Annotated in this window: 833 protein-coding genes, 1 tRNA gene, 1 other RNA gene, 9 pseudogenes and 1 riboswitch (2 of these 845 cut by a window edge); of the genes and pseudogenes, 342 read left to right on the top strand and 502 right to left on the bottom strand. The window is 64.5% G+C overall.

Annotated features, from left to right (window positions below; all coding sequences use genetic code 11):
- Positions 1 to 109, top strand: partial view of a response regulator gene (locus QA649_RS14440; protein WP_283024774.1) — the final stretch only. Its footprint begins 527 nt before the window's first position; 109 of the gene's 636 nt are visible here — the last part of the coding sequence; the start codon falls outside the window, past its left edge; it ends in the stop codon at positions 107 to 109.
- A 303-nt stretch (positions 110 to 412) separates the two neighbouring features.
- Positions 413 to 1,393 (top strand): ABC transporter substrate-binding protein, encoded by a 981-nt coding sequence (locus QA649_RS14435; protein WP_283024773.1) that lies wholly within the window; start codon positions 413 to 415, stop codon positions 1,391 to 1,393.
- Between the two features lie 4 nt (positions 1,394 to 1,397).
- Here the strand turns inward: QA649_RS14435 and QA649_RS14430 are convergent, their stop codons facing one another.
- From QA649_RS14430 to QA649_RS14390, 9 genes are all read right to left on the bottom strand, one after another.
- The gene (locus QA649_RS14430) at positions 1,398 to 1,649 is read right to left on the bottom strand and encodes a hypothetical protein (protein WP_283024772.1); all 252 of its coding nucleotides are present in this window, start codon (positions 1,647 to 1,649) and stop codon (positions 1,398 to 1,400) included.
- Positions 1,650 to 1,790: 141 nt separating this feature from the next.
- Entirely contained in the window at positions 1,791 to 2,534 is a 744-nt protein-coding gene (locus QA649_RS14425) for a Crp/Fnr family transcriptional regulator (RefSeq protein WP_283024771.1), read from the bottom strand.
- A gap of 358 nt (positions 2,535 to 2,892) precedes the next feature.
- Complete coding sequence (locus QA649_RS14420) at positions 2,893 to 5,493, bottom strand: EAL domain-containing protein (protein WP_283024770.1); 2,601 nt, start codon at positions 5,491 to 5,493, stop codon at positions 2,893 to 2,895.
- 155 nt (positions 5,494 to 5,648) lie between these two features.
- Positions 5,649 to 6,944 carry an MFS transporter gene (locus tag QA649_RS14415; protein ID WP_283024769.1) on the bottom strand — a complete coding sequence of 432 codons (1,296 nt, stop codon included), beginning with the start codon at positions 6,942 to 6,944 and terminating at the stop codon, positions 5,649 to 5,651.
- A gap of 91 nt (positions 6,945 to 7,035) precedes the next feature.
- Positions 7,036 to 9,462, bottom strand: coding sequence for an EAL domain-containing protein (locus QA649_RS14410; RefSeq protein WP_283026027.1), 2,427 nt, complete (start codon positions 9,460 to 9,462; stop codon positions 7,036 to 7,038).
- Between the two features lie 229 nt (positions 9,463 to 9,691).
- Positions 9,692 to 10,669, bottom strand: coding sequence for a hydroxyacid dehydrogenase (locus QA649_RS14405; RefSeq protein WP_283024768.1), 978 nt, complete (start codon positions 10,667 to 10,669; stop codon positions 9,692 to 9,694).
- 12 nt (positions 10,670 to 10,681) lie between these two features.
- On the bottom strand, positions 10,682 to 12,535 hold the full coding sequence (locus tag QA649_RS14400; protein WP_283026026.1) for a TRAP transporter large permease subunit: 1,854 nt from the start codon (positions 12,533 to 12,535) through the stop codon (positions 10,682 to 10,684).
- A gap of 34 nt (positions 12,536 to 12,569) precedes the next feature.
- Positions 12,570 to 13,601: a TRAP transporter substrate-binding protein gene (locus QA649_RS14395; RefSeq protein ID WP_283024767.1), complete on the bottom strand. Its 1,032-nt coding sequence runs from the start codon at positions 13,599 to 13,601 to the stop codon at positions 12,570 to 12,572.
- A gap of 353 nt (positions 13,602 to 13,954) precedes the next feature.
- Positions 13,955 to 14,398 (bottom strand): DoxX family protein, encoded by a 444-nt coding sequence (locus QA649_RS14390; RefSeq protein WP_018640888.1) that lies wholly within the window; start codon positions 14,396 to 14,398, stop codon positions 13,955 to 13,957.
- Between the two features lie 94 nt (positions 14,399 to 14,492).
- Here QA649_RS14390 and QA649_RS14385 point away from each other — a divergent pair, with 94 nt between their 5' ends.
- From QA649_RS14385 to QA649_RS14375, 3 genes are all read left to right on the top strand, one after another.
- Entirely contained in the window at positions 14,493 to 15,413 is a 921-nt protein-coding gene (locus QA649_RS14385; RefSeq protein ID WP_283024766.1) for a LysR family transcriptional regulator, read from the top strand.
- Between the two features lie 142 nt (positions 15,414 to 15,555).
- Positions 15,556 to 17,043: a caspase family protein gene (locus tag QA649_RS14380; RefSeq protein WP_283024765.1), complete on the top strand. Its 1,488-nt coding sequence runs from the start codon at positions 15,556 to 15,558 to the stop codon at positions 17,041 to 17,043.
- A 195-nt stretch (positions 17,044 to 17,238) separates the two neighbouring features.
- Positions 17,239 to 18,918, top strand: a complete 1,680-nt coding sequence (locus QA649_RS14375) for a SulP family inorganic anion transporter (RefSeq protein ID WP_283024764.1) — start codon at positions 17,239 to 17,241, stop codon at positions 18,916 to 18,918.
- Positions 18,919 to 18,924: 6 nt separating this feature from the next.
- Here QA649_RS14375 and QA649_RS14370 read toward each other — a convergent pair whose 3' ends face one another.
- The 3 genes from QA649_RS14370 to QA649_RS14360 form a co-directional block, all read right to left on the bottom strand.
- Positions 18,925 to 19,287: a hypothetical protein gene (locus QA649_RS14370; protein ID WP_026311683.1), complete on the bottom strand. Its 363-nt coding sequence runs from the start codon at positions 19,285 to 19,287 to the stop codon at positions 18,925 to 18,927.
- A 116-nt stretch (positions 19,288 to 19,403) separates the two neighbouring features.
- Positions 19,404 to 20,759 carry a Spy/CpxP family protein refolding chaperone gene (locus tag QA649_RS14365; protein WP_283024763.1) on the bottom strand — a complete coding sequence of 452 codons (1,356 nt, stop codon included), beginning with the start codon at positions 20,757 to 20,759 and terminating at the stop codon, positions 19,404 to 19,406.
- Between the two features lie 88 nt (positions 20,760 to 20,847).
- The gene (locus tag QA649_RS14360) at positions 20,848 to 22,272 is read right to left on the bottom strand and encodes an FAD-linked oxidase C-terminal domain-containing protein (protein WP_283024762.1); all 1,425 of its coding nucleotides are present in this window, start codon (positions 22,270 to 22,272) and stop codon (positions 20,848 to 20,850) included.
- Between the two features lie 86 nt (positions 22,273 to 22,358).
- Between QA649_RS14360 and QA649_RS14355 the strand changes: the two genes are divergently transcribed.
- Positions 22,359 to 22,865 (top strand): thioesterase family protein, encoded by a 507-nt coding sequence (locus QA649_RS14355; RefSeq protein WP_283024761.1) that lies wholly within the window; start codon positions 22,359 to 22,361, stop codon positions 22,863 to 22,865.
- Positions 22,866 to 22,881: 16 nt separating this feature from the next.
- Here QA649_RS14355 and QA649_RS14350 read toward each other — a convergent pair whose 3' ends face one another.
- Positions 22,882 to 23,055 carry a DUF1328 domain-containing protein gene (locus QA649_RS14350; RefSeq protein WP_008556598.1) on the bottom strand — a complete coding sequence of 58 codons (174 nt, stop codon included), beginning with the start codon at positions 23,053 to 23,055 and terminating at the stop codon, positions 22,882 to 22,884.
- Positions 23,056 to 23,286: 231 nt separating this feature from the next.
- Between QA649_RS14350 and QA649_RS14345 the strand changes: the two genes are divergently transcribed.
- From QA649_RS14345 to QA649_RS14305, 9 genes are all read left to right on the top strand, one after another.
- On the top strand, positions 23,287 to 25,869 hold the full coding sequence (locus QA649_RS14345) for a UvrD-helicase domain-containing protein (RefSeq protein ID WP_283024760.1): 2,583 nt from the start codon (positions 23,287 to 23,289) through the stop codon (positions 25,867 to 25,869).
- Positions 25,870 to 25,877: 8 nt separating this feature from the next.
- Positions 25,878 to 26,162: a type II toxin-antitoxin system HicB family antitoxin gene (locus QA649_RS14340; RefSeq protein ID WP_283024759.1), complete on the top strand. Its 285-nt coding sequence runs from the start codon at positions 25,878 to 25,880 to the stop codon at positions 26,160 to 26,162.
- Between the two features lie 88 nt (positions 26,163 to 26,250).
- On the top strand, positions 26,251 to 26,667 hold the full coding sequence (locus QA649_RS14335) for a hypothetical protein (RefSeq protein ID WP_018640896.1): 417 nt from the start codon (positions 26,251 to 26,253) through the stop codon (positions 26,665 to 26,667).
- Positions 26,667 to 27,338 carry an OmpA family protein gene (locus QA649_RS14330; RefSeq protein WP_283024758.1) on the top strand — a complete coding sequence of 224 codons (672 nt, stop codon included), beginning with the start codon at positions 26,667 to 26,669 and terminating at the stop codon, positions 27,336 to 27,338. The genes QA649_RS14335 and QA649_RS14330 overlap by 1 nt, the downstream gene beginning before the upstream one ends.
- A 173-nt stretch (positions 27,339 to 27,511) precedes the next feature.
- Positions 27,512 to 28,030 carry an Mpo1-like protein gene (locus tag QA649_RS14325; RefSeq protein ID WP_283024757.1) on the top strand — a complete coding sequence of 173 codons (519 nt, stop codon included), beginning with the start codon at positions 27,512 to 27,514 and terminating at the stop codon, positions 28,028 to 28,030.
- A gap of 29 nt (positions 28,031 to 28,059) precedes the next feature.
- Positions 28,060 to 29,091, top strand: a complete 1,032-nt coding sequence (locus tag QA649_RS14320; protein WP_283024756.1) for an NAD-dependent epimerase/dehydratase family protein — start codon at positions 28,060 to 28,062, stop codon at positions 29,089 to 29,091.
- Positions 29,092 to 29,118: 27 nt separating this feature from the next.
- On the top strand, positions 29,119 to 29,745 hold the full coding sequence (locus tag QA649_RS14315) for an isoprenylcysteine carboxylmethyltransferase family protein (RefSeq protein WP_283024755.1): 627 nt from the start codon (positions 29,119 to 29,121) through the stop codon (positions 29,743 to 29,745).
- Between the two features lie 286 nt (positions 29,746 to 30,031).
- Entirely contained in the window at positions 30,032 to 30,241 is a 210-nt protein-coding gene (locus QA649_RS14310) for a hypothetical protein (RefSeq protein WP_212339627.1), read from the top strand.
- Positions 30,242 to 30,465: 224 nt separating this feature from the next.
- Positions 30,466 to 31,770: a sorbosone dehydrogenase family protein gene (locus QA649_RS14305; protein WP_283024754.1), complete on the top strand. Its 1,305-nt coding sequence runs from the start codon at positions 30,466 to 30,468 to the stop codon at positions 31,768 to 31,770.
- Between the two features lie 219 nt (positions 31,771 to 31,989).
- Here the strand turns inward: QA649_RS14305 and QA649_RS14300 are convergent, their stop codons facing one another.
- Together QA649_RS14300 and QA649_RS14295 are read right to left on the bottom strand one after the other, a co-directional pair.
- Positions 31,990 to 32,814, bottom strand: a complete 825-nt coding sequence (locus QA649_RS14300; RefSeq protein WP_283024753.1) for an aspartate dehydrogenase — start codon at positions 32,812 to 32,814, stop codon at positions 31,990 to 31,992.
- Positions 32,815 to 32,850: 36 nt separating this feature from the next.
- Positions 32,851 to 33,768 carry a LysR family transcriptional regulator gene (locus tag QA649_RS14295; RefSeq protein WP_283024752.1) on the bottom strand — a complete coding sequence of 306 codons (918 nt, stop codon included), beginning with the start codon at positions 33,766 to 33,768 and terminating at the stop codon, positions 32,851 to 32,853.
- A gap of 155 nt (positions 33,769 to 33,923) precedes the next feature.
- Here QA649_RS14295 and QA649_RS14290 point away from each other — a divergent pair, with 155 nt between their 5' ends.
- Positions 33,924 to 35,222, top strand: a complete 1,299-nt coding sequence (locus QA649_RS14290; RefSeq protein WP_283024751.1) for an MFS transporter — start codon at positions 33,924 to 33,926, stop codon at positions 35,220 to 35,222.
- 21 nt (positions 35,223 to 35,243) lie between these two features.
- Positions 35,244 to 36,317 carry a tartrate dehydrogenase gene (locus tag QA649_RS14285; RefSeq protein ID WP_211405521.1) on the top strand — a complete coding sequence of 358 codons (1,074 nt, stop codon included), beginning with the start codon at positions 35,244 to 35,246 and terminating at the stop codon, positions 36,315 to 36,317.
- Between the two features lie 36 nt (positions 36,318 to 36,353).
- Here the strand turns inward: QA649_RS14285 and QA649_RS14280 are convergent, their stop codons facing one another.
- Positions 36,354 to 37,208: a tetratricopeptide repeat protein gene (locus QA649_RS14280; RefSeq protein ID WP_283024750.1), complete on the bottom strand. Its 855-nt coding sequence runs from the start codon at positions 37,206 to 37,208 to the stop codon at positions 36,354 to 36,356.
- 12 nt (positions 37,209 to 37,220) lie between these two features.
- The gene (locus QA649_RS14275) at positions 37,221 to 37,748 is read right to left on the bottom strand and encodes a FecR family protein (RefSeq protein ID WP_283024749.1); all 528 of its coding nucleotides are present in this window, start codon (positions 37,746 to 37,748) and stop codon (positions 37,221 to 37,223) included.
- Positions 37,749 to 38,300: 552 nt separating this feature from the next.
- On the opposite strand from QA649_RS14275, the gene QA649_RS14270 reads away from it, so the two are divergent.
- The gene (locus QA649_RS14270; protein WP_283024748.1) at positions 38,301 to 42,383 is read left to right on the top strand and encodes a VCBS domain-containing protein; all 4,083 of its coding nucleotides are present in this window, start codon (positions 38,301 to 38,303) and stop codon (positions 42,381 to 42,383) included.
- A 27-nt stretch (positions 42,384 to 42,410) separates the two neighbouring features.
- On the opposite strand, the gene QA649_RS14265 is transcribed toward QA649_RS14270, so the two are convergent.
- Positions 42,411 to 43,349 carry a LysM peptidoglycan-binding domain-containing protein gene (locus QA649_RS14265; RefSeq protein WP_283024747.1) on the bottom strand — a complete coding sequence of 313 codons (939 nt, stop codon included), beginning with the start codon at positions 43,347 to 43,349 and terminating at the stop codon, positions 42,411 to 42,413.
- Between the two features lie 153 nt (positions 43,350 to 43,502).
- Positions 43,503 to 44,117 carry an ABATE domain-containing protein gene (locus QA649_RS14260; RefSeq protein ID WP_283024746.1) on the bottom strand — a complete coding sequence of 205 codons (615 nt, stop codon included), beginning with the start codon at positions 44,115 to 44,117 and terminating at the stop codon, positions 43,503 to 43,505.
- Between the two features lie 131 nt (positions 44,118 to 44,248).
- Between QA649_RS14260 and QA649_RS14255 the strand changes: the two genes are divergently transcribed.
- Positions 44,249 to 45,100, top strand: coding sequence for an alpha/beta hydrolase (locus QA649_RS14255; protein WP_283024745.1), 852 nt, complete (start codon positions 44,249 to 44,251; stop codon positions 45,098 to 45,100).
- A 42-nt stretch (positions 45,101 to 45,142) separates the two neighbouring features.
- Here the strand turns inward: QA649_RS14255 and QA649_RS14250 are convergent, their stop codons facing one another.
- Positions 45,143 to 45,622 carry a MarR family transcriptional regulator gene (locus QA649_RS14250; protein WP_283024744.1) on the bottom strand — a complete coding sequence of 160 codons (480 nt, stop codon included), beginning with the start codon at positions 45,620 to 45,622 and terminating at the stop codon, positions 45,143 to 45,145.
- A gap of 100 nt (positions 45,623 to 45,722) precedes the next feature.
- On the opposite strand from QA649_RS14250, the gene QA649_RS14245 reads away from it, so the two are divergent.
- Positions 45,723 to 46,931: an ABC transporter substrate-binding protein gene (locus tag QA649_RS14245; RefSeq protein WP_283024743.1), complete on the top strand. Its 1,209-nt coding sequence runs from the start codon at positions 45,723 to 45,725 to the stop codon at positions 46,929 to 46,931.
- 14 nt (positions 46,932 to 46,945) lie between these two features.
- A complete protein-coding gene (locus QA649_RS14240) occupies positions 46,946 to 48,124 on the top strand; it encodes a cytochrome P450 (RefSeq protein WP_283024742.1) in 1,179 nt (392 codons plus the stop codon).
- Between the two features lie 34 nt (positions 48,125 to 48,158).
- Here QA649_RS14240 and QA649_RS14235 read toward each other — a convergent pair whose 3' ends face one another.
- Positions 48,159 to 48,878, bottom strand: a complete 720-nt coding sequence (locus tag QA649_RS14235) for a hypothetical protein (RefSeq protein ID WP_283024741.1) — start codon at positions 48,876 to 48,878, stop codon at positions 48,159 to 48,161.
- 291 nt (positions 48,879 to 49,169) lie between these two features.
- Here QA649_RS14235 and QA649_RS14230 point away from each other — a divergent pair, with 291 nt between their 5' ends.
- Both QA649_RS14230 and QA649_RS14225 read left to right on the top strand, forming a co-directional pair.
- Positions 49,170 to 50,093 (top strand): ABC transporter ATP-binding protein, encoded by a 924-nt coding sequence (locus QA649_RS14230; protein WP_018640915.1) that lies wholly within the window; start codon positions 49,170 to 49,172, stop codon positions 50,091 to 50,093.
- A complete protein-coding gene (locus tag QA649_RS14225; RefSeq protein ID WP_283024740.1) occupies positions 50,090 to 50,851 on the top strand; it encodes an ABC transporter permease in 762 nt (253 codons plus the stop codon). The genes QA649_RS14230 and QA649_RS14225 overlap by 4 nt, the downstream gene beginning before the upstream one ends.
- 107 nt (positions 50,852 to 50,958) lie before the next feature.
- Here the strand turns inward: QA649_RS14225 and QA649_RS14220 are convergent, their stop codons facing one another.
- The gene (locus tag QA649_RS14220; RefSeq protein WP_283024739.1) at positions 50,959 to 51,285 is read right to left on the bottom strand and encodes a hypothetical protein; all 327 of its coding nucleotides are present in this window, start codon (positions 51,283 to 51,285) and stop codon (positions 50,959 to 50,961) included.
- Between the two features lie 367 nt (positions 51,286 to 51,652).
- On the opposite strand from QA649_RS14220, the gene QA649_RS14215 reads away from it, so the two are divergent.
- Complete coding sequence (locus QA649_RS14215) at positions 51,653 to 52,438, top strand: L,D-transpeptidase (protein ID WP_283024738.1); 786 nt, start codon at positions 51,653 to 51,655, stop codon at positions 52,436 to 52,438.
- Between the two features lie 2 nt (positions 52,439 to 52,440).
- Here QA649_RS14215 and QA649_RS14210 read toward each other — a convergent pair whose 3' ends face one another.
- On the bottom strand, positions 52,441 to 53,703 hold the full coding sequence (locus tag QA649_RS14210; protein ID WP_283024737.1) for a hypothetical protein: 1,263 nt from the start codon (positions 53,701 to 53,703) through the stop codon (positions 52,441 to 52,443).
- 131 nt (positions 53,704 to 53,834) lie between these two features.
- Between QA649_RS14210 and QA649_RS14205 the strand changes: the two genes are divergently transcribed.
- The gene (locus QA649_RS14205) at positions 53,835 to 54,833 is read left to right on the top strand and encodes a glycerophosphodiester phosphodiesterase (RefSeq protein ID WP_283024736.1); all 999 of its coding nucleotides are present in this window, start codon (positions 53,835 to 53,837) and stop codon (positions 54,831 to 54,833) included.
- Positions 54,834 to 54,843: 10 nt separating this feature from the next.
- Here the strand turns inward: QA649_RS14205 and QA649_RS14200 are convergent, their stop codons facing one another.
- Positions 54,844 to 57,123, bottom strand: a complete 2,280-nt coding sequence (locus QA649_RS14200; protein WP_283024735.1) for a fused MFS/spermidine synthase — start codon at positions 57,121 to 57,123, stop codon at positions 54,844 to 54,846.
- A 219-nt stretch (positions 57,124 to 57,342) separates the two neighbouring features.
- Here QA649_RS14200 and QA649_RS14195 point away from each other — a divergent pair, with 219 nt between their 5' ends.
- Complete coding sequence (locus QA649_RS14195) at positions 57,343 to 58,953, top strand: NAD(P)/FAD-dependent oxidoreductase (protein WP_283024734.1); 1,611 nt, start codon at positions 57,343 to 57,345, stop codon at positions 58,951 to 58,953.
- 255 nt (positions 58,954 to 59,208) lie between these two features.
- Here QA649_RS14195 and QA649_RS14190 read toward each other — a convergent pair whose 3' ends face one another.
- A complete protein-coding gene (locus QA649_RS14190; protein WP_018640923.1) occupies positions 59,209 to 59,373 on the bottom strand; it encodes a Flp family type IVb pilin in 165 nt (54 codons plus the stop codon).
- Positions 59,374 to 59,527: 154 nt separating this feature from the next.
- Here QA649_RS14190 and QA649_RS14185 point away from each other — a divergent pair, with 154 nt between their 5' ends.
- Positions 59,528 to 60,415 carry a 50S ribosomal protein L11 methyltransferase gene (locus QA649_RS14185; protein WP_283024733.1) on the top strand — a complete coding sequence of 296 codons (888 nt, stop codon included), beginning with the start codon at positions 59,528 to 59,530 and terminating at the stop codon, positions 60,413 to 60,415.
- Positions 60,416 to 60,534: 119 nt separating this feature from the next.
- Here QA649_RS14185 and QA649_RS14180 read toward each other — a convergent pair whose 3' ends face one another.
- Positions 60,535 to 60,678 carry a hypothetical protein gene (locus tag QA649_RS14180; protein ID WP_283026263.1) on the bottom strand — a complete coding sequence of 48 codons (144 nt, stop codon included), beginning with the start codon at positions 60,676 to 60,678 and terminating at the stop codon, positions 60,535 to 60,537.
- 186 nt (positions 60,679 to 60,864) lie between these two features.
- Between QA649_RS14180 and QA649_RS14175 the strand changes: the two genes are divergently transcribed.
- Positions 60,865 to 62,694, top strand: coding sequence for an aminopeptidase P family protein (locus QA649_RS14175; protein WP_283024732.1), 1,830 nt, complete (start codon positions 60,865 to 60,867; stop codon positions 62,692 to 62,694).
- Between the two features lie 317 nt (positions 62,695 to 63,011).
- Complete coding sequence (locus tag QA649_RS14170; RefSeq protein WP_283024731.1) at positions 63,012 to 64,289, top strand: multidrug effflux MFS transporter; 1,278 nt, start codon at positions 63,012 to 63,014, stop codon at positions 64,287 to 64,289.
- A gap of 111 nt (positions 64,290 to 64,400) precedes the next feature.
- On the opposite strand, the gene ligA is transcribed toward QA649_RS14170, so the two are convergent.
- Positions 64,401 to 66,548, bottom strand: coding sequence for an NAD-dependent DNA ligase LigA (gene ligA / locus QA649_RS14165; RefSeq protein ID WP_283024730.1), 2,148 nt, complete (start codon positions 66,546 to 66,548; stop codon positions 64,401 to 64,403).
- Between the two features lie 113 nt (positions 66,549 to 66,661).
- On the opposite strand from ligA, the gene QA649_RS14160 reads away from it, so the two are divergent.
- Positions 66,662 to 66,949, top strand: coding sequence for a GIY-YIG nuclease family protein (locus QA649_RS14160; RefSeq protein ID WP_283024729.1), 288 nt, complete (start codon positions 66,662 to 66,664; stop codon positions 66,947 to 66,949).
- Positions 66,950 to 67,041: 92 nt separating this feature from the next.
- Here QA649_RS14160 and recN read toward each other — a convergent pair whose 3' ends face one another.
- The 18 genes and pseudogenes from recN to rsmH all read right to left on the bottom strand — a co-directional run bounded on the left by recN (position 67,042) and on the right by rsmH (position 90,577).
- Positions 67,042 to 68,715, bottom strand: a complete 1,674-nt coding sequence (gene recN, locus QA649_RS14155; protein ID WP_283024728.1) for a DNA repair protein RecN — start codon at positions 68,713 to 68,715, stop codon at positions 67,042 to 67,044.
- 40 nt (positions 68,716 to 68,755) lie between these two features.
- Positions 68,756 to 69,655 (bottom strand): outer membrane protein assembly factor BamD, encoded by a 900-nt coding sequence (locus QA649_RS14150; RefSeq protein WP_283024727.1) that lies wholly within the window; start codon positions 69,653 to 69,655, stop codon positions 68,756 to 68,758.
- A 244-nt stretch (positions 69,656 to 69,899) separates the two neighbouring features.
- The gene (gene lpxC / locus QA649_RS14145; protein ID WP_283024726.1) at positions 69,900 to 70,862 is read right to left on the bottom strand and encodes a UDP-3-O-acyl-N-acetylglucosamine deacetylase; all 963 of its coding nucleotides are present in this window, start codon (positions 70,860 to 70,862) and stop codon (positions 69,900 to 69,902) included.
- Positions 70,863 to 71,222: 360 nt separating this feature from the next.
- Complete coding sequence (gene ftsZ / locus QA649_RS14140) at positions 71,223 to 73,019, bottom strand: cell division protein FtsZ (RefSeq protein ID WP_283024725.1); 1,797 nt, start codon at positions 73,017 to 73,019, stop codon at positions 71,223 to 71,225.
- A gap of 87 nt (positions 73,020 to 73,106) precedes the next feature.
- Positions 73,107 to 74,429, bottom strand: a complete 1,323-nt coding sequence (gene ftsA / locus QA649_RS14135) for a cell division protein FtsA (RefSeq protein ID WP_018640932.1) — start codon at positions 74,427 to 74,429, stop codon at positions 73,107 to 73,109.
- Positions 74,426 to 75,448, bottom strand: coding sequence for a cell division protein FtsQ/DivIB (locus QA649_RS14130; protein ID WP_283024724.1), 1,023 nt, complete (start codon positions 75,446 to 75,448; stop codon positions 74,426 to 74,428). The genes ftsA and QA649_RS14130 overlap by 4 nt, the downstream gene beginning before the upstream one ends.
- A gap of 334 nt (positions 75,449 to 75,782) precedes the next feature.
- The gene (locus QA649_RS14125) at positions 75,783 to 76,769 is read right to left on the bottom strand and encodes a D-alanine--D-alanine ligase (RefSeq protein ID WP_283024723.1); all 987 of its coding nucleotides are present in this window, start codon (positions 76,767 to 76,769) and stop codon (positions 75,783 to 75,785) included.
- A gap of 97 nt (positions 76,770 to 76,866) precedes the next feature.
- On the bottom strand, positions 76,867 to 77,787 hold the full coding sequence (gene murB, locus QA649_RS14120; RefSeq protein WP_283024722.1) for a UDP-N-acetylmuramate dehydrogenase: 921 nt from the start codon (positions 77,785 to 77,787) through the stop codon (positions 76,867 to 76,869).
- Between the two features lie 4 nt (positions 77,788 to 77,791).
- Positions 77,792 to 79,195 (bottom strand): UDP-N-acetylmuramate--L-alanine ligase, encoded by a 1,404-nt coding sequence (gene murC, locus QA649_RS14115; RefSeq protein WP_283024721.1) that lies wholly within the window; start codon positions 79,193 to 79,195, stop codon positions 77,792 to 77,794.
- Positions 79,196 to 79,317: 122 nt separating this feature from the next.
- On the bottom strand, positions 79,318 to 80,418 hold the full coding sequence (gene murG, locus QA649_RS14110) for an undecaprenyldiphospho-muramoylpentapeptide beta-N-acetylglucosaminyltransferase (RefSeq protein WP_283024720.1): 1,101 nt from the start codon (positions 80,416 to 80,418) through the stop codon (positions 79,318 to 79,320).
- Between the two features lie 114 nt (positions 80,419 to 80,532).
- The gene (gene ftsW / locus QA649_RS14105; protein WP_283024719.1) at positions 80,533 to 81,684 is read right to left on the bottom strand and encodes a putative lipid II flippase FtsW; all 1,152 of its coding nucleotides are present in this window, start codon (positions 81,682 to 81,684) and stop codon (positions 80,533 to 80,535) included.
- Positions 81,685 to 81,850: 166 nt separating this feature from the next.
- Positions 81,851 to 83,248 (bottom strand): UDP-N-acetylmuramoyl-L-alanine--D-glutamate ligase, encoded by a 1,398-nt coding sequence (gene murD / locus QA649_RS14100; protein ID WP_283024718.1) that lies wholly within the window; start codon positions 83,246 to 83,248, stop codon positions 81,851 to 81,853.
- A 10-nt stretch (positions 83,249 to 83,258) separates the two neighbouring features.
- A complete protein-coding gene (gene mraY, locus QA649_RS14095; RefSeq protein ID WP_018640940.1) occupies positions 83,259 to 84,362 on the bottom strand; it encodes a phospho-N-acetylmuramoyl-pentapeptide-transferase in 1,104 nt (367 codons plus the stop codon).
- A gap of 148 nt (positions 84,363 to 84,510) precedes the next feature.
- Positions 84,511 to 85,888: pseudogene (murF, locus tag QA649_RS14090) on the bottom strand (UDP-N-acetylmuramoyl-tripeptide--D-alanyl-D-alanine ligase).
- Positions 85,885 to 87,357 (bottom strand): UDP-N-acetylmuramoyl-L-alanyl-D-glutamate--2,6-diaminopimelate ligase, encoded by a 1,473-nt coding sequence (locus QA649_RS14085; protein WP_283024717.1) that lies wholly within the window; start codon positions 87,355 to 87,357, stop codon positions 85,885 to 85,887. The pseudogene murF and the gene QA649_RS14085 overlap by 4 nt, the downstream one beginning before the upstream one ends.
- Before the next feature lie 83 nt (positions 87,358 to 87,440).
- Complete coding sequence (locus tag QA649_RS14080; RefSeq protein WP_283024716.1) at positions 87,441 to 89,195, bottom strand: penicillin-binding protein 2; 1,755 nt, start codon at positions 89,193 to 89,195, stop codon at positions 87,441 to 87,443.
- Positions 89,192 to 89,584 (bottom strand): hypothetical protein, encoded by a 393-nt coding sequence (locus QA649_RS14075; RefSeq protein WP_283024715.1) that lies wholly within the window; start codon positions 89,582 to 89,584, stop codon positions 89,192 to 89,194. The genes QA649_RS14080 and QA649_RS14075 overlap by 4 nt, the downstream gene beginning before the upstream one ends.
- 3 nt (positions 89,585 to 89,587) lie before the next feature.
- Positions 89,588 to 90,577 carry a 16S rRNA (cytosine(1402)-N(4))-methyltransferase RsmH gene (gene rsmH / locus QA649_RS14070; protein ID WP_283024714.1) on the bottom strand — a complete coding sequence of 330 codons (990 nt, stop codon included), beginning with the start codon at positions 90,575 to 90,577 and terminating at the stop codon, positions 89,588 to 89,590.
- Positions 90,578 to 91,098: 521 nt separating this feature from the next.
- Between rsmH and QA649_RS14065 the strand changes: the two genes are divergently transcribed.
- Positions 91,099 to 91,881 (top strand): N-acetylmuramoyl-L-alanine amidase, encoded by a 783-nt coding sequence (locus QA649_RS14065; protein ID WP_283024713.1) that lies wholly within the window; start codon positions 91,099 to 91,101, stop codon positions 91,879 to 91,881.
- Between the two features lie 119 nt (positions 91,882 to 92,000).
- Here the strand turns inward: QA649_RS14065 and QA649_RS14060 are convergent, their stop codons facing one another.
- Together QA649_RS14060 and QA649_RS14055 are read right to left on the bottom strand one after the other, a co-directional pair.
- Positions 92,001 to 93,233 (bottom strand): sigma-70 family RNA polymerase sigma factor, encoded by a 1,233-nt coding sequence (locus tag QA649_RS14060; protein ID WP_283024712.1) that lies wholly within the window; start codon positions 93,231 to 93,233, stop codon positions 92,001 to 92,003.
- Between the two features lie 22 nt (positions 93,234 to 93,255).
- Positions 93,256 to 93,609, bottom strand: a complete 354-nt coding sequence (locus tag QA649_RS14055) for a YciI family protein (RefSeq protein WP_026311694.1) — start codon at positions 93,607 to 93,609, stop codon at positions 93,256 to 93,258.
- Positions 93,610 to 93,760: 151 nt separating this feature from the next.
- Between QA649_RS14055 and rnpB the strand changes: the two genes are divergently transcribed.
- An RNA gene (rnpB, locus tag QA649_RS14050) (RNase P RNA component class A) lies at positions 93,761 to 94,238 on the top strand.
- Positions 94,239 to 94,477: 239 nt separating this feature from the next.
- On the opposite strand, the gene QA649_RS14045 is transcribed toward rnpB, so the two are convergent.
- Complete coding sequence (locus QA649_RS14045) at positions 94,478 to 94,906, bottom strand: DUF983 domain-containing protein (RefSeq protein ID WP_283024711.1); 429 nt, start codon at positions 94,904 to 94,906, stop codon at positions 94,478 to 94,480.
- Between the two features lie 78 nt (positions 94,907 to 94,984).
- Between QA649_RS14045 and QA649_RS14040 the strand changes: the two genes are divergently transcribed.
- A complete protein-coding gene (locus QA649_RS14040) occupies positions 94,985 to 96,355 on the top strand; it encodes a PLP-dependent aminotransferase family protein (RefSeq protein ID WP_283024710.1) in 1,371 nt (456 codons plus the stop codon).
- Positions 96,356 to 96,362: 7 nt separating this feature from the next.
- Here the strand turns inward: QA649_RS14040 and QA649_RS14035 are convergent, their stop codons facing one another.
- Positions 96,363 to 96,623 (bottom strand): hypothetical protein, encoded by a 261-nt coding sequence (locus QA649_RS14035; RefSeq protein ID WP_283024709.1) that lies wholly within the window; start codon positions 96,621 to 96,623, stop codon positions 96,363 to 96,365.
- A gap of 243 nt (positions 96,624 to 96,866) precedes the next feature.
- Here QA649_RS14035 and QA649_RS14030 point away from each other — a divergent pair, with 243 nt between their 5' ends.
- Positions 96,867 to 97,610, top strand: coding sequence for a sulfite exporter TauE/SafE family protein (locus QA649_RS14030; RefSeq protein ID WP_283024708.1), 744 nt, complete (start codon positions 96,867 to 96,869; stop codon positions 97,608 to 97,610).
- 30 nt (positions 97,611 to 97,640) lie between these two features.
- On the opposite strand, the gene QA649_RS14025 is transcribed toward QA649_RS14030, so the two are convergent.
- The 4 genes from QA649_RS14025 to QA649_RS14010 all read right to left on the bottom strand — a co-directional run bounded on the left by QA649_RS14025 (position 97,641) and on the right by QA649_RS14010 (position 104,322).
- Positions 97,641 to 99,047 (bottom strand): MATE family efflux transporter, encoded by a 1,407-nt coding sequence (locus QA649_RS14025; protein WP_283024707.1) that lies wholly within the window; start codon positions 99,045 to 99,047, stop codon positions 97,641 to 97,643.
- Between the two features lie 67 nt (positions 99,048 to 99,114).
- Positions 99,115 to 100,914: an ABC transporter ATP-binding protein gene (locus QA649_RS14020; RefSeq protein WP_283024706.1), complete on the bottom strand. Its 1,800-nt coding sequence runs from the start codon at positions 100,912 to 100,914 to the stop codon at positions 99,115 to 99,117.
- Positions 100,915 to 101,395: 481 nt separating this feature from the next.
- Entirely contained in the window at positions 101,396 to 102,979 is a 1,584-nt protein-coding gene (locus QA649_RS14015; protein ID WP_283024705.1) for a DHA2 family efflux MFS transporter permease subunit, read from the bottom strand.
- A 29-nt stretch (positions 102,980 to 103,008) separates the two neighbouring features.
- Positions 103,009 to 104,322, bottom strand: a complete 1,314-nt coding sequence (locus QA649_RS14010; RefSeq protein ID WP_283024704.1) for an HlyD family secretion protein — start codon at positions 104,320 to 104,322, stop codon at positions 103,009 to 103,011.
- Between the two features lie 197 nt (positions 104,323 to 104,519).
- Here QA649_RS14010 and QA649_RS14005 point away from each other — a divergent pair, with 197 nt between their 5' ends.
- Both QA649_RS14005 and QA649_RS14000 read left to right on the top strand, forming a co-directional pair.
- Complete coding sequence (locus QA649_RS14005; protein ID WP_283024703.1) at positions 104,520 to 105,155, top strand: TetR/AcrR family transcriptional regulator; 636 nt, start codon at positions 104,520 to 104,522, stop codon at positions 105,153 to 105,155.
- 54 nt (positions 105,156 to 105,209) lie between these two features.
- Positions 105,210 to 105,551, top strand: a complete 342-nt coding sequence (locus QA649_RS14000) for a DUF6665 family protein (protein ID WP_283024702.1) — start codon at positions 105,210 to 105,212, stop codon at positions 105,549 to 105,551.
- A 111-nt stretch (positions 105,552 to 105,662) separates the two neighbouring features.
- Here QA649_RS14000 and QA649_RS13995 read toward each other — a convergent pair whose 3' ends face one another.
- On the bottom strand, positions 105,663 to 106,871 hold the full coding sequence (locus tag QA649_RS13995; protein WP_283024701.1) for an extensin family protein: 1,209 nt from the start codon (positions 106,869 to 106,871) through the stop codon (positions 105,663 to 105,665).
- Between the two features lie 333 nt (positions 106,872 to 107,204).
- On the bottom strand, positions 107,205 to 107,621 hold the full coding sequence (locus QA649_RS13990) for a DUF2147 domain-containing protein (protein WP_283024700.1): 417 nt from the start codon (positions 107,619 to 107,621) through the stop codon (positions 107,205 to 107,207).
- Between the two features lie 588 nt (positions 107,622 to 108,209).
- Here QA649_RS13990 and QA649_RS13985 point away from each other — a divergent pair.
- Positions 108,210 to 108,974 (top strand): DUF2147 domain-containing protein, encoded by a 765-nt coding sequence (locus QA649_RS13985; protein WP_283024699.1) that lies wholly within the window; start codon positions 108,210 to 108,212, stop codon positions 108,972 to 108,974.
- A gap of 311 nt (positions 108,975 to 109,285) precedes the next feature.
- A complete protein-coding gene (locus tag QA649_RS13980) occupies positions 109,286 to 110,719 on the top strand; it encodes a FecR domain-containing protein (protein ID WP_283026025.1) in 1,434 nt (477 codons plus the stop codon).
- Positions 110,720 to 110,971: 252 nt separating this feature from the next.
- Here the strand turns inward: QA649_RS13980 and QA649_RS13975 are convergent, their stop codons facing one another.
- Both QA649_RS13975 and asd read right to left on the bottom strand, forming a co-directional pair.
- Positions 110,972 to 111,535 (bottom strand): NUDIX hydrolase, encoded by a 564-nt coding sequence (locus tag QA649_RS13975; RefSeq protein WP_283024698.1) that lies wholly within the window; start codon positions 111,533 to 111,535, stop codon positions 110,972 to 110,974.
- 64 nt (positions 111,536 to 111,599) lie between these two features.
- Positions 111,600 to 112,463 (bottom strand): archaetidylserine decarboxylase, encoded by an 864-nt coding sequence (asd, locus tag QA649_RS13970; RefSeq protein ID WP_283024697.1) that lies wholly within the window; start codon positions 112,461 to 112,463, stop codon positions 111,600 to 111,602.
- Positions 112,464 to 112,498: 35 nt separating this feature from the next.
- Here asd and QA649_RS13965 point away from each other — a divergent pair, with 35 nt between their 5' ends.
- Positions 112,499 to 114,163 (top strand): aminotransferase class III-fold pyridoxal phosphate-dependent enzyme, encoded by a 1,665-nt coding sequence (locus QA649_RS13965; RefSeq protein ID WP_283024696.1) that lies wholly within the window; start codon positions 112,499 to 112,501, stop codon positions 114,161 to 114,163.
- 221 nt (positions 114,164 to 114,384) lie between these two features.
- Here QA649_RS13965 and QA649_RS13960 read toward each other — a convergent pair whose 3' ends face one another.
- The 3 genes from QA649_RS13960 to QA649_RS13950 all read right to left on the bottom strand — a co-directional run bounded on the left by QA649_RS13960 (position 114,385) and on the right by QA649_RS13950 (position 116,975).
- Positions 114,385 to 115,044 carry a hypothetical protein gene (locus QA649_RS13960; RefSeq protein WP_283024695.1) on the bottom strand — a complete coding sequence of 220 codons (660 nt, stop codon included), beginning with the start codon at positions 115,042 to 115,044 and terminating at the stop codon, positions 114,385 to 114,387.
- A gap of 155 nt (positions 115,045 to 115,199) precedes the next feature.
- Positions 115,200 to 115,889: a methyltransferase domain-containing protein gene (locus tag QA649_RS13955; protein ID WP_283024694.1), complete on the bottom strand. Its 690-nt coding sequence runs from the start codon at positions 115,887 to 115,889 to the stop codon at positions 115,200 to 115,202.
- 33 nt (positions 115,890 to 115,922) lie between these two features.
- Positions 115,923 to 116,975, bottom strand: coding sequence for a glycosyltransferase family 1 protein (locus tag QA649_RS13950; protein WP_283024693.1), 1,053 nt, complete (start codon positions 116,973 to 116,975; stop codon positions 115,923 to 115,925).
- Positions 116,976 to 117,249: 274 nt separating this feature from the next.
- Between QA649_RS13950 and QA649_RS13945 the strand changes: the two genes are divergently transcribed.
- Together QA649_RS13945 and QA649_RS13940 are read left to right on the top strand one after the other, a co-directional pair.
- Positions 117,250 to 117,975 carry a L,D-transpeptidase gene (locus QA649_RS13945; protein WP_283024692.1) on the top strand — a complete coding sequence of 242 codons (726 nt, stop codon included), beginning with the start codon at positions 117,250 to 117,252 and terminating at the stop codon, positions 117,973 to 117,975.
- A gap of 112 nt (positions 117,976 to 118,087) precedes the next feature.
- A complete protein-coding gene (locus QA649_RS13940) occupies positions 118,088 to 118,504 on the top strand; it encodes a c-type cytochrome (RefSeq protein WP_283024691.1) in 417 nt (138 codons plus the stop codon).
- Here the strand turns inward: QA649_RS13940 and QA649_RS13935 are convergent.
- Together QA649_RS13935 and QA649_RS13930 are read right to left on the bottom strand one after the other, a co-directional pair.
- Entirely contained in the window at positions 118,501 to 118,770 is a 270-nt protein-coding gene (locus QA649_RS13935) for a hypothetical protein (RefSeq protein WP_283024690.1), read from the bottom strand. The genes QA649_RS13940 and QA649_RS13935 overlap by 4 nt on opposite strands.
- Positions 118,763 to 119,557 carry a DUF899 domain-containing protein gene (locus QA649_RS13930; protein ID WP_283024689.1) on the bottom strand — a complete coding sequence of 265 codons (795 nt, stop codon included), beginning with the start codon at positions 119,555 to 119,557 and terminating at the stop codon, positions 118,763 to 118,765. Before QA649_RS13930 ends, QA649_RS13935 begins: the two co-directional genes overlap by 8 nt.
- Positions 119,558 to 119,647: 90 nt before the next feature.
- Here QA649_RS13930 and QA649_RS13925 point away from each other — a divergent pair, with 90 nt between their 5' ends.
- Positions 119,648 to 120,868, top strand: a complete 1,221-nt coding sequence (locus tag QA649_RS13925; RefSeq protein ID WP_283024688.1) for a helix-turn-helix domain-containing protein — start codon at positions 119,648 to 119,650, stop codon at positions 120,866 to 120,868.
- A 28-nt stretch (positions 120,869 to 120,896) separates the two neighbouring features.
- Positions 120,897 to 121,535 carry a PQQ-binding-like beta-propeller repeat protein gene (locus QA649_RS13920; protein WP_283024687.1) on the top strand — a complete coding sequence of 213 codons (639 nt, stop codon included), beginning with the start codon at positions 120,897 to 120,899 and terminating at the stop codon, positions 121,533 to 121,535.
- A gap of 151 nt (positions 121,536 to 121,686) precedes the next feature.
- Here the strand turns inward: QA649_RS13920 and QA649_RS13915 are convergent, their stop codons facing one another.
- Both QA649_RS13915 and QA649_RS13910 read right to left on the bottom strand, forming a co-directional pair.
- Positions 121,687 to 122,085, bottom strand: a complete 399-nt coding sequence (locus QA649_RS13915; protein ID WP_283024686.1) for a hypothetical protein — start codon at positions 122,083 to 122,085, stop codon at positions 121,687 to 121,689.
- An 82-nt stretch (positions 122,086 to 122,167) separates the two neighbouring features.
- Positions 122,168 to 122,548, bottom strand: a complete 381-nt coding sequence (locus QA649_RS13910) for a hypothetical protein (RefSeq protein WP_283024685.1) — start codon at positions 122,546 to 122,548, stop codon at positions 122,168 to 122,170.
- A 237-nt stretch (positions 122,549 to 122,785) separates the two neighbouring features.
- On the opposite strand from QA649_RS13910, the gene QA649_RS13905 reads away from it, so the two are divergent.
- The 6 genes from QA649_RS13905 (at position 122,786) to QA649_RS13880 (ending at position 130,278) form a co-directional block, all read left to right on the top strand.
- A complete protein-coding gene (locus QA649_RS13905; protein WP_283024684.1) occupies positions 122,786 to 124,354 on the top strand; it encodes a DUF4403 family protein in 1,569 nt (522 codons plus the stop codon).
- Positions 124,355 to 124,449: 95 nt separating this feature from the next.
- Positions 124,450 to 125,559, top strand: a complete 1,110-nt coding sequence (locus QA649_RS13900) for an ABC transporter ATP-binding protein (RefSeq protein ID WP_283024683.1) — start codon at positions 124,450 to 124,452, stop codon at positions 125,557 to 125,559.
- Between the two features lie 55 nt (positions 125,560 to 125,614).
- Positions 125,615 to 126,673, top strand: coding sequence for an ABC transporter substrate-binding protein (locus QA649_RS13895; RefSeq protein ID WP_283024682.1), 1,059 nt, complete (start codon positions 125,615 to 125,617; stop codon positions 126,671 to 126,673).
- Between the two features lie 6 nt (positions 126,674 to 126,679).
- A complete protein-coding gene (locus QA649_RS13890; RefSeq protein ID WP_283024681.1) occupies positions 126,680 to 127,942 on the top strand; it encodes an ABC transporter permease in 1,263 nt (420 codons plus the stop codon).
- Positions 127,939 to 128,769, top strand: coding sequence for an ABC transporter permease (locus tag QA649_RS13885; protein WP_283024680.1), 831 nt, complete (start codon positions 127,939 to 127,941; stop codon positions 128,767 to 128,769). The genes QA649_RS13890 and QA649_RS13885 overlap by 4 nt, the downstream gene beginning before the upstream one ends.
- Before the next feature lie 297 nt (positions 128,770 to 129,066).
- Entirely contained in the window at positions 129,067 to 130,278 is a 1,212-nt protein-coding gene (locus QA649_RS13880; protein ID WP_283024679.1) for an ABC transporter substrate-binding protein, read from the top strand.
- A gap of 184 nt (positions 130,279 to 130,462) precedes the next feature.
- Here QA649_RS13880 and QA649_RS13875 read toward each other — a convergent pair whose 3' ends face one another.
- Positions 130,463 to 130,993, bottom strand: coding sequence for a PRC-barrel domain-containing protein (locus QA649_RS13875; protein ID WP_283024678.1), 531 nt, complete (start codon positions 130,991 to 130,993; stop codon positions 130,463 to 130,465).
- A gap of 227 nt (positions 130,994 to 131,220) precedes the next feature.
- Positions 131,221 to 131,775 carry a hypothetical protein gene (locus QA649_RS13870; protein WP_283024677.1) on the bottom strand — a complete coding sequence of 185 codons (555 nt, stop codon included), beginning with the start codon at positions 131,773 to 131,775 and terminating at the stop codon, positions 131,221 to 131,223.
- Positions 131,776 to 131,955: 180 nt separating this feature from the next.
- On the opposite strand from QA649_RS13870, the gene QA649_RS13865 reads away from it, so the two are divergent.
- Together QA649_RS13865 and QA649_RS13860 are read left to right on the top strand one after the other, a co-directional pair.
- Positions 131,956 to 132,711 (top strand): response regulator, encoded by a 756-nt coding sequence (locus QA649_RS13865; RefSeq protein ID WP_283024676.1) that lies wholly within the window; start codon positions 131,956 to 131,958, stop codon positions 132,709 to 132,711.
- 13 nt (positions 132,712 to 132,724) lie between these two features.
- Entirely contained in the window at positions 132,725 to 134,050 is a 1,326-nt protein-coding gene (locus tag QA649_RS13860) for an ATP-binding protein (protein WP_283024675.1), read from the top strand.
- Between the two features lie 111 nt (positions 134,051 to 134,161).
- On the opposite strand, the gene QA649_RS13855 is transcribed toward QA649_RS13860, so the two are convergent.
- Positions 134,162 to 134,362: a hypothetical protein gene (locus tag QA649_RS13855; RefSeq protein ID WP_283024674.1), complete on the bottom strand. Its 201-nt coding sequence runs from the start codon at positions 134,360 to 134,362 to the stop codon at positions 134,162 to 134,164.
- Positions 134,363 to 134,591: 229 nt separating this feature from the next.
- Here QA649_RS13855 and QA649_RS13850 point away from each other — a divergent pair, with 229 nt between their 5' ends.
- The 6 genes from QA649_RS13850 (at position 134,592) to thiC (ending at position 140,274) form a co-directional block, all read left to right on the top strand.
- On the top strand, positions 134,592 to 135,125 hold the full coding sequence (locus QA649_RS13850) for a lytic transglycosylase domain-containing protein (protein ID WP_283024673.1): 534 nt from the start codon (positions 134,592 to 134,594) through the stop codon (positions 135,123 to 135,125).
- A gap of 190 nt (positions 135,126 to 135,315) precedes the next feature.
- A riboswitch (TPP riboswitch) is annotated at positions 135,316 to 135,444 on the top strand.
- Positions 135,432 to 136,451: an FAD-dependent oxidoreductase gene (locus QA649_RS13845; protein WP_283024672.1), complete on the top strand. Its 1,020-nt coding sequence runs from the start codon at positions 135,432 to 135,434 to the stop codon at positions 136,449 to 136,451. It overlaps the preceding riboswitch by 13 nt.
- Complete coding sequence (gene thiS / locus QA649_RS13840; protein ID WP_283024671.1) at positions 136,442 to 136,639, top strand: sulfur carrier protein ThiS; 198 nt, start codon at positions 136,442 to 136,444, stop codon at positions 136,637 to 136,639. The genes QA649_RS13845 and thiS overlap by 10 nt, the downstream gene beginning before the upstream one ends.
- A gap of 193 nt (positions 136,640 to 136,832) precedes the next feature.
- Positions 136,833 to 137,615, top strand: a complete 783-nt coding sequence (locus QA649_RS13835; RefSeq protein ID WP_283024670.1) for a thiazole synthase — start codon at positions 136,833 to 136,835, stop codon at positions 137,613 to 137,615.
- On the top strand, positions 137,602 to 138,207 hold the full coding sequence (locus tag QA649_RS13830; protein WP_283024669.1) for a thiamine phosphate synthase: 606 nt from the start codon (positions 137,602 to 137,604) through the stop codon (positions 138,205 to 138,207). The genes QA649_RS13835 and QA649_RS13830 overlap by 14 nt, the downstream gene beginning before the upstream one ends.
- Positions 138,208 to 138,375: 168 nt before the next feature.
- Positions 138,376 to 140,274 carry a phosphomethylpyrimidine synthase ThiC gene (gene thiC / locus QA649_RS13825; protein ID WP_283024668.1) on the top strand — a complete coding sequence of 633 codons (1,899 nt, stop codon included), beginning with the start codon at positions 138,376 to 138,378 and terminating at the stop codon, positions 140,272 to 140,274.
- Positions 140,275 to 140,283: 9 nt separating this feature from the next.
- On the opposite strand, the gene QA649_RS13820 is transcribed toward thiC, so the two are convergent.
- Both QA649_RS13820 and QA649_RS13815 read right to left on the bottom strand, forming a co-directional pair.
- On the bottom strand, positions 140,284 to 141,291 hold the full coding sequence (locus QA649_RS13820; RefSeq protein WP_283024667.1) for a hypothetical protein: 1,008 nt from the start codon (positions 141,289 to 141,291) through the stop codon (positions 140,284 to 140,286).
- A gap of 1 nt (position 141,292) precedes the next feature.
- Positions 141,293 to 142,345: a DUF262 domain-containing protein gene (locus QA649_RS13815; protein WP_283024666.1), complete on the bottom strand. Its 1,053-nt coding sequence runs from the start codon at positions 142,343 to 142,345 to the stop codon at positions 141,293 to 141,295.
- A gap of 247 nt (positions 142,346 to 142,592) precedes the next feature.
- Between QA649_RS13815 and QA649_RS13810 the strand changes: the two genes are divergently transcribed.
- Positions 142,593 to 143,093, top strand: coding sequence for a mismatch-specific DNA-glycosylase (locus QA649_RS13810; RefSeq protein WP_283024665.1), 501 nt, complete (start codon positions 142,593 to 142,595; stop codon positions 143,091 to 143,093).
- 313 nt (positions 143,094 to 143,406) lie between these two features.
- On the opposite strand, the gene QA649_RS13805 is transcribed toward QA649_RS13810, so the two are convergent.
- Positions 143,407 to 143,844 carry a VOC family protein gene (locus QA649_RS13805; protein WP_283024664.1) on the bottom strand — a complete coding sequence of 146 codons (438 nt, stop codon included), beginning with the start codon at positions 143,842 to 143,844 and terminating at the stop codon, positions 143,407 to 143,409.
- 260 nt (positions 143,845 to 144,104) lie between these two features.
- On the opposite strand from QA649_RS13805, the gene QA649_RS13800 reads away from it, so the two are divergent.
- The 3 genes from QA649_RS13800 to QA649_RS13790 all read left to right on the top strand — a co-directional run bounded on the left by QA649_RS13800 (position 144,105) and on the right by QA649_RS13790 (position 146,716).
- Positions 144,105 to 144,752, top strand: a complete 648-nt coding sequence (locus QA649_RS13800; RefSeq protein ID WP_283024663.1) for a glutathione S-transferase family protein — start codon at positions 144,105 to 144,107, stop codon at positions 144,750 to 144,752.
- A 146-nt stretch (positions 144,753 to 144,898) separates the two neighbouring features.
- Entirely contained in the window at positions 144,899 to 145,594 is a 696-nt protein-coding gene (locus tag QA649_RS13795; protein ID WP_283024662.1) for a glutathione S-transferase family protein, read from the top strand.
- 276 nt (positions 145,595 to 145,870) lie between these two features.
- Positions 145,871 to 146,716 carry a hypothetical protein gene (locus QA649_RS13790; RefSeq protein ID WP_283024661.1) on the top strand — a complete coding sequence of 282 codons (846 nt, stop codon included), beginning with the start codon at positions 145,871 to 145,873 and terminating at the stop codon, positions 146,714 to 146,716.
- Positions 146,717 to 146,754: 38 nt separating this feature from the next.
- Here QA649_RS13790 and QA649_RS13785 read toward each other — a convergent pair whose 3' ends face one another.
- Positions 146,755 to 147,189, bottom strand: a complete 435-nt coding sequence (locus QA649_RS13785; RefSeq protein WP_018641000.1) for a hypothetical protein — start codon at positions 147,187 to 147,189, stop codon at positions 146,755 to 146,757.
- 513 nt (positions 147,190 to 147,702) lie between these two features.
- Between QA649_RS13785 and QA649_RS13780 the strand changes: the two genes are divergently transcribed.
- From QA649_RS13780 to QA649_RS13765, 4 genes are all read left to right on the top strand, one after another.
- Positions 147,703 to 148,086 carry a RidA family protein gene (locus QA649_RS13780; protein ID WP_018641001.1) on the top strand — a complete coding sequence of 128 codons (384 nt, stop codon included), beginning with the start codon at positions 147,703 to 147,705 and terminating at the stop codon, positions 148,084 to 148,086.
- A 156-nt stretch (positions 148,087 to 148,242) separates the two neighbouring features.
- A complete protein-coding gene (locus tag QA649_RS13775) occupies positions 148,243 to 148,503 on the top strand; it encodes a hypothetical protein (protein ID WP_283024660.1) in 261 nt (86 codons plus the stop codon).
- Positions 148,504 to 148,742: 239 nt separating this feature from the next.
- Positions 148,743 to 148,994 carry a hypothetical protein gene (locus tag QA649_RS13770; RefSeq protein ID WP_283024659.1) on the top strand — a complete coding sequence of 84 codons (252 nt, stop codon included), beginning with the start codon at positions 148,743 to 148,745 and terminating at the stop codon, positions 148,992 to 148,994.
- A 118-nt stretch (positions 148,995 to 149,112) separates the two neighbouring features.
- Positions 149,113 to 149,751, top strand: coding sequence for a hypothetical protein (locus tag QA649_RS13765; protein ID WP_283024658.1), 639 nt, complete (start codon positions 149,113 to 149,115; stop codon positions 149,749 to 149,751).
- Between the two features lie 130 nt (positions 149,752 to 149,881).
- Here the strand turns inward: QA649_RS13765 and QA649_RS13760 are convergent, their stop codons facing one another.
- Positions 149,882 to 150,367: a J domain-containing protein gene (locus tag QA649_RS13760; RefSeq protein ID WP_260388912.1), complete on the bottom strand. Its 486-nt coding sequence runs from the start codon at positions 150,365 to 150,367 to the stop codon at positions 149,882 to 149,884.
- Between the two features lie 111 nt (positions 150,368 to 150,478).
- Between QA649_RS13760 and fabG the strand changes: the two genes are divergently transcribed.
- Entirely contained in the window at positions 150,479 to 151,246 is a 768-nt protein-coding gene (gene fabG, locus QA649_RS13755; RefSeq protein WP_283024657.1) for a 3-oxoacyl-ACP reductase FabG, read from the top strand.
- Between the two features lie 263 nt (positions 151,247 to 151,509).
- Positions 151,510 to 151,755, top strand: a complete 246-nt coding sequence (locus tag QA649_RS13750; protein ID WP_018641007.1) for a helix-turn-helix domain-containing protein — start codon at positions 151,510 to 151,512, stop codon at positions 151,753 to 151,755.
- A 21-nt stretch (positions 151,756 to 151,776) separates the two neighbouring features.
- On the opposite strand, the gene QA649_RS13745 is transcribed toward QA649_RS13750, so the two are convergent.
- Entirely contained in the window at positions 151,777 to 152,046 is a 270-nt protein-coding gene (locus tag QA649_RS13745; RefSeq protein ID WP_283024656.1) for a hypothetical protein, read from the bottom strand.
- Positions 152,047 to 152,205: 159 nt separating this feature from the next.
- Between QA649_RS13745 and QA649_RS13740 the strand changes: the two genes are divergently transcribed.
- Positions 152,206 to 152,715 (top strand): collagen-like protein, encoded by a 510-nt coding sequence (locus QA649_RS13740; RefSeq protein WP_283024655.1) that lies wholly within the window; start codon positions 152,206 to 152,208, stop codon positions 152,713 to 152,715.
- Between the two features lie 50 nt (positions 152,716 to 152,765).
- Here the strand turns inward: QA649_RS13740 and QA649_RS13735 are convergent, their stop codons facing one another.
- Together QA649_RS13735 and QA649_RS13730 are read right to left on the bottom strand one after the other, a co-directional pair.
- Positions 152,766 to 152,987 (bottom strand): hypothetical protein, encoded by a 222-nt coding sequence (locus QA649_RS13735; RefSeq protein WP_026311702.1) that lies wholly within the window; start codon positions 152,985 to 152,987, stop codon positions 152,766 to 152,768.
- A 97-nt stretch (positions 152,988 to 153,084) separates the two neighbouring features.
- The gene (locus tag QA649_RS13730) at positions 153,085 to 153,351 is read right to left on the bottom strand and encodes a DUF2277 domain-containing protein (protein ID WP_283024654.1); all 267 of its coding nucleotides are present in this window, start codon (positions 153,349 to 153,351) and stop codon (positions 153,085 to 153,087) included.
- Positions 153,352 to 153,479: 128 nt separating this feature from the next.
- Here QA649_RS13730 and QA649_RS13725 point away from each other — a divergent pair, with 128 nt between their 5' ends.
- From QA649_RS13725 to QA649_RS13715, 3 genes are all read left to right on the top strand, one after another.
- The gene (locus tag QA649_RS13725; protein ID WP_283024653.1) at positions 153,480 to 154,541 is read left to right on the top strand and encodes an alpha/beta fold hydrolase; all 1,062 of its coding nucleotides are present in this window, start codon (positions 153,480 to 153,482) and stop codon (positions 154,539 to 154,541) included.
- 171 nt (positions 154,542 to 154,712) lie between these two features.
- On the top strand, positions 154,713 to 155,057 hold the full coding sequence (locus tag QA649_RS13720; RefSeq protein ID WP_026311703.1) for a hypothetical protein: 345 nt from the start codon (positions 154,713 to 154,715) through the stop codon (positions 155,055 to 155,057).
- 77 nt (positions 155,058 to 155,134) lie between these two features.
- Complete coding sequence (locus tag QA649_RS13715) at positions 155,135 to 155,737, top strand: MSMEG_1061 family FMN-dependent PPOX-type flavoprotein (RefSeq protein WP_283024652.1); 603 nt, start codon at positions 155,135 to 155,137, stop codon at positions 155,735 to 155,737.
- 177 nt (positions 155,738 to 155,914) lie between these two features.
- Here the strand turns inward: QA649_RS13715 and bfr are convergent, their stop codons facing one another.
- From bfr to QA649_RS13700, 3 genes are all read right to left on the bottom strand, one after another.
- Positions 155,915 to 156,403, bottom strand: coding sequence for a bacterioferritin (gene bfr, locus QA649_RS13710; protein WP_011089420.1), 489 nt, complete (start codon positions 156,401 to 156,403; stop codon positions 155,915 to 155,917).
- Positions 156,404 to 156,536: 133 nt separating this feature from the next.
- Positions 156,537 to 156,809, bottom strand: a complete 273-nt coding sequence (locus QA649_RS13705; protein ID WP_283024651.1) for a (2Fe-2S)-binding protein — start codon at positions 156,807 to 156,809, stop codon at positions 156,537 to 156,539.
- A gap of 158 nt (positions 156,810 to 156,967) precedes the next feature.
- Positions 156,968 to 157,270 carry a hypothetical protein gene (locus QA649_RS13700; RefSeq protein ID WP_283024650.1) on the bottom strand — a complete coding sequence of 101 codons (303 nt, stop codon included), beginning with the start codon at positions 157,268 to 157,270 and terminating at the stop codon, positions 156,968 to 156,970.
- A gap of 134 nt (positions 157,271 to 157,404) precedes the next feature.
- Here QA649_RS13700 and QA649_RS13695 point away from each other — a divergent pair, with 134 nt between their 5' ends.
- Together QA649_RS13695 and QA649_RS13690 are read left to right on the top strand one after the other, a co-directional pair.
- Positions 157,405 to 157,725 carry a hypothetical protein gene (locus tag QA649_RS13695; protein WP_283024649.1) on the top strand — a complete coding sequence of 107 codons (321 nt, stop codon included), beginning with the start codon at positions 157,405 to 157,407 and terminating at the stop codon, positions 157,723 to 157,725.
- Positions 157,726 to 157,961: 236 nt separating this feature from the next.
- Positions 157,962 to 158,243 carry a hypothetical protein gene (locus QA649_RS13690; protein WP_283024648.1) on the top strand — a complete coding sequence of 94 codons (282 nt, stop codon included), beginning with the start codon at positions 157,962 to 157,964 and terminating at the stop codon, positions 158,241 to 158,243.
- A gap of 176 nt (positions 158,244 to 158,419) precedes the next feature.
- Here QA649_RS13690 and QA649_RS13685 read toward each other — a convergent pair whose 3' ends face one another.
- A complete protein-coding gene (locus QA649_RS13685) occupies positions 158,420 to 159,646 on the bottom strand; it encodes a lytic murein transglycosylase (protein WP_283024647.1) in 1,227 nt (408 codons plus the stop codon).
- A 7-nt stretch (positions 159,647 to 159,653) separates the two neighbouring features.
- Complete coding sequence (ettA, locus tag QA649_RS13680) at positions 159,654 to 161,303, bottom strand: energy-dependent translational throttle protein EttA (protein ID WP_283024646.1); 1,650 nt, start codon at positions 161,301 to 161,303, stop codon at positions 159,654 to 159,656.
- A gap of 233 nt (positions 161,304 to 161,536) precedes the next feature.
- Here ettA and QA649_RS13675 point away from each other — a divergent pair, with 233 nt between their 5' ends.
- Complete coding sequence (locus QA649_RS13675) at positions 161,537 to 161,752, top strand: hypothetical protein (RefSeq protein ID WP_260388897.1); 216 nt, start codon at positions 161,537 to 161,539, stop codon at positions 161,750 to 161,752.
- Positions 161,753 to 161,884: 132 nt separating this feature from the next.
- Positions 161,885 to 162,847, top strand: a complete 963-nt coding sequence (locus tag QA649_RS13670; RefSeq protein WP_283024645.1) for a D-2-hydroxyacid dehydrogenase family protein — start codon at positions 161,885 to 161,887, stop codon at positions 162,845 to 162,847.
- A 58-nt stretch (positions 162,848 to 162,905) separates the two neighbouring features.
- Here QA649_RS13670 and QA649_RS13665 read toward each other — a convergent pair whose 3' ends face one another.
- Entirely contained in the window at positions 162,906 to 164,108 is a 1,203-nt protein-coding gene (locus QA649_RS13665) for a L,D-transpeptidase (RefSeq protein WP_283024644.1), read from the bottom strand.
- A 368-nt stretch (positions 164,109 to 164,476) separates the two neighbouring features.
- On the opposite strand from QA649_RS13665, the gene QA649_RS13660 reads away from it, so the two are divergent.
- Positions 164,477 to 165,250: a hypothetical protein gene (locus QA649_RS13660; protein WP_283024643.1), complete on the top strand. Its 774-nt coding sequence runs from the start codon at positions 164,477 to 164,479 to the stop codon at positions 165,248 to 165,250.
- 1 nt (position 165,251) lies between these two features.
- Here QA649_RS13660 and sseA read toward each other — a convergent pair whose 3' ends face one another.
- From sseA to QA649_RS13645, 3 genes are all read right to left on the bottom strand, one after another.
- Positions 165,252 to 166,103, bottom strand: a complete 852-nt coding sequence (gene sseA / locus QA649_RS13655; protein ID WP_283024642.1) for a 3-mercaptopyruvate sulfurtransferase — start codon at positions 166,101 to 166,103, stop codon at positions 165,252 to 165,254.
- A 128-nt stretch (positions 166,104 to 166,231) separates the two neighbouring features.
- Positions 166,232 to 166,645, bottom strand: a complete 414-nt coding sequence (locus QA649_RS13650) for a rhodanese-like domain-containing protein (protein WP_212431872.1) — start codon at positions 166,643 to 166,645, stop codon at positions 166,232 to 166,234.
- A 135-nt stretch (positions 166,646 to 166,780) separates the two neighbouring features.
- Complete coding sequence (locus tag QA649_RS13645) at positions 166,781 to 167,956, bottom strand: VWA domain-containing protein (RefSeq protein WP_283024641.1); 1,176 nt, start codon at positions 167,954 to 167,956, stop codon at positions 166,781 to 166,783.
- Positions 167,957 to 168,079: 123 nt separating this feature from the next.
- Between QA649_RS13645 and QA649_RS13640 the strand changes: the two genes are divergently transcribed.
- Positions 168,080 to 168,325: a GlsB/YeaQ/YmgE family stress response membrane protein gene (locus tag QA649_RS13640; protein ID WP_018641029.1), complete on the top strand. Its 246-nt coding sequence runs from the start codon at positions 168,080 to 168,082 to the stop codon at positions 168,323 to 168,325.
- Positions 168,326 to 168,420: 95 nt separating this feature from the next.
- The gene (locus tag QA649_RS13635) at positions 168,421 to 169,263 is read left to right on the top strand and encodes a MoxR family ATPase (protein WP_283024640.1); all 843 of its coding nucleotides are present in this window, start codon (positions 168,421 to 168,423) and stop codon (positions 169,261 to 169,263) included.
- A gap of 1,163 nt (positions 169,264 to 170,426) precedes the next feature.
- On the opposite strand, the pseudogene QA649_RS13630 reads toward QA649_RS13635, so the two are convergent.
- The 5 genes and pseudogenes from QA649_RS13630 to QA649_RS13610 all read right to left on the bottom strand — a co-directional run bounded on the left by QA649_RS13630 (position 170,427) and on the right by QA649_RS13610 (position 175,375).
- Positions 170,427 to 170,969 (bottom strand): annotated as a pseudogene (locus QA649_RS13630) (transposase).
- A 136-nt stretch (positions 170,970 to 171,105) separates the two neighbouring features.
- Positions 171,106 to 172,752 carry a GMC family oxidoreductase N-terminal domain-containing protein gene (locus QA649_RS13625; RefSeq protein WP_283024639.1) on the bottom strand — a complete coding sequence of 549 codons (1,647 nt, stop codon included), beginning with the start codon at positions 172,750 to 172,752 and terminating at the stop codon, positions 171,106 to 171,108.
- 16 nt (positions 172,753 to 172,768) lie between these two features.
- Positions 172,769 to 173,362 (bottom strand): GNAT family protein, encoded by a 594-nt coding sequence (locus QA649_RS13620; RefSeq protein WP_283024638.1) that lies wholly within the window; start codon positions 173,360 to 173,362, stop codon positions 172,769 to 172,771.
- Positions 173,363 to 173,479: 117 nt separating this feature from the next.
- Positions 173,480 to 174,406: an SMP-30/gluconolactonase/LRE family protein gene (locus QA649_RS13615; RefSeq protein ID WP_283024637.1), complete on the bottom strand. Its 927-nt coding sequence runs from the start codon at positions 174,404 to 174,406 to the stop codon at positions 173,480 to 173,482.
- 135 nt (positions 174,407 to 174,541) lie between these two features.
- The gene (locus QA649_RS13610; protein WP_283024636.1) at positions 174,542 to 175,375 is read right to left on the bottom strand and encodes an AraC family transcriptional regulator; all 834 of its coding nucleotides are present in this window, start codon (positions 175,373 to 175,375) and stop codon (positions 174,542 to 174,544) included.
- Positions 175,376 to 175,553: 178 nt separating this feature from the next.
- On the opposite strand from QA649_RS13610, the gene QA649_RS13605 reads away from it, so the two are divergent.
- The gene (locus QA649_RS13605) at positions 175,554 to 176,657 is read left to right on the top strand and encodes a mandelate racemase/muconate lactonizing enzyme family protein (RefSeq protein WP_283024635.1); all 1,104 of its coding nucleotides are present in this window, start codon (positions 175,554 to 175,556) and stop codon (positions 176,655 to 176,657) included.
- A gap of 9 nt (positions 176,658 to 176,666) precedes the next feature.
- On the opposite strand, the gene QA649_RS13600 is transcribed toward QA649_RS13605, so the two are convergent.
- Positions 176,667 to 177,023, bottom strand: a complete 357-nt coding sequence (locus tag QA649_RS13600; protein WP_283024634.1) for a hypothetical protein — start codon at positions 177,021 to 177,023, stop codon at positions 176,667 to 176,669.
- Between the two features lie 182 nt (positions 177,024 to 177,205).
- Between QA649_RS13600 and QA649_RS13595 the strand changes: the two genes are divergently transcribed.
- Positions 177,206 to 177,430: a hypothetical protein gene (locus tag QA649_RS13595; protein WP_211406954.1), complete on the top strand. Its 225-nt coding sequence runs from the start codon at positions 177,206 to 177,208 to the stop codon at positions 177,428 to 177,430.
- A gap of 280 nt (positions 177,431 to 177,710) precedes the next feature.
- On the opposite strand, the gene QA649_RS13590 is transcribed toward QA649_RS13595, so the two are convergent.
- Positions 177,711 to 178,367, bottom strand: coding sequence for a glutathione S-transferase family protein (locus QA649_RS13590; RefSeq protein ID WP_283024633.1), 657 nt, complete (start codon positions 178,365 to 178,367; stop codon positions 177,711 to 177,713).
- 182 nt (positions 178,368 to 178,549) lie between these two features.
- Here QA649_RS13590 and phaZ point away from each other — a divergent pair, with 182 nt between their 5' ends.
- On the top strand, positions 178,550 to 179,773 hold the full coding sequence (gene phaZ / locus QA649_RS13585) for a polyhydroxyalkanoate depolymerase (protein ID WP_283024632.1): 1,224 nt from the start codon (positions 178,550 to 178,552) through the stop codon (positions 179,771 to 179,773).
- Between the two features lie 49 nt (positions 179,774 to 179,822).
- On the opposite strand, the gene QA649_RS13580 is transcribed toward phaZ, so the two are convergent.
- The 8 genes from QA649_RS13580 to QA649_RS13545 all read right to left on the bottom strand — a co-directional run bounded on the left by QA649_RS13580 (position 179,823) and on the right by QA649_RS13545 (position 192,150).
- Positions 179,823 to 183,152, bottom strand: a complete 3,330-nt coding sequence (locus tag QA649_RS13580) for an adenylate/guanylate cyclase domain-containing protein (RefSeq protein WP_283024631.1) — start codon at positions 183,150 to 183,152, stop codon at positions 179,823 to 179,825.
- 315 nt (positions 183,153 to 183,467) lie between these two features.
- Positions 183,468 to 183,983, bottom strand: a complete 516-nt coding sequence (locus tag QA649_RS13575) for a hypothetical protein (RefSeq protein WP_283024630.1) — start codon at positions 183,981 to 183,983, stop codon at positions 183,468 to 183,470.
- 338 nt (positions 183,984 to 184,321) lie between these two features.
- The gene (locus tag QA649_RS13570) at positions 184,322 to 186,190 is read right to left on the bottom strand and encodes an ABC transporter ATP-binding protein (RefSeq protein ID WP_283024629.1); all 1,869 of its coding nucleotides are present in this window, start codon (positions 186,188 to 186,190) and stop codon (positions 184,322 to 184,324) included.
- Between the two features lie 102 nt (positions 186,191 to 186,292).
- Positions 186,293 to 187,219, bottom strand: a complete 927-nt coding sequence (locus QA649_RS13565; protein ID WP_283024628.1) for a glyoxylate/hydroxypyruvate reductase A — start codon at positions 187,217 to 187,219, stop codon at positions 186,293 to 186,295.
- A 13-nt stretch (positions 187,220 to 187,232) separates the two neighbouring features.
- Entirely contained in the window at positions 187,233 to 188,561 is a 1,329-nt protein-coding gene (locus QA649_RS13560) for an FAD-binding oxidoreductase (RefSeq protein ID WP_283024627.1), read from the bottom strand.
- A 40-nt stretch (positions 188,562 to 188,601) separates the two neighbouring features.
- Positions 188,602 to 189,477 (bottom strand): ABC transporter permease, encoded by an 876-nt coding sequence (locus QA649_RS13555; RefSeq protein WP_283024626.1) that lies wholly within the window; start codon positions 189,475 to 189,477, stop codon positions 188,602 to 188,604.
- Between the two features lie 3 nt (positions 189,478 to 189,480).
- Positions 189,481 to 190,431 carry an ABC transporter permease gene (locus QA649_RS13550; protein ID WP_283024625.1) on the bottom strand — a complete coding sequence of 317 codons (951 nt, stop codon included), beginning with the start codon at positions 190,429 to 190,431 and terminating at the stop codon, positions 189,481 to 189,483.
- Between the two features lie 27 nt (positions 190,432 to 190,458).
- Positions 190,459 to 192,150 carry a peptide ABC transporter substrate-binding protein gene (locus tag QA649_RS13545; RefSeq protein WP_283024624.1) on the bottom strand — a complete coding sequence of 564 codons (1,692 nt, stop codon included), beginning with the start codon at positions 192,148 to 192,150 and terminating at the stop codon, positions 190,459 to 190,461.
- A gap of 219 nt (positions 192,151 to 192,369) precedes the next feature.
- Here QA649_RS13545 and QA649_RS13540 point away from each other — a divergent pair, with 219 nt between their 5' ends.
- Positions 192,370 to 193,002: a cupin domain-containing protein gene (locus QA649_RS13540; RefSeq protein WP_283024623.1), complete on the top strand. Its 633-nt coding sequence runs from the start codon at positions 192,370 to 192,372 to the stop codon at positions 193,000 to 193,002.
- A gap of 126 nt (positions 193,003 to 193,128) precedes the next feature.
- A complete protein-coding gene (locus QA649_RS13535; protein WP_283024622.1) occupies positions 193,129 to 194,997 on the top strand; it encodes an ATP-binding protein in 1,869 nt (622 codons plus the stop codon).
- 11 nt (positions 194,998 to 195,008) lie between these two features.
- Here QA649_RS13535 and QA649_RS13530 read toward each other — a convergent pair whose 3' ends face one another.
- On the bottom strand, positions 195,009 to 196,034 hold the full coding sequence (locus QA649_RS13530; protein ID WP_283024621.1) for an AraC family transcriptional regulator: 1,026 nt from the start codon (positions 196,032 to 196,034) through the stop codon (positions 195,009 to 195,011).
- Between the two features lie 187 nt (positions 196,035 to 196,221).
- Here QA649_RS13530 and QA649_RS13525 point away from each other — a divergent pair, with 187 nt between their 5' ends.
- The 4 genes from QA649_RS13525 (at position 196,222) to QA649_RS13510 (ending at position 200,477) form a co-directional block, all read left to right on the top strand.
- On the top strand, positions 196,222 to 196,671 hold the full coding sequence (locus QA649_RS13525; protein ID WP_283024620.1) for a cupin domain-containing protein: 450 nt from the start codon (positions 196,222 to 196,224) through the stop codon (positions 196,669 to 196,671).
- 100 nt (positions 196,672 to 196,771) lie between these two features.
- On the top strand, positions 196,772 to 198,259 hold the full coding sequence (locus QA649_RS13520; RefSeq protein ID WP_283024619.1) for an NAD(P)/FAD-dependent oxidoreductase: 1,488 nt from the start codon (positions 196,772 to 196,774) through the stop codon (positions 198,257 to 198,259).
- 70 nt (positions 198,260 to 198,329) lie between these two features.
- A complete protein-coding gene (locus tag QA649_RS13515; RefSeq protein ID WP_283024618.1) occupies positions 198,330 to 199,403 on the top strand; it encodes a hypothetical protein in 1,074 nt (357 codons plus the stop codon).
- Between the two features lie 90 nt (positions 199,404 to 199,493).
- Entirely contained in the window at positions 199,494 to 200,477 is a 984-nt protein-coding gene (locus QA649_RS13510; protein WP_283024617.1) for an NAD-dependent epimerase/dehydratase family protein, read from the top strand.
- Here the strand turns inward: QA649_RS13510 and QA649_RS13505 are convergent.
- Both QA649_RS13505 and QA649_RS13500 read right to left on the bottom strand, forming a co-directional pair.
- Positions 200,474 to 201,688: a cytochrome c peroxidase gene (locus QA649_RS13505; protein ID WP_283024616.1), complete on the bottom strand. Its 1,215-nt coding sequence runs from the start codon at positions 201,686 to 201,688 to the stop codon at positions 200,474 to 200,476. The two genes, QA649_RS13510 and QA649_RS13505, sit on opposite strands and share 4 nt — an antisense overlap.
- 147 nt (positions 201,689 to 201,835) lie before the next feature.
- Complete coding sequence (locus tag QA649_RS13500; RefSeq protein WP_283024615.1) at positions 201,836 to 203,530, bottom strand: alkaline phosphatase family protein; 1,695 nt, start codon at positions 203,528 to 203,530, stop codon at positions 201,836 to 201,838.
- Positions 203,531 to 203,795: 265 nt separating this feature from the next.
- On the opposite strand from QA649_RS13500, the gene QA649_RS13495 reads away from it, so the two are divergent.
- Positions 203,796 to 204,962 carry a beta-propeller fold lactonase family protein gene (locus QA649_RS13495; protein WP_283024614.1) on the top strand — a complete coding sequence of 389 codons (1,167 nt, stop codon included), beginning with the start codon at positions 203,796 to 203,798 and terminating at the stop codon, positions 204,960 to 204,962.
- A 38-nt stretch (positions 204,963 to 205,000) separates the two neighbouring features.
- Here QA649_RS13495 and QA649_RS13490 read toward each other — a convergent pair whose 3' ends face one another.
- Both QA649_RS13490 and QA649_RS13485 read right to left on the bottom strand, forming a co-directional pair.
- Positions 205,001 to 205,519: a GNAT family N-acetyltransferase gene (locus QA649_RS13490; protein ID WP_283024613.1), complete on the bottom strand. Its 519-nt coding sequence runs from the start codon at positions 205,517 to 205,519 to the stop codon at positions 205,001 to 205,003.
- Between the two features lie 12 nt (positions 205,520 to 205,531).
- Positions 205,532 to 206,323, bottom strand: coding sequence for an ABC transporter substrate-binding protein (locus QA649_RS13485; protein WP_283024612.1), 792 nt, complete (start codon positions 206,321 to 206,323; stop codon positions 205,532 to 205,534).
- A 234-nt stretch (positions 206,324 to 206,557) separates the two neighbouring features.
- On the opposite strand from QA649_RS13485, the gene QA649_RS13480 reads away from it, so the two are divergent.
- Both QA649_RS13480 and QA649_RS13475 read left to right on the top strand, forming a co-directional pair.
- Positions 206,558 to 207,751 carry an efflux RND transporter periplasmic adaptor subunit gene (locus QA649_RS13480; protein WP_283024611.1) on the top strand — a complete coding sequence of 398 codons (1,194 nt, stop codon included), beginning with the start codon at positions 206,558 to 206,560 and terminating at the stop codon, positions 207,749 to 207,751.
- Between the two features lie 12 nt (positions 207,752 to 207,763).
- Positions 207,764 to 210,922, top strand: a complete 3,159-nt coding sequence (locus tag QA649_RS13475; RefSeq protein ID WP_283024610.1) for a multidrug efflux RND transporter permease subunit — start codon at positions 207,764 to 207,766, stop codon at positions 210,920 to 210,922.
- Positions 210,923 to 211,135: 213 nt separating this feature from the next.
- Here the strand turns inward: QA649_RS13475 and QA649_RS13470 are convergent, their stop codons facing one another.
- Together QA649_RS13470 and QA649_RS13465 are read right to left on the bottom strand one after the other, a co-directional pair.
- Positions 211,136 to 213,403 (bottom strand): cation:proton antiporter, encoded by a 2,268-nt coding sequence (locus tag QA649_RS13470; protein WP_283024609.1) that lies wholly within the window; start codon positions 213,401 to 213,403, stop codon positions 211,136 to 211,138.
- A 621-nt stretch (positions 213,404 to 214,024) separates the two neighbouring features.
- On the bottom strand, positions 214,025 to 215,197 hold the full coding sequence (locus tag QA649_RS13465) for an MFS transporter (protein WP_283024608.1): 1,173 nt from the start codon (positions 215,195 to 215,197) through the stop codon (positions 214,025 to 214,027).
- 60 nt (positions 215,198 to 215,257) lie between these two features.
- Between QA649_RS13465 and QA649_RS13460 the strand changes: the two genes are divergently transcribed.
- Both QA649_RS13460 and QA649_RS13455 read left to right on the top strand, forming a co-directional pair.
- Positions 215,258 to 216,058 (top strand): helix-turn-helix transcriptional regulator, encoded by an 801-nt coding sequence (locus tag QA649_RS13460; protein WP_283024607.1) that lies wholly within the window; start codon positions 215,258 to 215,260, stop codon positions 216,056 to 216,058.
- 265 nt (positions 216,059 to 216,323) lie between these two features.
- Positions 216,324 to 217,676 (top strand): malonyl-CoA decarboxylase, encoded by a 1,353-nt coding sequence (locus tag QA649_RS13455; RefSeq protein WP_283024606.1) that lies wholly within the window; start codon positions 216,324 to 216,326, stop codon positions 217,674 to 217,676.
- Between the two features lie 641 nt (positions 217,677 to 218,317).
- Here the strand turns inward: QA649_RS13455 and QA649_RS13450 are convergent.
- From QA649_RS13450 to QA649_RS13425, 6 genes are all read right to left on the bottom strand, one after another.
- Positions 218,318 to 218,605: a GIY-YIG nuclease family protein gene (locus QA649_RS13450; protein ID WP_283024605.1), complete on the bottom strand. Its 288-nt coding sequence runs from the start codon at positions 218,603 to 218,605 to the stop codon at positions 218,318 to 218,320.
- Between the two features lie 354 nt (positions 218,606 to 218,959).
- Positions 218,960 to 220,129: a D(-)-tartrate dehydratase gene (gene tarD, locus QA649_RS13445; RefSeq protein ID WP_283024604.1), complete on the bottom strand. Its 1,170-nt coding sequence runs from the start codon at positions 220,127 to 220,129 to the stop codon at positions 218,960 to 218,962.
- Positions 220,130 to 220,361: 232 nt separating this feature from the next.
- Positions 220,362 to 220,604, bottom strand: a complete 243-nt coding sequence (locus tag QA649_RS13440) for a DUF3297 family protein (RefSeq protein WP_035730878.1) — start codon at positions 220,602 to 220,604, stop codon at positions 220,362 to 220,364.
- Positions 220,605 to 220,615: 11 nt separating this feature from the next.
- Positions 220,616 to 221,092 (bottom strand): glutathione peroxidase, encoded by a 477-nt coding sequence (locus QA649_RS13435; RefSeq protein WP_283024603.1) that lies wholly within the window; start codon positions 221,090 to 221,092, stop codon positions 220,616 to 220,618.
- A gap of 2 nt (positions 221,093 to 221,094) precedes the next feature.
- The gene (locus tag QA649_RS13430) at positions 221,095 to 222,495 is read right to left on the bottom strand and encodes an amidase family protein (RefSeq protein ID WP_283024602.1); all 1,401 of its coding nucleotides are present in this window, start codon (positions 222,493 to 222,495) and stop codon (positions 221,095 to 221,097) included.
- Between the two features lie 209 nt (positions 222,496 to 222,704).
- Positions 222,705 to 222,962 carry a hypothetical protein gene (locus tag QA649_RS13425; protein WP_130365152.1) on the bottom strand — a complete coding sequence of 86 codons (258 nt, stop codon included), beginning with the start codon at positions 222,960 to 222,962 and terminating at the stop codon, positions 222,705 to 222,707.
- 261 nt (positions 222,963 to 223,223) lie between these two features.
- Here QA649_RS13425 and pqqA point away from each other — a divergent pair, with 261 nt between their 5' ends.
- The 10 genes from pqqA (at position 223,224) to QA649_RS13375 (ending at position 233,376) form a co-directional block, all read left to right on the top strand.
- On the top strand, positions 223,224 to 223,304 hold the full coding sequence (gene pqqA, locus QA649_RS13420; protein WP_007595659.1) for a pyrroloquinoline quinone precursor peptide PqqA: 81 nt from the start codon (positions 223,224 to 223,226) through the stop codon (positions 223,302 to 223,304).
- A 130-nt stretch (positions 223,305 to 223,434) separates the two neighbouring features.
- On the top strand, positions 223,435 to 224,364 hold the full coding sequence (gene pqqB, locus QA649_RS13415) for a pyrroloquinoline quinone biosynthesis protein PqqB (protein WP_283024601.1): 930 nt from the start codon (positions 223,435 to 223,437) through the stop codon (positions 224,362 to 224,364).
- Positions 224,361 to 225,140 carry a pyrroloquinoline-quinone synthase PqqC gene (gene pqqC, locus QA649_RS13410; protein WP_283024600.1) on the top strand — a complete coding sequence of 260 codons (780 nt, stop codon included), beginning with the start codon at positions 224,361 to 224,363 and terminating at the stop codon, positions 225,138 to 225,140. The genes pqqB and pqqC overlap by 4 nt, the downstream gene beginning before the upstream one ends.
- A 24-nt stretch (positions 225,141 to 225,164) precedes the next feature.
- On the top strand, positions 225,165 to 225,476 hold the full coding sequence (gene pqqD, locus QA649_RS13405) for a pyrroloquinoline quinone biosynthesis peptide chaperone PqqD (RefSeq protein ID WP_283024599.1): 312 nt from the start codon (positions 225,165 to 225,167) through the stop codon (positions 225,474 to 225,476).
- Positions 225,473 to 226,666 carry a pyrroloquinoline quinone biosynthesis protein PqqE gene (gene pqqE / locus QA649_RS13400; protein WP_283024598.1) on the top strand — a complete coding sequence of 398 codons (1,194 nt, stop codon included), beginning with the start codon at positions 225,473 to 225,475 and terminating at the stop codon, positions 226,664 to 226,666. The genes pqqD and pqqE overlap by 4 nt, the downstream gene beginning before the upstream one ends.
- Positions 226,656 to 227,642, top strand: a complete 987-nt coding sequence (gene pip, locus QA649_RS13395) for a prolyl aminopeptidase (protein ID WP_283024597.1) — start codon at positions 226,656 to 226,658, stop codon at positions 227,640 to 227,642. Before pqqE ends, pip begins: the two co-directional genes overlap by 11 nt.
- Before the next feature lie 146 nt (positions 227,643 to 227,788).
- Positions 227,789 to 228,466: a DUF4286 family protein gene (locus QA649_RS13390; protein ID WP_283024596.1), complete on the top strand. Its 678-nt coding sequence runs from the start codon at positions 227,789 to 227,791 to the stop codon at positions 228,464 to 228,466.
- Positions 228,467 to 228,707: 241 nt separating this feature from the next.
- Positions 228,708 to 230,507 (top strand): FAD-dependent oxidoreductase, encoded by a 1,800-nt coding sequence (locus QA649_RS13385; protein ID WP_283024595.1) that lies wholly within the window; start codon positions 228,708 to 228,710, stop codon positions 230,505 to 230,507.
- Complete coding sequence (locus tag QA649_RS13380) at positions 230,477 to 232,324, top strand: 2-oxoacid:acceptor oxidoreductase subunit alpha (protein WP_283024594.1); 1,848 nt, start codon at positions 230,477 to 230,479, stop codon at positions 232,322 to 232,324. The genes QA649_RS13385 and QA649_RS13380 overlap by 31 nt, the downstream gene beginning before the upstream one ends.
- A complete protein-coding gene (locus QA649_RS13375; protein ID WP_283024593.1) occupies positions 232,321 to 233,376 on the top strand; it encodes a 2-oxoacid:ferredoxin oxidoreductase subunit beta in 1,056 nt (351 codons plus the stop codon). The genes QA649_RS13380 and QA649_RS13375 overlap by 4 nt, the downstream gene beginning before the upstream one ends.
- On the opposite strand, the gene QA649_RS13370 is transcribed toward QA649_RS13375, so the two are convergent.
- The 3 genes from QA649_RS13370 to QA649_RS13360 all read right to left on the bottom strand — a co-directional run bounded on the left by QA649_RS13370 (position 233,377) and on the right by QA649_RS13360 (position 236,280).
- A complete protein-coding gene (locus QA649_RS13370; protein WP_283024592.1) occupies positions 233,377 to 233,820 on the bottom strand; it encodes a DUF4399 domain-containing protein in 444 nt (147 codons plus the stop codon).
- Between the two features lie 17 nt (positions 233,821 to 233,837).
- Positions 233,838 to 235,403: an SUMF1/EgtB/PvdO family nonheme iron enzyme gene (locus QA649_RS13365; RefSeq protein WP_283024591.1), complete on the bottom strand. Its 1,566-nt coding sequence runs from the start codon at positions 235,401 to 235,403 to the stop codon at positions 233,838 to 233,840.
- A 307-nt stretch (positions 235,404 to 235,710) separates the two neighbouring features.
- Positions 235,711 to 236,280, bottom strand: a complete 570-nt coding sequence (locus QA649_RS13360; protein WP_283024590.1) for an STM3941 family protein — start codon at positions 236,278 to 236,280, stop codon at positions 235,711 to 235,713.
- A 209-nt stretch (positions 236,281 to 236,489) separates the two neighbouring features.
- On the opposite strand from QA649_RS13360, the gene QA649_RS13355 reads away from it, so the two are divergent.
- The 6 genes from QA649_RS13355 (at position 236,490) to QA649_RS13330 (ending at position 239,263) form a co-directional block, all read left to right on the top strand.
- Positions 236,490 to 237,110 carry a hypothetical protein gene (locus QA649_RS13355; RefSeq protein ID WP_283024589.1) on the top strand — a complete coding sequence of 207 codons (621 nt, stop codon included), beginning with the start codon at positions 236,490 to 236,492 and terminating at the stop codon, positions 237,108 to 237,110.
- Positions 237,111 to 237,149: 39 nt separating this feature from the next.
- The gene (locus QA649_RS13350) at positions 237,150 to 237,599 is read left to right on the top strand and encodes a DsrE family protein (RefSeq protein ID WP_283024588.1); all 450 of its coding nucleotides are present in this window, start codon (positions 237,150 to 237,152) and stop codon (positions 237,597 to 237,599) included.
- 220 nt (positions 237,600 to 237,819) lie between these two features.
- Entirely contained in the window at positions 237,820 to 238,143 is a 324-nt protein-coding gene (locus tag QA649_RS13345) for a metalloregulator ArsR/SmtB family transcription factor (protein ID WP_211412224.1), read from the top strand.
- Positions 238,140 to 238,559: an SRPBCC domain-containing protein gene (locus QA649_RS13340; RefSeq protein ID WP_283024587.1), complete on the top strand. Its 420-nt coding sequence runs from the start codon at positions 238,140 to 238,142 to the stop codon at positions 238,557 to 238,559. Before QA649_RS13345 ends, QA649_RS13340 begins: the two co-directional genes overlap by 4 nt.
- 42 nt (positions 238,560 to 238,601) lie before the next feature.
- A complete protein-coding gene (locus QA649_RS13335; RefSeq protein WP_283024586.1) occupies positions 238,602 to 238,820 on the top strand; it encodes a hypothetical protein in 219 nt (72 codons plus the stop codon).
- Between the two features lie 2 nt (positions 238,821 to 238,822).
- Positions 238,823 to 239,263 (top strand): DUF1801 domain-containing protein, encoded by a 441-nt coding sequence (locus QA649_RS13330; protein ID WP_283024585.1) that lies wholly within the window; start codon positions 238,823 to 238,825, stop codon positions 239,261 to 239,263.
- A gap of 206 nt (positions 239,264 to 239,469) precedes the next feature.
- Here QA649_RS13330 and QA649_RS13325 read toward each other — a convergent pair whose 3' ends face one another.
- The 4 genes from QA649_RS13325 to QA649_RS13310 form a co-directional block, all read right to left on the bottom strand.
- Entirely contained in the window at positions 239,470 to 241,008 is a 1,539-nt protein-coding gene (locus tag QA649_RS13325; RefSeq protein WP_283024584.1) for a SpoVR family protein, read from the bottom strand.
- A complete protein-coding gene (locus QA649_RS13320) occupies positions 241,005 to 242,282 on the bottom strand; it encodes a YeaH/YhbH family protein (protein ID WP_283026024.1) in 1,278 nt (425 codons plus the stop codon). The genes QA649_RS13325 and QA649_RS13320 overlap by 4 nt, the downstream gene beginning before the upstream one ends.
- Positions 242,283 to 242,301: 19 nt before the next feature.
- A complete protein-coding gene (locus QA649_RS13315; protein ID WP_283024583.1) occupies positions 242,302 to 244,245 on the bottom strand; it encodes a PrkA family serine protein kinase in 1,944 nt (647 codons plus the stop codon).
- A 300-nt stretch (positions 244,246 to 244,545) separates the two neighbouring features.
- Positions 244,546 to 245,238 carry an STM3941 family protein gene (locus QA649_RS13310; RefSeq protein ID WP_283024582.1) on the bottom strand — a complete coding sequence of 231 codons (693 nt, stop codon included), beginning with the start codon at positions 245,236 to 245,238 and terminating at the stop codon, positions 244,546 to 244,548.
- 290 nt (positions 245,239 to 245,528) lie between these two features.
- Here QA649_RS13310 and QA649_RS13305 point away from each other — a divergent pair, with 290 nt between their 5' ends.
- From QA649_RS13305 to QA649_RS13280, 6 genes are read left to right on the top strand one after another with little or no spacing between them, the layout of a single operon-like run.
- Complete coding sequence (locus QA649_RS13305; RefSeq protein ID WP_283024581.1) at positions 245,529 to 248,378, top strand: bifunctional transaldolase/phosoglucose isomerase; 2,850 nt, start codon at positions 245,529 to 245,531, stop codon at positions 248,376 to 248,378.
- 13 nt (positions 248,379 to 248,391) lie between these two features.
- A complete protein-coding gene (gene gnd / locus QA649_RS13300; protein ID WP_283024580.1) occupies positions 248,392 to 249,390 on the top strand; it encodes a phosphogluconate dehydrogenase (NAD(+)-dependent, decarboxylating) in 999 nt (332 codons plus the stop codon).
- Positions 249,391 to 249,418: 28 nt separating this feature from the next.
- Positions 249,419 to 250,930, top strand: coding sequence for a glucose-6-phosphate dehydrogenase (gene zwf / locus QA649_RS13295; RefSeq protein ID WP_283024579.1), 1,512 nt, complete (start codon positions 249,419 to 249,421; stop codon positions 250,928 to 250,930).
- The gene (gene pgl, locus QA649_RS13290; protein WP_283024578.1) at positions 250,927 to 251,676 is read left to right on the top strand and encodes a 6-phosphogluconolactonase; all 750 of its coding nucleotides are present in this window, start codon (positions 250,927 to 250,929) and stop codon (positions 251,674 to 251,676) included. Before zwf ends, pgl begins: the two co-directional genes overlap by 4 nt.
- Positions 251,663 to 252,205 (top strand): gluconokinase, encoded by a 543-nt coding sequence (locus QA649_RS13285; protein ID WP_283024577.1) that lies wholly within the window; start codon positions 251,663 to 251,665, stop codon positions 252,203 to 252,205. The genes pgl and QA649_RS13285 overlap by 14 nt, the downstream gene beginning before the upstream one ends.
- Positions 252,202 to 253,014 carry an HAD family hydrolase gene (locus QA649_RS13280; protein ID WP_283024576.1) on the top strand — a complete coding sequence of 271 codons (813 nt, stop codon included), beginning with the start codon at positions 252,202 to 252,204 and terminating at the stop codon, positions 253,012 to 253,014. Before QA649_RS13285 ends, QA649_RS13280 begins: the two co-directional genes overlap by 4 nt.
- 209 nt (positions 253,015 to 253,223) lie before the next feature.
- On the opposite strand, the gene QA649_RS13275 is transcribed toward QA649_RS13280, so the two are convergent.
- A complete protein-coding gene (locus QA649_RS13275) occupies positions 253,224 to 255,023 on the bottom strand; it encodes a glycoside hydrolase family 15 protein (protein ID WP_283024575.1) in 1,800 nt (599 codons plus the stop codon).
- A gap of 30 nt (positions 255,024 to 255,053) precedes the next feature.
- Positions 255,054 to 257,015, bottom strand: coding sequence for a 4-alpha-glucanotransferase (malQ, locus tag QA649_RS13270; protein ID WP_283024574.1), 1,962 nt, complete (start codon positions 257,013 to 257,015; stop codon positions 255,054 to 255,056).
- A 204-nt stretch (positions 257,016 to 257,219) separates the two neighbouring features.
- Here malQ and QA649_RS13265 point away from each other — a divergent pair, with 204 nt between their 5' ends.
- The 6 genes from QA649_RS13265 to treY are packed head-to-tail and all read left to right on the top strand — an operon-like array spanning position 257,220 to position 271,229.
- Complete coding sequence (locus tag QA649_RS13265; protein ID WP_283024573.1) at positions 257,220 to 259,166, top strand: maltotransferase domain-containing protein; 1,947 nt, start codon at positions 257,220 to 257,222, stop codon at positions 259,164 to 259,166.
- Between the two features lie 11 nt (positions 259,167 to 259,177).
- Entirely contained in the window at positions 259,178 to 262,471 is a 3,294-nt protein-coding gene (gene treS / locus QA649_RS13260) for a maltose alpha-D-glucosyltransferase (protein ID WP_283024572.1), read from the top strand.
- On the top strand, positions 262,464 to 264,611 hold the full coding sequence (gene glgB, locus QA649_RS13255; protein WP_283024571.1) for a 1,4-alpha-glucan branching protein GlgB: 2,148 nt from the start codon (positions 262,464 to 262,466) through the stop codon (positions 264,609 to 264,611). The genes treS and glgB overlap by 8 nt, the downstream gene beginning before the upstream one ends.
- 3 nt (positions 264,612 to 264,614) lie before the next feature.
- Positions 264,615 to 266,693 (top strand): glycogen debranching protein GlgX, encoded by a 2,079-nt coding sequence (gene glgX, locus QA649_RS13250; protein WP_283024570.1) that lies wholly within the window; start codon positions 264,615 to 264,617, stop codon positions 266,691 to 266,693.
- Positions 266,690 to 268,441 (top strand): malto-oligosyltrehalose trehalohydrolase, encoded by a 1,752-nt coding sequence (gene treZ, locus QA649_RS13245; RefSeq protein WP_283024569.1) that lies wholly within the window; start codon positions 266,690 to 266,692, stop codon positions 268,439 to 268,441. Before glgX ends, treZ begins: the two co-directional genes overlap by 4 nt.
- A 1-nt stretch (position 268,442) precedes the next feature.
- Complete coding sequence (gene treY / locus QA649_RS13240) at positions 268,443 to 271,229, top strand: malto-oligosyltrehalose synthase (protein WP_283024568.1); 2,787 nt, start codon at positions 268,443 to 268,445, stop codon at positions 271,227 to 271,229.
- 3 nt (positions 271,230 to 271,232) lie between these two features.
- On the opposite strand, the gene QA649_RS13235 is transcribed toward treY, so the two are convergent.
- Positions 271,233 to 271,550: a polyhydroxyalkanoic acid system family protein gene (locus tag QA649_RS13235; protein WP_283024567.1), complete on the bottom strand. Its 318-nt coding sequence runs from the start codon at positions 271,548 to 271,550 to the stop codon at positions 271,233 to 271,235.
- Positions 271,551 to 271,729: 179 nt separating this feature from the next.
- On the opposite strand from QA649_RS13235, the gene QA649_RS13230 reads away from it, so the two are divergent.
- Positions 271,730 to 271,894, top strand: a complete 165-nt coding sequence (locus tag QA649_RS13230) for a DUF3309 family protein (RefSeq protein WP_018318514.1) — start codon at positions 271,730 to 271,732, stop codon at positions 271,892 to 271,894.
- A 132-nt stretch (positions 271,895 to 272,026) separates the two neighbouring features.
- Here the strand turns inward: QA649_RS13230 and ligD (QA649_RS13225) are convergent, their stop codons facing one another.
- The gene (ligD, locus tag QA649_RS13225; RefSeq protein WP_283026023.1) at positions 272,027 to 274,696 is read right to left on the bottom strand and encodes a DNA ligase D; all 2,670 of its coding nucleotides are present in this window, start codon (positions 274,694 to 274,696) and stop codon (positions 272,027 to 272,029) included.
- 117 nt (positions 274,697 to 274,813) lie between these two features.
- On the opposite strand from ligD (QA649_RS13225), the gene QA649_RS13220 reads away from it, so the two are divergent.
- Positions 274,814 to 275,698: a Ku protein gene (locus QA649_RS13220; protein WP_283024566.1), complete on the top strand. Its 885-nt coding sequence runs from the start codon at positions 274,814 to 274,816 to the stop codon at positions 275,696 to 275,698.
- A 201-nt stretch (positions 275,699 to 275,899) separates the two neighbouring features.
- On the opposite strand, the gene QA649_RS13215 is transcribed toward QA649_RS13220, so the two are convergent.
- The 6 genes from QA649_RS13215 to QA649_RS13190 form a co-directional block, all read right to left on the bottom strand.
- On the bottom strand, positions 275,900 to 276,589 hold the full coding sequence (locus tag QA649_RS13215) for a response regulator transcription factor (protein WP_283024565.1): 690 nt from the start codon (positions 276,587 to 276,589) through the stop codon (positions 275,900 to 275,902).
- Positions 276,586 to 279,309: a sensor histidine kinase KdpD gene (locus QA649_RS13210; protein WP_283024564.1), complete on the bottom strand. Its 2,724-nt coding sequence runs from the start codon at positions 279,307 to 279,309 to the stop codon at positions 276,586 to 276,588. The genes QA649_RS13215 and QA649_RS13210 overlap by 4 nt, the downstream gene beginning before the upstream one ends.
- 40 nt (positions 279,310 to 279,349) lie before the next feature.
- Positions 279,350 to 279,955 carry a K(+)-transporting ATPase subunit C gene (locus QA649_RS13205; protein WP_283024563.1) on the bottom strand — a complete coding sequence of 202 codons (606 nt, stop codon included), beginning with the start codon at positions 279,953 to 279,955 and terminating at the stop codon, positions 279,350 to 279,352.
- A 110-nt stretch (positions 279,956 to 280,065) separates the two neighbouring features.
- On the bottom strand, positions 280,066 to 282,180 hold the full coding sequence (gene kdpB / locus QA649_RS13200; RefSeq protein WP_283024562.1) for a potassium-transporting ATPase subunit KdpB: 2,115 nt from the start codon (positions 282,178 to 282,180) through the stop codon (positions 280,066 to 280,068).
- Positions 282,181 to 282,204: 24 nt separating this feature from the next.
- Entirely contained in the window at positions 282,205 to 283,908 is a 1,704-nt protein-coding gene (gene kdpA / locus QA649_RS13195) for a potassium-transporting ATPase subunit KdpA (protein ID WP_283024561.1), read from the bottom strand.
- Positions 283,909 to 284,020: 112 nt separating this feature from the next.
- Entirely contained in the window at positions 284,021 to 284,110 is a 90-nt protein-coding gene (locus QA649_RS13190; RefSeq protein ID WP_018641117.1) for a K(+)-transporting ATPase subunit F, read from the bottom strand.
- A gap of 613 nt (positions 284,111 to 284,723) precedes the next feature.
- Between QA649_RS13190 and QA649_RS13185 the strand changes: the two genes are divergently transcribed.
- From QA649_RS13185 to QA649_RS13150, 8 genes are all read left to right on the top strand, one after another.
- On the top strand, positions 284,724 to 285,188 hold the full coding sequence (locus tag QA649_RS13185; RefSeq protein WP_283024560.1) for a hypothetical protein: 465 nt from the start codon (positions 284,724 to 284,726) through the stop codon (positions 285,186 to 285,188).
- 22 nt (positions 285,189 to 285,210) lie between these two features.
- Positions 285,211 to 285,489: a hypothetical protein gene (locus QA649_RS13180; protein WP_283024559.1), complete on the top strand. Its 279-nt coding sequence runs from the start codon at positions 285,211 to 285,213 to the stop codon at positions 285,487 to 285,489.
- A 132-nt stretch (positions 285,490 to 285,621) separates the two neighbouring features.
- Positions 285,622 to 285,876 (top strand): hypothetical protein, encoded by a 255-nt coding sequence (locus QA649_RS13175; protein ID WP_260388775.1) that lies wholly within the window; start codon positions 285,622 to 285,624, stop codon positions 285,874 to 285,876.
- 24 nt (positions 285,877 to 285,900) lie between these two features.
- Complete coding sequence (gene dapA, locus QA649_RS13170) at positions 285,901 to 286,818, top strand: 4-hydroxy-tetrahydrodipicolinate synthase (protein ID WP_283024558.1); 918 nt, start codon at positions 285,901 to 285,903, stop codon at positions 286,816 to 286,818.
- Between the two features lie 80 nt (positions 286,819 to 286,898).
- On the top strand, positions 286,899 to 287,240 hold the full coding sequence (locus tag QA649_RS13165; protein WP_283024557.1) for a hypothetical protein: 342 nt from the start codon (positions 286,899 to 286,901) through the stop codon (positions 287,238 to 287,240).
- Positions 287,241 to 287,350: 110 nt separating this feature from the next.
- Positions 287,351 to 287,539, top strand: a complete 189-nt coding sequence (locus QA649_RS13160) for a hypothetical protein (RefSeq protein ID WP_283024556.1) — start codon at positions 287,351 to 287,353, stop codon at positions 287,537 to 287,539.
- A 17-nt stretch (positions 287,540 to 287,556) separates the two neighbouring features.
- Positions 287,557 to 287,943: a hypothetical protein gene (locus QA649_RS13155; protein ID WP_283024555.1), complete on the top strand. Its 387-nt coding sequence runs from the start codon at positions 287,557 to 287,559 to the stop codon at positions 287,941 to 287,943.
- A gap of 90 nt (positions 287,944 to 288,033) precedes the next feature.
- Positions 288,034 to 288,162, top strand: a complete 129-nt coding sequence (locus QA649_RS13150; RefSeq protein ID WP_283024554.1) for a hypothetical protein — start codon at positions 288,034 to 288,036, stop codon at positions 288,160 to 288,162.
- On the opposite strand, the gene QA649_RS13145 is transcribed toward QA649_RS13150, so the two are convergent.
- The gene (locus QA649_RS13145; RefSeq protein ID WP_283024553.1) at positions 288,159 to 288,740 is read right to left on the bottom strand and encodes a TetR/AcrR family transcriptional regulator; all 582 of its coding nucleotides are present in this window, start codon (positions 288,738 to 288,740) and stop codon (positions 288,159 to 288,161) included. The two genes, QA649_RS13150 and QA649_RS13145, sit on opposite strands and share 4 nt — an antisense overlap.
- 86 nt (positions 288,741 to 288,826) lie before the next feature.
- On the opposite strand from QA649_RS13145, the gene QA649_RS13140 reads away from it, so the two are divergent.
- The 3 genes from QA649_RS13140 (at position 288,827) to QA649_RS13130 (ending at position 291,895) form a co-directional block, all read left to right on the top strand.
- Positions 288,827 to 289,567: a crotonase/enoyl-CoA hydratase family protein gene (locus tag QA649_RS13140; protein ID WP_283024552.1), complete on the top strand. Its 741-nt coding sequence runs from the start codon at positions 288,827 to 288,829 to the stop codon at positions 289,565 to 289,567.
- 84 nt (positions 289,568 to 289,651) lie between these two features.
- Positions 289,652 to 290,287 carry a uracil phosphoribosyltransferase gene (gene upp / locus QA649_RS13135; protein WP_283024551.1) on the top strand — a complete coding sequence of 212 codons (636 nt, stop codon included), beginning with the start codon at positions 289,652 to 289,654 and terminating at the stop codon, positions 290,285 to 290,287.
- A gap of 33 nt (positions 290,288 to 290,320) precedes the next feature.
- Entirely contained in the window at positions 290,321 to 291,895 is a 1,575-nt protein-coding gene (locus tag QA649_RS13130) for an AMP-binding protein (protein WP_283024550.1), read from the top strand.
- Between the two features lie 7 nt (positions 291,896 to 291,902).
- On the opposite strand, the gene QA649_RS13125 is transcribed toward QA649_RS13130, so the two are convergent.
- From QA649_RS13125 to QA649_RS13075, 11 genes are all read right to left on the bottom strand, one after another.
- The gene (locus QA649_RS13125; protein WP_283024549.1) at positions 291,903 to 292,814 is read right to left on the bottom strand and encodes a flagellin; all 912 of its coding nucleotides are present in this window, start codon (positions 292,812 to 292,814) and stop codon (positions 291,903 to 291,905) included.
- Between the two features lie 11 nt (positions 292,815 to 292,825).
- Positions 292,826 to 294,601 (bottom strand): flagellar hook-associated protein FlgK, encoded by a 1,776-nt coding sequence (gene flgK / locus QA649_RS13120; protein WP_283024548.1) that lies wholly within the window; start codon positions 294,599 to 294,601, stop codon positions 292,826 to 292,828.
- 17 nt (positions 294,602 to 294,618) lie between these two features.
- On the bottom strand, positions 294,619 to 295,083 hold the full coding sequence (locus tag QA649_RS13115) for a flagellar protein FlgN (RefSeq protein WP_283024547.1): 465 nt from the start codon (positions 295,081 to 295,083) through the stop codon (positions 294,619 to 294,621).
- A gap of 9 nt (positions 295,084 to 295,092) precedes the next feature.
- Entirely contained in the window at positions 295,093 to 295,353 is a 261-nt protein-coding gene (locus QA649_RS13110) for a hypothetical protein (RefSeq protein ID WP_283024546.1), read from the bottom strand.
- A 3-nt stretch (positions 295,354 to 295,356) separates the two neighbouring features.
- A complete protein-coding gene (gene flgE, locus QA649_RS13105; RefSeq protein WP_283024545.1) occupies positions 295,357 to 296,622 on the bottom strand; it encodes a flagellar hook protein FlgE in 1,266 nt (421 codons plus the stop codon).
- A 31-nt stretch (positions 296,623 to 296,653) separates the two neighbouring features.
- Positions 296,654 to 297,322 carry a FlgD immunoglobulin-like domain containing protein gene (locus tag QA649_RS13100; protein WP_283024544.1) on the bottom strand — a complete coding sequence of 223 codons (669 nt, stop codon included), beginning with the start codon at positions 297,320 to 297,322 and terminating at the stop codon, positions 296,654 to 296,656.
- A gap of 268 nt (positions 297,323 to 297,590) precedes the next feature.
- Positions 297,591 to 297,863: a hypothetical protein gene (locus tag QA649_RS13095; RefSeq protein WP_283024543.1), complete on the bottom strand. Its 273-nt coding sequence runs from the start codon at positions 297,861 to 297,863 to the stop codon at positions 297,591 to 297,593.
- Between the two features lie 169 nt (positions 297,864 to 298,032).
- Positions 298,033 to 298,461, bottom strand: a complete 429-nt coding sequence (locus QA649_RS13090; protein ID WP_283024542.1) for a flagellar export chaperone FliS — start codon at positions 298,459 to 298,461, stop codon at positions 298,033 to 298,035.
- Positions 298,461 to 300,143, bottom strand: a complete 1,683-nt coding sequence (fliD, locus tag QA649_RS13085; RefSeq protein ID WP_283024541.1) for a flagellar filament capping protein FliD — start codon at positions 300,141 to 300,143, stop codon at positions 298,461 to 298,463. The genes QA649_RS13090 and fliD overlap by 1 nt, the downstream gene beginning before the upstream one ends.
- A gap of 62 nt (positions 300,144 to 300,205) precedes the next feature.
- The gene (locus QA649_RS13080) at positions 300,206 to 301,030 is read right to left on the bottom strand and encodes a flagellin (RefSeq protein WP_018641141.1); all 825 of its coding nucleotides are present in this window, start codon (positions 301,028 to 301,030) and stop codon (positions 300,206 to 300,208) included.
- A gap of 141 nt (positions 301,031 to 301,171) precedes the next feature.
- On the bottom strand, positions 301,172 to 301,870 hold the full coding sequence (locus QA649_RS13075; RefSeq protein ID WP_283024540.1) for an RNA polymerase sigma factor: 699 nt from the start codon (positions 301,868 to 301,870) through the stop codon (positions 301,172 to 301,174).
- A 514-nt stretch (positions 301,871 to 302,384) separates the two neighbouring features.
- On the opposite strand from QA649_RS13075, the gene QA649_RS13070 reads away from it, so the two are divergent.
- Genes QA649_RS13070 through QA649_RS13060 form a run of 3 tightly spaced genes read left to right on the top strand, consistent with a single transcriptional unit; the run spans position 302,385 to position 306,729 of the window.
- Complete coding sequence (locus QA649_RS13070) at positions 302,385 to 304,799, top strand: hypothetical protein (RefSeq protein WP_283024539.1); 2,415 nt, start codon at positions 302,385 to 302,387, stop codon at positions 304,797 to 304,799.
- A 60-nt stretch (positions 304,800 to 304,859) separates the two neighbouring features.
- Positions 304,860 to 306,179, top strand: a complete 1,320-nt coding sequence (locus tag QA649_RS13065; RefSeq protein ID WP_283024538.1) for a hypothetical protein — start codon at positions 304,860 to 304,862, stop codon at positions 306,177 to 306,179.
- 13 nt (positions 306,180 to 306,192) lie between these two features.
- A complete protein-coding gene (locus tag QA649_RS13060) occupies positions 306,193 to 306,729 on the top strand; it encodes a hypothetical protein (protein ID WP_283024537.1) in 537 nt (178 codons plus the stop codon).
- A 1-nt stretch (position 306,730) separates the two neighbouring features.
- Here QA649_RS13060 and QA649_RS13055 read toward each other — a convergent pair whose 3' ends face one another.
- From QA649_RS13055 to dctP (QA649_RS13030), 6 genes are read right to left on the bottom strand one after another with little or no spacing between them, the layout of a single operon-like run.
- Positions 306,731 to 307,975 carry an acetyl-CoA hydrolase/transferase C-terminal domain-containing protein gene (locus QA649_RS13055; protein WP_283024536.1) on the bottom strand — a complete coding sequence of 415 codons (1,245 nt, stop codon included), beginning with the start codon at positions 307,973 to 307,975 and terminating at the stop codon, positions 306,731 to 306,733.
- A gap of 7 nt (positions 307,976 to 307,982) precedes the next feature.
- Positions 307,983 to 309,536 (bottom strand): AMP-binding protein, encoded by a 1,554-nt coding sequence (locus tag QA649_RS13050; RefSeq protein WP_283024535.1) that lies wholly within the window; start codon positions 309,534 to 309,536, stop codon positions 307,983 to 307,985.
- A 24-nt stretch (positions 309,537 to 309,560) separates the two neighbouring features.
- Positions 309,561 to 310,727 carry an acyl-CoA dehydrogenase family protein gene (locus QA649_RS13045; RefSeq protein ID WP_283024534.1) on the bottom strand — a complete coding sequence of 389 codons (1,167 nt, stop codon included), beginning with the start codon at positions 310,725 to 310,727 and terminating at the stop codon, positions 309,561 to 309,563.
- 36 nt (positions 310,728 to 310,763) lie between these two features.
- Entirely contained in the window at positions 310,764 to 312,053 is a 1,290-nt protein-coding gene (locus QA649_RS13040) for a TRAP transporter large permease (RefSeq protein ID WP_283024533.1), read from the bottom strand.
- Between the two features lie 12 nt (positions 312,054 to 312,065).
- Complete coding sequence (locus QA649_RS13035) at positions 312,066 to 312,620, bottom strand: TRAP transporter small permease (protein WP_283024532.1); 555 nt, start codon at positions 312,618 to 312,620, stop codon at positions 312,066 to 312,068.
- 40 nt (positions 312,621 to 312,660) lie between these two features.
- Entirely contained in the window at positions 312,661 to 313,686 is a 1,026-nt protein-coding gene (gene dctP / locus QA649_RS13030; RefSeq protein ID WP_283024531.1) for a TRAP transporter substrate-binding protein DctP, read from the bottom strand.
- A 229-nt stretch (positions 313,687 to 313,915) separates the two neighbouring features.
- Here dctP (QA649_RS13030) and QA649_RS13025 point away from each other — a divergent pair, with 229 nt between their 5' ends.
- Genes QA649_RS13025 through QA649_RS13010 form a run of 4 tightly spaced genes read left to right on the top strand, consistent with a single transcriptional unit; the run spans position 313,916 to position 317,230 of the window.
- Complete coding sequence (locus QA649_RS13025) at positions 313,916 to 315,118, top strand: CoA transferase (protein WP_283024530.1); 1,203 nt, start codon at positions 313,916 to 313,918, stop codon at positions 315,116 to 315,118.
- A 44-nt stretch (positions 315,119 to 315,162) separates the two neighbouring features.
- Complete coding sequence (locus QA649_RS13020) at positions 315,163 to 315,615, top strand: MaoC family dehydratase (protein ID WP_018641153.1); 453 nt, start codon at positions 315,163 to 315,165, stop codon at positions 315,613 to 315,615.
- Complete coding sequence (locus tag QA649_RS13015) at positions 315,615 to 316,466, top strand: CoA ester lyase (RefSeq protein WP_283024529.1); 852 nt, start codon at positions 315,615 to 315,617, stop codon at positions 316,464 to 316,466. Before QA649_RS13020 ends, QA649_RS13015 begins: the two co-directional genes overlap by 1 nt.
- Positions 316,467 to 316,486: 20 nt before the next feature.
- Entirely contained in the window at positions 316,487 to 317,230 is a 744-nt protein-coding gene (locus tag QA649_RS13010) for a helix-turn-helix domain-containing protein (RefSeq protein ID WP_232954105.1), read from the top strand.
- Positions 317,231 to 317,240: 10 nt separating this feature from the next.
- Here QA649_RS13010 and QA649_RS13005 read toward each other — a convergent pair whose 3' ends face one another.
- Together QA649_RS13005 and QA649_RS13000 are read right to left on the bottom strand one after the other, a co-directional pair.
- Entirely contained in the window at positions 317,241 to 317,651 is a 411-nt protein-coding gene (locus QA649_RS13005) for a hypothetical protein (RefSeq protein WP_283024528.1), read from the bottom strand.
- A gap of 250 nt (positions 317,652 to 317,901) precedes the next feature.
- Positions 317,902 to 318,693, bottom strand: a complete 792-nt coding sequence (locus tag QA649_RS13000; protein WP_283024527.1) for a fumarylacetoacetate hydrolase family protein — start codon at positions 318,691 to 318,693, stop codon at positions 317,902 to 317,904.
- Between the two features lie 207 nt (positions 318,694 to 318,900).
- Between QA649_RS13000 and QA649_RS12995 the strand changes: the two genes are divergently transcribed.
- The 4 genes from QA649_RS12995 to QA649_RS12980 all read left to right on the top strand — a co-directional run bounded on the left by QA649_RS12995 (position 318,901) and on the right by QA649_RS12980 (position 320,883).
- Entirely contained in the window at positions 318,901 to 319,800 is a 900-nt protein-coding gene (locus QA649_RS12995) for a LysR substrate-binding domain-containing protein (RefSeq protein ID WP_018641158.1), read from the top strand.
- 181 nt (positions 319,801 to 319,981) lie between these two features.
- Entirely contained in the window at positions 319,982 to 320,278 is a 297-nt protein-coding gene (locus QA649_RS12990) for a hypothetical protein (protein WP_026311719.1), read from the top strand.
- A 216-nt stretch (positions 320,279 to 320,494) separates the two neighbouring features.
- Positions 320,495 to 320,710: a hypothetical protein gene (locus QA649_RS12985; RefSeq protein ID WP_283024526.1), complete on the top strand. Its 216-nt coding sequence runs from the start codon at positions 320,495 to 320,497 to the stop codon at positions 320,708 to 320,710.
- A complete protein-coding gene (locus QA649_RS12980; protein WP_283024525.1) occupies positions 320,707 to 320,883 on the top strand; it encodes a hypothetical protein in 177 nt (58 codons plus the stop codon). The genes QA649_RS12985 and QA649_RS12980 overlap by 4 nt, the downstream gene beginning before the upstream one ends.
- A gap of 73 nt (positions 320,884 to 320,956) precedes the next feature.
- Here QA649_RS12980 and QA649_RS12975 read toward each other — a convergent pair whose 3' ends face one another.
- From QA649_RS12975 to QA649_RS12920, 12 genes are all read right to left on the bottom strand, one after another.
- Positions 320,957 to 322,063 (bottom strand): trypsin-like peptidase domain-containing protein, encoded by a 1,107-nt coding sequence (locus QA649_RS12975; protein WP_283024524.1) that lies wholly within the window; start codon positions 322,061 to 322,063, stop codon positions 320,957 to 320,959.
- 164 nt (positions 322,064 to 322,227) lie between these two features.
- Positions 322,228 to 322,563: a hypothetical protein gene (locus tag QA649_RS12970; protein ID WP_283024523.1), complete on the bottom strand. Its 336-nt coding sequence runs from the start codon at positions 322,561 to 322,563 to the stop codon at positions 322,228 to 322,230.
- 84 nt (positions 322,564 to 322,647) lie between these two features.
- Positions 322,648 to 323,139, bottom strand: a complete 492-nt coding sequence (locus tag QA649_RS12965; RefSeq protein ID WP_283024522.1) for an Hsp20/alpha crystallin family protein — start codon at positions 323,137 to 323,139, stop codon at positions 322,648 to 322,650.
- A 76-nt stretch (positions 323,140 to 323,215) separates the two neighbouring features.
- Entirely contained in the window at positions 323,216 to 323,677 is a 462-nt protein-coding gene (locus QA649_RS12960; RefSeq protein ID WP_018641164.1) for an Hsp20 family protein, read from the bottom strand.
- Between the two features lie 216 nt (positions 323,678 to 323,893).
- Positions 323,894 to 325,384 carry an amidase gene (locus tag QA649_RS12955; protein ID WP_283024521.1) on the bottom strand — a complete coding sequence of 497 codons (1,491 nt, stop codon included), beginning with the start codon at positions 325,382 to 325,384 and terminating at the stop codon, positions 323,894 to 323,896.
- 16 nt (positions 325,385 to 325,400) lie between these two features.
- Positions 325,401 to 326,198 (bottom strand): xanthine dehydrogenase family protein subunit M, encoded by a 798-nt coding sequence (locus tag QA649_RS12950; RefSeq protein ID WP_283024520.1) that lies wholly within the window; start codon positions 326,196 to 326,198, stop codon positions 325,401 to 325,403.
- Positions 326,199 to 326,210: 12 nt separating this feature from the next.
- Positions 326,211 to 328,598: a xanthine dehydrogenase family protein molybdopterin-binding subunit gene (locus QA649_RS12945; protein WP_283024519.1), complete on the bottom strand. Its 2,388-nt coding sequence runs from the start codon at positions 328,596 to 328,598 to the stop codon at positions 326,211 to 326,213.
- A 2-nt stretch (positions 328,599 to 328,600) separates the two neighbouring features.
- Complete coding sequence (locus tag QA649_RS12940; RefSeq protein WP_283024518.1) at positions 328,601 to 329,092, bottom strand: (2Fe-2S)-binding protein; 492 nt, start codon at positions 329,090 to 329,092, stop codon at positions 328,601 to 328,603.
- A 19-nt stretch (positions 329,093 to 329,111) separates the two neighbouring features.
- Positions 329,112 to 330,218, bottom strand: a complete 1,107-nt coding sequence (locus tag QA649_RS12935) for an ABC transporter ATP-binding protein (RefSeq protein ID WP_283024517.1) — start codon at positions 330,216 to 330,218, stop codon at positions 329,112 to 329,114.
- A gap of 2 nt (positions 330,219 to 330,220) precedes the next feature.
- Entirely contained in the window at positions 330,221 to 331,111 is an 891-nt protein-coding gene (locus QA649_RS12930) for an ABC transporter permease subunit (protein ID WP_283024516.1), read from the bottom strand.
- The gene (locus QA649_RS12925) at positions 331,108 to 331,998 is read right to left on the bottom strand and encodes an ABC transporter permease (protein ID WP_283024515.1); all 891 of its coding nucleotides are present in this window, start codon (positions 331,996 to 331,998) and stop codon (positions 331,108 to 331,110) included. Before QA649_RS12925 ends, QA649_RS12930 begins: the two co-directional genes overlap by 4 nt.
- Before the next feature lie 77 nt (positions 331,999 to 332,075).
- Entirely contained in the window at positions 332,076 to 333,425 is a 1,350-nt protein-coding gene (locus tag QA649_RS12920) for an extracellular solute-binding protein (protein WP_283024514.1), read from the bottom strand.
- Between the two features lie 306 nt (positions 333,426 to 333,731).
- On the opposite strand from QA649_RS12920, the gene QA649_RS12915 reads away from it, so the two are divergent.
- The gene (locus QA649_RS12915) at positions 333,732 to 335,144 is read left to right on the top strand and encodes a hypothetical protein (RefSeq protein WP_283024513.1); all 1,413 of its coding nucleotides are present in this window, start codon (positions 333,732 to 333,734) and stop codon (positions 335,142 to 335,144) included.
- Between the two features lie 9 nt (positions 335,145 to 335,153).
- Here QA649_RS12915 and QA649_RS12910 read toward each other — a convergent pair whose 3' ends face one another.
- Positions 335,154 to 336,452 (bottom strand): MFS transporter, encoded by a 1,299-nt coding sequence (locus QA649_RS12910; RefSeq protein WP_283024512.1) that lies wholly within the window; start codon positions 336,450 to 336,452, stop codon positions 335,154 to 335,156.
- A gap of 527 nt (positions 336,453 to 336,979) precedes the next feature.
- Between QA649_RS12910 and QA649_RS12905 the strand changes: the two genes are divergently transcribed.
- The 3 genes from QA649_RS12905 to QA649_RS12895 are packed head-to-tail and all read left to right on the top strand — an operon-like array spanning position 336,980 to position 340,749.
- Entirely contained in the window at positions 336,980 to 338,194 is a 1,215-nt protein-coding gene (locus QA649_RS12905; RefSeq protein WP_283024511.1) for an ABC transporter substrate-binding protein, read from the top strand.
- A gap of 8 nt (positions 338,195 to 338,202) precedes the next feature.
- Positions 338,203 to 339,936 carry an FAD-dependent oxidoreductase gene (locus QA649_RS12900; protein WP_283024510.1) on the top strand — a complete coding sequence of 578 codons (1,734 nt, stop codon included), beginning with the start codon at positions 338,203 to 338,205 and terminating at the stop codon, positions 339,934 to 339,936.
- 18 nt (positions 339,937 to 339,954) lie between these two features.
- Positions 339,955 to 340,749 carry an IclR family transcriptional regulator gene (locus tag QA649_RS12895; protein WP_283024509.1) on the top strand — a complete coding sequence of 265 codons (795 nt, stop codon included), beginning with the start codon at positions 339,955 to 339,957 and terminating at the stop codon, positions 340,747 to 340,749.
- A 69-nt stretch (positions 340,750 to 340,818) separates the two neighbouring features.
- On the opposite strand, the gene QA649_RS12890 is transcribed toward QA649_RS12895, so the two are convergent.
- From QA649_RS12890 to QA649_RS12860, 7 genes are all read right to left on the bottom strand, one after another.
- The gene (locus QA649_RS12890) at positions 340,819 to 341,595 is read right to left on the bottom strand and encodes an SDR family oxidoreductase (RefSeq protein ID WP_283024508.1); all 777 of its coding nucleotides are present in this window, start codon (positions 341,593 to 341,595) and stop codon (positions 340,819 to 340,821) included.
- A gap of 37 nt (positions 341,596 to 341,632) precedes the next feature.
- Positions 341,633 to 342,337, bottom strand: a complete 705-nt coding sequence (locus QA649_RS12885) for a GntR family transcriptional regulator (protein ID WP_283024507.1) — start codon at positions 342,335 to 342,337, stop codon at positions 341,633 to 341,635.
- Positions 342,338 to 342,445: 108 nt separating this feature from the next.
- Positions 342,446 to 343,189, bottom strand: coding sequence for an aspartate/glutamate racemase family protein (locus QA649_RS12880; protein WP_283024506.1), 744 nt, complete (start codon positions 343,187 to 343,189; stop codon positions 342,446 to 342,448).
- A 9-nt stretch (positions 343,190 to 343,198) separates the two neighbouring features.
- The gene (locus tag QA649_RS12875) at positions 343,199 to 344,464 is read right to left on the bottom strand and encodes an FAD-binding oxidoreductase (protein ID WP_283024505.1); all 1,266 of its coding nucleotides are present in this window, start codon (positions 344,462 to 344,464) and stop codon (positions 343,199 to 343,201) included.
- A 3-nt stretch (positions 344,465 to 344,467) separates the two neighbouring features.
- Positions 344,468 to 346,129, bottom strand: a complete 1,662-nt coding sequence (locus QA649_RS12870) for a thiamine pyrophosphate-binding protein (RefSeq protein WP_283024504.1) — start codon at positions 346,127 to 346,129, stop codon at positions 344,468 to 344,470.
- A 130-nt stretch (positions 346,130 to 346,259) separates the two neighbouring features.
- The gene (locus QA649_RS12865) at positions 346,260 to 346,613 is read right to left on the bottom strand and encodes a RidA family protein (RefSeq protein ID WP_283024503.1); all 354 of its coding nucleotides are present in this window, start codon (positions 346,611 to 346,613) and stop codon (positions 346,260 to 346,262) included.
- 11 nt (positions 346,614 to 346,624) lie between these two features.
- Positions 346,625 to 347,542, bottom strand: a complete 918-nt coding sequence (locus tag QA649_RS12860) for a D-2-hydroxyacid dehydrogenase family protein (RefSeq protein ID WP_283024502.1) — start codon at positions 347,540 to 347,542, stop codon at positions 346,625 to 346,627.
- A gap of 211 nt (positions 347,543 to 347,753) precedes the next feature.
- Between QA649_RS12860 and QA649_RS12855 the strand changes: the two genes are divergently transcribed.
- The 3 genes from QA649_RS12855 (at position 347,754) to QA649_RS12845 (ending at position 349,983) form a co-directional block, all read left to right on the top strand.
- Positions 347,754 to 348,590 (top strand): transporter substrate-binding domain-containing protein, encoded by an 837-nt coding sequence (locus QA649_RS12855; protein WP_283024501.1) that lies wholly within the window; start codon positions 347,754 to 347,756, stop codon positions 348,588 to 348,590.
- A gap of 436 nt (positions 348,591 to 349,026) precedes the next feature.
- Positions 349,027 to 349,455 (top strand): universal stress protein, encoded by a 429-nt coding sequence (locus tag QA649_RS12850; RefSeq protein WP_283024500.1) that lies wholly within the window; start codon positions 349,027 to 349,029, stop codon positions 349,453 to 349,455.
- A gap of 75 nt (positions 349,456 to 349,530) precedes the next feature.
- The gene (locus tag QA649_RS12845; RefSeq protein WP_283024499.1) at positions 349,531 to 349,983 is read left to right on the top strand and encodes a universal stress protein; all 453 of its coding nucleotides are present in this window, start codon (positions 349,531 to 349,533) and stop codon (positions 349,981 to 349,983) included.
- Between the two features lie 89 nt (positions 349,984 to 350,072).
- Here QA649_RS12845 and QA649_RS12840 read toward each other — a convergent pair whose 3' ends face one another.
- Together QA649_RS12840 and QA649_RS12835 are read right to left on the bottom strand one after the other, a co-directional pair.
- Positions 350,073 to 351,569 (bottom strand): carboxylesterase family protein, encoded by a 1,497-nt coding sequence (locus tag QA649_RS12840; protein ID WP_283024498.1) that lies wholly within the window; start codon positions 351,567 to 351,569, stop codon positions 350,073 to 350,075.
- Between the two features lie 17 nt (positions 351,570 to 351,586).
- Positions 351,587 to 352,927: an MFS transporter gene (locus QA649_RS12835; protein ID WP_283024497.1), complete on the bottom strand. Its 1,341-nt coding sequence runs from the start codon at positions 352,925 to 352,927 to the stop codon at positions 351,587 to 351,589.
- Between the two features lie 206 nt (positions 352,928 to 353,133).
- On the opposite strand from QA649_RS12835, the gene QA649_RS12830 reads away from it, so the two are divergent.
- The gene (locus tag QA649_RS12830) at positions 353,134 to 353,781 is read left to right on the top strand and encodes a TetR/AcrR family transcriptional regulator (protein WP_283024496.1); all 648 of its coding nucleotides are present in this window, start codon (positions 353,134 to 353,136) and stop codon (positions 353,779 to 353,781) included.
- Positions 353,782 to 353,982: 201 nt separating this feature from the next.
- Here QA649_RS12830 and QA649_RS12825 read toward each other — a convergent pair whose 3' ends face one another.
- The 6 genes from QA649_RS12825 to QA649_RS12800 form a co-directional block, all read right to left on the bottom strand.
- Positions 353,983 to 354,768, bottom strand: coding sequence for an ABC transporter permease (locus QA649_RS12825; RefSeq protein WP_283024495.1), 786 nt, complete (start codon positions 354,766 to 354,768; stop codon positions 353,983 to 353,985).
- A complete protein-coding gene (locus QA649_RS12820) occupies positions 354,765 to 355,577 on the bottom strand; it encodes an ABC transporter permease (protein ID WP_211412278.1) in 813 nt (270 codons plus the stop codon). Before QA649_RS12820 ends, QA649_RS12825 begins: the two co-directional genes overlap by 4 nt.
- A gap of 68 nt (positions 355,578 to 355,645) precedes the next feature.
- A complete protein-coding gene (locus tag QA649_RS12815; protein WP_283024494.1) occupies positions 355,646 to 356,692 on the bottom strand; it encodes an ABC transporter substrate-binding protein in 1,047 nt (348 codons plus the stop codon).
- A gap of 20 nt (positions 356,693 to 356,712) precedes the next feature.
- Entirely contained in the window at positions 356,713 to 358,020 is a 1,308-nt protein-coding gene (locus tag QA649_RS12810) for an FAD-binding oxidoreductase (RefSeq protein WP_283024493.1), read from the bottom strand.
- A gap of 14 nt (positions 358,021 to 358,034) precedes the next feature.
- Complete coding sequence (locus tag QA649_RS12805; protein ID WP_283024492.1) at positions 358,035 to 358,751, bottom strand: HAD family hydrolase; 717 nt, start codon at positions 358,749 to 358,751, stop codon at positions 358,035 to 358,037.
- 35 nt (positions 358,752 to 358,786) lie between these two features.
- Positions 358,787 to 359,869: an ABC transporter ATP-binding protein gene (locus QA649_RS12800; RefSeq protein ID WP_283024491.1), complete on the bottom strand. Its 1,083-nt coding sequence runs from the start codon at positions 359,867 to 359,869 to the stop codon at positions 358,787 to 358,789.
- Between the two features lie 211 nt (positions 359,870 to 360,080).
- Here QA649_RS12800 and QA649_RS12795 point away from each other — a divergent pair, with 211 nt between their 5' ends.
- Entirely contained in the window at positions 360,081 to 361,019 is a 939-nt protein-coding gene (locus tag QA649_RS12795; RefSeq protein WP_283024490.1) for a LysR family transcriptional regulator, read from the top strand.
- A gap of 135 nt (positions 361,020 to 361,154) precedes the next feature.
- Here QA649_RS12795 and uxuA read toward each other — a convergent pair whose 3' ends face one another.
- From uxuA to QA649_RS12765, 6 genes are all read right to left on the bottom strand, one after another.
- Positions 361,155 to 362,345, bottom strand: coding sequence for a mannonate dehydratase (gene uxuA / locus QA649_RS12790; protein ID WP_283024489.1), 1,191 nt, complete (start codon positions 362,343 to 362,345; stop codon positions 361,155 to 361,157).
- Positions 362,346 to 362,358: 13 nt separating this feature from the next.
- Positions 362,359 to 363,408 carry an L-idonate 5-dehydrogenase gene (locus tag QA649_RS12785; protein WP_283024488.1) on the bottom strand — a complete coding sequence of 350 codons (1,050 nt, stop codon included), beginning with the start codon at positions 363,406 to 363,408 and terminating at the stop codon, positions 362,359 to 362,361.
- Complete coding sequence (locus QA649_RS12780; protein WP_283024487.1) at positions 363,405 to 364,811, bottom strand: TRAP transporter large permease; 1,407 nt, start codon at positions 364,809 to 364,811, stop codon at positions 363,405 to 363,407. The genes QA649_RS12785 and QA649_RS12780 overlap by 4 nt, the downstream gene beginning before the upstream one ends.
- 4 nt (positions 364,812 to 364,815) lie before the next feature.
- Positions 364,816 to 365,394, bottom strand: a complete 579-nt coding sequence (locus QA649_RS12775; RefSeq protein WP_283024486.1) for a TRAP transporter small permease — start codon at positions 365,392 to 365,394, stop codon at positions 364,816 to 364,818.
- Between the two features lie 113 nt (positions 365,395 to 365,507).
- Positions 365,508 to 366,467 (bottom strand): sialic acid TRAP transporter substrate-binding protein SiaP, encoded by a 960-nt coding sequence (locus QA649_RS12770; RefSeq protein ID WP_283026022.1) that lies wholly within the window; start codon positions 366,465 to 366,467, stop codon positions 365,508 to 365,510.
- 88 nt (positions 366,468 to 366,555) lie between these two features.
- On the bottom strand, positions 366,556 to 367,380 hold the full coding sequence (locus QA649_RS12765) for a FadR/GntR family transcriptional regulator (RefSeq protein ID WP_283024485.1): 825 nt from the start codon (positions 367,378 to 367,380) through the stop codon (positions 366,556 to 366,558).
- A gap of 143 nt (positions 367,381 to 367,523) precedes the next feature.
- On the opposite strand from QA649_RS12765, the gene QA649_RS12760 reads away from it, so the two are divergent.
- Together QA649_RS12760 and QA649_RS12755 are read left to right on the top strand one after the other, a co-directional pair.
- Positions 367,524 to 369,008, top strand: coding sequence for a mannitol dehydrogenase family protein (locus QA649_RS12760; RefSeq protein ID WP_283024484.1), 1,485 nt, complete (start codon positions 367,524 to 367,526; stop codon positions 369,006 to 369,008).
- Positions 369,009 to 369,117: 109 nt separating this feature from the next.
- On the top strand, positions 369,118 to 369,525 hold the full coding sequence (locus tag QA649_RS12755) for a nuclear transport factor 2 family protein (RefSeq protein WP_018641213.1): 408 nt from the start codon (positions 369,118 to 369,120) through the stop codon (positions 369,523 to 369,525).
- A gap of 67 nt (positions 369,526 to 369,592) precedes the next feature.
- Here the strand turns inward: QA649_RS12755 and QA649_RS12750 are convergent, their stop codons facing one another.
- Positions 369,593 to 370,309, bottom strand: a complete 717-nt coding sequence (locus QA649_RS12750; protein ID WP_283024483.1) for an HAD family hydrolase — start codon at positions 370,307 to 370,309, stop codon at positions 369,593 to 369,595.
- Between the two features lie 145 nt (positions 370,310 to 370,454).
- Here QA649_RS12750 and QA649_RS12745 point away from each other — a divergent pair, with 145 nt between their 5' ends.
- Both QA649_RS12745 and QA649_RS12740 read left to right on the top strand, forming a co-directional pair.
- Positions 370,455 to 371,303 (top strand): SDR family oxidoreductase, encoded by an 849-nt coding sequence (locus QA649_RS12745; protein ID WP_283024482.1) that lies wholly within the window; start codon positions 370,455 to 370,457, stop codon positions 371,301 to 371,303.
- Between the two features lie 119 nt (positions 371,304 to 371,422).
- A complete protein-coding gene (locus QA649_RS12740; protein WP_283024481.1) occupies positions 371,423 to 372,691 on the top strand; it encodes a serine hydrolase domain-containing protein in 1,269 nt (422 codons plus the stop codon).
- A 55-nt stretch (positions 372,692 to 372,746) separates the two neighbouring features.
- Here QA649_RS12740 and QA649_RS12735 read toward each other — a convergent pair whose 3' ends face one another.
- Entirely contained in the window at positions 372,747 to 373,634 is an 888-nt protein-coding gene (locus tag QA649_RS12735; protein WP_283024480.1) for a dienelactone hydrolase family protein, read from the bottom strand.
- A gap of 660 nt (positions 373,635 to 374,294) precedes the next feature.
- Here QA649_RS12735 and QA649_RS12730 point away from each other — a divergent pair.
- Positions 374,295 to 374,873, top strand: coding sequence for a MarR family transcriptional regulator (locus QA649_RS12730; RefSeq protein WP_283024479.1), 579 nt, complete (start codon positions 374,295 to 374,297; stop codon positions 374,871 to 374,873).
- 14 nt (positions 374,874 to 374,887) lie between these two features.
- Here QA649_RS12730 and QA649_RS12725 read toward each other — a convergent pair whose 3' ends face one another.
- Positions 374,888 to 375,826: a hypothetical protein gene (locus QA649_RS12725; RefSeq protein ID WP_283024478.1), complete on the bottom strand. Its 939-nt coding sequence runs from the start codon at positions 375,824 to 375,826 to the stop codon at positions 374,888 to 374,890.
- A gap of 823 nt (positions 375,827 to 376,649) precedes the next feature.
- On the opposite strand from QA649_RS12725, the gene QA649_RS12720 reads away from it, so the two are divergent.
- Positions 376,650 to 377,420: a response regulator transcription factor gene (locus tag QA649_RS12720; RefSeq protein WP_283024477.1), complete on the top strand. Its 771-nt coding sequence runs from the start codon at positions 376,650 to 376,652 to the stop codon at positions 377,418 to 377,420.
- Between the two features lie 209 nt (positions 377,421 to 377,629).
- Here the strand turns inward: QA649_RS12720 and QA649_RS12715 are convergent, their stop codons facing one another.
- From QA649_RS12715 to motA, 38 genes are all read right to left on the bottom strand, one after another.
- Positions 377,630 to 378,088, bottom strand: a complete 459-nt coding sequence (locus QA649_RS12715) for a hypothetical protein (RefSeq protein ID WP_283024476.1) — start codon at positions 378,086 to 378,088, stop codon at positions 377,630 to 377,632.
- Entirely contained in the window at positions 378,085 to 378,597 is a 513-nt protein-coding gene (locus QA649_RS12710) for a flagellar biosynthesis protein FlgN (protein ID WP_283024475.1), read from the bottom strand. Before QA649_RS12710 ends, QA649_RS12715 begins: the two co-directional genes overlap by 4 nt.
- Before the next feature lie 41 nt (positions 378,598 to 378,638).
- Positions 378,639 to 379,121, bottom strand: a complete 483-nt coding sequence (locus QA649_RS12705) for a rod-binding protein (RefSeq protein ID WP_283024474.1) — start codon at positions 379,119 to 379,121, stop codon at positions 378,639 to 378,641.
- Positions 379,118 to 379,537, bottom strand: a complete 420-nt coding sequence (locus tag QA649_RS12700) for a hypothetical protein (RefSeq protein ID WP_283024473.1) — start codon at positions 379,535 to 379,537, stop codon at positions 379,118 to 379,120. The genes QA649_RS12705 and QA649_RS12700 overlap by 4 nt, the downstream gene beginning before the upstream one ends.
- Before the next feature lie 4 nt (positions 379,538 to 379,541).
- Entirely contained in the window at positions 379,542 to 380,294 is a 753-nt protein-coding gene (gene fliR / locus QA649_RS12695; RefSeq protein WP_018641236.1) for a flagellar biosynthesis protein FliR, read from the bottom strand.
- The gene (flhA, locus tag QA649_RS12690; RefSeq protein WP_283024472.1) at positions 380,291 to 382,372 is read right to left on the bottom strand and encodes a flagellar biosynthesis protein FlhA; all 2,082 of its coding nucleotides are present in this window, start codon (positions 382,370 to 382,372) and stop codon (positions 380,291 to 380,293) included. The genes fliR and flhA overlap by 4 nt, the downstream gene beginning before the upstream one ends.
- A 73-nt stretch (positions 382,373 to 382,445) precedes the next feature.
- Complete coding sequence (gene fliQ, locus QA649_RS12685; RefSeq protein WP_018641238.1) at positions 382,446 to 382,712, bottom strand: flagellar biosynthesis protein FliQ; 267 nt, start codon at positions 382,710 to 382,712, stop codon at positions 382,446 to 382,448.
- Positions 382,709 to 383,122 carry a flagellar hook assembly protein FlgD gene (flgD, locus tag QA649_RS12680; RefSeq protein ID WP_018641239.1) on the bottom strand — a complete coding sequence of 138 codons (414 nt, stop codon included), beginning with the start codon at positions 383,120 to 383,122 and terminating at the stop codon, positions 382,709 to 382,711. The genes fliQ and flgD overlap by 4 nt, the downstream gene beginning before the upstream one ends.
- A gap of 14 nt (positions 383,123 to 383,136) precedes the next feature.
- On the bottom strand, positions 383,137 to 383,547 hold the full coding sequence (flbT, locus tag QA649_RS12675; protein WP_018641240.1) for a flagellar biosynthesis repressor FlbT: 411 nt from the start codon (positions 383,545 to 383,547) through the stop codon (positions 383,137 to 383,139).
- Positions 383,547 to 383,891: a flagellar biosynthesis regulator FlaF gene (gene flaF / locus QA649_RS12670; RefSeq protein ID WP_283024471.1), complete on the bottom strand. Its 345-nt coding sequence runs from the start codon at positions 383,889 to 383,891 to the stop codon at positions 383,547 to 383,549. Before flaF ends, flbT begins: the two co-directional genes overlap by 1 nt.
- Positions 383,892 to 383,959: 68 nt before the next feature.
- On the bottom strand, positions 383,960 to 385,006 hold the full coding sequence (locus QA649_RS12665) for a flagellar hook-associated family protein (RefSeq protein ID WP_283024470.1): 1,047 nt from the start codon (positions 385,004 to 385,006) through the stop codon (positions 383,960 to 383,962).
- 3 nt (positions 385,007 to 385,009) lie between these two features.
- Positions 385,010 to 386,485 (bottom strand): flagellar hook-associated protein FlgK, encoded by a 1,476-nt coding sequence (gene flgK / locus QA649_RS12660; RefSeq protein WP_283024469.1) that lies wholly within the window; start codon positions 386,483 to 386,485, stop codon positions 385,010 to 385,012.
- A 34-nt stretch (positions 386,486 to 386,519) separates the two neighbouring features.
- A complete protein-coding gene (locus QA649_RS12655; RefSeq protein WP_283024468.1) occupies positions 386,520 to 387,752 on the bottom strand; it encodes a flagellar hook protein FlgE in 1,233 nt (410 codons plus the stop codon).
- A gap of 90 nt (positions 387,753 to 387,842) precedes the next feature.
- Positions 387,843 to 388,424 (bottom strand): transglycosylase SLT domain-containing protein, encoded by a 582-nt coding sequence (locus tag QA649_RS12650; protein WP_283024467.1) that lies wholly within the window; start codon positions 388,422 to 388,424, stop codon positions 387,843 to 387,845.
- Positions 388,375 to 389,700, bottom strand: a complete 1,326-nt coding sequence (locus tag QA649_RS12645) for a flagellar hook-length control protein FliK (RefSeq protein ID WP_283024466.1) — start codon at positions 389,698 to 389,700, stop codon at positions 388,375 to 388,377. The genes QA649_RS12650 and QA649_RS12645 overlap by 50 nt, the downstream gene beginning before the upstream one ends.
- Entirely contained in the window at positions 389,697 to 390,890 is a 1,194-nt protein-coding gene (locus QA649_RS12640) for a chemotaxis protein (RefSeq protein ID WP_283024465.1), read from the bottom strand. The genes QA649_RS12645 and QA649_RS12640 overlap by 4 nt, the downstream gene beginning before the upstream one ends.
- Entirely contained in the window at positions 390,887 to 392,194 is a 1,308-nt protein-coding gene (locus QA649_RS12635; RefSeq protein WP_283026021.1) for a MotB family protein, read from the bottom strand. Before QA649_RS12635 ends, QA649_RS12640 begins: the two co-directional genes overlap by 4 nt.
- A gap of 8 nt (positions 392,195 to 392,202) precedes the next feature.
- Positions 392,203 to 392,910: a hypothetical protein gene (locus QA649_RS12630; RefSeq protein ID WP_283024464.1), complete on the bottom strand. Its 708-nt coding sequence runs from the start codon at positions 392,908 to 392,910 to the stop codon at positions 392,203 to 392,205.
- Positions 392,907 to 394,535, bottom strand: coding sequence for a flagellar basal-body MS-ring/collar protein FliF (fliF, locus tag QA649_RS12625; protein ID WP_283024463.1), 1,629 nt, complete (start codon positions 394,533 to 394,535; stop codon positions 392,907 to 392,909). Before fliF ends, QA649_RS12630 begins: the two co-directional genes overlap by 4 nt.
- A 305-nt stretch (positions 394,536 to 394,840) precedes the next feature.
- Entirely contained in the window at positions 394,841 to 395,791 is a 951-nt protein-coding gene (locus QA649_RS12620) for a flagellin (RefSeq protein ID WP_283024462.1), read from the bottom strand.
- Between the two features lie 292 nt (positions 395,792 to 396,083).
- Positions 396,084 to 397,034 (bottom strand): flagellin, encoded by a 951-nt coding sequence (locus QA649_RS12615; protein WP_283024461.1) that lies wholly within the window; start codon positions 397,032 to 397,034, stop codon positions 396,084 to 396,086.
- Positions 397,035 to 397,308: 274 nt separating this feature from the next.
- A complete protein-coding gene (locus QA649_RS12610; RefSeq protein WP_283024460.1) occupies positions 397,309 to 398,256 on the bottom strand; it encodes a flagellin in 948 nt (315 codons plus the stop codon).
- Positions 398,257 to 398,520: 264 nt separating this feature from the next.
- A complete protein-coding gene (fliP, locus tag QA649_RS12605) occupies positions 398,521 to 399,261 on the bottom strand; it encodes a flagellar type III secretion system pore protein FliP (protein WP_018641253.1) in 741 nt (246 codons plus the stop codon).
- On the bottom strand, positions 399,258 to 399,701 hold the full coding sequence (locus QA649_RS12600) for a flagellar basal body-associated FliL family protein (RefSeq protein ID WP_283024459.1): 444 nt from the start codon (positions 399,699 to 399,701) through the stop codon (positions 399,258 to 399,260). Before QA649_RS12600 ends, fliP begins: the two co-directional genes overlap by 4 nt.
- A gap of 42 nt (positions 399,702 to 399,743) precedes the next feature.
- A complete protein-coding gene (gene flgH / locus QA649_RS12595) occupies positions 399,744 to 400,439 on the bottom strand; it encodes a flagellar basal body L-ring protein FlgH (protein ID WP_283024458.1) in 696 nt (231 codons plus the stop codon).
- Positions 400,440 to 401,231 (bottom strand): MotE family protein, encoded by a 792-nt coding sequence (locus QA649_RS12590; RefSeq protein WP_283024457.1) that lies wholly within the window; start codon positions 401,229 to 401,231, stop codon positions 400,440 to 400,442.
- A 67-nt stretch (positions 401,232 to 401,298) separates the two neighbouring features.
- Entirely contained in the window at positions 401,299 to 402,429 is a 1,131-nt protein-coding gene (flgI, locus tag QA649_RS12585) for a flagellar basal body P-ring protein FlgI (protein ID WP_283024456.1), read from the bottom strand.
- The gene (flgA, locus tag QA649_RS12580; protein WP_080648016.1) at positions 402,426 to 402,902 is read right to left on the bottom strand and encodes a flagellar basal body P-ring formation chaperone FlgA; all 477 of its coding nucleotides are present in this window, start codon (positions 402,900 to 402,902) and stop codon (positions 402,426 to 402,428) included. The genes flgI and flgA overlap by 4 nt, the downstream gene beginning before the upstream one ends.
- Positions 402,903 to 402,915: 13 nt before the next feature.
- Positions 402,916 to 403,704 (bottom strand): flagellar basal-body rod protein FlgG, encoded by a 789-nt coding sequence (gene flgG, locus QA649_RS12575; protein WP_018641259.1) that lies wholly within the window; start codon positions 403,702 to 403,704, stop codon positions 402,916 to 402,918.
- Positions 403,705 to 403,722: 18 nt separating this feature from the next.
- Complete coding sequence (locus QA649_RS12570) at positions 403,723 to 404,052, bottom strand: flagellar hook-basal body complex protein FliE (protein WP_018641260.1); 330 nt, start codon at positions 404,050 to 404,052, stop codon at positions 403,723 to 403,725.
- Positions 404,053 to 404,054: 2 nt separating this feature from the next.
- Positions 404,055 to 404,471, bottom strand: coding sequence for a flagellar basal body rod protein FlgC (flgC, locus tag QA649_RS12565; protein ID WP_018641261.1), 417 nt, complete (start codon positions 404,469 to 404,471; stop codon positions 404,055 to 404,057).
- Between the two features lie 11 nt (positions 404,472 to 404,482).
- On the bottom strand, positions 404,483 to 404,884 hold the full coding sequence (gene flgB / locus QA649_RS12560; RefSeq protein ID WP_283024455.1) for a flagellar basal body rod protein FlgB: 402 nt from the start codon (positions 404,882 to 404,884) through the stop codon (positions 404,483 to 404,485).
- 64 nt (positions 404,885 to 404,948) lie between these two features.
- Positions 404,949 to 406,034 carry a flagellar biosynthesis protein FlhB gene (gene flhB / locus QA649_RS12555; RefSeq protein ID WP_283024454.1) on the bottom strand — a complete coding sequence of 362 codons (1,086 nt, stop codon included), beginning with the start codon at positions 406,032 to 406,034 and terminating at the stop codon, positions 404,949 to 404,951.
- Positions 406,035 to 406,047: 13 nt separating this feature from the next.
- Positions 406,048 to 407,088 (bottom strand): flagellar motor switch protein FliG, encoded by a 1,041-nt coding sequence (locus QA649_RS12550; protein WP_283024453.1) that lies wholly within the window; start codon positions 407,086 to 407,088, stop codon positions 406,048 to 406,050.
- Positions 407,089 to 407,090: 2 nt separating this feature from the next.
- Complete coding sequence (gene fliN, locus QA649_RS12545) at positions 407,091 to 407,465, bottom strand: flagellar motor switch protein FliN (RefSeq protein ID WP_018641265.1); 375 nt, start codon at positions 407,463 to 407,465, stop codon at positions 407,091 to 407,093.
- A 76-nt stretch (positions 407,466 to 407,541) separates the two neighbouring features.
- On the bottom strand, positions 407,542 to 407,856 hold the full coding sequence (locus QA649_RS12540; RefSeq protein ID WP_283024452.1) for a hypothetical protein: 315 nt from the start codon (positions 407,854 to 407,856) through the stop codon (positions 407,542 to 407,544).
- Positions 407,837 to 408,778: a FliM/FliN family flagellar motor switch protein gene (locus tag QA649_RS12535; protein WP_283024451.1), complete on the bottom strand. Its 942-nt coding sequence runs from the start codon at positions 408,776 to 408,778 to the stop codon at positions 407,837 to 407,839. Before QA649_RS12535 ends, QA649_RS12540 begins: the two co-directional genes overlap by 20 nt.
- The gene (motA, locus tag QA649_RS12530; protein WP_283024450.1) at positions 408,775 to 409,671 is read right to left on the bottom strand and encodes a flagellar motor stator protein MotA; all 897 of its coding nucleotides are present in this window, start codon (positions 409,669 to 409,671) and stop codon (positions 408,775 to 408,777) included. Before motA ends, QA649_RS12535 begins: the two co-directional genes overlap by 4 nt.
- A 143-nt stretch (positions 409,672 to 409,814) precedes the next feature.
- On the opposite strand from motA, the gene QA649_RS12525 reads away from it, so the two are divergent.
- The 4 genes from QA649_RS12525 (at position 409,815) to QA649_RS12510 (ending at position 414,332) form a co-directional block, all read left to right on the top strand.
- Positions 409,815 to 410,603, top strand: coding sequence for a DUF1217 domain-containing protein (locus tag QA649_RS12525; RefSeq protein ID WP_283024449.1), 789 nt, complete (start codon positions 409,815 to 409,817; stop codon positions 410,601 to 410,603).
- A 3-nt stretch (positions 410,604 to 410,606) separates the two neighbouring features.
- Entirely contained in the window at positions 410,607 to 411,335 is a 729-nt protein-coding gene (flgF, locus tag QA649_RS12520) for a flagellar basal-body rod protein FlgF (protein ID WP_018641270.1), read from the top strand.
- Between the two features lie 48 nt (positions 411,336 to 411,383).
- Complete coding sequence (fliI, locus tag QA649_RS12515) at positions 411,384 to 412,709, top strand: flagellar protein export ATPase FliI (RefSeq protein WP_283024448.1); 1,326 nt, start codon at positions 411,384 to 411,386, stop codon at positions 412,707 to 412,709.
- Positions 412,710 to 413,684: 975 nt separating this feature from the next.
- Positions 413,685 to 414,332, top strand: a complete 648-nt coding sequence (locus QA649_RS12510) for a MarR family transcriptional regulator (protein ID WP_283024447.1) — start codon at positions 413,685 to 413,687, stop codon at positions 414,330 to 414,332.
- A 1,010-nt stretch (positions 414,333 to 415,342) separates the two neighbouring features.
- On the opposite strand, the gene QA649_RS12505 is transcribed toward QA649_RS12510, so the two are convergent.
- Complete coding sequence (locus QA649_RS12505) at positions 415,343 to 416,917, bottom strand: porin (RefSeq protein WP_283024446.1); 1,575 nt, start codon at positions 416,915 to 416,917, stop codon at positions 415,343 to 415,345.
- 517 nt (positions 416,918 to 417,434) lie between these two features.
- Here QA649_RS12505 and QA649_RS12500 point away from each other — a divergent pair.
- On the top strand, positions 417,435 to 417,914 hold the full coding sequence (locus tag QA649_RS12500) for a MarR family transcriptional regulator (protein ID WP_283024445.1): 480 nt from the start codon (positions 417,435 to 417,437) through the stop codon (positions 417,912 to 417,914).
- Between the two features lie 135 nt (positions 417,915 to 418,049).
- Here QA649_RS12500 and QA649_RS12495 read toward each other — a convergent pair whose 3' ends face one another.
- On the bottom strand, positions 418,050 to 418,889 hold the full coding sequence (locus QA649_RS12495; RefSeq protein WP_283024444.1) for an alpha/beta hydrolase: 840 nt from the start codon (positions 418,887 to 418,889) through the stop codon (positions 418,050 to 418,052).
- A 1,136-nt stretch (positions 418,890 to 420,025) separates the two neighbouring features.
- Between QA649_RS12495 and QA649_RS12490 the strand changes: the two genes are divergently transcribed.
- From QA649_RS12490 to QA649_RS12480, 3 genes are all read left to right on the top strand, one after another.
- Entirely contained in the window at positions 420,026 to 421,090 is a 1,065-nt protein-coding gene (locus QA649_RS12490; RefSeq protein WP_283024443.1) for a 2-dehydropantoate 2-reductase N-terminal domain-containing protein, read from the top strand.
- A gap of 338 nt (positions 421,091 to 421,428) precedes the next feature.
- Positions 421,429 to 422,247: a YkgJ family cysteine cluster protein gene (locus QA649_RS12485; protein WP_283024442.1), complete on the top strand. Its 819-nt coding sequence runs from the start codon at positions 421,429 to 421,431 to the stop codon at positions 422,245 to 422,247.
- Between the two features lie 105 nt (positions 422,248 to 422,352).
- Positions 422,353 to 423,867 (top strand): ATP-binding protein, encoded by a 1,515-nt coding sequence (locus QA649_RS12480; protein WP_283024441.1) that lies wholly within the window; start codon positions 422,353 to 422,355, stop codon positions 423,865 to 423,867.
- 4 nt (positions 423,868 to 423,871) lie between these two features.
- Here QA649_RS12480 and QA649_RS12475 read toward each other — a convergent pair whose 3' ends face one another.
- The 10 genes from QA649_RS12475 to QA649_RS12430 all read right to left on the bottom strand — a co-directional run bounded on the left by QA649_RS12475 (position 423,872) and on the right by QA649_RS12430 (position 433,468).
- The gene (locus tag QA649_RS12475) at positions 423,872 to 424,612 is read right to left on the bottom strand and encodes an ABC transporter ATP-binding protein (RefSeq protein WP_283024440.1); all 741 of its coding nucleotides are present in this window, start codon (positions 424,610 to 424,612) and stop codon (positions 423,872 to 423,874) included.
- Positions 424,609 to 425,457, bottom strand: a complete 849-nt coding sequence (locus QA649_RS12470; RefSeq protein WP_283024439.1) for an ABC transporter ATP-binding protein — start codon at positions 425,455 to 425,457, stop codon at positions 424,609 to 424,611. The genes QA649_RS12475 and QA649_RS12470 overlap by 4 nt, the downstream gene beginning before the upstream one ends.
- Entirely contained in the window at positions 425,457 to 427,280 is a 1,824-nt protein-coding gene (locus tag QA649_RS12465) for an ABC transporter permease (protein WP_283024438.1), read from the bottom strand. Before QA649_RS12465 ends, QA649_RS12470 begins: the two co-directional genes overlap by 1 nt.
- A 56-nt stretch (positions 427,281 to 427,336) precedes the next feature.
- Positions 427,337 to 428,494, bottom strand: coding sequence for an ABC transporter substrate-binding protein (locus QA649_RS12460; protein ID WP_283024437.1), 1,158 nt, complete (start codon positions 428,492 to 428,494; stop codon positions 427,337 to 427,339).
- Positions 428,495 to 428,552: 58 nt separating this feature from the next.
- On the bottom strand, positions 428,553 to 429,128 hold the full coding sequence (locus tag QA649_RS12455; protein WP_283024436.1) for an alkylhydroperoxidase domain protein: 576 nt from the start codon (positions 429,126 to 429,128) through the stop codon (positions 428,553 to 428,555).
- A gap of 11 nt (positions 429,129 to 429,139) precedes the next feature.
- Entirely contained in the window at positions 429,140 to 429,739 is a 600-nt protein-coding gene (locus QA649_RS12450; RefSeq protein WP_283026020.1) for a CMD domain protein, read from the bottom strand.
- A 37-nt stretch (positions 429,740 to 429,776) separates the two neighbouring features.
- Positions 429,777 to 430,814: a putative FMN-dependent luciferase-like monooxygenase gene (locus QA649_RS12445; protein WP_283024435.1), complete on the bottom strand. Its 1,038-nt coding sequence runs from the start codon at positions 430,812 to 430,814 to the stop codon at positions 429,777 to 429,779.
- 126 nt (positions 430,815 to 430,940) lie between these two features.
- Positions 430,941 to 431,735 (bottom strand): MetQ/NlpA family ABC transporter substrate-binding protein, encoded by a 795-nt coding sequence (locus tag QA649_RS12440; RefSeq protein ID WP_283026019.1) that lies wholly within the window; start codon positions 431,733 to 431,735, stop codon positions 430,941 to 430,943.
- A 3-nt stretch (positions 431,736 to 431,738) separates the two neighbouring features.
- On the bottom strand, positions 431,739 to 432,008 hold the full coding sequence (locus tag QA649_RS12435) for a hypothetical protein (RefSeq protein ID WP_283024434.1): 270 nt from the start codon (positions 432,006 to 432,008) through the stop codon (positions 431,739 to 431,741).
- A gap of 14 nt (positions 432,009 to 432,022) precedes the next feature.
- Complete coding sequence (locus tag QA649_RS12430; protein WP_283024433.1) at positions 432,023 to 433,468, bottom strand: MATE family efflux transporter; 1,446 nt, start codon at positions 433,466 to 433,468, stop codon at positions 432,023 to 432,025.
- Between the two features lie 140 nt (positions 433,469 to 433,608).
- Between QA649_RS12430 and QA649_RS12425 the strand changes: the two genes are divergently transcribed.
- Complete coding sequence (locus QA649_RS12425) at positions 433,609 to 434,187, top strand: TetR family transcriptional regulator (RefSeq protein ID WP_283024432.1); 579 nt, start codon at positions 433,609 to 433,611, stop codon at positions 434,185 to 434,187.
- A gap of 46 nt (positions 434,188 to 434,233) precedes the next feature.
- On the opposite strand, the gene QA649_RS12420 is transcribed toward QA649_RS12425, so the two are convergent.
- Positions 434,234 to 434,917: a GntR family transcriptional regulator gene (locus QA649_RS12420; RefSeq protein WP_283024431.1), complete on the bottom strand. Its 684-nt coding sequence runs from the start codon at positions 434,915 to 434,917 to the stop codon at positions 434,234 to 434,236.
- Positions 434,918 to 435,040: 123 nt separating this feature from the next.
- Between QA649_RS12420 and dctP (QA649_RS12415) the strand changes: the two genes are divergently transcribed.
- From dctP (QA649_RS12415) to QA649_RS12395, 5 genes are all read left to right on the top strand, one after another.
- Complete coding sequence (gene dctP / locus QA649_RS12415; RefSeq protein ID WP_283024430.1) at positions 435,041 to 436,060, top strand: TRAP transporter substrate-binding protein DctP; 1,020 nt, start codon at positions 435,041 to 435,043, stop codon at positions 436,058 to 436,060.
- A 62-nt stretch (positions 436,061 to 436,122) separates the two neighbouring features.
- Positions 436,123 to 436,614, top strand: coding sequence for a TRAP transporter small permease (locus QA649_RS12410; protein WP_283026018.1), 492 nt, complete (start codon positions 436,123 to 436,125; stop codon positions 436,612 to 436,614).
- Complete coding sequence (locus tag QA649_RS12405) at positions 436,611 to 437,966, top strand: TRAP transporter large permease (protein ID WP_283024429.1); 1,356 nt, start codon at positions 436,611 to 436,613, stop codon at positions 437,964 to 437,966. The genes QA649_RS12410 and QA649_RS12405 overlap by 4 nt, the downstream gene beginning before the upstream one ends.
- A gap of 18 nt (positions 437,967 to 437,984) precedes the next feature.
- Positions 437,985 to 439,394, top strand: coding sequence for a malonyl-CoA decarboxylase (locus QA649_RS12400; RefSeq protein ID WP_283024428.1), 1,410 nt, complete (start codon positions 437,985 to 437,987; stop codon positions 439,392 to 439,394).
- Positions 439,391 to 440,914, top strand: a complete 1,524-nt coding sequence (locus tag QA649_RS12395; RefSeq protein WP_283024427.1) for a malonyl-CoA synthase — start codon at positions 439,391 to 439,393, stop codon at positions 440,912 to 440,914. Before QA649_RS12400 ends, QA649_RS12395 begins: the two co-directional genes overlap by 4 nt.
- Before the next feature lie 203 nt (positions 440,915 to 441,117).
- On the opposite strand, the gene QA649_RS12390 is transcribed toward QA649_RS12395, so the two are convergent.
- On the bottom strand, positions 441,118 to 442,305 hold the full coding sequence (locus tag QA649_RS12390) for a CoA transferase (protein WP_283024426.1): 1,188 nt from the start codon (positions 442,303 to 442,305) through the stop codon (positions 441,118 to 441,120).
- 166 nt (positions 442,306 to 442,471) lie between these two features.
- Between QA649_RS12390 and QA649_RS12385 the strand changes: the two genes are divergently transcribed.
- The gene (locus QA649_RS12385; protein ID WP_283024425.1) at positions 442,472 to 443,359 is read left to right on the top strand and encodes a hypothetical protein; all 888 of its coding nucleotides are present in this window, start codon (positions 442,472 to 442,474) and stop codon (positions 443,357 to 443,359) included.
- Between the two features lie 5 nt (positions 443,360 to 443,364).
- Here the strand turns inward: QA649_RS12385 and QA649_RS12380 are convergent, their stop codons facing one another.
- The 9 genes from QA649_RS12380 to QA649_RS12340 form a co-directional block, all read right to left on the bottom strand.
- On the bottom strand, positions 443,365 to 445,020 hold the full coding sequence (locus QA649_RS12380) for a CopD family protein (RefSeq protein ID WP_283024424.1): 1,656 nt from the start codon (positions 445,018 to 445,020) through the stop codon (positions 443,365 to 443,367).
- Position 445,021: 1 nt separating this feature from the next.
- Positions 445,022 to 445,384, bottom strand: a complete 363-nt coding sequence (locus QA649_RS12375) for a copper resistance CopC family protein (RefSeq protein ID WP_026311739.1) — start codon at positions 445,382 to 445,384, stop codon at positions 445,022 to 445,024.
- Positions 445,385 to 445,579: 195 nt separating this feature from the next.
- Positions 445,580 to 446,605, bottom strand: a complete 1,026-nt coding sequence (locus QA649_RS12370) for a HoxN/HupN/NixA family nickel/cobalt transporter (RefSeq protein WP_283024423.1) — start codon at positions 446,603 to 446,605, stop codon at positions 445,580 to 445,582.
- Between the two features lie 199 nt (positions 446,606 to 446,804).
- Positions 446,805 to 447,575 (bottom strand): amino acid ABC transporter ATP-binding protein, encoded by a 771-nt coding sequence (locus QA649_RS12365; protein ID WP_283024422.1) that lies wholly within the window; start codon positions 447,573 to 447,575, stop codon positions 446,805 to 446,807.
- Between the two features lie 16 nt (positions 447,576 to 447,591).
- Positions 447,592 to 448,434 carry a transporter substrate-binding domain-containing protein gene (locus QA649_RS12360; protein ID WP_283024421.1) on the bottom strand — a complete coding sequence of 281 codons (843 nt, stop codon included), beginning with the start codon at positions 448,432 to 448,434 and terminating at the stop codon, positions 447,592 to 447,594.
- Positions 448,435 to 448,476: 42 nt separating this feature from the next.
- Positions 448,477 to 449,118, bottom strand: coding sequence for an amino acid ABC transporter permease (locus tag QA649_RS12355; RefSeq protein ID WP_283024420.1), 642 nt, complete (start codon positions 449,116 to 449,118; stop codon positions 448,477 to 448,479).
- 7 nt (positions 449,119 to 449,125) lie between these two features.
- Positions 449,126 to 449,794 (bottom strand): amino acid ABC transporter permease, encoded by a 669-nt coding sequence (locus tag QA649_RS12350; protein ID WP_283024419.1) that lies wholly within the window; start codon positions 449,792 to 449,794, stop codon positions 449,126 to 449,128.
- Between the two features lie 99 nt (positions 449,795 to 449,893).
- Positions 449,894 to 450,976, bottom strand: a complete 1,083-nt coding sequence (locus QA649_RS12345; RefSeq protein WP_283024418.1) for a Gfo/Idh/MocA family oxidoreductase — start codon at positions 450,974 to 450,976, stop codon at positions 449,894 to 449,896.
- 1 nt (position 450,977) lies between these two features.
- Positions 450,978 to 451,838: a sugar phosphate isomerase/epimerase gene (locus tag QA649_RS12340; protein ID WP_283024417.1), complete on the bottom strand. Its 861-nt coding sequence runs from the start codon at positions 451,836 to 451,838 to the stop codon at positions 450,978 to 450,980.
- Between the two features lie 122 nt (positions 451,839 to 451,960).
- On the opposite strand from QA649_RS12340, the gene QA649_RS12335 reads away from it, so the two are divergent.
- On the top strand, positions 451,961 to 452,662 hold the full coding sequence (locus tag QA649_RS12335; protein ID WP_283024416.1) for a TetR/AcrR family transcriptional regulator: 702 nt from the start codon (positions 451,961 to 451,963) through the stop codon (positions 452,660 to 452,662).
- A gap of 159 nt (positions 452,663 to 452,821) precedes the next feature.
- Entirely contained in the window at positions 452,822 to 454,615 is a 1,794-nt protein-coding gene (locus QA649_RS12330) for a peptide ABC transporter substrate-binding protein (RefSeq protein WP_283024415.1), read from the top strand.
- Between the two features lie 106 nt (positions 454,616 to 454,721).
- Here QA649_RS12330 and QA649_RS12325 read toward each other — a convergent pair whose 3' ends face one another.
- From QA649_RS12325 to QA649_RS12305, 5 genes are all read right to left on the bottom strand, one after another.
- Positions 454,722 to 455,669: an ABC transporter substrate-binding protein gene (locus QA649_RS12325; protein WP_283024414.1), complete on the bottom strand. Its 948-nt coding sequence runs from the start codon at positions 455,667 to 455,669 to the stop codon at positions 454,722 to 454,724.
- A 139-nt stretch (positions 455,670 to 455,808) separates the two neighbouring features.
- Entirely contained in the window at positions 455,809 to 456,849 is a 1,041-nt protein-coding gene (locus QA649_RS12320) for a ribose ABC transporter permease (RefSeq protein ID WP_283024413.1), read from the bottom strand.
- The gene (locus QA649_RS12315; protein WP_283024412.1) at positions 456,842 to 458,365 is read right to left on the bottom strand and encodes a sugar ABC transporter ATP-binding protein; all 1,524 of its coding nucleotides are present in this window, start codon (positions 458,363 to 458,365) and stop codon (positions 456,842 to 456,844) included. The genes QA649_RS12320 and QA649_RS12315 overlap by 8 nt, the downstream gene beginning before the upstream one ends.
- A gap of 131 nt (positions 458,366 to 458,496) precedes the next feature.
- On the bottom strand, positions 458,497 to 459,942 hold the full coding sequence (gene xylB, locus QA649_RS12310; protein WP_283024411.1) for a xylulokinase: 1,446 nt from the start codon (positions 459,940 to 459,942) through the stop codon (positions 458,497 to 458,499).
- A 13-nt stretch (positions 459,943 to 459,955) separates the two neighbouring features.
- The gene (locus QA649_RS12305) at positions 459,956 to 460,879 is read right to left on the bottom strand and encodes a LysR family transcriptional regulator (protein ID WP_283024410.1); all 924 of its coding nucleotides are present in this window, start codon (positions 460,877 to 460,879) and stop codon (positions 459,956 to 459,958) included.
- Between the two features lie 108 nt (positions 460,880 to 460,987).
- On the opposite strand from QA649_RS12305, the gene QA649_RS12300 reads away from it, so the two are divergent.
- The 12 genes from QA649_RS12300 to QA649_RS12245 all read left to right on the top strand — a co-directional run bounded on the left by QA649_RS12300 (position 460,988) and on the right by QA649_RS12245 (position 472,113).
- Positions 460,988 to 461,311 (top strand): Dabb family protein, encoded by a 324-nt coding sequence (locus QA649_RS12300; protein ID WP_283024409.1) that lies wholly within the window; start codon positions 460,988 to 460,990, stop codon positions 461,309 to 461,311.
- Positions 461,308 to 462,384 carry a maleylacetate reductase gene (locus QA649_RS12295; protein ID WP_283024408.1) on the top strand — a complete coding sequence of 359 codons (1,077 nt, stop codon included), beginning with the start codon at positions 461,308 to 461,310 and terminating at the stop codon, positions 462,382 to 462,384. Before QA649_RS12300 ends, QA649_RS12295 begins: the two co-directional genes overlap by 4 nt.
- A gap of 4 nt (positions 462,385 to 462,388) precedes the next feature.
- The gene (locus QA649_RS12290) at positions 462,389 to 463,753 is read left to right on the top strand and encodes an amidohydrolase family protein (protein ID WP_283024407.1); all 1,365 of its coding nucleotides are present in this window, start codon (positions 462,389 to 462,391) and stop codon (positions 463,751 to 463,753) included.
- 21 nt (positions 463,754 to 463,774) lie between these two features.
- On the top strand, positions 463,775 to 464,677 hold the full coding sequence (locus QA649_RS12285; protein ID WP_283024406.1) for an NAD(P)-dependent oxidoreductase: 903 nt from the start codon (positions 463,775 to 463,777) through the stop codon (positions 464,675 to 464,677).
- A gap of 13 nt (positions 464,678 to 464,690) precedes the next feature.
- Positions 464,691 to 465,575 (top strand): intradiol ring-cleavage dioxygenase, encoded by an 885-nt coding sequence (locus QA649_RS12280; RefSeq protein ID WP_283024405.1) that lies wholly within the window; start codon positions 464,691 to 464,693, stop codon positions 465,573 to 465,575.
- A gap of 62 nt (positions 465,576 to 465,637) precedes the next feature.
- Positions 465,638 to 467,032: an FAD-linked oxidase C-terminal domain-containing protein gene (locus QA649_RS12275; RefSeq protein WP_283024404.1), complete on the top strand. Its 1,395-nt coding sequence runs from the start codon at positions 465,638 to 465,640 to the stop codon at positions 467,030 to 467,032.
- Complete coding sequence (locus QA649_RS12270) at positions 467,029 to 468,555, top strand: sugar ABC transporter ATP-binding protein (RefSeq protein WP_283024403.1); 1,527 nt, start codon at positions 467,029 to 467,031, stop codon at positions 468,553 to 468,555. Before QA649_RS12275 ends, QA649_RS12270 begins: the two co-directional genes overlap by 4 nt.
- Positions 468,548 to 469,498, top strand: coding sequence for an ABC transporter permease (locus QA649_RS12265; RefSeq protein ID WP_260388649.1), 951 nt, complete (start codon positions 468,548 to 468,550; stop codon positions 469,496 to 469,498). Before QA649_RS12270 ends, QA649_RS12265 begins: the two co-directional genes overlap by 8 nt.
- The gene (locus QA649_RS12260; RefSeq protein WP_018316000.1) at positions 469,495 to 470,472 is read left to right on the top strand and encodes an ABC transporter permease; all 978 of its coding nucleotides are present in this window, start codon (positions 469,495 to 469,497) and stop codon (positions 470,470 to 470,472) included. The genes QA649_RS12265 and QA649_RS12260 overlap by 4 nt, the downstream gene beginning before the upstream one ends.
- A gap of 42 nt (positions 470,473 to 470,514) precedes the next feature.
- Positions 470,515 to 471,489, top strand: coding sequence for a sugar ABC transporter substrate-binding protein (locus tag QA649_RS12255; RefSeq protein WP_018641328.1), 975 nt, complete (start codon positions 470,515 to 470,517; stop codon positions 471,487 to 471,489).
- A 76-nt stretch (positions 471,490 to 471,565) separates the two neighbouring features.
- Complete coding sequence (locus QA649_RS12250) at positions 471,566 to 471,853, top strand: YciI family protein (RefSeq protein WP_018641329.1); 288 nt, start codon at positions 471,566 to 471,568, stop codon at positions 471,851 to 471,853.
- Positions 471,854 to 471,990: 137 nt separating this feature from the next.
- Positions 471,991 to 472,113, top strand: coding sequence for a hypothetical protein (locus QA649_RS12245; protein WP_283024402.1), 123 nt, complete (start codon positions 471,991 to 471,993; stop codon positions 472,111 to 472,113).
- Positions 472,114 to 472,130: 17 nt separating this feature from the next.
- On the opposite strand, the gene QA649_RS12240 is transcribed toward QA649_RS12245, so the two are convergent.
- The 10 genes from QA649_RS12240 to QA649_RS12195 form a co-directional block, all read right to left on the bottom strand.
- Positions 472,131 to 473,144 (bottom strand): formate dehydrogenase subunit gamma, encoded by a 1,014-nt coding sequence (locus QA649_RS12240; protein ID WP_283024401.1) that lies wholly within the window; start codon positions 473,142 to 473,144, stop codon positions 472,131 to 472,133.
- Positions 473,145 to 473,183: 39 nt separating this feature from the next.
- On the bottom strand, positions 473,184 to 473,780 hold the full coding sequence (gene fdh3B, locus QA649_RS12235; RefSeq protein WP_011088224.1) for a formate dehydrogenase FDH3 subunit beta: 597 nt from the start codon (positions 473,778 to 473,780) through the stop codon (positions 473,184 to 473,186).
- Between the two features lie 12 nt (positions 473,781 to 473,792).
- The gene (locus tag QA649_RS12230; protein WP_283024400.1) at positions 473,793 to 476,735 is read right to left on the bottom strand and encodes a formate dehydrogenase subunit alpha; all 2,943 of its coding nucleotides are present in this window, start codon (positions 476,733 to 476,735) and stop codon (positions 473,793 to 473,795) included.
- A gap of 2 nt (positions 476,736 to 476,737) precedes the next feature.
- Positions 476,738 to 476,956: a twin-arginine translocation signal domain-containing protein gene (locus tag QA649_RS12225; protein WP_183244631.1), complete on the bottom strand. Its 219-nt coding sequence runs from the start codon at positions 476,954 to 476,956 to the stop codon at positions 476,738 to 476,740.
- Between the two features lie 29 nt (positions 476,957 to 476,985).
- Positions 476,986 to 477,765, bottom strand: a complete 780-nt coding sequence (locus tag QA649_RS12220) for a molecular chaperone TorD family protein (protein ID WP_283024399.1) — start codon at positions 477,763 to 477,765, stop codon at positions 476,986 to 476,988.
- A gap of 131 nt (positions 477,766 to 477,896) precedes the next feature.
- On the bottom strand, positions 477,897 to 478,523 hold the full coding sequence (locus QA649_RS12215) for a DUF3306 domain-containing protein (RefSeq protein ID WP_283024398.1): 627 nt from the start codon (positions 478,521 to 478,523) through the stop codon (positions 477,897 to 477,899).
- Positions 478,520 to 479,035, bottom strand: coding sequence for a DUF3305 domain-containing protein (locus tag QA649_RS12210; protein ID WP_283024397.1), 516 nt, complete (start codon positions 479,033 to 479,035; stop codon positions 478,520 to 478,522). Before QA649_RS12210 ends, QA649_RS12215 begins: the two co-directional genes overlap by 4 nt.
- Positions 479,032 to 480,039, bottom strand: a complete 1,008-nt coding sequence (locus QA649_RS12205) for a DUF6352 family protein (RefSeq protein WP_283024396.1) — start codon at positions 480,037 to 480,039, stop codon at positions 479,032 to 479,034. The genes QA649_RS12210 and QA649_RS12205 overlap by 4 nt, the downstream gene beginning before the upstream one ends.
- Positions 480,036 to 480,575, bottom strand: coding sequence for a DUF6505 family protein (locus QA649_RS12200; RefSeq protein WP_283024395.1), 540 nt, complete (start codon positions 480,573 to 480,575; stop codon positions 480,036 to 480,038). The genes QA649_RS12205 and QA649_RS12200 overlap by 4 nt, the downstream gene beginning before the upstream one ends.
- The gene (locus tag QA649_RS12195; RefSeq protein ID WP_283024394.1) at positions 480,572 to 481,327 is read right to left on the bottom strand and encodes a biotin/lipoate--protein ligase family protein; all 756 of its coding nucleotides are present in this window, start codon (positions 481,325 to 481,327) and stop codon (positions 480,572 to 480,574) included. The genes QA649_RS12200 and QA649_RS12195 overlap by 4 nt, the downstream gene beginning before the upstream one ends.
- Before the next feature lie 151 nt (positions 481,328 to 481,478).
- Here QA649_RS12195 and QA649_RS12190 point away from each other — a divergent pair, with 151 nt between their 5' ends.
- Together QA649_RS12190 and QA649_RS12185 are read left to right on the top strand one after the other, a co-directional pair.
- Positions 481,479 to 483,449, top strand: a complete 1,971-nt coding sequence (locus QA649_RS12190; protein WP_283024393.1) for a 4Fe-4S binding protein — start codon at positions 481,479 to 481,481, stop codon at positions 483,447 to 483,449.
- Positions 483,450 to 483,453: 4 nt separating this feature from the next.
- Entirely contained in the window at positions 483,454 to 483,747 is a 294-nt protein-coding gene (locus QA649_RS12185; protein ID WP_283024392.1) for a hypothetical protein, read from the top strand.
- 13 nt (positions 483,748 to 483,760) lie between these two features.
- Here the strand turns inward: QA649_RS12185 and QA649_RS12180 are convergent, their stop codons facing one another.
- On the bottom strand, positions 483,761 to 485,050 hold the full coding sequence (locus QA649_RS12180; RefSeq protein ID WP_283024391.1) for a c-type cytochrome: 1,290 nt from the start codon (positions 485,048 to 485,050) through the stop codon (positions 483,761 to 483,763).
- Positions 485,051 to 485,195: 145 nt separating this feature from the next.
- Between QA649_RS12180 and QA649_RS12175 the strand changes: the two genes are divergently transcribed.
- Positions 485,196 to 485,429, top strand: a complete 234-nt coding sequence (locus QA649_RS12175) for a hypothetical protein (RefSeq protein WP_283024390.1) — start codon at positions 485,196 to 485,198, stop codon at positions 485,427 to 485,429.
- 103 nt (positions 485,430 to 485,532) lie between these two features.
- On the opposite strand, the gene QA649_RS12170 is transcribed toward QA649_RS12175, so the two are convergent.
- Positions 485,533 to 485,745: a hypothetical protein gene (locus QA649_RS12170; RefSeq protein ID WP_283024389.1), complete on the bottom strand. Its 213-nt coding sequence runs from the start codon at positions 485,743 to 485,745 to the stop codon at positions 485,533 to 485,535.
- A gap of 1,151 nt (positions 485,746 to 486,896) precedes the next feature.
- Here QA649_RS12170 and QA649_RS12165 point away from each other — a divergent pair.
- Entirely contained in the window at positions 486,897 to 487,829 is a 933-nt protein-coding gene (locus QA649_RS12165) for a hypothetical protein (protein ID WP_283024388.1), read from the top strand.
- A 349-nt stretch (positions 487,830 to 488,178) separates the two neighbouring features.
- On the opposite strand, the gene QA649_RS12160 is transcribed toward QA649_RS12165, so the two are convergent.
- From QA649_RS12160 to QA649_RS12140, 5 genes are all read right to left on the bottom strand, one after another.
- Complete coding sequence (locus tag QA649_RS12160) at positions 488,179 to 488,454, bottom strand: DUF2934 domain-containing protein (RefSeq protein WP_283024387.1); 276 nt, start codon at positions 488,452 to 488,454, stop codon at positions 488,179 to 488,181.
- A 165-nt stretch (positions 488,455 to 488,619) separates the two neighbouring features.
- Positions 488,620 to 488,805: a hypothetical protein gene (locus tag QA649_RS12155; RefSeq protein ID WP_283024385.1), complete on the bottom strand. Its 186-nt coding sequence runs from the start codon at positions 488,803 to 488,805 to the stop codon at positions 488,620 to 488,622.
- Complete coding sequence (locus QA649_RS12150; RefSeq protein WP_283024384.1) at positions 488,802 to 488,963, bottom strand: DUF2934 domain-containing protein; 162 nt, start codon at positions 488,961 to 488,963, stop codon at positions 488,802 to 488,804. Before QA649_RS12150 ends, QA649_RS12155 begins: the two co-directional genes overlap by 4 nt.
- A gap of 127 nt (positions 488,964 to 489,090) precedes the next feature.
- A complete protein-coding gene (locus QA649_RS12145; protein ID WP_283024383.1) occupies positions 489,091 to 489,420 on the bottom strand; it encodes a hypothetical protein in 330 nt (109 codons plus the stop codon).
- Entirely contained in the window at positions 489,417 to 490,664 is a 1,248-nt protein-coding gene (locus QA649_RS12140) for an AraC family transcriptional regulator (RefSeq protein WP_283024382.1), read from the bottom strand. Before QA649_RS12140 ends, QA649_RS12145 begins: the two co-directional genes overlap by 4 nt.
- Before the next feature lie 81 nt (positions 490,665 to 490,745).
- Here QA649_RS12140 and QA649_RS12135 point away from each other — a divergent pair, with 81 nt between their 5' ends.
- The 7 genes from QA649_RS12135 to QA649_RS12105 all read left to right on the top strand — a co-directional run bounded on the left by QA649_RS12135 (position 490,746) and on the right by QA649_RS12105 (position 498,153).
- Entirely contained in the window at positions 490,746 to 492,260 is a 1,515-nt protein-coding gene (locus QA649_RS12135; protein WP_283024381.1) for an ATP-binding protein, read from the top strand.
- Positions 492,257 to 492,928, top strand: coding sequence for a response regulator transcription factor (locus tag QA649_RS12130; protein WP_283024380.1), 672 nt, complete (start codon positions 492,257 to 492,259; stop codon positions 492,926 to 492,928). Before QA649_RS12135 ends, QA649_RS12130 begins: the two co-directional genes overlap by 4 nt.
- A 106-nt stretch (positions 492,929 to 493,034) precedes the next feature.
- Positions 493,035 to 493,418: a response regulator gene (locus tag QA649_RS12125; RefSeq protein ID WP_283024379.1), complete on the top strand. Its 384-nt coding sequence runs from the start codon at positions 493,035 to 493,037 to the stop codon at positions 493,416 to 493,418.
- Between the two features lie 165 nt (positions 493,419 to 493,583).
- Positions 493,584 to 495,440, top strand: a complete 1,857-nt coding sequence (locus tag QA649_RS12120) for an FUSC family protein (RefSeq protein WP_283024378.1) — start codon at positions 493,584 to 493,586, stop codon at positions 495,438 to 495,440.
- Positions 495,437 to 495,640: a DUF1656 domain-containing protein gene (locus tag QA649_RS12115; RefSeq protein WP_283024376.1), complete on the top strand. Its 204-nt coding sequence runs from the start codon at positions 495,437 to 495,439 to the stop codon at positions 495,638 to 495,640. The genes QA649_RS12120 and QA649_RS12115 overlap by 4 nt, the downstream gene beginning before the upstream one ends.
- A gap of 12 nt (positions 495,641 to 495,652) precedes the next feature.
- Positions 495,653 to 496,879, top strand: coding sequence for an HlyD family secretion protein (locus QA649_RS12110; RefSeq protein WP_283024375.1), 1,227 nt, complete (start codon positions 495,653 to 495,655; stop codon positions 496,877 to 496,879).
- A gap of 533 nt (positions 496,880 to 497,412) precedes the next feature.
- The gene (locus tag QA649_RS12105; RefSeq protein WP_349254064.1) at positions 497,413 to 498,153 is read left to right on the top strand and encodes an AraC family transcriptional regulator; all 741 of its coding nucleotides are present in this window, start codon (positions 497,413 to 497,415) and stop codon (positions 498,151 to 498,153) included.
- 212 nt (positions 498,154 to 498,365) lie between these two features.
- Here the strand turns inward: QA649_RS12105 and QA649_RS12100 are convergent, their stop codons facing one another.
- From QA649_RS12100 to QA649_RS12055, 10 genes and pseudogenes are all read right to left on the bottom strand, one after another.
- Positions 498,366 to 499,313 carry an acyltransferase domain-containing protein gene (locus QA649_RS12100; protein ID WP_283024373.1) on the bottom strand — a complete coding sequence of 316 codons (948 nt, stop codon included), beginning with the start codon at positions 499,311 to 499,313 and terminating at the stop codon, positions 498,366 to 498,368.
- 9 nt (positions 499,314 to 499,322) lie between these two features.
- Positions 499,323 to 500,273, bottom strand: a complete 951-nt coding sequence (locus tag QA649_RS12095) for an AEC family transporter (protein WP_283024372.1) — start codon at positions 500,271 to 500,273, stop codon at positions 499,323 to 499,325.
- Positions 500,270 to 501,151 (bottom strand): triphosphoribosyl-dephospho-CoA synthase MdcB, encoded by an 882-nt coding sequence (mdcB, locus tag QA649_RS12090; protein ID WP_283024371.1) that lies wholly within the window; start codon positions 501,149 to 501,151, stop codon positions 500,270 to 500,272. The genes QA649_RS12095 and mdcB overlap by 4 nt, the downstream gene beginning before the upstream one ends.
- Positions 501,148 to 501,828, bottom strand: coding sequence for a malonate decarboxylase holo-[acyl-carrier-protein] synthase (mdcG, locus tag QA649_RS12085; protein WP_283024370.1), 681 nt, complete (start codon positions 501,826 to 501,828; stop codon positions 501,148 to 501,150). The genes mdcB and mdcG overlap by 4 nt, the downstream gene beginning before the upstream one ends.
- Positions 501,803 to 502,522 carry a biotin-independent malonate decarboxylase subunit gamma gene (gene mdcE, locus QA649_RS12080; protein WP_283024369.1) on the bottom strand — a complete coding sequence of 240 codons (720 nt, stop codon included), beginning with the start codon at positions 502,520 to 502,522 and terminating at the stop codon, positions 501,803 to 501,805. The genes mdcG and mdcE overlap by 26 nt, the downstream gene beginning before the upstream one ends.
- A pseudogene (locus tag QA649_RS12075) lies at positions 502,509 to 503,448 on the bottom strand (biotin-independent malonate decarboxylase subunit beta). The gene mdcE and the pseudogene QA649_RS12075 overlap by 14 nt, the downstream one beginning before the upstream one ends.
- The gene (gene mdcC, locus QA649_RS12070) at positions 503,445 to 503,762 is read right to left on the bottom strand and encodes a malonate decarboxylase acyl carrier protein (RefSeq protein ID WP_283024368.1); all 318 of its coding nucleotides are present in this window, start codon (positions 503,760 to 503,762) and stop codon (positions 503,445 to 503,447) included. The pseudogene QA649_RS12075 and the gene mdcC overlap by 4 nt, the downstream one beginning before the upstream one ends.
- A gap of 9 nt (positions 503,763 to 503,771) precedes the next feature.
- A complete protein-coding gene (mdcA, locus tag QA649_RS12065; RefSeq protein WP_283024367.1) occupies positions 503,772 to 505,418 on the bottom strand; it encodes a malonate decarboxylase subunit alpha in 1,647 nt (548 codons plus the stop codon).
- The gene (locus tag QA649_RS12060) at positions 505,415 to 506,281 is read right to left on the bottom strand and encodes an MBL fold metallo-hydrolase (protein ID WP_283024366.1); all 867 of its coding nucleotides are present in this window, start codon (positions 506,279 to 506,281) and stop codon (positions 505,415 to 505,417) included. Before QA649_RS12060 ends, mdcA begins: the two co-directional genes overlap by 4 nt.
- Positions 506,282 to 506,379: 98 nt before the next feature.
- The gene (locus QA649_RS12055; RefSeq protein WP_283024365.1) at positions 506,380 to 507,162 is read right to left on the bottom strand and encodes an alpha/beta hydrolase; all 783 of its coding nucleotides are present in this window, start codon (positions 507,160 to 507,162) and stop codon (positions 506,380 to 506,382) included.
- A gap of 255 nt (positions 507,163 to 507,417) precedes the next feature.
- Between QA649_RS12055 and QA649_RS12050 the strand changes: the two genes are divergently transcribed.
- The 6 genes from QA649_RS12050 to QA649_RS12025 all read left to right on the top strand — a co-directional run bounded on the left by QA649_RS12050 (position 507,418) and on the right by QA649_RS12025 (position 514,752).
- Positions 507,418 to 507,777 (top strand): hypothetical protein, encoded by a 360-nt coding sequence (locus tag QA649_RS12050; protein WP_283024364.1) that lies wholly within the window; start codon positions 507,418 to 507,420, stop codon positions 507,775 to 507,777.
- A gap of 110 nt (positions 507,778 to 507,887) precedes the next feature.
- Positions 507,888 to 508,427: a hypothetical protein gene (locus QA649_RS12045; protein WP_283024363.1), complete on the top strand. Its 540-nt coding sequence runs from the start codon at positions 507,888 to 507,890 to the stop codon at positions 508,425 to 508,427.
- Positions 508,428 to 508,447: 20 nt separating this feature from the next.
- Entirely contained in the window at positions 508,448 to 509,620 is a 1,173-nt protein-coding gene (locus QA649_RS12040) for an efflux RND transporter periplasmic adaptor subunit (protein ID WP_283024362.1), read from the top strand.
- Positions 509,617 to 512,760, top strand: coding sequence for an efflux RND transporter permease subunit (locus tag QA649_RS12035; RefSeq protein ID WP_283024361.1), 3,144 nt, complete (start codon positions 509,617 to 509,619; stop codon positions 512,758 to 512,760). Before QA649_RS12040 ends, QA649_RS12035 begins: the two co-directional genes overlap by 4 nt.
- Complete coding sequence (locus QA649_RS12030; RefSeq protein ID WP_283024360.1) at positions 512,747 to 513,163, top strand: thioesterase family protein; 417 nt, start codon at positions 512,747 to 512,749, stop codon at positions 513,161 to 513,163. The genes QA649_RS12035 and QA649_RS12030 overlap by 14 nt, the downstream gene beginning before the upstream one ends.
- Positions 513,164 to 513,258: 95 nt before the next feature.
- Complete coding sequence (locus QA649_RS12025) at positions 513,259 to 514,752, top strand: ATP-binding protein (RefSeq protein ID WP_283024359.1); 1,494 nt, start codon at positions 513,259 to 513,261, stop codon at positions 514,750 to 514,752.
- Between the two features lie 17 nt (positions 514,753 to 514,769).
- Here QA649_RS12025 and QA649_RS12020 read toward each other — a convergent pair whose 3' ends face one another.
- A complete protein-coding gene (locus QA649_RS12020; protein WP_283024358.1) occupies positions 514,770 to 517,067 on the bottom strand; it encodes an FdhF/YdeP family oxidoreductase in 2,298 nt (765 codons plus the stop codon).
- A gap of 249 nt (positions 517,068 to 517,316) precedes the next feature.
- On the opposite strand from QA649_RS12020, the gene QA649_RS12015 reads away from it, so the two are divergent.
- The gene (locus QA649_RS12015; RefSeq protein WP_283024357.1) at positions 517,317 to 518,564 is read left to right on the top strand and encodes an oxalate decarboxylase family bicupin; all 1,248 of its coding nucleotides are present in this window, start codon (positions 517,317 to 517,319) and stop codon (positions 518,562 to 518,564) included.
- 88 nt (positions 518,565 to 518,652) lie between these two features.
- Here the strand turns inward: QA649_RS12015 and cydB are convergent, their stop codons facing one another.
- From cydB to QA649_RS11950, 13 genes are all read right to left on the bottom strand, one after another.
- Positions 518,653 to 519,636 (bottom strand): cytochrome d ubiquinol oxidase subunit II, encoded by a 984-nt coding sequence (cydB, locus tag QA649_RS12010; RefSeq protein ID WP_283024356.1) that lies wholly within the window; start codon positions 519,634 to 519,636, stop codon positions 518,653 to 518,655.
- A 2-nt stretch (positions 519,637 to 519,638) separates the two neighbouring features.
- Complete coding sequence (locus QA649_RS12005) at positions 519,639 to 521,039, bottom strand: cytochrome ubiquinol oxidase subunit I (RefSeq protein WP_283024355.1); 1,401 nt, start codon at positions 521,037 to 521,039, stop codon at positions 519,639 to 519,641.
- A gap of 18 nt (positions 521,040 to 521,057) precedes the next feature.
- The gene (gene mqo, locus QA649_RS12000) at positions 521,058 to 522,626 is read right to left on the bottom strand and encodes a malate dehydrogenase (quinone) (protein ID WP_283026017.1); all 1,569 of its coding nucleotides are present in this window, start codon (positions 522,624 to 522,626) and stop codon (positions 521,058 to 521,060) included.
- Positions 522,627 to 522,643: 17 nt separating this feature from the next.
- Complete coding sequence (locus tag QA649_RS11995) at positions 522,644 to 523,048, bottom strand: hypothetical protein (RefSeq protein WP_018641396.1); 405 nt, start codon at positions 523,046 to 523,048, stop codon at positions 522,644 to 522,646.
- A 12-nt stretch (positions 523,049 to 523,060) separates the two neighbouring features.
- The gene (fumC, locus tag QA649_RS11990; protein WP_283024354.1) at positions 523,061 to 524,497 is read right to left on the bottom strand and encodes a class II fumarate hydratase; all 1,437 of its coding nucleotides are present in this window, start codon (positions 524,495 to 524,497) and stop codon (positions 523,061 to 523,063) included.
- A 148-nt stretch (positions 524,498 to 524,645) separates the two neighbouring features.
- Positions 524,646 to 525,320, bottom strand: coding sequence for a YoaK family protein (locus QA649_RS11985; protein ID WP_283024353.1), 675 nt, complete (start codon positions 525,318 to 525,320; stop codon positions 524,646 to 524,648).
- Between the two features lie 21 nt (positions 525,321 to 525,341).
- Positions 525,342 to 526,178: a formate dehydrogenase accessory sulfurtransferase FdhD gene (gene fdhD / locus QA649_RS11980; protein WP_283024352.1), complete on the bottom strand. Its 837-nt coding sequence runs from the start codon at positions 526,176 to 526,178 to the stop codon at positions 525,342 to 525,344.
- Positions 526,179 to 526,181: 3 nt separating this feature from the next.
- Positions 526,182 to 526,322, bottom strand: a complete 141-nt coding sequence (locus QA649_RS11975; protein ID WP_283024351.1) for a hypothetical protein — start codon at positions 526,320 to 526,322, stop codon at positions 526,182 to 526,184.
- Between the two features lie 189 nt (positions 526,323 to 526,511).
- Positions 526,512 to 527,075, bottom strand: coding sequence for a cytochrome b/b6 domain-containing protein (locus QA649_RS11970; protein WP_283024350.1), 564 nt, complete (start codon positions 527,073 to 527,075; stop codon positions 526,512 to 526,514).
- A complete protein-coding gene (locus tag QA649_RS11965) occupies positions 527,072 to 528,124 on the bottom strand; it encodes a catalase family peroxidase (RefSeq protein ID WP_283024349.1) in 1,053 nt (350 codons plus the stop codon). Before QA649_RS11965 ends, QA649_RS11970 begins: the two co-directional genes overlap by 4 nt.
- Positions 528,125 to 528,188: 64 nt before the next feature.
- A complete protein-coding gene (locus QA649_RS11960) occupies positions 528,189 to 528,419 on the bottom strand; it encodes a hypothetical protein (protein ID WP_283024348.1) in 231 nt (76 codons plus the stop codon).
- Positions 528,420 to 528,526: 107 nt separating this feature from the next.
- Complete coding sequence (locus QA649_RS11955) at positions 528,527 to 531,301, bottom strand: winged helix-turn-helix domain-containing protein (protein WP_283024347.1); 2,775 nt, start codon at positions 531,299 to 531,301, stop codon at positions 528,527 to 528,529.
- A 206-nt stretch (positions 531,302 to 531,507) separates the two neighbouring features.
- Positions 531,508 to 531,789 carry a hypothetical protein gene (locus QA649_RS11950; protein ID WP_283024346.1) on the bottom strand — a complete coding sequence of 94 codons (282 nt, stop codon included), beginning with the start codon at positions 531,787 to 531,789 and terminating at the stop codon, positions 531,508 to 531,510.
- 313 nt (positions 531,790 to 532,102) lie between these two features.
- Between QA649_RS11950 and QA649_RS11945 the strand changes: the two genes are divergently transcribed.
- Together QA649_RS11945 and QA649_RS11940 are read left to right on the top strand one after the other, a co-directional pair.
- Positions 532,103 to 532,345 carry a hypothetical protein gene (locus tag QA649_RS11945; RefSeq protein ID WP_283024345.1) on the top strand — a complete coding sequence of 81 codons (243 nt, stop codon included), beginning with the start codon at positions 532,103 to 532,105 and terminating at the stop codon, positions 532,343 to 532,345.
- Between the two features lie 235 nt (positions 532,346 to 532,580).
- On the top strand, positions 532,581 to 532,814 hold the full coding sequence (locus tag QA649_RS11940) for a hypothetical protein (protein ID WP_283024344.1): 234 nt from the start codon (positions 532,581 to 532,583) through the stop codon (positions 532,812 to 532,814).
- A 203-nt stretch (positions 532,815 to 533,017) separates the two neighbouring features.
- On the opposite strand, the gene QA649_RS11935 is transcribed toward QA649_RS11940, so the two are convergent.
- Positions 533,018 to 533,773: a helix-turn-helix transcriptional regulator gene (locus QA649_RS11935; protein ID WP_283024343.1), complete on the bottom strand. Its 756-nt coding sequence runs from the start codon at positions 533,771 to 533,773 to the stop codon at positions 533,018 to 533,020.
- Between the two features lie 493 nt (positions 533,774 to 534,266).
- Positions 534,267 to 535,097: an IclR family transcriptional regulator C-terminal domain-containing protein gene (locus QA649_RS11930; protein ID WP_283024342.1), complete on the bottom strand. Its 831-nt coding sequence runs from the start codon at positions 535,095 to 535,097 to the stop codon at positions 534,267 to 534,269.
- Positions 535,098 to 535,457: 360 nt separating this feature from the next.
- On the opposite strand from QA649_RS11930, the gene QA649_RS11925 reads away from it, so the two are divergent.
- The 4 genes from QA649_RS11925 to QA649_RS11910 all read left to right on the top strand — a co-directional run bounded on the left by QA649_RS11925 (position 535,458) and on the right by QA649_RS11910 (position 540,813).
- Entirely contained in the window at positions 535,458 to 538,223 is a 2,766-nt protein-coding gene (locus tag QA649_RS11925; protein ID WP_283024341.1) for a winged helix-turn-helix domain-containing protein, read from the top strand.
- A 66-nt stretch (positions 538,224 to 538,289) separates the two neighbouring features.
- Positions 538,290 to 539,498, top strand: a complete 1,209-nt coding sequence (locus QA649_RS11920) for an ABC transporter substrate-binding protein (RefSeq protein WP_283024340.1) — start codon at positions 538,290 to 538,292, stop codon at positions 539,496 to 539,498.
- Between the two features lie 119 nt (positions 539,499 to 539,617).
- Positions 539,618 to 540,028, top strand: coding sequence for a helix-turn-helix transcriptional regulator (locus QA649_RS11915; protein ID WP_283024339.1), 411 nt, complete (start codon positions 539,618 to 539,620; stop codon positions 540,026 to 540,028).
- Positions 540,029 to 540,129: 101 nt separating this feature from the next.
- The gene (locus QA649_RS11910) at positions 540,130 to 540,813 is read left to right on the top strand and encodes a hypothetical protein (RefSeq protein ID WP_283024338.1); all 684 of its coding nucleotides are present in this window, start codon (positions 540,130 to 540,132) and stop codon (positions 540,811 to 540,813) included.
- Here QA649_RS11910 and QA649_RS11905 read toward each other — a convergent pair.
- The 6 genes from QA649_RS11905 to QA649_RS11880 all read right to left on the bottom strand — a co-directional run bounded on the left by QA649_RS11905 (position 540,770) and on the right by QA649_RS11880 (position 548,752).
- A complete protein-coding gene (locus QA649_RS11905; RefSeq protein ID WP_283024337.1) occupies positions 540,770 to 542,056 on the bottom strand; it encodes an efflux RND transporter periplasmic adaptor subunit in 1,287 nt (428 codons plus the stop codon). The two genes, QA649_RS11910 and QA649_RS11905, sit on opposite strands and share 44 nt — an antisense overlap.
- The gene (locus QA649_RS11900) at positions 542,053 to 545,235 is read right to left on the bottom strand and encodes an efflux RND transporter permease subunit (protein ID WP_283024336.1); all 3,183 of its coding nucleotides are present in this window, start codon (positions 545,233 to 545,235) and stop codon (positions 542,053 to 542,055) included. Before QA649_RS11900 ends, QA649_RS11905 begins: the two co-directional genes overlap by 4 nt.
- Before the next feature lie 64 nt (positions 545,236 to 545,299).
- Positions 545,300 to 546,184: an RNA polymerase sigma factor RpoH gene (rpoH, locus tag QA649_RS11895; protein WP_283024335.1), complete on the bottom strand. Its 885-nt coding sequence runs from the start codon at positions 546,182 to 546,184 to the stop codon at positions 545,300 to 545,302.
- A 204-nt stretch (positions 546,185 to 546,388) separates the two neighbouring features.
- Positions 546,389 to 547,813, bottom strand: a complete 1,425-nt coding sequence (locus tag QA649_RS11890; protein WP_283024334.1) for an ATP-binding protein — start codon at positions 547,811 to 547,813, stop codon at positions 546,389 to 546,391.
- 16 nt (positions 547,814 to 547,829) lie between these two features.
- Positions 547,830 to 548,507, bottom strand: a complete 678-nt coding sequence (locus tag QA649_RS11885) for a response regulator transcription factor (RefSeq protein ID WP_283024333.1) — start codon at positions 548,505 to 548,507, stop codon at positions 547,830 to 547,832.
- Positions 548,508 to 548,581: 74 nt separating this feature from the next.
- A complete protein-coding gene (locus QA649_RS11880) occupies positions 548,582 to 548,752 on the bottom strand; it encodes a hypothetical protein (protein ID WP_283024332.1) in 171 nt (56 codons plus the stop codon).
- Between the two features lie 231 nt (positions 548,753 to 548,983).
- Here QA649_RS11880 and QA649_RS11875 point away from each other — a divergent pair, with 231 nt between their 5' ends.
- Both QA649_RS11875 and QA649_RS11870 read left to right on the top strand, forming a co-directional pair.
- Positions 548,984 to 549,229, top strand: a complete 246-nt coding sequence (locus QA649_RS11875; protein ID WP_283024331.1) for a hypothetical protein — start codon at positions 548,984 to 548,986, stop codon at positions 549,227 to 549,229.
- 274 nt (positions 549,230 to 549,503) lie between these two features.
- The gene (locus QA649_RS11870; protein ID WP_283024330.1) at positions 549,504 to 549,866 is read left to right on the top strand and encodes a hypothetical protein; all 363 of its coding nucleotides are present in this window, start codon (positions 549,504 to 549,506) and stop codon (positions 549,864 to 549,866) included.
- A 1,621-nt stretch (positions 549,867 to 551,487) separates the two neighbouring features.
- Here QA649_RS11870 and ble read toward each other — a convergent pair.
- Positions 551,488 to 551,874: a BLMT family bleomycin binding protein gene (ble, locus tag QA649_RS11865; protein ID WP_283024329.1), complete on the bottom strand. Its 387-nt coding sequence runs from the start codon at positions 551,872 to 551,874 to the stop codon at positions 551,488 to 551,490.
- A 231-nt stretch (positions 551,875 to 552,105) separates the two neighbouring features.
- Between ble and QA649_RS11860 the strand changes: the two genes are divergently transcribed.
- The 4 genes from QA649_RS11860 to QA649_RS11845 all read left to right on the top strand — a co-directional run bounded on the left by QA649_RS11860 (position 552,106) and on the right by QA649_RS11845 (position 555,673).
- Positions 552,106 to 552,501: an ATP-binding protein gene (locus tag QA649_RS11860; RefSeq protein WP_349254063.1), complete on the top strand. Its 396-nt coding sequence runs from the start codon at positions 552,106 to 552,108 to the stop codon at positions 552,499 to 552,501.
- Positions 552,502 to 552,968: 467 nt separating this feature from the next.
- Positions 552,969 to 553,643 carry a response regulator transcription factor gene (locus QA649_RS11855; RefSeq protein ID WP_283024327.1) on the top strand — a complete coding sequence of 225 codons (675 nt, stop codon included), beginning with the start codon at positions 552,969 to 552,971 and terminating at the stop codon, positions 553,641 to 553,643.
- Positions 553,640 to 555,052, top strand: a complete 1,413-nt coding sequence (locus QA649_RS11850; RefSeq protein WP_283024326.1) for a HAMP domain-containing sensor histidine kinase — start codon at positions 553,640 to 553,642, stop codon at positions 555,050 to 555,052. The genes QA649_RS11855 and QA649_RS11850 overlap by 4 nt, the downstream gene beginning before the upstream one ends.
- A gap of 300 nt (positions 555,053 to 555,352) precedes the next feature.
- A complete protein-coding gene (locus QA649_RS11845) occupies positions 555,353 to 555,673 on the top strand; it encodes a hypothetical protein (RefSeq protein ID WP_283024325.1) in 321 nt (106 codons plus the stop codon).
- A gap of 239 nt (positions 555,674 to 555,912) precedes the next feature.
- Here the strand turns inward: QA649_RS11845 and QA649_RS11840 are convergent, their stop codons facing one another.
- Both QA649_RS11840 and QA649_RS11835 read right to left on the bottom strand, forming a co-directional pair.
- Positions 555,913 to 558,237 carry a TonB-dependent siderophore receptor gene (locus QA649_RS11840; RefSeq protein WP_283024324.1) on the bottom strand — a complete coding sequence of 775 codons (2,325 nt, stop codon included), beginning with the start codon at positions 558,235 to 558,237 and terminating at the stop codon, positions 555,913 to 555,915.
- A gap of 381 nt (positions 558,238 to 558,618) precedes the next feature.
- The gene (locus QA649_RS11835; protein WP_283024323.1) at positions 558,619 to 559,215 is read right to left on the bottom strand and encodes a cytochrome b; all 597 of its coding nucleotides are present in this window, start codon (positions 559,213 to 559,215) and stop codon (positions 558,619 to 558,621) included.
- Between the two features lie 502 nt (positions 559,216 to 559,717).
- On the opposite strand from QA649_RS11835, the gene QA649_RS11830 reads away from it, so the two are divergent.
- On the top strand, positions 559,718 to 559,951 hold the full coding sequence (locus QA649_RS11830) for a response regulator (protein WP_283026016.1): 234 nt from the start codon (positions 559,718 to 559,720) through the stop codon (positions 559,949 to 559,951).
- 271 nt (positions 559,952 to 560,222) lie between these two features.
- Here QA649_RS11830 and QA649_RS11825 read toward each other — a convergent pair whose 3' ends face one another.
- Complete coding sequence (locus QA649_RS11825; protein WP_283024322.1) at positions 560,223 to 561,449, bottom strand: aminotransferase class III-fold pyridoxal phosphate-dependent enzyme; 1,227 nt, start codon at positions 561,447 to 561,449, stop codon at positions 560,223 to 560,225.
- A 229-nt stretch (positions 561,450 to 561,678) separates the two neighbouring features.
- Between QA649_RS11825 and QA649_RS11820 the strand changes: the two genes are divergently transcribed.
- Positions 561,679 to 562,401: a GntR family transcriptional regulator gene (locus tag QA649_RS11820; RefSeq protein WP_018641435.1), complete on the top strand. Its 723-nt coding sequence runs from the start codon at positions 561,679 to 561,681 to the stop codon at positions 562,399 to 562,401.
- A gap of 2 nt (positions 562,402 to 562,403) precedes the next feature.
- Here the strand turns inward: QA649_RS11820 and QA649_RS11815 are convergent, their stop codons facing one another.
- From QA649_RS11815 to QA649_RS11730, 18 genes are all read right to left on the bottom strand, one after another.
- Positions 562,404 to 563,402, bottom strand: coding sequence for a transketolase C-terminal domain-containing protein (locus QA649_RS11815; RefSeq protein ID WP_283024321.1), 999 nt, complete (start codon positions 563,400 to 563,402; stop codon positions 562,404 to 562,406).
- A complete protein-coding gene (locus QA649_RS11810; protein ID WP_283024320.1) occupies positions 563,399 to 564,271 on the bottom strand; it encodes a transketolase in 873 nt (290 codons plus the stop codon). The genes QA649_RS11815 and QA649_RS11810 overlap by 4 nt, the downstream gene beginning before the upstream one ends.
- Positions 564,268 to 565,953, bottom strand: a complete 1,686-nt coding sequence (locus QA649_RS11805; RefSeq protein WP_283024319.1) for a N,N-dimethylformamidase beta subunit family domain-containing protein — start codon at positions 565,951 to 565,953, stop codon at positions 564,268 to 564,270. The genes QA649_RS11810 and QA649_RS11805 overlap by 4 nt, the downstream gene beginning before the upstream one ends.
- A complete protein-coding gene (locus QA649_RS11800) occupies positions 565,946 to 568,249 on the bottom strand; it encodes a N,N-dimethylformamidase beta subunit family domain-containing protein (protein ID WP_283024318.1) in 2,304 nt (767 codons plus the stop codon). Before QA649_RS11800 ends, QA649_RS11805 begins: the two co-directional genes overlap by 8 nt.
- Positions 568,239 to 568,589 (bottom strand): hypothetical protein, encoded by a 351-nt coding sequence (locus tag QA649_RS11795; protein WP_283024317.1) that lies wholly within the window; start codon positions 568,587 to 568,589, stop codon positions 568,239 to 568,241. Before QA649_RS11795 ends, QA649_RS11800 begins: the two co-directional genes overlap by 11 nt.
- Before the next feature lie 49 nt (positions 568,590 to 568,638).
- Positions 568,639 to 569,706, bottom strand: coding sequence for an extracellular solute-binding protein (locus QA649_RS11790; RefSeq protein WP_260388564.1), 1,068 nt, complete (start codon positions 569,704 to 569,706; stop codon positions 568,639 to 568,641).
- Between the two features lie 22 nt (positions 569,707 to 569,728).
- Positions 569,729 to 570,535 carry an ABC transporter permease gene (locus QA649_RS11785; protein WP_260388563.1) on the bottom strand — a complete coding sequence of 269 codons (807 nt, stop codon included), beginning with the start codon at positions 570,533 to 570,535 and terminating at the stop codon, positions 569,729 to 569,731.
- Complete coding sequence (locus QA649_RS11780; RefSeq protein WP_283024316.1) at positions 570,532 to 571,410, bottom strand: ABC transporter permease; 879 nt, start codon at positions 571,408 to 571,410, stop codon at positions 570,532 to 570,534. Before QA649_RS11780 ends, QA649_RS11785 begins: the two co-directional genes overlap by 4 nt.
- Complete coding sequence (locus QA649_RS11775) at positions 571,407 to 572,540, bottom strand: ABC transporter ATP-binding protein (protein ID WP_283024315.1); 1,134 nt, start codon at positions 572,538 to 572,540, stop codon at positions 571,407 to 571,409. The genes QA649_RS11780 and QA649_RS11775 overlap by 4 nt, the downstream gene beginning before the upstream one ends.
- 97 nt (positions 572,541 to 572,637) lie before the next feature.
- Positions 572,638 to 573,426 carry a shikimate dehydrogenase gene (locus QA649_RS11770; protein WP_283024314.1) on the bottom strand — a complete coding sequence of 263 codons (789 nt, stop codon included), beginning with the start codon at positions 573,424 to 573,426 and terminating at the stop codon, positions 572,638 to 572,640.
- A gap of 15 nt (positions 573,427 to 573,441) precedes the next feature.
- Positions 573,442 to 574,047, bottom strand: coding sequence for a class II aldolase/adducin family protein (locus tag QA649_RS11765; RefSeq protein WP_283026015.1), 606 nt, complete (start codon positions 574,045 to 574,047; stop codon positions 573,442 to 573,444).
- A gap of 38 nt (positions 574,048 to 574,085) precedes the next feature.
- On the bottom strand, positions 574,086 to 575,369 hold the full coding sequence (gene otnK / locus QA649_RS11760; RefSeq protein ID WP_283024313.1) for a 3-oxo-tetronate kinase: 1,284 nt from the start codon (positions 575,367 to 575,369) through the stop codon (positions 574,086 to 574,088).
- Positions 575,370 to 576,197: 828 nt separating this feature from the next.
- The gene (locus tag QA649_RS11755; RefSeq protein ID WP_283024312.1) at positions 576,198 to 576,428 is read right to left on the bottom strand and encodes a hypothetical protein; all 231 of its coding nucleotides are present in this window, start codon (positions 576,426 to 576,428) and stop codon (positions 576,198 to 576,200) included.
- A gap of 58 nt (positions 576,429 to 576,486) precedes the next feature.
- Positions 576,487 to 578,379: a TRAP transporter large permease subunit gene (locus tag QA649_RS11750; protein WP_157327915.1), complete on the bottom strand. Its 1,893-nt coding sequence runs from the start codon at positions 578,377 to 578,379 to the stop codon at positions 576,487 to 576,489.
- Positions 578,376 to 579,401 carry a TRAP transporter substrate-binding protein gene (locus tag QA649_RS11745; RefSeq protein ID WP_283024311.1) on the bottom strand — a complete coding sequence of 342 codons (1,026 nt, stop codon included), beginning with the start codon at positions 579,399 to 579,401 and terminating at the stop codon, positions 578,376 to 578,378. Before QA649_RS11745 ends, QA649_RS11750 begins: the two co-directional genes overlap by 4 nt.
- A 175-nt stretch (positions 579,402 to 579,576) precedes the next feature.
- On the bottom strand, positions 579,577 to 580,587 hold the full coding sequence (locus QA649_RS11740; RefSeq protein ID WP_283024310.1) for a transketolase family protein: 1,011 nt from the start codon (positions 580,585 to 580,587) through the stop codon (positions 579,577 to 579,579).
- Complete coding sequence (locus QA649_RS11735; RefSeq protein WP_283024309.1) at positions 580,584 to 581,423, bottom strand: transketolase; 840 nt, start codon at positions 581,421 to 581,423, stop codon at positions 580,584 to 580,586. Before QA649_RS11735 ends, QA649_RS11740 begins: the two co-directional genes overlap by 4 nt.
- Before the next feature lie 24 nt (positions 581,424 to 581,447).
- Positions 581,448 to 582,197, bottom strand: a complete 750-nt coding sequence (locus QA649_RS11730) for a glucose 1-dehydrogenase (protein ID WP_100232116.1) — start codon at positions 582,195 to 582,197, stop codon at positions 581,448 to 581,450.
- A gap of 110 nt (positions 582,198 to 582,307) precedes the next feature.
- On the opposite strand from QA649_RS11730, the gene QA649_RS11725 reads away from it, so the two are divergent.
- Positions 582,308 to 583,204, top strand: a complete 897-nt coding sequence (locus QA649_RS11725) for a LysR substrate-binding domain-containing protein (RefSeq protein WP_100232117.1) — start codon at positions 582,308 to 582,310, stop codon at positions 583,202 to 583,204.
- A 633-nt stretch (positions 583,205 to 583,837) separates the two neighbouring features.
- On the opposite strand, the gene QA649_RS11720 is transcribed toward QA649_RS11725, so the two are convergent.
- From QA649_RS11720 to QA649_RS11685, 8 genes and pseudogenes are all read right to left on the bottom strand, one after another.
- Positions 583,838 to 584,719, bottom strand: coding sequence for a hypothetical protein (locus tag QA649_RS11720; RefSeq protein ID WP_283024308.1), 882 nt, complete (start codon positions 584,717 to 584,719; stop codon positions 583,838 to 583,840).
- 21 nt (positions 584,720 to 584,740) lie between these two features.
- Positions 584,741 to 586,264 (bottom strand): hypothetical protein, encoded by a 1,524-nt coding sequence (locus QA649_RS11715; protein WP_283024307.1) that lies wholly within the window; start codon positions 586,262 to 586,264, stop codon positions 584,741 to 584,743.
- A 286-nt stretch (positions 586,265 to 586,550) separates the two neighbouring features.
- Positions 586,551 to 587,549 carry a polyprenyl synthetase family protein gene (locus tag QA649_RS11710; RefSeq protein ID WP_283026014.1) on the bottom strand — a complete coding sequence of 333 codons (999 nt, stop codon included), beginning with the start codon at positions 587,547 to 587,549 and terminating at the stop codon, positions 586,551 to 586,553.
- Positions 587,550 to 587,681: 132 nt separating this feature from the next.
- On the bottom strand, positions 587,682 to 589,025 hold the full coding sequence (locus QA649_RS11705) for a cytochrome P450 (protein WP_283024306.1): 1,344 nt from the start codon (positions 589,023 to 589,025) through the stop codon (positions 587,682 to 587,684).
- Positions 589,025 to 589,870 carry an SDR family oxidoreductase gene (locus QA649_RS11700; protein WP_283026013.1) on the bottom strand — a complete coding sequence of 282 codons (846 nt, stop codon included), beginning with the start codon at positions 589,868 to 589,870 and terminating at the stop codon, positions 589,025 to 589,027. Before QA649_RS11700 ends, QA649_RS11705 begins: the two co-directional genes overlap by 1 nt.
- Positions 589,857 to 590,165: a ferredoxin gene (locus QA649_RS11695; protein WP_167406786.1), complete on the bottom strand. Its 309-nt coding sequence runs from the start codon at positions 590,163 to 590,165 to the stop codon at positions 589,857 to 589,859. The genes QA649_RS11700 and QA649_RS11695 overlap by 14 nt, the downstream gene beginning before the upstream one ends.
- Before the next feature lie 6 nt (positions 590,166 to 590,171).
- Positions 590,172 to 591,455, bottom strand: a pseudogene (locus QA649_RS11690) (cytochrome P450); the annotation flags it as partial.
- A gap of 86 nt (positions 591,456 to 591,541) precedes the next feature.
- Positions 591,542 to 592,741 (bottom strand): cytochrome P450, encoded by a 1,200-nt coding sequence (locus QA649_RS11685; protein ID WP_283024305.1) that lies wholly within the window; start codon positions 592,739 to 592,741, stop codon positions 591,542 to 591,544.
- Positions 592,742 to 593,748: 1,007 nt separating this feature from the next.
- Between QA649_RS11685 and QA649_RS11680 the strand changes: the two genes are divergently transcribed.
- Together QA649_RS11680 and QA649_RS11675 are read left to right on the top strand one after the other, a co-directional pair.
- Entirely contained in the window at positions 593,749 to 594,378 is a 630-nt protein-coding gene (locus QA649_RS11680; RefSeq protein ID WP_283024304.1) for an FMN-binding negative transcriptional regulator, read from the top strand.
- A gap of 947 nt (positions 594,379 to 595,325) precedes the next feature.
- On the top strand, positions 595,326 to 596,234 hold the full coding sequence (locus tag QA649_RS11675; RefSeq protein WP_283024303.1) for a TauD/TfdA family dioxygenase: 909 nt from the start codon (positions 595,326 to 595,328) through the stop codon (positions 596,232 to 596,234).
- A gap of 181 nt (positions 596,235 to 596,415) precedes the next feature.
- On the opposite strand, the gene QA649_RS11670 is transcribed toward QA649_RS11675, so the two are convergent.
- From QA649_RS11670 to QA649_RS11530, 29 genes and pseudogenes are all read right to left on the bottom strand, one after another.
- Positions 596,416 to 596,658, bottom strand: coding sequence for a DUF2274 domain-containing protein (locus QA649_RS11670; RefSeq protein ID WP_100232125.1), 243 nt, complete (start codon positions 596,656 to 596,658; stop codon positions 596,416 to 596,418).
- Positions 596,659 to 596,662: 4 nt separating this feature from the next.
- Entirely contained in the window at positions 596,663 to 597,874 is a 1,212-nt protein-coding gene (locus tag QA649_RS11665; protein ID WP_283024302.1) for a TrbI/VirB10 family protein, read from the bottom strand.
- A complete protein-coding gene (gene trbG, locus QA649_RS11660; RefSeq protein WP_283024301.1) occupies positions 597,871 to 598,905 on the bottom strand; it encodes a P-type conjugative transfer protein TrbG in 1,035 nt (344 codons plus the stop codon). The genes QA649_RS11665 and trbG overlap by 4 nt, the downstream gene beginning before the upstream one ends.
- A complete protein-coding gene (gene trbF / locus QA649_RS11655; protein ID WP_283024300.1) occupies positions 598,902 to 599,585 on the bottom strand; it encodes a conjugal transfer protein TrbF in 684 nt (227 codons plus the stop codon). Before trbF ends, trbG begins: the two co-directional genes overlap by 4 nt.
- A gap of 100 nt (positions 599,586 to 599,685) precedes the next feature.
- The gene (gene trbL, locus QA649_RS11650; protein WP_283024299.1) at positions 599,686 to 600,915 is read right to left on the bottom strand and encodes a P-type conjugative transfer protein TrbL; all 1,230 of its coding nucleotides are present in this window, start codon (positions 600,913 to 600,915) and stop codon (positions 599,686 to 599,688) included.
- Positions 600,912 to 601,280 (bottom strand): putative entry exclusion protein TrbK-alt, encoded by a 369-nt coding sequence (gene trbK-alt / locus QA649_RS11645; protein ID WP_283024298.1) that lies wholly within the window; start codon positions 601,278 to 601,280, stop codon positions 600,912 to 600,914. The genes trbL and trbK-alt overlap by 4 nt, the downstream gene beginning before the upstream one ends.
- Positions 601,280 to 602,008 (bottom strand): P-type conjugative transfer protein TrbJ, encoded by a 729-nt coding sequence (gene trbJ, locus QA649_RS11640; protein WP_283024297.1) that lies wholly within the window; start codon positions 602,006 to 602,008, stop codon positions 601,280 to 601,282. Before trbJ ends, trbK-alt begins: the two co-directional genes overlap by 1 nt.
- The gene (gene trbE, locus QA649_RS11635; protein ID WP_283024296.1) at positions 602,005 to 604,446 is read right to left on the bottom strand and encodes a conjugal transfer protein TrbE; all 2,442 of its coding nucleotides are present in this window, start codon (positions 604,444 to 604,446) and stop codon (positions 602,005 to 602,007) included. Before trbE ends, trbJ begins: the two co-directional genes overlap by 4 nt.
- A gap of 9 nt (positions 604,447 to 604,455) precedes the next feature.
- Positions 604,456 to 604,719: a VirB3 family type IV secretion system protein gene (locus QA649_RS11630; protein WP_283024295.1), complete on the bottom strand. Its 264-nt coding sequence runs from the start codon at positions 604,717 to 604,719 to the stop codon at positions 604,456 to 604,458.
- Positions 604,719 to 604,991: a TrbC/VirB2 family protein gene (locus QA649_RS11625; protein WP_244486413.1), complete on the bottom strand. Its 273-nt coding sequence runs from the start codon at positions 604,989 to 604,991 to the stop codon at positions 604,719 to 604,721. The genes QA649_RS11630 and QA649_RS11625 overlap by 1 nt, the downstream gene beginning before the upstream one ends.
- Before the next feature lie 55 nt (positions 604,992 to 605,046).
- Complete coding sequence (trbB, locus tag QA649_RS11620) at positions 605,047 to 605,961, bottom strand: P-type conjugative transfer ATPase TrbB (RefSeq protein ID WP_283024294.1); 915 nt, start codon at positions 605,959 to 605,961, stop codon at positions 605,047 to 605,049.
- A 230-nt stretch (positions 605,962 to 606,191) separates the two neighbouring features.
- The gene (locus QA649_RS11615) at positions 606,192 to 607,520 is read right to left on the bottom strand and encodes an MFS transporter (protein WP_283024293.1); all 1,329 of its coding nucleotides are present in this window, start codon (positions 607,518 to 607,520) and stop codon (positions 606,192 to 606,194) included.
- A gap of 134 nt (positions 607,521 to 607,654) precedes the next feature.
- Entirely contained in the window at positions 607,655 to 608,080 is a 426-nt protein-coding gene (locus tag QA649_RS11610; protein WP_157327950.1) for a CopG family transcriptional regulator, read from the bottom strand.
- Between the two features lie 6 nt (positions 608,081 to 608,086).
- Entirely contained in the window at positions 608,087 to 610,075 is a 1,989-nt protein-coding gene (locus tag QA649_RS11605; RefSeq protein ID WP_283024292.1) for a conjugal transfer protein TraG, read from the bottom strand.
- Between the two features lie 37 nt (positions 610,076 to 610,112).
- A complete protein-coding gene (locus QA649_RS11600; RefSeq protein ID WP_283024291.1) occupies positions 610,113 to 611,873 on the bottom strand; it encodes a DUF3363 domain-containing protein in 1,761 nt (586 codons plus the stop codon).
- A 418-nt stretch (positions 611,874 to 612,291) separates the two neighbouring features.
- Positions 612,292 to 612,981, bottom strand: coding sequence for a lytic transglycosylase domain-containing protein (locus QA649_RS11595; protein ID WP_349254062.1), 690 nt, complete (start codon positions 612,979 to 612,981; stop codon positions 612,292 to 612,294).
- Between the two features lie 206 nt (positions 612,982 to 613,187).
- Positions 613,188 to 613,697 (bottom strand): S26 family signal peptidase, encoded by a 510-nt coding sequence (locus tag QA649_RS11590; protein ID WP_283024289.1) that lies wholly within the window; start codon positions 613,695 to 613,697, stop codon positions 613,188 to 613,190.
- Complete coding sequence (locus tag QA649_RS11585; protein WP_283024288.1) at positions 613,697 to 614,161, bottom strand: DUF2840 domain-containing protein; 465 nt, start codon at positions 614,159 to 614,161, stop codon at positions 613,697 to 613,699. The genes QA649_RS11590 and QA649_RS11585 overlap by 1 nt, the downstream gene beginning before the upstream one ends.
- A 289-nt stretch (positions 614,162 to 614,450) precedes the next feature.
- Positions 614,451 to 615,332: a replication initiator protein A gene (locus QA649_RS11580; protein ID WP_283024287.1), complete on the bottom strand. Its 882-nt coding sequence runs from the start codon at positions 615,330 to 615,332 to the stop codon at positions 614,451 to 614,453.
- A gap of 22 nt (positions 615,333 to 615,354) precedes the next feature.
- A complete protein-coding gene (locus tag QA649_RS11575) occupies positions 615,355 to 615,636 on the bottom strand; it encodes a helix-turn-helix domain-containing protein (protein WP_283024286.1) in 282 nt (93 codons plus the stop codon).
- Between the two features lie 132 nt (positions 615,637 to 615,768).
- Positions 615,769 to 616,278, bottom strand: a complete 510-nt coding sequence (locus QA649_RS11570) for a DUF2285 domain-containing protein (RefSeq protein ID WP_283024285.1) — start codon at positions 616,276 to 616,278, stop codon at positions 615,769 to 615,771.
- Between the two features lie 67 nt (positions 616,279 to 616,345).
- Complete coding sequence (locus QA649_RS11565; RefSeq protein ID WP_283026012.1) at positions 616,346 to 616,474, bottom strand: DUF6499 domain-containing protein; 129 nt, start codon at positions 616,472 to 616,474, stop codon at positions 616,346 to 616,348.
- A gap of 418 nt (positions 616,475 to 616,892) precedes the next feature.
- Complete coding sequence (locus tag QA649_RS11560) at positions 616,893 to 617,213, bottom strand: DUF736 domain-containing protein (RefSeq protein WP_283024284.1); 321 nt, start codon at positions 617,211 to 617,213, stop codon at positions 616,893 to 616,895.
- A 578-nt stretch (positions 617,214 to 617,791) separates the two neighbouring features.
- Positions 617,792 to 618,241, bottom strand: a complete 450-nt coding sequence (locus QA649_RS11555) for a hypothetical protein (protein ID WP_283024283.1) — start codon at positions 618,239 to 618,241, stop codon at positions 617,792 to 617,794.
- A gap of 140 nt (positions 618,242 to 618,381) precedes the next feature.
- Positions 618,382 to 619,305: a DUF2493 domain-containing protein gene (locus QA649_RS11550; RefSeq protein WP_283024282.1), complete on the bottom strand. Its 924-nt coding sequence runs from the start codon at positions 619,303 to 619,305 to the stop codon at positions 618,382 to 618,384.
- 338 nt (positions 619,306 to 619,643) lie between these two features.
- Positions 619,644 to 620,705, bottom strand: coding sequence for a toprim domain-containing protein (locus QA649_RS11545; RefSeq protein ID WP_283024281.1), 1,062 nt, complete (start codon positions 620,703 to 620,705; stop codon positions 619,644 to 619,646).
- The gene (locus tag QA649_RS11540; RefSeq protein ID WP_283024280.1) at positions 620,705 to 625,024 is read right to left on the bottom strand and encodes a bifunctional class I SAM-dependent methyltransferase/DEAD/DEAH box helicase; all 4,320 of its coding nucleotides are present in this window, start codon (positions 625,022 to 625,024) and stop codon (positions 620,705 to 620,707) included. Before QA649_RS11540 ends, QA649_RS11545 begins: the two co-directional genes overlap by 1 nt.
- A gap of 184 nt (positions 625,025 to 625,208) precedes the next feature.
- Positions 625,209 to 627,319 (bottom strand): annotated as a pseudogene (locus tag QA649_RS11535) (ParB/RepB/Spo0J family partition protein).
- A 103-nt stretch (positions 627,320 to 627,422) separates the two neighbouring features.
- Positions 627,423 to 628,385, bottom strand: a complete 963-nt coding sequence (locus QA649_RS11530) for a zincin-like metallopeptidase domain-containing protein (protein WP_283024279.1) — start codon at positions 628,383 to 628,385, stop codon at positions 627,423 to 627,425.
- 779 nt (positions 628,386 to 629,164) lie between these two features.
- Between QA649_RS11530 and QA649_RS11525 the strand changes: the two genes are divergently transcribed.
- Together QA649_RS11525 and QA649_RS11520 are read left to right on the top strand one after the other, a co-directional pair.
- Positions 629,165 to 629,338, top strand: coding sequence for a hypothetical protein (locus QA649_RS11525; RefSeq protein ID WP_283024278.1), 174 nt, complete (start codon positions 629,165 to 629,167; stop codon positions 629,336 to 629,338).
- Between the two features lie 441 nt (positions 629,339 to 629,779).
- Positions 629,780 to 630,043 carry a hypothetical protein gene (locus tag QA649_RS11520; protein WP_283024277.1) on the top strand — a complete coding sequence of 88 codons (264 nt, stop codon included), beginning with the start codon at positions 629,780 to 629,782 and terminating at the stop codon, positions 630,041 to 630,043.
- Between the two features lie 40 nt (positions 630,044 to 630,083).
- Here the strand turns inward: QA649_RS11520 and QA649_RS11515 are convergent, their stop codons facing one another.
- Positions 630,084 to 630,272 carry a DUF3606 domain-containing protein gene (locus QA649_RS11515; RefSeq protein ID WP_283024276.1) on the bottom strand — a complete coding sequence of 63 codons (189 nt, stop codon included), beginning with the start codon at positions 630,270 to 630,272 and terminating at the stop codon, positions 630,084 to 630,086.
- Between the two features lie 104 nt (positions 630,273 to 630,376).
- Here QA649_RS11515 and ligD (QA649_RS11510) point away from each other — a divergent pair.
- A pseudogene (ligD, locus tag QA649_RS11510) lies at positions 630,377 to 631,296 on the top strand (non-homologous end-joining DNA ligase).
- A gap of 126 nt (positions 631,297 to 631,422) precedes the next feature.
- On the opposite strand, the gene QA649_RS11505 reads toward ligD (QA649_RS11510), so the two are convergent.
- Both QA649_RS11505 and QA649_RS11500 read right to left on the bottom strand, forming a co-directional pair.
- The gene (locus QA649_RS11505) at positions 631,423 to 631,701 is read right to left on the bottom strand and encodes a hypothetical protein (protein WP_283026262.1); all 279 of its coding nucleotides are present in this window, start codon (positions 631,699 to 631,701) and stop codon (positions 631,423 to 631,425) included.
- Between the two features lie 5 nt (positions 631,702 to 631,706).
- A complete protein-coding gene (locus tag QA649_RS11500; protein WP_283024275.1) occupies positions 631,707 to 631,901 on the bottom strand; it encodes a hypothetical protein in 195 nt (64 codons plus the stop codon).
- Positions 631,902 to 632,571: 670 nt separating this feature from the next.
- On the opposite strand from QA649_RS11500, the gene QA649_RS11495 reads away from it, so the two are divergent.
- From QA649_RS11495 to QA649_RS11485, 3 genes are all read left to right on the top strand, one after another.
- Positions 632,572 to 634,254, top strand: a complete 1,683-nt coding sequence (locus QA649_RS11495; protein ID WP_283024274.1) for a DNA polymerase/3'-5' exonuclease PolX — start codon at positions 632,572 to 632,574, stop codon at positions 634,252 to 634,254.
- Between the two features lie 36 nt (positions 634,255 to 634,290).
- The gene (locus tag QA649_RS11490; protein ID WP_283024273.1) at positions 634,291 to 634,530 is read left to right on the top strand and encodes a DUF2171 domain-containing protein; all 240 of its coding nucleotides are present in this window, start codon (positions 634,291 to 634,293) and stop codon (positions 634,528 to 634,530) included.
- Positions 634,531 to 634,790: 260 nt separating this feature from the next.
- Positions 634,791 to 634,994, top strand: a complete 204-nt coding sequence (locus QA649_RS11485) for a hypothetical protein (RefSeq protein ID WP_283024272.1) — start codon at positions 634,791 to 634,793, stop codon at positions 634,992 to 634,994.
- A 25-nt stretch (positions 634,995 to 635,019) separates the two neighbouring features.
- Here QA649_RS11485 and QA649_RS11480 read toward each other — a convergent pair whose 3' ends face one another.
- The 4 genes from QA649_RS11480 to QA649_RS11465 all read right to left on the bottom strand — a co-directional run bounded on the left by QA649_RS11480 (position 635,020) and on the right by QA649_RS11465 (position 637,656).
- A complete protein-coding gene (locus tag QA649_RS11480) occupies positions 635,020 to 635,880 on the bottom strand; it encodes a ribonuclease HII (protein ID WP_283024271.1) in 861 nt (286 codons plus the stop codon).
- Between the two features lie 222 nt (positions 635,881 to 636,102).
- Entirely contained in the window at positions 636,103 to 636,519 is a 417-nt protein-coding gene (locus QA649_RS11475) for a hypothetical protein (protein WP_283024270.1), read from the bottom strand.
- Positions 636,520 to 636,538: 19 nt separating this feature from the next.
- The gene (locus QA649_RS11470) at positions 636,539 to 636,739 is read right to left on the bottom strand and encodes a hypothetical protein (protein ID WP_283024269.1); all 201 of its coding nucleotides are present in this window, start codon (positions 636,737 to 636,739) and stop codon (positions 636,539 to 636,541) included.
- Between the two features lie 302 nt (positions 636,740 to 637,041).
- Complete coding sequence (locus tag QA649_RS11465) at positions 637,042 to 637,656, bottom strand: cell envelope biogenesis protein TolA (protein WP_283024268.1); 615 nt, start codon at positions 637,654 to 637,656, stop codon at positions 637,042 to 637,044.
- Between the two features lie 148 nt (positions 637,657 to 637,804).
- Here QA649_RS11465 and ligD (QA649_RS11460) point away from each other — a divergent pair, with 148 nt between their 5' ends.
- A complete protein-coding gene (ligD, locus tag QA649_RS11460; protein ID WP_283024267.1) occupies positions 637,805 to 638,752 on the top strand; it encodes a non-homologous end-joining DNA ligase in 948 nt (315 codons plus the stop codon).
- A gap of 60 nt (positions 638,753 to 638,812) precedes the next feature.
- Here ligD (QA649_RS11460) and QA649_RS11455 read toward each other — a convergent pair whose 3' ends face one another.
- The 3 genes and pseudogenes from QA649_RS11455 to QA649_RS11445 all read right to left on the bottom strand — a co-directional run bounded on the left by QA649_RS11455 (position 638,813) and on the right by QA649_RS11445 (position 640,954).
- Positions 638,813 to 639,298 (bottom strand): metallophosphoesterase family protein, encoded by a 486-nt coding sequence (locus QA649_RS11455; protein ID WP_283024266.1) that lies wholly within the window; start codon positions 639,296 to 639,298, stop codon positions 638,813 to 638,815.
- Entirely contained in the window at positions 639,298 to 639,801 is a 504-nt protein-coding gene (locus tag QA649_RS11450; RefSeq protein WP_283024265.1) for an NUDIX domain-containing protein, read from the bottom strand. The genes QA649_RS11455 and QA649_RS11450 overlap by 1 nt, the downstream gene beginning before the upstream one ends.
- Positions 639,802 to 640,023: 222 nt before the next feature.
- A pseudogene (locus tag QA649_RS11445) lies at positions 640,024 to 640,954 on the bottom strand (Ku protein).
- 168 nt (positions 640,955 to 641,122) lie between these two features.
- Here QA649_RS11445 and QA649_RS11440 point away from each other — a divergent pair.
- From QA649_RS11440 to QA649_RS11420, 5 genes are all read left to right on the top strand, one after another.
- Positions 641,123 to 641,491, top strand: a complete 369-nt coding sequence (locus tag QA649_RS11440) for a hypothetical protein (protein ID WP_283024264.1) — start codon at positions 641,123 to 641,125, stop codon at positions 641,489 to 641,491.
- Between the two features lie 45 nt (positions 641,492 to 641,536).
- Positions 641,537 to 641,989: a hypothetical protein gene (locus tag QA649_RS11435; RefSeq protein WP_283024263.1), complete on the top strand. Its 453-nt coding sequence runs from the start codon at positions 641,537 to 641,539 to the stop codon at positions 641,987 to 641,989.
- Between the two features lies 1 nt (position 641,990).
- Positions 641,991 to 642,353, top strand: coding sequence for a hypothetical protein (locus tag QA649_RS11430; protein WP_283024262.1), 363 nt, complete (start codon positions 641,991 to 641,993; stop codon positions 642,351 to 642,353).
- 77 nt (positions 642,354 to 642,430) lie between these two features.
- Positions 642,431 to 643,459 carry an IS110 family transposase gene (locus QA649_RS11425; RefSeq protein WP_283019331.1) on the top strand — a complete coding sequence of 343 codons (1,029 nt, stop codon included), beginning with the start codon at positions 642,431 to 642,433 and terminating at the stop codon, positions 643,457 to 643,459.
- A gap of 265 nt (positions 643,460 to 643,724) precedes the next feature.
- Positions 643,725 to 644,450: an SOS response-associated peptidase family protein gene (locus tag QA649_RS11420; protein ID WP_283026011.1), complete on the top strand. Its 726-nt coding sequence runs from the start codon at positions 643,725 to 643,727 to the stop codon at positions 644,448 to 644,450.
- Between the two features lie 168 nt (positions 644,451 to 644,618).
- On the opposite strand, the gene QA649_RS11415 is transcribed toward QA649_RS11420, so the two are convergent.
- The 6 genes from QA649_RS11415 to QA649_RS11390 form a co-directional block, all read right to left on the bottom strand.
- Positions 644,619 to 645,845 (bottom strand): Wadjet anti-phage system protein JetD domain-containing protein, encoded by a 1,227-nt coding sequence (locus QA649_RS11415; RefSeq protein WP_283024261.1) that lies wholly within the window; start codon positions 645,843 to 645,845, stop codon positions 644,619 to 644,621.
- Positions 645,832 to 646,125 (bottom strand): hypothetical protein, encoded by a 294-nt coding sequence (locus tag QA649_RS11410; protein ID WP_283024260.1) that lies wholly within the window; start codon positions 646,123 to 646,125, stop codon positions 645,832 to 645,834. The genes QA649_RS11415 and QA649_RS11410 overlap by 14 nt, the downstream gene beginning before the upstream one ends.
- 15 nt (positions 646,126 to 646,140) lie before the next feature.
- The gene (locus tag QA649_RS11405; RefSeq protein WP_283024259.1) at positions 646,141 to 647,322 is read right to left on the bottom strand and encodes an SbcC/MukB-like Walker B domain-containing protein; all 1,182 of its coding nucleotides are present in this window, start codon (positions 647,320 to 647,322) and stop codon (positions 646,141 to 646,143) included.
- 140 nt (positions 647,323 to 647,462) lie between these two features.
- A complete protein-coding gene (locus QA649_RS11400; RefSeq protein ID WP_283024258.1) occupies positions 647,463 to 649,349 on the bottom strand; it encodes an ATP-binding protein in 1,887 nt (628 codons plus the stop codon).
- Positions 649,346 to 650,020, bottom strand: a complete 675-nt coding sequence (locus QA649_RS11395; RefSeq protein WP_283024257.1) for a DUF4194 domain-containing protein — start codon at positions 650,018 to 650,020, stop codon at positions 649,346 to 649,348. The genes QA649_RS11400 and QA649_RS11395 overlap by 4 nt, the downstream gene beginning before the upstream one ends.
- The gene (locus QA649_RS11390; RefSeq protein ID WP_283024256.1) at positions 650,017 to 651,399 is read right to left on the bottom strand and encodes a Wadjet anti-phage system protein JetA family protein; all 1,383 of its coding nucleotides are present in this window, start codon (positions 651,397 to 651,399) and stop codon (positions 650,017 to 650,019) included. The genes QA649_RS11395 and QA649_RS11390 overlap by 4 nt, the downstream gene beginning before the upstream one ends.
- Positions 651,400 to 651,510: 111 nt before the next feature.
- On the opposite strand from QA649_RS11390, the gene QA649_RS11385 reads away from it, so the two are divergent.
- On the top strand, positions 651,511 to 652,149 hold the full coding sequence (locus tag QA649_RS11385; RefSeq protein ID WP_283024255.1) for a DNA-binding protein: 639 nt from the start codon (positions 651,511 to 651,513) through the stop codon (positions 652,147 to 652,149).
- A gap of 35 nt (positions 652,150 to 652,184) precedes the next feature.
- On the opposite strand, the gene QA649_RS11380 is transcribed toward QA649_RS11385, so the two are convergent.
- The 4 genes from QA649_RS11380 to QA649_RS11365 are packed head-to-tail and all read right to left on the bottom strand — an operon-like array spanning position 652,185 to position 656,154.
- The gene (locus tag QA649_RS11380) at positions 652,185 to 653,714 is read right to left on the bottom strand and encodes an SAVED domain-containing protein (protein ID WP_283024254.1); all 1,530 of its coding nucleotides are present in this window, start codon (positions 653,712 to 653,714) and stop codon (positions 652,185 to 652,187) included.
- A gap of 4 nt (positions 653,715 to 653,718) precedes the next feature.
- Complete coding sequence (locus tag QA649_RS11375) at positions 653,719 to 654,666, bottom strand: AAA family ATPase (protein ID WP_283024253.1); 948 nt, start codon at positions 654,664 to 654,666, stop codon at positions 653,719 to 653,721.
- On the bottom strand, positions 654,666 to 655,181 hold the full coding sequence (locus tag QA649_RS11370; protein ID WP_283024252.1) for a hypothetical protein: 516 nt from the start codon (positions 655,179 to 655,181) through the stop codon (positions 654,666 to 654,668). The genes QA649_RS11375 and QA649_RS11370 overlap by 1 nt, the downstream gene beginning before the upstream one ends.
- 7 nt (positions 655,182 to 655,188) lie before the next feature.
- Positions 655,189 to 656,154 (bottom strand): CBASS oligonucleotide cyclase, encoded by a 966-nt coding sequence (locus tag QA649_RS11365; RefSeq protein ID WP_283024251.1) that lies wholly within the window; start codon positions 656,152 to 656,154, stop codon positions 655,189 to 655,191.
- A gap of 155 nt (positions 656,155 to 656,309) precedes the next feature.
- On the opposite strand from QA649_RS11365, the gene QA649_RS11360 reads away from it, so the two are divergent.
- From QA649_RS11360 to QA649_RS11305, 12 genes are all read left to right on the top strand, one after another.
- Positions 656,310 to 656,522 (top strand): ribbon-helix-helix protein, CopG family, encoded by a 213-nt coding sequence (locus QA649_RS11360; protein ID WP_009734077.1) that lies wholly within the window; start codon positions 656,310 to 656,312, stop codon positions 656,520 to 656,522.
- A gap of 121 nt (positions 656,523 to 656,643) precedes the next feature.
- Entirely contained in the window at positions 656,644 to 657,150 is a 507-nt protein-coding gene (locus QA649_RS11355) for a GNAT family N-acetyltransferase (protein ID WP_283024250.1), read from the top strand.
- Positions 657,140 to 657,643, top strand: a complete 504-nt coding sequence (locus QA649_RS11350; RefSeq protein ID WP_283024249.1) for a helix-turn-helix transcriptional regulator — start codon at positions 657,140 to 657,142, stop codon at positions 657,641 to 657,643. Before QA649_RS11355 ends, QA649_RS11350 begins: the two co-directional genes overlap by 11 nt.
- The gene (locus QA649_RS11345) at positions 657,640 to 658,575 is read left to right on the top strand and encodes a DUF955 domain-containing protein (RefSeq protein WP_283024248.1); all 936 of its coding nucleotides are present in this window, start codon (positions 657,640 to 657,642) and stop codon (positions 658,573 to 658,575) included. The genes QA649_RS11350 and QA649_RS11345 overlap by 4 nt, the downstream gene beginning before the upstream one ends.
- 25 nt (positions 658,576 to 658,600) lie before the next feature.
- Entirely contained in the window at positions 658,601 to 660,244 is a 1,644-nt protein-coding gene (locus tag QA649_RS11340) for a hypothetical protein (protein WP_283024247.1), read from the top strand.
- Positions 660,157 to 661,233 carry a PD-(D/E)XK nuclease family protein gene (locus QA649_RS11335; protein WP_349254079.1) on the top strand — a complete coding sequence of 359 codons (1,077 nt, stop codon included), beginning with the start codon at positions 660,157 to 660,159 and terminating at the stop codon, positions 661,231 to 661,233. The genes QA649_RS11340 and QA649_RS11335 overlap by 88 nt, the downstream gene beginning before the upstream one ends.
- The gene (locus tag QA649_RS11330; protein WP_283024246.1) at positions 661,230 to 664,235 is read left to right on the top strand and encodes a UvrD-helicase domain-containing protein; all 3,006 of its coding nucleotides are present in this window, start codon (positions 661,230 to 661,232) and stop codon (positions 664,233 to 664,235) included. Before QA649_RS11335 ends, QA649_RS11330 begins: the two co-directional genes overlap by 4 nt.
- A 711-nt stretch (positions 664,236 to 664,946) precedes the next feature.
- Positions 664,947 to 665,861: a hypothetical protein gene (locus tag QA649_RS11325; RefSeq protein ID WP_283024245.1), complete on the top strand. Its 915-nt coding sequence runs from the start codon at positions 664,947 to 664,949 to the stop codon at positions 665,859 to 665,861.
- 166 nt (positions 665,862 to 666,027) lie between these two features.
- A complete protein-coding gene (locus tag QA649_RS11320; protein WP_283024244.1) occupies positions 666,028 to 666,294 on the top strand; it encodes a hypothetical protein in 267 nt (88 codons plus the stop codon).
- 150 nt (positions 666,295 to 666,444) lie between these two features.
- Positions 666,445 to 667,560 carry a hypothetical protein gene (locus QA649_RS11315; protein ID WP_283024243.1) on the top strand — a complete coding sequence of 372 codons (1,116 nt, stop codon included), beginning with the start codon at positions 666,445 to 666,447 and terminating at the stop codon, positions 667,558 to 667,560.
- The gene (locus QA649_RS11310; RefSeq protein ID WP_283024242.1) at positions 667,557 to 668,762 is read left to right on the top strand and encodes a trypsin-like serine protease; all 1,206 of its coding nucleotides are present in this window, start codon (positions 667,557 to 667,559) and stop codon (positions 668,760 to 668,762) included. The genes QA649_RS11315 and QA649_RS11310 overlap by 4 nt, the downstream gene beginning before the upstream one ends.
- A 707-nt stretch (positions 668,763 to 669,469) precedes the next feature.
- Positions 669,470 to 670,531 carry a hypothetical protein gene (locus tag QA649_RS11305; RefSeq protein ID WP_283024241.1) on the top strand — a complete coding sequence of 354 codons (1,062 nt, stop codon included), beginning with the start codon at positions 669,470 to 669,472 and terminating at the stop codon, positions 670,529 to 670,531.
- Positions 670,532 to 670,933: 402 nt separating this feature from the next.
- On the opposite strand, the gene QA649_RS11300 is transcribed toward QA649_RS11305, so the two are convergent.
- The gene (locus QA649_RS11300; protein WP_283024240.1) at positions 670,934 to 672,151 is read right to left on the bottom strand and encodes a hypothetical protein; all 1,218 of its coding nucleotides are present in this window, start codon (positions 672,149 to 672,151) and stop codon (positions 670,934 to 670,936) included.
- 385 nt (positions 672,152 to 672,536) lie between these two features.
- Between QA649_RS11300 and QA649_RS11295 the strand changes: the two genes are divergently transcribed.
- From QA649_RS11295 to QA649_RS11280, 4 genes are all read left to right on the top strand, one after another.
- The gene (locus QA649_RS11295; RefSeq protein WP_283024239.1) at positions 672,537 to 672,995 is read left to right on the top strand and encodes a hypothetical protein; all 459 of its coding nucleotides are present in this window, start codon (positions 672,537 to 672,539) and stop codon (positions 672,993 to 672,995) included.
- A 141-nt stretch (positions 672,996 to 673,136) separates the two neighbouring features.
- Positions 673,137 to 674,807 (top strand): DUF2235 domain-containing protein, encoded by a 1,671-nt coding sequence (locus tag QA649_RS11290; protein WP_283024238.1) that lies wholly within the window; start codon positions 673,137 to 673,139, stop codon positions 674,805 to 674,807.
- Between the two features lie 365 nt (positions 674,808 to 675,172).
- The gene (locus QA649_RS11285; protein WP_283024237.1) at positions 675,173 to 676,897 is read left to right on the top strand and encodes a hypothetical protein; all 1,725 of its coding nucleotides are present in this window, start codon (positions 675,173 to 675,175) and stop codon (positions 676,895 to 676,897) included.
- A 9-nt stretch (positions 676,898 to 676,906) separates the two neighbouring features.
- Positions 676,907 to 678,760: a hypothetical protein gene (locus tag QA649_RS11280; protein ID WP_283024236.1), complete on the top strand. Its 1,854-nt coding sequence runs from the start codon at positions 676,907 to 676,909 to the stop codon at positions 678,758 to 678,760.
- A gap of 448 nt (positions 678,761 to 679,208) precedes the next feature.
- Here the strand turns inward: QA649_RS11280 and QA649_RS11275 are convergent, their stop codons facing one another.
- Positions 679,209 to 681,893, bottom strand: a complete 2,685-nt coding sequence (locus tag QA649_RS11275) for a P-loop NTPase fold protein (protein WP_283024235.1) — start codon at positions 681,891 to 681,893, stop codon at positions 679,209 to 679,211.
- Positions 681,894 to 682,185: 292 nt separating this feature from the next.
- Here QA649_RS11275 and QA649_RS11270 point away from each other — a divergent pair, with 292 nt between their 5' ends.
- The 3 genes from QA649_RS11270 to QA649_RS11260 all read left to right on the top strand — a co-directional run bounded on the left by QA649_RS11270 (position 682,186) and on the right by QA649_RS11260 (position 683,886).
- A complete protein-coding gene (locus tag QA649_RS11270) occupies positions 682,186 to 682,800 on the top strand; it encodes an acyl-homoserine-lactone synthase (RefSeq protein ID WP_283024234.1) in 615 nt (204 codons plus the stop codon).
- Positions 682,797 to 683,018 (top strand): hypothetical protein, encoded by a 222-nt coding sequence (locus QA649_RS11265; RefSeq protein WP_283024233.1) that lies wholly within the window; start codon positions 682,797 to 682,799, stop codon positions 683,016 to 683,018. Before QA649_RS11270 ends, QA649_RS11265 begins: the two co-directional genes overlap by 4 nt.
- A gap of 145 nt (positions 683,019 to 683,163) precedes the next feature.
- Positions 683,164 to 683,886 (top strand): aminotransferase class III-fold pyridoxal phosphate-dependent enzyme, encoded by a 723-nt coding sequence (locus tag QA649_RS11260; RefSeq protein WP_283024232.1) that lies wholly within the window; start codon positions 683,164 to 683,166, stop codon positions 683,884 to 683,886.
- Between the two features lie 24 nt (positions 683,887 to 683,910).
- Here QA649_RS11260 and QA649_RS11255 read toward each other — a convergent pair whose 3' ends face one another.
- From QA649_RS11255 to QA649_RS11235, 5 genes are all read right to left on the bottom strand, one after another.
- Positions 683,911 to 684,618 (bottom strand): LuxR family transcriptional regulator, encoded by a 708-nt coding sequence (locus QA649_RS11255; RefSeq protein WP_283024231.1) that lies wholly within the window; start codon positions 684,616 to 684,618, stop codon positions 683,911 to 683,913.
- Positions 684,619 to 684,645: 27 nt separating this feature from the next.
- The gene (locus tag QA649_RS11250) at positions 684,646 to 685,500 is read right to left on the bottom strand and encodes an alpha/beta hydrolase (protein WP_283024230.1); all 855 of its coding nucleotides are present in this window, start codon (positions 685,498 to 685,500) and stop codon (positions 684,646 to 684,648) included.
- A gap of 201 nt (positions 685,501 to 685,701) precedes the next feature.
- Positions 685,702 to 686,694: a hypothetical protein gene (locus QA649_RS11245; RefSeq protein ID WP_283024229.1), complete on the bottom strand. Its 993-nt coding sequence runs from the start codon at positions 686,692 to 686,694 to the stop codon at positions 685,702 to 685,704.
- Between the two features lie 316 nt (positions 686,695 to 687,010).
- Positions 687,011 to 688,024 carry a nucleotidyl transferase AbiEii/AbiGii toxin family protein gene (locus QA649_RS11240; RefSeq protein ID WP_283024228.1) on the bottom strand — a complete coding sequence of 338 codons (1,014 nt, stop codon included), beginning with the start codon at positions 688,022 to 688,024 and terminating at the stop codon, positions 687,011 to 687,013.
- Positions 688,017 to 688,610 (bottom strand): DUF6088 family protein, encoded by a 594-nt coding sequence (locus QA649_RS11235; protein ID WP_283024227.1) that lies wholly within the window; start codon positions 688,608 to 688,610, stop codon positions 688,017 to 688,019. Before QA649_RS11235 ends, QA649_RS11240 begins: the two co-directional genes overlap by 8 nt.
- A gap of 629 nt (positions 688,611 to 689,239) precedes the next feature.
- Between QA649_RS11235 and QA649_RS11230 the strand changes: the two genes are divergently transcribed.
- Positions 689,240 to 689,824, top strand: coding sequence for a hypothetical protein (locus QA649_RS11230; protein ID WP_283024226.1), 585 nt, complete (start codon positions 689,240 to 689,242; stop codon positions 689,822 to 689,824).
- 5 nt (positions 689,825 to 689,829) lie between these two features.
- Here QA649_RS11230 and QA649_RS11225 read toward each other — a convergent pair whose 3' ends face one another.
- The gene (locus tag QA649_RS11225) at positions 689,830 to 690,843 is read right to left on the bottom strand and encodes a CBASS cGAMP-activated phospholipase (RefSeq protein ID WP_283024225.1); all 1,014 of its coding nucleotides are present in this window, start codon (positions 690,841 to 690,843) and stop codon (positions 689,830 to 689,832) included.
- A 136-nt stretch (positions 690,844 to 690,979) separates the two neighbouring features.
- On the opposite strand from QA649_RS11225, the gene QA649_RS11220 reads away from it, so the two are divergent.
- The 4 genes from QA649_RS11220 (at position 690,980) to QA649_RS11205 (ending at position 695,920) form a co-directional block, all read left to right on the top strand.
- Positions 690,980 to 692,143 carry a CBASS cGAMP synthase gene (locus QA649_RS11220; protein ID WP_283024224.1) on the top strand — a complete coding sequence of 388 codons (1,164 nt, stop codon included), beginning with the start codon at positions 690,980 to 690,982 and terminating at the stop codon, positions 692,141 to 692,143.
- Entirely contained in the window at positions 692,136 to 693,818 is a 1,683-nt protein-coding gene (locus QA649_RS11215; protein ID WP_283024223.1) for a ThiF family adenylyltransferase, read from the top strand. The genes QA649_RS11220 and QA649_RS11215 overlap by 8 nt, the downstream gene beginning before the upstream one ends.
- 550 nt (positions 693,819 to 694,368) lie before the next feature.
- On the top strand, positions 694,369 to 695,625 hold the full coding sequence (locus tag QA649_RS11210) for a tyrosine-type recombinase/integrase (RefSeq protein ID WP_283024222.1): 1,257 nt from the start codon (positions 694,369 to 694,371) through the stop codon (positions 695,623 to 695,625).
- A complete protein-coding gene (locus tag QA649_RS11205) occupies positions 695,564 to 695,920 on the top strand; it encodes a hypothetical protein (RefSeq protein ID WP_283024221.1) in 357 nt (118 codons plus the stop codon). Before QA649_RS11210 ends, QA649_RS11205 begins: the two co-directional genes overlap by 62 nt.
- A 13-nt stretch (positions 695,921 to 695,933) precedes the next feature.
- On the opposite strand, the gene QA649_RS11200 is transcribed toward QA649_RS11205, so the two are convergent.
- Positions 695,934 to 696,010, bottom strand: a tRNA-Pro gene (locus QA649_RS11200).
- A 68-nt stretch (positions 696,011 to 696,078) separates the two neighbouring features.
- On the opposite strand from QA649_RS11200, the gene QA649_RS11195 reads away from it, so the two are divergent.
- The 4 genes from QA649_RS11195 (at position 696,079) to QA649_RS11180 (ending at position 699,721) form a co-directional block, all read left to right on the top strand.
- On the top strand, positions 696,079 to 697,068 hold the full coding sequence (locus QA649_RS11195) for an L-threonylcarbamoyladenylate synthase (RefSeq protein ID WP_283024220.1): 990 nt from the start codon (positions 696,079 to 696,081) through the stop codon (positions 697,066 to 697,068).
- An 18-nt stretch (positions 697,069 to 697,086) separates the two neighbouring features.
- Positions 697,087 to 698,514: an FAD-binding oxidoreductase gene (locus tag QA649_RS11190; protein ID WP_283024219.1), complete on the top strand. Its 1,428-nt coding sequence runs from the start codon at positions 697,087 to 697,089 to the stop codon at positions 698,512 to 698,514.
- A complete protein-coding gene (locus QA649_RS11185) occupies positions 698,511 to 698,945 on the top strand; it encodes a GNAT family acetyltransferase (RefSeq protein ID WP_283024218.1) in 435 nt (144 codons plus the stop codon). The genes QA649_RS11190 and QA649_RS11185 overlap by 4 nt, the downstream gene beginning before the upstream one ends.
- A 194-nt stretch (positions 698,946 to 699,139) precedes the next feature.
- Positions 699,140 to 699,721, top strand: a complete 582-nt coding sequence (locus QA649_RS11180) for an NUDIX domain-containing protein (protein ID WP_283024217.1) — start codon at positions 699,140 to 699,142, stop codon at positions 699,719 to 699,721.
- Between the two features lie 129 nt (positions 699,722 to 699,850).
- Here the strand turns inward: QA649_RS11180 and QA649_RS11175 are convergent, their stop codons facing one another.
- Positions 699,851 to 700,816: an IS5 family transposase gene (locus tag QA649_RS11175; RefSeq protein WP_283020138.1), complete on the bottom strand. Its 966-nt coding sequence runs from the start codon at positions 700,814 to 700,816 to the stop codon at positions 699,851 to 699,853.
- A gap of 303 nt (positions 700,817 to 701,119) precedes the next feature.
- Between QA649_RS11175 and QA649_RS11170 the strand changes: the two genes are divergently transcribed.
- Positions 701,120 to 702,049: a glycine/sarcosine/betaine reductase selenoprotein B family protein gene (locus tag QA649_RS11170; protein ID WP_283024216.1), complete on the top strand. Its 930-nt coding sequence runs from the start codon at positions 701,120 to 701,122 to the stop codon at positions 702,047 to 702,049.
- A gap of 38 nt (positions 702,050 to 702,087) precedes the next feature.
- Positions 702,088 to 703,281, top strand: coding sequence for a CoA transferase (locus QA649_RS11165; RefSeq protein ID WP_283024215.1), 1,194 nt, complete (start codon positions 702,088 to 702,090; stop codon positions 703,279 to 703,281).
- A gap of 164 nt (positions 703,282 to 703,445) precedes the next feature.
- Here the strand turns inward: QA649_RS11165 and QA649_RS11160 are convergent, their stop codons facing one another.
- Positions 703,446 to 704,210, bottom strand: coding sequence for an SOS response-associated peptidase (locus tag QA649_RS11160; protein WP_283024214.1), 765 nt, complete (start codon positions 704,208 to 704,210; stop codon positions 703,446 to 703,448).
- A 63-nt stretch (positions 704,211 to 704,273) separates the two neighbouring features.
- On the opposite strand from QA649_RS11160, the gene QA649_RS11155 reads away from it, so the two are divergent.
- The 4 genes from QA649_RS11155 (at position 704,274) to QA649_RS11140 (ending at position 706,158) form a co-directional block, all read left to right on the top strand.
- Positions 704,274 to 704,774 carry a hypothetical protein gene (locus QA649_RS11155; protein WP_018648757.1) on the top strand — a complete coding sequence of 167 codons (501 nt, stop codon included), beginning with the start codon at positions 704,274 to 704,276 and terminating at the stop codon, positions 704,772 to 704,774.
- Positions 704,775 to 704,778: 4 nt separating this feature from the next.
- Positions 704,779 to 705,213 carry an NUDIX domain-containing protein gene (locus QA649_RS11150; RefSeq protein ID WP_283024213.1) on the top strand — a complete coding sequence of 145 codons (435 nt, stop codon included), beginning with the start codon at positions 704,779 to 704,781 and terminating at the stop codon, positions 705,211 to 705,213.
- Between the two features lie 45 nt (positions 705,214 to 705,258).
- Positions 705,259 to 705,636 (top strand): TIGR02301 family protein, encoded by a 378-nt coding sequence (locus QA649_RS11145; protein WP_283024212.1) that lies wholly within the window; start codon positions 705,259 to 705,261, stop codon positions 705,634 to 705,636.
- Between the two features lie 255 nt (positions 705,637 to 705,891).
- On the top strand, positions 705,892 to 706,158 hold the full coding sequence (locus tag QA649_RS11140; protein ID WP_018648760.1) for a hypothetical protein: 267 nt from the start codon (positions 705,892 to 705,894) through the stop codon (positions 706,156 to 706,158).
- Between the two features lie 208 nt (positions 706,159 to 706,366).
- Here QA649_RS11140 and QA649_RS11135 read toward each other — a convergent pair whose 3' ends face one another.
- The 5 genes from QA649_RS11135 to QA649_RS11115 form a co-directional block, all read right to left on the bottom strand.
- Entirely contained in the window at positions 706,367 to 706,684 is a 318-nt protein-coding gene (locus tag QA649_RS11135) for a cupredoxin domain-containing protein (protein ID WP_283024211.1), read from the bottom strand.
- Positions 706,685 to 706,694: 10 nt separating this feature from the next.
- Complete coding sequence (locus QA649_RS11130) at positions 706,695 to 707,225, bottom strand: DUF4142 domain-containing protein (protein ID WP_283024210.1); 531 nt, start codon at positions 707,223 to 707,225, stop codon at positions 706,695 to 706,697.
- A 91-nt stretch (positions 707,226 to 707,316) separates the two neighbouring features.
- A complete protein-coding gene (locus QA649_RS11125) occupies positions 707,317 to 708,009 on the bottom strand; it encodes an RNA polymerase sigma factor (protein WP_283024209.1) in 693 nt (230 codons plus the stop codon).
- Positions 708,010 to 708,108: 99 nt separating this feature from the next.
- A complete protein-coding gene (locus tag QA649_RS11120) occupies positions 708,109 to 708,978 on the bottom strand; it encodes a sulfurtransferase (RefSeq protein WP_283024208.1) in 870 nt (289 codons plus the stop codon).
- Positions 708,979 to 709,243: 265 nt separating this feature from the next.
- On the bottom strand, positions 709,244 to 710,578 hold the full coding sequence (locus tag QA649_RS11115) for a dihydroorotase (protein WP_283024207.1): 1,335 nt from the start codon (positions 710,576 to 710,578) through the stop codon (positions 709,244 to 709,246).
- 96 nt (positions 710,579 to 710,674) lie between these two features.
- Here QA649_RS11115 and QA649_RS11110 point away from each other — a divergent pair, with 96 nt between their 5' ends.
- From QA649_RS11110 to QA649_RS11085, 6 genes are all read left to right on the top strand, one after another.
- Entirely contained in the window at positions 710,675 to 711,550 is an 876-nt protein-coding gene (locus QA649_RS11110; RefSeq protein ID WP_283024206.1) for a folate-binding protein, read from the top strand.
- A complete protein-coding gene (locus QA649_RS11105) occupies positions 711,547 to 712,173 on the top strand; it encodes a DNA-3-methyladenine glycosylase I (RefSeq protein WP_283024205.1) in 627 nt (208 codons plus the stop codon). The genes QA649_RS11110 and QA649_RS11105 overlap by 4 nt, the downstream gene beginning before the upstream one ends.
- On the top strand, positions 712,170 to 712,784 hold the full coding sequence (locus tag QA649_RS11100) for an HD family hydrolase (protein ID WP_283024204.1): 615 nt from the start codon (positions 712,170 to 712,172) through the stop codon (positions 712,782 to 712,784). The genes QA649_RS11105 and QA649_RS11100 overlap by 4 nt, the downstream gene beginning before the upstream one ends.
- A 145-nt stretch (positions 712,785 to 712,929) precedes the next feature.
- Complete coding sequence (locus tag QA649_RS11095) at positions 712,930 to 713,436, top strand: protein-tyrosine phosphatase family protein (RefSeq protein ID WP_018648769.1); 507 nt, start codon at positions 712,930 to 712,932, stop codon at positions 713,434 to 713,436.
- Between the two features lie 229 nt (positions 713,437 to 713,665).
- Entirely contained in the window at positions 713,666 to 714,634 is a 969-nt protein-coding gene (locus QA649_RS11090) for an NAD regulator (RefSeq protein ID WP_283024203.1), read from the top strand.
- A gap of 51 nt (positions 714,635 to 714,685) precedes the next feature.
- Complete coding sequence (locus QA649_RS11085; protein WP_283024202.1) at positions 714,686 to 717,403, top strand: DUF2339 domain-containing protein; 2,718 nt, start codon at positions 714,686 to 714,688, stop codon at positions 717,401 to 717,403.
- Between the two features lie 3 nt (positions 717,404 to 717,406).
- On the opposite strand, the gene QA649_RS11080 is transcribed toward QA649_RS11085, so the two are convergent.
- From QA649_RS11080 to QA649_RS11045, 8 genes are all read right to left on the bottom strand, one after another.
- A complete protein-coding gene (locus QA649_RS11080) occupies positions 717,407 to 719,095 on the bottom strand; it encodes a methyl-accepting chemotaxis protein (RefSeq protein ID WP_283024201.1) in 1,689 nt (562 codons plus the stop codon).
- Between the two features lie 280 nt (positions 719,096 to 719,375).
- The gene (locus tag QA649_RS11075; RefSeq protein WP_283024200.1) at positions 719,376 to 721,346 is read right to left on the bottom strand and encodes a methyl-accepting chemotaxis protein; all 1,971 of its coding nucleotides are present in this window, start codon (positions 721,344 to 721,346) and stop codon (positions 719,376 to 719,378) included.
- Between the two features lie 201 nt (positions 721,347 to 721,547).
- Entirely contained in the window at positions 721,548 to 723,281 is a 1,734-nt protein-coding gene (locus tag QA649_RS11070) for a HAMP domain-containing methyl-accepting chemotaxis protein (RefSeq protein WP_283024199.1), read from the bottom strand.
- Positions 723,282 to 723,482: 201 nt separating this feature from the next.
- Complete coding sequence (locus QA649_RS11065) at positions 723,483 to 725,225, bottom strand: HAMP domain-containing methyl-accepting chemotaxis protein (protein ID WP_283024198.1); 1,743 nt, start codon at positions 725,223 to 725,225, stop codon at positions 723,483 to 723,485.
- 230 nt (positions 725,226 to 725,455) lie between these two features.
- A complete protein-coding gene (locus tag QA649_RS11060) occupies positions 725,456 to 725,689 on the bottom strand; it encodes a hypothetical protein (RefSeq protein ID WP_018648776.1) in 234 nt (77 codons plus the stop codon).
- Positions 725,690 to 725,852: 163 nt separating this feature from the next.
- Positions 725,853 to 726,452, bottom strand: a complete 600-nt coding sequence (locus QA649_RS11055) for a hypothetical protein (RefSeq protein ID WP_018648777.1) — start codon at positions 726,450 to 726,452, stop codon at positions 725,853 to 725,855.
- Positions 726,453 to 726,565: 113 nt separating this feature from the next.
- On the bottom strand, positions 726,566 to 727,552 hold the full coding sequence (locus tag QA649_RS11050) for an MDR family oxidoreductase (protein ID WP_283024197.1): 987 nt from the start codon (positions 727,550 to 727,552) through the stop codon (positions 726,566 to 726,568).
- 42 nt (positions 727,553 to 727,594) lie between these two features.
- Positions 727,595 to 728,848 carry an MFS transporter gene (locus QA649_RS11045; RefSeq protein ID WP_283024196.1) on the bottom strand — a complete coding sequence of 418 codons (1,254 nt, stop codon included), beginning with the start codon at positions 728,846 to 728,848 and terminating at the stop codon, positions 727,595 to 727,597.
- Between the two features lie 322 nt (positions 728,849 to 729,170).
- On the opposite strand from QA649_RS11045, the gene nadA reads away from it, so the two are divergent.
- The 3 genes from nadA (at position 729,171) to nadC (ending at position 732,859) form a co-directional block, all read left to right on the top strand.
- Positions 729,171 to 730,274, top strand: coding sequence for a quinolinate synthase NadA (nadA, locus tag QA649_RS11040; protein WP_283024195.1), 1,104 nt, complete (start codon positions 729,171 to 729,173; stop codon positions 730,272 to 730,274).
- Positions 730,275 to 730,362: 88 nt separating this feature from the next.
- Positions 730,363 to 731,970: an L-aspartate oxidase gene (locus tag QA649_RS11035; protein WP_283024194.1), complete on the top strand. Its 1,608-nt coding sequence runs from the start codon at positions 730,363 to 730,365 to the stop codon at positions 731,968 to 731,970.
- 10 nt (positions 731,971 to 731,980) lie between these two features.
- A complete protein-coding gene (nadC, locus tag QA649_RS11030; RefSeq protein WP_283024193.1) occupies positions 731,981 to 732,859 on the top strand; it encodes a carboxylating nicotinate-nucleotide diphosphorylase in 879 nt (292 codons plus the stop codon).
- Positions 732,860 to 732,983: 124 nt separating this feature from the next.
- On the opposite strand, the gene QA649_RS11025 is transcribed toward nadC, so the two are convergent.
- The 3 genes from QA649_RS11025 to QA649_RS11015 form a co-directional block, all read right to left on the bottom strand.
- On the bottom strand, positions 732,984 to 734,438 hold the full coding sequence (locus QA649_RS11025) for a cell wall hydrolase (RefSeq protein ID WP_283024192.1): 1,455 nt from the start codon (positions 734,436 to 734,438) through the stop codon (positions 732,984 to 732,986).
- A gap of 443 nt (positions 734,439 to 734,881) precedes the next feature.
- The gene (ppdK, locus tag QA649_RS11020) at positions 734,882 to 737,809 is read right to left on the bottom strand and encodes a pyruvate, phosphate dikinase (protein WP_283024191.1); all 2,928 of its coding nucleotides are present in this window, start codon (positions 737,807 to 737,809) and stop codon (positions 734,882 to 734,884) included.
- A gap of 96 nt (positions 737,810 to 737,905) precedes the next feature.
- Positions 737,906 to 738,061, bottom strand: coding sequence for a DUF3096 domain-containing protein (locus QA649_RS11015; RefSeq protein ID WP_018648785.1), 156 nt, complete (start codon positions 738,059 to 738,061; stop codon positions 737,906 to 737,908).
- Positions 738,062 to 738,286: 225 nt separating this feature from the next.
- On the opposite strand from QA649_RS11015, the gene QA649_RS11010 reads away from it, so the two are divergent.
- Positions 738,287 to 738,637 (top strand): DUF1236 domain-containing protein, encoded by a 351-nt coding sequence (locus tag QA649_RS11010; protein ID WP_283024190.1) that lies wholly within the window; start codon positions 738,287 to 738,289, stop codon positions 738,635 to 738,637.
- 304 nt (positions 738,638 to 738,941) lie between these two features.
- Here the strand turns inward: QA649_RS11010 and glyS are convergent, their stop codons facing one another.
- The 6 genes from glyS to QA649_RS10980 form a co-directional block, all read right to left on the bottom strand.
- Positions 738,942 to 741,056 carry a glycine--tRNA ligase subunit beta gene (gene glyS, locus QA649_RS11005; protein WP_283024189.1) on the bottom strand — a complete coding sequence of 705 codons (2,115 nt, stop codon included), beginning with the start codon at positions 741,054 to 741,056 and terminating at the stop codon, positions 738,942 to 738,944.
- Positions 741,056 to 741,991, bottom strand: a complete 936-nt coding sequence (locus tag QA649_RS11000) for a glycine--tRNA ligase subunit alpha (protein WP_283024188.1) — start codon at positions 741,989 to 741,991, stop codon at positions 741,056 to 741,058. The genes glyS and QA649_RS11000 overlap by 1 nt, the downstream gene beginning before the upstream one ends.
- Positions 741,992 to 742,223: 232 nt before the next feature.
- Complete coding sequence (locus tag QA649_RS10995; RefSeq protein WP_018648788.1) at positions 742,224 to 742,415, bottom strand: hypothetical protein; 192 nt, start codon at positions 742,413 to 742,415, stop codon at positions 742,224 to 742,226.
- 104 nt (positions 742,416 to 742,519) lie between these two features.
- Positions 742,520 to 743,428 carry a S49 family peptidase gene (locus QA649_RS10990; RefSeq protein ID WP_283024187.1) on the bottom strand — a complete coding sequence of 303 codons (909 nt, stop codon included), beginning with the start codon at positions 743,426 to 743,428 and terminating at the stop codon, positions 742,520 to 742,522.
- A 215-nt stretch (positions 743,429 to 743,643) separates the two neighbouring features.
- Positions 743,644 to 744,411, bottom strand: coding sequence for a methyltransferase (locus tag QA649_RS10985; protein WP_283024186.1), 768 nt, complete (start codon positions 744,409 to 744,411; stop codon positions 743,644 to 743,646).
- Positions 744,404 to 744,631, bottom strand: a complete 228-nt coding sequence (locus QA649_RS10980; protein ID WP_080135683.1) for a DUF2007 domain-containing protein — start codon at positions 744,629 to 744,631, stop codon at positions 744,404 to 744,406. The genes QA649_RS10985 and QA649_RS10980 overlap by 8 nt, the downstream gene beginning before the upstream one ends.
- A 134-nt stretch (positions 744,632 to 744,765) precedes the next feature.
- On the opposite strand from QA649_RS10980, the gene QA649_RS10975 reads away from it, so the two are divergent.
- From QA649_RS10975 to QA649_RS10955, 5 genes are all read left to right on the top strand, one after another.
- Complete coding sequence (locus tag QA649_RS10975) at positions 744,766 to 745,773, top strand: polyprenyl synthetase family protein (RefSeq protein ID WP_026202916.1); 1,008 nt, start codon at positions 744,766 to 744,768, stop codon at positions 745,771 to 745,773.
- 481 nt (positions 745,774 to 746,254) lie between these two features.
- A complete protein-coding gene (locus tag QA649_RS10970; RefSeq protein WP_283024185.1) occupies positions 746,255 to 746,770 on the top strand; it encodes a helix-turn-helix domain-containing protein in 516 nt (171 codons plus the stop codon).
- A gap of 1 nt (position 746,771) precedes the next feature.
- Entirely contained in the window at positions 746,772 to 748,034 is a 1,263-nt protein-coding gene (fabF, locus tag QA649_RS10965; RefSeq protein ID WP_283024184.1) for a beta-ketoacyl-ACP synthase II, read from the top strand.
- A 44-nt stretch (positions 748,035 to 748,078) separates the two neighbouring features.
- Positions 748,079 to 748,711 (top strand): LysE family translocator, encoded by a 633-nt coding sequence (locus QA649_RS10960; protein ID WP_283024183.1) that lies wholly within the window; start codon positions 748,079 to 748,081, stop codon positions 748,709 to 748,711.
- Positions 748,704 to 749,579 (top strand): alpha/beta hydrolase, encoded by an 876-nt coding sequence (locus tag QA649_RS10955; RefSeq protein ID WP_283024182.1) that lies wholly within the window; start codon positions 748,704 to 748,706, stop codon positions 749,577 to 749,579. Before QA649_RS10960 ends, QA649_RS10955 begins: the two co-directional genes overlap by 8 nt.
- 331 nt (positions 749,580 to 749,910) lie before the next feature.
- Here QA649_RS10955 and QA649_RS10950 read toward each other — a convergent pair whose 3' ends face one another.
- The 4 genes from QA649_RS10950 to QA649_RS10935 form a co-directional block, all read right to left on the bottom strand.
- On the bottom strand, positions 749,911 to 750,939 hold the full coding sequence (locus tag QA649_RS10950) for an IS110 family transposase (protein WP_283019331.1): 1,029 nt from the start codon (positions 750,937 to 750,939) through the stop codon (positions 749,911 to 749,913).
- A gap of 228 nt (positions 750,940 to 751,167) precedes the next feature.
- Complete coding sequence (locus tag QA649_RS10945; protein WP_283024181.1) at positions 751,168 to 752,052, bottom strand: 4-(cytidine 5'-diphospho)-2-C-methyl-D-erythritol kinase; 885 nt, start codon at positions 752,050 to 752,052, stop codon at positions 751,168 to 751,170.
- 86 nt (positions 752,053 to 752,138) lie between these two features.
- Complete coding sequence (locus QA649_RS10940; protein WP_283024180.1) at positions 752,139 to 753,935, bottom strand: tetratricopeptide repeat protein; 1,797 nt, start codon at positions 753,933 to 753,935, stop codon at positions 752,139 to 752,141.
- 310 nt (positions 753,936 to 754,245) lie between these two features.
- Positions 754,246 to 755,907: an electron transfer flavoprotein-ubiquinone oxidoreductase gene (locus QA649_RS10935; protein ID WP_283024179.1), complete on the bottom strand. Its 1,662-nt coding sequence runs from the start codon at positions 755,905 to 755,907 to the stop codon at positions 754,246 to 754,248.
- Positions 755,908 to 756,042: 135 nt separating this feature from the next.
- Between QA649_RS10935 and QA649_RS10930 the strand changes: the two genes are divergently transcribed.
- Positions 756,043 to 756,846, top strand: coding sequence for a uracil-DNA glycosylase (locus QA649_RS10930; protein WP_283024178.1), 804 nt, complete (start codon positions 756,043 to 756,045; stop codon positions 756,844 to 756,846).
- Between the two features lie 124 nt (positions 756,847 to 756,970).
- On the opposite strand, the gene QA649_RS10925 is transcribed toward QA649_RS10930, so the two are convergent.
- The 4 genes from QA649_RS10925 to QA649_RS10910 all read right to left on the bottom strand — a co-directional run bounded on the left by QA649_RS10925 (position 756,971) and on the right by QA649_RS10910 (position 761,163).
- Entirely contained in the window at positions 756,971 to 758,479 is a 1,509-nt protein-coding gene (locus tag QA649_RS10925) for a glycosyltransferase family 39 protein (protein WP_283024177.1), read from the bottom strand.
- 99 nt (positions 758,480 to 758,578) lie between these two features.
- Positions 758,579 to 759,427, bottom strand: a complete 849-nt coding sequence (locus QA649_RS10920) for a ribonuclease HII (protein ID WP_283024176.1) — start codon at positions 759,425 to 759,427, stop codon at positions 758,579 to 758,581.
- Positions 759,428 to 759,504: 77 nt separating this feature from the next.
- The gene (locus tag QA649_RS10915; protein ID WP_283024175.1) at positions 759,505 to 759,960 is read right to left on the bottom strand and encodes a VOC family protein; all 456 of its coding nucleotides are present in this window, start codon (positions 759,958 to 759,960) and stop codon (positions 759,505 to 759,507) included.
- A 39-nt stretch (positions 759,961 to 759,999) separates the two neighbouring features.
- Positions 760,000 to 761,163, bottom strand: coding sequence for a PA0069 family radical SAM protein (locus QA649_RS10910; RefSeq protein WP_283024174.1), 1,164 nt, complete (start codon positions 761,161 to 761,163; stop codon positions 760,000 to 760,002).
- 210 nt (positions 761,164 to 761,373) lie between these two features.
- Here QA649_RS10910 and QA649_RS10905 point away from each other — a divergent pair, with 210 nt between their 5' ends.
- The gene (locus QA649_RS10905; RefSeq protein WP_283024173.1) at positions 761,374 to 763,761 is read left to right on the top strand and encodes a phosphoketolase family protein; all 2,388 of its coding nucleotides are present in this window, start codon (positions 761,374 to 761,376) and stop codon (positions 763,759 to 763,761) included.
- Between the two features lie 4 nt (positions 763,762 to 763,765).
- A complete protein-coding gene (locus QA649_RS10900; RefSeq protein WP_283024172.1) occupies positions 763,766 to 764,953 on the top strand; it encodes an acetate/propionate family kinase in 1,188 nt (395 codons plus the stop codon).
- 197 nt (positions 764,954 to 765,150) lie between these two features.
- Here QA649_RS10900 and QA649_RS10895 read toward each other — a convergent pair whose 3' ends face one another.
- Positions 765,151 to 765,990: an RMD1 family protein gene (locus QA649_RS10895; RefSeq protein WP_260385551.1), complete on the bottom strand. Its 840-nt coding sequence runs from the start codon at positions 765,988 to 765,990 to the stop codon at positions 765,151 to 765,153.
- A gap of 328 nt (positions 765,991 to 766,318) precedes the next feature.
- On the opposite strand from QA649_RS10895, the gene QA649_RS10890 reads away from it, so the two are divergent.
- Positions 766,319 to 766,894 (top strand): glycosyl transferase, encoded by a 576-nt coding sequence (locus QA649_RS10890; RefSeq protein ID WP_283024171.1) that lies wholly within the window; start codon positions 766,319 to 766,321, stop codon positions 766,892 to 766,894.
- A gap of 75 nt (positions 766,895 to 766,969) precedes the next feature.
- Positions 766,970 to 767,899, top strand: coding sequence for a helix-turn-helix domain-containing GNAT family N-acetyltransferase (locus QA649_RS10885; protein ID WP_283024170.1), 930 nt, complete (start codon positions 766,970 to 766,972; stop codon positions 767,897 to 767,899).
- Positions 767,900 to 768,010: 111 nt separating this feature from the next.
- On the opposite strand, the gene moaB is transcribed toward QA649_RS10885, so the two are convergent.
- Positions 768,011 to 768,574, bottom strand: a complete 564-nt coding sequence (moaB, locus tag QA649_RS10880; RefSeq protein WP_283024169.1) for a molybdenum cofactor biosynthesis protein B — start codon at positions 768,572 to 768,574, stop codon at positions 768,011 to 768,013.
- Positions 768,575 to 768,780: 206 nt separating this feature from the next.
- Positions 768,781 to 769,731: a neutral zinc metallopeptidase gene (locus QA649_RS10875; RefSeq protein ID WP_283024168.1), complete on the bottom strand. Its 951-nt coding sequence runs from the start codon at positions 769,729 to 769,731 to the stop codon at positions 768,781 to 768,783.
- A gap of 415 nt (positions 769,732 to 770,146) precedes the next feature.
- Between QA649_RS10875 and QA649_RS10870 the strand changes: the two genes are divergently transcribed.
- From QA649_RS10870 to QA649_RS10860, 3 genes are all read left to right on the top strand, one after another.
- On the top strand, positions 770,147 to 771,277 hold the full coding sequence (locus tag QA649_RS10870) for a site-specific DNA-methyltransferase (RefSeq protein ID WP_018648812.1): 1,131 nt from the start codon (positions 770,147 to 770,149) through the stop codon (positions 771,275 to 771,277).
- Positions 771,278 to 771,461: 184 nt separating this feature from the next.
- Positions 771,462 to 771,788, top strand: a complete 327-nt coding sequence (locus QA649_RS10865; protein WP_283024167.1) for a hypothetical protein — start codon at positions 771,462 to 771,464, stop codon at positions 771,786 to 771,788.
- A gap of 131 nt (positions 771,789 to 771,919) precedes the next feature.
- The gene (locus QA649_RS10860) at positions 771,920 to 772,606 is read left to right on the top strand and encodes a glutathione S-transferase N-terminal domain-containing protein (RefSeq protein ID WP_283024166.1); all 687 of its coding nucleotides are present in this window, start codon (positions 771,920 to 771,922) and stop codon (positions 772,604 to 772,606) included.
- A gap of 52 nt (positions 772,607 to 772,658) precedes the next feature.
- On the opposite strand, the gene QA649_RS10855 is transcribed toward QA649_RS10860, so the two are convergent.
- The 4 genes from QA649_RS10855 to QA649_RS10845 all read right to left on the bottom strand — a co-directional run bounded on the left by QA649_RS10855 (position 772,659) and on the right by QA649_RS10845 (position 778,021).
- Positions 772,659 to 774,668, bottom strand: a complete 2,010-nt coding sequence (locus QA649_RS10855) for a methyl-accepting chemotaxis protein (RefSeq protein WP_283024165.1) — start codon at positions 774,666 to 774,668, stop codon at positions 772,659 to 772,661.
- Between the two features lie 303 nt (positions 774,669 to 774,971).
- Positions 774,972 to 776,981 carry a methyl-accepting chemotaxis protein gene (locus tag QA649_RS10850; RefSeq protein WP_283024164.1) on the bottom strand — a complete coding sequence of 670 codons (2,010 nt, stop codon included), beginning with the start codon at positions 776,979 to 776,981 and terminating at the stop codon, positions 774,972 to 774,974.
- 375 nt (positions 776,982 to 777,356) lie between these two features.
- Positions 777,357 to 777,488, bottom strand: coding sequence for a DUF1127 domain-containing protein (locus QA649_RS42940; protein WP_349254078.1), 132 nt, complete (start codon positions 777,486 to 777,488; stop codon positions 777,357 to 777,359).
- An 89-nt stretch (positions 777,489 to 777,577) separates the two neighbouring features.
- On the bottom strand, positions 777,578 to 778,021 hold the full coding sequence (locus QA649_RS10845) for a nuclear transport factor 2 family protein (protein WP_283024163.1): 444 nt from the start codon (positions 778,019 to 778,021) through the stop codon (positions 777,578 to 777,580).
- 91 nt (positions 778,022 to 778,112) lie between these two features.
- Here QA649_RS10845 and QA649_RS10840 point away from each other — a divergent pair, with 91 nt between their 5' ends.
- Positions 778,113 to 779,027 carry a LysR family transcriptional regulator gene (locus tag QA649_RS10840; protein WP_283024162.1) on the top strand — a complete coding sequence of 305 codons (915 nt, stop codon included), beginning with the start codon at positions 778,113 to 778,115 and terminating at the stop codon, positions 779,025 to 779,027.
- Between the two features lie 117 nt (positions 779,028 to 779,144).
- On the opposite strand, the gene QA649_RS10835 is transcribed toward QA649_RS10840, so the two are convergent.
- Complete coding sequence (locus tag QA649_RS10835) at positions 779,145 to 779,765, bottom strand: glutathione S-transferase family protein (RefSeq protein ID WP_283024161.1); 621 nt, start codon at positions 779,763 to 779,765, stop codon at positions 779,145 to 779,147.
- Positions 779,766 to 779,893: 128 nt separating this feature from the next.
- Between QA649_RS10835 and QA649_RS10830 the strand changes: the two genes are divergently transcribed.
- Positions 779,894 to 781,171, top strand: coding sequence for a flavin-dependent oxidoreductase (locus QA649_RS10830; protein ID WP_283024160.1), 1,278 nt, complete (start codon positions 779,894 to 779,896; stop codon positions 781,169 to 781,171).
- A 222-nt stretch (positions 781,172 to 781,393) separates the two neighbouring features.
- On the opposite strand, the gene QA649_RS10825 is transcribed toward QA649_RS10830, so the two are convergent.
- Entirely contained in the window at positions 781,394 to 781,816 is a 423-nt protein-coding gene (locus QA649_RS10825) for a PaaI family thioesterase (protein ID WP_283024159.1), read from the bottom strand.
- A gap of 52 nt (positions 781,817 to 781,868) precedes the next feature.
- Positions 781,869 to 782,987, bottom strand: coding sequence for an A/G-specific adenine glycosylase (mutY, locus tag QA649_RS10820; protein WP_283024158.1), 1,119 nt, complete (start codon positions 782,985 to 782,987; stop codon positions 781,869 to 781,871).
- A gap of 110 nt (positions 782,988 to 783,097) precedes the next feature.
- On the opposite strand from mutY, the gene QA649_RS10815 reads away from it, so the two are divergent.
- From QA649_RS10815 to QA649_RS10775, 9 genes are all read left to right on the top strand, one after another.
- A complete protein-coding gene (locus QA649_RS10815) occupies positions 783,098 to 783,595 on the top strand; it encodes a DciA family protein (RefSeq protein ID WP_283024157.1) in 498 nt (165 codons plus the stop codon).
- Between the two features lie 140 nt (positions 783,596 to 783,735).
- On the top strand, positions 783,736 to 784,392 hold the full coding sequence (locus tag QA649_RS10810; RefSeq protein WP_283024156.1) for a DsbA family protein: 657 nt from the start codon (positions 783,736 to 783,738) through the stop codon (positions 784,390 to 784,392).
- A 218-nt stretch (positions 784,393 to 784,610) separates the two neighbouring features.
- Positions 784,611 to 788,075 (top strand): chromosome segregation protein SMC, encoded by a 3,465-nt coding sequence (gene smc / locus QA649_RS10805; RefSeq protein ID WP_283024155.1) that lies wholly within the window; start codon positions 784,611 to 784,613, stop codon positions 788,073 to 788,075.
- Between the two features lie 110 nt (positions 788,076 to 788,185).
- Positions 788,186 to 789,163, top strand: a complete 978-nt coding sequence (locus QA649_RS10800) for a small ribosomal subunit Rsm22 family protein (RefSeq protein ID WP_283024154.1) — start codon at positions 788,186 to 788,188, stop codon at positions 789,161 to 789,163.
- A gap of 136 nt (positions 789,164 to 789,299) precedes the next feature.
- The gene (locus QA649_RS10795) at positions 789,300 to 789,860 is read left to right on the top strand and encodes a LemA family protein (protein WP_260385569.1); all 561 of its coding nucleotides are present in this window, start codon (positions 789,300 to 789,302) and stop codon (positions 789,858 to 789,860) included.
- A gap of 138 nt (positions 789,861 to 789,998) precedes the next feature.
- A complete protein-coding gene (locus QA649_RS10790; RefSeq protein ID WP_283024153.1) occupies positions 789,999 to 791,207 on the top strand; it encodes a M48 family metallopeptidase in 1,209 nt (402 codons plus the stop codon).
- Between the two features lie 209 nt (positions 791,208 to 791,416).
- A complete protein-coding gene (locus QA649_RS10785; RefSeq protein WP_018648829.1) occupies positions 791,417 to 792,169 on the top strand; it encodes a hypothetical protein in 753 nt (250 codons plus the stop codon).
- A gap of 62 nt (positions 792,170 to 792,231) precedes the next feature.
- Positions 792,232 to 792,900 carry a hypothetical protein gene (locus QA649_RS10780; RefSeq protein WP_283024152.1) on the top strand — a complete coding sequence of 223 codons (669 nt, stop codon included), beginning with the start codon at positions 792,232 to 792,234 and terminating at the stop codon, positions 792,898 to 792,900.
- Positions 792,901 to 792,987: 87 nt separating this feature from the next.
- A complete protein-coding gene (locus QA649_RS10775; RefSeq protein WP_283024151.1) occupies positions 792,988 to 793,317 on the top strand; it encodes a GIY-YIG nuclease family protein in 330 nt (109 codons plus the stop codon).
- A 15-nt stretch (positions 793,318 to 793,332) separates the two neighbouring features.
- Here QA649_RS10775 and QA649_RS10770 read toward each other — a convergent pair whose 3' ends face one another.
- From QA649_RS10770 to petA, 6 genes are all read right to left on the bottom strand, one after another.
- Complete coding sequence (locus QA649_RS10770) at positions 793,333 to 793,872, bottom strand: adenine phosphoribosyltransferase (protein ID WP_011085277.1); 540 nt, start codon at positions 793,870 to 793,872, stop codon at positions 793,333 to 793,335.
- A gap of 117 nt (positions 793,873 to 793,989) precedes the next feature.
- Positions 793,990 to 796,155, bottom strand: a complete 2,166-nt coding sequence (locus tag QA649_RS10765; protein WP_283024150.1) for an anthranilate synthase component I — start codon at positions 796,153 to 796,155, stop codon at positions 793,990 to 793,992.
- 273 nt (positions 796,156 to 796,428) lie between these two features.
- Positions 796,429 to 797,043, bottom strand: a complete 615-nt coding sequence (locus QA649_RS10760; protein ID WP_283024149.1) for a hypothetical protein — start codon at positions 797,041 to 797,043, stop codon at positions 796,429 to 796,431.
- A gap of 31 nt (positions 797,044 to 797,074) precedes the next feature.
- Entirely contained in the window at positions 797,075 to 797,749 is a 675-nt protein-coding gene (locus QA649_RS10755; protein WP_283024148.1) for a dienelactone hydrolase family protein, read from the bottom strand.
- Positions 797,750 to 797,992: 243 nt separating this feature from the next.
- Entirely contained in the window at positions 797,993 to 800,056 is a 2,064-nt protein-coding gene (gene fbcH / locus QA649_RS10750; protein WP_018648835.1) for a cytochrome b/c1, read from the bottom strand.
- A 62-nt stretch (positions 800,057 to 800,118) separates the two neighbouring features.
- Entirely contained in the window at positions 800,119 to 800,649 is a 531-nt protein-coding gene (petA, locus tag QA649_RS10745; protein WP_011085272.1) for a ubiquinol-cytochrome c reductase iron-sulfur subunit, read from the bottom strand.
- Between the two features lie 281 nt (positions 800,650 to 800,930).
- Between petA and QA649_RS10740 the strand changes: the two genes are divergently transcribed.
- The 7 genes from QA649_RS10740 to QA649_RS10710 all read left to right on the top strand — a co-directional run bounded on the left by QA649_RS10740 (position 800,931) and on the right by QA649_RS10710 (position 805,537).
- The gene (locus QA649_RS10740) at positions 800,931 to 801,398 is read left to right on the top strand and encodes a tRNA (cytidine(34)-2'-O)-methyltransferase (protein WP_283024147.1); all 468 of its coding nucleotides are present in this window, start codon (positions 800,931 to 800,933) and stop codon (positions 801,396 to 801,398) included.
- A 10-nt stretch (positions 801,399 to 801,408) separates the two neighbouring features.
- Positions 801,409 to 802,041 carry a 7-carboxy-7-deazaguanine synthase gene (gene queE, locus QA649_RS10735; protein WP_283024146.1) on the top strand — a complete coding sequence of 211 codons (633 nt, stop codon included), beginning with the start codon at positions 801,409 to 801,411 and terminating at the stop codon, positions 802,039 to 802,041.
- An 18-nt stretch (positions 802,042 to 802,059) separates the two neighbouring features.
- Complete coding sequence (locus QA649_RS10730; RefSeq protein WP_283024145.1) at positions 802,060 to 802,425, top strand: 6-carboxytetrahydropterin synthase; 366 nt, start codon at positions 802,060 to 802,062, stop codon at positions 802,423 to 802,425.
- A 128-nt stretch (positions 802,426 to 802,553) separates the two neighbouring features.
- The gene (gene hemF / locus QA649_RS10725; protein WP_283024144.1) at positions 802,554 to 803,441 is read left to right on the top strand and encodes an oxygen-dependent coproporphyrinogen oxidase; all 888 of its coding nucleotides are present in this window, start codon (positions 802,554 to 802,556) and stop codon (positions 803,439 to 803,441) included.
- Complete coding sequence (locus QA649_RS10720; protein WP_283024143.1) at positions 803,438 to 804,181, top strand: HAD family hydrolase; 744 nt, start codon at positions 803,438 to 803,440, stop codon at positions 804,179 to 804,181. The genes hemF and QA649_RS10720 overlap by 4 nt, the downstream gene beginning before the upstream one ends.
- A 292-nt stretch (positions 804,182 to 804,473) precedes the next feature.
- Positions 804,474 to 804,683, top strand: a complete 210-nt coding sequence (locus QA649_RS10715; protein ID WP_018648841.1) for a DUF2158 domain-containing protein — start codon at positions 804,474 to 804,476, stop codon at positions 804,681 to 804,683.
- A 293-nt stretch (positions 804,684 to 804,976) separates the two neighbouring features.
- Complete coding sequence (locus QA649_RS10710; protein WP_283024142.1) at positions 804,977 to 805,537, top strand: hypothetical protein; 561 nt, start codon at positions 804,977 to 804,979, stop codon at positions 805,535 to 805,537.
- 309 nt (positions 805,538 to 805,846) lie between these two features.
- On the opposite strand, the gene QA649_RS10705 is transcribed toward QA649_RS10710, so the two are convergent.
- Both QA649_RS10705 and QA649_RS10700 read right to left on the bottom strand, forming a co-directional pair.
- Positions 805,847 to 806,170, bottom strand: a complete 324-nt coding sequence (locus QA649_RS10705; protein ID WP_283024141.1) for a YnfA family protein — start codon at positions 806,168 to 806,170, stop codon at positions 805,847 to 805,849.
- Between the two features lie 60 nt (positions 806,171 to 806,230).
- Entirely contained in the window at positions 806,231 to 806,950 is a 720-nt protein-coding gene (locus QA649_RS10700; RefSeq protein ID WP_283024140.1) for a hypothetical protein, read from the bottom strand.
- Positions 806,951 to 807,053: 103 nt separating this feature from the next.
- On the opposite strand from QA649_RS10700, the gene QA649_RS10695 reads away from it, so the two are divergent.
- Positions 807,054 to 807,521, top strand: a complete 468-nt coding sequence (locus QA649_RS10695; RefSeq protein ID WP_283024139.1) for a helix-turn-helix domain-containing protein — start codon at positions 807,054 to 807,056, stop codon at positions 807,519 to 807,521.
- Between the two features lie 512 nt (positions 807,522 to 808,033).
- On the opposite strand, the gene QA649_RS10690 is transcribed toward QA649_RS10695, so the two are convergent.
- The 4 genes from QA649_RS10690 to QA649_RS10675 all read right to left on the bottom strand — a co-directional run bounded on the left by QA649_RS10690 (position 808,034) and on the right by QA649_RS10675 (position 811,051).
- Complete coding sequence (locus QA649_RS10690; protein WP_145832006.1) at positions 808,034 to 808,291, bottom strand: hypothetical protein; 258 nt, start codon at positions 808,289 to 808,291, stop codon at positions 808,034 to 808,036.
- A gap of 194 nt (positions 808,292 to 808,485) precedes the next feature.
- Entirely contained in the window at positions 808,486 to 809,457 is a 972-nt protein-coding gene (gene dapD, locus QA649_RS10685; RefSeq protein WP_283024138.1) for a 2,3,4,5-tetrahydropyridine-2,6-dicarboxylate N-succinyltransferase, read from the bottom strand.
- Positions 809,458 to 809,580: 123 nt separating this feature from the next.
- Positions 809,581 to 810,438 carry a transglycosylase gene (locus QA649_RS10680; protein WP_283024137.1) on the bottom strand — a complete coding sequence of 286 codons (858 nt, stop codon included), beginning with the start codon at positions 810,436 to 810,438 and terminating at the stop codon, positions 809,581 to 809,583.
- Between the two features lie 442 nt (positions 810,439 to 810,880).
- Positions 810,881 to 811,051, bottom strand: coding sequence for a response regulator (locus tag QA649_RS10675; protein ID WP_232994025.1), 171 nt, complete (start codon positions 811,049 to 811,051; stop codon positions 810,881 to 810,883).
- Positions 811,052 to 811,300: 249 nt separating this feature from the next.
- Here QA649_RS10675 and QA649_RS10670 point away from each other — a divergent pair, with 249 nt between their 5' ends.
- Positions 811,301 to 811,561: a hypothetical protein gene (locus QA649_RS10670; RefSeq protein WP_283024136.1), complete on the top strand. Its 261-nt coding sequence runs from the start codon at positions 811,301 to 811,303 to the stop codon at positions 811,559 to 811,561.
- A 79-nt stretch (positions 811,562 to 811,640) separates the two neighbouring features.
- Positions 811,641 to 812,438, top strand: coding sequence for a helix-turn-helix transcriptional regulator (locus tag QA649_RS10665; protein WP_283024135.1), 798 nt, complete (start codon positions 811,641 to 811,643; stop codon positions 812,436 to 812,438).
- Positions 812,439 to 812,481: 43 nt separating this feature from the next.
- Here QA649_RS10665 and QA649_RS10660 read toward each other — a convergent pair whose 3' ends face one another.
- Together QA649_RS10660 and QA649_RS10655 are read right to left on the bottom strand one after the other, a co-directional pair.
- Positions 812,482 to 813,252 carry a sulfite exporter TauE/SafE family protein gene (locus QA649_RS10660; protein WP_283024134.1) on the bottom strand — a complete coding sequence of 257 codons (771 nt, stop codon included), beginning with the start codon at positions 813,250 to 813,252 and terminating at the stop codon, positions 812,482 to 812,484.
- Positions 813,253 to 813,435: 183 nt separating this feature from the next.
- A complete protein-coding gene (locus QA649_RS10655) occupies positions 813,436 to 814,281 on the bottom strand; it encodes an outer membrane beta-barrel protein (RefSeq protein WP_283024133.1) in 846 nt (281 codons plus the stop codon).
- A 375-nt stretch (positions 814,282 to 814,656) separates the two neighbouring features.
- Here QA649_RS10655 and QA649_RS10650 point away from each other — a divergent pair, with 375 nt between their 5' ends.
- Complete coding sequence (locus QA649_RS10650; protein ID WP_283024132.1) at positions 814,657 to 815,556, top strand: AraC family transcriptional regulator; 900 nt, start codon at positions 814,657 to 814,659, stop codon at positions 815,554 to 815,556.
- A 102-nt stretch (positions 815,557 to 815,658) separates the two neighbouring features.
- Here the strand turns inward: QA649_RS10650 and QA649_RS10645 are convergent, their stop codons facing one another.
- Genes QA649_RS10645 through QA649_RS10630 form a run of 4 tightly spaced genes read right to left on the bottom strand, consistent with a single transcriptional unit; the run spans position 815,659 to position 818,489 of the window.
- Positions 815,659 to 816,927 carry a CCA tRNA nucleotidyltransferase gene (locus QA649_RS10645; RefSeq protein ID WP_283024131.1) on the bottom strand — a complete coding sequence of 423 codons (1,269 nt, stop codon included), beginning with the start codon at positions 816,925 to 816,927 and terminating at the stop codon, positions 815,659 to 815,661.
- Positions 816,928 to 816,937: 10 nt separating this feature from the next.
- A complete protein-coding gene (locus QA649_RS10640) occupies positions 816,938 to 817,201 on the bottom strand; it encodes a DUF6111 family protein (RefSeq protein WP_283024130.1) in 264 nt (87 codons plus the stop codon).
- Positions 817,198 to 817,881: a CoA pyrophosphatase gene (locus QA649_RS10635; protein ID WP_283024129.1), complete on the bottom strand. Its 684-nt coding sequence runs from the start codon at positions 817,879 to 817,881 to the stop codon at positions 817,198 to 817,200. The genes QA649_RS10640 and QA649_RS10635 overlap by 4 nt, the downstream gene beginning before the upstream one ends.
- The gene (locus QA649_RS10630) at positions 817,878 to 818,489 is read right to left on the bottom strand and encodes a DUF1285 domain-containing protein (RefSeq protein WP_283024128.1); all 612 of its coding nucleotides are present in this window, start codon (positions 818,487 to 818,489) and stop codon (positions 817,878 to 817,880) included. The genes QA649_RS10635 and QA649_RS10630 overlap by 4 nt, the downstream gene beginning before the upstream one ends.
- A gap of 264 nt (positions 818,490 to 818,753) precedes the next feature.
- On the opposite strand from QA649_RS10630, the gene QA649_RS10625 reads away from it, so the two are divergent.
- From QA649_RS10625 to QA649_RS10600, 6 genes are all read left to right on the top strand, one after another.
- Complete coding sequence (locus QA649_RS10625; RefSeq protein ID WP_283024127.1) at positions 818,754 to 819,752, top strand: MoxR family ATPase; 999 nt, start codon at positions 818,754 to 818,756, stop codon at positions 819,750 to 819,752.
- The gene (locus QA649_RS10620; protein WP_283024126.1) at positions 819,752 to 820,696 is read left to right on the top strand and encodes a DUF58 domain-containing protein; all 945 of its coding nucleotides are present in this window, start codon (positions 819,752 to 819,754) and stop codon (positions 820,694 to 820,696) included. The genes QA649_RS10625 and QA649_RS10620 overlap by 1 nt, the downstream gene beginning before the upstream one ends.
- A complete protein-coding gene (locus QA649_RS10615) occupies positions 820,693 to 823,506 on the top strand; it encodes a DUF4159 domain-containing protein (RefSeq protein WP_283024125.1) in 2,814 nt (937 codons plus the stop codon). The genes QA649_RS10620 and QA649_RS10615 overlap by 4 nt, the downstream gene beginning before the upstream one ends.
- 130 nt (positions 823,507 to 823,636) lie before the next feature.
- Complete coding sequence (locus tag QA649_RS10610) at positions 823,637 to 825,700, top strand: hypothetical protein (RefSeq protein WP_283024124.1); 2,064 nt, start codon at positions 823,637 to 823,639, stop codon at positions 825,698 to 825,700.
- 385 nt (positions 825,701 to 826,085) lie between these two features.
- Positions 826,086 to 826,490, top strand: a complete 405-nt coding sequence (locus tag QA649_RS10605; RefSeq protein ID WP_283024123.1) for a DUF2946 family protein — start codon at positions 826,086 to 826,088, stop codon at positions 826,488 to 826,490.
- A 145-nt stretch (positions 826,491 to 826,635) separates the two neighbouring features.
- Positions 826,636 to 829,026 (top strand): TonB-dependent receptor, encoded by a 2,391-nt coding sequence (locus QA649_RS10600; RefSeq protein WP_283024122.1) that lies wholly within the window; start codon positions 826,636 to 826,638, stop codon positions 829,024 to 829,026.
- A 133-nt stretch (positions 829,027 to 829,159) separates the two neighbouring features.
- On the opposite strand, the gene QA649_RS10595 is transcribed toward QA649_RS10600, so the two are convergent.
- From QA649_RS10595 to QA649_RS10580, 4 genes and pseudogenes are all read right to left on the bottom strand, one after another.
- Positions 829,160 to 829,642 carry a GNAT family N-acetyltransferase gene (locus QA649_RS10595; RefSeq protein WP_283024121.1) on the bottom strand — a complete coding sequence of 161 codons (483 nt, stop codon included), beginning with the start codon at positions 829,640 to 829,642 and terminating at the stop codon, positions 829,160 to 829,162.
- A gap of 117 nt (positions 829,643 to 829,759) precedes the next feature.
- Positions 829,760 to 830,278 carry an N-acetyltransferase gene (locus QA649_RS10590; RefSeq protein WP_283024120.1) on the bottom strand — a complete coding sequence of 173 codons (519 nt, stop codon included), beginning with the start codon at positions 830,276 to 830,278 and terminating at the stop codon, positions 829,760 to 829,762.
- A 57-nt stretch (positions 830,279 to 830,335) separates the two neighbouring features.
- A pseudogene (locus QA649_RS10585) lies at positions 830,336 to 830,752 on the bottom strand (glycosyl transferase); the annotation flags it as partial.
- A 39-nt stretch (positions 830,753 to 830,791) separates the two neighbouring features.
- Positions 830,792 to 831,283, bottom strand: a complete 492-nt coding sequence (locus QA649_RS10580; RefSeq protein ID WP_283024119.1) for an NUDIX domain-containing protein — start codon at positions 831,281 to 831,283, stop codon at positions 830,792 to 830,794.
- Between the two features lie 92 nt (positions 831,284 to 831,375).
- On the opposite strand from QA649_RS10580, the gene QA649_RS10575 reads away from it, so the two are divergent.
- The gene (locus QA649_RS10575; RefSeq protein WP_283024118.1) at positions 831,376 to 832,272 is read left to right on the top strand and encodes a metallophosphoesterase; all 897 of its coding nucleotides are present in this window, start codon (positions 831,376 to 831,378) and stop codon (positions 832,270 to 832,272) included.
- A 98-nt stretch (positions 832,273 to 832,370) separates the two neighbouring features.
- Here the strand turns inward: QA649_RS10575 and QA649_RS10570 are convergent, their stop codons facing one another.
- The 3 genes from QA649_RS10570 to QA649_RS10560 all read right to left on the bottom strand — a co-directional run bounded on the left by QA649_RS10570 (position 832,371) and on the right by QA649_RS10560 (position 834,997).
- Positions 832,371 to 832,925, bottom strand: coding sequence for a hypothetical protein (locus tag QA649_RS10570; RefSeq protein ID WP_283024117.1), 555 nt, complete (start codon positions 832,923 to 832,925; stop codon positions 832,371 to 832,373).
- A 197-nt stretch (positions 832,926 to 833,122) separates the two neighbouring features.
- The gene (locus QA649_RS10565) at positions 833,123 to 833,332 is read right to left on the bottom strand and encodes a hypothetical protein (protein WP_008560963.1); all 210 of its coding nucleotides are present in this window, start codon (positions 833,330 to 833,332) and stop codon (positions 833,123 to 833,125) included.
- A gap of 30 nt (positions 833,333 to 833,362) precedes the next feature.
- Positions 833,363 to 834,997, bottom strand: a complete 1,635-nt coding sequence (locus tag QA649_RS10560) for an isocitrate lyase (RefSeq protein WP_283024116.1) — start codon at positions 834,995 to 834,997, stop codon at positions 833,363 to 833,365.
- A gap of 229 nt (positions 834,998 to 835,226) precedes the next feature.
- On the opposite strand from QA649_RS10560, the gene QA649_RS10555 reads away from it, so the two are divergent.
- Positions 835,227 to 836,672 carry a short-chain fatty acyl-CoA regulator family protein gene (locus tag QA649_RS10555; RefSeq protein WP_283024115.1) on the top strand — a complete coding sequence of 482 codons (1,446 nt, stop codon included), beginning with the start codon at positions 835,227 to 835,229 and terminating at the stop codon, positions 836,670 to 836,672.
- Between the two features lie 194 nt (positions 836,673 to 836,866).
- On the opposite strand, the gene QA649_RS10550 is transcribed toward QA649_RS10555, so the two are convergent.
- On the bottom strand, positions 836,867 to 837,160 hold the full coding sequence (locus tag QA649_RS10550) for an antibiotic biosynthesis monooxygenase (protein ID WP_018648871.1): 294 nt from the start codon (positions 837,158 to 837,160) through the stop codon (positions 836,867 to 836,869).
- Positions 837,161 to 837,391: 231 nt separating this feature from the next.
- Here QA649_RS10550 and QA649_RS10545 point away from each other — a divergent pair, with 231 nt between their 5' ends.
- The 3 genes from QA649_RS10545 to QA649_RS10535 all read left to right on the top strand — a co-directional run bounded on the left by QA649_RS10545 (position 837,392) and on the right by QA649_RS10535 (position 839,925).
- Positions 837,392 to 838,192 (top strand): hypothetical protein, encoded by an 801-nt coding sequence (locus tag QA649_RS10545; protein WP_283024114.1) that lies wholly within the window; start codon positions 837,392 to 837,394, stop codon positions 838,190 to 838,192.
- A gap of 163 nt (positions 838,193 to 838,355) precedes the next feature.
- On the top strand, positions 838,356 to 838,712 hold the full coding sequence (locus QA649_RS10540; protein ID WP_283024113.1) for a hypothetical protein: 357 nt from the start codon (positions 838,356 to 838,358) through the stop codon (positions 838,710 to 838,712).
- Positions 838,713 to 838,959: 247 nt separating this feature from the next.
- On the top strand, positions 838,960 to 839,925 hold the full coding sequence (locus QA649_RS10535; RefSeq protein WP_283020138.1) for an IS5 family transposase: 966 nt from the start codon (positions 838,960 to 838,962) through the stop codon (positions 839,923 to 839,925).
- A gap of 149 nt (positions 839,926 to 840,074) precedes the next feature.
- Here QA649_RS10535 and QA649_RS10530 read toward each other — a convergent pair whose 3' ends face one another.
- Both QA649_RS10530 and htpX read right to left on the bottom strand, forming a co-directional pair.
- The gene (locus QA649_RS10530) at positions 840,075 to 840,716 is read right to left on the bottom strand and encodes a tetratricopeptide repeat protein (RefSeq protein WP_283024112.1); all 642 of its coding nucleotides are present in this window, start codon (positions 840,714 to 840,716) and stop codon (positions 840,075 to 840,077) included.
- A gap of 135 nt (positions 840,717 to 840,851) precedes the next feature.
- A complete protein-coding gene (gene htpX, locus QA649_RS10525) occupies positions 840,852 to 841,811 on the bottom strand; it encodes a zinc metalloprotease HtpX (protein WP_283024111.1) in 960 nt (319 codons plus the stop codon).
- A 286-nt stretch (positions 841,812 to 842,097) separates the two neighbouring features.
- Here htpX and QA649_RS10520 point away from each other — a divergent pair, with 286 nt between their 5' ends.
- From QA649_RS10520 to QA649_RS10500, 5 genes are all read left to right on the top strand, one after another.
- Positions 842,098 to 843,441 carry an HlyD family secretion protein gene (locus QA649_RS10520; protein WP_283024110.1) on the top strand — a complete coding sequence of 448 codons (1,344 nt, stop codon included), beginning with the start codon at positions 842,098 to 842,100 and terminating at the stop codon, positions 843,439 to 843,441.
- Positions 843,438 to 845,378, top strand: a complete 1,941-nt coding sequence (locus QA649_RS10515; RefSeq protein WP_283024109.1) for a glycosyltransferase — start codon at positions 843,438 to 843,440, stop codon at positions 845,376 to 845,378. The genes QA649_RS10520 and QA649_RS10515 overlap by 4 nt, the downstream gene beginning before the upstream one ends.
- Positions 845,379 to 845,470: 92 nt before the next feature.
- The gene (locus tag QA649_RS10510; protein WP_283024108.1) at positions 845,471 to 846,772 is read left to right on the top strand and encodes a lytic murein transglycosylase; all 1,302 of its coding nucleotides are present in this window, start codon (positions 845,471 to 845,473) and stop codon (positions 846,770 to 846,772) included.
- A 223-nt stretch (positions 846,773 to 846,995) separates the two neighbouring features.
- Entirely contained in the window at positions 846,996 to 847,499 is a 504-nt protein-coding gene (locus tag QA649_RS10505; protein ID WP_283024107.1) for a DUF1993 domain-containing protein, read from the top strand.
- A gap of 178 nt (positions 847,500 to 847,677) precedes the next feature.
- Positions 847,678 to 848,778: an alkene reductase gene (locus tag QA649_RS10500; RefSeq protein ID WP_283024106.1), complete on the top strand. Its 1,101-nt coding sequence runs from the start codon at positions 847,678 to 847,680 to the stop codon at positions 848,776 to 848,778.
- A gap of 108 nt (positions 848,779 to 848,886) precedes the next feature.
- On the opposite strand, the gene QA649_RS10495 is transcribed toward QA649_RS10500, so the two are convergent.
- The 15 genes from QA649_RS10495 to glpD all read right to left on the bottom strand — a co-directional run bounded on the left by QA649_RS10495 (position 848,887) and on the right by glpD (position 867,044).
- Positions 848,887 to 850,452: an aldehyde dehydrogenase family protein gene (locus QA649_RS10495; RefSeq protein ID WP_283024105.1), complete on the bottom strand. Its 1,566-nt coding sequence runs from the start codon at positions 850,450 to 850,452 to the stop codon at positions 848,887 to 848,889.
- Between the two features lie 28 nt (positions 850,453 to 850,480).
- A complete protein-coding gene (locus QA649_RS10490) occupies positions 850,481 to 851,638 on the bottom strand; it encodes an alpha-hydroxy acid oxidase (RefSeq protein ID WP_283024104.1) in 1,158 nt (385 codons plus the stop codon).
- Between the two features lie 7 nt (positions 851,639 to 851,645).
- Positions 851,646 to 852,521 carry an IclR family transcriptional regulator gene (locus tag QA649_RS10485; protein ID WP_283024103.1) on the bottom strand — a complete coding sequence of 292 codons (876 nt, stop codon included), beginning with the start codon at positions 852,519 to 852,521 and terminating at the stop codon, positions 851,646 to 851,648.
- A gap of 15 nt (positions 852,522 to 852,536) precedes the next feature.
- Positions 852,537 to 853,442, bottom strand: a complete 906-nt coding sequence (gene dapA, locus QA649_RS10480) for a 4-hydroxy-tetrahydrodipicolinate synthase (protein WP_283024102.1) — start codon at positions 853,440 to 853,442, stop codon at positions 852,537 to 852,539.
- A 32-nt stretch (positions 853,443 to 853,474) separates the two neighbouring features.
- On the bottom strand, positions 853,475 to 855,241 hold the full coding sequence (locus tag QA649_RS10475; RefSeq protein ID WP_283024101.1) for an ABC transporter permease subunit: 1,767 nt from the start codon (positions 855,239 to 855,241) through the stop codon (positions 853,475 to 853,477).
- 2 nt (positions 855,242 to 855,243) lie between these two features.
- The gene (locus QA649_RS10470; protein WP_283024100.1) at positions 855,244 to 856,332 is read right to left on the bottom strand and encodes an ABC transporter ATP-binding protein; all 1,089 of its coding nucleotides are present in this window, start codon (positions 856,330 to 856,332) and stop codon (positions 855,244 to 855,246) included.
- Between the two features lie 26 nt (positions 856,333 to 856,358).
- A complete protein-coding gene (locus tag QA649_RS10465; protein WP_283024099.1) occupies positions 856,359 to 857,444 on the bottom strand; it encodes an ABC transporter substrate-binding protein in 1,086 nt (361 codons plus the stop codon).
- A 1-nt stretch (position 857,445) separates the two neighbouring features.
- Positions 857,446 to 858,924 (bottom strand): FAD-binding oxidoreductase, encoded by a 1,479-nt coding sequence (locus QA649_RS10460; RefSeq protein WP_283024098.1) that lies wholly within the window; start codon positions 858,922 to 858,924, stop codon positions 857,446 to 857,448.
- Positions 858,925 to 859,327: 403 nt separating this feature from the next.
- The gene (locus QA649_RS10455) at positions 859,328 to 861,070 is read right to left on the bottom strand and encodes an ABC transporter substrate-binding protein (RefSeq protein WP_283026009.1); all 1,743 of its coding nucleotides are present in this window, start codon (positions 861,068 to 861,070) and stop codon (positions 859,328 to 859,330) included.
- Between the two features lie 130 nt (positions 861,071 to 861,200).
- The gene (locus tag QA649_RS10450; RefSeq protein ID WP_283024097.1) at positions 861,201 to 861,530 is read right to left on the bottom strand and encodes a DUF2160 domain-containing protein; all 330 of its coding nucleotides are present in this window, start codon (positions 861,528 to 861,530) and stop codon (positions 861,201 to 861,203) included.
- Positions 861,531 to 861,540: 10 nt separating this feature from the next.
- On the bottom strand, positions 861,541 to 862,347 hold the full coding sequence (locus tag QA649_RS10445) for a carbohydrate ABC transporter permease (RefSeq protein WP_018645277.1): 807 nt from the start codon (positions 862,345 to 862,347) through the stop codon (positions 861,541 to 861,543).
- Positions 862,347 to 863,321 carry a sugar ABC transporter permease gene (locus QA649_RS10440; RefSeq protein WP_130370617.1) on the bottom strand — a complete coding sequence of 325 codons (975 nt, stop codon included), beginning with the start codon at positions 863,319 to 863,321 and terminating at the stop codon, positions 862,347 to 862,349. The genes QA649_RS10445 and QA649_RS10440 overlap by 1 nt, the downstream gene beginning before the upstream one ends.
- Positions 863,321 to 864,406, bottom strand: coding sequence for an ABC transporter ATP-binding protein (locus QA649_RS10435; protein ID WP_283024096.1), 1,086 nt, complete (start codon positions 864,404 to 864,406; stop codon positions 863,321 to 863,323). The genes QA649_RS10440 and QA649_RS10435 overlap by 1 nt, the downstream gene beginning before the upstream one ends.
- A gap of 14 nt (positions 864,407 to 864,420) precedes the next feature.
- Positions 864,421 to 865,497, bottom strand: coding sequence for an ABC transporter ATP-binding protein (locus tag QA649_RS10430; protein ID WP_283024095.1), 1,077 nt, complete (start codon positions 865,495 to 865,497; stop codon positions 864,421 to 864,423).
- Positions 865,494 to 867,044, bottom strand: coding sequence for a glycerol-3-phosphate dehydrogenase (gene glpD, locus QA649_RS10425; protein ID WP_283024094.1), 1,551 nt, complete (start codon positions 867,042 to 867,044; stop codon positions 865,494 to 865,496). Before glpD ends, QA649_RS10430 begins: the two co-directional genes overlap by 4 nt.
- 249 nt (positions 867,045 to 867,293) lie before the next feature.
- Here glpD and QA649_RS10420 point away from each other — a divergent pair, with 249 nt between their 5' ends.
- Both QA649_RS10420 and QA649_RS10415 read left to right on the top strand, forming a co-directional pair.
- Positions 867,294 to 867,545: a type II toxin-antitoxin system prevent-host-death family antitoxin gene (locus QA649_RS10420; protein WP_283024093.1), complete on the top strand. Its 252-nt coding sequence runs from the start codon at positions 867,294 to 867,296 to the stop codon at positions 867,543 to 867,545.
- Positions 867,545 to 867,961, top strand: a complete 417-nt coding sequence (locus QA649_RS10415) for a type II toxin-antitoxin system VapC family toxin (RefSeq protein WP_283024092.1) — start codon at positions 867,545 to 867,547, stop codon at positions 867,959 to 867,961. Before QA649_RS10420 ends, QA649_RS10415 begins: the two co-directional genes overlap by 1 nt.
- Positions 867,962 to 867,965: 4 nt before the next feature.
- Here QA649_RS10415 and QA649_RS10410 read toward each other — a convergent pair whose 3' ends face one another.
- Both QA649_RS10410 and QA649_RS10405 read right to left on the bottom strand, forming a co-directional pair.
- Positions 867,966 to 868,811, bottom strand: coding sequence for a DeoR/GlpR family DNA-binding transcription regulator (locus QA649_RS10410; protein WP_018645284.1), 846 nt, complete (start codon positions 868,809 to 868,811; stop codon positions 867,966 to 867,968).
- Between the two features lie 122 nt (positions 868,812 to 868,933).
- Positions 868,934 to 869,620: an HAD-IA family hydrolase gene (locus tag QA649_RS10405; protein ID WP_283024091.1), complete on the bottom strand. Its 687-nt coding sequence runs from the start codon at positions 869,618 to 869,620 to the stop codon at positions 868,934 to 868,936.
- Positions 869,621 to 869,774: 154 nt separating this feature from the next.
- Here QA649_RS10405 and QA649_RS10400 point away from each other — a divergent pair, with 154 nt between their 5' ends.
- Positions 869,775 to 870,227 carry a nuclear transport factor 2 family protein gene (locus QA649_RS10400; RefSeq protein ID WP_212348072.1) on the top strand — a complete coding sequence of 151 codons (453 nt, stop codon included), beginning with the start codon at positions 869,775 to 869,777 and terminating at the stop codon, positions 870,225 to 870,227.
- 101 nt (positions 870,228 to 870,328) lie between these two features.
- Here QA649_RS10400 and QA649_RS10395 read toward each other — a convergent pair whose 3' ends face one another.
- The 10 genes from QA649_RS10395 to QA649_RS10350 all read right to left on the bottom strand — a co-directional run bounded on the left by QA649_RS10395 (position 870,329) and on the right by QA649_RS10350 (position 884,697).
- On the bottom strand, positions 870,329 to 870,520 hold the full coding sequence (locus QA649_RS10395; protein WP_028134810.1) for a hypothetical protein: 192 nt from the start codon (positions 870,518 to 870,520) through the stop codon (positions 870,329 to 870,331).
- A gap of 220 nt (positions 870,521 to 870,740) precedes the next feature.
- Entirely contained in the window at positions 870,741 to 871,151 is a 411-nt protein-coding gene (locus QA649_RS10390; RefSeq protein WP_260385615.1) for an acyl-CoA thioesterase, read from the bottom strand.
- Between the two features lie 21 nt (positions 871,152 to 871,172).
- Positions 871,173 to 873,269: a 3-hydroxyacyl-CoA dehydrogenase NAD-binding domain-containing protein gene (locus QA649_RS10385; RefSeq protein ID WP_283024090.1), complete on the bottom strand. Its 2,097-nt coding sequence runs from the start codon at positions 873,267 to 873,269 to the stop codon at positions 871,173 to 871,175.
- Between the two features lie 2 nt (positions 873,270 to 873,271).
- The gene (locus tag QA649_RS10380) at positions 873,272 to 874,552 is read right to left on the bottom strand and encodes an acetyl-CoA C-acetyltransferase (protein ID WP_283024089.1); all 1,281 of its coding nucleotides are present in this window, start codon (positions 874,550 to 874,552) and stop codon (positions 873,272 to 873,274) included.
- Positions 874,552 to 876,819: an acyl-CoA dehydrogenase gene (locus tag QA649_RS10375; RefSeq protein ID WP_283024088.1), complete on the bottom strand. Its 2,268-nt coding sequence runs from the start codon at positions 876,817 to 876,819 to the stop codon at positions 874,552 to 874,554. The genes QA649_RS10380 and QA649_RS10375 overlap by 1 nt, the downstream gene beginning before the upstream one ends.
- Before the next feature lie 326 nt (positions 876,820 to 877,145).
- Entirely contained in the window at positions 877,146 to 877,769 is a 624-nt protein-coding gene (locus QA649_RS10370; protein WP_283024087.1) for a flavin reductase family protein, read from the bottom strand.
- Positions 877,770 to 877,910: 141 nt separating this feature from the next.
- Positions 877,911 to 878,510, bottom strand: a complete 600-nt coding sequence (locus QA649_RS10365; RefSeq protein ID WP_283024086.1) for a TetR family transcriptional regulator — start codon at positions 878,508 to 878,510, stop codon at positions 877,911 to 877,913.
- A 33-nt stretch (positions 878,511 to 878,543) separates the two neighbouring features.
- Positions 878,544 to 881,681 carry an efflux RND transporter permease subunit gene (locus tag QA649_RS10360; RefSeq protein ID WP_283024085.1) on the bottom strand — a complete coding sequence of 1,046 codons (3,138 nt, stop codon included), beginning with the start codon at positions 881,679 to 881,681 and terminating at the stop codon, positions 878,544 to 878,546.
- Positions 881,682 to 881,941: 260 nt separating this feature from the next.
- Complete coding sequence (locus QA649_RS10355; protein WP_260385620.1) at positions 881,942 to 883,048, bottom strand: efflux RND transporter periplasmic adaptor subunit; 1,107 nt, start codon at positions 883,046 to 883,048, stop codon at positions 881,942 to 881,944.
- 317 nt (positions 883,049 to 883,365) lie between these two features.
- Positions 883,366 to 884,697 (bottom strand): MFS transporter, encoded by a 1,332-nt coding sequence (locus QA649_RS10350; RefSeq protein WP_283024084.1) that lies wholly within the window; start codon positions 884,695 to 884,697, stop codon positions 883,366 to 883,368.
- An 81-nt stretch (positions 884,698 to 884,778) separates the two neighbouring features.
- Between QA649_RS10350 and QA649_RS10345 the strand changes: the two genes are divergently transcribed.
- Positions 884,779 to 885,258, top strand: coding sequence for a DUF2809 domain-containing protein (locus tag QA649_RS10345; RefSeq protein WP_283026007.1), 480 nt, complete (start codon positions 884,779 to 884,781; stop codon positions 885,256 to 885,258).
- Between the two features lie 37 nt (positions 885,259 to 885,295).
- On the opposite strand, the gene QA649_RS10340 is transcribed toward QA649_RS10345, so the two are convergent.
- The 3 genes from QA649_RS10340 to QA649_RS10330 form a co-directional block, all read right to left on the bottom strand.
- The gene (locus tag QA649_RS10340; protein ID WP_283024083.1) at positions 885,296 to 886,459 is read right to left on the bottom strand and encodes a crosslink repair DNA glycosylase YcaQ family protein; all 1,164 of its coding nucleotides are present in this window, start codon (positions 886,457 to 886,459) and stop codon (positions 885,296 to 885,298) included.
- Positions 886,460 to 886,575: 116 nt separating this feature from the next.
- Positions 886,576 to 886,830: a hypothetical protein gene (locus QA649_RS10335; RefSeq protein WP_283024082.1), complete on the bottom strand. Its 255-nt coding sequence runs from the start codon at positions 886,828 to 886,830 to the stop codon at positions 886,576 to 886,578.
- A 120-nt stretch (positions 886,831 to 886,950) separates the two neighbouring features.
- Positions 886,951 to 887,196, bottom strand: a complete 246-nt coding sequence (locus QA649_RS10330) for a hypothetical protein (protein ID WP_283026006.1) — start codon at positions 887,194 to 887,196, stop codon at positions 886,951 to 886,953.
- Positions 887,197 to 887,694: 498 nt separating this feature from the next.
- Between QA649_RS10330 and QA649_RS10325 the strand changes: the two genes are divergently transcribed.
- Positions 887,695 to 888,336, top strand: a complete 642-nt coding sequence (locus QA649_RS10325) for an OmpA family protein (RefSeq protein ID WP_283024081.1) — start codon at positions 887,695 to 887,697, stop codon at positions 888,334 to 888,336.
- Positions 888,337 to 888,393: 57 nt separating this feature from the next.
- On the opposite strand, the gene QA649_RS10320 is transcribed toward QA649_RS10325, so the two are convergent.
- On the bottom strand, positions 888,394 to 889,824 hold the full coding sequence (locus tag QA649_RS10320) for a phospholipid carrier-dependent glycosyltransferase (protein ID WP_283024080.1): 1,431 nt from the start codon (positions 889,822 to 889,824) through the stop codon (positions 888,394 to 888,396).
- Between the two features lie 51 nt (positions 889,825 to 889,875).
- Here QA649_RS10320 and QA649_RS10315 point away from each other — a divergent pair, with 51 nt between their 5' ends.
- A complete protein-coding gene (locus QA649_RS10315; RefSeq protein WP_211404211.1) occupies positions 889,876 to 890,577 on the top strand; it encodes a FecR family protein in 702 nt (233 codons plus the stop codon).
- Positions 890,578 to 890,579: 2 nt separating this feature from the next.
- The gene (locus QA649_RS10310; protein WP_283024079.1) at positions 890,580 to 891,731 is read left to right on the top strand and encodes a hypothetical protein; all 1,152 of its coding nucleotides are present in this window, start codon (positions 890,580 to 890,582) and stop codon (positions 891,729 to 891,731) included.
- Between the two features lie 111 nt (positions 891,732 to 891,842).
- On the opposite strand, the gene QA649_RS10305 is transcribed toward QA649_RS10310, so the two are convergent.
- The 3 genes from QA649_RS10305 to QA649_RS10295 form a co-directional block, all read right to left on the bottom strand.
- Positions 891,843 to 892,331 (bottom strand): VOC family protein, encoded by a 489-nt coding sequence (locus tag QA649_RS10305; protein WP_283024078.1) that lies wholly within the window; start codon positions 892,329 to 892,331, stop codon positions 891,843 to 891,845.
- 35 nt (positions 892,332 to 892,366) lie between these two features.
- Complete coding sequence (locus QA649_RS10300) at positions 892,367 to 892,795, bottom strand: VOC family protein (protein WP_026312365.1); 429 nt, start codon at positions 892,793 to 892,795, stop codon at positions 892,367 to 892,369.
- A gap of 128 nt (positions 892,796 to 892,923) precedes the next feature.
- Positions 892,924 to 893,439: a cupin domain-containing protein gene (locus QA649_RS10295; protein WP_018645309.1), complete on the bottom strand. Its 516-nt coding sequence runs from the start codon at positions 893,437 to 893,439 to the stop codon at positions 892,924 to 892,926.
- Positions 893,440 to 893,567: 128 nt separating this feature from the next.
- Here QA649_RS10295 and QA649_RS10290 point away from each other — a divergent pair, with 128 nt between their 5' ends.
- Positions 893,568 to 893,786, top strand: coding sequence for a CsbD family protein (locus QA649_RS10290; RefSeq protein ID WP_283024077.1), 219 nt, complete (start codon positions 893,568 to 893,570; stop codon positions 893,784 to 893,786).
- Between the two features lie 173 nt (positions 893,787 to 893,959).
- On the opposite strand, the gene QA649_RS10285 is transcribed toward QA649_RS10290, so the two are convergent.
- The 5 genes from QA649_RS10285 to ggt all read right to left on the bottom strand — a co-directional run bounded on the left by QA649_RS10285 (position 893,960) and on the right by ggt (position 900,168).
- Entirely contained in the window at positions 893,960 to 894,424 is a 465-nt protein-coding gene (locus QA649_RS10285; protein WP_018645311.1) for an FKBP-type peptidyl-prolyl cis-trans isomerase, read from the bottom strand.
- Between the two features lie 62 nt (positions 894,425 to 894,486).
- On the bottom strand, positions 894,487 to 896,775 hold the full coding sequence (locus QA649_RS10280) for a xanthine dehydrogenase family protein molybdopterin-binding subunit (protein WP_283024076.1): 2,289 nt from the start codon (positions 896,773 to 896,775) through the stop codon (positions 894,487 to 894,489).
- A 2-nt stretch (positions 896,776 to 896,777) separates the two neighbouring features.
- On the bottom strand, positions 896,778 to 897,794 hold the full coding sequence (locus QA649_RS10275; RefSeq protein ID WP_283024075.1) for a xanthine dehydrogenase family protein subunit M: 1,017 nt from the start codon (positions 897,792 to 897,794) through the stop codon (positions 896,778 to 896,780).
- A 4-nt stretch (positions 897,795 to 897,798) separates the two neighbouring features.
- Entirely contained in the window at positions 897,799 to 898,413 is a 615-nt protein-coding gene (locus QA649_RS10270) for a (2Fe-2S)-binding protein (RefSeq protein WP_283024074.1), read from the bottom strand.
- Positions 898,414 to 898,581: 168 nt separating this feature from the next.
- Positions 898,582 to 900,168 carry a gamma-glutamyltransferase gene (ggt, locus tag QA649_RS10265; RefSeq protein WP_283024073.1) on the bottom strand — a complete coding sequence of 529 codons (1,587 nt, stop codon included), beginning with the start codon at positions 900,166 to 900,168 and terminating at the stop codon, positions 898,582 to 898,584.
- A gap of 220 nt (positions 900,169 to 900,388) precedes the next feature.
- Here ggt and QA649_RS10260 point away from each other — a divergent pair, with 220 nt between their 5' ends.
- Together QA649_RS10260 and QA649_RS10255 are read left to right on the top strand one after the other, a co-directional pair.
- A complete protein-coding gene (locus QA649_RS10260; protein ID WP_283024072.1) occupies positions 900,389 to 901,141 on the top strand; it encodes a rhodanese-related sulfurtransferase in 753 nt (250 codons plus the stop codon).
- On the top strand, positions 901,131 to 901,349 hold the full coding sequence (locus QA649_RS10255; protein ID WP_283024071.1) for a SlyX family protein: 219 nt from the start codon (positions 901,131 to 901,133) through the stop codon (positions 901,347 to 901,349). Before QA649_RS10260 ends, QA649_RS10255 begins: the two co-directional genes overlap by 11 nt.
- A gap of 16 nt (positions 901,350 to 901,365) precedes the next feature.
- On the opposite strand, the gene QA649_RS10250 is transcribed toward QA649_RS10255, so the two are convergent.
- Positions 901,366 to 903,267: a diguanylate cyclase gene (locus tag QA649_RS10250; RefSeq protein ID WP_283024070.1), complete on the bottom strand. Its 1,902-nt coding sequence runs from the start codon at positions 903,265 to 903,267 to the stop codon at positions 901,366 to 901,368.
- A gap of 174 nt (positions 903,268 to 903,441) precedes the next feature.
- Positions 903,442 to 903,657: a hypothetical protein gene (locus QA649_RS10245; RefSeq protein ID WP_283024069.1), complete on the bottom strand. Its 216-nt coding sequence runs from the start codon at positions 903,655 to 903,657 to the stop codon at positions 903,442 to 903,444.
- A gap of 106 nt (positions 903,658 to 903,763) precedes the next feature.
- On the opposite strand from QA649_RS10245, the gene hemE reads away from it, so the two are divergent.
- Positions 903,764 to 904,798, top strand: coding sequence for a uroporphyrinogen decarboxylase (hemE, locus tag QA649_RS10240; RefSeq protein ID WP_283024068.1), 1,035 nt, complete (start codon positions 903,764 to 903,766; stop codon positions 904,796 to 904,798).
- A 395-nt stretch (positions 904,799 to 905,193) separates the two neighbouring features.
- On the opposite strand, the gene hemC is transcribed toward hemE, so the two are convergent.
- Positions 905,194 to 906,174 (bottom strand): hydroxymethylbilane synthase, encoded by a 981-nt coding sequence (gene hemC, locus QA649_RS10235; protein ID WP_283024067.1) that lies wholly within the window; start codon positions 906,172 to 906,174, stop codon positions 905,194 to 905,196.
- 24 nt (positions 906,175 to 906,198) lie between these two features.
- Positions 906,199 to 907,732: pseudogene (locus QA649_RS10230) on the bottom strand (choline dehydrogenase); it runs 82 nt beyond the window's last position.

Raw genomic sequence — 907,732 nt, 5'->3', positions numbered from 1 at the left:
GAGCGCGATCATGGACAAGCTTCAGGTCCAATCGGTGGTTGAACTCGTCAGGATCGCCGAGCGGCTCGGCGTGCTCGGCGCAAAGGGCGAGCCAGGTGCGACGGTGTGAGCGGGACGCGGGGCTGCTGCCAGGGCGTGGAAGCGGACATCAGCCAGCCGACAATCTCCTCCGAAACCGTCGAAAATGACCCAAAGCGGTCCTTCCACTCCCGTTCCTTCAGGAAAGTGCTAAGCTCGCCTTCCGTAGCTGTGGTCTCTTGCAGGGAGCGGCACATGCGACGTCGGGAATTCATCGCCGGAGCGGCGATCTCGGCTGCGCCGAGCTTTGCTTGGCCAGCCTCCACGCAGACGAACGCTCGATCAACTCACGCAAAGCGAAAACCTGAGGTGCTTGCCTACCAAGGAAGCGCAGATGAAACGACGTGAATTCATCAGCATCGTCGGTGGTGCAGCGGTTGGGTTGCCGTTTGCCGCGATGGCGCAGCGCCAGATGCCATTGGTTGGCTTCCTGAATAGCGCGTCGCCCGAGACCTATCGCTTCAATGCCGACTCGTTTCGAGAAGGTCTGGCAAAAGCTGGCTTTGTTGCGGGGCGCAACGTCCGTATCGAGGAACGCTGGGCTCGGGGTGACTACAGCGTGTTACCCCGCCTTGCGGCTGAACTTGTAGCTATGGGCGTCGGCGCGATTGCTGCCACAGGAGATGTCGCCTCTGCTCGGGCGGCGCAGCTTGCGAGCAACACGGTGCCAGTGGTGTTTGCCGTCGGCGGAGACCCAGTCCGCCATGGACTCGTCGAAAGCATAAACCGCCCCGGCAGGCACGTCACTGGGATCCTTTTTAATCCGAACGTACTCGGCGCAAAGCGAGTTGAATTGCTTCATGAAATTGCCCCAGATATTTCCCGCATCGCACTGCTGATGAACCCCACGAACCCAAACGCCGAAATCGAAGAAGCTGATGCCGAGGCAGGGGCGAGGAAGCTGAGCCTGGAGACCATCACGTTCAATGCGAGAAACGCGAGCGAAATGGAAGCCGCACTCGAACAGTTGCTGAGTGCCAAGGCCGAAGCATTGATTACCGCAAGTGATCCGATCCTTCTGGATCGGCGCGAGCAGATTGCTTCCTTCGCACTACGCCACAACGTGCTGGCCATGGGCTTTGTGCAACAGATCGCTGCTGCGGGTGGCCTTCTGAGCTATGGTCCGAGCATCAGTTGGATGTACAGACAAGCAGGCGACTACGTCGGACAAATCCTGAAAGGCTCAAATCCGGCCGAAATGCCCGTCCTGCAGCCGACACGCTACGAACTGGTGATCAACCTGAAGACCGCCAAGACACTTGGCCTCACCGTTTCGCCGTCGCTGCTCGCTCGCGCGGACGAAGTGATCGAATAAGACGCTACTTCCGGTATTGGCCCATCGCGATATACTTCGCTGCTGCTCGAACTCGTTCCGGGTCGCTGATGCCGACGGCGCCGGCTTTCCGGCCAGACGCAACGCTTCCGGCCCGGCCGGCCTCCTCGGTGAAGATGGATGCGGAAATCTCGACGCTGGTTCCGCTCTCGGGAATGCGATAGCTGGTCCAGCTTTCCGCGCCAGCCGCGGCCGGCGACGTACAAAGCATGATGGTGATCGCGGCGATCATCTTCATCGTATTTCAGCTGCCCGGCTGAAGTCCTCAGATCACAACAACGTCGGGAAAAATCAGAAGTTCCGGCATGGCGCGGCCGCAATAATCATCCGACAAGGTACAGCGCATCGCTCGCCTCTGGCGGGAAGGCCGGATGGTCGCTCACGGCAATCGCAATTCACCCGCTATGTCGGCGCCGTATTTCGTCGAGAAGATCTGCTCGACCTCGCGATGCATCGTGCCATGACATTCGCACGCTGCGGCCGCGAGTCTTGCTCGGTCGATCTCGATGCGGCCTCGTCGATCAGATCTGATCGCGCCGGATGCACGCAGATTGCGCATCAGGAGCGTCACGGTCGTTCGGCGCACACCGAGCATTTGCGACAGCGCCTCCTGGGTGAGAGGCAGGACATCGTCGTCAATGCGGTCGCAAATGTGCAGCAGCCAGCGTGCCATCCGGGCTTGCACCGGATGTAGCGCATTGCAGGCTCCGCCGCGCTGAAGCTGTACCAGCATCGCCCTGATGTGAATCTGGATCGCGTGCCGGATCGCGGAACTTCGGTGAAATGCCGCGTGAAATCGCCGCGCCGGGATTCGCGAGGCGGTCCCCGCCGCACGAACGATGGCGGTAAGAGCCGAGGATGACGGTCCAAACACGGAGAGAGTACCTATTGCCCCCTCGCGACCGATCAGGGCGCTGGCAACGGTCTGGCCGTCCGCCAAGTCGACCATCAGCGAGACGGCACCGCTATGAGGAAACAAGACATAGTCGACCGGATCACCGTTGTGCGAAATCGACGCGTCCTCAAGGAGCGCGACTGTCTCCAGCTCGGGCGCCAGCAGATCGAAATCGGCAGCCGGTAGTGCTGCCAAGAGGCGATTACCAATTCCGCCAACTTGTCTCACTGCGGGTGGTCCGCGAAGTATCCGCTTTCACCACTCCGAGCGACGCGAAACAGCGGTCTTAGCATTTGCTCGGATCTGTCTTCGCGACCCGCACCAAGATCCAGTTCACTGACAAAGCATCCTCACTCTCAACGACAAAACCGCTTGCCACGAGGCGAAATTTCCTCGTGCGCTCAATGCGATCTAGATGCAGGCGAGGCGCGGATTACACAACTGCAAATCAGGTATGGGTAACACCGTACGGGGCAAGTTCCGTCAGCCAGCCGTTCCTTTCGGTGCTCGGGTTCCATTCGGTTGTGCACTCAGCAGCCGGCCCGAAACAGGCGCCTTTCGGGGGCTGAAAGGGGCCGATTGTCTTTCAGGAGTTCATACCCCCGCCGGCCACTTTCATCGCAGCCACGCCAACCACCGCAACATCGAGTCTTCCCAGCACCGCCCTCGCCTGCTCGGCGCAATGCTCGATCAGCCAGCGCTCGAAGGCGACGGGCGCCAGCGCCGGCGCATAGAGGAAGCCTTGCACGACGTCGCAGCCGAGCTCGGCCAGCGTCCTGCGCTGGCCTTCGGTCTCGACACCTTCGGCGACGACGGTCATGCCGAGGCCCTGGCCGACGCGCACCACGGCGGTGGCGATCGCGAGCGCGCCCGCGTCCTTCTCGATATCGCGCATAAAACTGCGATCGATCTTGAGCTCGCGGATCGGCAGATTGGCGAGGCGGCTGAGGCTGGAATAGCCGGTGCCGAAATCGTCCACCGAGAGCCCGACCCCGAGCTCGCGGATCGCGTTCATGGTCTCGAGCGCAGCGACGCTGTCCTGCATGAACGCGCCCTCGGTGATCTCGAGCATCAGGGCGTCCGGCGGCAGGTCGTATCCGGCGAGGATGTCCTTCAGGCGCGCGGCCAGCGTGACGCTGCGGAAATTGATCGGCGACAGGTTCACGGAGACGCTGGGGATATTGAGCCCGGCGCGGCGCCAGCTCGCCATCTGCCGGCAGGCCTCGCGCACCGACCACAGGCCGATCTGCTCGATCAGGCCGCACTCCTCGGCCAGCGGGATGAATTTTGCCGGCGAGACGTCGCCGAGCTCGGCATCGTGCCAGCGTGCCAGCGCCTCGACGCCGTGGATGGCGCCGTCGCAGCTGCGGATCTGCGGCTGGTAGCTGAGGCTGAGCGCGCCCTCGGCAATGGCGCGGCGTAGCGCGGCGATCAACGCCAGGCGCTGCTCGGTCAGCCCGTTCATTTCGGCGCTGAACAGGCGGTGGGTGGAGCGGCCGGCCTGCTTGGCCATGTACATGGCGGCATCGGCCTGCTGCATCAATGTGTCGATGTCGGTCGCGTGATCGGGATAGAGGCTGATGCCGATGCTGGCCGACATCGGCATCAGCTTCGATCCGAGCCGCAAGGGTGCGGCCAGCGCTTCGGTGATCCCGGCCGCGATCCGCTCGGCGGCCTCGGCGTCGCGTTGCGGCAGCAGGATGACGAATTCGTCGCCGCCGAGCCGTCCCAGCATGTCCTCGGGACCGATATGCTCGCGCAGGCGCTGCGCGAGCTGGATCAAGAGCTCGTCGCCGGCGGCGTGGCCAAGCGTGTCGTTGACATCCTTGAAGTGATCGACGTCGAGGAAGGCCAGCGCGACATGGCTGCCGGTCGGGCAGGCATCGATCGCGGTCGTGATCAGGTGGCGCAGCTGCGCGCGGTTCGGCAGGCCGGTGAGGATGTCGTGATAGGCGAGCCGCGCGATCTCGGCGCGCGCTTCCTTGCGCTCGATCGCGAAGGCGCCGAGGTTGACGCAGGCCTCGACGATGCGGCGATGCCAGTTGCTCGGCGCGCGCGGCTCGCGATAGTAAAAAGCGAAGGTGGCGATGACCCGGCCGTCCTTGGCCTTGACCGGGGTCGACCAGCAGGCGCGCAGGCCGATTGCGAGCGGCATGGCCTTGTAGGGCTGCCAGCGCGGGTCGGTGTCGAGATCCTCGGCCAGGACCGGCACGCCGTAGAAGGCCGCGGTTCCGCAGGAGCCGACATTGGGGCCAATCGCGATGCCGTCCAGCGCGCGGGAATAATCCTCCGGCAGGCTCGGGCCGCCGAGCGGATGGACCAGGCCTGCGGCATCGACGTGGAGCAGCGAGCAGACCACGTCGGGCGCGATCTCCTCGACCCGGCGACACAGCCTGTCGGCGATGTCGGTGATCGGAACCTCGTCGGCGAGCGCGCCCATGATCAGCTGCTGGAGCGAGCGGAGCTGCTTGGTCTCGGTGATGTCCTCGAGCAGCGCGAAGATGTGCTTGACCTTGCCCTTCCTGTCGCGAAAGGCATCGATCCGGGCGCAGACCCAGATCTCCTCGCCGTCCTTGTCGTAGACCAGCGTCTCGATTTCGCTGCGATGGCCGCCGGTCAACAGGCGCTTGACCAGCTTTGCGACGGCGTTGCGATCGGTGTGGCAGCCGGCGATCAGCTCGCTGGCGCGGCGCCCTTCGGCCTCCTCGCTGGTATAGCCGAACAGCGCCGTGAACGCGGAGTTGACGTAGACGATGTTCTGCTCGACGTCGGTGATGATCACCGCGCGGTTGGTCTGGTCGGAGACGGCGTGGAGAAGCCCGATCCTGACGCGGCGTTCGGCATCAAGGGTGACGTCACGCGCGAACACGATGCGATGGGGCGCACCGCCGACCGTCGTCGACGAGATCGCAACCTGCGCCTTGATACGGCTGCCGTCGCGCCGCACGAGGCTGATTTCCTCGCGGAGATCCACGGTCGCGCCGGCCTCGAGACATCTAAGGCTGAGAACGCCGGCATCGCGGCCGAGCACCTCGGTGGCAGCGAGCTTCCAGATCCGTTCCGCGGCCGGGTTGAAATGCGTGATGCGATGCGCCTCGTCGAGGATGACGATGCCGTCGTCGGCGCGTTCGAGCGCGGCGCGCAGCACGTCCGGAGTTTCTATGACAAGGTGATCGGAGGCGGACATCGTCTGAACCGGCGGCATCGGGAAATGCGGCATCGGCGAGAGGTTAACGCTCCGATGGTGTCCAAGACGTTTTTGCAATTCCGCCGCACCGCGCCAAGAGGCAGCATGCTTAACGCTTGGCGAAAACGGCAGACGTATCTTGATGCGTCCGGAACCTATTCGGATGCCGGTTTGAGCCTGTGCAGCCGCCCGGCTACGGCGCGCACCTTGCCCGGCGAGGCCCGCCACACCGACAGCGCCGACAAGCCGCTCACGACCATGGCGATGGCAAAGGCGAGCGTGTAGTCGCCGGTGCGATCGTAGAGCAGGCCCGTCAGCCAGGGACCGGCCGCACCGCCCGCCAATGCCGCGAGCATGATGGTGCCGAAGATGCTGCCCTGGTGCCTGCCCTGGAAAATCTCGAACACCACCGCGCCCATGATCGAGGTGAGGCCGTAGCCGAGCGCGCCTTGCGTGAACACCATGACGTAGACCAGCCACAGCGACGGCTGGAACTTGAGCGCGATCAGCGCTGCGAAACAGATCGCAAAGCCTGCGCAGCTGATCGCCCAGACCCACTCACGCCCGATGCGATCGGAGATGTGGCCGAGCACGATCTGGCCGGGAATGCCGAGCAGGCTGACGATGCCGAGCGCCCACACCGCGACGCCGGGGCTGAAACCGATATCGAGCAGGAATTTCGTCTGATGCACCTGCACGGCGTACCAGATGTACAGGCCGGAGAAATAGCCGACCGCGATCCACCAGAACCGCGCGGTCGCGACGGCGCGTTTCAGCGTCCATTCGGTATTGACCCAGACGGGGTCGACCACGTTGGAGATCGGCTTTGCCGCGCCTGCGGCTGGTGCGGCATCGCCGTCCGACCGCAGGCCGATATCCTCGGGGCGCTTGTGCAGCAGCAGATTGATCGGCGCCAGCGCGATCAGGACGAGCAGGCCCATGGCGGTGCAGGCGGTGCGCCAGCCGGTCTGCTCGATCATGTGCTGCACCCATGGCAGCAGCGTCACCGAGCCGATGCCGACGCCGGCGAAGGCGATGCCGATGGCAAAGCCGCGCTTGCGGATGAACCAGTTCGGCAAAAACAGCGACTGGCCGGAATAGCCGAGACAGACGCTGCCGGCGCCGACCATGACGCCGATGGTGAGATAGAGATGCCAGGGCTGGCTGGTGAGCGGTGCGAGCAGCAACCCGCCCCCCATCAGCACGACGCCGAGCTCCATCACCGCGCGCGGACCTGCGCGATCCATCAGGCGGCCGATCAGCGGGCTCGCAACGCCGGAGGCCACGAAGCCGAAGGAGAAGGCGCCGGCGGTGACGCCGCGCTCCCAGCCGAATTCGGAGATGATCGGCGGAAAGAACAACGAGAAGGCGGTGCGCGCGTTGACGCCGATGGCCATGGTGACGAAGGTCACGGCGACCACGACCCAGCCGTAGAAGAACGGAAGCCGCATGGTGTTTTTGTTTCATCCCTAGACGGTGCTACCGACCATCCGGGACCGCCCGGGTCAAGCGCTTTTCGCGCATGCCCAGCGGGCGATGAACTCAGGCGGCGTCGAGCCGGGAGGATTCGGTCGCATCCAGTTCGATCTCGTCGACCGGCTGCGGACGCCCGAACAGATAGCCTTGGGCGAAATTGACGCCGAGCGCCCTCAGCCGCTCGAACTCCTCGGCCGTCTCGACGCCCTCGGCGGTGACCGACATGTCGAGCCCTCGCGCCAGCGTCACGATCGAGGAGATGATGGCGGATGAGCGCGGCTGGTGCGTGAGGTTGCGGATGAACGACTTGTCGATCTTGATCTTGTCGAACGGGAACGCGACGAGATAGCTGAGCGAGGAATAGCCGGTGCCGAAATCGTCGAGCGCGAGCTCGATGCCGATGCTCTTCAGCCGCTCCATGAAGGCGAGGTTCTCGACGCCGCGCTCCAGCAGCACCGATTCCGTGATCTCGATCTCGAGCCGCGGCGGCGGCAGGCCGGAATCGGCGAGCGCCGCGCAGATCATCTCGAACAGCTCGGCTTCCTTGAACTGGATCGGCGAGAGATTCACGGCGACCATCAGGTCGGAGGACCAGCCGGCCGCATCCGCGCAGGCGCGCCGCAGCACGAATTCGCCGAGCGGAACGATCAGCCCGGTCTCCTCGGCCAGCGGAATGAACTGGTCCGGCGGGATCAATCCGCGGCTCGGATGCCGCCAGCGCACCAGCGCCTCGAAGCCGCGCCGCACGCCGCCCGTGGCATCGACGAACGGCTGGTAGTGCACCTCGAGCTGGCAGCGCGCGATGGCGTCGCGCAAATCCCCTTCCAGCGTGTTGCGCGCCTCGAGCTCGGCCGACATCGCCTCGTCGTAAACGGTGAAGCAGTTGCGGCCCGCCGATTTCGAGCGGTAGAGCGCAAGGTCGGCCTTCTTCAGCAGCTGCTCGTGATCGCTGCCGTGATCCGGCGCGATGGCGATGCCGATGCTGGTGCCGATCTCGACGCGATGGCCGGGCAGCAGGAACGGCTGTGCCACGAGCTTGGCGACCCGCCCCGCGAGCTCCGTGGCGCAGGCGCGCTGATCCTCGCAAGCCCCCTGGATGACGGCGAACTCGTCGCCGCCGAGCCGCGCCAGCACGTCGGTGGCGCGCAGCGCAGATTTCAGCCGCTGCGCGACCTGGCGCAGCAGCACGTCGCCGGCGCCGTGACCGAGGGAGTCGTTGACGTTCTTGAAGCGGTCGAGGTCGAGCATCAGGATCGAGAAGGCCGCGCCGTTATCGTCGAGCTGTCGGTTGAGCTCGTCGAGCCGGGCGAGGAAGAAGGCGCGGTTCGGCAGGCCGGTCAGGATGTCGGTCTGGGCGAGCTCGAGCACCCGCCGGTTCGCCAGCGACAGCCGCCGCGAATTGCGGCTGGCGAGCATGAGATAGGTCGACAGCGACAGCGTCAGCAGCATGCCGACGATGAGGACCGCGACCGCGCGATCATAGGCCGTCTCCAGCGCGCCGCCGGCGGTCGGCATGGCGCGCACCTGCCAGTCGGTATCGCCGATCTTGAGACCGCCCGACCAATGCAGGGTCCGCGCGACGTCGCGCATCGACTGCGGCGCGGTGGCGGCGGACGAATAGTCCGGCAGCATGTCCTCGAGGCTGACGATCTGGCCGGTGAAGGGCGGATAGACGTTCACGCTGACCGCGGGGCTTGCTCCGGTGGTCACGCGAATGGACTGGATCAGCAGCGGCAGATCGAAGACGCCGACCACGAAGCCGGCCAGATTGCGGCGCCGGTCCGCGACCGTGTCGCGCGACGTTCCCTTGGCGTAGACGGGAATGGCGACGAGGACGTCGGGCAGCCGGCCGCTTTCCCTGGGCTCGTAGAGACGGGTGCGGACGGCCGCAACCCCATCGTTGTCGCGGGCACGCTCCAGCACCGCAAGGCGTTCCGGGATGCTCGTGTAATCCATGCCGTAGACCTGCGACGTCTTCGGCTGCGTCGAGTAGAACACCGGGAAATATTCGTCGCTCTGCGGCGCGGCCGCGAAGGCATCGCCCTGGAGCGACTTGATGCGATAGCCCGACACGCCGTCCGCGACCGCGGCGGCCTCGTAGTCGGCGCGCTCCTTGCGATTGACGCGCGGCAGCCAGGCGATGCGCAACATGCCGGGATGGCGCTCGAACAGGCGCGCGCTGAAGGTCTCGAATTCGCTGCGGGTGATTTGCTCGTTGGTGGATTCGAACAGCGTGCGCAGCGCGACGAGCCGGGAGATGTACTCGCCCATGCCGTGCTGCATGACGATCGCTTCGGTCTCGGCCGCGTTCTCGAACTCGATCCTGTTGACGCGGTTTTCCCAGCGCGCAACGGCGGCCGCGCCCACGATCGAGAACAGAAGCCCGACGGCGACCGCGACCAGCGCAGGGCGATACAGCCCGAGCAGCGGCGCGGCACGCCACCATCCGGTCTTCCGCTTCCGATCCTGATCGTTCTGATCGCGGCCGCCCATCTTGATCCGCACGTCCCCCTTCGGCGCGGCGGCACGAACTTGTGGTTGAGCCGCCGGAACTTCTATCGGACAAGGATCGGGGTTAAGAACTGCACAATTTCGGAACCCGGGCGTGCCGCATTGCGCGCCTTAGTTAACGACTGCCCTGCAAACCGCTGCAGACTGGAAATAACTTGCCGGTTTTGCCCGACGTCGCGGACGAGGACGAGGTTCAAGTCAGGCCGCGTTCTCAGGAGCGCCGCGTCCAGCGCTCGGCGTTGACGGCGCCTTGCGGCACCTCGCCCCGCACAATCGCTTGCACCTGCCGCACGGTCTCCAGCGACTGGTACTCGATCGCCTGCGGCGTCAAACCGCCGACATGCGGGGTCGCGATGACGTTCGGCAGCTTCGCAAGCTCGGGCGTCGGCATCTGATCGGGCGCGCGGCCGACATCCATCGCCGCGCCGGCGATGCGGTTCTCGCGCAACGCGCGTGCGAGCGCGGCCTCGTCGACGAGATTGCCGCGCGAGAGATTGATGAAAACGGCATGCTTCTGCATGCGCGCCAGCGCGGCCTCCCCGATCAGATTCTCGGTCTGCTCGTTGGCGATGGCGAGGCAGACGACGTAGTCCGATGCGGCGAGCAGCTCGTCGAGACTGGCCTGCCTGATCGCGGCATCGCTGACGGTCGCGAAGGGATCGGAGACCAGCACCTCCATGCGCAGCACCTTCGCGATCTCGGCGAGGTAGCGCCCGATGCTGCCATAGCCGATGATGCCGACCTTGCTGCCGGCGAGCTGGCGGCCCATCCGCGCTTCCGGCTTGCGGCCGGCCTGGTAGTCCGCCGTCGTCCGCGACACGCCGCGGGAGAGATCGACCATGAAGCCGAGCGCGAGCTCGGCAACCGCCTGCACGAAGCCCGGGCCGGCGCGGGTCACGAGCACGCCGGCCTGCGAAGCCGCATCCACATTGACGTTGCGGATGTCGACGGCGCAGCGGACGAAGGCCCGCAAGCGCGGCAGTTGCGCAAAGATCTCGCCGCGCCCCTCCGTCATGCGGTCGGCGACGATGATGTCGGCGTCCTTGGCGGCGCGCACGAGGCCGGCTGCATCCAAAGTCTCATCGCTTTCGTGCAGGATCACCTCGGCGGCCGCGCGCAGGCCGTTCAGGCTGCGATCGCCGTAGTAATTGCGCCGCATCTCCGGCGTGTGCGCGAGCAGGACCTTCACGACAAGACTCCTTCAGTAGCCGAATGCCCGCGGCAGCGCGGTCGAGAGCCATGGCACGAAGGCGATGACGAGCAGGCAGAGGAACAAGAGGCCAAGATAGCCCATGATCGGCTTCACCGTCTGCTCGATCGGCACGTTGCCGATCAGGCAGGCACCGTAGAGCCCGAGCCCGAGCGGCGGCGCGAACAGGCCGATCCCCATCGCGATGACCAGTACGACGCCGAAATGCAGGGGATCGACGCCGAGCTGAACCGCGACCGGCAGCAGCAACGGCCCGAAGATGATCAGCGCAGCCGCGCCCTCCAGCACCGAGCCCATCACGATCAGCACGACGATCGCGAGCAGGATGAACAGCCAGACGCCCGAGGTCTTCGACAGTCCCAGCATGAAATCGCCGACCGCATGCGGCACCTGCTGCAGGGTCAGCGTGAAGGCCAGCGACTGCGCAGCGGCGACGATGAAGAGCACGAGCCCTGCCCTGGTCGCGGCCTGGACAAAACTGTGCGCGGCCGTCTTGAAGTTGAGCTCGCGGAACACGACGCTGCCGACGACCAGCGCATAGGCGACGGCAAAGGCGGAGATTTCGGTCGCCGTGGCAAAGCCGCTCTTGAAGCCGAAGAAAATCATGAAGATCAGGCCGAACGCCGCGATCGCGCCGCTCCAGAGCCCGGACACCGGCGCCTGCGGCGCGACGTCCTCGGCCTCCGCCGGCGGCTTGCCGAAGATGATGGAGACCGCGATCAGCACCAGCGCCATCAGCGCCGCCGGCAGCAGCCCGGCCATGAACAGGCCGCCGATCGACAGGTTGGCGACGAAGCCGAGGATGATCAGGTTGATGCAGGGCGGAATGGTTTCCGCCATCACCGCGGAGGCCGCCAGCAGCGCCACCGCGCCGCCGGGATTCTGCTTGGAGCGGCGCGCGGCTGGGATCAGCACCGAGCCGACTGCGGCGACGTCGGCCATCTTCGAGCCTGATATCCCCGAGAACAGCACCATCGAAGCGACCATCACGACGTTGAGGCCACCGCGCATCCGCCCCACGGCGCGCTGCAACAGCTCGATCAGGCGCACCGACATGCCGTTGGCTTCCATGAGGTAGCCGACGAGGATGAAGAACGGGATCGCGAGCAGCACGAAATTGTCGATGCCGCGCGCCATCTGCTGCGCGAAGATGACGCCGGGCAGCGCGCCCTCGACCCAGATGAAGATCAGCGCGGCAAGCGCCAGCGCAAAGCCGATCGGCAAGCCGCCGAACAGGGTCGCGAAGAAGCCGATCAGCATCAAGGTGCCCGCCGACGGCACCGAGGACGGCGACAGATAATCCCAGGCCAAATAGAGGCCGCTCACCACGATGATCGCAATGAGGCCCCTGACGATATCAGGCAGCGGCCGCGCGCAGAGATGGTCGATCGCGAACACCGTCATGAACAGCGCGCCGATGCCCATCGGGTAGAAGGTCAATTCCAGCGGCAGGCCGGAGCCGGTGGTCTGGCCGGCGGTGAGCGAGCCCAGCTTGATGGCGTGATAGGCGACGTAACCGGAGATCAGCACGATCAGCAGTGCGCTGGCGGCATCGACCAGCGAGCGCAGCCGCACCGGCAGGAGATCGCAGAAGAAGGAGACGCCGACATTCTCGCCGCGCGCGAGCGCGCTCGCCGCGCCGAAGAAGGCCGAGCCGACCATCAATCCGCGCGCGACGTCGTCGGACCATTCGACCGGCGCATTGAAAAAGAAGCGCAGCAGCACGGAGGCGCAGACGACCACGAGATCGGCGGCCAGCAGAATGGCCGCGATCGCGTCGCTGACGCGAAGCAGAAGCGTCATGCTGCCGTGGCGGCCGCCCGAGAGCGGCACGGCGGCTGTCATCGCCATTTCGGACTTGGCCATTGGGATTTGGCCATCAGGCTTGCGTCGCGCGGATCATGTCGATGACCGGCTTGGATTCCGGCCGTGCCTTGATGAAGTTCTCGTATTGCGGCGCGACGCGCTTCTTGAAGGCTTCGCGGTCGCATTCGGCCACCGTCACGCCCTTCTCACCGAGCGTCGCCAGCGCCTCCTTCTCGACCGCAAGACCATGGGCGCGGGTGTCGACCGCAGCCTTCTTCGCGGCATCGAGGAAACCCTCGCGCAGCTTCGGATCCATGCGGTTGTAGGTCATGTCGCTGAAATAGATCGCCAGCGGCGAGAAATTGTGCTGTGTCAGCGCGTAGAATTTTGCCGTCTCGAAGAACTTGCTGGCCAGGATCGTCGGCGGATCGTGCTCGAGGCCGTCGAGCACGCCGGCCTGCAACGCCGTGTAGATCTCGCCGAAGGCCAGCGGCGTTGCGGCCGCGCCCATCAGGCGCAGGCATTCGGTGATGACGGGATTGGGCAGGGTGCGGATCTTGAGGCCGGCGAGATCCTCCGGCGTCTTCACCGGCTTCTTCGCCAGCACGCTGCGCGAGCCGAAATTATAGGCCCAGGCGATGATGCGGATGTTGCCGCCCTTGAGCAGCGCGTCCTCGATCGGCTTGGCGGCGCCGGAATCGAACGCCTTGGTCTGCTGCGGAAAGCTCGAGAACAGGAAGCCGAGATCGAAGGTGCCGACCAGCGGCACCAGATTGGCCGAGATCGACGAGCCCGACACCATGAGGTCGATGACGCCGAGCTTCACCGAATTGATGACGTCGATCTCCTGCCCGAGCTGGTTGTCCGGGAAGAAGGCGACCTCGACCTGCTCGCCGAGGCCGTTGCCCTTCAGGTTCTTGACCAGGTTGTCGTAGTAGACGCGGCCATTGGCGAATTTGGGATCATTCGGCAGCGAGGAGGAGCATTTCAGCTTCAGCGTCGCAGCTTCGGCGCGGCCGATGATGGCGGGAGAAAGCACGAGGCCGGCGGTGACCGCCGCCGATGACTTGATGAACGCGCGGCGGTTCACGGGCACGATGGTCATGGTGCGGTCTCTCCCCAATTATTCTTTTTGCAGCCGCGATCATTGTCGCGGCGTGTTGGCTCGACTGTATGGCCAAAGCGACGGCACAGGCAAGGGATGCGGCCGGCGGCGGCGCGATGGCGCGAGCGACAGGCGCCCTGCGGAAACCGCGACGGAACGCCTTTATTTGTCGGTGTTTTCGCGCATGCCGCACGGCAGCGACGAGGCCGGCCATGCAGGATTGAGAGGGATCGATCCAATTCAGGTATGGATCAATGCCGAACGCATATCGATTGGATCAGTACGAAGCAGACGAGCGAAAGCCGCGGGATCGTGATCCCGCGGCTCGCAAGGTCTAAGCGAATGCCGTGACGTCAGCGCGAATGCGCGCCGCTGAGCTGGCCGCCCGCAGCCTGGACATCACGCGAGGGACGCAGCGCGTAGGCGCCGTCGCCGAGCAGGGCCTGCGCCGCGAGCGCGATCGCCCAGAAGGCAGGGAATTCCCAGCCACCCTTCGGATTGGAGAAGAAGAAGCCGGCCGCGCCGTGCACCGAGAAGATCGCGCCGAGCAGGATCGGAATGCCCGCGAGCGCCGCGTAGCGGGTCCAGACGCCGAGGATCAGCGCGACGCCGCTCAGCACTTCCACGGTCATGATGAGATAGGCGAGCTCGGGCGGGAAGCCGAGGCTGCCGAAGAACTTTGCGGTGCCAGCCGGGGTGAACACGAACAGCTTCAGGCTGGCATGGGCGAGGAACAGCGCGCCCAGGGTCACGCGCAGCACGAGCGCGGCGTAAGGGGCGGTACGGGAATCGATCATGGCGGTCTCCTTTGCGGCGCACCATGATCTATTCTCAAATCGATGATAATCTGCTATTTTCGAAATATACCTCACACCGGCAGAGTGAAATAGTTTGCTCGACCGCCTGACCAGCCTGGAAGTCTTCGCGAGGGTGGCCGCAGCCGGCAGCCTCTCCGGCGCGGCCCGGGCGATGGGCCTGTCGCAGACCATGGTGACCAAGCATGTCGCCTCGCTGGAGGCGAGGCTCGGCACAAAACTGTTCCACCGCACCACCCGGCGGCTCTCCATCACCGAGGCCGGACGGAGCTATCTGGAATCGGCCGAGCGCATCCTCGCCGACATGGAGGCCGCCGACGCGGCGATCGCGCGCGAACGTGTCGAGCCGCGCGGTCTGCTGCGCGTCAACGTCCCCGTCGTGTTCGGTACAAGGCAGATCGCGCCTGCGATCGCGGAGTTTTCGGCCGCCCATCCCGAGGTCACCGTCGAGCTCGGTCTCAACGATCGCCTCGTCGACCTCGCCGAGGAAGGCTGGGACCTCGCGATCCGCATCGGCAGCTTGCGCGACTCCAGCATGGTCGCGCGAAAGCTCGCGCCGAACCGCCTCGTGGTCTGTGCGGCACCTTCCTATCTTGCCAGGCACGGCACGCCGCGCACCGTCGCCGACCTCACCGGACACAATTGCCTCGGCTACACGCTCTCGCAGCAGGCGAGCGCGGCGGAATGGCTGTTCGGCGCGGAGGGCGAGATCCGCGTCCAGGTCAACGGCACCTTGCGTGCCAACAACGGCGATGCGCTGCGCGCGGCGACGCTGGCCGGCCTTGGCCTTGCGCGCCAACCCACCTTCATCATCGCCGACGATCTGCGCTCAGGCGCGCTCGTCGCGCTGCCGCTCGATCAGCCGGAGATCCAGACGTCGGCGGTGCATGCGGTCTACCTGCCCGACCGCCGGCCGCCGGCCAAGGTGCGCGCCTTCATCGACTTTCTCGCCGCGCGCTTTGCGCCCGTGACGCCCTGGGACCGCGGACTGCCGTGACGCGCTACGGCCGGACGCGCCAGCCGGGCAGACATCCTGCCGATTTGTCGCACGCCAAGCGTGAGCCAGCGCACAGACGGCGTCATGGCCCAGACGTAGAAAAGGTGACATCATCGCGCGCATTGCCGATGGAGGTGACACCATGCGCCGTCCAGTCCTTTCCAATTTGCTGCTTGCGTCCGGCCTTCTTGCTCTCACACAACTGACGATGCCGACCGATGCCGCGGCCGAAGCGCGGCTTGCGCTGGTGATCGGCCAGTCCGCCTATCGCACCGTGCCGGAACTGCCCAACGCCGCCAACGACGCCAAGGGCATGACCGAACTGCTCGGCAACGCCGGCTTCACCGTCACGTCGGCAGCCAATCTCGGCCAGAACGAGATGCGCGCGGCGATCTCGGACTTCGCCGGCAAGGTCAGCGCCAGCGGCGCCGACACCGTCGCGCTGGTGTTCTATGCCGGCCACGGCCTGCAGATCGACGGCGAGAACTATCTGGTGCCCGTCGACCTCGATCCCAAGCGCGAGGCCGACATTCCGCTCCAGGGCGTGCGGCTGAACGACATGCTCAACACGCTCGGCGCGCTGCCGACGCGGGCGCGCATCTTCATGCTCGATGCCTGCCGCAACAACCCGTTCCCCGCGCTCAGCGGCGCCGGCCACGGGCTTGCGATCGTCGACACCAAGGCCGGCGCGCCCGGCTCCTTCATTTCCTACTCGACCTCGCCCGGCGCCGAAGCCGAGGACGGCAACGGCATCGACAGCCCCTACACCATGGCAGCGCTGACCATCGCCAAGCAGCCCAATCTGCCGATCGAGGAAGTGTTCAAGCGCATCCGCGTCGCGGTGGCGCAATCGACCGACGGACGACAGATCCCCTGGGAAAGCTCGTCGCTGACGACCGACTTCAAGTTCTTCGGCGGCGACAGCAGCCAGCAGGCGGCTCTCCCGGGCGCATCCGCCATGGCGCTCGCCAGCGGCACGCGCAGCGTCGCGGACTGGCGCCGGGATTTGCAGGGCAAGGAGCCGAAGGCCGCCTATGAGCTCGTGATCACTGATGACACCGTGGAGGCGTATCAGGCCTATATCGAGCTGTACGCGCAAGACGCCCGCACGCCGCGGCTGCGCACGGTGGTGGAGCGCCGGCGCCAGATGCTGGCCTGGGAGCGCGCGGTCGCGATCAACACCCGCGCCTCGTTCGAGGCTTACCTCGCGAACTGGGACAACAGCGACCTCGCGGCAACCGCGCGCAGGCTGCTGCTCCGCGTGCAGAACCGCAACTATGCCTTGCCGGTTGCCGCCGCGGCCACGCCCGCTCCGATCGCCGTCGCGATGGCGCCGACCTGCCCGTGCTCGACGCCCACGCCTCCCGCCTCTCCGGTCAACCCGGCGGTGGCGCCTGTCATCAAGAAGCGCGTCGACGAGACGCCGCCGAAGCGCAAGGTGGTCGAGACGCCGCCGAAGCCGCGCCGCCCGCCGCCCGAAGACGTGGTGTACGAGCGCGCCCCGCCGCCGGATCGCGGCCCGCCGCCTGCCGCCGTGATGCAAGGCATCGGCATCGGGATTGGCCTCGGCATGGGCCTGGGCGGTGGCGGCCGCGGCGGCGATTATCACAACGACCGCGGCCGGTACTGAGGGGGAGATACGGAGGACAGTATGTCCTCCGTCATTGCGAGCGCAGCGAAGCAATCCAGACTGCCGCCGCGGTGGGAATCTGGATTGCTTCGCTGCGCTCGCAATGACGACGGATGTCGAGAGATTGCGTCCTCCGCCTTCCAATCCGGAAATGCTGTAGTCTAATCGATGGACACAGGCTTTCCGGGGACCTCGATGCCGCACGACACCGACGCCAAGAGCTCAAAAGAGCACGCCTGGCCGCTGTTCCGCTCGCTCGCCTCCTATTCGCTGCCGGGCGACCTGATGGCGGGGCTGACGCTGGCGGCGATTGCGATCCCGGAGCAGATGGCCACCGCGCGGCTTGGCGGCTTTGAGCCGCAGATCGGCTTCTTCGCGTTCATGGCCGGCTCGCTCGGCTTTGCGCTGCTGGGCGGCAACCGCTTCCTGTCCTGCGGCGCCGACTCCACGATCACGCCGATCTTCGCCGGCGGACTTGCGGCGCTCGCCGCAGCCGGCTCGCCGGAATATCAGGGGTTTGCGGTCGCGCTGGCGCTGATGGTCGGCGCGATGATGCTCGCCGGCGGCGCCTTCCGCCTTGGCGGCATCGCCAACCTCCTGTCGGTGCCGGTCATGGTCGGCTTCCTCGCCGGCATTTCCGTCCACATCATCGTGTCGCAATTGCCCGGCGTGCTGGGACTGAAGTCGCCGAGCGGGCCGACGCTCGATCGCATCGGTGTGCTCGCCGGCGAGCTCAACCGCAGCAATCCCTTCACGCTGTGCATCGGCCTCGGTGTGCTCGCCATGGTCTTCATCTCCGAGAAGATCAGCGCAAAAATTCCGGGCGCGCTGATCGGGCTCGTCGCCGCGACGCTGGCCACGATCGCGCTCGGCCTCGAAAGCAAGGGCGTCAGCGTCGTCGGCAGCGTGCCGGGGACGCTGCCACGACTCACCCTGCCCGAGCTTGCGCCGGAGCATTGGGTGCATCTGGTGTCGCTCGCCTTCGTGATTACGGTCGTGGTGATGGTGCAGACCGCCGCGACCACGCGCTCGTTCCCGTCCGATCCCGACAAGCCCGCCGACGTCGATCGCGACTTCCTCGGCGCAGGCGCCGGCAGCGTGCTGTCCGGCCTGTTCGGCGCGTTTCCGGTCAATGCCAGCCCTCCGCGCACGGGGATCGTCGCCGAGACCGGCGGACAATCGCAGCTCGCGGGACTTGCGGCCGCGGCGATCGTGCTGGCGCTGCTCGCATTCGGCACCGGGCTGTTGCGGCACGTTCCGGACGCGGCGCTCGGCGGTATCCTGCTGTTCGTCGCGCTGCGCATTGTCCGCACGAAGCAGATCGTCACGATCTACCGGCAATCCCGAAGCGAATTCCTGCTGATCATCGCGACCGCGGCGCTGATCATCGTGCTCCCGATCCAGCAGGGCGCGTTCCTCGGCATCGTGCTGTCGCTGCTGCACGGCATCTGGAGCACGACGCGGGCGCGTCTGGTCGAGTTCGAGCGCGTGCCGGGCACCACGATCTGGTGGCCGGCCCATCCCCACATCAGCGGCGAGCACATCGACGGCGTTGCCGTGATCGGGCTGCAGGCGCCGCTCTCCTTCCTCAACGCACCGGGCTTCCGCAGCGACGTGGCGAAGGTGCTCGGCACGGCGACGCCGCAACTCCTGGTGCTGGAAGCGAGCGGCATGGTCGAGATCGACTTCACCGCCGCGCAGATCCTGCTCGAGATCTTCAAGGCGTGCAACGAACAGGGCGTCACCGTCGCGCTGGCACGGCTGGAATCGGTGCGCGCACAGGACGCATTCGAGCGCTTCAGATTGTACGACGCCCTGCCCCGCGAGCGCGTCTTCCACAGCGTGGACGAGGCCGTGCGCAAGCTGGGGAAATAACCGCCCTTACTGCGCCAGTGTCGGATGGTCCCGCTGCACCGTCTCGCGGATCCAGCTGGCATGGATCGCGCGAAACAGGATCTGCGCGGTCTTGAGGTCGCCCGCCTCCATGCAGAGATCGACGATGCGATGGACCGCATCATCGCGCATCAGTCCATCCGAGATCTTCATCGCGATCTCCATCGCGACCTTGGCCGCGCGCTCGTAGCGCGCGCTTTCGCGCCTGTCGTTGCGCGCCGACCCCGCCGCGCTCGCGGCCGCCGCCTCGCAGATCGCACGAATGCGTGCGGCGGCCTCGATGTCGCCGAGCGGTCCCTCGATGGCTTCGTCCCAGATGTCCTGGCGCATCTTGCGCGCGAACCAACTCATCGCCTCACCATCCGCGGTCTTCGCGCCGTCATATTGCCGCGCTTCAGCCTCTCCCCAGCATAGAGAGGCCTGTCGAGATCGGCGAGGCGGATTTTTCCGTCACACTCTCTACGCATTCAGGACGTCCGGCGTGGTCCGATGGCCTCGAACTGCGCCTTCTGTTCGTCATTCAGCGTGGCGTAGAAATCCTCCAGCGCCGCGCGCACCGATTTGACGCCGTCGAGCATCACATCGAGCCGCTTGCGGACCGCGGCCATTCGCGCCGGCGGCGTCATCACCTCGCTGGGCTGGCAGGCCGCCTTGAGCGATGCGCTGACCTTGGCACTGGTGTCCTGGAGCACCTGTAGCGCCGCGCGCTGCGTATCGTTGGGGTGAAGCCTCGCCTCGATGTCGGTGCCGGGCCAATCGAGCGCGGCAGACGCACCGCAAGTCTGGACCAACGATCCCCCGCTGCCGTTGGACGCCGTCGCACGGCGCTGATCTTCGGCCAGCGCATTGAACCGCGCCTTCTGCTCGTCGGTGAGCGAACCATAGAACCTATCGAGGGTGGGCTGAACGAGATCGACGGCCTTCACCATCGCCTCGACACGCTGCTGCATCGCCGCCAGCCGGCCGGGTGCCGTCGCCGCGACCTGAGTCGGACAGGATGTGCGGATCAGCGCGGCAGCGTCGATCGAGGCACTGCCGAGTGCATCGAGACTGGCGCCTTGCGCCTCGGTGGGCTGCACCGCGGCGGCGATCTGGTCGATCGGCAGACCGACGATCTCGCGGCGGTCGCTGCCACACAGCTGATCCAGCGCAACGCCGCGCGCTTGCCGCCGTCCCTGCGGGCGCTGCGGCAGATAGGCCGACAGCCCGTCATAGCCATAGGGGCCGAAGAGGCCGGCATAGATGTCCGGATAGCCGTAGCCCCAGAAGCCGAGACCGTCGCCCCAGATCGTGTAGTCGTAGAGATCGTTATAGGCGAACGGCCAGAACAGCGGTCCGACCCAGCCGTAGCCGCCGCCTGGATGCTGCCACCATCCGCTGCTGGCACCGTGCCAGCCCGCGAGCGCGGCCGCCGCCGTGATCTGGGCGCGCGCCGCCGGGTTGCTGATCAGACGACCGTTGCGGAAAGCGCTGGAATGCAAATTGAGAGCGTTGCGGAAGTTCGCAGGGCGCACGGACGCATTGCGGATCTGACCGAAATTCGAGCCGTGTCGGGCGCCGGTTGCAAACCGCATCGCGCGATGATGACCGCCACCATGCGCATGCCCGAAGCCGTGGCCACGGAAATGGCCGCCGCCATGATGGCCATGTCCGCCGCCGTGATGGCCACCGCCATGACCACCGCCGTGATGCCCGCCGCCGTGACCACCGCCGTGACCACCGCCATGTCCGCCGCCGTGACCGCCGCCGCCCTTGCCCAGAGCCGTCCCCGCCAGCAGGCAGGCAAGCGCCATCACAGCAATTCCAATGACCGGTCGCAACATCGCATCCTCCCGCAAAGCCGCGCCATTGAGGCATCGGAAATTGTCGGGAATTGGAACCGCCCCGGCTGCCGAAAGTTCCCGGACTGCGTTACGCCTCCGGCACGATCTTGCCGGGGTTGAAGATGTTGAGCGGATCGAGCGCCTTCTTCAGTGCCCGCATCGCGTCGAGCGCCTCGGGGCCAAGCTCGGCCCTGAGGTATTTCTGCTTGCCTTGGCCGATGCCGTGCTCGCCGGTGCAGGTGCCGTCCATCGACTGGGCGCGCTCGACCAGGCGATGCATGAACTCCTCGCCGCGCGCCATCTCGGCGGCATCGTTGGTGTCGCAGACCAGCGAGCAGTGGAAATTGCCGTCACCGACATGGCCGACGATCGGCGACAACAAATTGAGGCGCTTGAGATCTTCCTCGGTCTCGCTGACGCAGTCGGCAAGCCGCGAGATCGGCACGCAGACGTCGGTCGCGACCACTCCGATGCTGTCACCGGGGCGCAGCGCCTTCACCGACCAATAGGCGTCGTGCCGCGCCTGCCACAGCTTGGTGCGATCCTCCGGCTTGGTGGTCCAGGAGAAATCGCCGCCGCCGCAGTCCTTCGCGATCTCGCCGAACGCCTTGGACTGCTCGGCAACCTCGATCTCGCTGCCGTGGAATTCCATGAGCAGCAGCGGCGTCTCCGGCAGCGTCAGCTTCGAGTACGCATTGCAGGCCTTCACCTGCGCGGCATTGAGCAGCTCGATGCGCGCCACGGGAATGCCGGTCTGGATCGCCAGGATCACGGCCTGACACGCGCCATGCACGGTCTCGAACGACACCGCGCCGGCCGCGATCGTATCAGGAATGCCGCGCAGGCGGATCGTCAGCTCCGAGATGATGCCGAGCGTGCCTTCGGCGCCGACGAACAGATGCGTCAGGTCGTAGCCCGCGGACGATTTCTTCGCGCGCGTGCCTGTGGTGATGATCTCGCCGTCGCCGCGCACCACCTTCAGCGCCAGCACGCTGTCGCGCATGGTGCCGTAGCGCACCGCATTGGTGCCGGAGGCGCGGGTCGAGGCCATGCCGCCGAGGGAAGCGTCCGCGCCGGGATCGATCGGGAAGAACAGGCCCTGGTCGCGCAGATGCTCGTTCAGCGCCTTGCGGGTGACGCCGGGCTGGATCACGCAGTCGAGGTCCTCGGCATGCACCGCGAGCACCTTGTTCATGTCGCGCAAATCGATCGAGATGCCGCCGGCGGGCGCGTTGACCTGGCCCTCCAGCGAGGTGCCGGTGCCGAAGGCGATCACGGGCACGCGGTTCTTCGCGCAGATCCGCACCACGTCCTGGATGTCGGCGGTCTCCTGCGCCATCACCACGCCGTCAGGCGGCTGGTTGACGATCCACGTGGTGGTATGGCCGTGCTGCTCGCGGACGGCCTGCGAGGTGACGAGGCGGTTGCCGAAGCGTGCGGCAAGCTGTTCCAGCGCGCTCGCGAGGGCTTTCGGCTCCGGCCGCGGCGGATTATTGGTGATGGTCGTACCCACGGAAATTCCTCCCGACAGAACAACCGTGGCAAAGGACATATAACCGGTCAAGTCAAGGGACCGGACGCATAGCTTGGGAAGGACACATGCCGGAGACCGCCGCCACAGCGCCCGACGCGGAGCCGTTCCGCTCCTCGATCATGCAGATCGAGCCGCAATGGATCGACTACAACGGCCATCTCAACATGGCCTATTACAACGTGATGTTCGACCGCGCGATCGACGAGTTCTGGCTCGAGCTCGGAATCGGTCCGGTCTACAAGAAAGAGCGTCACGGCTCGACCTTCACCGCCGAATGCCATGTGCGCTATTTGCGCGAGATCCATCTCGGCGATCCCGTGCAGATCCTGGTGTGGCTGCTGGAAGCCGACGACAAGCGGCTGCATACCTTCGAGGAGATGAGGCACGGCACCGAGGGCTGGCTGTCCGCAACGTCCGAAAACATGTCGCTGCACATGGACATGAAGGCGCGGCGCGTTGCGCCGTTTCCGCCCGATATCCAGCAGCGCATTGCAGGCATCGCCAGGGCCCACAGCGCCCTGGTGCTGCCCGAGGGCATCGGCAGGAATGTAGCGATGCCCTCGAAGCGTTAGTGCATGATCCGGCGCGCTATATCCTGTTGCGGCCGCGCGCCAAGCCGACCACGGCCGAGACCAGGAACAAGACGACCGCGATGAAGAAGATGATCTTGGCGATCTCGATCGAGGCGCCGGCGATGCCGCCGAAGCCCAGGATGCCGGCGATCAGTGCGATAACCAGAAACGTCACAACCCAGCCTAGCATGGTCAAACCCTCGTCTTGATGTCTCTCGGCACGGCTGGCCGCGCCACCTGCCCAGACAATCTCGACGCGGGAACGATGGTTCCTGCACGTCTAACGGCGAAATTCGCACCTCGCGCTGGAACAAATCGGGCCGCCGCGCACGTGGAAAACCCGCCTCGCCGCCCCATATAGGAGCCAATCCCTGTTAAGAAGGCTCCCTCCCGTCACCCCGCGGTGCCATCGTGGGGCCAAATGATTCGCATGACAGAGCCGAGCAAGATCACCAGCGTACCCGACCACCAGCCCGCAGCCGGCGGCATCGCCGCGCGTGCGCGTGCCTCGGTGGGCCCGAAATATTTGTCCGGGCTCAATCCCGAGCAGCGCGAGGCGGTGGAGACGCTGGACGGCCCGGTCCTGGTGCTGGCCGGCGCCGGCACCGGCAAGACGCGCGTGCTGACCACGCGCATCGCCCATATCCTGAGCCAGGGCCGCGCCCGCCCCGCCGAGATCCTGTCGGTGACCTTTACCAACAAGGCCGCGCGCGAGATGAAGCACCGGCTCGGCCAGATGCTCGGCCACGCCGTGGAAGGCATGCCGTGGCTCGGCACCTTCCACTCCATCGGCGGCCGCATCCTGCGCTTCCATGCCGAGCTGGCGCAGCTCAAATCCAACTTCACCGTGCTCGACGTCGACGACCAGGTGCGGCTGCTCAAGCAGCTGCTCCAGGCCGAGAACATCGACGACAAGCGCTGGCCGGCGCGCATGCTGGCCGGCCTGATCGACGGCTGGAAGAACCGCGGCCTGATGCCCTCGCAGGTGCCCTCGGGCGAGGCCGCGATGTTCGCCAACGGCAAGGGCGGCAAGCTCTATGCGAGTTATCAGGAGCGGCTGAAGATTTTGAACGCGGCCGATTTCGGCGATCTCTTGCTGGAGAACATCCGCATCTTCCGCGAGCACCCGGATATCCTCCGGCAGTATCAGCAGCGCTTCAAGTTCATCCTGGTCGACGAGTACCAGGACACGAACGTCGCGCAATATCTGTGGCTGCGGCTGCTGTCGCAGGCACCGTCGAAGGCTGCCGCGCAAGCCGTCATTCCGGAGCGCGTCGAAGACGCGAATCCGGAATCCGGAGATGAGCCCTCAGCTCGAGATTCCGGGTCTGCACCTTCGGCGCATCCCGGAATGACGGTGGCGGCTGCAGGCTCCACCAAAAACATCTGCTGCGTCGGCGACGACGACCAGTCGATCTATGGCTGGCGCGGCGCCGAGGTCGACAACATCCTGCGTTTCGAGCACGATTTCCCCGGCGCCAAGGTGATCCGCCTCGAGCGCAACTACCGCTCCACCGGTCACATCCTCGCCGCCGCCTCGCATCTGATCGCGCATAATGAAGGCCGGCTCGGCAAGACGCTGCGCACCGAGGACCAGGACGGCGAGAAGGTCACGGTCACCGGCTCCTGGGATTCGGAAGAGGAAGCCCGCGGCATCGGCGAGGAGATCGAGCAGCTGCAGCGCCAGGGCGAGAAGCTCAACGAGATCGCCATTCTCGTGCGCGCCTCCTACCAGATGCGCGAGTTCGAAGACCGTTTCGTCACGCTCGGCCTGCCCTATCGCGTCATCGGCGGCCCGCGCTTCTACGAGCGCGCTGAAATCCGCGACGCGCTCGCCTATTTGCGCGTCATCAATTCGCCCGCGGACGATCTCGCCTTCGAGCGCATCGTCAATACGCCGAAGCGCGGCCTCGGCGATGCCACCGTGCAGATGCTGCACGACCGCGCCCGCAAGCGTCGCATTCCGCTGTTCGAGGCGGCGCGCGCGGTGGTCGAGACCGACGAGCTGAAGCCGAAGGCGCGTGGGTCACTTCGCGACCTCGTCGCCCAGTTCGACCGCTGGCGCGCCCAGCGCGAGGTCACCGCGCACACTGATTTGGCCCAGATCGTGCTCGATGAGAGCGGCTACACCGAGATGTGGCAGAAGGACCGCTCGGCGGACGCTGCGGGCCGGCTGGAGAACCTGAAAGAGCTCGTGCGCTCGATGGAGGAGTTCGAGAACCTGCAAGGGTTTTTGGAGCACATCTCGCTGGTGATGGACCGCGACGGCGGCGCCGAGGAGGACGCGGTGTCGCTGATGACGCTGCATTCGGCCAAGGGCCTCGAATTCGACAACGTGTTCCTGCCCGGCTGGGAGGAAGGCCTGTTCCCGAGCCAGCGCACGCTGGACGAACAGGGCCGCGCGGGCCTCGAGGAAGAGCGCCGGCTCGGCCATGTCGGCCTGACCCGCGCACGCCGCCGCGCCATGATCTATTTCGCGACCAACCGTCGCATCCATGGCACCTGGTCGACCACGATCCCCTCGCGCTTCCTCGACGAACTGCCGGCGGCCAACGTCGAGATCACGGAATCCAAGGGCGGCTCGGCCTGGGGCGGCACCGGCGGCTACGGCGCCTCGCGCTTCGACGACATGGAAGCGTTCGGCTCCAGCTACACGACGCCGGGCTGGCAGCGGGCGCAAGCCAACCGCAACCGCGGCGGTGGCCGCAATAGCGGCGGCAGAAGCGGCGGCTTCGAGGAAGAAGCCGCGACGTTCTCATCGTCCTCGTCATCCGGACCGGATTTCGGCAGCTTCTCCTCGCGCCGCCGCGGTCCCCTGACCATCGAGGGCGAGCTGGTCGCCAAATCCACCGGGACGACCTCGGAATTTTCGCTCTCCGACCGCGTCTTCCACCAGAAATTCGGCTATGGCCGCGTCACCAAGATCGACGGCAACAAGCTCACCATCGCCTTCGACAAGGCCGGTGAGAAGAAGGTCGTGGACAGCTTTGTGCAGCGGGCGTGAGGCCCGAAATGGCTCAGTACGTTGCCATCATCGAGGACGCAGATCCGGACGCCGTCAGCCTGTGGTTTCCCGACCTGCCGGGCTGCATCTCCGGCGGCGACGACGTCGAAGAAGCCCTGGAGAATGCGCCTGAGGCGCTCGCATTCTATGCTCAGGAGTTGACGGAGGATGGCCGCCAGCTTCCCCCGCCGCGGACGCTGGCCGAGCTCGAGGCCGACCCTGCCGTTGCCGACGACCTCAGGAACCACACGGCCGTCCTGATCGAATGGCCGCCCCTCGCCGATCCCGAGTGAGGACTGTTCGCCGCACTTGCCGGACTCTCGACAGTTCTCCCCCGAACAGCCCTTGACCACCGCGAACTTCCCCGTATCAGATAAACCCATGGTCCGGGGCTCCATCACATTGATCGTGCTGGCATTGGTTATGCCGTCGCTTGCGGCGGCGGAAACCATGAGCTTTGGCGATTCGATCGGGAAGCTGGCAGCGAGCTGTGGCGCGGAAATCGTCGCCAATTGCCGCGGCGTCAATCCGGACTCGACCCGGCTGAAGGAGTGTCTGTCGCGCAACCGCGACGTGCTCTCGCCGCAGTGCCAGAGCGACTATCTCGGCGTCTTCGACGCCATCCAGAAGCGCGTCGCCGCGCGCGTCACCGTGGCGAATGCCTGTCAGCGCGAGATCGTCAAGGTCTGCGGCGGCTCGACCAAGGAGACCAGCAAGTCGATCCCCTGCCTGGTCTCGACGCCCAAGGGCATCAGCAACAACTGCCTGAAGGCCGTTGACGACGCGGGGTATCGCTGATGCGCGCGAAGGGGCTCTCCACCGTCGGACTATGCGTTGCGTTCGGCCTCGCTTTGCTCGCGGCAGCCGCACGCGCGCAGACGGCGGCGCCGACCCGCGACGACATCGTTGGCAAGCTGAACCATTTCGAAGAGGCCGGCGAGGTCGATCTCCCCGCCTTGAAGCAGCAGGTGATGGAGCGCGCCAAGGCCAGGATCAAGAACGATCCGGGTCCGGTGAACCGGCCGCCGATCGCGCCCGACCTCGCCAAGCTGCCCACCTTCAACGCGCAGATCCAGTTCGATGCCGACACGCCGATCATCCAGCCGGCGTCCTACCAGACCGTCGGCCGCATCGCGGACGCGCTGGTTCACTCCTCGCTGCTGCCCTACACCTTCCTGATCGTCGGCCACGTCGAATCCAATTCGAAGACGCGAGAGGCCAACGCGATCCTGAGCCAGCGCCGGGCAGATGCGATCCGCGACGTGCTGGTGAACACATTCAAGATCTCGACCAAGCGGCTGCATCCGATCGGTCTCGGCGAGGAGCAGTTCCTCGACCGGGCCAAGCCGACATCGACCGTCAACGGCCAGTTGCAAATCCTGACCTATGCGAAGGTGCCCGAGGACACCCCCGCGCATCCGGCTGCGGCACCTGCGCCTGCGGCGAAAAAGCCCGCCAAGAAGCGGTAAGCAGACGCTCCCAGGCGTCCGACGGAACCCTTTGAAGTCCTGATCGTTTTGTGATCTGTCCCACAGCGCGACTGTATGGTCTTGCGCGACAATAGTGCCGGTTTGTGCACTGCTCTATCAGGTGCTATAGCCTCTGTTCGTCCTTCCCCGACCCCGTTCTGCATGAGACCAAGATGGGTGGCTTTTTTCAACGCCAACTTGCCGTTTATGTCGAGTACCATCGCGATCCCCGGAACGCGGCGATGCACGTGGTGGGCATCCTCCTGCTGTTCACGGGCGCGGTGATGCCCCTGACGCTGGTGAAGGTCCCGCTGTTCGGGTCCGAAGTCAGCCTGGCGGTGATCCTGGCCCTGCCGGTCCTGATCTATTGGCTGCTGCTCGATCTGGCGCTCGGGGCCGGCATTCTGGCCGTCTCCATCGTGCTGTTCTCGATCGCGTCGACCATTGCGGCGCAAGTCAGCACCGTGACGATGTGGGCGATTTTTGCCGCCCTGGTCGCGCTCGGCTTCGCCGCGCAGGCCATCGGCCACAAGGTTTTTGAGGGGCGCGAGGCCTCGTTGTTCACGTTTCCCTCGCATCTTTTGCTGGGACCGATGTTTGTCATGGCAAAATTATTCATTGCACTGGGCTTCCGTCGCGACCTTGCCGCGATTCTGGCGCCTCTTCCGACCAATTCTCTTTCAACCCGATAGCTCCAGAAGCGAAACAGCAAACCTTCTTCATGGCTCTCGTACTGGTTACCGGTGGCAGCGGTTTCATCGGACATCATCTCGTAGAAGCGCTCCGCGCCCGTGGGCAGCGGGTGCGTGTTCTCGATGTTCGTCCGCCGGCCGCGCCGAACGCTGACGTCGACTATGTTCATGGCTCGGTGCTGGATAGCGCCGCGGTCGATACCGCGCTGTCCGGCGTCGATCAGGTCTATCACCTTGCCGGCCTGCCCGGCATGTGGGTCGCGAACAAGCAGGACTTCCACGACGTGAACTGCCGCGGCACCGAGGTCGTGCTGGCGGCCGCGATGAAGCACGGCGTGTCGCGCTTCCTGCACTGCTCGACGGAATCGATCCTGTTCCCCTATACCGACCTCAAAGGCGCTCCGGCCGAAGAGGCGCTGCAGCCGGCCGAGGCGATGCCGGGCGCCTATACACGGTCGAAGTCGCTCGCCGAGCATCATGCCGCCAAGGCCGCGGCCGAGGGCTTTCCGCTGGTGATCGGCACGCCGACCATGCCGATCGGCGCCGCCGACCACAATCTGACGCCGCCGACGGCGATGCTCTGGTACTTCCTGCAGAAGAAGGTGCAGCCGCATCTCAACTTCCTGGTTAATCTGGTCGACGTCCGCGACGTCGCCATGGGCCTCGTGCTGACCATGGAGCGCGGCCGCATCGGCCAGCGCTACATCCTCGGCGGCGACTGCGTGCCGCTGGGCAACATCCTGCGGATGATGTCGGCGATGAGCGGCCGCCGCCAGTTCCCGGTCGTCGTGCCCGGCAAGATCGCCGAGCTCTCCGGCATCATGCTCGAATATTTGTCCGACAACTTCACGCGCCGGCCGCCCAATGGCACCGCCGAGGGCGTGCGCATCGCGCTTGCCGCGAGCGACCTCTCGATCGGCAAGGCACGCACCGAGCTCGGCTATTCGCCGCGCCCGATCGAGCCGGTCCTGCGCGAAACCATCACCCATCTGCTCGCCCGCAACGGCCAGCAGCCTTCCGGCGCCATCGAGCATCACGCGCTGTCCTCGCGCGCGGGCTGAAGCCGCCGCCTAACGCAAAGAACCTTCATGTCCTTCGATTTCAGCAAGCTTCTCTCTGTCGCCTGGGGTGGCTGGACCACGACCTGGCCGACGCAACTGCTCGCCCTGATCTGGCTCGCCTGGCTCGCCAGCTGGGTCGGCGCCTCGTTCTGGCAGGGCCGCACCCAGAAGCAGGTCATGACGCTGGAGTCCGGGCGCTATCGCATCCCGATCCTGGTCGGTGGCATCCTGTTCACGCCGTGGACCGCCGAAGTGCTCGGCGAGAAGCCGCTCTGGGTGTTCAGCAACACGGCTGTCTACATCACGGCGCTGATCGTGCTCGCCGGCATCTCCTTCACCTGGTGGGGACGGCTGCATCTCGGAAAATTCTGGTCCAACACCATCACCCACAAGGAAGACCATCGCGTCATCGACACCGGCCCCTACGGTATCGTGCGCCATCCGATCTACACCGGCCTGATCGCCGGCATGCTCGCGACCGGCATCGCCGTCGGCACCGTCACGGCGATCCTCGGCGCGATCCTGATCTCGCTCGGCATGTGGCAGAAGGGCCGGATGGAAGAGGTGTTCCTGTCGAAGGAGCTCGGCGAGGACGCCTACGGCGCCTATTGCCGCCGCGTGCCGATGATCATTCCGTTCACCTCGCCGCGGTGACGGCGGACTCCCCCTACCGCTTTCTCCCAACGACGCTACTGCTAGTCCCGTCATCCTGAGGTGCGAGGTTGCGATGCGAATGCATCGCAAGCCGAGCCTCGAAGGATGCACGGCCCAGATCCAGCCGGGCCGTCTATCCTTCGAGGCTCCCCATGTGGCGCGTTGCGCCCCATGGCTCGCACCTCAGGATGACGGGGGTAGAGTCGGAACGCTGGCGTCATCAGGAACCGCCTCTCCCCACACCCGTTATCCCTCGACATCTGCACCACCCGCAGAGCATCGAGCCATGTCTGATGCCTACGATTATTTTCGTGCACACGCGATCGCCGCCGCCCGCAAGGCGCGGGCGATGCCGCCGGGGCGGCCGAAGCAGAAGCAGCGCACCGTGGCGCGGGTCTATCACCTGCTATCCAAAGAAGCTGCGCTGACTCCGAACGTCCATCATCTCGACGATTTTCGCGCGGCACGGCGGCTGGAGCGGCAGATCGGCCGCTGATCTCCGTCCATGCAAATTTGGTCATCTGCCATTCCGCGGGAATAGACGTCCGTCCAGTTCCGCGACTGTTGACCTTTTTACCGCCAGCCAGTTGGATGCGCGCGCAACGAGGCACGACGACATTCTATCGTGGATCTGGAGAGGTCGACGATCAGGCCTGAACCCGCGCGGGGTTTTGGGCGATCCGCCGTGGACGGTGCCTCAGAGTTCGACAGGGGCTTCTCATGACCTTTTCCAGCATCTTCGCGCAGTTCGTTGCCCTCCTCGGCGGCATCGCGCTGCAATGGCGCAAGCTCTCGGGCAACACGCCGGCGCCGGCCTGGGGCCAGACGCCAGCCATTCCCGAGGCGAAGCCGCAGGGCGCGATCCCGACGCTGAAAATGCCGACCGCGCGCGGCTGGAACGAGGGCCAGAAGCCGACCGTCGCGCCCGGGCTCAAGGTCAATGCGTTCGCGACCGGCCTCGACCATCCGCGCTGGATCGAGGTACTGCCGAATGGCGACGTCCTGATTGCGGAGGCAACCCAGATCGCAGGTGCTCCGCGCAGCGTGTTTCACTACGCGATGCAGGCGACGATGCGACGCGCCGCCGCGCTCGGCGTGTCCGCCAACCGCATCACGCTCTTGCGCGACAAGGACGGTGACGGCGTCGCCGAAGTACGCGGCGCCTTCATGGAGAACCTCAACCAGCCGTTCGGCATGGCGCTGGTCGGCGACACTTTCTACGTCGGCAACACCGACGGGGTGATGGCCTTCCCTTACATCGCCAATGCCGACCGCATCACTGCGTCGGGCAAGCGGCTCACCACCTTCAAGCCGGCCGGGCACTGGACGCGCAGCCTGCTCGCAAGCCCCGACGGCAAGAAGCTCTATGCCGGCGTCGGCTCGCTCAGCAACATCGCCGAGATGGGCATGGAGGTCGAGCAAGGCCGCGCCGCGGTCTACGAGCTCGATCTCGTCGCCGGCACGCATCGCATTTTTGGCGCGGGTTTGCGCAACCCGGTCGGCCTTGCCTGGGAGCCGACGACGGGCGTGCTCTGGACCGTCGTCAACGAGCGCGACGGGCTCGGTGACGAGACGCCGCCCGACTATCTCACCTCGGTGCGCGACGGCGGCTTCTACGGCTGGCCCTATTGCTACTGGGGCAAGACGGTGGACGACCGCGTGCCGCAGGATCCGGCGATGGTCGCCAAGGCGCTTCAACCGGACTATGCGCTGGGCGGCCACACCGCCTCGCTCGGCCTGTGCTGGATGCCCGCCGGCACCCTGCCCGGCTTCCCCGACGGCATGGTGATCGGCCAGCACGGCTCGTGGAATCGTAGCAAGCTGTCCGGCTACAAGCTGGTGTTCATCCCGTTCGAGAACGGCAAGCCCTCCGGCCCCGGTCGCGACATCCTGTCGGGCTTCCTGTCCCCGGACGAGAAGGAATCCTACGGCCGCCCGGTCGGCGTCGTGATCGGCCCCGACAAGAAGTCGCTCCTGATGGCCGACGACGTCGGCAACGTGATCTGGCGCGTGACGGGGGCGTAAGCAGGCGCCACCGGCGATCGCGATACGTTCCGTCATCCTGAGGTGCGAGACACGTGGCGCAACGCGCCACGTGGAGAGCCTCGAAGGATGAACGGCCACGATGCAACCGGGCCGTCGTCCTTCGAGGCTTGCTCTGCGGCGCATCCGCGCCGCGACGCAAGCACCTCAGGACGACGGTGATAGAGCGCGCCACGTCCGGGCTGGTTGAGTCTCACCCCACTACGTCCCCACACACAGCGTGGCGCGCTGCTTGCGCAGCAGCGCAATCACGGACAGTGCGGTGATCAGGCCGGTCTTGGGATTCTCGGACGGGATGTTCTCGATCGACATCGAGAAGCGCGCCGAATCCGCCTCGACCTCGACGCGATGAACATTGCGCGTCACAGTGGGGTCGGCCCAAACCTGCATCTGCGTGCGATCGGGCCCGATGCCCGCCAGCGACAGCGCTACGGCGACGTTGACGTTCGCCGGAAAGCCCTTCGCCGCCTCGCGCGCGCTGCCCTCGAACAGTTTGAGCGGCTCGCGCAGATTGTCGATGTCGATGTTGTTCTGCACGATGAAGGGGGCGCCCTTCAGTCCGTCGATCGGCTTGCGCGTCACCATCTTCACCGAATGGATGGTGCCGATCGCGGCAGCGTTGACGGCATCGAGCCCGATCAGCGCGCCGGTCGGCACGATGATGCGGCCGCAATTGGCGCGGGCGAGATCGACGAGATCGAAATTGTCGAGCAGCCCGCCGACGCTGACCACGACCGCGGCCCTGCCACGCTTCACCGCGGGCTCGACGATCGCACGCAGCTGGCTGCTCGGCGCGCATTCGACCACGATGTCGGCGGCGTCACCGAGCCGGTCGAGCGGCAGGATTTTCGGCGGGCGGCGCAGGCTGGCGAGGAACGCCTGATGCCTGGCAGGATCGCGCACCGCCACGGCCGACAGCGAGAGGCCCTCGATGCCCTGATCGAGCGCGGTCGCGATCTTGGTGCCGATCGAGCCCAGGCCTGCAATGGCCACCCGCAATTCGCTCGAGGCCTTCTGATCCGTCATCGCATCACCTTCTGTCCAGGCCGTTGTCATAGCCTCTCACGCGTCCCGCGCATAGCTGCGCAGGCGGGCCTCCAGAACGGCCAGCATGGCGTCGCGGGCCGGATCGCGCGAGCCGCGCAACCAGGCCGCGGCGAGCGGCAGGCGGCCGACGGGGCCGATCTGCTTTGGCCGCAGCGGCACGAACCGCACGCCAGAGACCGCCATCCGCGTGGTCCAGCGCGGCACGATCGCGACTCCGAGCTTCGTTGCGACCAGATTGATGATGGTCTGCTTCTCGTCGGCGACCTGCACGATGCGCGGCGTGAGGCCGGCCTGCTCGAACAGCTTGATGGTGAGGTCGTGGCTGTGCGGCCGCGAGCGGCGGTCCGGCACCAGCATCGCCTCGTCGGCGATCTGCGCCAGCGTGATCGATTTGCGCTCGGCCAGCGCATGCCGCTGCGGGAACGCCACGATGGCGGTCTCCTGGAGCAGGTCGCGGAATTCGAGTCGCTTGTCCGCACTGTCGGGCGGGCGGACGAAGGCGAGGTCGAGCGCGCCGGTCAGAATCTTCGGCAGCAGCCGCACCGTCTTGTCCTCGAGCAGCTGCACCGCGATGTCAGGATGCTTGTCGCGAAAGTCGCGCAGCAGCGGCGGCAGCAATCCCGCCGCCGCGCTGTCGATGGCGCCGACCCGCAGCCGCCGTGCGGTCCCCGCACGCGAGCGGTTGCGTAAGTTGTTTTCGACCGCCTCGACCTTGGCGAGGATGGCGCGGGCATCGCGCAGCAGCGTCGTGCCATCCTCGGTGAGCGACACCGCACGCGTCGTCCGCGCGAACAGCCGCGTGCCCAGATCTTCTTCAAGCAGCCTGATCTGCCGCCCGAGCGCGGAGGGCAGCATCTGGAGCCGCTGCGCCGCATGGCCGAAATGCAGCTGCTCGGCCGCCGCCACGAAGCATCGAAGCTGATGCAATTCCATTCGGATCCTTCTCGTCTCTCCTCGTTCAGGATTATATCATTTTTTTGTATAAACCAACGCCAATTGAGTATGCCTCCTCCCCCCGCCTAGGCTCATGGCCGGCGTAGACCTCCGGGTCCGCTTCACAACAACAAGCCGGAACCGAGGAGGCCAGGGTGGCGAGCGAGATTCAGACGCGCGTGCTGCGCAAGATCACCTGGCGCATCGTTCCCTTCATCATGCTGCTGTACTTCGTGGCCTTCATCGATCGCGTCAATATCGGCTTCGCCTCGCTGACGATGAACAAGGACATCGGTCTGTCACCCGCGGTCTATGGCTTTGGCGCCGGCATCTTCTTCTGGGGCTATTTCCTGTTCGAGGTGCCCTCCAATATCATCCTGCACAAGATCGGCGCGCGGATCTGGATCGCGCGGGTGATGATCACCTGGGGTCTGGTCTCGGCCGCGATGGCCTTCGTGCAAGGGCCGACCAGCTTCTACATCCTGCGCTTTCTGCTTGGCGTTGCGGAGGCCGGCTTCTTTCCCGGCATCATCCTCTATCTCTCCTACTGGTTTCCGGCGCGCCAACGCGCGGCAGTCACCGCGCTGTTCATGGCGGCGGCGCCGCTCTCGACGGTACTGGGCTCGCCGATCTCGGGCGCGCTGCTGGAGATGGACGGACTGCTCGGCTTCAAGGGCTGGCAATGGCTGTTCGTGCTGGAGGCGCTGCCGGCCGTGCTGCTCGGCTTCGTCGTGCTCGGCTTCCTCACCGACCGCCCGGAGAAGGCGAAGTGGCTCACTGATGACGAGCGGCGCTGGCTGGTCGAGACCATGAACGTGGAGACCACCAGCAAGGCCGCGACCGCGAGCCACAACATCTGGCGGGGCCTCGCCGATCCGCGCGTGCTGGCGCTGTCGCTGATCTATTTCGGCACTTCGGCCGGCCTCTACACGCTCGGCGTCTGGGCGCCGCAGATCATCAAGCAGTTCGGCCTGTCCTCGCTCCAGGTCGGCTTCCTCAACGCGCTGCCGGCAACCGCCGCCGTCGTCGCCATGATCCTGTGGGCGCGGCATTCGGACCGTACCGGCGAGCGCACCTGGCACGTCGTGTGGGCCTGCCTGATCGCCGCCGCGGGCCTTGCCTATGCCGGGCTTGCGGCCGGCGTCGTCGCCGTGCTGGTCGCGCTGACGCTGGTCAATATCGGCATCTCGTCGGCCAAGCCGCCGCTGTGGAGCATGCCGACGCTGTTCCTGTCCGGCCCGGCAGCCGCGGCGGGAATCGCCACCATCAACTCGATCGGCAATCTCGGCGGCTTCGTCGGTCCCGCCATGATCGGCTGGATCAAGGACCAGACCGGCAGCTTTGTCGGCGGTCTCTATTTCGTCAGCGGCCTGCTCGTTCTCTCCGCCGCCCTGACCCTGCTATTGTCGCGCGCGAAAACCGCGCCCGTCGAACCTGTCCCGCAATCCCACTGACATCTCAAACGGAGCACTTCCATGCGTACCCATTCGATCGCAGCCATTCCCGCCGACGGCATCGGCCCCGAGGTGATCTCGGCCGGTGTCCGCGTGCTGGAGGCTCTCGCAAAACGCAGCGGCGATCTCGCCTTCAACGTCAAGACCTTCGACTGGGGCTCGGACTACTACAAGAAGCACGGCGTGATGATGCCGGCCGACGGCCTCAGCGAATTGAAGAAGTTCGACGCGATCTATTTCGGCGCGGTCGGCGCGCCTGATGTGCCCGACCACATCACGCTGTGGGGCCTGCGCCTGCCGATCTGCCAGGGCTTTGACCAATACGCCAATGTGCGGCCGACAAAAATCCTGCCCGGCGTCGCCTCGCCGCTGCGCAATGTCGGCGTCGGCGATCTCGACTGGGTGATCGTGCGCGAGAATTCGGAAGGCGAATATGCCGGCATGGGCGGCCGCGCCCACAAGGGCCTGCCGGAAGAGGTCGGCACCGAAGTTGCGGTCTTCACCCGCGTCGGCGTCACCCGTATCATGCGCTATGCATTCCAGCTCGCGCAGTCGCGTCCGCGCAAATTCTTGACCGTCGTGACCAAGTCGAACGCGCAGCGCCACGGCATGGTGATGTGGGACGAGATCGCCGCCGAGGTCGCCGGCGAATTCCCTGACGTGACCTGGGACAAGATGCTGGTCGACGCCATGACCGTGCGGATGACGCTGCATCCGAAGAGCCTCGACACCATCGTTGCGACCAACCTCCACGCCGACATCCTCTCGGATCTCGCCGGCGCACTCGCCGGAAGCCTCGGCGTCGCCCCGACCGGCAACATCGATCCCCAGCGGCGCTTCCCCTCGATGTTCGAGCCGATCCACGGCTCGGCCTTCGACATCACCGGCAAGGGCATCGCCAATCCGGTCGCGACGTTCTGGACCGGCGCGCAGATGCTCGAGCATCTCGGCGAGAAGGATGCGGCCAGCCGATTGATGGCGGCGGTCGAGCGCGTCTGCGCGGCCGGCGTGCTGACGCCCGACGTCGGCGGCAAGGCGACGACGAAGGACGTGACGGATGCCGTGATCGACGCAATCCACGGCTCGAACGTCTAGCTGGCCAACGCGAGTTTCAGTGGGCCGATCCCGACGTCACTGCACGCCGTAGCGGGCGAACGCGTCGGCGATCTTGAGGTCGATGAGCTTTGCCGCCGAGACGTCACGATCGCCGCCGGCGTTGTCGCCCTGCCTGAGCCTGGCAAGTCCGCGTCCATAGAGCGCGCTTGCCAAGTTCGGCGCCAGGCGCAGCGCGGAATTGTAGTCGTCGATGGCAGCAGTGAACTGCCCCATCTTCAGATGGATCAGCGCGCGTGAATCGTATGTCGCGGCATCGTTGGATCCCGACTGAATCACCTTGTCGCAATCGTCGAGCCCGGCCTGCAGGTCGCCGATGATCGCTCGCGTCCAGCAGCGTCCGCTCCGCGCCCACGTCAAGTTCGGATCGAGACGAATGGCCTCGTCGAAATCCCGCGCGGCCCGATCATACTGGTTCAGCTTCAGGTGGGCCTCCGCACGGTTGGCGAAGGCGCTGCCATAGGCCGGGTTGAGCCTGATCGCCTCGTCGAAGGACTTGACCGCGTCCTCATATGCCCCCTTCCTCAAATAGGCGACGCCGCGATTGTTCACCGGCTTGACATAGCCCGAGGCGAGCTCGATCGCCCGATCGAAATCGCTGATCGCGCGATCGTACTCCGCCGCGGCGGCATAGGCGTTGCCGCGATTGTTGTAAGCCAGGGCCAGCGACTCCGGCTTGGCATCACCGGAATTGATCAGCGCCGTACAGCCGGCGATCCGGGTTTGGGCCGGAATGCGGTCCGTGCCGTTGCACTGCTCGATGTTCTGGAGGTGACTCTTCTTTTGCGGCTGCTGCGCGACCGCCGGCGAACCGATCGACAGCACCACGAGAACCGGCGCGACGCTGTCGATGATGGCGGCCCTGATCGACATGTCCGTATGGCTTCAGCATCCTCTGCAGATGTTCGGCCTGGGACCGCTCCCCTGCGCGGGCGCTGCAGCAGTGATGCGCTTCTTCACCAATTTGCTCTTGCCCTCTTCGATGAGAGTCGAAAACTTGACCTCACCGTCGTCCGAAACTTCGATATGCGGCGTGGTGCCCCGGATTCCCATCGTTGCAACGGGCGTATCGACCTTCATGTCGCCGCTCTTCGCGATCTGGCCGGCGACAAAGGTCGCCGTTCCCTTGGCCAGATTGAAGAACGTTGCGTTGGACTTGCCGTCCGGCTCGTACACGTACTCGTCCAGTGTCATACGGGCGTTGCTCGACAGATTGAACGAGGAGCCATCGCTGAAATTGATGCTGATCCGGCTGTCTGCCCCGGTCCGCACCACGTCGCGCAGATAGACGGCATCGCCGACCTTGGTTTGCGCAGCCGGATCGCCGAGCTTCGCCTGAACGACGACCGCACCCGCATGCTCGATCGAGACCGAGCCTGCAACGGCGACGACCTTGCCGATGGGTTTCGGCACAACGTCCTCAGGGCCGCGTGTCGCGGGATTGACTTGAGCCTGCGCTGGCGCAGCGAGAACGCTCGCCGATGCCCAAATGAAGCCAGTCACCAAAACTGCAATCGTATGCCTGCACATGACCCGCCCTTTCCGAGAAGATCTGCATGGCGCTTGATGGGAGCTATGTGAGCTTCGACCAAGCTCGCAATTCGTGCATCGTGAGTATCTACAACCTGGGTCGATCCTAACGGACCTGCCCTCCAGAAGAAGCAATTCTTCCCTACTTCATCTTAGGCCCAAGCCGTTTGCCTGGCCAGCGAAAGTGCGCTAGATATCGCATAGCTCAAGCGTCAACTTCTTGAGAGCGCAAATTGCTGTGGCGGAGAGGTATCTCCGCTGAACCTGCCATCACCTTGGCGATACCTATAAAGTTCGGCATTTCATATCAGACGTTTTCGGCGTGCAGGCCTGGGGTTGCTAGCGCCAAAAATTGCGCCCGCGGCGTAGCAAAACCGACAAGAAGACCGCGGCACCGCGCCGAGCCGGAATTGTTCGGCGCGCGAGGCTACGGCCATGTCAGTTGCGTTTGGCGTTGGACCCCAGAACGGGGTCACTAAGACTTTTCCCTTCCAGATCATCGGCATCGTTCAAAGCACGTTGGGATACATTACCCTCACGCGCGAGAAGGGCCCAGCCACGCAGGTCAGCGTTGGCGACCTTATCTGCCGCGATGACGTCATCGAGACGGCTGCGGATGGGCAGATCGGTATTCGGCTGCTCGACGACACCATATTCAGCGTCGGCAGCGGAGCTCGCGTCGAACTGCGCGAGTTCGCTTGCGAATCCGACTGCGCTTCGCGTTCGACCATCGTTGCGGTCACCAGCGGAAGCTTTGCGTTCGCGGCCGGTCGGCTGCCAAACAGCGGCACCCTGACGGTCGACACACCCCTTGGCAGCGTTCGCGGCCGCTCCCATGCGACCGGCTTCGGCATCCTGACGATGGCGGCGCTGACTTTCTCGATGGTGAAAGAAGCGCAGGGCTCGGACCCCGACGCCACGTATCTCGATAGCGATACGCTCAGTTACAAGGACCTTCAGCACGGCGCCTTCGAGCTCATCACCAAGGAGCGGGTGCCGCGGCACATCATCGTCGACGATCCAGGCGAAACCGTCATCCTGAACAGGATCGGCTCCTCGGTCAGCGTGAGTCAGGTTGCCAACAGCGCGGCTCGCATGGAGGAGCTGCACATAGCCCAGCAGGACGTGCTCGCCAATCTCACGCGCGGTCCGACAGGATCCAGTACGCCACCTGGCATCATCGCCCCCTCGCTGCAGCACATCAACTTCAACCCGGATAACGGGACTGCGCCGCCAAACCTGCTTCCGCCACTACCGCCGGCCGACATCCCCTTGATCGTACGTCCGCCGCCGTCACTGAACGTTCCGGCCGGACCCACCGAAATCGACACGATCGCATTCAACGACACGTTCACCGCGACAACCGGCACTTTCTCCGCCAGCAGCCCGATCGGTGCCGTCCTCACCTACGGTCTCAGCGGCGGGACGGCGGGCACCACGGTCCTGGATGGACAGACCTACGATCTCTCGCAAACCGGTGCGTATGGCACCCTCTATCTCAACAGCGCGTCCGGCGCCTACACTTTTGTTCCGAACGCGGATGCCATCAATGCCCTGTCGTCGCCGACGACCATGAGCTTCATCATCACGGTCTCGGACACCGGGTTCTCGACGAGCCGAACCTTCGTCGTCAACATCCACGGCGTCAACGACACTGCCATCATCTCCGGCAACGCCGCCGGCACGGTGGTGGAGGCCGGCGGCGTCGCCAATGCGGTGCCGGGCGCACCGAGCGCAACCGGCACGCTGACAGACGCCGATGTCGACAATCCGCCCAACACGTTCACGACAGTCAGCTCGCCGACCAGGAGCGCGGGCGGCTACGGCACATTCACGATGACAGTCGGCGGCGTGTGGACCTACACGCTCGACGATGGCAACGCTACAGTACAGTCGCTAAATGTCGGCGATACCCTGATCGATCGGTTCACCGTGACCACGATCGACGGCACCCCGCAGCTGGTCACGATCACGATCAACGGCACCAATGACGCCGCGATCATCACCGGGACGACGACCGGTTCAGTCCTCGAGGCGGGCGGCACTTCGCCCGGCACGCCGGTCGCGACGGGCACGCTTCTCGCCGCGGACGTCGACAATCCCGCCAACACGTTCGTGGCGGTCAATACGCCGATGGCAAGCGCGCACAGCTATGGCAGCTTCACCATCACCGCGGCCGGCCTGTGGACCTACACGCTGGACAATAACAGTACCGCGGTGCAGGCGCTCAACAATGGCGCCACGCTGACGGACAGCTTCACGGTGACCTCGGCCGACGGCACCGCACAGACTGTGACGATCACCATCAACGGCAGCAACGATGGGGCGATCATTTCCGGAACGGCGAGCGGCGCGGTGATCGAGGCCGGCGGTGTGGCCAATGGCACGCCCGGCACGCCGACCGCGACCGGCACGTTGACCGATCTCGACCCGGACAATGCGGCCAACACCTTCACCCCGGTCACCACGCCAAAGGCCAGCGTGGGCGGCTTCGGCACCTTCACGATGACGGCGCTGGGCACGTGGACCTACACGCTCGACAATAGCAACGCGACGGTACAGGCGCTCAATGTCGGCAATACGCTGAACGATCAGTTCACCGTGACCACGGTCGACGGCACGCCGCAGCTGGTGACGATCACGATCAACGGCACCAATGACGCCGCTTCCATTTCCGGAACGACGACGGGTTCGGTGCTCGAAGCCGGCGGCATCGCCTCCGGCACGCCAGTCGCGACCGGCACGCTCACCGATACCGACCTCGACAATCCCGCCAACACCTTCACGGCGGTGACCTCGCCCAGGGCCAGCGACGGCGGCTACGGCACTTTCACGATGACCGCGGCCGGGCTGTGGACCTATACGCTCGACAACGGCAACCCCGTGGTCGACGCGCTGGATGTCGGCGACACGCTCACCGATCATTTTACGGTGACGTCAATCGACGGCACCACGCAAGAGGTGACGATCGCCATTCATGGCGCCAGCGACGCCGACCCCAACGACTTCGACAATCTGGCGACAGGATCAACCGTCGTCTCCGATCCCCCATTCGTCTTCGGCACGCCTGGACACGACAGCGTCGCCGGTGGCGGCAGCGTTTCCCAGATCGTCTACGGCGGCGCCGGCGACGACACCCTGAACGGAACCGGCGTGAACGACACCATCTACGGCGGATCCGGCAACGATACGATCAAGGGCAATAACGGGGCCGACCTCATCTACGGCGGCTCCGGGCAAGACACGATCGACGGCAGCAATGAGAACGACACCATCATCGGCGGGTTCGGTGCGGACAAGCTCACGGGCAGCAACGGCAATGACGTCTTCGTCTATCTGTCGGCGGTCGATTCCAGGGCCGGCCAGTTCGATACGATCACCGATTTCAGATCGGGAACCGACAAGATCGATGTGACGGCGCTCGGCGCGCTCGGATTCGTGATCCTGGCGTTGAGCTCGACAAGCTCGACGGTGCCGCCCCACACCATCGCCTGGCTCTACGACAGCTCGGCCAACGAAACCATCGTGTATGTCAATCCGACCGATCAAACTCTCCAGATCGGCGATTCCAGTCTGCTGGAAGTTCATCTCCAGGGTGTTGCGACCATCGATTCCTCGGACTTCATCGTGGATCAAGCCGCGGCACCGGTCCAAGCGGTGAGCAACAACCTCGATCCGGCCGCCGCCACGCAAGGCGATGCGGCGGTCATGACCTTGAGTACCTCCGATGCCTCCACCGAGGCGACGAACAGTAGCGGCTCTGTTTCGTTGGTCGGAAGCTCGACCGCAATCGATGTGAGCTATCCCTTCGATATCAATCGGGATCACAGCGGGTGGAGCCAGGAGATCACCGCTTCCGCCCCGGACGAGACTGCAGCACTCCCCGGCCTGTCACAACCGGCAATCCATTCGCTATCGATGGAGCCCGTCAAGTTTGTCTTCGAACCCCCCCGGACCGACGACAGCGTCCTTCCGAACGGACTCGGCGCAACGGAGCAAAATCATGCCACAGCTTTCAGCATGCCGGATGCGCTTGTCGCCATCGACCAGCATCTAGATAACGGCAAGGCTGCCGAGGCTCATGGCCATGCAAGCCTTGCCGATACCGCCAGTGCGCTTCTCGATATCGCCTCGCAGAAAGGCCTCGGAAACGGCGGCAACCCTCATTCGAATCAATCTCAAGAAGGCAAACACAGTCATGCTTCGATGGAGACGCCTGACAAGTCCAATGGACAACCTCATTCTGCGGCAGACGACACGCACGGCCCACACGGAAACGCGCAGGCCCATCCGTCCGGACCGGGCGATTCCTTCAACTTCCTGACCCCGGCGATGGAGAAGTCCAGCATCGCTTTTCTGGACGATCTCGCAGTGCCGCTCGATCGTCATGAACACGCGGCACATGCCGACGGACATGGTCACGCCGCGGCAGCGGGCGAGGTTCCGCAGCTGGACGATGGCGCTCACGGCGTGGGCGGCTCAGGCGGGTCTCACGTGCCGCACGATCTCCTGGTGTGAGCTCGACCTACGGAGACCGCTCTTCCTCTACTTCCGCCCCGCGGCCGGCGGCGTCGCCATGGCGGCGGCAGGCTCTGGCGGCGTCAGATGGCGCGGGATGATGATGGTCTGGCCCGGGGTGAGCTGCGCGTTCTCTGCAAGCGAGTTGCTCTGCGCGAGCGTCCACAGCGGCACGCGATTGGCTGCGGCAATGCTCTCCATGGTGTCGCCACGGCGCACCGGCACCCGCACGCCGCTATCCCACAATTCGACCAGCGTATCCGCGGGCACGAGATAGCGCAGCGGCACGGCATCGGCCTGGGTCTGCGGCGGAATGCGCGGCAGCTGCGTCACCATCTCGACGATCTGGCGATGGATGTCGTCGGACTTCTCGATGTTGATGTGCGAGACGCGGCTGTTTTCCTTGAGGTCATAGCTCGCATAATGGCCGCGAAAACCGGGCACGGCCACGACGTCACCACCGCCGAGCACGCTGTCGGACAGGAAGATGTTGATGAAGCGCTCGACATTGAGCGGCACGTCGCCGGTCGCATGCGCGGAATCGATGGCGATCACGAGGCTTATCGGGATGTTCTCCTTGGCGGCCATCTCGGAAATGACCACCGAGCACAACCCGCCCATCGAATGGCCGATCAGCACGATGGGCGCCGGGCTCTCCTTGTAGCTGGCGATGGCGCGGTTGCCGATCAGCCGGCAGATCGTGAATTCATAAACGTCGGCCGAGAAGCCGGCCTGCGTCAGTTTCTCGCTGAGCCGGTCCATACCGGTCGAGAAGATCGGCCCCATGGCGCCGCGGAACAGGTAGATTTTCGGCGGCGGCAGCGGCTCGGCGGGCGGAGCGGGAGGCGGCGCTGTGGCCGTCACGGCCGAGCGCTTCGACTTGGCGGGTGAGGCCACGGCTATGCCGTTGCCCAAGGCGAACAGCGCCACCGCTGCCAGCACGACTAGCCGCCTCAAATCAATCATCAGTTCAGCAGTCCCACCACGGGAGGCAAGGGCCTCTCCCAAACCGGCTTAGTGACGACCGATTTTGCGGATTTTGGGGCGCGGGAACCGGGGCGCGACGCACCGCCGCGCGCATCAAGGCTCCGTGACCGGAGGGGGCCCGCTCCCGGCCCGTCACTGCCTGCTCTTGAGCCGGCTGCGATGCGCGGCCTGCTTGGCGCGATTGCCGCAGACCGCCATGATGCACCACCGCCTTGCGCGCCTGCGGGTATGATCGGCGAACAGCATCGTGCAATTGTGGCCCTCGCACGCCTTCACGTCGGAAAAATCTTCCTCGCAGACGAACTTCGCCATCGCTTCGCCGATGGGCAGCAGCAGAGCTTCGGCTGCTTCCCAGCGCCGCATCCTCTGCAGCGCAAGTCCTTCATCGCCGTGGCGAAGCCCGATTTGCAGGAACGCCTCATCGCGCTGCAGGATGCCGTTCAACGGGCCAAGCTCGTGCAACGCCTTCGCGGTCAGGGGCCGGCCCGCATGCTCCAGAACAAAGCCCCTGAACCACTCGCGCAACGCGCGGGCCTGATCGGCGACCTTGTCGAGCTCGGCCGGCCTCGCACGCGCCTTCAGCGCGTCGAGCTCCTCCGCCGGCACGAGTTTCGCTTGAGCCAGCCAGTCGATCAGGCCATCGCCATCGTCGAGCCAATCGACGGGCGTATCGACTGGCGTTGCCACCGAATTGAGAAAATCGAGGCCGAGCGAGTCGGCAATGAACATGGCGGGCGGGCGATCCATGAGCGCGGTCCTTGGCCGTCAAAACAAGGTTCCTCGTAGTAACCATTAAATAGCCTATTGACAAGTTACTCTCTAGCTACGTAACCTTTAAATAAGATCTTTACCGGTTACATTCAGCAATGGAGACGGTCATGCCCCCGACCACCTATCGCACCGCCGACGTCGATGGCTTCAAGGTGTTCTATCGCGAGGCCGGCTCTCGAGGTGCGCCGAAGCTGCTGCTGCTGCACGGCTTCCCGAGCGCCGGCCACATGTTCCGCGACCTGATCCCGTTGCTCGCCGACAAATTCCACATCGTCGCGCCAGATCTGCCCGGCTTCGGCCAGTCCGACATGCCGCCACGCGAAACCTTCCGCTACACCTTCGACAACGTCGCACAGGTGATCGAGCGCTTCACCGAAGTGATCGGCTTCGAGCGCTTCGCGGTCTATGTCTTCGACTACGGCGCGCCGACCGGCTTCCGGCTTGCATTGCGCCATCCCGAACGGATCACGGCGATCATCTCGCAGAACGGCAACGCCTATGAGGACGGCCTCAGCGACGGCTGGACGCCGATCAAGGCCTATTGGCAGGAGCCCTCGCCCGCCAACCGCGAGGCGCTGCGTGCCTTCCTCACGCCGGAGGCAACGCGCTGGCAGTACACCCATGGCGTTCCCGATCCGGCGACTGTGTCGCCGGACGGCCAGAACCTCGACAATTTCTATCTGGCGCGTCCGGGCTCGGACGACGTGCAGCTCGACCTGTTCGGCGACTACAAAAGCAACGTCGCGCTCTATCCCTCATTCCAGGACTATTTCCGCAAGCACAAGCCGCCCTTCCTGGCGGTCTGGGGCAAGAACGATCCCTTCTTCATTCCGCCCGGCGCCGAAGCGTTCAAGCGCGACAATCCCAATGCAATCGTGCAGTTCGTCGACACCGGCCATTTTGCGCTGGAGACGCATGCGCAGGAGATCGCGGAGAGCATTCGCGCGTTCCTGAAGTGACGCGAGCTGTGGCGATCGTCGATCGCCACATCGCGCGCCGGCCTAAAGCGGCAGCATGCGGTTCAAGAGATCGAGCAGTGTGCGCTGCTCTGCCTCGCTCAGCGGAGCCAGCATCTTGCGGTTATAGGGTTCCGTCAGCCTTGCCCCCTCGGCAATGAGCTTTGCCCCCTTTGGCGTCAGCATGAGCTCGACCGCCCGACGGTCCGCCTTGGAGCGGTTGCGCTTGATGAAGCCGGAGGATTCGAGCTCGTTCAAGATCTTGATCAGGTTCGGCAGCCGCAGCCGAAGCAGGCTGGCGAGGTTGCTCGGCGGCACGCCGGGATTGTCGCGGATGACGGCGAAGATCGCATAGGTTGCCGGCGTCAGGCCCAGTGCGGCGAATTCCTCATAGAAGCCCTCGAAGAACTTCAGCTGCGCGAGGCGCAGCATGAAACCGGGCGTCCGCCGAAGCGCACTCAGATCCAGCGTTTTCTCCTGTTGCTCAGCAGATTTGGCTCCGGATTTCGGGGACTTCGAGCTCATGATTTGCAATCCAAGGGCGGGCCGAATTGACACTCTCAAAAATAGCTATAAAATATAACTATTATTCAGCGGCACCAAGACCGCCTATGGGAGGGACACAATGAACAGCAAATTCCTGCATAAATTGTGCATGTTGGCAGCAATGCTGACCACGGCACCGGCGTTCGCGCAGGACATGGTGAAGATCGGCATCCTCAACGACCAGTCAGGGCCGTTCGCGAGCTATCAGGGCATCGGCTCGGTCGTCGCCGCCAAGATGGCGGTCGAGGATTACGGCGGGAAGGCCGCCGGCAAGCCGGTCGAGGTCGTCGCGGCCGATCATCAGAACAAGACCGACATCGGGATCGGCATCGCCCGGCGCTGGTACGAGAACGAGAGCGTCGATGCGATCTTCGACATCCCGAACTCGTCGATCGCGCTCGCGGTGGCCGGCATGAGCGCCGAGAAGAACAAGGTGTTCGTCGGATCGGGCGCCGGCACGGTGCTACTGACCGGCGAGAAGTGCACGCCGAACACCGTGCACTGGACCTACGACACCTATGCCTATGGCCGCGGCCTCGGCAAGGCGATCGTGCAGCAGGGCGGCAAGAAGTGGTTCTTCATCACCGCCGACTACGCTTTCGGTCATGATCTGGAGAAACAGGCCGCGGAGGCCGTGAAAGCATCCGGCGGCGAGGTGCTCGGCAGCGTGCGGCATCCGCTGGGAACGGCCGACTACGCCTCCTTCCTGCTCCAGGCCCAGGCATCGGGCGCGAACGTCGTCGGCTTCGCCAATGCCGGTGACGACACCATCACCTCGATGAAGCAGGCCGCCGAGTTCGGGCTGACCAGGGACCACAAGCTGGTCGGACTGATCCTGGGCATGAACGGCCTTCCCGCACTCGGCCTGAAGTTTGCGCAAGGCGCGCAGATCATGAACCCGTTCTACTGGGACCTCAACGACGGCACGCGGGCGTTCGCAAAGCGCTTCACCGAGCGCATTCCGTCGAAGGCCTATCCGAACGACATGCAGGCCGGCGTCTATGCCTCGGTCATCCACTACCTCAAGGCGGTCGACAAGGTCGGCAGCGCCAGGGACGGCAAGGCCGTCGTCGCCGCGATGAAGGAGATGCCGACCGACGATCCGTTGTTCGGCAAGGGCTATATCCGCAAGGACGGACGCAAGATCCACCCGCTCTACCTGCTCCAGGTCAAGTCGCCGGAGGAATCGACGTCGGCCTGGGATCTGCTGAAGGTCGTCGCCACCATCAAGGGCGAGGACGCATTCCGCGCCGAGAGCGAAGGCCAGTGCCCACTTAGCAAGCAATAGCAGCGGAGCGGACCATGAGCGGCATTGCCCCCAGTCCGGTCGACCCGTTTGCGCCCGACTTCCTGATGGACCCCTATCCTGCCTATCAGGCGCTGCGCGCGCTTGGGCCGGTGTTCGAATTGGAGCGTTACGGCGTATGGGCCATGGCCGGCTATGCCGAGGTCGAGACGGCGCTGAAGGACTGGAAGACCTTCATCAGCGGTGAAGGCGTCGGGCTCCACGGCATGAACCCGGCGCTGCCGAAGCCGCTGACGCTCCAGATCGATCCGCCCGACCATGACAAGGGCCGCCGGGTGCTCGGCCGTACGCTGTCTCCCGGCGTCGCAAGGAAGCTGCGCGAGACCTTTGCGCAGGAGGCCGAGAAGAAGGTCACGGAGCTGATCGACAAAGGCACGTTCGATGCCGTGACCGATCTTGCGGAAGCCTATCCGATGAAGGTGTTCCCGGATGCGATCGGCATCCGGCCCGACGGCCGCGAGAAGCTCCTGGCCTGGAGCACGTTCGTGTTCAACAGCTTCGGCCCGGAGAACGAGATACTCGCGGCTTCACGGAAGGAAGGTCTCGCGGCGCAGAGCTGGATCATGGAATGCTGTGCGCGAGATGCGCTGCGGCCCGACAGTCTCGGCATGATGATCTACCAGGCGGCCGACGAGGGCGAGATCACCGAGCACGAGGCGACGCATCTGGTGCGGCCGTTCCTCACTGCAGGCATCGACACCACCGTCAACGGCATCGGCAACACCCTGCTCGCGCTCGCCACGCATCCGGACGAATACCACAAGCTCCACCACAAGCCGGAGCTGGCGCGCAACGCGTTCGAGGAGGGCCTGCGCTACGATTCACCGGTGCAGACGTTCTTTCGCACCGCCTCGCGCGACGTTGAGATCGCAGGCGGCGTGATCCCCGCCCACCGCAAGGTGCTGCTGTTCATGGCCTCCGCCAACCGCGATCCCGCGCGGTGGGATGGGCCCGATCGCTTCGATGTCGAGCGGGTTGCGACCGGGCATGTCGGCTTCGGCGCCGGCATCCACGCCTGCGTCGGCCAGATGATCGCGCGTCTGGAAGGCGAATTGATCTTCGGCGAGCTTGCAAGGCGCGTGAAGACGATCGAGCTCACGACTGAACCGAAACGCAGGCTCAACAATTCGCTGCGCGGGCTCGAGAGCATGCCGGTGCGTGTGACGGCCGCCTAGACTGCATCACACGATCCGGCCATGCGCGACGTGCTCAGTTCCTCGCTGGAGCCGCTGCCGCTGCAGCGCGCGCGGACCGCGGCGCGCCGGGTTCGGCGACGGGAGCTGCCGGAGCGCGCGAGCGCATGATCGCGGCGTCGATCTCGGCGATGACGCGGCGCTGGATCGCCTCGTTCTTGTCGATCGAGATATGGCCGACGCCGGTGCCGCGCACATCGACATTGTCGAGCTTGCCGCGCAGACCCGCTGCGGCCCGCACCGGCTCGCCGGGACCATCGCCGATATAGATGTTGATGTAGCGCTCGGCGCCGGTCGAGAGCTTGGTCTTGAACACGGAATCGAGGCCGATCGCGAGCTTCACGGGAACGCCGAGCTGGTTGAGCTTGGCGATCATGTCAGGCAGCGCGGTCGCGCCGGAGGAATGGCCGACCAGGATGATGGTCTTGATGCGGCCGGCCTTGTAAGCGGTCGCGGCTTCATCGGCGAGCGAGGACCAGGACACGAAGTTGGCGACGGTCACCGGGACGCCCTGCGCCTGGAGCCGGGCACCGATCGTGTCGAGCCCGAGCGAGAAGATGTTGAGCACGCCACGCAGCAGGTAGACATGCGTGGTCTGGGCCGCAGCCTGGGTCGGCGCCGCCCTGGCGGTGGACGGGCTGATGGCAACAGCTGACAGCAGAAGCAGACAGATCGCCCACACGCGGAGGGCGGGCAACTGGCTGGCGCCGGCGGTGTGACGGCCGTTCGGTCTCATCTCAATGTTTCCCTGGGGACAATACGCTTCGCGATTGGCCGGAATCGTAGCCACGGCCTGCTCGCAGACGCAACAAAGAGCCGCGTGAGCCGACAATCTTAGCCGCAGTCCGTGGCGGTTTCGCAACACTTACCCGGAACCCGCCCCGGAAGAGCCGGTTTTGAGACCATTTTTCTCCGGCCGATTGCGACCGGGCAAGGGTATTCCTATCTCAGGGCTCCGCTGACCCGCCCTTCCCGGCAGGTTCCAGCCTCCCTCCCCAGCCTTTGCCCCCAAGCCTTGCGGCCATCCATGTCCTCCATCATCTCCGTCGCCAATCTGTCGAAGACCTATGGGTCCGGCTTCAAGGCGCTCAAGAACGTCAATCTCGATATCAAGCGCGGGGAGATCTTTGCGCTGCTCGGGCCGAACGGCGCGGGAAAGACCACGCTGATCTCGATCATCTGCGGCATCGCCAACCCGAGCGAAGGCAAGGTCCTCGTCGGCGGCGAGAACATCCAGACCTCCTACCGCAAGGCGCGCTCGCTGATCGGCCTCGTGCCGCAGGAATTGCACACCGACGCCTTCGAGAGCGTGTGGGCGACGGTGAGCTTCTCCCGCGGCCTGTTCGGCAAGCCGAAGAATCCTGATCACATCGAGAAGGTGCTGAAGGACCTCTCGCTCTGGGACAAGAAGGACAACAAGATCATCACGCTCTCCGGCGGCATGAAGCGCCGCGTGATGATCGCGAAAGCGCTGTCGCACGAGCCGCAGGTCCTGTTCCTGGACGAGCCCACCGCCGGCGTCGACGTCGAGCTGCGCAAGGGCATGTGGGAAGTCGTGCGCACGCTGCAGCAGTCCGGCGTCACCATCATCCTCACCACGCACTACATCGAGGAAGCCGAGGAGATGGCCGACCGCATCGGCGTCATCAATAAGGGCGAGATCGTGCTGGTCGAAGACAAGGCGACCTTGATGCAGAAGCTCGGCAAGAAGCGGCTGACGGTGCACTTGCAGGGCAAGGTCACCTCGCTGCCGGAAAGCCTCGCGCACTACGAGCTCGACCTCTGCGACAACGGCGCGACGCTGGTCTACGACTACGACACCAAGGGCGAGCGCACCGGCATCACCAGCCTGCTCAGCGACCTCCGCACCGCCGGCATCCGCTTCAACGATCTCGACACGACGCAGTCGTCGCTCGAGGACATCTTCGTCGACCTCGTGAGGACGTCATGAATCACCGCGCCATCCGCGCCATCTACCTGTTCGAAATGGCACGCACCTGGCGTACGCTGCTGCAAAGCATCGTCTCGCCGGTGGTTTCGACCTCGCTCTATTTCGTGGTGTTCGGTGCCGCGATCGGCTCGCGCATCAGCCAGGTCGAGGGCGTCAGCTACGGCACCTTCATCGTGCCGGGCCTGATCATGCTCTCGGTGCTGACGCAGAGCATCGCCAACGCGTCCTTCGGCATCTACTTCCCGAAATTCACCGGCACGATCTACGAAATCCTGTCGGCGCCGATTTCCTATTTCGAGATCGTGCTCGGCTATGTCGGCGCCGCCGCGACCAAGTCGATCATTTTGGGCCTTATCATCCTGGCGACGGCCGGCCTGTTCGTGCCGCTGCATATCCACCATCCCATCTGGATGCTGGCCTTCCTGGTGCTCACCGCTGTGACGTTCAGCCTGTTCGGCTTCATCATCGGCATCTGGGCCGACGGCTTCGAGAAGCTGCAGATGATCCCGATGCTGGTGGTGACGCCGCTGACCTTCCTCGGCGGCAGCTTCTACTCCATCGACATGCTGCCGGCGGGCTGGCGCACGGTCGCGCTGCTCAACCCGGTCGTCTATCTGATCTCGGGCTTCCGCTGGAGCTTCTACGAGATCGCCGACGTCAGCGTATCCGTCAGCATCGGCATGACGCTGGCGTTCCTGGTGATCTGCCTCGCGGTGATCTGGTGGATTTTCCGCACCGGATATCGGCTGAAGAATTGATGGGCTCCCCTAGCCCGGATGGAGCGTCAGCGTAATCCGGGACCGGCGTCACATCAGGCTCGAGCGGCCGCGGATTGCGCTTCGCTCCATCCGGGCTACGGAAGTCTTCACCGATAGCAATGGAAGCGGTGATACCCGTCATAGTACCCGTGACAACGGTGGCGATAGTGGCGGTGAGGAATGCCGAACACACCCTCCACCGCACCCACGGCCCCGCCGACACCGGCGCCGACCGCGCCACCAACCACGCCTCCTACGGGACCGGCGATCCGGTTGCCTTCATAGGACCCTTCCTGGGCGCCGCGCACGATGCCTTGAGCATGACCAGCTTGAGGCAACGAGAGCAGTGCAAGCAGGATGGCGGCGATCGCGAACAGCAGGCGGACAGGCAAGCCGGCCGGCAGGGCGGCGGCGACAACACGGGCTTTGTTCATCTTCAGTCCCAGGGAAGTACAGAGTAAATGGCAGCGAAAGCCGCCAAGCGGCAGGCCATCATCAACGCACCGCGCGGCCAAATGGTTGCGCCTTTGTGACGAATTGTCGGCGATGTGAACGCATGTCCACTCGCGAAAATGTCAGCATCGCCGCTGGCCGCGCGGCACAAAGCGGCCTTGCTTACATCAGACATCACGTTAACGATGGGCGGGCGGGCCGCTGGAACGGAAGCCGGATTGCAGGCATATTGCATGCCGGGGGACGGAGAGCCGCGGTGTTATTGTTTGAGCATGATCCTTTCGGAAAACCGCTACACACTTTTCCGGATCATGCTCTAGCGTGAACAGGCCGGAGGCCAGAAGTCAGATGCGTTCGTTTTTTATCGCTTTCACCTCCCTGATGCTTTTGAGCGCGGGCACCGCGCGGGCCAAGGTCGAGATCACCGTCGACAAGGACAATCAGCAGATGACCGTCGCGGTCGACGGCGTCGCGCGCTATCGCTGGCCGGTGTCGACAGGCATCCCCTCGCGCGAGACGCCGAGCGGCGCCTTCCGCGCCTTCCGCATGGAAGAGGATCACTACTCCAAGGAATTCGACGACGCGCCGATGCCGCACGCGATCTTCTTCACCAAGGTCGGGCACGCCATTCACGGCACGGACTCGGTCGGCCGCCTCAGCTCGCCCGCTTCGCATGGCTGCGTGCGGCTGTCGCGGCAGAACGCGACGACCCTCTATGCGCTGGTGCAGCAGCAGGGCGTGCTCAACACCACGGTGACGCTGACCGGCTCGGCGCAGGTGGCGCTCGCCCGCAATCCGCGCGGCCGTACCAACACCGCGTTGGCCCGCGCTCCGCAGCAGCCTGCTGAAGAGCAGTACGCGACCACGGGTGATCCCGTGAACCTGACGCCGCCGCAGCAACCCGCGCGCCGCTACATGCCGCAGGACGACAACTACATCTATCCGGCCGATGGCAGCGACACCGGCGCGCGTTATCCGGCGCCGCGCCCGATCACGCGCCCCTATGGCACGCAGGCCTATCAGCAACTGCCGCAGCCGACCTACGACCAGGGCTATGGCCAGCAGGGCTACTATTATCAGCAGCAGCAGCCTCGCCAGTATTATCAGCCGCGCAATTACTACTACCAGAACTGACGCTATCTGAACGCGGCGTCGCCGCGTTCGACGATCTTTCGCGCAGCATCGACGAAGGCGCGCGCGACCGGCTCGAGGATCTCGGGCCCGGTCGCCGTGAGATCATCCGACGGCGTGTGGAAGCTGCGATGGCGGCCGGCCATGCCGAGGAAATTGGCGTAGCCCGCCGCGTGCACGTCGCGCAGCTCACCGACCGCCTGCTTTTCCGTCACCAGACGCTTTGCCGCGACCTTGACGAAGGCCTCATCGGTCAGAGCGACTGCGGACTTGCTGAGCACGAGATAGCGCTCCTCCTCGGGCCGATCGGTGCGGGCGCCCTCCGCAAAGGCGTAGCACGCGTTCGACGAGCCGAAATGGATCCACGCCAGCGTGTCCTTCGGCGCCGGCGCGCCGTGCTTCAGGAACAGCTCCATGCCGCCATGGCCGATTTCGTGGCCGGCGGTGGCGATGAAGACGAAACGCGCCGGCGATGTCTCGGCGGCGACGGTGCGCGCCAGCGCCAGGAAGTTGGCGATGCCGGGGCCGCGCTCACAGACGCAGGAGTACCAGCCGGTCATCGGCGTCGAGACGACGATGGTCGGGCCCCGGCCGGCCCCGATCTCTGCGATCACGTTCCGGCCGGCGACATCGCGCTCGTAATGGCCCTTGACGTCGAGGGTGACGGGCGTGCCCGCGGCGAGCGCGCGCTCGAACGCCGCGCGCGACGTCGCGCCGACCACGATCACCGGCACCGGCCAGGGCGCGTCCTCCTGCGTGACGTTGTAGGCGAAGCGGTCGTCGGCGGGATTGCCGATCATCAAAAGGATCGCCGCCGGCTTCCTCGCCGCCGCTTCACTGATCGCGGCACGATGGGTCGGCCCCAGATAGGCGCCGCGATCGAACGGCAGATCGAGCAACAGGATCTGGCCCGCGACATCGCCGTCGCGTGCGAGCGGCGCGGACAGGTGGAAGCTCGCCCGATCCTCCGGCGGCCACCAGAATGGCGTCGCCTCGACAGTGGCGCCGGCGGCCTCAGTGCTGGCTTGCTCGACGACATATTGCCGGCCAAGCACGACGGGCTGGAAGCTAACATCGAAACCCGCCTGCTTCATCTCGCCGGCGATCCAGTCGGCGGTCGCGCGATCGCCGGGCGAGCCGAAGCGGTGCAGGCCGAACGAGGCGTAGCGCGACACGTCTTCATAAAGGCTCGCACCCGAAAGCACATCCCTGGCTGCCGCCTGCCCGACCATGAGAACCCCCATTGTTGCGATGAAGACAAGCCGCATGTGAGTGGCTCCCTGAACCGTTTTTTCTTGAAGCGCAGTTTCCGCCTTCCACGGCCGCCGTCAACCGCGAGACTGGACGAAACGCGCAAAGATTTCATAAGCTCCAGTTTTCACGAAAGATGCGAACCTCGATGCCGTCACGTGCCACGACCATCCTGACCGTGCTCGCGGTTCTCGCTGCAGGACAAGGCATTGCAGGACAAGGCATGGCCTTTGATCTCGAGGCGCACCGCGGCGGGCGGGCTCTGCTGCCGGAGAACACCCTGCCCGCCTTCGCCAACGCGCTGTCGATGGGCGTCGACACGCTGGAGCTCGACGTCGGCGTGACCGCCGACGGCGAGGTCGTCATCTCGCATGAACGCGGACTCAACCCTGAGATCACACGGGATGCGAGCGGCGTCTATGTGGCCGCGCCCGGCACGCCCTTTGTCAAGCTACGGCTCGACGACGTCAGGACGTACGACGTCGGCCAGATCCGGCCAGACAGTTCTTACGCGAAGCAATTCCCCGAGCAGCGCGCCGTGCCGGGTACTCGCATCCCCACGCTGAAGCAATTGTTCGCGCTGGTGCGAAAGTCGGGCAACACCAATGTGCGTTTCAATATCGAGACCAAGATCGATCCGAACCATCCGGACGAATCCCTCGATCCGCAAGGTTTCGTCACCACGCTGCTTCGGCTGATTGAGGCCGAAAAATTCTCCGACCGCGTCATGATCCAGTCGTTCGACTGGCGGACCCTGCAGCTCGTCCAGCAGCAGGTGCCGACGATTCCAACGGTGTACCTGACGCTGCAGCGCGGCTCCGGCCAGACGGTAGCGCTCGACAAGGCCACCAGCTGGACCGCGGGCTTTAGTCCGGCCGATCATGGCGGCTCGTTGCCGCGAACCATCAAGGCTGCGGGCGGCGCGATCTGGTCGCCCTATTTCGGCGACGTGACCGCGGCGCTGGTCACTGAAGCCCATGCGCTCGGATTGCGCGTCGTGGTCTGGACGGTCAACAAGCGTGAAGACATGGCGCGGATGATCGAGACCGGCGTCGACGGAATCATCTCGGACAATCCGGACCTGCTGCGGCAGGTCGCCGGCGAGAAGGGCATTGCGCTGCCGGCGGGGACGCCGGTGCAGCCGTAAGTCTCGGGCCCTACTCCCCGTCCCTCAACCGCCGGTACAGCGCGCCCAGGATATTCGAGTAGTCGTCGGTCCAGACCCGCACCCTGTCGTCGGCTTCGGTCTGCTCCCACGATTTGGAGGCGGCGAGCTTGCCGACGTCTTCCTCCTCGCGCGCGGAGATGACGACGTCGGTCGAGAAGATGTAGTCGGAATCGCGGCCCGAATCCTCGTTGAAGACCCAGCTCTTGAGATCGTTGGCGTCGGCGATGCCGACCACGACGGTCTCGAGATCGAGATGGCGGTTGGAGACGTGCATCACCACCGCGCCGTGGGGAGCAAGCTTGTCCTTGTAGATCTTCATCGCCTCTTCGGTGGCGAGATGGATCGGGATCGCATCGGACGAATAGGCATCGACGATGATGAGATCGTAGGCGCCGTCGGGCTCCTTGGCAAAGGTGAGGCGCGCGTCGCCGATGACAGGCTTCAGATCCGGCAGGCAGCTCGAGATGTAGCGGAAATTTTTGGGATCACGCGCAGCATCCACCATGGACTGGTCGATCTCGAAGAATTTCCAGTCCTCCCCTCGCTCGGCGGCGCAAGCGAGCGTGCCCGATCCGACGCCGATCGCGGCGACCTTGAGCGGGCCGCCCTTGCGCTCGCGGATCGCGGTGACGGCCTGACCGATGCCGCCGTCCTTGTGATAATAGGTGATCGGCTCGGGCCGGCCGGTGACCGGCGTGCCGTCATTGTTGCGGAAGCGCTCGGCGCCGTGAATCGTGGTGCCGTGCATCAGCACGTGGAAATAGCCGCCGGGCGTCTCCACGATCTTGTGCACGCCGAAGAAGCTGCGCACCGTGGTGACGCGGCCCTCGTCCGCCGGATAGATCCGGATCAACGCCAGCGCCAGCGCGATGGTAGCAAAAATCTTCCAGCGACCGGCATTGAGCGCCAGTGTCAGCAGCGCGGCGAGCACGCCGACCGAGCCGGCGACCCAGACGCGGTGATCCTCGAACCAGGTCGAGAGATTTCCGGTGGTCGTGGACGGCGCGATCAGTGCCACCGCGAGGGCGGCGAGCGCCAGCCAGTACCATTTGACGATCCCCGCAAGACGCTCGTTCGCGGACGGTCGGCACAACGCGGCGAGCGCGATCAGGATCGGATATTCGGCGATCCACGAGAAGGTGAATGGAGCAACGAGGCCCGCAAAGAGGCCGCCGACCATGCCGCCGAACGACAGCGCGACATAGAAGCCGGTGAGATATTTGGCGGCCGGGCGGGTCCGGGCCAGCTCGCCGTGACAGGCCATGGCGATGACGAAGAAGCACAATTGATGACCGCCGAGCGTCAGCAGCAGGTTCTGCTCGCCGCCGAACGCCAAAAGGACAACGACGCCGGCGATTGCGACCGGCTGGAGCATCAGCATCCATTTGTGCGGCAGCAGCGGCCGCGACTGGAACACGACCACCCAGGTGAGCAGGTACAGCGACAGCGGCAGCACCCAGAGCAGCGGCGCCGCCGCGACGTCGGTCGAGATGTGCGCGGTGACGGCGATGAGCAGGCCCGACGGCACCGCGGCGAGGAAGATCCAGCGCAGCCGCGTCACGAGGCTTGGTGCCGGCGCATTGACGTCCTCGCTTCGCGCATCGGCCACCGCCAGCTTCGGCGAGCGCAACAACAGCACGCCGCAGGCGCCGATCAGGAGAATCAGCAGACCATAGCCGGCGGTCCAGAACCGGTTCTGCGTATGCAGCGTGAACATCGGCTCCAGCAGGAACGGATAGGACAACAGTGCGAGGAAGCTGCCGATATTGGAGGAGGCATAGAGGAAATAGGGATCGTGCCCGGCGGGGTGGCCGGTGCGGACGAACCAGGCCTGCAGCAGCGGGTTGTTGGCGGCCAGCGCGAAGAACGGCAGCCCGATCGAGACCACGAACAGGCCGAGCAGCCAGAACGCGTAGCCCGAGGCCGGCGGCTCGCCGTAGGCCGACGCAATGCCGAGCGGGAGCGTGGCGAAGGCCGCGATCAACAGCACCAGATGCACCGCGACCGGAACGATCCGGTTCCTCGCCTGCATCAAGAGATGCGCATAGGCATAGCCGGCCAGCAACAGCGACTGGAAGAACACCATGGCCACCGACCACACCGCCGGCGAGCCGCCGAGCCGCGGCAGCACCATCTTCGTGAACAGCGGCTGCACCGAGAACAGCAGCAGCGCGCTGACGAAGATCGCAGCGGTGTAGACCGTCAGCAGCAGCCGGTTGCGCGACGACGAAGCCTGCTCCGTGGCGGCGGGTTGCACGATCGAATCCATGAAAGCTCCGGCTCAAACCCCGGCGGGCGCCGGACCGCGCGCAATGGAGCACAAGGCGCCTGAACGGGCAATAAAGCGTGTCGTGATGTTGCAGCAAGGAATGCTTGATATAGAGATGTCATTCCGGGGCGCCTCGAAGAGGCGAACCCGGAACCTCGATATTTCGGGTTCGCGCTGCGCGGCCCGGAATGACGGCAGGTAGAACAACTCGAATTGCTCATGACCGAAACCGACGTTGTCATCATCGGCGCTGGCCATAACGGCCTCACCTGCGCGGCCTATCTCGCGGGGGCGGGCCTGCGCGTGCGCGTGGTCGAACGGCGCAAGGTGGTCGGCGGCGCCGCGGTCACGGAGGAGTTTCACCCCGGTTTTCGCAATTCGGTCGCGGCCTACACCGTGAGCCTGCTCAATCCGCAGGTGATCGGTGACCTCAAGCTCGCCGAGCACGGCCTGCGCGTGGTCGAACGGCGCGCGCAGAATTTCCTGCCCGCGCCCGACGGCAGCTATCTCCTCACCGGCGAGGGGCGGACCAAAGCGTCGGTCGCGCGGCTCAACGCGCGCGATGCGGAGGCGCTCGACGGCTTCTCGCGCGAGCTGGAAGACATCGCCGACGTGCTCCGGCAATTCGTGCTGCGCGCGCCGCCGAACCTGCTCGACGGCTTTGGCACGAACGCGATCCGCGAGGCCGTGAACGCATTGCAGAGCGCCAACATCCTGCGCGGCCTGACGCTGGAGCAAAGCCGCAGCCTGCTCGATCTGTTCACGCGCTCGGCCGGCGAGATGCTGGACGAACGGTTCGAGCACGATCTGGTCAAGGCGCTGTTCGGCTTCGACGCCATCGTCGGCAATTACGCCAGTCCCTACGCCGCCGGCTCGGCCTATGTGATGCTGCATCACGCCTTCGGCGAGGTGAACGGCAAGAAGGGCGTCTGGGGCCACGCCATTGGCGGCATGGGCGCGATCACGCTAGCCATGGCGCGCGCCGCCAGGGATCGCGGCGTCGCGATCGACACCGATGCGGGCGTGCGCGAGGTGATCGTCGAGCGCGGCCGCGCCATCGGCGTCGTGCTGGAGAACGGCGAGACCATCCGTGCGAAATATGTCGCGGCCAACGTCAATCCAAAGCTGCTCTATACGCAACTGATCGCGGCCGATGCGCTGCCGCAGGACTTCCTCGCCCGCATCCGGCACTGGAAGAACGGCTCTGGCACCTTCCGCATGAACGTGGCGCTGGACCGCCTGCCCTCCTTCACGGCGCTGCCTGGCGAGGGGGATCACCTCACCTCCGGCATCATCCTCGCGCCAAGCCTTCCCTACATGGACCGCGCCTATCTCGATGCGCGTGCGCAGGGCTGGAGCCGACAGCCTGTTGTCGAGATGCTGATCCCCTCGACGCTCGACGACACGCTCGCGCCGGCGGGCAAGCATGTCGCGAGCCTGTTCTGCCAGCACGTCGCGCCGGAGCTTCCCGACGGAAAATCGTGGGACGACCATCGTGACGAGGTCGCCGATCTCATGATCGCGACGGTGGATGCTTACGCGCCGGGCTTTGCGGCGAGCGTGCTCGGCCGCCAGATCCTCTCCCCGCTCGATCTCGAGCGGCAGTTCGGCCTCCTCGGCGGCGACATCTTCCACGGCGCGCTGACGCTGAACCAGCTGTTTTCGGCGCGGCCGATGCTGGGCCATGCCGATTATCGCGGGCCCCTGAAGGGACTCTATCACTGCGGCTCCGGCGCCCACCCTGGCGGCGGCGTCACCGGCGCCCCCGGCCACAACGCCGCGCGCGTGATCCTGCGGGACCACCGCGCGCTGTTCGGAAGCCGTGGATAGGTCTGTAGATCGGCTGTGGACAGACTGTCGAGATGTCTGTGGTCAGGCTGAGAGCCCGATCCGGACATGGTGAGGAAAAGGCGGTGGATAACCGCGGGACAGCTGGAGGATGAGCCGGTGGATGACGCCCTGATAAAGGGCTGACGGCCTGTGGACATCGCCGAGCCCCCAAACAAACTCGCCCGCCGAGGGCAATTCCCCGCGCGGGCGCTCGTCTGGAAGAAAGTAGCCCCCGCTGGAAATCGGAGGCGGAAATTACTTCAAGGAGGTGCTAATCGAACCGAACTTGTCGTTCATCGTGCTGCCCAGGCTGTTCACCACGGTGATGATCGCCAGGGCAATACCGGCCGCGATCAGGCCGTATTCGATTGCGGTCGCACCGGATTCGTCGGACCAGAACTTCAAAACCATGCGCTTCAAGACGTGCCTCCGTTTCAATTTCAAGCTGTGTTGGTCGGCCCCAACAGCCGCAAATCTACGGGGTGCGACCTTCGGTCCAGTTAATCCCGAGATTCAACTTATGCGGAAAATTGCACGCAAAAGTTCCCAAAATTGAGCCGATGGAACCCTGAGAATGCAGCCTTCCCCCACCCACCGCGCCAGCTTCTCGATCGGCACCGAGGCCGCCGCAAGGCGCGTCGTCGATGTGCTCACCGAGATGTTTTTCGAGGGCGACGCAGCGGTCGCCGCGTTCGAACGGCCGGACGGCCAATGGGACGTCACGCTGCATTTCGCCGAGGCGCCGGACCAGGCCTGGCTGCGCGAACTCATTGCAACTTCAGCAGGAAATGAGATTGCCGACACGCTTGTCTTCGACACCGTCGAGGCCAAGGACTGGGTCAAGGCGAGCCTGGAGGATCTGGTCCCGGTGCCGGCCGGGCGCTTCGTCGTGCACGGCAGCCATGACCGCGACCGCGTTGCGCCGAACAAGCTCAAGATTGAGATCGAGGCGGCGCTCGCCTTCGGCACGGGCCATCACGGCACCACGCGCGGCTGTTTACTCCTGCTTGACCATGTCCTGAAGAGTTCCCTCCCGCGCAATGTGCTCGACCTCGGCACCGGAACCGGCGTGCTGGGCATCGCGGCGGCCAAGGCGCTGCATCGCGCGGTGCTGGCCTCCGACATCGACCCGCCCTCGGTCCGGGTGGCGGCGGAGAACGCGACGCTGAATGAAACCGGTCATCATGTGCGGGTGATCCGCGCCACCGGCTTCGCTGCGCCGGATTTTGCCCGGGCCGGGCCGTTCGACCTGGTGCTGGCCAACATCCTCGCCAACCCGCTGCGGCAGCTGGCGAGCCCGATGGCGCGGCACCTCGCGCCCGGCGCGCGTGTCATCCTCTCCGGCCTGTTGACGCATCAGGCCCCCGCCGTGATCGCCGCCTATCGCGCGCGCGGCCTCGTGCCGCTTCGGCACCTGCGGATCGAGGGGTGGAGCAGTTTGTTGTTGCGGAAGGTGGGGTGAGCGAGCTGCCGTAGGGTGGGCAAAGCGAAGCGTGCCCACCAGAACGATCGATAGCCTAGGAAGATGGTGGGCACGGCGCTCCGCGCCTTTGCCCACCCTACGGCATCGCCATCGCCGCGCTACTCCGCCGGCTTGTCGTCCCGGCGCTCGGCGAAACGGTCGATCATCTGACTGATGAGGCCGCGCGGCTTCTTCGGTCCCGTTGCGGCGGCCGGAGCGCGGCGCGCCGGCGGCGAGATCTTCTCAAACGTGAACGCTGGCATCGTGTGTCCCCTCGCCGTTGAGATGAACCACTTGCTCGAATTTCCCTGTCAACCGGACGAAGCGCAACTGCCGCATCCTTTACTCCACTCAATTCGAATGGAACATTTTCAAGCACAGTCCATGCCAGATGCGATGCAAATGCGTCTAGATTGCGGACCGATGCCCATGATCCTAGAGTGATCCACATGTTCGAAGCGCACTTCCAGACATTCGAGGAGCCCGAGGCCGGCGTCGCGTTGACGGCGCGCCTTGCCGCACTCCGCGAAGAACTCGCCCGCCGCAAGCTGACCGGCTTCGTCATTCCGCGCGCCGATCAGCAGCAGAACGAATATGTGGCGCCCTCGGAAGAGCGGCTGGCCTGGCTGACCGGCTTCACGGGTTCGGCGGGCTTTGCGGTGGTGCTGACCCGCGAGGCCGCCTTGTTCGTCGATGGCCGCTATACGCTGCAGGCGGCCAAGCAGGTCGATGCCAAGGCCTGGGCGGTGGAATCGCTGATCGATCCGCCACCGGAAAGCTGGGTGTCGGCGCATCTGAAGGCGGGCGATCGCCTCGGATTTGATCCGTGGCTGCACACTTTTTCGGCAGCCGAGCGCCTGTCCGCCGCCTGCGCCAAGGCCGGCGCCGAGCTCGTCGCCGTCGACGGCAATCCGGTCGATGCGATCTGGCAGGACCGGCCGCAGCCGCCGCTTGCCCCGGTTGCCGTGCACAGCCTCCAGCATGCCGGCGTCACCGAGGCCGAGAAGCTGACACAGATCCGGGACGAGATCGCCAAGCTCGGTGCCGATGCGCTGGTGCTGTCGGACAGCCACGCCGTGGCCTGGACCTTCAACATCCGGGGCGCCGACGTCGCGCACACGCCGCTGCCGCTGTCCTACGCGCTGGTGCCGAAGGACGGCCGTCCCACGATCTTCATCGACCACCGCAAGCTCTCCAACCTCTCGCGCGACCATCTCGAACAATCCGCCGACGTGCGCGACCCCGATGCGATGGCGCCGACCCTGATGGCGCTGGCCAAAAGCGGCGCGGCGATCGCGCTCGACAACGCCACCGCCGCCGACGCGCTGAGCCGGCTGATCGCGGGCGCCGGCGGCAAGCCGGTGCGCGGCAGCGATCCAATTGCATTGCTCAAGGCGGTCAAGAACGCGACCGAGATCAAGGGCACCAAGACGGCCCATGTGCGCGACGCTGTGGCGCTGGCGCGCTTCCTTTCTTGGGTCGATCGCGAGGCGCCAAGCGGCAAGCTCACCGAGATCGACGCTGTCGAGGCGCTGGAGACCTTCCGCCGCGACACCGGCGCGCTGAAGGACGTGTCGTTCCCGACCATCTCCGGAACGGGGCCGAACGGCGCCATCGTGCACTATCGCGTCACCCGCAAGAGCAACCGGCGCATCGCGCTGGGCGATCTGTTGCTGATCGATTCCGGCGCACAATATGAGGACGGCACCACCGACGTCACGCGCACCATGGCGATCGGCGAGCCGACTGCCGAGATGCGCGACCGCTTCACCCGCGTGCTGCGCGGCCACATCGCGATCGCGCGCGCGATCTTCCCCGACGGCACCACTGGGGCGCAGCTCGACACGCTGGCGCGGCAATATCTCTGGGCCGCCGGCGTCGATTTCGAGCACGGCACCGGCCACGGTGTCGGCAGCTATCTCTCGGTACATGAGGGGCCGGCCCGGATCTCGAAGCTCGGCACCACGCCGCTGAAGCGCGGCATGATCCTCTCCAACGAGCCCGGCTACTACAAGACCGACGGCTTCGGCATTCGCATCGAGAACCTCGAGCTCGTCGTCGCCGCCGAGATCAAGGGCGCCGAGAAGCCGATGAACGCCTTCGAGACGCTGACGCTGGCGCCGATCGACCGCCGGCTGATCGACGCCGCGATGCTGAACAAGGACGAGCTCGACTGGCTCAACGCCTACCACGCGCGCGTGCGGGCCGAGGTGCGGCCCGCGCTGGACGAAGCGACGAAGGCGTGGCTCGATCAGGCGACGGCGGAGCTGACGCGGTAAGCTCGTCATTCCGGAGCGCATAGCACTACGCGATTTGCGCAACGCTGCTTGCCCAACACGACTGTCATGCCCCGCGAAAGCGGGGCATCCAGTATTCCAGAGACGCCAGACGTATCCGGATAAGCCACAGCGCACTGGATTCCCCGCCTTCGCGGGGAATGACACCGCATTTGTGGAACGAGACGCGCGCCCAATCGGTCGCCATCGCGCCACTATCATAACCGTCCCAAAATCCGAATAGCCGCATTCCGAAACGCCGATATCGATCTTGCGTGAGCACGCTACAGTCGATTCGGATTTCGACGAGACGGACACTTATGCACGGCATGATCAGCAGGCCGCCGGAAGCGGCAACGAAAGACATCGCGACCTCGCGCGTGATGTTGCTGTTGCTCGTCTGCATGACAGGCGTTGCGCCGATCTCGCTCTACATGCTGGTTCCGGCGCTGCCGGTGCTGGCGACGAATTTCGGCAGCGACATCTCGATCGCACAGATGACGGTGTCGCTGTACATGGTCGGCATCGCCTGCTCGCAACTGATCATGGGCCCGCTGTCCGACAAATTCGGGCGGCGCCCGGTGCTGCTGGCAGGGCTCGCGCTGATGGTCGCGGCGAGCATCGGCTGTGTCTTCGCCGGCAGCCTGCCGCAACTGATCGCTGCACGTTTCTTCCAGGCGCTCGGCGGGGCGACCGGCATGGTGGTGAGCCGTGCCATCATTCGCGATCTCTACGAGCGCGAGCGCGTCGGCGCCATGATCAGCCTCGTCATCGCCGTCATGATGATCGCGCAGATGCTCTCGCCGCTGACGGGCGGCCTGATCGAGACCGCGTTCGGCTGGCGCGCGATCTTCTACGCGATCACCGCTGGCTCTCTCGCGATCGCGATCGGCATCGCGCTCGCGCTGCCGGAGACGCGCCGCGACCGTCCAGCCGGCGGCGGCTTTCGCGGCGATGTCGGCAGCCTGATCAGGAACCGCGCCTTCGTCGGCTACGTGCTGTGCCAAGTGCTCGCCTCGCAGATCATCTTCACCTTCGCCGGCGGCGGTCCCTACATCGTGGTGACGCAGATGGGCCGAACCACCGTCGAATATGGCGCGTGGTTTGCCACCAGCAGCCTCGCCTTTCTCGTCGGCAATCTGCTCTGCGTGCGCTTTGCGCCGCGTCACTCGCTGGAGAAGCTGATCTGGTTCGGGCTGGCGCTGCAGCTCGGCGGCAGCATCTTGAACTTGCTCTGGAGCTTGACGGGACTGAACGCGGCCCCACTCTGGCTGTTCGGCACCCAGATGATCGTGATGGCCGGCAACGCCATCGTGATGGCAAATTCCGCGGCCGGCGCCATCAGCGTCCGCCCCGAGGCCGCCGGCACGGCGTCGGGCGCGATGGGCTTTCTGCAACAGGGCCTCGGCGCGCTGATGTCGCAATTCGGCGCCTATCTCGGCGGCCACTCGACGACGACGCTGCCGCTGACCTCCGCGGTGCTCGCGATCTCGCTCCTCTGCGCCTGCACGATGTTCTTCGTCGTCCCGCGCCGCGAGGTGGTGGTGAGCGAGGCGCTGATCGAGCAGGCGGAGGAGGAAGAGACGGGGATGATGTGAGGGGGCGCATGGCGCGTCCCCGTCATTGCGAGCGCAGCGAAGCGATCCAGACTGTCACCGCGGAGGGACTCTGGATTGCTTCGCTGCGCTCGCAATGACGGAAGAAAGCCGTCACTCCCCGATCAGCTTCAGCCACTCGTCTTCCGTCAACACCTTGACGCCGTGCTTGTTGGCTTCCGCGAGCTTCGAGCCGGCACCGGGGCCGGCGACGACGAGATCGGTTTTCTTCGACACCGAGCCGGACACTTTTGCCCCTAAACGCTCCGCGGTCGCCTTGGCTTCATCCCGCGTCATTTTCTCCAGCGATCCCGTGAACACCACGGTCTTGCCGGCGACGGGCGAGTTGCTCTTCGGCTTCTCGGCGTCGACGATCTCGACCTCCCTGGTCAGCCGCTCGACGATGCCGCGATTGTGGCTCTCGCCGAAATAATCGGCGATGCTCTTGATCACGGTGTCGCCGATCTGGTCGAGCGCATCCATGTCCGCCATCGCCTCCTCGTCACCCTTGGCGACCTTGAGACAGGCATCATGAAAGGCGTCCCATGAACCGTAGCCGCGTGCCAGCGCCAGCGCCGTGGTCTCCCCGACATGGCGCATGCCGAGCGCATAGACGAAACGCTCCAGTGCGATCTTGCGGCGGCTCTCGATGGCGCCGAACAAATTGCGCACCGAGGTCGCGCCGTAGCCCTCGATCTCCTCGAGCTTGAGCTTCGAATTGCGCTTCTCCAGCGTGAAGATGTCGGCAGGCTCCTTCACCCATCCTTCGTCGAAGAAATACTGGAGCTGCTTCTCGCCGAGACCATCGATGTCGAAGGCGCGCCGCGACACGAACAGCTTGAGGTGCTCGATCTTCTGATAGGGGCAGGCGAACTCGCCGGTGCAGCGCGCGCGCGATCCCTCTTCGCCCGCCGCGGTCTCCTCGCGCGTGACGTCGGTGTGCAGCGGGCACGGGCACTTCTTCGGGAACTCGAATTCCTTGGCGCTCTTCGGCCGCTTGTCGAGGACGACGTCGACCACCTGCGGGATGACGTCGCCGGCGCGCTGGATCACGACGGTGTCGCCGATCCTGATGTCGCGCCCCTCGCGCAGCACTTCGCCCTTGTTGCCGATGCCCTTGATGTAATCTTCATTGTGCAGCGTGACGTTCTGCACGATCACGCCGCCGACGCCGACCGGTTCGAGCTTGCCGACCGGTGTGAACGAGCCGGTGCGGCCGACCTGGATCTCGATGTCGCGCAGCACCGTCATGGCCCGCTCGGCCGGGAATTTGTGCGCAATGCCCCAGCGCGGCGTGCGCGAGACGAAGCCGAGCCGCTCCTGCCAGTCGATGCGGTCGACCTTGTAGACGACGCCGTCGATGTCGTAGTCGAGTTTTGCGCGCTGCTCCTCGATCGTGTGATGAAACGCGAGCAGTTCCTCGACCGAGTGGCACAGCTTGGTCAGCGGATTGGTCTTGAAGCCGCAGCGCTCGAACCAGCCGATCATGCCGCTCTGCGTATCCTCCGGCATTGCGCTCATCTGGCCCCAGGCATAGGCGAAGAAGCCGAGCGGACGCGAGGCGGTGATGGTCGGATCCTTCTGCCGCAGCGAGCCCGCGGCCGAGTTGCGCGGATTGGCGAAGATCGTGTCGCCCGCCGCCTTCTGCCGCTCGTTGAGCGCGAGGAAGGCCTTCTTGGTCATGTAGACCTCGCCGCGCACCTCGCAGATGTCTGGGACGTTGCGGCCCTTCAGCTTCTGCGGCACGTCCTCGAGGGTGCGGATGTTGGCGGTGACGTCCTCGCCCTCCGCCCCGTCGCCGCGCGTTGCCGCCGTGACGAGTTCGCCGCCCTCATAGCGCAGCGACATCGAGAGGCCGTCGATCTTGGGCTCGGCGGAGAAATTCACTTTGTCGTCGTCGAGCTTCAGGAACCGCACGATGCGGCCGACGAAGTCGCGCACGTCCTCTTCCGCAAAGGCGTTGTCGAGCGACAGCATCGGCACGGAGTGCCGCACCTTCCTGAAGCGCCCGGACGGCGCCGCGCCGACCTTCTGCGACGGCGACTCTGCGCTGACGAATTCAGGAAAGCGTTTCTCGATCGCGTTGAGGCGCTGACGCAGGGCGTCGTACTCGGCGTCGGTGACGGTGGGCGCGTCCTCCTGATAGTAGCGCTCGTTGTGTCCCTCGATCTCGAGCGACAACCGCATATGCTCGACCTTGGCCTGCGCCTTGGTGAGATCGGCGACGTCGCGAAGCGGTTTCGATTTTGCTGCTCTTGCCATTATACTTAAGGTTGCGGCTCGTCGTTCCGGGATGGTCCGAAGGACCAGACCCGGAACCTCGAGATTCCGGGTTCGCACTTCGTGCGCCCCGGAATGACGGTGGGGAGGGGCTCGTGGCGTATTACGTCTATATTCTAGCAAGCCGGCGCGATGGGGCAATCTACGTCGGCATCACCAATGACCTTGTGCGCCGCGTCTACGAGCATCGAATCAAGGCCGTGCCGGGCTTCACGACAAAATACAACATCACGCGATTGGTTTGGTTCGAGGCCTATGACGATCCAATCTCGGTGATATCGCGCGAGAAAGAACTCAAGAAGTGGAAGAGAGCTTGGAAAACCCAACTTATCGAGAAGGAGAATCCAAATTGGGATGATCTGTACGAGTCGATCTGCAATTGAGAACGTCATTCCGGGATGGTCCGAAGGACGAACCCGGAATCTCGAGATCCCGGGTTCGATGCTTCGCATCGCCCCGGAATGACGGTGGAAATCTAAGCCGTCGCCGCCTTCAGCAGCCTCTCCGCGGCTGCCCTTGCCTCGGCCGTGATCTCGGCGCCCGCCAGCATGCGGGCGATCTCCTCGCGGCGGTGGTCGGCGGCGAGCGCATTGACGCGGGTGGCGACGCGCTTGCCCTTGTCGAGGGCGTCCTTGGAGATGAGCAGATGCTGGTCGGCACGGGCGGCGACCTGCGGGGCGTGGGTCACGGCCATCACCTGCACCTTGCCGGCAAGCCGCGCCAGGCGCCCGCCGATGGCATCCGCAACCGCGCCGCCGACACCGGTGTCGATCTCGTCGAACACCAGCGTCGGTGCCGAGCCGCGGTCGGACAGCACGACCTTGAGCGCCAGCAGGAAGCGCGACAGCTCGCCGCCGGAGGCGACCTTCATCATCGGACCCGGCTTGGTGCCCGGATTGGTCTGCACCCAGAACTCGACGCGGTCAAAGCCCTGCGGGCCCGGCGCGGCCTCGTCGGTCGCGACCTGGGTCATGAACTTGGCGCGTTCGAGCTTGAGCGGGGCAAGCTCCGCATTGACGGCCTTGTTGAGCTTTTCCGCCGATTTCTGCCGCGCCATCGACAGCTTCTTGGCGGCGGCGGCATAGCGGCCATCTGCCTCGATCGCGGCCTGCTCCAGCTTCTTCAACCGCGAAGCGCCGGCATCGATCAGGACGACGTCGGCGGCGTATTGGGCGGCAAGCGCCGCGAGCTGATCGACCGGGGTCGAATATTTGCGGGAGGCGGCGCGCAGCGCGAACAGCCGCTCCTCGATGCGTTCGAGCTCGGCCGGGTCGAAATCGGTTGCGGCAAGCGCGGCCAGCAGATGCTGGTCGGCTTCCTCCAGCGCGTTGATCGCGGCGTCGATCGCCTTCACAGCGGGCTCGACCAGCGCCGGCGAGTTGACGCCGCGGCGCTCCAGCCGGCGCACCGCCGCCGACAGCGCCGCGACCGGGGAGTGATTGCCGCCGACCGCCTCCTGCGCCTCGCGCAGATCGGAGGCGATCTTCTCACCCTGCATCATCGTGGTCCGGCGTTGGGCCAGAGAGGTCTCCTCGCCCTCCTTGGGCGCGAGCCGCTTCAACTCGTCGGAGGCGTGGCGCAGATAATCGGCCTCGCGCGCAGCGCGCTCCATGCCGGCGCGATGCTCTTCCAGCGCGGTGTTGGCGGTGCGGCGGGCGTCCCACAGCTCTTCGACGGCCGCGACGTCCTTCTCCAGGCCTGCGAAGGCATCGAGCAGGCGGCGGTGCGTGGCGGCGTCGACCAGCGCGCGCTCGTCATGCTGGCCGTGGATCTCGACCAGCGCGGCGCCGACCGCCTTCAGCGTCTGCACGCTGATCGACTGGTCGTTGATGAAGGCGCGGGTGCGGCCGTCGGCGAGCTGGACCCGGCGCAGAATCATCTCTCCGGTGTCGTCGAGACCGTTCTCGGCCAGGATCTTCGTCGCGGGGTGATTCTTCGGGATATCGAAGACGGCGGTGACCTGCCCCTGCTCCGCGCCGTGGCGCACGAGGCCGGCGTCGCCGCGGCCGCCGAGCGCCAGCGCAAAGGCATCGAGCAGGATGGATTTGCCCGCACCGGTCTCGCCGGTCAAAACCGCAAGGCCGGTGGCGAATTCGATATCGAGCCGTTCGATCAGGACGATGTCACGGATCGACAGACGCGCCAGCATGGAACCCCAAATTTCCTAGCCGAGGCCCATCTTGATGGCCCTAGAGGCCCATCTTCTTGAAGGTCTTGCTGATCCAGGACCCCTGATTCTCGCTCGGCTCGAGACCACCCGATTTTACAAGATTATAGGCGTCCTTGTACCAGCGGCTGTCAGGAAAATTGTGGCCGAGCACGGCGGCCGCGGTCTGTGCCTCGCCGACGATGCCGATCGCCATATAGGATTCGGTCAGCCGGTAGAGCGCCTCCTCGACATGGCGCGTGGTCTGGTACTGGGTGACGACGGCCTTGTAGCGGTTGATCGCGGCGGTGTAGTCGCGCTTCTGCGCGTAATAGCGGCCGACGTTCATTTCCTTGCCGGCGAGCTGGTCGCGGGCGCCCTCGATCTTGGCCTTGGCCGAGGTCGCATATTCGGACGTCGGATATTTGCGTATCACCTCTTCCAGCGAGGCGATCGCCTTCTCCGTGCGGGTCTGGTCGCGGCTGATGTCCGGGATCTGGTCGTAATGCGAAGCAGCGATCAGGTATTGCGCATAGGCAGCATCCGGGCTGCCGGGATGCAGCGTGACGTAGCGGGTGGCGGCGCCAATGCAGCCGTCATAGTCGCCGCCCTGATAGGAGGCGTAGGCCGACATCAGCAGCGATTTGCGGGCCCAGTCGGAATAGGGATGCTGGCGGTCGACCTCCTCGAACTTCTTGTTCGCCGCCTTCATGTCCTTCTTCTCGTTCATGAGGTACAGGCCCTCATTGTAGATCTTGTCGGCAGGCTCCTCGACGAACGTGTCGTCCTTGGCGGTGAACTTGTCCCAGAGATCGCCGGTGCCGCAGCCGGCCAGCGGCAGCGCCAGCAGGACGAAGGTGGCAGCCTGAAGCAGCCCACGGGCGGCAATCGAGGCCTTAGGCGAAATCGAAAGAGATCCGCGCGTCATACGCTGTGCCGACATGAGTTTTGCCCTGACGCCCTGTGATGCGGTGCCCGCCAGCCCATGAACCCCGTCATGAGCGCGAAATGGTGCCGTGGTGCCTGCCATGCAACCACGTCGATGTATCCAAAAACGATGCTAACCAACCGGATAGGCAGGCATTTCGCCCGGATTAAGGCGAACTCGCCGCAATGCTAGCCGATCATGGTTACCAGGAGTTTCCACGGGGCAGATCGCCGTCAAAGGCCGGCGACAGCAGGTCCCTTCAGGACACGTCCGGCCCGTAGGCGGCGGCGATCCGGCCGCCGACAATGCCGCGACCGACTTCGCCCACCGGACGGGTGGTGCGACGCACCGCCTCGCCCTCGACCACGCGCCAGGCGGTACGGTCGGCCATCAGCGCGGTCAGGACGGCGTGGTTGAGCTTGTGGCCGCCGCGGACCGAACGGTAGGCGCCGAGCAGCGGCAGGCCGGCCAGCGCGAGGTCGCCGATCACGTCCAGCACCTTGTGACGGGCACATTCGTCGGCGTAGCGCAGGCCCTCGGTGTTGAGCAGCCGCTCCTCGTCGAACACGATGGTGTTGTCGAAGGAAGCGCCGAGGGCATAGCCCGCGCTCCAGAGCCGGGCCACGTCGCACATCAGGCCAAAGGTCCGGGCACGGCCGACTTCGCGGCGGAAGCGCTCCGGATTGAGGTCGAAGGCGTAGCTTTGCTGACCGATGACGGGATTTGTGAAGTCGATCTCGACCTCGGCGCGGAACCCGTTGGCATGGGGCCGGATCTCGCCGAAGGAGTCGCCGATCTTGACCGAGACCGGCTTCAAAACCTGGATGAAGCGGCGCTGCGCGGACTGGGTGACGATGCCGGCCTGGTCGATGGCGGCAATGAACGCTGCGGCACTGCCGTCCATGATCGGCACTTCCGGCCCGTCGAGCTCGATCGTGGCGTTGTCCACGCCCATGCCCCGCAGTGCAGCAAGCACATGCTCGGCGGTGGAGACGAGCGGACCGTTACGATCGCCGAGGACGGTGGCAAGGTCGGTCGCGATCACCTGGTCGGCGGTCGCCTGAACTTCGCGGTCACTTCCCTCGAGGCCCGTACGGACAAAAATAAAACCTGCGTCGATAGGCGCAGGCCCAAGCGTGAGAGTGACGGGAAGACCGGAGTGAACGCCGACGCCGGCCACGGTGGCTTGCGCACGAAGCGTTGTTTGCCGGCTAAATTTCATCAGGAACCCGCCCCACTACGACCCATTGCGACTTATACTCGACCCGACCGATCGGCCTAGACCGTCGTGCGAATCCGTATCCCCAAGTCACGGCAAACCATAGTTGCTGCCTCAAACAGCGCCAACTCACGGTTTTTTACCGATTGTTACCCCAAACCTGCCGTATTCGCGCCAAGGCTTAACCAAATTGCGCCGGGGTTTTGGGCCGCTGCCGGCGATTTTACTGAACCACCGAATACATAATTAATGATTTAAAATCAGATGCTTGAACGTGAAATCCGGGCATTCCCGGGACAAAAGGAAAGGTCCCGGCAAGCTTGTCGCCGGGACCTTTTTTCGTCTGCCTTCTTGTAACAATCCTCAGGTCGCCTGCCGCCGCAGGAAGGCCGGGATATCAAGATGGTCGTCACCCTGTGGCGCCGGCGCAACAGGTGCGGGGCGACCATGCATGTCGAGCCCCTGCGGCGCGGGACGGCGGGCATACTCAGATACCGGCTCGCTGGTCGCGATCTGCTGCGCCACGGTCTTCTGCGGTCGGCGATCGGGCAGCGGCGGCATGGCCGGGCCGGCGGTGCGGGCGGCGACCGGCGGCTCGCTCTCCTCGTCGCGGCGGCCGAGGCCGACATTGGCGAGGCGCTGCAGCAGCGACAGGCGGGTCTTCTGCGGGGTCTCTTCCTCGACCTCACCGCGGGCCTGGCGCAGCTCGGCCTGGGCCGGCATCGGCAGCTCCTCGATTCGCGGCATCCGCGGCGCGCGGACCGGCGGGCGCTCGGCCTGCGGCGGGATGAAGTTTTCCGGCGTCATCGGCTCCTGCATCGCGACCGGGGCCATGTCAGGCTCCGGGAACAGGGTCGGCTTCTGCGCGATCGGCCGCACGGTGACGTCGCCATAGGTCTGCGGCGCGGGCGCCTGCGGGGCTTCAGCAACGGCAGCCGCGATGGCAGCGAGCGCGGCGCGCTCGACGTTCGGGCGCGGTGCGACCGGAGCAGCCGCGGGAGCGGCGGCCGGGATCTGGGCTTCCAGCTTCTGGGCGCGCTCGGCCAGGCGCTGATTGTCGGCGCGCAGACGCGCGGTCAGGTCGGCGAGACGGCTCTCGGCAACGGCGGCGGGAGCAGCGGGAGCCTGCTGCACCACCTGCGGCGCCGCGTTCGCGACCGGCGCGGAGGTCGCCTGGCTGTTGCGGGCGATCGCCGCCTGCTCGATGCCGGTGGCGACGACCGAGACGCGGATCAGGCCGTCGAGCGCTTCGTCGAAGGTGGCGCCGACGATGATGTTGGCGTCCTGGTCGACTTCCTCGCGGATGCGGGTCGCGGCCTCGTCGACTTCGAACAGCGTGAGGTCCTTGCCGCCGGTGATGGAGATCAGGAGGCCCTTGGCGCCCTTCATCGACGAGTCGTCGATCAGCGGGTTGGCGATCGCAGCTTCCGCAGCAGTCAGCGCGCGCTTGTCGCCGGAGGCTTCGCCGGTGCCCATCATCGCCTTGCCCATTTCCCTCATCACCGCTCTCACGTCGGCGAAGTCGAGGTTGATCAGGCCTTCCTTGACCATCAGGTCGGTGATGCAGGCAACGCCCGAATAGAGCACCTGGTCGGCCATCGCGAAGGCGTCGGCGAAGGTGGTCTTCTCGTTGGCGACCCGGAACAGGTTCTGGTTCGGGATGATCAGGAGCGTATCGACGACCTTGTGCAGCTCGTTGATGCCGGCTTCAGCGGTGCGCATGCGGCGGCCGCCTTCGAAGTGGAACGGCTTGGTCACGACGCCGACGGTGAGGATGCCCATGTCGCGCGCGGTCTTGGCGATGACGGGGGCAGCGCCGGTGCCGGTGCCGCCGCCCATGCCGGCGGTGACGAACACCATGTTGGCGCCCGAGAGATGGTCGCGCAGCTCGTCGATCACCTCTTCCGCCGCCGCGGCGCCGACGTTCGGCTGCGAACCCGCGCCGAGGCCTTGCGTAACCGCCGTGCCCATCTGCACGATGCGCTGCGCCTTCGACATCGTCAGCGCCTGCGCGTCGGTGTTGGCGACCACGAAGTCGACGCCCTGAAGGCCCGCCGTGATCATGTTGTTGACGGCGTTGCCGCCGGCGCCGCCGACGCCGAACACGGTGATGCGGGGCTTCAGTTCGTGAATATCAGGAACATTGATGCTGATGGTCATGGTTGCCTCTCGATCACGCGCGCGTGGGTTCGCCCCGGCCGGCGGCCGCGGGAGTTGGTGAAAATGGGAGATTGCGGAAAGGAGTCATCAGAAGCCCTCGCGTAGCCATCGTCCAACCTTTCCAAAATAACCGCCGGTCCCTGTTCTGACCTGCTGCCGCGTATGCCGCGGTTCGACATGTTCCTGGTGAACATATTGCGGGTAGACGAGGAGTCCGGCAGGCACCGCGAACGCGGCGTTCTTCGCCTCGTTGGGCAGCCGGCCGAAGCCAAGGGGACGTCCGACCCGCACGGGCCGGCCGAGAATTTGAGTTCCGAGTTCGACGAGACCGGTCAGTTGCGAGGCGCCGCCCGAGAGCACGACACGGCCGTTGGGCTCTGACGCGAAGGGCGAATCCTTCAGCCGGTCCCGGACCATTTCGAAGATTTCCTCGGCACGGTGCTTGACGATGTTGGCGATGGTAGCGCGGGAGACGATCTGCGGCAGATCCTGCTCGTCACCGGCTGTCGGTACAGACATCAGCTCACGCGAGTCCGATCCACCGGTGATGACCGTCCCGTATAAAGTCTTGATTCGCTCGGCATCGGCAATGGTCGCGGAGAGTCCGCGCGCGAGATCCATCGTGATGTGTTGCCCGCCGACCGCAAAACCCGCCGCATGCACGAAACGGCCGCCGGAATAGACCGCGATCGTCGTGGTGCCGGCGCCCATCTCGACGACGGCCGCGCCGAGATCGGCCTCGTCGTCGGTCAAAACCGACAAGCCGGCGACATAAGGGCTCGCCGCCATGGCTTCGACATTGATGTGGCAGCGTTCCACCGCGAGCATCAGGTTCCGCGCCACGGTGGCATCGCAAGTGACGACGTTCATGTCGACGCCGAACTGGTGCGCGACCATGCCGCGGGGATCGCGGATGCCCTTGACGCCGTCGAGCGTGTAGCCGACCGGCAGCGCGTGCAGCACGGTACGGCCTTCGCCGGTGGCGTGGCGCATGCCGGTGGAGGTGACGCGGCTGACGTCGGCCGGCGTCACGGCGCCGCCGCGGATGTCGGCGGCGGCTTCGACCAGCTGACCGGAGAGACGGCCGCCGGACACCGAGAGCAGCACGGACTCGACCCGCACCTTGGCCATCTTCTCCGCCAGCGCGACGGCCTGGCGGACCGCCTGCTCGCATTCCGTAAGATCGACCACTGCGCCGGCCTTCATGCCGCGCGACTGGATCTGGCTGTAGCCGATCAATTCCACCGCGTGGGTGCGGCCGCGCAAGGCATCGCTCGGCGCCGACGGCTTCAGCCGCGCGATCATGCAGGCGATCTTGCTGGTGCCGATGTCGAGACAGGCGACCAGGCCGCCGCGCTTGTGCGGCATCTGGCGCGTCTTCGGCGTCTGGGTGCGATCAAGACCGGTCATGCAGCGTCCCCGGCCTTCTTTTTCTTCTTGTCCTTGAACTGGTCTTCGCGCGCCTTGGCGGCGTCGTCGGACAGCTGCACCACCAGCCGATCCGGCAGGCGCATGTCGACGGCGACGATGTCGCGGGAGAACAGCTTGTCTTCCTTGTCGAGCCTCGACAGCATCGCCAGCGCATTGCCGACGTCCTGCTCGGGCAGGCGGATGTCGAGGCCGTCCTTCAGCCTCAGGTTCCAGCGCCGCTCGCCGACATAGACCGCAGCCTTGGTCACCGCATTGACCTGCGGATAGCGCGCCAGCAGCGCCAGGAAATCGCGGGCCTGGGTGTCGGCGCCCTTGCCGACCACGAGCGGCAGCGACAGGAAGCGGCGCGAGACATAGGGTTCGAGCACTGCGCCGTCGTCGGCGATGACGGAGAGGCGGCCGGCCTCCTGCCACAGCGCGAACGCCTTGCGCTCGGTGAGCTCGATCATTAGCTGGCCCGGATAGAGCTTCAGCACGGTCGCATCCGCGATCCAGGGATTGGCCTTGAGCTTGTCGCGCACGGCATCGGCGTCGAGGAACAGCAGCGAGGAGCGGCCGCTGACGCCGCCGATGGCGAGGATCTCGTCCTGGGTGAGCTGCTTGCGGCCGTTGATCACCACAGAGGTGATGCGGAAGCCGGCGGAATTGGCCATGGCGTTGCGGGCGTCGCTGACCGCGGTGATGAAATCCTGGAGATGGCCGCCCTTGACGATGCCGAAGCCGCAGCTTCCGAGCAGCAGCAGCACGGTCATGGTGATCCCGACCCGGCGCGGCGCATAGCGCTCGACCAGCGCGACCACGCGCGGCGGCGGCTCGCGCTCGACGACGGCCTTGGCCCTGGCTTTGGTCTTGATCTTGGCGGCAGCGCGCTGCTCCTCGCGCTTCTCTTGCACCCACTCGCGCAGAAGCACGACCGCTCCGATAGCGGCCGCCTTCAGGTCAGCTTGGGGCCTCAGCGATCTGAAAAGCGACCGGGTGAGGCTTCCTGCTCCATCCATTGCACGAGCTCGTCAACAGTTTGCCCGCGACATCGCGCGGATCCTGGCGAACATGACGTCTCGGTGCCGGGCCGGGTGTTGGTCTTCAGCAGAAGAAGCCTCTCCCCTTCAAAGCGTTCGCTGGAGGTGACATCACCCGCCACAGCTCACGCGCCGGCAGCCAAAGCGCCATATGCGCCGCCAGCGTTAACCTTCGGATGTCCTGGTAAACAAAAGGTAAAGTTCGTTAACGCCGGACGCTTTTTGCCCAGCCAAGTGAGGCATTTATGCCGCGATGTCCGGCATTTTACCCAAACCGGGCCGTTTCGCCGGTCCGGCCGTTAACCAGTCCTAATTATTTCCGCACGCCCCGCCCGGCGAGCTCGACCAGGCCATGCAGGAACTCGACGAATTCGATGCCCTCTGCTTTCAGCGCCTTGGGGTAGAGCGACGACTTGGTCAGCCCGGGCAGCGTGTTGGTTTCGAGATAGACGAGGCCCCGCTCTGAGACGATGAAGTCAGAGCGGGAGTAGCCGGTGCAGGACATCGCCCGGTGCGCCAGCATCGCCTGCTCCTTCAGCGCGGCGGTGACCTCCGGCGAAAAGCGGCCGGGACAGATCTCCTGGGTCGAGCTCAGGAGATATTTCGCGGCGTAATCGAAACTGCCCTCGCCCGGAATGATCTCGATCGGCGGCAGCGCGATGATCGTGCCATCGGTGCGCTCCAGCACGCCGCAGGTTGCCTCGATGCCGGCGATGTAGGGCTCGATCACATACTCTTCGTGCTTCGCGGCGTTGCGGACGGCGACGAGATCCTGCTTCGCATTGACGAAAATCAGGCCGTAGCTCGATCCGTCGCGCGCCGGCTTTGCGATCAGCCTGCCATATTCGGCGAAGGCCTCGTCGATGTTGTCGAGCGCGACGTTGGCCGGCGACGTGACGCCACCAAGCGCGGCGAAGCGCTTGGCTGCGATCTTGTCGAAGGCGAGATGGGAGGAGGCCGAGCCCGAGCCGGTGAACGGCACGCCGCGCGCCTCGCACATCACCTGCAATTCGCCGTTCTCGGCGCACCCGCCATGCAGACCGAGCACGAGCACGCGATCTTCCGCCTTGGCCTTGTCCAGCGCCTGCGCGAGCGGGATGCCACGCGTACCGGGCTTGAACTCGTCCTCGAACGGGCGGGCATGCTCGAGCAGTTGCCTGGACTGCACCACATGCACCTTGTCCTCGACGTCCCACCACCACAGATCGGCCTCGGACAACGCCTGATGCAGCGCCTGGGCCGAGGCGACCGAAACCAGACGCTCGCGGTTGGAGCCGCCGAAGAGGATGGTGATGCGCATTCGTGTCCTCGTACTTGGTCATTCCGGGGCGCGCAAAGCGCGAACCCGGAATCTCGAGGTTCCGGGTTCGGTGCTTCGCACCGCCCCGGAACGACAACTAAGCGGAAACCCCGATCCGCTTGATTTCCCAGTGCAGCTCAATTCCGGAATTCGCCTTCACGCGCTCGCGCACGGTCTCGCCCAGCGTCTCGATATCGTGCGCGGTGGCATCGCCGGTGTTGATCAGGAAGTTGCAGTGCATCTCGGACACCTGCGCGCCGCCGACGCGCAAGCCGCGGCAGCCGGCGGCGTCAACCAGCTTCCAGGCGGAATGGCCGGGCGGATTCTTGAAGGTCGAGCCGCCGGTCTTCTCGCGGATCGGCTGCGCGCTCTCGCGATGGCTCTGCACCTCCGCCATGCGCGCGCGGATTGCCTCCGCATCTCTGATCTCGCCGCGAAAGCGCGCTGAGGTGAAGATGATGGAGGGATCGACGCCGCTGCTGCGGTAGACGAACTTCATGTCGGCGTTGGAGAAGACATGCTTGGTGCCGTCACGCCCGACGCCCCTCGCCTCGATCAGCACGTCCTTGGTCTCGCCGCCATTGGCGCCCGCATTCATGCGCAGGGCGCCGCCGATCGTGCCGGGAATGCCGAAGAAGAATTCGAGCCCGCCGATATTGGCGGATGCCGCCACCTCCGCCACGCGCTTGTCGAGCGCAGCCGTACCCGCGGTGACGATGTCGCCACTCGCGGTCGCCTCGCCGAAGGCACGCGGTGCGAGGCGGATCACCACGCCGGCGATGCCGCCGTCGCGCACGATCAAATTGGAGCCGACGCCGATGACATAGACGGGAATGTCGGAAGCAAGATGCGCGAGGAAATAGGCGAGATCGTCCTCGTCCGCCGGCGTGAACAGCACCTGCGCAGGACCGCCGACGCGAAACCAGGTGAGCTCGGCAAGCGACTGGTTCGCCAGCAGCCGGCCGCGCAGGTCGGGCATCGCGGCTTTGAGAACGGGGGTGATGTCGGGGAAGCTCACCACCTCACCCCAGCGCCTTCAATTCGCCGGGCAGCGCGTACGCCCATTGCGTGATGTTGCCGGCGCCCAGGCACACGACGAGATCGCCGGACTTCGCCAATCCCTTGACGATGCCTGCGAGTTCCGAGGCCGCCGGCAGCGGGATCACCTCGCGGTGGCCGTGCGCGCGCAGGCCGGCAACGAAATGATCGCGGTCGATGCCTTCGATCGGCGCTTCGCCGGCGGCATAGACGTCGGCGACGACAACCGCATCGGCATCGTTGAAGCAGGTGCAGAATTCCTCGAACAGCGATTGCAGGCGGGTGTAGCGGTGCGGCTGCACCACGGCGACGATCTTGCCGTTGGTGGATTCCCGCGCCGCCTTCAGCACCGCCGCGATCTCGACGGGGTGATGGCCGTAGTCGTCAATCACGGTGACGCCGTTCCATTCGCCGGTCTTGGTGAAGCGGCGCTTGACGCCGCCGAAGCCCGCGATGGCCTTGCGGATCGCGTCGTCGGAGACACCGAGCTCGCGCGCGACCGCGATCGCGGCCGTTGCGTTGGAGGCGTTGTGGCGGCCCGGCATCGGCAGCATGAGATCAGCGATCTCGTGCACGTTGCCGGTCTTGCGATCGCGGAAGGCGACCTTGAACTTCGATCCGCCGCCCATCGGGGTGAGATCGACGAGCCGCGCGTCCGCTTGCGGGTTCTCACCATAGGTGATGATGCGGCGATCCTCGATCTTGCCGACCAGGCTCTGCACCACGGGATGATCGATGCACATCACGGCAAAGCCGTAGAACGGCAGGTTCTCGACGAAATGGCGGAACGCATCCTGCACGGCGTCGAAGGTCTTGAAGTGATCGAGATGCTCGGGATCGACATTGGTGACGATCGCGACATCCGTCGGCAGCTTCAGGAACGTGCCGTCGCTCTCGTCGGCCTCGACCACCATCCAGTCGCCGGCACCTAGCCGCGCGTTGGAGCCGTAGGCATTGATGATGCCGCCATTGATCACGGTGGGATCGAGCCCGCCGGCATCGAGCAGCGTTGCGACCATTGTGGTCGTCGTGGTCTTGCCATGGGTGCCGGCGATCGCGACGCAGCTCTTCAGCCGCATCAGCTCGGCCAGCATCTCGGCGCGGCGCACCACGGGAATGCGGCGTTCGCGCGCCGCCATCAGTTCCGGATTGTCGCGCTTGATCGCGGTGGAGACCACCACGACCTCGGCACCGTCGACATTCTCGGCCTTGTGGCCGACCGAAACCTTCGCGCCCTTCTTGCGCAGGCGGTCGAGATTGTAATTGTCGGAGGCGTCCGAGCCCTGCACGGCGTAGCCGAGATTGACCAGCACCTCGGCGATGCCGCTCATGCCGATCCCGCCGATCCCGACGAAGTGGATGGGTCCGATCTCGCGCGGCAGTCTCATGCTCTGTTCCCTGACCTTGCCGCCGGAAAGGCGGCATCTGGCGAAGGTCACGGCCAAATCAGCCGCGCGCCCTTCCTACTGGATGCCCCGCTTTGGAAGGCCATGACAAGGGCTTTTTCGCGTCAGATTCCAGCGACTTTGACCACCAGATCGGCCAGCCGCTCGGCGGCATCGAGCCGCCCTGCGCCCTTCGCGGCCGCGGCCATGGCGGCAAGGCGTGCCGGTTCGGCGGCGAAGCCGGAGATTTCGGCGGCGAGGCGGTCGGAGGTGAACTCGGTCTGCGGGATGCGGATGGCGCCGTCGACCTTGGCCAGCACACCGGCATTGGCGAACTGGTCCTGGTCGATCGAGCCCGGCAGCGGCACCAGGATCGAGGGCCGCCCGATCGCGGCAAGCTCGGCGACGGTGCCGGCGCCGGAGCGCGACACGATCAGATGATTGGAGGCGAGCCGCGCCGGCAAGTCGGTGAAGAACGGCGCGAGCTCAAACTTGATCTTGAGCTTGTCGTACACCGCGCGGACACGCGCCATGTCCTCGTCGCGCACCTGCTGGGTGAGGATGAGACGGCCCCACAGCGCAGGCTCGAGCCGCTCGATCGCGCCCGGGACGATGTCGGCCATGATGCGTGCGCCCTGGCTGCCGCCGACCACGAGCAGGCGCAGCGGACCGTTGGTTTCGGGCGCCGTGTATTGCACGGCAGCTGCCGCGAGGATCGCGGGCCGCATCGGCGTGCCGACCGTCGTGGTCTTGCCTGACAGCGCCGGATCGCGATCGAGCACGCCGGGCAAGGATGTCGCGATGGCGCGGACGCGGCTCGACAGGAACCGGTTGGCGCGACCGAGGACCGCATTGGCATCGTGGATGATGCCGGGGACGCCGGCGAATTTCGCCGCGACCAGCGGCGGCAGCGTCGGATAGCCGCCGAAGCCGACGACGGCGGCCGGCTTCAATCGCTTGATCAGGCTGTAGGCCGACAGCGTTCCGGCGGCGAGCGTGAGGCCGGCATAGGCGAGCTGGAGCGGATTGCGGCCGCGCGCGGTCTCGCTTCTGACGACGTCGATCATGTCCTTGCTGAACAGCCCGCTATAGCGCAGCGCGCGCTCGTCGGTGACGAGGCGGACGCGAAAGCCGCGCCGGATCAGCTCGACGCCAAGCGCCTCGGCCGGAAACAGATGGCCGCCGGTGCCGCCCGCGGCGAGAAGAATCAGGGGGGAGGTGTCCATAAACGCCCTTTTACAAGGCCCTTGCCGTCATTGCGAGCGCAGCGAAGCAATCCAGGCTGTCCCCGCGGAGACACTCTGGATTGCTTCGTCGCAAGAGCTCCTCGCAATGACGACTTAGGCGTAACTCCGCATCGCCTCGGCGTGGCCGCTGGCCTCGACCTCGGTGCGCGGACGCAGCCGCGTCAGCGCCAGCATCATGCCGACACCATAAGACAGCGAGACGATCGAGGAGCCGCCATAGGAGATGAACGGTAGCGTCATGCCCTTGGCGGGAATGAGCTGCAGGTTCACCGACATGTTGATCGCCGCCTGCACGCCGAACAGGATCGCGAGCCCCGAGGCCGCAAAGCGCGAGAACATGTCCTCATTGGCATAGGCGCGCGACAGCGTGCGGATGACGACGAAGGCGAACAGCGCCAGCATGGCGAGGCACAGCACGATGCCGAACTCTTCGGCCGCGACCGCGAACACGAAGTCGGTGTGGCTGTCCGGCAGGCTGCGCTTGGCGATGCCCTCGCCCGGCCCGAGGCCGAGCCAGCCGCCGTTGTAGAAGGCCTCCATGGCGGTATCGACCTGGAAGGTGTCGCCCGAGGCCGGATTCATGAATCGCTTGATGCGCCCCGCCACATGCGGGACGAAGAGATAGGCGCTGAACAGGCCGGCTGCGGCGGCGCCCGCAAGACCGAACACCCAGATCATGCGCATGCCCGCGATGAAGAACAGCGAGCCCCACACCATCAGGATCAGCATGGTCTGGCCGAAATCCGGCTCCATCACCAGCAGCGACACCAGCATCAACAGCAGCACCAGCGCCATCGAGGTCGCCGGCATCTCCGGCCGCTTGGTCGATTCCGCGAACAGCCAGGCGGCGATGACGACGAAGGACGGTTTTGCGATTTCGGAGGCCTGGATGTTGACGCCGAGCAGCGTGATCCAGCGCCGCGAGCCCTTCACCTCGGGGCCGATCGCGAGCGTCAGCACGATCAGGATGATGCTGGCTGCGAAGATGATCAGCGCCGAGCGGCGGATCGCACGCGGCGACAGGAAGGACACCCCGAGCAGCACCAGGCAGGACGGGAGGAGGAACATCACGTGGCGGCTGAAGAAATGGAACGGATCGAGCCCGATGCGGGTCGCCACCGGCGGGCTCGCCGCCAGCGACAGGATCACGCCGGTGAGCATCAAGGCCAGGATGGCGCCCATCAGCGGCTTGTCGACGGTCCACCACCACTCGGAAAAGGGGGTGCGTTCTTCACGGGAGAGCATGGGCGGCCGCTTTCGGACAGAGGTCCGTCCATTGGTCGCCGAGGTTGGTTACCGGGGGGTTAAGGAACTGCGGATGTTTGGAATTGTAGGATGGGTAGAGCGAAGCGAAACCCATCACTTCCAGGAGAGCGATGGGTTTCGCTTCGCTCTACCCATCCTACGGTCCTCACACCACCGGCTTCAGGCCCGGCAGCGCCTGCACCAGCTCGCGGAACTTGGCGCCGCGGATCTCGAAGTTGCGGTACTGGTCGAAGGAGGCGCAGGCCGGCGAGAGCAGCACGACGGCGTCGGCAAGACCCGAGGCTTCCGCATCGCGCGCGGCGTGCTCGACCGCGACATCGAGGGTCTGGCTGATCTCGTGCGCGACCGTGCCGAGCGTTCCAGAAAACTCCTGCGCGGCCTCGCCGATCAGATAGGCTTTTCGGATACGCGGGAAGAAGCCGGTGAGGCCAGTGATGCCGCCCGCCTTCGGCTTGCCGCCGGCGATCCAGAAGATGTCGGAAAAGGACGACAGCGCATGCGCGGTGGCGTCCGCGTTGGTGCCCTTGGAGTCGTTGACGAACAGCACGTTGTCGCGGCGGCCGACCTGCTCCATGCGGTGCGCAAGGCCCGGAAAGCTGCGCAGGCCGTTCTGCAGCACGTCCTGGCTGATGCCCATCGCGAGTGCGGCGGCGGCCGCACAGGCCGCGTTCTGCGCATTGTGCAGGCCGCGCAGCGAACCGATACCGCCGAGCGCGGCGACTTCGCTGCGGGCACCGCCCGAGGCGCGCACGATGTTGCCGTGCTCGAAATAAATGCCGCTCGCCAGCGGATTCTTGACGGAGATGCGCACCACATTCTTGCCGGCGCGGTCGAGCCGGTCGGCGATGTCGCGGCAAAAGCCGTCATCGACGCCGACGATCGAGGTACCGCCGGCCTGCACGCCTGCGACGAGGCGTTCCTTCACCGCGGCATAATGCGCGAGCGTGCCGTGGCGGTCGATATGGTCCTCGCTGACATTCAGCAAAATGCCGACCGAGGGATCGAGCGAGGGCGTGAGGTCGATCTGGTAGGACGACATCTCGATCACGTGGACGCGGCCCATGCGCGGCGGCTCCAGCGACAGGATCGCGGTGCCGATATTGCCGCCCATCTGGGTGTCGTAGCCGGCGACCTTGGTCAGATGCGCGATCAGCGCCGTCGTGGTCGATTTGCCGTTGGTGCCGGTGATGGCGACGAACGGCGCGTTCGGCGCGTGACGCCGCCGTTCGCGGCAGAACAGCTCGATGTCGCCGATCACCTCGCAGCCTGCCTCGCGCGCCTTCAGCACGCTCCAGTGCGGCACCGGATGGGTCAGCGGCACGCCGGGCGCGAGCACGAGGGCTGCGAAGTTCGCCCAGGAGACGTTCCGCAAGTCAGCGGTGATGAAGCCGGCCTGCGCGGCCTTGGCGACATTCTCGGCGTTATCGTCGGCGGCGATCACCTCGGCACCGCCCGCCTTCAGCGCGTGGCACGAGGCGAGCCCCGAGCCGCCGAGGCCGAACACCGCGACCGTCTTGCCGGCGAAGGATGTAACGGGGATCATCGTGGTACCGTCAGCGCAGCTTCAGCGTGGAGAGGCCGGCGAGCGCCAGCATCACCGAGATGATCCAGAACCGGATCACGATCTGCGGTTCGGTCCAGCCGAGCTGCTCGAAATGGTGATGGATCGGCGCCATCCGGAAGATGCGCTTTCCGGTGAGCTTGAACGACACCACCTGCACGATGACGGAGACCGCCTCCAGCACGAACAGGCCGCCGATCACCGCGAGCACGATCTCGTGCTTCACCGCGACCGCGATCGCGCCCAGCATGCCGCCGAGCGCGAGCGAGCCGGTGTCGCCCATGAAGATCGAAGCTGGTGGGGCATTGAACCAGAGAAAACCGAGACCGGCCCCCAATAGCGCGCCGCAGAGCACCGCGAGCTCGCCGGTGCCCGCGACATATTTGATCTGCAGGTAATCGGCGAACACGGCGTTGCCGGCGAGATAGGCGATCATCGCAAAGCTCGCGGTCGCGATCATCACGGGCACGATGGCGAGGCCGTCGAGACCGTCGGTGAGGTTCACCGCATTGCCGGCGCCGACAATGACGAAGGCGCCAAAGACGACGAAGAACCAGCCGAAATGCAGCACAGTGTCCTTCAGGAACGGGACCGTCAGCGCGGTCGACGCGGGATCGCGGTTCAGCCGCACCAGCGCGTAGCAGGCGACCAGCGCGATCGCCGCCTCGATCAGCAGGCGGAGCTTGCCGCCGAAACCGGTCGTGGTCTGCTTGGTCACCTTGAGGTAGTCGTCGTAGAAGCCGACGAAGCCGAAGCCGAGCGTCACGGCGAGCACGATCCAGACATAGGGATTGAGCGGATTGGCCCACAGCACGGTGCCGACCGTGAGGCCGGACAGGATCATCAGGCCGCCCATGGTGGGCGTGCCCTTCTTGCTCAGATGCGATTGCGGGCCGTCAGCGCGGATCGGCTGGCCCTTGCCCTGGCGGATGCGTAAGTGGTCGATGATCCAGGGCCCGAACAGGAACACGAACAGCGCGCCGGTGACGATCGCGCCGCCGGTGCGGAAGGTGATGTAGCGGAAAACATTCAGGAGGGTACGAAACGCACCCAGGCTCGGAAATGTATTGGAGAGCTCGATCAGCCAGTAAAACATTCAGACGGTCCTATGGCGCCTTTCGCACGCGGCCTTGTTTCTGGCCCCGACGTGCCTCACGCGCATTCGCTTCATCATGGGTCGGGCGACCTCAATGGACGGCTTGATGCCGCAAACGGTGGATTGGGAACTGCGCCTTCCAAGCAGTTTACGCCTTTGCCTGCAAGGCGGCCACTAGGCCCGGCACAAACTTGTTGACCCAGAACATCTTCTTGCTGCCCTTGACAACCACGACATCGCCTGCCTGCAGCAGGCTTGCGACCTCACTCGGCTTCAGCGTGGCGGGATCGTCGTGCCAGCCGAGGCCCTTGCCTGATGGCAGCACGTCATAGAGGTTGCGCATCAGGGGACCGACGCAATAGACGCCGTCGATGCCGTCGAGATGCTTGGTGAGGGCGGTGTGGTAGCTTGGTGCGTCGTCGCCCAGTTCCAGCATGTCGCCGAGTACCGCGATGCGGCGACCGCCCGTCATGTGGCGTGCCTGCAGGCTTTGCAACGCAGCAGCCACGCTGGCCGGATTACCGTTGAAGCTGTCGTCGATCACGGTGATGCCGCCGACCGCCTGCTCGACGCCGCGGCCGGTCATGATGCCGACGCGGTCGAGCTTGATCGCGAGCGTCGCCGGATCGAGGTTGGCGGCGCGGATCGAAGCGAGCGCGGCGAGCGCATTCTGGACGCGGTGCGGCGCGCCCGGCGTCAGGCTGAAGGCGATCTCCTTCTTGCCGATCATGGCCACGACCTGCCAGCTCTCGCCGTGCGGCGCATGCGCGACCTCGTGCACCTCGGCATGCTCGCCGAAGCGCACCACCTTGCCCTTCCACTCCGACGCCTTGATCCCGGCGGGCAGCACCAGCACGCCGTCCTCGGGCAGGCCGACGGCGATCGACACCTTCTCGCGCCTGATAGCTTCGAGCGAGCCGAGCTTTTCCAGATGCACCGGCTGGACATTGACGACCAGCGCGACCGTCGGCCGCGTCAGTTCGCTGAGCCGCGCGATTTCCCCTCGCTGGTTCATGCCCATCTCGACGACCCACAGGCTGGCATCTGCCTTCGCATTGCACAGCGTCAACGGCACGCCCCAGAAATTGTTGAAGCTGGACGGGCTGGCATAGGCGTTCGGATAGGCCGCCAGGAATTCCTTGGTGCTGGTCTTGCCGGCGCTGCCGGTGAGGCCGATCACCGGCCCGTGGAAGCGCGCGCGTGCGGCGCGCGAGGCCCCAGAGGCCATCGATCAGCGTGTCCTTCACGACGATCTGGGGAATGCGGATGCCCGCGATCTCGTGCGGCACGATCATCGCGACCGCGCCTGAGGCTTCCGCCTTGTCGGCGAACTCCCAGCCGTCGCGCGCGCTGGCGAAGGCCGAGATGAAGCCGCCGCTCGGCGTGCCGCTGAGCGCGACGAACAGGCTGCCCGGCTTCACCAGCCGGCTGTCCTGGGTGACGAAGTCGATCGGCGTGTTCGGAAACGATCCGGCGGCGCCCAGCGCACGCGCGACCTCGGCAACCGTCCAAATTGGCGCGCTCATGCAATCCTCGACGCTAATGCGGCGGCGACCGCCTCGTGATCACTGAAGGGCAGCACTTCGCTGCCGACGATCTGCCCGGTCTCATGGCCCTTGCCGGCGATGAGGAGCGCATCGCCGTTCTCCAGTTCCTCGATCGCGATGCGAATGGCCTCGGCGCGGTCGCCGATCTCGCGCGCGCCTTTCGCCGCGGCGAGGATCGCGGCACGGATCGCTTCCGGCTCCTCGCTGCGCGGATTGTCGTCGGTGATGATGACGCCATCTGCGTTCTCGGCCGCGATCCCGCCCATGATCGGGCGCTTGCCGGCATCGCGGTCGCCGCCGGCGCCGAACACGACGATAAGCCTGCGCTTCGCATAGGGACGCAGCGCCTGCAGCGCCTTCGCCAGCGCATCGGGCTTGTGCGCATAGTCGACGAAGATCGGCGCGCCGTTGCGCTCGCCGACGCGCTCCAGCCGCCCCTTGGCGCCTTCGAGATGCTCGAGGCTGGCGAATACGCTTGCGGCGTCGCTGCCGGTTCCGATGGCAAGACCAGCCGAGACCAGCGCATTCTCGATCTGGAACTCACCGACCAGCGGCAGCCGGATCGCGTAGCTCTTGCCGCGATGCTCGACCGTCAGCTTTTGCGAAAAGCCCTCGACCACGGCCTCGGTGAGACGGATGCCCTCGCCTGCTCCGTCGCCGTTGCGCCCGACCGCCATGACACGCAGGCCGCGCGACGTCGCCGCCTCGATCGCCTCCGCCGAGCAATCATGATCGGCCGAGATCACGGCAGCTCCGTCAGGCGGCACAAGCTCGCGGAACAGCCGGAGTTTTGCCGCGAGATAGTGCGCGACGGTCGGATGATAATCCATGTGGTCGCGCGAGAGATTCGTGAAGCCGCCGGCGGAGACGCGCACGCCGTCAAGGCGATATTGGTCGAGCCCGTGCGAGGACGCTTCGAAGGCGAGATGCGTGACGCCTTCGCGCGCGATCTCATCGAGCTGCCGGTGCAGCGCGATCGGATCCGGCGTCGTCAGCGAGCCGTAGACCGTGCGCTTGGACGAGACGAGGCCGATGGTTCCAATGCTGGCCGAGGCCTGCCCGAGCCGCTCCCAGATCTGCCGCGTGAACGCGGCGACCGAGGTCTTGCCGCTGGTGCCGGTCACTGCCGCAATGGTCGCGGGCTGCGCCGGGAAGAACCTTGCCGCCGCCAGCGCCAGCGCGCGACGCGGATTGGCGACGGCGACGAACGGCACCTTGCTGGCGGACGGCGCGTGATCGCCGACCACGGCGACTGCGCCTGCGTCAATTGCGGCATCGATGAAGCGGGCGCCGTCGGTCTTGCTGCCTGCCAGCGCGAAGAAGAGGTCGCCGGGCTTGACCACGCGGCTGTCGAGCGCAACGCCGGTCACCTCGAGCGCCGCGACGGCGGGCTCGATTGCGGCATCATTGCCCAAAACATCCTGACCTATGAGGTCGCGCAGCTTCATGGTCTTCCAGTCGACACGCCGCGCCGGAGAGCCGAATCGTCAGGAAAAGCCGAATCAGCACCGGCGATGGCCACTCCGGTTGATTACTGGGTTGTCCTGGATGCTGCAAGAATAAGGCGCTCGGACGGCGGCAGGTCGAACCGCGGCTCGACGCCCAGAAGCGGCGCAATCCGCTCGATCACCTTGCCCCCGGTCGGCACCGCGTTCCAGCCCGAGGTGATGAAACCCTTCGTCTCAGGGATCGCCTGCGGCTCGTCCAGCATCACCAGGATCTGATATTTCGGATCGTCGCAGGGCATGATCGCGGTGAACGAGTTCAGCACGCGCTTCTTGGCATAGCGGCCGTTGATGACCTTCTCGGACGTTCCGGTCTTGCCGCCGACGTAATAGCCCTTGATGTCGGCGGTCTTGGCAGTGCCGATTTCGGCATTGAGCCGCATCAGGAACCGCATCTTGTCGCTGGTCTCCGGCTTGATGACGCGCTTGGCTAGCGCCGCGGCTTCCTCGGGGGTCCGCTTCATGAAGGTCGGCGGAATCAGATAGCCGCCGTTCACCAGCGAGTTGATACCCATCACCGCCTGGAGCGGCGCCACCGACATGCCTTGGCCGAATGCGATGGTCACCGTATTCAGCTCACCCCAGCGCCGCGGCACCAGCGGCGCCGCGCTCTCCGGCAGCTCGGTGCGCAGGCGCGTCAGCTGGCCCATCTTGGCGAGGAACGCCTTGTGCGCCTCGACGCCCTGGCCGAGCGCGATCCGCGCGGCGCCGATGTTGGACGAGTAGGTGAACACTTCCTTGGTATTGATGAAGCGCCCGAGCGGATGGCTGTCGTGGATGGTGAACTTGCCGTAGTGCAGGTTTCCGCGTGCATCCCACGACGAGTTCAGGTTGATCTTTCCGGAGTCGAGCGCCATCGCCAGCGTGAACGCCTTGAAGGTCGAGCCCATCTCGTAGACGCCGGTGGTCAGGCGATTGATGCGGTCAGGGTCGTGCGCTTCCTTCGGATTGTTGGGGTCGAAGTCCGGCAGCGAGACCATCGCGACGATCTCGCCGGTCTTGACGTTGGAGACGATGCCGGAGGCGGCCTTGGCGTGGAACTTGTCCTTGGCCTTGAGCAGCTCGTCGCGCAGCGCGTGCTCGACGCGCAGGTCGATCGAGAGCTCGATCGGCTTCTGCAGCCGGTCGGTTGCGAAGCCGGCGCGGTGGAGATCGGCGAGGCCCTGATTGTCGAGCCACTTCTCCATGCCGGCGATGCCCTGGTTGTCGATGTTGACGAGACCGATGAGGTGGGCGACCTCGTTGCCGGTCGGATAGACGCGCTTGTTCTCGCGCAGGAAGCCGATGCCGGGAATGCCGAGCTTGTGGATGTCCTGCTGCTGCTTCGCCGTGACCTCGCGCTTGAGCCAGACGAAACCCTTGCGCGTCCTCAGGCGCTCGCGCACCTCGGCCTCGTCGAGGTCGGGCACGGTGGCGGTCAGAAGCTCGATCGCCTCGTCCTTGTCGATGATGCGGCGCGGCTCGCCGAAAAGGCTCGAAGCCTTGACGTCGGTCGCGAGGATCGCGCCGTTGCGGTCGACGATGTCGGGACGCGCGGTCGCGACCACCTCCTGCGACGCCGCGCGGCGCGCACTGTGCGCGTCGGCACCGATCGCGAACATCACGAGCCGGCCGCCGATCAGGGCGTAGACCGAGGCGAAGGCGAGCATCGCGAGACCAACGCGTGCGCGCGCCTTGGCCGCGCGATCGACATTGCGCCCGTAGAGCAGGCTGCGGATCAGCCGCTGCCGCCAGGGTTCGGTCGGCTTTTCGGTGGGCTTTGCAGGCGTTGCCGGGCTCATTGCTTGTCCTCGGGCCGAGGCACGGAGCCCGTCACGGTGTCAGGATCGCTCGCAGCTTCAATGGTGTTGAGCATGGCCCCGATCGGGTCGGGCTCGCCGGGCCTGAACATCCGCGGCGGACGCTCGGGCAGATTCTTCAGCGAGTCATATTGCGTGCCGTTGACCGGCTTGAGCGGCAGATGCCGCTCGGACAAGCCCTGCAGGCGCAGGGGCGCATCGAGCTTGGCCCATTCGGAGCGGAGCGCGGCGATCGCATCGCGCTGCTCGCGGATCTCCGCATGCAGCCGCAGCACCCTCTCGGTGCGCGCGGTGGAGTCCATCTTGATCCGGTAGACATAGGCCGCTGCGAAGATCAGCGCGCCGATGACGAGGAGGTGGATGATGCGCATGCGCTAGCCTCCCCTCATCACGTCGGAGAGTTTTGGCCAGGGCGAGGACTCATCGTCCTTGTGCGCAGGCGCATCTGTGCGTTCCGCGGCGCGCAGCTTGGCGGAACGCGCACGCGGATTGTTCGCGACTTCGTCTTCGCCCGCGACTACGGGGCGTCGGGTCAGCAGCTGGAAGCTCGGCGCAGCCTGCGCCATCTCCGGAAGATGCCGCGAGCCGCCGCCGGTCTTCGAGCGTTCGCCAAGGAAATTCTTGACGATGCGGTCTTCCAGCGAATGGAACGAGACGACGACGAGACGGCCGCCGGGCTTGAGCACGCGCTCGGCCGCCGCGAGCGCGGTCTGGAGCTCGTCGAGCTCTTCGTTGACGAAGATGCGCAGGGCCTGGAACGTCCGCGTCGCGGGATGGATGTCGCCGGGCTTGGACCGCACGATCCTGCCGATGAGATCGGCGAGCGCGCGCGTCGTCGTGAACGGCGTCTCCTGCCGGTCGGCGACGATGGCGCGGGCGATGCGGCGTGACTGCCGCTCCTCACCGAGCTGATAAATGATGTCGGCGAGATCGCCTTCCGAGGCACGCGCGACCACGTCGGCCGCGGTCGGCCCCGTCTGTCCCATCCGCATGTCGAGCGGGCCGTCGAGGCGGAAGGAGAAGCCGCGGCCGGCCTGGTCGAGCTGCATCGAGGACACGCCGACATCCATCACGACGCCGTCCACGCCATCGATGCCTTGGGCCGCGCAAACTTCTGCAAGATTGGAGAAGCGGTCCTCGACCAGCGTCAGCCGGCCCGTGGCGCGCGCGACAAGCTCGGCACCGCCTGCGATCGCGGTGCGATCACGGTCGATCGCGATCAGCCGGGTTCCCGGTACGTCGAGGATGGCGCGGCTATAGCCGCCGGCGCCGAAGGTGGCGTCGACATAGATGCCGCCAGCGCGCGGGGCGAGATGATCGATCGCCTCGCGGCCGAGCACGGGAATGTGAGGAGCGGTGCTCATGCGCCACGCCTTCCAGCACAAGGCCTGCCGAACGACCAAGCCAGATCGGGGGCGAACCAGCCCATAACGCCTCGAATGATTCCGCGTCGCGGCGGTTCCACGACCAAGCCCCAGTCCAACATGGTTACCGAGCCCGGCCGTCCCGGGCGCCAAACCCAGAGTTCCCAGTGGAATTTGTCGGGCAGCCATGGGATTTCGAGCCAAAATACGCTTTGGCCGCCTCCGGACGCGGGTCGGCTCTTCATCCCTCAGTAACGGCCCTTAGCGTTAAGAAAGCGTTGATCGGCTCGTTACAAGTCGAAAAGGTGAGGCGATGGTGATGCCTCATCCACACACCTGTTCAAAATGCATCCGTTAACCGCGTCGCGCGATTGCGCACGGCGGAGGGTAAAGGAATAGTAAAGAGAAGGGCTTGGCCCACTCTCCTGTTCCGACTTGAGCTGCCTATGTCGTCCGGTTCGCCGTCTGGATCTGATTCGAAGCGTCAGCGCGTCCTCCCGGTTCCCAAGGCCGCGGCGAACATGCGCACGTTCGAGCCGGATTCCTCGATCGTCTCCGACATCATCCCTTCGCCCAACCATGGCGAGCGCAACAAGGGACGGCAGGTGGACATGATCGTGCTGCACTACACCGGCATGCCCGACGTCGAGGGTGCGCTGGCGCGGCTGTGCACGGCGGGGACGGAAGTATCGGCACATTACGTCGTGCTGGAGGACGGCCGCATCGTGCAATGCGTGCCCGAGGCCAAGCGCGCCTGGCACGCCGGCGTCTCGTCCTGGGCCGGCGAGGACGACGTCAATTCCTGCTCGATCGGCATCGAGATCGTCAATCGCGGTCACGACTGGGGCTATCCGGAGTTTCCGCTGCGCCAGATCGCGGCCGTGATCGCGCTGTGCCGCGGCATCATGCTTCGCCGCAAGGTACCCGCGCACCGGGTGCTCGGCCATTCCGACGTCGCCCCCGCGCGCAAGAAGGATCCCGGCGAAAAGTTTCCGTGGCATTCGCTGGCCAATTCCGGCGTCGGTCACTGGGTCACGCCCGCACCGGTCGTGCGCGGCGAGACACTGATGCTCGGCACGATCAGCGATGCGGTGCTGAGCATGCAGCAGGCGCTCGCAAAGTACGGCTATGGCGTGCCGCTGAACGGCAAATACGACGCCGCGACGATGGAGGTCGTCACCGCCTTCCAGCGCCATTTCCGCCCGGCGCGGCTGGACGGTGTCGCGGATCACTCGACGCTCTCGACCTTGCAGGCGCTGCTGGCGAGCCTGCCGCAGGATGGGACGACGGTCGCGTCGAAGTGACGGCGGCAGCCGCACACTCCGTCATTGCGAGGAGCACTTGCGACGAAGCAATCCAGACCGTTTCCACCGAGCCAGTCTGGATTGCTTCGCTACGCTCGCAATGACGGAGTGTGTGGCGACTACCCCATCTCCCTCATTCGCCGCGCATAGAGCCGCCGCAACGGCTCCAGCTGTGTCGCAGCCGTAGCGGCAACATAGGCGGCCGTCGCCTCTTCCTTCCGCCCTAACCGCCGCAACAGATCCGCGCGCACGGCCGGCAACAGCTCGTAACCGTCGAGCCCGCCGCGCGCTGCAGTCGCATCGACGAGATCGAGCGCGCGTGCCGGGCCGTCGACCATCGACACCGCCGCGGCGTGGTTCAGTTCGATCACCGGCGACGGACTGATGCGCAGCAGCACCTCGTACAGCCCTGCAATCTGCGGCCAGTCGGTCGCATCGAAGCTCGGCGCGCGCGCATGCAGCGCAGCGATCGCGGCCTGCACCGCATAGGCTTGCGGCCGGCCGGACATGCGTAGCGCCTCGTCAACCAGACGCAATCCCTCTTCGATCTGCGCGCGATCCCACAGCGTGCGGTCCTGCTCTTCGAGCAGCACGATGTCGCCGGCCGACGTCTCGCGCCCGGCGCGGCGCGCATCATGCAGCAGCATCAGGGCGAGGAGGCCCTTGACGCCGCCGCGATCGGGCATCAGCCGGTCGAGCAACCGGCCAAGCCGGATGGCTTCGACAGCGAGATCCGGCCGCATCAGGTCCGCGCCCGAGGTTGCGACATAGCCTTCGGTGAAGACGAGATAGATCACGGCGAGCACGCCATCGAGCCGCGGCGCCAGCGCCTCGCGTTCCGGCACCTCATAGGGAATGCCGGCAAGCCTGATCTTCTGCTTGGCGCGGACCAGCCGCTGCGCCATCGCCTCCTCGCCGACGAGGAAGGCGCGCGCCACCTGCGCCGTCGACAGCCCGCAAACGGTGCGCAGCGTCAGCGCGACCCGAACCTCGGGCGCGAACGCGGGATGGCAGCAGGTGAAGATCAGCCGCAGCATGTCGTCGTCGAGTGTTGCCGGTGGCTCGTCGGGCCCCAGCGCGTTGAGCTCGAGCTCATGCACCAGCGCCTGCTGCTTGCCGCGGAAGACGGCCCGGCGGCGGATGCGGTCGATCGCCTTATTGCGGGCGACATTGACCAGCCAGGCGCGGGGATTGTCAGGGATCTCGCACGCCGCCCAACGCTCCAGCGCGACCGCGAACGCGTCCTGCAGCGCGTCCTCGGCAAGATCGAAATCGCCGACGAGGCGGATCAGCGTGGCCAGCGCCCGCCCCGCCTCGTCGCGGAAGATGGTTTCGATTTCGCCGGGGGTCATGCGCCGACGCGCGGCTTCGCCGTCACTTGTCGTACACCCAGATCGGCCGCACCTCGATCGATCCGACGCGCGCGCTGGGAATCCGCGCCGCGATCTCGATCGCCGCATCGAGATCCTTCGCCTCGATCAGGTAATAGCCGCCGAGTTGCTCGCGCGTCTCCGCGAACGGTCCGTCGGTCGTCAATGTCTTGCCGTCGCGCACGCGGACGGTCGTGGCGGTGGTTGTCGGCCGAAGCCGGTCGCCGGCCTTGAAATTGCCGTTCCGGATGATGGATTGCGTAAAGGCCTCATACTCCGCCGACATCTTCTGGGTGGTTCCCGTGTCAACCTTCGCGTACTCGACCTCGTTCTGGTAGATCATCAGCAGATACTGCATCGCTTCACTCCTGTTGTTCGGCTGTGTCGCCGACATCCAGTCGAACGGGGCGCGCTCCAAACGACATCTTCAGGATAAATTATTTTCGAGAACGCGTGCGCGACGATCTCGGCTTGACGGAACCGTCACAAATGCTCCATGCGTAACCCCGTCAGTCGGCCGGACGGCCGCTCCGGCAGGTGCCGAAAGGCCGCCGGGGAGGAAAGTCCGGGCTCCCTTGACATGCGGTGCCGGATAACATCCGGCGGGGGCAACCCCAGGGAAAGTGCCACAGAGAACGAACCGCCCGCCTTCGCCCTTTGGGCTTCGGCGCGGCAAGCCCTCGGGCCTGCCGTGCCGTAGCAGCGCAAGCTGCGTAGGCAGGTAAGGGTGAAAAGGTGCGGTAAGAGCGCACCGCGGCGCCGGCAACGGGGCCGGCATGGTAAACCCCACCGGGAGCAAAACCGAATAGGGACGGCGTAGCGGGCTGTTCGCGAAAGCGATAACGCCGCGGGGCGATGTCAGGCCCGCCGTCCGGGTAGGTTGCTCGAGGCCATGTGCAAACATGGTCCCAGAGGAATGGCCGTCACGTATCGTTCGCGCAAGCGGGCGGTGCCCTACAGAACCCGGCTTACAGGCCGGCTGATGTCTTGCAACGAGGGGTCCGATGCCAGCGCATCGGGCCCCTCACCATTTGGGCTCCACCGCGCAACCATTCAAATGGTGTCATTCCGGGGCGTGCGAAGCACGAGCCCGGAATCCATCGCGCGGCAGTGTCGGTGGATGAATGGATTCTCAGATGCGCAATTGCGCATCGTAGTTCGTGCTGCGCGCGCCCCGGAATGACGGCTGTGTAACGGCCGCGCGCGATGTAAACGCTGCGGCGGCTTCAGGCCGCGCGCGTATTCACTTTTGCGAGGACGAGCGCACCGGCCTCGCGCCGCAGCTTGCTCGCCTCGAAGCCATGCATGCCGAGCTGCCATTGCAGGCCGACGATGGCGCCCTTGGTCGGTTGCAGCAGCGCGAGCGAGGCGAACAGCGTCACCGGCAGCCACACCGCCAATTGCAGCCAGACCGGCGGCGCGTAGGCGGTCTCGATTGCGAGGATCGCAGGCACGACGAGGTGGCCGACCACGACCATCACCAGATAGGCGGGAAAATCATCCGCGCGCTGATGGAACAGCTCTTCGCCGCAATGATCGCAAGCCTCGGCGACTTTCAGGAAGCGTCCGAACATATGTCCTTCGCCACAGTTCGGGCACCTGCCCAAGAAGCCGCGCCACATCGCCTTCGCCAGAGAGATTGAACCGGTCGCCATGACCACACCTCTTCCTTTTTGATGATCCATACAATAATCTCTTGTATCCATACATTCAAAGAATATGGCCTAAATTGCATGGACTGGACCCCTACAATCTCGGAGCTGAGCGGGCCGCGGTATCGGCGCATCGTCGAGGCCATGGAGGCCGACATCGCCGCCGGCCGGCTCGTGCGCGGCCAGCAGCTGCCGACACAGCGCGCGCTGGCAAAGGCGCTCGGGATCGACCTCACCACCGTGACGCGCGCCTATACCGAGGCGCGGCGCCGCGGCATCACGGAGGCCCGGGTCGGACAGGGATCGTTCGTGTCGGAGACCAGCGCGCGCCGCGCGGTCGACCTGCCGCATCCGGTCGCGATCGACCTCTCGATGAACGTGCCGCCGCATCCGCTCGAGGCACAGCTCGACGAGCGGATCATCGCCGGGATGGAAGCCCTCCGCGCGCAATCGGGCCTGACCGCGTTCCTGAACTACCAGCCGCCCGGCGGCAGCGCGCATGAGCGCGAGGTCGCGGCGCGCTGGATGCGCGCACGCGTCCCGCACGCGCATGCTGACAGGCTCGTGATCTATCCCGGCGCGCAGACGATCCTGTTCAACCTGCTCGCCCATCTCACGCGGCCTGGCGACATCGTGCTGACCGAAGCGCTCACCTTCCCCGGCATCAAGGCCGCCGCCGCGCGGCTCGGCGTCAAGCTCGTCGGCGTCGCCATGGATGACGGCGGCATCCTGCCCGAAGCGCTGGAAAAAGCCTGCCGCACGCACAGGCCGAAGGCCGTCTATCTCATTCCGACGCTGCACAATCCGACCACCGCGACGCTTCCTCCTGAGCGCCGCAGCGCCATCGCCAAGATCATCCGCGATGCCGATACGACCCTGATCGAGGACGACGCCTACGGGCTGCTCGATCGCTCGGCATCGCCGATCGCGAACCTCATTCCGGAGCGGACGTATCTTGCAACCACGCTGTCAAAATGCATCGCGCCGGCGCTGCGCGTCGCCTATCTGGTGACGCCCGACAACGCTGCGCAGCAAGAGATGCGCGCCTCCTTGCAAGCGACGGTGCAGATGCCAGCACCGTTGATGGTCGCTCTGGTGACGCACTGGATCGAGAGCGGCATTGCCGATCGCATCATCTCCGCCATTCGCAACGAGGCGGTCGGCCGCCAGCAACTCGCGCAGCGGGCTCTGAAGGGATTTGAGTTCCTGGCCAAACCCGCCGCCCACCATCTGTGGCTACGATTGCCGGAGAGCCGGCCCGATGTCGCGGCGTATCTGCTGCGCAATGGCCTCGCGATCGTCGCCGGCGATGCCTTCACCGTGGACGGAACAGGGCCGCGCGCGGCGCGCGTCTCGCTCGGCGCGGCGCGCAACAGGGCGGAGTTGACCGAAGCGCTGCGCATCCTGGTCGGCGCGCTGCACAAGCCCGCCGACACCAGGCAGATCGTCTAGACTCCTCTTATTGATGGTGACGGCGATGGCGCGGGCGAACGACCGGTGCAACGGCTGCGGGATAAGCCGCATAGGCCTCGCTCGGGACCACTGTCTCGCCACGGGCCGCGCGTCCCGCGGGCGTGAGCTGGCCGCCATTGAGCACATCGCGGTCGGGATGCGCGGCCTGATAGGCGGCGGGCTCGGAAAACTGTGCCTGCGCCAATGTCGGCGTCAGGGCGGCGGCCGACAACAATGCGGCCGCAACGGCAATGTTCACGCGGGTCATGATCACGCTCCATCATCTCGTCAGGGACGGTGCGGCATGACGCCCGGCAGGCCCCCAGGATCAAAGTACAGGCGTCATGTAGGAGCCTCCCAGGCGAACGCTCGCCCCTGACCCTCCCTTGGGGATCACGCTTGCGTGCGGTTTTGAAATTGACCTGCCCGGCCGCATCTGTGCTATGCGCCAGATGACGCTCAAAAGCGGCGATCGAAGCTGGGCATCGCCGCTAACAACAGGAAATGATTGGTGGAAACGTCCACTTACGCGCTGCTGCTGTTCGGCGCGCTGGCCGGCGGCTTCGTCTCGGGCCTTGCCGGATTCGGCACCGCGCTGATGGCGCTCGGGATCTGGCTCTACGTCCTGCCGCCCTCGCTCGCGGTGCCGCTGGTGCTGATCTGCTCGGTGATCGCGCAGACCTCGACGCTGCCGTCGATGTGGAAGAGTTTTGATCTTTCGCTGGTGTGGCCGTTCCTGATCGGCGGACTGATCGGCGTGCCGCTAGGAACCATGATGGTCGCTTCCGCAGATCCGAAAGTGTTCAAGCTGAGCGTCGGCGTGTTGCTGCTGATCTTTTCGACGGCGCTCTATCTCAACAAGCGGCCGCTCGCCTTCAAGTTCGGCGGCCGCATCGCCGACGGCGCGATCGGTTTTGCCGGCGGCATTCTGGGCGGGCTTGCCGGACTGTCCGGGCCGCTGCCGATCCTGTGGGCGAACATCCGCGGCTGGAACAAGCACGAGCGGCGCGGCATCTTCCAGCTCTTCAATTTCACGGTGCTCGCCACCGCGCTGGTGTTGCAGACGGCGTCCGGCCTCGTCGCCCTCAAGGTGGTCTGGCTCGCAGCTGTCGCCTTTCCGGGCACGCTGATCGGAGCCTGGGCCGGCGCGCGCGTCTACCACGCGCTGAACGACAAGCATTTTGGCGATGTCGTGCTAGGCCTGCTGTTTCTGTCGGGCCTCACCCTCGTCTGGAACAGCGTTGGCGCGCACTGACGCGCACGCCAACACAACAATCAGCCGTCGCTACGCCGGTGCGCGCGCGGGAGGCGCTTCAGGCTCAGCCTCCATCTGCGCCGGAACCTCGGGGTGCCGCAGTGGCGCCAGGCGCTTGCCGAACTCGCGGTGCAGCAACCACACGCTCAGCCCGGCCTGAAGCGTCGTTGTCGCGATCGACAAATACCAGACATGCTCCATCCGAAAGCCCGGCCACGTCGAGAGCCAGATCGACGGCAGGGAATAGCTGAGGACCCGCATTGCCGAAGTCACCAGCACGGGCTTGGTGTTGCCGAGCCCCTGGAACATGCTGGACGTGGTGAAGATCAGCCCCTGCGCCACCATGTTGAACGAGACGATGCGCAGAAAGAGCGACGCAACTGCCATCGTCTCTCGATCATTCGAGAAGCCGGCAAGCAACAGACCTGGCGCGAGCTGCGCGAGCATCAGGAGGACAGTCATCACCGCGGTCGCGACAAGCGCCGCCTTGACAAAGGTCTCCCGCACGCGCGCACCATTGCCTGCGCCGAAATTCTGACCGGCGATGGGTCCCGCAGCCAGCGCGACGGCGAGCGCAGGCATCTGGATTAGGCCGAGGAGACGCGTGCCGATACCAAATCCGGCCTGCGCCGCCGGGCCGAAAACGCTCAGCACATAATAGCCCACGGCCATGATGATGAAGACCATAACGAACTCACCGCCAGCGGGCAGGCCGACATTGAGGATTCTCTTCCACTGCCGAAGCTGAGGCCGCCATTGCGCGGGATGAAAGGCGACGTAACGCTCCAGCTTCAGGAAATACGCGAGCAGCATCAGCACCCCGATGAAGACGGCAATCGAGCTTGCTAGGCCGGCCCCGGCGACACCGAGCGGATGCCCCGTGCCCCAGCCCGAGATCAGGATCGGCGCGAGCGCAATGTTGATGCCCACCGCCAGCGCCTGCACCAGCATGCTCGGCCGCACGATGCCGGTCGCCCGCAACGCGGACGCCATCACTTGCGTCGCGAATTGCAGCGCCAGTGCCGGCATGAACCAGAGCAGATAGACGGTGCCGGCTTTGACTGTTGCCTCGTCGGCCGCAACCGCGCGCATATAGGGACGCGACAGCACGAAACCCGCAACCAGTGTCAGCAGCCCGAACAGCACCGACAGGACGGCCGACTGGTTGAACACCAGATTGGCATCGTCACGGTCCTTGCGGCCCACGGCATGCGCCATCAAGGCAACTGTACCGACGCCGAGCACCTGCATCAGGGCATTGACGAGGAAGCCGGCGTTGCCGGCCGCGGCGACGCCGGCGATCGCAGCCTCGCCCAGGCTCGAGACGAAGTAGAGGTCGACGAGCTGGCAGATCATGATCGTGATCATGCCGACCACGATCGGCGGTGCCATGCTCAGGATGTGGCCCACGATGGAGCCGCGCGTCAGGTCTTTCATGTCAGTCCAATCCAGCCCAATCCTTCGCGGCCTGCGGACGTTCTCCCTCGTCCGCCGGCCACGCGCGTCATTCCGCTGCTGCGATCTGCCCGAGCTCCACCACCTGGCGCTCGAACAGGCCGCGATAGATTCCCCCCGGCTTGCCCGCGAGCAGGGCATGCGTGCCCTGCTCGACGATCTCGCCGCGGTCGAACACCAGGATCCGATCGAGGCTCCGCACCGTCGACAGCCGGTGCGCGATCACGATCGAGGTGCGGCCTTTCATCAGCCGCTCCATCGCCTGCTGGATCAGCGCCTCCGATTCCGAATCGAGGCTCGACGTCGCCTCGTCCAGGATCAGCACCGGCGCGTCCGCCAGGAACGCGCGCGCGAGCGCCACGCGCTGCCGCTCGCCGCCCGACAGCTTTACGCCGCGCTCGCCGACCAGCGTGCCGTAGCCCTTGGGCAGGCGCAGGATGAAGTCGTGCGCATTGGCGAGCCGCGCCGCCTGCTCGATCGCCTCGAGGCTGGCGCCGGGCCGGCCATAGGCGATGTTCTCGGCGAGCGAGCGGTGAAACAGGATCGGCTCCTGCTGCACGATCGCGATCTGGCTGCGCAGCGATTGCTGCGTCGCCAGCGCGATGTCCTGCCCGTCGATCAGCACGCGACCATCGGTGACGTCGTAGAGCCGCTGCACCAGCTTGACGAAGGTGGTCTTGCCGGAGCCGGAGCGGCCGACCAGGCCGACGCGTTCGCCGGCACGGATCGTGAGCGACAGGCCGTCATACAGCGGCGCGCGATGGCCGCCATAATGGAACGTGACGTCGTCGAACACGATCTCGCCGCCCTCGATCGCGATCGGCCGGGCGCCCGCGGCATCGACAATCCCGATCGGCTCGTCATGGATCGCCACCAGCTCGTCCATGTCGTTCACCGCGCGCTGCAGGTTGTTGATGTGCATACCCACGTCGCGCAAATAGGCGTGGATGACGTAGTAACTCGTCAGCACATAGGTGACGTCGCCGGGCGAGGCATGCCCCGAGATCCACAGCAGCACCGAGCCGCCGATCACCGAGGCGCGCAACGCCAGCAGCAGCGCGAGCTGCGCCATGGCCGTGTAGTTGTAGCGGAACCAGGTCCGCCGCACCCGCACGCGCCAGCGGTTGACGACACGGGCGAGCCGCGCGTCCTCCCGCGCCTCCGCGCCGAAGGATTTCACCACCGCGTTGCAGGTCAGCGCGTCAGCCAGCGTGCCGCCGACCTTGGTGTCCCAGGCATTGGAGATGCGCGCGGCCGGCGCGATGTACCGGGTCGAGAACAGCACGGTGATGGCGACGTAAAACAGCGCTCCCACCGCGATCACCGCGCCGAGCGACGCCCAGTGCAGGCCGATTAGGACCACAGAGCCGATCAGCACCAGCAACGAGGGCGCCAACGCCATCAGGATGGTGTCGTTGAGCAGGTCGAGCGCCCACATGCCGCGCGTGATCTTGCGCACGGTGGAGCCGGCGAAGGCGTTGGCGTGCCAGTCGGTCGAGAAACGCTGCACGCGCATGAACGCGTCCTGCGCCACCTCCGTCATGGTCTTCAGCGTGAACGGCACGATCGCCTGGAGACCGATCAGCCTGAGCACCACGGAGGCTGCACCGAGCGCCACGATGGCGCCGAATGCGGCCAGCGCGGCGTGGCGCGCATCGGGGTCGGACGAGCCGCGCGTCAACGCATCAACCAATTGTCCGGAGAAAACCGGCATGAACAGGTCGGCGACGGTCGCGCCCAAGAGGCCGCCGGCGACGATCAGCGTACGCCCCGGCTGCTTCAGCCAGTGCTTGAACACGAAGGGCAGCACCACGCGTATCGCCGCGGGCTTTTTTGACAAAGCGGTCATGGCATCATCCGGCCGCTTCGCGCGGGCCGGCTCCATCGATTGACGCAAGTCGGCCCGAAGGCCGCGACGGCGTCACGTAAGACTGATTTTGACTTGGGAAGCGGAGCGATCGGGACGCCTGGTCGAAACCTTGGCCCAATCGAAGCTGGCGGAAGAGGCCTCTAACAGGCCGCGTACATACCGAACCAGAAGATCATCGAGCGCGGGCGTACGATCTGCGAAAGCGACGAAATCATGCAAATCTCCCCGGTTCGATTGAATGAGGTGCGCTTTATAGATGTGCCGCGGGCGATTTGCAACGGGGCCCGCGCGAGATCACGGATGAGTGTTGCAATTTGGTGCGGGGTGTCGCCTCCCACTCCGCCGTCATTCCCCGCGAAGGCGGGGAATCCAGTACGCCGCGGCCCATCGGCTCACTCACAACTGTCTCGGCGTACTGGGTCGCCCGGTCAAGCCGGGCGACGACACCGAGTGTGCGGCGTCAATGCGCGTCGCCGCCGCCGGTCATCGAAGCCGGCTTGTTCAGCAGTGTCACCAGCAGGCTGAGGCCGAGATAGAAAACCGTCAACACGAAGAAGGCATCGCCAAAGCTCATCACCACGGCTTGGCGGTGCACGATCTGGCTGAGCTGCTTCATCGCCATCAGCGTGGAATCGCCGAGCCCCTGGAATTTCTGCTGGAGCATGGTCAGGGTCTCGGTCGCGGTGGCATTGCCCCAGGTCACGCGCTCCTGCAGGCGCGTGATGTGCAAATCGGTGCGGTCGTTCAGCACCGTGTTGATGACGGCGAGGCCCACCGCGCCGCCGAGGTTGCGCATCAAATTGAACAGGCCGCTCGCGTTCTTCACCCGGTCTGGCGCCAGCGTGCCGAGCGCGATGTTGTTGGTCGGCACCATCGCGAACATCATGCCGACGCCGCGCAGGATCTGCGGCACCAGCAGCTCGTAGAAATCGTAGTCGCGCGTGATCCAGGTCATCTGGTACGAGCCGATCGCGAACACGACGAGGCCGAACGCGATCATGTAGCGCATGTCGATCTTGACCATGAGCCGGCCGACCAGCGGGGCGACCAGGAACATGGTGATGCCCGAGACGAACATGGTCTCGCCGATCATCAGCGCGCTGTAGCCGCGCACCTCGGCGAGATAGCGCGGATAGATGTAGGTCAGGCCGTAGAGACCGATGCCGATGCAAAACTGCAGGACGCAGCCGATCGCGAAATTGCGGTTGGAGAAGGTGCGCAAATTGACGATCGGCTCGGCCGCGGTGAACACGCGCCAGAAGAAGGCGATCGCCGAGATGGCGCAGATCCAGGCGCAGATCGCCACCGAAGTGTCCTGCATCCATTCATATTGCGGACCTTCCTCCAGCACATATTCCAGCGTGCCGAGGAAGCCGGCCATGAACAAGAGGCCCCACCAGTCGAAGCGGTCGAGCAATTCGAAATGCGGCTCGTCGAAATCGACCAGCGCGAGAACGCCCAAGGTGATGCCGATGCCGGGCACGACGTTGATGAAGAACAGCCAGTTCCATGACATCAGGTCGGTGATGTAGCCGCCGACGGTCGGCCCGATCGTGGGAGCCAGGGTCGCAACAAGCCCGATGATGGGACCGACGATGTGGAATTTCGTGCGCGGGAAGACGGTGTAGGCCGAGGCGAACACGGTCGGGATCATGCCGGCGCCAAGGAAGCCTTGCAGCGCGCGCCAGAGGATCATCTCCTCGATCGTCGTTGCGAAGCCGCAGAGCAGGCTCGAGGCGGTGAAGCCGGCCGCCGAGATCGCGAACAAGAGCCGCGTGCCGAAGGCGCGCGACAGGAAGCCCGACAGCGGGATCGCGATGACCTCGGCGATCAGATAAGCGGTCTGGACCCAGGAGACTTCGCTGGAGCTCGCCGACAGGCCGGCCTGGATTTCGCTGAGGGACGCCGAGACGATCTGGATGTCCAGGATCGACATGAACATCCCGAACACCATGATGATGAACGCGAGCAGCCGCTTCGGCGCGATGCGCTCCGAAGCGGGGCTCGCCATCATGGCGGGTGAAGCGGTCGTGGCGTTGGCCATGGTCTGACCTCGCAGCGCTCGGGTTCTGGCTACTGCGGATGGATCATGGTGGGATCGTCGAGATCGACCTCGCTGTCGGCGTCGGCGGCGCCCTTGTTGGTGTCGACGGTGGCGTAGACCGACATGCCGGCGCGGAGCAGGTTCTGCTTCGCCACCGATTTCGGCACGCGGATGCGGACCGGCACGCGCTGCACGATCTTGGTGAAATTGCCGGTGGCGTTGTCGGGCGGCAGCAGCGTGAACACCGAGCCTGCGCCCGCCGCGATGCTGTCGACCACGCCGGAGAACTTGCGCATGCCATAGGCATCGACCTTGATCGTCACCGGCTGGCCGGGACGGATGCGCTTGAGCTGCGTCTCCTTGAAGTTGGCGTCGATATAGACGTCGTCGAGCGGCACGACGTTGCCGAGCCGCTGGCCGACCGCGACGAAGTCGCCGGCATTGACCAGGCGGTTGGAGAACGTGCCGCCAACCGGCGCGCGCACCGCGGTGAAGGCGAGATCGCGCTCGGCCTTTGCGAGCGAGGTCTTGAACTCGGCGAGCTGCGCCTGCGCTTCGGCCTGCTGCGCCTTGGCGACATCGACGTTGCTGACCGCGACGTCATAGGCGGCCTGCGCGGCCTTGACGGCGGCGGCGCCCTGGTCGCGTCCGGCTTCCGAGCTCTCGAAAGTGGCGCGCGAGGCAAAGCCCTTGCTGCTCAGCGCCTGCTGGCGCTCATAGTCGAGGTCGGCGCGCTTGAGGCCGGCTTCGGCCGAGACGAGCTGCGCCTTGGCCTGGGCGACCTGGCTGTCGAGGGCTGCGACCTGGCGGCCGATACGATCGATCGTCGCCTGCTGGGTCGCGATCTTGGTCGCCGCGGCATCGACTGCGATCTTGTAGTCGCCATCGTCGATGCGGAGGATGATGTCGCCGGCGCGCACCGTCGTGTTGTCGCCGGCAAGGATCGAGGAGATGTGGCCGGCAACGCGCGCGCCGAGCATGGTGTTGTTGGCGCGAACATAGGCGTCGTCAGTGGAGATATAGAAGCGGCCAACCAGCGTGTAATAGCCGGCATAGCTCGCGGCCGCGAGCGCCAGCACGAGACCGACGCCCATCAGCACGAATTTGCGCTTGCCGGACTTCGGCGCGCCGCCTGCGGCGGGCGCGTCCGGCGCTGGGGCCGGTTTGTCCGTTACGGGCTTCTCGGGCGCCTCGCTGCGGCGCTTGGTTTCCTCGGCGACGTGGGAGCGCAACTGCTCGGCGAGGGCCGCAGGCGTCTCGGCCGCAGCCTCGTCGTTCGCCGACATCGTCTCCACCATGTCCTGGCGAATGACGCGCGCAGCCTGGTCTCTCGATACGGCCATAAAGGCCTCCCCAAAAAAAGCGCGACCAAGGACCGCCGCCTCGCGGCCAGTTCCCTCTCGCTCATTCCAAATATCATTGACCGAACCGTTCGGTCAATATAGATAATATTACCGGGTCGGGACCCTACTGGCCCGAATCCTTTATTTGCGTTTCACAGGTCGGCACCTCGTCCAGAAACTTCCGAGACCCTGAACCAATGGTTGTAGCTGCCAGCGAACATCTGCACGTCATCCAGGAGGAGGACAGCTCCAAGCGCCGCCAGATCCTCGACGGGGCCCGCAAGGTGTTCATGGATCTCGGTTTCGACGGCGCCAGCATGGGCGAGATCGCGCGTTCCGCGCAGGTCTCCAAAGGCACGCTCTACGTCTACTTCGCCGACAAATGCGCGCTGTTCGAAGCCATCCTCGAGCAGGAAGCGCTCCAGCACGGCCAGGTCGTGTTCAATTTCGATCCGGTGCGCGATGCCGAGACCACGCTGAAGGAGTTCGGCCGGGCCTACATCCACCTGCTGTGCCGGCCCGGCGGCGGATCAGCGATCCGGACCGTGATGGCGATCGCCGAGCGCATGCCTGATGTCGGCCGCCGCTACTATGCGCGGGTGCTGGACAAGACCATCAACCGCCTCTCCGATTGTCTCAAAATCCATGTCGCCTCCGGCGATCTCAGGATCGAGGATTGCGACCTCGCAGCGTCGCAGTTCATGGAGCTGTGCAAGGCCTCGCTGTTCCTGCCCTTCGTGTTCCAGGCCGCGCCCGCGCCGTCGGAAGAGCGCATGACCGAAGTGGTCGACAGCGCGACGCGGATGTTCCTGGCGGCGTACCGGGTCAAGTAGCGGCAAGCGGGCCGCGCGTTGCGCGGGCCCGTCTCACGGCACTATATTTGAGGCATGTCCCGTGATCTTCGCCCGCCTGTCGATATCCTCCATTACGAGATCGTCCAGGAACAAGCTTCGGCGCTTGGACGGATGGGCCGCACGCTCGAACAGGCGCTGGCGCGTTTGCGCGAGTTCGACGCCGCCCACGCTGCCACGCCGACTGCGGCCTCGATGCAGCCGGCGAGGCGCAAGCTGGTGCTGGAAGCCGGCCAGGCCCTCTGGATGTTCGTGGTGCAACGTGAGGCGACGGGCCTGCGCGACAGCCGCCACATCATGCGCACCTACAACGTCCCGGCCGAGGTGCAGCGCTGCATGGGGCTGGCCCCAGCACCGTCGAAGCAGGGATCGAAATGATTTTCCAGCTCCGTAGAGCTGCGCGATCATAGCCCGCATGGAGCGAAGCGGAATGCGGGGACGCTTTTCCTGGATTGCCCTTCGCTGCATCCGGGCTACGGGCAAACCCGCCTAATCGTCAGCGTACTCGTCCTCTTCCTGCTTCCGCGTGCTCTTGCGCGTACCGAGCGAGCCGGTGACATAGGGATCGCGCCTGCCGGCGTAGGGATTGCGCTGCTGGGCGCGGCCGGCGACCTCTTCGCCCGACACCGCGGCGGGCTGGCAGATCAGGCGGCGGCTGGCGCGGCGCATCAGATCGACGTGGATGTGATCGTAGTGATAGACGTTCGAGCCCGGCGCCAGCACCGTGGTGAAATGCGCACACGCGCCCGACTGCACGTCGCGCAAAAAGCCCTGCTCTTCCGGCATGCCGCGCCAGCCGTCCTTCACGGTGACGCGGCGCCCGTCGGCGAGCACGAAGGCGGAGATGTCGAGCGCGTTGCCGAAGGCGTGCTCGGAGATGTGGGCGTGCGAATTGCCGTTCATGCCTCGGCAGGAATAGGCCGAGATCTGCTTGATCTCGGCGACGCGGACGCCGAACCAGCGCATTGCCGAGGGCTGCACGGTGTCGGCGAGCCAGCGGTCGAGTTCCGACACGATCGGACAGGCGAGCGTCGCGGTCGGCTTGATCGCGACGGGGCCGACGGCGGTGACGGGATTGCCCTGCGCCGGACCAAGGCGCGGCAGCGGCTGCTGCGCCGGCGGCTGCGAATAAGGTGCCGGACCGGGCTGCCGCGCCGGATAGCTCGGCGCATTCATGTAGCGCGCCGCGCCGGCGGCATCGGTGCCCTCGGGCGGCAGGTCGATCTCGTCTTCCTGCGGCGCGACGCCGGGCGCGTTCAGCGACATCGGGCCGGAGGATGCACCATAACCCGATGGCTGGCGCACCGCGCTCTCGGGATAGTTCGGCCGCTGCGGATAGGACGATGCCGGATAATTCTGGCTCTGCGGGTAGTTCGACTGCGGCTGCACTGGCCAGCGCGGCTGGTTGCCGATGCTGCCGGGCGGGCGCAACGCCTCGTCGGCAAAACCGTAGCTGCTGGAGGCTTCGCCAATGGCGGCGACTTTCAGCGGATACTCGGCGCCGCACATGCCGGGCCCCGAGATCGGGTCGATGCGGACGATGTCCGCGCTCTCTTTCACGGCGCCCGATTTCAGGCACGCCGCTTCGGCCTCGGCCCGCCATGGTTCACGTTCGGCCTGGAAGAAGCCGCGTCCGCAACCCGCTAGCGAAACAAGGACGATGGAGCCGACGAGATACAAACGAACTCCGCGCGTCATGCGCGCACGTTCGGTGAATTTACTTAAAGACTCTTCAACACGTTGATTTCAGTGTTCTTTAACCATACCGGGCGCGGCAGCGCCGACGGCTGCTGATGACGAGCGACAGCGAGGCTGACTTTTTCGAAAAGAGACTTTCTGTTAACCATAAGGGCTGCGCGCCAAACGGCGCGCATGGAGGGCCGACCTCATGACGTTCGCCGGGAGACTGAGCGTAGTCACCGCGTACCTCGCCATCGCCTTTGTCGGCGCCATCGTGCTCGGCATGATCTAGCATCGATCAACCACATCGCGGCCGCTTACCCTCCCCCTACAGGGGAGGTAAGAAAAACGCTACGACCGCGCGCTCCACTGCTGCGACGAGGTCACCACCTTCTCCTGCTGCTCCTCCACGCGCGCCCAGTCGTTGCCGGAGCACCAGAAGCGGCCGATCGCGCAGGCCTCGACGTAAAGCCTGCCGGAGCTCTTCAGCGTCATCCTCGCATAGTAGGTGTTGCCGCTGGAGCGGCTGTAGATGCTGCCGGTCCATACATTGTGCGTCTTCGGCTTCATGTTGACGAGCACGCTCTCGCCGCGGCTCGACGTCTCGGTGAGCGCAAAGCCGCACAGGGCCGGGCCGCACCGCTCGATGCGGACCGTGCTCTTGGCACCTAGGCTTTCCCACTCACCCAGCGGCAAATAGGTCGCCTCGCCGTCGCTACGCTTCGCGATCGTTGTGGCCGGCTTGCTCTCGGGCCTCGAGGCAAGCACCGGCGCCTCAACTCTTGATGCCTCGAGTCTTGGCGCCGATGGCGGCACAACGGGCTGCGACGTCGTCGCGGCAAGGACGGGAGCGGTCGACACCGGTGATGGAGCAACCACAGCTGGCTGCGGCGGCCGGATCGGAACGGCCGGAGTGACCGGCTGCGGTGCCCTTACAATCGGCGCGGGCGCAAGCGACGGGGCCGGTATCGTGTTGGCCTCTTCCCTCGGCCGAAGACTGCGGCTGGACACCGAAACACAGGAGGCGGATCGGCAATTCCTGGACGCCTCGATATGGAACCGGTGACCGCCGATCGAGAAGGCGTAGGAACCGGCCTGGGCCGCGGGCGCCATCGCTGTCAGTACGATCAATAGGCCAAGCGAAGTCGCAAACCGCTGCATCGGCGCCTCCTCATGTCGCGACGAGGTTACGCGGGACGAGCCGGGGCTGAATGTGCGCTGCCTCACCCAGACGCGCGCGCCAGCCGTTGTGACGTCCGTCACGGACGGCGGGACCGGCCCGGCCTAGGGTCGAACCACGCTTCATCCACCAGCGACTTCAGTCCATCTCGGGACCGCGCCATTTCGGAGGTTGTCATGAACAAGCTCACCATCGCCGCTACCGCGCTCTTCCTCGCTTCGACCGCCGCTGCGCATGCCGGCAATTCGATCTCGTTCCAGATCGAGGGCCAGCACATCCGCATCGAGACACCGCGCAACTGCGCCTCGCTCGATTGCGTCACCATCGTTGCGCCGGGCCTGTCGGACAAGCCGATCAAGCTGAACAACATCAACCTCAAGGGCCTCGGCGGCTCCAAGGATGATGACGTCGACACCACGCCGCCTCCGGCTACGACCACCCAGCCCGCACCGGCTCCGGTGCAGCAGCAGCCCGTGCAGCAGGCGCCGGTTCAGGCGACCGCACCGGCAGCCCCCGTTGTTGCTCCTGCCGCGCCCGCGCCGACCGCCGCCGCCGCGCCGTCCGTCGATACGGCGGCGCAGCCCGCGCCCGTTGCGGCCCCCGCTCCTGCCTATGTGCCCGCTCCGGCTCCCGTCGCCGCCGCGCCTGTGGCGGCCCCGAACTCGCCGATCGGCGTCTGGGCGACCGAAGAGAACAAGGGCAATGTCCGCGTCGAGCAGTGCGGTGCCAATCTCTGCGGCTACGCCCAGAAGACCAACGAGCGGATCCTGATCAACATGAAGCCCGACGGTGCGAAGTGGAGCGGCCGCATCCACGATCCCGACTCCGGCCGCAACTACGACTCCACGATCGCGATGAAGGGCCCGAACGCACTGCGCGTGCAGGGCTGCGCCTTCGGCGGCATGTTCTGCGGCGGCCAGACCTGGAAGCGCGTGAGCTGACGCGCGGAGCGCGTCATCCCTATTGCGCAATTGCGCAATGGGGGCGATGCGCAGCATCGAACTATGGTGCGCAATTGCGCACCTGAGGATCTCGCGCGGCAGAGTCCTACGACAAGTTCGCGATTCCGGGTTCGCGCTATCGCACGCCCCGGAATGACTGCCAAAAGTATAGCGCCACGTCCCTCACCGAACGTGACGTCTGAACGTTCGCCCTTCCCCTGTGACAGACGTTCATCCGCCATTCAGCCTCATGCGGCTGATATCGGCCCGATCTCGCCTCGCGTTCTCACCGGGACATCCTCGTGACTTCAATGGTGGCTTGGCGCCGCTCCGTGTTCGCGCTCGTGCTGCTGGCCTTGCCGGTGGCCGGCAGCAGCGTGGCTTTCGCATCCGATGCGATCGAGCTTGCGCAGGCACAGCCACAGGCTCAACCGGCGCCCGCACCTTCACCGACGCCATCCGCTTCGCCAACACCGGCGCCGGACTCGCAATCCACCGCCGTCGAGCCGATCGGCAACGTTGCGACCGTGACGGGGATCGCGACCGTGATCCGCGACAAGAACTCGTATCCGCTGCGGGTGCGCGACGACATCTATCTCAACGACGTCGTGCAGACCTCGTCGAACTCCTCGCTCGGCATCACCTTCAACGATGCGACCACGTTCAACCTCTCCGCCAGCGCCAGGATCGCCATCGACAATTACGTCTATGAGGACGGCGGCAAGCAGAACTCGGCGATCTTCGACGTCGGCAAGGGCACCGTCGCCTTCGTTGCGGCTGCGGTGGCGAAGACCGGCGACATGAAGATCGCGACGCCGACTGCGACGCTCGGCATCCGCGGCACCACCGGCGTCGTCGACGTGCCCGAAAACGCGACCGCGAACACTGCGAACAACGTCAACATAAAACTCTATCCCGACGCCGACGGCCGGGTCGGCCACATCGAGGTCAACGACCGCAGCAGCGGCGCGCGGCTAGGCGCGCTGACACAGGCCGCGAGCGGCTTTGCGATCCGGCCGGGCGCAGCCACGGCCGGCGGCATGCGTTTTGCGGCCGTGCCGATCGCGATTCCCGCGCAGCAGATCGCACGCGACCGCGGCTTCGTCAGCCAGGTGCATCTGGCCCAGACCACGGGCCGCCAGATCGTGACCGAGCAGCGCGACTTCCGCCGCGCCAATCCGGCCGCGATCAGCCGCATTCCGCGGCCGACGCAACCGCCGCAGCAGCAGCAATTGCGGCCGACGACGGCGCCGGGCCAACAGCGGCCGAACGGCCAGCCCGGCCAGAACAACCGTCCGGGCCAGCAGCAGCCGGGCACGCCGGGCCGGCAAGGAACACAGCCGCCGCAGCGGCAGGGCCAGGGTCAACAAGGCGGCGCGGTGCAGCCGGGTGGCCAGCGCGCGGGTCAGGGTCAGCAGCGTGGCCAGCAGCAAGGCGCCGGACGTCCGGGTGCACCGCGCGCTGGACAGGGCACAGCGCCCAACGGCACGCCGCAAACCCAGCCGCAACGCGGCGGACAAATTCAGCCTGGAGGAGTCGTGCCGCCGAAGCCGAGCGCGACGCCGCAACCCAGCCCGCAGCCGCAAGCGCCGCGCACCGGCACGCAGCCGGGTCAGCCACCTGCGGCTCAGCAGCCAGGCAGCATCCAGCGCCAGGGCGGATTCCAGCAGCGACTCCCCGCCACGCAGCGCCCTGCGGCTCCGCGCAAACCCGCGCCTGCTCCGAAGGACAAGGAGCGGCGGTGACCTTTGAGCAACCAGCGACATAAGTAACAGTTCAGCGCGGTGGCTGCTTCCGCAACGATGGTGCGAGTGAAGCGCTTCTCTGTCTCCTCTCCGTCATTGCGAGCGCAGCGAAGCAATCCAGAATCTTTCCGCGGAGGGACTCTGGATTGCTTCGCTGCGCTCGCAATGACGGCTTAGAGAGAGCTGAGGCTCCTGCACACATACTAGCTCGCGGAGACTGGCTCACCGCCAACTACGAGGCGTAAACAGACCTCACGCCTCACCGCGCAGCCAGGCCTTCACCTTCTGCAAAAGGCCATGCCGCAGCTCCTCGACAGACGCAGCTTCCGCCGGCGTCAACGTCTGCAAGGCGGCATCGATATCGTCGGCCGCCAGCGATGGCGCGGGCGCCGGCGATGGCGCCAGTCCTGCCGCCGCGAGCGCGATCGGGCCGATCTGAGTCAAGAACACGCGCTCATATTCGCGCGACAGGCGGGCGATCGCATCGTCCAGCGTCAGCCAGTCGACCGCCTTGATGTCGCTCATCAGCTTGCGAACCGGACCGCCGTCGGCCTCCATCCGCCAGAAGTGCACGACTTTTGAGCGGCCGCCGGACTGGTAGACCAGCGTGCCCAAAAATTCGTGGATGGCGACGTCGTGGCCGGTCTCCTCCAGCACCTCGCGGTGCGCGGCTTCCTTCGGCGTCTCGCCGTCGTCGAGCTTACCCTTGGGCAGGACCCATTCATTGCGCTTGCGCTGACGCACGACCGCAACCAGCGGCACCGCTCCCCGCCGCAGCACAATACCACCCGCCGCCATCACCGGCGCCCGCGCCATAGCTCACATCCAGTATCGTCGTCCCCGAAAGACGATATAGGCGGCCGGCGCGGCGGATTGAAGGCTACTTTCTCCTGAGCAGCGCCTCGCCCGCGCGAATGCGCGTGCCTTCGCCAATACCGTCGCAGAAGGCAAAATCGCCGGGCGCGAGGATGATGATGGTCGAACCGTGCTCGAACCAGCCGAGCTCCTCACCCTTGCTCACGTAGACGTCGCACGGGAAATTGACCGGTCCCTTCGTCTGCGCGTTCAGCACCATGTCGAGGAAGTGCAGGCGGATGCTCGCAACCAGGATCGCCGCCACCGGCACCAGCGTCACGGCTTCGCCGGTCGACAAATGCGTCCGGATCACCGCGCGCTCGTTCTTGCAGAACAGACGCTCGACCCGCTTGAGCGCGATCGGGTTGACGTTCCAGACGTCGCCATGGATCAGCGTGACGCGCTCGATATGCGCGTCATAGGGCGCGTGGAAGCGATGATACATGCTCGAGGTCAGCCGCAGCGTGACAAAGGAGCCGTTGCGGTGCTGATCGACGAGGGCGGAATCGCCGAGCAGGTCCAGCAGCGAATAGGGCGCGCCCTTCACCTGGAACAGCTCGGTGTCGGCGATCTTCCCGTGGGCGCCGACGATGCCGTCGGACGGGCTGGCGACAATGGAAGGATCCGGATCGAACGGCCGCAGGCCCGGCTTGAGCTCCCGGGTGAAGCAATCGTGCAGACTCCTAAAATGGGTCTTGCGTGCCTCCGACAGATCGAGGTCGGAGAACAGCTTCCACAGCGCGATCGAGAAGTCCCGCACGAAGGGATTCTCGATCTTGGAGAACCAGCCCATGAAGCGGGTCAGCGCCGCGCGGGGGATGCGATTGGTCAACAGGAAGTTGAGGTCTTCCTGCTGGGTGAAAGAGGCGATGAGGGCTTTGACTGTCATGAATCTGTCAGCTCACAGTATTAGCGCTTGTTGTCATGGAAACGACACTCCCGATTCTCTCGATGTCCGTGGCCGCCGCAGCGTCTGCTGCCGCCGTCCTCCCGAAGATCAAGGCGCGGGTCGAGTTGTCCCGCGCCAAGCACCGGTCGCTCGCCGGGCACTCCAAGATGTCGCGCCGGGTGGCAAAGCTGCTCCCGTTCTACGAGTTCGAAGGCGACAAATATTTCGGTTGCGACGGCGCACCCGCAAACATCGTGGCCCAGCGCAAGGACGCCTTCTTCCGGCTCGCAGCTCTCTACGCCGAGCGCTACCCCAGGGGTCGCGCGATGACGAAGGAGGCCGCCGAGACGATCTCCGACCTGAACTTCACCGAGAGCTACCGCGTGCCGTTCCAGTTCTCGCGTCTCGTCCGCGAGCATCTGGGCACCTCGACCTTCATGGAATCGTCCAGCGGCGTCACCGTCACCGATGTCGACGGCAACACCTCCTACGACCTCACGGGGTCCTACGGCGTCAACATCTTCGGCAACGACTTCTACAAGGAATGCATCGAGGGCTCCGAGAAGCGGGCGCATGCGCTGGGCCCCGTGCTCGGCCCCTACCACCCCGTCATCCTCGAGAACGTGCAGCGGCTCTGCCAGATCTCCGGCCTCGACGAAGTCTCGTTCCACATGTCCGGCACCGAGGCCGTGATGCAGGCGGTGCGGCTCGCGCGCTACCACACCAAGCGCACGCATCTGGTTCGCTTCGCCGGCGCCTATCACGGCTGGTGGGGTGACGTGCAGCCCGGCGTCGGCAACCCGATTCCCGCGCACGAGACCTACACCCTCTCCGAGATGTCGGAGAAGACGCTGCATGTCCTGCGCACGCGCAAGGACATCGCCTGCGTGCTGGTCAATCCGCTGCAGGGCCTGCATCCCAACGTCAACGCGCCCGGCGATTCCTCGCTGGTCGATTCCTCCCGCGGCGGCAATTTCGATCGCGCGGCCTACACCGAATGGCTGAAGAAGCTGCGCGATGTCTGCACCGAGCGCGGCATCGTCCTGATCTTCGACGAGGTCTTCGTCGGCTTCCGCCTCGCCGCCGGCGGCGCCCAGGAATACTTTGGCGTCAAGGCCGACATGGTGACCTACGGCAAGAGCCTCGCCGGCGGCCTGCCGGTCGGCGTGGTCTGCGGCAGACGCGAACTGATGCGCCGCTTCCGCGACGATCGTCCCGCCGACATCTGCTTTGCCCGCGGCACCTTCAACTCGCACCCCTACGTCATGACCGCGATGGACGAGTTCCTGAGCCGGCTTGCCAGCCCGAACTTCCGCGCCGTCTATGACGGGCTGGAGGAAACCTGGAACGGTCGCGTCAGGAAGATCAACGAGATGATGGAGAGCGCCGACCTGCCGGTCCGGTTCGCCAACTTCTCGTCGATCTGGACGGTGAAATACACCACGCCGTCCCGCTACAACTGGATGCTGCAATATTACCTGCGCGCCGAAGGCCTGGCGCTGAGCTGGGTCGGCACGGGACGGCTGATCTTCAGCCTGAACTACACCGACGCCGACTTCACCGAGGTCGCCGAGCGTTTCGTCCGCGCCGGCGAGAAGATGAAGGCCGACGGCTTCTGGTGGCACGATGGCGCGCTCACCAACAAGAATATCAAGCGGCAGATTTTGAAGGAAATGCTGGCCAAGCGCTTTGGGCGCTGAGGCTGGCTCTCTCCCCACAACCACCGTCATTCCGGGGCGGCTCGAAGAGCCGAACCCGGAATCTCGAGATTCCGGGTCTGGTCCTTCGGACCATCCCGGAATGACAGCGTTCGTGGCGAAGCCCGCCGCGTAAGCAGCCCCCAAGACGTGGATGCCCGGCACGAGGCCGGGCATGACGTAACCATTAGACATCGGAGTATTGGATCTGGGCGACGGCCGTATCAGGCGTGCTGCTCTTCAAGCGTGGGCTCGCCGATCAGGCCGAGCGTGTGCTCGGGGTTGAGGTGCAGGCCGGGGTCCATCAGCTCGCCGCGCATCAGCGCCAGCGGCGCACTGCGATAGAGCATCAGATCGTGGAAGGGGTCGGTCAGGATCTTGGTCATCCAGACGAGGCCGGTCTCGACGTCGCGGATGAAGAACAGATGCACCGTGCGGAACAACAGACCGCCGCCGCCGATCACCAGCCAGATCTTGGCCACCTGACGCATGAAGTCGGTCGCCGAAGCCCAGGGCGTGAACAGGCCGAACAGCGTCGGATCGACGACCAGCACCAGCGGCGACAGCGCCCAGATCGCCATCAGCACGACCTTGCGCTGAAGGTTGTAGCCGACCTTGATATCTTCCTTGTACTCGTGCGTCGCCTGGTTGATGTGATCGTAATCGTGCGGCTCGAAGAAGAAGTGACCGGCCTGGCGCGAGGTCATCGAGACCAGCCAGCCAACCAGCGCGGAGATCATGGGATCGACGAACAGCCAGACATAGGCGAAGAGAAAGCTCAGCGCGCTGACGAAATGCAGGCTCTGATTGATGCGGCTGTGGTGATAGTAGCGATGGTCGTCCCAGCGCTGGATCCGCAGCTGCTCGAGATAATTCTTGATCATGCTCTCCCCCAAAATGCTTTCGGGTTCTGGATTTACAGGGATTCGATGTAGGCCGTGTGACATCATCATTTTGTCATGTGACGATGTGCAGCGGCGCGATGACGCACGTGAACGCGTGAGCGGCGGATCGTGCCGCCGCTCTTACGCAGCCTTGCTCAAGCCGCCTTGGCGACGTCGACCTTGCGGAAGCGCACCAGCGAGAAATGGCCGAGCGGCGGAATCAGGCGGCGCTCGGCGAGCTCGATGCCCTTGGCACCGGCCAGCCACTTGGCGTAGCGCGACCAGGCGAACTCCGCGGTGCGGAAGCCGAGCGGACGCACCACCGGCTGCAGCTTCTGCTCGATGAAGCGGCGCATGCCGGCATCCGCGCTGACGCGGGTGAGGATGATCAGCTCGCCGCCCGGACGCAGCACGCGGGCGAATTCGTCGAGCGCCTTCTCCGGGTTCGGCACGGCGGTGACGACGTACTGCGCCATCACCACGTCGAATGAGTTGTCGGGGAACTCGAGCTTCTCGGCGTCCATCACCGCGAGACCCTCGACGTTCTTCAGATTGCCTTCGGTGACGCGCTGGCGCGCCTTGTCGAGCATGGCTTCCGAAATGTCGGTGCCGAAGATGCGCAGGTGCGGCGCGTAGAGCGGCAGCGATATGCCGGTGCCGACGCCGACCTCGAGCACGCGGCCGCCGATCTTGTTGGTGGCCGCGATCGCGGCCTGCCGGCCCTTGGCGAACACGCCGCCGAACACGAGATCGTAGACGGGCGCCCAGCGATCGTAGGCCTGCTCGACCGTACCGCGGGTGAGGTCGATCTGCTGGGTGCCGTCAAGGTTCATGATCTTAGCCATCGATGAGGTTCTCGCTGTGGATCCAATGAAAGGTCAACCGCGCACCGGCCGCCGCGCCATGCGAGGCGAGGCGCGCAGGACGCGGCTGGGCTGAAGTGACGTGAGATTTCCGACGAACTGCCGCGCACTGTTCTCCCAGGAACGCTCCAGCGCAAAATTACGGCAGGTCTCGCGCGACATGGTGAGTGCGCGCAGGCACGCGGTACGCAAATCGTGGTCGATCGCGCCGATCGGGTGATCCGCGATGACGTCCTTGGGACCCGTCACCGGAAATGCCGCAACCGGCGTGCCGCAGGCGAGCGCCTCGAGCTGCACGACGCCAAAGGTGTCGGTGAGGCTCGGAAACACGAACACGTCGGCTGCGGCGAGATGCGCGGTGAGATCCGCGCCCTTCTTCTCGCCGAGGAACACCGCGTCCGGATACTTCTTCTCGAGCGCCGCCTTCTGCGGGCCGTCGCCGACGACGACCTTGGTGCCGGGCAGGTCGAGCGAGAGGAACGCTTCGAGATTCTTCTCCACCGCCACGCGGCCCATGGTCATGAAGATCGGGCCCGGCAGGTCGAGCTTGGCAGGATGATCGGGATGGAACAACTCGGTGTTGACGCCGCGCGTCCAGAAGCCGAGCCGCTTGAACCCGCGCTCGGACAACTCCTGCCGCAGCGAGGGCGTCGCCACCATGGTCATCGCGGCGGCATCGTGGAAGTGGCGCAGCACGGCATAGCCGACGGCATCAGGGATACCAGTCCGCACCGAGACGTATTCCGGAAAGCGCGTCGTATAGGAGGTGGTGAAGGCGAGCCGGTTGCGCCGGCAATAGGCCCGCGCGGCCCAGCCGATCGGACCTTCGGTCGCGATGTGCAGCGCCTCGGGCGCCGCCTTCTCGATCCGCCGCGCGATCTCCTTAGCCGAGGGCAGCGCGATGCGCAGGCCCGGATAGGTCGGCAGCGGCCAGGACGAAAAGCCGTCCGGGGTGAGGAAGTCGATCTCGACATCGAGCGCCTTGGCTGCGTTCGCCAGCGAGGTCAGCGTGCGGACCACACCGTTGACCTGCGGATGCCAGGCGTCAGTCGCGATTAATACCCGCATGGGGAAATCCCGAGAGTTTGATGATTCTCGGCTTTCGACCATCAACCAAGGATATTTCAGGCGTGTGACGTCATAGAAGTGTCGGCCCGCTGTTTTGTTCGTTAACGGAGCCCTGCAGCCACGAAACTGTCATGAAACAATCCTTGCCGCGATGAAACCGTTTTCGGTTTTCCGCGCAAACGTCCCGAAACTTGTTTCCGTTAGTGACTTACGCAACGGAGCACCGCAACGGTGCCGGGGTGGCCAAGAACACCCGCGCAAACAGGGGCGACCAATGTTCAATCTGGACACGTTCAAGACGTATTCGCGCGCCGTTGCCTTCGGCGCAGTCGCGATTTCCGCGATCGCATTCGCAGGCCCGGCCGAGGCCGCGCCAGTGCAGCTCTTCCCCTTCTTCCAGCCGCTGCCGCCGATGGCTTCGCCGCAGCCGCTGCAACCCTATCAGCCGTATCAGCCCTATCAGGCGCCAACCTACCAGAACGAGCCGTCCGAGGATCAGGACGCGGTCGAGACGCCGGCCCGCTTCCGTCGCCAGACCGTCGCTTACGCGACCCGCGAGGCGCCGGGCACGATCATCATCGATACGCCCAACACCTATCTCTATTACGTGCTCGGCAACGGCCAGGCGCTGCGCTACGGCATCGGCGTCGGCCGCGACGGTTTCACCTGGTCGGGTATCCAGTCGGTGACCAGGAAGGCCGAGTGGCCGGCCTGGACCCCGCCGCCGGAAATGATCGCCCGCCAGCCCTATCTGCCGCGCCACATGGCCGGCGGCCCCGGCAACCCGTTAGGGGCCCGCGCCATGTATCTCGGCGGCACCATCTACCGCATCCACGGCACCAACGCCCCCGAGACCATCGGCAAGCGCGTCTCGTCCGGCTGCATCCGCCTGACCAACGACGACGTCACCGACCTCTACTCCCGCGTCAACGTCGGCACCAAGGTGATCGTGCTGCCGATGACGGAACGCCGCGCGGATCTTGGCGCCGCGACGCGCTAGCGCGACAGGACATTGTGACGCGAACGGCCCCGGAACCCACCGGGGCCGTTTTCGTTTGCCCTCGACATCCCGACGCGCGCTCGCTGCGGCGCGGTCCCCGACGGAGGCGCCGATGCAATCACGCCAGCAGACATCGCCAAGCGCCTGGCTGCGCACGATTGTCAGTGCGGCAGCACTGACATCGCTCCTGTCCGCGACCGCTTCCGCGCAGCAGCCGTCGAGCGACGCGGCGGCTCAGCAGGCCTTCAACAATGCCTGCCGCACCTGCCACTCCGTGAAGGAAGGCGACAATCGCCTCGGTCCCAACCTCAACAAGATCGTCGGCCGCAAGGCCGGCGCGCTGCCGGACTACAACTACTCTCCGTCGATGAAGGACGCCGGCTTCGCCTGGGACCAGGACAAGCTCACCCGCTTCATGGTCAAGCCGGACGAGGTCGTGTCCGGCAACAAGATGCAGCCCTATGGCGGCATCTCGGCAGAGGAAGCGGCGAAGGTGGTCACTTATCTGCAGGCGGCGGGAGCGCATTAGCGGCCCCGCCGCTCCGCGATCAGCCTCAGCCACGCGGCCGAATGAAACGCGCTCATCAGGAGATACATCGGCGCCATCCCGCCGAGCAGAGACCCCTGCCCGGCGCCGCACAGCATGTCCGCCGAGCCGCCGCTGGGCGCGGCGGTCAGCATGGCCATGACCGCGAAGGTCGGCGTCGCCGCCAAGGCTAGCCATCTGGCGATACGGCGCGCGGCCACGACGCCATCGCAGCTGGCGGGCGCCGTTGCGATGACGGGACTAGTCACGACCTTCCGCGGCCTCCTTGCGAAACGCCTTCTCGCCGGCATCCGTGACCTCGACCCATTTCTTGTCGGGCGCGGCACCTTCCTCGTAGCTGTCGTGCCAGTTCCACCATTTGTAGGTCGGCGTCTGCGGATAGCCCTTCGGTGAATCCTCCCAGACCTCCTGGCGGCCGAGCGGGGTGATGTCGAGATAGTTCCAGGTGCCGCCCATCTGTTCATCACCGCGGCTCTTGACGAAATAGGTGCGGAAGATGCGCATGCCGTCGCGGTAGAACACGTTGGTGCCGTGCCACTCGTCGACGCCGAAATCGGCATCGAAGCTGTCGGTGACGGTGACCCAGGGCATGGTCCAGCCCATCCGCTTCTTCAGCCGCGCAATGTCGGCCTGCGGCGCGCGCGAGGCGAACACCAGCGTGGTGTCGCGGGCGTTCAGGTGCGAGACATGGGCGACCTGGTCGGCCACCATGGAGCAGCCGCGGCAGGCATGATCGGGCCAGCCGAACACGCCCGGCTCGAAGAAGGCGCGGTAGACGATCAGCTGCCGCCGGCCCTGGAACAGATCAGCCAGACTGACCTTGCCGCCGGGCCCCTCGAACGCATAGGTTTTGGCAACTTCCATCCATGGCATGCGCCGGCGCTCGGCGGCCAGGGCGTCGCGGGCACGGGTATGCGCTTTTTCCTTCACGAGCAGTTGCTGGCGGGCGGCCTCCCAGTCCTGCGCCGACACCACCGGCGGGGTCTGCATGGCGGTCTGTCCGTTGGTTCCGGCCTTTTCTGCTGATGTCATCATGACTCTCCAAAGCGTTTGCTTGACGTTCTGCCAACGACTTCTGGCACCAAGCGGTTGCGCGGTGGGAGTAACAAGTGTGGCGGGATTGACATGGAGTCGCTGATCACCGCCGCCGCCCGCGCACTCGAAGCCGGCGATCCGCTCGGCGCGCTGAACCGCGTGGCGCTGCGCAACGATGCACCGTCGCTGGCGCTGCGCGGCATCGCGATGGCGCAGCTCGGCGATCTCGCCAAGGCCAAGGCGCTGCTGCGCAGCGCTGCGCGCGGCTTCGGTCCGCGCGAGGCTGTGGCGCGTGCAAGATGCGTGGTGGCCGAAGCCGAGATCGCGCTGGTCTCACGCGACCTGAGCTGGCCGGTGAAAACGCTCGCAGCAGCACGCGCGACGCTCGAAAGGCACGGCGATCTCGCCAATGCGGCCCATGCGGGCCACATCGAAGCGCGCCGGCTCCTTCTCCTCGGGCGGCTCGACGAGGCCGAGCGCACCTTGGCCGCCCTCGGCAACTCCGCGCTCCCGCCGGCATCGCACGTCGTACGCGAGCTCGTGGTTGCCGGCATCGCGATCAGGCGGCTGAAAACAGGGGATGCCCGCGCGGCGCTCGACCGCGCAGGCCGTGCAGCGCGGCAGGCAAGAATCCCGGCGCTCATGGCCGAGGTCGACAGCGCCAACCTGGTCCTCGACACGCCGGCCGCGCGCCTGATTGCACGCGGCAGCGAACATCCGTTGCTGCTCGGGGAGGTCGAAAGGCTGGCGAGCTCGACGGCGCTCGTCGTGGACACCTTCCATCATGTCGTTCGCAGGCAGGGCGTCGTCGTGTCGCTCGGAACGCGGCCGGTGCTGTTCGCGCTCGCCCGCCTTCTGGCGCAGGCCTGGCCGGCGGATGTATCGCGCGAGAGGTTGATATCAGGTGCGTTTCAAGCACGGCACGTCGATGAGTCGCACCGCGCACGATTGCGCGTCGAGATCGGGCGGCTCCGCACCCAGCTCGAGCCGCTGGCCGACATCAGCGCGACCAGGCAGGGTTTCGTGCTGGCGCCGCGGAAGACGCGCGACGTCCTCGTGCTGGCGCGCCCCAATGAGGAGAAGCACGCCGCCCTCCTCGCCTTTCTCACCGACGGCGAGCCGTGGTCGAGCTCCGCGCTCGCCCTTGCGCTTGGAATCAGTCCGCGCACGGTGCAGCGAGCCCTCGAGGAGCTGGCGCGGTCGAACAAGGTCCAGTTCTTCGGGCACGGGCGTGCGCGCCGCTGGATGACCCCGCCCGTCCCGGGTTTCCCGACAGGCTTGTTACTCCCCACGCCGCTGCTGAAGACGTAAGGTGCATCGCCTCACAGGGATCAAGCACATGAAGCGTTCAGCCGCCGAGATCGTCAGGGAGTACGGACCTTTTGCGGGCGTCGAAGCCGTGCATGGCGTCACCTATGACGGCACCCATGTCTGGTTCGCATCCGGCGACAAGCTGAACGCGGTCGATCCGGCCAGCGGCAGGATCGACCGCTCCATCGACGTCGCCGCACATGCGGGCACCGCATTCGACGGCCGGCACCTGTTCCAGATCGCCGAGGACCGCATCCAGAAGATCGATGCGGCGACGGGCAAGGTGATCAGCACGATCCCGGCGCCTGGCGGTGGTGGCGATTCCGGGCTGGCCTGGGCGGAAGGCTCGCTCTGGGTCGGTCAATACCGGGAGCGCAAGATCCATCAGATCGATCCGGCCACAGGGAAGGTCCTCCGCACCATTGAAAGCAGGCGCTTCGTCACCGGCGTCACCTGGGTCGACGGCGAGCTCTGGCACGGCACCTGGGAAGGCGAGGACAGCGACATCAGGCGGGTCGACCCCGATACGGGCAAGGTGCTGGAGCAGCTCGACCTGCCCGCAGGCACCATGGTCTCGGGCCTGGAGTCCGACGGCGGTGACCGCTTCTATTGCGGTGGCGGAGATCGCGGCAATGTGAGAGCGGTCCGCCGTCCGCGGCGCGGCTAGGTGCGCCATAACACCTGAACATCGGGCAACGGCGGTCGCAGCTCGGCATCGGCCATTGGTCGCGAACCATCGGGAGTTTGGCTACGTTTATCGGCACGTTGATTGGGCACGACGGAAAGCATCGTTGCCATACGCAGCACTTTTCCGCTGGCTAGCGAGGAATGAATGAAATGTGCCAATCGAAATAATCGCCATCGTTTGACGTAAAGTCGACCGTCACCTTCGAAACATTCCTGATTCCGGAAACGCACAGATCGGGCGGATTTGAGGAAGATATGTCATCCGTGGGCTCGAAGGCCTGCTCAACAGTCTCGACCCTGCTCGTTCCATCGACCAATGTTTTCGTAATCTTGGCAAGATAGCTGCGCGCCCTGCCGTCGTAGGTCGGTCGCCCGTAATGGTTGAACACGAAACAATATCCCTGCTGCACGGGCAGCTCGACATCCCCGCCCGCCGGCACGGCACGAAATCGCTTTCTCTCGAGGTTCTCCCGGTGTCTGATTGCAGTCTCGTTAAAGAACAGGCTTCCATACGCTGTTTCGCGATGCATATCCCTATAGCTATCGTACGCTGTTCCAAGCGGCGCAGATAAAGCCTTGCATCCAAAACACAAAAACAGAAGGACTACCGCTCTAACCAGGCGCATCAGAATTCCTTTGCGGAGACGCAAAAAACAGAGTGAGAAGACTGTAAAAAATCAGCAGACTCGGCGCGACAATCTCGAGATGTTCACCGATATATCGCGCATCCTTGAATCGCGGGGTGTCAATATTGATCGCCCAAATGAAGAAACCGCACAGAAGAACAAACTGAATGAAAACGTTTCTCACATTGTAGAACTTCCAGTACATCGCGATATTGATGATGGCGAGCCCACCCAATACCCAAAGCATGAACGTCGTGTACTCCGTGGGCTTGACGTTGTTCGCTTTTAGCAAAGACTGAATTGCCAAATAGGCGCCCGTCACCTCGGCCGGAAAGTACATTCGAAGATTTTCAAGTCGCTTATCCATTCCAACGCCCCCCGGACAGCATTCTGGAACGGTTTTTTGGCATTTTCAACCAAAACGAGCACGCGGCCGCGGCGCGCAGGAGGTCACTCGCTTCGCGGACGAATTGCTTGAGAGCGCCCAATAGTGGATTCGTTGGCGCAGCCCGGGCCGTGCCGCCCCAATTCCACCCCCTTGGTGCGCTCTAGCGCCCTCCTCGCCCGCCCTGTAAAATCCCCGCCGGGGCGGCTTGGGGGATTGATGCGACTGACGTTGAATCTGAAGACTATCCTGATCGCCGTCGCGGTGCTCGCGGCGTCGTTCTTCATCAGCCTGAAGGCGATGGACTGGCTCGCGCCGCGCGCGACGAATTCCGCGCCGCCGGTGGCGCAACTGCCGCCGCTGCCGCCGGCCTCGAAGAGCTCGATCGTGATCGCGCCGGTCGCCATCGCGCTGTCGGCGATCCGCGAGCAGGCCGAGAAGGCCGCGCCGCGCAATTTTGCCGGCAAGGCCGACAATCCGATCTCGCAGATCCTGGAGAACGCCGATATCGGCTGGACCGCGGTGCGCGGGCCGATGGCGACCGCCGGCGACAAGGAGGTGCTGACGATCTCGACGCCGCTCACCGGCAAGCTGAACGTGACGGGCTCCTTGTCGGCAAAGGCCACCGGCGCGCTGGGCGACGCGCTCGGCAGCGTGCTCGGCGGTGACGCGGCGAAACGGATCGGCGCGGTCAACATCAAGAATTTGAACGCCAGCGCCGAGATCAAGGGCAACGTCATCGTCACCTCGCGTCCGAAGCTCGCCGCGAACTGGCATCTCGAGCCCAATCTCGGCGCACAGGTCAATCTCGGCGACACCAACCTCAATGTCTCCGGCGCCAAGGTCAACGTGCCGGCGCAGGTGAAGCCGCTGATCGACAAGAACGTCGGCGAGCAGATCAACATCGTCTCCGAGCGCATCCGCAACGATCCCTCGCTGCGCGAGAACGCCAAGGTGCAATGGGCCAAGGCGTGCCGCTCGATCCCGCTGCAAGGCTCGGGCACCTCGGCGGCGCTGCCGCCGCTCTGGCTGGAGATGAAGCCGGTCCGCGCCATCGCGGCACAACCGCGCGTCGATGCGCAGGCGGTGACGCTGCTGCTCGGCCTCGAGGCCGAGACACGCGTGACCTCGAGCTCGACCAAGCCGGAATGCCCGTTCCCCGACAAGATCTCGATCGTGCCGCCGACCGGCACCGGCGTGAACATCGGCGTGCCGATCGACGTTCCCTTCACCGAGATCAACAAGCTGATCGCCGCGCAGATGGTCGGCCACACCTATCCCGAGGACGGTTCGGGCCCGGTCGACGTCACCGTGAAGAGCGTCAACGTGATCCCGTCGGGCGACCGGCTGCTGATCTCGCTCCTGGTGCGCGCCAAGGAAAAGAAGAGCTGGCTCGGTCTCGGCGCGGAGGCGACCGTCCACATCTGGGGCCGGCCGATGCTCGACCAGGCGCAGCAGACGCTGCGGCTCGCCGACATCCAGCTCGCAGTCGAGTCCGAGGCGGCCTTCGGCCTGCTGGGCGCGGCGGCGCGTGCGGTCGTGCCGCAGATGCAGCAGGCGCTGCTGCAGAAGGCGACGCTCGACCTGAAGCCGATCGCCGCCAACGCGCGCGAGAAGATCGCGGCCGCGATCGCCGACTACCAGAAGAGCGAGGACGGCCTCAGGGTCGACGCCAAGATCGACAGCCTGACCCTCGCCGACATCGCCTTCGACTCCAAGACGCTGCGCGTGGTCGCGGAAGCCGGCGGAACGCTCAACGTGTCCGTGACGAAGCTGTCGGGGATGTAGCCCGCCCGCACGCCTCTTCGCTGCTTGCCCCGCTGGCATTCTCGCCGCAGGATGCTAGTCTCACACGGCACTGTAGGGGACAACGCGAGGATAACATGGAAGCCGGCATGGTCACGCCTGCGCCGGCGCTGGTGCGCTTTTCCGGCATTCAGAAGACCTACGATGGCGAGCACCTCGTGGTGAAGAACCTCGATCTCGACATCAGGAAGGGCGAGTTCATCACCCTGCTCGGCCCGTCGGGCTCGGGCAAGACGACCACGCTGATGATGCTGGCCGGCTTCGAGGTTCCGACCCATGGCGAGATCTACCTCGCGGACCGGCCGATCAAGAACGTGCCGCCGCACAGGCGCGACATCGGCATGGTGTTCCAGAACTACGCCCTGTTTCCGCACCTGACCATCGCGGAAAACATCGCCTTCCCGCTCTCCGTTCGCAAGACGAGCAAGGCGGACGTGCAGGAGCGCGTCAGCGCGGCGCTGCGCATGATCAAGATGGAAACCATGGCGCAGCGGCGGCCCGGGCAGCTGTCCGGCGGTCAGCAGCAGCGCGTGGCGCTGGCCCGCGCGCTGGTGTTCAATCCGCAACTCGTGCTGATGGACGAGCCCCTGGGCGCCCTGGACAAGCGCCTGCGGGAGCAGATGCAGCTGGAGATCAAGCAGCTGCACGAGACGATGGGCATCACCATCGTCTACGTCACCCACGACCAGAGTGAAGCACTCACCATGTCGGACCGCATCGCCGTGTTCAACGACGGCATCGTGCAGCAGATCGACAGGCCCGACGCGCTGTACGAGCATCCGGTGAACAGCTTCGTCGCCCACTTCATCGGCGAGAACAACGTGCTGCCCGGCACCGTCGAGACCATCGACAAGGACTATTGTCGCGTCGCGCTGGCCGGCTGCGGCGCCGTCACCGCACGGGCGGTCAATGTCTCAGGCGCGGGCGCATCGACTTCTCTGTCGGTGCGGCCGGAGCGTGTCGCGATTGTTCGGGACGGTGACGCCGGCGAAGGACCGAACCGGCTGCCGGCAAAAGTGCAGAACACCATCTATCTCGGCGACCACGCGCTGGCCGTGCTCGATGTCGCCGGCAACGGGGAGTTCATGGTCAAGCTTCAACCGGGAGCGCATGACAGCCTGCAAACTGGCGAAAGCGTCTTCATCACCTTCCGCCCGGAGGACTGCCTGGCCCTCGATCCCGTCTGATCCGACCGGCATCGATCAACATCAACGCAACTCACAGCTAGAAGGAACAAGGACCATGCTGAAGCGCAAGATTGGCAAGATCGCTCTGGGTTTCGCCGCGGCACTCGGCGCCAGCGCTGCGCTGGCCACGGTCGGAGAGGCGCGTGACCTCACCGTCGTGTCGTGGGGCGGCGCGTATCAGGATGCCCAGAAGAAGGTCTATTTCGAGCCGTTCAAGAAGGCGTCGGGCGCTCCGATGAACGACGAGTCCTGGGACGGCGGCGTCGGCGTGTTGCGCGCCAAGGTGCAGGGAGGTGCCGCGACCTGGGACGTCGTTCAGGTCGAGAGCGACGAACTCGCGGTCGGCTGCGAGGAAGGCCTGTTCGAGAAGCTGGATTATTCCAGGATCGGCGGCGAGGCCGCCTATATCCCGCCGTCGGTCAATCCTTGCGGCGTCGGCGCCATCCTCTACGATTTCGTTCTCGGCTACGACAAGGACAAGCTGAAGGAGGCGCCGGGCGGCTGGGCCGACTTCTTCGACACCAAGAAGATTCCCGGCAAGCGCGCACTGCGCCAGGGCCCGAAGACCACGCTGGAGATCGCGCTGATGGCCGACGGCGTCGCGCCGAAGGACGTCTACAAGGTGCTGGCGACCGACGAGGGTGTCGATCGCGCGTTCAGGAAGCTCGACACCATCAAGGGCGACATCGTGTGGTGGAAGGCCGGCGCCCAGCCACCGCAATTGCTCGCCTCCGGCGAGGTGGCGATGACCTCGGTCTACAATGGCCGCATCGACACCGCGAACAAGAACGAGAAGAAGAATTTTGGCATGGTGTGGGACGGCGCGCTCTTCACGCTCGACAGCTGGGTGATCCTGAAGGGCAGCCCGAACAAGGACGCGGCCTACAAGTTCCTCGACTTCGCAGGCAAGGCGGAGAACCAGTCCAAACTGTCGGAGAACATTGCCTATGGCACCTCGAACAAGGACGCAGCCGGCCGGCTCGCGCCCGCCGTCCTGAAGGACCTGCCGACGGCGCCCGACAACATCAAGAACGCGGTCGAGATCAACGTCGGCTTCTGGCTCGAGAACATCGACCGCCTGACCGAGCGCTTCAACAAATGGGCCGCGAAATAGCGACCAATGACGAACGCGCTCTTGACCGGCGCCAATGCGTCGACCGAGGTGCCGCTGAAGCGCCGATTGAGGCGTGCGGAGCGGACACGCCAGGTCAAGGCATTGGCGCTGGTAGCACCGCTTCTCGTCTTCCTGCTCTTCACCTTCGCAGGCCCCATCGCCGGCATGCTGTGGCGCGCGGTCGACGACCGGGAGGTGCGCCAGGTTCTGCCGCAAACCATAGCGGCTCTCGCCAATTGGGACGGCAAGGACCTGCCGAATGAAGGGGCCTATGCGGCGTTGGCGAGCGACATCCTGGCGGCGCGCGCCGCCGGCACCATTGCGATTGCGGCCAAGCGGCTCAACTACGCACTGAACGGTTTTCGCACGATCCTGACCAGCACGGCCCGCAATCTGAAGGCGGTGCCGGAGCCCGGCACGGCCAAGGAGACGCTCGCCAAGATCAATCCCGCTTGGCGCGAACGCGCCACCTGGACGACCATCAAGGACGCCGGTGGCCCAATGACCGGCTTCTACCTTCTCGCCGCGCTCGACCTGACGCGGAACGCGGACGGCGCGATCGTCGCGGCTCCGGCGGATCAGGCCATCTACCGCGACATTTTCGTCCGCACCTTTCTCATCAGCCTCGGTGTCACGGCACTCTGCCTCATCCTTGGCTTCCCGGTCGCCTATCTATTGGCGACACTGCCACCGGGCCGGTCGAACCTGCTGATGATCTTCGTCCTGCTACCGTTCTGGACATCGCTGCTGGTCCGCACCTGCGCCTGGATCGTGCTGCTGCAGAGCAAGGGCGTCGTGAACGACAGCCTGCACTGGCTCGGCATCATCGACGAGCCGCTCCGCCTGATCTACAACCGCTTCGGCGTCTGCGTGGCCATGACCCACGTGCTCCTGCCGTTCATGATCCTGCCGCTGTACAGCAGCATGAAGGCGATCTCGCCTGCCTATATGCGCGCCGCCGCCTCGCTCGGCGCGCCACCCCTCACCGCCTTCCTGCGGATCTATCTGCCGCAGACCCTGCCCGGCATCGGCGCCGGAAGCCTGCTCGTCTTCATCCTGGCGCTCGGCTACTACATCACGCCGGCACTCGTCGGGGGCGCCGCCGACCAGATGATCAGCTACTTCATCGCGCTCTACACGACCGAGACGGCGAATTGGGGCCTTGCCTCGGCGTTGGGCGCGGTGCTGCTGCTGGCCACGCTTCTGCTCGCGCTTGTCTACGGCAAGCTGGTGCAGGGCCAGCAAGTCACGGGAGGCATGAAGAATTGAGCGATAATTCCTCCCTCCGCACACCCAGCCAGCGCATCGCGTGGACCGCGACCATCGCCATCTCGACGCTGGTGTTCATCTTCCTGATCGCGCCGATCCTTGCGATCATGCCGCTGTCCTTCAGCTCGGGCTCGTACCTCACCTATCCGCTGCCGGGCTTCTCCTTGCGCTGGTACGATGACTTCATCAATTCGCCGCGCTGGATGAACTCGCTGAAAAACAGCATGATCATTGGCGTCGCCTCGACGCTGTTGTCGATGGTGCTCGGCACGCTGGCCGCACTGGGGCTGGCGCAGTGGAAGAGCCGGTTCAAGCCGCTGGTGCTGGCTTTCGTGCTGTCGCCGGTCGTCGTGCCCGGTGTCATCACTGCGGTCGGCCTGTATTTCTTCTTCGCGCCGATCGGACTGACCGGCAGTTATCTCGGCCTGATCCTGGCCCACACCGCGCTGGCAACGCCTTTCGTGGTGATCACGGTCGGCGCGACGCTGCAAAGCTTCGACACCAACCTGGCGCGCGCCGCCGCCTCGCTCGGCGCCTCGCCGCTTCAAGCGTTCCGCCGCGTGATCCTGCCGCTGATCCTGCCGGGCCTCGCCTCGGGTGCGCTGTTCGCCTTCGCGACCAGCTTCGATGAGGTCGTGATCGTGCTGTTCATGGCAGGGCCGGAACAGCGCACTTTGCCCCGCGAGATGTTCAGCGGCATCCGCGAGAACATCAGCCCAACCATCACGGCAGCGGCGGTCATCCTGACGACGGTATCGGTCATCCTGCTCGCGACGTTGGAAGGCTTGCGCCGGCGCAACGAACGGCTCAAGAGCGGCAGCGCTTGAAAGGCGGCACTCTTCTTCCTTCTCCCCTTGTGGGAGAAGGTGGCGCGAAGCGCCGGATGAGGGGTTGCTTCCCCAAACTCGAATGCAAGATAGGTGCGCGCGGAGAACCCCTCACCCGTCTTGCCGCTATCGCGGCGAGCCACCCTCTCCCACAAGGGGAGAGGGTTAGGGAACACCGGCCGCCCCTTCTGATTTTGCATTCCGCTATGGCGCGCACCGCTTAGCTGCCGCGACCGATAGAAGCTAGAACAGTCCCCGCAAATAACGCCCAAACAACAACACACAGGGAGAAACAACATGCAAAAACTCATTGCCGTGGTCGTGGCCGGTCTCGCGCTCGCCGCGACCTTCGGCGCCGCGCAGGCGCAGGTTTCCGACGATGTCGTCAAGATCGGCGTGCTCACGGACATGTCGAGCCTCTATGCGGACGCGACCGGCAAGGGTTCGCTCGCCGCCGTCGAGATGGCGGTCGCCGATTACGGCGCCAAGGTCGCGGGCAAGCCGGTTCAGGTGGTCGCCGCCGATCACCAGAACAAGCCCGACGTCGGCGTCAACATCGCCCGCAACTGGTGCGACAACGACAAGGTCGACGCGATCTTCGACGTGCCGACGTCGTCGGTGGCGCTGCCGATCTCGGCGCTGACGCGCGAGAAGAACAAGATCAACATCAATTCGGGCGGCGGCTCGTCGGACATCACCGGCGTTGCCTGCTCGCCCAATACCGTGCACTGGACTTACGACACCTACGCGCTGTCGAACGTCGCCGGCAAGGCGATGGTCAAGCGCGGCGAGGACACCTGGTTCTTCGTCACCGCCGACTACGCCTTCGGCATGGCGCTGCAGCGCGACGCCGCCAACGTGGTCAAGGAGAGCGGCGGTAAGGTGCTCGGCGAGGTCCGTCATCCCCTCAATTCGTCGGACTTCTCCTCGTTCCTGCTGCAGGCCCAGGCCTCCAAGGCCAAGGTGGTCGCACTGGCGAACGCCGGCGGCGACACCACCAATGCGCTGAAACAGGCGGCCGAGTTCGGCCTGACCCAGGGCGGCCAGAAGATGATCGCGCTCCTGCAGGAGATCACCGACACCCATTCGCTCGGCATCAAGGCGACGCAGGGCCTGATCGTCACCGACGCCTTCTACTGGGACATGAACGATGAGACGCGTGCCTTCTCCAAGCGTTTCAACGAGAAGGTCGGCCACATGCCGACCATGATCCAGGCCGGCCTCTATTCGGCGACCATGCACTATCTGAAGGCAATCGAAGCCATCAAGACCGACGAGGCGCCGAAGGTGATGGCGCAGATGCGCGCGACGCCGGTCAACGACTTCTTCGCGAAGAACGGCAAGATCCGCATCGACGGCCGCATGGTCCACGACATGTATCTGTTCGAGGTCAAGAAGCCCGAGGAGTCCAAGGGCGAGTGGGACCTCTACAAGCTGATCGCCACCGTTCCCGGCGACGAGGCCTTCCGTCCACTCGACAAGGGCGGCTGCCCGCTGGTGACGCATTAGTTGCCGTCATTGCGAGCGAAGCGAAACAATCCAGAATCCCTCACCGGCGACAGTCTGGATTGCTTCGTCGCATCAGCGCAAAATTGCTTCGCAATTTTGTCGCGAGCTCCTCGCAATGACGAAAGACGCGACAGCGCGCCCGGTGAAAAACCAGGCGCGCTTCGTTCCGCCGACTAGAAACCCATTACTCCGAGTACTTGAACTCGGGCATGTTCTTCAGCTCGTCCTTGCTCGCATTGAACACGGCGTGGTCCGGATACCACTTCGAGGTCGACGACGTCGTGGTCGCCGCAGGCCTGTCGGTGCCAGTCGCAGCGCCCGTCGTCGTGGTCGCGCCGGGCTTGGCGCCCGGGTTCGTGCTGGCGCCGGTATAGGCCACGGCCTCGTTGACGAACTTCAGCTTCTCGTAGGGCACGGCGACCAGATGCTCGCCCATGCCGAGGAAGCCGCCGACGCCGATCACGGCGATCTTGATGGCGCCGCTCTTGTCCATCAGGAGATCGTTGACCGAGCCGATGTTCTCGTTGGCTTCGTTGTAGACCTTCAGGCCGGACATCTTCGAGGCGCGCCATTCACCCGACGCCGCGGTGGTTGTCGTTGTCGCGGTGGCTGCAGGCGCTGCCTTGTCGGTGGTGGCCGTCGGGTTTTGCGCGAACGCGGCGGTCGCAAGCAGTGCAGTGCCGGCGAGGCCGGCGACGATCGATTTCATCAACATTGTTGTCCTCTCCTTCAGCAGCAAACTCGTGAGGAGAGAACAGCGCTGAACACGCGCGGTTCCTAAAGATGCTGCAATTTTGCCGCGCAATGATGGCGCTGCGCTGCGAGGAAAGTTCCTGAGTCACGCAGGAGACGTCCGCGGGCGCACTGTTCCCCGCCGACGATCATGCGCCCTGGGTGAAGCACGATCGTGGCGGGGAACGCGCCGACCCGCGTCGCGCGAGGTCAGCTCTTGTAGTCGATCAGGAGCGCGGAGAAATTCGAGCTGCTCGATGAGCTGCCGTTGGCGCCGTAGGAGGAGCTCGACGATTGCGACTGCTGCAGCGCCTGCAGGAACTGCTGGAGGATCTCGGCCGTGGCCTGGTCCGTCGAGCTGCTGCTGCTCGCCTGGTCCGTCGACGATGAATCCGAAGAGCTGTCGTCCGGCGGCGGGCCGGGCGGCGGTCCACCGGCGCCGCCGGGACCGTTCGCGAAGGCGGACTGAAAGACGTTCTTCAGCTCCTCGGCCTGGTCGGAGGTCAGCGTCCCGTTCGACACTTCGCTGGAAATGAGATCGTCGATCTTCGACTGCATGTCCTCCTTGGAGGGACGCGTGCCGCTCGACTGGTCGCTCGACCGGCTCTGCTGGAGCGCGGTGTCGATGTCGGTCAGTGCCGTCGAGAGCGCCGACTGGTCCGACGACGAGATCGTGCCGGCGGAAACTTGCGATTGCAATTCCTGCTGCAGCCGCTGCAAGGGCGACTGGTAGCTACCGGCGGATGCCGCCGAAATCGAAGTCATCATGGCTCCGTGGGTTTTGCGGGGTTTCTTGTGTGACCACGCCACGGTATGGTTAACGGCCTTAACGAGATCTTGCCGCTTCCCTGCCCCGGCATGTCCCCATGTTGTGGACAGGCTATCGGAAACAATCTGAAACAAAAATCTTCGCCATTTGGCCCGAATCTTGGACAAACAAAGCGCATGGCCATTCCCAATCCCAACATCCTGGTCGTCGAGGACGACCGCGAAACCCGGACGTTGATTGCGAAGTACCTGCGCAACAACGCCTGCAACGTCACCGCCGTGAGCGACGGCCGCGAGATGTCGCGCGCCATGGCCGATCACCGCATCGACCTGATCATCCTCGACGTCATGCTGCCGGGCGAGGACGGGCTCAGCCTCTGCCGCAAGGTGCGCTCCGAGGCGCAGACGCCGATCATCATGCTGACCGCGCGCGGCGAGGACGTCGACCGCATCGTCGGCCTCGAGATGGGCGCGGACGACTATCTGCCAAAACCCTTCAACCCGCGCGAGCTGCTCGCCCGCATCAACGCGGTGCTGCGCCGCCAGGCCGCGGCGCAGGCGGCAAGCTCGATCGAAGGCGCAAGCACGCTCGCCTTCGAGGGCTGGCGCATTGATCTGCGCCTGCGCGAGCTGCGCAATCCGGAAGGCGCGCGCGTCGCGGTGACCAGCGCCGAGTTCGACCTGCTCCGCACCTTCTGCGAGCGGCCCGGCCGCGTTCTGTCGCGCGACAGCCTGCTCGACCTCACTCAAGGGCGCAACACCGGCTCGTTCGAGCGCTCCATCGACGTGCTGGTCAGCCGCATCCGCCGCAAGATCGAGCCCAATCCGGCCGATCCCACCATCATCAAGACGGTGCGCTCCGGCGGCTATCTGTTCACGCCCAGAACTGAAGTAGCAAGCACTGAAGCGGTCGCGTCATCCCTGAGCAGCTGAGGGAACGCCGACGATGAAGCCGTTCGGGTTCTTTCATCTCAGGGGTATCGGCGGGCAGATCGCCGCGCTGGTGCTGGCCTCGACCGTCGCGCTTCATCTCGTCGTGACCACCGCCTTCCTGATCAGCCGGCCGGACCGTCCGGACGCGCCGCCGGACGGCGCCCATCAGCTGACCGATGCCGCGCTGCTGCTCGGCTCGGCTGACGCCGCCGAGCGGCCGCGCCTCATTGCCGATCTCGCGCGCGCCTTTCCCAAGCTCGGCATCGAGATGTTCGCGCCGGGCACGGCTGACGTCGTCGAGGAGAGCGACAACCAGCATCTGCGCGGCATGCGCCGACATCTCGGGCGCGGCTACAAGGTGGTGCGGCTCGCCACCGATGGCCCTGCGCACCGCGTCGGCGTCGAATTGCCCGACGGCACCGTGATCGCCGGCCGTGTCGAGGGCGGCCCGCGGCCGTGGTTCTGGGGCGCCCCGTGGCTGATGACGCTGATGACCGCCTTCATCTGCGTCACCGTGCTCGGCCTGTGGGCGGCGCGCGCGCTGGCCGCGCCGCTGTCCTCCTTCGCCAGGGCCGCCGAGAATTTCAGCCTGGACGGCGGCGCGGACCCGCTGCCCGAGCGCGGGCCGGAAGAGATCCGCTCCGTGGCGCGCGCGCTCAACCGCATGCACGAGCGGATCGCACGGCTGATGTCGGATCGCACGCGGATGCTGGCCGCGATCAGCCACGATCTGCGCACGCCGATCACGCGGCTGCGCCTGCGCGCCGAGTTCATCGAGGACGAGGGCAACCGCAAGCGCATGCTGATGGATCTCGACCAGATGCGCTCGATGCTGGAATCCGTGCTGTCGCTCTTGCGCAACGACCGCAAGATCGAGGCCGTGACCCTGGTCGACATCGCCAGCACGCTGCAGCTCGTCGCCGACCAGTTCGGCGACATGGGCCACGTCGTGCACTATGAGGGGCCCGTCTCGGCGACCGCCGCCGCGCGGCCCGACGATCTGCATCGCGGCGTCACCAATCTCGTCGAGAACGCAGTGCGCTTCGGCGCCGAGGTCACGATCCGCCTCGACATATCGGGCACCAAGCTCGTCATCGACGTCGAGGACGACGGCCCCGGCATCTCGGATGCGCGCAAGCAGGAGATGCTGGAGCCGTTCGTGCGCGGCGACGACGCGCGCACCATGGACGACTCCACCGGCTTCGGCCTCGGTCTGTCGATCGCGCGCGCGATCGCGGTCGCCCATGGCGGCGAGCTGTCGCTGCACGACCGCGAGCCGCACGGCCTGATCGTGCGGATGCAATTGCCGGTGTGGCAGGCGCCGCGGCTCGCGGCGTAGCGCATGATCCGGACCCGAAGGGCCGCGTTAGCGCAAAGTGTGTAGCGGTTTTCCCTCGCGACAAACGCGGAACGCGTTTGCGCGGAGATCATGTGCCCTTAAGACAACGCCTCAGGCAGCGAGCGGCGGATGTTCGATCGCGTGCTCATCGAAGATCGCAACCGCCTCGAAGCGGTAGCCGCAGGCCTGGCACTTCCAGAGATAGGAAACGCGGCCTTCGCCCGGCTCGATCCAGTCCGGGAACGGGATCGGTGTGCCACATTGTGCACAAGGGTTCTGCATGGGAATGTCGTCGATGTCTGCTGGGGTCATGGACGTCCTCCCGAGTGCTGCTCTTGAATTGCGATTGTTGGGCGAATGCGCGAATGGACAGACCCGCTGTCGCGTAAGACGCTTCGCCAGCTCCGAACTTAACCTAGGTTTAAGTCGTAAAAGCGACGGGCCGGCGAAAATCGCCGCGGGTGGCATTTCGCCACATCATCGCCGTGTTCCCACGGCCTAACGCGCGAGGTGCAGGTCCGTTCTGCCGAGGAATATTTCGATGAAAACTTTGCATATTGCCGCGCTTGCTGCGGCAGGGTTGATGATGACGCAGGCCGCATTCGCGGGCGAAGCCGAATATGCCGCGATGGTTGCGATGCATGCCCGCGCCAACGGCGTGCCGGAGGCGCTGGTGCATCGCGTCATCATGCGCGAAAGCCGCTACCAGCCGGGCCTCGTCGGCCGTGGCGGCACCATCGGGCTGATGCAGATCAAGCTCGCGACCGCCCGCGGCGTCGGCTACACCGGCGATGCCGCCGGCCTGCGCGATCCCAACACCAATCTCACCTATGCGGTGAAGTACCTCGCCGGCGCCTATCGCGCCGCCAATGGCGACCACGCGCGAGCTGTGCGTTATTTCGCGGGCGGCTATTACTACGTTGCAAAGCGGCAGCGGCAGGAGGCCATGCAGGTCGCCAATGCCGGCGAGACCTGGCTCGAGCCGAACGGCAATCCGCAGCCGATGTTCGGCACCGCCCCGCACAGGAAGCTCGCGCAAGGCGTCCGCAACGCGCGGGCGCAGGCGCTTAAATAGCAACTCTCGTGTGTCCCGGGCGCACTGCGGCCCGCAGTGCCGCAGTGGGACCCATGCCAGCCACGCAACAAATGGGCCCCGGCCCTGCGACGCACCACGCCGCAAAGGGCGGCGCGCTGCATCGCGTCCGGGGAACGGTGGGGTTCCCGGCAACACGCGTTGACCACCCCGCCTCCCTGGCATACATTGGACCCGTTCCGAGGGGTGCTCCGAGGAGGAGCTGAGATACCGCTAAATGGGCAATACCGCCCAGGACCGCGGTGACCCTTTGAACCTGATCCGGGTCATGCCGGCGAAGGGACAGGGATGTTGCACACGACCAAGCGACCGGATTCACCGGTATCCATCATCGGCGCAGGCATTGCCGGCGCCTGGCAGGCGCTTTTGTTCGCGCAGGCCGGCCACGCCGTGACGCTACACGAGCGCAGTGACGCCGGGATGACCGATTCCACCAGCCACTGGGCCGGCGGCATGCTGGCGCCCTATTGCGAGGCGGAGGTCGCCGAACCCATCATCTCCAGGCTGGGCCTGCGCTCCCTCGACATCTGGCGGCGCGAGCTGCCCGACACCCCCTTCAACGGCTCCCTCGTCGTCGCCCATCCGCGCGAGCGCAACGATTTCGAACGCTTCGCCCGCATGACCGAAGGCCATCGCCGGCTCGATGCCGCAGGCCTGGCCGAGCTCGAGCCGTCGCTGGAGGGACGCTTCCGCGATGCGCTGTTCTTCCCGACCGAGGGCCATGTCGAGCCGCGGCGCGTGCTGCCGAAGCTGCATGAGCGCATCAAAGCTGCCGGCGGCACCATCAAGTTCGACAGCGACGTTACCGCCCAAGATCTACAAAGCCTCGACGGCATCGTGATCGACTGCCGCGGCCTGTCCGCACGCGAGGAGCAGCCTGGCTTGCGCGGCGTCAAGGGCGAGATGATTTTGATCGAGACGGACGAGGTGCAGCTGTCACGGCCGGTGCGGCTGATCCATCCGCGCTGGCCGCTCTACGTGATCCCGCGCGAGCAGAACATGTTCATGCTCGGCGCGACCTCGATCGAGGCCGAGGACACCGGCGTCAGCGTGCGCTCGGCGCTGGAGCTCTTGGGCGCGGCCTATGCGGTGCATCCGGCGTTCGGCGAAGCCCGCATCGTCGAATTCGGCTCCGGCCTTCGCCCCGCCTACCCCGACAACCTGCCGCGTATCGGCATTCGCGGCGAGACCATCGCCGTCAACGGCCTCTACCGCCACGGCTTCCTGATCGCGCCGGCGCTCGCCGAGCTGACGCTCGCCTATGTCCAGCGCGGGCAGATCGACAATGAGGTGATGCAATGCGCGTGATCGTCAACGGCGAACAGCGCGAGGTGGCCTCCGCGAGCGTGGACGCGCTGCTCGCAGAGCTCGACTACGAAGGCACCCATTTCGCCATCGCGCTGAACTACGACGTCGTGCCGAAAAGCCGCTGGGCCGAGACGAGCCTGAAGGCCGGCGACGAGATCGAGATCATCACGCCGCGGCAGGGAGGGTGAGGATGATGTCACTCCAGCCGCGCGGCCCTCTTAACCTCTCCCCGCTTGCGGGGAGAGGTCGGATCGCCCTTCGCGATCCGGGTGAGGGGGTACAGGTATCTCGGCATCGGTACGCGCGGAGAGAGCCCCTCACCCCAACCCTCTCCCCGCAAGAGCGGGGCGAGGGAGCAGACCGCAGCAAGCGGAGGCACTGATGGTCAATTTCTACGGCAAAACCTTCGCCTCGCGCCTGCTCATCGGCAGCGCGCTCTATCCATCCCCCGCGATCATGCAGGACGCGATCCGCGCCTCCGGCTCGAACATCGTCACGGTGTCGCTGCGGCGCGAATCCGCCGGCGGCAAGACCGGCGACGCGTTCTGGAATCTGATCCGCGAGCTCGACGTCACCGTGCTGCCGAACACCGCCGGTTGCCGCACGGTGCGCGAGGCCGTGACCACCGCAAAACTCGCGCGCGAGCTGTTCGGCACCAGCTGGATCAAGTTAGAGGTCATCGCCGACAACGACACGCTGCAGCCCGACGTCGTCGGCCTCGTCGAGGCCGCGACCATCCTGATCAAGGACGGCTTTGAGGTGTTCCCCTATTGCACCGAGGATCTCTCGGTCGCCAACCGCCTGGTCGATGCCGGCTGCAAGGTGGTGATGCCGTGGGCAGCGCCCATCGGCAGCGCCAAGGGCATCACCAACCGCGATGCGCTGAAACTGCTGCGCGAGCGCCTGCCCGACATCACGCTGGTGGTCGACGCCGGCATCGGCGCGCCCTCCCACGCCGCGCAGGCGCTCGAGCTCGGCTACGACGCCGTCCTGCTCAACACCGCGATCGCCAAGGCCGCCGATCCCGTCGCGATGGCGAACGCCTTCCGTCTCGGCTGTGATGCCGGCCGCACCGCTTACGAAGCCGGGCTGATGAATGCCCGCGACTTCGCCTCCCCCTCCACCCCTGTCGTTGGGACCCCGTTCTGGCATGCCGTATCCTGATCGCTTCTATCCCGTCGTCGACAGCCTCAACTGGGTCGAGCGCCTGACCAAGCTCGGCGTCGGCACCATCCAGCTGCGCGCGAAGGAGCTGAACGACGCCGATGCGTTGCAGATCGTCACCGACGCGCTGGCGATCACCAAGGACACGCAGGTCAAGCTGGTCGTGAACGACTACTGGCGCGCGGCGATCGTCGCCGGCGCGAAATATCTTCATCTCGGCCAGGAGGATCTGGCGGATGCCGACCTGAAAGCCATCCGCGAGGCGGGCCTCCTGCTCGGCATCTCCACCCATGACGACGCCGAACTTGAAACCGCGCTGGCCGCCAAGCCCGATTACATCGCGCTCGGCCCGATCTTCTTCACCACGCTGAAGTCCATGCGCTTCGAGCCGCAGGGCATTCCAAAGATCACGGAATGGAAGAAGCGCATCGGCAACATCCCGCTGGTCGCGATCGGCGGCATCAAGTTCGAGCACGCCGCGGAGATCTTTGCCGCGGGCGCGGATTCCATCGCCGTGGTGTCCGACGTCACCCAGAACGCCGATCCGGACGCCCGCGTGCGGCAATGGCTCGGCCTGAAGGAAGCTGCGTGATGCACGCGCTCTTTCCAGTCGTCATTGCGAGGAGCCCTTGCGACGAAGCAATCCAGACTGCTTCCGCGGAAGCGTTTCTGGATTGCTTCGCTGCGCTCGCAATGACGGAGCAAACGATCACCAGCGTCGTCCTGGCGCACACGTACACGAATTAAACCGGAGGACCCCATGAACATCCGCTCCAACCCCGAAAAGACCGTCCCCGCCGTCACCACCGGCCCGCTGCCCTCCTCGCGCAAGATTTTTGCGTCTCCCGACGCCGCGCCGGACATCCGCGTGCCGCTGCGCGAGATCATCCTCTCCGAAGGCGCGGGCGAGCCGAACCTGCCGGTCTACGACACCTCCGGCCCCTACACCGATCCCTCCGTCACCATCGATGTCAACGCCGGCCTTGCCCGGAGCCGCAAGCAATGGGTGCTGGAGCGCGGCGGCGTCGAGGAATATGAGGGCCGGCAGATCAAGCCGGAGGACAATGGCAGCGTCTCCACCGACAAGGCCGCGCGCGCCTTCTCGGCCTACCACAAGCCGCTGCGCGGCCTCGACGGCCACAAGATCACGCAGCTCGAATTCGCCCGCGCCGGCATCATCACCAAGGAGATGATCTACGTCGCCGCCCGAGAAAATCTCGGCCGCAAGCAGCAGCTCGAGCGCGCGGAAGCAGCGCTTGCCGACGGCGAGAGCTTCGGCGCTTCGGTCCCCGCCTTCATCACCCCGGAGTTCGTGCGCGACGAGATCGCGCGCGGCCGCGCCATCATCCCCTCCAACATCAACCACAGCGAGCTCGAGCCGATGATCATCGGCCGCAACTTCCTGACCAAGATCAACGCGAACATCGGCAACTCGGCGGTGACCTCGTCGGTCGAGGAAGAGGTCGAGAAGATGGTGTGGGCGATCCGCTGGGGCGCCGACACCGTGATGGACCTTTCGACGGGCCGCAACATCCACACCACCCGCGAATGGATTTTGCGCAACTCGCCGGTGCCGATCGGCACCGTTCCGATCTACCAGGCGCTGGAGAAGTGCAACGGCGACCCGGTGGCGCTGACCTGGGAGCTCTACAAGGACACGCTGATCGAGCAGTGCGAGCAGGGCGTCGACTATTTCACCATCCACGCCGGCGTGCGCCTGCAATACATCCACCTCACCGCCAACCGCGTCACCGGCATCGTCAGCCGCGGCGGCTCGATCATGGCGAAGTGGTGTCTGGCGCATCACAAGGAGAGCTTCCTCTACACGCATTTCGACGAGATCTGCGACCTCATGCGCAAGTATGACGTCTCGTTCTCGCTCGGCGACGGCCTGCGTCCGGGCTCGATCGCGGACGCCAACGACCGCGCGCAGTTTGCCGAACTCGAAACGCTCGGCGAGCTCACCAAGATCGCGTGGGACAAGGGCTGCCAGGTCATGATCGAAGGCCCCGGCCACGTGCCGATGCACAAGATCAAGATCAACATGGACAAGCAGCTCAAGGAGTGCGGCGAGGCGCCGTTCTACACGCTTGGACCGCTGACCACCGACATCGCGCCGGGCTATGACCACATCACCTCAGGGATCGGTGCGGCCATGATCGGCTGGTTCGGCTGCGCCATGCTCTGCTACGTCACGCCGAAGGAGCATCTCGGCCTGCCCGATCGCAACGACGTCAAGACCGGCGTCATCACCTACAAGATCGCCGCCCACGCCTCCGACCTCGCCAAGGGCCACCCCGCAGCCCAGCTCCGCGACGACGCCCTCTCCCGCGCGCGGTTCGAATTCCGCTGGACCGACCAGTTCAACCTCGGCCTCGATCCGGACACGGCAAAGAGCTTCCACGACGAGACCCTGCCGAAGGAAGCCCACAAGGTCGCGCATTTCTGCTCGATGTGCGGCCCGAAGTTCTGCTCGATGAAGATCACGCAGGACGTGCGGGACTACGCGGCGACGCTGAACGATCCGAACAGCGTGGGCATGTCGATCAGCGGCACCGCCGAGGACGGCATGGCCAAGATGAGCGCGAAGTTCAAGGAGATGGGGAGCAGCGTTTATCTGGATGCGGAGAAGGTGAAGGAGAGTAATCGGGTGCTGTGAGGGCCTTGATTACTTCTCCTCCAACGAAGGGGCCTTAGTGCGCGCATATTCGAAGACTGGCGTGAGCCCTCTCACGCCAGGGAAAATTTCCAGCAGGTGATCTGTTACGTGGCACGAATATCGCTGTAGCGGCCCCGAGATCAGCCCAACCTCTTGGAGAATTCCCATACAGACCTGCAACAGCGATGCGCTTCTCGGGAACGTCTCTAAAGTAAAGCGTCGCAGCTGCTTTTCTATCGCGGCAAGCGCAACGTGGATGTCCGTCTTTTTCTGCGAAGCGCGCAGTAGATTTATTAAATTGTCTGCAAACCTCGACATATCCTTTGGATTTGCCTCCGACGGTATAACCGAATCCCTTCCCAATAGCTCAATCAACTGCACTATTTCTCGCTTCGCCTGTATGTCTGGAAAAGGAGCCTCGACTATGCCATCTGCGAGATGCTCAAATTGAAGCACAGATAAATCCAATTGCTCCGCCGCAGCCTTCATCTGCGCCGCAAGTCGAATCCTTTTCCAGTCAACAACATCCGTCTTGTAAGTGAGTGGATGAGTAGCAACAATCCAAGCATGCTCGAACGCTGTTCGAATTTGAATTTCGAACTTTATCTCATAGATTGTCTCTTGATCATCCACGTCGAGGCCCAATGGCCTTGGCAAAAATCCATACAAGCGCGTCGAATCAAATCTGAACAACTCGGGTGGCTTCCTCACAGACGTTCGAAGCTTCACCTCTTCGATATGAAAAATGCTTTGGCAGTACGAGATCGCCTCTGCTTCATGCCGAAGAGTTGGTACGACCAAGGTAACAGCGACGAGGTCATCAATCTCCGCGAACGAGCGATAGCGCCCTGACTCGATCTTTTCCGCCGCCGATTCTATCGTTTTGATCCGGGCGACAAACGGCAACATATTCTCGCGAGAGTAGGTCAATAAGGAAGCCGCGACGCGCTGTTCCACGACATCCAATCGAGGCTTAAGCTCCGAATAAATCGATATTAGCTGTTGCGGAATATTCACTCTAGACTCGCGGCAAAGTATGAACGCCCGTCAAAATCGCATTCATGATGGTAATTCTTGTCGTTCGCGGGCCGGCATCATTTGAAGCAGCTCGACTTGCTCCGAAGTACGCCAATGCTGGTGAAAATTCGTTTCGTAGAGCTTCATCCTCAACTATCGCAATAAATGTTTGGAGATAATCACGAGCTTGAACGGAGTCCAATGATGCCCTCGACCGCGTCAAACTAGAGATCGCTCCCACCAACGAATAAAAGTCGGCCTGATTTCTCAGGCGACGCCGAACTAGCTCACCGGTCTGATCTCCACGAACAATCTCGTCGATTTTCTGAACAACCTCGCGAAACTCTCGTTCGGTCTCTTCGGCCCGCTCCCATTCAGGATCGCGTAGGCTAAACGCTTGATCTAAATCATCTTGAGAGTACGACTTCGGCCCCTCCTCCAGTAAAAGCAGCAATTGTGAGACGAATTCATCGTCTCTCATCTGCTTCCTGGACGAAGCTTGAATGAATGGAAAGTTCTTTGGCAACGTCGAAAACATCCACTCAGAAAGGTCTTCGACCTTCGTTATAAAGACGCCTGAGAATTTTGCGTGCCGCAGCTCTTGCCGTGTAAGTTTTGCAACGTTTCGGTTGATGCGATCAAAGATCGTATTGATAAGCGTTTCGTCCTCCGACGGAATAAACTCCACGGCGAATTGATATCTCCAAAACCCCCTCTTTGCGTCATCGTCGAGATCTTGGAAATATTTGTCGCGATACTTCCTGACCGTTGATTCCGAGGAGACCGCGAACTCGTTATTGGCAAATTCGAAGAGCGTTAGGAGACGCTGCTTTCCGTCCACCACACTGTATTTTGCCACGCCTTCAGGGGTTATATTCTCGTAGAGGAATATGGCGGGGCATGGGTAGTCGTTCAGGACAGTATCGATAAAGAACTCCTTGTAAGGCTGATTCCAAATGCTCCTCCGCTGATATGGAGGATCCATATCGAGAAGTTTCCGCTTGTACAAATCCCACAGCCAGGAGAGTGACTGAAATGTTGCTTTCCTTTGCATATCTCTCTTTCTAACATCGACACCGCGCTTGCGATGCGCCCCGACATTGCAACCCTACGACGCATCAAAACGAATTAGCAAGTAAACTTCGGGACTAGTGATCTGACAGGAAGACGCAATCCTTCCGTTTGCTTAGGCGCGTCACTCACATGGGCCGATCTTCTTGAAATTCCACCCTATCCAATCTCCTGATACGTTGGCTGCCCGTTCTCTTGCAGCAGGCGCCAACACCGCAATGTTGGGCACTATGCTCCACCGCCTCCCCGACCAGCTCCGCCCCAATCTCCGCCTCGTCTTCGTCGGCACCGCCGCCTCTACGCGCTCGGCGGAGCTCGGGCACTACTACGCCCATCCCGGCAACCGCTTCTGGCGCGCGATCCATGAGGCCGGGATCACGCCGCGGCGCTATCAGCCCGGCGAGTTCGCAAAGCTGATCGAGCTCGGGATCGGCTTCACCGATCTCTCCAAGTCGGGCGCCGGGATGGATCACCAGATCGCGGCGGAGACGATCGACGTGGCGGGGTTCAGGGCGAAGATGGAAAAGTACCGGCCGCGGACGATTGCGTTCACGAGCAAGAGGGCGGCGAGCTTGTTTTACGGCAGGCCGTCAGCTGCGATTGCGCTGGGGCGGCAGGCATCGGATGGAAGCTGGCCGGAGATTTTCGTGCTGCCCTCGCCGTCCGGTGCGGCGTCGGGGAGTTGGACGATTGAGCCTTGGCGAGAGTTGGCGGAGTGGATTGCTGCGTAGGGTGAGTTAGTGGCAGCGCCAAACTCAGTCATCGTCCTGGCGAAAGCCAGGACCCATTACCCCAGGGAGGAGTTTGGCGAAGACTCGCGGTCCGGTACTGCGATCGTCCGCAACCGAAACATCACGCGGTATGGGTCCTGGCTTTCGCCAGGACGACACCGTGGGTGGGACTCGCGGTCCTGCTCAAACACGAAACTTCGTAGCCTCGTAGGGTGGGCAAAGGCGCGTCAGCGCCGTGCCCACGATTTCTTCGCGAGTCGTGGGCACGGCGCGAAGAGCGCGCCTTTGCCCACCCTACGGCACCGTCAGCCCCTCACCCCGCATACGCCTTGTCCAGCTCCGCGATCACGAGCTTCCGCATCCCCAGCATTGCCTGCATCACGCGGTTCGCTTTGGTGCGGTCGGGGTCGCCGAGATAGCGGCCGAGCGCTGTCGGGATCACCTGCCAGGACAGGCCGAACTTGTCCTTGAGCCAGCCGCACCTCGATTCCTCACCGCCGTCGGCGGTGAGCGCTTCCCAGAAATAATCGACCTCGCCTTGCGTCTCGACGCTGACGAAGAACGACACCGCCTCGTTGAAGCGGTATTGCGGCCCGCCATTGAGCGCGTGGAAGCGCTGGCCCTCGAGCTCGAACACCGCCATGAAGTCGCTGACGGCCTCGACCCTGGCGTTGGGAAACACCGATTTGTAGAACGCGACGGCCTCGGGGACGTTGTTGTCGAACCAGAGAAACGGCGTGATCGAGGTCATGAACGGGGCTCCTTTCGGCTCGGGCGGGGCGCACGGCCGCGCGCCGGTGTTCCAAGGACGTGGTGGGGAGCGGCGTTCCGACAGTGAGGACCGGATTTTCTTGTAGCCCGGATGAGCGATAGCGACATCCGGGACCGGCAGCAGCCCCGCATATCGCTATCGCTCATGCGGGCTACAGGCCCCACAAAACGCGATAGCCTGTCGGAAACTGCCCCCGCCACTCGTCCTCTGGACGCAACGCCGACAACCCGGAGCCCCCCATGCCCACCATCACCGCCTTCGAAAACTCGCCCGACCGCGGCCGCGGGCAGGCGCGTGACATGCGCGTGCGCTGGGCGCTGGAGGAGGCCGGCCAGCCCTACGACGTTCGCCTCGTGTCGTTCGCGGCGATGAAGCAGCCGGCGCATCTGGCGCTGCATCCGTTCGGGCAGATTCCGACCTATGAGGACGGCGGTCTCGCTTTGTTCGAAACCGGCGCGATCGTGCTCCATATCGCCGAGCGCCATGCCGGACTGCTGCCGACGGATGGCAACGCCAGAAGCCGGGCGATCGCGTGGATGTTCGCCGCGCTGAACACGCTGGAGCCACCGATCGTCGAGCTCGGCATGGCCATGCTGTTCGAGCGCGACAGGAGCTGGTACGCGGAGCGGCTGCCCATGCTGCAGGATCGCGTCCGCACCAGGCTCGGCGAATTGTCCCGCCGCCTCGGCGAAGCCGATTGGCTCGACGGCGCATTCAGCGCCGGCGATCTCATGATGGTGACGGTGCTGCGCCGGCTGAACACCTCGGGCCTGCTGGAGGAATACCCTGACATCGCCGCCTATGTCGCCCGCGGCGAGGCGCGGCCGGCGTTCAGGCGCGCGTTCGATGCGCAGCTTGCGGTGTTTCAGGCGGCGTCGCGTTCGTAGGGTCGCTTCGTAGCCCGGATGAGCGAAGCGACATCCGGGGCCGCTGTTTCCGCATGTCGCTGCGCTCATCCGGGCAACGAGACGGCCATTGCGTCCACCATCACACCCCTGCATGCTGGCGCCCGCCACCCCGGAGGAGCCCGCCAATGCTGACCCTCTATTCCTATCCAAAACTCTTCGGCGTCGCCGACAACAACGGCTATGGCCTCAAGGTCTACGCGTTCCTGAAGCTCGCGGGCGTGCCGTTCGTGCACGAGCATATCTTCGATGCCTCCGCCGCGCCGCGCGGGCAGCTGCCTTACATCGTCGACGACGGCGAGACCATCGGCGACAGCGAGACCATCATCGCGCATCTCATCGCCAAATATCGCCTGACCATCGATGCGGCGCTATCGGCGGAGCAGCGCCGAACCAATCATCTGATCACGCGCATGCTGGACGATCTCTACTGGGTGATGTCGTATTCGCGCTGGAAGGACGAGCGCTTCTATCCGGCGTTCCGCGACGGTTTCATCGCGCAGCATCCGCAAGTGAGTGCGGAAGGGTTCGAGAAGGCGAAGGCGTATAACGCGCAGCGCTATCATTACCAGGGCATCGGCCGCTACACGCCCGAGCAGGCCTATGCGCGGGGGCTCGCCGATCTGCAGGTGCTGGCCGAGATCGTGCCGGCCACGGGCTTCGTCCATGGCGCGGCGCCAACCAGCTGTGATGCCGGCATCTACGGCTTCGTCGCCAACATCTATTATTTTCCGATCCCGACGCCGCTGAAGGCCTTCGTCGACGCGCATGCAAACCTCGTCGCGCATTGCGAGCGGATTCATGCGGCGGTCGGTGGAAAATAGGGTGGGTTAGCTTTGGTGTCTCAGGAGGTTGTCCATCTGGTCTGAACCGAGGAAGCCGAGGTGGCGGGTTACGCCTTGCGCCGCCGTGTGTGGCGCGCCCGCGGTTGTGACCGGCCAAGATCCTGCCTTCGTCTGCGACTGACAGGCTATCGCCCAAAAACAGCCCCAGACTTTCCATGCCTTAGTCTTGCTTTGGTCAAAGCTGCACTGGGGAGTGCGCAATGCGGAAGTCGGACGAACCACCTCATTCAGCGTCAACCCGGGCAGGAGGCGCAGATGCAGTCCACGCTGGAAATGCAATCCACTCCCGACATCAAGCCAGCCGATCCACCCGCCGTCGATCCGGGACGCTCCACGCAGGGATCGGGACTGTCCGCGCCGGACAAGGAGCTGGTTGCACGCGCCGATGAAAGGCTCGCGCATGCCTATGAACAGATCGCGCTCGCCGATGAACAACTCGCACGTATAAACCAGCAGATGTCCAGATTAGGGCCCGAGGCGGGCCACCAACTCGACCGCCGGTCCTTCCGGCACAGGTCGGCGCTGCGCGGCTTGATCGGCCTCTTGTTGGCGGCGTGCATCTTCAGCGCTGCCTTTGCCTCGCAGTTCGCCAGCGACGCGACGCAGCAGATGATTTCCCGCTGGGCGCCGCAAGCGGTTTCGGCTGCCGTGCTGCCGAACGAAGAAACCCAGCCCTCCATCCAGCCGGCAGCGCCTTTCGTTCGGTTGGCTGCGGCTGACGCTACCCTTTCGCAAGCCCCACCTGCGGCTCAGACGACACCGCAAGAGATGGTGCCGACCGCGGCCGCGATACCCGCCGAGCTGACACAGTTGATCGAGACGATGTCGCACGATCTCGCCAGCGTGCTGCAAAAGATCGACGAGCTCAAAGCCAGCCAGGACCAGCTGGCCCGCGACCAGGCGACTATCACCGAGCAGGTCAAGGCCAATCAGGAACAGGTGGCGCGTCTCGTTGCCACCGCAGCCGAACAGCATCAGCGGGCGGCGACGCTGACACCCTTGCCACGGCCCGTGACCGCCCCCGCGCGCACGCCGACGCCGCCGACGCAGGCCAGAGTGCAGCGGGAGCCGCCAGTGCAATTGCGGCCGCCGTTACGGTAGCAAGGTTCGAGCTACGCGCCGGCAGGTTTCGCCGCGCCCTACCGCATCGTGATCGCAAGCCCGCTGAGATCCGCATTCGCCATCAGGCCGACCTGCGTGCCGGTCAGCTCCAGCACCGCGCCCTTCTGGTTGGTGAGCACGATGGCGCGGGCGCCGCGGCCGACCGCGAGGCCCGCACCGGCGGCGCCATAGACGCCGGCGACGTCGGAGGGACGGTTGATGTTGGAGACGCGGCCGCGCAGCACGGTCTTGGATCCCCCGAACACGAGGCCGTAGTCGAGCCCGCCGGTCGAGAGCCCATAGGAGCGGCCGCGGAAGTTCAGCACGCCGCTCCCGCCCGAGCCGCCGATGATCCAGCCCGCCTTGTAGATCGTCAGCACCACGGTGCCGCCGTCGGCCAGCGCCGAGGTCGAGAGGCCGGCGAGCGCGGCAATGGCGACCAGCGCGGCGCGAAGGGTGCTAGCGATCTTCATGGAGTGTCTCCGGGGGCTATTTTTTTGGGAGGGAAACGAATCAGACGCGGCCAAATCTATCCGATCGATCGCGGCGGCAACATGATGGAGGGAGTCTCTGCAAGCACGGCGGCGGCTGAACTCGCGGAAGGCCCCTCGTTCTCGGTCATTGCGAGCGCAGCGAAGCAATCCAGAATCCTTCCGCGGGGCCAATCTGGATTGCTTCGCTGCGCTCGCAATGACGGGATGGATGCATTCCGGCCTCTCCTGCCGGCGGCTGCATGCGGGGAAAGGCGAACCACCGCGCTCGCGAACAACCGTCGCCACCATGCCATTATGCCCCTGTTTTGCCCGACGGCGCAAACGAATATTTCGCTCTTCCCGAAATCGAAAAAGCCCAATGATTTCGGCCCGGTCTCTACTGTGCATGGGGTTGTTTTCGCATTTTTTGTCTTTGCCCCTCTGCAACCCGATTGCAACACTCCCCCGCATCCCGCTACGCTCCTGCTCCCGACACGCCGACGAGGTGATGCCATGCCGATCCAGCATTTCGCGGCCCCGCCGCACGTCAAGGCGCCGCCGCTGTCCTTTGCGACGCGCGTCGGCGACTTGCTGTTCGTCTCGGGCATTCCCGGCTTCGACGCCCATGGCGCGCTGCCCGACGGCTTCGAGGCGCAGTTCGCCAATGTCGTCGTCAATATCAAGCGCGTGCTGGACGAGGCCGGGGCCACCTTGCGTGACCTCGCCAAGGTCAACGTGCTCCTGACCCGCGCCTCGGACGTTGCCGCCATGAACGCGCTCTATGCCGGCGCCTTCGGCCCGCCGCCCTACCCCGCCCGCACCACATGCGTGGTGCATGCGCTGCCCGATCCGAAGATGCTGATCGAGATCGAGGCGGTCGCGTCGCTTTCGAAGTGAGAAGCGGTCCGGCACGTGTGGCTTGCCGGGCACGCGGCCGAACCAAATGCCCGGCATCGCCTGACATGTCAGTGAAACGGCACCTCCCCGGCTTGCCAAGGGCCGGCTTTTCCCGCACGAATTTTTGCCTCACACTTCCCCACAAGGAGATATTTCATGCGTCGCGTTCTCGCCCTCTGTGCCGTTGCCGGCATCGCTAGTTCCGTGTTCGCCGTGCCCGCCTCGGCGGCAGTCGGCTATTACGTGATCCGCTGGGACAACACCGGCATCTGCCAGGTCTGGAACGAGGACCTGAAGTACAAGCCGTTCCAGTGGGGCGTGTCGACCTACAAGGTCGTCAGCAAGCCGGTCCCGACCTTCCAGGGCGCGTCCGACCTGCAGATCAAGATGCGCGCCGAGCGCCGCTGCACGCTCTAGGCTTGATGCGACAGATCGGATTCGAAGGGCGGGTCGCGCGAAGCGATCCGCCCTTCCTCTTTTTGGCGGAGCCCTCTTTTTCAGCCGAAACCGCGCATTTCCAGCGCCTGCGCTTTGAACCTCGTCAGCATGCGGAACTACTCACCTCTTGTCCGGGGCGCAGGCCAAGAAGCGCCCCGCGCCACTCCTCCCCATCATTGTCGGGAGGCGCATCACATCTTTCATTTGAGGAGCTGATCATGCGTCGTCTTTCCATGCTGTGCGCTGCTGCGGGTCTTGCCGTCACTGCCTTCGTCGCCACGAGCCCTGCCGAAGCCAGCTATCACCTGATCCGCTGGCAGGACACCGGCTTCTGCCAGATCTGGGACGAGAGCATCCCGACTGCGCCGTGGCCGGCCGGCTATCACCGCGCCAGCGCGACCGTGCCGACCTTCCTCGACGCGCTCGTGGTGAAAGACAATGCGCTGAAGACCGGCCACTGCAGCTGGTAAGGTTCGATCGGCGGACGACAAGGGCCGGGCAAGGATGCGATGCTAGCATCCTTGCCCGTTCGCGTTTCCATCCGGCGTTTCATTCAGCGTTTCTATTCAGACCTGGCGGGATCAATCGATGCGCACGCTCACCACGACGGCAGCCATCTTCGCCTTGTCGCTCGCGTTCGTCTCCGCGGCACCGGCACAGGCGCCGCAATCCTTCCGCGTGATCTCGCCCATCTTCGGCCAGCTCGTCAGCTTCGCGATGCCGTCGAATTTCGCGGTGGTGTTCGAGAACACCAAAGGCGGCCACTACATCCGTGAAGCCGTGCTGAAGGGCGAGACGCCCGAGCAGTGGACCCAGATGATCACGGTCACGGGCGAGAAAGGCATGACGCTGACGCCGGATGCATCGCCCGAAAATTTCGCCGGCACCATCGCCGGCGGCTTCAGATCGGCCTGCCCCGACAGCTTTGCCGCGCAGCCGCTCGGCGCCATGACATTCGGCCGCTTCGAGGCTTTCGCCGCGGTGATCGGTTGCGGCCGCATCGACAGCGGCCCGACCCGTCACAGCGAGACCGCGCTGCTGATCACGCTGAAAGGCAGCACCGATTACTACACCATCCAATGGGCCGAGCGCGGCCCCGAGACCGACGAGCCGCCGATCAGGGACGAACGCTGGCAGGCGCGCCTGAACGATCTCAACCCGATCGCCCTCTGTCCGATCGTGCCAGGCGAAGCCGCGCCCTATCCGAGCTGCGTCAACAAGAGCTGAGCGCGCCGCGAGCTCAGGCTCCGTAGGGCGGGCAAAGCGCAAGCGTGCCCACCATTCCATCCATCATGAAGAAGACCGTGGGCACGGCGCTTTGCGCCTTTGCCCACCCTACGAGATCCCGCTCGCTCCCTCACGCGTCCTTGTGCGCGCCGGGATGGATCAGGACGTCGCGCGCGGCGGCGAGGTCGATGAAGGCCTGCGCGGTGCCGCCGTGGTCGGGATGCATGCCCTTGGCGGCACGGCGGTAGGCCTGGTTGATGTCGTCGCAGGTGAGCTGCACTGCGAGCGGCAGGCCCAGCATCTTGCGGGCGCGATCCTCGCTGGAGAGCTTCTTCGGCATCGCGTTGCGGCGGCCGAAGCGCGGCGCGGTCAGGCCATGGACGACCTCGAGCACCACACCGAGCCGGCGCTGGGCCGCCTGCGTGACGCTATGATCGTCATTGACCACGGCCTGGCGCAGCACCGGAAGCGCCTGCTCGGCCGCCTGCCGCAGCGTCGCATCCGTGCTCATCCGCACGATCTCGGCCACGACCCGGCCGGCCTCGGCCCAGTCGGCCGGCTGTGCCGACCGCAGGCGCTCGAGAGCGAGTTTCCAGGATTCAAGCCGTTCCATCATGCGCGCAACGTTTAGCAACACGGATCAGTATGCCAAGGCCGCCGTTTCAGACCCCTTAATTTCGGGTTAGCCTTTCATGAAACTTAGAAACGAAATCGGGAGAAAAATGTCATGGCATTGCTCGCAAACCACATCGCCGTCGTCACGGGCGCCGGGTCCGGCATCGGCCGCGCGATCGCGGCCGGCTATGCCCGCGAGGGCGCGCACGTGGTGCTGCTCGACGTCAACGCCGACACCATCGCGGAGGCCGCCGAGGAGATCCGAAAATCGGGCGGCAAGGCCGACAGCTTCGCACTCGACGTGACCAGACGCGACGATTGCTTTGCGCTCGCAAAGCAGGTCGCGGGCAAGGTCGGGCAGGTCTCGATCCTCGTCAACAATGCCGGCATCACCCGCCGCAACGCCTTCACCGCCGAGACCGAGACGGTGGCGAAGGACTGGAACGACATCATCTCGCTCAACCTCAACGGCGTCTTCAACATGACGCAGGCCTTCCTCGCGCCCTTGCGCGCGAGCAAAGGCCGCATCGTCAATATCGGCTCGATCCAGTCCTTCGTGCATCTGCGCACGCCGAGCTCGGCGGCGTATACGACGTCGAAACACGGCGTGCTCGGCTTCACCAAGGCGCTCGCGGTCGAGCTCGGCAAGGAAGGCGTGCGCGTCAACGCGATCGGGCCTGGATTCATCGAGACCAACATCAACGCCCATGTGCGTGCGACCAATCCGGCGCTGGTGCAGGCCTTCGTCGATCACACGCCGCTGGCGCGCACCGGCAAGCCCGAGGACATCGTGGGCCCCGCGATCTTCCTCGCCTCGGATATGTCGGCCTATGTCACGGGAACGATCGTGATGGTGGATGGCGGCTACCGGACGGTGTGAGGGGCTTGTCGTCACCACTCGCTCAGTGACGTCGCGCGCTATGCGAGGCACGGCAGGCGAAAATGCGGATCGAGATAGGTCCGCATCACCATGCATCTTCTGCCAAACGCGGCCGCTTCGCGGCATTCCTGAGGTCATCTGGTGCGATCGTCCGCAATTAACCTTTCATTAACCAAACCCGCCCACCGTGGTTCTACGGCCTGGGGGTCGTTGTTCTCGATCCGCTTCCAGCGAAGGAAGCGGGCGTTGATCGGGGTGTGTTGATGACCACTGTTCATGTCGCGGCGCCGCAGGACGCACAATTCCTCGCTCCGAACCAGATCGTTCCACTGCTGATCGGCGCAACCGTCGACGAGGTCGAGCGCGAGCTCGTGCTCCAGACGCTCGCCCGCTGCGACGGCAACCGCACACGCGCATCGCGCGTGCTCGGCCTGTCGGTACGCACGTTGCGCAACAAGATCAGGCTCTATGCCGCCTCCGGCATCGAGGTGCCGACCTGTCAGGAGTAGTGCGCAACTGCGTGCGGACGATCAATCCGCCTGCGAGGCCGTGCCGCGAGACAAACGGCGCAGCCCGCGCTGCGCACACATGCCAGCCAGCATCGCAATTGCGATGACTGCGACCGCCGCCGTCATCAGCTCGATGGCGCGAAGAGCGAAAGCCGTCATGACAGCCCATGCCGGCTGCGGCTCCTCCGCGAAGGCAATCGGCACGATGTCAGGCACGAGCAGTTGGGCGATGACGATGGCCGCGGCAAGGATCGCGGCGGACAGGCAGAAGATTTTCCATGCTGCGCGCATCGATCGCTCCTCGCGATGATCATGACCCTGCAAAGCTCAATGACACGCCGCCTCGCTCCGTCGATTGATGTTGATCAAGCGCAGCACGATGCGCCGGTGGAATTGCTGCTGTCGTCAAACGCCGCTAAGTAGCTTGCTTCCGGTCAAGGGAGCAGTGGTGTGGCAGACGATCAGGGACGGCAGGGACCTCCGGGTCCGCGTGGGCGGCAGGGCGAACCGGGACGGCCGGGACCGCAGGGTCATCCGGGCAAGCGGGGCCCGGACGGCGCGCGCGGCAAGCCGGGGCCGCAGGGCAAGCCGGGACCGATCGGAAAGGCGGGACCACAGGGCAAGGCCGGTCCCCAAGGCAAGCAGGGCGAAGCCGGCCCGCGTGGCGCGGCCGGCCCGCAGGGCCCGGTCGGACCGCAGGGGCCGCAAGGTCCGCGTGGCGAGCAAGGCCCGCCCGGTCAGCTTCCGTCGATCGAGCAGGTGCTGCCGTGGCTCGACCAGCTCTTCGACGCCTGGGACGAGCGCCGCCGCCAGCGCGAACGTGAAGCCGCCGAGCGCGCGGCGCTCGAGGCCGCCGTTCAGGAGGCCGGTGAGCCGATCGCCGATGACGAGGGCGACGACGGCGAAGCCGACGATCACAGGAAAAAGAAGAAAAAGAAGAAGCACGGCAACAAGAGCTGACGGCGTGCTCGCGCCCAGACGCAGCGTAGCGCGCCTGGGATACATGCCAATCAAGAAGCCCCGGAGGAATCATCCCGGCGCGACAGCATGCCCATGCGCTCGAACTGCCAGCGCATGGCGCGATACCAGAGATAGCCGACCGCAGCGCCGCACAGGGCCAGGATCACGACGCTCGCGCTCGAGAACGAGCCGCTCCACCACATCATCCACGCGGTCCACAGCAGCGTGAAGATGATGGCACCTGCCTTGAGAGGAAGAAGGGGGCGGCTCATGGTCGTGCTCCGGGCTGTCAAAACCCCCGGCAGGCATCATCGCAAGTCGAGGCGACCCGTACCGTGAGCCAGATCACGGAAGAGCCCTCTGGAGCCTCTAGCCGAACCGCAACCGCGAACGCTCCTTCGCCTTCTCCGCCTCGACCTCGCGGTCGCGCGCCGGGGCATGGGTGTGCAGCGAGACCAGGAGCCTTCGCGCGGCGTCCGAGACCTCGGCCACGGCGCGGTCGAAGGCGGCCTCGTTGGCCTGCGACGGCTTGTTGAAGCCGGACAGCTTTCGCACGAATTGGAGCGCGCTAGCGTGGATCTCGTCCTCCGTCGCCGGCGGCTCGAAGTTGAACAGCGTCTTGATGTTGCGGCACATGCGGCGTCTCTCTCCCTGGGTTTCCATAAGGACGATCGGCGGAGGCGAAATCCTACATCCTTCCCCGCACTTCTGCTAAGTTCCGCCGCAAGGCGGCCGCTGAGCATGAGCCGCACGGGGAGAGAGACATGAAAGCTTCTTGCGCGGCGCTGGCAGGCGCTCTGCTGTCCTTTTCGACATGGGCGATGGCTGCTGATTATCCGGCGCCGAAACAGGGTGACTGGATCGCCCGGGACTTCAAGTTCCACACCGGCGAGACCATGCCGGAGCTGAAGCTGCACTACACCACAATCGGCGAGCCGACCGGCCAGCCCGTATTGGTGCTGCATGGAACGGGCGGCTCGGGCACGAGCATGCTGACGCCGTCCTTCGCAGGCGAGCTGTTCGGCGCCGGGCAGCCGCTCGACGCGTCCAAATATTACGTCATCATTCCCGACAGCATCGGCCACGGCAAATCGTCAAAACCGTCCGATGGCATGAAGACGAACTTTCCAAAATACGATTACGACGACATGGTCGAAGCGCAATATCGTCTGGTGACAGAGGGCCTCGGCGTCAAGCATCTGCGGCTCGTGATCGGCAATTCGATGGGCGGCATGCACACCTGGCTGTGGGGCGAGAAATATCCGAAGGCAATGGACGCGTTGATCCCGATGGCCTCGCAGCCGACCGAGATGGCATCGCGCAACTGGATGCTGCGGCGGATCATGCTCGACACCATCCGTAGCGATCCCGACTACAACGGCGGCAATTACACCACCCAGCCGCGCATGATGAAATACGCCATCACGGCCTACGGCATCGCCAGCATCGGCGGCACGCTGGCCTATCAATCGCAGGCGCCAACGGCGGCCAAGGCCGACAAGATCGTCGACGAGCGACTGGCGACGCCGATCACGGCTGATACCAACGACTTCGTCTACCAGTGGGAATCTTCACACGACTACAATGCGGGCGAGAAGCTCGAAGCCATCGAGGCTTCGCTGCTGCTGATCAATTCCGCCGACGACGAGCGCAACCCGCCCGAGACCGGCCTCACCGAAGCTGCGATGAAGCGCGTCAAGAACGGCCGCCTCTACCTGATCCCCGCCAGCACCGAGACGCGCGGCCACGGCACCACCAGCAATGCAAAGTTCTACAGCGAGCAAATCAGACAATTTCTGCAAACCGCGCCGCAGCGGACGATGTAGGACGACGGGGCGCAAATCCACATATCGCAATGCATCATATGCGGCGCCTCGGCGCCGCATATTATTTGAGCATGCAATGCGGCGGCAGCTCAGGCTTAATCGCGTCAACGATACGAATCGACGCGCGGGACAGTCGCGCGCCAATGAACGATGCGCGAGGAGGAAGATCGCATGCACAGGCTCGCACTGTGCGTCTGGCTGGCCGCGCTGACGAGCGCCGCGTTCGCATTCGACAACGGGCAATACGATCACGTCCCACCCGACATTCGCGCCTGGTTCAAGAGCGTGATCGCGCCGAACGGCGTGCCCTGTTGCGACATCTCCGACGGCCATCGCACCGAATACGACGTACGCGGCGGCACCTATTGGGTGCCGATCGAGGGTCAGTGGATGGAGGTCCCCGAACGCGCCATCATCCGCGATCAGGGCAATCCTGTGGGTCAGGCCGTGGTCTGGTACGTCCACCATCGCGGCACCATCATCATCAGCTGCTTTGTGCCGGCCGATGCGGTGTAGCGCGTCGTGGTGGATTTCATTGGCTGGGAGCAAATCGATCGGGTAGTTTGACGCCGAGCCGACAGGGAGGCACGCCGTTGACCGATCTTTGCGCCGAAGACCTCGCCACCATCTATGCCAAACCGACGCCGCGTGTGATCGCGAAGGCACGTCCCGCGATCGATGCGCATGCGAAGAAGTTCATCGAGATGTCGCCGTTCTGCGTGCTCGCAACGTCGGACACTGACGGGAGCGTCGACGCCTCGCCGCGCGGTGGCGGCATCGGCTTCGTCCACGTCGCCGGTCCCAACCAATTGCTGATGCCGGACCGCTCCGGCAACAACCGGATCGACAGTTTTCGCAACGTCGTCGAAGGCTCGGGCTTCGTGCACCTGCTGTTCTTCGTCCCCGGCATCGACGAGACGCTGCGCGTCGGCGGACGCGGGACGCTGTCGGCCGATCCGGACCTGCTCGCCTCCATGGTGGAATTCGGCAAGCCGCCACGCGCGGTGCTGAATGTTGCGGTGAGCGAAGTCTATTTTCACTGCGGCAAGGCGCTGATGCGCTCGAAGCTATGGTCGGCGGACAAGGTGCAGCGCTCGGTGATGCCGAGCATCACCGAGGTCATTCACGAGCAGACGGGCCTCGGCGAGCCGGAGAGCCAGGCGATTACGGAAGAGCGCTACAAGGCGCAGCTGTAGGTGACTTACAGCCGTCGTCCCGGCGAAGACCGGGACCCATAACCCCAGGGAGGGGTTTGGCGGAAGTTGGTAGTGAACTTGTCCCGCGGTACTAACACCGGCGCTTGCAGATAGATCACGCGGTATGGGTCCCGGCCTTCGCCGGGACGACACCGGGTATGCGGCTAGCGCCGGAGCTCAATGCCCCTCGCCCTCGAGCCCGCCGACGTGCTTCTGGGTGTAGAGCTCGAGGCCGATGCGGCCGATCAGGTCGAGCTGGGTTTCGAGGAAGTCGATGTGATGCTCCTCATCGCTCATCAGCTTTTCGAACAGGTCGCGCGTGACGTAGTCCTTGACGCCGTGGCAATAGGTGGCCGCTTCCTGATAGAGCGCGCGCGCGCTCATCTCGGCGGCGAGATCGCACTCGATGATCTCCTTGACGTTCTGGCCGATGCGCAGGGGATCGAGCACCTGCATGTTCGGGAAGCCGTCGAAGAACAGGATGCGCGCTGTGAGCTTGTCAGCGTGCTCCATCTCCTCGATGGACTCCTTGCGCCAGACCTTGGCCATGTCGAGGAGGCCCCAATTGTCGAGGAAGCGATAGTGGAGCCAGTACTGGTTGATCGCAGTCAGCTCGTGACGCAGTGCCTTGTTGAGATAGTCGATGACTTTTGCGTCGCCCTGCATGGTTCACTCCAGCTCTTGCAGTCCAAATCGGCCCTAAACAGAATTTAGAACGCTTCTAAATCACTTTACGAATGAGGGCAACCAGCTACGGGAACGCAGCCGGGGAAAAGCTCAGCCGGAGTTGCGGAAGTTTTCAGCAGGCCGCGAGGGCGAATTCGGCGAGCTCGGACGTCTCGTCATTGGCAGCCACGGTGTGGGTATGCGGACAGCCGGCGCAGCAGGACTTGGCGCAGGGGCCAAGCGCTTCGTCGATGATGGTCTTGATGGTCCGGGCGCAGCGGCCGCATTCGGCGCTACAGCCGAGACATCCATAGACCTGCTTGGCATGACGCACGGCGTCGTCGGACTCGGCGACGGCGGCGCGGATATCATCATCGCTCAACACGTTACAGGAACAAACGATCATGGAAGCGGCAGGCCCTTCGGTGATGCGCCATCATCGATATTTAACGGGCCAGCCGGATGCAAAGGGAAAAACCGGTATTTGAAGCTATTCCAAACTGGCCTGGAAACAGCCTAGAACGGCTCTAAAATAAGGTATTGCGGTGGATCAAGGTTGCACGCTTAGTCGCCGCCACCGCCTCCCCCACCGTCGCTGCCGCCCCCGCAATCTCCGCCACTGCTGCCGCTGTCGCTGCTGGAGCAGCTGCAGCTGTCCGTCGAACTGCCCGAACTGTCGCTGGAGAACCAGCTGCCCAGCGAGAAGCCGTCGCTGCTCCCCGAATAGCTGTCGCCCGCACCCCCACCGTCACCGCCGGCCCCTGCGCGCGAGCGGCGCTGACGGTTCTGGAGATGGGAGATCCAGCCGTAGCCGATTGCAAAGATGACCCCGGCCGCAATCAATGCATTGATCATCGCGTTGCCCATCACCGTCTCCTGGCAGACCTGCGGTCCATACCAATTGGTCGCCCCCGGCAAAGGTGCCGTTCATTGATCATTCAAACGAAGTATGGAACTCTGCCCCAAAGAGTTCCCGCGTGCTTGTGCGAAAGGTCCAATTGATGAAGAAGTCGCTTCTGGCAGTCGCTGCCCTCGCCATATTGGCCCTGACGGCCGGAACCCCGGCCCATGCCCAGCGTGGCGTCGCTGCCGGCGTGGCGGCGGGAATCATCGGCGGCGCCATCGTGGGCGGCGCGCTGGCCTCTCCGTATTATTACGGACCAGGCCCCGGCTATTACGAACCGGGCTACTACCCGCCCCGCTACTATGCGCCGGGCCCGGGATATGTCGCCGACGACTATTACGGCGGCTGCGTCTGGCAGAAGCAGCGCTTCTGGGACGGATACGCTTGGCGCGTCCGCCGCGTCCGGGTTTGCGGCTGAGACCCTCGAGCCGGCTCGTTTGCACCAGTTGCCGGACCGGTTGACTACGGATATGCCGTTCATCTTGGAGCCCGAAAAAGACCGCTTTTTCTCGTCACAGCTCCGTGTGCGTTTACCGTGGATTGACCATTTGCGCGCTTCCTAGCCGCAGGGCCAATTCCATCAGAGTGTGCGTGAACCTTTGAACCCCGGGCGCCTCTAACAAGAGGAACCCATCTCCCAGGAGAGCCAAGAGCATGAAGAAGACTTTAGTTGCCGCCCTCACGGTTGCGACGGTCGCCGGTTCGCTGGTGACCGCCGCTCCGTCCGCCAAAGCCGGTGACAACATCGGCGCCGGCATCGCAGCCGGCCTGATCGGCGGCGCCATCGTCGGCGGTGCCATCGCGTCGAGCCGTCCCGCCTATGGCGGCCCCGTTTACGTGGCCGAGCCCCCGCCGCCCGCGCCCTGCTACTGGCGTCGTGAGCGCTATTGGGACGGCTACGGCTGGGTCAGCCGCCCGGTTCGCGTCTGCTACTGATCTGATCGCCCTGGCGCATGCGCGCCGCGATCAAGAGCCCGGCCGAGAGCATCGGCCGGGCTTTTTCTTTGGTGAGACGCTAAAGCGCGATGAGATTTGGATGAATCGTCAAGCTTCAGGTTGTTGTTTACGCATGATCTTTCCGGAAAACCGCTTCGCACTTTTCCGATCGTGCGTTAGCGCGCCGCCTGGATCGAGCGCAGCACCTCTTCGCTCGGCCAGCAATCGACCTTGAGTCCCGCCGACTTCTGATAGGCGCCGAGCGCGGCACGCGTCTGCATGCCGGCCTTGCCGTCGATCTTGTCCTTGTAGAGCCCGACGCGGGTGAGCCCGCGCTGCATGGTCTCGACATCCTTGGTGCGCAACTGCTTGGAGGCCGACCAGGGCGTCGCGAACGGCAGCGGGCTCGTCATGCGATCGCTGAGATGGCCGACGAACAGCACGTAGAGGTCTGAGAAGTTGTATTCCTTGATGACGAAATAGTTCTTCGTCGTGAGGAAGGACGGACCATAGATGCCTTCGGGCTGAAGCAGCGAGGCCGGCTGCGCCTGCTCTGCGGCGCTGAGCTTTTGCCCGCGCACCGGCACGAAGCCTTCACGCAGCCACTGGCCGATCGGCTTCGTCACCTCGGGCACGCCCGTCGTGCAATCGACCTTCGCCGGTGCCTGCACCTCGTAGGCCCAGCGCACGCCGCTCTGCCAGCCCTTGTTGACGAGCTGCTGCGCGGCCGAGGCCAGCGCGTCCGGCACCGAATGCCAGATGTCGATGCGACCATCGCGGTCGAAGTCGACGCCGTGCTTGTAATACTCCGACGGCAGGAACTGCGTGAGTCCGGTGGCGCCCGCCCAGGACGAGCGCATGTCCTTGCGCGTCACCACGCCTTCGCCGAGGATTTTTAGCGAGAGAATGAATTCGCTGCGATACTGATCCTTGCGCCGCCCGACATAGGCCTGCGTCGCCAGCACACGTACGAGATCGTAAGGCAGCGTATAGCGGCCATAGTCGGTCTCGCGTCCCCAGATCGCCAGCATGACGGTCGCGGGCACGCCGGAGCTCTTCTCGATCTCGGTCAGCGCCGGACGATATTTTTGCAAGAGCCGCTGTCCCTCGCCGGCCAGCCGCGCGATCGAAGCGTCCTTGACGTAGTCGGCCGGCACCTGCACGAACTCGGCTTGCGACGGCGCGCCGGTTGCGGGCCGGCCCGGCAGGATCAGATCGGGCAGCTTGTAGTCGGGCTCGAGCCCGCGCGTCTCTCCGTCGAACGTCGCGCGCGAGACGCCGGCGGCCTGCGCCTCCGGCCAGAGCGAGGCGATAAACTGCGTGAAGGCCGCGTCGGCGGCGCGGGCGGACGACCAGCCGCAGGTGACCAGGATCACCGCAGCGATGAGCGCCCGCCGCATCATGCCGAAATCACCGCGTCAGCTTCTTGTACTTCACGCGGTGCGGGATGATGCTGTCCTGGCCGAGCCGACGCATCTTGTCCTTCTCGTAGTCCTGGAAGTTGCCTTCGAACCATTCGACATGGCTGTCGCCCTCGAAGGCCAGGATGTGGGTCGCGATGCGGTCGAGGAACCAGCGATCGTGGCTGATGATGACGGCGCAGCCGGCGAAGTCCTCCAGCGCCTCTTCCAGCGCGCGTAGCGTGTCGACGTCGAGGTCGTTGGTCGGCTCGTCGAGCAGCAGCACGTTGGCTCCGGACTTCAGCATCTTGGCGAGATGCACGCGGTTGCGTTCACCGCCGGAGAGCGCGCCGACTTTCTTCTGCTGGTCCGCGCCCTTGAAGTTGAACGACGAGCAATAGCCGCGCGAGTTCACTTCCTTCTTGCCGAGCAGGATCAGCTCGTTGCCGCCGGAGATCTCCTCCCACACGGTCTTCTTGCCGTCGAGCGCATCGCGCGACTGGTCGACATAGCCGAGATGCACGGTCTCGCCGACCGTGATCGTGCCGTTGTCCGGCTGTTCCTGCTTGGTGATCATCTTGAACAGCGTGGTCTTGCCGGCGCCGTTCGCACCGATTACGCCGACAATGCCGCCGGGCGGCAGCTTGAAGGTGAGATTGTCGATCAGCAGGCGATCGCCATAGCCTTTGCTGAGGGCTTCGAAATCGACCACGTTGGCCCCGAGGCGCTCGGCGACGGGAATGATGATCTGCGCGGTCTGGGTCTGCTTCTCGCTGGCCTGCTTGAGCAGTTCCTCATAACGCTGGTAGCGCGCCTTCGACTTGGCCTGGCGTGCCTTCGGCGAGGACGCGACCCACTCCTGCTCGCGGGCGAGCGTCTTCTGGTGCGCAGCGTCCTCGCGGCCTTCCTGCTCGAGGCGCTTCTGCTTCTGCACCAGCCAGGACGAGTAATTGCCCTCGTAGGGGATGCCGCGGCCGCGGTCGAGCTCGAGGATCCACCCCGTGACGTTGTCGAGGAAGTAGCGGTCGTGGGTGACGATCAGGATCGCGCCGGGATAGTTGCGAAGGTGGCCTTCCAGCCACGACACCGACTCGGCGTCGAGGTGGTTGGTCGGTTCGTCCAGCAGCAAAAGCTCGGGCTGGTCGAGCAGAAGCCGGCAGAGCGCGACGCGGCGGCGTTCACCGCCGGATAGTTTCGTCACGTCGGCATCGTCGGGCGGGCAGCGCAGCGCGTCCATGGCCTGGTCGACCTTGCTGTCGAGATCCCACAGGCCCTGGGCCTCGATCTCGTCCTGCAGCTTGGTCATCTCGTCGGCGGTCTCCTCCGAGTAGTTGACCGCGAGCTCGTTGTAGCGGTCGAGGATCGCCTTCTGCTTGGCGACGCCCTGCATGACATTCTCGCGCACCGATAGCGCCGGATCGAGGTGCGGCTCCTGCTCGAGATAGCCGACGCGGGCGCCCTCGGCGACCCAGGCCTCGCCGGTATACTCCTTGTCGAGGCCCGCCATGATCTTGAGCAGGGTCGACTTACCGGAGCCGTTGACGCCGAGAACGCCGATCTTGGCGTCCGGGTAAAAGCTCAGCCGAATGTTGTCGAGCACCTTGCGGGTCGGGTAGCTCTTGGTCAGGCCTTCCATGAAGTAGACGAACTGGCGCGCCATCGGTCCCGTGAAACCTTCGATTTGAGGAAATTTGCTTGCCGCCGATGTAACGATCCCGCCCCCAAAGGGCAACGTTTTCCCTCCGTTCACCACGGATGAATACGGGACGGACACCATCCGGCCACCGATCCGGACAATTGAAACCATTTTTTAATAAAGCAGGCCAAAGCTCGGTTTCGCGCGGAAACAGCGCCGCCCGTCAGAACGAACGGGGAGCACAGCGAGGCCGCATCATGGCTCTGATCGAGACCCATTCCCTTCCCGTTCCGGCAGAAGCCGGGCACGTCTCCGGGTTCGCCTCGGAGATCAAGGCCTTCTGGAAGCGCTTCTTCACCACCGCCTTCAACCCCTACCGGCCCGAACTGCACTACATGCGCGGCCCCGGCCCTGCCTGGCGCGCCAAGCATGGCATGGATGCGCCGATCCGGCTGAAGCCCCGGGACCTCTAAAGCTCCCTCCCTATCGGATTTTTGAAGACGCAGGCTGCTTGCGCACGAGGCTGATTGCGCGCAACCATGGCCCGGTTCCGACGATGGCGCCACCCGCCCAGCGCCGTCACCTCTCGCCATGGATGAACGCTGATGAGCCGGCTGCGCTGCGCAATTCTCGACGACTATTTCAAACTCGCTCTCGATGTCGCCGATTGGCCGAAATTGTCCGATCGCGTCGACGTCACCGTGTTCAACCATCCCTTCGCCTCGGAGCAGGCGGCTGCCAGTGCGCTGGCCGATTTCGAGATCATCTGCGCGATGCGCGAACGCACGGCGTTTCCCAAGAACCTCTTCGATAACCTGCCGAAGCTGAAGCTGCTGCTGACATCGGGCATGCGCAACGCCGCGATCGACATGGAGGCTGCGAAGGCGAAGGGCGTCGCGATCGGCGGCACGCAATATTCGCGCGATCCCACGGCACCGCTGGCCATGGGCCTGATCCTGGAGCTGACCCGCGGCATCGGCCGCGAGAATGCGCGGATGCATGCCGGCGAGCCCTGGCAGACCTTTGCCGGCGTCGAGATCGAGGGGATGACGCTCGGCATCGTCGGTCTCGGCAAGCTCGGCAGCAAGATGGCGGGCATTGCCAAGGCGTTCGGCATGAACGTGATCGCCTGGAGCCCGAACCTCACGCCCGAGAAGTGCGCGGCGACCGGCGTCGGCTACGCCACCAAGGAGGACCTGTTCGCCAAGGCCGACATCGTCACCATCCATGTGGTGCTGAGCGATCGCTCGCGTGGCCTCGTCGGCCGCGCCGATCTCGCGCGGATGAAGCCGACGGCCTTCCTCGTCAACACCGCACGCGGGCCGATCGTGGACGAGCAGGCGCTGCTGGAAGCCTTGCAGCAGCGCAAGATCGCGGGCGCCGGCATCGACGTGTTCTCAATCGAGCCGCTGCCGGTCGACCATCCCTTCCGCAAGCTGGACAACCTCGTGCTGACGCCGCATCTCGGCTACGCGACCGAGGACGGGTTGCGCATCCATTACGGCCAGATGGTCGACGCGATCGACGCCTTCACCAAGGGCAGCGCGCTGCCGCGCAAGCTGGCCTGAAACGAAAAGGGCGTGCCGACGGCACGCCCTTTCTGCAAGCTGGGTATAGACGAAGCGCTTAGCGCACGGTGACCGGGGCGGGCAGCGGCGGCACCACCGTCGGCTGCGTACCGGGGACCGGGCCGGCCTGGGCCGACATCGGAGCCGGAGCCGGCGCGGGCGCTGCGGACGCGGTCGCCGTTCCCGGCGGCGGGCCACCCGGCATCACGACCACGCGGGTGCCGACCTTGACGCGATCGAACAGGTCCGAGACGTCCTCGTTCAGCATGCCGATACAGCCGGACGACACGAACTTGCCGATGGTCGAGGGCTGATTGGTGCCGTGGATGCGGTAGACGGTCGAGCCGAGATACATCGCGCGGGCGCCGAGCGGATTGCCGGGGCCGCCGGCCATGAAGCGCGGCAGATAGGGCTGACGCTCGATCATCTCGGTCGGCGGATGCCAATCCGGCCACTCCGCCTTGCGGGTGATCTTCTGCACGCCGGTCCAGGTGAAACCGTCGCGGCCGACGCGGACGCCGTAGCGGATCGCGCGACCGCCTCCGAGCACGTAATAGAGGTAGGTGTTGGGCGTATCGACCACGAGCGTGCCGGCCGGCTCCTTGGTCTGGAACGAGACCTCCTGGCGGCGCAAGTTCGGCGGCAGCTGCACCGGCGCGGCATCCGGCTGCTCCTCGGGCGGCAGCGAGGCCAACGTCATCGGCCGGCCATCGGCGCCGACGGGCGGCTGCCCGGCCTGGACCGTTCCGGTCGCGGCGGGACCACCGACTGCTTCCGGCGGACGCAAGCCGTCGCCCGCGGGTGCCTGGGCCGGACGGTCGGCATAGATCACCGGCGGCGGACCGGCGGGGCGGCCGTAGCGGGGATCGTCGGGCGACATCACGGGGCCCTGCGGCGGAGCCGCCGAATAAACCGGCGGAGCGCCGGCCGGACGGCCATAACGGGGATCATCCGGCGACATCACCGGCCCCTGCGGCGGAGCGGCGGAGTAGACCGGCGGGCCGGCGGGGCGGCCGTAGCGCGGATCGTTGGGCGAGGTGATCGGACCACCCGGGCCGGGCGGCGGCAGCGACGCCTGCGGCATCGCGTCGTCTTCGTCGTCCAGCGCGTCGAAATTCGGCGTGCGGTCGCCGGGGCGGTATTCGGACGGGGCGCCGTAGCCCGGCGCCTGCTGGACCGGATAGCTTTGAGCCTGCACGAGCGAGGTTCCCGCCGCAGCGACTGTTGCGGCAGCGCATATCGTCAGAAAATGTTTGATCATCATCGCTCTTGTATAGCCCCGGGGCCCCATCAGGACCGTTAACGGCCAGATGACCGAAGATAGCGGCACATTCAAGACATATCAGGCCGGTTTGCGCCGGATTTGCCGATTTGTGATCCGCAAGATTACCGTTGCCCCGTTGCATCACGGGGCGGAAATCGCATCGCGCCGTCAATTGCCGGAGCTTCGGCCCCGATTTTTAGGGAATGGGCCGGAATCGTTGCGGTATGTTCGAATCAGCCTGATTCGCCGCCGCTTTGAGCTCCGATCCCCGCGTGGCGAACGCGGCAAGCAGTACCGTCACCGCGTTCAGATGGCTCTTGGGTCCCGGTCGCCACCCGCCGGGGCGGAAATTCGTAACCCGTCCGATGCTTCCCGGCTTTCGCTTCCTGTTTGCCGCGATCGTGCTGTCAACCTCCATCCTGGTGTTCGGCCTAGGGGCCGCCGCGCTGCTGCGGGCGACCCATGAGCAGTATGTCAGCAATCCCTCCTGGCGGAACGGCCCGCAGGAGCAGGTGTTCGCACAAGCCTCCGAGCCGGCCCAGCCGGTGCTCGCGGCCTTGCGCGCAGAGCCGGAGCCGGCCGAGCCCGCGCCAACGCTGCGCGATCGGGTGCCGACCATCGGATTGCCGGCCCAGGAGCCTGAGCAGACGACCCCGGTAACAAGCGAGGCCGAAACGGCGGCACCGCAGGTCGCCGCACCCGCGGCTGACATCCCGGCCACCGAGCCGTCCAAGGCCGAGACCACGACGGAAGCCGCAGCGCCCGCCGCGACAGACACGCTCACGCCCGCCGACACCACGGCGTCAATTTCCGAGACCAAGCCTGCCGCAACCGCCAGCGTGCCGACGCCGGCTGATCCCAGTGCTGCTCTGGTCTCCTCCGCGCTCGACGTCGCCTCCGCCAAACTGGCCGCACTGAACGATCCCGCCACCACGGCCTCGAAGGATCCGCCGGCGAAGCCCAAGGCCGACGTGAAGGCCAACGCCAGCAAGCCGGAGAGCAAGGCGACCAAGCCCAAGGCGAAGAAGCGGCACCGCGAGGTGCGGCGTCCTCCGCCTCAGCAGTTGCGGCAGCAGCTCGATCCATTCGGGCAGCCGCAGGTATTTGCGACGACGCCGGCCACGAGGGCGCGGCAGTAGGTTACGCCGGCCCGGTCGCGATCGGCGGGCCCTTCTCCTGGCCCCATTCCGACCAGGAGCCGTCATAGAGCGCGGTGTCGGTGACACCCAGGCGATAGAGCGCGAACGTGAGCACGCCCGCGGACACACCGGAGCCGCAGCTCGTCACGATCGGCGCATCGAGCTTGACGCCGGCGCCGGTGAAGGCGGCGCGCAGATCGTCGAGCGGCTTCATCTCGCCGGTCGCGGCATCGAACAGCAGATTGTAGGGCACGTTGCGGGCGCCGGGGATGTGGCCGGAGCGGATGCCCGGCCGCGGCTCGGGCGCGCGGCCCTCGAAACGATCGGCGGCGCGCGCATCGATCACCTGCTCGGCACGGCTTTCGACGTTGGCGATCAGCTGCTGCATGCTGCGCACGCGCTTCGGATCGTAGCTCGCGTTGAAGGTTTGCGGCTTCGGCTTCACCTCGCCGCTCTCGGTCGCGCGGCCCTCGGCACGCCATTTCTTCAGGCCGCCATTGAGGATGCGCACATTGCTGTGGCCATAGGACAGGAACATCCACCACGCGCGGGGGGCCGCGACCCAGCCGCCGGCATCGTAAAGCACGACGGTATCGCCATTTCCGATGCCGAGATTGCCGACGTCGCGGCCGAACTGCTCGGCGCTCGGAAACATGTGCGGCAGCGGGTTGGAATGATCCGACACCGCATCGACGTCGAAGAACACGGCGCCCGGAAGGTGCGCGGCGAGGTAGTCATCCTTCGGCAGCGGCAGCACGCCCGGCAGCTTGAAGCTGGCGTCGAGGATCTTGACGTTGGCGTCGCCCATATGGGCGGCGAGCCATTCGGTGGAGACGAGGGGGTCGGTGGCCATCGGTGTTTCCTTGTGGTCATTCCGGGGCGCCCGGAGGGCGAGCCCGGAATCCATCATGCGGCTGAGTTGGTGGATGAATGGATTCCGGGCTCGCGCTGCGCGCGCCCCGGAATGACGAAGGGAGAGATTCAGCCCTTCTTCTTCGGCTCCCACTGCTCCGTCGGGCCGCCGGCATCGCGCCAGGCGGCGTAGCCGCCGGCGATGTGGGCGACGGGCTTCAGGCCCATGTCCTGCGCGGTCTTGGCGGCGAGCGCGGAGCGCAAGCCACCGGCGCAGTGGAAGACGAACTTCTTGTCTTCCTGGAAGATCGGCTTGGCGTAGGGGCTCTGCGGATCGATCCAGAATTCGAGCATGCCGCGGGTGCAGGCAAACGCGCCGGGGATGCGGCCATCGCGCTCGATCTCGCGGGGATCGCGGATGTCGACGATGACGACGTCGCCGTTCTTGGAGATCTCGATGGCGTCCTTGGCGTTGAGCGTCTCGATCTCGGCATTGGCCTCGTCGATCAGCGCCTTGATGCCGCGGGTGATGGTCTGGGGCATATGGTTCTCCCTTCTTCTCTTCCGTCGTTCCGGGGCGGTCGCGAAGCGAGCGAACCCGGAATCTCGATCGTCACGCTCCATCTCGAGATTCCGGATCGGCCGCTTTGCGGCCGTCCGGAATGACGGGGGATGGCGCTAGTGCGTCAATTCCTTCATCGCACCTTCCAGCCCCTCGATCGTGATCGGATACATCCGGTTGGCGAAGATGCGCTTGATGATGGTGGTCGATTCCGAATAGTCCCAGTGCTTCTGCTGCACGGGGTTCAGCCACACCGCATGCGGATAGGTGCGGATGATGCGGTCGAGCCAGATCGAGCCGGGCTCCTCGTTGACGTGCTCGACCGAGCCGCCGGGCACCATGATCTCGTAAGGCGACATCGAGGCATCGCCGACGAACACGACCTTGTAGTCGTGCGGGTATTTGTGCAGCACGTCCCAGGTCGGCGTGCGGTCGGTGAAGCGGCGCTTGTTCTGCTTCCACACGCCTTCATAGAGGCAGTTGTGGAAGTAGAAATACTCCATGTGCTTGAACTCGCTCTTCGCCGCCGAGAACAGCTCCTCGACCTGCTCGATATGCGCGTCCATCGAGCCGCCGATGTCGAAGAACACCAGGAGCTTCACCGCATTGCGCCGCTCAGGGCGCATGTGCACGTCGAGATAGCCGTGATTGGCGGTCTCGCGGATGGTGGTGTCGAGATCGAGCTCGTCGGGCGCGCCGGTGCGCGCGAACTTGCGCAGGCGCCGCAGCGCCACCTTGATGTTGCGGATGCCGAGCTCGACATTGCCGTCGAGATCCTTGAACTCGCGCTTGTCCCACACCTTCACGGCGCGGTTGTTGCGGTTCTTCTCCTGGCCGATGCGCACGCCCTCGGGATTGTAGCCGTGGGCGCCGAACGGCGAGGTGCCTGCCGTGCCGATCCACTTCGAGCCGCCCTGGTGGCGGCCCTTCTGCTCCTCGAGGCGCTTCTTCAGGGTCTCCATGAGCTTGTCCCAGCCCATGGCCTCGATCTGCTTCTTCTCTTCTTCGGTCAGGTATTTTTCGGCGAGCTTCTTCAGCCACTCCTCGGGGATCTCCGCCTTCTCCATGGCGTCGAGCAGGTTTTCCAGCCCCTTGAACACCGTGCCGAAGACACGGTCGAACTTGTCGAGATTGCGTTCGTCCTTCACCAGCGCGGTGCGCGACAGATAGTAGAAATTCTCGACCGAGTAGTCCGCGAGGTCAGCGTCGAGCGCCTCCACCAACGAGAGGTATTCGCGCAGCGTCACGGGGACCTGCGCGTCGCGCAGAGAGGTGAAGAATTGCAGGAACATGGGTGACAGATTGCCCGTCGGGGGACGAACGTCAAGGGGCGGAGACCGGCGCTCTGCGCTGGACCGGGAGGCTTTTTGCTCTAGAATTGACGGTCTCACGGGGTTGTTTTTGGGACGTTTGCAATGGGAATTCTCGCAGCGCTCATCATTGGCGCGATCGCAGGCTGGCTTGCCGGCAAGATTGTCCATGGGGCGGGATTTGGGCTGATCGGCAACATCGTCGTCGGCATCATCGGCGCGCTGGTCGCAAGCTGGGTGCTGCCGCAGCTGCATATCGCGCTCGCCACCGGCACGCTCGGCGCCATCGTGGACGCCACGATCGGCGCGGTGATTGTGCTCGTCATCCTTTCGCTGATAAAACGGGTCTGAAAGCCTGACCGAACCAGGAACGGCCGCCGCGAGCGGCCGTTCGCTTGTCGTGACCAAGGCAATAGCCTCGCGGCGACGACCAACAAGGACGTGCGATGAAATTTACCGGCACCAAGGACTATGTTGCGACCGACGATCTCAAGGTCGCCGTCAATGCCTCGATCGTGCTGGAGCGCCCGCTCCTGGTGAAGGGCGAGCCCGGCACCGGCAAGACGGTGCTGGCGGAAGAAGTGGCGAAGGCGCTGAACGCGCCGCTTCTGACCTGGCACATCAAGTCCACCACCAAGGCGCAGCAGGGTCTCTACGAATACGACGCGGTGTCGCGCCTGCGCGACAGCCAGCTCGGCGATGCCCGCGTCTCCGACATCAGGAACTACATCAAGCGCGGGAAGCTGTGGGAGGCCTTCACGGCCGAGCAGCGCCCGGTGCTGCTGATCGACGAGATCGACAAGGCCGACATCGAATTCCCCAACGACCTCCTGCTCGAGCTCGACCGCATGGAATTCCATGTCTACGAGACCGGCGAGACGATCAAGGCCAAGCAGCGCCCGATCATGATGATCACCTCCAACAACGAGAAGGAGCTGCCGGACGCCTTCCTGCGCCGCTGCTTCTTCCACTACATCAAGTTCCCCGATGCCGACACCATGCATCGCATCGTCGACGTCCACTTCCCCGGCATCAAGAAGCGCCTCGTCGAGGAAGCGTTGCGCATCTTCTTCGAGGTCCGCGAGGTGCCCGGCCTGAAGAAGAAGCCGTCCACGTCGGAGCTGCTCGACTGGCTCAAGCTGCTGCTCAACGAGGACATGAGCGTCGAGCAGTTGAGGGAACGGGATCCGCGAAAACTGATCCCGCCGCTGCACGGCGCGCTGCTCAAGAACGAGCAGGACGTGCACCTGTTCGAGCGGCTGGCGTTTTTGAGCAGAAGGGAAGTGTAGGCCGGCGGCACCACCCCCACACTCGGTGTCGTCCTGGCGAAAGCCAGGACCCATACCGGCGTGGTTTATCGACAGGACTCCGCGGCTAGTACCGCCCATCAAACCACTCCCTGGGGTAATGGGTCCTGGCTTTCGCCAGGACGACGCTGGGGAGACAGTTGTGCGCTCTCCCACCTCGTCATTGCGACCGCAGTGCCGTAGGGTGGGCAAAGGCGCAGAGCGCCGTGCCCACCATTCCGATCGCGGACGACGCATAAGATCGTGGGCACGCTTTCGCTTTGCCCACCCTACGATATCGAGTGTGTCGCAAGCAGCTTCCCCAATCTCGTCATTGCGAGCGCAGCGAAGCAATCCAGAATCCTTCCGCGGCAAGACTCTGGATTGCTTCGTCGCAAGGGCTCCTCGCAATGACCGGAGCAAGGGGCAACGGCGTCGTTCTCCGACTGACAATTCAAATTGCAAACACACGTCCGCATCCTCGCGGCTCATCTCGCCCGAGCTTTGCTTCATTCCTCACCCCCAAGGAAAGAGGGCGCAGGGAAGGCCGGATGCCGGCTGGCACCCGCGGTCTGCTGCGCGAATGAAGCGCAGAGAAACCGCACAGCAGCATACAGGTGTAGCCAATCACTCGGCCTTCCCTGCGCGATGGTCGGCCGGCTTATGCCGCGCTCTCCCGGGAGCCGAACTTTCCCTCTGGCCTCCCTCACCCCGCGAATTGACGATGCCGTCTGCCCGGTTGGGCTCGCGCGCATCTCCGCGAAAGGCTTGACCGTAGCAACGACGGCCAGGACCACACGGTTTTGCCGTACGCGTTCAGCGCCGTTCGTCTACACGCGGCCGCGGGCTCACAGGGACTACCCGCCCTGCCCGCCACCTCTCGTGCCGACGCTGCCGCGTCCACCGCAACCCGGCCCGCGCTTCGAACGACTCGCGAACCGCCCCTCTTCGTCGGGCCGGGCTGCTGCGATCTATGCCGCAATTCCGAATTTCGGTAAAGTGGAATATTTTTATGGGAAGGGGTTGACGGGGTGGCGGGGTGTTTTGCCCGACGGGACATGCGTGGCGTTGTAGGATGGGTAGAGCGCAGCGAAACCCATCAAGCGCCTTCCGCGAACGCCGCACGATGATGGGTTTCGCTGCGCTCTACCCATCCTACGGCTCCGTCAACTTCGCTCTCCGAACTTGGCACCGTCATTATATTGCGACAGATCGCCAGCCCAGTCTGATGGATAGTTCCCGAGTTCTACATGGCGATGGAACGAAGAAGGAGCCCAATCCGTAACTCAATCGACGAGTCCGTGCTTGACCGGGTTGATATACACATAGTCGATGTGCCGAGCATAGTCCTCCTCGTCGCGGATGGTATGCTCCCAATAGCGCCGCTGCCAGATGCCACGCTCCCCTCTGGCGGCGCGGCTGGCCGAGACCGGTTCATCAAACGCGAGGTTGCGAGAGAAGGCTGATTTGATCTGCCGCCAGCGCGTTGCAAAATCGGCATCTCCGTCCGGCATCGTCCAGACGGTGTGAAGATGCTCCGGCAGCACCACAATCGCATCGATCGTGAACGGGTGCCTTCGACGGATCTCGAGAAATGCTGCGCGCAGTATATCGATATTCGCCGTCAGAAGCGACCGCCGGCGATCGGCCAGATTGACGGTGAAGAAGAAGCTTCCGCCGGGAATGAAGTTGCGCCGATAGGAGGTCATGCGTCTCATCATGGCACAACCTCGGATAGACGTCATCGCTCTTGTAGGATGGGTAGAGCGCAGCGAAACCCATCGGGCTTGAGCACGCGCTGCACGATGATGGGTTTCGCTTCGCTCTACCCATCCTACGAAGATGTCACGCCACCGCGGCGTCCGGAATGCGCGCGGCTTCCATCGGCGCCTTGCCGCGGATCAGGTCCGAGGCACGATCCGCGATCATCATCGTTGACGCATTCAAATTCGCCGAGATCATGCGCGGCATCACCGAGGCGTCGATGACGCGGAGGCCTTCGAGGCCGTGGACGCGGAGCTGGTCGTCGACCACGGCCCAGGTCGAATCCGCCGGGCCCATGCGGCAGGTGCAGCCGGGGTGGAAGGTGGTGGTGCCGCGCTCGGTGGCGGCGTGCAAAAATTCGTCGTCGGTGTTGACGTTGGGGCCGGGGAAATCCTCGTAGGCGTAATACGGCGACAGCGGCGCCGACTTCAGCAAACGCCGCGCGAGCTTCATGCCGCCGACGATGACGCGGCGATCGAGCTCGGCGTCGAGATAGTTGGTCTGGATGATCGGCGGCGCGAATGGATCGCTGGAGCGGATGCGGACATAGCCGCGGCTCTCCGGGCGCTGCTGCCAGGAGGCCACCGTCATGCCGGGCTCGTCCTCGAGCTGGCCCTGCACGCCTTCCTTGTAGGACGCCGGCGTGAAGGTGAGCTGAAGGTCGGAGCTCTCCGCGCTCTCGCCGGAATGCCAGAAGCAATAGACCATGGTCGGCGACAGCGACAGCAGGCCGCGGCGCGCGGTCGCCCATTTCAGCGCCTCGATCCACAGCGAGAAACCGCGGCGGAGCTCGTTGATGGTCTTGATGTCTTTTACGCGCGCCACCGTGCGGGGGGCGTAGTGATCTTGAAGGCCCTCGCCGACGGGCAGCGCGTGACGCACCGCGATGCCGTGCTGCTGCAACAGATCGGGCGAGCCGACGCCGGAGAGCTGCAGGAGCTGCGGCGAATTATAGGTGCCGCCGGAGAGGATCACTTCCTTGTTGGCGCGCACTTCGACGGGCTGGCCGCCGCGGCCGCCCTTGGTGTAGCGCACGCCGACCGCACGCTTGCCCTCGAAGATGATCTCGGTCGCGTGCGCATGCGTATGCACATGCACGTTGGGGCGCTTCATCGCGGGCTTCAGGAACGCGGTCGAACCGGAGACGCGCAGGCCGTTGTCGATGGTGCGCTGGCAGTAGGAGACGCCTTCCTGGGTCTTGCCGTTGTAATCGGGGTTGCGGGGGATGCCGAGCGAGACTGCGCCTTCCATGAAGGCTTCGCAGAGCGGATCGCGCCAGTCCATCGTCGTGACGGTGAGCTTGCCGTCGCGGCCGCGATAGGTGTCCTCGCCCTCGCCGACGCGTTTCTCCAGCCGCTTGAAGTAAGGCAGCACGTCGGCATAGCCCCAGCCGCGATTGCCCATCTGCGCCCAGGTGTCGAAGTCCATGCGCTGGCCGCGGTTGTAGATGTGGCCGTTGATCGAGGACGAGCCGCCGAGCGTCTTGCCGCGCGGCGCGTAGATGCTGCGCCCGCCAGTGTAGGGTCCGGGCTCCTGCTGGTAGGCCCAGTTGATGCTCTTCATGTGGAAGGTCTTTATGAAACCCGCCGGCAGATGGATGTAGGGGTGCCAGTCGCTGGGGCCCGCCTCGAGCACGCAGACGCTGATATCAGGATCTTCGCTGAGCCGGCTGGCGAGCACGCAACCGGCGGAGCCCGCGCCGACGATCACATAATCAAATCTATCCATGGTCCCTCGGCCGCCCCTAGCGCGGCTTGTCGTTGAGTTGAAATTCCAGATGCGCCTGCACCGTCGGCCATTCGGCGGCGGTGATGCTGTAAACAACAGTATCGCGCAGCGTGCCGTTCGGCGCGACCTGGTGGCTGCGCAAAATGCCGTCCTGCTTGGCCCCTAAGCGCTCGATGGCGCGGCGGCTCTGGTGGTTGAAGAAGTGCGTGCGGAACTCGACCGCGATGCAGTTCAGCGTCTCGAAGGCGTGCCGGAGCAGGAGCAGCTTGCACTGCGTGTTGAGCGGCCCGCGCTGCGCGCCCTTGCCGTACCAGGTCGAGCCGATCTCGACGCGGCGGTTGGTGGCATCGATGTTCATGTAGGTCGTCATGCCGACGATGTTGCCGCCGGCGTCGAACACGGTGAAGGGCAGCATCGAGCCCGCAGCCTGCAAGCCGAGGCGGCGGTCGATCTCCTTGCCCATGTTCTCCGGCAGCGGGATCGCAGTGTACCAGAGTTTTGACAGCTCGCCGTCCTTGACGGCCTCGACCAGCCCCTCGCGATGCTGAGGCGACAGCGGCTCGAGACGGGCGTGCTGTCCGCGCAGGGTGATGGGATCAGGCCAGGGCATTGAAGTCTCTCTCCGTTGTCATTGCGAGGAGCGAAGCGACGAAGCAAGCCAGACTGTCACCGCGGGGGCATTCCTGGATTGCTTCGCTCCGCTCGCAATGACGGTCACTAGCACCGTTTACTTGTTTAGGAAATTGAGAGGCAAACCGCCGCGCGGCCAGTCCATGGCGATCAGTTCGCCCTTGCCCGACAGCGTGATGTAGGCGGTCTTCAGCTCGGGGCCGCCGAAGGCGATGTTGGTGGTGACGCGGTCGCCGGTCGGGACCTGCTCGACCAGGGTGCCATCAGGCGCGATCACCGAGATGCAGCCGGAGACGAGGGTGGCGACGCAGATGTTACCGTTTGCTTCCACCGCAAGCGAGTCGAACATCTGGTAGCCGCCGAGGCCGCAGATCGGCTTGCCCCGCTCACCGCGATAGATCGCGTCGCGCGGCTTCAGCGTACCCGGCGCGGAGAGTTCATAGGCCCAGAGCCGGCCCGTCGGCGTCTCCGCGATGTAGACGGTGCTCTCGTCCGGCGACAACCCGATGCCGTTGGCCGGCAGCACGCCATGCACGATTTCGACGATCTCGGTCATGCCGGGCTTGAGGTAATACATGCCGCCGACATCCATCTCTCGCGAGCGGCGCTTGCCGAGATCGGAGAACCAGAGGCCACCCTGCCTGTCGAACACCAGATCGTTCGGTCCGCGCAGATCGTGCTCGCCGCATTTCGTCACGACCGTCTCGACCTTGCCGGATTGCAGGTCGACGCGCTGGATCGAGCCGCCGAGATAGTCGTCCGGCTGCGGACCCGGCATGATCATGTTGCGGGTCGGGATCCAGGAGAAGCCGCCATTGTTGCAGATGTAGATCTTGCCGTCAGGGCCGAGCGCGGCGCCGTTCGGGCCGCCCGGCACTTTCGCCACGATCTCCTTGCGGCCGTCGGGATAGACGCGGGTCAGACGCTGGCCGCGGATCTCCACCAGCACCACCGAGCCGTCCGGCATCACGACCGGCCCTTCGGGAAATTCGAGGTCGGTGGCGAGAACGCGGACGTTGGACATGTGGGACCCTCCCGGCTGCTTGTTATGGCTTGCACGGGATGTCCGGCACGGGCCCCACACGCAAGATTTGCCTGCGGTTATGGCAAAGTCATCCGGGCTTGCCAAGCAAGCGGGATGGTATGCCAGCCCTGCAGCTTACTCCCGCACGGGCACCCAGATTTCGAAGCCGCCATTGCCGGTCGCGGGATCGAACTTTTCGTCATAGCGCTCGAAATTCGGCGCGTCCGCGGCCTTCAGCCCGGAGGCCGGCAGCCATTGATTCCAGATCGTATTCACCGTGCGGCGGATCGAGGCGACGTGCTCGGTGTGGGTGAACACGGCATAGCGCTGCTCTCCGATGCGGATGCGACCGAAGCGGCGCGGCAGGTCGGAGAAGTCGGCGACCTCGACGCCGGCGATGTAGTCGAAATTGCCGGCATCATCGCCGTTGCAGCAGACGCCATAGGCGACAGGGCCGATGCGCGCGGGAATGTCGGCCACCTCCTGATGGAAGCGGTGCCACAATCCGGGGATCATGGCGCCGTTGTCGCAGGAGATGCGCTCAGTGGGGCCGGCGACGAGGAAAGCCTTTGCGGTTTCGAAACGCGGTGCAGCAAGGTTGTCTAGCATGGTGGAGTCCATGAGGATCGGCTCCTGAAGCTTGAGATGGCTGACGCATGTCGCGGTCCTGACAGCTTCGGGCGTGGTGCCGAACTGGTCGCGGAACGCGCGGGTGAATGCCTCGTGCGAGCCGTAATCCGCCTCCAGCGCCAGCGACAGAATGTCCGGCGCGCCGTTCGCAAGGCTGCGCGCGGCCTCACTCAGCCGCCGTGCGCGCACGTAGCGCATCGCCGGCAGGCCGGTGGCTGCGGCAAACGCCCGCACCAGGTGGAACCGCGACACGCCGGCGACCGCGGCGATCTCGTCGAGCGTCATCGGCTCGGCCAGATGGCTCTCGATGTACCAGAGCGCGCGCTGGGCTGGGTTCATGACGGTCGGCCCTCGTTCGAAGCAAGGCCATGATGCACCGAAGGCCGCCGGCCTCGCTTGATCGGCGTTGCGGCCCTTTAGGAGGATAGCGCCGGAACTGCCACTGGCAACGTCCGGGCGTTCGTGGCTACATTCGACAACTCAAAACCGCTCACAAGAAAGCAGGAGGAACCGCCACATGAAGATCACCGATGTGCGGGCGCACCATATCCGCATCCCCTATGACGCCGGTGTTGCGAGCTTCCGCCAGGGCGCTTCCGCCATCACCGCCCTCGACATGGTGCTGGTCGAGGTCACGACCGATGCCGGGCTGACCGGCTGGGGCGATGCCTTCGCCTATGTCAGCCCGCGCACCACGCGCAGCGCCGTCGAGGAGATGATCGCGCCGCAGGCCATCGGCCTCGAGGTTCCTGACGCCGCCGGCATTCCCGCGGCGATGGAGCAGATCCAGCGCAATCTGCATCTGTTCGGCCGCTACGGCATCACCATGTTCGCAATCTCCGGCCTCGACATCGCGCTGTGGGACCTCGCCGCGAAGATCAAGGGCGTGCCGCTGCACCGCCTGCTCGGCGAGACGAAGCGCCCGGCCATTCCCGCCTATGCGAGCCTGCTGCGGATCGGATCGCCCGGCAACATCGCCGGCGAATGCCGGAAGGCGCTGGCGCTCGGCTATGGCGCGATCAAGCTGCACGAGACCACGCTGCCGGCGGTGTTCGCCGCGCGCGAGGCGATCGGGCCCGGCATTCCGCTGATGGTCGACATGAACTGCCCGCTGTCAGGCGAGCAGGCGATCGCATTCGCGAAAGCATGCGGCGAGGCGCAGCCGATGTTCCTGGAGGAGCCGGTCTGGCCGCCCGAGGATTTTGCCACGCTCGCCGACGTACGCAGCAAGGGCGGGCTCGGCATCGCCGCCGGCGAGAATGCCTGCACCGAATATCAATTCCGCCAGATGATGGATGCGGGCGCAGTGAGCCACGCCCAGCCGTCGGTGATCAAGGTCGGCGGCATCACGGAATTCCTGAAGATCGCGGCGCTGGCCGATCAACGCGGCGTCAAGATCGTCCCGCACTCTCCGTATTTCGGTCCCGGCTTGCTGGCGACGCTGCACCTTCTGGCGACGCGCGACGACGGGCTGGTCGAGATGTTCTACCTCAAGCGCGAAGCCTGCCTGTGGGGCGGCCGCGCCGACGCCGATGCCACCGGCCATGTCGCGGTGCCCTCAGGACCGGGGCTCGGCTATGAACCCGATCGCGACGTGATGGAGCGCTATCGCGTGGCGTGATCGACGCGCCTATTTCGCCGCGTCCTTCGGCGGCGGCGCGTCCTGCTTCTTCTTCATATCCTCGGCGGTCTTCGCCTGCGCGGCCTGGAGATCACTGATCGTCTTCTGCAGGCCGGCGACGCCTGTCTTCAGCGCGTCGATCTGGCGACCCGCCGCATCCAGCTTCTGCTGGTGGTCGAGGTTGAGCTTGGTGATCGTCTTCTGGAGGAAATCGATATTGCTTTGGAGGCAGCTGGTGCGGCGCTCCATGGTCTTCTCGACCGTGCAGATCTCGATGCCCGGCACGTCCTGCGCGCGGAGCGGCGCAACCGCCAGCGTCGCGAGCAGCAACATCGGGAAAAAAATGCCGGTGCGTCGAAGCGGCATGCGGGGTTCCTCGCCAAATGATCACAGCAATGTGCGCCGATTGCGCACAGCGGCCGGACGCTACCACACTCGTACCGCATTCTCGCGTTGAGCTTGGCTTGTTCCCTGGGACGGGGAGCATTGAACCGCGCGCGAAGGAAGTGGGCGCTCTTTCGCGGCTTTGTTTAGGGGAGATTTTTACAATGGCAACGCGCGATAGACGTCTGGCGGAGTTCGATGGCGCTGGAGAACCGCCACCTGGCCTGCCGGTCGAAGTGCTGTGCGAGGATCACAGCGGAACATATCAGCTGCCGTTCGCCTGCCGTTATGTCGGGGGACGCTGGCAGAACCACGAGGCCGGCATCGCGGTCGAAGCGACCGTCATCGGCTGGCGCCTGCCGCGGGTGAAACACTCGGGCGTCGCCTGACCGCGACTTGTGTTCCAAAATGCGACGGAGCCGCGCTCCGCCTTAACCAACGGAACGCGGCCCGAACGAATCACGTCCGAATCAGCGGAGCGGCCCCGTACACAGCTGTTCACGGCTAGATGTCGCAACCAGCCTAGGGACCCCCACAATATCTGCGTACCGTGAGGGGCTGCCCCGTCCGAGGACGAGCGCCGAAAGTTAACGGCTTCAATGACATGGCTACCGAGGGCGGCGGCGGCCGGCCTCGCTCCCAAAACAGGCAGGGCGACGCCTCCCCTGCCTAATATTCGACCTCGAGCTCCTCGATCTCGGCCGGCTCTTCCTTCGCCGCCGCGATCCACTCCCTCATCTCGGGCATGGCCATGATGGTATCGGCATAGGCCTTGAGGCGTGGCTCGAGCTTGACGTCATAGGTGACGAAGCGCGTCACCACGGGGGCGTACATCGCATCCGCCATGGTGCGCCGCTCGCCGAACAGGAACGGACCGCCGGATTTCTCCAGACAGTCGCGCCAGATGAACCAGACGCGGTCGATGTCCGCCTGCGCGCGCGACCAGATCTTGAAGCCGGGGAAGTGGCCCTTGAGATTGACCGGCAGCGAAGCGCGCAGCGTGGTGAAGCCGGAATGGATTTCACCGCAAATGGAGCGGCAATGGGCGCGCTGGAGGCGGTCATCGGGCAGCAGCCCGGCTGACGGCATCACCTCGTTGAGATATTCGGCGATCGCCAGCGTATCCCAGACCACGGCGCCCTCGTGCCGCAGGCACGGCACCAGGATCGACGACGACAGCAGCAGGATCTCCGCACGCGCCGACGCGTCGTCCGGCGCGGTCACGATCTCATCGAAATCGAGCCCGGAAAACTTCGTCAGCAGCCAGCCACGCAGCGACCAGGACGAGTAGTTCTTGCTGCTGATGGTCAGTGTCGCTTTCGCCATATGGCCCCTTCCCTCACGCCTGTGACCCGCACCCCGCCCGGCCGCGGATTTGCTCATTCGCTGAGCTTCCCGGTGTCCTCACCCCGCTTCCGGAGCAAGCGATGTGCCAATTTTGCGGGCGATCCTGCTCCCGTCTGGCTTCGATATTGCATGACGGCAGGGAACAGGGTGGGCACTTCGGTATGATGTCGATGTATTATCAGGCCTTTCAGAACCATATGGATCTGACGGCGCCGTGGCGGGCGGGCGCCTCGTCCGCGCTGAAATTCCTCAATCTGGCGCCACAGGGCATGTCGCACCAGGTGGTCGGCCGACTCTCGGCGGCGCTGGAGCTGATCTCGCGCTCCACCCTCACCTATGACCGCCCGGCCTATGGCATCGACAGCGTGATGGTCGGAAACCGCGAAGTCGCCGTGCGCGAGGAAATCGCCTACGCGACGCCGTTCGGTTCGCTGCTGCATTTCAAGAAGGATGGCGCGCCGGACCAGCCGCGCATGCTGCTGGTAGCGCCGATGTCCGGCCATTTCGCAACGCTCTTGCGCGGCACCGTGAAGACGCTGCTGCAGGACCACGACGTCTACATCACCGACTGGCACAATCCGCGCGACATCCCGCGCAGCGAAGGCCGCTTCGGCCTCGACGACTACACCGAGCATCTCATCGACTTCCTCGGCCAGCTCGGCCCGCGCCCGCACATGGTCGCGATCTGCCAGCCGTCGGTCTCCGCGCTCGCGGCCGCTGCGGTCATGTGCGAGGGCAATCATCCGTCACGGCCGGCGACGCTGACGCTGATGGCAGGTCCCATCGACACGCGGATCCAGCCGACCAGGGTCAACGAATTCGCCAAGAGCAGGCCGATCGAGTGGTTCGAGCGCAACCTGATCAACTACGTGCCGGTGCAGTGCCGCGGCGCGCTGCGCAAGGTCTATCCCGGCTTCGTGCAGCTCACCGCGTTCGTCTCGATGAATCTCGAGCGCCACATCAAGCAGCACATGGATCTCGCCAACCACATCGCCAAGGGCGAGAAGGACAAGGCGGCGACGATCAAGACCTTCTACGACGAATATTTCGCCGTGATGGATCTGCCTGCGGAGTTCTACATCGAGACCGTGCGCGACGTGTTCCAGGAGCACCTCCTGCCGCAGGGCAAGCTGATGCACCGCGGCCGCCCCGTGAACACCAGGGCCGTCAGCCGCATGGGGCTGATGACGGTCGAGGGCGAGAAGGACGACATCTGCTCGATCGGCCAGACGCTCGCAGCGCAGGATCTCTGCACCGGCGTGCGCGCCTATCGCCGCGTCCACCACATGCAGGCCGGCGTCGGCCATTACGGCGTGTTCTCGGGAAAACGCTGGAACAACGAGATCTATCCGCTGCTGCGGGATTTCGTGCACGTAAATTCGTAACCGTCATCCGCTGCCGCCAAGACGGCCAGCCAGGGCAAGCGGCACGGGCCTAATGCGCTTGCGCGAGCAACTCTTTCGCTTCCACGAGCTCGGGAAGATCTCGCTCCGTCTCGAATTCAGCGAGCACGGGAGCGAGCAGTTCGGATATCACAGCTGCTCGGCCATTTGTCTTGTGCAGGCGGGCAAGCCCAAGGATGCTGCGCAGCTCGAAGGTCTTGGTCTGCTGGTGTCGCGCGATGTCCAGCGCTCGTCTGAGGTCGTCTTCGGCGCTGGATTGGTTCGACGAACCATGGCGCGACAAAAGTTTACCGCGGACACGATGCAGCTCGGCATCAAGCCAATGCTGGCCGGACTGTCCGGTCCGGGCGATCAGTTCGTTCAGGATTTCCAGCCCGGTCTCGAGTTGGCCGACCTCTGCATGCGCCACGGCGACATGCATCCCCCAAAACGGCTCGCACAGGTAGCAATCGTTCTCGTGCAGCAAGCTCCAGCCCTGACGCATGTCCGCCAGTCCGGCCATTCGGTCGCCGGCCCGCCACTTGGCGAGGCCATTCAGGTAGGTGCCCGCGGCCACGTACAACGGCATGGTGTGGTCGCGCGCGAGACCGAGCGCCAGGATCGTCTCTGTTTGCTGCAACATGCCCCCGCATACCCCGTCGAACACGGCGCGATGAACCAGCGCGTTGGCCTGGGACAGCGCCCGCTTTTCTGCCGAAGCACCCACCGCTTCGGCAGCGAGCTTGCGTGCGCGCGCGATGATGCCGAGCGGCCAGAGCACCAGAGCAAGGAATCTCATGATCACGAACGGCAGATCCAGCGCCGAAGCCCTGAATGTCGCGGGATCCGGTTCGGCGCCATAGATCGCGAGCGCCCGCTCGAGATGCGTTCGCGCGCTCAGGTAGTCGCCGGCGAACCAGCAGGTGACGCCGCCCGTCCAATGGGCGACGACGGCGGCCACCGGCGAGTCCGGTCGTCGGTCAGCGGCACTCCCGATGGCATCCGCCAGCTCGCGCATCGGAGCGAGCTCGCCGTGCGTCAGGCAGGCATTGAAGAGCCCCGAATGGATCGGCGCAAGTTCAACGGGATCATCGATGTCGGCCGCGAACTGGCGCGCACGCGTCCACGCCGCGACGGTTTCGGGAGCGCTGTGTCCGAGGCTGCCCCGCAAGGCACGGCCATATGAGATTTGAAGATGCAGCCTGCCGATCATCCGGCGAGGATCGTCAGGCAGCTCGTCGGCGGTCGCAATGGCCTTGCCGAGATGCGCGATCGCCTCGGAATAGGCAGAGCGCTTCAGCGCCTGCTGGCCCGCCTTGCGCCACCATTCGAGGGCGACCTCGCTCAGCCCCGCCTCAGTGAAGTGGTGCGCCAGAACTTCCGGCTCGGTCGCGGCGACGGCTGGAAACTTCTCGCGCAGAACCTCGCCAATCCGCGTGTGAAGCACCTGCCGCTTGCTCTTGAGCAAACTCTCGTAGGCCGCTTCCTGAACGAGGGCGTGCTTGAAGCTGTAGTTTGCTTCGGGCGGAGTCCCACGACGCAACAAAAGTTCGGCCTCTTCAAGTTGCCCCAGCGCAGCGCTCAGCGTCAGATCATCGCGTCCCGCCACGGTTTTCAGCAGCGCGTATGAGAAGTCGCGCCCGATGGCGGCGCCGATCTGCGCCACCTCCTTGACTGGAGCGAGCCGGTCGAGCCGCGCCATCAGCGAATCCTGCAGCGTGGCGGGAATGGCGAGCGGCGGGAGCGGACTACTCAGGCGATAGCGCCCGGCATCTTCGACGAGCAGGCCGGACTCCAGCACCATCTTGGTCAATTCCTCGACGAATAGCGGGATGCCATCGGTCTTGTCGATGATCTGCTTCATCATCTCGCGTGGCAGCTGGCGACCCACGACCAGCTGCTCGACGAGCGCGCGCGTGTCCTGCCGATCGAGCCGGTCGAGCCGCAACAGGCTGACGTTGGCAAGGCCCGACCAGGACGGCTCGAACTCCGGCCGGGATGTCATGAGCACGAGTATCGGCAATGCCCTGATCCGATCGACCGCGAGATCGAACAGTTCAAGTGTCGTGGCATCGGCCCAATGCAGGTCCTCGCAGATGATCAGCAGAGGCTGGTCTCGCGCCAATCCTTCGAGTTGATCGAGAAGGGCGGCGAATGTCTGTCGCCGCTGCTGCGCCGAGCTCAAGCCGAGGACCGGGCAACGGTCGCCGGTCGGAATCGAGAGCAGAGCCGCAATGAGCGGTGTTGCTCGGGCGGCCTGCCGGGTTCCCAGCGCCAGCATCGTCTCGAGCTTATCGAGCTTTTGTTCCGGCGTGTCGTCCGAACGGATTCCGGCGGCACGCTCGAGCTGCGCGACAAAGGGATGAAGTGCGCTGTTGGTGTGGTAAGGCGAACACTGATATCGCACCCGACGGTGCGTCCCCAGCAAGGGGCTCTCGGACAGCGTTGCGACAATGCGCGACTTGCCGATGCCCGCTTCGCCGGAAATCAATACGATCTGGCCCTGGCCCTGCCATGCCTCACGCTGGCGCGAGAGAATGAACTCGATCTCGTCCTTGCGGCCGACAAAGCCGATCGAGCGCGCGGCGCGGACCGCCTCGAAGCGGCTCTCGGACGCGGTCGCTCCTTCCACCGCCCACACCGCGATGGGTTCGCCTATCCCCCTGACTTCGCGGCGGCCGAGATTGCGAAAGGTGAAGAGATCGCCAAGCAGCCGGCGCGTCGACGACGCAACGACGACCACTCCCGGTTCGGCCAGGCTTTGGAGCCGAGCGGCGAGGTTTGGCGTATCGCCGACGGTGGCGTGCTCCTCCGACGCGTCTCCGCTGATGAGGTCGCCGACCACGACGAGCCCGGTCGCAATCGCGATCCGCAGCTCAACCTTTTCGCCGGCGCCTGTCTTGAGCTGGCGAATTGCGGAGATGATGTCGAGGCCCGCTCGCACTGCGCGCTCCGCATCATCTTCGTGGGCGCGCGGATAGCCAAAATAGACCAGTATCCCGTCACCGACGAACCTGGCTATCCTGCCGTCATAAGCGGCAATGACGCGCGCGCATGCGGCGCGGTAGGCTCGGATCACTTCCCACATATCCTCGGGATCGAGACGCGCCGAGAGCGCAGTCGAGCCGACCAGATCGCAAAACATGACGGTGAGGTGGCGCCGCTCGGCGTCATGAGGAGGAGCCGGCGATGCGATCAACGCGGCTGGATCGAGGTCGGCAATGGCACGCAGCATCTTGCGGCGATGACCGAGCAGGACTCCGAGCTTGTCAAAGTCCTCGTCCATCAGCTCGGGGAGGATGCCCACGTCGATCCCATTCTGGGCAAAACGCTCGGCGTATTGCCCAAGCCCCAGCTTCTCGAGCCACTCCGCAATCTGCATGGCTCCACCGATGTTGTGGCTGGCAGTTAGCAGAATTTTGGACCACGGCCGCGCAGAAACAATATCCCAACGCCACCATGATGGCACGTCTTGTTTGCTGTGCGAAAATTTCGGTTACTCGATACCGATAGGATTTCGGCCGGGACACTGCTCGAAGCAGACGGCCGCGCTACCAAACATCGCTGGCACGCAGCGTTGGACGGCAGAGGTTGCGATGAGTCGTCAAGACTCAATCCAGACCAGAAGCCGAGCCAACACCGCGGCTTTCACTCACGTACGATACCAAACCGACGTTCTTCCGTGAGCACACTTGCTTCATCGCTCGTTCGCGGACGCATCGCGGCTACGAGCCATCGTGCCCGCCGCAACCTGAAGCGAAGAACCGACCACCCAACAGCCGGCAACAAAGCCTATCAGGCCGTTGGGCAGATTTTGATCAAGGACAAGGATGCTGACGGACAGAGTTGCGGCAATCGCCGCGCCGAACGTTCCGGCCGCACTCATGATCTCAGCCGGCTCGGAGCCGGTCCATTCCTCCGAGATGCTCGATGTCGGCTTGTGTGCGACATTGCCGGACAAATCAATTCCGACATAATAGCTGACAGCTCCGTAGAGCATAGTCAGGAGCACAATCCAGCCGCTTTCAAACAGTCCGCCTTTCTGACGCAACAGGGTTGCACCGACATAGAGGCCGCAAGAGGCCCCAACGGCCGCCAGCCCGATTCTTTCAAGGATATGGGCCGACTTGATCAGGCTGGAACGGGCGATCCGAAGACTGCCGACGTGCCTTCTGAGGGAGAATGCGCTGGAAATTGCGCTGTTTATCTTCATTGGGGGGCTCCTTCTGAGTAATTGGCAGCCTACTGGCTGACCCCAAATAGAATCTGCCTGGACGAGTTTCTCGATGCCCTCGATTCCAATTTCTGAAAAATCTGTGCTGAGTGATGGGGCTGGCTTGCTCGTGAGCAAGAGAGGAGCCCAAAGCTGCGAGCACGCGGCTGCGCAGGCATTGCATCTCACCCGCGTTGGTCAATCAGGTCCGGGTGCGGCAATTTCTTACAGGAGTGTTAGTTCAGAAAGAGAGTGATGGACTATGAAGCGGTTCACATACCGCTGTTTCCTGTCGCTCCATCCGGTCACGATTTCCGGAGGACGCGTGAAGCTCGCAGTCAGGCCGACCACTCCTCGCCCCAGACCTGGACGACGTGTCCTGGCGATACTTCGCGATATTGCCGTACCGGCGGCTGGTAATCCGGTGCGCGCATCGGGCTTCTGATCTCATCGTTGGAGGCTTCACGCTTGGTGCCGCGGCGCGACGGGTCTGGCACCGGCACTGCCGCCATTAGCTTCTTGGTATAGGGATGCTGCGGATCGCCGAACACCGAAGCGCGCGGGCCGATCTCGACGATCTCGCCGAGATACATCACCGCGACGCGATGGCTCATCCGCTCGACCACCGCGATGTCGTGGGAAATGAAGAGATAGGCGAGGCCCATGCTGGCCTGGAGGTCGAGCATCAAATTGACGACCTGTGCCTTGACCGAGACGTCGAGCGCGGACACCGCCTCGTCGGCGACGATCAGCTTCGGTCCGAGCGCGAGCGCGCGCGCAATGCAGATGCGCTGGCGCTGGCCGCCGGAGAATTCATGCGGGAAACGCGCGGCCATGTCGGCCGCAAGACCAACACGCACGAGCAGATCGGCAACCTTGTCGCGGGCCTGCGCGGCAGTGGCGAGGCCGTTGGCGAGCAGAGGGGCCGCGATCGCCGTTCCCACCGACATGCGCGGATTGAGGCTCGCGAACGGATCCTGAAACACGATCTGCATGTGCTTGCGGAAATCGCGCAAGGTGCGGCCGTTCATGGCGAGAACATCCTGACCGTCGATCAGGACCGTCCCGCTGTCGGGCTCGAGCAGCTTGAGGATGGAGCGGCCCGTCGTCGACTTGCCGCAGCCGGATTCGCCGACCAGCGCCAGCGTCTCGCCGGCGCGCAGGGTGAAGGAGACGTTCTCGACCGCGTGCACGCGGCCCGAGACTTTTCCGAACAAGCCCGAGCGGATTGGAAAGCGCGTGGTGAGGTTTGAGACTTCCAGCAGCGGCCGCTCGGCGATCGAGACCGTATCGGGGGTCTCCATCGGCTCGTCCGATGTGCCCGTCGCCTTGTCGACGATCGGAAAACGCATCGGCCGCTGGCGCCCGTCCATCGAGCCGAGCCGCGGCACGGCCGCGAGCAGCGCACGGGTATAGGGATGCGCGGGCGCGGCGAAGATGCGCGAGGTGGTATCCGTCTCCACCGCCTGCCCGCCATACATCACCACGGTGCGATCCGCGATCTCGGCGACCACGCCCATATCGTGAGTGATGAAGAGGATCGACATCCCCTCCTCCTGCTGAAGCTCCTTCAGCAGTTCCAGGATCTGGGCCTGGATGGTGACGTCGAGCGCGGTGGTCGGCTCGTCGGCGATCAGAAGCTTCGGCTTGCAGGCCAGCGCCATCGCGATCATCACGCGCTGGCGCATGCCGCCGGAGAAACGATGCGGATGCTCGTGGAAGCGCGACTTCGCCGCCGGGATACGGACGCGATCGAGCAGACGGACGGTCTCGGCCTCTGCCGCCGCGCGCGACAGGCCGCGATGCTGGATCAGCGCTTCCGCGATCTGGAAGCCGATGGTGAGCACCGGATTGAGGCTCGTCATCGGCTCCTGGAAGATCATGGCAACGTCGTTGCCGCGAATGTCCTTCATGCTCGCTTCGGGCAGCGTCAGGAGATCGCGCCCGGCGAGCGTGACGCGGCCCTCGACGCGGCCGATCTCCTTCGGAACGAGCCGCATGATCGAGAGCGCAGTGACGCTCTTGCCCGAACCGGACTCGCCGACGATCGCCACGGTTTCGCGGGGCGCAATCTCGAAGGAGACGTTGCGGACGACGGGGACCCATTGCCGCTCGAGCATGAAGGACGTGGTGAGGCCGGCAACCGACAGCACCGGCGCCTGCGCCTCGGCAACGATCTGGTCGGATGCGTTAGCGCCGATGCTCATGCGATGCCCCTGGAGCCTGCCGCGAAGAAGGTGTGCTCCCTCCCCCGCTTGCGGGGGAATTGAACGCGTGGCTGCACCGATGCTCTCATCACCATCGAGCCCTCAGTAACCACGCATGCGGTCGACACGTCCCGGCAAGGCCTCGCCGCGGCGGTGTCGCGCGATGGTATCAAGCACATAATCGACCGCCGTTTCCGGCTTTGTCGTGCTGGCGATGTGCGGCGTCAGGAGAATGCGCGGATGAGTCCAGAACGGATGCCCCGCAGGCAGCGGCTCGGGCTCGGCGACGTCGAGCACGGCAGCCGACAGCACACCGCTGTCCAGCGCCGCGATGAGGTCCGCCTCGACCAGATGCCCGCCCCGCCCGACATTGAGCAGCCGCGCACCGCGCGGCAGGCGCGCGAACAGCTTTGCGTTGAGGATACCGCGCGTTTCCGAGGTCAGCGGCAGCAGACAGACCAGAATGTCGGCCTGCCCCAGGAAATCCGGCAAGGCGTCCGCGCCCGCATAACAGGTGACGCCGTCGATCTCGCGCGGCGAACGGTTCCAGCCGGAAAGCGAGAAGCCGAACGATTTGAGCCGTTCGAGCACCGCCTGACCGAGCAGGCCGAGCCCCATCACGCCGACACGCCGCTCGCTCGTGTACGTCGCCGGAAGCTCGCGCCAAACCTGATCGCGCTGCTGGGCGATGAACTGCACGAGATCGCGATGCAGCGCCAGCACCGACATGCAGGCATATTCGACCATGCGATCGGTGATACCGGGCTCCATCATGCGGACCAGCGGAACATGCGGCGGCAGCTTGGTGATGTCGAACTGGTCGACGCCGGCACCGACCGAGAAGACCAACTCGAGATTGGGGAACGTCGTCGCGATGTCGTCCGGCGGTACCCAGGTCACGAGATAGCGCACCTCCGCGGGATCGCCGATGTCGGGCCAGAGCCGGAACGGCATGTCGGGCGCGCGCTCCGCGAAGAAACGCGCCCACTCCGCGCCGCGCACCGTGTTGGCCTTGTAGAGAACCGTCATGTCACAGGCATCCTCAGAACGGGCTGACCGGCGCGAGCCGGCGGCCGTCGATCATGCGCTTGTGACTGTAGGCGGCGGGATCGACCAGCGGCGTCGATCCGGTCACGATATCGGCGGCGAGCTTGCCGGCCGCCGGGCCGATGCCAAAGCCGTGGCCGGAGAAGCCGGTCGCGAGGAAGAAGCCCGGCAGTGCATCGACCGGCGAGATCACGGGAATGGTGTCCGGGGTGCAGTCGATCGTGCCGCCCCAGGCTTCCGCGATCTCGATGTCCTTTAACTCGGGATTCGACTTGATCAGCGCCGCGAGCGCGGCGGTGACCAGCGACATGTCCGGCGCCGGGTCGCGCACGCGCTCGGCCTCGAACGGCGACGGCTTGTCAAAACTCCAGCTCGTGCCGCGCATGAGCTGGTCGAAGAACGACTTGCCGAACGACAGTTTCAGTCCATTCTTGCGATGCAGATAGGTCGGCCAGAAGGTGCGCGCGTAACGGAACAGATCGGGCGACAGCTCGACCGTGCCGCGGTTGCGCAGCGCCAGCGTGAAGCCGCCGTCGAGGCGGCGGCGGATGCAGTAGAAGTCGGTGCCGAGCGCGCCCAAGGTGATCTCCGGCCCCGGCGTGGTCCGGCATGCGGTGGCATTGACGAGGCCGATCGGCAGCTCGATGCCGTGACGGCGGCAGAACAGCGACGACCATGCGCCGCCCGACAGCAGCACGGATTGGGTGCGAATGGTGCCCTTCTCGGTGACGACGGCGCTGACCCGCCCGCCGGTCGTCTCCAGTCCGCGCGCGGCGCAGCCCTGATGGATGGTGACGCCGTGTTTTCGCGCAGCAGTGGCGAGAGCCGGCACGGCCATCGACGGCTCGGCGCGGCCATCGCTCGGCGTGTGCAGGCCGCCGACCCATTTGTCGGCATTATCAGGCAAGCGCTCGGCGACCTCGGCCGGCGTCAGCACGGTGGAGTGGACCTGCTGCTCGCGCGCGATCGCGGCCCAACGCTCCCAGCCGGCGAGCTCGTCCTTGCTCTTGGTGAGGAACAGGACGCCGGTGCGGCGAAAGCCGGCATCGACGCCGGCGTCGTTCTGCATGTCCTCCCACAGCCGCAGCGCCTCGCGCGCGAGCGGGATTTCCTCGCGCGCGCGGCCCTGCTGGCGGCACCAGCCCCAATTGCGGCTCGACTGCTCGCCGCCGACATGACCTTTCTCGACGAGGGCGACGGAATGGCCCTTCTTCGCGAGATGATAGGCCGCGGAGACGCCGATCACGCCACCGCCGATGACGACGACATCCACCTGCGCCGGCAGGCGTTCGTCGCTATTTATACGGTTGAGCGGCGGGGACATGGGGCACTCCTGGCATTCAGTTCGGTCGAGCTCTTGCTCGTCATGGGATGTTCATTCGCGGATCCAGCGCATCGCGCAGGCCGTCACCGAGAAAGTTGAAGCTGGTCACCGCGAGCGTGATGGCGACGCCAGGCACAATCGCGAGCCACGGCGCGCTGGTGAGATAGATCTGCGCGTTGTTGAGCATGTTGCCCCAGCTCGCGGCCGGCGGCTGGATGCCGAAGCCGAGATAGCTGACATAGGATTCGAGCAGGATCGCCTTGGCGACGTTCAGCGTCGCCGCCACCACGATCGGCGCGATCGCATTGGGCACGAGCTCGCGGAACATGATGCGCAGGTTCGACGACCCGAACGCGAGCGCCGCCACGGCAAACTCGCGCTCGCGCAGCGACCGCACCTGGGCTTCGACGACACGGGCAACCGCCATCCAGGCGGTGGCTGCGATCAGCACGGTGGTGGTGACGAGGCCGGGCTCGGTGAGCGCCGCGAGCGCGAGCAGCAGGAAGATGGTCGGAAAGCACAGCACGGCGTCGACGAGCCGCATCAGGACCGCACCGACGGCGCCGCCATAAAAGCCGGCGAACGCGCCGACCACGATACCGACTGCCATCGCCATCACCATCGCGACGATGCCGATCGAGAGCGAGACGCGTCCGCCCATCATCAGGCGCGCCAGCACGTCGCGGCCGAGCTCGTCGGTGCCGAGGATATGCGCGCCCGACAGCGGCGGCGCGAACCGCTTCATGATGTCGATATAGGTGTCGTCGAACGGCAGCAGATAGGGGCCCAATGCCGAGCCGAGCACGAGGACGAGAATGATCATCGCACCCGCAAGCGCAAGACGATGACGGCAAAAGCGCCGCCACGCGGCCTGGCCGGGCGTGCGCTGGACAGTGGAGAGGGCCGCAGTCGCCATCGCCTAGCCCACCCGGATGCGCGGATCGACGACGGCATAGAGGATGTCGGCGAGCAGCGAGCCGATCAGCACCATCGTCGCCGAAAACATCAGGATGCCCATCACCACGGGATAGTCGCGGTAGCCGATGGAATCCAGGAACAGACGGCCCATGCCGGGCCAGGTGAACACGGTTTCCGCCACCAGCGCGCCGCCAAGCAGCGTCGGAAACTGCAGGCCGGCCACCGTGATCATCGGCAGCAGCGCGTTGCGCAAGCCGTGCACGGTGAGGATGCGCCATTCCGGCATGCCCTTGGCGCGCGCGGTGCGGATGTAGTCCTGGTTGATCACCTCCAGCATCGAGGAGCGCATGAAGCGCCCCCACATCGCAGTCTCGACCAGCGCGAGCACCATCGCCGGCGCGATCAGATGATGCAGCAGATCGAGGAAGGAGCCGTCGCCGATGGTCTGGCGATTGCCGGCCGGGAGCCAGCCGAGCTTGACCGAGAACACGTAGATGGTGACGAGGCCGAACCAGAAGGTCGGGATCGACAGCGCGATCATGGCCCCTACAGTGGCGAGCGTATCGAACACCGAATAGCGGCGCAGCGCGCCAAGGATGCCGATCCAGCAGCCGAGCAGCACCGCGATGATGGTCGCCGTCGCCATCAGCTCCAGCGTCGCGCCGAGATGCGAGGAGATCACCGACAGCACCGCCTCGCCGTCGCGATAGGACTTGCCCCAATCGCCTTTCAACATGCGGCCGAACCAGTCGAGGTACTGGATCGGCAGCGGCCGATCGAGGCCGAGCTGCCTGGTGACGCGGTCGAGATCCTCCTGCGTCATCTGGCCGGAGACGGCAAACTGCGAGAGTGGGCCGCCCGGCGCCAGGTGCAGAATGGCAAAACCGATCGCCGAAACGATCACGAGCAGCATGATCGCCTGTGCCAGGCGATTGGCGACGTAGCGGGCCATCTCAGGCGATCCAGCCGGCCTGAGACATCAGGCCCAATACCATTCGCGCATGTTCCAGCTGTTGATCGACATGTTGATGTTGGGACGGAAGCCTTGCAGCCCCTCCTTGATGCCCTCGGCGATGAAGCTCTGAAACAGCGGCAGGATGGCGAGGTCGTTGCGGATGAGCTTTTGCAGCTCGCCATAGGTCGCCTTGCGCTGCGCCAGGTCGAATTGCTTGGCGCCCTGGGACAGCAGCCGGTCGGCCTCCGCGTTCTGGTATTGATAGGTGTTGTAGCCGCGGCCGCCCTTGGCGGGAATAGCGCCGGAGCCGAAGCGCGGGGTCACGTCGGGGTCGCTGCCCAGCATGAAGTTCACGCCGACGATCACCGAATTGAACTTCGATTGCTGCCAGAAGTCACCCCAGATCACGGCCGCCGGCATGTTGTTGACGCGCATCGTTGCGCCAATGGCTCGCCAGTCCTGGATCAGGAGCTGCTGGCACTGCTCGCGCACGGCACTGCCCGCCGTCGTCGAGTTGGTGAACTCGAGCTTGACGCCGCCCTTTTCGCGAATGCCGCTGGAGCCGCGAACCCAGCCCGCAGCGTCGAGCAGCGCATTGGCCTTGGCAGGATCGTATTTGTGCTGCGGCAGCCCCTGCTGGAACGACCAGGCCTGCTGCGGCACGAAGCTCTCGGTCTGCGTCGGCAGGCCGTAATAGAGCGCATCGATGATCGCCTGCTTGTTGATGCCGAGATAGAGCGCCTCGCGCACGGCGCGGTCGGTGAAGGGACCGAAGTCGAGGTTGGGCGCGATATGCTCTACCGAAGACGTCGAAGAGACGAAGATCTTGCGGCCCTTCAGCGTCTTCGCCTCCTGCACGAAGTTCGGCAGGATGCCCGCAAGGCCGGTGTAGTCGACCTGTCCGGTGCGGAATTGGGTGTAGAGCACGGTGAGATCGGGGATGTATTTGAAGACCACGCGTTCGACGTACGGCCCCTTGCCGTGATAGCCGGTGTGGGCATTCAACTGGATATGATCGCCAGGCACGCGCTCGCCCCAGCGGAATGGACCGGTCCCGACCGGCGCATTGTGGAACGGCGAGGCGTTCGGATCGGACACCTTCTCCAGGATGTGCTTGGGCACGATGAAGGTGAACGACGCCAGGATCGACATGTACGGCGAATAGGGCGCTTCCATCCGCCAATGAATCTCGTCGGGCGCGACGACGGTGATGTCCTTGACGAGGCTATGGCCGACCCGGCTGCGCGCGCGGAAACCGGGGTTGTTGATCAGCTCGATGGAGAATTTGACGTCCTCCGCCGTGAACGGCGTGCCGTCGTGCCATTTCACGTCGCTGCGGAGCTTGATCTTCCAGGTCAACCCGTCGGCCGACAGGCCGCCATTCTCGAGGGTCGGGACTTCGCGGGCGAGGTCGGGAACGAAATTCCCGTCGGGATCGATGTACCAGAGCGGCGAAAACACCTGCCACCAGATGCCCTGATCGACCTCGATGCCGGGCATCAGCGGATGGAAGACGGTCGGCTCCTGCGAGAGCGCCGCGATCACCTGGCCGCGCGGCTTGTCCGGCGGACTGGTCGGGCGCTCGGTCTGCGCAAAGGCGCTGCCCGCGAGACTCCATCCCGCCGCGGCGCCGACGCCAAGCTGGAAGAATTGACGGCGATTCGGAACTCCGAGATGCACTGCCCCAACGCCGAACCTGCCGGTGTCGTCTGCCATGACCCACTCTCCTTGTCGCACGCGGCACCGTCTCCCGCGCCCCCGAGACCCCGGCAAGGGACAAGGAGTGGGCTTTAGTGCTTCTAAATTTTTCGATCAAAAGTTCATCATGACTAAATACAGCTGTCAATCACATTGCTAGGATGCGCGACCTTTTCACTGTGACCGAACCTCGGACCCGATGCGGTCGCGGGGTAAGACGATGCATGGGAGAGCGACATGGATGGTCGCGGCGATACGAACGGCACCAAGGACGTCCCGGCGGTCGAGGCCGACGATGCGGTCGACCAGCGTCTCGGCGAGACCGTGCGGCTGCTGCGCCAGCGCGCCGGGCTCTCGATCCAGGACGTCGCCAACAAGACCGGCCTCTCCAACGGCATGATCAGCCAGCTCGAACGCGCGCGCGCCATGCCGTCGATCCGCACGCTGCGCCTGCTCAGCATCGCGCTCGACGTGCCGATCTCCTACTTCTTCGAGACCAGCGATCCCGACAACGTGCAGCGCTACATCGTGCGCAAGAACGCCAGGCGCCTGCTGCGGCTCACTGCCAGCGGCGTCGTCAAGGAAGCCCTCACCCCCGACGGCAAGGGCCAGCTCGAGCTCTACGAGCTCACGCTCAATCCCGGGGCGTCCTCCGGCACCGACTTCCTCCAGCACACCGGTGAGAAGGCCGGCTACATCCTGTCGGGCGGCCTGCGGCTGTGGCTGGACAACCAGGCCCATCTGCTCGAGGCCGGCGACAGCTTCCGCTTCCCGAGTATCGTGCCGCACATGTTCGACAACCCGACTCAGCAGGTCGCGCGCGCAATCTGGGTGACGACGCTGCTCAAGACCGATTCGCCGCCAGGTTGAAGCATGTTCCCTGTTCCCGGCGGCCTCCGGGGATGCAAATTGACCCTCGACGGAGAGCCGGGCAGTCTGTAGCTCACATGATGCCGGGCTCGTCGACATGCGCGGCTGACGTCTTTGGTGTGAGACATGAAACTCAGGGGGCTTCTGACACTCGCGATGACCGTGCAGGTCGTCGTGACCGCCGCAGCCCTCCTCGCCTCCTATGCCGTGACCGGAGCTGCCGGCGGCTTCGGCACGCCCCAGATCATTGCCCTGCTCGCAAGCGCCGTCATTGCGGCGCTGATCGCGCGTCTGTGCACGCGTGCGATCGAGACGACGCAGCACGATCAGGCCGCCGCAGCCCTGGCGAATCAGGCGAAGGCCGTCGCCGAGAGCGCGCAGATCACGCAAGCCATCATCAAGACCGCGCTCGACGCCTTCGTTCAGACCGATGAGCGCGGCATCGTCCTGGAGTGGAGCTTCCAGGCCGAGGCCCTGACCGGGTGGTCGCGACAGGAAGCGCTCGGCGCCGACGTCGTCGAGCTCCTCATCGCCGCGCCGCTCCGCGACGGCTTCCGGCAACGCATGATGCGGCTGCTGCCGGAACTGGCGCATGCGCCGATCGGCATCCGCTTCGAGGCGAGCCTGCTGCACAGGAACAGTGACGCGATCCTGATCGAGGCATCCAGCACGGCGCTGCGTCTCGGGGGACGCCAGATCATCAACACCTTCGTCAAGGACGTCACGCAGAAACGGGCCGCCGAGGAGCAGCTGATCCAGGCGCAGAAGATGGAGGCGGTCGGACAGCTCACCGGCGGCATCGCGCACGAATTCAACAACATGCTCACCGTGATCACCGGCACGATCGAGATCCTCGCCGACGCCGTGAAGGACAATCCGCCGCTTGCGACCATCACCAAGCTGATCAGCGAGGCCGCCGATCGCGGCGCCGCGCTGACATCGAGCCTGCTGTCCTTTGCCCGCAAGCAGGCACTCCAGCCGGCCGAGATCGACGTCAACGAGCTGCTCGAGGAACTGGCCAAGCTGTTGCTGGCGACCTTCGACAAGAAGATCGAGATCGTGACCAAGCTGGACACCAATGTCTGGCTGGCTTTCGCCGATCGCGGTCAACTGAGCTCGGCGCTGCTCAACCTCGCCATCAACGCCCGCGATGCCATGCTGGGCGGCGGCAAGCTCACGCTGACGACGCGCAACGTGGTGTTCGGCGTCCGCGAGGCCGTGGCGGTCGGCGCCGGCTATGCCGGCGACTATGTCGAGATCGAGATCGCCGACACCGGCACCGGCATTGCCCGGGCCATTCTCGAACGCATCTTCGATCCGTTCTTCTCGACCAAGGAAGTCGGCAAGGGCACCGGGCTCGGGCTCAGCATGGTGTTCGGCTTCGTCAAGCAGTCCGGCGGCGGCATCAAGGTCGCCTCCACCGAAGGACGCGGCACGACATTCACGATGTATCTGCCGAAGGCCGAGACCAGCACGCTTCGCCCCGCCGGCTATGACGAGCGAAAGGTCGTGGGCGGCAAGGAAACCATCCTGTGCGTCGAGGACGACCGCGACGTCCGCCAATACGTCACGGTGCAGCTCGAGAGCCTCGGCTACAAGGTCATCCCGGCCGCCAACGCCACCGAAGCGCTCACCATCGCGGCGGAAGGCAAGGCGTTCGACCTGCTGTTCACCGACATCGTCATGGCCGGCGGCATCAACGGACGCGAGCTCGCCGAGCAGATGGTGGCCGCGCGGCCCTCGCTCAGGGTGCTGTTCACCTCGGGCTACGCGTATGACTCGCAAGCTCTGGGCCGCGCCACGATGAGCGCACCGCTGCTGACGAAGCCATACCGCAAGGCCGAGCTCGCACGCATGCTGCGCCGCTCGCTCGACACCGCCGTCGATTCCGCGGGCGATGCGATCCCGACGCCCTACTCGGTGCAGGCGGACGTCGACGGCTTCCTGCGCAGGCAGGCGGCTGAAGACGGCGGCACCACGCGATCGCGAAAGTAGCCGCCTCGGGCCTAGCTCATCCTTCGCCGCAGCGTCGCCGACGGCGTCTCGCCGAATTTTTCGCGGTAGGCGCCGGCCATGCGACCGAGATGGGTGAAGCCGAGGTCGAAGGCGATCCCGGTGATGGAGGCATCAGGCGCGGCCTGCGCGAGACGCGCGTGCAGGCCGGCAAGGCGCATGTCGAGCAGCATCTGTGAGATCGAGACGCCAAAGTGACGGCGGAAGCCGAGCTGGAGCGCGCGGATGCCGATGCCGGAGGCGCGGGCAAGCTGCACGAGGTCGAGCGGCTCGCCGGCATTGTCCGCAAGATGGTCGCGCGCTGCGCGCAGTGCGCGCGGCAGTCGCTCGGCTTGGCCCGAGAACGTCCGGATCGCATCCGACAAGCCATGCCGCTGCCCGTTGAGGAGGTGATCGAGCATCGCCTCGTGCCAATCGGCCATCGCGACCGGCGACAGCCTGCCGGACGGTCCGAGGCGCTCGGCAATCAGCGTCAGCTCGGCAAGACTGGATTGCAGGCGGCGTCCGGACGGTGTGTCCAGGTCGATCGCAGGATCGAACTCAACCGCACCAGTCGCCCTGCCCGACAGCGCTGCGGCGCGCTGCTCGACCAGACGGCGGTCGAGCAGCAGGATCGCCTGCGCGCAATCGCTCCACATCATCCGGGTCGGAATAGTCGGCGACAGTAGCGATGCCGTCCGGCCCGGACTGGCATCGAGCTCGCCGGCGCCGGCACGTATGCGGGCCGAGCCCGTGAGCGGGACCTGCACCAGGAAGAAGCGCTCGAGGCAGCCGGGATCGATGCTGACCGATCCGCCATAGGCGACGTAGTTGATGGAAAATCCGTCGAAGGCCGCGCAATTGTGCCGGGCGGAGAAGCCAGCCGCGCGTGGCCGTGACGGTGTGAGATCGTGCGGGCAGAAGATGCGCCCGATCTGCTCGGCCGCTTCGTCGACATCGTCAGTGGTGACGCGGGCGAAAGCCGCAAGCCGTTCGGCTGCGGACGCCCTTGCGCTCACCTCCTGCACGGCTGCGGACATCGTGGACCACGCTTCGCGTCACGGAATGTTTTAAGCCTATAATAGTCCACCCAACGCGAAAAGGGCCGCCCCCACAAAATTGTCGTGCTGCACGGCAATAGCCGCATCCGGATTCGTTTAGCGGATAGACAGGCGACCCATGGCTGGCCGAAGCTCCCTCCCCGCCGGAATCCATGAGGAGCAAGCCATGACTGCACTCGAAAAGGGCATTACCACGAACGGCACGGGCTATGGCGGCAAGAGCTGGAACATCCTTGGCCAGGTCTACTTCCCCAAGGCCGTCACCGATTCTACCTTCGCGTTCGAGACCAACAGCGATCCCGGCCAGTTCGTGCCGGTGCACATCCACCCGACCCAGGACGAGTTCATCCTGGTGCAGGAAGGCACGCTCGACCTCAAGCTCGACGGCCAGTGGGTCAAGGCCCATGCCGGCGACCTCGTGCGCATGCCGCGCGGCATCCCGCACGGCTATTTCAACAAATCCGACAAGCCGTGCCGCGCGCTGTTCTGGGTCTCGCCGATGCAGAAGCTGGAGGCGCTGTTCAACCAGCTCCACAATCTGACCGACCCGGCCGAAGTCGTGCGCATCTCGGCGCTGCACGAGGTCGATTTCCTGCCGCCCGAGGCCAACGACTAGCCGTCGCCGTATCGTCCACTTTCATCTGCTTGCAGGTCTTGCCGGCCGCGCCTTGCGGCTGAACGCGGCCGCTTGCGCACGAAACACATCGAGCAATCTCATGATCAGTCCCAAGCATGTCTGCGTGATCGGCGCCGGCGTCTCCGGCCTTGCCGCCGCAAAGGCGTTCGCCGCCCGCGGCCACCGCGTCACCATCGTCGAGCGTAGCGGCGATCTCGGTGGCGTCTGGGAGCCGGCGCGCTCCTATCCTGAGGTGCAGACCCAGAGCCCGAAGGATCTCTACCGCTACACCGATCGCGCTATGCCGGACGCCTATCCGGAATGGCCGACCGGGCCGCAGGTCCACACCTATCTCTCCGACTACGCGAGGAGTTTTGGCCTCGACCGCATGTTGCGCCTCAACACGGAGGTCGCCGGCATGGCACGCCGCGCCGACGGCAGACCGGGCTGGAGCCTCACCCTGACGAGCAAGGACGGCACGACGAACGAAGATTTCGATTTCGTCGCGGTCTGCACCGGCCAATTCAACGAGCCGCGCGAGCTGCATTGTCCGGGCGAGGACGGTTTCCTGGCGTACGGCGGCCAGATCCTGCACTCGTCGAAATACGGCGATCCGGCGCTGGCGAAAGGCCGCCGCGTCGTCGTGCTCGGTGGCTCGAAATCAGCGACCGACATCGCCGTGAACGCTGTGAAATCTGGCGCCCGCGAGGTCACCATCGTGATGCGCGAGCCGGTCTGGCGCATCCCCTATTTCATCGGCGGGCTCGTGAACTTCAAACGCATCCTCTACATCCGCGCGCAGGAGGAGATGTTTCCGGGCTGGGGCGCCAGCGCGATGGCAAGGCTTGCCCATCGCATCGCCGCGCCGCTGGTCTGGGCCAACTGGCGCGGGTTGGAGAGCCTGTTGAAGGCGCAGCTCAAGCTCAAGCAGTGCAAGATGGTGCCGGCGGAGCGGATCGAGGACGGCGTCAACTGCTCGGTGCCGATCGCAACGCCGGGCTTCTACCCGATGGTCGCAGATGGCCGCATCAAGGCGGTGTTCGGCACGTTCGATCATTACGAGGGCGACAGCATCGTGATGAGCGGCGGTGAGCGCGTCGGTGCCGATGTCGCGGTGCTCGCGATCGGCTACAAGCTCGGCGTGCCGTTCCTGCCCGAGGCCTATCGGCAGAAATTGGTCGATGCCGACGGGCAATACCGGCTCTATCGCCTGATCGCCAATCCCGATCTGCCGGAGCTCGGCTTCGTCGGCTTCAACTCGTCGTTCTGCACCGTGCTCTGCGCCGACCTCGCCGCCAACTGGCTGGTGCGCTACGCCGACGGCCAGCTCGCGAACCAGCCGACGGCGCAGGCGATGCGCGACAACATCGAGATGATGCTGCACTTCAAGCGCATCGAGCGGCCGGCGGCGGGCGTCTATGGTGGCCTCTGCGTCGCGCCCTATCACTACCGCCATTTCGACGAGCTGATGGCCGATATCGGCGCGAAGGAGCAGAAGCGCGGCGGGCTCAAAGGACGCTTCCAGCCGCCGGACGCTGATGCCTATGCCAAGTTCCTGGCGACGGCGCCGGATTACCGGGCGGCGTGAGAGGAGAATTGCGGCTGCGCGCGTCTGATGCTTACGATCTCCCTGGCCATCGAATCGACGGGGAACCGCCATGGGATCGAGACGACTTGCCGCCGCGGCCTTTGCGGCTGTTGCCTTCTTCGTCGCGACGCCCGCCGTTGCACAGAGCGGCGCGCCGACGCCAAAGCAATCGGAAGCGCTTGCCACCTACGAGCGCGCGCTTGGCGATTTCAAATCGATCCTCGCCGAGCGGCGGCGCCAGATCGAGGCGAAGGAGCCGCTGCCGAACCTGCCGGGACAGGCGCTCTATCTCGCACGCGTCGCCGTCATCAGCAGCTACAAGGATCTCACGGACGCCATGCCGTCTCGGATCGGCAAGCCCAACAAGTTTGAGATTCCTCCGGCCTATTTCGATGTCGCCATCGAACCCCTGATCGACGAATATGCGCGGCTGTTCGATATCATGGAGGCGCCGCCGGCTAATGCACAGAACTCGGAGACGCCGTTCAGGGACGTCGTCGATCTCGCGGCCGCGATCGCGCGCGCCAAGGGGCTTTCACCTGGTCACGCCGAAGCCGCAGGGCGCATCAGCCTGGGACTGTTCTTTGCCGAGACCAACGGCAAGCAGAATGTCCGCAACGGACGTTCGAACACCTATATGGGCAGCTTCCAGACTGGTCCGTCCGAGGACCGCAACGGCCGCAGGAAATGGGAGGCCATCAAGGGCGAGATCGCAGCGATCGATCCGGACCTCAGCGCGCGCGACGACAGGGAGGAAGCGCGCGCCCGCGGCACCGATCATCGCTTCAACCACTGGACCAATGTGCGCGACGGCCTGATGAACGCGCATGCGGATATCTTCCGGGAGATCCCGGCAATCGTGAAGACGCTGCCCGACCCGATCGACCAGATGAAGCTGTTCGAGCTGATCCAGATCGTCCCGACCCCGACAAGGTCCGCGCTCAAATCGGGCGATCTGCTGAATTACAGGGTGTCCAGCCCCACCATCATGAAGCATCTGCGCAACAACAGCATTTTCGCGTTCGGACAGGCTGACCGGGCAAGGACCTCGGCGAGCTTCCGCGAGATCCTAGCCGCGATGTGGCTGTTCAACCGGAAGTTCGAGAAGGCAATGGCGAAATATGCGGAGATCAAGCCGCGCTGAGGAAGCGGTTTGCAACTGCTACCGGACGTCGTAGGTTTCCTCTCCCACTCGTGATCGGGAAGGAAGCGCCACGATGTCATCGGCCATCTCATGCGCCTGCTAGTCCTCGGCGGCAGCCAGTTTCTCGGGCGCGCGATCGCCACCCATGCCTGCGCGGCCGGGCACGACGTGACTTGCGCGGCCCGCGGCCTCGCGGGACCGATCGCGGCGGGCGCCCGCTTCGTGATGATCGACCGCGACAGCGTTGACGGGCTTGCGCCGCTCGCGGGCGGGACGTTCGATGCCGTGGTCGATGTCTCGCGCCATCCCGGTCAGGTTCGCCGCGCGGTGGCGGCGCTGAAGCGGCCGGGCGTGCACTGGAGCTTCGTCTCGACCGTCAGCGTCTATGCGGACAATCGCACGCCCGGGCAGCGCGCCGACACGGCATCGCTCCGCGAGCCCGTAACAGTGGATATCGAGCACACCACCGACGCCATCTATGGCGCCGCCAAGGTCGCCTGCGAACAGGCGGTCGGCAGCGACGCCTTCATCTGCCGGGCCGGCCTGATCGTCGGGCCGGAGGATCCGACGGGACGGTTTTCGTACTGGCCGGCGCGACTGGTCCGCGGCGGCGAGGTGCTGGCACCGGGATCGCCTGATGACGCCGTCCAGTTCATCGACGTGCGCGATCTCGCGCAATGGATCGTGCATGCGGCAGAGGTCGGCCTGACCGGCATCTATGACGGCATTGGGCCGGTTCGCACGCGCGGCGAAGTTCTGGCCGAGTGCGCATCCGCGCTGAACCCGTCCTGCAAATTCACCTGGATCGATCGCACCTTCCTTGAGGCGCATGACGTCCGGCGCTGGGTCGGCCCGCGGTCGCTGCCGATGTGGCTGCCCCTGCCCGACTTCGCGGGCTTCATGACGCGCGATACCTCGCCGGCGCGCGGGGCCGGGCTGACCTCACGCCCACCAGCCGTCACCGCGCGCGATACGCGCGCCTGGCTCCGCCGCAGCAACGGACCTGTCGTCGGACTGACAGAGGATGAGGAGAAGGCCGTGCTCGCCGCATGGCATGCGGGCAAGGCGAGCTAGTTCTCCACTTTGTAACCGTCCGTCAGCGTCTTCAGGAAGGCGATGATGTCGGCCTCGTCCTGCTCCGTCATCGCCGGCTTGTCGCCGGGATGGCGATCGAACGGCGGATCGGTGACATCCACATTGGCGTGATATTTCGGCGGCAGGTCGTCGTACTTCAGCACCGTGCCGTCAGCGGCGCGCGGAAACACCTTTTCCGGATTGGTGTCGCGGAAATTGTAGAAGTCCATCACCTGCTGAAGGGTGCTGAAGACGCCATTGTGGAAGAAGGCGTGACGCGTCGCCGTATTGCGCAGCGTCGGCGTCAGGAACATGCCGCAATATTGCGTCTGCTCGAGGATGTCGGTGCGCTGCGGACCGCAGACGCCGAGGTCGAAATAATCGGGATCGCGATTATTGGTGAGCACGGTATTGCGTGGCGCGCCGAGCGCCTCGTATTGATGATCGGTGAACAGCGGCGGCAGGCCGTCGCGGGTCGGGGCCGAGGTGTGGCATCCCGCGCAATTGGCCTTGTCGGGGTCGTTGAACAATTGCAGTCCGCGCAGCTCGCTCTCGGAAAGCCGGGCCTTGCCTTCGAGCCAGTAGTCGTACTTGCTGGTGTAGGGATGGAAGCTCGGCTCCTCCACCTGATAGCGCGCGACCGCGAACATCGCTTCCGCAATCAGGAGCCGCTGATTTCTCAGCACGCCGGCGCCGAACAGTTCGACGAAGCGGTTGGCATAGGACGCGCGTCGCAGCTTGTCCGCGACGATCTTGGCACTGCCGCCGTCCATCTCGTTGGGATCGAGCAGCGGAAACAGCGCCTGGTCCTGCAACGTGTCGGCGCGGCCGTCCCAGAACAGGCCGCCCTGCGGCACGATGTTCGTCGATGCGCCGGTGCCGCCCGCGGTCTTCGTCGTGCGCGCCGACTGCTGGCCGATTGCGGCCATCTGCGCGAGGTCGATGATGTTGTCGTCGTCGCCCTTGTCGGGGCCGATGCTGAAATTCGGATGGCGGTCGAGATAGGTCAGCGACGGCACCGCGCGTGCGCCCTGCCGCGACAGGGTGGCGCCGCCAAGCATCACCGGTCCGTCATTGGGCGGCCCATAGGCGTGATCCGGGCTGTGGCAGGAGGCGCATGACAGCGCTCCGGACGAAGAGAGCGAGGCGTCGTAAAAGATCTCCTTGCCGAGCTGTGCCATCGCCGACAGAGGAGCGACGGGCGGACGCATGAGACGGACCGGGTTCGGGTTCACACCCACTTTATTCGTCTCTGCAAATCCTTTCGTTCCGGCAGCAAAGACGGCGCCGGCCAGACAAAGCAAGCCGGCGCCGAGGAGCCACATGGTGCGGCTGTTCATTAGAAGAGTACCGTTGGACTAGTGGTGGTGGTGCTCGTCCGGCGGGCTCGTGATGACGGTGCCGGAGGTCGGATCGAGGAAAAGGGCATCGGCCCGGAGATCGTGGCTGTGATCATGGTCGAAGTCGAACAGGTCCATGATCGATCCCGTGGTGGCGTCGAATGCGCCGCCGCCGAGCCGCTGGCCGTGCAGCCAATTGTCCTCGATGAAGCGAACCACCGAAGCCTGCGTCGTATAGGTGTGGCTGACATAGTTCGTCCTGGCGTAGGGCGAGACCACGATCAGGGGAACGCGCGTGCCGGGGCCGCAGCGGCCGTTGACCGGCTGGCCTCCGAGCCCCTTCGGCGCTGGCTGCTTGCCGGCGCCGAGGCCGCAGAGGCCGGGGCCGTTGACCTGATCGGCGGTCGGATCATACGAGGCGCTCTTCGGCGCGACGTACTGGTGGTCGTACCAGCCGTCGGAGTCGTCATAGGTGATGATGACCGCGGTCTCGCGCCACTCCGGCTGCTTCTGTAGGAAGTTGATCAGCTCGACATTGCCGACCTGCTCGTCGAGCGGATCGGAGTTGCCGGCATGACCGTCCTGGAAGGCCGGCATCTTGATGTAGGAGACGGCCGGGAAATTGCCGGCCTTCACCGCGGCATAGAAGTCCTCGAGATCGTAATTGTGATTGGCCGGATCGACCTTGCCGTTGAGGTCATGGGTATGGCCGATCGCACGGACCGAGCTCGGCCGCGCATGGGTCGGGTTCGCCGTCGACTCGTGATACTGGAAGAAGGCGTGATGCGGGGTGTAGTCCACGATCGTGCCGTTGACGTTGCTGGAGAAGGTGCTGCGGGCGCAGCCCGTCGTCCCGTTGGCATTCTTGAGCGTGAGGTCGAAGCCGCCCATGAAGCTGCCCCAGCTGATGTGCTCGGCGTTGAGCAGGTCGCCGATATTCTTGCCGCCCATCAGCATCGTGCTCGTCGTGCTCGAGCAGACGTCGTTGCCGGGGTCGGTGTCGCCGGTCAGTGTCAGGCCGCCCTGACCGTCGGCGATCGACGATGACGTGCCGATGACCGGCTGCACGCCGTTGGTTTGTGCGGCGACCACTTCGAGCATGCCGGGCGTCGACGGGCCGAACGTGTCGGTCCAGTTGTTGTCGCTCATGGCGAAGTGCTGGGCGTAGTTCCAGAAGGCGGTGACGGTGTTGCCGTCGAAATAGCCCATCACCTGCCCGTTCGTGCCGAACGCGCCGGCGCCGCCGGCGGTGCCGCGCCCAGTGAATTTCGGGAACAGGTCTGCCTTGCCGTTGTCCACGGCCTGCTGCTCGGGCGTGTAGGCATGGTTCTGCGAGCGGGTGTTGGCCTGGGTGCGGTCGAGACGGAACGGGTCGGTCGCGCCAGTGCCGTTGGCCGGGCTGTCGTTCGGATTGTTCACCAGCAGATTGGCCGTGACGAGGTTGTTCACCTTCGGCGTATGCGGCTTCGGCACGAAGGGAATCGAGCCGGACGGATTGGCCGCGTTCGGATAGGTCGCGAAATAATGGTCGAACGAGCGGTTCTCGTTGAAGATGATCACGAGATGCTTGATCGGCGTTTCCGTATGAATGTCGTGCGGATGACGGTGATGATCCCGGTCCCGACCGAAATCGTCTGCGAGGACGGGAATGCTGCACGCGAGTGCCGTCGCGGCCGCGAAGAACGCGACCGTCGTCAGAAATCTGGTTTTCATTGTTGTGTTGCCCCGAAGGATTGACGCCGACGCTCGGGAACGTAATGGCGGCGGATGACAGCGCTGTGTCAGTTTGACGCACGAGACACTTTGCGCAGTAGCCGAGACGAGATTTTTCACGCAGCCGCCTGCTTCGCGCCGTCCTTACCGAGGCATGCAGGTTTATTCCGTGGGCGACGGCAAAAATGATCGCGCCCGGATTGTTGCGCCATGCGCCCGGTTGCATTTAGCTTTGCCGGACAAGAACAAAGTCTCAGGGGGAAGCATGACAACCGCTCTTCACAGGCGCAGGCGCCGTGCCGCTCTGGTCGCCACGTCTCTGGCCGGCCTTGCCAATTTCGCCCACGCCGAGATCGTCGTCAGCGCCAATGACGGCAAGATGGTGCTGGAGAACGGCACTGCCGTGGTACGCAAGCAGCCGCTGCCGGATACGGTCAGCGTCATCGACTTCACCGACGGCGCGTTGAAACTGCTGGGCGAGGTGCCGGCGCCTGCCAGCGTGGTCGGCCCGCCGCCGAGCGTGGCAATTGCGCCGGACGGTGCCTTTGCGCTGGTGACTGGCGCGATGAAGATCGATCCGGCGGATCCGACCAAGGCGGTGCCTGACGACAAGCTCTCGGTCATCGACCTGAAGTCCTCCCCGCCTAAAGTGCTCGCGACCCACCAGGCCGGCGCGGGCGCGGCCGGCGTCTCGATCAATCGCGCGGGCACGCTGGCGCTCGTTGCGAACCGCAGCGAGGGCACGGTCTCGGTCTTTGCGATCAGCGGGAGCACGCTGACGCCGGCCGGCAAGATCCAGCTTGGTGATGCCAAGTCGGGCCCGAGCCACGCCGTGTTCTCGCGCGACGGCGCGACCGCGCTGGTCACCCGCGACGGCGACAGCAAGATCTCGCTGCTCACCGTGGACGGGACCAAGGTCGAGTACGCCAAGCGCGACCTCTCCGCGGGCATCCGCCCCTACGACATCGACCTCACCGGCAGCGCTGCGGCCGTCGTCGGCAATGTCGGCGCCGGCAGCGGCGACAACGACACGATCAGCCTGATCGACATGACCGCCAAGCCGATCCGCGTCGTCTCGACCGTCACCGTCGGGCAGACGCCTGAGGCGGTGAAGATGTCACCGGACGGCAGCCATGTCGCAGTGACCGTCATGAACGGCTCGAACAAGCCGTCGGCCTCGCCCTTCTTCAACGATTTCGGCCTGCTCAAGGTCTACAGGATTTCGGGGACCGAACTCACGCCAGTGGCGGAAGCCAAGATCGGCCATTGGTGCCAGGGCATGGTTTGGTCGAAGGACTCCAAGCATGTCGTTGCGCAGTGCATGGTCGAAAACGAGCTGATCGCGTTCGCGTTCGACGGCAAGGCGCTGACCAGGACGTCCACGCTCAAGCTGCAGGTGAGCCCCGCGGGCATTCGCACCGCGGAGCCCTGAGGCGGCCGTAATAGCAAACGAGAAGCCTGCAAAGGCCGTCAGAGCCGCTTTGTGAAATGATAGCGACGAATGCCGCCGCCCAGTGTCTTGTTGCTGGCGGCATCGGCAATTTCTTCGCGCACGTTCTCGTATCCGGCGTTTCGATACAGCGCCAGCGCGTCCTGCTGAAGCTCGGACGTACTCAACTGCAATTGCAGCCGATTGCGGCGACGGCACTCCTGCTCCGCAAACGCCATCATCCGTCGCGCGATACCCCGGCGCCGCGCGCCGGGAGCAACGTACATGCGGCGCAATTCCATCGCGTGCTCGCCCTGGGCCTCCAGTCCAAACATGCCGACCATTTCGCCGTCATCGACGACGACCCAGAAACCGCCGTTCCTGCTCGCATAGTAATCGGAGAGACGATCGATCTCCTCCGCGAGGGAGCGGGTGATGTATCCCTCAAACGCCTCCGCCAGATGTGCAGGCGCCAGCAGACGATTCACCTGTATGAACAGCTCCCGCACAGCGGCTGCATCGGCCGGCGAGAAAGCGCGGATCTGGAGCTCGCTTGCCACTGCGCCACCCGCCTATTCGGTGCGGATCGGCGTGTCCTTCAGCCCGTTATTGTCATAGGCCTTCCGCAACGTGCCGTTCGTCACCGCTTCGTTCATGAATTTGGTGACGAAAGCCAGCGCCTGGCTATGGCCGAGCGGGACGGCGACGGCGGTCACCGTCTTCTTGAAGGTCTCGTCGAGCACGCGTGTCCCCGGAATCTTCTGCGCCATCTTGTTGAGCTGGTCGCGTGACAACGCGAAGGCGTCGATCTCGCCGCTCTTCAGCAGGCCGAAGATTTCATCGTATGTCTGATAGCCCGTCACCGTCGCGTTCTTCAGATGCGCAATGGCGCCGCGCATGGTGGTCGTGGCGTTGACGGCCGCAACCTTGATGCCCGCCTGGTCGAGCGTGGCGAAATTGGTGATGCTCGAACCCGGCTTGACGATGTAGGTGGCGTCAGCGACCTCGTAGATCGGGCCGAACAGCATCTTGGTCTCGCGCTCGGGATCCTTGGGCAGCCATGTGACGTCCCAGGTGCCCTTTGAGGCGGCGTCAGTGATCTGCCCGGAATTCTGGTGCACGACATATTCGACGGGTACACCGAGCTGCGCGGCCATCTCCTTGCCGAGATCGACGGGCACGCCGGCGTAGCCTGCTTCCGTCTTGGTCGACCAGAACGCGCCGCCCGCCGGGCTGATCGCGATCGCAACCCGGAGCTTGCCGGTCGGCGCGACCTCGTCCTTCACGCCATCGGCTAGCGCGGGCATGGCGAGGGTCGCTGCGAGAACGAGGCCGGCAAGGGCCGAGTGGAGGATCGTGGGCATGTCATGTGCTCCTCACCTTTTTTCTTCTTTCAACTGCTCCGTCTCCGGCACACCGCCCGACACAATTCTGGTCGATCGTGCGCGCGGTGAAAAGCGGTTTCTCATGACAAACCTGCCAAAGGCCACGGCGCGGGTTGCTGTGCAAGGCCGGCGACTGCCATGGCTATGGTGTTCCACGGCCGGGCGTTTATTGGTAGCCTGCGGCACCGACAGACAGAAATCGGGGGCCACCGAATGACCTGCGCGAATCCCACATCGCTCGCCCATCGCAATGGCGCGTGGAGACATGTCGGACGGGCGCTGGCCGCCGCGAGCGCCGTGATCGCGCTCGCCGGCTGCGAGGACAAGAACACCTTCGTGGCCCCGCCACCGCCGAAGGTGGATGTGGCTACACCGGTGCAGCGGCCGGTGACGCGCTATGTCGAGGCCACCGGCAACACCGCGCCGATCAAGAGCGTCGATCTCGTCGCACGCGTGCAGGGCTTCCTACAATCGATCGACTATCAGGACGGCAGCTTCGTCAAGCAGGGCACCCAGCTGTTCACGATCGAGCCGGAAACGTACAAGCTCAAGGTCGAGCAGGCGAAGGCCGCAGAGGTCGGCGCGCAGGCCACGGTCAAGCAGGCGGAAGCCGATTACAAGCGGCAGGTCGAGCTGGTGCAGCGCCAGGCGGTCTCGCAGTCCACCCTGGACACCTCGACATCGACCCGCGACAACGCTCAGGCCAGCCTCCAGCAGGCCCAGGTCAATACCAGGCTCGCCGAGGTCAATTACGGCTACACCAACGTGACCGCGCCGTTCGACGGTATCGTCAGCGCGCACCTGGTTTCGGTGGGCGAGCTCGTCGGCGTCTCCTCCCCGACCCAGCTCGCGACCATCGTCGCCATGGACCCGATCTGGGTGAACTTCACCGTCAACGAGCAGGACGTCCTTCGCATTCGCGCCGAAGCGACCCGCCGCGGGCTGACCGTCGCCGACCTCAAACAGTTGCCGGTCCAGGTGGGCCTGCAGACCGAGACTGGCTATCCGCATGAAGGCCACCTCGACTACGTCTCGCCGACCCTCAACACATCGACAGGCACGCTCGCGGTGCGCGGCGTCATACCCAACGACAAGCGGGCGCTGCTGCCCGGCTATTTCGTCCGCGTCCGCGTGCCCTTCGACCAGGAGAAGAGCGCCCTCCTCGTCCCCGACACCGCGCTCGGCAGCGACCAGGGCGGCCGCTATCTCCTCGTCGTCAACAACGACAATGTCGTCGAGCAGCGCAAGGTGCAGATCGGGCCGACCGACAACGGCCTGCGCGTGGTCGAAAGCGGCCTCAAGCCGGACGACCGCGTCGTGATCGCGGGGCTGCTGCGCGTGATCCCGGGCCAGAAGATCGACCCGCAGGTGACGAAGATCGACCAGTCCCAGGCGTCCACCAAGTAGGAGCCGCCGGCCATGATCTCAAAGTTCTTCATCGAGCGGCCGGTCCTCTCGAACGTCATCGCGCTCCTGATGATCCTGATCGGCGGCGTCGCGCTGTTCAACCTCGCCATCGCGCAATATCCCGACGTGGTGCCGCCGACGGTGCAGGTCACCACGCGCTATCCCGGCGCCAGCGCCAAGACCGTGATCGACACGGTCGCCTTGCCGATCGAGCAGCAGGTCAACGGCGTCGAGGACATGCTCTACATGCAGTCCTACAGCGGCTCCGACGGCACCTACACGCTGACCGTCACCTTCAAGATCGGCACCGACCTGAACTTCGCGCAGGTGCTGGTGCAGAACCGTGTCTCCAGCGCGCTGGCGCAGCTGCCGCAGGCGGTGCAGAACCAGGGCGTCACCGTCCAGAAGAAATCGACCGCGATCCTGCTGTTCGTGACGCTGACCTCGCCCGAGGCGAAGTATGACAGCCTCTATTTGAGCAACTACGCCACCATCAACATCCGCGACGAGCTCTCCCGCCTGCCCGGCGTCGGCAACGTCACGGTGTTCGGTGCCGGCCAATATTCGATGCGGGTGTGGCTCGATCCGAACAAGCTGCAAGTCCGTGGCCTGGTGCCGCAGGACGTCATCAACGCAATCCAGCAGCAGAGCCAGCAGGTCTCCGCCGGCCAGGTCGGCGCACCGCCGACGCCGCCGGGCCAGGCGTTCCAGTACACGCTCAACGTCAACGGACGGCTCGACGACACCACCCAGTTCGAGAACATCATCGTCAAGACGGGCACCAGCGGCGACGTCACGCGGGTGCGCGACGTCGGCTGGGTCGAGCTCGGCGCGCAGACCTACAGCCAGATCTTCTCGCTCAACAAGCAGCCCGCCACCGGCATCGGCGTGTTCCAGTCGCCCGGCGCCAACGCGCTCCAGGTCGAGCAGGCGGTCGAGAAGAAGATGGCCGAGCTCTCCAAGCGCTTCCCGGAAGGCATCAAATACGACACGCCGTTCGACACCACCAAATTCGTGCAGGCCTCGGTGCACGAGGTCTACATGACGCTGATCGAGGCCGGCCTGCTGGTGCTGGTCGTGATCCTGGTCTTCCTGCAGGACTGGCGCGCGATGCTGGTGCCGGCGACGACCGTGCCCGTCACCATCATCGGCGCGTTCGCCGCGATGGCCGCGCTCGGCTTCACCATCAACATGTCGACGCTGTTTGCGATCGTGCTCGCGATCGGCATCGTCGTCGACGACGCCATCGTGGTGGTGGAAGGCGCCGCGCACAACATCGAGCAAGGCATGAACGGCCACGACGCCGCGATCCGGGCGATGGACCAGCTGTTCGCGCCAATCGTCGGCATCACCTTGGTGCTGATCTCGGTGTTCTTGCCTGCCTCGTTCCTCGCGGGCCTGACAGGCCGCATCTACTCGCAATTCGCGCTGGTGATCGCGGCGACCGCGCTCTTGTCCGCCATCAACGCGGCGACCTTGAAGCCGACGCAATGCGCATTATGGCTGCGGCCGACGGTGCCGCCGGAGCAGCGCAACTTCTTCTATCGCGGCTTCAACAACGTCTATGACCGGGTCGAGCGCGGCTATACGCGGCTGATCACCTTCCTGGTCCGGCACGCCACGGTGTCGGTCGCGGTCGCCTTGGTGCTGATCGGGGTCGGCGGCTACGGCCTGTCGCGAGTGCCGACCGGCTTCCTGCCGATCGAGGACCAGGGCTATCTGATCGCCGCCATCCAGCTCCCCGACGGCGCCTCGCTGGAGCGGACCCAGAAGGTGCTCGATCGTGCCAGCGATATCATCAAGGATGCGCCGGGCGTGGCGCAGGTCATCACCATCGCCGGCATCTCCGCGCTGGACAGCAGCGCGAGCCTTGCCAATGCCGGCGTCGCCTACATCATCCTGAAGGATTGGGATGCACGCAAAGGCCCCGGCGAGGATCTGCGCTCGCTGGTCTTTGGCCTCAACGACAAGCTCGCCGTGATCATGGAGGCGCGCACCATCGTGCTGCCGCCGCCGCCGATCCAGGGCATCGGCAACGCCGCCGGCTTCTCGATGCAGGTCGAGCTGCGCGACGGCAACAGCGATTTCGCCAAGCTGCAGGCCATCACCGGCGCAATGGTCACCAACGGCCAGAGCCAGAGCGCGCTGCAGCGCGTGCAGTCCTCGTTCCGTTCCTCGGTGCCGCAATTCAACGTCGAGATCGACCGCATCAAGACCCAGACGCTGCACGTGACCACCGACCAGGTGTTCTCGGCGCTGTCGACCTATCTCGGCTCGTCCTACGTCAACCAGTTCAACAAGTTCGGCCGCGTGTTCCAGGTCTACACGCAGGCCGATCCCGCCTTCCGCGTCACCGAGCGCGACATCGCCAACATGCAGGTGCGCAACTCGAACGGCGACATGATCCCGATCGGCACCGTCGCCACGATCACACCGGCGACGGGGCCGTCGCTGATCAGCCTCTACAATCTCTATCCCTCCTCGACCATCATCGGCCTGCCGGCACAGGGCTACTCCTCCGGCCAGTCGCTGCAACTGATGGAGGAGATCGCGGACAAGACGCTGCCGCCCGGCACCGGCTATGAATGGACCGCGATGTCGTACCAGGAGAAGGCGGTCTCGAACCAGATCTACTGGGTGTTCGGGCTTGCCATGCTGCTGGTCTATCTCGTGCTCGCCGGCCAGTATGAGAGCTGGTACGCGCCGATCTCGGTGATCCTCGCGGTGCCGCTGTCGCTGATCGGACCGATGCTGATCCTGAGCGGCCTCAAGATCGACAACAACCTCTATTGCCAGATCGGCCTGATCCTCCTGATCGCGCTGTCGGCGAAGAACGCCATCCTGATCGTCGAGGTCGGGCTCGAACTGCACGGCCGCGACGGCAAGCCGATCCTGGAGTCGGCGATCGAGGCGGCGCGCGCCCGCTTCCGGCCGATCCTGATGACGTCGTTCGCCTTCATCCTCGGCGTGGTGCCGCTGGTGCTCGCGACCGGCGCCGGCGCCAGCGCCCGCAAGTCGATCGGCATCACGGTGTTCTCGGGCATGCTGGCCTCGACCTGTCTCGCGGTGCTGTTCGTGCCGGCCTTCTTCGTGGTGGTGCAGCGCTTTGAGAACTGGCGCGCGTCGAAGAAGGCGCCGAAGCCGCAGCCGGTGGCCGAGGTGAAAGGATAGACAACGGCTATCGACCACGATCGTCATTGCGAGCGAAGCGAAGCAATCCAGAGTCTTTCCGCGGAGACAGTCTGGATTGCTTCGGTGCGCTCGCAATGACGTTGGAGAGGGATCGGCGAAAAGGGGAATGCCCCAATGAGGAGATAGCCTCTCCCCAGCCCTCTCCCGCAAGCGGGAGAGGGGGCGCACCGCCTGCGCGGCTACAGCCCCTCGCTAAGCCTTCTCCGTCGACGTCTGCCGTGCCTCGCCGCTCGACACCAGCAGCACCGAGACCTTCGACTGCCTCAGCACGGTGTCGGCGACGCCGCCGAAGGAGAGATGCTTGCCCTGGATGCGGTCGACGCCCATGACAACGAGATCGGCATCGGTGGTGTCGATCTCGCGCAGGATCGCGGCCTCCGGCGCCCGGTTCACGCGCAAGGTCGTGGTGATGTCGACATCGTAACGGGCAGCGAGATCGCTGGCGTCCTTCAGGATACCGGTTTCCTGGCTAAGGCCGCGGGAGGCCCCGCGTTGCGCGCCCTTGTCCCGCGTCGTCGCCACATAGATCACCCGGAGCGAGCCTGATCCCGCCTGCGTCAGCGCGACCGCGACCTCGGCGCCGCGCTTGGAGACGCCGCTGCCGGAGATCGGAACGAGGATGTTGAGTCCTTCCGGCATCGGTTGCTTCAAATGCTTGCCTTTGGCCGCGACGATCGCGAGCGGTCCTTCGAACTTCGCGGCGATGTCCTCGATCTTCCGGTCAAAGCGATCTTTTGTGGCGGCGACCTTGTCGACGCCGACAATGAGGAGATCAAAGCCCTTGCGCGCCTCGTCTGCGATGGCCTCGCTGAGCTCCGCGCGCCGCGCACGCGTGACGACATCGACATTACCGGTACCGCTATCGCTACTGGCGGAGACCGTTTCGGCCGCCCGCTTCACCACGGCTTCATGGCTCTCCTCCCCGTCGCGGCCCCCCTCCTGCTCGGTGGCGCGCTTGCCGACATGCAGCACGGTGATCGGCAGGCCGCGCATGCCGGCGATCAGACCCGCGACGTGGGCGGCGAAGGTGGCGTTGACGCTCTCGTCGACCGCCAGCAGGGGACGTTCGAGGTTGGCGACGAAGCCGCGCTTCTCGAATTCCTCGCGCTCGAGGCGCTCCTTCTCCTCCTTGTTCATCGGCAGCCTGGCCAGCGCCGCGCGCAGCATCGGCGGCATCGCCATCGTGGTCACAATCGCCATGGTCACGATCATCGTGAACAGGTTCTGGCTGAGCACGCCGATGGACAGGCCGATGGTCGCGATGATCACCTCGGTCGAACCGCGCGCATTCATGCCGCTGGCGAGCGCCAGCGACTCCCGAGTGTTCAGGCCGCCCAATGTGCCCCCGACGAACGCGCCGCCGAACTTGCCGACGCTGGCGATCACGACCAAGAGGCCGGTGAGCATCAGGAGATTGGGGTCGCGCAGCACCGACAGATCGGCGGCAAGACCGGCGAGACCGAAGAACACCGGCATGAAGAAGCTCGAGATCAGGCCGCGCAGGCGCTCGTCGATCTGCCGCGTCAGGATCGGCGACTCGCCGACCAGGATGCCGGCGACGAAAGCACCCAGCACCGTGTGCACGCCGATCAGGTGCGTGATCAGCGCCATCGTGCCCATCAGCAGCAGAATGACCGTGATGACAGGCGCGGTGCTGACCAGCGTATCGTTGGCCCAGCGGATGAGCTGGAACACCAGGCGGCGGCCGATGGTGAAGCTGACCGCGAGAAAGACCAGCGTGCCCAGCACGGCCTTCGCCACCGAGCCGATATCCAGCGTGTTATGCGAGGCCAGGCTGAAAATGACGGCGATGATGATCCAGCCGATGGTATCGTCGATCACGGCGGTCGCGACGATGATCTGCCCGACATCGCGGCGCATGAAATTCATCTCGCGGACGACCACGGCGACGATCTTCACGGAGGAGATCGACAGCGCGGTGCCCATGAACAGCGAGGCGACCAGACGCTGCTGCGGATTTGGCAGCAGCGCATCGGGCAGGAATTCTCCGAGCAGGAAGCCGCAGGCGAAGGGCACGACGATGCCGGCGATCGAGATCGCGATCGCGGCCTTGCCGACCTTCCTGACCAGCTTGAGATCGGTCTCCATGCCGGTCAGCAGCAACAACAGCAGGATGCCGAACTGGGCGATGCCGTCGATCATCGCCTTCTGCTCGGGTGTCTTGGGAAAGATGGCGTGCTGCGCCTCCGGCCAGAGCCAGCCGAGCAGCGACGGCCCGAGCAGGATGCCGGCGAGCAATTCGCCGATCACCGAGGGCTGGCCGATGCGCTGCATGATCTCGCCGAGACCGCGGCCGACGACGATCAACAGCACGATCTGGAGAATCAGGAGGGACTCGGCGGGGCCGGCCGATTTGCCGCCTTCGGCGCCCGCTGCAATGGTGGTGAGGACGAGCACCGCGGGGACGAGGCCGACCGGTCGGAGCAGGCTCCACTGCATGCAGGTGTCTTGTCCCCTTTTGCTGTCCCGGCGAGGTTGCCGGGCCACAGGAATAGAACCCGCGGGAGGTGGAGCGGGTTCCCAATCTGATACGGCGCGGTTTCACCGGCGAAAACAAAAAGTGCGAAAACAACCCCATGCACAGTAGAAATGGCGTTGAAAGGCTTCAGAAATTTCGGCTATGCCGAAACGACTTGCTCCGTCGGGCAAAACACTGGCAGAATGGCATCATGGGTGGCATGGGCAGGATGCCTCCTTCCCCGTCATTGCGAGCGCAGCGAAGCAATCCAGAAGCCCTCCGAGGAAAGATCCTGGATTGCTTCGTCGCAAGGGCTCCTCGCAATGACGGTGGAGAGAGTTGCGGAAGGGGCCGCCACATCCCCCGTCATTGCGAGCGCAGCGAAGCAATCCAGAATCCCTCCGCGGAAAGATTCTGGATTGCTTCGTCGCAAGGGCTCCTCGCAATGACGGTGGAGAGAGTTGCGGAAGGGGCCGCCACATCCCCCGTCATTGCGAGCGCAGCGAAGCAATCCAGAGTCCCTCCGCGGAAAGATTCTGGATTGCTTCGTCGCAAGGGCTCCTCGCAATGACGATGTGGAGGCAGCCGCCCGCCTTACTCCCTCACGCCGCCTGCGGCGTCCTGATCTCCCGCGGCAGGATCAGCGCGGCGGCGATCGCGAGCAGGCAGAGTGCGGCGAAGGCGTGCAGCATGGTGACGAAGCCGCCCTGCTCGTAGAGCCAGGCGACGAGGCCGACGGACGCGCCGGCCGCGGTGAAGCCGACGAAATAGCGCACGGCATAGGCGCGCGAGCGCCATTCTTCCGTGGTGTATTTGCCGACCATGGCGTCGTTCACCGTGACCTGGCCGAACGCGCCCATGACGATGCCGATCGAGACCAGAATCAACGGCAGGTTATCCAGGCTCGCGGCGAGATACAGGAACGGCGCCAGCATGAAGGACAGCGGCAGCGCTACCGTCTTCAGCGAGTAACGGTCGAGCAGCCGGCCGATCGTGTACTGCGTCATCGCGCCGAACACGTAGACACAGGCCGCGATGACGCCTAGCAGCGCCGGGCTTTTGGTCAGATCGGCGAGACGTTCGGCAAAGAGCTTCGGCAGCGCGACGGTGACGGCGTTGAAGGTCGTGGAGATCGCGATCACCACGATCAGCAGCGCCAGGATCACGCGCCACATGTCCTGTTTTGCCACGCGCGCCTGCGCCGCCGCCTGCTTCGAGCCCTTGCGGTCCTCGTGCACGACCATCATCGCAAACGCGATGCCGATCAGGACCGTGACCACGCCGGGAACGATGAACGCAAGGCGCCAGCCGAGATATTGACCGATCACGCCGGTCACCAGCGCGGACGAAGCGACGCCGAGATTGCCCCAGACGCCGTTGATGCCCATCTCGCGGCCGAGCCGGTCGGCATAGGACACGATCATGGCGGTGCCGACGGGATGGTAGATCGAGGCGAAGATGCCGATCGCGAGCAGCGCGGCGCCGAGCTGCACCGGCGTCTGCACGAAGCCGACCGAGATCATGGAGAGACCGATGCCGACGAAGAAGATCAGCATCATGTGGCGGCGGCTCCAGCGGTCCCCGAGCCAGCCGGTGAGCAGCGAGCCGGCGCCGAAGGCGATGAAGCCCGGCGTCGCGTAAGGCAGCAGCTCCGAATAGGCCATGCCGAGCGCCGGGCCCATGATGATCACCGCGGCGGCGAAGATCAGCATCGAATAGTGGTCGATGAAATGGCCTGCGTTGACGAAACTGATGACCCGGCTGGGGCTGTTCATTACGAATCCTCTCCTGCTCCGAAATGAGTTATATGTCCTCCCCATGACGGGATGCCGCCAATGACTGTCTTGGAAACGCCAATCCTTCGGGAAGTCCGGAGCAACCACCGCTCGCCCGCGGGCGTGCACCTGGTCGCCCGCGACTATCCCAAGGGCATGCGGATCGACCCGCACCTGCACCGCGAGGCGCAGCTGATCTACGCGGCACGCGGCACCATGCAGGTGACGACGCCCGAGGGACGCTGGCTGGTGCCGCCGGACCGGGCCGTCTGGGTGCCGGCCGGTCTGGAGCACGCCATCGACCTGCTCGCCGACATCGAGATGCGCACGCTGTATTTCGACCTCGCCTGGCTCAAGCGCGAAAAGCGTTACCAGGGATTGACCCGGGAATTCGTGGTCCGGGTCTCGCCGCTGCTCAACCAGGCGATCCTCGCCCTGTTCGACGCGCGGAATACCGAGGAGCGCACCGAGCTTTTGGTGCGGCTGGTGATGCTGGAACTGCATCAGGCCGAGGATTCCGCGACCTTCGTGCCGCTGCCGCGCGAGCCGCGCTGCCGCCGCGCTGCGATGATCGTGCTCGACGATCCCACCGGCCTGCACGACATCGACTCGCTGGCGCGCGAGGTCGGAACTTCCGCGCGCACGCTGTCGCGGCTGTTCTCGAGCGAGACGCAGCTGAGCTTCAAGAGCTGGTGCCAGCGCGCCCGCATTGCGGCAGCGATCCAGCGGATATCGACGGACGCGAGCGTGTCGGTGAAACAGCTCGCGACCCAGCTCGGTTATGCCAGCGTGCCGGCGTTCTCGGCGGCTTTCCGTCAGGTGACGGGGCGGACGCCGACGGAGTTTGCGGGGAAGGGGTGAGGCAGCCGTGCCCCCAACCCGTCATTGCCAGCGCAGCGAATCAATCCAGAATCCTTCCGCAGCGGCAGTCTGGATTGCTTCGTCGCAAGGGCTCCTCGCAATGACGGTGTTTCACCGGATGCCCCGCCCTCGCCCGGCATGACAGCATTCTCCAAACGCACGGCACCACTAAAGATACAAAATTCCCCTGCTTGATTGTGATCGGCTTCCGCCTAAATCCCGTGTAAGCTTCGGCACCGCACAAAACCGGATTCGAAAAGTCCAGATGGCCAACGCCTTCTTCTCCGACCTGCTCGCCACCATCTCCGAGCGCGGCCGCACGCTGCTTCGCCGCGGCGACAGCGCGGACACCAGACAGGACGCCGACGGGCTGATCGCGCTCTGCGGCGCACTGCTGTCGGGCCGGGGCGAAGCCTCGGGCACGGCGATGGCACGCGAGGTGCTCGATCTCTACCGGGATCTGGATGCGGCGGGACGCCGCGCCTTCTTCGAGGCGCTGGTGCGCGATTTCGGGCCGGACCGGGAACGCCTGTCGGCGGCGATCGAGAAGTGGCGCGCCAAGCCGACGGACGAGGACGCAAGCTCGCTGCATTTCGCCTCGGAGCCGCGGCGTCAGGAGCTGATCCGCCGCCTCAACCGCGCGCCCGGCGGCACCGGCGATCTCGTCGCCATGCGCACCGACCTGCTCGGGATGATGAACGGGCACACCGATCTCGCCGCGCTCGACCGCGACGTCTCGCATCTCCTCTCTTCGTGGTTCAACAGGGGGTTTCTCGTGCTGCGCAGGATTGACTGGTCGACCCCGGCCAACATCCTCGAAAAGATCATCCGTTACGAAGCCGTGCACGAGATCTCCGACTGGGACGATCTGCGCCGCCGCATCGATCCGGTCGACCGCCGCTGCTACGCCTTCTTCCATCCGGCGATGGTCGACGAGCCCTTGATCTTCGTCGAGGTGGCGCTGACCGAGACCATCCCCGGCGCGATCGCGCCGCTGCTTGCCGTCGATCGCCAGCACCTTCCGATCGAGAAGGCGCGCACTGCCGTGTTCTATTCGATCTCAAACACCCAGCGCGGCCTTGGCGGCATCTCCTTCGGCAGCTTCCTGATCAAGCAGGTGGTGGAGGAGCTGCGCCGCGAGACGCCGAAGCTCGACACCTTCGTGACGCTGTCGCCGGTGCCGGGCTTCATGCAATGGGTGAAGCAGGACAAGGATTTGCCGCTGCCCGACGAAGACCGCGAGGTGCTCAAGCGCCTCGACGATCCCAAATGGTTCGAGAGCCCCGAGACCACGACGCTGCTCCGCGGCGTGCTGGAGCCGCTCGCCGCCTATTATTTCCTGAAGGCGCGCACGCCCAAGGGCCGGCTAATCGATTCCGTCGCCCGCTTCCATCTCGGCAACGGCGCGCGTCTGGAACGCATCAACTGGCTGGGCGACCTCTCGCCGAAGGGCGTGCGCGAGTCCGCCGGCGTGATGGTCAACTACCTCTACCGCCTCGACGACATCGAGAAGAACCACGAGGCCTACGCCAATGACGGCGAGGTCGTGGCGTCGAGTGCGGTGAAGAAGCTGCTCAAGGGCGAAGGGCGGCGGCTGCTGGATATGCGGCTGTCGTAGGGGGACGCGCGCTCCCGACTGTCATTGCGAGCGCAGCGAAGCAATCCAGACTGCCTCCGGCGGAGAGACGCTGGATTGCTTCGCTGCGCTCGCAATGACGGCGTGTGGGTCGGCAGCTTGAGTACCCAACCTGCCATTCGCCGCGGATCAGGACGTCAGAAACGGCGTTCGCTCCCTCCACCGTCATTGCGAGGAGCCCTTGCGACGAAGCAATCCAGACTGTCTCTGCGGAGAGACTCTGGATTGCTTCGCTGCGCTCGCAATGACAGAGCGTGTGGCGGCGGCTTGAGTACCCAACCTGCCATTCGCCGCGGATCAGGACGTCAGCAACGGCGCTCGCTCCCTCCACCGTCATTGCGAGGAGCCCTTGCGACGAAGCAATCCAGACTGTCTCTGCGGAGAGACTCTGGATTGCTTCGCTGCGCTCGCAATGACAGAGCGTGTGGCGGCGGCTTGAGTACCCAACCTGCCATTCGCCGCGGATCAGGACGTCCGCAACGGCCCTCGCTCCCTCCACCGTCATTGCGAGGAGCCCTTGCGACGAAGCAATCCAGACTGTCTCTGCGGAGAGACTCTGGATTGCTTCGCTGCGCTCGCAATGACGGAGTGTGTGGCGGCGGCTCGCGACTTGCTACTGCCGGTCAGATCAGCGTCTCGTACAAATCCATCCAGTCTGGATTGAGGCCCTCGATCAGCGCAAGTTTCTTTGCCCGACTGCCACCCTTGATCTGCTTCTCGCGCGTAATCGCATCCGTCATCGTGGCGTGCAGTTCGTACCAGACGAGGAGCTTGCAGCCGTACTTCGATGAAAAACCCTTTACCAATCCCTCGCGATGCACGAACGCGCGGCGCGGCGGATTGGAGGTGACGCCGACGTAGATCGTCCCGTTGCGGCGATTGGCGAACATGTAGACGCAGGGCTGCTTCATGATCGTACTCGGCTGAAGGCAGCTTTTACCATACCACAACCAGGAGATGATTTCGAGGCTTTCGTCACGTCATTGCGAGGAGTCCTTGCGACGAAGCAATCCAGACTGCCTCCGCGGAGAGACTCTGGATTGCTTCGCTGCGCTCGCAATGACGGAGTGCGTGGAAACGCCTGCGACAATCACCTGCCGCTGTCTACGAGTGAAGGACAGGTATGGACACCGCTCCCTCCACCGTCATTGCGAGGAGCTCTCGCGACGAAGCAATCCAGACTGTCTCTGCGGAAAGACTCTGGATTGCTTCGCTGCGCTCGCAATGACGGAATGGGTGGCGCGGCCGTCGTACCCCAGCGCCCCCTACTCCGCCAGCGCCTTCATCTCCTTGTAGAGATCGGACTTGCCTTCGAAGCCGATGCCGGGGAGATCGGGCATGGTGATGTGGCCGTTCTCGACGCGGACTCCGTCCGGGAAGCCGCCATAGGGCTGGAACAGGTCGGGGTAGCTTTCGTTGCCGCCGAGACCCAAGCCGGCTGCGATGTTGAGCGACATCTGATGGCCGCCGTGCGGGATGCAGCGGCTGGGGGACCAGCCGTAGGTCTTCAATACCTCGAGCGTGCGCTGGTATTCGCACAGGCCATAGGACAGCGCGCAGTCGAACTGCAGCCAGTCGCGGTCGGGGCGCATGCCGCCGTAGCGGATGAGGTTGCGGGCGTCCTGGTGGCTGAAGAGATTCTCGCCCGTCGCCATAGGGCCCGGATAGAATTCGGCGAGCGCGGCCTGCAGCGCGTAGTCGAGGGGATCGCCGACTTCCTCGTACCAGAACAGCGGATAATCGCGCAGCATCTTGGCGTAGGCGATGCCGGTCTCGAGGTTGAAGCGGCCGTTGGCGTCGACGGCGAGCTGCGCGTCCTTGCCGATCTCCTTCAGCACCGCCTCGATGCGGGTGCGGTCCTCGTCGATATCAGCGCCGCCGATCTTCATCTTGACGACGTTGTAGCCGCGGTCGAGATAGCCACGCATCTCAGCCCGCAGCATCGAGAGATCCTTGCCGGGATAGTAGTAGCCGCCGGCGGCGTAGACGAAGACGCGCGGATTGGCCTTGACGCCGTGGCGCTCGGCGAGCAGGCGGAACAGCGGCTTGCCGGCGATCTTGGCCACCGCGTCCCACACCGCCATGTCGATGGTGCCGACCGCGACCGAGCGCTCGCCATGGCCGCCCGGCTTCTCGTTGGTCATCATCGCGGCCCAGACCTTGTCGGGGTCGAGATTGTCGCTCGCGCTATCCAGCAGCGACTTCGGATCGGCTTCGAGGATACGCGAAGCAAAACGCTCGCGGATCAACCCGCCCTGCCCGTAGCGGCCGTTGGAGTTGAAGCCGTAGCCGACGACGCGCTTGCCATCGCGCACCACGTCCGTGACGACGGCAACGAGGCTGGTCGTCATCTTGGTGAAGTCGATATAGGCGTTGCGGATCGGGGACGAGATCGGTTTTGTGATCTCGCGGACGTCGACGATGCGGACGGACATGGGGGTTGGCTTTCGGTGGTCGAGAGGAAGTTCGTCAGACTATCTGTCCGTCATCCTGAGGTGCGAGTGGCGCGATGCAATAGCATCGCGCCGGGAGCCTCGAAGGATGAACGGCCGAGGTGCAGCCGGGCCGTCGCCCTTCGAGGCTCGCCGAAGAGGCGAGCACCTCAGGGTGACGGTGATGCATTTGGATGCGCGGCGCCTCTTCGTCATTGCAATGACGGCTTCGCCGTCACTTCTTATCCCTGAAATACGGCTCGACCGGACCATGCACCTTGATGGTCAGCGGGTTGCCGTAGCGGTCCTTGGCGTTGCCGGCGGTGACGCGGACCCAGCCTTCGCTGATGCAATACTCCTCGACATTGGTCTTCTCGATGCCCTTGAAGCGGATGCCGACGTCGCGCGCCAGGATGTCCGCGTTGTAGTACGGGCTGTTCGGGTCGACCGACAGGCGGTCGGGAAATTCGTCGCTCATGATTGTCTCGCTCACAACAGTGTTTCGATTTGATTCCGCAGCCCTTCGGGCCGGGCCGTCGGCGCGTAGCGCGCGATCACCTTGCCGGCACGGTCCACCAGGAATTTGGTGAAATTCCATTTGATGGAGGCCCCCAGCAGGCCGGATTGCTGACGTTTCAGGTACTCATACAGGGGATGCGCATTGGCGCCGTTGACGTCGATCTTCTCGAACAGCGGAAAGGTGACGTCGTAATGGGTCGAGCAGAATTCCTGGATCTCGCTCGCCTGTCCCGGCTCCTGCGCACCGAACTGGTTGCAGGGAAAGCCGAGCACCGCAAAGCCGCGCGGCGACAGATCGCGATAGAGATCCTCGAGGCCGCGATATTGCGGCGTGAAACCGCATTTGCTCGCGGTGTTGACGATCAGCAGCACCTGTCCCTCGAACCGGCGCATGGGCACCTCCTCGCCGGCAAGCGAGTTGGCCTTGAAGTCGTAAATCGCCGACATCGCTAACCCACGGGATCGATCGGCGACGGCGGCACGCCGCCGGCCTCGATCGCTTCGCCCGCGAGCAGGCACAGGTCCTCGCGGTAGCGGCCGGAGACGATGTGCACGCCGACGGGCGCCTTGCCGACGAGGCCGGTGGAGACCACGAGGCCCGGCAGGCCCATGAACGGAATCGCGATCTGCGGCAGCTGCGCTTCCCAGACACGCTTGAAGGACTCCTCGTCCTTGCGGTCGAGATGATCGGGGAACGGCAATTCGCCGGAGACCGGGGTCAGCAGCACGGCGTATTTCTCGAAGAACAGCATCCAGTCACGCGTCAGCGTGGCTCTTCGGGTCAGCGCCTTGGCGTAATTGGCCTGGTCCATCGGCGTGACCCTGCCGCGGTTGCCGCGCAGGCACGCCAGCGCGCCGGGATCGCCTTCGCGCTCGGCCATTTCGAGTTGCGCCTCATAGCCGTCGCCGAGCCAGAGCTTGATCTGCCACTCGACCGCCTCGCGCATCGGCGGGGTATCCTCGATGACGTCAACGGTCCAACCGGCGCGCTCCAGCCGCTTGCCGGCATCGCTCACCGCAGCCTTCACCTCCGGCGTCGTGGCAAGGCCGTTCGGATTGAGGCAGAGCGCGGCGCGCTTCGGCCGCGCCGGGCCTTCCAGCGGCGCCGGCACGAACCAGGGGTCGCGAATGTCGCGGGCGGACATCGCTTCGAGCGAAATGCGCAGATCGTTCACGGTGCGGGCCAGCGGGCCCGACACCGCCATGATCTGCGGCCCGATCGGGCGCTCCGGCAGCACCGGGTTGAAGGCCGGGATGCGGCCGAGCGTCGGGCGCAGGCCGTGCACGCCGCAGGCATAGGCGGGATAGCGGATCGAGCCGGCGATGTCGGTGCCATGGGCGATATGGCCGATGCCGGCCGCGACCGCCGAGCCGGCGCCGCCGGAGGAGCCGCCCGGCGTCAACGAGGCGTCGCGCGGGTTCTTGGTGTCGCCATGGACCAGGTTGGTGGTGAACCAGCGATAGGAGAAGGCCGGGCAATTGGTGCGGCCAAGCAGGATGGCGCCGGCTTTGCGGAAATTGGCGACCACCGGATTGTCCTCGCGCGCGATCAGGTCGCGCTGCAGCTTGAGGCCGTTGGTGGTGGCAAAGCCCTCCTGGTCGACATTGGCCTTGATGGTGACGGGCACGCCGGCGAGCACGCCGGGGTCCTCGCCCCGGCCAATAGCGGCATCGACGGCGTCGGCCTGCTTGAGCACATCCTCCGGACGGTGGTCGATCACGGCGTTGAGGGCGGGGTTGACCGCGTCCAGGCGGTCGAGGCCGGCCTTGGCGGCCTCCCTGGCGGACACCTTTTTGGACCTGACGAGGGTGGCGAGGTCGGCGGCCGACAGGCGCCAGAGATCTTGCATGGCTTGCTCCGTATGACCGGCGTCTTTTAGCGCCGGGAACGCGGCAAAGCCATGCGGATTTCGCAGGGATACCTCCGTCATTGCGAGCGCAGCGAAGCAATCCAGACTGCCTCCGAGGAAGCGGTCTGGATTGCTTCGTCGCAAGGGCTCCTCGCAATGACGGTGGAGGGAGCGGTGGGCCTCTCTTGCCGCGTCGCGGACTGGTCGAGCTAATGCCTTGTCGCCGACTGGTCCGGCATGTCCAGCAAGGCTTCGGTGAAGGGAAACTCCAGCACGATCTCGCCGTCGGAATCGGTGACCTCGATGACCGCCTCCAGCAGCGCCGGCTGGGTTCCTTCCGATTTCAGGACCTCCAGGATCATCTGGCGGGCGACCTCCCAGGCGCGATCGGGATTGCGCAGATCCTCGCCGTCAGGATCCACGATCAATTCGTCGCCGATACGGGTGTTGAAGAAATATCTGGGCATGCCTGATCCAATGGGGTCGCCTGTGGCCGATTGGAAGCCGTTCTATACTCACAACTGGTTTATCCCGACAGGGATCACGACCTATCGGCAATTTTGCGGATGTCATTCGCTCATCTTTACGGCCGCAATACGCTCTCTTTGCGGTGCAACAAACCCGCCGGCCTACTACCTAGGTCGGGAAAATTTCACTGGCGAACTTTTCCGCCCGCATTACTTTATCTGCGGGCGGATACGTCCGGTTTCGCGAAAATGGAGAGCCAAATGGCCTGGAAAGCCCCGAAGATCGTCGAAGTGCCCTGTGGCATGGAAATCAACATGTATGTGAGCGCTACCCGCAAGTGAGCGGTTGGTGAGTACGCGTTCTGCGCAGGTGGTTCTTGCGGTCACGATACGTTTCCGGGGGACAGAAACCTTGTCCGAAACTGTCTCGGCCTGAGATCCACCTCGCGACGTTCCCTCCAGGAGACGGATCATGCTTCGCGTCGTCGTCCTGGGCGCAGGGGCCGGCGGCGGAGTGCCGCAATGGAATTGCGGTTGCGAGGGCTGCCGCGCGGCCCGCAGCTATGGACACGAACTCCATCGAACCCAGGCCTCGGTTGCCTTCAGCGGCGATGGCGAGCACTGGTTCCTGATCAACGCCTCGCCCGATCTCCGCCAGCAATTGAACGCCACGCCGCAGCTGCATCCCAAGGCGGGCGCGCTGCGCCATACGCCGGTTGCGGGCGTGATCCTGACCAACGGCGAGGTCGATGCCGTGGCCGGCCTGCTGTCGATGCGCGAAGGTTCGCCCTTCACGGTCTATGCCCATGAAAAGGTGCTGGCGATCCTTGCCAGCAACAGCATCTTCAACGTGCTGAACGAGAAGAACGTCAAGCGCCAGCCGATCGGTGTCAGTGAGCCGTTCGAGCCGCGGCTGCCTGACGGCGCCCGCTCAGGGCTGGAGGTGCGGCCCTTTGCCGTGCCCGGCAAGTCGGCCTGGTACCTGGAAGGCAAGGCCCATCCGGGCGGCGAGACCGGCGACGGCGATACGCTGGGGCTGAAAATCACCGACAAGGCCACCGGCAAGTGCTTCTACTTCATCGCCGCCTGCGCCGAGGTCACCGACGCGCTGAAGGCCGAGATCGACGGCGCGGCGCTGGTGTTCTTCGACGGTACGGTCTGGCAGGATGACGAGATGATCAAGGCCGGGCTCGGCCACAAGACCGGCAAGAGCATGGGCCATGTCGCGATGTCCGGCGCCGACGGCGCGATCGCGCGGCTCGCCGATCTCGATATCGACAGGAAGATATTTCTGCATATCAATAACTCGAACCCGGCGCTGCTGCCCGGCTCAAGCGAGTGGAAAACGGTCGAACAAGCGGGCTGGCAGATACCTGGGGATGGAACGGAGATCGTGCTGTGAATGCCGCGTCAATGACTGGAATGACCGCGCTCTCGATCGGCAAGGACATCAGGCTCACCAGCGCCGAGGAGCTCGAGGCGACGCTGCGTCATATCGGAGCTACGCGCTATCACAGCCTGCATCCGTTCCATAAGCTCTTGCACGGCGGCAAGCTGAACAAGGGCCAGGTGCAGGCCTGGGCGCTCAACCGCTACTATTACCAGAGCACCATCCCGATCAAGGACGCGGTGGTGATCTCGCGCTTCCGCGACCGCGCCACGCGCGTGGAATGGCGCCACCGCATCGAGGACCATGACGGCGATGTCGGCTCCGAGGGCGGCATCGAGCGCTGGCTGAAGCTGACCGAAGGGCTCGGGCTCGACACCGCTTACGTGGAATCGACCGAAGGCATTCTGCCGGCGACGCGGTTCGCGGTGGAGGCTTACGTCCATTACTGTCGCGAAAAAAGCCCGCTGGAAGCGATCGCCTCCTCGCTCACCGAGCTGTTCGCGCCGAACCTGCACGAAGAGCGCATCTCCGGCATGCTGGAGCATTACGACTTCGTCAATCCTGATATCATGAGCTACTTCAAGCGGCGACTGACGCAGGCGCCGCGCGATGCCAATTTCGCGCTCGACTACGTCAAGGCGCATGCCACGACGCCGGAGCAGCGCGCGCTCGTATGCAACGCGCTGATCTTCAAGACCAACGTGCTGTGGGTGCAGTTAGATGCGCTCCAGCACGCCTATGTCGAAGGCAACATTCCGCCGGGCGCGTTCGTGCCCAAAGAAAACTAAGTAGGCGAGTTGAGAGGAGCAGCGATGGCCGGGCCGCGGAACATCAGCGTCAGCGAGGCAAGCCGCCCCGTGCTGCCGCGGCATGCCAAGCTGAAATATGACGAGACGCGACAAGTCTGGGTGATCCTGGCGCCGGAGCGGGTGCTGGCGCCGGACGAGATCGCAGTCGAAGTCCTGCAGCTCTGCGACGGCGAGCGCAATGTCGGCGACGTCGCCGATCAATTGGCCGCGAAATACGCCGCACCGCGCGAGGCGATCCTCACCGACGTCATCGCCATGCTGCAGGATCTCGCCGACAAGGGCTTCCTCACCGAGGCCCGGGAGAAAACGTCATGAGCGACGTGCTCGGCAACATCCCGCCCGGGATGAGCGACAGCCTCGCGGTGCTGGAGAAGCAGCGCTCGACGGCGGAGACTTTTGGGATTCCGCTCGCGGTGCTGCTGGAGATCACGCATCGCTGCCCGCTGCAATGCCCCTACTGCTCGAATCCCGTTGAGCTCGATCGCTCGGGCAAGGAGCTGACGACGGACGAGTGGAAGAAAGTGCTGAGTGAGCTCGCCGAGATCGGCGTACTCCAGGTGCATTTCTCCGGCGGCGAGCCCACGGCGCGGAAAGATCTCGTCGAGCTGGTGAAGCATGCCAGCGACGCCGGTCTCTACACCAATCTCATCACCTCGGCGGTGCTGCTGACGCGCGACAAGCTCAGCGATCTCGCCGACGCCGGGCTCTGCCATGTGCAGATCTCCTTCCAGGGCGTCGAGGAAGGCCTTGCCGATCGCGTCGCCGGCTACAAGAACGGCCATCGCAAGAAGCTCGAAGTCGCGAAATGGACGCGCGAGCTCGACCTGCCGCTCACCGTGAACGCGGTGATGCACCGGCAGAACCTGCACCAGCTTCCTGACGTCATCCAGATGGCGATCGATCTCGATGCCGACCGGCTCGAGGTCGCCAATGTCCAATATTACGGCTGGGCGCTGAAGAACCGCGCCGCCTTGATGCCGACCGTGGCGCAGCTCGATGAGTGCACCCGCCTCGTCGAGGAGGCGCGCGAGCGGCTGAAGGGCCGGCTGACCATCGACTACGTCGTTCCCGACTATTACGCATTGCGGCCGAAGAAGTGCATGGGCGGCTGGGGCCGGCAGTTCTTCAACATCTCGCCCGCCGGCAAGGTGCTGCCCTGCCACGCCGCCGAGAGCATCACCGGGCTCGATTTCGAATCGGTGCGCTCCAACCATTCGATCGCCTGGATCTGGCAGAACTCCGAGGCCTTCAACCGCTATCGCGGCACCGGCTGGATGAAGGAGCCGTGCAAGTCTTGCGAATTCCGCGAGATCGATTTCGGCGGCTGCCGCTGCCAGGCCTTTGCGCTGACGGGCGATGCCGCCAACACCGATCCGGCCTGCGCGCTGTCGCCACTGCACGAGACCATCTTCAAGCAGGCCGAGCGCGAGGCCGAGGGCGAGACCAACCGCTTCCTCTACCGCAACTTCGCCGGCGGCACCCTGGAATCCGAGAATGACGCCTGACGCCGACGCAGGCACAGCGGTCAGGCGTGCCGACCCCTTTGCGCCGCTGACCTCCGACATGCTCGATGTCGGCGACGGCCATGAGCTCTATGTCGAGAGCGTCGGCCGCGCCGACGGCATCCCTGCGGTCTACCTGCACGGCGGGCCTGGCAGCGGCTGCCAGCCCGACCATCGCCGGCTGTTCGATCCCGACCGTTTCTGCGCCGTTCTGTTCGACCAGCGCGGCTGCGGCCGCAGCCGGCCCAAGGGCTCGCGCGAGCACAACACCACGGCGCACCTGGTCGCGGACATGGAGAAGATCCGTGAGAAGTTCGGCTTTGAGCGCTGGTTGGTGGTCGGCGGCTCCTGGGGCGCGACGCTGGCGCTGGCGTATGCAGAGGCGCATCCCGAGCGCGTCTTAGGTCTCGCGCTCCGCGCAACCTTCCTGGGCACGCGGGCCGAGGTCGTGACGGCCTTCACGACGCGCCTGTCGCAATTCTATCCTGCGCTGTACGAGGACTTCCTCAGCGTGCTGCCGCTAGAAGAGCGCGACCAGCCGGTCGACGCCTGTTGGCGCCGTATCCTCGATACCGACCCGGCCGTGCATGGCCCGTCGGCGAAGGCCTGGCACGACACCGAGCGCATCTTGTCCGAGCACAAGCCTGCAAAGACACGGCTCGACCTCGCCGCGCTGAACGTCTGGCGCACATTGCCGGCGACCCCGTTCATGGAAGCGCATTACTTCCTCAACGACAGCTTCATGACCGCAGACCAGCTGCTGCAGAATGCGGGGATGCTCGAAGGCATTCCCGGCATCATCGTCCAGGGTCGCTATGACCTCTTGTGCCCGCCCGAGACATCGCACGCGCTTGCAGGAGTCTGGCCCGGTTCCGAGATTCGCATCGTGGAAGAAGCCGGGCATTCGCTCTATGATGGCGGCGTAAGGGACGCGGTCATGAAGTCGATCGCGGATCTTGCTTCGAAGATTCCGCGATAAGGATCTATCCCCTCATCCTGAGGAGCGCCCTTCGCGCGCGTCTCGAAGGATGAAAGGCCGAGATGCTGCAGCGGGGGCCTTCATGGTTCGAGACGGCGCCGACGCGCCTCCTCACCATGAGGGTTGGAATGGGAAGGACAAGAACAATGCCGCTCGCCGGGAAAGGCATGCTGCTGACGTCGATGAACATCGACGCTTCAGATGAGGCCGAGTTCAATCGCTGGTACGATCGCGAGCATCTGGAAGAGCGCGTCGCGATCGAGGGTTTCCTGGAAGCGCGGCGCTATGTCGCGCACGCCGCCAATCCAAAGTATCTCTGCCTCTATTCGACCGCGACGCTCGACGTGCTCGACAGCCCCGCCTACAAGGCGCGGCTCGCCAATCCGACCGACTGGTCACGGCAGACCATGGCGCGTTTCAAGGACATGCTGCGCGTGGTCGCGCGCATCACGATCAGCAATGGCACCGGGCGTGGGACGGCGCTCGGCGTGGTGCGGCTGCGGCCGACGCCCGACAATGCCGCACCGTGGCGTGATGCACTGCAAGAAAAGCTGGCACTGGAAAAGCACGCCGGCATCATCTCGATGCATCTGCTCGAGAGTGAGCCCGAATTGTCGGGCGTGACGGCGGGAATGCCGGCGATGCGCAACGAGGGCGCGCGCGACTGGTTCGTGCTGATCGACGGCACCCACGTCGGCGCAGTCTCGGCTGTCATCGCCGAGCGCTTTACCGGTCCCGCCGCATCTCCCTTCCCGCTTCCGGTCTCGGTCGGCACCTACTGCCTGATGTGGGACCTCGCGAAGAGCGATATCGCGCACGGCTGAAGCAGCCATCCGCATTGCAACATATTGCACCGCCGCATTGCTGCGCGCGGCGCGTTAATGCTGTGTACGCGCAGCTCCCATGAAAGGCGGTGATCACCCAAATTTGCCGTTGTGCTTCGGAATGGTTCTAATAAGCTAACCCAATGACGTCATTCAGAAACCGGATCGAAGCGCGCTAAAGCGCTCGCCAAGCTCAAGAAAAGGCCGCGGGGGTCTTTGGGCCTGCGCGGACAGGGTAGGAATGAAACCGACCGATATCGCGGCCCCCGACTACTTTCACAAAGTAGTCGATTGCCAGTGGGCCTGTCCTGCACACACCCCGGTTCCCGAATACATCCGACTGATCGCACAAGGGCGCTACAGCGACGCCTATATGATCAACTGGAAATCGAACGTGTTTCCCGGAATTCTGGGACGCACCTGCGATCGTCCATGCGAACCGGCGTGCCGCCGCGGACGCGTCGAGGACAATCCGGTCGCGATCTGCCGCCTCAAGCGCGTCGCCGCCGACTTCAAGGACGACATCAAGCAGCGCCTGCCGAAGCCCTCACCGAAGAACGGCAAGCGTGTTGCCCTTGTAGGCGGCGGCCCGGCCTCGCTCACCGTGGCGCGCGATCTCGCGCCGCTCGGTTATCACTGCACCGTGTTCGATGGCGACCCCGAAGCCGGCGGCATGATGCGCTCGCAGATCCCGAAATTCCGCCTGCCCAATTCCGTGATCGACGAGGAGACCGGCTACATCCTGGGTCTCGGCGTCGACTTCAAGGGCGGCCATCGCATCGAGAGCATGAAGTCGCTGCTCGCAGACAAGTTTGACGCGATCTTCGTCGGCTCCGGCGCGCCGCGCGGCCGCGAGCTCGACATCCCCGGCCGAAAAGAGGCCGCCGCGAACATCCATATCGGCATCGAGTGGCTGGCCAACGTGTCGTTCGGCCATGTCGACAAGATCGGAAAGCGCGTCATCGTGCTCGGCGGCGGCAACACCGCGATGGATTGCTGCCGCACCGCGCGCCGGCTCGGCGGCGAGAAGGTCACGGTGGTCGTGCGTTCCGGCTTCGAGGAGATGAAGGCCTCGCCCTGGGAGAAGGAAGACGCGCTCCACGAGGATATCCCGATCCTCAACTACATGGTGCCGGTTGCCTTCAAGCATGTCGCCGGCAAGCTGATCGGCGTCAGCTTCCAGCACGTCAAAGCCGAATACGACGCCAAAGGCCGCCGCAATCTGGTGCCTTCGGGCGACCCCGATCAGACCATTCCCTGCGATGACGTGCTGGTCGCGGTCGGGCAGGAGAACGCCTTTCCCTGGATCGAGCAGGATTGCGGCATCGAGTTCGACAAATGGCACATGCCGAAGGTCGATCCGAAGACGTTCGTCTCGACCAACCCGAAAGTGTTCTTCGGCGGCGACGCCGCGTTCGGGCCGAAGAACATCATCTGGGCGGTGGCACACGGCCATGACGCCGCATTGTCGATCCACAAGATGCTGTCGGGCGAGGACATCACCGAGCGCCCGCTGCCGGAGGTGCAAATCTCCTCGCAGAAGATGGGCATCCACGAATGGAGCTATGACAACGACATCTCCAACGACAAGCGCTTCAAGGTGCCGCATCGCGACAAGGTCATCGCGCTGAAGGACATCCGCGCCGAGGTCGAGCTTGGCTACGACGTCAAGCTCGCGCTGGGCGAAGCCGAGCGCTGCCTGAACTGCGACGTCCAGACCGTGTTCTCGACCTCGCTCTGCATCGAGTGCGACGCCTGCGCCGACATCTGCCCGATGGACTGCATCACCTTCACCGACAATGGTGAGGAAGACGATCTGCGCCAGCGCCTGAAGGCGCCCTCGCCGCGCCCGGACCAGGACCTCTACGTCTCGTCCGATCTCAAGACCGGGCGCGTGATGGTGAAGGACGAGGATGTCTGCCTGCATTGCGGGCTGTGCGCCGAGCGCTGTCCCACCGGAGCCTGGGACATGCAGAAATATTTCATCGATATGACCCACGCAGGTTCGACATGTCCGACAAAAAGCCGATCAGCAGCGTAAACGACTTCGTCGTCCGTTTCGCCAACGTCAACGGCTCGGGCTCGGCCAGCGCCAACGAGATGTTCGCGCGTGCGATCCTGCGCCATGGCGTGCCGGTGTCTCCGCGCAACATCTTCCCATCCAACATCCAGGGCCTGCCGACCTGGTACGAGGTGCGCGTGACGGAAGACGGCCATCTCGGCGCCCGCGGCGGCGTCGACATGATGGTGGCGATGAACCCGCAGACCTGGGACAAGGACGTCGCCGGCATCGAGCCCGGCGGCTACCTGTTCTACGATTCCACCAAGCCGATGCCGTCGACCAAGTTTCGCGACGACATCACCGTGATCGGCGTGCCGCTCACCGCGATCACCAACTCGACCTATACAGATCCGCGCCAGCGCCAGCTGTTCAAGAACATCATCTATTTGGGCGCGCTGTCGGCATTGCTCGACATGGACCCGAAGCTGATCGAGCAGCTGATCGGCGAGCAGTACAAGAGCAAGGAGAAGCTGCTCTCCTCCAACGTCCACGCGCTGCATCTCGGCCGCGACTGGGCGCTGCAGAATCTGAAATGCCCGATCGGGCTCAGGGTGAAGAAGTCCGACAAGGTCGGCGACCGCATCTTCATCGAGGGCAACAGCGCCGCCGCGCTCGGCGCGGTCTATGGCGGTGCCACCGTGTGCGCGTGGTATCCGATCACGCCGTCCTCGTCGGTGGCGGAGGCCTTCACCGCCCATTGCCAGAAGTACCGGCACGATCCGGAGACCGGCAAGGCGAAATACGCCATCGTGCAGGGCGAGGACGAGCTGGCCTCGATCGGCATCGTCATCGGCGCCTCCTGGAACGGCGCACGCGCCTTCACTGCAACCTCGGGCCCCGGCATCTCCCTGATGACGGAGTTCATCGGCCTCTCCTATTTCGCCGAGATTCCGGCCGTGATCATGAACATCCAGCGCGCCGGCCCCTCCACGGGCATGCCGACCCGCACCCAGCAATGCGACATCATCGCCTGCGCCTATGCCTCGCATGGCGACACCAAGCATGTGCTGCTGTTCCCGGAAGATCCGGCCGAAGCGTTCGAATTCGCGGCGGCCGCCTTCGATCTCGCCGAGCGTCTCCAGACCACGATCTTCCTGATGCTCGACCTCGACATCGGCATGAACCACCGGCTCTGCCGTCCGCTGAAGTGGGATGACGCCCGGCAATATGACCGCGGCAAGATCATGACGGCGGAGATGCTGGAAGAAGGCCGCGACTTCGGCCGCTATCTCGACGTCGACGGCGACGGCATCCCCTATCGCACCTATCCCGGCACACATCCGACCAAGGGCTCCTATTTCACCCGCGGCACCTCGCGCGACCGCTATGCGCGGTACTCGGAGGAAGGCACCGTCTATGCCGACAACATGCAGCGCCTGGTGCGCAAGTTCGAGACCGCGCAGGATCTGGTGCCGCGGCCGCTGCAGGCCAATGCGGAACGGCCGACCAAGTATGGCGTGATCTATTTCGGCTCGACCTCACCGGCGATGGACGAAGCGATCGGCCTGCTGGAGACGCGCGGCCATCAGCTCGATCGCCTGCGCATCCGCGCCTTCCCGTTCCATTCGAGCGTGGCGAGCTTCCTCGCCGAGCACGACTTCGTCTATGTCGTCGAGCAGAACCGCGACAGCCAGCTCCGCCAACTCATCGTCAACGAGAACGGCATCGATCCCGTCCGGCTCGTTCCGATCGTGCACTACGACGGCTCACCGATTACCGCCCGCTACATCGCAAAAGCCATTGGCGACCACCAGGATCACCTCAAGGTGACCCCGCTCCGCAAGGCCGTGTCATGACCTATATTGCCAAGCCGAAATTTCATCATCCGGGCCTGAAGAAGAACGAGCTCGGCTACACGCATCGCGACTACGAGGGCAAGATCTCGACGCTGTGCGCAGGCTGCGGCCACGATTCGATCACGGCCTCGATCATCGAGGCCTGCTACGAGCTCTCGATCGAGCCGCATCGGGTGGCGAAGATCTCCGGCATCGGCTGCTCGTCGAAGACGCCGGACTATTTCCTCGGCAATTCGCACGGCTTCAACTCCGTGCACGGGCGAATGCCCAGCGTGCTCACCGGCGCCAACCTCGCCAACCGCGACCTGATCTATCTCGGCGTCTCCGGCGACGGCGATTCCGCCTCGATCGGGTTCGGCCAGTTCGCGCATTCGATCCGGCGCGGCGTCAACATGACCTATATCGTCGAGAACAACGGCGTCTACGGCCTGACCAAGGGCCAGTTCTCGGCCACCGCCGACCGCGGCTCGAAGAGCAAAAAGGGCGTCACCAACACCGACAACGCCATCGACCTCGTCGCGATCGCGCTGCAGCTCGGCGCAACCTTCGTGGCGCGCTCGTTCTCCGGCGACAAGAGCCAGCTGGTGCCGCTGATCGCAGCCGCGATCGGCCACAAGGGCGCGTCCTTCATCGACGTCATCAGCCCCTGCATCGCCTTCAACAACCACGCCGGCTCGACCAAGAGCTTCGACTATGTCCGCGAGCACAATGACGCCGTGAACCGGCTCGACGTGCTGGTCGGCCGCGATCCGATCGCGGTGGACTACGCGCCGGGCACGGTGCAGGTGGTCGAGCAGCATGACGGCAGCAAGATCGCGCTGCGCAAGATCGACGCGGACTACGATCCGCACGATCGTCTCGGCGCTCAGACCTTCCTCGCGAAACACGCCGCCAAGGGCCAGATCGTCACCGGCCTGCTCTATGTCGACCCCGACGCGGAGGACCTGCACGAGCACCTCAACACGATCGAGACCCCGCTCAACACGCTGGAAGCGGACACGCTCTGCCCGGGCTCGGCGGTGCTGGACAAGATCAACGCCAGCCTGCGCTGATCACTTGCCGGCAACTGGTTGCCTGACGCGTATGGTGATCTTCTCGGACACGATGGGCGGCTCGAACGGATAGTGCTTGGCGTCGCCGAGCACCAGTTGCAGCGTGTGCGTTCCGGGTGCAAGTTCGAGCTGGGTTTCGGTCTGCCCGGCGCCGAAGTGCAGATGCGACTTGTCCTGCGGAATTGGCTCCTTGGGATCGATGGGATCGTTCACGTCGACCAGCAAATGATGATGGCCGGCGTTCTGGTAGTCGTCGCCGGCATGCGTCACGCCCATGTTGCGCAAGCCGAACCGGACCCAGAATGCACCGCGAACCTTCTGCCCGTCACGCGGGCTGATGAAATAGAGCTTGGCGTCCTTGGGCGCGGTCTTGCCTTGCGCGTAGGCTCCGCCGGAAGGCAATGCGATCGCCGCCGCCAATGCGGCGCAAAAAATGATCTTCATCAAATCCCCTCCAGCACTTACGGACTGAGCGCGACGCGGAATCCATGCGTGGGATAACGGACATTGGTGTCGTAACCATCGCGGTTGGATGGCCGCACATATCGGGAATCGTTCTTCCAAGAGCCTGAGCGCAGCACGTGCGAGGAGCAGTCGGCGCCGGTCCATGCCGAGCCGTCGCCGGGCGCGCCTTGATAGCTCTTGTGCCAGCAATCCTCGACCCACTGGTCGATCCCGCCGCCCATGTCGTACAGGCCGAACGGGTTTGGCTTGAAGCTGCCGACCTTCGCCGGCTGCTCGCTGGCGAGGTTGCCGCAATCCTTGCAGCCGGCCATGCCCGGCTGAAGCTTGTCACCCCACCAATACTTGCTCTGCGTTCCGCCGCGCGCCGCGTACTCCCATTCGGCTTCGCTCGGAAGCCGATACGGCTTCTTCGTCGCCTGGGAGAGATACGCCACATATTGTTGCGCGTCGGTCCAGCTCACATTGCTGACGGGCGCGTCGTCTTTGCCGGTGGCCGTGAAGGAGCACGCCTTTGCAGCGGCGCATTCGTTCCACTCCTGCACGGTCACCGGATATTTGCCGATCGAGAACGGCTTGATCGTGACCTGGTGGACCGGGCGTTCCGTCGGATCGTCATTGCTTCCCATGGCGAAGCTGCCGCCGCGAATGGCGATCATCTCGGGTTCTTGGACCGCCGTCACCGATGGAGCGGATGCCGGAGATGGTGAAGGCGATGCTGCGGGCGATGGCGTCGTTGTGGGCAACGGCGAAGCCGCGGGTGCGGCTTGAGGCGCCGGTACCGCCGGGCTCGGTAGCGACGGAACGGATTGCGGCATCGGCGAAGCTGACGGCACCGCGACCGGAGGAGCGGCAGCCTGTTGCCCCACCTGGCTGCGGTGCTGCACCAGCACGTACCAAAGCACGTAGCCGGCAATCACCAGCAATGCCATGATCAGAAGAAAGAGCAGGATGTTCTCGCGCCGGCCGCGCGTCCTGCCGACTGCGTCTGCGTCCGGCAGCACGCGATAGACGCGCACCGGATCGGTGATGTTCTTGACCTTGCGGTCCCCGAGCGATTCATAGCCGCATACGACCTTGTGCTTGATCTGCTCGTAGATCGCACCCGAGATATAGACCTGACCGGGCTCCGCGATGCCTTCGATGCGTGTGGCGATGTTGACGCCGTCGCCGTAGACGTCGTCCGGCTCCACGATGACGTCGCCGAGATTGACGCCAATCCGGTATTCGAGCCGTGAATGCTTGGGAAGCGGGGCGTTGCGGCCGATGAGATTCTGCTGGATGACGATGCTGCATCGAACGGCCTCGACCGGGCTATCGAAGATGGCGATAAAGCCGTCGCCCGTCGTCTTCACCAGCGTGCCATGATGCTCGACGATGCTGGGCTGGATGATATCCCGCTCGATCCGCTTGACGCGGACATGCGTTCCCTCCTCGTCGGCCTGCATGATGCGACTGTAGGAAGCGATGTCGCCGACAATGATCGCCGCGAGACGACGAGGCATGGGGCCGTGTGGAGGCTGCCCGTCCTGATTTCCGGATCTGAAGTTGCGAATTTCGCCCATTGCGGGGACTCCACGCGCGACGAGAGGCGGCCCCACTCTACGACTGCCAAAAGCAATCGCCTGTGAAGGCTATCACATCGACGAACGGGGACAATGTCGAATGGCTGACAGCATCGAGTTCCCAAAAAACGAAGGCCCGCGCCGATTGAACCTTCCTGGCTTGAGGTTCGACTAAGGCCGCACATGGAACCAGGCCGCCTCGCTCCGCTCTGCGCGTGGAAGCGAGTTGAACGCGTCACGCATGCGGCGACTGCCAACACGCAGTGTTTCGTGAAGGCAACGCGGTCCGCCTCGGCTGCGGCCGGGACTAGCTGACAGGCTCGGGCTCGGCTGCGGCGCGACCAGTATAGGCCAGCCGTCCGGCCGTCCAGTATTGCTTGCAGGTCTCGAACAGCGTTTCGCCGTCCACGGTCAGGCCGCCCGTGACGAGCACGCCGTCCGCACCAATGGGCTTGTTCAGCAGCGACAAGACGCGCTTCAGAAAGCCGCCTTCGAACCGCTCGGCGAGAAGAGGATCGACCTGAAGAACGACGATCCTCTGGCTGCGATACCGAAAGATCGATATGTCCCTCACCGATCGCCACGAGATGGTGTCATCGGCGATCCTGGTGTCGCGAATGCCGATACGGGTGATGAAGAGGACCGGCTCCCTGGCGGAGATCAACGTCCAGAGCGTCCTGCAGGTGGCCAGGCCGAAAAACACGACGCCGAAATAGCTGAGCGCGATCTGGATCGTGGCGATGTCCTTGCCATAGTGCCAGCTGAATGCGAGCGCGCCGCACAGCAGCGTCGCCAACAGGCCGGCTCCCAGCAACCAGAACAGCCGCGGAAGGGAATAGCCGATCGCAAGGTTGGGCAAGCTCTGAGTTACGGACATTCTGACCGCCACCAGTCATCTGCAACAACCAGGGGTTTACCAGCGCCCCTCCTTCCAAATTGTTAAAGCGGGAACCTTGCGTGAGGCTGCCCGCAAGGCGGGCGGCCAGGAACACTTGAACGCAGGACTTTCCGCCCGCGACTAAATGCCAGCCGGCTGCCACCCCGCGCGTTGCGGATGGACGACGGTTCACACGCCCCGGTGCGATCATGAAGCTTGCCCTCATCCTTCCGCTTGTCCTTGCCGGCTTCGTCGGCGCCGCCCGGGCCGAGGAGGCCGACGACATCCGTGAGGCCACCAAGGCCGAGGCCGACACCTTCAACGCGCGCATGTATGCGGGCAGGCCCGGCGACAAGGCCTATGCCTGCTTCGTCCGCCGTTACGACGCCGAGCATCTGGCGCGGCACCCGAAGCAGAAGGTCGCGTCGATGAAGCTGCTGATCTCGGCGGAGGTCGACAAGGAGGACAAGCAGCTCCACAACTCGTTCCGCCTCGGCTTCAGGTATCGCCACCGCAGCGGCGATTTCGATTCCAGCGGCTCCTGTAACCACGCCGTGTTCACCAAGGACGGCACCGAAACCCGCCTGGGCTGCGGCGTCGACTGCGAGGGCGGCGGCATCGGCGTTGCGCTCTCCAAGGACGACAAGTCGGCGATCGTGCGCCTCGCGCGGGTCAGGGTCTGGCAGAACAACAAGCCGGACGACGATGCCGAGCGATCGCTGGTCGCCGGCGCCGACGACGGGATCTTCCGTCTCGATCGCACCGACGCAAGCGAATGCGCTTCGCTCGTGACCGACCGCAAGGAACTCGCGGCACTGCGCCACAAGTGATATGTGTCCGGCAAAATCAGGCAATCCAGGGAGACTGCCATGAACCGCCGTAACATCCTGTGGAGCGCCGTGTCGGCATTGGGTGCGGCGCTGGGCGCCTCCCGCGCGAAGGCCGCGACCGAGGCTCCACCGTCGAACAAGCTGAAAGTCGTCTATCACCTCAGCGACGCCGAGAAGGTCAATTTCGTGCTCGGCAACATCCAGAACCACATCGACGGCGTTGGTGGACCGGCGAACGTGACGATCGCGCTGGTGATCCACGGGCCGGCGCTGAAAGCGTTTCACTCGGCACAGGCCAACCCCGACATCAGCAAGCGCGTCGGCGAATTCTCCAGGGATGGCGTCGAGCTCGCCGCCTGCGGCAACACCATGAAGGCGCAGAACGTCACGCTGACGGATCTGCTCCCCGGCTTCGTCAGCGCGGAGAAGGGCGGCGTGGTCAGGTTGGCCGAGCTGCAGTCACAGGGGTATCTGTATTTGCGGCCCTAGCGTTGCGGGAGGCGTCACCGCATCCACCGTCATTGCGAGGAGCTCTTGCGACGAAGCAATCCAGACTGTCTCCGAGGTGGGATTCTGGATTGCTTCGCTACGCTCGCAATGACGGCGGAGGAGTTGCGCGAGCGATAGCCATTTCCCTCCAACCCCCCTTGACTTATCTATAACCCTGCGGTTATGAATAAACCCATAACCTCCGAGTTATGGATCAACCGTGTCTGCCGCCCACGACCTCCTGTTCAGGACGCTTGCCGATCCGACCCGGCGGGCGATCTTCGAGCGGCTGTGCCGCGAGGGCGAGCAGACGGTCGGGGCACTGACGCTACGCTCCGGCGTTTCCCAGCCGGCGGTCTCGAAACATCTGGGCGCGCTGAAGCAGGCGGGCCTGGTGCGCGACCGCCACGAGGGACGCCAGACGCACTACAGCGCGCAACCCGGCGCGCTCAACCCACTGGTCGACTGGACCAGCCAGATGACCGGCTTCTGGCAGAACCGGCTCGACGCTCTCGATGATCTCCTGAAGAGGATGGACCAATGACCGAAACACGATCCGTCGTCGTCGAGCGCGAGTTCGCCTTCCCGGCCGAGCGGCTCTGGCGCGCGCTGACGCAGCCGCATCTGATCGAGGAATGGCTGATGAAGAACGACTTCAAGCCCCAGGTCGGTCACCGCTTCAACCTGCGCGGCGAATGGGGCGGCGTGCTGGACTGCGAGGTGCTGACCATCGAGCCGCAGAAGACGCTCGCCTATACCTGGAATTTCTCGCATGAGGACGCGGCGTTCGATTTGAAGAGCGTCGTGACCTTCACGCTGACGCCGACGGGCGCGGGCACGCATCTGCGCGTCGAGCAGGCGGGCTTCAGCCCGACGCAGAAGCAGGCCTATGGCGGCGCGCATGCCGGCTGGAAGCAGTTTTTCGCCAAGCTGGACGAACTGCTGGCGCGGGCTGAGTAGCTCGCCGGCGTCTCTTCCATACATTTTCCAAAGGAGATCCCAATGAGCACGCACATATGGATTCGGCAGATTCATCGCTGGCTGTCGATGGCGTTCACGGTCGCGGTCATCGCCAACATCGTCGCCATGACCATGCAACTCCAGGCCGTCTGGATCGGCCTGCTTGCACTCGTACCACTCATTCCGTTGCTGGCGACCGGGCTGTATCTGTTCGCGCTGCCTTATCTCGGCCACCGCGACGGCGCGCGGCAAGAGGCGTGATCATGAAGAAGGCCGTGACCGCAAAGAAGAGCAGCGCGACGAAGACGGATGGCGCCTCGCCCTCCAAATTGATCGACGGCCGCATCAGGGAGCTCGGCGACTGGCGCGGCGAGATGCTGGCGCGGATCCGCGGCCTGATCAAGCAGGCCGTCCCTGACGTCGTCGAGGAATGGAAATGGCGCGGCGTTCCCGTGTGGGAGCACGACGGCATCATCTGCACCGGCGAGACCTACAAGGAAGTGGTGAAGCTGACTTTTGCCAAGGGCGCGGCGCTGGACGATCCCGCGGGCCTGTTCAACTCCAGCCTCGACGGCAATGTGCGCCGCGCGATCGATATTCGCGAGGGCGACAAGATCAACGAGAAGGCGTTGAAGGCGCTGATCCGCGCGGCGGTGGAGCTGAATGCGTCCAGGAAGAAGCCGGCCAGGAAGCAGCCGGCGTAGATCAACCGTTATGCAGCTTCGAATTCCTTCCTTCTCCCCTTGTGGGAGAAGGTGGCGCGAAGCGCCGGATGAGGGGTCTCTATCGACACGGGAAATTGCGGAGAGATACCCCTCGCCCCCAGTGAGCTTGCATCTACCTGCATCGCTGCCCTCTCCCGCAAGGGGAGAGGGCACGTCGACACGCATCTCGCTGTGTTGTTCCCCCCTCAGGCCACCGCCGCCGGGATCGGACGCGGGCTCACTACATATTCGCGCAAAACCTTGTCGTTGGCGTCGACCTCGATCAGCGCGACGTCGTAGGTCCAGAGATCGGCCAGGTGCTGCAGCACGCGCTTGGTGTCGGTCTCGTTGAGCTGCGAGCCCTTGATGACGCGATGATGCAGGATCAGGCGGCGGTCGCCGGAGAGATCGACGTCGACCACCTCGATATTGGCGTCGATGTAGCCGACATCGTGCTGCCGCGCCAATTCGCGCCGCACGCGGCGGAAGCCGCGCTCGTCGTGGATGGCATCGACGCGGATGCCGGCGCGCTCCTCGGGATCGTCGTGGAGATGGAACATGCGGAAGTGCCGCATCAACTTCGGGCTCAGGAACTGGCCGATGAAGCTCTCGTCGCGGTAGTTGGCCCAGACGTCGCGCAGCACGCCCATCACGTCGTTCTTGCCGGCGATGTCGGGGAACCATTCGCGGTCCTCGTCTTCCGGACTGGTGACGATGCGCTCGATGTCCTGCATCATTGCGAAGCCGAGCGCATAGGGGTTGAAGCCCGAGAAGCGCGGATCGTCGAATTCGGGCTGGAACACCACGTTGGTGTGCGATCCCAGGAATTCGAGGAAGTTGCCGTCGGTGATGCGCCCCTGCTGGTGCAGCTGGGTCATGATGCGATAGTGGACGTAAGTCGCCGTCCCCTCGTTCATCACCTTGGTCTGGCTCTGCGGATAGAAATATTGCGCGATGTGGCGGACGATCCGCAGCAGCTCGCGCTGCCAGGGCGCTAGGCGCGGCGCGCTCTTCTCCAGAAAATAGAGCAGGTTCTCCTGCGGCAGGCCGAGCAGCTTGCGGCGCCGCTCGATGCTGAGCGTCGAACGGCTCTTGCTCTTGCCGGCAGGCACGGTGCGCCAGAGATCGTTGAAGACCTCTTCCTCGTGCTGGCGCCTGCGCCCTGCCCGCTTCTCCTCGGCGCGCAGATCCAGCTTCTTCTTGCCGGGATAGCGGTCGATGCCGTGCGACATCAGCGCATGCGCGGCGTCGAGCGTGCGCTCGACCTCGGTGCGGCCGTAGCGCTCCTCGCATTGCATGACGTAGTTCTTGGCGAAGTCGAGATAGTCCAGGATGCCGTCGGCGTCGGTCCACTGCTTGAACAGATAGTTGTTCTTGAAGAAATGGTTGTGGCCGAAGGCGGCGTGCGCGATCACCAGCGTCTGCATCGTCGCCGTGTTCTCCTCCATCAGATAGGAGATGCAGGGCGAGGAGTTGATCACGATCTCATAGGCGAGGCCCATCAGGCCCTTGCGATAAGAGGCCTCGTGGAAGGCGAAATGCTTGCCGAAGGACCAGTGCTTGTAGAACAAGGGCATGCCGACCGACGAATAGGCGTCCAGCATCTGCTCGGCGGTGATGACCTCGATCTGGTTCGGATAGACGTCGAGCCCGAGATCCTTCAACGCCACCTCTTCGCAGGCATCGGTGATACGCTGCAAGGTGCGAAAATCCCAATCCGCGCCTTCGAACAAACGTTCCGTCATGGAGCGGCTTTCTCCTGAGCAGTGTCGCGGCGCTGGAACAGGTCGTGGAACACCGGGAAGATCTCGCTGCGCTCGGAGACCTTGCGCATCGAGAGCGGTGCGCCGCTGTTGCGCAGGCGCTCGTAGAGGGTCCAGAGCGAGGAGTCGGAGAGATCGAAGGCGCTGCCGCCGGATTCCCCGACCTCGAGATAGGCAAAGAACTGGCAGACCGGCAGGATCTTGTCGGTCAGCAGCAGCCCCGTGAGCTCGCCGTCGGAATAGGAATTGTCGCCGTCGGAGGCCTGCGCGGCGTAGATGTTCCAGTCCGAGGGATTGAAACGCTCGCGCACGATCTCGTGCATCGCCTGCAGCGCGCTGGAGACCAGCGTGCCGCCCGAGGCCGGGCCGTAGAAGAAGGTCTGCTCGTCCACTTCTTCGGCGCGGTCGGTGTGACGGATGAAGACGATCTCGACATGCTTGTAGCGGCGCTTCAGGAACACGTAGAGCAGCATGTAGAAGCGCTTGGCGAGGTCCTTCATGTGCTCGGACATCGAGCCGGAGACGTCCATCAGGCAGAACATCACGGCCTGCGCGACGGGCTTCGGCACCATCTCGAAGCGGCGGTAGCGGATGTCGAGCGGATCGATGAACGGAATGCGCTTGGACTTCGCTTTCAGCGCTTCGAGCTGGGCGATGAGCTCGGTACGCTCGTCCTCGTCGGTGCAGGCGGCGATCGCGGCTTCCAGCTCCTCGATCTCCTCCTTGCGGGGACGCTTGAGCGCGATGCGGCGCGCCAGCGCGAGCTTCACCGTGCGGCTCACCGAGATGTTGGCGGGCGAGCCCGACGTGGTGTAGCCGGCGCGCTGGATGCCCTCGCTCTCGGTCTGCGCGATCTTGCGCTTGGCGAGATCCGGCAGCTCGAGGTCGTCGAGGAAGAGATCGACGAATTCGTCACGGGACAGCACGAAGCGGAAGGCGTCCTCGCTGTCGCCTTCGCCGGGACCGGAATCCTTGGCGCTGCCCTGGCCGGAGCGCTGCAGATAGTCGCCCTCGACAAACTTCTTGTTCCCGGGCAGCACCATGTCGCGCGTTCCGCCTTCGCGGCGGAAACGCGGCTCGTGCATGCCGTCGAGCGGGATCGTGACCTCACCACCCTCCAGGACGTCCTTGATGTCTCGTTCCTGCGAGGTCTTCTTGACGGCGCCCTGCACCAGGGATTTGGCCCGACGCAAGAACCGCTGACGGTTCTCAAGACTCTTGCCGCCTGGATTCAGGCGCCTGTCAATAATGTGAATGGCCACTTTCTCATCCGCCTCAACCGGCCTGCTTCACGCGCATGTACCATTCGACGAGCCGGCGAACCTGACGCTCGGTGTAGCCGCGCTCCACCATGCGTGCGACGAACTCGCCGTGCTTCTTCTCCGTCTCGCCGTCCTTTTTCGACCCGAAGGAGATGACCGGAAGCAGGTCCTCGACCTGAGAGAATATCCGCTTTTCGATCACATCGCGAATCTTCTCGTAGGAGGTCCAGGTCGGATTTTTGCCGCTATTCTGGGCCCTGGCCCGTAACGAGAACTTGACCACCTCGTTCCGGAAGTCCTTCGGATTGGCGATGCCGGCCGGTTTCTCGATCTTGGTCAGCTCCTGGTTCAAGAGATCGCGATCAAGGAGTTGTCCGGTGTCGGGATCCTTGAAGTCCTGGTCCTCGATCCAGGCATCGGCGTAGTCGACGTAGCGGTCGAACAGGTTCTGGCCGTAATCCGAGTAGGATTCGAGATAAGCCTTCTGGATCTCGTTTCCGATGAACTCGGCATAGCGCGGCGCAAGCTCCGCCTTGATGAATTCAAGGTAGCGCTTTTCGGTTTCCTCGGGGAGCTGCTCACGGCGGATCGACTGCTCCAGCGCGTACATCAGGTGCACGGCGTCGGCGGCGACCTCCTGCGGATCGTGGTTGAAGGTCGCGGCCAGGATCTTGAAGGCAAAACGGGTGGAGACGCCGTCCATGCCCTCGTCGACGCCGGCAGCATCGCGATATTCCTGGACGCTGCGCGCCTTCGGATCGGATTCCTTCAGGCTTTCGCCGTCATAAACCCGCATCTTGGCGAACACCGTGGAATTCTCGTGCTTGCGCAGGCGCGACATCACCGAGAACCGCGCCATCGTCTCCAGCGTCGCCGGCGCGCAGGGCGCAGAGGCGAGCTCGGAGCCCTGGATCAGCTTCTCGTAGATTTTCTGCTCCTCGGTGAACCGCAGGACATACGGCACCTTGATCACGCAGATGCGGTCGATGAAGGCCTCGTTGTTCTTGTTGGCCTTGAAGCTCGCCCACTCCGCCTCGTTGGAGTGCGCGAGAATGACTCCGGTGAACGGGATCGCGCCGATGTTCTCGGTGCCGATGTAGTTGCCTTCCTGCGTTGCGGTGAGCAGCGGGTGCAGCATCTTGATCGGCGCCTTGAACATCTCGACGAATTCAAGGATGCCCTGGTTGGCGCGATTGAGGCCGCCGGAATAGCTGTAGGCGTCGGGATCGTTCTGCGCGTAGGTCTCGAGCTTGCGGATGTCGACCTTGCCGACCAGCGACGAGATGTCCTGGTTGTTCTCGTCACCAGGCTCGGTCTTGGAGACCGCGATCTGGCGCAGCCGCGACGGCTGGATCTTGGCGACGCGGAATTGCGAGATATCGCCGCCGAAGGCTTCCAGCCGCTTGTAGCACCACGGGCTCATCAGGCCGGTGAGACGGCGGCGCGGAATGCCGTATTTCTCCTCCAGCATCGGCCCGAGATGATCGGGATCGAACAGGCTGAGCGGGCTTTCGAACACGGGCGAGAGTTCGTCGCCGGCCTTGAGCACGTAGATCGGCTGCACTTCCATCAGCGACTTGAGTCGTTCGGCGAGCGAGGATTTGCCGCCGCCGACCGGACCGAGCAGATAGAGGATCTGCTTGCGCTCCTCTAAGCCCTGCGCCGCGTGCCGGAAGAAACCGACGATACGCTCGATGGTTTCTTCCATGCCGTAGAAGCCGGCGAAGGCCGGATAGGTGCGGATGGTGCGGTTCAAAAAAATACGGCCAAGGCGTGGGTCCTTGGCCGTGTCAATCGTCTGCGGATCGCCGATCGCTGCTAGCAGTCGCTCGGCCGCGTTTGCGTATTTCATGGGATCGCTTCGACACGATTCCAGATATTCCGCCATCGACATGTCGTGCTGGCTTCTCGCCTCGAACGACCGAGCGAAAGCGTTGAATAGAGAATCGTTGTACATGATCCCTCTCCGCGTGAGTTCCGCTACAAGCTGAAACGAAAGCAGTTACCGGACCGTTCCTCAGGCCGCGTCTCGAATCAGCGTGAGCACATGACGATCATTGGACACCCGGGGGCCGACTCGACGCAACGCACAACGTAGGCAACCGGGTGAGTTACGAACAGGCACCTGCCTGTTCTTTATGCGAATCTATGTATATCTTCGCTCATTTCCAGCAAATGTCACTCGGCCGCCACATCCGGGCGTTACCGGGGATCGGCTCATCCGGCGGTGCAGCATAGGCGTCAGCCGGCGGCAGCTTTATGACGCTTGTGCGGCCAAGCCTTGTGCACCGGAGCCTTGTGCACCCGAGCCTTGCGTGCCTTGATCGCGGTCTCGCCGCAATGCGGTGCGTGCATCGCTGGCGGCATGGCACTCGCGGCAAGCGCGCAGCAATGTATCAAAATCGGTCGCCAGTCCCTCGGTGGAAATGGCGATCCGATCGTCCCGCGCGCCGCGCAATGTCGCCCGCCTCCTGCCGCGAATAGAGGAGAGCTGCCGCTGCAACGCCGGCGTCGGCGTCAGCACGATCAATCTGTGCCCGCGGCGCTCCTCGGCCGAAATCTCCGCAATCGACTCCCACAGCAGAAATTCATTGCCGATGCGGAGATCGCGGATGCCGTAGGGGGTGACGATCACCACCGGTCCACGTTCGCCGGGAAGGAGCCAGATCAGCCAGCCGGTGATCAGGCCGAATACCGCAACGCCGGTATAGCCGACCGTCGTGTCGTAATCGCCGAGGCTGTCCCACCAGTCGAAGGCGAGGCTGGCGCTGAACAGGATCATCGCGAACCCCGCCGCGACCAGCAGTCGCAAGCGCGTGGCGCATTGATTGATTTCGAGATCGTAGGGCACATCGATACGCACGGTCGGCGTGTTCGATTGCGGGCTGTCGGAGACGGCGGGCGGAGGGCCGTCAGGATGTACTTGCATGCTTTCCCCCAGCATGGCCATTCGCGACCGGTTCACCAACGATCGGGCAGACCGGAATCTGCTGACGACACGCTGTGCAGCGGCCGACAGACGTTACGCAACGAGACCTCGGCCGAACCTTTCCGGCCAACGACTTTTTACGCAACACAGCCACTGCCGCCTGGATCGCCATGATCGCGACGGAGTTACACTGAGAGTATGACGCTCAGACCCTTGATTGGTTCCCTCCCGGGTGCATGTAAGCTAGAGGATAGCGCGTCAGGACCGGCGCGGGAACCCCTCGCCCGCAGGCTTGGAGATAAATAAGCATCATGAATCCCGTCAAAGAACTGGAAAAGCACGGACAGGCCGTCTGGCTGGACTTCCTGGCCCGCGGTTTCATCGCCAAGGGCGACCTGAAGCGGCTGATCGACACCGATGGCGTCAAGGGCGTCACCTCGAACCCGTCGATCTTCGAGAAGGCGATCGGCAGTTCGGACGAATACGACGCCCCGATCGGCAAGGCGCTGAAGCGCGGCGACCGGACCGTGGCCGACCTGTTCGAGGCCGTCGCGGTCGAGGACATCCAGAATGCCGCCGACGTGCTGCGCCCGGTCTATGACCGCCTCAAAGGCGGTGACGGCTATGTCAGCCTGGAAGTCTCGCCCTATCTGGCGATGGACACCGCCGGCACCGTCGCTGAGGCACGGCGGCTGTGGAAGGATGTTGGCCGCAAGAACCTGATGGTGAAGGTGCCGGCGACGCCCGAGGGCCTGCCGGCGATCGAGACGCTGATCGGCGACGGCATCAGCATCAACATCACCCTGCTGTTCTCCAAGGCGGTCTATCTCGAGGTGGCGGAGGCCTATCTGGCGGGTCTCGAAAAATACGTCGCCGGCGGCGGCGATCCGTCGCACGTGGCCAGCGTGGCGAGCTTCTTCGTCAGCCGCATCGACTCGGTGGTCGACAAGCAGCTCGACGAGAAGATCGCGCGCGCCAACGATCCGTCCGAGAAGGAGCGGCTCGCCGCGCTGAAAGGCAAGGTCGCAATCGCCAATGCCAAAGTCGCCTACCAGGATTACAAGCGCCTGTTCTCGGGTCCGCGCTGGGAGAAGCTCGCCGCCAAGGGCGCCAAGCCGCAGCGCATGCTGTGGGCGTCAACCGGCACCAAGAACAAGGACTATAGCGACGTCCTCTATGTCGAGGAACTGATCGGCCCCGACACCATCAACACCGTGCCGCCGGCAACGCTGGATGCGTTCCGCGACCACGGCAAGCCGCGCGACAGCCTGGAAGAGAATGTCGAGGACGCAAGGCGCGTGCTGGAGGAGCTGGAGCGCTCCGGCATCTCGCTGGATGCGATCACCGAGGAGCTGGTCAGGGACGGTGTCAAGCTGTTTGCGGATGCCGCCGACAAGCTCTACGGCGCGGTCGCCCACAAGCGCGCCACCGTGCTCGGGCCGGCGCTCGATCGCCAGCAGCTTTCGCTCGGCGACGGCCTCGGCAAGGCTGTCGCCAAGAGCACCGAGGAATGGCGTGCCTCGGCAAAAATCCGCAGGCTCTGGCAGCGCGACAAATCGGTCTGGACCGGCACCGACGAGGACAAATGGCTCGGCTGGCTCGACAGCGCCGCCAAGGCGGACGTTGCCGACTACGAGGATTATGCGGGCCGCGTGAAGGGCCAGAAATTCTCCGACGCCGTCGTGCTCGGCATGGGCGGATCGAGCCTCGGACCCGAGGTGCTGGCCGAGACCTTTGGCAAGAAGCCGGGCTTCCCCAAGCTGCACGTGCTTGACTCCACCGATCCCGCGCAGGTGCGGGCGATGGAAGACAAGATCGACATCGCCAACACCGTGTTCATCGTCTCCAGCAAGTCCGGCGGCACCACCGAGCCGAACGCGATGAAGGATTATTTCCATGATCAAGTTGCCAAGGCGGTCGGGCCGAAGGTGATGACCGGCCATCGTTTCATCGCGGTGACCGATCCCGGCTCGTCGCTGGAGAAGGCGGCGAAGACGCTGAACTATGCCCGCATCTTCCATGGCGAGCCCTCGATCGGCGGGCGCTATTCGGTGCTCTCGCCGTTCGGTCTGGTGCCGGCGGCAACTGCCGGCATCGACGTCAAGACCTTCGTCAAGCACGCGCTCTCCATGGCCCGCTCCTGCGGGCCGGACGTGCCGCCGTCCGAAAACCCGGGCGTGCAGCTCGGCCTTGCCATGGGATTGGCCGCGCTCGAAGGCCGCGACAAGGTGACGATCCTGTCTTCGAAGAAGATCGCCGATTTCGGCGCCTGGGCCGAGCAGCTGATCGCGGAATCGACCGGCAAGGAGGGCAAGGGTCTGATCCCGATCGACGGCGAGCCGCTGGGCGATCCTTCGGTCTACGGCAATGATCGCTTCTTCATCGACATCCGCATCGACGGCGAAGCTGACGCTGCACACGACTCCCAGCTTGCCGCGATCGAAGCGGCCGGCCATCCCGTGGTGCGCATCGTCATGAAGTCGATCGACCATCTCGGCCAGGAGTTCTTCCGCTTCGAGCTGGCGACGGCGGTGGCGGGCTCGATCCTCGGCATCAACCCGTTCGACCAGCCCGACGTGGAAGCGGCCAAGATCAAGACCCGCGAGCTCACGGCGTCGTTCGAGAAGACCGGCAAGCTGCCGGCAGAAGAGCCGGTGGTCAGCACCAAGGAAGCCGATCTCTACACCGACGAGGCCAACGCCACGGCGCTGCGCGCCGCCGGCGCCAATGGCGACCTCACCTCCTGGCTGAAGGCGCATCTGTCGCGCTCGGGCGAGGGCGACTACGTCGCCCTGCTCGGCTACATCGCGCGCGACAAGGCCACCATCGATGCCCTGCAGGCGATGCGGATCGAGGTGCGCGAGAAGCGGCATGTCGCGACCTGTGCCGAGTTCGGCCCGCGCTTCCTGCACTCCACGGGGCAGGCCTATAAGGGCGGGCCCGACAGCGGCGTGTTCCTCCAGATCACCGCCGACGACGCCAAGGACCTGGCGGTGCCGGGCCAGAAGGCGAGCTTCGGCGTGATCAAGGCGGCGCAGGCGCGCGGCGATTTCGACGTGCTCACCGAGCGCGGGCGGCGCGCACTGCGTGTCCACCTGAAGGGCGGGCTCAAGAAAGGTCTCGCGGCGCTCAACGCGGCGCTCAACGACGCACTGAATTAAGGGAATCTTTCACATGCAACTCGGCATGATCGGCCTCGGCCGGATGGGCGGCAACATCGTTCGCCGCTTGATGCGCCAGGGACATTCGACCGTGGTCTACGACAAGGACGCCAAGGCCGTCGCGGGCCTTGCGGCAGACGGCGCAGTCGGCTCGGCGACTCTGGAAGAGTTCATCTCCAAACTCGAGCGTCCGCGCACGGCCTGGGTGATGCTGCCCGCGGGGCGCATCACCGAGACGACGATCGACACCATCGCGGGCGTGATGCAGGAGGGCGACGTCATCATCGACGGCGGCAACACCTTCTGGCAGGACGACGTCCGCCGCGGCAAGGCGCTGAAGGCGCGCGGCATCCACTATGTCGACGTCGGCACGTCGGGCGGCGTGTGGGGCCTCGACCGCGGCTACTGCATGATGATCGGCGGCGAGAAGGCCGTGGTCGACCGGCTCGATCCGATCTTCGCTGCGCTCGCGCCCGGCGCCGGTGACATTCCGCGCACCGAAGGACGCGAGGGGCGCGATCCCCGCATCGAGCAGGGCTACATCCATGCCGGCCCCGTCGGCGCCGGGCACTTCGTCAAGATGATCCACAACGGCATCGAATACGGCCTGATGCAGGCCTATGCCGAAGGTTTCGACATTCTCAAGAACGCCAATATCGACGCCCTGCCGGCGGATCATCGCTATGATTTCGATCTCGCCGACATCGCCGAAGTGTGGCGGCGCGGCAGCGTGATTCCATCCTGGTTGCTCGACCTCACCTCGACCGCGCTCGCCGACAGCCCGCTTCTGTCGGAGTATTCGGGCTTCGTGGAGGATTCCGGCGAAGGACGCTGGACCGTGAATGCCGCGATCGACGAGGCCGTGCCGGCCGAAGTCCTGACCGCGGCGCTCTACACACGTTTCCGTTCCCGCAAGGAACACACCTTCGCCGAAAAAATTCTCTCCGCCATGCGCGCGGGTTTCGGCGGCCACAAGGAGCCGAAGCAGCCGGGCGCTTCGAAACCGAAGTAACAAGTAGACAAGCGAAGGCCGACAATTCGTGACAAAAGACCCGCAAGCCAAGCGCAAGCCGGAAAACTGCGCCTTCGTCATCTTCGGCGTCACCGGTGATCTCACCCATCGCCTGGTGATGCCGTCGCTCTACAATCTGGCAGCGGAGCACCTGCTGCCGGAAAAATTCTGCGTCGTCGGCGTGGCCCGCAGGGGCCAGTCGGATGACGAGCTGCGCGACAGCCTGCTGAAGGGACTGCATCAGTTCGCGACCCGTCCTGTGGACGACGACATCGCAAAGAAGCTGCTGGAATGCGTGACCTTCGTCGAGGCTGATCCGAAGGATCCCCCATCCTTCGACCGCTTGCGCGAGCATCTGGATTCGCTGGAATGCGCGCAGGACACCGGCGGCAACCGGCTGTTCTATCTGGCAACGCCGCCCGCCGCGTTCGCGCCGACCGCCCGCGAGCTCGGCCGCACCGGCATGATGAAGGAGAACGGCGCCTGGCGGCGCCTCGTGATCGAGAAGCCGTTCGGCACCGATCTCGCCTCGGCCCGTGCGCTGAACGGCGAACTGCTCAAGATCATGGACGAGCACCAGATCTACCGGATCGATCATTACCTCGGCAAGGAGACGGTGCAGAACATCCTGGTGCTGCGCTTTGCCAACGGCATGTTCGAGCCGATCTGGAATCGCAACCACATCGACCACATCCAGATCACCGTGGAGGAGAAGCTCGGCGTCGGCCATCGCGGCGGCTTCTACGACGCCACCGGCGCGCTGCGCGACATGGTGCCGAACCATCTGTTCCAGCTGATGTCGCTTGTGGCGATGGAGCCCCCCGCACGCTTCGACGCACATTCCGTGCGCTCCGAGAAGGCCGATGTCCTCACATCGATCCAGCAGCCAAGCCGGGAAGAGGCGCTGAAGAATTCGGTGCGCGCGCAATATCTCGCCGGCCGCGTCGGCGACGATGCGATCACGGACTACCGCAAGACCGAGGACGTCAAGCCCGACAGCACCACCGAGACCTTTGTCGCACTCAAGCTGATGATCGACAATTGGCGCTGGGCCGGCGTCCCCTTTTACCTGCGCACCGGCAAGGCGCTGGGTCACAAGCGCACCGAAGTCGCGATCAAGTTCAAGCAGGCGCCGCTGTCGATGTTTTCGGGCACGGACGTCGACCGCCTGTCGCAGAACTTCCTCACCATCGGCATCGCGCCGACCGAGACCATCGAGCTGCAGTTCAACGCGAAGATCCCGGGACCGAGCATCACCATCGACGGCGTCGAGATGAAGTTCCGCTACGGCGACTATTTCCGGGCCGATCCCTCGACCGGCTACGAGACGCTGATCTACGACTGCATGATTGGCGACAACATCCTGTTCCAGCGCGCCGACGGCATCGAGGCCGGATGGCAGGCCGTGCAGCCGTTCCTGGATGCCTGGAAAAGCGAGGGCACCAACGGCATCGAGACCTATGAAGCCGGCAGCGACGGCCCCGCCTGCGCCGACGAGCTGCTCCGGCGCGACGGGCGAAGCTGGCGGAAATTTTCGTGATTGCGGCCGGACAGCCGAAGCTGATCGTCGCAGCCGATGCCGAGGCGCTGGCGCAGGCCGCAGCCGAACGGGTGATGGCGCGGATCGGCGCCAATCCCGGGCGTATCGCGATCTGCCTCACCGGCGGATCCAGCCCGAAAAGGCTCTATCAATTGCTCGGCAGCGACGCCTGGCGCGACAAAATCCCGTGGGACCGCGTGCACTGGTTCATCGGCGACGAGCGGTTCGTGCCTGAAAGCGATCCTCTCAACAACATGGCGGTGGCGCGGGCGGCATTTCTCGATCGCAATGCGCCTGCCGGCCATATCCATCCCATCCCGACCACGGCCGGGAATCCCGATGCCGGCGCAGAGGCCTATGCGCGCGAGCTGCAGGCCTTCTATGGCGCAGACCAGCTCGATCCGGCGCGGCCGCTGTTCGACCTGGTCCTGATGGGTGCAGGCCCGGACGGCCACACCGCCTCGCTGTTTCCCGGCTTTCCCGAGATTGAGGAGACCCGGCGCTGGGTCGTCGGCGTTCCCAAGGCGAACGTCGCGCCCTTCGTGCCGCGGGTCTCGCTCACCCTGCCCGCTCTGGCCTCCTGCCGCGAAATGCTGTTCGAGATAGCCGGGCACGACAAGCAGCCGATCTTGACGCGCCTCCTCAATGGCGAGAATCTGCCGGCCTTACGCGCGCGCTCGAATGGTGAGACCGTCTGGCTGGTCGACAGGGCCGCGCTTCCGGAGGAAATTCGTGGGCCGCGTTGAAGCACCTTGTGCGTTGATCGTGATGGGCGTGTCGGGTTCGGGCAAGAGCACGGTTGCAGGGGCGCTCGGCGAGCGGCTCGGCTGGCGCTTTGAGGACGGCGACAGCTTCCACCCCGCCAGCAACGTCGAAAAGATGCGGGCCGGACATCCCCTCACCGACGAGGACCGCTGGCCCTGGCTCAACGCCATCGCCGACGAGATCGAGCGGGTGTGTGGACGCGGCGAACATGTCATCATCGCCTGCTCGGCGTTGAAGCATACCTATCGCGACGTGCTGCTGCGCGGACGCGATGACGTCCGCTTCATCTTCCTGAAGGGGACGAAAGAGCTGATCGCCGAGCGGCTCGCGCAGCGCAAGGGCCATTTCATGCCGCCAGGGCTGCTGACGAGCCAGTTCGACACGCTGGAGCCGCCGGAAGCGGGCGAGCACGTCCTCACCGTCTCGATCGACGAGACCGTCGAGGCGATCGTGGACGGCATCGTGCGGCAATTGAAGCTGGGCGCGGCAATACCCAAGGTTCTGCCATGACTCCTATCTCACTCGTGGTCTCCGACGTCGACGGCACGCTGCTGACCAAGGACAAGACGCTGACCGAGCGCGCGCGGAGCGCAGTGCAGCGGCTGCACCAGGCCGGCATCGGGTTCACCATCACTTCCAGCCGTCCCGCGATCGGCATGCGTTTCCTGATCGAGCCGCTGGCGCTGTGGTTGCCGGTCGGCCCGTTCAACGGCTCCTCGATCGTCGATCCCGAGATGCGGCCGGTCGAGCAGCACCTGATTCCGCCGGGCGCCGCCGAGCGCTCTTTGCAGATCCTCCGCGACTACGGCGCCGACATCTGGCTGTTCACCACCGACAAATGGCTGATCGACAATCCAAGCGGTAAATACGTCGCGCACGAGCAGCATACGATCCGCTCCGATCCGACCATCATCACGGATTTCTCGCCGTATCTTTCGAGCGCCTGCAAGATCGTCGGCGCCAGCGCCGATGCGGCCGGGCTCGCCGCGTGCGAGAAGGCGATGCAGGAGGCGCTCGGCAGCGCGGCCACCGCCGTGCGCTCGCAGACCTATTATCTCGACATCACGCCGCCCGGCTTCAACAAGGGCACCTTCGTCGAGGCCATGGCCAGGCGCCTCGACATCTCGACCGACGCCGTCGCCACCATCGGCGACATGCAGAATGACCTCCCGATGTTCCGCGTCAGCGGCACCTCGATCGCGATGGGCAATGCCGCCGACAACGTCAAGGACGAGGCGACCCACGTCACAGGGAGCAACGAGCAGGACGGTTTTGCCGAGGCGATGGAGATGATCTTGAAGCGGAATGGGGTGGGCTGAGGCCTGTTAGAACGAGACTCGACTAGCGCCCCAACGGAGGTGCGTTCCCTCCCCCCTTGCGGGGGAGGGCTAGGGAGAGGGGTGGCCCAGGAAAATGTGCCGGTTGTTGACGACGCACCAAGGGGGGCGCGACGGAGAGAATCCCCGTGTGGCCCCCTCCCTGCCCCTCCCCCGCAAGGGGGGAGGGAACAGTGAGAGCGCTGCCCCCCTTACTTCGACCGCTGCATCGCCGGCTTCTCGCTTCTCTGCCTCGCCGCCGACAGATTATGCGCCGTGTTGATCAGTGCGATGTGGGTCAGCGCCTGCGGGAAGTTGCCGGTCTGGCGCTGGGCCGCGGAGTCGTATTCTTCGGCGAGTAGCCCGACATCGTTCGCAACGCCAACCACGCGATCGAACAAGACCTGTGCCTTGTCGAGATCGCCCGACAGCACATAGGCGTCAGCCAGCCACAGGCTGCAGGCGAGGAACGCGCCTTCGAGCGGCGGCTGGCCCGCGGGCACTTCGCGCGGATCGTGCCGCAGCACGAAACCATCGCGCATCAGGCACTTCTCAACGGCCGCGATGGTGCCGCGGATGCGCGGGTCTTCCGCCGGCAGGAAGCCGACGGCGGGCAACAGTAGCACGCTCGCATCGAGCAGTTTTGAGCCGTAGGACTCGACGAAAGCGTTTTCTTCAGCATCGAATCCGTTGTTGCACACGTCGCAATGAATGGCTTCGCGCAAGGTGCGCCAATGCAGCAGCGGCGCCTTGAAGCCAAACGTCTCGGCGCTCTTGACGCCGCGGTCGAAGGCGACCCAGGTCATGACCTTCGAGAAGACGTAGTGCCGGGGCTGCCCGCGCCGCTCCCAGATGCCGTGGTCGGGCCGATCCCAGACTTCGGCGAGATGGTTGAGCACGTTGCATTCCAGTGCCCAGCTCTCCTCGTCGAGCTTCAGCTTGGCCATGCGCGACTGGTGGAAGGCGTCGATCAGCTCGCCGTAGACGTCGAGCTGGAGCTGCGCATGCGCGGCATTGCCGACACGGACCGGCCGCGCGCCCTCATAACCGGCGAGCCAGGCTGCTTCCCATTCCAGCAGCCGCCGCTGGCCCCAGATGCCGTACATGATCTGCATGTTGGACGGCGAGCCGGCGGCCGCGCGCAGCAGCCAATTGTGCCAAGCCGAAGCTTCCTCGGTGTAGCCCGAGTTCATCAGCGCCAGCAGCGTGAAGGTGGCATCGCGCAGCCAGCAGAAGCGGTAGTCCCAATTCCTGCCGCCGCCGAGCTTCTCCGGCAGCGACGTCGTCGGCGCGGCGACGATGCCGCCGGTGGGGGCGAAGGTCAGCGCCTTCAGCGTGATCAGCGAGCGCACGATCAGGTCGTGATATTCGCCGTCGCGGGTGCAACGGCTGCACCAATCCTGCCAGAAACTCTCGGTCTCCTTAAGCGCGACCTCAGGATCGATCGGCCCGGGCGGCTCGAGATGCGAGGGACCGTAGGTCAGCACGAAGGGAATGGTCTCGCCTGCCCTCGCCTCGAAGTCTGACACCGTGGTCAGATCCTCGCCGCGGGTCTCGACCGGCGTGCGCAGCACCGTCATGTCCTGGCCGGCGACCGCAAGCAAGGAATGATCGATCCGCCGCACCCAGGGGATGTCCACCCCGAAGCCGAAGCGGATGATGAGCTCCATTCGCATCTTGACGGTGCCGCCGACGCCGCGGACCAGACGCACGATGTCGGACGCCTTGCCGCGCGGCGGCATGAAGTCGATCAACGCGACCGTGCCGCTTTTGGTCTCGAACCGCGTTTCAAGGATGAGGGTATTGCCGAGATAGCGGCGCGAGATCGCGGTGACGTCCTCGCTTGGCGCAACCAGCCAGCGGCCATTCTTGCGGTTGCCGAGGATCGCGGCAAAGCAGGCATCGGAATCGAAGGCCGGCCAGCACAGCCAGTCGATCGAGCCGTTGCGCCCGACCAGCGCCGCGGTCTCGCAGTCGCCGATCAGCGCATAGTCCTCGATCCTCTGCGTCAATGTCGTACGAGCCTGGGAAGCCCCGGCTGTTCAACTCCCGCCGGTCAGGGAACGTTCCCGCGTTGCCGCTCGCAAGGCCGTGAGATCGACCTTCGAGGCGATCTTGTCGAGCGCGACCGGAAGGCGCTGACGCCAGTTCGGATGCTCGTCGATCGTGCCGGGAATGTTGGGCTGGTCGATCACGCCGAGCAGATCTTCCATGGACACCGCAAGCAGGCGCGAGGGCGTGCGCGACAGGAAGGCGAGCACCGAATAGAGGTCGTTGGCATTGATGCCGTTCTGCCGCAAAATCTCGTCGAGCGCACCGAGCGCATCCCAGCGGGCCTGGTCGTTCTCGCCGGGATCGAGCCCGAGCGAGCGCTTCATCTTGAGATCACTGAAGGAACGCCAGCCCGCATAGGTGCACAAATCATGCGTGTTCAGCGTCACCAGCGCGTTGGGCCGGTAGTGATCGATATTGCGGAAATGGCCGCTATCGTCGCGCTCGAACATCATGACGAGATAGGACCAGATGCCGAAATCCTGCATGGTCTCGCGAAAGCCTTCCGGCACGGTACCGAGGTCTTCGCCGATCACGATGCATTTGTGGGCCGCGCTCTCGCGCACCACCGCGGCGAGCAGCGCCTCGAACGGCATCTGCACATAGGCGCCGTTGTCCGGCTTGAAGCCGCGCGGCACCAGATAAAGCCGCTTCAAGCCGAGCACGTGGTCAAGCCTGATGGCGCCGGCGTGGCGCATCGAGGCCGCCAGCATGTGGGCGAACGGCACGAAGGATTGCGCCTCCAGGCCGCCGGCATTGAAGCCGGCGAGACCCCAGTCCTGGCCGATGGTGTTGAGCACGTCGGGCGGGGCGCCAACGGCGAGGTGGCGGGAAATCGCGGTCTGCTCGTTCCAGGCATCGAAGCCGTTGGACTGCACGCCGACGGCGACGTCGAGATAGAGCCCGACGCGCATGCCGAGCTGGCCGGCCAGCTCCTTGGCGGCATGCAATTGGCTGTCGGCCGTCCATTGCACGAATTCGACGAACTCGACATCGCGCTTGTCGGCACCATCGCGCAATTCGGCGCATTTGGCTTCGTCCGGCTGTTGCCATTCAGACGGCCATTCCCACCATGGCCGGTTGAAGCGATGCCGCAGCACCTCGAAGCAGGCAAAGCGGGACAACAGCGGCGCACGGGCGACGCGGAAGGCGTCGAACTCCTTGCGGCGTGCCGCGCTCGCGCTCGTCACGAAGCTGTTGAAGGCGGCGCGCAAGGCCAGCCATTTCAGGGCCGCCATGTCGGCATAGGGCACGCGGTCGCCTTCACGCAGCCGCGCGGCGGTCGCGGCCGCATCGGGGACGAGATCGGCGGAAAATTCCGGGATCGCCTCGACGTCGATATAGAGCGGATTGAGGAACAGCCGGCTGTTCGGCGAATAGGGGCTGCAATCGGCCGGCTGATCGTCGAACAACACGTGCAGCGGATTGAGGCCGACGCCGTCGGCGCCGAGTTGCTTGGCGAGCCGGACCAGACCGGCGAGGTCGGTGAAATCGCCGATGCCCCAGTTGCGGTCGGAGCGAACGCTGTAGAGCTGCACGGCGAGCAGCCAACCGCGATCGAAATCGCCGCCGAAGGCGCGCTCGGGCGCCACGATCATCGGCACGTCTTCGGTCGCGCCCCCGGCATCGGTCAGCGTCAGGCGGTGATAGCCGAGCTGCAGGCCGGCGGGCCAGGCGATGACCGGCTCGCGCGTCTCGCCCTGCGCGATCACATTGCCGTTCCCGGTGATCTTCCATTGCAGCGGCGGCGTCCCGGTTGCCGCCAGTTCAGTGCGCGGATGTCCCAGGGCGCGCACCACGACCGGCCCGCTGACGAAGCGGTAGACCCGCTTCTCTGGCAGGGCATCGAGGATGGATTTGAGCGCCTCGGGCGCGGTGACCCGCAGCTTGCCGAGGGCGTCAATGAATTCGGACTGAACGCCCTTGATCCGGGCTTGAGCTAAAAGATCCATTCGGCACGCAGCTTGCAGGCCATGGTTTGGCCAAGGGCAGGGATTTTAACTAGGTCGCGGAAGAGGTTAGTCAGGGGTAACTCGCAAACTGCGCTTGCCGTTCCCCAGGGAACCAATGACACACAAGCGGCTTTCTATAATGGTACCAAGCGTGGGTTCCCGACAAGGGAAACGGGCTCCTGCTTTCTTGTCAATGGCATCACCGTGAACAAGACAATTCAAACTGTCGAGAGTGCCGCAGCCGGCAGCGCTTTCCTCATCGAAGACGTCTATCCCTTGATCGACGGCGGCCGTTTCGCCGTGAAGCGGATCGCGGGCGAACGCGTCGAGGTCTGGGCCGACATCTACCGCGATGGCGACGCCGTGATCAGTGCCGCGCTGATCTGGCGAGGAGAGCAGGACCGCGAATGGCGGAGCGAGCCGATGACCCCTCACGGCAATGACCGCTGGTCCGGCGCGTTCACGCCCGCTGAGCCCGGCCAATTTGTCTACGCGATCGAAGCCTGGACCGACGCGTTCGCGACCTGGTCGCACGCCGTCGCGCGAAAACGGCGCACCGGGGCCGATGTCAGCCTCGATGCGATCGAGGGCGCCGGACTGCTGACCAAGGCACATGGCGCGCGGCAGGACGCCGCAGCGCTCATCATCAGGCAATGCGAGGATTATCTCCAGACCGGCGACGTCACCCCGCTGCTGGCGACCGAGCTTGGCGAAGCCATGGCCGAGAGCCAGTCGCGGCCCGACCTGACGCGCTCGCCGCTCTTCCCGCTGATCGTCGACCGCGACAGAGCGCGCTTCGGCACCTGGTACCAGATGATGCCGCGCAGCCAGGGCGAGGCCCCGGGCCGGCACGGCACGCTGCGCGACTGCATTGCGCGCGTGCCCGATATCGCCGCGATGGGTTTTGACGTGCTCTACTTCACGCCGATCCACCCGATCGGCCACACTCACCGCAAGGGCCGCAACGACGCGCCGGTGGCGAGCGAGGGCGATCCCGGCTCGCCCTATGCGATCGGCGCCGCAGAGGGCGGGCACGATGCGCTGCATCCCGAGCTCGGCACGATCGAAAACTTCCGCGCGCTGGTCGCCACATGCCTCGAGTACGGGCTCGAGCTTGCGCTGGACTTCGCCGTGCAGTGCTCGTCGGACCATCCCTGGCTGACCCAGCATCCGGAATGGTTCAAATGGCGGCCGGACCGCTCGGTGCGGACCGCGGAGGGGCCCTATTCGGACATCGTCATCCCCGATTTCGGCTGCGTCGATCGCACCAGGCTGTGGAATGCGTTCCGCGACGCCATGCTGTTCTGGATCGACCATGGTGTCACCATCTTCGCGATCGACAATCACGACACCGCGCCGCTTCCGTTCTGGGAATGGCTCATCGGCGACATCCGCCGCCGGCATCCCGAGGTGATCCTGTTCTCCAAGACCTTTGCACGGCCGAAGCTGATGAAGGGCCTTGCCAAGCTCGGCTTCGCGCAGTCCTTCAGCTATTTCCCATGGCGCACGGCGAAGTGGGAGCTCGAGCAGTATCTCGGCGAGCTGACCGGCTATCCCGAGCGGGACTTCTATCGGGCGAACCTGTTCGTCAACACCGCCGACCTCTTGCCCTATCATCTCCAGAGCGGCGAGCCCTGGATATTCAAATCACGGCTCGCGCTGGCCGCGACGCTATCGGGCAATTACGGGATCTTTGGCGGCTTCGAGCTGCTGGAGCACGAGGCGATTCCCGGCCACGAGGAATATCTCGATTCCGAGAAGTATCAGATCAAGACGCGCGACTGGAACGCGCCCGGCAACATCAAGCCCTACATCGCCGCGCTCAACCGCATCCGCAACGACAACGCAGCGCTTCAGCAGACTGCGGCCTTGCGCTTCCTCGGCATCGAGGACGGCGAGACGATCGCCTTCGCCAAGGAGGCGGCCGATCCCGCCAACACCGTCGTCGTCGTGATTGCGCTCTCGCGCCATGCGCGCGAATTCTGGCTGCCGCTCGGCGACGTCACTGTTGACGCCGATGGACAGCGACACCATGTGACGGCACTCGAAAACCTCCTCACCGGCGAACAGTGCCGCATCGAGTGGGGCGGGATCAGGTTGCGTATCGATCCCGACCGCGATCCTGCGCTCCTGTTCCGCTGCCTGGCGTAAGGGGTCACGCCATGAATGTTCTGTCTTCCGTCGACACCAAGAAAGTTGAGGCTGCCGAGATCGTGGATGAGCTCTGGTACAAGGACGCGATCATCTACCAGCTCCACGTCAAGGCCTTTGCCGACAGCAACCATGACGGCATCGGCGATTTCGCCGGGCTGACCGAGAAGCTGCCCTATCTGCAGGAGCTCGGCGTCACCGCACTGTGGCTGCTGCCATTCTACCCCTCGCCCGGCCGCGACGACGGCTACGACATCGCCGACTACGGCTCGGTCAATCCCGATTTCGGGACGATGAAGGATTTCAAGCGCTTCATCCAGGAAGCGCAGAAGCGCGGCTTGCGCGTCATCACCGAGCTCGTCGTCAACCACACCTCGGACCAGCACAAATGGTTCAAGCGCGCGCGCCGCAGCCATCCCGGCTCGAGCGCCCGCAACTGGTATGTCTGGAGCGACACCGACCAGAAATACCAGGGCACACGCATCATCTTCACCGACACGGAAAAGTCGAACTGGACCTGGGATCCGGAGGCCGGCGCGTTCTACTGGCACCGCTTCTTCTCGCACCAGCCGGATCTCAATTTCGACAATCCGCGCGTGGTCAGCGCGCTCATCCAGGTGATGAAGCGCTGGCTGGACGCCGGCGTCGACGGCTTCCGCCTCGACGCGATTCCCTATCTCTGCGAGCGCGAGGGCACCTCGAACGAGAACCTTCCCGAGACGCATGCGATCATCAAGCGCCTGCGCGCGGAACTGGATTCCTATTCCAAGGGCAAGCTGCTGCTGGCCGAGGCCAATCAATGGCCGGAGGACGTGCAGGAATATTTCGGCCGCGGTGACGAATGCCACATGGCCTATCACTTCCCGCTGATGCCGCGCATCTACATGGCGATCGCACAGGAGGACCGCTTCCCGATCACCGACATCCTGCGCCAGACGCCTGATATCCCGGCGAGCTGCCAATGGGCGCTGTTCCTGCGCAATCATGACGAGCTCACGCTGGAGATGGTCACCGACGTCGAGCGCGATTATCTGTGGACCACCTACGCCAACGATCCGCGCGCCCGCATCAATGTCGGCATCCGCCGGCGCCTCGCGCCGCTGATGGACAACGACCGCCGCAAGATCGAGCTGATGAACTCGCTGCTGCTGTCCTTCCCGGGCACGCCGATCATCTATTACGGCGACGAGATCGGGATGGGCGACAACATTTATCTGGGCGACCGCAACGGCGTGCGCACGCCGATGCAATGGAGCCCGGACCGCAATGGCGGCTTCTCGCGCTGCGATCCGGCCCGCCTCTACGCGCCGCTGATCATGGATCCGGTCTACGGCTATGAATCGGTGAACGTGGAGGCGCAGTCGCGCAGCCTGTCCTCGCTGCTCAGCGCCACCAAGCGGCTGATCTCGGTGCGCAAGTCGACGCTCGCCTTCGGCCGCGGCTCCATGACCTTCATCCGCCCGGCCAACCGCGCCGTGCTGGCCTATGTCCGGCAGTATCGCGACGAGGTGATCCTGTGCGTCGCCAATCTCTCGCGCGCCGCGCAGGCGACCGAGCTCGATCTGTCGCCGTGGAAGGATCGCATCCCGCAGGAGATGCTCGGACGGACGCGCTTTCCGGCGATCGGCGAACTGCCCTACATGATCACGCTGGGGCCCTACGGCTTCTACTGGTTCCACCTCACCGAGCGCGACAAGTCCGAGCCGGTGACGCCGCGCGCGGTGCCGGAGTTCGAGACCCTGGTCGTGCCGGTCAATTCGAACTGGGTGTCACTCGCGCGCGAGCGCGGCGTGTTCGAGCGCGACGTGCTGCCGGGATTTTTGGCAAGGACACGCTGGTATCCGGAGCACAATCCCAAGCACATCCAGACAGCGCTGACCTCGGCGGTACCTTTCAGCGATATCGGCGACAACAGGCCCTGGATCGCATTCTTCGAGACCACGCGGGACGACGTCAAGACGCGCTACGTGCTGCCGCTGCAGATCGAATGGGTACGCTTCGACCGCGAACGCTTCAACCCGAAGGCGCTCGCCGCCGTGCGCCAGGGTGCGCGCGAGGGCACGCTGCTCGACGTTGCGACTGAGCAGATCTTCATCGGGCTTTTCCTGCGGGGTCTGTCGCAAAACCTGGTGGTGGACGAGAACAATCTACGCCTGGAGTTCAAAGCCACCAGCCGGTTCGCCGATTACACCATCAAGGAGCCCCAGCGCATCCGCGCGATCGAGCAGTCCAACAGCACCGCGCTCGTGGACAACCAGTATGTCGTCAAGATCCATCGGCAGCTCGAAAGCGGCACCAGTCCCGAGATCGAGATCGGCCATTATCTCACCGAGGTGGCTCACTTTGCCAACACGCCGGCGCTGCTCGGAAGTGTCGAGCTGGTCGAGGACGATCGGCGCAGCACGCTCGGCGTGCTGCACGCCTTTGTCGAGAACCAGGGCGACGGCTGGACCGTGACCACCGGTTATCTCGATCGCTATATCGACGAGCAGCGGGTCTTGCCCGCGGGCGAGGCACCGCGCGAGACCCAGGAGCAGGCGCCCTACCTGCACTTCATCGCGCAGATCGGCCGGCGGCTTGCCGAGTTGCATGTCGCCCTGGCCGCGGCAAAGCCGGACAATCTCGCTCCGGAGCCGATCGGCTCCGAACACGCCAGGCGCTGGGTCTCCGACCTCAAGGCGCGAGCCGAGCGCGTTTTCGAGCAGCTGACCAACAGCCGCGATGGCCTGCGGGAGGCGGACCGGCCGCTGATCGACCAACTCGGCGCAGCGCGCGCGGCCCTGCCCGACCACCTCAATGCACTATTGCCTTCCGCCATCGGCGGGTTGAACATCCGTCATCATGGCGACTTCCGCCTCGGGCAGATTCTGATCGTGAAGGACGACATCTTCATCATCGACTTCGACGGCAATCCGCGCCGGCCGCTGGCCGACAAGCGGCGCAAGCTGCCGGCCGCGCGCGACGTCGCCGGGCTGATCCGCTCGATTGATCTTTCGGTTAACGTCGCCCTCAACCGGGCGCTCACGGGCGCCTCCGACGAACAGGACCGGCTTGCAGCCGCGCTCGGCGAATGGCGCGAACGCGCCACCACGACGTTCCTGCACGCCTATCGCGAGGCCATGACCGACCGGCGGCTGTGGCCGGACAATCCGCAAACCGCGCAAGGCCTGTTAAGGTTTTTCCTGCTTGATCATGCGTTCGACGATGTAGAGTACGAACTGTCCCACCGGCCCGAGGGGCTCCATGCGCCGCTGACCGGACTGCTTCGCATTCTGTCCAGTGCCGAGAGCGAAGCCCATGCCTAAACTGCCAGCAGAAGCCTACGCGATCATCGAGGGCCGCCACTCCGACCCCTTCCACTATCTCGGGCTGCATCCCGAGGGCGGCAAGAGCGTGGTGCGCGCCTTCCTGCCCGAGGCTTCCAATGTCGAGGCGGTCGGCGAGCATGGCGAGGTCGCGCCGCTCGACCGCGTTCATGACTCCGGCCTGTTCATCGGCGCCCTGCCCAACGGCTCGAAGCACTACCAGCTGCGCGCGAAATTCGGCAACAACGTCGTCGAATTCGAGGATGCCTACCGCTTCCCGCCGATCCTCACCGATTTCGACCTCTATTTGCTCGGCGAAGGCACCCACCAGCGCCTCTACGACAAGCTCGGCGCCCATCCGATGCGGCTCGACGGCGTCGACGGCATCGGCTTCGTGGTGCTGGCGCCGAATGCGCGGCGCGTATCGGTGGTCGGCGACTTCAACTTCTGGGACGGGCGGCGTCATCCGATGCGGGTGCGCGGCAGCGGGTACTGGGAGCTGTTCATCCCCAATGCGAAGATCGGCGATCACTACAAGTTCGAGATCGTCGGCCCGCACGGCCATCTGCTGCCGCTGAAATCCGATCCGATGGCGTTTGCGAGCGAGGTGCGGCCGAAGACGGCTTCGATCGTGCTCGACGAGGCGCATCTGCCGCGGCCCCGCCCGGCGCCCGACGGCATCAACGCGCTGTCGGCACCGATGTCGATCTACGAGGTCCATCTCGGCTCGTGGCGGCGCAAGGACAACAATGAATGGCTGACGTATTGCGAGCTTGCCGAGCAGCTGCCGGCCTATGCCCGCGACATGGGGTTCACGCATCTCGAATTCCTGCCGGTGAGCGAGCATCCGTTCGACGGCTCATGGGGCTATCAGCCGACCGGGCTTTATGCGCCGACCAGCCGGTTCGGAAGCCCTGAGGATTTCGCTGCGCTGGTCGATGCCTGCCACCGCGAAGGCATCGGCGTGCTGCTCGACTGGGTGCCCGGCCATTTCCCCGACGATCCGCACGGGCTCGGCAGTTTCGACGGCACGGCGCTCTATGAACACGCCAACCCGCTCCAGGGCCGCCACCTCGACTGGGGCACGCTGATCTACAATTACGGCCGCACCGAAGTGACGAACTTCCTGGTGTCCAACGCGCTGTTCTGGATGGAGCGCTACGGCATCGACGGCCTGCGCGTCGACGCGGTGGCGTCGATGCTCTATCTCGACTACAGCCGGCCACCCGGCGCGTGGATTCCGAACCAGTATGGCGGCCGCGAAAACATCGAGGCGATCAACTTCCTGCGCCGCTTCAACACGGAGGTCTTTGCCCGCTTCCCGCAGGCGACCACGGCCGCGGAAGAATCCACCGCATGGCCGCAAGTCTCGCGCCCGGTCGAATTCGGCGGACTCGGCTTCGGCTACAAGTGGAACATGGGCTGGATGCACGACACGCTGAACTACATCAGCAAGGATCCGATCCACCGCAAGCATCATCACGGCGAGATCCTGTTCGGCCTGCACTACGCGTTCTCGGAAAACTTCATCCTGCCGCTGTCGCATGACGAGGTCGTGCACGGCAAACGTTCGATCCTGGGTCGCATGCCCGGCGACGAATGGCAGCGCTTTGCGAACTTGCGGGCCTATTACAGCTTCATGTTCGGCCACCCCGGCAAGAAGCTGCTGTTCATGGGCGCCGAGATCGCGCAGAGCCGCGAATGGAATCACGACCAGTCGCTCGACTGGCACCTGCTCGAATACAAGGTGCATTCCGGCATCCAGGCACTGATCCGCGACCTCAACCGGCTCTACCGCGCGGTCCCGGCGCTGCATCAGATGGACTGCGACCAGGCCGGCTTCGAATGGCTGATCACCGATGATGCCAACCGCAACGTGTTCGCCTGGCTGCGCAAGGGCTTTGACGAGCACGCGCGATGCCTCGTCATCGTCAACTTCTCCCCCAATGTCTATCGCAGCTATCGCGTTCGCGTGCCCCTGGCCGGCAAGTGGAAAGAGGTGTTCAATTCCGACTCCGCCCATTACGGCGGCAGCAATGTCGGGAACATCGGCGAGGTTCAGACCGTTGACGGCAAGACGCCCGAGCTCCGCCTCACCATTCCGCCGCTCGCCGCGATCTTCCTCGTTCCGGAAAGCTGACATATGCGCCTGACCGCCGGATCGCCCGCACGCCTCGGCGCAAGCTGGGACGGACGCGGCACCAATTTTGCGCTGTTCTCTGCCAACGCGCAGAAGGTCGAGCTGTGCCTGTTCGACGCCCAAGGCCGCCGCGAGCTCGAGCGCGTCGAACTGCCTGAAAGGACCGAGGACGTCTGGCACGGCTATCTCAACGACGTCTCGCCAGGCCAGCTCTACGGCTACCGGGTGCACGGCCCCTACGAGCCCGAGCACGGCCACCGCTTCAATGCCAACAAGCTGCTGCTCGACCCCTATGCGAAGCGGCTCGCCGGACGGCTGGTCTGGAGCGATGCGCATTTCGCCTACCGCACCGGCTCACCACGCGAGGACCTGTCGTTCGACCGGCGCGACAATGCGCGCGGCATGCCCAAGGCCGTCGTGGTCGACGAGACCTTCAACTGGGGCCGGCGCGAGATCCGGCCGAACATTCCGTGGGAAGACACGATCATCTACGAGGCTCACGTCAAGGGCCTGACGCAGAAGCGCGACGACGTGCCGCCGAACCTCCGCGGCACTTATGGCGGCCTGTCCTCGCCGGCGATGATCGAGCACCTCAAGAAGCTCGGCGTCACCACGATCGAGCTGCTGCCGATCCACAGCTTCGTCGACGACCGCATCCTGGTCGAGAAGAAGCTCGCCAATTACTGGGGCTACAACTCGCTGTCCTTCTTCGCGCCGGAGCCGCGTTACGCCCAGGACAATGCGCTCGATTCCTTCCGCACCACGGTGGCGCGCCTGCACGATGCCGGCATCGAGGTGATGCTCGACGTCGTCTACAACCACACCGCCGAGGGCAACCACCTCGGCCCGACGCTGTGCTATCGCGGCATCGACAATGCCTCCTATTACTGGCTCAACCGCGAGAACCCGCGCTATTACGACGATTTCACCGGCTGCGGCTCGTCGGTGAACCTCACCCATCCGCGCGTGCTGCAGATGGTGATGGACTCGCTGCGCTACTGGGTCGAGGTCTGTCATGTCGACGGCTTCCGCTTCGATCTCGCCACCACGCTCGCGCGCGGGCCGAACGGTTTTGATCGCGGCAGCTCGTTTCTGACCGCGATCCGCCAGGATCCGGTGCTGGCCGCCGTGAAGCTCGTCGCCGAGCCCTGGGACCTCGGCCTCGGCGGCTACCAGGTCGGCGCTTTCCCCTCGCAATGGTCGGAGTGGAACGACCGCTATCGCAGCGCCATGCGCCGTTACTGGAGCGGCGAAGGCAGTCTGATCGGCGACATCTCCAGCCGCATGACGGCGTCCTCCGACCTGTTCAATCACGACGGACGGCGGCCGCGCGCCAGCATCAACCACATCACGGTGCATGACGGTTTCACGCTCGCCGACCTCTTCAGCTACAACGAGAAGCACAACGAGGCCAATGGCGAGGACAATCGCGACGGCTCCAACGACAACCACAGCAACAATTGTGGTGTCGAGGGCCCGACCGACGATCCAAACATCCTGGAGCTGCGGCGGCAGCTTCGCAGGAACGTGCTGGCCTGCCTGATGCTGGCGCAGGGCGTCCCGCTGATCCTCGCCGGCGACGAGGTCGGCAATTCGCAGTCCGGCAACAACAACGCCTATTGTCAGGACAATGAGGTCGGCTGGGTCGGCTGGGACAATCTCGGCAAGGATGATGAGGACATGGTCGATTTCGTCGCCGCCCTTGCCGACATCCGCCGCCGCTTCGCGCAGCTTCGCAGCCATCGCTGGCTCGACGGCCGCCCCAAGGACGGTGTCTCCTACGGCGCACTGTGGCTGACGCCGGAAGGTAACGAGATGACGGAGAGCGACTGGACATTCCCGGATGGGCGGTTTCTCTCCTATGTGATGGGGCCGATGGAACCCGGCAGCGCCGCGATCTTTATCGTCCTGAACGCCGCCCCCGAAGAGATCGCATTCAAATTGCCCAAAATGTCCGAATACAAGAGCTGGCAGCAGATCCTGAACACGACCGATGCCAAGCTGAACACCATCGACTTCCCGTCCGGAAGCGACAGCAAGGCGCCGCCGCGCTCCGTGCTCGCCTTCGCGGGGGCGCCATGAGGCCATCCTTCGGGGCACGGCCGACCAAGGATGGCGTGTCGTTCCGGCTGTGGGCGCCCGGCGCGCGCCGCGTCGATCTTCTGCTCGACCGCAGGCACGCGATGCAGCGCCGACAGGACGGCTGGTATGTGACCGAGATCGCCGGCCTCACCCCTGGCAGCCGCTACAAATTCAGGATCGACGACGAGATCGACGTGCCCGATCCAGCCTCGGCCTTCCAGCCTGAAGACGTGTTCGGCCCAAGCGAGGTGATCGATCACGACGCGTTCGCCTGGCGCGCGCAGGATTGGCGCGGCCGGCCCTGGGAAGAGACGGTGCTGATCGAGACCCATGTCGGCACCTTCACGAGCGAAGGCACCTACCGCGCGATGACCGACAAGCTCGATCATCTCGCAGCGACCGGCATCACCGCGCTGGAGTTGATGCCGCTGGCCGATTTCGCTGGACGCCGCGGCTGGGGTTATGACGGCGTGCTATGGTATGCACCCGACGGCGCCTATGGCCGTCCCGACGATCTGAAGACGCTGATCGACGAGGCGCATCTGCGCGGGCTGATGGTGTTCCTCGACGTCGTCTACAATCACTTCGGTCCCGAGGGGAATTATCTCGGCCGCTATGCGCCGACCTTTTTCACCGACGCGCATACGCCCTGGGGCAGCGCAATCGACTACCGGCTGCCGCAGGTACGCGCCTTCGCGGTCGAGAACGCGCTGTCATGGCTGACCGACTACCGCTTCGACGGACTGAGGCTGGATGCCGCCAACCACATCATGGCTGTCCCCGGCGAACAATCGATGCTGCAGGACCTCAGTGTCGCCGCCGGCGAGCTCGCCAGGGCGACGGGGCGGCACATCCATCTCGTGCTGGAGAACGGCGACAACCGCGCCAGCCTGCTCGACGCCGCACAGGAGCCGCCGAACGGAAAGTATCGGGGACAGTGGAACGACGATTACCACCACGTCTGGCACGTGATGCTGACCGGCGAGCTCGCCGGCTACTACGGCGACTACCAGACCCCGCGCATGGACCTCGCGCGCGCGCTCGCTTCCGGCTTCGTCTACCAGGGCGAGATCTCGGAATTCTGGGGCAAGAAGCCGCGCGGCGAGCCGAGCGGCGAGTTGCCGCCCGCGACCTTCGTCAATTTCCTGCAGAACCACGACCAGATCGGCAATCGCCCGCTCGGCGAGCGGCTCGAGAGCCTGGCATCGCCGCAGCAGATCGAGGCGGCGCTCGCAGTGACCCTGCTCGCGCCGATGGTGCCGATGCTGTTTCAGGGCGAGGAATGGGGCTCGAAGGTCCCCTTCCCGTTCTTCTGCGATTTCCAGGGCGGTCTTGCCGATGCCGTGCGCAAGGGCCGCAAGCAGGAATATGCCTGGGCCTACGAAAAATACGGCGACGAGGTGCCCGACCCGCTCGATCCGGCAACACTGCAATCGGCTGTGCTCGACTGGACCGGCCGCACGCCGGAGCAGAACGCGCGCCTCGCTTTGGTGCGTGACCTGCTCGCGCTTCGCCGCAAGGAGATCATGCCGCGGCTGAAGGGCGCAAGCTTCGGTGATGCCGAGGCGGCCGACAACGGCCTGCTCAGCGCACATTGGCGCATGGGCGACGGCACGACGCTGCGCCTCATGGCCAATCTGTCGGACCACGAGATCACCTCCACCGTCAGCGCGGGCACGCCGATCTGGGGCGGCGTGATCGGCGATCTGCTTCCGCCCTGGTCGGTGGTCTGGCGCCTCGGAGGTTGACATGCCTCCCGCTATTCCGCTTGCGACCTACCGGCTTCAGCTCACCGCAGATTTCGGCTTCGACAAGGCTGCCGCCGTCGTGCCGTATCTGAAGGCGCTTGGGATCACACATCTCTACGCCTCACCGGTGATGAAGGCCCGCAAGGGCTCCACGCATGGCTACGACACCGTCGATCACAGCCAGCTCAGTCCCGAGCTCGGCGGTGAAGCCGGCTTCGCGCGGCTGAGCGAGGCGCTCAGCAAGCACGATCTCGGCCTCATCATCGATTTCGTGCCCAACCATGTCGGTGTGCACTTTGCAGACAATCCCTGGTGGCTGGATGTGCTGGAATGGGGCCAAGCCTCGCCGCACGCGGTCGCCTTCGACATCGACTGGGACCTCTTGCCCCACCGCGCCCGCGGCGGCGTGCTGCTGCCGATCCTCGGCTCCTCCTATGGCGAGGCGCTGGAGCGCGGCGAGATCGAGCTGCGCTATGATCCCGAGCAGGGCAGCCTTTCCGCCTGGTATTTTGAGCACCGCCTGCCGATCGCGCCGGAGCGCTATGGCGAAATACTGCGCGTGATCGTGAAGGAGGCGGACGCCGCCGAGACAGAGGCAGGCAAGCGCCTGCTTGCGCTCGCAACCCGCTATACGGGGCTGCGTCGGCCCAACCGCAAGGAAGCGCCGGCCTTCAAGGCCGAGCTCAAGGAGATCGCAGGCGCCGCCGACATCATCAGCCGCGGTCTTGCCGCCTATCGTGCCGCCAAGGACCGTCCCGCGCAGACACTGGCGCTGCATCACCTGCTGGAGCGCCAGCACTACAAGCTCGGACACTGGCGGCTTGCCTCCAGCGACATCAACTATCGCCGCTTCTTCGACGTCAACGGGCTCGCCGGCCTGCGCGTCGAGGATCCCGCGACGTTTGCCGCCACGCACCGGCTGGTGAAGCAGCTCGTTGCCGACGGCAAGCTGCAGGGCATCCGCCTCGATCACATCGACGGGCTGCGCGATCCCGCGCAATATTGCCAGCGACTGCGTCGGCTGGTGCGCGATGCGCAGGGCAAGACAAAACCGTTCTATACGGTGATCGAGAAGATCCTCTGCGAGCACGAGCGCCTGCCGCATTTCGCCGGTGTCCAGGGCACCACCGGCTACGAGTGGATGAACGTCATCACGCAGGTGCTGGTCGACGCCAAGGGGCTGGAGGCGCTGGACGAAACCTGGCGCCAGATCAGCAACCGGCCACCGCGGCTTGCGCCTTACGTCAAGGAGGCCAAGCGGCGCGTGATGGAGACGCTGCTGACGAGCGAATTCACCGTGCTGACGCGCCTGCTCGCGCGCATCGCCAACGGGCATTATTCGACGCGCGACTTCTCGGCCGACAGCCTGCGGCAGGCGCTCGAACTCTACGTGCTGCATTTCCCGGTCTATCGCACCTATCTGACCACGGCCGGGGCGACCGCGCACGACCGCAAGCTGATCGAGGACACCATCGCGCGCGCCCGCGCCGAATGGTTCGCGGCGGACGAAGGCATCTTCGACTTCCTGCGCGATGCCCTGACGATGGATCTGCTCAAGCCCGGCCGGCCCCCTCACAGCACGCCGCGCGTGCGCCGCTTCGCGCTGAAGGTGCAGCAGTTCACCGGGCCGGTGATGGCGAAGTCGCTGGAGGACACCGCGTTCTACCAGTTCCACCGGCTGCTGGCGCTGAACGAGGTCGGCGGCGATCCCGCGAGCACCGGCCTCACCGTTCCCGCCTTCCACGAGGCGATGCGGGCGCGCGCCAGGGAGTGGCCGCAAGGGATGACGGCGACCGCGACCCACGATACCAAGCGCGGCGAGGACGCGCGCGCCCGGATCGCGGCACTCAGCGAAATTCCCGGCGAATGGACCAGCGCGGTGTCACGCTGGAAGGTCCTGAATGCGCCGCATCTTGCGCTCCACGGCCATCTGCGCGCGCCGTCGGCGACGTTCGAATACATGCTCTACCAGACCCTGCTCGGCGCCTGGCCGCTGCAGGGACCGCTTGATGCAAGCTTCGTCGAACGCATCCAGGCCTATGCGCTCAAGGCCGCGCGCGAGGGCAAGGAGGAGACGAGCTGGCTCAACCCGCACGAAGCCTATGAGAGCGGCATCAAGAGCTTCATCGCAAAGATCCTCGACGCCGCGCTGTCAAGTGAATTCCTGGAAGCTTTGCAGACCCTGGCGCGCCGCGTCGCGCTGCTCGGCGCGCTGAACTCGCTGAGCCAGCTCACGCTCAAGGCGACGCTGCCGGGCGTGCCCGACGTCTATCAAGGCACCGAATTCTGGGACCTCTCGCTGGTCGATCCCGACAACCGCCGCCCCGTGGATTTTGCCGCGCGGCAGGCGGCGCTGACGGCACTGGAAGCGCCGGACTGGAGCGGACTGATCAAGTCCTGGCCGGACGGCCGGCTCAAGCTGGCCTGGACGCGGCAGCTGCTCAAGCTGCGCAACGAACTCGCCGACGTTTTCGCGCAAGGCGACTACCAGAAGCTGGAGGTGCGTGGCACGCATGCCGAGCACGTCATCGCGTTTGCCCGTCGACGCGGCCGCGCCGCCGCGATCGTCGTGGTCGGACGCCAGTTTGCGCCGTTCACGCAAGCGGGCCGGGAATGGCCAGCATCCGAAGGCTTCGACGCGACCGTCGATATCACGGGCTATGCCGCGGCGGGACTTGCGGGCAACGCACTGCCGATCGCACAGGCTTTCCGTGATCTTCCGGCGGCCGTCATTCCGGCCCGCGCAGCGAGCGCCATCAGGCCTGCGCGGCAGCGCGTGAGCGCCTGAAACTCACTTTCCGTCATCCTTGGTCAGCAGCAACTGCCCGCGCTTCTTGATGGTCGCCTGCGCCATCTCGGCAAAGCGCTGCAACAGCCACGGCAGGACCACCTGGACCTTGACGTGATCGTCGGCGACGTCGACCTGACCGGTCGCGATCTGCCCGAGCGCGCGGATGCGGAAATTCATGCTGTCGCCGCTCCAGCGCTCCTCCTCGACCTGCATCACGGGAATGCTGGCGGCCGCGCGGCCAAGCCCGGACTTCAGCCGGCGCACCGCCTCTTCGCGGCCGAGACGGTGTGGAATGGAAACGACGAGCGGTGCTGACATGGCTCTGCCCCGTGCTGCTTGATCCTTACTTAGTGAGGCCGGCCGCGACCATAAAGGTTCCATGCAACTTGCACCTGTCGCCCCGTTTCAAAACCGGAACTTTAAAACCTGCGGCAAGTTGCCCTCGCACACGGGACAGGTGCAAACGACCCTTTCCACAAGGGCTGGAGGAGACTCGCATGTCAATCGGTACGATCATTCTGATCATTCTGGTCATCGCCCTGCTCGGCGGCTTCAGCGGCATTGGCGGCGGCCCGTTCTACGGCACCGGCTATTACGGCGGCGGCGGCCTTGGTCTCGTCATCGTCATCCTGCTGATCCTGCTGCTGATGGGACGGATCTAGCGACCCCGCGAAGACCTCGTAGGGTGGGCAAAGGCGCTCTTGCGCCGTGCCCACCTTCCTCGCCGTTAAAAAAAGGATCGTGGGCACGCTCCGCTTTGCCCAACCTACGGCAGTTCTCCCTGTGGCAGAGACCTACTTCACCTTCCCCGCCAGCTTCTTCATCGCGGCCTTGATCGGCGCAGCCGCATCGTCATAGCCCTCCCACGCCTTCGAACGCGCCAGCAGGCCCGGCACGGTCCGCACCGTGTATTTCTTCGGATCGAGATCGCGCTTCACCTGCGCCCAGGTCACGGGCATCGACACGGTGGCGCCGGCACGCGCGCGCGGCGACAGCGGGGCAACCGCCGTCGACATGCGGTCATTGCGCAGGTAATCGAGGAAGATCTTTCCGTTCCGCAGCTTCTTCGACATGTTGAGCAGATAGCGCTCGGGGTCATCATCGGCCATCCACCGGCAGATTCCTTGCGCAAACGCCTTGGCCTCCTTCCAGCTCACCTTGTCGCGCGCGCCGTGCAGCAGCGGCACCACGACGTGCAGGCCCTTGCCGCCGGTGGTCTTGCAGAAGCTCTCCATGCCGACATCGGCGAGCCGCTGCCGCATCTCCTTGGCGGCCTCCACAACGTCGGCAAAATCCACGTCCGGCGCCGGATCGAGATCGAACACCAGCCGGCCCGGCGTATCATAGGCATAGGGCGCGCAATTCCAGGGATGCTGCTCGACGCCGCCGATCTGCGCCACCGCGGCGAGCCCCTCGACCCGATCGATCTGCAAGTAAGGCTTGCGATCGCCGGAGACTTTTGCGAGCTCCAGAAGATTGGACGTTCCCTGCATGGCGTGACGCTGGAAGAAGCATTCACCCTTGATGCCGTCGGGGGCACGGATCAGCGAGCATGGCCGCCCCTTGAGGTGCACGATCATCCATTCGCCGACCGCTTCGAGATAGCGCGCGAGATCCAGCTTGGTGACCGGATTGCCATCACCGTCCTCGGGCCAGAGCTCCTTGTCCGGCTTGGAGATGACGACACCCATCACTTCGGCGGTGCCGACGTCCTTGGATCGCTTCGCGGTCTTCGCAGCGCGCTTTCTTGCCGAGGGCTTGGCAAGCTCCGTATCGACCGGCGTCTCGGCCTCGACCTCCTCGGCCGGCTTGTCCTGCCGCAGCCCCTTGAACGCGGCCTGGCGGATATTGCCGTCAGCGGTGAACCCGGCGAACTCGATCTCGGCGACGAGCTCCGGCTTCAGCCAATGCACGTCGCGCGTCTTCTTCGGGGCATTCTTGCCGCCGAAGGGGCTCTCCTTGCTCTCCATCGCCTTCAGCGACGGCATGATGCGCTTGACCGTGTCGGCGCCGAAGCCGGTGCCGACCATGCCGACAAAGGCGAGATGATCGCCGCGATGCACGCCCGCCATCAGCGAGCGGAATTTGCCGTTGGTGGTCTTGTAGCCGCCGATCACGACCTCATGGCCGGCGCGGCATTTGGCCTTGGTCCAGCTCTCGGTGCGGCCGGAGCGATAGGGCGCGTCGAGCTTCTTCGACACCACGCCTTCGAGCTCGAGCTTGCAGGCCGATTGCAGCACGGCGTCACCGCCGCTCTCGAAATGCTCGACATAGCGGATCTGCGCCGACTTCCGCTTGCGCGCGTCCAGCAGCGCCTTGAGCCGCTCCTTGCGCTCGCCGAGCGGCAGCCGGCGAAAGTCCTGATTTTCCGCGAAAAGCAGATCGAACGCGAAGAAGATGAGGTCGTCGGTCTTGCCGTCGGACAGCGCGGCCTGGAGCGAGGAGAAATTCGGCGCGCCGCTATGGTCGAGCGCGACGATCTCGCCATCGATCATGGCATCCGGCAGCGAAGTCGCCTCCTTCGCGATCGAAGCGAACTTGTCGGTCCAGTCCAGGCCCTTGCGCGTCTTCAATGTGGCCTCGCCGTCCTCGATCCGGAGCTGCACACGGTAGCCGTCGAACTTGATCTCGTGACACCAGCCTGAACCGGCCGGCGGCCGCTCGACCGGCGTGCAGAGCTGCGGCGCGACGAAGTCCGGCATCGCCGAAACCTTGCTGGCGTTTGTCGCCGTCGTCGTCTTCTTTCCCCTCTTTCCGACCTTCAACGCGGTGCGCGGCGCCGGCTGCAAGGTCCTGCCTCTCGTCTCCTCCGCACGATTGGACTGCCACACCGCATCCGCCTTGGCCTTGCCCGCCCCCTTCGCCAGCATGAACGGCTTTGGCGCGCGGCCCTTGCCTTCGGCAATCTGCTCCATCGCGCGGCCGGAGGCGACCGAAGTGTCCTCGTCAAGAATGTCGTTGTCCTTGCCTTCGCGGGCATATTCATCGCGATGCTTGATCAGGAGCCAGTTGGTGCGCTTTTCGCCGCCGCGGTTGCGCATGCGCACCAGCACCCAGCTGCCATGCAGCTTGTCGCCGTGGAGCGTGAACTTGAGGTCGCCCTTCTTGAAGGCGGCTTCCGGATTTTCCGCCTCCCACGTGCCGCGGTCCCACAGCATCACCGTGCCGCCGCCATACTGGCCTTCCGGAATGGTGCCTTCGAAATCGCCATAATCGAGCGGGTGATCCTCGACCTCGACCGCAAGGCGCTTGTCGTGCGGGTCGAGCGAGGGCCCTTTCGTCACGGCCCAGGACTTGAAGACGCCGTCGAATTCGAGCCGCAGATCGTAGTGCAGGCGCGTTGCGTCATGCTTCTGAATCACGAAGCGCCGCTGTTCCGATGGCGCGACCGCGGTCTTGCCGGACGGCTCGGGCGTCTTCTCGAAGTCACGCTTCTGTCGGTAAGTGGAGAGTTTTTGCAGCACGACCGGTCCCGCTTCTCTTCTGGCCTTCAAGCCTATCACGGCAAAAGCCCCACCCGGAACCAAAACCCGATGGCGAGGTTGGGGTTCCAAATCCTCTTGAAAACACTGGAGAATGGAATGGCCCCCCGTGCCTATTGGAAGGGAACGCTGAAGCTGTCGCTGGTCAGTTGCCCCGTCGTGCTCTATCCCGCGACGACGGCGGCCGAGAAAACCCGGTTTCACATGATCAACCGCGAGACCGGCAACCGTCTCAAGCAGCAGATGGTCGATGCCGAGACCGGCGACGTCGTCGAGAGCGACCAGAAGGGGCGCGGTTACGAGCTGCGCAAGGGCAAATATGTCGAGATCGAGCCGGAGGAGCTCGAGGCGGTGCAGATCGAGAGCAATCACACCATCGACATCGAGAGCTTCGTGCCGAGCGAGGAAATCGACCAGCGCTATCTCAACCATCCCTACTACATCGCGCCTGACGGCAAGGCCGCGGCCGACGCTTTCGCGGTGATCCGCGATGCCATGAAGGACCAGGATCGCGTGGCGCTCGCCAAGATCGTGCTCACCAACCGCGAGCACATCATCGCGATCGAACCGCTCGGCAAGGGCTTGCTCGGCACCACGCTACGCTTTCCTTACGAGCTCCGCGACGAGGACCAGTTCTTCGACGACATCAAGAGCCCGAAGATCACCAAGGACATGGTCGAGCTCGCCGGTCACATCCTGCACACCAAGGCCGCGCATTTCGATCCCGGCGAATTCAAGGACGAGTACGAGAATGCGCTGAAGGCGCTGGTGAAGCGCAAGGCGAGCGGCAAGAAGATCGAATTGCCCAAGCCCGAGGAGCGCCCGAGCAACGTCGTCAGCCTGATGGATGCGTTGAAGCAGAGCCTGAAGGGGCGCGGCGGGAAGAAGACGGCGGCGAAGTCGCATGCGCGGCGCGCGACGGGGCGGCAACGCAGCGCGCGGAAGACGCACCGGGCGACGGCAAGGCATCGGAAGGCGGGGTGATCCGTCATTGCGAGCGCAGCGAAGCAATCCAGACTCTTTCCGCGGAGGGGCTCTGGATTGCTTTGCTGCGCTCGCAATGACGATGTGGATACAGTTGTCGTAGGGTGGGCAAAGCGGAGCGTGCCCACCACCATGCGCACCGCGACCGAAGTGGTGGGCACGGCGCTTTGCGCCTTCGCCCACCCTACGGGTCTGTGGAAGTCAATCCCCCGCCTTCAGCCGGTAGCCGATCCCCGTCTCCGTCAGCACATATTGCGGACGCTCCGGGTCGGCCTCGATCTTCTGGCGGAGCTGGCGGACATAGACGCGCAGATATTGCGCGTCCGTCAGCTCGTCCCACAGCTCCTTCAACAAGAACCGATGGGTCAGCACCTTGCCGGCGTGCTGCACCAAGACGCGCAGCAAATCGTACTCCTTCGGCGAGAGTTTGACCTCGCGCTCGCCGACCTTGACGATGCGGCGGACGAGATCGACCGAGAGATCGCCGGTGCGGAACACCGGGCGCTCGCCCTGGACCTGGAGCTGGTGCCGCAGCGCGGCGCGCAGGCGCGCCAGCAGCTCGTCCATGCCGAACGGTTTTGTCAGGTAATCGTCGGCGCCGAGATCGAGCGCCTGCACCTTGCCGGCCTCGTCGCCCCGGCTCGACAACACCACGATCGGCACGGCCTCGTTGCGGGCCCGGATGGTCCGCAGCAGCTCATGGCCCTGGATGTCGGGCAGGCCGAGATCGAGGATGATCAGCGCTGGCCCTTCAGCGAGCTTCTCGAGCGCGGTCTTGCCGTTCGGTGCTTCCAGGATCTCATAGCCCTGCGTGGTCAGCCCCATCCGCAGCAGTTTGCGGATCGGCGGCTCGTCGTCGATGACCAGGACCTTGATTGCGGCGGCGCTCATGCGGCGGTATCCAATGCGTTGGTCTGGGCCGGAACCGGCAGACGGATGGTGAGGACCGCGCCGCGCCGGTCATTGCGGTTGGCGGCCGAAATCGTGCCGCGCATGGCTTCGACGAAGCCGCGGGAGATGGCGAGCCCGAGGCCCGTGCCGGGACGGACATGGTCGCCCTTCTGCGCCCGGTAGAACTTGTCGAACACGCTCTCGAGCTCGTCAGGCGGAATGCCGTCACCTTCGTCGGCAACCTCCAGCACCACCTGATCGCGCTCGCGCCGGCTCCGGATCGAGATGGTGGTGTCGGGCGGCGAATATTTTGCGGCATTGTCGAGCAGGTTGAACAGCACCTGCTCGAACAGCACGGCGTCCAGCTGGAGCATCGGCAGATCGGCAGCCAACACCAGCTCGACCTTGTGCGCGGTCAGGATCTTGCTGGCACGCCGCAGCGCGCTGCCGATGATCTCGCCGAGATCGTGCAATGCGGTATTGGGCACGATGGCGCCGGACTCGAGCTTGGTCATGTCGAGCAGATTGGCGATGAAGCGGTTGAGCCGCTCGGACTCGTCGATCACGGTGGCGAGCAGGTCGCGCTTCTCGGTGTCGGACAAGGCACCGGCGAGATCGCGCATGGTCGAGGCCGCGCCCAGCACGGAGGCGAGCGGCGTCTTCAAATCATGCGAGATCGAGGTCAGGAGCGCCGAGCGCAGCCGCTCGGATTCGACGGTGCGCTTGACGCGATCCATGTCCTCGACCAGCAGCACGCGCTCGATCGCGAGCGCGCCCTGGTCGACCAGCGCGTCCAGCAGCCGGCGTTGATCCGGCGTCAGCAGCGGGCCGGTGCGGTCGTTGTCGATGCCGATGACGCCGATCGGGCCGCGCCCGGTGCGCATCGGCAGGAACAGCCGCTTTGCCCCCGGCAAGGTGTCCGAGCCGCGACCCGCCGTACGATCGTTGCTCCAGGCCCAGTTGGCGGCGGCAAGATCGGCCTGGTCGAGTTCATCCTCCGGCGGATAGCCGGATTTGACCGTCAGCAGGCCCTCTTCCGGCAGCAGCAGCACCACACGGACCTTCAGCATCAGCGCGATCTGATAGGCCGTCGCCCACAATACGTCGTCGAGGGTGGCGGTGCCGGCGAGCTTCCGGCTGAAGGCATAGAGCTGCTCGGTGGTCCTGATGCGGCCGATCGCGGTGTCGGCCTGCGTGCGCACGCGTCCCGCAACGTTCGACACCACGAACGCAATCAGCATGAAGAAGAAGAATGCCGCGACATTGGTTGGATCGGTGATGGTGAACGTGTAGACCGGCGGCAGGAAGAAGAAGTTGTAGGCCAGCGACGCCGCGACACTCGCAAGCAGTGACGGCCACAGCCCGTAGCGCACGGCAACCGCCACCACCGCGGTGAGGAACATCAGGTCGACGTTCTCGACACCGAAATACGGCTTGATGGCCACGGCGGCAGCAAGGCCAGCCGCGGTGATCCCAAGCGCCTTCAGATAGGGACGCGCATCGAACGGCTCGGATCGCGGCGCGGTCTGCACCGCCGTCTTGGGCGCCGCCTCTTCGGCGAGCTCATCGCCCGGAATGACGTGAACGCTGATATTGCCGGCGCGGCGCACCAGATCATGCACAACAGAACCGCGCGTCATCTCGAACCAGCGCGAGCGGGTCGACTTGCCGATCACGATCTGGGTGACGTTGTTGCCATGGGCGAAGTTGATGACGTCGTCGGCAATCCGGCGGCCGACGGCGGGAATGGTCAGCGCCTCGCCGCCCAGCGCCTCCGCGAGCCGCAGCGTATCGGCGAGGCGATCGCGCTCCTCGTCGGACAATTGCAGGGATCGCCGGGTCTCGATCGAGATCGCGGTGAAAGGTGCATGCAGCCGGTCGGCCAGCCGCTTGGTGTAGCGGACGAGGCCGGCCGCGCGTGGATCTTCGCTGACGCAGACCAGGATGCGCTCGCCCGCGGCCCAGGGGCCAGCGATCGCATTGGCCTGCATGTGGGTGAGCAACTGCTCGTCGACCCGTTCGGCCGTACGCCGCAGCGCGAGCTCGCGCAGCGCGGTCAGATTGCCGGGCGAGAAATAATGCTCCAGCGCCCGCTCGGCCTGTTTGGGGACATAGACCTTGCCCTCCCTCAACCGCTGGATCAGATCGTCAGGCGTGAGGTCGATCAGCTCGATGGCGTCGGCGCGGTCGAAGATCGAGTCGGGCACGGTCTCGCGCACCCGGACATGGGTGATCTGGGCGACGACGTCGTTCAGGCTCTCGATGTGCTGGATGTTGACGGCGGTGTAGACGTCGATGCCGTGGGACAGCAGCTCCTCGACGTCGAGATAGCGCTTGGGATGACGGCTGCCGGCGGCATTGGTGTGGGCGAGCTCGTCGACCAGCGCGATTTGCGGCCGACGCGCGATCACGGCGTCGAGGTCCATCTCCTCGACGATCTGGCCGCGGTATTCGAGCCGCTTGCGCGGGACGACTTCGAGCCCGCGGACCAACGCCTCGGTCTCGGCCCGGCCATGGGTCTCGACGAAGCCGACCACGACATCGATGCCCGCCTTGCGCCTGGCGTGGGCGCTCTGCAGCATCTCGTAGGTCTTGCCGACGCCGGGCGCGGCGCCGACGAAGATCTTCAGCTTGCCGGTCGCGCTTTCCTCCCGGCGCGCAGCTTCCAGCAGCGCCTCGGGAGACGGACGTTGTTCGGGATCGCGGCGCTCTCGGACCATGTTGTCAATATAATCATCTGCGCACCGCGAGCCTAGACCGCTACTTGGCTACAGCGCGATCCAGCGCGAGGTTCAGCGCGAGTACGTTAACGCGCGGTTCGCCCAGCAGGCCGAACAAACGACCCTGGACGTTGGCAGCCACGATCTGCTTCACAGCGTCCTGCGGCATATTCCGGGCCTTGGCGACGCGCGGCACCTGAAATTCCGCGGCCTCCGGCGAGATGTCGGGGTCGAGGCCGCTGGCCGACGTGGTGACCAGATCGACCGGCACTGAAGCATTCGGATTTTCCGCCTTGAGCTTGTCCACATCCTCCTTCAGCCGGTCGGCCAGCGCCTTGCTGGTCGGGCCGAGGTTGGAGCCGCCCGAACTGGCGGCGTTGTAGGGCGCCGAAACCGTCTTGGTCGAATCATTCGGGTCGGGCGCCAGCGTCGCCGAGGGGCGGCCGTGGAAGTATTTGTCGTCCTTGAACTCCTGCCCGATCAGGGCGGAGCCGACCACCTTGCCGTCGCGGTCGATCAGGCTGCCTTGCGCCTGCGCCGGAAAGATCGCGCCGGCAATGGCCGTCATCGCGAGCGGGTAGGCCAGGCCTGTGATGGCGGTGAGCACCAGCAGGAGGACGATGGCGGGGCGGATTTCTCTGAGCATGTGTTTTCTCCAATTTCTCCCGTCATTGCGAGGAGCGAAGCGACGAGGCAATCCAGGCTGTCGGCTGTGAGACATTTCTGGATTGCTTCGCTGCGCTCGCAATGACGACGTTAGGCCAGGTGCAAGGCGGTCACGACAAGGTCGATCGCCTTGATGCCGATGAAGGGAATGACGATGCCGCCAAGCCCGTAAATCAAGAGGTTGCGGCGGAGCAGCGCGCCGGCGCCGACGGCGCGGTAGGCGACGCCCTTCAGCGCGAGCGGGATCAACGCAATGATGATCAGCGCGTTGAAGATGATCGCCGACAGGATGGCGCTCTGCGGGCTCGACAGGTTCATGACGTTGAGCACGTTGAGCTGCGGGTAGAACGCCAGGAACATCGCCGGAATGATGGCAAAATACTTGGCGACGTCGTTGGCGATCGAGAACGTGGTCAGCGCGCCGCGCGTCATCAGGAGCTGCTTGCCGATCTCGACCACCTCGATCAGCTTGGTCGGGTTGGAGTCGAGGTCGACCATGTTGCCGGCCTCGCGCGCGGCTTGCGTGCCGGTGTTCATGGCGACGCCGACATCGGCCTGGGCGAGCGCCGGCGCGTCATTGGTGCCGTCGCCGCACATCGCGACCAGCTTGCCCTTGGCCTGCTCGTCGCGGATCAGCCTCAGCTTGTCCTCGGGGGTCGCCTGCGCCAGGAAGTCGTCGACGCCGGCCTCGGCCGCGATGGCGGCCGCCGTCATCGGGTTGTCGCCGGTGATCATGATGGTGCGGATGCCCATGCGGCGCAGCTCGGCGAAGCGCTCGCGGATGCCGCCCTTGACGATGTCCTTGAGCTGGATGACGCCGAGCAGCTTGCCGTCCCTGGCGACCGCAAGCGGCGTGCCGCCGGCCTTCGAGATCTCGTCCGCGATGGCCTGGATCTCGCGACCGACCTCCGAGAGCCCGGCGGGCTGGATCGCGCGAGCGGTGTTGCCGGAGGCAACCGCCATCGGCGCGCCGCCCCCGACATAGTTCAGCATCGCATCGACAGCGCCCTTGCGCACCGACGAGCCGCCGGCATCGACGCCGCTCATGCGGGTCTGCGCCGTGAACGGGATGAAGGTCGCCCCGAGTTCGGCCATATCGCGGCCGCGGATGCCGTACTTCTCCTTCGCCAGCACGACGATGGAGCGGCCTTCCGGGGTCTCGTCGGCGAGCGAGGCGAGCTGGGCGGCGTCCGCCAGCTCCTGCTCGGTGACGCCGCGCACGGGACGGAACGCGGTCGCCTGCCGGTTGCCGAGCGTGATGGTGCCGGTCTTGTCGAGCAGCAGCGTGTCGACGTCGCCGGCGGCTTCGACCGCGCGGCCGGACATGGCGAGCACGTTGAAGCGCACCAGGCGGTCCATGCCGGCAATGCCGATCGCCGACAACAGCGCACCTATCGTGGTCGGGATCAGCGTCACGAACAGCGCGACCAGCACGATCACCGAGATCGAGCCGCCGGCATAGGCCGCATAGCTCGGAATGGTGACGGTGGCGAACACGAAGATGATGGTGAGGCCGGCGAGCAGGATGTTGAGCGCGATCTCGTTCGGCGTCTTCTGCCGCTCGGCGCCTTCCACCAGCTTGATCATGCGATCGATGAAGGTCGAGCCTTGCGCCGCGGTGATGCGCACGCGGATCCAGTCGGACAGCACCTGCGTGCCGCCGGTCACCGCCGAGCGGTCGCCGCCGGATTCACGGATCACGGGCGCGGATTCGCCGGTGATGGCGGCCTCGTTGACGGAGGCGACGCCCTCGATCACCTCGCCGTCGGAGGGAATGGTATCTCCCGCCTCGACCAGCACGACATCGCCGACCTTCAGGCTGGTGCCCGGGACCAGCTTGAAGGCCTGGCCGGCGCCGGTCAAAAGCTTGGCCTGGCTCTCGGTGCGGGTTTTGCGCAGCGATTCGGCCTGCGCCTTGCCGCGGCCTTCCGCCACCGCTTCGGCGAAATTGGCGAACAGCACCGTGAACCAGAGCCAGAGGATGATCTGGAAGGTGAAGCCGAGGCTCGCTCCGCCTGTGACGATGTCGCGCAGGAAGATCACGGTGGTGAGCGCGGCCACGATCTCGACCACGAACATCACGGGGTTCTTCACCATCAGCCGGGGATCGAGCTTGGTGAACGACGCGCGGATCGCGGGGACCACGATCCTGGGATCGAGCATCGCCGACATCGGGGCACGTTTTTGCAGTTTCATCGTATCCATGGAGGTCACTCCAGACAATCAGAGTCAGAACACTTGGCCGGCGTTCATCGCGAGGTGCTCGACGATCGGGCCGAGCGCGAGCGCCGGGAAGAAGGTGAGGCCGCCGATGATCAGGATCACGCCGACGACGAGGCCGACGAACAGCCCGCCGGTGGTCGGGAACGTGCCGGCCGACGGCGGAACCGACTTCTTGGCCGCGAGCGAGCCCGCAATCGCCATCGCCGGAACGATCATGAAGAAGCGGCCGACGAACATCGCCGATGCGAGCGTGAGGTTGTAGAAGAAGGTGTTGCCGGTGAGGCCCGCGAAGGCCGAGCCGTTGTTGCCGGTCGCCGAGGTGAAGGCGTACAGCACCTCGGTGAAGCCGTGCGGGCCGGCATTCGCCATCGAGGCGACCGCCGCCGGATAGACCACGCCGACCGCGGTCCAGCCGAGATACATCAGCGGCAGCACCAGGATCGCTAGCATCGCCATCTTGACCTCGCGCGCCTCGATCTTCTTGCCGACATATTCCGGCGTGCGGCCGACCATCAGGCCCGCGACGAAGATCGCGAGCACGACGAACAGCAGCATGCCGTAGAGGCCGGCGCCGACGCCGCCGATGATGATCTCGCCGAGCTGCATATTGATCAGCGGGATCATGCCGCCGAGCGCTGTGAAGCTGTCATGCATGGCATTGACCGCGCCGCAGGACGCCGCCGTCGTGATCACGGCGAACAGCGAGGAGGCGACGATGCCGAAGCGGACCTCCTTGCCCTCCATGTTGCCGCCAGTCAGGCCCAAAGCGTGGAGCGTCGAGGTGCCGTTCGCTTCCGCCCAATAGGTCACGGCGACGCCTGCGACGAACAGCACGCCCATCACGGCGAGGATCGCCCAGCCCTGGCGCTGGTTGCCGACCATGCGGCCGAACACGTTGGTGAGGCCAGCGCCGATCAGGAAGATCGACAGCATCTGCACGAAGTTCGACAGCGCGGTCGGGTTCTCGAAGGGATGGGCGGCGTTGGCATTGAAGAAGCCCCCGCCGTTGGTCCCGAGCATCTTGATTGCGACCTGCGAGGCGACCGGGCCGACCGCGATGGTCTGCTTGGCGCCTTCGAGCGTCGTCGCCTCGACATATGGCCCGAGGGTCTGCGGAATGCCTTGCCAGACCAGGAACAGCGTGTAGACGACGCAGATCGGCAGCAGCACGTAGAGCGTGGTGCGGGTGACGTCGACCCAGAAATTTCCGACCGTGCGCACCGAAGCGCGCGAGAAGCCGCGGATCAGGGCAACTGCGAGCGCGATGCCGGTGGCCGCCGACAGGAAATTCTGGTGCGTCAGGCCCAGCATCTGCACGAGATAGGAAATCGTGCTTTCGCCGCCGTAGTTCTGCCAGTTGGTGTTGGTGATGAAGGAGATCGCGGTGTTGAAGGAGAGATCTTCCGCGACCGCGCCTTGCCCGGCGGGATTGAACGGCAGTACGGCCTGGAGCCGCATCACGCCGTAGATGATGAGGAAGCCGCCGACATGGAACAGCAGCATGGCGATCGTATAGGTCAGCCAGTGCTGCTCGCGCCTCTCGTCGACGCCGGAAATCCAGTAGATGCCGGCCTCGATGGGGCGCAGCACCGGCGACAAGAACGTGCGCTCGCCGTTGAAGACGCGTGTCATGTAGCCGCCGAGCGGCTTGGTGAGCGCGACGATGATGAGGCAGAAAAGAATGATCTGGAGCCAACCGATCATGGTCATGGTATTAACCCTTCAGACTTTGTGTCTGGCGCAACAGCGGCAGGAGCACCGCAAGCAGGCCGGCGACGAGCGCGGCGTCCGCCAGCAGCAATTCGGCAAGCAGCAACACGGCTCAGAACCGTTCCGGCCGCAACAGCGCGTAGGTGAGATAGACCAGGAGGCCGAACGAGACGGCGCCGGCGAGCGCATAATCGAAGATCATTGTCCCCTCCGTCACAGCCGTTCGCAGGCATAGGTGTAGCCGATCGCAAGGGCGAAAAAGACGAAGCCCAGCGCCAGCATCAAAATGTCCATCATGGCGATACTCCTCAATACGAGACGATATCCGGCATTGCCTGTCTCAGGATTCCCGGCAGGCCGCTTGCTGCAAGCGAACGCAACACGTGTCTCTCCCGGCCGGGAACTTCACCGCGCTGAAGTGCCATTGTGCACATAGGTTTTCGAGGTGAGGCCTATGGCGACGTTATAGGAATCTCATAAAGGCCGGCACGTCGTGCCATCCATCATGTGACACCGACAACGCATTCTGGGAGCACGCGCTTTGCAAGCCGTGCAGCGACGCAATCCACCGACGCTCCTGCTTCTCGTTGGTACGGCAGGCGGCGGCCAAGGTCTTTTCAAAACGCCCTGCCGCCATAAGCCTCCACCTTCGGCGGAGACGGCCGCCGCGAATCTGTCGGTCCTATCGGGAAGAATCCGGGCACTTATGAAATCCCTATATCTCTCGCCCGATCCCCATCTCGTTTTCAAACACCCTTCCAGCCATCTTGGAGAGGCCGGCCGACTGACCGACGCCCAACTCCAGGAGGCCTGACATGACCGCCGCTCTCCGACACAACGATCCACCATCACTCAGTGCGCGCCTTCGTCACACGCAAACCATGACGCGGCCGTTGATGCTCGACATCATCCTAGCCTGCCGGCGCTTCCCGTCGCTCGGCCAGAGCGAACGCACCGCGCGCGTCATGCGCCTGATCGATGCGGAGGCCTGGACCGATGCGGCGCTGGCGCTGATAGAGCTTGAGCTGCCGCTGTGGCAGATCCGCCGCATCGCCTATGACGAGGGCGAATGGCACTGCGCGCTCTCGCGCGAGCGCGAATTGCCGGACTGGCTGGACGCGGCGGTCGAGGCGCACCATGCCGACCTCTCGCTCGCTTTGCTGTCGGCGTTCATCGAGGTGCATTCGTTGGCCGTAGAGGTATCGCGGCCAAGCGTTCCCACTGTGCGCCCTGCCCCGGATTTGCTCTACGAGCCGGTTGTCTGCGAGAACTTCAGCTGAGCCGGCCGGACAGGTTCGCGCCTTGCCGCAATCGTCGAACACATCGCGGGCTCTGAGTCCGGCGCGGGTGATCGCGCGCTTTGCCGTACGCGTCGTCCTCCTCGGAGCCTTTGCAGCGTTCGGCAGCATCGGCTTCGGCCGCAGCCTCGTCACCCTGCTCTGGATGTCTATCATCCTCTGCGCCGCGGTGGCGATCCTGCGGCGCGAGCAGCTGTTTGGCGCCGTCCTCAATCATTGGGACGAATGCGCAGCATTCGGCGCGCTGTTCGCGCTGGTTCATCTTGTCAACGCGCAAAGCTGAACAGGAAGCTTTATGAGCTTCCTATGAGATCGCCGCAGCGCCTCACTCGAAATCATATTCGCTTGAACAGATATTGATCGAACGGTTGCGGGCTCGCGCCCGCCACCGCTGTCAATCGGAAGGAATATGTCAATGAAGCTCGTCGAACCTCCCTCGTGCAGCTCCCCCTCGACCATCGTCTTCATCGGCCGCAATCGCAGGGGGCAATGGGTCGCGCAGGAGCAGAACGGCCTCTATGGCGGCCTGTTCGTCAGCCGCGCCCAGGCCGTCAAATACGCGCTGTTCGAGAACGGACAGCATCCCGAGACCATCGTCGAGCTGCCGCGCGAGATCGAGCTCGACATGGGCAAGCGCCCCGACATCATCGTCTCGCAGCGCGCCGCCTGAGCCGGCGCCAACAGGCGAAAGACCATGTTCATCCCTCCCTCAGCCTGGTTCACCGGCTTCATTCCGGATCTGCCGACGCCGTTCGACGCGGCTGACGCGATCGACGTCGAGGCGTTCGCCGCGCTCTGCGAGCGCCAGGCCGCAGCCGGTGTGCCCGCAATCGTGGTCTGCGAGACGGCCGGAGAAGCGCCAACGCTCTCCCCGGCCGAACAGGAGCTCGTCATCCGCACCGCGGCCGACGTCGCCCGCGGCCGCGTGCGGGTCATCGCCGGCGCGGTGTCGAATGCCACCAGCCACGCCATCGCACTCGCACGGCGTGCGGAGGCGGCCGGCGCCGACGCCGTCATGGCGGTGGTGCCCGCCTACAACAAGCCGATGCAGGAGGGGATGCTCGCGCATTTCCGCGCCATTGCCGACGCCATCGGCCTGCCCGTGATCCTGCACGACGTTCCCTCCCGCACGCTGCGCCCGCTCGCCGACGAAACGCTGCTGCGTCTCGTCGAATCTCGCCGGTTCGTGGGCCTGCGCGATGGCAGTGGCGACATCACCCGCCCGATGCGCCTGAACCGGCTGCTGCCGGCCGGCTTTCGCCTGCTCTCCGGCGACGACGTCACCGCCTTCGGCACTATCGCGAGTGGTGGCGACGGCGCGATCTCGGAGGTCTCCAACATCGCGCCCGATCTGTGCCGCATGATCTTCTCGCAGATCAGGCAAGGCCGCCTGCAGTCGGCACGTTACCTGCACAAGCGCCTTGCCCCACTCATCACCTGCCTCGCCCAGGACAGCCCTGCCGCGCTCAAGAGCGCCCTGAGCGTGCTGGGCCTGATGTCGCCGGCCACAAGGCTGCCGATCGTGCCGCTGGACGCGGCCGCGCACCGGGAGCTGGTGCGCGCCTTCGCCGCGATCGCTGACGAGGAGCTGGTCGACAGCGTCGGGGCCTGACACCTCGCTCGGCGTTCGGATATCGCATGCAGCTATCAGTCGAAGACCATCAAAGGCTCCTCTGCGCCTGGCAGCTGGCAGTGCTGCGCTTTGCCGTGACGCGAAGCGAGGCCGACCGGGTCAACGTTGCCGCGCTTGCGGCCGAGCTCGACCGTCTCGGCGGCCGGCGCAGCGGCGCGGACTCGCTGCACTTCTTCCGGCGCACCAGCTCCCATCTCTGCGCCGCCATCTGCGGCCAGCCGCAGGACGCGGAAGTAACCCTGGACTGTTTCTGCAAGCAGATCGACGAGCCGCGGCTGCAGCTTGCCTTCGCCGCCGCCGTCGGGCTCGCGCGATCGAAGCCAGCACGATCCAAACCGCAACCGAAACGCGACCCGAACCTCTTCAGAGGACTGCCGGCGCGGCCGCCGGCGCCTTTATGACTTTCCTATACGGCGACTGTGGCGGTCACCTCGCAATCCTACCCAGCGATGGCCATCATACGAGACAGATCGGAGCGGCCGTCTCGCCGCACCGGATAAGGACTGAGAAAATGTCGATCCTGACACATGGCCTTGACCGCCCCTTCGTGGCTGAGCGCCCGGCGCGCGTCTCCGAGGCACGCAAGGCCCAGCTTAGAGGTTTCGCCCTCGGCGCACTGACGCTGCTCTCGATGGGGAGCGTGCTCACCGCGCTGATCGCGCTGAGGACCGCAATCTATGTCTGGCACATGCACGGCTGACCCGCAGGGAAGCCCCTATGACCTTGCAGATGTGTGAAGAGGCCGCCATGGCCGCAATTGCCCTTCAGGCCTCGCGTCGCCGCCCCGACACCAGGCAAGCGACAGCGCTCAGGCCGCTCGATCCGGATGTCGTCAGTGCCGCCATCCCCGCATTCTTCATTGGACGCAACCACGCCGGCCTCTGGGTGGCGCGCGAAGCGAATGGACGCATCGGCGGTCTGTTCCTGTTCAAGAGCTCGGCGGTGGACTTCGCCAACCGCCAGAGCGCGCCGGCGCGCTGCGCCCTGGTATTCCCTGTCGAGATCTTTGAGCTCGACATCGAGAACCGCGGCAATCCGCTGATCGTGCTGGCGGAGGGAGCCAGGCGGTTCCTCGCGCGCATGGTCCCGAGGCTGAAGGCATGATCGAGCTCAAGATCGCCATCCTGATCGCGCTGACGGGTGCATTGCTGCTCGGCATGCGCTTCGGTGCAACGCCGGCATCGGACAAGTAGCGTGCAGCTCCTGAAGGGAAATCTCGAGCACGCGGTCACCACGACCATCCTGATCATGACGCTGAGCCTGGTCTGGGGCGCGGTCCTGACGATCGTGATCACGCTTGTGGCCCGTGGGCTCGGCGTCTAGCGCCCTGTCTCGGTCTCGATCAGCCGTGCCAGTTCTGCCGCGGTGACCTCGATCGGCCGGCCGCTGCGCTCGACGCGGGCCTGGATCAACGCGCCCTGGAGCGCCGACGTGCAAAGCACGGCGAGCGATTCCGCCCGCGGCCTTGCGAACCCATCCGCAATCAGCCTGTCGCGCAGCAGTGCGATGCGTGCCGCATAGGCCTTGCGGCCGGCCTCCGCGACCGCGCGCTCGCGCGGCGCCAGCTCGAGGAGCACGGTCGTGATCGGGCAGCCGTTGCGGAAACCGGAGCCCTGCATCCATCCCGCCAGCATCCGCGCATGGGCACGCAAAAGCTCGGCGGTCGAACCGCACTCCTCCGCGAGCCCTGCGACGGTCGCCGCCACGCGACGCCCGGCCTCCTCGACCGCCGCCACCGCGATCGAGGATTTTCCGTCCGGGAAGTAATGATAGAGCGAGCCCTTCGGCGCGCCGCTGACGTCGACGATGTCGTTGAGGCCGGTGCGGGAATATCCCTGGCGGCGGAATAGCGTCACTGCGGCATTGATGATCGGCTGACGGTGCTTTGGCACGGCCGGCATGGCGCTCTCCTTCCGGTCGAAGATTATATTGATTGGTCTACATCATCCTCCGACAGTCAAGGCATGACAACGGCAGGGAGAGGCAGATGCCTGAGGGAGTGACTTACGAGCTGAACGACGGCGTGGCGCGGATCGGCCTCGACGACGGCAAGGTCAATGTGATGTCGGCCGCGATGCTGGGCGAGATCGGCGCCGCCTTCGACCGCGCCGAAAAGGAAGCGGGAATGGTGGTGCTGCGCTCGGCGCGGCCGGGCATTTTTTCCGCGGGCTTCGACCTGAAAGTGTTCGCCTCGGGCGATGCCGCCAAGAGCCTCGAGATGGTCCGCGCCGGCGCGGAGCTTGCGCTACGGCTGATGTCGTTTCCGCATCCGACCATCGGCGTGATGGAGGGCCATGCCTTCCCGATGGGGACCTTCCTGCTGCTCGCCTGCGACGTCAGGCTGGGCGCACGTGGGCCGCACCGCATGGGACTGAACGAGGTCGCGATCGGCATCGCACCGCCGAGCTTCGCCATCGCGCTCGCGCGGAGCCGCCTGCATCCGGCCTGGCTCAGCCGCACAGCCACGCTGGGCGAGATGTACGAGCCCGACGAGGCGCTCACGGCAGGCTTCCTGGATCGCGTGGTTGCGCCGGAGGCCATCGGCGACGCACTCGGGGAAATCGTCGCGGCCTTGCGCGCGATCCACAAACCGTCGCATGCAACCGCCAAGAAGCGCCTGCGCCAAGGGGCCATGGATGCCATGCGGGCCGCGATCGACCGTGAATTGACCATCGCTGCCTATGAGGCAAGCAACCGGGCGCGCAGCGCTGTCGCTATGCCGGCCTGAGGCCCCGTATCCCGCGGAAAAAGGCTTGGCCTAAAAGTACTTGCCGATCTGGCGCAATTTCACGGAACCGTGTAGAGCGGTTTCATGAGCACAACCAGCGTCAACGTCGTCGCCCACCCCCTGGTCCAGCACAAGCTCTCCCTGATGCGGGAGAAGGACCGCTCGACCAAGAGCTTTCGCGAAATCCTGAACGAGATCGGGATGCTGCTCGGCTACGAGGTGACGCGCGACCTGCCGCTGGAGCTGGTCGAGATCGAGACGCCGATTGCGGCGATGCAGGCGCCGAAGATCGCCGGCAAGAAGCTCACGCTGGCGCCGATCCTGCGCGCCGGCGTCGGCTTCCTCGACGGCATGCTGGCGCTGATGCCCTCGGCGCGCATCGCCCATATCGGGCTCTACCGCGATCCCGAAACATTGCAGGCCGTGGAATATTACTTCAAGGCGCCGCAGGACCTGTCCGACCGTACCGTGATCCTGATGGACCCGATGCTGGCGACCGGCAATTCGGCCTGCGCCGGCGCGTCCCTGCTCAAGGACCGCGGCGCCCGCGACATCCGCTTCGTGTGCCTTCTGGCCGCGCCCGAGGGCATCGCCAGGTTCCAGAGCGAGCATCCAGACGTGCCGGTCTGGACCGCCGCGATCGACGAGCGGCTCAACGACCACGGCTATATCGTGCCGGGCCTGGGCGATGCCGGCGACCGGATGTTCGGCACCAAGTAGACAGGTTTGCGCGATCGGGTTACTCCGGTTGCCATGAGCGCCGACGAATTTTCGCTGCAATCGCTGGTCCGGGCTGAGGCGGCCGCCGATCCCGCCTTCGTTTTCGACGGCACGCCGATCTCGCGCACGGAATTCCAGGGGAAGATCGAGCAGACCGCGGCCTGGCTTGCAGCTCAAGGCATCGGCAAGGGCGACGTCGTCGCGGTCTGGCTGGTCAACCGGATCGAATGGATCGCGCTGCTGTTCGCCGCCGCCCGCCTCGGCGCCGTCGTCGCTGCCGTCAACACGCGCTACCGCAGCGCGGAAGTCGCGCATCTGCTCAAGGTGTCCGGCGCCAGGTTGATGGTGGTCGAGGCCGCATTCCGGTCGATCGATTTCGCCGCCATTCTCGCCGATGTCGCCAAGGCCGACGTACCCGCGCTGCAAAAGCTTGCGGTCGTCGGCGCGGACGCGATCCCGGCGCACTGGCCCTGCGTGCGGTTCGACGCGTTCGACAAACCCTATCCGTCAGCACCACCCGCCAAGGACGATATCGACCTGCCCGTGCTGCTCTACACGACGTCGGGCACGACCAAGGGGCCAAAACTCGTCGCGCATTCGCAGCGGACGCTGGCGAGCCACGCCGTCTCTGTCGCCAGGGCGCTCGAGCTCGATCCGCGGCGTCATTCGCTGCTGGCGATGCTGCCGTTCTGCGGCACATTCGGCATGACGAGCCTGCTCGGCTTCATCGCAGCGGGCGCGACCGTCCATGTGCTCGACGCCTTCGAGGCCGCGCCGGCGCTGAAGATCCTCGAAGAGCAAAAGATCACCCACTCGTTCGGCTCCGACGAGATGTTCCGCCGCATTCTCGCCCTCACCGATGCGCCACGACCGTTTCCGCATCTCGAAGTCTGCGGCTTCGCCGCGTTCCAGCCGGGCTGGCGCGAGCTTGCTGCGGAGGCCGAGACGCGCGGCCTCCCGCTGTTCGGCCTCTATGGTTCGAGCGAGGTGCAGGCGCTGTTTTCGATTGGCCGACCGCACGACAACTTCGCCGATCGAATCGAGGGCGGCGGCTGGCCGATGTCACCCGATGCCAAGGTCCGCGTGCGCGACGCGGGGACCGGCGAGCTCGCAGCCAAAGGCGTCTCCGGTGAGATCGAGATCAGCGCGCCCTCGCGCTTCCTCGGCTATTTCAACAATCCCGAAGCAACCCGCGAAGCGATCACTGCCGACGGCTTCTTCCGCACCGGCGACATCGGCCGGCTGCGCGGCGATGGCGCCTTCGTCTATGAGACCCGCGCAGGCGATGCGATGCGGCTCGGCGGTTTTCTCGTGGCGCCCGGCGAGATCGAGGATGAGCTCAAGTCCTGCCCGGGTGTTGCCGATGCCCAGGTCGTCGCGATCGATCTGAAAGGCCAGGCGCGCTGCGTCGCCTTCGTGATCCCGGCGAAGGAGCCACCGCAGCAAGAGGCGCTGACAACCCGACTGCGGGAGCGTCTTGCAAGCTACAAGGTGCCCGCACGGATCTACGTGGTGGACGCCTTCCCCGTCACCGACAGCGCCAATGGCGTCAAGATCCAGCGCGCCAGGCTTCGCGCCATGGCCATGGAGCGCATCGCCGCCGAATGAGCCCGGCCTATTTCAGGTAGCTCGCAAGGTTCAGGCTCAGGATCTTGCCGAGCGCCGAATAGGACGCGGTGAGCTGGGTCTGGTAGGTCGACAGCTGCGCCGTGATCGCCGCGACATCGACGCTGGTCAGGTCGTTCGACAGCGTCTCGGCATAGCTCTTGTAGTCGGTCTGGCGGGTACTCGCGGTCTCGATCGAGGACGCGGCGCTGGAGAGCTTTGCCTGCACCGCCGCGGTGTCATCGAGGGCCGTGCCGGCGAGATCCAGCGCGCTGGTGATGTCCGAGGACGACAGCGTGCTGCTGTTGGCCACGAACTTCAGCACACGCATCACCTCCTCGAACGCCGAATTGTCGGCGGTGACGCCGTAAGACACGGTTTCGTCTGCCGCGACCCGCACCGAAGCAATCTCGCTGTCGCCATTGTAGTAGCTGGTATCCGCCGTGGTCGTCGAACCGGTGCCGGTTGAAAAGGTCGTGAGATCAACCGGCGCCGTTTCCGTCTTGCCGCCGGCGAAGACGTACTGGCCGTCATATTGCGTGTTCATCAGCGAGCCCATCTGCTGCAGCATCTGCTGGGCGGAGCTGATCACCGAATTCACTTCGGTCGAGCTTGCCGTCGACGCCGCGCTGAGCTGAGAGCGGAGCTGGGTGAGGATGTCGGTGACCGAGCCGACCGCCGAATACATCACCTGGACCTTGCTGTCGGCGAGCGTCGCCGCGTCGATATAGGATTGCGCGCGCGTCACCGAGACCTGGAGATTGACGACGTGCTGCGCATCGGAGCCGTAGCCGCCGAAATCGGTCGAGACGACGCCCGAGGATTCCTGGATCTGCTTGTTGGCCATGACCGACTCCACGCGCATCGCGTCGGCGATCATCCGGTTCGACTGGGCGAAGGTGGCAACCCGCATCGCGACCATCCGCGTGCCTCTTACGTCGACTGCACGGCGGTGAGCAGCGCCGAGTACATGGAGTTGATGGCCTGGATCAGGGCCGAAGCCGCCGAGTATTTGTTCTGAAGCGTGCTGAGGTTAGCCGATTCTTCGTCGAGATTGACGCCGGACTGCGACGACAGCGAATTCGCATAAGTCGACTGCGCCGTCTCCTTGGCGGTGTAATCGGTGGACGCCTGCGAGGCCTTGCTCGCGACATCGGACACGATGGCCGAAGCGTAGTCGGCCAGCGACCCCGTGGTGGCGGCAAGGCCGCCGGTCGACGCGAAGGTCCGCGAGTCCGTCAGGGCATCATAGAAGGCGTTGATCACGGTGGCGGAGCCTGACGACAGCACCGTGCTGCCGACGGTCAGGGTGGACGACGAATCCAGCGTCGCGAGCTGCAGCTCGTTGGTTCCGGACAGGATCTTGCTGTTGACCGCGATGTCCGACGCGCTCGTTCCCGTGACCAGGTCGTTGAGGCCGAAATACTCGGAAAATCCCTCGCCGGAGCTCCCGACCGCGCTCGTCATCTCGTTGATGGCGACGCCATTGCCTGAGCCGGTTGCCGTGATCGAGAGATGGCCGTCCGCATCGACCGACGCGGACAGTCCGGAGATGCCATTGATGGCGGTGACGAGGTCGCCGACCGTGGCATAGGACGACAGGTCGAGATCGCCATAGGCGACCAGATTCCCGCTCTGGTCGGTGACGGCAAGGCGCACCGTGCCGGTGGCTGATAGCGCGGCGCCGCTGGTAACTACCGTCGTGCCGGTCAGGCTGGTCGGCGCCGGCACCGAGGAGGCGCTGTTCGAGACGCTGTTCATCGCGGAGGCAAGCTGCTGGGCGAGCTGATCGAGCTGGGACTGCGCATCCGGCAGCGTGTCGTCGCGGAGCGTGATCAGCGCGCCGATATCCCCGCCGCTGATCTGGGAGGTGATGTCGACGCCGTTCACCGTGATCGCGCTGAAGCCGCTCGACGACGAGCCGGACGTGTAGGTCGTCGCCGCCGTCACATTGGCGGCGGCCGTATAGTTGATCGTGTGCGCGGAAGAGTCCACCAGCGCCTGGCCCGACGTGGTGTAGATCTGGAGATCGCCGTTCGACGCCGTGAAATAGCTGACGTTCATCTTCGAGGCGAGGTCCTGCAGCGCGGTGCTGCGCTGGTCCTCCAAGTCCGCGGTCGACTGGCCCGCTGCGGCGGTCTGCTTGATCTGGGCGTTCAGATCCGCGATCTGCTGCAGGTCCGTGTTGACGTCGTCGATCGAGGACGCGATGTCCTGGTCGGCGTCGGAACGCAGCTTCTGGATCCCGCTCGAGGTCTCCCGCAACTGGCTTGCGACGTCGTCGAGCGCACTGACGACGTTGGATTGCAGCGAGGCGCTGCTCGGCGTGCTTGCCAGCGACGACAGCGCCGATTCCAGCGATGCGATGCTGTTGGCGAGCGAGGTCCCGGACGAGGAATCGTCACTGCTGCTGATCGAACCGTAGAGCTTCTGGAGCGACGTCAGATAGGTGTTGGTGGTGTCGGCTGCGCCGAGTTCGGAATCCGCACCGACCAGCGACTTCAACAGCAGCTTGTCGACCGTCGAGGTGATGCCGGTCACCGTGACGCCGGTGCCGACGCCATTGGTGACGCTGCTCGACTGGTTCGCGGACTTCTTGGTATAGCCCGTCGTGTCGGCGTTCGAGATATTCGACGACGTCACGCTGATCTGCACGGACGTCGCCGACAGGCCGCTGAAAGCGATCGATCGTGCGATATCGAGTGACACGGCGGCCCCCCGACCTGTCAGGCGCTGCGGCTGGTGCCGCTGGAGACCGCCCGGGCTGCGGCGACGCGGCCGGACGCGCCATAGGGCGACACCGCCGCGATCTGCTCGCGAATCGCCTGCATGACGGCTTCGATCCGGCGGTTGCTGGCTTCGATCGCCGCACGCAGCCGCACCAGATTCTCGTCCATCGCCACACGCAGCTTCAGGATCCGATCCATCAGCTGCTCGCGCAGGACACGATCCCTGACGGTCAGGCTGGTCGTGCCCGCCGCGCATTCGGCAACGATCCGCTCGAACGTCTCCGCCAGCCGGTTCTTCTCGTCGACCTGCTTAAGGCGCGAGGCCGGCAGGCCCCTGGCGAGCTCGGCATTCTCCTCGGCGACCAGCGCGGTCAGCGTATCGATCAGTGTGATCAGCGACTTGATCCTGACGTCGCCATTCGCAGCGTTCGTCGTTTTGGCCTGGGCTACACTCATGGTCATCGCCTTCTTCTAGTTATGCCGGTTGCCGCGCTGGACCTGCGAATTGCGCAGGTAAGCACCGATTGCAGTCGCCCTGACGGTTGCCTGCCGCATCTCGCCCTCGATCTCCGCGCATTCCCGCAGGAGACCGCGGCGTGTCGTCTCGACATCGTCGAGCAGAGCAAGCAGCTGCCTGCGGTCACGCCCCTTGAGAGTCGCGGCCCGCGCCAGGAGCCGCTGCATCCGGCGCAACAGCGCCTCGCCGGCCGCGCCTGCCTTTTCACCGGGCATCGCTCACCTCATCGCCGAGATCAGGGTGTCGTACATCTTGTTAACGGTGGAGATGACCTGGGACGCGGCGGAATAGGCCTGTTGCGCCGAGATCATGCTCGAGAACTGGCTGGAGGTATCGGTGGTCGAGGATTCCAGCTCGCTGCCGTAGATCGTGCCCGCGCCGTTCTCGCCGGAGGCCTGCAACGCGGCATTGCCCGAGGCCACCGTCGCCGAATAGAGGCCGTCGCTGGCGGCCGCGAGCCCGTTGGGATCGGCGAATGTCGCCACCGCGATCTTGTAGATCGCAATGGTCTCGCCGTTGGAATAGGTCGCGTCGACGACACCGTTCTTGCCGATCGAGATGCTCGACAGCTTGCCATAGGACAGGCCGTCGGAATCGATGCTGGTGACGTTGACATCAGGCGTCGTCTCGCCGGAGGCATATTGCGTCAGGCCATCGGTGCCGCCGATCGTACCGAGGGCCATGGTGACGGTGCTATCGGCCGCGCCGTCGGTCCAGCCGGTGATCGAGACAGTTGCCGGGTCCGGGCTGGTGCTGGCAAGCGAGCCGTCGCTGTTGAAGGTGACGTCGATCGTGCCCGAGGCCGTGCCCGTGGCGGTCGTGGTATCCGAGCTGGAGGTCGGGTTGGCGAAGCTCGCGCTCCAGGCGTTGGTGCCGGTCTTGGTCCAGGTGATCTGCATCGTGTTCGCCGCGCCGAGCGAATCGTAGACCGTCATCGAGCTGGTATAGGTGTCGCCGGTGGCGGCATCCGACGGCAAATTGGCCGCGATCGTTGTCTTGGTGGTGGCGCTGCCGCTGGTCGAGGCGACCTGGGTGTTGATGGCCTCGAGATTGCTCGCCGATTCGCTGCCGACGACGTTGCCATCCGCGTCGGTGCGCCACCCTTCGAGGTAGCTGCCGTTGTTCTCGAGATAGCCGGCATTGTTGATCGTGAAGGCGCCGTTGCGGGTGTAGGACGTGATGCCGCCCGACGTGGCGCTGGTCACCACGAAGAAGCCCGAGCCCTGGATCGCGACGTCGGTGGCATTGGAGGTCGCGGCGAGCAGGCCCTGCTGGGTGATGTTGGAGCGGCCCGAGACGGTGACGCCGCCCGATGCGTAGGAGGTGGTGTTGCTCGAAGCCGTGACGAGCGCGTCGAACATCGCCGACGTCGTCTTGTAGCCGGTCGTGTCGGAATTGGCGATGTTGTCGCTGATCATCGACAGGGACTGGCTCTGCGCGCTGAGCGCCGAGATCGCCGAGGACAATGCACCGGTGAGACTCATGATGAAACTCCGAGAAAATCAGGCCTTGAGATCAGGACGTGACGCCGAGGATGTTGGCGGCGCTGACGGCAACGCCGTTGACCGTCAGCGAAGGCGTGGACGTCGAGGTGTCGATGCCGGTCACCGTGCCGGTGACGGTCGTGTAATTGAGGACCGAGTTGCCGGCGCTGTCCGTCGCGGTCACCGAAATGGTGTACTTGCCGCCGTCCGAGAGCTGATTGCCGCTGGAATCCTTGCCGTCCCAGGTGAAGGTGTTCGAACCCGAGTTTCCGGTGCCGGTACCGGTGTAGACGACGTTGCCGGACGAATCCGAGATGCTGATCGACACGTTCGATGCGGCCGAGGACAGCGAATAGCCGAACGTCGCCGAGCCGTTGCTGAGGGTCGACGTATCTGTCTTCGCCTCGACGGTGTGGCCGATATAATTCACCGAGTTGAGCGTCACGAGGCTCGAGAACGAGCTCGCGAGCGAGGACATGTTGGAGTTGATCGACTGCTGCTGGGTGAAATTGGCGTAGGAGGTGAGCTGATTGATGAAGTCGGTGGTCGAGGTCGCGTTCAGCGGATCCTGGTTCTGGAGCTCGCTGACCAGGAGGCTGAGGAAATCGCTGGACGTGAGCGACGAACTCGACGACGTGCTCGACGACGATGACGTCGTTGCGGTCGAAGTCGTCGCAGAACTTACGGCGGAAACGGTCATCAGAAACTCCGACTTTCCTGCGCTGCTTGCGACCGGATGCCGGTCGCGGCGCTCGAAATCTGTGTGCTGATGAAACGCGTGGGCGCGCGGATTCAGGCGAGGATTCGCGCGCAGGAAATTGGCTTTCGACACGGCAAAATCTGCCGCATGCGGGCGCGAGAAGAGCGTTGATGTGAGATTGATTTAACGCCGCGGCGGTGGTGCACTTCCTCTCCCCGCAAGCGGGGCGAGGCGAAGAAAGAAACGAGTCCTAGTCGAGAGAAGCCGTTCAGCTCTCCGCCGTCTCGCCTTCCGTGCGCGGCTCGGCCGGATCGCTCTTCATGTTCGCGGCGGCAGCGACGATGCGGTCGGCGAGCCCCTTGGGCGCGCGGACCGGGGGCGCAGCAAGCGCCTGGCGCAACGCGCGCGCTTGTTCCAACAGAGCCTGCGCCGCGGGGGATTGCGCCAGCAGCGCTTCGGCGGACACGCGCCGATCGTCGGGCCAGAGGGAGAGATCCTCGCCCAGCCGATCGATCAGTTCCTCAAACTCGGTGACGTCCATCGCCCGCCGATCCCGCCTCGGTCAGGCCCGTCATAAAGCATTGCACGCGCGGCGGAAACCGGATTTCGACGGCTTCAGGCATCAAAAGCGGCCGCAGCACGATGGAAAGCGGCGGAAACGGTGGGCTGGATGGCCGCCCCCCTCCCCGCGTCGCACGGAGCAGGCGTCTTCAGCCCTTGCGGGCCGAACCGGCCGGGCCCGGCTTGCCGCTCCGCACCGTCGTGTCCACGAATTCCCAGGCCTCGCGCAGCTCGGTCAGCCCGGCGATGATGCGGCCGAAACTTTGGCGGGCGTGCGGACGGCCATAGGACTTGAGGCTCGCCAGGATCATCGCGTTGTAGGTCTGGAACAGACGCTCCGCCACGTCGCCGCCTTTGGTGAAATCGAGGTTGTGGCTGAGACCGCGCAGGATCGCGGTCGCCTTCATCAGATAGTCGTGCCCTTCCTCGAAGCGCTTTGCCTCCTGGGCCGCCAGCGATTTCTGCAGGAACGTGATCGTGCCGCCAAGCAGCATCGAGACTGCCTTGAGCGGCGGCACGCTCGTTGCCGTTCCCCGATAGGCCTGGTTGGCCATGTACGCCATCGGATTATGCATCATCAATCACTCGAGCTGGAATTGAGCAGGGCCTTGAGATAATCGAGGGTGCTGTTGGCGCTCTCGATCGCGGCCTGGTACTTCGCGTATTGCGTCTGCAGCTGCGACTGCAGCGTCGAGGCCGCACTGTTGATGTCGTCGACCTTCTGCTGAAGCTCGTCGTCGCGGTTCGTCAGGCTGGTGATCTGCGTTTGCAGCGCGCCTGATGACGACGAATAGTTCTTCGCGATCTGATAGATCTGCGATGCGATCCCGGTGGTCGAGGTCACCGCGATCGACTGCGAGGTCGAGCCGCCATAGGTGAAGGCCATGCCGGCATAGATCGAGCCGGACGCGCCGATGATGGTGGTGCCGCTGACCGTGAACAGCGAGGAATCGCCGCCGACCGAGGCCGAGGTGAGATTGCCGTCGGAATCGACGGTCAGATCCAGCGTGAAGGATTGCGGCGACGTCCCGGTGTTGACGACGCTTAGCTGGCTCGACGACGTCGTGGTCTGCGCCGACAGCAGCTTGGTCACGCCGCTCAGATTGGTGCTCAGGATCTCCGACAGTGTCGAGGTGTCGAGCTCGAGCTCGTTGTTCTCGTTGAAGGACAGGCCGAGATCCGCCATGGTCATGTCGCCCACGGTGCTGTTCAGGGCGTTCTGGAGCGCATCCATGATGTTGCGCATCGTGCCGTCGCCGAACAGCACCGCGCTCGAGTCCGCCGTGCCGTCGGTTGCGGTCGCCTGCTGGGCGATTACCTCGTCGCGAAAGGCATTGTAGTTGGTGACGAACGTCTGCAGCGCCGATTCGATCTGGCTGGTGTCGGTCTCGATGCTGATGTTCAGCGAAGTTCCTTCCGGCGTCGCCTGAAGCAGGCTGAAGGTGACCCCGCTCAGGACGTCGGAGATGTCGTTGGTGTCGCGGGTCATCGAGATGCCGTCGAGCGTGAACTCGGCCGACTGCGCCTCCTGGATGACGTTGGCGAAGGTCCCTGAGCTGTCGGTCACGCCGAGCTCGCTCATGATGTCGTCACCGGACGTGCTGGAATAGGTGATGTCAGCCGCATCCTCGGTGCCGGTCAGCACCATCTGGTACGACGTGCTGGACACCTGCACGATGGACGCCTGGACATTGGTCGTCGAGGTCTGGGCATTGATGGCATCGACGACGTCCTGCAGCGACATCGTGCTGGTGACGGTGATGTCGGACGCAGCACCGCCCGAAAGGCCGATCGAAAACGTGCCGGAATAGCCGAGCTCGTCGGTCTGGCTCGATTGCGCGGAGCCGGAAACCTTGTGCGCGGTCGCGAGCTGACTGATCGTCAGCGTGTGGTCGCCGATCGCAGCTCCGTTCTTGATCGTCATGGATAGCGCCGAGGAGGCGCTGACATCGCCGGTCGAGCTGATGCTCGCCGCGCGCGTCGCGAACGCGCTGGTGGAGAGCGAGTTGATCACCGCGGTCGACAGCGACGAGAGGCCCGAATACAGCGTCTGCAGATCGGTCTGCAGCGTCTGATAGGCCGAGATCTTGGCCTCGTTGCTGGTGATCGTGGTCGAGATCGTGTCCGCCTGCGCGGTCTTCGCGTCGACGGCAGACTGGATCAGCGCGGACCAGTCGATGCTGCTCGAATTGGTCGTTCCGCTCGTGGTGACGGTGACGCCGGAGCTTGTGCTGCTGCTGGTTGAACTGACGCTGGTCACTTTGCCCGACTATCCCCTGGCAGGGAGCGGGCCGGCGTCACGCCGGCCCGCTCCGATCATCATCAGCCCAGCAGCTTGAGCAGGTATTGCGGCATCTGGTTCGCCGCGGCGAGAGCGGAGACGGCGGCCTGGGTCTTCACTTCCGCGGAGGAGAGCTTGGACTGCTCGGCCGCGATGTCGACGTCCTTGATCGCCGAATTCGCGGACTGCAGGTTCTGGGTCTGGGTCGAGATCGAGTCGGCGCTGAAGTTGAAGCGCGATTCCTGGGCGCCGATGCTGGCGCGGGCCGCGGAAACCGTGTCGATCGCCGTGTCGAGCGTGGTCAGCGCCGAGGTCGCATCCGACAGCGTGCTGACGTCCAGCGAGGAGACGCCGAGCGAGGATGCGGTGAGGCTGGTGAGCGTGATGGTGATGGTGTCCGAACCAGACGAGCCGACCAGCACCGAGACGCCCGAGGCGAACACGCTGGAGCCGTCGAGCAGGCTCTGGCTGGAATAGCGGGTGCCGGACGCGATCGAGTCGATTTCGCTGGTGAGCTGCGTGAACTCCGAGTTGATGTAGGCGCGGCTGGAGTCGGTTGTGGTGCCCGAGGCGGACTCGGAGGCCAGCGACTTCATGCGGGCCAGAATGTCGGAGATGTTGGAGGCGCCGCCGTCGGCGGTCTGCAGGATCGCGGTCGCCTGCGAAGCGTTGGTCGCGGCCTGCTGCAGCGTGGTGACGTCCGAGGAGATGCGAGTGGAGATCGCAAGGCCGGCGGCGTCGTCGGACGCGGAGGTGATGCGCGAGCCGCTCGACAGTTTCGAGAGCGAGCTGGTCTCCTGCGACGAGTTGATGTTGAGGTAGCGGACCGCGGCGTTGGCGGCTGTATTGGTATTGATTGCGGGCATTGGAAGCTCCTGTGCTGATGGGCAAGCGTGCCGCATCGTTGAAATCGACTTACGACGACGCGGACCGCAGCCCCGTCCGTTCGCTCAAACGGCGGAGCGCAGAGAGATCAGGCGAAAATTCTTGCGAGGCGAATTTTATGGTTAGCAATCGGTAAACGCGGTGCGGATGTCGCGTTCGTGCTTGCGCAGCAGTTGGCGGAGCTGCTGACGTCCACGCTTGAGCAGCGACTCCACCGCGGCGACCGTGGTGTCCATCACCTGGGCGATCTCGCCGTTGCTCATGTTCTCGTGGTAGGAGAAGATCACCGCGATGCGCTGCTGCTCGGGCAGGCGCTGCATCGCGAGCTCCAGCATGTCGTTCAGCTCGTTGCGCTCGATGATCTCGACGGCGCCGGGCTGACCATCGGCGACTTCCGGCACCGTTTCGACGTTCTCGTTGCGCGGCTTGCGTCTGATGTCGATGCAGCGGTTGGAGATGACGCGGTAGAGCCAGGTCGAGAACTTGGCGCGGCCGTGCTGCCAGCGACCGCGATGGCTCCAGACCTTGAGCATGGTGTCCTGCACCACGTCCTCGGCATCCGCCGCGTTGCCGACGATGCGGAGAGCAATCGCATAGGCGCGATCGATATGACGCTCGACCAGCGTGCGGAACGCCGCCTCGTCGTCGGCAGCGAGCCTGTCCAAGAGTTCGCTGTCTTCGTCGAAGACGACATCGGCGACATCAGGCGCACTGTCCGGCGCGAGCGGCACCGACGGCGCGACCTGCACGATCGCATCGACCGGCGCCGTCGTCGTGATCTCGGCCTCGGCGGGAGCCCAGACATCAGCAGCGTAACTCATCCCGCAACCTCCAACCCGCAACGCCGGCGGCGCACATGCCACACGGCTTCCAGGCGTTGAACGGGCCCACAAAACAATCCAGGCGGAGAATTTTTGTTATTTTTCAAGACGTTAGCCGGTCGTTTTTGCCGAGTGTCGGGCAATAATTGCCGACTGCGCGATCGTCTCGCGCGTCGCACCTTGCAATCATCACATCGTCTCGCGCCATGGCGGATCGTCCATCCTGAACAGATGTCGTGGAGAGAAAACGCTGACATTACGCGGCACTAGGCGATCGAACGCGACACGCGCGTAGCGCATGAAGATGCGATTGTTTCCGAGTGTGAATGAACGCGAGACGACTTCCGCACTCGGCAATTTTTTCCGAATCACCTTTTTCGAACCTAGCGATTTTTTTGAATCTGTCAGTCGCGGCGAATGCGATTTTGAATCGCGCGTGAACTTTTTTCGCGCGTGTGGCGCCTGACTCGTCAAATACGCACGTTAATCGTCCTGGTGGACGGGGAATTGCCGCATGACGATCGCAACGACCGGCGCAGCGCGCCGCGCCCAAATTGTTTCTGCTTGGTCGTTCGATGTTTTCGATACATTTCTGGTTCGCGCCTGCACGACGCCAGATGGTGTATTTGAAAGGACTTACGAGCTCTCGGGCATTTCAAGAACTTGTCCGAATGTTTCCGTCAGTTTCGTTCAGCATCGCATCCAGGCCGAAGGGCGCGCACGCAGGGCCGCGAAGGACAAGCGCGGCGCCGTCGAAGTTCACATCGAGGACATCTATTCGTTCTTTCCGTTCAATCTGTTCGGTCTCACGCGCCGCGGTCTGAGCGACCTCGTCGAATCGGAGTTCGCGGCCGAGCTCGAGCTATGCCGCGTCAACCCGGACATGCTTCGGCAATATTCGGACATGAAACGCGCCGGCCATCGCGTCGGGTTCATCTCCGATACCTATTGGGATTCCGACCGGCTGGCGCGACTGCTGCGTGCCTGCCGCCCCGACCTGGTGTGGGACTTTCTCTACGCCTCATGCGACCATGGCAGCGGCAAGAGCGAAGCGCTGTTCGCGAAGTACCTGACCGAGCAGGGCGTCGACGCCGGCGCCTCCTTCCACATCGGCGACAACGAGCAAGCCGACATCAGGGGCGCGCGACGTCACGGCATCCGGCCGCGTTACTATCCCCAGGCCTCGCGGGAATTGACCTCGAAGCTGCAGCGTGAGACCGCGCTGTTCGAGCTGCTGTGTCCGGGCGTCCCCTCGCGGCTCGATCGCGGGTCGCGCACGCTGCGGCGCATGATGGCGGCACGAAATGCCGAGAAATCTCCGGCCTTCCACCTCGGCGCGACAGTGCTCGGCCCTGTCATGACCGCCTTCGACACCTTCATTGCGGGGCGCTGCGAGCAGGTCGCGGGTCCCGGTCGGCGGGTGGCGCTCGGCTTTCTCGGCCGCGACGGCTTTCTGTCGCACCGGATCTCGCAGGATCTGCATGGCGCGACCTCTGCCTATCTGGAGATCAACCGCCGCGTCAGCCTGATGGCCTCGGCCGACACGATGCAGCCGCTCCTCGACTTCCTGCCCAAGATCGCGAAGTTCGACGCGCCGACCTTCCGCGACATGGTCAAGGTGCTGCCACCGAAAGTCGCGGCGTTCTTTGCGAGATCGCCTGACGGGATCGTCACTGGCCAGCAACTCGCCGAGGCATTGCCCGCCCTGATGGACACGAGCGAGCTTCTCGATCTCGCCAAAATCCTGCGTGCGCGGCTGCTCGCCTATCTGCGCCACGCGATGCCGGGCTTCGACGACTGTACCGACCTCGTGCTCGCCGACCTCGGCTACTCCGGAAGCGTCCAGAAGGCGCTCTGGCGGGTCTTCGACCTCGAAGGGATCAAGATCCGCCTCCATGGTGCCTATCTCATCTCCCTCGATGATTGCTTCGACGATCTCGCCGAACAGGACAGCGCGACAGGCTTCATCTCCGATCTCGTGATCAGCCCCCACGCCAAGCGCATGCTGGTTCGCAACGTCGCGCTGCTGGAGCAGGCCTGCTGCTCAGCCGAAGGGTCCGTGCGCGACTATGACGGCGATCAGGTCCTGCGCGAGGTCAACCCGCACGCCGCCGGCCAGATCGCGCTGGCGGCCGAAATCCAGGCCGGCGCGCTCGCCTTCGCGTCAGGCGCCGGGGACGTCGCACGGGACTTTTCTCTGAGCCCCTATGCCGCGCCCGATGTCGCTGCACGCTGGAGCGCCGCGACGCTGGCGCGCCTGCTACTGCTGCCCGATGACGACGAGCTGGCGCTGCTCGGCGGCTTGCAGCACGACGTCAATCTCGGCACGCAGGCGCTGGCGCCGATGCTCGACCGTGAGTTCGTCCGCAATCAGATCACCGCCCGCGGCCTCTCGGCCGCCTGCACCTCAGCCGGGCCGCCGATGTGGCTGGCCGGCAGCTTCGCGCTAATGTCACCGTCCTACGCCTATCTCTATACGCTGTTCGGCGCCAACCGCCTGCCCGCCGACGTCTTCGAAGAGAGCCCCTGCGGAATGGTCCAGGTCGGATTGTTTCGCACCAATGGCGAGGCGACGCTGGAATCGGTTGCCGTCCACCGAACCGGACTCGGGGAGCTGCGCGTGCGCATTCCGGTCTCGCGCGCCATGGGTATCGCCATGCTGGCGCTTCCGCTGCCGAAATTCGCGGCCGAGGGCCTCCTTCATGGGGTCACCATGCAATCCGCCGGCGAGATCCGCGAGGCCTCCGCAAGTCAGGACGTCATCGGCATTGCAGCCGAAAGCCTGGTCTATGCCGGCGTGCAACGGAACGGCGAGCATTATCGCTCCGAGAGCGATGACAGCTGCCTGCTGATCCCGGCGGCGCCGATGACCCAGGAGATCGCGATCTATTCCGTCGCGATCACCCCGCTCGGCGCCGGCACCAAATAGTGCGCCTGATCGCGCCGGCCCGGACGTTGAAGTCCAAGGCTGGCGCGAGGGGGCACGGAATTGACGGACGGAACGCTCGAAAACCTTGATCGGTTGCTGCAATCCGGCGGTGTCAAGCTCGGCCCGCCCCAGCGCGACCGCCTGGGCTGGCTGGTCGAGCAGTACGGTGCGCCGATGCTCGACGGTTTCAGCGAGGGCCGGCGGAACGGCGTCATCATCCTCAAGGAGCCGCCGAGCGGGGCGGCCGCCGAGCTGCTCTATCGTTCGCTCACCCCGGGGTGTGCCGTCGTCATTCCCAGAAGCGAGAATCCCGGCTTCGATTTCCTCAAGTCCAAGCTGACCGAATTCGGCACCGTCGGCCCCTGCGGCGCGGACGGCCCGCACGAGATGTGGTGGGGTGGCATCGGCTGGTCGAAATTCCTCACCGCGGCCGACACGTCCACGGTCCGCCCACGGATCGTCTCCTGCTATCCGCGCGGGGGCGATGCGACCGCGGCCTTCGCGCTCCGGCACTCGCTCGAGCACTTTGATCTCGCCTGCCATATCGAGCCGATCGATACCCAGCTCGGCGACCGCATCCTCTGCTTCGAGAAGGCGGAGTTCGTGATGCGGATGTGGAACAAGTATCGCGAGCCGCTGTTGTTCGTCGAGGCCGGCGCGGTGTTACGCGAGGCGCCGCTGCTGCCGTCGTTCCTCGGCTGCGACGTCGCCTTGCACAAGTGGAATCGCTGGGAGATGTCGGCACGCACGCTCTATCTCGGTCGCACCGAGGCCGCCGAGACACTGCTCCGCACCTGGCAGCATCTCGCCGCGTCCTATCCCGCGATCTGGGAGGGCTATTTGCTCGACCAGGCCTGGAGCCTGACCTCGTCACAGCTGCCGCTCGATACGGTGTGGCTCCCCCGCTCCTATCATTCGCTGAAAGGCGACCTCGGCGCGATGCGCGCCACGATCCTGCATGACCGGCAGACCACGACACTGGAGCTCGGTCCCGATCCCGGCTTTGCCGGCATCGCGCGCACGGCCCGTCGTGCCGGCCGCGCCGGCCCCCGCGACGCCTTCATCGTAATGACGTCGAAAGCCGAGACCAGCAACAGCATCGCCGTGATCCTGCGTGACGTCTCGGCGAGCGAGGCCGGCACGGTTGCTGCAACCGTGGAAGCCGTCACCGGCGCTTATGCCGCCGATTGCGGCGGTTACGTCCGGATGGAGCTGTCGCTTTGCGCCTGGCAGGACGAGGTCGGCGCCGCACGCGACGCCGCTGCTCTCGCGCGCTACCGCATCCTGGAGATCGCGCCGGGACAGCGCATCGCCAACGATTTCTTCGCCGCCCACGCTTCCGACCAAGCGGTCATGACCGCCCGCCATCTCTTCCCCTGAGGGACATCAGACGATGCTCAAAACCATCATCCTGCTCACCGATACCGTGCAACAGCAGCAGCCGCTGGCCAATCTGCTCCGCGAGCACAATCGCGATCTCGCCTTCTGCTCGGCGCTGCGCGCGTCGGACCTCAGCGCGATCGAAGCGGACGTGCTGAGCGAGGCGCGCCTCGTGTCCTTTGCCGCCGACGTCGCTGTCCCCGAGAAGTTCCTGCTCCGGCTCGGCTATGGCGCCTACAAGTTCTACGCCGCGCCGACGCAATATCCGGGTTTGCCGCCGGCGCCCGACGACAGCGACGAGGATCCGCGCTGCTATTCGGTCATCGCGCAGTCGATGACGATCTGGCCGGACTTCAAGAAGGTCGTCGGCCTGGAAACGGTGACGATCCCTGACGGCACCGTCCCTGCCGAGCGCGAGCGGCTGGTGTTCTCCCGCCTTGCGCACCTGTTCTGGCAGATGTCGGGCATGATCGCCGGCGAGACGACGGATATGCCTGCAATCATCGGGGCCGGCGAGAGCCAGCGCCCGACGCTTGCGATGATGAACTGAGCTAGCCCGCGGGCCTGCGAACCTGCGCTGACAGCGCGTCGCGGTGCTCTGGCGCGGCAACCGCGATCATGCGGCGCGCCCGCTCGGCAAGGCCGCAGCCGCGCAGCTCCGCAACGCCCCATTCGGTGACGATGGCATCGACATCGGCGCGAGGTGTGGTCACGGTCTCGACATTGGCGACGATGCGGCTGCTCCCGTCCGACGCCGTGGCCGGCAGCGCGATGATCGCCCTGCCCCCGGGCGACGCATTGGCGCCGCGCACGAAATCGAGCTGCCCCCCGATCGCGCCGACCGCAACGCCATTCAGCGTCTCGGAATTGACGCTGCCGTCGAGACCGACCTGAAGCGCCGAGTTGATTGCAACCAGCCGGTTGATCCGCGCCAGCACGCCCTGGCCGTGCGTGTAGGACGTCGGCCGCACCGAAACCGCCTTGTTCTCATGCACGAAACGGTAGAGGCGCTTGGTGCCGATCACCTGGTTGGTGACGGTGATCCCGGCATCGATCCCCTTCGCCGCATTCGTCACCGCGCCGCGCTCGATCAGATCGACGACCGCGTCGTTGATCAGGCCGGAATGGATGCCGAGATTGCGTGCGTGCGAGAGCGAGGAAAGTATCGCGTCCGGGATGCGCCCGACGCCGAACTGGAGTGTGCTGCCGTCGGCGATCAGGCTCGCGGCACGGGATGCGATCCGACGCGAGACGTCGTCGAGCGGCGTCGAAGCCAGTTCGACCGGCGGGCGTCGCGCGGCGACGCGCATATGGATCGGCACATCTTCCGGCCATTCCGCCCCGAACGTGAAGGGCGCATCCGGATTGATCTCGGCGATGACGAGGCGGGCCCCGCGCGCGGCATCGATGACATAGTCGTTGGACAGGCTCGCGCTGAGCCTTCCCTCCAACTCCGCAAGCTGCACCAGAACGACGTCGGCCTTGTGGCGGCGCCCGGCGAAGTCGGCGCAGAAAGCGCTGTAATTGCTCGGGATGACGTCGAGCCTTCCGGCCCTGGCGAGCCGCCGCGCATTGCCGATCACGCCATAGCTCTGGAACGACACATTCGCGCATGCCGCCGAAAATGTCTCCGAGAACACCGGCCCGATCATCATGCGAAACGGCGGAAGCTGCGCCGCCTGCGTCATCAGCGCCTCGGTCAGGGTGACCGGCTCCGCTGTCGCTTGCCCGCTCACCACGAGATCGCCGTTTCGGATCATCCCAGAGAATTCAATCGGCGGCGGCTCCCCGGACATTGCCGCCTCAGCCGATCGGGGCGAGGCGCGCGGAGGACTCAGCCAGAAGCGCGCGCAGCTCCGTCTTCACGATCTTGCCGTAGCTGTTCTTGGGCAACTCGGCGGTGAGGTAGTAATGCTTGGGACGCTTGAAGCGCGCGATCCAGGCGTTGCACATCTGGTCGAGCTCCTCCCGCGTCACCGCCCTGCCCGCGACGGGAACGACAACGGCCACGACCTCCTCGCCCCATTCCGGATGCGGCCGTCCGATCACCGAGACCTCCGCGACGGCGTCGTGCCGGAGCAACACCTCCTCGACCTCGCGCGGATAGATGTTGGTGCCGCCGGAGATGATGACGTCCTTGGAACGGTCCTTCAGCGTCAGGAAGCCGTCGGCATCGAAGGCGCCCATGTCGCCGGTATACAGCCAGCCGCCGCGCAGCGTGCTCGCGGTCGCATCCGGATTCTGCCAGTAGCCGGACATCACAGTATCGCCGCGCACGATGATCTCGCCGATCGCATCAGGCGCAACGTCCTGCCCTGCCTCGTCCACGGTGCGCACCTGCACCACGCCTTGCGCGATGCCGACCGAGGCGAGACGCGCTTCGTAGCGCGGATGGCCGGCGTCGACATGCATGCTCTTCGGCAAATACGTGATGGTCATCGGCGTCTCGCCCTGACCGTAGATCTGCGCCAGCTTCGGCCCGAACACCGCGAGCGCCGCCTTGCAATCGGCGACATACATGGGGCCGCCGCCATAGATGATGGTCTTCAGCCCGGGCGCGGTTGCGCCCGCCGCTTCCGCGGCCACCGTCAAGCGCCGCACCATGGTCGGCGCGGCGAAGAAGGAGATGTTCTCGCGCTTCGCCGTCAGATCCAGAATTTCGTCGGGCTCGAAGCGGCCGCTCTCCGGGATGATCTGCGCGCCCATGCCGAGCACATGCGGCACCATGTAGAGGCCGGAGCCATGCGACATCGGCGCGGCGTGCAACAGCGCCTCCCCAGGCCCAATCGGATTGATCTCCGCCAGATAGTTCAGCGACATCGCAAGCAGATTGCGATGGCTCAGCACCGCGCCCTTGGGCCGGCCGGTGGTGCCGCTGGTGTAGAAGATCCAAGCGGGATCGGTGACGGCGACATCGGCGATGGCGATGCCATCGGCCTTCTCCAGCGCGCGATGTTCGGCCGAGCCGATTTCGATCACGCGCGGCTTGGCCGTGCCGAGCGCCAGCGCCTCCGACGCGACGCTCGCCATATCCTCGGTCACGAACATCACCGCAGCGCCGGAGTTGTCGAGAATAAAGGCGACCTCGCGCGGATGCAGCTTTGCGTTGATGGGAACGGCGATAAGACCGGCATGCCAGCAGGCATAGAGGCAGGCGACATAGTCTGGCACGTTCTTCATCAGCAGCGCAACGCGATCGCCTTTGGCGAGGCCAAAGCTCTGCTGCAGTGATGCGGCCAGCGAGGCCACCGTCGCGGCGAGCCGGCCGTAATCGGCCACCGGCGTCAGCCCCTTGAGCAAGGCCGGCGCGGACGCATCAGCCCTGGCGGCACGCAGCAGATGGTGAGCGAGGTTCATGCCGATCCTCCCCGAGCCTTCAGCCTAGTACGACTTCGCGAGCCCGAGCACCTTTTCCGCAATGAAGCTGAGCGCGAGCTGCGGGCTGACCGGCGCGATGCGGGGGATCAGCACTTCGCGCAAATAGCGCTCGACGTGGAATTCCTTGGCATAGCCGAAGCCGCCATGGGTCATTACCGCCCGCTCGCAGGCATGGTAGCCGGCTTCACCTGCAAAGTATTTCGCGGCGTTGGCGCCAGCGCCGCAGGGCAAGCCCTTATCGTATTGCCAGGCCGCCTGCATCACCATCAGCCAGGCCGCCTCGAGCTCGACCCAGTTCACCGCGAGCGGATGCTGGATGCCCTGGTTCTTGCCGATCGGGCGATTGAAGACAACGCGCGTCTTGGCGTATTCGATCGCGCGCGACAGCGCGAGTTTGCCGAGGCCGACGGCTTCCGCCGCGATCAGGATACGCTCGGGGTTCATGCCTTCGAGGATGTACTGAAAACCCTTGCCCTCTTCGCCGATACGGTCCTCCATCGGAATTTCAAAGTCCTCGAAGAACAGCTCGTTGGAATCGACGATCTTGCGGCCCATCTTCTCGATCTCGTGGACCTTGATCCTGTTGCGATCGAAATCGGTGTAGAACAGGCTGAGCCCGTGGGTCGGCGAGCGCACCTCCTCCAGCGGCGTGGTGCGCGCCAGCAGCAGGATCTTGTGCGCGACCTGCGCGGTCGAGATCCAGACCTTCTGACCGTTGACGATGTAGCGGTCGTTCTTGGCCACCGCGCGGGTCTTGAGCTGGGTGGTATTGAGGCCGGTGTTGGGCTCGGTGACGGCGAAGCACGCCTTCTCGCGGCCTTCGACCATCGGCGGCAGCATGCGCTTGCGCTGCTCTTCCGTGCCGAACACGACGACGGGATTGAGACCGAACACATTGATATGCACCGCGGAGGCGCCGGACATGCCGGCGCCGGATTCCGCGATGGTACGCATCATGATCGCAGCCTCGGTAATGCCGAGCCCCGAGCCACCGTATTCCTCCGGCACGCAGATGCCGAGCCAGCCGGCGTCGGCCAGCGCCTTGTGGAAGTCATGCGGGAAGCCGCCGTCGTGGTCTTTCTTCAGCCAATAGGCATCGGGAAAGCCTTCGCAGATTTTTGCGATGGCGTCGCGAATGGCTTCCTGCTGATCGGTGAGCGCGAAATCCATGGTCTTGATCTCCTTCTTGGGAGCCGGGCTCCGATCCTAGCGCCCCATCTGCGAGGGCAGCCAGAGGATGATAGACGGAAACGCCACCAGAATCGCAATCGCGATCAGGTGCGCGATGAAATGCGGGAAGGTGCCGTGGAAGACCTCGGCCACCGGCCGTTTGGCATAGCGGGCGACGATGAAGCAGTTGAGCCCGACCGGCGGCGTGATCATGCCGACCTCGGCGGTGACGATCTTGATCACGCCGAACCAGATCGGATCGAAGCCGAGCGTCTTGATCAGCGGCAGCACGATCGGCACGGTCAGCACCAGGATCGCGATCTGGTCCATGAACGAGCCGAGCACGATATAGCCGCACAGGATCAGCGTGATGATCACCCAGCGCGAGGCCGGAAGCGAGCCGATCCAGGCGACGAGGTCCTGCGTCACATGGGTGAGCGTGAAGAAATAGCCGAAGATCGAGGCACCGACGAGGATCATGATGATCATACAGGTGCCGTGGCAGGCGCGCAGCAGCGTCTTGTAGAGCGATGACGGCGTGATCTTGCCCTTGACGATCGCGAGCAGGAAGGCGCCGAACGCGCCGAAGGCCGAGGCTTCCGTCGGCGTGGCGACGCCGAGATAGATCGTGCCTGTGACGATCGAGAACAGCACCACCATCGGCGAGACCTGCCACAGCAGCGCGAATTTCTCGCGCCATGGCACCGATTTCGCGGCCGGCGCGCGCGACGGATCCTGCCAGACCAGGAAGTAGATCGTGGCCATGATGGTGATAGTGACGAGGATCGCGGGGATGATGCCGCTGATCAGCAGCTTGCCGATGTTGACCTCGGCGAGCAGGCCGAAGATGACGAGTGCCACGCTGGTCGGCAGCAGCATCGACAACGTGCCTGATATCGCGACGACACCCGCGGCCATCTTCGGCTCGTAGCCCTGGCGGATCATCGCGGGCAGGCTGGTCGAGGACAGCGTCGCGGCCGAGGCCGTCGAGGTGCCGCAGATCGCACCAAAACCGGCGCCGGCGAGCGCGGTCGCCATGCCGAGACCGCCGGGAATGCGCCCGACCCAGGCCGACGCGGTCTTGAACAGATCGTCCGCGACACCCGACAGCAGCACGAGGTCCGCCATCAGCAGGAACATCGGGATGGTGATCAGCTCGTAGGAGGAGACGGTCGAGAGCGGCGCGGTCTGCAATATGCCGAACAGCGTGGACCATCCGCCGACCATGACGAGGCCGACCGAGCCGGAGAAGGCCATGGCAAAGCCGACGGGCGTGCCGAGCGCGAGCAGGCCGAACAGCAGGGCGAGAACGATGAAGGGTGTCATGGATATCGCCCGTTACTCGAAGCTGCGTGCTTCACCGACGCCGGTGACCGGCGGCAGCGGATAAAGATCGCGACCGCTGACGAGGCTCAGCACATTGCCGACGAGCTGAAGCGCCAGCCGCAGCACCAGCACACCGCAACCGAACGGCACCAGCGCCGCCGAGATCCAGGTCGGCCAGGCGATCGCGCCGGCCAGCACGTCGTGCTGCTCGTAATTCTCCAGCGCGCGCTCGAAGCCGACCTTGCAGATCAGGATGAAGACAAACAGACCGGCCAGTGCGGTGATGATCTCGGACAGCCGCCGCCCCGCCGGCGAGAACTTTGACAAGAGAATATCGACGCCGACATGCGCATGCTCGCGCAGGCCATCCGACAGCGTGAAGAAGAACACCCCGGCCAGGAGATAGAGCCCGATCAGATCATAGGTGAAGGCGAACGGACTGTTCAGCACATAGCGCATGAACACGTCGGTCACCACCAGCAGCATGATCACGAACAGGAACACCACCGCGATCACCGTCAGCGCGCGCTCCAGCGCGCCGAGCACATCTCCCGCCCGCTTGATCACCTCTGGCGCCTCCTTCTTCTTTGTCGGATGACTTGACGCTTTACTTGCCGCCGGCGGCGAGCAAATCCTCGAACTCCTTCAACGCGGCGGAGGCCTGCTTGCCACGGCTGTCGAGCCCACTGGCCCAGTCCTTGCCGACGCCCCGCAGCTTGTCCTTCATCTCGGTTCGGGTTGCCTCCGGCAACGGATCGAAGCTGACGCCCTGGTCCTGAAGGTGCTTCTTGGTGGTCTCCGTTTCCTTGTCGACCTGCGCGCAAGCGGTCGCCTCGATCGCCTCGGACGCCTCGTTCATCGCCTTCTTCACGTCGTCGGGTAGCTTGTCCCAGACCGACTGGTTGATGGAATAGGCGACGATGAAGCTGCCGAAGCTGACGCCTTCGGTGGCGTGTTTGACCAGCTTGTCCAGGCCATAGGCCACGACGCTCTCCATCGGAAACAGCAGACCGTCCATGGTGCCGCGCGACAGCGATTCATAGGCATCGGGTGCCGCCATGCGCACCGGCACCGCGCCGAGCGCACGCAATGTCAGATCCTGCGCGCCGCCCGTGGTGCGCAGCTTCAGGCCCTGCATGTCCTTGGTCGTGTCGACCTTGGCTTTCGCGGTCCACACCTGATAGGGCGGCAGCACCACCTCGAACAGCAGCTTGATCTTGTTGGGTGCATATTCCTGCTTGGCCAGGACGCCTTCACGCGCGGCCTTCCAATAGGCCATCGTCCCCTGGCAGCTCGTCTCAAAGGCCCCCGGCAGCTGCGCGACTTCCGAGAGCGGCATCTTGTCGGAGACATAGGACGGCCCGATGTAGCCGATGTCGACCACACCCGACTGGGTCAGCCGCAGCATGTCGGCCGCCTTGCCGATCTGCTGGTTCGGATAATAGGTGAAGGTCACCGCGCCGTTGGTGCGCTTGGTGACGTCGTCCATCCAGGGCTTGAGCAGCAGGCGGACGAGATAGTGACCGGCGGGGAAGCTGTCGGCGACCTTCAGCTCCAGTGCCCGCGCCGGCATTGTCGAGACAGGCAGCGAAAGAGCGAGCGCGGCTGCAGCCCATGCCAGATTCTTCTTCATTTCATTCTCCCTGACGCGTCCCCACGGGAAGGCGGCAGCCAATCGCTGCGACACCGTCCCGGTCCTCACTCCAATTTCTTGCTTGAGGAAAATGTACATATATGTGAATTTATATGTCAAGTATATGAACTATGCATGGAGCCATGCGCCGGAAGCTAGTTTCATTGAATTGACACCCAGCTTCTATGAACTCTAACTCCACGCATATGAATTCCTCTCACGAGGCCCCATGGGACCGCTCGCCGGCTTCACCATTCTCGACCTGACCTCGGTGCTGATGGGCCCCTATGGCACCCAGGTGCTGGCGGACATGGGCGCCGACGTCATCAAGGTCGAGAGCCCCGAAGGCGACATCGTTCGCCAGATCGGTCCCGGCCGCACGCCCGGCATGGGCGGGATGTTCCACAATGCCAATCGCGGCAAGCGCAGCATCGTGCTCGACCTCAAGAAGACGGATGGCCGCGACACGCTGCTGCGCCTCGCCAGGCGCGCCAACGCGCTGGTCTATAATGTGCGCCCGCAGGCGATGGCGCGGCTCGGCCTCGACTACGAAACGCTTGCCGCGATCAATCCCGCCCTCGTCTATGTCGGCGCCTTCGGCTACGGCCAGTCGGGCCCTTACGCTGCCAAGCCCGCATACGACGATCTGATCCAGGGCGCGGCGACCATTCCGACGCTGTTAGCTGCCGCCGGCGACGGCACGCCGCGCTATGTCCCCGTCACGATCGCCGATCGCATCGTCGGCTTGATGATGGTGAATGCGATCATGGGCGGGCTGATGCACCAGCAGCGCACCGGCGAGGGTCAGCGCATCGACGTGCCGATGTTCGAATCCATGGCGGAGTTCGTGCTGGTCGATCATCTGGGCGGTCTGACCTACGATCCGCCGCTCGATCATGGCGGCTACGCCCGCCTGCTCTCGCGTTACCGCCGCCCCTACAAGACCAGCGACGGCTATCTCTGCGTCCTCATCTACAACGACAAGCACTGGCGCAGCTTCTTCGAGGCGATCGGGCAACCGCATTTCCTCGATCAACCGCGGTTTGCCAACCACGCCGCGCGCACCAGGCACATCGACGAGATCTACGAAGAGATCGGCCATATCTTCGCGACACGCACCACCGCCGAGTGGCGAGAGCTTCTGGAGCGCGCCGATATTCCAGTGATGCCGATGCACACGCTGGAGACGATTTTGGACGACCCGCACCTCAAGGCCACCGGTTTCTTCAGGACCGTGGATCACCCGATCGAAGGCCGCATCCGCCAGATGCGCGTGCCCTCGACCTGGAGCGTGACCCAGCCGGAGGCCGCCGGCCCCGCACCCACGCTCGGCCAGCACGGCCGCGACATTCTGCGCGAGGCCGGTTTCTCGACTGAGGAGATCGAACGGCTCGCAGAGCAGAAAGCAGTTCATCTGGCCGCGCCGCCTTAAATCGCAGCGTGGGCCACAATCGCAGGACACAGGGAGGAACCGCGATGGCCGGACTTTATTTCGAGGACTTTTCCGTGGGCCAGGAGTTCAGGCATCCGCTGACCCGAACCGTCACGGAAATGGACAACACCATGTTCAGCCTGCTGACGCTCAACCCGCAGCCGCTGCACATCGACGCGCATTTCTCCGAAAAGACCGAGTTCGGTCAGCGCATTTTCAACAGCCTTTACACCCTCGGCATCATGATCGGCATGACGGTCTATGATACGACCTTGGGGACAACCGTCGCCAATCTCGGCATGACCGACGTGACCTTTCCGAAACCGGTCTTCCATGGCGACACCTTGCGGGCGACGACGAAGGTGCTTTCGTTGAGGGAATCCAAATCGCGCCCGAGAGCGGGCATCGTCGAGTTCGAGCACCACGCCTTGAACCAGAACGACGAGATCGTCGGCAAATGCCGCCGCATGGCGATGATGCACAAGAGGCCGGTCTGATGCGTTCGATGCTGTTCGTGCCGGGCGATTCCCCGCGCAAATTCGAGAAGGCGAGCGAAGGCAAGGCCGACGCGCTGATCATCGACCTCGAGGATTCCGTCGTCACCGAGAAGAAGGCGGAAGCGCGCGAGTTGACGCTGGCGATGCTGAAGAGCCGTCCCGGCCCGCACCAGCTCTATGTCCGCGTCAACGCGCTCGATACCGGCATGACGCTGACCGATCTCGCCGCGGTGATGCCGGGCAAGCCCGACGGCATCGTGCTGCCGAAATCGCAAGGCGGCGACGACGTGCGGCAGGTCGCGACCTGGCTCGAAGCTCTGGAAGCGGCAGCCGGCATCACGATCGGTACCACCCGCATCGTCTGTGTTGCCACTGAAACCGCGAGCTCGATCTTCGGACTCGGCAGCTACAAGGGCTGCTCGCCTCGCCTCGCCGGCCTGATGTGGGGCGCGGAGGATCTCTCCGCGTCACTCGGCGCCACCGAGAAAGCGAGCGGCGGCGTGTTCCACAGCCCCTATCGCCTCGCGCGCGATCTCTGCCTGATGGCCGCAGCCGCGGCCGAGGTCGCGCCGATCGATACCGTCTATACCGACATCGACAATCTCGCGGGCCTCGAGCAGGAGACGCGCGCGGCGCGGCGCGACGGTTTTTCGGCGAAGGCGCTGATCCATCCCAAGCATGTGGATATCGTCAATGCGGCGTTCGCGCCGACAGACGCCGAGCGCGCCTGGGCGGAGAAGGTCATCGCCGCGTTCGCGAGCAATCCGAATTCCGGCACGCTGCGGCTTGACGGCCAGATGATCGACAAGCCGCATCTTCGCGCCGCGAAGAAGATCCTCGGCCAGCCCTAGATCGGGACGCAAGCCTCACCATGATCGTTCGCCAAGCTGCAAATGTCCTGGAGATCATGGAATTCTTCGCGCAAGTGAAGAAGCCAGCGACGCTTGCCGAGATCGCCGATCATTTCGGCTGGCCGCGCTCGTCGACCTTCAACCTGCTCGCGACGCTGTCGGAGAAGGGCTATCTCTATGAGCCGCGGCCGCGCGCCGGATTCTATCCGACGCCGCGGTGGCTGGCGATGGCACGGATGATCTCGGAGGTCGAGCCGCTGCCGCCCTGGACGCATCAGCTGATCTCCGATCTCTCGGCGGAAACCGGCGAGACCGCATCCATCGTGGCGCCGGCGGGCGTGATGGCGGTGTTCATCGACGTCGTCGAATCCAAGGCTGCGATCCGCTATTTCGCGACCATCGGCCATCGCGTGCCGATCCACGCCACAGCGAGCGGCCGTGCACTGCTGCTGCAATATTCGCAGGAAGAGCGCGACTCCGTCTATCGCAAGATCGAGTTCAAGCAGTACGGCCCGTCGACGCCGATCAGCATCGAGGCGGTGGAAACCGAGCTGCGCAACTCCATCTCGCGGGGCTATTGCCAGAGTTTCGCGGATTACAGCCGCGATCTTGCGGGTGCCGCGATCCCGCTGCCGATCGGCGACCGCAGACTGTCGGTCGTCGTGGCGGGGCCGGAATTTCGCATCGGCCCGAAGGTGCCTGACGTGGCCGCGCTGATCGCGCGGACGGTCGACCGGCTGCGGCCGAAGACCTCTGCGGCCTGAGGCCGAGGCCTCATTCGAATCCCTGAACGGGCGGCTGCGTGGTCTCCGCCGGCATGGCAGGTGCGGCCTCAACAGGCTGCGCCGCGGGCGCGACCTGAGGCGGCGGATTGCTGGCGGCTCTGATCTGTCCGTTGGCGTTCATCGCCTGACGCGTGCGCGGCGGAGCGCCGGCTGCGCGATTGGCCTCGCGACGCGGCGGCTGGCGATGTCGTGCCGAGCGCGAATCTCTCGCGCCCCAGGATCGCGCGATTGCAGGTCCGGCGGTATAACCAACCACCGCGCCGGCGACGGCACCGATCGGCCCCAGCACCACGGCGCCTGACACGGCTCCGATTGCTGCAGCACCAGCACGCTCCTGTGCGGCAGCGCCCGCAGGCACGCCAGCTAACAGAACGACGGCAGTGATCAGAGCTTTCTTCATCGGAGTGCCTCCCTCGAGGGGAAGATCACTCTTACTCAAATATGGCCGCAGGACGTTTGTCCGTTGCCCAACACGGGGCAATCGCCGATGGAACTCCGGCAATTCGAGGGCATAGCCCCAGCGAAGGCGATCAGCGCAACTACGGCGCGACCTTGGCGCTGGTAAACCCGTTGCCGTCGAGTGCAAGGCGCCCCTCCCCGCATCCGCCTTCGCTAAAGCTTCGGCGGAAAAGCGCGGGGAGAGGCGAAGGTCAGACAATCTTGATCGACATGTCGGGCAAGCCCTCCAGCTTGCACAGCAGCACGTCGCCCTTCACCACCGGCCCGACATTCTCCGGCGTGCCGGAATATATGATGTCGCCGGCCTTGAGCTCGAACGCTTCCGACAGCTTCGCAATCTGCTCGGCAACGCTCCAGATCATCTTGCTGAGATCCGAGCTCTGCTTCACCGTCCCGTTGATCGCGAGCGAAATGGCGCCCTTCTCGAAATGGCCGGTCTTGCTGGCCGGGTGGATCGGACCGATCACCGCGGCGTGGTCGAAGCTTTTGCCAATCTCCCACGGCTTCTTCTCTGCGGCCATGCCGTTCTGGAGATCGCGCCGGGTCATGTCGAGGCCGAGCGCGTAGCCATAGACATGGTCGAGCGCCTTATCGACCGGGATGTTGGAGCCCCCGGATTTCAGCGCAGCGACCAGTTCGACCTCGTGATGATAATTCTTGGTCAGCGAGGGATAGGGATGGTCGGCGACCTCGCCGATCGCGACGTTCTGGATCGCGTCCGTAGGCTTCTGGAAGAAGAACGGCGGCTCGCGGGTCGGGTCCGAACCGCGCTCGATCGCGTGCGCAGCGTAGTTGCGCCCGATGCAGTAGATGCGGCGGACCTGAAACACCTGGGTCTCGCCGACGATGGGGATCGCGACCATTGGCACCGGGAAGATCGGCTTGGGGGCGGCCTGCGCGGCGGCCGGCGCGCCATCGGCGATGGAAGCTGCGGTCACGGCGGCGGCGGTCGCAAGCAGGTCCCGGCGCGTGGTCTTTTTCATCTTTTGTGCTCCCTTTGGGTTTCGTTGGGCGGCGTTCATGCGCGCCGATCCGGCTGATAGTCGATATTCAGTATGCCAGCAACGCTGGACGGACGTGCCATCGTCTTATTGATGAGACAGGCCGCCTCGGCGGCCTTGCGCCCAAGGCGGCCCACGCAAATCTGCTAGCATGGAACTTGCATAAATTCTGGGCGACATGGATGCCACATGAACCTCATCAGCCTCGACATCCGCATGCTCCGCTCGCTGATCTCGGTGGTCGAGACCGGCAGCATCACCGAGACCGCGCGACGGCTTGGCCGCACCCAGCCGGCCATCACGCTGCAATTGCAGCGGCTGGAGGAGCTGACCGGCAAGCAATTGTTCGAGCATGGCGGCCGCAGGCTGACGCTGACCGACGACGGCACCACGGTCCTGACCTACGCAAAATCCATCCTGAGGTTGCATGACGAGCTGATCTCGCAACTGGCGTCACAGGAGATCGAGGGCCAGGTCGTGCTTGGCACGCCCGACCTCTATGCGGCGTTCATGCTGCCGCAGATCCTCAGTGTGTTTCGAAAGTCATTTCCGCGGGTGCAGGTCGAGCTCAACTGCGCGCTGTCGACGCCACTGGTCGGCCTCGTCAAACGCGGAGACGTCGACATCGCGCTCGTCACCCGCATGAACGATTTCACCGGCGGCCAGGTGGTTCGGCGCGAGCAACTGGTGTGGATGACCGGCGAGCAATCCGCCGCGCACCAGGAGCGCCCGATCCCGCTGGCGCTCTTGCCGCCCGGCAACATCTATCGCGACTACGCCATCGACACGCTGGAGCGCGCGAATTTGCGCTGGCGTATCGCCTGCGTCAGCGAAAGCGTCGGCGGCCTTCAGGCCGCAGCGTTCGCCGGCATGGCGGTCACCGTGCTCGGTCGCAGCGCGCTGGTGCCGGCGATGCGTGAAATCGGCCCGAACGAAGGCCTACCGCCGCTGCCGAAGATCGAGCTGCTGCTTTACAAGTCAAGCGGCGCGACCTCGAAGGCGGCAACCGCGCTGCACGACTACCTCGCGCACTATCTCCGTCTCGACGAAGAGCTCAGCGGCCGCGGTGCGCCGATTGAGCTTTCCTGAAGTGTATCGCAGAGGTAGTCAAAAATACCCCGAAGCCCAACAGCGTCCGCCGATCACGCGGCAGGTCGGACATTGCTCGTTGATCTCCGTTTTTGATCCGCTTCATAAGTACGCCCTAGTCCAGCACCGGCCCGGTATGCTTTGATGCGTGGCGCAGGAACCGAGACGCAAGGGTGGCCTGATGTTCATACTCATTCGAAAGTACACCAAGGTTCGTTCGGTCGCGGATGCTGCCCGCCGCGCCAAAAGCGGCGTCGGTCAGATCCTGAGGGAGTCGCCCGGCTTCAAGTCATATTATGTATTGGACGGGGGCGAAGGCGTTGGTGTCGCCGTGACGATATTTGAGGACCGCGAAAGCGCCAATGCGGCGAACGCCAAGGTAATGGGGTTCATCCAGGCAAGCTTGCATGACCTTGATCTTGGGGATCCCGAAATCATCGCCGGTGAAGTTTTGGTGAATATAGAGTCGGCTGCGTAGACGCTCGCATGGCTCCTTGTGAGCTATCTGCGCAAGCACCGCCATTTCACCCGCGGCACACGGACCGAGCTGTCGTAGCTCCTGCGACGGCAGATATTCGACGACGCGTCGCAATCCTCTTGACACGGAATTCCAGCTGCATATTTTTGTACTGAGAAAGCTGTTTCTCACCCTCAAAAATCAAAGGACCTAACGCGACCGTCTGGAGAGACGACGATGTTCGATGAGAATTTGGCCCGCATTCGCGCACACCGTAACAACATCCACCGCTACCGGCGTCTTCTGAAGACCAAGCTGTCGGAGCTCGAACGTCAGTTCATCGAAAGACGTCTCGCAGAAGAGCGCAGCGCGCTTGAGAGCCTGACCGCGGCGACCTTCCCGGTTTCCTTCGGCGGCGCGAATACGCCGGCCGAGATGAGGGCGGCGCAATGAACGGCTACCGGGAGCTGCTCATTCGAGGCAGCGAGAAGGTGATCGGTCACTACGAACTGCTCCTTGCAAGCGCCAAGACCGAGCGCGAGCGCGAACTCTACCGCCAGCGCATCGAGCGCGAGCGGCGACTGATCCGCGACTTGCAGGGCGAGTTGGACGACCGAGCGGCGTGAGCCGGAAAGTCACGCGGCCCTAACCTTCGCAGGGGACTGAACCACCGATATTTCGGCAGCCCCTGCGTGCGGTTTAGCGGACGAGGCGATTGGGGCCCGCAAGCGCACTGCTCGACTCGCTCGCGGGCGCGATTCTTACGCTGACACTGAGCGGCGCACCGTTGCGCAGGACCGAGAGCCTCACATCCTCGCCGACTCGCGCAAGACCAATCGTGTTGCGGAGCTGGGCGGCGGTGCGGATCGGGCGGTCGTCGGCGCCGGTGACGACATCCCCCCTGCGCAAGCCCGACCTTTCCGCCGGCGAATCCGCGGCGACATCGGCGATGACGGCGCCCTGATTCAATCCCTTGTTGACCGTCGGATGCGGGTCCCTCAGCGAGATGCCGATACGGCCGCGCTCGACGCGGCCGTTGGCGATGATCTGCTCCATCACCTTGCGCGCCATGTTGACCGGAATGGCGAAGCCGATGCCGACATTGCCGCCGGCGGGCGAGATGATGGCCGAGTTGATGCCGACGAGTTCGCCGCGCAGACTGACCAGCGCTCCGCCGGAATTGCCGGGATTGATCGCGGCATCGGTCTGGATGAAATCCTCATAACCCTGCTTGCCGATGCCGGTGCGGCCGAGCGCACTGACGAGGCCCGATGTCACGGTCTGGCCGAGGCCGAAGGGATTGCCGATCGCAAGCACGAAATCGCCGACTTCGAGCGCGTCGCTGTCGCCGAAGGGGAGCGCCTTGAGGCCGGCCGGGTTCTGGATCTGGAGCACGGCAACATCAGTCGGCGGATCACGCCCGACCACCTTGGCGGAAAACTGCCGGCCGTCCTTGGTCGTAATCTGCACGGCGGCGATGCCTTCGACCACGTGATTGTTGGTCAGCACGTAGCCGCGCTGGGCATCGACAATCACGCCGGAGCCGGTCGCGTTGACTTCCTTCTCGACCTGCCGGGGGACGTCGAAGAATTCGCGGAAGAGCGGATCACGATAGAGCGGATTGTCCTCGCGTACGCGGCCGTGCACGGAGATGTTGACCACGGCCGGCGTCACCTGCCGCACCAGCGGCGCCACGGTCGGCACCGAGTCGCCGGTCTTCAGATCGGGAATCTGGCCTGCGGCAGGCTGTGATGCCGAGAGGGTCAGCACCAGCAGCGCCGGCAAGAGCAGACGCACAGCATTCATGTTCGTTACCTGCCGCTATGTCTTGGATGGGAAATCGGACAAGTCGTGGCTTCACTCTTCGTCGCGTGTCGCGACCGTCCAACCCTGCAGGGCCAGGAACGGAACGGTGCAGGCCGCCGCGGCCTGACCGAGCAGCACGAGTCCCAAGACGGTCTGCGTCAACATCATGCGCCTCGCCCCTCTGCGGCGGCCCAAGGCCGCCGCTGCCGCATCGGGACGCCGCCACCGCGCGGCGGGTCGTCATTGTCATTGTCGCCGTCGAGCTTGCGCAGAGCGGCCAGGATATCGGCGAGCCGAACCGTGTGGCTCATGCCGGGGATTTCGCGCAAGGCTGGACAGGACTCGACTGCGTACATGTCGGACGCCCAGGACGACAGAATGATCCGCTTCTCCGGTGGAGAGAGTTCTGTCGCATTCAGGACGTCGGCAGGCGAGTCATAGTGGGCCGCGGGGTGAAACAGCGGATTGAGAGTGCCGGCATTGCTATTCACATTGGTCATGGTGGTACCTCCCCTCATGCTCCTTTCCAAGGGACGTTGTCGACGATGGGACGGCGGCGGCAATCGCCGCCGCCGCGCTCGGCGCTAATGCGTGTTGATCGCGATGCGCTTGACGCCTTCGCGCGCCTTCTCGGATTTCGGCAGCGACACGGTCAGGACGCCGTTGGTGAACGACGCCTCCGCCTTGTCTTCTTCAACGCCCTCCAGCGGGATCTGCCGCTCGAAGGCGCCGTAGTAGCGCTCGGTGAAGTACCTGCCTTCGCCGTTGCGCTCCGCCTTCTTCTCGCCGCGGACGGTCAGGACGCCATTGGCGACCTCGACCTGGACGTCCTTCTCCGTCAGGCCGGGAAGCTCCGCCGAAACGGTCAGCGTCTTGTCGGTCTCGCTGAGCTCGACCTTCGGCCAGCCGAAACGGCCTTCCATCAGCGGCGACAGACTGGTCCCGCCGAAACCGCGGAAGACGTCTTCGAACAGACGGTTCATCTCGCGGTGAAGCGTCAGGAACGGATCGAAATTCTCGCGCGCGGGCGCGAGATCCTGGTTTCTCGACCAGGGAATGAGATCACGAAAACCCATGATTGCCTCCTTCATGCATCGGGAGCGCGGCCCGCGCATTCGCGAGCCGCGTTCCGCCATTGGATCGATCGAGCGCTCAGGCCGCTTTCTTCTGCTCGATCTGCGATGCCGCAGGAGCGCCGTTCGTGATCGCGATCCGGCGCGGCTTCATGGCTTCCGGGACCTCGCGGACCAGGTCGATGATCAGCAGCCCGTCCTGGAACGAGGCCTGCTTCACCTGGACATAGTCGGCGAGATTGAACACGCGCCGGAACGGACGCGCGGCGATGCCTTGGTACAGATATTCGTGCGCAGCAGTCTCGGGCTTCCGGCCCTCGATGGTGAGCGCGTTCTGCTCGGCCGTCACCGAGATGTCGCTGGCGCCAAAGCCCGCCACCGCAAGGCTGATGCGGTAGTGGTCCTCGCCGGAACGCTCGATATTGTAGGGGGGATAGTTGTCCTCGGTCGCCTGGCGCAACGTGCTGTCGACGAGGTCAGCCAGATGATCGAAGCCGATGGTGGAGCGCCACAGGGGCGCGAAGTCGAAACTGGTCCTCATAACCAAGTCCTCCTGAGAGCAAGATGGATACGAAGGAGCGCAGGACAGGGATCAGACAGGTCCGACGACCAGTCCGGCGCCCGCGCCGGACCCGATCTGGCGTCCGGCACACCGCTCTCGCGGCGAAAAATGACCTAGAAAAACCGATATCGATTTCAAGGGGGCTGCTCTAAAAATTTTCGAGCCGCGGGGACGAGGCCGTCCGGTTCCGGCCCCCTACGCTTTTGCCCTCACTCCCCATTGCTCGTTCAATGCCATTGACGGCCAGAACTTCCCCCAAAGCTGCGCCGCTTCGAACGCTGCGGCGATGCGGAAAATCGTGGGCTCGTCGAGCCAGGCCGCGACGATCTGCAAACCGATCGGCATGCCGTCGCGGTCGAAGCCGCAGGGCAGCGTCGCCGCCGGAAGCCCGGCGAGATTGATCGGCCAGGTGAAGGGCGACCAGCCGAGATGCGGATCGACCTCGCGGCCGTCGATCGAGCCGACACCGATCTGCCCGGCCTCGAACGCGGTCACAGCGACCGTCGGGGTCACCAGCGCATCGACGCGCTCGAACAATTTGAGGAACGCATTGCGCGCCTGACCGCGCCGGTAGCCGGCCTCGATATAGTCCGTGCCGCTGTAGTGACGGCCGGCGTGGACGACGTCGCGATAGTCGGCTTCAGAGCTTGCGAGATCAGCCGTGGTCTTGGTCGCGACTGCCGCCGCCTGTTCGGTGAAGGCAATCGGCTTCAGGGTATGCTCGAGAATACCGGGATCGAGGCCCGGCCCGTCCATCGTCACCTGCGCGCCGCAGGAGTCGAGAATGGCCAGCGCCTTGTTGAACGCTGCTCTCACATCGGGACTGACGGCGGCGTAGCCGAGATCGACGCTGCCGCCGATGCGGATTCCATTCAATGGCGCGGGGTTGGTATCGAAGCGGCGGGATGGTACCGGCAGGCTTGCGGCGTCGCGCATATCATAGCAAGCAATGATCTCCAGCGTGAGCGCGGCGTCCGCCACCGTGCGCGTGATCGGGCCGGTATGGGCGAGCGAGGCCCAGGACGGCGGCGAGAAACCGGGCGAGCGCGGGACGAGGCCGAAGGTCGGCTTCAGGCCGAACACGCCGCAGAAGGACGAGGGCACGCGGATCGAGCCGACGCCATCGGTGCCGATCGCGATCGGACCGCAACCGGCGGCAACGCCGGCTGCCGCGCCGCCACTCGAGCCGCCGCTGGTACGGCTGGGATTCCACGGATTCCGCGTCGTGCCCGTGAGCGGGCTGTCCGCCGTCAACTTGTAGCCGGACTCGCAGGTGGTTGTCTTGCAGGTGATGATCGCGCCGGCTGTCTTCAGGGCCGAGACCACGGCGGCATCGACGTCGGGCACGAACGCCTTGTTCATGGGCGAGCCGGCATAAGCGGGCACGCCCGCGACGAAGACGAGATCCTTGATCGTGACGGGCACACCGGCGAGCGGTCCCGTGACCTCGCCCGCGCGCATCTCCCTGGTGAGACGGTCGGCCTCCGCCCTCGCCTGCTCGTACATCGGCGTCACCACCGCATTGCAGGCCTCGTTCGTCGCCTGAAGCGCGGCGATGGTGTCGTCGACGACATCGCGCGGAGTGAACGCCTTGCGCCGGTAGCCGGCCATGATCTCGGTTGCAGAGAGCGCGCCAAGGCCAGTCGGCGCCGGCGGGAAGGCCGCTCGGCCGGAACCATCAGTCATCATCAACCCTAAAGAGCTAGCTGAGCGCCGCGTCGACGGCGCGCTTGGCCATCACCGTGACGAGATGCGCACGATAATCGGCTTCGGCATGGATATCGGAGGTGAGGCCGTCGGTATCGATCTTGATCGCCGCGATCGCGGAGGCATCGAAATTGCCCGACAGCGCCGCCTCCATCGGCGGCACGCGGAACACGCCTGGCCCCGCGCCGGTGACGGCGACGCGAACCCCATCGGCGAATTTCGCGACGAACACGCCGACCAGCGCATAGCGCGAGGCCGGCGCCTTGAACTTTGCGTAGCCTGCCTTGAGCGGCACCGGGAAGCGGATCGCGGTAATGATCTCGCCCGACTCAAGCGCGGTCTCGAACAGCCCCAGGAAGAACTTGTCGGCCGCGATCTCACGTGTGCTGGTGATGACGGTCGCGCCGAGGCCGAGCACCCCGGCTGGATAATCAGCCGCCGGATCGTTGTTGGCAACCGAGCCGCCGATGGTGCCGCGGCTGCGCACGGCGGGATCACCGATCATCGAGGCCAGCGCCGCGAGCCCGGGGATTTTTGCCTGGACGAGTTTTGAGGCCGCCACCACTGCATGCGGCGTCATTGCGCCAATGGTGATGGTGACGCCGTCGTCAGTGATCCCCTTCAGCGATCCGAGCTTCGACATATCGACCAGCGCGACGGGGCTCGCCAGCCGCTGCTTCAGCGTCGGGATCAGCGTCATGCCGCCGGCAACGAGCTTGCTGTCCTCGATCGAGGTCAGGAGCTTGGCCGCGTCGGGAATCTGGCCCGGCTGGTGATAGGCAAACGGTTTCATTTGTTGTCCTCCCTATTCCGCCGCGACGGGCAGCGACGCGTTCTGCAGCAGGCGCCAGATCCGGTTCGGCGTCGCCGGCATGTCGACATGGGTGACGCCGAGATGCGACAGCGCATCGACCACCGCGTTGATGACGGCGGCGGGCGAGCCGATGGTGCCGACCTCGCCGCATCCCTTCACACCCATCGGCGTGTGCGTGCACAGCGTCGAATGCGTCGCGACCTTCATCATCGGCAGATGATCGGCGCGCGGCATGCAGTAGTCCATCAGCGAGCCCGACAGCAGCTGGCCGGAGCCTTCGTCATAGACTGCGTTCTCGAACAGCGCTTGGCCGACGCCCTGCACGATGCCGCCATGCAATTGCCCCTCGACGATCATCGGGTTGATGACCGTGCCGACGTCGTCGACCGCGGTGTAGTTCACCAGCGTCACCGTGCCGGTCTCGGGATCGACCTCGACCTCGGCGATGTGGCAGCCGCCGGGATAGGTGAAGTTGACGGGGTCGTAATAGGCCTGCTCCTCCAGCCCCGGCTCCAGCACTTCGAGCGGATAGTCGTGCGGAACGTAGGCGGCGCCCGCGATCTCCTCGAAGGTCTTGATGCGGTCCGTGCCCGCGACGGAAAATTTTCCGGCCTCGAACTGGATATCGGCCTCGGATGCTTCGAGCAGATGCGCGGCGATCTTCTTGCCCTTGACGATCACCTTGTCGGTCGCCTTCGACAGCGCGGCGCCACCGACGACCAACGAGCGCGAGCCGTAGGTGCCCATGCCGAACTGCACCCGATCGGTGTCGCCAAAGACGATGTCGACATTCTCGAAGGCGACCCCTAACTTGTCCGAGACGATCTGCGCGAAGGTCGTCTCGTGGCCCTGGCCGTGATTGTGCGTGCCGATCATCACCGTGACCTGGCCGGTCGGATGCACACGCACCGTGGCGCTCTCGTAGAGACCGCCGCGCGCCCCCAGCCGTCCTGCGAAGCGCGACGGCGCAAGGCCGCAGGCCTCGACATAGGTGGAGTAGCCGAGCCCGCGGAACTTGCCCTTGCTGGCGGAGGCAGCCTTGCGGAGGCCAAAGTTCTTGACGTCGGCGGCGACCAGCGCGCCGTCGAGACAACCCATGGGATCGCCGGAATCGTACTGCACCAGCACCGGCGTCTGATAGGGATAGGCCTCCTTCGGGATCATGTTGCGGCGGCGGAGCTCGACACGGTCGATCCCCATTTCGCTGGCTGCGACATCGACGATGCGCTCCAGCACGAAGGTCGCCTCGGGCCGGCCCGCGCCGCGATAGGCATCGACCGGCACGGTGTTGGTGAAGACCACCTTCACATTGCAGTAGATCGCCGGCGTGGTGTAGACGCCGCCGAGCAAGGGACCATAGAGATTGGTCGGGATGTTCGGCCCGAAGGTCGAGAGATAGCCGCCCATATTAGCGAGCGTGTTGACGCGAAAGGCGAGGAATTTTCCGGTCTCGTCGAGCGCGAGCTCGGCCTCGGTGACGTGATCGCGGCCATGACGATCGGACACGTAACCCTCCGAGCGACTCGCGACCCATTTCACCGGCCGCATCACCCGCCTGGCGGCCCAGGTGATCACGGCCTCCTCGCCGTAGTGGAACTGCTTGACGCCGAAGCCGCCGCCGACATCGGGCGCGACCACCCGCAGCTTGTGCTGGGGAATGTTCAGCACCAGCGCGCCCATCAGGAAGCGCACGACATGCGGGAACTGGCTGGTGGTCCACAGCGTGAAGCGATCCGTGCCCGGCTCGTATTCGGCGATCGCCGCGCGCGGCTCCATGGGGTTGCCGATCAGGCGGTTGTTGACGAGGCTGAGTTTCGCGACATGCGCCGCTTTCTTGAAGGCGGTTTCGACCGCGGCCTTGTCGCCGAGCTCCCAGTCGCAGCAGATGTTGTTCGGCACGTCGTCGAACAGTTGCGGTGCGCCCGGCCTGATCGCCTCGAGCACGCCGACCACGGAGGGCAGCACATCGTAGTCGATCTTCAGGAGCTCGACACCCGCATTCGCCTGTTCCGGCGTTTCGGCGATGACGAAGGCCACCATGTCGCCGACGAAGCGCACCTTGTCCTGCGCCAGCATCGGGAACGGCGGCTCCTTCATCGGCACGCCCTTGGCATCGGTGATGCCCCAGCCGCAGGGCAGCGACCCCAACCCGTCGTCGGCGACATCGTCGCCGGTCAGCACGGCGATGACGCCGGGCGAGGCCAGCGCCGCGCTCTTGTCGATGCCGCGCAGCACCGCGTGGCCATGTGGCGAGCGCACGAACACACCGGCCGTCATGCCCGGACGCTTGATGTCGGAGACGTAATTGCCGCGGCCGGTGAGGAAGCGCTGGTCCTCCTTCCGCTTCGGTGCGGCGCCGATGCCGATCACATTGCCCATGATCACTCTCCCTTGGCGGCGTGCATGGCGGCCGCGCCGGCCATGACCGAGACGACGATGTTCTGGTAGCCGGTGCAGCGGCAGATATTGCCTTCGAGGCCGTGACGGACGTCGGCCTCCGTCAGGTCCGGCTTCTCGGCCGCGAGAGCCACGGCCGTCATCAGCATGCCCGGCGTGCAGAAGCCGCATTGCAGGCCGTGATGCTCGCGAAAGGCTTCCTGCATCGGATGCATCCGGTTCGAGCCCGGCGCGCCTTGGAGACCTTCGATGGTGAGCAGGCTCGCGCCATCGAGCGCGGGCGCGAGCAAGGTGCAGCTCTTCACGGGAAGACCGTCGAGGTGCACCACGCAGGCGCCGCACTGGCTGGTATCGCAGCCGATATGGGTGCCGGTGAGGTTGAGCTGCTCGCGCAGGAGCTCGGCGACGAGCGTTGCCGGCTCGACGTCCACGGTGGTTGGCCGTCCGTTGAGGGTGAAGGATATCTGCACGGTCATACTCCTGTGCGCGACGGGTCTAGGCGAGTGGAAGGGCGCTGCCGGTGGCCCATGTGGCCATCACGACATCGCCGACGGTGAAGGGATCTGCGAAGAAGGTCTTTTCCGGGACATAGGCCACGAACTCGTCGTCCGGCACGGTGTCGAGCATGACCTTGACGAAATAGCCCTGGTATTCGATCGCGAGCACGCGGCTCCGCAGCGATGTGGTGCAACCGGGCGGCAGCTCCTTGCCGGGTCTCACCAGCGCAACATCGTCGCGGCGCACAGCGATATCGACCTTGTCGCCGACGCTGACGGTCGGACGGGCCTGTAGCGGCACCTCGATCCCAGAGGGCGCGGCCTGTGCGAGCGTAAAGCTCGCGCCGTTGACCTTCTCGACGCGGCCGGACAGTACGTTCTGCCCACCCATGAATTCGGCAACGTAGCGGTCGTGCGGATGGGCGTAGACCTCGCGCGCCGGGCCCGCCTGCTTGATCCTGCCCTGCTCCATCACCACGACGAGGTCGGCAAGCGCGATCGCCTCGAGCTGGGTGTGGGTGACGTGGATGAAGGTGATGCCGAGCTCCTGCTGCATCCGCCGGAGCTCCTGGCGCATCTGGACGCGGAGCTGCTCGTCGAGCGCCGACAGCGGCTCGTCGAGCAGCAGCACGCGCGGCTCGGTGATCGCGGCACGCGCCAACGCCACGCGCTGCTGCTGGCCGCCTGAGAGCTGGGCCGGCAGGCGGCCGGCGAATTGCGTCAACCGCACCTTCTCGATCATGGCGTCGGCAGACCGCAGCCGATCGGCCTTGGACATGCCGCGCACGCGCAAGGCGAAGGCGATGTTCTCGCGCACGGTCAGATGCGGGAACAGCGCATAGGACTGGAACATCATCGCGGTGCGGCGCTGCACCGGCGCGAGCCCGACGACGTTCTGCCCGCCGATCACGATCTCGCCTGCGGTCGGATCCTCATGGCCCGCGATCATGCGCAGGATCGTGGTCTTGCCGCAGCCGGAGGGGCCGATGAAGCAGCAATAGGCGCCGTCTGCGATCTTGAGGTTGACGCCGTCGACCACATTGGTCACGCCGTCAAAGCTTTTGCAGACGCCTGCCAGTTCGATATCGCCGCGATCGTTCTTCATTCCTAACCCTTTGTGCGGGTGCCGCGCTTCTTCTGAATCAACACGATGGTGCCGAGGCTGGCGCCGATGACGAAGAAGGAGACGATGGTGGTCACCGTGCCGAGCGCGTAGAGCGAGGGCGAGGTGACGTTCAGCGTCATGCTCCAGATCTCCAGCGGCAGCGTGTTCAGCGAGCCCGCGGTCTGCAGGCTGCGCGCGAACTCGTCATAGGACAGCGTGAAGCCGAACAGCGCGACCGCGACGAGGCCCGGCGCGAGCACCGGGATCATCACCAGCCGGATCGATTGCCAGCGGCTGGCGCCGAGATCGTAGGCCGCCTCCTCCCAGACATGGTTGAAGCGCGACATCACCGCGAACATCACCAGCACGCCGAACGGCAGTGTCCAGGACAGCTGCGCGCCCAGCGCCGAGGTATACCAGCTGGCATTCAGCCCGAGCGCCTGGAACAGGAGCCCCGTGCCGAGGCCGAGCACCAGGCCGGGCGCAACCAGGCTGCCGATCATCATGTAGAAGACGACGGTGTCGCCGCGGAAACGCCTGCGGAAGCCGAGGCCGGCGAGGAACGACACCACCACCGTGATGACGGTGACGATCACGGCGAGCTTGATCGAACGGTCGAACGAGCCCTGGACGTCGCCGGTCCGCACCTGGGTGAAGAGATCGACGAACCAGTGCATCGACTGGCCCTTCATCGGGAAGACGAGGCCGCCGCGAATGTCCTGGAACGACAGGATGTAGATGCAGAACATCGGGCCGTAGAGCGCGAGCACGTAAGCCGCAAACAGTGTCGCCAGCACGTAGAACGTCCAGGGCCTGCCGCCCTTGCTCGGCGCGATCGCCTTGCCGGTTGCGGGCGCAATCGTCTCCGGCATCTCAGCGAGAACCGCGCTCATCGCGTGATCTCCTGCCGGATATCGACGGTGCGCAGGATCAGCGAGACGATCGCGACCAGCACCAAGGTCAGCAGCACGGCGCTGGCCGCCGCCGTCGGATATTGCAGCACACCGACGTCCTCGTAGAAGGCGCTGACCACCGAGGCCGAGCCGCCGCCGGACATCACCTTGACCACGAAGAAGTCGCCCATCACGATCGAGATCACGAAGATGGTGCCGAGCGCGATGCCGCTCTTGGACATCGGCACCACGATCAGGCGCATGATGTCGAAACGGCTGGCGCCGGCGTCGATCGCGGCCTCGATCAGCTTCTTGTCGATCCGCGCCATGGAGTTGAAGATCGGCACGATCATGAAGATCGTGAGCTGGTGGACATAGGCAATCACAACCGCGAGGTCGGAGAACAGCAGCACCTCGAGCGGCTGACGGATCGCGCCGGTCGCCAGGAGCGCCTGGTTGATCAGGCCTTCCTTGCCGAGCAGCGGGATCCAGGAAATCATCCGGATGATGTTCGAGGTCCAGAACGGCACCGTGCAAAGGAGGAACAGGCCGATGGCGAGCAACTGGTTGCGAACGTGAAACACCAGAAAATATGCGACGAAGAAGCCGATGATCAGCGTGAAGATCCAGGTCAGCACCGTGAACTTGATCGTCGCCAGATACAGCTTCAGCGTCAGCGCTGAGTGCAGCACCTCGACATAGCTCGCCAGCGTGAAGCCCGGCGTCAGCCCGCCAAAGCCGTCGGTGGCGAAGAAGCTCGCCGCCAGCACCACCAGGATCGGCCCCACGAAGAACGGCACGAGCACCAGGACCAGCGGCGAGACATAGAGCCAGCCGACCAGGTTGGATCGCGATGGAGTTGGACTCTGAGCTGGACTTGGCTGCATGTCAGCGAACGCCTCGACGTCGATCTCATCCGCCGGCGCGTCGCCGCGCCGGCGCCTGTCGTCAGGGAAAGCAGGTTTCAGGCCACCTTGAAGTCGTTCCAGCGCTTGTTCATGTAGGCGGCCTCGTCCATCAGCGTGTTCCAGCACGAGATGTTCTTGACGCGGTCGAGGAACGAGCCGCCGTCGCGCTTGGTGCCGGCCTTCTCCATCGCGACACCATAGGGATCGTTCACGACCTCCGGCGCGGGCTGGCCCTCGTACCAGAACGCCCATTCCGCGGGGGTGAGGAATTTCTTCGCGGTCGAGGGCACCGGGCTGTAATAGCCGTAGCGCGCGACGAAGCCGCCCTGCCAGCCCGAGAGGTACCAGTTGAGATATTCATAGGCGGCATCCAGCTTCTTGCCGGACAGATGCTTCATCAGGCCCATGCCGTTGCACCAGCCGCGGTAGCCTTCCTTGCCGTTCTTGACGTTCACCGGCGCATAAACGCAGGGAATCTCTTTCACGCGGACCGCGGCGACCGCCGGCGACCACATCGACTGGATCACCACCTCGCCCGCCGCCATCAGCTGCACCGATTGGTCGAAGGTGGTCCAGGTTGCGCGGAACTGGCCCTGCTTCTTCAGCTCGATCAGCTTGTTGCAGGTGAAATCGATCTCCTCCTTGGTCATGTTGCCCTTGTTGCCGTACTTGATCAGCCCGGCGCTTTCGAAGCAGAGCGCGGCGTCCATGATGCCGATCGCGGGCACGTCGAGGATCGCGGCCTTGCCCTTGAATTTGGGATCGATCAGGTCCTTCCACTCGGTCACTTCATGGCCGACCAGGTCGGGGCGGTAGCCGATGGAGTCGGCGTTGTAGACCTGCGGCAGGAAGGTCGCCCATTCGGTGACGCCGTCGTTGAGATCGGTCGCATCGGGCTTGGCGATGTACATGGCTTCATAGGGCGAGATACCCTGGCGCGGTATCTTGTGGCCGTCGATCTCGCCCTTGGTGAAGATCGGCAGGATGTTGTCGAACTCCTTGACCTTCTTGACCTCGATGCCCTGGATCACGCCGCGCTTGGCGGCGAGTTTCGCCTGCCAGCCCTCGAGATCGGCGATATCGACCGTATTAGGCTGGCTTATGAAGCGGTTGATGGCGGCGGAGGTGTCGAGGTTCTGCATCGTCACCTTGAAGCCGAGATCCTTGGCCGCCTGGTCGCCGATCGCCTTCACCACCGAATAGGACACGCCGACATGGCGCAGCTCGATGTCCTTGATCTCCTGAGCCCAGATGGTCGGGAATCCGCAGATCGCGTCCGACCCCGCGGCTGCGCCCGCAACTGCGGCCGCCCCCTTCAACAGTGTGCGCCGGCTCAGCTTTTTCGCGAGTCCCGCTTCCGTTCCCGCCGGATCGGAAGTGGATGTCCCCTTAATCCTGTCAGACATGGCAACCCTCATTGGTTACGATGAACGCTCGCCCCGATCGCCACTGATCGGCTGCGGATGTGATCAGTTGCGCGTGAGGCTATGGCTGAGTTTTTGCGAAGTAAAATTGGAAGTAAAAATTCGCGATATAAACGCGGCTAATGGATCGGACCGCTGCATCTGCTTTTGGCAGCGCGCATAAGAAGGCATCAGGACGTGCATACAAGGCCGGCGATCGGACGATGCGGCAACCTCCGCATCGTCAGCATGATCGGTGCCGCATTGCTCGTCGCGGCGACAGGTCGCGCAGCGTGCGCGAGCGAAATCGTGATCGCACCGTCGCGCATGAAAGCGATCGGCACGGTCGATGCGCGCTTCCAATCCTACAACGTCGAGATGGTGGAGGTGACGGGCGGGCGTTTCTGGAAGCCTTACGCGCAAGGCGGGATGCAGCACGATCGCTATAGCGACAGGCCTCCGATTGATCTCGCCAACCCGCGCCTTCGCAAGCTCGCGGCGGCGCTGTCGCCGGCCTATATCCGCGTCAGCGGCACCTGGGCAAACGCGACCTATGTCGCGGACACCGAGACCGCGCCGTCCGCAGCGCCTCCTGGCTTCAACACCGTGCTCAGCCGCGCGCAGTGGCGCGGCGTCGTCGACTTCGCCCGCGCGGCCGATGCGGAGATCGTGACGTCCTTCGCCATCAGCCCCGGCAGCCGCGATGCAAATGGCGTGTGGATGCCGGACCAGGCGCAGCGCCTCATCGATGCCACGCGCTCACTCGGCGGCCGCATCGCCGCCGCCGAGTTCATGAACGAGCCGACGCTTGCGGCGAACGGCGCGCCGCCGGGATATGACGCGGACGCGTATGGCCGCGACTTCAAGATCTTTCGCACGTGGATCCGGCGGTCGTCGCCGGAGACGTTGATCCTCGGCCCGGGCTCCGTCGGCGACTCTCCATCTCCGTCAGCCGGCGGCATCCGAACGCGCGATCTGCTCGCAGCAATGGGACCGGGCCTTGATCGCTTCTCCTACCATCACTACGGCACGCTCTCGCCCCGCTGCGGTGTCCATGACGATCCGTTGCAAGCGCTGTCGGACGAGTGGCTGGCCCGCACGGACGCCACGCTCGCCACGTACCGCGCGCTGCGCGACGCGTTCGAGCCGGGCAAGCCGATCTGGTTGACGGAAACGGCGGACGCCGCCTGCGGCGGCAATCCTTGGGATGCGACCTTCCTCGACACGTTCCGCTATCTCGACCAGCTCGGTCGTCTGGCGCGAGCCGGCGTGCAGGTGGTGATGCACAACACGCTGGCGGCCAGCGACTATGGCCTGCTCGACGAAGGATCGTTTCGTCCACGGCCGAACTATTGGGCCGCCCTGCTGTGGCGGCGCCTGATGGGCACGACCGTGCTCGAGGCAGGAACGACCTCGATGCCCGGTTTTCACATCTACGCGCATTGTCATCCCGCGACGAAGGGCGCCGCGTCCGTGCTTCTCATCAACACGTCCCGGAACGCACCGCACCTCGTGACGCTGGCAGGCCCTGCCGAGCGCTACACGCTGCAGGCTGATCGCCTGCAAAGCGCGACCGTCCGGTTGAATGGCGAGCCCATGGAATTGACCGCCAACGACGACCTGCCGCGCCTTGCGGCGCGCACCGCGCCTGCGGGCCGGCTCCGCCTGCCGCCGGCCAGCATCACCTTCCTGGTGATGCCGGACGCCGCGGCCTGTCGCTGACGCTAGCTGCTATTTCAGATCGTCGCGCGCCGTCTCCGGCGCCAGCAGGGTCGCGATGATCGTGATGATAGAGAGCCCGATGATGTACACCGACACGGCCCAGTACGATCCGGCCCACGCCAGCAGCGCGGTTGCGATCAACGGCGAGAAGCCGCCGCTCAGCGCGGCTGCGACATTGGCGCCGAGCGAGGCGCCGCTGTAGCGCACCTGGGTGCGGAACAGTTCCGGCATGAATGCCGCCTTCGGTCCGAACAGCAGCGCATGCGTCAGCGTCATCGTGACGACGAGCGCGAGCGTGATCAGCGCGGGTTCTTTTGTGTCGAGGAACCAGAACAGCGGGAACGCCAGCGCCACCGAGAATACGCCGCCGGCCAGATACAGCGCCCTTCGGCCGAAAATATCGGACAGCCAGCCGGCGAGCGGCAGCGTCGCGAACTCGACGATCGCGGCATAGACCACGGCATCCAGGATCACCTGCCGCGGGAGGCCGAGCTTGGTCGTGGCGTAGACCACCGTGAAGACGGTGAGGAGATAGGCGAGCCCCACCTCCGACACCGTGATGCCGATCGCCAGCAGGAAGCTGCGCCAGTCGCGTCGCAGCACTTCCAGCACCGGCTGCGCCAGCACCTCCTTGCGCTCGACGACTTCCTTGAAATGCGGCGTCTCCGCAAGCCTCAAGCGAACGACGAAGCCGATGCCGACCAGGAGGATGCTGATCAGGAACGGCACGCGCCAGCCCCAGCTCAGAAAGTCGGCTTCGGGCAGCTTGGTCATCAGGGCGAAGATGCCGGTGGAGGCAGCGACGCCGACGGGAAAGCCGATCTGCACCAGGCTGCCGTAGAAGCCGCGGCGGTTGCCGGCATGCTCGATCACCATCACGACCGCCCCGCTCCACTCGCCGCCGAGCCCGATGCCCTGGACGAAGCGCAAGGCGATCAGCAGGATCGGCGCCCAGACGCCGATCTGGCTGTAGGTCGGCAGACAGCCGATCAGGAACGTGCCGAGCCCCATCGCGATCATGGTCGCAACCAGCATGGTCTTGCGGCCGAGCCGGTCGCCGTAATGCCCGATGATCGCCCCGCCGATCGGCCGCGCCACGAAGCCGACCGCATAGGTCGAGAACGCGACCAGCGTGCCGACGAACGGGTCGAAGCTCGGAAAGAACAGCTTGTTGAAGACGAGTGCCGCGGCCGTGCCGTAGATCAGGAAATCGTACCATTCGATCGCGGTGCCGAGCGCACTCGCCCACACCACATGCGCCGTCGTCGATCTCTCCGTCGCCGCGGCGACCCCCGTTGCTGCCGTCATGCCATGCCCCAAAAGATTCCAGACGGCATCATGGCTAAACGCAGGGAGGGTTGCAACTTGTCCGCGCATCGCCGTCGACGATGACCACAGCGGGAGACAGTTGCGCACAACAGCGTCAACGCCCGTCATTGCGAGGAGCTTTTGCGACGAAGCAATCCAGACTGCGTCCGCGGAGGGACTTCTGGATTGCTTCGCTGCGCTCGCAATGACGGTGTTGAGGCAGACGTGCATCCCGCCTCACCATCGTCGTCCTGGCGAAAGCCAGGACCCATTACCCCGGTCAGCGTTATCAAACACGCACTGTGGCCAAAGCGTCCGAACAACAGCCTGCGGTGGGTCCTGGCTTTCGCCAGGACGACACCGCGTATTGGGCGCCGACATTCCAACTCACCGCTCTCAGCCCCGGCCCCGTGGAACCCATGCCATTCTCTTATTCGCCATTGACAAACTCATTCGCTAATATCTAACTTAGCGCCAACCCATAAACCCGCCGCCCCAAGCGGCCCATAAAAAGCGAGGGAACGACGATGAGAGTGTTTCTGGCCGGCGCCATGCTCGCGGCCATGACTTCGGCTGCCATGACCACCGCAGCTACCGCGCAAATGTCCGACGATGCGGTGCGGATCGGCGTGCTGACGGACCTGTCGAGCTGGGGCCGCGACAATTCCGGGCCGGGATCGGTCGAGGCCGCCAAGATGGCGGTGGAGGAATTCGGGCCGACGGTGCTCGGCAAGCCGATCGAGATCATCAGCGCCGATCACCAGATGAAGACCGATGTCGGCGTGCAGATCGTGCGCGGCTGGTTCGACAACGGTAAAGTCGACGCCGTCGTCGACATCCCCAATTCCGGCATCGCGATCGCCGTGCACAACATGGTGCGCGAGCGCAACAAGATCGCCCTGCTCTCCGGCCCCGGCGCGAGCTCGCTGACGGACGAGCTGTGCAGCCCCAACACCGTGCACTTCACCTACGACACCTACGCGCTGTCGAAGGTGACGGCCTCCGCCGTGATCAAGGAAGGCGGAAAATCCTGGTACTTCATCACGGCGGATTACGCCTTCGGCCAGCAGCTCGAGAAGGACGCGACGCGCTTCATCAACGAGATGGGCGGCAAGGTGCTCGGCGGCGTGAAGCATCCGACCAACACCGCCGACTTCTCCTCCTTCGCGCTGCAGGCCCAGAGCTCGAAATCCGACGTCGTCGCCTTCGCCAATGCCGGCCAGGACACCGACAACGCCATCAAGCAGTCCGGCGAGTTCGGGCTCGTGCAAGGCGGCCAGAAGCTGGTCGGCCTGTTGATGTTCGACACCGACGTGCATGCGATCGGGCTGAAGGCCGCGCAGGGCACCTACATGACCACGGCCGCGTACTGGAATATGGACGAGGCAACCCGTGCCTGGTCCAAGAAGTTCTACGAGCGCACCAAGGTAATGCCGACCATGATCCATACCGGCGTGTACGGCTCGGTGCTGCATTATCTGAAAGGCATCAAGGCCGCCGGGACCGACGATCCCGCCAAGGTGATGGCCAAGATGCGCGAGCTGCCGATCGAGGATATCTTCGTCCACGGCGGCAAGTTGCGCGAGGACGGCCGCGTCATCCGCGACATGTATCTCGCCAAGGTGAAAACGCCCGAGCAATCCAAGGAGCCCTGGGATTATCTGGACATCGTCAAGACCGTGAAGGGCGAGGACGCCTTCCGTCCGGTCTCCGAGTCCAAATGTCCGCTCCTGAAGAAGTGAGGTGAGCGATGACCGGCAACGAGCACAACGCAGTTGAGACTTACGAGTGCGACGTGCTCGTGGCCGGATCGGGTTGCTCCGGCATGTCGGCCGCGATCACCGCACGCCACCGCGGCCTCGACGTTCTGATCGTCGAGAAGGAGCCGCGCTTCGGCGGCACCACCGCTCGCTCCGGCGGCTGGCTGTGGATTCCCGGCACCTCGCTGGCGAAGGCCTATGGCATCGAGGAAACACCGGAGCAGGCGCGCACTTACTTGCGGCACGAAGCCGGCAACAATTTTGACGCCGCGCGCGTCGACGCCTTCCTCAGCGCCGGCCCCGAGGCCGTCGATTTCTTCACCACCAAGACGGCGCTGCGCTTCGACATGCCACTGGTGTTTCCGGACTATCATGCCGAAGCGCCGGGCGGCGCGCAGGGCGGGCGCTCCATGGTGACGCGCCCGTTCGACGGCCGCGAGCTCGGCGACCAGATCAAGACGCTCGGCATGCCCCTGCCGGAGCTCACCGTGTTCGGCATGATGCTTGGAAGCGGCAAGGAGATCATCCATTTCATGCGCGTGACGAAGTCGCTGACTTCGGCGGTTTACGTCGCAAAGCGGCTGTCGCGGCACCTGATGGACGTGCTCCGCTACGGCCGCGGCATGACGCTGACCAACGGCAATGCGCTGGCTGGACGGCTGGCGAAATCGGCGCAGGATCTGAAGATTCCGATGTGGCTGTCCTCGCCGGTGCGCGAGCTGACGGTCGAAAACGGCACTGTCACCGGCGCCATCGTCTCGCGCGAAGGACGCGACGTGCGCGTTCGCGCGCGGCAAGGCGTCGTGCTCGCCTGCGGCGGTTTCCCGCATGATGTCGAACGGCGCAAGAAGATGTTCCCGCACGCACCGACCGGCAACGAGCATTTCTCGCCCGGCCCGACCGGCAACACTGGCGACGGCCTGCGCCTTGCGGAAAGCGCCGGGGGGCGCATCGAGGACCGCCTTCCGAACGCGGCAGCTTGGGTGCCGGTATCGCTGACGACGCGCAAGGACGGATCGAAGGGCGTGATGCCGCACTTCATCGACCGCGCCAAGCCCGGCGTGATCGCGGTGATGCGCGACGGCAAGCGCTTTGCCAACGAGGGCAATTCCTATCACGACTTCGTCCAGGCAATGATCAAGGCCGCCAAGCCTGGCGACGAGATCGCGGCGTACCTCGTCTGCGATCACCAGACGCTGCGCAAATACGGTCTCGGCTGCGTGCCGCCCTTCCCGATGCCGCTGGGTCATCACCTCAATACCGGTTACCTCATGCGCGGCGACACGCTGGAGGCGCTGGCGGCAAAGGCCGGCATCGATGCGAAGGCGTTCACCGAGACGGTCAAGCAGTTCAATGCGACCGCGCCGTTGGGGCATGATGCCGCCTTCGGCAAGGGTTCAAAGGCCTATAACCGCTATCAGGGCGACGCGCTGCATGGCCCGAACCCCTGCGTCGCGCCGATCGAGAACGGCCCCTTCTACGCCGTCAAAATGGTGATCGGCGATCTCGGCACCTATGCCGGCATCGTCACCGACGAGAACGCGCGGGCGCTCGATGGCGAAGGCCGGGTGATTCCCGGCCTCTATGCCGCCGGCAACGACATGGCGAGCATCATGGGCGGCAATTATCCCGGCGCCGGCATCACGCTTGGGCCGGCGCTGACCTTCGGCTACATTGCCGGCCGTCACCTCGCCGAGAGCGCCGCGAGGCGCAACGCGGCGTAAGCCAACGTCTGGAGGCGTATGAAGAGAGAAAGCCGCGGCATCCAGTCGATCGAGGTCGGCGGAGAATTGCTCCGCGCCCTCGCCAGAAGCGGCGAGCCGATGATGCTGCGCGATCTCGCGCGCGAGGCCGGCATGACGCCGGCCAAGGCGCATCCCTATCTTGCCAGCTTCTCCCGCATCGGCCTGATCGAGCAGGACGAGACCACCGGCCGCTACGAGATCGGCGCGCTCGCGCTGGAGCTCGGCCTGATCAGCCTGCGCCGCCTCTCCGGCGTGCGCATCGCAGGGCCGAAGATCGCTGCGCTTGCGAGCCAGATCGGACATGCGGTCTCGCTGGCGGTCTGGGGCACGCATGGCCCGACCGTGGTGCAGCCAGAGGAGCCCGGCCAGCCCGTGCACATCGTGATGCGCGCAGGTTCAGTGATGGCGCTGTTGGAGACCGCGACCGGCCGTGCGTTTGCTGCCTTTCTGCCGGAGAAGACGATCAATGCCGCGCTCGAAAGCAGCCTCGACCGCCTTGGCGTGGGTTACAATCCGAAGCGGGCGGTAAAAGGCGCGAAGGTCGCCGACATGCTCGCCGAGGTGCGCAAGCACGGCCTCGCCCGCGCGCTCGGCGATCCCCTGCCCGGCGTCAACGCATTCTCGGCGCCGGTGTTCGACCATTCCGGCCATGTCGCGCTGGTCATCACCGCGATGGGGCCGGAAGGCACTTTTGATGCGCGCTGGGACAGCCCGATCGCGCATGCCCTACGCGACTGCGCCGGTGGTATCTCGAAACGGCTGGGTTATGGGATGACGGTTGCGGCGGAGTGAACGATAGTTCTCCGGATCGTCCTGGCTTTCGCCAGGACGACATCAAAGGCGTGGAGCGACTTCGCGCCCTTACTTCACCGGCACCGTGTAGTTCAAAATCAGCCGCCCACCATCCGGATAGATCGTCTGCCCGGTGATGTAGGACGCATCGTCGCTGGCCAGGAACGCCACGACCGAGGCCACCTCGCTCGGCTCGCCGCCGCGGCCGGCCGGCGTACGTGACATCACGGTCTTGCGGGCATCCTCCGAGGTGTAGATCGAAGACGCCACCATGTCGGTCAGAATCGTGCCCGGCCCGACCGCGACGACACGGATGTTGTGCGGGGCAAGCGCGACGGCCGCGACCGACGTCAGCTGCTTCATGCCGCCCTTCGACATCGCGTAGGTCGCAAGCGCCGGGATCGCCAGCAGCGCGTTCACCGAGGACATGTTGATGATGACCCCGCCGCCGCTACCTTGCGCGATCATCTGCTTCGCCGCCGCCTGGACGCCGAAGAACGCGCCTTTCAGATTGATGCCGATGATTTCGTCGAACTCCTCTTCGGTAATCTCGAGGATGTCCCGGTTGCGGGCGACGCCGGCGTTGTTGACCATGATGTCGAGCCGGCCGAACTCCTTCACGGCGGTGGCAACGAGCTGGTCGACGTCCGCGCGCTTGGCGACATTGCCGACGACGGTACGCAGCGCATCCGGCCGCCCGAGCTCGGCGGCCGTCGCGGCAAGGCCGTCGGCATCGACATCCGAGATGACGACCTTGACGCCGTCATCCAAAAACCTCTTCGCACAGGCCTTGCCGATGCCGCGCGCCGCGCCGGTGATGGCGGCGACCTTGTCCTTGAGCTTCATATGTGCGCCTCCCGAAAACGGGACGCCCTATCGAGCGTCAATTCGCCGCTGACCTTGCCGCAGCCGGCATGTAGATCTGCGCGTAGCCTTCCTTGATCGCGGCGGTGATGCGATCGAGGCGGCGGTCGATGTGCTTTTCCAGCACCGACACGCAGGCCTCCTCATTGCGCGCCTTGAGGCCTTCGACCACGGCACGGTGCTCGGCTTGCGTATTCGAGCGGTTGATGCGGTCCATGTCGATCCAGCGCACGAAGCGGATGCGGGCATTGACGTTGCGCAACACGCGCAGCATCTCGGCATTGTTCGACATCCCCATCAGCCGCTCGTGGAAGGTCTCATCCAGCTCGACCAGCTCGACCGAGGTGCGCTCGCCGGGATCCGGGCCGGTGGCTTCGAGGAATTTCAACAGCGCGTCGATGTCCTCGTCCCTGGCGCGCTTGATGGCGAGGCGGATCGCGGCGACCTCGATCGACTTGCGCAGCTCGTAGAGATCGAAGATCTCGTGCGCGTCGAGCTCGCGGCAGAAGAAGCCCTTGCCCGGCGTGAAGCGCAGGAAGCCTTCGGTGTTGAGGCGATTGAGCGCTTCACGCAGCGGCGTGCGGCTGACGCCGAGGCGTTTGGCCAGCTCGCCCTCGTTGAGCCGCTCGCCCGGCTTGAACTCGTAGCTCACGGCCATCGCCTTGAGCTGCTCATAGACGCGATCGACGATACTGTCGGAAGCCAGTTCCACGTTGCTCATCATCAGCTGCATTCATGCCCGAACACAGCCCAATATACCGGGGCTGTGTGGACAATGGCAATGCAAACCACAGTTCAGCAGAGCTTGTTCAGAGCTTTGCGACGGCCGGACTCAGGTAAACGCGCGCGGGCGCAGTCCAGCATGAAACCACGTGATCATGGAATAGATGTCGTAGACGGGCAAGCCAACCTCGGCCTGCAAGGCAGCCGCATAAGGCGGCATGTTGGTGCATTCGAGCACGATGGCGCCGACATCAGGGTTTTTCGCGACAAGCTCCTTGCCGGCCTCGACCACGTCGCGCTCGGCCAAACTGACGTCCATGTCGTCCTTCTCGGCCTTGATCAGGACGCGAAAAAACTCCTTGCCGTGCTCGGTGCCGACCAAGGGCGTATCGAGCGGCACGCCGGCGCCTTCGAGATGCGCCGGCGTCAGGGTCGAGCCCGACACCGTGACGAGGCCGACGCGCTTGCCGGGCGGCAGGGTCGCCTGCACCCACGGCACCTGCATCAGCGACGAGGTCGCGACGGGAACGCCGACGGCGGCCGCGATCTCCTTCTGGAACAGCGAGAGGAAGCCGCAATTGGTGGTGATGGCTTCGGCCCCGAGCCGCACGAGGTCCTTCGCAGCATCGATGAAGTCAGGCAGCAGGCCGGCCGCGCCCTTCAGCACCACTTTCTCCGGCGAAGCGCCGCTCACCACGCGATAGAGCACTGGGAAGGGCCAGGTCGTGCCGTTGCCCATGTCGCCGGGGATGCGGGGGAAGCGTGCTTCCAGCATCAAGATGCCGAGCGGCGCGCCGTAGACGGCCTTGCCGCCGCGGGCAATACGAGAAGGCGAGTTGGCAGGATAGGTCATGGTGCGATCTCAGAGGAAGCGATCGGGAGAGAACGGCGCGAGCGGAATTTCGGGCTGCTTGCCGCTCAGAAGCTGGGCGACGAGACGGCCAGTGCGCGCGGAGCCGACCAGGCCGACATGGCCGTGGCCGAAGGCGTAGACGATGTCGCGCGAGGCGCGCGCGTGGCCGATGCAGGGAAGTCCATCCGGCATGCTCGGGCGATGGCCGAACCAGGTCTTGATGCGCGAGGGCGGAATGTCCTTCGGCAGTTTCGGGAACATGCCGAGCAGGTGGTCGCGCAAAATCTCGGCGCGCTTCCAGTTCGGCGCGGCCTCGAGGCCGGCGATCTCGACCGTGCCGGCGGCACGCAGGCCCTTGTTGGTCCAGTTCACCACCATCTTGGCGTCGGACGCCATCATCGAGCTGCGCGGACCGGACTCGGGATTCTCGATCATGACGTGATAGCCGCGCTCGGTCTCGAGCGGCAGGGGATCGCCGACCGATGCGGTGAGCTGCTTCGAGCGCGCGCCGGCGGCGACCACCGCGGCATCGCAAGGAATCTCGCCGGTCTCGGTGAGAACGGCCACGAGCTTGTTGCCGGAGAGCTTCAGCCCGGTCGCTCTGGCCCGCACGTGCTTGGCGCCACTGGCAATCGCATGATTGGCAAGGGCCGCGACATAGGCGCCGGGATCGCGGCAGCGACCCGCCTCCTCCACCACCACGCCAAAGGTGTAGCGCGGATGCAGGTCCGGCTCGCGCTGACGCATCTCGTCGGCGTTGAGCTCCATCCACTCGACGCCGACCTTCCTGCGCAGGCGCCAGCCGAGATCGTTGTCGAAATTGCCGCGCGACGGGAAGACATGCATTACGCCGTTGCGCTCGACCAGGTCAGGCACACCGGCTTCTTCCGCCAGCTTCCGGTGCAGCAGCGGCGCGTCCTTCAGGAGATCGCGCAGTGCAAAGGCCGTCTTCTCGACCCGCGCCGCGGTCCAGCCCGAGAGCAGGTACTTGATCAGCCAGGGCAAGGCCTTCGGCAAGTAAGACCAGCGGATCGCGAGCGGCCCGAGCGGATCCATCAGATAGCCCGGCACCTTCTTCCAGACGCCGGGCTCCGCCGGCGGGATCACCGAATGCGAGGAGAGCCAGCCGGCATTGCCGTAGCTCGCCGCCTGTTCGCCGCCCGGCTCGCCCGGATCGATCAGCGTGACGCGATGCCCCTCGCGCAGCGCCTCGATGGCGCTGATCACGCCGACCGCGCCGGCTCCGATGATGGCGACGTGGCGGCCTTCAGGCATCGCTTACGCCTTCACCTGTGGCACAAAATCCTTGCCGACCGAGATCGCCCTGGAATCGATGATGCAATGGAGGATCGACGGCTTGCCCGAGGCCAGCGCGCGCTCGAACGCCGGCGCGAACTCCTCGGTGCGCTCGACGCGCTCGCCATGCCCGCCAAACGCCTTGGCGTACATTGCGAAGTCCGGATTCTTGAGCTGGGTGCCGACGACGCGACCGGGATAGTCGCGCTCCTGGTGCATACGGATGGTGCCGTACTGCGAATTGTCGACGACGATGACGACGAGCGGCGCGTCATACTGCACGGCGGTCGCGAATTCCTGGCCGTTCATCAGGAAGCAGCCGTCGCCGGCGAAGGCGACGACGACGCGATCCGGATATTGCCGCTTGGCGAGCACCGCCGCCGGAACGCCATAGCCCATCGACCCCGAGGTCGGCGCGAGCTGGGCGGCAAAGCTGTGGAAGCGGTGATGGCGGTGGATCCAGCCGGCATAATTGCCGGCGCCGTTGCAGACGATCGCGTCCTTCGGCAGCCGGTCGCGCAGCCAGGTCATGACCTGACCGTACTGGAACGTGCCCGGCAGTTCGCGCGCCTTCTCGGTCCAGGCGAGGTAATCGGCATGCGCCTTGGCGGCCTCGCCCTTCCAGGCAACCGCGCCGGCGGGCTTCAACGTCTCGACGGCCGCGGCGAATGCGGCCGGCGTCGCCTGGATAGCGAGCTCGGGCTGATAGACGCGGCCAAGCTCTTCCGAGCCCGGATGGACATGGATCAACTTCTGCTTCGGCGAGGGAATGTCGAGCAGCGTGTAGGACGAGGACGGCATCTCCGACATGCGGCCGCCGATCAGCAGGACGACGTCGGCATTGTCGATGCGCGCCTTCAGGCCCGGGCTCGGCCCGATGCCGAGATCGCCGGCATAGTGCGAATGATCGGCATCGATCAGCGAGGCCCGGCGGAACGAGGTCGCAACCGGCAGGTCGAACCGCTCGGCAAAGCGCGCGATGCTCTTGGTGGCTTCGTCCGTCCAACGCGAGCCGCCGAGGATGACCAGCGGCGCCTTGGCGCTCGCAAGCATTGCGCTGACGCGCTCGATATCCGATGGCGCCGGCCAGCTCACCGCCGGCTCGATGCGCATCGCATCGGCCACGGCGGCGGTCTCAGTCAGCATGTTCTCCGGCAGCGCGATCACGACGGGACCAGGACGGCCCTGCATGGCGACGCGGAAGGCGCGCGCGACCAGCTCGGGAATGCGGTCGGGGCGATCGATCTCGACAGCCCATTTCGCCATGGGACCGAACACCGCCTTGTAGTCGAGCTCCTGGAACGCCTCGCGCTCGCGCATGCCAGTATCGACCTGGCCGACGAACAGGATCATCGGCGTCGAATCCTGCATCGCGATGTGGACGCCGTGGCTGGCATTGGTGGCGCCGGGGCCGCGGGTGACGAAGCAGACGCCCGGCCGGCCCGTCAGCTTGCCATAGGCCTCCGCCATCATCGCGGCGCCGCCTTCGGCGCGGCAGATCACGACGTCGATCGGGCTGTCATGTAGCGCATCGAGGGCCGCCAGATAGCTCTCGCCCGGCACGCAGGTGACGCGCTCGACGCCTTGGGCGACGAGCTGATCGATCAGGATCTGGCCCCCGGTGCGGGTGTTGCGAATGGTCATGACAGCTCCCTGCAGGCTTTGGCGATGCGCATCACGGCTTCGCGCAAGTTTTGTTCCGGGGGTGGCGTAGGACAGGCGGACATCAGGTGCAAGGCCGATGCAAACAGTGCAGCCGGCATCGGCACGCATGTCAGCCGCGCGCGGCGATTGCGATCACCTCGATGCGATAGGCGGGATCGGCGAGCTCGACCTTGCCGCAGGCGCGGGTCGGCGCGTTGCCCGGCACGACCCAGGCGTCATAGACCGCGTTCATGGCGTCGAAATCGTCCATCGACTTGAGCCAGACCTGCACGCTGAGCAGGCGCGACTTGTCGGTGCCGGCGCGCGCCAGCATGTCGTCGACCTTGGCCAGCGCCTCTTTTGTCTGCTGGGTGATGTCAGCGGTCTTGGTGTCGGCGACCTGTCCTGCGAGAAAGACGAGATCGCCGAACACGGAGGCGCGGCTGCGGCGGGCGTTCTGGTCGATGCGGGTGATATCTGACATGGGATGTCCCTTTACTTGCCGGTGGCGACGATGCGGCGGCAGTGATCGAGTGCAGCGCCGATGAGATTGTCGCTCGCCTCCGGCGTGCGGAAGGCCGAATGCGCCGACAAGGTCACGTTCGGCAGTTTTGTCACGGGATGGCCCGCCGGCAGCGGCTCGACAGTGAAGACGTCGAGGCCGGCATGGGCGATGTGGCCCGAGCGGAGCGCCTCCAGCATCGCGTCTTCGTCCACGATGGCACCGCGCGCGGTATTGATCAAAATGCTGCCCTTGCGCATCTGCGCGATGCGCTCGCGCGACAGAAAGCCCTTGGTCTCGTCATTGAGCAGAAGATGCAGCGAGACGACGTGGCTCTCCGCCAGCAGCTTCTCCAGCGAAACGAACGCGACGCCCGGATGCGTCTTCGGCGTCCTGTTCCAGGCGATCACCTTCATGCCGCAGCCCGCCGCCATGCGTGCCGTTTCCGCCGCGATGCCGCCGAAACCGATCAGGCCGAGCGTCTTGCCGGTGAGCTGCATCGCGTCACGGCGCAGCCAGTTGCCCTCGCGCAGGCCGCGGTCCATCTCGCCGAAATTTCGCGCGGAGGCCCACATCAGCGCGATCGCGCATTCGGCGACCGCCGTGTCGCCATAACCCTTGATGGTGTGGACGGAGATGCCGCGCTGGCTAAGCTCTTCCGGATTCATGTAGCTGCGCGCGCCGGTGCCGAGGAAGACGACATGCTTGAGCGCCTTGCACTCCTCGGCAATCGCCGTCGGCACTGCAGTGTGGTCGACGATCATGATCTCGGCATCCGCGAGCAGGCCGGGCAGATCGTCGGGCTTGATCGAGGGATTGCGGTTGATGCCAACAGGCAGTTTCGCCGCGCCCAGCAGCTTCTCGGTGACCGCGGCCAGCGTGTCGTTGGCATCGACGAAAACAGCACGCACAGACTTTCTCCTCTCAATCCCGGATCGCAGACCGGACCGCGACCCGGCCGGGTATCACTCGATTTTCTCTTGCTTTGCCAACGGACTAGGCTCCGAAATGCCTCATCGCCCAAATCGCCGGCAAAGTCGCAATACCATATTGCATTACGATCTGAATACAGAAATAGTCCACGAGCCGGAGCTGTTGATCATTCCCCAGGGGAGCACTGACATGAACCGCAGGGACGCACTCACCACCGTCGCGCTGGCGGGCGCCGCAATGGCCGCAACCGTCTCGGCCAAGGCCGATACCGCGCCGACCTCCACGCTCGATCGCATCAAGAAGACCGGCGTGCTGCGGATTGCGGTCATCGCCGGCCAGGACCCCTATTTCCACAAGGACCTCGCGACCAATCAATGGTCGGGCGCCTGCATCGACATGGCGAACGACATCGCGGGCAAGCTCGGCGCCAAGGTCGAGCCGCTGGAATCGACCTGGGGCAACCAGATCCTGGATCTGCAGGCAGACAAGATCGATCTCGCCTTTGCCGTGAACCCGACGCCCGAGCGTTCGCTCGTCATCGATTTCTCGACGCCGATCCTGGTGCACTCCTTCACCGTCATCACCAAGAAGGGCTTTGCCAAGCCTGCGACCTGGGCCGAGCTCAACAAGCCCGAGGTCAAGATTGCGGTCGACATCGGCTCGACGCACGAGACGATCGCGCGCCGCTACTGCCCGAAGGCGAACATCCTCGGCTTCAAGACGCGCGACGAGGCGATCCTCGCGGTCTCGACCGGCCGCGCCGACTGCAACGTCTCGCTGGCGGTGCTCTCGATCTTCACGCTGAAGAAGAATCCGACGCTTGGCGAGCTCGCGATTCCGCGGCCGCTGCTGACGTTGCCGACCAATCTCGGCATCCGCGCCGAAGCCGATCGCCGCTACAAGGATTTCCTCAGCGCCTGGGCCGATTACAACCGTTCGCTGGGCCAGACCCGCGAATGGCTGCTGAAGGCCTATGAAACCGTCGGCCTCAGCGCCGACGACATTCCGGGCGAAGTGCAGTTCTGACGGCGATCTAAAGCGGATTGGCTTTAAGCTGAATCGACCAGCCGCGGGCTCCTTAACCTCGTCCGCTTGCTGCAGAGGTCGGCATAGGCGGCCTTTGGGCCGCCGTTCTGTAAGACGCCGATGCTTCGCATCGGTATGGCGCCGGGTGGGGGTTCTCTCCGCACAGGGGTTTTCGCTTGCGAAGAGACCCTCTCCCCAACCCTCTCCCGCAAGCGGGAGAGCGAGCGCACCCCCTTTGTTGCAGCGTCCCCTCACCCCATTGCGGCCAAGGCGTCGCCGAGCTCGCCTCGACAGACGTCGAGGTTGTGCCAATTGCGGACATCCTGATCGCGGTACAGTGAACCAACAGGTTGATTTATCTCAAGACTGCATTCGCAACGCGAGCTAGCTTATCTTCGCAAGGCAGCGATACGTCCGGACAATCGGGAGGTAGAGCATGTACCGGCACATTCTCATTCCGACAGATGGGTCTCAGCTAGCGGAGCGTGGGGTGGCGCACGGATTGGCGCTGGCGAAATCCCTTGGAGCCACCGTATCCTTCATCTTCGTTGTGGAACCATTTTCCGAAGTATCAGGCCGGTTCCTCGAAGCAGTCGCAACATACGCCGAGTTGCGCAAGGAACAGGCCGCGAGCGTATTGGACGGCGCGGCAAAAGCGGCCAGGACGGCCGGGGTTTCCTGCGAGACGATTCAAGCGGAGAGCGGGCAACCCCATCAGGCCATCATCGCAGCAGCCACGGACAAAGGCTGCGATCTCATCGTCATGTCGTCGCATGGGCGCAGCGGGCTTGCCGCGCTTCTCATCGGGAGCGTGACGAACAAGGTGCTGACGCACGCACAGATCCCCGTCCTGGTCTGTCCATGAATGTGAGCCCCCTGTTGAAGTCAGACCACCGCACCGAGAGATGGCGACAGGGTCGTCCGGAAAGGGAGCCTCCAAATGTACACCCGGATTCTCTTAAGCACGGACGGATCGGACGTCGCAAGAAACGGCATTAAGCATGGGATTGCTTTGGCAAAGGCCTTGAAGGCCAAGGTGACGGTCATCGCCGTGACGGAATCACTGCCAATCGACTACGGGAGCGGACACGCCTCGGGATGGATACCGTCGCAGCAGGAAATCGATAGCTTCGATGCGGCCTGCAAGGAACGTGCGGGCAAAATCCTCGACGAAGCGCGGGCCATGGCAGAGCAAGCCGGGATATCCGCAGAACTCTTGCACGTTTCGAATGCGCACCCGGCCACCGCGATTATCGAAACAGCAAAGTCGGGAGGCTGCGACTTGATCGTCATGGGCTCTCATGGACGCCGCGGTCTCAAGAAGTTATTCCTGGGGAGTCAAACATCGGAGGTCTTGGCCGACGGAAGCGTGCCGGTGCTGGTCGTACACTAGCGAAAGGAAACGGTAGCGCAGGCTTGGCGAAAGCCGGCTTCCAGCGCGCGGAGCCAAGTCACGCCGCCCGGCATTCTTGCTCGATAGGCTCATCCTGCTTCCCTGATTTTTTTGTCGTTGTTGCTTGCGCTCAATTCCGCCCACAGGCGGGAGCGCACGCCTTCATTGAGCGGCACAACATGGAACGGCTGACCGAAGATGGCGAGCGGCTCCTGAGGCAGCTCGAACCGAGGCCAGGCTTCCGCAACATCGGGTTCACCCACCGTGACGAAGCGCAGCAAGCTCGTCTGGAACCGCGCGGCGACATCGATGTCGGCGGGCGTCATTGGCCCGCCCCTCCGCTTCAGGATCGGGCGATCGATGAAATCAGGCAGATGCGCCCAGAGGCAGGCATTATCCGCGCCGTGGGTCGGCCCCTGCGACAGGAACGGCTCCAGTGCCGGGCGATGGTCGAACCGGCTTAGCCACACCGCGCCGCCGGCAGCGGCGTGAAGCCGCGCGAGGTCGGCCATCGGGCGGTGCCAGAATGCATCCGACAGCAGCGCCTCGTACGGATCCTCGTCGGGACGCGCGGTGGCGCGGTAGTAGGACAGCAGGCGTCCCCAGCCGGCATCACCGAAGGCGGCACGCACCTGCCGCTCGGTGGTGCGGATCATCGCGGCGGGCGGCGTGCTCTTCAGGAACATCACCATCTCGTCGCGGCAGGAGCCGAGCCAAAGCGGAACGTCGCGCAAGCTTCCGTCGGCGAAGACGTCGCGCGGCTCGCGCGCGATCACGATACCGTCGAGCACCGGGCCGAACACGATTCCTGACTCGGTCTCATCAGCGACCCTACGGCCGATCCGCTCTACTGCCGTAAAGAGTTTTGGCAGCGGCACGGACCTGATCGCGGCCGGATCGCGCGCCAACTCGAGCTCGTCGAGCACGCGGCGTGCGACCTCGTCGGCATGATCGGCGCTCATGATGGTCCGCCCGGGCGCGCTGAGCGCGAGCGCACGGCTGAACTTGCCCCTCGCCTGCGGCAGCGTTGCGAGCGCAATGACCATGGACGCGCCGGCCGACTGCCCGGACAGAGTAATGGCGTCCGGATCGCCGCCGAAATTCGCGATGTTGGCATGTACCCAATCGAGCGCGGCGAGCGCGTCCGAGAGCGCGAGGTTGTTCGCCTCGCCCAGGCCATGGCGATGCAGTTGCAGGAAGCCGAGCGGGCCAAGCCGGTAGTTGATCGTGACGATCACCGCCGGGCCATGCTTGGCGAGGAAGGCGCCGTCATAATCGGCACCGCCGCCGGTGACGAAGGCACCGCCATGAATGAAGACCATCACCGGCAGCGGCCGATCCACCCCTGCCGGCGTCCAGATGTTCAGGCTGAGACAGGACTCCTCATCTGCCTGCTCGATGTGACCGGGCTGCGGCGCGAATGCGCCGTAGCCGGTGCAGCGTCGCGGCTCCGTCCACGCAGGCGGCGGCGTTGCCTTGGCAAAGCGCCGCGCGGTTGCGAACGGCACGCCCTTGAAGGTACGCACGGCCCCCTGCTTGGCCCCAATGACGGGACCGTTCGCGGTCGGGACTGCATTGGTCAGCATGCGATGCCCTGTCCTTCTCAAGTGCGCCGCTTGCCGAGATCGGCGATGTCGACGGTGTGGGTTTCGCGCGCGGTCGCTGCAGCCGCGGCCGAGATCACGCAGCAGCAGGCCACGAAGATCGCGACGGGAATCCACCCCTGAGGCCCTTCTCCGACGAGGCTCGCGCTCACCAGCGGCGTGAAGCCGGCGGCGAGGAAGCCGAGCTGGGTGCCGATCGCGGTGCCGGAATAGCGCACGCGCGCCTCGAACATCTCCGCGTAGAACGACGGCCAGATCGCGTTCGGCGCGGCATAGACCACGCCGGACAGGATCATTGCAGCGGCGAAGATCGCGATCGTGTTGCCCGAGGTCACCAGCATGAAGTAGGGGAACAGCAGCACGGCGCAGCCGAGCACGCCGCCGATGAACACCGGCTTGCGGCCGATCTTGTCCGCGAGCAGGGCCCACAGCGGCTGGGTGATCAGCGCGGTGACATTGCCGAGCACGCCGGCCCACAGCATGGTCGGACGCGCGACGCCAAACTTGGTGGTGGCATAGCCGAGGGCGAACACGGCGGTCATGGTGCTGACGGTGGCGATCAGCGCGCAGACGATGACGCGAAGCACATCGGGCCAGTAGTCGCGCAGCAGCGCGACGACGGGGAAACGCGCCACCTGCGCCTTGTCCTTGATGTCCTCGAACACGGGCGTTTCCGGCATGGTCCGCCGCACCAGATAGGCGACGACCAGCACGAAGAACGAGAGCAGGAACGGGATGCGCCAGCCCCAGCTCAAGAGCTGGTCTTCGGGCAGGCTCGACACCGGAATGAACACCAGCGTCGCCAGGATCGCGCCGGCCTGGGTGCCGCTCAGCGTCCAGCTCGTGAAGAAGGCGCGGTTGGAGTTGGCGGAATGCTCCAGCGTCAGCGAGTTCGCCCCGCTCTGCTCGCCGGCGGCCGACAGGCCCTGCAACAGGCGCAGCAGCGTCAGGATGACAGGCGCGGCGTTGCCGATCGATTTCGCGTCAGGCAACAGCCCGATCGCGAGCGTCGAGCCACCCATCAAGACCAGCGTGAACAGCAGCACCGTCTTGCGCCCGATGCGGTCACCGAAATGACCGAGGATGACGGCACCGACGGGCCGCGCGATATAACCGATGCCGAAGCTCAGGAGCGCAAGCAGCGTTGCTGTGCCGGGATCGACATTGGCGAAGAACACTTTTGGGAAGATCAGCGCCGCCGCGGTGCCGTAGATGAAGAAGTCGTAGTATTCGAGCATGCTGCCGACGAAGCTGACCAGCGCGGCGCGCTTGGGCAGCTTGTTTTGCGCGGCTTCCGCGCCGGATGACGCTTGCAGCGATGCGGTTGACATCAACGTCATGAAATTCCTCCCCATGTGCGAGGTGCGGTGCTCGTCAGGGCGTCCGCCCCGCGCGCATTTTGCGGTTCTGGTTGCCGCAACCTTGGTTTCAATTCACAATGTACGAACTAGTACGTTTATGCAATAGGCGTTGGATCGATCGCCGAAGCGGCGAAATTTGCCTTCACCTTCAAGGCGATCCATGGAAACTGGCGGGAGAAACAGCAATGCTCGAGCGCATGCCGCCCCCATCGAAGCGCACCAACGACCCCGAGCGCACCAAGCGCGACATCCTCGAAGTGGCGATGGCCGAATTCGCCTCGGAGGGCTATTCCGGCGCCCGCGTCGATGCGATTGCGGCGCGAACGCGCACGTCCAAGCGCATGATCTATTACTATTTCGGCGGCAAGGAGCAGCTCTACCTCGCGGTGCTGGAGGAGGCCTATCGCAGCATCCGCGCGCTGGAGGACCAGCTCGACATCGAAAGCTGCGACGCCCGCGAGGGCCTGCGCCGCCTGATCGAGGCGACCTTCGACCATGACGAGCGCAACCCGAACTTCATCCGCCTCGTCTCAATCGAGAACATCCATCACGGCAAGCACCTGAAGCAGAACCTGCAGTTGCGTCAGCTCAACGCCAGCGTGATCGCGACCCTCGACGGCATCCTCAAGCGCGGCCGCAGCGAGGGCGTCTTCCGCAACGACGTCGACGCCATCGACCTGCACCTCGCCATCTCCTCCTACTGCTTCTTCCGCGTCGCCAACCGCCACACGTTCGGGGCGCTGTTCGATCGTGACCTCAGCGAGCCGAAGGTACTGGCGAAGAGCCGGGCGCAGATCGTGGAGATGATCTTGGCGTGGTTGGGGGCGAAGTAAGCGCCGACGGAACTATCAGCTCCGTCATCCTGAGGTGCGAGTGGTGCGATGCGCACAGCATCGCACCGGGAGCCTCGAAGGATGCACGGCCGAGATGGTACAGCGGGGCCGTCGCCCTTCGAGGGCCGCTGAAGAAGCGGCCACCTCAGGGTGACGGTGATGGATTGGCGCTTGCTACGCCACGTCTCAATGAGAGCCCCCTCATCCACCCTTCGTCTGCCGCGTGCTCGCCAGCAGCACCAGCATGAACGACGCCGCCGTCATCAGCGTCGAGATCGCGGCGATGGTGGGATCGATCTCGTCGCGGAGCGCGGTGAACATGCGCTTGGTCAGCGGCTGGTACTGGCCGCCGGAGATGAACAGCGCGACGATGGTCTCGTCCATCGCCGAGATGAAGGCGAAGATGCCGCCGGCGACCACGCTGGATTTGATCTGCGGCAGCGTCACCGCGAAGAAACTGCGCAGGCGGTTCATGCCGAGGCTGCGCGCCACCATCTCCTGGGCGGGATCGAAGCTCTGCAGGCCGGCCAGCACGGAGATGACGACATAGGGCAGGCCCAGCATCACGTTCGCCAGCACGAGGCCGGGCATGGTCGCGACCAGGCCGACCTTGGCATAGACGAAGAAGATGCCGACCGCGGTGATGATGATCGGCACCACCAGCGGCAGCAGCAGCGCCATGTGGATGAGGCGCATGATCCGCAGCTTGGACTGGCTGATGGCGTAGGCGGCGGCCACACCGAACGGCGTCGCGATCAGGACGGTGAGGAGCGCGACCGTCAGCGTCACCCTCGTGGCCTGCATCCAGGCGGGATTTGAGAAATATTGCTCGTACCAGCGCAGCGAGAAGGACGGCGGCGGGAAGGTCAAAAAGCGCGCGCTGGAGAACGAGATCGGCGCGATGATCAGCACGGGCAAGATCAGATAGACCAGCACCAGCGCGCCGATGACGTAGAGGGCCATTCGTGCGGGCGAGGTGCGCATCATTTCTGCCCCAACACGCGATCGAGCGAGATGAAGCGGCTGACGACGAAGAAGATCGCGAGCACGCTCAGGAGCAGCACCACGGCAACCGCGCTCGCAGCTCCGAACTGGTTGTAGAGCTCGACATTGCGGCTCACCAGCATCGACACCATCACGGTGCGGCCGCCGCCGAGCAGCTCCGGCGTGATGTAGAAGCCGAGGCAGAGCACGAACACCATGGTGCAGCCGGCGAGCACGCCCGGCAGCGACAGCGGCAGGAACACGCGCATGAAGGTCAGCGAGGGGCTCGCACCCAGGCTGGCGCCGGCCTGCATCAGATCGTTCGGGATCTTCTGCATGGTGGCGTAGAGCGGCAGCACCATGAACGGCAGCAGGATGTGCACGGTCGCGACCACCGTGCCAAACGTATTGTGGACCAGCGCGAGCGGCTCGGAGATGACGTCGAGATAGCGCAAAAACTGATTGATCACGCCGGTGCGCTGCAGCAGCGCCAGCCAGGCATAGGCGCGGACCAGCACGCTGGTCCAGAACGGCAGCACGACCAGCGACAGGATCAGGATGCTCCACCCTTTCGGCACCGAATTGGCGAGATAGGCCACGGGATAGCCGAGCAGCAGCGCGATCACCGTCACCGCAAGGCTGATCTCGAAGGTCAGCGCAAAGCTGCGCCAGTAGACGTCTTCGGTGAAGACGCGGCGATAATTCTCCAGCGTGAAGCCGTCATGGTAGATCGACTGCCAGGCGAGCCAGCCGACCGGCAGCACGATCAGGGCCAGGATCACCAGCAGCGCCGGCGACACCAATGCCAGCATCAGGCCGTGCTCGCGGCGCTGATGCTTCTGGGAGGGATCTGGCACGGATGTCGTCAACGCTGCCTCGCTCACTTCTGCATGAACGACGCCCAGCGCTTCTCGGCGGCTTCGCCGGCCGGCGAGGACCACCAGGCGTAGGACATCAGCGCCTGCTTGGCCGCATTGGCCGGCTCGCTCGGCAACTGCGCGGCGCGCTCGGGCTTGATCACGCCCGTCTCGAACGCCCTGGGGTTGCCCGGACCATAATCGATGTGCAGCGGCAGATTGGCCTGGTGCACGGGATCGACGGCCTCGTTGAGGAACCTCACGGCCGTCTCCAGGTTCGGCGCGCCCTTGAGGATGCAGAGCGAGGTGCTCTGCAGGATGCCCTGATTGTAGGTGAAGGAGACCTTGGCGCCCTCCTTCGCGACCGCGCTGACGCGACCGTTCCAGGCCATCTCCATGTCGACTTCGCCGTCATTGAGCAGCTGCGCCGACTGCGCGCCCGAGGTCCACCACACCGTGATGTGCGGCTTGATCTCTTCCAGCTTCCTAAAGGCGCGGTCGACGTCGAGAGGATACAGCTTGTCGGGCGCGACACCGTCGGCCATCAGCGCGGCCTCGAGCGTCGCGAACGGGTGGTTACGCAGCGCGCGGCGGCCGGGGAATTTCTTGACGTCCCAGAAATCGGCCCAGCTGTTCGGCGCGTCCTTCGGGAAGGTCTTCTGGCTGTAGGACAGCACGCTGGAATAGAACTCGTAGGACACCGAATAGGGACTGCGATAGGCCTCCGGCATCGCCGCGCCGTTTGGAATCTTCGAGAAGTCGAGCTTCTCGATCAGCCCCTGCTCGCCGCCGCGCAGGCAGTTGCCGGTCGGGGTGTCGACGACATCCCAGATCGGCTTGCCGCTGCCGACCTGCGTCTTGATCGCGGGCCAGGCGTCGGGAATGGAGTCCTGGTTGATGGTGATGCCGAGCTTCTTGGCGGAGGGATCGAGGATCGCCGCCGTCTGCGCCTGCTGATAGGCGCCGCCCTGCGAGACGAAGGTGATCTGCTCGGCGGCATCAGCCGCACTGGTCAATCCGATTGCGCCCAGCAGCGCGCAGCCCAGTCCGAAATTGCGCTTCATCGTCATCCTCACCTCCTCCAATGATCTCACTGACCGATCGCATCGAGAAACTGGTACCAGCCGGCGACCATGCGCACGGCGGGCTCACGCAGCGGATAGAACGGTATAGCCTTCATGCGCCGCGCATCGAGCAGGCCGACGTCGGGCGTCTCGCCGCGTACGAAGGCGGCGAGATAACGGCCCATCAGGCTCGACATCGCAACGCCGGCGCCGTTGTAGCCGACCGAGAACAGCGTGCGATCGTCGAGCCGGCCGATATGCGGCACCGAATCCAGCGTCATCGCGACGAGGCCCGACCATTTGTATGCGAGCGGGACGTCGGCGAGATCGGGGAAGATGCCGACCATCGCCTTGCGCAAGGCATCGAATGCGGCTTGCGAATCCTGCTTGCCGAAGGCGCCGCGGCCGCCGAAGATCACGCGGTTGTCGACCATGCGGAACCAGCGCATCATGCGCTTGGTCTCGGTGTAAGTGCGCCCCGTCGGCATCAGCCGCCCTGCGAGATTGCGCGGCAGTTGTTCGGTCGCGACAATGGCGCTGCGGAACGGGATCAGCGTGCGCTGCAGATGCGCGGTCGCGCTGGTCAGGTCGGAATAGCTGTTGGTGGCGACGATCGCCTGTTTTGCGCGCACCGCGCCGCGCGGCGTTTCGGCAACGATGCCGTCCTTCTCGCGCCGCAACCGCACGACCGGCGACTGCTGGAAGATAGGGACACCGCGGCGCGCCACGCCGTCAGCGAGGCCGCGCAGATAGTTCAGCGGATGGATCCCGCCCGAGCCGGGATTGAGCACACCGCCCACAAAAATGTCGGAGCCGGTCTCATCGCGCACGCCGTTCTTGTCGAGAACGCGCACCTCGGCCGAGCCCATCTCGCGCGTCATCCAGTTGGCTTCGTCGATCGCGGCCTTCAGCGTCGTTTCGTTATGTGCGGCCTTGACCTGGCCGGTGCGCGTGAGGTTCGCACTCGTGATACCGAATTCGGAGACGAGCTCCTCGACCATGTCGGTCGATTCATGCGCGATCTCGTACATGCGCCGCGCCATGGCGCGGCCATGCGTGGCGTCGATCTCGCGGAACGACAGGCGGAATTTGGCGGTGATCACCCCGCCATTGCGCCCGCTCGCGCCCCAGCCGGGGCGGTTCGCTTCGAGCACGACGGGGCTGAGCCCGCTCCTCGCAATGTGGTGCGCGGCGGAGAGGCCGGTGTAGCCGGCGCCGATGATCACCACATCGGCCTGTTGCTCGCCCGACAGCACGGGATAGTCGCGCGCCGGCTCCGCCGTGGCTTCCCACAGCGAATCGACCGATGGTAGCGCGCGCCAGTCCCGTGTCATGCCACAGCTCTCCGTTACGCCGCCGGACCGATCGCAGCATCCGCGAGCGCCTTCAGGGTCGGGAAATGGAAATCCGGCTTGGTCAGCGTCTCCACCGCCGGCGTGCCGCCGAAACCGGCGATACCCTGGCGGCGCTCGATCCAGCACACCTTGTAGCCGAGCTTCCGCGCGATCCCGATGTCGTGATACTGGCTCTGCGCGACGTGCAGAATGTCGGACTGCTTGTAGCCGAAGGCCGACTGCCGCCCCTTGTTGTAGGCGAAGAATTCCGGGTTCGGCTTGGCAACGCCGGTGTCGTCGGCGCAGACGGTGTCGTCGAAGGGATTGCCGAGCGCATGCGCGTAGCACGAGAGCGCGACGCGATCGGCATTGGTCATCGCGACCAGACGGAACTTCGTGCGCAGGCGCTTGAGCGCCTCGACGGAATCGGAGAACGGGCCCCAGCGCAACACAGCAAGCTGGAACACGTCGCAGGAGGCGTCATCCGCCGGCAGCCCGAGCTCCTTGGCAAGGTAGCGGTAAACATGAAACATCACCTCGCTCGAGCGCTCGTAATGCTTGTCGCGGCCGCGCTTGTAGGATTCGAAAATCTTGTCGTCGCTGAGCTCCGCCGGCGTCTTGCCCGATATCTTGCGCACCGCAGAGAGCACGCCGGTCTCGAAATCGATCAAGGTGCCGACGACGTCGAAGGTGAGGACCTTGAAATTGCTGAACGCGGCTTGGGTCGACATATCGTTTCTTCTCTCGGGTTGGATGAGGCTGAAGTTCAGTCCCCCACCCTGGGGACGACAATGGTGTCCTCGGGGTGGAGCGTGACCGTGAGGCTGCCGCCGAGCGGCGGAATGCGGTGATAGGCCTGGTGGTAGCTCGGCTGGCGCAGGCTGAGCGCGATGCCGTCGGCAAGCGCCAGGAAAATGCGCAGGCTCTCGCCCTGGTAGACGATGTCGGTGACCGTTCCGGTCAGCCGGTTGCAGGCGGCATCCTGCGCGCCGTCGTCGATCAGCAGCTTTTCGCTGTGCACGGCCAGCATCAGGGCATCGCCATCGGGAATGGCGCGGGCGCTTCGCAGCAAGGCATTGCCGAGCGCAACGCTGGAGGCATCGACCCGGCGGACGGGCAGCATGGTGGCTTCACCGATGAAGCTGGCGACGAAGGAATCGGCCGGATGATCGTGCAGCCGCGCCGGCTCGTCGATCTGGACCAGCCGGCCGTCCTTCATGACGGCGACGCGGTCGCTCATGGTCAGCGCCTCGCGCTGGTCGTGGGTGACATAGATGATGGTGGCGCCGATACGCCTGTGCAGCGCCCGCAGCTCGATCTGCATGGATTCGCGCAGTTGCTTGTCGAGCGCGGAGAGCGGCTCGTCCATCAGGATCAGGCGCGGCTCGAAGATCATGGCGCGTGCGAGGGCCACGCGCTGGCGCTGGCCGCCGGAGAGCTGCGCGATGCCGCGCTCTTCATAGCCGGCAAGGCCGACCATGCTGAGCGCCGCGCGCACCTTGTCCGGCCAGGAGGATTTCGGCAGGCGCCGCGCACGCAGCGGAAAGGCGACGTTCTCGCCGACGCTCATATGCGGAAACAGCGCGTAGTTCTGGAACACCACGCCGATGTCGCGCTTGTGCGGCGGCATCCAGGTGACGTCGCGGCCACCGAAGAGAATTGTGCCTGACGTCGGCAGGATGAAGCCGCCCAAAATGCCGAGCAGCGTGGTCTTGCCGGAACCGGAGGGGCCGAGCAGCGAGACGAATTCACCGGCGCCGACATTGAGCGAAACGTCGTCGAGGGCGCGAACGGCGCCATAGGCCTTGCTGGCGGACCTGATCTCGACGCTTTCCGCTCGCTTGTCCAACGATCGACCTCGCCATGTCCCTGCGCTGGCCTGCCTCACTGCACGCCATAAGCCTGCTTTATAGACAGGGATTCTGGGTAGCCACGGCCGAAGCGTGCGCTGCACCAAATCTTCTCTCGAAGGCCCTGTCTTTGGGCTGTCATCTCAATGACACCAGACTTGCCAAAACTCGGCAATTGCCAAATTCTCACCGCGCTCATAACATGACGTTATGCCCGAGCTCCGCCGCATGCTGCCGTCCAGCAACGCCCTGTTCGTCTTCGACGCAGCGGCGCGCAACGGCAGCTTCACGGCGGCGGCCGCCGAATTGAACGTGACGCAGCCGGCGGTGAGCCGGATGCTCGGCCAGTTCGAGGAGCATCTCGGCGTTCGCCTGTTCGATCGCAAGGCGGGCCGCGCCGTGCTCACCGAGGAAGGCGAGCTGCTCTATCGCCGCGTGCTCGAAGGCTTCCGCAGCATCGAGAGCGGGCTCGTCGAGATCGAGCGGCGCCGCAAGGGCACCGAGACGGTGACGCTGTCGGTCTCCTCCGCCTTCACCACGCATTGGCTGATGCCGCGCATCGACAAGCTGCAGAAGCAGTTTCCGCAAGTAGACCTGCGCTTCCAGCTCATCTCCGGCGCGCTGCGCGGCCCGGTGGAGAATGTCGATCTCGGCATGCGCTTCCGCGATCGAGAAGAGCCCTCGTCCGGCGGCACGCTGATCATGAAGGAAGTGATGCTGCCGATGTGCAGTCCCGGCTATATCGGCCAGACCGACCCCGCCGAAGGCAACACCATCATCCGTCTCGCCGAGACGCCGGGCGACTGGGCCGCGGATTACGCATCGCTTCTCACCGGGCGTCGCGGCGCGGCCAAGGCGCTGAGCTTCACCGACTATGCCGTCGTGGTGCAGGCCGCCCTGCTCGGCCAGGGCATCGCGCTGGGCTGGCTGACGGTCGCCTCGCACTGGCTGCTCACCGGCGCGCTGGTGCCGGCCTCAGACACGCTCACCACCACGCGCCGCATCTGCGAATTCCTGCCGCCACGCAACCGCTTGATGCGCCCGATCGCCGCCGAGATCCGCGACTGGATCATCGCGCAGATGCACAGCGACATCGCCGCGATCGACCGGCTCTATCCGAAGCTCGGCGCGATGGACGCGTGTTATTAAGCAGGCGGTATTGGGGGAAGCCCTCCTCTCTCCACGTCATTGCGAGCGCAGCGAAGCAATCCAGAGTCTTTCCGCTGAGGGATTCTGGATTGCTTCGCTGCGCTCGCAATGACGATGTGGGTAGAGCTTTGGCCTCTACCGATGCTCGATCGCCCTGATCGCGCCGCGCAGCTCGGCGAGGCCGCGCAGGCGGCCGATCGCGGTGTAGCCCGGATTGGTGCGCTTGGTGGCGGCGAGATCGTCGAGCATGCGGTGGCCGTGATCGGGCCGGAACACGATTTTCTTATCCGGCGAACGCCGCGCGTTCTCCTTCAGCAGCGCCTTGAGCACCGCGACCATGTCGACGTCGCCGTCGAGATGATCGGACTCGTAGAACGACAGGCCGTCCGCCTCGCGCTTGGTCGCGCGCAGATGGGCGAACGCAATGCGCGGGCCGAAGCGTTCGGCCATGTCAGGCAGGTTGTTCTCCGCGCGCACGCCGAGCGAGCCCGTGCACAGGCAGATGCCGTTCGCCTTGGACGGCACGGCATCGAACAGCGCCTGATAATCGTCGGCGCTGGAGGCGATGCGCGGCAGGCCGAACAGCGGCCGCGGCGGATCGTCCGGGTGCAGCGTCAGGGAGACGCCGAGCTGCTCGGCGACCGGCGCGACACGCGCGAGGAATTCCGCGAGGTGCTGCCGCAGGATTTTCGGCGTGATGTCGCGATAGGTCTCGAGCCGGTCGCGGAATTGCGGGATCGTCATGGGTTCGGTGGTCGATCCCGGCAGCGCGCTGGCGATGACCATGACGAGATAGTCGATATCGGCCTGGCTCATCTGGTCGAACAATTTTTTCGCGCGTGCCTGCTGCTCGGGCGAATATTCCTGCACGGCCGCCGGGCGCTTCAGGATATGCAGCTCGAACGCAGCAAAGCGATCCTGGTCGAAGCGCATGGCGCGGGCGCCGTTCGGCAGCTCCCATTCGAGATCGGTGCGGCACCAGTCCACGACAGGCATGAAGTTGTAGCAGATGATCCTGATGCCGGAGGCGGCGACCGCCTCCAGGCTCGCGATCCACGCCTCGATCGACTTCGTCGCTTTCCCGCCCAGGCGCTTGACGTCGTCAGGGATCGGTATCGATTCCACCACCGACCAAGTCAGCTTTGAGCGGCCAGGCTGGCCGTTCTCGATGAAGTTCTTGCGCTCCTCGACTGCCTTGCGCGTCCAGGCCTCGCCGATCGGCACCTGATGCAGCGCCGAGACGATATCGCTCGCCCCGGCCTGCCTGACGTCATCGAGCGAAACGGGATCATCGGGCCCGTACCAGCGCCAGCCTTCGAGCATCATGTGCAATCTCCGATCAGTTCGCGGTCAGCACGACCTTGACGCTCTGCGAGCGGTCGAGCGCCAGCCGCAGCGCATCGGGCGCGGTGGACAGCGGCCGCTCGGCGGTGACAAGCGACAGCACGTCGACGCTGCCGTTGCCGATCAGTTCCACCGCGGTCATGAACTCGAAGCCGAAGCGGAACGAACCGCGCAGGTCGATCTCCTTGGCCATCACGGCGTTCGACGGCGTCGGGATCTGGCCGCCGGGCAGATTGCCGATCTGCACCACGACGCCGCCACGCCGGACGATCCCGATCGCGCTGGCAAGGCCCGCAGCCGTGCCGGAGACCTCGAAGGCGACGTCATAGGGGCGTGCCGCGGCCTGCGCCTTCAGGCCCTCCTCGCCGGCGGAGACATTCTCGACATGCGAGGCGCCGAGCTTGGTCGCAAAGGCCAGCGGCGCCGGCGCGATGTCGGCCACCGTCACGTCGGCCATGCCGGCGCGATGTGCGGCGAGCATGGTCAGAAGCCCGATCGGGCCGGCACCGAAGATGATGCCGCGCTTGCCCTCGATGTTGCCGGCGCGCGCGACCGCGTGCAGACAGACCGCGAGCGGCTCGGCGAGCGCCGCGGCCTGGTAGGAGACGTGGTCCGGAATCTTCACGCACTGAGCCGGGACCGCGTCGAAGTAATTGGCGAAGCCGCCCTGCATGTGCGGCGTCTTCGACGCAGAGCCCATGAAGTAGATGTTCTCGCACAGGTTCGGCCGGCCCTCGCGGCAGGCGACGCAATGGCCGCACCAGCGCGACGGGTTGACGGCAACGCGGTCGCCGACCTTCAGATTGGCAGCGGCGCCGGAGATCTCCACGACCTCGCCCGAGATCTCGTGGCCCAGCACCAGCGGCGACTTCACCACGAAATCGCCGGTCCGGGCATGGCGGAAGTAGTGCATGTCCGAGCCGCAGATGCCGCCGGCGCCGAAGCGGATGCGGACCATGCCGGAGGCCAGTTTGTCGAGCGGATGCTCGATCATGCGCAGGTCTTCGGGGCCGAACAGGGTCGCGGCGAGAGCAGTCGAGGTCATTTGGAGAGTCCCATGTATTTAGGCAGCCAGAGGGTCAATTCGGGAATGTAGGTGATCGCGATCAGCGCGAGCATCAGCGGCACCAGCCAGGGCAGGATGGCGACCGTCGTGCGTTCGACCGAGAGTTTTGCGACGCGGGCGAGCACGAACAGCACCATGCCGAGCGGCGGATGCAACAGGCCGATCATCAGATTCAGCGTCATGATCAGGCCGAAATGGATCGGGTCGATGCCGAGCTTGAGCACGATCGGTAGCAGGATCGGCACCAGGATGGTGATCGCCGCCGTGGTGTCGATGAAGCAGCCGACGAACAGGATCAGCACGTTGGCGAGCGCCAGGAACACCCATTTGTTGTGGGTGATGCTGAGCATCCAGTCCGAGAGCATCTGCGCGGCCTGCGACACCGTCAGCAGCCAGGCGAAGATCGAGGCCGCCGTGACGATGAACAGCACCGAGGCCGTGGTCTCGATGGTGTCGAAGGTCGCCTTCGCCACCGTCTTCAAGGTCATGGTGCGGTAGCGGATGAGACCGAGGAACAGCGACCAGATCACCGCGGCGACCGCGGCTTCGGTCGGCGTGAACCAGCCGAGCGTCATGCCGCCGATCAGGATCACCGGCGCCATCAGCGCCATCACCGCCGAGAAATCGAAATACCAGTCGATCAGGAGCAGCGTGCCGAGACCGATGACGACAGCCATGTTCACCGACATGCCGGCAATCACCATCAGCCAGATCGCGAGCGGGAAAGCGAGCACGATGGCGATCTCGAGGCCGGCTGAGCCGAGCTGCGGCCAGGAGAACGGCGTGTCGCTGCCCCATTTGTTCTTGTGCGCGAAATAGGTGACGGTCGCCATCATCAGCAGCGTCATGACGATGCCGGGGATGACGCCGCCAAGGAACAGTGCGCCGATCGAGACGTTCGCCATCATGCCGTAGATCACGAAGGGCAGCGACGGCGGGATGATCGGCCCGAGCGTTGCGGACGCCGCGGTGACGCCGACCGAGAACTCGGTGGAGTAGCCATGGTCCTTCATCGCCTTGATCTCGATGGTGCCGAGGCCGGCGGCATCCGCGATCGCGGTGCCCGACATGCCGGAGAAGATCACCGAGCCGATGATGTTGACGTGGCCGAGACCGCCGCGCATCCAGCCGACCAGCGCGACCGCGAATTTGTAGATGCGCCCGGTGACGCCGGCGATGTTCATAAGATTGCCGGCCAGGATGAAGAACGGCACGGCGAGCAGCGGAAAGCTCTCGACGCCGGCGATCATGCGCTGCGCCAGCGTGACGTCGGGCGTCACGCCGCTGACCAGGATGTAGAGCAGCGACGACACGGCCATGGCGATCGCCACGGGAACGCCGAGCAGCATCAGGACGAGGAAGCCTCCAAGCAACAGCAACATGGGATTACCCTTCAAAACCGTCGTAGGCGCCGGGGCGTTCGAGGATCGAATAACCCTGTCGCAAATGTTGAATGGCCACCTGCACCGAGCGCACGAACATCAGCACGAAGCCCGCCAGCACGGCGTAATAGACGTAGTCCTTGCGCAGATTGATCGTGGTCATCGATTCATCGCCGATGATCTGGATGTAGACCCAGACCAGCTTGATGGCGTAGCCGAAGAAGGCGATCCGGATCAGGTCGATGATGGTCGACAACACACGCGCCACGAGGCGCGGCAGGTAGCGGTAGATCAGGTCGACCTGGATATGGCGCGACAGCCGCACGCACATCGAGGCGCCGATGAACACCACGCCGATCAGGCAGTAGGTCGCGATCTCCTCGGTCCAGGCATAGCTGTCGTTGAGCACGTAGCGGGTGAAAAACTGGAGGAAGACGGCAAGCGCCATCACCCAGAAGATCGCCAGCGCCACCCAGTCCTCGAAAGCGTAGACGCCGAGATCGACCTTGGGCGTCGCCTCCTCCTCGAAGGTGTGGGCGATCTCGTCCGCGGTGATCTGCCGGTGTATTTCGGCGGTCGACATGGGTGTGCTCCTCAAACCTCTCTCACGTCGTTCCGGGGCGACGCTTCAGCGTCGAACCCGGAACCTCGAGATTCCGGATTCTCGCTTCGCGAGCCCCGGAATGACAGTCACTGCTATTTGACGTCCTGGATCCGTTCCCAGTCGGCCTTGCGGTAACCGAACGTCTCGAACGCAACGTTCTTCAGCACGGTGTCGCGGAACTCGTTCTTGTCGACCTCGGTCACGGTCAGGCCCTTCTCCTTGAAGAAGGCGACCAGCTTGGCCTCGTTCTGCTTGATCTCGCCGGTCGCCTTGGCGGCGGCCTCCTGGGCGACGTCGGTGAAGATCTTCTTGTCCTCGTCGCTGAGCTTCTTCCAGAGCGCGCCCGCCACCACCGTGTTGAGGTGGTCGACGATATGGCCGGTCAGCACGATGTGCTTCTGCACCTCGTAGAACTTCTTGGCCTCGATCGTGGTCAGCGGGTTCTCCTGGGCCTCGACGGTGCCGTTCTGGAGCGCGAGATAGACTTCGGCGAACGCGATCGGTGCGGTGTTGGCGCCGCAGGCGCGCGGCATTGCGAGGTAGGCCGGAACGTCGGGCACGCGCATCTTCAGGCCCTTGAGGTCGGCGCAGCTCTTGATCGGCTTGTTCGACGAGGTCTGGCGCACGCCGTAATAAGTCACCGCGACGATGTGGTGGCCGCTCTTGTCCTCATAGCCCTTGGCGAGCTCCTTGAAGATGTCGCTCTTGGTGTAGGCGAGGAGATGGTCCGAGTCGCGGAATGTGTAGGGATAATAGGTCACGCCGATCGGCGCGAAGCTCTTGGCCGCGAAGCTCGAGCCGGAGATGATGATGTCGACCGAGCCGAGCGAGAGGCCCTGGTTGATGTCGGCTTCCTTGCCGAGCTGCGAGGCCGGATAGACGTCGACGGTGTAGCGCCCGTTGGTGCGCTTGCCGATCTCCTGCGCGGCCCAGACCGAGGCGGTGTGGAACGGCTCCGAGGTCTCGTAGACATGGGCCCATTTGAGCTTGGTCTGCGCCATGCCGGCATGGGTGGTGGCAATCATCGCCGCGGCGGAGACCGCGAGCATCATCGTCATCTTCTTCAACACTGACTTTTCCTCCATCGTTCAAGTCTGTTTCTTGTTCGCCCGCCCCGAACCGGGTGCGGGCCGCCCAATCTCATCGCCGTCGCGCGCTGCTGCTCTTGGCGCGTTCTTTGGCCTGCTTCTTCGAGGCCCGCGCTGGTTTTGCCGGCTTTGCCGCCGATCGCGCCGTCCGGCTCCGGGCCGGCGACGATCCGGCCGCGGTCTCGGCGCCAAAATTCTGGGCGAAGCGCTCCTGCGAGCGCGCCAGGTGTTTTCGCATGGCATCGCGCGCGGCTTCGGGATCGTGTGCCACGATCGCATCGCGCACGGCGCGATGCTCGTCGAGCGCGGTACGCCACGTGCCCGGACTCTCGAAATAGTGCGCGAGCTGCGCGAAATAGGGATTGAGACGCTGGTCGAACAGCTCGCCGACCACGCGCACCAGCACGGCATTGCCGAGGCTTCCGGCGATCGCGACGTGGAACGCGCGGTCGTGGACCATCGAGGCCTCGCCGGGATGCTCGACGTTCTCCATCGCGACAAGCGACGCATCGATGCGGACGATATCGTCCTTCGTCGCGACGCGCGCGGCCTGTTCGGCAATGGCGCTTTCCAGGAATTCGCGGGCGCGCAGCAGCTCGAACGGCCCCTCGATGACAGCAGCGGCTGCGGGCGCCGCAACGGCGGCAGGCTCGATCACATAGATGCCGGAGCCGACGCGGATGCGGAGGCGGCCTTCGACCTCGAGCGCGATCAGGGCTTCGCGCACCGTCGGCCGCGACACCTTGAGCTGCTCGGCGAGCTCGCGCTCGGTCGGCAAGCGGCTGCCGACCGCGTACTCGCCGCTGTCGATCAGGCTTCGCAATTGATCGGCGACCTGGCGATAAAGCCGTCTCGCCTCCACAGCTTCCAGCGGCACGCTGGTCCTCCCGGAAGGGTCGCGCGGGGTCGTCGAAACCCGCGGCCCGCCAATTTTTGGAAAATTGGTCTTACCAATTGACCGGAGCATTGACCTGATACGGGCGCCATGTCAAGCAGCGGCAAAGCAATGGGGAGACGTCCATGCGGCTTAATTCAGAGCGTCTTGGCCGCGCCAATCTTGACCGGCTGCCAGCTGGCATCCGCCGCCCGGCCTATGACCGCTCGCGCGTCACGCCCGGCATCGTGCATCTCGGCCTCGGGGCCTTTCACCGCGCGCATCAGGCCGTCGTCATCGACGATTGCCTTGCCGCTGGCGCTACGGCTTGGGGCTTCGTCGGCGCGAGCCTGCGCAGCCCGGATACGCGCGATGCCCTCGCCCCGCAGGATCACCTCTATACTGTTGCCGTCCGCGCCGCCGAAGGTACTGAGCACCGCGTCATCGGCGCCCTGCTCGACAGTGTCGTCGCGCGCGAGAAGCCGGCGGCGTTGGTCGATCGGATGGCCGATCCCGCCATCCGCATCGTCTCGCTGACCGTTACCGAGAAGGGCTATTGCCACACGCCGCAGACCGGCGATCTCGACGAGCGGCATCCTGATGTCGTGCACGACCTCAACAATATTGACGCGCCGCGCTCGGCGCCCGGCTTCATCGTGGCTGCGCTGGCGCGCCGGCGCGCACAGGGACTAGCGCCCTTCACCGTGCTGTGCTGCGACAACCTCGCCGCCAACGGTCACACCGTGCAGCGGATCGTGACGCAGTTCGCCGCGCTCCGCTCCAAGGATCTCGGCAAATGGATCGCGGATGCGGCCGCCTTTCCCTGCACCATGGTCGACCGCATCGTGCCGGAAACGACGGATGCCGACCGCGACGCGGTCTCGAACGCGCTGGGTTTTCACGACGCCTGGCCGGTCATGACCGAGCCGTTCACGCAATGGGTGGTGGAGGATCGCTTCACTGCGGGCCGGCCCGATCTTGCCGCCGCAGGCGTCGAGCTCGTCACCGACGTCAAGCCGTTCGAGCTGATGAAGCTGCGGCTGCTCAACGCCAGTCATTCCGCGCTCGCCTATCTCGGCTATCTCGCTGCTTACGAGACCATCGCCGACACCATGCGGGATCCGCACTTCGCGCGCCTCGCCGCGCGGGTGATGGAAGAGGCCGCGGTGACGCTGACGATGCCGGCTGGCACCGACCTCGCCGCCTACCGCGCCTCGCTGCTCAAGCGCTTCGCCAACCCTGCTTTGCATCATCGCACCTGGCAGATCGCGATGGACGGCTCGCAAAAGCTGCCGCAGCGTCTGCTCGGCGCGATGCAGGATCGCCTCGCCAGGGGCCTGCCGATCGCGACGCACGCGCTCGCGGTCGCCGGCTGGATGCGCTACGTCACTGCAACAGACGAGCAAGGCCGCGCCATCGACGTGCGCGACCCCCTCGCTGCCGAGTTCGCAAGCCTCGCGCGCGAGGCTGGTCCCGTGGCCGAGCGGCTTGCGCCGGCCCTGCTCGGGGTCGAGAAGGTGTTCGGACCGCTGGGCACCGAGCCGCGCCTGCGTGAGGCCGTCACCGCGGCGCTCGGCCGTCTCTATCAGGATGGCGCGCGGCGGGCGGTGGAGACGCTGGTTTCTGCCTGATCACAAAGCGGGCAGCGGCCCCTCGATGCTGCACTGCGGTCAAAATCGAACGCAAAATCAAACGCAAGTCGCGCTTGATTTTTGCCTGTCATTGCCTCACCCGAGAGGCATGGCAAAGGACAGCAAGGTCATCGCCGCGAACGCGGCCTTCTATGCCGCCTTCTCCACCGGCGACGTCGCCGGCATGGAACGGATGTGGGCGGACGACGACGGCATTTCCTGCATCCATCCCGGTTGGCCGGCCATCATCGGGCGCGCCACGGTGATCGGAAGCTGGCGCGACATCCTGCAAAACCCGCAGCGGCCGCAGATCGTCTGCGCCGAACCGCAGGCCATCGTCGACGGCGACAGCGCCCGCGTGCTCTGCATCGAGATCGTCGACGGCACCGCTTTGGCGGCTGCGAACCATTTTCGGCGCGTCGGCGACGGCTGGCGACTGGTGCATCACCAGTCGAGCCCGATCGCCCAGATTGTCGAGCAGGCTGAGGACGATAGAACGAGCCGCCGCGTCCACTGAACGGGGTGAGCACGCGGCCGTGACCTACTGTGCATGGGGTTGTTTTCCGACTTTTTTGTTGGCGGCCTCATCCAAGCCGCGACAGATCGTCCAGCACCACCCGCGCCGCGGTGAAGTCGTCATCCCCAAAGAACATGCTGCGGGTGATGAGAACGGGAATTCCGGCGCGCGAGGCTGCGATCAGGCCGTTGGCGGAATCCTCGATCGCGACGCAATCGGATGCATCGAGCTTCAGCCGCGCCAGAATCTCGAGATAGACGTCCGGCGCCGGCTTCTTGTGCCTGACATCGTCGCCGGCGACGATCGCCTCGAAGTCCGCGGCCCAGCGCTTGCCCAGCGCCTGCGACAGCAGCGCATCGATGTTGCCGTGCGACGTCGTGGTCGCGATCGCGAGCCGCTGACCGCGCGCCTTCGCCGCAGCAAGCAACTCCGCCACGCCCGGCCGCAACGGGCAGCAGCCGGTTTCGATCAGCTCTGCATAGTGCGCGGTCTTGATGCGGTGAAGCTCGGCGATGTCCGCATCCGACAATGCCGGGGCAATGCCCAGCCCTGTGTGGTAGGCGCGCATGCGCTCCTTGCCGCCGGTGACCCGCAGCAGGTCCTTGTAGACGGCGCGGTCCCATTGCCAGTCGAGACCGGCGCGGGCGAAGGCGTGGTTGAAAGCCTGCCGATGCAGTTCCTCGGTCTCGGCCAGCGTGCCGTCGACATCGAAGATTAGCGCGGCCGCGCGCAGGATCAGCTCGGCAGCGCCCACCGGCGCCAAAGCGAACGCTTCTGCCTGCATGATCGATGCCTCCCTGTGCCAGGCGAGCATCGCCCGGGCTGCCGGGCGAGACAAATCGCAATATCTTTTGTCGGACCCAAAAATCTCTTATGAGCGAAGAACGCGCAGCTGGCGCGATGGGAACTCCGACCTGTACGGGAGACGCATGCGGCTCTTCATCCTCGGCCTCGGCTACAGTGCCCGGCATTTCGTCCGCAGGTTCGGCGGGGCCTTCTCGCATGTCGCCGGCACCGTGCGCGATCCCGGAGAACGAAGCGACCTTGCCGGTATCGAGGTGCATGCCTTTTCCGGCAGCCGTCCAGCTGACGCGACACTCGAACGCATCAGCGACGCCGATGTTCTTCTGGTGTCGATCCCACCCGGCGGCGGCGGCGATCCCGCCATCACGGCGTTCGGCGGCGTGCTGGCGGGGCGTCATCGCAGGATCATCTATCTCTCCACCATCGGCGTGTATGGCGATCACGCAGGCAGCTGGGTGGACGAGAGCACGCCACCGCAGGCCGCCTTCGAGCGCACGCGCCTGCGGCTCGCGGCCGAGCAGGCCTGGGCCAACAGCGGTTACGGCCATGTCGCAATCCTGCGGCTTGCCGGCATCTATGGCCCCGGCCGCAACGCGCTGGTGACGCTGCGAACCGGCACGGCCCGGCGCATCATCAAGCCGGGGCAGGTCTTCAACCGCATCCACGTCGACGACATCGCGAGCGCGATCATGGCCGCCATTGAGCACGGGCGCGGCGGCACCTTCAACGTCTGCGACGACGAGCCCACGCCGCCGCAGGACGTGATCGCCTATGCCGCGCAGCTCATGGGTGTCGCGCCGCCGCCGGAAGAGGCGTTCGAGACGGCCGAGATGTCGCCGATGGCGCGCAGCTTCTATGCCAGCAGCGCCCGCGTCTCCAATGCGAAATTGAAGCGCGAGCTCGGCGTCAAATTGGCTTATCCAACCTATCGCCAGGCCCTGGATGCGCTGTGGCGCGCGGGCGAAGGACGATAGGTTCCGCTACATCCGGCGCCTCCCGGACATGCCCCGCCCGCGCTTGACTTCGTCCCGGCGTGATCGTGATCTAGGCATGAGCGAGCCATTCGCATAACGAGCTCGCCTGGGAGGATTGAATGAACAAGACGATCGCCATGATCGCGGCGGCGGCTGCCGCCATCACGCTCAACGCAGCGCACGCCGCGCCGCTGCCCGAAGCCAATCCCGATGACGCCGGTTTCTCGAAGCAGGGTCTTGCGCGGCTCGACAGCTTCTTCGCGCGCGAGATCGCGGCCAAGCGCGTGCCCGGGGCAGTCGTCGCCGTCGCGCGGGACGGCAGGCTCGTGCACTACAAGGCCTATGGCATGCTCGATCCGGACAAGGGCACGCCGATGCCGGTCGATGCGATCTTCGCGCTGGCCTCGATGACCAAGCCGATTGCGGCGGTCGCGGGCCTGACGCTGATGGAAAGGGGCCAGCTGCCGCTCCAGGCCAAGCTGTCCGATTACTATTCCGGCTTTGCCGACATGAAGGTCGGCGTGCCCCAGAGCGACGGCTCGCTCAAGCTCGAGCCGCAGGCCTCGCCGATCTTCATCCACGATCTCTACCGGCACACGTCCGGATTGATGTATGGCGGCCGGCCGGACTCATCGAGCCCGGTGGCGCGGCAATATCCCGATGGCGTCGCGCCCGCGATCGAGGGCGACACCCAGGCCTTCGTCGACCGCATGACAAAACTGCCGCTGGCGCATCAACCCTCGACCGAGTTCGAATACGGCTTCTCGATCGACGTGCTCGGCGCCGTGGTCGAGAAGGTGAGCGAGCAGAAGCTCGGCGATTATCTCGCCGCCAATGTCTGGCAGCCGCTCGGCATGAAGGACGCCACCTTCCACCCAACCGACGCGCAGCGCCCTCGCCTTGCCCGCCCGTTTGCCAACGATCCGCTGACCGGCAAGCCGCAGGCCATCAAGCTGCTAGATACGCCGACAAAGTTCGACTGCGGCGGGGCCTGCTCGTTCGCGACGGTCGGCGACTACGTCCGCTTCGGGCAAATGCTGCTCAACGGCGGCGAGCTCGACGGACAGCGCATCCTCGGCCCGAAGACCGTGCATCACATGACGACCAATCACCTCGGCCCCGAGATCAAGAACAACGTGGCGAATGTCGAGCCGCATCGCGGCGGCTTCGGCTTTGGCCTTTCGGTTGCGGTCCGCACCAGCGAGGGCCTGTCGTCGGTCCCCGGCAATCCTGGCGAGTTCACCTGGAACGGCGCCTACGGAACGCAGTTCTTCTGCGATCCGAAGGAGCGTCTCGTCGTGGTGGTGGGCACGGCCGCGCCTGGCGAGCTGCGCAAATATTATCGCGAGCAGGTGCAGGACATCGTCTACGGCGCGATGGTGAAGTGACCGCGCCTCGATAAGGAAAGGGCGGCCACGCGGGCCGCCCTCGTAAGGTCCAACGTCAGCTCAACACGCCGTACTTCTTGAACCAGGCCTCGGCCTGCTTCCAGGCATCATCCGCCGCGTCCCTGCGGTAGCTGCCGCGATAATCCGCGTGGAAGCCGTGCGGCGCATCGGGAAAGATCTTGAACTCGGCCGCCTTCTTGTTCTGCTCCAGCGCTGCCTTGAGCTGCTCGACCTGGGCGACGGGAATGCCGGTATCGGCACCGCCATAGAGGCCGAGCACCGGCGCCTTCATCTCCGGGGCCAGCTGCATCGGGCTCTTCGGCCACAGCGGATTGGCGGGGTCGACCACCGTGCCGTAGAAGGCCACGCCGGCCTTGAGCGTGCCGCTATGGGCGGCATATTCCCAGACCGTGCGCCCGCCGCGGCAGAAGCCGATGATGCCGAGCTTCACCGTGTCACCGCCCTGCGATCCTGCCCAGGCCACCACCGCGTCGAGATCGGACAGCAGTTCGGCGTCCGGCTTGGCGTTGACGACCGGCAAGAGGTCCTTGACCTCGGTGACCCTGGTCAGGTCGACGCCCTTGCGGAAGTAATAGTCGGGCGCGATGGCAAAGGCGCCGAGCTTGGCGAGGCGCCGCGTCACGTCCTTGATGTATTCGTGCAGGCCGAAAATCTCCATCGCCACGATGATCACCGGCGCCTTGGTGTTGCCGGCCGGGCGGGCGAAGTAGGCGGGCATCTCCTCGGAGCCGACCTTGATCTTGGCATCGCCGGCCTGGAGGCCGTTGGTGTCCGTCGTGATGATGTCGGCACGGACCGGACCGGCCGCGAGCGTGTAGCCAGCGGCCACGGCCGCGGTGGCGCTCATGAATCCGCGGCGAGAGAGCGGGGCGACTTTCGTCAGCCCGACGACGTCGGATGTCATGGTGGTCTCAAAGCTCATCGGTCTTTCCCTTCCTGCTTCCCATGCTGATGCCCCTGGGGCGCCGCATTCGCCAATAGTTGTCGGACAAACGCAAGTCACCAGCCTGCGAGGACGCGGCTCTCCGCCTCATCCCTTCGTTGGCGCGATCACCTCGGCAGCCTCCGGCTGCCGAAGCACCACGCGCGCCACCCGACCGGATCAGCCGGTCCGCAGGGGACCGATCGTGTGCGGGCTTTAACCGCGTGGCCGCACTGCGGCGCAACATCCATTAACCCAAGATTGTGGTTCTCCCGCCCCACTCCACGCCGTCAGAAGTTGCAGATCCGCCGCCGCTTCGCCCATTTCGAAACGCTCCGCCGCAACAAATGGGCTGTGCAGTGGCCGCAACGACACATCATGTTGCCCGGATGTTGCACGCCATCGGATTACGGCACGTGATGCGCAGTCATTTGACTGAAATTTTCGGAAGAGTTGAGCCGTGCGGTTTACTCGAACTTTCTTTGTGACGCTCTAGTTCCACGGCCGGAAGTTCCATCTCCGGCAACGGAGACGCGTCCTCCCAAGGCGCGCTCCGCCGTCTGAAAAAGACGAGGGATCGCCCGAGAGCTTCATTGTCGTCCACCAGATTGCGCTACCCAAGGCTCAATTGAATAAAGCTTTATCCGATCCGGAATTGAAATGAATTTGGCTCGCGAATCGATTGAACTGGTGGAGCAGGTCGCACGCATCCTGTGGTTCGAAGGCACCAAGCACGGCTTGCGCGATCGCGAGTGGATGGCGCTGCGCTTCCTCTCCCGCGCCAACCGGTTTTCCCGCACGCCCTCGGCGCTCGCGAGTTACGTCGGTACCACGCGCGGCACCGCCTCGTTCATCATCGGCGAGCTCGAACGGCTCGGCTACATCGAACGAAAGCGCTCGGCCAAGGACAAGCGTTCGGTGTTGCTGAGCGTCACCCAGCAGGGCAAGAAGTTCCTGGCGCGCGATCCCGTCACCGTTCTCGTCGACGCGATTGCCGTGCTCGACGAGGAGGCCAAGATCCGCTTCCGCGACGCGCTCCGCCACGTGCTCGATCAGTCCGACGCGGCCGAGCAGCGGCACCATACCGACGTCTGCAAGCGATGCATCTTCCTCCGGGAAGATCGCACCAGCGCGGACGGCAAGACGACGGTCGAGTTCTCCTGCCGCCTGTTTCGCGCGCCGATCGCGGAGCCGGAGGTCGAGCTGCTCTGCACCAGCTTCGAGCATCACCGCCAGTAGACGGCAGGCTTCGATCAGGGCGTAGCCTTGCGCGACGAATAGATGACGCCGCCGCTGGTTTCCACCACCAGGCGTCCGTTCTCGCTCCGGATCTCCTCGATACGGCCGAGGCCGGGCACCTGCTGTCCCAGCACGGCCTCGATGACGCCGTTCGGACTTTGCAGGATCGCGATCCCCTCATAGGCCTGGCGCACCGACCAGCCCTTGACCACCTTTCGCGGTGCCGCCGTACGTTCCGAGGCAGGCACCGACCCCGTGTATTCCGGCACGGCGACCGAGGCCATCATCGGCATCGTCGGCGAGGGTGGCTGCGAAGCAACGGTCGCCGGCGCCTGGGCTTGCGCCTGCGCAAGCTTGTCGAGCTTCACCGTGGAGGACGAGCTCACCCGTTCGATGCGGTCGAGGTTCTCGGCGAACCGGCCGAAGCGGTCATTGGTTGCCTTGCTCGATTGATCGACCGCGGTCCGCAGGCCGTCGAGATTTTCCGACACGCCCGACACCTGTTTGCGCAACTGGGCGACCGTCTCGCGCAGAATCCTGATCTCGGCATTGGCCGCGACATTGTTCTGGGCGGGCTGCGTGGTGAGATAGGCGATCACGCCGGTGCAGGCGCACACCACCAGGACGGCGGCGACCGCCAAAGTCGCGAGCGGCACCACCCAGGTCGGACGAGGTGGCGGCGGCTTGGCCACGATCACCGCCGGCTTGATCACTGTTGGCGCGGGCTTTGGTATCGCCATCTTGTCGAGGCGCGCCTTGGCACGAATGCGCTTCAAGCCCTCGAGCGCCTCCTTTGCCAGCGTTTCGTCGTTCGCCACAGCCGACATCCGCTTTGCACTTGCTGCGGGCTTGGCCGCTTGCGTCGGGTTCGTCTTGGGCGCTTCCGGAGCCGGCTTCGCCGCCGCGGCAACATCGGCTGTTGCGCCGGGACGAGCTTGTCCATCGGACGACATGTGAAAATGCTCCGTTCGCTTCGATCTTTCGAGCGACGAATTTATTTGCCGAAGCTTGCCTGAAACGTGCGCATCGAAAACTTTTCAGCACGCACGATGCGACGCCGAATGAGTCGAAAGCGTCACGCACGCGGCGAGAGTGCGACTCGAAAGACACACACTCGCCAAGATTTCGCCAAGCTGGAGTCGGCGCGCCACACATGAGTCGAATTGTCGCATGTGGAAACCCGGTGGATAGAGTCAATCCCGGGTTGAAAACCCCTCCATATGCGTGACCTGCATCACCACCCAAAATAGCAGTGATTATACAGGGATGCGGAACTATAGACCCAGCGCAATGCAAAAGTAGTTCAGTATCCAAACCAACTAGTGTGATTAGATATAGCAAGAAACAACTCGCAACAAACCAACAGCATCAAACACGCATAGCAACAGCTTTGTTACGCGCGCTTGATCGGGAATCGGCAATTGTTACGGTCCTACTCAAGTGATTCTCGCCAGTTGGCGAGGAGATCGGCAAAGTTCAGTAGCGTTCGGACGCAATAGGCAACTTGGCGCAACTGTTCTAGGTCGCTGTCTCAATCCGCCCCGCGAGGTGATCCGTAAGACACCCGCCGGGCCTCACGCAGTAAGCGTTCAGTATCGAGTCGAAGTAACAGGCCCGCGGAAAACGCAGGCACTGAATGCGTAGGGCTGCCCGCGAATATCGAAACCATAACAACGGTTCGCGGGATGGAAATATCGTCAAACAGCATGGTCGCCGAGCCGGTGCATCACAACAACCAGCCGGCCGCGACAAGTGCGAAACAGGGGCGAAAGACTAATGTATATTATCGTTGATGATCGCGAGAGCGTCACGAACAGCTACGTTGGAGGGCTCGTTCGCGAAGGCGTATCGTCGATCGGCTTCTCCTCCGGAGAATTCTGGGATTGGCTGCAATCTGCGAGTGAATCGGACCTGGCAGCGGTCGACGCGTTCCTCCTCGGGGATTGCGATGCCCGCGGAAGTCTGCCGCGGGCGATGCGCAAGCGCTCCGCGGCTCCCATCATCGCCATGAGCGGCCAGAAGATGCTCAAGAACACGCTGGAGCTGTTCGAATCGGGTGTCGACGACGTCGTGCACGTGCCGATTCACCTGCGCGAAATCCTCGCCCGGACGGCCGCAATCGCGCGCCGCCGGGTGGGCGAACTGCCGAGGCCCTGCGAGACCAGGATCCAGGTCTTCTTCAACGGGCGTGACCCCGAGATTGCGGGCCACGCTCTCACCCTGCCCCGCCGCGAACTGCGCATTCTCGAATATATGGTCAGCAACCACGGCAAGTGGATCACCAAGACGCAGATCTTCAACGCGGTCTACGGCATCTTCGAGTCCACCTTCGACGAGAGCGTGATCGAAAGCCACGTCAGCAAGCTGCGCAAGAAGCTCCGCGACCGCCTCGGTTTCGACGCCATCGTGGCCCGGCGCTACGTCGGATACCGCCTCAACATCCCGGCCGGCGAGACCATCGAGGTGCCGATGCAGGAGCTCGACGAGGTCGGCATTCTCCTCAACAGGGCGCATGCCGCCCCGGCGGCGTATCCGGCCGGAAACTGACGCGGCAGAGCGCCGCCACGAAACCGACAACGGCCTCCGCGGAGCCTCTTCGCGGAGGCCGTTGCACTTTCAGAACCGCGCGCGCAGAACGCGGGCCTTGCACCGCGGGCGCGGCCGCAGCAGGGCGCGACGAGATGAGAATGGCGCCTCAGGATCTCATTCGGACGTGATGCTTCCGCAAAAGCCGCCTCACGCCTGTCCAGTGAAGCCTACGGCTTCGACTGGAATTCTTCCTTGGAGACGTAGTTGAAGTCCTCGACGAGGACGTCCTGGACGACGTCGGCCTGCATCCGCTCGTTGACACGCTGCTTGATGGCCGTCGTGAGGATCGAGAGGTCGTAGCGGGCGAGCTTCCTGAAATCGAGGCGGTCGTCGGCATAGATCCGGCGGAATGCCTCGTCGACCACGAACGGCTCCGGCGGAACATTCAGCTGGTGCATGGTCCGCGCCTCCACGGTGTAGACGAAGCGCGCGACGATATAGCCCTGCACATTGCCGTTCTCGACCATGGGCACGCTCAACGCCCGCGTCTTCTGGTACTGGAGCCCGTCGAGATAGGCGTCCTTTGCCGGCAAAAGGCTGCCGTTTTCCTTCCAATAGGCCACGGCGTAGCTCGTGCCCGCCGTGAGGATGCAGACCCAGAGCCCGGCCAGCACTACCCTGATCATTTTCCGTCCTGCGCTGTGCGACCGGTATAGGTCCCGTCCGACTCGGCTTCCTTGATCGCCTTGACGATGATCGACGCAACCTCGCGCACCGCGTCGTAATGCATCTCGAGGACGGACCGGTTGCGCTCGAGCTTCTCGCGCAGGCGCTGGATCTCCTCGGTGACCTCGACCTCGCTGCCGAGATGCATCCGCGCCCGCATCAGGCGGACGAACTCCAGCATGCTGCGGCTCTTGCGGGCGCTGAAGTCGTCAAAGTCGATCTTCTTGCCCGTCGTGAGCGCGACCGTCTCCTCCTCGACGATGTTTTCGAGCCGGCGGATCGCCGCCAACAGGCCGCGCACCTCGTCCGATCTCACCGTGTCTGCGCCCTCGATCACCGCTTCGCCGCCGACATTGGGCAGCAACACTGGCAACAGCGCATCGGGAGATGCTGCAGCAATCGTCATCGCCTCGGTGTCCACGACCGGCTGCTCCATCACCAGGGCTGCCGCGCCTTCTTGTGCCTGCATAGGAAATTCACCCCTCAACTTCTATCACCCGTTCCGGATCATCATCCGGCCTTCCCCGTCACGTCCGGACCCGCTGGATTTGCTGCGGCGAGTTGCTTCGCAATGCCAATGCCCTTGCCCTTCGCGAGCTGGTTGCCGAGTTGCTCCGCCAGCATCGATTTCCAGACGCTGCCGGCGGTCCCCTTGCCGAACAGCTCCTCGGACTCCTTCGGCAGCATCGTTTCGACGAAGCTCTGGAGGATGAAGGCTTCAAACTTCCGGTAGACCTCGCCGGACGCCGGCGCCTTGATCACCTGCACCGGAGGTCCGTTCACCGCGCCTGACTGCGCTTCGGCGACCTTCGCCGCGGATTGATCCGCAGCCGCAGCCGCGGCTGCTTTGCCGACCTCGGCGTCCATCGTGGCGGCGAAATCGGCGCCCGACGATTTCAGCGCGTCGAGCTTCGCGGCCGCCGCGCGCTGCGTCACGGGATCGGCGGCCTCCAGGACGTCGAGGACGAGGTCGGGTGTCGCTGTCACGATCATGTCTTGGTCCGGCTGGCTGGCCGTGGCGTCCATGCGCGCACGGTGAGGCTTGTTCCCGTCATCTCCTCGAGCGAGCGCTTTTCGGCGTCGCGAAGCTTCTCCGCGAGCGCCGCCTTGGCGACTTCCTCGAGCTGTTTCACGCGGCGGGTCTCGAGGCGCACCTGATCGAGCTGCCGCGAGGCCTGCTCCTGCACGGCGCGCGCGCCGACGCTCATCCTGTTGAGCCGCCGTGCGATCGACTCGCTCGACGATCCCGCCGGCGGCTTGCCCTCGTTCAATGCGCCAACCAGCCATTCCTGCTCGTCCTGAAAGCTGCGCTCCTGCTGCCGCAGGTGCGCGAGCTGCCATTCGGACAACCGCAGCTGGAGCTTTACCAGCGAGACCATCCGACCAAGCTTGTCCGCGCGCGACTTCATGTTGTCACTCCGCCAGCCAGGAGGAGACGCCGAGGATGAACTGCGTCAAGAGCTCGTCGCTGGTGAGGTAGAGCAGCAGGAAGCCGCCGAACAGCACGAAGGGCACCGAGATGAAATAGACCGGGATCGCCGGCGTCAGCTTGTTGATCAGTCCGACCGCGAAGTTGACGATGACGGAATAGACGATGAAGGGGCTGGCGATCCGCAGCGTCAGCACGAACGCTTCCGACAGGCGGCCCACGAGCTGGTCGAGCGCCATGCTGCCGCCGATCCTGCTGCCGGGATGCCAGACGTCGTAGGAGTTCATCAGCCCACGCAGCACCTGCCAGTGCTGGTCGGTCATGAAGAACAGCGTGGTGACCGATGCCATGATCAGCGGCACCAGCGCGGGCGCCGGATCGGTATCGCCGACGGGCGTTCCCGGGATGTTGCTCAGTCCGATCGCGCTCGCCATCACGGTTGCCATGGTCTGGAGCGCGAGGAAGAACACGCGTCCGCCGAGGCCGATGACGCTCCCGACCAGGATCTCCGTGCCGATCAGCAGCGCGAGCGACAGCGGCGCCGCGTTGTCGGTCAGAGGTTTCAGTACCGCGATCAGGATCGGCGTCAGCGCGAACGTCGTGACCAGCGCGATGAACAGCCGGACTTGGGCCGGGACGTTGACGCTGGAATAGCCCGGTACGAACATCAGGCAGGCGCCGATGCGGCAGAACACGATGAACGTCACCAGCACGCTGTCGGCGAGGCCGCTGATCACGATATGGCTCCGAGCGCACGGATCTCGGAGCTGCGCGCCACTTCGACATGCGACAGGATCGGCAGCGTCGGGAACACCCGCTCCAGGATCATCCGGACATAGGGGCGTGCTTCGGGGGTCACCGCCAGCACCACGCTGGTGCCGTTCTCGGTGAACTTGCGGATGGCGGCGCTGGCTTCCGTCGCGAACTGCTCGATGAGCCGCGGATCGGCGTCGAATTCGACGACGTCGCCCTTGGCGTCGCGCTTCAGGCTCTGGTGGAAAGCGAGATCCCAGCGATTGCCGAGGCGGACCACGTTGAGCACGCCATTGTCGGAGAGATCGCCGCAGATCTGCTGGGCAAGGCGGGTGCGCACATGCTCTGCGACCTGCTCGGAGCGCCGCACATGGGGGGCGATCTCGGCAATCGCCTCGAGGATCAGATGCAGGTTGCGGATCGACACGCGCTCGGCCAGCAGGATCTTCAGGATCGCCAGCAGGCCGGAGTAGGAGATCTGCGAGGGGCAGAGATCCTCGACCAGGCGCTTGTATTCGGGATCGAGCCGGTCGAGCAGCCCGCGCATGTCCTTGTAGGACAGGAGCTGGGCGAGGTTCGCCCGGATGACTTCGCTCAAATGCGTGAGCAGCACCGACAGATTGTCGACCGGCTTGCAGCCCTGCCGCCTGACCTCGTCGGCGAAGGCTTCCGTCACCCACAGTGCCTTCATGCCGAAGGCGGGCTCGATCACCTCCTCGCCGGGCACGTCGGGCTTGCCGTCCTTGTCGACGAGCACCAGCACCTCGCCGAGCCTGAGCTCGCCGTGGGCGACGCGGGTGTCGTGGATGCGGATCTGGTAGCTCTTGGGATCGATCGACAGATTGTCGGTGAGCTTGATCTCGGGAATCACGAAGCCATACTGCTTGGCGAACTTCTTGCGGATCTTGGCGACGCGGTGGCCAAGCTCGGTGCGCGAGCCCAGGAGGTGGACCGAAAGATGGCCGCCGAGCGCCAGCTCGATCTCCGCCGTCTTCAGCGATTCCTTGACCGATTCCTGGGCCTGGGCCTGGGCGCGCTCGTCGGCCTTGCGCGCATCTTCCTTCTGCTTCTCAGCCGCCTGCCGCTTGGGCAAGGTGTAGCCGACGAAGGCCATGACGCCGCCGAGCAGCACGAAAGGCGGCATCGGCAGCCCCGGCATCAGCGCGAGCACGAACATCATCAGCGCGGCGGCCGACACCGCGCGAGGATAGCCGCCGAGCTGCCGGAGCACGGCCTGTTCCGCCGAACCCCTGGTGCCACCCTTGGAGACCAGCAGGCCCGCGGACAGCGACACGATCAGCGCCGGCATCTGCGACACCAGACCGTCGCCGACGGAGAGCTTGGTGTAGACGTCGGCGGCGCGCGACAGCGTGAGGCCGTGATGGGTGACGCCGATCACGATGCCGCCGAAGATGTTGATCGCGGTGATGAGCAGACCGGCGATGGCGTCGCCGCGAACGAATTTCGAAGCACCGTCCATGGCGCCGAAGAACGCGCTTTCCTCTTCGAGCTCGCGGCGGCGGCGCTGGGCTTCCTTGTCGTCGATCAGACCCGCGGACAGATCCGCGTCGATCGCCATCTGCTTGCCGGGGATGGCGTCCAGGGTGAAACGGGCGCCGACCTCGGCGATACGGGTTGCGCCCTTGGTGATCACGACGAAATTCACCGTGACCAGGATTGCGAAGATGATCAGGCCGATGACGAAGTCGCCGCCCATGACGAATTTGGAGAAGCCGGCGACGACATAGCCGGCGGCGTGCTCGCCCTCCCCGCCTCGCGACAGGATGAGGCGCGTGGTCGCGATGTTGAGCGCGAGGCGCAGGATGGTCGCGATCAGCAGCACGGTCGGGAAGGCCGAAAAATCCAGCGGCCGCTGGATCCACAGCGCGACCATCAGGATCAGCGCCGACAGCGCGATCGAGAAGGCGAGGCCTAGATCGATCAGGATCGGCGGGATCGGCAGGAACAGGATCGTGAGCATGGTCACGATGCCGGCCGCAAAGAAGGCGTCCGCCCCGAATCGGCGGGGGCTGGGCAGGCTAGCAGCTAACGTATCGGCCATGGGTCACCGGCAGAGGGTCCGCCCCGTAATCTGCCGCGCAAAGCTTACGCGAGGGTGGTGGCCGCCTCGCGGCTCAGAAGCCCCGCTCGATATGCGAATAGACCATCTCGGTGAAGGTGGAGAGATGGGCGCCGATGAACGAGCCGGAGACGGCGACGACCACGAGAATGACGATGATCTTCGGAACGAAGGTCAGCGTCACCTCCTGGATCTGGGTCAAGGCCTGCATCAGTGCAATGATGGTGCCGACCAGCATTGCCGCGCCGACCGCAGGCCCGGAGGCGACGATGATGGTCCAGATCGCCGCCTGGACGATGTCGAGGGCGTCGCGCTCGTTCATGACTGGCTGATCGTGAGGCCGGGCCCGACGGCGACTTTCGTGCCGTTCTCGAGGGTCGCGATGGAGCCGTCGCTGTTGATGGAGATGGACTTGACCTTGCCGGAGAAGGTCGCGCCGGTCGAGTCGGTGAAGCTGACGGTCTTTCCGATCAATGCGTCGGCCTGCGACAACGACTGCGAGGACAGCAGCGCATCCAGCTTGGTATTGGTCTGCATCGCCTGCTCGACCGTCGAGAGCTGCGCGAACTGGCTCATATATTGCGAGGTGTCCATCGGATTGGTCGGATCCTGGTTCTTCATCTCGGCGACGAGAAGCTGAAGAAAGGTATTGTAGTCGACGCTGTTGCTCGACGTGGTCGTCGTGGTGCTGGTCGACTTGCTGGTGCTGTCGGTCGCGCTGGTGACGTTCATGTGCCTCTCCGCTGTCAGGCAGCCTGGAATGGGGAAACGATCGTGGCGCCGGCCAGGATGGCCTGCTCCACCGGGAACAGCGCCCGGATCCGCTTGAGGGCCTCGAAATAACGTGTCGCCTCGACCAGCTCGTCGACCGCGGCAAGCCCCTCCAGCATCTCGCGGCTTTCGCACACCGCGACCAGGGCCGCGTGGTGCTGCGCGTAGAGCGCCGAAGCGTCGCGGACATCGGTCGGGTTCATCAGCATGAGCTGAACGATGAAATAGAGCTGCCGCATCGCAGTAGTGGCGTCGGACGCTTGCATGATCTGCCCTTCGAGCAGGAACATGACGTCGTTGACGAGCTCGACGGAGACCTTGCGGTCCACGCGCAGCACCGCGCCGTTGATGTAGATCCGTTCGCCCGCCCGCAAGGATATCTTCATTAGAGCGCGTCTCGGATCAGGCGGTTGATTTCGATGAGCTGCGCGACGTCATCCGACCTCTCTTCGCGAAGGCGATCGGCCTCCTTGATGACCCACAAGCCGATCGAGATGATCTCCGCGCGCAGCTTCTCGGGAAGCCCGTTTTCCGGATGCGCGAGATCCTCGATGAAGATCGTCCACAGCCGCCGCACATAGAGCAGGCTCTGGACGTGATCCTCGAAACTGTAGCGTCCCTTCTGAAGCCGCTCGAGGCGATCGATGCCGAGACTGAGCGCCTGGCGCTCGCGGCCTCTCGCCTCATAGCCGCTCTCGTCGACGACCGATGCATAGGCTTCAAACGTCATCAGGACCACTCTGCGCAGGAAACGGAATAACAAGACAAGGGTCGTGAACCTCGAAAAACGAGCTTGGCTCAGAGATAGTTGATGAGGCTGATCTTCTGGAGCTGTGAGGTCAGCGCCAGCGCCGTCTGGATCTGGGTCTGCAGGGTGTTGACCCGGACCGAGGCTTCCGTCGGATCGACCTTCTCCATACCGACGATCTGATTGTTCAGAATGTCCTGCTGCGTCTTGAGCTTGTCGGTTGCGGAGGTGATCCGCTGCTGGACCGTGCCGACGCTGCCGCCGAGGGTCGCGAGATCAGAAATTGCGCTGCCGACGAGGCCGATGGCCTTGTCCACGACGACCTGGAACGTCTCCTGGCTCAGTTTCGCGTTACCGAGATCCGCCATCATGGTGTAGGCCTCGGCGAGCTTGCGGAAGCCGGGCTGGTTGGCGCTGACGGACGTATCTGCGATCTCGGTCGTGGAGATGCGGCTTTGCATGACCTGGTCGGTGGCCGACGACCAGTTGGTGTTCCAGGCCGGGCTCGCGAACTCGGTATCGAAGGTGGTGTTGAGGAACGTCTGCATCTGTGCGGGGGTTATGCCGCTCACGCTGGCCGAGGATTGCGAGAAGCCGAAGTTCGCAAGGAAATCGGCGTCGACCCGGTTCTTGCTGGCCGAGCCCGTGGCATAGGGCGTGACCGGCTGGTTCTGCGTGTTGACGCCCGAGAAGAGATACGAGCCGTTATAGGAGACGTTCAGCGCGCCAATCAGATCCTGGAGGTTGGCGGACGCAGGCGGCAGAACGATCCGGCCGCCGTTGTCGGTGCTGCGAGCCGCGATCAGGTCCTTGAGGAAGTCCGTTGCGGTCGTGCCGAGCTGGGTGATCCGGGCTTGCGTCACGTCGAGCCGTCCCGAGACGAGCTCGTTGGTATCGACGAGCTGATCGGCGAAGCTCCAGTCCGCCCGCAGGGTGAGGTCGCTTCCCGTCGTGGCGCCAAGCTCGAGGCCGACATCGGCGAAACGGCCGGTGGTCGCTTCCGTCGACGCCTTGCTGAGCGCAGCCTGGTTGTTCGTGATCGAGGTCCTCAGCGACGAGGACAGCATCAAGGTCGAGATGTAGTTCGCGCTCATCATGGCTTAATTCCCCACGGCAGCCAGCAGGCTCTGCAACATTTCGTCGACGGTCGAGATGATCTTCGACGAGGCCGAATAGGTGCGCTCGACCTGAAGCATCAAGGACATCTCGTCGTCCATGTTGACGCCGCTGACGTTCGACAGCGCCGCGGTGCTGCGGTCGAGCAGCGTTTTCTGGTAGGTGGCGTTGGAGTCCGCGGTCTTGCGCTGGTTTTCGATCCAGCTCGTCGACGACGACGCGTAGTCGATCAGGCTGCCGCTCGGCTTGCCTTGCGTGGTCGCATCGAAGGGCTGCGCCGCATCCATGCCGCCGATGAGCTGCTGCAGCCGGGCCGAGTAGCCGCCATTGCCGGCGGTGTTGTATCTGTATGCAGGGTTGCCGCTGATCGCGCCGTCGCGCAGCAGATTGGGATTGCCGCCCAGCGCCGGATCGACTGACGCCGCGACACTGATCAGGCCGGCAAGGCCGACCGAGACGGTGGCGCTCGCCGGCATCGCCGGCGCGCCGGGATAGGTGAAGAGACCGGGAACGTCGGGCAGCGCCGCGGCGGTCTGATCGCTCTCCCTGAAGGTGTTGATCAGGCCGCGCGCGATTTCGTCGAGCTGACTCTGATAGGTGACGGAGTCCCGGTCACGCAGCTGAGCGAGACCCGCGAGCTTGCCCGACTTCAGCGGCATCACCGAATTGGCGCCGGTCACCGGGACGCCGTCGATGACGACTGCGTTCCCCGTGGTGCCGGGCGAATAGATGTTGGTCGCCGTGAAGCTGACCGTTCGCGCCGTCTTGTCGAACAGAACGACGCCGCTGTCGGTATAGAGCGCAGCATCGCCGTTGGTGCGGATCGACATCGAGACGCCGACTTCCTCCGACAGCTTCGAGACGATGCTGTCGCGCTGGTCGAGATAGTCGGTGACGTCATCACCGGCAATCGTCCCCCTTACGATCGCATTGTTGACCTTGTCGAACTGGGAGAGGAGCTGGTTGATGTTGGCGACCGAGGTCGCCATGTCGGCATCCGCCCCCTCGCGGACCGATTGCACGGTCTTGGTCGCCTCGTTGAGGGAGGTCGCCATGTCCTTGGCGGACGTGACCGCCGCCTGCGCCAGCGTGGTGTTGTCCGGGGCGTTGGCATATTGCTGCAGCGCCTTCTTCAGCGCATTGAGCTGCGAGGTCGGCGACTGGTCGAGCTCCGGATCGTCCACCGTGGCAGTTGCGATCTTCTGGAGACCGTCATAGATCGCGCCGTCCTTGGCCGACGACGAGGTCGCGGTCAAGACGTTGTTGTAGAGACCCGAGCTGGCGGCGCGCTGGATCGCCGCCACATAGACGCCAGCCCCGGGAAGGTTGTCCAGCACGGCGATCTTGCGCGAATAGCCGGCAGTGCTGGCACCGGCGATGTTGCGCGAGATCGTCGAGGACTGGATCCCCGACGCCATGAGTGAAGCGCGAGCGGAGTCGAGAGCGGCGGTAAGGGACATGATTTGCTCTTGCCCGGAACGGGCGCTGGAGAATTCAGCGCTTCAGGTTGACGACGATGTCGAGCAGGTCGGCGCCGGTCTGGAACGATTTCGAGTTGGCGGTGAAGCCGCGCTGGGCCTCGATCATCCCGGTGAGCTCGTCCGCGAGGTCGACGTTGGAGTCTTCCAGGGCGCCCGACTGGACGGTACCGAGACCGCCGGTACCGGCATTCCCGGCCTGCGCGTTGCCGGAATTCATGTTGGTCGAATAGACGTTGCCGGGCTCCGGCGTCAGATTGTCGGGGCTCGCGACGTCGGCGAGCATGATGGTGAAGAGCGTCAGTTGCTGTCCGTTCTTGAGGACCGCCGTCACGAAGCCCGAATCGTCGACATTGACCTTGTCGATGGCCGATGGAGCGCTGCCATTGACGGTCGCCTTGAAGCTGAAGTCGGTTCCGGTCTGCGTCATGTTCGACAGGTTCAGGGTCGTCGCCGCACCGCCGGGGACGGTGAAGGAGAGAGTCGTCGGGCTCGCCGCAGCCAGCGCGCCTTTGCCGGTTGCGGTCGTATCGAAGGTGAAAGTGGTGGCGGCGCCGACCGACGCACCTGTCGCGGAGTTGTAAGCCTGAATCTGCCAGGTATCCGAGCCGGCGGCCGTCGCCGTGTGGGACATGTAGACGTCGAGCGTAACGGCCTGGCCGATATTGTTGTAGGCCACGATCGAGCTCTTCGACGAATATGACGCCGGTCCGGGCGGACCGGCGATCACAGCCGCTTTCGGATCCAGATTGCCGGTCGTGAGTGTCCCCGCCGTCGTCGGCACGGGCACTTGCGAAACCTGGGCAATGTTGACGATCTGCATGCCGGACAAGCTGTTCTGCGAGAAATTGGTCACCTTGCCGGGCTGACCCAGAAGGTAGTAGCCGGCCGCGTTGACCAGATTGCCCTGGGCGTCCGGCACGAACGAACCGGCGCGCGTCAGATATTGCTGGGTGTTGTTGGCGTTCGACACCACGAAGAAGCCGTTGCCCTGGACAGCGAGGTCCGTGGTCGAGGTGGTGAACTGCGTATGCCCTGCGTCGCTGATGGCGTAGCGCACCGTCGTCTCGACGGCGCCGGAATCGTAATTGCCCGAACCGCTCTTCAGGATCAGCGAGGAGAATTCGGTCGAAGCCCGCTTGTAACCGGTCGTGTTGACGTTCGCGATGTTGTCCGAGACCGTCGACAGTTTGTTGGACTGTGCGCCCATCCCGGAAACACCGGTGCGCATAACACCATACAGGCTCATGAATTGGGCTCCTTTGGAAGGTTGCAGCTACAATGAGGGTTCTTGCTTGCGCGGGGCTGATGGTCGGGAACCATGCACAACTTCATGTTGTCAGGTCGTTTTCGGCTGACAGAACGAGCGCGCCTTGTCGGTCCAGGCGCCGAAGCCGCTCGAGACGAGATGGGCGACGATGTGGCAGACATAGCGCTTCTGCGCCGGCTGGTTGTTGGGGCCTGCATTGTAGCGGGCGACCGCCATGGTCCAGCTGCCCTCGCGCTGCTTCAGCTCCTTCAGGAAGCGCGCGGCGTATTCGACATTCTTGGCGGGATCGAACATCGCCTGCACGGAGGCGAACTTGTCGCCATGATAATAGTGGTTGATCTGCATGCAGCCGAGATCGATCAGCTTGATGCCCTTGGCTCGCATCGCCTCGAAATTCGCGATCGCATCGTTCATGTCCTTGGCGAACACGGTCTGACCGTCGGCGCCGAGCGCATAGGGATAGAGCGCCCCGCGCCGTCCGGTCTCGGTGAGACCGACGGCATAGAGAATGCCGAGCGGGATACCGTGCTGCTGGGCCGCACGCGCCATCTCGCGCTCGCAGGGGCGCGCGCTGTCGGTGGCCGCGTGGGCCGCGCCGGCATTACAAATAAACAGGGCCGCGATTAATCTGCGGCGCCACGTCCTGGTCATGACGCGTCTCCTGGTTGGACTGGCGCTCCTGCCGGGCCTGTCTCGCATCGCCGTCCGATTGCCCCGACGACGTGCCGGCGCCGTCGAACGTGCCTTGCGATTGTGAGGGTGACTGTTGCTGGCCAGAGAAATGTGGCTGCGGCTGCGACTGGCCGGAGCCGCTCTGAAAACCATCGAGCGAGCCGTGCTGGACGGGCGCGACGTCGGCGACGTAACCGGCCGACTGCATCAGATCGCGGATCGAGTCGCGCTGCTGGTCCAGCATCAGGCTGGTGTCTTTGCGTTCGGCAGCGAGGTGGATCGAGACTTCCGAGCCGACCAGGCGGAGGCGCACGGTGACATTGCCGAGCGCCGGCGGCTCCAGGTTGACGGTCAGGATCTTCAGCGGCTGGTCGGGCGCATTGGACTGCGACCCGGCGAGATCGGGCGCTGCGGACGAGGCCGTCGGCGCTGATTCCTTCAGTTCCGCGACCACTGCATTGGCGACCTGTTGCGGCGCGTTGAACTGCGCCGGGGGCAGATGGGTCTCCTGCTGGACCACCGTGACCTTGGTCGCCTCGGGCAGTGCGTCCCGGGCCGAGGCCTTGACGGCGCGTTCGACATTGGCCGTGACGGCCTCGAAGCCTGACGTTCCGGGCAATGCCTTTGACGGCCCGTCGTTGTCCTGCTGCGCGGCGACTGCCGCCTGCGAACGCGCGCCGATCGGGGCGGCGGCGGGCGGCGCGGGATCAGCGGCGGCGATCTTCGCCGTGCCCGCAGCCTGAACTTCGCGCTTCGGCGTGGAGGAGCGCTCGTCGCGCGCGGAGGCGTCCTTCCCGTCACCCACCGGCGATTGCACCTGTGACCTCACGGCTGGTACGGCCGCGAGCTCCTGTCCAACGATCGCGGGCATGCTCGACCGGTTCGAGACGTCCGCCTTCGCGGCATCGTCGACCGGACCTTGGGTCTGCGACGCATGGTCGGTCTTTGGGCCGGACGACTTGTGACCGGAGCTGGCCTCGTCGACCACGTCTGTGCGTTCCTGCCCCGCTTCGTCCTTCCCGGCCTGATGCGCCAGGCGCGCGCGCAGCGTTCCGGCTTTCACGGTCGTGCTGCTGGCCTCATCGTTGAGTGCCCGCTTCGCCAGGTTCGAGACGGTGTGAAGCAGATCGTTGAACGACGAATCCGCCTGCGATTTCGTCCCCGCTGCTTTTGCCGAGCGCGATGCACCGCGCATGTTGAGGCTCTCGGCGAGGCCTGAGAAGAGCTGTCCGGAGGTTCCGCTGAGTTTGGTCATGGGCGGCGATCCTTGGCGAGGAGTTCGAGTTCGCCGAGCTGCTTCTGCGCGCGCGTGAGTGTCGCGTTCGATGATGCGAGATCGAGACGCGCCGGCGTCGCCGGAGGCTTGTCGGCGGTGGCGGCGGGGCCGCCTGCAAATGGCTTGCGAACGTCGAGCGCGAGCTGCAACGTCGCATTCAGGAGAACAACATCGCGCTCGGGCAGCTTCGACCGATCGAGCGCCTTCAGCTCGGCGAGACCGCCGTCATATTCGTCGGTGAGCGCCCGCGAGGCGCCGCGGAAGAGATGCGCGCGCTCGCGCTCGGCGGAGGCATCGGCGCTGAGCGCCAGCGCACGCTCGGCCGCGAGCCGGGTCACGGGCATCAGTCCACGCAGCATCGCGTTGCGCGCGATCATGAGATGCAGCTTGATGCGGCTGGCGCGATCGATCTGGTCCAGCAGGGTGACGATGCGCGCAAAGCGGCGCTCGTCGAGCGCCAGGCTCGATTGCGTCAGGCCCGTGGAGAAACGCTGCCAGAAATCGCCGGCATAGATCGAGTTGCGATAGTGGCGGATATAGGCCAGCGTCAGGAACTCGAACTTGTCGAAATCCTCGGCCTGCCCGACCAGCAGGATCTCGCGTCGCAACGCCGCCTCTTCCACCAGCGTGCCGGGCAGGAGCAGACGCGCATCGTCCAGTCGCTCGATCGCAAGCGATGCCTCGGTGCGTGCGAACAGCGCGCCCTGCACCAGCGCAACCTGTCCGCCCAGGCCCGACGGAAGCGTACGCGGCTTAACGTCCTTGAGCAGCTCGCGCGCTTCGTCCTGACGGCCCTCGACATAGGCGAGCGCGCCATCGAACAACCGACCGTCGACGCTCATCTTGTCGCGCGGCAGCTTGCGGACCAGTTGCGGCGCGCCGCCGCTGAGCAGGTAGATGACGACGGCCTGGCCGTTCTGCGGATTGCTCCACACATTCGCATCGGCGGCAAGAAACTTCTCGCCTACCTGCCGGATCAGCGCGATGTGGCTGCCATGGGCCGCGGTATCGCCGTTGGCGATGCCGTCCTGCACGGCCTGCAAGGCACGCACGAGCTCATACGGTTCGCTTGACGTCGCGGCAGGGACCGGCGCCGGATCGGCAAGCGCGGGCGCCGCCGTCGGCGGCAGCACCATCAACAGGGCAGCGCAGAGGAGCGGCCTGATCACAGACGCTTCTCCCGGATCAGGATCTCGATCCGGCGATTCTGTGCGGCTGCCGGGTCGCTGGGAAGCTTCGGCCGCCGGTCGGCATAACCTTCGACATGCTCGATTCGCAGTGCATCGACGCCGGAGCGGACCAGCATGTAGTAAGCCATCTGTGCACGGGCGGTCGACAGCCGCCAATTGTCGTAGTTCTCCGACTTGTACGGCCGATTGTCGGTGTGGCCGCGGACGATGATCATGCCGGGACGCTTCGCCAGCAGCGGCCCGATCTTGTCGATCACCCGGATGAGCTCGGGCCGCGGCTCGGCCGAGCCGACGGCGAACATGCCGAAGCTCGCATCGTCGGTCAGGCTGACCAGCAGGCCTTCCTCGACCTGACGCACCTCGGCGACCGGTCCCGCACCGGCCTTGACGTCCGACAGCGCATCCGCGATTGCGGACTGCAGCTGCTTGACGGTGGGCTGCTGTGTTTGCGCGGCCTCGCGCGGTTCGGAATCCTTCTTCGCGTCGTTGGGACGCGCCTGCGCTCCGGACTGCGCGTTCGCCTGGGCGCCGCCCTCGCGCGATGACTGCGACGGCGCAGGCCCCGGCGGCAGCAGGGGCGACAGGCTCGCGGACGATGCATCGGCGTTGGGAGCGATGCTTCCGCCGGCATCATCCGTCTTGGCGCGGCGCGCCTGCGACTCGGCTTGACCGGCGCCCGACATGTTGTCGCGCGCGGACGGATTGGGCTTCGGCTCGCTCTCGATGATGCGATCCGCGTCCTTCGATGCCTGCGGCGCCAGCTTCCAATAGCCGGGATCGAAGGGATCCCGATAAGCGTCGCCGCCCTTGAGACCGTCCTCCTCCGCAGAGGTCAGCGAGCCGGCGCGGCGCTGGCCCGAGGCCTCGTTCGCATTGTTTGCGATCTCGGCAAGCGTCGCATAGGGGTCGCGGAACAGGACCTTCTCCTCGTAGAACGGCGGCTTCTCGGCCGTCGGGGAGTCACCGCGACGTTCCTCGCTCGGCCCACCCGGCTGACGCCGGCCCTCCTGACCGTCGAACGTGGTCGGCTCCTTCTTGGTGAGATCCTTCAGACCTTTCGGTGCCGGCGCATTCTCGGCGAGCTTGATCGGGTTGAAGTAGCTTGCGACCACCTGCTTCTGGTCCTGATTGAGCGCGTTGAGCAGCCACATGACCAGGAAGAACGCCATCATCGCGGTCATGAAATCCGCATAGGCAATCTTCCATACGCCGCCGTGATGCGCCTCCTCGGCGAAGGCGCTGCGCCGGCGGACGATCACGAGCTCCTGCTTAACCTCTTCCACCATGGCTGCTACCGGCGCGCTTCCTTCAGGCGTTCGCCCCAGGCTGTGATCTGCGTCTCGATCACGGTCTGGTCGGCGACGACGCGGACCTCAGAAGTCTCGGCAACCTCGTACTCGACCCCCGTGCGCCTGCTAGCCTCGAGCTGGGTCCTCACGAGGTCGAGCAGCTCGCTCGGGCCGGTGACCTTGAACACCGGCACCGGCGAATTGCCGGTCAGCGCGGCGATCTGCTCGACCAGCGATCCAACCGCCTTGTCGCGGACCGCATCGGCGAGGAAAGGCAGCAGGATGCGCGCGACGGAGCTCGCGATGTTGGTCTCGATCTCGCGGCAAGCCGCCTCGAAGCCGCCGACGATCGTGGCGGCCTGCTGGTCGGACCACTTGGCGCGCTCCTCGCCGAGCCGGATCGCGCTGCGGACGCGCTCCTCGGCGACCCTGGCATCGCCCTCGGCAAGGCCGGCGGCATGGCCGCGACGATAGGCATCGTCGAGAAGATTGACCGGCGGGGCTTCCGCCTCGGGCGCTGGAGGCGCCGGCTGAAACTGCGGCTGCGATTGAGGCTGACGCTGCGGCTGGGCCTGGGGTTGCGGTTCGCGCCGCGCCTCCTTCGGCCTCGTCAGCACGTCCTGGATCTTGGGCGGCGGTGGTGGCGGCGCCGACTTGACCCGGCCATTCGCGTCGAACTGCGTCAGGAGTTTTCCGATTGCCGCGTTCATGCCGCCTCCTCGCGTCGCATCCAGTCTTTAAGGATCGCTGCCGCTTGCGCCTGATCGAGCCGGACGATCTGCTCGAGCCGCTTCTGCGGTGTTCGCTGCATCTTGCCTTCGAGATCTTCGACGAGGTTGAGCTCGGGATCCTGGCTCTCGGCCAGCGCAAGGGCCGCGGCGGCTTCGAGCTCGGCGGCCTCGGCCGCCTCGGTCTGCTCCTGCGCCGCACGATGGGTCAGAATGCCATTGACCGCGGGCCGAAGTCCGAACCAGACCAGCATCGAAGCGACCGCCAGGATCGTCACCGCGTTGATGACGCTGCCGAGCTGCTTGTTGATCATCTCGACAAAGCTGATCGGCGGCACCGGCGCGAGATCGCGCGAGCCTTCGATGAAGTCGACGGCCGTGACCTGGATCTGGTCGCCGCGCGCCTTGTCCAGCCCGCCGGCCGTCGCCGCGAGCTGGCTGATCTCGGCGAGCTTGCTGTCGATGATGGCCTGGTTGCTCTTGTCGCCGAGATCGGCGACCAGACGCGCGCGGTTGACCAGCACGGCGATGAAGAGCTTCTTGACCAGATAGCCGTCGCTCACAGTCGTCGTGGTCTTGGACGAGACCTCGAAATTGGTGACGTCCTCGCGGCGGGTCTTGTCCTCGCTGGAATTCTTGGTGCCGCCGGCGTTCACCTGCTGATCGGGCAGGTTCTGCTGCACCGTGGTCGGCTGCGAACGGTCGGCGTTCTGCGACGATTCCTTCTCGCGCACGTTCCGCACCGAACGTTCGGCGCGGCCCTCCGGATCGTAGACGGTCTCGTTGGTCTGCCGCTTGTCGGTGGAGAGCTGCGGGGAGACGCTGACCTCGAAATTGTCCAGGCCCAGATACGGCGTCAGCGCCTTGCGGATGTTCTCCTGCACCATTCCGCCGACCGTCTTCTGCAGGCTCGCCATCTTGGTCGGCGCGGCGCTCGCCTCGTCCTCCTCGGCGAGCAGCATCGAGCCGTCGGCATCCAGCACCGTCACCTTGTCGCGGCTCATGCCGGGGATGGCGGCCGCGACGAGATGACGGATCGACTGCGCCGTGCGCGCCTCGATCGCGCCGTCGGTGCGCAGCACGACCGATGCCGATGGCGGCTGCTGGGTCCCGCGGAACGAGCCGCGCACCGGCAGCACGATGTGCACGCGCGCCGCCTTCACACCCTTCATCAGCTGAACGGTTCGCGCGATCTCGCCCTCGAGTGCGCGCAGCTTCGTCACTTCCTGCATGAACGAGGTCAGGCCGAGCGAGCCGATCTTGTCGAACAGCTCGTAGCCGGAATTGGCGCTGGTCGGCAGGCCCTTCTCGGCGAGCAGCATCCGCGCCTGCATGGTCTGACTCGGACGCACCGAGACGGCGTCACCGGCGGTATTGACGTCGAAGGCGATGTTCTGCTCGCGCAGCGCAGCGCCCATGCGCGTCACGTCTTCGCGGGTGAGGCCGGTATAGAGCGTCTCGAACTCGGGCCGGCTCAGATAATACGCACCGCCGACGACGGTGACGAGAACGGCAAAGCCGATCAGTCCCAGGGCCATCAGCCGTCGTGGCCCGAGCTCCAGCAGATTGTTGAGCAGTTGCTGTATCTGCGCACGACTGAACAGCATATGACCTCGTACCAATGCGAACGTAGAGGACACTCCGCTGCCAACCTTGTCTGAAGGTTGCGCGAGGCCACGAATGTGTCGGTTCGCGGGCGAGGCGTGGTAAATTTACAAGAAATCGGGGAGACGCTATCGCGCGTATCGGCAACAGATGCACAACCGGACTCATCGCGGCGCGATCGGCTGCGGCGTACTGCCCGAGACCTGGCGTCAGGGGATCAATTGCGGGCACATCCTGTGCCATCATATCCGCCGGCCATGGCGGAGACCGTGCTCCCGAGGGAGCACGGTCGTTTCCAAAGCCGAGCTTACTTGAACAGCGACAGGATGCTCTGGCTGTTCTGGTTGGCGATCGAGAGCGCCTGGACGCCGAGCTGCTGCTGGGTCTGAAGCGCCTGCAGGCGCGTCGATTCCGCGTTCATGTCGGCGTCGACGAGCTGGCCGATACCGCGATCCACGGAGTCCATCAGGTTCTTGACGAATTCGGTGTTGGTCGCGATACGGTTCTTGATGGCACCGAGATTGGCGGCGGCCGAGGCAACCGTGTTGATCGCTGCGGTGACCTGGTTGATGTAGCCGTCGAGCTTGGCCTGGTCAGTCGCCGAGTCGGTCAGCGAGCCGATGGCGAGCGTGGCGACCGATGCGAACCCGGTCGTGCTGTTGCCGGTCACCGTATCCAGGATGCCGGACGTGGTTGAGCCGCCGGTGGTGTAGAGCGCGAAGGTGGCGGTCGTCACCGTGATGGAGCCGATCGTGGGCGTACCGCCGACACGCGAGTACGAAGACACGAGGTTGAAGGTCGTCGGCGTGGCCGTGGACGACGAGGGCGTAACGTCGATGCTCAGCCAGTTGATGCCGTTGATCGTGGCCGAGCTGGCCTTCAGCTTCATATCCTGCTGGATCTGGGTGACTTCCGACTGGATCTTGGTGCGGTCGATACCGGCGGTCTTGGCTTCGACCAGCAGCGCCTGGAGCTTGGTCAGGCCGGATTCCTTGTCGCCGATGACCGTGTTCAGAGCGGTGTATTCGGTGTCGACCATCGCGGCCGACAGACCGAGCGAGTCGGAGACCGCGGAGAGCGCGGCGTTGTCGGAGCGCATCGAGGTCGCGATCGACCAATAGGCGGAGTTATCCGAAGCGGTCGACACGCGCTGGCCGGTCGAGATCCGGTTCTGCGTGGTCGCGAGCTGCGAGCTGACGTTGCGGAGGGTCTGCAGCGCGGTCATTGCAGACGAGTTGGTGAGCAGACTTGAACTCATTCTTGACGCCCCTTTGAAGATTGAATTGTTAGGGACATACCGGGCTTACACCGGTACGACAGGGCGGCATCATGCCTTTGGGCTGCGGAAAAGCGCGCTCAACCTGACGTAACGGTGGCGATAGCATGCGAAGTTTGTGCGAGGCTTGTGCCCCGTGACCGGACCGCAACAGGGTGCGTCAAATCGACGTACGAGGGGCGAGGTGCGAAAGTCATGGCGCGCGACCAACGCACACCAAATGAAAAAGGGCCGCGCTTCTCGCGAAGCGCGGCCCTCTGCGATGGTTTGAAGCTTAGCGGAACAGCGACAGGATGCTCTGGCTGTTCTGGTTGGCGATCGAGAGCGCCTGGACGCCGAGCTGCTGCTGGGTCTGAAGCGCCTGCAGGCGCGTCGATTCCGCGTTCATGTCGGCGTCGACGAGCTGGCCGATACCGCGATCCACGGAGTCCATCAGGTTCTTGACGAATTCGGTGTTGGTCGCGATACGGTTCTTGACGGCACCGAGATTGGCGGCGGCCGAGGCAACCGTGTTGATCGCTGCGGTGACCTGGTTGATGTAGCCGTCGAGCTTGGCCTGGTCAGTCGCCGAGTCGGTCAGCGAGCCGATGGCGAGCGTGGCGACCGATGCGAACCCGGTCGTGCTGTTGCCGGTCACCGTATCCAGGATGCCGGACGTGGTTGAGCCGCCGGTGGTGTAGAGCGCGAAGGTGGCGGTCGTCACCGTGATGGAGCCGATCGTGGGCGTACCGCCGACACGCGAGTACGACGACACGAGGTTGAAGGTCGTCGGCGTGGCCGTGGACGACGAGGGCGTAACGTCGATGCTCAGCCAGTTGATGCCGTTGATCGTGGCCGAGCTGGCCTTGAGCTTCATATCCTGCTGGATCTGGGTGACTTCCGACTGGATCTTGGTCCGGTCGATACCGGCGGTCTTGGCTTCGACCAGCAGCGCCTGGAGCTTGGTCAGGCCAGACTCCTTGTCGCCGATGACCGTGTTCAGAGCGGTGTATTCGGTGTCGACCATCGCGGCCGACAGACCGAGCGAGTCGGAGACCGCGGAGAGCGCGGCGTTGTCGGAGCGCATCGAGGTCGCGATCGACCAATAGGCGGAGTTATCCGAAGCGGTCGACACGCGCTGGCCGGTCGAGATCCGGTTCTGCGTGGTCGCAAGCTGCGAGCTGACGTTGCGGAGGGTCTGCAGCGCGGTCATTGCAGACGAGTTGGTGAGAAGGCTAGAACCCATTTTTGATGTCCCTTTGACGATTGAATTGAGTTTGGGGACATACCGGGCTTGCACCGGTACGGCAGGGCGGCGTCATGCCTTTGGGTCACCGAAATGCGGTGAAGGACCCAACCTGTCGTAGCGGTGAGGCTATCCGTCGAAGCTTGTGCGAGGCTTGTGGCTCTGTGCCTCAGTTGCAACACCGAGCCTGGATCATGGCGCGGACGCGGCGTCACGCCCAAAAAAAAGGGCCGCGCTTCGCGAGAAGCGCGGCCCTCTCCAGATGACCTGAAGTTTAGCGGAACAGCGACAGGATGCTCTGGCTGCTGTTGTTGGCGATCGAGAGCGCCTGAACGCCGAGCTGCTGCTGGACCTGGAGGGCCGACAGACGGGTGGACTCCTGGTTCATGTCGGCGTCGACGAGCTGGCCGATACCACGATCCACCGAGTCCATCAGGTTCTTGACGAACTCCGTGTTGGTCGAGATACGGTTCTTGACCGCACCGAGATTGGCGGCGGCCGAGGCAACCGTGCCGATTGCGGCGGTGACCTGCGCGATGTAGCCGTCGAGCTTGGCCTGGTCGGTCGCCGAGTCGGTCAGCGAGCCGATGTTGAGCGAGGAAACCGACGCGAACCCGGTCGTGCTGTTGCCGGTCACCGTATCCAGGATGCCGCTGGCCGTTGAGCCGCCGGTGGTGTAGAGCGCGTAGGTGGCGGTCGTCACGGTGATGGTACCGATGGTGGGCGTGCTGCCGACACGCGAGTACGACGACACGAGGTTGAAGCTCGTCGGCGTGGCCGTGGACGACGAGGGCGTGACGTCGATGCTCAGCCAGTTGATGCCGTTGATCGTGGCCGAGTTGGCCGTCGACTTCAGCTGCGCCTGGATCTGGGTGACGTCTGCCTGGATCTTGGAGCGGTCGATACCGGCGGTCTTGGCTTCGACCAGCAGCGCCTGCAGCTTGGTCAGGCCGGAGTCCTTGTCGCCGATGACCGTGTTCAGAGCGGTGTATTCGGTGTCGACGGTCGCGGCGGACAGACCGAGCGAGTCGGAGACGGCGGCGAGCGCGGCGTTGTCGGAGCGCATCGAGGTTGCGATCGACCAATAGGCAGCGTTGTCCGAAGCGGTCGACACGCGCTGGCCGGTGGAGATGCGGGTCTGCGTGGTGGCGAGCTGCGAGCTGACAGACCGCAGGGTCTGGAGCGCGGTCATGGCGGTCGAGTTCGTAAGCAGGCTTGACATTGCGAATGTCCCTTTATGTACGCGTTACATTTTCACGAGGGGACATACCGGGCTTTCACCGGTACGGAGGGGCGGCATCATGCCTTTGGACTGATGTGGGTGAGGTCCAACCCGCCGTGCCGCATTGCTAGCACGCGAAATCTTGCCCGCAGATTAAGATCGGCTTGAATTTAGTAGCAAAATCATATGGTTACCATTACCCTCCGGTAACCATAAGTCGGTACTTCTTGCTAACCATAACCGGCCGGCCGGCGATCGCGGCTGCTACGAGAACGACCGCACCAGTCCGGAGGCCAGCAGGTTCCAGCCGTCGATCAGCACGAAGAACAGCATCTTGAACGGCAGGGCGAGGATCGTCGGCGGCATCATCATCATGCCCATCGACATCGTCAGCGTCGCCACGATCATGTCGATGACGAGGAACGGCAGCATGATGAGGAAGCCGATCTCGAACGAGCGCCGGAGCTCGGAGATCATGAAGGCCGGAATGATCACGCGCAGATCGACGCGCTTGTCGTCGAACTTCTTGCGAAAGCTTTCGGCGGCGAGCGACTCGAAGGTCTGCAGATCCTTGTCGCGGACATGAGCCAGCATGAATTCGCGGAACGGATCGGTGATCTTCAGATAGGCCTCCTCCTCCGAGATCTCGTTCTTCATGAGAGGCTGGACGCCGGTCTCCCAGGCGCGGTCGAAGGTCGGCGCCATCACGTAGAAGGTCATGAACAGCGCGAGGCTGACCATCACGAGATTGGCCGGCGTGGTCTGGAGGCCGAGGCCGGAGCGCAGGAACGACAGCGCCACCGCAAATCGCGTGAAGCTCGTCACCATGATGAGCAGCCCCGGCGCTACCGACAGCACCGTGATCAGCGCCATCAGCTGGATGATGCGGCCGCTGGTCGAGCCGTTGCCGGGAGGCAGCAGCGAGTTGAGGTCCGGGATCTGGGCCAGCGCCACCTCGGGCAGCACGGCCAGAAGCAACGCGAGCAGCAGGACTTTCACTCTCACTGGATCACCAACGTCTCTATGATCAATTCGCGGACCTTGCCGGACGAGCGGATATTGGCGCGCTCGGTCAGGTCGTCGCGCAGGTGCTGGAGGCCGCGCGATCCCTCGAATTGCGTGACCGACGACGACCGCAGATAGGTCACGATGTCCTCGCTGATATGGGCGGCCAGGATGCCGGCTTCCTCGTCGCTCATGCTTTCCGTCACCATGGAGGCCTCGACGCGGGCCCAGTTGTTGGCCGGCGCGGCCAGATTGGTCACGATCGGGGACAGTTTGCGAAGCCGGGCGCTGCCGGCGTAGCTTGACGCGATCGGCGGCTCCGAGGCGCTCTTCTTCGCGTCGGCGACGCGCTCGGCGGCCGCGAACAGATGCAGGCCCGCGAGTGCGCCCGCACCGATCGCGACCAGGGTCAGCGCCAGGATGGCCGCAATCAGGCGCATGGCGTCCCCTGCCCTCGCAGCGCGGTCATGCCGCCACGAACCTCAGAACGGTGCCACGGTGTCATAGATCCGATGCCCCCATCCAGGCTGCTGCACGTCAGACAGGTTTCCGCGACCACCATAGGACACGCGCGCCTCCGCGATCTTGTCGTAGGAGATCGTGTTGGTCCGCGAAATATCGCGCGGACGCACGATGCCGCCGACATTGAGCACGCGCATCTCGGTGTTGACGCGGAATTCCTGCGAACCGCTGATCATCATATTGCCGTTCGGCAACACGTCGGTGACGATTGCGGCGATGGACAGCTTGATGTCCTCGGTGCGATCGATCTGACCGTTGCCCTTGATCTGCGTGTTGGTGCTGAGATTGGCGCTGGTGGAGCCCTTGTCGCTCCATCCCGCGACGTCCATCAGCCAGTCCAGCCCGAACTTGATCTGCGAATCGCGCGAGCGATCGGTCTTGTTGTCGAGCTTGGCCTTGTCCTGCATCGAGATGATCACCGTCACGACGTCGCCGGTGCGCCGCGCGCGGGGATCGCGGTAGAGATCGGTGCCGTCGTCCCAGGTCGAGCGGTAGCTGACGGGCGTGCGCACGCGCGGCGTCACCGGAATCGGATCGGCCTGCGTCCTCAGACCGCTGCCGACCGGCGACAATCGCGGACCGGTCAGGATCTCGTTCGGGTCACCGACGCATCCGGCAAGCATCAGGAGCGACAGGATGAGGATCAGATTCTTCATCTATTTGGTCTTTCCGTCATCCACGCGGCGCATTCCGCCGAGCACGTCGGCAAGGTGCGCGGCGCGCGCCGTATCCATCTCGTTGAAAATTGCGCTCGAGCTCCTCGGGCTGAGCTTGGCAAGCACGGCTGCAGCGGTCTCGTCCGACATGCCGGCGATCTGGGTGGCCGCGGCGTCCGGCTTCATCCGCGAATAGATCTCGACGACTTGGGCCTCGGCCTTCTTCAGGAAGTCGTCGCGCAGCGCCATCCACTTCTCGTATTCGGCGCGCTTGGCCTCGACCTCGGCGATCCGCTCGCGGAGCTGGGTCTCGGCCTTCTCCAGCTCCTTGATCTGCCAGGCGAGCCTCGCGTCGACGGCGGGATCGGCCACGTTGCTGCAGAACAGGGCGACCTCGTTGTCGGCGGACCCAACGGCCTGCTGCGGTGCAGGCTTCGCCGGCGCCGTGACGCTGCCGGGCTTGGCCGGACGCGCGGGCGCGGCAGCTGGTGCGGGTGCCGCTGCACGGGCAGGAGCAGAAGCAGGAGGCTCGGGTGCCGGCACCGCGCCGGTAGTTGCGGGCCCGGAATCTTCGGCCGCCCACGCAGCCGCCCGGATTGATGCATTATCGCCCGGTATCGGCGACGCGGGGGCCGGCTTCTGCGGTCCTGGCGCGCGAGCACGCGCGAAGGAAAGCAGGTTGAGCGGCTTCGACGCCTTGGCTTCATCCAGCGCAAGCACGGGCGAAGCGCCCGTGAGCGCCACGGCCGCGACCAGCAGAAGGAGTTTGGCTTTGTGATCCAGCTTCAGCATCGGAGCGCGTGCGATTCTCGGTCGAGACCTGAGCATTGAGCGACCAAGCTTGCACGACGCTTATGCATCATTGGACGATGACATCGGCCTGCAGCGCGCCGGCCGTCTTGATCGCCTGGAGAATGGCGATGATGCCCGATGGCTTGAGGCCGATCTGGTTCAATCCGCGAACCAGGCGCTGGAGGTCGACGCCGCTCAGAATGGCCACCTGCGATCCGGCCTCGTTCGCCTCGACCACGGTCTGGGGGACGACCACCGTCTGGCCCCGCGAGAACGGTGCCGGCTGCGACACCACGGGCATCTCGGTGACGCGGACCGTCAGATTGCCGTGCGTCACCGCAACCGTCGATATCCGCACGTCGCGTCCGATCACCACCGTGCCGGTGCGCTCGTTGATCACCACCCGCGCCGGAGTATCCGGTTCAACCGTCAGTTCGCCGATTTCCGCCAGGAAGCGGACCGGGCCAACATGGCGCGGCTTCGACAGCACGATAGTCCGATAGTCGCGCTCGAAGGCGATCTGCGAGCGGTAGCGGCCGCCGGCGTAGCGGTTGACGGCGTCCAGGATGCGCGTCGCAGTGACGAAGTCGGGGTTCTTGAGCTCCAGCACCAGGAACTCCATTTCATGGAGGCTTCCCTGCACCTCGCGCTCGACCAGCGCGCCGTTCGGAATGCGTCCGGCGGTCGGCGTGCCCTGGCTGACGCTCTGGGCCTGGCCGCCCACGCTGTAGCCGGCAACCGTGACCGCGCCTTGGGCCACCGCATAGACCGCACCGTCCGCGGCGCGCAGCGACGTCATCACCAGCGTGCCGCCGAGCAGCGAGGTCGCATCGCCGAGCGAGGACACCGTCACGTCCATCCGCTCGCCGGGCCCGATCGAGGGCGGCAGGTCTGCCGTCACCATCACCGCCGCGACGTTGCGCGTGCGCAGCGTGGTCGGGCGCGTCGGATTGGTGGTGCTCGTGGTTTCGTTCCTGACGTTGATGCCCATGTTCTCGAGCATCGATTGCAGGGACTGCTCCGTGAACGGGGCATTGCGCAGCGTGTCGCCGGTTCCATTCAGGCCGATGACGAGGCCATAGCCGACGATCTGGTTTTCGCGCAGCCCCTTGATATCGGCAATGTCCTTGATGCGGACGGCGGCCTGGGCGCTGGCGGCGCAAAGCAGCAGGACGAGCGCAAGCAGGACTCTGGTCATGATCCGTCCACGACCTTGACGGTGCCGTCCGGTTGGACGACGCCCCTGATGATCACGCCGGTATCGGTGTTGCGTACCGGGATGAGCGCGCCGGCCGCGCCCGACTGCATTGCCGAACCGTAAGTGACGATCGACAGGCCGCTGTCTTCGACGACGACCTTGACCATGGCGCCGCGGGCGACGGTCCAGGGATCCTCCACCGAGTTGGTCGGGATCGGCTGGCCCGGCAGCAGCGCGCGCCGGGCCATGCGACCGACCAGGACCTGGCGTCCTTCGATGAACATGGCGACGCCGAGCACGTTCGGCGCGAAGGCGCGCTCCGTGATCATGTCGTCCCGGATCAGCTCGCCGGCACGGATCGAGACGGCAGGCACGGGAAGCCGCTTCTCCTCGGCGACGGCGACGCGCACCGAGGCGAGAACCAGCAGCACGGCGGCCAACCCGCGCACGATCAGGCCCACCCTGTTCAACATGGACACACCGGAACTAACGAAGGCCCTTCGATACCGTCGAGGCCATTTCATCCGAGGCCTGGATGACCTTGGCGTTCATTTCGTAGGCGCGCTGCGCCGAGATCAACTCGGTGATTTCCTTGACGGGATCGACGTTCGAGGCTTCGAGATATTTCTGATTGATCTTGCCGTAGCCGGCATCGCCCGGCAGCCCGACGACCGGCGTGCCGGACGCCGTGGTCTCGCGATAGAGATTGCTGCCCAGCGGCTCGAGGCCCGCTTCGTTGGCGAAATTGGCGAGGTTGAGCTGGCCGATCTGCCGCGGGTTCACTTCCGTGTCCAGCTTGGCAAATACCTGGCCGGTAGCATTGACCGTGACCTCGACCGTTCCCTGCGGGATGGTGATTGCGGGATCCAGCAGATAGCCGTCGGTGGTGACGAGCTGACTGTTGGCATTGACGTTAAACGAACCCGCGCGGGTGTACTGCACCTCGTTGTTGGGGCCCAGCACCTGGAACCAGCCGCGACCGTTGATCGCGAGGTCGTAAGGGTTGCCGGTCTGGGTGAGCGCACCCTGGATGTGCAGCTTGCGGATCGCCGCCGACTTGACGCCGAGACCGAGATTGGCGCCCTCCGGGATCGGCGACGAACCGTTGACGTTGGCGACGCCCTGCATGCGGTCCATCTGATAGAACAGATCGGTGAATTCGGCGCGCGCCCGCTTGTACGACGTCGAGTTGATGTTGGCGATGTTGTTCGCGATGACTTCGATATTGGTCTGCTGGGCATTCATGCCCGTAGCCGCAATGGCGAGCGATTTCACTTAACCCACTCCTTCAGATCAAATCGACATCCGGACGACTTCCTGGTAGGCCTGCACGACCTTGTCGCGAACCGCGACCGCCGTCTGCAAGGCCTGCTCGGCCGACATCAATGCTTCCACGACCTTCCGCGTCGATTCCTTGCCCTGCATCGCCGAGATCGACGCCGCTTCGCCGGCCTTCAGCGTACCGATCGCGTCCGTCGTCACCTGCTTCATCACCGACTCGAATCCAACATCGTCGATCGACTGGATTGACGTCGGCGCAGCCGGCGCGATGGCCTGCGTTTCGGTGGCGCGGGATGCCGCTTGGCCTGCGGAAATCGCGGTGGATGAAATCGCCTCAAGCATTGTCAGCTCCTCAGAAGGTCGATGGTCATGCCCAGCATCGACCTCACCTGCTTCACCACCTGGAGATTGGCTTCATAGGATCGGTTGACTTCCCGCATGTCGGCCATCTCGATCATCATGTTGACGTTCGGCAGCTTGACGTAGCCGGCCTTGTCGGCGGCGGGATGCCCGGGGTCGTACTCGACGCGGTACGGCGTGGTGTCGACGCCGATTTCCTTGACCTTCGCGAGCTGCGCGCCCGAGGCACGGTCCATCGCGGCATCGAACGTGATGGTCTTGCGCTGATACGGATCGGCGCCGGCGGTGCGGCCCGTCGAGGTCGCGTTGGCGAGATTTTCCGAGACGATGCGCATGCGCGTCGACTGCGCCTCGAGCCCGGAGCTCGCAACCGTCAGAGAGGCGCTCAGTGAGTCCAGCATGTCAATTCACCTCAGGTCTTCACGCTCGACAGCAGCATGCGGTGGAACGAGCGCACGACCGCCGAATTCATCGAGTAGTCGCGATTGACGTCGTTGCCCTTGATCATCTCTTGCTCGAGGCTGACGGAATTGCCGGAGTGCACCACTTCCCAGCTGTCCTTCTTGGCCGTCGCGCGCGTGTCGGTTTCGGCCGCGGACAGCTGCAGGTGTGACGGCGATGTCGTCGCAAGCCTGACCGGCATCGTGTCGAGCACCTTGTTGAACGGCTCGACGTCGCGCGCCTTGAAGCCCGGCGTATTGGCATTGGCGACGTTGGTCGCGATGGTCGACTGGCGGAGCTCGAGGTACCGCGCCTGCGACGATGCCAGTTCGAAGAGATAAAGCGGTCCCACGACAGCCCCATTCTGGTCCATTCGGGAGAACCCTAGGGCGTTAAGCTTTCGTCAAGCTGTTGGGCGAAGCACCATCCTCGGAAATCTACTGAACCTTCTCGGGGCGCGGTGTCTGCTTCGACTGCAGGAAGTAGATGATCTCGGCGACCGGCCGGAAGAACTCCGCCGGAATCACCTGATCGACCTGAACCGCCTCGTAGAGCGCGCGCGCCAAGGCCTTGTTCTCGATCACCGGGATCCTGTTCTGCTCGGCGACCTCGCGGATCTTGAGCGCGATCACGTCCATGCCCTTGGCCACGACGAGCGGCGCCGGGTTTTCTTCACGCTTGTAGCGCAGCGCGATCGCAAAGTGCGTCGGGTTCGCGATCACGAGCGTCGCGCGCGCAGCGGAAGCGATCATCCGTTGCCGCGAGCGGTCGCGCGCCAGCGAGCGCAGGCGCGCCTTGACCAGCGGATCGCCCTCGGCCTGCTTGTGCTCGTCCTTGATTTCCTGCTTGGTCATGCGCAGCTCGCGCCGCCAGTGAAAGCGCGCCCAGGCGAGATCGATCGCGACCAGGACGATGGTCGCGATGCAGATGGCCGAGACGATCCGCATCGCGATGTTGAGGATCATCTCCGGCAGCGCAACCGGATCGGTGTACATCGCCTCGAACGCCTTCGCTTCGGACGAGCGCAGCACGAAGGCGACCACGGCGCTCACCGAGCCGAGCTTGAACAGCGACTTGGCAAACTCGACGAGGCCCTGCTTTCCGAACAGCCGGCTCCAGCCGCCGATCGGGGAGATCCGCGACAGGTCCGGCGCGATACGCTGCAGCACCAGGCGCGGCGCATTTTGCAGCAGCGATGCAGCGAGTCCGAACACCACCAGGATGACGAGCAGCGGCACCAGGAATCGAAACGCCTGAAGCCCCACCACGGTGAGGAGGTTCAGCGCGTCGGCCCCGGTGCCGAGGGGAAAGCCCTCGGGATCGTCGAGCAACCCCTTCAGAGTCGGCACCAATTGCTGCACGCCCTGGCCGATCAGGAATGCCTGGATCACCATCAGCGCGGCCATCGAGGCGAAGATGGATGCCTCCCGAGAGACCGGAATTTTGCCCTGTTCGAGCGAATCACGGACTTTCTTCTCGGTCGGCTCTTCTGTCTTGCTCTCCTGATCGGATGTTTCTGCCATGCCCGTTCAGCGGTCAGCGGAAGACCAGCTCATCCTCCTGGTCGGGGTTGAGCTCGATTTCGCCCTTCTCCGCGAGGTCGAGTGCGAGGTCGGTGATCACACGGCGCGCCTCGAGCACGTCGCGCTGGTTCGACGGCTCGCCGATCGCGAGCTCGGCCTCGACGACGCGGCGGACGCGCGAGGCGACCGCGGACAGGATCAGCTCGCGGAAGTGCTTGTCGGTGCCCTTCAGCGCGACCACGATGCGGTCGGTCGGAACCTGGTCGAAGATCATGGTGCGCGCCTTCGGCGCCAGGTTGATGACGTCGTCGAAGGTGAACAGCAGCTCCTTCAGCACCTCGGCCGACTTCGGTCGCTTCTCCGACAGGCTCTTCAGTATGTCCTCGATGTGGCCGCGCTCCATCTTGTTGATGATGTCGGCGACACGGGCATAGGTGTCCGCGCCGAGGTTGCGGGCGAAATTCAGCGTCAGATCTTCGTGCAGCGTCTTCTCGAGGACCTTCATCGCGTCGTCGACGATCGGCTTGAGGCTCAGCACACGCCGCATCAGCTCGTTGCGCAGGCTCGACGGCAGCTGGCTCATCACCTTGGCGGCGCAGGACGGCTTGACCTTGGACAGGATGAGCGCCGCGGTCTGCGGATGCTCCTTGGAGAGGTAGGTCGCCAGCGAATTTTCCGACACCGACGAGACGCGGTCCCACACCGACCGGCTCGAATTGCCGAGCAGGTCCGTCATGATCGCCGAGACCTGGTCGGCCGGAAGCACGTCGCCGAGCACGGCTTCCAGGCCACCGAGGGTGCCGAGAATGTTCGCACCCATCGAGAACTGCTGGGCGAACTCCTCGACGATTCCCTCAAGCTCCTGCGCCGTGATCGGCCGCAGCTCCGCCGCCGCCTTGGTGACGATGCGGATCTCCTGCGGCTCGAACTGCTGAAGCACGCTCGCGGCCGCCTGCCGGCCCATCGCCAGCAGGAGCGCGGCGACCTTTTCCGTGCCGCCCAGCGTGGTAACGCCTCGCTGCTTGACGGGAGCGATGCCGACCGGTGCCGCCATGTTCAGGTATCACCCTGCCCCAGCGGCCCGACGATCTCCGTGAGCGAGACGCCGAAGCGGGAATTGTCCTCTTCGACCACGACCACCTCGCCGCGAGCGACGATGCGGCCGTTGACGACGACGTCGACGGGCTCCCCGACCCGGTGATCGAGCGGAACGACCGCGCCACGGCCGAGCTTCATCAGGTTCGCCACCGGAATGGTCGCCGAGCCGAGCACCACCTGCATGGTGACGGGAATGCGCAGGATAGCGTCGACATTGGCGAACTTGCCGGTCTCCTCGGCGGTGCGCTGGGCGATCTCCGCCAGCCGCTCCAGCGGAGACGTCTCGGCCTCTCCCGATGCAGGTGCAGACTCATAGTCGAAGGATTGCGCCATTTGGTATTGCCTCTTGGTATTTCCACTCCGGGAACGCCGCGACGTCCCGATCGTCCTTGTTCCGCCAGTCCGGACTTCAGTGCTTGTTCACGTCCGCGCCGCCGGCGGCCGTGACCGGTGCGAGCCCGCTCCTGGCATCGAGCGCCGCGATCGCCTCGTGAGCCTGGTCGATCTTCGCGCCGAGCACGTTGGCGAGTCGCCCGAGGTTTGCAGTGGAGTCATGAGCCGCCGTGATGACCGTGTCGAAGGCGCCCGCCGTCTCGTGGACGATGGTCGAGAATTCGCCCTGATAGCTGCGCAACCGCGCCAGCTCGCGGTGCATCTTGGTCACCCGCATGCTGGTGAAGGCGAGGGCAATGAGCAGCACGGCATCAACGAGATAGGATATCATCGACGAACTCCCGTTTCTGATCCACGGGATCGGACACCTGCATGGCGTAATAGCCATCCAGCTGGCCGATCTGACACCAGAACAGCACCTGATTATTGCTTTCGAGACGGGCCAGCGAGCGTGGCGTGGCTTCGAGCTCGAGCACCTGCCCGACCTGGAACTTCACGACGTCGCCGAGGGTCACCATCTTCTCGTCGAGCACGGCAGTCAACGTCACTTCGGTCTTGTTGACCTCGCTCTCCATCTGCTCGCGCCAACGCGGATCGGTCGTGCGGCCGTCGCTGGCGGTGACAGTTGCAAGCTTCTGCCTGAGCGGGTTGAGCGCGGAGTGCGGAATGATCAGGAACATCTGGCCGCCGCGATAGAGCGCCTGCACCATCATGTTCGCGCAGATCGACATGTTGCTGGCGCGCCCGATCGCCAGCGACGCCATGGCCGTCTCGACCCGCTCGACACGGAAGGTGACGTTGGACGTGCCGGCGAAGGCGCCTTGCAGTGCCTTGGCGAACCGCTCGAACAGGGCCTGGACCAGCCGGATCTCGATGTTCGAGAAGGTGCGCTCGACGTCGAGCGGCGGCTCGGCGCCGTCGGAGCCGAACATCGCCTCGACCATCGTGAACACGAAGTCGCGATCCAGCATGATGATGACGCGCGAATCCCACTGCTCGGCATAGAGCACGGCGGCCACCGCGTTGCCCTCGTAGTCCTTGATGATGTCGCCGAGAGGGTCGTTGGTGATGCCGTTGACCGAGAAGTAGCAGGGCGTTCCCGCCATCGGCTGCAGGCTGTCGGTGCAAGATGCCGCCATGCGATCGAAGATCACATTGAGCATCGGCATGCGTTCGATGGAGATACCCGCCGCATCCAGCAGGTAGTTCGGCAGCTGCTTCCGCTGATCGACCTCGACGTCTTCCATCGTCATGCGCGCGCAGCCTTCGGTTCAGCCTCGCTCGGGACGGCCTTGGGACCCGCGATCGTCTCGTTCTCGACGACGTCGATCGAGGGACGCTCGTTGCTCGAGATCATCTTGCGGCCGTGCTCGACCGCGATCTGCGGCATGGCGCCGTTCATGAACGCCAGCAGCGTCTGCTTGACGATGATGTAGGGCCGGCACCTCTTCTCGCGCGTCATCTTGATCTTGATCGCGAACGGCGAAAGGACGCCATAGGATATGAAGATGCCGGCGAAGGTCCCGACCAGGGCCGCGCCGATGAAGCCGCCGAGCAGCTTCGGCGACTGGTCGAGCGCGCCCATCGCCTTGATGACGCCGAGCACCGCAGCGACGATGCCGAGGGCCGGCATCGCCTCGGATACCGTCACCAGCGCATGGTAGGGCGCCAGCTTGCTCTTCACGATGGTGTGGATCTCCTCGTCCATCAGCGCCTCGATCTCGTGCGTGCGCGCGTTGCCCATGATGATGAGACGGACATAGTCGCAGATGAACTGAAGCAGCGAGGGGTCACCGAGCACGCTGGGGAACGCCTTGAAGATCTCGGAGGACGAGGGATCGTCGATATGCGCCTCCACCTCGTTGCGGCCCTTGCCCCTGAGCTCACGCATCAGGGCGTGCAGCGCCCCGAGCAGGTCGAGGTAATAACGCTGTCCCGGCACCGCGTTGGTGATGGCCTGCATGCAGGCCACCCCGCTGTCGACCACCGTCTTCCACGGATTGGCCAGGATGAAGGTGCCGACCGCGGTGCCGATGATGATGACGAATTCCCACGGCTGCATCAGCACGGCCAGATGCCCGCCCATGGCGGCAAATCCGCCGAGCAGCGCCGCCACCGTGATGAAAATCCCCACGAAACTGCCCAACGCGCCGCTCCATCGCCGATCCCGTCGGGAGTATCTAGTCGGCGACGCTTGCGCGAAGCTGGCTTCCCGCGTCGCCAGCCTCGCGCAAGCAATTCGCGGCAGCTTGGGACGATGTCGCCATTGCGGCCAGAGGGACGCGTGTCATGCTATCCACCATCGCGGATTACACCAGACTGACCAATGACCTGGGCAAGTCGATGACCCAGGTCGCGCAGGAGCCCGACGTCAGCCGCGAGACCGATTATTTTCTCAGCCATATCGGCAATGTGAAGACGATCGACGACTTCCTGAAGGACTACCGCCTCTACAGCTATGCGATGAAGGCCTACGGCCTCAGCGACATGACCTATGCCAAGGCGTTCATGCGCAAGGTGCTGACCGAGGGGATCTCGGACAAGGACGCCTTCGCCAACAAGCTCACCGACACCCGCTACCGGCAGTTCGCCACCGCCTTCAACTTTGCCGCGCTCGGCGACCAGGCGACCCAGGCCGCGGCGGCCACGACCGGTACGGCGACCCAATACGTCACGCAGACGATGGAGGAGAAGGCCGGCGACCAGAACGAAGGTCTGCGGCTGGCGCTCTATTTCACCCGCAAGGCCTCCACGATCACCAACGCCTACCAGATCCTCGCCGACAAGGCGCTGACGCAGGTGGTGCAGACGGCGATGGGCTGGCCGGCCACGATCAGCTCGTCCGACATCGATGTCCAGGCCAAGATGATCACGGACAAGATCGATCTCACCGATTTCCAGGACCCGACCAAGGTCACCAAATTCGTGCAGCGCTTCGCGGCGATGTGGGATGCGACCCAGGCCCAGAGCGACACCTCGACCAATCCCGCGCTGGTCCTGATCGCCGGCGCAGCGACGTCGGTCAGCATGGATACCAACGTGCTCACGACGCTTCAGAACATCAAGTTCAACAGGTAAGTCATGCAATCCGCTCTCTATGTGGGATTGTCGGCGCAGGTCGCCCTCGAAAAGCGCCTCCAGACGATCGCCAACAACGTTGCCAACGTCAACACGGCGGCATTCCGCACCGACGTGGTGAAGTTCGAGACCGTGCTGTCCAAGGCCGGCGCGAACCCGGTCGCCTTCTCCTCGCCCGGCGACAACATCATCTCGCGCGAGCAAGGCAACATCACCGAGAGCGGCAATCCGCTCGACGTCGCCGTGGTCGGACAGGGCTGGCTCGCCTTCGCCGGCCCGAACGGCACGGTCTATACGCGTGACGGCCGCCTCCAGATCGCCGCCAACGGCGACCTTCAGACGGTGTCGGGCTTCCCCGTCGTCGATGCCGGCGGCGCGCAGATCACGCTCGACCCGAACGGCGGACCGGTCTCGATCTCGCGCAGCGGCGCGATCACCCAGGACAACAACGAGATCGGCACCATCGGCCTGTTCAACATTCCCGCCGACGCCAATCTCGAGCGCTACGGCAATTCCGGCGTCACGCCCGACCGGCCTGCGACCGCGATCGCCGATTTCTCCCGCGACGGCTTCAAGCAGGGCTATGTCGAGGGGTCCGGCGCCAATCCGATGATGGAATTGACCAAGCTGATGGCAGCCTCGCGCGCCTTCGACGGCACCAATTCGATGATCGAGGGTACCGAGAGCTCGCTGCAGAACGCAATCCGGACGCTGGGCGAGCCGGGCAAATAGAATCGCAAGTAGAGTGCGCCGCGTGCGCAATGAGGGTGGACGGTTTCCTTGAACGCTCTTCGGCAACTCGAGTGGGCGCTGCTGGAGCTTCAGCAGAGCACTCCCCTGGCCAGCGTCAGCGGCGCGATCTCCGAGATCGCACCGACGCATTTCCGTGTCTCCGGCCTGTCGCGCTTCGTCAGGCTGGGTGAGCTGATCGGCGTCAATTCCGGCGGCAAGCCCCAGATCGGCGAAGTGGTCCGGATCGACAGCGACGGCATCATCGCCAAGCCGTTCGACCGGCAGTTCGGTGGCGGCCTTGGCTCGGTCGCCTATCGGATGCCGCCGCTGTCCTTCGCGCCCGATCCGAGCTGGAAGGGCCGCGTCATCAACGCGCTCGGCGCCCCCTTGGACGGACAGGGTCCGCTCACGCCGGGATCGCGCGCCGTCTCGGCGGAGGCCGAGGCGCCGTCGGCCATGAAGCGCGCGCGCGTCCATAAGCCGCTGCGTACCGGCGTGCGCGTCATCGACCTGTTTTCCCCGATCTGCGCCGGCCAGCGCGTCGGCATCTTCGCCGGCTCCGGCGTCGGCAAATCGACGCTGCTCGCCATGCTCGCCCGCAGCCAGGGTTTTGACACCGTCGTGCTGGCGCTGGTCGGCGAGCGCGGCCGCGAGGTGCGCGAATTCATCGAGGACGTGCTCGGCAATAACCGCAGCCGTGCCGTCACCATCGTATCGACGGGCGATGAAAGCCCGATGATGCGGCGGCTGGCGCCGAAGACGGCCATGGCGGTTGCCGAGTATTTCCGCGACCGGGGCGAATCGGTCCTGCTCATGGTCGATTCGATCACCCGCTTCGCCCACGCGGCGCGCGAGGTCGCGCTCGCCGCCGGCGAGCCCGCGGTGGCGCGCGGCTACGCACCGACGGTCTTCACCGACCTGCCGCGCCTCCTGGAGCGCGCCGGCCCCGGCGAAGAGGGATCCGGCACGATCACCGGCATCTTCTCCGTGCTGGTCGACGGCGACGACCACAACGAGCCGATCGCCGACACCATCCGCAGCACGCTCGACGGGCACATCGTGCTCTCCAGGCACATCGCCGATCAGGCCCGCTATCCGGCCGTGGACGTCCTCGCCTCGGTCTCCCGCCTCGCCCACAACGTCTGGGACCCCGAGGAACGCGAATTGGTGAGCAAGCTGCGCACCATGATCGCCAAATACGAGGACACCCGCGACCTGCGCCTGATGGGCGGATACCAGCCCGGACGCGATTCGGGCCTCGACCAGGCGGTCGACATGGTTCCGCGAATCTACAACGCGATGCGGCAGGAGGCCTCCGCGCCGCCAAGCGCCGACCCGTTCCGCGAGCTCCGGGACATGCTCAAGGGCGACTGACGCGCGATGAGATTCGGATGAATCGTCATCGCGCTCTAGGTTGTTGTTTGCGCATGATCTTTCCGGACAACCGCTTCGTACCTTGCGCTAACGCGGCCCTCCGGGGCCGGAACATGCCTTAGCAGGCCGGGACGGGGCGCGCGGCGCCCGCGATTTCGCCTTGCTCACGATCCCGACAGCCGTTCACGCATGCCGCCACGCTGTCGGCGCAAGCACACCCATGGCTGCCGCCCTTCCTCTCATGAGCGTTTCAACCGTTCGGAGGAGCATGGGCGGCCGCGTGGCAGGCGAAGCGAATCATCGATTCTCCGAATCGCGCCCACAACAACCGCCGCGTGCAATTCCTTCGGGTTCCCTCGGGCAATTCTCCCGCAGATCGCACAAGTTGTGGATGATTCATCAACACAGATCGCGTTTGTCATGCACAAGCTTCGATCAACCTGCATCAACGGCAGACATCAACATGCTGTGCAATCAAACCGTCGTATAGTTGCGCGCATGTTGCGCGCGGGACAGCGTATTGCATTCACTATCATGTGTTCCTGAAAGCGAGATTGTCTTGAACGTTACATTCGCCTGCGACGACATCCAGTCTCCGAGAGCGTCTCTACTTGATTTTGTTGAGAAGCTCATTCATCGTTTCGGCGGAAGATAAGAAACGTGTGCGTGTGACTTGAACTTCAGGGGCTTCGGTTGAACAACTCCGATCCATCATTCGCTGGTGACGGCAACCCGGGCTCCCGTGCGACGACGCGATTGGCATGCCATCGGCGACGTAGCCTCGCGCTCCGGACTGCACCTCGCTCATTGGTCAGTATCGGGCGCATTGCAGTCTCTGCCATCGAGCGGAGGCCGGGCACGACGTGCTCATCGGACGCCTCCAGAGGTCTGACGTTCCTCGAAGGATTCGCGAGCCAGGGCGCAAGGCGGCTTCGGGACGCCGCAGACGAAGTTCCGGGGGCGAGGTAGGAATCCATGCCATTGGCAAGAGAAGCCGTCGAGCTGCTGGTCCAGGCGGCGCGGGCTTGGTATTTCGAAGGCAATCAGCATGGATTGCGCGATCGGGAATGGATGGCGCTGCGGTTTCTCGGCCGCGCCAACAGGTTTTCGCGCACACCGTCCGCGCTCGCCGGCTTCATCGGCGCCACCAGGGCGACGGCATCGCAGATCGTGAAGACGCTGGAGAGCAAGTCCTTCCTGGTGCGCAAACCCTCGCATGAGGACAAGCGCTCCGTGGTGCTCCATGTCACCGCGCAGGGCGAGAAGTGCCTGAGCCAGCACGATCCGATCAATCACGTGGTGAATGCTGTCACGGCGCTCGGGACCGACGAGTGCATCCGCTTGCGCGACTCGATGCGCGAGATCCTCAATCACCTCGACGCCGCGCATCAGCGACTCGATGCCAGCATCTGCCGGGACTGCATGTTTCTCGCCGAACGCAGCCCAGGCCTCGGACCAGCCGCGGCAAAGGGGCGTACAACCGCCGAGTTCATGTGCCGGTTGTATCGCGCCCCTGTTTCGCTCGAGGAGACCGAGCTGCTCTGCACCAGCTTCGAGCGCACCCGCGACCGCCCCAAGATCGAGGAGCATCTCGATCGCGCGCGGGTGGCGAGCCAGGGCTGAGGCGCGCGCAATTTCCGGGCGACTGGCTTCATCATCGTCATTGCGAGCGCAGCGAATCAATCCAGAGTCTTTCCGCGGAGGGATTCTGGATTGCTTCGCTGCGCTCGCAATGACGGAGTATGAGGCAGCAGCGTCGCTCTTTCGGCTTGCATTTCAACTTACAGACACGCCTCCGCATCCTCGCGGCGCAATTCGCCCGAGCTTTGCTTGGTCTCTCCACCCTCTCTAGCCAAGAGGGCGCAGGGAAGGCCGGGTGCTGACCTCGCACCCGCGGTCCGCTGCGCGAAGATGTAGCGCAAAGGAACCGCACAGCAGCATACAGGTGGAGCCAATCACTCGGCCTTCCCTGCGCGATGGTCGGACGGCTTATGCCGCGCTCTCCCGGGAGCCGAATTCCTTCTGGCCTCCCTCACGCTCACGGAATTCACCAGCACCGCGCCGGTTGACGCGATCACCGCATCCGCAAGAGCTTGACCGTAGCAACGACGGCCAGGACCACACGGTTTTGCCGTACGCGCGGCCCGCCATTTCGCCGCAGTTTTCCCAGCCCTGTCGACGGAGCCGGAAACTTACAGACGAGACGAACCTGTCAGCGCCGTTCGTCCGCACGCGGCCGCGAGCTCACCGGGGACTACCCTCCCTGCCCGCACCTTTCGCGCCCGACGCTGCCGCGTCCACCGCAAACCCGGCTCGCGAAAACGACGACCACATGATCGCCCCTCAAGGATGAGCCGGGATGGGCGAGATATACGACAAATCCGAATTTCGGCAAAGCGGAATATTTTTGCGCGAGCGGATTGACAGCCGGGCGACACACCCGGCGCCGTAGCCCGGATGGCGCGGAAGCGAAATCCGGGACCGCGCGTTCGGCGAGACACCTTTCCCGGATTGCGCTGCGCTTCACCCGGCCTACGGGGCTTCGGCGCCTCGGCCTCAAATGATCAGCCTCGCACAACAAAAAACACCCGGCGGTTTCCCGCCGGGTGCTCTTTCAGATCTTTCGACAGATCTTACCAGTTGCGCTGAGCGCGGAGGATCATCGCGATCGAGTCCTGATCCTTCAGCTCGTAGGTCGCGGCTGGCTTGGCGGTCGTGCTCGACGGAGCGATGGCAACCACGCCAGAATACTTCTGGTCGAGGTGCGTCCAGGAGAGGTCGGCCGAGAAGGTCAGGTTCTTGACCGGGGTCCAGCGGGTGACGATACCGAGCTGGCCGATCGCGAAGTCCGGGTTACACGAGGTGACACCGGCCAGGCTGCCGAACGTGCCGCCAGCGCCACCGGCGCCGCAGATCGAGGTCTTGGCCAGCGTGCCGAACTGGGCCTGAGCATAGGCACCGTAGAGCGCGGTGTTCCAGTAGGGATCCCAGTTGTGGGTGTAGGCGCCGCGGAAGCCCCAGGTCTTGACGGTTTCCTGCGAGCTGCCGGTCACGAAGACGGTGTCAGGAGCATTGGCGAAGCCGACGCTGCCGTAGGCCGTGCTCGAGCTACCGAACAGCGCGTAGCTGCTGCCCGACAGGTTCTGGAAGTTGTAGCGGGTCGCACCGTCGGTGTAGACGCCCTGGATGTTGATCGTGTCACCCGCGCCGGTCGGGATGTTCTTGATCGACAGAGCGAGCTGAACCGCCCAGCCCCACTTGTCGTCGGGGTGGCCGGTGGTTTCCGTCGCGCCGTAGTAGCCCACGTGGTTGTCATGCGCAGCCACCGACGCCTGGAACAGGCCCCAGGCCTGGTCGACACGCACCTGACCCACGAGGTTCGGCGAACGCGAGCCGCCGATTGCGTTGGTGCCGTACGAGCCACCGAGGATGCCGGAGGCGGTCGCGCCGGTCATGTTGAGGTTGCCGGCCTGATAGTACGCGGTCGCATCTTCAGCCGAGAACGACGCCGTCACGCCCTGGCCGAAATCGGCCGTGTAGGTGAACTGGGTGACGCCGGTCACGGTGCCGCTGCCGCCGACGAGGTTGTCGGTGATGTTGCCGGGATAGTTGGTCCAGGGCGCGTCGAACTGCGACACGGCCTTACCCATCGTGAAGCCAGCGAACTGGATGAAGGCGTAGTACACGCCGAGCGCACCGGCCGAGGTGTTGCCGTCGGTGCCGTTGACGTTGCCGCTGCCCGAGCCGACGAGGCCGGTGCCAGCAGCGTTGAGACCGAGCGTACCGCTGTACTGGGTCGCACCCGTCGCCGAACCGGTGGGCGTATAGTTGCCGGTCGTCCAGGTGAACACGCCGTCGAAGAAGGTACGGACCACGCCGTATTCGGTGGCCGTGCGCGTGTCGATGTTCAGGTCTTCACGAGCGCGGAAGGTATAGTAGTTCATCATGCGGTTGCGCGCACCGGCGGTACCGCTCTGGTTCGGGTTGAAGTCCGAGTTGGAGCCCAGCACGGCGTCAGCGCGCAGGTAACCACCGAGCTTGATGCAGGTGTCGGTGCCCGGGATGTAGTAGAAGCCGGCGCCGTACAGCGAGCAGACCTTCACGTATTCGACCGCCTTGGCCTTCACGGGGAGATCGGCTGCGAACGCACCGGAGACGGCCATCAGGCCGGCTGCCGAGCCGAGAAAGAGCGTCTTCGTCAACTTCATTAGATAAACCTCCAGGTCGGTTCAGGGGGCTCGGCTCCTCGGTGGAGGCCGCTTGACCCTCTCAATTTCCGTTCAATTCAGGTCCGCACTGAAGGTCCGGACTGAAACGACAGCGAGGTGCCCCCCCTCCGTCGTGGATTCACATATAGTTTATAAAAACAATGGCCTCAATTCATTGATTTGCTGAAGCGCAAGTTCGGAAAAGGCTGTTGCCTGCAAGCAACAGGAGTCTCTGGGCCGGTGCAAGCACCTGAAATAAAAGAAAAAGCCCTCAGGGGGCATCCCGAGGGCTTTCTTGGAGGTCTCACATCGCCGTCCGTTGACTATGGTCAAGAGCAGCAAATTCTGAGTGCAAGAGACGTAACTCAATTAATTGTTTTCTGCAAGTATTAAGTGCCGGCACGATTTTCCCAGTGAAGTTTTCGCGCAACGATGGGCGAGACGGCTTGCCAATATCCCGGTACAAGACCGATCAAGACAAAAAGAAAAATGATCGAGGCCAACGGGGGGAAGCCACATGATCGAGAAGAAGCTCGACCGGGCGATTACGGACTTCATCTGGAATATCGTTGAAATCCACTCGCAGCTGGAGGACATCCACAGCAGCTGGGCCGGACTGCTGGGCATCACCGAGCCGCAATGGCTGATCCTGATGGCCATCACCGAGCTGGACGAGGGACGTGGCGTCGCCGGAATCGACATTGCGAACAAGCTGCGGATCCACCCCGCCTTCGTAACCAACCAGACCAAGAGTCTCGAGAAGGGCGGCTTCCTGTCGCGACGGCCCGCAGCCGACGACGCCCGCTTCGTTCTGATGTCGCTGACGGAAAAGGCGACAACGGACATCGAAAAACTGTCCAAGCGGAAGCTCGCCCTGAATTCGACCATGTTCAACGAGCTCGACGAAAAGACCCTCGCCGATCTGAATGCCGCGCTCGCGACCATCGCCAAGAATGCCCGGCTCGCTGCACGGCTGCTGGCCATCGACGTGTCGTGATCCGCGGCTCTTCCCGACGCAGCCAAGGCGTGACGGCATGGGAAAGAATCCTCGGCGCGCATCAGGCCGTTGTCCCCGTATGACTGTGCCGCGTTCGCCGCGAGAAGACCGCGGCTCGGTCATGCGGCTCACGCGCTAGAGATAGGTGACGGGGTCGAGGCGACGGGCCGCTCCAAGTTTGGCGTCGAGCCACTCGAAAATGAAGTCATCCACCGTGACGAAGTTCTCGACCTCGCCCAGAGGATACGGGATGCGGTTCGGCACGACGACCGAGCAGTCGGCTCCGGCCTGACGATAGCCGGCTTGCAGCTCGAGCGCCTCCTGCTCGCGCATCATCGAGCGGCTGCCGACCACCATGAGAACCGGGCAGGCCATCCGGCGCGACGACGGCAGCGGACGCATCGGGACTTCGCCCGCGGCAACCTGCTCAACGCCTGTCATCCAATGAACCGATGCACGCTGCGTGACCAGCCGCAAAAGGCCGCCGTCGCACACGGCGGCGGCTATCCTGCGATCCGAGAGGACGAGGCGGGAGGCATGACTGGCGCCCGCCCCTTCGCCGTAGATCGCGATCCGCTGCGCGTCGACATCCGGGCGAGCCTCCAGATAGTCCAGCCAGCATTGGAGGATATGCTCCTGTTTGAGCGGGCGACGAACAGGCGAATTGCCGGCATCGATGAGCAGAAGCGACATGTTACGGCGCAGCGCGGCGGGCAACAGCCTGCTCACCATCGAGGCCAGGGTGATGTCCTCGTCGGCGACGCAGATGACCGCGGGCGCGGAAGGCCCGTGACGGAGCGCCGGCAGGAAGTAGCCGGTCAACGCGCCCTGATCGAAGCCGTCAATCTCGACGCGCTCGATCGCGTGAACCGCATCGTCCGCGAAGCTTCTCAGGCTGAGACCGACCTTGTCCGCGAAGTCGGCGCTCGCCAGATCTCCCGGAGACGACAGGCTTCGCGCGACTTCGAACGCCATGAGCGCGCACATCCACGCTTCGCGCGCGATCCGGCCGGCACCATCTGCGCGCGCGGATTCGGCGGAGCTCCGATAGTCTCCCGCGAGCCTCAACCAGTCTGAAACCCACAGATGCCTGTGCGCCTCACGCGAAAGCTCCGCGACAGACAGACTTTCGAAGAATTCGGACGCGCGCTTTCGCAAGCGTACCAGGCCTCCGCCGGCGCCATCGCTGGCGCCGTGAGGCCAATAATGACCTTCCATTTCTTTCCCCGAACGGCGCCGTCAGCGATTGGCCAGACTTGCAGGCTGCGCCGTCAGCGCAACGCCGTGCACGTCTGCTCGATGCGATCCCAGGCGTACCTGGTCGCGTGCATCACGCTTGCGTCTGCTGATGCCGTCGGCCTCGTCGATCTGTTTCGCTGCCATTCCGCGCAGAGACAGAGCACCCCCCCGCGGGGATCGAGCCTTAGGTGAAGCGAAATCCCATCCGATGTTCAGTTCGTCTTCGCTTCGCGCGGGCACTGGGCCACACGGTGTGCCACCCCCATCAGTCGGTCTCAACACAAGTTGCACGCCGACTCCAACTCAATCGTCACGTCTCAGCTCCATTGCTGATCTACAGTTATGGCCCCGCGCCACTTTGCCATTTTTGCAGCCTTCCGTTTGCAGTTTTTTGTTGCGGCTAACGACTAAAATTTGGATGCCGTTTGATGACAGAAGAGGCATGACCCGTATCGGCGTTTCATGAACTTCTTATGGGTACATGCGGCGCGCCGCCAATCACGGCAGCGATGGCAGATGCGGCCGATTGCCGCTTCGTCGCTGACGATTGTCTTCGCCCGGAATTTTCCGACTGTCGACGTGCCGGAAATCGACGAGCCGGCTCCCTGAGCGCGCTCATTCGCATACAAACATTCCGAACGTCCGGAAATAACTTGTTTCAAGCAACGAGCGGATCTGCAGCCGTCGCCCGGCCGATTCGTCCGCACTTCGGTGGCCACGGCGCGACCGGGCTTGCCCGCCTGACCTTCCGGCGCCCTTGTATGCATTATCCCAGTTGCCATAGCCGGCCACTTCGCTTTACATGCCCGGCAAACGCCCCCTCGGACGATGGCCGGGCGCAAAAATCACATGACATCTCCAAGGGACGAAACATGGCGCGTAACATTCTGATTCTCGGGGCTTCCTACGGCTCCCTGCTGGGCACGAAGCTGCTGATGGCGGGGCACAATGTGACCCTGGTCTGCCGCGCCAAGACCGCAGAGCTCATCAATCGCGACGGTACCGAGGTGCGCATCAAGTTGCGCGACGAGGCCGTGCACCGGGCAATCTTCTCGCGCAACCTTCCCGGGAAGCTCGATGCCGTGACGCCGGCCAACGTCGATCTCTCCCGTTACGATCTGGTTGGCCTGGCGATGCAGGAGCCGCAATACACCAACCACACGGTGCGCGTCCTCATGGTCAAGATCGCCGCGGCGAAGCTGCCGTGCCTGTCGATCATGAACATGCCGCCGCTGCCCTACCTGAAGCGGATTCCGGCGCTTGCCGACATGGACCTCGAGGAGGCCTACACCAACGCGCAGGTGTGGGAGCGGTTCGAGCCGGGGCTGGTGACGCTGTGCTCGCCCGACCCGCAGGCCTTCCGCCCGCCGGAGGAAGCCGCGAACGTGCTTCATGTCGGCCTGCCCACCAATTTCAAGGCATCGGTCTTCGCGGACGAGAAGCACAACAAGCTGTTGCGCGAGCTCGAAGCCGACATCGACGCCGTGACGCTCGACGGCCACGACGTGCCGGTGAAGCTGAAGGTGTTCGATTCCCTGTTCGTGCCGCTGGCGAAATGGTCGATGCTGCTCACCGGCAATTACCGCTGCATCACCCCGAACGAGCCGCAATCGATCCGCGACGCCGTGCATGGCGACCTCGCACGCTCGCAGACGATCTACGACCATGTCGATGCCCTCGCCCGCCGCCTCGGTGCCGATCCGCAGGACCAGGTGCCATTCGCGAAATACGCCAAGGCCGCCGAAAGCCTGCTCAAGCCGTCTTCGGCCGCGCGCGCGGTCGCAAGCGGCGCGCCCTTCATCGAGCGCGTCGACCTCCTGGTGAAGCTGATCTCGCATCAGCTCGGCGTACCCAATGCCGAGATCGACCGCACGGTGGAGACCGTGGACCAGAAGCTGAACGAGAAGATCGTGCAGGGCGGATCGGGCGCACAGTAAGCGCGCCGCGTCCGTCGCACGCGCTGGCGTCGGCCTTCACGCGCTCGGCAATGATTGAAGCCAGATCAGGCCGGTGACCGCGACCCGCGTGACCGCGCCGGGGCGCGGTTCGCGCAGCACCGATGCGTCGCAATCCCGTCAATCGAGCAAACGGTTCCCGGTGTCGCACCAATGCAACGAGAGCGAGCGCGCAGCCCTGATCACGCGATCGTGTCGCCGCGCACGTCCCGTCTTCTTGCTTCGCGCATAGGCGTCAGCAACATAGCTTTGTAAATCACCTTTTCCGGCATTGGTTTGCGCAACCCGCGTTGGGCATCCCCACAAGAACAGAAGAAGCCATGGACCAGGCGATGCTGAGCGTCGTCCGCGCGGTGGAGGCGGGCGCGACGACGATGAAGGGCGTGATCGACGCCACCGGGCTGTCCCGTCTCAAGATCGAACGTGCGCTGACGGCGCTGGAGAAGCAGAAGCTGCTGGTCCGCGACGGCCAGGGCTTTCGTGCGACCGGCCTGCCCAAGACCACAATGCCCGCGCGGCAATGCGGATCGTGCAACGCCTGCTGCGACATCCTCGAAGTGGCCGGCGTCGACAAGCCGGTGAACCAGCTGTGCCGGCATTGGCAGGCCGGGACCGGATGCACGATCTACGAGCGCCGTCCGCAGATGTGCCGGTCCTTCGTCTGCGCCTGGCTGCAGGGCCATCTCGACGACGACTGGTTTCCGGCGAAGTCGGGCATCGTGGTGCATTTCAGCCAGGACGCCGTCAACGTCACCGTCGATGACGATTGTCCCGATCGCTGGCGCGAGGAGCCGTATTTCAGCAAGCTCGCCGAATGGTCGCTGAACGGGATCAGGCGGATCGGCAATCGCGGTTATGCGACCCTTGTCGTCTCCGGCGCCGAGCGGTTCCTGCTGCTCGGACGCACCGTCGTTCCCGAGCCGACATTGTTCGGAACGGCGTTCCTGCCGCTCACGGCCGACACATTCCGGTTCTGGCGGGCGCGGTCGCCTGAACATTTGCAGCGGCTGCATGCGCGCATCGCCGAGATCGAGCGGATCAGGCAGGAGTTCGGCTCCTGCGCGATTCCGGAGAACGAGGACGACGACCCGCAGGCGCCCTACCGGCCCGCACTTCTACGTCTCTCGAATCACGCCTGAACGCCGCCGTGGGCAACGCGGCCTGATTCGCGCTGCAGCGCTCGACGCGCCGCGGCGGGATTGATAAGCCCCTGTCCGCGGATGATGGGGACTTGAGTCGGGGACATGACGGTTGCGATCGAGATGGGGCAGACCACGGCAGGCGCCGCGGCGGCCATGGACCTCGAGGAACTGCTGGCGACCCGTCTCCTGGTGCAGGGCAATTCGGGCTCCGGCAAGTCGCATCTGTTGCGGCGGCTGCTGGAGCAGAGCGCGCCCTGGGTGCAGCAGGCCATCATCGATCCCGAAGGCGATTTCGTCACGCTGGCCGAGCGCTTCGGCCATCTCGTGATCGACGCCGAGGACCACACCGAGCGCGGCCTCCAGGTTGCCGGCGAGCGCGCGCGGCTGCATCGCGTCTCCACCGTGCTCAATCTCGAAGGGCTGGATGCCGAGAACCAGATGCGGCGCGCCGCGGCCTTTCTCGGCGGGATGTTCGATGTCGACCGCGATCATTGGTACCCGATGCTGGTGGTGGTCGACGAGGCGCAGCTGTTCGCGCCGGCGGTCGCGGGCGAAGTCTCGGACGAGGCGCGAAAGCTCTCGCTCGGCGCCATGACCAATTTGATGTGCCGCGGCCGCAAGCGCGGGCTCGCCGGCATCATCGCGACCCAGCGCCTCGCCAAGCTCGCCAAGAACGTCGCGGCCGAAGCCTCCAACTTCCTGATGGGCCGCACCTTCCTCGACATCGACATGGCGCGCGCCGCCGATCTGCTCGGCATGGAGCGGCGGCAGGCCGAAGCCTTTCGCGATCTCGAACGCGGCCAGTTCATGGCGCTGGGACCTGCGCTGTCGCGCCGTCCGCTACGTCTGAACATCGGCGCGACCGACACCCAGCCGCGCAATTCCACGCCGCGGCTGATGCCGCTGCCGGGGGCAATGCTGGAGGATGCGCGCGCCGTGATCCTGGCCGCGCCGCCGCCCGATGCCAGCCGGCCGCAGCGCCGGCCTGCGCCCGACCTGCTCGAGCAGCTCCGCGCCGCGAAGGCGGCTGCCGTGCCGGACGTGCGCGCGGAGCCGATCGAGGTGTCCGTCAGCGCCGAAGAACTCGCCGAGCGGCGCGAGCGCGTCGATCGTACCCTGCGGGCCGTGCTGGCCGAGCCCGACGCCGGCTTCCGCGCCATCGGCGTGCTGTATCAGGAATTCGTGGTCCGCTGCCGCATCGAGGGCTTAGGGGCAGCAGTGCCCGATCTCAACGAATTCCGCCGCATGCTGACGCATGCGCGCGCCGGCGTCGGTACCGATCTCACTGAAGACGACGCCTGGCAGGACGTGTCGCTGCGCGCCTCGATCCTGCCCGACGACATGCAGGGCGTGTTCATGATGATCGCGCGCGCGGCGAAGGAAGGCTGGCCCTGCCCCGGCGATGCCGCGATCGCGCGGGCTTATGGTTCACACTCGCTGCGCCGCGCGCAGCGCCTGCTCGGTTATATGGAGGAGCAGGGTCTCATCGTCGTCCAGCTCGACGGCGGCGGCCGCAGGATCGTGACGCTGGTGGAATTGGCCTGGGCGACCGCGCCCGGCGATCCCAATGGCGACGATCTGCCGGCGGAGCCGGCGCCGAGCGCGGCTTCGGCCTAAAGCGCTACGCCGCCTCGGAGCCGCCGAGATAGGCGTCGCGCACGCGCGGATCGTCCTTCAGCGCCCGCGCCGCGCCCGACAGCACGATCTTGCCGGTCTGCAGCACATAGGCTTCATGCGCGATCTCCAGCGCGAGGCTGGCGTTCTGCTCGACCATAAACACCGAGACGCCCTCCTGGTTGATGGTGCGGATCAGCTCCAGCACTCGGTCGACATAGAGCGGCGACAGGCCCATGGTCGGCTCGTCCATCACGATCATACGGGGCCGGCTCATCAGCGCCCGCGCCATGGCGACCATCTGCTGCTCGCCGCCGGACAAGGAGCCTGCGCGCTGCGACAGCCGCTGGCCGAGCTTGGGGAACAGCGTCAGCATCCTGTCGAGATCCTGCGCCACCGCGTCGCGGTCGTTGCGCACGAAGGCGCCCATCAAAATGTTCTCGCGCACGCTCATGTCTGCGAACAGCCGCCGCGCCTCCGGCACCGAGGCGATGCCGCGGCGAACGATCTGCGGCGTGGAAAGCCCGATCAGCGAGGCGCCGTCGAACGTCACCTCGCCCGAGCGCGGTTTGACCAGACCGAGGATGATCTTCATCGTCGTCGACTTGCCGCTGGCGTTGCCGCCGAGCAGGCAGACGATGTGGCCGCGCGCGACCGTGATCGAGAGGTCGAAATGCACCTGGGCTTGGCCGTAGAAGGTGTTGACGTTCGATAGCGCCAGCAGCGGTTCGGGGACGTTCGCCGTCATGCCGCACTCTCCTGCTCCGCCGTCCCTGATAGCCCGTGGCCGAGATAGGCCTCGATCACCTTGGGATCGGTTCGCACCTGTTCGCCCGGTCCTTCCGCGATCTTCTTGCCCTCGTCCATGACGATGACACGGTCGGACAGGCGCATCACCATCTCCAGCTTGTGCTCGATCAGGAGGATGGTCAGCCCTTCCGCCTTCAGCTCGGCGACCAGTGCCTGCATCTCCGCGGTCTCGGTCGGATTCATGCCGGCGGTCGGCTCGTCGAGCAGCAAAAGGCGCGGCTTCAGCGCCAGAGCACGCGCGATCTCGACGCGGCGCCGATTGGCGTAAGACAGGCTATAGGCAGGCTGGTCGATGCGCGGCAGCAGCCGCTCGCCGAAGCGGGCGAGGATGGCCCTCACCTCCTCGCGCAGCCGCTCCTCTTCCGCCTTGACGCTGGCCGGGCGCAGCAGCGCCAGGCCCAGTTCGAGCAGCGGGCCGATCACCGGCACCGCCGGCTTCACGGCGCGCAGCCGCGTGTGGGCGCCGATCAGGACATTGTCCATGACGCTGAGATTGCCGAAGACGCGGCCGAGCTGAAAGGTGCGCGCGATGCCTTGGCCCGCAAGTCGCTCCGGCGACAGGCCGGTGATGTCCTGGCCCTCGAAGCTCACAGTACCTGCATCCGGCCGATCGAGCCCGGTCACGAGATTGAACAGCGTCGTCTTGCCGGCGCCGTTCGGGCCGATGATGCTGATCAGTTCGCCCCTGGCGAGGTCGAGATCGATGGCGTCGACGGCGGTCAGGCCACCGAAGCGGCGCGTCAGCCCGCGCAGAGACAGCATGGGATTGTGCTGCTCCGCCATCAGATCGTCCCCAACAGGCCCTGCGGCCTGAACCGCACCAGCAGCAAGAGCACGATGCCGTAGATCAGGATGCGATACTCCGCCGCGATCCGGAACACCTCAGGCAGCCCGACCAGCGCCACTGCCCCGACGATCGCGCCGACCACATTGCCGAGACCGCCGAGGATGACGACGGTCAGCGCCAGGATCGATTGTTGCGTGTTGAAGGTCTCGTGGTTGATGTAGGAGTAGAGATGCGCGGCGATGCCGCCGCTGACGCCGGCGGCAAAACCGCCGAAGATGAAGGCCAGCGATTTGTATCGATTGAGGCTGAGCCCATAGGCGCGCGCGGCAATGTCGTCGTCGCGGATGGCACGGAAGCTACGGCCGAGATGCGAGCCCAGCAGGCGTCCTTGCAGCAGCGCCAGCACGGTCATCACCGCAAAACTGAACCAGTAGATCGAGGACGGGCTGATCAGGTCGTAGCCGAACAGCGACAGCGGCGGGATGCCGGAAATGCCGATCGGACCGCGCGTCACGCTTTCCCAGTTCAGGATCACCAGCGACACGATCTCGCCGATGGCAAGGGTGGCGATCGAAACATAATGCCCGCGCAGGCGGAAGGACGGCGAGATCAGCAGCGTGCCGAGCGCGGCGCTCATCAGGCCGCCGCCGATCACGGCCAGGCCGACAGGGACGGAGAGTGTCAGCGACAGCAGCGCCGACGTATAAGCGCCGATCGCAAGCAGCGCGGCATGTCCGAGCGAGACCTGCCCCACCGTGCCCGCAACCAGCGTCAGGCTGAGCGCGAGCATGCCGAGCAGCCAGGCATTGATCAGGGTCTGGAGCACGTAGAAGGACACCGGGAAGAACGGCAGGATCGCAAAGCCGACGGCGGCGACAGCCAGGGCCCAGCGCGGAATGCGCACGGGGCGGCTCGGCGCGATGAAGGTGCCGGTGAGCGGCTCGGGCGGCGCCTGCCGCGCGCTGGCGAAGAGGCCGTTCGGCCGCAGCACCAGCACGACGACCAAGAGCAGGAACGCGAACAGATTGCGATAGCTGGTGCCGAACACGGCGACGCCGTAGCTTTCGACCAATCCCAGCAGCAGGCTGCCGATCACGGCGCCCGGCACATTGCCGGCGCCGCCGACGACCTCGGCGACGACGCCCTTCAGCGTCGCCTGCAGGCTCATCGCGGTGTCGATCTGGTTGTAGTACATGCCGACCAGCATGCCGGAGACGCCGCCGAGCGCGGCGGCGATGCCGAACACCGCCTGATTGACGCGGTTGACGTCGACGCCCATCTGCATCGCGGCGTCGCGGTCCTGCGAGGCGGCGCGCACGGCCCAGCCCAGCTTGCTGTAGCGCAGGAACACGAACAGCAAGAGCGCACTGGTGAGGCCGACGCCGGCGATCAAGAGATCGAGCGGACCGATGGTGCCGCCGCCGACCTGGAAGCGAACATCCGGCAGCTGGCTCGGCAGCGCGCGCGGATTGGGCGAGAAGGTCAGCATCACAAGCTGATCGAGCACGAAGCTGATGCCGATGGTCGCCAGCAGCGGCGCGATGCGCACCGAGTTCTGCAGTGGACGCAGGCCGAACCGCTCGATGATCAGGCCGACCACCGCCGCGGCCGCCGCCACCACGATGATGGTGAGCGGCAGCGGCGTATGCAGCTGCACCACCGCGACCCAGCCGATATAGGCGCCGACCAGATAGATCGAACCTTGCGCGAAGTTGATCAGCCGGCTGACGCCGAAGATCAGCGCGAGCCCGACCGCCACGAGGGCGTAGACATTGCCGACGATCAGCCCGTTGATCGTGTAGTCGAGCCAGGAAGACACGCTGATATCACCGCGAAGAGAGGAAAGCGGCCGGAGCCCCCGCTCCGGCCATCAGGTCAGGTCGGCTTGCCGTCCCAGAGCGCGAACTGGCCCTTGCGCACGACGAGCTCCGCGTTCATGGCGCCTTTGACGCGTCGGGTCGCGACGTCGAACGTCGCGGTGCCAAAGATGACGCTCGGGACGTCCTTCACCTTGGTGAAGGCCTCGCGGATCGCCTTGCGATCGGTGCCGCCGATCCTCACCACCGCGGCCGCCATGTTCATCGCGTCGTAGGCGTAGGCGTTGAAGGCGTCGGGCTCCAGCCCGTTGTACTTCCTCTTGAAGCCGGAAATGAACTTCTGCACTTCCGGCCGCGGGTCTTCCGGAAAATAGCGCGTGCCGACGTGAACGTCCTCGACCGCCTCACCGCCGAGCTCCAGAAATTTCGGCGAGTAGACCGAGCTGGCGGCGCAGATCACCTGCTTCAATCCGACCTGCCGCGCCTGGCGCGCGATCAATGCGCCGTCCGAATAATAGGAGATCAGGATCAGTCCGTCGGGATTGGCATCGCGTACGCGCACCAGCGTGGAGCGGAAGTCGCGCTCTTCCGCGATGTAGCCTTCGGTGACCGCAATCTCCGCGCCGTATTCTTTGGCGGCGTTGACGAAATAGTCGCGGCTGGTGCGGCCCCAATCGGTGTTGAGGTGCAGCACCGCGAGCTTCTTCAGCTTGAGGCGCCTCACCGCGTAGGACGCCAGCAGCGGCTGCTCGTCGGCCTGGCTGACCGACGTGCTCCACATGAAGTCGCCACCCTTGGTGAAGTCGGGATGCGAATTGGTGAAACCGAACTGCACGAGGCCCGCGCGCTGGTAGATCGGCGAAGCCGCCATCGACGCGGGGCTGGAAAAATCGCCGAGCTCCAGCACGATGGCGGGATTGGAAACGAACTTTTGGGCGATCGCCACCGACTGGCGCGGATCGCTCTGGCTGTCCTCGAATTGATAAGCGAGCTTGCGGCCATTGATGCCGCCGGCCGCCTGGATCTCGTCGAGCGCGAGGTCAAAACCCTGCTTCCACTGCGTGCCATATTGCGCGTTCGGCCCGGTCAGGGGGCCGCTGACGCCGAGCAGGATCGGCTCGGAGGATTGCGCAAACGCGCTACGCGAGAAGGCCGCCCCCGCCATCATGGCGGCGAGCGAGCCCTTGACCAGGGTACGACGATCGATGTTGCTCATGCACGGCTCCATCCACTTTAGTTGATACAAGCAGCAATTCTTGTGCCGGTGAGATTGCCTATTTCGAGGGCTCGCCGAGCGACAGCATCAGCCGGTTCGCCCAGTTGAAGAACGAGGCGCCGTTGATGACGTCGACAATCTCGGCATCGTCGAGACCGGCACTGCGCAGCTCCGCGATATTGTCGGGACCGAAGGCGATCGGCGTCTCGGCCAGAGCCACGGAGGCCTTGACCACGGCATTCCAGCGCTCGCCGAGATCGGCCCCGACGCCTTCGTCGAGCAGCCGCTGCACGTCGTCGCGGCGCTTGGAATAGGTGCTGGCGAAACGCGCATGCACGGAGGCGCAATAGATGCAGCCGTTGTAGCGCGAGGTCGCGGCGGCTGCGAGCTCGCGCTCGGCACGCGGCAGGCCGTCGGCAACGTTATAGAAGATGTCCTTGTCGGTCTTGGTACGGGCCTCCAGAACCTCAGGATCGCGCACCAGAAGACGAAAGTATTCCGACTTGGCGCGGGCACGATCGACGAGGCCGGCGAAGTGCCGCTCGGTCAGCTCGGCCTCGGGCAGCGGGTCGATCCACGAGACCCAGCCGAGCTCGTCCTGGGTGAACACGACGGGCGGATTGATGGTGCTCATGATGCAACCTCCTAAGCGCTTGCCGCTGCGAGCGTGCGCAAGCCGCTGACGACGCGGACCTGAAACGACAGGAACGCAACGAGCTGGGAGAACGTGACGATGCCGGTGGTCGACCAGCCAGCAGCCAGCAGCGCCTTCATGTCGGCGGATGCGGCATCGCGCGGGCGGAAGACCAGCAGATGCGCATGCTCGAGCGCCGCAACCAGCCGGGTGCCAAGCTGCGGTTTGCGTTCCGCGCTGACGCGATAGATCAAGCCAGTCTTGTTCTCGTCCGACAGCGGGCCGGCCGGAAAGGCGCCATAGGGACCCGAGGTCCTGCCGCGCGCGATCTCGGACTTGATCGCCTCGACCAGCGCCGTTCCGTCTGCGTTCGCGGCGAGCTTCTCACGATAGAAGGCCGCCACAGGCGACTCGCCATGGAGCCCGGTCACGAAGGCCGCGACCGCGGCGCGTTCGGTAAGCGAAAAATCGCCGGCGTCGATCGGCTCGAACAGCGAGAGATAGCTCTTTTGCGCGTTCTCGCGCGCCTGCAGGCGACGCGCGCGGATGGCGTCCAGGGTGGAGCCGGGCTCGATCCCGGCGAGCGTGTCGATGATATCCTTTGGTGCCATCATTCAGCCTCGTGCAACGCGATCACATTCATCCCGGCTAGCCTGCGAGAGCAACGTCTTTGGCCGCCGTCCGGGTCCAGCCCAGCGCCGGCGCGACCTTGTCGGCGACGAGCTCGATCGAGCGCAGGACATAGGGGTGCGGCGCATCGACCGAATGCACCTGGAAGACCAGATCGGTCACCCGCTCCAGCGTGGCATCGGTGCGGAGCGAGGCGATCACCTCGTCGGCGGCGCCGACATGGGTGTCGAACGCGGTGATCATCTCCTCCAGCGTCTCACCCGGCGGAAGGTGACCGCCCTTCATGAATTGCGGCAGCGCGCGGCGCAGTCCGACATCGGCAAGCCGCAGCGCCTCGCGATGGTCGTCGGCGACGAAGACGCTACGCGAGGCCATGATGCGCGGCTCGCAGCCGGGCGGCAGCGCTTCGAGATAGGCGTCGATGATCGGGTTCTGGATCTCGGCGAGCGTCGCGTTCGGCGCGTCCTTGGATCGCGGCTGGGTGCGCGACAGCAGGAGGCCATCGCCGGCCTTGCCGGCGCGGGCGCCGCCGGCGACGGAGAATGTCGCCTGCCAGATGCGCTTGTCCAGTTGCGGCCGCTGCGGATAGAGCGTGTCGCCGCCGTCGAGCGGCTTGCCGGTCAGTGCCTTGCGGACGATGTCCAGATTGCGTGCAAAGATCTCGTTGCGCTGGGCGCCGTCGAGGCCGAAGGCGGTAAAGGCGGACGGGTTGCCGCCGGTGCCGACGCCGAGCTCGAAGCGGCCGTTGCAGAGGAGATCGAGCACCGCGGCGTCCTCCGCCACCCTCACTGCACTCTCCAGCGGCAGCGTCACGATGCCGGTGCCGAGACGGATGCGCGAGGTCTGCGCTGCGACATAGCCGAGGAAGGTGAAGGGCGACGGCAGGCCGCCTTCGCGCTCGTGAAAATGATGCTGCGCGATCCACGCGGAATCGAGCCCGGCCCTCTCGGCGCGCACGATCTGCTCGGCCGCGAAGCGGTAGCGGTCCGCCGGCGGCGCCTCGTCGAGCAGCCGCGTGAAGAAGCCCAGGCGTTTCAGATTTGCAAAGCGTTTCATACGATCCCTGTCGGGCGAGGATGGGCCCCGATGATGTCGGTTGCCGCAGCTCCAGACAAGCGGGCATTGCGCAAGGCTGCCCGCCGGATCATCCCTCCTGCGCTGGACTCTGGCTGGGCAGACTGCCTACCAGCTCGGCAGCACCGCGCCCTTGAACTTGGTCAGGACGAACTCCTTGACCTCGGGCGTGTGATAGCTGTCCACGAGGATCTTGACCCAGGGCTTGTCCTTGTCGGCGGTGCGCACGGCGATCAGGTTGACATAGGGCCCCTTCGGGTCCTCGCGCAGGATCGGGTCCTTGACCGGATCGAGGCCCGCCTGGGTTGCATAATTGGTGTTGATCGCGGCTGCGTCGACGTCGTCGAGTGCGCGCGGAGCCTGCGCCGCATCGACCTCGATGAACTTCAGCTTCTTGGGATTCTCGGTGATGTCGAGCACCGTCGGCTTGAAGCCCGTGCCGTCCTTCAGCTTGATCGCGCCCTTGTCGCGCAGCAGCAGCAGCACGCGTCCGCCATTTGTCGGATCGTTCGGGATCGACACCTTGCCGCCCTCGGGGATGTCGGCGAAGGCCTTGTGCTTCTTCGAATAGACGCCGATCGGGAAGTTCACGGTGAGGCCGACGGACTCGATCTTGTAGCCGCGGTCGGCCTTCTGGTTGTCGAGATAGGGCTGGTTCTGGAACGAATTGGCCTGGATCTCGCCGGCATCGAGCGCGGCGTTCGGCACCACGTAATCGGAGAACTCGAGCAGCTGGATGTCGAGGCCCTGCTTGGCGGCGATCGGCTTCACGGCTTCGAGGATCTGCGCATGCGGCCCCGGCGTCACGCCGATCTTGATGGTCTCGGCCGCGGCTGCGGCGGACCATGCGGCGAGCACGGCCGAGAGGATCAGGGGGAGGCGAAACGACATCTTGGTCTCCATCACTCAACGACAATCATTGGAACCGTATTCGCTTCTCCGCGAGACGAAATCAATGAAAAGGAAATCCAAATTGGCACGCACGGCGAAGAACACCTTCTCCATTCGGCACAAAATAGGAAACGAATTCGCAGGCAATACGACGCCCCTTAGCAAGCGTGCCACGCTGTCCTCTACCGAAAAGGTCTCGCGCTGGCTGGCCGAGCCGAAGACCGCGGTGGAACTGCTGACGACTGTGCTCTTGATGTCGGTGCTGGCAATCGGCGTCGCCAGCATCCGATCAACGGCCCCTATTCGGACCGCCAAGTCGACGGCGACAGCATGATCAGCGTGCAAATTGCCGCATAGGTGACCAGCGAGACCGTGACCATGGCGGCGAGTCCCGCCATACCGGCACCAAAGCCTGCTACAGCGATCCAGCCGCCGCCAGCCGCGATCAGGATGCGCGCGACCGAGGACGCGAGCGGGCCCATGGCACGGCCGGTGCCCTGGACAGCGAAGGACGTCACGAAGCCGAAGCCGAGCGCGGCATAGGCCGGCGCGACGATGCGCAGGTACGTCATGCCCTCGCTCACCACCTCCGCGTCGTGGCTGAAGAGGTGGAGCCAGGCGGTCGGGACGATCGCGACCAGCAGGCCGATCGTGCCCGTCATGGCCATACCGACGGCGCCGCTGATCCAGCCGATTCTCCGCGCCCGCGCCAACTGCCCGGCCCCCATGTTGACGCCGACCATGGTCAGCGTCGCCGTGCTGATGCCGAACAGCAGCGGGATCATGATGTAGTCGAGCCGCGAGGCGATGCCGTAGCCGGCGAGCGCAGAGGTGCCGAACAGGCCGACCGCGCCGGTGACGAGGATGACAGTGAGATTGGTCAGCACGGCGTTGAACGCAGTGGGAATGCCGACCTTCAGCATGTCGCCGAAGATTCTTGCGCGCAATGGCACGATGTGCAGCCGCAGGCCGGTCGCCCCCGACGCCATGTAGCGCAGCAGGAACAGCATGGCCGCACCATAGTAAAGACCGAAGGCGACGCCGGCGCCGCCGATGCCCAGTCGCGGGATCGGCCCGAAGCCGAAGATCAGGGCCGGCGAGACCGGAATGGTCACGATCGCGCCGACCAGCGTCACCAGCGCAGGCACCCTGACATTGCCGGAGCCGCGCAGCGCGGCCGCCTGGAGGTTGACGATCCACACCGGGATGGCGCCGGCGAAAAGATAGTTGGAATAGGTGGTGGCGGCAGCGAGCGCACCGTCCGTGCCGCCGAGGGCGCGATAGAGATGCGGGCCTCCGAAGATCACGCCCGACGTGAACACGCCGCCCGCGATGATCGCGAGCACCACGGCATGAAACAGCGCCGCCTCCGCATCGTCGCGGCGGCCTGCGCCGACCGCGCGGGCGACAGAAGATGCAACGCCGGAACCGAACCCGCCATTGGACATCATGGTCATCAGCATGAAGATCGGGAACACCAGCGCCGCGCCCGCCAGGGCGTCGGTGCCGAGGAAGCCGACATAATAGGCCTCTGCGATGTTAACCGCGGTCTGCGCCACCAGGACGGTCACGGTCGGCGCGGCGAGCTTGAGGAGCGTGGAGAGGATCGGCGCCGTCAGCAGTGCAGCGCGCCTCTGCTCGGCCGCGCTCGGGGCGGCCTGCGCCGCCTGGCGAAGCGGGGCCGCCGGGCGGGCCACGAATTGTGCAGCGGACAAGGGCGGCGCGGCGGCATCCTCGACGGACATGGTGCGATCCTTCATCTTTCGGACCGCCGGACGGCCGCCCATTGCATTATGAGTATAATCTATTATTATGATCGTAATGCAATATGGCCGCGCCTCACGATTTTGTGGCCGGGCCGAACACCGGATCGCGAGGAGGCTGGATGGCGCGCTACGACAAGGGGCACAGGGACGCGACACGGCGGCACATTCTCGACGTCGCATCGGCACAGTTCCGCGAGAGCGGCATCGCCGCTGTCGGGCTTGCCGGCATCATGTCGGCGGCGGGCCTCACCAATGGCGCCTTCTACACGCACTTTGAATCCAAGGAGGATCTGGTGCGCACGGTGCTGCTGGATGCGCTGGAATGGCGCGAGCAGCGGCACAAAGACAATCTCGCGAACGGGATTGCGCTCGAGACCACGATCCGCGACTACCTCTCGCCGAGACATCGCGACCGCGTGGCGACCGGCTGCCCAACCGCGGCGCTCGTATCCGAGATCGCGCGGCACCCGAAGGCGACGCGCGAGGCCTTCACCGCGAAGATGTCCGACATCATCGCGCTGATGGCCGAGCAGCTCCCGCAAGGTTCAGCGGACGATCGGCGCCGCGGGGCGATCGCGATCTACGCCACGATGGTCGGCGCACTACAATTGTCGCGCGCGGTCAACGACCGGCAATTGTCGGAAGAAATTCTGGAGAGCGCGGTCGAGGCCGCCATCAAGCTCGGCGGCGGAGGGTGAGCGGATCGGCGAGCCAGACTGGCGAACGTCGTCAGCCCGTCTCCGCTCATTTCGTCCCGCTCCTGCTGCCGGCGGCATCCGACCGCCGATCGCCGGCAAGGCCTAGCACCATGTCCGAGAAGCGCTCGCCCTGCACCAGCACGTGGTCGTGAAGTCGCGTCGCGGCGAGTTGCTCGTCACCGGCACGGATCGCTTCGAGAATCCCGGCGTGCTCCTGGAGCGATTGCAGCAGACGATTACGCGCCCGAAGCTGGATGCGGCGATAGGCGCTTAAGCGCTTGTGCAGGGCGAAGGCCTGATCGGCGAGAAAGCTGTTGCGGCTGGCGCGATAGATCGCTTCGTGAAAATTGCGGTTGTCGGCATAGTACTGCTCGCTGTCGCCTTCGCGCGCGGCGATCTCGCAGGCGCGGTGAGCCGTCTCCATCGCCGCGTCATTGTCCGGCGTCAGCCGACGCGCGGCCAGCCGCCCGCACGCGCTTTCGATCTCGGCCATGGTCTCGAACATCTCGAACAGCCGGGTCGGTGACGGAACGCTGACGATCGCGCCCCGGCGCGGGCGGACATCGATGAAACCTTCGGCGCCGAGCTGGAGCAGCGCCTCCCGAATGGGGGTGCGCGACACCCCGAATCGCTCCGCGAGCGAGGCCTCGTCCAGGCGGTCGCCCGGCAGGAATTCCCCCGCAATCACAGCGTCTTCGATCGACTGCTTCAGTCTGAAGGCCTGGCTCATTGTATGCACCTTATAGGCCAATTCCATACCACAAGCTTGACAAAACATACAGCATGCAGTTGATATAGTAATTGTATGCAAGATTAGAAATAAAAAATGCAATCTAGCAACGGGAGGTATGGAATGAGGATTTCGAGACGCCAAGCCCTGGCTTTGGGGATCGCGGCCCCGGCCTTGCTCCGGTTCGGAGAGGCGCGCGCGGCCACGACGCTGAAGATCTCGCACCAGTTTCCAGGAGGCACCGCGACCGAGGGCGACTTCCGCGACCGGCTCTGCCGGCGCTTTGCGGCGCAGATTCAGGAGCGCAGCAAGGGCGCGATGACCGCCGAGATCTATCCGGGCTCGTCCTTGATGAAGACCAACGCGCAGGTCTCGGCGATGCGCAAAGGCGCGCTCGACATGAGCCTCATCCCGATCTCCTACGCCGGCGGCGATCTTCCCGAACTGAACATCGGCCTGATGCCGGGCCTCGTCACCGGTTACGACGAAGGCCTCGGCTGGAAGAACAAGCCGATCGGCCAGGAGTTCAGCAAATTCCTCGCCGCCAAAGGCCTCGTCATTATCACCTGGATCTGGCAGGCCGGCGGCGTCGCCAGCCGTGCGCGTCCGCTGGTCGAGGTCGGCGATGCCAAGGGCATGAAGGTCCGCGGCGGCTCGCGCGAGATGGATCTCGTGCTGCAGGCGGCCGGCGCCTCTGTGCTGTCGCTGCCCTCCAACGAACTCTATGCGGCGATGCAGACCGGGGCGTGCGATGCCGCCCTCACCTCGTCCACCAGCCTGACCTCGTTCCGCCTCGAAGAGCTCGCCAAGCATCTGACGACCGGCCGAGCCAAGAGCTACTGGTTCATGCTCGAGCCGCTCGTGATGTCGAAGGCAGTGTTCGACCGGCTTTCCAGCGAGGAGCGCGACATCATCGTCTCGGTCGGCGCCGAGCTCGAAGCGTTCGGCCGCGCGGCGGCGGTGGAGGACGACGTCCGCGTGACCAAGGTCTACCAGGCCGCCGGCGCGACCGTGCACGATCTCGACGACAAGACGGTTCAGGCGTGGCGCGAGCTTGCGCGCGACACGGCCTGGAAGGACTACGCGGGCAAGAACGAGAACTGCGCCCGTCTGATCAAGCTTGCCATGGAGGCCGGCTCATGAGCGCGCACGGCATCGATCTCGGCCATTCAGCCACGGTGACGGCGGCGCGACCCGGTTCTCGGATGGGACGGATCGCTCGCGCGATGGCCCTGCTCAACAAGGCGATCGTCGTGCTCTGCTCGATCGCGCTTATCGTCGCGAGCACGATCCTGAGCTACAGCGTGGCCGCGCGCTACTTCTTCAACGCGGCAACCTATTGGCAGGACGAGGCTGCGGTGTTCCTGCTGGTCGGCGCCACGTTCCTCTCCACCGCCTTCGTGCAGGGCGGACGCGGCCATATCGGCATCGAGGCCCTCACCGGCTATCTGTCGAAACGCGGCAATGCGATCCGCATGCTCTTGGTCGACACCGCGAGCCTGCTGTTCTGCTGCTTCTTCGCCTGGAAATCCTGGACGCTGTTCCACGAAGCCTGGGTCGACGGCCAGGTGTCCGGCTCGACCTGGGCCCCGCCGCTGTGGATCCCCTACAGCATGATGTCGCTGGGCATGACGCTGATGACGCTGCAGATCGCGCTTCAGCTCGCCGCGAGCCTCGATGGATGGAGGAGCAAATGAGCACGCTTGCCGTCGGACTGATGTATGGTGGTGCGACCCTCGCCGTCATGGCCTCGGGCATGCCGATCGCGCTGGCGCTCGGCGCGGTCGCCGTCGTCTTCATGTACTACTTCATGCCCGCCGCATCGCTCGATACGGTGACGCAGAACGTCTACGAGGAGATGGCCTCGATCACGTTGCTGGCGATCCCGCTCTTCATCCTGAAGGGCGCGGCGATCGGCAAGTCGAAGGCGGGACAGGATCTCTATAGCGCGCTGCATGTCTGGATGGGCCGCATTCCCGGCGGCCTCGGCATCGCCAACGTCTTCGCCTGCGCGCTGTTCGCCGCGATGGCGGGATCGTCTCCGGCGACCTGCTCGGCGATCGGCTCTGCCGGCATTCCCGAGATGCGCAAGCGCGGCTATTCCGGCGGCTTTGCCGCGGGCGTGATCGCCGCCGGCGGCACGCTGGGCATCCTGCTGCCGCCCTCGATCACCATGATCCTGTACGCGGTCGCCGCCGAGCAGTCGCTCGGACGTCTCTTCCTCGCCGGCATTGGGCCGGGCCTTCTCCTGGTGCTGCTGTTTGCGACCTATGCGGTGCTGAGGTTCAAGGCCGAATACGCGGCGGCGCAGCGCGCCTATGCGGCCGATCCGGCGCAGCATCCGATCCTGTCGAACGAGCGCTTCACCATGGCGATGCGGTTCGGCGCGCTGCCGCGCGTGCTGCCCTTCGTCGTGCTGCTCAGCGGCGTGATGATCGCGCTCTATGGCGGCTATGCCACGCCGTCAGAAACCGCCGGCCTCGGCGGCATCCTGGCGCTGGCCCTGATCGCCTCGATCTACGGCGTGTGGCGCCCGCGGGATCTCGGTCCGATCCTGGAATCGACGCTGAAGGAATCGACCATGCTGATGCTGATCATCGGCATGTCGCTGCTCTACTCCTATGTCATGAGCTATCTCCACATCAGCCAGGCCGCCGCACAGGCGATCGTCGCGATGCAGCTGTCGCGGTGGGTGCTGCTGGGCGCGATACTGGTGCTGGTGGTCGTGCTCGGCTTCTTCCTGCCGCCGGTCTCGATCATCCTCATGACAGCGCCGATCATCCTGCCGCCGCTCAAGGACGCCGGCTTCGACCTGATCTGGTTCGGCGTGGTGATGACGATCGTGATGGAGATGGGCCTCATCCATCCGCCTGTCGGCCTCAACATCTTCGTCATCAGGAACATCGCACCCGACATCCCGTTGCGGGACGTGATCTGGGGAACGCTGCCTTTCGTCCTGCTGATGGCGTTCGCGGTCGTCCTGCTGTGCCTGGTGCCGTCGATCTCGACCTTTCTGCCCAACCTCGTGATGGGTCCGCCATCGCGATAACCCGAGGAGGCACGAACCATGCTGAACGACATCCGATCCGGACGCATCGCCGCGCCCGAGTTCCTGCAAGGGCTGATCGACACGTTGACGCAACGCGGCCGCGCGGTCCTGGGCATGAAGGCGGAACGGGACGGGAGCGAGGATCGCGACCTCGAGCTTCTCGGCGAGGCACTGCTGTCGCGGCGCGGCGAGGCCTCCGGCGTTGCGATCGCGCAATCGCTGCTTGCGGCCTTCGAGCGGGCGGCCGAGCCGCAGCGGCTCAAATTCCTCTCCTCCCTCGCCGACCGGTTCGGGCCGGACCGTCGCGCGATCGAGCTCGCGATCGCCGCCTACCAGCGCAAGGAGGGTGGCGACGGCGCCAGGCTCGAGGCACTCCATGCCGCCGCGGAGCCGCGCCGGCAGGAGCTGATCCGGCGCCTCAACCTCGCTCCCGGCGGAACGGCCTCGCTGGTGCGGATGCGCGAGGTGCTGCTCTCGCTGCTGCGCGGGCATCCCGAGCTCCAGGCCGTCGACGACGATTTCGTCCACCTGTTCTCGTCCTGGTTCAACCGGGGTTTTCTGGTGCTGCGGCCGATCGACTGGACCACCTCGGCGAACATCCTGGAGAAGATCATCAGGTATGAGGCCGTCCACGCGATCCAGGACTGGGACGATTTGCGCAACCGGCTCGAGCCGCCGGACCGCCGCTGCTACGCGTTCTTTCATCCGCAGCTGGTCGACGAGCCGCTGATCTTCGTCGAGGTCGCGCTCACGAAGGAGATTCCCGGCGCGATCGGACCGCTGCTGGACAAGTCGCGCCAGGCGATCGCCGCGCGCGAGGCGACGACCGCCGTGTTCTACTCGATCTCGAACACGCAAAAGGGCCTTGCCGGCGTCTCCTTCGGCAATTTCCTGATCAAGCAGGTGGTGCAGGATCTCGCCCGCGAGCTGCCGAACCTGAAGACCTTCGTCACCCTGTCGCCGGTGCCCGGCTTTGCCGGCTGGGCGAGGCGCGAGCTCAAGACCGAGGCCTCCGCCGCGATCGACGAGGATACAAGGCGGGCGATGGCTGCGCTCGACGACGGCGGCGACATTGCGCAGGCGAAAGAGCCGATCACCGCGCTCGCCGCCTATTACTTCCTGAAGGCGAAGCTGCCGTCGGGCAAGCCAGCCGATCCGGTCGCCCGCTTCCATCTCGGCAACGGCGCGCGCCTGGAACGGCTGAATTTCCTCGGCGACAGCTCGGCCAAGGGCATGAAGCAGTCGTACGGGCTGATGGTGAACTATCTCTACGCGCTCGAGCACATCGAGGCGAACCATGAAGCGTTTGCCGAACACGGCACCGTCGTGGCGTCCGACAAGGTGAAGAAGGCGCTTCGCGCGAAATTGTCATCGCGCGACCTTGTTCCCAGTCCTCACACCAACTCGCAACGGAAGATCTCGTCATGACCTCGAACCTGTATGATCGCCTGCTTGCCGGCGCGGAGTCCGACCAGTCCATCTGCATCGAGAAGGACGACGGCACGACCTTGAGCTATGCCGACCTTGCTGCGCTGAGCGGCAGGTGCGCGAATTTCCTCGCCAAGATCGGCATCGGCCCGAATCACCGCGTCGCAGCCAAGGTCGAGAAATCCGTCGAGGCCGTCGCGCTGTATCTTGCGACGCTGCGCGCCGGCGCCGTCTATCTGCCGCTCAACACCGCCTATACGCCGACTGAGACCGAGTATTTCATCCGCGACGCGCAGCCGACATTGATCGTATGCGATCCCCGGGAAGAAGCTGATTTGCGCGCCATCGCCGCCAAGGCAGGCGGCCGGGTCGAGACGCTCGATCACCGCGGCAAGGGCTCGCTCGCCGATGCCGCGGCAGACTTCCCGGCGGGATTCGACACCGTCGCCAGGACGAATGACGATCTCGCAGCCATCCTCTACACGTCGGGCACGACCGGCCGCTCGAAGGGAGCCATGCTGACGCACGGCAATCTTTCTTCGAACGCCCTGACGCTCGTCCAGGAGTGGCGCTATGCGAGCAAGGACGTGCTGATCCATGCCCTGCCGATCTATCACGTTCACGGGCTCTTCGTGGCCTGCAACGTCTCCTTCGCCGCACGCGCGCGCATCCTGTTCATGCAGAAGTTCGACGCCGAACGCATTCTGGCAACGATGGCGCGCAGCACCGTTCTGATGGGCGTGCCGACCTTCTATGTCCGCCTGCTCGAGAGTGCGAACCTGGACGAGCGAGCCACCGCCAACATGAGGCTGTTCGTCGCCGGCTCGGCGCCGCTGCTGGCCGAGACACACCGGGCCTGGAAGGAGCGGACCGGGCATGCGATTCTGGAACGCTACGGCATGACCGAGACCGGCATGATTGCGTCCAATCCCTACGAGGGGGCTCGCATTGCCGGCTCGGTCGGCCGGCCGCTTCCCGCCGTCGAGGTTCGCGTCACCGATCCCGAGACCGGCACAATCCTCCCCGTTGGCGACGTCGGCATGATCGAGGTGAAGGGGCCGAATGTGTTCGCCGGCTACTGGAACATGCCGGACAAGACCGCCACTGAATTCCGCGCTGACGGCTTCTTCATCACTGGCGACCTCGGCAAGCTCGACGCGCAGGGCTATCTCCATATCGTCGGCCGCGGCAAGGATCTCATCATCACCGGCGGGTTCAACGTCTATCCGAAGGAGATCGAGACCGAGATCGACGCCATTCCCGGGGTGTCCGAAAGCGCCGTCGTCGGCGTGCCGCACGCCGACTTCGGCGAAGGCGTCACCGCCGCCGTGGTCCGCTCGCCCAATTCGTCGGTGGACGAGCGCGTCATTCTCGACGCGCTGTCGGGACGTCTCGCCAAGTTCAAGCAGCCCAAGCGCGTCATCTTCGTGGACACATTGCCGCGCAACACGATGGGCAAGGTACAGAAGAATCTGCTGCGCGAGCGTTTCGCCACGATTTACACGACCAAGGCCGGCTAGAAGCGGCACGCTGCTGCTGCAAGTGTGGCCATTTCCGGGCTGCGGCAACGAATCTGTCGCCGGAGCAACACTACGAAACTTGATGCGTTTGCGCAGGACGGGTTAGCGTTGTCTCGCGGCCTTAGAACTTCCCCAAGTTCATCTAGATCGCACTGGACCGCCGCCTGAACGTTTCAGCCGGCGGTCCAGTCCAGCCGCATCTGCTAGATGATGCCGCTCTGCCGAAGCGCCGCGATTGCAGCCGTGTCATAGCCGAGCTCGGCGAGGACGCGATCGGTATGCTCACCGAGCGTAGGTGGACGCGCCGCAATCTCTCCCGGCGTCTCCGACAGCCGCACGGCGGCACGCATCACCGGCGCGGGTTTCGGCAAGCCGGGATAGTCGACCTCCTGGATGAAACCGGCGGCGCGGATGTGCGGATGATCGAGCGCCTGTTGCGGGCTCAACACGGGTCCGGTCGGGATCATCGCCTTGCCCAAGGTGTCGACGGCCTCCTGCGTGGTGCGTTCGGCGCACCAGCGCGCCATCCGTTCGCTGATGACGGCGCCGTTGTTGCCGCGGCTGATGTCGTCGGCAAAGCGCGGATCGTTCAGCCATTTGTCTTCCTCGCCCATCAGCTTGGCCCAGCGCTTGAACAGCGGATGTCCCGTGACCTGGCACAGCACCCAGCCGTCCTTGGTGCGGTAGATGTCGGCGGGCGCTGCGGTCTGGCCAAGGTTTCCGGTCGGCACGCGATTGACGTTGATCACGGCCTGCTCGATCAGCGTGGCATTGGTGAAGGACAGCGCGGTTGCGAGCAGCGCGCCCTCGACGATCTGCCCGCGGCCGGACTTGCCGCGCTCGATCAGCGCGGCGAGCGTCCCGAAGGCGCAATGCAACGCGGTACCGAAATCGACCCAGTTCACCGCGGCCCGGTAGGGCGGATCGCCGGCGCCGGTCATGTACACCGAGCCCGACATGACCTGGCCGACACCGTCGAAGCCGACGCGATCGGACCACGGTCCCGGCCCGCCGAACGCCGTTGCCGTGGTGAGGATGATGTCGGGCTTGATCGCGCGAAGCGAGTCGTAATCGAGCTTCATCGCACGCAGGGTCTGCGGCGGCAGATTGGCGACCACCACGTCGGCGGTCGCGATCAGGCGGCGCATCACCTCCTGCCCCTCCACCTTCATCGGATCGAGCGTGATGCACTTCTTGTTGCGGTTGATCTGGAGGAACAGCGCCCCTTCGCCGCCCTCACCGACCGGCGCGACGAAGCGGTCCTCGCTGCCGTCGCGCTTCTCCACGCGAATAACCTCGGCGCCGAATTCGGCCAGCAGGGTCGCGCAATACGGCCCCGCGATATAGCGCCCGAAATCGAGGACGCGCACGCCTTCCAGAACTCCTCCCATAGGTCCTTTCCTTGATGTCTTTTGCCCAGATTACAGGGACTGGTTGCCGCGGCAAGGTGGCGAAAGGCGTGATGCCGCCCTCAAGATGTGATCGCCGAGCTGTTTCGGCTGGCGGAAATTGTGCTCTAGTATGGCTTGTCCTTCCCCTCACCCAGAGCGCACAGCCATGCCGCAACAATTCGATCGATCCGCAGAAGATCTCGGCAACGCGATTCATTTCGAGCACGTCAACATCCAGGTCCCGGATCAGCGCCTGGCGACATTATTCTACGTCACGGGACTTGGGCTCACCCGCGATCCCTATCTGATGGTGTCCGACACCAACATGTGGATCAACGCCGGACGGAGCCAGTTCCACCTTCCGAGCGGCAGGCCGCAGGTGCTGCGCGGCCATACCGGCCTCGTCATCGAGGGGCGCGAGGCGCTGCTGGCGCGACTGGCATCGGTCGCGAAGAAGCTCGAAGGCACGGCCTTCGCCTTCACGGAGCACAACGACCATGTCGAGGCCGTGTGCCCGTGGGGCAACCGCATGCGCGTTTATGAACCGGACGCGGCGCGCTTCGGCCGCATCACGCTCGGCATTCCCTATGTCGAGTTCGACGTGCCGATCGGAACGACGCCGGCGATCTGCGCCTTCTATCCGGAGGTCATGGGCATGCCCGCTAGTTTGCGCAATGGCGACGGCGCCGTTGCGGCGGTACAGACGGGCCGCGACCAGCACCTGCTGTTCCGCGAGACCGACCGGCCCCAGGGCGACTATGACGGGCATCATGTGCAGATGTACATCACCGACTTCTCGGGCCCGTACCGCAAGCTGCTCGCACGCAATTTGATCTCGCGCGAGGACAATCAATATCAATACCGGTTCTGCGACATCGTCGATCTCAACAGCGGCAAGCCGCTGTTCACGGTCGAGCACGAGGTGCGGAGCGCCACCCACCCGATGTTCATGCGGCCGATGGTCAATCGCAATCCTGTGGTCAACAACCGCAATTATGCGTACGGCCACGATCAGACGTCGTGGGCGATGGGGCCGGATCAGTACGACGGATAGCGCGTTCAGGCTTCGCGGTAGTCCAGCAGGATCAGCCCGACCAGGATGAAGGCGACCGGCCAGATCCAGGCCGCCGCACGGCTGACCCGTCCGTCGAGCCGCAGCTCGAGCCAGCGCGCCCAGCCGGCTGCGACACCGCAGAGCGCGAGCGGGGTGTGGCTCATCTCGATGAGCAGCTGGTCCTTGATGTTGGCGATGGCATGGGAATGTGTGAGCAGCAGGGCGCCGCCAAGCGCCGTGGTGAGGGGAAACACCAGGGCTGCCGGCCCGGCCTTGCTGCCGCGTAAACGCACGCGCCATTCGAACAGGCCGAACACGGCGATCAGCAGCACGAAGATGCGATGCTGCGCCACTTCGGGATCGCGCAGCGACTCGAAGAAGCCGGCAGGACCAAGTGGCCAGGCCTGCTCGTCGGCGCGGAAGAACAGGAAGGCGGCCATTGCCAGAAACAGCAGCGGCCAGTGCCGCGCCCAGCGGCCCCAGCGGAAATGCTCGACCAGCGCCAGCAGCCCGATCAGCACCACGAAGACGCCGGCCCAGTGATGGTTGTACTCGGACCAGGCGATGTCCTCGGCATTGCGCGGCAGGATCGTGCCCTCGCCGGGAACGTAGGCCGCCTGTGCGTTGGCGCGCCCGGCGTCCGCAAGCGTGATCTTGGCCTGCAGCTGCGCGACGGTGAGCTTGTCGTAATCCGGGCTGGTCAGGCGCGGCGGCCATTGCGGCGTCGCGCGCTCGACGATCTCATGCCAGGCGAGGCGATCGCGCGGGAGATCGACGCCCGGCGGCAATGAAGTCAGGGACGCCGCAGCAAGCAGCACGGTGAGGCCGATGCCGATCTCGACCTCGGCGAAACGCTTCAGGCGGAGGATCGGCGTCGTGGGGTCGCGGCGCAGCCGCTCGACCAGGAAGTAATTGCCCGCGCCGAGCATCAGCAGCATCAGGAGCAGGCCGAGCTTGGCCAGCGTCATGACGCCATAGGCGGTGCCGTAGATCGCGGCGACCGAGCCGATATAGTTCGCCGCCATGACCAGGCCGCCACAGACGATCGCGGCGACCGCGGCCATCGACATCAACGAATAGCGGCGCGCGATGAGGCGCCAGTCGCCGGCGTCCTTGCAGCCGTTCAGCGCGATCAGGAAATAGGGCAGACCGCCGATCCAGACCGCCGCCCCCGCCATGTGGCCTGCGTCGGACAGCAGCAGCGGCCAGCGCACGTCCGGCCGGCTGGCTGCATGCGTGAGCCGGGTCTGCATCGCCAGCGCCAGCACCGACAGGGCAAGAAGCGCGGCCGACCGCAGCCGGTGCGCGGGACCGTTGGCCAGGATTGCGATGCCCAATGCACAGGCCGCGATGACGATATCCGCGCGGCCGAAATCGGCACTGACCGCCTCGCTCCAGGGCACCTGGAGCGTCCCGACCAGCGCGGCCGCATTGAGCGCCAGCGAGGCGACGGTGAGGAGCGCCAATGCGAAGGCGCTGAACCGCAGGAACGCGCGGCATCGCTCCTCGATCGTGAGGCCATAGACGGAGAGCCTCGGCTGCAGCGGCCCCCACAGCAACAACTGAAAGGCAAGCCCGCCAAGCGTGAACGACTGGGCGATCAGGATCAGGCCCCGCAGGACCACCGACAGATAGCCGAAAATGTCGAGGAGCAGGTACACGTCAGTGGACGGTGAACGGGATGTCGCCGCGGGTGATGTGGCCGTCGACGCTGAGCACCTGCCAGCGCAGGTGCCACGCCCCTGCCGGCAGCCGCGTCGCATCGGCATTGAGCTCGTCCGCGGGCGCGTCGGAAGCCGGCGTCAGGGCGCGCGCCGCACCGTCTGGCGCCAGCAGCGTCAATTTGGAGCGCGCGCGATCGATCCGGCTGTTGAAGTGCAGGCGGATCGCGACGGTGTCGCCGGATACGGTCGCGCCGGCGGCCGGCGAGGATGAGACGATGATGGCGTGGGCCTGGGATGCGTTCGGATGAGCAAGAAACCACAGGGCGGATAGAACGAACGCGATTCGGAAGAACGCGCGCATGATGCTCACTCGCTGTCGACAGCCGTCTGTTTCACCCGCCCCCTGGCGCGTGATCTTTACCGGACGCTATGTTGGCGCGAGTTGGTTGTTCGCAAGGGCGCGCGGAATTTTGATCTGATCGAGTATCGCGGAAAGTCGCCGATTGTTGCCGTTGCGACACACTGAGGTGCGATCAGCCCGGCGCGGCGTCCCTGCTCAACTCGTCAGATCGACCATGCGCCGCCGGCCGCTCGGAGCCATGCGGCGATAGAGCACGACCGAGATCAGCCATGCGATCACGAACAACGTGATCACGGCAAAGCCGACATTGGCGAGCGAATCGTTGAGGGCCTCGACCAGCGACCACGGTCCACCCGACAGGCCGAGCCGGTCCGCGATCAGACCCAGCGCCTCGATGCCGCCGACCAGCAGCGCGACCGCGACGGAGGCGCCGGTGATCGTGAGGTTGTACCAGAGCTTGCGATAGGGATCGACGAAGGCCCAGCGATAGGCGCTCACCATCAGCGCGGAATCGGCGGTGTCGACCAGCGCCATGCCGGCGGCGAACAGCGCGGGGAACACCAGCACATGCGCGAGCGAGACGCTGCGCGCGGCTTCGCTGGCGGAGATGCCGACCAGGCCGATCTCGGTTGCGGTGTCGAAGCCGAGCCCGAACAACAGGCCGAGCGGATACATGTGCCAGGGCTTTGTGACGAGGCGGAACATCGGGGCGAGCAGCCGCGCCAGGAAGCCGCGCGACGCGAGCAGCGCCTCGAGCTTCACAGCATCGTGAATGCCCTGCTCGCGCACCTCGCGCAGGATCCGCCACAGCCCGGCGAAGATGGCGAGATTGATTGCCGCGATCACCAGCAGGAACAGCGCCGACACGGAGGTGCCGATCAGGGAGCCGATCTCCTTGAGCAGGCTGTCGCCGCCGAGGCTCACGACGCCGAGCGCGAGCAGCATGGTCGCAACCAGGACGACGGTGGAATGGCCGAGCGCGAAATAGAGACCGGCACTGCGCGGCGTATCGCCCGCCTGCATCAGCTTGCGCACGGCATTGTCGATCGCGGCGATGTGGTCGGCATCGACGGCATGGCGCAGGCCGAACACCCAGGCGAGCAGCGCGGTCGCCATCACTGTCGGCCGGTCGCCGAACGCTGCGAAGGCGAAAGCCCATGCGGCGATGTTGGCGGCGATCAGCCCGCCGAACAGCGCGCCAGGCTCGAACGCCTGCCTCAAGACACCACCTGACCGAACCACGCCGCCTCCTAGTATGATGTTTATACATATCCATCATACTGGCCGGCAAGAGCCGGGCCATGTTGCTGCAGCGCGGCCGATCGCCCGGGAACGCGCATCTAGTGGAAACCGGCTGCCAGCGGCGAAACAGCCGGTGTCGTAGCCCGACACATCGTCGGGTACATCCCGCCACTCGGTCTCAATGCGCCGCCAGGATTTCTCCCAGAAACTTCCTGGTGCGATCGTGCCGAGGATTCTTGAAGAAACTCTCCGGCGCGGCTTCCTCGACGATCCTGCCTTCGGCCATGAAGATCACGCGATCTGCGACCTGGCGCGCGAATCCCATTTCATGGGTGACGCAGATCATGGTCATGCCATCGGTCGCGAGCGCGATCATGGTGTCGAGGACCTCCTTGACCATTTCTGGGTCGAGGGCGGAGGTCGGCTCGTCGAACAGCATGACCTTGGGCTCCATGCAGAGCGCCCGCGCAATCGCGACGCGTTGTTGCTGGCCGCCCGACAACTGGGCCGGATATTTTTCGGCCTGGTTCGCTATTTTGACCCGCTCGAGCAGACGGCGCGCAGTCTCTTCGGCTCTCGCCCGCGGCACCCCCCGCGAGCGCATCGGCGCCAGCATGCAGTTTTCCAGCACGGTCATGTGCGGAAACAGGTTGAACTGCTGAAACACCATGCCGACCTCGCGGCGCACGGCGTCGATCGCGCCGGCGGCATCGTTCAGCCGCGTGCCGCCGACGACGACTTCGCCGCGCTGATAGGCTTCCAGCGCGTTGATGCAGCGAATGAGCGTGGACTTGCCCGAACCGGACGGCCCGCACAAGACGATCTTCTCGCCCGGGCGGACCGTCAGGCTGATATCGGTCAACACCTGATAGGTGCCGTACCATTTGCAGACGCCGCGCATGGCGATCATCGGCTCGGAAGCGGACTGCATCGCGCCTTGGTCCGACATGACGTTCTCTCCCTGCCTAGCTGACGTCAAAGGGAATGCCGGGAATGGTGTCGGGGAATGCCGGAAGCGGATTGTTCATCCATTTCTGATAGATCTTCGCCAGCTCGCCATTGGCCCTGATCTTTCCGATGAAGTCGTTGACGAAGGCGTTGATCTCCTTCTCTCCGAGCCGGGTGCAGGCGCCGTTGTAGAGCTTGGTGAATTCCAGCTTGTTCTCGTAATAGCCGGGTTTCGATTCATCGAGGCGCGGAACGTAGAAGATGTTGCCACCGACGGCCTGGACCTGACCGGACAGCAGCGCCTGCATGGTCGGCGCGTCGCCGTCGAAGCGGCGGATGGTGGTGCCCGATGGGGCGGCTTTCGTTACGTCGCTGTCCTGCACGCTGCCGCGCGCAACGCCGATGACGTATTTTCCCATGTCCGCGGGAGATTTGATCTCCACATCCTTCGGCGCGATGAAGGTGATGATGTTCGCGCCGTAGGGTTTTGAGAACTGTACGGCCTTGGCCCGCTCGGGCAGCATGGCCATGGTCGCGAACAGGATATCGACGCGCCCCGAAGTCAGGGCCGGGATACGATTGGCCACCGCCAGTTGCGTGAACTCGGCCGGGACGCCGAGCTCCCTGGCGAACAGCGCCGAAATCTCCGCATCGTATCCATCCTGCTTTCCCGTCGCATCGACGAATCCCCAGGGCGGATTGTCGCCCTGGATGCCGATCAGGACCTTGCCTCTCGCCTTGATCTCCGACGGCGTCACGGCGTAAGCGGCGCGCGCCAGCACGAATGGCGCGGCGATGGTCGCGGCGCCGAGCGCCAGCACGCGACGCCGATCGATTGCCCCGGTCTTGCTGTTGGTCATCATTCCCTCCTCTGGTCTCGTCCTGTCATGTCTTGTGCCTCGTCATCGCGCGGCGACGGCCATCCGGCGCTCGAGCCGTGCGCCATAGAGCGACAGCGGCCAGCAGATCGCGAAGTAGAGGGCGCACACCAAGCCGAGGACGAGTAGCGGCTTGAAGTTCTGGTTGGAAACGATGGTCCCCGCCCGCATCAATTCGGTAAAGCCGATGATCGCCGCCAGCGACGTTCCCTTGATCAGCTGGACCAGAAACCCGATCGTCGCAGGCAGCGAGATGCGGATCGCCTGCGGCAGGACGACGTCCCTCATCAGCGAGATGTAGTTGAGGCTCAACGCCTTCGCGGCCTCGACCTGCCCCTTCGGCACCGCTTCGATCGCGCCGCGCCATATCTCGCCGAGGAAAGCGCCGGAATGCAGCGTGAAGCCGATCGAGACCGAGACCCAGGCATCCAGCTTCAGGCCGGCAAGCGCCAGTCCGTAGTAGACGACGAACAATTGCATCAGGAGCGGCGTGCCCTGGAACAGGGCGATGTAGGCGGCCGTGCAGCGCTCCAGCACGCGGTGGCCCGACGTGCGCGCCAGCGCCACGCCGAGGCCGGCGACTGAGCCGACCACAAAGCCGATCGCGGACAGCGCAAGCGTCCATTTGAGGCCGTTGATCAGGAACAGGAACTGATTCCGGTCCATGGCGCCCTCACTTCACGGGGTAGCTGAAGCAGCGCGCATCGATCAGCGCGAACATCCGCATCAGCATCCATGACATCGCGAGATAGAGCAGCGTGACGACGCCATAGACCTCGAAGCTGCGAAAGGTGTTGGTCTCGATCGTCTGCCCGACCGAGGTGAGCTCATAGGCCGAGATCGCGGACGCGATGCTCGTCGTCAGTGTCAGCATGATGAACTGGCTGGTCAGCGACGGATAGACCGCGCGCAGCGCCGGCTTCAGCACGATCAGCCGGAACACCTGCGCCCGACTGAGGCTGAGCGCGAGACCGGCTTCCACCTGTCCCTTGCTGATCGACTGCACGCCGCCGCGGATGATTTCGATCGCATAGGCCCCGCCATTGACGCCGAGCGCGATGATCGCGGTCAGTGTCGGATCGAGCCGAATGCCGACCAGCGGCAAGGCGAAGAAGACGAAATAGATCTGCCCGAGAAACGGCGTGTTGCGGATCGCCTCGACGAAGGCGATGACGAACCAGCGCAGCGCGGGGATGCGGGACTGACGCAGCGCGACGCCGCCGATTCCGATCGCGAGGGCCAGCGCCATGCCGGACAGCGCGAGCTGAAGTGTCCCGACGCAGCCCCACAGCAGATCCGGCAGTCCGTCCAGCACGGGGCCAAAATCGAACGTGTAGTTCACCTTGTTCCTCCCTCCGGGCGGCCCTCTTGCCGGCGTCGTTGCAGTTGCGCCGTGGCTCTGCCCATTCTGGTCCGCCGGGCGGCGGCGAATTGTCCGCGCTCAGGAAACCCCTTGCTTGGCCGGGCTTGCGAGCGTTTCGTAGCGGTCGCGCAGTTCGACGCGTCGTCCGCCTGAGGCCGCTTCGGCGACGGCCAGGGTCGCGATCAGGCTTCGTGCGCCGTCCTCGACCGGCTGCAGTGACTGCGCCTTGCCGCGGATGACGTCGCGAAAATGATCGAGCTGGGCGACATAGGGATCGAGCGAAGAGGCGTGAATACGCTGCGCCTGGATCGGCTCGTTCCAGCTCTGTGCGTCACCGGCTTGCGACCATTGCACGAGTGCGGGAAATTCGATCGATCCGCGGCGACCGAGGAAGCGGTAGCTGCTCTCGCCGCTGAACGGAAATTCGGGAGCTTCGCCGAGCCCCTGCTCGGACGTCCAGGGCGAGACGGCGCTGTCGCTGATGAAGAAGGTGCCGAGCGCGCCGCTGTCGAACTCGATCAGCGCCGCGGCGGTATCCTCTACCGCAAAGCCGCGCTGGCGGTTCGACGCAACCGCCTCCACCGCGACGATCTCGCCGACGGTGAAGCGCAGGAAATCGATCTCGTGGATGAGGTTGATCAGGATCGGCCCGCCGCCGGCCTGCGAGCGCCATGGAGCCACCTCGAAATAGGCAGCCGGCTTGTGCGTGGCCCAGATTGCCGACACCCCGACGACATCGCCGATCCGCCGTTGTCCGAGCACCGCTCTGAGCGTCTTGACCTGCTGGTGGTGGCGGCGGTGATGCCCGACCAGCGACTGGATGCCCGCCTTGCGCACTTCGGTGATCAGGCTTGCCGCAGTCTCGCGCGTATCGGTGACCGGCTTCTCGATCAGGATGTGAATCCCGCGCCGGGCGCAAGCGATACCCTGTTCGGCATGAAGCTGGTTGGGCGAGGCGATGATCACGGCATCGGGCTGCGCCTCGTCGAGCAGTTTCCGGTAGTCGGCAAAGACGGGAGTCCCGGGATGATCGGCGGCGGCCCGATCGGCGTTCACGTCCGCGATGCCGACGAGGTCGTAGTCGGATCGTTCGGCCAGCTTGGCGAGATGCTTCCGCCCGATCAGTCCCGCGCCGATGACGCCGATGGTGATGTTCTTCATCTCAGGCATTCCGTATCTGGATTGAGCCGCCGGCCTGGCGGCGATGACCCGGCCGCGACGTTCCTCGCGGCCGATGATCGAGCAGGCGCCTCGCGGCATTGAATGCCGTGGCGAGCCGGGGGCGCACGGCCAAGGCCGGCAACGGCATCTCGACGCTGAGACTCGCGTCCGCCGGAAGGACGTCCAGCAGCTCGCCGAGCGGCAAGGCGCCCTCGCCCGGCGGCAACCGACCTTCCCGCGCCTCGGCGATGATCGCCGCATCGCCCACCGGCATTTGCGCGACGGCGTCGCAGATCTGCGCGGCACGCAGATGGTGCGCGGGGATCGGGATCAGATCGTCCGGCTTGCCGCCGGAGCGATGGAGATGCAGCGCATCGACGAGAATGCTGCCGTTCGCCCTGCCGGCCTCGCACACGAGCGCTTCGGCCTGCGGCAGCGAGCCGATCGCGCGCCAGCGCATGAACTCCAGATCGACACGCAGACCGAATTGCTGCGCGAGGTCGCAGAGCTCGGCGAAATGCGCGGTCAGGCGGGCGGAATCATCGTCGTCGCCCGATGCCGTCACCGCCACCGCGCCGAGATCGGCCGCGGCCTCGAACAGGCCCGCGAGCGCCGGAATGTCGACGCCCGGCGTGAGCTGCACGAACTCGATCTCGTTCAGTCGCACCCCCTCGTCAGCGAGCAGTCGTTTGAGCAAGCGGTGCGCGTCCGTCCCCACCCGCGTCGGATAGGCAGGCCCGCCGGCGGTCGCAGGGATCGCGCGCAGGCCGATGAAGCTGAAGCCGGCGCTCGCGGCCTCTCGCACGAGCGCGAGAGGCGCCAGGTCCAATGCCGTCAGATGAGCAAGGCCGAGATCAATCACGACTAATTATCCCATAGGGTAATTACAATTAACCTGCGGGATAATTGCTGTCAAGGACCGCCGATTGGGCTATGGGTAAGGAGCCAGCAGTCCTGACCGGACGCAGAGGATCGAACCGCCGGATGAGAACCAGGGAAAAGCCCGCCCCCGAAGATGCCAAGCGGCCGCCGGTCCGGCGGCGCGACCGGGAACGCACCAAGCGCGAGATCCTGGAGATCGCCTTCGCCGAGTTCGCCGAGAACGGCCTTGCGGGAGGCAATACCGACGCCATCGCCGCGCGCGCCAACGTCACCAAGCGGCTGATCTTCTATTACTTCCAATCCAAGGAAGAGCTGTTCACGGCCGTGCTCGAAATGGCCTATGCGAAGATGCGCATCGCCGAGCAGGACCTACACCTCGAAGCGCTCGAGGCTGAGGCTGCGATCCGCAGGCTGGCCGAGTTCACCTTCGATTTCGACCAGGCCAACCCGGAATATGTCCGGCTGGTCACGATCGAGAACATCCATCGCGGCCGGCACATGCGCGGCAGCAAGAAGCTCAAGGAGATGACGCGGCCGATCATCAGCCAGATCGCCGCGGTGCTGGACAGAGGCGTTCGCGCCGGCGCGATCAGGCCCGGCATCGATCCGATCGAGCTGCACATGTCGCTGAACGCACTCTGTTTCTTCTCGGTCGCCAACCGGCATACGTTCGAGGCGCAATTCGCCGCGGACATGTCGTCGCAGAAGGCGAAAGCACAGCGGCGGCTCGAGATTGCCGACCTGCTCTGGCGCTATGTGCGGAACGACCAGGGAACGCCAGTGAGCGACGGCCCGACGGCTTGACCGTCGAGCGGCGGCCAAGACCATGGTCTTGACACCCGCTGATCCGCCATTTCGCCGCAGGGCATCCCTTTGACTCCACGACATCAAACGTCCCAAGCTAGAGTGCACGTAACTTGCATGCCGGTGACGATTTTTCTTTGTGAAGGTGGAGGTCATCCGATGAACGAAAACGACATCCGGGGTCTGATCGCGGAGGTGAAGCAAGGCACGCTGTCGCGACGCTCGTTCATCCGGACCATGGCTGCGGTCGGGATCGCAGCGCCGGTCGCGAGCCAGATCCTCGTCTGGAACGACGTGGCGATGGCGGATGCGACGCTCGCATACAAGCCGACCAAGGCCGGCGGCGGCGGCGCGCTCAAGATGCTGCTCTGGCAGGCGCCCACTTTGCTCAATCCGCATTTCGCGCTCGGCACCAAGGACCAGATCGCCTCGCGCATCTTCTTCGAGCCGCTCGCCGGCTGGGACAAGGACGGCAATCTCATCCCCTGCCTTGCCGCAGAGGTTCCGACCAAGGCGAACGGCGGCCTTGCGGCCGACGGCATGAGCGTGATCTGGAAGCTGAAGCAGGGCGTCAGATGGCATGACGGCAAGCCCTTCACCGCCGACGACGTCGTCTTCACCTGGCAATACGCCGCGGATCTCGCAACCGCGGCGTACACCACGGGCTCCTACAAGGACATCAAGGTCGAGAAGATCGACGACCACGCCGTCAAGGTGACCTTCAGGGCGCCGACGCCGTTTTGGGCCGACCCGTTCGTCGGCGGCCAGGTCGGCCAGATCCTGCCGAAGCATCATTTCGGCGATTATATCGGCGCAAAGTCACGCGAGGCTCCCGGCAATCTGAAGCCGGTCGGCACCGGCCCATACAAATTCGTCGAGTTCAAGCCGGGCGATTTGATCCGCGCCGAACGCAATCCCGACTATCACATCAAGAACCAACCGTATTTCGACACGATCGAGGTCAAGGGCGGCGGCGATGCGGTCTCTGCGGCGCGCGCCGTGCTGCAGACCGGCGAATACGATTTCGCCTGGAACATGCAGGTGGAGGAGGAGGTCCTCAAGCGCATGGAGGCGGGCGGCAAAGGAAAGCTCGACATCACGCCCTCCGGCAATGTCGAGTTCATCATCCTCAACACGACGGACCCCTGGACCGAGGTCGACGGCGAGCGTTCAAGCGTCAAGACCAAGCACCCGACGCTGTCCGATCCCGCCGTTCGCCGCGCGATCAATCTCCTGATCGACCGCGACTCGATCCAGAAGTTCATCTACGGACGCGGCGCCATCGCAACCGCGAGCTTCGTCAACGCGCCCACGCAGTTCAAGTCGCCCAAGCTGAAATACGAGTTCGACATCGACAAGGCCAACAAGATCCTCGACGAAGCCGGCTGGACCAGGGGCGCGGATGGCATCCGCGAGAAGGACGGCAAGAAGCTCAAATACGTGTTCCAGACCTCGACCAACGCCCCGCGGCAGAAGACGCAGGCCATCATCAAACAGGCCTGCCAGAAAGCCGGCATCGAGATCGAGGTCAAGGCGGTCACCGCATCGGTGTTCTTCTCCTCTGATGTCGGCAACCCCGATACCTATTCGAAATTCTACGCCGACATGGAGATGTACAACACGACGCAACCGCAGCCCGATCCGGAGCGCTTGTTGAACCAGTGCGTCTCCTGGGAGATCGCCACCAAGGATAACAAATGGCTCGGCCGCAACAATTCGCGCTATTCCGATCCCGAAGCCGACAAGGCCTACAAGGCCGCACAGAACGAGCTCGACCCGGTCAAGCGCGCCGCACTGCTGATGAAGGTCGACGAAATCTTCTGCGAGGCCCACGTGTTCCTGCCGCTGCTCTCGCGCCACATCGTCAACGCCGGCGTCAACAGCCTGATGGCCGACATCTCGGGCTGGGACACCATCACGTGGAACCTGGCGAGCTGGTATCGGAGTTCGTAGCTCGCAGGATGTGGAATGCGTGCTAACACAACAGGCAACCCGCGGGCGGCGTCGATCAAAACGCCGCCCGGTCATTCGTGTTTCGGGCGTGCTGGCGGACCGCGTCTTACTGCGAACGATCCGAGGTCCAGCCCTTGTACTCGGCGACGTTATCCCTGGTCACGAGCTTGGACGGCAGGAGCTCGACGGTCGAGGCCGGCTTTTGGCCGTTGAGAATGCCGACACCGACCTGCACGGCCCGCCGCGCCATGAAGAACGGGTCCTGCGAAGCCGAGGCCTGGATCTGCGGCGACTGCGGATCCTTCAGTGCCGCCTCGATATCGGGCGCGCCGTCCACCGCGGTTATGACAATGCCCGTGCGGTTCTGCTGGCGCGCGGCAAGGTCGGTGCCGATCGCCTGCGGATCGTTGATGGCGAAGATGGCGTCGATCTTGGGGAAGCGGGTCAGATAACCCTGCGCGACGGTAAGACCGCCCTCGCGCGAGCCCTTGCCGTCCTGGTCGTTCGACAGCACCTTGATGCCGGGATTTTTCGAGAAGACATTCTTGCAGCCGATGACGCGGTCGATCACGGCGGAGACTTGCGGCCCGTTCTCGATGATGACGTCGCCCTTGCCACCCAGTTTGTCGACGATGTACTGGCACGAGATCTCGCCGGCCTGCACGTTGTTCGTGGTCACGGTGGCATCGGCGCCTTCGGCCGCGGTGTCGACGGCGACGACGACGATGCCCGCCGCCTGCGCCTTCTTGATGGCCGGCCCGATCGCCTTTGGATCGCCGGGGTTGAGCAGAATCAGGTCGACGCCGGCGGCGATGAAATTGTCGATCTGGGTGACCTGCTTGCCGAGATCGTATTCGAAGCCGACCGCGGTGATCTTCACATTGGGATTGGTCTTCTTCGCCTCGAACTCGGCGCCCTTCGACAGCGCGACGAAGAACGGGTTGCCCATCGATCCCAGCGAGACGCCGATCGACTTGAGCTCCTTGGCGAAGGTCGGCACGGTGGTCAGGGCGAGCGCCATCGCGGCGCCGGCAAGCGTGATCGTCTTCAACATGGACTTCCTCCCTGGTCTGTCTTCGTCCCCGGCGCGGCAGACCAGTTGCCGCAACGGAATTTCGCATCAGCCTTGCGCTGTCAGGTGCGCACCGGACCTTCAGGTTCTGGCGGAGCCCCTTAGGTTCTGGCGGAGCCTCTTAGGTTCTGGCGGAGCCTTGCAGCCGGTAACGGTCCAGCGCCACGGCGCCGATGATCACCAGGCCCTTGATCACATATTGCCAGATGTCGGAGACACCGATGAGGATGAGGCCGTTCGAGAGCACGGCGATGATCAGCGCGCCAACCAGTGTGCCCCAGATCGAGCCGATGCCGCCGACGAAGGAGGTGCCGCCGAGAATCACGGCGGTGATCGCGTCGAGCTCATAGGACTGGCCGAGCTGCAGGCCGTTGGCGGCATAGAGGCGCGCCGCCTGCATGGCGCCGCCGAGCCCGGCGAAAAGGCCGGAGACACCGTAGACGAAGATCAACACGGCCCAGACCTTGATGCCGGCGAGCCGCGCCGCGCTTTCATTGCCGCCCACCGCGTAGATGTGCACGCCGAGCACGGTCCGGCGCAGCACCAGCCACGAGACGAAGATGACGAGCAGGGCGATCACCGAGAGCCACGGGATCGACGCGACGCCGGGAATGAGGGTCAGCGAGCCGTTGCCGATGAAAGCATAGGGAATCGATGGATTGAACACGGTGGTGTCGGCGCCGAGCAGTCGCGCCAGGCCGCGCACCGCGGTGAGCGAGCCGAGCGTGACGATGAAGGGTGGCAGGCGGAGCAGCGCAATCAGCGCGCCGTTGACTACCCCGAAGCCAAGACCCGTGAGCAGCGCAGCCGGCAGCCACAGCATCCCGAGCTCCGGCATCTTGGAGAGTGTCAACCCGGCCATCGCGGAGGCCGCCAGGATCGAGCCGACCGAGAGGTCGATGCCGCCGGTGAGGATAACGAAGGTCATGCCTGCGGCGAGCACCGTGTTCACCGCGGCCTGCTGCAGCACGATGCCGAGATTTTGTCCGGTGAAGAAGCGGCCCTCGGACAGAAAATGGAAGCCGATGCAGAGGATCAGCAGCACCGGCAGCATGCCGAGTGCGCTGATCAGCATCCGCATCCGCTGGCGCCTTGTCTCTGCGGCAGCGCCGTTGGTCGTCGTCGGGGCGGGCTTGGCCTCCGAAGCACCATTGTCAGGCATCGAGATGCTCCATCCCCGTGGCAAACGCCATGATGTCTTCCTGCGTCAGCGGCGAATTCGGGCCGCGGGTGACCTCGCCCGCGATGTGCCCGCTACGCATGACGACGACGCGGTCGCAGATGCCGATGATCTCGGGCAGATCGGACGAGATGACGAGGATCGCGGTGCCGGTTTTGGCGAGATTGTCGATGATCGAATAGATCTCGGACTTGGCACCGACGTCGACGCCGCGCGTCGGCTCGTCGAGGATGAGGACCTTTGGCGCAATGGCGAGCAGCCGCGACAGCAGGACCTTCTGCTGGTTGCCGCCGGACAGGCCTCCGGCGGGAACGCCGACATTGGCGGCGCGGATCCTGAGCCCTGCGAAGGCCCGGTCGGCGCGCTCACGCGCCTTGTCGCGATCCAGGACCCAGCCGAGCTTCGCATCGCGCCCGAGCACGGCGAGATTGATGTTGTCGAGGCACGACATGTCGAGAAACAGGCCGAGCGCCTTTCTGTCTTCCGTCAGGTAGGCGATGCCAGCCTCGAGCGCCTCGCCCGGCGTGCGGATCTCGACCGGACGTCCCTCCAGCTCGAGCCGGCCGGAGGTTTTCGACGCCGCGCCGATGATGAGATGCGCAAGCTCGGTGCGGCCGGCGCCGATCAGGCCGGCAAGCCCAACCACCTCGCCCGCATGCACGGTGAGCGAGCAACCCTTGACGCGCTGGCCGTCGGCCATGTCGATCGCTGCGAGCACGGGATGTCCCCGCCCCGCTTCGGGATCGTGATCCTTCTTGTAGAACGAGGAGACGTCACGCCCGACCATCAGCCGGACGATGGTGTCGGCGCGAATCTCAGGCTTGTCGAGCGACCCGACCAGCCGACCGTCGCGCAGCACGGTGACGCGGTCGCCGAGCGCGTAGACCTCGTCCATGCGATGCGAGATGTAGATGATGGCAAGCCCCTCGGCGCGAAGCTGGCGGACCAGCGCGAACAGCCGCTCGCTTTCGGCGGCCGACAATGAGGTGGTCGGCTCATCCATGATCAGGATCTTTGATCTGGCGTGCAGCGCTCGGGCGATCTCGACCAATTGCCGCTGGCCCATGGACAGATGCGCCACCAGCGTCGATGGCAGGAAATCCGCGCCCAGCCGCTTCAGGATCGGCCCGACACCCTCTCGCATCTCGCCGCGGGCCAGCAAACCCGCATGCGATATCTCCCGGCCCAGATAGATATTCTCGGCAACGCTGAGATTGGGAGCCAGCGACAACTCCTGGTAGATGATGGAGATACCCGCGGCGCGGCCGCCGAGCGGACCTTCGATCCGCACCGGGCTGCCCTCGATGCGGATCTCGCCACCGGGATCGGGCCTGTATGCGCCGGACAGGATCTTCATCAGCGTCGACTTGCCGGCGCCGTTCTCCCCCATCAGGGCATGGATTTCGCCGGCATAGACCGTGAGATCAACCGTGCGCAGCGCCTTGATCCCAAAGAAGGTCTTTGAGACCCCGCGCATCTCGAGGATCGGATCGTTCATCGTGCCTCCCGGCGCACAATGCGTTTCCCACCCGCGTCTCGTTAGCGCGGTTTGGTTATTAAACAAAAGCGAGTGACGCAGGGCAATACCGAAGGCGCGTATACTGAAGTATGCAAACCAGATTGGGCCAGCTAGTGGCGCGGCCGATACAGTTCGCGCCAGGCGGGAAGCCGCTCGGCATAGGCATCGACCAATCCAGCGTCGGGCTCGAACGTCTCGACGCGCTGCGGCCTCGTGCATACGGCGGCGATCGCCTCACCCGTGACAGCAAGCCGCCCCAATCTTGCCGCACCGAACGCCGCGCCGGTCTCGCCTCCTGCGAAGCGATGGATTGGAACATTCAATACATTGGCCAGCACCGCAAGCCAGAATGAAGACCTTGAACCGCCGCCAATGACATCGGCGTCGGCAATGGCAATGCCGGCATCCGCAAGCGCGTCGCGGCAATCGGCAAGCGCGAAGGCGACGCCCTCGAGCACCGCCTGCACGATCGCACCGCGATCGGTGCCATGGCTCAAACCGTCGAGCATGCCGCGCACGGCGGGATCGTCGTGCGGCGTCCGCTCACCGGCAAGATACGGCAGGAAGCTCACCGGCGACGGCGCCTGCGGACGCGCTCCAAGCGGCTCCAGCATCTCGGCCTCGGTGACGCCGAACAGGCGCGCGGCCCAGGCGAGGCAGGAGGCGGCCGAGAGGATCGCGCCGGCCTGAATCCACATGCCGGGAATGGCGTGGCAGAACGTATGCACGACGCGATCGGGATTGGCGGCTATTCTGTTGCTCGGCGCCAGCAAGGCACCGGAGGTTCCCAGCGATACGAATGCGGTTCCCGGCTCGATCGCGCCGATACCGACGGCGCCGGCCGGATTATCGCCGGCGCCGCCCGCGATGATCGGCGGCCTCGCCATACCCCAGCGCCGGGCAAGCTCGCTGCGCAGCGTCGTTGCAGGCGCGCACCCCTCGACCAGACGCGGCATGTGCTCGCGCGACAGACCGGTTGCCGCCAGTGCGGCGTCCGACCAGTCCCGGCGCGCGGCGTCGAGCCACAGCGATCCCGATGCGTCCGAGACATCCTCGATGGCCTCGCCTGATAGCACCAGGCGCAAATAGGCCTTTGGCAGCAGGACGAGTTTCGTCGCCGCAAAAATGTCGGGCTCGTGCGTCGCGATCCAGAGCAGTTTTGGCGCGGTGAATCCAGCCATCGCCTTGTTGCCCGTCACAGCTCGCAACGCGGGCCAGCGCTGCTCCAGAACGCGGCACTCCTCGGCGGAGCGGCCGTCGTTCCAGAGGATGCAAGGCCGTAGCGGCTTCGAACTTGCATCGAGCAGGGTGGCGCCATGCATCTGGCCGGACAGTCCGATGCCTTCGACCGCCGCCATCGTCCCGGCATGCGACGCCTTCAGGGCGTCCAGCGTGGCAAAGGTCGCATCGATCCACTGCGCGGGGTCCTGCTCGTAATAGCCTGGCTGCGGCGAGGCGGTCGCGAGCGCCCGGCTCTCGCTTGCAATCACGCGCTGGGCATCGTCGACGAGAACGGTCTTGACTGCCGAGGTGCCGAGATCGATGCCGAGATACATGGATGCTTCCCGCTTACTTCGTCGCGTCGATCCAGATCCCGGGCTCGGAGTGCTCGCGGATGTGAGTGACCAGGAAGTCGGAAAAGACCCTGATCTTGGCGGGCAGCCGAACGCGGTTTTGATAGGCGATGTTCATGGTGAGCAGCGGCAGCTCCCAGCCCCTCAAGACGGGCACCAGCCGGCCGGCCGCGATATCGCTCTGCACGATGTAGAGCGGCTGGATCAGGATGCCAAGCCCGGCGCGCGCCGCGCCGCAGATGATCTGGCCGTCATTGCTGTCGAGCGTCGGCGCGATCCGGACGGTCTGCGTCGTGCTGCCCTTGCTCAGCCGCAGCGAATAAGGATCGTTGGCGAGGTTGTAGATCAGCATGTTGTGGCGGGCGAGATCGGCGGGGTGATCCGGCAGGCCGTGCTTCTCCAGATATGACGGTGCAGCCGCCAGCACGCGGTGCATCTGGCCGATACGGCGGACGACGATGTTGGAATCCGGCTCGTGCTCCCGCGTGCGGATTGCGACGTCGATGCCAGCCTCGATGAAGTCCAGATAGCGGTTCGCGCCGATGATCTGCACGCTGAGATCGGGATAGAGCGCGCGGAAGGCGGGCAGCATCGGCGCGAGATAGATCATCGCGAAAGACAACGAGCTCGTCACGCGCAGCATCCCCTTCGGCGACAGCGCGCGGTCGGAGACGGCGTCTTCGGCTTCGGCGAGCTCGTTCAGCAGCGTGCTGGAGCGCTCCAACAGCTCCTGCCCCGCCTCCGTCAACCACAGCCGGCGCGTGTTGCGCTCGATCAGGCGAACGGCGAGGCGTTCCTCCAGCGCGCTGAGATGACGGCTCGCGGCCGCATTCGACATGCGCAGCGCCTCGGCGGCCTTGGACAGGCTGCCGAGCTCGGCCGTCTTGGAAAACACCTCCAGCTGGAGCAGGCGGTCCATTTTTTCGCAAACAGGAAAAGAGACTTACGATTATTGGCCTTTATTTCCGTCTCCCGCAAGTCAAAATGGCCAGAACACAAGCAGAATAGCAGGCGAGGAAACTGGGAAATGTCAGGCCCGATCAGGCACATCGTGATGTGGCGGCTGCGCGGGGAGACCCAAGAGGAGCGGTCCGCCGCCCGGGTCAAGGTCAAGACCCTGTTCGAGGGCCTCAAGGGCCGGATCGACGGCCTCACGCATATCGAGGTCGGCATGGACGTCAGCGCCGTCGACTACGCCTGCGACGTGGTGCTGTTCTCCGAATTCACCGATCAGGCCGCGCTCGCGGCCTATGCAAATCATCCGGAGCATCTGCGCGTGCGCGAGGCGCTCGGCGACTTGCGGATCGGACGCTTCCAGGTCGATTATCCCATCAAAGAGACCGGCGCATGATCGGTTCGTTCACCTTTGAAAACCTGCCCTGCCGTGTCGTGTTCGGCAGCGGAACTTTGGCTAGCGCGAAGGCCGAAGTGGAGCGGCTCGGCGGCAAGCGCGCGCTGGTGCTGACGACGCCGCAGCAGGAGGCCCAAGGCAAGAGCCTTGGGGCAGCGCTCGGTCCGCTCTATGCCGGCATCTTTCCCGGCGCCACCATGCATACCCCGGTCGAGGTCACGGAGCGCGCGCTCACGGCGATGAAGGCATGCGAAGCCGACTGCGTCGTCTCGCTCGGCGGAGGCTCGACCACCGGCCTCGGCAAGGCGCTGGCCCTGCGCACCGGAATCAATCAGCTCTGCATCCCCACCACCTATGCCGGCTCGGAAATGACGCCGATCGTCGGCCAGACCGAAAACGGTCTGAAGACCACGGTGCGCGATGCAGCGATACTACCGGAGACCGTGATCTACGATGTCGATCTCACCCTGACGCTACCGGCGAGCCTGGCCGCGACCTCCGGCATCAATGCGATCGCCCATGCCGTCGAAGCGCTCTATGCGCGCGACGCCAATCCCGTGACGTCGCTGATGGCGGAAGAAGGGATCCGCGCGTTGGCGCGCGCCCTGCCCGCCATCGCCGCCAAGAGCGACGATCGCGAGGCGCGGACCGAAGCCCTTTACGGCGCCTGGCTCTGCGGCGTCTGCCTCGGCACCGTCGGCATGGCCCTGCATCACAAGCTCTGCCACACGCTCGGCGGCACTTTTGATCTGCCACATGCGGAGACCCACACCATCGTGCTGCCGCATGCGCTCGCCTACAACGCACCGCTGGTGCCTGAAGCGATGGCGCGCATCTCCCGCGCGATCGGCGCGGCCGACGCATCGCAAGGACTCTACGAGCTCGCCAAGCAGCTGGGTGCGAAACTGGCGCTGCGCGATGTCGGCATGCCCGAAGGCGGCATCGACAAGGCCGCCGACCTTGCCGTCACCAATGCCTATTGGAATCCGCGCCCGCTCGAGCGCAATGCCATCCGCGACCTGATCGCGCGCGCCTGGGCCGGCGAGCCGCCGGGCGCCGTCAAAGCGGCGTGACGCGATGCGGCGCACGCTGATCAGATCGGCCACCGTCATCAGCATGGATGACGCGATCGGCGACCTCGGCACCGGCGACGTTCTGGTCGAGGGCAGCCGCATCGCCAGCGTGCGGCCATCGATCGACGTTACGGCCGACACGGAGATCATTGACGGCAAGGGCCGCATCGTCATCCCCGGCCTGATCAACGCGCATATGCACACCTGGCAGACGGGCTTGCGCGGCTTTGCCGCGAACTGGACGCTGCTGGAATATTTCCGCCGCATGCATGCCGGGCTCGCGACCGTGTTCCGGCCCGACGACATCTACATCGCGACGCTCGTCGGCGCGCTGAATCAGATCAATCATGGCGTCACCACGCTGGTCGACTGGTGCCATAACAACCCGACGCCCGCGCACACCGACGCCGCCGTCCGTGGCCTGATCGAGAGCGGCATCCGCGCCGCCTTCTTCCACGGCTCGCCCAAACCCGAGCCGAAGCCAGGCGAGCCGCATTTCTCGGAAGTGCCGCATCCGCGCCGCGAGGTCGAGCGGCTGCTGGCAGGCCCCCTCGCCGACCGCGACGGCCTCGTTACCCTCGGGCTCGCCATTCTCGGTCCGCACTACTCGACGCTCGACGTCGCCATGCACGATTTCCGCCTGGCGCGGGAGCTGAAGCTGATCGCCTCGATGCATCAGGGCGGCGGACCGGCCAAGACGCCCGGCGGCTGGGAGAAGCTGATCGAGGCCGGCCTCGTCGGCCCTGGCGTCAACATCGTCCATGGCAATGACCTGCCTGACGATCTGCTGGATCGGATGATCGATCTCGGCGTGTCGTTCTCGGTGACGCCGGAGAACGAGATGATCCAGGGCCACGGTTTTCCGATCACCGGGCGGCTCCTAAAGCGCGGCGTGCGGCCGACCATCGGCATCGACCTCGAATCCGTGCTGGCCGGCGACCTCCTTTCCGTCGCGCGCGTCGCGCTGTCGATGCAGCGAGCGCTCGACAATGCGGAGTCGCGGAAAGCGAGCGGCACCATTCCGGCAACAACCACGATTCCCGTCCGCGAGGCGCTGCGCTGGATCACGACGGAAGGCGCCCGCATGCTCGGCCGCGAACACCAGATCGGCTCGCTGACACCGGGCAAGCTTGCCGACCTCGTCATCATCAACGCCTCCGATCTCAATCTTTATCCGGTGCACGATCCCGTCGCGACCGTGGTGATGCAGACGAGTCTCGCCAATATCGAGTCCGTCATGATCGGCGGCGTCTGGAAGAAGCAGAATGGCCGGCTGCTGGTCGAAGGGCTGGACGCGAAGAAGGAGCTGCTGGCGCAATCCGGCCAGCGGCTCGTTCAGGACATCGAACGACAGGGACGCGCCGCCTGAAGGCGCCAATGGACAACAACAATGACAGACGCTTCGAAGAACGTTGCTTTCATCGGGATCGGCAAGATGGGCCTGCCGATGTCCTTGCTCGTCGCCAAGGCGGGCTATGCGATCATCGCGTTCGATCAGAGTGCAGCTCGGATCAGTGAGGCTCGCGGTCAGGGCATTGCGATTGCCGGCTCGCCGGCCGATGCCGTGAGCGGTAAAGCCGCGATCATCACGTCTCTGCCCGACGACGCAGCCTTGCGCGGCGCCTTGCTCGGCTCCACCGGCCTGATCGCCGCGATGGCGCCCGGAGCTGTCCTGATCGAAACCAGCACCGTAAGCGTCGAGGCGTCCACTGAGGTTGCGGCCGCCGCGCAGGCGCGCGGCATTGCCTATCTGCGCTCGCCGGTCTCCGGCAACGCCAGCATTGTTCATACCGGCGCCCTGACCTGCTTCGTCTCGGGTCCGAAGGACGCCTTCGAGAAGGCAAAGCCTCTATTCGCAGCCTTCACCCGCGCCCAGACCTATCTCGGCCCCGCCGAGGAAGCGCGCTACGCAAAACTCTCGGTCAACCTGATGATCGCGGTGTCGGCGGCGATGATGGCGGAGAGCCTGGCGCTGGCGCGCAAGGGCGGCATCGCCTGGCAGGATATCTTGAAGGTGCTCGACGACAGCGCGGTCGCTTCTCCCATGGTGAAGTACAAGACCGCACCCCTGCGCACGCGGGACTTCGAGTCCACCTTCTCCTGCAAGCAGATGGCCAAGGATCTCGACCTGATCCTCGGGGCGGGCCACGCCGTCGGCGTGCCGCTGCAGCTCGCGGCACAAGTGCGCGAGACCTATGGCTCGCTGGTCGCCCAGGGCGACGGCGACACCGACTTCATCGCGACCGTCAAGCATCTGGAACGGCTGTCCGGCCTCGGCGAACCGAAACTCTGATCGCGGAGATACCATGCGTAACTTCAACGAGAACACGATCACGGACGCGGTGCTGGAGCGGATCGCGGGCGCAACCGATCCACGGATCAAAGAGGTCAGCGAGGCGCTGGTGCGCCACTTGCACGCCTTCGTTCGCGAGGTGCGTCCGACGCAGAAGGAATGGGAGTATGGCATCGACTTCCTGACCCGCACCGGGCACATGTGCGACGACAAGCGCCAGGAGTTCATCCTGCTCTCGGACACGCTCGGCGTTTCCATGCTGGTCGACGCGATCAACCATCCGGTGCCGGAAGGCGCGACCGAGACCACGGTGCTCGGCCCGTTCTTCGTCCAGGCCGCGCCGGAGAAGGACAGCGGTGCCGATATCTCCGGTCCGATGGAAGGCGATCCGATGCTGGTCACCGGCTCGGTCTCGACCGTGGACGGCAAGCCGCTTGCGGGCGCCATCGTCGACGTCTGGCACTCCGACGATGACGGCTATTACGACGTGCAGCAGCTCGACCAGATCGGCGATCTCGCGATGCGCGCGCGCTTCCATACCGATGCCAGCGGCCGTTTCCATTTCTGGTCGATCAAGCCGGCCGCCTATCCGATTCCGCATGACGGCCCGGTCGGCGACATGCTGGAGGCGCAAGGACGCCATCCCTGGCGGCCCGCGCATGTGCATTTCATGATCTCTGCACCGGGCTTCGAGCAGCTCGTGACGCATGTGTTCGTCGCCGGTGACAAATATCTCGACAGCGACGTGGTGTTCGGCGTCAAGGACAGCCTGATCCGCGAATTCGTCCGCCACCCCGCCGGCCGTGCGCCGGATGGTCGCATGGTGGACAGCGACTATTTTCATCTCAACTATGATTTCGGCTTGAAGCAGGTTGCGAGCAGCGCAAGAGCCGCCTAAGCCGAACGACAAACGCAGTGGACCGGCAAGAGTCCGTTGATCGGAGCGAACAGGGAGCAAGGATGGGGCCGCGGGTCAGCACGAGCATATTGGCCGATCGCCTGACCGGCATGATCGGCCCGCGCGCGAGCGTTGCGCGCGGCGTGCTCGATCAGCATGGGCAGAGCGAGTCGCATTATCGCAATTTGCCGCCTGACATTGTCGTATTTCCCGAGACGACGCAGGAGGTCGCGGAGATCGTCAAGCTGTGCGCTGGCGCAGGCATGCCAATCGTCCCGTTCGGCGCCGGGACCTCGCTCGAAGGCAATGCCGCGGCGGTCGCAGGCGGCGTCTGTTTCGACTTCGCGCGCATGAACAAAGTGCTGGCGGTGCACGACAGCGACATGGATGTCGTGGTGCAGCCCGGCATTACCCGCAAGCAGCTCAATGCCGAACTGCGCAATACCGGCCTGTTCTTCCCGATCGATCCCGGCGCCGACGCCTCGATCGGCGGCATGACCTCCACCCGCGCCTCCGGCACCATGGCGGTGCGCTACGGCACCATGAAGGACAACGTCATGGCGCTTGAGGTGGTGCTGGCCGACGGCCGCGTGATCCGCACCGCCAAGCGCGCCCGCAAGTCGGCAGCGGGCTATGATTTGACGCGCATGTTCGTCGGTGCGGAAGGCACGCTCGGCGTCATCACCGAGATCACGCTGAAGGTGCATCCCGTGCCGCAGGCGATCTCCGCGGCGGTCTGCAGCTTCGAGACGCTGCACGATGCCGTCAACACCGCGATCTCCGTGATCCAGTCCGCGATCCCCGTGGCGCGCGTCGAGCTGCTCGACGACGTCATGATGCGCGGCATCAACGCCTACGCCAAGCTCGGCTATCGCGAGGCGCCGACCCTGTTCTTCGAATTCCACGGCTCGGAAGCCTCGGTCGCCGAGCAGGCCGAGGCCGCGCAGGCGATTTCCGCCGACCATGGCGGCCATGGCTTTGCCTGGACGAAGGCACAGGAAGACCGCAGCCGGCTCTGGCACGCCCGCGACAACACGCTCTATGCGGGCCTTGGCCTGCGTCCCGGCGCGCGCGCGGTGATTACTGACGTCTGCGTGCCGATCTCGCGGCTGGCGGAATGCCTGACCGAGACACGACGTGACGCGGACGAGCATGGCTTTACCGCGCCGATCGTCGGCCATGTCGGCGACGGCAATTTCCACATGCTGATCCTGATCGACCCGGCGAAGCCCGAGGAGGCCGAAGCTGCCAAGGCGCTGCAGGCCCGCATGGTCGCGCGCGCCATTGCCATGGACGGCACCTGCACCGGCGAGCACGGTATCGGGCTCGGCAAGATCGACTATCTCACCGACGAGCTCGGCGACGCCGTCGATGTGATGCGGCAGATCAAGCAGGCTTTGGACCCGAACGGCTTGATGAACCCCGGAAAAATCTTTGCGAGCGGAGCGCGCGCATGAGTAACGCCGCATTGGCCGTCGAGCCCTCCTCGCCCACGCCGCTGCTGGAACTGCGCGGGATCAGCAAGGAGTTTCCCGGCGTCAAGGCGCTGGACGACGTGTCCTTCGCCGTCTATCCCGGCGAAGTGCACATGCTGCTGGGTGAGAACGGCGCCGGCAAGTCGAGCCTGATGAAGGTGTTGTGCGGCGCCTACCGTGCCGACGCCGGCGAGTTCTACCACAAGGGCGAGAAGGTCGCGATCTCGTCGACCGCGGATGCGCAGCAGCTCGGCATTGCCGTGATCTTCCAGGAATTCTCCCTCGTCCCCTATCTCGACATCGCGCAGAACATCTTCCTTGGCCGCGAGCCGAAGGGCCGCATCCCCGGCACCATCGACCGCCGCAGGATACTGGCGGACGCAAAGCGCGTGCTCGACACGATCGGCTTCGACATCGATCCCTCCACCACTGTCGACAAGTTGGGGGTGGCCCAGCAGCAGATGGTCGAGATCGCCAAGGCCATCAGCCAGAACGCCCGCATCCTCGTGATGGACGAACCGACCGCGGCGCTATCCGACCGCGAGACCGAGCTGCTGTTCGCACTGATCGCACGGCTGAAGGCCGACGGGGTCTCCATCATCTATATCTCCCATCGCATGGCCGAGGTGTTCGCGCTTGGCGACCGGATCACGGTGCTACGCGATGGCCGGCGCATCGACGGCGTCAAACCCGCCGACGTCACGCCGGACCAGCTCGTTCGCATGATGGTCGGCCGTAACGTCGACATGACCTACCCGCGTAACTTTGCCGACAAGCCCGGCGAGCTGCTGCTCGAGGTCAAGGGCCTGACCGCGCCGACCGGCATCTCCGACATCAACATCGAGGTGCGCCGGGGCGAGATCGTCGGCCTGTGCGGCCTGGTCGGCTCCGGCCGCAGCGAGGTTGCGCGTGCCATTTTCGGCGCCGATCCCGTGACGTCGGGCGAGATCGTCTTCGACGGCAAGACCATCTCGGGCGAGCCGGATCTCGCCGCCCGCCGCGGCATCGCGCTGATCCCGGAGAGCCGCAAGAGCGAAGGCCTCGCGCTGCTCCGGTCGGTCGGCGACAATCTCGTGGTGTCCGCGCTGAAGAAGCTCTTTCCGAGCGGCCTGTTCGACCAGCGAAGTGCGCAGCGAACCTCCGACGGTCTGATCCGGCAACTGCGCATCGCAACGCCGAGCGCGCGGCAGACCGTCGGCCTGCTCTCGGGCGGCAACCAGCAGAAGGTCGTGATCGGCAAGTGGCTGGCTGCCGGCTCGAAGCTCTTCATCTTCGACGAGCCGACGCGGGGCATCGACATCGGCGCGAAGTCCGAGATTTTTGCACTGATCGACCGGCTCGTCGCGGAAGGCGCGGCTGCCCTGATGATCTCGTCCGAACAGGTCGAGATCTGCCATGTCTGCGACCGCGCCTATGTGATGCGCGAGGGGCGCATCGCCGGGCACCTGACCCGCAACGAACTGACCGAGGAGAACATCGTGCGACTGGGGATGCATCATGCGTGAAGCCGCGGTCGTCGCAGAGCCCAATCCGCTGCAGCGGATTCCCGGCGTCGCCATCGTGCTGGTGCTGCTGATCGCACTGTTCAGCGCGATCGCGCCGGGCTTCCTGTCGGTCGCCAATCTCTCCAACGTGCTGGTGCAGTCGACCATCCTGACCATGCTCGCACTGCCGATGACCTTGATCATCATGACCGAGGGGCTGGACCTGTCGATGGGCGCGGTGCTGACGCTGACCTCGCTCTGCGTCGCCATCGTCTCGCTCGCGACCAAGTCGATGCTGCTGGGCCTCGGTGCCGGCCTGCTGGTGGGCGCGGCTTTCGGCGTCGCCAACGGCTGGCTGGTCGCGATCCTTGGCATTCCGCCCTTCGTCGCGACGCTCGGCACGCTCGGCATGGCGCAGGGCCTGTCGCTGATCGTCAGCGACGGCCAGAGCGTGGTCGGCATACCCCACAGCGTGCGCGACATCTATTCGGCGACGCTGCTCGGCATTCCCGTGCCGATCGTGATGGCGCTCGTGACCTATGCGGCGTTTCACGGCCTGCTCTATCACACCCGCTTCGGCACCTACATCTTCGCACTCGGCGGCAATCGCGAGGCGCTGCGCTATGCCGGCCTCTCGCCGAACCGGCTCTTGATCGCGGTCTACGCGATCGGCGGCGCCATGGCCGGCATCGCCGGGCTGTTGATGACCGCGCGGATGAATTCCGGCCACCCGACCGCAGGCCTGGGTCTCGAATTCGATGCGATCGCCGCCGTTGCGGTCGGCGGCACCTCGTTCGAGCGCGGCAATGGCTGGCTGCTCGGCACGCTGCTCGGCGTTCTCTCGGTCGGCGTGCTGCGCAACGGGCTGAACCTGATCTCGCTGCCGTCCTCGGTGCAGGTCGCAAGCGTCGGCGTCCTCGTCATCGTCGCCCTCTTCCTCGACGGCCTCAGGAGCCGCGCATGACCGACATCACCAAAGAGGCGATGATGCCACCCCGCTCCTTCCTGTCGCAGGATGCGATCCAGGTCTTCTACCGCCTGCTCGCGGCGCTCTTGATCTGCGCCGTGCTCGCCGTGCTCAGCGATTCCTTCCTGAGCCTCGGCAACATCCTCAATGTGCTGAGGCAGGCCAGCCTGACCTTCTTCATCGCCTCCGGCCTGACACTGGTGGTGCTCACTGCCGGCCTCGATCTCTCCGTCGGAGCCAATGTCGCGCTGTCCGCCTGCATCGCCGGCACCGTGATCCACAAGACCGGCTCGCCGGCACTCGGCATCCTCACCGGACTTGCCTGCGGCGGCATCGTTGGCCTGCTCAACGGCATCATGGTCACGGCGCTGCGCATCCCCTCCTTCATCGCCACCTACGGCATGCTCTGGGTGCTCAACGGCCTCACCTATTGGTACATGGCGGGCGAGACCCTGCACGGCTTCCCCGCAGGCTTCCGCCAGATCGGCAGCGGCTATCTGTTCGGTCTGCCCATCCCGGTCTATCTGCTGCTGGTGTTCCTCGGCATCGGAACGCTGTTCGCGCAACGGACGATCTGGGGCCAGGAGATCTATGCGATCGGCGCCAACCCGGTCGCAGCACGGCTGTCAGGCATCCCGGTCGCGCGACGCCTGCTGCTGGTCTATGCCGTCTCCGGCACCATGGCGGGGCTCGCCTCGATCATCTTCCTGTCGCGGCTCAATTCGGCCGAAGCCGACATCGGCGAGAGCCTGACGCTGCCCGCGATCGCGGCCGTCCTGATCGGCGGCACCTCGCTGTTCGGCGGCGTCGGTACCGTGTTCGGCACCTTCATCGGCGCGTTGATCCTGACGCTGGTGCTGAACGGCATGAACCTCTTGTCGGTCAGCGCCAACTGGCAGCCGCTGGTGACAGGCATCATCGTCATTCTCGCGGTCTGGCTCGACATGAAGACCCGCCGCCGCGCGCAATGAGTTCTCGGAAATCCAACAAGCAAAATCAGGGATGGAGGCAATATGAAATTGAGACTGGACTATCTGGCGCTGCCGCTGCTGATGGCAGCCGCGTTCACCACTGGGGCGCGCGCCGACGGCGAGACCATCGCCGTGTTCACCAAGAACCAGACCAACCCGTTCTTCCAGACGGTGCGGGTCGGCGCCGACAACATGGCGAAGGCGCTGAACGCGAAGACGCTTCAGTACATTCCGACCAAGCCGGACTCGATCCCAGAGCAGCTCAGCCAGATCGAGGACGTCGTGGTGAAGAAGCCGAGCGCGATCGTGTTCACGCCGGTCGACTACAAGGCGATGGTACCGGGCGTCGAGAAGATCAACGAAGCAAAAATCCCCGTCGTGAACATCACCGACCGTTCCGCGGGCGGAAAATTCCTGTCCTTCGTCGGCGCCGACGATTACAGCCTCGGGCTCGAGACCGCGCGCTTCCTGCTCAAGACGCTGGGCGGCAAGGGCAACATCGTCATCATCGAGGGCGTCAAGGGCTCGCTGACCAATGTCGATCGCGTACGCGGGTTCAACGACGCGCTGAAGGAAGCGCCCGGCGCCAAGCTGCTGGCTTCGCAGCCCGGCAACTATCAGCGGCTCCAGGCGCTTCAGGTGATGGAGAACCTGATGCAGTCGAACTCGCAGATCGACGGCGTGCTCGCAGCCAACGACGCCATGGCGGTCGGCGCGATCGAGGCGCTCGACGGCGCCAACCGCAAGGCGCAGGTGATCGGCATCAACGGCACCAAGGAGGCGATCGACGCGATCAAGTCCGGCAAGCTGCTCGCGAGCGGCGACTACAACGGATTCGCGCAAGGCTGCCTCGGCACCATGATGGCTGTCCGCGCCCTGCGCAATCAGCCCGTCATCAGCGAGATCGTGCTGAAGCCGACCGTCATCACCAGGGACAATTTTGGGCCGTTCGACGTCCCGCTGGAGCAGCGGACCTGCCCGACCTTCGAGGACGCCGGCAAGCTCGGCGCCAAGTAGATCAACAGATCGCGACAAACCCGGACGGCCGCCCCTCGCGGCCGTCCCAAGAACCAGCTAAGAAAACGGAGACACCATGCTGTTCGCCATTCACGCCCTCGACCGCGCCGGCGCGCTGCCGACCCGGCTCGCCAATTACGACGCCCACAAGGCTTTCCTGAGCGACACCTCGCGTTTCGGCATCAAGATTGTGATGTCGGGGCCGCTCGTCTCCGACGACGGCGGGACCATGATCGGCAGCCTGTTCCTGGTCGAAGCCCCCAGCCGTGCGGAAGTCGAGGCCTTCAACCGCGCGGATCCCTTCGCGGCGGCCGGCATCTGGGAGAAGGTCACGATCAGCGGTTTCGTGCGGCGACAAGGATAGATCGCCAGGCCTCGACTGGAGCCATGGATGAACGAACGCGGGCCCGGGCCGGCGGCCTGTACCTCCTTACGCGATCCCAAGCGCAGCCTTTGTCCGAGGCCGGAGCTCCTATATAATACTCGCGAGGAGGGATCGCGATGAAGGCTTTCATCCTTGCCTGTGTTGCGACGATCGTCATCACGATGGCTGGAGTTGCCGTGCTCGACAGCTTACAGCTCCCCGTTGCAGAGGCCTTTTCGACGACGGGCGTGCGGCTTTAGGCAATACTCCGTCAGCTCTATTCCGCTGCGGACGCAGCATGGCGAGGCTGCGGCCGAGAATCGTTCGGGCCGGTTCGTGCCAACTCCTGGTCGAGCCACAGGCTATGGTGCTCGCGCGCCCAATTGACATCCACCTCGCCTGATCCCATCGCCTCGAAGGCACCTTCCATCCCGATCGTGCCGATGTAGATGTGAGCGAGCATCGCGGCGATGAACAGCACGGCCACGACGGAGTGAACGATCTGGGCCATCTGCATGCCCTCGATCCCCGTCACGTAGAACGGGAACATCAGCACATAGCCCGTCGCGGCCACTAGTCCACCGCCGATCACAACGATCCAGTAGATCCCCTTTTGACCCGCGTTGAAACGGCGGGCCGGCGGATGATCGTGACCGATCAGGCCGCCTCCGCGCTTGATCCACTCCAGATCCACCTTGCTCGGGATATTGCCGGCGATCCACATCAGAAAGATCAGCACGACGCCAATCGTGAAGGGAAAGCTCAGGTAGTTGTGCGCGAATTTCGCCCATTGAGACCATTCCGAGAAGGCGTCAAACCCAATCAGCGGAAGCAGCAGCGGCCGCCCGAACGTGATGTTCAATCCCGAAATCGCCAGGATGATGAAGCAGGTCGCGGTCATCCAGTGCACGAAACGCTCGAAGGTGTTGAACCGCACGATGGTGCGGCCGGATCGCCCGCTTTCGAGGCGGACCATGCCGCGTGTCAAATAGAAGATGACCAGCACCGCCAGCATGCCGAGCATAGCAACGCCGCCGATCCACCGCAGCGCAACGTTGCGGAATTCACGCCATTCGCGGCCGGCAGGTTGCATCAGCACGCCGGAGCGCTGGTCGGGGATGCTGACGCGTCCCTGGATCCGATCCATCTCCTGCAGCAACTTCTGCTCGTTGACCGAGCTCGCCGTCGGATTGATCTGCTGGGCCGGCGACGGTACCGGAGCTGCCAAGACCAACAGTAGCAACGCCCACGCGCCGATGGCTGGTCGAATGAACCTTGCAAATGAGGACATCTGCTCCTCCCGGCATTTGTGCCCCGGCGCGCGGCGCCTTCAGGACTCGATTGTTTCGCGATAGGCGGTCTTCCAGCCCCATGCGCCCGAGCCATAGCCGCGCTTCAACACGCGCTCCTTATAGATCTGGGCGATGATCTCGCCGTCGCCGGCGAGCAGAGACTTGGTCGAGCACATCTCGGCACACAGCGGCAGCTTGCCCTCGGCCAGGCGGTTCGCACCGTATTTTTCGTATTCCTCCTTGCTGCCGTCGGCCTCGGGACCGCCGGCGCAATAGGTACATTTGTCCATTTTTCCGCGCGAGCCGAAATTGCCGACCTTCGGATATTGCGGCGCGCCGAACGGACAAGCGTAGAAGCAATAGCCGCAGCCGATGCAGAGATCCTTGGAGTGCAGGACCACGCCATCGGCGGTGGTGTAGAAACAGTTCACCGGACACACTGCCGCGCACGGCGCATCCGTGCAGTGCATGCAGGCCATCGAGACCGATCGTTCGCCCGGCTTGCCATCGGCGATGGTGACGACCCTGCGGCGGTTGATGCCCCAGGGGACCTCGTGCTCGTTCTTGCAGGCCGTGACGCAGGCGTTGCACTCGATGCAACGGTCGGCGTCGCAGAGAAACTTCATACGTGCCATCGTCGTTGCTCCTTATGCCGCCGCGATCTGGCAGAGAGTGACCTTGGTTTCCTGCATGTTCGTCGCGGGATCGTATCCGTAGGTGGTGATCGTGTTCGCGCTTTCACCGAGCACGATCGGGTCGGTGCCCTTCGGGTAGTTGCCGCGGAGGTCTTTGCCCGCAAGCCAGCCACCGAAGTGGAAGGGCATCCAGGCAACTCCCTTGCCGACGCGCTCGGTGACGAGCGCCTTCATCCTTGCCCGGGAATTGTTCTCGGCTCCCGTGACCCAGACCCAGCCGCCATCCTTGACGCCGCGCTCGGCGGCGTCGGCAGGGTTGATCTCGATGAACATGTCCTGCTGCAATTCGGCGAGCCACGGGTTGGTCCGGGTCTCCTCGCCGCCGCCCTCATATTCGACCAGGCGGCCGGACGACAGGATGAGCGGGAACTGTTTTGCAATTCCCTTCTCGACCGCAGCCTTCTGCACGGAGAAGCCGATATTGGGCATCCGGAATTGCTTGGCGTCGGGCAGCGTCGGGTATTTGGCGACGAGATCGACGCGCGGCGTGTAGATCGGCTCGCGGTGAACCGGGATGGGATCGGGCAGGCCGAAGGCATGCATGCGCGCCTTGCCGTTGCCATAGGGAACGCAGCCATGCGCCAGCGCGACGCGCTGGATGCCGCCCGACAGGTCGAGCGCCCACGACACCGCGTCCGGAGTGGCGGGATTGACCTTGTTGATCACGGCCATTTCCGCTTCGGTGAGCTCGGAGTCCCAGCCGAGCTTCTTCAAGCTCGCGAGCGTAAATTCCGGATAGCCGTCCTGGATGCCCGACCCCAGCGAGTACGAGCCATCCGCGAGCAGGCTCACCTTGCGTGTCGTGCCGTCCGGCAGCTTCTCTTCACGCTCGACGCCGAACCGCGGCCGGAACGTGCCGCCGCCATCCATCACGTGCAGATTGGTATTGTAGAGCAGCGGCGTGCCGGGATGCTTGACCTCCGGCGATCCCCAACACGGCCAAGGCAGACCGTAATAGTCGCCGCCGACCTCGGGATCGTCCTTCGGCGCGCGCATCGTCAGCATGTCGAACTTGGCCTGGTTCTTCATGTGCGCCTTGAGGCGCTCGGGCGATTGCCCGCAATAGCCGGTCGACCAGCTGCCGCGGTTCATCTCGCGCAGCACATCCTCCGCTTCAGGGAGATTGTTCTCGACCTTGATCTTCTTGAACATCTGGTCGGCGAAGCCGAGCTTCTTCGCCATCAGATAGATGATTTCGAGATCGTCCTTCGACTCGAAGATCGGCTTCACGATCTGCTCGCCCCATTGCAGCGAGCGGTTGGAGGCGACGCGCGAGCCCTTGCACTCGAACTGCGTGGCGACCGGCAGAATGTAGACGCCATCCTTGCGCCCCGCTTCGACCGCCAGCGAGGCCCAGGTCGTCGGATGCGGGTCGGCGATGACGAGCAGCTCGAGCGCCTTCAGGCCATTCAGGGATTCAGGGATACGGGTGATGCTGTTGGAGGCGTGTCCCTGCACGAACACCGCCCTGACATTGTCCTTCTGCGCGACCTGATCCTTCGGCAGCGTCGCCGCTTCGAACCAGCGGGTCAGCGGGATGCCCGGCGTTTCCATGATCTGCTTGGAGTCGAAGCGCGACTTCAGGAAGTCATAGTCGACCTCCCAGACCCGCGACCAATGCTTCCAGGCGCCCTCGGCGAGGCCGTAATAGAACGGCAGCGTGACGATATCGAGCCCGACGTCGGTCGCGCCCTGCACGTTGTCGTGGCCGCGGAAGATGTTGGCTCCCTTGCCCTCTCCGCCGACATTGCCGGTCATCAGCAGCAGGATGCAGCTGGCGCGCACGTTGGCGGTGCCGACGGTCTTCTGGGTCTGGCCCATGGCCCAGATCAGCGTGGCCGGCTTCTCGGTGGCAAACATCTTGGCGACGCGCTTGAGCTGCTCGCCGGGAATGCCGGTGACGCGCTCGACTTCTTCCGGAGTCCACTTCTCGACCTCCTTCTTGAGGTCATCGAATCCGTAGACCCGCTGCCGGATGAACTCCTTGTCCTCCCAGCCGTTCTGCAGGATGTGCCACATCATGCCGTAGAGTATGGGGATGTCGGTGCCCGGCCGCATCCGCACATATTCGGTCGCGTGCGCGGCGGTGCGCGTCAGGCGCGGATCGATGACGACGAAGTTGGCCTTTTGCAGCTCCTTTCCCTCCAGCAGGTGCTGCAGCGAGACCGGATGCGCCTCTGCCGGATTGCCGCCCAAGATCATCTGCGTCTTCGCATTGCGGATGTCATTGTAGCTGTTGGTCATCGCGCCGTAGCCCCAGGTATTGGCGACGCCGGTGACGGTGGTCGAATGGCAGATGCGGGCCTGGTGATCGGTGTTGTTGGTTCCCCAGAATGCGCCGAGCTTGCGGAACAGGTAGGCGCCTTCATTGGTCATCTTGGCCGAGCCGAGCCAATAAACGGAGTCGGGGCCCGACTTCTCGCGCACAGCCTGAATCTTGTCGCCAATCTCGTTGATCGCGGTATCCCAGGAGACGCGGGTCCACTGACCACCCACCAGCTTCATCGGATAGCGCAGCCGCCGCTCGCTATGCACGAGCTCACGCACGGAGGCGCCCTTGGCACAGTGAGAACCGCGATTGATCGGCGAATCCCAACTCGGCTCCTGGCCGATCCATACCCCGTTCAAGACCTCGGCCGTGACAGTGCACCCAACCGAGCAATGCGTGCAGATGCTCTTGCGCACGGTCGCGCCTGCGGTGAGCGGACCTGCCATCGCCGCTTCCGCCTTGCGCACGCCGCCGACCGGCAGCGTGCCGAGCGCGGCGAGCGCACCACCGGCAAGACCGGATTTACGCAAGAAGCTGCGGCGGTCGAGACCACCGGCCTGCCCCGCAAGGGACTCGGCAACGGAACCATGGCGCAGGGAATGCTGGTTTGTTCGCTTGATCAGCACGGTCAACCTCCCTTGGCCGGATAACGATTGACGCGATAGAACGCCTTGACGTGATCGGTTTCCTTGTAGCGCGCCTTACGCTTCTCATCGTTGGTTTCGCTATCAGCCTGCGCGGACCCGACCAGCGGTGTCGCAAGCGTCGCGCCGGCGCCCACCGTGCCGACGCCGACCTTGCGCAGGAAGGCGCGGCGTCCGACTGTGGTTTTCCTGTCTTCACTCATCGCATCTCTCCTGGACCTGCCGGTGCAGGTCAGTTGGCGAACGTGAATGCTTCCGTCTCGATATCGACAAAGGCGCGACCGAGCGCGCCGACCGCACGATAGAAGATGGCGCTCTCCGCACGCTCGATGTCGGCAAACAGCCGTCCCATCCAGGGCGCGATGTGCTTCTCGAAGAAGGCGCGCTGCGCGTCGGACGTCGCTGCGAAGCGGCCTCCCGCGAACCCTGCCATGACCTCGCACAGGATGGCCGCGTGATCCTCCGGCTCCGAATTGTTCGCGACGCGCTCGATCCCAAGCGCAGCGAGGTCGGCGCGCAGGCGCGACAGCGGCCGCTCGTTGAGAAATCCCGTCAGATAATAGGAGGCATAGGGCAAGAGCTCGCCGCGGCCGAGACCAGTGAACAGATCGAAATATTCGCGTTCGACCTTCGCCGGGACTGCATTGGCGGCGGCTGCGGCCAGCGCGGCATGCGCGCGCCCGAGCGGCGTCGCATCACCGCTCAATGCGGACAGTTGATCGAGCAGCTTTTCTGACGGTGCTGCAGACAAGAGCGTAGCGAGCAGCCGATATTCCTGAGCACGCGCCGCATCGACGGGATCGATCGGCTCTTCGGACAGAAGAGGCTCGCTGTACAGATCAGGCCGCAGATCATTGCGCGACACGCCGGTGACCGCTTCGACCGCAATCACCCGTTGTGCAGGTACCTTGGTCCAGTTCGAAACGGAGGGTTGGCTAATGCCGATTTTGCGCGCAAGCCCGGCAACGCCGCCGGCGGCGCAAATCGCTCGTTCGAGGCCATCATCACGCACGTGGACCTCCATCCAAGTCCCAGGTGCTGATTTTGCTTTTGCTACAAAGCGCTAGGCGAAGCGTAGTCCCGGCGGAACCGAGGGTCAATCGCCTCCCATAGTCTGCGGCTATGGCCTTTCGTCGGGGAGCCCTAGCGGGGCAGCGCGCCGCCATGCGTGCGGCGAGGAATCGACAGCTGTTCGCTTCCAGTGCTTTCGGCGACCGCTCGTTGCGTTGCAGCAGGAGCAGGAGCTAACTCGGGACGCGCTTCGTCTTCGGCGGCGATCTCGACACCTGGCCCCTCGACCTGACGCAATTCCCGCGAAGAATCCGCGACTTCAACGGGGGTCTCGGACAGCGTCTCGGCTGACTTGCTGATGCCACCGATGATCCTGTCCACGAACGCGGCCAATTCTGCTTCCGAACAATCCAGCGGCCCAAATCCCGGCATTGCGGAGGGATCGTTGAAGTCCCATGCGTTTTCGGCAAGTCCGACGAAGTCGCGTATGGCGGGATCAGCGCTCCAGGCGCGACGAAGCGCCGCACGTGTCAGCTCCTGCGGTATCCCCTTGCGCAAGAACGCCTTGATATCGGTCGCTGATGTGATCGTATCGATCGAAGGCAGGCTCGAGAGGTCGAACTCCGCTTCGTCGTCTTTCGTGGCGGGCGGCGGTGTCGACTGCATGTCGTCGTGCATTGCCGGATCCGGCTGCGCGGCGTTCGCCTTTGCCTCGTGCTTGAGTCGGGACCAGCGCGCCAGGAACTTATCCTCGCTCATTCGTGTCCGCCTTCATGCTGCCGGCGCGCCAGCGCCTCCGGATCGGCCTGCCGCCGCTTGCGTTTGAAGAACTCACGTTCGACGTGGTGCTCGGCAACGAAGCTTTCAATCTGCTCGCGCAGAACTTCCGGCATGGGAACGGCCTCGACCAGATTGGCGCCGGCCTCCGTGAACGCTTCGCCTTCCGCGGGATCTGCGGTGGCGGCAGCCACCGAGTAGGGCCAGGCGCCTTCGGCAGGCGACAACACTGTCCAAATGCTCGGACTCCCCGACGCGAGATTATCGCGATAGCGCGCCGTCTCGGAACTGTAGAGATCGACCATAGCGCTGCCGGCATAGAACAGTGTCCCACCTCCCTCTTCTCGGAGCACCGTCCAGGACTTTGTGTCCGGCTCGTCCGGCAGCACGGCGACAGCGCGCCAGACGAAGTCGGCCCACGGCGAGTCCGCCTTGTGCCGCTCGACCACGATGCCGACGGGAATGCGCACGAGCGGCAGCGCAGCCGGGCTCATGTCACCATCTCCAGATGCCTGATCGGCAACCCCGTCAGCAAATTCTGCGGCTTCATCCGGAGCTTCTGATCGGAATTCATCGACAGAATGAGATAGATCGGCTCACCCTGCATCTCGTCCGCGGCCGCACTCTTGTCGGCAAACGTCAGGCGGAACAATGAAAGCACACGGCCGGCGCTGCGGTCATCGAGTTGCTCCCCGTGCCAGAGACGGTCCCCCAGTCTGGTCGCATCAGCGTCGAGCCCGACATACCAGGTGAGCCGCGCATCACGCAATTCGCGCAGCGGCTCAATGCCGACGTCGATCCCGAGCAGATGAGAGATCCAGCGCGACATCGCCTGCGCCAACGCCCTCGGCCCGCGCCCCCCCGCGGTGAGGTCGAACGCCATGTCGAAATCGTCGCTTCGGTGCCAATAGTCGTCGGCATTGTCCTCGCCCAGGACGTCGAGCTGGGCATCGGTCGCGGCCCCCAGCATCGACATCAGCGAGAGCACCGGGGTCGGACTCTGCCCACCGACGACCTCTTCATCTCCGAGCAGCAAGGCCTGCTCATGCGGCAGGATGCGCTGCGGGCGGAAGAACAGCTCGGCTGCGCGCAGCACGAACGGATCATCGCAGCCATCGAGCGCATTGCGCAGGATCACATGCACGAGCTGATTGACGAACAGCGGCGGCAGATCATTGGACCGCGACCGGACGGTTGCAAGATAGGCGGCCTCGAGCGTCGGATGCCGCACCAGGAGATCGCGAAAGGCAAGCACGAACCGCCAGTTCTCCCGGGCATCCGCATCGACAATCGCGGCAACCTCGTCAGCGCCGACCGGCCGGCGGGGAGCGGCGAGCAGCGCGCCGTGCAGTCGCCGCTCGACCCGACATGCTTCGTCCGGCGGGATCAGCTCGGGACGCGCAAAATAGGCCTTCAGGAACTCGTCGGTGACGCAAAGCCCACCGCTCTCGCTACGATCGAGCAGATGGTGGCCGCACGCGATCCAGAAATCGTTCATCGGTGCTGCCGCTCCTGGCTCATATCGGCAAGCCTGACATTGCCGTCGGATTCGACGTCATCCTCGGCTTCCATGAACGAGAACGCCTTGCCGTGCCCCTGCCCTTGCCGCAGCTGCAGCCTGCGGAACGACTCGCGGACCTCGCCGGCGCTCACCGAGCGGTGAACGGCGATGAGCGAACTGATCGGATGGGTGCAGAGCGACTGCACAAAGGCAACCTCCTCTTCGGCGGCCGTCCGCGCGGTTGCCGGATCCGGCGCGCCGAAGCGATCGATGAGTTGACCGGCGAGGAGCTCGATCAGCGCCCGGCAATCGCTCTCCGTTGCCGGCGCAATCTGCGCCAGCGTCGACCAGCCCCAGGACTGCACCCCGAGGAAGCCGCTGCGAAACGCCGCGCGCGCCTTGCCGCTCAGCGTCGCGGGATCCTGGTCGCAGAAGCGGAACGCGCCGGAGACGGCCCATTCGCCGGGCTCCGCCGCCGCATCGAACACGAAGGTGTCGGAGGGATCGAGCGCGATGGTGCGCAGCAGTTTCATAGCCGCGGTCCCCCGAGTTTCGGATCGAGCCAGGACGGGGTGGCGAGCGCCTTGACGAGCTCGCTCCGTTCAACCCTGTCGGTGCCGACGCGGCGCGTGAGGAGATCGCCGCCATCGTCGATGTTCAGGACAGTCCGCCGCTCACTGGGAACCCGGCTGAGATAATCGCGTGCGACACTGTCAAAGCCGTCGACCTGCCAACTATCGATCGCCCGCATCAGGTGCCGTGCAAAACTCTCGGTCACCTCTGCGGCCCCCGCTTCGCCAAACCCCTCCTCATCCAGCGCGGACGCGAGCGGATGAATGCCGGGCCCCTGGTCGGCCATTGCGACCGTCCGGATCATGGCGCCGAACACCAGCCAGGCGGGCGGCTCATCCTCGCGCGCGGACGACGGCCATCCCATGCGCGCACCGCCGACCAGCCCGCCATCGATCTCGACGGCGTCGGGCCAGCCGATCGTGACGGTCTTGTTCGGCGGCGCGTAGGCGCGAAGAGCGTCGGTGAGCGCGACCATGCCGGCGTAGAAGGCGCGCCGCGCGGTGCGCAAGGGTTCGCCCGGCTCGAGCACCACGGCGAATTCGGCAAGATCGAACCGCCCGACATACACCAGCGTGCCGGCGCCGCTCTTGGGTGCAATGCGGCAAGCGTCGGCAAAGGCGTCTCTGCTCTCACGCAACCGGACGAGCGTGAAAGGCGGCGGCAGCTGGATCGGCTCCGCCAGGGAGACGTGGCTGGTTGGGGTCGACCGCAAGGCCGTCCTCCACTTTCCTTTTCTTCCCGATAGTGAATATCTATACGAGGTGCAGGAATGGCGCGAGTCCGCAAGTCGGCGCCGCACTGGCGGAGGGATTGACCTGAAGCAGCCAGCGAAAACCGTCCTGATCTGCTCGTGTGAAGACACGATGCGCCTTGACGTGGCCACGATCCGGCGTGGATGCCCCAACTGCGAGATCAGGAGCTATCGTCATCTCTGCGGCGCGGAGCTCGATCATTTCCGCAGCGCGGCAAAGGCGGATGGCCCGCTGACGGTCGCCTGCACGCAGCAGGCTGCGCAGTTCACCGGTGAAATCGGCGAACGCCCCGGCGGGATCAGCTTCGTCAACATCCGCGAGACCGCGGGCTGGTCGCGCGACGGCGCGAATGCGGGCGCGAAGATGGCGGCGCTGCTTGCTGCGGCCGAGATTCCCGCACCGGACTATCCGCTGGTCACATCGTCGAGTGACGGCATCATCCTGATCTATGGACAGGACGAGGCTGCGATCGAAGCCGGGCGGCTGCTCGCCGATCATCTCGATGTCACGGTCATGCTCAGGCAGCCGGCAGACGTGACGCCGCCTGCCGCGGCAGTGTTCCCGATCGTGAAGGGCACGATCCGCAACGCGCGGGGCCATTTTGGCGCATTCGAGCTCACGATCGACGATTACGCGCAGCCGCGCCCGTCTTCGCGCGATCGCTTCGTGTTCGAGGCCCCGCGCAATGGGGCGACCTCACGCTGCGATCTCGTGCTCGACCTCTCCGGCGATGCGCCGCTGTTCCCTGCGCACGAGCTGCGGGACGGCTATCTTCGCGCCGATCCGCGCGATCCCGCGGCCGTGCTGCGCGCCGTGCTGACCGCTCGCGATCTCGTCGGGAGTTTCGACAAGCCGAGATATGTCGACTTCACGCCCAGCCTCTGCGCGCATTCGCGCTCGAACCTGACCGGATGCCATCGCTGCCTCGATTTGTGCCCGACCGGCGCGATCACGCCGGACGGCGACCATGTCGCCGTCAACGCAGATGTCTGCGCAGGTTGCGGGCAATGCGCGGCCGCCTGCCCGACCGGAGCTGCGTCCTACGCACTGCCGCCCGCCGACACCCAGTTGCAGATGCTTCGCGCCATGTTGCTCGCCTACCGCGAGGCCGGCGGTGCGGATCCTGTCCTGCTGCTGCATGACAGCGGGCACGGCACGCCGCTGATCGATGCGCTCGCCCGTCATGGCGGCGGATTGCCCGCCAATGTGCTTCCCCTCGCCGTCAACGAGTTGACCCAGGTCGGCCTGGAGGCCGTCATCGGCGCATTCGCGTATGGCGCGGCGGCCGTGCGGTTCCTGCTGCGCGCCAAGCCGCGGCACGGCGTGACCGGGTTGTTGCAGACGATCGCCATGGCCGAGACCATTCTTGCCGGGCTCGGATTTGACGGCCGCCGCGCGGCCACGATCGAAACCGACGATCCCGACATTCTGGCTGACCAGTTGACCGGGATCGGTCCCCTCGCCGGCCTCGAAACTTCCGCAACTTTCCGGACGGTCGGCAAGCGCGGCGATCTGCTTCGCTTTGGCCTCAGTGAATTGCATCGCCTCGCGCCCAAGCCTGTCGACGTGATCGCCTTGCCCGCGGGCGCACCGATCGGTGCGGTCACCGTTGACACCAGCGGTTGCACGCTGTGCCTGTCCTGCGTGTCGGCCTGCCCGACCGGCGCGCTTCGCGCCGATCCCGAGCGTCCCGTCCTGAAATTCGTGGAGGACGCCTGCGTGCAGTGCGGCCTGTGCCAGAGCACCTGTCCCGAGAAGGTCATCACCCTCAACCCGCAGATCGACTTCCGGGCACGGCGCGCGCCGGCACGGGTGATCAAGGAGGAAGAGCCGGCCCTGTGTGTTCGCTGCGGCACGCCCTTCGGCGTCAAGAGCACGATCGATCGGATCGCGACAAAGCTCGAGGGGCGGCACTGGATGTATCCCACCGGAGACCGCCGGACCGAGGCCTTGCGGATGTGCGCCGATTGTCGCGTCATCGTCATGAGCGAACAGCAGTTCGATCCGATCCAGGACGTTCCGGAACGCGCGCCGCCACGGACGACGGATGACTATCTGCGCCAACGCGAGAACAAGGACTAGCCGCATGCCTCGTTTCATGATGGGTTTTTCGACGTGCCTTGCCATCACGGTTCTCGCCGGCACGGCCGCCGGGGCCGCCGCCCTCACTAGGGCTGAGAAGGTCGCGCTCAAACAGGCGATCGTCGCCTGCAAGGCCGAGGCGAAGGGCAAGAAGATCAAGTGGCTGTCGCGCAGGAAATACGTCAACCAGTGTGTCGTGACGGCGCTCAAGGAGCATCCCAGCATCGACGTCGCTCGCATGCTCCAGGAGAAGCCGGAGCTGACGAACATTCCCGTGGAGCAATGGCCGGCCTATTAGAGCTTGTTGCCAGCTACTTCGACGTCGCACGGGCCAGAAAGTCCGTGAGCGCGCGGCGATCCGCGGCCGAGCCGATGTGCTGCTCCGGCATCTTGGTGCCGGGCGTGTAGGCGTTCGGCCCGATCTCGAACAGTTTTGAGACGGTCTCCGGCGTCCAGACGATATCCATCGCCTTGAGCGCGTCGGAGAAGCGATAACCCGGCAGCGAGGCGATCTTCCGGCCGAACAGTCCCGCGAGCGTCGGCCCGGCACGCTGAACCTCGGTTTCCGACAATGTATGGCAGGCCACGCAGGCCCTGAAGATTTCGGCGCCGTGATCGCCGGCATAGGCCGCAAGCGGATCCGCCGGCGTGCCCAGCACGTTCGACCCGATCGCCGCGCCGGTCAGCGCATTCCAGCGTCTGATCTTGCCGTCACTCCCGCCAGTCAGGAGCGTCGCGCCATCGGGCAAGAACGCGACCGACCAGACCGGCGCGGCGAGCCCAGCGAGCGTGCGCATCACGCCCCTCGCCTTGCGATCGACGATCGCGACAGTGCCGTCAATGGCCCCCGTGGCAAGCAACGCGCCGTCTTGCGAGATCGCCAGGGCGACGATCGGCTTGGCGGCGACCGTGACCTCGCCAGTCTCACGACCATCGGTGATCATGCGCAGCTTGCCGTCTGCCGCGCCGGTGACGATTTCGCCATCAGGCGAGATCGCGACGACGTTCAGCGGCGCCGGCATCATGATGGTCTCGGGGCTGCCGTCCGGCAGCGGCCAGATCCGCACCGTCAGATCGTAGCCAACGCTCACCAGCGATTGTCCGTTGGGAGCAAAGGCGACGCCGTTCACGCCTTGCGAGTGGCCGTGCAGCACGCGCGTCCCGCCGTCGGAGAGCGATGAGATCCGCACCGTGTTGTCCCATGAGGCCGATGCGAGCTTCGACGTATCGGGAGAGACAGCGAGCGCGACAATGGGTCCCGCATGACCTTCGACAATCTGGTCCGGTTGCGGCCGGCCCGGCGTCCAGATCGCAATCTGGCCGTCCGCGCCAGCCGTCGCCATTCGCCCGTCTCCGAGGAAGGCAGCCGCGTTCACCGCACCCGAATGGAAGCGCAGGACCTGCTCGGCGGTCTCGGTCGCGAGGGACCACCGGATGGCTGCCGTGTCGAAGCTGCCTGACAAGACGGTCCTGCCGTCGACCGAAACGGCGAGCGCCCGGACAGGCCCGCCGTGCCCCGCCAATTGCGCCTGCGCGGGCCGCAGCGGGAGAAGCAGCGATGCCGTCAGAAGGACGGTGGCAAGACGCAGGCGCGTCGACATTGGCCCTTTGGGCAAAAACGCCCCCCTTTGATCCAGCTCAACGAGCGCAGCTCGTATCCGGTTCCTGGTGCGACAAGCGGCGCCTTGAATGGCGATCAACCTGGTCGCAGTCTCGCCAGCGGCGCCTCAGAGACCGAGGCCGACTATGCAACTGCACCCGAGAGACTATCTGCAATTCATCTCGCGGTTGTGGCACTTTCGCGCGCTGCCGCCGCGAAATCGCGATCCCGACACGCAAGGCGCATCGCCACTGCTCATCTACATCGTCGTCGTGTTGGCGCTGTTCCTGGTTATCCTTCAAGCCGACGTCTACCAGCTTACATCCCTGGGGCTGCCCGGCAATCCCAACGGGATCAACCCGATTTTCCTCAGTCCTTGAGACCGCGCGTGCAATTGCGGGCACGCGCGACTCGACCAGCCGCATGGCGGACTGTTCGAGGACATGCGAGCCGCCCGGATGAGACGCGACAGCAGGATTGTCTCTACGGCTGCGTTCCCCCTGGGAACACAAGAGATCGATCTGCGAGCTCTTGAACCGGAAGCCCGCCCTGTTGCGCCTGCCTTTGCATCTCTTGCACCGAAGGCATCCCTGCCCCCGATGTGCTATTCATCGGCAACGGATGCAATCGCGGCATATTCGACGCGGCCACGACAGCTGTCAGCGCGGCCAAGGCAGAGATCATCAGGAGCTTCATGCGAACCTCCGTTGGTTCGAAAAGAGTCGAAGCTCTGACTAGTGCAGGACTCGAGATCCCCGTGTGAGATCGCTCACATCTCTCGTTCTCTTGATCGTCGCCGGGGCGGCCTGCGCCGCGCTCGCCAGACGCAGTGCTGCATTCTCGCGGCTGAATTCGCCCGAGCTTTGCTTGGTCTCTCCACCCTCTCTAGCCAAGAGGGCGCAGGGAAGGCCGGGTGCCGACCTCGCACCCGCGGTCTGCTGCGCGAAGATGTAGCGCAAAGGAACCGCACAGCAGCATACAGGTGGAGCCAATCACTCGGCCTTCCCTGCGCGATGGTTGGACGGCTTATGCCGCGCTCTCCCGGGAGCCGAGTTCATTCTGGCCTCCCTCACTCCCGCGAAATTCACCAGCATCGCGCCGGTTGACGCGATCACCGCATCCGCAAGAGCTTGACCGTAGCAACGACGGCCAGGACCACACGGTTTTGCCGTACGCGCGGCCCGCCATTTCCACCGCAGTATTCCCAGCCCCGTCGACGAAGCCGGAAACTTACAGACGAGACGAACCTGACAGCGCCGTTCGTCCGCGCGCGGCCGCGGGCTCACCGGGGACTACCCTCCCTGCCCGCACCTTTCGCGCCCGACGCTGCCGCGTCCACCGCAAGCCCGGCTCGCGAAAACGACGACCTCATGATCGCCCCTCAAGGATGAGCCGGGATGGGCGACAAATACGACAAATCCGAATTTCGGTAAAGTGGAATATTTTTACGGAGAGGGGTTGACGGGGGTATCGGGTGTTTTGCCCGACGGGAGGATCCAGTCCCATTGTGTGAAGCAGGTCACTGCAAGATCGAGTATTTCCCCCTACAAAGACCGAGCATGGCCGCAAACAAGGTAACGGCGGTACGCACGAGACTGTAGAGCGATCGACAGCTATGGACTATTCGAAGCCGCCAGCGTGAAGAACCCGGCGGCTTTCTTCTCGCCTGCACAGTCAAGTGCAATTGGTAGCGGGGGAGCGCTACCGCTTTTCCCCACATCAACCAATCCTATGCCCATCCTGCGGGCTGTGTGCTTCAGATCACAGCAAGATTACGCGCCTTAGCCTACACCCCGCTCCATTCGTCAATACACGCTAACATTGTATTTCATCCCGGAGGGTTGTCGATGAGCGATGGCGATCATCGTTGTGGCAGAAGGACAGTGGCGTCATGGCTCGCCGCCGCGGCAGCGCTGGTCGCGCTCGCGGGATGTGCGCTGCCGCACCTCGTCACCTTTCCGTTTCGGCAACCCGGCCCCGCACCGAACGTCGGCGCTCCGCCCTCCGCCGGGCTGCTGCTGTGGCTCGAGGGCGACGGCTCGCTGGTGCTCGATGGGGCTGGCCGCGTCGCTCGCTGGAACGATATACGGGGCGGCGATCGTGCGGCGCTGGCGCAGCTTGGCTTCAAGGGCAGCCCGGTGACCACGACGTTCACGACCCCGACCGGTCCCCGCCCGCACACCGGTTTGCGCTGTGCGGCCGACAGCGGCAGGTGCGCCTATGGGGCAAGCGATTTTCGGCCGGGCGTGCCGCCGCTCAGTCTCACGGGAACGCCCTATTCGATCCTGGCGGTGGTGGTGCGGCGCCCCGGCCCGCGGCTCAACAACTACTTCCTGATGACCTCGGGGTCCGGATGTCAGGCTGCCTTCGGTGGCACGGGATGTACCGGGGGTACGGTTCTCCACCTGGGCTGGCTGTTCGACAGCGTGATCCGTCACAGCCATTACGACTTCGACGTCGACTCTTTCGCGCCAAGGCCAGCCGAACAGCCCGTCCTGATCGTCGCGCAATCCGGTCGGCGCGGCGGCATGGATGTGGCAAGCCTTGACGCGGGCTCTCCTCATTCAGCCTTCCACGGCCGCACCGATCCCGGGCCGTTGAGCGCCAGTGGCCAGCTGCTGATCGGCGGCACGCCGTTCTTCGGACCCAGCGGTCCGGATGTGCCGGACTGGTTCTTCAATGGCGATATCTTCGCGCTGCTGATCTACGGACGCGAACTCACGCTCGCCGAGCGACAGCAGGCCTCGGACTACCTGCGCAACAAATATGGGCCGCGTTGACGAAAGACCTTCGGCAACGAGCTCCGTCCCTTTCAAATCTTGCGAAACTGTTTGATCTTGCAATGCCGAGGCGAACCCTCGCGTATCCGCAGAGCCTCCATCATCATTTCCACTGTGTGCTTCAGATCACAGCAGAATCACACGCCCTCGCCTACACTGACAGAGCATGGCCGCAAACAAGGTAACGGCGGTACGCACGAGGCTGCGGAGGCGATCAACAGCTTAAGGACTTTTCGAAGCCGCCAGGGCGAAGAACCCGGCGGCTTTTTTCTCGCCAGGGAAACGGCGAACGAAGCCTGCGATGCGGCCTGCGGCCGATATCGCCTGGAGCCGGCAGCTGTCGAAGGGATCAGGCGCCCGAGCCCTTCCTCTCCTCGCGTTCCGCCTCGATCTGGCGCTCCGCTTCGAGCCAGAAGTCCAGGTCACGATCGGTCGGTCGGCCGGCCTGCTCCCAGAGCTCGTACGCACGCGCGCGTACCTCGCCGCGCCGCATCATGCGAAAAAGCTTTCGCTTCAGCTCCTCCGCGAAGCTTCTGAAGCGCTGTCCCGTGGTCTCGTCCTTGACGAGCGCGGCCGCTCGCGTTGCGAATTCGATCTGGCGCTCGATCTTCTGCTGCTCGTCCACTGCGAACACTGCCGTAGGAAGAGGTTGTTTCAGAACCCGTGCTGTTCAGACACACAAGTCTTTTCCGCCGAGTTCTGTTCCCTGAGATGCAGTTCGCGGGGACGGATGGGGCGAAGCGAAACTCAAGCCTCGGCAGCGGAGCAGCATGGAAGCGACGGGCGCCGCCTAGTGCCACGTCGTGTCGGCTTCGACGATCACCACCCTCGTTTCGGGATCTTCGGTCGTGTTGCAGGTGCAAGGCATGCCCTCGCCGCAGCGGCAGCCGCCGAGCTTTTCGCTCCAGACCCGGAGCGGATGGTTTTCGCAGACCCATCCCAGACCCTGGCAGAATGGGCACGTCTTGTCGGTCACAGCGTATCCGGCGTCCGCTGTGTGTCGGACTTGTCCTCGTTGCGCAGCTCCTGCTCGGCCGCGCGCCAAAACGCTTCCTCACGGCCTTCGGGCTTACCGGCCTGCTCCCACAAGCGGTGCGCACGTTCTCTGATCTCTTGCTCGGTCGGCTCGGACAATTGCATCTCCTCGTGTGAAGCACGGCCCGCCCTGGGGGGTATGGGGGCTTGGAGGCGGGCCGTGCGGGCCAGCGATCGGCGGCGACCCTGGCCCGCGGATTCAAGCATCGACGGTTCGCAAGAGTTCCTACTCGGGCGTAGCACCCCGGCGCGCCCTGGGCCCGACGCACTGCCCCGCGCAACCCATTCCCCTGGCGAGCGCGACGGCGTCGAGCCCGGACAGGTCGATCAACGACTCCATCGATGCATAACGCGCGATGACGCCGGCGACGAACCTGCAGAAGCTGAGAGTGACGCGACCGTAGAAGACGCCTGCTCCGGGCTCCGAGGATGCGAAACGATAGGAGGCGCCGAGACCGCGGGCGATCGCCAATAGTCCCATGATCTCGTGGTGCGTCAGGGCCGAGTGAATGCCGAGCAGTGAAAGCAACAGGGCTTGAATGCCGAGGCTGCTCATGACGGCCTCGCCTCGATGCGCGGCATCGGCAGGAATTGCGCGAGATGGGCACTCCTCCACTGATAGGGCGTATCGCCGGCGAAGCGCTTGAACACCGTCGTGAAATGAGCCTGCGTCTGGAACCCGACGGTCAAGGCGATGTCGACGAGCGAGGCGTCGGCCCGCTGCAGCAATTCCTGGGCTCGCTCGATCCGCCGCTTCAGCAAATAATCGTGCGGCCGCATGCCGACAGCCGCACGGAACTGCGCGGCGAAATGCATCCGGCTCAGGCCGGCCACGGCGGCCAGATGCTGCAAGGTGACCTTCGCGTCCAGATTGTCGTCGATGTACTGCATGACGCGCTTGAGGCGCCATTTCTGCAGCGACCGCACTGTGCGGCAGGCCTGCCCTTCGCGGTCGCCCTCGGCCGGCTCGGACTGGCCTCGACTGACCACCGTCCGCCGGCTGGCCTCGCAGGTCAGCATGGCCAGACGCAACGCGTCGACCAGGATGGCGGAATGGGGATGGTGCATGGCTTTGGTGGCCGCGAGTGCATCCGAGAGGCGCCGCATCACCGGATCCGCGACCTCCTCCGCATCCGTCTTTCGATCGGACTCGGCGGACACGCGCGCAAGACGTTTCGCGGAAACCCTGAAGCTCGGCCCGCCGTCGGCCGATCCTCGCACCTCCGGCGCAGGCGCCTCGATGGCCAACGCGACATCCAGATGCACGAGGGAGAGCGTCATTGCCCCTTCGCCAGGGCGCGGCGAACGCTTCGTTGGCCGCAGAAGCGGGCCGTCGATCGACGAGACGTCGATTGCGGCGGCGACATGATCCTTGGCGGTTTGCGGGTATGACATCATCAGCGACATCGTCGAGCCTCCTTGTCCCAGTTCGCAGCGGCAATGCCTGGCCGGCTTGTCCGAATGCGATGGGAGCAGAGTAGTTCGGCGATCCGCGCGCTCCATTCTACGCGCGGGTGCATGGATAAGGTCTCGGGTTGACCGCGTCATACCTAGGTATGATCGCAGCGCGGCCACGGGACGAGGGCGCGAGCGGAACTCCTCGTCTGCGTCCACGGACGTGCGAGCCCGATGGTGCGGCGCGCCCTGCGATAGTTTGACGCGCCTGCGTTCGGCGGGATCGCCGATCAGCCTTGTTCTGCCGGGGAATCCCTTGTCGGAACTCACGCCGGATTCAACTTCACACGAGGTCTTCCAAGAGAGCACGAAAATCACTTGGCTGGATATTGTGGACGCGATCAAATCGCGGCATCAACGCGGCTGCGATGAGAAGAAACACCGCCTGCGACGATGACGAACCTTGATCGGCCTACGGGTTCACCCATGAGCCGCGCCGGCTTGCGGTTCTGGTCCGCCGTCCTCGCCTTCGCGGTCTTCATGGTCGACGTGCTGACGCCGCTCGAGGGCGCGGTCGCGGTGCTCTATGTCGTCGCGGTCCTGCTCGCGGCGAGGACGAACCGGCGCAACGACATCATCATTGCCGCAGCCGGCTGCATCGTCCTGACCTTGAGCGCCTATCTGACGTCGCACGGTCTGCAGACGATCGCCTCGCCTGCCCTCCGCGCGCTGGTGAGCCTCGCGGCCATCGGGATCACGACCCTGCTGGTGCTGCAGAATCACGCCGCGCACAGCGCGCTGGTTCAGAGCGAGCAGCGATACCGCCGGATGTTCGACGCAACCCGGATCGGCGTCGTCGAGGAAGACTGGAGCGGGCTCCGGGCCGCGCTGGATTCGCTACCGAGCCGCGGGGCGGACCTGCGCGATTATCTGGCACGACATCCCGATTTCATCCGGCATGCCCGCGGGCTCGCCAGGATCGTCGACGTCAATCCGGCCCTGCAGAAGATGGCGGGGGCCAGCAGCTCTGCGGCCTTCATCGAGAACGTGGACAAGCTGCTGGGCGAGAACGATCGCAGTTTCCTCGACGCCCTGGTCGCATTCGCGCAAGGAGAGCGGTTTCACGAAGGCGAGACCGAGCTCGTGCGGCTCGACGGACGCAAGGTCCCCGTGCTGTTCACGATCACCTTTTCGCCCCGATTCGGCGGAGATCATGACGTGCTCGTCTTCGTCGTCGACATCACCGAGCGCAAGCAGGCGCAAGACGCGCTGCTCGCGGCGCAGGCCGAGCTCGCCCATGCGGCGCGCGTTGCCACCCTCGGCGAGCTCAGCGCCTCCATTGCGCACGAGGTGAACCAGCCGCTGGCGGCGATCGTCACCAGCGGCGAGGCCGGCTTGCGCTGGCTGCGGCGCGACGTTCCCGACCTCAAGGAGGTTGCGACCACGATCGGCCATGTCGTGGCTCAAGGCCGCCGTGCCAGCGAGGTCGTGACCCGCATCCGGACCTTCCTGAAGAAGGCTTCGCCCCAAAAGGACGTGCTCCTCATCGGCGAGATCATCGACGAGGCGACGGCGCTGGTCGCGCGCGAGCTCGCCAAGGACGACGTCGCCCTCATCGTCGAGACGGAGCCTGACCTGTCGCCGGTTCGCGGCGACCGGATTCAGCTGCAACAGGTCCTGGTCAATCTTCTGATCAATGCCGGCCAGGCGTTGTCGGGCCGGCCTGGTTCCCGCACCATCACGCTGCGCGTCAGCACCGCCAACAGCGAGACCCTCGCGATCACGGTGCAGGACAGCGGCCCGGGCATCCACCCTGACGACCTGCCGCGCCTGTTCGATCCGTTCTTCACGACGAAGGACGGCGGGATGGGCATGGGACTTGCGATCTGCCGAACGACGGTGGAAGCTCACGGCGGCCGATTGTCGGTGGCGAGCACCCCGGGTTCGGGAGCGACATTCCACCTGACACTGCCATTTAGCCAAGAACACGCCCTGCCATGACAAGACCAAACCAGGCCCAACCGCCGGCGCCTCCCTCCAGCGCAATCGTCATCATCGTCGATGACGATGCAGGCATCCGCGCCTCACTCGACAGCCTGTTCCGATCCGTCGGCCTCGAGACGCGGCTGTTCGGCTCGCCGGCCGAACTGCTCGGCAGCTCGCTGCCCGACCGCCCCGGCTGCATCGTGCTGGACGTCCGCCTTCCGGGCGTGAGCGGGCTCGATCTGCAGGGCCAGCTCGTCCGGCAGGGCATCAGCTATCCGATCATCTTCATGACCGGCCATGGCGACATTCCGATGTCGGTGCGCGCCATGAAGGCCGGCGCCGTCGACTTCCTCTCCAAGCCGTTCCGCGACCAGGACATGCTCGACGCCGTGACGGCGGCGCTCGAACGCGATGCGCTGCACCGCGCCGAAGCCGCGACCAAGGACGACATCCGGGCCCAGTACGAGACCCTGACGACGCGCGAGCGCGAGGTGATGGGCCATGTCACCGCCGGCCTGATGAACAAGCAGGTCGCCGCCCTGATCGGCCTCAGCGAGATCACGGTCAAGATCCACCGCGGAAACGTCATGCGCAAGATGGGGGTTAGGTCACTGGCCGACCTCGTTCGCAAGGCCGAGGCGCTCGGGGTTTCCCAGACCCGCAGGTCTCCGGACCAAACCTGAGTATAATTCCGGTGGGCCTCGCCCCGGGTGCATAAGACCTCATCGGCCGCGCAACGGGAGATATCCTCCTTGCCTTGCGGAACACCGCGGTCAGGATTGTGCGCGAATGGCCAAAACCCCTGTGATTGCGATCGTGGACGACGATGAGGGCGTTCGCACTTCGCTTGCGAGCCTGGTTCGCTCGCTTGGCTACGAGGCCGATCCCTACGAGTCCGGCCTCGACTTCCTGCGGCATGCACCGGGAGACGATCCCGCATGCATGATCGCCGACATCCAGATGCCTGTGATCACCGGCGATGAATTGCAGGCGCAATTGATCGCGTCCGGCCGCCGCTTCCCGATCATCTTCATGACCGCATTTCCAAGCGAAGCCGTGCGTCAGCGCGTGATGGCCGCCGGCGCGCATTGCTTTCTCGGCAAGCCGTCCAGCGGCGACGAAATCATCCGCTGTCTCGAGGACGCGCTGGCAGGCCACGGCGCAGCGCCGTAATCCATCGGTCCCTCGCTCGCGCGGCACCCTCGTTCCCCAAGCGTGCATTCTGGCAACCGGGTTGGTGGACCGGAAATACCGGCAGGCCCGGCCAACCTCATAGTCGCCGTCGATATTGTCGATATCGGCAGGGCGGGCACGCTCTGCCGAAGCGGATGGGGAAACATGCCAGTGAACGCCACCAGTGCTGCCGTGCCGCGCCCGCTGGTCTTCGCCGGATTCCCCGCGAGCTCCTGGGCTTTCGCGTTGCGCGTCTGGCTGGCGATGCTGCTCGCGCTCTATGTCAGCTTCTGGCTCGAGCTCGACTCGCCGTCGTCGTCCGCCCTCACCGTGGCCGTCCTTGCCCTGCCGACACGCGGCCAGGGCATGGAGAAGGCCGGCTACCGGCTGCTCGCAACCGCCATCGGCGTTGCCGCATCGATCGCAATCGCGGGCCTGTTTTCCCAGACCGACGGTCTCCTGCTCGCGGTGCTCGGCATCTGGGTCGGGCTCTGCGTCTATGTCGCCGGGATGCTGGACGGCAATCGCGCCTATGCAGCGGCGCTCTGCTGCATCACCGTCGCCCTGGTCGATATCCAGCAGATCGACACGCCGCTCCAGGTATTCCCGGCCGGCGTCGCACGCGGCGCCGCCATCGGCATCGGCGTCCTTGCAGTGGCGCTTGTGAACGAGGTTCTGGCCGCGCCGAATTACCATCCGGTGCTGGCCAGCCGCATCGAGGCGCTGTACCACCGGGTCGCGGACCTCGCGCAAGGCGCCGAGCGCGCCTCCGCGCCGGCTGCGGCGAGCCTGTTGCATGACATCGCGGCACTGCATCCGGAGATCGCCAGCCTGGCGACGGAATCGAGCATCGGCACGGCAAGGACCGAAGCTGCGCGCGCCGCGCTGGTCGACCTCGTCAGTGCGCTCTCGCTCGGCCGAATGCTCGCAGCGCTCCCCGCCGCCTCCCGGGATGCAGCCGGGCTGATTGAGATGTCCCGATCCTGCCTCCAGACCGAGATCGGCCGAAAGAATGCGCAGGTCCGCAGCAGCCTCGACGCGCTGCGTGAAGGGATGCGGCCGTCCCATGCATGGCGCGCGCCGCTCTATCGCTCGCGCCGCATCGCGGCGGAAACCGGCGCACGAGCCGCGATCTCGTTCACGCTGATCGCGGTCTTCTTCGTGCTGACGGGCTGGCCGAGCACCGAGCTCTGCCTCTCGCTCGTCGCGGTGATCATCGGCCTCAGCTCGACGTCACCTGCGCCACGCAGCTTCACGCTGGTGACGTTGACGGCGATGCCGATCGCCTGCGCGCTGGCCGGCATGCTGAAATACCTCGTCTTCAACGGCGTGTCCGAATTTCAGCTGCTGGCGATCGGTCTTGCGCCCGTCGTCATCGGCCTCGCGCTGCTGATCTCGCTGCCGAACCCGACACTGTCGTCCCTCGGCCGCCTCGTCCTGGTGTTCACGATCGCCGTCCTCGTACCGACCAATCCGCAGAGCTACGACCCCGAGGTGTTCCTGGTGACGAGCCTCTTTGCCTGCCTGTCGGCGGTGCTCGTGTTCGCGGCGCAGATGCTGCTGCCTGCCCTGTCGGGCGACCGGCGGGTTCGGCTGCTGCTGGGAGAAGCCAGGCGCGAGCTGGACCATCTCGACCGCGAACGAACCCGATACCTCGCACCGGAGGAAGCCGCGTTTCGCGACGCGGCCCGGATCGAACAGATCCTGACCGCAAACGGCGCCTTGCCTCTCGATGGTCAGATCACGGCCAAGGCGATCCGCTGTTTCGACCAGGCGGAAGCCTTGCGGCGCTGCCGCGCCGAACTGGACCGGCTGCGACAGGGGCCGCTCGCCGGAGCGGCTCAGGACGCGCGCGAGGCCCTCGCGCAGCGGAACGGCGGCGCGATCATCGCTTCTGCCGAGGTGCTCCGCGAGGCGGCGGCGCGAAGCAACCTGTCCGCCAATTCGGCCATCGCCATGCTGATTGCGGCGAGCGGCGCATTCGCACCGTCACAGCCTGAAAACCGGGGCGAACGGCCATGACGAACACCTATCGGGAGCTGGTCGTCGGCGGCGTGCTCATCGCCCCCATCGTCACCTATGCGGCAATCGCGCTGCTTGCGTTCCTGCTGCTCCGTCCGCTGCTGCGCTTCGTCGGATTCGCAAGATTGTTCAGCAACCCCTCGCTGGCCGAGCTCAGTCTCTACATTGCGATGTTCGGCCTGCTCGCAATGTTCTTCTAGGGAGAAAGAGCCATGGCCGACACCGCGAACGGCCCGGGCGTGCCGGAGACCTTGGCGCGTGATACCGGCGATCGCACGGCGGAGAACCGCAAGCCTCAGGTAGAGGCCGCGGACTCATCGAGGCCGCTGCGAAGAGCGTTGGTCCGTTTCGCCCGCGGTGCCGGCAAGCATCTTGCGACGCTAGGTATCGCACTGATCGCGGTCCTGATCGCGGTTGCGACCTGGCAGCACTACGTGACCGCGCCCTGGACGCGGAACGGCAGTGTCCGCGTCCAGGTCGCCAATGTCGCGCCGCAGGTTGCGGGCAAGATCGTGGAGCTGAGGGTGGCCGACAACCAGTTCGTCCACAAGGGCGACGTCCTCTACGTGATCGATCCCTTCGACTTCGAGGTCGCCGTCCGCGTCGACAAGGCGCTGATGGACCAGCGGGCCGCGGACCTCGTGGTGAAGCAGGCCGAGTACGAGCGGCGCCAGCATCTGTCCGACCTTGCGACGACACCGGAAGAGCAGCAGATCTATGCCGGCAATGCGGCGCAGGCGAAGGCTGCCTATGAGGCGGCGGCCCACCAGCTCGCGCAGGCGGAGCTGAACCTGAAGCGCACCAGCGTGGTCAGTCCGGTCGACGGCTACGTCACCAATCTGCTTTTGCGTGCGGGCGACTACTCCGTCACCGGCGTCAGCAACGTTTCCGTCATCGACTCCAACAGCTTCTGGATCGACGGCTATTTCGAAGAAACCAAGATGGCGCGGGTCTGCGTTGGCGATCGTGCCGAAGCGCATCTGGTCGGCTATTCCAGGCCGATCCTCGGACATGTGAAGACCGTGACGCGCGGCATCAGCGTGTCGAACGCCGCCGTAGGAACGCAAGGCCTGCCCAACGTCGATCCGATCTACACCTGGGTGCGGCTGGCACAGCGGGTACCGGTTCGCCTCGCCATCGATACGGTGCCGCCGGGTGTGCCGCTCGTCTCCGGCATGACAGCGACGGTGACGATCCGGCAGCCGTCCGCAAGCGGCGGCCAAACCTGGTTCGACCGGTTTCGCACGAGCTTCGTCGACCCCGTCTTTGATCTGTTCGGCGCCGGACGTCCGCCCCGTCCGAATTGCCTGCAGGCAACGTCGCAGCAGCGGCCCGAAGTGGAAACACTTCCCTACACACGCGAGCCCGCGGTTCCGCCCGCAGAGAAGATCGCACCCGGCCTCACGCCCGGCATCGACGCCTCGCCGCGCCTGCCCTGAAGCTGACGAGCCACCTGACATTGGGCGAGACGCACCTCGTGTCTCTTCGGTGCGCGTCGCCTGCTAACACCGGGCGCTCACCCCAAGTGTTTGATCGCTTTGGTTCAATTGAACTCTTTGCGACATGCGGTCGCAGTCTGTGCACTTGCAACATCTAACACCCTTTAAGCATCCGTAACGAGCCTTGCGACGGCTTCAGACTTATCGTTCGAGCATGAGCCAATTGCATTCTGCGAGCCGACGACTGCAGCAGAATCCAGGATACGGGACGAACGATGTTCACTGATCTGCAAGCGGCCGGCGCCTGGTCGACCTGTCACCCCAACCGTCACGAAACCGAATCCCCGCTGGGGGCACGCGCAGTTCCCTGCGAGCGAAGATGGCGTCAGCCCGGCCAACATGCCGGCACGTCGCCAGAGGACATCACGATCTCGCGCTGGGTCTGCACGCAAGCAGACATAAGGCAGGAAGAAGCGACGACGCCTTGCGACCGATACTTCCTCGCCATCGCCTTGAAGACGACCCCCCTCAAATTGAGCAGAGGCCGTCGCACCATCTTCGACGGCATCATGCCGGCAGGCACGCTCTATGTCGGCGCGCCGTCGCAGCAGCTCTGCGCATTGTTCTCCGCGCCGTACGATTTCCTGCATTTCCACCCCGCCGCCAGCGTCTATTTTCCATGCTCGTGCCCCGGCGCAGTTCCCGCCTCGCCCGAGATCTTCAACGACCTCGTCCTGCTCCGTGATCCCTTCGCCGAGCAGCTCGCGAAGGCGCTTACCGAACATGGCCATCTGGCGGACCGGGAATTTGCCCGCTGCATCGGCCGGACGCTGGCCATGCACGTTGCCCGGCACGAGCGACCGCACACGAAAGTCAACGCGCTGGCGAAATGGCGGCTGCGGCGCGTCGAGGAGTATGTCGGGGCACATTTCGAGCGCTGCATCAGCCTGTCCCAATTGGCCAAGGTCGCGGGACTGTCCCGCATGCACTTCGCGGCCCAGTTCCGCGTCGCGACGGGCTACCGACCGCGGGAGTACCTGCTGCACGAGCGCGTCGAACGCGCCAAATCGATGCTAACGAGCTCGGACACGCCATTGGCCGAGGTGGCGCTGGCCGTCGGCTTCTGCACCCAGGCGCATTTCTCGACCGTCTTCAAGCGGATGACGGGTGACACGCCGGCGCGCTGGCGGAGCGCCGTGCGGAACGCGTCAGCTTCCTCCAACCTCTCGGATGGCGATCCCGCGTCGGCGCACAAGTCCATGTCGCTCTCGTGAATCATGCGAAATGAGAAACAGCAGGGGTTCGTGAAATACGCCGGCTGCGTGATCGGCGATGGTGTGCGTGTTACGTGACTTAAGACCCCCAAGTCACGGCTCGAGCCTTCCTCCTCCCTGGGCAACGAGCATTTTAGGGGCCGTCCTCCCCCAAAGGACGGCCCCCTTTTTTCGACAGCCACAACGCGATCGAGCGTATCGTCGCTTCGGGACTAGTCGGTCCAGGATCTGAGGTGGCGCATGAGCCAGGTGCGGACGCCCTGAAGACTTCTGAAATCGTCCAGGGAGCGCGCTGGAAGCGTGGGGGCGACTTCCGCGGCCATGCCGCTCAGTGCATGTCCCGGCCCGAGCTCCAAGAAACCCGTCGCACCCGCCTCGACACAGGCTTGCAGGCAATCGGCCCATTGCACGGTTTGCGAGATCTGTGCGGCAAGCTTGTCGAGACCGATCTTAAGCGAGACGACCGGAGCGGCATCGATTCCGCTCAGAATGCGCGCAGCGGTCCGCGGCGGGAACGACACCGGCGCCATATTCAAGGTCTCGCGAAATGCGACGGATGCGCCGGCCAGACGCTGGGTGTGGGAGGCAACCTCGACCGGCAAGGCGACGATCCTTGCGCCGTGCATTGTCCCCGCGTCTGCGACGATCTGGTTCAATGCCTCCCGGCCACCACCGATGACAACGGCATCGCCCGGATTGACGATGGCGATCGCTGCACCGTGGCGCTCGCAAAGGCGACCGGCCTGCTCTCGCGTAAGACCGCGGACGAAGATCAGCCCATCGCCGGCATGCGTCGCCGCATCCATGGCCTCAGCCCGGCGCGCGACGAGGTCGAGCGTGAGGATCGCGTCGAACAGGCCGCCGACGCCCCAGGCCGCGACCTCGCCGACACTGTAGCCGGCAATGATCGCGCCGGACGGAATGACATCGCCGAGCGCGGCCATCGCTGCGAGCGCTTGCAAAGTACACAGAAGCTGGCCGGCGCGATTGCGGTGCAGGGCCTCGTCGGGTTCGCGGCGCACGAATTCGCGCGGATCCTTGCCGCCCAGCAATGTCGCGGCGCGTGCAAACAGGTGCGCAGCTTCCGGCGCATCGCCTGTAAGGGCGAACATGTCCCGATGCTGCCGACCTTGTCCCGAGCACAGGATCGCGAGTGTCATGGCTGCGGCCTAATGGGGAGAGAGCACCGCGATCGCAATCGCAAGGGTCACGATGCTGAATCCGGTGCTGGCGATGACCATGGAGCCGATCGTCGCGGAGTCCAGCCGGTAGTTGACGGCAAACAGGATGCCGAAGAAGCCCGAGGGCAATGCCGCGAGCAGAATCGCCGTCCTCGCGGCATCGGGCGGAAGGTGCAAGCCGTAGACGATGGCGACCGCCACCAGCGGACGCATGACGTCAGCAGCTCCCGTTGCGGCAACCACTCTCCAATTCAGGCGAAGCGACTGGGCAGACAGAACGAGACCGGTCAGGAACAGGGCAACGCCTGCAGCCGCGTTCCCGATCAGGGTGAGACAGGCATGGACAAGTGGATCGAGATTCATGCCGGACAACGAGAGCACGATGCCAAGCGCGGGTGCCCACACCACCGGCTTGACGAGCGCGCGCCGCACCGCCATCAGGACCGGATGCGACGGCGCAGCGGCGCCGCGGGTCTTGGCGACGCTCATCTCCACAATCACGAGGGTCAGGGGGCTGACGAGGATCGAGCCGGTTGCCAGCGCGACGGCGACCGGGACGACGCCTGTCGGCCCGAGTACGGTCGACAGGATCGGGAGACCAACGCCGGCAAGATTTGGAAAGCCGACCGTCAGAGCCTGCACCGACGCGTCGGATCTCGTCACCGCAAAGAAGGTGCGCTCGAACCAGTACCAGCCGACATAGATGACCAGTATCGTCACGCCGAACACCAGGAAAACCGGAGCCTGCTCGGTGATCCGGTCACGCGGGGCCGATGCGGTTGCGGCGAACAGCGAGGCCGGCAGGGCGAAATCCATCACAAGCGCATTGAGACCTTCGACGTGACTGTTGTCGACGATGCGAGCCTTGCCTGCGACGAACCCCAGCAGCAGGACGAAGAAGACCGGCACCAGCGCCATCAGGATGACATTCGACGTCATGAGGTCGGCCTCTCATGGGCGTCGACGAAGAGCGTCATGGCAAGCAGATCGGCCGATCCCCCCGGACTGAGACGGCGGGCGACGAAGCTCTCGTGGATCGATTGCGCCCGTGCGCGCCAGCCGGGCGCGCAGACGCCGCCTGAAGCAACAAAGCGATGCGCCTCCTCATGCGCAAAGCGAAGGCCGTCGAGCCCACCGCGATGCAGGAGGTTGGTATCCTCGACGGAGGCGATCAGGGCGAAGCACGCCTCGACCCGTGCGGTTTCCGTGTCTTGCGGCACGACAGACATTGCTCTCCGCAAGGCGGGCAAGCCGATTCCGTAGATACTCGGAAATCCTGTTGCAGCCTCGATACGCGCACCGCCGGCGCGAAAGCGGCGGCGGGCCGCGCTGCCATGGCTGTGCAGCAGCACCGGACCGTCGAGAATGCTGTCGCCCCACAGGCGCGCCACGACATCGCCAAGCGGAAGCCGGGGATCGACCAATCCACCGGCTCTCGCGCCGGCCGCCGCGCACAGCAGGCCAAGCCCGAAGATCGCGCCACGATGCGTGTTGACTCCGGACGTTGCCGCGAACATGGCGCGCTCCGCCTCGAGGCCGATGATCCGCAGCCGGCCCATGCCGCATCCAAGCGCGCCCGCATCGGCCAGGCGTTGCAGATAAGGCCTGATCGCCACAGCGCTGCGGCGAAACGTGCCCGCATCCATATCGTCGTGGCTGCCGTTGTCGACATGGCTCACCAGCCCCGGCTTCGGCCAGGTTTCCAGCTCCTTGACGAGGCAGTCCGAGGCGACAGCGCCGATCGCGGAAACACTTGGCGCGATCTGCGCCCGGCGCAGCACCGTCCGTTCCACGCCTCTTGCGGCTGTGGTGATCATGATGCCATCGCTCCCGAAATGAACTGATGCCTGCCGAGCAGCTCAACGCTGTCGATGCTCTTGACCAGAAGCTCGCCCGCGCCGCCGTGAAACTCGCGCCAGTTGACCGCGGCGCCGTCGGCCCCCATCAGCTCGCCATCGAGCCGCATCGGCGCATCGGCCTCGATCTCGGCGACATCGACGACAAAGCGATCGATGTCGGTCTCGGTTCGAAACTCGAATAGGACGTCGAGATCGGAACCGGTGGTCACGTAGTCGAGCCCGGTCAGCGACTGCCAGGCCAGGCTGCCGAAGACGCGCGCATCCACCGCATGGCGACGCGCCAGCGCGTCGAGCCGGTCGAGCGTCGGCCACCAGTTGCGCGGCGCGTAAGCCCGCGCCTGCCGCAGCAATGGCGGCCGTGCGACCGAGGCGACGTGGTCGTTATCAACCAGGAAGGAGATCCGCTTCTTGCCGGCCGAGGGCGGCAGGGGCAGGCCCAAAGCGAGCCCCGTTGTCTCGCCTGGCAAGGCGCGGCGCCTGATGGTCGGCCATCGCATTTTGGGCCAGCGCGCGACCAGCGCATCGGTTGCGAGATCGCCGCGTGCGTCCAGCATCGCGCGCCACCCTGCCGGGCTGACGAAGACGAGGTCGTGACGACCCGGTGGACGCTCAGCGTGCTTGCAGGGCGAGGTCACGAACACGCTCCGCGATCTCGGCGGCCTTGAGTCGGCCTCCACGCGCCTTGCCGAGCGCATCCCGCCCCCGCGCGGCCGGCATGTCGGCCAGCAGCGCCTCCAGCTGATCGGCGAGGGAGGCGGCATGGCTCCATGTCAAGTGAACGGCGCCCATCTGCGCGAGATTGGACAGTCCCGGAGCGAACACTGGCGTCGACTTCGCCTTCTCCTCCAGCGCTTCGATCGACAGCTTGGTGACCTTCGCCATCGACGGCAGGTCCATCACCGCAGGGTCCGCACCCGGCAATCCGACCAGCACGCGCGTCGCAAGGCCCGTCGCAAGCAGTGCGCCCGCCGCCGAATGACCGTAGAGAACGCCGATGGTCGGGCGGCCGTTCATATCCGCGTGGATCAACACCTTGGCGAGATGCGCGAGGAATTCGTTCAGCCCGAGCAGCTCGTCGCGCTTGCTCATGCGCTGGCTGTCGCTGTCGACGAGCACCAGGATCGGACCGCTGTCCCGATCGATCGACCTGAGCACATGGCCGGACAATCTGAGTGCCTCGTCGACGCCCAGTGCCGTTCGATCCGCGACACCGAGGACGAGCATGCTGTCGCCGGATCGCAGCGTCGCCGAGCCGAGAAGGATACCTTTGTCGTTCCTGACCTCATGTCCGTCGGGAAAGAGCGAGGTGATGATGTCATCTAGCGTCAAGGCTGGTCCTCCCGATCCTGTCGGCAAGCGCAATGAACTGATCGGCCGGCAGCTCCGGAACCGTTTCAGCACGTGCGATGCCTTCCGCTGTCCAGATGTCGACGGCATCGAAGCAGGCCCCGAAGCGGCGCAACCGGTCGGCAAGGCGCTCCTGCTCGGCCTTCAGGGCTGTCGAGACCGAAAGGTCCGACCAGACCCAGCAGCTCCAGCGCGGCCTCGCGGAAATCCTGCACATTGTCATCGGCAAAGACGTCGGCAGCGCCGAGCAGGCGGCGATGCTTGCCGCCCATGGTGCGCCAGACCAGCGCACGGTCGCGGGAGTCGAACTCCTCGACGCCGCGATTGGTCTCGATCACTTCGGGGCCCGATACCGCGATGCGCCCGGGCTCCGAGACGGCAAGCGCGGAGCAGCAGCCGGCGATCAAGCCGCCGCCGCCATAGCATCCGGACCTGCCGCCGATCAGGCCGATCACCTTCACGCCGGCGCTCCGCGCCTCCATCACAGCCCGCATGATCTCGGCGATGGCGAGCTCGCCGGCATTGGCTTCCTGCAACCGGACGCCGCCGGTGTCGAACAGGATCAGGACGGGGATCGAGCCGATCTGGCGCGCCGCGCGGAGCAGCCCGGTCAGCTTGGCGCCGTGCACCTCGCCGAAGGCGCCGCCCATGAAGCGGCCCTCCTGAGCGGCAACGAACGCCGGCGAACCGCCGAGGCGGCCGCGACCGACGACGATGCCGTCGTCGAACTGCTCGGGAAGATCGAATATCTTCAGGTGCGGACTGACCTCGCGCTGCTCCGGCCCGATGAACTCAACGAAGCTGCCGGCATCGAGCAGCAGCTCCAGCCGCGTGCGGGCCGATGCCTCGTAGAAGCTGGTGCTGCGGGCGCGTTCGGCCGGGGTGATGTCCTTGAGCGGCGTAATCATTGGCCGTTCTCCGCGATCAATCGCACCGCCTGCGCCAGCCGCAGCGAGACCGTATCGGGGCGCGCGCCGCCGTCGTTGATCGAGAATCTCAACCCGCCGGGCGAATAGCGCTCGACAAAATCGCCGATCACGGCGCTCCACACCTCACCGAAGCCGATGGCCGCGGTCTTGATCTCGAGGGCGCACTCCGCATCCGGCAGGATGCGTTCCACCAGCACTTCGAGATTGCCCGAGGCGACCACGCCGACGATCGCGCTTTGCCGGGTGCCGCCGGCCCGCGCGCGAACGCTGAGCTGAAACCTGAGATCTTCCATGGCCCGTCCTCACCAGTTCCTGAATTTCGATGGAGGCGTGTAGAGGCCACCCGACCAGCGCACGAGGTCCTTGATCGAGCGCGCCGCCAGCAGGCTGCGGTCCGCATCGAGCGGATTGATGCCGAGATCTTCCGGCCGTCGGATCACGCCGCGTTCGCGCAGGCGCGCGACCATGCCGTGATCCCGCCGGCGACCGACATCGGTGTAGCCGGCAACACCGCGGATGGCCTGCTCGCGCTCCTGCGCGGTGCGGCACAGCAGGAGGCTGGCCACGCCCTCCTCGGTGACGATATGCGTGACATCATCGCCATAGATCATGATCGGCGCGAGCTCGAGGTTCAGCTTCTCCGCGAGCTCGATGGCGTCGAGCTTCTCGACGAACAGCGGCACGTTCCTGTCGCCGAACGTCTCGCCGATCTGCACGACCAGCTTGCGGCCGCGGCGCATCAGGGCCGCGCCATCGGGGTCGGCCTCGGCTCCCGCCTTCAGCCAGGGCTCGCTCGGATGACGCCGCCCGCGGGCATCCGCGCCCATGTTCGGCGCACCGCCGAAGCCCGCAATGCGCGAGGTGGTGACGGTCGACGAATTTCCCTGCAAATCGATCTGCAGCGTGGAGCCGATGAACATGTCGCAGGCATAGAGACCGGCGGTCTGGCAGAAGGCGCGATTGGAGCGCAGCGAGCCGTCGGGACCGGTGAAATACACGTCCGATCGGGCGCGGATGTAGTCATCCATGCCGACCTCCGAGCCGAACGAGTGGATCTGCCGCACCCAGCCGGACTCGATCGCCGGAATCAACGCGGGATGCGGGTTCAGCGCAAAATGGGTTGCGATCTTGCCCTTCAGCCCGAGCCTTTCGCCGAAGGTCGGCAGCAGAAGCTCGATCGCGGCCGTGCTGAAGCCGATGCCGTGATTGAGCCGCTCCACGCGATAGGGCGCGTAGATGCCCTTGATCGCCAGCATCGCGGTCAGGATCTGTCCCTCGGTGATCGCGGCCGGATCGCGCGTGAACAGCGGCTCGACGAAGAACGGCTTGTCGGACTTGACGATGAAGTGGACCCGGTCCGCCGGGATGTCGACGCGCGGCACCGTCTCGACGATCTCGTTGACCTGGGCGATCACGACACCGTCCTTGAACGCCGTTGCCTCCACCACGGTCGGCGTGTCCTCGGTGTTGGGGCCGGTGTAGAGATTGCCCTCGCGGTCGGCGCTGACGGCGGCGATCAAGGCAACCTGCGGCGTCAGGTCGATGAAATAGCGGGCGAACAGCTCGAGATAGGTGTGGACCGCGCCGAGCTCGATCTTGCCGCCGAACAGCATCCGCGCGATGCGCGCCGATTGCGGCCCGGAATAGGCATAGTCGAGACGCTTGGCGACGCCGCGGTCGAACAGGTCCAGATGTTCGGGCAAAACGACGCCTGACTGCACCATGTGCAGATCGTTGACCCTGGCGAGATCGACGGCGAGCAGCGCGCGGCTGAGCAGATCGGCCTGCTTCTGGTTGTCGCCCTCGAGGCAAACCCTGTCGCCCGGCCTGATCACGGCCTCCAGCAGGCGGGTCGCGTCATGCGCCTCCACGACCTTGCCGCGCGCGAGCCCGGCGCCGGCGGCAATACGCGCATCGCGCGCGACGCGGTTGTTCTGCCAGCTCGTCATGATTTCCGCTCCTTCGCGGCATTGGCTCCGCTCCAGAGCGACCCGGGATTGGCGCGATCGGGGTAGAGCTCCAGCATCGCTTCGTAGAGCTCGCGCGGCGATGCCGTTGCGTCGTCGAGACGATTGAAATCGAGCAGATATTGCCGGGTTTCCGCGATGTTGCGCGGATCGTCGTCATGGTCCGGCTGCTTGTGTCCGGCGACCACGAAGCGCGGCTTCAACGCCTCGAGCCGGTCGAGCGCGGCGATCCATTCCAGCCGGCTTCCGGTATCGGTCTCGGCAAGATAAGGGTGGATGCCGTTGTACACGGTGTCGCCCGCGACGATCAGGTCGAGAGAGGGAACGTGCAGCGCGGTGGACCTGGCCGTGTCGGTCCGGCCCATATCGATGACAGCGAGTTTGTGTCCTTCGAGCGCGAGCTCGCCCGCCAGCGGTTCCGCTGCGACCAGGCGCTCTGCGATCTCGCCCGGAAATCGCTTGCGCCAGAAGCCATCGAGCGACGCCGGCGAAAGCTGGGTCTTCATCTCGTCGACGACGTCGGGAACGGCCACGGCCTTGGCATTGGGAAAGCGGTCGAGCAGCGCCACGAGGCCGAAGAAATGATCGCCATGCCCATGCGTGACGTAGATCGCGGTCAGATTGCGCCCGCGCGACACGACCCAGTCGAGCAGCGTCTTCGATTGACCGGCGGTGAGGAACGTATCGACCAGCACCGCATCGCGCTCGCCATAGATCAGGGTCGAGGAGTTCGCGACCCACATCAGGTCCGGATTGCCGGACGGCAGGTCGCGGCTCAGTCCGGCGCGCTTTACCGTCATCACGCTCCAGTTCAGGACGGCGCTGCTGTTCTCGATCACGCTCATGGAATTCTCCGGATGGACAGTCGGACCGGCGGGAGTGCTGTCTCTCCCGCCGTCCTTCCTTCTGCCGGCCGTGCGTCAGGACCGGCAAAAACACGTCGTCAGCGCGTGGCCGGCTGCTGGATGCTGCGCGCGGCGCGGGTGATGACGGCCGCCACCTCCTTCGGATGCGACTCGTAGACGGAGTGGCTGGCGCCCGGGATCACGGTGGTCTGGCTCTTGGCGCGCTCGTAGTACCAGCGCTCGAGATCCGGATTGATGATCTGGTCGCTGCCGGCAACGATGCCCCAGCTCGGCTTGGTCTTCCACGCAGCCGCGGTCAGCGGCGTGCTGAACACCTGGGTCGCCGCCAGGACCTGGGAGCGCGCAACGAACTCGGCCCGCTCGCGCGGCAGATCGGGCGCGAACAGTTTCGGGAACTGCACGGGATCGAGATAGGTGAACTTGTCGGGCGTGACCTTGATGACGCCTTCGGTCTTGCCGAGCACGCTCGGCGTCTTCTTGCCGAGCGCCGATTCATCCTCGCCGACGTCGGGCGCGTGTGCGGCGACGTAGACGAGACCGACGACGTTGGGATGGACGCCGGCCTCGGTGATGATCGAGCCGCCATAGCTGTGACCGACGAGGAGCGTCGGGCCGTCCTGGAGATCGAGAATCCGCTTCGCCGCGGTGACATCGTCGGCGAACGAGGTTTCGGGCTCCTGCACCATCGTCACGCGGAAGCCTTCCTTGGTCAGGATCTCATAGACGGGCTTCCAGCCCGACGCATCGACCCAGGCGCCGTGCACCAGGACGATGTTCTTCGGGGGTTCCGCGCGCGCCGGGACAGTCGCGAACAGGGAGAGGGCGGCAGCGAAGGCGAGGCCAGCGTTGAGGGGTTTCATGTCGGGATCACTCCGGGGTTGGAATGACGCGACACTAGGTTCGTCGCTCCCTTGCGTATTTCGGCAAACAACGGCGCTTGCCACTTCGCACGCCGGCAAATCTGCGCCGCAGCTTTGATCCCGCTCACGTCCGGTTTCTCTGATGGCACGACCTCGCGCGCGTCCAGGGCGGCTGACGTTCGTAAGCGAAAGACGGCTCGTACCGGTTCTGTCATTCGAGACCGACGTTCAACCATCGATACGAGAGGATCGACAATGACATCGAATTCACTCATCGCGGTTGCAGCCGCCATGATAATCCTCGTGGATGCGGCCTCCCCGGTTCATGCGGCGTCCTGCGAAGCTTCGATCGGGCGTGTCCAGGCGCAACTGGACGCTGCGATCGAGAAGAATGCCGGCGCACATGGCTGGGGCCCCGAAAGCCTCGCCGCACTACGCAATCATCAGCCCACGCCACGATCGCTGGCGCGGGCGGAAGGCGCGAGCGGTGCGCAGTTTCTGCTGGCGCTGGATGCGCTCGATCGCGCGCGCGCCGCGAGCCGTTCCAGCGACATCGCCGGGTGCCGCCGGGAGCTGTCCGAAGCAACAATGCTGCTTCAGAAGCATCCGCAATGAGGGGATGCCTCTCCGATCGTGCGGCCAGACAGCGGGACGTGCGTTCAGGGAATACCACCTCGCCGGCCGCTTCCTATCGTCCCGCGCAAACGAAGACTCCGGAGCGAGCCATGCGAGAACAGCTCTCATCGAACAGACCAGGATGCCGCCGGCTCGTATCGGTGCATTTGCGCGCGGCGCTCGCAACGGGCCTGATATGCCTGATCCCGGCCGTGGCACATGCGCAAATGACGCTGCCGACGACGCAGCTCCCCGCGCAGGCCCCCGTCGGCATGTCAGCGACCTCGCCGCTCAACCTCGGCTCGACGCGGCCTGAAGGCATTCCACTCGGCTCGACCGAAATCGCAACGCCCGGCATATCCCCGATCAATCCTTCACTGGGCATGACCAACTGCACGCCATCGGATAATGCCGGATCGTCAGGCGCCCCGTTCGACGGCGGCGGGCTCTCCGGAAGCTCGTCGCTCGCGTGCCAGAGCGGCACGACGACGCCGTCGGCCCTGCCTCCCCAGACATCGACGATCGGACGCGTCGGGATTCCGCTCGGATCCACCGAGCTCGGCGGTGCCGGAATCAGTCCGTCCGTGCCGGTGCCCGGCCCCACGTCCATGGGCGGCACGACGTCAAGCGACGGCTCCGGCAATCCCTGAGATCAACAAGGACCATCACCGTGAAGCGGAACCTCACCCTTGCACTCGTCGCTCTCGCCGCGATCCTGATCGGCGGAGGCCTCTGGTTCTTTGCCAGCGACAAGAAGCCGGCCGTCGCGACCGCGCCGGTGCCCACCGCCGTGCCGGTGGTCGCCGCCACCGTCTCCGGCAAGGACGTCCCGATCTATCTGCGCGGCATCGGCACGGTGATCGCCTACAACACCGACGTCGTGCGCAGCCAGATTCAGGGGCAGATCATCAAGATCGCTTTCACCGAGGGACAGACGGTCAAGACCGGCGATCTGCTCGCCCAGATCGATCCGCGCCCTTACGAAGCACAGATCGAGCAGCTGACCGCCAATCGTGACAGGGACGAGGCGCAGCTCGCGAATGCCGAGGCCAATCTCGCACGCTACAACCAGCTCGGCGACAAGGGCTATGCGACCCCGCAACTGATCGAGACACAGACGGCGCAGGTGGCGCAGCTCAAGGCCGCCGTGAAGGCGGACCAGGCCCAGATCGACGAGGCCAACGTCCAGCTCAGCTACACGCGCCTGACATCGGCGATTCCAGGCATCACGGGGGTTCGCCAGATCGACGTCGGCAACGTCATTCATCCGACCGACCCCAACGGTCTCGTCGTCGTCACGCAGATCGAGCCGATCTCGCTGCTGTTCACCCTGCCGCAGACCGACCTGCCCGTGATCCAGCAGCACGCCGCAAAGGGAGAGCTGAAGGTCATCGCCTACAGCCAGGACAACAAGATGAAGCTCGACGAGGGCACGCTGCTTCTGGTCAACAACGAGATCGCGGGCACGACCGGCACCGTCCAGCTCAAGGCGGTGTTTCCGAACCATGAGCATCGGCTGTGGCCGGGCCAACTGGTGAACGCGCGCCTGCTGCTCGAGGTTCAGAAGAACGCGCTCACTGTCGCCGGCTCGGCCGTGCAGCAGGGGCCGAACGGCAGCTATGTCTATGTCGTATCTCCCGACCAGACCGCGGCCTTGCGTCCCGTCCACGTCGCGCAGATCAGCGACGGCCAGGCGCTGATCGACCAGGGGCTGAAGTCGGGCGACGTCGTCGTGGTCGACGGCCAGTATCGGCTGACGGAAGGCAGCCGCGTCCGGGAGTTGCATGGCAAGGCTGCGCGCGAAGCCGACCTGCAGAGCGCGGTGCAGGACGCGCTTCCATGAACCTCTCCGCGCTCTTCATCCTGCGACCGATTGCAACCGCGCTGCTGATGGCCGGCCTGCTGCTGCTCGGCCTTGCGGCCTATCCGCTGCTGCCGGTCGGAGCGCTGCCGAACGTCAACTACCCGACGATCCAGATCTCGGCGCAATTGCCCGGCGCCGATCCCGGCACCATCGCCTCGTCCCTCGCAACGCCGCTCGAGCAGCAGCTCAGCCAGATTCCGGGCATCACGCAGCTCACCTCGTCCAGTGCGCTCGGCGTCGCCCAGCTCACGGTGCAGTTCGAGCTGTCGCGCACCGTGGACAGCGCGGCGGTGGACGTGCTGGCCGCGATCAACGCCGCCAGCCCCTTCCTGCCGCCGAACATCCCCTACCCGCCGACGATCAGGAAGGTGAATCCGGCGGAGACGCCGATCATGCTGATCGCGCTGACGTCGGACTCGCTGCCGCTGACGACGGTCGACGCCTATGCCGAAAACATCCTGCTGCCGAAGATCTCGCAGGTGCCCGGCGTCGGCCTCGTCGGCATCGGCGGCCAGCAGAAGCCCGCGATCCGCGTTCGCGTCAATCCGCAGGCGCTCGCCGCCCGCGGCATCGGCCTCGAAGACGTCCGCAGCGTCATCGCCGGCGCCAATGTCGACCTGCCCAAGGGCACGCTCAACAGCCCGCGTGTCACCTACACGCTCAACACCAACGACCAGCTGCTGAAGCCTTCCGCCTACGAAGACCTCATCATCGCCTATCGCAACGGCTCGCCGGTGCGGATCCGCGACGTCGGCACGGCGATCGAGGCACCCGAAAACGACCTCCTGGCCGGATGGTACGGCAAGGATCCCGCCATCATCCTCGCCGTCCAGCGCGTTCCCGGCGCCAACGTCATCGAGACGGTCGACCGCATCAAGAAGCTGCTGCCGCAGCTGCAGGCCTCCGTTCCGCCGGCGATCAAGGTGACGATCGCCGCCGATCGCACCGCCACCATCCGCGCCGCGGTCTCCGACGTTCAGTTCACGCTGATGCTGACGGTCGCCCTGGTGGTGATGGTCATCTTCCTGTTCCTGCGGAACTTCTGGGCCACCGTCATCCCGGCGATCACGGTGCCGCTGGCGCTTATCGGGACGTTCGCGGTCCTTTATGTGCTCGGCTACAGCCTCGATAACCTTTCGCTGATGGCCTTGTCGATCGCAGTCGGCTTCGTGGTGGACGATGCCGTCGTCGTCATCGAGAACATCGTGCGCCATCTCGAGCAGGGCATGACGCCGCTGGAGGCGGCGCTCAAGGGCTCCGCCGAGATCGGGTTCACGATCGTCTCCATCACGCTGTCGCTGATCGCGGTGTTCATCCCGCTGTTCCTGATGGGCGGCTATGTCGGCAAGCTGTTCCAGGAATTCGCGGTCACGATCACCGCCTCGCTGCTGCTCTCACTCGTCATCTCGCTCACCCTGACGCCGATGATGTGTGCGCGTCTTTTGAAGGACGAATCGCGAAAGAAGCACGGCCGGATCTATCTGCTGTTTGAACGCGGCTTCGATGCGCTGCTCAAGCTCTACGCGCGCGGCCTGCGCGTCGTGCTGCGCCATCGCTTCGTGACGCTGCTGGTGATGCTCTCGACCATCGCACTGACCGGCTATCTCTACGTGATCATTCCGAAGGGCTTTTTCCCGCAGCAGGACACCGGACAGATCGTCGGCATCACCGAGGCCGCCCAGGACATCTCCTTCCCCGCGATGTCCGAACGCCAGCAGGCGATCGTCAACATCCTCTTGAAGGATCCGGCGATTCAATCGGTGGCAAGCTATATCGGCCCCGGCGGCCCGACCGCAACGCTCAACCAGGGGCGCATCTTCATCGTCCTGAAACCGAAGCCTGAACGCAGGGCCAGTGCGGACCAGATCATCAACCGCCTCGGCCCCCAGCTCGCCCACATCCAGGGCATCAGGCTCTACATGCAGGCCGCGCAGGACATCACGATCGGGGCACGGCTCTCAAAGACGCAATATCAATACACGCTGACGGATGCCGATTCCAACGAGCTCACCCACTGGTCGGCGATCTTCCTGGAGAAGCTCCGCGCCCTCGACGCCATCACCGATGTCGCGAGCGATCAGGCCAATGCAGGTCCGCGGCTGGAGGTCACCGTCGATCGCGAGGTCGCCTCCAGCTTCGGCATCCTGCCCACGACGATCGACAACGCGCTCGACGACGCCTTTGGCCAGCGCATCGTCTCGACCATGTTCACCTCGCTGAACCAGTACCATGTCGTGATGGAGGTCGATCCACGCTTCCAGTACGGGCCCGAAGCGCTCAAGGACATCTACCTGAACTCGGCCTCCGGGCAGCAGGTCCCGCTCAGCACGCTGGTCCACAGCGTCATCAAGCCCGCGCCGATCCTGATCAATCACCAGAGCCTGTTTCCCTCGGTGACGATCTCGTTCAACCTGAAGCCGGGCGTCGCGCTGGGCGATGCGGTGACGGCGATCCAGAAGATCGAGAAGGACACCGGCAAGCCCGCCTCGCTGTCGACCTCGTTCCAGGGCAACGCCCAGGCCTTCCAGTCCTCCCTGTCGGGCACGCCGCTCCTGATCGGGGCGGCGCTGATCGTGATCTACATCATCCTTGGTGTGCTCTATGAGAGCCTGATCCACCCCATTACGATCCTGTCGACGCTGCCGTCGGCCGGCATCGGCGCACTGTTGCTGCTGCTCGCGGTCCACATGGATCTCAGCGTCATCGCGATCATCGGCATCATCCTCCTGATCGGCATCGTGAAGAAGAACGGCATCATGCTGGTCGACTTCGCTCTCGAGGTGGAACGCCAGAATAAGCTGAGCCCCGAGGAGGCGATCTACCAGGCCTGCACGCTTCGCTTCCGGCCGATCCTGATGACCACGATGGCGGCACTGCTTGGCGGCGTGCCGCTGATGATCGGCTCCGGCACCGGCGCCGAGCTGCGTCAGCCGCTCGGCTATACCATCGTCGGCGGCCTGATGCTGTCGCAGGTCCTGACGCTCTACACCACGCCCGTCGTCTATCTCTATCTCGACCGGCTCGGCAACTGGCTCACCGGACGCAAGCCGCGGGCGGCCGAGACACCCGCCCCATCCACGACCGAGGCAGAGACGGGATTGAGCCATGAATCCACTTGAGAAGGTGACCGCCGGCATGACGGCAGAGAAGCAGGTCGCCGTCACACCGGAGATGACGGTCGGCCATGTGGTGCCGGGCATGCCCGAGGTCTACGGCACGCCGATGATGATCCTGCACATGGAGATGGCCGCGGGATCGGCGGTTCAGCCGTTCCTGCCGAAAGGCCATGTCAGCGTCGGGATGATGGTCAATATCCGCCATCTGGCGGCAACTCCGGTCGGCCGCACGGTGCGCGCGATCGCCCGGGTGGTCGCGGTCGAGGCCCGGAGCATCCTGTTCGAGGTCGAGGCCTGGGACGGCGACCGCAAGATCGGCGACGGCACCCATCGGCGCGGCGTCGTCGATGTCGCCGAGTTCGAGAGGCGGTTCGGCGTGACTAGCCCCGTGGCCGAGATCGCCTAAAGTCGTACGCGGCTTGACCGTAGCTTCGTGCGTTTTGGCAAAGCGTCTGCGGAAACGCAAAAGACCACCCTTCGGCGGCGCGGTAGACCTTCCGCATGACAGTCGAACGCCTGGATGGCTCCAACCCCGTACAGCCCCGGCGATGGTGGCACCGCGTGCGGCCGATCCAGACAATACAGGATCGCATTCTCCTGTGGGCTTGGGGCAGCCTTGTTTTGACCCTGCTGTCCTTTGCCTTCTCGCTGCTCGGGGACAATTTCACGGTCATCGCTTTCGCGGCTTTTCTGGCCTCTTCGCTGACGCTCGCCGGCGCCATCATGGATATCACGGCCCTGAAGAAGGCCCACGCGGAGCTGGAGCGGAGCGAGCAGCGTTACCGCCATTTGTTCACCCGCATGCCGATCGCGCTCCGGCAGCTCGACGCCAGCAAGCTGGTCGTGCTTTTCCGCAAATTGAAAGCCGAGGGCGTCAAGGATCTCGGCCCCTATTTCGATAGCCATCCCGAGTTCCTTCGGACCTGCATGGACGCGCTCGCGTTCCAGGAGGCCAATGAGCGGGCCATCCAGATGTTCGGAGGCGAATCCGACGACCATGTCGAACGTTCCATGGCCAAGGCCTGGAAGGAACGGCCCGATACGTTCCGGCGGGCGATGGAGTCCCGTTATCGCGGCGAGACGAACTTCGAGGAAGAGACCAGGATGGTCACGTGGGACGGCCGCGTCGTCGACGTTCTGTTCACGACCGCCCGCGTCGGCCCCATCAACGATCTCGAGGTCAGCCTGGTCGGCACCATCGACATCTCACAGCGGATTCGCGCCCAGCAGAAGCTGCAGCAGGTGCAGGCCGAGTTCGCGCATGCCGCACGCGTCTCGATGCTCGGCGAGCTCACCGCCTCGATCGCGCACGAAGTCAACCAGCCCCTCGCCGCCATCGCCACCAACGGCGCTGCCGGGCTGCGCTGGCTGAACAGGCCGGTGCCCGACATCGGCGAGATCCGCAAGGCCATCGAGAACATCGTCGTGGACACAAAGCGCGCCGCGAACATCGTGGCACGCGTTCACGGCATGGCCTCGCGAAAAGCCCCCGAGCAGGCCTTCCTGTCGTTCGACGAGATCATTCACGAAGCGCTTCTGTTCCTGCGACACGAGATGGAATCCCGCGGCGTAGCGATCCTGCACCGGCCGGATCCCACCGCGCCGCAGGTGCTAGGCGACCGCACCCAGCTCCAGCAGGTGATCGTCAATCTGGCCATCAATGCGGTGCAGGCGATGACACAGGCGGGATCTGACGATCGCAGGATCGTCATCAGCACGGTCACCCAGGATGCAGCCACCCTGTGCTGCTCCGTGGAGGACAGCGGTCCCGGCATCGCCGCCGAACATGCCGGCCGGCTCTTTGACAGCTTCTTCACGACCAAGGAGAGCGGCATGGGCATGGGACTGCCCATCTGCCGGTCGATCGTCGAAGCACATGGAGGCCGGATCGGCGCCGAGGGCCGCGCCACGCATGGCGGAGCCCGTTTCTGGTTCACCCTGCCGATGTCCGTCGCGGCGGATTCGCCGCGCTCCGATCTCAGTGAGGACGCCTGACCGCAATTTTTCCGCGGTTACCCCTGTTGCTCCGGTCCGGCCGAGCGCACCAGACGGATCGGGACCCCCTTGTATGACGGCGTGAAGCTGAGGGGGTCGCGGGCATAGAGCGGCACCAGCGGATTGGTCTCCGGATAGTACGCCGCACAGCAGCCAGTCGGGAAGGAATAGGCCACGACTCGGAAGTTGCGCACGATCCGCTCGGCGCCGTCGGTCGAGGCGGTGATCAGGTCGACGCGGTCGCCGTCGGCCAATCCCCGCCGCTTCAACTCGTATTCGTTGAGGAACACGACGTCGCGCTGGCCGAACACGCCGCGGTAGCGGTCCGACATCGAGTAGAGTGTGGTATTGTACTGGTCGTGGCTGCGGATGGTGGTGAGCCACAGGAAATCGTCATCGCTCTGCGGCGGATCCTCGCCACAACCCGGAAAGACCAGGAAGTTGGCCTTGCCCGACGGCGTCGCCCAGATGCGTTCGCGCGCCGTCGAGGTGAGGTGGAAGCCGCCGGGCACGCGGATGCGGGCATTATAGCCCTGGAAGATGGGGAATACCGCCTCGATCGCATCGCGGATGCGGTCGTAGTCGGCAACGAAGTCGTCCCAGTCGACCACGCTGCGCCCGCCCAGCGTCGCCTTGGCGACGCCGGCGATGATCGCGATCTCGCTGAGGAGATGCTCCGATGCCGGCTTGTTGCGGCCGCCGGACGCATGCACCATCGACATCGAGTCTTCCACCGTGATCGACTGCGGCCCCGATGCCTGGATGTCGATCTCGGTGCGTCCGAGACACGGCAGGATTAGGGCGGCGCGGCCATGGATCAGGTGGCTGCGGTTGAGCTTGGTCGAGACGTGGACGGTGAGATCGAGCTTGCCGAGCGCCGCCTGGGTCGCCTGCCAGTCCGGAATGGCCGCGGCGAAATTGCCGCCCATCGCGAAGAAAGCCTTCACCTCGCCGCGGATCATGGCTTCCAGCGCAGTCACCACATTGTGTCCCGGCGCAGCCGGCGGCTTGAAGCCGAAGCGCTGCTCGAGGCGCGCGAGGAAGTCCGCCTTTGGCACTTCCGTAATCCCCACGGTGCGGTCGCCCTGCACGTTGGAATGACCGCGAACCGGACAGACCCCGGCGCCTTCGCGCCCGACATTGCCGCGCAGCAGCGCGAGATTGGCGATCTGCTGCACGTTGTTCGCGCCGCGCCAGTGCTGGGTGATGCCCATGCCGTAGACGAGAATGGCGCGCTCGGACTTCATATAGGCGCCGGCTGCATACTCCATGTCTTCGCGCGTCAGGCCGGACTGGCGTTCGATGTCGGGCCACTGCATGCGCTTGAGATCGTCGATCAGCGCTTCGACGCCGACGGTGTGACCGCGAATGAAGTCCCAGTCGAGGATCTCCGGCTGCTCGGCTGCTTGGGCTGCCTCGTCGGCCTCCACCAGGATCTTCATGATTCCCTTGAGGGTGGCGACGTCGCCGCCGACCCGCACCTGGAACAGCTTTGAGCTGATCGTCGTCGACGACAGCGTAATCATCTCGACCGGGCTCTGCGGTGCCTGGAAACGCTCCAGCGCCCGCTCGCGGAACGGATTGAAGGAGATGATGGAGGCGCCGCGGCGGGCCGCATTGCGCAGGCTGGTCATCATCCGCGGGCTGTTGGTGCCGGGGTTCTGGCCGAAGATGAAGATGCAATCGGCCTTGTCGAAATCCTCCAGCAGCACGGTGCCCTTGCCGACGCCGAGCGAGTGCGGCAGGCCGACGCTGGTCGCCTCGTGGCACATGTTCGAGCAGTCGGGAAAATTGTTGGTGCCGTATTCGCGCACGAAGAGCTGATAGAGGAAGGCGGCCTCGTTCGAGGTCCGCCCCGAGGTGTAGAACTCCGCCATGTTCGGATCCGGCAGCGCCCTGAGCTCGCGACCGATCATGTCGAACGCGTCGCTCCACTCCACCGGAAGATAGCGATCGGACGCGGCATCATAGGCCATCGGATGTGTGAGCCGACCGACCATTTCGAGATCGTAGTCGCTCCAGCTCGCGAGCTCCGCGACGGTATGCTCGGCGAAGAACTCGGGGGTGCAGCGTTTCGACGTCGCCTCCCAAGCGATCGCCTTGCCGCCGTTCTCGCAGAATTCGAATGACGAGGTGTGCTTCGGATCGGGCCAGGCGCAGCCGGGGCAATCAAAGCCCTCCGGCTGGTTCATCCGGCTCAGCGTCGCTGCGCCCTTCAGCGGCACGCGCTGCACCAGAAGCGCCTCGCTGAGCGCCTTGAGCGCGCCCCAGCCGCCGGCGGGTTCACGGTAGGGACGAACCGATTTCGTGGTCATCTCGACATCTCTCGATCCTTGCAATTCTCCGGACCAGTTAAGGATCGTGCGGGCAACGCCGTCTTTTCAAAATGAAGCGCAATTTCTCAATTGCACACGTTCGGTCCCGGCCGCCCTGCCGCGGCTGCCAGTGCAATCCGGCAAAAACAGCGCCGTTCCCGGAAGCTGAAACGGCAGGCGAGACCTAGATTTGGCGGTTGGAGCCCCGTCACGATGGAGGGCTTTCGACAATTTCAGGAGCAACCCCAGATGTTTTCACGACGTGATTTGCTGGCCATGTCCGCGGCAGGCGCCGCCATGGTCGGCTCCAGTGCGCAGGCCGCAACCTTCGGCAATCCGGACGAGCCGCCGCAGGGCGCCGTGAATGCCAGGAGCCCCGGAAGCCTGACCGATCCCGGTCCACAGAATCCGGCCCTGGCCAAGCAATTCCCCTCCGCGCAGACCCCGCCCGCGACCGATGTCGGCGGGCTGCCGATGGACTGGGCCTCGTTCAACAATGCACCAAGGCGTATCCAGGATGGTGGCTGGGCGCGTCAGGTCACCGTCGAGGACTTCGCCATCTCCAAGGAGATCTCCGGCGTCAACATGCGCCTGGCCGCCGGCGGCATCCGCGAGCTGCACTGGCACCAGGCCGCCGAATGGGCGATCATGACCTACGGCAGCTGCCGCATCACCGTGCTCGACACGCAGGGTCGTCCTTACGTCGGCGACCTCAAGGCCGGCGACCTCTGGTATTTTCCGCCGGGCGCGCCGCATTCGCTGCAGGGCCTGGGTCCCGACGGCTGCGAATTCGTGATCTGTTTCGACGACGGCCACGCCAACGAGTTCAACACGCTACTGGTGACGGACTGGCTGGCCCATACGCCGCCCGAGGTGCTGGCGAAGAACTTTGGCGTGCCGGCCGACGCCTTCGCCAAGATCCCGCTGCACAATCGCTGGATTTTCCAGGGCACGGTGCCCGGCGATCTCGCCGCCGATCGCGCCGCAGTCGCCAAGCATGCGGAGGCACCGCCCTATCCGTTCATCCATTCACTCGGCAGCTCGACGCCAGTCAAGGAGAGCTCGGCCGGCAGCATCCGCGTTGCCGACAGCAGCAACTTCAAGGTGGCCACCACCGTCGCCGCGGCGCTGGTGACGATGCCGCCGGGCGCGGTCCGCGAGATGCACTGGCATCCGAATGCCGACGAATGGCAGTACTACATCAAGGGCAAGGCGCGGATGACGGTGTTCGACACCGGTCCCAACGCGCTGACGACGGATTTCTCGGCCGGCGACATCGGCTATGTCCGGCGCAATCTCGGCCATTATGTCGAGAATGTCGGCGACACCGAGCTGCAGTTCGTCGGCGTGTTCCGTGCGCCGCGCTACGAGGAGGTCTCGCTCTCCAACTGGCTGACGCACACGCCCCCCAAGCTGGTCGCCCAGCATTTCAACATCGACGAGAAGCTGGTCGCGCAATGGCCGGACAACAGCCCCGGCGTCATGCCCAAGTCCTGAACGACTGGGTCCGGAATGAGAAAGGCGCCGAAACCGGCGCCTTTCTTTTTATCGATTGTGGCCCACAACAACTTCGAACGAGCAGCCATCAATAATGATCCGCCGCCGCCGTCTTGCCCCGGAAGACGCGATAACCGACCGCGACATAGAGCAGCATCAGCGGGAACACGAACAGACCCGCGCCCCAGAACATGAAGGCGAGACTTGCATGCGGCGCCGCGGCCTCGTCGATCGTGACGACGAACGGGATCATATAGGGCCAGAACGACAAAGCGAGCGTGCCGAACGCCGCCGCGAAGATCAGCGAAACCATGTGGAAGGGCCAGTAATCGTCGTGGCGCAGGATGCTCGTGGCGAGCACCGCGGCCGCGCCTGCGCCGATGAGGGGAAACAGGAAAAGATACGGCCGCTCGATCCACCGGCGCAGAATTGGCAGATGTTCGATGAGGGCGTGGGTGAAGACGACGACGAGGAAAGCCAGCACCGCGACGGCAAGCAACGGGATCTGGCGCCGCGTGGCCTCGCGGATGGACCCATCGCACTTCCTCACGAGCCAGCAGGCGCCGAGCAACGCATAGCCGAAGCACAGGCCGATCCCGCACAAGACCGAAAAGGTCGTCAGCCAGCCGAAGGTGCCTCCGGCATATTCGCCGTTCGAGAATTGAAGCCCCTCGACCAGCGCCCCGACCATGGCGCCCTGCATGAAGCTTGCGGCAAACGACCCCGCAGTGAAGCTGACGTCCCAGATCCAGCGCGAGCGCGACGCCTTGCCGCGAAACTCGAACGCGACGCCGCGCAGGATTAGTCCCAGAAGCATGATCAGGACCGGGATATAGAGCGCGGATAGCAGCATGGAATAGACCACGGGAAACGCGCCCCACATGATCACGCCGGTGACGATCAGCCAGGTCTCGTTGCCGTCCCAGACCGGAGCGACCGTGCGCAGCATCGCCTCACGCCTCGTCTCGCTGCCTGCAAGGCCAAACAGCATCCCGACGCCGAGGTCGAATCCGTCGAGAAGGAGATAGATCAGGATGCTGATGGCAAGCAGCGCAACCCAGAACGTCACCATGGCTATTCTCCCGCTTCGACGATTGCCGGCATTTTGTCGGCGAGCGACATCGGCCGATTGGGCACGGGAACATGCAGCGGCTTGCCGCCAAGCCCGGCCGGCCCGGCACGCAGCAGCCGGTAGATGTAGTAGGTCCCGAACGAGAAGATGAAGGCGTAGACGGCGACGAACAGGATCAGCGAGGTTAGCGCGGCGGACGCCGTGAGGAACGGAGTCACGGCATCGGCAGTCCGCAACACGCCGTAGACCGTCCAGGGCTGGCGGCCGACTTCCACGGTGTACCAGCCGGTCAGGATCGCGATCCACGGCAGCGGGAAGCTGAGGAAGATGCCCCACAGCAGCAGGCGACTGCGCTCGAGCCGATGCTTGAGGCCGAGCCAGCTCCCGAACCAGGCCAGCCCCAGCATGACGAAGCCGCAGCCGACCATGATGCGGAAGGCAAAGAACGGGATCGCCACCGGCGGCCGGTCCTGCGGCGCGAAACTGGTGAGGCCAACCTCCTTCGACGTCAGGCTCATGCTGCCGATGATGCTCCCGAGCACGGGGATCGATATCGCGTATTTATTCGACTCCGTGCTCGAATCCGGAAGCGCGATCAGCACCTCGGAGGCCGGCTGCTCGTCATGCCAGCGCGCCTCGATCGCGGCGAACTTGGCGGGCTGGTAGTCGTGGACGTAGTCGCCGACGAGATGGCCGATGAAGAGCTGGACCGGAAGCAGCACCGCCGCGAGCGCAAGACCCATGCGCAGCATCACATGCGCCTCGGCCCGATAGGTCCGCCGCAGCAGATACCACGCGCCGGTCGCCGCTACGCAGAAGGCACCGGTGAGATATGAGGCGAGGAGCATGTGCGGAAAGCGGACCCAGACCACCCGGTTGAAGATGATCTGCGCCCAATCGTTCGGCACGAACTGGCCGTTCTCCAATACGTAGCCGGTCGGCACCTGCATCCAGCTGTTGTTGACCATGATCCAGAACGCCGACAGCGTGGTTCCGAGCGCGACCATCGCAGTGGAGAACAGGTAGAACCAGGGCGGCACCCGCGGCCGCCCGAAGATGAGGATGCCGAAGAAGCCCGCCTCCAGCATGAAGGCGGTGAACGTCTCGTAGGAGAGAAGCGGACCCTGGATCGGCCCCGACATCCTCGACAGCACGCTCCAGTTCGTTCCGAACTGGAACGCCATCACTACGCCCGATACCACGCCCATGCCGAAGGCGACGCCGAAGATCTTGAGCCAGAACTCGAACAAGGTGCGGTAGACGGGCCTGCCGGTGTACTGGTGCATCGCTTCGAGCACGGTGAGCCAGGCGGCAAGCCCGATCGTGAACGCCGGGAAGATGATGTGGAACGAGATCGTGAAGGCGAACTGCAGTCGCGAGAGGAGAAGCGCCGTCGGGTCCATGGCAAGCCCCCTCTCTTCCTACGCTCGCTTGGCCACCGCCGGCGCGCGTGCGGCCGGCTGCGGGATGTTGTCGACCTTGAGCACCTCCGCCGTCGCTGCGCGGATCTGGCGGCAGAACTCCGCATCCTCGATCAGCGAGACGCCATAGGACGGGATGATCTGCTTCAGCTTCGGCAGCCAGGCACTCGCCGTCAGCTCGCCGGCGAAACACTTCTGCAGCACGCTGATCGCAATGAATGCCGCGGTGGAGGCGCCCGGCGAGGCGCCGAGCAGGGCGACCAGCGAATGATCGTCGGCGCCGACGAGCTCAGTCCCGAACTCGAGCAATCCGCCGCGCTTGACATCGGGCTTGATGATCTGGACGCGCTGACCCGCCACCTGCAGCCGCCAGTCCTTCGGATCGGCCTTCGGGAAATATTCGTCGAGTGCCGCCAGACGGTGGCTCTCGGACTGCAGCACCTGCCCGACCAAGTACTCCGTGAGGCCGAAATTGTCGCGCGCCACCGACAGCAGCGGCTTGACGTTGGCGGGACGAATGGACTCGAACAAATCGAGCAGCGAGCCGTGCTTGAGGAACTTGCTCGAGAAGCCGGCATAGGGTCCGAACAGCAGTGAGCGCTGGCCGCCGATCACGCGGGTGTCGAGATGCGGCACCGACATCGGCGGTGAGCCGACGGCGGCCTTGCCGTAGACCTTGGCATGGTGACGTTTGTTGATCTCCGGATCGTCGCAGCGCAGCCAGATCCCGCTGACCGGGAAACCGCCATAGCCGCGCCCCTCCGGAATCCCGGACTTTTCGAGTAGCGGCAGCGCACCGCCGCCGGCACCGATGAAGACGAACTTGGCGCGCACCGATCGCGCTTCACCGCTGTCGGTGTCGCGCACCTCGATGCGCCAGCGACCGTCCTGCTCGCGAGCGAGATCGGTGACGCAGCTCTTGTAGTGCGCGGCGCAACCCGGCTGGCCGACGAGATGACGGACCAGGAGATGGGTCAGCGAGCCGTAATCGACGTCGGTCCCGGTGATGATGCGCGTCGCCGCGACGGGATCGCCACTGGCGCGGCCTTCCATCACCAGCGGCGCCCACTCGGCGATCTTCGACGGATCCTCGCTGTATTCCATGCCCTCATAGCAGTGATGGGCAGCCATCGCCTTGAACCGCTTCCTGAGGAAGGCGACGTTGTCGACACCGTGCACGAAGCTCATGTGCGGCACGGGATGAATGAAGGATCTGGGATCGGCGATCGCGCCGCGCGCGACGAGATAGGACCAGAACTGCCGCGACAGGTCGAACTCGACATTGACCTCAAGCGCCTTGGAGATATCGACGCTGCCGTCGGACCGCTGCGGCGTGTAGTTCATCTCGCAATTGGCCGCGTGCCCGGTGCCGGCATTGTTCCAGGCATCCGAGCTTTCGAGCGCGCAGTCCTCGAGGGCCTCGAGCATCTGGATCGTGAGCGATGGCTCCAGCTCCTTGAGAAAGACACCGAGGGTGGCGCTCATGATGCCTGCGCCAATGAGGACGACGTCGGATTCGGAAGTTCCTTGCATGGCAGTTCTCTTCGTTTGGTTGGGGTGCGATGGTATGCTCTGGATGGCCCCGGTCAGGCCCGCGCCGGCTGACGCGCCTTGGCGCGGAACGGCACGTCTGCTCCCGGCCGCAGCACCACATAGGCGCGGCGCCAGGACGAATCGTCCGTCAGCTTCCAGCTGTGCCCGGAGCCCGCGGTGTCTTCCGCCAGCAGGACATTGCCGGGGTGGATGAGGAAGTGGTGGCCGTCGCGCGTCTGGAAATCGAGCGTTCCGCTGAGCGTGATCACGAGCTGGCGCACCGGCGCGGTGTGCCAGGCGAAAGCGCCGCCCGACTCGGTCTCCTGGAAGGAGACGCTGGCCGCATCGATCTTTCCGGTCAGGAAGTCGCCACGCTGGCCCGGCTCCAGCTCGAGAAAGCCTTCCTCGAAATGCGAGTTGTTGTCCTGTCCAGTCCATAGACGTACACAGCGGATCATCGTTCTCTCCTTTCAGCCGGCTTTCGCGCCGATCGTGAGCGGCACCTTGATCTCGGCAACGTAGGGTCTGACCATCTTGGCGGGATCGACGATGCGGTCGAACTCCGGCTCGGTTACGAAGCCGAGCTTCAACGCCGCCGATTTCAGCGTGAGATCGTTGTCCATCGCGTAATGGGCGATCCGCGACGCCTTGTCGTAGCCGATCACCGGCGCCAGTGCGGTCACCAGCATCAACGATCTCTCGACATATTCCTGGATCTTCTTGTGGTTCGGCTCGGCGCCTTCGACCAGGAAGGTGCGGAAGTTCGTGCAGCCATCGGCGAGAATGGTGACGGACTGCGCGATGTTGTGGATGATCAGCGGCTTGTAGACGTTCATTTCGAGATAGCCGCCGGCGCCGCCGAAGCCGACGGCGACGTCGTTCGCCATCACCTGCACGGCGATCATCGTCAGCGCCTCCGCCTGCGTCGGGTTGACCTTGCCCGGCATGATCGACGAGCCCGGCTCGTTCTCGGGGATCAGCAATTCGGCAAAGCCCGCGCGCGGGCCGCAGGACATCAGGCGGATGTCGTTCGCGATCTTGTAGAGCGAGCCGGCAAGCGTGCGCAGCGTGCCCGACAGCTGCACCAGCGCATCATGCGCGCCCTGCACGGCGAACTTGTTGGGCGCGCTGACGAAGGGAAGACCGGTCAACCGCGCGATCTCGGCCGCGACGGCCTCCGCGAAACCCGGCGCCGCGTTGATCCCGGTGCCGACGGCGGTGCCGCCGAGCGCGAGCCGGAACACGCCGTTGAGCGCATCGTCGATGCGCGCCAGGTTGTCCGCGAGCATGCCGGCGTAACCGGACCACTCCTGCCCCAGCGTCAGCGGGGTGGCATCCTGCATGTGGGTGCGACCGATCTTGACGACGTCGTCCCACTTGTCCGATTTCTCGGCAATCGCATCGTGCAGCGCCTCGACGGCCGGCATGAGCCGTTCGGTCACGTTCGTGGCCGCGGCGATGTACATCGCCGACGGGAAGCTGTCGTTCGACGACTGCGACATGTTGACGTGATCGTTCGGGTGGACCGGGTGCTTGCTGCCGAGCGGCGTGCCCGCGATCTGACAGCACCGGTTCGAGATCACCTCGTTCACGTTCATGTTGAACTGCGTTCCGCTGCCGGTCATCCAGACGTGAAGCGGAAACATGTCGTGGTGCTGGCCGGCCAGGATCTCGTCGCAGACATGGACGATCAGCTTGTGAAGCTTGCCGTCGAGACGGCCACCGGCGTAGTTGGTGATTGCCGCGGCCTTTTTCAGGATCGCGTAGGACTGGATCATCTCGCGCGGCATCAGGTCCTTGCCGATGCTGAAATGTTCGAGCGAACGTTGCGTCTGCGCGCCCCAGAGCTTGTCCGCGGGAACGGACACTTCACCGAGGCTATCTGTCTCTTTGCGGAACTCGTTCATCCTGGCCTCTCGCGGCGATTGATGTCGAAAAGCGCCATTCCGGCACTCGCTGAGGATGATACGTCTCGCACCGTGCACCTGCTTCCGCGAACGAACGTCGCTTTGCTGAATGGCATGGTGTGACAGCGCGCACGCCGCGAGAGATCACTCAAGCGTTATCGTGGCCGGTCCGGTTCAGGCGGCACCACAGCAACGCGCATGCCGACAACGTGATCGGCACCGCAAGACTGGCCGCGCCGAGCCGCGTCGTCGTAAAGCCGCCGATGGCCGCACCGCACAGGAACATCAGGCAGAGCACGAGCATGACGCCGCCGCCACGCGAGGCATCGCGATCGGTGGCTGATACGAACTGATCGATGGCGCGCAGCATGTTGCCGGTGACGGTGACCGAGAGATAGTTCCAGCGCTCGACGCGCCGGAAGCTCGCCGACTGCAGCGCGACACCGAAGGAGATCCCGAGAATGACGAGCGGCTCAGGAATTCTGTGAAGCAGCAGCATTACCGCCGCGAGACAGACGATCTGCGCCATGAGACAGCGCAGCGGCGCCTGGATGCGGATCGCCACCCATGCGCCGAGAAGGAAGACGGCGAACGGAAGCAGGTGGTGTGCCGCGCTTTGCCATTGCCCCGAGAGGACGTCGATGCCGAGGAAGACGACATTGCCGGTCTGCGAACTCGCGAACACACCGCCCAGCGAGAGCCAGGTGAAGGCATCGATGAAGCCGCCCGACAAGGTCAGCAGAGCCGCAACGGGAAGCGACCGTTCTGGTGCAAAAGCGGCGACCCGCAGCTCGGCCGCGGGCTCCGGGGATGCGGCCTGCATCGCCATGCCGATCGACCGGGGTCAACACCCCGCGCGCGGTGCAGCCTCGTCAGGCAGCAGAACGCGTCGCGGGTGCGTGAACACGCCATATCCGTCGTCGCGGGCAATCGCCACAAGGGTGATGCCCGCTTCCTTCGCGGTCTGGATGGCGAGCGCGGTCGGCGCGGACACGGCCACGACGACCGGCACGCCCATCATCGTCGCCTTCTGCACCATCTCGACCGAGACGCGGCTGGTCAGCAGCACGGCGCCATCACAGGCCGGGCTGCCGTCGCGCATGATCGCGCCCGCGAGCTTGTCCAGCGCATTGTGGCGGCCGACGTCCTCCCTGACCGGACCGATGCCGGTGCGAGGGCTCCAGAACGCTGCCGCGTGCACGGATCGCGTGTGCTGGTTCAACGTCTGCAGGGGTGACAGCGCCTGCATCGCGTCGAGCAGGTCTCGCGCGTGAAAGGCAATGCCACGGGCTTCCACCCGCGTTGGCGTGCGGCGCGCCTGTTCGAGGCTTTCGATGCCGCATAATCCGCACCCGACCGGACCGCTGATGGCGCGGCGACGGGCGGCCAGCGTCCCCGCGCGATCGCCATCGAGCCACATCCGCACCTCGATGCCGAGCTCGCTCGGGATCAGATCGATGCTTCTGATCTCGCTTCGTCGCTCGACGATGGCTTCCGTGAGGCTGAAACCGATGCCGAAATCCTCCAGATCGGCCGGCGTCCCCATCATCACGGCATGGGTCGAGCCGTTATAGGTGAGCGCGATGGCCGTCTCCTCGGCCACCAGCCGCGAGGTCGACCGTGTCTGACCGCCGCGCCAGGCAATCTCCCAATGCCGCGTGAATGTCGAGCCTGTCATCATGGCTCACACCGTCGCCGGCTGGGCCGTGTGGCGGGACGCCCGGCTTCTGAGCGCGACGCCCAGGGCAACGAACCAGCCCCAGTTTCCGCTGATCGCGTGGATGGCCCTTCCGAGCGACGCCTTCGAGTTCGACATATCCGTCATGGCTCGATCCCTTGCACGTGCGACTGGTTGTCCGGTCATGGATGGGAGCGAGCGTACAAGCGGGCCCTCGGCCCATCTTTCGCGGAAGCGACGATATTGTTGATCTGCACGATGCGGCGCGTTGCGCGCGGTGAGCTTGCGGGCACGAGCAGGGAAGATCATTCCCGGATTGAACGCCTGCCTGCGCGCTCATTCGGCGGGCTTCATCCGCTCCCGCTGCGGCAGGGGCGAGATCGTCGCGAACACGCCATCGCGACGGATCAAGGCGTGGAACAGCGCCGCCGCCAGGTGCAGCAGCACGAGGGCGAAGAAGGCGAGACCCAGATAGACATGGGCGTTCCAAAGCAACGTATGCCCGCGGTCGCTCTGCGACAGCAACGCCGGAATTTCAATCCCGCCAAACAGGACGACTGGATAGGCTGCGGCCCAGAGCATGCCTAGCCCAAGCAAGGGCATGACGATCATGAAGCCGTAGAGCAGCAGATGCGACAATTTCGCGCCGAGCTTCATGACCGGCGGAAGATCGGCCGGCAAAGGCGGCGCGCCGAAACGAAGTCGCAGCACCAGCCTGATCAGGACGAGGGTGAGGAGCGCAACGCCGAGCGTCTTGTGGATCAGGATGAGCGGCAGGTATTTCGGCGCCACGGTCGACACCATGCCGACACCGATGAAGAGCATGGCGATGATGCAGAGCGCCATCAGCCAGTGCAGCAGCCGCTGGATCGGCGCGAAGCGATGTGGAGCACGGATCATGGCTTGGGGACCCCGCTTCTCGGATAATCCCCGGCTTCGGACGCGCGCAGATCGTAGGATTTGCGGTAGACCGACGATCGCGCAGCCGGGAACGGATCGTCGGAGACGCGGACTCCCTGCGGCAGCACGGTCGGGTCGAAGTTGATGTCGCGGCAGGGTCCATCCCGCTCCGCTTCAATTCGCGCCACGGCGAGCGTTCCGACCTGCACCTTGCGCCGGTTCTCCGGCCAGGCCCTACTTGGATCCGCGCTCGGATCTCCGGGATCGGCGACAGTGGTGACCATGGTCCATCGTTGCGGCGCGGACCGCACCCGGTTCGTGATGTCCTGCTCGAGGAAATCGGGGCCGCGCTTTTGCAGATCCGCCTGCGCGACGGGAACAGGCACTGCCGTGGGAACGAGCGACCATCGCACGGTGTGCTCATCGCCCTTCGCATTGGTGAAGACGAAGCTGTTGAGACTGTTGTAAGGCTCCTCCGCATAGCTTGCGGTCCAGGGCGCCGATTTGGCCCAGGCCGCGAATGCGGCGAACTCCGGATTGGCGCGGGTGAACGCCGCCATCGCTTCCGGATCCTTCTTGCCGGCCGCAACCAGCAGCTCGTGAAACGCCTCGGGCGTGGAAACCGCAAAGACCGGCGGGTTGATCATCGCCATTCGCCACTCCTCGCCGTCCACCGCCGATATCTGCAGCCCGATGCCGCGCACGCGCACGGTCGCATCCACCGCGTTCGGATCGGCGGTGCCGAGATTGAAACGACCGAGGACCGGATAGCGGCCCTGCACGAACACCTTGGCGCGGGAGAGCTCCACACCATTTCCGTTCGCTTCCAACGTGCCGGTGAAGCAGATTCCCTTGGCATGATTCCGCCGGTGTCCGAGTGGCGGGCCGCTCGGCGGCGTCAATGCCGCGATCATCCGATCCGGCGTGAGACGCCCAGGCGAGAGCCAGCCCGCGGTGTATGCGAAGGCCGCGGCACTACAGCCAAGGACGGCTGCAATCAGGATGAGCGATCCAAGGCTCGAACGCTCCAGTCTGCCTGGCAGTTTCATCAGGTCTCCTTGCAACACGAAGGATGCCTGGCGATCGAACGCGCAGCTCTCCGCTCGAATGATATTAGTTTTTTAGCGGGCGACGCCGGCGCGATCTTCCCAAACGCACCGTAAATTTCGCGAAGGCACGGCGGTCACGTCGTTGTCGGCGGCCATCACGAATCCATTCCGGCGTTCTGAAAACGGCCGCGAGGTCGCGGTCGAACTTGCCGCCGAGGCTGCGGGCGATCCGGATACAAGCGCGCGGAATGGGAAGATCGCCCCGATCCATCAAAGCATGCTGATCCCGCAACATGTTGCAGAACGTTCCGGAGCACGGGGATGCGGCGCTCACCGAGGCCGCAACGGCATCCGATTGATCAATCGGATGACGCCCCCGGGGCATCCCACTGCAGCGAGAAGCTACGACGTCGAGAGTTCCGCGATCATCGCTTGCGCGCGTTTCAGGTCCGACGTCTCGAAACCTTCAGTGAATTTGTCATGCACGGACGCAACAACGCGGCGTGCGTCCTCGGCACGGTTCTGACTCATCCTCAGCCGTGCCATGCTGATCGCCGTTCGCAGCTCCCAGGACAGCGCGCCCTGCTCCCGCGCCACCAGGAACGCATTGTCAAAGGCCTGCTCGGCGGCGGCAACCGAACGGCATTCGCCCGGATGCAGCAGCAACTCGCCCTTGATGCGCCAGAGCTCGGCTGCATACCAGCGCTCGTCCCTCGCCTCGCACCTGGCGAGCGCCTGGTCGGCGGTTGCGAGCCCCTGCGACACCTCGCCGGCCTCACCGAGGCATGCCGCCAGTTCGCCGAGTGGTAGCAGGAAGCGCGGCAAGAAGCGCGCCTCGCCCGCCAGCTCGAGCGCCTTGTGAAGCAGCGGCAATCCGGTGCCGATGTCGCCGTTTCGCACCATCACCACGCCGCGGAAAGCGCGCGCCCAGATGTTCCACAGCCGGATTGGATGACGTTCGGTGTGCTCGATCAGCATCGTGCAATAGCGCTCCGCCGCGCCGAGATCACCGGCAAGGAAGGTGACCGGGCAGGCGCCCTGGCCCAATATGCTGCAGAATGTCAGAGCGTGACCGCTCGCACTCCCTTCCTCGACATTACGCTCGACGACACTCAATGTCTGATCCGGGCGACCGAGCAGCCACAGAATGCGCGCCTGGAAATAATGCGCCGAAGCTCTCAAATCGAAGCGGAAGCGGATGACCTGCGGCTTCGCAGCGAGGTCCGAGAGGCGCGACAAGGTCCGCTGAATGTGATGATGCGCCAGTTTCTGGTCACCGAGAAAGTGCAGCGACGTGGCGAGCAGCCGGTCGGCCATCATCCGGTCGACGGAATTGCTGCAATCGGCCGCGGCCTCGGCGAAACGGTGTGCGAACTCGAGCGCCTTGCGGAACTCGCCATTGTTGAACTGATCGATGCACAGTCCCCAGAGCGCCCGCAGCAGATAATCTCTGTCGCCGAGTTGCTCGGCAAGCTGCAGGGCCGCGGCCCAGGCAGGCCCGGCCTCCCTTGCTCTTCCGACGCCATACATCAATGCCCAGCCACGCGCGGCTGACAATTGCATGCGGAGCCGCGATGCGTTCGCGGCGCTCTCGTCGAGGCTGCCCAAGGCCAGTTCGGTCCGCTCGCGGCATTCGGACAGGAGCGACAATTGCACCCATAGCGGAACCGCCGCCGCGGTCAGCGCCGCTCCGATCCGCGCGTCTCCGCCGGGCGAGAACGCCCAGTCGAGGCACGATCGTACGTTGTCGATGTGGCGGCCATAGAAGGCGAGCCACTCCGACTGCGGCTTCACCTCGCTATCGGCTTCCGCATTCGCGAAGAAGCCGCAATAATACCTCGCCTGACGGCGGGCCGCGTCGGCAAATTCTCCGCCGGCATGAAGCTTTTCCAGCGCGTAAGCGCGCGTGGTGTCCAGCAGGCGATAGTAAGGGCGGTCGCCGCGAATGTCGGCGAGGACGAGCGACTTTGCCACCAGATTGGCGAGCTGCCCGGTGACATCGCCGATGTCCTCGCCGGCGACTGCGATCACCGCTTCGAGCAAGAACTCCCCGGCAAATATGCCGAGCCGCAGCAGCAGGCGGGCTTCGGACTCCGGCAGCAGGTCGTAGCTCCAGTCGAGCGTCGCGCGCAGCGTTTGCTGCCTCGGCAGCGCCGTACGCCGGCCGGTCGTCAGGAATCTGAACCTGTCGTCGAGAAGGGCGGCGATCTTCGGCGGACTGAGCATCGCCGCGCGCGCCGCCGCGAACTCGATCGCGAGCGGAATGCCATCCAGCCTCCGGCAAATGGCAGCGACGGCATCGATATTCTCGTCGTCGGACGCGAAGCTGGAACCCAAGGCCCTTGCTCGCGTCGTGAACAACTCCATGGCGGCATACGCGGATGCTGCGCCGGGTTCGAGCCGGGTTTGGGGCGGCACGCCGAGGGGAGTGACGCGATAGACATGCTCACCATCGATGCGCAGTGCTTCCCGGCTCGTCGCCATGATGGTGGTCTCGGGACAGCGACTGACGATGGTCTCCGCAACCTGGGCCACGGTGTCGACCACATGCTCGCAATTGTCGAGAACCAGCAACAATTTCCTGGCACCGATCGCGCGTGCGACGGATTCAGGCGACATCTCTTCGCCTTCGAGCTTGATGCCAAGCACGCTCGCAACGGCGGAGCAGACGAGCCTGGGATCGGACAGCGCGGCCAGCTCGACCAGCAATCGATCCGCGGCAAAGCCGGCCGGCGGCTTTCTGGCGGCATCCAGTGCAAGCGCTGTCTTGCCGATTCCACCGGGGCCGACGAGGCTCACGACTCGATAGGCCGACATCAGCTCCCACAGATGCGTGGTCGCAGCCGTACGGCCGATGAGATTGAACGACGCGTTGGGGATATTGGTCGACGACAGCTGTGCGGGTGCGGCAGATTGTAGCGGGGCGTCCGTCTGCCTGATCTGCCACACGCCCACCAGGCGATAGCCGCGGCCGACCGTGGTGACGAGCATGTCGCGTCCCGAACCAAGGGCCTTCCGGATCGCCGCAATGTGCACGCGGAGTGCACTGTCCTCGACGAAGACGTCCTGCCACACGCGCTCGGTCAGATCGTTCTTGGTGACCAGTTCGCCTTGAGCCTGCGCCAATTCGGCAAGGATCTCAAAGGCACGCCCTCCCAAGGGAACGGGCGCTCCCATTGAGCGCAACTCCCGTCGGGCAAGATCGACTTCCCATTCCCCGCACACATACACGGGTCGCTGGCCTGGCTCAGCCATCATCGACAGCCCCAAGCGGTTCCTGGATCTCGTGCTCAGCCTACCACCAACCTTTCCAAAAAAAACACCACGCCCGGAAGCCTATTCCGGCTCCCGACCACGTTCGGTCGCGCTTTGATGCGTAAGTCTCAGCAGCCGCGACAGATCGATCCTTTAAGCATCTTCGCGAGCCGGGCGTCTTCCTTGTCGATGGCCCGGTCCGTGCCGAGCAACGGCCCGCCCATCGCGTGACCGCCGCTCTCGGACGACGAAAGCGCGGTACCGAGCGAGTTCGTCCCGGGCCTGCCGGCGCTCGTACCGAGCGCACCGCCGCTCGCCATCGACATCGACGAGCCGACGCCGCCGCGGGCAAGCGCGGCGCCGGAGAGAGCAAGGCAGGTGACGACGCAGAGAAACGAGATCAGTCTCATGGCTGCACTCCCAATTCTGTATGACCTGAATCGAGAACTGGGCGCCGCGCGCGATTTGACCATGCACGATCGCGCGATCGTTTCTGACATCGGTGACAGGATTCCATGCGACACGCACAAGGTATTCGTCGATAGCCTGGGCACCATGTCCTGCACTCGGCCATCTTCTCGCGAGCGTGATGCACGCGCACGGGTTTTGCCCGCAGGGCGACCTATATATCTCGACATAGAAGACAATTCTCGGAAACGCCACCAGCCGAGCAGCGATCCTCGCCAAGCGACTCTCCGCACGAGACAACAATGGAGAATCGCTATGCGTGCATTCAAGATCCTGATCGCTACGGCACTGATCTCAACAGCGACAATTTCATCGGCTTCCGCCGCATGGTCCTTCGCCGACCAGGAGCCTGCGGCCTATGCCTCGATGTATCCTGACCGCGACGTGCTGAATGGCGGCGCGTTGACGCCGGCAGGACGTATGGGACTCGAGCGCCCCGGTGGCGCAGCTCCCGTGTTTGGCGCAGGCCAGGTTCACGGCTATCACTGGCGCCGATGACTGCGCGGAGCAAGCAGACACGATGCAGCCCGCAGTTACAGGCAACCATCGTTCGCGAGCTCGAACGGAGCGCGACCGCGTCATGCGCGCGCAATCGCCATGGGTATCGCGCGCATGACTCCGTGCAAAGACGAAAATCATCGTTCGTTTGATACTGCGGATCGAGCGCACGCATGCACATGTCTGGCGAGCGAGCCGAGGCGTTCCCGGCATCGCTTTGTCAAGGAGACGTACGATGACGACACTGAAACTGCTCTCGGTCGGACTGATCGCCGCGGCGATGGTTGCTTCCCCGGCGATGGCGCGCGAAGGAAATACGAATGCGCGCCGGACGAATGTCGATGCCTACGCATCGGCGCAGCGTGTTCCGGTCACCTCCAAGCGCAGCTGCACCCGGGCTCCGGACGTCGGCGCCTATGCAACTGCCCCGTGGCGCCGTCCGCCTTGCGAGCCTACGTCCGGTTACTGAGCGGAGTCGGACGACGCTCCTTCGGCGCGACACGATCGCGCGCACCGAGCCAAAGCGGACCGCCGCGCGGTCTCGCGGCTCTTCCATCTCACGCTGGGAGGAGGAATGGCAGCTCCTCGTGACGCTGTCATTCCTCCGATTGCGATTCGGCAAATGCCGGATCGTTCACTCTCCGTCGCCGCGCGGGCGATCGAGGACCGCCATCAGGAAAGATTGTCGCGACCCGGCAGGACGATGTCGTACGGCAAGGTCCCCGTGGTCTCGAAACCCGCCGCAGCCGCGTTTCGCCACCGGCTGGGCGTGTTGCCGGTGAAGCGCCTGAACGTCGTCGTGAAGTGGGCCTGGCTCTGAAAGCCCACCGCGAGCGCGATTTCGACAATTGGCATCTCACAATCCCGCAGCAGATCCTTGGCCCGTCGTATCCGCTGCCGCAAGATGAACTCGTGCGGCCTGCAGCCCGTTGCCGTCCGGAACTGGGCCGCGAAATGCATGCGGCTCAAGCCCGCGGCCGCCGCCAGATCCGCCAGCGCGATCTTTCGGCAGAAATGATTGTCGATGTAATCGAGCACGCGCTTCAGGCGCCATTTCTGCAGCCCCTGGATCGGCCGCTCACCTCGCTCGGCGGGCTGCGGCTCCCCCTCGGACCGCAATGCGAACAGTCTGGCGAGCACCGCAAGCCGCAGCGCATCGGCACAAAGGGCTGTGTGAGCCTCCTGCATTCTCTCGACGGCGAGGAGAGCTTCGGACAGGCTCTGAAGCACGGGATCGTCAGACGGCGCATCGTGAAGTCCTGCGCCGGCTCCTTTACCGGTGATGAGCGCCAGCCTCGCAGAGCTCAATCTGATTCCGGACGCGGACTGCGGCGGGATTTGAACGCGCAGCCGGCCGATATCACGCGCCGACTCACGCGGCGGCGTCCCGGGATGGCGCTGCGGGTGCGCATCGATGGCAATGACCAAAGCGAGCTGCTCAAAGGCTATTGCACTCGCGCCCCGGAGCGCGAGGCCATGATCGCGCGCGACGGCAGCATGACCGACCGCATCCGAGAGCGATGCGAGCGATGCCGGCGCGATGGCAGACGGCAACCCCACTCTTCCTTCATCCGAGACAGTCGTTGCCGGGACGTGTCCATCATTCGGTCGTTGCAATGGTTGAGGCATGGTTACGACTCTTGCTTTGATACTCAACTAACGAGGGCTGCGCAGCCTGACCTACAGGTTGCAAAGCGTCTCGATTGCGTCGAGGGTAGCAAGGAGAGAACCGCTCGCCAGTTAAGAGACGCAAAATCAGGAATCTTCAGGTACTCCGGTCTTCACGGAACCGTGCATCGGATTCGCAAGGCGGAAAGCGGCGCGATCGGTTGATCTGATCGCCCGATCGATCCATTGGCGATACCGATCATCTCTCGGTGCCGCGAATGCAGCACCTGACGGAGGCCGGAATGATCACGATCTAGGCTGCGCGGCAGTGAAGGTGGGCAGCAAAAGCCCTGAGTTCTTCCTCGGCGATCTCCCACCCTGAGTGAGACAGGGTCGCCGGACCCGAGCAGGCCAGAGCGGCCGGACGAATTCCGAAGCACCCGGCGGGAAGTGGAATCGCGATGCTGCGCAGACCTTCGGCATATTCCGAGAGCGTGCTGACGAATCCGCTCTCCCGGGCGTGCGCGATGTCCCACATCAGGGACGACAGCGTGGTGCGGGTGTTGGATGCCAGAGCGACCAGTTTGCCGCGGCACAACTCCTCCACCTCGGCATCGGCTAGCTGCGACAGGATCGCCTTTCCGCCCGCCGTGGCGTGAAGCGGCACCTTCTCTCCCAGCATGCACCGCGACGTCAGCGGCGTCGACCCTTGCCTGCTTGCAATGACAACCATCGCGCCGGATTGCAACGCACCGACATCCGTCGTCAGCCGCGTCGCCGTGCTGAGTTCTTCGACCTTTTGGATGACGACGCCGCGGAGCTCGCTCGCCGCGACGTAGACAGACGCAAGCTGCACCGCGAGCACGCCGATGCAGAAGCGATCGTCGCCGGTCCGCTCGAGCATGCCGATTTCGGTCAGGGACACCAGGAAGCGATGCGTCGTGCCGTCGTCCCAGCCGAGATGGCGCGCGATATCCTGCAGTCTGTAGACCGTGCATGCAGCACGTCCATCGACCGCTTCAGGAATGAAGAGCTGAAGCAGACTGCCGAGCTTCTGAACGGTTGGAACACGAAATCCCCTGCTCTGCGCTCCTCTCTGATCGCGCTTCCCGTTTCCTTCAGCCGCCCCTCCCACTTTCGTCATCTCCGATCGTCGTCACGAATTCGTGTAGCAAACGATCAATGCGTCGAAGCTCCATCGCGTCATGATGGAACGCCGACTACTGAGAAGGTCTTCTTGACACGCCAACGATGTTCCCTGTACGACACACACGCGCATTCACGCTTTCAAATTCTTGCCAAGGATCGGTGATTTCCGGGTGGGTCCATTGCCTTTCACCGGATCACGGCAGTGAAGCTGATCCACGGACCCCCTATGTCGCCTTCACAGGCTGGTCGAACCTACTCTTTCAAGAACTGGCTCATCGATTGCCAGCGCAGGGAACTGAGGTACGACAACATCGCTGTACCGATCGGAAGCCGCGCATTCGAGATCCTCGAGAGATTGGCGGGTTCCGCCGGCCATCTGGTGACCAAGGATGACCTGATCGTAAGCGTCTGGTCGGGCCTCTCCGTCGAGGAGAACACGCTGCAGGTCCATATTTCCGCGGTCCGCAAGGCGCTCGGCGCGGATCGCGATCTGCTCAAGACGATCTCCGGCCGCGGATATACGCTCGCGGGGACCTGGCGAAGCGGAGAGCCGGATCGCTTCGCAGTCACTCCTGTATCCATCCCGACAGACTCCTCGTTCGCAAGCAACCTGCCGAACACGCACGCGCCTCTGATCGGCCGCGAGGATTGCCTGAACGAGCTGGCCGACGTGTTGTCCGCGTTCCGCGCCGTGACCCTGGTCGGCCCCGGAGGCATCGGAAAGACGAAGCTTGCGGTCGAGCTCGCGCACCGTGTCGCGTCCTCATTCGACTATTCCGCTGCGCTGGTCGAATTCGCGACCTTGCAGGATCCGGCACTCGCAATATCCGCGACGGCCCGCGCCTTGAGGCTCGTCTTGAACGACAAGGAAGTCTCGGCCGCGGGCGTTGCCCAGGCCATCGGCTCGCGCCGTCTGCTGCTCGTCCTCGACAATTGCGAGCACGTCATCGACGTCGCCGCGCAGATCGCGAGCGCCGCGCTTCGCTATTGTCCGAACGTCACCGTTCTCGCAACCAGCCGCGAAGCCCTCCGCATCGAGGGCGAATACGTCGCAGCGATCCCGCCGTTGTCGGTTCCCCGTCTGGACGTGCGCGAGCCGGATCTGCTTCTGCAGGAAAGCGCCGTGCAATTGTTCGTCGCTCGCACGCGGGCGTTGCGCACGAGCTTTGCTCCTGATGCGGAGGACCTCGTCAAGATCGCCGCGATCTGCCGCCGGCTCGACGGAATTCCGCTCGCGCTCGAGTTTGCAGCCGCCCGGGCCGCAAATCTCGGGGTGGATACCGTATCGCTTCGCCTCGACAAGCGCTTCGAGCTCCTGAGCGGCGGACGCCGTGATCAACTGCCCCGGCACCAGACGCTACGCGCGACGCTGGACTGGAGCTACGATCTGTTGTCGCCGGAAGAGCAGCAGCTGCTTTGCCGGCTTGCGATGTTTCCCGCCGGCTTCACGCTCGATGCAGCCATTGCAATGATGGACCAAGACGCGTCGCGGCCGGACGTCATCGAGACCCTGTCCAATCTGGTTGGAAAGTCCCTCGTTTCCCTGGATCCATCCTTCGACGGGCGATGGCGCCTGCTGGAGAGCACCCGCGCCTACGCGCTGGAGAAGCTCGCGGAGGCAGGGCTCGTTGAGCAGGCCGCCCGGCGGCAAGCGGACTTTCTCAGGCAGCTCATACAGTCGCCCGGCGGCAGCCTTGCAGCCTCCGACGACTCCTTCCGGCTCGCTCAGGAGATCGGAAACGTGCATATGGCGCTGGATTGGGCGTTCTCGCCAGGCGGAGATACCGCACTCGGGATCGCCCTGACGGCGGGATACGTCCCGGTATGGATGCAGCTGCTGTCCTTCGCGGAATGCTCGACCCGGATCGAGCATGCTCTTGCACATTTCAACCCCGAACTGGCCTGCGATCCCGGGCTCAAGGCGCAGCTCTATGTCGCGCTGGGGTTCGCGCTTCTCAACACGACGGGCTCGGCGGATCGCATGAAGGCGGCGCTGAACATCGGGCTCGTCCTCGCTGAGGAGCTGCGCGACCTCGAGCTTCAGCTCAAGGCCGTCTGGACGCTGTGGAGCTACAACCTCAATTCCGGCCAATACGGCGCGGCCAAGGACGTCGGCGAGCGATACCTCGAGATCGCGCTGCGCACCGGAAATGCCGCCAGCGAGACCGTGGGCCGGCGCCTGATCGGCGCCGCGACGCACTTTTGCGGAGCGCAGGAGGATGCGCGACGGGAGCTGACCCTGTCTCTGGATCGTTCGGCACATGGGTTGAAGGACGGCACGAACCAGATGTGGTTCCTGCTCAACCAGAGCGTCCTGGCCAAGGCCATGCTGGCGCGCGTCCTGCTGCTGCAGGGAAAGATTGCTCAAAGCAGATCCCTGGCCGCCGAATGCCTCCAGGAAGCGGAGAGCGAGAACGACAAGCTTGCGATGGCATACGCCTTGCGGAATGCCGTCTGTCCGATTGCATTGATGACGCATGATCTCGACGCCGCCGATCGCGCGATCTCGTCGCTCCTGAAGCTCGTCACGCGCGAGGGCATCGCATTCTGGGCAAGCTGGACATCGTGCCTGAAGGGGCAGCTGCTCGTCCTCCAGGGCGAGCATCGCGACGGAATTGCGCTGCTGCGCGATGGATTGAAGGCGCGGGCCGAGAACGGATGGCTGATGCGCAATCCCGAGTTTCTCGGATCGCTCGCCGAGGGCCTGTTCGCGATCGGCGAAAACGCACAGGCCCTGGCCGCCATAGAGGAAGCCCTGAACATGTCCCGGCAAGGCCGGCAGTTGTGGTGCCTTGCCGATCTGCTGAGGATCAAGGGCGAGGTTCTGCTGGCCGACAGCACATCCGATACCGCTCGGGCGGAAATGCTGTTCTCGGAAGGACTGTCCGTCGCACGAGAGCAGCAGTGCCGCTTCTACGAGCTGAAGGTTGCGGCGACCTGGGCGAGGATCATGGCAGGATCGAAACGCCGCCAGGCGGCACTCGATCTCGTCGGTCCGCTCAGCGCTCTGTTCGATCCGGAAGTCGATCTTCCCGCCCTCACCTTCGCGCGTGGCCTTGCCGCAAGACCGGGCATCTCGGCCTCGCCCGGCGACCGCCCCCCTTCTCCCACCTGCCATTAGACCTTGCTGTGACGTGGTCAGGGCAACTTGTCCCGCACGTTCGGTCAATTCTCGGGACCCCACGCGATGAGCATCTCCAGACGACAGGTTTTGGGCGGCGTCGGCGCGTCACTGTTTGCGCCCGCCATCATCCGGGCCCAGGGCACGCGACCGATCAGGATCGGCGAAATCAACTCCTACAGCAGCGCGCCTGCGTTCACGTTGCCTTATCGCCGCGGCTGGCAGCTCGCGGTCGAGCAAGTGAACGCCGCAGGCGGCCTTCTCGGCCACGAGCTACAGATCATCAGCCGGGACGACGAAGGCAAGCCGAGCGTCGCGATTCGTGCCGCCGAGGAGCTCGTGCGCAGGAACGGCGTCGATCTCCTGGCGGGGACATACCTGTCGAATGTCGGATTGGCGATCAGCGACTTCGCGCGGCAGAACCGGATCTTGTTCGTGGCGAGCGAGCCGCTGACGGACGCGCTCGTTTGGGATCGAGGACACCGATATTGTTACCGGCTGCGCCCCTCGACATACATGCTGGCGGCCATGCTGGTGGAAGAGGCGGCGCAACTGAAGGCGACACGATGGGTGACGATCGCGCCGAACTACGAGTATGGGCATTCCGCCGTCAAATGGTTCACCGAGCTTCTCAGCCGCCGGCGTCCCGACGTCCAGTTCATCGACAGCCAGTGGCCGCCCCTTGGCGCAATCGATGCGGGGGCGGTCGTGAACGCGCTCGCCCAGCAGAAGCCCGAGGCGATCCTCAACGTGACCTTCGGACCCGACCTCGCGAGGTTCGTCCGTCAGGGCAATGATCGCGGCCTGTTCGAGGGGCGAGACGTCGTATCCTTCACGACCGGCGAGCCCGAATATCTGCATCCCCTCGGACAGGACGCTCCGAGAGGATGGATCGTGACCGGCTATCCCGTGACCGAGCCTCTGGGCGAGGCGAACAATGAGTTCGTTGCGGCCTATTCGGCGAGATATGGCGAGGCTCCGACGATGGGCTCCGTGGTCGGTCATGCCCTTATCAGCTCGATCACGGCGCCGATCGAGCGGCTCGGAAGCCTCGACACCGAAATGATGGCCGACGGCTTTGGCAATGTCGGCTTCACGACGCCGTTCGGGCCGGCGAGCTGGCGTGCGATCGATCACCAGAGCACGATGGGTACGTTCGTCGGCCGCACAGCCCTCAAGGGCGACAAGGGTGTCATGGTCGACTGGACATACCGGGACGGCGGAACGATGCTTCCATCGGACGCCGAGGTTCGCAAATTGCGCCCGTCGGCCTGAAGCGCCTGTAGATCCCTCGCATCTTTCGCGTCGCTTCAGGAATCTTCACGGCAACGACAAGGACATGCGCAGCCGCCTGGCTCATGGTGCGGCCCTGACCATGATGGTGGGGGCCGCAAATGATTCCGAGCCGGATTTCGCATGATCAAACGTCTGGCAAGTTGCGCGGCGGGCCAAGCGCGGGCGGCCCGGCCCGGCCGGTTCTTGCCGAGTGGCAGTTGCGGCGCATCAGAGAGGCGATCGAATCCACTGATACGCCCTGGACGCTGGAAGCCATGGCGGCGCTGGTCGGCATGAGCCCGGATCGCTTCTGCAAGCGCTTTCGCGCCGCGACGGGATGTCCGCCGCATCGCTGGCTGATGCTGCAACGGATCGAGCGGGCCAAGCAATTGCTGGGCGATGGGAACCTCACACTGACTGACATCGCCTATGCCTGCGGCTATGCGAACTCCGCACACTTCTCGACGAGCTTCGGACGTGCGACGGGCACGACACCGAGCGAATATCGACGGCTGCACGTCCGCGCATAGTTGCGCAGCCCGGTGAGGCGATTATCGCTGCGCCGCGCACTCCTCAGCAGCCCGGCGGCAAGACCGGCGAGACTCCGGGCGTTGGCGCCGCGCCTGTTGCGTTGGCCGGCAGCACCATTGCTGGCGACGTCAGATTCATCGTCATCCCTTCCGCGCAGGCCGACGCGTTGGGGCTCGGCGCGACCGCGGCGTTTGGATCGATGCCCGTGCCGCCGGCGTCGCTGATCGCCTGCGGGATCGTACCGGGCGAGGGTCCGGCCGGCACGTCCGCGATCGAGAGCGGCAAGGATGCAGCGCTCACGATAGTTCCGCCCGGCGTTGAGCTGCACGCGGTGGCCGCCGCCGTCCCCGCCGGCGCAGCCGCGGAAACTGTCCCGATCGAGCTGGTGTTTTGCCCGATCGGCGGCGCGATCGGCGCCAAACTGCCTGACGCCGCCAGTCCCGTGCTGGATACGATCGGGGTCGCCGGCAGCGGCACCGGAGACGTCGATGGTGGCGCACAGACGACGACCGTACCTGGCGTCGTCGGATTCAGGGCGAGCGGAACAGGTGCCAGCGTGGTGTCGGGCGCGCCCTGTACAGTTGCTGCGGAAAATGGCCCCGGACTATTGAGCGGTGACGTGACGATCGCGCCCGGCACGGTCGGAAGGTCCATCGCCGTGCTACCGGTCGTCGCCACCTGGGCTTCGCTTGCAGAGCAGCCGAGCAACAGCGCAGCGAGCGCCGCGCACACGATCCGGATCATGTCTGCGCCCCCTGGCTTGCATCCTGCTTGCGAATGGTGACCTTGCCGCCCTCAGTCAGATTGACCGGCGGATTGAGCACGACTTGATCGCCGGGCTGCACACCCTCGCGCACTTCAATCGACGTGCCGAAATCCCGTGCGATCGAGACTTTCTGCAGATGAACGATGCCGTTGCGCACGACCGCGACATGAAGACCGTTCTGATCGAAGACCAGCGCATCGGCCGGAACCGACACCGACGGCGTCTTGCGCGGGATCGACAGCTCGACCGTGCAGTAGATGCCCGGGTTCAAGGCGCCGTCCGGATTCGGCACGTCGATCTCGGTCAGCAGCGTCCGGCTTCCCGGCTGCAACGCGGTGGCGATGCGCGTGACCTTGCCCGGAAAGCTTCGGCCCGGAATCTCGGGGACGCGAATGTCGGCATCGACGCCCGGCGCGACGCCGAAGGCCTCGTCCTGCGGCACGAAGACCTGCGTCCGGATCACGTTCGAATGCATCAGCGTGAACATGAAGGTCGATCCGGCCGAGACGAGGCTGCCATTGTCGACGTTGCGCTGCGTGATCACGCCGTCGAACGGCGCCACCACGCGCTGATAGGCCTTCTCCTGCTGCAGCACGCGAATCTGCGCCTCCTGCGCCGTGATGTTCGACTGCGCCACGTTCACGGCCGCCTGCTGCGCGCGCAAGGTGAGACGGTCGTTGTCGCCCTGCTGGGCCGTCAACCAGCCCTTCTTGACCAGGTTGCTGTCCCGCGCATTGGTGACGTCGGCAAGCTCCCGGCTCGCCTGCGCCTGCTGCAACGCGGCCTGGTTCTGCGACAGCGTCGCCTGCGCCTGCGCGATCTGCTGGTCGAGCTCCGGCGCGGTGATCTCGGCAAGGAGATCGCCCTTCTTCACGCGATCGCCGATATCGACGTAGCGCTTCTCGATATAGCCGCTGGCCCGCGCGAAGATGTTCGCCGCCTCGAATGCCGTCGTGGTCGCCGGCAGCGTGACCTTCATGAGGTCGCCGCTGGCACGGACCGTCGCCACCCGAACCTCCGGAATGGCGGTCCTGATCTGCTCTGTCGAGACCGCCAGATCGCGTGCGGCCTGATAATGCCGCCAGCCGCCAACGCCAAGAGCACCGGCAAGGAGCAGGAGCGCGGCGCCGCCGAGCCAGGCGCCGACGTGCCGGCGTCGCGGCCGCGCCTCCTTGCCGGGCAGCTCCACGATGCGGCCGCTTTCCGGATCAGGCTGGTCGCTCACGTCGTCGCTGTTGGTCCGTACGCGAACATCGCTCATTCCGGTTGCTCCTCGAATACGCCGTGCTGAGCCTTGCCGTCATTGCCCTTGCGCAGCCAGGCGAAGAGATAAGGCACGATCAGCAATGTCGTGGGCGTCGCAAACAGCAGCCCGCCGATGACGGCGCGGGCGAGCGCCGCGTTCTGCTCCTCGCCCGGGCCTCCGATCGCCATCGGGATCATGCCCACGATCATCGCGGCGGCCGTCATCAACACGGGACGGATTCGCGTGCGACCTGCACTCAGCGCAGCCTCGAACGCGGACTGCCCCTTCAGCTGCGCCTCACGCGCGAAGGTCACGAGCAGGATGGAATTGGCCGATGCGACGCCCACCGCCATGATCGCGCCCATCAATGACGGCACGTTCAGCGTCGTCCCGGTGACGAACAGCATCGTCACGATGCCGCAGAAGGTCGCCGGCAACGCCATGATGACGACGAAGGGGTCGCCGAAATTCTGATAGTTAACGACCATCAGCATGTAGACCAGGATGGCGGCAAACAGCAGCCCGATCCCGAGATCGCGGAACGATTGATGCATGCTCTGGATCTGACCCAGGACCTGGATCGAATTTCCCGGCTGAAGCTGCTTCTGAAGCGTCGAGGTCACCTTGTCGATCTCGGCCGCGACACCGCCGAGATCGCGGCCCTGTACGCTTGCATAGACGTCGTACACCGGCTGGACATTGGCCTGGTTCAAATTGGTCGGTACGGTCCCGCGCTTGAAGGTCGCGACATTGCTGAGAAGGCCCGGCACCGTCTGCCCGCTTGCGGCCAGCGAGGCCGACACCGGCGTGTTGCCCAGCGCGTTGAGTGAGTTGGCGCGGTACTCCGGCGTCTGCACGGCCAGATAGTAGGGGATGCCCGACGTCGGATCGGTCCAGAAGTTCGGCGAGACCTGGGCGGACGAACTGAGGCTGACATTGATGTTGGTCGCCACCGTGCTGGCGTTCAGTCCCAGTTGAGCGGCCCGGGTCCGGTCGATGTCGGCATAGAACGCCGGTGCATCCACCTCCTGCTGGAGATGCGCATCGACGATCCCGGGAATTGCCGCGAGGCTCTTCTGCAGTTCCTGCGCCACCGACAGATTGTTGGCGCCGTAGCCGACGGTCCGGACGTCGATTTGCGCCGGCAGGCCGAAATTCAGAATCTGGGTGACGATATCGGCCGCCTGGAAATAGAAGACGTCCTCGGGGAAGGCCTTCGGCAGGACCTGGCGCAGCTTCTTGACGTAGTCCGCGGTCGGCCTGTGGCCGTCCTTGAGCGATACGAGGATCGTTCCGTCGTTCACCCCGATGGTCGAGCCGTCGGTGAAGGCCAGATTGTAGGGACGCGCGGGCAGTCCGATATTGTCGACGATCAGCCCGCGATCCCGGTCCGGAATGACCTGGCGGATCTTGTCCTCGACCGCCTGGAAGATCGCCTCGGTGCGCTCGATGCGGGTCCCGGCGGGCGCACGAACATGGAGCTGGATCTCGCCGCCGTCGATCAGGGGATAGAAGTCCCTTCCGACGTAGACGAACATGACCGCCCCAAGGGCCAGCACGAGCACCGCGACGACCGGCACGATGCGTCGCCGCCGGAGCAGGATCACCAAGAGCGCGGAATAGCCGTCGCGCAAGCGCTCGAAGCCACGTTCGAACGCAGCCGAGGCGCGCGAAAACAGCCCGGACGGCCTCTCGCCCTCGCCATGGCGCCGCTCGCCCTTCAGCAGCAGGCCGATCGTGATCGGCGTGAGCGTCCGCGACAGCACGTAGGACGCTAGCATCGCGAACACCACGGCAAGGCCGAGCGGCGTGAACAGGTATTTGGCCGGTCCTTCGAGAAATACGACGGAGGTGAAGACGCAGCTGATCGCGAGCGTGGAGACCAGCGTCGGCACGGCGATTTCGGCCGCACCGTGCAGCGTCGCCTCCGACAGCGGCATCCCCTCCTCGGTCCAGAGCCGATGCGTGTTCTCGATCGTCACCGTGGAATCGTCGACCAGGATGCCCACCGCGAGCGCCAGCCCGCCCAGCGTCATCGTGTTGAGGGTCTCGCCCAGGAAATGCAGGACGATGAGCGAGGACAGCATCGCGAGCGGGATGGAGATCAGGACCACGAGCGTCGAGCGCCACGATCCCAGGAAGACCAGGATCATCAGCGCCGTGAGACCCGCGGCGATCGCGCCTTCGCGCAGCACGCCGTCGACCGAATGGGTGACGAAGACCGACTGGTCGAACAGCTCGCTGATCTTCAGCCCGGCAGGAGCCGACGCCCGGATCGACTTCAGGGCATGTTTGACACCGTTGACGACGGCAAGCGTCGAGGCGTTGCCGTTCTTGATCACGCTGAGCAGGACCGCGCGGTGGCCGTCCTCGCGCACGATGTTCTGCTGGACCTGCGATCCGTCGCGGACCTGGGCGACGTCCTTCAGCAGGATGGTCGCGCCGTTCGCGAACTTGACCGGGATCATGTTGAGATCCTTGATCGAGGCCGGCGTCGCGTTGGTCCGGATGGTGTACTGGGTGTCGCCAATCTTTGCGGTGCCGGTCGGCAGCGTCAGGTTCTGGGTGTTCACCGCATTGACGATGTCGAGCGGCGTCAATCCGCGCGACAGCAGCTTGTTCGGGTCGATATCGACCATGATCTGCCGATATTTGCCGCCCGCAGGCGTCGGCAGCGTCACCCCCGGAACCGGAGCCAGCTGCTGCCGGATCCGGTAGATGCCGAAGTCGTACAATTGCTGCTCGTTCAACTTGTTGGACTCGAGGCTGAGCTGCAGCACCGGCACGCTCGAGGCATTGAACTGCACGATGACGGGCGGCTGGATGCCCGGCGGCATCAGCGCGCGGATGGCATTCGTTGCCGAGACGATCTGCGAGATCGCGAGGTCGAGATTGACGTCCGGTTGGAAGTAGATCTTCTGAACCGACAGGCCGTTGAGCGTCTGCGCCTCGATGTTCTTGATGTCGCTGACATTGGCGCTGATCGAGTACTGGCTGTACGTGCTGACGCGCTGCTCCATCTCCGGCGTCGACAGGCCGGTATAGCTCCAGATCACCGTGACGACGGGAATGCGGATCTCGGGAAAGATGTCCGTCGGCATCGACCAGACCGCGATGCCGCCGAGGAACAGGATCAGGGCCGCGAGCACGTAGAATGTGTGCGGAAACCGGAGCGCGAAGCGGACAATTCCCATGATGACGAATGCCTGGAGCGGGTTGCGCGAAATCTCTGTTCAGATGGCGGCGACGCGCGACCGCTCAAATGAAAACGCGTTCAGCATCGCTGGCGGGTGGCACAAGGGACGGTGACTGCGTGGCAAGGATGGCGGCGCGCCGGACCTTGGCAAAGGCGCGAATCTCGATTTGCCGAACGCGTTCGCTGGAGATCGAAAGCTCCCGGGCGAGTTGATCGAGTGTCGGAGGATGCTCCGCGAGCCGCCTTGCCTCCAGCACGCGCCGCTCACGCCCCGTGAGGGCTTTCAGTGCAATGCGCAGGGCGCCTGCCCGGCGCTCCGTCTGATCCTGATCGGCAAGGATGGTCTCGGCGTCGCTCGTCTCATCCACGAGCATGGCCTCCCACTCGGCACCGTGCTCGTCGTCGCCGACCCGCGCATTCAGCGACAGGTCGCCGCGCAGGCGGCCATCCATCTCGATCACATCCCGCGCGGACACTTCGAGCTTCACGGCAATCGCCTCGGCGACTTCGGGCGTGAGCCCCGCCATCGCACCGCCGGCGGTCTTTCTCATCTCGCCGCGGAGCCGAAAAAACAGCTTCTTCTGGGCCGCCGTCGTCCCAATCCGGACCAGCGACCAGGAGCGCAGGATGTAGTCGTGAATGGCGGCCTTGATCCACCATGTCGCATAGGTGGAGAACCGCGAGTTTCGGCCGGGCTCGAACCGCGACGCCGCAATCACGAGCCCGAGATTGGCCTCGGCCATGAGATCGGCGAACGGCAGGCTGTATCCCCTGTAGCTCCGCGCCACCTTGGCGGCGAGGCGGAGATGGCTCGTGACCAGCGTGTTGGCGGCATCAGCGTCCCGCGTCTCCTGCCAGCGGCGCGCAAGCTGCTGCTCCTCTTCGCGCTCGAGCATATCGTAGCGGCCGATGATGGAGGAATACGCATTGACCGCACCGGCCGCCATTCGCCTGTCCGGCACGGCGATATCGATCTTGCTCAAAGACGCGTGGCGCGTTGGCATAACTTGCTCCCACATTCGAACAGGCGAACGGAGCGTAGGGGGGCTCCGACTGCCGGCGCCAGTAAATTGCACTTAACAAGCCTGAATTCGCTTTCAGATATTTCGCCGTGATTTCCGCTTCGCACGCATCGCGCACGACCCTCGCGGTCACATCGGCGCAAGGCTCGCGTGACGCGCGCGAGCCGGATCGGATGCCGCGGCCTCGCGTGAGGTCTCCTCCGCCGGGGCGAAGATCTCCACCCGTCCGCCGGGCGCCGGGTAGATGGTCAGACGGAAGCCGTGCAGCTTGACGATGGCGGCAACGAGGCTCAGCCCCAGCCCCACGCCCGGCGTGTTGCGCATCTTGTCGGAGCGATAGAACCGCCGCAGCACCGCCTCGCGCTCCCCGGCGCCGATGCCGGGCCCGGTATCGCTCACCCGCACGCGCACGCTCTTGTCGTCCGACACCAGCGCGAGCGTCACCCGTCCACCGCGCGGTGTGAACTTGACGGCGTTGTCGACGAGATTGGCGATCGCCTCGAACAGCAGGTCCGGGTCGCCCCGCACCTCCGCCTTGCGGTCGATGGCGACGCGAAGCTCGACGTCCTTGTCTTCGGCGATGGGTTCGTAGACGTCGCATACCTGCCGCAGGATCTCGTCGAGCGCGACGTCGCCGAAGCCGGCGGTGCGGCTGCTGCTCTCGATTTCGGCGAGGCGCAGCAGCGCGGTGATGATCGCGAGTGCCTGGTCGATGCCGGCGATCGCCTTGTCAACGACGTCCTGAAGGTTCTCCAGCGTCGCCGCATGCGTGCGGCCGCGCTCCAGCGCCAGGCGGACCCGCGTGAGCGGCGTTCTGAGATCGTGGGCGATATCGTTGCCGACACCGGCCAGCGCGTTGATCGTGGTCTCCATCTCGTCGAGCATGCCGTTGACGATGCCGGCGAGCCGCGCGAACGGATCGTCCGCGTTGGTCTGCGGCAGCCGCTCGCGCAGATCGCCGGCCACGATACGCTGGACGTGCCGGTTCACCTGCTCGACGCGGCGCTGGGCGCGGATGCTAAGCCAGGCCCCGGCGAGCAGGCAGAGGCAGAACGCCGGCAGCAGCCCGAGCAGCAGCGCCTGCCCGACGACGATGGATATCTCGCGCGTCTCGTCGACGTTCCGCCCCATCACGAGGATATGGCCGTCGCCGAGCCGCCTGCCGGCAGCCTTGACGACGGCATCGTGAACCGCGGGCGGCGCGACCCGGGCGAGCCGCACGCTTTGCACCGGCCCGCCGAGATCGAGATGCGGCGGCAATCGCGCGATGTTGCCGGCAAGCCGGGTGCCTGTTCCATCGAACAGGCCGGCATATTGCACGCCCCTGGAATCCTGCTTGAGATGATCGGAGATCGCGTCATTGAGCCGGCCGGGCGGCAGCTCGGCCAGGAAGTTGAGCTGCGTTGCGATCATGCGGTCGGATCGCATGATCAGGTAGTCGTCGATCTTCCAGTAGATGAAGGCGAACAGGGCGGCGACGAATAGCGCCATCGCCGCCGCCACCGCCGCGGCCCAGAGGAAGGTGTTCGAACGGATGAACTCGATCTGGCGCATCGATCGGCCCGACCTGTCAGCGCACGCGCAGGATGAATCCCGAGCCGCGAACGTTGTGGATGAGCTGGGTTTCGCCGGGGCCATCGACGTTGTGACGGAGGCGGCCCATGTGCACGTCGATCAGATTGGTGGTCGCCGGGACGAACTTGTAGTTCCAGACCTCTTCGAGCAGCATCGCGCGCGTCAGCAGCTGATCGCTTCGGCGCATCATGTATTCGAGCAGGCGGAACTCGCGCGGCAGCAGGTCGATCTCGCGCTCGCCGCGCCGTGCGGTCCGCTCGATCAAATCGAGCTCCAGCGGGCCAGCATGCAGCGTGGTCTCCCGGTCGTCGCTCGGACGGCGCAGCAACGCTTCCACCCGGGCGACGAGCTCGACCAGCGCGAACGGTTTTGTGAGATAGTCGTCGCCGCCGACGCGCAATCCGCGCACCCGGTCGTCGACGGCGCCCAGCGCGCTCAGCACCAGCACCGGCGTCCTGACCTGGTCCTTGCGCAGCGCCTCGATGACGGTGAGCCCGTCCATTCCGGGCAACATGCGATCGACGATCAGGGCATCGGGCGAGGATTCGCGGGCGCGGTCGAGACCGCCGATGCCGTCGGGCGCCCATCGTACCTCGAACCCACGCTCGGTGAGCTCCGACACGATCGCGTCGGCGGTCTCGGTGTCGTCCTCGATCAGGAGAATCCGCGTCATTGTGCCGGTCCGACGTGCTGCGAGACGTTGAGGCCGGCGGCGAGGCATGGGTTCGCTGGTCCGCGACGACATGTTCAATGCCCAACCGGGCCGAACAGGGGCGGCACCGTCATGCGACGCGCCGCCGGCTCGTATTGCAGATAATCCCGTGCGAGACCGCGCACCATTAAATAGCGTGTCAGGGACGGTCGCGCAGCCGCCGCCGGCGATGGCGCGCGCGCGACCGGATGTGCAGCCGTGATCATCTCTCATCTCCAAGTAGCAGGACGCTCCTACAGATATGCCCTTTGGGAGCCCGTTGTTACGCGCCGGCACCGCGATCCTTGCCTGTTTGCACGATCGTGCTTGCCGGCAACGCCGCCATCACGGGCCGTTGAAAGCGGGTGAGCAATTCGTGCGTTTGGTTCAGGCGCGATCGTACGCACCTGCCTCGCAGGCCGGCCTCGACTGCCTGCTGTCACACAAGGAGAATCCCAATGACCACGCTCAAGCTGTTGTCGACCGGACTGATCGCTGTCGCCATGCTCGGGGGACCCGTCATGGCGCGCACCAGCCATGCCGTCACGCATTCATCCGCCATGCAGGCCGATCCGGTCGCATCGGAGGGGTACGCTGATCAAGGCGGCCGCGCCTGCGTTCCGGCACCGCGTGTCGGCGCGTTCGCGACGGCGCCGTGGACCGGCAACAATGTTCCCTGTGAGCCGGGCACCGGCAGCTTCTGATCGCGGCGACCTCGCGGCCGGGCGGGCGCCTCGCCCGGCCGCTTGCCGTTCGACGATGCAGGCGGGCCCGATCTCGGGCCCGCCTTTGCCTTGCGAAGCGCACCGGCGATGCGCCGGATCATCTCGTCGATGCGCAAGCGTTGCTCCTGACATCGAATTCAGTGGGACTGCCACGCGAGCTTCCTATCTTCTTTCACGCAGGGGCTTGCCGACGGCACGAGGCGCACGCGAACGCATCGGCCGCCGCGCATCCGGACACGAAAGGAGTCCCCTCATGAAACGAGCATTGATGATCCTGGCCACAGCGGCGCTTGCCTCCACCCTGGCTGTCGGAACGGCCGAGGCGCATGGCGGCGGTGGCGGCGGCCACGGCGGCGGCTTTGGCGGTGGCGGCCATATGGGCTTTGGCGGCGGCGGGCATTTCGGCGGCATGGGCCATTTCGGCGGCATGGGTCATGCCGGCGGATTCGGCGGCGAGCATCTCGGCTTCGGCGGTCACGTCGGTGGACTTCGCCAGCACGCGTTTCACCACTATGGCGGCTATGGGCACGGATATGGATTCTACGGCGCCTATCCGGATTGCTATGACTGGTACGAATTTCATCCCGGCCAGCCGTTGCCGCTGAGCTGCAGCTAAGCCCGCATGCGATGCCGATCGGTCCGGAGTGCGCAATGTCGCAGTGCCGGCCGATCGCACCGCGCAGTTTGGTCGCGTGGTTGTGGCCCGTGTTGCACGGCTTCGCGTTCTCGCGGCCTGTTTCGCCCGAGCTTTGCGTCATCTCTCCCCTCTCAAAGCCAAGAGGGCGCAGGGAAGACCGGGTGCCGACCTCGCACCCGCGGTCCGCTGCGCGAAAGGTAGCGCAAAAGAACCGCACAGCAGCATACAGGTGGCGCCGATCACTCGGCCTTCCCTGCGCGATGGTTGGACGGCTTATGCCGCGCTCTCCCGGGAGCCGAATTCCTTCTGGCCTCCCTCACGCTCACGGAATTCACCGGCACCGCGCCGGTTGACGCGATCACCGCATCCGCAAGAGCTTGACCGTAGCAACGACGGCCAGGACCACACGGTTTTGCCGTACGCGCGATCCGCCATGTTCGCCGCAGTATTTCCAGCTCCGTCGACAGAGCCGGAAACTTACAGACGAGACGAACCTGTCAGCGCCGTTCGTCCGCGCGCGGCCGCGAGCTCACCGGGGACTACCCTCCCTGCCCGCACCTCTCGCGCCCGACGCTGCCGCGTCCACCGCAAACCCGGCTCACGAAAATGACGACCTCATGATCGCCCCTCAAGGATGAGCCGGGATGGGCGACACATACGACAAATCCGAATTCAGATAAAGCGAAATATTTTTGCGGGCGAGGGTTGACGGAATGGAGGGTGTTTTGCCCGACAGGCAAGGCAACGGCTCGTAGCCCGGGCGGAGCGTAGCGCAATCCGGGATTGTTGCCCAATCAACCCGGAGACCCCGAATTTCGCTGCGCTCAATTTAGGCGCAATCATCGAGACTGGAGCTAGGTCACGGTTACCGAGGCAGCCGTCTCATGCAGGCGTAAGCTGAGCCTGAATTGAAAGGTGTAATGCGGCGGTAATCTCGCCCGCCGACGGTTTGCTTCCTTTCAAGTTGCGGACAGAGTTATGATGACAGGCGCAGATCGATGTGGTGAGGAGAGTTGGGGTACCCCGCTTGGATTTTGGCTGATCGCTTCCATGACCGGGGGCCTGATTGGTGTGGTCGCGGGACATCGCATATCGCCGCTCACCGCCACGATAGCCGGCTGCCTTATCGGATCTTTGCTTGGATGGTGGCTGCGATACGAATGCAGCTTGCTTGAGGATGATGAATGAGGGATCGGTTCGTTGACAGCACCGCTCGGTCCGACAGGCGCGCCTGGGAGAACTGGCGAAGTCGCAGCCATATTGCGGGTGTGATGCTCACCGGCACACCGCTCTTGTTGTCCGGGATGATCGTCGGCCTTTTCCTGACCGGGCAGTTCACGAGTGCAGGTCTGGCCTACGTGAGTCTTATCATGTCCGGTGCTTTCGGATTTTGGTTGTGCGGCCTCTCAACGCCGCTGAGGAGGCACTAGAAGATAGGTCCCTCGGATGCACTCGAGACTCTGACCGTGCAAATCGGAGGCCGATCTGTGCACGACGGCGCCTCACTCGCCGATATCGTCACTCGAGCTGCAGCCAACAGATCGTCAATGGAGGCGCCTGGATCGCAAAGACGTTCCGACAACTGCCCCGGATGCGCTCGTTAATGCGTCGCCGGGGATCGCGCAGCTCGATTCTGTATCAGACGCAGGAGCGTTCCATCCAGATCGATCAAGGCGCCCATTCGTCCACCTCCATCCTGCTCTTCGGGCGGATGAAGGCGGGGATAGCCGCTTCCCTTCTCTTCTACGCCGGCCGACTTGCACAGCTCGTAGAACTCTGAAAGCTCATCGAGCCTCAGACAGCAGCTGAACCAGCTGGCCAGAGGGTCCAGGCCAGGATGGACAAAGAACTCCAGCACCACCCGACCGCGATTCAGAATCATCCACTCATCGTCTCGGTACGCAAGGGTAAAGCCGAGCCGCCGATAGAATTCCTGCGTCCGATCGAAGCTGCGTGAGGGTAGATTGGGAATGGCGAGGTCGTTCATTCAGATCACTCTGGGTTTGACGCGCATATCAATCGCTGCGCGGCGCAGCAGGCGCCTGCTCGCAGATTTTTCGACCCCTTATCGCCTGGATCGGCGGCCAAGAACCAAAATGAGCGCGGCCAACCTGGCGCGATCCGGCCTGGAAACAATGGACGGTACCAATCGAGTCCCACTGCAGGCCGTTCGGAAGTGCGGGGCTGGCGTCACTCGCCGAACGACCTGCATCTGGCGATGCGCGCAGAGCAGACTAACGCGACCGCCGAACCTGCTCGGATCGAATGTCAGTTTCGTAGTCGCACATTACGGATAGATTACGGAGCTCGCGATCGTATGGGAATTCAGGCACCGGACGATGGACGGCCTCATCGTCGCTGTCGAGGATCAAGGACCAGGTCTCAGTCCGGACTTTGGCCCCGCGCCTTCGACGCATTCTCGCGGGCAGAGGTCTCGCGCTCGCGGCAACTCGGTGGGGCGGGTCTGGGTCTATCTGTGGTGCGCGCTATCGCGGAGGCTCATAACGTCCGGGCCACATACAAGGCATCTGCGACCGGAGGCTCAATTTTTGAGATTATTCTGCCTTTCAATGGCGTCAACGATGCCGCGCCATCCCGGTCCATGCAGCCCTGATAGCGGTTAAAGAATAGCGTTCAGCCTTTGACGGGTCTCATTGCGCGAACAACCACACCCTCCCGGAGCGAAGATCGACTGAGATCACGTAATACGTCTGCAATCGACATTCGCCAGTCAAGGGGACGGTCTCGTTTCAACAGGAGCTAGAGGTGTTCTGGCATTCGATGCCGCTCCCCTCCTTGGGCTCCCGGCATCGCAGTAGCGAATAGGGCGCTGGCGCGAGCCGCGTCGGTTCGTTCGCAAACCCGACGATCTGCCCTCAATGTCGGAGGGTTCGCCTTTGGTTCACAAACGGTCGCATTGGGGTTGGATGACGGAGGCAATGAATGATCGATTTTCGAGGCTTGTGGCGCGCAGCTCGGCGACAGGCCGAACGGAAGCCGGCCCAGCCGCCAGATGGCGGTAATCCTATTGTAATGTTACAGTCATCCTTCAGTGCGCCAGGATCGCCGGAGGAGACTATATTGCGACTACTTGTCGTCGAGGACGATGAACAGCTGGGACCTTGGTTGAAATCCGAACTGGCCGGCGCCCTGGGTGGCGCAGATCTCGTCACAACGCTTGACGAGGCCTTGGCGGCAATCTCAGTGCGTCAATTTGACTTGATTGTTGTCGACAGACGTTTACCCGACGGCGATGGTGTCGAGCTACTTGCGCGACTGAAGCAGTTGCAGCCGCGGCCCGGAGTGCTCGTTCTGACGGCGCTTGACGACCCAAACGACATAGCGCGCGCGCTTGACGCCGGAGCTGACGATTATCTGGCCAAGCCTTTCGAGCCGATCGAACTGATTGCGCGCGCCAAGGCGGTCATCCGTCGGCTTCAATTGGATCAAAGAGGCAGGGTAACTGTTGCCAATCTGATGTTCGATTCCACGTCAAGGATGGCTTACATCGACGGCGAGCCCATCGTCATCCCACGGCGCGAGCTTGCCTTGCTGGAAGCGCTCGCGCGAAGATCCGGGCAAGTCGTCTTGCGGGATACGCTGGAAGCGGCCGCCTACGGCTTTGACGACGAAATCCAGTCGAACGCAATCGATGCGCATATCTCCCGATTGCGAAAGCGTTTGCGCGACAATGGTTGTTTAGCGAGCATCAAGCCATTGCGCGGCCTTGGCTACCTCTTGTGCGACACCAGATGAACCGCATCCGCGGCTCGATCACGCTCATCGCCGCAGCGCTATTGAGCGTTGTGATCGCCGTTATCCTGTCATGTGTGTTGGTCCTGCAGTTCAGTCTCCTGGACGACGACGGCACCTTCGCACATTCCGACGCTGCGACGGCAATTAAGGCCGCGCTTGGTCGCGACGAACGCGGAAGGCTGATCATCGACGAGCATGGCACGAAGGCAGCCAAGGTGACGCCAACGCTCCTGGAGTTCAAACGCATGTTTTCGGGCTTTTGGTACGTCATCTCCGATGGCCGGAGCGTGATCGAGTACGGACCAGTGCCTAGACGTGTCTTGGCAGGCTTGGCTAACGAGCAGAAGAAGTCGTCGTTTTCCGAATATGCAGTGAACGATACATCGATGCGGCGCTCTCTTTCGGCGGTGGTTGACCAAACGGATGCCGGCGAGATTCTGATCGAGGTCGGCGGAGCCGCCTATAGTCAGTGGCAGATGTTTATGAGCACAGTCCATGATACTTCATACATAAGGATACCTATCCTCATCGTGCTCGTTGGCACAATTCTAGCTGCAATTGTCATTGTACCAATCCTGATCGCGCGCCCCGTGCGCCGCGTCGCGGTCGCGGCCGAATTGATTGATGGAACGCGCGAGGGTGTCCGCTTGCCCGAGAAGAGCGCACCGTTAGAGCTCGTCCCGATGGTCAGCGCTTTCAACCGGGCGCTCGAGCGCATTGACGCGACGACCTCGGCACAGCGTCGTTTTCTGTCCAACGCAGCGCACGAATTGCGCACGCCGTTGGCACGGGCGCGGACACGGCTGGAGGGGGTCGACGACAAAGCACTGAAAACGGCGCTCGTATCCGACCTGCAATCACTGTCTTCGATCATAGCAATGCTTCTGCAACTGGCGCGCCTATCCTCGGCGCCGGTCCAGGAAACGGAAATCGATCTCGTCGCAACAACGAAGCGGATCGCCGCAGAACATGCACCCGGCGCGTTGGATTCCGGTGTTGAGATCGAATTCTCGGCTCCGGGCGGGTCCGTCAAAACCTACGGATCCGACCAGGCGATCAGGATTGCGCTCGCCAATATCATTCGCAATGCGCTGCGGCATTCCCGAGAAGGTCAGCAGGTTTTGGTGGAAGTGGAGGCTCCCGCGACGGTGCGCGTGATCGACCGTGGTCCGGGAATCGCACCAGGCGACCGATCCGCGGTACTTCAACCTTTCGTACGCGGCCGTCAGGACGGCGATGGCACGGGACTTGGTCTGGCAATTGTCGCGCAAGTGATGGCTTTGCACAAAGGGCTGGTGGAGATTGGCGATACGCCTGGCGGCGGCGCCACGATCGTCCTGAGATTTCCACCGGTTGAAGTGTCGTCAAATCCGGCTCGCGACCGCGAGCACGAAAAAGCACCCACCTAATTTGGTCGCACCGACATAGCCGGCGATTGCACTTGAGGGTGCAGCGCACCCCCGGCACGCTGTCAGGTCTGGAATTTCGGTCGCACTGTCTCGATGGCGTCCCACTCATCGTCGACGAACCTGTAGCGCGTTAGCGACTTTGAGTTTCGTCGTTTTCATGCGCCAAAATCGTCATTCGCGAGCATGCCCCGGATGACCGTTGCGGCGAACGTCCGCAGCAGGGACTGCGTAATGTTATGGCAATGCTCCAGCCCCAGCGTCCCAGCGTGACTAACGTCGTCGTCCGACAAAGGAACTGATATGAAGAACCCAGCATTGATCGGAGCCGCGGCCCTGATCGCTATGATCTCGTTGTCGCCAACACGCGCACACGCAGGCGATGGCGCAATCGCGGCGGGCATCATTGGCGGCCTCGCAGTCGGCGCACTCGCGGGGAGCGCCATCGCGAATCCGCACCGGGCCCCTGTCTATGTCTATGATGACGCCCCGGTCTATCGGCCGAGGGTTCGCGTCTACAGATATTACGAAGCGCCCTATTACTCCGGGTACGATCATGATTCGGGCTATGGCTACTCGTCGGGATATCGTGACGGCTACAATGACGCAGCGTCGGACTGGTGAGGCTGAGGGCGGCGTCGCAAAAGGCGCGCCCCTGCGGCCGACCATCGCCATCGGATCTGACGATCTCTGGGTCGTCAGCGCCTCCGCCGTGTAGCCCCGCCCCCCTGAGGATCTACCTCCTCGGTCAGGATCAGGCATGTTAGCGAAAGGAGGCAAACCTGCATATCCACCAGGAACTGTTCATGCCGCGCCCCCGGAGGGGCCCACCCATGAGCATCGCCGGACGGGAGGAGCAGCGATTACATGTCCACGGTCATCGACAGGAGATAGGTGCGCGGCGCTCCCAGGTAGAACGTTCCGAATGAAGCCACGCTGGACCAGTAACTCTCACCGGTCACATTCTGGATGTTGGCGCGGAAAATCGTGTTCCTGCCGTTGATGGTCGTCGTGTAACGAGCACCGAGATCGAGCCGCGTCCAATCCGGGATCGGCTGCTTGTTCGCGGAATCGACGAACTGCCTGCCCGTGTAGATGATTGCCCCATTCAAGGTGAGCCCCCTCATCCACGGGAGATCCCACTCGGCTCCAATATTGGCCTGAACGTTCGGAACGCCGATTGGCGTGTTGCCCACGTTCGCCGCGACGGCGGTCTTCGTCAGGGTGCCATCCAGCAGCGAAACGCCTCCGAGGACACGAACATCGGGCATGAGTTCGCCGAGGACGTTGAACTCGAGCCCACGCACCTGCGTTTCGGCGGTCGCCGCGAACCGCCCGGCCGACAGTTCGCCGCTCGCCTTCGATATTTCGAACGCGCTGAAGGTGGTTGCGACCCGCCCGAAGTCCACCTTGATGCCGGCCTCGTACTGCTTGGCGATGTAGGGCGAAAGCACTTCGCCGGAATTGGAAACACCCGACTGCGTCGGCGCAATATCGCCCCGGCTTAGGCCTTCGATGTAGTTCGCATACAGGGAGACATTTTCCAGGGGCCGGACAACGAGGCCGACGACGGGAGTGGTCGCGCTCTTGTCGTAGGAGTTCAACGGCGTCCCGACATTGGAGACATAGTTGTTCACCTCGATACCCTGGCGACGGACACCCAAAGTCAGCAACACGCGCTCGTCGAGCACGGACAAGGTGTCGGCAATCGAGAGCCCCGTGAGCTGACTGTCCGAGAGCCGAGGGCGCCCGGGGATCTCATTTGCGAACTGGGTTGGCGATACCGTCGGACTATAGATGTTCGACGCGACCGGGCTGCCATTGGTGAGCCGCCGGTACAGCTCGTCGTGATAGACCGAGGCCTGGACGGCGACGGCATGATGGACGAATCCGGTATCGAAGCGGGCCCGGACGCCGCCATCATACGTGTGTCGATCGATGCTGAGACCAAAGAATTGCGGCGTCGAGGTGGTGTTGCCGCTGGCGCTGATGATCGTCGGAAGACCGAAGAACCGCTCGACGTTGGTCCGCGATCCGCCGACATCGGCGAACAGTGTAACCTGATCGCTTACATCATATTCGTTGCGCCACAGGACAGACTGATCGTTGATGCGCGACCATTCCCAGGGTTGCGTCACGTTCAGCCGGGCGTCCGGCGCCTTTGGTACTTGCAGGCCGGGGGCCATGAGGAATGGACGCGACGGAGCGTCGAAGCGATCGGTTTGGGCGATGAGGTAGAGCCAGGACCTGTACCGTTCGCCCTGATAGTCGAGGGCCAGCGATCCGACGCCCGTCGTCTCGGACTGGCGGTCAATCGGCGTGTCGCCGTCGCGGAGACTACCACTGGCTCGCACGCCCCATTCTCTGCCGTCGCCGTAACGCCGCGCAACGTCCCAATGGCCGCCAAATCGTGCGGTCGAACCGTAGCTCGCAGTTAGGCGGGTTAAGTCCTCTTCCGCGCGCTTAGGCACGACATTAATGACGCCGCCAACGCCACCGTTTGGCGCAATTCCTGAGAGCGCGGCTGAGGGACCCTTCAGCACCTCGATGCGTTCGACGTAGTCTGTGAAGATGCGGTATGTCGGCGCAATTCCGTAAAGGCCCTCGAAGGCGAACTCACCGTTGTTGCCTTCATTGATCGGGAAACCACGAATGTTGAATGAATCCACCACACCGCCCGTTGGGTGGGAACTTCGCACCGAAGGATCGAGGATCAAGGCATCCGCGCCCGTCGCCGCCTGCTGATCCCGGATGAATTTGTCCGTGTAACTCGTCACGTTGAACGGTGACTTCATTGTGTCGGAGTTTCCGAGCAGTCCCAGCCGCGCGCCTCGCGCAACCTGGCCGCCTGCAAAGGCAGGCGCAACACCCGACCGCGACGGCTGCGATTGCACCGTGACGGTTTCCGGTTGCGGAGCGCGGGGCGCCGCGATGCGGCGTGGAGCTGATCGGACCCGGGCCGCATTTCGGTTGATCGGTGCGCGGCGGAGCGACTGCTGCGTCGGAGCATCGACGGTGACGGGCGGAATGGAGGTGGCATCTTGCGGCGTTTGGGATTGAGCAGGCGATTCGAACCACGCCAGCAACGCCACTCCACCCAGCAGTTTCGCACCCAAGCGAACCACCGTCCCAACCTCACCCGCACGTCGCATTTCCAGAAAGTCCCTCAACGGCAGCACATCACCCAACGTGAAATAGCTCCACGCTCGGCCTGCAATGACCTATGGATCGAAGATCGAATCTCCGCGGCCGCGCTCGGCCGACACTCATCGCCCGCGCTTCAGCTCCTCTGCAGACTCACATTCGGATCAGTTGCCTACGTTATTATCGGCAACGTCCGATCGCTCTCCATCTGCATCGCTTCCTTAAAAAGACGCCATCGCGGCCGCAACTCAAATGCGTGCGCCACGACTTAGAATCTCTCGATCTACGACTCGAGTCAGCGGGCTCGCCACGAGCGCAGTCAAACTGGATGCGACAAAATGCGCCAGATGCTCGGCATCAAATTGAAGAATCGGTCTCTCGACTTATGAAGCGCGCTGCGTCGGACGAGCGACGGCGCTCTCTGGCTAGCTGTGCCCTGCCGTTGACGAGTACGGCAGCATGCGGGCGAGAATCTTGTCACGGCGAACCAGGTGATGAAACAGGGCCGCAGCTATGTGCAGGCCAACAACAGGCCAGGCGATCCATTTTCCGACGAGATGATGAATGGCGTCGACAGGCGGCTCGAACGCTTCCCAGCCGATCCCGCAGGTGACCTCGATCCAGGCGAACAGCGCCGTTTCACGAAAATTCGGCACCTTGAACAGCCCAAAATCCGTATCGGCATCCGTGCCGATATAGCCGGTGAGTGGCATCAGGATCATCAGTCCGTAAAGCCCCCAATGCGCCGCCTGTGCAATTCGCCTCTCGAGCTCCGAAGTCTGCGCCTCCTCCGGCTGCATGTTCAGCAGCCGCCAGTACAGACGAGGGACAACCAAGACACCGGCGAATATCCCGAGCACCCAATGGATGTTGAGCACCGGCAATGAGTCCGGCGAGCTGTCGTCCATAAACCAGATGACGTAGTAGACGACGACATAAGCACCGATGAAGGCGGCGGCGACGGTCCAATGCAGGAACTTGGCCAAAGCGCCGAATTCCTGCTTCGTGTTCTTCCATTGCATTGCGCGATCTCCTTGCGGTCCGCCGTTTTCTTACGCGATCGCGTCGATCGCTCGAACCGACCCGCCGACGTGCGCTCTTCTACGCGGTCAGGGTCGCGAATGGCAAACCTGCGTCGAAGCAGCAGATGTGGCGTCCCATTTCGCCATGCCGTCGGCAGTTTGGGCGTTGGCCTGATGGGGCGCGGCATCGCTCAGGTGACTGCCCTGCACCCAGATACACAATGGCTCGCACAGACTGCTGGTTTACGTCCGCGGCGTTCGCCTTGATTGTGAATGAACCTGCACCTTTTGCTGGAGAGTACGCTGGACTGCCATGTCTGACGAGCAGGTAGAGGCGAATTAGATTGCAGCACGATTACATTCGCCTCCGACGCACTTGCGATACCGAGGCGCCGTCCAAGCAGTCCAGGATTCGTCGTTCAACAACGATCGCGCGCCTTGGCGGAGGCCGCGTAATGTTACGATAATGTATCGGTAATGGTTGGACCGCGCCGTTGGGCTAATGCGGGTTTTGGTAGTTGAGGACGACCCAAAGCTGGGACCCTGGCTATGCGATGTCCTTGCCGATGTGTTCGGTTCATCCGACATCGTGAGAACGCTGGATGAGGCGCGAACAGCGGTGGCTGTTCGGCCCTTTGACCTCGTCGTGATCGACCGTGGCCTTCCCGATGGCGACGGACTCGGTCTTCTGACGGACTTGAGGCGTCAGCAGCCAAGCCTCGCGACGTTGGTCTAGGGCGGAACAGTCCAAAGAAATCCAAGCGCGATCTGCCGTCTATGGGTAGGGCCTGCCTAGACGAGCGGCCCATTGATGTCAGCGCAGGGGTTTGGCGTAACCGTCATCAGTATTCATTTGCAGATTTTGCCTGGCGATACGGAGAGGAGCCTGGCTTGGGCACTTCGCGCGGCTCGATGGTGCGCCAGAACCGCCGTTCGTGCACAACACACAGAAAGCTGTTGCCCCTGCATCGACTGACGGCTCAACCTGGAGCGGGGCGCGCCGCGCGTCAAAGTGCTGCAACGACGGAAAAGCCGTGTTCTGCCGCGTCGAGTGCCGCGGCGATGTCTGCTTCGCTATGGGCGGCGCAGAGAAACATGTTGTGCTTGGGATGGAAGTAGACGCCCCGCGCAAGCATCGCGTTACAAAAGGCAAAGCCCTTCCGGCAATCCGGATCGTCGTCGAACAGAAGAGTGGGCATTTGAACAGGGCCTGATTGACGAATTGACAGGCCGAACTGACGCGAACGCGTTTCGAGGCCCTCACGGAGTAATTGTCCGAGGCCCGCCAACCGCGCTGGCACATCGTCCCTGCGCACGACCTTCAATGTCGCCACGGCGGCTGCCATCGCGACGGCGCCGGCCCAGAATGATCCGGTGACAAAGACCTGTGACGCGGCATTGCGGAGCCGATTGGCTCCGGTGACAGCCGCCAGGGCGTAGCCATTCGCGATTGCCTTGCTCCAGGCGGACAGGTCGGGGCGGACACCCAGCCCTTCCCAGCTGCCCGCGGCATTCAGGCGGAAGCCTGCGCGGACCTCATCGATGATCAGCGCCGCGCCTCTGCCGTCACAGATGCGGCGCGCCGCGCGCGCGAACTCTGCGGTCGGAAGCTCCTGGTCGAACCCGAAGTCGTGCCGGAACGCCGAGACCAGGATGCCGGCGAGATCATCATCAGCGGTCTTTGCCGCAGCCTCGAGACTCTCGACGTCATTGAAGGTGAAATAGACGAGATGCGCGCGATCCTCCGCGGACACACCGAGCAGCGACGGTGAGCACCACGGCACAGCCCCATGATAAGCCCCCTTGGCGACGAGGATCTTTCGTCGGCCCGTTGCGGCCCTCGCGATGGTGACGCACGTGGTCGTCGCATCGGTGCCGTTCTTCTGGAACTGGGTCCAATCGGCATGGCCGACCATATCCACCACGAGCTCGGCCAATTCGACCATGACTTCAGCCGGGCCGTTCAGGCAGTCGCCGTCACGTCGCTGGCGCTCGGCAGCTTCCTCCACTTCGGGATGGTGATGGCCGAGCAGATTGGGGCCCCAGCTACACATGAAGTCGACGTAGCGATTGCCGTCGACATCCCAGAGCACCCCGCCCTCGCCCCGGCGGAAGAATTGCGGATAGGCGTCCGGCAGCTTGGCCGCATGGAGATGGCCCCACATCCCGCTTGGCACGACCTTGTTCGCGCGTTCGCGCAGCGCGGCGTCCCGTGTTCGGCTCAGTTCCGGCATGACGGCCTCTCCTCGGTTTCTATGATATATCATATATTACGAGGCGAATTGCAAGCGGCGCTCATCTCGGTGTGTAAAAGGCGTCTTAAGGACGGAGGACGGCGCGCTTTCGCCTCGATGAGCACATCAGGCGGATAGTTTGGGGAAGCCCAGCGGCCTATATTATATATAAAGTGGATTCGAGTGGTTGGCGGCTCGGCCTGCGCGGGCCGCCCCTTGAGGGACCGAAATGAGTGACGTCGAACAGAAGCCCGGCGAGAGCGGCGTTGGACCCGTCGCGCGCGATAGCCTGACGAGCCTCGTCTACAACAATCTGCGCCAAGCGCTGATGGAGGGCCGGTTCTGGCCAGGCCACCGCTTCAAGATCCGCGACCTCGCGGCGACCATGAACGTGTCGGAGACGCCAATTCGCGAGGCCCTGATGCAACTCGTGCGCGGGCGCGCGCTCGAAATGCAGGCGGGGCGCTCGATCATGGTCGCCCACATGACGGCCAAGCAGTATATCGAGCTCAGGACCGTCCGGCTGTTTCTCGAAGGCCTCGCCGCGGAACACGCCACGACGCGCATTTCCGAAGCCGGCATCGACAAGATGGAGGCGATCCATCACGAGCTGATCAGCGCTGAAAAAGAGCACCGGTGGTCCGACGCGGTTCGTGCCAACTGGCAATTCCACCGCGGCCTGTACGACGGATCGGGCCTTCCGGAAGTGCTCGCCATTCTCGACGACATCTGGATGCGCAACGGTCCGTTGTTGAACTTCCACTATCCCCATGCGCCGCCGATCTATCCGAACGAGCATCAGCACTTGTCCGTGCTCAACTATTTGCGACAACGCCGCCCCGACAAGGTGCGGGAAGCGATTCAGGCCGACATGATGGAGGGCGGCCAGAATCTCGTGCGCCTCCTGGAAAAACATGGCGGCACGCGCAACATGACGCCGGGAGAGGATTGATCTCAGCTGCGCTTCCTTTCGCGCGCCGCCTTCACGGCGTCGATGATCGCGCGTTCCGACAAGCCGTACTTCTCGAAAAGATAGGCGGTCGAGCCGCCCTCGGCGAAGACGTCGCGGATGCCGACGCGGCGGAATCCGACATCGACGTCGGCTTCCAGCAGCAGTTCGGCGACAGCGCTTCCCAGCCCGCCGATGATGGAGTGGTTCTCGGCCGTCACGACCAGCGGCATGCCGCGCGCCAGTTCCGCAAGGTCCGGATCGAGCGGCTTCACGGTCGGCATGTCGACCACGGTCACCCATAGCCCCTCGCGAGCAAGCGTCTCCGCCGCACATAGCGCGATTTCAACCATCATTCCGCAGGCGACCAGCAAGCCATCCACGCCTTGGCGCAGCACCCGCATCCTGCCGATCTGGAAGTCGGGCGTCGCCTTGACCCGCTGTCCCATGCCGTCCGCGCGCTTCAGCCGCAGATAAACCGGTCCCTCATGGGCGGCAACGGCTGCAACGGCCGCGCGCACATCGGCAGGACCTGCTGGCTCGATCACCGTCATGTTGGGCAGGGCGCGCATCAATGCGAGATCGTCGATCGCCTGGTGCGAAACGCCGAGCAAGGTCGTCAGCCCCGGAATGACCCCGACGATCTTCACGTTCGCCCGCGGATAGGCAACCTGCATGGCAATCTGATCGTAGCAACGTCGGGTCGCGAACACGCAGAAGCTATGGACGAAGGGGATCTCGCCAGACCGGGCAAGTCCGCCGGCGATGCCTATCATGTTGGCTTCGGCGATACCGACCTGGTGAAACCGGTCCGGCAGCGTATCCCTGAATACGTCGGTCTCGGTCGGCAGCGTCAGATCGGCCGTCAGGCAGACGATGCGCGGATCACGCCGCGCGGCCTCGACCAGGGCTTCCCCATAGTGCTTGACCGCAGGTGCGACGCTCGTGTTGCGCTCGGTGAAGTCGAGCACCTCCAGGGACTCGCGATCGGATGCAGCCGTCATGTCACGTTCTCCGCTCGCAAGTCCGACAGCTCGGCCAGCGCCTCCGCGGCCACCGACGGCGGTAATTTCAGATTGTGCGCCAGCACCCCTTCGAGCGACCGCACGCCTTTGCCGGCAAGTGTGCGCGCTACCAGACAGGTCGGCAGATCTCGTCCCCGCGCGCGCTCGAGACTGCCAAGCAGCGCAGGGATGTCGTGCCCATCGACCGTCTCGACCGCCCAGCCGAAGGCGGCAAATTTCTGGTCGATCGGGGCAACCGTCACGACCTTCTCGATATGCCCTTCGACCTGCATCTGGTTGTCGTCGACGATCAGGCAAAGATTGGAGAGACGAGCACTTCCTGCGAAGAGAGCCGCTTCCCAGAGCTGCCCCTCCTGCAGCTCGCCGTCTCCCAACAGCACATAGGTGCGTGCCGGAGATTGCCGGCGACGCGCGGCCAGCGCCATGCCGATCCCGACGGACAGGCCCTGCCCCAGCGACCCGAGCGTGGCCTCGATAACCGTTCCCACCCGCTCTGACGCGTTGATTTCGAACGGTGATCCGTCGCCGCAATAGGACCCGACGTCGTCGCGGTCGACGAGGCCGCGCGCTGCCAGCGTCGCATAGAAGACGGCCGTGTTGTGCGCGGTCGACAACAGGAAGCGGTCGCGATCGACCCAGTCCGGATCCGACGGATCGAGGCGCAGCTCCGCGAAATACAGGACCGCGAACAGGTCGGCCGCTCCCAACCCCTGCTGCACGTAGCCCTGACCTGTCGGCACGACCAGCTCGATGACATCGCGCCTCAGACGCCTTGCGATGCGTTCAAGCTCGTTGATGTCGGTCGTGCGTGGGGCGGGCTGTCGTTCGCGCCTGGCCTGCCCGATCATGCCTTCTCCTCGTGCGTCGACGACGTGAACCGGTCGAGAATGTTGCGGGTGATCTTCTGCGTGAACGGGTCGCCGCGCTTCAGCCCCATCACCCATTCACAGGTCGCTGCGGTCAGAACCTCGCCCTTGCCGCGGGTCATGTGCACCATCATGCCCGAGCCGTATTTGTAGCTGGCCAATCCCTCCGGCGTGACCTCACCTGTGATGCATTCCACCAGGCCTTCGTGATCGCTGCTGCGCACATAGTAGCGAAAGCCTTCGCCTTCCGGCTCGTCCTCGGCGAGGACGGCAGGCGCCATGGCCAGGATCTGGATGGTCTCGGGTTGCCCGGCGGCGGGAACAGGAAACGGAAGCCCGTTGCGGAAGGTGTAGTCCAGCCCGTCGACCTCATAGGCAAAAATGTGCTGCTTGTCGCCGAAGATGTCCGCATAATGCAGCCCGGTGCCGGCGAAGGCCCAATGCTCGGGGCGGTAGACCGTAAAACCCTTCTGGCCGTTCGGCGCAAAGCCTCCCCAGGACGCATAGAGGCCGTGGGCTCCGTTCACGCCCACCGTCGAGGCGCCGGGCCAACGCACGTGGCGGTCTTCCCAGGCCGACGTCATGAGATGCGCCTGGCCGGTACCGACGATCGGGTCCTTGTGGATCGCCTTGAACTTGTGACAGATCTGCCGCTTGCCGTTTTCTTCGAGCCGGATTTGCCACAGGAAGTTGGCACCGAAACGCGCGAGCCGCCCGCCGCCCTCGACATAGCGCTCGATCGCCTCGCGCATCTCCCATGTCCAGTACTCGTCATGACCGATGATGGTCACGCAAGGGTAGGCATCGAGCAGTTCGGGCCGGTAGTGGAGATCGGTTTGGGTGATCACATCGAGGGCATAGCCTTCCTTCTCCGCCCACCGCACAAAATGGCGGTCGTACTGGGCCCAGCCCGAGGCCGCGTAGTACTGGCCAAACCCGTTGGCGAAAGCCCACTCCTTCATCGGATAGCGCGGCGCATCTCCCATCTCGGGCGCAGGATCGGCGCAGATACGCGGCGCGCCGGCAGGCAGCCAGACCATGCCACGGGTCCACGGCCGCTCGAGTGACAATACCGGCGACGGCTCGTCGCGGTTCGGACCTTCGACACCGAAATAGTGATTGGCGCCGCCGAAATCGTTGTAGGCGGTCCAGGTGCCCGTCGGCAGGATCATCAGGATCTTCGCACGCCTCGTTGCTTCCGTCGGGCGCACGACGAAGAAGTGATGCTGGACGAAGCGGCCGCCATTCGCCCGCTCGCAGGACGAGATCACGCGATAAAATCCGGAGCGCAGGTCGGGCGGCAGCTTCCACCAGTGCGAGACCGGCCAGTTGCAGCCATTGCGGTAGGCGTCCGGTGGCGTGGGCGCGAACGCACCGTCCAATGCTTCGACCTCGTGCACCATCTCGGGGGCGAGGCCATCGCGATAGATCTGCAGTCGCCAGGTCTTCGCCGTCGCACTGGAATGGAATGCAACCTCCTCTCCCGGATCGTACGACATCGCATCGGTATAGGTGTAGACCTCCGGCACGTCAGGGTCTTCGCGCGGCGCTTCGTACCAGGGCTGGCTGGCCCAATGCTCGTCCGCATGCATCGGGCGCACCTTTCGAGGCGCGACGTTGACGGCTCCCAGTTCCGGAGCCTGGAAATGGCGTTTGTCAGTCATGGGATTCCCCTCTGATCGAGGCCGTTTCCGCGCGTTGGTCATGGGCGGGGATGACGAACGGCGCCGGGTCAAGGAACCGGTTCACGACGTTCAGGGCGATTGCGCTGATGTTGTTGTCGTAGTTGTTGTGACCCAGCGACATGCCGAAGGTAATCGAACCGGTCGCGAATACCGCCCCGCCATTGGCGGTCTCGAAGAATACCATGTCGGCACGGACCAGGGCGTTCTGGGTACCGTCCAGTCCGTCGACCACGGTGCGAAACTCTTCCGGCGTCGGCAACGCGCCTGCGCCGAGGCCCTCGGAGGTCGCGATCCGCAACGCGTGCGGCGGCGTTCCCAGTTCGAGATCGTAGCGGTCGATCTCGCTGCCGACCGCACCATTGTAGCGAAAGCCGAAGTCGCCGAGCTTCTCGTCGCGGCCGACGCCCTCGAATATGAAGGCGGCGCGCGCGTCCTGGCTGTCGACCGTGCGCAGATAGTAGCCGCATGTGTCGTTGATCATCGCCGAGAAGCCGACGCCGACGAGCTTCTGCGGCGCAAAGCCCGAGTGCCGCCACAGCGAGCCCGGCTCGCCGGTGCCCGCGAGATGCACCTCTCCCGGCTCCGATTCCCAGGTCCGCGTCCCGGCCATGCCGCGTCGAACCTCCAGCGCCGCAGGCGCGGCCGGATGAAAGCCGCAGCGCCAATAGAACGCGTTACCGCCCATCGAGATATGCCGGCCGCCAGCGTTCTGATACGCCATGACCGCGTTCATCATGTTGAAGCTGAAATATTCCGGATGGGTCGGCGTCATCATGACCCGATAGGGTGCAAGGGCCCGCGCGCCTTCGCGGTCGAGTTCGACATCGGTGATCAGATCGTAGTCGATCCCCTTCTCCTCGAGCCAGTCGAGGATGTGGGTGTCGTTGATCAGATTGAACCAGTAGCCGCGCGGCCGCATGTTGAGGATAGGCCGCAGCCAGGAGCTATAGGCGCGCCCCGAGCCGTCGACATGACAGTCGTAGGTCGACTGACCGATCTCCGGGTTCTCCTGCATGAAGACGTCGTCCTGCGGCAACCACAGAACATGCTCCATCAGGGTTTCGAAATGGACCTGATAGAGACGTAGCGCGCTATTGGCGTACGCCAGATAGGTCGCGACCGACGCGACGATCACGAGATCGGCACGTCTGGACGTCCTGCTGGGCGTCACGAAGAAGGTTACGTAGCTTTCGCAGTCCGACTCAGGAGCGTCGCCAGCCGGCGTCAGGCGAAGTGCGTAGACGCCGGAGCGCCACCCGACCGGCACATCGAGGGTGCATGTCGTCTGCCACCCGCAATCGTAGATGTCGTCGCTGTGGAAGTGGATCGCGGCATATTCGTGCGGCGAAAGTCGCCAGTCATGGACGCTGCCCGACCAGTGAAAGCCGGTGACGCCCCTGCGAGGTAACTGGCGGAGGCTGCCATGCAGGCAGTTCGGCGAGAGGTCCTTGACGGACAAGCTCGAGATTCCATCCGAGAAGTCCCAGAAGGCGACGAGACCAGCATGCGTCGCGCCGGTCCGCGGCTGGCAGTCAAGTGTGCGCAGCGCCTCCGCGTCCAGCGGACGGGCGAAAATCCGCGGCGCCTCGATCTTGCCGTCGAAATGAGACGTGTATTTCCGCTCGTCGTTCCGATGATGGGCTGCGATCAGGAACGGCAGTCCGGAGTCGAGCGCAAGCGCTTGCGGTAGAACGAACGATTTCGAACGCGCGACGACCGGCCGAACGCCGTCCGCAGGAACGACGACCGACAATGTCGCCGATCGCTGCGCCAGGTCGAGCGTGCACGATACGAACGCCCAGACGCGCTGACGCAGCTTCACGTCGAGAGTGAAGCGGGCCGGCGCACCGGTCGACTGACCAAGCACCAGAACCGGACATCCCTGCTCGTCGAGCTCGAGCGCATAACCGCGCGCTGAGGCCTCGCACCAATTGCCCATGACGGCCTTGGCGTTGTCGGCGATGCGGGTCGGATGGACGTAGGCGCCGAAACACCAGTGATCGCCGGAAGGAACCAGCACCCCGTCATGCTCGATGATCCCGTTGGACCCCGGGCGGATTGGCTGATCGCGACAGGCATGTTCGCCGTCGATATTGCTCGCCATCACCTCGTATTTGAAGCCCGGACCATTGGCATCGACATCGCCGCAGCGCAGCCTGAGCACCTCGATCTTCACCTTTGGCCGCTTGCTGCTCAGCTGAAAGGAGACGCTCTCGCCGGCCGGAACGCTGATGCGGTCCGGATAGCCGAGATATTCGTTGGTCCTATAGATCACCCGAAACCTCCGCAGGCAGCGTCGCGCCGGTCATTTCCTGCCAGCGGAGCTTGAAGACATGCCACTCGGCTTCGGCGAGCGACGTAAAGATCCGATCGTTGACAAAGGGCATCGGGTCGCCCCGCCGCGCGGGAATACGCGACAACCGCCACGCCTTACCGGCCTCGAGCACGATGAGGACGAGCCGCCCCTCCGGCCTGCCCCACCGCATCCGTGCCAGCAGCTTGCGCAGCTCCGGACTGTGCACACCGAGCGGGCTCGCGCGGAACTCCTCCACGAGATCGAGCCTGCCCGGATCGATGACGTAGCGCAGTGCATTGGGGTCACTGGTGTGATCCATGGTGATCCTCGTCGTGCTGGCCGCAAGGCGGATGGGCTCGCTTTGCCAACTATCGGGTCAGCCAGGCCATCCAGCGCTCGCGCAGTTCGTTGCGGCGCTCGCCGATCCAGGCGAAGTCGGGCTTGACCAGCTTGGCGTAGTTCTCCGCCGAGGTCGCGTAGAGATTGCGCTCTTCCGGCTTCATCAATTCGATGGCCGATTTGCTTGCCGTTGCGTAGTTGACCGCGCGCATGAACGGCACGTGGGCGTCGGAGTTCGCGTAGAAATAGTCGAGATAGGCCATGGCGGCGTTGAGATCAGGGGCGCCCTTAAGAACGGCCATGTAGCCGGTATCGCGAATGGCCTGATCCCAGGACATGGCGACCGGCGCCCCTTCCTTCACGACGGCGAGCGCACGACCCGAATAGCTCATGGCCATGACCACTTCACGGCTGCGCATGATCTGCTGCACCTGATCGCCCGTCTTCCACCAGACCGAGACATTCGGACGAATCTCGTTCAATTTCTTGTAGGCGCGATCGAGATCGAGCGGGAAGAGCTGCTCCGGCTTGACGCCGTCAGCGAGCAGCGCGGCCGCGGGAACCCACCAATCGCTGTCGCCGGTGTCGGGCAGGCCGCGCGGCCCCGGGAATTGCTTGACGTCCCAGAAGTCGGCCCATGTCTTCGGCGCCTTGTCCTTGAACGCATCCGTATTGTAGGTGATCAGCATGCCGCCGGTGGTGCGGGCGACGCCATAGGGTTGGCAAGCATCGGAGACACCGAACTTCTGGACGCTCGGCAGCTTCGCACAATCGATCTTCTCGAGCATGTCGGTGCGCCCGACCAGGTCGGGACCGGTGGCCGTGACGATATCGAACTCGATCTTGCCGGTTCGCTGCATCGCCTTGGCACGCGCCCACTGGTCGGGGACTTCGATAGCGACAGGGACGACCTCGACGTTCTTCGCCTTGTTGAAGGGCTCATAGAAGTACTTCGCCAGCGTGTTGCCCATCAGGCCACCCGTCGTGGCAATCACGAGCTGGTCTTCGAGCTTTTGAGCGGCAGCCGGCAATGTTACGGAAAGGGTGGAGATCAGAGCAAGAAGTGCTGAGGTTCGCTTCCAGGTCTTCTTCGACATCGACGTTCTCCTCTTGGGGCTTTCACCCGGCGCTTGACTGGGTCTTGCTGCGGGACCTGAGGGCATGGCCCCCGAGCAAGATCGCGATGGACAGGACGATCAGCAGCGTCGCGATCGCGGGAATGACCGGCGTCAGGTTCTGCTCGATGTCCTCGAACATTCGGCGCGGCAGCGTCTTCTGGCGTATGCCGGACAGGAAGAACGACACGACGGGTTCGTCGAAGGAGATGATGAAGGCAAACAGCGCACCGCTCGCGAGACTCGGCAGGACCAGCGGCAGCGTCACGAAGCGAAAGGCCTGAAATCGCGTCGCACCACAGCTCATTGCCGCCGCTTCAAGATTGGCGTCGACCTTGCCCAGAGCCGCCGCCATCGTGAACACGACGAACGGCAGCGTCAGGACCGTATGTGCGAGCACGAAGCCGGGAACGGTTCCGGAGAGACCGATCGTCTGGAAAAACAGATAGAGACCGACGGCGAGCGCGATGTGCGGCACGATGATCGGCCCGATCAAGAGTATCTGGAACATGGTCACGAGCCGACTGCGACCTCGGACCATGGCGTAGGTGGCCGCGGTTCCGATCAGCGAAGCGCAGATTGCAGTCAGAAACGCCACCTGCACGCTGAGCCAGGTAGCCGCACGCCACTGCCTGCTGTCGAAATACTCGGCGTACCATTTCAGGGTGAAACCTGTCGGCGGGAAAGCCAGGTAGTCGTTCTGGCTGAACGACATTGGAATGACGATGACCAGCGGCACGATGATGAACGCCAGGACTGCATAGACATAGGCGCCCAGTACGAGGGACCCTCGATCGGTCGGCGGTTTCACGAGGCGCCCCCCATCAGCCGGTCGAAACGCAACGTCTTGCTGAACACGATCGCCAGCAATGTCACGAAGGCCGTCAGCACCCCCACCAGTGCGGCGGCGAATGGCCAGTCCAGGACCTCGCGGATCTGCTTTGACACGAGGGTCGAGATCATCATCTCCTGCGGCGAGCCGAGAAGTGCGGGCGTGATGAAAAAACCGAGCGCGGTGAGAAACACCAGCAGCGAGCCGGAAACGACGCCAGGCAGGCTCAATGGAAGGATGACTTCGAGAAAGGTGCGCAGGCGCGACGCGCCGAGCACGGCAGCCGCCCGCGCATAATCGTTCGGAATGCTGCGCAAGGCGCCGTAGATCGGCAGGACCATGAACGGCAGCAGCACGTGGGTCATGGCGATGACCACCGCACTCTGGGTATAGAGCAGCTTGAACGGCTCCGAGGTCAGGCCGAGGGCCATCAGCGCCGAGTTGATCAGTCCGTTGCGCTGGAAGAGGAAAGACCAGGCAGCGGTGCGCACCAATACGCTGGACCAGAGCGGCAGGATCACGCAGACCGCTACAAAGGCGGCGAGCGCGCCCCTCGCCCGGCTCATATAGTAGGCCACCGGAAAGCCGAGAACCACGGACAGGGCTGTCACCAGCGCGGCGGTCCAGAGTGTGCGCATCAGGACGCGCGCGTGAACCGGGTTGTCGATGACGCGGGCATAGTTGTCCAGGGTGGGATGCGGCTCGATGAAGCTGATCACGAGGAGCTGCGCGATCGGATAGATGAAGACGAAGGCGATGACGGCGAAGAACGGCAGCAGCAACAGCAGTGTCGACAGGCCGCTCAGCCTGCGGCCATCGGAGTGCCAGAACCGCGATCGCACCGCCTTCGTCATCGCCGAGTTCCTCGGTAAAGCAGGATCGCGTCTCCGGGAACGGTAAAAGTGGCAACGTCGCCGGGAGCCAACGCGTCGAGCTGCGAGGCACCGGGGATTCGCGCGCGGAGCTCGGTGCCATCCGGCAGGCGGCCGATAAAGAGCATGGCTGCCCCCGCATAGACGATGTCGCTCAGCGTGACCTTAACGACCTGCCCTGCGGCACCGGTGCCGAGCCGTAACCGCTCGGGCCTCACGGCCATCACCGCCGCTTCCCCGACTGTCGCCGCATCGACCGCCGCCGTCGCCGGCAGTTGCCACGTCTCCCCCCATGGCAGCCTCACCGAGACGAGGTCGCCGACGCTTTCGACGGTGACGTCGACGAAATTCATCTCGCCGACGAATCCGGCGGTGAAGAGATTGGCGGGTCTTTCGTAGAGCTCGCGTGCCGGCCCGATCTGCTGGATCTTGCCGTCCTTCAGCACGGCGATTCGATCCGCCATGGTCAGGGCCTCACTCTGGTCGTGAGTGACGAAGATGACCGTAATGCCGAGCTCGGCATGCAGACGCTTGATCTCGAGCTGCATGTCCTCACGCAGATTCTTGTCGAGTGCGCTGAGCGGCTCGTCCATCAGCAGAACGCGCGGCTGATAGACAATCGCGCGCGCCAGAGCCACGCGCTGCTGCTGGCCACCTGAGAGCTCGTTGGGACGGCGGCTTCCGTAACCGCCCAGACGCACCGTCGCGAGCGCGGCCTCGGCGCGCGCATGACGCTCGGCCTTCGGCAGCCCGCGCATCTTCAGGGGAAAGGCGACGTTGTCGAGAATCGTCATATGCGGGAACAGCGTGTAGTTCTGGAAGACCATTCCCAGGTTGCGCCTGTTCGAGGGCACGTAGGTGAGGTCTTCGGAATCCACCTGGATGGTCCCGCTGGTCGGAAACTCGAAGCCGGCAACGCTCATCAGGATAGTGGTCTTGCCGGAGCCGGATGGTCCGAGCAAAGCAATGAACTCGCCGGCGGCGATATCCAGATTCACGCCGTCGACGGCGAAAACCGGGCCGAAGCGCTTCTCCAGGCGGCTGATGCGGATGGACGCTCCCGCTGTTGCTGATGTGGTCGATACAGGCTTCACGAAGATCTCGTTCCCCATCTTTCCGTCCGGTACGCCCCAGGAGGACAATGTCCCCATGGTTTATGCCGGGGACTTCGACCGCGACCATTCTCGATATAATATTTGATATATCAGGCTAACGCGCAATAAAGCGCGCGACAAGGGCCATTTGCGCGTCGAGCATCGGCTTTCCGCCGACGGTTTTCGCGCCCTGGGCGGCGGCCCGCGCCAGAAGCCGGGTCACCTCGGGGGTGACGATAATGTCGCTGACGGCGGTGTCAGGCCCCACCCCCTCGATATCCAGCGGCAGTGGATCATCCGCCTTCATGCCGAGCGACGTCGTGTTGACGACGAGATCGAAGGCGCGCGCCTCCGCGTGCCCGGCGCTGACCTTCGTCTCCGGGTAACGCTGCGATACCGCCTCGGCGAGCGCGTGCGCCTTCGCTCCATCCCGGTTCATGATGGTCAGTTCGCGCGCGCCGGCCTCAGCCAGACCGAAGGCGGTTGCACGCCCCGCACCGCCTGCTCCGACCTGCAGCACTTTCCGGCCGCGCACGGCAATCTGATGCTGTGCGAGGCTGGTCACAAAACCCCGCGCGTCAAGATTGTCACCGATGAGGCGTCCGTCCGCCGTTCGCTTGACAAAATTGACGGCGCCGATGAGCGCCGCCGCGGGTGTCGTCTCATCCAGATGCTCGATCACACATGTCTTGTGCGGGATCGTGACACCAAAGCCGACCACATTGCGCATGCGCCTGATGCTCGCGAGAACGGCTCCCAGATCGGCCGGCAACACATGGAGCGGCGACACCGCCACGTCATCGCCGATCGACTGAAAATAGGCATTCAAGACGGCGCTTGCGCGGACATGGTCGATCGGGTCCGCCAACACGAACATGATCTTGGTCTTGCCGGTGATCTCCACAACAACGCTCCTCGATCAAGCCGGCAAAGGCGCCCGGCCGTAGTTGGTATAACGCTCGACAACGCGAGCCATCTCATCGTCGGGAAGGATTGCAGGCTTACCGGCCTGACAGGCCAGCAGATATTGTCTGGCGAGAGTCTCGAGTTTCACAGTGAGATCGAACGCCCCTTGCAGGCTTGTGCCCGTCGCGATCATGCCGTGATTGGCCAACAGACAAGCCTTGCGCTTGCTGAGCGCGGCAACCGCGCCATCTGCGAGAGCTCGCGTTCCGAACGTCGCATAGGGAGCGCACGGCACATCGTTTCCACCGAAACTGGCGACCATATAGTGGAAAGCGGGTATCGGCTTTGCGAGGCAGGACAGCGCGACACAGCAATCGGCATGCGTGTGCACGATCGCATTCACGTGCGGATAGGCGTTCATGATAGCCAGATGCATGTGCCATTCGCTCGACGGCAAGCCGCCATCGCGTACGGTACCATCACGTCTCAGCCGCACGAGCCGATCGGGCGTCGTATTGCCGCTGTTGCCGCCCGTCGGCGTGATGAGAATGTCTTCGCCGATGCGGCAGCTCACATTGCCGCTGCTGCCATGGTTGAAGCCCCTGACTTCGAGCTTCATCACGAAATCCAGCAGGGATTGCCTCAGTTCAAGCTCGTTCAATTTGTCTTCTCCGGATGCAGCATGGACTCCAGCGTCGTCATGAATAGGTCGACCGGGCCGAGCTTGCCGGACTTGAGGCAAAGGGCAATCGGATCCGCCTCATCGGTGGTGGCCGTACCGATACCCGGACCGCCATACGGGCCAACCCGCAAGCTACGAATGCCGAGGTGATCAACGATCGACCCCGAGGTCTCGCCACCGGCAACGACGAAGCGGCGAACTCCGGCGGCACGAAGCGAAACAGCGAGACGGCCGAGGATGGTCTCGGCAAGTTGCGCAGCGCCTTCGCGCCCATATCGTTCCTGGACCAGTTTGACGATCTCGGGCGATTCGGACGTCGAGATGGCGACAGGCCCGTCCTTCAGCCGCGGTCGCGCCCAGTCGAGCGCCGATCCGACCGCCGACTCGACATCATCGGCAGCCAGGAGATTCATCCGAAACACCGGACGGAATTTTTCGAATTCGGCAAGTTGCTCAAGCGTGCGTTCCGCGCAACTGCCGGCGAGAACCACTCCGCTCCCATTCACCGCAGGCAAGCGCGCCTGGTTGCCCGTCGGCGCGACGAGTCCCTTCGCCCTCCAGATCGCCGGGTAATGCTGAACGATCGTTGCGTTGCCCGTCATCAGCTTCCAGTCGGACGTCAATGCGGCGAGCACATCGAGATCGCGATCGTAGATCGCATCCGCAATGAAGTAGCGAACACCCTGGCCGGTCGCGGATGCGATCGCCCGCTCCAGATCCGCAGGGCCCGCACCGACCAAAGGATGAGCGAGAAGGCCGACCCTGGTCGGCGTCTGTCTCTGCAACACGCGAACGAGGTCGGGATCGGTCATCGGCGTCAGCGGATCGTTTCGCTTCGGCGAGTCCGAGATCAACTCGGTCCCGAGAAAGAGATGGCCGTTGTAGACGGTGCGGCGAAGCGAGGGAGAGGCGGGGCAAAACGCAGTGTGGTCCGCGCCAGTGAGCCGCATCAGCATATCCGCGACGGGGCCGATATTGCCGCGGTCGGTGGAATCGAAAGTCGCGCAATATTTGAAGAATATCTGACGTGTACCGCGCGCGAGCAGAGCCCGCGCTGCCTTCTCGTTCCTGGCAACGGCCTCGCCAGCCGGGATGACGCGCGTCTTCTGCGCAACGACGATGGCTGGGACGTCGCCAATGCTTGCGACAAGATCCGGGTCAGAGACGAAAGCGCAGTCGATACCGGCCGCGATGAGCATGGCGGCGGTCTCCATGCCGCCGGTCAGATCGTCCGCCACCACCCCAAGAACTGGTTTCATGATGCCCAATGCAGGAGATTTCACCTACGTCCTGCATTTTGATACATGATATATCAAATATTGCAACAGGACTTCTGCCGAGGGAGGCGCCTCGGCTTCGGTCGCCGGTGCATGGTCCAGCCACTCCACAACATGACGTGGAAAATGAACCCGCCGATCGATGCGGCCAAAACGTCGTTTGGGTTCAGGAATCTACGCCCGCGGCGCGGAGCCAACGAGACTGGCTCGGCTCGAAGCAAGCTGAGCTCGCGAGGGCTTGGTAGCTGGGTTGGCCACCGCCATCAGCAGTAGAAAATCGCAGGGAATCGCAGATTGTCGTGGCAAGTCGCAGCTATGGTAGCGGAGGCCGATGCCTTGCATTCCCCCGAGGCGAGCTATCCGAATTCGCAATCTCGATCGGCCGACTTCCGCCGACAGATCAAAGGGGAGCTCGGGGTGAGATGGTAGCGGGAGGGCGCTACCGCCATTTCCCCCGACACGATTTGCCCGAGTTTCTAATTCCAATCGCCTGAATTTCACCCGTTAAATCAAAGGGGATGTCGGGGGGATTGATGGTAGCGGGAGAGCGCTACCGCCTTTCCCCACACCTAACAAACCTACGATATCTCATCCATTCCTTAGCATGAGGCAGTTCTTGAGCCCGAAGGTTTCGGTCCCGACAACCACCTCTACGCCAACGCATCCTTCACCGGCGAGATCTATCGATATGACGTGCTTGGCGAGGCAGCGCCGAAACGCGTCGTCTTCGGCGCAGCCAGATTCCAATCCGGACTTCAAAGGGCCGGACGGGATGGCCTTCGGAACGGACGGTCGGCTCTATTGCACGGTCTACAACCAGAAGAACGTTACGGTGCTCGACCGGCGGGCGAGGTCGCCGATCCGCTGATCCTGAATGGGCCTCAGCCAACGAACTGTGCCTTCACCCTCGGAGGCAAGAAGCTCCGGGTTACGGAGGTTGGCAAGGGCCAGGTCGAGCAGATCGATATGCTTTGCTCCGGCCTGCCCCTGCACCTGCACCTGCACCTGCACCTGCACCTGCACCTGCACCTGCACCTGCACCTGCCGAAATTCGCCTGAACAGGAGGCACGGGATTCTGCAAGCCTCCTGCCGAGCTCGTCAAAGGAAGCCGATCGACAGCCAGGGCACGGCTGCGACGATCAGGGTGCCGATCAGGAGCGCGATCATGTAGCCCACTATCGGCTTCATGCCCTCGTCCGGGTTGATGCGGCTGATGGCGCAGGCTGCGTAGTAGCCGACGCCGAATGGCGGCGCAAATAGGCCGATGCCCATGGCGAGGACGACCACCATCGCGTAGTGGACATCGTGCACCCCGACCTGCCGCGCGATCGGGAACAGCAGCGGACCGAACAGGACGATGGCGGGGATTCCCTCCAGCACGCTGCCGAGGATCACGAAAGTCACGATCGTCACGGCCAGGAAGACGGGGACCCCGCCGGGAAGGCTGGTCATGAATTTGGCCAGAGAGGCCGAAAATCCTGACTGGGTCAGCGCCCACGCCATGCCAGTCGCCGCGCCGATGATGAGCAGAATCGCCCCCGACAGCGAGGCCGTCTCGACCAGCATCGGATAGATACGGCGCCATTCGAACTGCCGGTAGATGAGCAGACCCGCGCAGGCCGAGTACAGGATGCCGATGGTCGAGACCTCCGTCGCGGTCGCGACGCCCTCGACCACCGCCGTCCGGATCACGAACGGCAGCGCGATGGCGGGAATCGCGACGACAAGCGCGCTGGCGATCTCGGACCCGCTCGCCCGCTTGACATGGGACAGGTCCTCACGGCGGTAACGCCACCACACGACGGCCGCGAGCATGGCCGCGAGCACCACGCCCGGCAGCAGGCCGCCCGTGAACAGCGCGGAGATCGAAACACCGGTGACCGAGCCGATCGTGATCAGAACCAGCGACGGCGGGATTGTCTCGGTCTGCGCGCCCGTCGCGGCCAGAAGCGCGACGAGATCGCCAGGCTTCGCGCCGCGCTGCCGCATCTCGGGAAACAGGACAGGAGCCACCGCAGCCATGTCCGCCGCCTTGGAACCGGAAATGCCCGAGACCAGATACATCGCCCCGACCAGCACGTAGTGCAATCCGCCGCGCACGTGAGCCAGGAGGCTGGCCAGGAAGCTGACCATGGCGCGCGCCATGCCAGTCATCTCGATCAGAAGGCCGAGAAAGACGAAGAGCGGCACGGCAAGGAGGATCAAGTGGCTCATGCCCTCATCCATTCGTCCGATCATCACCACGTCGGGCGTGTTGGTTGTCAGGGCGAGATAGCCGACGGTGGCGAGACCGAATGCGAACGCGATCGGCACGGCTGCAAAGACCATCGCGCCGACCAGGACGACGAAGAAGATCAGGAGATTCAGATTGCCGAGCGGCTTCAGCACCGGCGCCAGCAGAACGAACGTTCCGATGATGCCCGCGACAAGGGCGACGGAGGCCAGCAGACTGCGCAAGCTGGCAATGCGGATGAGCCGGAGAACGGCCGCGACCAGCATAAGTCCGATCCCGATCGGCAACGCCGCTGCACGCCAGGTATTGACGATCTCGAGCGCCGGCGTCGTGACGAAGGCCTCGTCGGCCGCAAATTCATAGGCCGGCCAGACAACGAGCGCAAGAAATGCCAGCGATGCCGCGGCCGCCACGACATCCAGGAACGCGCGAAACTCCGCGCTGAGAACGCCAACGATAGCCGTCATCCGCATGTGTTCGCCGCGCTGGAACGCGATCACTGAACCGAACATGGCTAGCCAGAGGAAAAGAATACCGGCAAGCTCGTCGGACCAGATGATTGGCGAGCGGAACACGTACCGACCCACGATTCCGGCAGACAGCACCGCAATCTCCGCCAGCACGAGCAATGCTGCCGGGACAGCCACAACATGACCAAGCACCGTGTTCGCCGTTATCACCCAACTGCGCCGGCCTGCCTGCTGGGCGCTGGCCGCCACACCGGCATCGACGTGGGGCGGATGGCTCACGTTGGTCATGATAACTGGCCCGCGGCTTTTTCGAGCTGCGACCATGCCTCCTCGCCAAACTTGGCTTTCCAGTCGGCGTAGAAGCTGGTTTTGGACAAGGCCTGGCGGAAAGCGGCGCGATCAACGTCGATGAATTTGAGGCCCTTGGCCGAAAGATCGGCGCGAAGTGACTGGCTGAGCTTCGCGATGTCGGCGCGCTGATCGACCGCGGAACGGTCGAGCTCGCGCGTCACGATCTCCTGCACGTCCTTCGGCAGGCGCTCGAAGGCGCGCTTGTTGCCAAGGATCCAGTAGCCGTCCCAGACGTGTCCGGTCAGGCTGCACGTGCTCTGCACCTCATAGAGGCGCGCGGTCGCGATGATCGGCAGCGGATTCTCCTGCCCGTCGACGACCTTGGTTTGCAACGCGGAGTAGACCTCGTTGAAGTTGATGGGCGTCGGCCCGGCGCCGAGCGCCTTGAACAGCGAGGTCAGCAGTGGCGCGGGCGGAACGCGGATCTGGAAGTTCTTCAGATCATCCGGCGTGCGGATCTCGCGGCCGGACGAGGTCACCTGGCGGAATCCGTTGTCCCAGGCCTTCGACACCGCCATGATCGGCGTCTTAGCAATCTGCGCCCGGATGTAAGTGCCGAGATCGCCGTCCATCGCCTTCCATACGCTGTCGTAGTCGGCAAACGCGAAGCCCGTGTTCACAATGCCGGCGCTCGGCACCAGGGTGGCAAGGATCGAGGACGATTGATTGAAGAATTCGACGCCGCCGCTGCGGACTTGAGTCATGAGCTCGGTGTCTGAGCCAAGCTGGTTGGCGGGGAACAGCCTGATCTCCAGGCGGCCGCTGGTCGCTTCCTTGATGCGGTCGATCGCTTCCTGCGCCCTTATATTCACCGGATGGGTCGGATCCTGTCCTGTAGCAAATTTGTAGACGAACTCGGCGGCTGATGCCGCGCGGGTCAGAGTCCCACAGAGTGGCACGGCCGTGGCCGCCATCAAGAGAGAACGGCGGCTGATGCTTCCTAGCTTCGAGACAGTCATGTTTTCCTCCTGATCCGGTATTGACGTTGTGCCAGCTGCATCAGCCTGCGCTCAGTTTCAGCTTTCCTCTTCGACAGCCGCGTTCAGGCAAGAGCCATCGCTCGCCTGCCGCAAAATGCAGCGGACGCAACTCTTCGGTCGGGCTTGGCCTGATTGGCGCTTTAGTGCCGGTGCGCTAGAGCCACAGCTTGATCTGCCTTGCGACCTCTGCGGTGGAAATCCCGTAGCGGTCGTGCAGTGTCGGAAGTGCGCCGGCGTCAAGAAACTCGTCCGGCAATGCAATCTGGCGGAAAGGCGGATGAACGCCTGAACGCATCAGAAGTGCGGCTATGGCCTCGCCAAGGCCGCCGATGGTGGTGTGATTTTCGGCCACGACGACCAGGCGGCCTGACTTGCCAGCTTCACGCAGTATCGTCTCGGCGTCGAGCGGCTTGATGGTCGGAACATGCAGCACCGCAGCATCGACGCGGTCGTTCTTCAGAGTTTGCAAGGCCTCGAGCGCACGCATGGTCATGATGCCGGATGAGATGATTAGAACGTCCTTCCCGTCGCGGATCAGCTTGGCTTTGCCCAACTCGAACTTGTAGTCGTACTCGTCCAGCACCACCGGTACCTGGCCACGAAGAAGGCGCATGTAAACGGGCCCCTGATGCGCTGCGATCGCAGGCACCAGCTGCTCGATTTCGTGGGCGTCGCATGGGTCGATGACAGTCATGTTCGGCATGGCGCGGAAGAGCGCGAGATCCTCCGCGGCCTGATGGCTCGGGCCATAGCCCGAGGTCAGGCCGGGCAATGCGCACACGATCTTCACGTTGCGGTCTTCCTCCGCAATCGTCTGATGTATGAAATCGTAGGCACGGCGGGATGCGAACACGGCGTAAGTGGTCGCGAACGGCATGAAACCTTCGGCAGCAAGGCCCGAGGCGGCGCCGAACAGAAGCTGCTCCGCCATGCCCATCTGGTAATAGCGGTCCGGAAATTCCTTGGCGAAGATGTGTAGATCGGTGTATTTGCCGAGATCGGCCGTCATGCCGACCACATCGGGACGGCTGCGCGCGAGCTCGACCAGCGCATGGCCAAAGGGCGCTGGCTTCGTTTTCTGTCCCTCGGCCGCGATCGAGGCGATCATGGCTGAAGTGGTCAGGCGCGGCATGCCCGGCTGGGGCGCTGATCTGACGGTCTTCATGCCTGCCTCCCGGCTTCCAGCGCGGCAAGCGCGAGCTGCCATTCGTGCTGCTCGACGCGGATGAAATGGTTCTTCTCGCGCTGCTCCAGGAAGGGAACGCCCTTGCCCATCAGCGTGTCGGCGACAATCATCCGAGGCTTCGGCGCAGGATGAGACTTGGCGGCATCGAACGCGGCAACCACAGTATCGAGATCGTTGCCGTCGATCCGCTGCACGAACCAGCCGAAAGCCTGAAGCTTCTCGACTAGCGGCTCGAACGCCATCACCTGCGTCGAAGGACCGTCCGCCTGCTGATTGTTGACGTCGACGATGCCGATCAGATTGTCGAGCTTGTAATGGCCCGCCGACTGGATGGCTTCCCAGACCGAGCCCTCGTCGAGCTCGCCGTCGGAGAACAACGCGTACACCCGCGCCTCGGATTTCTTGCGCTTCAGCCCCAGGCCCATGCCGACGGCGATGCTGAGCCCAAGCCCGAGCGAGCCGCCCGACATTTCCATTCCGGGCGTGTAGGAGGCCATGCCCGACATCGGCAGGCGGCTCTCGTCGCTGCCATAGGTTTCGAGTTCTTCCTCGGGGACGATCCCCGCCTCGATCAAAGCCGCGTAGAGAGCAATGGCATAGTGACCGTTGGAGAGCAGGAAACGGTCGCGCTCCTCCCATGACGGATCTTCCGGGCGGTAGCGCATCGTGTGAAAATATGCCACGGCGAGCACGTCGGAGATGTCCAGCGCCTGTGCGATATAGCCCTGGCCCTGAACCTCGCCCATGCGCAGCGCATTGCGGCGAATGTTGTAGGCGCGATCCGCCAGCTTGGGCGTGTTGGTCAGCGTTTCCATCGATCTGGATCCTATCTCGCCTGCTCAGTGGATAAGCATGCCGCCGTTGACGTCGATCACGGCACCGGTCACGTAGGCGGAGAGATCCGACGCCAGGAAGGTGTAGATGCCGGCAACGTCGTCTGCCGTGCCGAGACGATTGAGCGGAATGCCTTCCAGGATCTTCGCCCTCATCTCGTCGGTCAACTTGCCGGCGGTGATATCGGTGCCGATCAGGCCGGGCGTGACGCAGTTGACGCGGATGCCATCCGGGCCGAACTCGCGGGCCATCGCCTTGGCGAGCCCCAGCACGCCGGCCTTCGCCGCCGAATAATGCGGACCGCCAAAAATGCCGCCGCCCCGCTGAGCCGAGACCGACGACATGCATGCGATCGATCCGGACTTCCGTGCGCGCATGTGCGGGATCACGGCCTGGGAGAGGAACAGAACCCCTTTCAGATTAACGTCTTGGATGCGATCCCAATCCGCCGCCGTAATTTCCAGGAGCTTCACCGGCTGGGTGATGCCGGCGTTGTTGATGAGAATATCGATGCTTCCGAAGGATTCGATAACGCGAGCGACGGCCTGCTGGCAGGATGATTTGTCGGCGACATCGCATCGCAGCCCAATGTGGGACTTGCCAAGCGATGCCGCGGCGTCCCCCGCCGCGCTCGCGTCAATGTCGAGAATGGCGACCCGAGCGCCCTCGGCGGCAAACCGCCGTGCGGTGGCAAGCCCGATGCCGCGCGGCGATGCCGCGCCCGAAATGATGGCCGTCTTACCGCTGAGCAGCATCAGTTCCTCCCGCAAATTATTTTTCCTTGGCAAGGCCAGGAATGAACCGCGGAGGCGCAACAGACAAACGCGCAGTTGTCACGGATCGATGAATCTGGTTCACTTATGGAATGCTGTCGAATGTCCCGATATCGGCAATTCGCGCCTTTGAAGCCGCCGCTCGCACGGGATCATTTCGCGATGCGGCGAATGAGCTTCACCTGACGCCGAGTGCCGTCAGTCATGCCATCCGCAAGCTGGAGGACACGCTTTGCACCGTCCTGTTCGAGCGCAGTGCGCGGTCCGTACGGCTCACGCCGGCTGGCGAAAATCTGATGCGCCACACGGGAGCGGCCTTCGATCAGCTTCGCCGTGGCCTTGAGGAAGTCGCTGCGCGCGGACCGCAATTGGTGCGCGTCCACTCCGCGCCAAGCTTTGCCGCGCAATGGCTGGCGCCGCGGCTTGCACAGTTTCTCGCCGCTTATCCGAAGCTCGAAGTCCGCCTGGCTGCGAGTACGGACTACGCGCGCTTCAGCAACGATGATTTTGATATCGACATCGTCTACGGTCCGCCGCGCGCCGAGGGCGTCGAGGTGGTTCCTCTCCCGGAGGAGACGGTCACTCCGCTCTGCTCGCCTGCCCTTGCAAAATCGATCAGGAAGCCCGCCGATCTCCTCGATCGCACGTTGATCCGCTCCGACGTGAAGCAGGTTCAGTGGCACCAATGGTTCACCGCCAACGGATTGGAGGCCCCTGCACTCCACGGCATGAGGTTCGATCGCAGCTTTCTCGCGATTGCGACAGCCGCGGAGGGATTGGGAGTAGCGTTGGAATCAACGCTTCTGGCCGAACGCGAACTGGCGAGCGGGCGATTAGTTGCGCCACTGGCAGGACGCGCCAACGATATCCGCTACGTCGGCCATCGTCTGATCTACCCCCGCGCCAGCCGACAGAGATCTGCGGTACGAGCCTTTGCAGATTGGCTCGTGGCGCAACTCGCTGGCAAGACCGCAGGTTCCTCGCACTAAGACCGAAGTCAAGCCGAGCATCACCGCCCTCGAGCTGCGATGGTCGCGTCTTCAACGCATAGAAGTCGGCGCCAAAAGCAAACGGGCCTCCATACATGCTCGCAATCGTCCCATTCGCGCCCGTTATCCGAGGTGCTACCATCGGGAGTAGGCGATGGCAGAAGATCGTGTGGCGTGCAAAATCGTGCGATTGGTATCGGGCCCCACCAGCCAAACAAAATACGGTCCAATTTTACGCACGAGGCAATCTGTCAGGTCTGCAACGCGCTGAACTCTATAGTCCCGGAGACGTTTGGCGAACCTCGGTATCCGCGGCAAAGCGGCTGAACTCGCGAAAGATCGATGGCAGCGCATGTTCGTCGTCATCAAGCAGAGATCACGTCCATTGGCTTATCCGGAAAGCAGCCGGTGCCTCGCGCCTCGACCGACTGTTGACCTCCGAAGGCAAAGGTCACACGGCGAATCGTGTCGCCGATCCAGCACGATGTCCAAATGGTCGTCCTTGCGCCGGCTCAGAGCGGTGTTGCTCCTGCTCGCTCCGTCCGTTGCCTCGGGCGACGGCGTTGCGTCGGACCGGACCGCAGCAGCGCGCGCACGCCGCCCCCCGCGCGTTCAGGCCGGCGACCGCTGGCCTCACCCCGCAGAGTCGCTGCGGTACCGGCTGGCCGAGGTCTGGTAGTACCGCGCGCAGATGGCCACCATGGCCTCGATCAACGATCCCCACGGCGCCGGAAAGCGCTCTTCAGCCATCACCCGGTGCAGCATGCGCGTATAGCCGGCCAGCTCGTCGTTGAGGAACTCCACCGCAGGCATAGCTGGATAGCACTGCAGCAGCAGGATCGCCGCGTTGTCGGCCTCGCCGGCCGACCTGTCCACGTCCAGTCCGTGCAGATCGTTCTGCAGGCGTCCTATCGCGGAGATGAGCCGCAGGACCTGGCGAAACGCGGGACGCGCGCGCAAGGTTGCCATGTCCAGCCCCCACAGCAACGACAGGCAACAGAACACGTTCGCGTAGGCTATCGAATCGATGCCGTTGTGCAGGTACTCGGCGTAGGACCAGCGTTCCGGCCCTGCCGTCTGCGCGTGTCCGGCGCGCAGCGCCGCGCAGTAGCGCCGGGTATCCTCGAGAAGCTGAGCGTAGTCGCGACGGTCGTAGGCGAGCGCGGCCAGCGAAGCTCGCAGCACAGCGCAGCCCTCGAATCCGGGGAGCGCGCACGGCTCGCCCTGCCCCAGCGCCTGCTCCACCGCGGCGAGCTGCTCCGGCAAGATCAGGCCAAGGTCGTTACAATCGTCGAGCCAGAACAGCAGCGCCAGTTCGCGATAGAACGCCAAGATCAGTGTTTCGTCCTGCGGATCGCGACCGGTGCGGACGCTGATGTCGCGCAGGCTCGGGCGGATACGCTGCAGAATGTACTGGCCGCCGTTGACCGCTTCCACGGCATGCTCGTCAGCGAAGCCGGTCAGGGAACGCCCCCACTCCAGCACCTGATGCAGCGCGCGTTCTGGTTGGATCATGGCGCTGCTCCTGCTCCCTCGTTACGACGCGCCGCTCCAACGAAGCGCCAGCCACAACCCGGCGAGTTCGGCCACGCGCACGACCCGAGTGGGGCAATACAGTTCCTTGCCGATCCACAACGGCGTTTTCGGCAATGCATGCGCCGCATGGCGGGCGAGCATCCACTCCAGCGCACGCGCCACCACCTGCGCGATGCGCCGGCGCCCTGTGGTCTCTTCGCTCTCGTCCATCACGCGTAACGCGAACAACGCATAGGCGGTTTCCTCGAAGGTGGACGCGCGACCGGCGCCCCAGCCGCCGTCGCCGCGCTGCGCCTGCAGCAGCGCCGCCAGCGCGCGCTCGTCCCGCCACTGGGGCTCGCCTTGCGCCAGCGCAGCGACCGCATGCGCGGTGGGATACAGCCACGAAACGTGCCATTTTTCGTTGTCCCATAGACCGCGCGGGTTGCGATTGGCCTCGACGTAGGCGCTGGTGCGGGCGGCGGGCTTTCCCAACAGTCGCAACGCATGCAGGGCGTGGATGTTGGTCGACACCGAGGGATTGCGCTCGCCGGGGAAGGTGACGAAAAGCTCGCCGATTTCAAAATGGCGCAACGTATCGACCGCCGCGTCGCGGCCTGCAAGGTGCAGGACGCATAACGCAACGGCGGTGTCGTCCGCATCAGCCGCGAAATGCAAGGCCGGGCCCAGACCGCGCACGCTCAGGCGGACGGCGAGCTGCGCGACAATCACGCGGACCGGCTCGGCGAGCGCGGGATGCGCGAACAGCCCGGCCAGATACAGGGTGTACAGCGACCAGCATGGCTCGAATACATTGATCGGCCACACGTTCGGAAAGACGCCTTCGATGCCGCTGCGCGTCGCCCGCGATGCCATCTGGAGATACGCATCGGCGCGCCCCACCTCCGGCGTGCTTCCCCGCGTCAGGGCGTACGCAAGCCACGCGGCGGTGGCCGCCGGACTGATGCCGATGCTGCCCTCGTCATCCGGGCATGCGGTCGTCGGCGACGTCCCCCAGGCTTCCCAGGAGTGCAGCAACGGATGACCGCTCGGCAACATCGCCACCGCCCCCAGCTTGTCCAGGCGCGCTTGCCGCAACGGCAACAGCGCTGGATGGCGCGGAAACGCTACGCCACCCAGCAAGGATGCGGCCTCACCGCAAAACTGCGGCAGGATCAGCTCCGCGCCGATCGGCGCGTCTTCCGGCACCGCATGCGCGTAGGGATCGGGTTGGACCTGGAGGAACCGGGTTGCAGCCTGGACTGCGTCGGCAGCACCGGGAAGAGGATCGGCACGCTGCAATGCCAGTAACGCTGCCCAGGTGGGCGCATGCCGGAACAGCGGGAAGTCTGCGCTTCCCCATCCGCCGTCGGCATGTTGCTGCGCGATGAGCCACGCGTAAGCGTCCTGCCGTCCGGTGACGTTGCCGTGGAAGCGCAGCGCCCGCGCCGTGTCGTAGACAGACGGACCGACGCTGCCGCCATCGCTCATTTCGCTCAGCAGGCCGCGCAATTCGGAAAGGATCTGTTCGGAGAGCGCGTTCACGCTGATTTTCCCTATGCAGGCGCTTGAGAACCGGGATCGGACAGACGCTGCGCATGTGGCCGCAAGCTCGTCGCATAGGCAGCGCTGGACGGCCGCCCTGCTCCGGCGCGGCGAGGTCCCCGATGCTGGCGCCGGTCCACCGCGTAGGCTTGCGCGCGGGGCGCCGCGTGCGCCGGGGCGGGCAACCGCTGCGATCGGCACCGCGACTCGGACAAAGTGCAGCATGTACCTCTGTCGCCGGTCGATTGCAGCGGCAAAGGGGGCGTCTCCATGCGGACGGGCGCGCTCATGTGCATGGCGCGTGCTTGAATAGATACCCATTGGCCCGCTGTAGGAGTTGCGCCAATCGTGCCGCACGCGGCCCCAGCGGCGCGATGGCCTCCCCGGCATCGCGCAACAGATCCAGCGCGAACTGGCGTGCTGCCTGAAGTCCCATGATCGACGCGCAGGTCGGCTTCTGCGCCGCCGCGTCCTTGCCAGGGGTCTTGCCCAGCGTCGCGGTATCCGCTGTCACGTCGAGAATGTCGTCGATCACCTGCAACGCCAGGCCGAAACAGGCGCTGTAGTGATCGAGCGCACAGTACAGCGCTGCGTGCGCGGCATTCTCCGCGAGAGCGCATAGGGCGCCCATGCGAACGGACGCGCGCACTAGCGCTCCGCTCTTCATCCGGTGCATCGTCACGATCCTGTCCAGCTCGACGTGCTTTCCCACCAGAGACAGATCCATGGCCTGCCCGCCTGCGGCACCGTGGGCTGACACCGCCCGCGCCAGTTCGCGCACGAGCGCGATACTGTTGTTGCCAGGCGCATCCAGGCTCGCAAGAGTGAGGAAGGCGTGCGCCTGCAGCGCATCGCCGACCAGGATCGCAGTAGCTTCGCCGTACTTGACGTGCACGGTCGGAAGGCCGCGGCGAAGCACGTCGTCGTCCATCGCGGGCAGATCGTCATGGACCAGGGTGCTGGCGTGCATCATCTCGATGGCGGCGCCGACGTCATCGAGCATGTGCGCCGGCGCGTCGGCCAGCGTGCCGGCAGCCAGACAGAGCAAGGCGCGGGTGCGCTTCCCGCCCTGCAAGGTGGCGTAGCGCATCGCCGCCATGAGCTCGGTCTCACCGTCATGTTCGGCGCAGAGAAGACGCGCCAGCACCTGTTCGACCCGGTTTGCGCCCTCATGCATCCAGATCTCGGGCAGCAGCCTGCCGGATGCGCCGCCCGCCTGCGCGCCCAATCTGCCGAGCGCGGAATTACCAGCTCTGTCATCGTGTGGCGTAGAACCGGTCTGCATGTTGTCCATGTCCTTGCCCCTGACAGGCGAGCCGCCGCAGTGTTGTCTGCGTCGCACCGTGCGCGCGCCGGGCGTAGCAATGCCGCGCGTCGCGGACGCCACTGCCTCGCCGCAGGGGCATGTGATGCCAGCTCATGAGAATCCGATGCGCATAGTCATGGACGGATGTGCGGTCGGGTAATAGCGCCGGCCTTTTTCGACGCCGCTCAGCAACCGCGGCCGCGCCCCGCCCTTGTGCATCGTCAGTGCTAAGGCGATGCAGAACTGCACCAGTTCCAGACATGCCAGGTGGTAACCGATGCAGACGTGTTGACCGGTACCGAACTGCAGCATGTCCGCCGGCCGGATCGGCTCGGTGCGTTCCAGCCACCGCGCCAGGCGAAACTGATGAGGCGCCTCGTGCAGCAGCGCCGAGGTCGAGAAATGCAGCAGCGGGATGCACAGATCGGTGCCCGCGGGAATGCGCCGTTGGCCGAGTCGCAATTCACGCACTGCGCGACGCACCAGGAGCGGCGTCGGCGGATGCATGCGCAGCGTCTCGCGGAACAGCGCCTCGGCGACCGGACACTCCGCCAAGTCGGCGTGCCGCGTCGGCACCGCGCCCACGCGTTGCGCCTCCTCGACCAGAGCGTCCCACAGCCCAGGCTGCCGCGCCAGCTCGATCACCATCCAGGCCATCGTTGAGGCGGTGGTGTCGTGACCACCAAGCAGCAGCAAGCGGATATTGGCGACGAGGACCTCATCGCAGAGCGCATCGTCGCTGCGATCGAAGGCGCTCACCATGTCGTTGATCAACCCGGTGCGCGCGGCATGTTCGCGCGCGTCGCGAACGAACTCGCGCAACCGCGCATCGATCCAGTCGCGGGCGGCGCGACCGCGCCGCAAGGGCAGTCCGGGCAGGTCGACCGGGGGCGCGACGATCAACTGCAGCAGTTGCCGGTACTTGCGACGCCATTCCGGCAGGTCCTCCGCGGGGATTCCCATGAGGCTGAAGATGAGCTTGAGCATCAGATCGCCGGTTTCGCGCAGGATGGTTACGTCGCCGCGGTCGCGCCACCTCTGCACCCGCGCCCGGATGACGGGCGCGAACAGCTCGCCGACGCCGGCCTGGGTCAGCCCCTTGGGCAGGAACGCCGCCTGGATCGCACCGCGCGCCTGCCGGTGCGCGCCGCCGTCCTGGGCGACCAACGTTCCGCCAAACAATTCGGGCGCGATATCTTCGATCAGCGCCGAGGACACGTCCTTGTGCCGGAGCAGTGCGATCGCATCCGGATCCAGACAGGTCACCATGTGTCCGGCAGGGCCGAAGTCCAGCCAGAAGTGGCTGCCCAGCGTCCGTTCCGCGCGCCGCAGCAGGCGCGGCAGGTCGCAGACGATGGCGGGAAGATGCCCGACCAAGGGGAAAGCGCCGGGCACGACCGGGATGTCGTGCCGCAGCCGATCTCGGCGGTTCAGCGGGTTGAGCAGCATGTCCATCAGCAGCGCGGCGACGCAGCCGCTTCGGCGGTCTCGCCGGAAGGCCGCGCGGCGCGGCTGTTCCCACCGTCGGCGTACGTCGGCACATGCGCCAGCATGCCGCCGTCGATGCACACCACTTGTCCGGTGATGAACGCAGCATCGTCGGAGAGCAGGAACGCCACCAGCGCGGCCACGTCCTCGGGGCGGCCGACGCGCGGCAGGAGCTGGTGCCGGCGCAGATGCCGTTGCATGCACTCGTCGAGCTTGGCCAGGAGACGCTCGGTCATGATGAGACCCGGCGCAACCGCGTTGCAGCGGATCTGCGCATGACCGTACTGGGTGGCGAGCGAGGCCGATAGCATGTTCATCGCCGCCTTCGATGCGGCGTAGGACGTCAGCGCAATGTCACCGCTGAGCCCCTGGCAAGACGACATGTTGACGATCGCGCCACCGCCGCGGGCGATCATCCCTGGGATGGCCTGCCGGCAGCAGAGCAATGTGCCGCGCAGATTGGTTGCCATGGTCTCATCCCAGACCGCCAGGTCCAGGTCGAGGATCGCGCGGTCGCGCGGAGTCAGATGCATGGCGCCCGCGTTGTTCACCAAGAGATCGACCGCACTGAAGTGCCGCTCCGCCGTATCGAACAGCGCTGCCACAGCCTGCGCCTCGGCGATGTCGATGGCCAGGGCGAGCGCGCGACCCGCCTCGGCCGCGATTTGCGCGGTGCACGCCGAGGCCGCCGAGCCATCGATGTCGGCGACCACCACTCTGCCGCCCTCGCGCGCGATGGCGAGGGCGCATGCCTTGCCGATCCCGGCGCCGGCGCCGGTCACCACGGCTACCTTGCCTTCAAACCGTCCCATGGTGCCCTCCTGGATTGCGTTGATCTCGCGCGGCATGCCGCTCCGCCTCCGCCGGAGAAGGCGCACTGTCGGCGCTGGCGCGCTCGTCACCGCCAGCTTCGCTTCTGATGACGCGAATGGCGGCGACCGGGCACTGGCTGGCTGCGAGCCGCACGGCGACGTGCAGCGCCTGCGGGATTGTCGCCCCGCACACTTCGGCGACGCCGTCCGGTTCGCGCTGGCGAAAAGTACCCGGTAGCGTCAGCACGCACTGTCCGCTGGTCCCGCACAGATCTTGGTCGACCACGACGCGCATCTCAGCCCCCTGCGCACGCAGCCGCACCGGCAGCGCGCGGAACGTCCTAAGGAACGCGGAGGGCTCCCGGGTGGGCAGCTCGGCCAATGCCAGCGTGGGGAAGCGCGCCTGAATCCGCGGCAAACTTTCGGCCAACTGCACCCGGGCCAGTTGCGCACCGAGGCAGAAGTGGATGCCGTGGCCGAAGCTCAGCATGATCTTCCCGTCGGTCGACATGCCGGGACTGGTGCCGTAGAACCGCGCGGGATCGAAGCGGTCGGGATCGGCGAAGGCGTCAGGGTCGCGATTGCCAGACGCGATCAGCACGCGCACGTCCGCGTTCTTCGGGATCACCACGCCGCCTAATTCGATGTCGCGCTGGGCGATACGCGGAATGGAGCTGAACATTGCCGGCGCGTCGCAGCGCAGGACTTCTTCGACGAATGCCTTCACTCCCATGGCGTCTCCCTGCAGCCAGTGCCGCTGTTCGGGATAGGCCAGCATCGCCAGGACCGCATGGTCGATGGTCGCAGCGGTCGTGGCGAAGCCACCCAGCAGCATGCCCCACAACATGCTGATCAACTCCGCATCTGACAGCGTGTCGGCATCGTCGTCGTGTGCGCCGACCAGCATCGACACGATGTCGTGGCTGGGATCGGTGCGCTTGCGCTGTATGAGACCGCCGAAGTAGGCCTTCACTCTGGCACTGGCCGCGTCCGCCGCGGCGAGCCGGGGATCGCTGGTGTGCGGGCTCAGGCCTTCCAGAATGGCGCCGATGCCGGCGGCGAGCCCGAACATGTCGTCCTGGGGCATGCCAAACAGTTCGGCGAAGACCAGTATTGGCAAGGCCAGCGCGAATTCCCGATGCAGGTCCACGGCCTCCCCGCGCTCCAGCGCGGGCGCCATGCCGTCCAGCCGCGCTTCGACAATGCGCGCGATGCTCGGCCGCAGGTTGTCGATCTGGCCCATGGTGAAATCGCGCGAGATCAGCCGGCGCAGACGCGTATGCGTCGGTGGGTCCTTCATCGCTAGCGTGGAGGCCAGCAGATTGAGCGACAGGCTGGTCGCCGCATGCGGAAAATAGCGCGCCAGTTCGCCCGGCGCCGGTCCCCGAAACGCATCGCCCGTGGCCTTGAGAGCCCAGTAGATGTCGGCGTGTCGACTCAACAGAAAGAGGCCCGACGCCGCGCGATGCACCGGGTCGTGCTCGCGCAACCACCGCATGAACGGATACGGGTCGTGGATCCACGCCGGCGACGCCAGTTCGGCGAAGGCGTCCCGGCATGCTGCCGTGGTTTCTTGCACGTCCATCTTCGTTACCTGTTGGCTGGCTGATCTGACCGGTGCACGAGAGGTGCGCCGGCAAACACGATCGCGTCCCCAGCCGCGTCCGCACATCACCAGAAAACCGGGAACTCATCGAGCCCGCCAGTGATGATCTCCTTGCGCAACTTCAATTGTTCGGGCGCGACGGCCAGGCGCAGCGCGGGAAAGCGCTGGAAGATCGAACCGAACACCGCCTTGAGTTCCAGCCTGGCCAGCTCCCCGCCGATGCAGGAGTGCGGCCCGTGGGAGAACGCCAGGTGCGGCTTTTCCTGGCGTCCTATGTCGAAGATTTCCGGCTCGTCGAAATGGCGCGGATCGAACGACGTAGCCGGCAGGCCGACCAGCACCTTGCTCTCCGCGGGAATATGCACGCCCGCGATGGTCACGTCGGTGCTCGGATAGCGCATGATGCCATCCCAGCCCGCGCCCGGCGGGTACATGCGCAGGATTTCCTCCACCGCCTTGTCCACCAGGGATGGATCGCCGACCAGGCGTTCGCGCTGTTGCGGATGGCGGAACATGGCCAGCAGGCCGCATTCAATCTGCGCGACGGTGCTCTCGTGCCCCGCCACCAGCATGCCCGCCGCCAGGCCGATCGCTTCTTCCTCGGTCGCCTTGCCCTGGTCGACCGCCGCGAGCAGATCCGTCAGCAGGTTGTCGCCCGGATCCTGGCGCTTGTCCCGCATCTTGTCGCGAATGTAGGCGCGCAGTTCTTCCCAGGCCAAGCGTGACGCGGTGCGCGGGCCACTTTCATGCTGGTGCGTCATCACCTCGTCGGACAGCCGAGCGAAAAAGGCGTGATCCTCGTAGAGCAGGCCCATCAGGGCGCTGATGACCATGGCCGGAAGCGGAAACGAGAGGTGGCGCCGCAAGTCGGCGGGCTGGCGCTGGGCCGCCAGATCCTCGAACAACTGCGCAGCGATCGTCTCGACATGCGGCGCCAGCAGCTTCACCCTGCGGCTGCTGAAGGCCGGCGCGACGAGCGTGCGTAACCGGACATGCTCGCCCTGGTGCGAGACGAGCCACCCCGGCGAGCCGAGAATTACCGAATCGGGGGTGAACGCCGTCGGCGGCATTCCCGCCGGCCGGAACGCCGCATCGGACAGCGCCGCCTTGGCCTCGTCGTAGCCTGTCACCCACCAGCCTTCGTGCCCGGACGGGAAACGCACGCGTGGGATCGGACCGTTGGCGCGTAGCGCCAACATCTCGGGCGAGGGCTCAATGTGATCGACGCGCCACATCGGCAGCATCGGCAGGGGTTGTTCGGACACGGTGGCACTTCACTCTCTAAGCGATGGAAGGGCGGAAGTGCCCGCACGCGCTACGGTCACCGGCTTCACGTGCGCTTGCGTTCACTTCCGTTTGTCAATGACGATCGGCGGGGACGGCGACCGAATCCTGGAGCCTAACGTTGGCTTTAACCAGCTACCGAATCTTGTAGTAGCCCCCTAAGCTAAGCGCCTGGTGCCGGCCTCATGCGCGTCTCAGAACACGGACCTGCAGCGCGATGCGCTGCTCGGCTCGCCATGAGCGCTTTGGTCTAGGAGCGTGTTGCAAGCCACTTGCGCACGTTCACGTTGGCATCCGTGCCAAACTTCGAAGCGCGTTCTCGTCGACGAACTGCACGGTCACGAAATCCGGCGCGGCGCGACCTCGCCCGCCTCGGCTTCGTCATCGAACCCAAGGCCGGCTAGCTCTGCCAGCGCCGCTTCAGACTCCGCGGGAGATAGGGACACCCTCGCTTGGGAACGCCTTGGCGTATTCGATCGCCGCCTCAACCTGGTCCGCGTCAGCGATGAAAAATCGTCGACAATCTCCTCGGCCGATTGCCCCCGCGCGAGGGCGTCCACCATAGGCGGGAACTTTCGTGTTTTAATGATGGGTTGGTTGCGATCACCTCGGACCTGTACCCATCGACGCAGTTCAGACGATGAAGGCGGCTTTTGAGGTCGGCGTCGATCTTGCCGAGATCAAGGACTAGCTTGCCAAACGCGCCTCGGTGCGTGTCGAAGGACAGTTGCCGGTCACTACATACAGGCGCCCCCGGGTGAGATCTCTAAAGGTCCATGAATGCCTGGCTCAGCCCGCAGGAAAATAGCTACGGAAACAGCAGCTCGACGGACTGAAGCGGCTGAGTGGAATCGCCCCCGTCCCAAATAAATCCGAAGCGGTCACGTCAAAACAGGAAGCGGAGACGCTCTACGGGAGCGACTGAAACTGGCAGTTTTCTCGCACATTGACTTGCGTTTATCTCGACGACCACCAACGGAGAGTCTTCATGTACATACCAACCCACTTTCGAGATGACGACATCGAGAACATTCGAGCGACAATCCGCTGCGCCCGATTGGCCACCCTAGTCACAGCGACATTAGATGGGCCACTTGCGACGCCTCTTCCGCTCTTCCTCGATGAGAGCGAAGGCGAACACGGCACGTTATACGGGCATCTGGCGAAGGGCAATCCGCAATGGCGCACGGCCCCGATCGGAGAAGCTCTGGCGATCTTTACTGGCGCAGAGGCTTATGTGACGCCATCCTGGTATCCCAGCAAGCGACAAGCTGAACATGTGGTGCCGACATGGAATTACATCGCGGTCCACGCCCATGGGCCGATTGAGTTCTTCGACGATCCCACTCGCCTGCTTGAGGTTGTGACACGTCTGACGAATATCCATGAGACGTCACGTGCGACGCCCTGGGCCGTCAGCGATGCTCCCGCGGATTTCGTCGCCGCCCAGTTGCGTGAAATCGTCGGCGTGCGCATCCCGATCACCATGGTCGAAGGCAAACGCAAGATGAGCCAAAACCGCCCCGCGCCTGATCGCATTGCTATCGCCGCCGGCTTAGCGGCGAGCAAACTACCACGGGACCAGGAAGTTGCAGCTCTTATCTTGGTTCAGGACTGAGACGATAATGTGCAAGACCGGCGCCGCAGCCATCTTACATCTACAGCTCTCACAGACTGCAGCGGGCGGGCCATCAATTACCTCGCGATCACGAACGGAAACGTCAGCTCGGGCTTGCCGCACTGTGCAGACACCTGTCGGTATTCTGACAGAGGCACAATCTCGTGTCAGGTCCAGTACAACGCGCAAGTAAGGTTTCAGACTTTCGAAAGCCCATTCGACTTTGCGCCCCCCGCTGCCTGGGATGGCTATTGCTTAAAACAAAACGATCCAACAGAGCCACTCAGGCAGCAATGCTCACGCTCTCCAAACTCTCTCTCTCACCACCGAAGCAATTACATTGTTGAACCAATTCGCGCGCAAGTGCAAGGACTTGCAATCGAGACTCACGTCAGCGACATTTTGACATTTGCGAGCCGCGCAACTCAGTTTAGGAGCATGAGCAAGCAAGAGCGGCTGCGCTTGTATATGCAGGCAATGATTCGCTCCCCGAAGGAGCCGTCATCGTCATAGCGAGCGATATGCCAGTTGAGACAGAACTTGCCCGCAGTCTGGATCTCGCCAACGTATAAATCTTGGATCATTTGTTTCCGAGGCGCGCTTGCGCGCGCCAGGGCCGGACTACATGATTCATGAACCATAACTATTGCCAATTCTACAGAAGCATTGGTTTCTTCAACGCAGTTAGTGATTACAGCATGACGGCAGATTTGCCGTTTGCTCGCTCCTGCCGTCCGCTTCGCGATTCGACACTCGAAGGGGTGAGCTCGGTGAGCGAGTTCTTTCGTCACTCGGCCCAACAACGGGTTCAGTTCGAGGTCCCGCGCCAAATGCCACGATTCGTTTACTGCCCATTGTCGAGTACATGCTTGTGTTTCGCTTGGCACGATGCTTGCTGAAGATCATTTAAGGGGCGAGGAAAAACTGCAAGGGCTTGGAAAAGCAAGATGAGCACAAACGCTTTGGTCGGAGGCGTCATTCCGAGGACCGATGTTGTGAAACGTGCAGCGCGCATCGGTGCCGAAGTCAAGAATATCAAGCTATCAGGCGACCTACCGGATCACACGATCGCCGCGATCAACAGCTTATTGCTCGAGCACAAGGTGATCTTCTTCCGCAATCAAGGACATCTGAATGACGCCGAGCATGAGCGCTTTGCCGCTCGTCTCGGAAAGCTAGTGCCACATCCGATGCTCGGTGCCACCAAGGGGATGGCGTCGCTCCTCGAACTCGACTCCACTCGCGGCGGCGGTCGCGCCGACGTTTGGCATGCGGATGGGACCTTCGCCGACGCCTATCCAAAGATTCTGGTCCTGCGGGCCGTTGTAATGCCAACGTTCGGAGGCGACACCGTGTGGTCGAACACAGCTGCCGCTTATCTTGGTTTGCCCCCGCCGCTACAACGGCTTGCCGAGGGCCTATGGGCCGTTCACAGCAACGTCTTCGATTACGCCGGGATCGCGCGCGTGCGCGAGGTCGACAAGAAGCATTTTGAGGAGGTGTTCACCAGAACGGTTTTTGAGACCGAGCATCCCGTCGTACGCGTCCATCCCGAAACAGGCGAGCGGACGCTAGTGCTCGGCGCCTTGGTGAAGCACTTTATTGGCATCCGCAAATACGACGGACAAAAGCTGTTCGATCTGCTCCAGTCCCACATCACCGCGCCCGAAAACACTGTGCGCTGGAATTGGCTAGAGGGCGATATTGCGCTGTGGGATAACCGCGCAACGCAGCATTACGCGGTCAACGATTACGGGGACCAGCATCGCGTCGTACGTCGGGCCACGATCGAGGGTGACGTGCCTCTCAGTGTCGATGGCCGGAGCAGTGTAACGCGACTGAAGGTGACCGAATAACTGCACGTCGACTCCCAGCGCCCCCCGGCTGAAAACTGGGAAAAATTCGTAATCGGAGTTTGTTTCGGAACACTCGAACGCACACCGACGCCATATCTCAGCTCTTAATGCCAACTCGGCAGCGCTTCGCCATGCTGGCAACTATTTAGCGTGGGTAACGGCTTCGAGGAAACCACGAGCATCACTGTCCTTCACCGGCGGCCGGTATGTGGGCTTCACGTTTCAGTTTAGAAAATCCTCGGTCAGTGGCCATAAAGCGCGCCAACATGGGGGCGATGAGTTTAGTCGGATCGACCACTTGACCACCCTGACGCGTAAGCACTTCTGCATAGGCGATGAGATCACGATGCACGGCGGCGGGCAGCTCCGCAGTCACTTTGACCGGCTTGTCGTCTGGAAGCTCTCCTATTTTAAGTTTGGGCATGTTGTCACCCTCTATATGGGGTAAGTATCAGATCACGATTGACAAGAACACGAACCGGGAAACCAGGTCGTACGGTTAGAGTCGGCTGGATGTTGAGGCTTCTACGGACGACCTGCTGCCCGGTCTGGTTCAGTGAATCCGAGGCGCCGTGTCGCAATGCCTGGATGATGGCGCTGTCGTTGCTGTTGGTGTCCGAGCCGGCCCCAAGTTCGGTGCCGACCGCCAGAAACGTCGATAGAGCCGCGGCCTTGAACAGCTCTCCCCAGTGGTTGTCGACTTGGTCTTCAAGGCCCGCGTAACCTGCGGTGTCAGCGCCAGGCTGCCGCTCGAGAACGATAGACCGTCCATTCGGCATGATCAGCCGGGTCCAGACGAGCAGCACGCGCGACTGGCCGAAAGTGACCTGGCTATCGTAGATCCCGATCAGACGCGCTCCCTGGGGCACAAGCAGAAAGCGGCCGGTCGGCGTGTCATAGACATTCTCGGTTACCTGCGCCGTAATTTCGCCTGGCAGGTCCGATCGGATTCCGGTGATCAGGGCTCCCGGAATAACCGTCCCAGCCTGCACGAGATATGGTGAAGCGGGCCTGGTGACGCGGTCAGGGCTGACCGTGCGACGGTCCACGGTGGCGTTCACGAAGGCAAGCTTTCGGTCCCGTCCGTTCTGCGCAGATCCATCGTCGCCCGTGCCCGTTGCGTTCGGTAGCGCGACGCGGTCGCCTCCAACAGCCGCCGCGGCGGGCGGACGCACTTCTCTCCCATTGGTCGAAGCGAACAGATGGCTGATGCGGGCTGCTTCGGTCTCTTGATCCCGGCGCTGCTGGTCCGGATCAGCGCCGTTCGTCGGCGACTGGCCTTGGGCTGCAAGAATCGGTCGACCGAGATCCCCGGGTAGCGGCGGGCCAAGCTGCGGGACTGCCTGGCGCGGAACGCCAGCGTAGTCTTTGGGCAGCGCCGTTATGCCGTCGGCAACATTGTGGTGATCGGTGCTGTAAACCTCATCGGTCGCCTGATTTCGATGGCGGTTGCTCGCTAGCGACCACAACACGGTTCCACCGATGACGAACAACACGACAGCAGTCCCTCCGGCGAGAACTTTCCGCGACAACCGGGTTACTCGCGGTTGCTCTGCTCTCAGGCGGAAGCTTCCGGACGGATCCTCTTGTGTCGCTGATGGGACGGATTGCTCGTGATCGTTTCCACTCAAGCTGCTCATGACGACGGCCTCCCGTCTGTCCTGACAATCCTGACTTTCTGCTGGTGTTCACCCCCGAGCCGTAGTTCAGCGGCTGCAAACAGCCGATCGACGATCAGCACGTTACCGGAGGCGCGATAGTTGACGAACTCGGTTTTGCCATCCGGTCCGATGACAAAGAGCGGAGGCATCTCACCTTGCACGATGCCTTGCGGGAATTCGACATAGACCTTGCGGCCATCGTCATATGCGGTGAGCGGCCGCCAGGGAGGATTGTCTCCTTTGATCGCATAGCGGAAGATGCGCTGCGCCGGGTTCGGAAGAACGGGCTTCAGAGCGACCGAACGCGATCGTTCCCGTGCAGTTTCTGGATAGTACCAGGCGACAGACGGCATGTATGGGCGTTCGCGGGAGCGGAGCTCGATCAGGTAGGTGCGCCGGTCAGTATTGACCACTAGGTTAGTCTCGATCGAAGCTCGGGTCGGCTTGACCAAGATATGGACGCGCCGTGTGTCGCCGCTCCCGCTCTCGGTATCGCCCACGACCCAGCGCACGGTATCTCCGGCCGCGATCGGCCCTGATCCCGTCAACTGTTCTCCCTCCTCGAGCGCGATATCCGTGATCTGCCCCGGCGCGGCGTAGATCTGATAGAGCGCCCCGGGACTGTAGGCGTAGATCTGCGCCGCGTTGAAATACCCTCGCTTGCGCGGTTCGACCCGGGCTGCGCCGTTTGCGGTCTCGACCCGGCTCACGGGTTCAGCGTCTTCCTTACCTCCCGACTTGCCGCCGAAAGCCGGCTTCCAGAGGGGTGGAACGTGAAGCGGTCGCGATCTGTCGTCGAGAGCCACCGGCGTCGCCGGTAACGGAGGCACTTCAGTGTCATAGCTGATCTCCGGCGGAATGTAGGTCGCGCACGCGCCGAGCGCCGAGGAAGCAAGCAGGAGAGCAAACAAGACTGCTCGCTTCGCGGTCAAGAATTCGGGCGGAGCCGGACTGATCCTGTTGTACGGGACGGGATGCTTCGAATGAACGTCGGACAGCGTCTTAGTCACTGACTCAACTCCTTCGACCAGTTGATGGCGCGAACGAAGACTCCAAGAGGATTCTTGCGCAGACGTTCGGCATCGCGCGGCGTTTCGATCACGATGGTGAGAATGGCGGTCCAGCGCTCGGTCGAACTCAACGAACCGTTGTCGTAGACACGCTCGGTCCACGCGACCCGAAAGCTCTCCGACGACGCGCGAATGACGCTCGAGACGTCCACTGAGATTTGGGCCTTGCCCAGCTTCGCAAAGGGGTCATTGTTGCGCGCATAGTCGTTGAGCGCAGCGGCGCCACGATCGGTCGTAAAATCATAGGCCCGGAGCCAATTCTGGCGCAGAACGATGCCGTCGGCCGGTAGGCCTCTGACATCCTCGATAAAGCGCGCCAGATGGTAGGCGATCTGCGGATCAGTGGGTTGATAGTCGGTGTTGGCCGGCGCAACCCTTTGGGCTTGGCCGAGATGATCGACTTCGACCACCCAGGGCGTGATTGAGCCTTGGCTCGATTGCCAAACCAGGCTGCCTGCGAGACCGGCTGAAAGCATCAGGCAGCCGAACGCCATCAGGCGCCAGTTCTTGGCTTGCACGCGCGCTGATCCAATTCGTTCGTCCCAAACCTGCGCTGATTTCTGATACGGCGTGACCGGTTCCGGCATGCGCCCGTAATGAACGGAAGTTCGTTTGAACATCGATGGTTGCCCCTAGTATCGAGTGATCGGTTCCGAGTCGTGCGGTATGAGCGTTTGCGTCACCTGCGCAGCGGGTGGCGAAGGCGCAACGATCTGCGTGTCAGCGCTCTCCTTCAGACAAATCGACGGAGGAGCCGCCGCCACCGTGATCGCCTGAGCGGACTGCGTGGCCGGCTGCCGATGCGCCATGCCGAATGGTCTCGGCGCGCTTCATGCGTCGCGCCCAATCGGGTTGCCCTTCGGCCGAATTGCTCGCGCCTTGCGCGCCGGCTTCCCCACCCCCACCGACCGCAGCCGCTGCACGACGCAACGGGCTCATGGCGGCCGAAGCGCCGGCCTCTGCGACGCCGGCAACGCCGCCACTCCGGTAGGCGGCTGATGCCGCGCTCATAGCGGCGCCGCCACTACGCGCGGCGCCCGCGATCGCGCCGCCAGCGAGACCAGCACCGCCGGCGGCAAGACCCGCACCCGCCGCAACAATGCCGCCAGCAGCAAGGCCTGTTCCAATTGCGGCGCCGCCGCCGAGTTGCGGTCCACCGGACACAAGGCCGTTTGCGATGCCCGGACCGAAGATACCGAGCCCTAGCAAGGAGAGCGCCGCGAGCACCAGCGTCATCGCGTCTTCAATGGTCGGCTGAGCGCCGCCGAAGCCCGTGGTGAACTGCGAGAACAGGGTAGAACCGATGCCGACGATGACGGCCAGGACCAGGACCTTGATCCCTGAAGAGATGACGTTACCCAAGACCCGCTCTGCCGCGAAGGCAGTATTACCAAACAGTCCGAACGGAATGAGCACGAAGCCGGCGAGCGTCGTGAGCTTGAACTCGATCAGGGTGACGAAGAGTTGGATCGCCAGAATGAAGAAGGCGAGCAACACCACGACCCAAGCAAACAGAAGAACGACGATCTGGACGAAATTCTCGAAGAAACTGATGTAGCCCATCAGGTTCGAGATCGAATCGAGCAGCGGTCGGCCGGCGTCGAGCCCGACCTGAGCGATCTTTCCAGGGCGCAGGAGATCTGATGCGGACAGGCTTGCGCCCGTTGCTTTCAGCCCAAGGCCGGCGAAGCTTTCGAAGACGATGCGCGCCAAGCCGTTCCAGTTACCGATGAGGTAGGCGAAAACACCCACGAAGAGCGTCTTCTTGACGAGACGCGCGATGATGTCCTCGTCAGTTCCCCAACTCCAGAACAACGCAGCCAGCGTGATGTCGATCGCCGCAAGCGTCGCCGCGAGATACCCGACGTCGCTACCGAGAAGGCCGAAGCCATTGTCGATATAACGCGTGAACGTTTCCAGAAACTGGTCAATGATCCCCGTACCAGTCATGGGTTGCTCGCCTCAGGCACCGCCAGGTTCGGATATCCCTGCGGGATCCGGCTTTGATCCTTTGGGGCAGGCGTCGAACTGGCCGAGTCATCGTGGCCGGGAGCTACAACGCCGTCTTTCTTGCCAAGGAAGCGACGCCGGTTTTCGGCCCAAATCTGCTGGCAATGGCGATAGCCTGCCGCCTCCTCCGGAATGACGCCACGGCAACGTGCGAGGTCGGAGATGGTTGTATCGGTCGTCTGCCCCGCCTTCGGCGTCGGCGGAGAATCATCTCCGCCACGCAGTTGAATCGTGCAGGCGACGATGGCCACTAGGCCGATTGTCGTAAGCAGCGACAGCGCCTTGAATGCCTTTACGTCGGTCATCAGTGGAACATCTGCACATTGGTGGACTGATAGCCCTGTCCAGGCGTCAGGAAGCGCCTGAGCTGTTCTCGTCCTTGATCCTGAGCCGAGGCGCGCTGAGCCGCTTCGAGGCTCTGCGCCCTGCCCTGCGCCGCCGCCGCAGCCGTGAGATCGGCAAGTTGTTGCACTTGAAGCGCGAGGATCTGGTTGCCGGCTTGAGTTGCCTGCAGGGCACCGCTAGCACTCTGGCTCGACGTTACGAGGGCGGACGTCTGGATGCGATTGGTGTCGAGATTGCCAACGATGCCGGCCTGGACGCGAAGCGCATCTTGCGTTGCCGAGTAAGTATTTTGCCAGCGCGATTGAGCATTGGAGATCAGCAACGGGCTCGACTGGCTGCTGGTGGCCGGCGCGTAGCTGGTCGAGAAGGCGCGGTCGATCTGCTGCACGTCGTAGGCGATGCGCTGGGCCTGGGCCAGCAATTGCTGGGTCCGCTGGATCGAGAATTGCAGTTGCTGCAGCGACGAATACGGCAGGTTTGCTAGATTTCTCGTTTGATTGATCAGCATCTGTGCCTCGTTCTGCAACGATGTGATCTGATTGTTGATCTGCTGGAGCTCCCGAGCGGCCGTCAGGACATTCTGGACATAGTTGTTGGGATCAAAGACGATAAGCGCTCGTGCAGGCATCGTAATGCCAAGCGATAGAGCGATGGTGCCAGCGGCCAGCAATGAGCCAAGACGCCTCATAGCGATTTCTCCAGATTGACGAGATTGGGGATCAGGTCGAGGGCCCAGGCGACGCCACGGTGCTGCAGCCAGGCCGGCACAAAGCCCTCGGGACCATGTTCGACGAGGAGTTGCGCAATCGTCGTCTGATCCGTCTTGGAAGAAGCTGCGGTGAAAGCGAGCGCAATCTCACCGAGGCCAAGTTCGAACATCCGGTTGCCGCGACGAGACTGGCAGTAGTAGTCGCACTTTGGCGTTGCCCGGCTCAGAAGCTCGATTTGACGGTCATTGAGGCCGAAGCGGCGGTAGATGGCAGTGATCTGCGGTTCGATCGCCCGTTCGTTCGGCAGCAACAAGCGCGTTGGGCAGCTTTCGATGATCGCCGGCGCTATCGCAGAGCCATCAATGTCGGAAAGGGACTGGGTGGCGAAGATGACGGACGCATTCTTCTTCCGAAGCGTCTTCAGCCATTCCCGAAGTTGCCCCGCAAAATCCTCATCATCGAGGGCCAACCACCCCTCATCAACAATCAGGAGTGTCGGCCGGCCATCGAGACGATCACCAATACGATGGAAAAGGTACGCCAACACGGCCGGTGCCGCACTCGTTCCGATCAAACCTTCGGTCTCAAAGGCCTGGACCGAGGCTTCGCCAAGGCGTTCGAATTCGGCATCTAGCAGGCGCCCGGAGGGACCGCCCAGGCAGTAAGGCTGCAAGGCACGTTTCAGGGAGTTGGATTGCAGCAGAACTGACAGACCCGTGAGCGTGCGTTCCTCCCTCGGCGCCGAGGCAAGAGACGTCAGCGCCGACCACAGATGATCCTTGACCTCGGGGGTGATCTCCACTTTCTCGCGTGCCAGGATCGCGCCGATCCATTCCGTGGCCCAACCGCGTTCGGAAGGATCGTCGATCCAAGCCAGCGGCTGCAACGCAACGGGTTGCTCACCTCCGTCAGACAATGCCCCGCCGAGATCGTGCCAATCACCGTCCATGGCGAGAGCGGCCGCCCGGATCGAACCACCGAAGTCGAACGCAAAGACCTGAGAGTTCGGGTAGCGCCTGAACTGTAACGCCATCAGCGCAAGCAGGACCGACTTGCCAGCACCTGTCGGCCCCACCACGAGGGTATGACCGACGTCACCGACGTGGAGGGAGAATCGGAAGGGCGTCGATCCCTCGGTCTTGCCGAACAGAAGAGGCGGACCCTTGAAGTGCAGATCTCTCGCCTCGCCAGCCCACACCGCCGACATCGGAATCATGTGGGCCAGATTGAGGGTCGAAACCGGTGGCTGCCGCACATTGGCATAGACGTGCCCGGGCAGACTGCCGAGCCAGGCTTCGACGGCGTTTACCGTCTCGATCATGCAGGTGAAATCGCGGCCTTGAATAACCTTCTCGACCAGGCGGAGTTTTTCGTCGGCCGCACCGGGATCGCCGTCCCACACCGTGATGGTCGCCGTGACAAAGGCTTGTCCGATCCGATCCGAACCCAGCTCCTGCAGCGCCGCGTCGGCGTCAATCGCCTTATTGTGGGCGTCGGTATCGAGCAGCGTCGGCGCCTCGTTGGTCATGACCTCCTTGAGAATGGCGCCAATCGACTTTCGCTTGGCGAACCACTGCCGCCGAATCTTGGTCAGAAGCTTGGTGGCATCGGTCTTGTCGAGCATGATCGCCCGGGTCGACCAACGATACGAGAATGGCAGGCGATTCAGGTCGTCCAGGATCCCCGGGGTCGTAGCGCCCGGAAAGCCGACAATGGTCAGGACCCGAAGATTGGCTGAGCCCAGCATTGGCTCGAGTCCGCCGGTCAGCGGCTGGTCGGCCAACAGCGCATCGATATACATCGGAATTTCGGGCACGCGAACGCGATGACGCTTGGTCGAGATCGTCGAGTGCAGGTAGGTCAGCGTGTCCTGATCATCGAGCCAGGCGCATTCTGGCATGAACCCTTCGACGAGCTGCAGCACGCGGTCGGTTTGATCGGCAAACCCGCGGAGCACCTCGCGCGCGTCTGCGCTAACAGTCCGATCGCGGCCTTCATAGAGCAGTCGCTCTGCCCTGGCGGCTCCTTCCTCCGGCGGCAGATAGACGAAGGTTAGGAAATAGCTGGACTCATAATGGGCTCCCGCCTCCTCGAACTGAGCCCTGCGTTCCGCGTCAACCAGCGCAGACGCGACATCCGGAAATGTACTCGGAGGATAAGCCCCAGCAAAATGACGCTGCGCCTCAACAAATACGGCCCAACCAGATCCCAGGCGGCGCAGGGCGTTATTCAGGCGACCGGCGACGCCGACAAGTTCGGCCGGCACCGCGCTGTCGAGGTCCGGTCCCCGGAACTTTGCCGTCCGCTGGAACGAGCCATCCTTATTCAGGATGATCCCCTCGTCGACGAGGGCTGCCCAGGGCAGGAAGTCGGCGAGGCGCGCATTGGAATGGCGATACTCAGCAAGATTCATCATGACGCAGGCTCAGGTGTTGAGATGACCGGGAATGCGCAGATGCCGGCGCACCACATCGACGAAGGCGGAATCGCGTTTGGCGGCCCAGACGGCGGCCATGTGGCCGATGAACCAGAGGACAAGACCCGCGATCCAGAGCCGAAGTCCCAGCCCCAGGGCTGCGGCAAGCGTGCCGTTGACGATCGCGACCGATCGCGGCGCGCCGCCCATCAGGATTGGCTCTGTGAGCGCGCGATGAACGGGCACGACAAATCCTGCGACCGGCTCAGTCATCAGATCACCACGCCGCCGCCGAAGGAGAAGAACGAAAGGAAGAAGCTCGAGGCGGCAAACGCGATTGACAGGCCGAACACGATCTGGATCAGCCTGCGGAAACCACCTGACGAGTCCCCAAAGGCGAGCGTGAGCCCCGTCACGACGATGATGATGACGGCGATGATCTTGGCGACCGGTCCTTCAACCGACTGCAAGATCTGATTGAGTGGCTGTTCCCATGGCATGTTCGAGCCGGCCGCCCATGCCGGTGCCGACGCCAAAAGAACCATCCCGGATATGGCCAGTGATGCGGCATCTCGACGAAAACGAAATTGCTGACGCATGTCAGTCTCCTGCTGATGAAAGGTTGTAGTCGCCGGCGGCCCCGAGTCCGGTGACGAGGGCGAGTTCAGCGAGGCGACGGTCAGTGCCGCGCCCCGCAAGCACAGCAACGATGTTGATGGTCTCAGCGATCAGGGCACGCGGAACCGTGATGACGGCTTCCTGGATGAGTTGCTCGAGCCGCCGCAGCGCACCAAGCGCACTACCCGCATGAATGGTCCCAATGCCGCCGGGGTGGCCCGTGCCCCAGGCCTTAAGCAGATCGAGTGCCTCGGCACCGCGAACTTCGCCGACCGGAATGCGGTCAGGACGCAGTCGCAGCGAGGAGCGGACGAGATCCGATAGCGTGGCCACGCCATCTTTGGTCCGCAAAGCCACGAGATTGGGCGCTTTGCACTGAAGCTCGCGTGTATCTTCGATCAGAACCACACGATCGGAGGTCTTTGCCACCTCGGCAAGGAGCGCGTTCGTCAATGTCGTCTTGCCGGTCGATGTCCCGCCGGCGACGAGGATGTTCTTGCGCACCGCGACCGCGTTCTTCAGGATCCTGGCCTGCTCCGGGGTCATAATCTTCCGGGCGATGTAGTCATCGAGCGTAAACACGGCGACCGCGGGCTTGCGTATAGCAAAGGCCGGCGCTGCAACGACCGGAGGCAAAAGACCTTCGAAGCGCTCACCGGTCCCGGGCAGTTCGGCCGAAACCCGTGGCGCGCTAGCATGCACCTCGGCGCCGACGTGATGCGCAACCAGGCGAACGATGCGCTCGCCATCCGCAGCCGACAGGGTTTCGCCTGTGTCGACAAGGCCATTCGACAACCGGTCGATCCACAACCGCCCATCCGGATTGAGCATTACCTCGATGATCGCTTCGTCTTCGAGGTAGCCGGAAATCGCCGTGCCAAGCGCGCTGCGCAGCATTCGCGCGCCGCGCGAACTCGCTTCCGATTGAATTGAATGGATTGCCACCGTTCGTCCCCACCGTATGAGGACGTCGAACGACAGTCCTCAGATGGGGATGATTAGAAGAGGCACCGATGGACTTGACGCAACAAGCGCTTTCGAAGATCGTAGGCTGGCGTAGAAAAAGAAAGACTGAGAACGAAGTTATGAGGCCTGCTCAATCGTATCAGTTCGCTGGGAGTGGCTACTTACCACTCCGCATCGTCATCCGCGGGCAGGAAGATGACCGAATCCTCATACAACCCAACTGATTCGACAGCATAGGAAACATCAGACGGCTCGAAGAGGAGGATTGAACTCATCCACGAAACGATGGATCGGCGCCAAGGCACCACGAACCAGACCAACGCCGCGATCTGCAGCGCTACGCTGACGCCGAACGCCACCTGATAGGCTTGGACGGTCCTATGGCCGTCGTTCGCAGGCCATTGCTCCAGGATCAGGCCTGTCGCGTATTGTGCCAGAAATGCCCAACCAAAGTGCAAGACGTTCAAAGCGCCGTTGGCACGACCAGCAAGCTCCGGCGGAAAGTAATCTGATATCACCGCGAAGCTGATCACGGTTGCTGTTCCGACGATTGCGATGACAGACCAGGGTAGGATGGACGGCAGAGGCGCTCGCAGGATCAAGGCTAACTCGGCTGCTATAAACAGCACCGCAACCATCGCCAATATCGTCTCCGCCGCGATTCCTCTGCGTTTGATGTTATGGACGGCCACACCGAAGAACCAGGCAGCGCCGCTCAATACGATGGACATTATGAATAGCTGTCCGACGAGACTTGCGCGATCAAGCCTCTCCACGTCGGTCAGCCACGGCGATGCCCACAATCCCTGCAGGGACCAGGCCGATCCCACGCAAGTCGCCGACAATGGCGCAATGCACCAGAAACGCCGATCGCCGAAAACGGAGCCAAGGGTGGCGCGCGCTGTTAATGGAACAATGCCTCGTTCAGGCACCACAAAATAGATGAGAATGGCTATCGCACCAGTAGCCGCTGCCAGAATCTCAAAGATTGACCGCCAGCCAATCCAAGCGAGCAGGCGCTCGACGGGAGCAGTAGCAGTCACCGCTCCTAGCGAGCCCAACATGACCATGTAGCCGTTCAGCAAGCCAACTCGCTCCCTGGGAAACCAAAGGATGATGGATTTCAGACCTGCCGTGAGCGCTGCCGCCACGCCAAGCCCGATCATTGCACGCGCGATCAAAAGTGACAGGAAGCCGGTCGATACTGCGAACAGTCCGGCGCCCACTGCTGCGAGCAAGAGCAGAGCACTTTGGACGCGACGCGGACCAAATCGGTCCAACAAGATGCCGACGGGGATCTGAGCCGCCGCGAAAACTAGAAAATAGACCGAGGTAAGCAAGCCAAGATCGGCACTCCCAAGCCCGATGTCCGAGCTGATATGGCTGGCGATCAGAGCGTTGATCGTTCGAAACAGGTACGAAAGATAGTATCCAGCAGCAAAAGGGAGAAAAACCCGCGCAATTCGACACCATCCTTTTGAGATTTGCATGCCGGCCCCTCTTGCTGTCAACTCTTTCGAGCCGATAGCGCGACCAGCTCCTGCCGGTTCAGCTAAATCGCTGCGGTCGTAGGCTAGCGAAGAAAAAGAAGGAACCGGCGAAACGGTAGTGCTGCATGGTTCAATCAGGTTTCTTCGGCCGGCTCCTGAGGGCGGATATCTTCTGGAATCTCGCGCAGAAAGCTTTGCCCCTTTTGCAGACGGCGCCCGAGCGCCTCGACAAATCCCTCAAAGCGTTCCTTGCCCTTTATTTGCGCGGCCGCCTGCGCATCGTTGGGTAGCGGCGGCGTAATCGTCAGCCAGAAACGAATGAACAAAGCCAAGGTCTCGGCCGTCAAACCCACGTCGCGTTCCAGCCGCTGCATCTGGCGCGACAGCCGGTCGAGGCGCCTGGCGAACGCTGCCTCCCGCCTGTCCGCTCCATCCGGGGACAGAAACGAAACGACTGCCGCTTCCACGATCGCCGACCGAGAAAGCTTCTTGCGATCGGCGAGCTCCGAGATCTGTTTCAGCAGTTCTGGCGGGAAGTAGACGTTCATCCGGTCGCGCATAATGCCTCAGAGCTCCATACTGTCATTCGGGTCCATGGCGACCTGACGAGCGACGCCGCGCATTTGTTGGCGTATGAGGCGGGACTGACGGACCGCATCCTCATCATCGTCAAGAACGGCAGCAAATTCTTGTGCCGGTGTCGGTTCGGTCGTCTCGTTGGCGATCGCGACGTGATCGGGTAGTTCGGGCTCGCGACGGAGTCCGCTGTTCGCCGTGTCTTCCTTGGCCTCGGCGACTTTGTCAGTTGGACCTCCCGTCTGCATCGGCGTTCCAAGCGCTGACCATCCGTCCGTTCGCAATGATCGGCCGGCCGTCGCCGGATCTGGCGGCGGCAGAACCCGCTCGGTGAACCGCCGATCCTCGTAGTAGCGAACCTTCTTCGCCCGGATCGGTGTCGTCCCTGCCACCATGATGATCTCGTCCATCGGCGGAAGCTGCATGACCTCGCCGGGGGTCAGTAGCGGCCTTGCCGTCTCCTGGCGCGAGACCATGAGGTGCCCCAGCCACGGGTTCAATCGATGACCGGCATAGTTCTTCATCGCGCGCATCTCGGTCGCCGTACCCAGCGCGTCGGAAACCCGCTTGGCGGTTCGCTCGTCGTTGGTCGCGAAGCTGACGCGGACGTGACAGTTGTCGAGGATGGCGTTGTTGGGCCCGTAGGCCTTCTCGATCTGATTAAGCGACTGCGCGATCAAGAAGCTCTTGATGCCGTACCCCGCCATAAAGGCGAGCGCGGACTCGAAAAAATCGAGCCGCCCGAGTGCGGGAAACTCGTCGAGCATCATCAGAACGCGATGCCGGCGGTCGCGAGCGTGCAAGTCCTCCGTCAGTCGGCGGCCAATCTGGTTCAGCACCAGGCGGATTAACGGCTTGGTCCGAGAAATATCCGATGGTGGCACCACAAGGTAAAGGGTCGTCGGGCGGCTATCTGCGATCAGATCGGCAATCCGCCAGTCGCAGCGGCAGGTCACCTGAGCCACAACGGGATCACGGTACAGCCCCAGGAACGACATCGCGGTGGACAGGACGCCAGACCGCTCATTCTCGGATTTGTTCAGGAGCTCGCGCGCGGTCGAGGCGACCACGGGATGGGCACCCTGCTTACCAAGATGCGGCGTCGTCATCATTGCCTTCAGCGTCGCCTCGATCGGCCGCTTCGGATCCGACAGGAAAGCGGCGACGCCGGCCAGGGTCTTGTTGGCTTCCGCATAGAGGACATGGAGGATGGCGCCGACTAAGAGCGAATGACTGGTCTTCTCCCAATGGTTCCGCTTGTCGAGCGAGCCTTCGGGGTCGACCAGGACGTCGGCCACGTTCTGGACATCGCGAACCTCCCATTCCCCGCGCCGGACTTCGAGGAGCGGATTGTAGGCTGAGGACTTCGGGTTGGTGGGATCAAACAACAGGACGCGACCATGCCGCGAGCGAAAGCCGGCGGTCAGCTGCCAGTTCTCGCCTTTGATGTCGTGAACGATGGCTGAGCCAGGCCAGGTCAGCAGGGAGGGGACGACGAGACCGACGCCTTTGCCGGATCGGGTTGGTGCGAAACACAAGACGTGCTCTGGTCCGTCATGACGCAAGTAGTCGCCGTCGAGCTTGCCGAGCACCACACCATCCGGACTGAGAAGTCCGGCCGCTCTTACCTCCTCCAGATCGGCCCAGCGCGCTGAACCATAGGTCTCGACATTCTTGGCTTCACGCGCGCGCCACACCGACATGCCGATCGCCACCGCGATCGAAACGAAGGTCCCCGAAGCCGCGATAAATGCGCCTTCGACAAAGACGTGTGGCGCATAGGCGTCGTAAACGAACCACCACCAGAAGAAGACGGGCGGGTAATAGATCTTGAAGCCCAACAGTTCGAACCAGGGCCGCCCAAGCTCCGGTTGCCAGGCGAGCCGCCAGGCCGTCCACTCGGTTGCTCCCCAGATGGCCAGCAAAACGATCAGGCCGACAACGATCACCTGGCCCCAGAGGATTTTGGTTCCGGACATCCCGAACGCCCTTCCCGCAACTGAGTTGGAGAGATTGCTAGAGGCCGAGGTCGCGCTTGCGGCCAAAACCCCATTCGACCCCACCGCCGTCCTTCACTACGCCGGTGACGTGTTGGCCGAGCCTCTTTTCGAGTTCGCGCGACCAGGGCACGAGTTGGAAGCCTAGCCCATTGTCGATCATGGCAAAACGTCCTGAGGTGAGCGTCAGCCGCTGGCGATACGTGCCCGCCACATGCTCCCCAGAGGCGGCGTTCACGTGAGGCAGGCCGCTGCCGGCCGAGACCTTTGCAGCCACTTCATCCAGCTCTCGCCGGCGCAGCGTGTTCAGGAGATCGCGCTGCAAGATGATGCGTTGGCCCTGCCGCCGCGCCAGGCCCTCCTGGATCAGATGCTCGGTGCGGGCTTCCATGGCATCGCGGGTCTCGCCGCCGAATCCGCCCATGGCGAGCGGCACGGGGTCGCGTTCGACCAGCCTGTGGTCGAGCCAGGTCGCTCCTTTAGCCGTGACTTGCCCACCGAGATCGAGATCGGAACGGGTTGCTAGCACCATGGTCGGCCGCGGCTCGCCAGCTTGACCGAAGCGCCGGACTTCGACGATTCCGCCGATCGGCGGTGCGTGCTCGAAAGCCTCCAGCCCTCGGAAGCGCACGTGATGCGCGCGTCCGTCCGTTCCGTCGATCAGGGCGTAGGCCTCACCAGTCAGTTCGTCATGCAATCCCCGGTCGACCAGCCGTCCGATAATCTCGGACGTCGGCTGTCCTTCGATGACAAAGTCTGCAACGCCGCGCGCTTCGCCGCGCTCGGTAAAGGCGCGGTGCATGGTCTTGATGATGTCGCCGCGCATGCCGAGATCGCGCAAGCTCCGCTCGGCCTCGAGCCCTACCGTCCATTCCCCTGGTAGCGCGGATGCGGCAAGGCCCATTTTCTCCAGGTGTTGAAGGCGGCCGACCATCAGGCGCCGGATCTCGGGATCGGACTGGCCCGGGTTCTCCGGGCGAAGGTCGATATAGCCGGTTTCGTCAGCCGCCAGCCGGATCTCCCGATCGAGCCGGGTCCAACGCTCCGCCGTGACCTCCCTCTCCAGCGAATTGCGGATCTCGCGCTCCGGTTTTGGACCCAGTTCGATGGCGACCAATTCCTCGGCGCGTGAGCGCAGACCCTGGCTGATGTAGTCGCGGGAGATTACGAGATCCGCCCCTTCTTCATCTACTCCCCGTACGAGAAGATGGACGTGAGGGTTGTCGGTATTCCAATGATCGACAGCCACCCAATCGAGCCGCGTGCCGAGATCGGTCTCCATCTGCCTGGCGAGGTCGCGGGTGAAAGCCCTGAGGTCGGTCATATCGTCGGCGTCCTCCGGCGAGACAATGAACCTGAAATGATGCCGGTCGTCCTTGCACCGTCCCGCGAAAGCAGTGCTGTCGGCGCGGTCGCAGCCCTCATCGAACATCTCGGCCCGTTCACCACTCCGGGTCACGCCGTCGCGCTTCAGATATGAGAGGTGGGCGGTCAGTGGCGCTGAGCGGAAAGCCCGCCCTTTGTGACGAACCACGCGTGCCTTCACCACAACGCGCCGCGTGGGGCTGAACAATCTGGCGCGGCTAAAGGCGAGGCGCCCACGGCCAAACGTCGAGCGCCCATAGGCCGCCGAGCGCCTTCCAGCCGCAGCCTGCCCCGAGGTGTGTCCGGCTTTCTTCGCCACCCGCAGCACCTGGTTGATGAAGCTCTTCGGTTTCGGCGCGCGGGTACTGCGGATGCGCCCAGGCCGAATACGCAGCTCGCTGTCGCCTACACTCACGGCAGCACCTCCCAACGAGGAAAAGCGCACACGGTGCCGAAAATGTCCTTGATTACATTGCTCAAAACGCATGGCGCGGCACGCGCCCCGACCGGCCGGCACGGTAGAACCCAAGCCATGCCAATGGCTTGCGGTTCGACCGGCGAGCCCCTTTTATCTCGCCGTGCTGCCGTCGTGGTCTCCCGGTCGCCGGTTGCCGAAAGAGCCCCCGCGACTTGGCAGCCAACGGGCGAAGCCCCCACTGCTTCCGAGCGCTTGCGATAGCGATCGTTACCCGAAGGGCCGAGACACCCGAAGGGTGGCTCGGTGAGGAGCGAAGCGACGAGTAGAGCGCGGGCCGAAGGCATCGCCCCTACGCCATCAGCACGCGGCACCTGCTTGGTGAAGCACACCAAAGCTTGCGAACCCGCACACCTGGTCATTGCGATACTCCCGAATCCGATCGAGGGACGAACACGCCAATAGGCCGGGGGACCATGGGCGAAACATCGGGCGCAGAGATTGCAGTCGTGACGCCGCCCGACGGCATGAGCGCCGGCAACCGAACGCGTGTGTTCATGAGACCGGATCGCGTAACGAATAGCGTTGGAGTTGCTGATGACTGTCCGCTGGACGTCCATCTCGGCGGCAGTTCGATAGCAAGCAGATTTGCAAGCTTTGCGACGTATGCTCGCGTCTCCTCTGGCAGAGAGCCGCCTGCGAGATGTTCTTCATAGCGAGATGGTCCCGCATTGTACGCGGCAAACACCCCAGGCGAGCCATATCGATCGAGCAATTCGCGCAAGTAAGCCGTGCCGGCCAGAATGTTGTCGTGCGGATCGTAGGGGTCGTTCCCGAGATTGTAGCGCTCGCGAAGTTCCGCCCAAGTCGCCGGCATAATCTGCATCAGGCCCATTGCGCCTTTTGGCGACTTGGCGTGCACGTCTCCAGCGCTTTCGATGTTAATGACCGAACCGATCCAGTTCACCGGAATTGCAAAACGCTTCGAGGCTTCGTCGACGAAAGCTGCAAACGGGTTGCTTGCCTGAGCAACCGCTTGAGCTAACACTGATCCACTCTGGGCTGGAGCAGCACTGTCCGACGCAGCGAAAATAAGCAGCAGCGACACGACAGCCCAAACACGCACGCCCGACCGAGCCAAGCACGCCGTCGTGCTCGCGCCCGTCCAGGGCAAAGCCGCTTCGCGCCGGCCATGCGGCCGCCCTGGACTGCCGCCGCGCGCGTCGGCCCTGCTAGCGTTGGTCGGGACGGAGGAATGGTCCCGCGATCGATCGAACAGAGAATTGGCGGGATAAGAGCGTGGAACACGCACGATCACTCCTCCCACGTCCACACGGGCAGCACACGGCCGATCACCGCCGACGCAGGCAAGAATTCAAAATATCGGCCATCCAGGGAGTCGTCGGACTGCCAGTTCATCAGAAACAGCTCGCCGTCGCCGACGACGCGGCAGCCCTGCCATTTCGGCAATGGCCGCCCGCGTCCGTCGCGATCCCTCGCCTCGCCCACCGCGACGTCGTCGACCGAAATCGTGAGGCCGGTTCTGCAAACGGTCTGCCCAGGAAGGGCAAGCACGCGCTTCAGCATGGGGACGCCAATGGGCAAATAGCCGTTAAGGTCGAGGAAGGTCGCGAGCGGCTCCGGCGGCTGCACGGCGACCAATTCAGTGACTTGGAATTGGTCCGGGGGTTGGAGGCGGTAGAGACCGATCGGCACGCTCGCGGATGCGTTCCAGATGTAAAGCGGAAGCGGCTCCAGGACGATCGTTGCGATGAGCGCAGCACCGACTCCAATCGTCGCGGCCAGCATCATGAGGCGGCTCATCAACGCATCACCTTTTGGCGATGAAGCCAGGCCTGATGGCGGGCTTTCGTATACGGGCGTGGGTCTTCGTTGACGGACAGACGGTTATGAACGTGATGCCAATGATCGGGCGCGACATCAGCTGGATCGACGCCGAGTGCCTCAATGGCATCGACTATTTGCAGCACTCGCTCGACCTTCGGCCAGCCGGACAGACGCAGCAAAATCTCTCCGCCGGGCGTCACATAAGGGACGGTCGAGCAGCGCTGTCCCGGAGCGACCGCGCGCAAGATGTCGATCCGCGAAATGATCTTGCCAAAGTCGTTGGAGCTCCAACGGACGAAGGCAAAGATGCCTCCGGGCGCAAATGAAAGGACACGCCGGTGGCGATCAAGCTCCCGTTCATTGACGATACGACCGAACCGAACGCGGTTTTCGATGCGCTTCTCGAGCCACAACGCTTCCACTTCCGTGAAAGTGCTCATGCCGCGGCTCCCTGATGCTGGATCTGGCAGCTGCGAGCTTGGGTCTCGGTGGAGAGTATGTATGGCCTGCAAAGGCAGGCTGGCCTATCGGACTGCCGTTGCTGACCGCCGCCAACGCGGCTTTCGGCCTGTTCCGTTAGAAGAAATCCAAAGGATTCCTGGTTAGTAAAGTTAGAGCAGCGGGAATGCGCGGATAAACAAGCTCTTAGGCTCGATTCCGGTCCCTGATAGCACGAGGGTCGCGTCCCCGATAGCACGAGGGCTGCGGTCCCCGATAGCACGAGTTGATTCACAGATTGTCCTCCGAATTTGGAATGAGACCGCACCGACGCAGGCGGGCCGTTAAGGGAGCAACAGGCGTTGGCGTGAAGTTCAGCCGATCGATGCCGTTCCGGTCTCGCGTGAGCACGAGCTGATAGCCGGGCAATGTCTGGCGCTGGACGATCTGGCGCACGTCGTAAGCAAAGTGCTTGAGCGGCGAGAGGATGCCGGACTTGGCATGGAGATGCACAAGGTCAAAGCTCCACCCGCCATCCTGGCGTCCGCCGTGCTTGCGCACGAGGCGGTAAAGCCAGCGCTCAAGTCCACCCGTTAGATCGAAGTAAGCGCGGTCGATCGTCAGCACCAGCGCATCGTCGATAACGCCAGCATAGAACCAATCGGGCAGGATTAATTCGAGACCAAATGGACGTCCGTTTGCATCGGATGTCTCCTTCCACTCGTTGATCCAGGAGAAGCGATGCCGTCGCCGTTCTGTCGGCTGACGGATCGATGTCAGCACAGTCGTTGACTGAAGTCTGTCGAGACCCGCCTTCAGCCGGTCGTAGTCACGCGCGCTGGTGCCGCGGCCGACGAACGTCAGAATTTCGTAAGGCGTTGCAGCCATCAGGCGCGACGTCTTCAGGCCGGCATCGCGGGCTTCGACGATCTGGGACGCGGCCCAGATCAGAACATCCGCATCCCAGATCGTCGCCATGCCATGTTCCGGCACGGCTTCGACCCGAATTGCGATCGCACCGGCACGAAAATCGATCGGTACGATCCGCTTGGTTTTTGCGAGCGAGAAGAACGGATAAGCCATCAGATCCTGCGTATCGCGTGGCGCGAGATCTCCGGGCAGCGCCCGAAAGAGCTCAAGCTGCTCGCGCTCCGAATGGTGTTTGCGGCGCATGGTCACTACTCTCACACGGCAATCAGCGGCGTTCCTGGCCCGCATACGGGCGCAGCGCGGGATGCTTCTTGGCCGGTAGCACGGTCCCCTTCCCGGGGTCGGAGGTCGACGTCTTGGCGCCGCGGTCGGCCCACGCTTTCAGATCATCAACGGCGTAGACGACGCGTCCGCCAATCTTCCGATACGTCGGCCCGGTGCCATATGTGCGGTGCTTTTCGAGTGTGCGGCCTGACAGGCCGAGATAGCGCGCGGCCTCAGGTGTACGCAGGAATCGCTCGGGAAGACCGGCCATCGGATCGGGCATTTGAGAACTCCAGGATTACACCGCACTACGTCTGGCTAGGTCGGCGTGTGTGCGGTCATCATGGAGGAGCAGGATCTCGGAGGGGGATGCCGAATATGGATGGGGCGACTTTCGGCACCCTTCGGGTCTGCGCTACTCGTCCTTGCGCCCGGGCCGCAAGAGTTTGCGGTAACCACCGCGCATCAACGCGAGGCCGCCTTGCACCAAGCGGATTGTTCGACTGCGCAGATCATGCGTCTTCCAGGCCCGATCGGGGATGCGCTTTTTGCCGAACAGCGCTTCGGCGATAATGCGATAACTGCCGCCGGCGCTATGCGCATCGAGCGCGCGGATCGCGGCGCTCAGACGTTCGCGCCGCTGTTTGGATAGCGTGTGAAATGCCGGACCTGGCGCAGGCCCATTCATGGCGCGCCACAGCCGGCGGGCTGCATAGGCACGTGCGCCGAAATCGCCATCAAACGGCAATTCGGCTGTATATGACGCGCCGAGCACCGGCGACTCTTTCGACCAGACACGATGATCTACCGCACCGATGCGCAGCACGGCATGCCAACCGCCGACGGCGCGGCGCACCTTGCCAGCTGTAAGGTCCAGCAGTGGCTGAGGCGCCGACACCAGGTCGGCCGTCGAGACAACCTTCACCGGAATGACCGTGGCTAGAACCTCCGGCGCCCAAAAGATCGCCGGCTCGCCGAACGACCTCTGCGGGTCATGGACGAAAGCAGAGACCCCATTTCCTCCCGAATTCGTGAGTCACTTCGCCGTTCGGACTGTTGGCAATCATCGCCTCGTACTCACGCCGGTAGTCGGCGTTGCGGCGGAGACATTTCCAGGCGATGTCGGTGACTTCCGCGTCTTGTAGGCTCTTCTAGGAATCCGGCGAGCGCCAGTCGAATTCAGGCATTGCTTCCACCCCATTGCACACTGCTAACAAATTGCAGCGCAATAGTTATGAACGATGCAGTTGTAGGAAGTCCCTAGTTTGGCCCCACGTCGGTCACCCATTTGGCCCGTGCGAGATGATGACACAGGAGAAATTGGCCGAGCGCGTGGGTTTAAGTCGCGTTATGTCGGAGTCATCGAGCGCGGCGATGTATCAGCAAACGTCACTGTGCTCGGGCAAATTGCTGAAGCATTGGGAGTCGAACCGGGAGACCTGCTCAAAAAGGCTGCGCGGCTTAGCAAATCGTAAGCCGTCTCAGGCCTGCCGCGAAGCGCCCCGCCCGGCGGACCGGACGGGGCTTGCCAGGGCGCTCTTAGTCGCCGGTCTTGCGCGGCCGCGACCAGAGCAGGGTGTAACCTTCACCGCCTTCGTCGTCGAACAGGTTCGCGTAGATCGGCGCGTTGAACGAGGGGTCATCGAGCTTGAGTGAGAGGTAGTCGCGGCCCTCCTCGGAGCGCTTCGACCAGGCCGCGCCGATCTCCGCCCGGCCCACATAGATGCGGTGGCTGGGAGCGTTGTCGTTGGATCGGTTGGTCTCGGCGACGATGCGGACGCCCTTGGCCTTCAGACTGAGGGTCACGATATCGCCCTGGAATTCGTTGCCGACCTTCTTGAAGGAACCGACGTTAGCCATGTCACTTCTCCTGTTGTGTTTCGAGCCCGCGACCACCGCGGCCTCGATGGCGATCTAGGGCCGAGGACGATCGGCGACGCACCCGCTCGGGCTGGAGCGCAGCGGAGGACGTCGTTGTGGCGACTTTCTTGTCTCGCGAGGAATGGGCGAAGCCCAGGGGAAGAAAGTCGCATCAACGGCGTTGCGGCTCAGACGATCGAGGTGAAGCCGGTCTTCGGCCAGATCAAGCCATCAACGAGGCCACGTAAGTCCGCGTGCTGAACCACAATCTCTGAAGAAGCGTGGCTATCTCGGTTTTGATGAACAAGAGGTCGGAACAATTTAGCGAGGAAAGAGAAACAATCTCCTGCAAAGGGCGGCATCGTCTCCCAAGAACGGATCGAGGTTAACACCGCTCCGCCGCGGATGCGCGGGCAAACCGAAATGCCGGCGGCTTGATCGAGGAGCTCCGAGGATGACTGCCGCTCCCCCGCTCAGGTCTCGATCATCCCCGGTTCAACGCGACGGTTTACGCGCACCTTTTCGACGATGAAGGGGGACAAGGTCGCCCCCTCTGGCCATGTGGCCGTAAGAACTGGTTAGGACGGGTTCTCCACTACCCCCATCCCGCTCGAACGGGCGGTCTCCGCCAAAGCGATCAAGCGCATCCACGCCGTCACGCCAACGCAAACGGCGCCCAGGCAAGCGAAGACCTCACGCCAAGTCAGCGAAAGCACCCCGATCTGCGACACGGCGAATACCACATGATAGCCGGCGACCGCGGCGGGAACAGCGAATGCTGTCGCGATCGCGATGCGCAAGGCCAAGGGCCGAGTAACAGCGACGGCGACTTGGCCGAGGACGAGCGTCAGCGCACCGCCGGCTGTCGCGATAAGCAGCGCACCGATCAAACCAGCGCCGCTGTGAAGCGCCGTCATCCCGATACTTAGTGCGACGAAAAACGGCAGGGCATACACAGCGAGCGCAAAGATTGCCCAGCAGAATAAGCCAATGCCGAGTGTGTTGAGAACAAGCCCAAGGGCGAGCATGGTGGTGGCTCCATGTCCATAGATCTACCAGTCGCGCCTTCCACCACCACCACGGCGCAACTCTGGATATGAGTCCGAAACGAGGCGGAGTTGCGGCGCATGCAACTCCGCTTCGCCGTTTAGAGGCTGGAAGAAGGCGCTCACGCGCCGCCGAACCTCCAGACGGGGATGCCGAGCCGCTTCGCCTTGTCGGCGAGGTTGTCCTGGATGCCCGTGCCCGGGAAGTGCATGACACCGATCGGCAGGAGTTCGAGCATGGCATCGTTGCGCTTGAACGGTGCCGCCTTGGCATGTTTCGTCCAATCGGGCTTGAAGGCGATCTGGGGCACTTTGCGGGTGGTCGCCCATTTGGAGGCGATCAGTTCAGCCCCTTTCGGAGAGCCACCATGGAGCAGGACCATGTCGGGATGCTTGGCGTGAACTTTGTCGAGACGATCCCAGATGAGGTGGTGGTCGTTGAAGTCGAGCCCGCCGGTGAGTGCGATCTTCGGACCAGGCGGCAACATGACCTCGGTTTCGGCGCGGCGCTTGGCCGCGATGAAGTCGCGGGAATCGATCATCGAAGCGGTCAGCGTACGATGGTTCACCAGCGATCCCGATCGAGGGCGCCAGAATGAGCCGGTGTGAGTCTCAAAGCGCCCGATGGCCTGGTCACGGAAGAGTTCCAGGCAGTTGCGACGCTCAATCAGCGTGATGCCTTCCGCCGTGACGCGCTCGAGTTCGACTGATCGAACTTCGGAGCCGTCCTGCTCGCGCTGGCTCTTCCGCTGCGCCTGTTCATTATCGTCTAGCTGGCGACCAACGCGGGCGACGGCCCGATGGAACAGGTTGACGGTCGACCAGAGCAGATCGTCGAGGTCCGGTTCAAGCCGTGTGTCGCTCAACGTTACGACCAGGGCGTCAAAGATATCGGCGACGGCGCCGGCGATGATCTTCCCCTCGGGAAGCGGCCGTGGATCGGGCTCGTCGTCAAAGGCGCGATAGCCGAAGAGCTGCAATTCGGTGAGAGCATGGTCGGTTGGAGATGCGGCGTGCGGCGGTTCGATGTCGTCGTGCTCGGTCATGGAGCGATCCTTTGCTGGATCGGCCGCGACCATCGCGGCCTTCGTGGCGATCACTCAGACGGCAGGCGGAGCGGGCCAGAACCCGGAGCGGAGCGGAGGGCCGCAGCGGCAGCGGAGGATGGCGGAGGCCGGCTATTTTGCTTCGCGATGCAAAGCGCGCTCGCTAGATGGTTAATGTGTATTCTCGTCGCCGGCGGGCGGCGGAAAATAGCCGGTCGCAGCCATTGCCGGCCCGAGCCGCTTGCCGTCCGATCGCCCTCTAGAAGGCCGTGGTCGCGTGCTCTTCCGGCATTGGACGCGTCGTGACCGGGCTGTCGACCCCGATCGAAGTGCACGGGCTATTCCGCAGCTACCGTCGGAGAATGCAGGAAGCGGACGACGTCCTCCGGTACGAGTTGAAGGAGCAACGCTGCTCGGAGGGCCTCGAGGCCGAAGATGTGCAGATCTTCGTTGAAGTCGCCCAGCCGAGGCGACAGCGGGATGGCTGCAATGCCGACCTCTTCCGCGCGCTGGGTGAGAACTGCCTGTACGGCATCTCCAGCGGCATCTGCGTCGCGGGCGATATAGAGTCGGCGTAGGCCAGAAGGCAGCAACATGGCTGAGAGGTGATTGGCCGAGAGAGCAGCGGTCATGGGCAAGGTCGGCAACACGTAGCGCAGCGAAAGCATCGTCTCGATCCCCTCGCCCGCAGCGAGTACGTCGTCCACCACGCCGAAGCGAACGGCGTTACCAAGCAAGTCGCCCATGGCCCGTCGTGGCGTGTCAATCGGGGCCTTGCCGAGCCGCACGCGATCAAAGCCGTGTGGATCTAGCCAGGTGCGATGCACACCGGTGATCCGTCCCTCGAGGTTCGTGACAGAGGCTATCATCGCCGGCCAGGCTTCGGTCGGCAAATGATCGTCGGGCCGATAGTAGCAACGTGGGTGGAAGCGGAGGCTGCCAGCATGGTGGATGTGGGCTATTCCGCGACGCTGCAAATACGTTTCCGCCAACGTCCCTTCGATCGGACCGGATATCGCAAAAAGTCGACGAGCGGCTTCTTGCGATCCGGCCGGCACGACTGTACGAACCGGTCTCGGGAGTGACTGCTCCTCAGAACGAGGCAGCTTCAGAAAGCGCCTCGCCTCCTCGGCGACCTCGCGGAAGTCTCGCAAGGCAAGGCTTTCGCGGATGATATCGAGGAGATCGCCATGCTCCCCGGTCGCGGCATCGGTCCACTTGCCGGCGAAGCCCTTCGGCGATTCCTGGAGCCGCACAAACAACGAGCGGCCGGGCGTGTTGTGGACGTCGCCCACCACCCAGTACCGCCCCGCCCGCCTGCCATTGGAGAGATAGTGTCGGCACACCGCTTCGGCGTCGCGCGCGAGTCGGCGTGCCAGTTCGGAAGCATCGCGGGACATTAGGCGGCCTCCCGCTCACTGATGCGCGCTAGCGGATACGTGTCGAGCACTTTCGACAGGACCTCCACGCCGCTCGCGTCCGTGGGCACGAACATGCGCAGCTTCCAGGAGATGATCTCCCCAAAAAGGCCGTAAGCCCGCAGGCGATCGCGCATCGTGTCGTGGAAGCCCGACAGTTCGATGCGATATGCCCCCATCACCCGAACCCGACGAAGCTGAAGTTCCTCCGCAAGTTCGAGAACGGTCCGTCCCTCCATCAGCGCAGCAAAGGCAGCGCCCGGCGTCAGTGAAGGGGCCTCTGCGGCAAGGACATTTGCGACCCACGCGGCCGAAACCTTGCGGCCGATGATGCGTTCGCCCGCATCGGTCTGGAGCCGATAGACGCGGGTCGATTCGTTCGGCAGCCGCTTCCAGATGGGTAGCAGCAAGCCCGCCACGACGTGGATCGTGCTTTCCGTGAACTCGGGGACCTCGGCAAGCTCCGCCAGCCAGGTCGAGGCAAAGCGTTCACAATCTGCTTCGTCCCAATGACTTTCGGCCATGGTGGTCAAGGGAACCGTGTGCTGATCCATCGGCCGGATCAGACGGACGCGCCGCTCGATCTCGCCGTCATCGAGCATGACGCTCGTCGCAGGGACCTGCACGGCGGCTCTTCCCGAGCGCTCATTGACGAGCAGGACGGCCTGACGATCGGAAAGACGTGCAAGAGCGTCATCCAGACTCACCGGATGATTGCGCTGGCGCTGGGCGACCGTGAGCAGCCGGGTCTCAGCGCCGGTCCCCGGATGCTCATAGATCGTCCGCCGGTCGGTGACGACGAAGCTCTCGGCACGGAGGGTTTCCAACCCCACGTCGTAGGTGCCGGATGCAACCGCGCCTTCGATCCGAGCGGTCAAGAGCTGCTCGAAGGCGGTGAACAGCACATTCTGTAGGCCGATGGTGAGCGCCAATAACCTGTTCAGAAAGGTCGTGATCGGCGGCAGGTCATCCCTGAGCCCATTGGCATCCATGAGCTTCAGACCGGTCGCATCCTCGAAGCTCCCAAGCGAGCAGCCGTCGACCTTGCCTCGCGCGAGCAGCGTGTAGAGCTGACGCAACGCGTCGCGGCCGTACTGGCTTTCAAGGTTGTCCTCGGGCCGGAACAGGCCCTGCCCTCCGGTCTGGCGTTGGCCGCGCGTGATGGCCCCCAGCGTGTCGAGCCGGCGGGCAATGGTGCTGAGAAAGCGCTTTTCGGCCTTCACGTCGGTCGCAATCGGACGAAACAGGGGCGGCTGCGCCTGGTTGGTCCGGTTGGTCCGGCCGAGCCCCTGGATCGCGGCGTCGGCCTTCCAGCCGGGCTCGAGCAGGTAATGGACTCGCAGGCGGCGATTCCGAGCCGAAAGTTCGGCATGGTAGCTCCTCCCTGTGCCGCCCGCGTCGGAGAACACAAGGATCCGCTTGACGTCATCCATGAAGGCCGAAGTCTCCGCGAGGTTGGCCGATCCGGCTCGGTTTTCGACCACCAGCCGGTCGCGCTTGCGCACAATGCGGCGCGAGCGGCCGGTGACCTCGGCGACCATGTCGGTGCCGAAGCGCTGGACGACTTGATCCAGCGCGCCGGGTACCGGCGGTAGCGAGGCAAGCTTGTCGATGAGGCGGTCGCGTCGTGCGACGGCTTCCCGGCTCTCGACCGGCTGGCCGTCGCGATAGACAGGCCGGGAGCAGAGGTTACCTTCCGAGTCGGTGAAGGGTTCGTAGAGCTGGACTGGGAAGGAATGAGCGAGGTAGTCGAGGACATACTCGCGCGGCGTGATGTCGACCTGGATGTCGCCCCATTCTTCGGTCGGGATCTCAGCGAGCCGGCGCTCCATCAGCGCTTCGCCCGTCGACACGATCTGGATGACCGCTGCGTGTCCACCCTCAAGATCCTGCTCGATCGATCGGATGAGAGACGGCGTCTTCATCGAGGTGAGGAGGTGACCGAAGAAGCGCTGCTTCGCGCTCTCGAAGGCCGAGCGGGCCGCAGATTTGGCCTGCCCGTTCAGCGTTCCCGTTGCGCCTGTGATGTTGGCGGCTCGCATCGCCGCATCGAGGTTATTATGGATGACGCTGAACGCACCGGCATAGGCGTCGTAAATGCGAACCTGCTCCGGCGTAAGCTGGTGCTCCACCAAGTCGTACTCGACGCCCTCGTAAGACAGCGAGCGGGCCGCGTAGAGTCCGAGCGCCTTGAGGTCGCGCGCCAGCACCTCCATGGCCGCGACGCCGCCCTCCTCGATTGCTTCGACGAACTCGGCGCGGGTGGCGAACGGAAAGTCGGCGCCGCCCCAAAGGCCGAGGCGTTGGGCATAAGCGAGGTTATGAACCATGGTGGCGCCCGTCGCCGACACATAAACCACGCGTGCATTCGGCAAGGCGTGCTGAAGCCTCAAGCCCGCGCGCCCCTGCTGAGAGGCCGCCTGATCGCCGCGCTCGCCCTTGCCCCCGACCGCATTCTGCATGGCGTGGCTCTCGTCGAAGATGATCACTCCGTCGAAGTCCGAGCCCAACCATTCGACGATCTGCCTGACGCGCGAAAGCTTTTCGCCACGCTCGTCGGTCCTTAGCGTGGCGTAGGTGGTAAATAGGAGGCCTTCCGCAAGCCGGATCGGGGTGCCCTGTCGAAAGCGAGAAAGAGGCGTAACCAGCAGGCGCTCCATGCCGAGCGCGGACCAATCGCGCTGCGCGTCCTCGATCAGCTTGTCGGACTTGCTGATCCAGATCGCACGGCGGCGGCCCTTGAGCCAGTTGTCGAGCAGGATCCCCGCGACCTGCCGCCCCTTGCCCGCCCCGGTGCCATCGCCCAAGAACCAGCCGCGGCGAAAGCGGACCGCATTTTCCGCGTCGTCGCGCGCGGCGGCCAAAACATCAAAGGTCGCGTCGACCGTCCAGGAGCCCGCGATAAACTCGGAATGTGCCTCGCCGGCATAGATGACGCTCTCGAGCTGAGCGTCCGACAGAACTCCGTCTGCCAACAGAGTCGAAGGCAGGTACGGACGATACGATGGCTTCGGTGACGCAACGGACGCCATCGCCGCGGACTGCACGAGTTTGGTCGGGTGTGCGCACGATCCGGGAATACGAATCGATTGCAGTGCGTATTCCTCGTAAAGCGCATCAGTCAGCCGGGCGCCTTCTGGCGGCGACCATTCAACCGTCTCGTACGTAAGTTCGACGCCTTCTGGCGCGGCGTCTCTCGAAGAAGACGATGAGCGTGGTGCAACGGCGCCCAGCGATCGCGACATAGCCGGCCGCTCGATAGCGACGATCTCCGGAGACATGGCGACGGGCAGCCTTGGAGGCACATGCTGGTTCACCCATTCGAGCAAGGTAGCGATGTCGGCCGCCATGCCTGGCGAAGCTGGAAAAGCCGTCGGATCGGCAGCGGGCAGCTTGTCAATCACAAGCAGCCGTGTGTCGATTTGTGTTCCGTGCTTCGCGTAAACGGTGCCGTCGATCGCGGCGGAAAACACCACCTGTCCGCGTTCCTGGAGCCGCACAAAGGATTCTCGCCATGCTGGGTTATCCGGTGCGAAGCCGGAGCCGGTGATCGCGACGAGGCGTCCACCGTCGCAAAGACGCCCGAGCGATGAAGCGATGTGACGGAGAGCCGCATCCTCCATCCGTCGATCGACATTCGCCAGCGCGGAGAACGGCGGGTTCATCAGTACGACGCTCGGTACGACACTGGCGTCGAGATGATCGTCGATCTGGGCGGCGTCGAACCGCGTAACCTTAACGCTTGCGAAGAGACGATCGAGCAGCGATGCGCGAGCCTCGGCCAACTCGTTCAACACCAAGGCACCGCCGGCGAGCTCGGCAAACACGGCGAGCAAACCGGTCCCCGCGGAGGGCTCCAGGACGCGATCGGCCGGCGCAATGCCGGCTGCGGTGCATGCCGCAAGCCCGAGCTGGATCGGTGTCGAGAATTGCTGAAGCGCCTGACTGTCCTCGGAACGCCGCGTATGGGTCGGCAAACAGCTCGCGACCTTCACAAGCATCGGTAGCATGGCGACGGTCGAGCCGGCCTTGGCGCGCATCGCCGGGCCGAATTTGCGAAGGAACAGAACGGTTGCCGCCTCGCAGACGTCATAGGCGGTTTTCCAGTTCCAAACGCCGGCTGTGTCCGAAGCGCCAAAGGCGGCTTCCATGGCGCTACGCAGAACAGCGGCATCGATGCGCCGGCCGCGTTCGAGCTCGGTCAGAAGCTGTCGCGCGGCCCTGACGGCGGCTGAGGTGAGATTTGCAGCGGCACGCATGGAGAGCGGCGTGGCGACGCCGCCGGCAAGAGATTCGGTCATGGCAGGATTTCTTTCGGAGAGCAGGAACGGGTCGAACCATCAGGCGCTCTCCTCCGCCCCAACGGCTCAAACCCTTCCCGGCCTAGCTCTCCCTCTGAGCCCTCACCCATAAGAATGGGGACCGGCACTGTGCACCGGTCCCCAAGCAACCGCAGGACGGCCGGAGCCGTCCCGCTCAGTGTTTTCACTCAGCCGCGTCGAGCTGTTGCGGATCTTCGTCGCCGCCGTTCTCTTGATCCTTCTCATCGGCAAGGAAGTCGGGCAGAGGGCCCGCTTCGCCCTCCTGCACCACTGGCGCCGCATTGAGATCGACGAGACGCAGCGGCCCTGGCAACCAGCCCGAGCCATAGAGTAGACGCTCGGCCTCCTTTGCCATCTCAGCCTTCTTCAGATGGTCGACCAGTTGGGCCGACGACTCGCCCTTGGCTTCCCGCACCGCTTCCAGAATCCGCGGCTTGGTGACCCGGCCGAGATAGTTGTCGACGGTCGGTCGCCAACCAACCTCCGCCATGTCGAGTCTGACTGCGCGGACCAGCACCTCAGCCTGGTCGAGACGCGTGCGAACGCCATTGGCGGAGACGCGCCCCTGATTGTAGCGATTCGCTGGCTCATAGACGGCGTTGACGGCAAATGATGCACAATGGGCGAACAGCGATGCCTGCGCACGACCATCAAGAGCCGTGAGTGCATCCCAGAGATCGCTTTCGCTCTTCGGCAACCGTGCCTTCCAGGCCTCATGCCGCGCCTCGACCGCCTTCGCAGACACGCTTTCTCTCAACCCAGGAGCTTGAGCGGGAAAATTCGGCGTGCGAAGGCTGATCTCAAGACAGCTCCCCGACGATGCGAACCGATAAAAGGCCGTCAGCACGAAGTTATGCAGCACGGCCTGGAACGCAATCGCTGGATTTTCTGCCAGCGCATCCCGCAATGCCAGCGTACGATGCGCCGTCAGCTCGGTGGTCAGCCGATCCGGCAGAGGCCTGGCCGCGTCCTCATCAACTTCTTCGACGTCAGGAGCACTTCCCGCGACTGCGATCACCGTGCGCTCGACGGAGGGACCCTCTCCTTGACCTTCGGTCGACGGCGCGTCGGCGCCCTGCTCGACATCAGGATCAATTTCCTGCACCTCGTCCTCCGGCCGGACGTAACCCCGGTCCACGGAGAGCCGTCCTTCGGAATCGATGCTGATGAAGACACCCGCTCGGGCGATCTCCGTCGGTTCGTAAAGCATCGGCCGGTCTTCGAATGCCGCCAGTGCCGACTCGATTGCGCCGAGACGCTGATCCACCTCGTCGGGCAATTCGTCGGCATCCTGGTAGTCGGCTTCCAGCTTCGCCTGCTCTGCATTCAGCGCATCAATGGTGGCCTGCCCCTCAGACGAGAGATCGACAGGTCTGCCCTCGATTTCACATAGGCCTTGGGTGTGACCGTAGGGGAACTCTACGGCGACCGATATCCACTTCCAACCTTCGGCCGCAATCGTCTCAGCCTCGGCCTTGAGCTTTTCGGTAACGAGGCGGTCGAGCAGCACGACGTCCTGAAGCCAGCCGCCGTCGTCGTGCTCGAACAGATCTCGCAGAACGCCGCCACCCGCGTTCTGATAGGATCAAGGCCCACAAATTGGGCGCGGCGATCGGACCCGCGTACGGTGTTCTCGGTGAGCAAGCGCCGGATCTGGTAAGACTCGTCATAGCCGGAACGGCTGACATTCTCCCAGACTTGCTCCTGGCGGGCGTGATCGGCCATGACCGAGAACGCCATGAGCTGCTCGAGAGTCATGCCGTCTTCGGCATAGACCTCATGCAGCTTCGGCGACACCGACGCCAGCCGCAGCCGCTGCTTCACGATCGCTGGGTTCACGAAGTGGCGGGCGGCGATGTCTTCCTCGGACATGCCGAGATCGCGGAGTGTCTGGAAGGCCCGAAACTGATCGAGCGGGTGCAGGCCGACCCGCTCATCGTTCTCCGCCACCGAATCGTCCGCGGCGATACCCCCTTCACGCACAACGCACGGTACCGCCTGCGCCTTTCGTTTTTGCTTCACCAGGAGCTCGAGAGCGCGATAGCGCCTGCCGCCCGCTGGCACCTCGAACATGCCGGTCTCGTTACCATCTTCATCAACAACGGCCCGGACACTCAGACTTTGCAGAAGCGTACGCTGCGCGATGCTCTCGGCTAGCTGCTCGATCGAGACACCGGCCTTGACGCGGCGAACGTTCGACTGGCTGAGCACGAGCTTGTTGAAGGGGATGTCCCGGGAAGGCGACAGCGTGATCTTTTGTACGGCTTTCGTCATCTTGGCTCTCCACGACGGGCGGCCGTGAGACTCTCTCTCGGCTTCCAACCCGTCGCGAACAGCCTCCCCTCCTCTCACTCTCGCGCAGCCACCAGGCCAAGCATCACGCCGTCTCGTGATCGGCGACAACCAAATCCAGCGACGGGAGCTCGATGGACCCGGGAACGAAGCCGAGCAAATAGTCCACGGCCTTGCTCGCCTGTGAGGCGGCACGCACGATGGCCCGACTGTCTTCGCGCAGGACTTCAAGCCAGGAGCCGATATAGTCGGCATGGCGCACGGTCGGGACGATCCCGAGCGACGCGCAGCTGAATGCGGAACTCAACTCGGCGACCAGTTCTTCAAAGGCATATTTCTTCGTACCGTAGGATCCGCTCTGGTCGCGATTGAGGCGCGAGGGATGCCCGGTCGCATGACCGAGTTCATGCAACGCGGTGCGGTGCCAGTTGATGGGTTCGAAATAGGCCTGCGGCGGCGGGACCTGAACATAGTCTTCGGCTGTTGCGTAGAATGCGCGATCTCCACCAATCCGAAATGAAACTCCGCTGGCCTTGATCAGGGCGTCGACCGTGGGTTCGATGAGGCCAGCCGGCGGTGGCGGCGCAGCGGTGGCCATCTCGTCAGGCAAATCTGCGCACTGATCGACGTTGAAAACGGTAAATCGCTTGAGGAATGGAATCGCCTGCGCGTCTTCGCCGGTCTCGGCGGCGCGGCGCTTTTCGTCATCCGGCACGAAACGATCAGCATAGACGACTGTGGTGCCGCGCTCCCCCTTGCGAACGTGGCCGCCAAGCGAGAGCGCCTGACGAAATGTGAGCCAACTTTGACCTGTAAATCCGCGTTCGGTTACGGCTCCCCAGAGGATGAGGATATTCACCCCACTGTATTGCCGGTTGGTCGACGCGTTTTTCGGCATGGCCAGCGGCGCTTTCGCCGCGGCCGTACCCCAGGGCTGGACCCAGGGGACGCGTCCGGCCTCAAGCTCGGCGATGATCTTGTCGGTGATTTCGCTATAGAGGTTCGCCCGGTCGTGGTCGGCGCGCGCGCAAGCATTAGGGTGTGACATCGCGGATCTCCGCGACGGGCGCCACGAGCCTCTCTCGCAGCTTGTAACCCGTCACGGAAAAACCCAGCCTGCACTCTTACTTTCAGCCTCTAGCGCCATCTACCTGGGACCCAGGCCCGATCAGGCGTGTGCCCAAGGGCGCATCGCCTCAACGGAAAATGGCACCCGGAGAGCGTGAGCATAGCGACCCGAAGGGGCACGCGGGTCCGAGTGCAGCGACGAGACCGGTTCAATAGCGGCACCCGGGAACGGGGCAGTGATAGCGATCGCCGAAAGGCGAGCCCCTTTCCCGAGTGCCCCCGGCGAGGAGCACCAAAGCTCTAGCGCGAGGGATCGAAGCCTCAAGGCCGAGACGCTGCGCGGCTCGGTTCACGAGAGCCCGGTGCGGCTCTGGCCGCACGCGCCAAAACCTGGGCGAACGTGATGCAGGCAATGATACGAGAACAGCCCGGCGTTTTCACAGGAGTCTCACAATTGTGGAAGAGAGGCCTGTGGGCGGAGCGAAAGCAAACACCACTCGCGGACGCGGCGAAAGAGGCACCCGCAGGAGGGTCAGCATAGCGCCGACGCGTAGCGGCGGGACCCGGGACCGAGTGCAGTCGTGAGACCGGTTAAGAAGGCACCCGACCCGAAGGGCAGTGATAGCGACGCCGGCATGCGATGACGGCAGGCCCGAGGGCGAGTGCCTTCGGCGAGCGACTCAATGCGGCTTCACGTCTGCTTGGTATCAATTTTGCTTTTGTGATAACGTCTCACTCGTGCGCATGTCGATGCACGGCGTGAGCATGTTCACTGAGCCAATTCTTTACAGAGGACGACATGGCCAAGAAAGCGAAGAAGGCAAAGAAGACCGCGAAGGCAGCTACCAAGAAGGTGGCAAAGAAGACTTCAAAGAAGAAGTAGTCATATCGGCTACTGATCTATTGCCACCTCCGGGTCGCAAACCCGGATGAATAGCGAGACCTTCCCAAAGGGTATGATTCCTTTGCAGCCGTTTGGTATCGCGGCACGCTAAGATAAGGCCGGACCTTTGTGCAGGTGGCTGCTGCATAAAGGTCCGGTTTTTCGTTTCTGCCCCGCGAGGGCGCTATCTTCTCGTGCGCGAGGGATCGAAGCCGCAAGGCCGAGACGCTGCGCGGCTCGGTTCACGAGAGCCCGGTGCGGCAACAGCCGCACGCGCAAAACGGAGCAGGAGCAACCACCTGAGCTCGGACGTCTGAAGCATCGGAAAACGGTTCTTCTGTTCGTTCTTGCCCACCCTAGCATCTGGCCGGGCGGAAGAATTCGGCCTTTGAAGGACCACGAGATCCCACGATCCGGAATCCCAGTCGTGTGTCAGCGATGGGGAACGTCTGGGCGACTAAACGATTCGTCCCAGCGTGGGAGAACCTTCAATGCTGATGACCAAGCAGAGACAGCTGGTGATCCGCACCTTGCGCGGATGGGCAATCCACGTGCTTCAGGAAGCCGGCGCCATCCGCGAGTGCGAGGAGCACGGCTGGATGCAGGACCGCGCCGATCCGCATGCACGAGAGCGGGCCCTTGATATCGCCCGTGGAGCCCCGCCAGCAGGCGTCTCCCCTGATGCAGCGGCGGCCGAGGTTCGTGACGTGCTGAACTCGATCGGTGATACCTGCCCGGAATGCACCCCGGACTAGAGGCCGTGACAAACATCAACGTCAGCCCGGCCTTCCCCTTTCAACGGCTCAGCTTCTTCTCCACGCGCTTGCGCGCATTGCCGACCTTTTTGACGGCCTTTTTAACGGCTGATGCCGACTTTCTGGTCTTCTTTGCCTCGTACTGTACTTCATAGTTCTGCCCACCGGCCACCCGCGCCCGGTCCTGTTTTCGTCCGCGCGCCGTCTTCGTCTTCTTCGCTACCGCCATGGGTGCCTCCTGTTGTGACATCCAAGCAACGCGAATGGGATTCTGAGGTTCCGGAACGATTCGATCTGTGCCAATTTGAATCGGCTGTAGCGTGGAGTTCTCCAGTGGCGTTTCAGCGTAAAAAGCCCGAGGCGATCGGCCTCAAGGCGCCCCTGCCCGGCTTCGTCGAGCCGGCCCTGGCATCCTCGATCGACAAGGTGCCGTCAGGGGCCCGCTGGATTCACGAAATCAAATTCGACGGCTACCGTGTTCAGGTCCATCTGGCCAACGAGGCGGCGACGATCTTCACCCGCCGCGGCCACGATTGGACGCACCGTTTCAAGAAGGTTGCCCATGACGCCTGGCGGATCAAGGCGAACTCGGCCGTGGTGGACGGCGAGATCGTGGTACCGGCCGCTGACGGCACGACCGATTTCTCGGTCCTTCAGAACGAGCTCAAGGGCAAGTCGACGAGGATCGTGCTGGTGGCGTTCGATCTGCTCTACCTGAACGGCCGCGATATCCGCAAGCTACCGCTTTTTCAGCGCAAGGCTGAGCTCAAGAAGATCCTGAATGGCACCGACATCAGTTCAGCGAAAGTTTCGAGATAGACGGACGCGAGATGTTTGCGCACGCCTGCAAAATCGGCCTTGAAGGCGTCGTCTCGAAGGTACGGGACAGTGCCTATCCAAGGGGACGCACGAACGACTGGGTCAAGAAGACCTGCGTGCAGCGGGAGACGCTCACCATTGCCGGCTTCGCACTCGATGGCGCGAAGTGGGACGGCCTCTATGTCGGCCGGCGCAAGGGCGACGATCTGGTCTACGCCGGCAAAGTCGACCACGGCTTCGACAAGGTCTCGGCCGCCGATCTGCAGAAGCGGCTTAAACCGCTGATCCGAAGAACCCAGCCCTACGCCAAGCGCATCAACCACAAGGGCATCTGGGTCGAACCCAAACTTCTGGCCGAGATCGAGTATCGCGCGAAGTCGGCCGAGGGAAAGGTCAGGCACCCGTTCTTCCGGGGCCTGCGGGAGGACTTGTGATGGATGCCTTCGATCGCTTTTGGCAATGCGCGGACAAGGCGCCGGAAAGTCACCTCACAATTCCGACCGAGTTGCATCGGGCCGTCATGGAGCTCGCTCCGGAGGACCGGCGGGACCGCGTCAAGCTCAACGAGCCAGCGGCCGGTGCGAAGTATGATTGCCCATGACGCCTGAACGCTCCTGGACGTCGTTTTCTTCACAAAGCGGCGCCGGCTCGTCGCGACTTGGAAGGCCATCGTCCGGACTGGCTTTTGCGCGCTCCAATTCCACAGAGAGGGTCCTGAAGTGCTCAGCCAACCGGGCAAACAGCTCGCGCTTCTTCGGATCGGTCGCCAGGTCGCGGATCATTTCGCACTCTGCAGTCTGGACCTGAAGTTTCTCCAGATACGCTTGAATATCCTTCATCGACGTCACCTAGGCGGTTGCAAGCCAGGCGACGACAGCCATTTGTCTATGCGGCAGGCCGTCTCGATCTGCTCGATCTTTTGAAGCAATTGCTGCTTGGCGTCACCGGGGGGAAGTGATTCCGCCTGTTTCTCGATACGCATCCTTTCCGCTGCCAGGCGTTCTTCAAATGAATGTGGTGTCGATCGTCGCCGCTGCATGGCGCTTCTCCGCGTGCGAGGGGCGGGAGCGCAATCGGTCTCTCGGTCACCGATAGAGGCCAAGGGCTGGGCGGTGATGTCCGAAGTAGACCCCCGTTTTGTTCCAGAGTCGAGTCGATTCGGAACCAGTCTTCGCCTCAGGAGCAAATGAACAACCGTGCCGCCTGCAACTTACAAAAACCCTTGGTCGGTCGGGCCGACGGCGGGTAATTTACCCACCTTACTCAACGAGTCTTCCAACTTCGGAGGCGTTCGCAGGCCGCCGAGGTGTTGGTCGTCACGCCCGCCGCAGCCGCTGCGCCCTAGGGCTCCTGTCTGACCGCCGGACCTCCATCCGCACCGAATTCGAACGAACTATGGGCGAGAGCCGGCGTTTACGGTGATCATGTCAGACGCCTTCGACTACTTCAGGGCCTATGCTGTCCGAGCTCTTTGCAAGGCCAGATCGATGCCGCGGGGCAAAATAAAGCACCTACAGCTGGTAGTCGGTCGCATCTACAATCTTCTCAAGAAAGAGGCCGCCTACGGCCCGAACATGCAGCACCTTGAGGACTTCCGGGCAGCGCAGAAGCTCGAGAGGGCGCTCGATGGCCAGCCCGCTGGCGGCTCGAATGCTCGAACTAACTTTGCTTCAGCGGGCAAGCAAAGCGCAGGACGGGAGGCTCGTTGAATGCCCTCCGTCGACGCTCGCGGTGTTGCAAGCGTTCTGCGAGAATACGCGCAGCGCACCGCGTTGCGCGGCGGCAATCCCTACCGGGCAAATGCCTATTCGCGGGCCGCGGACAGCCTGGCAGCCCTGGCGATCCCTCTTCATGTGCTCATCGCCGAAGATCGGCTCACCGAGATTCCCGGCGTTGGCGAAGCGATCGCGGACATCATCACCAAGCTGCACAAGACGGGCACTCATCCAAGTCTCGAAAAGCTGCGGAAGGAGATTCCGGAGGGGGTGCTCGAGATGCTGGCCGTGCCCGGCCTCCGCCCCGAGAAAGTGCTGCGTCTCTACAAGGATCTCGGCATCACCTCGCTCGCGGAATTGGAGGCCGCCGCCAGGGACGACCGCATCAAGAAGGCCAAAGGACTCGGTGCCTCGCTGCAGACCAAGATCCTGCAGAACCTCGCCATCGCGAAAAGCGGTGAAGGCCGCCTCCACCTGCACCGTGCTGCCGCCCTGCTCGCACACGCCAAGGACTCTCTGCGCAGGTCTCAGCCCGAGCTGAAGCGCATCACGATCGCGGGCGATTTCCGCCGAGGTTGCGAGCTCGTCGGCGATCTCACGATCGTTGCGGAGGCTCCCAAGGCCGCCAAGGCACTGAAGCGGTCGCCGGCAGATGGACTGCAGATCCGACTGTCCGATCGCGAGCACTTCGGAGCCGCTCTTCTCGTCGCCACAGGCTCCTCCGCTCACATCGAACAGCTTCAGGCGCTGGCAGCGGAGAAGGGATTTCGTTTGGATGCAGACGGCTTGCACAAGGGCCGCACTCTGATCGCCGGCGACGAGGCCGACATCTACCGCGCTCTCGGCCTTCCCTTCATCGATCCGGAACTCCGGGAAGGGCGTGGCGAGATCGAGCTCGCTCTGAAGGGCAAATTGACGAAGCTGGTCACCGACCAGGACCTTCGCGGAATTCTGCACTGCCACACCGACGCTTCGGACGGCACCGAGACCCTTGAGACTATGGCCAAGGCCACGCGTCAGCGCGGCTACGAATACTTCGGCGTCGCCGACCATTCCAAGTCCGCCCACTATGCCGGAGGCCTGTCGGTCGAGCAGATCGCCGAACAACACCGGGAAGCTGACCGATTGAACAAGCGCTTCGGCAAGGACTTTCGGATCCTCAAGGGCATCGAGTCCGACATTCTGGCCGACGGCTCGCTAGACTATCCGGATGACGTGCTCGATCGGTTCGATTTCGTCGTCGCCAGCATCCACGGGCGCTTCAAACTGGACCGCAAGGCGCAGACGCAGCGCCTCCTCCGCGCCATTTCCGATCCTCACACCACAATCATCGGCCACATGACGGGGCGGCAGCTCCAGCGACGGCAAGGCTACGAAATCGACGTCGAGAAGGTGCTGCGGGCCTGCGCCAAGCACGACGTCGTTGTCGAGATCAACGCCCACCCATGGCGGCTCGATCTGGATTGGCGCTGGCACCAGGCAGCGCTCGAATTCGGCTGCATGCTGAGCATCAATCCGGACGCGCACTCTATTCCCGAGCTCGATCACATGCACTGGGGCGTCGTGATGGCCCGCAAGGGCGGTGTCCCTGCCGACCGGGTCCTGAACGCTATGACGCTTGCGGAAATCACGCGCTACCTCCGCCACAAGCGGCGCTCACTCGCCCGGGCGGCCTAATCGGCGGCAACATATGATTGTTGAATGGGAGATACGATGACAGATGTTTCCACGATCAAGGAGCACATGGACGTGCTTTCGTCCGATAGGAAGATGGTGGGAAAAGTCGATCATCTGGACGGAACCGACAAGATCAAGCTGACGAAGCAGAGTTCGCCGGACGGTCAGCATCATCACTTCATTCCGCTCTCTTGGATCGATCACGTCGATCAGCACGTGCATCTTAATAAGACCGGCGCCGACATCACCTCACACTGGGAGCACGCAAAAAGCTGACCAAAACGTACGGCAAAGGCGTCCAAACCACGTACCTACCCGACTCTAGGAACGGTCCGCCCACTGAGCCGTTTCCAGCGCGAAGCCAAGGATCAACAAATGGCACAGGCAAGGCGTGGAGTGCTGAAGGGCCCTGCCGCGATGAGCGCATCGCCGTGTCGGATTAGCAAGGCCACATTGCGCTCGGACAGCGAAGCAAAAAATTGGATGGCAAGTCGTGTGCCGAGGCGCCCGCGGGCGCTTCGCTAGGAGGACAAATTATGGGTATCGCGAAATACGAGATATTTGGAAAAGACGGCACCTGGCGCATCCGCCACGACGGCAAGGCGGAGAATGCATACGCGACGAAAGAAGCTGCATTCGAGGCCGCAATTGCAGCGGCTTCAATCGCACTCCGCGAGGGTCACGATGTCACAGTGACCGCTCCGTCTAGCGAGACCACAACCGGTGCGCCCACCAACTAACGATTTGTCGGGAGACCGAAACGGGTCAAGTGCTCCCAGAGCGCAGCATCGAAGCCTCTAGCTCTGAATCGGTGCGTTCCGATGGCAAAGGCCAAGGTGGCAACGGCGGCAAGCCGAGGACTTCACGCACAGGGCCGAACGAACGTCTATGGGCAGCGCATGCGCCTAGCCTGGACAGGGCAGCATAGTGGGCGCGCACCGGGTAACCCTTGTGGTCGGCGAAGCCGTAACCGGGATGACGCATGTCAAGCATTCGCATCAACGCATCGCGCGAGACCTTCGCCAAAATAGAGGCGGCAGCGATGCTCGCGGATTTGGCGTCGCCCTTGATTATCGCCTGCTGCGGGATCGCGATATCTTTCAAACGTTTCGCGTCGATCAGAAGATGCTGCGGAACCACCCCGAGCCCTTCAACGGCTCGCCGCATGGCAAGGATTCCCGCCCAGTAGATGTTGATGGTGTCGATCTCTTCAACCTCGACAAACGCGACAGACCATGAGGCCGCCTTTTCCTTGATCTCTTCCGCGAGAGACTCGCGCGAGTTCGCGTCCAGCTTTTTTGAATCATCGATTCCAAGTATGCGCGTGCCGGGCTTGAATATCACTGCGGCAGCGGCCACCGGCCCCGCAAGCGGGCTCATTCCGGCCTCATCAACACCTGCGATCGCTTCCTTCCCCTCTTGCCAGAGAAGTGTTTCGAAGCGGAGCATCTTGCGAAGCCGCTGCCCTTCGGACCGATTCTCGAAGCGCCGCTTTTCAATCGAGGCAAGGATTGAACGCGCTCCCGCGCGGCCGTCGGCGCGCAGCATTTCCTCGAGGCTGGCCTCGATAGGCCTGCCCTCGATAACGTAGCGCTGACGTAATTTCTCAAGTGAGTAGCGGTTCAAGACACCCTCGACCGGAATAGGAACGGTGGTCGCGAAGCTTTGTGGCGATTATCTGATGTCCCCGCCAATAAACTCTAGCGTTCCCTCTTGTCGCGGCCTTTTGCGGCCAATCTCCGCAAACCGGCAACGGCGGTACTTGGGGCTGGGGAGGCTATCGACAGTTCGGGACTTCCGAGGCGCCGCGCCAAGCTGGCAGCTTCTTTTTTAGACCTCGATTGCAATTCAAGAGGCGTTGGCTCTGGCCCGTTCGCGCGCTTCGCGGCGACGTTCCCGGCCTTCGCGCCGCCGCTTGGCCCGATCTGCGGGCTGCCGCAGCGGAGGAACGGGCGCCGGCGAGGTCGCGATGGTCTCCCCAACCGAAGGCCTCTGGATCACCTCCGAGGCTGCTGGGCGGGACTCCATGACCTCCAGAACGGCCCGTCCCTGGGCCGTGATCTTCCATCCCCCGCTTATGCGCTCGACGAGCCCTTGCGAGAAGATGTCGAGATCCGGAACCCGCGCAGCGAGGCGCCGGGTGCGATCCGCCCAATCGCGGCCGCTTGTCGCCAGGATGGCCATGTCGCGTTTGAGGTCCTCCATGACGGCGAAGCCGTCCGGATAGCTCTTCAGGATCTTAAGGACCGTCACCTGGAAGTTCACACCCCCCTCTCCCGATCAATCAGCGCCACATGGTCGGCGCTCGGGACAGGGCGTCGCGGCCGACCTGCCTGAGGCCATCTGGCGAAACCTCGCCTCTGGTCGCGGCCTCCAGGATCTTCGATGCGACGTGAGTACGTGCTCCGATCTCGCGGTGCGAAACGGTTTCGCATACTTCGTCGAGGACCGCGCGCAAAAGCGCGGTTGTTGCGGTATCGAACATGAGCTGCCCCCATCAGGGAAAACGACACTCTAGCTCAATTTTTGAGCTTGGGAATCAGGCATGTTAAGTTTTGCGGCATGCCTCCCGGCCGGAAAACCGCAGCTTGATCGCAGATGCCGTCGCACGTCGAGATGCCACCTCGAAAAAAACGGCCGCTTCGTCTCAGCGACCTCCAACCAAAGCTCCATTCTCACCTCGGCTTCTGACCCTCCGGGCCATCCGCGTCATTTAGCTACGCTGCAGAATTTGGTTGCCGTCGAGGCATAGCGGACTCTGGCGACGCTGGAAGATAGATTCGCGATCTAACCGCGCGTGCGTCGCAGCGCTGCTTCCAATCGCACCTTCTCTTTATCCCAGCGGATTTCTTCCGCCTGCGACCTCTTCTCGATAGCCTCGACCTCAGCCTGGATGGCGGCAGCCCGCTTCGCGTGCTCCTGTTCGGCCCTGTCCAACGCAGCCTGTGCCTTATCGACCGCCTGCTGACGGCATTCACGCTCCTTCTGCCTGGCAGCCTCTTCCTTCGCTCGCTCAAGCTCACGGCGCTTTTCTTCCCGTTGGTAGTCAAGAGCGGCCTTTCGCTCCGCAGCCTTGTCCATGTGGCGGGAGGAAGGCTTCTTCGCCTTTATGCCTTTCGACTTGCGGGCAGCTTTCGTTGGTCTGCCGTCGCCAAGATCAGTGGGGAGTTCGGCATGTTCTTTGAAAGAACCGTCGGATCCGACCGGGCGCCTGAGCACGACGCCAGGCTTTGCCATGGCGGCAGCGATGACGTCCGGATCATCGGTTTCCTTCGCTGCGCCCTGATGAAAGAGATTGCTGTCTGCGCCCCACGCTTCCAAAGCCGCTTTCATGGAAGGAGCGGCTATCGCCAGATCGAAGAAGCCCAGAGAAGTCTGGTAGGTTTTCAGTTTTCTGGCCATCGGTCTGATCAGACTTCCAGTTGGTAGTTAACGTCGCGCACTCTGGGATGCCGCGGCATCTGACGGAACACGCCATGGCTTTGAGCGTTCCTCATTCTTGAAGGACGTCCCTGCATTACGCAACACGCTCTGAAGGATTGGCCCTTGAATGAGCCGGACGTCGACCCTGCCCAAGCGCTTGCAGCCAATGCTCGCTACGCTCACCGACGCGCCGTTCGACGATCCCGACTGGGTTTTCGAGGACAAGTACGATGGCTTCCGGATGATCGCGGAAATCCGGCGGGGCAAGGTTGCGCTCTACAGCCGCAACGGCAAGATCATCAGCCGCAGCTATATCGAGGTGGCGAAAGCGCTGGAGGGCGTAAAGGGCGACGCCGTGATCGACGGCGAGCTCGTCGCGATCGGAAAGGACGGCGTCTCGCATTTCCAGCTGCTGCAAAACGCGCTGCGCCATGAAGCGAAGCTCCTGTATTGCGCCTTCGATCTCATGTTTCAGAACGCAGTTGACTTGCGCAAACAGCCTCTTCTCGAGCGCAAGGAGCGGCTGAAAGCGATCCTGCCGCGCCACCGGTTGATCGCCTTCAGCCGGCACCGCAAAACCAGCGGTACCAAATTTTTCGCCGAGGCCGAGCGAAAGGGTCTGGAAGGCATCATGGCGAAGCGCGCCGACAGCGCGTATGCGTCCGGAAGCCGGACGGGGGATTGGCTGAAGATCAAGACAGTAAGGCGGCAGGAAGTGGTGATCGCGGGCTTCACGGCGCCGAGGCGCACCAGGCCGTTCTTCGGCGCCCTGGTCCTCGCCGTGCGGGAAGACGACGCATGGCGCTATATCGGACATGTCGGCACCGGCTTCAGCCACAGGGTCCTGGAAGACCTCCATGCCAAGCTCGTGAAGCTGACGACGCCGAAATCACCCTTCCCTGCCAAAGTGAAGGACGAGGCCGCCACGACGTGGGTCAGACCCTCGTTGGTTGCCGAGGTCAAATTCGCGGAGTGGACGAGCAAGGGCGAACTGCGCCAGCCCGTCTACCTCGGGCTCAGGTCGGACAAGCGGGCGAAGGACGTCGTGCGCGAGCGAGAACGTCCGCGCAAATAGCGCATCCCTTCGAGCGTAGACGGCAAACGAAACGGATCCGCGCATTCGCTTCCTCCGCTATTAACTCAATGCACGGGGGTGCATGCTGTCGCCCTCAAGGTCGAGGATCTCCGCTCGCATGCCGTCAGGCGCGAGTTCGAGTGTCGCAAGCGTGATCGGCAGCTTGAAGCGCCGGGGTCCCGCGCTGCCGGGATTCAGATAGAGAACGCCACCGACCCTGTCGATTTTCGGCACGTGAGAATGCCCGGAGACGATGATGTCGATGCCAGCGCCTGGATCGGCCTTCAGCGTCTTCAAGTCGTGCAGAACGTAGATCGACTTTCCCGCCAGGCGCACAAGCTTCGTGTCGGGGTAATCGCGGGCCCACTCGCCAGTATCCACGTTTCCACGAATGGCCGTGACGGGCGCGATGCGGCGAAGCGCGTCGACAATCTCGGGGCGCCCGATGTCGCCGGCATGGATGATGTGATCGACGCCCGTCAGGCCCCGTTCCGCCTCGGGCCTCAACAGACCGTGCGTGTCCGAAATGATTCCGATCCTGAACATTACTTCCCGGCGCTCTCATCCGCGATCGCCAAAAGACGATCAAGAAACTCAGCTTGAGCGGACAGCATCTTGGTCCGCGCGAGCTCGATATCGAACCATTCGGCGCGGTCGACTTCGGGAAAGCTCTGACGTCGACCGCTTCGGGGCGGCCATTCGATATCGAAAGTATTGCTGGTCAGCGCCGCCGGGTCAAAGTGGCCCTCGCAGGCGAATGCGATCACGCGCTTCCCTCCTCGCTGTCGGACTTCCCCCAGCGCCTGGAGTGGCCCGATCGAAGCGCTCGGGCCGAGTTCTTCGGCAAACTCGCGTCGAGCGACCTGCTCAGGAGCATCATTGGCATCGATTTCGCCCTTTGGAATGGACCAGGCGCCATCATCCTTCTTGCGCCAGAACGGACCGCCGGGATGAACGAGCAGAACCTCGAGCCCACGAGCACCCTTGCGGTATGCGAGAATGCCCGCGCTCAAGGTCGACCTCCTGGAAATCTTTTTCACCGAACCCATTTCGCTCCTATTTTGCAGAGCAATCCAAAGCTGAGCGGGCGAGGAGCTCTGGCGCGACGAACGGCTGATTTGACGGCATAGATCGTTCGAAACAGGCCAGTAGCGCAGCGGGTCCCCGTTGTACCGCTTTTTGTAAAACCTCCTCGAGATTGGGACTTGCCATCCGCAAAAGCCGCCCGCGGACGACGAAGCAGAACCCGTCTGGCGTCACCGCCACAAAATCTAAGCCGACTTCCGCTGCGGCTTTGCTGCCGGCTTCTTCGCCGCGGCCTCTTTCGTCGGCTTTTTACCCGCGATCGGCATCAGCATTTCCTTCTGCCCGGTCGCCGCCTTGCGCGGGTTTTTGCCTGGCTTCCTGGGTGCCTCTGTCGCGGCCGCCCCTTCTCTTCCAATGCTCTTGCGCAGCGCGTCCATCAGGTCGACGACGTTCTCGCCTCGAGGGCGCGCCTTCGCGGTGATGGGTTTGCCGGCGCGCTTCTGGTTGATGAGGTCGATGAGGGCGGTTTCGTACTGGTCTTCGAACTTGTCCGGCTCGAAGTGCCCCGCCTTCTGATTGACGATGTGCTTGGCGAGATCAAGCATGTCCTTGGTGACTTTGACATCCTGGATATCGTCGAAATATTCCTCCGCGGAACGGACTTCGTAGGGATAGCGCAACAGCGTCCCCATCAGCCCCTTGTCCAGCGGCTCCAGGGCGATGATGTGCTCGCGATTGGTCAACACCACGGCCGATCGCGACCTTGTTCATCTCGCGGATGGTTTCGCGGATGACGGCGAAGGCATCGTGCCCGACTTTGCCATCTGGAGTCAGGTAGTAAGGGCGGATCAGGTAGCGTGGATCGATCTCGCTCCGGTCGACGAACTCGTCGATCTCGATTGTTCGCGTCGATTCCAGCGCGACGTTCTCGAGCTCTTCCTTCGTCACCTCGATGAAGGTGTCGGTGTCGACCTTGTAGCCTTTGACGATGTCCTCGTTGTCGACCTCCTCGCCGGTATCAGCGTCCACCTTGGCGTACTTGATGCGGTGTCCGGTCTTCCGGTTGAGCTGGTTGAACGAGACCTTTTCGGATTCGGAGGTGGCCGGATACAGCGCGACCGGACAGGTGACGAGCGAAAGGCGCAGGAAGCCTTTCCAGTTGGCACGCGGGGCCATGACGGGAACTCCAATACTGATGCCGGATTTAAGACGATCCGCAGGCCTTGGTTCCGACACCGCGCCCATTCCGACAGGACGATTTTTTCTCGATGAGGGTCCGAGCGGACTCGACATTTGTTCTTGTTATGTTCTAATTCGGAATGACCGATCGACCCGAGCTGGCGAATGCCGACACCGAAGCAGATGGAAAAACTGGCCGCGGAAGCTGCCCGTAGCCCGGGCCCCTCCACGGCGGCTCCAGATGCTCCACTCCCGGCGGAATATTGGGAATCGGTCCTGAAAGACCCTCGCGTCGGCGCCACCGGAGCCGAGAAGCGACAGCGACGTCGTTCCGAGATTCAACGCCACGTGCTGCGCGTCTCCTGCCGCCGCTGCGAGCGGACCGTGGAAATCCAGAAGGCCGATGCGGTCCGATTGTATGGCGAGAACGCGCTTTGGAAGGACGTGGCGCAGCGGTTGCTCGACAACACCTGTCAGCAGCGCACCGGCAGGCATGAAGAAGACGGGTGCTGGCAGGCATTCGAGACGCCGTAACTTTTCCCGATTGCCGATGCGATCTCTTAGCGCCTGGATATCCGGATGGCCCCGAAGTATCACCCCACGCCCCTGTCGGGCGGCGATCGCAAGGCTCTGGCGAAAGAGCTCGGCAAGGCACGTGCGATGGCCAACATGCTGGCCGCTCAATCGTCGGAGATGCGGGCCAAGGGCGAGGCCATGATTCAGCAAGCAGACAGGCTGCTTTGCGAAAGCTGGAACGAGCGGATGTGGAGTGACGGTGAACCGATCGATCCGTCGCCCACCATCGACCAGGCTGTGAACGGAGGCTTTCCCTGGCTCGAGATCAGGTGCGCTCGCTGCAAGACGCCGAGCGACGTCGACCTTGCGGCGATGAAGCACCCACCAACCACCTTCGTGCATGATCTCGCAAGCCGGCTGCGCTGCCGCAAATGCGACAAGGCGGGCCGGCGTCCGGCTGCGACTCTGCTACAACTAGCCTGGCAGCCTCGCCACCCTCGAACCGAAGCTGATTAATGTGCTGGCCGCTCAATCGTCGGAGATGCGGGCCAAGGGCGAGGCCATGATTCAGCAAGCAGACAGGCTGCTTTGCGAAAGCTGGAACGAGCGGATGTGGAGTGACGGTGAACCGATCGATCCGTCGCCCACCATCGACCAGGCTGTGAACGGAGGCTTTCCCTGGCTCGAGATCAGGTGCGCTCGCTGCAAGACGCCGAGCGACGTCGACCTTGCGGCGATGAAGCACCCACCAACCACCTTCGTGCATGATCTCGCAAGCCGGCTGCGCTGCCGCAAATGCGACAAGGCGGGCCGGCGTCCGGCTGCGACTCTGCTACAACTAGCCTGGCAGCCTCGCCACCCTCGAACCGAAGCTGATTAATGTGCTGGTGTGGACGGCCTCTCATCCCCACGGTTCTATGGCGCTCTGGCGTCATAGCTAGATGAGAGGAAAGTCTGATGAATCTTCCCATTCGTATCGGTATGGACACTTCCAAGTCGGTCTTCCAGCTTCACGGTGTTGACGAGAACGAGGCAGTAGTCGTCCGGCGGCAGTTTCGGCGAGCCGAGATGATCCGCTACTTCGAGCGCCTTCCGCCGGTCCTCGTCGCCATTGAGTCCTGCGGCAGTTCGCATCACTGGGCGCGCCTGCTGCAGTCGTTTGGTCATGAAGTGAAGCTGATCCCGCCCCAATATGTGAAGGCTTACGTAAAGCGCGGCAAGAACGACGCGGCCGATGCCGAGGCGCTGTGCGAGGCGGTCACCCGGCCGAGTATGCGGTTTGTACCGGTGAAGTCAAAAGAACGGCAAGCGGCCTGCATGTTGATGACCGTGCGGGAACGCCTGGTCAGCGTGAAGTCGCAGCTTTCTAATGCCTTCAGGAGTTATGCGGCTGAGTTTGGCATCGTTGGCCCCGCCGGTCGGCAGAACGTCACGGCACTTATCAAGCGGGTGCTCGAGGATGACAACTTACCGGAAATGGCGCGGGATCTCTTCCGCCTTCAGGCGGAGGAGTATGCCGCGGTCGAAGCCCGCCTGGCAAAGATCGAAGCCAAGCTGATGAAGTGGCATCGTGAGGATGATGTCAGCAGGCGGATCGCGACGATTCCTGGCGTCGGTCCGATTGGGTCGTCCATGCTAAGCATGAAGGCGCCCCCGCCGGAGACGTTCAGATCAGGCCGCGACTTCGCGGCTTGGCTCGGACTGACCCCCAAGGATCACTCAACTGGCGGCCGGCAACGATATGGCGGTATCACAAAGGCCGGAGATTCAATGCTCCGATCGACGTTGATTGTCGGCGCGACCGCGCTGCTGAGGCACATTCGAAAGGGCCGTCATAAGCCGACACCCTGGCTCACTTCGCTGCTGGAGCGAAAGCCGCCGAAGTTAGTCGCGGTGGCCTTAGCCAACAAGTTCGCCCGTATCGCCTGGCGCTTGATGATATCGGGTGGCGTGTACAACCGGCCGGTAGCCGCCATGCCCATCTGATCTGAACTCAGTGTACCGGCCGAGATTGCTCGCCGGATGACCCACGAACTTGCAGGACGCAGTAGATGGAAGGACCGATCGGTCAATACGCGCGAGCTTCCGTAGATTACACTGGCATCACGAATGTCGCCTATGTGCTTGGAGCGTGCGTAGCGAACACCATCTTGGCCAGCGGGCTTTGTCCGCGCAAACAGGCCGGACATCTGATAGCAAGCGATCTGGCCAGAAGTCTGCTAAAATCCTGACAAGCGGGGGGGCCGTCCACATCTGCAATCTCTATTCGATCACGACGAACCAAGCAGCTATCAGCGCGCTGTTTCGCGTCGTAAACCGATACGTCGGCAATCTGGCCGCCATGCCCGGCGTGTTTCCGGACTACGAAGCACCGATCGTGCGCAACGGAGCCGAGGGCCGCGAGCTCGCTACGGCCCGGTGGGGAATGCCATCGTCATCGAAGGCACTCATGGACGCCACGAAGAAGCGAGCCGAGAAGCTTCAGGCCAAGGGCAAGACGGTCGATTTCAAGGAATTGCTCAGAATGGAGCCGGACAGCGGCACGACCAACATCCGCAATGTGAAGAGCAAACACTGGGCCCGCTGGCTCGGCGTCGAAAATCGCTGCGTAGTGCCTTTCAATTCCTTCAGCGAGTTCAACAAGACCGAAGGCGGCGACATCTGGTTCGCGCTCGACGAGACCCGCCCACTCGCCTGCTTCGCCGGCATCTGGACCGACTGGACCAGCGTCCGGAAAGTCAAGGAATGTGAGACGACCAACGACCTCTACGCGTTCCTCACTACGGAGCCGAACGCCGAGGTCGGTGCCATCCACCCCAAAGCGATGCCGATCATCCTGACAACTCCGGAAGAGGTCGAGACCTGGATGACGGCTCCCGCGGACGAGGCCCTGAAATTGCAAAGGCCGCTTCCGGATAGAAGCCTCCGGATCGTCGCTCGCGGCGTCAAGGAAGACCTACAGGGCCTAACGACGTGACCGACGAGGAGGCTGACTACCAAACGGGGCCAGCACCGCATCGGCGAAAATCATCCATGTCGATATGGACGCCTTCTACGCATCCATGGAGCAGCGATTAAACGAACGAGGCAGCCACGCCGCGTTCCGTGATCGTGATCCCACCGGCAGATGCGACGCTACTTTCGCTCATGACGAAAGATGCCTCCCGGCCGCCAAAATTGGCGGCATCGGATCGAGTTCCTCCTGCTCCAACATTTTTGCTTCCTCACTGCGAAGCCAGAGCGCCAATTGTCCGATTTCGCCTGAGCGCATAGCGAGTTTCTCGAGACCTTTCTGCGATTGCAGCGCTGACCCGAAGGCGCATGCGAGTTTTGGCTCCATCTGATGCAGTTGAACATGAATCCCGAACGCGTCTTCGAGATGCGCAGCGATCCTCAAGCCACCGGCATCGATATCACCCCAATGGTAAACCGGCGTTTCCGGCGCCAGGAGAAGAGCGTGCCGGACGAGATGCACCATGCTCGACAGCACATCGCGCGCCGGAAATCCATCTGTCAGGAGTGCGAGATAGTTTCCATCGATTTCCGTGCTGTAACGCCAAAAGCTTGTCGGATTCTCGACAGTCATCACGTAGTCAACGCCGTGAGCCAAAGAAGCCTGCCGAACCGAGAGCCACGGAAGGCCGATAAACGCCTCTCCGGTACCATGGATGTTGAGCGCCTCGGAAGAGAGCCGAAGCGGACCCTTGACCTGCAGGAGATGGGCCCGACGCACGATGCCACTCGCTTCCAGAACCTCGCGCGGCTCTTCACCGGCCAGGCTCGGATCGCGACGTCGGAGCAGCTGGGCGACGCGACCCTCCATCCGCTCGAGGGCCTTGCTGTCCTTTGCGAGCCGGCGAGAAAACGTCCGGTGATCGATATCGCGGCCCGACAGGTTTACGATGCCATGCACAAGGCGGATAGTTGTGAGGAACGTGTCGATCTCGCCCACCGAGAGCCCGAGAAACGTCTTATTGTTTTTCCAGGCTGAGATAGCCTCCTGCTCGATACCTCGAAAGAAGGTATCCGCCAGAATCTCCGGGATAGCAGCCAGTATCGCCTGGTGCGCGGTCTCAGCGGTCGCTCTTGCGGGCGCTCTGACCAGGAATCGATAAAGCTTGTCAGGATCGACGAGGCGCACCCGCGCGAACTCGCCGGTGAACCGACCAAGTCGATCCTGCTCGAGCGCGATACCGCCCGCTCGTTCCGCATCGCGCAGCACACGATGAAACTCGTCCTGCGCGGCGGGCCCCCCGACCAGGGTGTAGTCGATCGTCTGTGTGATGTCGCGAGTGCGAGCCAACGGCGCTTCAAAGCGGTCGAGCAGCCGATTCAGCAGCGTCTCCGCGGTATATTGATTATTCCGCGGCATGCCTCCGCTCCTCGCGGACACGCTCTTCGAAGAAACTTCGCGGCTGATGCATAGGGTTCTCTTTGCGCAAGAGAATGTGCGCTTCTTGATGGAAATGTTGTGGGATCGCCTGGATCGCGCGGCCGACCCGGATGATCGAAATCAACGTATCAAACGTCTCCTGATAGAGGGCCTGATGCGTTTTTGGCGCGGCCATGATGAGCTGGAGGCCGAGTTGATCGTAGAACCGGATGATCTTGTAGATATTGTCGGGATCGAGCTTCTCGAACGCCTCGTCCATCAGCATAAGGGCCGATTAGGGCGGCGCCTCGCGACTGCCTCCAAGGTGATTGAAGTAGGCTGACGCGGCCGCAACACCAAGGCAGATATAGAACGGGACGAACTTCTGTCCTCCGCTGGCCTTGCCGCGGCGCTGCTCGAGATCCGAAATCCTGCGGTAACCCTGCTGCGGATCGCATATATCGATGCTGAAACGAAAGTAACTCCGATAGTCCGCAAGCTCGCGAATTCGGCGGCGATTCTGGGCATCGTCGCCATTCTCGATCGTCAGCATGTCGATCAACTCTTTGATCTTCACCTGATCAGGATCGTTCGGATCTGGATTGCTCTGCATCAGAGCGGTGGCCTTTGGCGCCACGATGTCGAGCCGATCGATCAGGTAGCGGATGGTCTCCTTGTCCTGATCACGCTCCTGGCGGATCTGATAAACTTCCCCCATGAAGACGCTGCCGCGCAACGCCCGGTTCAGATCGTCCTTAATGCGGTCGACCGCATCGATGTTGCCGCTAAGGCGGCTCAGGAAGTCGTGCACCATTGTCTCAACCAGGGCGGCGACAGCTTTATCAATCTGACCCTTGAAGTTACGCAAAATGGTTTGGGTGAGCTCGCGATGTCTCGAGTCGATCCAGTCGTAAAGAGTGGTCGTCTGTTCGGTCGCGACAAACTGCGTCCACTCGAAGTGCGGATGCTGGTCCGGATTTGCCTGAACATAGTCCTGGATCGCGGCGTTCAGCCTCGCTACCCGCTGGGCCGGTACCCTGTCCTTGAGAAGGCCCTCAAAGTGATTGCGGACATGCGCGGGATGCCCCCGCGTGGCGCGCTCCTGCACATAGGCAGCGCGAGCGCGCCTAGCGAACGCCTCCAGGCCAATCGCGGGATCGTGCCGCTGCCAGCGCCGGTCGAATGGCGGGAACGCCTCGCAGGCACGTTCGGCGGCCTTCTTGCGTTCGTCCGCGTTCGTCTTCATTGCGCCCTTTCGTTGCCCGATGGCGTCGATGAGCTCGTCTTCCTTCCCCTCCTCTTCGTCTCTTTCCTTTTTGTATTGAACGAGCATTTGCTCGACCTCGCGCTTTTCCTCCATCCCCCCTTGCGGCAACTCGGCCTCGAGGTCGCGAATGAGGACGACCTGGCGCTCGCTCTCGCGATCCGCGGATTCGATCGTCTCAAGCAGCTGGGCCGCCGCGCCGCGATTGGTCACGAGAGTCGTCTCTGCGCGTTTGATGGCCTCAAGGACGGCGAATGATCGGCGTTCATTGTCCCGCGCGGTCTGCAACTTTGTCTGGAGCTCGCGTTGCTGTTCGCTGAGCTGGGCGATCTGCTGCTCGCGGACCGATTGTCCTAGGCGCGGAATCTGCTTGAGCTGGCGATACTCGATGCCGCGGCCATGGGCGTACTTGCCGTCGGCTGATGCGGCGAGATCGCCCTTGCGGATATCATTGGCGGAACGCGCGCGAATGATCGGCCGAGCCGCACGTTGAGGAACGCGCGCGCATATGAGTTATCGGTAACCACCGCCTCGGCCAACGTACCGGAGCGGAGACTCTGGTCCTGGGCCAGCACATTCTCCGACTGGATCAGCTTGGCTCTGGTCGCTTTATAGTGGCTGTCGAAATGGCGGCAGGCCTGGTCCATGAAACGCGGCTCGATGATGAGGGCATCGGCCCAGTCGCCGAGGATCGATTCGATGATGGCGCGCCATTCGGCAAACGCAGGAGCGATGTCGGCGACCTCCGAAAGACTTTGCGCCGGCACACGCATCTTCGCCATATCGGCCAGGAAGTCCTGCGTGTCGTTCGACATGTAGGTGCCGCCCGACCGCAGCTTCTTCAATATGCGATCGCCCTCGTCAAATTCCTTCGTCAAGCTCGCCTTGGTCGAGGCGGCGTTCTGATGGCGCTCGTCTAGCACGGCCCTGACATCGGAAAGCTGCGGCACGGCGGACACGAGCGCCGTGATCTGCTTGGGAGATTTCGGCCAAGCGGCATCGTGGATGCCGATCAGGTCGGACGTCAGCCTCGAAGCAAAATCTGTGATTTTGGCAAGACCGGTGGGAAAGGCGGGGCTGTTCGTAGCTTCGCGCAAGGCGTTGAGCGCATCGAAGATCGGCTTAGCCTCGATGGCACCCGCCTTGCGGATGGCGTCCTGGGTGTTCCTCTCAGCCTGCGCTTTCTTGATCTGCTCAAAGGCCGGTGTTCCGTCGATCTGGTCCTTAATGGCGTCAAGTCGGCGCCGGATCTGCTCGATCCCTTCGACGAGCGTCTGTTGATAGGATCTCGTGCTATCGAGCTTCTCCTGCATCTCGGCGATCTCTTGGCGCTGCTTGGCAATGAAGGCACCATAACGATCGTATTCCGCGCGCTGAGCACCGTAATTCCACATGCGCGTGTTGAATTGATCCTCCATCACGCGCTCGCATGCCGCTCGGATTGTCTCGACCGTCCTGATCTCCGCCTCGACGCGCTCAATGGTCTTCTGCATGTCGCGCCATGTGTTGTAGCGCGCCTGAAATGTCTCGATCTCGATCGGGACGTCAAGCAGGAAGCGCTTGACGAAGTCGGTGACGCTCGTGATCTGCGCGATGTCAAAGGACAGCGCCTGGCGCAGCGCGGCCCGCGCACGATCAGGATCGAGTTGGGTCCCGCGGGCATTCGCGTTGATGATCGCGTAAAGCTCGCGCAAAAAAGCCTGATTTTTCTGGCGCTGGAATGTCTTGACCTCTCGTCCCTTGCGCCGCTGTTCATCCAGGAAGGTCGGCCACGCCTTCTCCTCAAAGCCCTTGGGTTTCGGATGGATGAAATCTGCGAAACCCAGTATCTCGCCCTCCAGGATGAAGAGGCCGAGGACGTTCTCTTCATTGAGAGATGCCTTGGCCTCGAGACAGACGCCTGCGGTGCAGCGACGCGATCCGTCGACAGCCTCGAAGCCGAGAGCGATATATGTAAGGCAAGCGTCGCGCTGATAGCCTTCACCGTCGTCGAGCAGGCCAAGACAGGCCTCGCGCACGGTTCTGGTGCTACGCCCTCCCTCGGAAACGCGGCTGTTGAGATCGAGGTAACGCCGGTTCATGCCCGTCATGACGATCTGGATCGCGTCGAGCAGAACGGATTTGCCCGATCCGTTGCCACCGAGAAAGACTGCATTGCCGCGCCCGGAAATGGGGAAGTCCTGGGCGTAGAGATAGAAATTGACGGCGGCGATGTTGCGCAACACGAAGGCCGGAATCATGATGGTGAGCTCTCCGTCGCGCTATCGGAGGCATCGTCTGCGGCATCATCCTCGTGATCGACAGGTTCAGCGGCCCGCACCGGCTGACCGGCCCATACCTCGATGCGGGCCAGGAAAGAACCGTCGACGACCTCGGTGATTGTGGGGCGGATGTGGATGTCGGCGGACACTTGCAGCGAATGACTCTGGTCGAACGTGACCAAACCCTTGCGCTTGAATGTCGTCAGAATCGATCGCAATTCGCCCGGCTTGAGGGTCCGGGAACCCATGGAGGAAAAGACGGTCTGGATCTCCTCTTCTTCGACGAGGATCTGCGCGCTCGAGTCGATGAAATAGCCCTTCTCGGCGCCTTCGTTGTAAAGCATGCGAAGGCATAGGAGGACGATGGTTTCCTGTGTCGGTACCCGCGCATTGCCATAGGCGACCGGGCTGACGAATCCGGCATAGCCCCAGGTGTCATTGAAGACGAAGCTGAACCCGAAGCTCGCGAACAGGTCTTTGAAATAGTCGAGATTGCTCGCGATGCGGTCGAAATGCGCAGCTCCGCCGAAATCACCGCGGGAGACGAACTGCCGATGCAGGAGCCGGTTGCCCGTCTCAGTGAGCTGCTCAGCGCTGAAGTTAGGGTCCTGGGCGGCTTGCCTTGTCGCCCACCGCGAGAAGTAGGTCATGCTTTGCCTTGTCTGCGGCGCACGAGCACGCCGGGGCCGGAAACAAATCTGTTTGTTGCCCGAGCGGCGCTCGTGCGCACTTCGAATTCGGGGTTCGATGCGAGCGCACCGGACCGTGCTTCGTAGAGGATGGCGATGTCCCGGGCCGATTCCGGCTCGAACTGGTCGAGATCGAAGAAGCTGCCATCATCCGGCACCAGCTTCCGCATACGTTCGGCTACGGCGCGGGGAGTAACGTCCATCGCGGCGACATAGGCGTCGATCATCTGCTCACGCTTGACGTCCGCCGGATCGACCGTCTTCGGCTCGCGCGTCTGCGGTTCGACCGGCTCGCGCGCTTTCTTCGCCAGAGCCAAGGTGGCGTTCGCATAAGGAACCGGGATTTCAACAAGTGGCGTGACGCATTCGTCGTTACCGACGCTCCAGTGGTTAAATGCGAGGCGGATCGCATCCCGCAGTCTCTCTTCGCGGACGTTGCGTGCTGTCTCCTGGTATCGCACCGTTGTGGCAATCCGGCGCTCGAGCCGATGCGAAAAGCGGTCGATCACGTCCAGCTTTTCTCCAAGGCCAGCGAACACGGCACGGATGCGCATGAGATCCTGGATGATCTGGGTTTCGGCCGCGGCGATGTCGGCGACCATCCCCTGATCCGTAAGCGCAACAGCGGCTCGCGCAATCTGGCCCTCATCATTGATAAACAGATCAGTATTCGTCAGGATACTGCGCTGGAAGCGCATCGGATTGTAGGCGGACGCCTTCAGCGCCCGGTAGTTCTCGAGCAGTATCTTCTCGACAAAGCGTTCCATGAAGCGGGCCAGCAAGTCGGCGAGGCCATCGGACCGCATCAGGTCTTCTTCGATCCGATGGAGGGACGTCAGGACACCGTCGATCGAACGCCGCAACTGCACCGCTTGGCGGCGCGCACTGGCAATGTTCATGACCTTACCGACGGGGTCCTGATAAGCGGCGAAAATGCCGCTGTCGATCAGGCTGGCCTCGGCCGAGATGTCGACCTTGAGTTCCTCCTTGAGCGTGATCAGCGAGGAAAGCAGGGCGTGGGGCTCGCGGGGCATATAGACCTCGGCGGCCTTTCGGTTCGCCACTTCCATGATCCAGCCGTCGTCCCGCAATCGCCCATAGATAACGTACTCAGCGGTCTCCGTGGTTGAGCTTGGCTCGTCGTCGTCAGAAACGCTCCGGAAATCGGGGTTCTCGAGGACCTGGCGAATAACCTGCAGCACCTCGGATTTCTTCGGAGCGAAAGCAAAATCGTCGAAGAACTGCTCAAAAATGGCTTCCAGGATCGCGACGTTGCGAAGGTGCGCCGGCGACGACAGCAGGCGAAACAACGTGTGCGGAATGACATCAAGAAAGCTCATTCTGCCCTTTCATCGCGGGGACCCATGTGTAAAATAAGTTAGCACAAATCAAACAAACCATCGGCTGAACCTATGCCCCGCCCACAAAAATATACCGATTCCGAAATTGTGGTGGCCGCGCAAGCATTGATTGCACAGGGCGAAGAAATCAATCCGATGCGCGTCCGGATGCGATTGGGAGGGGGGAATGTCAAACGGATCAAGACCGTCCTTGCCGGGATGCCCCGGCGACGGTCGCAAGGCCCTGCGCTTGCCGGACGCCTACCCCCCGCATTGAAACGTGAGTTGCTGCACCTCACGGCCGGAGCCTCCCAGGAAATCCTGCTTCTTCTCGCCAAGTATTGGGCAGGCGTGCCCACGGCATCAACCAATACGATTGGCGAAGAGAACGCTGGACCTCAGAGCCGCATCAACGATCTGGAGAGAGACGGGCTCGCCCTGTCGGAGAAGCTTGCGCTTGCCGAAAGCCAGCGGGAGGAGACGGAACGCGCCATGAAGCAGATTGCGACCGAGAGGGACGATCTGGCCCGGAACTTTGGCTCCCTGAAGTCGGCCCTGCGCAATGCCGAAGCCGACTTTCGCGCCGCACAACGGACGATCGAAGGCTTCGAGCGCCATCGGCGTGAGGACCGGGAGCAAATCCGGGACCTTCACAAGCGGATAGAAGAGATGATCGGCGAGATTGCGCAGCTGAGGACGAAATCGGCCGGCGCCCCGCAACAGAAACGGTCGCGTGGCGCTGGATCCTAGCGGATCATGTGTCAGCTCCGCTCTTGGGGTCTGCCTCATGCGTTTGCCTTGGCGAACGGAAGCGTCAAAGCGGCAGTGTAGGAACGGCCACGGCCGCCGTCGAAATCGAACTCGTAGAGCCGGACAGAACCGAGCGCCACCTGGCGCTGACCAAGGAAGAACGTGAAGGCGTTGGGCGCGGCGATGAACAGATGAGTCATGCCGATCCCGTCGGCCTTCACAGCCCGAACCGCGCGGGTCGTCGCGTCCGCGAGTTCGAAAGCGTGGCGCCCACAGGTAACGGACTGCGCGCCCGATCCGGAACTCGGCTTCAAGATCAAAAGCCGGCCGACACTTGGAAGCGCGGTTTCGCAGTATCGGCGCACATCGGCCGAAACGTCATGGGTCAGGCCGAGCGCCACGGCAAGATCCGGCTGATCATTCCGAAGCTCCACCGTCTCCGCAACGAGGGTCGGCCAGGTCGGATCGGAGATCACGTCATCGGCCGACCAAAGCCGGCGGCCGGTGCTGCGCTGCTCGAGCTCGACTTGTCGGCCCGACTTGATGTTGATGATGGAGCCGGCGGCGAAGGTCAGCGTTACGTGGGCGTCAAGCGCTAGCCGCAGGCGCGGCTGGTCCTTGGCGGCTGTGAGTAGGAAGCCCCGCAGCGCGGGATAGAGCTTCGCTTCCCAGTCGGCGTCGCTTCGGATATATCGCTCGTCAAAGGACGGGATCATGTCCAGCACGGCATGACAACGCTCCTCAAGCCGATCGAAGGCGTGCTCGAAGGATTTGACGCCGAAGACCCGCGGTCCGCCTCGCGCCGCACCCAATAGGTCTTCCCGGGCGCAGACGGCGCGGAAGCCGGCGCGGTCGAACTCGAGCCGCCCCTGCGCCATCCACTGGAAAACGACATCGTCATAGGGGAACGCGCTCTGGTTGGCGGCGATGCGCTGCAGGCCGACATAGGCAAACAACAGGTCAAGCTGATCGCGCAGCCCATCGAGCGTATCGGTCGCCTCGCCAAATGCGAGCGTGCGCGCCAAAACGCGAAGCTCGGTTTCATCGATGCCGAGATGCTCGCGCCAGGCCTTGCGCACGGCGCCGGCCTTGCTGTTGTCGGTCACCGAGCCATAGAGCCGCTCGAGCCGCATCGCGCCGGAGCGCGTGCCGACCATTTCGCGCAGTGGGTCGTTGCGGTCAAGGCGCCAGTTGGTCACGAGCTTGAACCGCACGCCACTCCCCTGTGGGGCGTAAGCGAGCTGCGCTTCCCGCGCGCGCTGCAGCAACGAGCGGGCATTCGCGTTGATGAACTCCGGATCGACCAGGTGGGAGTAGCCGTAGCTGTCGGGCGCGACGTGCCATTTGCACTGCATGTGCTCGCGCCGCAGCGGGTCGCCATATTGGTCGACCGCACTGCGCGCGGCATCGTATTCGACCCAGATGTCATCAAAGCTCTTTGGTCCCGTCTCGAAGCCCACGCGCACGACCGGACTGTCCGGGTCAAGCAGGCGCGCCGCGTGATACCAGAAGAGCCGCGCCTGAAAGGTATCTCCATCGCGCCGGACGGTTACGGCCTGGGTCATGCGCTCACCTCAGCATCTCGCCGTCGCGGAAGGGAGGCGTCGGCACCATCGACCGGGCGATCTCGACGGCGCGCGCGCCGTCGACCGCCCTGGTCGGGTAGGCGTCCAGCACGATCGTCGGCAGCAGCCGTTGCGTCAGATCGGAGAAGGTGAAGCCGTAGTCACGGCTGCCCCGCTGCGGCCCGGTCGCCGCGACCAGAGCGTCGATATGATGGCGGCCGAGGCCAATCGGCTCCAAGCGGCTGGACAGCACGAAGCGGCGCTGCTCGTCGGCGGGTCGCGCGAAGCTCAGCACATCGGCGGCACGGCGGCGCACGGCAGGATCAAGCGCATTGAGGCGATTGGTGCACATCAGGACGGCCGCCGGCAGCTTCGCATTGGCAATCCGGTCGATGCCGCGGATGAAGGCGTTTACGCCAGCGCGGTCCTCGTGGTGCATCTGGGCCGCCTCGCGCGACTGCGCCAGCGCGTCGGCCTCGTCGACCAGCAGGATCACGGCGCCACGCGAGCGGCCGGACGCTGACTTCAGCTTGGTCGCCTCCGCCACCGTGTAGTCGAAGGCGGCCGAGAGCAGCTGCGTCATCTCGCCAACCCGGCCCTGGCCGCGCGTCGACAGGCTGAGCGGCAGCAGGGTGATGTCGATCTTCTCCTGTCGTGCCACCGCATCGCCGATCGTCTCGGCAAGCTCCGTCTTGCCCGAGCCGACATCGCCGGCAAGCACGACCAGCGGCGGGCGCCGCAGCACCATATCGAGCAAGGCCTGAGCACCCGGGTGATGCTTCTTCGCCCAGTCGGCAAGGCCTGCAGGATTGACGAGCAGGCCCAGGATCTTTGCGAGCCGGTTCTTCTGCTCGTCGAGCCCGACCAGCCGGGCCAGCCGGGATTGCGGATCGATGTCGGGATAGGTGATACGGCGCTCGAACAGCTCGTCGAGGGTCGGCTTGGTGTTCATCAAAAGCTCCTGACGGTGGCGCGGTCGAGGGCCCTGCCCCCGGACGAATACGTGCGGTCGTTCGACAGATAGCCGGAGATGCCCGGCTCGGGGGCGCCGCCGCGCGAAAACGGCAGGCTGGTCTTGAAGGCGTCGCGCTCGGTCTGACTGAGACGGTCCCACGCCGCCGTGTAGGTCATGTAGCTGTAGAAGGACGCGCGGCTGATGTCGGCGCCCGGGCGGATCTTGCCGGGATCGTCGTCGTTGGCCGAGGCGCCGGCGAGGTCGCGGGCGGTGTAGCGCAGGGTCGGCTCGATCCACTTGCCGTCTTTCTTGAAGCCGTAGGTGACGGTGTCGAGGTAGCCGGCCCGCAGCATTTCGGTTGCTTCGGTCTCGTAGTCTGCGATGCTTTCGTCGGACGGCTTGCCATAGAACCGCTGCATGCGCTTCAGGTCGGTCGCGACCTTGGCGGCCATGTGGCGGGCGTGGGTGACCGTGAAGGTCGTGCTCTCGGTGAAGCTGTAGCTGTAGGACATAGTGACCTCACGCCTGGAAGGAGGAGCCGAAGACCCTCTGCCAGTAGGCGACGGTCAGTTGCTTGTTGGGAGCGGCCAGCGCCGCATCGATGGCATCACCGGCATCGAGCGCGGCATCGACGAGCGCATCCGCATTCGCCTTCGTGTAGAGGCGGGCGACGTTGTTGGCGGCGTTCACGGGATCGATGATCTGCACCGTGTCGGTGAAGGCGCCGACCGACGAGGCCGGATAGTAGTCGCCGAAGACGATTTTCGACCGCATGTCGGTGCGGGCGACATAGGTGAAGAAGTGCTGGAGTGCCTCTGGATAGTCGGCGAAATCCAGGCCATCGTCGCAGAGCTTGGCCAGAATCATCTCGATCATGAAGGATTTGAAGCGGAAGCCGTCCCGCTCCTGCTTCATGCGCCTCGCCCAGAACTTCACCAGCCGGACGACCTGGGCGAAGCGCTTCTCCTGCGCGCGCTTGCGCTTGGCGGCGAACTCCAGATGCAGCGGAATGCTCGTCTTCAAAAATGAGCCGTCGTCCTGGCTGACGAGATTGCCGTACCACTTGGGATCGCCGTCATAGAGGATCGGCACGACGTCGACATCGAGGCCCGTCCCCCGGAAGGAGACGGTGACGGAATACGTCTGCGGCTTGACTTGGTCGGGGTTGAAGTTGGGGAAGGCCTTGCGCAGCCGCTCGGCGAGATAGTCGAGCAGCGCGTGGACATCCTTCGGCGCGTCGGCGCCGCTGATATAGCAGGCGACATCGATGTCGTTGAGGGAGCGAAGCGCCGTGCCCTTCGCCAGGCTGCCCGAGAGCAGCATCTTCTTCAACGTGAAGTCCGGGTGCTCGGACAGATAACCTTCGAGCTTCTCGCGAAGCCGCCGGGCCTGCGCCCGGTATTCATCCGCCGTCTCTTTGGGCAGGTTCACCTTGTCCTGCGCAAAGGCGGCGATCTCGTCATGGCCGATGTGCTGCCGTCCCATATCCTGCTCCTGTTGGCCGGCTGCCCCGGGGGCAACGGCGTTGAGACCAGGATATAATAGCTAAATTTTAGCTATTCAAGGGAGCAAATTTGGCTATTACGCGTTGACAAAATCCACTGATTCTCTATATGCTGCGGACAACGACGGAGGATGAGATGACGGCGAAGCGAACCATGACGCTGAACCTCACCGACGCCGAGATGCGGGTTCTGGACGAATTGTCGGCCCGGAAGGACATCACCAAGACTGCCGTGCTCCGGCAGGCCTTGCGCCTCTATCAGACGATCGATGCTCGGGTCGAAAAGGGCGAAAAGCTCTTGTTCGAGAACGACGCGACGAAGGAGAAGGCGGAGTTGATGCTTCTATGACGGCCAACGTCTCAAAAATCTATCTTCTCGATGTCGCGACCGAAGCGTCGAAGCCGAGCTGCGCGATGCGATCGAGCAGGCGCAGCTCGACGACTGGCAGACAAAGTGGCGGCCAGCCCTCTTGACCACACTTCAGGAGCTCGTGCGCAAGGGCGTGCCGTTCGATCAGTGGCCGCAAAGCTGGCACTGGGATTGGAGCAAGAAGACGGCCCGCGTGCAGGGTCTCCTGGCCTTCCGCGGCTTCAGCATTGTCGCGCAAGGCAAGACGCAAGGCCTGGCACAGGTCGATCTCACAAAGGCGGCCCGGGAAGCCAACCAGCGCGGCAAGCCGCTCGTCTATCTTGAATACCTCGAGGTCGCTCCCTGGAACCGGCCAGACCTCGGGAACGCTCCGCGCCTGCGCGGCGTCGGTACAGCCCTGATCACGGCGGCCGTCGCACTCAGCGAAGACGAGGGCTTCAAGGGACGTTTGGGGCTGCATTCGCTACCTCAGGCCGATAACTTCTACCGCAAGATCGGGATGACCGATCTGGGGCAGGACGCGGCGTACCAGAATTTAAGGTACTTTGAGATGACCAGCGAGCAGGCTCGCGCGTTCTTCGAAAAGGAGGAGAACGATGAAACTTGAACGAAGCAAAGAGTGGTGGATGGCTCGGGCACGTCGTGAAGGCGACGCCGTCATCGGCGCCGGGTTGCTCGCGTTCGACCCGGTGCCGGAGGAGCGGCCGGCCGCTATCGCGCAGACCGCTACCGTCGAGGAAACCCGCATCGCGTTCGGCAAATTCGTGAACCTGATGCGACGTCGCCGCGGCTTTTCGATGGAGCGGCTGGCCGAGGTCGCCGACCTCGACGCCAGCGAGCTCCTCGTGATCGAGGACGACGTCCACTATGTTCCGGACCCACGAACGGTCTTCAAACTGGCGCAGACATTCGAGGTGTCGCAGCGGCGCTTGATGCAGCTCGCAGGTCTTGCTGCGGCGAATGATGCCGGCTTCCGGCAAGAAGCTGTGCGATTTGCTGCGCGCTCCGAGGCCGTGCACAAGCTCACGCCGGAAGAGAATTCCGCTCTTGAAGCGTTCGTCGCTGTCTTGAGCGAGCAGGATCCCAAACGAGTGAAGTGAAAAACGTCAGCCTCAAAGATCGGACGATCGCCGACATCGACGGACAGGTTGACAAGGTCCTGCGAGGCCTTGGCAACCCTGAGCCGCCGGTCGATCTGCGCCTGGTTCGGGAACTGTTGAAGCTAGACCGCGGCTATTACTCGACAACCGACGACAGTCTTCTGCGCGAGACCTTCTCGCGCATGAAGGTCGCCGGCCTTCAAGTTCTCTTGCGCCCGACCATCCTGCGCGATGCGGTCAAGAGTCTCAGCCTGAAAGCGCTCTATCTGCCCGACCAGAAGCGGATCCTGCTCGACCAGGATCTACCCATCCTCAAGCACCGCTGGAACGAGGCCCACGAGATTGGCCACGACATCATCCCCTGGCACATCGGCATGATGTTAGGCGACACCGAGCAGACGCTCACGCCCGCATGTCATCAGATCATGGAAGCGGAGGCGAACTACGCCGCCGGCCAGCTGCTTTTTCTCGCGCGCCGCTTTGTGGAAGAGGCTACGGCTTCGGTTCCGAGCCTTGCCTTCGTCAAGAGCCTGAGCAAGGGGTTCGGCAACACCATGACCTCCACGCTCTGGCGCTTTGTCGAAGAAGGCCATGGCGGCCGGCCAGTCGTGGCTCTCGTCACCGGCCATCCTCATCGCTCACGTCGCAAGGCCGATTTCGATCCTGCGAACCCATGCCGATATTGCGTGGAATCGCCGCCTTTCCGTCAGCGGTTCGGCACCATGCGCGAGACCGACCTGTTCGCGACGATCGTCGGCTATTGCGGTTCGCAGAGCGGCGGCACTCTTGGCCGCAGCGAGGTGCTGCTCGCGGACCTCAATGGCGATCGGCATATTTTCAATTTTGAAACGTTCTTTAATCGCCACGAGGCGCTGACGCTGGGCTATTGGCTGGGCCCACACAACGCGCCGGTGCCGGTGCGAGTGTTCTAAGGCGATGATCCCGCGATCAACTCTCGTGGTCGACGGACCGCTGGCGATACGGATGCAGCGCCTAAAGGCGGCGCGCGAAGGAAGCACCGGCCGTGAAATCATCACACTGCCACTCCTCGCCGCCCGTCTTGCCGGCGGATTCGTGGCGCCCGTCGCGACCGACATTCTCTATCCCGCCATTCAGGCGGCGCTGGCGGCGGGCGGCTTCCGTGACCTCGGCCGTGTATCGAGCCTGCCGGGGATGCCCCGCGCGGTCCTTCAGTCGCTCACCGCGATCTGGCGCGCCGATATCGATCTGTCGTCCTTGCCGCAACACGTCGGGCGCTTCGCGGATCTGTGTCTCCTCGAAACGCGCGTCAGGGAACGCCTTCCCGCCTCCAGGATGCTGCCACGCGATCTTCGCGACGCGGCACAGGCGAGGAGTTCATTTTGCGGGTCCCTGCTCGGGCCAGTCACGCTCGAGGGAATCGTTGAGATCGATGCCCTCTGGCGCCCGCTGCTGAACGAGATTGCGCGATTCACGGAGCTCTCCTGGAATGTCCCGGCCCCGACGGAGGAGCAGGCATGGTTTAAGGGCGCAATCCGCCGGCAGCCAGCAACACCGCCGGCGACATTCTCTGCCGAGACAAGCGCAGATCCCAAATCCGAGGTGGTGGAGGCGCTTCGCTGGGTGCGTCGGCTGCTGTCCTCCGGCAACGCAAACGCGGAGGACATCGGCATTGCGGCGACGTCGACGACGGACTGGGACGACCATTTTCTCGCCTATGCAAATAGCGCGGGCCTTCCCCTGCACTTCTCACACGGCATACCGGCGCTGAGTACGCCGGATGGGCAAGCCTGTGCCGCCTTGGCTGACGTTCTGACCACCGGTCTCAGCCAGGAGCGGATTTGGCGTCTCATCAGACGGCTGCCGCCACGGCCGTTCGCGGGCGCCCTTCCGAAAGACTGGTTTGCCGGCATACCGCGCGGCGCGGGCCTGAGGACGCTTGAACAGTGGCGCGAGGCGCTCATCGCCGCGAGATCCCATCGCGCGGACGACATGGCTGCCGAAGATGCCTTGCTCCCAATTATCGAGCTTCTCGCGCGCGGCCCTGAGGCCGGCGAGGAAGCCGGCCGACTTCTGCTCAACGGCGCGAGCCTCGCCATGTGGAACGAAGCCTTGCGGAGCGCGCCGCCTCACGCCGTTTCGCTTTCGTTGCAGGCTATGCGGGTGCGCGATGGCCGGGACCCGGCGAACAGCGTTGTGTGGTGCCCTGCTTCGCATCTCGCTGCGAGCCCGCGACCGTTCACGCGACTCCTTGGTCTGACCAGCCGATCATGGCCTCGGCTCGAGAATGAAGATCCTCTGATCCCCCACCGTCTTCTCGACCGCCAGACGTTGCATGGATTGACGACAGCAGATCGCGACCGCCGGCACTTCGAGGTCATCTGCAGTGGGACCCGCGAGCACTTGATCCTCTCGCGGCCACAGCGCAATGCAAAGGGAGCATCCTGTCACCAAGCGCGCTTTATCCCGCGAACGAGCTGGTCCACAAGCGCGACCGCATCCCCGAGCATGCGTTCAGCGAAGCGGACCGGCTTCTGGCGCGGCCGCGCGATGCTGGAGCGCTCGAGCAGGTACGACAGAGCCAATCATGCTGGCGCGACTGGCAGTGGGACGAGACGCTGACACGCCACGACGGTTCGGTCGCAGCCGAGCATCCCGCGATCCTGGCCGCTCTCGCCCGGACCCAATCGACGACGTCGCTTCAGCGGCTCCTGCGGGACCCGCTCGGCTACGTCTGGCGCTACGCGCTGGGATGGCGCTCCATCCGCCTGGAGGGCGAGCCGCTTCAGCTTGATCCGATAGCCTTTGGCGAATTGGTGCACGAGCTCATTGCCGGCGCGATAACACGGCTTGAGCCGAGGCCGGGCTTCGCGCGCGCCAACGCGGACGAAATCGAGGCAGCCATTGCGGCAGCATCCAGCAAGGTTCTGGCGTCCTGGCCGCTACAGCGGTCGGTGCCGCCAGCCATCCTCTGGCAACATACCGTGAAGGAAGCCGCTCGCCGCACGGCCAAGGGCCTGGCCTGCGACGATCCGACCAGGGCCGATACGAGGAGCTGGAGCGAAGTCCCGTTCGGCCAGGAGATGCGTACAGGCGGCGAATGGCCTTGGGATGAGACAGTGAAGGTTCCGATCGAGCAAGCGGGTCTTGTGTTTGGTGGTCGGATAGATCGGCTCGACATCCGCGCCTCCGGCGATGGCGCGCAGATCACCGACTACAAGAGCATCAAACCGCCGCCGAAGAGCCAGCGCATTACCCTCGGACAAGGGCGTGAGCTCCAGCGCGTGCTCTATGCGATGGCCGTCAGGATTTTGCTCCCCGAGATCAGAACTATCGTCACAAGGCTGATCTATCTCGCCGACGAGCCGGCCAGGTTCGAATTGAAGGGCGACGAGCTTGATGCTGCAGTCGCGGAGGCTAACACCTATCTGGTCGCGGCCGTGCAAATCCTTCGAAGCGGGCGGATTGCGCCGCGCTCGGAGCAGGACGCGGTCTACGATGATATGCGTCTTGCGCTGCCGGCGGACCGTGAAAGCTATCTCCGTCGCAAGGCCACCAACTTCCGTGCAGCCAGCCAGAAACTTGGCAAGCTCTGGTATTCGTCCAAATGACGCTGATCGACCAGGACAGTCGCCGTCGCGCGATGACCGACTTCACTTCGATCTTGCTGGTCGAGGCCGCAGCCGGAACGGGGAAGACCTCGCTGATGGCCGGTCGCGTCGCCATGATGCTAGCGAGTGGATACTCCCCTGCGGATATTGCTGCTATCACCTTCACCGAGCTCGCAGCGAGCCAGCTCGCGCGCCGCATCAAGGAGACCGTGGACCGGCTTCTCGCAGGTGACATACCCGACTTCATCAAACCCGTTCTTCCTGACGGCCTCTCGGCTGACCAGCGCGCAGCGCTCTCTGCGGCGGCCCCGCGGCTGGACGAACTCACCGCGACGACGATCCATGGATTCTGCCAGGCCGTCATACGCAGCCATGGCGTCCAGGCTGGCCTCGATCCCGGCGCCCGCATCGTGGACGAAACCGTAGCGAGCTCGCTATTCCTTGGCGAGCTGTCTGCATGGTTTTCGCACAGGCTCGCCGCGGACGCGATCGAAGACGACCCCATCGTGGTGCTCGCGGAGCAGATTCCGCTGAAAGTCGTCGATCTCATTTCCGAGCTTGCCTTGCTGCGGCGGAAGCACCCGGAAGCCGCACCAATATTGCCGCCGGAGGACGCGCGGCCCGATATCGTGTTTGTGCAGGCCGTCGATGATTTTGGCAGGTGGGAAGCAAGCACTGCCAATGACAAGTACGCGCGTGGCATCGCCCAAGAGCTGCGTCGGCTTGCGACACGATATGAGCGCGTATTGGAGAGCCGCCCGAACTTCGCGGCACTGTGGCAACTCTGCGAGGGCGGTTCTTGCCGCCTGTTCGGAAAGGGCCTGCAGCTCAGGACGTATGAAGAGTCAGCGGAGCTCTTTGGTGCGTATCCCGGCGAGCACGCCAGCGAAACCGCGCTCTACCATTATGAGGCGGTCGCTGACGCCTGGAACGAACTGATCGGACACATTGCCGCCTCGCTTGTCTGTACGCTGTCGTCCTCACTCGATCTGCTGCTCGAAAGCTATCAGGCCCGAAAGCGCGCCGCAGCCGTCCTCGACTTCGACGACCTGCTCCTGCATGTGCGGTCTTTGGTCCGGGGTTATGAGGAGGTTCGCCGCGCGATCGGACAGCAATACAAGTATATTCTGGTCGACGAATTCCAGGACACCGACCGCGTCCAAAACGAAATCCTGTTCTCTATCGCCGCGACTGATGATCGTCCGACACGCTGGGAAGACAGCCGCTTGCGGCCAGGCTCTCTCTTTCTGGTCGGGGATCCGAAGCAGGCGATCTATCGCTTCCGGGGCGCGGACATCGAGGCCTATGAGCTTTGTCGCCAGCTTATCAGCGCGCAGGAGGGCGGCGCCGTCATTGAGGTAACGGCAAACTTCAGATCCCAGCAAGCCATCATTGACCACGTCAATTCGTGCTTCGCGCCGGTGTTCGCACGGCCGGGCCAGCCCAAATACGTCGCTCTTGCGCCGACCATTCCAGATCATTCGTACCCTGTGCCGTGCGTGACGCGGTTCACGGTCCAGGTGGCCACCGAAGGACGCATCTACGCCGAGATGTTTCGTGAGGCCGAGGCTTCAAATGTTGCGGACATCTGTTCCCGCTTGATCGGAAACGTGATGATCAGACGCGCGGACAACTCCTTCAGTCCCCTCCGTCCCGGGGATATAGCCCTTCTGACGCCCGGACACCGGGAGCTCTGGCGTTATGAGCGCGCGCTCGAGCAGCGCGGCTTGGCCGTGTCGTCGCAAGCCGGTCAAACACTGATGCGGCGGCAGGAGACGCAGGATGTTCTCGCGCTCCTTCGCGTGCTCGCGGATTCCTCAGATACACTCGCCTTCGGCGCCCTCATGCGCGGGCCGCTGGTCGGGCTGAGTGACCAGGAACTCCTCGACATCACCTCTTCGCTGCCGAGGGGTAGGGAACGTCCGGAGTTTTTCGACGTCAGAACCGATCCCGCTTTGGTTCGGCATCCCGTCGCCCAATCAGTCCTCGTCATCCTGCAAGAGCTAAGGCGAAGAGCGGCAATCACGACGCCGAGCCAGATCCTGGCGGAGGCGGTCGAACGGCTGAACGTTCGCGTAATCATGGCGGCCCGTCACGGCAATCGCAATGCGCGCGCGCTCGCCAATCTGGACGCCCTTATCGAACGGGCACGCAGCTATGGGGTCTCGGGGCTTCGTACATTTGTCCGGAGCCTGCAGGCGGACTGGGAACGTAATGTGCGCGCGCCAGAGGGCCGCATCGATGCCGCCGAGCACGCGATCGAGATCATAACCATCCATACGGCAAAAGGTCTCGAGTGGCCGGTCGTGATCCCAATCAACTCAACGACGGAACTCTATCGGCCGGATCAGTTTGTGCATCGCCAGTCCGACAATACGCTGCACTGGATGGTCGGAGGGGTGGCGTCGCCGGATCTCGCGGTCGCACGCGCGGAAGAAAGCCGGGAAGACGCCAATCAACGCGAGCGCGTCTGGTACGTCGCATCTACGCGTGCACGTGACCTGCTGATCCTCCCACATATCCCGCAGGCTTCGAAAAGCACGTGGTTCAGTTCGATCGACCTGCTCCAACGGGACATTCCCGAACTTGAGCTCTCGAACCTTTCGATTTCCGATGTCCGACCGCCGGCGCCATTTAGCAACGAACAATCGGCGGACGCGTTCGCGTCGGAACAGCAAAAAGTAAGGGATAGTGCACAACCGATCGTCTGGCGCCGCCCGAGCGACCATGATCAGGACCGTCTCGACGAGACGCTGGATGCGGTGGTGGTATCTGACACGCTTGCCGAGCAAAGAAAAGTCGTAGGTGCCGGCGCGGTCCGCGGGGTCGTCCTTCATAAGCTCATGGAGGAATTTCTAACGGGAGAATTGGAAGAAGACCAGGAAGAGGCGATTTCGCAAATAAGTCTCGATGACGACGCAGTCTTTCATCGACTGCCCTCGCCTTCCCGGTGTGTGCGGTGCCATCAGCCTGCAAAAGGCCCGATCCGCGATCGCGGGTGACGGCCTGACCGTCTCCGAAGCTGCCATCCAATGATCAGCAATGACGTGCGCACGCTGGACGATATGATCATCAGATGGGAGAGATCGACGACGCCGGCTCCGCCGAAAACCCTGTCGATTTCGTTCGCGCGCATGATGCGCTCACGTACCTTCGTCAGCGCTTGGATCGCCTCTTGTTCGCGGTAGAGCATCCCGACGGTTACAGCGGTGACCTTGTGATCCGCCAGTTCCGGTTCGATCCGGACGGACGCTCTGCGCTCCACACTGGCACGGCGCCGAAGACGGCCAGGCAAAATACGGTCCCACCTCGATCATTGAGGACAAGATGGCCATCTCCCTCTTGAGGTCGTTCATGACGGCAAAACCATCCGGATAGCTCACCAATATCTTGAGCACCGTGACGAAAATTCACCGGCACCTACCCCGCCTGAATGGTGCAGCATACTGCACGGCCGCAAAGAGACTCTGTCTCTGCCGCGCTCACAACGCAACGGTCCACGCTCCGCGCCGACCGGCATTCGGCCGCAGGGTGGCGTGTCCGGTCCATTCCGGTACCAGATCGTTCTGGCGACCTAGGAGATCCCCTAGTTTTCGCACGGCGTCTCACGCCTCACACTCTGGCCATTTTCAACCGATCGACGGCTGCTCAGCGCTGCGTCGCACCGAATTTACGCAGGGACGGTGAGCTGAAGTTGTCATGGAGAACTTGGATTGACGTCCCTCCCAACTAGTCCCGAGCGATTTCGCGTCGCCGCGAGCGACACGTCTCATTGCGCGCGCGGCTCCTCATATGCCGGCGCCATTATTGTCGCGCTTGGCGGTCTGTTGGGTGCGTGTTCAGTCATTCCCGATCTCCCCGACGAATTCGAAATGCCGGTCCAGGGTATCCTGCACAACGCCGTCTGCGAATTGCATTGGGCGTTCGAGGATCTTTCCGATCCCGTCCGGTTTCCGAACTTCAAGGCCGACCAATGGGCGGCCGCGATATCGCTGTCACCCAAGGTCGACGTCGAACTTTCCGCCCGGCTCGGTCTGACGGGCAAGAGCACGACGGACCCCAAGGTTCTCCGATACGTGACGTGGACGCTGGGGACGTCGCCGGGCCTCGAATACGATGTCAAAGGTCATAGAGACGGTTCAGCATCCTTTTCGCTTCACTCGTCGCAATTGCTGTTCCGCAACGGATTCAGCCTTCCGAACTGCGATCGTCCCGGTCCGGACGCCTTCGAGTCCCGGCAATATCTCGGCGTGCAGGGCTGGCTCGAGAGGTTGATCCCGCGTCATGGAAGCGGGCTCGACCTGCTCACCAACCCCGACAAACCCGTGTTCAACTCTCAGATCATCATCAAGTACGATGGGGGCTACGGCGGCCCGACGTGGTTCATTCCCAACGGCACTACCGTGAGCGCGACATTTTTCGGTTCGCGGATCCGCGACGAGACGTTGTCGATAGCTTTCACTCCCGATCCCAAGAAGATTGCCGTCAACACGCTGCCCACTGGCGCGCCGATAGTCAAACCGCCCGTACAGCCTGATCCATCGCGCGTTTCGCCCGCGGCTCAGCAGCGGCTCGATCGAATTCAGCAAGACGAGATTCTGCGCAACCTGCGCATACAGGGACAGTGACGAGATGCGGCGCCGTGAAATGATGTCTCGCTTTGCCTTTCACGCAGCGATGGCCGCTCTGGCACTGGGCGGAGGCTGCGCCCAGGCCCATGCAGCCGCCGCCTCGGCTTCGGCGCCGGCGACCGAGATATGCACTGGAGCCACTGGCCCTCATGTGATGTTTCTCATGTTCCTCAACGCGCCACCGCGGGTAGCAAGCCCCGACTGGGTGCTGCAATCCACCACGTCGATGGACTTCGAGACCTGCGAAGCATGCGCGGCCGCAGCCCAGTCGATAGCGAACTCCGTCATTCGCACGCCGACCATCAATCTGGCTGGATGGTGCTTCGCGAAAGAACCTGCCAACGCCAGCAACTTCCTGAGGTCGCAGAAGGTCAGCCCCGGGACGACGGTCCCGCTGACTCCGCCGTTGAATCTCAGACCGCAGCGATGAGCGGCGGCCCGGGACGCTTCGCCCAGCCGTGGCATAGCCGCCCTCCGCCGGTTCACCGAACTGGCATCTTGAGTGCTTCGCTAGGGTATTCCCCAGTTTCATCCGTATTCAAGACGCTTTTCACTGACCTGGAAAACGGGGGAAATCCAGATGCTATCGTCATCCAAGATCGTAGGCTTATCAGCGTTCGTTCTTCTCGGATTATCTTCGTTCGCCAGAGCGGACGATGCCGAGATGGCTATGAACGAACCGGACCGATTCAATTGGTCGGTCTTCGTCCAGGTCAACGCTGCCGCCGCCGACGGCAAGAACAGGGTCTGGGAGACTTGGGCCGACAATTCCACGACCTTCCCGGCCCAGCCCTCGCGCACCGTCAAGCCGAAGTTTCCGGATCAGGCGCCCCCGAGAAGCCTTGAGGTCGTGAACCAGCAGACGCTGCGAGCCGCTATCCTCGGTCGTAACCGTCTCAGAATCTCGAAAGACGGATCGGAGGAAGTGCGGCGTAACCGGTCCTCCTTCGATTTCATCGTCAACAGCAATCTCTACTACCGCGAAGGCATAACTGCCGCAGTGAATTCTCAAAAGCAGCTATCGTTTCCTTCGGAAGCGATCGAGCTCAAGGCGGTCTGGAAGCCCTTGGACGGCGCGACGGCGGCGCAGAAGGCACGCTACTACGTCAACAAGACCGCGGACGGCAGGGAGTTCGGGCTCGCCGGACTTCATGTCATGACGAAAGCCGTGCTCAACTGGACGTGGGCGACGTTCGAGCATACCGACAATCCGGGACGCTGCGACATCATCGGGTGTCACGACGCTTTCGGCGCAGAAAAGGCCGATGTCAAATCGAACGATCTTCCGGACAAGGGATATCCCGAATGCAAGCATACGGCGGCACTGGACAAGATGTTCGTTGACGCGGGTCTCAAAGAGGGATTTTGGGCCTTCTACTGCCTGAAGGGATCGCAGATCGAGTTCGCCGACCAGAGCGCATGGGGGACAAGGCTGGGGAATTCCGTGATCGAGTCGGGCTTCGTCGACACGTCCTCTTGCATGTCGTGCCATTCCCGTTCCGCATTCAACAGTGCGGCGAAGACCAAGTTTTCAGGCGGGTTCAATCCCGACGGAACCGGTCCTGTCGGCTTCCCCGAAGCGACGACCTTCTTCAATGTGCGTCTTCCAGCCGATTTCACGAAGCCACGGCCATCCTACCAGTTTCTGCCGATGGATTTTGTTTGGTCCTTCACGAAAGCGAGGAGCGCGCCGTGACACTGCGAAATCGCCTCACGAGCCTTCTGCGCGCGGCCGCCATCCCGACGGCTCTCGCACTCGCCGACTCGGCGGTCCACGCCCAATCGTTCGACTTCAAGTCGATCAAGAATCTGAATCCGGTCGAGAGCGGAAAATCCAACATCGTCATCGATCGCATAGGACCCGCTGGGATCGCGAAGCGGCTGGACGTTGAAAAGCTCCTGCCGGAGGTCAACGTCTCGAAAAAGATCGCCGAAGCCAAGGATCAACCCATATCCTCCGTTCTCCGGGATCTCGTCACTTCTTCATCGAAGACGGGAATCAAGACTTCGTTGAACAATGCGTTGGGCATCAACCTCGCGACGTTCAGCGACGACGTTAAAACGGATCTGTTCGGAAAGCCGCCCGAGGTCGAGGCGTCGCCGGTGTTCGAAAAGAATGTTTCTGCTCTCGTGGACAAGCAGTCGGGCGAGCCCGGCTTTCTGCGGATCTGGAGAGGCCAGAAGGTCGTGAAGCCCGACGTCTATCCCGACGTGGTCATGATCTCGGGAAACGAGGGCATCTGTACAGGCACGCTTATCAGCGCTCAGCACGTCATCACGGCTGCGCATTGCTTCTGCGACGGCGTAAGCCGGGAGGTCGCCGTAGGCACCAGTCTTCTCGATGTCACGGCACGGGCCGAGGTCGACCTGGACAAGTCGAAAAGCCACATCGATTGCGACAAGATGAAACCCTCGAACGTCGTCGAGAACGTCGGCAAGGGCGACATCGCGCTTCTCACGTTGAAGACGCAACTGGCAGGCGTGGCGATCCGGAGGATCGCGACTGAACCCGTCGTCCGCGCCGCGGCGTCCGTGAGAGCAGTCGGCTTCGGCAAGACCGAGGGAGACGGCATCGGAACGAAGTTCGTGGTGGATATCGTAGTGGCTTCCTACGACTGCAAGGGCGCCGCGGTCAGTGGCGGGGGAAAGTACGGCTGCACCCCGGAAACCGAGATGATCGCCGCCGGCTTGAATCGCGATACCTGCAACGGGGACAGCGGCGGTCCGATCTACATTTTGGGGCAGGACATCAATCTCTACCTGGCCGCGGTCACGTCGCGTTCGGTAGACCCAGGCGGCGCTTGCGGCAAGGGCGGCATTTACGCAAAGCTGACGGTTCCTCAGGTCAAGCAATGGCTGATCGACGGGGGCGTCGCGCCGACGGCGTTCGCTCAGTGATGATCGCTTCTGGTCGACCACGCCCCTTAGCCGCGAGGACTTCTCTGCGCCTATGCGATAATGTTCGCTGCTGGCGGCTGCCTCCGATGATCCCGACCCCGGCGAAACCAAAGCATCGTCTTGCCCTTTGAGATACCGGGAAGTTAAGCGTAGCGGGAGTGCTTGGGCGTGAGCGATATTATCGGGCACCAACGGGGGTTTTCCAAGCCGGCCAACCGGCATTGATCCTGATCGGAGTGCCGACGGCATTAATCCTCGCTGGTCTGGCGTTTTTCGGGGCAGTCGGACAAGCCGGCAATATGATTCGCGCGGGCTGCGTCGCCTTTGGCTGGAGCGCCAAGCCGGCCCGGGAGGCACCGAACTGTCGAACTTCACGTCGACGAGGGTCGACGGCGGGCATAGTTTAGAGAGTTCTGCGAACCGGTGGCAGCGACCTACAGGGAGCAATACCGGACTTCACGATCACCTGGCATGAAACCGGGGACGATCGCGATATGGACGTGCTCAAACACGCCACATACCAATACACCTGCACTTTCAGTGCCGTACCGAAGAGTTGAGGTGGGGTGCCGCTGAAAGACGGCAGGGGAAAGCACTCCTTGGTTTGCGATGATACCGTGTCCCGCCGCCATGGTGCCCGGGAACGGCCCTTTTCCAAGCCTATATTCGCCCCTACCGCTCGAATCACTGCTGGGAGAAGGCGCGACATGTCGATCAGGCGCACGGTATCCTATCTCGTCGTCGCCGGTGCTGTGGCAGGCTGGTCGACGGCCGCTACGGATCACCGTGATTTCAAGGATCTCGCTGCCAGGACTGCCATAGCGGACCAGGCGGCGAGGCTTGACTCCAAATGTCCTCTTTCGAAGACGTTCATCGATACGCTCGAGCTTGAGATCCTCTCCGTTTGCGTCGGCTACGGGTTGCCGGCGCTGGATGCCGCCCGAAGGTATCCGGCCGCGGCTGCAAATGTGTTCGGCGTTTACGGAGAGAATCCCACTTTCCGCTCGGTTTTCGACCGCTACGGCCATCCTGTGGTGCCTGTAGTCGCCTACTTCCTCGAGAACGGATCCAAGCAGTATCAGGTCACGCATGCCTTAGGCCAGGCAGTCCAGCAGATGTGGCAAGGCAACATGCCCAAGTGGCCGGCAGAAGCTACGAACGAAGAGATCGGCCTGATGGCGATCCAGGAGATCGAGGAGCGGGGACCCGAGGTATTGGCGCAATTCGAGATCGTCGACGGGCAGGCTAAGAGAAAGCCATTCCAGACGGCCGTTCTCGGAACGAAAAACTTCTTTCTAGGTGGTGTCCAAAACGTCGAGACCATCTTGGTTCGTGCCGAAAGACCCTTGACCTGGACAGATATGGGCGGCGCCGCATTGGACGTCGCTGCGCTCGCCGGCGGCGTCGGCCTTCTCGCCAAGGAGGCGCGCGCCGCCGACGTTCTCGCCGGCCGCGGCTCCATCCGGGCCGTTTCGACGAATGCTTACCGCACTCTACGAACGGTCGGCACGATAGCGATAGGACCGGTGGGCAACATCGCTCTGCTCTACGTGATTGTGACCCACCCGATGCTGGTCGGCTCTGCCGTTGGGTGGGTCGCCGAACGGCTCGGCCTAGATCCGACCATTTGCATTTTCCTCGCCTATTTCCTGGTCTTCAGAATGATGCTTCCGCTGCTTCGACCGCTGTTCTGGTGCATCTCGCAAGCCTCTCGCCTGGCGATGCGGATGGTGTCGCGACGGACCACGAAACCAGTGACGGTGGCTTGAGGGAATTCCGTCCCGCAGTCGACCCGAGCAGCTTCGGCGGCTTATTTAGCCAAAGCTGTCAACGTCGAGAAAGTCAGTCGGGGCAACCTTGATTGATCCAGTCTACGATCTCCTGAATCTGCGGGTCTGGAATGAAAGGCCCTCCCTTCGGCATGCGGAGGGCCGGACCAGCGATACCCGTACGAAGGTCGACGACCAGGTTCGTTTGGTCGCCGCCGCTCCCGATCAGCTCCGGTTGGATCAATCGCTTGTTGTGTCCGAAGTTCCGCTTTCGTCGCCCATGAGAACGTCTGGCCATGACCGCTCAGATCGGGATCACCGTTCTGTTGCTGCCAAGCCGCCATGCCTTGATCGAGGATTTCCTTTACCCGAGCAAAACCCATCATTTCCTTCCTTCTCGCTTCACTTGGATTCGCCGACGAACTTCGAGAAGATGTGGCTGACGTTCAATTTCTTCGCGGTCATAAGGACTACTCCATTGTCCTTGACCTGACGCGTATCGTGACAGCTGAAGCAGTTCACGAAGCTATCCTGCGTGAAGGATTCCATCGCCATGCTCGAAAGGCCGTCCTCGCCGACGACGACGGCCCCGTCGTCGTCCGGCCCTGTTCCAGAAGGATTTGCGAACTTGCGATCTGCGGCGAAGGTGCTCTCCCTCTTATCGAGCCAGACAGCACCGACCAACCGGTAGTTCTTGCGCTTGTCGTCCGCTGCCGAGCTCCGGAAGTCGTCGCGCACATGCCGGTTGAGAGTTGCGATGTCGTCGTCTTCCAGGCCGTCCGCCAGCTTCGAGGACGGGAAGAACCGAAAGATCGAAGTCTGGAGCTTCGTTCCACCTTTGGTGAAATTCTGGGTGAGCGGATCGAAGGCCGAGACCAGCTCCGCGTCGCTCGGAATGACGTTTGCAGCAGACGCCGGCGTGCCTCCTTTGTAGAGAAGGAAATCGTTCGGACTCACCGGTCCGCTTCCCGACGAACCGTTCGCGGGAAACGGTCCGGCGGGCGCCAAGTCGCCGTTGCCGCTGCTGTCCACGTGCTCGAACGTCGCCCATATAAGTTCGGGATGCCCTTCGAGAGCGAAGACCACGTGGATGGCGAGAAGTGCGACCGTGACCTCGCGGGGGGCATCAGCCTCATCGACCTCGATGCCGCTTCCGAGCTGCTTGAGTGTCGGAACCAGTGCCCTCGTGGTGATGAAATTGTCTGCAGAAGTCCCCTCCGGCACGATCTGCCAGGCGGATTTGAGTTCGACGGCACCGGTCGGCAAAGCCAAGTCGGTGCTAGCATTTTGAACCGCCGCTTTCGTGGTTAGTCCGTTCTTTTTGATGAACTCCACGAAGGTCGAGTTCATATGGATCGCATAGAAGACCGGGTTGCCGCTCTGGTCGACCAGCAATCCGTTGAGGCCGGCCTGCCTCGCGCCGGCGTTCACGATTGCCGCCTTTGCGGTCGTATCGCTCGACGGATCGTTCGATCCTTTCAAGGCTCGGGGCGCCAACGAGAGGAGAGCGGAAGCGGGGCGCGCAAACCTCAATGCGACGTTTCTGCCGAACACATCGGCGATGGTAGGATACGAGAGGAAGGCTGGATTTCCATTCGCCGACGGTTGGGTCACGAACATGAAGTTCTGCCACGCCGGCCGATAGAAACCGCAATCGGGAGCCGGATGCGCGGGTGGCTTTTCGAAGGTGGGTGCTGGCGTGTTCGGTAGCCACGAAGGATCGCTCGGGCAATCCGCAGAAGCCGCACTCGCGCTCGTCACGATCGACAGGAGGATGCACGCGCAGGCCAACCGCCGGCTTGTGGACGATGATGGAGCCATTCGACGTCCTCGCGTCGCTTAATGATAGGATGAACCCTCTCACACGATGCAGGAGAAACACCCTAGGAACCTCCCTAGGCCAAAGCATCGCCAATTAGGCAGTGTTTGACTGGCCAAGCAACCGGCAGGTGTGTCAGACTTTTCCGAGACGTCTTAATCATCTCGCCTGTCTCGAGGTTTCACCATGGCGATCGCGGTATTCGGTGCGCTCAGCTTCGGGCTCGCTCTATTCCTGAAGTATGTCGTTGCACCCAGATATGGAGAAGATGTCGCCGCTCGCTTCATCGAACGCTTGAACTACATTCCTTCGCAGAAACCTGCGCTGCTGGATGGGAGCACCTTGTCCCGATGGCTCGCGGACGAACGAAACAAAACTTCGATAGCCGGTTATGTCTTTCCCGTTCTCTTCCCGCTTGACCTGCTTTTTCTCGTCAGCCTCGGTCTCCTCTTGGGCTTCACCTCTGCGGCCTTGTCAGGATCCTTGGCCTTTCTCGCTCATATTCCAGGCTGGGTCTGGTGGGTTTTTCCGCTGGGCTATATCGCAGCCGATTTGGCCGAGGACCTAGTCGTTGCCGCGATCTTCAAGTCGGTGATCGCAATGAGCGAGGCCCTTTTCGCCTGCTGCGGCTGTTCACCTCGGTAAAGCTCGCCACCGTTGCTCGGCTTTGGGACAAGCCATCTTCCTTGCCGCGCTGCACGTGCTTCTGTTTTTCTTTCCGGCCGCCGCGCCACACTGATTATCGGATACGACGCTTTCGTTTCGTCTGTTGTTTCGGAGACTGTCATGCCAAAAAGAATCATTCTGCTCTCCGATGGTACCGGCAATGCGGCCGGAAAGGTCTGGCGGACGAACGTCTGGCGGCTGTTCCAGGCCCTTGAATTGAAGGGATCGCATCAGATCGCGGTCTACGACGACGGCGTCGGCACCTCTTCTTTCAAACCGCTGGCCATTCTGGGCGGCGTATTCGGCTGGGGTCTGAAGCGGAACGTCCTCAACCTCTACAAATTCCTCTGCAGGAATTACCAGCCGGGCGATCAGATCTTCGCTTTCGGCTTTAGCCGCGGCGCCTTTACGATACGCGTCGTGATCGGCCTGGTTCTGAATCAAGGCCTTGTCCATTTTGCCAACGAAACCGATTTGGATCGGAAAGCGCGCGCTGCATTCCGAGCCTACCGCCACGACAAATACCCCGTATGGAATCTCCAGTTTCCGTTCCGCTTCGTTCGATTCTGGCTGGACAAGATATTCTATACGCCAAATCAGACACCGATTACCTCGATAGAGTTCGTCGGCGTCTGGGACACGGTGGCAGCTTACGGGCTGCCTATCGACGAAATGACGCGAGGTGTCAGCGAGTGGCTTTGGCCGCTGGAGCTGCCGAACAAGACATTCAACAGAAGCATAAAGAAAGCGAGACATGCGCTCGCCATCGACGACGAACGAGCCACGTTTCACCCGGTTCTTTGGGACGAAGAACCGCAGAATACCCGAGCAAGCGGCGTCAGCCGTCCGACGGGCGATGAGCAGCTCTTGCAAGTCTGGTTCGCGGGCGTCCATTCGAACGTGGGTGGGGGTTACCCGGACGACTCGTTGGCGAACATCGCACTGGCTTGGATGATGGCTGAAGCAAAGCAGTCGGGCCTTCTATTCAAGGACATGCCGGATGCCGAGCCGGACGCGCTTCTGAGTACCGACTCCGCCAAGGACAAGGACGGAAGGCTCTACGACTCTCGGAGCGGACTTGGCGGCTATTATCGTTACAGCCCGCGCAAGATCGAAGACTTCTACATGGCGATGCCTGTGCCGGCGGACGCGCCGGCAAACTGGGCCCCGATGCCTAAGATCCACGAGGCGGTGTTCGGCAGAATCCGGATCGGGGCCCACCTGTATGCTCCGATCGTACTGCCGCCGGAGTACGAGGTGGTCACCTCGACCGACGTTCAGGTAAGTACCACGCCGCCTCCACCTATCGCGCCGATCATCACGATGGTGGAACCAAACACCACGGCGCTGGCGGAAGGCCAAGCCAACGCAGTTTCGAGACACGATGCTCAACAGAGGATATGGGACTTCGTCTGGCGAAAGCGGGCCATCTATTTTCTCACCGTGTTCGCGACGGCCTATCTTCTGCTATACCCGCTGTTCAGGGACAGCTATCCTTTCCAGGAACTGCGGACGCCGCTTCGCTGGGCATCCGACAGTATTCGCCTCATCGGAACTCTACTCCCCGGATTGGCTTCGCGCTGGGTCGATGCCTATGCGCGCGATCCTGCATGGTTTCTCGTATGGGCGTTTCTTGTGGCGTTCTTGACGTGGATCGGGGCAAGGCTCGCCGCGACCATCAAGGACCGGATGAAGTTGCTATGGATCGCGTCGCTGCCCAACACCAACCAGCCTGTCACGCCCAAATGCGCGCCGGTCTGGATAGACGACCAAGCATCTTGGAGAGGCTAGAACCCCCCGCATCATTCCGCAAAGCAGCATTCTACCTTCGAGACGAGACACTGCGCGCGTCATTATACAAAATAATCCATGTATCTCAGTTGGTTGCGAGATTGTTGACCGGTGCGCCGTCACCGGGGAAGTGCTTCTGCACCGTCGAATTCGCACTGGTGACGGCAATTTGAAGCTGAACCTTGCTAAGAGCCGGGCGAGGGGCTATTGAAACGGTCGGCAGGCGGCCCACCATTAGTGGTGTCACGTCGCTACCACAACTGTCCAGAGCACTCGAGTTTAGCCCCTAAATTCGCGGGAGGACCTGATCGCCACATTGCGGCGAGCGTCTCTTCGCAATCGCAAATGGGGAGGCGATGTAGCAGATGCGTAATGACATCGACACGGTAGACGCTGCGCTCAGGCCGCTTCACAGCGAAGCATGGCAAGCGCTTGTGGACGAGGTGCGCGACTATAGTCCCGATCTGGTCATTCTCGTCGCGCGCAAGATGCCGCGACTGGTTGAGGCACTAAACCTCTCGCTAGGCGATTACGCCGTGTGTGTGTCTGATCATGCTATCCCGTTCGTGCATCAGAACATCAAGGGCGCCCGGGTCGCCATCGTGGACGACATATGGAATGTCGGCACGACGATGCTGCGCGCGCGTGAACGCGTGATGCTTGCAGCTCCACGCGAAGTCCGGCTGTTTGCACTTGCCGCAAAAAATGCGGAAAGCGCTCGTAAGGCTGACGTCAATTTGGCGCTTCCGCGCTCTCTGCCGGTTGAACGGCATCGCGCACTCGTCGATGCGGTCCCTCGTGCCTTACGATGCGTCGCTAAGCCGTATGACGTCGACTTTCCTATCGTGCCGTGCACAATTCGGACGCCATTCAGTTCTTGGCAAAACTGCTGGCAGTGGCTCAGCGACAAGTTTGGCGACTTTGTTCACAGCACAGTTGATGATGCTCAGCTTCAAGCAGGGGTCGCAAGGGCCAGTATAAACCTGCCGCGCATTAACGGCTGGACGCTGAAAGCGCGCCTATATTTCGACTTCAAGACCGGAAACTGCAATTTCGTTCCGATGGCACTGGCGCCAAGCCTGTCCCTTATGAACGACTATCCCGAAGGTTCGCTATCGAGCGCGCTTTTTGATGCAGTGCTCGGCACCTTCGAGGCAACGCGCTCATCTGCGGAAGATCTGGATCCTGAAAACAAGGACGGTCTTGCTCGCGTAAATACCTATTGTGATTCCGTCCTGATTTCAGATGCTCTACTCGAGCTATGCTCTGGGTTGCTTCAGAAGCAGTCACTCGAGCCATTCTCGATCATGGATTTCGGCATTCAGTTTGGGCCTGCTGCGCGACGGCGATGTGAAGACATTGCGAAAGGTGGTTTTAGAAAAATCACCTACGCCGAGCTAGAAACGCTTTTCAGCAGCAGTATTCGAGGAATGCCCGCTCCATCATACCTGGTGGAGATGCCCTCCGTCGTAGATCGCAGCAGGGAATATCTGAGTCAGGGTCTGTCGAGGCTGGCCCTGGATGCGCTCATTCAGGATCTTGCCAAAGCAGCCGGCGCGGACGATCCAAAGGCTTATTCATTGTCTCGTCCGTATAACTCCGAGCGTATCGAAGCTACTCCTTACCTGCGGCTTCGATTGGGGTTCACTTACGAGGAAATGGTCCAGCTCTTCCGCAGGTACTATTTCGACGTCTGGCACCCGTCGCGGCTTCCGGAGCTTATCGTCAGCGATCTGCTCGATACTTTCATCGATCACGGTGCGATAGTGCCGACGTTCTCGTTGCACAGGGATAAGTGCACACGCGTATATCGCAAGGGTGAGGCAAATCCACGCTGGGATAACGAGTTTACTCGTCTGCTTTTTACGCTCAAGAAGATGCCGGAAGCGGAGCGAGCGGAAGTCCTCGAAGGAGGGCGCACTCGTATCGCAAAGATCAATGCCATACTCGCGTTGTCGGGAGCTTATGACACGGCTCTAACCACGGGGGCACTGGAGCGCGGCAATGTGGGCATGCTTCTGAACAGTGTTGTAGAGCGTGAGGGTACGGAGCTGACAGGGCTCATGCGCCGTTTTGGTTTGCTGAACTAGCGATAGATCATGCAGAGTTCTGGAAACTTCAAGCCAACCAGGGAGGATTTGGAGTTCGCTTCTTCCTGGATCGTTCTCAATCGGCTGATCACGAACTGTAAAGGCCAGGAGAGGGCCACCCTATTACTCTCGACCTGTCGCAATGCTTATATGACAGCGAACGCGCTGTTCGCCGAGCTTCAAGTTATCCTCGGAGACGGCATTCAACCGTCTGGACTAAGGGCTGGCGCTGAACTTTTAATAAAGGGCGCGACAGCTGCGCAGCCGCTTAAAACGCATTTTGGGCGAGCAATCCAAACCATCCGAGAGTACGAGAAAAAGGGTAATGTTTGGAGTGATCGACAAGTCATTTGGGCGGATATTGAACAGGCGAAGGTAGAGATCGATAAGCTGGACCCCCTTTCATCGAGCCGAGTTGAGGTGGTACTCGACACGCCGGCTTCAGCATCCGGCAACTACGAGGGGCAGGATCGCGAGCTTTTGGAGATCAATCTACAGCCACGACCTCATCTCGACGAGACGTTTCGCAGGCTCGATGAGACCTTTGCCGTATTGAAGGCAGCTGCTGATCTTGGCTTCAAGACGGCGCTGGCGCTGGATCGCGATCCCCAAGAACAATTGGCACTTGTAGCCGACACCCGCGAGCAATCTGCCGACAAGGCCGTCGCCGAAATCACTTCCTGCGTGCTCAAGCTGGCCACGGCCTGCCATTGGCATTCCACGGAAAACGGGGCGAAGCGGACGATTGGCCTAACCAGCGGTCACGCAAGGCCGCAAATGGCCGGTCGTGCAGACGATGTCGATCTTCCTGGCCAGGTGAATGCCAGCAACATTGAAGGGATTGTCAGTGCGCTCGGGCTGCTTGTCCGAGAAGCCATGTATGTCGCTCATTGGAAACTTTGCGACTTCTTTCAGCCGAACGTCGCAAAGCCGCCGCTGCCCCCTTTATTCAAAATCCGTCTGCCCTTCGCCGTAGCGGACCAGACCTCGGGAAGCCGATCGAGGACCTCCGTTAGGGTCGTTCGTTGCAGCGCTCCGCCGGTTGCTGACAAGGTCCGGATAGGGCTGGCTCACTTGGCCGTGCCCGTAAAACATCTGAACACGCGAAGCTACGCCTTTGATGATCAGGTTGCGCAAGACGTCGCGGATGACGTTCGTCGCGCAATTCACGCCGCAGCCAAGGACGGCTGCAACGCTATCGCGTTTCCAGAATATTCGTTGCCGAATGCGCTTACGAACGAGATACACGCCTTGGCGAACAAGGAATCGATCGTCGTGATCGGAGGTTTGGAGGGATCTTTCCAGGACGGCAAACTATGCGCGCGCGCCATCATTGCGATTCCCGGGGAAAGCCAGCCCCATTTCCAATACAAACAACGGCCGTCGCTGCAAGAAGCGAATGGCGACGCTTTTTTTCGAGACGATCAGCTGTCCTTGTTTCTGAGAACTCCGGTAGGAGATTTCTCTGTTGTCGTCTGCAGTGATTTTCTCGAACTCGGCACTCTGCAGGCTTGGAAGCACACTACGCCGCTACCCGATCTCGTCTTCGTTATTGCGAGGAACGACTACCCCGACCTTTATGTCAGCATGGCGAAGGCGGATGCCGTCCGCCTCTACACGTGCGTCGCCATTTGCAACGTTCTCGATGATAAGGAGTCTGATGCCGCGAGCCTTGAAGGATCCTGCGTCATCGTTCCAAACCGCACGAAGATGGAATTGCAGGCCTCCGAGCTAGCCGTTGAAGGCCGATTTTTGACAGGCATTTCTGTCTACGAAGTGCCGTTGCATGCGCCGCGCGCCCGGATTAATGGCAAGCCGGATCAAGGCTTTTTTGCAGTTCCCCATACGGCGCAGCGGAAGTGATCTAGGCGGCATCGGGTAGATGCGCTCATTCGATCCGGCCAGCCAAATCACGCCTATGTCGGCTTCGCGCTCAACTATGGCGAGCCGATGTTCTTTGGCGTGATCGCAGCCTGCGTCGCGGTCACCGTCGTCGCGATCGCAATCGTCGACATCCACCAAGGTGGCTTCCGCGACGAACTTTCTTGATCCGGTAGGGCGCCATCGATGCCGTCTTTACTCGGGCTCGCCGTAAGTTGCGACGCTTGGCGCCTCATATCGTCCCAACAAGAGGCGGTAGGTGGCAAGCAGCCCTTATGCCGTCGTCCTTCGCCGATCTTCGCCGAGGCACTGTCGCGGGTCTGCGTGCGCGTTCGATCGATTCTCATCAGGTGCCTAGCGCTCGCTCGAAGGCGGCGCGGAGTTTGCTCCCTGGATCGAGCGTGCGAGGTGGGGCGGCGATCGCGAAAGCCTAGAGAACTTGCCGAACGATAAGCGCATAGGGATCGCTTCGTTCGAAGGGGTGCGAAGCCTCCTCCTCGAGAGCGTGTAGCAAAGAGTGGAATCTCGTCTCCTCTTCGAGCGCCTCCGGGTCGCGCATGTGGATCAGCAATCGGGCGAGCTGCAGCTTGAACAGAAGTGCCTTGATTGACCGGGGACTCGGGCGTCTTCCGATTGTTCCGAAGTATCGAGGGACGAAATCGCATAGCATCTTGATCTCCGCGTCGGAGAAGCGAACATCTCCCGTTACGAAGGGAGGTTCGGTAGACTGCGGCGCAGGACGTTCGGGATCTGGAGGCGAATCACCTTGTGCACGGCGTGCCGCCTCCGCTTGAGCTTGGGCCCTCCTGAGTCCGTCGACGACGGCCGGCCGTTCGGCCAACCTTTCGTCCTGTGTCATTGAAGCTCTTCTGCGGTTGCCGGCCTCGATCCGCTGATTCCGGGTATGCGCTTCGTTTACTTCAGAAGGGGTCATGGGGATGAAATCGCCTTCGAATCGAAATCGATTGAAATTCGAACGCTGGCGTCTCGAAGGTCCGTCTTCGGAAACCAGCGGATCCGGCTTTCCTGCTGCCACATCGTCATAAGCCTTGCGTGCCTCGGCCTCCCTATCCGTGGCGTTGCGAACGTCGCGATCGGCTTTCGCTCGCATTCTGGCGTGCTCCGCCTGGGCGGCGCGTTCGAGTTCCTTGCGTTTTCTTTCATTTTCGACGCCCGCCAGCTTCGTTACCAGTTCGACGACATCTTCATCGGATAGTCGCGAAAGACGCAGATGACAAGCGAACAGCTTTTCGACCTGCTCGAAGACGATATCGGCTACGGCGCGGCTTTTTTCCTGCTGCAATTGCAGGCCCCCAACGCGGTATTCGATCATCTTGGCGTATCGTAGTTCGATGGCATGCCTGAGAACGTCTTCGTCGACCAGCATCAATACCTGCAACCGGCTATTGATTTCCTTGTCGTCGAGAAGGAGACGCACATTCTCTATGACGCTCAGCATTTCGTCGGGCGAGCACCGATCGAGATCGTCTACGACCAGTAGGATCTTGTCCGGCTCGTAGGTCGCGATGGTCCTGGGGAGAGCAAGTACGAAAAGCGAAAAAGAAGTCCATCCGATCATGGCCGCCCAATGCAACCATTCTGCGGGAGAGGAACCGGCAGGCTTGGCGGCTCCGTCGCTCAGGCCGAGCCAATTTAGTATGGACCACAGGTCGAACGCCGATCCGCGCAGCAGCGCGGTTCCCCAAATCACGCCGATGATTAGGATTCCCAGCGCAGACGCGGCAAGTTGGAAGTTGAAACGAGATGATGTCCGTTCCCTCGTCCATGCCTTCAGAAGCAACTGTACGTCTTCGCCGATAAGGGCCAGCATACCTAGATTCTCGTCGCGGCCGACCAAGCGAAGATTCCGATGAAAGAGCTGACGGACCTTGCTACTGGCGCCCATCCATGTCGCTGCGACGTATATGAGGGCGGAGAATCCCAAGGCGGACCCCGCCAGCGAGACGAGTTGAAACTTTCCTTGAATCGGGATCAAAGCCACGGCCAACACTATGAGCGACGCGAGCAACGAGAACAGCCCGTTGCGGTCCATCGCAACCCGCAGCGCTATCGCCCATCGATCGAGCTGGCTGGCCCGGGCCATGACGGCGCTCGCGAGACTCTTGTAGAGATAGACCCATGATTCCGGCGGACTTCTGTACTTCCATGCGTTGTGAACGACTACGCGATACTCCAGATCGGCATATGTTTCCTTTGGACCGACCACGACCGCTTTCTTGTAGATATCTGGCTTCTCGAGATATGGCTGCAACAGCTTCAGGAGCGTCGTTTTTCCGCTTCCCCAGCGACCGAAGAGAGCGAAGCTGAACTCGCCGTCCGAAACCCGCAGGATCGTTGCGAGAGCTTTCGCATACTGTTCTACGTTCAATCCCAGTTCATCAGGCGTGGCTTCCCGAACGATACCCGCGTGACGCCTCGAGGAACCCGGTGCCGCAGAGCGCGGCTGCCGCTCGTCGAATGCGGCGCCTTTCGGAGCATCGGCAGCATCTTCCGTCGACACTCTCGTCTGGCGATCACCGCTCCCGGCTGACGCTTGCCCGACTCCCTCGTTCTGCGAGGAAGCACCGCCATCGAGCATCGCAAGGGGCGAGGTTTTTCTTTCCACGGCATCCCGAATTCGCTTCGAGATCCCCGTGCTCTTGTCGTCAAGCAACATGAGAAGGAGAACATCGGCAGGGAGAGGACTGTTCGAAAACCAGCCGCGCAGGACTTGAGTGAAGCCAGGTCCTAAAACGATATCTTCTTCGATCTTCGTCGGATGCGATGGCTCCATAGGAAACTCAGGCGTTTCGACGAAAAAACCGGCAGACATTTCCAGGAAATCGTTCTCGGCCAAACCCGACGACGCCAAGACGTCGCGTAGTTTAGCGAGCTCTTCGGTCGTGTCAGGAACCGACCGCTGATGGAGAAAAGCCGTCAAGACAAAGGACGTCGACGAGAGTTCGTTCCGACGCGCTCTCTTGTACCTGAGGCACCACACCGTCTCGGCCAGAATTCGTGCGGCGAGTTCTGAGAACCGGACGTTGGAAAGGTCCACGCTTTCCAGAATCCTTCTGGCCGGGGCGAAGAACTCGGTGTCCTCGAACTCTGTCATCGTTCCTCCCGAAAATGTTTACTCCACGGCTTCGCGCTGGTGCCGCCAAACGACGGCGTTGAAAACGAATATAGCCCCCCATGGAGCGATGGTCTCCCTAAGCTGCGCTCGGTTCGCGAAGCGTCCACAATGCGGAGGGAAAATGCGGCGTCGGCGGCCGTCTAGTCGCATGATCCGTACGATCTCGTTGCATTCGACCTATGTGACGGAATCGTGTCCCGCGCCTAGGGACGTCCCCAGTACGTCGAATCGCTCGGATCTGCTTTCTAGTGCGAGAGGCATCAGGCTCGGCATGATCGAAGCATTCTCGCTGTCCACCGCCCATCTGTTCCAGGACGCACTCGCGTCGCAGGCTCGGTTGCGTTATCGAGTGTTCGTCGAGCAGCGGGGATTGCCGCACCTGCACTTCGAAGATCTGGAATTCGATGAATTCGATACGCCCGCTGCCGTTTACCTGATTTGGCGCGATGAGCGCCGGGTCGTCCGCGGTTTGATCAGGCTGCTACGTACGGATCGGCCTTACATGCTGAAATCCTACTGGCCTCACTTGGTCACACAAGCTCTGCCGGAATCGGCCGACGTGTGGGAAATCACGCGGGTGTGCGTCGACAAATCAGTCACCCGGATCGTGCGGCGCACGATAATTCCCGAGCTTCTGAGTGCCGTTGCAGATTACCTCGAGCGGGTGGAAGCGAACGGCATCGTGGGAGTTACCCGGGCCCATCTTCTGTCGCACTTCATCAGGAGCGGCATCACCTGGCTGGGAGAACCAGCGCTCATCGAGGGAGAGATCGAACGGGCCTTCTTCGTGCCTAGGAATTGCGTGCGGCCGGAATATCACTGCGCCAGATACGGTATCGGAACGGTCAGAGTGCACAGCGGTCACGTCGACGAGAGGGCGGCGTGAGCGATCATAACGATGAAGCGGGGTCGCCGGAGCTCGTTGCGAGGCGCATGGCCGAGGCCGTCTTGTATCTGAGCGACGTCGCCCGCGGGGCGGGATTGGAATCCATCTCGTGCGATTTGCTTTCAATCCGTAAAAAACTGAACAGGAGGGCTCGATCGGACGAGACGGTCGATCAGCGCGACCTGAACGAAGTCAAGGTAAGGAGGCGAAAACCTTGAGAGATGTCGACATCTTCCAGGAACTCGAATCCGGTGTTCGCTACTACTGCAGACAGATGCCCAACCTTTTCGCAGAGGCGCGCGGGGCGAGGGTGTGGGACGCCGAGGGAAACGAATTCATCGATTTCCTGTCCGCTTCGGCCAGATGGCGCGCGATCCGTCAGGGGGGCTCGACCCGGTGGCGGCGATCATCGTCGAAACCGTCCAGGGCGAAGGCGGGTTGAACGTAGCGAGCATCGCCTGGCTACGAACGCTCAGGAAAATATGCACCGAGATCGGCGCGCTCCTGATCGTGGACGACGTCCAGGCTGGTTGCGGTCGGACGGGAGACTTCTTCAGTTTCGAACGCGCCGGCATAGTCCCGGACATGGTCTGTCTCTCGAAATCGATCAGCGGGGCAGGCCTGCCAATGGCGCTGCTGCTCGTCCTGCCGCAGTTCGATGTATGGAAGCCGGGAGAGCACAACGGAACATTCCGAGGCAACAGCCTCGCGTTCGTGGCCGCGACCGCGGCGATGGAGGAGTGGCGGGGCTCAAATCTGCGGACGGACATCGAGACGAGGTCGTCGACGCTCGACGCATGGCTCGACGGGGCCGCCGAAGCGTTTCCGGATGTCGTGGAACGCAAGAAGGGTCTCGGCATGATGGCGGGCCTGCGATTCCACGAACCGCGAGTTGCAAGAGCCGTTGCGGATGAAGCTCGCAACAGAAGGATCCTCCTGGAAACGTGCGGCCCCTACGACGAGGTGATCAAGATATTCCCGCCGCTAAATATCGAAGCCGATCTTCTGAGCGAAGGCCTTGGACGGCTCGGTCAAGCGATCGAAACGCAAGGCGCTAAAGCCTCGTGCGACAGCCGTGCCGCATAATGCGAAGCCGAAGCCACGCTGCCCCTAGATCGATATGATTCCGATTTGGATCGCCTTGACTACCGCTGTGATCCGGTTGCTGACCCCGAGCTTCCGAATTGTGTTGGAGACGTGAAACTCGACGGTCTTCTCCGAGATGGAAAGAATCTCGCCGATTTCCCAGTTCGTCTTTCCCTCCTTGCACCACTGGAGGCATTCGACCTCCTTGGAGGTGAGCTCGCTCCTCGGTTTCGCGCACTCATCGGTGATCTCGCTGAGGCGTATACGGTACTGGAAGGACAGTCCGTAGATGGTCGCCATTCGTCCCTCGGGTGCGCGCTTTTCATCCCGCAGGCTGAGACTGATGAGGTCGATGTCGGTGCCGGGACCATGCAGCGGAACGGTTACCCCGGAATGAACCCCCATGTCTCTGCATGCCGCCAGAAAGCGCTTCTGGTCCGCAGACAGGTTCATCCTCGCGCAGACGTCTTCCCACGAGAAGGGGCATCGCGCCAAGCGCACGAAATGCACCACGGGATCGAGCTTGTCCCATTGATTGGCGACGTAGCAGTCAGCATACCCCTCAGGAAAGCGCGTCCAAGGAATATCAACCAGGCGACCGTCGCGCGTCCTCGCGAAGACCGCGTTCTGATAACCCTCGTCCTCGATTGCTTCCAGATAGAGTTCGCGCAGAGATTCCGGGGTGAAAACAGATTGAGAAGAGGAAATGAAATGTTCAATAGTCGCAATCATAGAGCCCCCAGCCTTGGCTAAGGCAACCTACTCGGTGATGAAACCTCCCAGACAGCTATTGAATTCGTTCGGGCACATCCAATGCGGTGCATGCCCCCCGCTTATTATGATAGGATTTTTCAACCATAAGTTACGGTACGTCAAGCTGCGGATGTGGGTAAGATCGACGAAAGGATCGTTTTTCCCCTGCACGATGGCCAACGGTCTGGGGCAATCCGAGACTGCATCGACCTGGTCGTGTCCCACTCCCGCCAAGCCATTCTCCAACATCAGCCTCCTGGCTTCGCCGTCCGTCCTGGCGACGCGCCGTCCGAACCAGGATTTAGGATCCACCGGCGCCCCGAGCATCGCGCTGGCGTAATCCCGCACATCCGCCTGCGAAAACGCAGCCTTGCCGGCTAGATCCATCACCGGGGACGGACGAAAGCCTTCGGATGCTCCCGCAGCGCTCAGCCGGACCGGAGGCGTTCCCGTGATCAACAACGACCGGACGGTCTCGTCTCCGACCCACATTTCGATACCGATGTGACCGCCCAGCGACCACCCTACGACATGGAAGGAGCTTATGCCGAGCGTCTGCATGAGCACGCGCAGCGTCCTGGCGTACCCCGGGAAGCTATACGTCGACCGCGGCTCGGATGCATTCCCCGATGAGCCGTGCCCGGGCAGGTCCGGCGCCACGACATCATGCCCTCGATTTGCCAAAAAAGAGATCTGATGCTCGAAGATCTCCTTGCAGGCAGAATTGCCGTGGATCAGCAGAACGGCGCACCGGCGGCCGCCGGTACGTATGAAGGCGAGGGGCGAACCCTCTATCGTCAGGCGCCGTTCCTCACCGATCTCAGATGCCTTCGCGACCGACACCGCGATCCTGGTCCTCATCGTGGCTCTCATCGAAGCGGAGTATGTCGCGGAATTCTGCCGATTCCCGCCGCGTCGGAACGCTAGGAAGGTCCCCAGGCATTAGCGTCATCCCCAGATTTGGGTCGGCTGGCTCGGACCCACCCAAGCCGCTGCCCGTCCCGCGATCCCCGATACACGGGCATCAGTCTGATCGGCCGTTCGCAAGGGCCGCGATCACGGCTATTTTTCGATTGTGATTTTGGCCTTCCCGGTATTCCCAACCCATTTGCTGACGACAGACTCAGAACTCCACAGACCGATCACAGGCTTGTTGAGATAAACGAAGAGCTCCCCATCCCGTTTGGGTGTCAGGCCCTCCTCGAGCAATTCGGATTTTTGGGGGACCGGAGGATAGGTGTCGCCCGCGAGCAAGGGGTCGCCTTGGGGTGGAGGATCTCTTCCGAGAAAGTCCTCCTCGTTGCCCTTGCCACCGATGCGGAAGATGATGGTTCCCCATGGGCGATCGAAGGTTCGCCGCAACGGGAATAGCGTGGCCAGGATAGCCGACTTGATGGGGGGAAGGTGAGAGACGGGTTGACCACCCATATAAGACGTCTCGCCGAAAAACGTCCATTTGCCTAAATTCGAGTCGTTTTCTTCGGGCAGTCTCTCGACGGAAATGTGATAGCGTTTCCCGGTTTTCAGGTAGACGCCGGTCGAAAGGCATAGATCGCCCGAGTCGTCGGGAGAGGTGTCGAAGACGAACTCCGCCTGCCGCTTGTCCCCGACGGATTGGAAACCGTCGTGGCTCAGACCGAGTTTCTCGTTTTCGCGACAGAAACTGCCCAGACTGTCGCGCATATTGAAGTGATAGTGGCTTCCGAATGCGATGGCCAGATACAACAACCCGAGGGCCGAAGCCGCTGGCGCCAGATGATATTTGAAGCCTTTCAGCACAGCCTGATAGAGCGGGCGTGTCCTGAGCCACCTGACAAGAAAGTCGGGCAAGAAGTATATGAAGAGGAAGAAAGCGAGGACGGTCCGGACAGGCTCCGCCGTGTAAGTCACCAAGACCCGGTCAGGCGTTCCCGAAAACGTCAGCCATTGCACTGCTTCCGCTTTTGAAAGTAGCGGATACAGCAGCACATAGGTGATCAGACCGACGAAAAAGATGCTCTGGAGCGCCGATGTGAGGGATTGAAGCACCTTCTCGATCGTCCCAGCTGAGTACATAGTGGTTGCTCGTGAGGGATCATCGAGCAGCTGCTTTGGAAGGTTGGGATTGATTTGCTGCTGGGCAGTCAGCCCTGCTTATCATCAAGTGGAGCTGCTCCGGCCTCTCATTTTTGGATAATAACTTTTTGAGAAGGCCCAAGATCACCTCGGAAACCTGTACTCATGGTTCGTCGTGAGGAGACGGCGAAGCGGAATATGCGAAGCTTTCGACGCCATGATAGACTAAGCGTCACTGGAACGTTCGGCGATACCTAATCTAAATGCGAGGCATCCAGTGCAGTTTCGTCGGACAGGTTTGCAATGTTAGGAAAATTCAAGCCGACTTATTCGCGCGCGCTTCGATCTCCGCGCAGCGGCGCATTAATTCGTCAAATGTATCGGGCGCATCGAGCAACAGGCCGTCATTAACCATATGCCGGTAATCCTGCTCCAGGACAGTCCGCGACTGCCCTGTGGGCACCAGCTTCAATGCGCCGGCGACGGCTTTTTTATAGTCGATAACCGCGCCTGTCGGATCCTTTTCCACGAAGAACCATGATTTGTGGTCGGCAACGGTTGCCGCGAGCTTGCGATCTTTCAGAGCGGCCTCGGCAATTTTAACATCGTCCAACCTGACGAGGTCATACCAGTGGCGAGCGAAGCGTTCGCCTTTCAGTTTCCCTTGAACACAAAAGACATGAATTGCGGTCGCCTTCTCCCAGAAGGTCCGTTCCGCTTTCATGGTCTTGGGCTTGGCGGTCGGAAACTCGAGAGTTTCGAGATATTCGGCAGCGTCGCAAACGACGTCGTGAAGCTCGCTCGGCTCGCCAGTCGACCGTGCGCCGAATTCCAGCATTACGGCAGCGCCCACATAGCCATTGCCAGTCTCTAGGGGGGCGTAGGTGACGAAAATTTTTTCGTCCTTGGCTTCAGCCTTGGCGCTGAGTTTATCGTCTGAGAGACGCTGGTTGATTACTGGGAGCGCCTCGTCCTTCACCCACCCCGGAAGCCGTTCTCTTGCCTTGTCGCTCCACTTTTTACTTTGACTGCGGTTCTGAGGGACCGGATTGTCGTCGCTGGTGTTCACCAGGTCCGGAGCTATCGCGCGAATGTCGTAGGTGAGATCGACGTCTTCCGAGAAACGGCGGATTGCGCCGTAGGCCTTGGAAAGGGACGTTCCGCCCTTGAAGACGAGGTGCTCGCCCAGCGGCGAGGAGAAAAGCGCGTTCAGGCACCAAACGACCCAAACATCTTTTTCAAGAAGATGCGTAGGCCGCCCTGAATTCGAGGCAGCAACGCCGAGCGCCTCGCGACGCTCGGCATCAGATAGATTTAAGAACTTATCCAACGCGTAGTTCGCTTACCGGCCTGGCAAGCCAAGTCGGCAATGAAGACGCGGCAGATCTCAGCTCGTTCACTTCAGTCGGAGTCAGTCGCTGACTGACGGACCGCAGGGCTTGTCTTGCGGTCTCGGGACCGAACCAGGCAAGCGCGCGCACGACCTCACCTGCACGACGGTTGGCCAGGGTAAGTTGCCAACCCGGTGCATGCTTGAACTCCACGACTAGCTTGCCAAGATGGAGCTCGCGGGAAGGACCGGAAGTCAAATAGACCTGCCGCACAGGGACCTGCGTCGTCAAACCGAGGTGGTTCGCCGCTGCAGCGCCGCTGGAAACAATGGTTTCACCACTGCGCGCCTTAGTCTCCTCAACGACCTTTTCGACCGAGGGGGCTCTAATCCCGAAACGGCTTTCGACCGGACGCAGATATACCCCTCGCTTCGCGCGCAGGAGTTTTCCTCGCTCAGCAAGACGCGAAAGGGCCTGATCGACGGCAGCACGCTTTCCAAGGTGCAAAAGGGCCTTGGCAGCGATGGGCGCGCCTTCGGGCAGTTCTTTGGTGGCTTCCAAAATCCGGGTGCTCAGGGGGGTCATGGCACTTCTCCAGTGTCAGAAACATAGGCGCACTTCTGACACTCTACAAGCGCTGAATGAGAAAAGGTTTCCTCTGTAAAATCAATGATTTATAGAGAAATAGGACCGATCTGGTCCCTTTCAAGGGCGTCAAACCGGGGATTCGGGGGCCGTGCCACCCTCACCGGCCAACCTACTGGCCTTCGAACAAACGAACCGCTGTCCGCCAGAGAACAGCTCGAGCTCACGTGAAAATAAGCAAACAAGATCGACCCCAGCGCTCAGAGACAATGAGACTGCACTGTTATACGCCGCGCCCCTGTTGGCTTCCGCGCTCTCAGGAGTCGTTCCGGCGATAATCCGATAAGACCAACCGACGCACCGGTAAGGTTCGGTATTCGTTATTCGACCGAACGCGACCGCCCCATCGTGAGCGCTCTCATTACCTGCCATAGCCACCCGAACCCTGCTGCCGAAATCCTTGTCGAACACAAAACCGGAGCTCGGCATTGGAACGCGACGCATCGAAACACAGTCCGGAGGCTCCTCGCTTCCCGTGAAGAACACCACCAGCAAAGGGTAGCGAGGAAGGCCTTCAGAATGTACTTTGCGGACTATCGCCTCAATATCCATTTCAGACATTTGCGGACATGCCTTCAGGCTTTTCGATTTCTGTAATCATCATCGTGGCTGCCGCGGTCTGGGCAATCTCACTCCTGTTCTTCGGAGTAAACCTATCTTGGGACTACGCCAAGCCATTCTCAGTCACGGTCGCGATAGTTACCGTTCTCCTGACTGCCTTCGACCGAACCTTGTGGCGATATTGGCCCTTCAAGCTATTCCATACGACGCCGGATCTGTCAGGTGAATGGGCAGCAACCATGATGTCGTCTTACACCGAGCAAGGAAGCCAGGAGAAAAAGGCCATCACCGGTACTGCCACCATCACGCAAACCTATTCGACCCTGTCGGTTCGTTTGGTCACTGGAGAAGAGCCAAATGAAAATCGCTCATTTCAACTTGCGGGGCGATTGATCCGGCACAGCGACGGCGCGTATGAAGTGATCGGCGTCTACCAAAGTGATCCCGACATTCTCGCCCGTGGCACCGAGACTGAAATTCATTATGGCGCCTTCCGCTACCGCGTCGTCGGCAAGCCTTTGAAAAAAATGAACGGGCACTACTGGACCGATCGCAATACCAAGGGATCGATCCAGCTTAAAAAGCGCACCTGAACGATTTATCGCGTCGCCAAGGCCGCGCCCGGAAATTCGGGCGAATCCGGCATATGTTGCAGAAAATGCGGAAGCCTCGGATCGGCAGCGACCTTCTGGAAGCTGCCTTCTGCCAGCCCCAGCAGAGTTCCTTGAGCATCGGCATTCGCAACGTCCAAGGCTAGATCGGCCTGCTGCTCTTCCGATTGCGTAGCATCGATCCTCAGATAGCGATCGCCCAATTGATGGCGCAACATGTAATCAACCAACTGCTGCTGGGAGGACACGATAGTCCTCAACAAACGGCCCCGCGTCATCCATTTTGCGCTACCGAAATTGCGGCCGAGCGATCGCTTGAGCGAAAATCCAGTTGAAGTCGTCCCGATGCTCAAGATCGATATGTGATGCATATCCTGGCCCAGGAAATGCGTTGCTTCGTGCAGGGCACATTGATCCGGGGCATTTGCCACCAGGCCACCATCGGCATAGTGCGCGTTGCCGATCTCGGCCAAGGGAAAATAAGTGGGAGCGGCACTCGTCGCCATCACAACATCGACAAGCCGCCGCTTGGGATCGAGCGTGAAGTCCGGATGATGGCCGGTCTTGAACATCTGCACGCTCCCCTTGGTCATATTCACCGTTGGGATGATGAGACGATGCTTGCAGGCGGCCATCGTCGTCTGATCGCCGATGATTTCGGTGACTACGCTCTGCAGGGCTTTCCCGTCATACTTCGAGCTGAACAACGATCGACCGGCATCTAGCCATCCCAGGCTTGGCCGCGGTCGCGCCGAAAAGATGCTCTGCCCCCGTTCAATAAACAGAGCGCGCATGCGGGACGCCGGCACTTCAAGCGCAACTCCTGCAGCAAGAATGCCGCCGACAGACGTTCCGGCGATCAAATCAAAGCAGCTTCCGATGGGCCTGCCGGCCCTTTCCTCCAGACGCGCTAGGATATCGCACGAATAGAGGCCCAAATAGCCGCCGCCACTAAGGGCAAGTATCTGAAACTTCTTATTTTTTGTGGATTTTGTTTCCAATTCGTTCTCCAGCCAATCTGAAAGCCTTATAATACAGCTTTAGCCATCGATTCGTGCCGCTGGACGGAAAGTCGTCCTCCCCTCGGATTGAAGAGCCGCCGGTGGCAAAGAGCTGCGAACAGAAAGGTGCGGCCCGATGGCCAATGTCGAAAAGCTGCTTCATGGCGCCAATGGGGGCGTCGACCTCTTATCGAAGCTTGAACTCTTGGACCACGAGCAGGGCAAGCTCAAGATCGCAAAAAAGAAGATCCGGGAGCATCTCAGGGCAGTGATCGCCAGCGAGACCAAGCGACTTCTCAAAAAACAGATCATCCCCCGCTTTTTCACGCAGGGCAGCGAGGCATACAAGCTCCTCAACCGGCGCGCTTGGATGCCGCCGCAGCAGATGGACGTGGATGACGGCCTTTATCTTCCCATGACGTTCATCAAGGGCAACGGCCCGGCGGACGCTGCCAAGATTTACTTTGCCATCGTCGACGCCGCGCTGATGGCTCTGATTAAGCGCGAGAAGTGGAAGGGCTTTGAAGAAAAAGACACCTGCGCGCGGGTGATCATCGACGATTGCCTCCATGTTGATGTTCCTCTGTATGCGATCCCTGACGATCAATTCAGCCGCCTTACAAAAGTCGCGATGGATCAGGCGATCGCTGACTCCGAAGATACGATCGACTTTATGAGTTCCCGGAAGATGCGGATCGACCGCTGGGACCAGGTCGATTCCGACAAGGTTTTGCTGGCGCATCGCAAGGATAACTGGAAACCGTCAGATCCGCGCAAGATCCACGATTGGTTTCTCAATGCTGTCGACTTCTATGGCGAGCTCCTCCGCCGCGAATGCCGGTACCTGAAAGCCTGGCGGGATCATCATTTGCTTGATCACCTATCCTCGATCATCCTTATGGCGTGCGCGTTCGAAACCTTCGAGGAGGTCGGCAATGTTCGGATCCCTCGCCGCGATGATCTTGCGCTGCTTGAAATCGCTTCGCGCCTCTCGGGTATGTTCGCGGGCCAGATCGTAAATCCAGCAGATCCGGAGGAAGTCCTCGGAACGTCATGGACACCCGCGCAGCGCAGGCAAGCCATCAAGGCCGCCAACGAAATGCATGAGCAGCTGAACGATGCGATCAACCACTGCTACCACGCCGACGTCGCGGTAACGCGGTTGAAAACCATCTTCGGCGAACGGATCCCGAACCGTCCTGATCTGGTCAAGGTCCATTCTGCGGCTGCCGCGGCGATCGCGGCGGCACCCGCGATCATCACACCGGCGCCGGCCGTAGGACGGTCGACCAGTGGATGAGCAGGAAGCACTTCGTTCTATTGATGCCGCACTAAAGCAGGAGAGCTTCAAGAGAGATTGGAGCAAGAGTGCGCACCCATACTATGTCGGCCGCATCGAACGACATGGGCTGGAGGCAGTCGTTTCGATCGAGATTCACGATCTCGATTTTGTCGACTTACCAATCATCAAATTGCTGTCGCGCGGGAAAGCTGAAGGTAAGCGCACGCCGCATCTGATCGGACCAGACGGCATGGTTTGCTACGTCGCTCAGAACGCCATGGTGTTCGATCGCTACGATCCCGGCGGGACAGTTCTGCATTGCCTCAGGTTGGCAGAAAAAGTGCTAGGTGACGGGCTTCGCGGACGTTCCGACGTCGATTTCATCGATGAATTCAGCCAGTACTGGGCCGATGGTCCCGCGATCCTTGTTGATCTGCCGATCGACTTCCAAGGCGATGGCAAGATATTCGACGTCGCCCTTTCGGGAACGGCTCGAGAGACATTGGTACTCGCGGCCGAAGACGGCCTCGCACCATCCCTCCTTGCGATGCATCAAGCTAACCGGGGCACCAAGCCACTTCCTCGCACAACCCCCTGTCGGGTCGTGCGGATTAATCGCGATCTCAGTGCAGATGGCGGCGCTCTGCCGCGAAACCTCCGAGACCTCGCAGCTTTCCTCGACAAGATCGGCGCAGGGTCCGAGCTTGACCCGGCACTGCAGGCGGGATTGGGTCTTGCTCGCTGGATCGCAATTTGCGCTCGCAATGCCACATGCATCGCCGAGATCCAGATCCCTAAACTCTTCGATCGCCCTGAATTCATGCAGTCCCGCAAATCGGCCCTGCCGAAACTCTTGCTGGAGTATACAGAGGATGTGGCGATCAAACGCTATCTGGGTTCGCCGATCGACGAACGCTTTCTTTATCAGCGCAACCTCGGCACCGTCACCAGCCTCGCGGGTAAAAGCATCGTGCTGGTCGGGTGCGGGACCATCGGCAGTTTTCTCTCGTACAACCTTGCGCAAAGTGGCGCGGGCACGCTCGGCGGATGCCTCACACTTGTTGATTGCGACAGATTGGGGCCGGCCAATCTGGGGCGACATCTGCTCGGGATGGCCTTTCTGGGTCAGTTCAAAGCGGACGGATGTGCTGAGTACATCCGCGGTCAACTGCCTCACGTCGTCGTCGAAAGCCGCGCGCGCGATGCCCGCGCGATCCTGAAATCCCTATCAAGTGCAGATCTCATCATCGATGCCACCGGTGAGGAGGCGTTTTCTATTGCACTGAACCATCATGCTGTCGCCAACCGGCCGGCTTTTCCGCCCGTCCTTCATGTGTGGATCGCCGGCAATGGCGGCGCTGCCCAGGCGCTGCTTTGCGATGGGCCAGACCATGGCTGCTTCAAATGTCAGAAGCCAAAACTGTCGGGCGAGCCACGATACCGGGTTATCCGGCCTGGCGCGGACAACGAACTGCGCCGCAATCCGGCATGCGGCGACGGATTGTTCGCCCCGTTTCCAGTCTCAGCGTCCATTTCGGCCTCGGCCTTAGCATTAGACCTAGTCCTGGCATGGAACAGTGGCGATCCTAGGCATCGTTTTCGGACCCGCGTCCTCGACCGAGATCGCTGCTTCAAGGTCAACGACATGAACCTGACGACTGCGCCCGAATGCCCAGCCTGCCAACCGCAATGATCTTCCGTGCTGGGCCTCCCGCTTGTCGCAATCGACGTGTCGGTCGTCGGCAGGATCGAGCGCTACTCAGGAGCTCCCGAGAACAACACCGAGGCAGGCGGGGTCCTCATCGGTCGCTATCGAGGGCCGCAATCGAAGTTACTGACGGTTCGGAGCTGCGAACCTCGTGTGCTAAGTCGTCCGATTTGCACTCCAAAGTCGCCGATCGCCGCACAGCCAAAGGCACTAAGCTGCCCGAAAGAACAGATTTCGCGTACCGCTGAACCGAACGGTCGAGGCAAAGGTCTCATGAAGCCGAGAGAACCGGCCAACAGATGCGCAAGCGTAACACCGACAAGCTCGCCCGCGTTAAAGCACGCCCCGATCCCGCCCAATGGGGAGAGGACGAGGTAATGACCCTTATTGAGGCTGTCGCTGTATTTTTTCCGCAAGGTCCATTGACATTATCATCATTGCGAAGGGCAGTAGCGGCTGGGACTCTTGAAATCGCCAAAGTTGCAGGCAAGGATCTGACTACCCCTCGTGCCATCCGCAAACTGGTCAAGCCGTCATGCCGGGCCGCAAAGCCAAGCCACCACGACTCTGGTTCCGAGAGGACGATGAGACCTGGATCATCCTCGACCGCGGCCGGCAGATCCGCACAGGCTGCTGCCGCGACGACATTGATGGCGCTGCGAAGGCACTCGAAACCTACATCGGCGGGCGGCATACTAGTACAATCGGTGCCACTGACCCGGGCGCCCTCGCCATAGCTGATGTTCTCACTGCATACGAAATTTCAAAGCGCCCCAAGGATAAGAGCGACCAACGCGCGTGGGCACAACACGATCTGCTGCTCATTCGCTTGCTCGACCTCAACAACTTTTTTGGCGACAAGACGGTCAGCGAACTCAAGGCCCAGCTCTGCCGCGATTTCGTAGACTGGTCTACTGGTACGCTGAACGAGAACAACAGAAAGGCAGGCATCAAGCCCCGCAACAGCTCGGTCTCGGATCAGACCGCGCGACGCCGACTTGAGGATTTGCGGGCTGCGGTCAACGCCTATCACGCAGAGCACACACTGAGCGTGGTCCCAAAGATCACCCTGCCTCCAAAGGCAGAGGGGCGCCAACGATGGCTGACGCGCAATGAAGCCGCTCGCTTGCTTGGTGCAGCGATCGGTTACGTGTGGGACAATGAGCGAGAGACCTGGAAACGGGGTGAAGATGGCAAGCTCTTGAGACGCGAGCGGTGGATCATCCGCCGTCGCTATCCGGCGGCGCGCTTCACCTTGGTCGGTATTTACAGTGCGCGCCGCGAAGAGACGATCCGCCGCACACAGTGGCTGCCGACAACGACTCATCCTTGGATGAATCTGGACGCGATGGTGTACCAAGGTAAGGGGGCCTTGGAGCGGTCGACCAAGAAGCGACGCCCGCCTGCGAAGATCGCCAGCCGGCTGCGCCCTCACCTAGTCCGCTGGCAGAAGATCGACGAGATGCGTTCCTCCGAATTCAGAGCGGCGGGCGTCATGAAGAACGGTGAGCAGATTCGGTTCGTCGTCAACCGCATCCACGATGGCCAGCCGCTTGCCGGCAAGATCAGGTCGGCTTGGGAAGGAATTCTGGAGGATGCGGGGCTGGGCGATGACGTGGTTCGCCACTCGTTGCGCCACACTGCGGCAACTTGGCTCATGCAGGCAGGCGTCGACATGTGGGAAGCCGCTGGCTGGCTTGGGATGACCGTAGAGCAGCTGGAAGCCAACTATGGCCACCATCACCCGGATTTCCAAGAAGAGGCTGCTGAGGCTTTTGGAGGAAGGCGCTGAGCTGTACTCTATTCGCCGCGCGCTATTCGCGCCCGGCGTCAGCCAAAATAAGCTCGTAGGTTCGGAGGGAGGACTTGTGATGCTTGATCATGTCCTGCGTGGCATCCCGCCAAGGCCCATGTCCCTCGCGTTCCCCGATCGTCATTTTCCCGGCTTCCAGCGGCGCGAGATCGTCGCGGATCTGCTTGATCGGCTCCTCGACGTCTTGGGCCTAAGCCTTAAGATCGACCGGCATGGCTGCCGTGCCCCAAATCATTGCGCATTTCATTGCGCCCAAAAAACATCGAAACTATAAGTACTTGAAATAATGGTCGGAGTGGCAGGATTCGAACCTGCGACCCCTGCGTCCCGAACGCAGTGCTCTACCGGGCTGAGCCACACTCCGACAAGAAGGCGGCTTATAGCGTCGGGTTTGGCGCACCGCAAGCGGCCGAGATGAGGAATTTTGTCCCTGTGAAAACGGGTCTTGAAACGCTGATTTTACCGGCCGGCGAGGCCGCCGCCGGGGCCGCCGCCCGGACGCTCGCGGCCGGCGGGCTGGTCGCGTTCCCGACCGAGACGGTCTACGGGCTCGGCGCAGATGCCGCCAATGCCACGGCTGTCGCCCATATCTACGGCGCCAAGGGGCGGCCGGCCTTCAATCCGCTGATCGCGCATGTGCCTGATATCGCCGCTGCGCGCCGGATCGGCCGGTTCGACGCGCGCGCCTTGAACCTTGCGGAGGCGTTCTGGCCGGGGCCGCTGACCCTGGTGGTGCCGAAGACGGAGGACTGCCCGGTGGCGGATCTCGCCACCGCAGGTCTCGACACCGTCGCGATCCGCATTCCCGCCCACCCGGTGGCGCAGGCGATCCTGCGCGCCTTTGGCGGAGCGGTGGTGGCGCCGTCCGCCAACATCTCCGGTCACGTCTCGCCGACGCTGGCCGCCCATGTTGAAAGCGACCTTGCGGGGCGGATTGACCTCATCGTCGACGGCGGGCCGGTCGACGTCGGCGTCGAATCGACGATTGTCGGCTGCTTCGATGCGCCGATGCTGCTTCGGCCCGGAGGATTGTCGCGTGAGCGGATCGAGGGGGTGCTCGGCGCAGCCCTGGCGCGACCGCCTGTTGAGGCCGGCAGCGACGACAGCCAGCCGCTGGCGCCGGGCATGCTGGCCTCGCATTACGCGCCGCGCGCCAATGTGCGGCTCCGCGCGCAGGACGTTGCGCCTGATGAAGCGCTGCTCGCGTTCGGTCCTTCGCACCTGCCCGGCGTTGATGCTGCCGCGGCTGTCATGAATTTGTCGCCCGCCGGTGATCTCGATGAAGCCGCCGCCAATCTGTTCGGCTATCTTCGTACCCTCGATGCGAAGGCGCCGAAGGCGATCGCCGTCATGTCGATCCCCGAGGAAGGGCTGGGCGAAGCGATCAATGACCGACTGCGGCGCGCTGCGGTGGCACGATAAGAGCGAAGAGACGAGACGATGAACATCAACAAAACTGCCCCACCTCCGCTCGCGCCCGAGTTGATCGAACAATTCCGCAAGATCGTCGGCGAGCGCCACGCCATCACCGATGCGACCGACATCGAGCCTTACGTCACCGAGGAGCGCAATTTGTTCCACGGCCGCTCGCCGCTGGTGCTGCGCCCGGGCTCGACCGCGGAAGTCTCCGCGATCTGCAAGCTCGCATCAGAACACAGAATCGCACTGGTGCCGCAGGGCGGCAACACCGGGCTCGTCGGCGGCCAGACGCCGCACAATGGCGAGGTGGTGGTGTCGCTGCGGCGGCTGGACAAGATCCGCGAGGTCGACACCGCCTCCAACACCATGACCTGCGAGGCCGGCGTGGTGCTGCAAATCGCGCAGCAGAAGGCGTCCGACGTCGACCGGCTGTTTCCGCTGTCGCTCGGCGCCGAAGGCAGCTGCACCATCGGCGGCAATCTCTCCACCAACGCCGGCGGCACCGCCGCGCTCGCCTATGGCGTCGCGCGCGAGATGGCGCTGGGGCTGGAAGTGGTGCTCGCCGACGGGCGTGTGCTCAACGTGCTGTCGAAGCTGAAGAAGGACAACACCGGCTACAATCTGCACAACCTCTTCATCGGAGCGGAAGGCACGCTCGGCATCATCACGGCGGCGACGCTGAAACTGTTTCCGAAGCCGAAGGCGGTCGAGACCGCCTTCGTCGGGCTGAAATCGCCCGAGGCGGCCTTGAAGCTGCTGACGATCGCACAGGGCGAAGCCGCCAACGCGCTGACGAGTTTTGAATTGCTCTCGGAGATGGCGGTCGATTTCTCGGTCCGCCACGGCATCGACGTGCGCGATCCGCTTGCCGAGAAGCATCCCTGGTACGTGCTGATGGAATTGTCCTCTCCCGGTGACGATTCCCGCACGCCGCTGGAGACGATCCTCGGCCGCGCCATGGAGGAGGAGATCGTCGACGACGCCGTGATCGCGGCCAGCCTCGCCCAGCGCAACAATTTCTGGAAGCTGCGCGAGGAAATGTCGGCGGCGCAGAAGCCCGAGGGCGGCTCGATCAAGCACGACATCTCCGTGCCCGTCGCCGCCGTGCCTGCCTTCATAGCGGAGGCCGATGCCGCCGTCGTCAAGCTGATCCCCGGCGCGCGGCCGGTGCCGTTCGGCCATCTCGGCGACGGCAATCTGCACTACAATGTCAGCCAGCCGATCGGCGCCAACACCGCCGACTTTCTGGCGCGCTGGCACGAGATGAACGCCGTGGTGTTCGAGATCGTGCTGCGCATGGGCGGCTCGATCTCGGCCGAGCACGGCATCGGCGTGCTGAAGCGCGACGAGCTGCCCGAGGTGAAGGACAAGACCGCGATCGAGCTGATGCGGTCGATCAAGGCGATGCTCGATCCGCTCGGCATCATGAATCCGGGGAAGGTGCTGTGAACCCTCTTGCGATCGACGCGATCAATGATGCCGACGTCGAGCCCGTCGTCGCGCTGTGGCAGCGCTGCGGCCTGACGCGGCCCTGGAACGACCCGCATGCCGACATCGCGCTGGCGCGGCGGCGGGAGAATTCGACTGTGCTGGTCGGCCGCGAGGCCGGCGGGATCGTCGCGACCGTCATGGTCGGCCATGACGGCCACCGCGGCTGGGTCTATTACGTCGCAGTCGACCCTGATAGCCGCAAGCGCGGCCATGGCCGCGTCATCATGGCGGCCGCGGAGGACTGGCTGCGCACGGCCGGAATTTCGAAGCTCCAGCTCCTGGTCCGGCGCGAGAACGCGCAGGCCAACGCTTTCTACGGCTCGCTGGGTTTCGAGCTGTCCACCTCCGTGATGTTCCAGAAGTGGCTCGACGGCCGCGCGAGTCCGTAAGGCTCGACCGAGATGTGGCCGCGAACGCAACTACGCCCCCTCGCCCCGTTCTTACGGGGAGAGGGTTGGGGTGAGGGGCCTCTCTCCACACGCGAGATCGTCGACGGACCTGTACCCCCTCACCCGCATCTCATCTCCGATGGGATGCGACCTCTCCCCGCAAGCGGGGCGAGGTGAAGAAAAGAGAGACAGCCATGACCATTTCCGACCGCGTCCGCATCAAGGACGTCCGAGTGCTCTCGGACAATTGGACGCCGCTGAAGACCACGACGTTCGAGTACCGGCGCGCCAATGGCGCGTGGCAGACGCAGCACCGCGAGACCTATGAGCGCGACAACGCCGCCGCAGTGCTGCCTTACAACCTTGCCCTGCGCACGGTGATCCTGGTGCGCCAGTTCCGCCTGCCGGCGTTCATCCGCGGCCACGACGACCTCCTGATCGAGGCCGCGGCCGGCGTGCTGGACAATGCTTCGCCCGAGGAGCGCATCCGCGCCGAGGCCGAGGAGGAGACCGGCTATCGCCTGCACCACGTCCACAAGGTGTTCGAGGCCTTCATGAGCCCCGGCGCCGTGACCGAAAAGCTGCACTTCTTCGTCGCCGAGTACGAGCCGGAAATGCGGGTCAGCGACGGCGGCGGGCTCGAGCACGAGGGCGAGGACATCGAGGTGATGGAGCTTTCCATCGACGAGGCGCTGGCGATGATCGCCGACGGCCGCATCATCGACGCCAAGGCGATCATGCTGCTGCAATACGCCGCGCTGCATGTGTTCAGGTAGGCTTGTTCCCTTCTCCCCTTGTGGGCCTGTTGCGCTACGGCCTTTTGAGGCAGGAGACGTAGGGAGAGAGGGCTGTGTTGACGCCGATTGTCAGGCCGAGATCTGTACTTGGTGCCCTTGGCGGGCGTCTCAGGCGGCGAGCGCGGCCCAGCGCCTCATGTTGAACGCGATGGAGGCAAGCAGGACCTGCCCGCTTGCCTTCATGAGACCGACATAGCGGATGCAGGTCAGCCGCATGCGGCGTTTGAGAGTGGCGAAGGTGGTCTCGACCTGGGCTCGTCGGCGCGCGATGAGGAGGTTGTAGCGTTTGAGCCGAGGCGGTAGCTCCGGGTGATGTCGGTTGGGACGACGGGCGATGCGGGGCTTCTTGCCTTCCGCTTTCAGCCGAGCCCGTCGGGCATGGGTGTCGTAGGCTGCATCGGCCCACACCACGGCTTCATCGCCACGGATCAGTTCGTCGGCCGGCGTTGTGTCGTTGACATTGGCGGGCGTGGTCAGGACTGCGCGGATCAGGCCGGATCCCTCGTCGACACCCATGTGAGCCTTGTAGCCGAAGGTCGAACCACCCTTGCCCTGCCGCTTGGTAAACCGGGCATCTGGGTCGTTTGAGGGACGATCCTGCTTCGGAGGGGTTGACACCGCCTGGATCAAGGTCGCATCCAGCATCGTGCCGCGCTTGAGGATGACCCCGGCATTCTCGAGCTGGCGATCCAGCTCGCCAAACAGCTTCTCCAACAGCCCTTGTTCGACGAGCTGGTTCCGGAAGCGGTTCAGAACCGTGTGGTCGGGCGTCGCATCTTCGAGGCTCAAACCGACGAAGCGCTTGAACGACAACCGGTCGCCCAACGCTTCCTCGAGTTCGCGTTCCGAAAGACCATAGAGCGACTGCAACAGCACCGCACGAAACAGCACCAGCACCGGATAGCCTGGACGACCGGGGCTCCCTTCATCCCGCAGATGGCCGATCAGCTTCTCGAACCGGTACCACTTGACCAGGCCAGCCAGCCGATCCAGCGCTGCATTGGCGCCGGCCCCCTTCGGCATCAGTGCTTCCACAAAGCTCGGCTGTCCCGTCCGCTTAACCGCCATCGTCATCCCCTCAAGGCTTTGCCCTAGGGAATCACAACTGGCGAATTACGCAACAGGCCCCTTGTGGGAGAAGGTGGCGCGAAGCGCCGGATGAGGGGTATCTCTCCACGTACGAGACCGTTCGTGAGGATAGAGACCCCTCACCCGGCTTCGCTTCCGCGAAGCCACCCTCTCCCACAAGGGGAAAGGGGAAGAGCGCGGCTCGCTCCACCAACCCTGCAATTCTGTCCTGCGCTCCGCTGCCCCCCGTTGAGCAACCCCGAAACTATCTCTAGTCTGGTCTCAACCAAGAACCAGGAGACGCGCCCCATGTCCGCTCCGCGCGACGACGAATTCGGCTTTGCGCCCGACTACGATTCCCACGTCCCCTACATGCAGCGCACGCGCGATTATTACGCGGCGATCGGCTACACCACGCCGTATCGCTGGGCGCATCACACCGAGGCGCCGTTCCAGCCGCTGAAGAAGCCGCTGGCAAAGTCGCGCGTCACCATCATCACCACCGCTGCACCTTACGATCCCACCAAGGGCGACCAGGGGCCGGGCGCGGCCTATAACGGCAGCGCGAAATTTTACCAGGTCTATGACGGCGACACGTCGCAACAGCACGACCTGCGCATCTCCCACATCGGCTACGACCGCAAGCACACCTCGGCAACCGACAGCGGCACCTGGTTTCCGCTGCCGCAGCTGTTGAAAGCGTCCGCCGCCGGACGCATCGGTGACGTGGCGCCGCGCTTCTTCGGCGCGCCAACCAATCGCAGCCATCGCGTCACGCTCGACACCGACGCGCCGGAGATTCTTGCGCGCTGCCTTGCCGACAAGGTGGACGTCGCCGTGCTGGTGCCGAACTGCCCGGTGTGCCACCAGACCACCGCTCTGGTGGCGCGGCACCTGGAGCGGAACGGCATTCCGACTGTGATCATGGGCTGCGCCAAGGACATCATCGAGCACGCCGCCGTGCCGCGCTTCCTGTTCTCGGACTTCCCCCTCGGCAATTCCGCCGGCAAGCCGCACGACGTCGCCTCGCAGGCACAGACGCTGGAGCTCGCGCTGAAGCTTCTGGAGACCGCGAGCGGCCCGCAGACCACGATGCAGTCGCCGCTGCGCTGGAGCGAGGACGCCTCCTGGAAGCTCGACTACAACAACGTCGCGCAGCTCTCGCCGGAAGAGCTGGCGCGGCGCCGCGCCGAATTCGACAAGCAGAAGGAGATCGCGCGCGGCAACCGCGCTGCCTGACGTCCTCCAATAACAACAACAACCATCGGGAGAGAGACGTGACGCGACCGTTCGAGGGCGTGAAGATCCTGGACTTCACGCAAGTGCTGGCCGGCCCCTATGCGAGCTACCAGCTCGCGCTCTTGGGCGCGGACGTCATCAAGGTCGAGCGGCGCGAGGGCGAGGACATGCGCCGCACGCCGCTCTCCCGCGAATGGGCCGAGCGCGGGCTCGCGCCCGCCTTCCAGGCCATCAACGGCAACAAACGCAGCCTGACGCTGGACCTGCAGAAGCCCGATGCCATCGCCATCGTGAAGAAGCTCGCCGCGCAGGTCGACGTCGTCATGGAAAACTTCCGCCCGGGTGTGATGGACAAGCTTGGCATCGGCTATGAAGCGCTGTCCGCAATCAACCCAAAACTGATCTATTGCGCGGTGTCAGGCTTCGGCCAGACCGGCCCGGATCGCCTGCGGCCCGGCTATGACGGCAAGATGCAGGCGCTGTCCGGCATCATGGCGATCACCGGCCATCCTGAAACGGGGCCGACCCGCGCCGGCTTTGCCGTGTGCGACGTGCTGTCGGGCGCCACGGCAGCATTCGGCGTGTCGAGCGCGCTGTATCAGCGCGACCGCACCGGCAAGGGACAGCTCATCGACGTCTCCATGCTGGAGGCAACGATGGCGTTCCTCTCGGGCCAGATCGCCGACTGGTCGGTCGCCGGTCATCGCCAGCAGCTTTCGGGCAACCAGGCCGTGAGCCGCAGGACCACCGCGAACCTGTTCAAGTGCGGCGACGGCCACATCCTGCTCGCCGTCAACAACGAGAAGCAGTACCGCGCGCTGATGTCCTCGCTCGGACGCGAGGACACGCTGAGCGACCCGCGCTTTGCCGACTGGTTCTCGCGCAACGAGAACGAGCCGGCCTTGCGCGCCATCATCGAGGAGGCGCTGGCGAAACGGCCTGCGCGCGAATGGGAGACGATCCTGGAAGACGCCGGCGCGCCCTGTGCCAGCATCTGGAAGGTCGAGGAGGTCATCGACCATCCGCAGATCAAGGCGCGCGGCGCGATCCAGGAGCTCGACACGCCCTACGGCCGCCTGCGCTTTGCCGGCAGCGGGTTCAAGCTCGCGCATGGCGGCGGCAAGCTGGATCGCATGGCGCCGGAGCTGGGCGCGGATACGGATGCGGTGCTGGGCGAGCTGGGGTTCGATGCTGCGGAGATCGCAGGGCTGCGGGCAAGAGAGATCGTTTAAAGCTCCACTGCCGTAGGGTGGGCAAAGCGAAGCGTGCCCACCATTGCGCATTGAGGAGAGAGATCGTGGGCACGGCGCGTTGCGCCTTTGCCCACCCTACGGCACTGATAACCACACACTCCATCGTCGTCCCGGCGAAGGCGGAGTGAATAGCGCCAGCCTACCTAAAACAACGACCCCTGCCCGTCATCTGACGACACCGCAGCGGTCTTTCGCGCCGCCCTCTTCGGCTTCGCCGCCTCGGCCTCCGCCTCCATCTCCTCCGCGCTGATCGGCAGCAGCAACTGCTCGTCGTCATTGGCGACGCGGTTGACGCGGGTGGAGACGGGGTGCCAGGCGAATTCGCCGATGCGTGGGGGCCTCATCAGCGGCAGGATCGCATCGACCTCATCGCCGCGATGATCGAGCCAGCGCTCGAAATCGCGCGGGCTGATGGTGACGGGCACACGGTCATGCAGTGCGGCCAAGTCCTCGCCCGCTGCGGCCGTGACGATCGCGACCGTGTCGAGCTCCTCGCCGTTCGGCCCGACCCAGGTCTCGAACACCGCGGCAAAGCCGAGCGGCTCGCCGTCGGCACGGTGGATGAAGAACGGCTGCTTGCGGCCGCCCTCCGATTTCCACTCGTAATAGCCGTCCGCCGGGATCAGGCCGCGGCGCCGGCGTATAGCCTTCTTGAACGCCGGCTTCTCCAGCACGGTCTCGGACCGGGCGTTGATCAGCAACGTAAATCCGCGGGGGTCCTTGACCCAGGACGGCAACAACCCCCAGCGCATCAGGCGGAAATGGCGCGCGCCGTTGTCGACCAAAACGACCGGAATCGGTTGCGTCGGGGCGACATTGTACCGGGGCGGGAAATTCGGCTGCTCGACATAGTCGAACAGTTGCCGCAAAGCCGCGGGGGCCGAAGTTATGACGAAGCGTCCACACATCCTTGGGGGCCTATATAGGGTCCGTTCAGGTCCTTTTAACCCCGAACGTTAACACTGCGGCAGATGAGCTCAACGGCCACCCAACCCGCGCGGACGCATGTACAGACGGGCCCCGAGGCTGCGGCCTGGGCCGAACGGCTGCGCGTGGCCAACATCAACCCGCGGACCGGGCTTGCCACTGACTATCTCAACCATTTCAATGAAGCCGTGATGCTGCTCGAAATGGTCCCTGATATGCCGGAATGCGCCGAAGATTTTTTGACCTGGTCGCCACTGTCCTATGCCGAACATTTCACCGCGTCCAATTTCAAGGCACGGGATCTCGCCATCGAGGCCTATGAGAAGGCCGACCCCAACGTGCGCGCCCAGTTCGACCACATCACTGATACCATGACCTCGATCCTGACCGCGGTCGGCTCGGCCATGCGTGAGGTCGAGAAGGACACGACCCGCGTTCGCCTTGCCGAGCAGGCCACCCTTTGGGTCAAGCCGCTGATCGCGGCCTGCGGCGGCATCATCAATGGCGGGGCGGAGGCCGACGTCGACACCATCATGGCGAACTAGCGCCGTGGCCGCGGTCATCCAGCCCAGCCATCCCCAGATCGCGGTCAGTGCCGCGATTTTTCGCGACGGCAAGGTGCTCCTGACCCGCCGCGCCCGCTCGCCCGCAAAAGGCTTCTATTCGCTGCCCGGTGGCCGGGTCGAGTTCGGCGAATCGCTGCACCAGGCGCTCAAGCGCGAGGTCGACGAGGAGACCGGGCTCGGTATCGATATCATTGGGCTAGCCGGATGGCGCGAGGTGCTGCCGGCCGCACCCGGCGCCGGCCACTATCTGATCATGTCCTTTGCCGCCCGCTGGGCGGCCCGGGAGCTGGTCCTGAACGACGAGCTCGACGATTACCGCTGGATAGCCCCGGACGCCCTGGCGAGCCTTGGCGACCTCAAGCTGACCGGGGGGCTGGAGGAGGTCATCCAGTCCGCCCACCGGCTGATCGGGGCCTGACGGCCCGCCTTGCGCCCGCCGTCCCGAGGGGGCATACAGCCGCCGATGACGACGCGATTTCTGGCCATTTTCGCCCTGATTCTCGCCTGCGCCTGCCCGCCCGCCCGGGCCCAGGACGTGGCGGCGCCGTTTGACGGCGAACTGCAGCGGCTGGCCGAGATCCTCGGCGGGCTGCACTATCTGCGCGGCATCTGCGGGTCCAACGAGGGCAACAAATGGCGCACCGAAATGCAGGCGCTGATCGACGCCGAAACCCCGTCCGGAGAGCGCCGCACCCGCATGATCGCCGGCTTCAACCGCGGCTATAACGGCTTCCAGCAGACCTACCGGAGCTGCACGCCGGCCGCGACGGTAGCGATCCGCCGCTATATCGAGGAAGGCTCGAAGATCTCGCGCGATCTCACCGCGCGCTACGCGAACTAGCTCTCTCCATTCGTCATTCCGGGGCGCGACGAAGTCGCGAGCCCGGAATCCATTTGGCTGCACGGACGGTGGCACGATGGATTCCGGGTTCGCGCTACGCGCGCCCCGGAATGACAACGGCTGGAACCCTGTCATCGAGTTTGTTCACAGCCGTTAACCGTTCCTAAAGATGTAGCCTAGCGGGCGTTAATACGCGTGCTACACCTCCTCGTGCAGCGCATCGCCGTGGACGCGCCCCAGCCCTGATCGAGTTTCATGAGCCAGCCGATTTCATACGCCCCCGACCGTGCGCCGCTGCCCGATCACGAGCAGAAGCAGGCAGCCCTGAGCTATCTCAACGAGGCCTGGGCCGAAGCGCGCCATGACGGCGTCGACGGCGACTGCCTGGCGCAGGCGAGCCTGTTTGCCGCATTCGCCGAACTCGTCGGCACCTATGGTGAGGATGCGGTGGCAAAATTCGTCGAGGGTTTTCCGGGCCGCATCCGCAACGGCGAATTCTCCGTCGACATCTCCCGGCAATAAGCACACTCCGAAAATGACCCCGCCACGCAGGCGGGGCCAGTTGACGGATGAATGACTTTGCGACGGGGTCTTGGCGACAAGATCTTGGCGACAAGGTCGCGAAGTCTGCCGCCATTATCGCACGGAAGCCGTTCCCCGCGGACAAGCATTAGTCTCGCGATGAGCGGGAGATGTTCCCGACAGAGCCGGGAATATGCTCCCTCCTGCGTCAGGGCTCGATCTTGAGCGTCGCTTTCATGTTGGGATGATAGCGACAGTAGTACTCGACCGTTCCCGCCTTCTTCACGACTGATGTCGCCGACTTCTTCGGCGGCAGGGTCACGTCGAAATCGCCGTTCTTCGCGGTGGCGGTGTGGGCAAAGACGTCCTTGTTGATCCAGATGATGGTATCGCCGACCTTCGCTGATACCTCAGCCGGAGCGATCACGAGATTCTCCATCGTGATCTCTATCGTCGCGGCGCGCGCCGGGACTGACATCGACAGGAAGATGACCGCAAGCGCGATCGAAGCGAGGCGTCCCGGCATCCCACCCTCTCTATTTCAGCTCGGCCGCGACATGCTCGGCGTGCTGCTGATGGCCCTGAAAGATCTTCAGGCCGGTCTGCAACAGGCTCTTCAGCTCAGCGTTACTGGCGGACGGAATCAGCTGGGTCTCCAGCGCGCTGTTGACTGCCTTGTGGTAGGCAACCTCGTTGGCGACGTACGCCTTGTCGAAGGCAGCGCCGCTCAGCTTGTCCAGCTCGGCCAGCTTGTCGCTGGCCTGCTTCGACAGCGCCTTGCTGGTGTCGTTGTCTTCAGGGGTGACGTTCAGCTTCTTGACCAGCGCCAGCGCCTGCTTGTTGACGACCTCATGGTCGCGCAGCATGTCCTCGGCAAACGCCTTCACGTCCTTGTTGTTCGCTTTTTTCTGCGCCTGCTTGGCGGCATTGATGTCGATCACGCCGGCGGTGTAGGCGATATGGGCGATCTGCGGATCGGTCGGCTTGTCGGCGGCGCTGGCGCCTTGCAGCGCGGGACTCGACAGCAGAATTGCCGCGGCGACCGCCGCGCTCCAACGGATGAACATGGTTTGACACTCCTGTGCTGCCGGAGGGTTTGCCGGCGCGTTGCTTCACAGGAATTGGATGGGCGTTTCGCACAAACGTTCCCGAAAAATTTCAGCCGGCTACACCAAGCCGCTTCAGCACCGCTTCGGTCAGGCGCTCGCAGCGCCAGCCGGCAAACGGAAAGGCATCCATCATCACCGGGCCGATCTCCTTTTCGACATTCTCGCGCAGCATGGTGCGGGCGCGGTGCAGCCGCGTCTTCACGGTCTCGGGCTTCACGGCAAGCAGATCGGCGGTTTCCTCGATGCTCATGCCCTCCATGACGCGTGCGACGAACACCATGCGGAAAACATCCGGCAGCGCGTCGATGGCGCGTTCGACGACGCGCTGGATTTCACGTTGGGCCATGGTCCTTTCCGGATCGCCTGCGGGAGAGACGGGAAATTTGATGATCTGCGCCTCGAGCGCGGCTTCGGACACCGAGCCGAGCTCGACATGCGGCCTTGCGCTACGCGACCGGCCAAGCGCCTCGTTGATGGCGATGCGCGACAGCCAGGTCGACAGGCCCGACTCACCGCGGAATCCGTCGAGATGGGTGAAGGCGCGCACATAGGTTTCCTGCACCACATCCTCGGCTTCGCTGTCGCTACGCAGAATTGCGCGTGCGAGGCGGTATAGCCTGCGGTTGTTGGCCTGCATGATCTCGCGCAGCGCGGCCTCGTCGCGGCCGCGCGCGCGGTCGATCAATTCGGTTTCGGATGACCGGATTTCTGATGCCTTGGCGCCGGCGGCGGTCCCTTGCATGGCGGTTACCTGCTCGTTTCGCGTCGTTCCGAACATTGGATGCAGGCCAAGGGAAAAGGTTCCTGACTTTCTTACCTCCCCTGGAGGGTAAGAAAGGCCCTAATCCGTCTCGATCGGCAGCGACGGGTCCCTCGCCCATTCGCCCATCGAGCCGTCGTACAGCGTCAGCTTGTCGTAGCCGAGCTGCGTCAGCAGCAAGAGATCGATCGTCGCGGAGATGCCGCCGCCGCAATACACGATCACATTCTTGTCGCGCGTGACGCCCTGGGCGACGAACTTTGCCTCGGCATCGGCGAGGCTCGTCAGCGTCTTGTCGGCATTGACGAGCGTTGGGGCTGGCACGTTGATGCTGCCGGGCACGCGGCCCGGCCGGCCGTAGCGGCTCGGCTCGAGACCGCGATGAAATTGCGGCCCGAGGGCGTCGACGATCACGGTCGAGGGATCTCCGATCCGCGCCTTCACGGTGTCCTTGTCGACGAAGAAGCCCGCGTGCGGCGCGGCCTTGAAGGTCGTGGCCGGATAGCCCTTCGGAGCGCCGGTCTCGACCGGCCGTCCCTCTTCCTTCCATTTGTCAAAACCGCCGTCGAGCACGCGGGCATCGACGCCGAGCGAGCGCAGCATCCACCAGAACCGCGTCGACCACATCATGGTGCCGATGCTGTAGAGCACGATGGTCTTGGATGCATCCAGGCCGTGGCGGCCGAAGGCGGCCTCGAGCTGGGCCACGTCAGGCATCATGTAGAGCGGTCGCGCGGACGTGTCGGAGAACTCGCCTTGCAGGTCGAGGAAATCGGCACCGGGAATGTGGCCGGCCGCGAACGTCTTGTCGCCGGGCACCGCGCGATAGGGCACGTCACTGCCGGGCGGGACAGGCTCGTTGTAGGTCGTGCAATCGTAGAGGCGGAGATTGGGATCGCCGAGCATGGCGGCGAGCTGCTCGGTGGTGATGAGGGGTGTCGGTTGGGACATGGTCACCTCGCGCTGCAAAGCTGTAGCCCGGGTGAGCGTAGCGAAACCCGGGAACCTCGCAAAGTGAAAACCCGCATGTCGCTGCGCTCATGCGGGCTACGGCCTCTCCCCACGTCATTGCGAGCGCAGCGAAGCAATCCAGACTGCCGCCGCGGAGGGATTCTGGATTGCCTCGCGGAGCCTGTCATCGGGCCGCGCTTCGCGCGGACCCGGTGGCTCGCAATGACGAGTGGGGAGGCACTAAGCGTCCCCACGACACATCACCCTACTGCTTCAACGTCTCCAAAAACCGCACCGGCTCGCCTTGCGACGGCGTCACCAGCTCGCCCTGCCACATCACGCGGCGGCCGCGGATGAAGGTGCCGACGGGCCAGCCGGTGACGCGGACCCCGTCATAGGGCGTCCAGCCGGCCTTGGACGCCACCCATTTGTTGGTGATGGTCTCGCTGCGCTTCAAATCGACGATGGTGAAGTCGGCGTCGTAGCCGGCGGCGATGCGGCCCTTGCAGGCCATGTTGTAGAGGCGCGCGGGGCCGGCGCTGGTGAGATCGACGAACCTTGCCAGCGACAAGCGGCCGGCATTGACGTGGTCGAGCATCAGCGGGACTAGCGTCTGCACGCCGGTCATGCCGGAGGGTGAAGCGGGATAGCTCTTCTGCTTCTCTTCCAGCGTATGCGGCGCGTGATCGGAGCCGAGCACGTCGATGATGCCCTGCTCGATGCCGCGCCAGATGCCGGCGCGGTGATCGGCGCCGCGCACCGGCGGGTTCATCTGCGCGAGCGTGCCGAGCCGCTCGTAGCATTCGGGCGCGACCAGGGTGAGATGATGCGGCGTCGCCTCGCAGGAGGCGACATCCTTGTGGTCGCGCAGAAACTCGATCTCTTCCTTGGTCGAGATGTGCAGCACGTGGATGCGCTTGCCCGTCTCGCGCGCGAGCTTGACCAGGCGCTGCGTCGCCATCAGCGCCGCGGTCTCGTCGCGCCAGACCGGATGCGAGCGCGGATCGCCCTCGATGCGCAGCGACTTGCGCTCGTTGAGGCGGTATTCGTCCTCGGCGTGGAAGGCGGCGCGGCGACGGATCACCTGGAAGATGCGGTGCAGGCTTTCGTCGTCCTCAACCAGCAGCGCGCCGGTGGACGAGCCGATGAACACCTTGACGCCGGCGCAGCCCGGCGCGCGTTCCAGCACCGGCAGGTCCTGCACGTTCTCGCGGGTGCCGCCGATGAAGAAGGCGAAATCGCAATGCATGCGGTGATGGGCACGCTTCACCTTGTCGGTAAAGGTGGCTTCCGTCACAGTGAGCGGCGAGGTGTTCGGCATCTCGAACACGGCGGTGACGCCGCCCATCACGGCGCTGCGTGAGCCGGTCTCGAGGTCTTCCTTCTGTTCCAGCCCGGGCTCGCGGAAATGCACCTGCGTGTCCATCACGCCGGGCAGGATGTGCAGGCCCTTGCAGTCGATCACCTCCGCTGCGGACGCTTGCGACAGCGTGCCGATCTCGGCGATGCGCCCGTTCGCGATGCCGATGTCACGCTGGCCCTCGCCATCCTGGTTGACGACGGTGCCGCCTTTTAGGATCACATCGAAACGCTGGGTCATGGGGCCTCTCTCATCCCCAAGCGCAGGGCTCGAGGTCTTGTCGTTTATGCCTTGCGGGCTTACGTTCCGGAGCAACATGTCGCAAGAGATTTTCGCATGAAATCAGCGTTTCTTCCTGACCGGAGCGTGATCAAGGTCGCGGGCGAGGATGCGCGCAACTTCCTCAACGGCCTGATCACGACCGACGTCGACAGGCTGAAGCCGGGCCTGGGGCGATTCGGCGCGCTGCTGACGCCGCAGGGCAAGATCATCGCCGATTTCCTGATCACGGAGGTGCCCGCCGGCCATGGCGGCGGGTTCCTGATCGATTGCCCGAAGGCGCTGGCGGACACCCTCGCCACCAAGCTGAAATTCTACAAGCTGCGCGCCAAGGTCACGGTGGAAAACCTCGATCTCGGCGTGCTCGCGGCCTGGGACGGCCAGCCTGCGGCGCAGCCGGACCTCGCCTTCGCCGATCCCCGCAAGGCCGAGCTCGGCACGCGCATCCTGATCCCCGAGGATCTCAAGCAGAAGCTGTCCGACCTGATCGGCGCCGACCTGGTCGATGCGGCCGACTACGAGGCGCACCGCATCGCGCTCGGCGTGCCCCGCGGCGGGCTCGATTTCATGTACAGCGATGCGTTCCCGCATGAGACCAACATGGACCGGCTTGCCGGCGTCGATTTCGACAAGGGCTGCTATGTCGGCCAGGAGGTCGTCTCGCGCATGCAGCATCGCGGCACCGCGCGCACGCGCAGCGTCAAGGTGCTGCTCGACGAGATCTCGCCGGAAGTCGGCGTCAGCGTGATGGCCGGGGACAAGCCTGTCGGCACCATGGGCTCATCGGCACGAGGCAAGGGCATTGCGCTGGTGCGCATCGACCGCGTCGCCGACGCGCTCGATGCCGGCCAGCCGCTCACCGCCGGCGGGCTTACCCTGACGCTTGCCGAACCCGAAATCGTCCGCATTCCCTCCAAGCAGCCCACAGCATGAGTCGAGCCCCCCGCCTGCATCCCGACGGAAAGACCCGCTGCCCCTGGCCCGGCGAAGATCTGCTTTATGTCGCCTATCACGACACTGAATGGGGCGTGCCGGAATATGACGACCGCGCGCTCTACGAGAAACTGATCCTCGACGGCTTTCAGGCCGGCCTCTCCTGGATCACGATCCTGCGCAAGCGCGACAATTTCCGCAAAGCTTTCGACGATTTCCAGCCGGAGAAGATCGCGCGCTACAATGCGAAGAAGGTCCATGCGCTGATGAACGATGCCGGCATCGTGCGCAACCGTGCCAAGATCGACGGCGCCATCCTCAGCGCGAAGTCCTATCTCGACATCATGGAGAAGGGCCCGGGCTTCTCAAGACTGCTGTGGGACTTCATGGACGGAAAGCCCAAGGTCAACCATTTCAAGACCACGGGAAGCGTGCCGGCCTCGACGCCGCTGTCGGTGCAGATCTCCAAGGAGTTGTCCGCGCGCGGCTTCAAATTCGTTGGCCCGACCATCGTGTACGCCTTCATGCAGGCGACCGGCATGGTCAACGACCATCTGGTCGACTGCCATTGCCACGCAACCTGCGGCAAGACGCAGCGCAAGCCGCGCCTCAAGGCCAAATGACGGCCAAGAAAACTTCACGGGGCGCAGAGTCCCGCGCCTGGCAGCGCATGCTGTCGGGCCGGCGGCTCGACCTGCTCGATCCCTCCCCGCTCGACGTCGAGATTGCCGACATCGCCCATGGCCTCGCGCGCGTCGCGCGCTGGAACGGGCAGACCACCGGCGCGCACATCTTCTCGGTCGCACAACACACGCTGCTGGTGGAGACCGTGCTGCGGCACGAGATGCCGCGCGTGGACCAGCGCATGCGGCTCGCCGCGCTGCTGCACGATGCGCCCGAATATGTCATCGGCGACATGATCTCGCCATTCAAGGCGGTGCTCGACGGCCATTACAAGGCGGTGGAGAAACGCCTGCTCGGCGCCATTCATGTCCGCTTCGGCCTGCCGCCGGTGCTGGCGGACGAGATCACGCAGGCGATCAAGGCCGCCGATCGCGGTGCGGCCTATCTCGAGGCAACCGAGCTTGCCGGCTTCAGCGAGAGCGAGGCGCGGCGTCTGTTCGGCAAGGATCCGGGTCTCTCCGACAGCGTCCGGCGCGATTATCTCACGCCCTGGACCGCGGCGCGGGCGGAGAAGCAGTTTCTGGAGCGGTTTGGCGCGGTGTTTGCGTAGCGTCATCCCTTCGTAGGGTGGGCAAAGCGAAGCGTGCCCACCAAACCGGGCGTGATGCGCGCAGTTGCGAAAAGGTGGGCACGGCACGATGCGCCTTTGCCCACCCTACGAGCGCTCGCTATAATCAGCGGCAAAAAGGTCCACCATGATCCACGTCTGTTCCCTCGCTGCGCTTCCCGAAACCGTCCGCCTCACCAGGGCCAGCCACGTGCTGACCGTGATGGCCAATGTCGAGCAGGTGGCGCGTCCGGTATCGGTGCTGCCGGCCAACCATCTCAAGGTGTCGATGGACGACATCACCGAGGAGATGGACGGCTTTGTCGCGCCGTCGGAGACACATATCGAGCAGGTTCTGAACTTCGTGCGCGGCTGGGACCGCAGCGCGCCGCTGGTGGTGCATTGTTATGCTGGCATCAGCCGCTCCACCGCGAGCGCCTTCGCCGCCGTCTGCGCGCTCAATCCGCATCGCGACGAGATCGAGATCGCGAAGAAGATCCGCGCGGCCTCTCCGATCGCCTCGCCGAACCGGCGCATCGTCGGCCTCGCCGACCGCGCGCTCGGGCGCAACGGCCGCATGCTGCGCGCCCTCGACGAGATGGGCCCGGGCGCGATGATGGTCGAGGGCCGCCCCTTCGTGATCGAGCTCGAATGAGGCGGGAGTCGAATAGCAGCCGCGATGGGACTGCGCCCCCTCTTCCGCTTGCGGGAGAGCGTTGGGGAGAGGGTGTCCCCGCAACGGGACAATCCCCTAGAGGAGAAAGCCCTCACCCGGCGCTACGCGCCGACCTCTCCCGCAAGCGGGAGAGGTTACAGCGAGCCCGCGGTCACGCCGCCACAATCAACCGGCTTATCTTTCTCACAACACTCGCGATCTCAGCCGCATGAGCGAGACGCTGCTGACACCGATCGAGATCGGTCTGACCGCTGCGATCGTCGCGATCGAGGACCATGAGCCGCTGATCCTCACTGCGCACAGCAGCGACGGGCTGGCGGGCCTGCCGTTCGGACCGTTCGATGCGCTGAGCCATCGCACCTTCGAGATCGGCCTGCGCGCCTGGGTCGAGGAGCAGGCGGGCTTGCGGCTCGGCTATGTCGAGCAGCTCTACACCTTCGGCGATCGCGGCCGTCATGCCGAGGCCGGCGACACCGGCGCGCACATGGTATCGATCGGCTATCTCGCGCTCACACGCGCCGCGGGTGGCGAGCTCGCGGCAAACGGCGCGAGCTTCGAGCCCTGGTACCGCTTCCTGCCCTGGGAGGACTGGCGCGAGGAGCCGCCCGCGATCATCGCCCGCGACATCATTCCCGCGCTAACGGCTTGGGCGGAGCAGGAGACGCCGGAGACGACGCGCGCATTGCCGCGCAAGGATCGCGTGCGGTTCTATTTCGGGCTTGAGGGCGCGCCCTGGGACGAGGAGCGCGTGCTCGACCGCTATGAGCTGCTCTACGAGGCCGGGCTGATCGAGGAAGCCAAGCGCGACGGCCGTCCTGCGGCATTAGCGCGCAAGGCGCTGCCGGCGCTCGGGACCTCGATGCGATTCGATCACCGCCGGATTCTCGCCACGGGAATCGCGCGGCTGCGCGCGAAACTGAAGTATCGTCCTGTGGTGTTTGAACTTTTGCCCGCCGAGTTCACACTCACTGAATTGCAGCATACGGTGGAGGCAATCTCCGGCCGGCATCTGCACAAACAGAATTTCCGCCGCCTGGTCGAAGCGGAAGCCCTGGTCGAACCGACCGGGGTGATGTCGACACAGACGGGCGGACGGCCGGCGGCACTCTACCGCTTCCGCCGTGAGGTGCTCCAGGAGCGGCCCGCGCCGGGCTTGCGTGTGCGCTCCCGGCGCTAGATCCTGATATCAGTGGTACCGGCCCCTGCCCGCCGGTTGCCTGGAGGCTTCATGCTCGACGGCCCGTTCGACGTCTTTGCGCTGATCATTGCGATCATCGCCTTCCTGATCGCGATCAAGGCGTCCAGCCAGGCGACCGAGTTGCGCCGCCGGCTGAACCTGCTCGAAGAAAAGTTTTATGCGCAGCGGCCTGTTGTGCAACCGCCGCCGCTGATGCCCGCGCAGGTGCAGGCTGAAACGCCCGCAACGCCCGCCTCCACGCCCACCGCCGAGCCGCCGCCGCTTGCGCCGGAAGCCGAACCCACGCCGTCTCCGCTCGTCACCGAGGAGGCTGCACCGCCCCCGCTCGAACCGGGCACGGGCACTGATGCGCCGCCTCCGGTGCCGGAGGCAGCGCCCGGGTTCGAGGAGCGCCTCGGCACGCGCTGGGTGGTGTGGATCGGCGGCCTTGCGCTGGCGCTCGGCGGCTTCTTCATGGTGCGCTATTCGATCGAGGCCGGCCTCGTCGGCCCCGGCGTGCGCGTCTTCCTCGGTGGCCTGTTCGCAGCCGCGCTGCTGGGGGCCGGCGAATGGACACGACGCAAGGAGAGCATCTCCAACATCGCGGCGCTGCCGATCGCCAACATCCCCGCGATCCTCACTGCGGCCGGCACGGCGGTGGCGTTCGCCACCATCTACGCGGCCTATGCGCTCTACGGCTTCCTGGTGCCGGCAACCGCCTTCGTGCTGCTCGGCATCGTTGCGATGGGCACGCTTGCCGCCGCGCTGCTGCACGGACCCGCGCTCGCCGGCCTCGGCGTGGTCGGCGCCTTCGTGACGCCGATCCTCGTCTCCAGCGGCAAGCCGGACTATTGGGCGCTCTACATCTATCTCGCCATCGTCACCGCCGCGAGTTTCGGCCTCGCCCGCATCCGGCTGTGGCGCTGGCTTGCCGTCACGACAATCGCATTCGCCGTGCTCTGGATCTTCCCGGGTCTCGATACCAACGAGGTGCAGGTCGCGCCGCACGCCTTCCATGTCATCGCCGGCTTCGTGCTTGCCGCGCTGCTCGTCGTCTGCGGCTTCATGTTCGGCCCGACCATCGAAGAAGGCGAGATCGAGCCGGTCTCGTCGGGCGCGCTCGGCGCCTATCTGTTCGGTGCGATGCTGGTCGTGCTGTCGAGCGCGCATGCGGATCTCGCGCTAATCGCCTTCACGCTCCTGGTCGGCGGGACGCTGTTCGTGGCTTGGCGTGCTCCGGCAGCAACTGGTGCGCTGGGTGCGGCCGCGGCGACCGTGTTCATCGTGTTCGCCGAATGGGCCGTGCGCGCCAATCCCGACATGCTGGTGCTGCCGGGTGGCCCGATGCCGGGCGTCGGCCCGGTCGCGACCGACAGCTCGGTGACGCTGCATCTGGTGACGGCCGCGATCTTCGCCGCCGGCTTCGGCGTCGCGGGCTTCTTCGCGCAGGGCCGGTCGAACTCGGCGATCATTCCGGTGGTGTGGTCGGCGGCGGGCGTTGCGACACCAATCGCGATCCTGGTTGCGCTCTATGCGCGCATCGCCCATCTCGACCGCTCGATCCCGTTCGCGATCCTCGCCGCTCTGCTCGCCGCGGCCTTTGGCGCTGCGACCGAAGCGCTGATGCGTCGCGAAGAGCGACCAGGCGTTGCAACCTCGATCGCATTGTTCGCCACCGGCACGCTCGGCGCGCTGGCGCTGGCACTGACCTTTGCGCTGGAGAAGGGCTGGCTCACCATTGCGCTCGCGCTGATGTCGCTCGGCACCGCCTGGATCTCGTTGCAGCGGCCGATCCCGGTGCTGCGCCGGTTAGCTGCGATCTTCGCCGCGATCGTCACCGCACGCATCGTCTATGATCCCCGCATCGTCGGCGATGCCGTCGGCACGACGCCGATCTTCAACTGGCTGCTGTGGGGCTATGGCCTGCCGGCGGCCTCGTTCTGGGGCGCGAGCATCCTCCTGCGTCGCCGCGCCGACGATGCGCCGTTGCGCGTGGTCGAGGCGGCCGCGATCTTGTTCACGGCGCTGCTCGCCTTCGTGGAAATCCGTCATTTCGCCACCGGCGGCCAGATGACGTCGGCGCCGTCGCTGCTCGAGTGCGCGCTGCAGGTCTGCATCGCGCTCGCCATGGCGATCGGGCTGGAGCGCCTGCGGCTGCGCAGCCGCAGCATCGTGCACAATGTCGGTGCGGTCGTGCTGACGGCGATCGCCGGCCTCATCAGCGTGTTCGGCCTCTTCATCCTGGAGAACCCGCTGATCTGGCGCATCGACGTCGGCGGTGCGGTGTTCAACCTGCTGCTGCTCGGCTATGCGCTGCCGGCGGTGCTGATGCTGCTCTTGTCCTATGCGGTGGTCGGCGAGCGCGGCAAGGTCTACGCCAACACGATTGCCGGCGGCGCATTGGTGTTCGCACTCGCCTATGTCACGCTGGAGATCCGCCGCTTCTATCACGGCCCGATCCTTTCCACCGGCCCGACGACGGGCGCCGAGCAATACACCTATTCGATCGGCTGGCTCGCCTTCGGCGTCGTGCTGCTCGGGGTCGGCATTCTCGTCAACTCGGAACGGGCGCGGCTGGCGTCCGCCGCCGTCATCGCGCTGACGATCCTGAAGGCCTTCGTCATCGACATGTCGACGCTGACAGGCGTCTATCGCGCGCTGTCGTTCATGTGCCTCGGCGTCGTGCTGGTCGCGATCGGCTGGCTCTACCAGCGGATCCTGTTCCGGCGGCAGGTCGCACCGCCGCCGGCTCCCCAGACGGGCAGTTAAGGATCAGGCCGCGCGGACCGATTCCAGGAACTGCGCGACCTCGACCTTGAGACGCGTGCTGTCGGTCGCCAGCGATTTCGCCGCCGACAGCACCTCGACCGAGGCCTCGCCGGTCTCGATCGCGCCGCGCTGCACGTCGGTGATGTTGGAGGAGACCTCCTGCGTGCCGAGCGAGGCCTGCTGGACGTTGCGCGAGATCTCCTGCGTCGCAGCGCCTTGCTGTTCGACGGCGGCGGCAATCGCCGCGGACACTTCGGACAGCCGCTCGATGGTGCCGCCGATCTCCTGGATCGCGCTGACGGATTCCTGCGTCGCTGCCTGGATGCCTGACACCTGTGCCCCGATCTCGCCGGTCGCCTTCGCAGTCTGCTCGGCCAAGGCCTTGACCTCGGACGCGACGACCGCGAAGCCGCGGCCGGCTTCGCCCGCCCGCGCCGCCTCGATGGTGGCGTTCAGCGCCAGCAGATTGGTCTGGCCCGCAATGGTGTTAATGAGCTCGACGACGTCGCCGATGCGGGAGGCCGCCTGCGACAGCGCGTTGACGCGCTCGTTGGTCCGCCCCGCCTGCTCGACCGCTTCTGCCGCCATCCGCGCCGAATCCTGCACGCGGCGGCTGATCTCGGTGATCGAGGACGACAGCTCCTCGGAGGCGGAGGCAACCGCCTGGACGTTGGTGGAGGCTTCCTCGGAAGCCGCCGCAACGACGGTGGCGAGCTCCTGGCCGCGCTGCGCGGTGCTGGTGAGCGTCGATGCCGACGCCTCGAGCTCGGTCGAGGCCGAGGAGACGGTGCCGACGACTTCGCCGATCATCGCCTCGAACTTGCTCGTGATGGCATCGACCCGGCGGCCGCGCTCGATCTTGGCCTCGGCGTCGAGCCGGGCTGCTTCGTCGGCGGCGCGCTTGGCGACCAGCGCTTCCTTGAAGATCTGCAGCGCATCCGCCATCGATCCGATCTCGGTCTTCTCGCCGCGATGCGGCACCTCGGCCGAGAGGTCGCCCTCGCCGAGCGACTGCATCGGCTTGATGATCGAAGCAATGCCACGCGAGACGTCGCGCACGAGATAGTAGGCCGCGCCGATCGCAACCACGACCGAGAACACGATAATGCCGACCAGGACCCGGAAGATCAGCGCGTAGCTGTCCGCCGCCTGCTTGGTCTCCAGCTCGGCGCCGCTGTTGTTGAGCTCGATGCCCTTCTGCAGCAGCGGATCGGCCGCCTGGGCCATCTTCGCGACCTTGGTCTGCAACATCTCATTGGCATCGGTCGGGAAACGGCCGACGCTCTTGCGCGACAGCGCCATCACCTCCTGCACGCCGTTCAGATATTCGGCCCAGGCCCTGGTCCACTGCTCATAGAGCGAACGCTCTTCGGACGAGGTGATCAAGGGTTCGTAGACCTTGCGTGTCTTCTCGATGCGTCCCTGCAGCGAGGCGAGCCGCTTCTCGGCGGCCTCCTTGCCCTCGGCGCTCTCCTGCATCAGGTGCAGGCGAAGCGCGACGCGCAGCTCGTTGATGTCGGCGCGGAGCGAGCCGAGCGCACGCACGCTCGGCAGCCAGCTTTCCGCGATCTCGACCGTGTGGGCATTGATGTTCTGCATGGTGCCGATCGCCGTCACGCCGACGCCGGCGAGCGAGAGCACGAGGACTGACAACACGGTCAGAAGCTTGAAGACGATCGACAACTTCGACATCACGACAAATCCCGATGAGACCTAGCAACGCGCAAACCACCCCGCGCCGCCATCGTCACGACCGACGACAGGACGGAAGTCATTCCAACAATGCTGGCTGGTTCTTATCCGGTAGGATTGCGCACATAGTCGCAAACAGGCGTTAACAGGAACCTACGTGAAACTACGGGGCGATCCCGTCCGCGTTATTTTTTCCGCAACAGTTGTTGCGGCCGCGCAGATATCCCGCGGCACTACACCCACACCGCAATGCAACATCGGAACGGCGGCGCCGACATCGTCACGCCGCCCGTACCGACTCCAGGAAGCGCGCGACCTCGCCCTTCAACCGGTTGCTCTCCCGCGACAGCGACTGGGCGGCCGAATGCACCTGCGCCGAGGCGGCTCCGGTCTCGCCGGCGCCGCGCTGGACGTCGCCGATATTCGCCGAGACTTCGGACGTGCCGTGCGCGGCATGCTGGATGTTGCGGGAGATCTCCTGCGTGGCCGCGCCCTGCTCCTCCACCGCGGCGGCGATGGTCGACGAGATCTCCGACATCCGCGCGATGGTATCGCCAATCTCCTTGATCGCGCCGACGGAGTCTTCCGTCGCGGTCTGGATCGCGCCGATGTGCTGACTGATCTCGCCCGTGGCTTTCGCCGTCTGCTCGGCCAGCGCCTTCACTTCGGTCGCGACCACCGCAAATCCCTTGCCGGCTTCGCCGGCACGCGCCGCCTCGATCGTCGCGTTCAGCGCCAGGAGGTTGGTCTGGGCGGCGATGGTGTTGATCAACTCGACCACATCGCCGATGCGGCTCGCCGCCTTCGTCAACTCGGCGACGCGGGCGTTGGTCCGCTCGGCCTGTCCGACCGCGACGTCGGCGACACGCGCCGATTCCTGAACCTGGCGGCTGATCTCGGAGATCGAGGAGGTCATCTCCTCGCTCGCCGACGACACCGACTGCACGTTGGCTGACGCCTCCTCCGAGGCCGCCGCCACGGCGGTTGCGAGCCCGTTGCCGCGTTCGGCGGCCTGCGTCAGCGTGTTGGAGGAGGCCTCGAGCTCGGTTGCCGCCGACGACACGGTCTCGATGATCTCGCCGACCGCGCCTTCGAACGTGTCGGCAAGCCGCCGCATGTCGGCCTTGCGCTGTTCGCGTCCGCGCGCATCCGCCTCCGATTGTTCGACGCGCAGCCGCTCGGCCTCCGCCATGGTGGTCCTGAACACCTCGACGGCGCCGGCCATTTCGCCGATCTCGTCCCTGCGCCCGACGCCGGGAACGGAGATCGAGAGCTCGCCGCGCGCAAGCCGCGTCATCGCACCGACCATGGCACCGAGCGCCTTCGAGATCGAACGTCCGAGCAGAAGGCCGGTCACGGCGAGCACGACGACGGTGATGCCGAAGGCCACGGCCATCCACAAGCGCACGGCCTCGCGGGTCGCGGCCTCGGCCGCGTCAGCCTGCCTGTACATGGCATCGACGGCGACCCGCACCTCGACCATCGCAGGCTCGATTTCGCGGAAGGTCTTCATCATGGCGGCGTCGAGAGCCGCACTCTGCTGTGCGGTCTCGGCCCAGGCCGCGAACTCGGACTGGTATTTCTGAAGCTTGGCCGTGATGTCGTTCATCACCACTGTGGGAATTGCGACGACCTCTATCGCCTTGGAGAATTCAACCGCGGCCTTCTTCACCTCTGCAATGTATTTGGGGTCGCGCCGCAGCATGAAGTCCTTCTCGTGCCGGCGCATCATCAGCATCCAGGTCGTCGTCCTGGGATCGTCGATCTCCTTCAGCTTGGCCTCGATGTCGTGCACCGCGCCGCGAAGCGATCCGGACAGGCCGAGCGTCTCGTTCAGCCCGAGCCTGGTCTCGGCTGCCACCAGTGCGGCGAAGTCGGACGCGTAACGCTTGAAGCCGTCCTGGGCCTGCTTCATCTTCTCGGACAGTGCGCCCATGCCGGCGGCCGCCATCAGCCGCTCCATCTCGTCGAAATCGCGGTTGATCGGCCCGACCAGCTCGGCATGCGCCTTGGCGTAGCTCTCGGTGCGGCGTTGCTGGAAATTCTTCTCGTTACGACGGGCCTCCAGCATGTCGATCGAGAGCTGCTTGTCGAGGTCGGCGATCGCGCGGGTGCGGCTTGCGACGGCGCGGGAGGCATCCTGGGAGAGGCTGCCGATCTCGTAGATCGCGCCGAAGGCGGCAAGACCGACAAGACCGAATAGTCCGATCGCCATGACCTTGTGGGTCAGGCGGATGGAGAGGCCGCTCATCAATGTGCTCCAATACGCTGGGGACGCAATACGCAGAGGGCGACTCAGCGCCCGGAATATTTCGGGCATCATGACCGCGTCGCTTTTCCGGAAGGTTAACCCTGCGCCGCATTCGTCGTGGCGCCGCGGCATGCATACGCGCGAGCGCCGCGCTGCCACGCGCGACAGTTGCAGGCTCGAGCTATGGAAAGACGGGCGCCGTTAGGCGGCGCGGACGGTGCCGAGGAACTTGCCGACCTCGAGCTTGAGACGGTTGCTGTCGCCGGAGAGCATCTGCGCGGCGGACAGCACTTGCGAGGACGCCGAGCCGGTCTCGCTGGCGCCGCGCTGCACGTCAGTGATGTTGGACGACACCTGATGGGTGCCTTCCGCCGCCTGCTGCACGTTGCGGGAAATTTCCTGCGTGGCCGCGCCCTGCTCTTCCACCGCGGCCGCGATCGTCGAGGAGATCTCCGACAGCTTTTCGATGGTGTCGCTGATCTCCTTGATGGCGCCGACCGAATGCTCGGTCGCGGTCTGGATGCTTGCAATCTGATGACCGATCTCGCCGGTTGCCTTCGCCGTCTGCTCTGCGAGCGCCTTCACCTCCGATGCGACCACCGCAAAGCCCTTGCCGGCCTCGCCGGCGCGCGCCGCCTCGATCGTTGCATTGAGCGCCAGCAAATTGGTCTGGCCGGCGATGGTGTTGATCAGCTCGACGACATCGCCGATGCGCGTCGCCGCCTTGGACAGCTCGCTGACGCGCTCGGTCGTGGTGCGCGCCTGGCCCACCGCCTCGTTGGCCACGCGTGCAGATTCCTGCACCTGCCGGCTGATCTCGGTGATCGACGACGACAATTCTTCCGTGGCCGAAGCCACCGACTGCACGTTGGTGGACGCCTCTTCGGAAGCCGCGGCAACCATTGTGGTAAGCTGCTGGCCGCGTTCCGCGGTCGAGGTGAGCGTCGATGCCGAAGCTTCCAGCTCGGTCGCAGCCGATGACACGGTATCAACGATCTCGCCGATCGCGGCCTCGAAACCGTCGGCGAGCCTATGCATCTCGGTCTTGCGCTGCGCAGCTGCGGCCTGGTCCTGCCTGACCTTCGCTTCGGCCTCCTCGCGCGCCTTCTGCTCGGACACGACCTTGAACCTCTCGACGGCCGCAGCGACGCCACCGACCTCGTCCCTGCGGCCGAGCCCGGGCAGCACCACGGAGAAGTCGCCGCCGGCGAGCTTGTCCATCGCAACAGTCAGCGCGCGGATCGGTCGCGCGATGGTGAAGAATGACATCAGCCAGGAGCCGATGAGTATGAGCATCGTGCAGATGCCGACCACGATGCCGAGACGTTCGCTCGCGGACAGCTCCTGCGCCGCGGCGGCAAGTTCTTCCTCGCTTTTGTGCCTGGCAAGATCCGCAATCTCGCTCGTGATCGTATCGAGCTGGGCGGCAATCGGCAGGGTCACCTCACGCGCCAGGCGCGTGCCTTCTTCGGAGAGCTTGGCAGCGGCGGCGGCGTCCGTCGCCGCAAGGGCGATGGCCTCGCCACGAACGGCCGCGTTCTGCTGCGCGCCCTTGAGATAGCCTGCAGACAGGCTCTTGAGCTTTTCCATCCGAGTCCGGTTTTCCGGCACTTGTGACAGCTTCAGCATCGCCTCAGCGACTTTGGTCAACGTTTCGGCGCGCTCGACCAGAGCAGCGCCGGCCTTCTGCAGCTCGGCCGCGTTGCCGGCGAGCCGTATGTCGCGGACGGCGAGCTGCATGCTGCGCGCCGCAAGCTTGGCTTCCACCGCCTCGCGCGCGAGCTCCAGCTGCGCCACCGCGGCCTTGTTGGAGCCCCGCACATTGCCGTTACCGACGAGCTGACTGGCGATGATGCAAACGACCAGGATGATGCCGAGTGCCGACGCGATCGCCAGCTTGGTCCCGATCCGCAGATTCCGAACGAGGCTCAACATTGGTGTTTCCCCAAAGGAATGCGCAGCCGAGTCGTTGTCGGCGGCTCCAGGCGTTGATCGCTCTTGCTCAAAAGGTGAGCGCCAGCCATTCCAAATTGGTTAACATCGCCACCGTGCAAATACTGAACTAGTGCGAAAACCCCTTGAAATTCAGCACGGAATGCGAGCTTAACAAGTTAATCACACGCGGAGATGGGAAGGTCAGGCGGCCCGCACCGTCTCGAGAAATTTCCCGACCTCCAGCTTCAGACGGTTGCTGTCGCCGGACAGCATCTGCGCGGCAGACAGCACCTGCGAGGAGGCCGAGCCGGTTTCACCTGCCCCGCGCTGCACGTCCGTGATGTTGGACGAAACCTGCTGCGTGCCATGCGCGGCCTGCTGCACGTTGCGGGAGATTTCCTGTGTTGCCGCGCCCTGCTCTTCCACCGCGGCCGCGATCGTCGAGGAGATCTCGGACAGCTTTTCGATGGTGTCGCTGATGTCCCTGATGGCGCCGACCGATTCCTGCGTCGCGGCCTGAATGCCGGAGATCTGCTGGCCGATCTCGCCGGTGGCCTTCGCCGTCTGCTCGGCGAGCGCCTTGACCTCCGATGCGACGACGGCAAACCCCTTGCCGGCCTCGCCGGCGCGCGCCGCCTCGATCGTCGCATTGAGCGCCAGCAAATTGGTCTGGCCTGCGATGGTATTGATCAGCTCGACGACATCGCCGATGCGCGTCGCAGCCTTGGACAGTTCGCTGACGCGTTCGGTCGTGGTACGAGCCTGGCCCACCGCCTCGTTGGCCACCCGTGCAGATTCCTGCACCTGTCGGCTGATCTCGGTGATCGAGGACGACAACTCTTCCGTGGCCGAGGCCACCGACTGCACGTTGGTCGAGGCTTCTTCCGAGGCTGCCGCGACCACGGTCGTGAGCTGTTGCGTACGCTCCGCGGTCGAGGAGAGCGTGGTGGCGGACGCTTCGAGCTCGGTCGAGGCCGATGACACCGTCCCGACGATCTCGCCGACGGCGCCTTCGAAACTGTCGGCAAGCCTGCGCATCTCCGATTTGCGTTGCTCGGCTGCGATCTGATCCTGCCGCATCTTGGCTTCGGCTTCCTCGCGCGCCCTCTGCTCGGACACGATCTTGAATTTCTCGACGGCGCCCGCGACCTCGCCGACCTCGTCCTTGCGGCCGAGACCCGGCAGAATCACCGAGAAATCACCTCCGGCAAGCTTCTCCATCGCCGACGTCAGCGCGCGCATGGGCCGCGCGATGCTGAAGACGGAGAAGATGCATGCGCCGATCAGGACCAGCGCGACCAGCACACCGGTGATGAGCGATACCCGGGCAACGGAGGTGGCCTCGGCTTCCGCCTCCGCACGCGCTGCGGTGCTGCTCTGCTTGGCAAGATTGATGATCTCGTTGGTCAGTTCCGAAATCTCTTCGTTGATCGGCGCCAGGGTTTCCTTGCGGATGCGGCTGACTTCGGCCGCGAGCCTGGCGTGCTCCGCCGCCGCTTCGCCGTCCTTCTTGCCGTCGAGCGCGAGCTCCTGCTTGCGGATGGCTTCGATCTTCTGCTCGCCCTTGCCGAAATTGCCGATCAGCACGGTCAGCCGATCGATCCGCTTCTGGTTCTCAGGCGAGTGCGACAGCTTTGCCATCTCTTCCGAGAATTTCAGCGCCGCCGTCTGGCGATCGCCGAAATAGGTGACGGCCTTCTGCATCTCGGCCGGTGAGGACGAGGTCAGGATGTCGCGAATGCCGATCTGCATCCCGCGCACCGACGCCTTCGCCTCCGCGGCGTTTTGCGCGATCGCCTGCTGTCCCGATGCGGCGTTGCTGAGCCGCTGGACTTCGGTGCCACCGCTCGTCTGGAGGAAGATCATCAGCGCGACGAGGGCGATGGTCAGCGCGGAGGTGACGGCGAGCTTGGTGCCAATTCGCAGGTTCTGAATGAACGACATTGAAGCAATCCCGGATACGCATTGCCACGCCGATGCGCGTGAGCAGCCCGGGAAGGCTAACCGCGAGGTTCCTCATTAACGTTAAGTGAGAGCGCCCGGGGCTGGGTAGAAATACTGAAAAAGCTACTCAAACCACGGGACTTGCACACTTTTCGCGTGCAGTGAATTTGCACTTCGCGGATTTTGCGGACAATACGTCCGTTAACGGACCGACCCGTTGTTGAGTCTCGTCAGCTCACCGTCTCGCCCACGATGCTGATGCGGAACACCGGCTCCTTGTTCTCGTCGAGCAGCTCCATGCTCCACTTCGCATTCGGCTTCATGCTGCGCGCGATCCCGCCGAGCAGATTGGCGCAGACCTCGGTCATCTCCGTCCACGCGGCGGCGCGATCGTCGAACTCGTAGGGTTGATCGGCGGCGCCGGAGTAGCGACCGGTACTGATGCGGAAGAAGTACAGCGACATCGTTGAACCCTTGTCTAGGGCCGCGTCCCCCGGCCGTACGCAAACTGGGACGCGAACAGCTACCAACGCATGAAAGCCGCCGTCCGTATGACTACGGCGCGCGCGGCTTGATGTTCGATGGACATATGCAACGGCAAGACGCGGATTGGCCCGCGCCGCCGGCTCACTGGGTAGAGCGACGCAGCTCCAGCGGGCCCTCGTTCCTGGCGGGTTCCGACTTCGCTTCGGCCTTCACCGGCTCGAGCCGGCTGCTCTCGACACGCGGCGTCTCGACGCGCGCGGCAACCTCGGTACTCGAGGAGGCGACCGAACCAGTGTGCTCCGACGAGCGCAGCGAACGCGGACGCGCCACCGCGCGCGCCATCAGCATCTGATTGCCGCCCTGGTGATGGAAGTCGCAATAGGCGAAGCCCATGCCCGATACCGAGCCGCGGAAGCTGCGCTCGTCGGTCTTTTCCAGGTTGAAGCAGGGCTCGAACGGAATGCCCTTGATCGAGGCGCAGACGTTCTGGCCGCGGATCTGGAGGGTGTTGCCGGGCAGGCGGAGATGTTTCACCGGGCCTGAGCCCGAGAACTGCACGGCGCCGGCAGCACCGAGGTCGTCGAGTATGCGGCCCGCGCCGCGGGTGCCGTCGAAACAGGTGAAGGCGAATACCTTGCCGGCGACGAAGCGGCGCGCCTCGTCGGCGTTCATGCTTCCAGCAATGGCCGGCGCAAACGTCGCTGCCGCCGTGACAGCCCCCAACACAATACGCGCAAGCATGCTCTACTCCGAACCAACCCCCGCAGCGGGCGATGCCTTATCTCTTTACCCGCTGCTTACCATACCAACCAAGGCAACATTGAAGCAGCTTGGTTGGTAAAGTCTGAACGCCGTTAGAGAATTTTTACCACGACGCGGCCGCGGACCTGGCCGGCCAGGATTTTCGCGCCCCATTCGGAAACCTGATCCAACGAAATTTCCTGAGTGATTTCAGATAGTTTCGTCCGATCCAGATCCGAAGCCAGACGCTGCCAGGCAGCTTTTCGCGGCTCGATCGGGCACATCACGGAATCGATGCCGAGAAGGCACACTCCGCGCAAAATGAAAGGCGCGACGGAAGACGGCAGGTCCATACCGGCCGCCAGGCCGCAGGCGGCGATCGCGCCGCCGTACTTCGTCATCGACAGGAGATTCGCCAGCGTGGTCGAGCCGACACTGTCGACGCCGCCCGCCCAGCGCTCCTTGGCGAGAGGCTTGGCCGGGGCCGACAGCTCGTTGCGGTCGATGACCTCCGCCGCGCCGATCTCTTTCAGGTAGTCGGCTTCCGCTGCGCGGCCGGTCGAAGCGATGACGTGGTAGCCGAGCTTGGACAGTACGGCGGTGGCGACCGAGCCGACGCCGCCGGCTGCGCCCGTCACCACCACGGGACCGCTCTTCGGCGACAGGCCGTGCTTCTCCAGCGCCAGCACCGAGAGCATGGCGGTGAAGCCGGCCGTGCCGATCGCCATGGCGTCGCGCGCAGACAGGCCCTGCGGCAGGGCGACCAGCCAGTCGCCCTTCACTCGCGCCTTCTCGGCATAGGCGCCGAGATGCGTCTCGCCCATACCCCAGCCGGTGCAGACGACCTTGTCGCCGGCCTTCCATTGCGGATGCGAGGACGCTTCGACCGTGCCGGCAAAGTCGATGCCGGCGATCATCGGGAAGCGGCGCACCACCGGCGCCTTGCCTGTCAGTGCAAGGCCGTCCTTGTAGTTCAGCGTCGACCATTCGACGCGGACGGTGACGTCGCCCTCCATCAGCTCGGCTTCGTCGAACTGCGCGAGCTGCGCAGTGGTGCCCTTGTCCGCCTTGTCGACCCGGATCGCCTTGAATGTGGCCACGACTGCACTCCCTGACTTTGTTTGTCGGGGATGTTTAGCCGATCAGGCCGGCTGCGCAACCGCCCGCTGGACCGGTTTCTCCACGATCGGAAGATTGATCAGCGCCGAGAGCACGCCGAACAGGATCGAGAGCCACCATATCGGCGTGTAGGAACCGAACTTCTCGAACACGATACCGCCGAGCCAGACGCCGAGGAAGCCGCCGACCTGATGGCTGACGAAGGCAAAGCCATAGAGCGTCGCGAGCCAGCGCGTGCCGAACATCAGCGCCACCAGCGCCGAGGTCGGCGGCACCGTCGACAGCCAGGTCAGGCCGGAGATCGCGCCGAACGCAATCGCCGAGAACGGCGTGATCGGGAACGAGATGAAGGCAAGCGTCGCAAGCGCACGCGTGAAATAGATGGTCGAGAGGATGTAGCGCTTGGGCAGGTAGTTCTGGAGATAGCCGACACTGAGCGAGCCGATGATGTTGAACAGGCCGATCGCCGCGATCACCCAGCCGCCGGTTTGCGTCGAGATGCCGCGATCGACCAGGAAGGCCGGCAGATGCACGGTGATGAAGGCGAGCTGGAAGCCGCAGGTGAAGAAGCCGAGCACTAGCAGGACGTAGGAGCGATGGCCGAAAGCTTCGGCGAGCGCTTTGGTGAAGGTCTGGTCATCCGCTTGCATCGTGCTGCCGGCAGCTGCGGCCCGCGGCGTGGAGAGCGCCAGCGACAGCGGGATGATCAGCAGCATCAGGAAGCCGAACACGGTGAGCGCCTGCTGCCAGCCGAAATTGTCGATGAGTGCGACGCCGATCGGCGCGAACAGGAACTGGCCGAACGAGCCTGCCGCGGTGCCGGCGCCGAGCGCAAGGCCGCGCTTCTCAGCCGGCAGGAGTTTCGTGAACGCCGACAGCACCAGATTGAACGAGCAGCCGGCGAGACCAAAGCCGACCATCACGCCAGCACCGATATTCAGCGACAGCGGCGTCGAGGAATAGCGCATCAGGAGCAGGCCGCCGGCATAGAGCAGCGCACCGACGCACATCACCCGAAACAGGCCGAAGCGATCGGCGACCGCGCCGGCGAAGGGTTGGCCCAGGCCCCACAACAGGTTCTGCACAGCGATCGCGAGGCCGAACACGTCGCGGCCCCAGGCGAACTCATGGCTCATCGGCTGCACGAAGAAGCCGAGCGCCGAGCGCGGGCCGAAGCCGAGCATGCCGATGGCGCAGCCGCAGAGAATGATGATCGCCGGTGTGCGCCAGGTGGAGGAACGCGCGACCGGACCGAGCTCGCCCGCTGATGTCGACATGGTGTGCTCCTTGTCTGTCGTTGGCGGTCCGGAATAGGCAGCCGCGAGCCAGCTCGTTTAATGCATTTGCATGAAAACCCCAAGTCAAAAGCGGTTGCATTCCACGAAGGGCTGTCGCGGGAGCATTGCATTTCAATGAGGCCTCGCCTGACGGGAATGTGTGCGGCAGGGCCTAGCGATCCTTCGCGGCGTGTGTTATCTTTGATTTACTCATCTTGAGCATATTAGGGTGTCAATGAAGTCTGCTCCGGCCCTCGGGCCGGATTAATCAGGCCCAATATATACTCAATCTGAGCATAAATGACATGAAACGGAGGCTTTGATGCCAATCACTGGAATTTACGGCCCCGACGATTTTGCCAACCGGCCGCAGGGCCAGGTCATCACCTCCCACCGCGCCGCGCCGGCGCCGGGATCCGTGCTGCCGATGCCGTCACTGGAATGGACTGACGACGTCGAGCGCGCCACCGCGCCGCTCTATGAGCGCGTGAAGCACGTGATCCCGCCGATCGAATGGCCGCTGATGGCGCCGACGATTCACGCGATCAACGAGCTGAAGCGCGCACGGAACGCGGTGATCCTCGCGCACAACTACCAGGCGCCGGAGATCTTCCACTGCGTCGCCGATATCGGCGGCGACTCGCTCCAGCTCGCGATCGAGGCCACCAAGGTGAAGGCCGACACCATCGTCCAGTGCGGCGTGCACTTCATGGCCGAGACGTCGAAGCTGCTCAACCCGGAGAAGACGGTGCTCATCCCGGATTCGCGTGCCGGCTGCTCGCTCGCCGCCAGCATCACCGGCGCCGACGTCCGCCTGCTCCGTGAAAAATTTCCCGGCGTGCCGGTCGTCGCCTATGTCAACACCTCGGCGGAGGTGAAGGCCGAGGTAGACATCTGCTGCACCTCGTCGAACGCGGTGCAGGTGGTCGAGAGCCTGAATGCGCCGACCGTGATCTTCCTGCCCGACCGCTATCTCGCGACCTACGTCGCCTCGAAGACCGACGTCAAGATCATCGCCTGGAAGGGTGCCTGCGAGGTGCATGAGCGGTTCAAGGGCGAAGAGCTGCGCGCGTTTCGCGAGGCTGATCCGACGGTGCAGATCATCGCGCATCCCGAATGTCCGCCGGACGTGCTGGCGGAGGCCGACTTCACCGGCTCGACCGCGCACATGATCAACTGGGTGCGCAACAAGCGGCCGCGACGGCTGGTGATGATCACGGAGTGCTCGATGGCCGACAATGTCCGCGCCGAGCTGCCTGATGTGGAGATGCTGCGCCCCTGCAATCTCTGCCCGCACATGAAGCGCATCACGCTCGCGAACATTTTGCAGAGCCTGCTGACGCTTGGCGAGGAGGTCACGATCGATCCCGTGCTTGCGGAGCGGGCGCGGCGATCGGTGGAGCGGATGATCAACCTGAAGAATTGAGCATCAAGCAGCAGCAACACCCACAGTGTCGTCGCGGCCTAGCGCGCAATTGCGCGCGAGGGGCCGGGACGACGATGAGGAGAAAGCCATGACAAACAACATCCACAACCTCACCCGCAGTACCGACGACGTCGTCATCGTCGGTGGCGGCCTTGCCGGACTGTTTTGCGCGCTGAAGCTGGCACCGCGGCCGGTGACGCTGATCTCGGCGGCGCCGCTCGGACAGGGCGCCTCGTCCGCATGGGCGCAAGGCGGCATCGCTGCGGCCGTAGCCGAGGGCGATACGCCGGAAGCCCACGCCGCGGATACGATCGCCGTCGGCGGCGGCCTCGTCGACGAAGCCGTCGCGCTCGGCATTGCGCAAGAGGCTGCGCCGCGCATCCACGATCTTCTTGCCTATGGCGTACCGTTCGACCGCGATCTCGAAGGAAAGCTCGCGGTGGGGCGGGAAGCTGCGCATTCGGCCCGGCGCATCGTGCATGTGCGTGGCGATGGGGCGGGCGCTGCGATCATCGCAGCCTTGAGCGAGGCGGTGCGCCGCACGCCGTCGATCCGCATCATCGAAGGCCTGGTCGCGGAATCGCTGCTGACCGGGGACGGCGCCGTCACTGGCCTGCAGCTGCGCGAAGCTGGCAATGTCGCTGCTCGATCGGTCCTGCTCGCCTCGCGCGTGGTGGTGCTGGCGACGGGCGGCCTCGGTCATCTCTATGACGTCACCACCAATCCAATGGAAGCCAGCGGCTCGGGCCTTGCGATCGCAGCCCGCGCCGGCGCGGTAATTGCCGATCCTGAGTTCGTGCAGTTCCACCCCACCGCCATCATGGTCGGCCGCGATCCGGCACCGCTCGCGACCGAAGCGCTGCGCGGCGAAGGCGCGACGCTGATCAACAGCCATGGCGAGCGCATCATGCTGGCGCGCCATCCGCTCGCCGAGCTTGCGCCGCGCGACATCGTGGCCCGCGGCGTGTTCGCCGAGATCGCAGCCGGGCGCGGCGCCTTCCTCGATGCACGGGAGGCGCTGGGCGCGCGCTTCGCCGAAAAATTTCCGACGGTGCATGCGAGCTGCATTGCCGCCGGGATCGATCCCGCGAGACAAGCCATCCCGATCGCGCCGGCCGCGCATTACCACATGGGCGGCATCGCGGTGGATGCGCGCGGCCGCAGCTCGATCGACGGGCTCTGGGCCGGCGGCGAAGTATCGTCCACCGGCGCGCACGGCGCCAACCGGCTCGCGTCCAACTCGCTGCTGGAGGCGGTGGTCTACGCCGCACGCATCGCCGACGACATCGCCGGCCGCACGGTGCCCTCGCCTGCCCGCCTCCCCGACGCAATCGTGACGCCGCGCGGCGGCGCGCCGGATGCAGCTGACATACGACGGCTGCGCGCAATGATGAGCGCGCATGTCGGCGTAATCCGCGATGGCAATGGGCTTGCAGTAGCAATACGCAGCTTTGCCGCGCTCGAGAGTGAGGCCGCCAGCATCACGGTGCGCAATATGGCGATCTCAGCCCTGCTCGTTGCCACTGCGGCCTGGACGCGGCGCGAGAGCCGCGGCGCGCATTTCCGTTCCGATCATCCGGCCGATAACCCCGCGCTGGCACAGAGAACGATGACCACGCTCGCCGCAGCGCGCGAGGTCGCGGAGAGCCTGAGCAAGCGTCCGCTGCCGCGCATTGCGCAACCCCTGATCGCCTGAAGGAGCCTCCATGATCATCCCGACCTCACTGCTCTATCCCGATGCCTTCCTCTCGCCGCTCGCCATCGATGAGGCCGTCAATCGCGCCCTCGACGAAGACCTCGGCCGCGCCGGCGACATCACCTCGCTGGCGACGATCCCGGAGGCAACCAGGGCGCAGGCCATCCTGGTCGCACGCCAGGCCGGCGTGATCGCCGGACTGCCGCTGGCGCTGGCGACGCTGCAAAAGCTCTCCTCCGACATCGAGGTGCGCGCCCATGTCCGCGACGCCGCACGCGTTGCTCGCGGGCAGCAGGTGCTGACCATCACGGGTCCCGCGCGCGCCATTCTCACCGCGGAGCGGACCGCGCTGAACTTTGTCGGCCGCCTGTCGGGCATAGCCACGCTCACGGCGGACTATGTCGCGCGCACCGAAGGCACCAGGATGCGCATCTGTTGCACGCGAAAAACCACGCCGGGACTGCGCGCGCTGGAGAAATACGCGGTGCGCTGCGGCGGCGGCTTCAACCATCGCTTCGGTCTCGATGACGCGATCCTGATCAAGGACAATCACATCGCGGTCGCCGGCGGCATCCGTCCCGTACTGGAGCGCGCCCGCGCCCATGCCGGCCATCTCGTCAAGATCGAGATCGAGGTGGATACGCTGATCCAGCTGCGCGAGGTGCTCGACACCGGAATGGCTGATGCCGTGCTGCTCGACAATATGGACCTTGCGACACTGCGCGAGGCCGTGGGGATCAACGAGGGCCGCCTCAAGCTGGAGGCGTCAGGCGGTGTCACGCTGGACTCGATTGCGGCCATCGCGGCGACCGGCGTCGACTATGCGTCCTCCGGCGCCCTGACGCATTCAGCGCCGAACTTCGACTGCGCGTTGGATATCGAGGCGTGAGACGGTCTACTCCCTCTCCCCGTTCTTACGGGGAGAGGGTCGGGGTGAGGGGCCTCTCTCCATGCGTGAGATCTTCGAGAGACCTGTACCCCCTCACCCGGATCGCTAAAGCGATCCGGCCTCTCTAGCGCCGCTCCGTGTTGCCCATCTCGGCGGAGCTCTTGGCTTCCTGCGCGAGTTCAGCCGAAAGTGCGGCGGTTTGCGCCGGAGTTCCCCAGCTCGGTTCCTCGCTGCCGTCGCCCCAGTTGCGCGGCCGATAGAAGGTGTGCACGCCGGTCTTGTACATCTTCTTCATCTCGGCGACCCAGGACGGGCGCACCCAATAGGCGTGGTAGTGCGTCGACTTGCCGACCTCGGGCAGCCAGATCTGGCCATCGAGCATCGCCTTCGAGATCTTCTTCGCACGCTCCCACATCTCGGGCTCGCGGATCACATCGGGATTGTTGTCGCAAGCAAAAGTGAACTGGCAGGCGAAATGGCGGTGCTTGTTCTGATAGACCGCGCCGCACACGGTGTCGGGATATTTGCCCGAGAATACGCGGTTCATCACCACCTGCGCCACCGCGATCTGGCCGCGCACGGCCTCGCCGCGGGATTCGAAATAGACGGCCTCGGCGAGGCACTTCTCCGACTTCGCGCGCGACTTGTCGTCGAGCGCGAGTCGCTCCGCCGGCGACTTGGCGCGCTGGTTGTCGGCGTTGACCTCGCCCTTCGGCGCGACGCTTTCGCCGCTCTCGATGTCCTGGGCGATCTCCGCCGTCGGCGGGGTCAGCGACGCCGTGACCTTCATGTCGGGGTCGGGCATCACGATCAGCGGCTCGGCGCCGGGCTGCCAGCTCTCGATGCTCTCGAGATTGCCGCCGAGCGAGGAACTGCCGAAGAACAGGCTCGAGGTCTTGACGCTGAACGGATCGCGCACGGGAGTCGTCGGCGCAGTCGCTCGCTTCAGCGCCTCCAGCGGCTGCACCGCGAACGAGCGTGCAACGTCGCTGGCCTGCGGAGGATTGGCATATTGCGGCAACGGCGGCGCACGCAGCGCTTCCGCAAGCTCCGGGTCGAGCGCGGCCGCGGACTCCGGCGACATCGCTTGCGGCAATGCAGCGGTCTTGGCGCCGAACACCGAGCTGTTCGACGTCGCGGGATCTTCCGGCGCGGGTGCCGCGGCCGGTGGCGCGATCTCCGGAGCCTGCGCAGGTGTAACGGTTGCGAGGCGATCACCCTTCAGCGCGCGATCGACCTTGGGAAAATCTGCGGCCTGATAGCGCGGCGCGGCCTGGAGCGCCGGATTGCGGCTGATCGCGCCGGTGACGTCGCGGCCATCGATGCTTGCGAGGCGAACCATCGCGCTCTGCGGAACCGAAGTGCCGATGGGGCGGGAGAAGCTGTAGGTGGCGAGCTGGATCGAGGACGCCGCGGAGAACACCTGCTTCTGCCAACGCTCGGCGACGCCGGGCTGACGCGCCAGCAGAGAGGCAATGTCCTGATAGCCGGTCTCTCTCGGCATCAATGCGAAGATGCAGAGACCGATGCCGAAGGACGCGAACCGCGCGCCCTTCGGATGCTTACGCAACACTGACATCGATACGCTCACGCTACGCTTACGCTCGTCTGATCGAACTCAGTACATCCGTGCAATTCGATCTTTATCGTAAGTATCCAATTTAGGTTGCCGGGGCGTTAATCGGCGTTGCGCGCGCGGCACACTCAAGCGATTGCAGGTGTTTTCACGGGGCGACGATGCGCATTGGTAAATGCGGCCTGACGTGAAGCGGTAAACAACCGGTCAACGCAAATGGTGAAGGAACTCTTGCGCACGCGTATCATTACGGGACGCACGATGAGTTCCCGGTGTTGCAACACACTCGTCATTGCGAGCGCAGCGAAGCAATCCAGAGTCATTCAACGGAGGGATTCTGGATTGCTTCGCTGCGCTCGCAATGACGGCGTGGAGAGAGCGGTGCACAAAATGAAAAGAGGCAGGGCCAAAGCCCCGCCTCTCTCAACTCAATCCTGCGCTTCGCGTTACGCCTGGCTCGCGATCTCCTTGCCGAGCGCGGCTTGCGCCGCCGCAAGGCGTGCGATCGGCACGCGGTACGGCGAGCAGGAGACATAGTCGAGGCCGATATTGTGGCAGAAGGCGACGGAGGCGGGATCGCCGCCGTGCTCGCCGCAGATGCCGACCTTGAGCTTCGGGCGCGTCTTGCGGCCGCGCGCGACGCCGATCTTGACCAGCTCGCCGACACCTTCCTGATCGAGCGCGATGAAGGGATCGACCGAGAGAATGCCCTTCGCAACGTAAGGACCGAGGAAGCTCGCCGCATCGTCGCGGCTGATGCCGTAGGTCGTCTGCGTCAGGTCGTTGGTGCCGAACGAGAAGAACTCGGCCGACTGCGCGATCTCCGCCGCGAGCAGACAGGCGCGCGGCAGCTCGATCATGGTGCCGACCTGATAGGCGAGCTTGGTGCCCGTGTCGCGCATCACCGCCTGCGCGGTGGCGTCGATCCGCGCCTTGACGAGATCGAGCTCGGCCTTGGTCGCGATCAGCGGCACCATCACCTCGAGGCCGACGGCCTTGCCGGTGCGCTTCTGCGCCTCGACCGCCGCCTCGAAGATCGCGCGCGCCTGCATCTCGGCGATCTCCGGATAGGCGATCGCAATGCGGCAGCCGCGGAAGCCGAGCATCGGATTGAACTCCGAGAGCTCGCGCGCGCGGTCGGCGAGGCGCCGCGGGTCGGTGTTCATGGCGCGCGCCACTTCCTCGACCTCCGCATGGGTGTGCGGCAGGAACTCGTGCAGCGGCGGATCGAGCAATCGGATCGTGACGGGCAGGCCCTTCATGATCTCGAACAGCTCGACGAAGTCGGCGCGCTGCATCGGCAGCAGCTTTGCCAGCGCGGCCCGGCGCGACTGCTCGTCCTCGGAGAGGATCATCTCTCGCACCGTGCGGATGCGAGTCTCCTCGAAGAACATGTGCTCGGTGCGGCAGAGGCCGATGCCTTCGGCACCGAACTTGATCGCGGTGCGCGCGTCATCTGGCGTGTCGCCATTGACGCGGACGCCGATCTTGCGGACCTGGTCGGCCCAATTCATCAGCGTGCCGAACTCACCGGACAGCTCCGGCTCGATCATCGGCATGCGGCCGGCCAGCACTTGGCCGAGCGAGCCGTCGATGGTGATGACGTCGCCGGTCTTGAAGGTGCGCGAGCCGATGCTCATGGTGCCGCGGCCGTAATCGACGCGGATGGTGCCGCAGCCGGAGACGCAAGGCTTGCCCATGCCGCGCGCGACGACCGCCGCATGCGAGGTCATGCCGCCACGGGTGGTAAGGATGCCTTCGGCGGCATGCATGCCGTGGATGTCTTCCGGGCTGGTCTCGATGCGGACCAGAATGACCTTGCGTCCGTCGCCCTGAAGCTTGGCGGCTTCATCCGAGGAGAACACGATCTCGCCGGAGGCAGCGCCCGGCGAAGCCGGCAGGCCCGTCGCGATCACGTCGCGCTTGGCGTTGGGGTCGATGGTCGGATGCAAGAGCTGATCGAGCGAGGCCGGATCGATCCGCGTCACCGCTTCCTTCTTCGAGATCAGGCCCTCATTGGCGAGTTCGACCGCGATGCGCAGCGCCGCCTTGGCGGTGCGCTTGCCGCCGCGGGTCTGCAGCATCCAGAGCTTGCCCTGCTCGACCGTGAACTCCATGTCCTGCATGTCGCGGTAGTGCTTCTCGAGCAGCGTGTAGATCCGCGTCAGCTCCTTGAAGGCCTCCGGCATCGCCGATTCCATCGACGCCTTGTCGGAGCCCGACTCTTTCCGCGCCTCCTCGGTGATGTCCTGCGGCGTGCGGATGCCCGCCACCACGTCCTCGCCCTGCGCGTTGATCAGGAACTCGCCGTAGAGCTTGCTCTCGCCGGTCGAGGGATTGCGGGTGAAGGCAACGCCGGTGGCCGAGGTCTCGCCCATGTTGCCGAACACCATGGCCTGCACGTTGACCGCAGTGCCCCAGGATTCAGGGATGTCGTGCAGCTTGCGGTAGGTCACCGCGCGCGCATTCATCCAGGATGAGAACACCGCACCGATCGCGCCCCAGAGCTGGTCGTGCGGATCCTGCGGGAAGTCCTTCCCCGTCTCGCGCGCAACCGCGTCCTTGTACTTGCCGACCAGCTCGACCCAGTCGTCGGCGGACAGGTCGGTGTCGAGCGTGTAGCCCTGGCTGTCCTTGAAGGTGTCGAGGATTTCCTCGAAGTGATGATGCTCGAAGCCGAGCACCACGTCGGAATACATGGTGATGAAGCGGCGATAGCTGTCATAGGCGAAGCGGCGGTCGCCCGACAGTTCCGACAGCGCTTCCACGGTCTCATCGTTCAGGCCGAGATTGAGCACCGTGTCCATCATGCCCGGCATCGAAGCGCGGGCGCCGGAGCGCACCGAGACGAGCAGCGGGTTCTTGGTGTCGCCGAACACCTTGCCGGTCAACTTGCCGACATGGTCGAGCGCCTTCTCAACCTGCGACTGCAGTTCCTTCGGATAGGTCTTGTCGTGCGCGTAGAAGTAGGTGCAGACCGAGGTCGGGATGGTGAAGCCGGGAGGCACCGGCAGGCCGAGATTGGCCATCTCGGCGAGGTTGGCGCCCTTGCCGCCGAGCAGGTCGCGCATCTCCGTCCGGCCCTCGGCCTTGCCGTCACCGAATGTGTACACCCATTTGCCGGCCTTGGCCGCCGCTGGCGCCGCCTTGGCGGGTGCAGCCTTCTTCGGCGCGACCTTGGCGGCAACCTTCGGCGCAGCCGGCTTGGTTGCGGCCTTCGCGGCCGGCTTCGCCAGGGGTTTGGCCACCGGCTTCGGGGCGCTCTTTACGGCACTCTTGGGAAGCGCCTTGCGGGCCGCCGGCGCGGCTTTCGCCTTCGCGGAGGACTTTGATTTCGCTGGTATTTTCTTAGGCTTCGAGGCGGCTTTGGCCATAGCTTGCACACAACCTGCGAGAGGAATGGGAAATCGCGGGCCTTACACCACTTTGGAGGGGCCCGCGCAAGTCGGACAGTTCCGGAAAATGAACCCCTAGAGGTGGAGCCACTTCAGGAGCCCGAGCCCGATCGCACCGTTGACGATGAGAAAGATCGCGACGATCAGGTTGAGCAGCCGCGGCATGATCAGGATGAGCACGCCCGCAATCAACGACAGGATCGGCGAAATGTGGGCGACGGTGATGTGCATGAATTATCTTTCTGTGGAGGTGGGCGAATCGCGGGCGGATCATAGCGGTCCCGGTTCCGCGAGTAGAGACGCACAAGGCGCGATGCGGGTTCCCCCTTTCGCGAAAACTGCCTGAAATTGCCGCGAATGCGGCGGGCGTTTTCCCGGAACATTGCCAAGACGCAGGCATTGGCAACGAGTCGCGCCAATGGCGCTTTCCGAAAAATCACGTCGAAGGAGTTTTGCATGCGGAACAGGATTCTTGCTCTTGCAGCGCTCGCGGCCGCGATCGGCTCGCCCCTGGCGGCGCAGGCGCAAAGCGGCACGGTCGGGCGCGCACCCGTCATCGTCGACAGCGGCCCGACGATCGCAGTCGAACAACGCCCGGCCTTCCGCGACTATGTCGTCGAGCAACGTGTGCCGGCCTTCCGTATCCCGGATCGCGTGGTGGTCGGCGCCACCTTACCCGAAAGCGGCGTCACCTATTATGACGTGCCGCAACGTTTTGGCGCCACCACCTACCGCTACACCGTCGTGAACGGTGAAACGGTGCTGGTCGAGCCGCGTTCACGCCGCATCGTCGAAGTGCTGGACTAGATCGTTGTCCGGACGCGTTTTCGTCACGCGAACCGGTATCTGCCTCGCTTGAAAACGCCGCTGATCGACTAGATGTCCGGCGCGCCATTTCAATCAGGCTGGCGCGAGCAGTGTTAAATCGGACATCAGGCCCTGCCCGGTTTCCCCCCGCCGGGCGGGGCTTTTTTGTGTTTCGTCATTCCGGGGCGCGCGAAGCGCGACCCCGGAATCCATCGCGCCGCGCGTGATGTGGACAAATGGATTCCGGGTTCGCGCCAAGTGGCGCGCCCCGGAATGACAGCGGTGTTTGCCGCGCGAGCGCGCCTCAATCCTGGATCTTCGAGAAGTCCGCCACCGCACGCGTGGCGCTGCGGATTTCGTTCAGCAGCTTCAGGCGGTTCTCGCGCACCTTCGGATCGTCGTCGTTGACGCGGACCTTGTCGAAGAACGCATCGACTGCACTCCGCAGCGTCGACAGGGACTCCATTGCTTGTTCAAAGTCCTCTGCTGCAACATGCAACTTCGCATCTGCAACGGTACTTTGAATGGTACCCCAAAGGTGCTTTTCGATTGGATCGGCCATCAAACTGGGATCCGACGGTCCATCGAACGAGCGCTTATCTTTCTTCTCCTCGATCGAGAGAATGTTGTTAGCGCGCTTAACTCCGGCGAGGAGATTTTTGCCGTCGTCAGTGTCCAGAAATTTCCCAAGCGCCTCGACACGACGGACAACCATCAGGAGATCGCCCTGGCCGCCTAGCGCAAACACAGCGTCGACGAGATCATGCCGTGCGCCCTGCTCGCGGAGCTGGACTTTCAAGCGGTCGGCGAAGAATGGAAGAAGATCAAGAGTCCCCTTTCCTACACCACCACGAAAATTCTGTCCGATGAAGGCGATCACTGTGTCGTAATGACGGTCAAAGATCTCTACGAGATTGAGCCGGACACCATTCTCAATAAGCAGCCTGATCACACCCAATGCCGCGCGGCGCAGCGCATAGGGGTCTTTGCTTCCCGTCGGCTTCTCGTTGATCGCCCAGAAGCTCACAAGGGTATCAATCTTATCAGCAAGAGCTACTGCAACCGAAACTGGGAGTTGCGGAACAAAATCGTCTGGCCCCTTCGGTTGATAGTGCTGTTCTATTGCAAATGCGACTTCACCATCCTCGCCCTGCTTATGAGCGTAGTGAGTTCCCATAATTCCCTGCAATTCAGGGAATTCGCCAACAACCTCTGTTAGCAAATCCGCCTTAGCCAGTTTCGCCGCTCGTTTAGTCTTTTCGACGTCTGCGCCGACGCAAGGTGCGAGCACTGCAGCAAGCTTCTCGATTCGAGCGATACGAGCGGCCTGAGTACCAATCCTTTCATGGAAAAGAATGTCCTCGAACTTAAATAATCGATCTTCGAGTTTCGTCTTGCGATCAGTCTCGTAGAAGAACTTTGCATCGGAGAGCCGAGCGCGAATTACTCGTTCGTTCCCGGCAACGATTGTTTGGCCACCGTCTGTGGCTTCAATATTGGCAACCAGAATGAACTTGGGGACAAGGAAGCCTGTTTCTGCGTTCCGAACCACAAAGCACTTCTGATTATTTCGGATCGTGGATCGAATGATTTCGCCCGGGAGATTTAGAAAATCCGGCTCAAAATCGCCCATCAACACGACTGGCCACTCAACCAATCCGGACACTTCTTCAAGAAGACCAACATCCTCAAACAACTCAAAACCTTGCGCGAAGGTCAGCTCCTTGGCGTCGGCAAAGATGATGTCCTTGCGCGCCTGCGGATCGAGGATGACCTTTGCGGCCTTCAGCTTCGCCTCATAATCCTCGAAACGGCGCACGGAGATCGCAGCCGGCGCCATGAACCGATGACCGTAGGTGGTCTGGCCGGTCTCGATGCCGTCGACCTCGAACTTCACGACATCGGGCTCTTCGGTCTCGAGCCCGAACGTCGCGGTGATCGCATGCAGCGGACGGACCCAGTTCAGCGATCCCGGCTTGCCCGAGCGCGCGCCCCAGCGCATCGATTTCGGCCAGGGGAAGGTGCGGATGATGACGGGCAAGATTTCCGCGAGCACGTCGATGGCGTCGCGGCCGGGTTTTTCGATCAAGCCGATGTAGAAATCACCCTTGGGGTCGCGCTGGATCTTGGCCTCGTCCAGCGACTTCAGACCCGTCGCTTTCAGAAAGCCCTGCACGGCCGCATCGGGCGCGCCGATCTTTGGTCCGCGCCGCTCGGTCTTGAGGTCGGGCTGACGCGCGGGAATGCCATGCACCGTGAGCGCGAGGCGACGCGGGGTCGCGAAGGCCTTTGCGCCTTCGTAGACCAGGCCTTCGGCGACGAGCTTGTCGGTGACCATGCGGCGCAAATCGTCGGCCGCCTTGGCCTGCATGCGCGCGGGGATTTCTTCCGAGAACAGTTCAAGCAAAAGTTCGGGCATCAGGCCGCTCCGCCCGCTTCAGTGTGGATCCAGGCTTCGCCGCAGGCTTTTGCCAATTCGCGCACGCGCAAGATGTAGCTCTGGCGCTCCGTCACCGAGATCACGCCGCGCGCGTCGAGCAGGTTGAAGACATGGCTTGCCTTGATGCACTGGTCGTAGGCCGGCAGCGCCATCAGATGCGCCTCGCGCTTGCCATCCTTCCAGCCGGCGTCGAGATATTTCCGGCAGGCTGCTTCAGCCATCTTGAACTGCTCGAACAGCATCGCCGTGTCGGCGTATTCGAAGTTGTGCCGCGAATATTCCTGCTCGGCCTGCAGGAAGACGTCTCCATAGGTGACCTTCTGATCACCATCGCGGCCATTAAAATTGAGGTCGTAGACGCGGTCGACGCCCTGCACATACATCGCGAGGCGCTCGAGCCCGTAGGTGAGCTCGCCCGCGACAGGCGCGCATTCGAAGCCGGCGACCTGCTGGAAATAGGTGAACTGGCTGACTTCCATGCCGTCGCACCAGCACTCCCAGCCCAGGCCCCAGGCGCCCAGCGTCGGGCTCTCCCAATCGTCCTCGACGAAGCGGATGTCATGCACGGCGGAATCGATGCCGATCGCGGCGAGCGACTTCAGGTACAGCTCCTGCAGATTCGGCGGCGACGGCTTCATGATCACCTGGAACTGGTAGTAGTGCTGCATCCGGTTCGGATTCTCGCCGTAGCGGCCGTCCTTGGGCCGGCGCGAGGGCTGCACATAGGCGGCGTTCCAAGGTTTTGGCCCGAGCGCGCGCAGCGTGGTCGCCGGATGGAAGGTGCCCGCGCCCATCTCCATGTCGTACGGCTGCAGGATCACGCAGCCCTGCTCGGCCCAGAACCGCTGGAGCGCGAGGATGAAGCCCTGGAACGAGCGTTCCGGGCGCATATGGGCGGGCAATGAGGCGTCCATCGTCAGATCAGCTCTCGCGGGGGGTTTTGAATCGCGCGGGACCGTATCGACGGCGGGGATGGGAATCAAGGCAAAGGGGGTGGATTCGGGCTTAGCTGCACGCCGTCAGGGACGGTGCCGTAGGGTGGGCAAAGGCGCCCTTGCGCCGTGCCCACCATCTTTCCGGGGACTCCGATGCTGGTGGTGGGCACGCTTCGCTTTGCCCACCTTACGGCAGCGGTTTATGGCGCGGCTAACCCGGCCGGTAAGCTCCGGTCACAGGGTCGCGCTTCAGCGTCTGGATTTCCCCCATATGAGCGGCCTCGGCGACACGCGACAGGCGCATCTCCTCCAGCTCCTGGTTGATCCGGACGGCGGTCTTGTAGGCCCAGCGGACCACGGCAAGCCCGCCCAGGACGCCCGCGAAAGCGACGAACGGCGGCATCTGTCGATCCTTGTCTAGTGCTCAGCCCCCACACGCATTGTCGCGCAGTCGGGGCTACGCCGCAATTGGCTCGCGCCGGACCAAATGGCGCGGGAGGGCGCCGCCTAGAACCCGAATTTCGCCCAAATCGCCCGCGTCTCGACCGCCGAGATCAGGTCATCCGGCAGCCCGACCATTGATTCCAGGGCCGAAAGCTGGCCCGCGCCGGGCGATTTCCGCCCGAGAAGACCGGACAGCAGGCCGGTCGGCTGCGCAATCACGGGGGTGAGAACCTTCTCGCCATAGCGGGCACGAAGAGTTGAGCGGAGATCGCCGATGCCGTCGGCGAGCCCAAGCGCGATCGAGCTCTCGCCGGCCCAGTATTCGCCCGTGAACAGGGTGTCGTCGGCACCCTTCAACCGCACGCCGCGGCTCTCCTTCACCAGCGCAATGAAGATCTGGTGGATCTCGCGCTGGATCGCCTTCAGCTTGGCGACGTCGTCGGGGTTTTCGGGCAGGAACGGATCGAGCATTGCCTTGTGCGCGCCGGCTGTGTAGAGGCGCCGCTCGACGCCGAGCCGCTTGATCGCGTCCTGGAAGCCGAAGCTGCCGCCGACCACGCCGATGGAGCCGAGGATCGAGGACGGATCGCAGAAGATCTCGTCGCCCGCGCAGGCGATCATGTAGCCGCCGGAGGCCGCGACGTCCTCGACGAACACCAGCACCGGCAGCTTCTTCTCGGCCGCGAGCTGCTTGATGCGCAAGAATATCTGGCGCGACTGCACCGGCGAGCCGCCGGGCGAGTTGATCACCAGCGCCACCGCCTTGGCGTTCCGATACGAAAACGCCCGCTCCAGTATCCGCGCGACGCCCGCGAGCGTCATGCCCGGCCGCAGCGGCGTCACCGCACCGATCACACCCGACAGTCGCACCACCGGCACGACCGCCGTGCCGGGACGAAAGCGCGCCGGCAGATATTGCATGAGCTTGTCGGCCAGGCCGGAACTCCCACGATCGTTCAATTGTTCGGCCATGCCCTTACCTCTGATTAACCATTTCTTATCACGCGAGTGTCATTGAAAGTGCCTGGAACGTGTTTTGCAGAATTCCCGTTGGGAAGCTGCAATAGGCAGCGGAGGAAACGCCATGAAGATCTATCTGCTGCTGCTGCTGATCGGTGCGCTTTTCACGGCGATTCGCTTCACGTCCTCGTCCGAACAGCAAACGGAATCGCTTCCGCAGTAGGCCGTCACGACTCCGCCAGCGGCAACACCGCCCTCCCCTCCAGAATATCCCTCACCTCTTTTTTAGGCACGATTGACTCTTCGTTAAGCATGAGGCCCGGCAGCAATCGTGTCGGGGCCCGGCCGCCTTTGACCGCGCGCACCAGCACGCGGATCGCAGGCCTTCCCGCTTCGCCATGAACCGGCAGGACCACAAGGCTGCCGAAGCCGCGTGACAGCGCTGCCAAAACCTCGGCGATTCCATCTGCGCGCCAGATCAGAGTCAGCACGCCGTTCGATCGGAGGATACGCCGCGCTGCATGCACCCACGCATGCAGCGTCTCCCCGGTCGCGACATGCGCGGTGTGGCGGGACTGATCCGGCGACCCACGATGCCGCGCCGGATCGTTGAAGGGGGGATTCATCAGCACCACGTCGACACTGTCGGGCACCAGCCCATGTGCCGCGAACGCCTGCGGGTCGGCCATGACGTCGAGCACGATCGCCTCGGCGATGATCGCATTCGCCTCCGCATTGGCGCGTGCCAGCTCCGCCAGTTCCGGATCGATCTCGACCATGCTCAGTCTGATCCTTGCGACGCGGCGGGCGAGCGCGAGGCCCGCTGTGCCGATACCGGCGCCAAGGTCGACCACGCGGTCCCCGGCCTCGGCCTGCGTCGCCGCGGCGAGCAGGATGGCGTCGTGCCCGGCGCGATGGCCGGAACGCTTCTGCTTCAGGAGCAACTGTCCACCGAGAAAGGCGTCCTCGGTGATATCTGCTGCGGCCTCAATCATCGCCGCGCAGTTCGTGGCTGAGGCCGGCCTCGGTCAGGAGCTGCCGGGCCTCGAGGGCGTCGTCCTCATGGACCAGGATCCGCCGCGGCAGAATGCCGAGCGAGCCCTCGATGATGCTCATGTTCTGGTCCAGCACCAGATGATGGATATTGGCGCCGTCGAGCAGCGCGCCGATCGCCGATACCAGCACCATATCGTTGGTCCGAACCAGTTCACGCAAAACTGAGGTCTCCTGCCTGAAAGGGGGCTAAAGCGGCAAATGTCAATGGTTCCGCAGGCCTTGCCGCATCCGCCGCCAGTTTCTATTGTATTTCCATCAGAATAGCCCCTCCGGGGCAAATATTGGAGACCGGCGTGGCCGTCATCGTACCTTTCGAAACTCCCGGCGCGTCGATCGAAGAGCTGGTTGCCCTTGTCGCCCCTGATATGGAGCGCGTCAACGCCACGATCCTGTCGCGGACGGGGTCGGACGTGACCATGATCCCGGAGGTGGCCAACCATCTGATCTCCTCCGGCGGCAAGCGCCTGCGGCCGATGCTGACGCTCGCCATGGCCAACCTCGCCGGCTACACCGGCGACGGCCACATCAAGTTGGCTGCCTCCGTCGAGTTCATGCATACCGCGACGCTGCTCCACGACGACGTCGTCGACGAGAGCGAGATGCGCCGTGGCAAGCTGTCGGCGCGCATGCTCTGGGGCAATGAGGCGAGCGTGCTGGTCGGCGACTTCCTGCTGGGACAGGCCTTCCGCATGATGGTCGAGGTCGGCTCGCTGCGCGCGCTCGACATCCTCTCCGCGGCCGCCGCCACTATCGCCGAAGGCGAGGTGATGCAGCTCGCCGCCGCCAAGAACACCGCGACCACCGAGGACGAATATCTCGCCGTGATCCGCGGCAAGACTGCCGAGCTGTTCGCCGCCGCCTGCGAGGTCGGCCCCGTCATCGCCAATCGCCCGAAGGCCGAGCAGACCGCCTGCCGCTCGGTCGGCATGAATCTCGGCATCGCCTTTCAGCTCGTCGACGACGTGCTCGACTATGGCGGCAAGAGCGCCAAGCTCGGCAAGAACACCGGCGACGATTTCCGCGAAGGCAAGATCACCTTGCCCGTCGTGCTCGCCTTCCGCCGCGGCAACGACACCGAGCGCGCCTTCTGGATCCGCGCGCTGGAGCGCGGCGAGATCGGCGACAGCGATCTCGACCACGCCATCGGGCTGATGAACAAGCACCGCGCGCTTGAGGACACGCTGAGCCGCGCCCAGCATTACGGCGCCATGGCCGTCGACGCGCTGGCCCTGTTCCCGTCCTCGCCGATGAAGAGCGCGCTGGAGCAGGTCGTGGCGTTCTGTTTGGCACGGTCGCATTAGGTCGCAGTTATCGGCACACTGCCGCCACGCCCTTGCTGTCGTCCCGGCGAAGGCCGGGACCCGTACCGCGTGATCATCGGTAAGCGCGCGGTCACCGTACCGCGCGGCTACACCTTCATGACCAATCTTCGTCAAACCTCTCCCTGTGGTTATGGGTCCCGGTCTTCGCTGGGACGACGCTGGTGAGATCGCCTCGCCATCGCTTCGACACCGTCATTGCGAGCGCAGCGAGGCAATCCAGCCTCCGATTTAGGGGAGGCTCAGGGGAGACTCAGCCTGTCCCCGCGGAGGGATTCTGGATTGCTCGCTGCGCTCGCAATGACGGAGCAAAGGCGCGCGGGCCATTCTCCAACTCGCATTCAACTTTCAGCGACGCCTTTTCGACGATGCCCTCCCAGGGTCGTAACTCGCCCCACCGGCGCCGGGATGCTGCCAACCCAGTCACTTGCATTTTGCAAGTAACTGACCTAACCTCCCCGTCATGCAGCCGAAATCCCCTTCCATCCTGGAATGCCCGGTCGGCCGCGCCGTGGAGACGGTCGGCGAATGGTGGAGCATCCTCATCTTGCGGGATGCGTTCCAGGGCGCGACGAGGTTCGACGAGTTTTCGAAAAACCTCGGCATTGCACCGAACATCCTGTCGCGGCGGCTTGCCCATCTCACTGACAGCGGCATGTTCGTCCGCCGCCGCTATCAGGAGCGGCCACCGCGCTACGAATATGTGCTGACGGACAAGGCCCGGGATTTCTTCCCCGTGGTCGCGGCGCTGCTGGCCTGGGGCAACAAGCATCTCGCCGCTAAAGGCGAAGCCATTCTGCTGGCGAGCCGTGAGGATGTCCGCCCGCTCGATCCCGTCGTGGTCGATGCCACCGACATGCAGCCGATCACACTCGCCAATGCCGTGGTCATCGCAGGCCCAGGGGCCAGCCGCTTGATGCGCAAGCGGCTCGCTTCACTCAAGGCCATGAACCCGGCCATCGCGCCGGTGGGAGACTGACATGCGTCGTATCGTCGTGACGGGAATGGGCGCGGTGTCGCCGCTCGGCTGCGGTGTCGAACTGTCCTGGCGGCGGCTGCTCGCCGGCCAAAGCGGGCTGCGCCCGCTGCCGGAATGGGCGCAGGCGCTGCCGGCGCGCATCGCCGGAATCGTGCCCGACACGGCCGATGATGCCGAAGGCGGCTTCGACCCGTCGCAAGCTGCCGCGCCAAAAGACCAGCGCAAGATGGACCGCTTCATCCTGTTCGCGCTGCTCGCCACCGCAGAAGCAGTCGCGCAGGCCAAATGGACGCCGCAGGATGCAGACTCGCTGGAACGCACAGCGACGATCATCGCCTCCGGCGTCGGCGGCTTCCCGGCAATGGCGGAAGCCGTGCGCATCACCGAGCAACGCGGCGCACGCCGGCTGTCGCCATTCACGATCCCCTCGTTCCTCGCCAATCTCGCCGCGGGTCATGTCTCGATCAAATACGGCTACAAGGGCGCGCTGGGCACACCTGTCACGGCCTGTGCCGCGGGCGTACAGGCGATCGGCGATGCCGCGCGCATGATTCGCGCGGGCGAAGCCGACGTCGCGATCTGCGGTGGCGCGGAGGCCTGCATCGACATCGTCAGCCTCGGCGGCTTTGCCGCGGCACGCGCGCTGTCGAGCGGCTTCAACGACGAGCCCGCGCGCGCCTCACGCCCGTTCGATCGCGACCGCGACGGCTTTGTGATGGGCGAAGGCGCCGGCATCCTGGTGATCGAGGATCTCGAGCATGCGCTTGCCCGCGGCGCGACACCGATCGCGGAGATCGTCGGCTACGGCACGACGGCGGACGCCTACCACATGACGTCGGGCCCGCCCGATGGCGACGGCGCCCGCCGCGCCATGGAGATCGCGCTGCGGCAGGCGAACCTCGTGCCCGCGGATTTGCAGCACCTGAACGCACATGCGACGTCGACGCCGGCCGGCGACGAGAGCGAGCTTGGCGCCATCGCCACGCTGTTCGGCCGCAACCGCGGCATCGCCGTGAGCGCAACCAAATCGGCCACCGGCCATCTGCTCGGCGCCGCCGGCGGGCTGGAAGCGATCTTCACCGCGCTCGCCTTGCGCGACCAGGTCGCGCCGCCAACGCTCAATCTCGAGAACCCCGACGCGAACGCCGACGGCATCGACATCGTCGCCGGCAGTGCACGGCTGATGCCGATGCAGCACGCCATCTCCAACGGTTTCGGCTTCGGCGGGGTGAATGCCAGCGTGATCTTCCGCCGGATGGGCTGAACGGAAGGCCTTGCAATCGCGGCAGCCTGCGTTACCAAAACAGGATGACCGAAACCAATTTCTGGCTGTTCCTGGCCGCAGCATTCCTCATTGCGGCAATTCCCGGCCCCGGCATTTTCTACGTCGCGGCACGAACCCTGTCCGAGGGCCGCGCGAGCGGCTTTGCCTCGACGGCGGGCACGGCGCTGGGCGGGATGGTCCATGTCGTGGCCGGCAGCCTCGGTATCTCCGCGATCATCCTCGCCAGCGCGGAACTGTTCACCGCGGTGAAGTTTGTCGGCGCGCTCTATCTGGTCTGGCTCGGCATCAAGACGTTTCGCAGCGCCGGCCGGACGATCTCGCTCGAGAGCAAAGCCGTCGGCGACAAGCGCGCATTTCGCGACGGTGTGCTGGTCGAGGCGCTGAACCCGAAGACCGCGGCATTCTTCCTCGCCTTCATTCCGCAATTTCTCGATCCCGCGGGACCGAACCCGATGCTGCAATTCATCGTGCTGGGTGCGATCTCGGTGACGCTGAACACGCTCGCCGATGTCGTCGTGGTGCTGATAGCCTCCGTGACGCGCACGCAGCTGATCGGAAGGCCGCGTCTGATGCGGCGCCTCACGCAGGGCTCCGGCGTCTTCATCGCGGGCCTCGGCCTCTCGCTCGCGCTGGCGCGGCGGCCGGCAAATGGCTAGCGCCCCGCACGACCGCTTCTATGAATCGCACGGCCTGCGGCTGCATTATGCCGACTGGGGCAACGAGAGCGCGCCGCCTCTCATCTTGGTCCATGGCGGCCGCGATCATTGCCGCAGCTGGGACGTCATCGCGCGCTCGCTGCAACCGCATTTTCACGTGATCGCGCCCGACCTGCGCGGTCACGGCGATTCCGACTGGACGCGGGGCGGCAGCTACGCGCTGACCGAATATGTCTACGATCTCGTCCAGCTGGTCCGCACCATCGCCGCGCCCCAGATCACCCTCATCGGTCACTCGATGGGCGGCATGGTGAGCCTGATCTTTTCCGGGTCATTCCCCGAGCTCGTCACCAAGCTCGTCGTGCTCGACGGCGTCACCATGCTGCCGGACGCGCCCAAGCCGCCGGCGCACGAGCGCATCGGCAAATGGGTGGGCCAGCTCGACAGACTGCACGACCGCACGCCGCGCCGCTATGCGACCCTCGCGGACGCCGCCGCGCAGATGGTGTTGCACAACAGGCGGCTGTCCCGCGAGCTTGCGCTGCATCTCGCCACGCACGGCGCGCGGCGGAACGAGGACGGCACTTATAGCTGGAAGTTCGATCCCTATCAGCGCGCCAGTGCACCGCACCGGCTCTGGCCGGACGATCACGTCGCGCTGTGGTCTCGCATCGCCTGCCCGACGCTGCTGCTCAATGCAGGGGAGAGCTTCCTCGCAGGCGCCAAAGCGGCAGGCTTGGAGCGGTATTTCCCGCAGGCGCGGGTCGAGACCATCGCCGGCGCAGGGCACTGGCTGCAGCACGACAAGCCGCAGGAGGTGTTGGGTGAGATCCGGCGGTTTCTCGGGCTCGGCGAGAGCAGCGGCTAGCTCGACTGTCGCAGGGTGGGCAAAGGCGCGACAGCGCCGTGCCCACCATGCATCCAGATTGCAGATGTGGACGGCCCCCCCGCTTGTCAGGATTTTAGCAGACTTCTGGCCAGATCGCTTGCTATCAGATGTCCGGCCTGTTTGCGCGGACAAAGCCCGCTGGCCAAGATGGTGTTCGCTACGCACGCTCCAAGCACATAGGCGACATTCGTGATGCCAGTGTAATCTACGGAAGCTCGCGCGTATTGACCGATCGGTCCTTCCATCTACTGCGTCCTGCAAGTTCGTGGGTCATCCGGCGAGCAATCTCGGCCGGTACACTGAGTTCAGATCAGATGGGCATGGCGGCTACCGGCCGGTTGTACACGCCACCCGATATCATCAAGCGCCAGGCGATACGGGCGAACTTGTTGGCTAAGGCCACCGCGACTAACTTCGGCGGCTTTCGCTCCAGCAGCGAAGTGAGCCAGGGTGTCGGCTTATGACGGCCCTTTCGAATGTGCCTCAGCAGCGCGGTCGCGCCGACAATCAACGTCGATCGGAGCATTGAATCTCCGGCCTTTGTGATACCGCCATATCGTTGCCGGCCGCCAGTTGAGTGATCCTTGGGGGTCAGTCCGAGCCAAGCCGCGAAGTCGCGGCCTGATCTGAACGTCTCCGGCGGGGGCGCCTTCATGCTTAGCATGGACGACCCAATCGGACCGACGCCAGGAATCGTCGCGATCCGCCTGCTGACATCATCCTCACGATGCCACTTCATCAGCTTGGCTTCGATCTTTGCCAGGCGGGCTTCGACCGCGGCATACTCCTCCGCCTGAAGGCGGAAGAGATCCCGCGCCATTTCCGGTAAGTTGTCATCCTCGAGCACCCGCTTGATAAGTGCCGTGACGTTCTGCCGACCGGCGGGGCCAACGATGCCAAACTCAGCCGCATAACTCCTGAAGGCATTAGAAAGCTGCGACTTCACGCTGACCAGGCGTTCCCGCACGGTCATCAACATGCAGGCCGCTTGCCGTTCTTTTGACTTCACCGGTACAAACCGCATACTCGGCCGGGTGACCGCCTCGCACAGCGCCTCGGCATCGGCCGCGTCGTTCTTGCCGCGCTTTACGTAAGCCTTCACATATTGGGGCGGGATCAGCTTCACTTCATGACCAAACGACTGCAGCAGGCGCGCCCAGTGATGCGAACTGCCGCAGGACTCAATGGCGACGAGGACCGGCGGAAGGCGCTCGAAGTAGCGGATCATCTCGGCTCGCCGAAACTGCCGCCGGACGACTACTGCCTCGTTCTCGTCAACACCGTGAAGCTGGAAGACCGACTTGGAAGTGTCCATACCGATACGAATGGGAAGATTCATCAGACTTTCCTCTCATCTAGCTATGACGCCAGAGCGCCATAGAACCGTGGGGATGAGAGGCCGTCCACACCAGCACGAATAGATTGGTGGGCACGCTGCGCTTTGCCCACCCTACGGCAGTGTGCATGCATCACGCAGCTACATCCACGTCATTGCGAGCGCAGCGAAGCAATCCAGGCTTCCACCGCGGAGGGATTCTGGATTGCGCGCTCGCAATGACGGACAGACCTAGCTCAACGTCCCCGCATGCACCCACCAGCCGGGGTGATTGCGCCGGATCTTTTCGGCAGCGGCATGTGCGTCGGTGGGCGCACCATAGATCGCAAAGCACGTCGCGCCGGAGCCGGACATGCGGGCGAGCTTGACGCCGGCGGAATCGCGCAAGGACTCCAGCACCTCACCGATCACCGGCTCGATCCGCAGCGCGGGCGCCTCGAGATCGTTGGCGACGGTTTCGAGAACCTCGACCCAATCGGCGATCGACCCGCCCTCCTCCGGCCAGGCCGGCGCTTCGAGAACCGAGGTGGCGCCAACCAGCAGCTCGCCGTTGCGCAGGCCCAGCGCCTGGAACACGTCCTTGGTGGCAACCGGCACGCGCGGATTGACCATCACGCAGGGCATGCTCGGCAACGCGAGCGGCAGCAGCTGCTCGCCGACGCCGGTCATGTCGCAGGCGCGCGAGAGCAGGCACACCGGCACGTCGGCGCCGGTCGCGAGCGCAACCTTCTGCAAACGGGGATCGTCGAGCGACAGATTGTTGAGGCGCGCCAGGAGACGCAGCGCCGCCGCGGCATCGGCCGAGCCGCCGCCGATGCCGGCGGCCACAGGAAGCACCTTGTCGAGCGCGAAAGCGCCGAGCTTCAGGCCCGGCACGGCCTCGGCCAGAAGCTTGGCCGCCTTGAACACGAGATTGTCTGATGTCTCGCCGCAGGCTGCAGCCAGCGGCCCGGCGGTCGTGAGCTTCAGCTCGCCGCCCGGCTCCAGCGTGAGCCGGTCGGCGCAATCGGCGAACGCGACCACGCTTTCGAGATCATGATAGCCGTCCGCACGACGGCCAACGACGCGAAGGCTCAAATTGACCTTCGCCCGCCCTTCTTCAATCAGCGCCGACATCGGCGATCAGCCCCCAAATGACTCACGTGTTTGCGCATGATCAGATCGGAAAACCGCTACACACTTTTCCGGATCATGCGCGTAGATCAGCCGCCCTTGCCGTCGTCCTTCTTCTTCTCGGCCTGCGCCGCGGAAGAGTTGGAATTGTCGTCGGTCAGACCGTTGGCGATCTTGGCCTCGATCTTCGGAAGCTCATCCGGTTCGGGCTTGAGATCGCGCGCGTGCGACCACTGGAATTTGGCTTCCAGGGTGCGGCCGACGCGCCAATAGGCGTCGCCAAGGTGATCGTTGATGGTGGGATCCTCGGGCTTGAGGTCGATCGCGCGCTCGAGGTTCTTCACCGCCTCTTCGTAGTTGCCGATGCGGTAATAGGCCCAGCCGAGGGAATCGACGATGTAGCCGTCGTCGGGACGCTGCTCGACGGCGCGCTTGATCATCTTCATGCCCTCGTCGAGGTTCACGCCCTGGTCGATCCAGGAATAGCCGAGATAGTTGAGGACATGCGGCTGGTCGGGCTGCAGCTCGAGCGCCTTCTTCATGTCGGCTTCGGCCTTGGCCCACTGCTTGGAGCGCTCCTCGCAGATGCCGCGATAATAGTACCAGACGCTGTTGGCCTTGTCGTTGCCGGGCGTCAGCACCTCGATGCCCTGCGAATAGGTCGCGCCGCAGTCGCCGAACTTCTTGCGGCCGCGCTCGATATTGCCGAGCGCCATGATGGCTTCGATATCCTTGGCATCCTCCGTCGTGACGCCCTTGAGGATCTTGATCGCCTCGTCGGTGCGATCGGCCGAATCGAGGTCGATGGCGAGCTGGATCTGCGCGTTGCGCTTCAGCGGCGAGGTCGCGGGCACGCGCTCATAGACCTTGATCGCCATCTGCGGCCGCTTCACCGATTCATAGAGATCGGCGAGCGAGAGCAGCGCCAGCGGATGGCTGGGCTGCAGGTAGAGCGAGAGCTGCAGATAGACCAGCGCCAGATCCTCGCCGCCGCGACGGGTCAGCGTGGCACCGATGCCGTAGAGTGCTTCGGCAGCGCCGGCCTGCGCGGAATCGGCCAGCGGCGGCAGCTTCTTGCCGGCCTTGGTGTCGCGCAAACCTTCCACGATGAGCGGGTGGCGGGCGAGCTTCTTGTCGAAGGCCTGGTAGACATTGGTCGCCGCAGCCGAATCCTTGTTGCGCGACAGCCAGCGCGCATAGGCCTCGGTGACGCGCAGCATGGAATCGTCGAGCTTGTAGGCGCGCTCGAAGCGGGTGCCGGCATCCTTCTCCTTACCGGAGAGCTCCAGGATCATGCCGGCATGCAGGTCCTTGAACAGCGGATACCATTCGGGACCCGCGAGCTTGTCGATGGTGGCAACGCCGCCCTTGGCATCGCCGGCGCCATAAGCGGCCCAGCCCGACAGCAGCGTGGCGACGAGATCGGTGATCGGGCCGCGGATCGACTGGTTGATGTTGCTCTGCGCGGTCGCGTATTTCTTCAGCTTGAGATCATGCACGCCGACGACGAGACGCGCGACGCGGTTGGTCTTGTCGATGGTGAGGATGCGCTCGGCGAGCTTGACCGCCTCATCGATGTCACCGTCGGCGACTGAGGAGATGAAGGCGCGGTCGAGCAGCTCGTTGTTCTTGGGATCGGTGCGGAGCGCCGAGCGGTAGAAGGCTGCCGCCGAAGCCGCATCGCGCTCGACGCTGGCGTGGCGGGCGGCAAGATAGCTGCCGGCACCGGTGAGCGACTTCAGATCGTTTCTGGTCGGAAACTGCGCTGCCGTGTCCGCCGGGTGATCCGGCGTCTGAGCCAGGACCGCGCCGGGGACCGTCGCGATCGCTGTGCCCATGAGGGCGATGGCGGCAACAGTCCAGCGGTTGAAACGATTTGAGAACATCAGGGCTCGCCTTGAGTTGGTAGTGCCTGGGTTTGCAGCAGAAGGCCGGCTCGCATGCGAACGCGGCCAGTGGCATCGGGACCCGGAACCGTCGGGTCGGACAATGCCGCTTTTGGCGGTTCACCGCAAGGATTCGGACCGGGCGATCCCCCCGCACGCCCCAAATCGGCCAACTGACCGGTCAAGAGCGCCCCAAGACGCCGCTACTATGGCCTTATCGTGGCCGCGACAGGTGGCCGCGGCCGGGTTCTCACGCGAACGTGCGCCAGATCACGCTTTGTGACGTCGTTCGCTCCGGCCGGGCCCGTTCCTACATCGCCTCGTAGTTCGGACCGCCACCCCCTTCCGGCGGAACCCAGGTGATGTTGCCGTTGGGGTCCTTCACGTCGCAGGTTTTGCAGTGGACGCAGTTCTGGGCGTTGATCTGGAAGCGCGGGCTCGCCCCCTCCTCGACCCACTCGTAGACGCCGGCCGGGCAATAGCGATTCGAGGGACCGGCAAACACGTCGTGCTCGGACGTCTTCTGCAGGTTCATGTCCGTGACCTTGAGATGGACCGGCTGGTCCTCTTCATGATTGGTATTGGACAGGAACACCGAGGACAGCTTGTCGAAAGAAATCTTGCCGTCGGGCTTCGGGTAGTTCTTCGGCGTGTGCTGCTTGGCCGGATCGAGCGTGGCGCGATCGGGCTTGGAATGCGACTGGGTGCCGAACAGCGAGGCGCCGAACAGCGTGTTGCACCACATGTCGAAGCCGCCGAGCGCGACGCCGAGCACGGTGCCGAATTTCGACCACAGCGGCTTGACGTTGCGGACCAGGAACAGATCCTTGCCGACCGACGAGGAGCGCCAGGCGTTCTCGTACTCGACGAGCTCGTCATTGGCGCGATCGGCCGCGAGCGCGGCCGCAACGTGTTCGGCAGCCAGCATGCCGGTGCCCATCGCATTGTGCACGCCCTTGATGCGCGGCACGTTGACGAAGCCGGCGGCGCAGCCAATCAGCGCGCCGCCGGGGAAGCTGAGCTTCGGCACCGACTGGTAGCCGCCCTCGGTGATCGCGCGCGCGCCATAGGCGAGCCGCTTGGCGCCCTCGAAGGTGCCGCGGATCGAGGGGTGGGTCTTGAAGCGCTGGAATTCGTCGAACGGCGACAGATACGGATCGTCGTAGTTGAGATGCACGACGAAGCCGACGGCGACGAGGTTGTCGTCGTAATGATAGAGGAACGAGCCGCCGCCGGTCTTGAGGTCAAGCGGCCAGCCGAACGAATGCTGGATCAGACCCTTCTGGTGTTTTGCGGGATCGATCTGCCAGACTTCCTTGAGTCCGATGCCGAACTTCGGCGGCTCGCTCTTGGCGTCGAGCGCGAACTTATTGATGAGCTGCTTGGTCAGGCTGCCGCGGGCGCCTTCGGCGAACAGCGTGTACTTGCCGAGCAATTCCATGCCGCGGGTGAAGGAATCCTTCGGCTTGCCGTCGCGGCCGATGCCCATGTCGCCGGTGGCGATGCCCTTGACCTTGCCCTCCTCGTCGTAGAGCACCTCGGCCGCGGCGAAGCCCGGATAGATCTCGACGCCGAGCGCCTCTGCCTTGCGCGCCAACCAACGGCAGACATTGCCGAGCGAGCCGATATAGCAATGATGGTTGTCCATCAGCGGCGGCATCATGAAGTTCGGGAGCTTGATCGCGCCACCGCCGGTCATCCAGTAGAAGCGGTCGTCCTTGACCTGCGTCTTCAGCGGGCAGTCGGAATCCTCGCGCCAGTCCGGAATGAGCTTGTCGAGCCCGGCCGGGTCGATCACCGCGCCCGAGAGGATATGCGCGCCGACCTCGGAGCCCTTCTCCACCACGACGACGTTGAGATCGGCGTTGAGCTGCTTCAGCCGGATCGCGGCCGACAGGCCCGAGGGGCCGGCGCCGACGATGACGACGTCGAATTCCATGGATTCGCGCGGGGGAAGTTCTTCGGTGCTCATCTGATCTCAGCCCTTGAGACGGTCCTCGGTCGTTTGCGCCCTCTTGTTTCCGATTTTTCCGGGTAGGACAACCTCGGAAATGCATTCCGGTGGGATGCAAGGCGGCCTAAACTGAACTAATAGTCAGACTTTCCCATGATCCCCGAACCCGCACCCACCGTCCGAGAGCTGCTCGCCTTCTATCTGGAGGCCGGAGTCGACTGCGCGCTGGCGGAGGAACCGATAGACCGCCTGGCGGAAATCGATGCGCCGCTACCTAGCCCGCGCGCGGCGCCGGTCGAGGCGCCCCGTCCTCTCGCCGCGCCCGCGGTGATGCGTGGCGAGGCCGCCCCTGCACCCGACGTCGCCATCGCTTCGGCGCGCGAGGCTGCGCGCACCGCGCCGACCCTGGAGGCGCTACGCGAGCTGATGCAGAATTTCGAGGGCTGCGCGCTGAAGAACACGGCGACGCGGCTGGTGTTCGCCGACGGCAACCCGCAGGCGCGCATCATGTTCGTCGGCGAGGCGCCGGGCCGCGACGAGGACATCGAGGGGCTGCCCTTCGTCGGCCGCAGCGGCAAGCTGCTCGATCTCATGATCGGGGCGATCGGCCTCAACCGCACCACCGCTTACATCGCCAACGTCATTCCTTGGCGGCCGCCCGGCAACCGCACGCCGACCCCGCAGGAGACACAAATCTGCCTGCCCTTCATCCAGCGCCAGATCGAGCTGGTAAACCCTGACGTGCTGGTGACACTCGGCAATCCTTCGACGCAGACGCTGCTGTCGACGCGCGAGGGCATCATGCGCACCCGCGGGCGCTGGTTCGAGTACGAGACGGGCCAGCGCACCATCCGCGCGCTGCCGACCTTCCATCCGGCCTATCTGCTGCGCTCGCCGTCATACAAGCGGCTGGCCTGGCAGGACCTGCGGGCGATTGCGAAGGTGCTGGCGGGGTAGTGAGGGGCAGAACGCTCTCTCCCCGTCATTGCGAGCGCAGCGAAGCAATCCAGAATCTTTCCGGACAGGGACTCTGGATTGCTTCGTCGCAAGGGCTCCTCGCAATGACGGCGGAGCGAGAGCCTCACGTCCCCTTCGGCCGCACGATGGCCCAGCCGATACGCAGCAGTTGCTGCCGGCCGGTCACGAGCCATTCGAAGGCACGCGGCACTTCCGGCACGATGCCGGGGAACCGCTTGAGAATTTCGGGCGGCGGGGTGCCGGCGGTATCGGCGGCGCGCCAGACCACGACACCGCCGGTCTCGGCGAACTTGGCCTGATTCATCCACGGCGTACGCGCTGGGTCCGCATCGATGAAGAGATGCGGCCGGCCGGAATGCAGCGTGATCAGGCTGGCGAGCTGGGGCTCGCCGGCAACCGCACGCAGGCGATGGTTGGTGCGGCGGGCAAAGCTCTCGTCGAAGAAATCCGAGATCGCCCGCGCCGGCATCGAGGTCGTAATCTCATTGGCGCCAGTCCAGGGCAGAAACAACACGGCGAGCACCACGCCGGCGGCGGGTGCGACGACGGCGGCAGCCCAGACCATGCGCAGCATGCGCGCACGGCGCATCGCGATGAGGTCGCCGGCCGCGACCACCACGGCAAGCCCCGACATGACCAGCACGACACCGGCGCCGCCGACGACGGAATCGAGGCCGAGGAGGCCTGAGATCAGCACCGCGCCGAGCGCCGGCGCCAGCGCGAAGAAATAGACGAAGTTGCGCGCGAGCGGCTCGACCGGCGGCCGGTAGATGATCGGCGCCTCCTCGCCCTTGGCGACGAACAGGCGGGTGTTGAGGAAGGTCAGCGCCGGGATTGCGGCCGCCCCGAGCACGAGCCCGCCGAGTAGCCAGGCCGCGTGGATCGCGCGGGTGCTCAGCTCGGCAAGCTGCGGCAGGGCCGGCAGCACCAGCGTCTCGGCCCGCATCAGCCAGACCGCATAGGGCAGCGCCAGCACGGCGACGACGATAACGGCGAACAGCGGATCGAGCGCGCGCAGCGTCCGGCGGCCGCCCGCGGTCGAGACCGCGAAGACGACGAGCAGGAGCAACAGAAACACCGCAGCAGGCGTTGTCAGCAGCAGCAGGCCCGCCTCGATCGACCAGGCGAACCAGGCATTGCCGCGGCGCTGGCCGATGATTTGCCAGGAATGGAGCAGCAGCAGCGCCCAGAGCGGGCGCGCCAGCACCAGCGGGCCGAAATCGAGCGTGGGCGAGGAGAAGGCCAGCACCGTCATGGTCAGGAGCACGGCGAGCACCGCCTGCTGCGAGCCGACCACGGCGCGGGCGAGATGATAGAGCGCGATGAAGGTCGCGATCTCGCAGAGCTGGGCGAGCACATAGACGCCGAACATGTGGCCGCCGGCGAGGCGGTAGGCGATGTCGGCGAGCCAGACCGGCAAGGGCGGGCCGAGATCGGTACCGACCTGGTATTCCCTGCCGAACGCCAGCAGCGTCGCCAGGGAGCCAGGCGGGCTGCGGTAAAACACCAAGGCCACGAACAGCCACATCGCGGCCTGCAGCAGCACGGCGATCCACACGATCAGCCGCGGCCGGGCGCGAATGAGCTCGATGACCAGGGAGGTAAACCGCATGCAACGTCCGAAAGATGCAGCCAACCCGTCCAGCCGGCCTTATTCGCTCGCATCTGTTTTGATAAAGGGCGCTGCGCGTCGTGGCAACGACCGTCTACGCTAGAGGCCCGCTCGAGCGTTGATTTCGACGCCCGCTTCCACCTGCACCTCCACTTCGGTGACCGAGAACAGGTCCTGCACCGGCTCGACGGTCCAGGGCATGTGCTTGGCGCGGGCGGCGGCGACGGGGGCGAAGAAGCTGCGGTGATGGACGGTGGGGCCGAGCCGGTCGAGGGCGTCGAGGTGCTCGGGGACGGCGTAGCCCTTGTGCTGCTCGAAACCGTAGCCGGGGCAGTCCTGCGCCAGCGCGCACATCAGCCGGTCGCGCGTCACCTTGGCGATGATCGAGGCCGCCGCGATCGACAGCACGATACCGTCGCCGCCGATCACGGCCTCGCAGTCGCAAGTCGTGTCGAGGCGGTCGCGGCCGTCGACGAAGACATGGCGGGGCGCCTCGGGCAGCGCCACCACGGCGCGCTTCAGCGCCCACAGCGAGGCGCGCAGGATGTTGTCGCGGTCGATCCGGGCGCGTGAGGCGACGACCACCGAGACCTGCGCAGTGGCGCAGATCTTGTCGAACAGTCTTTCGCGCTCCTCGGCGGTCAGGCGCTTGGAATCATCGATGCCGCGCGGAATGCGGTCGGGGTCGAGAATCACCGCGGCCGCCACCACGGGTCCCGCCAGCGGCCCGCGACCGGCCTCGTCGCAGCCCGCGATCGGCCAGACGCCACGCTTGATCAGCGCGCGCTCGCGGCGAAAGCTTGGCGGCGCAATCGCGATGATGCCTTTCTTGCCGGCGGGAGCCTTGACGTCGGTAAGCTTGGCGGCCTTGGCAGGCGCTGCCTGCTTCGCAGCACCCTCTTTCGGCGCGCCCTTGGCCGGCTTCCTGGCGGACTTGTCTCGAATCATGGCCGGGATCGTGCGCAAGCGGCCCCGCCGGCGCAACCGGGAACCCCGGATAATTCCCGTTATTCAGGTCGGCCGCCCTACTCCGCCAGATGCACCCGCCGGTCCTCACCGACCTCGATGCCGGGCGCCACCACGGCCTCCCAGACGTGGCCATCGGGATCGGCGAAATAGCCGCGATAGCCGCCATAATCGGTCTCGCACGCAGGCCTCAGCAGCCTTGCGCCCTTGCTGACGGCGAAAGACAGGACTGCATCGACCTCCTCGCGCGTGCGACAGTTCCAGGCGAGCGTGGTGCCGCGGAAGGTCGTTGGTCTCGGCTCATCTGGCAGGGATGCGTCCGCTGCGAGCAGGTCCCAGCGAAACAGCGCGAGCACCGGACCGCCGGTGTCGTAGAACGCGACCGCCTCGCCGGTCGCCCTCAGCCGGCGCGAAAAGCCGAGCGCGTCGTAGAAGGCGATACTGGCGCGGATGTCGCTGACGCCGAGCGTGATGACGGTGAGTCGCGGGATCGGAGCCGGAACTTCCTTGCTCATGGGACGCCTCTTCCACTTTCCCGATCAGAACTTGCCCGGTCAGAACAGGCTGAGCTGCTCGCCGTTCCGCTTCGGCCGCGCAAAGTGATCCGTGGTCAGCTTGGAGCGGCGCTTGTTGAGAGCGAGCCTGTCGCAGGCGATCTCGAAGCGGCGGCCGATGGTCCAGGCCATCGGTCCGGTGCCCTTCATCCGCTCGCCCCATTTCGCGTCGTAGTCGCGGCCGCCGCGCATGTCGCGGATCAGTGTGAAGACGTGGCGATAGCGGTCCGGGTAGTTCGCCATCAGCCATTCGCGGAAGAGATCGCGCACCTCCAGCGGCAACCGCAGCAGCACGTAGGAGGCTTCCTTGACGCCGGCATGAGCGGCGGCATCGAGGATGCGCTCGATCTCGGAATCGTTCAGCGCGGGAATGACAGGCGCGACCATCACGGTGGTGGGAATGCCGGCCTCCGAGAGCTGCTTCAGCGCCTCCAGCCGCTTCGGCGGCGTCGAGGCGCGCGGCTCCATGGTCCTCGCCAGCTTGGGATCGAGCGAGGTCACCGATATCGCGACCTTGGCGAGGTTGCGCTTGGCCATGCGCTGGAGAATGTCGATGTCGCGCACGACCAGCGCCGATTTGGTGACGATGCCGACGGGATGCCCGGTGCGCTCCAGCACCTCCAGAATGCCGCGCATGATTTTGCGCTCGCGCTCGATCGGCTGATAGGGATCGGTGTTGGTGCCGATCGCAATCATCCGCGGCTCGTAGCCGGGGGCGGCGAGCTCCTTCTCCAGCAGCGCCGGCGCCTCGGGCTTCACGAACAGTTTCGACTCGAAGTCGAGCCCCGGCGACAGGCCGAGATAGGCATGGGTCGGCCGCGCGAAGCAATAGACACAGCCATGCTCGCAGCCGCGATAGGGATTGATGGAGCGGTCGAAGCCGATATCGGGGGAGTCGTTGCGGGTGATCACCTTGCGTGAGGCGTCCACCGCCACCGTCGTCTTGAACGGCGGCAAATCCTCAAGGCTCTGCCAGCCGTCGTCGAAGGCGACGCGCGCCTCGGCCTCATAGCGGCCGCTGGCGTTGGACTGGGCACCCCGACCTCGCCTGCGCTGGCGGTCGATGGCGACCGCCAGTTCAGGAAAGTCGGAAGGCGCACCCGCCGGCTCGGAGGGCGCCGTGACCGGCGGGTGCTTGAGAGCAGAAGAAGATGCTGGACTCATGAAACCAAGATAGCACGCCAAAGGAACAAATCAAGAACATAAACAAAAAACCCGAAAACAACCCCATGCACAGTAGAGCTGCCCAAAATTCGCGCGCCCGCCTTTGACCTCACGCAACACCGGCGTCGCGGCCATCCCGTTTCATGAGCGACGGATCGATCACGCCGGAACCGGGTTGGTGACGATCGCTCTGTGAAGGTCGGCAGGAACATGACAATCCAACAAAAAACGGCCGCCGCGAGCGGCGACCTCGATCTCCTCGATCGCTATTGGCGCGCTGCCAACTACCTCTCGGTCGGGCAAATCTACCTGCTCGAAAACCCGCTGCTGCGCGAGCCCCTGCGGCCCGAGCACATCAAGCCGCGTCTGCTCGGCCATTGGGGCACGACACCCGGCTTGAACTTCATCTATGCCCATCTCAACCGCGTCATCCGCGCGCTCGATCTCAACGTTCTCTATGTCTGCGGCCCCGGCCATGGCGGTCCGGGCATGGTCGCCAACACCTATCTCGAAGGCAGCTACAGCGAGATCTATCCTGACATCGCGCGCAATGCGGACGGATTGCGCAAGCTGTTCAGGCAGTTCTCCTTCCCCGGCGGCATTCCGAGCCACGCGGCGCCTGAGACCCCCGGCTCGATCCACGAGGGCGGCGAGCTCGGCTATGCGCTGGTGCACGCCTATGGCGCGGCGTTCGACAATCCTGATTTGGTCGTGGCCTGCGTCGTCGGGGACGGTGAAGCCGAAACCGGTCCGCTCGCGGCGTCCTGGCACTCCAACAAGTTCCTGAGCCCGGCCCATGACGGCGCGGTGCTGCCGATCCTGCATCTCAACGGCTACAAGATCGCGGGCCCGACCGTGCTCGGACGGATGCCCGACAGCGAGATCCGCGATCTGTTCCGCGGCCTCGGCCACGAGCCGCTGTTCGTCGAGGGTGGCGATCCCAAATTGATGCACCAGGCCATGGCGGATGCGCTCGACGTCGCATTCGCCAGCATCCGCTCGATCCAGCAACACGCTCGCGACGGACGCAAGACGGTCGAGCGGCCGCGCTGGCCGATGATCGTGCTGCGCAGCCCGAAGGGATGGACGGGTCCGAAGGAGGTCGACGGCAAGAAGGTCGAAGATTTCTGGCGCGCGCATCAGGTACCCGTTGCGGGCTGCCGCGAGAATCCGGCGCATCTGAAGATCCTTGAAGACTGGATGCGCAGCTACGAGCCGGACAAACTGTTCGACGCGAGCGGCGCGCTCGCCCCCGAACTGCAGGCGCTCGCCCCTGAAGGCAGCCGCCGCATGGGCGCCAATCCGCACGCCAATGGTGGTCTCCTCAAGAAGGAGCTGAATCTGCCCGACTTCCGCAGCTTTGCCGTGGACGTGCCGCAGCCTGGCGGCGTCGTTGGAGAAGCGACGCGCGAGCTCGGCAAATTCCTGCGCGACGTCATTCGCCTGAACGCGCAAGAGCGTAACTTCCGCATCATGGGTCCCGACGAGACCGCGTCAAACCGGCTGGATGCCGTGTTCGACGCGACCGAGCGTGTCTGGATGGAGCCGACCGAACCGTACGACGTGCATCTCGCCCAGGACGGCCGCGTGATGGAGGTGTTGAGCGAGCATCTCTGCCAGGGCTGGCTCGAGGGCTACCTGCTGACCGGACGCCATGGCTTCTTCTCCTGCTACGAGGCCTTCATCCACATCGTGGATTCCATGTTCAACCAGCACGCCAAATGGCTGAAGGTGACGCGTCATCTGCCGTGGCGGCGGCCGATCGCCTCGCTGAACTACCTCTTGACCTCGCATGTCTGGCGCCAGGACCACAACGGCTTCAGCCATCAGGATCCCGGCTTCGTCGATCTCGTCGCCAACAAGAAGGCCGACATCGTCCGCATCTATTTTCCGCCGGATGCCAACACGCTGCTATGGATCGCCGACCATTGCCTGCGCACCTACAACCGCATCAACGTCATCGTCGCCGGCAAGCAGCCGGCGCCGCAATGGCTGTCGATGCAGGAGGCCGCGACGCATTGCGATGCAGGCATCGGCATCTGGACCTGGGCCGGCAACGAGGACACGAACACCGAGCCCGACGTGGTGATGGCCTGCGCCGGCGACGTGCCGACGCTTGAGACGCTCGCCGCCGTCGATCTCCTGCGCAGGGCACTGCCGGAACTGAAGATCCGCGTCGTCAACGTCGTCGACCTCATGACGCTGCAGCCCAGGGGGCAGCATCCGCACGGCCTGTCCGACCGCGACTTCGACAGCCTGTTCACGCGCGACAAGCCCGTCATCTTCGCCTATCACGGCTATCCCTACCTGATCCACCGGCTGACTTATAACCGCACCAACCATGCCGGCCTGCATGTGCGCGGCTTCGCCGAGGAAGGCACCACGACGACGCCGTTCGACATGGTCGTGCTCAACGAGCTCGACCGCTATCACCTCGCCATCGAGGCGATCGAACGCGTGCCGGGGCTGGCGACCAGGGCCGCGCAGGTGAAGCAACAGTTCCGCGACAAGCTGATCGAGCATTCGCGTTATGTGCGCGAGCACGGCGAGGACATGCCTGACGTCCGCGACTGGGTCTGGCCCAGCAAGGCGGGGTGACGTCATGCCGGCGCCGGAGGCGGTCCTCGTCCTCAATTCGGGATCGTCGAGCATCAAGTTCGGCCTGTTCGAGATTGCGGCGGCCGACCCCATCCTGCTGTGCAAGGGCCAGCTCGACGAGCACGAGGACAAGCCGCGGCTCGTCGTGAAGAGACCTGCGGGCGAGGACCTGTTCGAGACGCGGAGAGACGCATCGGATACCGACGACGGTCATCTGTTCGCGGAGGTGCTCGCCTTCATCGACGACCGGTTCGGAAAGGGCAGCTTGCGCGCGGTCGGTCACCGTATCGTTCATGGCGGTCCGGACTATTCGGGTCCGGCTGTCCTGACGGACGACGTCACCGCGAAGCTGGAGGCGCTGACACCACTGGCTCCGCTGCACCAGCCGCGCTGCCTCGCGCCGGTCCGCACCATCGGAGCGATCCGGCCCGCGCTGACGCAGATCGCCTGCTTTGACACCGCCTTCCATCACGGCCTCGCCCCGCCGGCGAGTCGTTTTGCCATTCCCAGGCGCTTCGAGGCGTGCGGCGTCAGGCGCTACGGCTTTCACGGTCTCTCCTTCGAATATGTCGCGGGGCGCATCGCCGAGATCGCGCCGGAGCTTGCGGCCAGGCGCACCGTCATCGCACATCTCGGCAACGGGGCGAGCCTCTGCGCGTTGCGCGATGGCCGCAGCGCCGACACCACGATGGGACTGACGCCGCTCGACGGCCTCGTGATGGGCACGCGCTGCGGCACCATCGATCCCGGCGTGCTGCTCTATCTGCAACAGCACGAGGGGATGTCGGTCGAGGAGGTCCAGCACCTGCTCTATCACCAATCCGGCCTGCTCGGCGTCTCCGGCCTCTCCGCCGACATGCGCACGCTGCTCGCGAGCCGCGAGCCAGCGGCGCGCGAGGCGATCGATCTCTTCGTCTTTCGTGCGGCGCAGGCGATCGCGGTGATGGCGACCGCGCTCGAAGGGCTGGACTGCCTCGTCTTCACCGGCGGCATCGGCGAGCATGCGAAGGAGATCCGCAGCGCGATCGGCGAGCGGCTTGGGTGGCTCGGTGTGCGCATCGATGCATCGGCGAATGCCGAAGCGCGCGAGCGGATCAACGGCAGCGATAGTACTGTCGACGTGTTCGTCATGCCGACGAATGAGGAGCTGATGATCGCGCGCCATTGCGCGGTACTACTGCGAACGAGATGAGATGCGTTCTTCCCTTCCCCCCTTGTGGGAGAAAGTGGCCCGAAGCGCCGGATGAGGGGTCTCTATCCGCGCCACATTTGCAAATGAGTATGCGGAGAGATACCCCTCACCCGAGTGAGTTTGTATCTCCTTGCGGTGCTGCCCTCTCACAGGGGGAGAGGGCACAGCAACGCGCATCTGGCTCGCTGGCCGGCGAACTAATGAGTCCCCGACAGGATCTGGACGCACCCGATCACGACCTCGATCACGATCAGCACCACGACCGCGATCTCGAGGCGAAGCGAGCGCTGGGTGTCGATGATGTCGGTGAGCGCATTGGCGGTCTCCGACACGGCGGTGAGCTTGCGCTCGAGCGTGTCGAGACGCTCCTTCAGCTCGTACTCGTCCTCGAGGCGGGCATAGAGCCGGTCGAGCTCGGGCTTCTCCCAGAGCACGTCGGGCTTCTCGGCCACCGCAACGCGGCCGGCGACGCGCTGCTGGACGAGAAGCGCGTTACCGATCAGTTGCAAAATGCCCTTGCGGCGGCGCGGCGTGCGGCCGTACTCGGCGAGCTCGCGTGCGAACGGCTCGATCACGTCGAACACCGCGGCGACCCGCCGCTCGTCGCGGGCCAGCGACGTGCTCTTGGCGAGCGCGTCCGCGACCAGGAGCAGCCGGTCGTCGGAGAATTTGGAAAGGCAGATCGGCCCACCCGGCTGGATCGCCTCGCTGTTTTCATCCTTGCACAACTGCGCCTGCGCGATCTCCTCCTCGTAGGGGCTGAACTCGCCGATCACGCGCGACTTCAGGCTGTCGATCAGCACCTTCTCCTCCGAAGGCAAGAGGCCGATCAGCACCACGACGCCGTAGCGGAAGATCACCGCGAGGCCGGCGTGAACGCGGAAGGCGGCCGGCGTCGATGACACCAGCGTCCCGATCTCGAGGCCGGACGCATTGATGCGGTCCCCCAGCATCAGCGCCCGGATCCGCAAGCTCGGCGCGGCGTCCGGCCTGGGAGATGTTGTCGGCGCGCTAACGGCGAGTTGATCGGCGTTCATGCAAGGCCCTCGTCAGCACCGTGGATTGCAAGCTTCGCAATCCCCTGTGTCGGTCTGCGCGCATCCTCCGCATGCAGGATTGCGGGTGGCCTGCATGCTGCGCAAGGATCGCAGCGAAACTCCGGGATAATACCGTCACCGCGAATTCGCGCCGAAATATTCGGCAACATTGCCACCCCGCAGGAGACATATTTGGATGCGATGGCTCTGGCAGTTTACCATCGAACAGCGAAGCCCCGTCGAAAAGTTGCACTCGGCAATGCCGCGTGTTTATGACAATATCAAAACGTTGCGCTTCTCCCGAAGCGCGGACACTGAAGCCTTAATCATGCTGAGCGTCATCATTCCGACCGAAGGCGTCGAGCAGACGGCGGTCGCAACCCTGGCCGCGCTGGTGCCCGGTGCCGCCGCCGGCATCATCCGGGAAGTCCTGCTGGTCGACGGCACCCGCAACGGCGTCATCGAGCGCGTTGCCGACGTCGCAGGCTGCCGTTTCGTCGGCATCGAGGGGTCCTCGCAGGGCGCGGCGCTCGCCGCCGGCGCGCTTCAGGCTCGTTCGCCCTGGCTGATGTTCCTCCCCGCAGGCGCGGTGCTGGAAACCGGCTGGATCGAGGAGACCACCCAGTTCATCCAGACCGTCGCGACCAGCGGCCGGGACCGGGCGGCGGTGTTCCGCTTTGCACGTACACCTTACGCCGATACCGGATTGCACGACTTCCTTCGGGCCGTGGCGCGCAAGCTGGTCGGCCCGTTCGGCGATCAGGGCCTTTTGATCGCCCGTGATCATTACGACCGGATCGGCGGCTATCCGCCCCAGGCCCGCCGTTCCGAGGCGCGGCTGCTGCGGCGGCTCGGCCGCTCGTCCCGGACCATGCTGCGCAGCCGGATCGTCATGGTCGGCTGAGGCCAGTTGCGACGCGTCCTTGATACTTGCCAAAGTCAAATAATTATTTGACAATGGCAAGTATCGAGGTGAGCCATGTCATTCAACGGTACCGAAGACCCCATCGCAGCGGTCCGCGCCTTCAACCGCTTCTATACCCGCAAGCTCGGCGTGCTCGACCAGCACCTTGGAAAAACCCCGTTTTCGCTCAGCGAGGCCCGAGTGCTCTATGAGCTCGCGCATCGCGACGACCTTGCGGCAAAGGAAATTGGAATCGAGCTTGGTCTCGACCCCGGCTATCTCAGCCGCATCGTCCAGAGCTTTGACGAAAAGGGGCTGATCACGCGCAAGCCTCTGCCCGCAGATCGCCGGCAATACCAGCTCAGCCTGACCGCCAAGGGCCGCCAGACCTTCGCCAAGCTGAACCTGAGCTCGCAAAACGAGGTTGCCGCAATGCTGGCCCAGCTTTCAGCCGGCGATGCAACGCAGCTCACGCAGGCCATGGCGACCATCGAGGCTGTGCTGGAGCAACGGCGAAGCCGGCCCGCTTCCGTCGTGCTGCGCAGCCATCGCGTCGGCGACATGGGCTGGGTCATCTCCCGGCAGGGCGCCGCCTACGCCGCTGATTACAACTGGGACATCAGCTACGAGGCGCTGGTCGCCGAGATCTGTGCGCAGTTCATCAGGAACTACGACCCCGCGCGCGAGCACTGCTGGATCGCAGAAGTCGGTGGCGAGCCGGTCGGCTCGATCTTTCTGGTCAAGGCCACGGACGAGATCGCCAAGCTCCGTCTATTGCAGGTGGAGAAGAAAGCACGCGGACTCGGTGTCGGCCGCGCGCTGGTCGAGCAATGCATCCAGGGCGCCCGCGAGAGGGGCTATAGCAAGATGACGCTATGGACGCAGAGCATCCTGGTCGCCGCGCGCGGCATCTACAAAAGCACCGGTTTCAAGCTGGTGAAGGAAGAGAAGCACCACAGTTTTGGTGCCGACCTGGTCGGGGAGACGTGGGAGCGGGATCTCTAGCTGCGCGGTGCCGTCAGACACGCCTCGCTTGGGTGAGGCGTATCTCTCCGCGAGTCTGGTAGCGTAGGGTGGGCAAAGGCGCGTCAGCGCCGTGCCCACAGCTATCCGTGCTCACACCGTCGCGCCTTGCGCCTTCGGCCTTCGCAGATGCTCGTCCAGGCGCGGCATGATCTCGACGAAATTGCACGGGCGCGTGCGGTAGTCGAGCTGGGCGGCCAGGATGCCGTCCCAGCCGTCGCGACAGGCGCCGGGCGAACCCGGCAGGCAGAAGATGTAGGTCGCGCCCGCAACGCCTGCGGTGGCGCGGCTCTGGATCGTCGAGGTCCCGATCTTGGCGTGGCTCAGCATGTGGAACGCGATCGAGAAACCGTCCATGCGCTTCTCGAACAGCGGCTCGATCGCCTCCGGCGTGACGTCGCGTCCGGTGAAGCCGGTGCCGCCCGTGGTGATGACGACGTCGACGCCGCTATCGGCAATCCAGCCGCGGATCACCGCGCGGATCGCATCGACATCGTCGGTGACAATCTCGCGCGCGGCGAGATGATGGCCGGCGGCAGTGAGGCGATCGGCCAGCGTCTGGCCAGACTTATCATCCGCAAGCGCGCGGGTGTCGGAGACGGTGAGCACCGCGATGTTGAGCGGGATGAACTGTTTGGATTCGTCGATCGAGGCCACGACTTCACTCCTGCTTCCCAACCACCGCCGTCATCCTGAGGTGCGCGCGCAAGCGCGCCTCGAAGGATGGGCCGCGGGCTCCGTCATCCTTCGAGGCTCGCCGAAGAGGCGAGCACCTCAGGATGACGCCACTACTCCCGGATTCCCAGATGCGCAATTGCGCATCATAGTTCGCGCTGCGCTGCGTCCGGCGCACAAACTCGTGCCTACAACGCCCCGCCGCCGAAGGTGTTGCAGGCCTGCACCGTGCCCTGCTGGTAGCCGGTCATGAACCACTGCTTGCGCTGCGCCGCCGAGCCGTGGGTGAAGGAATCGGGCACGACGCGGCCCGTGGCCTGGCGCTGCAGCGTGTCGTCGCCGATCGCGCTCGCTGTGGTCAGCGCGGCGTCGATGTCGCCTGCTTCCAGGAAGTTCGGACGCTTCTTCGCCTCGCGATTGACCCAGACGCCGGAGAGACAATCCGCCTGCAGCTCCACCTTGACCTGGAGCGCATTCGCTTCGGCCTTGCTGCCGGCCTGCTGCTGCAGCCGCGTCACGCGCGGAATGATGCCGAGCAGATTCTGGATGTGGTGGCCGGCCTCATGCGCGATGATGTAGGCGGTCGTGAAATTGCACGCCGACTTGCCGGAGCAGCCGCGGAAGCGGGTCTCGACCTCGCGGAAGAAGGCGGTGTCGAGGAAGATGGTGCGATCCGGCGGGCAATAGAACGGGCCCATCGCCGACTGCGCCATGCCGCAGCGGCCGCCATTGGTGGCATTGCGGAACAGCACGACCTTCGGACCGGTATAGTTCTGGCCGCTGGCCTGGAAGATCTCGCTCCAGCGATCGTCGATCTCGCCGAGGATGCCGGCGATCATGCTGCCCACCTCGTCGGTCGGCGCGCCGCGCTTGGCCGAGGTCGAAGAGGACTGGCGATCGGTCTGGTAGCTCGGCGCCTGGCCGCCGCCGGTGAGGATCTCGGCGCCGCCGATCAGGATGCGCGGGTCGATGCCGAAGGCATAGCCGATCAGGCCGAGCACGATGATGGTGCCGATGCCGAGCCCGCCGCCGCCCATCGGCAGGCCGAACCCGCCGCCTCCGCCGCCGCCGAATCCACCGCCACCCTCGTCGCGACGATCCTCGATGTCGTCGCTGCGGCGGAAATCATCGTAACGCATGGCGGGCTTTCCCTTAAATCCTCGATTGGCATCATTTGGGCGCAGGAGCGCGAAAGCTCAACGCGCCACACACGTAAAATTTCCGTTGCCTTTATCAATATCGTGCTCGGCAAAAATTGCCTAGTGCGACAGCATGCGCCTGCCAGCAATTTTTTCCGAGGAACGTGCAATTTTTTCCGAGAGAAATTTGCAGTCTTTCCGGCGCCGCGGCCGCTCCCGCAATGCGAAGAAACGCGAAATACGCTGTAAAACACGGCGAATGCAAACAGACGACGGCACGCGACGCGCGACGTGCGGCCTGCTCACAAAAGCAGCGGGTTAAGTCGATTTTTACTTTGCCGCTTCAATGTAACGGTCAGTCGGTTGTTTGGTCCCGCGTCGCCGACAGCGTCGCCTGAGTCAGAGTTCTTGAGTCATGGTAGAGTCGCGTCGCGGGGCGTCTGCAAGGGCGCCCCGCACAAACTTCGAGTCTCCGTCGCATCGTATCATCCTCGGCGATTGCGTCGCCGAGATGTCGAAGCTTCAGGCAGGCAGCGTCGATCTGGTGTTCGCAGATCCGCCCTACAATCTTCAGCTCAAGGGCGATCTCAAGCGCCCCGACGAATCCCATGTCGATGCCGTCAACGACGACTGGGACAAGTTCGATTCATTCTCCGCCTACGACGATTTCACCCGCGCCTGGCTGCTTGCCGCGCGCCGCGCGATGAAGCCGTCGGCGACGATCTGGGTGATCGGCTCCTATCACAACATCTTCCGCGTCGGCGCGATCATGCAGGACCTCGGCTTCTGGCTCCTGAACGACATCGTCTGGCGCAAGACCAACCCGATGCCGAATTTCCGCGGCCGCCGCTTCACCAACGCGCACGAAACGATGATCTGGGCCGCGCGCGACGAGAAGGCCAAGGGCTATACGTTCAACTACGAGGCGCTGAAGGCGGCCAACGAGGACGTGCAGGCGCGTTCCGACTGGCTGATCCCGCTCTGCACCGGCGAGGAGCGGCTCAAGGGCGCCGACGGCAAGAAAGTGCATCCGACGCAGAAGCCGGAAGGACTGCTCGCGCGTGTGCTGCTGTCCTCGTCCAAGCCCGGCGACCTCGTGATCGACCCCTTCAACGGCACCGGCACCACCGGCGCCGTCGCCAAGCGCCTCGGCCGCTCCTATATCGGCTTCGAGCGCGACAAGACCTATGCCAAAGCGGCCGAAGCCCGCATCGCGGCGGTCGAGCCGCTGCCGGAAGAAAGTCTCGCGCCGTTCATGACCGCACGCGAAGCCCCGCGCGTCGCGTTCTCGGAGCTGATCGAGCGCGGCATGATCATGCCGGGCACGAAGCTGTTCGACGCCAAGAAGAAGCTCGGCGCGCTGGTCCGTGCCGACGGCGCCATCATGCTGGGCGACAAGGTCGGCTCGATCCACCGCATCGGTGCCGTTGCGCAAGGCGCGCAGGCCTGCAACGGCTGGACCTTCTGGCATGTCGAGACCAAGAAGGGTCTCAAGCTGATCGACGAGCTCCGCGCCGAGATCCGCGCGGGCATGGCGGCGGAGTAGTTCTCCTCCGCTTTCGTTGCTCTCGTAGGGTGGGCAGAGGCGCTCTTGCGCCGTGCCCACGATCTCTCCCGGGGATACAGATTTGGTGGGCGCGCTTCGCTTTGCCCACCCTACGGCGTCTTGAATGCCGCCCCCGCCAGGACTAGATTCGCGCGATCAGCCCCGTCCTGACCGGTTGGGCCCCATGCGACGACAGTCCGAGACATTGCTGCTGGTGCCGCTGCTGCCGATCTTCCTGCTCGGCATGTTCCCGATGTTCCTGATCGCCCTGCTCGGGTTTTTCGGCCTCGCGCTGTTCGGCGTGCTCGTGGTCTGCGTCGGGCTCGCCAGCAGCAACGAAGCGCACGACAATTTCAATCACGACGTCATCGTCCACGGCTATGCGCGGGGATCGGAGCGCGCCGCGCGCGCCTCCGACATGCATCTCGCCGCGCGGCTCGGGCTGCGGCTGGAGGCGGTCGGCGCGGCGATGATCGTTACGGCGGCGATCGGCCTTTGTTACGCCGGCTGATCTGCGTGGCGCGCAGATACCGCCCGGCAAACTCGCCGGTTGCTCTCTCCGACGCGGTTCAGGCAAGAGAAGGGCAGCAGCGGCAGTGACGCCGCGCTCGTTCTCGGCCAACGAACACTGGGGAGATGATGATGCTCAAGTTCTATTTCAACGGCTCGCCGAACCCGACCAAGGTGGCGATTTATCTCGAAGAGTCCGGCCTGCCTTTCGAGCCGGTGAAGATCGACACCCGCAAGGGCGAGCAGTTCACGTCGGAATTCCTCAAGATCAATCCGAACGGCAAGGTGCCGGCGATCGACGATGGCGGCACCATCGTGTTCGACTCGAACGCCATCCTACTCTATCTCGCCGAGAAGACCGGCAAGTTCCTGCCCGCCGCCAGCGTGCGCGGCGAGACGCTGTCATGGCTGATGTTCATCGCCACCGGCGTCGGGCCGTATTCGGGCCAGGCCGTGCACTTCAAGCATTTCGCGCCGAAGGACCAGAACCACGACTACGCCCATAACCGCTACCAGTACGAGACCGATCGCCACTACAAGATTCTCGACGATCACCTCAAAGGCCGCAGCTACATGGTCGGCGACAGCTATTCGATCGTCGACATGGCGCTGTGGGGCTGGGCGCGGATGGTACCGTTCAAGCTCGGCGACGACGCCTTTGCGCGCTACCCGAACGTGAAGCGGCTGGTGGACGAGATCTCGGCGCGGCCAGCGGCCGTACGCGCGATCGCGTTGAAGGACAAGTTCACCTTCAAGGCCGAGATGGACGACGAGGCGCGCGCCAACATGTTCAAGCACATGACGACCAAAGTCGCCTGATCACACCTCGCCGCGATTTGAAGGCCACGCGCATGTGCGTGGCCTTTTGCTTTTATGCGGCGTGGACCGAGCTCAGGAAGTTCGCGACTTCCTGCTTCAACCGGTTGCTGTCCGCCGACAGCGAGCGCGCCGCCGACAGCACCTGCGAGGACGCCGATCCCGTTTCGGACGCCCCGCGCTGCACGTCGCCGATATTGGTCGAGACGCGCTGGGTGCCGTGCGCGGCCTGCTGGACGTTGCGGGAGATCTCCTGCGTCGCCGCGCCCTGCTGCTCCACGGCGGCGGCGACCGTCGACGAGATCTCCGACAGCCGCTCGATGGTGCCGCTGATTTCCCTGATGGAGCCAACCGATTGCTCGGTGGCGGCCTGGATGCTGGAAATCTGCTGACCGATCTCGCCGGTCGCCTTTGCGGTCTGCTCGGCGAGCGCCTTGACCTCGGAGGCAACCACCGCGAAGCCGCGGCCGGCTTCGCCGGCGCGCGCAGCTTCGATGGTCGCGTTCAGCGCGAGGAGATTGGTCTGGCCGGCGATCGTGTTGATCAGCTCGACCACGTCGCCGATGCGCGCGGCGGCCTTGGACAGCTCGCCGACACGCTCGTTGGTCCGGCTCGCCTGACCGACGGCTTCGCTGGCAATGCGGGCGGATTCCTGCACCTGGCGGGCGATCTCGGAGACCGAGGACGAGAGCTCTTCGGTCGCGGAGGCGACGGCCTGCACATTCGCCGAAGCTTCCTGCGAGGCGCTGGCGACCTCCGTCGATAGATCCTGGGCGTGCGCTGCAGTTGTGGTCAGCGTGCCGGCGGAGGCTTCGAGCTCGTTCGAAGCCGACGACACGGTGTTCACGATCTCGCCGACCGCGCGTTCGAACTGGTTGGCCAGGTTTCTCATGTCAGCCTTGCGGCTCTCGGCCTGCCGGGCCTCGATCTCGACCTGCTCGTGGCGCAGACGCTCCGTCTCGACCATGTTGTCCTTGAACACCTCGATCGCCTTGGCCATGTCACCGATCTCGTCGCGATTGCCACGACCGGGGATCTCGACCTTGAGATCGCCGCCGGCCAGCAGCCCCATCGCCCGGGTCATCGAGGTCAATGGACCGACGATGCTGCGGGCGATCAGGAAGGCGACGAGGCCGCCGAACAGAACGGCAAGACCGCCGGCGACCTCCTGAATCCAGGTCGTGTTGGCAATGACGCCATCAGCGGCCGCGCGCGACTTCTGGTAGTCGGCCTTCAATCCGGTCTCCGCCACCTTGAGCCTGTCGACGCTGTCGCTGATCAGGGGCGCGATATCGTTGCGGTAGATGTCATCGGCCTGCAGAATTGCGGCGGAGGTCGTCTCGAAGGCCGCCTTGTAGGCCGCAAGCGAGCTCTTGATCGGCCCGAACCCGGCCTTGACCTCGTCCGGCAGACCGGCCTGCTCCAGTGACTTGAGCGCTTGCTGCGCCCGATCGACATTGGTCCTGAAGGTCGCCGGCCCCTTTGCGTCCCGGACGGCGAGGAAGCGCCAGTTTGCGACACGAACCAGCAGGATCTTGGATTCAAGATCGGCGACGGGAGCGCCCACGCTGGTATCGCCGGTTTCACGCGCGGCATCGACGAGCTTGCCGGTGTTGGCGGTCAGCTCGTCGCCTCCGGCGAGCAGAACGGCTTTGCCCTTGGTGGTCTCATTGACGGCACCGCCCATGCGCTCGCGCAGGGACTTCATCTTCTCGATATCCCCGAGCAGGCCGTTGTAAATCTTGAGCCGCTCGTCCGAGATCGTTGACTTGGCTGCGGCCTTCAACAGCTCCGCCGTCGCCGCCTCCCGCTCCGCGGCTTCCTTGAAGGCCGGCTCGTTGGCGTCATAGATGTAGCGCAGATTGGCGCGCCGCAGCGCCTGGAGCTGGATCGAGATTTCCTGGACGCGGGCCGCGTTGTCCGAGAGGGCCGACAGACGCGTCATCTGGCCCTGCACTGCCCACAGATTCCAGACCGCGACCGCGGCCATCACAAGGCCAAGGACCACGAGAACCGAAAATCCGGAGTACAGACGCCCCCGGATTCCCAAACGCAAGCTCGGCATCACTGTCCACCCATAGCAGGAAGAAAAAGACAAGCAGCCGACGACATTCTCGCGATTGCAACGACGCTTCGTTGCAAACCACGTCCCCGAGGAATCGGGCTGCACCGCCGTACAGTGCGGAACAAGTGTTAATTGAGGCTGTATTTTACCGGTGTCGAATACGGAGAAGCCGACGAAGGCATCCCCGTCGTCTGCTCGGATGAACAAGAGTTGGGCACTGGCGGCACAGCATTGGCGGCCTGATCAAGCCACAGCATCGCTTCAGGTCCACGCGCATGCGCGTGGACCTTTGGCTTTGAGACGTCAGGCGGCGTGGACCGAGTTCAGGAAGTTCGCGACTTCCTGCTTCAGCCGGTTGCTGTCCGCCGACAGCGAGCGCGCCGCCGAGAGCACCTGCGAGGAGGCCGAGCCGGTCTCGGACGCGCCGCGCTGCACGTCGCCGATGTTGGTCGAGACGCGCTGGGTGCCGTGCGCGGCCTGCTGGACGTTGCGGGAGATCTCCTGCGTCGCCGCGCCCTGCTGCTCCACCGCGGCCGCGACCGTCGACGAGATCTCCGACAGCCGCTCGATGGTGCCGCTGATTTCCCGGATCGAGCCGACCGACTGCTCGGTAGCGGCCTGGATGCTGGAAATCTGCTGGCCGATCTCGCCGGTCGCCTTCGCGGTCTGCTCGGCGAGCGCCTTGACCTCGGAGGCGACCACGGCGAAGCCGCGACCGGCTTCGCCGGCGCGCGCAGCTTCGATGGTCGCGTTCAGCGCGAGGAGATTGGTCTGGCCGGCGATGGTGTTGATCAGCTCGACCACGTCGCCGATGCGGGCGGCGGCCTTGGACAGCTCGCCGACGCGCTCGTTGGTCCGGCTCGCCTGCCCGACGGCTTCGCTGGCGATGCGGGCGGATTCCTGCACCTGGCGGGCGATCTCGGAGACTGACGAGGACAGCTGCTCGGTCGCGGAGGCAACGGCCTGCACATTGGCCGTGGCTTCCTGGGAAGCGGACGCCACCTCGGTGGAGATATCCTGGGCACGCGAGGCGGTCGCCGTCAGCGTCCCGGCGGAGGCTTCGAGCTCGTTCGAGGCCGACGACACGGTGTTCACGATCTCGCCCACAGCCTGCTCGAACTGGTCTGCGAGCCTGACCATGTCAGCCTTGCGGCTCTCGGCCTGCCGGGCCTCGACCTCGACCTGCTCGTGGCGCAGGCGCTCGGTGTCGACCATGTTGTCCTTGAACACCTCGATCGCCTTGGCCATGTCGCCGATCTCGTCGGTCTTGCCGCGGCCGGGGATCTCGACCTTGAGATCGCCACCGGCGAGCAGCCCCATCGCGCGCGTCATCGAGGTCAATGGACCGACGATGCTGCGGGCGATCAGGAAGGCGACGATCAGTCCGAACAGGACGGCGAGGCCGCCCGCGATCATCTGCACCGATGTCGTGCCCTCGATCACGGCTTCGGCGGCGGAGCGCGACGCCTTGTAGTCCTTCTTCAGCGTGGTTTCCGCGACCTTGAGCTTGCCGATGCTCTCGACGATGAGGGGGGCGAGGTTCTTGTGGTAGATCTCGTCGGCCTGGAGCATCGCCGCGGAGGTGGTCTCGAACGCCGATTTGTAGATGCCGAGCGAGGTCTTCACCGGGGCGAGCGTGGTGCGCAGCTCGGTCGCCTGCGGGCTCTTTTCGAGCGCCGAAAGGCGCTGCATCGCCCTGTCCACATTGGTCCTGAAGTTGGCTGGCCCCTTGGTGTCGCGCAGCGCCAGGAAACGCCAGTTGGCGATCTGAACCTGGAGCAGCCTGGATTCGAGGTCCGCGACGAGCGCCGCTGTGTCCTCATCGACGGCCGCGCGGGCCACATCGACCAGCTTGCCCATCTTGACGGTCAGTTCGTCACCACTCGGCAGCAGCGTCGCCTTGCCGGTTCGCGCCTCGTTGACGGCGTCCCCGAGATTGTCACGCAGGCTCCGCATCCTGGCGATGTCGGTGATGAGATCTTCGTAAAGCTTGCGCCGCTCCTCGGAGGCCGTCCCTTGCGACCCGACCTTCAACAGCTCGGTCGCCGCGGTTTCCCGTTCCGAAGCCTCCTTCATCGCAGGCTCGCTGGCGTCGTAGATGTAGCGCAGATTGGCCCGCTGGATCGCCTGAAGGTGGGTCGATATCTCCAGCACCCGCGCGGTGCTGTCCGATAGCGCCGATTGCTTTGCGACCTGATCCTGCACGGCCCGCAAATTCCAGACGGCAACCACGGCCATCACGAGACCAACCGCCACCAGGGCCATGAAGCCTGCGTACAGGCGTCCCCTGATCCGCAAACGAAATTTCGGCATTCCCACTGTCCACCAGATGCATGCGACTTCGAGCGGCCGAACCCGTTCGAGGATCGTCATCGGCCACCCTGGCAGCCGCGCGTCGCGTCCTTGCGACCCACGCTGCACCGCGACACAATGGGGGACACTCGTTAATTGAACCTTCTGATTTTTCGCGCAAGCGCGCCCGGGCTCATACAAAATCTGCTGATTTTATCGGCAGTTGCGCAAGGGCTTTGGCGCATGGCCCTGCAGCCGCGGGCAGATCGTCGCATCGGGCTCCCAAAGAGCGTTGGTTCGGCGGTCGCCTGCGTCACTTTGGCCGGTGCGCTCTCCAACCTGCAGGCGGCCGGCCCGACCGGGACCGGCACACGCTTTCCATGGCCGGTCCGCGCTTCATTTTCGGCGGCGGGACCCACGCAGCTCGTAGGCAATCTCCGACCGGGTCATGCCGCAATCCTGCAGCTCCCGTTCGGTCATGGCCTCGAGCTGGCATCGGGCCCGGGACCGCTCCCGCCTGATACCCATGAGATCCACCAGCCTCCACCAGACCCGCATGAGCATCGCGGGCTGTGGCGGACGGGATCGGTCGGTGGACGCGACGTCGTCCAATCCGCTCAGCTCGCGGCCCTCACCGGTGCTTGCGGAAACAGACCGAGCGCCTTCTCGGTCAGCACCGAGTCGCAATACTCGCGGATCTCCTTGATCTTGCCCTCCTCGAGTTGGAACACCAGGCAATAATCGTTGTCATAACGCACGCCCTCGGGCGTGACGTTGTCGCCCTTGGCTTCCACCACGACGATGTCGCCATCGGCGATGAAGCGGTGAGCCACGGTGCGCGTCCGGTCGCGCAGGCGGGTGCGCACGTAGCCGTGCAGGTCGTTGAGGATCGCCTCCTTGCCGGCGAAGGTGCGCGACCAGGAATACTGGCCGGTCACGACCCATCTGGCATCGTCGGCGAGGCTTGCGGTGAACAGGGCGCGGTCGCGCGCGGCCGGATCGGGGTTTGCGGCGGCGGCAAAGATATCCTGCATCAGTTTCTTGTTGGCGGCAGCGCTCATGGCGGCATCTCCTTGTCATGGCAACGCAGAGATCATCGTCGGGCGATCGGCATTCTTCAAATCGATAGAGAATATGATATCTATTCGCCTGATGAATTTGAATTCGCTTGACCTCAACCTGTTGACCGCACTGGACGCGCTGCTGCGCGAGGCCAATGTCAGCCGCGCGGCCATGAGGATTGGCCTGTCACAGCCGGCGACGAGCCACGCACTGCAACGCCTGCGCGACATTTTCGGCGATCCGCTGCTGGTACGGACCGGCGCGCGGATGGAGCTGACGCCGCGGGCGCAGGCCCTGCGCGCGCCGCTGGCGCAGGCGCTCGACCAGGTCCGCGGGCTGTTCGTGCCTGAGGACTTCGACGCCGCGCGCAGCGAGCGGCAGTTCCGCCTGATGATGCCAGATCTCGCGGTCGAGCTGTTGATGCCGCCTTTGATGGAGAAGGTCACGCGCTTTGCGCCCAACGTCCGCATCGACGTGGTGCCGTGGCGGGGACCTGCGATCTTCCACGCCGAGTTCGCCCGCACCATCGACCTCGTGATCTCGATCGGCAATGCCTTCAAGGGGTTTCACCGCCAGCTGCTCTACACCGACAGCGACGCGTTGGCTGTGCGGCGCGGCCATCCGATCGCCGCGAAGCTGAAGCGGCGCGAGACATTCCTGGCCGCGCGCCATATCGGCGTGATCATTCGCGGCCAGCCCGAGGATCTGATCGACACTTGGCTGCGCGCCAAAGGCATCGAACGGCACATCTCGCTGGTCGTGTCAGGCTATCTCGAGGCGCTGCATGTCGCCGCCCGCACCGACCTCGTCGCCTTCGTGCCGCGCCGGCTGATCGCGGCGCTGTCGAAGCAGCTCGGGCTCGTCACGGTGACGCCGCCGCTCGACCCCGGGATCGACGAGCAGTTCATGTTCCATCCGACGCGGGCGCAGATGGACCCGGGCTCGATCTGGCTGCGCCGGCTGATGCTGGAGACGGGACGGGGGTTGGAGAGGAAGTCTTCGTAAGGCGGATTAGCTCCCGTAGGGTGGGCAAAGCGAAGCGTGCCCACCATCCCGCCGTTGTCTAGAAAGATCGTGGGCACGGCGCTTCGCGCCTTTGCCCACCCTACAAGAGCCGGGCTATTACGCCTTCTGCGCGTCCATCACCTTGCGTATCGCCGGGCGGTCGGACATGCGCTTGAAATGCTCAGCGATCTTGGGCGTGGCGTTGATGTCGACGCTGTCGCCTTCGAGCCAGTTCGAGAGCGTGTGAAGATAGGGATCGCAGATCGTGAACTGATCGCCCATCACCCAGGGACCTTTGAACATCTTCTGCTCGATGAGCTTGAAGCAGGCGGCCATGGTCTTCGGCACCATCGCCTTCATATCGGCAAACGAACTCTCCTCCGTCGCCCAGCGCGCGCCGCGCATCTTGTGGGCGTGGTTGATATGCACGGTCGAGCAGAGATAGGAGTTGAACGACTGCACCTGGGCGAAGTCGAAGGGATCGTCCAGCGGCGCAAGCTTCGCCTTGGGGAAGGTCTGCGCGATATAGGCCAGCATCGCCGGCGTCTCGGTCAGGACGCCGCGGTCGGTCACCAGGGCCGGCACCCGGCCCTTCGGATTGATGGCGAGATAGTCCGGGCTGTTCTGCTGGTTGTCCTTGAAGCTCAGCCGTTCGGCGGTGTAGTCGGCGCCGGCCTCCTCCAGGGTCATGTAGGTGGCGAGCGCGCAGGTGCCGGTGGCGTAGTAGAGCTTGAGCATGTCGGACCTCATGGGAAAATTGGAAAATACCCGCTGCCGGCACCCAGGTCCATAGCACGACATCCTCTTCGCTGTTGCCCACATCCGCCCGCCTGTGCCAAGACGCCTGCAATTGGAGGGGTCTTGGCATGACGGTACTCATCGCCGGTGGCGGCATCGGCGGGCTGACGCTTGCGCTCAGCCTGCATCAAATCGGCGTTCCCGTAAAAGTGTTCGAGAGCGTCGCGGAACTGAAGCCGCTCGGCGTCGGCATCAACGTGCTGCCGCATGCGGTGCGCGAGCTGATCGAGCTCGGTCTGATGGACAAGCTGGATGCCAGCGGCGTGCGCACGCGCGAGCTCGCCTATTTCTCCAAGCACGGCAAGCCGATCTGGAGCGAGCCGCGCGGGCTGGAGGCCGGCTATAAATGGCCGCAATTCTCGATTCATCGCGGCACGCTGCAGCAGATCCTGCTTGACACCGCGGTCGAGCGGCTCGGCGGCGACAACATCCTGACCAGCCATCATCTGACCAGATGGACCGAAACGGCGAACGGCGTCCGCGCCGACTTCATCGACAAGGCGCCCGGCAAGGCCGCAGGGACCTACGAAGGCGCGATCCTGATCGCCGCCGACGGCATCCATTCCGCCGCACGAGAAAAGCTCTATCCGAACGAAGGCCCGCCGATCTGGAACGGCCGCATCCTCTGGCGCGGCGTCACGCCGGCAAAGGCCTTCCTGACCGGCCGCACCATGATCATGGCCGGGCACGAGATCCTGAAATTCGTCTGCTATCCGATCTCGAAGGAGCCGGATGCGGCAGGCAACCACCTGATCAACTGGGTCGCCGAGCGCCACATGCCGCCGACCTATCAGTGGCGGCGCGAGGACTATAACCGCACGGCGCGGCTCGAAGAATTCCTGCCCTGGTTCGAGAGCTGGCAGTTCGATTGGCTCGACGTGCCCGGCCTCATCAGGAACTGCCCGCACGCCTATGAATATCCGCTGGTCGACCGCGATCCGGTGTCGCAATGGACCTTCGGCCGCATCACGCTGATGGGCGATGCCGCGCATCCGATGTATCCGATCGGCTCCAACGGCGCCTCGCAGGCGATCCTCGATGCGCGCGTCATCACCCGCGAGATCCTGGCGCACGGCCCGACGCAAGCGGCCTTGCTCGCCTATGAAGCCGAACGCCGGCCCGCGACCACCGACCTCGTCCTGCTCAACCGCAAGAACGGCCCCGAGCAGGTGATGCAGCTCGTCGAGGAGCGCGCGCCCGACGGCTACAAGGTGGTAACCGACGTGCTCTCGCAACAGGAGCTGGAAGACATCGCCGCGAACTACAAGCGCGTCGCAGGCTTCCAGGTCGAGGCGCTGAATGCAAAGCCGCCGATCGTGAGCAAGGACGCGCGCGCGAGGGTGTGAATTTTCGCCCGAGGCGAGATGCACGTTGACGTGCCCTCGCCCCTTGCGGGAGAGGGCCGCGACGCTGGTCGACGCAGGCTCGTTTGGGTGAGGGGTGTCTCTCCGCCCGTTCGCCTCTCACAACTGAATTCGCGGAGACATACCCCTCATCCGGCGCTTCGCGCCACCTTCTCCCGCAAGGGGAGAAGGAAGAGGGAGTGCGGTGCTAGACCAGTGCCCGCCTCACTTCATCGCCACCCTCGCCGCCTCCAGCAACCGCTCACTCGCGCTTGCGGTCGCGAGCACCGTGCCGTCCTCCGCCATCAGCTTGGCCTCGACAAACGCAATCGTCTTGCCGAGCTGCGTGACCTTGGCCTCGCCGATGATCGGCCCGGGCTTCGCAGGCGCCAGAAAATTCACCGTCATGCTGATCGTCGTCGTGTAGAGCCGTCCCTCGCTCATCACCAGCACGGCGGGACCCATGGTATCGTCGAGCATGGCCGAAAGCATGCCGCCCTGGATGAAGCCCGCCGGATTGCAGAACTCAGGTTTGCCCTCGAAGCCGAGCCTGATCCAGCCCTCCTCGGGGCGAGCATCGAGCAGGCGCCATCCGAGCAGCTCGGCGCAAGGCGGCCTTGGAAAATTGTCGAGCGCGGTTTTGACCATTGGCAGCCTCCGTGTCGCGCCCTGATAGCTTAACGCTGCTGCCAACGTGCTGTCAGGAGGATGCGCCCGACGAAAGATCCAGCGCGTGCGCAATCACCTTGCGCATGACGTTGGGCAGCGCTTCGTCGGCAAGCGTCGCGATCGGCGCCCAGCGCATGCCTGCGGGCGCGCGGGTGCGGGCTTCGGCCTTCGCGGTGTAGACCACCAGCTCCAGCGGAAAATGCGTGAAGACGTGGGTGACGACGCCTACCTTGCGCTGCCAGCGCGACAGCCCCTTCAGTTCCGGCGCCTGCTGCTTCGCCGTCACATCCTCTTGTCCGGCGAGCCAGTCCGAGCCCGGGACTTCCGTCATGCCGCCGAGCAGGCCCTTCTCGGGTCTTGAGCGGACGAGCACCTCGTCACCGCGCGTCACCACGAAGGCTGCGCCCCGCCGCAGCGCTCCGCTCTTCTTCGGTGCCTTGCGCGGAAACGTCTCCTGGGTGCCTTGCGCGCGCGCCGTGCAATCCTCAATGAACGGGCACAGCGAGCAGGCCGGCTTCTTCGGCGTGCAGATCGAGGCGCCGAGATCCATCAGCGCCTGAGCGCTGTCGCCGGCGCGCGAGTTGGCGAGCAGCGTCGCCGCCAACTGCTGGATCAGCGGCTTTGCCTGCGGGAGCTCGTCTTCAACGGCAAAGAGCCGCGACACCACGCGCTCGATGTTGCCGTCGACCGGCATGGTGTGGCGATCGAACGCGATCGCCGCAATCGCCGCCGCCGTGTAGGGTCCGATCCCCGGCAGCGCGCGCAGGCCCTCCTCGGTATCGGGAAAGGTGCCGCCATGCTCGCGCGTCACCGCGACCGCGCAGGCGTAGAGATTGCGCGCACGCGAATAATAGCCGAGCCCGGCCCACATCCGCAGCACGTCGTCGAGCGAAGCACGCCCGAGCGCCGTGACGTCAGGCCAGCGCGCGACGAATTTTTCGAAATAGGGCCCGACCGCCTTCACCGTGGTCTGCTGCAGCATGATCTCGGACAGCCAGACGCGATAGGGATCCGACGCCTCGCCGGGTGCGGCGCGCCAGGGCAAGCGGCGGCGATGGCGGTCGTACCATTGGAGGAGCAGCGTCGGACGCGATGAGGTCTCCGGTCGAACTGGTTCCGACTTCACGTTCAGGGCGGATCTGCGGCTCATGCGCTCACTGTAACGGCCCCACGCCGATCTCTCCACGTCATGCCCGCGCTGGTCGCGGGCATCCACGTCTTTCTTCGTGGTCGCCCGCCCGCAATGCTATAAGGCTCCCCATGTCCAAATCCGGTCCCATCTTCAAGCCCGGTCCCATCAGCGCAAAACCGCTCGGGATCCTGCTCAACGACGTCTTTGCCGAGGCCTATGCCAAGCAGGGCTTTGCCGCCCGTGAGCTGGTGACGCGGTGGGCGCAGATCGCGGGACCCGAGATCGCGGCCCATGCCGAGCCGCTCAAGATGCAATGGCCCCGGCCGGTCGAGGGCCAGCCGCAGGAGCCGGCGACGCTGGTACTGCGGGTCGAGGGACCGATGGCGCTGGAGATCCAGCACTCGGCCGACGTGATCCTGGAGCGGGTCAACCGCTTCTTCGGCTGGAGCGCGGTCGGCAAGCTGGCCTTCCGCCAGGCCCCCCTGTCGCGGCCCCGGACCCGGAAGCGGCCCGGCCCGCCGGACCCCAAGGCGGTCGCCAAAGTGGCCGAGAGCCTGACCGACATCGAAGATGAAGAATTGAAGTCGGCGCTGGCGCGGCTCGGGGCCGCCATCAAGCGAAATTGAGCCTCATTTCGCGGGCAATCTGGACCCGTCCTTGCGGCCCGCCATTGCCTCAAGCGACGTTTCAAGCTAGCGACAGGCCGCCCGGGCGGGAACCTTGACCCGATCCTTTGGGCGACACTTTGCCAATTCGGGAGCCGACCTTGATCATCACCCGCCGCGCCTTCACCACGATGCTGTCGCTGACCGGGCTTGCCGCGGTCGCCGGGCTCTCGCCGCTGCGGTTCATCTCCGGGGCGATGGCACAATCTGCCGCCGATGTGGCGAAGCCGGTGTCGCTGCCCGACATGGCGCTCGGCCCGAAGGACGCCGCCGTCACCATCACCGAATACGCCTCGATGACCTGCCCGCACTGCGCCGCCTTCAACGAGCAGGTGTTCCCCAAGATCAAGTCGGAGTACATCGACACCGGCAAGGTGCGTTACATCTTCCGCGAGTTCCCGCTCGACATCAAAGCGGCCGCCGGCTCGATGCTGTCGCGCTGCATCGCCAAGGACGACGCACCGAAATACTTCGCCGTCACCGACATGCTGTTCCGCCAGCAGAGCGACTGGGTGTTGAAGAACACCACCGAGACCCTGACGCGGATCGGCAAGCAGGCCGGCCTCACCCAGCAGCAGGTCGAAGCCTGCCTGAAGGACCAGGCGCTGCTCGACAAGATCGCCGCCGACCAGAAATATGCCAGCGACGTGTTGAAGGTGGATTCGACGCCGACCTTCTTCATCAACGGCGAGAAGATCAAGGGCGAGGCCTCGTTCGAGGAGTTCGCCAAGAAGATCAACCCGCTGCTGAAGAGCTGATTCGCTCGTCAAGATCCTGATTCGCATCTCGAAAGCCGTATCTTTCCCGGCATAAATCCCTTGGGAAAAGCGGTTTTCGCCGGTTGCCCTCGCGGCGCACCGCGGCCATTGTCCAGCCGCATGAGGCGCCTCGCGCGACTCGCCCCGGATAGCGACATTGCCTTCCATGGTATTGTCCCGGCAGGGGGATTCGCGCCTGCCAACAGAGATGCGTGCTTATGAAAATCACCCGCCTGCGACTTCACGGCTTCAAGTCCTTCGTTGAGCCCACGGACTTCGTCATCGAGCCCGGCCTGACCGGCGTGGTCGGTCCCAACGGCTGCGGCAAGTCGAATCTCGTCGAAGCGCTGCGCTGGGCGATGGGTGAAACGTCGTACAAGAGCTTGCGTGCCGCCGACATGGACGCGGTGATCTTCGCCGGCTCCGGCAACCGTCCCGCGCGCAACCACGCCGAAGTGACGATGACGATCGACAACGCCGATCGCACCGCGCCGGCCGCGATGAACGACAGCCAGCTGCTCGAAATCTCCCGCCGCATCGAGCGCGAGGCCGGCTCGGTCTACCGCATCAACGGCCGCGACGTGCGCGCCCGCGACGTGCAGATCCTGTTCGCGGATGCCGCCACCGGCGCGCGCTCGCCGGCCCTCGTCCACCAGGGCAAGATCGGCGAGATCATCCAGGCCAAGCCCGAGCAGCGCCGCCGCGTGCTGGAAGACGCCGCCGGCGTCGCCGGTCTGCATGCCCGCCGCCACGAGGCCGAGCTGCGCCTGAAGGCCGCCGAAACCAACCTCACCCGCGTCGAGGACGTGATCGGCCAGCTCTCGGGCCAGATGGAAGGCCTGAAGAAGCAGGCTCGCCAGGCCGTGCGCTACCGCGAAGTTGCCGCGAAGGTCCGCAAGGCCGAAGCCACCCTGTTCCACCTGCGCTGGATCGGCGCCCATGCCGACGTCAACGAGTCCGGCCAGACCCATGACCTCGCGGTGCGCGAGATGGCCGAGCGCACCCAGCACCAGGCCGAAGCCGCCCGCATCCAGGCGATCCGCGCCGCCGAAATGCCGGCGCTGCGCGATGCCGAAGCGCGCGCCGCCGCCGGGCTGCAGCGCCTCACCAATGCCCGCGAGCTGCTCGACCGCGAGGAAGAGCGCGCGAAGGAGCGCGTCGCCGAGCTCGAGCGCCGCCTCGCCCAGTTCGAAGGCGACATTTCCCGTGCTCAACAACAAACCATGGACGCCGACGTCGCGCTGCAGCGGCTCGACACCGAAGACGCCGAGCTGAAGGAAGAGATCAAGTCGCGCGTCGAGAAGCGCTCCGGCGTCGACGAGAGCGTCGGCGAAGCCGAGGCGGTGCTGACCGAGACCGAGCAGCAGTTCGCCGAGCTCACCACCGCGCTCGCCGACCTCACCGCCAAGCGCAACCAGCTCGAAGCCAACGTCCGCACCCACCGCGACAAGCTCGCCCGGCTCGACCAGGAGATCGCGAACGTCACCGCCGAAGAGCAGAAGCTCACTGAAGCGACCGGTGGCTTCGGCGATCTCGATGAGCTGACCGCGCTGGTCGAGACCGCGGAGCAGACGCTGGCTGCTTCGGAAGCCGCGGCGCAGGCGAGTGAAGCCGCTCATGTCGCGGCGCGCCAGACGCTGGAATCCTCGCGCTCGCCGCTGGTCGAAGCCGACAAGCGCGCGCAGCGGCTGGAAACCGAGGCGCGCACGATCTCCAAGATCCTCAACGGCGAGACCAAGAATCTGTGGCCGCCGATCATCGACGGCATCACCGTCGACAAGGGCTTTGAAAAGGCGATCGGCGCCGCGCTCGGCGACGATCTCGACGCGCCGATCGACCCGTCGGCGCCGATGCGCTGGACCAATGTCGGACACACCGAAGGCGATCCGGAGCTGCCCGAAGGCGCCGTTCCGCTCTCCAACCATGTGCAGGCGCCGGCCGAGCTGGCTCGCCGCCTCGCCCAGATCGGCGTGGTGCCGCGCGAGCGCGGCGCCGAGCTGGTCTCGCAGCTCAAGACCGGCCAGCGGCTGGTCTCGCCCGAGGGCGACGTCTGGCGCTGGGACGGTTTTGTCGCCGCGGCGCATGCCCCGACCGGTGCCGCTCGGCGTCTCGCCGAGCGTGCCCGCCTCGTCGACATCGAGAACGAGCTGGAGCAGGCCCGTATCGACGCGCAGATCAAGCGCCAAGCGCTGGAGAATGCCGAGTCCGAATTGCAGATGGCCGCGAGCACTGAAGGTGCTTCGCGTGAAGCCTGGCGCGCTGCGCAGCGCGAGCTCAATGCCGCGCGCGAGCGCCATGCGACCGCCGAGCGCGAGATCAGCCGCCACGCCGCGCGCAAGGCGACGCTGTCGGAAGCGCACAGCCGTCTCGCCGCCGATCGCGCCGAAGCCGAAGCCGCCTACGAATACGCCGAGGCCGGCATCTCCGAGCTGCCGTCGAGCGAAGACACCGAGACTCGTCTGGCCGCCGTTCGCAGCGACATCGAGGCTCATCGCCGCATGGCCGCCCAGGTCCGCGCCGAGGCGCAGGCGCTGGCGCGCGAGGCCGAGCTTGCCGACCGCCGCGTGCAGGCGATCCTCGCCGAACGCACCGAGTGGGCGAACCGCAAGGAGAGCGCGGCCTCCCACATCGACACCATCCAGGCCCGTATCGCCGAACTCACGATCGAGCGCAGCGATCTCGAAAACGCGCCGCAGGTGTTCGCCGAGAAGCGCAGCGCGCTGATCACCGAGATCGAATACGCCGAGAACGACCGCCGCATGGCCGCCGACGCGCTCGCCTCCGCAGAGACCGCGATGGCCGAGACCGACCGCGTCGCCAAGCTGACGCTCGAAGCCCTCTCCAGCTCGCGCGAGGCCACCGCCCGCGCCGAGGAGCGCATGGAAGGCGCGCGGCGCCGGCTGGACGACATCGAGCGCGAGATCCGCGACATGCTCGAGGTCGAGCCGCAGGCGGTTGCCGGCCTTGCCGAGATCGAGCCCGGCGCCGAGCTGCCGCCGCTGCACGACATCGAGGAAGACCTCGAAAAGATGCGCCGCGACCGCGAGCGCCTGGGCGCGGTGAACCTGCGCGCCGAGGAAGAGCTGCGCGAGGTCGAGACCCAGCACACCGGCCTCGTCACCGAACGCGACGACCTGGTCGAAGCCATCAAGCGGCTGCGCCAGGGCATCCAGAGCCTCAACAAGGAAGCCCGCGAGCGGCTCCTGACCTCGTTCGAGGTCGTCAACAACCACTTCAAGCGTCTGTTCGTCGAGCTGTTCGGCGGCGGCGAGGCCGCGCTGCATTTGATCGAGAGCGACGATCCGCTCGAAGCCGGTCTCGAGATCATCGCAAAGCCGCCGGGCAAGAAGCCGCAGACGCTGTCGCTGCTCTCGGGCGGTGAGCAGGCGCTGACCGCGATGGCGCTGATCTTCGCGGTGTTCTTGACCAACCCCTCGCCGATCTGCGTGCTGGACGAAGTCGACGCACCGCTCGACGACCACAACGTCGAACGGTACTGCAACCTGCTGCACGAGATGACCGGCTCGACCGACACGCGCTTCATCATCATCACGCACAACCCGATCACGATGGCGCGGATGAACCGGCTATTCGGCGTCACCATGGCCGAGCGCGGCGTGTCGCAGCTGGTGTCGGTGAGCCTGTCCGAGGCGGTGGACATTCTCGACCAGAACGTGGCGTGATATCCTTGGCGTCATTCCGGGGCTCGCGCAGCGAGAACCCGGAATCTCGCGCGACAATCTCTGGACTCCGGGTTCGCGCTACGCGCGCCCCGGAATGACGGTGGGCAAGCATGGTCTCACCCACCCTCCCCGCCGAACTGAAAGCGGCCCTCGACGGCAAGCTGCAGGGCTTCTCGCGCACCGATGCGGCACAGCGCTCGCAGAAAATCTCCACCACCTATCGCTCAGGCGGCGGCTCCGGCACGATCAAGTCGGAGGCCGATGCGCTCGCCTATGCACTCGCACGCATGCCGGCGACCTACGCTGCGGTGGCCGCGAGCCTGAACGCGCTGATCGAGATCGCGCCTGACCTCGCCCCGGAAACCCTGCTCGACGTCGGCGCAGGTCCCGGCACCGCGAGCTGGGCCGCGGCCGAGGCATTCCCGTCGCTGCAGGATTTCACGCTTCTGGACGCCAACGCTACGCTGAGCCGGCTCGCGCTTGACCTCGCGCGCGACAGCACGCGTCTGGCGGAGTGCCGCTATCTGCCCGGCGATGCCGGCGGCAACCTCACTGAAGTCTCGCAAGCCGATCTCGTCGTTGCCAGCTACATCATCGGCGAGCTCGGCGAGAGCGACCAGCGCAAGCTTGCGGAGGCCATGTGGTCCAAAGCCCGCCACGCGCTGGTGGTGATCGAGCCCGGCACGCCCGCCGGCTACGCCCGCATCCTCGCGCTGCGCCAGCAGCTGATCGCAGCGGGTGCCTACGTCGCCGCGCCCTGCCCGCACGAAAAACCCTGCCCGCTCGCCGCGCCCGACTGGTGCCATTTTTCCCAGCGCCTGCCGCGCTCGCAGGCCCACCGCCAGATCAAGGGCGCCGAGGTCCCGTTCGAGGACGAGCGCTTCATCTACGTCGCCCTGACCCGCACACCGCCCGCCACGCGCGCCCGGCGCGTGCTGGCGCCGCCGGATGTCGGCAAGGCCGAGATCACGGCAAAGCTTTGCACGGAGGGCGGCGTTGAGCTCGCGAAGGTCCCCCGCCGCGACAAGGCCGCCTACGCGAACGCCCGTCGCTGGCGCTGGGGCGATGCCGTCATTGCCGAAAGTTAACTCGATCCGCGCCTTTGCCTTGAACTCGGATGGCTCCCGGTCCGACCAAATCCTACCTCCCCTCTGCGCCGGGGCTCTCGCTCTGCGCCAATTTGGTCTACCCTAGCGCCCGCCTTTCCCCCTTCAGGAGTTCTCCATGTCGACCGGCTGGATCGTTCTCGGCGTTGTCGTCGTCCTCGTGTTCCTGGCCTTCAGTGCCTACAACCGCCTGGTGGCGCTGAGCCAGCGCGTCGGCCAGGCCTTTGCCGATATCGACGTACAGCTCAAGCAGCGCCATGACCTGGTCCCGAACCTGGTCGAGACCGTGAAGGGCTATGCCTCGCACGAGCGCGGCACGCTCGACGACGTCATCAAGGCGCGCAATTCGGCAATGTCCGCGCAGGGGCCGGCGCAGGTGTCCGCGGCCGAGACCCAGCTCTCCGGCGCGCTCGGCCGGCTGATCGCGCTGTCGGAGGCCTATCCGGACCTCAAGGCCAACGCCAATTTCCAACAGCTCGCCTCCGAGCTCTCCGACCTCGAAAACAAGATCGCGGCGAGCCGCCGCTTCTTCAACAACGCGGTCCAGGAATACAACACGGGCATCCAGCAGATGCCCGCCGCCCTGTTCGCCGGCATGTTCGGCTTCACCAGGAAGGATTTCTTCGATCTCGGCGCCAGCCGCACCGAGGTCGAGGCTGCGCCGCAGGTGAAGTTCTGATTCAGCGCACCGAAGGGTGTCATTCCGGGGCGATGCGAAGCATCGAACCCGGAATCTCTTTGAGATCACCAATCTCTGGATTCCGGGTTCAGGCCTGCGGCCTGCCCCGGAATGACGGGTGATTAAACGGAAGCAGTCATGGCCGCGTACGGTCTCTACACGCACATCGCCTCGAACAAGTTTCGTTCGATGCTGCTGCTCGCCGGCCTGTTCGCGCTGGTCTACGTGCTGGTCTATGCCGGCGCGCTGGTCGCCGAAGTCCTGATCGACAGCAACCGGACCGTCGCCTTCTACCTGAGCCACGCCTTTAAGGATCTGAGAGTCGCCGCGCCCGTCGCGACGATCGTGACGGCGCTCTGGGTCGTGATCGCCTATTTCTTCCACCAGTCGATGATCGATGCGGTGACTGGCGGCCACGACGTCACCCGCCAGGAGGAGCCGCGGCTCTACAATCTGCTCGAAAATCTCTGCATCTCGCGCGGCATCACCATGCCGAAGCTGAAGATCATGGAGAGCCCGGCGCTGAACGCGTTCGCGACCGGCCTCAATCCGCGGCAATATTCGGTCACCGTCACCACTGGTCTTCTCAACGCGCTGAACGACAAGGAGATCGAGGCGGTGCTGGGCCACGAGCTGACCCACATCAGGAACGGCGACGTGCAGCTGATGGTGGTCGCCGTCATCATCGCCGGCGTGGTCGGCTTCTTCGGCGAATTGTTCTTCCGCCTGTTCACGAACTTGAGCTGGAACTCCGGCGGCTCGTGGTCCTCGGGCTCTTCGTCATCGTCACGCTCGTCCTCCTCGTCGAGCGACAGCAAGAGCTCCGGCGGCGGCGCGGTGATCGTCATCATCATCGCGGTTGTGCTGATCGTGGTGGCCTGGCTGATGTCGCAGGTGGTGAAGCTCGCGCTGTCGCGCTCGCGCGAATATCTCGCCGACGCCGGCTCGGTCGAACTGACGAAAGACCCCGATGCCATGATCTCGGCGCTGCGCAAGATCGAAAATCGCGGCGAGCTGCCGGGCGCAACCTCGGCGGTGATGGAGCTCTGCGTCGACAATCCGCGCGAGGGCTTTGCCGACCTGTTTGCCACCCACCCCTCGGTGCAGTCCCGGGTCGACGCACTGGTCAAGTTCGCCGGCGGCCATGACCCCGGTCCGCTGCCGGACCCGACTGAAGAGACAGACCAGCGCGAGACGGAACAACCCGGGGCGCAGGATAACCCGCCGCCGCTGTCGCAGGGGCCATGGGGCGATGCAGCCGGTCCGGCCAACCCGCCGCCCGTTCCCGCACCGAGCCCCTCAGGCGCGCCGGCAGGCAATCCGATGGGACCGTGGGGCCGTCACTGAGCGACGCGATCGGCCGCGGTTCGTGGCGGGTTTGACACCGATCGGGAAAAACCTCGGGAATTGCCGCAACCGGGGCGCAAGGAATTGAATTCTCCCTTGTTTCTGCCATCTTCGCGCCCAACAGCAGACTTGGGACGTCCTTTGGGACATCGATTTGGGGCCCGGCCGATTGCGACCTCGCGATCGGGGGCGCGCGTTAGGGGACAGCAATGGCAAAGCCGGCAGTGGTTGTGGTGGGCGCGGACAAGGGCGGGGTCGGCAAGACCACGGTATCGCGCACCCTGCTCGATTATTTCTCAGCCAACAACGTGCCGACGCGCGCCTTCGACACGGAATCGCCGCGCGGAACCCTGAAGCGTTTCCACCCTGACATCACCGAGATCGTCGACATGACGACGACGTCGGACCAGATGAAGATCTTCGACACGCTCAACGCCGTCAGCCCTTCGGTCACCGTCATCGACGTCCGCGCCGGCCTGCTCTCGCCGGCGCTGGCCTCGCTGCGCGACATCGGCTTCCTCGACGCCGCCAAGGCCGGCCAGATCACGTTCGCGGTGTTCCATATCCTCGGACCCTCGATCGCCTCGCTGGAGGAGATCGCCGAGACCGCGGGCTTCATGACCGGCGCGAAATATTTCCTGGTCAAGAACTTCATCAACGACACCCAGTTCTTCCAGTGGGACCAGGCGACCTATAATTCCTACTTCCACCGCATCAAGGACGCCACCGAGCTGACCATCCCCAAGCTCAACGAGATGGCCTATGAGCAGGTCGAGGTTTCCTCCGTCCCGTTCCTGAAATTCGTCGCCAACAAGGGCATCAGCGACGAGGCCGCGAACTATTCGTTCGTGCTGCGCGGCTATGTCCGGCACTGGCTGGCCAATGTCTGGAGCGAGTTCGACCGCATCCGCCTGACCGACATCGTCGGTTCGAAGCCGGCGACCCGCAACACCGAAAAATAGTTGCGGAGCCCGGGCTGATGCGGCTGGATTGGGCGACAAGTTCGCTCAAATAATAGCCTGCAATGTCCGCGACCCCGGTCTACATCATCTGCTCGCCCCGCCCGCAGGTCGGCAAGACCCTGCTGGCGCGGCTGTTGAGCGAATTCCTGCTGCTCAAGAACGGCAACGTCGCGGCCTTCGACGTCAACCTGAAGGAGCCGTCGCTGCTGGATTATTTGCCGAAGATCACGGAGACCGCCGACGTGATCGACACCTACGGCAAGATGCAGCTGATGGACCGTGTCATCGTCGACGACGGGCTCGCCAAGGTCATCGACCTCGGCTTCCACGCCTTCGACGAGTTCTTCAAGATGACCGAAGAGATCGGCCTGCTCAAGGAAGCGGCGCGCCGCCATGTCGCGCCGCAGATCCTGTTCGTCGCCGACACCGACCGCGTCTCGGCCCGCGCGCATGAGATGCTGCGCGGACAGATCCCGCGGATGAACCTGATCACGGTGGACAACGAATATGTCGTGCGCGGCGAGCTGCCGCCTGCGATGGCGACCGGCCGGCTGTTCCGCCTGCCGGCTCTGCCGGGGTTCCTGAAGACCTATATCGACCGGCTCAGCTTCTCCTTCACCGGCTATCTGCGCCAGGAGAAGGACCACTCCACCGAGCTGCACCAGTGGACGCGCAGGAATTACCTCGCGTTCCGGGAGCTGGAGCTCAACCTGATCCTGCAGCGGTCGTAGATTATTTTACCCGGATAATATTGACTGCAGGCTGGAGCGGGCTTATTGAGGCCGACATTGGTATCCCTCAACAAGGTCCTATCCCCCGTGAGCATCGACCGGAAAGCAGCGATCGCAGCCTACAAGGAGCGGAAGACCGTTGCGGGCATCTACGTCGTCCGCTGCGCGGCCTCAGGCGAGGCCTGGGTCGGCCAAGCGCCGAACCTCGAGACGATCCAGAACCGCATCTGGTTCTCGCTGCGCCAGGGCAGCCACACCTGCCGCGGCCTCCAGGCGGCCTGGAACGCGCATGGCGAGGCAGGCCCCTTCGGCGAATGCGAGCGTCTTGAGGATGAGGAGAGCGCCTATGTCAGGAACGCACTCCTGAAGGATCGCGTGCTGCACTGGCAGGCCGAACTGAAGGCAGAGGCGATCTGACGATCGCGCTGACCTTTAGTGCCCCTCGAACGTCATCAGCGTGCGCACCGGCACGTCCATGGCGCGCAGCTTGGCGGCGCCGCCGAGCTCGGGCAGGTCGATGATGAAGCAGGCCGCGACGACATTGGCGCCGATCTGGCGCAGCAGCTTCACCGCGCCTTCCGCGGTGCCGCCGGTGGCGATGAGGTCGTCGACCAGGATCACGCGCTCGCCGGGCTGAATCGCGTCGACATGCATCTCCATCTCGTCGATGCCGTATTCGAGCGAATAGGCGATGCGCACGGTGGTGTGCGGCAGCTTGCCCTTCTTGCGGATCGGCACGAAGCCGGCCGAGAGCTGGTGCGCCACCGCGCCGCCGATGATGAAGCCGCGCGCCTCCATGCCGGCGACCTTGTCGATCTTGTTGCCGGCCCAGGGATTGACGAGCTCGTCCACCGCGCGGCGGAAGGCGCGCGCATCCGCGAGCAGGGTCGTGATGTCGCGGAACATGATCCCCGGCTTGGGATAGTCGGGAATGGTGCGGACGCTCGCCTTCAGATCGTGGTCAAAGGTCATTCGTTTCTCGTTTCGTTGTCATTCCGGGGCGGCTCGAAGAGCCGAACCCGGAATCTCGAGATTCCGGGTCTGGTGCTAGCGCACCATCCCGGAATGACGAGGTGAAATATCCTGCACTCAATTCGCCCCCGCATCCAGCCGGAACGCATTCTCGACAATCTTCAAACCCACCTCGTTGCCGAGCGACATCAGCGATTCCGGGTGGAATTGCACCCCGGCGACCGGCAGGGTCTTGTGCTCCAGCGCCATGGCGACACCGTCCTCGGTGCTGGCGGTAACGCTCAGCACCTCCGGCATGCTGTCGCGCTCGACGAAGAGCGAGTGATAGCGGCCGATGACGATCTCGTTCGGCAGGTTGCGCATCAGTCGCCCGCCGCGCACCTGGACCCGCGAGGGACGGCCATGAGCGGGATGGGTGAGCTGGCCGAGCTCGCCGCCGAAATATTCGCCGATCGCCTGCACGCCGAGGCAGACGCCGAACACCGGCAGCTTCTTCTCCAGCGCCGCATCGATCGTCTTCCTGATCCCGAAATCCTCAGGGCGCCCGGGGCCGGGCGACAGCACCAGCAAGTCCCACCTCTTCTGCTTGAGCATGTCGAGCGCATGCACATAGCGGACCACGGTGACGCCGGCGCCGACCTGGCGGAAATAATCGGCGAGCATGTGCACGAAACTGTCGTCGTGATCGATCAACAGCACCTGCTTGCCCGAGCCGGTGGCATCGGGCGCGAAGGTCGACAGCGGTTTTGGCGGATCGCCGCGCAGCGCCTGGAACAGGGCTGCCGCCTTGACCTGGCATTCGCGGTCTTCCGCGGCAGGATCAGAGTCGAACAGACAGGTGGCGCCGACGCGCACCTCCGCGAGACCATCCTTCATGCGGATGGTGCGGATGGTGAGGCCGGTGTTGATGCTGCCGTCGAAATTCACAGCTCCAATGGCGCCGGCGTACCAGCGCCGCGGCGAGCGCTCGTGATCCTCGACGAACTGCATCGCCCACAGCTTCGGCGCACCGGTGACGGTGACGGCCCAGGCATGGGTGAGGAAGGCATCGAGCGCATCGAAGCCGGGGCGCAGCATGCCCTCGACGTGATCGACGGTGTGGAACAGTTTTGAGTAGGTCTCGATCTGGCGACGTGCCAGCACCTTGATCGTGCCGGGGACGCAGACGCGCGCCTTGTCGTTGCGATCGACATCGGTGCACATGTTGAGCTCGAACTCGTCCTTCTCCGAGTTCAGGAGCTGGCGTATCTGCTCGGCATCGCCGATCGCGTCGGTGCCGCGTGCGATCGTGCCCGAGATCGGGCAGGTCTCGACGCGTCGGCCGTCCGAGCGCACGAACATTTCCGGCGAAGCCGAGACGAGAAACTCGCCTTCACCGAGATTCATCAGCGCGCCATAAGGCGACGGGTTGATGACGCAGAGGCGCTGGAAGACTTCGGCCGGCGAGCGGTCGCAGGGTTCGGCGAACAGCTGGCCCGGCACGGCCTCGAATAGATCGCCGCGGGCAAAAGCCGCGCGCGCGGTCTCGACGGTCGCCTGATATTCGCCGGGCGCGTGATCGGCGAAGCCCTGGCGCGGCGTCTTCAGATACGGGCTGTCGGCGGTCTCCCGCGGAAGGCCCTCCGTCGATTTGCCCTTCCAGGCGAAGTCGTAGGAGAGCACCACGCCGCGGCCGGTGGCGCGGTCATAGGCCAGCAGGCGATCGGGTACGTACAGCACGATGTCGCGCTGGTCGGCTTCCCGCGCGCGCTTCTGCACGAGGTCCTCGATCTGGAACACGAGGTCATAGGCGAAGGCGCCGAACAGGCCGAGCAGCCCGTCATCGTTGGTGGAGAAGGCGGCGACGAGGTCGCGCACCAGCGACATCACGCTGGCGCGCCGCGTGCGCTGGTCTTCCTCGACCGGGGCATCGCCGCGGATGATGTGGCCGGCAAGCCGCGTCGCCGTCTTCTCGGAGATGACGACACAGGGCTCGCGCAAAACGTCAGCGAGGAAGGCGATCAGCACCTGCCCGCGCGCGTTCAGCGCTTCCAGCTTGAAATTGACGCCTGATGTCTCGAGCTTGAGCGGCGGATCGGAGAAGCCGAGGTCAAAACTCTCGTAGCGGCCGGGCACGGTCGTGCCCGAGGACAGCACCACGCCGCGGCGGCGGTCGAGCAGGCTCACGAGATCGTCGAGCCTGCTGGCGCCGCCGGTGAACTGCTCCGCCACGCGCGTGATCGCGAGACCCGCACGGGTCGCGTACTCACTTCTGGCCGGGAGGGCAAAGACTGTCCTGTTCATGTGATCCTCTTGGGGTCCTCTTACGAGACTTGCCGAGGGAACGCCACACAGGACAAACGATCAGGCCGCCGCGCTGTGCTGGCGACCTTCAACGATTTTGAGAAAAGAAATCGCACCGGCCACCTCGTCAGGAGGTGCGCCACCAAAGACGGGCTGGGCGGACGGCGATGCTCATGGGGGCGATACTCACCATGGCCCGGGGGCGGCGTCAAGGGCCGGAACCTGGGCCGGTTCGGACTGAAGCGCCCGCCAGCCGGGGATTGCTGCGCGTGACTAAAGCTCGTCGGCCTGAGGCACCCAGTCGAATTTGCGTTTCTTCCGATCCCATTTCAGGACAGAGCTATCGTCGCATTCCATGCACGCCGAGGCGACCAGCGTGCCGCCCTTCCCCTTCCGAAGCGCGCCGAACTGACGGTCCGTGTGCACAGCGTTGACAAACCGGACCTTGGGCTTTCCGTCGGCGGGGTGATCGAGGATCAGGACGAACCGGCCCTTCGGGCCGGCGCACTCCTGAAAGACGCCGACCACCGCGACCTGTCTTGCCGCCGTGTCGTCGAAGCGGCCTTCGACGGCAAACGACATGCCGGCTGACTGCATCACATCGACACCACCTTCGAACAGAAGCTCTTTCGGAATCAGGTCCTTGCGGAATTCAGTCGCCTTGCACCAGCTCTTGCGGATCTGGTTCGCGGGGATGCCGCGAACCTCGGTCGTGAATGGATGGAAATCCGCAATGACCCACCAGGCCTCTTTCTTGAGGTCGCCGTTCAGCGTGACGAATGCCTGCTGCGCCGCCGCCTGAGCCGTCGTCAGCGCGGTGACGCTGGCAACGCCGACCATCGATCCAATGATCAGCCCAAGAAGGCGCGTGAAAGACGACGTCGACATGCTCCGTTGCTCCCGATCGGTCGCTCCGGTCTCACCCCAAATGCTTCCTGAAAAACTCCGTCGCCCGGCCCCAGGCGAGCTCGGCGGCCTCGCGGTCGTGCACGGCCTGGCGCTGCTCGTTGACGAAGGCGTGCTCGGCGTCATAGCGGAACAGCTCGAGCGACTTGCCGGCGGCCTTCATGGCCTTCTCGAAGCCGCCCACCAGCTCCGGCGTGCACCAATCGTCCTTGTTGGCGAAATGGGCCTGCAGCGGGATCTTGACGTCGGCAGGCTTGGCCGCTTGCTCCGGCGGGATGCCGTAGAACACGACGCCGGCGGCGAGCTCCGGGATTTTCGTCGCGCCGATGATGGTCACGGCTCCGCCGAGGCAGAAGCCTGTGAGCCCGACCTTGGCGCCGTTGCGCGACAGGTACTGCGTGGCGCCGCGCACGGTCTGCGTGGTGGCGTCCATGAAGTCGAGCGAGTTCATCTCCTTGTTGGCGCTCTCCGTGTCGTGATACGGCACCACCTTGCCCTTGTAGAGATCGGGCGCCAGCGCATCGAAGCCGGCGAGCGCGAAGCGGTCGCACAGGCCCTTGATCTGGTCCGACAAGCCCCACCATTCCTGGATCACGACCACGCCCGGCGCGTTGCCGCGTGCGGCGTTGGCGAGATAGCCCGATGCGTCCTTGCCGTCCGGGCGCTTGAAGGTGATGGCGGTTCCCATGGTGTCCTCCGGGTGAGTTTCTGGGGGAGCGGTTGGCGGTATTTTGGCGGGTGCGGGCGCGTGAAGCAATCCACACTCTCGTCATTCCGGGGCGCGCGATAGCGCGAGCCGGGAATCCATAGGGCCACGGAGTTGGTGGACGAATGGATTCCGGGCTCGATGCTGACGTATCGCCCCGGAATGACAGTCCAACAAAAAAGCCCCCTTGCGGGGGCTTTTTCATTTCGTCTCGTCGCGCGCCGCTCAGTGCGAGTCGGCCCAGACCTTCTTCTTGGTGAAGTACATCAGGCCGGCGAAGATGATCAGGAACACGAACACCTGGAAGCCGAGGCGCTTGCGCGCTTCCATGTGCGGCTCGGCCGTCCACATCAGGAACGTGGTGACGTCCTTGGAGTACTGCGCGACCGTGGTCGGGGAGCCGTCGTCATAGGTCACCTGGCCGTCGCTGAGCGGCTTCGGCATCTTGATGGCGTGGCCCGGGAAGTACCTGTTGAAGTAGGAGCCCTCCGGGATGGTGACGCCCTCCGGCACCTTCTCCTCAAACCCCTGAAGCACCGCCGCGACGTAGTCCGGGCCCTGCTCCTGATACTGGGTGAAGAAGTCGAAGATGAACCAGGGGAAACCGCGCTTGTAGGAGCGCGCCTTGGTGATCAGCGACAGGTCGGGCGGCGCCGCGCCGCCATTCGCCGCACGGGCGGCCTGCTCGTTCGGGAACGGTGACGGGAAATAATCCGCCGGCCGGCCCGGGCGCTCGAACATGTCGCCGGCATCGTTCGGGCCGTCCTTGACCTTGTACTCGGAGGCGAAGGCCGCCGCCTGGGCCACGGAATAGCTGGGTCCGCCGGGCTCCGCGAGGTTGCGGAAGGCGACATAGGACAGGCCGTGGCAGCTGGCGCAGACTTCCTTGTAGACCTTCAGGCCGCGCTGGAGCGCGCCGCGGTCGAACTTGCCGAAGGGACCGGCGAACGACCATTTGTTGCCCGGGGGCGTGTCGCTGCCTTCCGAGGCGCGGGCGTCCTGCAAGCTGCCGAGGAACAGCGCGCCGGCGGCGACCAGCGCGACCGCGACGGAAGCCACGGCCTTGCTGCCCTTGGCGAGAATCGCCTCCGAGATCGAGTTCGGCACCGGCCGCGGCGTCTCGATGCGCGAGAGCAGCGGCAGCACGATCAGGAAGTAGGCGAAGTAGCAGACCGTCAGGACGCGGCCGGCGACCACGTAGATGCCCTCCGGCGGCTGCGCGCCGAGATAGCCGAGCAGGATGCAGACCGCGACGAAGATCCAGAAGAACTGCTTGGCCAGCGGGCGGTACTTCGACGACCTGGTCTTGGCGGCATCGAGCCAGGGCAGGAAGCACAGGATGATGATCGCCCCGAACATCGCGATGACACCCGCGAGCTTGTTCGGAATCGAGCGCAGGATCGCGTAGAACGGCAGGTAATACCATTCCGGCACGATGTGCGGCGGCGTCACGCCCGGGTTCGCCGGAATGTAGTTGTCGGCATCGCCCAAGTAGTTCGGCATGTAGAAGATGAACCAGGCGTAGAGCAGCATGAAGCAGGCGACGCCGAACATGTCCTTGATGGTCGCGTGCGGCGTGAACGGCACCGTGTCCTTTTCCGTCTTCGGCTCGACGCCATCAGGGTTGTTCTGGCCGGCGACGTGCAGCGCCCAGACGTGGAGCACCACGACGCCCGCGATCACGAACGGCAAGAGATAGTGCAGCGAGAAGAAGCGGTTCAGCGTCGGGTTGCCGACCGAATAGCCGCCCCACAGCAGCGTCACGATGCTCTCGCCGACATAGGGAATGGCGGAGAACAGGTTGGTGATGACGGTGGCGCCCCAGAAGCTCATCTGGCCCCAGGGCAGCACGTAGCCCATGAAGCCGGTCGCCATCATCAGGAGGTAGATGATGACGCCGAGGATCCACAGCACCTCGCGCGGCTCCTTGTACGACCCGTAGTAAAGGCCGCGGAACATGTGGACGTAGACGGCGACGAAGAACATCGAGGCACCGACCGCGTGCATGTTGCGCAGCAGCCAGCCGTAGTTCACGTCACGGACGATCAGCTCGACCGACTTGAAGGCGAGATCGGCATTCGGCGTGTAGTGCATCGCCAGGATCACGCCGGTCAGGATCTGCATCCCCAGCATGAAGGAGAGGATGGCGCCGAAGGTCCACCAGTAGTTCAGGTTGCGCGGGGTGGGATAGGCGACGAAGGAGGAATGGATGAGACCAAAGATCGGCAGACGTCGCTCGATCCATTGCAGGGCCGGATTGCTCGGCTGGTAGTCGGATGGTCCGCTCATGATGCGATCCTGAGGAAATAGTACGACGAGACGGCGCGAAGCTTCGGACGTGGGTCCGAAGCTCAGCCGATCTGGATTTTGGTGTCGGAAACGAACTGGTACGGCGGCACCGGCAGGTTCGCGGGCGCGGGCCCCTGGCGGATGCGGCCGGACGAATCGTACTGCGAACCATGGCAGGGGCAGAAGAACCCGTCGTAATTGCCTTCATGGGCAATCGGGATGCAGCCGAGATGGGTGCAGATGCCGATCACCACCAGCCACTGTTCGTGGCCGGACTTGACCCGGGCCTCGTCGGACTGCGGATCGGGCAGGCTCGCGACGTTGACGGCGCGCGCCTCGTCGATCTGCTTCTTGGTGCGGTGGCTGATGTAGATCGGCTTGCCGCGCCAGAACACCTTGATGTCCTGGCCCTCGGCGATCGGGCTGAGATCGACCTCGATCGGCGCACCGGCGGCGATGGTCGAAGCATCAGGATTCATTTGAGAGATGAAGGGCCAGAGCGCGGCCGCGCCCCCTACTGCTGCAGCTGCCCCCGTTGCAACGAATAAGAAATCACGGCGTGTCGGATGGTCCGCCGAAGACGCTGTCGTCACGATTCCAACCCTTTCTTCTTATGCTGCCGGTGGAACCGCTCCAGGAGCCCCCCAAAGGTCCCTAGAGCAGTGCTGCCGGCGCCCGCGGCCCCCCGCGGCGGCAGAACTTCGCTTGTCCCCACCAGAATAGGGCGAAAACAGCAGTCCAGAATCGTTCTATTGGCACCCTTGCCGGGCGAGCGCAAGCCCGCTAACGGCGGGGAAGCGTGCAATGCACGAATTCCCGGGCAGGCGATGTTTTATTGAGACATTTCCGGCCCGCAACCCACCCTCCGCCGCCCATGCAGATAGCGCTTTTCCAGCCCGACATCCCCCAGAACACCGGCACGATTCTCCGGCTGTGCGCCTGCCTGGGCATCGCCGCCCATATCATCGAACCTGCGGGGTTCCCTGTCTCCGACCGGCATTTCCGCCGGGCGGGAATGGATTATCTCGATCAGGTCAGCATTACCCGCCATGACTCCTGGGCGAAGTTCGAGGACTGGCGCGCAGCACAAGGCTACCGCCTGCTGTTGTTCACCACCAAGGCCGCCACCGACTACCGCGATTTTCGTTACCAGACGTCGGACATCCTGCTATTCGGACGCGAGAGCGCCGGCGTCACCGACGCCGTGGTCGAGGCCGCCGATGCGCGGCTGGTGATCCCGGTCATGCCAGGGCTGCGATCGCTCAATGTCGCCATGAGCGCGGCGATGGCCGCAGGCGAGGCGTTGCGGCAGATCCGGAACCCGAGCGGTCCACAGGATTGAGGAGAGACCAGTGAGCTACGCGGTCAAGGAGATCTTCCTGACCCTGCAAGGCGAAGGCGCCCATGCCGGGCGTGCGTCCGTGTTCTGCCGCTTTGCCGGCTGCAACCTCTGGAGCGGCCGCGAGGCCGACCGTCAGGACGCGACCTGCAAGTTCTGCGACACGGATTTCGTCGGCACCGACGGCACGCTCGGCGGCCGCTACGCCTCGGCTACGGACCTCGCGGACACCATCGCGGCGCAATGGACGGCAACGGCCGCCAACCGCTACGTGGTGCTGACCGGCGGCGAGCCGCTGCTCCAGGTCGATACCGCCCTGATCGCGGCGCTCCATGCGCGAGGTTTCGAGATCGGCGTCGAGACCAACGGCACGATCGAGGCGCCCGAAGGGCTCGACTGGATCTGCGTCAGCCCGAAGGGCGGCAGCGAGCTGGTGCTGCGCCGCGGCCACGAGTTGAAGCTGGTCTATCCGCAGGCCCTCGCCGCGCCCGAGACCTTCGAAGGCCTCGCCTTCGAGCGCTTCTCGCTGCAACCGATGGACGGCCCCGAGGTCGCCGAGAACACCGCACGGGCGATCGACTACTGCCTGCAACATCCGCAATGGCGGCTCAGCGTGCAGACGCATAAATCGCTCGGCATCAGATAGGATCGGACTTTCGAACAGATGTGGGAATTGACGAAATCGTTTCGCTTCGAGGCGGCGCATTCGCTGTCGGGAACGACGTTTGGCGCGGCGAGCGAAGAGATCCACGGCCACTCCTTCCGCGCCGAGGTGACGGTGCGCGGCACGCCCGATCCCGACACCGGCATGGTGGTCGATCTCGGCCTGCTCCAGCGCGCCATCGAGGACGTGCGCCTGACACTCGACCACAAGTACCTCAACAAGATCGAGGCGCTGGGCACCCCGACGCTGGAAAACCTGTCGCGCTTCGTCTGGGAGCGACTGGCGCATATCGGCAAGCTGACCCGCGTCAGCATCCACCGCGACAGTTGCAACGAGAGCTGCACCTATTACGGTCCGCAAGGATAGCTACGATCGTGGTCTCGTAGGGTGGGCAAAGCGCAGCGTGCCCACCATCAAGTGCGACGATGAAGAATGGTGGGCACGGCGCAAGGGCGCCTTTGCCCACCCTACGAGAGCCAGTTTGGGAATTGCATATGGACGCTTCAGCCATCGAAGACCGCAAGACGCGCGCCCGCGCCTGGTTCGAGCGCTTGCGTGACGACATCTGCGCGAGCTTCGAGCGCCTGGAGGATGATGCGCCGCAAGGCCTCTATCCCGGCGAGACCGGCCGCTTCACACGCACGCCGTGGCAGCGCACCGACCACACTGGCGCGGCCGGCGGTGGCGGCGTGATGTCGATCATGCATGGCCGGCTGTTCGAGAAGGTCGGCGTGCACTGCTCGACCGTGCACGGCGAATTCGCCCCCGAGTTTCGCGCCCAGATCCCCGGTGCCGCGGAGGACCCAAAATTCTGGGCGTCCGGCATCTCGCTGATCGCGCACCTGCGCAATCCGCACGTGCCCGCCGTGCACATGAACACGCGCTTCGTCGTGACGACAAAAGCCTGGTTCGGCGGCGGCGCCGATCTCACGCCGGTGCTCGATCGCCGGCGCACGCAGGAGGATGCGGACAGCATCGCCTTCCACGCCGCGATGAAGGAAGCCTGTGCGCAGCCGAACGGCGTTGCCGATTACGACAAGTACAAGACATGGTGCGACGAATATTTCTATCTGCCGCACCGCAAGGAGGCGCGCGGCATCGGCGGCATCTTCTACGACTGGCACGACAGCGGCGACTGGGACGCCGACCTCGCCTTCACCCAGGATGTCGGCCGCGCCTTCCTGAAGATCTACCCTGACATCGTCCGGCGCAATTTCGCGAGCGCCTGGACGGCTGCGGACCGCGAGGAGCAACTGATCCGGCGCGGCCGCTATGTCGAGTTCAACCTGCTCTACGACCGCGGCACCATCTTCGGGCTCAAGACCGGCGGCAACGTGGACTCCATCCTGTCGTCGCTGCCGCCGGAGGTGAAGTGGCCATGAACGCCGTGATGCGTCCGCTCCCCCGCGCCATGCTGATCGACATGGACGACACCATCCTGTCGGCCTATGGCCGGCCCGAGATCGCCTGGAACACGATCGCGAACGAGTTCGCCGAGGAGCTTGCGCCGCTGCCGCCGGCGCAGGTCGCGACCGCCGTGCTGGCCTTCGCGCGAAACTTCTGGGCGAGCGCGGAAGCCGCCTGGCGGATGAAGCTCGCCGAGGCGCGGCACCTGACGGTCAAGGGCGGCTTTGCCGCGCTTGCGGCCGCCGGCCATCGCGCCCTGCCCGACGACCTCGCCATCCGCCTCGCCGACCGTTTCACCGCCTATCGCGAGGAGGAGATGTTCGTGTTCCCCGGCGCGCATGAGGCGATCGACAGGCTGAAGGCGCTCGGCATCAAGCTGGCGCTGGTGACCAACGGCGCCGCCGACATGCAGCGCGCCAAGGTCGAGCGTTTCGAGCTCTCGCACCGCTTCCACCACATCCAGATCGAGGGCGAGCACGGCTTCGGCAAGCCCGAGGAGCGCGCCTATCTGCACGCGATGGAGGCGCTCGGCGTCACGCCTGCGGACACCTGGATGATCGGCGACAATCTGGAATGGGAAGTCGTCACCCCGCAGCGTCTCGGCATCTATGCGATCTGGATGGACGTGCATGGCGACGGTCTGCCCGAAGGCTCGACCGTCAAGCCCGATCGCATCATCCGCTCGCTGACCGAGCTGGTGCCGGACCAGCCGTAACGGGGCTCGCAAACAAAACTGCGAAAACAACCCCATGCACAGTAGCCGGCTGCTGCAAAATCAAAGGCTTGCGGATTTTACGAATCGCGTTTGACCCGTCGGGCAAAACAGGGGCATAATGCCATCGTCGGGATGTGTGCGATGAAGGCACTTCCGTCTGAGCCGTCTCCCCGCATTCGAGCAGTCCGCGCATCGACCGCGCAATCCATCGCTCGCCCGCCCCGTTTTCCCGGTGTCATGACCGCCTGCTAGCCTCCTCCGAGTTGGTCAACTCAACCCGAAAGGACAATCCATGGACTTGAAAGCCGGCGATGTCGTGATGCTGAAATCCGGCGGCCAGCCGCTGACGGTTGCGGAGGTGAAGGAGGACGAGGTGCTCTGCCTCTGGATGGGCATGGAAGGCGATCTCTTCCGCGAGACGCTGCCGCTGGCCGCGCTGGTGCAGGTGGAAGAAGAGGACGACGAAGACGAGGATGACGACGAGGACGAAGACGAGGAGTAGGCGCCTCTAGGACCGCACCCTCGTCAGATCGGAGCGTTCCGCTCCGGCGCTCCTGATGTCCGCTGCTCCGCCGATGACGCGCCATAGCGGACATCACTGGATGTCACAGAAGAGCCGGAAGCCGACACCGCAACCGCTCCGGGCGCGTCGTCCGCATTCTCCTCGGCCACATGCGCATGGCAGTCATCCGCAGAAATCGTTTCAACCCCCGGTAGTCAGGTTCGGAAGTTTCGGCTAGCATTTTGCGGCGTGCAAACATTGGGACGGAATGTCCGTCCTTGAAAGGACATGTCATGAGCTTGTCGTCAGGATTTGTCGCGCCTTCAGCCTTCGCTTTCTTGTCAACGGTCTTGCTGTGCGGCCCGGCGGTGTCGCAAACCTCAACAAGCTCCGCCACCACGATTCCTAACGTCACGGTCGAAGCGCCGAAGCAGGCGGCAAGGCCGAAACAGGCGGTCAACACCGGGGCATCTCGCCCGACCTCGTCAACCCGCCACATCCGATCGGCAACCGCTCAACCGTCATCCGCTCGAACGCCATCGCCGGCGCCGGGTTCACCATTGGCGAGGATTGCCGCGCTGGAGAAGCGCGCCAGCAGTTGCAACGGTGGCTGTCAAACAAGCTTCAGACACGGCAAGGATCCCTGGGTCGGGTGCAGCGAGTCGGGCGGCGGACAAACCGATGCACCCTTCTCGCCGACCTGCACAGACACCATCACTCACAAGAACTACGTGGATTGCGTCGAGACCAAGGTGTTCCTGGGCGACTACCGCAACAGGGCCTACTGGATCTGCAGCAGCCTCTCCGCCGGCAACAAGTTTCAAGTCGCAGAACTCAAGCGATCAAAGCGCTAGCGCTAAAGCATGATCCGGAACGGTTTTCCGAGAGGATCATGCGTAAACAACATCCAAAGCGCGATGACGATTCATCCAAATCGCGCCGCGCTTTGGCCCTGCCAAGCGGACCTAAATGACTTATCTCGCGACCTCGCAGATCGGCCAGAATCCCAACACCGATACGACTGAAGATCGCCAACCAGTCGGCCTCTAGGCCGTGTACTCATAAACCCGCGCTGCACATCGTATTAAGTCCGCTCTGCCTGTGATAGCGGCGCGTTGGCGCACCTCACGCTAGGTCTGGGTTGGGCCACTAGACGACACTGACTACCCGCGCGGACCCCAGAGAATGATGGCCGCGCCAATTAGGCACACTGAAGCGCCGGCGATGTCCCAGCGATCAGGACGCACGCTCTCGATTATCCAGAGCCAAAAAAGCGAGGCGACAATGTAGATGCCGCCGTAGGTGGCGTAGGCGCGCCCCGCCGCCTCGGTCTCGACGAGTGTCAGCAGGTAAGCAAACACAAGGAGGGAAAATACGCCTGGAAGTAACCACCATATCGGCTTGCTAATACGCAACCATCCCCAGAACGCAAAACAACCGGCGATTTCGGCGATCGCGGCGCCAACATAGACGACAACAGTCTTCATGGGAGCGGACACTGTCACAGCATCCGCTGCCGCTCAAGGCAGCGGATGAAAGATGCGCGGTCACGCCTGCAACGCGCGGATGAGAGGTCTCTCAATCAGCGGCCACAACACTGCGATAGCCAATAGCACTGTCGATCCTGCCATCACCACGAGGGTTGACGGGGCCGGCCTGCGCCGCGTCCGGCGCGACTGCCACACAATCCACCCCCATGCGCCTGCAACGGAGAGAAGAGCAAGTACGGTTACCAATAGGTGCATGCTGACGAACCACGCCAACAACGTTCCGGTGCTCGCGAGCATCGCTGCGGGGAGTGCAAAGGGCAAGACGCAGCATACGCCGCAAGCGACCGCGCCGATTGAAAGCGTCACCGCCGTGACGCTAGCAGCCTTCGACCCGGGCAGCTCCTCCGCAGGCGTCTTGGCTGCCGAGGCCGACGTGGCGCACGCACATGAAGAGACTATGGGCGTTTTAGCCACAAATTGTTCAAACAGAGCGTCCGCGACTTCCCGAGCCGCTTGGGGCGCGGTGATGGTAAGGCAGATGTCATTACGCGATTCATGCAACTGGAACGTAAGGAAAGCGCAGCAGCTTTGCTCATTGCGAACCATCTCATGCACCCGAGCGCGCGCTTCGATCGCGTAGTGCAATTCCAACACGAGATCGCGGCGCTCGTGACTGCGGAGCGCGTCTTTGTTCAAGGCGGCGATCCAGGCGAGCCGGTCTTCGTACGCTCCAGCCGCTAGTGTGCAGGCGATAGGGGTGGCCTCAGCGATTGACATGGAAGAATCTCTCCAGGAGGTGACTAGAACCGAGCTTGCACTAACCGTACCCCCTCAAGTAACTTGAGGTTCAAGAAAAAAGATTCACAGGGAAATCAATGCGATGGACGGTCTAAAGATCGGCATGCTGGCGAAACGGACCGGCACCAACGCGCCGACGATCCGCTATTACGAGGAAATTGGATTGTTGCGGTCGGCGGACCGTCAGGCCGGTGGTCAGCGCGTCTACGGCGATGCCGACGTGAAACGGCTGTCCTTCATCCGCCGTTGCCGCGAGTTTGGCTTCTCGATCGAGCAGGTGCGCTCGCTGGTGGAGTTGATGCAGGACCCCACACAGTCCTGCGTTCATGCCCGCGACCTTGCACAGGAGCACTTGATCACGGTGCGGGCGAAGCTGGCAGAACTCAAGGCACTGGAGCGCAGTATCGCAGCCTTTGTCGCGAGCTGCGATACATCATGTGCGGGCGGCCCGGGACCCGAATGCGTGATCCTTGATGACCTCTCGAAGGGCCGCATAGAAGTTTCCAGCAGTTCAAAAAGACGCCGCTCGCCTTGCGGGACTTGTTCGTAGCTGCAGCAAGTCCGGCATGGGTCACAAGCCGCCGATCACGCTCAAGGTGGGAGATTTCCGCTTTGCGTTGGTAAGCCGACGTTTATGAGTACGCGTCCTAGTTTGCGAGCCTGCGATTGCAGGCAACCCTGTCTTCGTTCGTGGCGAGCGAATCGTAATCGTCTGCAAGCCTGAGGTAGACCTTACGCAGTCCCTCATCCGAGGTGCATAACGCCATCGTTCGGTACTCCTCGGCTACGTGCCGATGCCGGGCGGCTTCCGCCATGTAATCCGTATTCATCGCAAGCTCCCTGGAGCCCGACCGTCCGTCCCGGCGCGAGGGGACCATTGCGATAGATCAACGACTGCAAGACATCAGCAACCGGCGCGGATCCTTGCCGGCCACTTCTGCTCGACACTCGGCAGCCGCACTTGGACGAGCACCGAGCCAGGCAGTCTCGGGCCACAGGCAGACGTTACGGGTCGGCTCATCCCGGGCGAAGCCGACCTCCCAACGACAAACCAAGTCAGACTTACTTCCGTGGCTCGGTCACCACTTTGGTTGATCCGTCCGGCGCTGCCTGCATTCCCGGTGGGCTTTGACCTTGCGGGCTTTCCGGCGGCGCGCCACCCGACTTCGTGTCGAGCGGTCCGGTCCAACCTTGTGGTTGCAATTGACCTTTTTCTTCAGGTGCCGAGCGTCCAGTTGTCATGTCCTTGGGATCGGTCTGTGCTGTCGCAAATCCGCACGACAACGCCCAGCCAACCGCCGTTATCAGAATGATCCGCATTGCGAGACTCCGCTTGGCTGATCGAACCAACAGGCTGGTCCCGCTTCAGTTCCTTGTTGTGTCGTGCAAGCGTTCAAACTCCCGGTAAACGATCTCCGAGTTGGGTCGCAAGCGGCGGTGTGACACAGCGTGACGGCGCACTTAATCGGCCCGCCGCTTCAAATTCAGCAGGCACCGACCGACGCCGGCGCTGCTTAGCCGTGAAGCTGCGAGTTGAGGCCGTCCCAATTGGATGTGCGTCTGGTTGCCTCAAGAGCGCCGCTCTGCGAGTTGCGGCGAAAAAGAAGACCCTTTTGCCCTGAAAGGTCCTTGGCTTTCAGCACCCGGCCATCTTCCAAAAGGATGCGCGCGCCCGCCGTGACGTAACAGCCCGCCTCGACGACACAATCGTCACCCAGTGATATGCCGATACCGGCGTTGGCTCCGATCAGGCAGCGCTCGCCAACCGTAATCCTCTCTTTGCCTCCTCCTGACAGCGTGCCCATGATCGAGGCCCCGCCACCAACGTCGCTGCCACGTCCCACGACCACGCCGGCGCTGATCCGCCCTTCGACCATGCAGGGACCGAGCGTGCCTGCGTTAAAATTGCAAAAGCCTTCATGCATGACGGTCGTGCCCGGCGCCAAATAGGCTCCGAGCCTTACGCGATCCGCATCTGCAATTCTCACGTCCGCAGGCGTCACATAGTCTGTCATGCGCGGAAACTTGTCCACGCCCGTCACCTCGAACGCGAGGGCACGCTTTCGCGCGACCATTTGCGCTTCCGGTACACGGGAGCATTCGCAGGGACCGAGGGTCGTCCAGGCAACGTTGGGTAACAGACCGAAAATGCCTTCAAGGTTCTGGCAATTGGGCTGGACGAGCCGGTGGCTCAGGAGATGGAGTCGAAGATAGGCGTCGTGCACATCAGTCGGCGCAGACGCGAGAGAGTCAATCTCTGTGCGGATTGGAACGATGTCGACATTGCGAATGTCGTCGTGTCGCGCATATCCGTCAGCCGGCTCACCCAACGATCCAATGATCTCGTCCGTCGTCAGCCGCACCGTTGCCGCCTTGCCGGCCTCCTTGACCAGGCTCAGCTGAAGAAACCAGGAATCCAACACGCGACCGTCAGCGGCAATCGTCGCAAATCCCTCGCCTCTCGCGCCTCTCAGCTCCATCGTCATTTGAATTGCTCACACTGCGATCCCACACCTAGTGCATACGCGAGTTCTCCCGGAATTGGCAACTTCTGCACGCTCAAACGCATCCGTTTGAGGTCACACGAGTACGACCAGCTTGTCTGCCGCTCAATTGACCCCGCCCCGCGCCGACGGAGGATCGGCTAGACCGCTTTGTTGCGCACTCGACGGAGGTTGCTGGTTCACCCGCTCGGCGGCGGCCGTGGCCATATATTTCGAATAGAGTTCAGCAATCCGCGCGCGCCACATGCCGACGAATGCTCCGGATGTCAGCTTGTCGACCGATTTCCACGCCTGCTTGACGGCCGGAAGCGTGTTCCGCCAGATCGCGCGTTTGCACCATTTCTCGCCTTTTTCCTTGCCCTCGCCGGTGGCACACATTGATTTCCAGGCGATGCGATCAGGTTGGCTGATGTGCTCGGCGGCGCCTTCCCAGCCCTGTTGATGGATCAGGTATAGATCGCTCAAGGTCGGCTTCTGGTGCGTCACCCACTCGAACAGCACGCCTTCGGTAATGACCTTGTAGGCTGCCGCTACGGCATTGTCGCGGGGACTGCGAATCTGCCCCGAGCCGAACTTGTTGAACTCATATTCACTCAGCTGGAACAGGCCGATATACGACCCGGTGCGCTGCTTGGGATCGAACCCGGACTCGACCTTCGCGACCGCTTTCATGAAATTGAAATCGAGACCGAACGCATCGGATGCGCGCTTGATCTCCTCAATCGGCGTTCCGACCAGGGTGTCCTTGAGGGATCTCAAGACGATTTCCGCCGGCTTTTCGGCAGGCGGAGTTTCGGACCACACGTAATAGATCAGATACTGGAAATTCTGGCTCGCCGGTGCGGGGCTGGACGCATCATCAAATGCATAGGGCATTGACGGCGCCGGCTGCGCGGTATCGCGGTGGTCCAACGCTTCCGATTTCGCCACGATGGAATCGTCATCCATCTTGGCTTGGGCCATCAATGACAGACCAGAAGCCTCCCCGGACGCCGCGCCAGGCGAGGATTCAAGTCCGGCAGGTATCTCCGATATTGCGGCGGAGGACGAAGGCCCAACGGACGTCCCGGCCCTCACGGACCACGTTGCACCGGGCACGCGCGCCCCTGGCGTGCTTCCGCCGGCCTCATGAAGCGTCCCCGTGAATGCAACGACACCCACGATGCAGGCGGCCTGCAAGGCTTTCATCGCCCCCCAACTCCGCGGCAGGGTTCCCGAAACAAAGCTACTCCCATATTGCCCGCTGTCCAAGGCGAGGCGGCCGTGCTGATGCTTTACCGAAGCTAGCTGTTACCGAAATGCGACATCCTTATCCTTATCGCCCGTCGCGCCTCTTCGGCGAGGAACGAGCTGCCCGCCGCGATCGCGCCGTCCCTGGCGCGCGCGATGCGGATATCCCTGTCGGCTAGAAGAACCCGGCGCTGAGATCCAATCCTGATGTCAGCGACAACAGCCACACGAACAGGATGGCTCCGCACAGCAGCGCGATCTGCTTGAGGAGATCGGCCCGCAGCGACGACGCGGGAAACGCCCGTATGAAGGCGTTTGCGATGATGGCCGTGACGAGTGCGCGCATGGCGGCTTCCAGCGGACTACCGGCCTACCATCGAACGACGCGCGTCTCGCACGAGCTCGCGTGTCTGCCGTCGGTGACTGCGAGCCGCTTCGATCTCCCAAAAGGCCCAGACGAAGCACGCTCCAAGAAAGCCTGAAATCGCGATGAGCAGGAATGCCTGATCGGCGGCGCTCTTGATCATGAAATGTCCAATGAAGATCAAATTTCAAAGCGAGCGAAACGGCCGAAGAACGATCCGATCAGGGAACGTTGACGCCCGGCATCGGACCGGTGGGTCGGATCGACACCTCGGTCGGCTGCAGCAGCGCAAAGGCCGCGAGCAAAATCAAAGCGGCGCATGGCAGCGTGATGAAAAAGCCGGGATACCATCGCCTATTCACGCCGCCGGGCATAGCGAGCCGGCGCGCGCCCATTGCTGTGCGCATCGTTGATCTTTCTCAATATCGCTACGGTGAGAGGACCCATCCTCCCAGCACCCAGGCTGACTATGGCGCCACGCGATACATCTGAGAACTACCTAGAAAGGTGGCCTGCCGTCGCTTATGAATGTTCGCACGGGTCCACGACCCGCACATGCTTTGAGAATGACATGCACGTCTCCACGGATCCCACCAATCCGCGCAATCAAGAAATCTACGCACTCTGGGATCAACTCGCGGACTTCTCGGTCGGCGACGGCGACGCAGCGCTGACGCACCTGTTGTCCGCGCTGTGCACGATGTTGTCGGCACGCAATGCGCTGTGGGGCGTGCTGGTGCGGTTGCCTTCGCCGAAGCGGGCCGATCCCTTGCTCGGCTGGCGTCCACGCCTCGTCCGGGTGCTGGACCCGATACCGGCCGTCGCAGCGTCCGTGCAGAAGCAATACGACAAGCTCTGGTCCGACAATGTCGACCTGTCCCAGATCCTCTCCATGGCGGGAGACGAGCCGTTCCGCGTCCGCCTGCTGTTCGAAGCGCTGCCGCCGGCATGGTTCGAGGGCGAGCATTATCGGCGGCACTATCTGGACGTCGGCTTCGCCGACAGCATTTCCGTGCGCATTGCGCTCAATGACGACGTGAGGGTCCGCCTGTTCGTTTTTCGCGATACGCAGGCCCCCCGCTTCACGGCGCAGGACGCCCAGCTTCTCGGCTTCACGATGCGCGGGTTGAGATGGTTTCAGCGGCAACAGCTGCTCAGCCACGGCCTGCTCATCGCCAACGCGTCCCTGACGCCCGCCGAACGCAAGGTGTTGCTGGCCCTGCTCGACGGGCATACGGAAAAGCAGATCGCGCAGAAGCTCGACCAGAGCCCGAACACCACGCACTTCCACGTCAAGTCGATCTACGGCAAGTTCGGCGTGAGCAATCGCGCGACGCTCACCTCGCTGTGGCTCGGCAAGCTGCGATAGCGAACTGCCGTCGCAGTCTCATGGTGATCCGGGCCGAAGGCCTCTAGGCGATCAGCTGCTTCGCCGCCGCCGAGATCATCACCAGCCCGCCGGTGATGACAGCGACGTCGAGGATCGCGGTGTGGATGTGCACCGGCATCCGCTCGACGAAGGCCTTTGCCAGGAAGGCGCCGGGGATCGCGATGCCGCCGATCAGGAGCGCGAAGGCGAGCACCTGCGCATTCACCGCGCCGGCGAGGCCGAACACGGAGATCTTGATGAGGCCGGTGCCGAGCGAGATCAACGCGTCGGTGGCGATCACGGCGGCGCCCTCGAGGCCGGCGGCCATCAAGAGCGAGAGCAGGATCACGCCCGAACCCGACGTGCCGCCGACCAGCACGCCGTAGCCCACCGAGCCGGCGGCAAGGCCGGTGTCGCCGATCCTGACCTGGCGCCGTCGCAGGACGCGGCGCAGCGGCACGCTCAGGATCAGCATGCTGCCGATCACCAGCGCGGCGCCGGCATTGGTGAGGCGCGTGTAGCCGTAGGCGCCGAGCGCGGTCGTCAGCGCCGCGCAGGCGAGCACGATCAGCGCACGGCGGCGGTCGGCATAGCGGAGATAGGCAAGCGCGCGGCTCGCATTGGTCAGCATCGCGGAGATCGCGATGATCGGCACCACCGGCTCGGCGCCGACCAGCGGCACCAGCACCAGCGGCATCAGCGCCCCGGTGCCGTAGCCGGCGAGACCACCGATGATCGAAGCAAACAACGCCATCAACGCGACCAGCAGGAGCTGAAAAATCGAGATGTCGGCGAAGCCTGAAACGATGGTCACGTTTTCCCGTCGCGGCTGACGCGTGCCGCAGCTTGATCGGCGATGGAAGCGAGCGCGGCCTGCTCTAGGGGAAAATCCGCCGCAAGCCAAGCGTCCTCGGCCAATGTCAACACATGTTGAGCGGTTGATGATCGCAGGCGATCTGCGCCTGCGATCACTCCTTCAATCAGAACCGAACAGGCTCTAGAAGCGATAGTTAAGACCGACGCGCGCGGTGTTGAAGGTGGCGCGGCCGACATTGGCGCTAATCGAGGCCGGCGTATCGCCGGGAAAGAAGACCGCCAGAGCCGTTTCGGTGATTTTCTTCCCAGCAAGGCTTACATATAGATATTCGGCCTTGAGGGTCATGCGCTCTCCGAGCGCGTATTCAAATCCACCGCCCACTGTCCATCCCGCAGTTGCGTCGCGCGACACGCCGGAGAAGCAGGTGGTGCCGCTCGCGCATGTGAAGCCGCTGTTGTCGGGCCCAGTGAATGTGAAACGAACGGTACTATCGTTGATGTAACTTCCGCTGCGCGTGACCTGACCATAGGCCAGACCACCGGTGACATAGGTCAACAGCGTGCTGGTCGGCAGGTAGCCGAGGCGGGCCCGCACCGTGCCGAACCAGTCGATCCGCTCGTCTAAGGGGGCCGAGTACGGACCTGGAATGGGCACCGGGGGCATGACACCTGAACTAATGCCTGAGCCTTTGATGCCGGACCAGTTGAAGTCGGCCTCAAGGCCGACAAGCCAGCCCGTGCCGAGCTGTCGGTTGTAGCCGAACTGCAATCCGCCGAGCGCACCCGACGTCTTGAACGACGCTGGTGGCGGGATGCCGTCAAAAACAGACAAGAGACGGGTCGCGTCATCGTTCGGGGCAAAACTCAGGTCGCGATCGCCCCAGCCGTAGCCAACGTTCACACCGGCGTAAAATCCGGTCCAGTCATAGACCGGGACCGGCTGTGCCTTCACCGGCAGGTCGGCAGCGGATGCCGACGACAGCATCATGCCTGAAGCGACAACAGCGGCCGCGATCAATCTTCTCATGTTTAGAAATTCCCAAAAGGTCCGTCGTTCGGAAAGACTACCGAGCCGCGCTTGGGTCGTCTTGTCCGCGAAGGTGCTGGGCTTGATCGAAACGGTACAGCGCAAGGATCGCTGGCGAATGTGATTTCGGCGCAACGGTCGGCGGCCGAAGTCTTGACCTATCCGGCACTGAACTTGACCTGGGATGCACGGCGGTCCGCTTTTGCATCACATCGGTGGACAGGCGGATGGATGCCTTTCACGCGGCCTCATGATACCAATGGAACCGGCGCGCGAGGATTATGGACGGATATGCCAAAGGTAGAATTTTCATCGGACCAGCTTCCATCCCACTTGAATGACAAGGCCCGATTCCGCCTGTGGCACGACATATGGATGGAACAACTCGGCAAGGCCGACATGAAGCACGCGGAGGACAAGCCGTTCTATACCGCGTCGAAGAATGTCCTTCTTGGCGAATTGAGCGTCGGCCGGTTTGCCACGACGACGGGACACTACGTGCGCACGCGCAAGGACGTGGCCAATGATCGCGACGATATTCTTGTCGGCTTTTATCGCAGCCCCCAACCGCAATTATGGACGGTGGGAAACCAGGAGCTTGAGCTGAAACCGGGAAGCGTCGTCGCCTTCAACATCGCCCAACCGGTCTCTAGCTTTACGAACGGCCTCACGGCGTGGAATTTGGCATCCATACCTCGTGCGCAACTTCTGAAACTTGTTCCGCATGCCGATCATCGCGCGGCAATGTTGCTCGACCCGGCCAATCCGGCGGTACGGCATCTCGAGCGCACCATCAATTTTCTCCTTGAAGCCGATGAAGTCCACGAAGACCCGGAGTTGACGCGGCGCGCCAAGACCATGCTCCAAGATTTGATCGTGTTGGCGCTCGGCGCGCGCGGCGAAATCGCGGAGATCGCGGCGGAACGCGGCTTGCGCGCCGCGCGGCAGCGCGAACTGATTGCAATCATTGAGAAGCGCTTCGCCGAGCCGTCTCTGTCGATCACGACCATCGCGGATGCTCTTAATCTGTCGCGCCGCTATGTGAGCGATTTGCTGCTCGAAAGCGGCGCCACATTCTCCGAGCGCGTCCTTGAATTGCGCTTGCAGAAGGCGCGGGCAATGCTGACGGACGTTCGCTACGACGACACGAAAGTGAGCGACATCGCCTTTGCCTGCGGCTTCAATGAAGTGACTTACTTCAATCGCCGCTTCCGCGATCACTTCGGCCGCTCACCGACGCAATATCGAATGGGAACGAACCACAGCGATACATGATTGGCGTTACAGTCGGGCACCACTGCGCCGGTTTCAACAACGCCATCAACGCGACCAGCAGAAGCTGAAGGATCGAGATGTCGGCGAAGCCTGAAACGATGGTCAATTTTTCTCGTCGCGGCTGACGCGTGCCGCGGCTTGATCGGCGATGGAAGCGAGCGCGGCTTCCTCCAGGGGAAAATCCGCCGCAAGCCAGGCGTCTTCCGCAAGCGTCAACACATGTCCGAGCGCAGGTCCTTCCGCGAGGCCGCGCGCGATGAAGTCGGCTGCGCGAAGCGGGAATTTCGGCGCAGTCCAGCGCTGCGGCAGCTCGGCGAGCGCGCGCCAGCGCGGCGAATGCACCTCACCGGCGGCGCGCGCCCAGCCGAGCAACACGCGATCGTGATAGCGCTCGGGACCGAGCCGGTAGAGCAGCCGCCGCGCATTGGCCTCGTCCTTGGCGGCGAAGCGCCACCAGCGATGGCCCATCGAGTCCAGCGCCTTGGCCTCGGCATTGGAGAGCCGCAGGCGCGCGGTGACGCGCTTGGCGTCCTCCGTCACGGCGACCGTCAGCGCGGCGAGGCGCCGCGTGCTGCTGGGGGTGAGGCCAAGCTCGCGCTCGATCGCGATCATCGTCTCCAGCGGCCCGGTATAGCCGACGCCGCCGATCAGCGTTTGCAGCAATCCGCCATCGGCCATGGCCAGTACCGCCGCGGAGGCGCGAGCTGCCACCAGCAGCTTCAGCATCTCCATGCGCACGCGCTCGGCCGACAGGCTGGCAAGGCCCGCGCGTCCGCGGATGCAGGCGAGATAGCCGTCACGGTCGGGCTCACCGGCACCGAAGGCGGCGTGGATGCGGAAGAAGCGCAGGATGCGCAGATAATCCTCGGCGATGCGCTGGTCGGCATCGCCGATGAAGCGCACGCGGCGCGCTTTCGCATCCGCGATGCCGCCGACATAGTCGTAGACGACGCCCCTTGCGTCGACCGACAGGCCGTTCATGGTGAAGTCGCGCCGCTCGGCGTCCTTCACCCAGTCGCGGCCGAACGCGACCCTAGCCTTGCGGCCGAAGGTCTCGGTGTCCTCGCGCAGCGTCGTCACTTCGTAAGGGTGCCCGTCGATGACGAGCGTGATGGTGCCGTGGTCGATGCCGGTCGGCACGCTCTTGATGCCGGCGGCCTTGGCGCGGCGGATCACCTCCTCCGGCAATGCCGTGGTCGCGATGTCGATGTCGCCGGGCACGAGGCCGAGCAGCGCGTTGCGCACGGCGCCGCCGACCACCCGCGCCTCCTCGCCATCAGTGCCGAGCAATTGCAGGACGCGCGCGGTCCCGCCGGCGGTCAGCCAGGGCGCATCGGCAAGAATCGGCGCAAGGATCGGCTCCGCGCTCATCGTCCAGATCCTATCTTTCCATGCCCGGCACGAACTTGCCGTTCTCGATATGGGCGGGAACGTAGGTCGAATCCGGCCCGGCGCCGGAGTAATGCGCAAGGCCAATCAGGCCCGCGATCACCAGCGCGAGCGCGACCAGGACGAGGCGGGCGACGATCGTGACCGGCCAGGACGTTTGCACGAACAGGCCGGAACGGGTGGCGGCCAGGAACAACGCATAGACGGCAAAAGGGATGAGGAAAATTCCGATCTCGGTCAGGACCGCCCGGATCATGACGAGTAGATCCGCTCATACAGCACACGCAGCATTCCGGCCGTTGCACCCCAGATGTAGCGCTCCGCGAACGGCATCGCGTAATAGAAGCGCTCCATGCCGCGGAATTCCTTGCTGTGCAGCTGGTGGTTCACCGGATTCATCAGGAAGGATAGCGGCACCTCGAACGCATCATCAACCTCGGAATGGTTGATGGTGAGCGCAAAGCCCGGCCTGACCCTTGCGACCGTCGGCAGGATGCGGAAGCCGAAGCCGGTGCCGTAGAGATCGAGATAGCCGAGCGGCTCGACGAAATCCCTGGACAGGCCGACCTCCTCCTCAGCCTCGCGCAGCGCGGCATCGAGCGGGGAGGAGTCGGTCGCGTCGATCTTGCCGCCGGGAAAGGCGATCTGGCCGGCGTGATCGTTGAGATGGGCCGAGCGCTGCGTCAGGAGGATGGTGGGCTCGGGATGGTCGACCACGGCGATCAGCACCGCCGCCGGGCGCACCGGCTGCTCGCGCGCGATGATCTCCAGCATCTTGTCGGTGCCGGGATCGCCCGAGGCCGGGACGATGTTGGGATCGTAGAGGCCGGGCGGCACGTCGAAGCCGAGCCGCGCGCGCGAGCGGGCGAAGAAATCCGCAGCTCCCAGCGCGACGGGTTCGCGCTCAGGCTCGCTATTGGGGATAGGCTTGTTCAAAGCGCGGCCCTCACCTGCTCCGCGTCGGCCATGGCGAAGAATTCGCCGGCCGACTCGACGCCGAACATCGGCTGGCCATCGACCATCCGCTCCTCGCCCATGTCAACCAGATCGTAGTAGAGCGCACGGGTCACCTTGGCCCAGAGATCGGCGCGGACATGCAGGTAAGGCGTCAGCCCACCATCCGCCGCCTGCTCGAAGCGCAGCCGGTGCGCGGCATCGCATGTCACCCAGTCGTCGACATTGGTGCGGAAGCTCAGCACGCGATGGTTGTCCTCGCCGTCTTTCTGCATCTCGACCGCCATGAACGGCGCGTCGTCGACGCGGATGCCGACCTTCTCCACCGGCGTCACGAGGAAGTGCTTGTCGCCCTCGCGCTTCAGAATGGTCGAGAACAGGCGGACGAGGGCGTGACGGCCGATTGGCGTCCCCATGTAGAACCAAGTACCATCGGTGGCGATTCGAATATCGAGATCGCCGCAAAACGGCGGATTCCACAGATGCACCGGAGGCAGGCCCTTTTTGGCGCCTTCGGCACTGGCAGCACTTTTAGCGGCGGCAGTCAGCCCTTCGAGACCGCGATCGGCGCTCTGCCCTTGGTTCGCCATGGTTTGCCCTGACTTTGTCATCTGGCACGATTGGTGCAGGTCTACGTTGACGATTGGTGCTCGGTTCCATCCCGCAAAAGTCCGGTGTGGAGGTCGCCACTTCGTGATGCCCTACATACCCTTAAGCCGATAAGGTGGGGATAGGTTAATTCAACGAATACATGGCCTTCCTGCAAGTCTAGCATAGGGCCCATGTGCTGGCGTGACGACGCAGAAACGTGACGGCGCAAGCAAGCCGCATGGCAGGCTGAAGGAGCGAGCGAAATGGCGGAGAGTGTCGAGAAACTCGAGGACGGGATCGTCCGTTCGGCCGAGCAGGTGTCGGCCCAGATTCGCGCGGCGAAGGAGGCAATCGGCTCCGTCATCTTCGGCCAGGACCGCGTCATCGAGAACACGCTGGTCACGATCCTCTCCGGCGGCCATGCGCTGCTGATCGGCGTGCCCGGCCTTGCCAAGACCAAGCTGGTCGAGACGCTCGGCGTCACGCTCGGTCTCGATGCCAAGCGCATCCAGTTCACGCCCGACCTGATGCCGTCGGACATTCTCGGCGCCGAGGTGCTGGACGAGAGCACCGCCGGCAGGCGCGCCTTCCGCTTCATTGCCGGTCCCGTGTTCGCGCAGCTCCTGATGGCCGACGAGATCAACCGCGCCAGCCCGCGCACGCAGTCGGCGCTGTTGCAGGCGATGCAGGAGCAGCACATCACGGTCGCCGGCGCGCGTCACGATCTGCCAAAGCCCTTCCACGTGCTCGCGACGCAAAACCCGCTGGAGCAGGAAGGCACCTATCCGCTGCCGGAAGCGCAGCTCGACCGTTTCCTGATGGAGATCGACGTCGACTATCCCGACCGCGAGGCCGAGCGCCGCATCCTGTTCGAGACCACGGGCGCCGAGGAGACGCTGGCGAAGGGCTCGATGAGCGCGGATGCGCTGATCACCGCGCAGCGGCTGGTCCGCCGCCTGCCGGTCGGCGATTCCGTGGTGGAGGCGATCCTGTCGCTGGTGCGCTCGGCCCGTCCGGGCGAGGAGAGCGGCGAAGGCGGCAAGTTCATCGCCTGGGGCCCCGGTCCGCGCGCCAGCCAATCGCTGATGCTCGCCGTACGCGCCCGCGCGCTGATCGACGGACGCCTCGCGCCCTCGATCGACGACGTGCTCGACCTCGCCGAACCCATCCTGAAGCACCGCATGGCACTGACGTTCCAGGCGCGCGCCGAAGGCCGCACGATTCCGGACGTGATCCGGCAATTGAAGACACGGATCGGTTGATGGCCGCAGAGACCGGGCACACAGCGAAGGAGATCATCGCGATCCGACGTGCCGATGGCGAAAGCCGTACGCTCGCCGCTTCGCTGCCGCGCCTTGTCCTCGAAGCCCGCCGCGTTGCCGCCAACGTCATCCACGGCCTGCACGGCCGGCGCCGCGCCGGCTCCGGCGAGAATTTCTGGCAATACCGCCGCTTCGTCTCCGGCGAGCCGGCGCAGAACGTCGATTGGCGCCGCTCGGCGCGCGACGACCATCTCTATGTCCGCGAGCTCGAATGGGAGGCATCGCACACGGTCTGGATCTGGCCCGACCGCTCGCCCTCGATGGCCTTCGCCTCGAAGGCGGCGCGCGAGTCGAAGCTCGAGCGCACGCTGATCGTCGCCTTCGCGCTGGCCGAACTGCTGGTCTCCGGCGGCGAACGCGTCGGCATTCCCGGGCTGATGGCGCCGACCGCGAGCCGCAGTGTCATCGACAAGATGGCGCAGGCGATGCTGCATGACGATGCCGACCGCCTCAGCCTGCCGCCCTCCTTCGTTCCGTCCGCGCTCGCCGAGATCATCGTGCTGTCGGATTTCTGGTCGCCGATATCCGAGATCGGTGCGACGCTCGCAGGGCTCTCCGGCTCTGGCGCGCATGGCACGATGGTGCAGGTCGTCGATCCCGCCGAGGAATCGTTCCCATATTCCGGCCGCATCGAGTTCGTCGAGCCCGAGGGCTTTGGCGCGATCACCGCCGGCCGCGCCGAGAGCTGGGCGCAGGACTACACCGCGCGCCTTGCGCTGCATCGCGACCAGATCCGCGCCGAGACCTCGAGGCTCGACTGGCTGTTCACGACCCATGCGACCGACCGCTCCGCCGCCGAGCTGCTGCTGTATCTGCACGCCGGTATGCAGGTGAGTAAATCTGGCGCGCGCACCACGACCATCAGGGTGGGGCCGGCCGCATGATGGGATTGCCGCTCGCCTTCACCGAACCGCTGCTTCTGATCGGCCTCGTCAGCCTGCCGGTGCTGTGGTGGCTGTTGCGCGTGATGCCGCCGCGGCCGCGCCGGATCGAGTTTCCGCCGACGCGCCTGCTGTTCGACATCGCACCGCGCGAGGAGACCCCGTCGCAGACGCCGTGGTGGCTGACGGCGCTGCGCCTCTTGGCTGCGGCCCTCGTCATTTTCGCCGCCGCCGGGCCGATCTGGAGTCCGCAGGTCGGCGCCGCCGGCAGCAAGGCGCCGCTGATGATCATGCTCGACGACGGCTGGAGCGCGGCGTCGAACTGGGACGTCAGGATCAGGGCCGCCGACGAGCTGATCGCCAATGCCGACAACGACCGCCGCGCCATCGCGCTGGTGCCGCTGTCCGAGCCGAACCGCGACATCACCCTGATGCCGGCGGGTGCCGCGCGCGTCGCGCTGCGCCAGCTCGCGCCAAAGCCCTACTCGATCGACCGCGTCGACACGCTCGCCGCCGTCGATCGTTTCCTGAAAGCGACCGGCGATTGCGAGATCGCCTGGCTGTCCGACGGCGTCGACACCGGCCGCGGCGAGGAGTTCGTGGCTGGCCTCGGCAAGACCATCGGCGATCGCAACCTGACCATCTTCGAAGGCGGCACCTCCTCGCCGCTGGCGCTGGTGGCGGCCGAGAACGCCGCCGCGAAGATGACGGTGAAGGTGCTGCGCACAGACAGCGGCATTGCGGTCGGCACCGTGCGCGCGCTGGACCAGAAGGCCTCGCCGATCGGCGAAGCGCGCTTCTCGTTCGGCCCGCAGGACAAGGAAACCGACGCCGCGTTCGACCTGCCGGTCGAGCTGCGCAACGACATCACCCGGCTCGAGATCTCGGGCGAGCGTTCGGCCGGTGCAGTGCAGCTGCTCGACAAGCGCTGGCGACGCCGCGCCATCGGCATCGTCTCGGGCGCGACCAGCGAGACCGCGCAGCCGCTACTGGCGCCGACCTTCTATCTCACCCGCGCGCTGGCGCCGTTCGCCGACGTGCGGCTCGCCGACAAGGGCTCGCCGCAGCAGGGTATCACGCAGTTCCTGGACCAGAAGCTGCCGATGATCATCCTGGCCGATGTCGGCACCATCGCCCCTGAAATCCGCGAGCGTCTCAATGCCTGGATCGACCAGGGCGGCGTGCTGGTGCGGTTCGCAGGTCCCCGTCTCGCGCAGGCCGAAGACGATCTCGTGCCGGTCAAGCTGCGCAAGGGCGGCCGCACGCTCGGCGGCAGCCTGACCTGGGAGAAGCCGCAACATCTCGCCTCGTTCGCCGCCGACGGCCCGTTCGCCGGCGTCGTGGTCCCCAAGGACGTCACCGTGAGCCGCCAGGTGCTGGCCGAGCCCGACGCCGTGCTCGCCACCAAAAGCTGGGCCTCGCTGGAAGACGGCACGCCGCTCGTCACCGGCGAGCATCGCGGCAAGGGCATCGTCAGCCTGTTCCATGTCAGCGCCGACATGCGCTGGTCGGATCTGCCGATGTCGGGCATCTTCGTCGAGATGCTGCGGCGGGTCGTCGACATGTCCGGCTACACCACCAAGCCCGGCCCCGGCGTTGCCAGCGAGGCGACCACTGAAACGGTGGCGCCGCTGCACATCCTCGATGGGTTTGGAGCCTTCGGCCCGCCGCCGGCGACGGCAAAGCCGCTGCCTGCGGACTATCGCGACCGCGCCACACCCGATCATCCGCCGGGCTTCTATGGTCCCGCAGAAGGACCGCTCGCCGTGAACACGCTTGCCAGCGCCGACCGCATCGCCGCCCTGAACACCGCGAGCCTGCGCGCCCGGCACGCCACCTACACCAATGCCGAGCCGCGCGACCTGCGCGGCTGGCTGCTGTCCACCGCGCTCGGGCTGTTCCTGATCGATGCCATCATCGTCGCACTGCTCGGCGGCGGCCTTGCCGCGCTGCTGCGCCGCCGCGCCGCGCCGGCGATGATCGTCCTCGGACTCGTCCTTGCGGGCGCCGTCGCATTGTCGCCCACGCCGTCGCGCGCCGACAGCGCGTCCGACGAGTTCGCGATGAAGGCGGTGTCGCAGACCCGCCTCGCCTATGTCGTCACCGGCAATGCCGACGTCGATTCCATCGTCAAGGCCGGCCTCACCGGACTGACGCTGTTCCTGGCGCAGCGCACGGCGCTGGAGGCCGGCGATCCCGTCGGCATCGATCCGGCGCGCGACGAGCTCGCCTTCTTCCCGCTGATCTACTGGCCGATCGTGCCCGGCGCGCCCAAGCCGCCGCAGGACGCCATCAACAAGATCGACGCCTACATGAAGCAGGGCGGCACCGTGCTGTTCGACACCCGCGACGCCTATGAGGCGCCGCCGGGCGACAACGGCGCCTCGCAGACGCCGGGCATGCGGGCCTTGCGCGAAATCCTGTCCTCGCTCGACGTGCCCGAGCTCGAGCCGGTGCCGCGCGAGCACGTGCTGACCAAGACCTTCTACCTGCTGCGCGACTTCCCCGGCCGCTTCAACACCGGCCAGACCTGGGTCGAGACCCTGCCGCGCGACGAGGACGAGGACAGCGCGCAGCGCCCGGCGCGCGGCGGCGACGGCGTCTCGCCGATCATCATCACCTCGAACGATCTTGCCGGCGCCTGGGCCGTGCGCCCCGACGGCCAGTACATGCTGCCGGTGACCAGCGGCGACCCCCGCCAGCGCGAATTCGCCTACCGCGCCGGCGCCAACATCGTGATGTACACGCTGACCGGCAACTACAAGGCCGACCAGGTGCACGCACCGGCCCTGATCGAACGGTTGGGGCAATAGAGATGCGCGTGACGAACTTGAGCCACACGCCCCGTCATTCCGGGATGGTCCGAAGGACCAGACCCGGAATCTCGAGATTCCGGGTTCGATGCTTCGCATCGCCCCGGAATGACGTTGATAGGTCTATCTGATGAATTACGGCATCGCGTTCACGCCGCTTGTTCCCGCGATCGTCCTGTGGCTCGCTCTGGCCGCGATCGTCGTCATTGCCATCCTGCTGCTGGTGGCGCGTGCGCGCGGTGCAGCCGTGCGCGTCGCCGCGCTGGCGCTGTTCCTGCTGGCGCTCGCCAATCCCTCCTTCACGCGCGAGGACCGCGATCCCCTCACCTCGGTCGCAGCCGTCGTCGTCGACAAGAGCCCGAGCCAGAATTTCGGCAACCGCAATCGCGAGGCTGCGCAGGCGCAGGAAGCGCTGGTCGACGGCCTGAAGAAGATCAAGGGCCTGGACGTCCGCGTCGTCGACGCCGGCCAGGCAGACGGCGAGACCGACGGCACGAGGCTGTTCGGCGCCCTCGCCTCGGCTTTGTCGGACGTGCCGGTCGACCGCGTCGCGGGCGCGTTCCTGATCACCGACGGCCGCGTCCACGATATTCCCGCCAATGCCGCCGCGCTCGGCTTCCAGGCGCCGGTGCATGCGCTGATCACCGGACAGAAGGACGAGCGCGACCGCCGCATCGCGATCACGGCGGCGCCGCGCTTCGGCATCGTCGGCCAGATGCAGACCATCACCTACCGGCTCGACGACCAGGGTGTTTCCGGCGAGCGCGCCAGGGTCACGGTGCGCCGCGACGGCGAGGTCATCAACGAGCGCACGCTCTCGAGCGGCCAGAGCGCGAGCGTCGAAGTCGACATCAAGCATGCCGGGCCGAACATCGTCGAGATCGAGGCCTCGCCGCTCGAGCGAGAGTTGACGCCGGTGAACAACCGCGCTGTCGTCGCCATCGACGGCGTGCGCGACAAGCTGCGCGTGCTGCTGGTCTCGGGCGAGCCGCATTCCGGCGAGCGCACCTGGCGCAACCTCCTGAAGTCCGACGCCAGCGTCGATCTCGTGCACTTCACGATTCTAAGGCCGCCGGAGAAGCAGGACGGCACGCCGATCAACGAATTGTCGCTGATCGCGTTTCCGACCCGCGAGCTGTTCCAGCAGAAGATCAACGAATTCCAGCTGATCATCTTCGACCGCTATGCCCGCCAGGGCGTGCTGCCGATCGCCTATTTCGACAACATCGCGCGCTATGTGCGCGCGGGCGGCGCGGTGCTGGTCTCGGCCGGGCCCGACTATGCCTCCAACACCAGCATCTGGCGCACGCCGCTGGATTCGGTGCTGCCGGCCGAGCCGGTCGGCGTGACCGAGAAACCGTTCTATGCGCATCTGTCCGACATCGGCAAACGCCATCCGGTCACGCGCGGGCTGGAGGGCTCGGCCTTCGAGCCGCCGCACTGGAGCCGCTTCTTCCGTACCGTCGACACCCGCAATTCCGTCAACCCGCCGGTGATGACGGGCCTCGACGGCAAGCCGCTGCTGTTCCTGTCGCGCTTCGGCGAGGGGCGCGTCGCGCTTCTGCTGTCCGACCACATCTGGCTGTGGGCGCGCGGCTATGAGGGCGGCGGGCCGCATCTCGATCTGCTCAGGCGGATGTCGCACTGGCTGATGAAGCAGCCCGATCTCGACGAGGAGGCGCTGCGCCTCCAGGTGCAGGGCAAGAACCTCGTCGTGGTGCGCCAGACCATGGCGGACAGCGTCCAGCCTGTCAGCGTGACCTCGCCGTCGGGCGTGTCACAGGACCTGACACTGAGCGCCGGCGATCCCGGCGAGTGGCGCGCCAGCCTGCCGGCGAACGAACTCGGCCTGTGGCAGGCGACCGACGGCACGCTCAAGGCCTTGATCAATGTCGGCCCGACCAATCCGAAGGAGTTTTCGGAAGTCACCTCCACCACCGAGACATTGAGGCCGCTGACGCAGGCGACCGGCGGCAACGCCGTGCGCGTCGTCGACGGCAACAGCGTCGAGCTGCCGCGCATCGTGCCGGTGCGCTCGGTGAGCGTCTTCGCCGGCGACGGCTGGATGGGCGTCAGGATGCGCGACGCCAGCGTGGTGAAGGGCGTCGGCGTGCTGCCGATCTTCGCCGGCCTGATCGGCCTCTTGCTGCTGCTCGGCGCGTTTGCGGCGACGTGGGCGCGCGAGGGGCGGTGAGCTGCTGGATTGAAGTCGAATCGAGTTCTGCCACCAGCGTAGCTCTCTCCGTTCCCTCCCCCCTTGCGGGGGAGGGTCAGGGAGGGGGTGCCACACGGGGATTCTTTCCGTGAGTCACCTACTCGCGATGCATCGTCAACAATCGGTACCTTTTGCTGGGCTACGCTCTCCCTAGCCCTCCCCCGCAAGGGGGGGGGGGAACGCACCTCCGTCACGGCGATAGGCCGGGCTCAACTCGCTAGTTGCCCGAACGACACATCGCGCGGCCACTCGCGCGAGATGGCCCGCGCTGCCGTTGACATCCGTTAGCCGATCGCGCGATGTTACATTATAACATCGCAGTCGCCGCGGATTGGCGTCTCGCGATGCGGGGTGGCGTCTGCAGATGAAGTGGTTCCGGTCGCATATCAGGCACGGTGCACGGCTCGCGTTGTTCGCGATGCTGGTGCAATTCGCGCTGACATTCGGTCATAGCCACTGGTTTGCCCAGGCCGCTCCCCTCGCCCAGTCCTCGCTCCAGCAGACGGAGAGCGGCAAGGACATCGCTTCGATCGACCGTGCGGCGATCCAGAAGCAGTCGCCCTCCGCACCCGACCGCGAGCAGCCTGGCGACGACAATTGCGCGATCTGCGCATTGGTCGCGATGGCAGGCACGGTCCTGCTCGCGACGCCGCCGCTTCTGCAGCTGCCGCAGGCGATCGAGCTGCTCCACCGCACCACTGATGCCGAATTCATCCACCTGAAATCGGCCGGCACGGCGTTCCAGCCGCGCGCCCCTCCCGCGTCCTGACCTCCAACGCTTGATCACGCCCGGGCTCGCCGCTTTTCAGGCGACCGCCCGGGAGACGTTGAAGTTGAATTCCGTCGCGCTGCGACGGCAGGCCGCCTCCGATCAACACACCAACATGCGGACGGCGCCTGATGGAATCAGGACCATGTCATTTGAATTGCGACGCGCGCAGCGTCTGGGCGGAGCGAGCCTGCTCCTGCTCGGCGTAGCCGCCTCATCCGCCCTCGCCCAAGAGCTCGCACAGGCGCCTGCACAAGCACCTGCGCAAGACAAGTCGTCGACGGAGATCCCGGCCGTCACCGTGACGGCGCCGAGCCCGATCGTGCGCCGGGCGGTGCCGACCCGCAGCCCGGTCCGCGTCGCGCGAACCGGACGCTCGCGCAGCCAGCAGCGCACGGCCGAACCAACGCCGGCAGCGCCGGCGACGGCCGCGCCTCAGCAGGGCGTGCTGCCGATCGTGACCAACCAGTTCGCTACCGTCACCGTCGTGCCGAACGACGAGATCCGCCGCGAGGGCGGCGGCCAGCTCGGCGATCTCCTGTTCTCAAAACCCGGCATCACGGGCTCCAGCTTTGCGCCCGGTGCCTCCAGCCGGCCGATCATCCGGGGTCTCGACGTCAACCGCGTCGGCATCGTCGAGAACGGCACCAATGGCGGCGGCGCCTCCGATCTCGGCGAGGATCATTTCGTCCCGATCGACCCGCTTGCGACCAACCAGGTCGAGGTGGTGCGCGGGCCGGCTGCGCTGCGCTACGGCTCGACCTCGATCGGCGGCGTCGTCAGCGCCACCAACAACCGGATTCCGGATGCGCTGCCGTCCTGCGCACCATCGTTCCAGACCTACGGCCTGCCGACCAAGGCGCCGCTCGCATCAGCCGCGACATCGCCTTGCGTCACCGCGGAGACGCGCACCGCGTTCAGCTCGGTCGACCGTGGCGTCGAGAGCGGCGTGCTGCTCGACACCGGCGGCGGCAATTTCGCCTTCCATGCCGATGCCTATGGCCGCACGACCTCGGACTATGCGATCCCGAGCTATCCCTATCTGAACGATCAAACGCGGCCCGTGAACGGGCGTCAGCCGAACTCGGCGACGCGCTCGGACGGCGCCTCGATCGGCGGCTCCTACTTCTTCCAGGGCGGCTATATCGGCGCCGCGATCACGCAGAACGACTCGCTCTACCACATCCCCGGCATCGACGGCGCCGACCACCACACGCGCATCGACGGCCACCAGACCAAGATCAACGTCAAGGGCGAGTACCGCCCCGATGCTGCCGCGATCGACACGATCCGCTTCTGGGCCGGCGCGACCGACTACCGGCACAACGAGATCGGCCTTGCCGATCCCGCCGATCCTAGCAGCGACGGCATCAGGCAGACCTTCACCAACAAGGAGCAGGAGATCCGCACCGAGGTGCAGCTGATGCCGTTCAACGCGCGCTTCGCCGAGGTGACGACGGCGCTCGGTTTCCAGGTTGGCCATCAGGAATTGAGCGCGCCGAGCCCGGACAATCCCGGCACGCTGTTCAACGGATTGTGGGACCCCAACAACAACACGCGCGTCGCCGCTTACGCGTTCAACGAGTTCAAGTTCACGGAAGCGACGCGGGCGCAGATCGCCGGGCGCATCGAGCATGTCGAGCTGCACGGCACGACGCCGAACTTCCCGGCGGATTATCTGCCAGACGGCACGCCGCAGGTGGCGATCGCGCGCAATCCCGCCTACACGCCGAAGAGCGGCAGCATCGGCCTGCTGCAGGACCTGCCAGGCGGCATGGTCGGCAGCATCACCGCGCAATATGTCGAGCGCGCGCCGAAGGCGGCCGAGCTGTTTTCCCGTGGCCCACATGATGCGACCGCGACCTTCGACATCGGCAATCCCAACCTCACCATCGAGACCGCCAAGTCCGTCGAGCTCGGCGTGCGCAAGGCGACGGGGCCGTTCCGCTTCGAGGCGACGGTCTACTACACGCATTTCGACAATTTCATCTATCGCCGCCTCACCGGCGTGATGTGCGACGACGATTTCGCCTCGTGCGGCACGCCGGGCGCCGAGCTGAACCAGGCGGTTTATTCGCAACGCAATGCCAATTTCCGCGGCGGCGAATTCCAGTCGCAATTCGACGTCGGCGCGTTCCAGGGCGGCATCTGGGGCATCGAGAACCAGCTCGACGTCGTCCGCGCCACCTTCTCCGACGGCACCAACGTGCCGCGCATTCCCCCCTTGCGAATGGGCGGCGGCGTGTTCTGGCGCGACGACAACTGGCTGATGCGCGTCAACCTGTTGCACGCCTTCGCGCAGAACAACGTCGCCGTGATCGCGGAGACGCCGACGCCGGGCTACAATTTGCTGAAGGCCGAGGTGAGCTACAAGACCAAGCTCGATCCGAGCCGGTTCGGGGCGCGCGAGATGATTGCCGGCATCGTCGGCAACAATCTTCTCAACGAGAGCATCCGCAACTCCGTGTCCTACACCAAGGACGAGGTGCTGATGCCCGGCATCGGCGTGCGGGCATTCGCGAACTTCAAGTTCTGATCCTGCTCCGACCGGGACCTAAAGGGCCCCGGCATGGGCCTCGTCGCCCGGATGGAGCGCAGCGTAATCCGGGACGGTGCATCTGCGTCAACAGGTTTCCCGGATTGTGCTGCGCTCCATCCGGGCTACGGACTTATATCGAATGCGTCAGCCGCTTTTCGAAGCGCCATTGGTCGACCGGGAAAGGCCCGTTCGATGTCTCCGACATCATCACGAACGTGCCGGCGTTGCGCCAGCCGCTCTTCTCGTAGAACCGCGCAGCGCGCGCGTTGCCGACGGCACATGCCAGCCAAGCCCGCTCCACTCCGCGCGCGGCAAGGCGGGTCTCGGCGTCGCCGATCAGCGCGGCCGCCACGCCCGCGCCGTGCGCCTGCGACGATACGAAGAGCTGGTACAATTCATCGCCCCTGATGGCGCAGAAGCCGAGCGGCGCACCGGCCGGACCGACGACGCTGATCGTGGGAAGCATGACCGCAAGCCGGTCGCGAAAGCTTGGGAGCGTGCGGAGGCGGACCAGTTCGGGCGGCGCAAGCGAGGCATGCGATCCATGCCAGGCATCGTGCCAGAGCTGCGCGAGATGATCGATCTCACCGGCATCAGCGGGACGCACCTGCATCGTCGAAACTCCCGTAGCCCGGATGAGCGCAGCGACATCCGGGAGAGTGCATCTGCCGCGACAGGTTTCCCGGATTGCGCTGCGCTCCATCCGGGCTACGAACTGCCGCGTCGTCGCCTACCCGACCCGCGCCTTGCTCCAGTCGGGCACGACCTGTCCCGACACGCCCTCGAAGGCGCCGTCGACGAGCTCGAACACCAGGATGCGGGCGGCATCGACCGGGCCCGGCATGATGACGCGGCCCTTGGGGACCTGCTTGAAGCCGACGCGGCTGTAATAGGGCTCGTCGCCGACCAGCAGCACGAGGCGGTGGCCTCTCGCCTTGGCATCCTTCAGCGCGCGCTCCATCAACAGGCGGCCGATGCCGCGGTCGCGGAACGGCGGCTCGACGGTCAGGGGCCCGAGCAGCAGTGCGGGCGTGTCGCCGACCAGCACCGGCAATTGCCTGACCGAGCCGACCAGCAGCGTGCCGATGCGCGCCGTGAAGGACAGCTCAAGCAGATGGTCGACATGCTCGCGGATGCGATAGGCGCTGAGCACGAAGCGGCCGGGGCCGAAGGTGCGCTCGTGCAGCCGTTCGATCGCCTGGGCGTCGCCGGCCGCTTCGGGAAGGATGGTCAGTGAGAGATCGCTCATATCGTCTGGCGGAGTAGCATTTGCGGATGTTGAGGTCCATGGGCGTTGCACCCAACCTCAGTTCCTTTTCAGCGCCGGCTGGGACAGGTAGGCCAGCATCTTCATCTCCCGCCGCCCCCGCGTCACGGTGTCGAGCACGAGCCCGGACGACACCGACAGCATCGCCATGATCATCAGCCCCATCGACAGGGTGGCAGTCGGGAAACGCGGCACGAGCCCGGTCTCGATGAAGGTGATCACGATCGGGATCGCAAGCACGATCGACAGAGCGGCCCAGCAGGCCGATGGCGCTGAAGAAGCGCAGCGGCTTCTCCGCGCGGTACAGCTTCAGCATGGTGCCGAGGATGCGAAAGCCGTCACGCCAGGTGTTGAGCTTCGAGAACGAACCCTCGGGCCGAGCGTAATAGGGAGTCTCGACCTCGGCGACCGGCAGCGACAATTCCAGCGCGTAGACCGCAACCTTCATCCCGTTTCCGTGGCCCCCTTGGGGCAGGTTACTGGCACAGGCCGCCCTCACCGCCACGTCGCAATCAGCGGCCGGCCATCCAGCACCTCCGCGAGTCTTTGCCGGGTGCCGAGCGTCGTCCCCTCGGGCAATGCGGAAATTGCGAAGAACCCGCATTCGACGATCTCGTGGTTGGGCTCAGGCAGCCGATCCTGACGGAAATGCCTGACGACGTAGACCGCGACGTGGTCGCGGCGGGAGATGTGGCTGTTGAAGAAGATGCCGTGCAGCACGGCCTCGCCGGTGAGATCGATGTCGCCCTCCTCCTTGAGCTCGCGCCGCATCGCCTGCTCCATGGTCTCGCCGAGATCGACGCCGCCGCCGGGCAGATACCAGCCGCTGATGTAGCTATGCCTGACCAGGAACACCCTGTTCTCGGCATCCAGCACCACGGCGCGGACACCGAGGGTCATGCCGCGCACCAGCAGGAAATAGGCGTGGAAGATCCGCCGCAGCAGCGGCTCGAATTTGCGTCGAACGCGATTCAGACGATCCCCCATCAGATTCTCTCAAGTCCCCTCGTCAGGCCCTGCTTGCGCAGTCCTCGCGACCTTGCCATTACAGTGGACGAATAGCGAGGCAATCGCGCGCCATGACTCCCAACACGCCGGCCCCCTTCACGCTCGCCCATCTGTCCGACCCGCATCTGGCGCCGCTGCCGAAACCTCGGCTGGTCGAGCTCGCCGGCAAGCGCGCGCTCGGCTACGTCAACTGGACGCGCAACCGCCACAAATACCAGCGCCGCGAGGTGCTCGACGCGCTCGTTGCCGACATGAAGGCGCAGGCGCCCGACCACATCGCAGTGACGGGCGATCTCGTCAACCTAGCGCTGGAAGCCGAGTTCGCGCCGGCGCGCGCCTGGCTCGACGAGGTCGGGCCGCCCGACCGCGTCACCACGATTCCCGGCAATCACGACGCCTATGTCCGCGCCACCTTTCATCGCTTCGGCGAGACCTTTGCACCTTATCTCGCAGGCGACGACGGCCGCATCGGTTTTCCTGCGTTGCGCCGGCGCGGGCCGCTGGCGCTGATCAGCCTGTCCACGGCGGTGCCGACCTTGCCGCTGATGGCGACGGGCACGCTCGGGCGCAATCAGCTCGCCGCCCTCGAGCAGGTGCTCGACCGGCTCGCGACTGATGACGTCTTCCGCGTGCTGCTGGTGCACCATCCCCTGAAGTCCGCAGCGCGTCAGAAGCGGATGACGGACTCTGCGGATCTCTTGGCGCTGTTGAAGCGCCACGGCGTCGAGCTGATCCTGCACGGGCACGACCACATTCATTCAACGATGTGGTTCGAGGGTCCCAACGGCAACATTCCCGCGCTGGGCGTGCCCTCGGCCTCGGCACTCGCGCACGGACGCTATCCGGCCGCGGCGTACAATCTATTCAGGATCGAAAAGGACAATGCGGGCTGGCGCTGCGAGCAGACGGTGCGGGCGCTGGGGGCGGGATTCCAGATCGGGCAGATCAAGCAGGCGAGGTTGATCTAGCTCTCCGTCATTGCGAGCGCAGCGAAGCAATCCGGAGTCCCTCCGCGGAAAGATTCCCGGATTGCTTCGCTTCGCTCGCAATGAGGGCGGAGAAATCCTCACCAGCTCCGCAAGACCGCCAGCGCGGCAACCCCGAACAAGGCGGCCGCACCGAGCACAAAGCCGAACACGAACGGCCAGACCCGCGAGCGGCGCGGCGGCTCGGCGGCTGGGGCTTGCGGTTCGGGCGGGACCACCATCGCATGCTCGCGCTCGATCATGCGGCGGGCGACATAGTCGGTGACTGCCTCGACGATGACCGCGGTATCGTGCGATTCGGCGAGCACGATGCGGCCGAAGCGGGTGTCCTGGACGAAGCGGTACATCCGCTTGTCGCGCCCCATCATGATGTGGGCGACGACGTCGATCCAGAGTCTCGGTGTATCGCCCTGGCTGATGCCGCGGTCGAACAGGTCGATCTGCTCCGGCACCTGGGCGAACAGCGGGTCGAGCGCGTCATTGAGGATCTCGAGCCGCGCCACCTCGGCGTCGCGGAGGTCGACGACGACGCCGGTCCGGTCCGCGGCCTCGATCCGTGCGCGCAGCAGCGCATCGCGCAGCCGCACCGGGCGCGGCTGGCTGGGATGGGTCCCGCTGGTCTCGGGCTCTGACATTGTCGGCCTCGTCCTCGACTTTCTCCGCGTTAACCTATCAGCAACCAAACCGTCCGCAAAGGGCCCATAATTCCAGATACTTACGGCGCCCACAGGCGGGTGACCTGTGCCAAAAACAGACGATCCCACCCAGGCAGAGCCTGGATGGGACCATCCGTCCTTGGACGTCTTCTTAGTTCAGGTCGGCAACCAGGCCCTCAAGCCGAGACGCGCGACGGTTCTTCCACGATCGAGAAGCGGACGCCGGCCTTGTGGCGGCTCTCTTCCGACACCTCGCGCCAGCAGTCCTCGGCTTCCTTGCGGGTCTTGAACGGACCTTTGACCTGGGCCGAGCCTTCCACGAGCTTGTGGAAGTTCATCGAACCGAACTCGCCGCCGATCACCCAGAAATTGCTGCCTTTGGTCATTGTCAGTCTCCTGTCGAATAGCCTGATGCGTTAGCCGAACTGGTTCATGGTGTTGTGGGCGCCGCCCGCCTTCAGGGCAGCTTCGCCCGCGAAGTACTCCTTGTGGTCGTCGCCGATGTCGGAGCCGGCCATGTTCTGGTGCTTGGCGCAGGCGATACCCTGGCGGATCTCGGCGCGCTGGACGTTCTTCACGTAGCCCAGCATGCCCTGCTCGCCGAAATACTCCTTGGCGAGATTGTCGGTGGAGAGCGCCGCCGTGTGGTAGGTCGGCAACGTGATCAGGTGATGGAAGATGCCGGCGCGCTTGGCCGAATCCGCCTGGAAGGTGCGGATGCGCTCGTCGGCCTCGATCGCCAGCGGCGTATCGTCGTATTCCGGCTTCATCAGCTCGGCACGATTGTACTTGCTGACGTCCTTGCCGGCTTCCTTCATCGCGTCGTAGACCTGCCAACGGAAGTTGATGGTCCAGTTGAACGACGGCGAGTTGTTGTAGGCGAGCTTGGCGTTCGGGACGACCTTGCGGATGCGGTCGACCATCTTGGCGATCTGCTCGATATGCGGCTTCTCGGTCTCGATCCAGAGCAGGTCGGCGCCGTTCTGCAGCGAGGTGATGCTGTCGAGCACGCAGCGGTCTTCGCCAGTGCCGGGACGGAACTGGTAGAGATTGCTCGGCAGGCGCTTCGGACGCATCATCTTGCCGTTGCGGTTGATGATGACGTCGCCGTTGCGGGCGTTCTCCGCGGTGATTTCCTCGCAATCGAGGAAGCTGTTGTACTGGTCGCCGATGTCACCGGGCTTGTGGCTGACCGCGATCTGCTGGGTCAGGCCGGCGCCGAGCGAGTCGGTGCGGGTCACGATCACGCCGTCTTCGATGCCGAGCTCGAGGAAGGCGTGGCGGCAGGCGCGGATCTTCGCGATGAACACCTCGTGCGGCACGGTGACCTTGCCGTCCTGATGACCGCACTGCTTCTCGTCCGAGACCTGGTTCTCGATCTGAAGCGCGCAGGCGCCCGCCTCGATCATCTTCTTGGCGAGCAGATAGGTCGCCTCCGCGTTGCCGAAGCCGGCATCGATGTCGGCGATGACGGGAACGACATGGGTCTGGAAGTTGTCGATCTTCTCGATCAGCTCCTTCTCGCGAATCTTGTCGCCTTCCTTGCGCGCCTTGTCGAGGCTGCGGAAGATGTCGTTGAGCTCACGCGAGTCCGCCTGACGCAGGAAGGTGTAGAGCTCCTCGATCAGCGCCGGCACCGAGGTCTTCTCGTGCATCGACTGGTCGGGCAGCGGTCCGAACTCGGAGCGCAGCGCCGCGATCATCCAGCCCGAGAGGTACAGATAGGTGCGATCGGTCTTGCCGCCGAAATGCTTCTTGACCGAGATCAGCTTCTGCTGGGCGATGAAGCCGTGCCAGCAGCCCAGCGACTGCGTGTACTTGGTGGGGTCGTTGTCATAGGCCGCCATGTCGGCCCGCATCAGCGCCGCGGTGTAGCGGGCGACGTCAAGGCCGGTCTTGAAGCGGTTCTGCAGACGCATGCGTGCGACCGCCTCGGCGGACACCCCGTTCCAGGTCGGCTGGGTCTTGAGGAGCGCCTGGGCTGCCTCGATCTCGCTCTGATACGAGGCCGGGCGCTGGAGCGCGTTGATGCCGCGGGGCTGGTAATTCATGTGCCTATCCTTTCGCTGACGATGGCCGATGGCTGGCCATCGACATTCTTGACAATGCATTGCGAGATGCGTGTCAGGAGCTAAACGCGAAAAGAGAAACTTCGTATAGATGGCTTGTTTTTTATTGGTGATGTCATGTAACATCGGAACATGTAATAGATGTTATTTTGTAAATTTTGTAAAATATAGGTCAGCAAGACTGTCCTTGATGCGTCAGGAGATCTGAAACATGCCCGCCGAGTCCGGGAAGAAACTGTTCGTCGGCCCCCGCTTCCGGCGGATCCGGCAGCAATTGGGGCTGTCGCAGACCCAGATCGCCGAGGGGCTCGGGATTTCGCCGAGCTACGTCAACCTGATCGAGCGCAACCAGCGCCCGGTAACGGCGCAGATCCTGCTGCGGCTGGCCGAGACCTATGACCTCGATTTGCGCGACCTCGCCACCGCCGACGAGGACCGCTTCTTCGCCGAGCTGAACGAGATCTTCTCCGATCCCCTGTTCCGCCAGATCGACGTTCCCAAGCAGGAACTGCGTGACCTCGCCGAGCTCTGTCCCGGCGTCACCCATGCGCTGCAGCGGCTGTATGCGGCCTATACCGAGGCCCGCCAGGGCGAGACGCTGGCGGCGGCGCAAATGGCCGACCGCGACGTCGGCACGCGCTACGAGGCCAATCCGGTCGAGCGCGTGCGCGAGCTGATCGAAGCCAACCGCAACTATTTTCCGGAGCTGGAGCAGGCCGCGGAGAACCTTCGCGACGAGCTGAATGTGCCGGCCGAGGGACTTTATGCGGCGCTGGTTGCGCGATTGCGCGAGAAGCACTCGATCCAGACCCGCATCATGCCGGTGGATGTGATGCGCGAGACGCTCAGGCGCTTCGACCGCCACCGCCGGCAGCTCCTGATCTCCGAGCTGGTTGACCCGCCCGGCCGCGCGTTCCAGCTCGCCTTCCAGCTCGGGCTTGGCGAATGCGCGCAAGCCCTGGAGACCATCATCGGCCGCGCCGGCCCGCTCGACGATGCGCCACGGCGGCTGTTCCGCATCACGCTCGGCAATTACTTCGCTGCCGCCGTGATGATGCCCTACCCGACCTTCCTCGCCGCCGCCGAAGCGCTCAACTACGACATCCACGTGCTGGCGCAGCGCTTCAATTCCGGCTTCGAGCAGGTCTGCCACCGCCTCACCACGCTGCAACGGCCGAACGCGCGCGGCATTCCGTTCTTCCTGCTCCGCGTCGACAATGCCGGCAACGTCTCCAAGCGCTTCTCGTCCGGCACGTTCCCGTTCTCGAAATTCGGCGGCACCTGTCCGCTCTGGAACGTGCACTCGACCTTCGACACGCCCGATCGCCTGCTCAAGCAGGTGATCGAGCTATCCGACGGCACGCGCTATTTCTCGATCGCGCAGATGGTGCGCCGCCCGGTCGCGCCGCACCCGCTGCCGCAGCCGCGCTTCGCCATCGGCCTCGGCTGCGAAATCCGCCACGCCGCGCGCCTCACTTACGCCACCGGCATGGATCTGGAGAAAACAGAGGGCACGCCAATCGGCGTCAACTGCCGCCTCTGCGAGCGCGAAAACTGCGCCCAGCGCGCCGAGCCGCCGATCACCCGCACGCTGATTTTGGATGAGACGACGAGAAGGGTGTCGAGCTTTGCGTTCTCGAATGCGAGGGAGTTGTGAGGGGCGTTCAGTGGCAAGCATGCACCACACACTCCGCCGTCGTCCTGGACAAGCGAAGCGCAGATCCAGGACCCATTACCCCAAGATCGAGTTTGGCGAAGATTCGTAACTACGATCTCGCGCCACAACTCCTCCCTGGCGTAATGGTCCTGGCTTTCGCCAGGACGACGTTGGGGACATGGCTCGCGCTTAAATCACGCCAGCGTATGCACGATCACCGGCCCCGCCACGGCGCGGGCGTCGCCGGCGAGCAGCGGGCCGAGATCCTTCTCGATCCAGGCGATGGCACGCTTGTTCGCCTCCTCGGCCTGCTCGAACTTGTCGAAGATCGAGATCGCGGTGACCGTGTCGTCGCCGGCATAGACGACGTAATAGGCGCGGAAACCTTCAACATCGCTGATGATCGGAACGGCGCCGTCCTTGATGCGGCGTGTCAGCTCTTCCGCACTCCCGCTTTTCGCCTTGGCCTGACGGATGGCGGCATACATGGCATCCTCCCCTTCCGGCTGTCTGGACTTTCGGGCCTGGTGCCCGAAGGCGATGTTACGCCGAAGCGCGCTGCCAATCCACGCTTGGTTAACCCGGCCCTAATCCGTCTCCGCGATCTGCAACCAACGGTTAAGCACGCCTCAACATCGCTGCCTTAGTCTCGCCCCACTCACTTTTCGCAAACAACGGCGGCCTATCCTGCCGGGCGAAGTGACATCAGGGGGTTCATCATGCGCATTGCGTTGCTGCTGACCGCGACCATTGTCGGCGCGCTCTTTGCCAATCCATCCAGGGCTGGTTCGCTCGATGCCGACGCGGCGCAGGCGCTGCCGCCGGGCTTCCAGAGCTATCGCGGCTACATGTTCGACATTTCCGAGAACCGCGACCGCAAGGACGTCGACAAGCTCACCGAGAACCTGAAGAGCCAGATCGACGTCGTCGAAGGCGTCGGCCTCTCCCCGCGCGTGCTGCGCTTCTTCCACACCGTTCCGATCGTCGCGAGCGAGCTCGCCTGCCTCGACGAAGGCGCCGCCACCGCCTGCTACGGCCGGGTCACGCCGGACATGCAGCGCACCGCGCCCCGGACCCTGACGGTCTGGGATCCCGCCAAGCAGCGCTGGAGCAATCCCAATGCCGTCGATCTCGCGGTCGATTCCGGTCTCGGCGTGATCATGCTGCGGCCGGATATGATGCGCTACGAGAAGGAGGCCGTGCTGCTGCACGAGATGCTGCACGCCTTCCACGCGCGGCTTCTGCCGGACGGCTACGCCAACAAGGGCGTGATCGGCTACTATGCCCTGGCCAAGTCCAAGGAGATGCTGCCCAAGGAATCCTATGCGATGAAGAACCCGATGGAGTTCTTCGCCGTGACCGCCAGCATCTTCCTCTCCGGAAAGAGCGAATTCCACGACCCCAAGTCGCGCGAGACGCTCAAGGAGAAGATGCCGGACTATTACAAATACCTGGTCGGCGTGTTCGGCTTCGACCCCGACCCGGCAGCGTCGAGCGGCCCGGTTGCCTCACTGAAGTGAGGCGGAAACACCGCCGGACACACAAGAGCCGCGCAAAATGCGCGGCTTTCTTGTTTTGGGTACCGGAAGCTGCGGATGACGGGCGGCCACCAATTGCCAAGGTGGGGCCCGATCTGCATAGTCCCGCCCGCATCGATACCTGTTTTCAAGAGGATGGAAGAACATGGCGGACGCCGACCTGGATGTCGTGATCCGGCAACTGGCCAGACAGCTGCATACGGGCCTCATGACCCGCGCCAAGGAGCGGCGGGATCGCTTCAACGGCCTTGCGGCCAAGGCCAAGGGCAAGGAGACCGGCGACCGCTTCAAGATGATGGCCAAGGCCACCATGGAGCAGGCTACCACCGCCGCCAAACGCCTGCAGATGTCCGCCGACAACGTCGCCGACAGCTACGCCCGCGCGATGCGCCTCGCCGCCAGCACGCCTGTCACGGTGAAGGTGGAGAAGAAGGCGAAGGAAGAGAAGCCGGCGAAGAAGGCTGCAAAGGCGAAGAAGGCAAAGGCCAAGAAAGCGAAGTAGGCGCGGTCTCTTCCCTTCTCCCCTCGTGGGAGAAGGTGGCATAGGCGGCCTTCAGCCGCCGTTCTTAGGAACGCCGAAGCGAAGCTTCGGCTATGGCGCCGGATGAGGGGTTCTGTCCGCGCGCGGGACTGTTCGTGAGGATAGAGACCCCTCACCCGGCTTCGCTTGCAGCGAAGCCACCCTCTCCCACAAGGGGCCTGTTGCGTAATTCGCCAGTTGTGATTCCCTAGGGCAAAGCCTTGAGGGGATGACGATGGCGGTTAAGCGGACGGGACAGCCGAGCTTTGTGGAAGCACTGATGCCGAAGGGGGCCGGCGCCAATGCAGCGCTGGATCGGCTGGCTGGCCTGGTCAAGTGGTACCGGTTCGAGAAGCTGATCGGCCATCTGCGGGATGAAGGGAGCCCCGGTCGTCCAGGCTATCCGGTGCTGGTGCTGTTTCGTGCGGTGCTGTTGCAGTCGCTCTATGGTCTTTCGGAACGCGAACTCGAGGAAGCGTTGGGCGACCGGTTGTCGTTCAAGCGCTTCGTCGGTTTGAGCCTCGAAGATGCGACGCCCGACCACACGGTTCTGAACCGCTTCCGGAACCAGCTCGTCGAACAAGGGCTGTTGGAGAAGCTGTTTGGCGAGCTGGATCGCCAGCTCGAGAATGCCGGGGTCATCCTCAAGCGCGGCACGATGCTGGATGCGACCTTGATCCAGGCGGTGTCAACCCCTCCGAAGCAGGATCGTCCCTCAAACGACCCAGATGCCCGGTTTACCAAGCGGCAGGGCAAGGGTGGTTCGACCTTCGGCTACAAGGCTCACATGGGTGTCGACGAGGGATCCGGCCTGATCCGCGCAGTCCTGACCACGCCCGCCAATGTCAACGACACAACGCCGGCCGACGAACTGATCCGTGGCGATGAAGCCGTGGTGTGGGCCGATGCAGCCTACGACACCCATGCCCGACGGGCTCGGCTGAAAGCGGAAGGCAAGAAGCCCCGCATCGCCCGTCGTCCCAACCGACATCACCCGGAGCTACCGCCTCGGCTCAAACGCTACAACCTCCTCATCGCGCGCCGACGAGCCCAGGTCGAGACCACCTTCGCCACTCTCAAACGCCGCATGCGGCTGACCTGCATCCGCTATGTCGGTCTCATGAAGGCAAGCGGGCAGGTCCTGCTTGCCTCCATCGCGTTCAACATGAGGCGCTGGGCCGCGCTCGCCGCCTGAGACGCCCGCCAAGGGCACCAAGTACAGATCTCGGCCTGACAATCGGCGTCAACACAGCCCTCTCTCCCTACGTCTCCTGCCTCAAAAGGCCGTAGCGCAACAGGCCCACAAGGGGAGAGGGTGCAGCGGCGAATGCCGCTTTAGGTACCTCACCGCCTCGGCGTGGTGACCAGGGTCGGCTCGGCGCTGGCGAGTTCGGCGAGCTTGGCGCGCGCGGCTTCGCGAGTGCGGACGTCTTTGCCGGCCGGCAGCGTCAGGGCAGCTTCGAAATCGGCTCGCGCGTCGTCGATCTGGCCGCGGGCAAGGAATGCGAGACCGCGATCGAGGCGGGCTTGTGCGTCCGAGGGATCGAGGCGCACCGCCGTGTTGTAGCTCAGGATGGCGCGATCGAGGTCGCCGGTGGCCGCGAGCGCGAGGCCGCGCTGGTGATACGGCGCGGCGTGCTTGGGATCATGCGCGATCGCCTCATCATAGTCTTCAATGGCCAGCTCCAGATCACCGTTCTGCCGGCGCGCGAGCGCGCGGTCGCGATAGAGCGAGGCGCGGTTGGGATTGAGATGGATGGCCTCGTCGAAATCGGCGATCGCCCGGCGAAAGTCGCCGTGGCGCAGCGCGATCCGTCCGCGGCCCTCATAGGCAAAGGCGATCAGCGAGCCGCGCAGCGGCGAGAAGCCGATCACGGCCGCGCAGATATCCGGATCGTCCTCGTCCCCGCAATTGACCACCATATGCGTGGACAGGCCAATGAGCACGGCCAGGACGATCAGCAATGGTACGGCAATTCTGGTCATCTTCGACGCTGGCCGGCTGAGGGCCGGCCATGCATCCCCTTTCGAAGCAAATCTCACGGCGAGGTGTTAACACCCGCCGCGACGATCCTGTGTGCGCCAGGTCACAAAGCCCCGTGCAAATCCTGGCCGGTTCCGTCAGCCCCAAGGACCACGAGACGGACCGCGTGAAGGACCACGCCAGGACGAGCGGCCCCACGGGCCTTGCGGCGGATAGTTCTCGTTGGCGCCCAGCGACGGCGCCGCATGCGCGCCAAGCTCGGCCGCGAGCTGTTGAAGCGCCGCGATGCGGTTCTGCGTCGAGGGATGGGTGGTGAAGAGATTGTCCATACCATGGCCAGACAGCGGATTGATGATGAACATGTGCGCGGTCGCCGGATTGCGCTCGGCCTCATAGTTCGGGACCTGGTGCGCGGCGCCCTCGATCTTCATCAGAGCCGAGGCGAGCCACATCGGCTGGCCGACGATGCGGCCGCCGAGATTGTCCGCGGCATATTCGCGGGTGCGGCTGATCGCCATCTGCACCAGCATGGCGCCGATCGGCGCCAGGATCATCAGCAGGATCGAGCCGACGATGCCTGGGCCGCTGTTGTTGTCGCGATGACCGCCGAAGAACATGCCGAACTGCGCGAGCATGGAGATGGCACCGGCGATGGTCGCAGTGATCGTCATTAGCAGCGTGTCGTGATGCTTGATGTGCGCGAGCTCGTGCGCGATCACGCCGGCGAGCTCCTCGCGGCTGAGCTGTTGCATCAGGCCGGTGGTGACGGCGACGGCTGCATTCTCGGGATTGCGGCCGGTCGCAAACGCATTCGGCTGCGCTTCGTCCATCACGAATACGCGCGGCATGGGCAGGCCGGCACGGCCCGCAAGCTCGGCGACGAGACCGAATAGCTCCGGCGCGCTGGCGCGGTCGACCTGATGGGCGCCGTACATCGAGAGCACCATGCGGTCGGAGTTCCAGTAGGTGAAGAGATTGGTCGCGGCAGCGATGACGAGCGCGATCATGGCACCGGAGGCGCCGCCGATCAGATAGCCCACACCCATGAACAGGGCGGTGAGGCCTGCAAGCAGCATTGCGGTACGAAGATAGTTCATGGCCGTCTCCTGGAGCGGCCGCGGGCAAGCCTCCGGCCGGCGCCCTCGAGGTATGAATGCAGGCAGCCGCTGCAAGGTTCGTGCGTCGCCGGGCCGCAGATAGTTGGATGCGCGGCCTAGCCTTTCCCGCCTCGTTAAAGCTTGACCGGGATTTGCGCAAAAACACACGCACAGGCTTAGCAACCTGGAAAGTGCAGCCTGGGCTTAATCCGCGGTAACCGGGCACGCTGCACGGCCTTTGCGCATTGACCGGTTCCGTTGACCTCCCGTCAGCAAGGTGACTGTCATGGCAGACCGCTCGCGCGCCGCTTCCGTCGACCCCGCTGCTCCCTCCTCTCAAGACACAAAAACCGACGCCAAGGGATTGCAGGAGGCGCTGCACGAGCAGCTGTTCGCCAACGACGACCACGGTCATCCGCCCGAGGCCCAGGCACCGGCTGAACCGCCGCGACGCTGGCCGCATCTGCGACGTGGCGCCAAGATCGCCATTGGCCTTGCCATCCTCGCCGTGTTCGGCTGGTTGCCGCTGCGCGCGATATGGGAATATTCGAGCGTCGAGGCCGTGCTGAATTCCCGCCTCGTCACCCTGCGCACGCCGATCGGCGGGCGCGTGGTCGCCGCCCAGCGCCTGACCGACCAGGCCAGGTTAGACGCCGGCGCCGTGGTCTTGCGCGTGGTCAACTCGCGCGGCGACCGCACCCGGCTCGACGACCTCCGGCGACAGAAATCGCGCCTGGAGAACGAGCGGCCGAGCCTCGCCGCCAAGCTCGCCTCCGCGCAAGCCGCGCAAAAGGACCTGGCGCGGCAGGCCGCGCAATTCCGCGACGGACGGGTGCTGCAGCTCGAGGCCCGCATCGCCGAGATCCAGACATCGATCGAAGCGGCCGCGGCGCGGCGGGACGAGGCCAGCGCCGCCGTCGAGCGCGCCTCCTCGCTGGCGAAAACCGGCAATGTCTCGACCGTCGAGCTGGCGCGGCTGACGCGCGAGCTTTCGGTGTCGCAGCAGACCGAGCTCGGTGCGCGCAAGCGCCTGGACGCAGCCAAGGTCGAGCTCACCGCGGCGCGGAGCGGCTCCTTCCTCGGCGACAGCTACAACGACCGTCCGAGCTCGGTGCAGCGCGAGGAGGAGATGCGCCAGCGTGCTGGCGATCTCGAGGCCGACCTCGCACGCATCGACACCGAGATCGCCTGGCTCGCCAACGAGATTATCATCGAGGAGGTTCGCTTCTCCGATCTCTCCGAGGCCAACATCACGACGCCTGTCTCAGGGCGTGTCTGGGAGATGATGACCTCGCCGGGCGAGGACGTGCAGGCCGGGCAGCCGCTGCTCAAGGTGCTCGATTGCAGCGGCGCCGTCATCACCGCGAACGTCACCGAGGGTGTCTACAACCGCCTGCAGCTCGGCGACCACGCGACGTTCGAGCCGAACGACGGCGGTGCGCCGATCTCCGGCACCGTGGTCAATCTGACCGGCGCCGCCGGCGCACCCGCCAATCTCGCCATCAATCCCGACGCGCTGAGCAAGGAGCCGTATCGCGTGACCGTTGCGCTGGCCGATGCCGCCGCCCATGGCTGCACGGTGGGGCGCACCGGCCGTGTCGTGTTTGCAAGACAAGAGACCGCACCGTGACGAGCGCGCTGACGCCCGGCCTGATCGCGCTCGGCGCCTTCATGGCGATCGTGCCGCTGCTCCGGCGCGAGAGCACGATGGCCCGCTCCCTTCTGGCCATCGCGTCACTCGTTCTGCTGCTGCGCTATCTCCACTGGCGTGTGACCGCAACGCTTCCGCCGCCGCACCTGACGGCGGATGCCGTGATCGGCTATCCCTTCATGCTGCTGGAGGCCGCCTCGCTCGTTGCGGTCTCACTGTCGTTGCTGTTCCTGAGCCGCACGCTCGACCGTACCAAGGCGGCCAGGATCGATGGCCGCGCCAGGGATCCGCGCGCACCGCTGATCGACGTCTTCATCTGCACCTACAACGAGGAGCGGTCGATCCTCGAGCGCACGATCATCGGCGCCACCGGCATGGAGTACGGCAACTATCGGGTCTGGGTGCTCGACGACGGAAGGCGGCCCTGGCTGCGACGGCTCGCCGGCGAACTCGGCTGCCATTACCTGACGCGGCCCGACAACCGCCACGCCAAGGCCGGCAACATCAATCACGCGCTCCGGCATGTCGGCGCGTTGCCGGAGCCGCCGCACTTCGTAGCCGTCCTCGATGCCGACTTCGTGCCGCGGCCCGATTTCCTTGCGCGAACCATCTCGCTCATGGACGATGCCTCGGTCGGGGTGGTGCAGACGCCGCAGCACTTCATCAACCCCGACCCGATCCAGACCAATCTTGCCGCAACCGACGTCTGGCCGGACGAGCAACGCTTCTTCTTCGACATCCTGCTGCCGGCGAAGGATGCCTGGGGTGTCGCCTTCTGCTGCGGCACCTCGTCGCTCATTCGCTATGCCGGCCTGGTGCGGATCGGCGGCTTTCCGACCGACTCGGTGACGGAGGATTATCTCGTCACCCTGCGCCTGAAGGAATGCGGCCTCACCACGATCTATCTCAACGAGCGATTGACGATCGGGCTCGCGCCGGAAGGGCTGAAGGAATACATCACCCAGCGCGCCCGCTGGTGCCTCGGCCTGATGCAGATCGTGCGCGGCCGCAGCGGACCGCTGTCGCGGACATCGAAGCTCTCCTTCATCGACCGGCTCTCGCTGGTCGATGCCTTCATGAGCTGGGCCGCGGTCTACACGTCGAAGGTGGCGGGCCTCGTGGTGCCCTGGCTGTTCCTGCTGTTCGGCATCAAGGCGGTCCGGGCCGACCTGACCGAGCTGCTGCGCTATTTTCTGCCGTTCTATGTCTGGCACGGTCTCACCATGGCCTGGCTGTCGCGCGGCCGCTCGCTCGCCATGATGACTGATGTCTCGCAACTCATCGCCGCGCCTGCGGTGCTCAAGGCGGTGGCAACCGGCCTGCTGAAGCCGAAGGGACACAAGTTCAAGGTCACCGCGAAAGGCGGCGACCGTGACAGGCGCTTCGTCGAATGGCCGCTGCTGCGGCTCTACGGCAGCGCGCTTCTCATCACGCTCGCGGCCATCGGTTATGCCTTCATCCTGCATCTGCGCGGCGAGAACATCGCCTATGGCGGACTGGCGCTGGCATGGAGCCTTTACAACGCGCTCATCCTCACCGTGGTCTGCTTCGTCTGCATCGAGCAGCCGCGCAAGCGCAAGGCGGAGCGCTTCCATCGCAACGAGCCGGTGCTGCTGCGCCAGGACGGCAAGTGGCATCTGGCGCGGCTCGCCGACATCTCCATCACCGGCGCCCGTCTGATCGACCCCGATCCGCCGGCGCCCGGCAGCACGATCGACTGCCGGATCTACGGCCGCTCGATCGCGGCGATCGTGGTGCGGCGGACGACGGACGGATTCGCGGTGCGCTTCGAGGAGGGCATGGACACGCGCGTGCATGCGATCAGGGCGTTCTATGCCGGCGAATATGTGCGCGCCTACCAGGGCGTCAGGGCGCTCCCGGTCGGAAAGGCGCTGCTGATGCGGCTGTTTGGATAGGCATGATCTTTTCGGAAAACCGCTTCGCACTTTTGCGGATCATGCTTTAGACTTCGGGCGAATCCACGCCTGCCCTCCCCGCCGGAACCCCTATGCTCCAGACCCGATTTGCGATCGCAGCCGTCGCGCTCCTCGCATGCTCCGCCACCGCTTCTGCCCAGTTCGCACCGCCGCCCGCAAGACCTGCGGCGCCCAAGGCCAGCGCGCCGTCGCCGCGCGCGGCCTCGTGCCATAACGGCGCAAGCTTCGATCGCTTCCTGGCCGACGTGAAGAGCCAGGCCGTCGCGGCCGGCGTGTCGCAGCGGACGATCGCGGAGGCCTCGCCCTACCTCGTCTATGACCAGGGCATCGTCAACCGCGACCGCGGCCAGCGCGTGTTCGGCCAGCTCTTCACCGAGTTCGCGGGACGCATGGCCGCGCCCTATCGCATGCAGAACGGCCAGCAGCACATCAGGAACCACGCCTCTGCATTCGCGCGCGCCGAAAAGGAATACGGCGTGCCGCCGGCGGTGATCGCCGCGTTCTGGGGCCTGGAGAGCGATTTCGGCGCCAACATGGGCAATCTGCCGACGCTGAAATCGCTGGTCTCGCTCGCCTATGACTGCCGCCGCTCGGAGATGTTCGTGAACGAGACCGTCGCCGCGCTGAAGATCATCGACCGCGGCGATCTCACACCCGAGGAGATGGTCGGCTCATGGGCCGGCGAGCTCGGACAGACGCAATTCCTGCCGACCCACTACGTCAACTACGCCGTCGATTACGACGGCGACGGACGGCGCGATCTCTTGCGCAGCGAGGACGACGTGATCGGCTCGACCGCGAACTACATCGCCAAAGGCTTGAAGTGGCGGCGCGGCGAGCCGTGGCTGGAGGAGATCAAGGTGCCGCAGAACCTGCCGTGGGAACAGACCGATCTCACGGTGCAACAGCCGCGCGCGAAATGGGCGCAGCTGGGCGTCACCTACCCGGACGGACGGCCGCTGCCGAACGACAATCTGCCGGCCTCCGTGCTGCTGCCGATGGGACGGACCGGTCCTCCCTTCATGGCCTATGCGAATTTCGCGGCCTATACCGAGTGGAATAACTCGCTGATCTATTCGACCACCGCGGGCTATCTCGCCACCCGCATCGCCGGCGCGCCGCCGATGCGCAAGCCGGCCGCGCCGGTCGCGCAGCTGCCGTTCAACGAGCTCAAGCAATTGCAGCAGCTTCTGGTCCAGGCCGGCTTCAATGTCGGCAAGGTCGACGGTGTGCTCGGCCAGCAGAGCCGCGCCGCCGTGAAGGCGATGCAGATCAAGTTCGGCCTGCCGGCGGATTCCTGGCCGACCGCCGAGCTGCTCGCCCGCATGCGCGGCGGCACGGCGCAGGCGCAGCCGGGGGCGGTGGTGAGGTAGCTGCTCTATTCGCTGTCATGCCCCGCGAAGGCGGGGCATCCAGTACGCGACAGCGAGGGTGTGGCGGAGATGACAGCGAGTGTTGCATCGATCGTCGCGCGTCGGACGCCATAGAATTTTCGCACCGCACAAGCCGCTTTCGCGATTGTATTTTTCCATGAGGCTCCCATGTGAGTGGCTCAGGTTTTCTCCTGAGATTTCCTCTCATTGAAGCGAGCATCACATGTCCTTCTACGACGCGGTCGTCCCTGCTTATCTGCAAATGCTGAACAGCCTGACCGGCCTGCTCACCAAAGCCGAGGCGCATTGCGCAGCGAAAAAGATCGACCCGAGCGTGCTGCTCGGCTCGCGCCTGTTCCCGGACATGCTGCCGCTGTCGAAGCAGATCCAGCTCGTCAGCGATTTCGCCACCAAGGGCTGCGCGCGCCTCACGCACAGCGAAGTGCCTTCGAATCCCGACACCGAGACCAGCTTTGCGGAATTGAAGCAGCGGCTGGCGAAGACGATCGACTACGTCAAATCGTTCAAGCCCGAGCAGTTCGAGGGCGCCGAAGCCAAGGACGTCACCTTCCCGTCCGGGCCCGACAAGACCACGACCCTGAAGGGCCAGCAGTTCCTGAGCGCATTCTCGCTGCCGAACTTCTATTTCCACTGCGCGACCGCCCACGGCATCCTGCGTCACAACGGCGTCGAGATCGGCAAGCGCGATTTCATGGGCCTGAACTGATTTTTCAAATCGCACGGCCGCGTAGCGGGATTCTGCTGCCGCGGCCGAAATCACACATGAATTATGCTACGCGGGCTTTGCCGCGTAGCTCGCCTGCACTTTCCGTATGGCTCATCCCTTGCGCCTGATGTCGCGATGCACAAGTGTTCGAGACCTCTCACCGCCTGGAAGCATTCCCATGAGCCGTTCGACCAAATTGTTTGAGACCTACAAGCTCGGCCCGATCACGCTGGCCAACCGCTTCGTCATGGCGCCGCTGACGCGCAACCGCGCCGTGCCCGGCACCTTCGTACCCGGCGCGCTCGCCGCCGACTATTATGGCCAGCGCGCGTCCGCAGGGCTGCTGATCACCGAAGCAAGCCAGGTCTCGCAGCAGGGCCAGGGCTACCAGGACACCCCCGGCATCTACAGCAAGGAGCAGGTCGCCGGCTGGCGCAAGGTCACCGACAAGGTGCATGAGCGCGGCGGCAAGATCTTCATCCAGCTCTGGCATGTCGGCCGCATCTCGCATGTCGATCTGCAGGCGAATGGCGCAGCCCCGGTGGCGCCGAGCGCGATCCGCGCCAAGGGCAAGACCTTCGTGAACGGCGGCTTCGCCGATGTCTCCGAGCCTCGGGCGCTCGAGCTCTCCGAAATCCCCGGCATCATCGACGACTTCAAGCGCGCGACAAAGAACGCGCTCGAAGCCGGCTTCGACGGCGTCGAGATCCACGGTGCCAACGGCTATTTGCTCGAGCAGTTCGCCAAGGACGGCAGCAACAAGCGTGCGGACGCCTATGGCGGCTCGATCGAGAATCGCGCGCGGCTGATGCTCGAAGTCTCCAAGGCCGTCGTGGCTGAAGCCGGCGCCGATCGCACCGGCATCCGCATCTCGCCGGTGACGCCGGCCAACGACATCTCGGATTCCAACCCGCAGGCCCTGTACGACCACATCGTCGACGGCCTCAGCGCGCTCAAGCTGGTCTACCTCCACGTCGTCGAGGGCGCCACGGGCGGGCCGCGCGACATCGCGCCGTTCGACTATGCGTCCTTGCGCAAGCGCTTTGCCGGCGCCTACGTCGCCAACAACGGCTACGACTTCGATCTCGCCAGCAAGGTGCTCGAGGCGAATGCCGCCGACCTGATCGCCTTCGGCAAGCCGTTCATCTCCAACCCGGATCTCGTCGAGCGGCTGAAGCAGGGCGCTGGCCTGAACGACTGGGACAAGAACACGTTCTACGGCGGCGGCGCGAAGGGGTACACCGATTACCCGACGCTGGCGGCCGAGCCGGCGGAGTAGTCCACGCGCACGCTGTCATGCCCCGCGAAGGCGGGGCATGACAGTACGCCGCGTCCTCGCCTGGCCGCGCGGCGATGCGTATGCGCTCCGGAAGCGCCTTTGGATCGGTCACACCACGTCGAACTTGACGCCTTGAGCCAGCGGGAGTGTGCGGCCGTAATTGATGGTGTTGGTCGCTCGCCGCATATAGGTTTTCCACGCGTCGGATCCGGATTCGCGTCCGCCGCCGGTCTCCTTCTCGCCGCCGAAGGCGCCTCCGATCTCCGCGCCGGATGGGCCGATATTGACGTTGGCGATGCCGCAATCAGAGCCACGCGCCGACAAGAATGTTTCCGCTTCGCGCAGATCATTGGTGAAGATGGACGACGACAGCCCCTGCGGAACGGCGTTGTGCAACTCGAGCACGGCATCGAAATCGCGATATTTCATGACGTAGAGGATCGGCGCAAAGGTCTCGTGCTTCACCGGTCCGGTCTGCGCCGCGATCTCGACCAGCGCCGGGCGGACATAGTAAGCGTCGGCCGCCCCTTCGATGGCAATGCGCTCGCCACCTTGGACTTGACCTCCGGCAGCGCTCGCAGCCTCGAGCGCACTCTGCATCGCGCGATAAGCCGCGCCGTCGATCAGCGGACCAACCAGGTTACCGCCTTCCAGCGGAGAGCCGACGGTGACGGACGCATAGGCCTGCTTCAGGCGCGGCACAAAGCTCTCGTAGATGCTCTCGTGGACGAACAGGCGGCGCAACGTCGTGCAGCGCTGTCCCGCCGTTCCCATCGCGGCAAAGGCGACGCCACGCAGCGTGAGGTCGAGGTCGGCCGTCGGCGCGACGATCGCCGCGTTGTTGCCGCCGAGCTCGAGCAGCGCCCGGGCGAACCGGCTGGCGAGCCGCGGACCGACCGCGCGTCCCATCGCTGTAGACCCGGTTGCCGAGACCAGAGGCACCTTCACATGGTCGACGAGCACCTCGCCGATCTCACGGCCGCCGAACAGCACTGCCGCAAGCCCCTGAGGCGCATCTCCGCCAGCCTCGTTGAAGCGTTTGACCGCACGCTCAAACAGGGCGTATGTCGCAAGCGCGGTTAGCGGTGTCTTCTCGGACGGCTTCCAGACGAGGCTGTTGCCGCACACCAGCGCCAGGGCTGCGTTCCAGGCCCACACGGCGACCGGAAAATTGAACGCAGAGATGATGCCGGTGACGCCCAGCGGATGCCAGCTTTCCATCATGCGATGCTCGCCACGCTCAGTCGCGATCGTTAGGCCGTAGAGCTGCCGCGACAGGCCGACCGCGAAATCGCAGATGTCGATCATTTCCTGAACCTCGCCAAGACCTTCGGAGACGATCTTGCCGACCTCGATCGACACCAGTCGTCCCAAAGCCTCCTTGCTGGCGCGGAGTTCCTCGCCGAACAGCCGCACGAGCTCCCCTCGCTTGGGCGGCGGCACCAGCCGCCAGCCGAGGTAGGCCGCGTGCGCCTGTTCGATCACGCCGGCAGCTTCGGCTGCGCCGATCTCCATGACGCGGCCAATGATCCCGCCAGTGATCGGCGTACGAACGACGATGGCGCCCTCCGTATAGTCGGAGCGCTTGACGCCCAGCGCGGCGAGAAGCCTGTCGACTTCGCCGGCAAGATCGGCATTGGCGGTATGCGTCTGCAGTGCTGATTTGACGGACATGGCGGTTTTCCAAATGTTGCAGTTGATCTTAGTTCGGTTGCTCGCTCGTGCGCCCATTCCGCAAGGCCGGCACGCAATGCGCTCCCAGGAAAGCCATGGCGGTATCCATCTCGCGCAGGACCATGCGCAGGACGGCTTCGGCGCCCGCCTCTCCGCCGGCCGCAAGACCCCACAGCGGCAAGCGGCCGAGAAGCACAGCTTCCGCGCCCAACGCAAGATATTTGAGGACGTCGGTGCCGCGCCGGACGCCGCTGTCGGCCAGAATCGTCAGACGCCCCTTCACGGCGCCGACAATCGCCGGAATGCAGTCCACGGGAGCCGGCAGACAGTCGAGATTGCGCCCACCATGGACCGAGACCACGATGCCGTCGGCACCGACCTCGACCGCCTTCTCGGCATCCTCCACCGCGAGCACGCCCTTGATGGTGAGCTTGCCTGGCCAGATTTCGCGCAGCCAGAGCATGTCATCCCAGCACAGCCGAGGCTCGAGCCGGACCGCCTCGGCGATATCCGCGCGGGTGATGGAGGTGCGAAATGCATCCGGATAGTGGCCGTAGGTCGGCACACCCTCGCCCATGAGATAGCGCGCGAGAACCCCGAACAGCCAACCCGGATGCAGTGCCACGTCGATCATGCTGCGTAGCCGCGGCTTGAAGGGAATGCCGAAACCGTTGCGTTCGTTATACTCCCGGTTCGGCGAGACCGGCGTATCGACGGTGACGAGCAGGTTGTCGCAGCCGCAGGCGCTCGCACGCTCCAGGAGGCGTGCGGTCAGGGCGCGATCGCGCCAGACGTAGAGCTGGAACCAGAGCAAGGCATCCGGCGCGCCGCGCCGGATCGCCTCCACGGTTGTCACCGATTGCGTCGAGATGCAGACGGGAATGCCGACGCGCGAGGCCGCGCGGGCAAGCTTCGTCTCCCCATCATGTGAAACGAGACCGGCGAGCGCCGTCGGCGCGACAACGAGGGGTGCGGCGATCCTCCGGCCGAACAACACCGTGTCGAGATCGCGCCTGTCGTGCCCCGTCAGTACCGCGGGCCGCAAGGTAATGGCTTCAAGCGAGTCACGCAGGCGCATCAGTGCGGTTTCGTCCTCCGAGCCGCGATCGATGTACTCGAACAGCCCGCGCGGGAGGAATTGTCGCGCGCGGCGGCGATAGTCGCTGGCATTGAGGAGCATCGGCATCGGCGTTTCAGGCCGCGTAGCGTTTGAACTTGGACTTCGAGATCGAGGTTGCGGCGACGTGGACGTGCTGAACGAGCTCGGCCTCGGCACGCTCCTTGGTCCAGCGCGTCGTGGGCACGGAAATGTTGACCGCGGCGATAGCCCGCCCGTGCTCGTCGATGATCGGCGCCGCGACGGAAATATCGCCCATGACACTTTGGTTGATCTGAATCGAATAGCCGCGCTTGGCGGCGAGGTGCACCTGCTCCAGGAGCTTATCGGGATCTGTAATCGTGTGCGGCGTGAGTGGTTCGAGGCGCGTACGCTTCAAGAGATCCTGTTGCTCCGCCTCAGGAAGGGCCGCCAGGATGGCGATGCCGGAAGCCGTGAAGTAGGCCGGCAACCGGCTTCCGATCACGAAATCGATATGGATCAGGTGCTGGCCAGGAAAGCGCGCAACGAACACGACCTCGTGGCCATCGAGCTCATGCAGGTTGCAGGTCTCGCCAAGGTTGCGGCTCATGTCGAGGAGGTAGGGCGAGGCCTTGTCGACGAGCTCGTTGGCCTTGAGATAATTGTGCGAGAACTGGAGCACCTTCGACGTCAGTCCGTAGTTGCGCGTGCCCTCGATCCGCTTGAGGTAGCCGAGCGACTCCAGCGTGTAGACCAGGCGCTGCGTGGCGCTGCGATCGAGATCGGCAGCGCGCGCGATATCGGCAAGCGTCATGAAGCGTTGCGGCCCGTCGAAGACGTGCAGGACCTGGAACGCCTTCTCGGTCGAGCCGACGAACAGCGACGAGCGCGCCGGTTCTGCGCTTTTGGCGACGCGCGTCACGGCGCGAGCCTTTGCCGGGCTCTTGGCCTTGCCGGCTTTCCTGGAGCCACCCTGGCCACTACGCGCCATGCCGCCATCCCCCAATCATCCAACGTTCTCGGAAACCGCCAACTGCTTACCGAATTCAGCGCGCAAGGCGGCGACCAGCGCCGGCGCCGGTTGCACCAGCGGCGCCAGCATGCGCGGCGCCTCGACGCCGACCATGTCCATCACCGCCTTCATCGGCCCCGGATTGGTCTCGGCGAACGCCATGTTCATCAGCGGAATCAGGCGGCGATGCAGGCTCAAAGCCTCGGCCGTCTTGCCTGCCGTCGCGGTCTCGTAGATCTGGCGCCAGGCACGCGGCAACAGGCACGCGGTCACGATGATGCCGCCCTTGGCGCCCGCCGCCAGATGCAGCGGAAACAGGCTGTCCTCGCCGCTCAGCACCGCAAAGCTCTCGTCGACGCCGGCCACGACCTGAAGGAAATGATACATGTCGAGATTGCAGGCCTTCATGCCGATGATGTTGGGATGCCTGGAGAGCTCATGCAGGATCTTGGGCTCGATCGCGATCCGGGTGCGGTAGGGAATCTCGTAGATCAGGACAGGCACCGGCGAGGCATCGGCATAACGCAGGAAATAGTCGCGAACGCCGGCCTGAGTCGGATTGGTATAATATGGCGTGAGAACCAGCAGGCCGTCCACGCCCTCGGCTGCGAATTCACGCCCCGCCTGCAAGGCATCGTGGAAGCCGGTGTCGAGCACGCCGGCGATGACCGGGCCCTTGCCCGCCATCGCCTTCACCGACAGGCCAGCCATCTTGATCCGCTCGGATCTAGCCAGCGCACCGTATTCGCCGGTTCCGCCGAGCGGCACCACGCCGTCGATACCCTGTTTGTTGAGCCAGGCGAACATCGCTGAGACCGCGCCGGCATCGATGGTGTCGTCGGCCATGACCGGGGTCGGAATGGCCGGAAACAGGCCGCGGAGGCGATTGGCAGTGAGCATGATTGAGAACCTCTGGTTGGAATGCGGGACGGCTATCTCGCGGCAGCACGCCGGCGCAGGCGTTCGGCGACGAAGATGAGAAGTCCCATGAAAACGAACAGGCAGGTCGAGACGGCGGCGATCGAGGGGGAGACCTGAAGCGTCACCTCGTCCCAGAACTGCTTCGGCAGCGTCGCGTTGAGGCCGCCGGTGGCAAACAGCGCGATGGTCAGCTCGTCGAACGAGGTCGCGAACGCAAACAGGAACGACGACAGCATGCCGGCGCCGAGGATCGGGAAGGTGACGAAGCGCAGCGTCGCGAACGGGCGCGCCCCAAGGCTCTGCGCGGCATGGTCAAGCCGCGTGTCGTAATTGCGCAGCACCGCCATCATGGTCATGACCACATAGGGCACAGCAACCACTGTGTGCCCGAGAACGAGGCCGACAGCGCTCCCGACGAGGCCCATGCGCGCGAACACGTAGAACAGGCCGACCGCGATGATCATGCGCGGCACGACGATCGGCGACAGGATGAAAGCGAGCCACGCCGCCTTGCCCGGGATCTCGCTGCGCACCAGCAGGAACGCGGCCGGCGTGCCGATCAGCATGGCGAGCAGACCGGTGCCGATGCCGACCAGCAGCGAGCGCAGCATAGCCTGGGTCCAGACCGGCGAATTTAGGACCGTCTCGTACCAGTGCAGGGTAAAGCCCTGCGGCGGCCAGTTGAGGCCGCCGGTGCCGAATGACAGAGGGATCATCAGGATCGTCGGGGCGCTGATGATGAGCAGCATGGTCCAGACGAAGGCCTGCAAGCCCATGCCGGGCTGATCGGGATGACGGTCGCGACGGCGTGACGGCAGCAGCAGGATGATGCGGTCGGAGATCGCGCCGAGCAGCGTGAGCAGCACATCGCCCGCCCGCGCGACCGGACCGGACAAACGCGATGGCTTCGTATTGCGCGGCGCGGATGCGCCGGTCATGGACGACAGGCCGAGCAGCCGGTCATAGGCGGCGAAGACGATGAGGACGACGACCAGCAGCAGCACCGAGATCGCACCGGCAAAGCCCCAGTTCATGGTCTGCTGGACCTGGTCGATGATGAGCTGTGTGATCATCGTCTCGCGGCGCCCGCCGAGCAGCGCCGGCACGATGAAGAAGCCGATCGCGGTGACGAACACCATGATTCCCGCAGCAGTGACGCCGGGCAGCGACAGCGGAAAATAGATCTTCCAGAACGCCATGCCCGGACGCGCCCCGAGCGTGGCGGCGGCGCGTGGCAGGTTGCGGTCGATATTCTCCATCACCGAGAGCATCGTCAGCACGGCAAGCGGCAGCAGCGCATTGACCATGCCGACGAGGACGCTGCCGAAATTGTAGAGCAGGTTCGCCGGACTCGAGATGATGCCGAGCGAGACGAGTGTCTTGTTGATGACGCCGTTGCGGCCGAGCAGCACGATCCAGGCGAAGGCGCGGACCAGAAAACTGGTCCAGAACGACAGCAGCACCCAGAACAGCAGCGTCGCCTTGCGCTCCTTGCCGACGATCGAGATCAGATAGGCGATCGGATAGCCGGTGACGACGCAGACCAGCGTGGTCGCCAGCGAGATCTTCAGCGTGATCAGGAGAACGTCGAGATAGACGGAGGAGGCAAAGAGCTGGCGGTATTGCGCCAGCGTGAAACCATTGTCGCCGTAGACGCTGAGCAGCAGCAGCTGGCCGACGGGATAGACCAGGAATAGCACGAGCAGCAGCACCAGCGGCGCGCCCATCGCAGCCCGCGTCCAGGCCAGCCTCCGCGATATCGTGCGCAGGGCGGCCAAGCTCAGGTTTCCTTTCCGTCGTGGATCGCGACGGCATCCGCCGCATGCCATCCGAGCGACAGGCGCTGGCCTATCTCATAGGGCGCCGAGCCGCTGCGGGTCGGATGCGCAGCGACGAGCTGCGGCAGGCCCGCGGTCTCAGGCGCGATGTAGAGCCGCGTCAGGCTGCCGCTGATCATCACGTCGGTGAGCCGGCCGGACAGCTGGCCACCCTCGCCGACCACGAGGTTCTGCGGACGCACCATGACCTTGACCGGCTCGCCGGTGGCGAAGCGAGAGCCATTGCCGACCGCGCGCGAGGCTGATGCCTGCTCGGTCAGGACGATGTCGAGCCCCTCGCCGTCGACGCCGCGCACGGTGGCGCTGAGCAGGTTGGACTCGCCGAGGAAGTCGGCGACGAACACCGAGCGCGGCCGGAAATAGAGATCCTGCGGCGTGCCGAGCTGCTCGATCGCGCCCGCATTCATCAGGCAGATGCGATCCGACATGGTCATCGCCTCTTCCTGGTCGTGGGTGACGTAGACGATCGTGGTACCGAGCTCGCGATGGATACGCTTGATCTCGAGCTGCATCTGGTCGCGCAGCTTCTTGTCGAGCGCCCCCAGCGGCTCGTCCATCAGGATGATGGCGGGGCGATAGACGATGCAGCGCGCCAGCGCGATGCGCTGCTGCTGGCCACCGGACAATTCGCGCGGATAGCGCTTCGAAACGTGCGGCAGCCGCACCGTCTCCAGCGCCTCGGCAGCGCGCCGGCGCGCCTCGGCATCCGACATTTTGCGCATCTTGAGCGGAAACGCGATGTTGTCCTCAATCGTCATGTGAGGAAACAGCGCGTAGTTCTGGAACACCACGCCGATGTCGCGGTCATAGGCGGGGCTATGCGTGACGTCGGCGTCGTTGATCAGGATCTGCCCTTCGTCGGGATGGACGAGACCCGCAATCAGGCTGAGCAGCGTGGTCTTGCCCGAGCCCGACGGGCCAAGCAGGGTGAGAAATTCCCCCTTGGCGACGTCGAGGCTGGTCGGCGCGAGCGCGACGAAATCGCCGTACCGCTTGCAGAGCTCACGAATACGCAGGCTCGACGGGGCCATGGGCCGCTCCGATCCGTTTGACCCGATCAAGCCAGGATCCAGCTGTTGAAGCGCTCGATGACAGCGGCCTGGTTGTCGAGCCAGTATTTGGCGTTGATCTTCAGCCCGGCCTTGATGTTGTCAGGGTAGGTCGGGCAGTTCTTCGCGACCTCGGGCTTGACGTAATTGAAGGCCTCCGGCTGCGTGAGACCGGCCGGGAAATATTCGACGAGCGCCGCCTGCCGCTTCGGATCAGAAGCGAATTTGATGAACTCGCGGCAGGCATCGGCGTTCGGCGTCCCTGACAGGATCGACCAATTGTCGCCGCCCCAGATGCCCTGATTCCAGACGATCTCGACCGGCGCGCCGGCTGCTTGGGCTGCCTGGGGACGCGACACCCAGGTCGGCAGCAGATCGATCTCGCCCGAGGTCAGCATCTGCTCGACCTGCGCGCCACTGGTCCACCACACGGCGACCTGCGACTTGATCTTGTCGAGCGAGGCAAAGGCCTTGTCGAGATCGCAGGGGTAGACCTGCGCGGTCGGAACGCCCGCACCCATCAGCGCCTGCTCGATCGTGTCGAACGGATGCTTGCGCACGGCGCGGCGTCCCGGAAACTCCGCCACGTTCCAGAAATCAGCCCAGGACTGCGGCGCCTTGCGGCCCTTGAAGGCGTCGGTGCGGTAGGCCAGCACGGTGGTGTAGACGTTGGTGGCGACGCCGTAGGGCGAGGCATATTCGGCCGGGATCGACTTGACGACCGGCTCGGATTCGAGCCCGTGCTTCTCCAGATATTTCTTGCCGCCGGTGGTCAGGATCTCGATCGCGGGCCAGGAGATCTTGGCCATGTCCCAGGTGTAGTTCTTGGTGTCGACCATGGTCTTGATCTGCGCGACCGGCTCGGCATTGGCCTGCACGCCGACGACTTCGATACCGGTCGCTTCGGTGAACGGACGGTAGAACACCGCACCATAGGCCTTGGTGTAGATGCCGCCATCGTCGCGCACGACGATGCGTTTTCCGGCGGCGCGGGACGGCGACCAGACGGAGGGGGCGGCGAGTGCGACGACGCCAGCTCCTGCGCCGAGCAGCAGGCGTCGGCGGGAAGTGATGAGCTTCGATGCGTTGGTCATGTCAGTCCCCTCTTTGCGATGTTGCATTGGTTGGCGAAGCAGCGGCCATATCGGCCGCGGATGACGGCGGCAGAACGCGGCCGGGATTGAACAGACCAGACGGGTCGAACGCCCGTTTCACCGCCCGCATCAAGGCGAGCTCGACCGGCGGCTTGTAGCGGGTCATCTCACCGGTCAACGTGCGCCCGACGCCGTGCTCGGCGCTGAAGGTGCCGCGCAGCGAGCTTGCGACATCGTTCATGGCGCGGCGGATCCGCTGCCCAACGGCGTCGCGATCCGGCAGCGCATCCCACTCGGCGAAGCTGAAGAAGGGGATGAGATGGATGTTGCCGTCGCCCATATGGCCGACGATGATGAACGGCAGATCCGGCACGATCGCACGCACGGCCGCCATGGCCTGATCGATGAAATCAGGCACGGTCGAGACCGGGACCGCGGTGTCCGACGTCAGCCCGACGCCGGCCTTCTTGTTGGCCTCCGACACGCTGTGACGCACCAGCCACATCGCCTTGCGCTGCGCCTCGCTCGATGCGACGACGCCGTCGCTGACGAGCCCGGCTTCGAGCACCTGTTCGAGCACCGCCTGCATCGTCACCGCGAGCGCTGTGGCATCGCCGGTATCGGACAGTTCGACGAGGACGTGCCAGGTATCGATCTCTGCGACCGGGCAGCGCCGGCCCGGCACCTGCTCCAGCACGAGCTCAATCTGCTTTGCATTCATCAGCTCGAAGGCGGAGAGCCGTGAATTGCAGGCAGCCTGGAACAGGCCCAGCACCTTGAGCGCCGCTTGCGGACTGTCGACCGCAAGCCAGGCGACGGCCTCCGCGGTCGGCAGCGGATGCAGCTTCAGCACCGCACCGGTGATGATGCCGAGCGTGCCTTCCGAGCCGATGAAGAGATGCTTGAGGTCGTAGCCGGTGTTGTTCTTGCGCAGCGCGTAGAGGCCGTCCCAGATCGAGCCGTCCGGCAGCACGACTTCGAGCCCGAGCACATTGTCGCGCGTGTTGCCGTAGCGGAGCACGCCGGTGCCGCCGGCATTGGTGCCGATGTTGCCGCCGATCTGGCATGAGCCTTCGGCGCCGAGACTGACCGGATAGAGCCTGCCGGCCGCAGCGGCGCTCTCCTGGATGGTGGCCAGCACGCAGCCGGCATCAACCACCATGGTGTTGTTGACCGGATCGAGCGAGCGGATCCGGCGCATGCGCGTCAGCGCGACGATCACGGGTGGCTTGCCCTGCCCCGACGGCGTCGCGCCGCCGCAGAGACTGGTGTTGCCACCCTGCGGCAATACCGGCGTGTCATGCGCGACGCAGAGACGGACGACGGAAGCGACCTGCTCCGTGGTCGATGGCAGTACCGCGCAGAGTGCCGGCGCGTGAAACCGGCCACGCCAATCCTCGGTGAGACCCGCGAGATCCTCCTCGCGCGTCAGCACGGCCGTGTCGCCCAGCAACTGCCTGAACGCCTCGATCAACGCCATCTACAGGCCTCCGGAACGGGCCGACGCCGGCCCAAACGGGTTCTGCATATGTAATCGCATTGCGATTACTTCAATCGCATTATGCTAACTATGAATTCGGTGTGACAGGGAGTCAAGCGGGGGGCGTCCGGCTGCGTCGCGGGGACGCGCCTCCGCACCACCGCTGTCATTCCCCGCGAAAGCGGGGAATCCAGTAAGCCGCGGCCTCTCGAGCAATCACGGACGTCACGGAGCACTGGATCGCCCGCCCCAGTGCGCAATTGCGCACAAGGCGGGCGATGACAGCCAGAGTACGGATCGCGCGCGCCACAAACTCGTCATTGCGATCGCAGCGGTACGCTAAAAAGAAGAAAGGCCGGGATTGCTCCCGGCCTTTCGCATTTCGTGACGCTTTGCGCGCTGCTTACTTCACTTCCGCGCGCTTGGGCGGAGTGGCGGGCCACGACTTGATCAGCGTGTCGTAGTCCACCGTCTCGCCCTTCGGCTTCTCGTTGGCGAGCTTGCGCTGCGGGGCGATGGTGCCGTCCTTCTGGGCCTTGGCGAACCAGTACTCGGCGGTCTCCTTCTTGTGCAGCTTCGGACCGCAGGCGCCCTGCACGCCGGACTTCTCCAGGCGCTCCATCACGGAGTCCTGGGCGGCGGCCAGTGCGTCCATCGCGGCCTGCGGCGTCTTCGTACCGGACGACGCATCGCCGATGTTCTGCCACCACAGCTGGGCGAGCTTCGGATAGTCGGGCACGTTGTTGCCGGTCGGGGTCCACTGCACGCGCGCGGGCGAGCGGTAGAACTCGATCAGGCCGCCGAGCTTCGGCGCACGCTCGGTGAACGACTTGTCCCAGATGTCGGATTCACGGATGAAGGTGAGACCGACATGGCTCTTCTTCAAGCTAACCGTCTTGGAGACGATGAACTGGAGATAGAGCCAGGCCGCCTTGCGGCGATCCGCGGGGGTCGACTTCAAGAGCGTCACGGAGCCGGCGTCCTGGTAGCCGAGCTTCATGCCTTCCTTCCAGTAGGCGCCGTGCGGCGACGGAGCCATACGCCACTTCGGCGTACCGTCCGCGTTCATCACGGCGATGCCCGGCTTCACCATGTCGGCGGTGAAGGCGGTGTACCAGAACATCTGCTGGGCGATGTTGCCCTGGGCCGGCACGGGGCCGGACTCGGAGAAGGTCATGCCCTGGGCCTGAGGCGGAGCATACTTCTTCATCCACTCGAGGTACTTCGTGATCGAGTAGACCGCGGCCGGACCGTTGGTGTCGCCACCACGCTCGACCGAGGAGCCGACCGGACGGCAGCCTTCCATGCGGATGCCCCATTCGTCCACCGGCAGACCGTTCGGAATGCCCTTGTCACCGTTGCCGGCCATCGACAGCCAGGCGTCGGTGAAACGCCATCCGAGCGAGGGGTCCTTCTTGCCATAGTCCATATGGCCGTAGACCTTGACGCCGTTGATCTCCTTGATGTCGTTGGTGAAGAATTCGGCGATGTCCTCATAGGCGGACCAGTTCACGGGCACGCCGAGCTCGTAGCCGTACTTGGCCTTGAACTTGGCCTTGTAGTCAGGGTTGGTGAACCAGTCGTAGCGGAACCAGTAGAGGTTGGCGAACTGCTGGTCGGGCAGCTGGTAGAGCTTGCCGTCCGGCGCCGTGCCGAACGATTTGCCGATGAAGTCGTTGACGTCGAGCATGGGATCGGTGACGTCCTTGCCCTCGCCGGTCATGTAGTCCGACAGCGCGATCGTCTGATTGTAGCGGAAGTGCGTGCCGATCAGGTCGCTGTCGTTGATCCAGCCGTCATAGACGTTCTTGCCGGACTGCATCTGGGTCTGCAGCTTCTCGACGACGTCACCTTCCTGGATGATGTCGTGCTTGAGCTTGATGCCGGTGAGCTCGGAGAACGCCTTGGCCAGCGTCTGAGATTCGTATTCGTGAGTCGTGATGGTTTCGGAGACGACGTTGATCTCCATGCCCTTGAAGGGCTCGGCGGCCTTGGCGAACCACTCCAGCTCCTTCTTCTGGTCTTCCTTCGACAGCGTCGAGGGCTGGAATTCCGCAATCCACTTCTGGATCGCGGCGTCGTCGGCAGCGCGGACCGGCGCCGAGACGGTGAACGACACCGCCAGAAGCGCGGCAGTGCTGGACATGGTCAGAAAACTGCTCTTGGTCAATGGACCTTTCCTTCTCCTAAACTGTCGCATGTTGTTCCTCCGTTGCAGCGACAAAATTTTATACAGGCCCGGGTTGCCCCCGGATCTGGCCGTCCCTTCGCAAGCTTCAGACCGTGCGGAAAATGAGCACGGCCGTGGCCAGCGAAATTCCACTTGCGAGCCACAGGCTCGAGATCTCAAAACCATCCTCACCGATCGGCAGCGTCGCGAGCGCGTCGGTGCCGACGAGGCCGATCCACGCGAGATGGATGACGGCTGCCGCAATCAGCGAGACGAACAGGCGGTCGCCGCGCGTGGTCGGAATACTGAGCACGCCGACGCGTTCGGCCTCGGGATAGACCGCGGCGAGCCACGTCATCACCGCCAGCGTGCAGGCCAGCGCGGCGAAGAAGATCGCGGTCGGCAGCGTCCAGGCCATCCATGCGATGGATTCCATAAAAACCTCCCTACACCCGGCCGAGCGCAAAGCCGCGCGCGATGTAATTGCGGACGAACCAGATCACCAGCGCGCCCGGAATGATGGTGAGCACGCCGGCCGCAGCCAAGAGGCCCCAGTCCATGCCCGCGGCCGACACCGTGCGCGTCATGATCGCCGCGATCGGCTTGGCGTGCACCGAGGTCAGCGTGCGCGCCAGCAGCAGCTCGACCCAGGAGAACATGAAGCAGAAGAAGGCGGCGACGCCGATGCCGCTCGCGATCAGCGGCACCAGGATCTTGATGAAGAAGCGCGGAAAGGAATAGCCGTCGAGGAAGGCGGTCTCGTCGATCTCGCGCGGCACGCCGGACACGAAACCTTCGAGGATCCACACCGCGAGCGGAACGTTGAAGATGCAATGCGCGAGCGCGACGGCCCAGGGCGTGTCGAACAGGCCGATCGCCGAATAAAGGTTGAAGAACGGCAGCGCATAGACCGCCGCCGGCGCCATGCGGTTCGACAGCAGCCAGAAGAACAGGTGCTTGTCACCGAGGAAGCGGTAGCGCGAGAACGCGTAGGCCGCGGGCAGCGCCACCGAGATCGAAATGATGGTGTTGAGGACGACGTATTCCAGCGAATTGATGTAGCCGGAATACCAGCTCTCGTCGGTGAAGATGCGCTTGTAGTGCTGCAGCGTCGGGGTGTGCGGCCACAGCGTCATCGTCGAGACGATCTCGCTGTTGGTCTTGAAGCTCATGTTGACGAGCCAGTAGATCGGCAGCAGCAGGAAGATCAGGAACAGCCCCATGATGAGGCGGCGGCCGGGGATCGAATGCATCAGGCCACTCCTTCCTTTGGCTTGAGCGCGGGCACGGGCTTGAGCGCGGCCGAGGGCTTCGGCTCCGCCGCCGGCTCGCTCGAAGCCTGAACTTTGCGCTCGACACCGGCATTGGTCATGACGGTGTAGAAGATCCAGCAGACGATCAGGATGATCAGGTTATAGACCAGCGACAGCGCCGCGGCCTTGCCGAGGTCGAACTGGCCGAGCGCGATCTTGACGAGCTCGATCGACACGAAAGTGGTGGAGTTGCCGGGTCCGCCGCCGGTGACGACGAACGGCTCGGTGTAGATCATGAAGCTGTCCATGAAGCGCAGCAGCACCGCGATCAACAGCACGCGGTTCATCTTCGGCAGCTGGATCGCCTTGAACACCGCCCAGCGCGAGGCGCCGTCGATCTGCGCCGCCTGGTAATAGGCATCCGGGATCGACTTCAGGCCGGCATAGCAGAGCAGCGCGACGAGGCTGGTCCAGTGCCAGACGTCCATCACGATGACCGTGACCCAGGCGTCGACCTCGTTGGAGACGTAATTGTAGTCGATGCCGATCGCGTTCAGCACATATCCGAGCAGGCCGATGTCGGGCCGGCCGAAGATCTGCCAGATCGTGCCGACCACGTTCCACGGAATCAGCAGCGGCAGCGCGAGGATGATCAGGCAGGCCGCCACGGTCCAGCCCTCGCGCGGCATCGACAGCGCCACGACGATGCCGAGCGGCACCTCGATGGCGAGGATCACCATCGAGAAGAACAGGTTGCGGCCGAGCGAGGCGAGGAATCGGCCGCCGAGATCGGTCGAGGGATCGAGCAGTTCCTTGAACCAGCCGACGCCGTTCCAGAAGAACTGGTTGTTGCCGAAGGTGTCCTGCATCGAATAGTTCACCACCGTCATCAGCGGCAGCACCGCGGAGAAGGCGACGACCAGGAACACCGGCAGCACCAGGAACCAGGCTTTTTGGTTGACGGTCTTGTCCATCAGGCGGCTCCCTCCACCAGAAGGCTGTCGGCATAGACGTGCACATGCGAAGGATCGAATTTCAGCCCGGCCGTGCCATCTGAGCTCGTGAAGCCCGCCGGCGCGCGCGCCGCGAGCTTGGCATCGCCGAGGCGCGCCCGCGCGAAACGGATGCGGCCGAGATCGTCGATGCGCTCGATCCTGGCGGTGAGCAGGCCGGGTGCGGGTGCGACCACCTCGACGAATTCGGGGCGCACGCCGATCTCGATTTTGGCACCGGCCGGCAGGGTGTCGTAGCTGCGGTTCAGCGCGATGATGTGGCCGTCGATCAGCGCCTCGCGTCCCCTCACTTCGGCCGGCAGGATGTTCATGCCGGGCGAGCCGATGAAATAACCGACGAACGTATGCGCCGGCTTGTCGAACAGCTCGGCCGGCGTGCCGCTCTGCACCACGCGGCCGTCATGCATGACGACGACGGTGTCGGCGAAGGTCAGCGCCTCGGTCTGGTCGTGGGTGACGTAGATCATCGTGAGATCGAGCTCGCGATGCAGCGCCTTCAGCTTGGACCGAAGCTGCCATTTCAGCTCGGGATCGATCACGGTGAGCGGTTCGTCGAACAGCACGGCGGCGACGTCGTTGCGCACGAGGCCGCGGCCGAGCGAGATCTTCTGCTTGGCGTCGGCCGTGAGCCGCGTCGCCTTGCGGTTCAGATAGGGCTCGAGATCGAGCAGGCGGCCGATCTCGGCGACGCGCCTGTCGATGTCGGCCTTCGCCACGCCGCGGTTCTTCAGCGGAAACGCCAGGTTCTGCCCCACCGTCATGGTGTCGTAGATCACCGGAAACTGGAACACCTGGGCGATGTTGCGCTTCTGGGTTGACAGCGGTGTGATGTCCTTGCCGTCAAACAGGATTTTCCCGCGCGAGGGCGTGATGATGCCGGAGATGACGTTGAGCAGCGTGGTCTTGCCGCAGCCGCTTGGGCCAAGCAGCGCATAGGCGCCGCCCTGCCGCCAGGTCATGGTGACGGGCTTGAGCGCAAAGCTCTCCTGCGGCGCATCATTGCCGCCGTAGGAATGGGCGAGATCGACGAGGTCAATGCGGGCCATTGCGCATCTCCCTCTTAAGTGCCTGGAGCGGCGACCAGGCGGTCAGCCGCATCGAACACAAACACATCATTCGGATCGAGCACCGCGTCGATGGTCTGGCCGGGCTCGAACTCGTGCACGCCGTGCAGCACCGCCACCCAGTTCAATCCGTCGCGGGTCAAATGCACGAAGCTCTCCGAACCGGTGATCTCGGTCACCGTGACAGTGGCATGGAAGGCATGGCGATCGGCCTCGCCATTGGCAAGAGCGAGCTGATGCGCGCGAAAGCCGACGCGATAGGCACCGTCCGCCAGCGAGGCATAGAGTCCCGAGGCCGGCGAGGCCGTGCCGCCGGCATAGGCAACGTGTCCGTTCCTCTTCTCGATGCCGACGAGGTTGAGCGGAGGATCGGAAAAGACCTGCGCGACGCGCAAGGTCTGCGGCCGGCGGTAGACGTTGGCGGTCTCGCCCATCTGCAGCGCCTTGCCTTCCCACATGCACACCGTGTTGCCGCCGAGCAAAAGCGCTTCGGTCGGCTCGGTGGTGGCATAGACGAAGATCGCGCCCGAAGCCTCGAAGATGCGCGGCAGCTCGGCGCGCAGCTCCTCGCGGAGCTTGTAGTCGAGATTGGCGAGCGGCTCGTCGAGCAGCACGAGATCGGCGCCCTTGACCAGAGCGCGCGCGATCGCGGTGCGCTGTTGCTGGCCACCGGAGAGCTGGAGCGGCGTGCGCTTCAGGAACGGTTCGAGCCGCAGCAGCTTTGCGGCTTCTGCCACGCGCGTCTCGATCTCCTCGCGCGGCTTGCCTTGCACGCGCAAAGGCGAAGCGATGTTCTCGTAGACCGTGAGCGAGGGGTAGTTGATGAACTGCTGATAGACCATCGCAACCGAACGCTGGCGCACGTCGGCGCCGGTGACGTCCTTGCCGCCAACCAGCACCCTGCCCGTGGTCGGCTTGTCGAGGCCGGCGAGCAGCCGCATGATCGAGGTCTTGCCCGACAGCGTCGGCCCGAGCAGCACGTTGAGCGTGCCGCTCTCGAGCGTCAGCGAGACGTCGCGGATGTGGTCGATACCGTCGATGGTCCGGGTCACGTGATCGAGTGTCACGGTCATGAGCGTCCTCCCGCTTCCAGCAGGGGACTTTGCGGCATAGCGTGGGCCCTGATCCAGTCGTCAAGCGCCGCGATCTCATCGGCAGATAGTCGCAGGCCGAGCTTGGAACGGCGCCAGACGATGTCCTCTGCGGTGACGGCCCATTCGTTGGCCATGAGGTAGCGGACCTCGCGCTCGGTCAGGGTCGCACCAAAGGCCTGGCCGAGATCCGCGGCGGATTTCGCATCGCCGAGCAGCTTGATGGCGCGGGTGCCGTAGGCGCGCGCGAGGCGCCGCGCATGCTCATGGCCGAGGAAGGGATAGCCGCGCTGCAGCTCCACGATCAGGCCGTCGATATCAGACACGTTCATGTCGCCGCCGGGCAGCGGCCATTTGCCGGTCCAGCCCTCGCGTGCTTTCGCACTGCGAAGATAGGGCGAAAGCCGCTCCAGCGCCTCCTCGGCGAGGCGGCGATAGGTCGTGATCTTGCCGCCATAGATCGACAGCAGCGGAGAACCGCCGGGCGTGTCGAGCTCGAACACGTAGTCGCGCGTCGCGGCCTTGGCCTCGCTGGCGCCGTCGTCATAGAGCGGCCGCACGCCGGAATAGGTCCAGACCACGTCCTCGGGCGTCACGGGCTTCGCCAGATATTCGCTGGCCGCCTTGCAGAGATACTCGATCTCCTCAGCCGTCGCCTTCACCTTGGCGGGATCGCCGTCATAGTCGCGGTCGGTGGTGCCGATCAGCGTGAAATCGTCCTGGTACGGGATCACGAAGATGATGCGGCCGTCGGCATTCTGGAACATGTAGGCGCGGTCGTGGTCGTAGAGCTTCTTGACCACGATGTGCGAGCCCTGCACCAGGCGGACCTTGGCTTTCGCATTGACGCCGGCGCCGCGGCCGAGCACGTCCTCGACCCAAGGGCCGCCGGCATTGACCAGCGCTTTCGCCCGGACCTGCGAGCGCTCGCCGGTCAGCGTGTTGAGCATGCTGACGGTCCAGACGCCGTCGGCCTGGCGGATCTCGGTGGCGCGGGTGCGGGTGCGGATCTCGGCGCCCTTGTCGGCGGCATCGCGCGCGTTGAGCACGACGAGGCGGGCGTCATCGACGAAGCAGTCCGAATATTCGAAGGCGCGGCTGTAGCGATTCGGGATCAGCGGCTTGCCGACCTCGTCGCGCTTGAGATCGACCGAGCGCGTGGCGGGCAGCAGATGGCGGCCACCGATGTGATCATAAAGGAAGAGGCCGAGCCGCAGCAGCCAGGCGGGGCGGAGGCCTGCGTGATGCGGCAGAACGAAACGCAGGGGGCGGATGATGTGGGGCGCGATGCCCCAGAGAATCTCGCGCTCGATCAGCGCCTCGCGGACCAGCCGAAACTCGTAATATTCGAGATAACGCAGGCCGCCATGCACCAGCTTGGTCGACCAGGACGACGTCCCGCTCGCCAGATCGTTCATTTCGCACAGGAAAACCGTGTTGCCCCGGCCCACCGCGTCACGCGCGATGCCGCAGCCGTTAACACCGCCTCCAATGATGGCGAGATCGAAAATACGCTCCAACAGACGCATCCCCCGGCGACCGCCCGTTCCTTCGAGCGGTTACTTTCGTTTTTGATTAGATCACACCGAAAAACGAAAGCAAGATGAAAGAGAGGCGACAACAAGTGAAACCGGAACTTTTTCTGTGAGCAGAGCGATGGAAAATTCGGCAGGCGACGCGGCTTGGACCGCGGGGCGACCGCCTCGGGCTTGAATGTAGTAACGTGCCTACATATAATCGCACCGACGGGACGTCATCCCGCATGAGAGGCGCAAGCGATGGTGACCACTCTCACCAGCCGAGAATTCAACCACGATACCAGCGGCGCAAAAAAAGCGGCTTCGCAGGGGCCTGTCTTTATTACCGATCGTGGCCGCCCGGCCCATGTCCTGCTGACGATCGAAGATTATTTGCGTCTGACTGGCGGGCACATGAGCCTGGCCGAAGCTTTGGCGCAGACGGGCACAGACTTTGATTTCGATCCGCCTCGCATTGCCGGCGGAATCTTCAAGGCCGCTGATCTCGACTGATGTTTCTGCTGGACACCAATGTTATCTCCGAACTGAGGCGACCAGATAAGGCTCATCGCAACGTCGCTCCCTGGGCCAATGCTATTCCTGCGGCGAGTTTCTTCATATCCGCTATCTCGATACTCGAAATTGAAATTGGCGCACGCCTGATCGCGCGCAAAGACACGGCGCAAGGTGCGCTTCTGCGTAATTGGATCGACAATCATATTCTGGCCCGTTTTGAACACCGAATTCTGGCCATCGACACGGCCGTGGCACAGCGTTGCGCGCAACTTCATGTTCCCAACCCGCGGGCCGAGCGCGACGCTCTCATTGCGGCAACCGCGCTTGTTCACGGCCTGACGATCGTTACGCGCAACGTCGGAGATTTCGAATCGACAGGTGTCCCCCTGCTCAATCCATGGGACGACACATAAAACCCTATCTCAGCCGCACCACCGGCGCGGCTTCCGGCGCTGCATCCTGGGCATCGGCCGGCGGATCATCGATGTCCGCTCCCTTCGGCATCGCCTCGACCACCTCGATGCCCTTGCTGTGGCAGATGGTGGCGAGGCGCTCGGGCAGCTCCTGGTCGGTGACGAAGGTCTGGATCTGGGTGATGTGGGCGATGCGCACCGGCGCGCTGCGGCGGAGCTTTGTGGAATCCGCGACCAGCATGACGCTGCGGGCATTGGCGATGATGGCTTGCGCCACCTGCACCTCGCGATAGTCGAAGTCGAGCAGCGCGCCCTCCTCGTCGATCGCCGAGGCGCCGATGATGGCGTAGTCGACCTTGAACTGTCCGATCAGCTGCGTCGCGGTCGAGCCGACCACGGCGCCATCGGCGCGCCGCACCGTGCCGCCGGCGACCACCACCTCGATGCGGGGATGGCGGTAAAGCAGCATCGCGACGTTGAGGTTGTTGGTGATGACGAGCAGATCCTCATGCGAGGTCAGCGCGCTCGCGACCTCCTCGGTCGTGGTGCCGATGTTGATGAAGAGCGAGCAGCCGTTCGGGATCAGCGAGGCGGCGGCAGCGCCGATCGCCTTCTTCTCGTCGGCCGCGACGAAGCGGCGCGCCTCATAGGCGAGGTTCTCCACGCCGGAGGCGATGATGGCACCGCCATGGATGCGGGTCAGCGATCTCCGCTCGCAGAGATCGTTGAGATCCTTGCGGATGGTCTGCGCCGAGACCTCGAACCGGCGCGCGAGCTCCTCGACCATGACGCGGCCGGAGGCGCGCGCGATGTTGAGGATTTCGGCTTGGCGATGGGTCAATCCGGTCACGGCAACGGCCTCAAATCAGGATGATGCATGGTGCGGCGGTTCGCGCCTTCGGTCAATGCGCGCGCCGATCACGGTTAACGGATGAAGGGCCCTCACCACGCCATTTTCTTACCAAGTCATTCTTACCAAGTCATGGCACTCGCAAGACGCGCGAGCAGCGCCGGATCGTCGAAGGCGCTGGCGGACGTGACCGCGCCTGCCCCAACGAGATCGGCGTGGCTGAGGCTGGTCCTTATGCCGACGGTCGGAATGCCGGCCGCCGCAGCGGATTGCACGCCGGTGCGGGAATCTTCGAATGCGATCGAGGTCTCCGGCCTCGCGCCGACGAAACGCAGCCCCTCCTGATAGGGCAGCGGATGCGGCTTGCCGTGCGACAGCTCGGCGCCAATCACGAGCGCCTTGAAGCGATGCGTGATGCCGAGACCGGAGAGCAGCAGCTCGGCGTTGAGACGCGGCGCGTTGGTCACGGCCACCATGGGAATGCCGGCGCTGTCGGCCCGGTCGAGCAGCGCCATCAGGCCCGGCAGCGGCGCGATCTGGCCGGCCACGAGCGCGCGGAAGACTTCCTCCTTCTCGTCGAGGATCGCGGCGCGCCGCTCGGGCGCCTCATCGGGCAGAAAGCGCTCACCGATCGCGACATTGGCGAAGCCTTGCAGCTCCCTGGAGAAGCGTGCGTGATCGAAGACATGGCCGTGCGGGCCGAGCACCTGGTTGAAAGCCTTCAGGTGCAACGGATCGGTGTCGGCGAGCGTGCCGTCGATGTCGAACAGCAACGCCTTGCCCATCGCACCCTGTCTAGCCTCGATCATTTCCGTACTTTCCCACATGCGCGACGCATCGATGCGCGAGACGTATCAATACGGCCTCGATCACGCAATGACGCATCCACATGACCACGACGTGACACTCGACAAAGCCGCGCGCGGCTGCAACACTCCGGCCAAGACCAAAAAGGAGGAAACGATGACGATCAACCGACGCGATCTGGCTCTCTCGACTCTGGCGGTTTCCGCGCTCGCTCTCACCACATCGGCGCTGGCCGCGTCAGCGGACGAGGACGCCGTGGCGAAGAAGGTCGAGGCCTTCCGCCTCGCCCAGATCGCGGCCGACCCGAAGGCCCTCGGCGCGCTGTGCTGGGACGATCTGAGCTACAGCCATTCCAGCGGCAAGGTCGAAGACAAGGCGACCTTCATCACCAATGCCACCGACGGCAAATCGAAGTTCCTGTCGATCGAATACAAGGACCCGACCATCAAGGTCGTCGGCCCCGCCGCGATCGTCCGCTTCCACTGGCTGGGAGAACAGGAAATGGCGGCCGATGGGAAAAAAGTATCGACCAACCTTCACATCCTGATGAACTGGCAGAAGCAGGGCGACGAGTGGAAGCTCTTGTCGCGGGCAGCGACGAAGTTGTGATGACGTTCTTGCCCTCTCCCCTCGCGGGGAGAGGGTCGCGGTGCGCTCGGCAAAAAATTCCGACCACGCTTTCGCGCGTCGAAATCACCGGCGGCAGGCGCTTACGCCGCCTCCTTCACATCGCCGTTCACCAGTTTGCGGGCAGCGCGCTCGGCTTCGCGGGCGTTGCGGAAGAGCTGGCCTTCGAGACGGTTGAAGCGGTGCGATGAGGCGAAGAAGCAGTAGCCTCCTTGGGAACGAACGACGATACCTGCGGTCTGCGAATCGACTTCGATGATGTAGCTGTCCGGCATGGTCCGTGGTTTCCTCAGTGCGGGCAAATAACGGCATCTCGGCCCAAAAGTTCCTGGGCATTTGAGGCCGTTTCCACCTCGAATCGACAGGCAATTGAGTACGCCGGGACCTCATCCGTTTTATGACTGGTTCTTGGCGAAGCCGCGACGCGATGACTCACGCGCGCCGCGTTTCGTTTGCAGCAAGTTTTCGTGAGACGAGACAGAGCGCCGCGCGCGATTACGTCGCGATGACAGTGTCGCTCGAACGAACCGCCTGCGGTCGGCCGTGCTCGTCGATCGAGACGTAGGTGAAGTTACCGTCGGTGACGAGGAACGGATGCTGCTCGCCGCGGCGCAGCGCCCACGCTTCCAGATGCACGGTGATGGACGTGCGCCCCACACGCACGAGGTTGGCGTAGACGGAGACGAGATCGCCGACATAGACCGCTTTTCGAAAATTCATCGCCTCGATCGCAACCGTGACCGTGCGCGACTTCGCGACCTTCGATGCAAACACGCCGCCGCCGACGTCCATCTGGCTGAGCAGCCAGCCGCCGAAGATGTCGCCGTTCGCGTTGGTATCGGCCGGCATCGCCAGCGTACGGATGCAGAGATCGCCGCTCGGTCCGGTATTGGATTGCTCGCTCATGCCTCTCTCACTTGGAATTGCTCACTTGAAATTGTCCCAGCCCGGATCGGGCGCGAAGCGCTCGCCGAATCGCTCCGCCAGCGCACGCAGGGTGGATACAATGTTTTCCACGCCGCGCGTGCGCGCATAGTTGAGCGGACCACCGCGGAATGGTGCATAACCCGTGCCGAAGATCATGGCGCCGTCGACCGCATCCGCATCGTCGACGATGCCCTCGCGCAGCGCCGCGACGCAGACATTGGACATCGGCAGCACCAGGCGATCGATCATCTGGTCGGTGACGCGCGGGCCGGTCTCCGGCAACGGCGCCTTCTCCGCCTTGCCGTCCTTCCAGGTGTAGAAGCCCTTGCCGGTCTTGCGGCCGAGCTCGCCCTTGGCCACCTTCTCGCGCAGCCAGGCCGGCGTCGGCGGCAAGAGATCACCGAACTTGGTGCGCAGCATGTCGCCGACGTCGAGGCAGATGTCGAGGCCGACCTGGTCGGCAAGCTCGATCGGACCCATCGGCATGCCGAACTGCTCGGCCGCCGCGTCGATCAGGCGCTGGTCGGTCTTCTCGTCCAGCATCACCATGGCTTCGAGCATGTACGGCGTCAGCGCGCGGTTGACCAGGAAGCCGGGCGAGCTCTTCACGGCGAGCGGCAGGCGGTCGATCGCGCCGACGAAGGCGAGCGCTTCCTTGAGCACCCGTGCGTCGTTGCCGTCATGACTGACGACCTCGACCAGTTGCAGCCGCGAGACCGGATTGAAGAAATGCAGGCCGACCAGCCGCTCCGGCCGCGCCAGCGTGGTGCGCAGATCCTGAAGCGGAATGCTCGACGTATTGGTCGCGAGGATCGCGCCCGGCTTCATCCGCGGCTCGAGGCCGGCATAGACCTTCTGCTTCAGCTCGAGCTTTTCCGGCACCGCCTCGATGATGAGATCGGCGTTGCGGACGCCCTCGCCGTCCATGTCAGGGATCAGGCGATCGAGCGCGTCGCGCACGTCGGTGGGCTTGCGGATGATCTTGCCGTAGAGCTCGGCCGCGCGCTTGACCGCGCCCGCGATCGGCGCCGCCTTCATGTCGGCGAGCGAGACGCGCAGCCCCTGCCCCGCACACCACCCCGCGATGTCGCCGCCCATGGCACCGGCGCCGATGACGTGGACATGCTTCACCGTATTGCCGGAGCCCGCCGCCTTCTTCATCTGCTCGCGCAGGAAGAAGACGCGGATCAGGTTCTGCGCGGTCGGCGTCACCATCAGCTTGGCGAACGAGGCCTGCTCGGCCTTCAGCATCGCGGCCTTGCTACCGCCATGAGCCTCCCAGAGATCGATCAGCGCGTAAGGCGCGGGATAATGCTCGCGGGGGGCAGCTTTCGCCGCCTCCGAGCGCATCCGTTTGGCCAGCAGTCCGCGCACCGGCCCGAGATTGGCCGCGCGCGCCAGCAGGCCGGGCTTGGCCCGCTTCAGGCGACCGAACAGCACGTCCTTCACGGCACCACGGACATGGCGCTCCTGCGTCACGGTGTCGACGAGGCCGAGCGATTTGGCACGGCGCGCATCGATGGTGCGGCCGGTCAGCATCAAGGCCATCGACTGGGTCGGATTGACCAGCGCGGTGAAGCGCGCGGTGCCACCGAGGCCGGGATGCAGGCCGAGCATCACCTCCGGGAAGCCGAAGCGCGCGCCATCGATGGCGATGCGTGCCTGACAGGCCAGCGCGACCTCGAGGCCGCCGCCGAGACAGAAGCCGTGGATGACCGCGACCGTCGGCAGCTTTAGTGCTTCCAGATGGTCGACCACCGCATGCGCGGCGCGGATGCGCGTTTCCACCATCTCGGGATCGGCCGCTCCGCGAAACTCGTTGACGTCGGCTCCCGCGATGAAGCCGGATGGTTTTGCCGAGCGGATCACGAGGCCGGCGGGACGCTCGGTCTCGATCGCCGCGAGCGCGGCGTCGAATTCCTCCATCACGTCCGAAGAGAGCGTGTTGGCGCTGGCGCCGTCACGGTCGAACAACAGCCAGGCAACGCCGTCGGCATCGCGCGTCAGCTTGAAGTGCTTGTAGGGACCGTCGGCCGCAGGCTGCGGCCCGAGCGTCAGGACGCGGTCGCCGAGGGCGGTCATGATCTTGGAATCCATGGTCACACCGCCTCGATCAGCATGGCGCCGCCGAGCCCGCCGCCGATGCATTCGGTGGCAACCCCGCGCCGCGTGCCGAGCCGCTTCATCGCGTTGACGAGATGCAGCACGATGCGGTTGCCGGAGGTGCCGACGGGATGGCCGAGCGAGATCGCGCCGCCATCGACATTGAGCCTTTCACGATCGATCTCGCCGGCGGCACCGTCGAGCCCAAGAATCTCGCGGCAGAATTTTTCGTCGTTCCACGCGGCGAGGCAGCCGAGCACCTGGGTGGCGAAGGCTTCGTTCAGCTCCCAGGTCTCGACGTCCTTGATGGTGAGGTCATTGCGCTGGAGCAGCGGTGTCGCCGACATCACGGGACCAAGCCCCATGATGCTTGGATCTAGCGCAGCCCAATGGCTGTCGACGATGACAGCCTTTGGCTCCAGCTTGTGCTTGGCTACAGCCGCATCGGAAGCAAGGATCACCCAGGAGGCGCCGTCGGTGATCTGCGAGGAATTGCCGGCGGTGACCTGGCCCCAGGGGCGCTCGAACACGGGCCTCAGTTTCGCGAGAGACTCGGCCGTCGAGTCCGGCCGCACACCGTCGTCATGGTCGAAGAACTTGCCGTCGCGGGAGAACGCGGTCTCGACCTCGCCTTTCAGATAACCCTCGGCCTGCGCGTGCGCGAGCCGGCGGTGGCTCTCGGCCGCGTAGGCATCGGACTGGGCGCGGGTGATGCCGAAGAGATGGCCGACGACCTCGGCGGTCTGCCCCATGTTCAGGTCGGTGACGGGATCGGTCAGCCCGCGCTCGAGGCCGATGATCGGCTTGAGATAACGCGGCCGCAGCTTGAACGCGGCGAGCTTCGCCGCCACGCCCTTGGCCGTGGCGAGACCTGCGAACCAGCGCACACCGGAATTCGACCAGACCAGCGGCGCATGGCTCAGCGCCTCGGTGCCGCCGGCCAGGATCATGTCCGCATGGCCTTCGCGGATGTAGCGGTAGGCGGTGTCGATCGATTGCATGCCGGAGCCGCAATTGATCTGCACGGTGAAGGCAACCATGTCCTCGCCCATGCCGAGCCGGAGCGCGGCGACGCGGGCCGGGTTCATCTCGTCCGCGATCACGTTGACGCAGCCGAGGATGACCTGGTCGAAATCATCTGGCGAAAACGGCTGGCGGGCCAGCAGCGGCCGACCGCATTGCACGGCAAGATCGACCGGCGTGAACGGCCCCGGCCCCGAGCGTGCCTTCAGAAACGGCGTCCGGCTGCCGTCGACGATGAAAACCGGTCGTGCCATCAGCTTGCCGCCCTCTGCTCACCGAGTTCCTGGAAGAACTGATGCACGTCGCCGGTTTTCTTGTAAATCGGCGACAGCGCCTCTGGCGCAAAATCGTCGACCTCGATGACTTTTGTGACGGCTTCGTGAGCAGCCGCCAGTTGTTCGCCCTCGGCCTGCGTAATCACGCCCTTGGTGACGGCCTCCTTCGAGTCGCGGATATGCGCGGCGCGCATGCGCTTGGCGATCGCGTCGGCGCCCGCGACCAGCTTGAACGCACGCTCCAGCCGGGCGAAACCGCCGTCGTCGTCAACATGCGCGAGATCCGGCGTGAGGCGCTCGCGCGCGGCCGACGGCTCCAGCACGATGCCAGCGCATCGATGCACGACGCGGTCGGACGGGCCGAGCACGCGCGCGCCGAAAGGCTGGACCACGAGCTTGAGGAAGCCGGCGACGAAGCGGTTCGGCAGGTTGGCGAGGATTTCGGCAAGCCGGTTCTCGATGGTCTTGAAGCCGGTCGCCATGCACCATTCCAGCGCGGCAAAGTCCTCCTTCTGCCGCCCCTCGTCCTGCCATCGCTTCAGGACGGCCGAAAGCAGATACAGTTCGGAGAGAATGTCGCCGAACCGCGCCGACAGCATCTCCTTGCGCTTGAGCGCGCCGCCGAGCGTCAGCAGCGCCATGTCGGCGCAGAGCGCGAAGGCCGCCGAATAGCGCGAGAGCTGGCGGTAGAATGGCGTGGCATCGCCCGCGTCTGGCGCCATTGCAAAAGCGCCAAACGTCCAGCTACGGCCGAAGGCGCGGAACAGCGTCTGAAAACTGTGGCCGACGTGCTTCCAGAACGCGGCGTCGAACGCGGTGAGCCCTCGCTCGCGATCGGTGTCCGCAAGCGCATTCATCTCGTCGAGAAGATAGGGATGGGCGCGGATGGCGCCCTGCCCGAATACGATGAGATTGCGGGTCAGGATGTTGGCGCCCTCGACCGTGATGCCGACCGGCACGGCGCGATGCAGATTGCCGAGATAGTTCTGCGGACCGTCGATCACGGCCTTGCCGCCGTGAATGTCCATGGCGTCGTCGACCGCGGTGCGCATCCGCTCGGTCGCGTGCAGCTTCATGATGCCGGAGATGACGGCGGGATGAACGCCGGCATTCAGCGCCGCGCAGGTCAGCCGCCGCGCCGCGTCGAGCTGATAGGCGGTGGCGACGATGCGCGCGAGCGGCTCCTCGACGCCCTCGAACTTGGAGATCGAGATGCCGAACTGCTCGCGGATACGGGCATAGGCGCCGGTGGTGCGCGCGGCATAGGCAGCGCCGGCCGCGGACAGTGACGGCAGCGAGATACCGCGGCCGGCTGCGAGCGCGGTCATCAGCATCTTCCAACCCTGCCCGAGACGCTCCTGGCCGCCGATGACGTAATCGAGCGGAATGAAGACGTCGCGGCCCCAATTCGGGCCGTTCTGGAACACCTGCATCGAGGGCAGATGGCGCTGGCCGATCTCGACGCCGGGCAAGTTCGTCGGGATCAGCGCCACGGTGATGCCGAGCTCTTCCTGATCGCCGACCAGATGATCGGGATCATGGGCCTTGAAGGCCAGACCCAGCAGCGTCGCGACCGGGCCGAGCGTAATGTAGCGCTTGTGCCAGTTGAGCCTGAGACCAACGACCTCGCGGCCATCGAAGTTGCCCTTGCAGATGATGCCCGTATCGACCATCGAGGCGGCATCCGAGCCGGCCTCGGGGCTGGTGAGGCCGAAGCAGGGGATGTCGCGGCCATCGGCCAGGCGTGGCAGCCAGCGCTCCTGCTGCTCTTTCGTGCCGAAGCGCATCAAGAGCTCGCCGGGCCCCAGCGAGTTCGGCACCATCACGGTGACGGCCGCGGCGATCGAGCGGGTCGATATCTTGCGCACCACTTCCGAATGCGCGTAGGGCGAGAAGCCGAGGCCACCAAACTCCTTCGGAATGATCATGCCGAAGAACTTTTCGCGCTTGACGAAGTGCCAGACGTCCTGCGGCAGGTCGCGCCATTCCCAGAAGATCTTCCACTCGTCGAGCATGGCGCAGAGCTCGTCGACGGGGCCGCTCAGGAAGGCCTGCTCCTCGTCGGTCAATTTGGCCGGCGCGATTTTCAGCAGTTTCGTCCAGTCGGGATCGCCGGTGAAGAGATCGGCATCCCACCAGACGTCGCCCGCCTCCAGCGCCTCGCGCTCGGTGTCGGACATCGCCGGCAGCACGCCGCGCGCCCAGGAGAAGATCGGCTTGGTGATGGTGTCGCGGCGGAAGCTCATGGCGGACCTCATGCATCGGCGCGGTGACAGGGCATTTTAGCGGAAACTGGCGGGGGTGCGTGAACACTTCACGGGCAAAAACAAGCGAATTGACGCGGCCGGGCGGCCGCCCAGGCCATAACGGCCGGGGCGTGGTGGCAGTTCCGGGGAAGGGGGAAGGGAGCGGAATGCCCCGCTGTCATTCCGGGGCACGCGAAGCGTGAGCTATGGTGCGCAATTGCGCACCTGAGAATCCATCGTGCGGCAGCGTTGGTCGATGAATGGATTCCGGGCTCGCGCCTGGCGGCGCGCCCCGGAATGACGGTGTGGAGAGAGTGCGGCCCGGCCTAATCCGGCCGCACCATCTCGAACATGTTTTCCGGCTTGATCTCGAAATAATCGCCGCGGCGGCCGGCGCGGACGATGGGGCGGGCGGCGGCGGTCTGGTAGACGCCGTCCTTGATCATGGCCTTGTCGATATGGACGGCGACGACCTCGCCCAGCGTCAGCCAGGCGTCGGCCTCCTTGCCGTCGGCGCCCTTGAGGCGGACGATGTCGGACACCTTGCACTCGAAGGCGACCGGGCTCTCAGCCACACGCGGCACGTTGACGAGCTTGCCGGGCACGGCGGTCAGGCCTGCGAGCTTGAACTCATCGACCTCGGGGGCGACATGCGCGGCGGTCGCGTTCATGCTCTTGGCGAGGTCCATCGTGGTGAGATTCCAGACGAACTCCCGGGTCTGCTCCATGTTCGCCACCGTGTCCTTCCAGTTGGTCGAGGAGAAGCCGATGATCGGCGGCACGTAGCAGAAGGCATTGAAGAAGCTGTAGGGCGCGAGGTTGATGTGGCCCTTGGTGTCGCGGGAGGAGATCCAGCCGATCGGGCGTGGCGCGATGATGGCGTTGAAGGGATCGTGCTTGAGGCCGTGGCCCTTGGAGGGCTCGTAGAAGTAAAGGTCTTTGTCGGTCACCGCGGGGCTTTCCTCATCCTTGTAGCCCGGATGGAGCGAAGCGTAATCCGGGGCCGCCAGCGCAACGCTGGACCATCCCGGATTACGCTTCGCTCCATCCGGGCTACGTCAGCCTGCTTATAGGAGAGATTTCTCCGCCCGTCAGTGGCGCGGCGACAGACCCGCGATGACGAAATCGATCATCTGGTCGATGGTCGGACCCGGCTTGGTGGCGCACTGGGCGATCATCTGGGGGTGGAAGAAGCGGATCATCGCGGTGCAGGCGCACAGCGAGGCCAGTTGCAGGTCCGGCGCCTCGAACTCGCCGGAGGCGACACCTTGCGCGATCATCTGGCCGATGACGCCGGCGATGCACTCCATATGGGCGACGCAGACGTCCCAGTCCTCCTCCATCGCGATCGCGACCATCTCGTGCAGCTTGTTATCGCCGACATAGCGCTCAGTGTTCATGCGATGGATGGTGGTGAGCAGCTCGCGGAAGCGCGGGAGCACCGGGCCGGGCCGGGTCACAATCCGCTGCGCCTCCAGCTCGACCTCGCCCATCAGGCTCCGCGCCACCGCCTGGTGGATCGCCTTCTTCGATTCGAAGAAGCGATACACGTTGGCGGGGCTCATCCGGAGCTCCTTGGCGATGTCGCCGACCGTGGTCTTCTGATAGCCGATCTGGCGGAACAGCCGCTCGGCCACCTCGAGGATACGATCCCGGGTGTCGCCTTCGATATGTTCCGCAACCAGTGTCATCTGTCAGGACTCGTCAATCAGCACTCTTCTCATCTATTCAGCCGCTTCGGCAAGCGGAATTGCGTGCTGGTCATCGCTCCCATGCTGCGGCGCGGCAGGCTGCTCAGGGGTGCCCGCCTCGTCCAGGCTCTTGCGGAACCAGAGGGCATAGAGGCCAGGCAGGTACAGCAGCGTCAGGAATGTCGCGACAAACAGGCCGCCCATGATGGTGATCGCCATCGGGCCCCAGAAGGCCGAGCGCGACAGCGGGATCATGGCCAGGATCGCGGCGAGCGCCGTCAGCACCACCGGGCGGGCACGGCGGACGGTCGCCTCCACGATCGCCTCGCGCCGGGTCAGGCCGTGGGAGACGTCGGTCTCGATCTGATCGACCAGGATGACCGCGTTGCGCATGATCATGCCGGCGAGCGCGATCAGGCCGAGCAGCGCCACGAAGCCGAACGGGGCATTGGCGACGTTGAGGCCGAGGGAGGCGCCGACGATGCCGAGCGGCGCGGTCAGGAACACCAGGATCAGGCGCGAGAAGCTCTGCAGCTGGATCATCAGCAGCGTCAGCATCACCATGACCATCACCGGGAAGAGGATGAAGATCGAGGCGTTGCCCTTGGCAGACTCTTCGAACGCGCCGCCTGCCTCGATCCGGTAGGCCGGCTCGAGATGATCCTTGATCGCCTTCAGCTTCGGCGTGATCTGGTTGGTGATGTCGGGCGCCTGCACGCCGTCGACGACGTCGGAGCGCACGGTGATCGCCATGTCGCGGTTACGCCGCCACATGATCGGCTCCTCATGGGCATATTCGATCTTGGCGATCTGCTGCAGCGGCACGGCGACGCCGTTGCGCGAGGTGATGGTGAGGTCGCCGACGCCGCCGAGGTCGAGACGCTCGGACGGGATCGCACGGGCGACCACGCCGACCTTCTCGATGCCGTCACGCACGGTGGTGACCTGCGAGCCCGAGATCAGCATCGCGAGCGCCTGCGAGACGTCCTGCGGGGTCAGGCCCATGGCGCGGGCGCGATCCTGGTCGACGACGAGCTTCAGGTAGGGTGACTGCTCGTTCCAGTCGAGCTGGACATCCTTGACGCTCTTGTTCTGGCGCATGACGTCGCGGACCTGGTAGGCGATCTCGCGCACCTTGTTGGCATCGGGGCCGATCACGCGGAACTGCACGGGGAAGCCGACCGGCGGACCGAAGTTGAAGCGGTCGACGCGGACGCGCGCCTCGGACAGGAAGCCATCGGCCGCCGCGCCCTCGATCTTGGCCTTGATGCGCTCGCGCGCCTCGACGCCCTTGGCGACGATGACGATCTCGGCAAAGGCCTCGTTCGGGAGCTGCGGGTTGAGGCCGAGCCAGAAGCGCGGCGAGCCCTGGCCGACATAGGACGTATAGGTCTCGATGTCCTTGTCGTCCTTGAGCAGCGTCTCGGCCTTCTTCACCGACTTCTCGGTGACGTTGAAGGCGGTGCCCTCAGGCAGGCGGAGCTGGAGGAACAGCTCGGGCCGCTCCGACAGCGGGAAGAATTGCTGCTGGACATGGCCGAAGCCGACGATCGAGGCAATGAAGACGCCGACGGTCGCGACCACCACGGTAATGCGGTGGTTGACGCACCATTGCACGATGGCGCGCAGGCCCCGGTACATGCGGGTCTCGTAGACCGCGTGCGGATCGTGGTTGTGGTGCGCCTTCATCTCCGGCAGCAGCTTGACGCCGATATAGGGCGTGAAGATCACCGCCACGAACCAGGAGGCGACCAGCGCGATCGCCACGATCCAGAAGATGCTGCCGGCGTATTCGCCGACCGCCGAATTGGCAAAGCCGATGGGGAGGAAGCCAGCGGCCGTGACCAGCGTTCCCGTGAGCATCGGAAACGCAGTTGATTCCCAGGCAAAGGACGCCGCGCGCATGCGATCCCAGCCCTGCTCCATCTTCACGACCATCATCTCGACCGCGATGATGGCGTCGTCGACGAGCAGGCCGAGCGCGATGATCAGCGCACCCAGCGTGATGCGGTGCAGGTCGAGCGACATCGTGTTCATGACGATGAAGACGATGCCGAGCACCAGCGGCACCGACAGCGCGACCACGATGCCGGTGCGCCAGCCGAGCGCCAGGAACGAGACGAACAGCACGATGACGAGCGCTTCCATGAAGGAGTGCACGAACTCGCCGACGGCGTGCTCGACCACCTTGGGCTGGTCGGCGATCAGCTTGACGTCGATGCCCTGCGGCACGGCCTTCATGAACTCGCTAGTCGCCTTCTCGACCTCCTTGCCGAGCTCGAGGATGTTGGCGCCCTTGGCGGTGACGACGCCGATGCCGATCGCGGCCTTGCCTTCCTGGCGGACGACGAAGCTCGGCGGATCGACATAGCCGTGGGTGACGGTGGCGATGTCGCCGAGGCGGAACACGCGGCCGTTGCTCTCGACGGGGGTCTCGGCCACGGCCTTGGCGCCGTCGAGCGCGCCGGTGACGCGCAGCGGCACGCGCTGTGACGAGGTCTCGACCGTGCCGGCGGGGGTCACGTTGTTCTGCTTGGCGAGCGAATCGAACAGCGCCTGCGGCGTGATGCCGAGGGTGGCGAGCTTGGCGTGACTGAACTCGACGAAGATCCGCTCGTCCTGATTACCGTAGACGTCGACCTTGGTGACGCCGGGCACCTTCAAGAGGCGCTGGCGAAAACCTTCGGAGACCTTCTTGAGCTGAGCATAGTCGGCGCCGTCGCCGGTCATCATGTAGAGAATGGAATCGACGTCGGAGAACTCGTCGTTGACGACGGGCCCGAGGATGCCGGACGGCAGCTGGCCCTGCACGTCGACCAGCTTCTTGCGCAGCAGATAGAAGAGGTACGGCACGTCCTTCGGCGGCGTCGAGTCGCGGAAGGTGACCTGGAGCGCGGTGAAGGCGGGCTTCGAGTAGGTCTGCACCTTCTCGAAATAGGGCAGCTCCTGGATCTTCTTCTCGATGGGATCGGCGACCTGGGTCTGCATCTCCTGCGCGGTCGCGCCGGGCCAGATCACGGAGACGTTGACCACCTTCACCGTGAAGAAAGGATCCTCGGCGCGGCCGAGCTTCTCATAGGAGAAGAAGCCGGCGACGCCGAGCACGAGCATCAGGAAGAGAACCAGCGTCGGATGGCTGACGGCCCAGGCCGAAAGGTTGAAGCGCTTCATCGCTCTCTCCGAAAAGACGATCCAGTTGCAAACAACGACAGCCGCTCTGTTCAAACCGTCGTCGCGAGGCAGCGAAGCAATCCAGGGGGCTGGGCAGATTCTGGATCGCTTCGCCGCTTCAGCCTTTGCTTAGGGACAAAGGCCGAAACTCACCTCACACGACGTAACTCACTCTCTTGTCATTCCGGGATGGTCCGAAGGACCAGACCCGGAATCTCGAGATTCCGGGTTCACGCTACGCGTGCCCGGAATGACGGCGGTTAGAAAGAAAGAGACGACACGACCCGCACCCGCTGGCCCGGATCGAGCTTCTGCACGCCGAGGGCGACGATCTTGGCGCCCTCGTCGACACCGCCGGTGATGACGACGTCGTTGCTCTCGTAGGACTTCACCGTTACCGGCTTGAGCGTGACCGCGCCGTTGTCGTCGACGACGTAGAAGGACGGCTTGCCGCCTTCGTTGAACAGCGCCGACAGCGGCAGCCGCGCGACGCGCTCGGTGGCGGCGTCCGACAGCGTCAGCGTCGCGGTCATGCCGAGCGCAACCTTGTCGTCGGCCTCGGGCAGCGAGAATTTTGCGAGATAGGTGCGCGTGGCCGGATCGGCGGCCGGCGCGATCTCGCGCAGCTTCGCTGCGTACTTCTTGTCCGGCTCCGACCAAAGAGTGACGCTGGCGACGCCCGACTTGGCGCGTCCAACCAGCGTCTCAGGGATCGCGACGACCGCTTCCTTTTCGGCAAAGCGGGCGACACGGATCGAAGCCTGGCCCGCGGCGACCACCTGGCCGGGCTCGATCAGCGTTGCGGTGACGACGCCACGGGCGTCGGCAGCAAGCGTCGCGTAGGAAAGGGAATTCTTGCTCAGCTCGAGCGCGCGCTCGGCGCGGTTCAGACGGGCGCGCGCCTCGTCGGCGGAAGCGCGGCTCGAATCCATCTGCGCGTCGGTGGTCCAGCCCTTGGCCTTCAGATCCTTGGCGCGTTGCTCGGCGGCGGCGGCCTGGGCCAGCACGCCGGTGGCGGCGGTCTGTTCAGCCAAGGCCTGCTCGGCCTGGAGCTTCAGGTCGACCTCGTCGAGGGTCGCGAGCGGCTGGCCGATCTCGACGGTCTGGCCGACTTCCACGAGGCGTTTTGCAACTTTACCTGCGACGCGGAAGCCCAGGTCACTCTCGATGCGGGGCCTGACGGTGCCGACGAAGCTCCGCTCGGGGGTCTCGGCGTCATAATGGGCGGTCGCGACCAGAACCGGCCGCGGCGGCTCGGCCTTTTCGGCGACGGTGTCATTGCACCCGGCCAGGGTGGCGGCCATCAGGGCCAGCGACACACCCGCCAAAAGCTTGGAATAGCTGGACAAAACGGACCGGACGAACATCGGAGGACACTCCTGCGGCTGCAATGAGAGGAATGTCGACTAATCACTGATAAAAGTCAATAATCGTCAGTCATCAGGAAAGCGTGATCGTTAAGAGGTGGTAAGGATTGGAAGGACCCTTCGGGGGGTGTGATTGTAGGGCTGGCTGACGCCCGTAGACCGGATGGAGCGCAGCGCATCCGGGGCCTCGGGCGAGATACCGCAGGGTGGGCAAAGGCGCGTAGCGCCGTGCCCACCATCTCTCATTTGAGGATCACAATAACGGTCTGGTGGGCACGCTGCGCTTTGCCGACCCTACGGGACCGTTCACACGGCTCTCACCGCCCCTGTCCGGCGAACTCGTGCTTGGTGTCGTGGCCGCCCACAAACACCAGGATGCCGGCGAGCAGCGGCAGGACCGCGAGGACGAGCAGACCGGTCGAGGTCTGCCCCGTGGCCTCCTTGACCCAGCCGATCAGGTACGGGCCGCCGAAGCCGGCGAGGTTGCCGATCGAGTTGATCAGCGCGATGGCGCCGGCGGCGGCCGTGCCGGAGAGCCAGGCGGTCGGCAGGGTCCAGAACACGCCGAAGCAGCAGAACACGCCGATCGCGGCCACCGTCAGCGCCACCATCGTCATGGTGGGATCGGTGAGATAGGAGGAGACGCCGAGCGCGACCGCCGTGAGCAGCAGCGGCGCGCCGACATGCATCACGCGTTCGCGCGTCGCATCGGAATGCCGCGCCCACAGGATCATGGCGATGGTACCGAACAGGTACGGAATCGCGGTGACGAAGCCGGTCTGCGCGTTGGTGAGGCCGAACGCCTTGACGATCTGCGGCAGCCAGAACTGCATGCCGTAGAGCGCGCCGACGAAGCCGAAATAGATCAGGCTGAGTGCGATCACCTTGGGCGAGGACAGCGCCTCGCCGAGCGAGAGATGCTTCACCGCCTGCTTGGCCGCGATCTCCGAATCGAGCTTCGCCTTGAGCCAGGCCTTCTGCTCGACCGAGAGCCAGTCCGCCTTCTCCGGCTTGTCGGTGAGATAGAACCAGGTGACGATGCCGAGCAGCACGGACGGAATGCCCTCGATGATGAACAGCCACTGCCAGCCCCTCAGCCCCATCAAACCGTCGAGCCCGAGCAGCAGGCCCGAGATCGGCGCGCCGATCACGGTCGAGACCGGCACCGCGACGGCGAAGGCGGCGAGGAAGCGGGCGCGATACTCGGCCGGATACCAATAGGTGAGATAGAGGATGATGCCGGGGAAGAAGCCGGCTTCGGCGACGCCGAGCAGGAAGCGCAGGACGTAGAAGCTGGTCACGCCGCTGACCATCGCCATCAAGGCGGAGATGATGCCCCAGGTCACCATGATGCGGGCGATCCAGCGGCTGGCGCCGAACTTCTCCAGCGCGAGGTTGCTCGGCACCTCGAAGATGAAATAGCCGATGAAGAAGATGCCGGCGCCCCAGGAGAAGATCAGCGGCGTGAACTTCAGCTCCGCATTCATGGTCAGCGCGGCGAAGCCGAGATTGACGCGATCGAGATAGGAGAAGAAGTAGGCCAGCACCAGGAACGGAATCAGGCGCCAGGAGATGGCGCGGATTGTCGAGATCTCGATTTCGCTCTTGGCGGCGCCGGCGGAACCGGCATAGGTCGTGGTCTGGCTCATGGCTTTCCCCCCGGGGTTGTTGCTTTTATGGGCTGGCTCGCGGTTTTCCGCATTGCGGGCAAAGAGTCAATGGAGCGAGCAATGCACGGGACGCAACCAGTCAACCCCATTGCACCGCTCCGGACATCGCTGGTCCGCGCCGCCCTCGCGTTGATCGTGATCGCCTGCGGGCTGTCCCTGCGCTGGTACAGTTTTCCGCTTGGCCTCCCCGCCTTCGTGGTGAAGTACGGCGGCTCGCTGCTGTGGGCGACAATGGTGTTCTTGCTGGTCGGGGTCTTGCTGCCGCGGCTGACGCGGACGCAACTCGCGGCCATCGCGATGGTGATTGCGGTCGTCGTGGAATTCTCCCGGCTGGCGCATGTGCCCTGGCTCGACGCATTCCGGCTCACCACCGCCGGCGCGCTGCTGCTCGGGCGGATATTCTCGCTGTGGAATCTTGTGGCCTATGCTGTGGGGATTGCGTTCGGCGTTTGGATCGATCAGCTCGCCACGACACGCGGTCTTGTAGGGTGGGCAAAGCGAAGCGCGCCCACCACAAGCAGATGGTGGGCACGGCGCTGACGCGCCTTTGCCCACCCTGCGAGACCGATGCCTGGTCTCACTCAGCCAGCTGAAACCGCTCGAAGCGACCGAGCTCGTCCTCGATCACGCGCTTGAGCTCCTTGCGTCCCGCCGTCTTCCTGCCCTGCCCGACCCAGGTCCATTTCTGCATCAGGAGCTTCTTTGCCTGCCGGTCGGTCTTGAGGTCGAGCGCGGCGACGATCTCGTCGCCGACCAGCACCGGCAGCGCGAAATAGCCGAGCTTGCGCTTGGCCTTCGGCACGTAGGCCTCGAACAGATGGTTGTAGCCGAAGATGAGGTTGGTGCGCTTGCGCTGGATGATCAGGGGATCGAACGGCGAGAGGATGTGGACGAGATCGGGCGACACCTCGCCGTTCGTTTCCAGCGCCGCCGGCGTGGCCCAATGCTCCTGCTTGCCGGCCCCCTCGATCGCGACCGGGATGAGCTCGCCGCGGCGAACGCGCGTGGCGATCATTCCCGCCACGGCTTTCTTGCGCGGCGCGTCGAGATGGCAGATCGAATCCAGGCTGACGACGCCCTGTGAGCGCAGCGCGCGGTCGAGCAGATAGGCCGTGAAGTCCTTGTTCGAGGCCGGCTTCGGGAGCTTGTCCCAGCCGAAATGGCGCGTCATCAGCTCATAGGTCTTGAGCATGCCCTGGCGCTCGCTGATGGTCGCAACGCCGGTGTAGAAGGCGAGCTGCAACGCCCGCTTCGAAGGCTTGCGGCTCTGCCAAAGGTGCTCCTTCTCGGTGAGCACGTCGTCCTCGATGTCGCGGATCGTCAGCGGGCCGGCGCGCAGCAGCCGCATCACCTTGCGCGTGTCGGCCGGCTTGACCGAGGCGTACCATTTGTGGCCCTCGCGGCGGTGCTCGCGCATCGCGGGGAGAAAGAAGCGGAAGTCGCCGGCCGGGATGTAAGAGAGCGCATGGGTCCAGTATTCGAACACGCTTTTGTCCGCGCTCTGGGCCTGGCGCAGATCGGCGCGGCGATAGGACGGGATGCGGCTGAACAGGATGTGATGGTGGCAGCGCTCGATGACGTTGATGGTGTCGATCTGGACATAGCCGAGATGAGCGACCGCGTCGGCGACGGCCTGCGGCCCCTCGCCGAACGGGGTGCGCTCATCCAGCCGCTGGGCATGCAGCCAGATTTGCCGGGCCTGTGTCGTGGTGAGGGAGAGAGGTTTGGGCGCGCGGGACATTGCAGGACACAATGTAGCGGGATTCGCGCCAAGAAAAAGAACGGGGCAAAGCAGCCGTCAAAGAAAAAGCCGCGCTGCCATCTGCTGACAGCGCGGCTGGACGGCGCGCGGCGCGGCTACTTCATCGACATCGCCTTCTGCGACTTCATGTAGTGCGTGCAGGCGCTCTTCATCTTGCCGTTGCTCATGTCGGTGTTGGCCATGGCCATTTCCTTGTTGGCTGCCATCTTGGCCGGCGTATCGGGTGTGCCGCCCATCATGGCGGCGGTCTTCATCATGTTATCCTTGGTGCACGCCATCATGGCGGCGGATGCGGGGGACAGCGAAAGAGTGAACGCGACAAAGGCTGCGGCCGTGAGCAAGATCTTCATCAAAAGTCTCCTCCGTAAAACGAAACCGGCGTCATGCCGGCCATCGCAATTACGTATTCTCTCGCGCGGACGTTTCGCGGAGAAGACAATTTTCTTGCTGCAGTGCGAAGGCAGAAGCGGTCAGCGACTGTCCTTTGGTGCCCCGGACCGGCCACCGAGACTGCCTGTCGCGACATCCGGCTCACACGATGCCCTGCCGCGCCCTTCGGCCTGGCAGCGATAGACGCTGCCGGTGAGACGGTCGACAAGCCACATGTTCTCGTCGGTCGGCGCTCCGAGGCCCACATAGCGCGAGGTGATGCCCGTGATCAGCGTCGACAGCAGGATCGCCACCGCGATCATCGCCGCGCCGATATAGATGGGCAGGGAGCTCAGGGACACTGTCCGATCCGGTGGACCGCTGCGATAGAACTGGTCACTTGGCCTCGGCACTGGACGGAACTCGGCTCCCTTCATTCGCACTTGTCGGATAAGGCATCGTGCTAGGCATGCATCTGGCCGAAAAATTGTTCGCAGACTGGCCATCGCGCGACGGCTTTGCGACGATCGGTGAGCACAGGTTTCGTCTTGTGAACCGGCCTTGCGGTTCGCGGCGGCTATCCATGGTGATTTGGGTCACGCCAGGACAACCGCAGCTCGAACCCGCGCTGGGTAGGATGCGACCACTCCTCTTCCCCCCGCTCGCGCCCCTCCCCGGACCGGACCGCACGGCTGGGCCATCATGCGGCAGAAACCCGCAAATTGCGCCAGGATGGCCTTAAAGCCTCCATTTCTACCGTGACAAAGATCACACTTTGGGTTTTGAACCTCCCCTATGCTCGCAGCATCAAATCGCCATCAGGCGTTACAGCGAGGAATACGACAATGACCCGTTTTGATAAGTTTTTTGGACTGAAGGCGATCACGCTCTCGGCGGCGCTGTCGATGACGGCGGGCCTGGCTCTGGCCGGCGACAACAACGTCTCCACCGACAAGATCCTGGATGCGCTGAAGCCGAAGCCGGTGACCCGCGGCCTGTCCGTCGGACCGCAGGCCGATCCGACCGCGCAGGCCAAGGAAGCGACGTTCCTGAACACGGTGCGCAACCGCTCGACCCGGTCGCTCTCGACGGGCGAGCGCGAGCAGATCGCCGAGCTCGCCGCGACCAAGCCGAAGATCGATCTGGAGATCCAGTTCGACTACAACTCGGCCGACATCGCCAAGACCTCGGTGCCGTCGGTACAGGCGCTCGGCAAGGCGCTGTCCGACCCGGCGCTGAAGGGCTCGACCTTCGTGGTCGCCGGCCACACCGATGCGATCGGCGGCGAAGAGTACAATCAGGGCCTCTCCGAACGGCGCGCCGACACCATCAAGAAGTACCTGGTGCAGAACTACGGCCTCAACGGCACCGATCTCGTCACCGTCGGCTACGGCAAGACCAAGCTGAAGGATACCGCCAACGGCGCCGACCCAATCAACCGCCGCGTCCAGGTCGTGAACATGGACACCAAGACCGCGTCGAAATGATCCCGAACTGATCGCAACTACAACAGGCCGCCTGCCCTCCCTCGGCAGGCGGCGGTTTCATATCCAGCTCTGGAACAGCATCAGCCGATTGAATGTCTGCATCGACGTGCCGATGAAGGCCGCCGAGATCGGCAGCATGACCGCAAACCCGACCGCGGCGACGCCGACATAGACCCACAGCAGCCAGCGCGGCATGCCGCCCCGGCGCAGGACGTAGACCAGTGCAAGCGACGCCGCGGTCGCGGCCGGCAGGTAGTAGTAGATGAATCCCAGCGTGCGCGGCAGCAACGCCCAGGCAAGCCAGGGGCCGAAGTAGAACGCGGCGATCAAGAACGCATCCCACCGGCGCGCGACGATGAAATCGCGCAGCACGACGGCGAGCGCAGCCAGCGCCGGCCACGCCACCAGAGGATTGCCGAGGAAGACGATCGCGGAGATGTTGTCCTCCGCCGTCTTGTCGAACAGGAACCACACCGGGCGCGCGAGCAGCGGCCAGGATGGCCACGAGCTCATATAGGTGTGCCCGGCGATCGCCGTCGTGGTGTTGTCGGCAAAGATCCGGCGCTGCGCCTCGACCAGATCGGTCAGCGACAATCCATAGAGCGGAACGAAGGCGGCGAGATAGGTCATCGCCGGCAGCACGGCGAAGCAAAGCGCGACCTGGAGGGCGCTGAAGTCTGGCCAGAGATCGGGCCGGTACCAGTCGTCCGGCTTCGCGTCGGCGAACAGCGTGCGCCAGCTCTGCATCAGGCGGATCACCGCGACGATGGCGATGCAGACTCCGAGTGGAAACAGGCCGCTCCATTTGCAAGCTGCGGCAAGACCGAACAGGGCGCCCGCGAATGCGAACAGTGCATGCGGCCGCTCCCTGCGAAAGCCATGCATGAAGGCGGCGGTCGCGAGCAGACCGAATCCGAGCGCAAAGATGTCGAGCATCGCGATGCGCGCCTGCACGTAGAGCATCTGATTGAAGGCCGCGATCAACGCGGCGGCGATCGCCGGCCCTTGCGCTGCGAACAGCGCGAGGCCGCACAGATAGATCGCGACGATGGCGAGCGCGCCGAACAACGCCCCGGGATAGCGCCAGCCCAGCGCGTTGTCGCCGAAGGTCGCGATCGATGCCGCGATCAGCTCCTTGGCCAACGGCGGATGCATCGGATTGAGCATCGGCTGCGACATCGCAGGCGCCAGCATCTGCCGCGCCGCCGGCACATAATGCACCTCGTCGAAGACGAATTTCTCAGGCGTCGTGAGTCCGATCAGCAGCGCCAGATGTGCTAGCAGGAAAATCGCGACAGCGATCACTGCACTCCGCGACATCATCGGAACCGCCACTGCTTCAAGCGACGTTTGTGGGGATTTCTTACGTGGCAATTCTGCTTCACCGCGGAGAAAAACAGGGACGGCACTTTTCATTGAACGCATTCTGCCGCAACTGTCACTAAGCATAGCGCAGGTCCCGCGCCGCTTGTGATAATTCCGCCACATCGCAAGCGCGCGCGATCCGGTACGATCAGGGACACATCGATCGGTTGCGAAATGAATTTGCGTTTTTGGCTTTTCCCCACACTGCTCACGGCCGCATTGTGCGCCGCGCCCTGCGCGCAGGCGCAGACGCGCGTCGGCGAAGCCGTCGTGATCCAGAACGAGGTGGTGCGGGTAGCCGCGACCACGACGCCGATCAGCGTCGGCGACAGCATGCTGCGCGACGAGACCGTGCGCACCGGCGCCGACAGCGCGGCCCGTTTCGTCATGGCCGACAGCACCAACCTCTCGCTCGGCCCGAGCGCGACGCTGAAGCTCGACCGCACCGTCTTCAACGACGAGCACAGCTATCGCGACGTCGCGATCCGGATGACGACAGGCGCATTCCGCTTCGTCACCGGGCATTCCGAGAAGACCGCCTACAAGATCACGACACCGCTCGCGACCATCGGCGTGCGCGGCACCACGCTCGACATCCTCTCCCAGCGCGGCCGCTCCGTCGTCGTGCTTCAGGATGGCGCCGCGAGCGTCTGCACGCTGAGCTTCCAATGCGTGCAGCTCACCCAGCCCGGCGACACCGCGATCATCACCTCGACCGGCGGCAAGGTCTCCATCACCAAGACCAACACGCCGCCCTGGACCTTCGCCGCCAACTGCGCCGCAAGCGCCGGGCTGTGCGCGGTCAACCAATATGCCGACGCCTCGCCGACCATCACGCCCGCCGTCCATGACGACGGCATGCTGTGCGGGCGCTGACGATGACGAAATTCCACGTCGGACGATTCATCCTTGCCGGCGTGCTGACCGCCGTCACCGCACTTGCCCTTGTCGCTCTGGACGTCCGCCCGGCTGCAGCCCAGGCGGCGTGCGAGTCCGAGTGCACCACCGGACCGACACCCATTCCGACCTATTCACCCTCACCTTCGCCCTCTCCGTCGCCGACCCCCTCTCCGTCACCATCGCCGAACCCGTATCCGTCGCCCTCGCCGAGCCCGTCTGCACCGCCGGGCCCGACCGGCGCGGATTCCAGCGGCAATTCGATCGGCGGTCTCGCCAATCAGCGCTTCAACCAGATGATCACCAACCGGGTGCTCGGCACGGTGCTGCTCGGCGTCAACGAGCAGATCAATTGCAGCGACTGCATCAGCGCATTCGGCTCGGCCGGCTCGTTCTCGGCCGGCATCCACGGCCGCAAGGAGCTGACCAACAATCTGTCGCTGCTCGCCGGCATCGCCTACACGCAATACAACGAGGGCGGCTACAAGATCACCAGCGCGCCGATCGGCGCTTTCGCGCTGCGCTATGACTTCACCGATTGGGGCTCCTCGCGCCCGTTCTTCGACGTCGGCACCATCCTGACGCCATGGGAGAAGGCGCGCTATACCCGCAGCTACGACACCAGCCTCGGCCCGGTCAGCGTCACCAGCTCGACCAACGCCTCGAACTACGCGGTCTATGGCCGTGCCGGTTGGATGAGCCGCGTGTCACCGCGCGACGAGGTCGCAGCCTCGATCGAGGTCTGGCAGCTTTGGCAACGCGTCTCCGGCTATAGCGACAATGCGGTGGCGTTCAATCCATTCGACGCCAGCATCGCTGATGGCACCGACCGCACCAGCCTCGTCAAGATCGGCGGCCAGTGGACGCATCTGTTCGGCAGCAACATCGAGACCAACATCAACGGCGGCTGGGTGCAGTCGTTCGCCAGCCATAGCGGCATCGTCGCCACGGTGACCGGCAACGGCACGGTGGTGCCGACCATGGGCAACCAGGGCTGGTTCGAATATGGCGGCCGCCTCGGCTTCCGCGTGCAGAAGGGCTGGATCGTGGATTTGTTCGCCAACGGCACGCTGGGCCCGCAACCGGTCGGCAATACGATTCATGGCGGCGTGGGGCTGAGGATCAATTATTAGCGGCGGGCACGGCCTGGTAGGGTGGGCAAAGCGAAGCGTGCCCACCAGCTCTCTCGGTTGAGGCAAGATGGTGGGCGCGCCTTTGCCCACCCTGCGGCACCGATGTTGACGTCACGCCGCCGACTTGCCCTCGAACGCACGGCGCAACAAGTCCACATCCAGCTTCACCATCTTCATCATCGCCTGCATCGCACGCGCCGCGGCGGCCTTGTCGGGGCTCGACAAAAACTCGAACATCACCTTCGGCACCACCTGCCAGGCGACGCCCCAGCGATCCCTCAGCCAACCGCACTGCTCCGCCTTGCCGCCATGGGCCAGGAACGCGCTCCAGACGCTGTCGACCTGAGCCTGGTCGTCGCAATGGATCATCAGCGAGATCGCGTGGGTGTACTCCATCTTCATGCCGCCGTTGAGCGCGACCAGGGGCTGCCCCGCCACCGTGAATTCGACGACGAGCACAGAGCCCGTCTTGCCGGACGGGCCGTCCGAAACGTTGCGCTGAACGTGCGTGATCTCGGAATTCGGCACCAGCGAGGTGTAGAACTTCGCAGCTTCTTCGGCATCGCCGTTGAACCACATGCAGGGCACGAGCTTGGACATCGTGAATGCTCCTCTTCAGCTGGCTTGGGTTTCGATCAGGCGTCCGCCATGTCGGACTGCGCGGCGAAAGCCGCGAGGTCCATCCAGTTCACACCCCACATGTGGCCGTCCGGATCCTCGAAGCTGCGGCCGTACATGAAGCTGTATTCGTCCTTCGGGCCGGGATCGGCCACCCCGCCCGCCGCCTCGGCCTTGCCGACGATCTCGTCGACCTCGTTGCGGCTGTCCGCGGACAGGCAGAACAGCACCTGGTTCGAGGTCCTAGCATCCGAGATCGGCTTCGGCGTGAACTGGCGGAATTTGTCGTGGGTCAGCAGCATGGCGAAAATGGTCTCGGAGAAGACCATGCAGCTCGCCGTCTCGTCGGAAAATTGCGGGTTCCTGACCGCGCCGACCGCCTCATAGAAAGCGGTCGCGCGCTTGAGGTCGGTCACCGGCAAATTGACGAAGATCATCCTGGGCATCGGAAGCTCCTTGGGCGGGGTTCTGCCCAAGGACGGATGGCCCGACGACCATCCGACACGACTTCCGAATATTTTTTGCCCCTAACCTGCGGGGTTCTGTCGCAGCGAACCCCGCGCGGCCTTCAGCCTTACTTCTTCTCGTTGGGGTCCCGGTGCACGGGGTCGATCCACAGCACGGTCTCGGGCTTCTCGACCGGCTCGATGTCGAGGTTGATCGCGACCGCCTCGCCGTCGCTGCGCACCAGCACGCATTCCAGCACCTCGTCCGGGCTGGCGTTGATCTCCTGATGCGGCACGTACGGGGGCACGAAAATGAAGTCACCAGGGCCAGCCTCCGCGGTGAATTGCAGCTTCTCGCCCCAGCGCATCCGCGCCTTGCCCTTCACCACATAGATGACGCTTTCGAGATGGCCGTGGTGATGCGCGCCGGTCTTGGCGTCGGGCTTGATGCTGACGGTGCCCGCCCACAATTTCTGCGCGCCGACGCGCGCGAAATTGATCGCCGCCGCGCGGTCCATGCCTGCCGTCGACGGCACGTTGGTATCGAGCTGGTTGCCGGGAATGACACGCACGCCGTCATGTTTCCAGCGATCGTCGTGATGATCGTGGTCATGGTGGGAATGTGAATGGTCATGGCCGGTCATGAGACTTGCTTTCTGTTGGTTCCGTGCGCGGCAAACTAACCCGAAGCCGCATCCGCAAGCCATACCAAAATCGGAACCCTCGTAGCTGCCTGACGTTGTCCTCGCGCGCAAAATGGAAGGAGAGCTTCATGGGTAGCACGACCGACAAGATCAAGGGCACCGCCAACGAGACGATCGGCAAGGCCAAGCAGGGCATCGGGGAAGCCACCGGTTCCGAGCGCTTGCAGGGCGAAGGCGCGGTCCAGGAGGTCAAGGGCAAGGGCCAGCAAGCCATGGGCGATGCCAAGGACGCCGCAAAGGACGCGATGGATCGCGCCGCGGCTGCGGCACGCCGCGCGGCGGAGTGACGCATCGATCTGAAAACGAAAAGACCGGCCGCGAGGCCGGTCTTTTTGTTTGTCTTGCTCAGTCATCCCGGGGCGATGCGTAGCATCGAACCCGGGATCTCGAGATGCCCCGGTGCGCAATTGCGCACCTGAAGTCTGGTCCGTCGGACCATCCCGGAATGACGGCTGCGCCGTCACTTCACCGCGAGCAATTCCACGTCGAACATCAGCGTCGCGTTCGGCGGGATCACGCCGCCGGCGCCGCGTGCGCCGTAGCCGAGCTGCGGCGGAATGATCAGCGTGCGCTTGCCGCCGACCTTCATCGAGGCGACGCCCTCGTCCCAGCCCGCGATCACGCGGCCCTTGCCGATCGGAAACTCGAATGGCTCCTTGCGATCGACGGAGGAGTCGAATTTCTTGCCCTTCTGGCCGTTCTCATAGAGCCAGCCGGTATAATGCATCACGCAGATCTGGCCGGGCTGCGGCGAGGCGCCGGTGCCGACGGCGGTATCGATGATCTGCAAGCCTGAAGCTGTGGTCATGGTCTTTCCTGCGGTCTGGGCCGAGGCCGTGGTGGAAACGAAATCGGACACGCTGGCGATCACGGTGATCGCGAGTGCCGACATGATAGCGAGGAGCACGCGCTGGAAACGCTGCATTAAGACACCTTCCATTTGAGGCGGGAGGTGTCTAACCCAACGCCGTCGCCGTTTCCACCCCTTTAGACCTCGATATTTTCCAGCCTGACCGGGAGCTTGCGGATGCGCTGACCGGTGGCGTGATAGAGCGCGTTGCAGATCGCCGCATTGGTGCCGACATTGGCGAGCTCGCCGAGCCCCTTCGCGCCCGCGGGATTGATGTGATCGTCCTGCTCGGAGAGCAGGATCACCTCGACGCCGGGGACGTCCGCGTTCACTGGCACGAGATAGTCGGCAAGATTGTCGTTGACGTAGCGCGCATTGCGCTCGTCGATCTCGGTGGCCTCCAGCAGCGCCGAGGACATGCCCCAGATCAGGCCGCCCATCAGCTGGCTCCGCGCCGTGCGCGGGTTCATGATGCGGCCGGCCGCGAACGCGCCGACGAGGCGAGGACAGCGGATCTCGTGCGTGAAGCGGTTGACCCTGACCTCGACGAATTCGGCACCGAATGCGTAGGCGATCTTGTCCTTCATTTGATGGCCGCCGACGAGACGTACGTGCCCGCTGTGCATGGCCCGGAACGAGTCCAGCGGCGCGCCTTCCGGCTTCCACTCGCCATATTCCTCGACCACGCTGACGCCGAGCGCGTCGAAGGCCTTCTCGATATCGAGCGGACGATCGCTCTTCGCGGCCTGGGTCGTTGGCGCCTGGCTGATGCCAACGGTCTCCTTGGCCTTGTCTGTGAGACTGTCAGGCATCACGGCCTTGAACAGGCGCCGGCGAATCTGGTCGCACACCATCATCACCGCCGAGCAGGTGCTCGCGGTCGAGTTCGAGCCGCCTGCAACCGGCGCCGGCGGCAGATCGCTGTCGCCGATGAAGACCGCGACCTTCTCCAGGGGCACGCCGAGCCGCTCTGCCGCGGTCTGCGCGATGACCGTATAGGCCCCGGTCCCGATCTCATGACCGGCGATCTCGACCCGGGTACGGCCGTCACGCTGGAGGCGCACACGGGCGGCTGCCGGTCCCATCTGGGTCGGATAGCAGGTGGCCGCGCAGCCGTAGCCGATCAGCCAGTCGCCCTCCGCCATCGATTTCGGCTGCGGCGATCGCTGCGACCAGCCGAACGCCTTGGCAGCCTCGTCGAAGCACGCCATCAGCGATCGCGACGTATAGGGCTTGCCTTCGATCGGCTCGGTGGTGGTGTCATTGATGCGGCGGAGCTCGACGGGATCCATGTCGAGCTTCACGGCGAGCTCGTCCATCGCGCTTTCCAGCGCGAACAGATACGGCACCTCCGGCGGGGAGCGCATGAAGCCCGGCGTATTGCGGTCTGCGCGCACGATCGACACCAGACTGTCGACATTCGGGCAGGCATAGAGCCGCGTCGTCGTCTTGGTGCCGCCGACGCAATACGCATCCGGCCGCGAGGAGACCTCGGCGCCTTCGTGCCTGAGCGCCACCAGCTTGCCGTCGCGGCTGGCGCCGAGCTTGATCTCGTGGCGCGTCTCGGCGCGGTAGGTCGTGATGGTAAAACCCTGGTCGCGGGTCGGAACCAGCTTGATCGGCCGGTTCAAACGTTTTGCGATGGCGGCAATGATCGCGGTGCGCGGCGTCATCGAGCCGCGCGAGCCAAAGCCGCCGCCGACGTAAGGGTTGACCACGCGGACCTTGTCGGCGTCGATGCCGAGTTGCTCGGCGACGCCGTTCTTCAGACCATGGACGTACTGGCTGGGCTCGTAGATGACGAGATCGTCGCCGATCCAGGCGCAGCTCGTCGTGAACAGCTCCATCGGATTGTGGTGCTGCGGCGGCGTACCGTAGGCGGCGGTGAGCTGTATCTCGGCCGCCTCGAACGCCTTAGCGAAATCGCCGACCTTCGGGTCTTCCTTGAACTGCGAGTTTTGTCCCTTCGCGGCGGCTGTCGTCGTGCCCGGCGAGTCGAAGGTCGCGCTGGGCGTAACGACCGTATAGCTGACCTTGACGCGATTGGCCGCCTCGCGCGCGGCCTCGTAGCTTTCGGCGACGACGACCGCGATGATCTGGCCGTCATGGGCGATGTCGGGCGACTTCAGTGGTTGGATCGTGGTCCCGGCATAGCCGCCATTGCTGAACAGTTTTGATTCCTTCAGCTTTGGCGCATTCTCGTGCGTGACGATGTCGATCACGCCGCGAACGCCCCGGGCGTCGTCGAGGTCGAAATTGTCGATGCGGCCCTTGGAAATCGCGCTGGTGACCAGGAACGCATAGGCCGGATTGGCCAGCGGCATGTCGGACGCGTAGGTCGCCCGCCCCGTGACCTTCGAGTGCGCGTCATAACGCGGCACGGGCTGGCCCATATTCGCCTTTGGCTCGGGAGCAGCAGCAGTCATGGTCAAATCTCCATCGTTACGGCCTGCTGGAGCGCGCGTGCCACCACGCGCTTGCCGAGCGCGATCTTGAAGCTGTTGTGCCGGCGGCCGCGCGCGTCTGCAAAGGCGGCATCAGCAGCGCGCTGCGCCAGGCCGTCATCGAACCTCTGCCCCTTAAGCAGCGCCTCCGCCTCGCGGGCGCGCCAGGGAACCGTGGCAACGCCGCCGAGCGCGACACGCGCGTCCCGGATCGTGCCATCCTGCACGTCGAGCGCGATCGCAGCGGACGACAGGGCGAATTCGTAGGATTGCCGGTCCCGCGCCTTGAGGTAGACCGACCGCGGCCAGCGGCCGGAGACAGTAAAGGCCGAGATCAGCTCGCCCGGCTGCAGCGTGGTCTCGATATCAGGCGAATTGCCCGGCGCCTTGTGCAGCTCCGCGAAGGGTATGCTGCGGCTGCCGGACTTGCCCGTGATCTCGACCGACGCATCCAGCGCGATCAGGGCCTGGGCGAAATCGCCGGGATAGGTCGCGATGCACTGATCGGAGACGCCGAGCACTGCATGCATGCGGTTGACGCCGTCCATCGCCGCGCAGCCCGAGCCCGGATTGCGCTTGTTGCAGTTCGCGTAGGAGACATCGCGAAAATAGCTGCAGCGCGTCCGCTGCATCACATTGCCGCCGAGCGTTGCCATGTTGCGCAGCTGGGCGCTGGCGGCGAGCTTCAGGGAATTGGCGATGACGGGATAGTTGCGCTGGATCTCGTCATGCGCGGCGACGTCGGACATCTTCGCTAGCGCGCCGAGCCGCAGGTTCTCGCCATCAGGCTCGATCGCCGACCAGCCTTGTGCGAGCGGATTGATGTCGACGATCGCGGTCGGCCGCATCACGTCGAGCTTCATCAGATCGATCAGCGTAGTGCCGCCGGCAAGCGGCTGCGCGGTGGCATGGGTCAGCGGATTGTTGGCCGCGGCAGCGGCGCTGAGCGCCTGCACCGCCATGTCGGGGTCCGTCGCCTTCTGATACAGGAAGGGTCGCATGCGCTTAGCCTTTCGATATCTCGGGCGCAGCCTGCTTCACGGCCGCGACGATGTTGGGATAGGCGGCACAGCGGCAGATGTTACCGCTCATGTATTCGCGGATGTCGGCCTCGGAGCCCGCATGACCTTCCTTCACGCAGGCAATCGCCGACATGATCTGGCCGGGCGTGCAATAGCCGCATTGGAACGCATCATTGTCGACGAAGGCCTGCTGCATCGGGTGCAGGCGATCATCGGTGGCGAGGCCTTCGATCGTCGTGATCTCCTGCCCTTCGGCTGCAAGCGCCAGCGTCAGGCACGACACCACGCGGCGGTCACCGATCAGCACCGTGCATGCGCCGCACTGGCCGTGGTCGCAACCTTTCTTGCTGCCGGTGAGGCCCATATGCTCGCGAAGCGCGTCGAGCACGGTCGTGCGCGCATCGATGCGCAGGCGCCGATCCTTGCCGTTCACATGCAGCGTGACGTCGACCGGGGCTGACGGATCCTGTGCGGCCGGTGCGCGTGGGTCCTGCGCAGCCGCGCGCGCCGTCATCGGAACAAGCGCGCTGCCGGCAGCACCGGCCATGAAGGCGCGTCGGTCGAAGCCGGATGGTCTGGAACTCGAGTTGTCGGGCATGAACGGCCTCCGCCGCTTTCGGATCAAGCGGCGCACACCTGCGCCGCTCCGCCCTTAACTGGGAGCGATGAGCCCCGTTCCGAATGAGAAAGGGCGGCGCAGCTGATGCCGCGCCGCCCTCCGTCAACTTTTTCTGATCGTCCGCGAGGAACCTGTCTCGCAGCCTGATCAATAACCCAGCGCGCAGCCGTCCTTGCGCGGATCGGAACCACCGGTGAGCGTGCCCTTGTCCCAATCGATCCAGATCGCCTGGGCGCCGCCGAGCGGGCCGACCACGCTGGTGGTCTTGTGGCCGAGCTTCTTCAGACCCTCGACGATGTCGGCGGGAACGCTGTCCTCGAGCTGGTACTGGCCCTCGTAGTGCAGGCCGCGCGGCATGTCGATCGCTTCCTGCACGTCGCAGCCGTAATCGAGGATGTTGGTCAGCAGATGAGTCTGGCCGGTCGGCTGGTACTGGCCGCCCATCACCGCGAACGACATCGTGGAACGGCCGCCCTTGGTGAGCAGGCCCGGCATGATCGTGTGCAGCGGGCGCTTGCCGCCTTCGATGCAGTTGGGATGGCCGGGCTGGATGCGGAAGCCGCCGGCGCGGTTCTGGAACAGCACGCCGGTCTTGTTGGAGACGATCGCCGAGCCGAAGGAGTGCGCCACCGAATTGATGAACGAGCAAACGTTGCGGTCCTTGTCCACCACCGTGATGTAGATGGTCGAGGGATTCATCGGCGGCGCGACGTTGGGCAGGTCGAGCATGCCGTCCATGCGGATCTTGCTGATGTACTCGTCGGCAAAACCCTTCTCGAGCATCTCGGCGACGTTGATCTTCATGTGCTCGGGCGAGGCGACGTGCATCTCGCGATTCATATAGGCGATGCGCGCGGCCTCCGCCTCGAGATGGAAGCGCTCGACGCTGACGGGCGCGTATTTGGTCAGGTCGAAGCGCGACAGGATGTTGAGCATCAGGAGCGCGGTGACGCCCGGGCCGTTCGGCGGGCACTGCCAGACGTCGTAGCCCTTGTACATGGAGCCGATCGGCGTGGTCACTTCGGTCGTGTGCGCGGCGAAATCGTCGAGCGTGTGCAAACCGCCGATGCCGCGCAGAGTCTCGACCATGTCCTCCGCGATCGCGCCCTTGTAGAAGGCGTCGCGGCCGTCCTTGGCGATCGCGCGCAGCGTCTTGCCGAGCTCGGCCTGGCGGATGACGTCGCCGGCCACCGGCGGCTTGCCGCCCGGCAGCAGGTAGCGCACGGTGTTGGTGCCATTCTTCAGCTTCTCGAACTGGTTCTTCCAGTCGAAGGCGATGCGCGGGGCGACGACATAGCCCTCCTCAGCCGCCTTGATCGCGGGCTGGAGCAGGCGGTCGAAGCCGAACTTGCCGTGATCGCGCAGCACGGTCGCAAAGGCGTCGATCACGCCGGGGATCGAGACCGCATGCGCCGAAGTCAGCGGCACGGAGTTGATCTTGCGCTCGAGATACCAGTCGGCGCTCGCCGCCTTCGGGGCGCGGCCGGAGCCGTTATAGGCGATGATCTTGCCTTCACCGCGGGGCTGGATCAGCGCAAAGCAGTCGCCGCCGATACCGGTCGACTGCGGCTCGATCACGCCGAGCAAGGCCGAGCCGGCGACCGCCGCGTCCACCGCCGTGCCGCCCTCGCGCAGCACCTCGATCGCGGCCAGCGAGGCCAGCGGATGCGAGGTCGCAACCATCGCGTTGGTGGCGTGGACCGTGGACCTGCCGGGGAAATGGAAGTTTCTCATCGAATTCTTGCTCTCGTTAGGCGTTCTTGAGGCTTTCTTGGCCGTGGATGCGCGCGCCGCGCCGTCTCGGAAAAAACCGGGTCTACATGACACATTCCGGCCCATCGGGGCAATGCTGGCATACCAGGGAAATGGCAGCCATCCGCTGGGCGTATAGACGGGAATTAACCTTCAGCCATGCGGGTTTTCTGGGCGGCGGCCGCCTGCTAAACGAGCCGCCATGATCACCAAGGTCTGCGCCTTCTATCAATTCGCCGCCCTGCCCGATTACCGCGAGCTGCGCGAGCCGCTGCGCGCGCTCTGCGCCGGCCTTGCGCTGAAGGGCAGCGTGCTGCTGGCCGAGGAGGGCATCAACGGCACCATCGCGGGCGCGGCCGAGGCGATCGACACGTTCGCCCACGAGCTCGCACACGGCGCCCTGTTCGGCGGCCGGCTGAACAGCCTCGAATTGAAGTTCTCGACCGCTGAGGCGATGCCGTTCGGCCGCCTCAAAGTGCGGCTGAAGAAGGAGATCGTCACGCTGGGCGATGTGGCCGCCGATCCGACGCGTCAGGTCGGTACCTATGTCGATGCGAACGAATGGAACGCGCTGATCGCGGCACCCGACACGCTGGTGTTAGATACCCGCAACGCCTTCGAAGTCGCGATGGGAACGTTCGAGGGCGCGGTCGATCCTCACATCAAGAGCTTTGGCCAGTTCAAGGAGTTTGCCGCGGAGAAGCTCGATCCGGCCAAACACCGCAGGATCGCGATGTTCTGCACCGGCGGCATCCGCTGCGAAAAGGCGAGCGCACACCTGCTCGCCCGCGGCTTTGCCGAGGTCTATCACCTCAAGGGCGGCATCCTGAAATATCTGGAAGTGGTGCCGGAGGCACAGAGCCGCTGGCGCGGCGAGTGCTTCGTGTTCGACGAGCGCGTTGCGCTTGGCCATGGCTTGAGGGAACGGGACAAGGACGCGGCACGTGACGAATGAGATCAAGACGCTGAGCGAGCGCATCGACACGCTGGAGATGCGCATCGCCTATCAGGACGACACGATCGAGACGCTCAACCAGACCATCACCGCGCAGTGGAAGCAGATCGACGCGCTGACGCGGAAGATCGCAGAGCTCGGCGAGCGACTGCAGAACGCCGAAGCCAATGCGCCGGGCCCCGCCAACGAGCGCCCGCCGCATTATTGAGCGACATTGACAGCTCTTACTGGCCTGACGCCTTTGGCAGCAGGGTCATGACCTCGCCCGACATCATCAGGCGGTCGCGGCCGGCATCCTTGGCGGCGTAGAGCGCGCGATCGGCGGCCTCTACCAGCGAAGCGACTCCTGCGGTTCGCTCGAAGGTCGGCCGGCAGGCCGCGCCGCCGAGCGAGGCGCTCACGCGTCCTGAAATCGGGCTCGATGCGTGGACGAGGTTCGCCCGGTGAATGGCCTCGCGGATCCGTTGGCCGATCCGGGCGCAGCCGGCCGCATCCGTGTTCGGCAGCAGCATGGCGAATTCCTCGCCGCCGTAGCGCGCCGCCAGATCACCGGCGCGCTGCATCTCGGCCGCGAGGATTCCGGCGATCACGCGCAGGCAGGCATCGCCCGCGGGGTGGCCGTATTCGTCGTTGTAGGCCTTGAAGTGGTCGACGTCGATCATCAGCAAAGCGAGGCTGGACCGGTCGCGATAGGCGCGCGCCCACTCGTCCTTCAGACGCTCGTCGAAGCGGCGCCGGTTGGCAAGCCCGGTGAGGCTGTCCTCGGTCGCGAGCGTCTCGAGCCTGGTTTCCAGCGTCTTCTGCTCGGTGATGTCGCGCGAGATCGCGACCACACCATCAACACGGCCGTTGTCCTTGCGCGTCACCCGCATCGTCGATTCGAGCCAGACCTCGCCCTTCTGCCGGTGCGAGTTGCGGTAGGTGACGCGCGCCTCCTCCGTCTCGCCGCGCTTCATGGCGTCGACGAGGGCCTGGACCTGCGGCAGGTCGTCGGCATGAATGCCGGCGAGCGCGGGCGTTCCGATCAGCTGATTGGCGCGCCATCCGACGACGCGGACCGACGACGGCGAGACGTAGCGCAGCCGCTCGTCGAGCCCGATCCGGGTCACCATGTCGCTGGAGCCCTCGGCAAGCAGGCGGAAATGCGCTTCCTTCTCGACCAGGGCGGCGGCCATGCGCTGCCCGCGCTGCAACTGCCGCACCAGCACCGCGCCGATGATCGCGATCAGCATGACCAGTGCAAGCACGTAGAGCATGCGGGAAACTGCGGCGGCGCGCCAGGGCGCCAGCAGTGCGTCCTTGTCCACGGTGGCGAGCAGGAAGAACGGATAGCGGCCCGAGCGCTTGAAGAAGCTGACGCGTTCGGCGCCGTCCAGCGGCGACTTGAAGTGATAGGCGCCGCTCGGCCGTTGCAGGCTCGGGTCGCGAAACAGCGGCTTGTCGGCGACGCTGCGTCCGACGAATTTCTCGTTGCTCGGGTAGCGTGCGACGATCAGGCCGTCGCCATGTGTCAGCGCCACGGAGCTGTTGCGGCCGATCTCGAACTGCTCGTAGAAATGCGACAAATATCCGGAGCCGATGGTCGCGAGCACCACGCCGCCAAAGCTGCCATCCAGCTTGTTGAAGCGGCGCGACAGGGTGACGACCCATTCGCCATCGAGCAGGCTCTTCACGGGACGGCCGAGATGGGCCTCTCGTTTCGGCGAGAGCTGGTGATGGCGGAAGAACGCGTCGTCGCTGAGTGTCGAGCCGATCGTGCCGGGCGAGGTCAGCCAGTTGCCCTGGTCGTCGATGATGGCGAAGCTGTGCACGCGCTCCGTCGCCTTCTTGCGCACCTCCATGAGGTATCTGAGCTTGGCGATCGTGGCGGGGTCGGTGCCGTCCATCTCGAGCCGGCTGACGACGCCCACGACGCCCGAATCGAGCAGGTCGAGGCTGTCCTCGGCATGCTGGGTCAGCGAGCGTGCAACGTTCGCCATCTCGGTTTCGGCGCCCCTGAGCACCGCGTCTCGCGCGGCCCATTCACGCCAGGCGCTGACGCCGAGGATGGTCGCGCAGGTCAGCACGACAAACGCCGCCGCACGCAGCGGCAGGCGGCTCCATCCGGCTCGTTGGGTAGCGCTCATGCGGCAGAGTTCTCCGATCGTTTCGGAAACTCTGCGGCTTCTCTTAGTGAACTCTGAAATCACTACTGGAATACGCGGCTATCTCCCCGCTTTCCAGTAGTCTTACGGACGCCGCGATCAGCGCATTGCTAACAAGACCTTAGCAGGCCGATCGGAATCCGGCGTCCCACGCCGCTAGCTGAAGATCGCCTTAACCTTGTCCCAGAGCGAAGGGGCGTCTGCCTCCGCATCGGCCTTCGACGGCGTCGGCTGGGCCGCGCTCACGGGATCGGACGCCGGGAAGCTGTCTTCCAGGCCGGTATCGAGCTTGGCGTGACGATCGGCGGCGAGCGCCTCACGCAGATCGTCGGCGTGCTTGTCGTGCGGGGCGGGATTGAATCTCTCAGCCATGATCTCCTCCTTTGGCTGGTCAACGCGACCCGATTGCGCTGGTTCCCCTGTTCCGCTGAGCGCCGGGGCGGTGTATCAGGAGCCATAACCTCGTTCAGGACCATTCGTGCCCCAGCCTGCAAAAAAGCTCTTCATCGACGTGCTCTCCGGCCAGCGCCAGCCCGTCCCGCCCATGTGGATGATGCGACAGGCCGGCCGCTATTTGCCGGAATATCGCGAGGTGCGCGCCAAGGCCGGCGGCTTCCTCGATCTCTGCTTCAACCCGGAGCTGGCAGCCGAGGTGACGCTGCAACCGATCCGCCGGTTCGGTTTCGACGCAGCCATCATCTTCTCCGACATTCTCGTGATCCCCTACGCACTCGGCCGCTCGGTGCGCTTCGAGGTTGGCGAAGGCCCGCGGCTCGAGCCGCTGGACGATCCGGCCAAGGTCGCAACGCTCGCCGCGCAGGCGGACTTCAGCAAGCTCGCGCCGGTGTTCGAGGCGCTGAAGATCGTGCGCGGCGCGCTCGATCCCAGGACCGCGCTGATCGGCTTCTGCGGTGCGCCGTGGACGGTGGCGACCTACATGGTCGCGGGCCACGGCACGCCCGACCAGGCGCCGGCTCGGATGATGGCCTACCGGCACCCCGAGGCGTTTTCCAAAATCATCGACGTGCTGGTCGACAGCTCGATCGAGTATCTGCTGGCGCAGCTCGCCGCCGGCGCCGATGCCCTGCAGATCTTCGACACCTGGGCCGGCGTGCTGCCGCCGGCCGAATTCGCGCGCTGGTCAACCGAGCCGACCCGGCGCATCGTCGAAGGCGTGCGCGCAAAAGTGCCGGATGCGAAGATCATCGGCTTTCCGCGCGGCGCCGGTGCGCAATTGCCCGGTTATGTCGAGGCCACCGGCGTCAACGCCGTCAGCATCGACTGGACCGCGGAGCCGGCCTTCATCCGCGAGCGCGTGCAGAGCAAGGTCGCCGTGCAGGGCAATCTCGATCCCTTGGTGCTGATCACGGGTGGCGCCGCGCTCGACCGCGCGGTCGACAACGTGCTGGCCAATTTCGCCGAGGGGCGGCTGATCTTCAATCTCGGTCACGGCATCCAGCCGGAGACGCCGATCGCCCATGTCGAGCAGATGATCAAGCGGGTGCGGGGCTGATTTTTCCGCCTCTTAAGGGGCGGAAACAAAAAAGTGCGAAAACAACCCCATGCACAGTAGAGCGACCACGCCCGGTCAATGACTTAGCGCGCGCCGAAATCAGATGAGCCGTCATCGCACCGGATCGCGTCGACCTTTGACACGTCGGGCAAAACAGGAGCAGGATGGCATCATCGCGCCGCTGCCCCGTTTTGAGAAAGGCCAGCGTGCCAACCGGCCTCGCCGAAGCGGGTTAGACGACGGCTCCTCACCACACCCGTCATTGCGAGCCAACGGGTCCGCGCAAAGCGCGGCCCGATGACAGGCTCCGCGAAGCAATCCAGAATCCTTCCGCGGGTAGCAGTCTGGATTGCTTCGCTGCGCTCGCAATGACGACGGCGATGGCGGAAAGCGCGTCAGCGCGGGCGGCTGCGCTCGATGATCTCCGCCGCGCCCTTCGCCAGCAGATCGAGACCCACCGCGCGGCCGAGCTCGCGCGGGCGGTTGGCCGGCCCGGTGCGCGCGGCCTCGATGATGGTGTTGCCGGAGAGGTCGAGCACGGATGCGGTAAGCGACATCTGATCGCCCGCGATGGTCGAAAAACCCGCCACCGGCGAATTGCAGTGACCGTTGAGCACCCACAGCACCTCGCGCTCGGCATCGGCAGAGGCGTGCGCGGCGGGATCATCGATCGACGACAGGATTTTTCGCGTCTGCCAGTCCTGCGCGGCGCATTCGACCGCAACGATGCCCTGCCCGGCCGCCGGCAGCATCTCCGCCGCGGTGAATTCGTAGGCGATGCGATCAGCCAGACCGACGCGATCAAGTCCCGAGCGCGCCATGATCAACGCATCCGCCGGGCCCACCGCACCACCATCCGGCAGGCGCTGCTTCTCGCCATTGTCGAGTTTTCGCACGCGGGTGTCGGCGGCTCCCCGGAAGTGGATCACCTCCACATCCGGGAACAACCGCCGCGCATAGGCGGCCCGGCGCACCGCGTTGGTGCCAATTTTAAAACCCTTGCCGCGGGACTGGCGCAGCGCCTCCAGCGTCACGCCGTCACGCAGCACCAGCGCGTCGCCGGGCGGATCGCGCGACAGCGTGGCGCCGATGACGAGGCCGGGCGTGTCCTCGTTGCCCGGCATGTCCTTCAGCGAATGCATCGCCGCCTGCAATTCGCCCGACAACACGGCGGCGCGGATCTGTGCCACGAAGGCCCCGCCCTTGCCGCCATGCGGCAAGAGCTTGCTGGTCTGGTCGAGATCGCCCGTGGTGTCGAACTTGACGATCTCGACATCGAGACCGGGCACGGCGGCAGTCAGGCGGCGCGCGATCTCTTCCGTCTGTGCCAGCGCCATCGCGCTCTTGCGGGTGCCGATCTTCAGTCGCGTAGCCAAGCCGTTGTCCTTTCGAGCCGCAATTTAACGCGCATCCTCCAATATCATGTCGGAGGCCTTTTCGGCGATCATGATGATCGGCGCGTTGGTGTTCCCCGAGACGAGGTCCGGCATGACCGAGCCGTCGACGACGCGGAGACCGTCGAGCCCCCTCACCTTCAGTCGCTGGTCCACCACCGCGAGCGCGTCGTTGCCCATACGACAGGTCGAGGTCGGATGGTAGATGGTGCTGCCGCGCTCGCGGCAATAATCCAGGATCTCGGCATCCGTGGATACCTTCGCCCCGGGATCGTACTCGCTGACCACGAACGGCTTCAGCGCTGGCGCGTTCAATATCTTGCGCAGGATCTTCAGGCCCTCGACGTTGGTGGTGCGGTCGGTCTCGGTCGACATGTAGTTGATGCGGATCTCCGGCGGCACGGTCGGGTCGGCGCTCTTGATGCGCAGGGAGCCGCGGCTCTCGGGACGGAGCTGGCAGATCGAGGCGGTGAAACCGGAGAAATCATGCAGCTTCTCGCCCATCTTGTCGGTCGAGAACGGCAGGAAGTGGACCTGGATGTCGGGCGAGGCGAGCCGCGGGCTGGTCTTGAAGAACGCGCCCGCGGTGCCGGCCGCAATCGTCAGCCAGCCCTTGCGGAACAGCGCATAGCGTGCGCCGGCCATGGTGCGGCGGAGCGGATTGTTGACGGTGTCGTTCAGCGTGATCTTCTGCGAGCAGCGCATCACGATGCGGACCTGCATGTGGTCCTGAAGGTCGTGGCCGACGCCAGCGGCGTCGAGCACGACGTCAATGCCATGCTTGCGAAGCAGATCGCCGGGGCCGACGCCGGAGAGCTGGAGCAGCTGCGGCGAGTTGTAGGCGCCGCTCGACAGCACGATCTCCCTCCGCGCCCGCGCGCGGCGCACGGCCTGTACTCGATGCCGACGGCGCGACGACCCTCGAACAGCACGCGCTGACCGAGCGCCTCAGTCTCGATCTTGAGATTGCCGCGCGTCCGCGCGGGGCCGAGATAGGCGACCGACGTCGAGGCGCGGCGGCCGTTGCGCGTCGTGGTCTGGAACAGGCCGACGCCTTCCTGCGTGGCGCCGTTGAAATCAGGGTTGTAGGGCAGACCGGTCTCGACCGCGGCGTCAATGAAGGCTTTCGACAGCGGATCGGTCACGATCATGTTGGAAACCGGCAGCGGCCCACCCGTGCCGTGATACTGATCCGCACCGCGCGACTGGTTCTCGGCCTTCTTGAAGTAAGGTAGCACGTCGTCGTAGCCCCAGCCGGTGTTACCGAGCTGGCGCCAGCGGTCGTAGTCCTCATGCTGGCCGCGGACATAGAGCAGGCCGTTGATCGAGCTCGAGCCGCCCAGCGTCTTGCCGCGCGGCTGGAACACCTGGCGTCCCTTCAGCTCGGGCTCCGGCTCGGTCTGGTACATCCAGTTGACGGACTTCTCCTTGAACAGCTTGCCGTAGCCGAGGGGGACGTGGATCCAGATGTTGGAATCCTTCGGTCCGGCCTCGAGCAGGAGCACGCTGTACTTGCCGCTCGCCGATAGGCGGTTCGCGA

Source organism: Bradyrhizobium sp. CB1717 (assembly GCF_029714325.1).
Classification (GTDB): domain Bacteria; phylum Pseudomonadota; class Alphaproteobacteria; order Rhizobiales; family Xanthobacteraceae; genus Bradyrhizobium.
Note: the sequence above shows the minus strand (reverse complement) of the source record. Positions and strands in the feature narration are given on the sequence as shown.

What these genes read in the sequence shown, in the direction of transcription:
- QA649_RS10530 (WP_283024112.1), bottom strand. Translation starts at nt 840,716, where the DNA reads ATGACCAGAATTGCCGTACCATTGCTGATCGTCCTGGCCGTGCTCATT.
- QA649_RS14185 (WP_283024733.1), top strand. Translation starts at nt 59,528, where the DNA reads ATGCAGCCTTCCCCCACCCACCGCGCCAGCTTCTCGATCGGCACCGAG.
- fdhD (WP_283024352.1), bottom strand. Translation starts at nt 526,178, where the DNA reads ATGATGACAGGCTCGACATTCACGCGGCATTGGGAGATTGCCTGGCGC.
- QA649_RS12495 (WP_283024444.1), bottom strand. Translation starts at nt 418,889, where the DNA reads ATGGCGTTCGAAGTCGCGCGAAGCCTGTCGTCTCCGGGAGATCTGGCG.
- rsmH (WP_283024714.1), bottom strand. Translation starts at nt 90,577, where the DNA reads ATGAGCACCGCTCCTCACATTCCCGTGCTCGGCCGCGAGGCGATCGAT.
- QA649_RS10830 (WP_283024160.1), top strand. Translation starts at nt 779,894, where the DNA reads ATGACGGTACTCATCGCCGGTGGCGGCATCGGCGGGCTGACGCTTGCG.
- QA649_RS10580 (WP_283024119.1), bottom strand. Translation starts at nt 831,283, where the DNA reads ATGGGGGATCGTCTGAATCGCGTTCGACGCAAATTCGAGCCGCTGCTG.
- QA649_RS10275 (WP_283024075.1), bottom strand. Translation starts at nt 897,794, where the DNA reads ATGCGACCCTTCCTGTATCAGAAGGCGACGGACCCCGACATGGCGGTG.
- QA649_RS11550 (WP_283024282.1), bottom strand. Translation starts at nt 619,305, where the DNA reads ATGACCGAGCACGACGACATCGAACCGCCGCACGCCGCATCTCCAACC.
- QA649_RS12435 (WP_283024434.1), bottom strand. Translation starts at nt 432,008, where the DNA reads ATGCTGGCGACGCCGATTGCCAGCACCGACATCAAGAGCACAGTCGTC.
- QA649_RS11275 (WP_283024235.1), bottom strand. Translation starts at nt 681,893, where the DNA reads ATGACAGAGTTCGAGGACACCGAGTTCTTCGCCCCGGCCAGAAGGATT.
- QA649_RS14175 (WP_283024732.1), top strand. Translation starts at nt 60,865, where the DNA reads ATGTTCGAAGCGCACTTCCAGACATTCGAGGAGCCCGAGGCCGGCGTC.
- QA649_RS12970 (WP_283024523.1), bottom strand. Translation starts at nt 322,563, where the DNA reads ATGACCAATGTGAATAGCAATGCCGGCACTCTCAATCCGCTGTTTCAC.
- QA649_RS13235 (WP_283024567.1), bottom strand. Translation starts at nt 271,550, where the DNA reads ATGTCAGCACCGCTCGTCGTTTCCATTCCACACCGTCTCGGCCGCGAA.
- QA649_RS11120 (WP_283024208.1), bottom strand. Translation starts at nt 708,978, where the DNA reads ATGTCCCAACCGACACCCCTCATCACCACCGAGCAGCTCGCCGCCATG.
- QA649_RS12750 (WP_283024483.1), bottom strand. Translation starts at nt 370,309, where the DNA reads ATGCAGGCAGAAGCGTTCGCTTTGGCGCCGGTGGGCGCTGCCGAGCTG.
- QA649_RS13095 (WP_283024543.1), bottom strand. Translation starts at nt 297,863, where the DNA reads ATGGACGTCACCGAGTTTGAGGAACTGATCGATCGGCTGGGCGAGGAT.
- ettA (WP_283024646.1), bottom strand. Translation starts at nt 161,303, where the DNA reads ATGGCGCGCCAGTTCGTCTACTTCATGGAAGGCCTGACCAAGAGCTAC.
- QA649_RS10540 (WP_283024113.1), top strand. Translation starts at nt 838,356, where the DNA reads ATGGCGGACGCCGACCTGGATGTCGTGATCCGGCAACTGGCCAGACAG.
- QA649_RS10940 (WP_283024180.1), bottom strand. Translation starts at nt 753,935, where the DNA reads ATGTTCTCAAATCGTTTCAACCGCTGGACTGTTGCCGCCATCGCCCTC.
- QA649_RS12955 (WP_283024521.1), bottom strand. Translation starts at nt 325,384, where the DNA reads ATGACTGATGGTTCCGGCCGAGCGGCCTTCCCGCCGGCGCCGACTGGC.
- QA649_RS12885 (WP_283024507.1), bottom strand. Translation starts at nt 342,337, where the DNA reads ATGATGAGCAACGTGGAACTGGCTTCCGACAGTATCGTCGATCGCGTC.
- dapD (WP_283024138.1), bottom strand. Translation starts at nt 809,457, where the DNA reads ATGACGATGGAGCTGAGAGGCGCGAGAGGCGAGGGATTTGCGACGATT.
- QA649_RS12735 (WP_283024480.1), bottom strand. Translation starts at nt 373,634, where the DNA reads ATGAGCTTTGAGACCACCATGACATCCGACGTCGTCGGGCTGACGAAA.
- QA649_RS13595 (WP_211406954.1), top strand. Translation starts at nt 177,206, where the DNA reads ATGGCAACGCGCGATAGACGTCTGGCGGAGTTCGATGGCGCTGGAGAA.
- QA649_RS13790 (WP_283024661.1), top strand. Translation starts at nt 145,871, where the DNA reads ATGCAGTCCACGCTGGAAATGCAATCCACTCCCGACATCAAGCCAGCC.
- fumC (WP_283024354.1), bottom strand. Translation starts at nt 524,497, where the DNA reads ATGAACGAGTTCCGCAAAGAGACAGATAGCCTCGGTGAAGTGTCCGTT.
- QA649_RS13850 (WP_283024673.1), top strand. Translation starts at nt 134,592, where the DNA reads ATGAAAACTTTGCATATTGCCGCGCTTGCTGCGGCAGGGTTGATGATG.
- QA649_RS14365 (WP_283024763.1), bottom strand. Translation starts at nt 20,759, where the DNA reads ATGTTGCGACCGGTCATTGGAATTGCTGTGATGGCGCTTGCCTGCCTG.
- QA649_RS13955 (WP_283024694.1), bottom strand. Translation starts at nt 115,889, where the DNA reads ATGGCTAAGATCATGAACCTTGACGGCACCCAGCAGATCGACCTCACC.
- QA649_RS14250 (WP_283024744.1), bottom strand. Translation starts at nt 45,622, where the DNA reads ATGAGCTCGAAGTCCCCGAAATCCGGAGCCAAATCTGCTGAGCAACAG.
- QA649_RS13605 (WP_283024635.1), top strand. Translation starts at nt 175,554, where the DNA reads ATGAAGATCACCGATGTGCGGGCGCACCATATCCGCATCCCCTATGAC.
- QA649_RS11100 (WP_283024204.1), top strand. Translation starts at nt 712,170, where the DNA reads ATGACGGCCAAGAAAACTTCACGGGGCGCAGAGTCCCGCGCCTGGCAG.
- QA649_RS10720 (WP_283024143.1), top strand. Translation starts at nt 803,438, where the DNA reads ATGAACGCCGTGATGCGTCCGCTCCCCCGCGCCATGCTGATCGACATG.
- pip (WP_283024597.1), top strand. Translation starts at nt 226,656, where the DNA reads ATGACGCCTGACGCCGACGCAGGCACAGCGGTCAGGCGTGCCGACCCC.
- QA649_RS13325 (WP_283024584.1), bottom strand. Translation starts at nt 241,008, where the DNA reads ATGACGGAACGTTTGTTCGAAGGCGCGGATTGGGATTTTCGCACCTTG.
- QA649_RS13915 (WP_283024686.1), bottom strand. Translation starts at nt 122,085, where the DNA reads ATGCATCGCGAAACAGCGTATGGAAGCCTGTTCTTTAACGAGACTGCA.
- QA649_RS12290 (WP_283024407.1), top strand. Translation starts at nt 462,389, where the DNA reads ATGCGGCGCACGCTGATCAGATCGGCCACCGTCATCAGCATGGATGAC.
- QA649_RS12630 (WP_283024464.1), bottom strand. Translation starts at nt 392,910, where the DNA reads ATGAACGCGGCAATCGGAAAACTCCTGACGCAGTTCGACGCGAATGGC.
- QA649_RS13115 (WP_283024547.1), bottom strand. Translation starts at nt 295,083, where the DNA reads ATGACCATGAGTGTAGCCCAGGCCAAAACGACGAACGCTGCGAATGGC.
- QA649_RS13315 (WP_283024583.1), bottom strand. Translation starts at nt 244,245, where the DNA reads ATGTACAACGATTCTCTATTCAACGCTTTCGCTCGGTCGTTCGAGGCG.
- QA649_RS10825 (WP_283024159.1), bottom strand. Translation starts at nt 781,816, where the DNA reads ATGGTCAAAACCGCGCTCGACAATTTTCCAAGGCCGCCTTGCGCCGAG.
- QA649_RS11390 (WP_283024256.1), bottom strand. Translation starts at nt 651,399, where the DNA reads ATGAGCTTTCTTGATGTCATTCCGCACACGTTGTTTCGCCTGCTGTCG.
- QA649_RS13795 (WP_283024662.1), top strand. Translation starts at nt 144,899, where the DNA reads ATGCTGACCCTCTATTCCTATCCAAAACTCTTCGGCGTCGCCGACAAC.
- QA649_RS13965 (WP_283024696.1), top strand. Translation starts at nt 112,499, where the DNA reads ATGGAAACGACACTCCCGATTCTCTCGATGTCCGTGGCCGCCGCAGCG.
- QA649_RS10610 (WP_283024124.1), top strand. Translation starts at nt 823,637, where the DNA reads ATGAATTACGGCATCGCGTTCACGCCGCTTGTTCCCGCGATCGTCCTG.
- QA649_RS11710 (WP_283026014.1), bottom strand. Translation starts at nt 587,549, where the DNA reads ATGCAGACCGGTTCTACGCCACACGATGACAGAGCTGGTAATTCCGCG.
- QA649_RS11315 (WP_283024243.1), top strand. Translation starts at nt 666,445, where the DNA reads ATGCTATCGTCATCCAAGATCGTAGGCTTATCAGCGTTCGTTCTTCTC.
- QA649_RS11465 (WP_283024268.1), bottom strand. Translation starts at nt 637,656, where the DNA reads ATGGCCAGAAAACTGAAAACCTACCAGACTTCTCTGGGCTTCTTCGAT.
- QA649_RS11455 (WP_283024266.1), bottom strand. Translation starts at nt 639,298, where the DNA reads ATGTTCAGGATCGGAATCATTTCGGACACGCACGGTCTGTTGAGGCCC.
- QA649_RS13735 (WP_026311702.1), bottom strand. Translation starts at nt 152,987, where the DNA reads ATGAGCCGCCCCCTTCTTCCTCTCAAGGCAGGTGCCATCATCTTCACG.
- QA649_RS14015 (WP_283024705.1), bottom strand. Translation starts at nt 102,979, where the DNA reads ATGGCCAACGCCACGACCGCTTCACCCGCCATGATGGCGAGCCCCGCT.
- flgE (WP_283024545.1), bottom strand. Translation starts at nt 296,622, where the DNA reads ATGAGTCTCACCGGTGCATTGTCCTCGGCGATCTCGGCGCTCAGCGCG.
- QA649_RS14225 (WP_283024740.1), top strand. Translation starts at nt 50,090, where the DNA reads ATGAATCACCGCGCCATCCGCGCCATCTACCTGTTCGAAATGGCACGC.
- QA649_RS13640 (WP_018641029.1), top strand. Translation starts at nt 168,080, where the DNA reads ATGGGAATTCTCGCAGCGCTCATCATTGGCGCGATCGCAGGCTGGCTT.
- QA649_RS13650 (WP_212431872.1), bottom strand. Translation starts at nt 166,645, where the DNA reads ATGCCCCAGACCATCACCCGCGGCATCAAGGCGCTGATCGACGAGGCC.
- QA649_RS12705 (WP_283024474.1), bottom strand. Translation starts at nt 379,121, where the DNA reads ATGATCGTGACAGCGACACCCGACCTCGTCCTCGACGTCCTGGAGGCC.
- QA649_RS13580 (WP_283024631.1), bottom strand. Translation starts at nt 183,152, where the DNA reads ATGCAGATTGCGGAGTGGCTCGAGAAGCTGGGGCTTGGGCAATACGCC.
- fliQ (WP_018641238.1), bottom strand. Translation starts at nt 382,712, where the DNA reads ATGAACGAGCGCGACGCCCTCGACATCGTCCAGGCGGCGATCTGGACC.
- QA649_RS13920 (WP_283024687.1), top strand. Translation starts at nt 120,897, where the DNA reads ATGAAGCGTTCAGCCGCCGAGATCGTCAGGGAGTACGGACCTTTTGCG.
- QA649_RS13540 (WP_283024623.1), top strand. Translation starts at nt 192,370, where the DNA reads ATGGATGGTCGCGGCGATACGAACGGCACCAAGGACGTCCCGGCGGTC.
- QA649_RS12120 (WP_283024378.1), top strand. Translation starts at nt 493,584, where the DNA reads ATGCCAGTGAACGCCACCAGTGCTGCCGTGCCGCGCCCGCTGGTCTTC.
- QA649_RS11295 (WP_283024239.1), top strand. Translation starts at nt 672,537, where the DNA reads ATGGCGATCGCGGTATTCGGTGCGCTCAGCTTCGGGCTCGCTCTATTC.
- QA649_RS13335 (WP_283024586.1), top strand. Translation starts at nt 238,602, where the DNA reads ATGAGCACGCACATATGGATTCGGCAGATTCATCGCTGGCTGTCGATG.
- QA649_RS13570 (WP_283024629.1), bottom strand. Translation starts at nt 186,190, where the DNA reads ATGAGCATCGGCGCTAACGCATCCGACCAGATCGTTGCCGAGGCGCAG.
- QA649_RS10595 (WP_283024121.1), bottom strand. Translation starts at nt 829,642, where the DNA reads ATGCAGGTGCGTCCCGCTGATGCCGGTGAGATCGATCATCTCGCGCAG.
- QA649_RS13100 (WP_283024544.1), bottom strand. Translation starts at nt 297,322, where the DNA reads ATGACCGTTTCCGCCGTAAGTTCTGCGACGACTTCGACCGCAACGACG.
- QA649_RS12035 (WP_283024361.1), top strand. Translation starts at nt 509,617, where the DNA reads ATGAACCTCTCCGCGCTCTTCATCCTGCGACCGATTGCAACCGCGCTG.
- QA649_RS10490 (WP_283024104.1), bottom strand. Translation starts at nt 851,638, where the DNA reads ATGCCGATGCTCCTCAATGCCAGCGACTATCGCCGCCGCGCGCGACAA.
- QA649_RS10865 (WP_283024167.1), top strand. Translation starts at nt 771,462, where the DNA reads ATGCGACGACAGTCCGAGACATTGCTGCTGGTGCCGCTGCTGCCGATC.
- QA649_RS10655 (WP_283024133.1), bottom strand. Translation starts at nt 814,281, where the DNA reads ATGAGAAGATTGATCGCGGCCGCTGTTGTCGCTTCAGGCATGATGCTG.
- QA649_RS11145 (WP_283024212.1), top strand. Translation starts at nt 705,259, where the DNA reads ATGACGACGCGATTTCTGGCCATTTTCGCCCTGATTCTCGCCTGCGCC.
- QA649_RS10285 (WP_018645311.1), bottom strand. Translation starts at nt 894,424, where the DNA reads ATGCAGCGTTTCCAGCGCGTGCTCCTCGCTATCATGTCGGCACTCGCG.
- QA649_RS11805 (WP_283024319.1), bottom strand. Translation starts at nt 565,953, where the DNA reads ATGACTGACAAACGCCATTTCCAGGCTCCGGAACTGGGAGCCGTCAAC.
- flhB (WP_283024454.1), bottom strand. Translation starts at nt 406,034, where the DNA reads ATGGCAGAAACATCCGATCAGGAGAGCAAGACAGAAGAGCCGACCGAG.
- QA649_RS12930 (WP_283024516.1), bottom strand. Translation starts at nt 331,111, where the DNA reads ATGAGCGCGGTTCTCGCTGAGATGCCGGAGACGATTGCGCCCGCAACC.
- QA649_RS10730 (WP_283024145.1), top strand. Translation starts at nt 802,060, where the DNA reads ATGTGGGAATTGACGAAATCGTTTCGCTTCGAGGCGGCGCATTCGCTG.
- QA649_RS13980 (WP_283026025.1), top strand. Translation starts at nt 109,286, where the DNA reads ATGGTGGCTTGGCGCCGCTCCGTGTTCGCGCTCGTGCTGCTGGCCTTG.
- pqqE (WP_283024598.1), top strand. Translation starts at nt 225,473, where the DNA reads ATGAGCGACGTGCTCGGCAACATCCCGCCCGGGATGAGCGACAGCCTC.
- fliN (WP_018641265.1), bottom strand. Translation starts at nt 407,465, where the DNA reads ATGGCGCAATCCTTCGACTATGAGTCTGCACCTGCATCGGGAGAGGCC.
- flgB (WP_283024455.1), bottom strand. Translation starts at nt 404,884, where the DNA reads ATGGACCAGAATGGGGCTGTCGTGGGACCGCTTTATCTCTTCGAACTG.
- QA649_RS13475 (WP_283024610.1), top strand. Translation starts at nt 207,764, where the DNA reads ATGATCTCAAAGTTCTTCATCGAGCGGCCGGTCCTCTCGAACGTCATC.
- QA649_RS13880 (WP_283024679.1), top strand. Translation starts at nt 129,067, where the DNA reads ATGCAAAAACTCATTGCCGTGGTCGTGGCCGGTCTCGCGCTCGCCGCG.
- QA649_RS14260 (WP_283024746.1), bottom strand. Translation starts at nt 44,117, where the DNA reads ATGGATCGCCCGCCCGCCATGTTCATTGCCGACTCGCTCGGCCTCGAT.
- QA649_RS10485 (WP_283024103.1), bottom strand. Translation starts at nt 852,521, where the DNA reads ATGGCGCGTAGTGGCCAGGGTGGCTCCAGGAAAGCCGGCAAGGCCAAG.
- QA649_RS11080 (WP_283024201.1), bottom strand. Translation starts at nt 719,095, where the DNA reads ATGTCGAAGTTGTCGATCGTCTTCAAGCTTCTGACCGTGTTGTCAGTC.
- QA649_RS13705 (WP_283024651.1), bottom strand. Translation starts at nt 156,809, where the DNA reads ATGATCGTTTGTTCCTGTAACGTGTTGAGCGATGATGATATCCGCGCC.
- QA649_RS12475 (WP_283024440.1), bottom strand. Translation starts at nt 424,612, where the DNA reads ATGACGGCGAACGTCCCCGAACCGCTGCTGGCGCTATCGAACGTCAAC.
- QA649_RS10995 (WP_018648788.1), bottom strand. Translation starts at nt 742,415, where the DNA reads ATGCCGCCGTTCGTCGCTTTCGCGGGCGTCCTGGGCGGGCTTGCCGTG.
- QA649_RS14375 (WP_283024764.1), top strand. Translation starts at nt 17,239, where the DNA reads ATGCCGCACGACACCGACGCCAAGAGCTCAAAAGAGCACGCCTGGCCG.
- QA649_RS13175 (WP_260388775.1), top strand. Translation starts at nt 285,622, where the DNA reads ATGAAGCTCGTCGAACCTCCCTCGTGCAGCTCCCCCTCGACCATCGTC.
- QA649_RS13745 (WP_283024656.1), bottom strand. Translation starts at nt 152,046, where the DNA reads ATGCGCGCAGCATGGAAAATCTTCTGCCTGTCCGCCGCGATCCTTGCC.
- QA649_RS12260 (WP_018316000.1), top strand. Translation starts at nt 469,495, where the DNA reads ATGACCGACATCACCAAAGAGGCGATGATGCCACCCCGCTCCTTCCTG.
- otnK (WP_283024313.1), bottom strand. Translation starts at nt 575,369, where the DNA reads ATGAAACCAGTTCTTGGGGTGGTGGCGGACGATCTGACCGGCGGCATG.
- QA649_RS14080 (WP_283024716.1), bottom strand. Translation starts at nt 89,195, where the DNA reads ATGAGCCCGGCAACGCCTGCAAAGCCCACCGAAAAGCCGACCGAACCC.
- QA649_RS14320 (WP_283024756.1), top strand. Translation starts at nt 28,060, where the DNA reads ATGGCTCTCGTACTGGTTACCGGTGGCAGCGGTTTCATCGGACATCAT.
- QA649_RS11965 (WP_283024349.1), bottom strand. Translation starts at nt 528,124, where the DNA reads ATGAAACTGCCAGGCAGACTGGAGCGTTCGAGCCTTGGATCGCTCATC.
- QA649_RS10680 (WP_283024137.1), bottom strand. Translation starts at nt 810,438, where the DNA reads ATGGCCCAAGCCAAGATGGATGACGATTCCATCGTGGCGAAATCGGAA.
- QA649_RS10440 (WP_130370617.1), bottom strand. Translation starts at nt 863,321, where the DNA reads ATGGACAAGACCGTCAACCAAAAAGCCTGGTTCCTGGTGCTGCCGGTG.
- QA649_RS14400 (WP_283026026.1), bottom strand. Translation starts at nt 12,535, where the DNA reads ATGACAGCCGCCGTGCCGCTCTCGGGCGGCCGCCACGGCAGCATGACG.
- QA649_RS13560 (WP_283024627.1), bottom strand. Translation starts at nt 188,561, where the DNA reads ATGTCCCCGCCGCTCAACCGTATAAATAGCGACGAACGCCTGCCGGCG.
- QA649_RS13620 (WP_283024638.1), bottom strand. Translation starts at nt 173,362, where the DNA reads ATGCCCTGGCCTGATCCCATCACCCTGCGCGGACAGCACGCCCGTCTC.
- QA649_RS12265 (WP_260388649.1), top strand. Translation starts at nt 468,548, where the DNA reads ATGCGTGAAGCCGCGGTCGTCGCAGAGCCCAATCCGCTGCAGCGGATT.
- QA649_RS11375 (WP_283024253.1), bottom strand. Translation starts at nt 654,666, where the DNA reads ATGAACACCAAGCCGACCCTCGACGAGCTGTTCGAGCGCCGTATCACC.
- QA649_RS13855 (WP_283024674.1), bottom strand. Translation starts at nt 134,362, where the DNA reads ATGACCCCAGCAGACATCGACGACATTCCCATGCAGAACCCTTGTGCA.
- QA649_RS13040 (WP_283024533.1), bottom strand. Translation starts at nt 312,053, where the DNA reads ATGACACCCTTCATCGTTCTCGCCCTGCTGTTCGGCCTGCTCGCGCTC.
- QA649_RS12470 (WP_283024439.1), bottom strand. Translation starts at nt 425,457, where the DNA reads ATGGCGGAGCAGCACAATCCCATGCTGTCTCTGCGCGGGCTGACGCGC.
- QA649_RS12110 (WP_283024375.1), top strand. Translation starts at nt 495,653, where the DNA reads ATGGCCGACACCGCGAACGGCCCGGGCGTGCCGGAGACCTTGGCGCGT.
- QA649_RS10620 (WP_283024126.1), top strand. Translation starts at nt 819,752, where the DNA reads ATGGCCGCAGAGACCGGGCACACAGCGAAGGAGATCATCGCGATCCGA.
- QA649_RS12410 (WP_283026018.1), top strand. Translation starts at nt 436,123, where the DNA reads ATGGGACGGATCGCTCGCGCGATGGCCCTGCTCAACAAGGCGATCGTC.
- QA649_RS11170 (WP_283024216.1), top strand. Translation starts at nt 701,120, where the DNA reads ATGTCCGCTCCGCGCGACGACGAATTCGGCTTTGCGCCCGACTACGAT.
- QA649_RS13645 (WP_283024641.1), bottom strand. Translation starts at nt 167,956, where the DNA reads ATGTTCCTGCAATTCTTCACCTCTCTGCGCGACGCGCAGGTCCCCGTG.
- QA649_RS14150 (WP_283024727.1), bottom strand. Translation starts at nt 69,655, where the DNA reads ATGTCGGCACAGCGTATGACGCGCGGATCTCTTTCGATTTCGCCTAAG.
- QA649_RS12345 (WP_283024418.1), bottom strand. Translation starts at nt 450,976, where the DNA reads ATGAAGAACATCACCATCGGCGTCATCGGCGCGGGACTGATCGGGCGG.
- QA649_RS14055 (WP_026311694.1), bottom strand. Translation starts at nt 93,609, where the DNA reads ATGCAGTATCTGCTGATGATCTACCAGAACGAGGTCGAGTACGCGAAG.
- thiS (WP_283024671.1), top strand. Translation starts at nt 136,442, where the DNA reads ATGCGCGTGATCGTCAACGGCGAACAGCGCGAGGTGGCCTCCGCGAGC.
- QA649_RS10710 (WP_283024142.1), top strand. Translation starts at nt 804,977, where the DNA reads ATGAGCTTGTCGTCAGGATTTGTCGCGCCTTCAGCCTTCGCTTTCTTG.
- QA649_RS11995 (WP_018641396.1), bottom strand. Translation starts at nt 523,048, where the DNA reads ATGATCCGCTGTGTACGTCTATGGACTGGACAGGACAACAACTCGCAT.
- QA649_RS10960 (WP_283024183.1), top strand. Translation starts at nt 748,079, where the DNA reads ATGACCGAAACCAATTTCTGGCTGTTCCTGGCCGCAGCATTCCTCATT.
- QA649_RS10405 (WP_283024091.1), bottom strand. Translation starts at nt 869,620, where the DNA reads ATGATCGAGGCTAGACAGGGTGCGATGGGCAAGGCGTTGCTGTTCGAC.
- mutY (WP_283024158.1), bottom strand. Translation starts at nt 782,987, where the DNA reads ATGAGCCGCAGATCCGCCCTGAACGTGAAGTCGGAACCAGTTCGACCG.
- QA649_RS11010 (WP_283024190.1), top strand. Translation starts at nt 738,287, where the DNA reads ATGCGGAACAGGATTCTTGCTCTTGCAGCGCTCGCGGCCGCGATCGGC.
- mdcB (WP_283024371.1), bottom strand. Translation starts at nt 501,151, where the DNA reads ATGATCACCACAGCCGCAAGAGGCGTGGAACGGACGGTGCTGCGCCGG.
- QA649_RS12650 (WP_283024467.1), bottom strand. Translation starts at nt 388,424, where the DNA reads ATGACCAGGACGTGGCGCCGCAGATTAATCGCGGCCCTGTTTATTTGT.
- trbF (WP_283024300.1), bottom strand. Translation starts at nt 599,585, where the DNA reads ATGTTCAAACGAACTTCCGTTCATTACGGGCGCATGCCGGAACCGGTC.
- QA649_RS13975 (WP_283024698.1), bottom strand. Translation starts at nt 111,535, where the DNA reads ATGGCGCGGGCGCCGGTGATGGCGGCGGGTGGTATTGTGCTGCGGCGG.
- fbcH (WP_018648835.1), bottom strand. Translation starts at nt 800,056, where the DNA reads ATGAGCGGACCATCCGACTACCAGCCGAGCAATCCGGCCCTGCAATGG.
- QA649_RS10860 (WP_283024166.1), top strand. Translation starts at nt 771,920, where the DNA reads ATGCTCAAGTTCTATTTCAACGGCTCGCCGAACCCGACCAAGGTGGCG.
- QA649_RS12730 (WP_283024479.1), top strand. Translation starts at nt 374,295, where the DNA reads ATGAATTTGGCTCGCGAATCGATTGAACTGGTGGAGCAGGTCGCACGC.
- QA649_RS10600 (WP_283024122.1), top strand. Translation starts at nt 826,636, where the DNA reads ATGTCATTTGAATTGCGACGCGCGCAGCGTCTGGGCGGAGCGAGCCTG.
- QA649_RS13465 (WP_283024608.1), bottom strand. Translation starts at nt 215,197, where the DNA reads ATGAACAGCCCCAGCCGGGTCATCAGTTTCGTCAACGCAGGCCATTTC.
- QA649_RS11555 (WP_283024283.1), bottom strand. Translation starts at nt 618,241, where the DNA reads ATGCTCGCCCTTGGGCTTGTTCTCAACACACTCGGCATTGGCTTATTC.
- QA649_RS12055 (WP_283024365.1), bottom strand. Translation starts at nt 507,162, where the DNA reads ATGAAACCCCTCAACGCTGGCCTCGCCTTCGCTGCCGCCCTCTCCCTG.
- QA649_RS11210 (WP_283024222.1), top strand. Translation starts at nt 694,369, where the DNA reads ATGCCGGGCCGCAAAGCCAAGCCACCACGACTCTGGTTCCGAGAGGAC.
- QA649_RS13390 (WP_283024596.1), top strand. Translation starts at nt 227,789, where the DNA reads ATGCCGCTCGCCGGGAAAGGCATGCTGCTGACGTCGATGAACATCGAC.
- QA649_RS11130 (WP_283024210.1), bottom strand. Translation starts at nt 707,225, where the DNA reads ATGTTCATCCGTTGGAGCGCGGCGGTCGCCGCGGCAATTCTGCTGTCG.
- QA649_RS13110 (WP_283024546.1), bottom strand. Translation starts at nt 295,353, where the DNA reads ATGCCCGGTGAAAAGGCAGGCGCGGCCGGCGAGGCGCTGTTGCGCCGG.
- QA649_RS11885 (WP_283024333.1), bottom strand. Translation starts at nt 548,507, where the DNA reads ATGACGCGGATTCTCCTGATCGAGGACGACACCGAGACCGCCGACGCG.
- QA649_RS10695 (WP_283024139.1), top strand. Translation starts at nt 807,054, where the DNA reads ATGGACGGTCTAAAGATCGGCATGCTGGCGAAACGGACCGGCACCAAC.
- QA649_RS13890 (WP_283024681.1), top strand. Translation starts at nt 126,680, where the DNA reads ATGACGAACGCGCTCTTGACCGGCGCCAATGCGTCGACCGAGGTGCCG.
- QA649_RS12335 (WP_283024416.1), top strand. Translation starts at nt 451,961, where the DNA reads ATGAGAACCAGGGAAAAGCCCGCCCCCGAAGATGCCAAGCGGCCGCCG.
- QA649_RS13590 (WP_283024633.1), bottom strand. Translation starts at nt 178,367, where the DNA reads ATGGCGAAAGCGACACTGACCATCAGCAGCAAGAACTACTCGTCCTGG.
- QA649_RS11515 (WP_283024276.1), bottom strand. Translation starts at nt 630,272, where the DNA reads ATGGCGGTAGCGAAGAAGACGAAGACGGCGCGCGGACGAAAACAGGAC.
- QA649_RS12450 (WP_283026020.1), bottom strand. Translation starts at nt 429,739, where the DNA reads ATGGCACCAAAGGATATCATCGACACGCTCGCCGGGATCGAGCCCGGC.
- QA649_RS10350 (WP_283024084.1), bottom strand. Translation starts at nt 884,697, where the DNA reads ATGAGCCAGACCACGACCTATGCCGGTTCCGCCGGCGCCGCCAAGAGC.
- QA649_RS14435 (WP_283024773.1), top strand. Translation starts at nt 413, where the DNA reads ATGAAACGACGTGAATTCATCAGCATCGTCGGTGGTGCAGCGGTTGGG.
- QA649_RS13520 (WP_283024619.1), top strand. Translation starts at nt 196,772, where the DNA reads ATGATCAGTCCCAAGCATGTCTGCGTGATCGGCGCCGGCGTCTCCGGC.
- QA649_RS12180 (WP_283024391.1), bottom strand. Translation starts at nt 485,050, where the DNA reads ATGTCGACGCGCCTGCGTCTTGCCACCGTCCTTCTGACGGCATCGCTG.
- QA649_RS12795 (WP_283024490.1), top strand. Translation starts at nt 360,081, where the DNA reads ATGCCCGAGCTCCGCCGCATGCTGCCGTCCAGCAACGCCCTGTTCGTC.
- QA649_RS10385 (WP_283024090.1), bottom strand. Translation starts at nt 873,269, where the DNA reads ATGGATTCCAAGATCATGACCGCCCTCGGCGACCGCGTCCTGACGCTC.
- QA649_RS13220 (WP_283024566.1), top strand. Translation starts at nt 274,814, where the DNA reads ATGGCCCCCCGTGCCTATTGGAAGGGAACGCTGAAGCTGTCGCTGGTC.
- QA649_RS10935 (WP_283024179.1), bottom strand. Translation starts at nt 755,907, where the DNA reads ATGAGCACCGAAGAACTTCCCCCGCGCGAATCCATGGAATTCGACGTC.
- QA649_RS12845 (WP_283024499.1), top strand. Translation starts at nt 349,531, where the DNA reads ATGTACACCCGGATTCTCTTAAGCACGGACGGATCGGACGTCGCAAGA.
- QA649_RS13670 (WP_283024645.1), top strand. Translation starts at nt 161,885, where the DNA reads ATGAGCCGGCTGCGCTGCGCAATTCTCGACGACTATTTCAAACTCGCT.
- QA649_RS14390 (WP_018640888.1), bottom strand. Translation starts at nt 14,398, where the DNA reads ATGATCGATTCCCGTACCGCCCCTTACGCCGCGCTCGTGCTGCGCGTG.
- pqqD (WP_283024599.1), top strand. Translation starts at nt 225,165, where the DNA reads ATGGCCGGGCCGCGGAACATCAGCGTCAGCGAGGCAAGCCGCCCCGTG.
- QA649_RS12755 (WP_018641213.1), top strand. Translation starts at nt 369,118, where the DNA reads ATGGCAAAGGACAGCAAGGTCATCGCCGCGAACGCGGCCTTCTATGCC.
- QA649_RS11425 (WP_283019331.1), top strand. Translation starts at nt 642,431, where the DNA reads ATGAATCTTCCCATTCGTATCGGTATGGACACTTCCAAGTCGGTCTTC.
- QA649_RS10755 (WP_283024148.1), bottom strand. Translation starts at nt 797,749, where the DNA reads ATGGGAACCGCCATCACCTTCAAGCGCCCGGACGGCAAGGACGCATCG.
- QA649_RS12745 (WP_283024482.1), top strand. Translation starts at nt 370,455, where the DNA reads ATGCGGCTCTTCATCCTCGGCCTCGGCTACAGTGCCCGGCATTTCGTC.
- QA649_RS13625 (WP_283024639.1), bottom strand. Translation starts at nt 172,752, where the DNA reads ATGGATAGATTTGATTATGTGATCGTCGGCGCGGGCTCCGCCGGTTGC.
- QA649_RS11160 (WP_283024214.1), bottom strand. Translation starts at nt 704,210, where the DNA reads ATGTGTGGACGCTTCGTCATAACTTCGGCCCCCGCGGCTTTGCGGCAA.
- QA649_RS10845 (WP_283024163.1), bottom strand. Translation starts at nt 778,021, where the DNA reads ATGAGCGCTGCCGCCAACAAGAAACTGATGCAGGATATCTTTGCCGCC.
- QA649_RS11075 (WP_283024200.1), bottom strand. Translation starts at nt 721,346, where the DNA reads ATGAGCGGCCTCTCCATCCGCCTGACCCACAAGGTCATGGCGATCGGA.
- QA649_RS14330 (WP_283024758.1), top strand. Translation starts at nt 26,667, where the DNA reads ATGCGCGCGAAGGGGCTCTCCACCGTCGGACTATGCGTTGCGTTCGGC.
- QA649_RS10675 (WP_232994025.1), bottom strand. Translation starts at nt 811,051, where the DNA reads ATGCGCGCACTCGTCACGGCCATCATCGCAAACGCCTTCATACGGGCG.
- mraY (WP_018640940.1), bottom strand. Translation starts at nt 84,362, where the DNA reads ATGTTTTACTGGCTGATCGAGCTCTCCAATACATTTCCGAGCCTGGGT.
- ggt (WP_283024073.1), bottom strand. Translation starts at nt 900,168, where the DNA reads ATGAGAAACTTCCATTTCCCCGGCAGGTCCACGGTCCACGCCACCAAC.
- QA649_RS10615 (WP_283024125.1), top strand. Translation starts at nt 820,693, where the DNA reads ATGATGGGATTGCCGCTCGCCTTCACCGAACCGCTGCTTCTGATCGGC.
- QA649_RS11730 (WP_100232116.1), bottom strand. Translation starts at nt 582,197, where the DNA reads ATGCTGCTCAGCGGTAAGACGGCCATCATTTCGGGCGCGGCATCGCCG.
- QA649_RS11615 (WP_283024293.1), bottom strand. Translation starts at nt 607,520, where the DNA reads ATGCAAATCTCAAAAGGATGGTGTCGAATTGCGCGGGTTTTTCTCCCT.
- QA649_RS11585 (WP_283024288.1), bottom strand. Translation starts at nt 614,161, where the DNA reads ATGAGCACTTTCACGGAAGTGGAAGCGTTGTGGCTCGAGAAGCGCATC.
- QA649_RS10650 (WP_283024132.1), top strand. Translation starts at nt 814,657, where the DNA reads ATGGAACAACTCGGCAAGGCCGACATGAAGCACGCGGAGGACAAGCCG.
- trbE (WP_283024296.1), bottom strand. Translation starts at nt 604,446, where the DNA reads ATGATGAATCTTGCTGAGTATCGCCATTCCAATGCGCGCCTCGCCGAC.
- QA649_RS12875 (WP_283024505.1), bottom strand. Translation starts at nt 344,464, where the DNA reads ATGCCTGAAGGCCGCCACGTCGCCATCATCGGAGCCGGCGCGGTCGGC.
- QA649_RS10795 (WP_260385569.1), top strand. Translation starts at nt 789,300, where the DNA reads ATGTCGACCGGCTGGATCGTTCTCGGCGTTGTCGTCGTCCTCGTGTTC.
- QA649_RS12540 (WP_283024452.1), bottom strand. Translation starts at nt 407,856, where the DNA reads ATGATATCCTATCTCGTTGATGCCGTGCTGCTCATTGCCCTCGCCTTC.
- QA649_RS12225 (WP_183244631.1), bottom strand. Translation starts at nt 476,956, where the DNA reads ATGAGTGAAGACAGGAAAACCACAGTCGGACGCCGCGCCTTCCTGCGC.
- mdcA (WP_283024367.1), bottom strand. Translation starts at nt 505,418, where the DNA reads ATGACGAGCTGGCAGAACAACCGCGTCGCGCGCGATGCGCGTATTGCC.
- QA649_RS13895 (WP_283024682.1), top strand. Translation starts at nt 125,615, where the DNA reads ATGCTGAAGCGCAAGATTGGCAAGATCGCTCTGGGTTTCGCCGCGGCA.
- QA649_RS12720 (WP_283024477.1), top strand. Translation starts at nt 376,650, where the DNA reads ATGTATATTATCGTTGATGATCGCGAGAGCGTCACGAACAGCTACGTT.
- QA649_RS12445 (WP_283024435.1), bottom strand. Translation starts at nt 430,814, where the DNA reads ATGAAACGCTTTGCAAATCTGAAACGCCTGGGCTTCTTCACGCGGCTG.
- QA649_RS12215 (WP_283024398.1), bottom strand. Translation starts at nt 478,523, where the DNA reads ATGAGCGAGGATAAGTTCCTGGCGCGCTGGTCCCGACTCAAGCACGAG.
- QA649_RS12965 (WP_283024522.1), bottom strand. Translation starts at nt 323,139, where the DNA reads ATGGGTTTTCGTGATCTCATTCCCTGGTCGAGAAACCAGGATCTCGCG.
- QA649_RS12535 (WP_283024451.1), bottom strand. Translation starts at nt 408,778, where the DNA reads ATGACGATGGAAGACGTCGAGGTCGATCAGCGGAAGCAGCTGCCGAAC.
- QA649_RS11775 (WP_283024315.1), bottom strand. Translation starts at nt 572,540, where the DNA reads ATGGGGAACGAGATCTTCGTGAAGCCTGTATCGACCACATCAGCAACA.
- QA649_RS11070 (WP_283024199.1), bottom strand. Translation starts at nt 723,281, where the DNA reads ATGTTGAGCCTCGTTCGGAATCTGCGGATCGGGACCAAGCTGGCGATC.
- QA649_RS12130 (WP_283024380.1), top strand. Translation starts at nt 492,257, where the DNA reads ATGACAAGACCAAACCAGGCCCAACCGCCGGCGCCTCCCTCCAGCGCA.
- QA649_RS10335 (WP_283024082.1), bottom strand. Translation starts at nt 886,830, where the DNA reads ATGAAGATCTTGCTCACGGCCGCAGCCTTTGTCGCGTTCACTCTTTCG.
- QA649_RS13995 (WP_283024701.1), bottom strand. Translation starts at nt 106,871, where the DNA reads ATGACGCGCGGAGTTCGTTTGTATCTCGTCGGCTCCATCGTCCTTGTT.
- QA649_RS13020 (WP_018641153.1), top strand. Translation starts at nt 315,163, where the DNA reads ATGGCCGGACTTTATTTCGAGGACTTTTCCGTGGGCCAGGAGTTCAGG.
- QA649_RS13435 (WP_283024603.1), bottom strand. Translation starts at nt 221,092, where the DNA reads ATGTCGGCGATTTACGACTTCAAGGCCAACTCGCTTGCCGGCGAGGAG.
- QA649_RS10640 (WP_283024130.1), bottom strand. Translation starts at nt 817,201, where the DNA reads ATGATCCGGGCGGTCCTGACCGAGATCGGAATTTTCCTCATCCCTTTT.
- QA649_RS11665 (WP_283024302.1), bottom strand. Translation starts at nt 597,874, where the DNA reads ATGAGCAGCTTGAGTGGAAACGATCACGAGCAATCCGTCCCATCAGCG.
- QA649_RS10855 (WP_283024165.1), bottom strand. Translation starts at nt 774,668, where the DNA reads ATGCCGAGCTTGCGTTTGGGAATCCGGGGGCGTCTGTACTCCGGATTT.
- QA649_RS10910 (WP_283024174.1), bottom strand. Translation starts at nt 761,163, where the DNA reads ATGAGTCCAGCATCTTCTTCTGCTCTCAAGCACCCGCCGGTCACGGCG.
- QA649_RS14125 (WP_283024723.1), bottom strand. Translation starts at nt 76,769, where the DNA reads ATGCGCATCACCATCCTCTTCGGCGGCTCCAACCGCGAGCGTCTGGTT.
- QA649_RS12100 (WP_283024373.1), bottom strand. Translation starts at nt 499,313, where the DNA reads ATGACACTCGCGATCCTGTGCTCGGGACAAGGTCGGCAGCATCGGGAC.
- QA649_RS12210 (WP_283024397.1), bottom strand. Translation starts at nt 479,035, where the DNA reads ATGAGCCCGGCTGCGCTGCCGCTCGTGCGCATTCCCGTCGGCATCGTG.
- QA649_RS14210 (WP_283024737.1), bottom strand. Translation starts at nt 53,703, where the DNA reads ATGCGGCTTGTCTTCATCGCAACAATGGGGGTTCTCATGGTCGGGCAG.
- QA649_RS11540 (WP_283024280.1), bottom strand. Translation starts at nt 625,024, where the DNA reads ATGACCGAATCTCTTGCCGGCGGCGTCGCCACGCCGCTCTCCATGCGT.
- QA649_RS10945 (WP_283024181.1), bottom strand. Translation starts at nt 752,052, where the DNA reads ATGTCGGCGCTGATTGAAGAAGGGCGGGCGAAGGTCAATTTGAGCCTT.
- QA649_RS11890 (WP_283024334.1), bottom strand. Translation starts at nt 547,813, where the DNA reads ATGCGCCAGATCGAGTTCATCCGTTCGAACACCTTCCTCTGGGCCGCG.
- QA649_RS10700 (WP_283024140.1), bottom strand. Translation starts at nt 806,950, where the DNA reads ATGTCAATCGCTGAGGCCACCCCTATCGCCTGCACACTAGCGGCTGGA.
- QA649_RS11950 (WP_283024346.1), bottom strand. Translation starts at nt 531,789, where the DNA reads ATGAGACTGATCTCGTTTCTCTGCGTCGTCACCTGCCTTGCTCTCTCC.
- QA649_RS13660 (WP_283024643.1), top strand. Translation starts at nt 164,477, where the DNA reads ATGCTTCCCGGCTTTCGCTTCCTGTTTGCCGCGATCGTGCTGTCAACC.
- QA649_RS13945 (WP_283024692.1), top strand. Translation starts at nt 117,250, where the DNA reads ATGTTCAATCTGGACACGTTCAAGACGTATTCGCGCGCCGTTGCCTTC.
- dctP (WP_283024430.1), top strand. Translation starts at nt 435,041, where the DNA reads ATGAGGATTTCGAGACGCCAAGCCCTGGCTTTGGGGATCGCGGCCCCG.
- QA649_RS12820 (WP_211412278.1), bottom strand. Translation starts at nt 355,577, where the DNA reads ATGCTGGCATTGGTGTCGCCGGCGCTGCTGGTGATCCTGGCCCTGATC.
- QA649_RS11930 (WP_283024342.1), bottom strand. Translation starts at nt 535,097, where the DNA reads ATGACGAAAGTGGGAGGGGCGGCTGAAGGAAACGGGAAGCGCGATCAG.
- QA649_RS12480 (WP_283024441.1), top strand. Translation starts at nt 422,353, where the DNA reads ATGACGGTTGCGATCGAGATGGGGCAGACCACGGCAGGCGCCGCGGCG.
- QA649_RS11305 (WP_283024241.1), top strand. Translation starts at nt 669,470, where the DNA reads ATGTCGATCAGGCGCACGGTATCCTATCTCGTCGTCGCCGGTGCTGTG.
- QA649_RS10570 (WP_283024117.1), bottom strand. Translation starts at nt 832,925, where the DNA reads ATGTCAGAGCCCGAGACCAGCGGGACCCATCCCAGCCAGCCGCGCCCG.
- rpoH (WP_283024335.1), bottom strand. Translation starts at nt 546,184, where the DNA reads ATGGCGGCCGGTGCGGTCAATGCGTATTCCTCCATCATCGGCCGCTAC.
- QA649_RS12830 (WP_283024496.1), top strand. Translation starts at nt 353,134, where the DNA reads ATGCTCGAGCGCATGCCGCCCCCATCGAAGCGCACCAACGACCCCGAG.
- QA649_RS12305 (WP_283024410.1), bottom strand. Translation starts at nt 460,879, where the DNA reads ATGGACCGCCTGCTCCAGCTGGAGGTGTTTTCCAAGACGGCCGAGCTC.
- QA649_RS12975 (WP_283024524.1), bottom strand. Translation starts at nt 322,063, where the DNA reads ATGAATGCTGTGCGTCTGCTCTTGCCGGCGCTGCTGGTGCTGACCCTC.
- QA649_RS13060 (WP_283024537.1), top strand. Translation starts at nt 306,193, where the DNA reads ATGCTCAAAACCATCATCCTGCTCACCGATACCGTGCAACAGCAGCAG.
- QA649_RS13280 (WP_283024576.1), top strand. Translation starts at nt 252,202, where the DNA reads ATGACTCCTATCTCACTCGTGGTCTCCGACGTCGACGGCACGCTGCTG.
- QA649_RS11350 (WP_283024249.1), top strand. Translation starts at nt 657,140, where the DNA reads ATGAAACTTGAACGAAGCAAAGAGTGGTGGATGGCTCGGGCACGTCGT.
- QA649_RS14200 (WP_283024735.1), bottom strand. Translation starts at nt 57,123, where the DNA reads ATGGATTCGATCGTGCAACCCGCCGCCACGGAGCAGGCTTCGTCGTCG.
- QA649_RS12645 (WP_283024466.1), bottom strand. Translation starts at nt 389,700, where the DNA reads ATGACCAAACTCAGCGGAACCTCCGGACAGCTCTTCTCAGGCCTCGCC.
- QA649_RS14310 (WP_212339627.1), top strand. Translation starts at nt 30,032, where the DNA reads ATGTCTGATGCCTACGATTATTTTCGTGCACACGCGATCGCCGCCGCC.
- QA649_RS11140 (WP_018648760.1), top strand. Translation starts at nt 705,892, where the DNA reads ATGAGCCAGCCGATTTCATACGCCCCCGACCGTGCGCCGCTGCCCGAT.
- QA649_RS12600 (WP_283024459.1), bottom strand. Translation starts at nt 399,701, where the DNA reads ATGCGCCTGATTGCGGCCATCCTGGCGCTGACCCTGGTCGCGATCGGT.
- QA649_RS12620 (WP_283024462.1), bottom strand. Translation starts at nt 395,791, where the DNA reads ATGAGTTCAAGTCTGCTCACCAACTCGTCTGCAATGACCGCGCTGCAG.
- QA649_RS13845 (WP_283024672.1), top strand. Translation starts at nt 135,432, where the DNA reads ATGTTGCACACGACCAAGCGACCGGATTCACCGGTATCCATCATCGGC.
- ftsA (WP_018640932.1), bottom strand. Translation starts at nt 74,429, where the DNA reads ATGACCGGTCTTGATCGCACCCAGACGCCGAAGACGCGCCAGATGCCG.
- QA649_RS12375 (WP_026311739.1), bottom strand. Translation starts at nt 445,384, where the DNA reads ATGCGCGCGTTCTTCCGAATCGCGTTCGTTCTATCCGCCCTGTGGTTT.
- QA649_RS12165 (WP_283024388.1), top strand. Translation starts at nt 486,897, where the DNA reads ATGAGCGATGGCGATCATCGTTGTGGCAGAAGGACAGTGGCGTCATGG.
- QA649_RS13930 (WP_283024689.1), bottom strand. Translation starts at nt 119,557, where the DNA reads ATGATGACATCAGCAGAAAAGGCCGGAACCAACGGACAGACCGCCATG.
- QA649_RS14315 (WP_283024755.1), top strand. Translation starts at nt 29,119, where the DNA reads ATGTCCTTCGATTTCAGCAAGCTTCTCTCTGTCGCCTGGGGTGGCTGG.
- QA649_RS10895 (WP_260385551.1), bottom strand. Translation starts at nt 765,990, where the DNA reads ATGAACGCCGATCAACTCGCCGTTAGCGCGCCGACAACATCTCCCAGG.
- QA649_RS13005 (WP_283024528.1), bottom strand. Translation starts at nt 317,651, where the DNA reads ATGAAGAAAGCTCTGATCACTGCCGTCGTTCTGTTAGCTGGCGTGCCT.
- QA649_RS10455 (WP_283026009.1), bottom strand. Translation starts at nt 861,070, where the DNA reads ATGTCCAGCACTGCCGCGCTTCTGGCGGTGTCGTTCACCGTCTCGGCG.
- QA649_RS10930 (WP_283024178.1), top strand. Translation starts at nt 756,043, where the DNA reads ATGATCCCCGAACCCGCACCCACCGTCCGAGAGCTGCTCGCCTTCTAT.
- QA649_RS13575 (WP_283024630.1), bottom strand. Translation starts at nt 183,983, where the DNA reads ATGAAGATAAACAGCGCAATTTCCAGCGCATTCTCCCTCAGAAGGCAC.
- QA649_RS13155 (WP_283024555.1), top strand. Translation starts at nt 287,557, where the DNA reads ATGACCTTGCAGATGTGTGAAGAGGCCGCCATGGCCGCAATTGCCCTT.
- QA649_RS10575 (WP_283024118.1), top strand. Translation starts at nt 831,376, where the DNA reads ATGACTCCCAACACGCCGGCCCCCTTCACGCTCGCCCATCTGTCCGAC.
- QA649_RS13805 (WP_283024664.1), bottom strand. Translation starts at nt 143,844, where the DNA reads ATGACCTCGATCACGCCGTTTCTCTGGTTCGACAACAACGTCCCCGAG.
- QA649_RS10245 (WP_283024069.1), bottom strand. Translation starts at nt 903,657, where the DNA reads ATGGCTGAGAGATTCAATCCCGCCCCGCACGACAAGCACGCCGACGAT.
- QA649_RS10430 (WP_283024095.1), bottom strand. Translation starts at nt 865,497, where the DNA reads ATGACCGTGACACTCGATCACGTGACCCGGACCATCGACGGTATCGAC.
- QA649_RS11850 (WP_283024326.1), top strand. Translation starts at nt 553,640, where the DNA reads ATGAACCGCATCCGCGGCTCGATCACGCTCATCGCCGCAGCGCTATTG.
- QA649_RS13070 (WP_283024539.1), top strand. Translation starts at nt 302,385, where the DNA reads ATGACGATCGCAACGACCGGCGCAGCGCGCCGCGCCCAAATTGTTTCT.
- gnd (WP_283024580.1), top strand. Translation starts at nt 248,392, where the DNA reads ATGCAACTCGGCATGATCGGCCTCGGCCGGATGGGCGGCAACATCGTT.
- QA649_RS10415 (WP_283024092.1), top strand. Translation starts at nt 867,545, where the DNA reads ATGTTTCTGCTGGACACCAATGTTATCTCCGAACTGAGGCGACCAGAT.
- QA649_RS11605 (WP_283024292.1), bottom strand. Translation starts at nt 610,075, where the DNA reads ATGTCCGGAACCAAAATCCTCTGGGGCCAGGTGATCGTTGTCGGCCTG.
- QA649_RS12115 (WP_283024376.1), top strand. Translation starts at nt 495,437, where the DNA reads ATGACGAACACCTATCGGGAGCTGGTCGTCGGCGGCGTGCTCATCGCC.
- QA649_RS11470 (WP_283024269.1), bottom strand. Translation starts at nt 636,739, where the DNA reads ATGTTCGATACCGCAACAACCGCGCTTTTGCGCGCGGTCCTCGACGAA.
- QA649_RS11115 (WP_283024207.1), bottom strand. Translation starts at nt 710,578, where the DNA reads ATGACCCAGCGTTTCGATGTGATCCTAAAAGGCGGCACCGTCGTCAAC.
- QA649_RS13815 (WP_283024666.1), bottom strand. Translation starts at nt 142,345, where the DNA reads ATGCAAAGGAAAGCAACATTTCAGTCACTCTCCTGGCTGTGGGATTTG.
- QA649_RS13190 (WP_018641117.1), bottom strand. Translation starts at nt 284,110, where the DNA reads ATGATCTTCGATTATGCGCTCGCCGGCGCCGTCTCGTTCGGCCTCCTG.
- QA649_RS12095 (WP_283024372.1), bottom strand. Translation starts at nt 500,273, where the DNA reads ATGACGTCGAATGTCATCCTGATGGCGCTGGTGCCGGTCTTCTTCGTC.
- QA649_RS12700 (WP_283024473.1), bottom strand. Translation starts at nt 379,537, where the DNA reads ATGAAGTCGCGCGCGGACAAGCTTGGTCGGATGGTCTCGCTGGTAAAG.
- QA649_RS12590 (WP_283024457.1), bottom strand. Translation starts at nt 401,231, where the DNA reads ATGCTGAAGCTGGATCACAAAGCCAAACTCCTTCTGCTGGTCGCGGCC.
- QA649_RS13835 (WP_283024670.1), top strand. Translation starts at nt 136,833, where the DNA reads ATGGTCAATTTCTACGGCAAAACCTTCGCCTCGCGCCTGCTCATCGGC.
- dapA (WP_283024102.1), bottom strand. Translation starts at nt 853,442, where the DNA reads ATGCTCACTGCCAATCGCCTCCGCGGCCTGTTTCCGGCCATTCCGACC.
- QA649_RS12330 (WP_283024415.1), top strand. Translation starts at nt 452,822, where the DNA reads ATGAACGAAAACGACATCCGGGGTCTGATCGCGGAGGTGAAGCAAGGC.
- QA649_RS13515 (WP_283024618.1), top strand. Translation starts at nt 198,330, where the DNA reads ATGGGATCGAGACGACTTGCCGCCGCGGCCTTTGCGGCTGTTGCCTTC.
- QA649_RS12890 (WP_283024508.1), bottom strand. Translation starts at nt 341,595, where the DNA reads ATGAAGCTCAAGGACAAGGTCGCCGCCATCACCGGCGCGGCGCGCGGC.
- QA649_RS13960 (WP_283024695.1), bottom strand. Translation starts at nt 115,044, where the DNA reads ATGATCAAGAATTATCTCGAGCAGCTGCGGATCCAGCGCTGGGACGAC.
- QA649_RS11630 (WP_283024295.1), bottom strand. Translation starts at nt 604,719, where the DNA reads ATGACTGAGCCGGTCGCAGGATTTGTCGTGCCCGTTCATCGCGCGCTC.
- QA649_RS13010 (WP_232954105.1), top strand. Translation starts at nt 316,487, where the DNA reads ATGATCGTTCGCCAAGCTGCAAATGTCCTGGAGATCATGGAATTCTTC.
- phaZ (WP_283024632.1), top strand. Translation starts at nt 178,550, where the DNA reads ATGATGTCGATGTATTATCAGGCCTTTCAGAACCATATGGATCTGACG.
- QA649_RS11575 (WP_283024286.1), bottom strand. Translation starts at nt 615,636, where the DNA reads ATGCCCGATCCGATGGCCGGTCTTCCCGAGCGATTCCTGCGTACACCT.
- QA649_RS12250 (WP_018641329.1), top strand. Translation starts at nt 471,566, where the DNA reads ATGCTGTTCGCCATTCACGCCCTCGACCGCGCCGGCGCGCTGCCGACC.
- QA649_RS13610 (WP_283024636.1), bottom strand. Translation starts at nt 175,375, where the DNA reads ATGAACCCAGCCCAGCGCGCGCTCTGGTACATCGAGAGCCATCTGGCC.
- QA649_RS12020 (WP_283024358.1), bottom strand. Translation starts at nt 517,067, where the DNA reads ATGACCACGAAATCGGTTCGTCCCTACCGTGAACCCGCCGGCGGCTGG.
- QA649_RS12825 (WP_283024495.1), bottom strand. Translation starts at nt 354,768, where the DNA reads ATGATGCGCACCTCGCCCGCACGAATGGCCCTCTACGTCATCGGCGCG.
- glpD (WP_283024094.1), bottom strand. Translation starts at nt 867,044, where the DNA reads ATGCGTCTGTTGGAGCGTATTTTCGATCTCGCCATCATTGGAGGCGGT.
- QA649_RS14285 (WP_211405521.1), top strand. Translation starts at nt 35,244, where the DNA reads ATGCGTACCCATTCGATCGCAGCCATTCCCGCCGACGGCATCGGCCCC.
- treY (WP_283024568.1), top strand. Translation starts at nt 268,443, where the DNA reads ATGCCTCCCGCTATTCCGCTTGCGACCTACCGGCTTCAGCTCACCGCA.
- QA649_RS10970 (WP_283024185.1), top strand. Translation starts at nt 746,255, where the DNA reads ATGCAGCCGAAATCCCCTTCCATCCTGGAATGCCCGGTCGGCCGCGCC.
- QA649_RS13535 (WP_283024622.1), top strand. Translation starts at nt 193,129, where the DNA reads ATGAAACTCAGGGGGCTTCTGACACTCGCGATGACCGTGCAGGTCGTC.
- malQ (WP_283024574.1), bottom strand. Translation starts at nt 257,015, where the DNA reads ATGGATCTTTTAGCTCAAGCCCGGATCAAGGGCGTTCAGTCCGAATTC.
- QA649_RS13185 (WP_283024560.1), top strand. Translation starts at nt 284,724, where the DNA reads ATGACCGCCGCTCTCCGACACAACGATCCACCATCACTCAGTGCGCGC.
- QA649_RS10400 (WP_212348072.1), top strand. Translation starts at nt 869,775, where the DNA reads ATGACGATCAACCGACGCGATCTGGCTCTCTCGACTCTGGCGGTTTCC.
- QA649_RS12315 (WP_283024412.1), bottom strand. Translation starts at nt 458,365, where the DNA reads ATGAACGATCCGATCCTCGAGATGCGCGGGGTCTCAAAGACCTTCTTT.
- QA649_RS13355 (WP_283024589.1), top strand. Translation starts at nt 236,490, where the DNA reads ATGAAGCTTGCCCTCATCCTTCCGCTTGTCCTTGCCGGCTTCGTCGGC.
- QA649_RS11180 (WP_283024217.1), top strand. Translation starts at nt 699,140, where the DNA reads ATGACCATTTCCGACCGCGTCCGCATCAAGGACGTCCGAGTGCTCTCG.
- QA649_RS13375 (WP_283024593.1), top strand. Translation starts at nt 232,321, where the DNA reads ATGACCTATATTGCCAAGCCGAAATTTCATCATCCGGGCCTGAAGAAG.
- QA649_RS12185 (WP_283024392.1), top strand. Translation starts at nt 483,454, where the DNA reads ATGCCTCGTTTCATGATGGGTTTTTCGACGTGCCTTGCCATCACGGTT.
- QA649_RS12145 (WP_283024383.1), bottom strand. Translation starts at nt 489,420, where the DNA reads ATGAGCAGCCTCGGCATTCAAGCCCTGTTGCTTTCACTGCTCGGCATT.
- QA649_RS11610 (WP_157327950.1), bottom strand. Translation starts at nt 608,080, where the DNA reads ATGCGCGACCGGATGAACGTCTACTTCCCGCCAGAACTGCTGAAACAG.
- QA649_RS13770 (WP_283024659.1), top strand. Translation starts at nt 148,743, where the DNA reads ATGCGTCGTCTTTCCATGCTGTGCGCTGCTGCGGGTCTTGCCGTCACT.
- QA649_RS14240 (WP_283024742.1), top strand. Translation starts at nt 46,946, where the DNA reads ATGAGCGGCATTGCCCCCAGTCCGGTCGACCCGTTTGCGCCCGACTTC.
- QA649_RS14085 (WP_283024717.1), bottom strand. Translation starts at nt 87,357, where the DNA reads ATGAAGCTGCGCGACCTCATAGGTCAGGATGTTTTGGGCAATGATGCC.
- QA649_RS12740 (WP_283024481.1), top strand. Translation starts at nt 371,423, where the DNA reads ATGAACAAGACGATCGCCATGATCGCGGCGGCGGCTGCCGCCATCACG.
- QA649_RS12050 (WP_283024364.1), top strand. Translation starts at nt 507,418, where the DNA reads ATGACATCGAATTCACTCATCGCGGTTGCAGCCGCCATGATAATCCTC.
- QA649_RS13810 (WP_283024665.1), top strand. Translation starts at nt 142,593, where the DNA reads ATGCTCCACCGCCTCCCCGACCAGCTCCGCCCCAATCTCCGCCTCGTC.
- QA649_RS13905 (WP_283024684.1), top strand. Translation starts at nt 122,786, where the DNA reads ATGCGACTGACGTTGAATCTGAAGACTATCCTGATCGCCGTCGCGGTG.
- QA649_RS11545 (WP_283024281.1), bottom strand. Translation starts at nt 620,705, where the DNA reads ATGTCCCGCGATGCTTCCGAACTGGCACGCCGACTCGCGCGCGACGCC.
- QA649_RS10345 (WP_283026007.1), top strand. Translation starts at nt 884,779, where the DNA reads ATGCACGGGACGCAACCAGTCAACCCCATTGCACCGCTCCGGACATCG.
- QA649_RS11000 (WP_283024188.1), bottom strand. Translation starts at nt 741,991, where the DNA reads ATGGACGCCTCATTGCCCGCCCATATGCGCCCGGAACGCTCGTTCCAG.
- QA649_RS12500 (WP_283024445.1), top strand. Translation starts at nt 417,435, where the DNA reads ATGATCGAGAAGAAGCTCGACCGGGCGATTACGGACTTCATCTGGAAT.
- QA649_RS12950 (WP_283024520.1), bottom strand. Translation starts at nt 326,198, where the DNA reads ATGAAACCGTTTGCCTATCACCAGCCGGGCCAGATTCCCGACGCGGCC.
- QA649_RS12505 (WP_283024446.1), bottom strand. Translation starts at nt 416,917, where the DNA reads ATGAAGTTGACGAAGACGCTCTTTCTCGGCTCGGCAGCCGGCCTGATG.
- QA649_RS11825 (WP_283024322.1), bottom strand. Translation starts at nt 561,449, where the DNA reads ATGCCGGAACTGAGCCGAACACGGGACGCCGCGCTGCGCGAACGCGCG.
- QA649_RS13720 (WP_026311703.1), top strand. Translation starts at nt 154,713, where the DNA reads ATGCACAGGCTCGCACTGTGCGTCTGGCTGGCCGCGCTGACGAGCGCC.
- QA649_RS13800 (WP_283024663.1), top strand. Translation starts at nt 144,105, where the DNA reads ATGCCCACCATCACCGCCTTCGAAAACTCGCCCGACCGCGGCCGCGGG.
- QA649_RS12395 (WP_283024427.1), top strand. Translation starts at nt 439,391, where the DNA reads ATGACCTCGAACCTGTATGATCGCCTGCTTGCCGGCGCGGAGTCCGAC.
- QA649_RS13305 (WP_283024581.1), top strand. Translation starts at nt 245,529, where the DNA reads ATGAATCCCGTCAAAGAACTGGAAAAGCACGGACAGGCCGTCTGGCTG.
- QA649_RS13210 (WP_283024564.1), bottom strand. Translation starts at nt 279,309, where the DNA reads ATGGTCCGAGAGCGCCGCGATCCCGAACAACGTCCGTCTCCCGAGGCG.
- QA649_RS12870 (WP_283024504.1), bottom strand. Translation starts at nt 346,129, where the DNA reads ATGACCATTCGCAACACCCGCACCGGGGGCCAGATCCTGATCGATCAG.
- QA649_RS12490 (WP_283024443.1), top strand. Translation starts at nt 420,026, where the DNA reads ATGGCGCGTAACATTCTGATTCTCGGGGCTTCCTACGGCTCCCTGCTG.
- trbJ (WP_283024297.1), bottom strand. Translation starts at nt 602,008, where the DNA reads ATGAGGCGTCTTGGCTCATTGCTGGCCGCTGGCACCATCGCTCTATCG.
- QA649_RS11975 (WP_283024351.1), bottom strand. Translation starts at nt 526,322, where the DNA reads ATGACGGATATGTCGAACTCGAAGGCGTCGCTCGGAAGGGCCATCCAC.
- QA649_RS11360 (WP_009734077.1), top strand. Translation starts at nt 656,310, where the DNA reads ATGACGGCGAAGCGAACCATGACGCTGAACCTCACCGACGCCGAGATG.
- QA649_RS10765 (WP_283024150.1), bottom strand. Translation starts at nt 796,155, where the DNA reads ATGAACAGGACAGTCTTTGCCCTCCCGGCCAGAAGTGAGTACGCGACC.
- QA649_RS12420 (WP_283024431.1), bottom strand. Translation starts at nt 434,917, where the DNA reads ATGAGCCAGGCCTTCAGACTGAAGCAGTCGATCGAAGACGCTGTGATT.
- QA649_RS12655 (WP_283024468.1), bottom strand. Translation starts at nt 387,752, where the DNA reads ATGAGCCTGTATGGTGTTATGCGCACCGGTGTTTCCGGGATGGGCGCA.
- QA649_RS14220 (WP_283024739.1), bottom strand. Translation starts at nt 51,285, where the DNA reads ATGAACAAAGCCCGTGTTGTCGCCGCCGCCCTGCCGGCCGGCTTGCCT.
- QA649_RS13205 (WP_283024563.1), bottom strand. Translation starts at nt 279,955, where the DNA reads ATGCTCAGAGAAATCCGCCCCGCCATCGTCCTCCTGCTGGTGCTCACC.
- QA649_RS10990 (WP_283024187.1), bottom strand. Translation starts at nt 743,428, where the DNA reads ATGGCCGAACAATTGAACGATCGTGGGAGTTCCGGCCTGGCCGACAAG.
- QA649_RS14245 (WP_283024743.1), top strand. Translation starts at nt 45,723, where the DNA reads ATGAACAGCAAATTCCTGCATAAATTGTGCATGTTGGCAGCAATGCTG.
- QA649_RS13125 (WP_283024549.1), bottom strand. Translation starts at nt 292,814, where the DNA reads ATGGTCGCGATGCGGGTTGCCACCTTCGCCCAGTCGAACCGGATGATC.
- QA649_RS10380 (WP_283024089.1), bottom strand. Translation starts at nt 874,552, where the DNA reads ATGGCACGACCGGTTTTCATCGTCGACGGCAGCCGGACGCCGTTTCTG.
- flgF (WP_018641270.1), top strand. Translation starts at nt 410,607, where the DNA reads ATGCAATCCGCTCTCTATGTGGGATTGTCGGCGCAGGTCGCCCTCGAA.
- QA649_RS10365 (WP_283024086.1), bottom strand. Translation starts at nt 878,510, where the DNA reads ATGACACTGGTTGCGGAACATATCGAAGGCGACACCCGGGATCGTATC.
- QA649_RS12170 (WP_283024389.1), bottom strand. Translation starts at nt 485,745, where the DNA reads ATGAAGCTCCTGATGATCTCTGCCTTGGCCGCGCTGACAGCTGTCGTG.
- QA649_RS14395 (WP_283024767.1), bottom strand. Translation starts at nt 13,601, where the DNA reads ATGACCATCGTGCCCGTGAACCGCCGCGCGTTCATCAAGTCATCGGCG.
- nadC (WP_283024193.1), top strand. Translation starts at nt 731,981, where the DNA reads ATGATCATCCCGACCTCACTGCTCTATCCCGATGCCTTCCTCTCGCCG.
- flbT (WP_018641240.1), bottom strand. Translation starts at nt 383,547, where the DNA reads ATGAAGATATCCTTGCGGGCGGGCGAACGGATCTACATCAACGGCGCG.
- QA649_RS11835 (WP_283024323.1), bottom strand. Translation starts at nt 559,215, where the DNA reads ATGCAATGGAAGAACACGAAGCAGGAATTCGGCGCTTTGGCCAAGTTC.
- QA649_RS12295 (WP_283024408.1), top strand. Translation starts at nt 461,308, where the DNA reads ATGATCGGTTCGTTCACCTTTGAAAACCTGCCCTGCCGTGTCGTGTTC.
- QA649_RS14265 (WP_283024747.1), bottom strand. Translation starts at nt 43,349, where the DNA reads ATGATTGATTTGAGGCGGCTAGTCGTGCTGGCAGCGGTGGCGCTGTTC.
- QA649_RS11695 (WP_167406786.1), bottom strand. Translation starts at nt 590,165, where the DNA reads ATGCGCGTCGTGGTCGACCAAGATCTGTGCGGGACCAGCGGACAGTGC.
- QA649_RS13600 (WP_283024634.1), bottom strand. Translation starts at nt 177,023, where the DNA reads ATGCCGCTTCGACGCACCGGCATTTTTTTCCCGATGTTGCTGCTCGCG.
- QA649_RS13785 (WP_018641000.1), bottom strand. Translation starts at nt 147,189, where the DNA reads ATGAAGATCGCTAGCACCCTTCGCGCCGCGCTGGTCGCCATTGCCGCG.
- QA649_RS11190 (WP_283024219.1), top strand. Translation starts at nt 697,087, where the DNA reads ATGAACATCAACAAAACTGCCCCACCTCCGCTCGCGCCCGAGTTGATC.
- QA649_RS13380 (WP_283024594.1), top strand. Translation starts at nt 230,477, where the DNA reads ATGTCCGACAAAAAGCCGATCAGCAGCGTAAACGACTTCGTCGTCCGT.
- QA649_RS11495 (WP_283024274.1), top strand. Translation starts at nt 632,572, where the DNA reads ATGCCCTCCGTCGACGCTCGCGGTGTTGCAAGCGTTCTGCGAGAATAC.
- QA649_RS13750 (WP_018641007.1), top strand. Translation starts at nt 151,510, where the DNA reads ATGACCACTGTTCATGTCGCGGCGCCGCAGGACGCACAATTCCTCGCT.
- QA649_RS12460 (WP_283024437.1), bottom strand. Translation starts at nt 428,494, where the DNA reads ATGAGCAACATCGATCGTCGTACCCTGGTCAAGGGCTCGCTCGCCGCC.
- QA649_RS12780 (WP_283024487.1), bottom strand. Translation starts at nt 364,811, where the DNA reads ATGTTGCTGTTGCTTGGAGGCTTCCTCGTCCTGATGCTGCTCGGCGTT.
- kdpA (WP_283024561.1), bottom strand. Translation starts at nt 283,908, where the DNA reads ATGACCATGATCGGTTGGCTCCAGATCATTCTTTTCTGCCTCATCATC.
- QA649_RS12995 (WP_018641158.1), top strand. Translation starts at nt 318,901, where the DNA reads ATGAACCTCATCAGCCTCGACATCCGCATGCTCCGCTCGCTGATCTCG.
- QA649_RS10840 (WP_283024162.1), top strand. Translation starts at nt 778,113, where the DNA reads ATGAATTTGAATTCGCTTGACCTCAACCTGTTGACCGCACTGGACGCG.
- QA649_RS14075 (WP_283024715.1), bottom strand. Translation starts at nt 89,584, where the DNA reads ATGCGCATCATCCACCTCCTCGTCATCGGCGCGCTGATCTTCGCAGCG.
- QA649_RS11745 (WP_283024311.1), bottom strand. Translation starts at nt 579,401, where the DNA reads ATGACTGTCTCGAAGCTAGGAAGCATCAGCCGCCGTTCTCTCTTGATG.
- QA649_RS13075 (WP_283024540.1), bottom strand. Translation starts at nt 301,870, where the DNA reads ATGAGTTACGCTGCTGATGTCTGGGCTCCCGCCGAGGCCGAGATCACG.
- QA649_RS13160 (WP_283024556.1), top strand. Translation starts at nt 287,351, where the DNA reads ATGTCGATCCTGACACATGGCCTTGACCGCCCCTTCGTGGCTGAGCGC.
- QA649_RS13765 (WP_283024658.1), top strand. Translation starts at nt 149,113, where the DNA reads ATGCGCACGCTCACCACGACGGCAGCCATCTTCGCCTTGTCGCTCGCG.
- QA649_RS12945 (WP_283024519.1), bottom strand. Translation starts at nt 328,598, where the DNA reads ATGGGCAATGTGATCGGCATCGGCGCCGCACCGAAGCGGAAGGAGGAC.
- QA649_RS13495 (WP_283024614.1), top strand. Translation starts at nt 203,796, where the DNA reads ATGACAACCGCTCTTCACAGGCGCAGGCGCCGTGCCGCTCTGGTCGCC.
- QA649_RS10300 (WP_026312365.1), bottom strand. Translation starts at nt 892,795, where the DNA reads ATGCCCAGGATGATCTTCGTCAATTTGCCGGTGACCGACCTCAAGCGC.
- QA649_RS14065 (WP_283024713.1), top strand. Translation starts at nt 91,099, where the DNA reads ATGCGCACGTTCGAGCCGGATTCCTCGATCGTCTCCGACATCATCCCT.
- QA649_RS12045 (WP_283024363.1), top strand. Translation starts at nt 507,888, where the DNA reads ATGCGAGAACAGCTCTCATCGAACAGACCAGGATGCCGCCGGCTCGTA.
- QA649_RS10315 (WP_211404211.1), top strand. Translation starts at nt 889,876, where the DNA reads ATGAATTTGCGTTTTTGGCTTTTCCCCACACTGCTCACGGCCGCATTG.
- QA649_RS10270 (WP_283024074.1), bottom strand. Translation starts at nt 898,413, where the DNA reads ATGCCCGACAACTCGAGTTCCAGACCATCCGGCTTCGACCGACGCGCC.
- QA649_RS12510 (WP_283024447.1), top strand. Translation starts at nt 413,685, where the DNA reads ATGCCATTGGCAAGAGAAGCCGTCGAGCTGCTGGTCCAGGCGGCGCGG.
- QA649_RS12615 (WP_283024461.1), bottom strand. Translation starts at nt 397,034, where the DNA reads ATGGGTTCTAGCCTTCTCACCAACTCGTCTGCAATGACCGCGCTGCAG.
- QA649_RS11205 (WP_283024221.1), top strand. Translation starts at nt 695,564, where the DNA reads ATGGCCACCATCACCCGGATTTCCAAGAAGAGGCTGCTGAGGCTTTTG.
- QA649_RS13385 (WP_283024595.1), top strand. Translation starts at nt 228,708, where the DNA reads ATGAAACCGACCGATATCGCGGCCCCCGACTACTTTCACAAAGTAGTC.
- QA649_RS12190 (WP_283024393.1), top strand. Translation starts at nt 481,479, where the DNA reads ATGCGCCTTGACGTGGCCACGATCCGGCGTGGATGCCCCAACTGCGAG.
- QA649_RS11320 (WP_283024244.1), top strand. Translation starts at nt 666,028, where the DNA reads ATGTTCCTCAACGCGCCACCGCGGGTAGCAAGCCCCGACTGGGTGCTG.
- QA649_RS14430 (WP_283024772.1), bottom strand. Translation starts at nt 1,649, where the DNA reads ATGAAGATGATCGCCGCGATCACCATCATGCTTTGTACGTCGCCGGCC.
- QA649_RS11110 (WP_283024206.1), top strand. Translation starts at nt 710,675, where the DNA reads ATGAAATCAGCGTTTCTTCCTGACCGGAGCGTGATCAAGGTCGCGGGC.
- ble (WP_283024329.1), bottom strand. Translation starts at nt 551,874, where the DNA reads ATGAACGACCTCGCCATTCCCAATCTACCCTCACGCAGCTTCGATCGG.
- QA649_RS13985 (WP_283024699.1), top strand. Translation starts at nt 108,210, where the DNA reads ATGAACAAGCTCACCATCGCCGCTACCGCGCTCTTCCTCGCTTCGACC.
- QA649_RS14335 (WP_018640896.1), top strand. Translation starts at nt 26,251, where the DNA reads ATGGTCCGGGGCTCCATCACATTGATCGTGCTGGCATTGGTTATGCCG.
- QA649_RS12365 (WP_283024422.1), bottom strand. Translation starts at nt 447,575, where the DNA reads ATGTCGGACCAAGGCGCGATGCAGTCCGCTTCCGAGCCGATGATCGCC.
- QA649_RS14035 (WP_283024709.1), bottom strand. Translation starts at nt 96,623, where the DNA reads ATGACCCGCGTGAACATTGCCGTTGCGGCCGCATTGTTGTCGGCCGCC.
- QA649_RS12320 (WP_283024413.1), bottom strand. Translation starts at nt 456,849, where the DNA reads ATGCCTGACAATGGTGCTTCGGAGGCCAAGCCCGCCCCGACGACGACC.
- flgD (WP_018641239.1), bottom strand. Translation starts at nt 383,122, where the DNA reads ATGAACGTCACCAGCGCGACCGACAGCACCAGCAAGTCGACCAGCACC.
- QA649_RS11380 (WP_283024254.1), bottom strand. Translation starts at nt 653,714, where the DNA reads ATGACCCAGGCCGTAACCGTCCGGCGCGATGGAGATACCTTTCAGGCG.
- QA649_RS12835 (WP_283024497.1), bottom strand. Translation starts at nt 352,927, where the DNA reads ATGACGTTGATGTCAACCGCATCGCTGCAAGCGTCATCCGGCGCGGAA.
- trbB (WP_283024294.1), bottom strand. Translation starts at nt 605,961, where the DNA reads ATGCTGCGCAGCGCGCTTGGCACGGCGATTTCCGGCTACCTCGAAGAC.
- QA649_RS13700 (WP_283024650.1), bottom strand. Translation starts at nt 157,270, where the DNA reads ATGGGCAACGCGATGATCAATGCATTGATTGCGGCCGGGGTCATCTTT.
- QA649_RS13865 (WP_283024676.1), top strand. Translation starts at nt 131,956, where the DNA reads ATGGCCATTCCCAATCCCAACATCCTGGTCGTCGAGGACGACCGCGAA.
- QA649_RS11810 (WP_283024320.1), bottom strand. Translation starts at nt 564,271, where the DNA reads ATGATCGGGCAGGCCAGGCGCGAACGACAGCCCGCCCCACGCACGACC.
- QA649_RS11790 (WP_260388564.1), bottom strand. Translation starts at nt 569,706, where the DNA reads ATGTCGAAGAAGACCTGGAAGCGAACCTCAGCACTTCTTGCTCTGATC.
- QA649_RS12355 (WP_283024420.1), bottom strand. Translation starts at nt 449,118, where the DNA reads ATGGACCGGAATCAGTTCCTGTTCCTGATCAACGGCCTCAAATGGACG.
- QA649_RS12850 (WP_283024500.1), top strand. Translation starts at nt 349,027, where the DNA reads ATGTACCGGCACATTCTCATTCCGACAGATGGGTCTCAGCTAGCGGAG.
- QA649_RS13350 (WP_283024588.1), top strand. Translation starts at nt 237,150, where the DNA reads ATGAACCGCCGTAACATCCTGTGGAGCGCCGTGTCGGCATTGGGTGCG.
- QA649_RS10375 (WP_283024088.1), bottom strand. Translation starts at nt 876,819, where the DNA reads ATGAGCTTCCGCCGCGACACCATCACCAAGCCGATCTTCTCCTGGGCG.
- QA649_RS11490 (WP_283024273.1), top strand. Translation starts at nt 634,291, where the DNA reads ATGACAGATGTTTCCACGATCAAGGAGCACATGGACGTGCTTTCGTCC.
- QA649_RS11860 (WP_349254063.1), top strand. Translation starts at nt 552,106, where the DNA reads ATGCGCGCAGAGCAGACTAACGCGACCGCCGAACCTGCTCGGATCGAA.
- QA649_RS13940 (WP_283024691.1), top strand. Translation starts at nt 118,088, where the DNA reads ATGCAATCACGCCAGCAGACATCGCCAAGCGCCTGGCTGCGCACGATT.
- QA649_RS12280 (WP_283024405.1), top strand. Translation starts at nt 464,691, where the DNA reads ATGCGTAACTTCAACGAGAACACGATCACGGACGCGGTGCTGGAGCGG.
- QA649_RS12920 (WP_283024514.1), bottom strand. Translation starts at nt 333,425, where the DNA reads ATGTCTGACAGGATTAAGGGGACATCCACTTCCGATCCGGCGGGAACG.
- QA649_RS11905 (WP_283024337.1), bottom strand. Translation starts at nt 542,056, where the DNA reads ATGAGCGATGTTCGCGTACGGACCAACAGCGACGACGTGAGCGACCAG.
- QA649_RS11500 (WP_283024275.1), bottom strand. Translation starts at nt 631,901, where the DNA reads ATGCAGCGGCGACGATCGACACCACATTCATTTGAAGAACGCCTGGCA.
- QA649_RS14005 (WP_283024703.1), top strand. Translation starts at nt 104,520, where the DNA reads ATGGTTGTAGCTGCCAGCGAACATCTGCACGTCATCCAGGAGGAGGAC.
- QA649_RS11330 (WP_283024246.1), top strand. Translation starts at nt 661,230, where the DNA reads ATGACGCTGATCGACCAGGACAGTCGCCGTCGCGCGATGACCGACTTC.
- QA649_RS13830 (WP_283024669.1), top strand. Translation starts at nt 137,602, where the DNA reads ATGCCGTATCCTGATCGCTTCTATCCCGTCGTCGACAGCCTCAACTGG.
- QA649_RS10925 (WP_283024177.1), bottom strand. Translation starts at nt 758,479, where the DNA reads ATGCGGTTTACCTCCCTGGTCATCGAGCTCATTCGCGCCCGGCCGCGG.
- flgK (WP_283024469.1), bottom strand. Translation starts at nt 386,485, where the DNA reads ATGTCCCTTACCGCCGCTCTCGACTCCGCTCGCGCTTCACTCATGGCG.
- QA649_RS11520 (WP_283024277.1), top strand. Translation starts at nt 629,780, where the DNA reads ATGCTGATGACCAAGCAGAGACAGCTGGTGATCCGCACCTTGCGCGGA.
- QA649_RS12905 (WP_283024511.1), top strand. Translation starts at nt 336,980, where the DNA reads ATGAGAGTGTTTCTGGCCGGCGCCATGCTCGCGGCCATGACTTCGGCT.
- glgB (WP_283024571.1), top strand. Translation starts at nt 262,464, where the DNA reads ATGCCTAAACTGCCAGCAGAAGCCTACGCGATCATCGAGGGCCGCCAC.
- QA649_RS14025 (WP_283024707.1), bottom strand. Translation starts at nt 99,047, where the DNA reads ATGAAAGACCTGACGCGCGGCTCCATCGTGGGCCACATCCTGAGCATG.
- QA649_RS10665 (WP_283024135.1), top strand. Translation starts at nt 811,641, where the DNA reads ATGCACGTCTCCACGGATCCCACCAATCCGCGCAATCAAGAAATCTAC.
- QA649_RS10495 (WP_283024105.1), bottom strand. Translation starts at nt 850,452, where the DNA reads ATGTCCGTCAAATCAGCACTGCAGACGCATACCGCCAATGCCGATCTT.
- QA649_RS10645 (WP_283024131.1), bottom strand. Translation starts at nt 816,927, where the DNA reads ATGAGCGCGGAGCCGATCCTTGCGCCGATTCTTGCCGATGCGCCCTGG.
- fabF (WP_283024184.1), top strand. Translation starts at nt 746,772, where the DNA reads ATGCGTCGTATCGTCGTGACGGGAATGGGCGCGGTGTCGCCGCTCGGC.
- QA649_RS11675 (WP_283024303.1), top strand. Translation starts at nt 595,326, where the DNA reads ATGAGCACAAACGCTTTGGTCGGAGGCGTCATTCCGAGGACCGATGTT.
- QA649_RS11815 (WP_283024321.1), bottom strand. Translation starts at nt 563,402, where the DNA reads ATGACGGCTGCATCCGATCGCGAGTCCCTGGAGGTGCTCGACTTCACC.
- QA649_RS13530 (WP_283024621.1), bottom strand. Translation starts at nt 196,034, where the DNA reads ATGTCCGCAGCCGTGCAGGAGGTGAGCGCAAGGGCGTCCGCAGCCGAA.
- QA649_RS11400 (WP_283024258.1), bottom strand. Translation starts at nt 649,349, where the DNA reads ATGATTCCGGCCTTCGTGTTGCGCAACATCGCCGCCGTCAATTTCTAT.
- QA649_RS10870 (WP_018648812.1), top strand. Translation starts at nt 770,147, where the DNA reads ATGGTAGAGTCGCGTCGCGGGGCGTCTGCAAGGGCGCCCCGCACAAAC.
- QA649_RS10790 (WP_283024153.1), top strand. Translation starts at nt 789,999, where the DNA reads ATGGCCGCGTACGGTCTCTACACGCACATCGCCTCGAACAAGTTTCGT.
- QA649_RS11530 (WP_283024279.1), bottom strand. Translation starts at nt 628,385, where the DNA reads ATGTCACACCCTAATGCTTGCGCGCGCGCCGACCACGACCGGGCGAAC.
- fabG (WP_283024657.1), top strand. Translation starts at nt 150,479, where the DNA reads ATGGCATTGCTCGCAAACCACATCGCCGTCGTCACGGGCGCCGGGTCC.
- flgC (WP_018641261.1), bottom strand. Translation starts at nt 404,471, where the DNA reads ATGCTGGACTCACTGAGCGCCTCTCTGACGGTTGCGAGCTCCGGGCTC.
- thiC (WP_283024668.1), top strand. Translation starts at nt 138,376, where the DNA reads ATGAACATCCGCTCCAACCCCGAAAAGACCGTCCCCGCCGTCACCACC.
- QA649_RS11085 (WP_283024202.1), top strand. Translation starts at nt 714,686, where the DNA reads ATGCTCGACGGCCCGTTCGACGTCTTTGCGCTGATCATTGCGATCATC.
- QA649_RS13080 (WP_018641141.1), bottom strand. Translation starts at nt 301,030, where the DNA reads ATGCCCGCAATCAATACCAATACAGCCGCCAACGCCGCGGTCCGCTAC.
- QA649_RS12275 (WP_283024404.1), top strand. Translation starts at nt 465,638, where the DNA reads ATGGGGCCGCGGGTCAGCACGAGCATATTGGCCGATCGCCTGACCGGC.
- QA649_RS13425 (WP_130365152.1), bottom strand. Translation starts at nt 222,962, where the DNA reads ATGCCCAGATATTTCTTCAACACCCGTATCGGCGACGAATTGATCGTG.
- QA649_RS14040 (WP_283024710.1), top strand. Translation starts at nt 94,985, where the DNA reads ATGGACTGGACCCCTACAATCTCGGAGCTGAGCGGGCCGCGGTATCGG.
- QA649_RS12240 (WP_283024401.1), bottom strand. Translation starts at nt 473,144, where the DNA reads ATGTCCTCATTTGCAAGGTTCATTCGACCAGCCATCGGCGCGTGGGCG.
- QA649_RS11105 (WP_283024205.1), top strand. Translation starts at nt 711,547, where the DNA reads ATGAGTCGAGCCCCCCGCCTGCATCCCGACGGAAAGACCCGCTGCCCC.
- QA649_RS11725 (WP_100232117.1), top strand. Translation starts at nt 582,308, where the DNA reads ATGCTGTCGAATGTCCCGATATCGGCAATTCGCGCCTTTGAAGCCGCC.
- QA649_RS11300 (WP_283024240.1), bottom strand. Translation starts at nt 672,151, where the DNA reads ATGTTCGTGACCCAACCGTCGGCGAATGGAAATCCAGCCTTCCTCTCG.
- QA649_RS12895 (WP_283024509.1), top strand. Translation starts at nt 339,955, where the DNA reads ATGAAGAGAGAAAGCCGCGGCATCCAGTCGATCGAGGTCGGCGGAGAA.
- ligD (WP_283024267.1), top strand. Translation starts at nt 637,805, where the DNA reads ATGAGCCGGACGTCGACCCTGCCCAAGCGCTTGCAGCCAATGCTCGCT.
- QA649_RS10785 (WP_018648829.1), top strand. Translation starts at nt 791,417, where the DNA reads ATGGCAAAGCCGGCAGTGGTTGTGGTGGGCGCGGACAAGGGCGGGGTC.
- QA649_RS12980 (WP_283024525.1), top strand. Translation starts at nt 320,707, where the DNA reads ATGAACGGCTACCGGGAGCTGCTCATTCGAGGCAGCGAGAAGGTGATC.
- QA649_RS10875 (WP_283024168.1), bottom strand. Translation starts at nt 769,731, where the DNA reads ATGCGTTACGATGATTTCCGCCGCAGCGACGACATCGAGGATCGTCGC.
- QA649_RS11940 (WP_283024344.1), top strand. Translation starts at nt 532,581, where the DNA reads ATGACGACACTGAAACTGCTCTCGGTCGGACTGATCGCCGCGGCGATG.
- QA649_RS12125 (WP_283024379.1), top strand. Translation starts at nt 493,035, where the DNA reads ATGGCCAAAACCCCTGTGATTGCGATCGTGGACGACGATGAGGGCGTT.
- treS (WP_283024572.1), top strand. Translation starts at nt 259,178, where the DNA reads ATGAATGTTCTGTCTTCCGTCGACACCAAGAAAGTTGAGGCTGCCGAG.
- QA649_RS11175 (WP_283020138.1), bottom strand. Translation starts at nt 700,816, where the DNA reads ATGACGATGGCGGTTAAGCGGACGGGACAGCCGAGCTTTGTGGAAGCA.
- asd (WP_283024697.1), bottom strand. Translation starts at nt 112,463, where the DNA reads ATGACAGTCAAAGCCCTCATCGCCTCTTTCACCCAGCAGGAAGACCTC.
- nadA (WP_283024195.1), top strand. Translation starts at nt 729,171, where the DNA reads ATGCCAATCACTGGAATTTACGGCCCCGACGATTTTGCCAACCGGCCG.
- QA649_RS10295 (WP_018645309.1), bottom strand. Translation starts at nt 893,439, where the DNA reads ATGACCGGCCATGACCATTCACATTCCCACCATGACCACGATCATCAC.
- QA649_RS12665 (WP_283024470.1), bottom strand. Translation starts at nt 385,006, where the DNA reads ATGATGAGCGCGAACTACATCTCGACCTTGATGCTGTCCTCGTCGCTG.
- QA649_RS12025 (WP_283024359.1), top strand. Translation starts at nt 513,259, where the DNA reads ATGACAGTCGAACGCCTGGATGGCTCCAACCCCGTACAGCCCCGGCGA.
- QA649_RS13545 (WP_283024624.1), bottom strand. Translation starts at nt 192,150, where the DNA reads ATGGCAGACGACACCGGCAGGTTCGGCGTTGGGGCAGTGCATCTCGGA.
- QA649_RS12880 (WP_283024506.1), bottom strand. Translation starts at nt 343,189, where the DNA reads ATGACCTATCCTGCCAACTCGCCTTCTCGTATTGCCCGCGGCGGCAAG.
- QA649_RS13480 (WP_283024611.1), top strand. Translation starts at nt 206,558, where the DNA reads ATGACCTGCGCGAATCCCACATCGCTCGCCCATCGCAATGGCGCGTGG.
- QA649_RS11765 (WP_283026015.1), bottom strand. Translation starts at nt 574,047, where the DNA reads ATGAAGCTCGAAGTCAGGGGCTTCAACCATGGCAGCAGCGGCAATGTG.
- QA649_RS12060 (WP_283024366.1), bottom strand. Translation starts at nt 506,281, where the DNA reads ATGAGCGTGATCGAGAACAGCAGCGCCGTCCTGAACTGGAGCGTGATG.
- QA649_RS11135 (WP_283024211.1), bottom strand. Translation starts at nt 706,684, where the DNA reads ATGCCGGGACGCCTCGCTTCGATCGCGCTTGCGGTCATCTTCCTGTCG.
- QA649_RS13050 (WP_283024535.1), bottom strand. Translation starts at nt 309,536, where the DNA reads ATGAACCTCGCTCACCATCTGCTGCGTGCCGCCAGGGCTGATGCGTCC.
- QA649_RS11700 (WP_283026013.1), bottom strand. Translation starts at nt 589,870, where the DNA reads ATGGGACGGTTTGAAGGCAAGGTAGCCGTGGTGACCGGCGCCGGCGCC.
- QA649_RS10780 (WP_283024152.1), top strand. Translation starts at nt 792,232, where the DNA reads ATGTCCGCGACCCCGGTCTACATCATCTGCTCGCCCCGCCCGCAGGTC.
- QA649_RS12985 (WP_283024526.1), top strand. Translation starts at nt 320,495, where the DNA reads ATGTTCGATGAGAATTTGGCCCGCATTCGCGCACACCGTAACAACATC.
- QA649_RS12935 (WP_283024517.1), bottom strand. Translation starts at nt 330,218, where the DNA reads ATGAAGAACGATCGCGGCGATATCGAACTGGCAGGCGTCTGCAAAAGC.
- QA649_RS12710 (WP_283024475.1), bottom strand. Translation starts at nt 378,597, where the DNA reads ATGCAGGCACAAGAAGGCGCGGCAGCCCTGGTGATGGAGCAGCCGGTC.
- QA649_RS12900 (WP_283024510.1), top strand. Translation starts at nt 338,203, where the DNA reads ATGACCGGCAACGAGCACAACGCAGTTGAGACTTACGAGTGCGACGTG.
- QA649_RS10815 (WP_283024157.1), top strand. Translation starts at nt 783,098, where the DNA reads ATGTCCAAATCCGGTCCCATCTTCAAGCCCGGTCCCATCAGCGCAAAA.
- QA649_RS10715 (WP_018648841.1), top strand. Translation starts at nt 804,474, where the DNA reads ATGGACTTGAAAGCCGGCGATGTCGTGATGCTGAAATCCGGCGGCCAG.
- QA649_RS12810 (WP_283024493.1), bottom strand. Translation starts at nt 358,020, where the DNA reads ATGACACGGGACTGGCGCGCGCTACCATCGGTCGATTCGCTGTGGGAA.
- QA649_RS12005 (WP_283024355.1), bottom strand. Translation starts at nt 521,039, where the DNA reads ATGGACCCGACGGCGCTTCTCCTCTCGCGACTGCAGTTCGCCTTCACG.
- QA649_RS12990 (WP_026311719.1), top strand. Translation starts at nt 319,982, where the DNA reads ATGTTCATACTCATTCGAAAGTACACCAAGGTTCGTTCGGTCGCGGAT.
- QA649_RS10390 (WP_260385615.1), bottom strand. Translation starts at nt 871,151, where the DNA reads ATGAGCGAGCAATCCAATACCGGACCGAGCGGCGATCTCTGCATCCGT.
- QA649_RS10915 (WP_283024175.1), bottom strand. Translation starts at nt 759,960, where the DNA reads ATGAGCAAGGAAGTTCCGGCTCCGATCCCGCGACTCACCGTCATCACG.
- QA649_RS14195 (WP_283024734.1), top strand. Translation starts at nt 57,343, where the DNA reads ATGACCGAAACCGACGTTGTCATCATCGGCGCTGGCCATAACGGCCTC.
- QA649_RS12015 (WP_283024357.1), top strand. Translation starts at nt 517,317, where the DNA reads ATGTTTTCACGACGTGATTTGCTGGCCATGTCCGCGGCAGGCGCCGCC.
- QA649_RS10905 (WP_283024173.1), top strand. Translation starts at nt 761,374, where the DNA reads ATGACAATCCAACAAAAAACGGCCGCCGCGAGCGGCGACCTCGATCTC.
- QA649_RS14345 (WP_283024760.1), top strand. Translation starts at nt 23,287, where the DNA reads ATGATTCGCATGACAGAGCCGAGCAAGATCACCAGCGTACCCGACCAC.
- QA649_RS10320 (WP_283024080.1), bottom strand. Translation starts at nt 889,824, where the DNA reads ATGTGGCGGAATTATCACAAGCGGCGCGGGACCTGCGCTATGCTTAGT.
- QA649_RS10955 (WP_283024182.1), top strand. Translation starts at nt 748,704, where the DNA reads ATGGCTAGCGCCCCGCACGACCGCTTCTATGAATCGCACGGCCTGCGG.
- QA649_RS12200 (WP_283024395.1), bottom strand. Translation starts at nt 480,575, where the DNA reads ATGAAACTGCTGCGCACCATCGCGCTCGATCCCTCCGACACCTTCGTG.
- trbK-alt (WP_283024298.1), bottom strand. Translation starts at nt 601,280, where the DNA reads ATGACCGACGTAAAGGCATTCAAGGCGCTGTCGCTGCTTACGACAATC.
- QA649_RS14355 (WP_283024761.1), top strand. Translation starts at nt 22,359, where the DNA reads ATGCCGGAGACCGCCGCCACAGCGCCCGACGCGGAGCCGTTCCGCTCC.
- QA649_RS10920 (WP_283024176.1), bottom strand. Translation starts at nt 759,427, where the DNA reads ATGATTCGAGACAAGTCCGCCAGGAAGCCGGCCAAGGGCGCGCCGAAA.
- QA649_RS12285 (WP_283024406.1), top strand. Translation starts at nt 463,775, where the DNA reads ATGACAGACGCTTCGAAGAACGTTGCTTTCATCGGGATCGGCAAGATG.
- QA649_RS13870 (WP_283024677.1), bottom strand. Translation starts at nt 131,775, where the DNA reads ATGACTTCGATTTCGGCGGCATCCGCCGGTAGCTACCAGTCGCCCTTG.
- QA649_RS10985 (WP_283024186.1), bottom strand. Translation starts at nt 744,411, where the DNA reads ATGATTGAGGCCGCAGCAGATATCACCGAGGACGCCTTTCTCGGTGGA.
- QA649_RS11920 (WP_283024340.1), top strand. Translation starts at nt 538,290, where the DNA reads ATGAGCATCTCCAGACGACAGGTTTTGGGCGGCGTCGGCGCGTCACTG.
- QA649_RS13140 (WP_283024552.1), top strand. Translation starts at nt 288,827, where the DNA reads ATGCCTGAGGGAGTGACTTACGAGCTGAACGACGGCGTGGCGCGGATC.
- QA649_RS11580 (WP_283024287.1), bottom strand. Translation starts at nt 615,332, where the DNA reads ATGCGCCGCAAACACCATTCGGAGCGCGAGCAGCTTGAGCTCTTTCGG.
- QA649_RS11970 (WP_283024350.1), bottom strand. Translation starts at nt 527,075, where the DNA reads ATGATCCGTGCTCCACATCGCTTCGCGCCGATCCAGCGGCTGCTGCAC.
- QA649_RS10470 (WP_283024100.1), bottom strand. Translation starts at nt 856,332, where the DNA reads ATGGCCCCGTCGAGCCTGCGTATTCGTGAGCTCTGCAAGCGGTACGGC.
- QA649_RS11025 (WP_283024192.1), bottom strand. Translation starts at nt 734,438, where the DNA reads ATGTCAGTGTTGCGTAAGCATCCGAAGGGCGCGCGGTTCGCGTCCTTC.
- QA649_RS13900 (WP_283024683.1), top strand. Translation starts at nt 124,450, where the DNA reads ATGGAAGCCGGCATGGTCACGCCTGCGCCGGCGCTGGTGCGCTTTTCC.
- QA649_RS11290 (WP_283024238.1), top strand. Translation starts at nt 673,137, where the DNA reads ATGCCAAAAAGAATCATTCTGCTCTCCGATGGTACCGGCAATGCGGCC.
- QA649_RS13635 (WP_283024640.1), top strand. Translation starts at nt 168,421, where the DNA reads ATGAAATTTACCGGCACCAAGGACTATGTTGCGACCGACGATCTCAAG.
- QA649_RS12960 (WP_018641164.1), bottom strand. Translation starts at nt 323,677, where the DNA reads ATGAGGACCAGTTTCGACTTCGCGCCCCTGTGGCGCTCCACCATCGGC.
- QA649_RS12760 (WP_283024484.1), top strand. Translation starts at nt 367,524, where the DNA reads ATGCGGCTTAATTCAGAGCGTCTTGGCCGCGCCAATCTTGACCGGCTG.
- QA649_RS13215 (WP_283024565.1), bottom strand. Translation starts at nt 276,589, where the DNA reads ATGAGCGCCGCCGCAATCAAGGTCCTGGTCATCGACGACGAGCCGCCG.
- QA649_RS14280 (WP_283024750.1), bottom strand. Translation starts at nt 37,208, where the DNA reads ATGTCGATCAGGGCCGCCATCATCGACAGCGTCGCGCCGGTTCTCGTG.
- QA649_RS11255 (WP_283024231.1), bottom strand. Translation starts at nt 684,618, where the DNA reads ATGATTGCGACTATTGAACATTTCATTTCCTCTTCTCAATCTGTTTTC.
- QA649_RS10340 (WP_283024083.1), bottom strand. Translation starts at nt 886,459, where the DNA reads ATGTCCCGCGCGCCCAAACCTCTCTCCCTCACCACGACACAGGCCCGG.
- QA649_RS13925 (WP_283024688.1), top strand. Translation starts at nt 119,648, where the DNA reads ATGGAGTCGCTGATCACCGCCGCCGCCCGCGCACTCGAAGCCGGCGAT.
- flgH (WP_283024458.1), bottom strand. Translation starts at nt 400,439, where the DNA reads ATGAAGAATCTGATCCTCATCCTGTCGCTCCTGATGCTTGCCGGATGC.
- QA649_RS11560 (WP_283024284.1), bottom strand. Translation starts at nt 617,213, where the DNA reads ATGGCTAACGTCGGTTCCTTCAAGAAGGTCGGCAACGAATTCCAGGGC.
- hemF (WP_283024144.1), top strand. Translation starts at nt 802,554, where the DNA reads ATGGACGCTTCAGCCATCGAAGACCGCAAGACGCGCGCCCGCGCCTGG.
- QA649_RS13860 (WP_283024675.1), top strand. Translation starts at nt 132,725, where the DNA reads ATGAAGCCGTTCGGGTTCTTTCATCTCAGGGGTATCGGCGGGCAGATC.
- QA649_RS12925 (WP_283024515.1), bottom strand. Translation starts at nt 331,998, where the DNA reads ATGCAGCCAAGTCCAGCTCAGAGTCCAACTCCATCGCGATCCAACCTG.
- QA649_RS10740 (WP_283024147.1), top strand. Translation starts at nt 800,931, where the DNA reads ATGCAGATAGCGCTTTTCCAGCCCGACATCCCCCAGAACACCGGCACG.
- QA649_RS13685 (WP_283024647.1), bottom strand. Translation starts at nt 159,646, where the DNA reads ATGATGCGGCGGGCGCTCATCGCTGCGGTGATCCTGGTCACCTGCGGC.
- QA649_RS12815 (WP_283024494.1), bottom strand. Translation starts at nt 356,692, where the DNA reads ATGACGATGAAGCGCAATTTCGGACTGGGCTGCGCGCTGCTGGGCGCA.
- QA649_RS13450 (WP_283024605.1), bottom strand. Translation starts at nt 218,605, where the DNA reads ATGAAGCAGCCCTGCGTCTACATGTTCGCCAATCGCCGCAACGGGACG.
- QA649_RS12325 (WP_283024414.1), bottom strand. Translation starts at nt 455,669, where the DNA reads ATGTTGAAGACGATCACGCTTGCCGGCGCCGCGATGGCGCTCGCCCTG.
- QA649_RS12300 (WP_283024409.1), top strand. Translation starts at nt 460,988, where the DNA reads ATGTCAGGCCCGATCAGGCACATCGTGATGTGGCGGCTGCGCGGGGAG.
- QA649_RS14130 (WP_283024724.1), bottom strand. Translation starts at nt 75,448, where the DNA reads ATGGATGGAGCAGGAAGCCTCACCCGGTCGCTTTTCAGATCGCTGAGG.
- QA649_RS11590 (WP_283024289.1), bottom strand. Translation starts at nt 613,697, where the DNA reads ATGAGCCGCCTCATGATGCTGGCCGCGACGATTGGAGTCGGTGCTGCG.
- QA649_RS13675 (WP_260388897.1), top strand. Translation starts at nt 161,537, where the DNA reads ATGGCTCTGATCGAGACCCATTCCCTTCCCGTTCCGGCAGAAGCCGGG.
- QA649_RS13500 (WP_283024615.1), bottom strand. Translation starts at nt 203,530, where the DNA reads ATGAAAACCAGATTTCTGACGACGGTCGCGTTCTTCGCGGCCGCGACG.
- QA649_RS11705 (WP_283024306.1), bottom strand. Translation starts at nt 589,025, where the DNA reads ATGGACATGCTGCTCAACCCGCTGAACCGCCGAGATCGGCTGCGGCAC.
- htpX (WP_283024111.1), bottom strand. Translation starts at nt 841,811, where the DNA reads ATGAACTATCTTCGTACCGCAATGCTGCTTGCAGGCCTCACCGCCCTG.
- QA649_RS12570 (WP_018641260.1), bottom strand. Translation starts at nt 404,052, where the DNA reads ATGCTTGAGGCGATTTCATCCACCGCGATTTCCGCAGGCCAAGCGGCA.
- QA649_RS11370 (WP_283024252.1), bottom strand. Translation starts at nt 655,181, where the DNA reads ATGTCCTACAGCTACAGCTTCACCGAGAGCACGACCTTCACGGTCACC.
- QA649_RS10890 (WP_283024171.1), top strand. Translation starts at nt 766,319, where the DNA reads ATGCTGAGCGTCATCATTCCGACCGAAGGCGTCGAGCAGACGGCGGTC.
- QA649_RS10355 (WP_260385620.1), bottom strand. Translation starts at nt 883,048, where the DNA reads ATGTTCGTCCGGTCCGTTTTGTCCAGCTATTCCAAGCTTTTGGCGGGT.
- QA649_RS11870 (WP_283024330.1), top strand. Translation starts at nt 549,504, where the DNA reads ATGAAACGAGCATTGATGATCCTGGCCACAGCGGCGCTTGCCTCCACC.
- flaF (WP_283024471.1), bottom strand. Translation starts at nt 383,891, where the DNA reads ATGACGTTTGAAGCCTATGCATCGGTCGTCGACGAGAGCGGCTATGAG.
- QA649_RS14270 (WP_283024748.1), top strand. Translation starts at nt 38,301, where the DNA reads ATGTCAGTTGCGTTTGGCGTTGGACCCCAGAACGGGGTCACTAAGACT.
- murC (WP_283024721.1), bottom strand. Translation starts at nt 79,195, where the DNA reads ATGAGACTGCCGCGCGAGATCGGACCCATCCACTTCGTCGGGATCGGC.
- QA649_RS12455 (WP_283024436.1), bottom strand. Translation starts at nt 429,128, where the DNA reads ATGAGCACCATCAATCCGCCCGTCGTGTTCACCCAGGACGAGCTCGGC.
- QA649_RS11280 (WP_283024236.1), top strand. Translation starts at nt 676,907, where the DNA reads ATGCAGAGTTCTGGAAACTTCAAGCCAACCAGGGAGGATTTGGAGTTC.
- QA649_RS10505 (WP_283024107.1), top strand. Translation starts at nt 846,996, where the DNA reads ATGTCCTTCTACGACGCGGTCGTCCCTGCTTATCTGCAAATGCTGAAC.
- QA649_RS13695 (WP_283024649.1), top strand. Translation starts at nt 157,405, where the DNA reads ATGAAGAAGTCGCTTCTGGCAGTCGCTGCCCTCGCCATATTGGCCCTG.
- QA649_RS13910 (WP_283024685.1), bottom strand. Translation starts at nt 122,548, where the DNA reads ATGGATAAGCGACTTGAAAATCTTCGAATGTACTTTCCGGCCGAGGTG.
- sseA (WP_283024642.1), bottom strand. Translation starts at nt 166,103, where the DNA reads ATGGCCACCGACCCCCTCGTCTCCACCGAATGGCTCGCCGCCCATATG.
- QA649_RS14295 (WP_283024752.1), bottom strand. Translation starts at nt 33,768, where the DNA reads ATGGAATTGCATCAGCTTCGATGCTTCGTGGCGGCGGCCGAGCAGCTG.
- QA649_RS11505 (WP_283026262.1), bottom strand. Translation starts at nt 631,701, where the DNA reads ATGAAGGATATTCAAGCGTATCTGGAGAAACTTCAGGTCCAGACTGCA.
- QA649_RS12865 (WP_283024503.1), bottom strand. Translation starts at nt 346,613, where the DNA reads ATGTCAGATATCACCCGCATCGACCAGAACGCCCGCCGCAGCCGCGCC.
- QA649_RS12360 (WP_283024421.1), bottom strand. Translation starts at nt 448,434, where the DNA reads ATGACCAACAGCAAGACCGGGGCAATCGATCGGCGTCGCGTGCTGGCG.
- QA649_RS12715 (WP_283024476.1), bottom strand. Translation starts at nt 378,088, where the DNA reads ATGATCAGGGTAGTGCTGGCCGGGCTCTGGGTCTGCATCCTCACGGCG.
- fdh3B (WP_011088224.1), bottom strand. Translation starts at nt 473,780, where the DNA reads ATGGCACGTATGAAGTTTCTCTGCGACGCCGACCGTTGCATCGAGTGC.
- QA649_RS12550 (WP_283024453.1), bottom strand. Translation starts at nt 407,088, where the DNA reads ATGGCGGCACCGGTCGGCATCGCTCCCGTCAAGCAGCGAGGCGTTACC.
- QA649_RS13340 (WP_283024587.1), top strand. Translation starts at nt 238,140, where the DNA reads ATGACCGAAACACGATCCGTCGTCGTCGAGCGCGAGTTCGCCTTCCCG.
- QA649_RS12775 (WP_283024486.1), bottom strand. Translation starts at nt 365,394, where the DNA reads ATGTCGACCGCCGAAATACACCGGCAGATCACCGCGGACGAGATCGCC.
- QA649_RS14180 (WP_283026263.1), bottom strand. Translation starts at nt 60,678, where the DNA reads ATGCCAGCGTTCACGTTTGAGAAGATCTCGCCGCCGGCGCGCCGCGCT.
- QA649_RS13780 (WP_018641001.1), top strand. Translation starts at nt 147,703, where the DNA reads ATGCCGATCCAGCATTTCGCGGCCCCGCCGCACGTCAAGGCGCCGCCG.
- QA649_RS13510 (WP_283024617.1), top strand. Translation starts at nt 199,494, where the DNA reads ATGCGCCTGCTAGTCCTCGGCGGCAGCCAGTTTCTCGGGCGCGCGATC.
- QA649_RS13760 (WP_260388912.1), bottom strand. Translation starts at nt 150,367, where the DNA reads ATGATGGAACGGCTTGAATCCTGGAAACTCGCTCTCGAGCGCCTGCGG.
- QA649_RS14235 (WP_283024741.1), bottom strand. Translation starts at nt 48,878, where the DNA reads ATGAGACCGAACGGCCGTCACACCGCCGGCGCCAGCCAGTTGCCCGCC.
- QA649_RS11780 (WP_283024316.1), bottom strand. Translation starts at nt 571,410, where the DNA reads ATGACGAAGGCGGTGCGATCGCGGTTCTGGCACTCCGATGGCCGCAGG.
- QA649_RS14170 (WP_283024731.1), top strand. Translation starts at nt 63,012, where the DNA reads ATGCACGGCATGATCAGCAGGCCGCCGGAAGCGGCAACGAAAGACATC.
- QA649_RS12855 (WP_283024501.1), top strand. Translation starts at nt 347,754, where the DNA reads ATGAACCGCAGGGACGCACTCACCACCGTCGCGCTGGCGGGCGCCGCA.
- QA649_RS13130 (WP_283024550.1), top strand. Translation starts at nt 290,321, where the DNA reads ATGAGCGCCGACGAATTTTCGCTGCAATCGCTGGTCCGGGCTGAGGCG.
- lpxC (WP_283024726.1), bottom strand. Translation starts at nt 70,862, where the DNA reads ATGAAATTTAGCCGGCAAACAACGCTTCGTGCGCAAGCCACCGTGGCC.
- upp (WP_283024551.1), top strand. Translation starts at nt 289,652, where the DNA reads ATGAGCACAACCAGCGTCAACGTCGTCGCCCACCCCCTGGTCCAGCAC.
- QA649_RS14300 (WP_283024753.1), bottom strand. Translation starts at nt 32,814, where the DNA reads ATGACGGATCAGAAGGCCTCGAGCGAATTGCGGGTGGCCATTGCAGGC.
- QA649_RS11440 (WP_283024264.1), top strand. Translation starts at nt 641,123, where the DNA reads ATGCCGACACCGAAGCAGATGGAAAAACTGGCCGCGGAAGCTGCCCGT.
- QA649_RS10445 (WP_018645277.1), bottom strand. Translation starts at nt 862,347, where the DNA reads ATGCATTCGATCCCCGGCCGCCGCCTCATCATGGGGCTGTTCCTGATC.
- QA649_RS12390 (WP_283024426.1), bottom strand. Translation starts at nt 442,305, where the DNA reads ATGGGAGGAGTTCTGGAAGGCGTGCGCGTCCTCGATTTCGGGCGCTAT.
- QA649_RS10605 (WP_283024123.1), top strand. Translation starts at nt 826,086, where the DNA reads ATGAAGTGGTTCCGGTCGCATATCAGGCACGGTGCACGGCTCGCGTTG.
- QA649_RS14230 (WP_018640915.1), top strand. Translation starts at nt 49,170, where the DNA reads ATGTCCTCCATCATCTCCGTCGCCAATCTGTCGAAGACCTATGGGTCC.
- QA649_RS11125 (WP_283024209.1), bottom strand. Translation starts at nt 708,009, where the DNA reads ATGCAAGGGACCGCCGCCGGCGCCAAGGCATCAGAAATCCGGTCATCC.
- QA649_RS10630 (WP_283024128.1), bottom strand. Translation starts at nt 818,489, where the DNA reads ATGGCGAACCAAGGGCAGAGCGCCGATCGCGGTCTCGAAGGGCTGACT.
- QA649_RS11915 (WP_283024339.1), top strand. Translation starts at nt 539,618, where the DNA reads ATGATTCCGAGCCGGATTTCGCATGATCAAACGTCTGGCAAGTTGCGC.
- QA649_RS10560 (WP_283024116.1), bottom strand. Translation starts at nt 834,997, where the DNA reads ATGAATTACCAGCCCCGCGGCATCAACGCGCTCCAGCGCCCGGCCTCG.
- QA649_RS11270 (WP_283024234.1), top strand. Translation starts at nt 682,186, where the DNA reads ATGATCGAAGCATTCTCGCTGTCCACCGCCCATCTGTTCCAGGACGCA.
- QA649_RS11155 (WP_018648757.1), top strand. Translation starts at nt 704,274, where the DNA reads ATGAGCTCAACGGCCACCCAACCCGCGCGGACGCATGTACAGACGGGC.
- QA649_RS10705 (WP_283024141.1), bottom strand. Translation starts at nt 806,170, where the DNA reads ATGAAGACTGTTGTCGTCTATGTTGGCGCCGCGATCGCCGAAATCGCC.
- bfr (WP_011089420.1), bottom strand. Translation starts at nt 156,403, where the DNA reads ATGCAGGGCGACGCAAAAGTCATCGACTATCTCAACAAGGCACTGCGT.
- glyS (WP_283024189.1), bottom strand. Translation starts at nt 741,056, where the DNA reads ATGCCCGAACTTTTGCTTGAACTGTTCTCGGAAGAAATCCCCGCGCGC.
- QA649_RS13665 (WP_283024644.1), bottom strand. Translation starts at nt 164,108, where the DNA reads ATGATCAAACATTTTCTGACGATATGCGCTGCCGCAACAGTCGCTGCG.
- QA649_RS13055 (WP_283024536.1), bottom strand. Translation starts at nt 307,975, where the DNA reads ATGTCCGGGGAGCCGCCGCCGATTGAATTCTCTGGGATGATCCGAAAC.
- QA649_RS10555 (WP_283024115.1), top strand. Translation starts at nt 835,227, where the DNA reads ATGCCCGCCGAGTCCGGGAAGAAACTGTTCGTCGGCCCCCGCTTCCGG.
- QA649_RS10800 (WP_283024154.1), top strand. Translation starts at nt 788,186, where the DNA reads ATGGTCTCACCCACCCTCCCCGCCGAACTGAAAGCGGCCCTCGACGGC.
- QA649_RS12175 (WP_283024390.1), top strand. Translation starts at nt 485,196, where the DNA reads ATGCAACTGCACCCGAGAGACTATCTGCAATTCATCTCGCGGTTGTGG.
- QA649_RS10460 (WP_283024098.1), bottom strand. Translation starts at nt 858,924, where the DNA reads ATGGCGTTGATCGAGGCGTTCAGGCAGTTGCTGGGCGACACGGCCGTG.
- QA649_RS14340 (WP_283024759.1), top strand. Translation starts at nt 25,878, where the DNA reads ATGGCTCAGTACGTTGCCATCATCGAGGACGCAGATCCGGACGCCGTC.
- QA649_RS11985 (WP_283024353.1), bottom strand. Translation starts at nt 525,320, where the DNA reads ATGCAGGCCGCATCCCCGGAGCCCGCGGCCGAGCTGCGGGTCGCCGCT.
- ppdK (WP_283024191.1), bottom strand. Translation starts at nt 737,809, where the DNA reads ATGGCCAAAGCCGCCTCGAAGCCTAAGAAAATACCAGCGAAATCAAAG.
- QA649_RS10760 (WP_283024149.1), bottom strand. Translation starts at nt 797,043, where the DNA reads ATGTCGACGTCGTCTTTCACGCGCCTTCTTGGGCTGATCATTGGATCG.
- QA649_RS10465 (WP_283024099.1), bottom strand. Translation starts at nt 857,444, where the DNA reads ATGACCAACGCATCGAAGCTCATCACTTCCCGCCGACGCCTGCTGCTC.
- QA649_RS10690 (WP_145832006.1), bottom strand. Translation starts at nt 808,291, where the DNA reads ATGCGGATCATTCTGATAACGGCGGTTGGCTGGGCGTTGTCGTGCGGA.
- QA649_RS10850 (WP_283024164.1), bottom strand. Translation starts at nt 776,981, where the DNA reads ATGCCGAAATTTCGTTTGCGGATCAGGGGACGCCTGTACGCAGGCTTC.
- mdcC (WP_283024368.1), bottom strand. Translation starts at nt 503,762, where the DNA reads ATGGAAGATCTCAGGTTTCAGCTCAGCGTTCGCGCGCGGGCCGGCGGC.
- QA649_RS11095 (WP_018648769.1), top strand. Translation starts at nt 712,930, where the DNA reads ATGATCCACGTCTGTTCCCTCGCTGCGCTTCCCGAAACCGTCCGCCTC.
- QA649_RS14370 (WP_026311683.1), bottom strand. Translation starts at nt 19,287, where the DNA reads ATGAGTTGGTTCGCGCGCAAGATGCGCCAGGACATCTGGGACGAAGCC.
- QA649_RS11250 (WP_283024230.1), bottom strand. Translation starts at nt 685,500, where the DNA reads ATGAGGACCAGGATCGCGGTGTCGGTCGCGAAGGCATCTGAGATCGGT.
- QA649_RS14420 (WP_283024770.1), bottom strand. Translation starts at nt 5,493, where the DNA reads ATGTCCGCCTCCGATCACCTTGTCATAGAAACTCCGGACGTGCTGCGC.
- QA649_RS11750 (WP_157327915.1), bottom strand. Translation starts at nt 578,379, where the DNA reads ATGACCAACGTGAGCCATCCGCCCCACGTCGATGCCGGTGTGGCGGCC.
- QA649_RS13730 (WP_283024654.1), bottom strand. Translation starts at nt 153,351, where the DNA reads ATGTGCCGCAACATCAAGACGCTGTTCAACTTCGAGCCGCCGGCGACG.
- kdpB (WP_283024562.1), bottom strand. Translation starts at nt 282,180, where the DNA reads ATGGATACGATGAAACTGCAAAAACGTGCCCCGATGTCGGCGATGCTC.
- QA649_RS10510 (WP_283024108.1), top strand. Translation starts at nt 845,471, where the DNA reads ATGCTCCAGACCCGATTTGCGATCGCAGCCGTCGCGCTCCTCGCATGC.
- QA649_RS10395 (WP_028134810.1), bottom strand. Translation starts at nt 870,520, where the DNA reads ATGCCGGACAGCTACATCATCGAAGTCGATTCGCAGACCGCAGGTATC.
- flgI (WP_283024456.1), bottom strand. Translation starts at nt 402,429, where the DNA reads ATGACCAGAGTCCTGCTTGCGCTCGTCCTGCTGCTTTGCGCCGCCAGC.
- ligA (WP_283024730.1), bottom strand. Translation starts at nt 66,548, where the DNA reads ATGGCAAGAGCAGCAAAATCGAAACCGCTTCGCGACGTCGCCGATCTC.
- QA649_RS11960 (WP_283024348.1), bottom strand. Translation starts at nt 528,419, where the DNA reads ATGTTGCGGGATCAGCATGCTTTGATGGATCGGGGCGATCTTCCCATT.
- flhA (WP_283024472.1), bottom strand. Translation starts at nt 382,372, where the DNA reads ATGGCCGATACGTTAGCTGCTAGCCTGCCCAGCCCCCGCCGATTCGGG.
- QA649_RS12270 (WP_283024403.1), top strand. Translation starts at nt 467,029, where the DNA reads ATGAGTAACGCCGCATTGGCCGTCGAGCCCTCCTCGCCCACGCCGCTG.
- QA649_RS14325 (WP_283024757.1), top strand. Translation starts at nt 27,512, where the DNA reads ATGGGTGGCTTTTTTCAACGCCAACTTGCCGTTTATGTCGAGTACCAT.
- QA649_RS13015 (WP_283024529.1), top strand. Translation starts at nt 315,615, where the DNA reads ATGCGTTCGATGCTGTTCGTGCCGGGCGATTCCCCGCGCAAATTCGAG.
- QA649_RS11875 (WP_283024331.1), top strand. Translation starts at nt 548,984, where the DNA reads ATGACCACGCTCAAGCTGTTGTCGACCGGACTGATCGCTGTCGCCATG.
- QA649_RS12840 (WP_283024498.1), bottom strand. Translation starts at nt 351,569, where the DNA reads ATGCTGACCAATGCAGTCCCGACCGCGAACGGTCCCGTCATTGGGGCC.
- QA649_RS10835 (WP_283024161.1), bottom strand. Translation starts at nt 779,765, where the DNA reads ATGCTCAAGCTCTACTACGCCACCGGCACCTGCGCGCTCGCCACCTAC.
- QA649_RS13485 (WP_283024612.1), bottom strand. Translation starts at nt 206,323, where the DNA reads ATGCCCACGATCCTCCACTCGGCCCTTGCCGGCCTCGTTCTCGCAGCG.
- QA649_RS12135 (WP_283024381.1), top strand. Translation starts at nt 490,746, where the DNA reads ATGAGCCGCGCCGGCTTGCGGTTCTGGTCCGCCGTCCTCGCCTTCGCG.
- QA649_RS11435 (WP_283024263.1), top strand. Translation starts at nt 641,537, where the DNA reads ATGGCCCCGAAGTATCACCCCACGCCCCTGTCGGGCGGCGATCGCAAG.
- QA649_RS10550 (WP_018648871.1), bottom strand. Translation starts at nt 837,160, where the DNA reads ATGTATGCCGCCATCCGTCAGGCCAAGGCGAAAAGCGGGAGTGCGGAA.
- dctP (WP_283024531.1), bottom strand. Translation starts at nt 313,686, where the DNA reads ATGAAGAAGAATCTGGCATGGGCTGCAGCCGCGCTCGCTCTTTCGCTG.
- murG (WP_283024720.1), bottom strand. Translation starts at nt 80,418, where the DNA reads ATGGACACCTCCCCCCTGATTCTTCTCGCCGCGGGCGGCACCGGCGGC.
- QA649_RS11670 (WP_100232125.1), bottom strand. Translation starts at nt 596,658, where the DNA reads ATGCCCAAACTTAAAATAGGAGAGCTTCCAGACGACAAGCCGGTCAAA.
- QA649_RS13370 (WP_283024592.1), bottom strand. Translation starts at nt 233,820, where the DNA reads ATGAAGATCATTTTTTGCGCCGCATTGGCGGCGGCGATCGCATTGCCT.
- QA649_RS11880 (WP_283024332.1), bottom strand. Translation starts at nt 548,752, where the DNA reads ATGATCACGGCTGCACATCCGGTCGCGCGCGCGCCATCGCCGGCGGCG.
- QA649_RS13360 (WP_283024590.1), bottom strand. Translation starts at nt 236,280, where the DNA reads ATGTCCGTAACTCAGAGCTTGCCCAACCTTGCGATCGGCTATTCCCTT.
- QA649_RS12910 (WP_283024512.1), bottom strand. Translation starts at nt 336,452, where the DNA reads ATGACGGCAGCAACGGGGGTCGCCGCGGCGACGGAGAGATCGACGACG.
- treZ (WP_283024569.1), top strand. Translation starts at nt 266,690, where the DNA reads ATGAGGCCATCCTTCGGGGCACGGCCGACCAAGGATGGCGTGTCGTTC.
- QA649_RS11285 (WP_283024237.1), top strand. Translation starts at nt 675,173, where the DNA reads ATGCGTAATGACATCGACACGGTAGACGCTGCGCTCAGGCCGCTTCAC.
- QA649_RS13045 (WP_283024534.1), bottom strand. Translation starts at nt 310,727, where the DNA reads ATGGATTTCGCGCTCACCGATCAGCAGGAAGCCATTCGCGACGCCATC.
- QA649_RS13525 (WP_283024620.1), top strand. Translation starts at nt 196,222, where the DNA reads ATGACTGCACTCGAAAAGGGCATTACCACGAACGGCACGGGCTATGGC.
- QA649_RS12610 (WP_283024460.1), bottom strand. Translation starts at nt 398,256, where the DNA reads ATGTCAAGCCTGCTTACGAACTCGACCGCCATGACCGCGCTCCAGACC.
- QA649_RS11830 (WP_283026016.1), top strand. Translation starts at nt 559,718, where the DNA reads ATGCGGGTTTTGGTAGTTGAGGACGACCCAAAGCTGGGACCCTGGCTA.
- QA649_RS13440 (WP_035730878.1), bottom strand. Translation starts at nt 220,604, where the DNA reads ATGAGCGACGAATTTCCCGACCGCCTGTCGGTCGACCCGAACAGCCCG.
- QA649_RS10590 (WP_283024120.1), bottom strand. Translation starts at nt 830,278, where the DNA reads ATGAGCGATCTCTCACTGACCATCCTTCCCGAAGCGGCCGGCGACGCC.
- QA649_RS11735 (WP_283024309.1), bottom strand. Translation starts at nt 581,423, where the DNA reads ATGGAAACGCTGACCAACACGCCCAAGCTGGCGGATCGCGCCTACAAC.
- QA649_RS10450 (WP_283024097.1), bottom strand. Translation starts at nt 861,530, where the DNA reads ATGGAATCCATCGCATGGATGGCCTGGACGCTGCCGACCGCGATCTTC.
- ftsW (WP_283024719.1), bottom strand. Translation starts at nt 81,684, where the DNA reads ATGCTCTCCCGTGAAGAACGCACCCCCTTTTCCGAGTGGTGGTGGACC.
- QA649_RS13145 (WP_283024553.1), bottom strand. Translation starts at nt 288,740, where the DNA reads ATGCCGGCCGTGCCAAAGCACCGTCAGCCGATCATCAATGCCGCAGTG.
- QA649_RS10280 (WP_283024076.1), bottom strand. Translation starts at nt 896,775, where the DNA reads ATGACTGCTGCTGCTCCCGAGCCAAAGGCGAATATGGGCCAGCCCGTG.
- QA649_RS12030 (WP_283024360.1), top strand. Translation starts at nt 512,747, where the DNA reads ATGAATCCACTTGAGAAGGTGACCGCCGGCATGACGGCAGAGAAGCAG.
- fliF (WP_283024463.1), bottom strand. Translation starts at nt 394,535, where the DNA reads ATGCTGTTCAGTCGTGCGCAGATACAGCAACTGCTCAACAATCTGCTG.
- QA649_RS10325 (WP_283024081.1), top strand. Translation starts at nt 887,695, where the DNA reads ATGACCCGTTTTGATAAGTTTTTTGGACTGAAGGCGATCACGCTCTCG.
- QA649_RS10360 (WP_283024085.1), bottom strand. Translation starts at nt 881,681, where the DNA reads ATGAAGCGCTTCAACCTTTCGGCCTGGGCCGTCAGCCATCCGACGCTG.
- QA649_RS10625 (WP_283024127.1), top strand. Translation starts at nt 818,754, where the DNA reads ATGGCGGAGAGTGTCGAGAAACTCGAGGACGGGATCGTCCGTTCGGCC.
- QA649_RS14410 (WP_283026027.1), bottom strand. Translation starts at nt 9,462, where the DNA reads ATGGGCGGCCGCGATCAGAACGATCAGGATCGGAAGCGGAAGACCGGA.
- QA649_RS12245 (WP_283024402.1), top strand. Translation starts at nt 471,991, where the DNA reads ATGAAGGCTTTCATCCTTGCCTGTGTTGCGACGATCGTCATCACGATG.
- QA649_RS13470 (WP_283024609.1), bottom strand. Translation starts at nt 213,403, where the DNA reads ATGCAGTGGAGCCTGCTCCGACCGGTCGGCCTCGTCCCCGCGGTGCTC.
- QA649_RS10770 (WP_011085277.1), bottom strand. Translation starts at nt 793,872, where the DNA reads ATGACCTTTGACCACGATCTGAAGGCGAGCGTCCGCACCATTCCCGAC.
- QA649_RS13950 (WP_283024693.1), bottom strand. Translation starts at nt 116,975, where the DNA reads ATGCGGGTATTAATCGCGACTGACGCCTGGCATCCGCAGGTCAACGGT.
- QA649_RS14215 (WP_283024738.1), top strand. Translation starts at nt 51,653, where the DNA reads ATGCGTTCGTTTTTTATCGCTTTCACCTCCCTGATGCTTTTGAGCGCG.
- QA649_RS10900 (WP_283024172.1), top strand. Translation starts at nt 763,766, where the DNA reads ATGCCGGCGCCGGAGGCGGTCCTCGTCCTCAATTCGGGATCGTCGAGC.
- QA649_RS14255 (WP_283024745.1), top strand. Translation starts at nt 44,249, where the DNA reads ATGCCCCCGACCACCTATCGCACCGCCGACGTCGATGGCTTCAAGGTG.
- QA649_RS14060 (WP_283024712.1), bottom strand. Translation starts at nt 93,233, where the DNA reads ATGACCCCCGGCGAAATCGAAACCATCTTCCGCGACGAGGCGGGGCGG.
- QA649_RS13455 (WP_283024606.1), top strand. Translation starts at nt 216,324, where the DNA reads ATGGCCAACGCCTTCTTCTCCGACCTGCTCGCCACCATCTCCGAGCGC.
- QA649_RS13690 (WP_283024648.1), top strand. Translation starts at nt 157,962, where the DNA reads ATGAAGAAGACTTTAGTTGCCGCCCTCACGGTTGCGACGGTCGCCGGT.
- QA649_RS12425 (WP_283024432.1), top strand. Translation starts at nt 433,609, where the DNA reads ATGGCGCGCTACGACAAGGGGCACAGGGACGCGACACGGCGGCACATT.
- QA649_RS11035 (WP_283024194.1), top strand. Translation starts at nt 730,363, where the DNA reads ATGACAAACAACATCCACAACCTCACCCGCAGTACCGACGACGTCGTC.
- QA649_RS10310 (WP_283024079.1), top strand. Translation starts at nt 890,580, where the DNA reads ATGACGAAATTCCACGTCGGACGATTCATCCTTGCCGGCGTGCTGACC.
- QA649_RS11720 (WP_283024308.1), bottom strand. Translation starts at nt 584,719, where the DNA reads ATGATCCAACCAGAACGCGCGCTGCATCAGGTGCTGGAGTGGGGGCGT.
- QA649_RS14305 (WP_283024754.1), top strand. Translation starts at nt 30,466, where the DNA reads ATGACCTTTTCCAGCATCTTCGCGCAGTTCGTTGCCCTCCTCGGCGGC.
- QA649_RS12400 (WP_283024428.1), top strand. Translation starts at nt 437,985, where the DNA reads ATGCTGAACGACATCCGATCCGGACGCATCGCCGCGCCCGAGTTCCTG.
- xylB (WP_283024411.1), bottom strand. Translation starts at nt 459,942, where the DNA reads ATGTATCTCGGCATCGATCTCGGCACCTCGGCAGTCAAGACCGTTCTC.
- QA649_RS11090 (WP_283024203.1), top strand. Translation starts at nt 713,666, where the DNA reads ATGAGCGAGACGCTGCTGACACCGATCGAGATCGGTCTGACCGCTGCG.
- QA649_RS10565 (WP_008560963.1), bottom strand. Translation starts at nt 833,332, where the DNA reads ATGACCAAAGGCAGCAATTTCTGGGTGATCGGCGGCGAGTTCGGTTCG.
- QA649_RS13725 (WP_283024653.1), top strand. Translation starts at nt 153,480, where the DNA reads ATGAAAGCTTCTTGCGCGGCGCTGGCAGGCGCTCTGCTGTCCTTTTCG.
- QA649_RS12255 (WP_018641328.1), top strand. Translation starts at nt 470,515, where the DNA reads ATGAAATTGAGACTGGACTATCTGGCGCTGCCGCTGCTGATGGCAGCC.
- QA649_RS12725 (WP_283024478.1), bottom strand. Translation starts at nt 375,826, where the DNA reads ATGTCGTCCGATGGACAAGCTCGTCCCGGCGCAACAGCCGATGTTGCC.
- QA649_RS13025 (WP_283024530.1), top strand. Translation starts at nt 313,916, where the DNA reads ATGGGACCGCTCGCCGGCTTCACCATTCTCGACCTGACCTCGGTGCTG.
- QA649_RS13090 (WP_283024542.1), bottom strand. Translation starts at nt 298,461, where the DNA reads ATGATGCATAATCCGATGGCGTACATGGCCAACCAGGCCTATCGGGGA.
- QA649_RS12785 (WP_283024488.1), bottom strand. Translation starts at nt 363,408, where the DNA reads ATGACCTCGACTGCTCTCGCCGCGACCCTGTTCGGCCCCGAAGACCTG.
- QA649_RS11235 (WP_283024227.1), bottom strand. Translation starts at nt 688,610, where the DNA reads ATGACCCCCCTGAGCACCCGGATTTTGGAAGCCACCAAAGAACTGCCC.
- QA649_RS12485 (WP_283024442.1), top strand. Translation starts at nt 421,429, where the DNA reads ATGGACCAGGCGATGCTGAGCGTCGTCCGCGCGGTGGAGGCGGGCGCG.
- QA649_RS13550 (WP_283024625.1), bottom strand. Translation starts at nt 190,431, where the DNA reads ATGGCCCGCTACGTCGCCAATCGCCTGGCACAGGCGATCATGCTGCTC.
- QA649_RS11015 (WP_018648785.1), bottom strand. Translation starts at nt 738,061, where the DNA reads ATGCACATCACCGTCGCCCACATTTCGCCGATCCTGTCGTTGATTGCG.
- QA649_RS12805 (WP_283024492.1), bottom strand. Translation starts at nt 358,751, where the DNA reads ATGTCGACCCAAGCCGCGTTCAGCAATTTCAAGGTCCTCACCTTCGAC.
- QA649_RS13555 (WP_283024626.1), bottom strand. Translation starts at nt 189,477, where the DNA reads ATGGCGACTGCGGCCCTCTCCACTGTCCAGCGCACGCCCGGCCAGGCC.
- QA649_RS11450 (WP_283024265.1), bottom strand. Translation starts at nt 639,801, where the DNA reads ATGGGTTCGGTGAAAAAGATTTCCAGGAGGTCGACCTTGAGCGCGGGC.
- QA649_RS13615 (WP_283024637.1), bottom strand. Translation starts at nt 174,406, where the DNA reads ATGTCCAACGTCCGCGTTCTCGCCACCGACCTCGAATTTCCCGAAGGG.
- QA649_RS10500 (WP_283024106.1), top strand. Translation starts at nt 847,678, where the DNA reads ATGAGCCGTTCGACCAAATTGTTTGAGACCTACAAGCTCGGCCCGATC.
- QA649_RS13775 (WP_283024660.1), top strand. Translation starts at nt 148,243, where the DNA reads ATGCGTCGCGTTCTCGCCCTCTGTGCCGTTGCCGGCATCGCTAGTTCC.
- QA649_RS10535 (WP_283020138.1), top strand. Translation starts at nt 838,960, where the DNA reads ATGACGATGGCGGTTAAGCGGACGGGACAGCCGAGCTTTGTGGAAGCA.
- QA649_RS10885 (WP_283024170.1), top strand. Translation starts at nt 766,970, where the DNA reads ATGTCATTCAACGGTACCGAAGACCCCATCGCAGCGGTCCGCGCCTTC.
- QA649_RS11410 (WP_283024260.1), bottom strand. Translation starts at nt 646,125, where the DNA reads ATGGACGAGGCGTTCGAGAAGCTCGATCCCGACAATATCTACAAGATC.
- QA649_RS11845 (WP_283024325.1), top strand. Translation starts at nt 555,353, where the DNA reads ATGAAGAACCCAGCATTGATCGGAGCCGCGGCCCTGATCGCTATGATC.
- smc (WP_283024155.1), top strand. Translation starts at nt 784,611, where the DNA reads ATGAAAATCACCCGCCTGCGACTTCACGGCTTCAAGTCCTTCGTTGAG.
- QA649_RS10290 (WP_283024077.1), top strand. Translation starts at nt 893,568, where the DNA reads ATGGGTAGCACGACCGACAAGATCAAGGGCACCGCCAACGAGACGATC.
- QA649_RS11625 (WP_244486413.1), bottom strand. Translation starts at nt 604,991, where the DNA reads ATGGTTCTTTTGGCGTCGGCACCGGCATGGGCGGCCGGCTCGAACATG.
- QA649_RS11055 (WP_018648777.1), bottom strand. Translation starts at nt 726,452, where the DNA reads ATGCTTGCGCGTATTGTGTTGGGGGCTGTCACGGCGGCAGCGACGTTT.
- uxuA (WP_283024489.1), bottom strand. Translation starts at nt 362,345, where the DNA reads ATGATGCTCGAAGGCTGGCGCTGGTACGGGCCCGATGATCCCGTTTCG.
- QA649_RS11065 (WP_283024198.1), bottom strand. Translation starts at nt 725,225, where the DNA reads ATGTCGTTCATTCAGAACCTGCGAATTGGCACCAAGCTCGCCGTCACC.
- recN (WP_283024728.1), bottom strand. Translation starts at nt 68,715, where the DNA reads ATGCTGGCGCGTCTGTCGATCCGTGACATCGTCCTGATCGAACGGCTC.
- QA649_RS10520 (WP_283024110.1), top strand. Translation starts at nt 842,098, where the DNA reads ATGGCAGACCGCTCGCGCGCCGCTTCCGTCGACCCCGCTGCTCCCTCC.
- QA649_RS11680 (WP_283024304.1), top strand. Translation starts at nt 593,749, where the DNA reads ATGTACATACCAACCCACTTTCGAGATGACGACATCGAGAACATTCGA.
- QA649_RS12770 (WP_283026022.1), bottom strand. Translation starts at nt 366,467, where the DNA reads ATGATGCTCGCGGTCTCCGCCGCGGCGATGATTGCCACCACCCATGCC.
- QA649_RS11365 (WP_283024251.1), bottom strand. Translation starts at nt 656,154, where the DNA reads ATGGGACGGCAGCACATCGGCCATGACGAGATCGCCGCCTTTGCGCAG.
- QA649_RS10545 (WP_283024114.1), top strand. Translation starts at nt 837,392, where the DNA reads ATGCGCATTGCGTTGCTGCTGACCGCGACCATTGTCGGCGCGCTCTTT.
- QA649_RS12940 (WP_283024518.1), bottom strand. Translation starts at nt 329,092, where the DNA reads ATGACCGTGCAGATATCCTTCACCCTCAACGGACGGCCAACCACCGTG.
- QA649_RS13460 (WP_283024607.1), top strand. Translation starts at nt 215,258, where the DNA reads ATGACTGTCTTGGAAACGCCAATCCTTCGGGAAGTCCGGAGCAACCAC.
- QA649_RS11740 (WP_283024310.1), bottom strand. Translation starts at nt 580,587, where the DNA reads ATGAAGACCGTCAGATCAGCGCCCCAGCCGGGCATGCCGCGCCTGACC.
- QA649_RS10420 (WP_283024093.1), top strand. Translation starts at nt 867,294, where the DNA reads ATGGTGACCACTCTCACCAGCCGAGAATTCAACCACGATACCAGCGGC.
- QA649_RS14415 (WP_283024769.1), bottom strand. Translation starts at nt 6,944, where the DNA reads ATGCGGCTTCCGTTCTTCTACGGCTGGGTCGTGGTCGCCGTGACCTTC.
- QA649_RS11415 (WP_283024261.1), bottom strand. Translation starts at nt 645,845, where the DNA reads ATGCCGCGGAATAATCAATATACCGCGGAGACGCTGCTGAATCGGCTG.
- QA649_RS10435 (WP_283024096.1), bottom strand. Translation starts at nt 864,406, where the DNA reads ATGGCCCGCATTGACCTCGTCGATCTCGCCCATTCCTACGGCGGCAAT.
- QA649_RS13430 (WP_283024602.1), bottom strand. Translation starts at nt 222,495, where the DNA reads ATGCAAGATCTCTGGCGCCTGTCGGCCGCCGACCTCGCCACCCTCGTC.
- QA649_RS12385 (WP_283024425.1), top strand. Translation starts at nt 442,472, where the DNA reads ATGCCGCAACAATTCGATCGATCCGCAGAAGATCTCGGCAACGCGATT.
- QA649_RS11795 (WP_283024317.1), bottom strand. Translation starts at nt 568,589, where the DNA reads ATGGATCACACCAGTGACCCCAATGCACTGCGCTACGTCATCGATCCG.
- QA649_RS11945 (WP_283024345.1), top strand. Translation starts at nt 532,103, where the DNA reads ATGCGTGCATTCAAGATCCTGATCGCTACGGCACTGATCTCAACAGCG.
- QA649_RS13000 (WP_283024527.1), bottom strand. Translation starts at nt 318,693, where the DNA reads ATGAAAAAGACCACGCGCCGGGACCTGCTTGCGACCGCCGCCGCCGTG.
- murD (WP_283024718.1), bottom strand. Translation starts at nt 83,248, where the DNA reads ATGATCCCCGTTACATCCTTCGCCGGCAAGACGGTCGCGGTGTTCGGC.
- QA649_RS11485 (WP_283024272.1), top strand. Translation starts at nt 634,791, where the DNA reads ATGGGTATCGCGAAATACGAGATATTTGGAAAAGACGGCACCTGGCGC.
- cydB (WP_283024356.1), bottom strand. Translation starts at nt 519,636, where the DNA reads ATGGTGACGTTCTGGGTTGCGCTGCTTGCCATCAGCATCCTGATCTAT.
- QA649_RS13330 (WP_283024585.1), top strand. Translation starts at nt 238,823, where the DNA reads ATGAAGAAGGCCGTGACCGCAAAGAAGAGCAGCGCGACGAAGACGGAT.
- QA649_RS12440 (WP_283026019.1), bottom strand. Translation starts at nt 431,735, where the DNA reads ATGGAGACCAAGATGTCGTTTCGCCTCCCCCTGATCCTCTCGGCCGTG.
- QA649_RS11220 (WP_283024224.1), top strand. Translation starts at nt 690,980, where the DNA reads ATGGCCAATGTCGAAAAGCTGCTTCATGGCGCCAATGGGGGCGTCGAC.
- QA649_RS13565 (WP_283024628.1), bottom strand. Translation starts at nt 187,219, where the DNA reads ATGACGGTTCTCTACAAGGCCAACACGGTGCGCGGCGCGGAGTGGGCG.
- QA649_RS12430 (WP_283024433.1), bottom strand. Translation starts at nt 433,468, where the DNA reads ATGTCCGTCGAGGATGCCGCCGCGCCGCCCTTGTCCGCTGCACAATTC.
- QA649_RS11820 (WP_018641435.1), top strand. Translation starts at nt 561,679, where the DNA reads ATGAGTGACGTCGAACAGAAGCCCGGCGAGAGCGGCGTTGGACCCGTC.
- trbL (WP_283024299.1), bottom strand. Translation starts at nt 600,915, where the DNA reads ATGACTGGTACGGGGATCATTGACCAGTTTCTGGAAACGTTCACGCGT.
- QA649_RS14010 (WP_283024704.1), bottom strand. Translation starts at nt 104,322, where the DNA reads ATGGCCGTATCGAGAGACCAGGCTGCGCGCGTCATTCGCCAGGACATG.
- pqqB (WP_283024601.1), top strand. Translation starts at nt 223,435, where the DNA reads ATGCTTCGCGTCGTCGTCCTGGGCGCAGGGGCCGGCGGCGGAGTGCCG.
- QA649_RS12205 (WP_283024396.1), bottom strand. Translation starts at nt 480,039, where the DNA reads ATGAACGATTTCTGGATCGCGTGCGGCCACCATCTGCTCGATCGTAGC.
- QA649_RS13505 (WP_283024616.1), bottom strand. Translation starts at nt 201,688, where the DNA reads ATGCGTCCGCCCGTCGCTCCTCTGTCGGCGATGGCACAGCTCGGCAAG.
- QA649_RS14000 (WP_283024702.1), top strand. Translation starts at nt 105,210, where the DNA reads ATGTCCCGTGATCTTCGCCCGCCTGTCGATATCCTCCATTACGAGATC.
- QA649_RS14350 (WP_008556598.1), bottom strand. Translation starts at nt 23,055, where the DNA reads ATGCTAGGCTGGGTTGTGACGTTTCTGGTTATCGCACTGATCGCCGGC.
- QA649_RS11955 (WP_283024347.1), bottom strand. Translation starts at nt 531,301, where the DNA reads ATGGGAGCGCCCGTTCCCTTGGGAGGGCGTGCCTTTGAGATCCTTGCC.
- QA649_RS14045 (WP_283024711.1), bottom strand. Translation starts at nt 94,906, where the DNA reads ATGGCGACCGGTTCAATCTCTCTGGCGAAGGCGATGTGGCGCGGCTTC.
- dapA (WP_283024558.1), top strand. Translation starts at nt 285,901, where the DNA reads ATGTTCATCCCTCCCTCAGCCTGGTTCACCGGCTTCATTCCGGATCTG.
- QA649_RS13365 (WP_283024591.1), bottom strand. Translation starts at nt 235,403, where the DNA reads ATGGGCGAAATTCGCAACTTCAGATCCGGAAATCAGGACGGGCAGCCT.
- tarD (WP_283024604.1), bottom strand. Translation starts at nt 220,129, where the DNA reads ATGTCCGTCCGCATCGTCGACGTCCGCGAGATCACAAAACCGATCTCG.
- QA649_RS10950 (WP_283019331.1), bottom strand. Translation starts at nt 750,939, where the DNA reads ATGAATCTTCCCATTCGTATCGGTATGGACACTTCCAAGTCGGTCTTC.
- QA649_RS11260 (WP_283024232.1), top strand. Translation starts at nt 683,164, where the DNA reads ATGGCGCGCGATCCGTCAGGGGGGCTCGACCCGGTGGCGGCGATCATC.
- QA649_RS13230 (WP_018318514.1), top strand. Translation starts at nt 271,730, where the DNA reads ATGTCAATCGGTACGATCATTCTGATCATTCTGGTCATCGCCCTGCTC.
- QA649_RS42940 (WP_349254078.1), bottom strand. Translation starts at nt 777,488, where the DNA reads ATGGGTATCAGGCGGGAGCGGTCCCGGGCCCGATGCCAGCTCGAGGCC.
- pqqA (WP_007595659.1), top strand. Translation starts at nt 223,224, where the DNA reads ATGGCCTGGAAAGCCCCGAAGATCGTCGAAGTGCCCTGTGGCATGGAA.
- flgA (WP_080648016.1), bottom strand. Translation starts at nt 402,902, where the DNA reads ATGTTGAACAGGGTGGGCCTGATCGTGCGCGGGTTGGCCGCCGTGCTG.
- QA649_RS11395 (WP_283024257.1), bottom strand. Translation starts at nt 650,020, where the DNA reads ATGACCTACTTCTCGCGGTGGGCGACAAGGCAAGCCGCCCAGGACCCT.
- QA649_RS14380 (WP_283024765.1), top strand. Translation starts at nt 15,556, where the DNA reads ATGCGCCGTCCAGTCCTTTCCAATTTGCTGCTTGCGTCCGGCCTTCTT.
- QA649_RS11900 (WP_283024336.1), bottom strand. Translation starts at nt 545,235, where the DNA reads ATGGGAATTGTCCGCTTCGCGCTCCGGTTTCCGCACACATTCTACGTG.
- QA649_RS14205 (WP_283024736.1), top strand. Translation starts at nt 53,835, where the DNA reads ATGCCGTCACGTGCCACGACCATCCTGACCGTGCTCGCGGTTCTCGCT.
- QA649_RS13310 (WP_283024582.1), bottom strand. Translation starts at nt 245,238, where the DNA reads ATGGCCATGCTGGGGGAAAGCATGCAAGTACATCCTGACGGCCCTCCG.
- QA649_RS11230 (WP_283024226.1), top strand. Translation starts at nt 689,240, where the DNA reads ATGCCTTCAGGCTTTTCGATTTCTGTAATCATCATCGTGGCTGCCGCG.
- glgX (WP_283024570.1), top strand. Translation starts at nt 264,615, where the DNA reads ATGCGCCTGACCGCCGGATCGCCCGCACGCCTCGGCGCAAGCTGGGAC.
- QA649_RS10260 (WP_283024072.1), top strand. Translation starts at nt 900,389, where the DNA reads ATGATCACCAAGGTCTGCGCCTTCTATCAATTCGCCGCCCTGCCCGAT.
- QA649_RS11245 (WP_283024229.1), bottom strand. Translation starts at nt 686,694, where the DNA reads ATGTACTCAGCTGGGACGATCGAGAAGGTGCTTCAATCCCTCACATCG.
- QA649_RS12525 (WP_283024449.1), top strand. Translation starts at nt 409,815, where the DNA reads ATGCTATCCACCATCGCGGATTACACCAGACTGACCAATGACCTGGGC.
- QA649_RS12405 (WP_283024429.1), top strand. Translation starts at nt 436,611, where the DNA reads ATGAGCACGCTTGCCGTCGGACTGATGTATGGTGGTGCGACCCTCGCC.
- QA649_RS11060 (WP_018648776.1), bottom strand. Translation starts at nt 725,689, where the DNA reads ATGTCGCTGTACTTCTTCCGCATCAGTACCGGTCGCTACTCCGGCGCC.
- QA649_RS10250 (WP_283024070.1), bottom strand. Translation starts at nt 903,267, where the DNA reads ATGAGCGCTACCCAACGAGCCGGATGGAGCCGCCTGCCGCTGCGTGCG.
- QA649_RS14020 (WP_283024706.1), bottom strand. Translation starts at nt 100,914, where the DNA reads ATGACCGCTTTGTCAAAAAAGCCCGCGGCGATACGCGTGGTGCTGCCC.
- QA649_RS11045 (WP_283024196.1), bottom strand. Translation starts at nt 728,848, where the DNA reads ATGTCGACATCAGCGGGCGAGCTCGGTCCGGTCGCGCGTTCCTCCACC.
- QA649_RS10305 (WP_283024078.1), bottom strand. Translation starts at nt 892,331, where the DNA reads ATGTCCAAGCTCGTGCCCTGCATGTGGTTCAACGGCGATGCCGAAGAA.
- ftsZ (WP_283024725.1), bottom strand. Translation starts at nt 73,019, where the DNA reads ATGACCATCAGCATCAATGTTCCTGATATTCACGAACTGAAGCCCCGC.
- QA649_RS13875 (WP_283024678.1), bottom strand. Translation starts at nt 130,993, where the DNA reads ATGTTGATGAAATCGATCGTCGCCGGCCTCGCCGGCACTGCACTGCTT.